A 917201-nucleotide genomic window follows, 5' to 3' on the forward strand; every position below is an offset into this window, starting at 1 on the left:
CCGAGCACAGCGATCGGCAACTTCTTTGCTCCGAATGAGGTGATCGAGGTTGGGGACCGGGAAGCTGCCGCTCACGCGATACGGAGCCTGGCCCGAAGTCCTGAACTGAGGGACCGAACCGTACATCTTGGACAGCGAAGGATTTGGTCCGAACACACTTATGCACACCGTGCCCGAGCGGTCGCCAAGAAGATCGGTATCGACGAGCAACAAGCGAAACCTCTGAGCATGGCTCACGAGCCATCAGTCAGTGTCGTGGTCTCGACCATCCGGCCGTCACAAATTGATCACATCATTCGCACGGTAGCGAAGCAGTGGGGTGTGCAAGTTCAACTCATCCTCGTAGCGCACAAGTTCCAGGTAGATGATCAGCAGGTCCATTCCAAGGTGTCCGCTGCTGGCATCGAGAATTTCAAACTGGTCCGGGCCGGTGAGGATTTTTCGTTGGGCGACTGCCTGAATGAAGCCGTGGAGCTGTGCGATGGCGAATTCATTACCAAAATGGATGACGATGACCTTTATGGTGAGCACTATCTTTTCGATCAGGTGTCGGCCCTGCGTTATAGCGGCGCATCTGTGGTAGGGAAGCAGGCCCATTACATGTACCTAGGGCAGTCCGACGCTACACTCCTACGTTTTGCGGAGCGTGAACACCGCTTCACCAACCTGGTGATGGGTCCAACGATGCTGGGTCATGCTGCAGTATTCAAGTCCACGCCATTCGAATCCCGCAGTCGAGGGGAGGACACCCAATTCCTTCGTGATGTTGCCGACAACGGCGGCACCATCTACTCTGCAGACCGTTTCAACTTCCTGCAGATGCGTGCCGGTGACGGAAACAACCACACGTGGAATTTGAGCGATGCCGAACTCACGTCCACTGGTACTATTCAATGGTTTGGTAAGAATGACAGCCATATCTTCTTCTAGGAATCCGGCTGACGGCGGGGAAGCAGTGGGGAGGGAATGTAGCGGGTGCGTATACTTCTGCTGACGCATTCCTTTTGGCCAGATATCTCTCCCCCTCAAAGGCGGTGGAGCGTCTTCACCCGGGAGTTTGCATCTGATGGTCACCAGATTGACGTGGTGGCCCCGGAAGTGTTCGATCAGAATCTCATCAGAATTTCGCAACAGTTAGCACCTCCAACAGGTGTGACGATGTACCGCTACCCTTCCATCAGCAAGCCCAGCACCATGGTGGGCAAGCTGCTCAAGCATGCGATAGATGCATTGCGCAGTATTCCCACAGCACTCCGAACACCGAAGCCGCAGGTCGTAATCGCCACTGTGCCGGCGATTCCCACCCTCGCCGTGGGGTACCTCATCAGCCGAATACGCAGAACACCGTTTGTCGTAGACCTTCGTGATGCTTGGCCCGACCTACTACAGGATTCACAAGTTCTCCGCACTGCCTGGCTGGAGCCTCTGGTCTCTCGAATTCTGACATTCATGATCCATCGCAGTGATCTTGTTGTCACTGTATCCGAGGGCCTCGCGCGAAAACTTACTTCCGGGGGCGCAAGGAAAGCAATCACTATTTCAAACGGCGTTGACATCGACAGATACGGCATGGAACTGCTGGCAACGCAACGTGGCGAGAAGCTGCGTGTACTCTACCTGGGAAACCTCGGCAGGAGCCAAGGCCTCGATCTGGTGATTCGCGCTGCCGCCTTGGCAGAGGGTAAAGTACAGCTTCGAATTGTCGGTCAGGGGACCGAGAAAAACACTTTGCAAGAACTTGCTGCCGGACTCGGCGTTGATGTCGACTTCAGGGATCCAGTCTATGGTCCTAGCGTCCTGGACAATTACGCTTGGGCCGACACGTGTCTAGTCACCTTACGTTCGGACTGGGATAGTTTTGAACACACCATTCCGTCAAAGCTCTACGAGCTATTGTTCTTGGATCGCCACATTACCGGCCTGGTGAAAGGCGAAGCAGCGGAGATCATCCGTGCCTCGGGGGCAGGTCACGTCATTGAGCAGTCTCACCAGGCGTTGGCCGAACACTTTTTGAGTCTGTACTCAGAACGTAGTCGGTTGACGATAGGACTCGCCGGTTCCCAGTGGGTGCGCCGAAATGCGGCCTTGCCCACCCTGGGGCAGCAATACCTCCGAGAACTCAAAAGGTTGACTGACCGCCATCAAGAATCGAAGTAGAGACGATGCCTTTTCACCCACGGAGCACCCTCCACAATCTGGTCAATACCGTTGGTTTGGTGTACGCGAATATCACGGACGATCCAAGCTTTTTCGTCCTGCAGGTTGTGCGGAAATTCAAGAATCCGTTCCTACGGCGGATTTTTCGATTCGTCGTATACGTGCCGATGAGCAAAACCCGACGTGAGGTACTGCAAAGTGTGCTTGCTGAAGATACCGGCCGCGTACTCGCGGAGGCCGAACATTGGTTAGCAGATATCGAGCGCAAAACTTCTGATGGGCTCGTGCTGGCCAATGTCTGCATTGCCTTCCACCAGTGGGACCCTGCCCAGCGTATCCTCGATCAGCTTGGCACTGACCGAGCGACGGCCCGTGTCCGGGCCCGTATCGCGTGGCATATGGGTGACCTGCGAGACGCCATGGAAGTGCTTTCAAGCAATGGTGCCTCTCGGCAACTGCGCCACTATGAAAGCGAATTGCAAGTCCTCTCGGGGTGGAAGCCAGCTATTGAGCCACAAGAAAACCCAGCTAGCAGTCGCAACAACCGGGTACTGTACTTTGCCACAAACTCGTTGCCGTATACGGGCAGTGGTTATGCTCAACGCACCCATTCCATAGTTGCGTCGCTTCCTCAAGCTGGCTGGCGTGCGTCGGTGGCAACCAGGATAAATTACCCAGCGAGTATTGGGCATCTGCTGGCACCAACGCGGGAAACCGTCGACGCGGTCACCTATCAACGTATATTCTCCTTTCCGGCACGTACCGACATGAAGGGTCGACTCAGGCAACAGACCGATGAACTGATGAAGCAAGTCGCCAAATCTCAACCGTCGGTACTGCACACAACCACGGACTTCAGCAACGCGGTATCTGTTCGTGCGGTTGCCGATGCGGCCGGCTTGCCATGGGTTTACGAAGTGCGCGGTCAGCTGGCCGACACCTGGGCTTCGACGCGCCCGGCGTCTGCACAGAGCTCCGAACGCTACCGACTGTTCCAGGCACGCGAAGCCGAGGCGGCCCAAGCGGCGGACCATGTGGTGACCCTGGGCGAGCGCATGAAACATAATCTCGTCGCGGCCGGTGTGGCAGCAGATAAGATCACGGTTCTTCCTAACGGAATTGGAGACAAGTTCCTTGAAGAGCCAGTACCACGACTCAGCGCCAGGGCTCAGGTATCCTTGGAGCCCGAAGCCTTCTATGTCGGCACCGTCAGCAGCCTTGTCCCTTACGAAGGGCTAGACACACTACTGAAGGCAGCTGCTTTACTCATGCCGTCCCACCCTTCGCTACGAGTGCTCATCGTTGGAGATGGAACTGAACGCGAAAATTTACGGAACCTCGCTCATGAACTGGGAATCATGGAAATCTGCCGCTTTCCGGGACGTGTGCCCAGGGGAAAAACGAATCTCTACCATGCCAGCCTGAACGCTTTCGTTGTTCCTCGCCAGGACCTGGCCGTGACTCGGTCCGTGACGCCGCTCAAACCAGTAGAGGCTCTTGCCAGCGGTGTTCCCGTGCTAGCATCTGATCTTCCTGCTCTTGGAGAACTGATCAGAGACGGTGAGAATGGTCACCTGATCAAAGCTGAGGACATCGACGCTTGGGCGGCAGCCATTTCGGATTTAGTATTGCGCTCTGATCAGGCAGCTCGCATGGGGCGCGCAGGCCGTGACTTCGTTCTTCGCACGCGCACGTGGTCGTCGAATGCCCATCGTTTAAGCAAGATCTACGAGAACCTAATAAGTAAACCCTCGTGACCTGCAGGGCTGAATTGCGATAAGGTTCTTACGGCCCTGCTGACAGATCCCTGAGCCGAGCGTGCATCATTGGATAGCCGTTGCGGCGGCCGTAATCACGCACCTGAGAGAAAGCGACTTTAGTGAACAGCATAAAGGAAGTTGCCGTTATCGGTTTGGGCTACATTGGTTTGCCCACCGCCGCGATCCTGGCATCCAAGGGAATTACGGTAAAGGGCGTCGATGTTTCGCCTCGTACCGTTGAAGCTGTCAACAAGGGCGAAGTTCCATTTGTCGAGCCGGCTCTGGGCGAGTTTGTCGCCGAGGCCGTTTCGCAGGGTACGTTGAGTGCAAGCTTTGAGACTCCTGAAGCCGAGGCCTACATCGTCGCTGTGCCCACGCCTTTCAACGAGGACCACTCGGCAGACCTTTCTTACATTGAAGCCGCTGCCGACGGGATCGCCCCGAAGCTCAAAGGTGGGGAGCTGGTCATCCTTGAATCGACTTCACCTCCAGGCGCGACCGAGCACATGGCCGATTACCTGCTTTCCAAGCGCCCAGATTTGTCCAAGGACAACCTGCTGATTGCCCACTGCCCGGAGCGTGTCCTTCCCGGGTACGTAATGGAAGAGCTGGTCACCAACGATCGTATTGTCGGCGGCATCACGCCGGAAGCCGCTGATAAGGCCCGCGAACTGTACGAAACCTTCTGCGAGGCTGCCATCCTGACCACTGACGCCAAGACGGCCGAAATGGCCAAGCTCGTGGAAAACTCCTATCGGGATGTCAATATCGCGTTCGCTAACGAACTTTCTGTCATCTCCGACAAGTTAGGCATCGATGTCTGGGAACTGATCAATCTGGCTAACCGTCATCCGCGTGTCAATATCCTGCAGCCGGGTCCGGGTGTGGGAGGACATTGCATCGCTGTTGACCCGTGGTTCATCGTTGCGGCAGCTCCTGAAGAGTCCGGTCTCATCAAAATGGCGCGAGACACTAATGACGCGAAGCCCAACTGGGTCATCAACAAGGTCAAGGAGGCCACCAAGGCAGAGGACTTCAACGGCAAGGTAGCCGTTATGGGTCTGGCTTTCAAAGCCAACATCGATGACATGCGAGAATCGCCGGCGATCGCTATCACCCGAAAGTTGGCAGAAGGCAATCCAGACGTCGAGTTCCTAGCTGTTGAACCGCACGTAGAAGTGCTACCCAATCAGCTGGGCGATATCTCCAACTTGACCATGGTGTCCACTGAGGACGCCCTGCAGGATGCGAGCGTTGTTACGCTTCTAGTCGATCACGACCAGTTCAAGGCTGTTCCTGCGACCGCGCTGGCAGGAAAAGCTGTTGTTGATACGCGCGGTCTGTGGCGCTAACGCCCCTTAGACGACAAGGTAATCATCCCCATGAAGAAGATCATGCCGATCTACGGCACACGTCCTGAAGCCATCAAGGTAGCCCCAATCGTGAAGGCGCTCAAGGACTCCGAAGGTTTCGAATGTGTCGTAACCGTTACTGGTCAGCACCGTGAGATGCTCGATCAGGTCAATGAACTGTTCGACATCACCCCCGACTATGACCTTGATGTCATCCAACCGCGTCAGACCCTCAACGGTCTTTTGACGAAAACCATCAGCGGGTTGGATGAGATTTTCGAAAAGGAGAAGCCGGATGCCGTAGTTGTTCAGGGCGACACGACCACCTCCACGGCAGGAGCCATTGCCGCTTTCTACCGCGGCATTCCCGTCGTCCATGCTGAGGCAGGCTTGCGCAGCTACGACATTTTCTCGCCGTTCCCCGAGGAAGCCAACCGCAAACTCACGAGTCAGATCGCCAGCCTACACCTGGCGCCAACTTCGCTGAGCAAGAACAACTTGGTACGAGAGACCTTCCGCGAGAACGATATCGTCATCACCGGCAATACGGTGATCGATGCTCTTCTGACCGTGGTGGAGAAAAAAGTTCCGTTTTCTGATCCCAAACTTGAGAATCTTGTAAACTCGGGCAAGCGCATTGTTCTGGTGACGACACACCGTCGTGAAAACCAGGGCGAGACGATGCGCGGAATCGGTCGGGCGCTGGCTCGGCTTTCCGCCGCTGAGCCGGATGTCGAATTTATCCTGCCAATGCACCGCAATCCTGCTGTGCGTGAAGCTTTATTACCGGAAATTGACGGTCTGTCGAACATCACCCTAACCGAGCCGCTGGCCTATGGTGAGTTCACTCGCATCATTGATGCCGCAACGCTAGTGCTCACCGACTCAGGGGGAGTGCAAGAGGAAGCACCAAGCCTCGGTAAGCCGGTTCTCGTGATGCGTCTGAACACCGAGCGGCCCGAAGCAGTCGCGGCAGGCACCGTAAAGCTGATCGGCACCAACGAGGGGCGTATCTTCGAGTCGGTAACCGAACTCCTGCACAACCAGGACGCCTACAATGAGATGGCCAACGCAGTAAACCCTTATGGTGACGGCAGGGCCTCTGAACGAACCGTTGCAGCAATCGCAGAGTTGCTTGGCGTGGGAATCCGCATGGAGGACTTTGATTCGAAGTTGCCGGATCCGGAAGACCTGATGCGAGCGGCCAGCATTTAGCACGATCGCAGGGAAAGGAGTCCGAAATCTTACGATTTCGGACTCCTTTCCTTTTCCTACCGGAGGGGTCAGACAGCGTTCACTGGTACCGCTTAGTAGGATCGACGTATGATGAACCAGTCGGCCATATTTATTGATGCAGGTTTTCTTCTATCCTTAGGTGGACACCGCGCTGCGGGCACCACGCTACGATCCGCGTTTACTATTCATTATGAAGCCCTGATCAAGGGGATAGTCCAGACCGTCAAGAAAAATACGGGCCTGAATAATCTGCGTGTCTATTGGTACGACGCTTCTAAGGATGGGTTGTTTACAGAGCAGCACAAACGCATTGGGTTCATTCCCGGTGTCAAGGTCCGACTTGGCCGTATCTCCTATAACGGCGAGCAGAAAGGCGTGGACCTGCGTCTGGCGCTGGACCTTGTCGGCGTTGCACGTCATGGCGCCGCATCCGTTGCTTATCTGGTTTCGGGAGACGACGACCTTGCTGAAGCGGTCGAAGAGGCCCAGGATCTTGGTATGAAGGTCATCCTCTTGGGAGTGCGGCGTGACGAGAGCCGTTTGGGAGTGGCCTCAGTCGCAGAGCATTTGGCACTGACCGCAGACGCCATTGAGACAATCCCTGACCAGCTATTGGACAGTTCCTTTACCAAAGTCATTGAGTGGGACGATCACCACGCGTCCGAGTCCGCGACGATCGCGGCCGCTCCCACCGAAACAGTGGCATCAGAAGCGAAGCCCGCTGCTCCCACCCCTGCGATAATGGCGCAGAGACTGAAGAACGTCAGCCAGGAGCAAGAGCGGGAACAGATAGCGGAGTCAGAAGTCATCTACTCTAGCGGCGGTGAAAAGTCGGGTTTCCAGGGCAAAGCTGCGTATGAGCAAGAAGAAATGGCTGTTGCCCAGGAAATTGGTGCCAACGTCGCAAATTCCTGGCTCGCCAGCACGACGCAACTTGAATTGGTGGAGCTCATGGCCGATCGACCCCAGCTGCCCCCCGAGATCGATCGGACGTTGCTCAAGGACTGTGCCCAAGTTATCGGTGAATGGAAAACCGACCAACAGCAAATCCGTCGCGTCCTGCGCGGAGCATTCTGGAGTTCTCTGGACAAGTACACCTAAGAGCTAGACAACGTCTCTGACTCCTGAACAACCATGTAACTAAGGTAAATTACTAACGTGACTTCGCAGCAGAAACCCTATTACATCACCACCGCAATTTCGTACCCGAATGGCACGCCTCATATTGGTCATGCCTATGAAGTAGTAGCCACCGATGCCATGGCGCGTTTCAAGCGCCTGGACGGATACGACGTCTTCTTCATGACCGGCACCGATGAGCACGGCCAGAAGATGATGCAGACGGCTGAGCGTGAAGGCATCTCGCCGGCCCAACTGGCCCAGCGTAATTCCGATGCCTTCCAGGCGATGAATGATGAGCTGGGAATCAGTTACGACCGATTCATCCGCACCTCCGATGCAGATCATCACGCTGCAGCGCAGGAACTCTGGCGCCGTATGGAAGCCAACGGAGATATCTACCTCGATGCCTATGCGGGCTGGTATTCGGTGCGTGATGAAGCCTTCTACACGGAGGAACAAACCGAACTGCGTGAAGACGGGGTTCGCTACGCCGTTGAAACCGATACCGAGGTCACCTGGACCGAGGAGGAGTCCTACTTCTTCCGCCTCTCCAAGTACCAGGAGAAGCTGCTGAAGCTTTACGCGGAGCAGGAAGAATTCGGTGCTCCCAAGTCTCGCTTCAATGAAGTGATCCGCTTTGTTGAAGGTGGGCTGACTGACCTTTCGATCTCACGCACGACTTTCGACTGGGGCATCCCGGTTCCCGGTAATGACAAGCACGTCATGTACGTCTGGGTGGATGCGCTGACCAACTACTTGACCGGTGCCGGTTTCCCTGATGTCGAGGCCGCTTCATTCAAGAAGTTCTGGCCAGCCGATGTCCATGTCATTGGTAAGGACATTTCTCGCTTCCACGCCATCTACTGGCCTGCTTTTCTGATGTCCGCGAAGCTGGAGTTGCCGAAGCGCATCATGATCCATGGCTTCCTGCACAACAACGGTGTGAAGATGTCAAAGTCACTGGGTAATACCGTTTCCCCGGATGACTTTGTCCAGCAGTACGGGCTCGATCAAGTACGCTACTTCTTCCTACGTGAAGTCCCGTTCGGTGCCGACGGCAGCTACAACCACGAAACGATCGTTGCGAGAATCAACAGCGATCTGGCCAACAACTTCGGAAATCTGGCACAGCGTTCACTGTCCATGGTGGCCAAGAATTGTGGGGGAGCGGTACCGAATCCAGGGGTGTTCAGCGATGCTGACCGAGCCGAATTGGAAGCCGCCGCGGCGCTCTTGGACACCACTCGTGACTACTTCGCACGGCAGGAGTTCAGCCGCGCTCTGGAAGCGATCTGGCATGTTCTGGGCGATACCAACGCCTACTTCGCGGAACAAGAACCGTGGAAGCTGAAGAAGACCGACCCGGCGCGCATGGAGACGGTGCTTTACGTGACCCTCGAAGTGGTCCGTCAGGTGGCCATTCTGCTGCAGCCGGTACTGCCCCAAACTATGACGGCCATGCTAGATCTCTTGGCTGTGGGTAGCGGATCTGCCCGCACCTTTGAGAACTTCGACAAGGCGCTCGTTCCGGGGACCGAGTTGCCGGCACCGAGCCCGGTGTTCCCGAGGTACGAAGAGCCCAAGTAAACTCCGCAAGCTAAAGATCCAGCCCTGGCACATGTGCCAGGGCTGGATCTTTAGGGACTGCGATTTACATAGCCACGAACCACCACCGTCAGGGAGTAGCCACGCCGGTTTGGTAGGCGATGACGACAGCTTGAACCCGATCACGCGCTCCGAGCTTAGAGAGAATATGTCCTACATGGGTCTTCACGGTCGCTTCAGATAGGAAGAGATCTTGCGCGATTTCAGGATTCGATCGTCCGGCGGCGATCATTTCGAAAACTTCGCGCTCGCGTCGGGTTAAGGAATCAACGAGAGCCTGCAAGTTGGCATTCGGCTGCGAATTGCGTTTTAGAATCGGCGCCATGTGGTTTAGCAACCGTCGGGTGGTGGACGGTGCGATCACGGCATCACCTCGATTCACAGTCCGAATCGACTCCAGAAGTTCCTCCGGAGGGGCATCTTTGAGCAGGAACCCACTGGCGCCGGCCTGAATGGCATTGAGTGCGTACTCGTCCATATCGAAAGTCGTCAGCACGATGACTTTCGGAGCTGCTCCCGGGTACTTTTCTCCGTGGAGCAGGTGTTCTGTGGTCTCTATGCCGTCCATCTCCGGCATTCGTACATCCATGAGGATCACATCAGCGGTAGCCAACAGCGTCGACGCCAACGCCTCCCGGCCATTGGCGGCCTCCGCAATCACTTGCATGTCGTCTTGGGAGTTGATCAGCATTCGAAAGCCGCTACGCACCAGCAGCTGGTCATCAACCAATGCGACTTTGATTTGCTCTGTATCGCCCACGTGTTTTTAGTCCTCCGAGTAAGGGATGAAAACTGAGACCTTGAAACCTCCACCCGGTTTCGGGCCAGCCGCGCATTCCCCATCGTATAGGGCAACTCGCTCGGCCATACCTCGTAACCCCTGTCCGGTACCTTCACTGGATAGGGCTCCGGCACCTCGTCCATCATCTTCAACGCTGATATCCAGGCCTCGTGTTCCCCAGGAGAGGGAAACTTCGGCGCTCGCGCTGGCGCCAGCGTGCTTGACTACGTTCGTCAGAGCCTCCTGCACACAGCGATACCCGGTGAGCTCTGCGCCAGCGGGAAGGGAGCGTCGCGGCGTTCCCTGCAACGCCAAACCCACTTCCAAGCCCGTGCGCCTGACGGTGCCAACTAGATCAGGGATATCTGCCAGCGTGGGCAGTGGCCGATTGTCTGCTCCGTGGCCCGTTCGGAGTACTCCGAGCAGGCGCCGCATCTCCCGCAATGACGAACGCCCCGTGTCGGCGACGGTTTTCAACGTGTCGATGGCGACCTGCGGATCCTTTGCGGCGGCATAACGTGCACCGTCGGCCTGGGTAATGATGACCGACAGTGAGTGGGCCACGATGTCATGCATTTCACGGGCAATGTGGTTTCGTTCGTCGGAGGCCGCCAAGTCACGTTCGTACTGGCGTTCCAGTTCCAGCCGCTTGGCGTGGTCGCGCAGGGCATCCATTGTCAGTCTGCGTGTCCTTGCCAAGTCACCAAACGTCCAGGAGACCAGGACAATCAAGGAGAGCCCCACGAAGGATACGAAGGTGTCGAAGGAGAGGGGCTGAGCATAGGGCAGATTGGAGAACATCCGCACAGTTGCCGCCAGCGCGCCGCAGATCCCTATGCCCAGAGTGGTCAGCGACTGCCAGCGCTTGCCGTATTTGGCCATGGTGTAGACGAGGATTGGCACTGAAAATTGCGAGGGCAAAAAGTAGTTGCCGTGCAACAGCTGCAAAAGGTGGCCGACAACGACAACTACAGTGGCTGGCCAGGGAAAGCGTCGTCGGACAATCAGCGGCGCCGACTGTAGGAACGCAATCAGAACAACAACGGATGTTCCCACTCCGTAGACCAGGCCGAAGCTGCCGGCTACGCAGAAGAGTGTGTAGAAGGACCCGGCAATGGCGTCCACGCGATACGGGTTGTCCCGCACCCACTGATCGATGCGCCGGTGAAGACTTAAGAGTTCCAAGAAAAGGTGCCCACTCGTGATTTTCCTACTGTTCCTCTCAGGGTACTGAACAGAAGCAGAGCAGACCTCATGCCCAGGGTTGAAAATGAGAGGAGAATACAGCTGAGTTCATATAATGAGACGACTTCTCACATGGTGGATTCCTCCGGTTAGGATCTAAACATGGGAAACGTATTGAAGATTGCAGTCATACCCGGGGACGGCATCGGGCCCGAGGTTGTCGCCGAAGCCGTTAAGGTTCTGAAAGTTGCCACCAGCGCCAGCGCCACACAGGTCGAACTCACGGATTACGCACTGGGAGCCGAGCACTGGCTGGCCACAGGGGAAAGCCTGAGCACAGAAACCCTGGAGTCAATCAAGAAGCACGACGCCATCCTCTTCGGAGCCGTCGGTGCCGCGCCGGGGGATACCCGCATCCCTTCCGGGCTTATTGAACGTGAACTGCTGCTCAAGCTGCGCTTTTCCCTCGATCACTTTGTGAACTTGCGGCCAGCCAAGCTGTACCCGGGAATTGAGAGTCCTCTGGCCAATCCTGGCGACATTGACTTCATCGTGGTGCGGGAAGGCACCGAGGGGCCGTATGTCGGCAACGGGGGATCGGTGCGAACGAATACGGTCCATGAAATCGCCACCGAAGTCTCGGTCAACACCGCCTATGGCGTGGAGCGCGTGGTGCGTGATGCCTTCACCCGAGCTGCCGCCCGCCCCCGCAAACACGTAACACTGGTGCATAAGCACAACGTCCTCGTACATGCCGGACATTTGTGGCGTCGTACGGTCGAGGTCGTGGCGGCGGACTTCCCGGAGGTGACCCACGATTATCTGCACGTGGATGCCGCCACCATCTTCCTGACCACTGACCCTTCGCGGTTCGATGTCATTGTCACCGACAATCTTTTCGGCGACATTCTTACCGATCAGGCTGGTGCCATCACCGGGGGCATTGGCTTGGCCGCCAGCGGCAACATCAACATGGACCGGACCTATCCCTCGATGTTCGAGCCGGTGCATGGCTCTGCGCCGGATATCGCCGGGCAGCAGAAGGCCGATCCCACGGCAGCGATCCTGTCCGTGTCATTGATGCTTGACCACCTGGGATTATCCAAGGAAGCGGCCGCTGTTGAGCAGGCTGTCGAAAAAGAGATCACCTCACGGCAGGAATTGACCGATCAGCGCACCACGGCCGAAATCGGCGATGCAATTGTGTCACTGCTGGCATAAGCTACACATAGAAGCCCAGCTGGCGAAGTGAATCTTCCCTGATGGGCGCAACCACGAACGGGTGTTCCGCTTTAGGCGTGGGCACCCGTTTTTCGTCACCGAAGTAAGGAAGTCCTAGGTCGATATGGAATTCACCGAACATCTCTCAACGAATCGCGCCACCGACGAAGAGCGCGCCCGCATCTTGGCGAACCCGGGTTTCGGTGACTTCTTTACGGATCACACCGCCGTGATTGACTGGACCGCCAGCGAAAATGGCGAGGGCGGCAACTGGCATGATGCACGGATTGAACCCTACGGGCCCATTGCCCTGGACCCGGCCGCCTCGGTGCTGCACTATGGGCAGGAAATCTTCGAAGGCCTGAAAGCCTACCGCCACGCAGATGGCACCGTCTGGACCTTCCGGCCCGACAAGAACGCCGCACGCCTCAACCGCTCCGCGGCCCGTCTGGCTCTCCCGCAGCTCGACGAGGAACTGTTTGTGGAGTCCCTGCGCAGACTCGTGAAGGCGGATGTGCAGTGGGTTCCTTCCGAAGAAGGCGAGTCGCTGTACATTCGCCCGTTCATGATCGCCACCGAGGCCTTCCTTGGGGTGCGGGCAGCACGCGAAGTGTCCTACCGCGTAATCTGCTCGCCGGCCGGAAACTACTTCGGCGGCGAGCTGAAGCCGGTGTCCATCTGGGTCTCCACCAAGTACGCGCGCGCCGGTCGCGGCGGCACCGGCAATGCCAAGTGCGGCGGCAACTACGCTGCCTCCCTGGTCGCCCAGATGGAAGCCGAGGCCAACGGATGCAAGCAGGTACTCTTCCTGGACCCGTTCAACAACAATGCCGTCGAAGAGCTTGGCGGAATGAACGTGTTCTTTGTCATGAAGGATGGAACACTGGTCACCCCGGCGCTCACTGGAACCATCTTGGAGGGCGTAACCCGTGAATCGGTGCTGCAGCTCGCCGAGGACCGCGGGATGAAGGTCGAGGAACGGACCATCACCCTGGATGAATGGCGTGAAGGAGTTAACAGCGGTGACATCAGCGAAGTCTTCGCCTGCGGAACCGCGGCCGTGATCACCCCGATCGGTGTTCTGAAGAATGGGGATGAGGTTATTGGGGACCCTCAGGCCGCTGCCGGGGAAGTCACCATGGCCATTCGTGAAGAACTGCTGGGCATCCAGCTGGGAACCGTGGAAGACCGTCACGGCTGGCTGGAGCAGCTGGCGTAACGAGCAGGCAGTATCGATAGAATGGCTCGGGCTTTTCCTTGAAGTCCGAGCCGTTCGTCCGCGAAGCTAAAGGAATACGATGCGCGTACTTGTCACCGGTGGAGCTGGGTACATCGGCTCCCACACCGTTCTGTTGTTGCTCGAAGAAGGGCACGAGGTGGTCGTTGTCGACAACTTCAGCAACTCCTCGCCTGAATCACTGCGTCGTGTCTCTGCCCTCACCGGTCGGGCTCCTCGCTTCTTCAACGTTGATTTGCTGGACGCTGATCGCCTAAACGAGGTTGTCGTTGAAGCAGCTCCCGATGCAGTAATACATTTTGCCGGATTGAAGGCCGTCGGTGAGTCGGTCTCAAAGCCACTGATGTACTATCGCAACAACGTCACCGGCACCTTGAATCTGTTGGACGCCATGGAACTTTCCGGATGCCGTCAGCTGGTCTTCAGTTCGTCGGCCACGGTGTACGGCGAGTCGACCGAGCTTCCCCTGGTGGAGTCCACCCCGCGCAGCGCGACCAACCCGTATGGGCGCACCAAGCTTCACATCGAGGAGATGCTTGAAGAGCTTGCGGCGGCAGATGAGCGTTGGTCCATTGCCGCCCTGCGCTACTTCAACCCGGTAGGCGCCCACGAGTCGGGTCGTATCGGGGAAGATCCTCAGGGAATCCCGAACAACCTCATGCCCTATGTAGCACAGGTAGCGATCGGACGCCGTGAGCAGGTCAACGTCTTCGGCGGAGACTATCCAACTGTGGACGGCACCGGCGTGCGCGACTACATCCACGTCGTCGACCTGGCGTCCGGACACCTGGCTGCCCTGGACTATCTTTCAGACCGCACCGGATCTTTTGTCTGGAACTTGGGGACGGGTGAAGGTTCCAGTGTGCTGGAGGTGATCGAGGCCTTTGGGCGGGCAGCGGAGAAAGACATTCCCTATCAAATCGTTGAGCGTCGGCCCGGGGATGTCGCTGAAAACTATGCTGATCCAGTTAAGGCGCGGCTCGAGCTGGGCTGGAAATCCGAGCGTGGATTGGAGCAGATGGTCCGCGACATGTGGCGCTGGCAGGAGAACAATCCCACCGGTTTCCCGGAAGAGGACTCTTCACCTTCGGATGAGCAGCTAAATAACGAGATGCTTCTGGCGGCGCAACGCGTCTCAGATCCCAAGAACGCCAAAGAAAGTAACTAGGTAAAGCAATGCGCATTGCACGATTCGTAGTAGACGCTGACCCGCTGTACGGCGTTATTGAAGAGCAAAAAGTCCACACCCTGGCGGGCGACCCCTTCTTCCAAGGCATCAAACTCACCGGACAAAGCCACAAGCTCGATGATATCCGCCTGGTGGCCCCCATCATTCCTCGCTCAAAGGTGGTGGCCTTCGGACGCACTTATCGCAAACACGCTGAAGAGCTGGGCAATGAGGTACCGCCGGAGCCGATCATGTTCCTCAAGCCCAACACCTCCGTGGTGGGACACAATGAACCGGTCACGCTTCCTTCGTTTTCCGACGAAGTCTCCTTTGAGGGGGAGCTGGCCGTGGTGATCGGACGCATTTGCAAAGACGTTCCCGTGGAAAAAGTGCCCGAAGTTATTTTCGGCTACACGGCGGCAAACGATCTAACCGCCCGGGATGCCCAGCGCAGCGACCTGCAGTGGGCTCGCGCCAAGGGCTTTGACGGTTCATGCCCCCTGGGCCCATGGATCGAGACCGAGCTGGATAATCCCGACGACATCGGGATTGTCACCAGGGTTAACGGTGAGGTGAAGCAGGACGGGTCCACGAACGAACTGATCTGGTCAGTTCACGAACTTGTTGCCCGAGCTTCTGAAGCCTTCACGCTGTTGCCGGGTGATGTGATATTGACCGGCACCCCTGGCGGCGTGGGCGAGGTACGTGAAGGGGACCGCGTCGAGGTCGAGGTCGAAGAAATCGGTAGTCTTGGCAACATTTTCCGGCGCTGAGAATTGAAACTGTCTTCGCTTTACCGCGGTTAGTAAAGAGTTTGAGCAGGACCTCTAGGTTGGATAACTAGAGGTCCTGCTTCTCTTTGCGGTCTTTCTAGCGCTGAATGGAGCGGCCCGTAGAAGTGGGCATAGAATGAAGTCATCATGATTGATCTATCGCTGATTCCCGCAGTAACCGATGACACTCCCGTCCGGGTTCGCTTTTGCCCCTCGCCAACCGGCACTCCGCACGTAGGCTTGATCCGCACCGCGCTGTTTAACTGGGCCTACGCCCGGCACACCGGTGGCAAGATGATCTTCCGTGTCGAAGACACCGACGCCAACCGCGACTCCGAAGAAAGCTACAACCAGCTGCTGGACGCGCTGGACTGGATGGGCATCGACTGGGATGAAGGGGTGAACGTCGGCGGACCGCACGAGCCGTACCGCCAGTCCCAGCGCAGCGACATCTACCAGGATGTCATTGCCAAACTGCGCGCTGCCGGTCATCTGTACGAGTCCTACTCCACCCCGGAGGAGATTGAGGCCCGCCACCGAGCTGCCGGTCGTGACCCCAAGCTCGGCTACGACAATTTTGACCGCGAGCTGACCGATGAGCAGGTTGCCGCGTTCAAGGCAGAAGGCCGCGAGCCGGTGTTGCGCGTTCGCATGCCCGACACCGATCTGAGCTTCACTGACCTGGTCCGCGGGGAAATCACCTTCAAGGCGGGCTCGGTCCCGGACTTCGTGGTGGTGCGCGCCAATGGGAAGCCGCTCTACACCCTGGTGAACCCGGTGGACGATGCCCTAATGGGGATCACCCACGTCTTGCGTGGCGAGGATATCCTTTCATCCACCCCGCGCCAGATCGCCCTCTACGCGTTGCTGCATGACATTGGCGTCGCCAAGTACATGCCGCGCTTCGGTCACCTGCCCTACGTCATGGGCCAGGGCAACAAGAAGCTGTCCAAGCGTGATCCGGAATCCAGCCTCTTCCTGCACCGGGAACGCGGCTTTATCCCCGAAGGGCTGCTGAACTACTTGGCACTGCTGGGCTGGTCGCTGAGCGCGGATGAAGACATCTTCACCCGGGAGCAGCTGATCGAGGCCTTTGACGTGAAGGACGTGCTCTCCAACCCCGCACGCTTCGACCAGAAGAAGGCCGAAGCCATCAATGGCACCCATGTGCGTATGCTGGAGCCGCAGGACTTCAGGGACCGGCTTGTGCCCTACCTGCAGTCTGCGGGCCTGGTCGGTGAGGAACTGAGCGAGCGGGAGGCACAGATCCTGGATGCTGCAGCACCACTGGTCCAGGAGCGCGTGGGCCTGCTGGGAGAAGCGGCCGACATGATGGCCTTCCTCTTCCTGGCCGACGAGCAGATCACCGTGGATGAGAAGGCATTGAAGGGCATGCCGGCCAATCTTGGCGAGGTTGTCCAGGCCTCCATCCAGGCACTGGAGCCGCTCACCGAGTGGAGTGCAGCGGCAATCCAGGAAGCTCTGCGGGCAAAGCTCGTCGAGCAGATGGAGCTGAAGCCGCGTCATGCCTTCGGTCCGGCCCGCGTGGCGGTCTCCGGCAAGAAGGTCTCACCGCCGCTGTTTGAATCCATGGAGATCCTGGGCAGGGAATCAAGCCTCAACCGGCTTCGGGCTTTTGGCGAAGGCCGATAGAAACGGTTATCGCCACTGCGGCTGAAACAGCTGACGCCCTCGACACTCCCGTTCTTTCGGGAGTCGTCGGGGGCGTTTTTTTGATATTGACGATACGCTCGTCGATTTGCGCCATGCTGCGGTCGACGGGTTCCGGGCAATGGTCCACGACGATTTCTGCGTCGTGGACCACGCGCTGCGGCTACAGATTGCTGGCGACTTTGCCGATGATGGGGCCCGCGCCTATGGGCGCTACATGGCCGGAGAATTGCCGTTTCCTGAACAACGTATTCTGCGCGTTCAGCGGGCGTATGACCTCGCTTCAGTTCCGGCGCCAGATGCCTTGGCACTGACAGGCTGGGTGCAAAGCTACGAATCCTATGTTCGAAGCGCCTGGAAGCCCTTCTCAGACGTTCACGAGCACCTTGAGACGCTATCTCGGCTCTAGGGATCCCGTTCGGTGCCGTGAGCAACAACGTTGAGGCGTATCAGCGTGAGAAGCTGAGGCTCGGTGGACTGGGCATGTTCGAAGTGGCTATCGGTTCGGATACCGCCGGTGCCCCGAAGCCTGATGCAGCTCCCTTCCTGGCCGGTTGTGAGCAATTGGGAACCGATCCGGGCAGGACCCTTTACGTGGGCGAAAACGCCATAAACGATGTGGTGGGGGCAAGGAATGCCGGACTGCCGGCAGTCTTGCTGGATCGTGGGGCACGTCACAAGAATTTCGAATCGGCGCGGGTGGAAAATCTGACCGAGCTAACCCCTGAAATCCGCGAGAATTCAAGGGATTTGGCGGCTCGGGCAGCGGGGGCACCCTCGATTTGTTTCTTCCCGAAAACGCCGGTATAGTTATATCTCGTGCTGAGGCGAACAGGAAAGTTCGAAAAGCTGAGCTTTCCGAAAAGCCGCAGGTCACAATGGGATATGGTGTAATTGGCAACACAACGGTTTCTGGTTCCGTCATTCTAGGTTCGAGTCCTGGTATCCCAGCGCTTCACCAAATTTATTTGGTGAGCTAAGAAGAAGTTCTTAGCGTGCGGCCCCATCGTATAGCGGCCTAGTACGCCGCCCTCTCACGGCGGTAACGCGGGTTCGAATCCCGCTGGGGTCACAAGTTTTTCTTCATCTTAGGTTCCCCGAGGCATCGGGGTTTTGCGGCCCCATCGTATAGCGGCCTAGTACGCCGCCCTCTCACGGCGGTAACGCGGGTTCGAATCCCGCTGGGGTCACAAGTTTTTCTTCATCTTAGGTTCCCCGAGGCATCGGGGTTTTGCGGCCCCATCGTATAGCGGCCTAGTACGCCGCCCTCTCACGGCGGTAACGCGGGTTCGAATCCCGCTGGGGTCACAAGTTTTTCTTCATCTTAGGTTCCCCGAGGCATCGGGGTTTTGCGGCCCCATCGTATAGCGGCCTAGTACGCCGCCCTCTCACGGCGGTAACGCGGGTTCGAATCCCGCTGGGGTCACGCATGAACAAAAGCCACGGGAAACCGTGGCTTTTGTTGTACCCGCTGCGTGTGCCCTCTTGCCCTGACCTCACTTTCGGGCAAGATGGGCATATGGATCCGATATCTTCCACTGGCCCGAACCCAGAGCCGCAGCCGAACAGCACTGAAGGACAAGCCAGTGCGCTGGAGCGGACTTTGGTGGGGCTGGAGGACATCCTGGCTCGGCTGATGTTCGTGCACGGCTATCGGTGGGGAACCGGGGATCCCGGGGAACTTAAAACCGCGATCAGGAACCAGATCGGTGATTATCTCCTGCCTCGGGCCCGCAATGCCCACGCGCCACTGCTGACCGTGGTCGGTGGTTCCACCGGGGCTGGCAAGTCGACTCTGGTCAATTCACTGCTTCAACATGTGGTTACCCGTACCGGGGCCGTGCGTCCCACGACCCGCACGCCTTTGCTGGTGCATCACCCAGATGACCACCAGTGGTTCACCGGCTCAAGAATCCTGCCCTCCCTGACCCGGCTGACCGGCAGTGGGTACCAGGACGCCTCAAGTCTGCAGCGTTCAGATGCACTGCTCTTAGTGGCCGACCAACGGATTCCATCGGGGCTGGCGCTACTGGATGCTCCCGACATTGATTCCATTGCGGATGAGAATCGTGAACTGGCCGGCCAGCTGTTGAACGCGGCGGACCTTTGGATCTTTGTCACCACCGCGAACCGCTACGCGGACGCCGTCCCCTGGCAGCTGCTGCAATCCGCGGGGCGCCGCTCGGTGACGGTTTCGGTGATCCTGAACCGGGTTCCGCATGGTGCGGAGTCTCAAATTGTGCCTGAGCTGGCAGCCCTGCTGGAGGCCCACGGGATTGACCCGGAGCTGTTGCAGGTGATCCATGAAGCGGAGCTGAGCGAAGAGGGGCTGATTCCTTACGGAGAAGTCCAGCAGCTTGGAGCTTGGCTGCAGTCCTTGGCCGCCGATGCGGCCGAGCGCCGGAGGGTAGCGGCCCAAACCCTACGCGGTGCCTTGGAGCAGTTGGCGGAGGACCTCGACACCCTGGTGGCCGCAGCCCATGAGCAGGATAGGGAAGTAGGAGCGCTTCAGGAGTATGTCGGGGAACGCTTTGCCTTGGCCCTGGAGCGAACCCAGGACTCGCTGCACGATGGTTCCCTGTTGCGTGGCGAAATCCTGGCCAGATGGCAGGACTTTGTCGGTGCGGGGGAGCTGATGCGTGGTCTTGAGGGGACCGTGGGCCGGGTCCGAGATCGTGTTGCCGGTTTCTTTACGGGAAGACCACCGACCCCCAAGAAGGTGGAGAGCGCTATTGAGACCGGACTCCACCTGGTGCTGGTCAATGAAATCACCAAGGCATGCCAGGACGTGGACCGGCGGTGGGTTGACTCCGCACTGGGCACCGAACTGCTGCTGGATATTGACTCTCCCCGTCCGTCGGCGGATCTTCCCGAGGATGCTGCGCGAACGATCCGGGACTGGCAGCGGGATGTGCTGGATATGATCCGCAAGGAAGGCGCCGGCAAGCGCAAGACCGCGCGTATCGCCGCCTTCGGGGTCAACGGGCTGGCGGTAGCGCTCATGGTGGTGGTCTTCGCCTCCACCGCCGGCCTGACCGGGCTGGAAGTGGGAATCGCCGGCGGTTCTGCAGTCGTTGGGCAAAAGCTGCTGGAGGCGATCTTCGGCGAAGACGCTGTGCGCCGCATGTCACAGCGGGCGAGCGTCCTGCTCCAGGAACATTGCCGCGCCCTGATAGAACGTTACGAGGGGAACTACACCCGCGCCACAGAGCATGTCCTAGAGCAAAGTGTTGCCAGTGAGCTGGCCGAACAAATCGGCGTGCTGGGGCGGGACGGAGGAAATTCTTGAGCGAGCGCAAACGGCAGCGTGCCGCATCAAATCTGACCGAACAGATCAATGCTTTGAACCAGGCGCTGGAACTCGGTGGCGACTTTATGGATCCAGTCCACTACCAGGAGAGCCAGGCTGTGCTGGACAAGGCAGCGGCACGGCGAGAACTGTCGGCCGAGCACACCGTCATCGGACTCTTCGGGGCCACCGGCAGCGGCAAGTCCAGCTTGTTCAATGCCCTGGTTGGGAAGGACATCGCGCTGACCGGCGTGGTACGTCCCACCACCCGCGCTGCGGTGGCCGCCGTATGGAAGCCGGAGAACGCGGCGGAACTGCTCGATTGGCTGCAAGTTCCAGAACGCCACAGTATGACTGAACCGCTGCAGGGAGCGGCCTCCAGCCGCAAGGCGGCGCACACCAGCGGATTACTGCTGTTGGATTTGCCGGACATGGATTCCACCTCCGTTGAACATCACCAGATCGCCGCACGACTTGCCGGGCAGGTGGACTTTCTCATTTGGGTGCTGGATCCGCAAAAGTACGCTGATGCCAGCATCCACCACGGCTATTTGTCCAGCCTGGGCGCCCAAGCAGGCAACCTGATGGTGGTGCTGAACCAAATCGACACCCTCTCACCAGCCGACCGGGAGGACGTCCTGGCCTCACTGAAGAACCTGCTGAAGGACCAGGGGCTGAAGGACGTGCCAGTCGTGGTGGCTTCAACATTGACCGGGGAAGGCGTAGAGGAAGTGCGAAGCCAGATTGTCACCGTCATGCGACGGCATGAACTGGCAACGCAGCGGATTCGCAACGATGTTGACGCCATTGCCCGGCAGTTGGAGGAGGAGCTTCCCGCCTCCCGGGTTTCCCTACCGGGAAAATCATCTCAACAACAGCTGGAGCGAAGCGTGGCTGCGGCCCACGGAACCGAGAGAATCGCTGACGCGGTGGGCACGTCCTACCGATTGCGGGCCGCCAAGAGTACTGGCTGGCCGTTGACGTCCTGGCTCACCCGTTTGCGAAACGACCCGTTGCAGCGAATGAATCTGGGCCGAAACGAGAAACCTAGCGACCTGTCCCTGACCTCGCGGCCAGAACTGTCCGCGGGGGAGGTGGCCGCGGTTGACCGGGCAGTGGAAGGCTATGTTCACCAGGCCACCGAGCCGATGCCGCCAAGCTGGCGCCAACCGTTGATGGATGACATGTCGGAGGCCGGAGAGCGGATGGAAGGGCCAATCGACCTGGCGATTGCCTCGACGCCGCTGGGAGTGGAAAAAGGTTCCTGGTGGTGGCCGCTGATCAAAATCCTGCAATGGGTAAGCGTTGTGCTCGCCGCTGCAGGTGCCCTGTGGCTCGGCGCGCTGGCTGCCGCCCAGTTCATGCAGTTCTCCTTGCCCGAACCACCACGAATTGAGGGAATTGCGATTCCCACCCTGCTGCTGCTCGGCGGTATCCTAGTAGGTATTGTGCTTGGCCTTGGCGGCTCGATTTTCAATCGGCTACTCGCTAGGATCAAGCGCAAGAAAGCCTTGGGGAACTTGAACAAGTCAGTAGCGCAGGTCGTGCGGCAGGAAGTCGTGGATCCAACAGGGGAACACGTGGATCGATACAACAGCTTCGCCGGAATGATTCGCCAAGCAGCAAAGAGAGTGCAATAGGTTTAGAGTGACTGATCACGTACAGACTTCCGAACGCACCGTGGCAAACATCGGCGAAAGCGGAATTCTTCAAGTCATTCTCCCCATCTTCAAATCCCAGGGTGTCGTGCTCGGCCCCGGGGATGACGCCGGCGTCTTGCAGATCCGCACCGGTGAAGTCCTGGTGACCGTGGACACCATCGTCGAGGACCAGGATTTTCGGCTGAAATGGCCCAGCGGCGCGGTGCATGAGGCCTTTGACATTGGATGGAAGTCTGCCGCCCAGAACCTCTCAGACATCAATGCCATGGGTGGCCAACCCACCGGCGTGGTCATTTCCCTATCGCTGCCCGGCGAGACGAGCATCGGTTGGGTTGAGGATTTCGCCCGCGGGTTCGCCCAGGCACTGCATGAGCTGAGCGAACACCCGATCGTCGTACTCGGTGGAGACCTGGGGCTGTCCAAGGAAATCTCCGTCACCACCACTGCGCTCGGAGAGACCAGCAAGGGACGGGTGCTGCGCAGCGGCGCGAAGCCGGGGGATGTCGTGGCGGTGGCTGGCCGGGTTGGTATGGCCTCGGCGGGCCTGGCGCTGCTGGACAAACCCGATTCCGAGCACTCGTGGAGCCGTGCTCTGCGCCGCGTGGTGCAGGGCCAATGCCGCCCGGTGCCACCGTTGGAATCCGGTCCGCGGGCAGCCGAAGCCGGTGCCACCGCGATGCTTGACCTTTCCGACGGCCTGATGATTGATGCCCAACGTCTGGCAACCGCCAGCGAGGTGACACTCGCATTGGATTCCCAGCCACTGGCCGACTTCGCCCGCCGGCTGCAGCCAGCGGCCGACTTCCTGGGTGAGGAAGCCATGCAGTGGGTTTTGTATGGGGGAGAGGACTTCGGATTGCTGGCGACCTTCCCCAAGGATGCCACCATTCCGGAGGAATTCAGCATCATCGGAAAGGTCGCAACGACGGGCAGCAAGGGGACCGCCATCACCATTGATGGGGAGCAAATGTCCACCAGCGAAGGGTTTGACCACTTTTCCTGACCGGTCACAGCGCCAGGTATAACCGCTGGCCTGCCCCGAATGCTGCTGCCGGGTGCTGCTAGTAAGCAGGTGCGTCCTCCTGGACGCGCAACAGCTCCGAGAGTTCGTCGGCCGTCTGGACGACCGCCTCGTGGTGGATCTTGCCTGGCTGACGGGTTAGACGCTCAATAGGGCCGGACATGGACAGGGCGGCGATCACCCTTCCGGACTGTCCGCGGACCGGCGCCGAAACCGAGGCGACACCCGGTTCGCGTTCGCCCAGCGACTGCGCCCAACCGCGGCGGCGCACCCCGGCAAGAATGGTGGGAGTGAAACGGGCACTGCGCAACCCGTCGACCAGACGCTCGTTGTCTTCCCAGGCCAACAACACCTGGGCCGCTGAACCTGCCTTCATGGACAATTGCGTACCGACGGGGATGGTGTCCCGAAGTCCCACCGGACGCTCCGCACTGGCAATGCATACGCGGTATTCCCCCTGCCTGCGGAAGACCTGGGTGCTTTCGCCGGTCTGGTCACGTAACCGAACCAACAGCGGGCCGGCCGCCGTGACCAATCGATCTTCACCCGCTGCCCCAGCCAATTCAACCAGTCGGTCACCGAGTTCAAAACGACCGTGCATGTCCCGCCCAACCAAGCCATGATGAGCCAGCGACTGGGCGATTCGGTGAACCGTGGGACGGGAGATGCCGGTAGCGTCCACGAGTTGGGCCAGGGAGAAGGGGCCCTGTTCCAGGGCGTTGAGTATCGCGACGGCCTTATCCAGCACGCCGACACCGCTGCTAGTTGTCATGGAAGACATCCTTCCATCTCAATATTTGAGATTCAAGTCCGCATATTGGAAATCTCCGCCCAAGCGCTGGCACACTGGAAACTGTAGGAAGAACAAGTTGAAGGAGTGTGTCGTATGTCTGCGCAGCAGTCACCCATGACACTGGCCGAGAAGGTCTGGAACGCCCACGTTGTGCGTCGCGGAGAAGGCGAAGGAGCTGCGCGTCAGCCCGATTTGATCTTCATTGACCTTCATCTACTGCATGAGGTCACCAGCCCGCAGGCCTTTGAGGGGCTGCGCCTGGCCGGTCGGAAGCTGCGTCGCCCAGATCTGACCATCGCGACCGAAGACCACAACACTCCCACGCTTGACATCGACAAGCCCATTGCGGATCTGACCAGCCGTACCCAGATTCACACCCTGCGGGATAACTGCAAGGAATTCGGGGTGCGCCTGCACTCGCTGGGCGACAAAGAACAGGGAATCGTGCACGTGGTCGGGCCCCAGCTGGGCTTGACCCAACCGGGCATGACCGTGGTGTGCGGTGACTCCCATACCTCCACCCACGGCGCCTTCGGTGCTTTGGCCTTCGGCATCGGCACCTCCGAGGTGGAACACGTCATGGCCACCCAGTCCCTGAGTCTGAAGCCGTTCAAGACCATGGCCATCAACGTGGAGGGAACACTCAAACCCGGTGTCACTTCCAAGGACATCATCCTGGCCGTGATTGCCAAGATTGGCACCGGCGGGGGACAGGGCTACGTCCTGGAATACCGGGGCTCGGCCATCCGATCCCTGTCCATGGATGCACGCATGACCATTTGCAACATGTCCATCGAAGCCGGCGCCCGTGCGGGTATGATCGCACCGGATGAGACCACTTTCGAGTACGTCAAGGGACGCCCACACGCGCCGGAAGGCGAAGACTGGGAAGCCGCAGTCGAGCACTGGAAGACCCTGCACACCGACGAAGGCGCCGAATTCGACGCCGAAGTCTTCCTGAACGCGGACGAACTCGAGCCCTTCGTTACCTGGGGAACGAACCCGGGCCAGGGGGTGTCACTGTCGGACTCGGTGCCAGGTCCTGAGGACTTCGAGGACGAAAATGACCGTCAGGCCTGTGAACGCGCCCTGAAGTACATGGGGCTGGAAGCCGGAACCCCCATGAAGGACATTCGGGTGGACACCGTGTTCCTGGGCTCCTGCACGAACTCGCGCATGGAGGATCTGCGCGCCGCCGCAGAGATCATTAAGGGGCGGGAAAAGGATCCGGACGTGCGCATGATCGTGGTCCCCGGCTCGGCTCGTGTTCGCCTGGAGGCAGAGGCCGAGGGCCTGGACAAGATCTTCAAGGACTTTGGGGCCGAGTGGCGTTTCGCAGGGTGCTCCATGTGCCTGGGCATGAACCCGGACCAGCTCTCGGAAGGGGAGCGCTGCGCCTCAACCTCGAACCGCAACTTTGAGGGACGCCAGGGCAAGGGTGGGCGAACCCACCTGGTGTCACCACTGGTCGCCGCGTCCACGGCCATTCGCGGAACCCTGTCCTCACCCTCGGATGTCGCCCAGACTCCGGTTGCCGTCTAGAAAGGAACGCTTCCATGGAAAAGTTCACCTCTCATACCGGAATCGGTGTTCCCCTGCGCTCTAGCAACGTGGACACCGACCAGATCATCCCGGCCGTCTACCTCAAGCGCATTACTCGTACCGGTTTCGAGGACGCGCTGTTCGCCGGCTGGCGCAAGGATGAGAACTTCATCCTGAACCAGGAGCCCTACTCCTCAGGCAGCGTGTTGGTGGCGGGTCCCGACTTCGGCACCGGCTCTTCTCGTGAACACGCCGTGTGGGCCTTGAAGGACTACGGGTTCAAGGCAGTGCTCTCATCAAGGTTTGCCGATATCTTCCGGGGCAACTCCGGAAAACAGGGCTTGGTGGCGGCCCAGCTGGCTCAGGATGACATTGAGTTGATCTGGAAGGAACTGGACAACAATCCAGGTACGCAGATCACCGTGGACCTGGACTCCCGGACTGTCACCTGTGGTTCCCTGGTTGCCCCGTTCGATATTGACGACTACACCCGCTGGCGCCTGATGGAGGGGCTGGATGACATTGGTCTGACGCTGCAGCACGAGGACGCCATCACCGAGTACGAGCAGTCACGACCTTCCTTCAAACCGAAGACCCTGCCAGCACGCACCGCCAGCTGACTCCTGCTATTCGGTCACATCATGCTGTGGGCGGCACCACCCGATTTCTCATTGGAAAGACGGCGGTGCCGCCTTTATTGCCTTCCAGCGCAGTGCTTTCCCAAGATGTGGTGTGAATTGCCTGATAAGACGGAAATAATGTGGACGGCTCGCAACGTTGGAACCAAGAGGACACAGGGCCAGGCGGTATGCTGGCTTAGTCCTATCCACTTTCGGAATCCGAAGGCAGTGGACAGTTTCAACTACGTGATGAGGGTAATTCATTCATGGGCAAGATCCTGACAATCCATGGTGGTGTGCCACTGAAAGGCACCGTAAGAGTTGGCGGAGCCAAGAACTTGGTCCCCAAGGCCATGGTTGCCTCTCTGCTCGGCAATACGCCCTCGGTCCTGCGCAACGTCCCGGAAATCAAGGACGTTTCAGTGGTACGCAGTTTACTGGAACTACACGGGGTCAATGTCACGCAGGACCCGCAGACCGGGGACCTGACGATGGATCCCACCGACGCGAAGTCCGCCTCCAACCGCGCGATTGACGCCCATGCTGGTGACTCGCGCATCCCGATTCTTTTCTGTGGCCCGCTGATTCATTCGCTCGGCCAGGCCTTCATCCCGGACCTGGGCGGTTGCCGGATTGGTGACCGACCCATCGATTTCCACCTGGATGTTCTGCGCGAATTCGGCGCCGTGGTTCACAAGGGTGAGGACGGCATCCGGATCTCCGCGCCCCAGGGCCTGTCCGGCGCCAAGCTCGATCTGCCCTACCCGTCGGTGGGCACCACCGAACAGGTACTGCTCTCGGCTGTTCGCGCCCGCGGCGTGACCGAGGTGCGCAACGCCGCTATTGAACCAGAAATCCTGGACCTGATCGCGCTGCTGCAGAAGATGGGCGCCATCATCTCCGTGCACCGCGACCGGATCATCCGGATCCAGGGTGTGGATGAGCTCCAAGGCTATGACCATACCGCCCTGCCGGACCGCAATGAGGCTGCCTCATGGGCTTCGGCCGCACTGGTGACCAAGGGTGATATCTTCGTCGAGGATGCCCAGCAACGGGACCTGACCGCCTTCCTGCACGTATACCGCCAGATCGGCGGAGAGTTCGAGGTCAAGCACAATGGCATCCGCTTCTACCACCCCGGTGGCGAGCTAAACCCGCTGATCCTGGAAACCGACGTCCACCCGGGGTTCATGACCGATTGGCAGCAGCCATTGGTGGTGGCCTTGACCCAGGCCAGCGGGGTATCGGTGATCCATGAAACCGTGTACGAAAACCGTTTCGGATTCACCGAGGCGCTGCAACGAATGGGCGCAACCGTCCAGGTTCACGTGGATTGCCTTGGTTCCACCCCCTGCCGCTTCGGCCACCGCAACTTCAAGCACTCGGCGGTTGTCATGGGCCCAGTCGACCTGCGCGGTACCGACGTGGATATCCCGGATCTGCGTGGCGGGTTCTCCCACCTGATCGCGGCCCTGGCCGCCGAAGGCACCAGCACCGTAACTGGAATTGAAATCATCAACCGCGGTTATGAGCACTTCACTGAAAAGCTCATCTCCCTGGGCGCCAACGTAGAGCTCCACGAAGCGGGAGTGAAGGTTGGCAGCTGACAGCACGGTGAGCAAGGAACCGCTGAAGTCCAGGCTGATCTTTGCAGGCCTGGCCGGCGCCGTTCGGCCGGTGATGAATGCCTTGATCGGCAAGACCTGGAAGGGCTTTGACTCCCTTCCGCAGGGCGGCTTCATCCTCTGCGTCAATCACGTCACCAAGATCGACCCGCTCGTGATTGGCCACGCCATGTACAGCAATGGCCGATTGCCGCGTTGGCTTGCCAAGGAATCATTGTTCACGGCCCCCGTGCTGGGATGGATCATGAAAGCCTCCGGACAGGTGCCCGTGGCGCGCAAGAGCAGCGCAGCCGGTGACTCACTGGTGGTGGCCAAGCAGGTGCTGGACGCGGGTGGGGTAATCATCATTTACCCAGAAGGGACGCTGACCCGCGATCCAAACCTGTGGCCCATGCGCGGGCACACCGGCGCGGCGCGGCTGGCCCTGCAGACCGGTGCCCCGGTTGTGCCCATGGCGCACTGGGGCGCCCAGGAACTGCTGCCACGCTACAGCAAGAAACTGAACCTGTTTCCGCGCAAGCACGTGGTGATCTCAGCCGGGCCCGCGGTGGACCTGGATGATTTGCGCAATGGCCCGAGGACCCGCAGCGTCCTGCAGGAGGCCACGGACCGCATTATGCGTGAGGTGACCCGTTTGCAGGCCGAGCTGCGCGGTGAAGAGCCGCCAGCCAAGCTATGGGATCCCAGCGAGCACGGCCAGGCGGCCACCGGTTCCAGCTATGAAGCATCAACTTCTGTCACCGAAAAGAACAAGCCAGCCGTAGAGGACTGAAAAGTGCCGAATACCTTGCCACGTAAGATCGCCGTCATGGGTGCCGGAAGCTGGGGGACCACCTTCGCCAAGGTGCTGGCAGACGCGGTGGAGCATCATGACATTCCCGTGATGATCTGGGCGCGGCGTAGCGAAGCAGCGGCGGAGATCAACGAACGGCACACGAACTCGCGGTACCTGCGTGAAACCAAGTTGCCGGCGAATATCAGCGCCTCAAGTGACAAGGCCGAAGTACTTGCCCAAGCCGATCTGGTGGTTCTGGCCATCCCTTCGCAGTCCTTGCGCAGCGAGCTCGCTGAGTTCAAACAGTACCTGGAGACCGGGGCGGTGCTGCTGTCCTTGATGAAGGGTCTGGAGCGCGGTACCGATCTTCGCATGAGTGAAGTGATCGCCGAAGTCACGGCACTGCCACAGGACAAGGTCGCGGTGCTTTCCGGCCCGAACCTCGCCATGGAAATCGCCCGGGAGCAGCCAACGGCATCCGTCGTGGCGTGCACCGACCCGGAAGTCGCCACCTGGATTGCCGAACTCTGCTCGGCTCCGTACTTCCGTCCCTACACAAATGATGACGTGCTGGGGGTTGAGCTCGGCGGTATTGTCAAGAATATTATTGCGCTGGCCGTGGGAATGTGCGATGGCATGGGGTTCGGGGACAACACCAAGTCCAGCGTCATTACCCGAGGTCTTGCCGAAACCACCCGCCTAGTTCTCTCCCTGGGCGGACGCATGGACACCCTGGCCGGACTTTCCGGGCTAGGGGATCTGGTGGCCACCTGCTCATCGGCGCTGTCACGCAACAATACAGCCGGCCGCCTGTTGGGTCAGGGCCTGTTCCTGGAAGAGGTTAACGACCGCATGTCGCAGACGGCCGAAGGCATCAAATCAGCACGGGCCGTTTTTGACCTTGCCACGGCTCATGGGGTGGATATGCCCATCACCGAGGCCGTCACCATGGTTCTGGAGGGGAACTTGAGCGTGGAAAACATGGCCCAGCGCTTGCTGGCACGTGATCTTAAATCCGAAGGAGAGCTGCAGTCATGAGTGAGGCCAAGGAAACCAAACCGCGAGTCCTGCTTCTGATGGGCGGCCAGTCCTCCGAACACCCGGTCTCCTGTGTCACGGCTGCCGGCGTCATGCATGCCATTGATGCGGAACAGTTCGAGGTCATTCCGGTGGGAATCACCCGCAAGGGTGCCTGGACACTCGTCGAAGAGGATCCGCGCGACTGGTCGCTGACCGGCAGCGACCTGCCCGAGATCACCAGTGTGAGCACCGCCGTGGCGCTTTCGAGCAACGGCGTGGAAACCAGGCTGATCGCCCGGAACGGGGACACGGTCGAGGATCTGGGCAAGGTCGACGTGGTCTTCCCACTCCTGCATGGACCTTTTGGCGAGGACGGCTCCATTCAGGGCCTGCTGGAAATCAGCGGAGTGCCCTATGTCGGTTCCGGCATCGCAGCCAGCGCTGTCGGCATGGATAAGCACTTCATGAAGGTCATTTTCGAGGCAGCAGGGTTTAACGTGGGGCCCTACGTTGTCATTGGTAACAAGGAATGGCAGCGCGAGCCACAGGCTTGCCTCGATAAGTGTGATGTCCTGGACTACCCGTTATTCGTCAAACCCGCTCGTGCTGGTTCCTCTGTTGGTATCACGAAGGTTGATTCCAAGGATGGACTGGCGGCCGCGATTGACTTTGCTCGCGCCGAGGACCCCAAGGTCATCGTTGAGCAGGGCATTGAAGGTCGTGAAATCGAGTGTGGCGTGCTGGAGGGCAACGGCGCTAACGTTGCACGTGCTTCACTGCCCGGCGAGATTGCGGTGGAAAGCCCGGATAACGCCTTCTATGATTTCCAAGCCAAATACGTCAACGGCGCTGCGGCAAAACTGACCTGCCCGGCGGTGCTCAGCGATGAAGCCACTGCCGCCATTCGTGACCTGGCGGTCAAGGCATTCGACGCCGTCAACGCGGAAGGACTCTCTCGGGTTGACTTCTTCTACACCCCGGAAGGGGAGTGGATCATCAATGAAATCAACACCATGCCCGGATTTACTCCGTCGAGTATGTACCCACACATGTGGCAAAAGACCGGCATTGAGTACCCGGAGTTGATTCATCGACTGATTGATCTGGCGTTGGAACGTACGACTGGACTGCGCTAAGGCGTGATTTACTGCCAATAGGCAGCACCCGGTATGCCGGGTGCTGCCTATTGGTTCGTGTTCCTACATGTTGTCTAGGGCCTTGTCGTACGAGACGCATTTACGCTCGGCAGGGATCTTGCTTGCAGCATCAGCCAGAGAAGCCGTGACAGTGCTCGAGGGAATTTCTTGAGGATCTAAGAGAATCTCCGTGGCCGGGCTCCGTCCATAGGTGGTCAGTGTCCACACCCCGTCGTCTCCCTCCCGAGCAATCCAGTCAACCCCGTTGACCGAGACGCAGGGGTCCGGAGTGGGGCCGGGCACCTGGACGCCGCACCGTAGCACCACTTGAGCAGGATCTCCCCACGCCGCAGTAGCCTGAGAACTGGTCGGGCGCTTTTCAACGTCACCCATGACTTCCGGGAGGACTACCATCATGTCGGCGCAGCGAGGATTCGCGGCATCTGGTGCGGCTTCAACGTTCAGCACAGCTTGGCACCCCGTCAAAAGTGTGACGGCGGCCATGGAGCCAGCAACCAAGCCTGCGCGTTTACTGAATCTTGAGACTCGACTTGATAACGGTTTGCGAAGAAAACTCATTTTGGCCACCTTATTAGCGTACCTGTCATTTCTGATAGCTAAGATGTAGTGAGTTAAAAGTGTGAAAGGTTGCATATGTCTGAACCAACTGCAGCGGTGGAAGAGACTAAACGTCCACGGCGAAAGAAACGTCGGGGACTAGGTGTCCTCATTACTGTCTTGGCACTTGTTGTCATAGCGGCAATCGTCGCCGGTCTCTATGTTTGGAACTTGGGACGCACTTTCGACGAAAACTCGCAGCGTCTGCCCGACGCATTTCCGGCAGAGGAAACGCGCCCGGAGGTGAAAGAGGAATCCAAGGACGCAGTAAATATTCTGCTTTTGGGCAGCGACACTCGCGAACAACGCGCTGACGGGGACGATGACGAGGGGTTCGGCACTCTGCCCAACGGTGGTCGGTCTGACACCATGATGTTGGTCCACATTCCGGAGAACCGTGAAAATGTGTATGTCACCTCCATCATGCGCGATACGTGGCTGGACATTCCCGGCGTTGGAACCGCCAAGATCAACCGTGCGTTTGCCAGCGGGGGAGTTCCCAAGGCCGTCGAAACGCTGGAAAACCTCTTCGGGGTGAGAATCAACCATGTTGCTTCGATCGACTTTGAAGGATTCAAGGGGTTGACCGACGCTCTGGGCGGCGTCACTATCAACAACCCGATCGCCTTCCGTCAGTCGATCACCAACGGGATGTATTTCCCGGCAGGAACCCAGACACTGGATGGCGAACAGGCCCTCGCATTCGTCCGGGAACGCAAGTCGTTCCCTGGCAGCGATTATCAACGCGTGAAAAATCAGCAGCTGTTCGTGAAGGCGATGTTGGGACAAATCATGTCACGGGAGACGCTGACGAATCCCGGAAAGGTTTCGGATGTTATTTCAGAGATCTCTCCCTTCATTGCGGTCGATGACTCGCTGAATTCTGCGGCCGTGGCTAAGCTTTCGACCGGTATGCTGGATGTGCGTCCCTCCGATATGACCTTCTTTACGCTTCCGAATAAGGGACCGGGACGGTCGGCAGACGGGCAATCCATTGTCATTCCTGACATGGAGGTCATCGACAAGTTCGGTAAGGCGTTACAAGACGATAAGGTCGATGAATTCGTGGCGTCGACAGACTTGTCACGGTGATGCAGAAAGATTGATTCCCCATGAGCCAAAAACTCGATACCTCCGGACGAGCCATCACCCAATGGCTGGAACGGAGCGTTAAGAGTCTAGGCAATCACTCGGATCGGCTCAACGCGATTAACGTCTTTCCGGTCGCGGACGGTGACACAGGCAGCAACCTGTATCTCACCGCCCGCGCCGGGCATGATGCCGTGAGTGAGCTGGACAGCCCGGACGTGGGTGGATATCTGGAAATAGCCGCCCGCGCCGCCATGGAGTCTGCGCGTGGCAACTCCGGAACATTGCTTGCCGTCTTCCTCAGCGGTTTGGCTGAGCCGCTGATCGGCGCTGACCGTCTCACCGCGCCCGGGTTGGCGGCAGGCCTGGAACGAGCAAAGGTGCGGGCATGGTCCGCTCTCAGCGACCCTGTAGACGGAACCATGCTTTCGGTAATCAACGCTGCCGCCTTGGCGGCGAGCAGCACCGTAATGCACCTGAAGCATGACCCGGAAAGCCGAGCAGCCCTGGACGAACTGCTGACACAAGTCGCCCAGGCCTCCCGGCTGGCTGTCCAGGGAACAGAAAATGAACTGCCGAGCCTGGCGGAAGCCGGCGTTGTGGATGCCGGCGCTGTCGGCATGTTGATCATCATTGATGAATTGTGCGCCGCAGTGCGCGGCACGGACGCGCAGTTTGAATTCTATGAAACCTTCCACGGATACAACATCCAAGACCCGCACGTCCATCTTTCGGTTGACAACGCCGAAGGGGTGGAGGTGATGTGCACCGTCACCTTGGATGCACTCGGTGCCGCTACTTTGCGCGGGCAATTGGATTCCATTGGTGATTCGGTGATCATGTCACCGGTGAACCAGCGGGGCGAGGCGTTCCGCTGGCGCGTACACGTGCACGTCCCCGAACCCGAAGAGGCATTGGCCCTGATTCGCCAGTATGCCGAGCCGGTCAACCTTAGTATCACCGACCTATGCCACCACGATGCCTGAAATGACGCGCAGCTCCCTGCTTGAAGCTCCTTTGGCTACCGTTGTTGGGGGCAATAATGCCAAACAGCTGCAGAAGGCCTTCGGCTATGAAACAGTCGGTGAGTTTTTAGCACACTTTCCGCGACGCTATGTCGAAGTCGGGGAACTGACCCCGATTTCGGAGCTTCCCTACGACGAACACGTCACCATTGTTGCCCGCGTGGTAAACACCAGCCAGCGCAAAATGCACTCCCGACGGGGATTCATCTTTGAGGTGACCGTCAGCGATGAGCTCGACGCCAACGGTCAGCAACTGCGGATGACATTCTTCAACGGATATCAGGCCCGCAACGAACTCCAGCACGATACCGTGGCAATGTTCTCCGGCAAGGTCAGCTGGTATCAGGACCACCTGCAGCTCAGCCAGCCGGAGTACGCGATCCTAGATGAGGCGGCCGAAGCCGACCCACGACCCATCCCGATCTACCCGGCATCAGCCAAAATGCCGAATAAGAAGATCCGTGATCTGATGCAGCTCGTACTTGACCGTCTATCGCCCGAGGATGTACCGGAATTCATCCCACAGAACCTATTGGAGTCGCGCGGCTACGCCAACCGCTTCCAAGCCCTGCTGGAACGGCATCAGCCCCAGGAGATCCGTGACGGGTACCGGGCACGCAACCGCTTCGCTTATGAGGAAGCGCTGCTCTTGCTGTTGTCCTTAGCCGAGCGCAGCAGCGAGGTCAGCCAGCAGCGGGCCACACCCCGTCCACCCAAAGCCGCAGGAATCGGTGCCCGCTTTGATGCGAACCTGCCCTTCCAACTGACCGACGAGCAGATCACCGTGGGGAGGGAAATCAGCGACGACCTGCAAAAAGCGCACCCCATGCACCGACTGCTGCAGGGCGAAGTTGGCTCCGGAAAGACGTTGGTGGCCCTGCGAGCCATCCTCCAGGTCATTGATGCCGGGGGACAGGCAGCACTGCTGGCCCCGACCGAAGTCTTGGCGACCCAGCATTACGAATCAATCCGGAGCATGCTCGGACCCCTGACTGATCCTGGCCTCTTCGGTCAGGCTGAAGGCACCGGTGTTGCCCTATTGACCGGCTCGGCTAAAACTGCGCAACGCCGACAGGCTCTGCTGGGGATTGCCAGTGGCGAAACCGGGCTCATCATCGGTACCCACGCGTTGCTGGGAGAGCAGGTTCAGTTCGCGGACCTCGGGCTGGTCGTAGTTGATGAGCAACACCGCTTCGGGGTTGAGCAGCGGGACACGCTGCGCGCCAAGGGCAACGGCTCGGTCCCGCATACCCTGGTAATGACCGCGACCCCGATACCCCGCACTGTCGCCATGACGGTGTTCGGGGATTTGGAAATCTCCACCATCCGGCGAATGCCCTTTGGGAGGGCACCCATCACCACGCACCTGGTACCGCTGCAACTGCCCGGGTATCAGCAACGCCTGTTTCACCGGATCGCCGAGGAAGTGTCCAAGGGGCACCAGGTGTATGTAGTATGCCCTCGTATTTCCGACACTCGCGGTGAGAGCGGCGTGCCCACGGTATCTGCGACTGCGGGCGACAGGGAACCAATGAGCGTCGAGGCCATGCATGAGCTGATGCACTCCATCCCGCTCTTCGACCAGGTGCGCGTGGAGTCGCTCCATTCCCAATTGCACGCCGAGGACAAGCACGCAATCATGGAAGAATTTGCTGCCGGGGAGATTGATGTGCTGATTTCCACGACGGTCATTGAAGTCGGTGTTGACGTTCATAACGCGACGTTGATGGTCATCGTTGATGCAGAAAATTTTGGCATCTCCCAGCTCCACCAGCTGCGCGGTCGAGTAGGCCGCGGTGGCTTGCCCGGCACCTGTTTGCTCACCACGTGGCTGGACGCGGATCACCCCTCGGTGAACCGGCTGCGCACCGTGGTGGGAAGTATTGACGGGTTCGAACTTGCCGAAGCGGATCTGGCCGAACGCAAGGAAGGTAACATCCTCGGAGTCCAGCAGTCGGGCAGCCGTTCATCGCTAAAAGTGCTCAGCGTGATGAAGGACCGGAACATCATCGAACGGGCGCGCGATGATGTGGCGCTATTGACGAGATCGGGAACATGGAAGACTGATTTTCCGCGTCTTGCCACGACCCTTGCTTCCTGGGTGGATGACTCCACCCGCGAATTCCTCGAAAAGAACTAAAGTGACGTTTTTGACCCATTCAGGGAAGGGCACATCATGAGCCGCATCATTGCAGGGGCCGCCGGTGGAATCAGCCTCAAGTCTGTTCCCGGGAACGCGACCCGGCCCACAACCGACCGGGTTAAGGAGGCCTTGTTCTCACGCCTGGAAAGCTGGGATGTCTTGCAGTCCTCGCGCGTATTGGATCTGTTCGCCGGCTCCGGGGCATTGGGCTGCGAGGCAGCCAGCCGCGGGGCTCGCAACGTCCTCCTGGTTGAAAAAGCGCCCAAGGCAGCGGTGGTGTGTCAGCAAAACGCCGGAACCATTAACCGCGTCCTAAAAGCCGAAACCATTCACGTGCACCGAGGCAGTGTCGATACGGTGCTGGAAGGTTTCTTTGATAACCAAACCGGGAATCCTAGCCGCACCTTTGACCTAGTGTTCTTGGACCCACCGTATCCCTTGACGGATGACGAACTGGCGCAGACCTTGCAGAAAGTCACCCGAGTTTTGGCTGATGATGCAACCGTAGTGGTAGAGCGATCGAGCCGTTCTTCTGCGCCTCGGTGGCCCGAGGCGCTAGCGCCCTTAGCCGATAAAAAATACGGGGAGACCCATCTATGGTTTGCCGAACCGATCTAGGTCGGTTCCACTGAGTACTTCCGAAGGATGAGGCCCCGCAGCCTTCCATTCCTCGACGGTGGAGGAATTCACCGACCGATTTGTGGCGCTAAGTACGAGGTTTCCTGGATATCTCCGGCTGAACATTTCGGTCGGGGCGCTGACGGCAACGAAGTTGAAATTGGCTCGCGCGGCCGCAACCTGACTGTCCGTGAAGCGCAGCGGTGGGTCATCTCCGATGTTGACGAACAGTACGCCACAGGGGGAGAGGCAGGAAGCCAACAGCCCATAGTAGTCCGGGGTGGTGAGATGTTCGGGGGCGTCCGGTCCGCTGAAGATGTCCAGGACGATGACCTCGTAGGTCTCGTTAGCCAACTCTGAAGTCAACACGTTGCGCGCATCTGCGGTGATCGTGTTTAGCTGTGTTCCTGCCGGCAGGGGCAATTCGCGAAGGACGAAGTCCACAAGTTCTCGTTCGAGGTCCACGGCGACTTGTGTGCTGCCCGGGTACTGTTGTCCCGCCCACCGTGCCAGAGTCAGGGCACCCGCTCCCAAATGCAACAAACGAAGAGGCCCGGCTGTTGGATGGAGGACTTTCACGTGGTTGGCAATACGAGCCAGGTACTCGTAGGCGATCTTGCTCGGGTGATCCATGTTGACATGAGACTGCGGGGCATCACCGATGGAGAGCACCTTGGCGCCGGCAATCAATGGATCCGTCTCGATAACGGCATGGGCTTGACGGATACTCAGCCACTGGGAGGGATGATGTGCTGCCACAACTCAACCCAGTTTTGTTTGCAGCGAATTCAAGCGCTCAATAGCCAACTGAAGCACTTCAGGACGTTTGCAGAACGCGAAGCGCAACAACGTCGAGCTACGTTCATCATGGGTGTTCTTGCAGAACACCGAGAGTGGAATGGCAGCCACGCCCGCTCTCTCGGGCAGGAGACGGGCGGTATTTACCGCGTCCGATAATCCAAGCGGTGCAATGTCCGTTACGAGGAAGTAGGTGCCCTGGGGACGCAGGACCGTCATACCCGCAGCTTCCAGGCCATCGGCCAGCTGCTCCATCCGAGCAGCTAGACCTGAAGCGAAATCAGCGAAGTAGCTGGCGGGCAGTTGCAAGGCTTGGGCAACCGCTTGCTGAAATGCTGGCCCTGAAGAGTAAGTCAAAAATTGTTTGACTGTCCTGACAGCATCGATGAGGTGCTCAGGGCCGGTGACCCAGCCAACCTTCCACCCCGTGAAAGAGAAGGTCTTGCCTGCCGAGGAGATGGTGATGCTTCGTTCAAATCCTCCGGGGAGGGAAGCAATGGGGGTATGGGCGACCCCAAAGGTCAGGTGTTCATAGACTTCATCCGAAATGACCAGACAGTCATGCCGGTGGGCCAATTCGATAATGCGTTGTAGAACGTTGGGACTGAAGACGGCGCCGGTGGGATTGTGGGGGTTATTGAGGATGATCAATCGTGTGCGGTCGTTGATCACGGATGCTAGCTCATCCAGATCGGGTTGGAAATCAGGCTGGCGCAGCGGCACGACGCGGTGAACTCCATTAGCCAACCCAATCGTGGCCCCGTACGAGTCATAGAAGGGCTCGAAAGTGACCACTTCGTCGCCGGGTTCCGTAAAGGCAAGGACGGAAGCCGCGATGGCTTCCGTCGCACCAGTAGTTATTACCACCTGGTTTCCGGGATCCACCGCGAGACCGTAGAACCGGTGCTGGTGCTCGGCAACTGCTTCACGCAATGCTGGAACACCACCACCCGGAGCGTACTGATTCGCACCGTCCGCGATTGCTTGGATGGCGATGTCGCGGATTTCTTGCGGGCCCTCGGTATCGGGGAAACCCTGACCGAGGTTAACCGCCCCATGTTTGGATGCAAGCGCGGTGATCTCTTCAAAAATGGTGCGGCCCATCTGGCCACGGGCATCAACCAGATTCGCGCCAAGGGCGGTTCGCAACCATGGGCTAGGTGTCGTCATGGGAACCATTATGCGCGGCTCTGGAACGGAATTCACACTTGTCGCGTCTTGTCTTGTTACACGCCACTAACTGAGGCTTCGGCGTTGCCTGCCGGATTCTTGATAGATTCAGACTATGCGTCGAGCCGTCTGCCCCGGATCTTTTGATCCCATCCATAATGGTCATGTAGAGATCATCGCGCGTGCCGCGAGTCTTTTTGACGAGGTAATCGTTGCCGTCTCGACGAATTATTCTAAGAAATACCTGTTCAGTGAGGAAGAACGCGTGGCCATGGTCGACGAGACTCTCGGTGGCCTGAGAGGGGTATCTGCGATGCCTATGGGCAACGGTTTGCTTGCCGATTTCTGTAAAGAACATGGAGCGGAGGCCATAGTCAAAGGGCTGCGCAGCACTGTTGACTACGCGTACGAAATCCCGATGGCAACGATGAACCGGCACCTGACCGGAGTTGAAACGGTCTTCCTGCAGGCGGACACCCGGTATACCCATTTATCTTCCTCATTGCTCAAGGAAGTCTCGGCGTTGGGTGGAAACGTTTCAGAGTATTTTCCCCGAGCAGTTATGAAGCGGATTGCAAAGCTCTGAGTCTCCCGCAGCGTCTGGGAGCGGCAAACGCACAGGCTGCTATATTGCAGTTTCATCAACTAACAGATTGGTAGGTCTCATAGTATGAATTCTCAGCGCCGGATAACTAAAGCGGTAATACCAGCGGCCGGATTAGGAACGCGTTTCCTGCCGGCAACTAAGGCCATGCCAAAGGAAATGCTCCCTGTGGTAGATCGCCCTGCTATCCAATATGTGGTGGCTGAAGCAGTGAACGCTGGATTGAATGATGTCTTGATGATTACCGGACGTAGCAAACGTGCTCTCGAGGATCACTTTGACCGTGTTCCGGCTCTGGAGCAGACGCTGGAAGACAAGGGAGACATAGCTAAGCTTCGCAGCGTTCAAGAAGCTACGGCACTGGGAGACATCCACTACGTGCGCCAAACCGATCCGAAGGGTCTTGGGCACGCAGTGCTATGCGCGAAGAAGCATGTTGGCAACGAACCATTCGCCGTTCTTCTGGGCGACGATCTCATCGATGAGCGCGATGAGGTTCTTAACACGATGATCGAGGTTCAAGAGCGTACTGGTGGCTCGGTTATCGCACTGATGGAAGTCGATCCAAAAAACATCAGCGCATACGGGTGCGCAGATGTCACCGAGATTGACGGGGAGAGCTACGTTAAGGTCAACGGACTGGTTGAAAAACCAGCAGTGGAGGAAGCGCCTAGCAATCTGGCTGTCATCGGGCGTTACCTCCTCCACCCGCGCGTTTTCGAGGTTCTGGAGCACACGCAACCAGGGCGTGGCAACGAGATTCAGCTGACTGATGCGCTCCAGGAACTTGCCGCCGCCGATGGTGATGGTGCAGGCGTATACGCGGTGGTGTTCCGCGGTCGCCGTTACGACACGGGTGATAAGTTGAGCTACCTGCAGGCGATCATCTCTTTGGCTGTAGAGCACGACGAACTGGGCGACGGACTGAAGCCGTGGCTTCGGGAGTTCGCTGCGAATATGGAGAACTAGGATCTTGGAGGGGCTACTCAGCATAATCACATTTATGTTGAGTAGCCTTTTCATTTGCGGCAACGAGAGTGAAAAGTATAGTAGCTTCGCTGTGAGCAAGAAACAGCCGACAAGCGGAGTATTGGATGTCCCATAAGAGCAAGGGTGGATCTACGGAAGTTGCTTCACGTAGCGTCCGATTCGGCATCGCACGTCGTCGTCGGCGTAGAGTGCGGGCGATTGTTCTTTCTGTTGTGAGCCTGGTGCTGGTGGCGGCGCTCGGTGCAGGCTACTATCTGTTCAACCTCAGCCATAAGTTCAATTCGCAGAAAAGCACAGTTTCGATTGATTTCACGCCTGAGGAGGAAGAAGCTCGTCCAGTTAAGGATCCTGAGGACGGCTCAATGAATATTTTGCTGCTGGGCGTGGATCACAGTGACGAAGCTGACGCTGGCGCGAATTCTCTTACCGAAGCGGCCGGTCAACGCAGCGATTCAATGATGCTGGTGCATATCCCGGAAACCCGGGATGAAGTCTTCGTCATGTCATTGGTCCGCGATACTTGGATTGAGATTCCGGGCCACGGAATGAATAAGCTCAACTCTGCGATATCCCTGGGCGGTGTCCCACTACTCATGCAGACGCTGGAAGGAACTTTTGATACGAAGATCGATCACGTCGCGATGATCGATTTTGAGGGATTCAGGGAGCTGAGCACTGCGCTAGGCGGAGTCACCGTTGATAACGACATCGCATTTACCGCTAACGATACTGATTACTACTACCCTGAAGGTTCAATTACCCTAGAAGGGGATCGGGCTCTTAGGTTTGTGCGCGAACGCAAATCCTTCACCGATGGCGATTACCAACGTGTACGGAACCAAAGGAAGTTTATTTCGGCAGCGGTCGATCAGATGTTGGCACCCGGAGTACTGACCAATCCGGCCAAGGTGTATGACCTGGTAGACAAGGTTTCTCCGTATCTGACCTTTGATGAATCTTTTGACGCTGCGACAATGGTCGGCCTAGGCATGCAACTTAAGAATGTGGGTGCAGAAGATCTTAAAATGTTCACAATGCCCACCGCTGGAAGCTCAATCAGCCCTGATGGACAGTCAATAGAGTTAGCGAACGAGAAAGCAATCTCTCAGATCCGCGAGGCGCTACGAACCGATAAAATGAGCGAGTACCTGGCTAAGAACCCGCCCCCCGATTAATATCGAACGTTAGTGCGAGATGAGTCACTAACGGAACTCAGAGGTGATTGCGCGTCTAGATGGCGCTATCAACTAGACTTTGAGCTGTCCTAATTGACTTTACGATTAGATCTTTACGCGTTGCAAGAGGAATCGAACGAACATGACAGTTGCCGAGGTCGCCGAACAGCATGGTTTGCACCGGGTAGGCGCTCGCCCATCGCTGGGCAACTATCTCAAGCAGACTTGGGAGCGGCGTACCTTTATTTATGAACTTGCGAAGGCACGCGTCCAATCCCAAAATGAGCGCAATCGTTTGGGTATGGTATGGGTTGTCCTCAAGCCAACCTTGAACGCTCTCATGTATGGATTCATTTTCGGAGTTCTGCAGGGAGGTAGTCGCCCTGCTGATTTCCCCATTTACGTAGTAATTGGCGTCTTCCTTTTCGAGTTCTTCAGCTCGTCTATGACCGGAGGAGCAAAGTCAATCACCGGCAACACTGCGCTCGTGCAGTCGCTTTCATTTCCTCGAATGTCGTTGCCCGTCGCGCAGGTTACTCAGAACTTCCTAACTCTGATGCCGATGCTCGTAGTAATGTTCCTGTATGCGGTGATTTTGGGATCGATGCCTAAGTGGAGCTGGTTCGCAATCGTCCCGATAGTTCTGCTCTTTACTGTCTTTAACATGGGTATTGCTTTCATCTGCGCGCGAATCACTGTTCACATTAGGGACTTCACCAATATCCTTCCACTGATCGGTCGCGTTCTCTTCTACACTTCTGGCGTTCTCTTCAGTGTTGATCGACTCCTGGGATCGTGGCCGTGGATGATCTCTGTCTTTGAGTATCACCCGATCTATCAGACGCTAACACTCGCCCGCTCGCTAATCATGGACAGCGTTCCGTATGAGCCCCGAGCATGGTTTGTTATCGCAGCGTGGGCGATCGGAACTCTAATATTTGGTCTCATCTTCTTCTGGAAAGCCGAGGAGCGTTACGGCCGTGTCAATTAGTTTCGATGACCTAATCAATCCGCAACTGCACCCCGAATATCAACCCGAACCTGTTTTCTCAGATGCCACGACGTTTGAGGCCAGTGAAGGGCAAGAAAAGGAGGAGCAGTCCTCCCTGGAGATCGATCCCAACCGAAACCCTGTCGTAATTGTAGACAACCTACACGTCAAGTATCAGGTCTACTCCAGCGGAAAGTCTGTGGGAAATGCCGGAGCACGTCGTCTTCTACAGACAAAGATGAGGGGACTGCGCACCGTTCACGCTCTAAAGGGGATATCGTTCGTCGCGTACGAGAACGAATCGATCGGCATTATCGGGACCAACGGGTCTGGAAAGTCCACACTTCTGCGAGCTATTACAGGATTGACTCCGCCATCTTCAGGAGCGGTGTATGCGACGTCGCGGCCGAATCTGCTAGGTGTAGGTGCTGCGTTGATTCCCGACCTTTCAGGCGATAAGAACATCACCCTCGGTGGGCTGGCACTTGGTTATGACAGACCAAAAGTGGAAGAAATGCGTGAGGACATCACTAAGTTTGCAGAGCTAGAAGAATTCATCGATCTGCCAATGCGAACTTATTCGTCTGGCATGAGTGCGCGTCTGAAATTCGCCATTGCAGCTTCCAAACAGCACGATATTTTGATTGTTGATGAAGCATTAGCTGTAGGAGATGCCAAATTCCGCAAACGCAGTGAGGCCAAAATCCGGGAAATGCGCGAGAACGCAGGAACGATCTTTCTGGTTTCCCACTCGATGGGATCGATCCGGCAAACTTGCAATCGTGTGATCTGGATTGAAAAGGGCGTGCAGAAAATGGACGGTGACCCGAATACCGTCATCAAGGCGTACGAGAAATTCAAGAAGTAGCGTATGACTAATTTTCCAGGTGTTTCATACGTCATGCCTGTGCTCAATGAGGCCAATTATTTAGTAGATGCCGTTGGTTCAATTCTTGACCAGAGCTACCCAGGGGCAAAGGAACTGATTATTGCTCTAGGGCCAAGTGTGGACGGAACCAACGAGGTCGCTCAGCGCCTTGCGGAGACAGACGAGCGTATCGTTCTCGTGCAAAATCCGGAGGGGCGAACGCCAATTGCCTTGAATCTGGCGATACGAGCCTCGAGCTATCCGGTCATCATTCGCGTCGATGCCCACAGTGAGTTGCCGGAGCATTACACGCGTCGAGGGGTCGAGACACTATTCCGGGTCCAGGCACACGATGTAGGAGGGTTGATGGACGCTCGCGGCAGAACCCCGCTACAACGCGCCATTGCGGCTGCCTATAATTCACGCTTTGGTTTTGGTGGGGCCGCGTACCATTCCGGTGCGCCCGAAGGTCCAGCCGAGTCTGCGTATCTCGGAATCTTTCGGCGCGAAGTTTTCGACGAAGTGGGTTTTTACGATGAGTCCATGCTACGAGCTCAAGATTGGGAGCTCTGCCACCGAATCAGGGAAGCGGGCTACAGAGTTTGGTTCGATCCGGAGCTGAAAGTAGGTTATTATCCGCGTGACACTTTCCGTGCTCTGGTTTCCCAGTCATTTGCCTCCGGTACCTGGAGAGCGGAAATTGCTCGCCGATACCGCGATGGAAAATCATTGCGTCATGTAATACCGCCGCTGATGGTAGTCGGTGTAACCGCTGGCGTCGTCGCAAACTTAATGCGGCCCTTGGTCAAAAGATCGGGGCCGTCCAGCGCGAGGCGTTTTTTGAACTTGGTTTCTGCTGCTCCCTATGTTTACGGAGGACTAGCTGTATGTGAGGGAATGCGAGGCCAGGCCCCAAGAACGAGTGAAAGGCTTCTCACAGGGGCGGTATTCCCGGCCATTCACTTTCCCTGGGCTCTTGGGTATGTGCGCGGACTGCTTCTCGGTGCGGGAAAGACTGTTGATAGAGGCAGAGTGAACCATGGACGTTGAGCGACCAAAGAATCCAACGCTCGAGCAACTGCGCGAGATTTGTCAGCCGCCTGAGGTCCGCTCGCGGCGGAATGCTGAACATTGGACCGCCGAACTGTACCTTCGGCATGTCTCCATCTATCTAACCGCTGTTTTAGTGCGCACTCGAATTACGGCCAACGGAGTCACCGGCCTGATGATTCTCGCTGGGTGGAGCATGTCATTGGCGCTCCTGATCCCCGGCATATGGGGGCCGGTTTTGGCACTCTTGCTGTCGCAGTTGCAGCTTTACTTTGATTGCTCGGATGGTGAGGTAGCCCGTTGGAGATCGAGTCAGTCTCCCAAAGGCATCTTTATTGACATGGTCGGCCATCACACTACCGAAGCCTTCATTCCCCTTGCGTTAGGGTATCGAGCATTCCGGGAACTTTCTGCTAATGGAACGACGATCTCCCAGGCGTGGCCCACTCTATTCATGGCAGCGTGTTTGGCCGTACTACTCGTATTGAACCGCTCTCAATCGTTGATGGTTCATGCCGCACGTGGAATGGCTGGGTTAGGCAAGCTGCCTGATACCGCTGAAGCGCGAGCGGTACCGACAACCAGTCTCATCGGTCGGCTGCGTGCCATGGCCAAATTTCTCCCTTTTCATAAGCTATTGCACGCTGTGGAGCTTAGCTTGATAATACTCTTTAGCGCCGTGGTGTCAGCCTTTCTCGGCCAACCGGGGTTGGGGGAGAAATGGGTGATTTGGATCCTTCTGCCAGCCACATTCCTAGTGAACATTGGGCACTTCATCTCTTCAATGGCGTCTTCACGCCTTAAGTAGAAAAGCCTAAAACAACTAAGAGTCGTGAGGGGAACGTGATGCATGCAGTGCCACCGTCGGTGGGGGTAGTTATTCTGACTATGGGGAGGAGACCAGCCGAATTACAGCGTGCACTCAACTCTCTTCTTAGCCAGAAAGGCGTAAATATCGATGCGGTGGTGGTGGGAAATGGATGGGACCCTGAAAGAATCCCCGCCTCGATCAGGACTCTTTTCCTTCCAGAGAATCTGGGAATTCCGGCCGGACGTAACGCCGGTGTACCGATGGTCTCAGGCGAATTCCTATGCTTCCTTGATGATGATTCCTGGTTCCTTGAAGATAATTTTCTAACCTCAGCCATTGAACGATTCCGCCTCCATCCGGGCATGGGGCTACTACAGCCTAGAATCACCGACCCAGAACGTGACGATGATCCTACACGTTGGATTCCGCGCTTGAACAAGCGATCTGCTGAAGTACCGAGCAAGGTATTCCACGTCGGAGAAACGTGCCTGGTTATGCCCCGCGAGGTTTTCGAAGAAACCGGAGGATGGGCGGGTGGCTTCTGGTACGCCCACGAGGGCATCGAATTAGCATGGCGTGTTTGGGACACGGGTAGATACGCGTGGTATGCGGGCGATATGAGAATCGGGCATCCCGTGGTCGATCCTCGGAGACACGACGAATTTTACCGCCTGAACGCGCGCAACCGCGTCTGGCTGGCGCGCCGCAACCTGCCCCTGCCGTTCCGCTGGCTGTACACCGTGGACTGGGCAATGGTGGAATGTCTACGGCTCCGTCGGAACAAGTCGGCTGTGCGCCAGTACCTCTCCGGTTGGAAGGCTGGTTGGAAGGGCAGCCCCTGGTACCAGCAGCCGCGCCGGAAAATCCGCTGGGCCACGATCCTGCGCATGAGCCTGGCCGGTCGCCCACCGCTCATCTGATTTAGCGTTTGCGAGCGCACCGACTAGATTGGGAGAATCAGCCGCGATGCCTGAAAGGCGAACCTAAAATGAAAACCGTATTAACTTACGGGACCTTCGACCTGTTCCACATCGGCCACTTAAACATGCTCAAACGGCTGAAGGAAAAAGGCGAACGGCTCATTGTGGGAGTCTCCACCGACGAGTTCAACGCCCTAAAAGGCAAACGACCAATCGTGCCCTTCGAGCAGCGTATCGAGATCGTACGCTCCATCCGTTACGTCGACGAGGCCATCCCTGAAATGACCTGGGGTCAAAAGCGCAGCGATATCGCCAAATACGACGTGAACGTCTTCGGTATCGGCGAGGACTGGAAGGGCCGCTTCGACGACCTTGAGGATCTAGTGGAGGTCTTCTACCTGCCACGCACTTCGGGGATATCCACCACTGAGATGAAGCGCGTGCTCAGCGAGTTTGATGAACGCCATGTGGAGTCGCTAAAGAACACCCTTGATACGCTGAGCCAGATCGTCAAGGAGCTGAGCTAGCCGTGCTGAGGTTGACGGGATCCATTCATCCCACGGCGGTTGCATCCGATCAGGACTAGAACAGGTAGGTACTCGAAATGCTAGCAGGATGGCGGGGCAAGATCGGGCGCAACCTTCCCGAACCGCTGGTACGCCGCATGCTTGAGGCAACGCTGAAGGCCCCGTCCGGTGACGTGCCTTACACCATCGCGCAGTTGCGCAAGGATGCCGAGCGTGCCTCTACGCGCATCGCCGCCGACCTGGGCATCGCATTCGACCGAGCGGGACCGGGCTTGCCGTTCACCATTCACTCGGGTCACTGGGAACGCCTGCGCGACGCCCTGCGGTCCACCGGGCTGGTGGTTCAGAAGCTCCACCACGCCCACTCGAACGCCGCGGCGGCGGCCTGGAGTGTCAGCGTCGCTACCGCGCCGACCGGGGGCGTTGCCGATTTGCGCGGATGCGGGGCGGTTTGGCAAGCGTTCCCTGGAGGCCTGGAGGCGCTGGTGGACGCGCAGGATTTCACCGGGACGGTGGACGCGGTCTACACCTGGGTGGATGCCAACGACCCCGTCTGGAACAGTGCTTACCAGGCCCAATTACGCGCCGCGGGCCGTCCCGCCGGAGACAGCGCGGTAAACCGGGCACGATTTGCCTCCCGTGACGAACTGCGCTACTCGCTGCGTTCCCTTGAGATGAACCTGCCTTGGATCGATAAGATCTACCTAGTCACCGCTGGTCAACGCCCCGCTTGGCTGGCCGAGGAGCACCCCCGGCTAACCGTCGTGGATCATCGAGAAATCTTCAGCAATCCTGACCGATGCCTGCCTACGTTTAACTCGCACGCCATCGAATCGCAGCTACCGAATATCCCGGGACTCAGTGAGCACTTCCTGTACGTAAATGATGACGTGTTCTTCGGGCGGTATCTGCACCCCAACACGTTCTTCGGTCCTGCAGGGCAGGCTAAGTACTGCCTCACTAAGGGACACTTCGCACAGGCCGAGAACCCCGGACTGCCGATCAATCAGGCTGCTGCCAATAACCGCGAAGTCATCCTGGAGCGCTTCAGCCGCACCGCCTCCCGCAAGTTCCAGCATGTTGCGCACCCGCAGCGCTTAACGGTCCACCGTCGCATCCACGAAGACCTCGGACCGAGAATCGCGGAGATCGCCACGCATCGTTTCCGGTCCGCGACCGACCTATCTATTCCCTCCTCGCTCGCACACCAGTACGCCGCCCGCCTGGGCATGGGTTACCCCACCTCGGTTCAATACCAGTATGTGGACCTCGGGTCGGATCGCTTTCATCTGGACATGCTACGTCTTGCACGCAACATCGATCTGGATATGTTCTGTATAAACGAAGTTCTATCAACCGTCGATGAAAATCAGCGTTCACAGGTCGTGGATGAGTTTATGAGTACGCGGTTCCCGGTGTCTTCGTCGTTCGAGAAGTAGTTTTTAGAGATTTAGCGATGAATTTTCTCTTTACCATTTACTTTTTGATAGCGAAAGTCAATATACTCGCTTCTCCAGCCGCCGGAAGAAACAGCGCATAAGATAGAACCTGAGTAGGCGTTTGCTTACCGGTGCCATAGCTGGTTCGCCCTGTCTGCGACGAACTGATGGCGTTCACGACCGTCCTCGTCGATGACGACGCAGTGGTCGTCGTGAACGGCGGGGCCGGGCATCGTGCCGTTCTTGCCGCGCTTCTTCCCGAACACGCTCCACCAGCCATTCGACGAGGCAATCCGCCACGTGCTTTGGTCTGACATTACTTCGCTATACTCAACGCGGGCCTCGTCAGCCAGGAGCCGGTACCCGAACTCGAGGTCCTCGCGATGCGCGTCGAACAACACGTTTGCACGGTACGCCTCGTCGAGTTCGCGCCGCGTGATGGGATTCTTCTTCCAGCGGTAATACGGCTGGCGGGCGAGCTTGAGTACCCGGCACGACACCGCGACGGGGATTGCGTCTTCGGCGAGCTCGGTCACGAGCGGGTACATCATTTTCCCCGCAGATGAGCCTGTGACAGATACGCCCTCGCGCGGCGCAGGACTTCTACCTCTTGCTCGAGGAGCCGGTTGGGTTTGCGCAGCTCGCGCAGTTCCGCGGACTCTGACGTCTGGCCAGGCTGCTCGCCCGACTCGATGCGGGCCTCTTACAGCCATTTGCCGAGGGTCCGACATGGACGCCAAAGTCTTTCGCGACTTGCGCAATCGAGACGCCGGCCTCGCGGTTCATCGCGACGCGCACGACGTCATCGCCGAACTCCTTGCGGAAGGGCTTGGGCATAGTGGCATCCTTTCATGTCAGCCTCCTCGGCTAGCTATGTTCGATGTCACCTACTCCTGCACCAGACCCCCTGTGTTGCACGGCAGAGGTTGTATCAAGACGCGACTTTGCTGGTCATGGCGCGAAGTCCTTCTAAGAACGAGTGACCGGCTCGAACTCTCTAGTAACTCACTCGAACCGGCTCCGTTTCAGATACGGATGCAAGTGGTACTAAAATTGGGTAACAGTCCGCACGACTACGACAGTGGTCGTGAATGCGTATCTAGGAGGCCGCGAAAGAAGTTGGGAAGCCAACACACAATAGCCAGCTCATTGCAGGTCACAGACTATGCATGGTCTTCGGCCGGAAAACTCAGTTTTCTGCTCGCAGGGCGTCCTGATTCTAGTTCGGACAAGATACAGTCCGTCAAACTTGTTAGTCAAGATAAAAAATTGATGGCGCCCTCCGTCAAGATCTGTGGATCCGTAGGTGGCAGCCTCCATTGTGAGGTGCATGTTCCTACTGGTGCTAACTACAGGATCGAAGCTCTGGACAGTAGTGGCAAATTATATCGTGTGGGGCTACCTATAGGACTCGCTAACAAAACGGGCAAATTTTCGGGTTTTATCTCCCGATATATACTCCGTTCTCCTGCGTATGCGATGACGCTCCAAAGGGAAATGAAACGCCTACCGAAGAAGATATCTGTAATAACGCGAAGTGATTCGATAGAGATATTAGACGAGGAAAATTTGGGACAGCAACTGCTCTTTACGCGTCGCGGTTCAAAAGATACGGTGCGTGGAAGCCTTTTGCAGAACGGAGCAAGTGTTTTTTCGATTAGTGAGTTTTCCGAAACGCTTTTGTGTCTACCCGATGGCGAAACGCTATGGGATTGCAGACTCGGTTCCAACAGCGGTCGTAGGCTCCAGTACTGGGGAAGCGCTTCGGAAGAGCCGAGGAGACTTATGCAATATCCCTGGTACTGGATGGGAGACGAAGGCGCGAGCGCAAGAGCCAAGGTCTACTGGACAAAAGATGGCCACTTGGCCTTGAAAATTGTGAAGAAAGGGCTCAAAGCAGCATGAAGATCGCATTCATACTAACCACAGGCGACACAAGCGCGGGAACGGAACATGCGATCCAGTCGCAAGCAGTAGGTTTGCGTGATCGCGGTTACGAAATATCGATTTACAGTATTTACCGGACTAACGGGCGCCTCAGCAGAATTATGCCCGATGACATCAAGGTTACATATTGGTTGGATTCTGAAGGTAAAGATCTGACGGGCATGTTGTCGGATGAACAAGCAGAACGCTTAAGCAAGGCACCTTCAACACTAATATCGCATGCTTGGGACAACCAGTACAGTAAATTAACCGACATTGTTTGTCGAAAGAAAATTGGCGGCCTCCGCGAGGATGCAGTCGTTACTACCACGCCAGCGTTAGCAATGCTTGCATCATATTTCCTCCCAGAAGGGACGATGTTGGTTGCCGAAGAGCATCGAGCAAGCATGAGACGAGGTGTCGGCATTACGCCTCTTGCAAACGTCGTTCACGACGTAGACGCGATAATCTCGCTCAACAACGAAAATGCAGAATGGATCCGGGACCGTTTCCCAGAGTACGGGTTCGTCAGCGCTGTCATTCCGAACTCTATTCCTGATGTTCTACGCCCGCGAGCAGCAAGCAACTCGACGATTGTAATGGCTGCTGGACGTTTCGCTCCTGGCAAACAGTTTGATCAGCTACTTGAGGCCTTTTCTCTATTTAAGGCGGGACATCCCGACTGGACTCTGCGCCTATTCGGTGAGGGACCGGGTGAGACGAAACTCAGAGAGTTAATTGGGAAACTGAATCTCCACGATTCCGTCGAGATCATCACTGGTGTAACCGATTTAACCGCTGAGTGGGCCGAAGCGGGAATTCACGCTATGACGTCCAAAAGCGAAGGCCAACCGTTGGTAATTCTCGAAGCGTCTGCAGCAGGTGTTCCTACCGTTGCTTACGATTGTCCGATTGGGCCGAGGAACATTCTTACTCATGGTATAGACGGTTTGCTCGTACCACTCAATGACACCGAAGCTTTCGCCCAGACACTGGCTTCGATTGCAGGCGATACGGAACGTCGTGCGAAAATGTCGTCTGCCGCAATTCAGACGGCGAAGAAGTACAGCCCTAAGAGTATTCTTGATGAATGGGAAAAGCTGTACTCAGAATTGGCCCAGCGAAGGACACCGAGTGAACCTCGCGTTGAAGCTAACCTTAAGATTTTACGAGGATCGCGTGAAAATGAAACAGTTACGCTCCCTGATGATCTCGATTTTAACGGAACTGAAAATGCAAAAAAGGGTTTCAACGTCCGTATCGTGGAGCCGCGTAGCTTATCTGCTCAACTCGCTCAGGACGTGAACCAGAAATTCGTTAAAGGTTTGCTAATGCGGGCTGAAATCTGTGCTGTTGAAATCCCGTCCTACAGCTACTACAGGCAGACTTTAGCGATTCGGGAAGAAGACAGTCTGCGACTTCTTCAGGCATTGTCACGGTCACCCCAGGAGGGTGTATGTGTGAGGGCCATGAAGGGAAATTCCAGATTGTCTACGAAAGACTGGCACCCTGGTGTCGATGAACTTTCCGAGTACGACCGTGATTTGGCAAATGTTTTCCGGGTATTCATTCCGATTTCGGACGAACTTCGTCGCTTTACCTTCGGTTCAGTTTTCGCTGTAGACATAGAAGTATGGTCTATTGATCAGGATGCGTACGTGGCACCCCGGTCCAATCCAGGTGTCGATCGGTTGTTGAACGATGACTTCCTTCGGGGCAGTGTCCTGCCGGAAGCGCCGCTTTGGGACGAAATTAACTTCCCGATTGATGCAGTGTATACGTGGGTTGATGATAGTGATCAGAACTGGCGTCGGACTAAGGACCATTACGACGCTCTCGAAAACGGTTCACACCCTTTAGCAACTGGGTCTATGCGATTCAAGAACCGTGATGAGTTACGTTATTCAATACGGAGCGTACGCACATTTATGCCCTGGATACGTAATATATACGTAGTTACTGCAGACCAGTATCCGACGTGGCTATCGGAAGAATCCGACATACAAGTTATTACACACAGCGACATTTTTCCTGACAAGTCGGTCCTACCTGTCTTTAACTCGCATGCCATAGAAGCTTGCTTGCACCGGGTGCCAGGATTGGCGGAGCACTTCTTATATTTCAACGACGATACCCTCCTTATGCGCATGCAAGATCCGCGTACCTATTTCCACGGCAACGGTGCGGCCAAATTTTTCATGTCCTCGGTAAAAATTGATACGAATAATGCTGAGAATGAACCTCACATGTGGGCGGCGCGCAATAATAGAAAAATCCTATTTAGGGACTTCGGCAAAGTAATTACTCGTGGCATGCTACACACGCCATATCCCCACCGGAGATCGGTGCTATCAGAGATAGAGTCTGAATATCCTGAGGTTTTCAAAACGGTCAGAGCCTCTAGATTCCGCAGTCCTACCGATATATCCTTGCTGTCCTCGTTTGCTCAGCATTATGGATATTTCGTAAATGAATACATACCTGGGAGCATACGTTATGCGTTCTGCTCGATGGCAGATGAAGGGATTCAAGCTAAGCTGTCCATGTTGCAACAAAGTGAACGGTTTGATGTTGTTACGTTTGGCGAGGGTGAAAACCCTGTCTATACAGGGGAGCAAATTGACGGGATGATGGATCAGTTCTTCCGTAGTCGTTTCCCATATCCGGTCCAAGATGAGATTGGGTCGACTTCATTGACTGTAGAAGACTCGTCGGATTCGACGGAGTGAGAAAAATGCGAAATTTTCAAGCGGTGCAAAGAAGTGCAAAGCGTGTGTTGACATCGGCCAGTAGTAAAATCGGCGCGCGACTCGCTCCTGGTGTTGCTTCAGTTAAGACGCTGTTAACGCGAGCTGTTTCAAGTGATTTTCGTGAACACTCTACCCTTCTTAAGCTCCCTGTGGGCTTCCGATTAGGACTAACCGCTTCTTCCTTGTCGCTTCCTGATGTATCTAAAAGTAACTTCGAACAGCTAGAGATGGCACTGAAATCGTGTGCTATCGACTATTGGGTGTTGAATGTTGATCCTTCAGGCTCCATGCAGCTGAATATAATGACCGATGATTTCGATCGATTTATTCGTAATATAGTGAACGCTGTCGATTTCAAGCACTGGTATTATCAGATGCTCAATGATAATGGCAAAACGTCAAGTTCCACGGGTTTATTGCATGCCGTGGGTTCTGATACCAGTAAGATAAACGGTGTTCGACTATTTCAGTATGTTGCTCCTTCAGTAGAATCATTCTTCTTCGCTGGGGCGGCGCAAGGTGTCGATGTAGTACGTTGGCGGGTCAGCGATGCGAACGGTGGAATCACGAGTGAGATATGGAACCCGAAATGCGTAGAACTTCCTAACCCAAAAGCAAGTCATAACGAGTTCTTGGATGTCCTGGCTCGAGCGAATGGAGCCTCCGGTCATCATTTTTCCTGCCCAGTTGACGCAGTAATCACTTGGGTAGATGGTAACGACAAGAATTGGTTGAAGCGGAAAAATGCTGCTCTTGGCCTTGAGACGGAGCGGTTGGTCCAGGACGCGACGGATGCGTCTAGATTTGAGCCACTCGATGAGTTGAAATATTGCTTAAGGGCAATCGAACAGTATGCACCCTGGATTCGTAAGATTTTTCTTGTCACGGACCGTCAGACGCCAGAGTGGCTGCAAGTCAAGGAAAACAACAGGCTCAAAGTTATTGATCATTCGGAAATTTGGAAGGATCCGGCAGATCTTCCGGTATTCAATTCCCATGCGATTGAAGCAAACTTACACCGTATAGATGGCCTCGCTGAACACTTCTTGTATCTGAATGATGACATGATCCTGACGGCACCCGTCTCTCCGGATACCTTTTTTCATCCGAGCGGGGTGACTAAGGTGTTTTATTCGAAAGCTTTGGTAGATTTCAACGATTTATCGGATCAAGACAATGTGTCGACGGTGGCAGCCAAGAATGCAAGAACAATTTTGCATTCTAGGGGGTTTCCTATTATGAATCGAAAGTTCTTTCATACGCCGTATGCGTTTAATCGAAGTATTTTGGAGAAGATTGAGCAGGAATTTGCCGATATTTCTGAACGCGTTAGCGCAACAAAATTTCGGTCTCTAGACGATGTAGCGTTTGCCGGTTCGTTCTACTTTAATTACGCGTTGGCGGTGGGTGCCGCCGTGCCCGGAAAGATTCGTTATGATTACATTGATCCCGCTGATTCGGGAGCATTGGATCGACTGGACCGGATCATCAGAAAAAGACACACGCAGTGCATCGTCGTAAATGATGGTTCGCAGGCCGTTTCCCCCGAAGAGCGCGAGATTATAAAGAAGGTCATCCCTGCTCGCTTGAGTCAGCTTCTTCCCGTGAAATCTTCATTTGAGCTTTAACGCCTAGGGCGTGTCTCTTTATTTGGTTAATACCGCGCTCCACACCACCACAGCTTGTAAAACCACTGCAGCCCTGTAGGTCAGTGCGAGCTTGTCATACCGGGTGGCCAGTGACCTCCACTGCTTCAACGTGTTGAAGCTGCATTCCACGACATTGCGACGTTTATACGCCTCCTTGTCGTAGGTCACCGGCCGCCCACCAGCTGAACCCCGACGCAACCGGTTCGCTTTTTGGTCTTCCCTCTCTGGGATCACGCACTGAATGCCCCGAGCTCGCAAGTAGTGGCGGATCGCCTTGGACGAATAGGCTTTGTCCGCCATAGCCCGCACGGGACGTTTCCGGGCCGCACCAGGTCCTGGCTTCTGAACCTTGAGCGAGTCCAGCAGGTTCTGAAACATCGGCGCGTCCCCGCTCTGCCCGGGGCCGAGCAGCAAGACCAGTGGGCGGCGGTTGCCATCAACGAGCGCATGGATCTTCGTGCTCAACCCGCCCCTGGAACGACCGATCGCATGGTCTTCGGGTTCAGTGAGCAGATTCTTGTAACTTGATAGATCCCCCTGTGTGGCGTGGGAGGTTGGTCGCATGCTGGTGGGCACGATTGATCGTGGAATCCACCGACACCTCCCAATTGATCAGGCCTCGCGTATCAGCCGTTGACAGCAGCGCGGCAAGGATCTTGTCCCAGGTGCCGTCATTACTGAAACGGCGGTGGCGTTTCCAGACTGATTTCCATGACCCGAAATGTTCTGGAAGGTCACGCCAGGGAATCCCTACCCGGTACCTGTAGATCATGGCTTCGGTCGTTCGCCGGTGGTCGTTGAAAGGCCGTCCGCGTTTACCCGTCGAGTCGGGCATGAACGGCGCGATCAAGTCCCATTGCGCGTCGGTTAGAAGATGATAACGAGAACTCACTGTTCAAGCGTGGCAAAGTTACCTATCCACATTTAGGAGACACGCCCTAGTAGTCGAAGTTGACGTGCATCACTGAACTTGTCTAGCGCTAAAGATCGCGCTAGGGTTAAATGTCGGTCTATGTTCAATAGGAGTTATCATCAGCGAAAAGCGTTCTGATCGGTCACCGCACGGTGAGCCCGATCGCAGCTCGCCTCTGGTTATTTCAACCAAGGAGCTTGGACGGGCGCCCGGAGCAATGACAACGATCGTTGAGCATGTACCCGCGCCCGCTGAAGTGGGTGTCGCACTCATTGGTGTTCGTGAAGGATCTGAGGTTTCCTTGGGCCTGCGGCTCGAATCCGTACATGAGGGTGTTCTGGTTTCTGGTGTAGCCACCGTGGAAATCGCCGGTGAATGCGGGCGGTGCCTGACACCCATCGAGTATGATTATGATGCTGATATCCAGGAGCTCTTCTACTATGAAGAGAATGCCGAAATCGAGCAAGACGATGAAGTAGACCAGTACTGGGTTGTCGATGATCTCATCGACCTTGACCCGGTATTGCGGAACGCAGTGGTGACCGCCCTGCCGTTCCAGCCGGTATGCCGGGAAGATTGTTTAGGGCTTTGCAGCGAATGTGGCAAGAACCTTAACGAGGATCCTGAGCATCACCATGAGGTCCTTGATCCTCGTTGGGCAGCGCTTGCGCAGCTGGCCGACATAGTCGCAGAAGATGCGACACAAAGTAAAACGTCAGACGAGAGAGAAGAGAAGTAGTCGTGGCTGTTCCAAAGCGGAAGATGTCCCGTGCGAATACTCGTGCCCGCCGTTCTCAGTGGAAGGCTACCGCACCGAACCTGGTGAAGACCGTTGAAAACGGTCGAGTCACCTACAGCCTGCCGCACCAGGCCAAGGTCGTGACCGACTCGGCCGGTACCGAGCTGTTCCTTGAGTACAAGGGTCGCAAGGTCGCAGACGTCTAAATATGTCTTCTGAAGAAGAACTTCTGAAGCGTCTCGGGGTCACTATTGACCCCGAGACGCTTCGTCTTGCTTTAACCCATCGTTCCTACGCCTATGAAAACGGCGGGATTCCCACCAATGAGCGTCTAGAGTTCTTGGGCGACTCCATCCTGGGCTTCAGCATCGCCGAGTATCTCTACGATGAGCTGCCTCACCTGCCGGAAGGGGACCTCGCGAAGCGCCGCGCGGCTGTCGTGAGCACTCGCGCGTTGGCTACGGTTGGCCGGCAACTCGCGCTGGGCCAGCACATCTACCTGGGTCGTGGTGAGAAGCAGTCCAACGGGGAAAACAAGTCCTCGATTTTGGCCGATACCATGGAAGCCATTTTTGGCGCCGTGTACCTCAACCATGGGATGGATATTGCCAAGGAGCTCATCCTGCGTTTGGTGACGCCGATGCTTGAGGATGGTGAACTGCTCGGAGCTGCCACTGACTGGAAGACGGTCATCCAGGAAGAAGCAGCTGGCGGCAAACTCGGGGACGTGCTCTATGAAGTCACGGGAACCGGCCCGGACCACGCCCGCAGCTACACCGCCACTTTGTGGATTGGGGAGCGCGAGCTGGGCCAGGGGCAGGGGCCTTCCAAGAAGGAAGCGGAACAGGAAGCCGCCAGGGCTAGTTGGAAGCTAATGCATCCCAATCAGACCTTGCCACAGCTCTAAGGATCGCCACTTCGCTATGCCTGAACAACCGGAAGTCGAAGTAGTTCGCCGGGGACTTGAAACCTGGGTCCGCGGTCGCAGTTTCGAGACGGTCGAAGTCCTAGATCCACGCTCCGTGCGACGGCACCTGGACGGTGCCGAAGACTTCGTAGTAAGTCTTCAGGGATGCTGTGTTGATGCAGTAGTTCGGCGCGGCAAGTTCCTCTGGATGAACCTGACTGGGCTGGAGACACCCGCTGCGCTCGTGGCGCATCTGGGAATGAGCGGGCAGCTGCTGATAGAGGAACCTGAAGCACCGGATGAAAAACATTTGAAGGTGCGTCTATCGCTGAGTTCCCGCGGCGAAGAACCAGGGGAGCTACGGTTTGTCGACCAACGGATCTTTGGCGGAATGTTCCTCTCGCCTCTTGTCAGCACTTCCGATGGGGGAGTCGGCGGCCAGGGGAGCGACCTCGAACTCATCCCAGCAGCGGCCTCCCATATTGCCCGAGACGTATTGGATCCGTTCCGGACCACCGAGTCCCTCTACGCTGCCCTGCGCAAACGTACCACTCAAGTCAAGCGGGCTATCCTCGACCAAACAGTGATCGCGGGTGTGGGGAACATCTATGCGGATGAGGCACTTTGGCAAGCTGGTTTCTCAGGGCTCCGGAATACCGCGACAATTCGGCGGGCAGAAGTTGAACGGCTGGATGCCGCTCTGCGGGACGTAATGCTTCGTGCACTGGACGCCGGGGGCACGAGCTTCGATTCGCTGTACGTCAATGTGAATGGAGCCAGCGGATACTTTGACCGCTCGCTCAACGCCTACGGCCGGGAGGGCAGAGAATGTGCTCGCTGTGCGAGCAATAGTCGTACTTCATTGATTCGTCGCGACGCCTTTATGGGTCGTTCCTCATTCACCTGCCCTGTCTGCCAGCCCCGCCCCCGCCGTCGTTAGACATCCTGCTGATACAGCGCGAGAATTCCTGCAAAACACCGTTGTTGTAATCGCTCCACCTCTGGGCAGCCCAGGGGCCGAAAGCCTTATCAGTCAGCGTGACACAGGCCAGCCGGTGCTCTGGGTCAACCCAGAGAAAAGTTCCGGATTGACCGAAGTGGCCGAAGGTCGTCGCCGGATGATCCTTGCCGGTCCAATGCGGATTCTTGGTTCCGCGGATCTCAAAGCCAAGTCCCCAGTCATTGGGTTCTTGGCGTCCATAGCCGGGCAAGATGCCAATCCTGTCCGGGAAATGAACTGAGGTGGCGTTCTTCAACGATTCTGATGCCAGCAGGGTGGGGGTGAGCAATTCCGCCGCGAATCGGGACAGATCTGCTGCGGTAGAGATCCCATCCTTGGCGCTGCTGCCATCCAACGTGGTGTCGTTCATCCCCAATGGGATGAACAGCGCTTCTGAAATGTATTCCGTAAAGGCGATGCCGCTGGAACGCTGCAGGTGCTCAGCCAGTACCTCGAACCCGGTATTGGAGTAGCCACGGCGGCTGCCCGGCTTGAAGCGGATGGTTTCACTGTCGAAGTCATAGCCGGAGGTGTGGGCCAGCAGATGATGCACCGTGGAGCCTTCGGGCCCCGCAGGGTCGTCTAGACTGATGGCTTCTTCTTCCAGGGCAAGCAGGAAGGCATAGGCGCTCAGCAGCTTGGTCACCGAGGCCAGCGGGTACTTACGGTTTAGGTCGCCGACAGAACCAAGCATCCGTCCGGAACCATCGATCACGGTGCTGACCGCATTGTCGGTCGGCCATTGCTCAATCTGCGAAAGAACGCTCACTTGGATTCCAATCTCTTCGCTTACTTTCATGCAGCCCTACGCGCCGCTTCCCCTGGTTGCGGGGTGGGCTTCGATAGAATTGCCTCACCAAGCCTCTCGTGGTTCTTGACGAGCCGACACCAGCCTATAACCCCAACACAGAACTCAGGAATCCTTCACCGTGCATCTAAAGACACTTACCGTACGCGGGTTCAAGTCTTTTGCCTCGGCGACGACCTTTGAGTTTGAACCGGGTGTCACTGCGGTGGTTGGCCCCAATGGGTCCGGCAAGTCCAATGTGGTGGATGCGCTGGCGTGGGTGATGGGGGAACAGGGAGCCAAAACCCTGCGTGGTGGCAAGATGGAGGATGTCATTTTTGCCGGCACCTCCGGACGTCCGCCGTTGGGTCGTGCCCACGTTTCCCTGACCATAGACAACACCGATGGCCAGTTGCCCATCGACTATGCCGAAGTCACGATCTCACGCACGTTGTTCCGGTCCGGAGGTTCAGAATACGCGATCAATGGAAACTCCTGCCGCCTATTGGATATTCAGGAACTCTTGTCCGATTCCGGACTTGGTCGCGAAATGCATGTCATTGTCGGTCAGGGGCAACTCGACAAAATCCTGCACGCCACTGCCGAAGACCGGCGCGGTTTCATTGAAGAAGCCGCCGGCGTGCTCAAGCACCGTCGGCGCAAGGAAAAGACCTTGCGCAAGCTTCAGGCCATGCAAGGAAACCTGGACCGTCTAGAAGACTTAGGTGCTGAAGTACGCCGACAATTGGCGCCCCTTGGACGCCAGGCGAAAATTGCCCGTCGTGCCCAAAGCGTTCAACTGGAGGTGCGCGATGCCAAGGCACGCCTGCTTGCTGATGACCTGGTCACGCTAAACAACAAATTGGCCCAAGACATCAACGACGAAGCCAAAATCCAAGCTGCGCAGCGGGAGACCAGCTCCCAGCTGGAACACGCACGCCAGTATGTGGGGAATCTTGAAGCGAAGCTATCGCAGGCCACCCCTCGTCTTGCCAGAATCCAGGAAACCTGGGTTAGCCTCACAACCCTACAGGAGCGCTACCGGTCCATGGCCGCGTTGGCGCGAGAACGCTCCTCACTGCTGGCATCAAACCCAACGCACTTCGACAGCAACCGGGACCCCGACCGTTTGGACGCCCAGGCCGAGCGGCTGGGTGAAGAACTCGCCGAACTGGAAGAAGCAGTTGAGGACCGTCATGAGATCCTCGCTGAAGCCGTCGAGGCAAAGGAAACCGCCGAAGAAGCCGCACGCGCTGAACAACAGCGAATGGCCTCCCTGCTGCGCGCGGCAGCCGACCGCCGCGAAGGCATGGCACGTTTAGCTTCCCAGGTCGCCTCCGCACGAAGCCGAGTGGATGTCACCAGCGCAGAAATCGTCCGGCTCAAGGACAGTGACCAGTCGTTTGACGCAAACCTTGCCGCCGACCACCAATCTTTTGAATCCTTGTCCCAGGAACTCGCGGAACGGCAGGAGGCCGAAGAGGAACTGAACAGTGCGTATGAGGACGCCGCGGGAGAGTTCCATGCCCTACAGCATGCGCAACGCGTGGCCTCGGAGCGAGAGCGTGAACTATCCGTTCGGGTTTCCGGGCTCACCTCGCGCCTCGAAGCGCTGAAGCTGAACGCCCAGGACGATTCATCCGCAGAACTCCTCGCAGCACACGGCGAGCTCTTGCTGGGACGGCTAGGAGAACTGATCTCCACAGCCGACGGCTATGAAAAGGCCATCTCAGCCATCCTTCGGGACAGCTCCGAAGCACTCGTTGCCTCTGACGTCACCGGTGCCTTCGACTTGATTGAAGAACTCTCCGATCAACAAGAAGCGAACGTCTCGTTGATCCATGTATCGGCCAACGGTGAGTCAGTAGTGCCCCGCATCGACGGTCTCATCACTGCCCGCGAGGTCGTGACCAGCCGCCCGGAAATAGTCTCGTTACTGGACCGGCTGCTCGCCAACCACTACATTGTCGAGGACTTGAACACCGCCCGCGAAATGGCACTCCAATATGCGGATGCCTGCTTCACCACCTTTGACGGAATCAACGTATCCGCGGCACGTAGCTCCGTGGGCAACAGCGCAGGCGCTTCCCTAATCGCCCAGCAGGCATTGATCGAATCCACCCAAACAGAACTGAGCCAAACAAGTTCAGAACTGCAGCGTCTGGAACGTGAACTCGCCGAGCGGGAACCGGCCCTTCACGCCTCTGAAAACGCCCACGATGAAGCGCTCACTGCCCTGCGGGATTCCGACGCGGGCATTACCGAGCTCACCAGTTATCTGGCCGAGTTGGGGGAGAAGCTGCGCAACGCCGAGGCACAGCGTCAGACCCTACGCGCAAGAATTGTCGCGGCGGAGGAAAAGCTGAGCCTCGAGCAGGAATCGCTCGAAGAGATCACCGAGCGCATGGAGATGGCGTCCGAAGATCACGAAGACGAATCCGTTGATGATGCGTCGCGGGCTGCCATGGCGGATGCGGCCGCTGCCGCACGTCAACAGGAACTGGAAGCGCGCCTGGCACTGCGCAGCAGTGAAGAGCGCGTCACGGCCCTGCGCTCCCGTATCGAAGGACTCAAACGCACGGCAGCAGCCGAACGGACCCACCGCGAAGTAGCTGCACGGCGGGCCGAAGAGCGCCGTAGCCAGGCAACGAACGCCGCCCAGGTGGAAGCCGCAGCGACTCGAATCCTGCAGTTCATTGACGTCTCTGTCCAGATGACCGACAGCGAGCGCCGTGAGCTGCAGGAACACAAGAACGAGATCGAGGAGCTGCTCAGCACCCAGCGCGCCGAGGTTGAGAAACTTTCGGCGGAACTGGCACGCCTGTCGGATGCCGCGCACCGTGATGAAATGGCGCGCGCCGAACTGCGGATGCGCATTGAGAACGTTGAAAACCGCGCGCTAGAGGAACTGGGGTATACCCCGGAATACTTGATCGAGAACTACGGTCCTGATCAGCTGATTCCCGAAGCGTTTGATCCGGAGGATAAATGGGCCGAACTGCGTCAGAGCGTTGACGAGGACGGCAATCCTGTGGGAACCAAACCCTTTGACCGCGTGGAGCAGGAAAAGCGGCTGAAGAAGGCCGAACGCGATCTGGGCGCACTGGGCAAGGTCAACCCCCTGGCCCTGGAGGAGTTCGCTGCATTGGAGGAGCGACACAAGTTCCTCTCCGGACAACTTGAGGACTTGAAGAAATCCCGAGCAGACCTAGAACAAATCATTCAAGACGTTGACGATCATGTTGAACGAGTGTTCACCGAGGCCTACAACGATACGGCAACCCAATTCAAGAGAATTTTTGACCGCCTGTTCCCGGGCGGCGAGGGACAGCTTGTCCTGACCGACCCCGACAATATGCTAACCACTGGTATTGAAGTCGAAGCCCGCCCTGCCGGCAAGAAAATCAAGCGGCTCTCACTCCTCTCCGGTGGAGAACGCTCCCTCACCGCAGTGGCGTTGCTGGTCGCCATCTTCAAGGCCAGACCGTCTCCGTTCTATGTAATGGACGAAGTTGAAGCAGCGCTGGATGACGTGAACCTGGGACGGTTGATCACCATCTTCGAAGAGTTGCGCGAATCCTCGCAGCTCATCGTGATTACCCACCAGAAGAAGACCATGGAAGTTGCGGACGCGCTTTATGGCGTGACCATGCGTGGAGATGGAGTCACCACGGTGATTAGCCAAAAGATGGCGCACCCAACTACATAATTGGTGACTCCAGAAGGCGCACCGTCATTTCGACAAGTGTTTTACTGCGCACCAGTTTTGTTAAGATGTTGCCTGTCCCTGTGCTGGGGGACATGGCTGTTCGCATGTCTTTATTGGGAACAATACGGACGTAGTTGGTGTGTCTTGTTATTGGGTTATCTTGAATGGAACGCTCTACATCTGGGGTTTGGAACTTGGCGTTCCTAGCTCCAGTTCAACAAGTGTGGTCTTATCTAAGGTTCCAAACACTCGACCATCCGGTGTAGTCGTAAGTCGACTGCCCAAACGCAACTTCGTGGATTGACCGACGCGGGCGCGCGTCCCGTTCTCGAAGTCGACCGCTGTGGCTGTGCCAGCCGCCGTGTGCACCAAGCGCACCCCCTCTCCGATCTTGGCAATGTCTGCGTTAGCCCAACCGGGGCGAACTTCCTGGTTCTTGGTTCCGGACAGTAAGTGATGCTTGACGAGTTTCCCAGAACGAGGATCAATGACTCCAAGTCCTTCAACGTCCGCGACGACAAGCCAATTGGCCACGAGTACGGGGGCGTAAAGCGCACCCGCGCTTGCGAGCGGCTTGCTCGTCCAGATGATTTCCCGTGTGCCGATATCGAACTTGAAGACATATGCGGAACCTTCTGTATCTGGAAGTCCGTAACCGTTCCGTACAGAGGTCGTCCCGTAGACATGATCTTCGTCGGCAACTAGCCCGATGATTGAGTGGCCGGCGATGAATCCTTTTCCCCCGCCGTCCAAGACCCAGGTGACTTTGTTTTTTTCGGGGTCGATTTCGCCAAGAACTCCACCGGAACGCCCATAGTCTGGCACTGTTCCGAAGAACACTCTATTGGAGTTCTTGGCCCATCCGAAAGGCCGTGATTGGTGAAAGTCAGTCGCTAGTCTCGCAAGCAGATGGTATTCATCCGCGCTATTCTTATCCAGCGTGTTAAAGCTGATGAGGTCGGCTGATCCGTAAGATCCCACATAGCTCCGGCGATCGTTGAATTGGATCATGGCCTCAGCCTGATTAATCAGATTCTCGTCCGGTGGTGAGGACCATGTTTGCCCCGATTCGATATTGATCGAAGCCAACCCGCTTCCCATGTACCCGCCCATGTAGATATTGCCATCGGAATGTCCCATTAGTGACTGAATAGCGAACTGGCCTGCATTGAGTTCCACTACGTGTTCTTTGGGCTTTGTCCCCGGGTGAGAATCGAAGTGTTCAATAGTGAGTCCGGCGGCACTTTGACCGATAATTGCAACTTGATTCTGCTGTTGCAATATTGATAAGGGTTTGGAAGTTTTTACGTCGGCAAGTTCAGTATCTTGAAGAGTGGCTGTCCTAGTAAAGTACAGCGTATTGTCCGTAATCGTGTAGAACCCTTTAGTGGTGTCGGTGGTATCAGAGCTCACGCGGGCCGCCCAGACTCGCCCAATCTTGTCCTCCCACTGTTTAGTCATTGGATTCAAGACAAGCTGTCCACTGATGCTGCTAGCAGAGACTAGGACTTTTTCGTTCCGGACTTCAATGCGGGAAATAAACCCTTCTGGCACATCTTCTGGAAGTCCAATTTCGGTTCGTGCGTCTGGTTTCGATGCCGTGAAAGTAAAAATTCTTGGATGCACTGAACCGGTGCCAACCCACAGCCGGTCAGTGGAGTCTATGGCCAAGCGCCGAACGTAGTCCGTATCCTCAGCGAATCGCGAAGAAACTGTGATCTTGTGGTTTTGAGGATCAAAATTAAAGACTGAACCTGCCGGGTACGAACCACCCCAAACAACTCCACGAGAGTCGAGTTGCAGATCATAAATAGTGGTGGCTGCGTCAACCTTGCCTACGAATGTAGTTATTTTCGGCTTGCTTGGGATCCAGACGTGAAGCGCATTCGCTGTGCCAATGTACAGTTTCTTGTTACGCGTGTCCCATTTCATCGTTTCGAGGCCGCCGGTATGACTTTCTGGAAAATCAAGAGTATGGATCACTTCACGGACGGAAGTATCGACGATTTGCAGTTGTCGGGCTGTTCCGGCAATGCTGACTGCTAGCCATGGCCAAGGGCCGGAGCCCAGCCCTGGAAGTGGTTCCACACTTTTGATTTTGAGCGCTGGAAATGCGCCGCGATACTCGCGCCGAATCCCGTTGGTCGGTTGGGTCTTTTCGAGTCGGCTGATGACACGACCGTCGCGATCGGTGAGTTTTGCTTTCGTCGAGGGTTCGGGGCTCGGCGTGCTTGTCGTAGTGTCTGAACTATCGCTGTTCGGGCCGAGAACCGCTCCAGCAGCAACTGTACCCGCAGCTACCGTCGAAATTGTGATGATGGTTCGGCGTGATACTTTTCGCGAAGTATCTGACGGCTCTTTGTTCACTAGCAATCTCCTGCGTGTCAAAACTCAACACTCCTGACGTTAGTGAGTCCACATGGGCAAACGCTGAATCACCTTGGGGCCGGACCCGTCGCTTGACCAACAGCGCGAGGCTAATGGTTTCAGGATTGAGATGGTCGGGCTTCAACAGCGGTCACGGTTGTAGGGGTGAACAACCACGCCACGACACCCACTAGGCATACGGCGCCTGAAGCGCTCAGCGCCACTTGGTAGTTAATGTGATCTGCCATAAACCCGGCGATAAGCGGTCCGATGATCGCACCCAAGTCGGTGGCCATTTGGAATCCTGCCAACGCCTTGCCACCATTACGCCCAGCCCCAATGACATCCGCTACGGCTGCCTGCTGGGCTGGACCCAGGATGCCGCCACCGAAGCCGGCGAGGATGGAAAAGATGATGAAGGCCGGCAGGGAAGTGAAGTAGCCCATTAGGACGATGGAGGAGAGCAGAATGGCCATGCCAAGAAGAACAGGCTTCTTGCGTCCAATCGCGTCCGTCAGCTTTCCGGAGAACGTCAGGGCGACACCATTGCCCACGGCGAAAATGGCCAGGGAGATACCCGCCACGCGTTGTCCGGTTCCCTCACCGAAGACCGCCAGGGCAAAGAGGGGGATCATTGAGGTGCGGATGCCGAAGGCCAGCCAACCGTAGCTGAAACCGGAGGCCATCGCCGCGCGGAAGGTGGGGGAGCGCAGAGCTTCACGAGTGGTCAACACCGGTACGGGCGCGCTCGGCTCAGCCACTTCGTTGTCTTCAAGTTTTTCCTGCACCGGTTTGCGTGCCAGGGCAAAGTACACCACGGCTGCGGCGATCAACAGCGCCACACCATAGATGAGGAAGGGCAGGCGCATTCCAAAGGGGGCCAGTAGGCTGCCGAAGACTGGTCCCATGACATTGCCCAGCAGGAACGCGCCGGCGTACATCCCTGAAATCCGCCCGCGTGATCCATCCGGCGCCAATCGGGCGATGAGCGCCATGGCCGAGATCGTGAACATGGTGGAACCAAAACCGCCAAGCCCACGGGCAACCAATAGCTGTGTGTAGTCCTGGACCGCGGCACAGAGCAAGGTGGACACGGCAACCAGCGACACTCCGGTCACATAGATTTTCGGTTCGCCCAGCTTGGCGGTCAGTACTCCGGCCACGGGCGCGAAAATCAGCCGCGCAAACGCAAAGATGCTAACAATGATGCTGGCGGCTGCTGCGCCCACATCAAAGCTCACCGCGTACTGCGGAAGGATGGGGGCAATCAAGCCGAAACCGAGGGCAATGATGAACGCGGCAATCAGTAGAATGGTGATCTCGCGGGGAACCCGCAGGCGTTCGGTGCGTGGAGCAATCTTGGGCATATGTGCTTTGCCCGCTGAATCCGTACCGGGCAGCGCGGGCTAACCAGCTTCCTTGTCAGGGGAGTGTTAACGGATTGAACTGCCAGCCAACATCATAGTCTGTGAGATGATTCTAAACGTGACTGATCAGCTTTTGACCATAATCATCGTGATCGCAGTCATAGCGATCGTCGGCATTGGAACCATCGCGTTGGTTTCCAAGGGCCGCAAACCCAAGACCCCCTACACCAGCGAACGCGACGCTAATGATCCGCCGGCCGGTACCGGAACCCTCACCGAGGAACGCCCGGACACCGATACGCTGCCCCCCGAGGCTCCAGCTACTGGTGCAACGGCACCGACGGTTGAAGAAGAGCCGGCGCTCCAGCTGGAGGTTCCGGCCCCGGTGCAGGGCCGTCTGGCCCGTCTGCGTGCCCGACTGACAAAGTCGAACAACGTTTTCTCCAAGGGTCTGTTGGCCCTGCTCAGCCAGGACAACATCGATGATGACGTCTGGGACGAGATCGAAGAAAACCTGCTCATGGCAGACCTGGGGACCGAACCGACCCTCGAACTCGTTGACGCATTGCGTGAGCGGGTCAAGATCGAGGGCAGCAAGGACCCGGCTCGCGTCAAGGCAATGTTGCGCGAGGAACTGCTGAAGCTGGTGGATCCTTCCATGGACCGCAACTACCTTCCGGAGCCGCATCCGGACCGCCCGAGCATCCTGATGGTGGTCGGTGTCAACGGCGTTGGCAAGACGACCACCATCGGCAAGATGGCCCGTGTGCTGGTCGCCGAGGACAAGGACGTGCTGCTGGGAGCGGCAGATACCTTCCGCGCCGCCGCGGCAGAGCAGCTGGCGACCTGGGGTGACCGGGTTGGCGTTCCCACCGTCCGCTCCGAAATCGATGGCGCGGACCCGGCCTCGGTAGCGTACGAAGCCGTTGCCGCGGGCATCGACCAGCAGGTGGACATCGTCATGATCGACACCGCGGGACGACTGCAGAACAAGGTCGGCCTGATGGACGAACTGGGCAAGATCAAACGCGTGGTGGAAAAGAAGGCAACCGTTGATGAGGTCCTGCTCGTGCTGGACGCAACCACCGGCCAGAACGGACTGTCACAGGCCAAGGTGTTCTCGGAGGTAGTGAATGTCTCCGGGATCGTGTTGACCAAGCTGGACGGTACCGCCAAGGGTGGCATCGTCGTGGCCATCCAGCGGCAGTTGGGAGTACCGGTCAAGCTGGTGGGGCTCGGCGAAGGTCCGGATGACCTTGCCCCGTTTGATCCCGAAGAGTTCGTGGACGCCCTGCTCGAAGGGTAGCCGCGTAATTTCAGCACCTCGGCAGTAGCCGGGGTGCTGAATCATTTAAATGACCGCGAGCAACACGAAACACGCTGAGAGGGACTCCAACTCGGCGGGAACGGGACAGAAGCGAGGCGCCAACGGCTCAATGCTATTTCGGCGTGTCGCATCCGGATGCATGGAGGGAGCCCTGAGATTCCGGGAAGTAGTGCTGCCCGTGCGACGTCGTGTGACAGTTACCCAAGCCTTTTCCCAGAGAAGTCCGGTAAAAACTATGCGCAGGATCGTTGGAATTCCAGCTGTCCAAAGGCATTGACCGGCTTTTCTGCGGGTCAACGCGCGTCTGTGTCACCAACACGAAGGACCACTGTCTGTGAGCCAGCAGCTGAGCACTAGTCTGTCTGCACCACCAATCAAGCCCCGGTCCAGTTTTCGGGGAGACATTCAGGGGTTGCGTGCCCTGGCGGTCGGCGTCGTGGTGCTCTACCACTTTTGGCCGCACCGGCTCACCGGGGGCTTCGTGGGCGTGGACGTCTTCTTTGTGATCTCCGGTTTTCTGATCACCGCGCATTTGATCAGCAAGCCGCCCCGCACGGCGAAGGACATTGGCAAATTCTGGATGCGGCGGGTTAGCCGGCTCCTGCCTGCCTCGTTCTTGGTGATCCTCTCAAGCATTCTCGCGGTCTGGGCTGTGGCACCTGCCACAGTCTGGCGGGACTGGGGCCTGCAGGGGTTGGCCTCCACCTTCTATTTCCAGAACTGGTACCTCGCCGGAACGAGCGTGGACTATATGGCAGAAGGTGAGGCCGAGAGCCCCTTCCAGCATTTCTGGTCCCTGTCCGTCGAGGAACAGTTCTACTTCATCTGGCCGATCATGATTGGTCTGCTGGTGTTCGGGGCGCTGCATGCAGGCATCAAACCCCGCGCTGCAATACTCGGCAGTGTCGGCACCCTGTTGGTGTGTTCACTGGGCTACTCGGTATACCTGACCGAGCAGAATGCCGGTGTCGCCTATTTCTCCACCTTCACTCGAATGTGGGAGTTTGCGGTGGGAGCGCTGGTGGCAGCACTTGGCCCCCGCTTCTATGCCGAAAGCCGGACCGGGTTTTCTGCTGTGATGGCCTGGGTAGGGCTGCTTGCCGTCGCCGGAGCCGTCCTGACCTTCGACGGCAAAACACCGTTCCCCGGAGTGGCTGCTGCCATTCCCGTGGTCGGTACCGCGCTGGTCATCGCCGCGCATTCAAAGCACCGCTTCTCACCGGACCGGCTGCTCGGTCTACCCATCATGCGCTTCACCGGGGATAACTCGTATGCCATCTACCTGTGGCATTGGCCAGTCCTAATCTTGGCTCCCTTTGTCCTGGATGACTTCTTCGCAACCGAAAAGATCATGGCACTGGTGATCACCGTGCTCTTGGCCGTGCTGACACAAAGACTGGTGGAGACCAGATTCCGCCGGCTCATGGAACGAGTACCGCAGCTGTCCGCACCCCGATTCCTGGTCACCGGGTCGCTCGTGCTGGCCTTGATTGTCGGTGGTTTCCAGCTCACAAGCCACCAAATGATGCAGGGCGCCAAGGACGTGGACGCCGGAATTGAGCGGGTGAAATCCGAGGTCGGCATTGACTGCTTCGGGGCTTCGGCCATGAAGGATCCCGACTGTGCAGACCCCTCTGAAGGCTATGAGGTTCTGGCCCCCAGCCCGTTAGTGGCAGAGGAAGACCGGCCGCCGGTATACGAGGATGATTGTTTTGCGAGCAGTAGTTCAGAATTTTCGGATCGCACGGTGTGCCACTATGGGGAAGAAGACGGGCAGATCAAGGTTGCGCTCGTCGGAAATTCTCATGCGGGCCACTGGGTACCCGCGCTGGACCCGATTGCCGAACACAATGATTGGTCCATTGATACCTACTTGGCCAGTGCGTGTGCGGTGTTGGGTGAAGAGCAGGAGTTTGATTCCAAGGAACAGGCAGCTGGCTGTGATGAATACGGGAACTGGGCAATCGAGGAAATCACCAACGGCGACTATGACTTGATCATTTCCTCCAATCGGATGTCCGCGCCCATCATGGGCCACTCCCTGGAGGAGAGCGAAGACCCGGCAACAGAAGCCTATGGACAGGTTCTCCAACAGTGGGAATCGTCCGGCAGCCGCGTCGTGGTCCTGCGCGACACCCCGTGGCCGGGAGAGACGTTGGACAACGTTCCGGACTGCGTCTCGAACAACGATGACGCGGTGCAAGAGTGCAGCGCGCCGGCGGATACCTGGGTTCCCATGGACCCGCAGGCAGATGCCGTGCAACAACTGGCGAATCCTCGGATTTCCGTTGTCAACATGAATGACTACTTCTGTTCTAAGGACACCTGCCATTCAGTGATAGGAGGGGTCATGGCGTACTTTGACCATTCCCACTTGAGCGAGACTTTCGCCCAAACTCTCACTGACCCCTTGCAAAACCGCCTAAGGGAGACTGTCGTCGATAACAGGATGTGGAAGTAACAAGAACCTCTCCGTAGGTGGGGAGACTGCCAGCCAGGTGACGTGCCCCACCCCCAAGAATCATGCGACACCCAGTGGGAAGTGGAGATTCTCAGGAGAATGGATAGAATCGTCTCCTGTATGTTTGGATGCCCTAGAGGAGTCCGAGCTGAGAAGGATCCGAGGAAAGTCGCCGGGAGACGTTACGTGGGAATTACCGAATTCGAAAACTCGCTGATCGAGCTAATCCGGGCCAGGAATCCGTTGCTGTACGTCGAGACCTTCGAAGAGGCGCGGGTCGTCGGCGCGGTGGAGAACATCGCAACCAACCCGAAGCTTAAACGCGACCGCCAGGTAGTCAGCTACACACTGAGCTCCGGGCTGCACCGGTTGGGTGAGCAGGGCAAACCCACCGACCCGGTCGCGGCCATCAATGAGGCTGCGAAATACCAAGAGCCCACCATCTTCGTGTTCTACGACCTGCACCACTTCATCTCGGCTTCCGGAGCCGGTTCCCAGGTCGATCCGAATGTGGTGCGTGCGGTGCTGGATGCGGCACGGTCCTTCCGCAGTGGCGCCGTGGCCCACACCATGATCCTCGTGTCCCCGGGTATGACCCTGCCGGTGGATCTGCAAAAGGAAGTCACGGTCCTGGAACTGCCGCTGCCGAACCGTGAGGAAATCGCCGCTATCCTCGATGACATAATTCAAGCCAACTCCGCACAGATCAGCGTCGAGCTCACCGCCGATGACCGTGACCGACTGCTGCAGGCGGCGCAGGGGCTCACATTGGGCGAGGCGGAGAACGCCTTTGCCCGAGCCATCGCCAATGATGCGCGGCTGGAACCCGGCGATATCGCACTGGTGCTGGAGGAAAAGCGCCAGACCATCAGGAAGTCCGGCCTGCTCGAATTCGTGACCGTCAGCGAGGACATCGATGACATCGGCGGTCTTCAGAACCTGAAAACCTGGCTGCGCAAGCGCAACGGGTCCTGGCTTCCCAGCGCCGCCGGCTGGGGCATTCCGGCCCCCAAGGGCGTATTGATCACCGGGGTGCCTGGCTGTGGCAAGTCATTGACGGCAAAATGCATGGCCTCACTGTGGGGCCTGCCCCTGCTGCGCATGGACATCGGCAAGGTCTTCTCTGGTCTCGTTGGCTCCAGCGAGCAGAACATGCGCGACACCCTGAGGCTGGCCGAGGCGGTTGCCCCATCGATCCTGTGGATCGATGAGATTGAAAAGGGCTTTGGCAGCAACAGCGGGGGAGACTCCGGAACCAGCCAACGCGTTTTCGGCACATTTCTGACCTGGCTGCAGGAAAAGCAGGCCCCGGTCTTCGTGGTGGCTACCGCCAACAAGATCAACGCCCTGCCACCCGAGCTGCTGCGCAAGGGGCGCTTCGACGAGATCTTCTTCGTTGACTTGCCTACCTATGCCGAGCGTGAGGAAATCTGGCGGATTCAGCTCGAACACCGGCTCGCTAGCGCGCCCGAGGCCGCTGGAGAAGTCTCAGCCGAAGACCCGTCACTCATGGAGCGCCTGGCCCAGGCCAGCAACGGTTTCTCGGGCGCCGAAATCGCCGAGGGCGTCGTCAGCGCGTGCTTCGATGCGTACCATGAACGCCAACCACTGCGCGAGGCGGACTTGCTACGGGCAATCAGCAACACGGTTCCGCTGGCCACCATGCAAGCCGAACAGATCCGGGCGGTGCGTGACTGGGCCACCCAGCGCGCGGTGGCAGCCACCGCAGCCGAGGACGAGGAAGAATTTGCGGCCAGCACCTCCGGGAGCGCGGACGTGACCAGTTGGCGTGGCGGACGCCGAATCGACTTCTAGGGGGAGCACCGATGAGTTTGGAAGTTTTCCTGATCCCCGCCGGGATCATGGCGGTCAAGGCCGCGCAGGAACTACATAATGCGAAAAACAGGCAGTACGAGCAGGCTTTTGAGTCCACCCGGATTCAGGACCAGCAGTTGCTCATTGAGGGGCTGGACGCACTAGGGATCACCGAGCACCAGGTGCAAGGTGAGCTCGTCACCGCGCAGACCAAGGCCGGGGAAGCGGTGTTCGTCCGCGAGTCGGACCGTTACCTCGCACAGATTAGAAACGAGCAGGAGGCCACCGGAGCACTGGTGCAACAGCTGCACTCGGCGGTTGGTCAGATCCTGCAACGCAGGAACGTGGAGAAAGTCCAGGCCCAGGCACGCACCATGGGAATGCGCCTCATGGAGCAGCGCGCGGTGGACGGCAGCGTCCAGCTGGTGTTCGAGGAGGCATAGATGTCAAAGAAATTCATCGTGACCATTGGCGCGGACGGCTTGATTTCCGCCGAGACCAGCGACATTACCGGGGCCGCCTGCCTGGATGAGTTGGCCACCATCGAAGCGTTGGTTCCCGACGCACGGGTGCTCGACTCCCGATTGACGGGAGACTACTACCGCGCCGCCGTGCAGGAACAGCACCTGCCGGTGCAGAATACCGTCAAGGATCAGCAGGGACAGGCATGAACGTTTCGTTCCGGCAGTTGATGTGGGCGCTGCTGAGCAGTGTAGGAGTGCTCTGGCCGGCCCTGACAGTGGGACTGGGTTCCTGCGTCGTCTTCTTCTACCGCGGAGTGCGGATGCGCAACTGGCGGTGGCTCATCATCGGCGCCGTAGCGCTGGCCATGACCATTTTCACCTTTGCGATGATGCCGGACAGCGGCATCAAGACCATCAACGGATCCTCCGTTTTCTATAACCTGGTGGTCGTCCTGATGCTCGTCAACTGGTTCGGATCCACGATTGTCGCCCTGGCACTGAACCCGCGCTGGTTGCGTTTTCTGATTGAGACTTCTCCGATGGTGCCGGCGGAGGTGCGCTCCCGCTACGGGCAGCCGCAGCGCCAGCGGACCCAGGAACCGCTGCTGGGACAGCAACAGGACCAGCAATGGTGGACCACAACCAACACCTCGTCCACCGGGAAGGCAGCGGCACCGGCACATGGCACAAGGTCTGGCTTCTCCCACGCCGGGGCGTCTACTTCCTCTGACATCACTGCCGGGCGTCAACTCCCCGTTCGGGAGGAGTTCACGGGCAACGTGGAGGTCAACCAGGCACGGCCCGCGCAACTGCGGGCGCTGGGCCTACGGCCGTCCGACATTGATTCCATTCTTTCGGCACGCAAACGCATTGGCTCTTTCAACAGTTTTGAGGAACTGCTGGAATCCAGCGGGGTGGCGCCGCACGTCCTGCTCCCGTTGCGCTCCAGGCTGGAATTCTCCGGCAACCCTACGCGCAGTAACCGGCGCGGCTCTCGGACCTTGGACCTGTAATGCCCAGTGCACTGAGGGTGGCCCGGGTCCTGCATGCCACCCGTGCCGAAGGCCCGCACCTGCGCAGCGCCATCTGGGTGCAGGGGTGTTCCATTCGCTGTAAGGGCTGCATCAACCCGCACCTGTTCACCGAACGCGGAGGAACACTGCGGGAAGTTGGTGACATTATTGCCGAGGCCCAACAGCATGAGGTTGAGGGCATCACTCTGATTGGAGGGGAACCCTTTGACCAGGCGGCCGCCGGAGCGGACCTGGCTGAGGCCGCCCAGGCAGCGGGGCTGGGAGTGCTCACCTTCACCGGTTACACCATGGAGTCCCTTCAGAACCGGGACCCGGACGCGGCGCGACTGATCGACGCCACGGATCTGCTGGTGGACGGTCCCTACCGGGAGGATGAACCGGAGACAGAACGCGCGCTGATCGGTTCGGCCAATCAGCGTTTCATCCATCTCAGCTCGCGCTACGAAGACTACGACCCGGCCTGGGCACCAAACCGGGTGGATGTGAGAATCCATCCGGACGGGACAGTGGAGCTAGGTGGTTTCCTGGACAGTGAAAATCTGCGTGAGTTCTCTGCCCAAAGTGGCCTATTGCGCCGGCGGCGTTCCTAAAACCGGCATTGTGAGGTTCGAACAACTCTAACGGCTACCATCGTGCGGCGGTCGGGGAACACTTGTGTGTTCCCCGACCGCCATCGGTTTTTCTGGGAGTAACGTCCCCGTAACCGCAATGACCCGCAGCCGTTACGGGACAACTATTTTTGTCATCAAACCGAAACGCAGACCAGCGCACAGCCGAAACAACTTCCCAGCAAGATTAAGTTCGTGGGGATGCCCAAGGACGTGTACCGCCCCTTGCAATCAAGCAAAGAGACACTTTTGCGAAGGTGATGGTGAAGGCGATGGAGATTTCGACAGCCGAGTTGTGGACGCTGACGGCCGCAAGCCTGGTGGTATTGATGACCCCGGCACTGGGTCTGTTTTACGGTGGGATGACCCGGGCCACCGGGGTCGTGAACATGATGTTGATGAGCTTCACGGCCGCGGCCATGACAGCGGTGGTCTGGGTACTGTGGGGCTACTCGCTGGCGTCCGGCGAGCCGATGTTAGGTGGCCTCCTCGGTGCGCCGCTGAATGATTTTGCCCTGCTGGGCACCGACATGGCAGATTTGTTGCCCGTCGGCTTTGCCGGCGCGTTTGCGATGATCGCCGTGGCCATCATTTCCGGGGCGATTGCCGACCGCAGCCGGTTCGGGGCCTGGCTGCTGTTTGTCCCGGTCTGGGTCTCCCTGGTCTACGCACCGGTTGCCTTCTGGGTGTGGGGCGGGGGTTTGCTGGATGCCGACGGATGGCTGGGTCAGCGCTTTGGTGAGGCCATTGATTTCGCCGGCGGAGCGGTGATCCACACGAACGCCGGTGTGGCGGCCCTGGTGCTGGCCCTGAAGCTTGGGCCGCGACACAATTTTCATGACCGCCCGCAGCCGCACAACACGCCGCTGGTGATGCTGGGAGCGGCCCTGCTCTGGTTCGGATGGTTCGGCTTCAACGCAGGCGCTGCGACCACCGTGGAGCAGGCCGGACTGATCTGGGTCAATACCCTCATTGCTCCCGGCGCCGCGGTGCTCGGGTGGATCCTGATGGAGAAACTGCGCGGCCAGCGTCCCACCTCGGTGGGAGTGGCCTCCGGCCTTGTGGCCGGACTGGTCGCCATCACCCCGTCCTGCGCCAACGTGGCGCCGTGGGCGGCGCTGCTGCTGGGTCTGGTGGCTGGGATGGCCGCGGCCTGGGCGGTGAACTTGAAGTGGAAGCTGGGCTATGACGACTCGTTGGACGTCGTCGGGGTGCACCTGGTGGCCGGCGTGGTCGGCACCCTGGCCCTGGGGTTCGTCGCGCTGCCGGGGCTGGAGGAGCCGGCAGGCCTGATCTACGGCGGCGGGCCGGCGCTGCTGGTCTCCCAGCTGGTGACCTGTCTGGTGGTGGTGGTTTTCTCGGCCACCGTCACTGGGGTGATTGCCCTGGCGGTGGACAAGCTCATCGGCTGGAGGGTCGACGGCTCCACGGAGGTCGCTGGCATTGATGCCGCCGAGCACCAGGAGTCCGGTTACCAGCTGGTGCGCTGACCCGGTCGTGCTGAATCAACTTGGCGTTCCTAGGTGGGGAACTGGCAGTAGTCGTCGGTTTCCCACCAGGGGCGGGTTCAGGAAGAGGGGTCCCAGCTAAAGGCATCGCGTACCGGATCGTGGCGCCAGGCAGCGGCGTTGCGTCCCGGGCGGAAGGCGGACACGGTCGGATCCCCGGGAATCCAGAACCGCCACGGGAAATTGGTGCCGCCGGCGCTCCCGGCGACCCCCACCCGGGGGCCGTGGGCGATGTGCTCTACCCGCTGGGAGGGCAGTTCCAGATGGAACGGGGCAGTGAACAGGTCCAGCCCGTCATGTTCGGCCCGGGTGATGCCCAACGCCGTACCCAGGTTCCCCGGTCCGAGGGCCAGCTGCGCGTGGCTGATGGGCGCGGGCGAGCGGCCATTGGCCGCCTGGTGGCGTTTGGCGGTGCGGCGTTCAACGGCCAGCTCTTCACCCTCCATGATTTCCCCGGCCCGCAGCAGCACCGCCGAGGCGGTGCCGGTGGGGGAGCAGACCAGGTTGATGGCGTAGTGCACCCCGTAGCTCAGGTACACGTAGGCGTGGCCGGGAGGGCCGAACATGGAGGCGTTGCGTTCGGTCTTGCGGTCCTTCGAATGCGAGCCGGGATCATAGGGTGGCGGGGTGCCCACCCCGTGGTAGGCCTCGGTCTCAGTGATCCGCAGGGTAACAACACCCTCGGGGCTTTGGACGCTCAGGCGGGCACCGAGCAGCTGGGGTGCGACCTCAAGGCCGTGGGCGGTGAACAGTTCGCGATCCATGAGGCCAGTATGGCATTGACCGGCCGGGCGCCGGTGGCGGCGTTGATTTTGCGTTGAGTTCTTCACGCTGGCGGCGAATCGGTGCCGAACCGGGCCGGGTTATTGATATTCTTGATGGTTGAGTCCTGTGCGCTTTGCTTCGCGCACCACACGACCTACCGAAAGAAGTGCCCGGCACGTGTTTAATTCACTCTCCGATCGCCTGACAGCCACCTTCAAGAACCTGCGCGGCAAGGGCAAGCTCACCGAGGCCGACATTGACGGTACCGTCCGGGAGATCCGACGGGCCCTGTTGGATGCGGACGTCGCCGTGCCGGTGGTGCGCGCCTTCGTGGCCCAGATCAAGGAACGTGCCCTGGGCGCCGAGGTCTCCGAGGCACTGAACCCGGGCCAGCAGGTTGTGAAGATCGTCAACGACGAGCTCGTTCAGATCCTGGGTGGGCAGACCCGCCGCATCAACCTGGCGAAGAACCCTCCCACGGTGATCATGCTCGCCGGTCTGCAGGGTGCCGGTAAGACTACCCTGGCCGGCAAGCTGGCCAAGCACCTGAAGGCCGAAGGCCACACCCCGATGCTGGTGGCCTGCGACCTGCAGCGCCCGAACGCGGTCAAGCAGCTGCAGATCAACGGTGAGCGTGCCGGCGTGCCCGTCTACGCCCCGCATCCGGGCGTCTCCTCCGAATTCGACACCCCCACCGGTGACCCGGTGGTGGTGGCCCGTGACGGTGTAGCCGAGGCCAAGGCGAAGCTGCATGACGTGGTGATCGTTGACACCGCCGGCCGCCTGGGCGTGGACGCCGAGATGATGGCCCAGGCCGCGAACATCCGCGCCGCGATCAACCCGGATGAAGTGCTCTTTGTCATTGACGCCATGATCGGTCAGGACGCGGTGAACACCGCCCAGGCCTTCCATGAGGGTGTGGACTTCACCGGTGTGGTCCTGTCCAAGCTGGATGGTGACGCCCGCGGTGGTGCTGCCCTGTCGGTGGCCTCGGTGACCGGCAAGCCGGTCATGTTCGCCTCCACCGGCGAGAACCTGGACGACTTCGAGATCTTCCACCCGGACCGCATGGCCAGCCGCATCCTGGACATGGGCGACATCATGACGCTCATCGAGCAGGCGGAGAAGAACTGGGACCGCGGCGAAGCGGAGCGGATGGCGAAGAAGTTCGCCGACCAGGAAGACTTCACCCTGGATGACTTCCTGGCCCAGATGGCCCAGATCAAGAAGATGGGGTCCATGAAGAAGCTGCTGGGCATGATGCCCGGCACCCAGATTTCCCGTCAGCAGCTGGAGCAGTTTGACGAGCGCCAGATTGACCGGGTGGAGGCCATTGTGCGCTCCATGACCCCGCACGAGCGCAACGCACCGAAGATCATCAACGGTTCGCGCCGTGCCCGTATTGCCAAGGGCTCGGGCGTCTCGGTCTCCGAGGTCAACCAGATGCTGGAGCGCTTCAGCGAAGCCCAGAAGATGATGAAGAAGATGGCCTCCGGCGGCGCCATCCCGGGGATGCCCGGTGCCGGCCGCGGCGGGGCCCGCAAGGCCAAGGGCAAGGGGAAGGGCAAGAAACAGAAGTACGGCAACCCGGCCAAGGCCGCCCAGGCGGAGCTGGAGGCCAAGAACAAGAAGGCCAACGCTCCCAAGGGTGCCGCATTCGGGCAGGGCGGGGTCCCGGAGGACTTCGACCCGTCAAGCCTGAACCTGCCGTCCGGGTTTGAGAAGTACCTGGGCAAGTAGCTTCCTGAGCTGTTCGGGGAGGCGACCAACATTGTCGGTCGCCTCCCCGAAGTGTTTTAATTCCGTTTCTGGTGCTTTACCGGGCTTGCTGAGCAGCAGAGGGCTGGTGAAGGGCAAGTAACTTCCTTGGGTGGTCGGTCTCCCGCCAGTAGCATCTTGGCATGACATCACATTCCAAGCACCTTCGTTCCCTGACTCTCATGGGCGTGGCACTCCTTGGTGCTGCCACCCTCTCCGCCTGCACCGCCGAGCAGGACTCTGCCGGTAACACGGAAACCTCCAGTCAGCCTGCGGTCGACAGCTCGCGGTTGGACGCCATCAAGAAGGCCAACCAGCTCAAGGTCTGCACGACCGGAGATTACCGTCCCTTCACCTACCTGGACCCGGAGTCCGGCGAATGGAGCGGCATCGATATCGACATGGCCCAAGACCTGGCAGAGGAGTTGGGCGTGGAGGTGGAGTTCGTACAGACCTCCTGGAAGAATCTCATGCCTGACTTCCTGGAGGAGTGCGACATGGCTGTCGGCGGAGTCTCCATTTCCTTGGAGCGGGCCGAGCAGGCGTACTTCAGTGACGCGACACTGGATGAAGGCAAAACACCGATCACCTTGTGCGAGAACGTGGAGAAGTACGACACCGTCAAGGAAATCAACCAGCCCGGCGTCCGCTCCATCACCCCCATCGGTGGAACCAACGAAAAGTTCGCAGACGAGCACTATCCGGAAGGGGAGATCATCCGATTCGAGGATAACAATGCCATCTTTGACGAGATCATTGCCGGCCGTGCGGACGTGATGACCACGGACGCCTCGGAAACTCGGTGGGTGGCCCACGAGAAGCCCGAACTATGCGCGGTGCACCCGGATAAGCCGTTCAACTTCTCACAGAAGGCATACATGCTCCCGCGCGGGGATGAAACCTTCCGACAGTACGTCAATCAGTGGCTGAACATGTCCAAGAATGACGGCACGCTGAAGCAAGCCGAGAAGCCCTGGTTCGGATAGCTTTCACAGTTATCGGACCCGAGGTGGGTGCCGAAGCCGCATTCGAAAAAGTGGCGTGACAACCCGGGCTGGGGCCTGGACTCTGGCGCCCGAGTTGTCACGCTCCACGGAGCCTGTTCCTAGCTGCGGCCGGCAAAAAGCGCAGGGAAGTCACTGTCCCTGAATTCCCGAGAAGACGTCGTACCCGCACGGTGCTGTGCTTCCTCGTTGTGGCGCAGTTCTACCCGGCGGATCTTGCCGGAAATGGTCTTGGGAAGATCCGAGAACTCCAGGCGCCGGATCCGCTTGTAGGGAGCCAGGTGCTTCCGGCAATAGCCAAGTATTGCCTCGGCGGTCTGCGCGGTCGGGGAGTGTCCTTCGGCCAGGATCACAAAGGCCTTGGGGACCGAGAGCTTCATGTCATCGGGGGAAGGGACCACCGCCGCCTCTGCCACGGCGGGGTGTTCCAGGATCACCGATTCGAGTTCGAAGGGGCTGAGTTTGTAGTCACTGGATTTGAACACGTCATCGGCGCGTCCCACGTAGGTGAGCACCCCGTGCTCGTCCCGTTGGGCAATGTCACCGGTGTGGTAGACGCCATCGCGCATTGCCTGGCTGGTGGTGGCTTCGTCGTTGAAGTAGCCCTTCATCAACCCCACGGGTGGGTTGTCCAGGCGCAGGCAGATCTCACCTTCCTCGGCGACCGCGCCGGTGGTGGGGTCACGCAGTTCCACGGCATATCCGGGCATGGGCCTTCCCATGGCGCCAATGGTGATGCGTTCACCTGGAGGGTTGGCAACCTGGACCGTGGTTTCGGTTTGCCCGTAGCCATCCCGGATCACCTGACCCCATGCTCGGTAGACATGGTCAATGACTTCGGCGTTCAATGGCTCACCCGCCGATACCAGCTTGGTTGGCGGGGTGACCAGTTCTCCCAGGTCCGCCTGGATCAGGTATCGCCAGACGGTGGGTGGAGCGCAGAAGCTGGTGACATTCTTGGACTCCATCTGCTGCATCAGTGCCCGGGCGTCAAAGCGTTCGTAGTTGTACACGAACACGGTGGCCTCGGCGATCCATGGGGCGAAGAAGTTGGACCAGGCGTGCTTGCCCCAGCCGGGGGAGGCGACGTTGAGGTGGATGTCGCCTGGTTCCAGGCCAATCCAGTACATGGTGGCCAGGTGGCCTACGGGATACGAGGTGTGGGTGTGCTGCACCAGTTTGGCCTGGGAGGTGGTGCCGGAGGTGAAGTACAGCAGCAGGTTTTCATCCGCAGCCGTGGGGACGTCCAGCTGGAATTCGGTCGGAGCGTCTTCTGATCCTTGGTAGCCCAGGATCCCCGGTCCTGGCGTTCCGTTCACCTGCACGAGCGTGTAGTTCCCCGGTACCTCACTGAATTTGGGGATCTGCTCTTCATTCGTGACGACCCAGCTCGCGTTGCCACGCTGAATCCGCTCGGCAAGGTCGCTACTTGTCAGTTGCGTGGTGGAGGGGATGATGACGGCACCTAGCTTCATGCCCGCCAGCATGACTTCCCACAACGCGATTTCGTTGCCCAGCATGAGAATCATGGTCTCCGAGCGTTCGAACCCCTGATCGGAGAACCACCGCGCCACCTGTGTGGAACGCCGCGATAATTCAGCCCAGGTGTAGCTGGCGGTGCTGCCATCCGGCTCGGCCAGGATCAGCGCCGGGCTGTTGACCCGTCGCGGGTCTCGAGCGACCTGGTCAAACCAGTCATAGGCGAAGTTGAAGTCCGTGAACTGCGGCCAGCTGAACTCCTCGCATGCCCGCTGATAGTCCTCGCGCAAGGCGAGTAGCTGGTCTCGGGCGGCACGGAACTTTGCGGTGTTGTTCATCTGGGTCCTTTCACCTGCAGTGGCAGCCGCCGCTGTGTCATCAGCACGTGGGGCGCACTTAAATCCCAGACAAATATACTCTGGTGACCAATCTGGACGAAGTGTTGCGACAAACTGCGGGAGGAATTTGTGTTTGAGGCCGCGTTTTGATCAATTGCAATTCTTTTCGTCCCCGCTTCGACGCCTCGGGGACGGCGTTCACGTCGCGGGCTGGCAGCCTGCGTTCACCTATGGGGGTGAACAGTCGCCCCGGTTACAGCGGCAATCTCCGATTTGGCTGCAAGTCATCCTTTGGGTCGACCTCGTTGTGCCGGATACTGCCCGATCTCCGCCTTGGGATGCCCGCTCGAATTGGAGCCACCCATAGGATGAAGCAAAGACCCGATCCTTGGAAGGGAATCCGCCATGAGTACCCAGGAATTCAATACCGCCGCAGCCGTCTTCAATTATGACGTCTACCGCGACGACGCCCAGCAGCGGGTCTTTGAGGCCCTCAGTGCGTTTGACCTCGTCGGCTATATCGAGGCGGCAGACCGCGAGGGTGCCAGTACCTACGTCCACGCAGAACTGGCCCTGAACGAGGACGAGCAGCCGATGACGGCCAGCGCCTCCGGCAACCTGTCGGTCTCCCAGCAGGGCCTGGAGCAGCTGGCCGGGAAGCTGATGGAAGCCAGCGGTGCCGACAGGCTCTACCTGGACGGCGACTTGGCGGCCGGCACGGAACTAGAGCACCCCGAGGACGCCGGAGCCGATGACGAAATGGAGATGGAGACCGACACCGAGGAATCCTTGCAGGCGATTGCCGGTCCAAGCCTGCGCCGCAGCGATTTGGCGTTGTCCGCGATGGGGCAACCAGGCTCGTGGCTAGTGAGGCAAGACGCTTCTGGATTACTCGCGCTGCGCCGCGGCGAACCGGTGGAGATCATCCTTGGGCGCAAAATGGTTCCGGCGCTGGAAATCCTGCGCCACGATGCGGCCTACGAACTGCGATTCCACGCACGCAGGGGAGCCGTGAATGTCAACGGCAGTGTGGCCGCGCAATACTGGATGGGTCCTGCGCAGCGGGCTGTTCCCACTGTCGCGGCAGAAAGCGCCGCGGCAAAGTATCAGGCCGATTTGGCGCAGTGGCTATATGGAATTGACGAGGAGGAGCTGGCCGCCCTGGAGTCGTTGTGGCCACAGGCCGCTCGTGAGCTGCGCGCATTGTCCAACGAGCGCACCGAGGAATCCCTCCGCCAGCTGGTGGGCAACCTGGGGATGCCGTCCGAGCTGATTGATGCGGTGCGTGATGAACTGGATCCCACGGGTTTTGAAACCCTCAAGGGAGGTCTGTTCACCGGTCTCGACCAGGCCCTTGAGGAGGAGATCTCAGACGCCAAGGGAGTAAAGCGACTGATTTACCGGACCGGCTGGAGCCCTTCGGCGTTGGTTGGGTCCTCACTGGTGATCCTCGCGGCCGGCACGCAACTGAACCGGTGGATGCGTCGCAAGGCCAAGCCCGGTGCAGGATGGCGCCGAACCATCATGTTCTTCTGGTACTCCGACGCCATCTACTACCTCGCCCGAGGGTTCCGGCAGGTATTGGCGAAGAGGCTCCCCAAGGCGTAGGAGCCGTACCTACCTCCGAAGGGAGAGCACACAGGAGACAAGAGCAGGCGCTGCCTGACTGACGCGAACTCGTCAGCCAGACAGCGCCTGCTCTTTGTACTACTCCTGCCTACGCATGGGCTGGTGCCGGCCGCTGGGGGAGTTAGGAGCTTTGGGACTTCACGGCCGGAAAGTCCGAGTCGCGGTATTCGACTCCGCTCATCGATTCGCCGCGATGGCGTTCCTCTTCGGCCTTGCGCAGCTCCACCCGCCGGATCTTGCCCGAGATGGTCTTGGGCAGATCCGAGAACTCCAGGCGCTTGATCCGCTTGTATGGGGCCAGGTGCTCACGGCAGTAGGCCAGGATGCTTTCTGCCAGCTCCGGGCCCGGGTCATGCCCGGGCGCCGGGATGACATAGGCCTTGGGCACGCTCAGGCGCAGCTCATCCGGGGCAGGCACGACCGCGGCCTCGGCCACCCCCGGGTGCTCAATCAGCACCGACTCCAGCTCGAAGGGGCTCAGCTTGTAGTCACTGGACTTGAACACGTCATCGGCGCGTCCCACGTAGGTCAGCACCCCGTGCTCGTCCCGTTCGGCAATGTCACCCGTGTGGTAGAAGCCGTCACGGAACGCGTCCGCCGTCTTCTCCTCATCCCCGAAGTACGAATTCATCAATCCCAGTGGGCGGGGATCAAGTTCCAGGCAGATCTCGCCAAGATCCCCCTGCTCACCGGTGGCCGGGTCCACTAACACCACGTTGTATCCGGGCATGGGACGGCCCATCGCCCCAATGGTGATGCGTTCGCCCGGGGGATTGGCAATCTGTACCGTGGTTTCGGTCTGCCCGAACCCGTCCCGAATGACCTGCCCCCAGGCCCGCTCCACCTGGCCAATGACTTCCGCGTTCAGTGGTTCACCGGCCGAGACCAGCTTTGCCGGAGGATTCTTCAGGTGCCCCAGGTCCGCCTGGATCAGCAGCCGCCACACGGTGGGCGGGGCACAGAAGCTGGACACCTGTTCGGCGTCCATCTGCTCCATCAGAGCCTTGGCGTCGAAGCGGTCATAGTTGTACAGGAAGACCGTGGCTTCGGCGATCCACGGGGTGAACAGGTTGGACCAGGCGTGCTTGGCCCAACCGGGGGAGGCCACGTTCAGGTGAACGTCCCCTGGCTCCAGGCCAATCCAGTACATCGTACTCAGATGGCCCACAGGGTAGGAGGTGTGGGTGTGCTCCACCAGCTTCGCCCGGGACGTGGTCCCCGAGGTGAAGTACAGCAGCAGCGTTTCATCGGCCCGCGTGGGCTCATCCAGGCTGAACTCCACCCCAGCGCTCAGGGAGTCGCCATAATCCAGGACACCGGGTGTGGGGGAGCCGCCGACCTGGATCAAGGTGAAGTCGCCGGGAACCGATGCAAACTTCTCCACCTGGTCCTGGTTGGTCACCACCCAGCGGGCGTCGCCGCGTTCGACCCGGTCGGCCAGGTCCGCTGGGGTTAGTTGCACCGTGCAGGGAATCAACACCGCGCCTAGCTTGATCCCGGCCAGCATGGTCTCCCACAACTCGACCTGGTTGGTCAGCATGACAATCATCCGGTCAGAGCGGCGCACCCCCTGATCCGAAAGCCAACGGGCCAGCTGGGTGGAACGCTGGGAGAGCTCCTTCCAGGTGCGCCGGGTTGAGGTGCCATCCATCTCGTTGATGACCAGGGCTTCTTTCCCGCCGCGCTCGCCGGACGCCACCTGGTCAAACCAGTCAAAACCGAAATTGAAGTGGGTGAACCGTGGCCAGCTGAACGTGTCCCGTACTTCCTGGTAGTTCCCTCGCAGGGAGAGCAGGTGGTCGCGGGCGGCTCGGAACTCTTCGGTGACGTTCAATGCGCTTACCTTTCGCTTGCAGGCACGAGGCTTTCCGGATCAAGGGTGATCCACATCACTGGACAATATACTTTGATGTCCAACAATTTGAAAGGGTGCCACCGGGAGACAGGGGTCTGATTAGCGCTGCTCGAAGCGGTTCAGCTTGTGGGTGCCATCGCAGAAGGGCTTGATGGCCGAGCCGCCGCAGCGGCAGAGGGCCACGGTGCCCCGCCGCGGCTCAATGACCTCACCATCGGCGTCCAGGATCTCAAAGTCCCCGCGCACCAGCAGTGGCCCGCGTGGGCACACCGTGATCTGGGTGTTCTCTTGTTTGTTCTCCTGGCTCAAGCGGCTACTCCTGCCGGTTCGCGCAAGGAGGAGTTGCCGGACTCCCAGGCGTCCAGCTGCCAGCGTCCCACCATCGCGTCCACCGCGGCGGCCGCCTGGGCGCCAAAGAAGACATCCGGTGCCAGGTCCGGCTGATCTTCCACCAGCCCGCCGGCCAGGTCGCGTCCGGCGATCTGTTCATGAACCGCGTCGGCTTCCACGTGCTCATCGAAATAGTCCGTGACCGGCGCCTCGAAGCCCAGTCTGCGGAAGCCGCGGGCATAGGCGGTGTTAGGCAGCGAGGACGTCATTTCATAAATGGCCAAATGCCCGGTGATCGCGCCGCGCAGCCGCCGATGCATTCCAAAGAGCGACATCATGTTCACCGAGGCCAGGGTGATCGCCGGTACCTGCTCAATGTAGGCGCCAAAGGTGTTCTCCAGCCCGGCGCCGTGCATGGTGGTCGCGAACAGCTCGCTGTGCATGCGGCTCAGCTGTCCGCCGCCGTACTCATCGGCCTGGATCTCCACCATGGCCGCCTTGGCCCGGCCCTCCAGCCGCGGAATCGCCCAGGTATGCGGATCGGCCTCCTTGAGCTGGTAGACCGACTTGTGAATCAGGAACTCGCGGGCCTGCTCCAGGGTGGCGTGCCGCTGCACATACTTGGACACCGAAGGCCCCGAATCATCGGCGGCCAGTTCAAAGAGGCGTTCGGCCACGGCCTCGGCCCGGGGCTCAACCTCTGGAGCCGAACCGGCGGCCTCCCGCAGCCGGGCCTCGAAGCGTTCCTCAAGCTTCCGGCGCTGGACCAATAGGCTTGGCTCCCACTCCCAGGCGGCATCCACCTCGTCAAACCCGCGGTAGGACAGCTCATAGATGATAAAGAGGCCCAGCTGGATGTCCTCGTCGAACAGCGGGTCACTCTCGGCGACCACAGCCCGGTTGACCACGTCGGCCAGGATCGCGGTATCCGCGCCGGCAGGCTGGCGCAGCACCGAGGCCAGTTCGGTGGTCAGTGGTCCACGAGGTGTTGGAAGCTTCATGGTGTTCCTTCTCTGATGCTGAATGTCGGCTACAAGCCGCTGACGTTGGCCATATCGTGGCAGTATTCTCGGCTCAAGACCAGCGCTGACAGGAAAGGCCAAGGTATGGCATCTGCAAGGCATCGCGCTACACCCGGTTCCGGGCCAACTGGGGTCGCCAACCTGCCGCTACCCCGGTTGGAGGCCGAATACATCCTGCCGCTGAAGTGGGCGGACACCAGTGGCGATGACGAGCTCGTCTCCTACCTTGAAGAATTGTCGCAGTGGGTGGACATCACCATCGTTGACGGTTCGGCGCCGCCGGTCTTTGCAGAGCATCGGCGGCGTTTCGGGCCGCTGGCCCGGCATCTTCCGCCGGAAGGAGTGAAGCCGCCCAATGGCAAAGTGCACGGTGTTCTCACGGGGATTCGCCATGCGCGTCATGAACGGATCGTGATCGCCGATGATGATGTGCGCTATTCCAGGCAGAGCCTAGGGCGCGCGCTGGATTTGCTGGAGCAGGCCGATCTGGTGCGGGTGCAGAACTACTTTGACCCGCTGCCCTGGCATGCCAAATGGGATAGCGCCCGAAGCCTCATCAACCGTGCCTTCGGCTCGGATTATCCCGGGACGCTGGCGGTGCGACGGAGCCTTGTGGCGAGTGGCTACCGCGGTGATGTGTTGTTCGAGAACCTGGAGATGATCCGCACGGCGCTGGCGCGCGGAGGCACCGAAGTGCGTGCGGATGACCTGTTGGTGCGGCGTCTGCCGCCGCAGACTGCCCACTTCCTGGGGCAGCGGGTGCGCCAGGCCTATGACTCCCAGGCGCAGCCGGTGCGGCTGCTGGTGGAGCTGTCATTGCTGCCACTGCTTGCGTGCCTGGCCAGGAAACCAGCCAGGCTGTTGCTGTTCGTGGCCGGCACTGTTGTTCTTGCCGCGTGGGGGCGGCGTGGAACACAGGGTGTTTTCCCGTGGTCCACAGCCATGTTTGCGCCGTTGTGGGTGACCGAGCGTGCCATCACGTCCTGGATAGCCCTGGGCTGGCGGCTGGCCGGCGGAGTTCCCTATGCCGGAGGGAAGCTGAATCACGCGGCGAGCTCGCTGCGGGACCTGCGCAGGGCGCAATCCGGCTTTTAGGGCATCGGAGCGTAGCGCATAGAGCTTTCCGTATGTAACTAGCGAAAACACTACGGCCTGTCGACGAGCTCTGCTGATGCGTCGACAGGCCGGTGTTCGGTTTCGCCTAGGTGTGTTCTGGCTGAGCCAGGGCTGGAGCTGGTTTACTCAGCACGGGCGCCAGGTTTTGCCTCCGGGTGCATAGCACCGCGGTCCGGTGTAGTTGGAGGGACCGCTGCTCTTCTTCCTTGGAGCCTGGTACGTCTTCTTAGGCGTCCGCGGTGCGGTCGGTCGTTGCGCTTTTTTGCGTGGCTGCGTTTGTTGTTGCGTATTGTTTTGCTTGCTCGGCGCCGCGGCCCGGCGCCGCTCGGCGGTAGCCGCCTTTTGCTGCTCTTGCGCCTTTTTGAGCTCCGCTGCGCGTTGCTTTGCCTTCTCTGCCTTCAGCTTCTCCTCTTTTTGCTTTCGCTCGGCTTCCTTGCGCTCCTTTTCTTCCTGCTTCAGCTTCGATTCTTGAGCGCGGTGAGCCTTTTCCAGATCCTCGGCGGTCGAGATGGAGTCCGAGAGCTGTGAACGCAAACCGGCAAAACTTGAGGCAAGAAGGGCGTGCGTGACAGGACTGCGGTCCGGGGTGATGCCGTCAAGGGTCTTTTTCAGTCCGAGTCCCATTGCCACTGCGGCCGCGGCCTCGGCGGCCTGTGAGCCGGATTCTTCTATGGAGTCGCTGAGCTCTTCCGGAACCTCTTCCAAGGCCGAGGCAACTTCGTCAACCTGCGCCGGTACGGTGCACTTGATGTCCGTGCTAAAAAGCCCGACTGAGTTTTCGGAGGCTTTGTTTTGCGCAGCCAACACCTCATCGTAAAACTTGATGTTCGGCTCGAACTTCACAGCGATTCCCAGGCCGAGTGCTGCAATCTCTGCGTTGACCAAGTGCCCATCCTTGAACACGCCGGCCAGGGTTCTGCCATAGCGGTCGGTTCTCTCGACATCGTATTCGAGGTCGACCTTGTCGCCTGGGGAAAGGATCGATTTGAGGTGATCGCTGGCCTCGGAGCCGAGGCACTCCACACCCTTATTGGGGTCTACGGTTTCGGGCGTATCCACGTTGAGGAGCCGAACCCGCTGTTCGGCGCCGGCAATCTTCATATCCACGGTATCTCCGTCGATAACCCGGATTACAGTGCCCTGTGTGTCACTGTCGGCGGTCGCGGCGTATACGACGCCGGAGGTAACCAGTGTTCCGGCAACAAGGCCCGCGACCCACTTTGATTTTGTGCTCAACAAAATGTTTCTCGTTTTCTCAGAAAGTGCAAGTGATTGGGGAGAATAACTCCTCCATCATTAAAGGGTTTTTCATTGAAAACGCCAAAACCTTCGTTCCCCGAGTTAGGCCGGACACGATGTGGTGTGAGGTAGCAGCCGATTCCAGTTATTCATTGAAGCTTCAAGTAAATTCCGGTAGGCTTGAGCCCACGAGGACCAATGATCTGTGCCGGGAAGGTGGCCGCGATGAGCGTGCGCGAAGAGAAACTATCCGATGAGTTGAGCATGAATGCCGTGCAACTCAAGGTCGGGGATATGCGGCTGATGAGCGATTACTACCAGAAGGCCCTGGGGTTGACGGTGCTGGCAGAAGACCACGACGGGCTCACGCTGGGACGCGGTTCCAGTGAACTGGTCAAGCTCCGGCACGCGCCGGGACTGCACCTGCCAGCCCGGGGAGATGCCGGGCTCTTTCACACGGCCCTGCTCTTTGAGAGCCAGGAGGACCTGGCGGCCACCGTCTACACCGCCGCCCGCTTCGACAACACCCGATTCGTGGGATCCAGCGACCACCTGGTCTCCGAGGCCTTCTACTTCACCGACCCTGAGGGCAACGGGATCGAACTGTACTGGGACCGCCCACGCGATACCTGGCGCTGGGAGCAGGGCAAGGTGGCCATGGATACCATCTACCTGGATCCCAACCAGTACCTGGAGGCGTACCTGGGGCAGGCGGCGGTCGAGCGGCAGGCGGAAGCCACCGCCGGAGTGGGGCACGTACACCTGCAAGTCGGTGATGTCTCCACCGCCCGACAGTTCTACGTCTCAACGCTCGGGTTTGATGAAACCACTGCGCTGGGGGACCAGGCCCTGTTCGTCTCGGCTGGAGGCTACCACCACCACATGGCCATGAATGTCTGGAACTCGCGGGGTGCCGGGCCGCGCCGCGACACTCTTGGACTGGGTGAGGTGCTGATCAACGTGCCCAACCAGGATGAGGTCGGTAAAATCGCCGAACGCCTGGACTTCGCGAAAATCCAGCACCACCACACCGGCGAGGAACTGCGCTTCAACGATCCCTGGAACAACCAGCTGCGCGTGGCCGTCGCGTAGATCCCGGCAACGCAAACGGGCCTGATCTCGCGATAGCAAGATCAGGCCCGTCAATCCTTAGGTGCCTGGGGTTTCGGTCGGTTCCTGCGGGGGCTGTTCCTGGATGTCCTTAAGCTGTTCGAAGGACATCATCAGGGACTTAAGTTGCGCGTACTCTTCGGTCTTGGCGTAGGCTCGCATCCGTTCGGCACCCTTTAGATCCGCATCGACGTCGGTTAGTTCATCCTTGGGCCCGATCTTGCGCTCGAAGGTGGCACTGCCGCCCTGATAGTTGAACGGCACCGCAACGGCCGGATAGCCGGCCTGCTGGTCTGGGCTGAGCTCGGTGAGTTCAATGACCGCACTGTCCGGGCTGGCGGCGTCCGCCACGAAGGTCAAGTGTGCGCCCTTCTCCTCATTCAGTGTTCCGCCATCAATCAGGACATTGTCCTTCGCTGGGGGTGGGATGGCCTCCTCGGCCCACGGGTCCGCCCCGGTGCGCAGAGTGGCCATGACCTGGCCATCGGGATTGGTGAATTCGATGCTCGCGGCCGCTTCGGGGTTGTACTGGTAGTACTCGTTGGTGATTTCCTTCATCTGCCAACCCTTGGGCAGCTTGACGCTGAAGTGGCCGTTGGCGATCTGTACCGTCTCGGAATCAACCTCGTGCTCGGTCGTGGCGCTCTGTGAGGCCTTCGGCTTTGCGGGTTCATCGGAGGTGGCCTGCGAGCAGCCGGCCAGCAGTCCCGTTGCCAACAGCATCGAGGCAAGTGTGGCTCCCGTGCGGGTCATTATGTGCATAAAGGCCTTTCGTAGAGCCTGGCGTCGACCTACCTGGCGATACGCCGCTCAAAATCGGAAATGCAGCGGATCAAGCTGATCCGCTGCCATTTGTTCCGACGCTATGCCAGGCGACGACGAGCGAACCAGTTACACGAGGGGACTTCAGTGTCTTCCTAGTGAACATCCGGGCAGCATTGACGGAGAACCCATCCCTTGATGGTGCTTGCTGGCCGGGGTACAAAGGCATGTCGTTGTGGAAGTAGTGCGGGCATGCACAGGGCCACCCGTAATGGGTTGACTAGGGCCTGTTCAGTGCCACGCGCACACCGAATCCGACTAACACGGTCCCGGTGATCCGATCCATGATGGTAACCCCTTTTTCCGTGCGCAGCCACTTGCCCGCCAGGGAAGCACCGAGAATGAGCACGGCTGCCCAGAGCATGGTGAGCAGCACATGGACGGCCGCCAGCGCCAGTCCCATCAGCAGGGCGTTGGCCCCGCTGGGGGTGAATTGGGGAATCACGGCAATGTAGAACACGCCAATTTTCGGGTTCAGCAGGTTCGTGGTCAGGCCCATGCCGAAGGCCTTCCATTTGCTGGAGGCAACGGGAACCTGCACCGCGTCAACCTTCTTGCGCCGCAGGCTGCGGTAGATCATCTGCGCGCCGAGGAACACCAGATATGCGGCGCCGGCGTAGGTCAGGATTTGATAGGCCAGCTGTGAGGCCGCGAGCACCGCCGAGGCACCGGCCGCGGCAATGACACCCCACGCCAGTACTCCCGTGCAAATCCCCAGGGCAGCCACCGCGGCTTCGGCGCGGCTGCGGGCCACCGCTGAGCGCAAGATCAAGGCGGTGTCCACCCCGGGAACCAGGGTCATCAGCGCGGCCACCACGGCAAAGGAAAGCAGGGCAGAGGTAACGGTCATGAAACAAGGATAAGGGGAAGAGGTGACTGCCCTTGCGGGAGCAGGGTTCGGTGCTTGAAGCCGTGCGCCCGGTTACTCCCGGCTTCTCCTAGGCGCGCTTCAGCAGGGCGGCAATGGCCTGCCCGCCACCGATGCACAACGTCACCACGGCAAATTGGCCATCCTTGCGAACCAGTTCCATGGCCGCCCGCAGCGTGAGGATCGCGCCGGTAGCTCCCACGGGATGGCCCAGCGCTATCGCTCCGCCATAGGGGTTGACCCTATCCGCCGGAAGATTCGCATCCCGGATCACCGCCAGGGCTTGTGAGGCAAACGCTTCATTCAGTTCAATGACATCAATGTCCTGCGGGGACAGGCCCGTCTCCTCAAACAGCTTGCGCAGGGCAAAGGTCGGCGCGTAACCCATGTACGCCGGATCCATGGCCGTGACGGTGACGTGTTCCAGGGTCGCCAGCGACGGCAGGCCGTGGGCGCGCACATAGGACTGCTTGGCCAGTACCAGGGCCGCAGCCCCGTCATTGATGCCCGAGGAGTTGCCGGCTGTCACCGAGCCCCGTGGGTCAAAGACCGGCTTGAGGCCGGCCAGCGACTCCAGGCTCACCCCGGGGCGCGGATGCTCATCCACGTCCTGGGCTTTACTTCCCACCAGGGAGGCGTCAACGATTTCCTCGGCAAACGCCGCCCGGGCCTCTGGACCGGTGGCCAGCTGCTGGGACCGCAGCGCAAACTCGTCCTGGTCTTCACGCGTGATTCCGTACTTGCGGGCGACATTCTCGGCGGTGGTGCCCATGTGCTTGTTGCTGAAAGGGTCGGTGAGCATAGCCAGGGTGCCATCCAACAGCTTGCGGTGTCCCAACGTCCTGCCGCGGGAGGCGGAGTAATCCAGATACGGCATGTTGGTCATGGACTCGTTGCCGCCGGCGATCACCACCTCGGTGGCGCCGAAGGCCAGTGACTGTGCGGCGCTGAACACCGCCTGCAGGCCACTGCCGCACAACCGGTTGACGTTGAACGCCGTTGTCCGCTGCGGCAGCCCGGTACCCAGGGCCACCCGGCGGGCGTTGTAGGACTCGGGCCCCACCTGGCCAATGCACCCCATGATGACCTCGTTCACGGCATCGGCGGGAATCCCGCTGCGCTGCAGCGCCCCGGAGGCCGCAGCCGCACCGAGCTCCGCGGTGGCCAGGTCCTGGTAGAGTCCATTGAACTTTCCAACCGCGGTGCGCGCCCCGGCGATGATGGCAATCTCGTCGCTGTGCTCCACGTCCAACTCCCGATCTTCAGCCCAAGGTTTTTGACAGTCTACGACAAGACCTACGCTGTCGAAGTGTGGCGTCATCAAGCGAAGTTCAACCGGTCCTGCCGAGCATGCCGCGTGAGGCCGCGCACAGCCGTGCGTGAGGTGGAGCATGCCAAGTTGCCCCGCAGATAACGACTGTTTAACGATTGGTTGCCACACCCCGAATCGGTTAGGTGTCACGGTGCTAAAACTTGGAAACTGGAACTCATGACCTCGAACCATGGCCGTGTGCTGCGTGCCGCTGCAATGACCCTCACCGGACTTTTGGCCCTCAGCGGGTGTGCTGTCAGCCAGCCTTCCGCCCCGGATGACGTCAATTCGCTGCAGCAGCTGCCGGACACCACCGCCAGCAGTGAAGCCGAGGGAGGCAACACCCAGCTCACCGGGCTGAACCGGGTCACCACCAGCAATGAGCGGCTGCACATGTACGCCGCGCACCTGGAGCTGAAGGATCACCCGCAGATCAGCCGGGCCACCCGGGAATCGGTCACCGCGAGCATTGACGCTTTCCTGGCTGATCACCAGGACGCCCTGGATGAGGACGTAACCGCCAAGCCGGAACTGAACATCAACTCCCAGGCTGCCTCGGCTGACCAGAGCGTGCTCGGGGTCTCGCAACAGATCTATGAATTCGCCGGGGCCTCTGGCGCCAACAGCTACCGCACCCAATGGTTTGATGTTCAGCAGGACCGCGAAATTCCCACCGGGGAACTGTTCTCCTCGTCCGAAGCCTGGGACCACGTGCGGCAGATGCTCGCCGAGCAGGCCAACAGCAAGGCCGGCATCGATCTGGAATCCGTTACGGATCTTCCCGAGGAGGCCACCGATGACGTTCAGTTCACCACCAGCGGGGACCTGCGGGTCCAGGTGGACGAATATCTGATCGCCCCGGGGTCCGAGGGCACCATTGTGCTGCAGCTGGATGCCGGGCGCGTCGACGGACTGCTCTCGGATTTGGGCCGCGCCGCGCAGGGTTCGGTGGTCGAGCATGATGCGGCGCCAACCCCGGAACCGGTTCCCGGGACATCGGAGAGCGGCTCGGCGACGCCCGAGGAAGAACAGCAGCAGAACACTCCGGCCCAGGTGCCCGAGGTCAGCCAGGTGGACTGCAGGGAAGCCAAGTGCGTGGCGCTGACCTTTGATGACGGCCCCGGTGCCAGCACCGGGTACCTGCTCGATTCGCTGAAGAAGGAAGGGGTCCCGGCCACCTTCTTCGTGGTGGGACCCAACGCCCAGGCGCGCCCGCAACTGCTGCGGCGCATGCAGGCCGAGGGGCACCAGATCGGCAACCACACCTTCTCCCACCGTTCCCTGCCCGCCCTGGCCTCCTCGGAAGTGGCCAAGGAACTGCTGCGCACCGACGAGGCCATCAGCTCGGCCACCGGGTACAGCTCAACACTGGTGCGCCCACCCTATGGCGCCCACAACAAGGACGTGGACCGGATCGTGACCTCCCCGCTGATCCTGTGGGATGTGGACACCCTGGACTGGAAGCACCGCAACACCAACAAGACCATCTCCACCGCCATGGATGAGGTGCGTCCCGGGTCGATTATCTTGATGCACGACATCCATGCCAGCACGGTGGCCGCGGTCCCAGGGCTGATCCGAGAGCTCAAGGACAAGGGCTACACCCCGGTGCGGGTGGACCAACTCTTCGCCCACTCAAAGCTGAGCGCCGGAAAGGCGTACTACCGAGGCGAACACCCGGCTTCGTAATATCGGTACCTGGGAACGGGGCGCGCCGGCAGCCGGTTGAAAAGATGGCAACAGCCCGTATCAACAAGGACGGCTGCTGAATCCCACTGTGTTGCCTAGGGCTACGTTGTCCCTGCCGCCCGTGAACCGACGGCAGCCTGGCAGGTGGGGGAGGGGAAAGAGCTCTGGTACGTGTTGCAGCCAACACGACCACGGAATTGGTTTCCCTTGCCCTGCTCTGGCATAATTGCAGGGTACTCGATTTGATGTGGCCCCTCTCTCCATGTCAGGTCCTGTCCTTAGAACCAGCCCAGTATGGCTTGCCCCACAAGCGCAGAAACCGCTGGTTCGACCATGTTGAGAAACAGGAGTGACCACAAAAGTGGCCGTTAAAATTCGTTTGAAGCGCTTCGGCAAGATGCGCGCCCCTCACTACCGTGTGATCGTCATCGACTCGCGTGCCAAGCGCGATGGCCGTGCCATCGAAGAGATCGGTGAATACCACCCGACCGAGAACCCGTCGAAGATCCGCATCGACTCGGACCGTGCCCAGTACTGGCTGTCGGTTGGCGCTCAGCCGACCGAGCAGGTGCACGCTCTGCTGAAGATCACCGGTGACTGGCAGAAGTTCAAGGGCATCGAGGGCCAGGAAGGCACCCTGAAGGTTGCCGAGCCGAAGCCCGAGTTCGTTGCCCCGCAGAAGGGTTCGGTGATCCTGCCGGAGGCCGTCACCCCTAAGGCTGACAAGCCGGCCGAGGCTGAAACCGCTGAAGCCACCGAGGCTGAGTAACCATGCTCGCAGATGCGCTTGACCATCTGGTGCGCGGCATCGTCGACGAGCCGGAGGACGTCAGGGTTGCCCTGAAGTCCACCCGGCGCGGAGACCTGCTGGAAGTGCGCGTGCATCCCGAGGACCTCGGTCGCGTGATCGGGCGTCAGGGCCGCACCGCACGGGCACTGCGCACCGTGATGGCTGCGCTGGCCAACGAGCCGATCCGGGTCGATGTGATCGACACGGACCGCAACCGTTAGCCGCGAAACCTTGAAGTCTCGCGCAAGGTGACTTCACTGCAAGGGGAGTTCCCGCCCAACCAGGCGGGAACTCCCCTTGCGCTTTCCAGCCCTTTGAATCACCCACCATCTTTTGCTGCTGCCGCACTAGACTATTGCCCAGACAGCACCACCGGGGGTTGCGGCCCGCCCGCCGCAACCGCACCTATAGTCACCGCCTTCCTAAGGAGAATGATCACCCCGTCATGCGCATGCAGGTTGCACGTATCGGCAAGCCCCACGGTATCCGCGGCGAAGTCACCGTCCAGGTCCTCACCGACGCCCCGGAGGAGCGCTTCGTCAAGGGCGCACAGTTCCACGTGGTCAACGGACCGGTCGAGCGGCTGACCATCCGCAGCGCCCGGTGGAACAAGGCCATCCTGCTGCTGGGCTTCGAGGAGATCGCGGACCGCAACGCCGCCGAGACGCTGCGCCAGGCCCGCCTCGAATTCGACACCGAAGACGAGCAGGAGGATGACCAGGACCAGTGGTACGAGCATGAGCTCGTGGACCTGAAGGTCATGCTGGAGGGCGAACAGGTCGGAGTCATCACCGAGATGCGCACCGGCACCGCCCAGGACCTACTGGTCTTTAAGGGCAATGACGGTGAGGAGGTCTTCCTGCCCTTCGTTGAGGAATTCGTTCCGGAAATCGACCTGGAGGCCGGCACCATGACCATCACCCCGCCGGCTGGCCTGCTCGAGGTCAACCGCGAAGAGGGCGGGAAGAACTAGCCCATGCGCATCGATGTCATCTCGATCTTCCCGGAATACCTTGCCGCCCTGGACCTGTCGCTGATCGGCAAGGCCCGTACCCAGGGACTGCTGGATCTGAACGTCCAGGACCTGCGCGAGTACACCTACGACCGCCATCACAAGGTGGATGACACCCCCTATGGCGGGGGAGCGGGCATGGTCATGAAGCCCGAGCCCTGGGGTGAGGCGCTGGATGCGGTGCTGCAGACCCACTCCAGCTCCGAACTTCCCACGCTCATCGTCCCCTCCCCGGCCGGAGCCGTGTTCAACCAGCAGATGGCCTACGAGCTGGCCGAGGAAGAGCACCTGGTCTTCGCCTGCGGACGCTACGAGGGCATTGATGAGCGCGTCATCGACTACGCGCACGAACGCTTCAACGTCATCCCGATATCCATCGGGGACTATGTCCTAAACGGGGGAGAGGTGGCCGTGCTGGTGATGGTCGAGGCCATCGCCCGACTGATCCCCGGGGTCATCGGCAACCCGGAGTCGCTGGTGGAGGAATCCCACTCGGACGTGCTGCTGGAATACCCCGTCTACACCAAGCCGGCCTCCTGGCGGGGCCGCGAGGTGCCCGAGGTGCTGCTGGGCGGCAACCACGGCCGGGTCGCCCGCTTCCGGCGCGACGCGCAGATCCAGCGCACCGCAGCCCGCCGCCCGGATTTGATCACCCAACTGGATCCCAGCACGCTGAACCGCAAGGACCGCGACCAGCTGTGGCATGCCGGGTTCGCGGTGCAGGATGGGCAGGTCATTCGCAAGTCCGAGCTGGACTGGGACGCGGAGTCGTAAATCACCGTGGCCTCGCCCACGGTGCGTTGGCACTAGGGCGCAGGGTTATGGCAGAATTAACTCTTGGTGTGTTTTGTCTTGCCGCCTGCCGCAGGGGGCGTTGCAGACATGAGAAACCACCGCACCGACAAGCTAGAGCCTTGTCGGTGGCTATGACGTTTCAAGGGCATGTGCACCGCACATGCGCCTTGCCAATAAGGACAGGTGACCTGCGGCAGTTGTCCTAGGAGATGCACCAATGCATATTCTCGACGAGCTGGATTCAGCTTCACTGCGCAACGATGTTCCCGATTTCGGTCCGGGTGACACCCTGAACGTTCACGTAAACATCATCGAAGGCAAGAACTCCCGTGTCCAGGTCTTCAAGGGCTATGTCCTTGGCCGCCAGGGCCGCGGTATCGGTGAGACCTTCACCGTCCGCAAGGTTTCCTTCGGCGTGGGCATCGAGCGTACCTTCCCGGTACACTCCCCGATCATCGACAAGATCGAGGTCGTGGCCCGCGGTGACGTGCGCCGTGCCAAGCTGTACTACATGCGCGACCGCCACGGTAAGGCAGCTCGCATCCGCGAGAAGCGCGAATTCGGCACCAAGAAGTAGTCCGCATTCTTCCATGAATCGGATTGCGCGCGCCGAGCGAGCAGTCACAAAGCGCCGGACCTGGTCTTGGGTCTGGCGCTTTGTCATTGCCGCCATCATCCTGGGATTCCTGGCCACCATCACCATCAGGGCCACGCTGCTGGATGTCTACCACATCAAGTCGGTCTCCATGCAGCCCACGCTGAACCCCGGTGAATCCATTCTGGTGGATCTGCGCGCCTACGGTGAGCAGGGACCAGAACGGGGGGACATCGTGGTCTTTGACGGACGCGGCTCCTTCCTGCCCTACCAGCGCGCCTCCTTCGCCGACACAATTTCCCGTGCCCTGCACTGGAGCGGCTCCAACTCCAGCTACGTCAAGAGAATCATCGGCGTGGGCGGGGACACCGTCGAATGCTGCAGCCCCGACGGGCGGCTGATGGTCAATGGCCACCCCATCGCTGAAGAGTACGTCATGCACGGCAATGCGCCCAGCGAGCAGAAGTTCAGCGTCCAGGTGCCCGAAGGGCGGATCTGGGTGATGGGGGACCACCGCGAGAAGTCCGAGGACTCCCGCTCCCTGCTCGGCGCCAGCGGCGGGGGCATGATCCCAGTGGATCGGGTGCTGGGCGAAGTCACGGAAGTGATCTGGCCGCTGAAGAAGCGCCACCCCGTCGAGTAGCGCACCGACCTTGCTGTAGGACCACCCCAGCAAGTTCCTCGCCGCGGGAAAGCAGCCGCACGCGGGCTGCACGTTTAGATGTCATGGCTGATCAGGTCCTTATATGACGTGGCCGTGAAAAAGATCTTTAAGACGCTTGCGCGGGCGGTCCCGATTCTCCCTTTACCGCTGTCCGAGCGTGCGCCACGCGTGCATCGGCATTGCCCACCGGCGAAAGAACTCATGAATGCCATGTGTCACACTGCTCTGACCTCGGGCAAATAACAGTTGGCCGATCTCTAACTGCACGGGTCGGTGGCCCAGGAAACTCGTCTAGGCCGGTGACCAGCCGGTGACTAGGGAAGAGGCGCGACTGATTGCGGAGCGATGGCAAGTTTCCTGCCTTGAAACTGATTATCTCCTGTGGATAGGGTTTCGATTTGGTAACACACCTGTGCCCTGCGTGTGATCAACAGCTGAGTTAGATCCGCCAGGTTTCGCACCAACTGGGAGAACCCTCTATGCCAAGTCCTCACCGTAAGATCGTGCAGCGTGGTGCCGTCGCTGTTGCCTCCACCGCCCTGGTGGTAGGCGGCAGCGTCCTGGCCTTTCCTGCTTCCGCAACAGAAGCACCAAACGACACCCCCGCCTCCTCATCTGCTTCTGAAGCCGCAGTCGACACGTCCGGCCTGAGCAAGGCCATTGAGCGCGATCTGAAGATGACGCCGGAGCAGTATGTGGCAGAATCCGAAGCCAATGTTCTCGCTGGCGAGCTGAAGAGGGCCTTAGCCGTGGCGAAGATTGACGCCACCGTGGTCATCGAAGAAGGCGTAGTGGTCGTCCAAGTAGCTGATGTGAATCTGGAAGCCGCGAACGGGGTGATCGCTAAGACCCAGAAAACCAAGGACATTGAAGCGGTTGCGGAAGCCACAGCGCAAAGCCCGAAGTCCACGGCGCCGAAGTCTACCGGATCAGACGAGTCTGACAATGACGACAAGGCCACGGGAGCATCGAGGACGCCAAGCGGCCCAAAACGGACCAACAAGCCCGGTCCGTCCGTCACTGCTACCGGACAAGCAGAGGACAAGGAAAAGTACGAAAACTCGGGCGAGAAGAGTGTCGTTCTCAAGTCCGGTATTCCCTCCGATCCGATGGAGATCTTCGCTGCGCTGAAGCAGAACCTGGATCCCTCGCAATTTAAGCGGCTGACTTCTGTGACCAAGACCGCCGAAGGAACGATTCGTATTCGTGCGGCGGAACCGGCCAAGACCGAGCAGCGGCGTGGGGCGCGATCTTTGGCGACCGCTGGATCAGGCACCACCCTGGAAGGTTTCGACAAGGCCGTACCGAATGTCGAGTTGGTTTACGGTGGAGACCAGCCACACGCAAAGCCAGCCGCGACCGAGGACATTTATGGGGGCATGGGCTACCTGGCCTTCGCTGACGGGGGACCCGAGCCCGGTGTGTGCTCAATGGGTTTCAACGCTTGGGACAAGAACGGCGAGGACGCCATTATTACCGCCGGTCACTGCTCCTCAGACGGAGCTCTGCAGTTAAGCGCCGTGGTGGAGCATTCCGCTCCAGGGCAAATCGAGGATCTTGGCGCTTTGCTCGGAACATTTGGTTTCAACCAATTCGGTCTGCCAAATAATCAGGGTGTCGACCGGATAGACCCAGTGGCTGAAAAATGGGAGCAAGGCACCGATATTGCAGTCATCGAGGACATCAATCCAGAACTTAGGCTTCACCCTGCCGTCTCAAAGTGGCCAGCTGGCAAAGATGAACGCGACGAAACACTGGCAATCACTGATTCGGGAACTGCCTCCATAGGCGCCAAGGCGTGCAGCGTCGGACGGACCACTGGCTGGTCATGTTCCCGCATTATCGAAGAAGGAATCTTCCTTGTCGGCGGGATCGAGGACAAGGATGCAAGGGCTCGACCGGTCACGGGGTACATCGCGGAAAACCCGAATTTCTCCGTGGTAAACCAAGGAGACTCCGGCGGCGCCGTCATCGTCGGCACCCGGGCGGTGGGCATCAACAGCGCCAACCACGCTGGCGAGGACGGCAAGGAGTTCACCGACGACGACCTCGCGATGTACACCTCTTTGGCAGGTGCCGCGGCGAAGACCCCGGTGAAGAACTACGAGATCAAACTGTTCGTAAACGCGCCGAAGGTCACTTCACCGCGCAATGGCAGCGAGATCGAACCCGGCTCCACGATCTCCGGTACCGTGGCCAAACCTGGACCCAACGCCAACGTTGAGGTTTTGGTGGACGGTGAAGTCATCGACACCGTCAAGGTCACCCGCGGTTCGTTCTCCTTCAAGGCCCCCCAGACTGAAGGAAAGTTCGCTTTCGAACTGCGGGCCAAGAGCGGCAAGTTCAACGAATCCGAGCTGACGCCTGGCAATTACACGCTGGTGGCTCCGGAACCAAGCGAGGAGCCCACGCCTACGGAAGAACCCACCGAGAGCCCATCCGAGTCGGATGAGGCCACCCAGAGTCCTTCCCCGTCGCAGTCACTGACCAAGGACTCATCGGAGGAGCCCACCAAGTCCGAGTCCCCGAAGCAAACCGAGCAACCGGAGAAAGATCCGCTGGCAGACACCGGCTCGACTTCCATGCCTGTGCTGGCCATCGCAGGCGGTCTTGGCCTGACTGGCGCCCTTTTGTTGCTGCTGCGTCGATCCAAGCGTCGCCACGGCTAGTTTCCGGAAGTGATTCAGGACGCCTGACGACAGTAACGATTGGAAGGTGCCCCGGTTGCTCAACCGGGGCACCTCCCATTTAACACTCACCAATCTATTGGCTTGCTATACGCGTCATTCACTAGGCTCAAAGACAGAAGACCGGGACCCTTGGTTTCGGTAGAAAGAAGTGAGAGACCTGGATGAATAAACTTCAAAGGCTGAAGGTGGCTGGCACCGCAGCGGTGCTCACTTTCGCGCTTTCTGCCTGCGCCAGCGGCGGTGGCGCGCCGAGCACGCCAAGCAATTCCGCGTCCGAAGAACAGCAAACACCGGAGAACGCCGTGGATCATGAACAGCTGTTGAACCTCAACGACCGACTCTCATCTTCATTGGGTGCCGCGTACGTGCAAGGCTGGATCGAAAACGACGAGCTGCACGTCGCCACTAGTGATCAGTCCAAGGCGCAGGAGATTGAAGAGGCCGGGGCTGTCGCAGAAGTGGTCGACTTCAGCTCGCAGCAACTACGGGATGCGATCGGTGAGATCATGAGCTGGCAATCCAAGCAGGAGCCGGAAATCGCCAACGCCATCCATGGGTACTCGATCAGTGCCAAGGACGGTGGGCTGATTCTCCGTGTGGATTCCAAGCACCTGGACCAGGTGAGGCAAATGCTGGAGCAGGATCAGCCAGCAGGGGATGTCCAGCTGACGTTTACCCCAAGCTCGGGGATCGCGAGTCCGGCAGCGGGGTAGTGGCGAAAATCTACACCGCTGACCGTGGAGCTATGCCCGCGGCGCTGCAACGCTTGCGTACCGGGCGGCCAACTGCTGCCGGTTGCGAGTTCCCGTACGTCGGTACAGCTTGGTGAGTCGGGCCTCGACGGCGCTAACCGAGATGAACAGTTCCTTGGCGATGGCCTTGTTGGTCAACCCGTCATGGATCATCCGAACTACGGCAATCTCTTCACGGCTCAGGCTCAGGGGAGTGTTGCGGGAAGTGGCTGCCACTGGAGCTTCCAGGTCCTCCAGGTTCGCCATCCATCCCCGAGCACCAAGACTGCGGTACAGGGCCCGTGCTGCCTGTAGATGCTCCCTTGCCGCCTGGGTGCGGCCCATTGAGCGGAGCCGCTGACCAAAGCAATGGCGCAGGCGCGCCAACTCAAACGTGTTATCCGAACCCGTCCAGTCATCGAGCAATTGCTGGAACCGAGTCAGGGAGGCCGTGCCCTGCATGGCCAGCGCCTGGGCGCAGCGCATTGCCAGCTTCGGACGCCGCCCAGGAACGGCGGCCATGATCTCTTGCCGTGAACGATACTCATCTACGGCTTCTTCGGTGCGCCCCAGCATCGCCAGGGCCTCAATCAGTGCGCAGGTGGCCCTGACATAGCGCAGGTTCCCCGGGCCCTGATGCAGCCGCAGCGTTCGACGGTAGGCTTCCACCGCTGCCGGATAATCCCCGGTCATTAATCCCCGGTCACCGGCCATCATCGCGATCCGGGAGAGCAGCATCGGAGAACTCTCGCCCAGGATCCGTGGTTCCAATGACTGGAAGTACCACTCTGCCATGTCCGGACGGTTCTTGTTCATCCAATACCAGGCCTGGATCAGCTGGGGGATGGGGCTGAGCAAGGCCGGGCCATCGGCTGCGATCCAGCGTTCAACCAGTTGCATGGCCCGGGGATAGTTCTGATTCAGGATCGCGTTAGCCGCGTTCAGGAGCAACAGCAAGCGTTCCATCAGCGGGCTGGCGCCTTCCGGGGCGGCAGCCAGCCGCGAAAAGACCTCCCGGGCTTCCAGAAAGCAGTCCGCGGTGCTCAGCCCAACCCCGAGGGCCAGCATGAGAATCCCATCGCCCGGCTCCTTCGGGACCACCGGCAACTGGTGAAACCGGTCCATCAGCTGCTGCCGGTCGTGGTTCAGGGCAGCGCACAACAACTGCGCCGCTTCGTACTCAGGGCCCTTGGCGTCGGGGAAGCGTGAGACCAGCGCAGTGGCCTGGGCGGTGAGGCTTTCGGTTTGCTGATGATCCTCCCGCAGGGCGTATTCAGTGGCCAGTGCGCCAAGCAGGCGAACGCAGCCGTGTGGTTCAACGTTCTCAAGTTCGCTGATGAGCGCCGCGTGCTGGTTCCTGGCCGTGACGCGGCCCTTCAGGGTGGACAGCTGGACGTCCAAGGTTGCCAAGGCCAGTGACGCTGCCGGGTCCAGGGGCAAGCGGCGGCCGAAGCGCACGTACCTGCGGGCTGCTTCCAGCTGCAGGTGTTGGCAGAGCATTTCGGCTAGGTAGTGCAGTGCCTGGGGCAGGTGCGTACCGGTGACCGGCAACAGCAGCCCCCGCTCGGCCACCTCGATGGCGGCGGCAACTTGTCCTTGTTCCACCAGTTGCCCGGCCGCTGCAACGAGCTCACTGGCGGTTACCCCGAGCTGATCCACATACGTGCGGTGGTAAAGCTTCAAGGTAGGGTCCTCACCGTGCTCCTGCAGTTGCCGGTGCAGTGACTGGCGTTCGGTCAAGTTCAGTCCCCAGTACAGTGTTGACCGCAGGGCGGGGTCCGAGATCTGCACGTGACCGTCTGCGCCGACCAGGAATCCGCGCTGCTCCAGCTCATCAATGCAGCTGACGGCCCCGGGCTTCAGTGCCAGGACCGTGGCGCGTTCGGTGACCGGGGCGGCGGCAAGCAGCGTCAGCACCTGCTGGTGTTCTTCTTTCAGCCGTGCAACCACCTTGGAGAGTTTTCCGGTGCGTTCGGTGCCCACCGGCAGGGGAAGGGTCAGCGGCAACTCACCGGCCTGAGCCTGCCGCTGCAATCTGTCCAGTTGTTCAATGATGGACCCGGGCATGCCGCGGCTTGTGGTGGTGGTGAAATGAAGCACGGCCGGGTCGGCATCCACCCCGGCGGTTTCGCGGGCCAGGGCCAGCGATTCGGCCTCGGTCAGCCCGCGCAATTTCAGGATCTCCCATCCGGCCAGGGGCTCGGGGATGGGTCCTGAGGCCACGGTGACAATAAACTTCGCCCGGTTGCGTTGCAGCCAGGTGCTCATGAATCCCAGCGCTTCTAGACTGGCTTCGTCCATCAGATCCACATCATCGAGCAGGATTACCGTGCCGGGGGTGACCAGGGCGGGAAGCTTGGCGTGCAGGTGCCGGGCGACCGCGTAGGAATCCACACCCTGCCCCGGCGATTGAGGCAGGAAATGGTCCAGGGCCAGGGGTTCGGCCAGGTCCAGCTCGGAGAGCAGCTTGATCAGTGAGGACAACGGCCAGTTTGTTTCCATGGGGCTGATCCGCAGCAGCACGTGCGGGTGAGCCCCCAACTCGTGCTGCAGCTGACGCAGCAGCCAACTCTTGCCGGCTCCGGAGGCGCCGGATACCACCAGTGCCACTTCACGGGAGCCGGTGGCCTTGGATAGGAGAGTGTTCAGCAGATTTCGGCGGCTACGCATGCTGCGCCTCCTGATCCCACCCCAAACGCGGCGACGAGTTCGTCCCGTGCACGCAGCTGGTCGTCGTTGCCTCTGGTTTCACCAGATTGCCCCCAAGATTTCCAAGGTCGTACTGTCTCTTGCTCGGTTGGCCCCCCAGCCACCACACGCGCCTTTAGTCAACAAGTATAGACGAATGCATCTTTCGGCCTGCGACGCAGCCCTTGTCGTGAAGCACCGATGGAAAGCAAGCGCATGCGCACTCGCTCCCTTTGGGGTGTTGGGGTTCTCCCCAATCCTTCATTGCAGGTACTAGCCAGGATTGGCAAGCAGGAGGACTCTTGAGAGGTCGGACTCACGCCCGGCCTTCTGTGCTGCATGTCAGTTCCTGGAACGCAGCGCTGGAGACGGGGTGTTAGGCAGAGATTTATGGGGGATCGCTGCCGCCGGATTCCGCGCCTCAGCGGAATCCGGTGCCGACGTTTTTAGGATTCTCTCCTTGGTGGAACAATAGCGAGATTCTCGCGCCTTCATCAGAACCAGCGGTGGAATGAGCTGGGGAGCTTCGTTGCCACGTGGCGCAGCGGTCGGCAGCACCTGCGATGCGATATTGTGAAATGCACGCAGATTAAGCCGTAACTAAGGGGACACGTGAGCGCCGAACCCGGTGAAGCCAACTCGAATGATGCAGGATTTCTGTTGAAGCTCTGGCGCATGGTGCGCGAGATCGTGGTCATCCTGGTGATTGCCATCGGCCTGTCCCTGATCATCAAGACGTTCTTCTTCCGAGCCTACTTCATCCCTTCCGGGTCGATGGAGAACACGCTGCAGATTGACGACCGGATTTTTGCGAACCTGATGGTTCCCGGCCCCTTCGACCTGAACCGCGGGGACGTGGTGGTGTTTCGCGACGATGACGCCTGGCTGCCGCCGGTCCAGACCGAGCAGTCCGGTTTCGACAAGGCGCTGAGCTTCATCGGCCTGTTGCCGGACCAGGGCGAACAGTACCTGGTCAAGCGAATCATTGGCATGCCCGGCGACACCGTCGAGTGTTGCTCAGCCGACGGGCGGATCAAGGTTAACGGCGTGGAAATCGACGAACCTTATATTTACCCGGGGGATAACCCCAGCGACATCCCGTTCTCGGTGACCGTGCCGGAGAACAAGCTCTGGGTGCTGGGTGATCACCGCGGTGCGAGCGCCGACTCGCGTTACCACATGGACACCGAGGGCGGATTCGTGGACATGGAAACCGTGCAGGGCAAGGCCCAGGTCATCTCCTGGCCCATGGATCGCTGGGGCGTAGTCGACTCGCACCGCGAGGTCTTTGACAACGTGCCGGATCCTGCCCGATAAGCCCGGCGCTCGGTCGTTTGCTGATCTACCTCCATAGCACGGCGATCCCGCGTCGTCGCGTTGCAAAGGCGTTTTAATTTCAGGCTGTGCCCTGGTGCGACCGGCGCCGATCGCACCGTCGTCACCCGATGGGTCCGGTGGGGTGACGGCAGCGAACCGGAAAGTGCGCTATCGTGATCGACACAGACCGCTAACGGCTCAAAACCACGAAAGAGGAAGCTGGCGAATTCGTGCCACGGAAAACTAAAGGCAGTCCCACCACCCTGGAGCATGAACGGGCCCTGGCCGCAAGCGGTAGCTACCGGTACGTTGGCGCCGTGGACGAGGTCGGCCGCGGCTCCCTGGCAGGACCGGTCAGCGTCGGAATGGTGGTCATCGACATCGAAGCGGTCACCGAATACCCGGAACTGCGGGACTCGAAAATGCTCGAACCCCAGGTGCGCGAATCCATGGTCGAGGCCATCCGCTCCTGGGCCGTCGGGCACGGGGTGGGACACGCCACCCCGGCCGAAATCGATCGGCTGGGCATCACCGCCGGGTTGCGGCTGGCCGGCACCCGCGCCGCCGCCCAATGCGCCATCCAGGCCCAGGCGGCCCTGGTGGACGGCAGCTACGACTGGCTCTCGGCCAAGGAAACCGACCTGTTTGACCTGCTGGAGGCCGACACCGAGCCCTCCGGCCTGCAAATCCCGGTACGCACCCTGATCAAGGGGGACATGACCTGCCAGGCGATCGCCGCGGCCTCCATCCTGGCCAAGGTGGAACGCGACGGCATCATGACCGCCGCCGCGCAAACCCACCCGCACTACGGGTGGGAGGTCAACAAGGGGTACGCCACCGCCAGCCACCGGGCGGCGATCACCGAGCACGGTCCGTGTGCCCTGCACCGGATGAGCTGGCGCTTGACTTCCGAAACGAAAAAGACCGAGAGTGAAGCCATGGGAAGTGGGAAAGACTGATGGCGAGCGAAGATCTGGAAAACTACGAATCAGACCTGGAACTGCGGCTCTACCGCGAATACAAGGACGTGGTCTCGCTCTTCAACTACGTCGTCGAAACCGAGCGCCGCTTCTACCTGGCGAACCAGGTTGAACTCAAAACCCTGAGCAACGCCGGGGAGGTCTACTTCGAACTGAGCCTGACCGACGCGTGGGTGTGGGACATCTACCGCCAGGGGCGGTTCGTGAAGTCGGTGAAGGTGCTGACCTTCAAGGACGTGAACATCGAGGAACTGAACCGCAACGAACTGCAGATCCCCAAGGACGAGATGGACCAGTAGGTTCAGCGCTTCCTCGTGAAGGATATTGTCCCCGCGTGATCTTGGGCCCTTCGGCAGGCCGGGCAGCACACCGCTGCACCCCGGTTTACCGCAGGGCCCTTGGCGTCTTCCCGGTCTGTTGGGTGCCCGTCCACCCACCGGTTCCCGCGGCGTCACCCCGCGTATGCGATAGAATTCAACCTTATTAAACTTGTGCGGACGGACTCGGGACTTCGGACCGGGTCCGTCCGCCAGCGAACTCGGGACGGGAACCAATTGAAGAACAGCCCACTGCGCCGCGGCGCAGCATTGGCCATGGCCGGGGGCCTGCTGCTCTCCGGCTGCGCGGCAACCAATGCCGACACCCAGACACCCGAACCCATCACCGCCTCCGCAAGCCAGAAGAACGACGCGATCAAGCAGGTCCGCGAGGCGAACCCCGACCACCTGGGCGAGGGGCTGGTGTACAAGCAGCCGGGGAAGAACGCGCAGGGCGAATACATCATCCTCGGCGCGGACCCGAACTCGTCGCTGGCCAGCTACGAGGCGCCGAAGTGGGCGGCCGTGGGCGAGGCCTGGAGCGAAAAGGAGATGGCGCAGCTGCAGGTGCAGGCCGTGGACTTCGTCTATTCCCAAATCCTCTCCGGCCCGGCCCTGGGCGGCAGCCAGGCGGACATTGACCGCCAGGTCGAGCAGATGAGCGCGCAGTTCAGCCAGCTCGCCCAGGAGGAGGGGGCCAAGCAGACGCTGGCCACCGTGTTCGCACAGCCCATCAAGCAGAACCCGTTCCTGGTGTGGAGCGATGCGAAGGCGAACAACTTTTCCGGCTACCAGCCCTACCAGGACGCGGGATCCAGCCGCATGCTGAACCCCACGGTGAAGATCAAGTCCGCCCACTCCTACGACAAGGGCGAGGTGCTGGAGGACGGGAACACCGCCGAGATCAACGGGGCCACCGTCAACGTGGTGGCCAGCTTCGAATGGAAGCTGACCAAGGACGGCAAGCGGTACGCCAAGCCCATGGAACTGGAGTACGGGGTGCATTTCAGCAAGACCGAGCAGGACACCGGCCTGCACGGGGCCACCCTGGTCAATGGCGCCACCGACGCGAAGCCGAGGCCCGCGAAATTCTAGCCGGTTTCTGCTTCGGTTAAACGCCACGGTCGCTGCCATGAACCCCGTGCGGGGGCCTGGCAACGACCGTGGCGTGCTTTAAGCTGCGGCCGCCCGGCGGCCGCGCTGAATCCGCCGACCCGGGGGCTACTAGGAGGTCAAGCCTTCCACGTAGTCCTTGTTGTCTTCCATCCACTGCTTGATCAGTGGCGCGTAATTATCGGTGTCATTCTCCACGAACAACAGGTTCTCCAGGTCGTAGAGCTGGTCCAGGCTCATCTCAAAGTCCTGCAGCCACTGGTTGACCTCGGGGAAGTCATCGGCAAACCCGGTACGGCTGTAGATGCTCAATTCCTCATCGGTGTTCAGCACGCCCTTGGGGTCTTTCAGGTTCTTGAGCGGGAACTGGCTGTAGGCCCAGTGTGGCTGCCAGAGGGTCACCAGCACGTTTTCCTTCGCGGTGGTGGCCGCCTTCACCTCGGCGAGCATGGCCGCGGTCGAGCTGGTGGCAAACTCCAAGCCCTGCAGCCCGTAAGCGGGGATCACCTCGTTCTCCATGGAGTTCACGATGCCCGAGCCCGGTTCGATGCTCACGATCTTATTGCCGAACAAATCGGCCTTTTCGGCCAGCTCGTCAATGGAATCAATGGGCGCGCCCTCGTTCACCGCCAGGGTCAGGGCGGCGTTGCCCTCATCGTTCCAGACCCCCACCTTTTCCAGGTCATCCTCGTACTGCTCGATGAACGAGGCGTGGGTGATGGGCATCCACACGTCGGTGGTGAAGTCGTAGTCACCCTGGGACAGTCCGGTCAGCGCGGGGGCCAGGTCCGCGTACTCCAGTTCGACGTCATAGCCCTTGTCCTCCAGCACCGCCTCCCACAACAGGCTGGTGGCCAGCGCCTCATCCCAGCCGTTGAAGACGGCCAGCTTGATTTTCTTATCCGCATCATCCGCTCCGGCGGCACTGCACCCGGTCAGGGCCAGGGCGGAGGCGGCGGCGATGGCCGAGAGCTTCAGTGTGGTTTTCTGCATGGGCAAAAACATCCTTTCTGAGGGGGTGATATGAAAAAGGCCGCCGCCGGGTGAGCCCGCGGTACGCGGGACCCGGCGGCGGCCGGAGGTCCAGGCGAACTGGACCACAGAAGAACTTGGTAGGGACTATTAGGAGGTCATGCCCTCAACGTAGTCCTTGTTGTCTTCCATCCACTGCTTGACCAGCGGCTGGTAGTCATCGGTGTCGTTCTCCACGAACAACAGGTTCTCCAGGTCGTAGAGCTTGTCCAGGTCCATCTTGAAGTCGCCCATCCACTTGGCGACCTCGGCGTGGTCCTCGGAGAAGCCGTCACGCGCGTAGGTGTGCAGCGACTCGGTGCCGCCCAGCGCACCCTTGGGGTCTTCCAGGTTCTTGATCGGGAAGGAGGCGTAGGCCCAGTGCGGCTCCCAGAGGGTGACGACCACGTCTTCCTTCGCGTCGGTCGCGGTCTTCAGCTCGGCGAGCATCGCGGAGGTGGAGCTGGTGGTGAAGTCCATGCCCTCCAGGCCGTACTCCGGGATCACCGAGGATTCCATGGTCTTGGTCAGTCCGGCGCCGGATTCAATGCCCACGATCTTGTTGCCGAACTTGTCGGCGTTATCGGCCAGCTCCTCCAGGGAATTGATCTCCGAGTCCTTGTTGACCGCCACGGTCAGCTTCGACTCCTCGTTCCAGGCGCCCAGGTCCTCGATCTGGTCGCCGAACTTGTCAATGTAGTCCTTGTGGGTCACCGGCAGCCACACGTCGGTGGTCAGGTCGTAGTCGCCCTGGGACAGGCCGGTGAACAGCGGCGCGACGTCCGAGTACTCCAGCTTCACGTCGTAGCCCTTCTCCTCCAGCACCGCCTTCCACAGCTCACTGGTAGCGATGCCCTCATCCCAGCCGTTGAACACGGCGATGGTCAGTTCCTTGTCATTGCCCTCGGCCTGGTTCTCGCCGTCGCTGCCGCAGGCGGTCAGTGACAGGGCGGCCGCGGCGGTGAGGGCGCCGAACTTCAGCAGACGATTCTTCATCATGAGTGTTATCCCTTTCCGTGGCGCCGCGGTCTTTCCGCAGCGCCACCGGCACCGTTGCCGGTGCCCGCGGCGGGATCGGTGTGTGGCCGGATCCCGCCGGTCAGTTCTTCAGTACAGGTTCAAAGCTGCAGTGCGTGGTGCCGCTAGGCGGTCAGCTCCTGCTGCCGGGCGGTCTTGGCCGCCTTGCGCTTCTTCATCAGCAGGGCGAACAGGCCCGAGCGCTTGCCGAACGCGTTGGTCAGCCGGTCCAGGATCATCGCCAGGATCACCACGGCCAGCCCGGCCTCAACGCCCAGGGCGGTATCCAGGCGGGAGAGCGAGGCGATCACGTCGCCACCCAGGCCGCCGGCGCCGACCATGCCGGCGATCACGACCATGGACAGGGCCAGCATGATGACCTGGTTGACCCCGGCCATGATGGTCGGCAGCGCCAACGGCAGCTCGATCTGGCGCATGATGCGCCCGGGGGAGGAGCCGAAGGCCTGCCCGGCCTCCACCACTTCCTTGTCCACCGAGCGGATGCCCAGTTCGGTGAAGCGCACGCCCGGGGCCAGGGCGAAGATGATGGTGGCCACGATGCCCGGGGCCACCCCGACGCGGAAGAGCATCAGCGCCGGGATCAGGTACACGAACGCCGGCATGGTCTGCAGGAAGTCCAGCACCGGGCGGATCACGTTGGAGAACGCGTGGGACTTGGCCGCCCAGATGCCCAGCGGCAGCGCGATCACCAGCGCCCAGAACGTGGCCACCAGCACCAGGGCCAGGGTGACCATGGCGTTGGACCACTGGTCCATGGCCACGATCAGCAGCAGCCCGATCACCGAGCCGAGCATGAACTGCCAGCCGCGGGCCAGCAGCGCGATCAGCGCCACAATGATGGTGATGACCCAGAACGGGGGAGTGGAGAGCACCACTTCCACCGCGTCATACATTTCCACGAAGATCGCGCGCAGCACCCGGAACAGTCCGTCCAGGTTCTTCACGATCCAGTCAACGCCGTCCTCGGCCACGTCTCCGATGGGGATACGGAATTCCACTAGTTCACCTCCGGGCTGCTCATCAGCGCTTGTTCAACCACATCGCTGGGCAGCGGCTTGTCCAGGATCGTCATCTCCTCGGTGGGCGGGTTGGTCTGGGCCAGGGCGGCCAGCAGGGTCACCCGCGGGATCACCCCGAGCAGCCGGTGCTCGGCGTCGGTGACCGCCACCGGCAGCCGGGATTCGACCGAGGGGACGAACAGGTCCACCAGCGGGGTGTCCCGGTCCACGGTCTCCAGCTTCTGGATCTTGGCCTCGATCGAGCTTTCCCCGGCGCGCACCAGCTTGAGCGCATCACGATCGGTGATCATCCCCAGCACCTTCCGGTCCCGGCCGGTGACGATCGCGGCGGAGAGGAACTGGTCGCGCATGGTGCGCAGCGCCGAACGCGGTCCGGCGTTGGCCTGGATCACCGCGCGGGTCGGCTCCATCACCGAGGAGGCGGTCAGCACCCGGGCGCGGTCCACGTCCTGCACGAACTGGGCCACGTAGTCGTTGGCCGGGTCGGTGAGGATCTCCTCCGGGGTGCCCACCTGCACGATCTGCCCGTCGCGCATCACCGCGATCCGGTCCCCGAGGAACATCGCCTCGTTCAGATCGTGGGTGATGAACACGATGGTCTTGTTCAAGGTGGCCTGCAGCTCGACCAGCTGCTCCTGCATTTCGCGGCGGATCAATGGGTCCAGGGCCGAGAAGGCCTCATCCATCAGCAGCAGGTCGGTGTCGGCCGCCAGTGCGCGGGCGATGCCCACACGCTGCTGCATGCCGCCGGAAAGCTCCGAGGGCATCTTCTCGCCCCAGCCATCCAGGCCCACCATCTTCAGCATCTTCGCGGCCGAGGCCAAGCGTTCGCTCTTGCCCACGCCCTGCTGTTCCAGCGGGTAGGCCACGTTCTCCAGCACGGTGCGGTGCGGCAGCAGCGCGAAGTGCTGGAAGACCATCGAGACCCGCTTGCGGCGCACCTCACGCAGGTGCTTGGCCGAAATCCCGGTGATCTTGTCCCCGCCCAGGCTCACGGTGCCGTCGGTGGCATCCCACAAACCGTTCAGGGTGCGGATCAGGGTCGATTTGCCGGAGCCCGAAAGGCCCATGACAACAAAGATTTCGCCTTCCTTGACTTCGAAGGAGGCATCGATGACAGCTGCGGTCGTGTGGGAGGGCAATTGGTCCCTCGTCGAGCCAGCTTTAAGCTTTTTGACCGCTTCTTTCGGTTTACGGCCGAAGACCTTGTACAGGTTCTCGACCTTCACGGCGATATTGGTGGTCATGTTCTCCACTGCCCGCCTGGCGCCCATCGGGCGTCACGGGCTGGTAGCGGGCCGCAGGATTTTGGCGCCCGACAACGTGCCCGGCGGAACTGAAAAATGCGAGTGTTCATCCTGACTGACGCGGCCCAAATCAGTAACTTCTGGACCGCGTATGGCCCTTGGTTTCCTTGCTGGCGGTCGTGTCGGACGCGTCGCCGCCAATAACCGAGCGTAACAAGATCAAACGAAAAAGCACACTTTGACCGGCACCATTCCCCTCGAAATATGTCCAAGTGTAAGCACGGTTTTCCGCAGAATGACGCGGCAAAAGAGGTTGTTATGGAAATGTTATGGATCACTATCCACATCCGGTCGCCTCCGCCGTCCGGGGAAGGTGCCCGCGCACATACTGGTCACATGGATTCGCACTTCACCGGCAGGGGGCAGACATGGACAACCACAACCAGCGGCTGGGGGTGCGCGGGGAGAGCATTGCGGCGGCCTTTTTGGCCAGCCGGGGCCACGAGGTCATGGCGCGGAATTGGCGCTGCCAGCGGGGCGAATTGGACCTGGTGACCCGAAGCGGTGGACACATAATGGCCATCGAAGTCAAAACTCGAACCAGCGATAAATTCGGCAGCGCTTTTGACGCAATTTCCCGGCAAAAGTACGAGCGAATCCAGCGCCTATTGCTCGAATGGTCGAGGGAAAAACGAATATGGTTACCCGAACTAAGGGTGGATGTGATCTGCATTTACCCCGAGCCCGGCGGCTGGCGGATCGAGCACCACCAGCGGGTGGCGTCATGACGCTGGCACGCACGCGCTGCGTGGCCCTGGCCGGGCTGGGTGGCGCCATGGTGGAGGTCGAGGCGGATCTGGGCAACGGCATCCCGGGCTTCGTGATCCTGGGACTGCCCGACGCGGCGCTGCGCGAGGCCCGCGAACGGATCAAGGCCGCGGCCCGCAACACCGGCATCGCACTGGCCAACCGGAAACTGACCGTGAACCTGTCCCCGGCAACCATGCACAAGCAGGGCTCCGGCTTCGACCTGGCCATCGTGCTGGCCGCGCTGAGCGCCGACCGGCAGATCAGCGCCTGCCCGCACACCGTATACCTGGCCGAACTCGGACTGGATGGAACCCTGCGACCCATCCCGGGCATCCTGCCCGCGGTGCGCCTGGCCATGGCCGCCGGCGCCACGCACTTCTGGGTGGCACGACAGAACGCGGCCGAGGCGCGGCTGGTCCCCGGGGCCACCGTGGACTGCGCCGAACACCTGGGCCAGGTGCTCGAACGCTTCGGCGCCCCGGCCGAGTACCTATCGGTCCGCGCCCGGCACCAGCCAAGCCAGGCGGTTACCGTACCGGCCGCGCCCACCGTGCCGGACCTGGCCGAAGTCAATGGCCAGCAGGAGGCCCGCCTGGCCCTGGAGCTGGCGGCCGTGGGCGGGCACCACCTGCTGATGACCGGACCCGCCGGCGTCGGCAAGACCCTGCTGGCACGCTGCCTGCCCGGCATCCTCCCGCCGCTGGATGATGCGGCAGCGCTGGAAGCCACCGCGATCCGCTCCATCACCGAACAGGCCGGCAACGAGTTCACGTCCCTGCAGCACACGCCACCGTTTATTGCACCGCACCACACCGCATCCACCGTCTCCCTGCTCGGCGGCGGGACCAAGAACATCCACGTGGGAGCCGTGACCCGCGCCCACCGCGGTGTCCTGTTCCTGGATGAGGCCCCCGAATTCCCCTCCGGCGTGCTGGACGCGCTGCGCCAACCGCTCGAGGACGGATATGTGAACATCGCCCGGGCCAAACTTCATGCCCAACTGCCGGCCCGGTTCCAGCTGCTGCTGGCCGCCAACCCCTGCCCCTGCGGCCGCAACTACGGGACGGGACTGGCCTGCACCTGCACACCCATGCAGCGCCGCCGCTACTTCAGTCGGCTCTCCGGTCCCATCCTGGACCGCATCGACCTGCAGCTGCAGCTGAACCCGGTCCCGGCCGCGACCCTGCTGGGCAAACAACGCAACGAATCCAGCGCCCAGGTCCGGCAACGCGTGCTCGCTGGCCGGGAACGCTGTGCCCAACGCCTGGCGCCGTGGAACATCCGCACGAATGCCGCCATCCCCTCCGAGATCCTGCGTCACGAACTGCCCTACCACCGGCAGGTGCGCGGGCGTCTGGAGCAGCTGGCCACCCGCGCCCAACTCTCTGCACGGGGGATGGACCGCGTGCTGCGCGTCGCCTGGAGCATCACCGACCTTGCAGGTGGGGCGACTCCCACGGTCGATGACCTTGAACTTGCCGTACACCTGCGACAGAAAATAGAAAGTTGAGCCCAGCCATGTACGCCGAGCACGATGCGGCCGCCGAACGCCGCTACACCGACCTCAGCTTTCTCATCGAAGCCAACGACCACATTGCCGGGGCGTTGCTGAGCCTGCTCGACGCCGGTGAAGCTCTGGAACTGATCCGTCGGCAGGACTGGTACCCGAAAGATCTGGAATCCCGGGTCCACCAGGCCCTGGGCATCAGCACCCACAGCGACCACAGCTTCAGCTTCACCTCGGCGCTACGACGCTGGCGCAAGCGCCTGCCCTATCTGCCAGCGGCCGACTCCCAGCTGGAACTGATGCGCCGCAACAATGGGGGACTGATCCTTCCTGCCGATCCCGGCTGGCCGGCCCAACTCAACGACCTGGGTTTCGGGGCGCCGATCTGCCTGTGGTGGCGTGCCAAGAACCCGGAGTTGCTGATGACCCAAGACCTGGAAACCAGCGTTGCCATCGTGGGCTCCCGGGACAGCAGCGACTACGGGAACCAGGCCACCAGCCAGCTGGCCACCGGGCTGCGGCAGGCCGGAGCCTCCATCATCAGCGGCGGCGCCTATGGGATTGACGCCTGCGCCCACCGCGCGGCGCTGCAGGTCGAGGAAGCGTCTGCGGAATCCCCATCCACGATCGCCATCCTGGCCGGGGGACTGGATCGCCTCTATCCCAGTGGCAATCACAATCTGCTGCGTACCATCATCGGCCGAGGCCTGCTGCTTTCCGAGGTGCCGCCGGGTATGGCGCCCACCCGTTTCCGGTTCCTGAACCGCAACCGCCTGATCGCAGGGTTCGCGCAATTGGTGGTGGTCACCGAAGCGCGCTTCCGCTCCGGGGCCCTGAGCACAGCGCGCCAGGCGGTGGATCTTGGTCGGGAGGTTGCCGCACTGCCCGGCAGCGTGTTCTCACCCAACTCCGTAGGCGCGCACCGGCTGATTCGCGCCGGTGAAGCCGGGCTGGTCACCAATGTTGAGGACGCCCTGGAACTGCTGCCCGCCTTATCCGTGGCAGCCAGGACAGGGCCGGCAAATGAAGAACCGCGCCGAGCCACCGACGGGCTGAACGGGCCGCAGAACCTAATCCTGGACGTGTTGCCGCGCCGCGGCGCCAAGCTGGTTGATGAACTCTGTGCCCTCAGCGGACTGCCGGCGATCGACACCCTCCGGGCGCTGAGCATTCTGGAGGGGCGTGGGCAGGCCCGGCAGGAAGGATTCGGATGGAAACGAATAGGCGCCTAGCCCCGCGAACCAAGGTCGCAGCAAGGGGCTTTGGCAGTATGTGACAAGCGTGGCTAGTCGTTCCCAAGCAATCCGTAGGCGAGGTACGGGTCCGGCTTGTCCCGTTCCTCGATCCGAAACAGTGGGGGCAGACCGGAGCCTTCCAGCACTTGGATCTGCTTGGTGAGTAGTTCACCGGTTACCACCAAAACCCCGGTGAAGTCCCAATCAGTGGTGAACCAGTGTCGGAGGCATTCCAGAAGTTGCCGGTTGAGGTCGCTTCCGTCCCTGGGGCCGCGAGTCCAGAAGTAGACAGTCGCTTCAAAGTCCTTCCACCCCTTCTCACCCAGTGCAGTAATCTTCGCGGTCGAGAACATGGACGCATCCGTCGGCATGACGTAGACGCAGCCCAGGCAGAGCTTCTGGTCGTGGGTAATGACTGTGTAGGTGTAGGCCCTGTTCTCGGAGTGACGTTCTTCCAGTCGCGCGAGATCCTGATAGTTGTCCTCGACCGTGAACCCATCCTCCGGCCAGCCGGTCTGCTCCCAGTCCCGCAAGAAGTCCTTGCGCTCCATGACGGCCTCATAGTCCAGCTGCGCATCGGCGGCTCGAAGGGGTCGCAGTAAGAAACTCTCGGTCACCAGTTCGTCTGGGGCCTCAAAGCCACTATTGTGAAACGCCACTGCTCCTCCTAATCCCCACACGGAATGAGAACCTCGCGACCCGTTGCCCGCTGACCCGGATCCATGATGTCTCGCATCGTAGCGCAGCGTGACGTTCGATGGGCCCGTCCCCTCCTGCCGGCGGCCAGATGGGTCGTCGTGGCAGTTGCGGCAAGAGAGGTAGGGGAACCGTCCCGGAAAGTGTCCCCGGCGCGCGGTACATTGAATCTGATGAGTGAAGAACACGAAGTCGAGCCATCGGCCACCGCAGCGCCGCAGATCGACCCGGCAATCCAGCAACACCTGGAGGACTACCTGGGCTATCTGCTGTACCAACGCGGGCGCAGCGAAAACACCGTGCGTGCCTACGAAACGGACCTGCGATCACTCTTTGTCTTCCTCGCCAGCCAACGGGTCACCGGTTTGGACCAGGTGACGATCGAAGAACTGCGTGGCTGGCTCGTGCGGATGCAGGAAGAGGGCCTGGGTCGCACCACCATGGCCCGCAGGATCTCTGCGGTCAAGAACTTCTTTGTCTGGGCCGACCGGCAAGACCTCATCGCCGAGGACCCCGCGCTCAGGCTCCAGGCACCCAAGAAGGAACGCCGGCTGCCGCACGTCCTGCAAACTGGACAAGTTGAACGGCTGCTGACCGACATCAAGGAACCCCGAACGGCTCCTTCGAAGTCGTCTCAGACTTCAGCGGATAATCCGGCGGGCCAGGACGGCGCCGCGCCCAGCGAAAAGGACGCGGCCCTGGCCGTACGCAACCAGGTCATTGGCGAGCTGCTCTACGCCAGCGGGCTGCGCATCAGCGAACTGGTGTCGCTCGACGTGGGCGATGTGGACTTCGAGCGGCGTGCCTTGCGGGTTCTGGGTAAGGGCAACAAGGAACGGATGGTGCCCTTCGGGATTCCGGCCCAGCGGGCACTGGAGTTCTGGCTACGGCAGGCCCGAGAGCTACTCGCCTCCGCCGATGCCGGGAACGCGTTGCTGATCGGTGCCCGCGGCGGCCGGCTGAATGTACGCCAGGCGCGCAAGGTAATTTCCGATGCCCTGGACAGGCTGGGGGATACCTCGGCCAGTGGCCCGCATGCCCTGCGGCACACGGTGGCCACGCACCTGCTCGACGGTGGGGCAGACCTGCGCGCCGTTCAGGAATTCTTGGGTCACTCCTCGCTGGCCACCACCCAGCTGTACACGCATGTCTCGGTGGATCGCCTGCGCCAGAGCTACCAGCAGGCACACCCCCGGGCCTGACGATTCACCGAGTGTTTACCCGGAAGTAGGCTTTGGCTGGCGAAAACACCAGGTTTTCAGGCAAGATAGAACTAGCACATTAAGAAATGCTGAATCTGTTGCGGTTGACGTAGGGGAAGACGATCAACAGGTAACGGAGGATGGCATGTCTGCGTCAATGACCAGGGGAGTTGTGTTCATTCACTCGGCCCCTGCCGCGCTATGCCCGCATCTGGAGTGGGCTATCGGGTCGGTGCTCGAGCAGCCAGTCCGCTTGGACTGGACCGAGCAGGAAGCCGCACCCGGACTTCGTCGCGCCGAAATTCAGTGGACCGCCCCGCAGGGCACCGGTGCCGTCTTGGCATCCGCCATGCGCGGCTGGCAGCACCTGCGCTTTGAAATCACCGAGGAACCCAGCCAAGGCTGCGACGGCAGCCGCTGGTCCTTCACCCCGGAACTGGGAATTTTCCACGCCACCGTTGATACCGCCGGCAACATCATGGTCAGCGAGGACCGCATCCGCTGGGCCTACGAAAAGGGCGACGGCAACCCCTCGGTCTTCTACCAGGAGATGTCCATTGCCCTCGGTGAGGCGTGGGACGAAGAGCTCGAACCCTTCCGCCACGCCGGCGACGGCGCCCCGGTGCGCTGGCTCAACCAGGTCGTCTAACTACGACCCCGTACTTTCGCTAGTGGTGTAGACCGCTAGTCATCAAGTCTCCGAGTGAGTTGTCAGTGCTTTACCAGCACTGCTTGTTTGCCGCGAAGCCGGTAACGGCACGAGGGAGACCCGCATCGGGTCTACCTCGTGCCGTTTGGCATTTTCGTGAAGTCGCCATACGTCGGCGATAAGCGCTGTTTCAGGAACGCCTGAGTTCGGTCAGCGGATCACGTCGAAGACGTTCTTCTGGATGCCGTTGGAGTAGGCCTCCGACTCCACCAGTTGCAGCCTCTGGGCCTCCAGGGGCTTGTCGCTGAACAACCGCAGGCCCTCGCCGAGCAGGACCGGGAAGACCAGCAGGTGGTAGCGGTCCACCAGGCGGTGTTCCTGCAGGCAGTGCACCAGGGTGCCGCTGCCGTGCACAATGATGGGACCGCCGTCCCCGGCCCGCAGCCGGGCCACATCGGCCATGGAGCGCAGGATGGTGGTCTGGCCCCAGTTCTCCACCAGGTCGCGTTCCTCCAGCGTCGTGGAGACCACGTACTTGGGCTGGTCGTTGTAGTCGGCGAACTCCTCGTCCATGTCCGGCCAGACCCTGCTGAACTCCTGGTAGGTCCTGCGCCCCAGCAGCATGGCGGTGGCATCGGACTGTTCGATGGCCTTCAGCTCGTAGGCGGCCTCATCGGGCTGCACCAGGTTGAAGGTCCAGCCCGAATGCCGGTAGCCGCTCTCCCCGCCGGGGGCCTGCATGACGCCGTCGAGGGAGATGAGGGTGGTGACGATGAGGGTACGCATCCTGAGCCTTCCGCACGTGAACGTTTCCTGCGGCTGAACGTGCCAGCCGGGTCCGGTGCTCCCAAACTACCGGGCGCGCCCCGCCTTGGGAAGGGGATCCAGCCCGGCTGGAGGCGGTCGCTCCCGCCCCTGGTGGAGATGCCAAAGGGCGGCCGGCTCCCGTGCTGGGAAGCCGGCCGCCCTTGTACTGGCGTGCGTGGCTGGTGCAGCTAGATGCTGCGGATGGCCACGACGGCATTGTGCCCGCCGAAGCCGAAGGAGTTGTTCAGCGCCACGATCGAGCCCTCGCGCAGTTCCTGCGGCTGGCCGGTGACGACCTTCAGCGGGATGTCCGGGTCCTGGTTCTCCAGGTTGATGGTCACCGGGGTCTTGCGGTGGTAGACCGCCAGGGTGGAGAGCACCGACTCCACGGCGCCGGAGGCACCGAGCAGGTGGCCCATCTGCGACTTGGTGGCCGAAACCCACACGTCATCCAGCGCATCGCCCAAGGCGGCGCGCAGCGCGGTGTACTCGGGCTTGTCGCCCACCGGGGTGGAGGTGGCGTGCGCGTTGACGTGCACGACGTCCTCGGGCTGGATGCGCCCGTCGAACATGGCGGCCTTCAGCGCGCGGGTGGCGCCCAGCCCTTCCGGATCCGGGGCGGTGATGTGGAACGCGTCGGCGGTCACCGAGGAGCCGGCCAGTTCGGCGTAGATGCGCGCGCCGCGGGCCAGGGCGTGTTCCTCGGCCTCCAGCACCAGGGCGCCGGCACCCTCGCCCATGACGAAGCCGTCACGGTCCAGGTCGTAGGGGCGCGAGGCGCGCTGCGGGTCGTCGTTGCGCTTGGACAGGGCCTGCATGGAGGCGAACGCGGCGATCGGCATCGGGTGGATGGCCGCCTCGGCGCCGCCGACCATGACCACGTCGGCCTTGCCGTTGCGGATCAAATCCAGTCCCACGTGCATGGCCTCGGTACCCGAGGCGCAGGCGGAGACCGGGGTGTGCGCCCCGCCCTTGGCACCCAGGTCCAGGGAGACGGCGGCGGCCGGGCCGTTGGGCATCAGCATCGGCACAGTCATCGGCAGCACGCGGCGCGGGCCCTTGGCCTTGAGCGTGTCCCAGGCGTCCAGCAGCGTCCACACCCCGCCGATGCCGGTGGCGAAGGCGACCGAGAGGCGGTCCGGGTCGACCTCTTCCAGACCCGAGTCCTTCCAGGCCTCGCGGGAGGCGACCACGGCGAACTGGGTGGAGGGGTCCATGCGCTTCATCTCCACGCGGGAGAGGGTTTCGCTGGCCGGGTTCGAGGCGCGCGCGGCGAAGGTCACCGGCAGCTGGTATTCCTCGACCCACTCGTCGGTGAGGGTGGCGGCGCCCGAGACGCCCTTGAGGGAATTGGCCCACAGGGTGGGCACATCCCCGCCAATGGGGGTGGTGGCTCCCAGGCCGGTGATCACTACTTTGCGCGCCATCGTCTAACTCTCTACTGGGCGGGAAAACAAAAATCAGGGGGTGGGCCGTTCAACGGACCACATGCGTGGAAGGGCTGCTGCCACGCTCAGCGGCGGACGTGGTCCGGCAGGTAGCTACTGTGCTGCCGGACCACGTCACGCGGTGCGCCGGTACGTCGCTGCACCGGCGTGCGGCACTAGGCCTGGGCCGAAACGATGAAGTTGACGGCGTCGCCCACGGTCTTGAGGTTCTTGACTTCCTCGTCCGGGATCTTCACGTCGAACTTCTCTTCGGCGTTGACCACGATGGTCATCATCGAGATCGAGTCGATGTCCAGGTCCTCGGTGAAGGACTTGTCCAGCTGCACGTCTGCTTCGTCCAGGCCGGTCTCTTCGTTCACGATCTCGGCGAGGCCCGCCAGAATTTCTTCGTTGCTAGCCATGAAAGGCTCCTTTTCTTGTGTTGTGCCGGTACAACCGACGATGACTGGGCGGCACCGTCATCCCCGCCGGATCGCTCCGGGACTGGGGGATGCCACCCGGCTTGGTGAAAACTTCACGTTGCCGTCAACTGTTTAGTTTATGGCAGTCGCACGACCTGCGCGCCAAAGACAAGCCCGGCGCCGAAGCCGATTTGCAGGGCCAGCCCGCCGCAGACCTCCGGGTGTTCGCGGCGCATCCGGTCCATGGCCATCGGGATGGAGGCCGCGGAGGTGTTCCCGTTCTCGGCGATGTCCCGGGCCACGATCACCGAATCGGGCAGCTTCAGCTGCTTGACCATCTCGTCGATGATGCGCATGTTCGCCTGGTGGGGCAGGAATGCGGCCAGGTCGCTGGCCTCGATCCCGGCCTCGGTCAGGGCCTTGCGGGCCATCTTGGCCATCTCCCACACCGCCCAGCGGAACACGGTCTGCCCGTCCTGGCGCAGCGTCGGCCAGCGCGGGGAGTCCGGCTGGGCGGCGTCGGCGCCTTCGCGCTGCGGGTCGGCGTCGCCCGCCCCGGCGGCCAGGGCCGAACCCAGCAGGCCTTCGCGCAGCTCCACCTGCGAGTGGGTCATGCCGATCGCGGACCACTTCGAGCCGTCCGAGCCCCACACCGAGGGGGAGATCCCCGGGGTGTCGCTGGCGCCGATGATCACCGCGCCGGCCCCGTCCCCGAGCAGGAAGGAGATGGTGCGTTCATGGTTGTCAATGTAGTCCGAGAGCTTCTCCGCGCCGATCACCAGCACGTTCTGCGCCAGCCCGGAGCGCACCAGCGCGTCGGCCTGGGCGACCCCGTAGCAGTAGCCGGCGCAGGCGGCGGAGATGTCATAGGCCGGGGCCGGGGTCATCCCCAGCGCGTCGGCCACCGCGGCGGCCGCGGAGGGGGTGGCGTGCGGGAAGGTGACGGTGGCGACGATGACCGCGTCGATCTGCCCCGGCTCCAGGCCGGTGTCGGCCAGGGCCGCCTGCCCGGCGGCCACGCACATGTCCAGCAGCGAGGTGTTCTCATCCGCCCGGTAGCGGGTGATGATCCCAGTGCGCTGGCGGATCCACTCATCGGAGGAATCGATCCACTGGCACACGTCCTGGTTGGTCACCACCACGGTGGGCCGGTAGCTTCCGGTGCCCAGGATGCGGCTGTGGGCGTTGGGTGTCACCTGGTTCAGCACAGCGCTCATGTTCTCTTCTTTCCTCGCCACGTCGTATCGGTTCGCAGGGAACCGGGTTAGGCCACGTGCTCGTTGACGAACTTGCGGGCGTCCTCCAGGTCCTCGGGGGACTTCAGCGCCAGGGTCTTCACGCCCTTCAGCCCGCGGCGGGCCAGGCCCACCAGGGTGCCGGCCGGGGCCAGCTCCAGAATGCCGGTGACGCCCATGGCGGCCAGCTGCTCCATGCACTGGTCCCAGCGCACCGGGCGGGAGACCTGGGCGACCAGCGACGCCAGGTTCGCCTTGCCGTCGGCCACCGGCTTTCCGTCGTAGTTCGACAGCAGCGGCACGGCCGGGTCGGCCGGGTCCAGCTTGGCCGACAGTTCCTTCAGCACGCCCACGGCCGGGGCCATGTGCTCGGTGTGGAATGCCCCGGCAACCTTCAGCGGGATGACCCGGGCCTTGGCCGGCGGGTTCTCGCTCAGCGCCTTGATCTGCTCCATGGTGCCGGCGGCCACGGTCTGCCCGCCGCCGTTGGCGTTCGCCGCGGTCAGCCCGTGCTGCTCGATGGCGGCCAGCACCTCCTGCGGGTCCCCGCCAAGTACGGCGGCCATGCCGGTGGGCTGTTCGGCGGCGGCCTCGGCCATCGCGTTGGCGCGTTCGCGCACGAAGGTCATCGCATCGCCCTCGCTCAGCGCCCCGGCCAGGGCGGAGGCGGTGATTTCCCCGACCGAGTGCCCGGCCAGCACGGTGTTCGGCGGCAGGGTGTCACCCAGCAGGGCGCGGGCGGTGACCAGCCCGGCGGCCACGATCAGCGGCTGGGCCACCGCGGTGTCCTTGATGGTCTCCTCGTCGGATTCGGTGCCGTGGGCGATCAGGTCGCGGTCGGTGATCACCGACAGGTCCTGCAGATGGTCGCGCACACCGGCCACATGCAGCCAGTCGTTCAAGAATCCTGGGGTCTGGGAGCCCTGTCCCGGGCATACAATTGCTAGCACTCTTACAGCTTTCCAAATTGGGGGCGGGTTGCGCTCATCATTTCGGCACCAAGCTGGCCGAACCTCTTTGTAGGAAGTCTACAAAACCAGTGGGGCCGCTGTCGAAGGAAACCCGCCAATTTCGGCAGATGACACCCCCGGCATGTGTACGCACCCTCCAAAGCTGCCCCTTCGGGCCGTAGCTGCGGCGGCCTCCCGTGCTTCGGGTCAGCGGCAGCGGTTTAGCGTCGGGCGTCACGCAACCGCCCGACCATCAGCGCCGTCTGCAGCACGAACGCGTCGCGGGGGACCAGCGGGTCCCACCCGGTCACCTCGCTCACGCGCTTGAGCCGGTAGCGCACCGTGTTGGCGTGCACGAACAGTTCCCGTGCCGTGCCCTCCAGCGAATGCCCCAGTGCCAGGTAGCTGGCCAGGGTTTCGGTCAGCGCGTTCGCCGCGTGCTGCAGCGGCTGGTAGACCCGCTCATGCAGCGCGTCCGCGGCCAGCTGGTCCCCGTTGACCACCCGTTCGGGCAGCAGGTCATCGGCGGCGATCGGACACGGCGCCTCCGGCCAGGCGGCGGCCGCGGCATACCCGGCCATCGCGGCCGTGGCCCCGTAGTGCATTTCCTTCACCGTGGGCGCGAGCGGCGAGTAGACCACCGGCCCCTCACCGAACAGCCGGCCGAGCCGCCCCAAGTCCATCTCCTCGAACTTGGTGTCCGAGAGCATCAGGATCGACCGGTCCCCGAGGATCCCCACCAGCGAGTCCCGCCCGTAGCGGGTGGCGACCCGGCGCAGCGCGGAGACGAAGTTCACCGGGGGAGAGGAGGGGGTGGTGCCCACCATGATGCGGATGTTCGCCTGGGAGCGCCAGCCGATCGCGGCGAAGCGGGAGGAGAGCGAGTCCTGGGATTCGCCGTGCAGCACCGCGTCCACCACGTGCGCCTCCAGGCGCGAATCCCACGCCCCGCGGGTCTCCGCGGCCCGGGCGTACACGTCGGCGGCGGCGAACGCGACCTCCCGCGAGTAGCGCAGCACCGCCTCGCGCACCTGGCCCTGCTCGGATTCGGCGACGATGTCCGGCACCTGGGATTCAACGACCTCCACGATGGTGCGCAGCAGCGCCAGTGCCTTTTGCAGGCTGATGGAGCGGGTCAGCTCGGTGGGCGCGGCCCCAAACACGTCGGTCATCACCCAGGCCGGGGTGGATTCGGGGTGTTCGTACCAGTTCACGAACGTGGAGATGCCCTTCTGGGCCACCAGGCCCAGGGCGGCGCGTTCCTCCGGGGCCAGGGAGCGGTACCAGGGCAGGGACTGGTCCAGGTACTTCAGCGCCGCGGTGGACAGCACCCCCAGATGGGATTTGAGCCGCTTGATGGTCTCCGGGCTCGGCTTGGCCAGCCGGCTGGGCCGTCCGCGCTGCAGCGAAGCTTCGGCCGTTTCATTCATGTCTATGAGCATATCGGTTCGATGCACGGGCCACGTGTGCCAAGCGGTTTTTGACCCCGGGAAGCGGGCACGCGGCACCCCCGGGTGCCGTGATGGCCGGGCAAATGGGAAACGGTGGCCACACGCTCCTTCACGGGGAAGGGGTGTGGCCACCGTTTGCCGGGAGTCCCGCCGGTTGAACCGGTGGGTGGGTGGTTAGGCGTCGCCGCCAGCGTTGCCCGAACGTCCCGCGTTGGGGTTGTTCAGGTCATACTTCTGATGCGCCTTGATCGGGGTATCGGCCGGGATCTCGCCCCGCTCAGCCAACGCCTGCAGGGTCTTGACGACCAGGGAATGCGCGTCGATCTTGAAGAACCGGCGCGCCGCGGCCCGGGTATCACTAAACCCGAACCCGTCCGCTCCCAGGGTGTGGTACTCACCGGGCACGTAGGGGCGCACCTGTTCAAGCACCGCCCGCTGGTAATCACTGGTCGCGATCACCGGGCCGGTCGCCGATTCCAGCTGACCGGTCAGGTACGGGGTCGGACGCGTAGCACCCGGGTCGTCCATGATGACCTGGTCACAGTGCTGACCCTGACGGGCCAACTCGTTCCACGAAGTCACCGACCACACATCGGCAGACACTCCCCATTCGGTGGCCAGGATGTCCTGGGCTTCCAACGCCCACGGCACCGCGACCCCCGAGCCCAGCAGCTGGGCGCGCGGCCCGTCAATCGAGGCTTCCTTGAGCAGGTAAATGCCCTTGATGATCCCCTCGACATCCACGTTTTCCGGCTCGGCCGGCTGGATGATCGGCTCGTTGTACACCGTCAGGTAGTACATCACGTTCGGATCCGGGTGTTCCCCGCCATACATGCGCTCCAGGCCTGAACGCATGATGTGCCCGATCTCGTACCCGTAGGCCGGGTCGTAGGCCACCACCGCCGGGTTGGTCAACGCCAGCAGCGGGGAATGCCCATCAGCGTGCTGCAGCCCCTCACCGGTCAGGGTGGTGCGTCCAGCGGTCGCGCCGATCACGAACCCGCGGGTCATTTGATCCGCTGCCGCCCAGAACGCGTCCCCGGTGCGCTGGAACCCGAACATCGAGTAGAACACGTAGATCGGGATCAACGCTTCCCCGTGGGTGGCATACGAGGTCCCGGCCGCGGTGAACGAGGCCACCGCCCCGGCCTCGTTGATCCCGGGATGGATCAACTGCCCCGAGGCCGATTCCTTGTACGCCAGCACCAGGTCACGGTCCACCGACAGGTAGTTCTGCCCGGCCGGGTTGTAGATCTTCTTGGTGGGGAAGAACGAGTCCATCCCGAACGTGCGCGACTCATCGGGGACGATCGGCACGATCCGGTGCCCGAAGTCCTTATCCCGCATCAAGTCCTTCAGCAAACGCACGAACGCCATCGTGGTCGCGGCCATCTGCTTGCCCGACCCGCGCTTGGCGATCTCATAGGACTTCTGCCCGGGCAGGCTGATCCGGGTTTCGTTGTGCGGGCGGCGTTCGGGCAAAAACCCGCCCAGCTCAGCCCGCCGGTCCATCAGGTACTGGTGCTCCTCGGAGTCCTGGGAGGGGCGGTAGTACGGGGGCAGGTACGGGTCGGCTTCCAGCTGCTCATCGGTGATCGGGATCCGCAAATGATCACGGAACCCCTTCAGGTCCTCCAAGGTCAGCTTCTTCATCTGGTGGGTCGCGTTACGGGCCTCGAAATGCGGGCCCAAACCATACCCCTTGACCGTCTTGGCCAGCACCACCGTGGGCTTGCCCTTGAACTCGGTCGCGGCCTTATACGCGGCATACACCTTGTGGTAGTCATGCCCGCCACGCTTCAAATTCCAGATCTCATCATCGGACAGGTGATTGACCAGTTCCTTGGTTTCCGGGCGCTGACCGAAGAAATGCTCACGCACGAACGCGCCGGACTCGGCCTTGTACGTCTGGTAATCCCCATCCGGGGTCTGGTTCATCACTTCCACCAGCGCACCGGTGTCATCGGCATCCAGCAGGGCATCCCACTCACGGCCCCACACCACCTTGATCACGTTCCAGCCCGCGCCGCGGAAGAACGCCTCCAGCTCCTGCATGATCTTCCCGTTGCCCCGCACCGGCCCGTCCAGGCGCTGCAGGTTGCAGTTGATCACGAACGTGAGGTTATCCAACCGCTCATTGGCCGCCAGCTGCAAGAATCCCCGCGATTCAGGCTCATCCATCTCACCATCACCCAAGAACGCCCACACGTGCTGATCACTGGTGTCCTTGATGCCCCGGTTGTGCAGGTACCGGTTCAACTGGGCCTGGTAAATCGCGTTGGCCGGACCCAACCCCATCGACACGGTCGGGAACTGCCAAAACTCCGGCATCGAACGCGGGTGCGGGTAGGAGGGCAGGGCATGGCCCTGCTTCGACTTCTCCTGCCGGAACCCGTCCATGTCCTGCTCCGAAAGGCGACCTTCCAAAAACGCGCGCGCGTACATGCCCGGCGAGGCGTGGCCCTGGAAGAAAATCTGGTCCCCACCCCCGGGATGGTCCTGGCCACGGAAGAAGTGGTTGAACCCGACCTCGTACAACGTCGCCGCCCCGGCATAGGTGGAAATATGCCCACCCACCCCGATATCCGGGTGCTGGCCACGATGCACCATGATCGCCGCGTTCCAGCGCATGTACGCCCGGTACCGGCGCTCGATCGCCTCGTCCCCGGGGAACACCGGCTCCTGATCCACCGGGATCGTGTTCACATAATCAGTGGTCGTGACCATCGGCACGCCCACCGACTTCGCCCCGGCCCGCTGCAGCAACGACCGGATAATGAACTGGGCCCGCTCGGTGCCCTGCGACTCGACCAGCTGGTCAAAGGAATCCAACCATTCCTGGGTCTCTTCCGGATCCCGGTCGGATAACTGATACGTCAGACCACTACGGATCTGGGAGATGTGTTCCTCGACAGCCACGGTTACTCCTTTATTGAAGCGGCTACATCCCGGTGGTGAGTTTCAGACACCGCGATGAGTTTGGGACTACGGGCGGTGGCGCACTGGAGTGGCGTGCTACGCCCGTTCGTCATCAACTCTAGTTCGCATTCCGGTATTTTGAGGACAAGTTTTCATGCTGTGAGAAGAAAAACCGCTGATTTTCGGTGACCTATGAAACTGCGTACAAGGTCATGTTGCGTAATGGTCATGACTTGGAGACGTGTAACACGGGATCGGGAAACCAAAAATCCCGGCGTGTTGGCCCGCTGGCGCTTGAACGCGCGGGGAAAAGCGTGTTTCGTTGGTAGTAACGCTTTGCACCAGCAGGAGGAAACAAGTGAGCGACGCCGTATCGGCAAGTGTGGAGCCCGCAAAGAAGATGGGCTTCAAAGAGGAAGATCTGATCCAGGAACTCGGCTATGACGACGACGTGGATTATGACCTTCGCGATTCCATTGAGGATCTGATCGGCTCGGAGCTGCTCACCGAAGAGGACCACGACGTCGTAGATGCGGTCATCTACTGGTGGCGCGATGGCGACGGCGACCTGGCCGATGCCCTCATGGACGCCCTGGCCAGCCTGGAAGACGACGGCGTGGTGTGGCTGCTGACCCCGAAGCAGGGGCGCGAAGGCCACGTCTCACCGACCCTGGTGCAGCAGGACGCCCCCACCGCGGGGCTGCACATGACCAACGCCGAGGGCGTGTCCAAGGAATGGTCCGCCATCCGGCTGGTCCAGCGACGCAAGCACTAACGCCCGTGCAACCCGGAACGAAACTTCCAAACTTTAGTCTGGAGAATCAGTACGGGGAGCAGGTCACCAGCCAGGATCTGTCCACGGGCCGGAGCATCATCGTGTTCTTCCCGTGGGCATTTTCGCGCGTTTGCGGGGGAGAGCTGGCCGAACTGCAGCACCATCTGCCCGAGTTTCGTGACGCCGATGTGCGCCTGGTGGCCATCTCCGTGGATCATAAGTTCTCGCTGCGCACCTATGCCGAGCAGGAGGGCTTCGAATTCGTACTGCTCGCCGACTTCTGGCCACACGGGCAGGTGGCCGAACTCTTTGACGCCTTTGATGTCGAGCGCGGGGTCGCCCGGCGGGTCACGATTCATGTCCACAACGGGGTTATTACTGATCGTTTCGCGTCCGGAATCAGTGAGCCGCGGAAACTAGATCAGTATCGTCAAATTCTGAGCCAGCGGGATATTTTCTAGTCGTCAAAGTCTCTCTTCAAAAAGTGGACTCGGTTGGAAATTCTTCTTTTTCAGAGGGCTCTGCTGGTTCGCGAACAAGAGGATCCATTGGCGGGAAAAGCGACTTGAGCGGGATAGCCGACTTAGTAGCATCCTCGATTGTGAGAGTGTTTCAAGGATTTCCTCAGAACCGTCGAAATCGTTTTGCAAGCCAGCGCCGGTGGTTGGGTGCAAAACGCTTATGGCAATTGTCAAACGGTTAGCAAGAACGGCTGCAGCTATAGCAAGAGGTTTAGTACCGATTGAATGGAGTAGCAGGAGCGTCTCATAGGCCCCGTCTTTGACTCGGTCGATAGTTGTCTCGGTCCGTATCAACTGATCGTCCGGGCCAAACTCCGCGCCAGGCACGTGATAGTTCCTTAGGGCAGATTCAAGGGCGTACACTTTCGATATCGCCTCAGCTGAAACAGCCTTTCTTTTTTGTTCCATTTCGCCAGCGCGCGTCAACACCCCACTGATAAAAGCAAGAACCGCACTAGCGAATACGGCAAGGCCGGCGATCAGCGTGGCTAAAGCCAGTCCGTCATTCCACAAATCGCCCATCCTTTGATCCTCTCGCTTTTTGCTCAACTCAATCGTAGTCACATGGGCTGGCGGGTTCCGTTAGAAGATCCAGAAGGCCGGTTTTCTTCACTCCATAAGCTGACCCTCTTACCGCGCCTATTGGCGACTGCATAAAAGCACCGCTAGAGCATGCAATCCGCAACCGAGAAGGATCGTGTTTGTCATTTTCTCCTGCTGCCCCCGTCTGCTCGTGATAACGGGTGCGAAGGGAGAGAGCGAACAGTATCCAAGGCTAATTGCGAGGATTCCGGCCATGTGGATTTCCGGCAGGATATAGCCCTATTCCAAGACGAGGAAGTCGGGAAACAGCCACAATTTTCAGGACGGACAAAAGTGAAGGTCTGCATTTATCTGTCATTTCAACGGCAGATTCAGAAGAGTGGACGATGCCCAACCAGCCAACCCCCGGAGCTTTTTTTGTGTGGGAGAGACGCAGCTCACGCTTCCCCGGCTTGCCCGGGCACCCGGGTTCCAGTAAAGTTGTTCCCTGTTGGCAGGAAGGTTTTTCCTCTTGTCGCAGGTCAAGGGCCTTTAGCTCAGCTGGTAGAGCGTCACGTTTACACCGTGAATGTCATCGGTTCGATCCCGGTAGGGCCCACCACACAAAACCTGCTCCGACTCGTCGTAAAAGATTAGTCAGAGCAGGTTTTCCTGTTTGCTGGCCTGTTTTCCGCCGCCCAAACTTCCGCGTATTTCCAGAAGTTTCCGTGTTCGTGCCTGCACAAAGAGTCGTAGGGAAGTAGTAAAGATACGCCGCAAAACTCAATAGCCCCTGCACGCGAAGTGCCACGACATCCAAGTCCTGACCCAACACTCCGGCGTACATGTCCAAAGAGCCCGCACTCGTAGTACGGTCGAATGTTGGCTGGACGATTTTTCGGTATACCCGAACTTGATCAACTATGGCCAGCGGTAGAGACGTAGCTTGGGGCTGCGTGTCGAGTACGTGTCCAGCGCATCATAGTCGTTGGCGTGAACATGGATGCGCTACTGCACTGATTCGTGCAGTAGCGACTATGAGTTCATCCGCTGTACGAAGGTGGTGCGGTCTTGGCGCATCAGGAACCGTTCCCTATTCCACGATCTTTGGGGAACAGGTAGTTGGCGATAATCGCCAGCACGGCAATAATTTCAACTGTTGTACCAGTTAGAAAGGCTATTGCCACGCCGTCTTCAAGTTTGGTTCCGCGGAAGTGTGCCCAGAGCACGACTACCACGCAAGTTCCCAAAGAGATCCAAACAAGCCACAACGAATGTCGAAATAGTCTCTTTCTGAACCGGTGAGCTTGCTTTAATCTTTTAGCTTCGAGTTTATCGACTTCGTCAGCTTTATTAGTTGTAGAGCGGCTTCTGGGCTTATCGTCAATTAGAGCTTCAGCTGACGCCGTGACGAATTGTTCGAATTTATCGAGCAATGGCAGCGTCGATCTTAGCTAGTCGTGTAAGCCTCTGTCGCAGGGCTTGCGGGGATACACCAAAATGACCCGCGATTCGAACCAGTGAATACCCAGCACTCTTAAGCCGATCAATTTCCGAGCGGGGCATCAGAAGATTTCCTGCAAATTCATCAGCAAAGAATTCGTGTAAGTCGTAATGCCCACTTCCGCGTTTATCCTCAAAAGAGTAATCATCGTCGTTTGCTAGTTCCATTCGCTCGATGTAGTGCCCAACTTCATGGGCGCAAGTGAAACGCTGGCGAGTTACCGGTTCAGACGAATCAACGTATGCCCGGATTAAGTCCCCTTGCCCAACAATCATGCCGGAAAGATTATCCGGCAAGGGAGCCACTGACACATCTATTCCGAGTTTCTTAGCAATTCTAAATGGATCAACCGGAAAACTACTGTCTGCCCAGTGGGTAGAAAGCGTGTCAGTTGCAAGACGCTGCGCAGATTCCCAAACTAGTTCAGCCACTGTTGCCACCTCCGCGGCGGATATCTCCATATTCTGCTGTATGTGTACCTATTATTATATGTCATTCTGTCAACCAGGTCATGGAGATCCTTGTTTTTCGGCAACCGTTTCGCTCACCGTGAGGCGCGCCTTAACCCAGAGGTTTTATCAGAGCGTTGAGGGCCGCTGATTTCTGGTTTTTCCCGGAGTCGGCGGGTTTCTCCTGCTTTAGGTCGTTGGTGACACCGAGGTCATTGGTGTGGGGGCCGGGCTCCACTGTTCCGGTCATGGTCTCTCATCTCGTTGATGGGCAAGGTGGCCGTGTCGCCACTCCGGATACCCTGTGTGAGCTTGTTCTAACATCTGCATCAATAGCGCTGATTCCGGTGCCATTTTAAGGATGAGCAGTCGGGTTTGCCTACTATTGCTGATCAGTTTCCCGGCAACTGCATACAACCGGTACCGCCACCGCTTCACATCCCAACAGCCAGCAGGACGCCTGACCGTAAGCATGACCAGCTGGATCCAGGAAGTGAAGTTCACGGACAGCACCGCCAGAATCTCCCAGGCCTGATTCGCTGTGTAGGACCAGTAAGGCAACTTGACCGGCCGGCGGGCCTTTAGCATTTTGGTCCTGTTTTCACACCAGCTCCGTGCCCGATATCTCACATTGCCAGCGAACGCCGTGGCCGCGGCGACTGCACTGCACGAAGAGAGGCGGAGTCGAGTGGAATTAACACAGCTCAGCAGGTGGTAGTTAAATATGTTTTCAAGAACTCCCAGGTTAATGAGACTGAAGTGCTGACTTCCATGCCTACTTCCGAAAGGCCGGTTGTTTTTGACTCGCTGCCAACCCGAATGGTCGAAGAGACTCAAACTTAGAAGAATCCATATCCTTTTGCGATGAAGCGATCGAATAGAACGCTATGGGTAGAGGCGGGCGGCGGGCATTCTCGCGAGGAAATTGAGCTCCTTCACTTCGTCGGGAGTCATTGCGATCAGGTCGATGGGAGGATTAAGAAGTTCAAGGAACATGAGTGACCGCAACACGCGGGGAACGTTCTCGTTGACGTAGACAATCAAAACATCTAGGTCTCGAGGCGCAGGCGAATGCAGCGCCGATCCAAAAAGCCAAATCTGACTCGCGCCGGCTTGACTCGCGAGCATTATAAGATGTTTGAGATCTGGCCAGCGATTGTTCAGCGCATTCAATCTTCGTTGAGCCTAGTGAATATAGCTTTTAGTAAGTGGATCTCCACCCCAGTTTCCATCGCTGCGGCCGTGACCCGCGTGCTCAAACCGTTCGTGTTGGGGTTAGTGATTATGAATGCGTCGGGTTCTAAATTGGGATGCGCATCTAAGCGCTCATAGAGCTCGTCAACTGGGAATTCGTATCTGTCGTGTGTGATGACGATCAAATCACGCAGTCCTAGGCGCTCAATCCTCCAGGCTGCGAGTCCGATTCGAACAATATCGCTGACTTTGCCGTGTCGAATGAGCCGCGATCGCAGATAGCTTTCATCGTTATCTTGGAACTCGTGTAGAGGAGTCTGCAACTTTAGCGCCTTCAAAACTTTGCCGAACGTGTCAAGCAGCACGCCCCGTGCCCTCGCAGCTTCGAAGACCCCATTGTCTGGAAATCGTCGGATAAGAACTATTGCTTCACATGTTGGGTATGTATCGAGTATGGCATCGAGTTCATCAAACCCAAGAGGTGAAGGACCTGGCTCAGCCACTACGATCAGACGCGCACGTCCTTCGCAAATTGTCAGGATTCCGTTATCTCCGTTTGATTCTGTGTCGATTTCACTCTTTGAGAGTTTTTCCTCCACCCAGGCTTGGATAGTCATGCGGTCTCCTCTCGAAATAGGTTGCGAACAGCTTGTGGAAATCTTATAGTCCTTGCCGACCAATCACCATATAGGTGCCGTTCTTCGAATTGGCGGATGTGGAGTTCGAGCTTGGCCGTTACTGCCACCTCAGCGGGAGTGAGAAGGTGCTCGTTGGCTCGAATATGGGCGAGAATCTGAGCGTTCACGGGGATCACAGCCGACTTCACCAGTGCCGCCCACTGGTGTGCGCGATCGTCGTCGTAGACGCCTTCTTGGGGACCATACATCTCAAATACTGCCCGGTTTTTCGCAAGTAGGGACTCTAATCGTTCGCGGGCATCCATCCGTGTCTCGTATTGCGGAGTTCCGAAGGCGGAAGTGCGCGCCGAGACGCTCGCTGCTTTCCACGAACGGAGCAACTCAGTCGGGTACTCAGCAGGATCTTTATCGATCATCGTGTGGCATGTCGGACAGAGCACCAAGATGTTGCTCGCTGCGGCTCTTTCGTCTTCGTTCAGATGTCGTTCATTCTCACCGCGCGGTCCATCGATACTCGCAGGGATGATGTGGGCCAGTTCTGAGACTGTTTTCCGCCTTAAAATAGTGTGTAAGTCTCGGCGGCATACAGGGTTTTGACAGTGACCGCCCGATTCGGACCAAAGGTAGTCTTGCTCAACCCTTGAAATTTTCTTGCGATAAGTCACGTGGACTATTGTGCCAGAACGTCTCCGACGTACTAGTAATACCGGTTGGAAGTGCCAATTATTTTGCTTGGCTACGACGTGAGTATAGTTAGTCAAGATTACGGGACCATCGTTTAGTGCGGCCTCGTACTTGCTCCAAAATCTTTCTCATAGCAGTCTTGTTTGCCCGCGCAGCGGTGTCACCGACTTTCTCGTCTTCGCCACCTCGTTCACTAGCCTCCGCACGTCTTAAGCAGATCGAGTCTTGGGGGCGTGACAGGACCTATACATTTCGGGGGCGCGAAGCAGCACCATTAAGGTTTTTGAGGTGTTTCTTCCATGCAGTGTCGACCTCCTCGATCGTCAAAATGTGCTGTGGATTTTTGCTGCTTTTAAAAGCAACTTCCGCTTATTCCGGAGGCGTCCCCCTGATTTCGAAATCCTGGCTGTTCGAATATCGGTCGCGAATCCTGCCCACGTATACATGCTCAGGGGCTTTTATTATTAAGGTCAAATGAACCGCTGCCGTCAGACAAGTTGCTGGCACCATGAAGATCGATTTTGAAGTCAGTGTGAGCGGGGGTGCTTGAACCAAAACGGCTACGAAACCGAATCAGTGAACTGGGCGGCACAAACTTTACCTCCATAACGGACCATCCAGGTGAGCTCTCTTGGTAGTCATGAGTGAGCATTATTGTTAGCTTCTGTAGACGCTTTGTAGGTCTAATTTGGGCATAAGCAGTCGTCCGTGACAATGGTTCGCCGAGGATTGTCGAATTCGTCCATGGACTAACATTTGGCATTCTCTCTGCACATATCAGAGTCACCCGAACCTTTTCAGACGTCTTGTTGACGTATGCCAGCCGGCAGCCATGTCGCCTAGAGCAGGTAACCGCTTAGCGCAACGGATAAGGCATCGCCTGCCGGAGGTAATCTAGTGACGCAACATAGTATCTACGCAGGGGAGCGCTGGATCTACGCGCGTGGAAGGGACTCCTTGAATCCGCTAATTCCCGCCCCTATGGCCACACTAAAGTGGCCCCGTGGGGACCACTGGCTCCGGCCAAGTTGTCGGGGCCTTGGGCATTACAGTTCCAACGTTTAAAGCCTCTCCTGGTGTCGCCCGAGTCCAGGTACATGGACCTGCCGCTATGACCATGCTCCTGCATAGTATGAGCGAAGGGTCCTCCAGAGGGGTGCTCATACGGCACAATTCCCCCCTCCGAGATCGCCATGTAAAACGTCGTATAACGCATTCGATCGTCATTGCCATTCAAAGGGACTGGCAACCAAGCTCCTAAGTTTTCTGCCGTCTTGGCTTGCAATCCAGAAAAAGGAACTTCACCCCAAGCCTTCGCCCAGATTGTAGGTCCCTTCGAGCGCTGGAAAGCGCACGAGGATAAAAAACGGGGCCTTACCCAAAAGGTAAGACCCCGTTCAGTCGTGCAGGTTAAGCCCGCTTGCGCGTGAGCAGTCCCCAAATAACGAGGACGATCAGCGAACCGCCGATGGCCAGCAACCAGGTTGACAGGGACCAGAATTCGTCCACTCCGACTCCGAAGATCGCGGATCCAATCCAACCGCCAACGATGGCGCCAACGACACCCAGCAGCAAGGTCACGAGCCAGCCGCCACCTTGCTCACCTGGCTTGATCGCTTTCGCGATCGCACCGGCAATCAGGCCCAAAACAATCCAACCTATGAAACCCATTACTTCCTCCTAAACGGATCGAGTGACTTCGTTCAGCATCAGGACTGTGATGCACCCGGAAAACATTACCCGCAAGTATGGAATTGGGTGCGCACATCTGCAAGGACACGCCACGAGGAAAATCAAAATACGACGTGAAACACACCGTGGCGAGCTGGGATCACAACCCAATGGCGGAATCCAGCACCGGGTGGTGGCAACAACGGTTAGATATTCGGCTCCTTGCCAGAGGCCGGCTGAAGCTCCAGCTGGGGCCAGTGCCCCAGATCCCGGAGCAGCTGCCGGTCGTGGCTGGAAAGCACAATCGCGGCCTCGGTCGCATCAAAGGCCTCGGTCAACTCGTCCACCAGCGTGATGGACAGGTGGTTGGTCGGCTCATCGAGCAACAGCAGGTTCGGTCGTGCGGCCAGGGCCAGCGCGAGGTCGAGCCGGCGCTGCTGTCCCATGGACAGGTCTCCCACCGGTTTGTTCATTTCCGCCGAGCGCAGCAGTCCCAGGCTCGCCAACCCCACCACCCGTTTGTCGGGCACCATACCGGCGGCGACCAGCCGGTCCACTTGATTGGCGTAGACCGTGCTCGCCCGCTGCTCCAACGGAAGCGCGGACTCCTGCTGCAGGAAGGCACGCCGGGCGTGGGCCGAGTGGTGAACTGCTCCCTGATCCGGGTGCAGCTCCCCCGCAAGGATCGCCAGCAGAGTTGATTTCCCGGCACCATTGGGCCCGGTGATCAGCAGCCGGCTGCGGCCGCGCACCGTCAGCGACACCGGGGCCAGCCGGCCACGGACACCTACGGCGTCCGCGGTGACCAGTGCCGCACCGGCCCGGGAGGTCAGCTCGGGGAAGTGCATGGCCTGTGGGGGAGCGGGCACGGTCAGCGCCTGGGCGTCCAGGGCCGCCTGCCGGCGGCGGACGCTTTGCACCAGTCCACCGGCGCGAGTGGCCCGCTGGTGTTTTCCGGTGCCCTTCTCCGGACGCCACCCGCTGATGAGCCGGTTCTGGGCTGCGCTGAGGTCATCCTGCAGCCGGGACCGCTCGGTCTGCTGGGCCGCGTATTGCTGTTCCCAGCGCTCGAGTTCGGCCCGGTGTCCCTCACGGTAGCCGGCGTATCCGCCGCCGTAGACGCGCGGACGGTCATCGTAGGTGGGGTCTAGGTCGATCAGGGTCTCGGCGACGTCGGCGAGCAGTGCCCGGTCGTGGCTGACGATGACCACCCCGCCGTGGCGGGACTTCAGCGCGGTGGTCAGGAAGTCCAGCCCGGCACGGTCCAGGTGGTTGGTGGGCTCATCGAGCAGCAGGAAGTCGTCATCGCCGCCGATCAGGCAGGCCAGACGCACGCGGTAGCGCTGGCCGACGGAGAGCTCGGCCAGCGGCCGGCTCCAGTCCGGTTCGGCGTCCAGGGCCTCCATGGCCACCCGCACCCGTCGTTCGGCGTCCCAGGCGTCCAGCGCCAGGGCCAGTTCCAGGGCCTGGGCGTAGCGGTCATCGGCGCCGGGTGTTCCCTCGGACAAGGCGGTGGCCGCGGCATCGAGTTGCTCCAGTGCCGCGACCGCGTGCCGGACCGCCGCGGCGGCGACTTCACCCACGGTGCGCTGATCGTCGGTGGACATCTCCTGTTCGGCGATGCCCAGGGTGCCGATGCGGGTGACCTGGCCGCTGTCGGGGGTCAGGTGCCCGGAGAGCACGTGCAGCAGCGTGGATTTGCCGCGGCCGTTTTCCCCGACCACGGCGATGCGGGAGGTGGGGGTGACCACGAGGTCCACCCCACGCAGGATGGGGTTGGCGCCCAGGGCCAGCCAGATGTCGGACAGGACGATTTGGGCGCGCGAACGGGCAGGGAAGGTTGGGGGAGTGATAGGCACGGTGTTCCTTTTGGGTGGGCGCGCCGCACCGCAGCAGGCAGGGCAGAATAGACCAGGCACTGACAAGGGGTGTGGGGGCACGCAAAACGGTGACCACTGGGGTCATGGACGCATGACCACGCGCTCGGAGCAGGCTCAACGAGCGCGGCTGGCCGCGATCACCGTTAGAGGAACAGCAAATATTGCATGCTTCAACGCTAGCACGCGGCGCCGGTGCGGCAACAGTGGGTGTGAGCGAATCGTGGTCGGGGTCGTGGCTCACCGCGCGTCCTTGCGGTTTGCGTCCCCATCGGGATTGTCCGTGAGCATCCGGTCCAGACGCCGGGCGACGTCATCGAGTTCGTGGTCGAACAGCCCCGCATAGGTGTCCAGGGTGATGGCCGCGGTGGCGTGCCCCAGCATCCGCTGCACCACCTTGACCGAGGCGCCGGAGGCGACCATCCAGCTGGCGGCCGTATGCCGCAGATCGTGCACCCGCAGCCGTTCGGGCAGCCGGACCGCCTGCGGCCCGGCGTCCCGGGCCGCGGCGTTGACCGCCAGCACGGCCGGGGTGAAGCTGCGGCGCCGAAAGTTGTTGGGCCGGATCTGGGCTCCGCGGGCGCTGGTGAACAGCAGCCGGTCCGGATCGTGCGGCGCGGCCAGGGGCTGCAGCAGCCCCATGAGCTGCGCGGTCAGCGCCACGCTGCGCGGTTGCCCGTTCTTGGGTGGTCCCACCACCGCGGGCCGTCCGTTGACGAACACCACCGAACGCTCCACCCGCAGCCGGCGCAGTTCCGGCTGCAGGTCCCGGCCACGCAGTTCCACCGCCTCCCCGATGCGCAGGCCCGTGCTGGCCAGCAGCCAGATCAGCGGCGCGTCGCGTTCGCCGGCGGAATCGGCCAGGGCCCGCACCTGCGCCACGGTGAGGAACACGTGTTCGCGCGGGTTTGGCGGCGGCAGGCGGATCTTGTGGCCCGGGTTCTTCTGCAGCAGTTCCTCATCCACGCACCAGGAAAGGAACGCCAGGAACCGGCCGAAAATGGTGTCCACGGTGCGCGGGGCGTAGTCCAGGTGGGCCACCCACGCCTGGATGTCCCGCCGGCGGATCGCCTCCAACTGCCAGCGGCCCCAGTAGGGCATGAGGTGGGCGCGGATGTCCGAGGCCGCCGCGATGCGGGTCGAGGCCCGCCAGTGCAGGCTGCTGGCCTGCCACAGGCGCAAAAGATCGCCCACCACGGGTCCCGGGGCGGGACTGCCGGGTCCCGGGCGTGCCGGCGGGTTTGCGCGCTCGGCTGCTGGTTCCACCTCTTGCCTCCCAACTGTTCGGCGGTGCCCACCAGTTTCGCCCGCTTCGGCTCCGGTACCGGTGGATGACCGGGCGCACTGGGGACAAGCGACGCCCGGGAGGCGGTCATTGTTTCGCGCAAGCGCCGTGGGGCTGAGATACTGGGGCTCCGGTTCGGCAACAGGTTTTTTGTGGTGGCAGAGGGTGATTGGGTGGCTGTGATCGAGGATCCGTTCCAGGTGCGCCTGAGCGGGCGCGGGGGCGCGGTGAGCCTGCGCCAGCAGGTCTCCGATGCGGTGCGCGACGCCCTGGTGGCCGGCACCCTGGTGCCCGGGCAGGTCTATTCGGCCCCGGCCCTGGCCGAGATGCTGGGGGTTTCACCGACCCCGGTGCGCGAGGCGATGATCGACATTGCCCGCGAGGGGCTGGTGGAGGCGTTGCGCAACAAGGGCTACCGGATCGTGGGGTTCAGTGACCGGGACCTGGATGAGCTGGCCGAGCTGCGCGCGCTGATCGAGGTGCCCACCATGGCCCAGGTGGCGCTGCATGCCCGGGCCGAGGACCTGGAGCAGCTGCGCCCGCTGACCAAGACACTGAATTCCACGGCCGAGCGCGGGCAGCTGCGCGAGTTCATTGCGGTGGACACCGAGTTCCACCTGCGCGCCCTGGCCCTGGCCGGCAACCGGCACCTGGTGGATAACGTGCGCCAATTGCGTTCCCGGGCCCGGTTGTCCGGGCTGGCGCAGCTGGCCGAGGCCGGGCAGCTGGTGAACACCGCCCGGGAGCACGGCCAGCTGCTGGATCTGATGATCGCGCGGGACGCCGGGGCGGTGGCCGAGCTGATGCGCCGCCACATCGGACACACCCGGGGCGTGTGGGCCGGGCGCGGGGAGCAGGCCCGCACGTCAGCGACCTAATCCCCGCACTTTTTCATCCTGCTGGCCCGGCCATTGTGAGCCGGGCCATTTGCTTAACCGACAGTAAAATTTTACTGTTGTGTCTATTCGTGGCGCAGGTCACGAGCTTTCAATAACCAGATCGCGTTACCACTGCACCCCCGGCCGCACCCGGCGGGGAAGCGAGTGGGGGCGCACGGCAGATGGGCGAGGACATGAGTCAACAGGTTTCCGCGGCACCGAAGAAGGTGAGCTATCCCAAGGTGCTGACCGCTAGCCTGAGCGGATCGGCCATCGAGTGGTTCGATTTCTTCCTCTACGCGACGGCGGCGGCGTTCATTTTCGACAAGCAGTTCTTCCCCTCCGATGACCCGTACATCTCCCAGATGCTCTCCTACACGACCCTGGCGCTGACCTTCTTCATCCGCCCGTTCGGCGGGATCATCTTCTCCCACATCGGGGACCGGATCGGGCGCAAGAAGACCCTGGTGGTCACGCTCTCGCTGATGGGCGGGGCCACGGTGGCCATCGGCCTGCTGCCCACCTACGCCCAGGTGGGGATGCTCGCCCCGGTGCTGCTGATCCTGTGCCGGATCATCCAGGGCCTGGCCATCGGCGGGGAGTGGGGCGGGGCACTGCTGCTGGCCTACGAGTACGCGCCGAAGAACCGGCGGGGATTGTTTGGCAGCATCCCGCAGACCGGGATCACCATCGGCATGCTGCTGGCCACCATCGCCTTCTCCCTGGTCAGCCTGCTGCCGCAGGCCTCCTTTGAGTCCTGGGGCTGGCGCCTGCCGTTCATCTCCAGCATCGTGCTGATCGTGATCGGGCTGTGGATCCGCGGCGGGCTGGGGGAGACCCCGGCGTTCAAGAAGCAGCAGGCCACCGGCGACGTGGCCAAGCTGCCGATCGCCGAGACGCTGCGCCACCACTGGCGCTCGGTGCTGATCGCCATCGGCGCGAAGATCGTGGAGACCGCGCCGTTCTACATCTTCGCCACCTTCGTGGTCAGCTACGCCACCGGCACCCTGGACTACGAGCGCTCCACCGTGCTGAACGCGGTCAGCGCCGGCGCGCTGGCCAGCACCCTGATGATCCCGGTGATGGGCTGGCTGGCCGATAGGTGGGGCCGGCTGCAGGTGTACCTGTGCGGCGCCGTGGTGATCGGATTGTTCGCCGCCCCGTTCTTCTTGCTGCTGGGCACCGGGGCCGACTGGGCGGTGTTCATGGCCGTGATCGTGGGCCTGGGCGTGGTCTGGCCGCCGGTGACCGCGACCCTGGGCACCTTGACCTCCGAGATCTTCTCCACCCGGGTGCGCTACACCGGGGTGACCCTGGGCTACCAGATCGGCGCCGCGCTGGCCGGGGGCACCGCCCCGCTGCTGTGCACCTTCCTGCTGGCCCGCTTCGACGGGTCCTGGGTGCCGATCGCGCTGTACATCGCCGCGATCGCGGTGCTCTCGATCATCGCGGTCTCCTTCGCCCCGAAGGTGGCCCGGGCCGATGACTCGATCGAGAACCCGGCCACCGAACACCCCGAGACGAACCACGACCTGCCCGGCGGGCTGCCGGACGGGCTGAGCATGACGGAAGTGAAATAGGAAAGATGAGCACAATGACCGAGCACGCCCCGCGCTGGTACGGCGCCGATGAGGTGGCCGCGGCGATCACCCCGGCCCGCGCCCGCCAGCTGATCGAGCAGGCCCTGGGCGGGGACTTCGACCCGGCCGAGGACCCGGCCCGCTTCCACGCCCCGGCCGGCACCGGGCACCTGCTGTTGATGCCCTCCACGATCGGTGAATGGTCCGGGATCAAGGTCGCCTCCGTGGGACCGCAGAACCCCTCCCATGGCCGCCCGCGCATCCAGGCGACCTACATCCTGATGGACGCCCTGACCCTGACCCCGCAGGCGATGATCGAGGGCTCGCTGCTCACGGCGCTGCGCACCCCCGCGGTTTCGGCCGCCGCGGTGAACCGGCTCGCCGCGCCCCGGGCCAGCACCCTGCTGGTGTACGGCACCGGCCCGCAGGCCTGGGGCCACATCCAGGCGATGGCCGAGATCCGCGACCTGGAGCAGGTGATGGTCTCCGGGCGCAACCCTGAAAAGGTGCAGGCGCTGATCGCCCGTACCCGGCAGCTGGGGCTGGCCGCGCGCCCGGCCCCCGAGGCGGACCTGGGGCAGGCGGACATCATCGTGTGCGCCACCTCCGCCACCGACCCGCTCTTTGACGGATCGCTTGTCAAGGACGGGGCGGCGGTGGTGGCCATGGGCTCCCACGAACCGCAGTATCGGGAACTGGACGCGAACCTGATGGGCCGTTCACTGATCGTGGTGGAGGAGGTGGACACCGCCCTGCGCGAGGCCGGGGACCTGATCCAGGCCATGGCCGAGGACCCGGACCTCTCGGCCGAGTCGCTGTACACGCTGCGGGACCTGGTGCGCGGCCAAGTCCAGCGGGCCACCGACCGGCCGAACGTGTTCAAGGGGACCGGGATGTCCTGGCAGGACCTGGCCATCGCCGTGGGAGTGCACGAAACCCGCTAATCGGCGCCGGCGCCGAGGCGTTTGGCAAAGAGCGCGGGCCGCGGTGCCGGGATGAGGATTCCCGGTGCCGCGGCCCGCGCCATATTTGCCTGTCGGCAGATCCAGCCGATACCGGTTTCATTCTCACCGGGCGGCACTGGGATACTGGGGCCATGAGTGCACCTAGGGAAAACGTGTGGCTTGCCGCCGTTCGAGCCAACCCGGACCATGCCCACAACTACGCGCAGCGCTGGCGCCGGCTGGCCGCCGAGGGCAGCGACATCTACGGCGAGGCCCGGATGATTGACGCGATGGCCGAGCGCGGCAGCCGCATCCTGGACGCCGGGTGCGGCACCGGTCGCATCGGCGGCTGGCTTGCCGCCCGGGGCCACCAGGTGGTGGGCGTCGACCTGGATGAGCACCTGATCTCCGTGGCCCGGGAAGACTACCCGCAGGCGCAGTGGTTCGTCGGCAACCTCGCCACCCTGGACCTGCAGGGCCAGCAGGACCAGCAGGACGCACCCGGAAAGTTCGACCTGATCGTCAGCGCCGGAAACGTGCTGACCTTCCTCGCCGAGGACGAGCGGCTGCCGGCCCTGCGCCACCTGGCCGGGCACCTGGCGCCGACCGGCCGGCTCGTGGTCGGCTTCGGCGCCGGGCGAGGCTATGACTTCGACACGTTCGAGTCGGATGCCGCCGAATGCGGGCTGCGGCTGCAGCAGCGCTATTCGACCTGGCAGCTGCATGGGCCGGCCAGTGATTTTCTGGTGGCCGTGCTCGGACGCGGCGACCAGCCCACCGGCTGATAGTTATCCACTCACTCTTCATTGGGTCCCACGAGCTGCCGATTTGAGGTTTTCTCCGGGTGATGAGATGAAACCCCATCTGGATTACTGGTGGTGGGCTGTGGGATACTTGTAACCGTTGAGCGATACTAGAGAGCTAGCCCAGAAGGCCACATGGGAGACGAGATGACACCGGTTTTGATCGGTACCGGGTACATGGTCCGCGCCTTTGCCGGACTGTTGTTTAGATTCGTTCCGCGGCACCCTGGAGTTCGGTCGGTGAGCACGCTGAGTGGCTGCAGAGAGTTAGCGGCCTGATGTGGATTACCGGCGATGTTGAGCTACCTGACGAGATGCTCGACGCCCACGAGCGTGGTGAGTTGGTGTTCTTCGTCGGTGCGGGGGCTTCGCTGGGCAAACCATCGAACCTTCCCCACTTTCGTAACCTGGCGAAAAAGCTCGCGCGAATGGCATCGCACCCGTTCTCCGCGCGCGGCGGACTGGACTTTTTCATTGGACAGCTGGAGTCACTCCCTCAGGCGTTCGACGCCCATCAGCACGCCCACACGCTGATTTCCGATCCGAGGTCAAAATTCAATCCGCTCCACAGTGCGATTGTCGACCTCGCGGGAATCGGAGGAGCGTTCCGCGTGGTGACTACTAACTACGACGATCACCTTGCCTCAGCTGCAAGAAGCGAATCGATCGCGGTACCGGACACCTGGTACGCCCCGGCGTTGCCTCTCGGGCATGACTTCGTTGGGCTCGTGCACCTGCATGGTTCAGTACGGCGCCGGAAGGAGGAGATGATCCTCACCGACCGTGACTTCGGCCATGCGTACATCACCGATGCATGGGCTGCAAGGTTCCTTCTTCCCATGTTCGATCGATTCACCGTGGTGTTTGTCGGCTACAGCCATGATGACGTGATCATGCGGTACCTTGCGCTTGGCTTGCCCTCCAGCGGCAACGGCAGGGCCTCCAATCGGTTCGCGTTCACGAGTGACCCGACGAACAGCAAGTGGGGATACCTGGGGATACAGCCGATCGCGTACCCGGTGGTCGGGCGCGATCATCAAGCGCTCGTGGCGGCACTCACCGCGTGGGCGGACCGAGCCAAGATGGGGCAGACCGACCACCAGTCTCGTGTGCAGGCGATCATTGGCGGCGGTACTGCACTGCCACTGCCCGACCGCGACTACCTCCATGATCGTCTCCGAACGACAGACGGCGCCCGCGACTTCGCGCTTGCGACGGAATCTCTGCCCGACGAAACTAAACTCGAATGGCTGACCTGGGTGGAGGATCTCCCCGAGTTCAAGGCCCTGTTCTTACCGGCGGATGTGCCGGACGCGACGGCAATTCTAGGCAACTGGTTCGCAAGGACGTTCATCGAGTCGACGACACTGAACGGGGCGGCGCTCCAGACCTTGCAACGACTCGGGCAGTCGATGACGACTTCGCTTTATCGGACCGCCAGCTGGCTCGCTAACGACCTCAGGAAACAAGACGCGTCTGCCGGAGAACGGTGGCAATCACTCCTCGCCACTTCCATATATGGACAGTCAGCCCCTCTCAAAACTGATCGCCTCATGCCGTTCCTACCCGATTCGACGACCCCCAGCATTGCGGTGCTGCGGACAGCGCTGCGGCCGTTCCTCAAGCTGGAACGGCCCTGGTTTATCGACGAGTCCGCGCAACGTACGGTCTATCCCGATGCGAAGGTCACTTGGAACTCGGAGGACTACTCACTGACCCAACACGTCCTGCGCGTCGTGCAGGAGTCCGACGCCGGGGATCGCTCACTCGGCGTAGTCCTGGAAGACGCCATCATTGCTGCTTATGACCTGCTCGACGCGTATCACGGCGAGCGGGGCTGGGATCCGCTCGTGCATCACCGATCTGCAATCGAGCCACACGCTCAGGACAAACTGCGGGAGCCGCTCGACGCAGTCATCGACGGCCTTCGCGAATACGGAAGCAAGGCGCTGCCCCTCTCGCCAGACCTGCCCAACCGATGGTGGAATAACGGCCGTGGTCTCATGCAGCGCCTGGCTCTGCATCTGGTAGCCAACGATCCGGAACGGAGTGCGGACGACAAGCTCTCGTGGCTCCTCGAGCGCACCGGGCTCTACGCAGATGACCTAAAACATGAGACCTATCAGGTAGTCGCCGCCGCAGTCGGTAGCGCGACATCGCCGCTCAAACAGCGGGTCTTGGATGCCGCCGCCGACGGACCCGACTACCCCGAAGAGATTCCCGACCGCGACCGCCACTTCGCGTACGCGAAGTACAACTTGTTGGCATGGCTAACGCAGGTCGACCCTGACTGGGTGGAGGCGCAGACCGCGTTCGACCTGATCCAAGCTGAGAACCCCGGTTTCGAGGTGCGAGAGCATCCTGACTTCGACACCTGGATGACAAGCGGAACCTGGCGTGGGAAGCCGCCGATGGACATCGAGGAGTTCATTCAGGCGCTCGCTCAGAACGTGAGTGTTGCACTCGATGACCTGCTGTCCCGCGACTATTCCGAACGCTACTTCGATCAGCCCGACTGGCGAGATGCGCTCGGGCTTGTTCAACAGGCCGTCGAGCAGCGCCCGGACCTCGGCTTGCAGCTCTGGGACGACGTCCTCGGTCGCGACGAGCTTGACGACAAGCAGGTCGACCTATGGCGCGCGATCTCCGAAGGCTGGGGGAAAGCCCAGCTACGAGATGTGGGCCTCGGGGCTGTACAGCGCCTCACCACGTTGCTTGCTGACAAGGACTCCGCTGATGCATTAGGGCGTTTCCTACTTAATCAGATTCGGCAGCAAATCGACGAAGATGAGTCGCTGGCGCTCGCGTCCATGCGCGAGCTGGCGCGAGCACTCTGGCGTGAGCAGGGCGCAGGATTCAGGCACCGAGAAGATTCGGCCCCCCTGTCGTTCGCGCCGCTTTACCTGAACTCGTGGCCGGGGTCCGTGGCCCAGTACTGGAACAGTGAAGTAGATCGTCGCTGGCGACACTCACGAGAGGATTGGGCCGGACTTAGCGACGAGGAGTCGAAGGCGCTCGTTGCGCTGCTGAACGGCAACGCGGATGCACTGGACGCTACGCAACCAGCGATTGCTGAACAGCTGTTCTTCTACTTCGCCGCGGACGCTGACTTCGCGGCGGCGCATTTGCTCCCTCTCTTCAACGACCCGCAGCGACACGCCTATGGCTGGTACCCGTTCCTGCACCATCCCAGGTGGAACGACCGGATCCTCGCAGCCGGGCTGTTCGAGAGCATGGTCGCCGAGCTCAGCCGTCTTGACGAATTGCCAGACCAGCAACTGCATCACATCTTCCTGGGGTACATAACCTCCGTGGTGTCATACGCGGGCATCACGAGTACCGACCGGAGGCGCCTGCTTGATCAGACAGTGCTCGCGTCAAACGGCTCGCATGCCGCTAGCTTCGCTGAAGCGGTCGCCAGATTCCTCCGCGAAGATGGCGTCGACGGGGCCGAGGTCTGGCGCCGGTGGCTCGGCAAGCATCTGGAACGCCGACTCAGCGGGCAGCCACGGGTTGCATCCGCCGAAGAGCTTGCACGCTGGGCGGACGTCGTTCCTGTCGTGGGTGAATTCGTCCCTGCCGCAGCGACCCTCTTCGACGGGCACGGCATTGGTCTGGATGAGCGGTTCTTTAATCGGGCGTTTCCGGATGGAGTACTCGCCGCCTACGGGACCGAGCTCGTTGCCTTCTTTGCCGAGCGCGTTCAGAACACGACCGGCACTGACTATATGGTGAGGTACCGCGTGCATCAGCTGGTTAAGGCGATACTAAGCGCGGTTGGCGATGCGGTTGCACAACCACTGGTCGAAGCCGCGGCAGGGCGCGGATTTCTCTATCCCCCCGAGTGAGCACGACCCCAAGTCGGAGGCCTTGAGGCTGCCTTAAGCGCCGTCACTATCCTGCTTGGCCCTGCGGTAGGTTGGACGTGGCAGTATCAGATGCGACATGTGGTTTACGCGGCCGCGCTGACGGGTGAGGACAAGATCGTGGCAAACCTCGTCCTCTGGATCGGGGGTGGCCCTGCTGCTGGCCATGTGGGGACTGTTCCCGGCCTAGCCCTATCGGCGGAACCGGGAAGCGAGTAAACTCCCTATTGACAGATGGCCACCGGCTAGTTGAGTTCAAAGGCGGGCAGATCATGAGCAACGGGCGCAGGCTCGAGACCACCAGCACCACCTGGCAACAGATCCTGGCCCACCGCGAGCCCGAACAGATCCAGGAGATCGCCGCCCGCTTCGAGCAGGCCGGGGTGCGGCCGCAGCTGGTGGCCCAGGCCATCGCCGATGGCGGGGCCCAGCTGGATGGGGCAATGCGCTCCAACACTCCTGGCTGGGAGCAGCCCTTCGGCGGGCTGCTGGCGGTCGCACTGCTGGCCGGGGAGGTCGCCGCGCATTCGGCCTACCTGGTCTCCCGTGCCTCGGTGGTCCGGGCGGTGGCGGTGGATGGGCTGCTGGAGGACTTCAGCGCCATCGCCGTCGGTGCTAGCCTGGGCGTCTCGCGCCAGAAGGTGTACGAGATCGGCCGCAACGGGCAGCGGGTGCGCGCCGAGGGCGGGCTCGGCGGGTCATGAGTCCGCGCCGGCGGGAACCGGTGCGTGGGCAGGCGCCCGCGCTGCTGCACCCCGTCGACTTCGCGCCGGCCCGGCGCTACTACCTGCTGGCCATGTTGCTGCAGCTGGCGGCCTCGCCCATCATCCTGGCCGCCGCCATCATCTTCCTGCTGGGCATCAGCGCCAACCTTTTCACCCCACTGCTTGGGCCCATTGTGGGGTTGAGCATCACCAGCTATGTGGAGCGCCGCTATCGGGCCGACGCCTGGGCGCACATCGCCCGCAAGGCGCAGGACCGCACGCGCAGCGACCCGGCTCCCTGGGCGCAGCTGGCCCTGACGCTGCAGCTGGTGCTCCTGCTGCTGGCGGTGCTGGGCCTGGTGCAGGCGGTGCGCGCCACCGGTCAGTCCGGGGCCGCCGCCCTCGGCGCGGGGATCCTGGCTGGCCTGGTGCTGGTCGAAGTCGCCGCGCTGATCTGGGACCGCCGGGCGCAGGCGGAACTGCGCAGCGTGGCGGTGGGCGGCAGCTGGCGGATCCTGCAGGGCTTGGGGGTGCTGGCCGTGGCGCTTCCCGGCGCTGGCGTCCTGCTGGGCTTCGGGCCATTGAACCCGTGGCTCCTGCTGCTGGGCGTGCTCGCCCAGGGCGGCACCTGCGTGCTCTGGTACGTCATCCGGATGATCCCTGCCACCAGCAGCTGCGTCCCCAAATCCTTCCCGCTGCCCTAGGGGCGTGGGCGGCAGCAGAATTGTCATCCCCCTATTGACGGAACGTGGGGGGTGTGCCATTCTTGCGCTATAACTGTCAACCGAGGGGTGACAGTAGTGCCGAGGGAGGCCACCATGAGCATGCGCAACCCGGTGATCCGCGCCGAAAACCTGCACAAGTCCTTCGGGAACGTGCGGGCACTGGCCGGGGTGGATCTGGAGGTGGCAGCGGGGGAGATCTTCGGAATCCTCGGGCCCAACGGGGCCGGGAAGACCACGACCGTGGAATGCCTGGCCGGAACGATCAAACCCGACGCCGGGACGCTGTCGGTGCTGGGCGTTGACCCGGCACTGCAGCGCGAGATGATCCGCCGCGATGTGGGGTACCAGCTGCAGGCCACCACCCTGCCCGCCGCGCTGAAGGTCGGCGAGGCCATGCGCTGGTTTGCGGCTCTCTACCCGGATCCGGCCGACCCGGTGGAACTGCTGGAGCTGGTGGGCATGGGCCAGCGGACCAAACGCCGGATCGGGACCCTGTCCGGGGGAGAGCGCCAGCGCCTGTCGATCGCCACCGCCCTGGTCGGCCGACCTCGGATCGCGATCTTTGACGAACTGACCACCGGGCTGGACCCGCAGGCCCGGCGCGGGATCTGGGCGCTGGTGCACTCCATCCGCGCCGGCGGGGTCACCGTGGTGCTGGTCTCCCACGCGCTGGATGAGGTGGAGCGGCTGTGTGACCGGATGGCCGTCATCGACCAGGGGCGGCTGCGCTTTGCCGGGACCCCGGCCGAGCTGCGCCGGCAGGTGCCCGGGCAGCGCCGGGGAAGCGCGACCCTGGAGGACGCCTACCTGCGGCTGCTGGATGCCGGCGCCCAAAACGTGATGGAAGGACGATGACATGCGTGCCCTGCTCGCGCTGACCCGGGTCGAATCGCTCCTGTTCCTGCGCAACCCCACGATGCTGTTCATGGCGCTGCTGCTGCCCAGTGGCCTGCTGCTGTTGCAGGCCTACATCATCCCCGGCACCCGCACCCCGCTCGGGCAGGGCGGGCTGAGCGCCATGGACCACCTGGTGGTGCTGGCCCTGGTGGTCGGGGCCACCAGCGTGGCCATCACGAACTACCCCTCCTCGGTGGCCGGGTACCGGGAGAACGGGGTGCTGCGCAAGCTGGACACCACCCCGGCCGGGCCGTTCCGGCTGCTGCTGGCCCAGTGGATCATCGCCCTGATCTCGCTGGTTGCCGCGGCCGGGCTGGCCCTGGCGATCGCCTCGGTGAGCTTCGGGCTGCTGGCCCCACGCCACCCGGGCATGGTGCTGGCCGTGTTCGTTGGCGGCAGCGTGTCCATGATGGCGCTCGGTTCGCTGATTGCCGCGCGCGCGGCGAGCGCCCAGATCGCCTACGGGGTGGGACTGCTGGTGTTCATGCTCAGCCTGTTCGCGGCCGGGTTGTGGACCCCGGGGCCGCTGATGCCCGATGCGCTGGAACCGGTCGTGGGGCTGACCCCGGCCGGGGCGATGGCCCAATCGCTGCAGGCGGCCTGGTTTGAGGCGGATGTGTCCCTTGGGCCGTTGGCCGTCTTCGCGGTGTGGACCGCGGGCTGTGCGCTGATCGCCGCCCGGATCTTCCGCTGGCGCTAGCCTGGCCGGACCGCATAGCACCGTCACCTATTGAATTTCGCAGTCAGGGGAGTACATCATGCGCAAGTTGGTCGCCGTCGAGTTCCTGTCCGTGGACGGGGTCATGCAGGGACTGGGCTCACCGGATGAGGACCGCAGCGGCGGATTCGTACACGGCGGCTGGGGTGCGCGCTACGCCCCGGCCATCCACGCGGCGCTCGGCGCGCAGGGGCTGGAAGCCACCACCGCCTACCTGTTCGGGCGGCGCACCTACGAGAAAATGGCCGCCTACTGGCCGTTCGTGGGCAGGCACAACCCCATCGCCGCGCACATGAACCAGGCGCCAAAGTACGTGGCCAGCACGAGGCTGCGGGATCCGGCCTGGCGGCACACGGAAGTGATTGCCGGTGAGGTGGGCGAGAAGGTGCGCCGGCTGAAGTCCGAAGGGCAGGGGGAGATGGTGATCCTGGGCAGTGGCATGCTCACCCGCCAGTTGCTGGCTGAGGATCTCATCGACAGCCTGCGCCTGTTCGTACATCCGCTGCTGCTCGGTGCCGGCAAGCAACTCTTCGGGCCATTGCCAGCGCCCCGCCAACTGCGGCTGACCGGATGCCAGGCCAGCGAGCTGGGCAGCCTGATCCTCTCCTACGACGTGGAACCGAACCACTGAAGCTCAGTGCTCGAGTACCTGGTGCCCCTGAGCCGAGGGCAGGCGGGCGGCCACGGCGCTAAGCTCCACCAGCGCGCCGGGCACGCCGAGGCCTGCGACAAACGCCGCGGTGACCAGGGGTGGTTCCGCACCGGCCAGCCGGGAGGCGATCACCCCGTACGCGGCCCGGGGTTCCACCCCTTCGATGAGCAGCACGTTCCACTGGATGACGTCCGCCAGTCCTGCCCCGGCCGCGGCGAGCGCTGTTTCGGCGTTGTCCAGCGCCCGGCTCACCTGCACCGCAATCTCGCCGTCGCCGATCAGGGCGCCGGTCTCATCCACTGAGTTCTGCCCGCCCACATAGATGGTGCTGGCCCCGCCGGGACGATGGCGACATGGCTGAAGGCCCGGGAGTGCAGGAGCCCCGCGGGTCGCAGGCGCTGGATCTGGGGCATGGGGAATCCTCGCTTCGGGGGCGTGGGGCCGGGTCACCGAGTCTACCGGGCACGGACCGGCCTGGACAGGGAGTCACCAAGCAGGCGGCGCCCTCCAGGGGCCGGCGGCTATCAGTTGTGGCTGATCCCGTTCAGCCGCGCGTGCAGGGCCTTGACCTGGGTGCTCAGTTCCTCATCGGGTCCGGCGACCTCCATGCCGGGGGTCACCTCGTTGATGGGCAACGGCTTCACCGGGCCGGGTTCCGCGCCCCATTCGCCGTGCCATTCCATCAACTGCCGGCTGCTGCTGGCGTAGACGATGCGCCCCAGCCCCACCCACGCGTGGGCGGCCGAACACATGGGGCAGTGCTCCCCGGAGGTGTAGACCGTGGCGGCGGCACGTTCGGAGGGGTTCAGGTTCTCCGCGGCCCAGCGGGCGATCGCGAACTCCGGGTGGCGGGTGTGGTCCCCTTCGGCGACCCGGTTGCGGTCGGCGAAGCGCACCTGTCCCTGCTCATCGACCAGCAGGGAGCCGAAGGGTTCGTCCCCGGCCTCCAGCGCCTCACGGGCATAGTCCACGCATTGGGCCAGGAAGGTACGGTCGGTCTCGGTGATTGATGTGGAAGTAGCCATGCCAACACCTAACCACCCTCCGGTGCCAAAGTGAAGTATGACTAGGAACTTCTCAGATCCAGGACGGGTTCACAGATGGCGGTGCCTGCATCAGTCGATTCCGGCGTAGTCGTACTGGGCGTAGATCCGTACCGCGGTCCCCGCCACGTGGGCACCGGTGCAGGTGCGCCGCCAAATCAACGGATTCCACGCAACACATTGCTCGGTCTCCAAACCGAGATCCGTGGTGAGCCGTTTGGCGTCGGCAGCGGAGCCGGCCTGGACTTCAAGTTCCCGCCAGCACCCGCCGGAGGCGCACTGCAGCTCGGGCTCGCCCACAACCAGTTCCGCCGGCAGATCCGGGAACGCCGAGGTGCTGGGCACCGCGGCCTCATCCAGGCGCACCCAGAGTACCGCCGCCACCCAGATCAGCAGCAGCACGCCCAGCCCCGCGAGCGTTCGCAGAATCCAGAACAGCGTGCGCTTCGATGCGTCCCGTCGTGGGGTGTTCTGCCGCCGCTTGCCGTCCTCCATGCCTTGACCCTACGCCAGTCAAGCCGCGTGCTTAGCCGTGCCGGGGGCTGCGGCGGTATTATCGCGCCAAGTCACAGTAGGACTCGAAGCCTGTACCGGCCCGGAGGGATGTGACAGCATGGGCTGATCACATACCTCGCGTACGCCACAGCCTGGGTGCGCGGTAACAGCAACGCACGAGCACATCAGGAGCAGCAGTGAGCGCAGCACCGGGTGAGAAGACCCTGAACGAAATCAATGAACTGATCCGCCTCGACACCACCAGCCGGGACACCAACCTGCCGCTGATCGAGAAGGTCATCGACAAACTGCATGCCGTCGGGGTGGAGCACACCCTGATCCACAACGCCGAGGGCACCAAGGCCAACCTGCTGGCCACCATCCCCGCCCACGACGGAACTACCACCGGCGGCATCGTGCTCTCCGGACACACCGACGTGGTGCCGGTTGACGGGCAGGAATGGAGCAGCGAACCGTTCGAACCGGCGGTACGTGAGGGCAAGCTCTACGGGCGGGGCACCTGCGACATGAAGGCGTTCATCGGGGTCATCCTCTCCCGGCTGACCGAACTGACCAGTGCCCGGCTGAAGGAACCGGTCCACCTGGCCTTCTCCTATGACGAGGAGGTCGGCTGCGTCGGCGCGGTCGGGCTGGTGGAGAAGATCACCGAACTCGGCCTGGCCCCGCGCGGTGCGGTGGTCGGGGAGCCCTCCAGCATGCGGGTGATCCGCGGGCACAAGTCCATGAACGTGTTCAAGGTCGACTTCCACGGGGTCGCAGCCCACTCCTCGCTGCCCGGGGAGGGGCTGAACGCCATCTCCTACGCCACCCGCTTCGCCCGCTTTGTCGACGAGGTCTCCGCCGAACTGCGCCAGGGGGAGCGTGATGAGGCATTCATCGAACCGACCACCACCATGAACGTAAACCGCATCGACGGCGGCATCGCGGTGAACACCATCCCGGCGCTGTGCACCGTGTTCTTCGAATACCGTTCCCTGGCCAGTGTTGACCGCGAGGCACTGACCGCCCGGATGCGCGCCGAGGCCGAACGCCTGCGGGACGAGATGCGCCAGGTGAACCCGGCCGGCAGGGTCGACTTCAGCATCCAGGCCGGAGCTCCCGGGCTGGATACCGCCCCGGAGGCCGAAATCGTGGAACTGGCCGCCCGCTGGGGCGGGGAAACGGCTCAGGACAAGGTCACCTACGGCACCGAGGCCGGCCTGTTCGCCGGCGCCGGGATCCCCACCGTGGTCTGCGGCCCCGGCGACATCGCCCAGGCGCACGCCCCGGATGAGTTCATCGAGCTGTCCCAGATCACCGCGTGCGAACAGTTCATCGACGCGATGATCGCCGACCTGTCCCAGTAGCCCGCGCCGCACCCAACAGCCAGGAGGCACCCATGAGCCCACCGCGTGAAGTGACCGCACACCAGCTGAAGGCCGCCCGCAAGGCGGTCATTTCCTCCTCCATCGGGGCGGCGCTGGAGTGGTTTGACATCATTGTCTACGCCACCTTCGCCACGGTCATCGCCAAGATCTTCTACCCCGAGTCCAATCCGACGTTCGCGCTGATCCTTACGTTCGCCACGTTCGCGATCTCCTACATCATCCGCCCGCTGGGCGGGATGGTGCTGGGCAGCTACGCGGACCGCAAGGGCCGCAAGGCAGCGCTGACGTTGACCCTGATGCTGATGATGGTCGGCACGCTGATCATGGCCATCGCCCCGACCTACGAGATGGTCGGGGTGTGGGGTGCGCTGATCATCCTGCTTTCCCGGCTGATCCAGGGCTTCTCCGCCGGCGGCGAGTTCGGCACCGCCACCGCGTTCCTGATTGAGACCGCACCGCACAAGAAGGCGTTCTACGCCTCCTGGCAGGTGGCCAGCCAGGGCGCCTCGATGCTGCTGGCCAGCGCGTTCGGCTACGTGCTGACCACCCAGCTGTCCACCCAGGCCCTGGAAAGCTGGGGCTGGCGGGTGCCGTTCTTCGTCGGCCTGCTCATCGGCCCGGTCGGGTTGTACATCCGCGCCCGGCTGGAGGAGACCGAGGAATTCGTAGCGGCCGAGAAGGTCAAGGCGCCGCTGGCGACCCTGTTCGCCGGGCACTACGGACGGCTGTTGACCGGCTCGGCGATCATTGGGGTGGCCACCATCTCGGTGTACATGATCCTGTACATGCCCACCTTCGCGGTGACGAACCTGGGGATCCCGGCCGACGCCGCGTTCCTGGGCGGGGTGGCGGCCGGAACCATCACCCTGTTCGGGGTGCCGCTGGTCGGGCACCTGGCCGACCGGGTCGGTCCGGCCAGGGTGATGACCTATGCGGCGATCGCCGCCCTGGTGTTGGCCTGGCCGCTGTTCCGGCTGATGACCTCCACCCCGACCGTGCCGGTGATGGTGGTGGTGATCGCGCTGCTGGGCGTGATCATGTCCTTCTACTTCGGACCGATGCCGGCCCTGCTCTCCAACCTGTTCCCGGCCGCGATCCGCGGCTCGGGCCTGTCGGTCACCTACAACATCGGGGTGACGCTGCTGGGCGGCATCGCCCCGCTGGTGCTGACCTGGCTGCTGAGCGTGACCGGATCCCTGGACGCCCCGAGCCTGTACTACATGGCGATCGCGGTGATCTCGCTGATCGGGCTGGGCTTCGCCCGGCGCAAGTACGCGCAGCAGTAACCGCGCCACGGCAAGCAGAACGCCCCCGAAAAACCATCAAGCGGTTTTTCGGGGGCGTTCTTCGCGTGCGGAGAGTCTGCGGGTTCTTACAGTGCCACCAGCAGCACCGCGGTCCAGTGGCACAGGTAGGCCAGGACGGTGCAGGCGTGGAAGAGCTCGTGGAACCCGAAGACGGTGGGCAGCGGGTTGGGGCGCTTGAGCGCGTAGAACACCGCACCCACGGTGTAGAACAGGCCGCCGATGATGATCAGGATCATTACCGCGGGGCTGGCGGCAAAGAAGGCCGGCAGGTACATGACCGCGCCCCAGCCCAGCAGGATGTACAGGCTCACCGACAGCCAGCGCGGGGCGCCGGGCCACAGCGTGCGCACCAGCACGCCCAGCAGGGCACCGGCCCAGATGATGCTCAGCACGATGATCGCCTGCTTCAGCGGCAGGATCAGCCACGCCACCGGCGTGTAGGTGCCGGCGATCAGCAGGAAGATGTTCGCGTGGTCCGCCCGGCGCAGCCATGCGGTCTGCCGGGCACTCCAGTTCCCGCGGTGGTAAATCGCCGAGGTGCCAAAGAGCAGGATCGAGGTCAGGGCGAAGACCGCGGCGGTCCATTCGGCCGCCGTCCCATTGGCCAGCAACACCAGCAGCAGCCCCATGATGATGGACAGCGGCGTGGTCCAGGCGTGCAGGGTGCCCCGCCACCGGGTGCGTTCGGTGCCGAAGACCGGTCGGGGGATGCCAGGGGGCGTGGGAAGTGGGCGGTTGGCATGCGAGGACTGGGCGCTCATGATCACTCCTTGACGGGCCGGGGCGGAAGGCCGAAACGCTACTGTTGAGTATATTTCACCGGTCTGTGAGCGCACAGTGTACGTCTTTGGCGAATGCCGGGCGGCGAGCCGTGGGGCAGCGCCTGCCCACCCCTTCCGCCGGGAATGCTTCGGTGCTATCTTTAACTTTGTAATGCAAAGTGCTTGCCACTGGAAAGTCAGAAGGTTGTGAAAAGGACTCCGGCTTGGCAGCGTGCCGCGTATTTCGACACCCAGCAAGGGAATGGTTCACCATGGACGCCAACGAGAGCCACCTGGAACCCGCCGCCATCCTGCGCGGCATTGATGAACTAAGCGCCAGTACCCAACGGGCCATGGGCCCGAACACCAGCCTGCTCTACCTGTTGTGGGGAGCGGTGTGGCTGCTGGGGTTTCTGGCCTTCTACCTGGCCTTCATCCCGGGCGCCGAGCCGTTGCTGCCACTGTGGCTGGCGGCCCTGGTCGCCGGGATCCTGGTGGCAGGCGCCATCGTGTTCTCCGCGGTCCACTCCGCCCGCAGGGCCCAGGGCACCCGCGGACCGAGCATGATCCAGGGCGCCGTCTACGGCAACTGCTTCGCCCTGAGCTTTATCCTGGCCGGTCTGCTGGGATGGCGCCTGGCGGCCGCGGGGCTGGATGCGGCGGGACTGGCCTCCTACGCCCTGGCCGCCGCCTGCCTGGTGATCGGTTCACTGGCCGCGGTCGGGGCGTTGGTCTGGAACGACAGGGCGCAGCTGGTCACGGGCGGCTGGATTCTGTTGGTGGGTTTGCTCTCCCTGGCCCTGCCGTCACCACATCACCTGTTGGTCGGTGCCCTCGGCGGGCTGGGCATGATGCTGATCGGCGTGCTCCTGGCCGCCCGTCCGGCACTGGTGTCCGGTCCGGTGCTGCAGGTGGGCCATGTCTGAGCTGGACCCGGTGATCCACGCCCAGGCGCGACTGCGCACCATGACGGTGTTGAACACGCTGGGCGTGGGGGACACCATCGCCTTTCCTCGCCTGCAGGAACTGCTGCAGATGACCTCCGGCAACCTGGCCACCCACCTGCGCAAGCTGGAAGGCAGCGGTTATGTGAGCGTGGAGAAGGTCCTGGAGGGACGAAGCCCGGTGACGTACATCGGGTTGAGCCAGGAGGGCCGCAGTGCGTTCGCCACCTACAAGCGGCAGCTGCGCAAGCTCCTGGAATCCACCGGCTGATGCGTTCGGGGGAACGTTCAATCCCTGAGGTCGGTCTATCCCTGAGGTCGGTTAGGGGAGCAGGTCCTGGAGCAGGGCATAGAACTGCTCGTTGTTGAAGTAGGCGCCGTGGCTGCGGGGAAACGCCACCCCGTTATCCACCTGGTGGTCGCTGGCCTTCGCGCCGAACAGCCCGGCACTGCGGTAGGCCAGGAAGTCTCGATCGTCGTAGATGAAATGGGTGGGCGGGAAATCCGCGGGCAGCTGGTAGTCGGGGGGCAAAACGCCCGGCAGGCAGCGCATCGAGCTCAAAAAGCAGCCCCGATGCCGAGCCCACCGCGATGAGTTGTTTCACCTGGGGCAGGGGTTCGCCCAGGAGCAGGTCCATTACCGCCACGGCGCCCAGACTGTGGGCAATGATGATGAGGTCCTGGTCCCCGATGTCCAAAATTTGCCGGCGGATGAATTGACGCAGGTCCTCGCCGCGCGCCAGGTATTTCAGCACGTCTCCCACGGCGGGAGCCGCCTCCTGGGTCAGCTGCACTCGGCGCTTGGCCGCCCACCGGGTGGCGAAGCCCAGCACCAGTTCCAGCAGGGTGCTGGTCACGGTGGACTCGCTGTGTTCGGCCAGTTCCCGGGCCAGCAGTACCGCTGCTGCCTGCCCCTCAATGGCCCGGCGGTGCTCCCCGTCCACCGCCGCATAGCTGCCCAGCTGCCCATCCCGGTGCCGCAGGGCCAGTGCGGTGAATGCTCGGGCCAGCCCCTGGGCGTGTTCGGCGGCCGGGAGCGCGGCCCGGCCAAAACGGCTGAAGGATTCACTGGCCACCAATTCGGTGGCTGCCGCCAGTGCCGTGGACTCCAGGCCGGCATCACGCAGCGATCGGCTCAGCCCGGTATCCGGTTCCAGCCCGGCACCCAGCAGCCGCGCCAAATCACCTGGGTCCCGGGATTCGCCGCGGCCCGATCCCGCAGCGCGTTCTGGTGAGGTTCCGGGTTGCGTGCCGTCCTGGTGGCGGTGGGAGAGCGCCTCCAGCTCCAGCAGGGGATCGGAGTCCAGCAGCTCCCACAACTGGACATGCAATTGCCGCGGATCATGGACCACCCCGTCCTGGTCTGCCAGGGCTTGCGCCGTCGCCGACTTCCGCTGCGCCAACGCCTGAACCAGCAGTGAGCCAAACGCCGGTTCCATTCGCGTCGAGGCGTTTGCCAGGCTCTCGGAGGTGGCTGTTTCCAGGGATGGAGTATCCGGTTCGGCGCCGGGCACGGATATCCCGCCGGCCAGGAGGTTGGCGCCCACGGCATCGCCCCAACGGCAGGCATGCAGCGTGTACCCCGGACGCATCCGGTTCAAGTGGGCAGAGAGCTTGGCGAAGTAGTCATCGATTCCGGCGCCGCGCACTCCCATGCCGGGGATAAACAGAACGCTGGTCATCTCACCGCCCCTTCACCTGCGCGATGGTGGCGCAGGAGTGCGCCGTCTGCCCATTCTAGGAGCTGGGCCGAGGGTGGTGAAGGGTCGCGGTGTCCGAGCGTCGAGGGTCGGGAAGGGGCGGTCTCGTCTGCCGGGAAAGGCCGCGCTTAACGCGCGAGACCCGCCGCTTCCGAAAAGTATCCGGAAACGGCGGGCCAGCGGACCTGGGACCCTAACGGGCCGAGGCCAAGCAAGTGAGGCGGTTAGGCCCTCTTGCGGGTCAGTAGACCCCAGATGATCAAGACGACCAGGGCACCGCCAATGGCGAGTAGCCACGTGGACAACGACCAGAATTCGTTGATGCCCACTCCGAAAACGGCAGAGCCGATCCAGCCGCCGACGATGGCGCCTACGACGCCGAGCAGCAGCGTGACGAGCCAGCCGCCACCTTGTTCACCTGGCTTGATCGCCTTGGCGATGGCGCCGGCAATCAATCCCAATACGATCCATCCAAGAAATCCCATGGTTCACCCCACTGGTCTGAATGTTTGTAGTGGTCGGTTTTGATCCACTTAGTGGTGAGACTACGTGCTCATTCTCCGAAGTCAAAGCACTTCTTGGGAAACGTTCAGCATCTTTTTGTGCCGCGCTGGATCCTTCAAATCTTGAACCTGCACTTGAAGGTTAATAATCAGTTCTCCGGCCATTCAAACCCCTAGTGAAACTCGGGTTAGACCATAAAGTCCGTAGTTGCTGAAAGCCACTTGGTTCCCGGCACTGCCGGTGATGCTTGACACCCCTGCGGGGCAGGCCTAGTCTGAATAAATCAGATTTAAGTCGTGAGTTTTTGACTTAAGTCTGACATTAGTGGAACACAACGGAGTGAAGAGATGACACAGCAGGTCATGCCCATGGTCATTATGGGCGTATCCGGATGCGGCAAGTCGACCATCGGCGAACTTTTGGCCCAGCGGCTGGGCGTGGAATTCATCGACGGGGACGGCCTGCACCCCACGTCCAACAAGGACAAAATGGGTGCCGGGATCCCGCTGACCGACACCGACCGCGCACCCTGGCTGGAAATCATCGGCCAGCGCCTGGCCGAGCGCGACGCCAACGGCCAGCCGGTCATCATCGCCTGCTCGGCGCTGAAGCGCTCCTACCGGGACGCGATCCGCGCGCACGAGCCGGAAACCCGTTTCATTCACCTGGTCGGGGGCAAGGAACTGATCCGCGGGCGCATGGACGCGCGCGAACACGAATTCATGCCCTCCTCGCTGCTGACCAGCCAGCTGACCACGCTGGAAGTTCCCAACCCCGATGAACACGCCATCAGCGTGGACATCAACCAAACCCCCCAGCAAATCGTTGCCTACATCCTGGGCGAACTGGGCCTGGATAACCGCTAGCCGGCGCTGGCCCACCCTGCGGGGTCGACGTGTCGACCCCTTTTACCAACCATTGATCAAGGACGACAATGAACACTGACCTAGTCCTGAATTGGACGCTGAGTACCCCGGCGCTGCTGGGTCTGGCGGTGGCGGCCATCGCCCTGCTGCTGGTGCTGATCATCCGCTTCCGCGTCCACGCGTTCATCGCGCTGGTGCTCACCAGCCTGCTGACCGCCGTGGCCGCAGGCATCCCGGCCGGTGAAATCATCGGCACACTGACCTCCGGCTTCGGCGGCACCCTGGCCAGTGTGGCCCTGCTGGTGGGCCTGGGCGCGATGCTCGGGCGCATGCTGGAAACCAGTGGCGGCGCCCAGATCATGACCACCTGGCTGATCGACCGCTTTGGTGAGAAGCGCGCCCCGCTGGCGCTGTCGGTTGCCTCGCTGCTGTTCGGCTTCCCGATCTTCTTCGACGCCGGCCTGGTCGTCATGCTGCCGATCATCTTCACCGTTGCCCGCCGCCTGGGCGGCTCGCTGCTGTTCTACGCGGTGCCCGCGGCGACCGCGTTCTCGGTCATGCACATCTTCGTGCCCCCGCACCCGGGCCCGGTGGCCGCCTCCGGCCTGCTGAACGCGAACGTCGGGCTGGTGCTGCTGCTCGGCCTGATCGTGGCGATCCCGACCTGGTTCTTCGCCGGTCACCTGTACGGCAAGTTCGTGGGCAAGCGCTTCAACGTGGCCGTGCCGGACATCCTGAACGCGGCGCTGGGCGCGGAGGACAAGGACGAGTTCAAGTCCTCCCCGTCGGTGGGCACCGTCTTCAGCCTGCTGCTGCTGCCGCTGGTGCTGATCTTCCTGAACACCGGGCTGAACATGCTGGGCACCGCCGGCGTGGTGGACCCCGAGGCGATGTGGGTGCAGTGGCTGCGCCTGCTGGGTGAAACCCCGGTCGCGCTGATGATCTCGGTGCTGCTGGCCATGTACCTGCTGGGCTTCCGCAAGAAAAAGGACAAGACCCTGATCGAGACCGTCGTGGACTCGGCGTTGGGCCCGGTGTGCTCGATCATCCTGATCACCGGCGCTGGCGGCATGTTCGGCGGCGTGCTGCGCGCCAGCGGCATCGGCAACGCGATCGCCGACTCGCTGGAGCAGGTGGGCATGCCGCTGATCGTGGCCGGCTTCCTGATCGCCGCCGTGGTGCGCCTGGCCCAGGGTTCGGCCACCGTGGCGTTGACCACCGCCGCGGCCATCGTGCAGCCGGCCGTGCTGGACAGCGCGGACCTGAGCGCCTTCCAGGTCGCCACCATCGTGCTGGCGCTGGCCGCCGGCTCGGTGTTCGCCGGCCACGTGAACGACTCCGGCTTCTGGCTGGTCTCGCGCTTCTTCCAGATGGACGTGCCCACCACCTTGAAGGTGTGGACCGTGGGCCAGGCCCTGGTCGGTGGCGTGGGCTTCATCTTCGCGATGGTGCTCTACGGCGTGGCGACCATGCTCGCCTAGCAACACCACGCCCCGTTTCCGACGGCCGGTTCCAGCGCAACAGCGGTTGCGCCGGGACCGGCCGCCGGCTTTAAGGCCCCGGGCGGCTTGGTGTCACCTGCGCCATGCTTGCGCCACTGACCGGCGGGCCGCCCGGGGCAGGCCCGACTCCGTATACTCGTGATCCATGAGTTCGAAGCATCCCCACCTGTCACTGCCGGCCCTGAAACCGACCCTGCTGATGCTGCTCCTGCTGGCGGTGGCCGGTTTCGCCTCCTATGTCTTCAAGGAACCGATCTACCGTGGCATTTCCGGGGCGGCCGCGCAGTTTCCGGCGCTGGGACAGGTGGCCGCGGTGATCACCGAGCCGGGGCTGGTGGCCCTGGTGGTGCTCACCGGTGCGGTGGCGCTGTGGGGCTGGGCAAGGGATCGGGCGGCCTTCTGGCGCCTGGCCGGATCCGGGGTTGGGGTCATCCTGGCCTATGCGGCCAGTGAGGGGATCAAGCTGCTGGTGACCGAGGAGCGCCCCTGCCGGACCCTGGAAGTGGTCACGGTGCTGGCGTGCCCGGAGGCCGGTTCCTGGTCCTGGCCCTCAAACCATTCGGTGATCGCCGCGGCCTTCGCCACCGCCTGCGTGATGGCGGTGCCGCGCCTCTTGTGGATCGTGGCCCCGGCCGCCGGGCTGATTGCGCTCTCCCGGGTCGCGGTCGGCGCCCACTACCTGCATGACGTGCTGGCCGGGCTGGCGCTCGGGGTCCTGGTGGTGCTGATCTGCCTGGTGCTGCTGCGGCCGTTGATCGAACGCCTCGCGCCACCGGCCGAACTGCGCGAAACCCAACCCGTCGCGGTGGCCGAGCGCTAGGGCAGAAAGTGCTAGCGGGGACCGGCCGGGTCGATGAACAGCCGTTCCTGACCGGCCCAGATCCCGCAGATCTCGCTGTGGGTGCGGCGCATGATGTTCTCCATGTTCTGGCGCGCGGCCAGCGCATCGTGGTTGGACACCGCGTCGGCGACCGCCTGGTGCCAGGCCAGGGCCTCCTCGTGCGGGCGTTCGGGCATCAGACCCAGGTCGGTGCGCCCGCGCAGGGTCTCACCGATCGGGATGGCCAGGTTTGCGAACATTTCATTGCCGGAGGCGGCCAGCAGTACCGCGTGGAAGCGGATGTCCAGTTCCAAAAAGCGGCGCAGGTCCCCGATCCGGCCATAGTGGTTCATCTGCGCCGAAAGCGTCATCAGCTCCTCGCGGAACTCGGCCGGGGAGTACTGGGCGGCGAGCTCGGCGGCCATCGGCTCCACGGAGATGCGCAGCTCGGTCAGCGAGCGCAACTGCACGCCCTGCTGGTTGCTGGCCAGGCGCCAGCGGATCACCAGTGAATCGAACGGGTTCCATTTGCTCGGGCCCTGCACCCGGATGCCCACCCGCTTGGTGCTGGTCACCAAACCGCACTGGGCGAGCACGCGCACGGCCTCGCGGATCACCGAGCGTGAAACCTTCAGCTGCTGCTCCAGGTCGGCGGCAAGCAGGATCGTGTCCGCGGGGATGAATCCGCTGACAATTCGTGAGCCGAGGTGCTCCACCACGTGGGCATGCAGACTGGTAGCCATTGCCTCATCATATCCAAGCGATGCGCCCAAAACCCCCACCTCAGGGCACCGCAAGGCAAATAAATCAGATTTAAGTGGGCGGCGCCTCTGGGTATTGACCCGCCCGAGCGGTAGAATCAAAAACGTCACGAAGCCGTGCGGGCACGGAAGGTGCCCGGCGATGACGGCGCACCTTTCCGGTTACATATTGGAGAAATGATTTTATGCCTGCACAGATTGGCGTCACAGGTCTGGCCGTGATGGGCGCAAACCTCGCCCGGAACTTCGCCCGCAACGGATACACCGTTGCCCTGCACAACCGCTCGATCGGCAAGACCGATGCGCTGCTGGAGGCGCACGGTGACGAAGGCCAGTTCATCCGCACCGAAACCCTCGAAGAGCTGGTGGCCAATCTGGAAACCCCTCGCCGGGTGATGATCATGGTCAAGGCCGGCGCCCCGGTCGACTCGGTCATCGACCAGCTGGTGCCGCTGCTGGATGAGGATGACATCATTATCGACGGCGGCAACTCCCACTACACCGACACCCGCCGCCGCGAAGCCGCGCTGGCGGAAAAGGGCCTGCACTTCGTGGGCGTTGGCGTCTCCGGCGGTGAGGAAGGCGCCCTGTTGGGCCCCTCGATCATGCCCGGCGGCTCCAAGCAGTCCTACCAGGCCCTGGGCCCGATGCTGGAGAAGATCGCGGCCAAGGCCGATGACGGCACCCCGTGCTGCGCCTGGATCTCCACCGACGGTGCCGGGCACTTCGTGAAGATGGTGCACAACGGCATCGAATACGCCGACATGCAGGTCATCGGCGAAGCCTACGACCTGATGCGCCACGCCGCGGGCCTCGAACCGGACGAGCAGGCCAAGATCTTCGCCGACTGGAACCAGGGCGAGCTTTCCAGCTTCCTGATTGAAATCACCGCCGAGGTCCTCGGGCACACCGATGCCGCCACCGGCAAGCCGCTGGTGGATGTCATCCAGGACTCCGCCGGGCAGAAGGGCACCGGACGCTGGACCGTGCAGTCCGGCCTGGACATGGGCTCCCCGGTCTCGGCCATCGCCGAATCCGTGTTCGCCCGCTCGCTGTCCTCGCAGCGCGATATTCGCGCAGTGGGCCAGGAAGTGCTCCAGGGGCACACCGCCGAGGTGAACCTGCCGGAGAACTTCGTCGAGGACGTGCGCCAGGCGCTGTTCGCCTCCAAGCTGGTCTCCTATGCCCAGGGCCTGGACATGCTCACCTCCGCCGCCGGCGAATACGGCTGGGAGCTGAAGCTGGACGAGATCGCCGGGTTGTGGCGTGAAGGCTGCATCATCCGCGCCGCCCTGCTCAAGGACATCATGGCCGCCTACAAGGGCGAAACCAGCCCGGCCAACCTGCTGTTCACCCCGGCCTTCACCGAGGCGATCGGCAAGGCCGTTCCGGCCTGGCGCCGCGTGGTGGCCGTGGCCGCCCAGCTGGGCATCCCAGCCCCGGTATTCTCCTCCTCGCTGGCCTACTACGACGGCCTGCGCCGCGACCGCCTGCCGGCCGCGTTGACCCAGGGCCTGCGTGACTTCTTCGGTGCGCACACCTACCGCCGTACCGACAAGGAAGGCACCTTCCACACCCTGTGGAGCGGGGACCGCACCGAGATCTCCGCCGAGGACACCCACTAGGAAGCCTCTGCCGCACCCATGCGGGAAGCGGAATCGGCCGTGGCCTGGAAAGTTGAGCGACTTTCCAGGCCACGGCCTTTTTCATGTCCACGGGTGGTGGGCGCCCGCGGGCGCCGGGGGATCAGGAGTCGAGCAATTCCACCCCGTTGCGCAGCAGCTGCGCCGCTTCGCCCGGAACAATCCGGGCCAGGGCGAAGGCGGCCACCACCAGGCCGGTGAGCGTCTCGGCGAGTACTTCCTGGCGGTGCGGCGCGGCGTCGGGCAGGGCCGCCTGCACGCCGCGGGCCAGCGCCAAATGCAATTCACTGCGGTAGCTGGCAATGATTTCGGCGACCTGCTCGTCGCTGGCGATCGGGGCGTTGGCCGAATTGATCAGCAGGCACCCATTCGCCGCGGTAACCGAGCCCGGGTTGGCGAAGGTCTCGGCCAGGTCCCCAAGGTAGGTTTTCAGCGCGCCCGGCTGCACGCTGGGTTCGCGCAGAGGACGCAGGCGTGGGCGCACAATCTCCTCCAGATAGCTGTCCACGGCGGCGGCGAACAACCCGCGCTTGGAGCCAAAGGAGTTGTAGATGCTGGAGCGGCTGAGCCCGGTGGCCTGCTCAAGCTCGGGAATGGAGGCCGCCTCATAGCCGCGCGACCAGAACACGGCGCGGGCCTGCTGCGCCACCCGGGTCCGGTCAAAGGCTAGTGTTCTGGCCATCACGTTCCTCCAGTCTTTTCGTAACGACCATTCCAGTATATATTGGAATGACCGTTACAAATAGTGGTGGCGGATGTGACGAGCAAGCTCACCTTGGCTCCGAGTCATCCGCCGGTTGATAAACCGCCACTCGACCTGCAATCTCCGCGACGAAAGGTTCACCATCCCATGACCGACTTCAAGACCACCGAAATCCGTCTTGCCTCCCGCCCCACCGGCTGGCCCAGTGAAGAGAACTTTGACTTCGCCACCGTCGAGAATCCGCCCCTGGGGGAGAACCAGGTGCGCGTGCGCAACGAGTTCATCTCCGTGGACCCCTATATGCGTGGGCGCATGAGCAATGCCCGCTCCTACGTGGCCCCCTACGAGGTGGGCGAGCGCATCACCGGCGGGGCCGTGGGCCGGGTCGTTGAATCCACCTCCGAAGAACTGCCCGAGGGCAGCCTGGTCACCCACCAGCACGGCTGGTCCGACGGCATCCAGGCCGATGCGAAGACCTTCAAGAAGGTGCCCGAGATCGACGGGGTGCCGAACTCGGTGCGGCTGCACATCCTGGGCATGACCGGGATGACTGCCTTCGTGGGCCTGAGGGAGATCGCCGGGCTGAAGGAAGGCGAGACCGTGTTCATCTCCGGCGCCGCCGGCGCGGTGGGCACCGCCGCCGGGCAGATTGCCAAGCTGATGGGCGCCAAGCGGGTCATCGGTTCGGCCGGCAGCCCCGAGAAGGTCAAGCTGCTGACCGAAAAGTACGGCTACGACGCGGCCTTCAACTACAAGGACGGGGATGTGCGCGGCCAGCTGGCCGAAGCTGCCCCGGAAGGCATCGACGTGTTCTACGACAACGTCGGCGGCGAGCACCTGGAGGCGGCACTGGCCGAATTCAACGACGGGGGACGGGCCGCGCTGTGCGGCGCGATTTCCAGCTACAACTCCACCGAGGCGCCCGCGGGACCAAAGAACATGTCAAACATGGTCACCCGCGGACTGAAGATGCAGGGCTTCACCCTGGGCAACTACCTGTACGCCGCCGGTGACTTCAACGAGCAGATGAGCCAGTGGTTCGCCGACGGGAAGATCGTTTACGACGAGACCATCGTGGACGGCATCGAGAACACCGTGGATGCCTTCGTGAACATGATGAAGGGCGCGAACATCGGCAAGATGCTGGTGCGCATCTAGCCACACACTGAGAGCGCCATTTCCATTGAAAATCACTGGCGGCCTGTACTGAATGCTTGGTCAGTACAGGCCGTCAGTTGTTAATGCAACGGGAGCGAATACTATATGCGAGCGGCTCGGATCGTAATTGAGCCTTGTAGCGCTTACTCCGCTGAAGGTTCGGCGCTTCGGTTCTGAGTTATTGCATCTGCGAGGCTCGATTCAACGAAACGATCGGGTTCTGGGTTCCTATCTACATGTTTGACAAGTTTGCTTCCTACTGTATTGACCGCATCAGTTAGAGACTGAATTTCTTTGCGGACTAAATGCAGGTTGCCCTCTGGTGCGTCTCTCGCTTCGCGCCAGTCACGAGGGCGAATGTAGAAAGAAACGGGTTCAAGGGGGCCATACGGCCCTTCCGCGGTAACTTCTAGGCGGTACTGGGTCTCATCGTTCTCATCTTCGAGCAGATCGAAGCCTCTTCCTAAAGACCACCGAATAACTCGCCCTGGAGCCAACGACAGTATTCCTTCGGCTACCCTATTCTGCGCTACCCGGGTGGCTCCCGAGTACGACGGATGCTCTGGAATAGGGGGATCGATCGAAACCCGAACGTTACGGGCTAAAGTTGGACCTGCGTTACCTAGAACCAAATGGAGCATTGTCCCTTGTTGAACGTCCGGTTGAATGTCGGCCCAAACGTAAGGTTGCGCTGCCTGCCGCATCAGGTCTCGTTGAATTTCTGTCTGATCTTTAGCGGCTCTTGAAGCTTCATGCGCTGGCTTCAGAGCTACAAAAGCCGCTACCGCTGCGGACAACGCTCCGAAAGCTGCAACACCTGCAGCGAATGTGTTGAGATCCATGAGTATTTTCTTGTTCTCCTCAGGTTGGCTCACTTGCGCCGACGAATACGCGCGACGTCAGAAAAAGTGATTCTAATGCTCTGTAGCAGACTGGAACTAAGAGGAACGGTCAATAACATTTTCAGCTGCCCACGTAGCGGGCCAGGTGCTCACCGGTGAGGGTTTCCGCTTCGGTCAGCTGGCGCGGGGTGCCTTCAAAGACAATGCTTCCGCCCTCATGTCCGGCGCCCGGGCCCAGGTCGATGACCCAGTCGGCGTGGGCGATGACGGCCAGGTGGTGTTCGATCACGATGACCGTGTTGCCCTCATCCACCATCTGATCCAGCAGGGCCAGCAGCTTGTCCACGTCCGCCATGTGCAGCCCGGTGGTGGGTTCATCCAGCACATAGGTGCCGGCCCCCTTGCCCAGGTTGATGGCCAGCTTCAGGCGTTGGCGTTCCCCGCCGGAGAGCGTGTTCAGCGGCTGGCCGAGCTTCAGGTAGCCCAAGCCCACCTGGTTCAGCCGCTGCAGCATGGCCTTGGCCTTGGGGACCTTCAGCTGCTGATGGGCCTGTTCGATGCTCAGCTCGAGCACCTCGGTGATGTTCAGCCCGTCCAGCCGGTAGTCCAGCACTTCGGCGGTGTACCGCTTGCCCTCGCAGACCTCGCACAGCAGCGGCACCCCGGCCATGGAGACCAGGTCGGTGTAGGTGTAGCCCACCCCGTTGCAGTTCGGGCAGGCGCCCTCGGAGTTCGCGCTGAATAGGGCGGCCTTGACGCCGTTGGCCTTGGCGAATGCGGCACGGATCGGATCCAGCACCCCGGTGTAGGTGGCCGGGTTCGAGCGCCGGGAGCCGCGGATCGCGGACTGGTCCACCACCGCCACGTCCTCGCGCTTGGAAATCGTGGTGTGGATCAGTGTGGACTTGCCGGACCCGGCGACCCCGGTCACCGCGCACAGCACCCCGCGGGGAATCTCCACGTCCACGTTCTTCAGGTTGTGGGTGTTCGCCCCGCGGATCTGCAGCGGGTCCCGGCCCGGGCGGACCTGCTGCTTCAGCGGCACTGTGGCGGAGAAGTGCTGGCCGGTGAGGGTGTCGCTGGCCAGCAGCCCGGGCACATCCCCGGCGTAGGTGACCTGCCCGCCGTGGATGCCGGCCCCCGGGCCCAGGTCGATGACGTGGTCGGCGATCTTGATGACTTCGGGCTTGTGCTCGACCACCAGCACCGTGTTGCCCTTGTCGCGCAGGTCCGCCAGCAGGTGGTTCATCCGCTGGATGTCGTGCGGGTGCAGGCCCACTGTGGGTTCATCAAAGACGTAGGTGACATCGGACAGGGCGCTGCCCAGGTGGCGGATCATCTTCACCCGCTGCGCCTCCCCGCCGGACAGGGTGCCGGCGGGGCGGTCCAGGGAGATGTAGCCCAACCCGATCTGCACCATGGATTGCAGCACGGCCTTCAGGTTGCCCAGCAGGGGAGCGGCGTCGGGGATCTGCAGCTGATCCAGTACCGGGATCAACTCCGAGACCTGCATGGCGCTTAGCTGTGCGATCCCGTACCCGTCGATCTTCGAGGCCCGGGCCTTTTCGCCCAGCCGGGCACCGCCGCAGACACTGCACGCGGCGGTGGTGGAGATCCGCGCGATCCAATCGCGGATGTGCGCCTGCTTGATCTCCCGCCCGGAGTGGATGTAGTTGTTCTTGATCCGGGTGATCAGCCCGGAGTAGCTCATGTTCGCCCCGTTCAGCTTCACCTTGCCCGGCTCCTCGTAGAGCAGCCGCTCCAGCATCGGTGCGGGCATGTCCTTGAGCTTCACATCCAGGTCCGCCTCGGTGCCGGCGGTCAGGGTCTGCCACAGCCAGGCGCCGGGGGCGAAGTTCGGGGCGTTGATCGCCCCCTCGTTCAGGGTCTTGTCCCAGTCCAGCAGCTCGTCCAGGTCAATGCTCGCCTCGGTGCCGAACCCCTCGCAGGCGCTGCACGCCCCCTCGCCCAGGTTGAAGGAGTATGCCCCGGCCCCGCCGGCGCTGGGGGTGGAGTAGCGGGAGTAGAGCACGCGCAGCAGCGAGTAGGCGTCGGTGGCGGTGCCCACCGTGGAGCGGGAGTTGGCGCCCATGCGTTCCTGGTCCACCACGATCGCCGCGGTCAGGTTCTGCAGCACCTCCACGTCCGGGCGGGGCATGGAGGGCATGAACGTCTGGATGAACGCGGTATAGGTTTCGTTGATCAGCCGCTGCGATTCGGCGGCGATGGTGCCAAAGACCAGGGAGGACTTGCCCGAGCCGGAGACCCCGGTGAAGGCGGTGATCCGGCGCTTGGGGATGTCGGCGTCCACGCCCTGCAGGTTGTTCTCCCGCGCCTGGCGCACACGGATCATGTCATGGGTGTCTGCTGCATGCTGGCTCATGGACTTCAGCTTACTGAATCGTCGGGCCCGTCGACTTCTTGATTCCTGCCCATCCACCACCGGTGTTGCTGAGCAGGGGCCGTAACGCAGCCAGGGGTCTGCGGCACCGGGATGGTGCTGCGGGCCCCTGGGGCGGGTAGGGAACTAAATCCACATGGCCGGGTCAATGTATTCGGCCGGGTCCACCGCCGGCTTGCGCTCCTCCGGGGAACGCGGGCGGTTGCGCGCCGGGATGCCGGTGACAATCGAACCGGCCGGGGCGTCCTTGACCACCACGGCGTTCGCGCCCACCGCCGAGTCGTCCCCGATCACGATCGGACCCAGGATCTTCGCCCCGGCCCCGACCACCACCCGGTTGCCGATCGTCGGGTGGCGCTTGACCTTGGCCAGCGAACGCCCGCCCAGGGTCACCCCGTGGTAGAGCATCACATCGTCGCCCACCTCGGCGGTTTCACCGATCACCACCCCCATGCCGTGGTCGATGAAGAAGCGCCGCCCGATCGTGGCTCCGGGGTGGATCTCAATGCCGGTGACTGCCCGGTTCAGCTGCGAGAGCATCCGCGCGGCAAAGCGCAGGGACGGGTTCTGCCACATCCGGTGCGCGATCCGGTGCATCCAGATCGCGTGCAGCCCCGAGGCGGCGAAGAAGTTCTCGGTGTCGCTGCGCGTGGCCGGGTCGTGGGTGCGGGCAGTGGCCAGGTCTTCCCGTAGCCGGGAGATAAAACTCATGTGTTCACCTTAGGGGTCAAGGGCTGGCGACGTGCCATCGTGTCCCATTGCGGGAGGTCACACGACAAATCGGCGCGCCGGGGCGGGTCTATCCAATCCAACCGCACGGCACGCCGATTTATTCGCCAGCCATCACAATCCGCGGAAACTAGCCGCGGATGTCGTCAAAGAGCAGGGTCGAGATGTAGCGTTCGCCGAAGTCCGGTACCACCGCCACGATCAGCTTGCCGGCGTTCTCCTCACGGGCGGCCACCTGCAGGGCGCCCCACACGGCGGCGCCGGCGGAGATGCCGCCCAGGATCCCTTCCTTCACGCCCAGCGCGCGGGCCACGGAGACCGATTCCTCGATCGGGGCGTCCAGCACCTCGTCGTACAGTTCGGTGTCCAGCACCTCGGGGATGAAGTTCGCGCCCAGGCCCTGGATCTTGTGCGGGCCGGGCTTGCCGCCGTTGAGGATCGGGGAGTCCTTGGGCTCCACCGCCACGATCTTCACCTCGGCGTTCTTTTCCTTCAGGTAGCGTCCGGCGCCGGTGATGGTACCGCCGGTGCCGATGCCGGAAACCAGCACGTCCACCTTGCCCTCGGTGTCTTCCCAGATCTCCGGGCCGGTGGTGTCGTGGTGGATCTTCGGGTTGGCCTCATTGGCGAACTGCTGGGCCCAGATCGCGTTCTCGGTGGTGGCCACGATCTCCTTGGCCTTCTCCACCGCGCCGCGCATGCCGTCGGCGCCCGGGGTCAGCACGATCTCGGCGCCGAAGGCGCGCAGCATCACGCGGCGCTCGGTGCTCATGGTCTCGGGCATGGTCAGCACCACCTTGTAGCCGCGGGCCGCGCCGACCATGGCCAGGGCGATGCCGGTGTTCCCGGAGGTGCCCTCCACGATGGTGCCCCCGGGCTTCAGCGCGCCCGAGGCCTCGGCGGCGTCAACAATCGCCACACCGATGCGGTCCTTGACCGAGTTGGCCGGGTTGTAGAACTCCAGCTTCACCGCAACGTTGCCCGGCAGCCCCTCATCCAGCCGGTTGAGCTTCACCAGCGGGGTCCCGCCGACGACCTCGGTGACGTTGTTGTAGATTTTGCCCATCGTGTTGGTTCCTTCGCTGTATCGGTTGGCTGTGATCGCTAGCTTGCTCCGGGTCCGCGCACGGATCCGGAAGAACGAGTTGTGCTTCGGCCCGCCCCTTGCGCTCAAGGGCACGGTGCCGAGAAAAGCTTTCCCTCTCTAGGGTAGTTCTCGCGCCAATTACGACTCGTTGTTAAGCCACGAACCGTAATATTTCTTTACCTTTGCCAGCTTTGGGTCGATTATGACCCGGCAATACCCGGCCTGGGAGTACTGGGTGTAATAGTCCTGGTGGATGTCCTCGGCCACCCAGAAGTCGGCCGGCTGCTCCATGGTGGTCACGATAGGATCCGGGTAGAGCTCGGCGAACTTCGCGATCGCCCGCTCATAGTCCTGGCGCTGGGCGTCATCCAGCGGGAACATGGCGCTGCGGTACTGGGTGCCCACATCGTAGCCCTGCCGATTCAGGGTGGTGGGGTCGTGCAGGGTGAAGAACATGTCCAGGATGACCTCGGCCGGCACCACGGACTCGTCGAAGGTCACCGCCACGGCCTCGGCGTGACCGGTCATCTCGGTGCACACCTGGTGGTAGTCCGGGTGGGAGGTGTTCCCGCCGGTGTAGCCGGAGATCACCGAATGCACCCCGCGGGTGCGCTGGTAGACGGCGTCAAGACACCAGAAGCAGCCGCCGGCCAGCACGAAGGTGCGCAGCGTACGGCCATCAATCTCACTGGTCGGCTCGAAATGATGGGCTTGGGTTTTGGTTTGTGAACTCACATCCATAGCCAACACCACGGCGTTGCATTCTGTTCCCGTTCCCGGCCCACCGCGTAGGCTAGAGGTATGCAGAGCAAGGTGAACAACCCGGTCGGCGATGCGCGCAAGACCGAGGCAACAAAGCAGGATCAGGCTGCGAAGAACCCCGAATCCCCGGCCGTGGCCGGCGGTGCGGCAGCCGCGGGCGCCGAGTCTGCCGTGCCCAGCGTGGGCACCGTGCTGGAGGCCGCCGAGGAGCTGTGGCCACAGTCGCTGGCCGAGGACTGGGACGCCGTGGGCCTGGTCGCCGGGCGCACCACCGCCAGCGTCAAGAAGGTCGTCTTCGCGGTGGATCCCACCCTTCAGGTCATCGAGGACGCGATCGAGCGCGGCGCGGACCTGCTGATCACCCACCACCCGCTGCTGCTCAAGCCGGTCAACCAGGTCGCCGGCACCAGCTTCAAGGGCGAGGCCATCACCCGGCTGATCGAATCCGGGTGTGCGCTGCTGACCGCCCACACCAACGCGGACAGCGCCATCGGGGGAGTGAACGACGCCCTGGCCGACGCGTTTGGGCTCAGCGACTGCGTGCCGCTGGTCGTCTCGAAGGACGGGCTGCCCGAGGAGGGCCTGGGCCGGGTCGGCTACCTGGAAAAGACCATGACCCTGCAGGACTTCGCCGAACGGGTCTACACCGTGCTGCCGGCCGTGGCCGGCGGGGTGCGGGTGGCCGGGGACCGCAACGCCATCGTGCGCAAGATCGCGCTGTGCGGCGGAGCCGGGGACTCGCTGTTCGACGCGGTGCGCTCCCATGACGCCGACGTGTACGTCACCGCCGATTTGCGTCACCACCCGGCCAGCGAGGCCCGCGAAGCAGCCGGGGATTCGCACCCCTACCTGGTTGACGTCTCCCACTTCGCCTCGGAGTGGGTGTGGCTCTCCGCCGCGGCCCGTGCCCTGCAGAACGTGTTGCGGGACCTGGGCTTTGCCATCGAGGTGGAAGTCTCCCAAATCAACACCGACCCGTGGGATTTCGTGCTCACGCCGTAGGGTGTGGCAGGCTTTTCGAAGCCCTTGATCATTCCCTTTCCCTCGACGAGCTGGAGCACCCGTGCTGCATCACCTGGAGTTGTGGGTCGCGGACCTTCAGCAGTCAAAGGCCAGCCTGGGATGGCTGCTGCAGCGACTGGGCTGCACCGTGCTGGATGAGTGGGCGCACGGGGTGAGCTACGGCCGGGACGGGTTCTACATCGTGGTGGAGTCCGGGCCGGACGTGCTTCCCGGCCGGCATCAGCGGTGCGCTGCGGGGATGAACCACCTGGCGTTGAGCGTTCCGGCCGCCGAGTTCAATCAGGTCACCGAGGATGCGTTGAAACACGGGTTCACGCTGCTCTTCGCCGACCGGCACCCGTTTGCCGGGGGCAGCGAGCACCGCGCCGCCTACCTGGAGGACGCGGCGGGCTTCGAAGTCGAACTCGTGGCACAGGACCCGCAGTAGATGCCCGCTGGGCGGCGGCATGGCCATGGAAGCCAAACAGCGCCCGAACAGGGAAACATCCCTTGTCAGACGGCGCCAAGTGGCCTAGGTTGAAGGTCAACGAAATTCGGCGCCGCACGCAGGCGGTGCCGAATGAAGGCACCGGCAGGGGGCATTCAACGATGAAGGCAATCCACAAGAAGCTCATCGTCGTGGGACTGGGGGCCGTGGTGCTCGGGATCCTGCTTAGCGTCATTGCCCCGGTCATCTTCCAGCCGGTTGCGCTTAACATTGGCCCGAACAGCAATGACCCGCTGATCACCTACACGTTGGGCGCGATCCTCTTGTTCGCCCAGTCGTTCCTGACCCCGTTTGGCGCCACGCTGACCGCGATCGGAGTGGCGCTGCACTGGATGGGGCGCCAGGAGGTCACCGACAAGCAGTCGACTCATGAGGCGGGTGCGGAGCCTGAACCCATTCGGCGGGATGCCGTGCGTCCCAGCGATTCCGACGAGCTGCAGTAGTTCGGCCGGGCTACACCCCGGCGGCCGCCTTCGCCGGGGACGTGAACTGGTGGTCCTCGGCCAGCACGATGTTCAGGGCCAGCCCCTTCTTGTCCTCCGATAGGGTCGCGTCCCACCGGGTGTTCGCCAAATCCAGCAGCTCCTGCGCGTTGGCCGGCTCGGTTTCCTGTTCCACCAGGAAGCGGGCGACCTCACCGCGAGTGTGCTTGGCGAAGTGCGACACCACCTTCGGCGTCCCGTTGCGCAGCTGGAAAACGTTGACCGCCACGCTGTTGCCGTTGGACGGCTTATAGGCGGCCGCGTAGGTGCTCGAGCGCGCATCCACGATCAGCTGATCCCCAGCGCGCGCGTCCAGCACCGGGGTCAGGCGCTTCTTCCACCAGCTGGCCAGCTTGCCCACCGGCTCGAGCTTCACGCCCATCGAGAGCCGGTAGGGCGGGATCCGGTCGGCGAAACCCACGGCACCCCACAGCGCGGAGACCACCACGATGGACTCATCGGCCCGCCGCTGCGCGGCGGCATCCAGCGTGGAATACCCCAGGGCCTCGAAGAGCACGCCGGAGTACACGTCATGGGCCTGGGCCGCCGGTTCGCGGTGCAGGGTGATGTTGCGTGCCACTTCCTCGGCCAGCGATGCCCCGACGCCCAGCACTTGCATGGCGTCCTCGGCAGCCGACACCGTGCGCAGCGCCGCCAGCACCTCACCGCGCGCCTCGCCCAGCTGGGGGAAGGAGAGCGCGGACATCTCAAATGGGTCGCCGCTCGCGTGGGCGGTCTTACCTTCGGAAGGGGGCAACAGAATCAGCACGCCTTCCAGCGTACTAGCAGTCCACGCCCCAATGCCCATCGGGTGAAGGCGGCCTGCAAGCGGCATAATCCCTTTCGGCAACCGGCTGATTGCCGTGGTTGCCGGTGCAGCGCGTAGAATGAACGGCGAATGGGATGACCAGGCGACCGCGTGCCGCATCAGCGGCCCGAGGAACGTCCGGGCTCCACAGAACAGGGTGGTGGGTAACGCCCACTCGGGGTAACCCGCAGGCCAGTGCCACAGAAAGTAAACCGCCAGGTCTTCCTGGTAAGGGTGAAAGGGTGGTGTAAGAGACCACCAGCGTCCCGGGTGACCGGGACGGCTAGGTAAACCCCACTCGGAGCAAGGTCAGACAGACTGCGTTATGAGGGCTGTTCGCCCCAGCAGTTGGGTGGACCGCTAGAGGCTGTCGGCAACGGCAGCCGTAGATAGATGGTCGTCGCCGCCTCATGCAGGCGGAACAGAACCCGGCGTATCGGTCATCCCATTCACCATCCTCCTGCCTCCACCCTGATGCGGTTTTTTCCGACCGCTGCCCTCCGGCTGGGTGACAGGTCTCACAGGGTCACATTCCGCACCGGTTCACCAAACGTTTATGATGGATGTGTATTCAACGGGGAATGATCCTGAAACCCCGTGCCACCGTAAATGCAATGGTGCTTCTCACGGTGCCAACCGACTTTGAGGATCCGGAAGTCGGCTGAAATTGGAAGGGATTTTCTGTGACCCAGCAGTCTGTCGTTGCCCAGGAAGATTGGAGCGGGCGCGAAGAGCTCGCCGAGGCCATGATTCCGCTGATCGGACGTCTTTACCGCAAGAACAATGTGGTGACCTCCATCTACGGCCGCAAGCTGATCAACCAGTCCGCCATTGACATCATCAAGGCCCACCGCCTGGTGCGTCGCATTGATGGCGAAGAGCTGGCTCTGACCGCGACCATGCCGATCCTCGAAGCCATTGATGAGCTGAACGTGGGGGCCGTGTCCGTTGACCTGGGCCGCCTGAACAAGAAGTTCACCGAATCCGGCGCCACCGACCTGAAGTCCTTCCTGAGCGAGGAACTGGGCGAGAAGGTCGGCCAGGCCGGCGCCACCGACGCCGAGCCGCAGGACGTCGTCCTCTACGGCTTTGGCCGCATCGGTCGCCTGCTGGCCCGCATCCTGATCGAACGCGGCGGCTACGGGCTGCGCCTGCGCGCCATCGTGGTGCGCAAGGGCGCCGAGAACGACCTGCAGAAGCGCGCCAGCCTGCTGCGCCGCGACTCGGTGCACGGCAAGTTCGACGGCTCGATCACCGTGGACGAGGAAAACAACACCATCCTGGCCAACGGCACCCTGATCCAGGTCATCTACTCGAATGACCCGGCCTCGGTGGACTACACCGAGTACGGCATCGACAACGCCATCGTGGTGGACAACACCGGCCGCTGGCGCGACGAGGAGGGCCTGGGCCAGCACCTGAAGGCCAAGGGCGTCTCCCGCGTGCTGCTCACCGCCCCGGGCAAGGGCGATGTGAAGAACATCGTGCACGGCATCAACGATTCGTGGATCGGCGCCGAGGACACCATCCTCTCGGCCGCCTCCTGCACCACCAACGCCATCACCCCGGTGCTCAAGGCCCTGAACGACAAGTTCGGTGTCGAGCACGGCCACGTTGAGACCGTTCACTCGTTCACCAACGACCAGAACCTGATCGACAACTTCCACAAGGGTGAGCGCCGCGGCCGCTCCGCAGCGCTGAACATGGTCATCACCGAGACCGGGGCCGCCAAGGCCGTGGCCAAGGCCCTGCCGGAGTTCGCCGGCAAGCTGACCGGCAACGCCATCCGCGTCCCCACCCCGGATGTGTCCATGGCAATCCTGAACCTGAACCTGGAGCAGGAGACCACCAAGGACGAGCTGAACGCGTACCTGCGTGAGACCTCGCTGACCAGCGACCTGCACAAGCAGATCGACTACATCGACTCCCCCGAAGTGGTGTCCACCGACTTCGTCGGCTCCCGCCGCGCCGGTATCGTTGATGGGCTGGCCACCATCGTCTCGGGCAAGAACGCCGTCGTCTACGTCTGGTACGACAACGAGTTCGGCTACTCCTGCCAGGTGGTGCGGGTAATCGAGAGCATCGCCGGCACCCACCCGGTCGCCGTTCCGGCGCTGAAGGCCGAGGCCGTCGCCGCCCAGTAGCACCGGCAGCAGGCCCAACCACCGGGCGCCAGGAACGCATTGTTGCGTACTTGGCGCCCGGTGGTGCGTTTAATCACCAGTGATCAGCGACAATTTTTTGACGGTACTTGTTAGGCTCGGAAATATGAAAGCAGTTGCCGCAGACACCCGAAAGCGTATCCGTCCCATGGTGGCAGTGCTCGCGTTGAGCCTGGCTGGCATGACCGCCTGCTCCGCGCAGCCCAACGACGCCAGTGCGTCCCAGGCCCCCTTTAGCCCGGCAGCCAGCAGCGAAGCGGCGCCGAGCACTCAGGCCGAGTCGACCCCCAGCACGGAAGCCAGCCCCAGCACTAAGACCAGCGCCCCGGCCAGCGAAACCGCTGCCGCTGCCGATGAGGCGAAGCTGAGCCTGACTAAGGAGAAGCCGCGCGGGGTCATCGCCGACACCGACTTCAAGGATGTAAAGGCCACCGAGCAGAGCGGCAAGCTGATTGTCGCCGACGGCGGCTGCCTGCACCTGAAGGACAAGGGCGAGCCGACCCTGCTGCTCCTGCCGGAACAGGCCGAGGTCCTGAACCGCCAGCGCCCCGGCGTTGAGCTGGATGGCACCACCCACTACGTGGGCCAGCCGGTGACCATTACCGGTGAACTGGCCGAACTGACCGACGCCCAGGAAAAGGCCGTCCAGCAGTGCCACCCGCACGGCAAGGTGCTGCAGGTCCAGTCCATGAAGTAGGCGCGAAAAACAGCGCATCCACCGCGACCGCCGGAACCGGGCCGAAAAAGCCCGATTCCGGCGGTCGCTGCCGTTGACGCCAAAACGCTGCCGCACAGGTCGCTGCGGGAACGGGGGTGGCGTGCATCTCCCCGGCGCTGTAGGGGCCGTGGCTAAGTGGCCGACGCCCAGCAGGGTTGCCTAGGATTGAGGGTGGCCACAGTGAGGGCCGACTTTCCCCCAACCCAGGAGTTCCACCCATGCCAGGTACGTCCGCACCTGACCCGGTCCGCACCCACCGCCGCCCCGCACTGTCCGTGACCAGTGTGCTCGCGCTGAGCACGCTGCTGCTCACCGGCTGCGGGAATGACTACCCGCTGGGTGAAGAACAGCGCAAGGCCGCCGAGCAGAACACCTCCTCCCTGGCCGGAACCATCACCGGGGGCGGCTCCACCGCACAGAACGCGGCCATGAACGCCTGGACCACCGGGTTCTCCACCCTGCACCCCAAGGTGCAGGTGCAGTACGCCTCGGTGGGCTCCGGCGCCGGGCGCGCCGGCCTGCTGGCCGGCGGCACCGAATTCGCCGGCTCGGACGCGTACCTGAAGGATGAGGAGGAAGCCGAGTCGCGGGCCACCTGCGGCCCGCAGGGCGCCATCAACATCCCGGCCTACATTTCCCCGATCACCGTGGCCTTCAACCTGCCCGGGGTGCAAAGCCTGAACCTGGATGCGCCCACGGTGGCACGGATCTTCAACGGGCAGATCACCAGCTGGCAGGATGAGGCCATCGCCAAGCTGAACCCGGGCGTGAAGATCCCGGACGTGCCGATGACCGTGGTGGTGCGTTCGGATGACTCGGGCACCACCGAGAACTTCACCGAGTACCTGCACGAGGCCGCACCCCAGCAGTGGAAGAGCGACCCGAGTGGATCCTGGCCCTCGGGCACCCGGGTGGAGCAGGCCCAGGGCAACTCCGGGGTGGTCACCACGGTGACCCGCACCGAGGGCGCCATCACCTACGCGGATGACTCGCTGGTCGATGATTCGCTGGGCAAGGCGGCCATCGGCTCGGGGGACACGTTTGTTGAGGTCAGCGGTGAGGCGGCCGCCCGTGCCGTGGAGGAGGCCGAACGGGTCGAGGGCCGCGGCGAGCACGACATCTCCCTGGCGCTGGACCGCACCACCACCGCGCAGGGCGCCTACCCGCTGGTGATGGTCTCCTACTTCATCCTGTGCTCCAGCTACACCGACGCCAAGCAGCTGGAGCTGGTCAAGACGTTCGCCGACTACGTGGTCAGCGACGAGGGCCAGCAGGTGGCGGCCGAGTCGGCCAAGAGCGCCCCGATGCCCAAGAACCTGGCCGGCCAGGCCCGCGACGCGGTCGCCTCGATCACGCTGCGCGACTAGACCTGCCGGACGGCGCGCAGGCACCACCGCAATGACAAGGACCGGGGTCCGTGAAGCACGAACTTCACGGACCCCGGTCCTTGCCGGGTTTGCCTGGTGGGCCTAGTGGCCGAACGGGTCCGCGTCGGTGCCCGGCAGCCAGGTGATGCCCGGGGTGCCCCAGCCCAGCGACTTCTTCGCCTTCAGCCAGCGCTTGTCCCACTTGGGCACCAGCTTGTCCACGTACAGCAGCCCGTCCAGGTGGTCGAACTCGTGCTGCATGATGCGGGCAAACCAGCCGTGGGCCTCGAAGGAGATCGGCTTGCCGAACTCGTCCACGCCCTCCACCTTCGCGTAGTCCGCGCGCTTGAGCGGGAAGGAGAGTCCGGGCACCGACAGGCACCCCTCGGACTCCTCGTCCACGTCCGGGGCCGCCTGGGAAACCTTGGACAGGGTCAGCTTGGGGTTGATCAGCACCCCACGCTCCGGGGCGGTGTCCTGGTCCGCGTAGATGTAGGTGAAGATCCGCAGCCCGATGCCGATCTGCGGGGCGGCCAGGCCCACCCCATGGGCGGCGTCCATGGTGGTGTGCATGTCGGCCACGAGCTCGCGCAACTCGTCGTCGAAGACGGTCACTTCCGCGGCGCGCTGATGAAGTACGGGTTCCCCGTAGACGGTGATTTGCCGGATGGGCACTGGTTCGGGTCCTTCCAAGATCCAGTCAATGACTTCTCCATAATTCCACGCCTGCCCCGCCCAGGCCACTTGGGTGGCGGCGCCGGCGGACAAATGTGAGCGGGACGTCACCCCCTGTGGCACTACAGGTAGGCCGGGGCCAGCAGCTCCAGATGGTTGCCGAACGGGTCCTGGACGAAGAAGCGCTCATAGCCCTCGAAGCTGTGCCGTTCGGACCAGTCCACCTGGACATCGGCCTGCTCCAGGGTGTGGGCCAGCAGCGCCAGCTCCTCCCGGTCGGCCAGCCGCAGCCCGGTGTGTCCGCTGCCTGCGGGCACCGGGGCGCCGACCTCCAGGTGGATTTCGGCGGTGACCAACCCCTGGTCGTCGAAGCAGCAGAACCACAGCTGCCCGTCATGGGCCCGGGCCGGGCGTTCAACTTCCTCCAGCCCCAGCAGCTCGGCGTAAAAATGGCGGGCGGTGTCTTCCAGCCCGGCGGGCATGGCCAGCTGGATATGGTGCAGTCTCATGTTTGGTCCCTAGATGACTTCCAGCGGCACCGGTGAGGTCGGGGCCGGGAAGGCGGCGTCGATGCGGGCCAGATGCTCGTCATTTAGCCGCAGGCTGCCGGCCTCCGCGTTTTGCCGCACATGCTCGATGCTGCTGGACTTGGGCAGCGCGATCACGCTGCCCGAACGGATCGCCCAGGCGATCAGCACCTGGGCGACGCTGACCCCCAGTTCCTGGGCAATGGCGTTCAGGGTGGGGTCGGACAGCATCTCGCCCTGCTCCAGGGGCGAGTAGGCCATAACCGGCACCGGCGGCTTCATGGACAGCTGCTGCGGGATCAGGTCGAATTCGATGCCGCGGCGGGAGGGGTTGTACAGCACCTGGTTCGCCGCCGGGTGCCCGGGCAGGTATGACAGTTCCTCCGGATCAAAGTTGCTCACGCCCCAGGCCCCGATCAGTCCGCGGTCCTTGAGCTGTTCGAAGGCCTCCACGGTGTCTTCCAGCGGGTGCGCCCCGGGCCAGTGCAGCAGGTAGAGATCGATCCAGTCGGTGCCCAGGCGCTCCAGCGAGCGTTCGCAGGCGGTGATGGTGCCCTGCCGCGAGGCGTTGGAGGGCAGGACCTTGTCGACGAGGAAGACTTCATCGCGCACCGGCGCGATCGCTTCCCCGACCAGGTCCTCACTGCGCCCATCGCCGTACATTTCCGCGGTGTCCACCAGCGACAGGCCCAGCTCAATGCCGGTGCGCAGCGTGGCGATTTCCTTCTCCCGTGCCGCGGGAGCATCTCCCATGAACCACGTGCCCTGGCCAATGGCCGGAACCGCATCCCCAAGCGCGAGTTGTACCAAAGTATGGTGTTCCATGTCATACACCCTAGGCGAGGAGTCGTGTTCCGCCCGGTATTTGTTGGCTTGGTCAGCACCGTTGGGGGCGAATTCCTAGCAAAATCAGCGTTTGTTAACAACAGCGCGCTGCCGCGTCCGGGTCGGCGCAGAACAGGAATCCGGGGGTAAAGTCGGCGCAACGAGAAAAGCCAGCATCTGTGAATGCTGGCTTTTCCCGGTATCGGCCGAAGTCGTTCTGCGCGTCATCGACGCGAGCGAGAAGACCGTGGCTAACTTACTCAATTGACCAAATGGCACGCCCCCCAAAGCGTCCAAGTGCCCCGTTGGCCAATTGACCATAGCTTATTGGGTGCCAAGGACATATGGAGGGGTACTAAGTAGTGCTTTCGGAATTTTTAGGTAGTACTGCGTAAACGAATAGCTGGCCTGTCCGACAGGGTTTGGGCGAAAACCGACCGCCGGCGCGAAGACTGGGGCAGGCATTGCTCAGGTGGCGCTGTCCCAGTAGCTTGTGACAGCCTGCGATGCCCGGTCCGGCTGGGCCGGTTGCGCCGCCCCATGGTGGAAGTCGTCGGGGTCGCTGTCGTCATGGTCAATGAGCTGGCGCCGGTCGCGGATTCCCAGCTTGGCGTAGGCCCGCTGCAGGTGGCCCTCCACGGTGCGCGGGGAGAGGTACAGTGCGGCGGCGATTTGCGTGTTGCTTTCACCCTGGGCGGCTCGCACGCAGGCGGCGTACTCGCGTTCGCTTAGCAGGGCGGAATCCACCCGGGCCCGTCCCAGACGCGGGGAGTTCACGTTGGCCAGCGGTCCGGCGATCTCGGCGCAGCGGCTGAGCAGGTGGGAGGCCCGCGCCCGTTTCCCGGAGGCCCGGGCCAGTTCGGAGCCGTGGTTGGCCAGCTCGGCGGCGTACAGCAGGCGCCCTTGCCGCACGTGGTTGTCAATCAGCTCATCCAGCTGCGGGCCCAGGTTCTCCAGTGCGGTGCCGTAACCGGCCAGGGTGGTGGCCAACGTACCTTCCACGGTGGCGGCCAGGGAACTGAACTGTTCGGTCTGCTCGGTCAGCCGCAACCGCCAGGCGTCATGCAGCAGCCGCACCTGCTGCATTTTCAGCCCGCGTTCCTCGGCCTGGGTGAGCAGCCGTGAGAGGTAGTCCCGGGCCGCGGCGGTGCCCTCGCTGCGCAGTACGGCCGCCAGCAGCGCCCGTTCCGCTTCCAGTCGCAGAGGCTGTCCATCAAAACGGGCTGTGCGGGCCTGCTGCAGGAAGTGCCGTGCCTGTTCGGTGTTCCCCAGCAGGGAGGCGGCCCGGGAGCGCAGTGCCCAGACAATTGAGGCGGCGTTCAGCGGGTCGTTGAGCTCGGCTAGGGACAGCGCCTGGTCCAATGCCACCGCGGCGACCTGCGCGTTGCCGGTCTCCAGGTTCCAAGCACCCTTCCAAATCAGCTGATCCAGGTGGTGGGCGGAGCTGGAGTCGTCCTGGATCCGGGTGATGCGCGAACGCAGCTGCTGGGACCCGTTGCCTTCGGCCAACAGGACCGGGTGCAGCGCCGAGAACATGGTGCGCCGGCCACAGGCGCCGGTGTGTGCCCACACCGGCGAGGCGAATACCTGGGTGAACAGCTCGCGGGCCCGTACCGCCTGCCCCTGATAGGCCAGCAGCAGTCCGTAGCGGGCGAGGCAGGCCAGGCGAAGATCCGCGTGGATCCGCTGGTCCTCGAATGCCGCCAACAGGCTGACCGAGTCCACCGGCTGGTCCTGCAGGCTCAGCAGCACCAGACGCTGGGCCTCCACATCCGGCGGATCCCCGGGGCGCGGCTGCAGCAGGTCCAACGCCAGCTGCGGGGTGGGGCCATGGTGGTGAATGTAGGCGGCCGCCTGCCGAATTGGCGCCGCATGCTGGTCCAACCAGGGGGATAGGGTCTCCAGGCCCTGATTTGCCGCACCGGTCTCGAACTGGGCCACGGCCCGGGCGGCGGCCAACAGGGTGCGGGTCTCCTCGGCCACCTGCTCCTGGGAACCCAGTTGCTCGGTCAGCGCCACCACGATGTCATACCGGTAATTCGCCCCAGCCCGCAGTACGGGCCGCAACAGCTCATCGGCCGGCAGCGGACATCCGACCCGCTGACGCAGCAGGGCCAGGTTGATTTCCAGCTCCCCGGCCTGCGTCCCATTCGAAATCACCGGGCCCAGCGCCTGCAGATGCTGGCCCAGCCGGTGACGGCCCAGCAGGCCAACAACGGCCTCCGCCGGGATGCCGGCAGTCAAGTCGACCAAGGGGGTGGCGGGTGAGTCGCCAGGGGAAGGCTCGGCATCCAGGACCCGCGCGAGTCCGGTATCAATGGCCCGGTCCAGCACCTCGGTGCCCAGCACCTCCCCGGCCCGCTGCAGCGGCAATTGACCGGTAATGGCCAGGCGCTCCACCAGTTCGCGCATGGGAGGGGACTCGGCCCCAAGCCGGGCGTGGACCAGATCGCTGATCCGCGTCCCATTGGGTTTCCACTCCGGGTGCAGGCTCCAGTACCCGCCCACAAAGCGCACCGCCTGCTCGTCCTGCGCGTCATAGAGCAACTCACGCATCTGCAGGGGCTTGCCGCCAGAGACATGCAGCAAGGTGCACACGGTACTTTCGTTGACCGGGCCGCCAAGCACCTCCTCGGTGAGGAACCGTGCGTCCTCCCGATTCATCGGCGCCATCTCCAGCCGCCAGGAGCTGTGCATGCTGGCCAATTGGGCCAGGCAAATGGGCAGCCGACGCAGCTGGGCGGTCGCCACCACCAGGTGCACCTGACCCGATAGGGCCAGTTGCGCCAGGACGGCGGCGCTTTGCTCATCGACCTGCTCGGCTCGATCCAGCAGGATCCACATGGGTGAGTGGGAAGAGAACCCGGTGATGGCGGCAATCATCCGCGTCGGATGCCCCGCCGCTTCCCGCGTCTGCGGGATCTGTGAACACAGGCTGGACAGGACAGCGAACTCAACATGGGCCAAGCCCGAAGCACCGGTAATCCAATAGAACTTCTGCCCCAGCGCCCGCAGCAGACGCAGGGCGAAAGTGGTGCGCCCACTGCCGGGCTTGCCAATCACAAAAACCGTCTTGCCCTCCTGCAGTCTTTGCACGCCTTCGTGCATCGCAGTGTGTCGGGATGGCAATAGAGCCGGCAGGGGGGCGGAGGGGCCAGTCATGGGCGCAAGGACTTTCAGTGCGAAGCGGGTAAAGGGGGCTGGGGAAGAGAGCTAATCCGGCACTCGCCGCGCACCACGCAACACGGCCCAAGAGGGGCTGGGGTAATGCGCGGTGTCCATAACCCCAGTGTCGCACCGCGTGCGTTTTTGCGATAGCCCCGCGTCAGCGCGAACAGATGGCGCAGATATTCGAAATACGCTCAGGGAAGGACGGGGAATGCAACAACACCAAAACACCCATTCGAACACATGTTCTAATCGAATGATCCCCCCTGCTTCCGCCGACCCGAACCGGACACGGTAACGCAGCGCTCGCCGAGAGCCGCCAGCACCAGTGATCCATCTAGCGGGACGCCCAGTCGCTGGAACCACAGGCCGCACGGCGTTACGCTACGGTCAGAAGCACGATCTTTAGAAAGGAAGCGTCATGAGCCACAAATTCTCCGTCGGAGACCACGTGTCCTGGAACTCCGAGGCGGGACGCGTCACCGGCAAGATCACCAAGGTCCACACCAACGACTTCACCTACAAGGGGCACAACCGCCGCGCCAGTGACGACGAGCCCCAATATGAAATCAAGAGCGACAAAACAGACCACATTGCCGCGCACAAGGGCAGCGCCCTACACAAGCTGGAGAAGTGAGTAGCGGGCAGTGAGTAAGGCAACGGTCTACACCATCGGTCACTCAACCCACGACATCGACGAATTCCTGGCAATGCTCAAGGAACAACACGTCACAGTCCTCGTGGACGTGCGCCGCCTGCCCGGCTCCAACCGCTACCCGCAATTCAACCAAGATGAACTGCAGTCTGCGCTCGCCGATGCCGGAATCGACTACCGCTGGATGCAATCGCTCACCGGCCGCCGACCCGTGAGCCGGACTGTGCCATTTGAAGCCAACGCCTGGTGGCAGAACCGCAGTTTCCACAATTACGCCGACTACGCGCTGAGTGAGGACTTTAACCAGGGTCTGGGGGAGTTGGCAGAACTGGCCAAGGAACAGATCCCGGCGGTGATGTGTTCCGAAGCCGTCTGGTGGCGCTGCCATCGACGCATCATTGCGGACCACCTGCTGGCCCGCAAGTTCCCGGTGCGCCACATCATGGGACCTGGCGAGGTGAAGGACGCCGAACTCAGTTCCGGCGCGCACATTGAAGGCAACGAGTCCGAGGTGACATATCCCGCCGATGCCGCCGAATAGGGGCCGTGGGCAAAGCAGCGTCGGCCGCCCAAAGGGGCGGCCGACGCTGCAGCGCTGATGTGTGAAACGCGGCGTTTTTAAGCCAGTTCACGAGGTTGCGCCTACTGGGCAGGTTGGATCTCACTTTCCGTGACCCACTTGTGGTTCGTCATGTTCATTCCGTCTGCTTCGTAATCCACCATGTAAACCGTCTCGTCGGTCGAATGAGCGACGGTGGCTTTCGCGCCGCGCATTCCGTTCATGTGCTCAGCCAGCAGGGTTACTTCGCTGCCGTCCGCGAATCGGCCTGATCCTGCATTCTCCAGCTCTTCCTGCACTACCCAGCGGTGGTCTTCGACCTCGTCGCCACCGTCGAGTGGCGTGTAGTTCACCGAATACGTAAACGTCTCGAAGGCGCCAGAGATGGTTGCCTTCGCGCCGCTCATGCCCATCATGTGGTCCGCAGTCAGGGTGACCTCTGTCCCGACCGGGTAGGTCGGGTTCCGCGCTTCCTTGATGCCCACCGGGGCCGGTCCGCCGTCCATCGGGTGTTCCATCTGTGAGTGGTCCATAGTCCACACCTTTCTCTGGTTGTTCCCTCTGTCAATGCCGACGCTATACCCCTAGGGGGTATAGATCAAGTTTGGTGGTCTGCGCCCAGGAGCCGGTGGAGAAGGTGAGAAGTTCCAGGGAGTTCCTGTCGGCCGAACTGAGATTCGCGGAGAAGGCGAGAGCCGACCCCGCTGAAGCCGTCACGGAATTCCAGGGGCCGTGTTGCCCGGGGTCGGGGCCAGAGCGAATCGCGTCTGGAAGCTGTTAACCAACCGGAGCGGTGGCTGGAAACTCCCGTGAATTGTCACCCCGCTATGGACACGGTGCAGGGGTGATGGGATTCTTTTGCCGTTCAATAGCCGTCCGGGTGTTCCAGCTTTGAGGATTATCTGTGCGCCAAGCGGTTCCGTTCACAGGCCAGTCAAGAGGCATCCATCATGAGCGAACAGACAGCCGGGCAGCCGCTGCGCTATTCCATCAACCTCACCCTAGACGGGTGCATTGACCACCGAGTGGGGGTGCCGGACGAGGAACTACACGCGCACTCGGCCCAAACCATTGCCAAGGCCGACGCGCTGATCTTCGGGCGGGTTACCTACCAACTCATGGAGAGCGCCTGGCGGGCCTCGCCGACGGCACCACAAATGCCACCGTGGACGAAACCTTTCGCGCAAACCATTGATCAGGCCAAAAAGTACGTGGTCTCCAGCACGCTGGAACACGTGGACTGGAACGCGGAACTGCTCGCCGGGGACCTTCAAATAGCAATCAGGGGGCTAAAGCGTCAGCCCGGCAGGGGCCTTTACGTTGGGGGAGTGCAGTTGCCGCTGGCTCTGGCCGAATTTGGGCTGATTGACGAATATGAATTCATAATTCAGCCGCGGGTGGTCGGGCACGGGCCCGCGCTGTTTGCAGGGCTCTCGCAGCACGTGGAACTGGAGCTGGTGGGCCACAAGGAGTTTTCCTCGGGTGCCTTCGCGTTGCAGTATGTTCCCCGGTCCGCGGCCGTTTAGCGGCGTCGAATTCCAAGAGCGCTGTGCAACGTCTGCAGGTCCAAAAACGACGGAGCGGGAACCAAGTACAAGCTGACGGCTTGCGCGTTAACGAGCCATGACTGAGAGGGAAGGAGATTAATGATGGGTAGCGGACATAGGGAGGAGACTCCAGGGGTCGATCGTGAACTGACGAGCTTCATCCATCGATGGGCGGAAGCAATAGTCACCAATGACGTGAGTCGAATGGAATCATTCACGACGGCGAACTGGATTCTCATCGACCGGCCAGGAGTGATTTCTCGCGATTCTTTTCATAATGCCGTGGCAACCGGCCACCTTCGCCACGACAGCATGAGTCATGAAGTCCTGGGCATTGACCGGTATGGATCAATCGCCGTGATTCGAACTCATGGCCGGAATTCAGGGCGGTTTCAGGGCCATCCGATTAAGGCCGATGAGTGGACCACCAATATTGTGCTCAAGGAAGCAGGAGGGTGGAAGTGTTTCTTGACGCAACTGACGCCCACAGGCACCGGGGCGGCCGAGGAATGAGATACCGAAAAATCTGCTGCGGACGAAGTGGGCTGGCCCATTGATGCTGCAGAACAACGATTGTCGTGAACCTCAGCGTGGACAAAATGCCGACGCCGAACGAGTTTGCGCCCGAGCTGGTGTCACTGGGCGAACTGCACAAGACTCGTGGGCATGCAGGCCAACCCTTGCGAAGCGACGAAGCATTCTTGGGCGATGCCGTTATCGCAGGGGTTCCTGCCGTCCTCTAGTAGAACGTTCGCACGTCTTGCGGGTTGACACTCAGGTTCTGGCCTTTATTTCTGTCCGATGTTCAGCTCGCCGGGAGTCCATGACGTTCCGCCATGACGCCGGCAGGTCGTAGGCGAGCTCCCGGACGACGTCGGTTTTCTCCTCATCCGCAGGACAATGCTGCGCTCCCCACTGCCCGACGGTGGCGATGATCGGAACGAGATCGATGCCCTTTTCCGTCAATGTGTATTTGGCTTTTTGCCGGTGAGTTGGATCGTCGACGCGGATGAGGATCCCCGTCGTTGTGAGTCGTTCAAGGCGATCGGCGAGGATGCTGCTGGTGATTTTCTCTTCCGATCCGCGCAGAAGTTCGCGGAAGTGCCGACGTCCAGCGAAGATGATGTCGCGCAGGATGAGCAGCGTCCATCGATCGCCGAGGATCTCTACTGCGAGATTGATGGGGCAGCCGGAACGGTCCGTTGTTGCCATGATCTACCTTTCTTCCTGGCTGTAGTGCGCGACTTCTTCAGCGATAAGGTCAACGACCTCGTTCGGCCGGGACAGCATGGGCCAGTGCCCACTCACAAGATGCTTATAGCGCCATCGGCCTTGGGGGTGGTCGATGGCCTGACTCGACGTCCGGCTCTCCTCCTGTGAAAGGACCACGTAGGTCGTTGGCTGGCCTGAAGTGTCCTTCGTCAGCCGTGCAGGGTCGAGGACGGTATACCCCGGATGCGGCGTGAAGCTCTCGGCCAGACGGTTTCGGTCGGTAGCCGTGAGGTCTCGCTCATGGTCCAGCATGTGTCGTTCGGGAGGCAACCACAGGTTTCCCGCCTCGATGATCGCCTGGCGCTCCTGGTTGCGCGCCGACTCCGAGTCGCCCCAGCCATCGAGCAGTGAACGTCCGTCCGTTGGCATGAAGCCGCCGAAGTGAATAAGCCCGGCTACCTGCTCACCAAGCCGGTCAGCGACCTGGGCCGTAACCATTGACGAATAGGCGTGAGACACCAGCACCACCGGTGCGCCCATCCGCTGGATGTAGGTGGCGAGCTGATTGACGTGATCTTCCAGGTGGGCCTCGGCGATGGAGGCGTGCGCCTGACCCGTTTCGAGTCCAAGCAGGGTCACGGCTTGCGCTTCAAAGCCCCTGCGACGCAGAATGCTGGCCGTCGGTTCCCAGACTGAGGCTCCACTCCACGCGCCGGGCACCAGGACTATTGCGGGATGAGTTTTCATCTCAAACCCTCGCTATCTGATCGGTTTTTGCGAGCAGTTTAAGGCTAGGGGATCTGATCGTGAAACACAACCAGAAATTTGGAGGAAGCTTCCGGTCCTCATCGACTGCTCCCACGGAAAGAAAGCTGTCAAAAGCGCATCGCGCCTGCCATTGTGTAGCAGGCGCGATGCCGTTGGGTTGATGCAGGTGATCTCGACCGATCTGCTCAGACTACCTCTGCCGACCGCGACGCCATGGGTCAGAATCCGTAGGACGCCTCGCGCTCCGCACGCATCTGCGAGTAGGCCTGGGTGAGAACCGCGGTATCTTCCACCAGGCGCTCGATGCGCAGCGTCACGTCGCCGCTGATGATTTCACCGCGGTGGATGTCCTTCGCTTCGATGAAGACGTAGCTCTGGACCACCTGTGCCTTCATGTAGGTCAGGATCGGGCGCAGCTGCTGCTCGGCCACCAAATAGTGCTTCGGCGAGCCGGCGGTGACGACTATGCCGACCACCTTGTCCTGGAAGGCATTGACCGGAAGCAGGTCAAAGACATTCTTCAGTGATCCGGGGATCGAGGCCTGAAAAATCGGCGTGCCAATGATGATCGCATCTGCCTCCATCAGGGCCTGGGTGACTTCGCGGGTATCGCCGGTGTACTCCACGTAGTCACGACCGTCGGAAAACATCAGGTCGTAATCGGCCAGGTCAATCAGGCGAGCCTCAATCTCCGGGTCGTACTGCGCGATGGCCTGCATGGCGTAGTTCATCGCCGTGCGGGTGGTTGAGCCGACCGTTGAGCCGGAGAGTCCTACGATCTTCATGCCTTTGCTCCTTCGACGCTTGCGGTGTACTTCTTCACGGCAGGAATGATTTCGCTGCCGATGATTTCGATGTTCTTCATGACGTTCTCGAAAGGCACGCCCCCGAAGTCGATCTGCCCGATGAAGCGCTGGTGGCCAAACTCCTCGTACTGGTACAGGATCTTCTCGATCACCTGCTGCGGGCTGCCGATGTTCATGATGCTGCGCGGATCGGTGCTCTGCGCGAACAGCTGCTTGGGCATGCCCCGGCCGTTGGTGCGGATCATGCCCTCGTTGATGTGGGGGTAGAAATCACGCAGGGCCTGCTGCGAGGATTCGGCCACGTAGAGGAACCCGGCGGTCGCTATCGGCAGGTTTGCCGGGTCGTAGCCGCTGTGCCGGGCCGCTTCGCGGTAGGAATCGACCGTATCCTTGAACGCGGCGACGGGACCACCAAGGTGAGCCATCACCATCGGGGCGCCGGCCAGGCCCGCCTTGATTGCGCTGGCTGGCGCGCCGCCAACGGCCCGCCAGATTGGCATCGACCCGTTCTGCGGACGAGGCAGTACCTCTGCGTCCTTCAGGTCTGCGCGGAACTTGCCGGACCAGTTCACCACGTTCTCCCTGTTGATCTGCCGCAGGAGGTCGAATTTCTCCTCAAAGAGCTCTTCGTAGTCACGCAGGTCATAGCCCAACAGCTCGAACAGACCGACGCGGGAGGCGCGACCGGCAACGATCTCCGCCCGCCCTTCGGAGAGCAGATCGATGGTGGCGAAGTTCTCGTACACTCGCACCGGGTCCGAGGTGCTCAAGATGGTCGAGGTGCTGGCAATCTTGATCTTCTCGGTGGCCTGGGCGATCGCGCCGAGGATCACGGCGTGGGCCTGGGAGGCGAAGTACTCCTGGTGGCTCTCGCCCACAGAGAAGAAGTCGAAGCCCGCCTGCTCGGCGGCCTGGGAGTAAGCGACGAATTCGCGGATTCTTTCCCCGGCGCTGACCCGTTCTCCGGTCAGGGGGTTGGGGAGGTGGTCACCCAGGGTGTACATGCCGAACTCCAGCCCGGCCTTGGGGTCAATCCTGAATTCAGACATGCCGTTGGTCTCGGTGGTCATTTTGCTTCCTCCGTGTTTTCGTGGCTTGGGGGCTCGGTCGGGTAGGTGGACTCAGTTTTGGGTGGTGCCTGTTTGGTGACACTGTTCTTGTGCACCTTGAGCATCAGGGCATAGAGCTGTTTCTGTTCTTTGTCGTCCAATACGTCTTCGAACATCGAAGCCTGCAGCGCCACCTGTCCCAGGTAGACCGACTGCAGCTTTTCGCGGCCCTCATCAGTCAGGGAAATGTACTTCGTCTTCCAGTCGGGGGTGCGCTTGATCAGCCCTTCATCTTCCAGCCGACTCAGCATTCTGGAGACACCTCCGCCGCTGAGCAGAAGCCTGGCGGCGAGGTCGCTCTGTGTGACGGGCTGGTAGACGCGGATGTGGTTCAGCGCTTCAAACTGGGCGGCGGTCAGCCCCGATTGCCCCAGATACTCGTTGGAGATCTGGTTGCTGCGCTGCACGAACCGGGCCATACGCAGCCAGATCATCAATCCAAGTGGACGTTCTTGCATGTTGCCTCCTTACCGATGTCATCACTTTACCACGCAATTGATAAATCAGTTAACCATGCAAGTGAGACTTGGAATCGATGGATCAGTGGCTGGCAAAGGCAGGCGAACGGGCGGCAGAAGGTAGGGGAGCGTCAGCTGCGTTGGGATCATCGCCGCCTTCTCCAAACAACTACTGGATAGAGTGGACTCAGCGTAGTTGGGCAAGGAGGAAACACGTGGACGGTGAGATGATCCAGCGGTTGGCGGCAGCGTGTGCCGAAGAATTGCCGGGTGCCGGTCTCAGCCACCCCTTCGGCCCAGACTGGGATGTGTTCAAGGTGCGAGATCGGGTATTCATGCTGCAGACGCGAATCACGGGCGAGCCGATCGTGGTCCTCAAGGCCTGGCCGGCGGACGGCGCAGCTCTGCGCGAGGCATATCAGGAGATCACGCCGGGCTACCACATGAACAAGAAGCACTGGATCACCTTGAACCCCGGGGAGAAGATTGACGCCCAGCTGGTCGAGGATTTGGTCACGGAGTCCTATCTTCTGGTGCTGGAGCAGAATGTGCCGAAGAACCGCTGGCCGGTAGACCCCTCTACGTTCGGGAAGGGTGCAGGACAATGAGCCTGAGCGGAAAACAGATCCAGCACATCGCGGCCGAGGTCGCGAAGCGGCTACCGGGTACGGACAGCGGGTATCCGTTCACCGAGCATCTGCAGGTTTGGAAGGTTGCCGGAAAGGTCTTCCTGGTCATCACCGAAGATGAGCCGGAGCTTGAAATCATCACCATCAAGACCGCCCCGGATCACGGGGACAAGCTGCGGCGCGATCATGCTTCGATCAGCCGCGGTCACTACCTCAATAAGCAGCATTGGATTTCTGTTGCCAGTGGCGAGACCATCACCCGCTCACTGGTGGAACAGCTCGTGGAGGACTCCTATGACCTCGCAAAACATCAAGCGCCGGTGAAAGACCGGCCCGAGGAAGACGTATAGCAGCCAGCATCACGAGGCGAAGCAGGTTGCATTGACGTGAGCCGGGGCCTGGACAACCCAACGTTCCATGTCGTGACAACAGTGATCTGGGAGCATGGGGCGCCGTGGTGCTCAGCGTGATCGTTCACCGGGAGCTGTCGATGACCGAGTGACCTGCGCGGAAGGCGCATTAAATGAGAACGAGGTGCGAACCTCGATTGCTTTCACAATCTGAAGTTCACACCTCGACTACTTGGGGTGAGTAACGGGGCTTGAACCCGCGACCTTCTGGACCACAACCAGACGCTCTACCAACTGAGCTATACCCACCATATTCATTTTTTGTTTCCGGACTAGTCAGAACGCTTTTGCTTCCTGATTTCGTACCGGGCAACGAGAATTATCATACACACAATCGGCTGGTGAATGCCAACTCGGAAAGCATCGGTTTCGCTGTGTTGTCGATCACCAGCCGATCGGGAGTTCCGCTACCTGCCCTGCGCGGCCGATCCGCTCACCTGGCGGGCCACCTTCGCGGCCTCGACCGAGGTCGGGCCGGGGGAGGGGACCATGATGGTGCCCCGGTAGTACTTCAGCTCGTCGATGGAGTCCTGGATGTCACCCAGCGCACGGTGGTTGCCGGTCTTCACCGGGGCGTTGTAGTGCGCCTTGGTGTACCAGCGCCGGGCGAGTTCCTTGATGGTGGACACGTCGATGACCCGGTAGTGCAGGTGGTCGATGACCGCGGGCATGTCCCGGGCCAGGAAGTTCTTGTCCATGCCCACCGAGTTGCCGCCCAGCAGGGCCTTCTTCGGTTCGGGCACCCGGGCGGTGATGTACTCCAGCACCAGCTTCTGGGCTTCGTCCATCTCCATCCCGCCGGCCAGCTCCGGCAGCAGGCCGCTGGCAATGTGCATGTCGCGCACGAAGTCGTCCATCTGCTCCAGGGCCGCCTCATCCGGCTTGATCACCACGCTGATGCCCTCATCAAGCACGTTCAGTTCCGCGTCGGTGATCAGCACCGCCACCTCGATCAGCGCGTCCGATTCCAGGTTCAGCCCGGTCATCTCGCAGTCGATCCATACAATCATTTCTGAGTTACTAGCCACGGAATCCAATCTACCGCCGTTGTGCGGTGAACATCGCACACGCAAGGCGGGTTGCCGCGGTGTCACGCCCGGAATTTGGCGGCCCCGGTGCTAAAATCGACAGAGATTTTCCAGCTCTGCACGAGGTTCGCCCCGGACCTGCAGCGGCGGCCCGATGCCGCGGCAGGGCGTCGCCCTGTCATGAACCCACGAGGTGTAATGGTGTCCACTAACCAGCCAGAGGTCCTGGAGCACAAGCCGGCCACCGGCGTGCCGCGCACCCTGGTCAGCGGCCTGATCGGCTCCACCCTGGTGCTCTTCGGCTCCTTCGGGGTCGGCTGGCTGGCCAGCGTCTCGCCGCTGAACCAGGACCCGTTCTTCATCATGATGCGCACCGAGACGTTCTGGGTGATCACCTCCGTGATCCTGTTGACCCTGGGCTGCTGGGTGCTGGTGCGCGCCTGGTGGCGGCTGGGGCAGAAGCTTGCGGGCTGGCCCGAGGGCTCGCTGGCCGTGGTGCGCAAGGCCGTGCTGCTGTGGAGCGCCCCGCTGCTGGTGAGCATCCCGATCATGTCCCGCGACGTGTTCGCCTACATCGGCCAGGGCCGGCTGGTGATGGCCGGGCAGGACCCGTACAGCGACGGGATCTCCTCGGTGAGCAACTGGTTCCAGCTGGGCACCGACACCATGTGGGCGGAGGACGGCACCCCGTACGGGCCGCTGTACCTGCTCATTGAATACCTGGTGGTCGCCGCCGTGGGGCATTCCACGGACCTGTCGATCCTGGCCTTCAGGCTGATCGCGTTCCTCGGGGTCATCCTGTGCCTGTACTACCTGCCGAAGCTGGCCCGGCTGCACAAGGTCGACGGCGCGAAGGCGACCTGGGTGACCGTGGCCAACCCGCTGTTCCTGCTGAACTTCGTGGCCAGCGCGCACAACGACTCGCTGATGGTGGGCCTGGCCGTCATGGCCGTCTACCTGGCCTGCCAGCGCAGGGGCGTGCTGGCGGTCATCGTGCTGACCGCCTCGATCGGGGTCAAGCCGATCACCCTGGTGCTGCTGCCGTTCATCGGCCTGCTGTGGGCCGGGCCGGAGGCGAAGTGGCCCAAGCGGATCCTGTACTGGTTCTACTCGGGCATGCTGCTGCTGGCGCTGATGACGCTGCTCGGCTTCCTCAACGGCTACTGGTTCGGCTGGCTGAAGGTCATGCTGTTCACCGGCACCGGGTATTCGATCTTCTCCCCGCTGGGCATCGTGATCATGCTGCTGAGCGGCGCGGTCTCCGCGTTCGGGCTGTCCACCGAGTGGATCCTGCCGGTGATCAAGCTGCTGGGCCGGCTGCTGGGGGTGGCGCTGGCGATGGTGGTGATCTTCCGCGGCAAGTACAGCCACCTGGTCCAGCGCCTGGCCATCGGCTTCTCCGCCATCGTGGTGCTCTCCCCGGTGATCCACCCCTGGTACCTGTTGTGGCTGCTGCCGTTCTTCGCGGCCACCGGGATCCGGGATGACTGGCAGATGCTGTGGGTGCACCTGACGGTGCTGTACTTCATCGCCTACCAGGCCGCCGACCAGCTGTTCATCTGGCAGTTCCTGGCCGAGGAGCTGGTGCCCGGGGTCCGGTTCATCTCCTGGGGCGTGTCCATCGCCGCGATCGCCTGGCTGCTGCTGGTGGACCGGCACACCCGCACGATCCTGCCTGGGCTGCTGAAGCAGACCCCGTGGCTGGCCAAGTTCACCCGTACCGCATGAGCGCCCCGGTGGTCCGCGCCCCGGCCCCGCCCAGCCTGCGCGCGCTGCGCTGGCACGGGGTGGGCGCCTCGGTGCTGATCACCGTGGCCAGCTGGGGAATCGGCTGGTTCCCGCGCAACCAGCATTCGCCGTTGGCCCGCACCGGCTTCTTCATCCAGTTCCGCACCGAGCTGATCGGGGTGCTGGCCTGCACGCTCATCATGGCGATGGGGCTGGTGTGGCTCACCCGCTGCTGGCTGCTGCTGCGTCCCAGGGTGGAAAACCAGGGGCAGCTGTCCGGGCGATCGTTGGCCGGGCTGGTGGCCAGCTGGGGTGCCCCGCTGCTGGCCAGCTTCCCGATCCTCTCCCGGGATGTGTACTCCTACCTGGCCCAGGGCCGGATGCTGCAGGCGGGCAAGTCCCCGTACTCCGAGGGGATCTCGGCGCTGCCGGGCTGGTTTGACGGCGGCTCGGACGGTCTGTGGGCCCAGTCGCCCTCACCCTACGGGGTGCTGTTCCTGGTGGTGGCCCGGCTGATCTACGTCATCTCCGGCGGCATCCCGGAAATCGGGGTGGGGCTGCTGCGCCTGCTGGCGGTGGCCGGGGTGGCCGGCTGCTATTGGGCGACCGGGTGGCTGGCGCGCAGGCTCGGGGTGAACCCGCACTGGGCGCTGTGGGTGATCGTGGCCAACCCGCTGTTCCTGCTGACCATGATCGGCGGGGTGCACAATGATGCACTGATGATCGCCGCGACCTTCTGGGCGTTCGGCCTGGCCCAGGGCCGGCGGATCATCGCCTCCACGTTCGCGCTGGCGGTGGCGGTGAGCATCAAGCCGATCGTGCTGGTGCTGCTGCCCTTCCTGGGACTGATGATGCTCGGGCGCAGCGCCGGGCTGCGCGAACGGATCGCGGTGTGGTGGCGCACCACGTTGGCCATCGCCGGGTGGCTCACGCTCTTCGGGGCGCTGACCGGGCTCTGGTTCGGCTGGCTGCCGGCGATGCTGACCTCCGGTGCCGCCGCGTTCCCCTACGCCCCGGTGGGCCTGCTGGGCACCCTGTTCGGGCTGCTGGCCTCGCTGTTTGGCGCGGACGCCTCGGTGGTGGCCCAGGTGGTGTTCACCCTGGCCCGGCTGTTCTCCGTCTACCTGGTCGCGCGCCTGGCCCTGGCCAGGAACATCAGCGACCCGCTGCGCCTGGGCGCCTGGGCGCTGTCCGCGGTGGTGCTGCTGGCCCCGATCATCCAGCCCTGGTACATCCTGTGGCTCTTTGCCCTGTTCTTCATTTCCCAGCAGGTGTCCTGGGCCAGCGAGAAGCTGATGATCGGGCTGAGCATGCTGATCACCCTGGCCGTGTTCGTCGACCAGATCTCCATCGAGCAATGGCACCCGGTGTGGCTGCTGCGGATCCTGGCCGCGCTGCTGGGGGTGGGCCTGCTGGCCGCGATGCTGCGCTGGGACCGCCAGGTGCGCCAGGTGGGGCAGCAGCTGGGCGCCTGCCGCATCCCGCGCAGCTAAGAGGTCCGGCACCCGTGGACTAAAGAGCGCCAATTCACACCGGGTTTTGCTCCCGCCCCGACGGCAAATCGTTTTACCCTTGGGTATGCAAAGGATTATGGACCTGTTGTGGCCCGGGGCGATGGCACTGCTGATAGCGGGGCTGTTCGTGGCGACCGCAGGCATCTTCCTGTTGGCGCTGCAGTACCACAAGCACGGACGCCTGTCCTGGCGCAGAACCATCACCAGCTCGGTGGTGGTGCTCTACGTCTTCGGGCTGCTGAGCTACACCATGCTGCCGATGCCCGAGACCCGCGACGCGTTCTGCCGGCCCGGGGTCGCCCAAACCCAGCTCGAGCCGTTCCACTTCTTCCAGGACTTCAACCTGGCCTGGGAGGGCGGGCGCCGCGCGTTCCTGACCAGTTTTGAACTGTGGCAGGTGCTGTTCAATGTCCTGCTGTTCATCCCGGTGGGGATCCTGGCGATCCGCTGGGCGCGGCAGAACGTGTTCACCGGCACGCTGATCGGCTTTACCCTCTCCCTGGCCATCGAGGCCACCCAGTACACCGGCATCTGGGGGATCTACACCTGCGCCTACCGGGTGGCGGATGTCGATGACCTGATCGTGAACACCTTTGGGGCGTTCCTTGGCACGCTGCTGGCCTACCTGCCGGTCTTTGCCTTCCTCTCCGGGCCGAGCGAACGCGACGGGCAGTACGCCCCGGCCCGGGCCGTCACCCGCTCCCGCCGGGCGCTGGCGAACCTGTTCGACCTCGCGCTCATGTCAGCCCTGGTGATGGCCGTGTCCCTGGTGCTGGAGGTCGCCGAACGCCTGGGGGTGCACACCGCCCGCATCGACTACCTGCAGGACCTGCTCTCCATCGCCGCGGTGCTGCTGGTGGTGATCATCCCGTCCCTGGCCCCGGGGCGGGCCACCCTGGGACAACGCTGCGCCTGGTTCGAAGTGCGTGCCCTGACCGGTGGGCCGGCCGGCACCGGGCGGGCGCTGGCCCGGGTGCTGCTGGGCCTGGGCGGGATCTACCTGTTCCAGTCGATCATGGCCATTGTGCCCGAGGGGAACCTGTTCCAGCTGCTCGCCCTGCCGCTGGTGCCCTACATCTGGTTCTCGGTCATCTGGCTGGCCTTTGACCGTTCGGCCCGCGGCGTCTCCGCCCGGGCCTCGGGCACCCGCTTCACCGACCGCCGCGCCTGATCCGCCTACTGCTGCGCCGCCGGGCTCCGGAGCGCTAAAATGGCTGGTGGCGCCGCCAACTCGCAAACCCTGGCGCCACCATTTTTCCCCATCTCATCCCCAACGCAGCTCACTCACGCCGCCACGCGGTGTTCCCCCTCGAGCTGCCGAGCACAGTTAGGCCTGCCATCCCGCATGGATCCCATGGATAACCAGCCCGAAATCCCCAACGAGCCGCATCGTGCCGTCTTGCGCACCGCTGTGGGCGCCACGGTGCTCATCGCGGTGGGCGCGTTCGTGCTCTCCTTTGCCGCCCTGACCGACCTGGCCACCCGTTCGGGCATCGACCCGAAGCTGTCCTGGATCTGGCCGATCATCATCGACGGCATGATCGTGGCCGCCACCGTGGCGATCGTTGCGCTGAACGGCTTCCCGCGCAAGGCCATGATCTACCCGTGGGCGCTGCTGTTCTTTGGCGCTATCGTCTCCACCGCGGCGAACTCCACCCACGCGATCCTGACCGTGGACTCGATCTCCAACGGCGTGCCGCCGCTGGTCTCGGCGCTGGTCGCCGCGATGCCGCCGGTGGTGCTGCTGGCCATCACCCACCTGACCGTGCACATGTACCAGAAGAAGTCCGAGGCGGCGAAGCTGCGCGAGGCCTACGAGCGTGACGTGGAGGCCGAGAACGCCGAGAAGTACGGGGTGGCCTACGATGATGGCTACCAGGCGGCGATGAGCGATGCGCAGAACGCCGAGGCCGAGCGCCTGGGCGAGCTGGAGCAGGAGCACCAGGACGCGCTGGCCCGCGCCCGGGCCGAGGCGATCGCCGAAGCCAAGCGCAACCAGGCCAAGGCCGCCGCCGCGCAGGCCAAGACCGCCCAGGCCTCGGCCAACGGCAAGCCCGCCCCGGGTTCGGTGGCCACCGCGACCGCCGTGGATGAAAAGGCCCCGCTGTACGACGACCTGGCCCAGCGCCTGAACCGTTCCTAGCGCACCGGTGCCGGTGTCATCCGCCCGGCATCTGGCGTCATCGGATTCGCTGAAGTGTCCACCTGGCCAAGTAGACTCGCACCAGCACCACCGCGCGCACTACGGCGCCGTGGTGTGCAGTGACGGAACGACAGGGGAGCAGCCAATGAGCGAACAGGAGCCAGCCGCCAACGATTTCGCTGAACAGATCGACGAGTCGGTGCGGCGCTACGCCAAGGTGCGCCCGGCACTGCAGCAGGTGCTGGACACCATGCTCGGACGCATCCGCAACCTGTTCGAGGCCTCCGAGGAGGCCCAGCCGCTGTTCATCACCGGGCGGGTGAAATCGGTGCCCTCCTTCCGTGCCAAGGCCTCCCGCCAGCTGCAGGAGGACGCCGAGAGCGACCCGGTGCTGGAGTTCCCCAACCCGCTGCGCGAAATCCACGACATGGTCGGCATCCGCATCATCGTGAAGCTGCCCCACGAGATCCAGCAGGTCGCGAACATGATCAAGGCCCAGCGCGCCGCCTTTGACTGCCGCAGCGACCGGGAGAAGGACATCGGCTCGGTGGAGTCCGGCACCTACGGATACTCCTCCCGCCACCTGCTGCTCAAGACCCGCAACGAACCCAGCGTCCGCCGCTTCCAGGAGCAGCTGGGCAAGCCGGTGGTCCCCAGCGGCAACTTCACCTTCGAGGTGCAGATCCGCACCATCCTGCAGCACGCCTGGAGCGAGGTGGAACACGACATCCGCTTCAAGAACTCCGGCCAGGGGGTGTGGAGCCCGCAGCTGGACCGCCAGTTCACCGCCACCGCCGCCATGCTGGAAACCGTGGAGAACTACTTCACCGACATCGACGAGCTGTACAACACGCTCAACGCCTACCAGGACCGGGACGGGCTGGGCGGCCAGGAGCTGAACAGCGACCGGATCGGGCAGATCTGGCAGACCCTGCTGCCGCACGTGGACCGCAAGCGCGATGACGACTGGTCCTGGGCGGCCGAGCTGCTCGGGGCGCACGGCATCACCCGGACCTGGCAGCTGGCCGAGCTGCTGGACCCGAACGTGGTCACCGAGGTGCGTTCGGCCCTGGACCACCGCTACTCGCCGGGCCCGGACCGGTTGCTGGATGACATGCTGCTGTGGCGCTTCGGTGCGGCGCACATCGACAAGACCAGCGGCAACGACGAGCGCCGCGAATCCTCGCTGCGTCGGCGCCTGGTGCAGATGAACGACTACCGCAACCAGCGCAGCTAGGCCGAACACCACCCTGGAAGCACCCGTCCCGAAACCTTCGGGGCGGGTGTTAGCTTATGCACTTTGGCACCACTGGTGGGGCCGAACCCCGGTAGACTGGATAAGTTGCCCGAAATCTGCTCGCCGGGCAACAGAACCAGGCAACCTTCGAAAGGGGTTCACCAGATGATTTCCGTGGCCAACCTTGAGCTGCGCGTCGGCGCCAGGCTGCTGATGGACGAGGTGAACTTCCGCATCGACAAGGGCGACAAGATCGGTCTGGTAGGCCGCAACGGCGCCGGGAAGACCACCATGACCAAGGTGCTGGCCGGTGAATCCCAGCCCACCGCCGGGGAAGTGAGCTCCCGCGGCTCCATCGGCTACCTGCCCCAGGACCCGCGCACCCCGGACATGGAGCAGCTGGCCCGCGACCGCATCCTCTCGGCCCGCGGCCTGGACAAGATCATCAACAAGCTGGCCCGCACCCGCGCCGAAATGGCCAGCGAGGACCCGAACATCGCCGCGAAGGCGATGCGCCGCTACGACCGGCTGGACGCCGAGTTCATTGCCGGGGGCGGGTACGCGGCCGAGTCCGAGGCCGCGGCGATCTGTTCGAACCTGGATCTGCCCGACCGCATCCTGGACCAGCCGCTGCGCACCCTCTCCGGCGGCCAGCGCCGCCGTGTCGAGCTGGCCCGCATCCTGTACTCGGATGCCGAAACCCTGCTGCTGGACGAGCCGACCAACCACCTGGACGCCGACTCGATCAGCTGGCTGCGCGACTTTTTGAAGAACTACTCCGGCGGCGTGCTGATGATCTCCCACGACACCGGGCTGCTGGAAGCCACCGTGAACAAGGTGCTCTACCTGGATGCGAACCGCGGCACCGTGGACGTGTACAACATGGGCTGGAAGCGCTACCTGGTGCAGCGCGAAACCGATGAGCACACCCGGCGCCGGGAACGGGCCAACGTGGAGAAGAAGGCCAGCGCGCTGCTGGCCCAGGCCAACAAGATGAAGGCCCGCGCCTCGGGCGCCTCCGCCGCCCAGTCCATGCTCAAGCGCGTGGACCGCATGCTTTCCGGGCTGGAGGAGGAGCGCGCCGCCGACAAGGTCGCCGCCCTGCGCTTCCCGGACCCGGCCCCGTGCGGCAAGACCCCGCTGATGGCCGAGGGCCTGTCCAAGTCCTACGGCTCGCTGGAAATCTTCACCGACGTCTCCCTGGCCATCGACCGCGGCTCCAAGGTCGTGATCCTGGGGCTGAACGGTGCCGGCAAGACCACCCTGCTGCGCATGCTGGCCGGGGTCTCCGAACCGGACACCGGCGAAATCCAGCCCGGCCACGGCCTGAAGATCGGCTACTTCGCCCAGGAACACGACACCCTGGACCCGGCGAAGACGGTGCTGGAGAACATGCGCCGCACCGCGCCGAGCGAACTGGGGGACGCGGACGTGCGTTCAATCCTCGGTTCCTTCCTGTTCGTGGGCGATGACGTGCACAAGCCGGCCGGGGTGCTCTCCGGTGGTGAGAAGACCCGCCTGGCGCTGGCCACCATTGTGGCCTCCAGCGCGAACGTGCTGCTGCTCGATGAGCCGACGAACAACCTGGACCCGGCCTCGCGCGCCGAGGTGCTCGGCGCGCTGTCGAACTTCTCCGGCGCGGTGGTCATGGTCTCCCACGATGAGGGGGCGGTGGCGGCGCTGAACCCCGAGCGCGTGGTCATCCTGCCCGATGGGGATGAGGACCTGTACAGCGAGGACTACCTGGAACTGGTCTCGCTGACCTAGGCTCCAGCACAGTCAGGTTTTTCCCGGGCCATCCGGGTATGCGAAAACCGCCCGATCCACCGGTGTGGGTCGGGCGGTTTTCCGCCTGCCCGCCGGGTCTGCGGCGGGGGAAAGTTTGGTGTCGGGACCGGCGCTGCTCAGTTTATCGTGGGTTACCGGCCGCAGATATCCGGGGCTCCTCACATCAGATAAACGGAGCGCCGTAGGCCTTGAGAGCCACCTGTGAGATCTGGACGATCCCGACACCTTCAGCATACGAGAGATCCGGGAAAAGTCCATAGCAACCGGTATCTTGCATCGCGCCTGGGGTTGGGCGAGCCCCCACGAACGCCGCCGGTCCGTTCGTGATGTTCACGAACGGACCGGCGGCGGTCGGTGGGCAGGGGCGGATCTAGCCGCGCTGCCCCGCGTCCTGGTTGTGGGCCGGATCCTGGCCCTGGTCCAGCATCGCGTCCTCCACCGCCTCATCGGTCAGCGAACCGTCACGGCGGTACTTCTTGGTCTGCTTGGCGCGGATCTTGCGCACCTTGTGGATCGGCTCCTCAAAGCCGGCGGCGCGGGCCTCGGCCAGTTCCTCGGCGTCCTCCCGGTTCAGCTTCTTCTGCTGGCGGGCGGCGTACCAGAAGCCGACGAACGCCAGCACGCCGAAGGCGAACCACTGGTAGGAGTAGGACAGGTGCGGGCCCTCATCGGTGTCCGGCGGATCCAGCTGCAGGGGCGCGGTGGCCGGGGCCGGGTCCTCGGTGTACATGATCCCGTAGGCGCCCTCGGAAATCGGGTAGCCCACCTGCTGGGCGTAGTTCGGCAGGTTCACGGTGGCCAGCTGGCCCTCGGGGGCCGTGCGGTCCAGGGTCGGCTCGCCGGGCTTCAGGCGCACCTGGACCGAGACGGTGCCGGTCGGGGGAGCGGGCACCTCATCGGGCCACCCGCCGCGCTCATCGCCAATGGGAAGGAACCCGCGGTCCACGATCACGGTCTTGCCCTGCGTGGTGCGGAAGGGGACCAGCACCTCGTAGCCCGGGCGTCCGGACTTGATGCGGTTGCGCACAATCCGGGTGTCATCGCTCAGGTACTGGCCCTGCAGGGCCACGGTGGTCCACTTCTTGTCCTCGGGCAGCTGATCGAACAGCGCCATGGCCTCCTTGGAGCCGCTGGCCGGGGCGAAGTAGTTCTCGTTCACGTGGGAGATCTCGGTGAGCACCTCGGCGCGGCGGTCCATCTGCCAGCGCCCCAGGAACACGCAGGCGGTCGCGAACACGCACACCAGCAGCAACCAGCCGATCCAGCGGGTACTGGCCAAAAAACGATACATGGGGTGCGATCTACTCCTTCGCCGGATCCACCGGCTGGGTTTCCTTGTACAAGAGCCGCTGGCGCAGGTAGTCCTCCAGCCAGTCGCGGTGCTGAAGGCAGGCCAGCCAGACCTTGCGGCGTTCGGGGGTGTGGATCTTGGGGTTGTTCCACAGGATCTTGAATTCGGCCGGCTGCCGGCAGCCCTTGCGGCTACAGATCAGTTCCCGTGGTCCTTCAGGTCCACCGCCAAGCGAGGACAGCAGATCCATCTAGTTCCCTTCCCGTTGCTCGTTTTCTGGTTTTCCCGCGGCGCCCTCATCCGGCTCCTCGGAGTCATCGGCCGCGTCCGCCCAGGTGCCGTCGATGGTTTCCCCCGCGGCGTTGGGCTCCGGCGGCTCGGGCTGCACCTGTTCCTCATTCGGCTGCTGCCAAACCCCGGCGGGAAGCTGGCTGGGGTCCCGGTCGGTGAAGAACTCGGCCGGCGGCTCGCGCTTGGTCACGTCCGCGCCCCGGTTGGCGATCACCACCGCAATATAGGGAAGCACCACCGCCCCCACCAGCAGGATCCACTGCAGCGGACCGTGGGTGAAGAACGCGGCAATGAAGCACAGCACGCGGATGGTCATGGAGATCGTGTACTTGCGCACGCGCGAATTATGGTCCACGGTGTGCGACTCGTGGGCCTCGGTAATCCGGTGAACAGGCACCGCATTGTTGGGGCGATGCGGGTGGGTGTGCGTCATGACCTCAGGTTTAGCTTCCTGCAGAATATTCCGTAGCCATTGTCTCACCGAAACGGGGCTTAAGCGTAATTTCTACCCTGCGTCGAACTAAGAATACCCACTGGTAGGCAATAGGATGACAGGTGAGAGAATTTTCGTCGCCACGTGCGCGCCGCCAACCCCCACCGCAGCCCGGTGGAGTGCCGTGCGCCGTCGAGCCAAGGAATTGGAGAGAAGATTGAGCACTGAGACCCCGACCGGGCGCAGCGTCCTGGTCACCGGTGGAAACCGCGGCATCGGCCTGCAGATCGCCCGCGCCTTTGAGGCCAACGGCGACAAGGTGGCCATCACCTACCGCAGCGGCCAGGTGCCCGAGGGCCTGCTGGGCGTGAAGGCCGACGTGACCGACGCCGCGTCCATCGACGCCGCGTTCACCGAGGTGGAGGCCGCCCACGGCCCGGTCGAAGTGCTGATCGCCAACGCCGGGGTCACCAAGGACACCCTGCTGCTGCGCATGGGCGAGGAGGAATTCACCTCGGTCATCGACACCAACCTCACCGGTGCCTTCCGGGTCATCAAGCGCGCCTCCAAGGGCATGCTGCGCAAGAAGTACGGCCGCATCGTGCTGATCTCCTCCGTGGTGGGCCTCTACGGCTCCCCGGGCCAGATCAACTACGCCGCCTCCAAGGCCGGGCTGGTGGGCATCGCCCGCTCGCTGACCCGCGAACTGGGATCGCGCAACATCACCGCGAACGTGGTCGCCCCCGGGTTCATCAACACCGACATGACCGCCGCGCTGCCCGAGGCCACCCAGAAGGACTACCTCTCCTCCATCCCGGCCGGACGCTTCGCCGAGGCCGAGGAGGTGGCCAAGGTGGTGCGCTGGGTCGCCAGCGATGAGGCCGCCTACATTTCCGGGGCGGTCATCCCGGTCGACGGCGGCCTGGGCATGGGCCACTAGCCACCACCCCAGAAGAACTTGGCGGCCGGCGCCCCTGCCGGCGGCGGCCGCCACCCACAGATTCAGCAACATCAAGGAGTAAAGACTTTGAGCGACTACAAGGGCGCAATCGTCACCGGTTCCTCGCGCGGCATCGGATCGGTCACCGCACAGATCCTGGCCGAGAAGGGGATCGGCGTGGTGGTCAACTACCGTTCCAAGGCCCCGCGGGCGAACAAGATCGTGGCCGGCATCCAGGAGAAGGGCGGCCGCGCGGTCGCCGTGGGCGCGGACCTGACCACCGTGGAGGGTCCGGCCGCGCTGGTGGACGCCGCGGTGGAAAACTTCGGCTCGCTGGACGTGCTGGTGCTCAACGCCTCGGGCGGCATGGAAACGAACATGGGGGAGAACTACGCGCTGCGCCTGAACCGCGACGCGCAGGTGGCCATGCTCACCGCCGCCCTGCCCAAGATGTCCGCCGGCGCCCGCGTCGTGTTCGTCACCAGCCACCAGGCGCACTTCATCCACGAGGTCTCCACCATGGACGCCTACGACGCGGTGGCCAAGTCCAAGCGCGCCGGTGAGGATGCGCTGCGCGAGATGATCCCGCAGCTGAGCGAGAAGGGCATCAGCCTGGTGGTGGTCTCCGGGGACATGATCGAGGGCACCATCACCGCCACCCTGCTCAACCGCATGGAGCCCGGCGCCATCGACGCGCGCCGCGAGGCGGCCGGCAAGCTGTACTCCGTGGAGGAGTTCGGCGCGGAGGTGGCCAAGATGGTCTTCGCCGGCGTGGAAACCGGGCACACCGAACTGGTCGGCGGCGCCGGGGACTTCTTGAAGGCCTCGGGCCAGTAGGCGCCGTTCAACGCGTTCACCCCGGTCCCGCCACCTGGCGGGGCCGGGGTGAACACTTTAACCGGCAGGTCGAATCCGGGTCCGGAGATTAACGGCCGCGGGCCCGGAAGGAAGCGTGAAGGCTTCCTTCCAGGCCCGCGGTGCGCCGGCGAAGGGTTTACGGCTTCTTGCCGCACACGACCTTGTGCCAGGGCGCGTAGGTCCAGCTGGTCACATCCGGCGGCAGGGTCTTCGAGCCGTCAATGCTGGTGCGGTTGCGGGTGATCGAGATGCTGAAGCCCTTCTTGCCCCCGCTTTCGGAGACGCACTTTTCCGCATCGTTGTACTTGGTCTCCGGGTTGGTGAAGCTGTGCTTGCCCGAGCTGGACTCGCTCACCTTCCAGTACTTGGTGCTCCACAGCCGGGTGTGCACCGCGTCCGGGGAAACCCAGGCCTCGATCATCACGCCGTAGGGGGTGTTGTTCTTCCACTTCATGTCCACCTGGCCCTCCCACAGGGTGGCCTCGCGGCCGGCCGGGTAGCGTTCAAACCAGCGCGAGTGCGGCTTGTGGGTGATGTCGTCGTAGCCGGCCAGGAAGCCGACGTTGTACATCTGGGTGGAGATCTGCGACAGCCCGCCGCCCACCGCCTCGGTGGAGAAGCCATTTTCCACCACGCCGGAACTGTAGTAGCCGTTGGCCACGGTGATCGGGCCCAGCGCCTCCAGCAGCGAGAAGGTCTCACCGGGCTTGACCACCACGCCGGTCAGCCGCTTCGCGCCGGCCTTCAGGTTCTTGGTGCGCACCGTGTCGCTGGCCGGGTACGGGGTGGAGAATTCAACGATCTCCTCCTTGATGCCCAGCTTCTTGGCATCCTCCGTGGTGAAGTCCGCCTCCTTGGTTTCCATCCGCACCTCGGCGGTGCGCGAATCCCCGGTCCCGGCGGCGAGCACCTTGGCGCCCAGGTCCTTGGTTTCCAGGGCCATGCCCGGCGTGGATTCGATGATCTTCGGCTTGCCGCCGGAGAAGACAACCTTCGCGTCCTTCGCCGTGCTGCTCAGCTCCGAGTTCTTCGTCGCGGCCTTGTACAGCGCCTGGTCATCAAGCACCAGCTGCGGCTGCTGCTCGTCGTTGACCGAGTACTTCGCGGCGGAGGCGATCGAGGCCGGGGAGAGCTCGACCTGCTTCTCCCCGTTGCTCAGCGTCACCGGGGCGGAGAGCAGCTTGGCCACGGTCTCATCGTGGAAGGCCTGCAGCTGCTCACCCGAGACGGCCGGTTCGGTGACCTCGGCCGAAAGCGGGATCTTTTCCCCGTCCAGCTTCCACTCATCCTGCACGGTGTGCGCCGAATCCTCCACGTCCAGCTGCACGCCGCTGACCGGGGAGACGACCTTCGCCTTGGCGCCCTCGAACTCGATGGTGCCCTCGGCAACCTCGGCATCCGCCTTCTTGGCCAGCTGCTCCAGCTCACCGGTCAGCTTCGCCTCATCGACGGTGGTCACCGGTTCGGCCTGGTAGGAGCCGGTCAGCCGCTGCCAGAGCTTGCCTGGGTTCAGCTCGTATCCGGTCAGCTGCGCAACGGTGGCGTCCACGTCCAGCCCGAGCCCGGCCGCGGCCGGGTCCAGCTGGTAGTCCTTGGCGTTCACGGTGACGTCGATGGGTTCCTCGGCCCGCGGGGCCAGCTGCTCCTGCAGGGTGGCCCGGGCCTCGTCCTGGCTCTGGGAGCCGATCGCGATCCCGGAGACCGTGGTGTTGGCCGGGATCTGCGAGCTGATCCACGCGGCCCCGCCGAAGTAGGCTCCGGCCACGGCCACCACCGCGCACCCGCTGATGATCCATGGCTTGGCGCTGGATTTGCGCTGCTTGGCTGAATCGCCGGAATCCGGTTCGCTCATCTGCACTGGTCTTAGACTCTTTCGCACGACATTGGGTTAGGCGCCGCCGCCCGGGCCTCCTCCCGCCTTTGGGGAGGGCGCCGGTGCGCGCCACCAGAAATCCTATCGGTTAGACCAACACGAAAACGCGCTAAGGCCCGGTTGCCAGCGAATCGTTATCTAGTTGTTGGATTTGGGTGAAGATGCGCTTAACATTTCCCCGGTTGGCCTTGAGCTACTCGGCGGCGGCCGGGGTGTCCAGGGCCGGGTGGTCGAACACCGAGCCCTCTTCCACCGCACTGCCCAGCACCAGGTCCGCGATGACCTCCAGGTCCGGGAAGTCCAGCTTCACCGCCGCGTGCTCGCGCAGCGCCGGCTTGGCGTTGAAAGCCACCCCCAGCCCGGCCGCGCCCAGCAGGTCCAGGTCGTTGGCCCCATCCCCGGCGGCGATGGTGGCCGTGAGCGGGATCTGGTTGCGTTCGGCCCATTCGCGCAGCATCGCCTGCTTGGTGGAGCGGTCCACGATCTGCCCGTGCACTGTGCCGTCCAGCACCCCGTCGACGATGCCCAGCGTGTTGGCCAGCGCGTAGTCCAGGTTCAAGTCCTTGGCCAGCGGATCCAGGATCTGCTGGAATCCTCCGGAGACCACCCCGACCAGGTGCCCGGCCGCGTGGAAGCGCTCGATCAGGTGCCGCGCCCCGCGCGAGTACTCGATGCGCGCCCCGACCTCCTCCAGCACGCTTTCGGGCAGGCCCTTCAGGGTCGCCACGCGCTGGATGAGGGAGGCGGCGAAATCCAGTTCGCCGCGCATCGCCGCCTCGGTGACCGCGGCGACCTCCGCCTCCCGCCCGGCGTGGGCGGCCAGCAGCTCGATGACCTCCTGGCGGATCAGGGTGGAATCCACGTCCATCACCAGCAGCAGGCGTTCGGCCTGGACCAGCTGATCCGGTGCCACGGCCAGGCACGCGTCCTGCGCCTGCAGGGCGCCGGTGGCCAGGTACCCGGCGAAGAACCGCTCCACCTTCTGCCGGAAGCCGGCCGCATCCTGCTCCACGTGGGTGCGCACGATCAAACGCTGGTTGTTGGAGAACACCGGCAGCTCTTCCGGCGGGGCGCTGAGCAGCCCGGCGGCGCCGGCGGCGGCAAGCAGCGCCTCAAAACGCTGGCGGGGCAGGGCGGGACGGGAAATCAGGGCAAAGGTTGCAGGCATGGCACCATTTTCGGCCCCGCAACGCCCCGGTGCCAAAAATGACGGGACGTATTGCGCGGCACCGGGCCGATGATTTAGGCAAAACGCACGGAAAAGTTTAGGGTTTTATCCATGAGCCAAGTCCTATCTTTCAACGATGTCAGCGTGGTGCGCGGACGCAAGGAACTGCTGTCGGGCATCAACTGGAAAGTTTCCGAAGGCCAGCGCTGGGTCGTATTGGGACCCAACGGCGCGGGCAAGTCCACGCTGATGAACCTCGCCGCGGCGCGCATGCACCCCACCCGCGGCACCGTGGAGATCCTGGATGAAACCCTGGGGCGGGTGGACGTGTTCGAGCTGCGCCCGCGCATCGGGCTGAGTTCCACCCTGATCGCCAACCAGATCCCGGCCCACGAGACCGCGTTGAACGTCGTGCTCACCGCCGCCTACGGCTACACCGGGCGCTGGCGGGAGCGGTACGAGAAGATGGATGAGCGCCGCGCCTTCGCCCTGCTGCACGAGTGGGGGATGAGCACGTTCATGAACCAGCCCTTCGGCAAGCTCTCCGAGGGGGAGCGCAAGCGGGTGCTGATCGCCCGGGCGCTGATGACCGACCCGGAGCTGCTGATCCTGGATGAGCCCTCGGCCGGGCTGGACGTGGCCGGGCGCGAGGACCTGGTGTACCGGATGAGCCAGCTGGCCGCCGACGAGGAGGCCCCCACCCTGGTGCTGGTCACCCACCACCTGGAGGAAATCCCGCCGGGCTTCACCCACGCGCTGCTGATGAACTCGGGCAAGATCGTCGCCGCCGGCACCATGGCCGAGACGATGACCGAGGAAAAGCTCTCGGCCGCCTACGGGATGGAGCTGGCCGTACGGGTGGAGGGCGGACGCTACAGCGCGTTCGCCCGTCGCTAGGATCCGCGGGGGCTGATGTTGCTCGATTTCTGGCAGGAGATCCTTGTCTTCCTGGGCGGGCTGTGGGCCGGGACCATCAACACGGTGGTCGGCTCCGGCACCCTGGTGACCTTCCCGATCCTGGTCGCCCTGGGCGTCGCCCCGGTCAACGCGGTGGTCTCCAACGCGATGGGCCTGGTCGCCGGCGGGTTCTCCGGGGCCTGGGGGTACCGCCGGGAGGCGGCCACCGTCAAGCGCACGCTGCTGAAACTGGTGCCGCTGTCCATCATCGGCGGGCTGATCGGCTCCCTGCTGCTGCTGAACCTGCCCGAATCGGTGTTCGGGGTCGTCGCCCCGGTGCTGCTGGCCGCGGCCCTGGTGCTGGTGATCTTCCAGCCAAAGCTGGCCGCCTGGGCCAAGACCCGCCAGGCCGCCCGCGGCGGCACCGACCCGGACGCCGCCGACCAGGCGCGCATCCCGGCGATCCTGTACGTGCTGGTGTTCCTGATCGGCGTGTACGGCGGGTACTTCACCGCCGCGCAGGGCGTGCTGCTGATGGCCGTGTTCGGCGTGTTCCTGCAGGCCTCGCTGCAGCAGTCCAACGCCATCAAGGTGATCCTCTCCCTGCTGGTGAACATCATCGCCGCCTGCATGTACCTGATCATCGCCCCCGAACGCATCCAGTGGATCGTGGTGCTGCTGATCGCCGTCGGCTCGCTGATCGGCGGGTTCATCGGCGCGAAGATCGGACGCAAGCTCTCCCCGCTATGGCTGCGCGCGGTGATCGTGGTGCTGGGGCTCATCGCCCTGGCCAACATGCTGCTCAAGCTGGTCAACGGTGGCTGAGCCGCACTACGCCCACCGGGTGATCGAGATCCGCGACCTGCACGGGGACCCGCGCCTGGATGACTACCTGAAGCTGAGCGAGGCGAACCTGCGGATGCGCAGCGACATCGCCAACGGGATCTACATCGCCGAAAGCACCATGGTAGTCCAGCGCGCGATCTCGGTGGGGCATGTGCCGCGCAGCTTCCTGCTGGCCCGCAAATACCTGCCCCAGCTGGAGGCCGAGTTCGCCCGCTACCCCGACGCCCCGATCTTTGTGGGCGAGGACGCCGAACTGGAGGCGCTGACCGGCTTCCACCTGCACCGCGGCGCCCTGGCCGCCATGCAGCGCCCGGCCCCGCTGGAGCTGGATGCGGTGCTGGAAAAGTCCTCGCGGATCGCGATCCTGGAGGACATCGCCGATCACTCCAACCTCGGCGCCATGCTGCGTTCGGCGGCCGGGCTCGGCGTGGATGCTGTACTGCTGACCCCAAACTGCGTGGACCCGCTCTACCGGCGCAGCGTGCGCGTGTCCATGGGCACGGCGCTGACCATCGACTGGGTGCGCCTTGGCACCTGGCCGGCCGACCTGGAGCGGGTGCGTGAGCACGGCTACCGGATCCTGGCGATGGAGTTGACCGAGGACGCGACCCCGCTGGATGAGCTGGTGCCGCAGCCGGGGGAGAAGATCGCGATGGTCCTGGGCAACGAGGGCCGCGGGGTGCGTCCCGAAACCCTGCAGGCGGTGGACCAGAGCGTGATCATCCCGATGGCCCGGCAGGTCGCCTCCCTGAATGTGGCCGCCGCCAGCGCCGTCGCGTTCTGGCAATTGTGCCGCGGACCACGCTAGGCGGTTCGCCGAACACGCTCCCGGTGCGATAGGATGGACTGTCTGTGTGCGCACGCGTGCGTGGACACCATTTTTCCGAGTACGTTGCCGCTGGCAAAATCCAGGGGCAGATAACCAAAGGGTATAAAAGCATGAAGGCTGACATCCATCCGAAGTACAACTACGTTGTGTTCAACGACCTCGCATCGGGCGAGAAGTTCCTGACCCGTTCGACCGTTGGCAGCTCCAAGACCATCACCTGGGAGGACGGCAACGAGTACCCGGTCATCGACGTCGAAATCTCGGCCGCTTCGCACCCGTTCTACACCGGCAAGCAGCGCATCATGGACACCGCTGGCCGCGTCGAGCGCTTCAACGCCCGCTTCAAGGGCTTCGGCGGCAAGAAGTAGGCTGCAACGCCCACACCGCTTCAACCACGGCGGGCAGCCCCGGTTTATTACCGGGACTGCCCGCCGCGGCATTTAACGCCCCCACCGGCTTTCCCGCATCCGGCCCGATGTGCCGAACCAGTCGCCGACGGCCACGGAAGAGGGCCCGGCGCAGCGGATAGGATGAAGTCATGACGCAACAAGGGCACGAAACGCAGCACGCAGATTCCACCGAAGCGCTCCAGTACCAGCACCACGGCGAGTACAAGGTCGTGGGCGGCAAGCTGGTCATCGCCGACCTGGACAGCGCCGACGGGGTCATCACCGCCTCCAACATCAACGGGGACTTCTTCCTGGAACCCGACGAGGCGCTGGAGGACCTGAACCGGGCGCTGATCGGGCTGCCCACCGACGCCACGCACTCCACCATCCGCGAGGCCGTGGTCAGCGGACTGCGCGAGGGCACCGAAATGATCGGCTTCGACGCCGAGGCCGTGGCCCGCGTGGTGCGCCGCGCCCTGGGCCACGCCACCACCTGGGCGGACCACGACTGGCAGGTTATCGCCCCCACCACCATCCCGATCACCGAGCAGGTCGCCCTGGATGAGGTGCTCGCCCGCCAGGTCGCCGCCGGCACCCGCCCGCCGACCCTGCGCTTCTGGGACTGGAACGAGGCCGCGGTGGTCATCGGCTCCTTCCAATCCCTGTCCAACGAGGTCGACGCGCAGGCCGCCGCCCACCACGGGGTGAAGGTGGTGCGCCGCATCTCCGGCGGCGGGGCGATGTTCATGGAGGCCGGCAACTGCATCACCTACTCGCTCTACGCCCCCGAATCCCTGGTCGACGGGATGAGCTTCGCCGACTCCTACCCGTACCTGGACCAGTGGGTCATGGACGCGCTGCAGAAGCTGGGCGTCCAGGCCTACTACAAGCCGCTGAATGACATCGCCACCGACCAGGGCAAGATCGGCGGCGCCGCGCAGAAGCGCCTGGCCCGCGGCGGCATGCTGCACCACGTGACCATGAGCTACGACATCGATGCGCAGAAGATGGTCGAGGTGCTGCGCATCGGCCGGGAGAAGATCTCCGACAAGGGCATCACCAGCGCCGTCAAGCGCGTGGACCCGCTCAAGAGCCAAACCCAGCTGGCCCGCGATGAGGTCATCCGCACCATGATGGAGACCTTCACCGGCCACTACCAGGCCACCGAGGCCACCTTGGATGAGGACACCCGCCAAGCCGCACGCGAACTGGCCGCCGCGAAGTTCGCCACCGACGCCTGGACCGCCCGGGTGCCCTAATGCCCACGACCCAGCCCTCCGGTCCGGACGAAACCAACCTGCTGCTGCACGGCAGCGGGGTGGTCCGCCGTCTCGGACTGGGGGAGCGGCCACCCTACCTTGAGGTGGATACCGGTGCATCGGGCTACCGGGTGGTTCCGGGTACCCAGGAGCTCTTTGAGGCGTTGCGCCAGCTGCCGGCCAGCGCCCTGCTCGGCCGCGTCTGGCCTTCGGCGGCTACCTGCGCCAGGATTCGACGCCGCCACAGGTCACGGCCCTGCAGCTGGGGATCACGCCGCAATTACCCACCGACAATGATCCCGCACCGGAGAAGCCATGATCAGTGACGTGGGCCGGGTGACCGGCTGCCGGGTGCAGGGGCACAACAACATCACCGAACTGCTGCTGCAGGCGCCGGTGCCCGAACCAGATGTCCATCTTGACGCGGTCCGGCACTACGTGCTGCAGTTCTTCACCGATCAGCCCGATGAGCTGGTGGAGCTGTTCGACCAGCTGCGGGGCCTGGATGTCTACTTCCACGGCCACGCCTCGTTCGCCCACGTACCCCAGGCCGGGACCGTTGTTGAAGTAGCGGTCCTGGACTGGGGCCTGACCCCGGCCAGCCTGCTCACATTCCACCAAGCTGCCGCCAGGAGCGGGCAGTAAGCGCCACGAGCCCGACCTGAGCGTCGAACCGACTCGAAAATCTTTTCGAACTTTCCCCATCTGGTTGTGGTCGGGGTCATAGTGTCGGTGGGGGTTGGGATGATGGGGTATGGGCAGAACCGGCACGCCCCGTCCTTTGCCCGGGTGCTTACCGATCCGTGGGACGGGGCCCCGATCGATGTGGGCCGTACCCGGTACCGTCCTCCGGCGGCGTTGCAGGAGCTGGTGCAGTTGCGTGATGAGCATTGCCAGTTCCCTGGGTGCCGGCGCCCGGCGGAGCGGTGCGAGATCGATCATGTCAAGGACTGGGCCAAGGGCGGGGCGACCACTCGGGATAACACGAAATTGTTGTGTACCCGGCATCAGATGTTCAAACACGCCCTGCGGTGGCAGAGCCAGTTCCTGCCTGATGGGTCGGTGCGCTGGGAATCCCCGAACGGGTTGGTGCACTTCTCCGATCCGGGCAGCCTGACCACCGTGAATGGCCGCGCGAACTACACGATGAGCGCTCCTTCACGGCAGGCGGTGTATGTGGATGAGAAGCTGCGTGAGGTGTTGGCGTTGCATGAGATACCGCCGGGCACTCCGGGGTATTGGCATGATCCCAGCGACCCGGACCTGACCTCGCAAATCCCCGGGGACCCGCCACCGGGCGCCGGGAACCGGGCACCACCCGGCCCACCGGGCGACGACCTCGACCCGCCGGGCGATGACCCGGAACCGCCGGATGCCACCTTGCCCTGGCATGGCGGGGATGAGCTGGAACCTGGCTAATCCCATCGGTCCGTGATGCGTCTTCGGCCTGTGGCCGCCCCACCCCGGGACGGCCACAGGCTGGCACTAGCCGTTCGCGTTACTTGCTCTCACGCGAAAGCTTCTGGGCATCCAGTGAACGCTGCAGCTCGGCACGCTCCTCGAGCAGGATCCGGCGCAGGGCCCGTGGTGCCTCGGTATTCTTCTCCAGCCATTCGGTGACCGCCTTGAGGGCCGGGTTATCGTCCGGCTCGTCGCTCAACTCCTGGGAGCGGGGGAACAGCCCTCGGATCACCCGGGTGGAGAACTCCATGCTCATGGAATCGAACACCTCGGAGATCTGCGGCCAGTAGCGTTCCTCAAACCCGGCCAGCAGTTCACGCGAACCGATCGTAAAGCCCTCGGCCGTGGCGCTGAGTGCATCATTGGACAACTCGCCGTCTTGGTCACGGGCCTGGAGCACTTCGGCGAAGGCCTGCTCCTTGACTTCGGAAACCGGGCGGGCCGCCAGTGCGGTACGCACCGCGTTCTGGGCGACCGAGGTCGGGTTGGCGTCCAGTGCGGCGCGCATGCGCACCCCGTCGGACTCGTCCAGGCCCCGGGCCGCAGCCAGCGCCTGCCAGCTCAACCACTGCAGCTGCTCATCGACCTTCACCCCGTACTGGTTCGGCTCGGAGGCCAGGAACGCGTCGACAACATCCTCAGCCACCCCGGCGCGGGCCAACCGGGCCAGGGTGCGGGCCGTGGTGGTCTGGTTGTCGCTGCCCGCCTCCAGCTGGGTCAGCCAGCCGGTGAGTGCCCTCGCCGCCTTCTGCCGGGCTTCCTCACGCAGGTGCGGGGCCAGGTAGCGGTTGACCGAGGTGAGCAGCTGGTCCATCAGCACCGCGAACACCCCGGCATCCTCGACGGTCGCCGCATGCTGCAGCAGCGCGGCAACGTAGTCCTGCGCGGCCAGGCGGGCACCGCGCACCGCATCCCACAGCGACGCCCAGCAGGTGGCGCGCGGCAGCGAGGCGTTGAGGCCGCCCAGGTGCTGGAGCAGGTTCTGCTGGGAGCGCTCATCAAATTCGATGATGGCGTAGGTTTCATCCCCGTCATTGGGCAACAGCACCGCCGGGGCCGGGCGACCGACCAGGAACCCCAGCTCCACCCGTTCACCGTTCAGTTCCACGCGCTGGCTGTCCTGGCGCACCAGACGGCCCTCTTCCAGTTCATAGCTGCCCACGGTGAGCACGTGCGGGCGCAGGATCGGCTCCCCGGAGACCGGGTCGGTGCCCCGCTGGATAAGCGCGGCCGAACGGACCACGTTCTCGGCGTCCAGCTCCAGCTCGACCCCGAGGTGCGGCACGCCGCTGGTGCGCAGCCAGGCGTCGGCCCAGTCGCCCATGTTCCGACCACTGGCCTGCTCGAGCGCGGCCAGGAAGTCATCCAGCGAGGTGTTGGCGTACTCGTGCTTCACGAAGTAGGCGCGGGCCGCGTCACGGAACGCCTCATCGCCAACGAATGCGGCCAGCTGCTTGAGCACGCTGGCGCCCTTGGCGTAGGTGATGCCGTCGAAGTTCTGGTCCGCCGCCTGCAGATCGGTGATGTCCGCGACGATCGGGTGCGTGGTGGGCATCTGGTCGGCCACGTAAGCCCAGGCCTTGCGGCGGGCGGCGAAGGTGGTCCAGGCGGTGGCGAAGTCGGTAGCCTGGTCGTTGGCCAGGGTGCCGATGTAGTCGGCGAAGGATTCCTTCAGCCACAGATCGTCCCACCACTTCATGGTGACCAGGTCGCCGAACCACATGTGCGCCATCTCGTGCATGATCGTGTTCGCGCGCTGTTCGTGCTGGGCCTCGGTGGCGTGGGAGGTGAAGACGTAGCGTTCGGTGAAGGTGACCAGGCCAGGGTTCTCCATGGCTCCCAGGTTGTATTCGGGCACGAACGCCGAGTCGTACTTGCCCCACGGGTAGGGGTAGTCGAATAGTTCGTGGAAGTAGGTCAAGCCCTGCTTGGTGACCTTGAGGATCTCTTCGGCGTCGAAGTCCTCGGCCAGGGAGGCGCGGCAGCTGGCGGCCAGTTCGATCCGCAGCGGTTCGCCGGAGGAGAGCATCACGGTGTGCTCGTCACGCACCACGTGGTAGGGCCCGGCCAGCACGGTGGTGATGTAGCTGGAAATCGGGGGAGTGGGGGCGAAGGTGACGGTCTTGGTGCCGTCCTCGTGCAGGTTCTGCGATTCGGCCGGCTGGTTGCTGGCCAGGTGCCAGTCCTCCGGCCCGCGCACGATGAAGCGGTAGGAGGTCTTCAAGTCAGGCTGCTCAAAGCAGGCGAAGACGCGGCGGGCGTCGGCCGGCTCGAACTGGGTATACAGGTAGGTCTGCCCGTCCTGCGGATCCACGAAGCGGTGCATGCCCTCACCGGAGCGCGAGTACAGCGCGCGTCCGGTGATTACCACGGTGTTCACGGCCTGGATGTCCAGGTCCTGAAGGTAGATCCGCGCGTCCAGAACGGCATCGTCCACGGCGATCATGGTGCCGTTGACGTTGATCTCCTCCACCGTGTCGTGGATGAAGTCGATGAAGGTCTGCGGGTGCTTGGAGGTGAAGCGCAGCGTGGTCACCGACCGGTAGCTGCCCTGGTTGGGATCGGTGGCGTTGCTGACATCCAGTTCGACGTCGGCGGAGTGCCAGATGATGTTCTGGGCCCGCCAGGCGGCTTCGTCCCGGGTCAGGTTTTCATTCGGTGCATAGCGTTCAAGAGTGTCCACCATCCCAGCTTAGCTGTGAAACGTTTCCTTGATAATGTGCGGGCCCGGATAATGTCCGCCGTTTTCCGCGGCGGCGGATCGGGTGGCCGTGAAGCCAGTGCAAAGGCACGGGAACCTGCGTAGCATGGGCCTGCACCACCGACAGTCAGGAGCCCAGCCATGCCACGCATTCTCAAGCTCGACCATGTGGGAATCACCGTCGCCGACCTGGAGACGGCCACCGATTTCTTCCTCGGACTCGGCCTGGAAGTGGCCGGACGCCATGACGGGCTGGAGGGAGAATTCCTGGATACGGTGTGCGGACTGCACAATGCCCGCACCCGCATCGTGATGCTGAACGTGCCCGGCACGGAGCAGCAGATCGAGCTCTCCAGCTTCATCCGCCCCGGCCACGGACCCGGGCAGCCGGAGGCGATGGCCACCGAAGTCGGGCTGCGCAGCCTGGCGTTCGTGGTCGATGACCTGCCGGCCCTGGTCGACCAGCTGCGCTCCGCGGGCTACGGCCTGGTCGGCGGGATCGGCGAATACGAGGGGGTGTGGCGCATGGCCTACGTGCGCGGCCCGGAAGGCATCATCGTCGCCCTGGCCCAGCGCCTGGACTGAACGACACCCCTGCGGCAGCCGGACAGGACAGGCTTTGGGGTACAGCCCAGCCCCGGGCCGCCAGCATTCAAGCAGTTGCCGGGGCCCGGGGCTGGGCGTGTGGGGGCGGAACGGGTGCGCCCCGTCGAGTTAGGCCTTGACCTTCTTCAGCGACTTCTCACTGACCGGCGCGTCATTGCTGGCGCGCAGCTTGCGGAAGTAGTCGCGGGCCTCGTCCTGGCGTTCGGCCTCCACGCCGGAGGCGATCTCCGCGCGCAGGTGCTCCTGGGTGTAGCCAAACGCGTCGACCAGGTCCTGGGCGTGCGGGCGCAGGCGGGCCAGCAGGCGGTTGATGTACTCCGGCAGGGTGCGGGCGCGCTGCATCGAAAGGCGGCCGTGGGCCAGGTACCAGCCCAGGTCATCCTCGATGACGGTCAGGGCGAACACGTCGCGCAACCAGGTGAGCACCTCGCGGGTGTTCTCGTCCTTGGTCTGCTCCAGCGCCCGGGTGAAGGCCTCCCAGCGCAGCAGCTCGGCGTGGGCGCGGGCCGCCTGGATCAGCAGGTCCTGGTTCTCGTTGAACTTGGCCGCGGTGCGCGCCTTGTCCTTCCCGGCGCTGCGCAGGTTCCCGGCCACCTCGGCGACCATGGCGTTGACCCGGTCGGCCAGCAGCTCGCGCTGGTTGGCCGGGTCCTTGAAGAAGTTCGCGCTCTTGCGTTCATCGCTGACGTCGGCGAAGGCCTGGGCCACCGAACGCAGCCCGGTGCGGTGGTAGGCGGTGGAGCCGACCTGCTTGGCGACGTAGCGGGCGACCGCGCCGGTGTCCAGCTTGCGGAACTCGGCGGCGTAGTCGGTCAGCAGGCGCTTGCCCACCAGCTGCAGCAGCACGTTGTTGTCGCCCTCGAAGGTGACGTAGACATCCAGGTCGCTGTAGAGCTGGTTGAAGCGGTTCTTGGCCATGTAGCCCGAGCCGCCGCAGGCCTCGCGGGCCTCCTGGATGGTGTCCAGCGCATCCCAGGTGCTCAGCGACTTCAGCCCGGCGGCCAGGGTTTCCAGGTCCTGGCGGTCCTCGTCGCTGTCCGCGCGCCCGGAGAAGACCTCGTCGAACTTGGTCAGCAGCTCATCGTGCGCGAAGGATGCGGCGTAGGTGCGGGCCAGGCGCGGCAGCAGGCGGCGCTGGTGGCGCTGGTAGTCCAGGATGGTGGTTTCCTCGGTGTCCGAGGTGCTGGTGAACTGGCGGCGCTGGTTTGCGTAGGTGATGGCGATCTGCAGGGCGATCTTCGCCGCGCTGGTCGAGGCCCCGTCCAGCGAGACACGGCCCTGGACCAGGGTGCCGAGCATGGTGAAGAAGCGCCGGCCCGGGGAGGCGATCGGGGAGCTGTAGGTGCCGTCGGCGGCCACATCCCCGTAGCGGTTAAGCAGGTTGGTGCGCGGGACGCGCACGTGGGTGAAGTGCAGGCGGCCGTTGTCGATGCCGTTCAGTCCGCCCTTCAACCCGTCGTCCTCGCCGCCCACGCCCTCCAGGAAGTTGCCCTGCTCGTCGCGGATCGGCACGTAGAAGCAGTGCACCCCGTGGTTCACGCCCTTGGTGATCAGCTGCGCGAAGACGGTGGCGTCCTTGCCGTGCAGTGCGGCGTTGCCCAGGAATTCCTTCCATGCGGCCTTGAACGGGGTGTGGATGACGAATTCCTCGGTCTGCGGGTCATAGGTGGCGGTGGTGGCCACGTTGGCCACATCCGATCCGTGGCCGATCTCGGTCATCGCGAAGGCGCCCGGGACGCTGAAGTCCAGGATGCCCGGCAGCCACTTCTTGTGGTGCTCCTCGGTGCCCAGGTGCAGCACCGCCCCGCCGAACAGGCCCCACTGCACGCCGGCCTTGATCTGCAGCGAGGGGTCGGCCGCGACCAGTTCCTCGAAGGCGGCCAGCGAGCCGCCGTGGTCGTCGTTGCCGCCGAACTCGGCGGGGAAGGCGCGCTGCACGGCGCGTTCATTGGTCAGCACGTGCAGCTGGGAGAGCACGCGTTCGCGGTGCTCGTCCATGCCCAGCGAGGGGTCGCGCTGCAGCTCGGGGCGTGCGGCGCGGGCCCGCGAGTCCTTGCGGACCTGTGCCCAGGGTCCCAGCAGCTGCTCGGAAAGGGCGGTGACATCAATGCGGTTCGGGTTCATGGTGTACCTTTCTGGCAGCCTAGGCGCCGGTGTGGGGTGATGCGATTCCATGGGTGAGCCAGGTGCACAGGGCATCGGCAAGTTCTTCCAGGGTGGGTCGGTGTTCGTCGCGCGGCTGGCGCAGCCACAGTTCCCCGGCGGAGCGGACCATGCCCAGCGCCGCGCGTGGCCACAGTGCCACGGGGCTGCCGCTCGGGCCGGGGTCCGGGGAGTGCTTGGCGTAGTAGTCGGCCACGCGTTCGGTCATGATCCGGGTGATTTCCTCGAAGAAGGCGTTGAGCACCCCGGTGGATCCGGGGGCCTGCTCGTTCGGGGCGGTGAGCACGTCGGTGGACTGGGTGGTGACGAAGAAGTAGAGGTTCGGGCTGGATTCGGCCAGCTGCAGGTAGGCGGTGACCATGGCGTGCAGGGCACCGAGTTCGGCCTCCTGCGCCAATCCCGCGGCGAGCACCTTGGCGTGGAAGTCGCCGATGATGACTTCGCTCAAGGCCTGGCGCAGCCCCTCCTTGTCACCGAAGTAGCGGTAGTACACCGGCTTGCTGGTGTTCCCGTGCGCGGCGATGTCATCCATCGAGGCCTGCGGGCCCAGGTGGTGGATCGCCTTGCGGGCCATGCCCAGCAGTTCCAGGCGGCGTTCGGTGCGGTGGCGTTCCCACCGCGCCGCGCGACCGTCCTGGGTGGTGCTGGTGCTCCCTGAGATGTTGTTCACGTTACTTACAGTATCATGTACTCTTGGTTATAGTAATACCTGTCACAGCAGTCAGATCTCCAGGAGAATCTCAATGGCTTCAGAATCCGTCCGCCCGGCCGTGATCATTGGCGGCAACCGCATCCCCTTCGCCCGCTCGAACACCAAGTACGCGCAAGCCTCCAACCAGGACATGTTCACCGCCGCCCTTGACGGGCTGGTGGCCCGCTTCGGGCTGCAGGGCCAGCGGATCGGCTCGGTCGCCGGCGGCGCGGTGCTCAAGCACTCCAAGGACTTCAACCTGATCCGCGAATGCGTGCTGGGCTCCGCCCTGGATCCCAGCACCCCGGCCTACGACGTGCAGATGGCCTGCGCCACCGGCATGGAGGCCATCGGCTCGCTGGCCAACAAGATCAAGCTCGGCCAGCTCGACTCGGCCATCGGCGGCGGCGTGGACACCACCAGCGACGCGCCGATCGCGGTCTCCGAGGGGCTGCGCCAGGTGCTGCTGGAGCTCTCCCGCGCCCGCACCACCAAGGCCAAGCTCTCCGCGCTGTCCAAGCTGCGCCCGGCCCACCTGGCCCCGAACGCCCCGGGCACCGGGGAGCCGCGCACCGGGCTGTCGATGGGCGAGCACCAGGCCAAGACCACCCACGCCTGGGGCATCACCCGCCAGGCGCAGGATGAGCTGGCCCTGGCCAGCCACCAGAACCTGGCCGCCGCCTACGAACGCGGGTTCTTCGATGACCTGATGACCAGCTTCAACGGCCTTAGCCGGGACAACAACCTGCGCCCGGACTCCAGCCTGGAAAAGCTGGGCAGCCTGAAGCCGGCCTTCGGCAAGTCGCTGGGCGATGAGGCGACCATGACCGCGGGCAACTCCACCCCGCTGACCGACGGGGCCTCCACGGTGCTGTTGGGCAGCGAGGAATACGCCAAGGCCAACAACCTGCCGATGCTGGCGAACTTCGTGGACTTCGAGGCCGGCGCGGTGGACTTCGTGCACGGCGCGGAGGGCCTGCTGATGGCCCCGGCCTACGCGGTCGCCCGGATCCTGAAGCGCAACAACCTGACCCTGCAGGACTTTGACTTCTACGAAATCCATGAGGCGTTCGCCGGCACCGTGCTCTCCACGCTGGCGGCGTGGGAGGACGAGGAATTCTGCCGCGAAAAGCTCGGCCTGGATGCCCCGCTGGGCGCCATCGACCGCAGTAAGCTGAACGTCAACGGGTCCTCGCTGGCCGCCGGCCACCCGTTCGCCGCCACCGGCGGACGAATCGTGGCGACGCTGGCCAAGATGCTGCATGAGAAGGGCTCGGGACGTGGACTGATCTCCGTGTGCGCCGCCGGCGGGCAGGGAGTCGTAGCGATTTTGGAGGCACGCAACTAATGGCAGACAAGTACCTGGAACTGGTCAACACCGGTTTTACCCGCACCCTGGCCAAAAAGCTGGGCCTACCGCAACCGGCCCGGCTGCGCCGCTGGTCCACCCAGACCCCGCTGCTGCCCGGCCCGCTGCTGATCCTGGGCGATTCGCCCACCGCCCAGCAGCTGGCCGACACCCTGGTGCAGTGGGGACTGGATGTGCGCCGCCACGATGCCGGGGGAGCGAAGCTGGGCGGGCTGATCCTGCTGCTCGATGAGCTCACCCACCCCGATCAGCTCTCCCCGCTGATGCTCAAGGCCGGCGCCGAGGTGCGCCAGCTGGTGCCCGGCGCCCGGGTGGTCTCCTTCTCCCGCCGCGCCCTGGCCGAGGATGAGCCGGCCGTGGCCGCCGTGCGCCAGGGCATTGACGGCACCATCCGCTCGCTGGGCCGCGAACTGCGCAATGGCGCTACCGCCAACGGCATCCTGCTGGCCGGGGACGCGACCCTGGCAAGCCCCAGCTCGCTGGCGGCCCTGCACTTCTTCCTCTCCGGGCGCAGCGCCTACGTGGACGGCCAGTTCCTGGAGGTCACCGGCAACGAAGGCGAACTGCCCGAAAGCTTCGAAGCGCCGCTGGCCGGAAAGGTTGCGGTGGTCACCGGCGCGGCCCGCGGCATCGGCGCGGCGATCGCCCGCACCCTGGCCCGGGACGGGGCCGCGGTCGTGGTGGTTGACATGCCCGGGGCCGGGGATGCGCTGAGCAAGGTCGCCAACGAGGTCGGCGGCACCGCCCTGCAGCTGGATGTCACCGCCCAGGACGCCGGGCAGCGGATCATCGAACACGCCCGCCAGCGCCACGGCCGGCTGGACCTGGTGGTGCACAACGCCGGGATCACCCGGGACAAGCTGCTGGCCAACATGGACGCCTCCCGCTGGGATTCGGTCATCGCGGTGAACATCGCCTCCCAGCTGCGCATGAACGAGCAGCTGCTGGCCGCGGACCTGCCCGGGCTGCGCGTGGTGTCCCTGGCCTCCACCTCCGGGATCGCCGGCAACCGCGGGCAGACGAACTACGCCGCCTCCAAGGGCGGGGTGATCGGCATGGTGCGCGCCAGCGCCGCGGACTTCGCCGCCCACGGCGGGACCATCAACGCGGTCGCCCCCGGCTTCATTGAAACCGACATGACCGCCAAGATCCCGCTGGGCACCCGCACCGTGGCCCGCATGGTGATGCCCTCGCTGATGCAGGGCGGGCTGCCCCTGGACGTGGCCGAGACCATCGGCTTCCTCTCCTGGGACGCGTGCGCCGCGATCAACGGGCAGACCCTGCGCGTGTGCGGCCAGTCGCTGGTGGGGGCCTGAAATGGGTATCGAAATCGTTGACCAGCTGCCCACCATGGGCCAGGTCTACGCCCGGACGGTCAAGACCCTAGGGCGCAAGGCCAAGAACCCGGTGCTGCCCGAGCTGACCCTGGTCAAGCACGGGGCGCAGGCCGATGCGCAGAAGCTGGCCGAATTCCGCCGCGCCGTGGGCGCGCGCATGAACGGCCAGCTGCCCAGCCTCTACGTGCATTCGCTGGCCTTCCCGCTGGCGATGTCCCTGATGGTGCGCGACGACTTCCCGCTGCCGCTGCTGGGGATGATCCACCTGACCAACGAGGTCACCGTGCGCCGCCCGCTGGCCGACGCGGAGGCGTTCGACGTGGCGGTCAACGCCGAGCAGCTGGCCAAGCACGCCAAGGGCGCGACCTGCGACCTGGTGGTGCGCATCTCCACCGAGGGCGAGGAGCGGATGGTGCTGCGCAGCACCTTCCTGTCCAAGGGGGTGAAGCTCGATGGTCCGAAGCCGGAGAAGGACGCGCGCTCGGACTTCCACCCGCCGCAGGCCACCGCCGTGTGGAAGCTGGGGGCGGACACCGGCCGGGCCTGGGCTGCGGTGGCCGGGGACTACAACCCGATCCACCTGTCCAAGGTGTCGGCCAAGGTGCTGGGCATGCCCCGGGCCATCGCCCACGGCATCTACCTGGCGGCGCGCGCGCTGGCGGAGATTGAACCGGTGGGCGTGGGCTACGAATGGGAGATCGAGTTCAAGACCCCGGTGCTGCTGCCGGGCACCGTGCACCTGGCCTATGAGCAGGAGGGCCGGGACTACGAGGTGACCGCCTGGAACCCGCGCAAGCTCAAGCCCCACTTCGAGCTGGAGCTGGAACTGCTGGATTAGCCTTACCCCGCGGGAACGTCGACGGCGGCCGGAACACGCTTTGGTGTTCCGGCCGCCGTTCGTGTTGGTTCGCCCTGTTGCTCCCGCCGCTAGGCCGTGGCCGCCTGCCCGGCCCGGCGGTAGGCCTGTAGCGACTGCTGCGCGGCATGCCGCCAGGTGAACCGGGCACTGTGCGCCAGCGCCGCGGTGCGGGCGGAGGCCAGCAGCTGCGGATCCCGGGCCAGGGTGAGCAGTTGCCGCGCCCACGCCTCGGGCTCCGGTTCGGGGATGAGCCAGCCCGAGACGCCGTCGGCCACCGAATAGTTCAGGCCCCCGACCCGGTTGGCGATCACCGGCGTGCCGCAGGCCTGGGCCTCGGCGGCCACCAGCCCGAACGTCTCGGACAGTGAGGGCACGGCCACCAGGTCCGCGGCGGCGAACGCCGCGGCCAGTTCGCGCGGCGGCAGCGGACCGGCCAGGTGCACCACCTCATCCAGCTCAAGCCGGGTCGCGATGGCCCGCGGATCATAGTCGTCCGCACCGGAGCGTGCCCCGTACAGCTCGGCGGTGATCCGCACGCCCGGGTCCAGCTGCCGGGCCCTGGCGATGGCCTGCAGCAGCAGGTGGGCGCCCTTCAGCCGCTGCATCCTGCCGGCGTAGACCACGTGCAGGTCACTGCCCCCGGTGGGATTGCTCCGCGCGCGGCCGGCGCCGGCCCCGAGCTGCGGCGGGTGGAAGACCTCGTGCTCCACCCCGGGCAGCACCACGTCCAGCTTGTCCTGCGGCACCCGGTAGTGCCGGCGCAGCTGTTCCGCCTCCACCGGCGTGTTGGCGATGACGCGCTGGGCGGCGGCCAGCAGGTGCCGTTCACCTTCCTTGCGTGTGGCCGGTTCGGCGATCCCGGATTCGGCTTCCTTCGCCGCCGCCGAGGTGTGCAGACTGACCACCAGCGGGATGTGCCAGGCGGTGGCCAGTTCCAGCCCCAGCATCCCGGAGAGCCAGTAGTGGGCGTGGATCACGTCCACCGGCAGGTCGCGAAAATGCTCCCGCAGGGCCCCGGCGGCCTCATCGATCAGGCCATACAGCCCGTCCTTGGAAACCCGCCGGCCTGGAGCCACCTGCAGTTCGTGCATCCACACCCGATCCTTGACCTGCTCGGTGCGCGTTGGATCAGCGCTGCGGGTCACCAGATGGACCTCATGACCCAGCTCGGACAGCGCGTAGGCCAGGTTGCGGATGTAGACGTTCATGCCTCCCGCGTCCCCGGCGCCGGGCTGCTCCATCGGGGAGGTGTGCAGGGAAAGCATGGCGATGCGCATGGGAAAGTTCCTGGAAGAGGTCGGCGGCAGGGGGCCACTTGATGCTATCAATCAGGCCGCGCCACGCCCTTGGGATGCAAAATCCCCGGCTGGCCGAAGCCAACCGGGGATCTCCTGCGTGCGCGAAGGGGGACTTGAACCCCCACCCTCTAAACGAGGACTAGCACCTCAAGCTAGCGCGTCTACCTATTCCGCCACCCGCGCAGGTACTCGTTGTCTGCGTTGTTATCGCAAGCAACGAAGTAAAACTTTAGCACCAGTTTAAGCCGATTTCCAATTCGGCCCAAGTGCCGGCGAAACCTGCGCCATTCCGCGCCAAAAGGCGGACTGATCACGGCAAATCATGTCAATGTCCCACTCGGGGTGCCAAGGATCACACTCTAGGCTCTGCGGGGTGTCCGGCTCAGGTGACGATTCGCGCTTCTCAGTCGTGCGGCAGCAGCCGGGACAGCTCTTGGGCGCCGAGCACTTCGTTGAAGATTGGACCGTCCGGCTCCATGCCGCGCCCCTGGGCGAGGCTGGCCAGGATCACCGGCTCAAATCCCAGGGCGTCGATGAGCCTGGCGACCACGGCCGCCTCCCGGCGGTGGTCCGAGGCCACCGCCAGACCCCGGCGCTGGCTCTGCTTGCGCCGCCCGCTGGTGTCCAGGTCCCAGTGGCTGATGTGGTTCAACGCCTTCACCACCCGGGTGCCGGCGAAGTGTTCGGCAATCGCCTCGGAACTGGAGAGCCCGGCCTCCAGTGCCCGCTGGAACCAGTCCGGCAGCGGCTCGTCTTCCCAGCGGTTGGTGGCGTCCACCAGGATGGTCCCGGCCAGGGTATCCGGGTCCACCTCGTCCAGTTCCTCCTGCGGCACCATGAGCACCACCAGATCCACCGCGTCGGCAATCTGTTCGGCCGGCACGGCCGTGGCCTGCGGGGCGTATTGCGCCAGGTGGTACTTCAGCATGTGTGGTGGCCGGGAAGCGGCGATGTTCACGCCGATGCCGGCCGAGGCGGCCGCCCTGGCCAGGGAGGTCCCGGCCCTTCCGGCACCCAGCACGCCGATGCGTGTGCTGGGCGCTCCTGATTCCCCCGTGGGCTTCTCGCTCATCAGGCCTCCTTCGCGGCGGATGGATAGTTCCTGTCCTCCAGCATCCCATCACACATGCGGGCGCTCGTGCCCATCGGACCGTAGCGGGCCGATGTGAGTGAAGCACACTGCCCCGCACCGGCAGCGGTGCGGGGCAGTGTGGAATCGGTGGTCATCGCCCCGGAAGCGCTAGCCGCCAAAGACCGGCGCCAGGGCCTTGACCAGTTCGTTGACGCCCAAGGCCAGGAACAGGGCAGCGGTGATGCCCAGCGCAATGTTCGTGTGCCACTTGTTGCGCCACTGCTTCGGGGTGCGTTTGCCGTTGAGCAGACCCAGCAGGGTCAAGGCCAGGAACGGCATGAACAGCGAACCGAGTACACCGTAGGCCAGGATCAGCGCGATCGGGCGGTCCAACAGGAACAGCAGCATCGGCGGGAAGGTCAGCCACAGCACGTAGAACCTGAAGTACTTGCCGCCCACGCGGGTGTCCTCGTGTCCCGATCCCTTGCCGCGGATGTTGCCCCAGAAGTCGGCGAACATCAGCGAAACGCCGTTCCACACGCCGATGATCGAGGAGAAGGACGCGGCCCAGAAGCCGACCAGGAATCCGAGGCCCACCACGTCGCCGTAGCGTTCCTGCAGCACGTCGGTCAGGTCCAGCAGCCCGGCATCACCGGCGGAGAGCGCCACCCCGGCCGAACGCACCACCTCGGCGCCGACCACCAGCATGGCGATCACGAAGATGCCGGTGATCACGTACGCCATCGAGTTGTCGATCCGCATCACGCGCATCCACTTCGGGGTGTACCAGCCCTTTTCGCGCAGCCAGTAGCCGTAGGCGGCCAGGGTGATGGTGCCGCCCACGCCGCCGGCCAGGGCCAGGGTGTAGACCACGCCGCCCTCGGGGATCATCGGGATCAGCCCGACGAACATCTGCGGAACGTTCGGCACCGCAATGATCGCCAGACCCACCACGGTGATGAACATCAGGCCCACCAGCACGGCGGTGACCTTCTCAAAGAACGCGTAATGTCCGAACCACACCATGGCAAAGCCGGCCAGTCCCATGAAGATCGCCCAGATTTTCAGGTCCACGGCCGGGAACAGCGCCGCCAACGGCATCGCCGCGGAGCTCATGGCAGTCGCCCCGTACACAAAACCCCAGATCACGATGTAGGGCCCGAAGTACCAGGTGGTCCACTTGCCCAGGGAGCGCCAGCCCTCGAAGATGGTCTTGCCGGTGGCCAGGGTGAACCGTCCGGCACCCTCGACCAGGATGATCTTCAGGATCACACCGAGCACCACCGCCCACAGCAGTGCATAGCCGTAGCGGCTGCCGGCCACGAGGGTAGCGACCATGTCCGCGGCGCCCACACCGGTGGCGGCCACCACCAGGCCGGGGCCAACGATCTTCCATTTCGGGGGCGCACCGGAGTCCAGCCCGGTCTCCCGGTCCCGCTCGGGGATCGCCGGTTGATTCTCTTCGGACATGACGTCATCAATCCTTAGTCGTCGTGAACATCGTCAGCTCCGGCTGGCGCCCCGACACCTGCGGAGCAGGCCAGGGGAGCAGGTCAGCCGATGGTTCAAATCTAGTGTGTGAGACACCGCACAACCAGTATTCGTGACTCCGAATCCCGGCGTGCCGTCCCGCCCTCGTGCCGGAAGCATGTCGAAGGCAAAATGTGATCCTTGCGGCATCGGTTCCGGGTATCCGGACACCGGTTCCCGCGGAGGCCGCGTCGGGACGGGTCAGGGGTTTCGCGCAGCGACCGCGCGGGGCACGGGCGGGCATTTTGTTTGGCGGCCGATTGGGTAAGGTGGGGGACAGGAACACCGGGCGCCCGAACGAACCACGACGGAGCGCAACAGCAGGTGGACCACCCCAAGCTTCAAAGTCTGGCGACCGTCAATGCGACGCGCCCGCAACCACCGCAGCAGCCCGGCGCGCCGGGCACGGCTGCCCCCAGGCGTTGCGCCTGGACCGAAGACCAAGGCATGCCCGAAGGCATGCAACCCACACCGTGACACAGGGAGAGAGCCAAGTGAGCGTTGCCACCACCCCGATCAAGGCGATCAACTGGAACCGCATCGAGGATGAGAAGGACGTGGAAATCTGGAACCGCGTCACCGCCAACTTCTGGCTTCCCGAGAAGGTGCCGCTGTCCAATGACATCCAGTCCTGGGCGACCCTGAGCGACGGGGAGAAGCAGATGACCATGCGCGTGCTCACCGGGCTGACCTACCTGGACACGCTGCAGGGCACCATCGGCGCCGTCTCGCTGATCCCGGATGCGCTGACCCCGCACGAGGAAGCGGTTTACACGAACTTCGCGTTCATGGAGTCCGTGCACGCCAAGAGCTACTCCTCGATCTTCTCCACCCTGTGCTCCTCGCGCGAGATCGATGAGGCCTTCCGCTGGTCGGAGGAAAACCACGAGCTGCAGAACAAGGGCAACATCGTCCGCTCGTACTACGACGGCACCAACCCGTACAAGAAGAAGATCGCCTCCACCATGCTGGAGTCCTTCTTGTTCTACTCCGGGTTCTACACCCCGCTGCGCTGGGCCACCATGTCCAAGCTGACCAACAGTGCCGACCTGATCCGCCTGATCATCCGCGACGAGGCCATCCACGGCTACTACATTGGGCTGAAAAACCAGCGCGCCATGGACCAGAACCAGCTGCCGCAGGCCGAACGCGATGAGCTGAAGAACTTCACCTTCGAACTGCTGCACGAGCTGTACGAAAACGAGGTCAAGTACACCCACGACCTGTACGACGACATCGGCTGGAGCGAGGACGTCATCAAGTTCCTGCACTACAACGGCAACAAGGCGCTGATGAACCTGGGCTACGAGGCCATGTTCCCGGCCGAGCTGACCAACGTCTCCCCGGCGATCCTGGCCTCGCTCAACCCGGGCTCGGATGAGAACCACGACTTCTTCTCCGGGTCGGGCTCCTCCTACGTCATCGGCAAGGCCGAAGCCACCGAAGACGAGGACTGGGGCTGGTAACAGCACCTTGCCCCTCCCGGGCCGTCGGCTTCGCCGCACGGTCCCCGGATGAATCCTCGGCGCGGCGGGTCACCATTTGTGGTGCCCCGCCGCGCCGACGGCAATTAATGGCCTAACTGTGGCGTATAGCTGGCTGCAGGTCATTCAGGATTGCTGATTCGAGTCTCTGGAACGCTCTGGAAAAGTCGGCTCTTGCGCCCTGCACGGGAAGGAGATCATGCGTAAATGAGCTGACGTAATCGGTAAAACTGTGCAAGGTCTCTTCTGCGAGTCGGACGATTTCAGGTGGGCATAAGATCTTGACGCGAGTTAGGTGGACGTTGAGATCGAAAGCTATAGCAGATTGTTCCTCCGGCGTGAGATATTGCTGCGGCTCACGCACACGGTAAAAATTTAGAAGGTCGGTGTAGATCACAATCTTTTCTTGGCGCAGCCAAACATTTTGCTCCCGTATATGGTTTTGCCGATTTGTATGTAGAGCTATGGCTCCTCCGATAATTGCACCGCCCAAACCAGACAAAGCAGAAACTATAGAAATCCAGGGCTCGATTGACATCTATCCATTATCGCCACCTTGCCCGTTGCACACTAACAATCGAGGGCCATTCGGATAACCGAGTAGCCCGTTAGAAACACTTTGCTTGATCCTTTTCAGAGGGGGAGCGCGGGTCGAGAACAATTCTGGAGAGTCAGTATGCGCGGGCGAAAGCCGCGCTTTCGGATTAGGCTGGGAACAAGTCAGCGCACCGCAGCGCAAAACCCAGCATCACAAGGGGGATTGGCCATGCCCAAGGAACCGGCCCTGGAACGGCTCGAAGCCGAAACCGTTGAGTTCTGCCGTGAACTGATCCGCATCGACACCACCAACTACGGCGGCAACAAAGGCCAGGGGGAGCTGCAGGCCGCCCAGTACGTGGCCGAACTGCTGCGCGAGGTGGGCCTGGACGCCAAGATCTACGAATCGGCTCCCGGCCGGGCCAACGTCGTGGCGCGGCTGGCCGGCAGCGACCCGGACCTGCCGGCGCTGGTGGTGCACGGGCACCTGGACGTGGTGCCGGCCATCGCCGAGGACTGGAGCGTGGACCCCTTTGCCGCCGAGCTGATCGACGGGATGATCTGGGGCCGCGGGGCGGTGGACATGAAGAACATGGACGCCATGATCATCGCGGTGATCCGCCACATGGTGCGCGAGCGGATCACCCCGCGCCGCGACCTGGTCATCGCGTTCTTCGCCGACGAGGAGGCCGGCGGTGACTACGGGGCCGGGTGGATGGTCACGCACCATCCCGAACTGTTTGCCGGGGCCACCGAGGCGATCAGCGAGGTCGGCGGGTTCTCGGTGGACATCAACGGCCAGCGGGCCTACATGCTGCAGACCGCGGAAAAGGGCATCGCCTGGTCCAGGCTCACCGCCCACGGCACCGCCGGACACGGCTCCCAGCTGAACCCGCAGAACGCGGTCACCGAACTGGCCGCCGCCGTGGCCCGGATCGGATCCCACCGGTGGCCGCTGTCCTACACGCCCACCACCCGGGCGCTGCTGCAGCGGATCGGGGAACTAAGCGGCCTGGGCTTCGATGAAGCCGACCCGGCCCCGCTGCTGCGGGCCATGGGCAACGTTTCCCGCTTTGTCGGGGCCACCTTGCAAAACACCGCGAACCCGACCGCACTGTCCGCCGGGTACAAGCACAACGTCATCCCCGGACAGGCCGAGGCACTGATCGACGCCCGCACCCTGCCCGGGCAACACGAACAGACCCTGGCCACGCTGCGCGAACTGGCCGGGCAGAACGTCCAGCTGCACGTCGACCACGAACAATCCTCCCTGGAGGTGCCCTTCTCCGGGGAACTGGTGGATTCAATGGGCACCGCCCTGCTGGCCGAGGACCCGGACGCGGTGGTGCTGCCCTACATGCTCTCGGGCGGCACCGACAACAAGTGGCTGGCCACCCTGGGCATCACCGGCTACGGGTTTGCGCCGCTGCAGCTGCCGCCCGAACTGGACTTCACCGGCATGTTCCACGGCGTGGATGAACGCGTGCCGGTCACCGCCCTGCACTTCGGCTCCCGGGTGCTCGCCCGACTGCTGAGCACCTACTAGAGCACGCCCACCCACGAAAGGACACACCAGTGGAGATCACCGAGGCACTGCCCGAGGAACTGCTCGAGCGCTTCCGCGCCCGCGCCGCCGGCTACGATGAGCGCAACACGTTCTGCACCGAGGACTTTGCGCAACTGCGCGACCGCGGGTACCTGAAGGCGCTGCTGCCGGTGGAGCGCGGCGGCTACGGCTGGGGGCTGAGCGAGCTGGCCCTGGCCCAGCGCCGGCTGGCCACCGCCGCCCCGGCCACGGCGCTGGCGGTGAACATGCACCACGTGTGGGCCGGGGTCGCCCAGCTGCTGGCCGCGCGCGGGGACCAGCGCCTGGCGATGGTGCAGGACTGGATCGCCGAGGGTGAGGTGATGGCCTTCGGGATCAGCGAGCCGGGCAATGACGCGGTGCTCTTCGATTCAAAGACCACCGCCGAGGAGCGCGGGGACGGCTCGGTGGCGTTCACCGGCACGAAGATCTTCACCTCCCTGGCCCCGGCCTTCACCCGGCTGGGCGTGTTCGGCAAGAACGCCGAAGGGCAGCTGGTGCACGGGTTCGTGGCCCGCGGCGAGGGCGTCGAGTCGCTGAATGACTGGAACACCCTGGGCATGCGCGCCAGCCAGTCGCACACCACCAAGCTGTCCGGGGCCATCGCCCCGGCACAGTGGGTGCACACCCGCCTGGCCGCGGGCCCCAACCCGGACGCCCTGGTGTTCGGGATCTTCGCCTCGTTCCTGACCCTGACCGCCAGCGTCTACGTGGGCCTGGCCGAGCGTGGGCTGCAGCTGGGCACCGCGGCCCTCCAGCGCCGGGTGCACCAGGACGGGCAGGCCTACACCCAGGATGTGCGCGCCCGCTCGATCCTGGCCGAGGCCGGAATGCGCATGCTCACCCTGGATGCGCTGCAGCGCCAGGTCGCCGGGGACCTGGACGCACTGGTGGACCACGGGCCGCAGTGGTTCCCGAAGCTGGTCACCCTGCGCACCAGGGCGGGGGACTGGGCGCGGGAGAACGTCCAAGACGCCGGCCAGCTGATCGGCGGGGGCGGCTACTTCCGGGGCAGCGAGTTCGAGCGGCTCTACCGGGACGTGCAGGCCAGCTGGTACCACCCGTCCAATGCGGCCTCGGCGGCGAACACCGTGGCCAGCTGGCTAGTGGGACCGCTGGAAGACTGAGCCCTCCAGGGTGCCGCTCACCCGCATCACCCGCCGGCGCAGCCAGTACTTGAAGGCCCCGCCCTCGTAGCGGCAGGTGCGCACCAGCTCCCACTTGCCGTTCTCGGCGTGCTCCTTCAGGGCCGCGCGGGCCAAATGCTTGGGCTCCCCGGGGAACGAGGTGATCACCAGGTACTCGAAGCGGTCATCCGCGGGCTGGTGCAATGGTGCCTTGATCCGTTCCTGAATCATCAAACCCCCTACCGTGCCGGTCTATTCGGCTGTAGCGTGTGTGCCATGAGCGTCGATCCCAACTATGCCTTGCAGGTCTTCATCGCCCGCCTGGAAAACCACCTGGAGGTCATCTCCACCAGCCGCGGCGCCACCGACGCGACGGTGGACGCCGCCTTTGGTGCGTTGGCCGATGCCTTCGAGGCGTACGACGATGCTTTGTACGACAAGTATGGCGAGTTGTTGCCGTTTACGATACCCAATGACGAGTCGTGACTACGACCACGGGCGGATTTTTGGGGACCCCGGTGTTTTAGGCAGGGGTTTGGCCTGGGACTTGAAGTAGTGTCGAGGGGTGAATTGGTTTGAAGCAGCGTTCCTGGGTCTGATCCAGGGACTTACCGAGTTCCTGCCCATCTCCTCATCGGCCCACCTGCGCATCGTGGGAGAATTCCTGCCCAACGCGCAGGACCCGGGGGCGGCGTTTACCGCCATCACCCAGCTGGGCACCGAGACCGCGGTCATCGCGTTCTTCTGGCGTGACATTGTGCGCATCATCGGCGCCTGGTGCAAGGCGCTGGTTGGCAAGATCCCGCATTCGGATCCGGACGCGAAGATGGGCTGGCTGATCATCCTCGGCTCGATCCCGATCGGCGTGCTGGGCCTGCTGCTGGAGGACTACATTGACACGAACTTCCGTTCGCTGTGGATCGTGGCCACCATGCTGGTGGTCTTTGGCCTGTTCCTGGCCGCCGCCGACCACTACGGCAAGCAGGTCCGCCCGCTGGAGCAGCTGACCTTCAAGCACGGCATCCTCTACGGCTTCGCCCAGGCGATGGCCCTGATCCCCGGCGTCTCGCGCTCCGGCGGCACCATCACCGCCGGCCTGCTGATGGGCTACACCCGCGAGGCCGCCGCCCGCTACTCCTTCCTGCTGGCCATCCCGGCCGTCTACCTCTCCGGGCTGTACAAGCTGTTCAAGTCCTTCTCCGAGCCGATGGTCTACTCCATGGCCGAGACCGGGCTGGCGACCCTGATCGCGTTCGTGGTCGGCTTCGTCATCGTGGGCTGGTTCCTGAAGTTCGTCTCCACCCACTCCTACATGGTCTTCGTCTGGTACCGCATCGCCCTGGGCCTGGCCCTGTTCATCCTGCTGGGCATGGGGCTGATCAGCGCCTAGCCGGAGCCCGCTCGTGCCCTCTTCCCGGCCCCGGTCAATTATTTGGCCGGGGCCGGGAATATCTGAACCAGATGGTGACTTGGCACTTATAGAGAAACTTTGGTGATGCCCGGCCCGGCAGTTGGCGCGGGGCCGGGGCATCACCGCTGATCGCGCACTTTTGCGCCGTTTGAAAGGACACCCCTGCGTGCACGCTTGGACCAGCCCGGAAGTACCGCACCTGGTGGGCAGCGCCCCGATCCTGGAGCTCTTCGACACCGCCACCGGCAAACAGCGTCCCACCGCCCCGGCCGAGAAGGCCAACGCCCCGGCCAGCATGTACGTCTGCGGGATCACCCCCTATGACGCCACCCACATGGGGCACGCCGCCACCTACGTGACCTTCGATCTGCTGCACCGCACCTGGCTGGATAACGGGCGCAAGGTCACCTACACGCAGAACGTCACCGACGTGGATGACCCGCTGCTCGAGCGCGCCGCCCAGCGCGGGCTGGACTGGCGCCAGCTGGCGCAGGAGCAGACCGACCTGTTCCGCGCCGACATGGAGGCGCTGAACGTGATCGCGCCGGACCACTATCTGGGCGCGGTGGAAACCATTGACCTGCTGATCCCGTACATTGAGGACTTCCTGGACAAGGGCCTGGCCTACCGGGTCCCGGCCGGGGCGGACGGGGTGGAGGGGGATGTCTACTTCGACACCCTCGCCGCCCAGAACGAGGCCTGGCAGCTGGGCACCGTCAGCGGCTACGGGCGCGAACTGATGGAGCAGCTCTCGGCCGAACGCGGCGGGGACCCGCAGCGTGAAGGCAAGCGCGATCCGCTGGACCCGCTGCTGTGGCGTGCCGCCCGTGAGGGGGAGCCTTCCTGGGACGGGGGCACCCTGGGCGCCGGCCGCCCGGGCTGGCACATTGAGTGTTCGATCATTGCCCGCTCCACACTGCCGGCCCCGTTCACCGTGCAGGGCGGGGGCAGCGACCTGATCTTCCCGCACCACGAATTCTCCGCCGCCCACGCCTCGGCCGCCGACGGCAAGCCGCTGGCCGAACTGTACGTGCACACCGGCATGGTGGGCCTGGACGGGCAAAAGATGAGCAAGTCCCTGGGCAACCTGGTGCTGGTCTCCAAGCTGCGCGAGGCCGGGGTGGAACCGGTGGCAATCCGCACCGTGCTGCTGGGCCAGCACTACCGCACCGACTGGTTCTGGACCGACGAACTGCTCCAGCAGGCCCAGGCCCGGGTGCAGCGTTGGCGCTCCCGGATCGAAGGGGCCGGACTGGCCGAGGCGACCGCGCTGATGACCCGGATCCGCTCCCGGATGGCCGATGACCTGAACTCGCCGGCCGCCCTGCAGGCAATCGACCAGTGGGCCGAGGCCGGCGCCGAGGGCTCCGGGGAGGGCTCGGAAGTGATCCGCCGCGGACTGGATTCCCTCTTGGGGCTCAAGCTCTAGGGCCGAGGCCCTGGGCTGCCGCTAGATCTCAAAGTCGGGGCCGCTGCCGCCGTAGCCGCGGTCCCGCCGTTTGAGGTAGCGCTCAAACTCACGGGCGATCGATTCCCCGCTGGCTTCCGGAAGCTCGCTGGCATCGGTCGCCCGTTCCAGTTGCTGCACATAGGTGGCGACCTCCGGATCCGCGGAGGCCAGCTCATCGACCCCACGCTGCCAGGCTAGTGCGTCATCGCGCAGCTGGTCGGCGGGGAAATGGGTGGCCAGCAGCTCCTCGAGCACCTCCACCAGGGCCAGCTGCACCTTCGGGCTGGGCGCCTGGGCCACGTAGTGCGGCTGCTGCGCCCACACCGACAGGCTCGGGGTGCCCAGCCGTTCAAAGATCATTCCCAGCACCGCCGGGATGCCGGTGGGCCCCTCATACTTCGACGCCCCGATCGACAGGTGCTCCTGCAGCAGCGGGTCATCGGAGTTCACCAGCACCGGCACCGGACGGGTGTGCGGCACATCGGCCAGCAGCGAGCCGACGCTCAGGCAGGCCGCCACCCGGTGCGGGGAGGTGAGCTGATGCAGTTCCCGGCAGAACGCCTGCCAGCGGTAGGTCGGTTCCACCCCGAGCGCCACCAGCAGGTCCGCCGGGGCCTGGGGCAGTTCGATGCGGTACACATCGGTTTGCGGCCACTGGATGCTGCGCACCCCGCCCTCGCGGCTCACCTCCGGGCGGGTGAACTGGTAGTCGTAGTACTCGTCCTCGCCCACGGTGCCCAGGTATTCGGGTTCGGCCGTGTTCAGGATCAGGCGCACCGCGTCGCTGGCGGCGCTTCCGGCATCGTTCCAGCCCTCGAACGCGCACACCAGCACGCTGTTGCGTCCCTGCTGGCCGCCGCGCGCGGCGAAGCCGGTCAACGTTGGACGTGGATTCTGCGTGCTCATCTGCGCTCCCTGCCTGTGCTCCGGCCCGCTTTGCCGGCCGGTCGGCGTCCTTCGCCACCCGCCTGCCGTTGTCCGCAGCGGGTACTGCCGAGTCTTCCACCCCGGCACCGTGCAGGGCAACGCTGCAACGCCGGTTCGGCGTCCGGGGGCCGAAGCCGCCGGGCCGGGTGATCTTGCTCGCCCGTCGCGCCGCGCACCTGGGCGTTCGCCGGTCGGGGCGGGCCGGGATCCGGCCCGGTTCACGTAGAATCAAGACATGCCTAGCCACAACGAGCACGCCCCGCTCCCGCGCCGCGACCACCGCATCCAGGCGGTGCTGTGGGACATGGACGGCACGGTGATCGACACCGAGCCGTACTGGATGGCCGCCGAACGGCGCCTGGTGCTGGCCCACGGCGGGACCTGGAGCCAGGCCCAGTCCGAGGCGCTGGTCGGCGCCGCCCTGCCCACCGCCGCCCGGGTGCTGCAGCAGGCCGGGGTCCAGCTGGGCGTGCGGCAGATCATTGACGAGCTCTCCGCCGAGGTGATCAGCGGGCTGCGCCGCGAACTGATCTGGCGTCCCGGGGCGCTGGAGCTGCTCCAGCAGTTCTCCGCCGCCGGGATCCCGCAGGCGCTGGTGACCATGAGCGAACGCAGCATCGTGCAGGACTTCCTCACCCAGCTGCCCGAAGCGTACTTCGACGTGACCGTCACCGGGGACGAGGTGGAGCACGGCAAGCCGGACCCGGAACCGTACCTGCGCGGGCTGCAGCTGCTGGGCGAGAAATTCGAGACTTCCCTGGACCCGGCCCAGTGCGTGGGCCTGGAGGATTCACTGCCGGGCATCACCGCGGCCAGCGCCGCCGGGCTGTTCGCGGTGCTGGTCCCCAACGCCACCGACCCCGGCCAGGGGCCGTGGCGGCGCAGCGAATCGCTGCGGCAGCTGTCCATTGAACAACTGAACACCTGGTTGGAGCAGATCAACGCGTGAGCGAACTGAACGAGAAATCGCCCGGGCTCCGGCTGGGCAGGATCGCCGGGGTCCCGGTCTACCTTGCCTACTCCTGGTTCTTCATCACCGTGGTGATCACGGTGATCTTCGGCATGCAGCTGCAGCGCACCGCCTGGATCCCGGCCACCACCGCCTACCTGCTGGGGTTCATCTGCTCGCTGATGATCGCCCTGGCCGTGCTGATCCATGAGCTGGCCCACGCCATGGTGGCCCGCTACTTCAAATGGCCCAACTCCCACATCGTGCTGACCCTGTGGGGCGGGCACACCCAGTTCGGCTCCTTCCAGGCCACCCCGGGCGCTTCCCTGCTGGTGGCGCTGGCCGGGCCGGTGAGCAACTTCGTGATCGCCGGGATCGGCTGGGTCGCGGCCACCATCTTCGAACCGACGTTCATGATCGGGGCGATCCTGAACTTCGTGATCTACGCGAACCTGCTGCTGGGCATCTTCAACATCCTGCCGGGCCTGCCGCTGGACGGCGGGCGGCTGGTCGAATCGGCCGTGTGGAAGGCCACCGGCAGCCAGGACCGCGGCACCATCGTGGCGGCCTGGGTGGGCCGGGCGATCGCCGTGGGCATCGTGCTGTGGTTCGCCGTCATCCCGCTGGTCATGGGCCGGGCGCTGGAGACCACCACCCTGGTGATCGGGGTGATGGTGGCGCTGTTCATGTGGCAGGCCACCAGCGCGCTGATCGCCCACGCCAAGCTGCGCCTGCGCCTGCCCGGGGTGAAGGCCGGGAACCTGATGAGCCCGGCCAGCGGGATGCTCAGCACCGTGAACGTCGCCGACGTGCGCCGGCGCCTGGCCGCCCGCGGCGGACAGATCGTGCTGGTGGACCCGCACGGGATGCCGATCGCGGTCGTCGACGAGGGCGCACTGAGCGCGGTGCCCGAACACGCCGGGCCCACCACCCCGGCCACCGCGGTCAGCCGGGCACTAGGGCAGGGGGCGGTGATCGCCCAGTACTCGGACGGGGACACCCTGATCCACTACCTGGCCACCGTGGAAACCGCCGAATACGCGGTGATCAGCGAGGAAGGGTACATCGTGGGGGTGCTGCACCAGGAACAGATCCTGCGCGCCCTGAACGTGCGCTGACCCGCCCACCCGCAATTTTTCGCCCGCACACCGGGCACACCAATACTGTAGACAGCATCAGCCAGAAGGAAGCCAATTTCGTGAGCCAGAACCAAGCCAGCATGCCCCACGGGGCCGCCGCCCGCCGCGGACCGTTTCGGGTCGGGGACCGGGTGCAGCTGACCGATGAGAAGCGCCGCATCAACACCATCACCCTGGAGGCCGGCGGGCAGTTCCACTCGCACAAGGGCATCCTGGAACACGATGCGATCATCGGGCTGCCCGACGGTTCGGTCATCGAGAACGTGGAGGGCTACCGCTACCAGCTGCTGCGCCCGCTGGCGAAGGACTACGTGCTGTCCATGCCGCGCGGGGCGGCGGTGATCTACCCGAAGGACGCCGCGCAGATCGTGCAGTTCGGGGACATCTTCCCCGGAGCCCGCGTGGTGGAGGCCGGGGTGGGTTCCGGGGCCCTGTCGATCTCGCTGCTGCGCGCCATCGGGGACACCGGGTTCCTGCACTCCTTCGAACGCCGGGAGGAGTTCGCCGAGATTGCCCGCGGGAACGTGGACACCGTCTTTGGCGGCGAGCACCCGGCCTGGCAGATCTCCATCGGGGACTTCCAGGACAAGGTGGTCGAACTGGAGGAGCCGGGCAGCGTGGACCGGGTGGTGCTGGACATGCTCAGCCCCTGGGAATGCCTGGACGCGGTCGCCACCGTGCTGGCCCCCGGCGGGGTGTGGACCAACTACGTGGCCACCGTGACCCAGATGTCCCGGGTGGTCGAGGCGATCCGCGCCTCCGGGCAGTTCACCGAACCCGAATGCTTTGAAACCCTGGTGCGCGGCTGGCACGTGGACGGGCTGGCGGTGCGCCCGGACCACCGGATGGTGGCGCACACCGCGTTTCTGATCACCGCCCGCCGACTGGCCGATGACTCCCAGGGCATCCCGAAGGCCAAGCGCGTGAAGGAGCACAACTTCGCCGCCGAGGACGTCTCGGCCTGGACCAGGGACCACGACGAATCCGAATGGACGCCCGAAGCCCTGGGGGAGCGCGGGGTCTCGGACAAGAAGCTGCGCCGGGCCGCACGTGATGCAACTCGCCCTGCACGGGTGCGTGAACAGGAGTAGATTCCAGTATGTGGGCAACATTCGCTCATCGGATTACGGTGCGGCGTACTTGCTCCGTAGGATGACCTAAGACGGGAAACCCATTAATGGGCCAGCTGACCGTTGCCGATGCCGTGGGAGGGATCAAGTGTCCGAGCACAATGACCAGGAACTGACCGAACGACTGTCCATGACCGAACGCCAGGTCAACGTGTTGCGGGACAAGAACCGCAACCTGGACCGGCAGCTGGCCACGCTCAGCGGCAACAATCAGCGCCTGGTGGCCATGCTCGAACGCACCCGCGAACAGATCGTGGATCTGAAGTCGGCCCTGGAAAAGGACGGGGACACCCCCTTCAGCCACGGCACCATCCTGGCCAAGCACCCGCGCCAGCACCCCGAGGCGGGCACCGGGATCGAATCCACCGCCGTGCAGTCCGCGGACATTTCCCAGGGCGGGCGGCGCCTGCGGGTGGGCATCAGCCCGCTGCTGGACTTCGAGAAACTGCACGTGGGCCAGCAGGTGCTGCTGAACGAGGCGATGGTGATCGTCGCCGCCCTGGGCTACGAGCACACCGGTGAACTGGTGACCATCAAGGAAATCCTGGAGCACCACCAGGTCGTGGTGATGGCCCGCGCCGATGACCAGCGGGTGGTGGAACTGGCCCAGCCGCTGCGCCAGGAACACCTGCGGGTGGGGGACCAGCTCACCCTGGACCCGCGCACCGGGCTGGCCATGAGCCGGGTACAGCTGACCGACATGCAGTCCCTGGTGCTGGAGGAAGTCCCGGACATCTCCTACTCCGACATCGGCGGGCTGAGCAACCAGATCGAGGCGATCCAGGACGCGGTGGAGCTGCCCTTCAGTCATCCGGAGCTGTACCGCGAACACGGGCTGAGCGCCCCGAAGGGCATCCTGCTCTACGGGCCTCCCGGGTGCGGCAAGACCCTGATCGCCAAGGCGGTCGCCCACTCGCTGGCCGCCCGCGCCGCCGCGAAGTCCGGGCGCACCGAGGCCCGCAGCTACTTCCTGAACATCAAGGGCCCGGAGCTGCTGGACAAGTACGTGGGCGAAACCGAACGCCACATCCGCCTGATCTTCGCCCGCGCCCGGGAAAAGGCGCTGCACGGGGACCCGGTGGTGGTCTTCTTCGACGAAATGGACTCGCTGTTCCGCACCCGCGGCACCGGGGTGTCCTCCGATGTGGAGACCACCATTGTCCCGCAGCTGCTGGCCGAGATCGACGGCGTGGAGCGGCTGGACAATGTGATCGTGATCGGCGCGTCAAACCGTGAGGACATGATCGACCCGGCGATCCTGCGCCCGGGCCGGCTGGATGTGAAGATCAAGATCCGCCGCCCCACCGCCGAGGGTGCCGCGGAGATCTTCGGCAAGTACCTGACCACCGACCTGCCGCTGCACGAATCCGAGGTCGCCGCCGACGGCGGGGACGCGCAGGCCACCGTGCAGCGGATGATCCACGGCACCGTGGCGGACATGTTCGCCACCGACGCCTCCAACCAATACCTGGAGGTCACCTACGTCAACGGGGACACCGAGATCCTGTACTTCAAGGACTTCGCCTCCGGAGCGGTGATCCGCAACGTGGTGGACCGGGCCAAGAAGCGGGCCATCAAGGCGCTGCTGACCACCGGGGAACGCGGGCTGAAGATGGAGTACCTGCTGGCCGCGGTGCGTGAGGAGTTCGCCGAACACGAGGACATGCCCAACACCACCAACCCGGATGACTGGGCCCGGATCTCCGGGCGCAAGGGGGAAAAGATCAGCCACATCCGCTCCCTGGTCGACGCGCGGGGTGCCCAGTGAGCGCCCGGCGGCTGGTCGGGCTGGAGACCGAGTACGGGGTCATCCGCCCGGGCATGCCCAAGGCCAACGCCACCGTGCTCTCCGCACAGATCGTGGACGGCTACGCCCAGCTGGTGCGCCACGGGGACGCGGCCCGGCGCGCCGCCCGCTGGGACTACAGCGACGAAACCCCGCTGCGTGATGCGCGCGGCTACACCATCAGCCGCGAGCAGGCCCACCCCAGCCAGCTGACCGACGTGGAACCCACCGTGGAGGAGACCAAGGTCTGGGACGCGGAGTCCATCGCCCTGGACGGCGGGGATGCGCGCATCGGGCGCACCCTGTACCAGGAGGCCGAGTCCACCGACGTGGTGATGAACATGGTGCTGGGCAACGGCGCCCGGCTCTACGTGGACCACGCCCACCCCGAATACTCCAGCCCGGAGGTCACCACCCCGCGCGACGCGGTGCTCTACGACCAGGCCGGGGACGAGGTGGTGCGCCTGGCCGCCGCCCACGCCGCCCAGCGCGGCGGCGGGGAACTGCTGCTGTACAAGAACAACACCGACAACAAGTCCGTCTCCTACGGGGCGCACGAGAACTACCTGGTGCCCCGTGAAATCGACTTCGCACGCCTGGTTGAGGGTCTGACCCCGTTCTTCGCCAGCCGCCAGATCATCTGCGGCGCCGGACGGGTGGGCCGCGGCCAGCTCGGTGGGGGCGCCGACTTCCAGATCTCCCAGCGCGCGGACTTCTTCGAGGCCGAGGTGGGGCTGGAAACCACCATCAACCGCCCGATCATCAACACCCGGGATGAACCGCACGCCAACTGGGAGAAGTACCGTCGGCTGCACGTGATCATCGGGGACGCGAACCTGGGCCAGGTCTCCACCCTGCTGCGGGTGGGCACCACCAACCTGGTGCTCTCGCTGATCGAGGCCGGCCAGGCCCCGGATCTGGAGCTGGCCGACCCGGTGGGGGCGCTGCAGGCAATCAGCCACGACACCTCGCTGCGCACCGCCGTGCGGCTGCGCGGGGGTGCGCAGCTGAGCGCCATCGAGATCCAGCAGCGCTACCTGGACGCCGCCGAGGCGTACTGCACCGAACGCGGGATCACCGATGAGCACACCACCGAGATCCTCACCCGCTGGCGTGAAACCCTGCAGGTGCTGGCCACCGACCCGGCCAAGGCCGCACGCACCGTGGACTGGGTGGCCAAGCAGCAGCTGATCACCGGGTTTGCCGCCCGGCACGGGGTGGGCCTGGATGACCCGAAGGTGGCGCTGATGGATCTGCAGTGGGCTGACCTGCGCAAGGACAAGGGCCTGTACTACCGGCTGGCCGCGCGCGGGATGATGGAGGCCCTGTACAGCCAGGAGCAGATCGCCGCGGCGGTGTCTGAACCGCCGGCGGACACCCGTGCGTTCTTGCGCGGCAAGGTGCTGCAGCACTATGCGGACCACGTGATCGCCGCCAACTGGGATGCGCTGTCCCTGTCCATGCCCGGGGCCCGGCGCGTGCGGCGGATCCCGCTGCCCGAGCCGCTGCGCGGCACCCGCGCCGAGGTGGGCCAGCTGTTCGAGGCCGAGCTGGAGATTTCGCAGTTCCTTAGCGAGCTGGCCAAGCAGCACCCGGTCGGCTGACAATGGCAGCAAGCGCCCACCGGCACGGTGCGGCCCCAATTTCATAAGCAGAACGGCTGTCCCGTCAGCGGCCCACCGACCCGTCGGCGCCACCAGCCACCACGAAGAAGGAGTAAGCATGAGCCAGGAAAGCATTTCCCCGCGCAGCAACCGCCAGGAACAGGAACAGCAGGTCGAGCAGGCCCTGACCCACACCCAAGGCACCGAAGCCGGGGTGGATGACCTGCTTGACGAGATCGACTCGGTGCTGGAGACCAACGCCGAGGAATTCGTGCGCGGCTTCGTCCAAAAGGGCGGCCAGTAGGCCCAGCCCGCCTTCACCCGCGACGGGCAGTGGCCTGGCGCACCACCAACTTTGACTCAGGGCTGTGCCGGCAGCCGGAAGGGACCAGCACGTGGACCGCAGGATCTTTGGGATCGAAACCGAGTACGGGCTCAGCTACGTCCCGCTGGACGGGCGGCGGCTGACCCCGGAGGACGCGGCCCGGCACCTGTTCAAGCCGGTGGTGGACTGGGGACGGTCCTCCAACGTGTTCCTGGGCAACGGCTCCCGGCTCTACCTGGACGTGGGCTCCCACCCCGAGTACGCCACCGCCGAATGCGACCAGCTGCCCCAGCTGATCGCCCACGACCGGGCCGGGGAGGCGATCCTGCTGGACCTGGTCGAGCAGGCGGAGGAGGACCTGGCCGACGCCGGGCACCAGGGCAAGCTCTACCTGTTCAAGAACAACGTCGACTCGGCCGGCAACTCCTACGGCTGCCACGAGAACTACATGATCTCCCGGCGCACCGAATTCAAGCGGCTGGCCGACATGCTCATCCCGTTCCTGGTCACCCGGCAGATGCTCACCGGCGCCGGGCACCTGGTGGAGGTGGACGGGCAGACCCGCTTCGTCTTCTCCCAGCGCGCCGACCACGTCTGGGAGGGCGTCTCCTCGGCGACCACCCGCTCCCGGCCGATCATCAACACCCGCGATGAACCGCACGCGGACGCCGAACTCTACCGCCGGCTGCACGTGATCGTGGGGGACTCCTCGATGAGCGAGACCACCCAGCTGCTGAAGGTCGGGGCGACCGACCTGGTGCTGCGGATGATCGAATCCGGGGAGATCTACCACGATCTGCGCCTGGAGAACCCGATCCGCTCCATCCGCCAGGTCTCCCACGACTTCACCGGGCAGACCGTTGTGCGCTTGATGGGCGGGGACGAACCCACCGCCCTGCAGATCCAGTGGCAGCTGCTGGAGACCGTGCAGAACTTCCTGGACCGCCACGGCGCCCACCACGAGCTGGTCCCGCGCATCATGGAACTGTGGGAACGCACCCTCACCGCCGTGCAGGAGCAGGACTTCTCACTGATCGACACCGACATCGACTGGGCGATCAAGCACAAGCTGCTTACCGGGTACGCGGCCAAGCACAACCTGGGCATGGATTCGCACCGGATCGCCCAACTGAACCTGACCTACCACGACATCGACCCGGCCCGCGGGCTGTTCCACCTGCTGGCGAAGCGCGGGATGGCCAGCACCGTGGTCTCCAACGAGCAGATCCGCCACGCGGTCAACCACCCGCCGCAGACCACCCGCGCGGCGATCCGCGCCAAGTTCGTCAATGCCGCCCGGGCCACCGGCCGGCGCTACTCCACCGACTGGGTGCACATGAAATACGAGGAGGGACCCGGGGGAGTGGTGCTGTGCAAGGACCCGTTCGCCACCGAAGATCCGCGGGTCGATGAGCTGATCGAGCTGATGCGCCAACCGGTCTAGGTGCCGCGCATCGCCGGTTTAGCCAGCGGAGAATTAGAATTTTCACAGATTCCCGCATTAATCTGGAAAAAGTCCTCCCGCCGCGCCACCGGCTTGCGGCGGGCTGCAAACGATGAACCTGCTACGAAAGTAGAATCTGTGCGCAAAGTCCTGGCAGTATGTGTCACCGCCTCCGTGCTCGCCCTCACCGCCTGCGGTGCCGGCTCCAGCACCTCGCTGGACTCGATCGAGGTGAAGCCCGGGGCGGACGCCAACAGCGAACCGTCGGTGAAGATCGACGCCCCGCTGCTGACCGAGAAGTCCGAGGCCCAGGTGCTGGTCGAAGGCGAGGGGAACGAAATCTCCGAGGGCCAGACCATCAAGCTGAAGTCCGGCATCTACAAGAACATCGACGGGATGAAGGTCGATGAGAACTTCACCGGCGAAGCGGTGCCGATGAAGGTCGATGACACCATGAAGCAGCAGATGCCCGAACTGTACGACACCCTGATCGGTTCCAAGGTCGGCTCCTGGATCGCCTACACCACCGTGGAGGGCAACCCGAAGTCCGACGGCAGCGTCTCCGAGCCGGAGGACGGCGCCCGCGCCGAACGCATCATCGTGATGAACGTCGAGTCGGCCAGCGACCCAAGCACCGTGCTGGAGCAGTCCAAGGTCAAGGAGCTGAAGGACGCCAAGCAGCTGCCGAGCGTGGACACCAGCGAGAAGGAACCGAAGATCAGCATCCCGAAGGACACCCAGGCCCCGCAGGGCCTGGCCGTGGACGTGCTGGAGGAGGGCAAGGGCGCGCAAGCCACCGAGAACTCCGACGTGGAGGTCAAGTACCACGGTGTCACCTGGGCCGACGGGAAGAAGTTCGACGGCAACTTCGACAGCGAAGACACCGCCAAGTTCAACCTCTCCCAGGTCATCTCCGGCTGGACCAAGGGCCTGAGCGGACAGAAGGAAGGCTCCAAGCTGCTGCTCAGCGTCCCCTCGGACATGGCCTACGGCGACAACGCCACCCAGGGTCCCTCCGGCCCGCTGGTGTTCTACGTAGAATTGACCAAGGTCTCCAACGCCGAATAACCTCGGCCCATCATCACCCACAGAAAGGCGACACGCATGTCGTTTGGCGAACGCAACTACGATCGCAGCAAGCCGGAAATCGATTTCCCGGGCACCGAGGCGCCCACCGAACTGGTCATCACCGACCTGATCGAGGGCACCGGTGCCGAAGTCACCCCGGGCACCACCGTGCAGGCCCACTACGTGGGCGTGGCCTGGTCCACCGGTGAGGAATTCGACGCCTCCTGGAACCGCGGCTCCACCCTGGACTTCCCGGTCGGCGTGGGCATGGTCATCCAGGGCTGGGACCAGGGCCTGCTGGGCATGAAGGTCGGCGGACGCCGCCGCCTGGAGATCCCCTCCGAGCTGGCCTACGGCGCGGCCGGCGCCCCCGGGGCCATCGGCCCGAACGAGGCACTGATCTTCGTCGTGGACCTGATGGGCATCAAGTAGCCGCAGGTCACACCCGCACAGCTGGCCCCGATCCGTCGGGGCCAGCGGTGCTTAACCTGCACGAAACCCCCACCCGGATTGGCTATTGTAGGCACGTGAGCACAAAGCAGAGCGAAGGGCCCAGCAGGGCCGAACGGCTGACCAGCCTGATCTACGCGCTGTCCACCAGCCAGCGCAAATGGACCGCCGAACGCATCGGCGACTACCTGAACCCGGGCGGGAACCCCGAGGCCCGGGAAAAGGCGATCGAACGGGCCAAGGACGAGATCCGCAACGAATTCGGGCTGCGCCTGGTCACCGAGGACTACGACGGGGTGCTGCACTACCGCATCGACACCACCGACTGGTACCTGCCGCCGATCGCCTTCAGCGCCGCGGAGAGCGCGCTGATCGCCCTGGCCGCCACGCTGTGGAAGGACTCCAAGCTGCAGGCCCTGGCCCGTAGCGCCACCGAACGGCTCACCGGCGCCCAGCCCAGCACCGAGGACATCGCCCCGTACCTGGGCTCCTACCTGCCGCGGCTGTCGATGGACGACCCGAACTTCAAGGCCTGCGCGCTGGCCGTGTTCAACCGCAAGAGCGTGCACTTCACCTACCGGGACGCCGGCGGCCAGCACAGCGAACGCACCGTGGACGTGTGGGGGATCGGCCAGCGCTACGGGCAGTGGTACTTCACCGGGTATGACCACACCCGCAACGAGCGCCGGGTCTTCCGCCTCTCGCGCATCACCGGTAGCTTCACCCTTTCCACCCTGCCCAAGGGCAGCACCTACCATCCGCGCCCCGAGGGGTTCTCCATGTCCCAGGTGCTGCAGGACTTCGACCTGCAGCACCACGCCGAACTGGCCACGGTGCGCATCCACGCCGAGGCGGCGCTGCCGCTGCGTGCCCGGGCCCTGGAAACCACGCCAGCCGAACCCGGCACCCCGGGGGACACCCTGGTGATCGCCTACGCCGACCAGGAGGCGTTCGCCACCGAACTGGCCGGCTACGGGCCGCACCTGAGCGTGCTCGGCCCGCAGGCGCTGGCCGAACAGGTGGCTAGCCTGCTGGAGCAGGCCCGGACCAGGCAGCGCCAGGTGGCCGAACGCTACGCCGGGCTTGAGGTGAAATACCAGCCGCGGCGCTCCACCGGGCGCGGCACCACCGCCCAGCAGGTGATGCGCAACATCGACATGATCCAGTACGTGGTCGCCCAGGGCGGGGCCACGGTGGCCGAACTGGCCGAACGCTACGAGCTCAGCCCGGCCAAGGTGCGCCAGGAGCTGGCGCTGATCATGATGTGCGGGGTCCCCGGCGGGCAGCACGATGAACTGATCAACGTCAACGACGGGGACCTGGACACCGACTGGGTCTCCATCTCCAACGCGGCGCTGCTGGCCGAACCGCAGAAGCTGGCCCCCATGGAGGCGGTGGCGGTTCTGGGCGGGCTGAACGCGCTGGCCAGCATCCCGAACTTTGAGCACCGCGCCACCCTGGACTCGGCACTGGCCAAGCTCAATGAGGCGGTCGCCCGCTTCGAGGGGTGGAACGGGGCGCTGGGCTTTGCGCTGAACCAGGTGCGTGAGCAGGACGCGGATGCGCTGCTGGCCCGGGCGGTGCGCGAGCACCAGGTGGTGCGCATCGACTACTACTCGCTCTCCTCGGGCAGCCACCATGAACGCGACATCGAACCAATCCGCTTCGTGGAGGACGGGCAGCGGCGCTACCTGCGCGCCTGGTGCCGCACCCGGAAAAAGATCCTGACCTTCCGGCTGGACCGGATCCTGGCGGCCAACACCACCGGGGAGCACTTCACCCTGGGCCGGCGCCATGAGGACAGCGGCCAGCCGCAGCTGCGCTACGCGGCCACCGAGCAGGATCCGCAGGTGGAACTGTTCATCGACCAGAGCCGGGTGGCGCAGATCGAGGCGTACCAGCCCGACGCCTGGTCGAAGAAGATCGACGGCGGCTACCTGGCGAAGGTGCGTTTCTCACACTACTCGGTGCTCGCCCCGCTGGTGGCCCGCCATGGGGGTAGGATTGCTGTGGTCGCTCCCGCCGAGGCCGTGGACTACGTCAACACCTGGCTGGGTGCCGAACGCAACACGAATGAGGATGATTCATAGATGCTTCCCTGGTGGTTCTGGGTCCTGTTGTGGACCGTGCTGATCCTGGCCACGCTGCTGGCCGCCATCGTGGCCGGCTTCCGCCTCTTCCGCCGCGGCATGGGCGTCATGCAAAGCCTGGGCGACGCCGCGGACAAGCTCTCCTCCGATATGGCCCAACCCGGCACCGTGGTGGACTACACCCCGCGCCCGCGCACCTACCCCAGCGGCACCGATGCGACCCACGGGGATCCGCATCAGATCCGGCAGCTGAAGGAGACGGGCAAGGCCGAGCGCGTTGAGGCCCGCCGCGCCGCCCGGGTGGCCCGCCGTGACGCCCGGAACCAGCGCCAGAACGTGTACGACGTACACCTGTTCTGACGTAGACTTAAAGGCAACAAAAGAAGGGAAATCCCATGGGTGGATTACAGGGATGGCACCTGGTCATCATCATCGTCTTGGCACTGCTGCTCTTTGGCGCCCCGAAGCTTCCGGGCATGGCCCGTTCGATGGGTCAGTCGCTGCGGATCTTCAAGTCCGAGGTGCGCAAGATGAAGGACGATGACGACGCCAAGAACGAAACCATCGACGGCGAATTCGTCGACCCCAAGAACGACGAGAAGAAGAACTCCTAACACTCATCTCTGTGGCTAAACAACCAGATACCAGCGGGCGGAAGAAACGGCGGCCCAAGGACCCCGAAGGCCGGATGGCGCTGCGGGAGCACCTGGCCGAAGCACGCAACCGCCTGTTCAAGGCGCTGATCGCGCTGGCCCTGGCCACCGTCGCCGGGTTCTTCTTCTACGACGAGGTCCTGGACCTCCTGTTCACCCCGGTCCTGGCCGCCGGCGGCTCGGTGAACTACGCGGCGGTGATGTCGCCCTTCGACATCATGCTCAAGGTCTCGCTGTTCATCGGCCTGGTCCTCTCCTCACCGGTGTGGCTCTACCAGCTGTGGGCGTTCATCGTCCCGGGACTGAAGAAGAACGAACGCCGCCTCGGGTACTCCTTCGCCGCCGCCGCGGTGCCGCTGTTTTTGGGCGGGGTCGCGATGGCCTATTACGTGCTGCCCTTCGCCCTGCAGTTCTTCGTCGGCCTGGCCCCGGAAAACTCGGAGATGCTGCTGACGATCGACAACTATCTGCCGTTCATCTTCCGGCTGCTGCTGGCCTTCGGGCTGGCCATGCTGGTGCCGGTGCTGATGGTGGGGTTGAACATGGTCGGCGTGCTGCCGGCCCGGCTGATCCTGAAGAACTGGCGCATCACCGTCTTCCTGATCGCCCTGGTCGCCGCGATGGCCGCCCCCGGCGGCGATGCGATCACCATGTTCGCCCTGGCCGGCCCGCTGTTCCTCACCTTCGCGGCAGCCACCCTGATCTGTTACCTCAACGACCGCAAACGCTCCAAGAAACTTGCCGAGCAGGAAGCCGAGAATGAACGGCTGGCTCGCGGGGAACGTCTGGAGTAGAGTCGGCCAACCCCCAACCTAGGAGACACCGAGTCAAAGTGAGCACCCCAGCCGAACGCTACCAGCAGGCCAAGGCCCGGGCAGTTGAGCGCGGCACCCTGATGCCCGACTTCCGTGCCAGCCTCGGCTTCGACCTGGACCCGTTCCAGGAGCAGGGCTGCCAGTCGGTCGCCCAGGGCAAGGGGGTGCTGGTGGCCGCCCCCACCGGGGCCGGCAAGACGGTGGTCGGTGAGTTCGCGATCTTCCAGGCCCTGGCCCAGGGCCGCAAGGCCTTCTACACCACCCCCATCAAGGCGCTGAGCAACCAGAAGTACTCGGACCTGGTCAAGGTGCACGGGGCGCGCAATGTGGGCCTGCTGACCGGGGACACCTCCATCAACTCCGAAGCCCAGGTGGTGGTGATGACCACCGAGGTGCTGCGCAACATGCTCTACGCCGACTCACGCACCCTGGACGGGCTGGGCTACGTGGTGATGGACGAGGTGCACTACCTGGCCGACAAGTTCCGCGGGGCCGTGTGGGAGGAAGTGATCCTGCACCTGCCGCAGAACGTGCAGATCATTTCCCTCTCCGCCACCGTCTCCAACGCCGAGGAGTTCGGCGGCTGGCTGGACACGGTGCGCGGGGACACCGACATCATCGTCTCCGAACACCGTCCGATCCCGCTGTTCCAGCACGTCATGGTCGGCACCAAGCTGATGGACCTGTTCGCCGAGGACGTCTCCTTCGACCAGACCGCCGGACAGCAGTCCCGCGCGGCGGTGAACCCGGACCTGCGCAAGCTCACCCGGCCCTTCCGCCCCGGCGGGCGCGGACGCCGGGGCGGCTCGCGGGACCGCTACACCCCGCCGCATCCCGAGGCGGCCCGCGCCACCCGCCCGCAGAGCATCATCGCCCTGGACCGGGCCGCGCTGCTGCCGGCGATCTTCTTCATCTTCTCCCGCAAGGGCTGCGACAACGCCGTGCACCAGTGCGCGATGGCGGACCTGCGCCTGACCACGGACGCGGAAGCCGCGGAGATCGCCGAGGCGCTGGAGGAAGTCGCCTACCGGATCCCCTCCGATGACCTGGAGGTGCTCGAGTTCTGGTCCTGGCGGGACGCGATGATGCGCGGGTACGCCGCCCACCACGCCGGGCTGCTGCCGATCTTCAAGGAAATCGTCGAGGACCTGTTCGCTCGCGGCCTGCTCAAGGTCGTCTTCGCCACCGAGACCCTGGCCCTGGGCATCAACATGCCGGCCCGTTCGGTGGTGCTGGAAAAGCTGGTGAAGTTCAACGGTGAAGCACACGTGCAGATCAGCGCCGGGGAGTACACCCAGCTCACCGGGCGGGCCGGACGGCGCGGCATCGACATCGAGGGCCACTCCATCGTGATGTGGAACCCGGAGGTGGAGCCCGAGGCGCTGGCCGGTTTGGCCTCCAAGCGCACCTACCCGCTGAACTCCAGCTTCCGCCCCACCTACAACATGTCCACCAACCTGCTCGCCCAGTTCGGCCGGGAACAGACCCGCCGGATCCTGGAGTCCTCCTTCGCCCAGTACCAGGCCGACCGCTCCGTGGTGGGTCTGGCCCGCCAGGTGCAGTCCCGCGAGGAATCCCTGGCCGGTTACCAGAAGGCCATGCAGTGCCACCTGGGGGATTTCCAGGAATACAGTGCGCTGCGCCGCAAGCTGAGCGCGGCGGAGAAGAACTTCTCCCGCAACCGCCAGCACGAACGCCGTTCGGCGGCGGAGAAGTCCATGCAGGCGGTGATCCGCGGGGACGTGGTGGACCTGCCTGGCTCGCGGCGCTTTGGCCGGGCCGTCATCGTGGAGGTGGACACCTCGCTCTACGATCCGCGGCACACCGTGCTCACCGAGGAAGGCCGGCTGCGCCGGCTCTCCGTGGAGGACCTGCGTGGTCCATTGGAGATCGTCTCGCGGATCAAGGTGCCCAAGGCGTTCACCGGCAAGTCGCCCAAGGAACGCAAGGACCTGGCCGCGGCGCTGCGCAACGCCATCCACGAGCACCGGCCCCCGCGCAAGGACGCGGCCGGGTTCGACTACGCCGGCAGCGACAACTTCGAACGCGAGGTGGAGGGGCTGCGCCGCCAGCTGCAGGACCACCCCTGCCACCACTGCTCGGACCGTGAGGAGCACGCCCGCTGGGCCGAACGCTACTGGAAGCTGAAGAAGGAAACCGACCGGCTGCGCCGGCAGATCTCCGGACGCACCAACACCATCGCCAAGCAGTTCGACAAGGTCTTCGCGGTGCTCGAGCACTTCGGCTACATCGCCCCGCAGGCCGAGGACGACGAACCGGTCATCACCGATGCCGGGCGCCGGCTGCGCCGCATCTACGGCGAACGCGACCTGCTGACCAGCCGGGTGCTGGAAACCGGGGCGCTGAACTCGCTGAACGCCGAGGAGCTGTGCGCCGTCACCGCCGCCCTGGTCTACCAGGCCCGGCGCGACTATGACCGCCCGGACCCGAAGATGCCCACCGAACGGGTGGCCGGGGTGTGGGAGCTGATGGTCAAGTCCTGGGCGCAGCTTTCGGACGTGGAGGAGGCCAAGGGCCTGGAACCCACCGCCCCGCCGGAGTCCGGGCTGATCTGGCCGATGTACAAGTGGGCACGCGGCGCCACCTTGAACACCTGCCTGCGCGGGGCGGATCTGGCCCCCGGGGACTTCGTGCGCTGGGCCAAGCAGGTCATCGACACCCTGGACCAGCTGGCCAAGAACCCTGACCTGCCCACCAGGCTGTCCAAGAACGCGCGCAAGGCCGTGGACCTGGTCAAGCGCGGAGTGGTGGCCTACTCGAATGTATTGGATTAGCACCTACAGGTGCGGATTGAGGACTAGGAATTCATGGCACTGACCCTGTACCGCAACGGATCGATCTACTCGTCGGCCGACCCGTTCGCCACCGCAATGATGATCGACGGGAACACCGTCGCCTGGATCGGCGGGGAGGAAGCCGCCGACCGCCAGGCCGAACGCGCCGATGAGGTCATCGACCTTGAGGGCGGGCTCGTTACCCCGGCCTTCGTGGACTCCCACACCCACCTGGCGGATTTGGGGGCCGTGCTGGCCGGTGAGGACCTCAGCGCCGGCCGCAGCCCCGAGGATCTGGTTGCGCGGCTGCGGGAGCTGGCCGGGGCAGCTGAGGGGCAGATCATCAGCGCCCACGGCTGGGACGAAACCCGCTGGGCCACCGGGCAGCTGCCCGCCACCGAGCAGCTGGAGGCCGCGGCCGGCGGCAAGGGCTACTACCTGACCCGCATCGACAAGCACAGCGCCCTGGTCAACCAGCGGCTGCTGGAGCTGCTGCAGCTCAAGGACATCACCCCGGGCCTGGTGCACGGCGCCGAACGCGATAAGATCGCCGCCGCCCTGGACGCCGACCCGGCCCGGGTGTCCGCCCACCAGCGCCGGGCACTGGAGCACTACGCCTCCCGCGGCTTCGCGGTGGTCGTGGAAATGGCCGCCGAACACCTGGGCGGCAAGCCGGCGCTGAAGGCGCTGCTGGCAGAGGATGACCCGCAGCTGCCCGAGGTCTACGCCTACTGGGGCCAGGCGGTCAGCGGCGCGGATGAGGCCCGCGCGCTGGCGGACGAATTCGATTCGCCGCGGCTGCTGGGCCTGGGCGGGGACCTGAAGGTGGACGGCTCGCTGGGCAGCCGCAGCGCGGCCCTGCGCGAGGACTACGCCGACGCGCCGGGTGAGCGCGGCACCCTGTTCCTGGAACCGGAGCAAATCGCCGCCCACCTGGTTGCCTGCAGCGAAACCAACACCCAGGCCGGTTTCCACGTCATCGGCGACGCCGCGCTGGACACCGTGCTGGACGGGTTCGACCTGGCCGCCGAACGCATCGGCGTGGCCCGGCTGCAGGCCGGCCGGCACCGCCTGGAGCACGCCGAAATGGTGGATGAGGCCAGCCGCCAGCGCCTGCTGGCCTACTCGATCACCGTGTCCATGCAGCCGCGCTTTGACGAGTACTGGGGCGCGGAGCACGGCATGTACCGTCAGCGCCTGGGGGAGCGGGCCGGGCAGATGAACAACCTGGCCGCGATGCTCTCCGCCGGGATACCGGTGGTGCTCGGCTCGGACGCCCCAGTCACCGAGGTGGATGGCTGGGCAACCGTGCGGGCGGCGATGCGGCTGAACCAGCCGGCCGGGCGGATCTCGGCCCGGGCCGCGTTCCTGGCCCAGACCCGTTCCGCCTACCGCGCCATGGGCCAGGCCAGCCCGTACACTGGGCAGCTGGTGATCGGCGCCCCGGCCACCTTCGCGGTGTGGAGCGCCTCCGAACTGGCCGTGCAGACCCCCGATGAGCGCATCTCCTCCTGGTCCACCGATGCCCGGGCCGGCACCCCGCTGCTGCCGGTCATCGACGAGCAGATCCCCGAATGCCTGCGCAGCGTGCGGGCCGGAATCACCCTGTTCGACGCGCTGCCGGTACGCTCCTAGCATCGCGCCCCAAGCCCCCGGAAAGGCAACTGCCAGGAAGCGCTGATTGCATGTGTGACTTGGCGCAAGTTTGTGTATCCAGTAGTCACCGAATGGTTGACACAACCGGTGGGTAGGGGACTAGGCTGGTGATCAGCGCCACGCCGCGGGCCGCTTTCCGGGCCCCTGCGGCGTAGCACATCAAGTTGATCCCCGGTGACCTTAGATAACATTCCCTGCCGTGCGGCGGGGGATAGGGCCGAAGTCACCGGGGATCAACTGTGTCACAACGCGGTTGAGCGCTGCCCGGGTGACTATAATTTGAATTTGGACTAATTCCCCCGGACCGAGCTGGCGGGGATGCCAAGCAGAATTCGAGAAAGGTGCCGCGTGCGCGTCATTACGATCATCCCCACGTACAACGAGCTGGAGTCACTGCCCCTGACGGTGGGACGACTGCGCAAGGCCGTGCCGGACGCCGACGTGCTCATTGCCGACGACAACTCGCCCGACGGCACCGGCGAGCTGGCCGACAAGATGGCGGCCGAGGACAGCCAGATCCACGTCATGCACCGCAAGGGCAAGGAAGGGCTGGGCGCGGCCTACATCGCCGGCTTCCGCTGGGCCCTGGAGCGCGACTACGACGTCATCGTGGAAATGGACGCGGACGGCTCGCACATGCCCGAACAGCTGCCCCGCCTGCTGCAGGCCAGCGCCGAGGGCGCCGACCTGGTGATCGGTTCGCGCTGGGTCAAGGGCGGGGAAGTGGTCAACTGGCCGCTCTCGCGCAAGATCATCTCCCGTGGCGGCAGCTTCTACTCGCGCACCCTGCTGGGCCTGCCGCTGAAGGACATCACCGCAGGCTACCGCGCCTTCAAACGCGAAACCCTGGAGGCCATCGACTTCGACGCGATCGAATCGCGCGGCTACGGCTTCCAGGTGGATATGACCTTCCGCGTGGCGATGCTGGGCATGCGCATCGTCGAGGTCCCGGTGACATTCGTGGAACGCGAGCTGGGGGATTCGAAGATGAGCGGAAACATCGTCGTTGAGGCGATGCTGAACGTCACCCGCTGGGGCCTGTCTGCCCGCTGGAAGAAGCTGACCGGCAAGCTGCAGAAGTAGCCGCTGCGGCGCTTTGCCGCCAAGAACAGGACGCCGCGCGTTCGGGCCCACCGGCCCGGGTGCGCGGCGTTTTCCTTTCCCCGCCGTCCCTGGGCCTTAGGCGGGACACGGCGCCAGAGACACAAAAGGTGAGGCTGCCCTCCCCGTGGGGAAGGGCAGCCTCACCGTGTGCTTGTGGCGGAAGGACGCGTCCTAGACCGCTTCGCCGCGCGAGGCGCGCAGCTGGGTCAGGCGGTCGGCCAGGATCTTTTCCAGTTCCTCTTCCGAACGGCGCTCCAGCAGCATGTCCCAGTGGGTACGAACCGGCTTCTCGTTGGTCGGCTCGGCCTCCTTGGCTTCGCCGTGCACCAGCTTGGCTTCCTTGCCGGCCTTGGTCAGCCAGGTGGCCGGGATGTCGGCTTCAGCGGCAAACACCACGAAGACGCGTTCGCCGTCCTCGCTCTGGTATTCCACGCGCTGGCGTGCAGCCGGCTCTACACCTGCCTCAGATTCCATGCTCTGTGCGCCCAGGCGCATGCCTCGTAGGCTGCGATCGCTCATGTTACTCCTTACGAGAGGTCTTCGTGTACGCTACACATTCCAACGGTCGGTGTGGCCAAAAGATTCCCCGCTCCAGTGGCCGGCACCCAAAATAACCATTATACGTGCCAACGGCGGGACCCGTTTCCGGATCCCGCCGTTGGGGACTGAATCATAGGGCGGAACCGGGTATTAGACGCCCGTGGAGCCCGAGTCGTTCTTCCGAGCCGAGTCGGATACGCCGCCCAGCGCGCCGCCGATGCCCTTCAGGGCCTCGGTGACCTCGCTGGGGATGACCCACAGCGTGTTCGAGGTGCCTTCGGCCAGCTTCGGCAGGGTCTGCAGGTACTGGTAGGCCAGCAGCTCCTGGTCCGGGCGTCCGGCGTGAATCGCGTCGAACACCTTCTGGATTGCCTGGGCTTCACCGTCGGCGCGCAGGATCGAGGCCTGGGCGTCACCCTCGGCCTTGAGGATGGCGGCCTGGCGTTCACCTTCGGCGGTGAGGATGTCGGACTGCTTGGTGCCCTCGGCGGTGAGGATCGCGGCGCGGCGGTCACGTTCGGCGCGCATCTGCTTCTCCATCGAGTCCTGGATCGAGATCGGTGGGTCGATGGCCTTCAGCTCGACGCGGGAGACGCGGATGCCCCACTTGCCGGTGGCCTCATCCAGCACCCCGCGCAGCTGGCCGTTGATCTGGTCGCGGCTGGTCAGCGCCTCTTCCAGGTTCAGCCCGCCGACCACGTTACGCAGCGTGGTGGTGGTCAGCTGCTCAACGGCCTGGATGTAGTTGGCGATCTCATAGGTCGCCGCGCGCGGCTCGGTGATCTGGAAGTAGACCACGGTGTCGATGGAGACCACCAGGTTGTCCTCGGTGATCACCGGCTGGGGCGGGAAGGAGACAACCTGTTCACGCAGATCCAGCAGCGGCAGCAGTCGGTCAACAAAGGGGATCAGGATCGTCAGCCCGGGATTCAGGGTGCGGTTGTACTTGCCCAGGCGCTCGACGATGCCGGCGCGGGCCTGGGGTACGATGCGCACGCTGCGCAGCAGCACGACGATCACGAAGATCGCCAGAACCACGAGCACGATTATCAGCCCAAGTGAATTGGACTCCATGGGTACTCACTTTCTTGGTGCGTTGATGATTTGGTCTTTGGTCTGCTCCCTGGCCGGCGGGTTTGCCGTGGCCGCGCATCCGGTCAAGGGGCGCACCGGGGGAGCTGACGGGTGTTAAAGGTCGGCCTCGGGCTTCAGCTTCAAATAGGCGGTCGCCCCTTCGATGCGGCTGACGACGGCATAGCTGCCGGGATCCATGCTCGGCTGGTCCACGTCGGTGCGGGCCGTCCAGACCTCGCCGACGATCTTGGCGCGCCCGGAGATCCGGGAGACCGGTTCGAGCACCAGTGCGTCCTGGCCGATCAACCGGTCAATGTTCGTGCGGAACCCCTCCGGCGCCTTGCGCAAATGTCTGATGGCAATCGGGCGCACCAGCAAAACCATTGCCAGTGACACCAGACCGAACACCACCACCTGCAGCCAGCCCGGGCCGCCCGCCAGGGCCACGGCCAATCCGCCGAGCGAACCAACGCCGAGCATGATGAAATACAGGTCCAGTGACAGCATCTCCACGATCGCCAACAGCAGGAACACCGCGAGCCAGATGACCCAGGCGTTGCTAAGAACCCATTGCGCTGTACTCAATGCCTCATACCTTCGTTTACGAGTTCAGCCGCCCCGACAATCCGGTCGGCTTTGCCTCCATTCTGCCGCATACGCCACTGGATGTCGGTAGTCACTTAGGGGGATATTTGATTTCGCACTATCCGAATGAGTAAATGCCGAAGGCGGCGGTGACCCGGCGCGGACCCAGGCGCTCGACGGTGGCGGCCAGCGCCTGTTCATCCAGGTGATGCCCGGCCGGCCCCATGAACGCCAGGTTGTACAGCGCCGTGGGGTCCAGTTCCATGGGGTAGCTCAGCTCCCGCGAGTCGAGCAGCTCCAGCCCGGCGCCAGCGAACCGGGCCACCAGCTGCTCTTCCTTATCCGGGGCGATTCCCAGCATCTGCAGCTCCTGGCGGATCTCCTGCAGATGTGTGGGCAGGGCGGTGACCACCACGCAGGTGCCACCGGGGGAAAGGACCCGGCGGAACTCGGCCGGGTTGTGCGGGGCGAAGCAGTTGAGCACCACCTGGCGCGAGGCGTCCGCGGTGGGCAGGGTGCGCCATACATCCCACACCAGCGCCGTGGTGTCAGGCAGTTTTGCGGCACGGCGCATCGCATAGCGGGAAATGTCCAGCGCCACCGCATCCACGGCACGCGAGCCCGCGGCGCGCAGCAGCTGGCCCAGGTAGTAGCCGGTGCCGGCCCCGGCATCCAGCAGGTGCAGCGGCGCCTGGTCCCCCGGCAGCCTGGCGGCGGCGATGATGGCCTCGGCCAGCGGCAGGTAGTGTCCGGCCTCGAGGAAGGCCGCCCGGGCGGCGACCATTGGCGCAGTGTCCTCAACGAAGTTCGTGCCCTTGCCGGTCAGGAAGTTGAAGTACCCCTGCTTGGCGGCATCAAAACGGTGCCCGTTGTCGCAGCGCAGGCTCGGGCGCGGGTCAGCGAACCGCTCCAGGGGAAACTGGCACAGCGGGCAACGCAAAGTCGTGGATGGCATCAGAACCCCAGCAGGCTGCGCGCCTGGTCCAGGTCGAACCCCGGGTAGCGGAAGGCCTCGGAGGCACAGACCAGGGAGCGGGTCTCGGCCCGGTCAATGTAGACCGTGCCGCGCAGGTGATCGATCTCGTGCTGCACGATGCGCGCCTGCCAGCCGGAGAAGTCGCGTTCCTGCGGGTTGCCGTCACGGTCCAGGTAGCTGGCGTGCACGGCGGTGGGGCGGCTGACTACGGCCTGGAAACCGCTGAAGGACAGGCACCCCTCGTAGAACGCCGCCTGGCGTGCGCCGATCGGGGTATAGCCCGGATTGATGAACTCCAGGTAGTCCAGGGGCTCGCGCTCCCGCTCGCGGGCGGCGTCGGCGTCGATTGGATACCGGTCCTCCAGCACGGCCAGCTGCAGCGGAATGCCCAGCTGCACGGCCGCCAACCCGACACCGGGGGCAGCGTGCATGGTGTGGCGCATGACCAGCAGCAGTTCGTTCAGGGTCGGCGCATCCAATTGGCCGTCGTAGGGCAGCGCCGGCTGGCGCAGGGCCGGGTGGCCCAACTGCACGATGGGCGCCACGTTCTGCTGCGCGTGCTGCAGCACCTGCTCGACGATCTGCCCCAAGTTCTCCGGGCCGAGTTCGCTATAGTCCATGGTTCCTAGTATTTCCGATGCCCAGCCGCTGCGGAAACCGGCAGCTGGGCCAGGCGGGAGAGCAGCCGGTCGCGTTCGATGCCCTGCAGGGCCTGGCCCAGACGCTCCAAGTTATCCGCGCAGTACAGGTGCACTTCGCGGTTCTGGTCGTAAAGCACGTCGATCAGGTTCGCGAATCGGCGCTGCTCATCCATGGGCATGTCCGCCACCGCGGGAATGTCGGTGATGATCCAGTGTTCGAAGCGACGGCTCATCTCCAGGTAGTCACGGGTGTTGCGGCCGGTGCGGCACAGCTGGTCAAAAGACGTGCGCAGCCCGGTGCCCTGCATGTACACCGGTTCGATCTCGTCGTAGCCAACGCGCAGAGTGGTTCGCGGGGTGGTCGGGGCCGGGGGAGTAGCCCCAACGTTCAGGCTTCCGGCCCGGTAGCCGCCGGCCGCCGAGGCGGTCGTGGGCACCGTGCGGTAGTCCAGCCGGTGATCCAGTTCGTGAACCAGGAAGCTGCTGCGCACAACGGCAATGGTGGGCTCGATCAGATGGTGGAAATACGGGTCATCCAAGAGGAATTCCGGTGCGTAGTTCGAGGTGGTGATCAGCCTGATCCGGTGTTCCTGGCAGTAGCCGACCAGCCGCGCCATGAACATCGCGTCCCCGGGCTCAACACAATGGAACTCATCGAAGCACAGGACCTCCAAACCCGACAGCTCGCGCTGCAGACCGCGCATGAAGATTGATCCCTTGGGGCCGGTTTCCGAAGCACCGGCCCGGCTGACCGCATCAAAGAATTCGTGGAAATGCATCCGTGCGCTGCTGGCTGGATCCAGGGTCTGCATCAGGGCGTCCAGGATCATGGTTTTTCCGCGCCCGGGTGGGCCGTAGATGTAGCAGCCGGTCGGTGCCGTCTCGTTGGCCCCCGGGTCCAACAGCCGGGATAGCGCCCCCATTAGCTCCATCTGGGATTCATCTGGGGTAATGGCCTGGCGTTCCAGGAAGTGGGTGAGCATTTGTTGGCGTTCGGTGCAACTAATTCTTCCCAGGGCTGTCGGGGCTTCAGAGGCATGCATTCCACCAGTTTGCCAGCAGCTTCTGGCCACTCAAATCGGCCCCGTGCTCCCACGCAGTGCTCCACAGCGCCCAGTCGCTTGGTACCCCGTAGCGATAAGCCTAAAAACACAGGTCAAAGCGGGTTCCTTCGTGGAAGAATGGTTTTACCTCAGGGGAGTGGGCGGCACTATTGCTCGCTGGTGTGCCGCAGATCATTTGCTGATGACCCCTCGCCATATCGTGTGCTGGTGCCCATAATGGGTAGCACCAGGGCGTGCATGGAACCGGTATCGGTTCCGTGGAACTGCGGTGGATGTTCGGGGAGAGTGAGTGAAATGACCGACTATGCCGTAACACCTGCTCGTGATGTGATCATTTCCAACGAGCTGCTGGAGATGTCGATGACGGTGCTGAAAACGTTGGCTGACCCGGCTCGGCTGCAGATGCTGTGGGCGTTGTCGTCATCCGATCACACCCTGTCGGAACTGTCGCAGTTTGTGGGTGTCAGTCCATCGGTGGCCAGCCAGCTGCTCTCACGCCTGCGAACCAAAGGTGTGCTTCAGACGCGTAAGGAAGGTCGGCACATGGTCTATTCCATGAGCGACGAGCGGCTCAAGCAGTTCATCGCGCAGACGCTGAACTTCGCGGACTACCGGCTCGACGTGGCAAATGCGGAACCCGAGGATGAGGACTAAAGGCAGAACCCAGGCAGCATCATCCCAGCGCAGGAACCTGCCGACCCAAGGCCCGGATATGGGTGCTACTACCCGATAATCCTCAGTTCCATAAAGAGCCGATAATCTACATTATGTAAAGTAGAGGATTTCAGAATGCCCTTGGGGGCTCCCCTTGGTGACCTCTTGCCGCCTGCTACACGCTTCCATCACGTGGCACCAATCGGCCATCAGACAACCCGGCTTAGACACCTTCGATGCGCTTGCTGACGATCAATCGGATTCATTACACAACGGTATGGCGCACGATGCGTTGGCCTCGGCTTCGCATGCGCGTACGAGAATGCCCAGGGACACAAACTGACGAGCGCGCACCGAAGGGGTCAATGACAGTGCGTGGGAACACCGGCACCTTGCGTTCGCTGGTGCCGCGGGTTCCAGGGGACGCTCCCCTGGCCATTTCGCGATCCCCGCCGTGTCCAGAAGCCATACCCCGGATTCGCGTGCACGCAGAAGATGAAAGGAAACTGATAGGAAATCGGCCATCCTTGAATATCCCCGTCTGATCCCTCCATGGTGGAGAAAGTGTTCAATTCAATGGGGAACTTAAGGTAGGAACATGTGCCGTTTGTTCGGGATGCACGCAGGTAACGATCGAGCGAGGGCAACCTTCTGGCTGCTGCACGCGGCAAATAGCCTGGCGATTCAAAGCCATTATGAACCGGATGGCACCGGGGTGGGCACGTTTGACGCGTCGGGGCACGCCATCGTGAACAAGCAGCCACTCACGGCCTGGAAGGACCGTGAGTTCGCCCAGGAAGCGAAGAACCTGAAGAGCGAGACGTTCCTGGCCCATGTCCGATATGCCAGCACGGGCGCGCATACGCAGATCAATACGCACCCGTTTGAGGAAGACAATCGGCTTTTTGCGCACAATGGGATTGTCGAGGGCCTGCAGGCCCTCGATGAGCGCCTGGGCGAACTGGGCACGGAGCCGCTGGTGCGCGGCCAAACCGACAGTGAACGGGTCTTTGCATTGATTACTGCCGAGATCCGCAGGGCAAATGGCGATATACGCGCCGGGATCAAGGCGGCGCTGGGCTGGATCGCCGAGAATCTGCCCGTGTACAGCCTGAACATGATTCTGACCACGGCAGATGAATTGTGGGCAGTACGCTATCCCGAGACGCACGAACTCTATGTCCTGGACCGCACTTCCCAGAGCAGCGGTGAGGACCACGCCCTGGTGGCCGACAGCCGTCGAATACGGACGCACAGCCCTGAACTGGCTGACCGTCATGTGGTCATAGTCGCCACCGAGAAGATGACCGACCATGACGACTGGCGGCTGCTTAAATCTGGCGAACTGATCCAGGTCGGTGAAGACCTGCGGGTTTCCAGCGAGATCATCTTTGATGAACCTCCGCGGCACCTGCTGAAGCTGGAACACCTGGATCAAAAGGCGGCAGCCTCGCAACATCCACCGAAGACTGCATAACAGCTCTGGCCCAGGGTGATTGGGTGCCGCTGACGGTGCCTCGCTAGCGAGGATGTCAGGGGCTGCGCCAGGAAAAGCCGGTCCCACTCCCCTGCTTGCAATGTGCATGAGCTAACACGGTGGCGGTGTGTGCGCGGACAGGCAGGGCGTGGCGGGCGACCTAAGATAGAGGCATGACTGCCAAAGTTCGCTCATGGCCATGGTGGGTTCTGCTTGATGTGGTTCTCGTCGTTATTTTTGCCGCCTTGGGGCGCCGCTCGCACGAGCACTCGCTGTCCGTGGCGGGTATCGCCGAGACGGCCGCGCCTTTTGTGCTGGCCTACCTTGCCATGACGCTGATTTCCCGTCCTTGGCTCACCATCAACCGCATTTGGCCTACCGGCGTTCTGGTCTGGGTTGGCACCGTGGCTCTTGGCATTGCCCTGCGGCTTGCCCTTGGCTCGACCGCTGCGGTGCCGTTCATCATTGTTGCCGCCGTAGTCCTTGGCGTCTTCCTGATCGGCCGTCGCCTGTTGACCCGCCTGCTGACTCGTAGCTCAGCCGAGCAGCATTAGGCCCAATCCGTAGGCCCCGGCCGCACACAGGCTGCTGCTGAAGGTTCCAAGAATGAACTGCTCGGCCGCGTTGTGGTCTTTCAGTTCCGAGAACCGGCCCAAGCCCTTGATCGCCAAGATGACGGCAATGCCCTCAGGCCAGTTGGCCCAGAGGGTACAGACGAAGGCCGTGCGCTCGAGCAGGCCGATCCACAGTCCGCCGCGCAGGGGCGACTCCCCCGCCGGCGACTTGGTTTTCCGTGCCTGGTGATTGGCCGCCAGATGAAAGACCAGCTCCGTGTAGGGGCTCCCGATTGCCACGGCGAAGACAACCGAGGCGGTGACGACCAGAACAAAGGGCACTGCCGCGGCATCGGGATCATGCATCGCGATCACCGCAACGATGGCCGCTGCCAGCGCAATGGCGAAGGAGATCACCGTCAGGCCAACCTTCAGCGGCGTGGGACGCTTTGCCGGCTTGAGCAGATGCGTGCCGGCGGCAACCACGGTGGAGGCCAGCATGAGAAGGAAGGCCGCCCAGGTCATGACTTCTCCCCCGGCTCAATCAGCTTGCCCAGGGCCTTCGCCGATTCGAGCATCATGCGATTGGTTTCAAACCACAGGCTCGACGCCAGGCGCATGGACACCGCCTGCTGGGTGATCCCCAATTCCTTGGCCACCTCGCTCTGGGTCATCCCCCGGTCCATTAACAGGCCGGCTTCCCAGGAGGTGCTGCGGCGCTTGGCGACGATGCTGGCCGTCAGCTGCAGCTCCGCCTCGAGCCGCTCCGTCTCTGGATGGGCGGAGCTCACCGCGATGTTGCCGGCTGCTCGCTTGGCGCGTTCCACCGCATCCCGGGCGTGTTCAAAGGCCGGGCCGCGCCCGGCCCGTGTCTCCTTCGGCAAGGGCAGTTCCGCCTCGCCAAACCCCACTCCCACGCTCCACTCCCCTGAGGCTGCGAGCATGACTGCCAGGTGTACCGCTTCGCCGGCGTGATCCAGCACGCCCTGAACCTCGTCGCCGGCGGTACGCTGGAACGGACGCAGCGGTCCGACGGTGGAGTTGGCGTTTTCGATCAAGTGCTCAACCTTGTCCTCGCTTTTGCGCGAACCGCGCTGATCAACGGTCAAAACAATCATGCCACAAGGTTACAACTTTGTAATCGAACGCACAAGTCTATAGATTTGTGCGACCGGTCATTTACTGGGGGGCGCCCGAATGAGGTCGATCACGCCCGTGGATTAGACTTAATCTAGGTTCCCGGCCGTTTTGGCCTTCCGCATCACTCCAGAGAGGTACTCATGGTCACCGCGTTCGTCATGATCCAGACAGCCACGGACAGCATCCCCGAATGCGCACAGCAGATCTCGGAGATCGAGGGGATCAGCGAGGTGTATTCGGTAGCCGGTGACTGGGACTTGATCGCCATTGCCCGGGTGCGGCGGCATGACGATCTGGCCACAGTCATCCCCAATGAGCTGTCCAAGGTTCCCGGAGTTCGCGCTACCCAGACCCACATTGCCTTCCGCGCCTACTCCAGCCATGACCTGGAAGCGGCCTTCTCGCTGGGACTGGACGACTAGCGCTCTCCCCCACGACAGACGCGCAAGGCGTCTGCATCAGCCCCAGGGCTTGTGCAGACGCCTTGCGCGTTTTGGTTTCCGGTGGTTCAGGGAGCAGCTAGCGACTGCTCTGCTTTGCGTTCTGGTTGGCCTCAGCCCACCGCTGTAGGGCCTGCGCCGCAGCGCCGCTGTCAATTGACTGCTCGGCCCGGCGCACGGCCGCGGAAATCCGCTCATTGAAGCTGCCCTCAGCTTGCTCGTCGTAGGCGACGATTCCCACCGCTGCATTCAACACGACGGTGTCCCGCACCGGGCCAGCGGCGCCGTTGAGGACCTCGTGCACAACCCGGGCGTTGTGTACGGCATCGGCCCCGCGCAGCTGATCCAGCGTGGTGCGCTCAATGCCCACTTCGCTGGCATCGAACATGAACTCCTGGACCTTGCCCTGACGCACTTCCCAGACGCGGTTCGATGCCGTGGTGGTCATTTCATCCAGCCCGTCCTCGCCGCGGAACACCAGGCCGCGAGCTCCCCTGGCCGCCAGCACGCCGGCCATGATCGGCGCCATGCGCAGATCCGAGCAGCCGATCGCGGAGGCCGAGGGCAGCGCCGGGTTGGTCAGCGGTCCCAGGAAGTTGAAGGCGGTGGGGATGCGCAGCTCGCGGCGTGCCACGGCCACGTGGCGCATGGAGGGGTGGAAGAGGTTCGCGAAGCAGAAGGCGATGCCGGACTGTTCGTACACCCAGGGCAGGCGCTCCACCGGAACATCCAGATTCACACCGAGGACCTCGAGCACGTCGGCCGATCCGGAAGATGAGGAGGAAGCCCGGTTGCCGTGCTTGACCATCTTCACCCCGGCACCGGAGCACACCAGGGTGGCCATGGTGGAAATGTTCACCGTGTTTTGCCGGTCTCCCCCGGTGCCCACAATGTCTAGGGTTTGTCCCTCGATATGAATCTTGCGGGCATTGGCCACCATGGAGTCGACCAGGCCGGTCAATTCGGCGATGGTTTCACCCTTGGAGCGCAGGGCCACCAGGAAGCCGGCGATCTGCACATCGGTGGCGTTGCCGGACATGATTTCATTCATCGCCCAGGCGGCCTCATCGCGCTGCAAATCCCGGCCGCTGATCAGGGCGGAAAGCAAGCTCGGCCAAGTGGGGAACTTTTGGGAAGACTGGGTCGTTGACACGAGTACAAGCTTAATGAGGAAGCGCGCCGGGCTGCCACTTCATTGCGTCGCATGAGTCACACCAAAAGCCCAGAATTCCGGGCAAAATAGCGGATAATTAAGGAACAGTCACGTTGCTTAAGTCCTGCAACACGGCCCCCGGCGCGACACGGCTCTACAAATTGTAGAAACAGTTTCTCGGCTACTTCCGCGAGTTTCCGGGCTTGTGGCCGAGGTGTGGTGCAAAAAACCACTGTCACGTGCCTTTTGCATTGGTATCTTCGGTCCGTTTAGAGACATAATGACAGTGTGACAACTGCGACTCATGCCCCAAATACACCGGTGCCAAGTGCACCGAACCGCCCCAATATGGCGTCGGTGGGAACGATGGTGTGGCTCTCCAGCGAGCTCATGTTCTTCGCCGCCCTCTTCGCCATGTACTTCAGCCTGCGCGCTGCCGCGCCAGAGCTCTGGGCGAATGAAACTGCCAAACTCAACGTGCCTTTCGCGCTGACCAACACCTTGATTCTTGTTGCCAGCTCGTTCACCTGCCAGATGGGTGTCTTCCGCGCCGAGGAGTTCAAGGCCCGCCGTTCCGGCGGCGTCTTCAACTTCAAGGAGTGGGGAATGATTGAATGGTTCATCCTGACCTTCATCATGGGATCCATCTTCGTCTCGGTCCAGGCATATGAATACGCCATGCTCGTTCACGAGGGTGTGGCTATGAGCTCGAACTCCTACGCTTCGGCCTTCTACATCACCACCGGCTTCCACGGCTTGCACGTGCTCGGTGGCCTGATTGCGTTCCTGCTGATCATCAGCCGTGCGATGCTGGCCAAGAAGTTCGGCCACTTCGAGGCGACTGGCGGAATCGTCGTGTCCTACTACTGGCACTTCGTTGACGTCGTGTGGATCGCCCTGTTCGCGATCATCTACTTCCTGAAGTAGGCAACTAACAATCATCAGTTGCCTCCATAGAAGTAGGGCAACACCACACCAAGAAATAAGTGAGGAACCAGCAAAGTGAAGGCTCTTTCGAAAAAGCGCCGCCACCCGCTCGCCGCTGTGGCTCTGCTGTTGTTTGGTCTGCTGGTCACCGGCAGCCTCTACACTGCAGCGGGCAGCATCAACGAAGCAAAGGCGGCCACCGCGACCGCTTCGGCTGCAGACATCCAGGAAGGCCAGAAGCTGTTCGTTGCGAACTGCGCGACCTGCCACGGGATGAACGCCGAAGGCACTGACTCTGGACCGACCCTGATCGGCGTGGGCGCAGCCTCCGTTGACTTCCAGGTGGGCACCGGCCGCATGCCGATGCAGATGCAGGGCCCGCAGGCCCAGATCAAGCCGGTCCAGTTCAATGACGAGCAGATTTCGCAGCTCGCAGCCTACGTGGCCAGCCTGGGTGCCGGCCCGGCGATCCCGGACGAAGAGTACCTGGACACCGAGAAGGGTGACGCTGCCCATGGCGGTACCGTCTTCCGCGTCAACTGCGCCATGTGCCACAACGCTGCTGCAGCCGGTGGTGCTCTGACCCGCGGTAAGTTCGCACCAACCCTGGCCGGTGTCTCTGAAAAGCACATTTACGAAGCGATGGTTACCGGACCGCAGAACATGCCGGTCTTCAACGATTCGAACATCACCCCCGAAGAGAAGCGTGACGTCATCACCTTCCTGAAGACCATTGAAGCCAACGGCACTGCCGGTGGCGCCGCCCTGGGTGGCCTTGGTCCGGTGGCTGAGGGTCTGTTCGTTTGGACCGCCGGATTGGGCATCATCATCGGCTTCGCCGTTTGGTTGACCTCGCGTCCTTCCTAAGACGCCCACGGCTTCGGCCGACCCCATCACTACGTACATTAAATTCTTGAGAGAAGGATGAGAGACAACATGGGCAACCATAGTCACGGGAGTCCCGAAGACTCGGGCACCGTTGCTAAGGCTGACGATGTGGCTCAGGATCGGTTCCCGGATCCGGGTCTACCACCGCACCGTCCGCGCATCGCAGACCGCGACCCGCGCCAAGCCAAGCGACACGAGCGCCAAGTAGCGCTGCTATTCATTATCTCCATCATCGGAACCGTGCTGTTCTTCGTGGCCTACTTCGTGCTGGGCCACCTGGGCGACATGACCTTCGCCGAACTGCGCGTGCAGAACGCCATGCTCGGCCTGGGCACCACCTTCGCGATGCTGGGCATCGGTGTGGGCATCGTTCACTGGGCCCGTACCCTGATGCCGGACCACGAGCTGGTCGAAGAGCGTCACGAAATCCGTTCCGAGGAGGACCGCCAGGACGCCGCCGAGATCGTTGACACGATCCTGGAAGAGTCCGGCATCAAGCGCCGCCCGCTGATTCGCAACACCCTGATCGGTGCGCTGGCACTGGCCCCGATCCCGGCGATCTTCTACATGCGCGACCTGGAGCGCTCGGGCAAGACCGCCCACCAGATGGTCGACCAGCTGCGCCACACCATGTGGGACACCGGCGTCCGTCTGACCCGCGACCCCTCCGGCACCCCGATCAAGGCCGCCGACGTGCAGATCGGCTCCGCCCTGCACGTGATTCCCGAAGGCCTGAACGACGCCGAGCAGCCGCTGAACGAGAAGGCCAAGGCCGTTGTGCTGGTCATGCGCATGGATCCGGCCGAGATGCAGATCTCGGAAGGCCGCGAGGACTGGCACGTGGATGGCATCGTCGCCTACTCGAAGATCTGCACCCACGTGGGCTGCCCGATCGCGCTGTACGAACAGCACACCCACCACCTGCTGTGCCCGTGCCACCAGTCGACCTTCGACCTGACCCAGGAATGCAAGGTCATCTTCGGCCCGGCCGGTCACGCACTTCCGCAGCTGCCGATCATGGTTGACTCCGAAGGCTACCTGGTAGCCCGCAGTGACTTCCACGAGCCGGTTGGCCCGAGCTACTGGGAGCGTGGTTAGTCATGTCAACGAACGCTGAGTTCACTGCCAAGACCCGCACCGGCCGCATCACCAACTTCGTGGATTCCCGCGTGGGTGGTTCGGCCATCGTCAAGGAATTCGGCCGCAAGGTCTTCCCTGACCACTGGTCATTCATGTTCGGTGAAGTCGCCCTGTACACCTTCGTACTGCTGGTGCTTTCCGGAACGTTCCTGACCTTCTTCTTCGATCCGTCGATGACCCACATCGTCTACAACGGCTCCTACGTGCCGCTGAAGGGCACCGGGATGTCGGTGGCCATGCAGTCCACCATGGACATCTCCTTCGATGTGCGCGGCGGCCTGTTCATGCGACAGATCCACCACTGGTCCGCGCTGCTGTTCGTGGCCTCGGTTTCGGTGCACATGCTGCGCGTGTTCTTCACCGGTGCGTTCCGTCGCCCGCGCGAACTGAACTGGGTCGTCGGCTGTGTGCTGTTGATCCTGGGCCTGGCTGCCGGCTTCACCGGCTACTCGCTGCCCGATGACCTGCTCTCCGGTAACGGTCTGCGCATCATCGACGGCGTGATCAAGGCGCTGCCGATCGTTGGTACCTACATCTCGATGTTCTTCTTCGGTGGCGAGTTCCCGGGCGAGGATGTCATCCCGCGCCTGTACTCGCTGCACATCATGGTCGTGCCGGCGCTGATCATCATGATGGTGGTTATCCACCTGTTCATGGTTGTCACCCACAAGCACACCCAGTACCCCGGCCCGGGCCGCACCAACAACAACGTTGTCGGCTTCCCGGTTGGCCCGGTGTACGCTGCCAAGGCTGGTGGATTCTTCTTCATCATCTTCGGCATCGTGGCCTTCATCGCAGGCTTCTTCCAGATCAACGCGATCTGGAACTACGGTCCGTACGACCCCTCCCCGGTGTCGGCCGGTACCCAGCCTGACTGGTACATCGGTTTCGTTGACGGCGCCCTGCGTCTGATGCCCGGCGTGCTTGGCAACTTCTCGTTCGAATGGGTCATTCCGTTCCCATGGGGCGACAACACCCTGGTGCTCTCGGTGCTGCTGCCGGCCCTGGTTCCGGCAGGCATCCTGTTCGCGGTCATGTTCACCTGGCCGTGGATCGAACGCTGGGTCACCAAGGACAACCGCGAGCACCACGTGCTGGACCGTCCGCGCAACGCGCCGTTCCGCACCGCCGTGGGCATGGCCGGTGTGGTCTGGTACTGCACCATGTGGGCCGCTGCGTCCTCGGACCTGATGGCCACCCACTTCCATGTGTCGCTGAATGACGTGACCTACTGGCTGCGCGTGCTGTTCATCGTGGGACCGTTCGTCGCGTTCTTCGTGACCCGCCGCATCTGCCTCTCGCTGCAGCGCAAGGACCGGGAAACCGTCCTGCACGGCCGCGAGACCGGCACCATCCAGATGTCGCCGGAGGGCGGCTTCGCGGAGAAGCATGAGGAGCTGGATGCGTACACCCTGTACCATCTGACCAACTTCGAGGACCGCAAGTTCATCCCGGCCGAGCCGGATGCTGCAGGACACATCTCCCGCCAGGAGAAGCGTCGTGCGAAGTGGTCGAAGTTCTTCTTCGAAGATCGCGTCGCCCCGGTCACCCCGAAGGAGCTGGAAGCAGCACACGCTGCCCACGGCCACCATGAGGTCGAAGGTGCAACCGACAGCGCATCCATCGAGAAGTAAGCTCGAAACGCATTAGTCACATCTAAAACGGTGGGACCCGCAGCCAGCGGGCCCCACCGTTTTCGTTTAACCACTGGCCATTACCCCGCCATGGCCAACCCAAGGCCAGCGCTTGGCGGCGGCTCAGCAAGCCTCCGACCCACCGCACGCCGATCCCCCTGCAGGAACCGGTGCGGGCCACTGCGCGGAAACCGGTGCGCTCGCCACCGACACCGCTGCTGGCACCACGGTGTGGGAAAACCCTCTACTGAACTCCGCCACCGGTATCGTCCCGACCCGTCAGGCGCTCACTGAGATGATCCAACGCCAGCGCGACCTGCCCTGGATCCCGCAAAAATCCCAGATGCCCCAGCTGCAGTCGCTGCGCGGGCCAGCCGGCTGCCACCGCCCGCTCCCAGTCCCCCAGATAACCATCGCTCAGCAGAAGATATCCAGCCGTCACCTGCGCGCTCCAGCCTGCGGGCAGGGGAAGACGTTCATCCACGTAGGAGGCCGCCACGCGCGGACAGCGCTCATCCAGCTGCGCGAAGTCCGCATCACTGTTCACCAGGGCCCGCACGCTCTCCCGCGGCCACCAGCGCGACCAGCGCGGTAGCAGGCCTGCCTCCGCCCTGCCCCGCAGGGGCTCTCCCAGTGACGCGGGCACCAGCGCCAGGCAGCGGCCGTCAAACGGCGGCAATATGGCATCCAGGAAGATGGCTGGGGTTCCAGGAAAACGGTCCAGCAGGGAGGGTAGATAGGCGCCCGCGTTGGAGTGGGCGATCACGACCACGGGATCCGCCCCAACCTTGCCACGGAGGCCATCCAACGCCGCTGAGTACTGTTCAAGCGCCTCTTTGGCCCCTTCGCCGGGATCAGTGCCCTGAACCTCCACTTGATGTCCTCGGCCCGTCAGCTGTTCGGCCAAGGGCAGCAGGGCGCTCGGTTGCAGAAAGATGCTCGAGAGCAGCAGAAGGCGTGCCATGGCGCTGAGATTATCAGCTGCGGCAACGAGATGTACACGGCGGATCCCCTAGCACCGCCGCCAGGGGCTTGGAGGCGTTTGCACGCCGGCCGGGAGGGCGAATACCTAGAACGAGGTGGAATAACGCGGCGTGCGGGTGCCCAAGCGCTGAAGTGGCACGAAGAGCTTGTAGCGGTCCGAACGGTAGAGCGAGACCGAGTAGTCGGCCAGGCGTTCGCCGATGTAGGCGTAGCGGGTGATCTGCAGCAGCGGGAACCCGTCTTCCACGGCCAGCAGTTGGGCCTGTGCGGGGCTGGCGGCCGTGCTCTCGACCTGATCCTCGCCCCACTCCAAGAGGATGCCGTAGCGCTCATGCAGTGTTTGGTAGAGCTTCGAGGGTGGCTGCCCATCGACGAAGCCGGGGACCAGGTCGGCCGGCATGTAGTTCTCGTCCAGGCTCATGGGGGTCCCGTCCGCCAGCAGCAGGCGCTTGAAGCGCACCACGGGTGTCCCCTCGTCGACCATCAGCTGGCTGGCCAGGTGGGCGGACGCCTTGATTTCGTCGAACTTCAGCACGTGGGCGTCCGGGACCATGCCGCGGCGCATCATGTCCTCGCTGTAGGAGTGCAGGCGGACCCTCAGGTCCATTTTCTCCGGAACCACGAACGTGCCGATCCCGACGACGCGTTTGAGCACCTGTTCGTCCACCAGTGCGTCGATGGCCTGACGGATGGTTTTGCGCGCCACCCCAAAGTGCTCGGCCAGTTCACGTTCCGGCGGCAGCTTGAAGCCCGGCTCGCACGACTCCCGGGCGTGCGTCTTGAGGATGCGTCGGATCTGCCGGTACTTGCTCTCGCTCGATTCTGGATCGAGGCGGGCCGTGACGGCCGGCTGCGGCGCGTAGCGCATGGCCAGCTCCTTCCACTGGGTCTTCTCCCATTAAACGCCATCCCGGAGGCCTGGCGACAACGCCCCCACGGTCGGGTTAACTGAGAAAGGGCGACGAGTTCGAAAACTCGTCGCCCTTTCTCAGTTTACTTAGTGAGCGTGCTTGCCGCGGCTGAATTCGTTGACCCAGCCGACCACGCCGATGATGGCCAGGCCAGCACCGATGTAGAAGACCCACCAGCCAACGGCCAGACCCAGGAAGCTGATACCAGCTGCCGAGGCCAGAACCAGCGGCCACCAGCTCCACGGTGCGAACAGGCCGATGTCGCCTGCGTTCTCGTGGATCTCGCCGTCAACACGGTCCTCGGGACGGATGCCGACGTTCTTGGCGGTCATCTTCAGGTACCAGCCGACCATGCCGGACATGGCGGCGAGCATCAGCAGGGCCAGCATGCCGACCCATTCTTCCCAGTTGACCATGTAGCCGTAAACGATGGCTACCGGAGTGAAGAAGAAGATTCCGCCCATGAAGAGCCAGGATTCAATTTTCATTCTTACTTGTCCTTCTGGTCAGCCGGGCCGAAGATCTTCGCGACCGGGTTTTCCGGAGTAGCACGTCCGTTCAGTTCCGGGTGGTGCAGGTCCAGGGCCGGACGCTCAGAGCGGATCCGCGGGATCGAGTGGAAGTTGTGACGCGGCGGCGGGCAGGAAGTTGCCCATTCCAGCGATGCGCCGAAGCCCCACGGATCATCAACGGTGACCTTCTTGGCCTGACGGTGGGTGATCCAAACGTTCCAGAAGAACGGGATCATCGAGATGCCAAGGACGAAGGAGAACACGGTGGAAACCTGGTTCATCATGGTGAACCCGTCTTCCGGCATGTAGTCGGCGTAGCGACGCGGCATGCCGATGACGCCCAGCCAGTGCTGGATCAGGAAGGTGCCATGGAAGCCGATGAACAGCAACCAGAAGTGGATCTTGCCCAGACGCTCGTTGAGCATGTGCCCGGTCCACTTTGGCCACCAGAAGTAGAAGCCGGCGAACATGGCGAACACAACGGTACCGAAGACAACGTAGTGGAAGTGTGCCACCACGAAGTAGGTGTCAGACACGTGGAAGTCCAGGGCCGGAGCCGAGAGGATAATACCGGTCAGACCACCGAACAGGAAGGTCACCAGGAAGCCGATGCTCCACAGCATCGGGGTTTCGAAGGTGATCGAACCGCGCCACATGGTGCCGATCCAGTTGAAGAACTTCACGCCGGTCGGAACCGCGATCAGCATGGTCATGAAGCCGAAGAACGGAAGCATGACGGCACCGGTCACGTACATGTGGTGAGCCCACACCGAAACCGAGAGGGCGGCAATGGCGATGGTCGCGAAGACCAGGCCCTTGTAGCCGAAGATCGGCTTGCGGCTGAAGACCGGGAAGATCTCCGAAACGATGCCGAAGAACGGCAGCGCGATGATGTACACCTCGGGGTGACCAAAGAACCAGAACAGGTGCTGCCAGAGCACCGCTCCCCCGTTATCCGGATCAAAGATGTGTGCACCCAGACGACGGTCAGCACCCAGTGCGAACAGCGCAGCTGCCAGCGGCGGGAAGGCCATCAGGATCAGGATCGAGGTGATCAGGGTGTTCCAGGTGAAGATCGACATGCGCCACATGGTCATGCCAGGTGCGCGCAGGCAGATGATGGTGGTAATGAAGTTCACTGCACCCAGGATGGTGCCGAAGCCGGACAGTGCCAGACCGAAGACCCACAGGTCACCACCGACGCCCGGAGAGAACGTGGTGTTGGACAGCGGTGCGTAAGCGAACCAACCGAAGCTCGCGGCGCCCTGAGGAGTCAGGTAGCCGGCCAGGGCAATGGTCGAACCCAGCGAGAAGAACCAGAACGCCAGGGCGTTCAGGCGAGGGAACGCCACGTCGGGCGAACCGATCTGCAGGGGCATCATCACGTTCGCGAAGCCCGCAAACAGCGGGGTGGCGAACATCAGCAGCATCACGGTGCCGTGCATGGTGAACAGCTGGTTGTACTGTTCCTTGGTCTGCACGATCTGCATGCCCGGCTCAAAGAGCTCGGCACGGATCAGCAGCGCCATCACACCACCGATGCAGAAGAACACAAACGAAGAAATGAGGTACATGTACCCAATCTTCTTGTGGTCCGTGCTGGTGATGTAGTCAACGAAGATGCGTCCCTTTGACCTCGGGACGACGGCCGAGTTGATGCTCTTCACATCATCGGTCGCGTATTCAAAAGTTGTCATGACCGGTTACTCTCCTTCCCCTTGTCCTTCGTGCTCGACGACCACGGAGTTAACCTTGTTCGGCTGACGGTCATATTCCTCGCCGAGGTGTCCGTCTTCCAGCTTCGCCATCTGGGCCTTGAACTCGGCCTCGCTGACGACCTTGACGTTGAACAGCATCTCGGAGTGGTACTCGCCGCAAAGCTCGGCGCACTTACCGTCGAAGGTGCCCTCAACCTGCGGGGTGAGGTACATGTAGTTGGTGCGGCCCGGAATCATGTCCAGCTTCTGCACGAACGCCGGCACCCAGAACGAGTGGATGACGTCGCGGCTGTTCAGTTCCAGGGTGACAGTCTTGTTAACCGGCAGGTACAGGGTCGGCAGGGTCTCCTGGGCGCCGGCCGAGCCGTCCTCGTTCAGGTGAGCCTGCTTGCCAGCGAAGTACTTCTCCTGGCCGTCGTACGAGTAGTTGAAGTCCCAGGCCCACTGCTTGGCGCGGACGTCGACGACAACTTCGGAATCGACCTTGGTGTTGATTGCCTTTTCAACGTTGTTGTTGAAGCTAAAGAAGACCAACACCAGAACCAGCGGAATGGCGGTGTAGAAAATCTCGATTGGCAGGTTGTAGCTGATCTGACGCGGGTAGCCAGTATCGGACTTACGGCGGCGGTAGGCCACGACACACCAGAGCATCAAGCCCCAGGTCAAAACACCGATCACGGTGACAGCGATCCACGAGTTAACCCATAGATCCTGAATCATCCCGGTGTGGTTGGTGGTGTCACGCTCCACGTTCGGGAGCCAACCGCGCTTTACCTCCGCTGAACATCCCGTCAACAGCAGTGCGCCAGTACCTACCAAAGCCATGACTTTGGCTTTGGCAGATCCGCGACTGCCGGTTCGGTCTTGCGAACTCACAGACGGCCCTTCCTCTTTGTTGGTGCTGAATGTGTGGTCTTCGTAGGTCATCCCGCGTTTACGAGTGTGTCCCGTGAGCTGGCCCACGAAGCGAAACATAGTTTTACTACTTAATGTAGAGCTTACCCTCTCAAGCCCCTGAATGCAGAAAAACACCTCTGTTCCAACGAAAGTTTCTTAAACGTTTGAACAGAGGTGTTAGTTCCCGCTGATTTAGTGGAAAGAGTCCCCGCAGGCACAGGATCCGCCAGCCGACGGGTTGTCGATGGTGAAGCCCTGCTTCGAGATGGTGTCCTCGAAGTCGATGGAGGCGCCATTGAGATATGGGACACTCATCTTGTCGACGATCACTTCCACGCCGTCGAACTCGCGCACGTGGTCCCCGTCGAGCATGCGCTCATCGAAGTACAGCTGGTAGATCAGGCCCGAGCAGCCCCCGGGCTGCACGGCGATGCGCAGACGCAGGTCGTCGCGGCCTTCCTGGTCCAGAAGTGAGCGCACCTTTTCGGCGGCCACGTCGCTGAGGTTCACCTCGTGGGTCGGCAACTCGGTGGCGTCGCCCTTGACATCATTTGCTGGTGCAGTCATGTTTCTCCTCCCATACTGCAGTGGTGCGCCCTGCCCCGGTTCGTGGGGTGAAGATGTGCACCTCTCCTCTAGTTTCTATCGTACGACTCATCTGGGAATTCGCACCCATGTTTGTTTCACACTATGAGCCGATTCATAACCGGACGGAGTCTACAGCCCTTCGCTGTCCAGCCGGGCCAGCAGCAGCGCCTCGGCGACGATCGCGTTCTTGAAGTCCCCCAGGTGCAGCGACTCGTTGGCCGAGTGGGCCCGCGAGTCCGGATCCTCCACGCCGGTCACAAGGATTTGAGCTTGTGGGAAGACCTCGAGCAGGTCGGCGATGAATGGGATGGATCCGCCCAAACCCATGCTCACCGGTTCGGTCCCCCAAGCTTGGGCCAGGGCCCACTGCGCCTTTTCGTTCGCCGCCGCATGCAGGTCCGCCTGATAGGCGCTGCCCGCCTCGGTGGCGGTGAAGGTGACTTCGGCTCCGCGCACGTCCTGGGCCAGGATATGCTCCTCCAGCGCCTTCAATGCCGCTGCCGAGTCCTGTCCGGGTGCCAGTCGCATCGACACCTTGAACCGCGTGCGCGGGATCAGGGTATTGGAGGAATGGTCAACGCTGGGCATATCCATTCCAATGACGCTCAGCGCCGGTTTATTCCACAGCCGGTCGGTGATCTTGCCGGTTCCGGCCAGGGACACGGAGTCCAGCAGGCCCGAATCGGCGCGGAACTGCTCCTCGGAGTAGTCCACGTCGGCGTGGTCGTTGGAGACGAGCCCGGGTACGGCAACGGCCCCGTTCTCATCGTGCAACGTGGAGATCAGCTTGGCGGCCAGCAACGGGGCGTCGAGCACCGGCCCGCCGAACATGCCCGAGTGCACGGCGTGCGTCATGGACCGAACCTCGATCTCGGCGGCAGCCATGCCGCGCAGCGAGGAGGTCAGCGCCGGGGTGCCCACGGCCCAGTTCGAGGAATCGGCCACGATGATCACATCGGCTGCCAGCTTGTCCTGATGCGCCTCCAGGAAGTTGCGGAACGACGGGGAGCCGGCCTCTTCCTCACCCTCGAAGAAGAAGGTCACCCCGACACCGAAGTCGGCGACCCGGTCCAGCACGGCGCGCAGCGCGGCAACGTGCACCATGATGCCGGCCTTGTCATCCGCGGCGCCACGGCCAAAGAGCCGGTCCCCGACACGGGTGGCCTCAAAGGCCGGGGTGTTCCAGTCCGCTGGGTCTCCGGGTGGCTGTACGTCGTGGTGGGCGTAGAGCAGGATGGTGGGCTTGCCGGGTTTGGCTGTGCGGCGGGCCACCACCGCCGGGCTGCCCATGGTTCCCTCATCGGTGGGTTCGCGCAGGATCTCCACGCTGTCCACCCCGATGGCCTCCACCAGGGCGGCCACGGCCTGGGCGCTTTGCTCCAGGTTTGCCGGGTCGAAGGATTCCCAGGCGATGCCGGGGATTGCCACCAGCTCGGTCAGTTCGGTGAGGATCTTCTCGAAGTTGGCCTCGACGTGCTCGCGCAGGCCGGCGATGTCCACCCCGTGGGCGGCCGCTGCGGCCGAAGTGTTACTAGTCATGCTTCCAAGCCTAACAACCGATCAAGTCCGGCCAATGTCACGTCACAGCCGCGGAACCGATAGGATGGGCGGGTGTTTGGACGTAAGAAGGAAGAACCTCAGCCCCCGCAAGAGCAGGCCCCAGAGACGCTGGCCTCGCCCGATGGCCGCAAGAGCGGCCCGACCCCGAAGCGCAGCCAGCAGCAGGCACGCCACCAGCGTCCGCTGGTGCCCAATGACCGCAAGCAGGCCAAGGAGATGGAGCGCAAGCGCCGCATCGAGGCTCAGCAGCGACTGCGTATCGCCAATGAAACCGGTGATGAGCGCTATCTGATGCCGCGTGACAAGGGTCCGCAGAAGCGTTTTGCCCGCGACTTCATCGACTCGCGCTGGATGTTCAGCGAGTTCATGATGTTCATCATCCTGCTGTTCCTGGTCGCCTCCCTGGTGTTCAGCCAGAACCTGACACTGCAGGTCTACGTGCAGTTCGGCCTGTACATCGTGTTGGGTGTGGTGATCATCGAAGGAATCCTCACCGGATGGCTGCTCAAGCGCGAGTTGGTCAAGCGCTTTGGCAAGCTCGAGCGCGGTGTCCGACTCTACGCCTTCATGCGCGGCATGCAGTTCCGCAAGCTGCGCCTGCCCAAGCCGCAGGTCAAGCGCGGTGCGAAGCTGAGCTGATCCAAGCACTCAGACATTAAAACAAGGAGGGTTCCTAGTGGAACCCTCCTTGTTTTTTGGCCTTGGGGCGAGGATCATGCCCACCTTGTGCCTCCGGCCTAGGACTGCCCGGCGAACACGCGTTTTATGCACAAGCCCACAGCTTTGTATCGCTCGGTACAAACCGCAAGTTTTGTGCACGGCCTGAGCTCGGTATCGCTGCTCCCCCGAGGACTACCGATAATCGGCCTCAGACGCCCGGGCGGTATCCGGGCACAAGAAAAGGCGGGTGCCCGCTGGCACCCGCCGTCATCTTCAACTCGGCTGGCCGTATCTGGGCACAGCGAGCTGGTGAGAACTCCTAGAGCATCTGCGCCAGCTCCCGGTTGATGTTCCGGGCCCAGAACGGTCCTTCGTACAAGAACGCCGTGTATCCCTGCACCAGGTCCGCTCCGGCATCCAGACGCTGCTTGACGTCCTTCGCATCGCTCACCCCACCCACGGAGATGATCGCCATTTCGGCGGGCACCAGTTCGCGCAGCTGGCGCAGCACCTGCAGGGAGCGTTCCTTCAGCGGGGCACCGGACAGTCCCCCGGCCCCAATGTCCTCGACGCGCGCCGAGTCACTGGCCAGCCCCTCGCGACCGATGGTGGTGTTCGTGGCAATGATGCCGTCCAGTTCCAGTTCAATGGCCAGGCGTGCCACATCGGCCACGTCCTCGTCGCTGAGGTCCGGGGCGATCTTCACCAGCAACGGCACGTGCCGGCCGGCCACCGCATCGGCCTTGGCCCCCACCTGCTCCAGCAGCGGACGCAGGGAATCCACGCTCTGCAGCAAACGCAGCCCCGGGGTGTTCGGGCTGGAGACGTTCACCACCAGGTAGTCGGCGTGGTTCGCCAGCTGGCGGGTGGATTCCAGATAGTCGCCGACCGCGTCCTCCAGTTCGACCAGCTTGGTCTTGCCGATGTTCACGCCAACGACCGGACGGTGCCGGCGGTAATCGGCCTTCAGCTGCTGCCGGGCGGTGGCCACCCGGGCGGCGACGACCTCGGCGCCCTCGTTGTTGAACCCCATCCGGTTGATCACCGCGCGATCCTCCACCAGGCGGAAGAGCCGCGGGGTCGGATTGCCCGGCTGGGCCTGACCGGTGACGGTGCCGATCTCCACGTGCCCGAACCCGATGTCGCTCAGCGCCAGGATGCCGGTGGCGCCCTTGTCGAAGCCGGCGGCCAGGCCAAAGGGCGAGGGGAAGTCGATGCCCATCACCGTGCGGCGCAGCTTCGGGTCGGGAGCGAAGAACTTGCGGGTCAGCTTGCTCAATCCGACACGCTGCGCCAGCTTGATGGCGTCAAAGGCGAAGTGGTGGGCCTTCTCCGGATCCATCTTGGTGAAGACGTGCTTGAAAACCAGGGGGTAAATGCGCATGGTTTCAATTTTCCCCGCTGGCCAGTGCGCTTGCCAAATTCTTTACCGGCTAGGCTGGTGCCATGAGCGGTCTGCACGGTATTCCATCAAGCCAATGGCCGGATTTCTTGACCAGCACGGATCCCGGCGGCTGGGCCGCCGACCCGTTGGGCGAGGACTTTGAGCACACCACCTTGGACCTTGGCGTGGATGGGGAGGGCCCGGTGCTGGGCACTTTGGTCCGCTATGTGCCGAAGCAGCCGCCCCCGGGCAATCCGGAAGAGCGCGGCATCCTGCTCAGCGTGCATGGCTGGAGCGACTACTTCTACAATCGCGAGCTGGCCGAATTCTGGCGGGCCGCCGGCTACCGTTTCTACGCCCTGGACCTGCGCCGCTATGGGCGCAGCCTGCGCAGCGAGCACCAGCGTCCCGGCTATGTGGAGCACCTGGCCGAATACCACCAGGAGCTGGACGCGGCCGCGGATCTGCTCACGGCCGAGCACCCGGGGCTGCCGCTGCTGGTGCAGGGCCATTCCCTGGGCGGGCTGATCATCAGTCTCTGGGCCCAGCAGTCCACCGCCAGGCTGGCCGGGCTGGTGCTCAATGCCCCGTGGCTGGAATTCCAGGGCACCCAGTTCCTGCGGATACCGGCCCAGGGGCTGATGGAGGCGATGGCCCGGCGCTCCCCCACACGCACCCTGCACCTGCCCGAACTGGACCACTACTGGCTCTCGCTCTCGCAGGACGGGCACGGGGAATGGGACATCCACCCGCTGTGGCGTCCACGGCACGCGTTCCGTCCCACCGTGGGCTGGATGCGCACGGTGCTCGAGGCGCACGCAAAGGTGGCCAAGGGGCTGGACCTGGAGCTGCCGGTGCTGGTGCTCACCAGCGCCCAGTCGCACTTCGGGGCCAGCTACGATCCGCTGATGCAGCGCACCGATTCGGTGGTGGACGTGAACCTGGTGCGCCAGCGCAGCCTGAAGCTGGGCAGCTTCGTCACCAATGCGATCATCACCGACGCGATGCACGACGTGTTCACCTCATCCGCCGGGCCGCGCGCCGAGTCCTATGCGAAGGTCCGGCGCTGGCTGCACCTGCTGCAGGGCGCAAGCTAGCCGGCGCCGCGCCAGGCTTCCCCTGGCGGAACGCGCTTAGCTGTGGGCCGGTGCCTCCTCGGGCTGGGGCTTGTCCACCGCGCCACCGTAGCGGCGGTCGCGTTGCGCGTACTGTTCGACGGCCTTGAACAAGGTGGTGCGGTCCACATCCGGCCACAGCTCGTCCAGGAACACCATTTCGGCGTACGCCGACTGCCAGAGCAAAAAGTTGCTGGTGCGCTGCTCACCGGAGGTGCGCATGAACAAATCCACATCCGGCAGTTCCGGGGCGTGCAGGTAGCGGCCAATGGTTTTCTCGCTGATCCCGGAGGGCTTCAGCCGTCCGGCCTGCACGTCCTGGGCCATCAGGGTCATGGCGTCGGCCAGCTCGGCCCGTCCCCCATAGTTCACGCACATGGTCAGCTGGCAGCCCAGGTTGTCTTCGGTGAGTTGCTCGGCGGCCTTCAGCTCGTTGATCACGCTCTTCCACAGCCGTGGTTCACGCCCGGACCAGCGGATGCGCACACCCCAGGAGTTCAGGGTGTCGCGCTGGCGGCGCAGCACGTCGCGGGAAAAGCCCATCAAGAAGCGCACTTCCTCGGGGCTGCGCTTCCAGTTTTCGGTGGAGAACGCGTACACCGAGACGTACTTGATCCCCAGCTGCACGGCCCCGGCCATCACATCCAGCAGCGCGGCTTCCCCCGCCCGGTGTCCCTCGGTGCGCGGCAGCCCGCGCTGGTTCGCCCACCGGCCGTTGCCGTCCATCACGATCGCCACGTGCTGGGGCAGCACGGCGGCCGGGATGGAGGGCACCTGCGGGTTCCGGGGGTGCGCATAGGGGCTGACCGGGCCGCGCTGGCCGGTGATCGGGGCGAGCTTCTTCATGTTCTCTCCACATGGCGTAGGGACTTCACGGCACGTTCCAGGTGCCACTGCAGGTAGTTGGCTACGATCTTGGCGCCCTGGTCGCGCGCCTTGGGCCCGGCGGTGGCCACCGTGTCCCAGTCCCCGGTCAGCAGCGCCTGCAGATAGCTGACGGTGACCGGGTGCGGGGAGGTGGAGCCCGGCGGGCGGCAGGCCGGGCAGACCACGCCGCCCAGCTGGATGTTCAGCGCCGAATGCGGACCCGGTTCACCGCAGCGCACGCAGTCGGTGAAGGAGGGGGCCCAGCCTGCCACGGACAGGGCGCGCAGGAGGTAGGAGTCCAGAATCGGTCCGGGGTCCACGCTGCCGCGGGCCAGCAGCGCGATCGCCCCGTGCAGCAGCCGGTATTGGCGCATCGTGGAGTCGGCGTCCGCCTCCAGCAGCCGTTCGGCGGTTTCCACCATCGCGGTGGCCACCGTGTAGGCGGAGTAGTCGCCGACCAGCTTTTGCCCGTAGGGGTGGCGCAGCTGGGCCTGGGAGATGATGTCCAGGCTGCGGCCCATCACCACCTGGGCGTCGACTTCCATGAACGGTTCCAGGGTGGCGCCCATCCGCGAGGAGGTGCGCCGCACCCCCTTGGCCACGGCCCGGACCAGCCCGTTGGGGGTGATCAGGGTGATGATGCGGTCGGACTCGCCAAGCTTGTGGGTACGCAGAACAATGCCGCGGGTGCGGTAACTGCGTGATGCGAATCCAGATCTTGCCACACCCCCAATTATCGCACTTTTGCACCGCTCCCGCGCACCACGGCTCGCCTGCCCGGGGCTGGGGCCGCACGGCACGGCGCCCCGCAGCGTTGCAACGCTGCGGGGCGCCGTGTTGGTGGTCGTGCCGTTGGCCGGTGGGGCTACTTGGCGTCGCGGATGGCGCGGTTCACCGCGGAGACCACGGCCTTCAGTGAGGCGATGGTGGTGTTCGCGTCCATGCCCACACCCCACAGGATCCGGTCCCCGACCGCGCATTCAACGTAGGCGGCCGCCTGGGCGTTGCCGCCCTCGCTCAGCGCGTGCTCGGTGTAGTCCAGCACCCGCAAATCCACCCCGTCCTCGTTGAGCATCTTCACCAGTGCGGAGATCGGGCCGGTGCCCTCGGCGCTGCGCTCCTGGGCGGCGCCGTCCACCAGCAGCTTGGTGTGCAGCACGAAGCTGCCGTCCTCCGCGGATTCGGCGGTTGCCGAGGCGATCTTGTAGTACCCCCAGGGCTTGAGGCCATTGCCCTCGGCCACCGGCAGGTACTCGTCCTGGAAAACCTGCCAGATGGTCTGCGAGGAGACTTCCCCGCCCTCGGAATCGGTCTTCTTTTGGATCACCCCGGAGAATTCGATCTGGGCGCGGCGCGGCAGGTCCAGGTTGTAGTCGTTCTTCAGCAGGTAGGAGACCCCGCCCTTGCCGGATTGGGAGTTCACCCGGATCACGGCCTCGTAGCTGCGCCCGATGTCCTTGGGGTCCACCGGCAGGTAGGGCACCGCCCAGACCAGGTCATTGATGTCCTTGCCCTGGGCGGCGGCCTTGGCGTCCATCGCCTCCAGGCCCTTCTTGATGGCGTCCTGGTGGGAGCCGGAGAACGCGGTGAACACCAGGTCCCCGCCGTACGGGCTGCGCTCGGGCACCGGCAGCTGGTTGCAGTACTCCACGGTGCGTCGGATGTGGTCCATGTCGGAGAAGTCGATCTGCGGGTCCACGCCCTGGCCGAACATGTTCATGCCCAGGGTGATCAGGTCCACGTTGCCGGTGCGCTCCCCGTTGCCGAACAGGCAGCCCTCGATGCGGTCCGCGCCGGCCAGGTAGCCCAGCTCCGCGGCGGCCACCCCGGTGCCGCGGTCGTTGTGCGGGTGCAGGGAGAGGATGATCGACTCCCGGTTGGCCAGGTTGCGGTGCATCCACTCGATCGAGTCGGCGTACACGTTCGGGGTGGCCATCTCCACGGTGGCCGGAAGGTTCAGGATCACCTTGTTCTGCGGGCTGGCCTCCAGCACCTCGGCCACCGCCTCGCAGATGCGCTTGGCGAACTCGAGCTCGGTGCCGGTGTAGGACTCCGGGGAGTATTCGTAGGTGATCTTGGTGCCGCTAAGCTGCTCCTCGTACTTCTTGCACAGCCGCGCACCCTGCACCGCGATGTCCACGATCCCGTCCTCATCCTGGCGGAACACCACTTCGCGCTGCAGGATCGAGGTGGAGTTGTACAGGTGCACGATCGCCTGCTTGGCGCCCTCCAGCGCCTGGTAGGTGCGCTCGATCAGGTGTTCCCGGGACTGGGTGAGCACCTGGATGGTTACATCCTCGGGGATGCGGTCCTGTTCGATGAGCTGGCGCACGAAGTCGAAGTCGGTCTGCGAGGCCGAGGGGAAGCCCACCTCGATCTCCTTGAAGCCCATCTGCACCAGCAGGTCGAACATCTTGTGCTTGCGCTCGGGGCTCATCGGGTCGATCAGCGCCTGGTTGCCGTCGCGCAGATCCACCGCGCACCAGCGCGGGGCCTTGGTGATGTATTTGTCTGGCCAAGTGCGATCGGGCAGGTTGACCTCGATCTGGTCCTGGAAGGGAACATACTTGTGGATTGGCATGTTCGAAGGCTTTTGCATGTTCTGCATTTCGGTATCCCCTGGACAATTGGTGGTTGTTTGTATGGGGCCGGATGAGGGCGAACTCCGCGACGAGGGGTCGGCCGTGGGACCACTAGCGGTCCGTTGGATCCTCGCAGCGGCTAAGTAGCAGTAGTAGCTCGAAATGCATTTTTCAAACATAGCACCGCCGGTGGGATGCGACGCAGTTGTTGCACGTTTGTGTCACATTCCGGACGCCCGGCCCTGCACCGCACCTTTCCCGGGCATGGCACAACCCCTGCCCGACCAGGTCGGACAGGGGTTGTTTACGGGTTGCGGCAGCCCGTGGCGGCGGGCTAGAAGCCGAGGCGGCCCAGCTGCTTCGGGTCGCGCTGCCAGTCCTTGGCCACCTTCACGTGCAGGTCCAGGTACACCTTGGTGCCCAGAAGCTTCTCGATCCCCTGCCGGGCGCGGGTGCCGACCTCGCGCAGCCGGGCGCCACCCTTGCCGATCACGATCGCCTTCTGGCTTGGCCGCTCCACGTACAGGCTCACGTGGATGTCCACCAGCGGGTTCTCCTTCGAGCGGCCCTCGCGCGGGGCCATCTCCTCGACAACCACGGCCAGCGAGTGCGGCAGCTCATCGCGCACCCCCTCCAGCGCGGCTTCGCGCACCAGCTCGGCGACCATCACGCTCTCCGGCTCGTCGGTCAGCTCCCCGTCCGGGTACAGCGGCGGGCCCAGCGGCAGCTGTTCGACCAGCACGTTGGCCACCTGCTCCACCTGGAAGTCCTTCACGGCGCTGACCGGGATGATCGCGGCGAACCCGTCGGGCCCGAAGTTTTCGCTGCCCAGCTCCGTGACCGCGATCAGCTGGGCGGCCAGGGTCTCGCGGTCCACCAGGTCGGCCTTGGTGACCAGGGCGACGATGGGCTTGCGCTTGAGCTGGGCGAGCTGGCTGGCGATGAAGCGGTCCCCGGGGCCGATCTTCTCGTTGGCCGGCAGGCAGAAGCCGATCGCGTCGACCTCGGAGAGGGTCTCGGCCACCAGGTCGTTCAGCCGCTGCCCCAGCAGGGTGCGCGGGCGGTGCAGCCCGGGGGTGTCCACCAGGATCAGCTGCGCGTCGGGGCGGTGCACGATCCCGCGGATGGTGTGCCGGGTGGTCTGCGGCTTGGCGGAGGTGATCGCGATCTTCTGCCCCACCAGGGCGTTGGTCAGCGTGGACTTGCCGGCGTTGGGCCGGCCCACGAAGGAGGTGAAGCCCGAACGGAAGTCCTCGGGCCAGCTGCCGGAGGCGGGAAGGTTGTTAGTCTCTGCCATTGGGTGATTCCTCTATGGTTTCTCTCTGGTCGGAAGCGCCGTGGTGCAGGCGCTCTACATGAATTTTGCCCACGCGGTTGCGCCGCCCGGACAGGGAGACGACTTCCAGGCGCAGCCCGTGGATCTCGGCCACCGAGCCGAGCACCGGCACCGATTCCAGGGCCTTGGAGATCAGCCCGCCCACGGTGTCCACGTCCTCCTCCTCGATGTCCATGCCGAAGAAGTCGGCCACGTCGTCGATGGAGGTGCCGGCCTGGGCTGTCAGCGTCCCGTCCGGGTTTTCCACCACGTCCGGGCGGGAGCGGTCGTATTCGTCGTCGATGTCCCCCACGATCTCCTCCAGCAGGTCCTCCAGGGTGATCAGCCCGGCGGTGCCGCCGTACTCGTCGACCACGATGGCCAGGTGTATGGACTCCTGCTGCAGTTCCTGCATCAGCTCGGCCGCGTTCTTCGATTCGGGCACGAAACGCACCTTGCGCGCCAGTTCGCCCAGCGATTCGGCGCGCTGCAGCCCGTGCACCTCGCGGATCACGTCCTTGAGGTAGATGATCCCGCGGATGTCATCGGCGTCCTCCCCGGCCAGCGGGATGCGGGAGAAGCCCGAGGCCATGAACAAGTCCAGGGCCCGGTGGATGGTGGTGTCCGCGTCGAAGTAGACCATGTCGGTGCGCGGAACCATCACCGAGCGCACATTGGTTTCCTCCAGGTCCATCACCGAGGAGATCAGCTCCGCCGATTCCTCCTCCAGGTCCGCGCCCTCGCTGGCCCGGTCCACGATGTCACGCAGCCGGTCCTTGTCCAGGTAGGTGTCCTCATGGCTGGAGCCCGAGGGGGCCAGCGCCTTGCCGATGGAGGCCAGCCAGTTGGTCACCGGGCCCAGCAGCACGCGCAGCAGGCGCACCAGCGGGGCGGTGCTGCGCACCACGGAGGCCGCGTTCGCCCGCCCGTAGCGCCGCGGGGAGACCGAGACCAGCACGAAGCCCAGCCCCGCCATGGTGATGGTGGCCAGCAGCCCGGCCAGCCAGATGTTGTGGATAAAGCGGGAGAAGACCAGGGCGATGGCCACCGCGGAAGCGGTTTCGAACCACATCCGCCAGAAGCGGATGGACTGGGCGTGGGATTCGCTGTCGTCCAGGATCCGGGTCAGCGCCTTGGAGTTCGAGTCGTTGCGCAGTTTTTCCGCCGTGTGGCGGGAGAGGGCATAAAAGGCCGAATCCGCTGCCGTGAGAACCGCCGCACAGGCGAGGAAGATCAGGGCAGCGATCACTAAAACGGTGCTCACCGGCTACTCCACGGTCTCCTTCGGGGCCGGGCGGCCCAGGAAGGATTCCAGCAGCTTGCGCTGCAGGCCGAACATCTCGGCGCGTTCGGCCTCCTCGTCGTGGTCGAAGCCCATCAGGTGCAGCAGGCCGTGCGTGGTCAGCAGCAGCACCTCGTCCTGGACGCTGTGCCCGCCGGCGGCGGCCTGTTCGGCGGCCACGGCCGGGCAGATCACCACATCTCCCAGGATCCCGCTCTCGGCCGGGGTGTTGGCGCTGCCCGGACGCAGCTCGTCCATCGGGAAGCTCATCACGTCGGTGGGCCCTTCCAGGTCCATCCACTCCACGTGCAGCTGGCTCATGGCCTCCTCGTCGACGAACACCACCGCGACCTCGGTGCTGGGGTGCAGGTACATGGTCTCCAGCACAAAGCGTGCCAGCTTCTCCACGGCCTGCAGGTCGACCTGCGCTTCGGTTTCGTTATTGACTTCGATGCTCATCTATTGCTGCTCACTGGTTCCTGGAGGCTAAATCGGTGGGCGGGGTTCACTTGCCACGCCGTTCACGATGCGGCTGGCGCTGGGCGGCGTCCCAGCGGTCGTAGGCCGAGACGATGTCGGAGATCAGCCGGTGGCGCACCACGTCGGTGGCGTCCAGGCGGCAGATGCTGATGTCGTCGATGTCCTTGAGCACCTCGGTGACCAGGCGCAGCCCGGAGACCGCGTTGCCGGGCAGGTCCACCTGGGTGATGTCCCCGGTGACCACCATCTTCGAGCCGAAGCCCAGGCGGGTGAGGAACATCTTCATCTGCTCCGCAGTGGTGTTCTGCGCCTCGTCCAGGATCACGAACGCGTCGTTCAGGGTGCGTCCGCGCATGTACGCCAGCGGGGCGACCTCAATGGTGCCGGCCTCCAGCAGTCGCGGGATCGACTCGGGGTCCACCATGTCGTGCAGCGCATCGTAGAGCGGGCGCAGGTACGGGTCGATCTTCTCGGAGAGGGTGCCGGGCAAAAAGCCCAGCTTCTCCCCGGCCTCCACGGCCGGGCGGGTGAGGATGATCCGGTTGACCTGCTTGTCCTGCAGCGCGGCGACCGCCTTGGCCATGGCCAGGAACGTCTTGCCGGTGCCGGCCGGGCCGATGCCGAAGGTGATGGTGGAGTCGTCGATCGCGTCCACGTAGGACTTCTGGTTCACCGTCTTGGGGCGGATCGACTTGCCGCGCCCGGAGAGGATCTTCAACCCCAGCACATTGGAGGCGGACTGCTCCCCGTTGCCCGAGACCATCTTGATGATCTGCTCGACGGTCTCCACGCTCATGCGCGAGCCGCGGCCGGCCAGTTGCCGGGCCTCCTCCAGCACCCGCTGGGCGCGGCGCACCTGGCCGGGTTCACCCAGCAGGGTCAGCCGGGAATCGGCGGGGCGCAGTTCCAGCGACGGGTAGGCTCCGGTCAGGATCCGCAGCAGCTCGTCATTGGGTCCCAGAGTGGAGATCATATGCTCGGGATTGTCGAAGGTGACGGTCAGGGATGCGCGTTCGGCTTCGGATGGCATCCGATCTTTTTCTACCTGCATACGGTGTTGTGGGCCCCTTAGGCGTAAACGAGAAAATGTTGCACCTTCCAGTCTAGCGAGCGAAGGCTGTTTTGGGGCATGTGCCGTGGGATAAATCCCCAAATCTACCCCTCACTTTGGATGCTGAAGGTATAGATTTGGTTACAGATCGCTATCCTGTACGGTTTTTCGCCCTTTAGCCCAGTTGGGTATGGCATTGTGTTGAACCGTCAGCTACAAATGTTACTGGTGAGTTCCACGTCACAGGTGGACCATGTGGATAGGTGTATTGATTGCCTCTAGGAAAGTTTTCGCGGCGCGCAACAGCGGCGGCCCTGGCCCTTGGCCTGGCCGTCGCCGTGGGCTGTGGGGCGAGCACCGGCAATGAGGAACACCGCATGCCCGACACCTCGAACAGCGCCCACCAGGACCTGCCCAGCGCCTCGGGCTCGGTGGAAACCCCCTCGGACAAGGAGCTGATCCCGGTCTACTGGCTGCAGGCCGATAATGACGGGGTCTACCTGTACCGCGAGTACGCGCGGGCCAAGGCCAGCGGGGACCCGGTCACCGACGCCATCAGCTACATGCTCAACGACAAGCCGGCCAAGGACGGGTGGTTCACCTACCTGAAGCCCAGCACCGACATCGGGGTGTCGATCAGCTCCGAGAACGTGATCACCCTGGACCTGCCGAAGAAGGTCTTTGGCGCCCACCTGGATGAGGGCCTGGCCCAGCGCAGCATCCAGCAGCTGGTGTTCACCGCCACCGCCGCGGCCGCCAACGCCGGGGTACTGAACGGCAGCCAGCCGCCGAAGCTGCGCCTGCTGGTGGACGGGGCCGCGAACGCCACCGTGTTCGACGACTACCGCCTGGAGAGCGAATACGAACGCAACTCCAGCTTCATGGCCCCGATCTGGATCATCGACCCGCAGAACTCCAGCCAGTTCGCCGCCGGGAAGGTCAAGCTCAACGCCCGATCCGTCGCCTTCAGCGACGGGCTGTACTACCGGGTGGAGCGTAAGAACACGGCCGGGGACTGGCAGCCGGTGGACGAGGCCCAACGGGTGAAGGCCACCGAGCTGGATGAGGACGGGGCGCTCAGCCGCGAGCTGGCGCTCTCCCCCGGCGAATACCGGGTGACCCTGTGGGGCCAGAACAACGGTTCGGGCGCGAAGATCGCGCGCACCACCAGCATGTTCAACGTCAGCTAACCGGGCAGCCAAAGAACCGGGCCGCAAAACCCCCGGGAACCACGCTTAACCACGAACCCGGCCACCACCGGCAGACGCGAAATCGCGTCCACCGGCGATGGCCGGGTGAAGTTTTTTTCCAAGCCCCCTACAGGTCCCCGAGCAGGTGACGGACCAGCACCAGGGCGGCCGGGCCGGCGGTGGAGGCCCGCAGCACATGCTGGCCCAAAACCACGGCTCGGGCACCGGCGGCGGTGAGCACCGCCAGTTCCCCGTCGCTGATCCCGCCTTCGGGTCCGACGATCAGGCACACGCCAGGTGCCGCGCGGCCCGCCGATCCGGCGGCGGCCTTCCAGTCCCCCACGATGCGCTCCAGCGGCACGGTGGCCGCCTCGTGCAGCACCAAGACCAGGTGCCCGTCGGCGGTCCGGGCCGAGACCTCCTCGGCCAGCTGCCGCGTGGTGAGCATCGGGTGCAGCACCGGCTCATAGCTGCGCCGGGACTGCTTCTGGGCGCTGCGCACCTGGGAGCGCCACTTCTCCAGCGCCTTCTGCGCCTTGGCGGCGTTCCAGCGCACGATGGAGCGTTCGGCCTGCCAGGGACGCACCGCGCTGACGCCCAGCTCCACGCTGGCCTCCACCGCCTGCAGGTCCCGGTCCCCCTTGGCCAGCGCCTGGATCAGGGTGACCGGGTGGCCCGGCGGGGCTTCGTCCACGACCTCCAGGACGGTGACGTGCAGCGCCTGCCTGTCCCCGTCCTGCACCTCGACCACCAGCCGGCGGCCGTGGCCATCGAGCAGGTCCAGGTGCTCACCGGGCTTGACCCGCTTCACGTTCAGCGCGTGGTGCGCCTCGGAGCCCTGGATGGAGAGCCGGTCACCGGCGGCGACCTGGGCGGCCTGCTGCCGGTCGATGACGAAGCTGTGGTTGCTCATGGCCTAACGCTGGCCCAACTTGTCGCGCAGCCGGGCGAACATGCCCCCGGCGTGCTCCACCTGTCCGGCCGCCATTTCCTCCCCGCGCAGCTTGGCCAGCTGCTCGAGCAGGTCGCGCTGGGCGGCGTCCAGCTTCGTGGGGGTTTCCACGCTCAGGTGCACGATGATGTCCCCGCGCTTGCCCCCGCGCAGCCGCGGCACGCCCAACCCCGGCAGGGTCACGGTGTGCCCCTCCTGGGCCCCGGGCTCCACCTGGATCGACTGTTCGCCGTCGAAGGTCTCCAGCTTCAGCTCGCAGCCCAGGGCGGCGGCGGTCATCGGGATGCTCATCTTGGCGTGCAGGTCGTTGTTCGCCCGTTCGAAAATCTTGTGGCGGCGCACCTCGATTTCCACGAACAGGTCGCCGTTCGGTCCCCCGCCCGGCCCGGCCTCGCCCTGGTCGCGCAGCTGAATGCGGGTGCCGCTGGCCACCCCGGCGGGGATGTTCAGCTGCTTGGAGACCCGTTCGCGCACCCGCCCGTCCCCGTTGCACTCCAGGCAGGGGTCCGGGATGGTGGTGCCGTGGCCGCGGCAGGCGGCGCAGGTTTCCACGGTCATCATCTGGCCCAGGAACGAGCGCACCGGGCGCTGCACCTGGCCGGCGCCGTGGCAGATGGAGCAGGTGACCGGGCTGGTGCCCTCGCGGGTGCCCTCACCGTGGCAGGTCTTGCAGGTGACCGCGGTTTCCATCTCCAGCGGGTACACGGTGCCCTTGACCGCGTCCTCCAGGTCGATGGTCACGGTGATCAGTGCGTCGCGTCCACGCTGGGTGCGCGGGATCGGGCCCTGGCCCTGTCCGCCGCCGCCGAAGAACTGCTCGAAGATGTCCCCGAACCCCCCGAAGCCGCCGGCCCCGCCAAAGCCCTGGTGGCCGTTGCCGTTCTCATCCCCGGTGGCGTCGTAGTTGGCGCGCTTGGTCTCATCCGAAAGGACCTCGTAGGCGCGGGTGACCAGCTTGAACTGCTCCGCAGCGTCCTGCCCGGGATTCACATCCGGGTGCAGTTTGCGGGCCATCTTGCGGTAGGCGCTCTTAATCTGTTGTTGCGTGGCGTCCTTCGCGACACCCAGCGTCTCGTAATGCGAGCTCACGTTTCTCGCGTGTCCTTTCCTAACCGTTGGTCAAAGTCTGTGCCGGCGAGTCTCAGTTCGCCAGGATTCGGGACAGGTAGCGTGCCACGGCGCGCACCGAGGCCATCGAGGAGGGGTAGTTCATCCGGGTCGGGCCCAGCACCCCGAGCTTGTTGCGGGCATCGCTGCCGTAGCTGGTGGCCACCACCGCCGCCTCGGACAGCTCCCCGATGTGGGTTTCGGTGCCGATGCTCACCGACAGGCCGCGCGAATCGGCTTCCAGTTCGGAAAACAGCTTCAACAGCACCACCTGCTCCTCCAGCGCCTCAAGCACCGGGGTGATGCTCAGCGGGAAGTCTCCCCCGGCACGGGCCAGGTTCGCGGTTCCCGCCATCACGATACGCTGTTCGGTGGCCGAATGCGCCATTTCGCGCAGGGCCGCAAGGATTTCTCCCAGCAGGTCCTGGTCCTGGCCCGGGATTTCCACGCTGTGGGTGGAGAGCAGCACGGACAGCTCGGAAAGCTGGTACCCGGCCAGCGCCTCCAGCAGCGTGTTCTTCAGCCCGGCCAGCGACTCGTCGGTGAACGGCGCGGCGGTGCTCAGCACCCGCTGGTCCACACTGCCGTTGGAGGCAATGAGCACCAGCAGGAACTGGTGCCGGCTGAGCCCCACCAGTTCGATGTGCCGCAGCGCGGCCGTGTCGTACTGCGGCACCTGGATCATCGCGACCTGGTTGGTCAGCTTCGCCAGCAGCCGCACGGTGCTGTGCAGCATCTCCTCCAGATCCTGGGAGGTGTCCATGATCCGGTTGATCGCCTCGCGTTCGGCGCGCGAGAGCGGCTTGATCTCACCGATCTCGTCGACGAACCGGCGGTAGCCCTTTTCTGTGGGCACCCGCCCGGAAGAGGTGTGCGGGGCGACGATGAGTCCTTCGTCCTCCAGCGCGGCCATGTCGTTGCGGATGGTGGCCGCCGAGACCCCCAGGTCGTGCCGGTCCAGCAGGGTCTTGGAGCCCACCGGTTCGCGGGATTGGACATAATCCTCCACGATGGCTCGCAGCACATCCAGGCGCCGCAATTCGCTCACTGTCACACCACCTTCCATGCCTCACGGCATTTAGCACTCTACGTCCTCAAGTGCCAAGTCTAGTACGTTCAGCGCTTGCTAGCATTGGAATCTGGTTCGTATTCGGTCACAGCGAAAGGGCTGCATTCAGTGAGCAACTACCCGTGGGGCGCCATGGATCTGGGCACCCCCGCTCCCAAGAAACTGCGTCAGGTTCCGGTGGAGCGCGGGCTTCTACTGGAGGATGTGGCCTCCGGTTGGGTTGGTGAGCTGGTGCGCACCGAGAAGTCCGGGGGCATGCGGGTCATTGTCCTGGAGGACCGCCATGGGCGCACCAAGTCCTTCCAGAGCGGCTTCGGCTTCCTGCTGGAGGGAGAGCCGGTGGAGCTGGTCGAACCGCGCGCCCAGGCACAGGCCGGAAGCACCCTGCGTTCCTCCTCCGGGTCCCGCGCGGTGACCGGGCAGAAGGCGCGCACCGCCCGGGCCAGCCGCATCTGGGTGGAGGGCAAGCACGACGCCGAGCTGGTGGAGAAGGTGTGGGGCCATGACCTGCGCGTCGAGGGCATCGTGGTTGAACCGCTGCACGGCGTGGACGATCTGGCCGCGGCCATTCGGGACTTCGACCCCTCCCCGCAGCGCCGCCTGGGGATCCTGGTCGACCACCTGATTTCCGGGACGAAGGAGGAACGCATCGTGCAGCAGGCGATGGCCACGCCCGGCGCGCAGGGCAACGTGCTGATCCTGGGCCACCCCTACGTGGACATCTGGCAGGCGGTGAAGCCCGAGGTGCTGGGCATCACCGCGTGGCCGGTGATCCCCAAGGGCACCGACTGGAAAACCGGGGTGCTGCGCAGCTTCGGCTGGCCGCACCAGAGCGCCGCCGACATCGGGTTGGGCTGGCAGCGGATCCTGTCGAAGGTCGAATACTATTCGCAGCTGCAGCCCGAACTGCTGGGCAAGGTCGAGCACCTGATCGATTTCCTCACCACCGAAGATTACGGTTTCCTAACAATCGGTGAATCGCAGGGTTAGTTCCGCGAGTCGAGCTTCCGAAGCGGTCCCGGTGGCTAGACTCGAGGCAGTAACCACACTTCAGACATTGCAAGGAAATTCGACAGTGCCATCTCGCCAGACTGAGTCTTCACCGGAGAACTCACGCTTTGAGGGTTCGCAGGTGACCGCTTTGCCACTGAGCCCCACCGAGGATCGGCAATGGGCGATGCTCGCTCACTTCGGCAGCATCCTGGGGTGCATCCCCTCGGCCATCATCTACGCGGTGTACCGTGACCGCGGCCCGTTCACCGCGCAGGAATCCAAGGAAGCGTTCAACTTCACCTTCCCGCTTACGGTCCTGGCCATCCTGCTGAACCTGCTGAGCCTGATCCCGTTCATCGGCTGGCTGTTCGCCGTGGTCGGTGTGGCGCTGTGGGTGTTCATGACGCTGATGGGTGCCCGCGCCGGCATCCAGGTCAACAAGGGACGCCCCTTCCGCTACCCGCTGAACCTGCGGCTGATGAAGTAGCGCGGGCCTGGCCCGCGCCCAAGAACCAGGGAAAAACCCCCCCGAAGCCCACCGCTGATGAGGATCAGGCGGTGGGCTTCGGACGTTTTGGCTGGCCAGTGCCGCCGGGCCGAGGTTTGCGGGTTAGAAGTTCAGCAGTTCGCGCACCACCAGGTCGGCCAGCAGGCGACCGCGCTGGGTCAGCACGATCCGCCCGGCGAAGGCCTGGCGCGGATCGATCAGCTCATCGGCGATCAGCCCGGCCACGGCCCGGCGCCCGGTTTCGTCCAGCTCGGAGATCGGCATGCCGGTGTCCAGGCGGGTCAGCAGCATCGTGCGCTCGAGCTGCACCGCCTCGGCGTCCGGGAATTCGCGTCCGGCCCCCGGGGAGATCCCGGCGTCGATCCGCTGCTGGTAGGCGGCCGGGTGCTTCACGTTCCACCAGCGCAGCCCGCCAATGTGCGAGTGCGCCCCGGGCCCGGCGCCCCACCAGTCCCCGCCCTGCCAGTAGACCAGGTTGTGGCGGCAGGCGTGCTCGCGTCCGCGGGCCCAGTTGCTCACCTCGTACCAGTTGTAGCCGGCGGCGGCGAACATCTGATCGGCCAGCTGGTACTTCTCGGCGTGATCGTCATCGTCGATGTCCGGCACCACCCCGCGGCGGATCTGCGCGGCCAGCTTCGTGCCCTGTTCGATGATCAGCGCGTAGGCGCTGATGTGGTCCGGTTCGTAGCTCAGGGCCGCCTCGACGCTGGTGCGCCAGTCGGCGACCGACTCCCCCGGCGTCCCGTAGATTAAGTCCACGCTGACATCCAGGCCGGCCGCCCGCGCCCAGTTGACCGCCTCGGGAACCCGTTCGGGGTTGTGGGTGCGGTCCAGGACCTTGAGCACGTGGGGCACCGCGGACTGCATGCCGAAGGAGACCCGGGTGAACCCGGCCGCGGCCAGTTCCTCAAGGCTTTCGGGGCTCACCGAATCCGGGTTCGCCTCGGTGGTGACCTCCGCGCCCTCGGCCAGGGAGAAGTTCTCCTTGATCCGCCCCAGCACGCTGGCCAGGTCGCTGGCCGGCAGCAGGGTCGGGGTGCCGCCGCCGAAGAACACGGTGTCGATCGGCCGGGCCGGCACCGAGGAGGCCTCCAGCACCTGGCGGGAGAAATCAATCTCCCGGCCCACGGTGGCCGCATAGGACTCCTGCGTCGCCCCGGAGCCCAGCTCCTTGGCGGTGTAGGTGTTGAAGTCGCAGTAGCCGCAGCGGACCGTGCAGAAGGGAATGTGGACGTAAAAGGACATGGTCCGCCCCGCGGCACCGTGCGCACACGCTGCCGGGAGCAGACCATCGGCCGGAGCCGGATCCCCGTCCGGAAGGACTGCGGGCATCTACTTCTTTTTCGGTTCGTCGGTGGACAGTGCGGCGATGAAGGCCTCCTGCGGCACCTCGACGCGCCCGACCATCTTCATGCGCTTCTTGCCTTCCTTCTGCTTTTCCAGCAGCTTGCGCTTGCGGCTGATGTCGCCGCCGTAGCACTTGGCCAGCACGTCCTTGCGGATGGCGCGGATGTTCTCACGTGCGATGATGCGCGAGCCGATGGCCGCCTGGATCGGCACCTCGAACTGCTGGCGCGGAATCAGTTCGCGCAGCTTGGAGGTCATCATGGTGCCGTAGGAGTAGGCCTTGTCACGGTGGGTGATGGCGCTGAACGCGTCCACCTGCTCGCCCTGCAGCAGGATGTCGACCTTCACCAGGTCCGCGACCTGCTCCCCGTCGGCCTTCCAGTCCAGCGACGCGTAGCCGCGGGTGCGGGACTTGAGGTGGTCGAAGAAGTCGAACACGATCTCGGCCAGCGGCAGCCAGTAGCGCATTTCCACGCGGTCCTCGGAGAGGTAGTCCATCCCGCGCATGGTGCCGCGCCGGTTCTGGCACAGCTCCATGATCGCGCCGATGAACTCGCTCGGGGCCAGGATGGTGGCGGCCACCATCGGCTCGTGCACCTCCAGGATCTTGCCCTCGGGGAACTCGGAGGGGTTGGTGACGGTGATCAGCTGCTTGTCCTCACCCATCACCTCGTACACCACGTTCGGGGCGGTGGAGATCAGATCAAGGTTGAATTCGCTCTCCAGGCGCTGGCGGGTGATTTCCAGGTGCAGCAGGCCCAGGAAGCCCACGCGGAAGCCGAAGCCCAGGGCCACGGAGGTTTCCGGTTCGTAGACCAGTGCGGCGTCGTTCAGCTGCAGCTTGTCCAGCGCATCACGCAGCGCCGGGTAGTCCGACCCGTCGATCGGGTACAGCCCGGAGAACACCATCGGTTTGGGTTCCTCGTAGCCGCCCAGGGATTCGGCGGCCGGCTTGGCCGCGTTGGTGACGGTGTCACCGACCTTGGACTGGCGCACATCCTTCACACCGGTGATCAGGTAGCCGACCTCGCCTACGCCCAGGCCCTTGGTGGGGATCGGGTTCGGGGAGGACACCCCGATTTCCAGCAGTTCGTGGTTGGTGCCGGTGGACATCATCTGCACGCGTTCACGCGGCTTCAGGTTGCCGTCCACCACCCGCACGTAGGTGACCACGCCGCGGTAGGTGTCGTAGACCGAGTCGAAGATCATGGCGCGGGCCGGGGCGTCGGCCTGGCCCACCGGCGATGGCAGCTGCTTGATCACTTCATCCAGCAGCGCCTCGACGCCCTCACCGGTCTTGCCCGAAACCTTCAGCACCTCATCGGGCTCGCACCCGATCAGGCCCGCCAGCTCCTCGGCGTACTTCTCCGGCTGGGCGTTGGGCAAATCGATCTTGTTCAGCACCGGGATGATCGTCAGGTCGCCCTCGATGGCCAGGTACAGGTTCGCCAGCGTCTGGGCCTCAATGCCCTGCGCGGCGTCCACCAGCAGGATCGCGCCCTCGCAGGCGGCCAGCGAGCGGGAGACCTCATAGGTGAAGTCGACGTGCCCGGGGGTGTCGATCATGTTCAGCGCGTACGAGGTGCCCTCGACTTCCCAGGGCATGCGCACGGCCTGGGACTTGATGGTGATGCCGCGTTCGCGTTCAATGTCCATCCGGTCCAGGTACTGGGCTTTCATGTCGCGCGCGGCGACCACGCCGGTCAGCTGCAGCATGCGGTCGGCCAGGGTGGACTTGCCGTGGTCGATGTGCGCGATGATGCAGAAGTTGCGGATCAGCGACGGATCGGTCGCGGCGGGCACCGGCGCGGTGCGGGCCAAGGGAGACACCTAAACAGACCTCACTAGGTAACGTAGAGAACAGGTGGATTTCGTCCCTATTCTGTCATGATTCACCCCAAACCGCGCTATTGTGCGCCCGTCCGCTGGTAGTTTGTGCTTCATGGCATTGAATGCGCGAAAGATCTTTTCCCTGTTGAACCGCGTGGTGCGCGAGGTTTCCCGCTACCAGTCCGCCTCCCGTTCCCGGCAGGCCCCCTCCCCGCGGCCACATCCGGCCTCCAAACAGAACCCCGCTTCCCGCCCGGCCGGCTCCGCGGTGCAGGGCGGGGTCTATCCCGGGGACTACACCGCGGCGGTGGCGGTGAACTACAACCCCAGCCTGGACGGTGAGCCGGATCCCGGGGAGATCGTCTGGGGCTGGGTGCCCTACGAGGAGGACCACTCACAGGGCAAGGACCGCCCGGTGCTGCTGGTGGGTCGTGACGGCAAGTGGCTGCTGGGGCTGATGCTCACCTCGAAGGACAACACCAACGGGACCCACCGCAACGATGACTATGTCGACATCGGCAGCGGCAGCTGGGACGCGCAGGGCCGGCCCAGCGAGGTGAAGCTGGACCGGGTGATCCGCATGGATCCGGCCACGGTGCGCCGCGAGGGCGCGGTGCTGGACAAGCGGCGCTTCGACCTTGTCGTAAGTCACCTGAACCGGCGGCGCTAGGGGTTCGGCCCGGCCGGTGGATTCTGGTAGTGTTAATTGCTGTGTGTCGCGCAGGTTGGGCGACACGCCCCCTTCGGGTCGCCATAGGTGCCCCACACCGCTCAGTCGATGGCCTGGAGGATGAACCCTCTACCGACCGTATAAAACGATAAACGAGAGAGTTTATTAAGTGGCTAATATCAAGTCCCAGAAGAAGCGCAACCTGACCAACGAAAAGGCTCGCGTCCGCAACGTCGCAGTCCGCTCCGAGGTCAAGACCCTGATCCGCAAGGTCAACGAAGCCGTCGTGGCCGGTGACAAGGAGAAGGCAACCGAGGCGCTGCAGGCCGCCGGCCGCAAGCTGGATAAGGCCGTTAGCAAGGGTGTTCTGCACAAGAACAACGCTGCTAACCGCAAGTCGGCCATTGCCAAGAAGGTTAACGCCCTCTAGGCACTAGCAAGCTTCTCAAGAACCCGGGTTCCCGCAAGGGGCCCGGGTTCTTGTGGTTTAACCGGCAGGTCCCCGCCCCGCGCCGCCGTGCCGGGATCCGCGAAGACGGCGGGGCGGCACCACTTGGGAACGTGTGGGTGCTCAGCGCGGGGACTTCTCGGCGATGAACAGCACCGCCTGCTCCAGCGCGTACGCCGGGGCCCGTCCCCCGCCCTTGACCATGCGGTCGGTCAGGGCGACCTTCTCGATGCAGTCGGCCAGGTCCTTGCGCTTCCAGCCACGGGCCTGCTGCTGGGCGGACTGCACCTGCCAGGGGGCCATGCCCAGTTCCCCGGCCAGTTTCGCCGCCGGCTCGTTCACTCCCAGCACCTTGGCCAGCTGGCGCACCTTCATGGCCAGCGTCGCCACCACCGGGATCGGGTCGGTGCCGGTGTCCAGGGCGTGGCGCAGCGTCGCCAGCGCCTGCTCGGCGTCCCCGGCGATGGCCGCGTCGGCGACCTTGAATGCGGTGGCCTCCACCCGTCCGCCGTAGTAGCGGTCGACCACCTCCTGGTCCACGGTGCCGGTGGTGTCGGCGATCAGCTGGTGGCAGGAGGCCCCCAACTCGGCCAGTGAGGAGCCGACCGCGGCGACCAGGGCCTTGACCGCGTCGTTGGTGATGCGCCGTTTGGCAGCCTTGAATTCATTGGTGACGAAGTCGATCTTGTCCGCATCGCGCTTCAGCGGCTGGCAGTCAACCACCACCGCCCCGGCCTGCTTCAGGGCATCGATCAGCTTCTTGCCGCGCTGACCCGAGTGGTGCATGATCAGCACGTTCTCCGGTGCGATGTCCTTCAGGTAGGCCAGCGCGTCGCGCAGGAACACCTCGTTCATGGAGGCCAGGTCCGTGATCTCCACCAGGTTCGCCGAGGCGAACAGGGAGGAGCTGGTGGCCATCAGCAGTTCGCCGGGCTCGTAGCTGGAGGCCGAGAGCCGGGTGACCTCGATCCCCTCGCGCTGGGCGGCCTGCTGGCGCAGCGTGTCAAAGGCCCGGGAGGCCAGGTACTCGTCGGGGCCCGAAAGCAGGATCAGCGGCTGGGGGGTCAAGTCGCGCCAGGAGATACCGGCGGATTTGGGGGCGCGTGCCATCAGGCTCCTTCACGGGGACGAACTACCAGCTACGATCCTATCGAACCGGGACCCCGATCCGGGTGGCGGTGGCCCGCCCGTGGGCAAATGTGATGGTTACCGTCCCCTGCTGGTCGGTGCGCAGCACCTGGGCGCCGACCCGCTTCGCCGCTTCCAGGATCTGCGGGTGCGGGTGCCCGTAGCTGTTGCCGGCACCGACCGGGATCAGCAGCAGTTTCGGGTGCAGCCGCTCGATCAGTTCGCTGCCGCCGTTGCGCGCCCCGTGGTGGGAGGCCTTCAACACGCTGATGCCCTGTGGTGGGTTGGGCGTCAGCAGCCGGGACATCGCCTCGGATTCCATGTCCCCGGCGGTGAAGAAGGAAACCGGCCCGCCCGGGGCATGGAAGTCAACGCGCAGCACCAGGGAGGTGTCATTCACCGACGCGCCGCGCAGCAGGCCCGGTTCCGGGCCCAGCACGGTGAAGCTGACCGAGCCTTCCTGCTGCTGCTCGCCGGGCTGCAGCACGCGCAACGGGGCCTGTACCGCGCCGCGGAACCCGGCCGAGACGAGTACCTCTCCCACCGCGATGGCCTGCAGCACCTCGGGCAACGCGCCCATGTGGTCCTCGTGGGCGTGGGTGATGAAGACCTTCTCCAGATGCCTGACCCCCAGGGTGTCCAGGCACTGCAGCACCCCGGAACCCGGGTTACCGGTATCGATCAGCCACCCGCCCTGCCCGCCGGTGTTGATCACCAGTGCGTCCCCCTGCCCCACATCGCACATTGCCAGGTTCCACTCCGGCGCGCTGGGCCGCACCAGCAGCGTGGCCGGCAACACCAGGGCGCACAGGACCAGCACCCCCGCACCCAACAGCGCCCGCACCCCGTGACGCAGCCACGGCACCTGCGCATGCGCCAGCAACAGGATCGATGCACAGAGCACCAGCGTGATCACCACCGCCAGCAGCACCCCGCCAGTCCCCTGCGGCCAGGGCCGCTGCGCCCCGGGCCAGCCGGCCGCCCAGCCCGCCAGCCCGCCAATCCCCCACGCCGGCAGCCCCGGCACCCACACCAGCCAACCGGCCAGGACGGGAAGCGCCGGGGCCAGCAGCACGCACAGCATCCCGCTCACGGTGATCAGCGGGACCAACGGGGTGATCAGCAGGTTCAGGGGGATGGAGTAGAGGCTGAAATGCTCGGACAGGGCAATGACCACGGGCAGGCAGGTCAGCTGGGCGGCCGTGCAGATCGCGATGGGCTCGGCAAGCAGTTTCGGTACCCGGCGCGCCAGCACCTCGGTGATCGGTGGGGTGAACACCACGATGCCCAGGGTCGCCAGCACCGAGAGCAAGAACGCCGGTTCCCCCGCCAGTGACGGGTCCGCGAACAGCAGCAGGGTTCCGGTCAGGCACAGGATGCCCAGGCTCGCCCGGCCCCGGCCGACATACAGGCTGAGCGCGGCGAGGCCGCCCATTACCGCGGCGCGCAGCACGCTGGGTTCGGGCCCCACAAACCCGGAAAAGAGCAGCAGCGCACCACCCAGGCCCAGCAGCGCCAGCCAGCGCGGCGCCCCGAGCCCGCGCAGCACCAACAGCACCAGACCGGCAATGATGGCACAGTTCGAGCCGCTGACCGCGGTCAGGTGGCTGAGCCCGGTCTGCTTCATCGCGGTGCTCAGGGCATCATCCTGCAGGGAACGGTCCCCGTAGAGCATGCCCGGCAGCAGTGCCCGTGCCGGTTCGGGCAGCGCGTCCAGGGTGTGCACGAACCGCTGTTTCAGCCGTTCGGCCGGCCCGTGCGGGGCGCGGCCGTGCCCGGTGGAGGGGCTGTTGACGCTGGCGAAATACTGGATACCGGTGCGCGACCCGGTGGCCTCCAGGCGCATCAGCGACTCGTAGCCGGCCACGGCCTGGGGCAGCGGAACCGTGCTGGTCGCGTACACCTGGATCGGGCAGTGGTGCCAGGTCCCGTCCTGCCAGTACCGTTGGATCTGCGCCCGGCCCTTCAGTGCGCCGTCCTGGCCGGTGCGCGGAGTCTCGCTGAACGCCCACATCACCCGGTAGCTTTGCGTCCCATGTCCGGGCAGCTGACAGTGCGCCCGGCCCTGGTCGCTGACGATCACCGCGGTGGCCGCCAACAGCATCAGCAGCAGCGCAGTGAACCAGGGCGCGGAGTACCGCGGGTCGTGGCGGCGGCGGGCGGCCAGCACGAACAGCACGGCGATCATTCCCAGCAGCGGGACCAACACCCAGCGTTGCGGGGCGAACCAGGCGGTCGCCCACGCCCCGCCCAGCATCCACAGTCCCCGGAAGTCGGTGTTCACGGCGCCTGCACCAGTTCCCGCAGCTTGCCCATCAGCACCGGACCGATCCCGGAAACCTGCTCGAGTTCCTCGACGGACTTGAACGGCCCGTTTGCCTCCCTAAAGTCGATGATCCGTCCGGCCAGTGCCGGTCCGATGCCCGGCAACTGCATCAGGGTCTCGGCGTCGGCCTGGTTGAGGGGGATCTTCCCGCCCGGGGCGCCGGGGGCACTGCGGGCACCGCCTGCCGCGGCTCCCGACGGCGTAGCGGAGGTGGTGTCGGTGCCGCCGGTGCCTGGTCCAGCGGATGGTGGCTGGGCCGCCGGGGAGAATCCCGGCGGGTCGTCCTTGTGCGGCAGCAGCACCTGCTGCCCGTCGCTGACCGGAGATGCCAGGTTCAGCAGTTCGGGCCGGGCCCCGGGGCTCATCCCGCCGGCCGCCTCGATGGCGTCCACGATCCGTGCCCCGCCCGGCAGGCGGTACACCCCGGGGCTGCGCACCGCCCCGACCACGTGTACGACCACCCCATCCCCCGTGGCGGGGCCAGCCTCGGTGGAGGCCGGCCCGCTGCTGCCCGGTTCTTCGGGTGCCGTGCCCTGCCCCGGCGCCGGCGGGTCCGGGCCCGGCTGCCCGGTGGTGGTCTGCACGGTGCCCAGCGTCTGGTTGGGATCCGGGGGCGCGAACAGGATGGACAGCGCGATCCAGCCGATGACGGCCACCACCAGGGTAATGGCCGCGGCCCGGGACACGGCGAAGCGGACCCTGGAGGGGCGCGGGGAGCGCTGGGGAAAGAAGTTGTGCCGGCCCATGCCAGCCAGTGTGGGTGCTGCCCGGCGGGCCGGCTACTGCGGTTCGTCCGCTTGTGGATGCTCCGGGGCTGGCGGGTAGTGCGGGGCCACGCAGACGGCGAGCACCCCCACCCCGGTGTGGGCGGCCAGCACCGCCGGCAGCGGTTCCAGGGCCACCGGGTGATCGGTGAGTTCGGCGACCTCGCGGGCCAGTTCCTCGGCCGGGTCCTGCGCTCCGAAGTGCATGATCCCCACTTCCACGTCGGCCCCCGCCTGCCGGGCCTGCTCGGCCACCTGGCGCCCGAGCGCCACCAACCGGCTTTGGGCGCGCGGGAAGGTGCGCGGCTTCTCCACCGGGTGGATCGCCCCGTCCTGGATGGCCAGGATCGGCTTGACGCTGAGCAGGTTGCCCACCACCCCGGACAGGGTGCTGATCCGCCCGCCGCGGCGCAGCTGGTCCAGGCTGGGAACCGCGAAGAATACGGAGTTGTCCTTCGCGGCGCGGGCAATGTCCAGCAGCTCATCCAGCCCCGCCCCGGCGGCGCGGGCGGTGAGCATGCGGCGCACGGCGAACCCCAGCGGCAGGGCGACGGTGCGTGAATCCACCACGGTGACCGGCACCTGGACCTGCCCGGCCGCCAGCCGCGCGGATTCGTGGGTGCCCGAGAGCCCGGCGGAAAGGTGCACGGAGATGATGGCTTCGCAGCCGGCCTCGGCCAGCTGCCGGTAGGCGCGCATGAACTGCCCCGGCGCAGGACGGGAGGTGCGCACCGCCTGGCCCATGGCCAGCCCCATCACCAGCGCGTCGGTGTCATCCCCGCACACCACGTCGTCGATGATCACCGGGATGGTGAGCATCTCAAAGTCCGGGTGCTCCAGCCATGGCCCGCCCAGGCAGGCGGAGGAGTCGGTGACGATCCCGATCCGGGCGGCGGGCGCCGGACGGGGACGGCGTTTTGCAAACCACCGTCCCCGCGCGGCGCTGGGGCGTTCACTCATGTGCCCGACCCTACGGTGCCGGCACCACGTTGACCAGCTTCGGGGCGCGCACGATGACCTTCAGCGGCGCCTTGCCATCCAGCAGGCGCACCACGTTCTCGTGGGCCAGGGCCGCGGCTTCCAGCTCCGCCTCGCTGATGTCCACCGACACCTCCAGGCGGGCGCGGACCTTGCCCTTGACCTGGACGACCGCGGTGATGGTGTCATCCACCAGCAGGGCCTCATCCACGGTGGGCCAGGCGCTGTTGGCCACGCTCGGCTCGTAGCCCAGCGCTGCCCACATGTCCTCGGCCGTGTAGGGGGCGAACAGGGAGAGCAGCTGGGCGACCACGCCGGTGGCCTCGCGCACCGCCGGGTCGGCGGCGCCGGCCCCGGTGTCGATGGTCTTGCGGGTGGCGTTGACCAGTTCCATGGTCTTGGCGATCACCACGTTGAACTTGTGCCCGTCCAGCAGCTGGGCCGCCTCGTGCACGGTGCGGTGGGTGACCTGGCGCAGCGCGGTGTCCCCGGTGGTGTAGTCCACACCCGGGGCGCTGGCCACATCCTGGGCCAGGCGCCAGGCGCGGGCCAGGAACTTCTGCGAACCGGACGGGGACACGTCGGCCCAGTCCACGTCGTCCTCCGGCGGGGAGGCGAAGACCATGGTCAGACGCACCGCGTCCACCCCGTACTCATCGAGCTGTTCGCCCAGGTCCACGCCGTTGCCCAGCGACTTGCTCATCGCCTTGCCGCCGTTGAGGACCTGGCCCTGGTTCAGCAGGGCGCTGAAGGGCTCGGTCGCGTCGATCAGCCCCAGGTCGTGGATGACCTTGGTGAAGAAGCGCGAGTAGAGCAGGTGCAGGATCGCGTGCTCCACCCCGCCCACGTACTGCCCGACCGGCATCCAGTCGCGCACCGCCTTCGGGTCGAACGGGCCCTGGGTGTAGTCCGGGGAGACGAAGCGCAGGAAGTACCAGGAGGAGTCCACGAAGGTGTCCATGGTGTCGGTGTCCCGCTTGGCGTGTCCGCCGCAGCTCGGGCAGGCCACGCTGACCCAGTCCGCGGCCGCGGCCAGCGGGCTGGTGCCCTTCGGGGCCAGTTCCTCGCCGCGCAGGTTCTCCGGCAGGCGCACCGGCAGCTGGTCATCGGGCACCGGAACCTCACCGCACTGCGGGCAGTGGATGATCGGGATCGGGGTGCCCCAGAAGCGCTGGCGGGAGAGCAGCCAGTCACGCAGGCGGAAGTTCACGGTGTGCTCGCCGGTGCCGGCGGCCTCGACGATTTCGATGGCCTTGGCGATGGCGGCCTGCTTGTCCAGCCCGTCCAGCTGCCCGGAGTTCACCAGCTTCCCGTCCCCGGAGGTGGCGGTCCTGGACACGGTCGGGTCTTCCTCCCCGGTGTCCACGACCACGCGCACCGGCAGGTCGAAGGCCAGGGCGAACTCCAGGTCGCGCTGGTCGTGGGCGGGCACGGCCATGATCGCGCCGGTGCCGTAGTCGGAGAGCACGTAGTCCGCCGCCCAGATCGGCAGCTTCTCCCCGGAGAGCGGGTTGATGCCGTAGCGGCCCAAAAACACCCCGGTCTTTTCGCGTTCGGTGCTCTGGCGCTCAATTTCGGACAGGTGGTTGACCTGCTCCTGGTAGTCGACCAGCGCCTGGCGCTGCTCGTCGGTGACCAGTTCCCCGGCCAGGTCCGCGTCCGCGGCCACCACCATGAACGTCGCCCCGTACAGGGTGTCCGGGCGGGTGGTGAACACGGTGACGTCCTTGGCCGGCTTGTCCCCGGCCGCCTCGATGCTGAAGGTGACCTCGGCGCCCTCGGAGCGTCCGATCCAGTTCTTCTGCATCAGCAGCACCCGCTCGGGCCAGTGGCCCTTGAGGTCTTCCATGTCCTGCAGCAGGCGGTCGGCGTAGTCGGTGATCTTGAAGTACCACTGGTTCAGCGACTTCTTGGTCACCTGGGTGCCGCAGCGTTCGCAGGCGCCGTTGACGACCTGCTCGTTGGCCAGCACGGTCTGGTCCTTCGGGCACCAGTTCACCGGGTGGTTCTTGCGGTAGGCCAGGCCCTTTTCGTAGAAGCGGTTAAACAGCCACTGGGTCCAGCGGTAGTATTCCGGGTCCGAGGTGTGCAGCCGGCGCGACCAGTCCGCGGAGATGGCGTAGCGCTTGAAGCTGGCGGCCTGGGTCTCGATGTTCTTGTAGGTCCATTCGGCCGGGTGCGCGTTGCGCTTGATGGCCGCGTTCTCGGCCGGCAGCCCGAAGGAGTCCCAGCCGATCGGGTGCATCACGTCGTAGCCCTTGAGCTTCCAGTAGCGGGCGACCACATCCCCCATCGCGAACGCCTCGGCGTGGCCCATGTGCAGGTCCCCGGAGGGGTAGGGGAACATGTCTAGGACATAGCGACGCTCGGCCGAACCGTCATCCTTGGGCTTGAAGACCTCTAGGTCTTCCCACACCTTGGCCCAGTTGGCCTCCATGGCACGAAAGTCGTAGGTTTTCGTCTCGTTCGTCGATGATGTCACTTAGCTCGTCTCACAAACATGCTCTGAATTGTTGGTCTCTCCCAGACACGCAAAGACCCCCGCAGCTGGCGTCGGGGGCGGCACCTTAGAGTAGGTGAAACTGGGAATACATATCACGATTCTACCGTACCGGCACCGGGTGGTGCCGCATCGGTGACGGGGTCCGATCCGCGGCCGGAACAGGCGCGCCACGGCACGCGCTTTGGGGCCGGTTAAACTGCCGCGCACCCCAGGCGTGGGCCTGGGGTGCGCGGCGCGCGGTGCCCGCGCCGCGGTGTGGCGGTGCGGGCGCCTGACCGGCTTAGACGTGCCGGGTGTCCTCGTCGACCCAGTCGAAGGTGCGGGTGACCGCCTTCTTCCACAGGCGCAGCTTGCGTTCGCGCTCCTCGGGGTCCAGGTTCGGCTCCCAGCGCTTGTCCTCGGACCAGTTCGACTCCAGCTCGCCCAGGTCCTTCCAGTAGCCCACGGCCAGCCCGGCCGCGTAGGCGGCACCCAGGGCGGTGGTTTCGGTGACCTTCGGACGCACCACCGGCACCCCGAGGATGTCGGCCTGGAACTGCATCAGGTTCTCGTTGGCGACCATCCCGCCATCGACCTTCAGCTCGGTCAGCGGGTCCGCGGCGTCGGCGTTCACCGCGTCCAGCACCTCACGGGTCTGGAAGGCGGTGGACTCCAGGGCTGCGCGGGCCAGGTGGTGCTTGTTCGCGTAGCGGGTCAGGCCCACGATCGCCCCACGGGCCTCGGAGCGCCAGTAGGGGGCGAACAGCCCGGAGAACGCCGGGACAATGTAGACCCCGCCGTTGTCCTCGACCTGGGCGGCCAGATCCTCGATCTCGGCGCTGGTGGCGATCATCCCGATGTTGTCGCGCAGCCACTGCACCAGCGAGCCGGCCACCGCGATGGAGCCTTCCAGCGCGTACACCGGCTCGGCGTCGCCCAGCTGGTAAGCCATGGTGGTCAGCAGCCCGTTGGAGGACTTGACGATCTCATTGCCGGTGTTGAAGATCAGGAAGCAGCCGGTGCCGTAGGTGTTCTTCGCCGAGCCGGGGGTGAAGGCGGCCTGCCCGAAGGTGGCAGCCTGCTGGTCGCCCAGGATGCCGGCCACCGGGGTTTCGCGCAGCAGCTGGTTGGTGTGCACGGTGCCGTAGACCTCGGAGGAGGAGCGGATCTCGGGCAGCATCGAGGCCGGGACCCCGAAGTCGGCAAGGATCTGCTCATCCCAGGCGCGGGTGCGCAGGTCCATGAACAGGGTGCGTGAGGCGTTGGTGACGTCGGTGACGTGCACGCCGCCGTCGGTGCCGCCGGTCAGGTTCCACAGCACCCAGGTGTCGGTGGTGCCAAAGAGCAGGTCCCCAGCCTCGGCGCGCTGGCGGGCGTTGTCCACGTTGTCCAGGATCCACTTGATCTTGGTGCCGGCGAAGTAGGTGGCCAGGGGCAGGCCGACCTTGTCCTTGTAGCGCTCCACTCCCCCGTCGGCGGCCAGGTCGTCGACGATCTGCTGGGTGCGGGTGTCCTGCCAGACGATCGCGTTGTACACCGGCTCACCGGTGTTCTTGTCCCACACCACGGTGGTTTCACGCTGGTTGGTGATGCCCACCGCCTCGATGTCGTGGCGGGTCAGGTTCGCCTTGGACAGGGCCTGGCCGATCACTTCGCGCACGTTGTTCCAGATTTCGGTGGCGTCGTGCTCCACCCATCCGGCCTGCGGGAAGATCTGCTCGTGTTCCAGCTGGCCCACGGAGATGACCTCACCGGCGTGGTTGAACACGATCGCCCGGGAACTGGTGGTTCCCTGGTCAATGGCGATGACGTACTTCGAGCTCATGGTTCACTCTCTTTTCGCTAAAAAAACTACGTTGTTCTTTCCTCGATGCCCGGCCCCCTCGGGTGAGGGGGCCGGGCAGTGGGGTCACGGCCGCGGCCGGTGCGGGCACCTGCCTGAGACCAGCTTGTGCGATCCCCGCTAATAGCTCAAGGTTCTAGAACAGCGCGGCGGCACCAAGACCGCCCAGGACACCGCCGATGAGCGGTCCGGCAACCGGGACCCAGGAGTAGGCCCAGTCCGATGATCCCTTGCCCGGGATCGGCAGCAGGGCGTGCGCCAGGCGCGGACCGAGGTCACGCGCCGGGTTGATCGCGTACCCGGTGGGTCCGCCCAGCGAGGCGCCGATGGCGACCACGATCAGCGCGACGGCCAGCGGGCCCAACCCGTGGGGGGTCTTGCCGAAGCCGTTGATCACGAACACCAGCACGAAGGTGGCGATGATCTCGGTGACCATGTTCCAGGGGTAGGAGCGGATGGCCCCTCCGGTGGCGAAGACGCCCAGCTTGCTGCCGCCGTCGATGGGTTCATCGAAGTGCTTCTTGTAGGCCAGCCAGGTGCCCACGGCGCCGAGCACGGCACCGATCATCTGGGCGGCGAAGTACAGCAGCATGTTCGCCACGGTCTTGTCCACGCCCGGTGCCAGCTCGGTGGCATCGGCGTTGACCATCAAACCGACGGTGACCGCCGGGTTCAGGTGGGCGCCGGAAGCGGCGGCCACCCAGACACCGGCGAAGACCGCCATTCCCCAACCGAAACAGATCGTCAGCCAGCCCGCGGCGTGGCCCAACGTCCCCTTCAGATTCACATTGGCCACCACGCCGGTGCCCAATAGCAGCAGAATGAATGTGCCGGTGAGTTCGGCAAGAAATATATTCGGAGTCAACACTGACCTTCCTGGGGTGGATGCCGGCGGCCCACTGCCGCCGGCCACTGATTAGGTGAGAATCACCTCGTGGTGGGTTCGCAGCACCGAGAGCGCATGATTGATCTCGGCGTCGGTTTGGGCCCCATCCCAGCCCATGGGCACGGCGAGGCTGCTTGCCACCTCGTGCACCAATTCATTGGTCACCAGGCCGCGGAAGGCCAGGTTGGTGCGGCGGATGAACACGTCGATCAGGCGACCGACCTGCTCCTGCTCGGCCAGGTAGGCCAGCTCCTCGTGGGAGAGCTGGTCGCTGTGCTCCAGCAGGTGCTCATCCTCGCCCACGATGTCCAGCACCGCGTCGGCGCGGGTGCCGTAGCGTTCGAGCAGCACGCGCAGCCGTTCGCGTCCGGCCCGGTGCTCGCGGGCGGCGTACCAGGCATCCAGTTCGCCCTCGTTCATCGGGAAGTTCCGTCCGCCGCCGATCGGCACCCCGACGGTGCTCTGGCGCTGCTCGGCGCGCAGGAAGTTCAGCACCTTGCCGCCCAGGTTCTCACCCAGCGCGCGGAAGGTGGTCCACTTCCCGCCGATCAGCGAGAGCATCATGGTCTTGTCGGTCAGGCGGGTTTCCTTCACCTGGTAGTCGCGCGAGACGAACCCGGGGGCGGTGTCATCGTGGTTCGGCAGCGGGCGCACCCCGGAGAAGCGGTAGACGATGTCCTGGCGGTCGACCTTGATGTTCGGGAAGACGTGGTGGATCAGTTCGAAGAAGTAGTCCACTTCCTCCTCGGTGCACACCGCCGGTTCACGCATGTCATGCTCCAGGTCGGTGGTGCCCACCAGCACGCGGCCAAGCATCGGGTAGATCAGCACGATGCGCCCGTCTTCGTGTTCGAAGAAGATTTCCCGGCCCCCGGTGGCGGCCAGCAGCTCGGGGTGGTCCAGCACGATGTGCGAGCCCTTGGTGCCGCCGGTCCACTTGGTCTCCCGGCCCAGGTCCTCGTTGGTCAGGTCCACCCAGGCGCCGGTGGCGTTCACGAGCACGTCGGCCTCGAACTCGAACTGCTCCCCGCTCAGCTCGTCGCGCAGCTGCGCCTTGCCGTCCTTGAAGCCGGTCAGCGAGGTGTAGTTGGTGGCGCGGGCCTGCGGATTGGCGGCCAGCCCGTCGCGCAGCACGTCCAGGGTCAGGCGCTCGGGGTTGTGCACCGAGGCGTCAAAGTAGGTAGCGGTGTACTTCACGTCCTGGCGCAGCGCCGGCAGGTCCTTGCGCGCGTTGCGTCCGGCCTTGAAGCTGTGCCACGGGGTGTTGCGTCCGCCGATGCCGGCGAACACGTCGTACATGATCAGCCCGGCCTTGATCAGCGCCGCACCGCGTTCGGTGGGCTTGCCCGACTTGTGGGTCAGGAAGCGCATCGGGGCGGAGAGGATGCCGGAGAAGGTGGAGAAGATCGGGATGGTGGTCTGCAGCGGCTTGACGTAGTGGGGGGCGATCTGCAGCAGCGAGTTGCGTTCCTGCACGGACTCGTGCACCAGGCGGAACTCACCGTTTTCCAGGTAGCGGATGCCGCCGTGGATCATGTGCGAGCTGGCGCCGGAGGCGCCCTGGCTGTAGTCCCCGCGCTCGATCAGCGCAACGTCGATTCCCTGCATGGCAAGGTAGCGGAACGTCGCCACCCCGTTGATGCCTCCGCCGACCACCAGTACCTGCGCATTCGGCCGTTGGCGCAGTAGTTTCAGCTGGTCCCGTTGCACGGTCACCGCCCCCTTGTATCTCAACCTTTGGTCTTTATACGGTTAGTCTTGTCACGCAGGAACAAACAGGTCAAATGATTTGCACAAGTGTGCGAAAAAGGTGGTTTCGATGCAGGAATCGGTGCGCGGCACGGCACGGGCCCGGCCCAAATCTGACACATCCGTGCAAGTGGACCCAAAGTCCCGCGATGCCCTGCGGGCCGCGCACCTGTATTACGTGCAGGACATGAAGATGGAGAGCATCGCCCGGGAGCTGGGCACCTCGCGCTCCACCGTCTCCCGCCTGCTCTCCTTCGCCAAGCGCACCGGCATGGTCTCGGTGGAGATCAACCCGGCGGCAAACATGTCGGTGATGGCCGCCGCCCAGCTCTCGGACATGTACGGGATCTCGGTGCAGGTGGTGCCCACCGACGGGTCCCTGGATGACACCCAGGTGCTGCAGCGGGTCTCCGCGCACGCCGCCTACGTGCTGGGCAACATGGTCTCCTCCTCCATGACCGTGGGGGTGGCGTGGGGTTCGACGATGCAGGCGCTCTCCGCGGCGCTGGGCAGCCACCCCACCCATGACACGGTGATCGTGCAGCTGAACGGGGCGGCGAACCCGAACACCAGCGGGGTCGGCTACGCCAGCGAGATCCTCACCCGCTTCGGCCAGGCGTTCACCGCCCGGGTCGAGCAGTTCCCGGTCCCGGCGTTCTTTGACCGCGCCGCCACCCGGGAGGCGATGTGGCAGGAGACCTCGGTGCGCCGGGTGCTGAAGGTGCAAAGCGAAATGAACCTGGCGGTCTTCTCCCTGGGCGCGGCCAACGCCGCGGTCGCCTCCCAGGTATACCGCGGCGGCTACCTCAGCGAGGCGGAGAACGCCCAGCTGCGCGAGATCGGGGTGGTCGGGGACGTGGCCACCGTGTTCTTCGACGCCGCCGGGCGCAGCCAGGACATTGAGATCAACAACCGCTCCACCGGCCCCAGCCTCGCCGCGCTGCGCGCGGTGCCGCGCCGGTTGTGCGTGGTGGCCGGACGCAGCAAGATTCCGGCGGTGCGCGGGGCTTTGGCCGGTGGCTTAATCACCGACCTGATCATCGATGAGGGAGCGGCCCTGGCCCTGCTCGGTGGGTAGCATTAACGCATGCGCCTTCGTGATGAACTGATCTCCACCCACCACCATCGGCACTCCACCATGAAGGTCTTCACCTACCCGTCCAGCACCGACACCCCGGCCGGGGTGATCCTGGCGGTGCACGGCTTCCGCGGGGACCACCACGGCCTGGCCCGGATCACCGAGCTGCTGCCCGAGTACACGTTCATCGTCCCGGACCTGCCCGGGTTCGGGGCCTCCAGCCCCATGGACACCGAACACGACGTGGAAGGCTACGCCCGGGTGCTCGATGGCTTGGCCAGCGAGCTGCAGCTGGGCGGGCACGTGATCCTGCTGGGGCATTCCTTCGGCTCCCTGGTGGCCGCGAAGCTGGCCACGCTGCGGGACTTTTCCTCGCTGATCCTGCTCAACCCGATCTCCGAGCCGCCCCTGGAGTCCTCCCAGCGGCTGATCGCCGCCGGCGCCGGGCTCTTCTACGAGGCCTGCGCGAAGCTGCCGGCCGGGGTGGGTGAGCGGATCCTGCGCTCTGGGCTGATCACCGATGCGATGAGCTGGTTCATGACCAAGAGCCGGGATCCGCAGCTGCGCCGCTATGTACGGAACCAGCACCGCGCCTACTTCTCCGGCTTCCACAACCGCCAAACCCTCTCCCAGGCCTACCGGGCCTCGATCAGCCACACGGTGCAGCAGTGGGCGCCGCGGATCGCCGAACCGGTGCTGATGGTCGGCGGGGAGGACGATGAGATGGGCAGCCCCGACACCCAGGAGCAGCTGCGCGCCAGCTTCCCGCAGGCGGTGCTGGTGATGCTGGAGAACGTGGGACACCTGATCCACTACGAAAAGCCGGAGGAGACCGCCTGGGCGATCCGCGAATTCCTCGCCGGTCGGCTGCGCTAACCGCGCACCGGCGCACAGGCTGCGCGGGGTTTAGAGCACCTCATCCGGGTCCACCCGGACGGTGACCAGCGGGTCCTTCGCCGCGGACATGCTCGCGCGCAGACCCCGCAGCGCGGCGGTCACCGCCGGGCCCTGGGCGTAGGAGAAGAACAGCACGTAGCGGTGTTCGCGGGTCTGCTCATCAATGCTTGGCCCGTGCACGGTCACCGGCAGCTGCAGCTGCCCGATGAAGCGTTCGGCGCCCGGACCGGTGACGATCGCCGAGCGCACCGCCGGGGGCAGGCCGATCTCATGGCGTTCGGCCAGCTCGCGTTCGGCAAAGCCGGCCGGGTCCCACCGCACCAGCGCGTTGCCGGCCGGGCTCGGGTTGCCGGTGAGCACCACCACCCCGTCGGGCCGGGCCAGCGCGGCGGCGGTGAACCAGCGGCTGATCACCTCCTCGGCGTTGCGCAGGGAATCGTGGGCCAGCATCTTATCCGCATCCAGCAGCAGCACCGCCCCGTAGCCTGCGGCGGCGACCGGCTCCACCCCGGGGGTGGCGACCACCAGGGCCGGCTTGTCCGGGACCTGGCGCACCGGCTTGGCGCCGGTGGAGGAGATCACCGGCACCTTCGCGAACGCCTGGCCCAGCTCCTCGGCGGTGCGTTCGGCCCCGATCGATACCGCCCGCAGCCGAGGCGAGCCGCAGTTCGCGCAGCGGTGGTCGCGGTAGTAGGTGCCGCACCAGCGGCAGTTGACCGCGCCACCGGCCCCGCCCAGCTGCAGCGGGCCCTGGCAGTGCGGGCAGCGGGCGAAGCTGCGGCACTCCTGGCAGGCCAGCGCCGGCATGAACCCGGTGCGGGCCACCTGCACCAGCACCGGCGCGCTTTCCAGGGCCCGGCTGGCCTCCCGCCAGGCCAGCGACGGGATGCGGGCGCGGGCCAGCACCGGGTCCCGCTCGAGCTCAAAGTCGGTGGTGGTCGCCGCGACCCGGGCCACTTGGCGGCGCAGCAGGTCGCGCGGCAGCTTCAGCTCCTGCGCCCAGCCGGTGTCCACCAGGCGCTGGGCCTCCACGGAGCGCGACGGGGAGGCGATCAGCAGCGAACACCCGGTGTGCTGGCTGCGCAGCAGCGCCACCTCCCGGCTGTGCTGGTAGGGGGCGCGCAGTTCGCGGTGGGACTGGTCCCCGTCCTGCCACAGGATCACCAGCTCCAGGTCCGGGATGTGGCACAGCGCCGCGGAGCGGGTGCCGATCACCACCGGCACGTGCCCGCAAATGGCGCGCAGGAAGTTGCGGTAGCGCGGGGTGGGCCCGTCCTCGGCCTGCAGCCGGGCATAGAACTCGGGCCCGATCGTCTCGTCCAGGTAGGTGCCCAGTCGCTCCAGGTCGGCCGCGTCCGGCACGATCACCAGCACCCGCTTGCCGCGCCCCAGCACCGGGCGGGCGGCATCGAGCACGAAGCCGGGCCAGGAGCCGGGGAAGTTCGGCACCCAGGTGGCTACCGCCCGGTGCAGGCTGCCCTCGCCCCAGTCGCTGAGCGCCTGCGCTCCCCCGGTGTAGTGGGAGAGCTGGTTCACCGGCACCTCGGGCAGGGTGAGCTGTCCGGCGGCCAGGGCGTCGGCGGCCAGATCCTCCTTCTCCACCCGCGCCGCGCGCGGGGGCACGGCCTGGCGCACCACGTCCCACAGCGTGCCGGCGTAGCGTTCGGCCACCAGTTCGGCGGTGGCCAGCACCTCGGGATAGAGCACCCGGGTTTCGGAGATGAGCTTGCCCAGTTCCCGCACCTTGAACCCCGGGTCCGCGTCCGGGATCAGCTCGGTGATGAACCCGTCCAGCTGGCGCCCGCCAAAGGGCACCTTGACCCGCATCCCGGGCTGCACCCTGTCGCGCAGCGAGACCGGCACGCTGTAGTCAAAGGGCCGGTCCAGGTGCGGGACGGGGGAATCAATCAGCACCCGGGCCAGCAGCGGTATGCGCTGCGGCTCGGGTGCTGATATCAGGGCTTCTTGTTCCACGGGGCCTGCGGGCTACGCGTTGAACCAGGAGCGCAGCGCATCCACCTTGTCGGTGCGCTCCCAGGTGAAGTCCATGTCGTCGCGGCCGAAATGGCCGTGCGCGGCGGTCTTCTGGTAGATCGGGCGCTTCAGGTCCAGGTCCTCGATGATGCCCAGCGGGCGCAGGTCGAAGATCTCGCGGATGGCCCGGGTGATTTCGGCCGGGTCCACGGTCTCGGTGCCGAAGGTTTCCACGTACAGGCCCACCGGGGTGGCCACGCCGATGGCGTAGGCGACCTGGACCTCGGCGCGCCGGGCCAGGCCCGCGGCGACGATGTTCTTGGCCACCCAGCGCATCGCGTACGCGGCCGAGCGGTCCACCTTGGACGGGTCCTTGCCGGAGAACGCGCCGCCGCCGTGGCGGGCGAAGCCGCCGTAGGTGTCCACGATGATCTTGCGTCCGGTCAGCCCGGCGTCCCCGACCGGCCCGCCGATGATGAACGGCCCGGAGGGGTTCAGGATGATCTCGGTGTTGGAGGTGTCCAGCCCGGACTTGGAGATCACCGGGGTGACCACCTCCTCCAGCAGGTCGGCCTTCAGGGTTTCCAGCTCGTATTCGGCCGCGTGCTGGCTGGAGACGACCACGGTGTCGATCGACACCGGCTTGTCCCCGTCGTAGCCGATGGTCACCTGGGTCTTGCCGTCGGGGCGCAGCAGCGGCAGCCGGGCGTTCTTGCGCACCTGGGTGAGCCGCTCGGAGAGGCGGTGGGCCAGGAAGATTGGGGTGGGCATCAGCGACTCGGTTTCATCCGAGGCGTAGCCGAACATCAGCCCCTGGTCCCCGGCGCCCTGCATGTCGCGCGGGTCCTTGGCGGTGCCTTGGCGGGACTCCAGGGAGTTGAACACCCCGTCGTGGATTTCCTGGGACTGCTGGCCGATGGAGACCGACACCCCGCAGCGGGCCCCGTCAAAGCCGTTGGCCGAGGAGTCGTAGCCGATGTCCAGGATGGTGCGGCGCACGATCTCCGGGATTTCCACGTACCCGTTGGTGGTCACCTCGCCGGCCACGTGGACCAGCCCGGTGGTGGTCAGGGTTTCCACCGCCACCTTCGAGTTCGGGTCCTGGGCGAGCATGGCGTCCAGGATGGCGTCGGAGATCTGGTCGCAGATCTTGTCCGGGTGTCCCTCGGTCACTGATTCCGAGGTAAACAGGCGTAGTTCAGGGGTTGTTGAAGTCACCTTGTTACTCTATCTGGTCGTGTCGACCCTTTGTCCTTCGTTGCGTCCTTGGGTGAATGGCTGTGACATGGTCCTGGTCACCATGTGACGGGCCGATGACGCTATATTGCGCCGGCCAGCTGTTCGATGACGCGCCGCGCCACCTCCAGCTTGCTTCCGGCGGCGGAAACCGCCTCGCGCCCGTCGGCGAACAGGATTGTGGCCTCGTTCGTCTCCGCGCCAAACGTCTTGCTCTGCCCGACCTCGTTGACCACCAGCATCTCGCAGCCCTTCTTGGCCAGTTTGGCCCGGCCGTAGTCCAGCACGCTGCCCTGCTCGTCCCCGGTTTCGGCGGCGAAGCCGACCACGGTGCGCGGCAGCGTTTGGTCCTGGGCGCGGGCGGCGACCAGTTCGGCCAGGATGTCCGGGTTGCGCACCAGTTCGATCACCGGCGCCGAATGCTCGTCGCGCTTCTTGATCTTGGCAGCCTCCACGCTGGCCGGGCGGAAGTCGGCGACCGCCGCGTTCATGATCAGCGCGTCCTTGCCCGGGGCGTGGGCGAACACCGCCTCGCGCAGCTCCAGCGCGCTGGAGGCGTGCACCACCTGCACCCCGTGCGGTGCGGGGACCTCCAGGTGGGTGGCGATCAGGGTGACGTTTGCCCCGGCGTCGCGGGCCGCGGCCGCCAGCGCCACGCCCTGGCGGCCCGAGGAGCGGTTGCCCAGGAAGCGGACCGGGTCCAGCGGTTCGCGGGTGCCCCCGGCGGTGATCAGCACGCTGCTCCCGGCCAGCAGCGGCTCGCCCAGGTGCACCTGCAGCGCCTGGAAGATCTCCTCCGGCTCGGGCAGGCGGCCCGGGCCACTGTCCTTGCCGGTCAGCCGCCCCACGGCCGGGTCGATCACGTGCACCCCGCGCTGGCGCAGCGTGGCGACGTTGGCCACGGTCGCCGGGTGCTGCCACATTTCCGTGTGCATGGCCGGGGCCATCACCACCGGGGCGCGGGTGGCCAGAAGGGTGCCGGTGAGCAGGTCGTTGGCGATCCCGGCGGCCGCCTTGGCCAGCAGGTCGGCGGTGGCCGGAACGACGACCACCAGGTCGGCCTCCTGGCCCAGGCGCACGTGGTTCACGGTGTCCACCGCGTCGAACACGTTCGAGGTAACCGGGTTGCCGCTGAGGGCCTCAAAGGTGGCGTTGCCCACGAACTGGGCGACGTTGCCGGTGGGAATGACATCGACGTGGTGCCCGGCCTCGCGCAGCAGGCGCAGCAGCAGGACGGACTTGTAGGCGGCGATCCCGGCGGAGACCCCGAGCACGATTCTCTTCAACTTCTACCTCACAATGTGGGACTGGGTGGCGGCCTGCGGGCTTAAACAGCGAATGGCGCCACCGGTGCTAACTGGGGCGCCATCCGTTGAAGTGTTGACTTACTCGGCGTCGGCCGGGGTGACCTTCAGCAGGCCCTCGTTCAGTTCACGCAGGGCGATGGTCAGCGGCTTCTCGTTGAGCTTGGTTTCCACCAGCGGGCCAACGTACTCGAACAGGCCTTCGTTCAGCTGCGCGTAGTAGGCGTTGATCTGGCGGGCGCGCTTGGCCGAATTCAGCACCAGCGCGTACTTGGACTCATCGGTCTTCAGCAACGAGTCGATTGAAGGGTTGATGATTCCTTCAAGGTTTTCGGTCACAGGACTCCCCTTATTTTTCGTCTAGCCCCATGAGGGACACAAGCTCTTCGGCGGCCCGCGACACACTGTCGTTGACAATGGTCACGTCGAATTCCGGTTCGGCCGCAAGTTCCAGTTTAGCGGTTTCCAGCCGGCGCTGCTGTTCCTCGCTCGATTCGGTGCCGCGGCCCACAAGCCGGCGCACCAGTTCATCCCAGGAGGGCGGGGCCAGGAACACGAATTGTGCCTCCGGCATCGACTCCTTGACCTGGCGTGCGCCCTGCAGGTCGATTTCCAGCAGCACCTTCTTGCCCTCGGCCACGGCCTGTTCCACGGTGGAGCGGATGGTGCCGTAGCTGTTCTGCCCGTGCACGACCGCCCATTCAAGCATTTGGCCGGATTCGACCAGCTCCCCAAAGCGCTTGGGCCCAACGAAGTAGTAGTGGACCCCTTCCACCTCCCCCGGGCGCGGATCGCGGGTGGTGGCCGAAACCGACAACCAGACCTGCGGATAGTTCTCACGGATGTAGGTGGAGACGGTGCCCTTGCCTACGGCCGTGGGGCCGGCCAGAACCGTTACCGACGCTGGGGTCATTTACTACGCTTTCGTCTTGGGCGGAGATTGCTTGAAGTGTTCAGTGATCGCCACCCGCTGCTTGCGTCCCAGGCCGCGCAGGCGGCGTGACGGGGAGATCCCCAGGCGTTCGAGCAGGTTCGCGGCGCGGACCTCACCGACGCCGGGCACTGATTCGAGCAGGTCCATCACACGCATGCGACCGACTGCCTCATCTTCGTACACCAAGTCTAGTACCTCAGTGATGGAGATTTTTCCGCTACTGAACTGGGACTTGATCTCAGCCCGACGGGTGCGGGCGGCCAGGGCCTTGGCACGGGCGCGGATCCGGTCTTCGTCTGAAAGTTCTCGCAGTACCATCGTTCAGCCATCCTTCATCAGTTGTGGACTAAGGCCATGTTGTGAACATAACCACCAAACGCGGCATTTGCAAGAGTAATCGCGCTGTGGCTACTAGAAACCTTAGTAGCCACAGCGCGATCCGACTACTTTACTAACCGGCGGCGAGCAGTTCGTCGCGTACCATGCGGGCCTTGTCCCGCAGCGCCTGGACCCCGGGTCCGGCGCGCAGGATGTCCCGGCTGCTGCTGGCCAGCACCTGGCGGTGGCTGCTGGCGAAGCTGTTGGCAAGATCACCCGCGGTGGCGCCCTGCGCCCCGAGCCCGGGGGTCAAAAGCGCCGCCTTCGTCGCGGACAGGTCGATGCCCAGCCGCTGCGGGGCATTCCCGACGGTGGCGCCGATGACCAGGCCCACATGGCCCAGGTCCGCGGCGTGCGCGTTGTCCTGCGCGACCGCGTCGATGATCCGCTTGGCCACCGAGGCCGCTCCCCCCACGTGCTGCACGCTTTGGCCCTCCGGGTTGGAGGTCAGCCCGAGCACGAACACCCCGCGCCCGGTCTGCCCGGCCAGGTCGATGGCCGGGCGCAGCGACTCGTAGCCCAGGTAGGGGCTGAGGGTCACCGCGTCGGCGGCCAGCGGCGAACCGTCGGCCAGCCAGGCGTTGGCGTAGGCGACCATCGTGGAGCCGATGTCCCCGCGCTTGGCGTCGGCCAGGGTCAGCACCCCGGCATCGCGCGCCGCGGCCAGGGTTTCCTCCAGGGCCGCGAAGCCGGCCGAGCCGAAGCGCTCGTACAGCGCCACCTGCGGCTTGAGGATCGCCGCGGTGCCGGCGACCGCCTCGATGACGCCCAGCGAGAAGCGGCGCACCGCGTCGGCGCTGTCTTCCAGCCCCCAGGAGGCCAGCAGGCTGGGGTGCGGGTCGATGCCCACGCACAACGGCCCGTTCGCCTCCATCGCCACCCGCAGCCGGTTGCCGAAATGATCCATTTCGGTGTTCCCGGCCGCGGCGTGTCCCGCCCCGGCGCTAGCCACGGCCGCCTGCCGAGACCAGGTCCGGGTGCTCCTGCAGGCTGGTCACATCCCAGCTGTAGTGGCGCAGCGCGTCGATGGCCTGCACCGCGGCACCGAACTCGGCCACGGTGGTGATGATCGGGGTGCCCACGCTGGTGGCAGCCGCGCGGATCTCGTAGCCGTCCCCGCGCGCCTCGGAGCCCGAGGGGGTGTTCAGGATCAGCCCGATCTGGCCCTCGGTGATCATGTCCACAATGGTTTCCCCGCCCTCGTGGACCTTGTTGACCACGGTGGTGGGGATCCCGTTGCGACGCAGCACCTGGGCGGTGCCGCCGGTGGAGACGATCTCAAACCCGTTGTCGGACAGGTGCTTGACCGGCAGCACGATCGAGCGCTTGTCCCGGTTGGTGACCGAGACGAACACCTTCCCGGCGGTGGGCAGCGGATTGTTCGCCGCGGCCTGGGACTTGGCGAAGGCGGTGTCGAAGTACTTGTCGATGCCCATCACCTCACCGGTGGAGCGCATTTCCGGTCCGAGCAGCGAGTCGACGACCTTGCCCTGCGGGGTGCGGAAGCGGCTGAAGGGCAGCACGGCCTCCTTCACCGCCACCGGGGCGGTTTCCGGCAGGTGGGTGCCATCGCCCTGGGCCGGCAGGATGTCCCCGCGCAGCTGGGCAATGCTGCGGCCCACCCCGATCATCGCCGCGGCCTTGGCCAGCTGCACGCCGGTGGCCTTGGAGGTGAACGGCACGGTGCGCGACGCGCGCGGGTTCGCCTCGATGACGTAGAGGATGTCCCCGGCCAGCGCGAACTGGATGTTGATCAGCCCGCGCACGCCCACGCCCTCGGCGATCGCGCGGGTCGCGGCGGCCACCTTTTCACGCACGTCGTGGCCCAGGGTGATGGGCGGCAGCACGCAGGCCGAGTCGCCGGAGTGGATGCCGGCCTCCTCGATGTGCTCCATGATCCCGCCCATGTACAGCTCGGTGCCGTCAAACAGCGCGTCCACGTCGATCTCGATCGCGTCCTCCAGGAAGCGGTCCACCAGCACCGGGTGGTCCACGGTGATCTCGGTGGCGTTCTCGATGTAGCGCGAGAGGTTCGCCTCGTCGTAGACGATCTCCATGCCGCGCCCGCCCAGCACGTAGCTGGGGCGCACCAGCACCGGGTAGCCGATCTCGTCAGCGATCCGCTTGGCGTCCTTGAAGGACACGGCGGTGCCGTTCTTCGGGGCCACCAGCCCGGCGGCGTCCAGCACCTGCTGGAACGCGCCGCGGTGCTCGGCCAGGTCGATCGCCTCCGGGGAGGTGCCCAGGATCGGCACCCCGGCGGCCTTCAGCTCGGCGGCCAGCTTCAGCGGGGTCTGCCCGCCCAGCTGCACGAACACGCCCAGCACGCCGCCGGAGGCCTGTTCGGCGTGGATGATCTCCAGCACGTCCTCCAGGCTCAGCGGCTCGAAGTACAGCCGGTCGGAGATGTCGTAGTCGGTGGAGACGGTCTCCGGGTTGCAGTTGACCATCACGGTCTCGTATCCGGCCTCGCGCAGCGCCATCACCGCGTGCACGCACGAGTAGTCGAACTCGATGCCCTGCCCGATCCGGTTCGGGCCCGAGCCCAGGATGATCACCGAGGGCTTCTCATGGGCCGGCACCTCGGTTTCCTGGTCGTAGGAGGAGTACAGGTAGGGGGTGTACGCCTCGAACTCGGCCGCGCAGGTGTCCACGGTCTTGTAGACCGGGCGGATCTCCAGCGCGTGGCGCACCCCGCGCACCACGGCCTCGGCGTTGCCGGTGAGCTTGGCGATCTGCGCGTCGGAGAACCCGTGGCGCTTGGCCTCGCGCAGCATCTGCTCATCCAGGTTCGCCGACGCGGCGATCATCGCCGCGGTCTCGTTGATCAGCGCCAGCTGGTCCAGGAACCACGGGTCGATGCCGGTGGCCTCATAGAGCCGCTCGATCGACACCCCGGAGAGCAGGGCGCGCTGCACCAGGGCCAGGCGCTCGGTGGAGCCGACCTTGATCTGCTCCAGCACGTGCGGGATCTGCTCCTGCTCCAGCGGCTCGAAGGACAGCTCCGCGCCCTTCTGCTCCAGGGAGCGCAGCGCCTTCTGCAGCGCCTCGGTGAAGTTGCGTCCCAGGCTCATCGCCTCGCCCACCGACTTCATGGTGGTGGTCAGCGTGGCGTCGGCGGCCGGGAACTTCTCGAAGGCGAAGCGCGGGACCTTGACCACCACGTAGTCCAGGGCCGGTTCGAAGGAGGCCGGGGTCTTCTTGGTGATGTCGTTCTGGATCTCATCCAGGGTGTAGCCCAGGGAGACCTTGGTGGCGATCTTGGCGATCGCGAACCCGGTGGCCTTGGAGGCCAGGGCGGAGGAGCGCGAGACGCGCGGGTTCATTTCGATCACGACCACCCGCCCGGTGTCCGGTTCGATGGCGAACTGGATGTTGCACCCGCCGGTGTCCACGCCCACCTCGCGGATCACCGCGATGGAGATGTCGCGCAGCTTCTGGTATTCGCGGTCGGTCAGGGTCATCGCCGGGGCGACGGTGATCGAGTCGCCGGTGTGCACGCCCACCGGGTCGAAGTTCTCGATGGAGCACACGACCACGACGTTGTCGTTCTTGTCGCGCATCATCTCCAGCTCGTATTCCTTCCACCCCAGGATGGACTCCTCCAGGAGCACTTCGGTGGTCGGCGAGTACTGCAGGCCCGCCCCGGCGATGCGGCGCAGGTCCTCCGCGTTGTAGGCCATGCCCGAACCGAGCCCGCCCATGGTGAAGGAGGGACGCACCACGACCGGGTACTTCAGCTCCTCGACGGCGGCGAAGGCCTCCTCCATGGAGTGCACGATGATCGACTTGGCCGATTCGGCGCCGCAGCGCTCCACCACGCCCTTGAACTTCTCGCGGTCCTCACCCAGCTCGATGGCCTCGATGTTCGCGCCGATCAGCTCCACGTCGTACTTGTCCAGTACGCCGTTCTTGTCCAGCGCGATCGCGGTGTTCAGCGCGGTCTGCCCGCCCAGGGTCGGCAGCACCGCGTCCGGGCGCTCCTTGGCGATGATCTGCTCGACCACCTCGGGGGTGATCGGCTCCACGTAGGTGGCGTCGGCGAACTGCGGGTCGGTCATGATGGTGGCCGGGTTGGAGTTGACCAGGATGACCCGCAGGCCCTCCTCCTTCAGCACGCGCAGCGCCTGGGTGCCGGAGTAGTCGAATTCCGCCGCCTGGCCGATGACGATGGGGCCGGATCCGATGACGAGAACTGATTTCAGATCGGTGCGCTTTGGCATTACTTGTTGTCCTTATCTGCGGTGCTGTCCAGCACGTCGGCGAAACGGTCGAAGAGGTTGGCGGCGTCGTGCGGCCCGGAGGCGGCCTCCGGGTGGTACTGCACGGAGAAGGCCGGGATGTCCAGGCAGCGCAGCCCCTCCACCACCTGGTCGTTCAGCGAGAAGTGGGAGACCTCCACCTGGCCGAAGCGCTCCACCGGGGCGGTGAAGCTGCCCTGCAGCGGGGCCTGGACGGCGAAGCCGTGGTTCTGGCTGGTGATTTCCACCTTGCCGGTGTCCTTGACCATCACCGGCTGGTTGATGCCGCGGTGCCCGAAGCGCAGCTTGTAGGTATCCAGCCCCAGCGCCCGGCCCAGGATCTGGTTGCCGAAGCAGATCCCGAAGTACGGGATGCCGGCGTCCAGCACCTGGCGCACCAGTTCGATCTGCTCGGTGGCGGTGGCCGGGTCGCCCGGGCCGTTGGAGAAGAACACGCCCGAGGCGCCCGAGGCCTTGATGTCTTCAAGGGTCGCGTCGTGGGGCAGCACGTGCACGCGCATGCCGCGTTCGGCCAGGCGCACCGGGGTCATCGCCTTGATGCCCAGGTCGATCGCGGCCACGGTGTGGCGCACTTCCCCGCTCCAGCCGTGGTCGGCCGGTTCGACGAAGTAGGGTTCGTCCACCGAGACCTCGGCAGAGATCTTGCGTCCGGCCATCGCCGGCTGGTCCTTGACCTGGTCCACCAGCTCCCGGACCGGGCGGGCGGCGGCCGCACCGGAGAAGATCCCGGCCTTCATGGCCCCGGCCTCACGCAGGTGGCGGGTCAGTGCGCGGGTGTCGATGCGTTCGATGCCCACCACGTCGTGGGCGATCAGGTCCTCTTCCAGGGTGCGCACGCTGCGCCAGTTGCTGGGGCGGCGGGAGCCTTCGCGCACCACGTAGCCGGCGGCCCAGATGCGGGTGGATTCGGGGTCCTCGTCGTTCACGCCGGTGTTGCCGATGTGCGGGAAGGTCTGCACCACGATCTGGTGGGCGTAGGACGGGTCGGTCAGGGTTTCCTGGTAGCCGGTCATGCCGGTGGTGAATACCGCTTCACCCAGGGTGGTGCCGACCTTGCCGTAGGCGCGGCCGGGGAAGACGGTGCCGTCCTCCAGGACCAGCACTGCGTCGGGGGTGCTTTGAGTGTTCACTAGTTTGTCTCCTGATCTGCCGCATCGTCCAAGTGCGATGCCAGCATCTGATAAATCTTTGCGTTGTCCGCGTGGTAGCGGGGGCGGAAGCCGGTGTCGAAGTCGAAGTCGTCCTTGACCCACCCGGTGATCACCAGGCCGTTGTCCTCCACGAACTTCCCGGCCATCCCCGAGGCCCGGTTCACCCGGGTCAGCGCCGCGAAGGGCACGTGCACCGCGCGGGCCCCGGCCCGCATGAAGTGCACCCCGCGCTCACCGATCACCAGGTCCGCGTTGGTGCGCACGCCCAGCTGGTGCACGGCGATCCGGTCCAGCCAGTCCTCCCCGCGGGTGGTGGCCACGTACATGCCCTCGAAGCGGGCGACCTCGGTGTCGGCAAAGTCCTGGAACGGGGCCGGCACGCCGGACTGTCGTCGCTTGCGGTTGCGCCAGCCCACCGCGATGAGCAGCAGCAGCACCAGGATGATGCCCAGCGTCCAGGCGATCGGGACGAAGTACGGGCTGTGGATCACTGGGCCACCCGGGCGCTGGCCAGGGCGCCGTCCAGGACCGTGGGGTGGCCGTGGAAGAAGGTGGCGCGCACCGCGCCGGGCAGCTGCATGCCGGCGAACGGGGAGTTGCGGCCCTTGGTCTCCATGGCGTAGGGGTCCACCGTCCAGCGGGCCTCGGGGTCCACCAGCACCAGGTTGGCGGGCTCGCCCTCGGCGACCGGGCGGCCCTGGTCCTCCAGCCGGCCCAGGCGGGCCGCGGCGCCGGAGGTGATCCGCGCGACATCCGGCCAGCCGATCAGCCCGGTGTCCACCAGGGTGTGCTGCACGATGGACAGGGCGGTTTCCAGCCCGGTCATGCCCATCGCGGCGGCCCCCCATTCGCAGTCCTTGGATTCGGCCGGGTGCGGGGCGTGGTCGGTGCCGATCATGTCGATGGTGCCATCGGCCACCCCGGCGCGCAGCGCCATGACGTCCGCTTCGCGGCGCAGCGGCGGGTTGACCTTGTAGACCGGGTCGAAGCTGCGCACCTTCTCATCGGTGAGCAGCAGGTGGTGCGGGGTGACCTCCGCGGTGACCTGGATGCCGCGGGCCTTGGCCCAGCGGATGATTTCCACGCTGCCGGCGGTGGAGACGTGGCACACGTGCAGGCGGGCTCCGACGTGTTCGGCCAGCAGCACGTCGCGGGCGATGATCGACTCCTCCGCCACGGCCGGCCAGCCGGCCAGGCCGAGCACGGCCGAGACTTCGCCCTCGTTCATCTGGGCGCCCTCGGTCAGCCGCGGTTCCTGGGCGTGCTGGGCGATCACCCCGTCGAAGGCCTTGACGTATTCCAGGGCCCGGCGCATCAGCAGCGGGTCAAACACGCAGATCCCGTCATCGGAGAACATGCGCACCTTCGCCCGGGAGTCGGCCATCGCGCCGATCTCGCTCAGCTGCTTGCCGGCCAGCCCGACGGTGACTGCCCCGACCGGGCGCACGTCCACCCAGCCGGCCTTGCGGCCCAGCTCATAGACCTGCTCCACCACGCCGGCCGTATCGGCGACCGGGGTGGAGTTGGCCATGGCGTGCACCGCGGTGAACCCGCCCTTGGCGGCGGCGCGGGTGCCGGTTTCCACGGTCTCGGCGTCCTCCCGGCCCGGCTCACGCAGATGGGTGTGCGGGTCGACCAGGCCCGGCAGCAGGATCTGGCCGGAGGCGTCGATGACGGTGGCGTCCCCGGCCTGCAGGCCCTGGCCGATCTGTGCGATCGTCCCGTCGGAGACCAGCACGTCGGCGGTGTCCCCGCCCAGAATGCTGGCGTTGTGAATCAGATACTTCATGGACCTAGCTTTCCTTGATCAAGTCGCCGGAGAGGAGCATGTAGAGGCTGGCCATGCGCACGGCCACGCCGTTGGTCACCTGGTCCAGCACGGTGGAGCGTGGGGAGTCGGCGGCGGCCGAGGAGATTTCCAGGCCGCGGTTCATCGGGCCCGGGTGCATGATCAGCGTTTCCTCGCCGGAGGCGTCCAGCGCCTTCAGCCGGGCGTCGTCCAGGCCCCAGTAGCGGGAGTATTCACGCGGGTTCGGGAAGTAGGCGGCATGCATCCGCTCCCCCTGCACGCGCAGCATCATCAGCGCGTCCACCCCGGAGGCGATGACCTCGTCCAGGTCATAGCTGATGGTGCACGGCCAGGCGTCGGCCCCCACCGGCAGCAGGGTGGGCGGGGCGACCATGGTCACCTCGGCGCCCAGGGAGTTCAGCAGCCACAGGTTCGAGCGGGCCACCCGGGAGTGCAGGATGTCCCCGACGATGGCGACCTTCAGCCCGTCCAGGCCCTTGCCGTGCGGGGCGGTGCCCTCGCGCAGGCTGACCTGGCGGCGCAGCGTGAACGCGTCCAGCAGCGCCTGGGTGGGGTGTTCGTGCATGCCGTCCCCGGCGTTGACGATCGGCAGCCCGATCCAGTCGGTGGCCGCCAGGCGAGCCGGTGCACCCGAGTCGGGGTGCCGGATCACCACGGCGTCGGCGCCGATGGCCAGCAGGGTTTGGGCGGTGTCCTTCAGCGATTCACCCTTGGACACGGAGGAGCCCTTGGCGGAGAAGTTGATCACGTCCGCGCTCAGGCGCTTGGCGGCTGCCTCGAAGGAGATGCGGGTGCGGGTGGAGTCCTCGAAGAAGAGGTTCACCACGGTGCGTCCGCGCAGCGCCGGCAGCTTCTTGACTTCCCGGGTGCCGAACTCGCGCATTTCCTCGGCGATGTCCAGGATCCGGATGGCTTCTTCGCGGGTGACGTCCGCGGTGGAGATCAGGTGTTTCATGCGCCGGCCTCGATGATCACTTCGTTGTCCTGGTCGGTTTCCGCCAGGTGCACGCGCACCTTTTCGCTTTTGGCGGTGGGCAGGTTCTTGCCCACGTGGTCGGCGCGGATCGGCAGTTCGCGGTGCCCGCGGTCCACCAGCACGGCCAGGCGCACGATGCGCGGGCGGCCCCAGTCGGACAGGGCGTCCAGGGCGGCGCGGATGGTGCGTCCGGAGTAGAGCACGTCATCGACCAGCACCACGACCTTGTCGTCGATCCCGCCAGCGGGCAGCCGCGTGGGTGCCGGGGTGCGGGTGGTGGAGGTGCGCAGGTCATCGCGGTACATGGTGATGTCCAGCTGCCCGACCAGCGATTCGGGGTTGACGGCGCCGGAGGTGGTGGCGGCGATGCGTTCGGCCAGGCGCTGGGCCAGCGGATAGCCGCGGCGCGGGATGCCCAGCAGCACCAGGTCCTCGGTGCCCTTGTTGGCCTCAATGATTTCAAAGGCGATGCGCGTCAGCACGCGTTCGATGTCGTCCGAGGACAGCACCGTGCGGGCGCCAGGCGTTGCCGGCGATTTCTCGCTCATGCGTTGCATCTCTCCCTTCTCCGCCTCACGGGACGGTTCTTAAAGGAATATTGCTCCTATGAAATTATCACGTCCCGGCACCACTTCCCCACCGAAAAGCTATACATGACCATGAATGATGCGTTAGTTCGCTCACAAGCGGCGTCGTTGACGCTGCCTCCGCGCGCGCCGCAGCGTCACTTCCTGCCCGCGACGCGGTTGCAGGCAGCCACAATGTTCACTTGGCCACACTGCGCGCCACCGCCGAAACATTGCGCCGCATAGTACGGCGAGGGGCCGGCACCGCGGCCACCGGGACGTGGCCGAAAGGGAGGTTAAACGCCGCAAGCCGGAACCACGAATCGGGTTCCGGCTTGCGCGGGGACAGGCAGGGTGAGGATCAGTCGACCAGGGTGTCCTTGATTTGCTGGATGCGGCCGAGCACGCCGTTGACGAATTCCGGGGAATCGTCGGTGGACAGCTCACGCACGTTGGCCACGGCCTCGGCGACGGCGACGGCGTCGGGCACGTCGTCGTTGTACAGCAGTTCCCACACGCCGATGCGCAGGGCGATGCGGTCCACCGACGGCATGCGTTCCAGGGTCCAGCCGCGCACGTAGCTTTCCAGGATCTCATCGATGCGCTGCTGCTGGGCGGTGACGCCCTCGATGATCTGGATGGAGTACTCGTTGATCACGATCTCGGAGTTCTCCCGGCGTCCGACGGCCACGGCCAGCGGCTCGGCGCCGCGTTGTTCGGCTTCGAAGAGGAATTCCAGGGCCCGGCGCCGGGCCTTGGCACGGGCACTCACTAGGAGACACGTCCCAGGTAGTCACCGTTGCGGGTATCGACCTTGACCTTGGTGTTCTGCTCGACGAACAGCGGCACCTGGATGATCTTGCCGGTTTCCAGGGTGGCCGGCTTGGTGCCTGCCGAGGAGCGGTCGCCCTGCAGGCCCGGCTCGGTGTAGGTGATTTCCAGGATGACCGACGGCGGCATTTCCACGTACAGCGGGTTGCCGTCGTACATGGCGATGGTCAGTTCCTGGTTTTCCAGCATGTAGTCGGCGGCGTCGCCCACGGTGGCGCCGGAGACGGTGACCTGGTCGTAGTCGTCCAGGTTCATGAAGACGTAGTCTTCCCCGTCCTGGTAGAGGTACTGGTAGTCGCGGCGGTCAACGTTGGCGGTTTCGATCTTCGCCCCGGCGTTGTAGGTCTTGTCCTGGACGCGTCCGGTGACGACGTTGCGCATCTTGGTGCGCACGAACGCCCCACCCTTGCCCGGCTTCACGTGCTGGAAGTCAATGATGGTCCACAGCTGGCCGTCAATCTTGATGACCTGACCGTTTTTGATGTCAGTCGTATCTGCCACGAGTCCTCAATCCTCATATTCAGCCGGCTCACGCCGGCCCTTTGTCAAAAAACCATGTCCTAGTCTAGCGCATCGATCCGCCGGCGCCGTGTTAGGCGCTGGCCTGCAGGCGCTGTTCGGCCATTTGCAGGCAGATGCGCGAGGCGTCCACCAGGTGCCTGGGCGCGTTGATCGCCTGACGCTGCTCCAGGGCCAGGGTGAAGCGGGTCACCGCCGCACGGTAGTCCCGGGTTTCGTAGAACGCCATGCCCAAATGGTGCTGCATCAGCGGCTCGTACTCGGTGTCGGCGAACTCCTCGGCCAGCTTGCGCAGCCGGTTGATGGCCCGCTGGGTGTCCCCCTGCATGCGGGTCAGCTCGGTGTCCAGCACCCGCAGGTGCGCGTTCATCGGGTCCAGCAGGCGCTGCTCGGTGATCATCTCCCCCGCCTGGGCCAGTTCGCCGCGGGCCAGGTGGATGACCACCTGGTCGGTGGGCGAACCGACCTGCATGGAGCGTTCCGCGGCGGCCTCATCGGCCACGTAGGCGCGCATCGTTTCGGGGTTGATCAGGATTCCGTCAATGGAGGTGTCCACACCTTCACGGTTGACGGAGGCGACTTCGAAGGACACCGCGTTGTGTCGTGCCTCAGTCATTGCTTACTCACCAATCTCCTGGTAGGCCGCGAACAACAACGAGTTATCCGGAACTTCATAGATCCGCGGCTTGCCAATATCTTCCAGGACCACGAAGCGCAGCTGGTCGCCTCGGGCCTTCTTGTCCCGCTTCATCCCGTCCAGCAGCGACGCCCAGCGGTCGTTGCGGTAGGTGGTGGGCAGTCCCAGCGAGGATAGGATCGCGGCGTGGCGTTCGGCCACCGCATCCGGGGTGTAGCCCACCGAGCGTCCCAGTTCCGCGGCGAAGCACAGGCCAATGGACACCGCCGCGCCGTGGCGCATCTGGTAGCGTTCGGCCAGCTCGATGGCATGGCCCAGGGTGTGCCCGTAGTTCAGGTATTCGCGCTCCCCGGATTCCTTCAGGTCCCGGGAGACCACATCGACCTTCACCGCGATGGTGCGTTCGATGATTTCACGCAGCCGCTCGCTGGTGGGATCCATGGCCTCTTCGGGGTTTTCCTCGATGAGCTCCAGGATCCGCTCGTCCTTGATGAAACCGCACTTGACCGCTTCGGCCAGCCCGGTCACCAGTTCGTGCTTCGGCAAGGTGGCCAGGGCGTCCAGGTCCACCAGCACGCCGGCCGGCGGGTGGAAGGAGCCGACCAGGTTCTTGCCCTCGGCGGTGTTGATGCCGGTCTTGCCGCCCACGGCGGCGTCCACCATGCCCAGCACGGAGGTGGGCACGTGCACGACCTTCACCCCGCGCAGCCAGGTGGCGGCCACGAAGCCGGCCACGTCCGAGACGGCGCCGCCGCCCACGGAGATTACCGCATCCGAGCGGGTGAAGTCGTTCTTGCCCAGGACCTCCCAGCAGAAGGCGGCGACCTGGATGTGCTTGCCTTCCTCGGCGTCCGGGATTTCGGCGGTGATCGCCGAGTAGCCCTTGGTATCGAGTTCATCCTTGACCAGGTCCCCGGTGGTGCGCAGGGCCCGCGGGTGGATGATCAAAATCTTCTTGACACTTGGTCCAAGCAGTTCGGGAAGCTGTCCCAGCAAACCATTACCGACCAGAACCGGATAGTTCTGCTCCGGTGATGCTCCGGTGACCTGAAGTGTGGTGGGTGCTAAAGGCATCCGTAGAGATCCTCCTGTGGTGCTGATCTTTCCAGAGTACGCGCGGGATTCGCGAATAGCCCTATCTCGTGGCACTAATCACATGGCCCTGGATCAGCGCGACCAGCTCGTTCACGCTCTTGCCCTCGACCATGACGGTCAGGTCCGCCAGGTCCTCGTAGATGTCCCGGCGCGCGGCAAACAGCTGCCGCCAGCGCTGCAGCACCCCGTCCTCGCCGGCCAGCAGCGGACGGTCCTGGCTGCGGGCCAGGCGCCGGGCGGCGGTGTCCTCATCCATCTGCAGGTAGACCACGGTGCCGCGGCGCAGCACCTCCCGGTTTTCCGGGCGCAGCACCGCTCCCCCGCCGGTGGCCAGCACCCCGGCCTGGGTGGCGCGCAGGGTCGCCACCTCCAGGTCGCGGAAGTGCTCTTCGCCGTGCTCGGCGAAGATCTGCGGGATCGAGCCGTGGCTCATCACGATCACTTCGTCGGTGTCCAGGAACGTGGTGTCCAGGGCCTTGGCCAGCGCCTTGCCCACGGTGGACTTGCCGCTGGCCATCGGCCCGATCAGGTAGATCATCTAGACCCCGGTGGATTCCAGGTTCTCGGGGATCGCGGCCAGGTAGCTGGCGATGTTCCGCTTGGTCTCGGCCACCGAGTCCCCGCCGAACTTCTCCAGCACCGCCTGGGCCAGCACCAGGGCGACCATCGCCTCGGCGACGACCCCGGCCGCCGGCACCGCGCACACGTCCGAACGCTGGTGGTGGGCCTTGGTGTCCTCACCGGTGGCCGTGTCCACGGTGCGCAGCGCGCGCGGGACGGTGGCGATCGGCTTCATGGCCGCGCGCACGCGCAGCACCTCGCCGATGGACATGCCCCCCTCGATCCCGCCGGCCCGGTTGGTGGCCCGCTCGATGCGCCCGTCGGCGGCATGCTGGATCTCGTCGTGGGCGGCCGAGCCGCGCCGGGCGGCGGTGGCGAAGCCGTCGCCGACCTCCACCCCCTTGATCGCCTGGATGCCCATCAGCGCCCCGGCCAGCCGGGCGTCCAGCCGGCGGTCCCAGTGCACGTAGGAGCCCAGGCCCGGGGGCAGGTTGTAGGCCAGCACCTCCACGACCCCGCCCAGGGTTTCCCCGGCCTTGTGGGCGTCGTCGACCTCGGCGACCATGGCGGCGGAGGTTTCGGCGTCAAAGCAGCGCAGCGGATCCGCGTCCAGCGCCTGGACGTCGGCCCGGGTGGGCAGCGCGGCGTCGTCGGGGACTGCGGCGGTGCCCACGGCGGTGGTGTGCGCGACCAGTTCGATGCCCAGCTCGGCCAGGAACGCGTCGGCCACCGAGCCCAGGGCGACGCGGGCCGCGGTTTCCCGGGCGCTGGCGCGCTCGAGCACCGGGCGGGCGTCGTCGAACCCGTACTTCTGCATGCCGGTGAAGTCGGCGTGGCCCGGGCGCGGGCGGGTCAGCGGCGCATTGCGGGCCAGGGACTCCAGTTCGCCGGGATCCACCGGGTCAGCGTTCATCACGCGTTCCCACTTGGGCCATTCGGTGTTGCCGATTTCAATGGCGACCGGTCCGCCCTGGGTGGCGCCGTGGCGCACCCCGCCCAGAAAGCTGACCTGGTCCTTTTCAAACTTCATGCGGGCCCCGCGGCCATAGCCAAGCCGCCGGCGCGCCAGCGCCGAACGGACGAGCTCACTGTCCACCGGGACCCCGGCGGGTAGACCTTCAAGAATTCCAACGAGTGCCGGGCCGTGCGATTCGCCCGCGGTTAACCAACGCAACATGCACTACATTTTGCCATGTGCCGGCGCTTTTACCGACCTCGATGAAGCGCCACGGCCGCAAACATGGTGTTTGTGACATTTTCGCGCTCCTCCTGCGCCAGGTCCAGCCCGGTGAACAGGCGCACCTGCTCCACCGCCTGGTGCACCAGCATCGCCAGCCCGTTGATGACCGGCCCCCGCCAGGCGGCGGCCAGGGCGGAGGGCCACGGGTCGTAGGCCACATCCAGCAGGGTTCCGGTGCCCGCGCCCAGGGCGGGCACCCAGCCGTCGGCGGCGGAGGGGGGCAGGGTGGAAACCACCACCGGGTCCCCGGTGATCTCCCGCACCGGGCTGACCTCGGCGGCCATGCCCAGCGCGGCGGCCAGGGCGGTGACCCGCCCGGCGCGGGCCGGATCGCGCACCACGAAGCGCACCCGTTCGGCGCCCATCTGGTGCAGCGCCTGCACGGCGGCCAGCGCCGTGTTCCCGGCCCCCAGGATGGTGCCGGTGCCGGTGTGCCCGATCCCGGCGTCGGCGAAGGCCCGCACGATCCCGTACACGTCGGTGTTCTGCCCGTGCAGGGTCCCGTCCGGGTGCACCACGATGGTGTTCAGCGCCCCGGTGGTGGTGACCAGGTCGGTGACGCTGTCCATGTGGCCGATGAACACGTCCTTCAGCGGCATGGTGACCGAGCAGCCGGCCCAGCCGCCGGCGCGCAGCCCGGCGGCGAAGTCCGGCGCGTCGGCCGGGTCCAGTTCCAGGCGCTGGTAGTCCAGGTCCACGCCGAGCAGCCGGTAGGCGGCGCGGTGCAGCTGCGGGGACTTGGAGTGGCTGATGGGCTTGCCCAGGACTGCGGCCTTCACGGTTACCTCACTGTCGGTGGCTTGCGCGTTGTTCTTCGGTGGCGATGGAGCCTAGCACTGCCCCGGGTTGGCCTGGCACCAGTCGCGGAACTCCTGCTGGTAGCGCTGGTGCTCCTGGTAGGTGCGGGCGAACTTGGTTTCCCCGGTGGCGATGTTCACCGTCACCCAGTAGTAGAAGTCGTTCTCCTGCGGGTTCACGGCCGCGGCGATCGCCGAGTCGGCCGGGGAGCCGATCGGGGTGGGCGGCAGCCCGCGGTGCACGTAGGTGTTGTACGGGTTGGACTTATCGGCCTTCTCCTGCTTGGAGAACTGCAGGGTGTAGCGGTCCAGCCCGTAGATCACCGCGGAGTCCACCTGCAGCAGTCCGTGGGTCTGGTCGTTCTGCTCGGACAGCCGGTTGTTCAGTGCGCCGGCGACCACCGCGTAGTCCTTCGGCTGGGCTTCGGCCTGCAGGATCGAGGCGATCTTCAGCACCCGGTAGCCCTGGGCCGGGTCGTTCACCCCGTGCTCGGCCAGGGTGGCGGTGGTGGAGTCCACCAGCTGGCGCAGCACCTCTTCGGCGCTGGTGTCCAGGGCGAAGCGGTATTCGCCCGGGTGCAGGTAGCCCTCCAGGTTCTTCGCCTCCCCGGGCAGCCCGAAGCGTTCGGGGTCGTTGGCCAGCTCGGTCAGTTCCTTCAGCTCCAGCCCCGAGCCCTTGGCGATTTCCTCCAGGGCCGCGTTCAGGCGCATGTTCTGCTTCAGGCCCACGTAGAAGACCTTGTCCGGGCGGTTGTCCACCATCAGGTCCACGGCCTCGGCGGCCGGCAGCTGCTTTTGCAGCACATAGGTGCCCGGGTGGATGACCTTGTTCCCGGCCGCGGAGGCGTCCATGGCCTTGACGAACAGCTTGTCGTCGGAGACGACGTCCAGCTCCTCGAGCTTGCGGGAGATGATCCCCACGCCCCAGCCGTCCTCCACGACGAATTCGACCTGCGCCCCGCCGGGGCCGGGATAGTCATCGGGGTTGAACGCCTTGTAGATGCCGCGCACGGTGAACCCGGCGCCGGCCACGACCAGCGCGAAGATCAGCACGGTGGCGGCCATCACCAGGTTGCGCCGGCGCTTGCTGCGCTGGCGCCGGGCCCTCACCTGGGATTCGGGTTCCTCCTGGTACAGGTGCGCGGCCGCGACCGGCGCGCTGATCCCGGCGGCCGGCTCCCCGGCCGGCTGCGCCTCGTCCCGGCGCACGTGGTGCCCGTGGTGGGGGGTCTGCCACGACGCCGGCTCGGCGGCGTCGAACTGGGTGGTGTTCGCCGCGGCCAGGGCCAGCTCGTCGGCGGAGGTGTGTTCCTCGCTCAGGGCGGGTGCGGGCAGGGAGGCGCCGATGATTTCCGGCTGCCCCGGGGTCGGCAGCCCGCCGCGGGCGCCGTCCAGGAACCGCTGGTGCAGTTCCTGGCGTGCCTGGCGTTGTGCTTCCCGTCGAGATTCGTCTCGCATTGGGCTCTCTCCTGCGTCGGATGGGGGCTGGGGTATCAGCGGATGACGACCCGGCTGGCCTGGATGGGCACCTGGTTGTGCTTGCGGTCCAGGACCTGTTGCAGTATTTCCACGGCGGCCGCCTGGTCCACCACCTCGCGGTGGCTGCGGGACTTGCGTCCGGCCTCATGCAGCGCCCGGTGCGCGCTGACCGTGCTCAGCCGTTCGTCGATCAGCCACACGCCGAGCTCGATCCCCGCCTCATGGGCCTCCTCGGCCAGCGAGATGGCGTAGTCACGGGCCATTTTCGTGGATTCGGTGGCGTTGCCGGACAGCGACTTCGGCTCCCCAATGTACACGTCGGTAACTTGGCGATCAAGCACCATTTTCAGCAGGATCCGCCGATCCGAGTTCTTCTTCGCATCCCGGCGCAGCGTGGACACCGGCAGCGCCAGCCCGGAATCGGCCTGGGCGACGGCCACCCCCACCCGGGCCGCGCCCACGTCCACGCCCAGCAGCGCGCCGGGGCAGGCCCCCGCCGGTTTCCCGGCGGGGGCCTGCTGGCCGGCGGCGTGCCCCGGCTCGGGCACCTGGTGCGGATCAGGCATTGGCCACGGCCGAACGGATCGCCTCCAGGGCCGGGCCGATCTTCGACGCGTCCTTGCCCCCGCCCTGGGCCATGTCGTCCTTGCCGCCGCCACCGCCGCCAAGCACCCCGGTCGCGGTGCGCACCAGCGCGCCGGCCTTGTGCCCGGCCGCGCGGGCGGCCTCATTCGTGGCGGCCAGCACCAGCGGGCGTCCGCCGGCCACGCCGATCAGCACGATCACCGCCGGCTCGCTGCCCAGCTTGCCGCGCAGATCCAGGGCCAGGGTGCGCAGCGCATCGGCCGAATCCACGGCGCCGGCGTCGTGGGCCAGCAGCTTCACGCCGCGCACCTGCTGCACCGAGTCCAGCAGCCCCTGCGCCTGGGCCAGCAGCGCGGCGGCCTTCAGCTCGGAGATCTGCTTCTCGGCGGCCTTCAGCTTCGCCACGGTCTCGTTCACGCGCTCGGTGACCTGCCCGGAGGGCACCTTGAACATCGTGGACAGCTCGTTGACCAGGGCGCGCTCGGCGGCCCCGTGCTTGAACGCCTCCATGCCCACCAGCGCCTCGACGCGGCGGTTGCCCGAACCGACCGAGGCCTCCGAAAGCAGGGTCAGCTGCCCGATGGTGGCGGTGGAGCCCACGTGGGTGCCGCCGCACAGTTCGCGCGACCAGTCCCCGTTCATCTCCACCACGCGCACCTGGTTGCCGTACTTCTCCCCGAACAGCCCGATCGCGCCGCGGGCCTTGGCCTCGGACAGGGCCATCTCGTTGGTGATCACGTTGTGGTTGGCCAGGATCGCCAGGTTCACCACTTCCTCGATCTCCAGGCGGGCCTCGGCCGAAAGCTGCTCGGCCCAGGAGAAGTCAAAGCGCAGGTAGCCGGCCTTGTTGAACGACCCGGCCTGGGTGGCTTCCTGGCCCAGCAGCTGGCGCAGCGCGGCGTGCACCAGGTGGGTGGCCGAGTGGGCCTGCTCCCCGGAGTGGCGGCGGATCGCATCGACCTGGGTGCGCACCAGCGCCTCGGCCGGCAGCTCGCCCTCGCGCACCACGGCCTTGTGCACGTTCAGGCCCTTGAGCGGGGCCTGCACGTCGGTGACCTCCAGCACGAAGCCGTCACCGGTGATCAGCCCCACGTCCCCGGCCTGGCCGCCGGCCTCGGCGTAGAACGGGGTCTCATCGAGCACCAGGTCGATCTGCTGGCCCTGCTCGGCGAACGGCACCAGCTGCCCGTCGCGCACGATCCCGCGGATCTTGGATTCACCCTCCAGGGTGTCGTAGCCGGTGAAGTGCACCGAACCGGCCTCGGCCAGCTTGTTGTACAGCGACAAATCCGCGTGCCCGGACTTCTTGGCCTTCGCGTCCTTCTGCGCGCGGGTGCGCTGTTCGCTCATCAGCTCGCGGAAACGGGACTCGTCCACCGCCAGCCCGGCCTCGGAGGCGATCTCCAGAGTCAGGTCGATCGGGAAGCCGTAGGTGTCGTGCAGCGCGAACGCCTCGTCCCCGGACAGGTTGGCGCCCTCGGCCTTGGCGTGGGCCAGGGCCTCATCCAGCCGGGTGGTGCCCGAGGCGATGGTGCGGCGGAAGGCGCGCTCCTCGGCGTAGGCGATCCGGGCGATGCGCTCGAAGTCGGCCTCCACCTCCGGGTAGACGCCCTTCATCGCGTCGCGGGAGACCGGCAGCAGCTGGGGCAGCACCTCGGATTCGACGCCCATCAGGCGCATGGCGCGCACCGCGCGGCGGATCAGGCGGCGCAGCACGTAGCCGCGGCCCTCGTTGCCGGGGGTGACCCCGTCGGAGATCAGCATCAGGGCGCTGCGGATGTGGTCGGCGATCATGCGCAGGCGCACGTCGTTGGCGTGGTTCGGGTCCGCCGGGTCCTCGGTGGAGGTGTAGCGCACCTGGGCCAGGGCGGCGGCGCGGTCCAGCACCGGGCGCACCTGGTCGGTCTCGTACATGTTCTCCACGCCCTGCAGGATCATCGCCAGACGCTCCAGGCCCAGCCCGGTGTCGATGTTGCGTTTGGGCAGCTCACCGGCCACGTCGAAGTCGGTCTTCGAGCGCACCGCCGAAAGCCGGTACTGCATGAACACCAGGTTCCAGATCTCGATGTAGCGGGTCTCGTCGACCGCCGGGCCGCCCTCCATGCCGTATTCCGGGCCGCGGTCGTAGTAGATCTCCGAGCAGGGGCCGCCGGGGCCGGGCTGGCCGGTGTTCCAGTAGTTGTCTTCCTTGCCGGTGCCCACGACCCGCTCGCGCGGCAGGCCGATCTTCTCTTCCCAGATGCGCCGGGCTTCCTCGTCGCGCTCCTCGCCGTCCTCGTAGACGGTGACCCACAGCCGCTGCGGGTCCAGCCCGTAGCCGCCCTCGGCGACCGGGTTGGTCAGCAGCTCCCAGGCGAAGGTGATCGCCTCTTCCTTGAAGTAGTCCCCGAAGGAGAAGTTGCCGCACATCTGGAAGAAGGTGCCGTGGCGCACGGTCTTGCCGACCTCTTCGATGTCCGCGGTGCGGATGCACTTCTGCACGGAAGTGGCCCGGCTGTAGGGCGGTTCCTCAACGGCGGTCAGGTAGGGGATGAACGGGACCATGCCGGCCACCGTGAACAGCAGTGACGGGTCGGTGGAGACCAGCGAGGCGCTGGGAACCGCGGTGTGACCCTTCGAAACGAAAAAGTCGATCCAGCGGCGGGCAATTTCCTGCGTTTTCATCGTGCTGAGGACGATCCCTTCATAGTGTTCTCTTCCACGCCCAACGCGGAGCGCAGTTCCTGTTCGCGGCTGTGCATTCCCTCACGGAAGGCGGCGGCCACATCCGCGATGTTGTCGGCGTACTTGCCCACCTGCCGGTTCAGCGCGCTGCCGGAGGAGATATCGGTGTACTTCCGGGTGGCCAGGATGCCCACGCCGACACCAATGGCGACCCACATCAGCTTCTTCATGCCTGACTCCTAACGGCTGCGGCGGCCGGTGCCGCGCGGCTTGGTGTTCATCGCGGCCTTCACCCCGGAGGTGAAGGCGGCGACCTTGATCAGCGGCTTGCCCAGGGTGGCGGCCGCCAGCGAGGACAGCGCCGAGGCGTTCGCGGTGGCGTCCGAAACGTTGGAGGTGATCGCGTCGACCTTCTTCAGCTGGTCGTTCGTGGTGGCCACGGTGTTGGCCACTTCCCCGATCAGCGGGGTGGTGCCGTCGGACAGGTCCTTGATCGAGTCGCGCAGCTCATCGAAAACCTTTCCCAACTTGATGATGGGGACCGCCAGCAACGCCACCAGGATGGCGAAGACGCCGGCGGCGATGAGACCTGCAATATCCGAACCCGACATGAGCTTCCTCTTCTGCTGTTGTTCTTCGGTGCCAGTCCACCTTATCGAACCGATTGGCCGAACAGGTAGTTAAGGACCGATGGCCCGCAACCGTGGACGGTTGCGGGCCATCGGCGCACACGTGGCGGGTGGCCTAGCGTGCGTAGTACTCGACCACGAGGTTCTCTTCGCAGGTCACCGGGATCTCCGAGCGCTCGGGCAGGCGCACGTAGGTGGCCTGCAGCGATTCCAGCTTCACGTCCAGGTAGCCCGGAACGGCCGGCAGCACCTGTGCGTGCTCGCCAGCGGCGGCCATCTGGAACGGAACCATCTTCTCGCTCTTCTCGTGAACGTGGATCACCTGACCCGGCTTCACCTTGAACGAGGGGCGGTCCACACGCTGGCCGTTGACCATGATGTGGCGGTGCACGACCAGCTGGCGGGCCTGCTGGATGGTGCGGGCGAAGCCGGCACGCAGCACCAGGGCGTCCAGGCGGGACTCGAGCAGGGCCAGCAGGTTGCCGCCGGTCTCCCCGCCAAGGCGCTTGGCTTCCTTGAAGGCGTTGAGCATCTGGACTTCGCGGATGCCGTACTGGGCGCGCAGACGCTGCTTCTCGCGCAGACGCACTGCGTAGTCGCTGTCCTGCTTCTTGCGGGCACGACCATGCTGACCGGGGCCGTACGGACGGCGCTCCATGTACTTCTCAGCCTTCGGGGTCAGTGCAATGCCAAGTGCGCGCGACAGGCGCACGGTACGGCGGGCACGGGCGTTAGCCATAAATGTGTCCTCTTCTGTTTAGCGACGGATGGTAACTGGCCTCCAGGGTGGAGAGTGGTGGGGCGTCGCATCCCGGTGAGCACTGCAACCACGCCCGAGGGCGCGGCTTGCCAGCCAAGGATCAAGTTTACACCCTTCACCCCGGCCCGTGGGCCTCGCGGCGGATCGGGCCGGCGGGGTGTAAGCAAGCTCGCATCCGAGCGCGGTCGGGACGCGGGTGGACTGCGGACCCGGGGGTCGGCGGGCTCCGGGCCGGTTCAGCGCTTGCCGCGGATGATCGCCCGCAGCCGGGCCAGCCGGTCGGCGATCGGCTTCTCCGCGCCGTTGGCGGTGGGTGTGTAGTAGTTCACCCCGGCCAAGTCATCGGGGGCGTACTGCTGGGTGGCGATCGAATGCGGGGCGTCGTGGGAGTAGATGTAACCCACGCCGTGCCCCAGCGCCTTGGCCCCCGGGTAGTGGGCGTCGCGCAGGTGGTCGGGCACCTTCGCGCCCTTGCCGGCCTGCACGTCGGCCAGCGCCTGGTTGATGGCCAGGTAGGAGGCGTTGGACTTCGGTGCGGTGGCCAGGTGCACGGTCGCCTGCCCGAGCATGATCCGCGCCTCGGGCATCCCGGTCAGCTGCACCGACTGGGCGGCGGCCACCGCCAGCGGCAGCGCGGTGGGATCGGCCATCCCGATGTCCTCGCTGGCGCTGATCATCAGCCGCCGGGCGATGAAGCGCGGGTCCTCCCCCGCATGCAGCATCCGGGCCAGGTAGTGCAGCGCCGCGTCCACGTCCGAGCCGCGGATCGACTTGATGAACGCGCTGATGATGTCGTAGTGCTGGTCCCCGTCCCGGTCGTAGCGGGCCACCGCCTGGTCCATGGCCAGGTGCACGTGCCCCTCCTCGATCACCACCGGCGGCCGCGGGTTTGGCCCGGCCGCGTTCCAGGCCACCGCGGCGGCCGCCTCCAGCACGGTCAGCGCGCGGCGGGCATCGCCCTGGGCCAGGCGCACGATCGTCTCCCGCTGCTCATCGGGCAGCGCCACCTCATCGTTGAACCCGCGTTCATCGGCCACCGCGCGGGTGAGCAGGGCGGTGATGTCCCCTTCCTCCAGCGGACGCAGGGTCAGCAGCAGCGAGCGCGAAAGCAGCGGGGAAATGACCGAGAACGACGGGTTTTCGGTGGTCGCGGCCACCAGCACCACCTGGCGGTTCTCCACCCCGGGCAGCAGCGCATCCTGCTGGGCCTTGTTGAAGCGGTGGATCTCATCGAGGAACAGGACCGTGGTCATCCCGCGCAGGTCCCGGTCGTCCTTGGCCTGCTCCATCACCCGGCGCACATCCTTCACCCCGGCGGTGATCGCCGAAAGCTCCACGAACTTGCGGTCCGTGGCCCGGGCGATCACGTGCGCGATGGTGGTCTTGCCGATCCCCGGCGGGCCGTAGAGGATCACGCTGGCCGGACCGGAGGGCCCGGTGGACGGGGACTCGGCCAGCTGGCGCAGCGGGGAGCCGGGACCGAGCAGGTGCTGCTGGCCGACCAGCTCATCAAGGGTGCGCGGGCGCATCCGCACCGCCAGTGGGGGCCGCGGGCGTTTGACCGGTTCATCGTTCAGCCCATCGAGCAAATCGTTCACCACTCCACCCTACCGATACTCTGGTAGGGGCAGCCACCGGGGCCCACCCGCCCCGGCCGCCGCGGATCACCCGCGCGGCCTGCCCGCAGCTCAGCCGCGGAATCAGCGGTGGAACCAGCCGCCAGAAGCAATACCAAGCGAAGGGACAGTATGCGCGCCGTTGTGCAAGTAGCCAGCCAGGCCAAGGTCGAGGTGGAGGGGACGGTGGTCGGTGAACTGGGCGCCCCGGGACTGGTGGTGCTGCTGGGCATCACCCACGAGGACGACCAGGTCACCGCGCGCAAGGTCGCCGAGAAAATTTACCGGCTGCGCATCCTGGAGGGGGAAACCAGCGCCGAATCCCAGAACGCGCCGCTGCTGGTGATCAGCCAGTTCACGCTCTACGGCTCGGTGCGCAAGGGCCGGCGCCCATCCTGGACGCAGGCCGCCGGCGGGGCGCACAGCGAACCGCTGTACAACTACTTCGTCTCCTACCTGCGCGAGCTGGGCGCAGAGGTCGCCACCGGGCGCTTCGGGGCGATGATGGAGGTTTCGCTGACCAACTCCGGTCCGGTGACCCTGCTGGTGGATTCGGCCGACCTGCCCTAACCTCCGGCTCCCGGCACTGCCCGGGCCATGTCCAGGCCTTGTCCGTGCAGCGCTGCACGGACCGTGCGGGGCCAGGCCTGCTCGACCGACTCCAGAGGTCGGGCTCGTGTGGGCGGGTACCCAGGAACGGACTCATGGGACGGGCACTCGTGGGTGGGTAGGCGGGGGACCCCACAAATAGTTATCCACAATTTTCAGGCCACCACCCCGCAGCGTGCCCGCAGCGGGCACGCTGGGAGGCATGAACACGCAATCACTGGCCACGGCGCTGGCCACACTGCGCCGCGCCTCCACCGAGCTGGGCAGCCGGCTCTCGGCGGGCATGATCCTGGAACTGGGTCGCCTGTGCCTTGCGCTGTTCACCGCCCTGGGCCGTCTGGTGCACTGCCACCACGATCCGCGCCTGGTGCTGGCCCACGCCAAGCTCGTTGAACAGTTCGCCTGGCTGATCCACGGCGAGCAGCTGGAAGTGGCGCTGGACGCCGAACTGGCCGGCGCGCACTCGCTGACTTTGCAGGAGTACGATGCCCTGGCAGCGGGCACCACCAACTTCCAGTGCCCGGCCCAACGGGTGCGCGGGCGCACCTGCTACAAGGACACCGCGAACCTGCTGGCCGCGTGGCTGAACATCGACTATCACGAGGCGGCCGGACGCATCGCCGACGCCCACCGGCTGGTGGGGCGGCGGACCATGGAGGGCACCCGCTGCAATCCGCGCTTCGAACGGCTGGCCGGGGTGTACCGCGACCCGTCGATCGACCGGCGGCAGGTGGCGCAGGCAGCCCGCGCCCTGGACAGGCTTGAGGCCCCCGATGAAATCTTCAACGGGGTGGATACCGCACTGACCGCCACCGCCCAGGACGGGCTGCTGCTCGAGGAGCACGCGGCCGCGATCCTGCGCGCTGAGGAGCAGCGCACCGCGAAGAAGAAGCTCGGCGCCCTGGTCACCGAGTACCGGGAAGCCAACGGGGAGAACATCCCGCCGGAGCTGGGCCTGTTTGTGCGGCCCACCCGCCACGGGGTGCAGGAGTTTGTGATCCGCGCCGTGGGAGCGGACGCCGAACGCATTCGCTCGCTGATCGCGCAGGCCGATAACTGGCGCACCCAGGCCGGAACCGCTGCCCGTATCGCCGCCGACGGCGCCGCCGCGCAGGCCAGCGGCACCGGTTCGGCCAAGGACCGGGGCACGACGGGGAAGGAACTGGATTCCGGCAACCAGCCGGCACCATCGGCCCCCGGTGGCCCCAGCGAGGCGAAAGGCAGGGCAGCATCCTCGGCGGCCACACCAGCCAATGGGTCAACCGGAGCGGGCGGGGCACCGGATCCTGCTCCCCTGGTCCCGGATCCGGACTGGCTGCGCACCGACCAGCCACCGCCGCAGTGGGCCGTTGACCCCGACGCCGGTCCCCCAGCTGCAAGCGATCCGGCTCAAGCTCCCCCGGCACCGGCAGCAGCCCAAACACCGGAACCGGACTTCACGGCGCCGGAGGTCAGCGCCGCACGCCGCCGACTGAACGCCCTGGTGGCCCTGCTGTCGCAAAACATGGACGGAACCGGCAAGACCAAGACCGTCACCCCCGAAGTGGTGGTGCATCTGGACTATGACAGCCTGCTGAATCTGGCTCAAGCCAAGGGCGTCACCGCCCACGGCCAGCGGATCGGGGCCACGGAACTGCGCCTCCTGTTGTGCCAGGCACGCCTGATCCCGATGATGTTCAACTCCCTGGGGCAGGTGCTGGACGTTGGCAGATCCCAAAGGCTGTACAACACGGTGCAGCGCAAGATCATCATCGCCAGGGACGGGGGCTGCATTGTGCCCGGATGCACGGTGCCCCCGGAACTGGTGGAGGCCCACCACTACGAAGACGGGGGCTGGGCCGGAGGCTGTCCGACCAGTGTGGACAAGGGCGCCGGCGCCTGCAAGGGACACCACGCCGATGTGCATGCCGGATTGTTCAAGATCATCCGGTACAAGGGACTGCCCCATGTGCTGTATCCCAAGCACATCGACCCATTGCAGATTCCGCGGCGCAACACCTATTGGAAGGCTGCCTAAGCCGGCGTTCACCGTCCCCCCGGGCCGGTCACCAAGCCCCGCGCATCAGGCATCTATGGACCGGCCAGCCGCTCAGCCCGGCTGCCCCTGTTCCTGCGCACGGTGTGCCTCTGGTACCTGCACCGCGACGATGCGGGTCAGGCGGTCGAAGGCCAGCAGGTAGTGCGCCAGCGCTTCGCGTCCCCGGGAGGTCAGCTCGTAGACCTTGCGGCCGGGCCCACCGCTGCCTTCCTCCCAGGAAGCCGCAACCTCCCCGCGCTCCTCGAGCTTGGCCAACGCCGGATACAGGGTGGCCCCCTTGACCGGATCCAGGCCACGCTGCTGCAGCGCCTTGCCCAGCGCGTAGCCGTGGCGTCGGCCCTGCTGCAGCTCGCTCAGCAGCAGCAGGGGCAGGACAGCGCGTTGCCAGGAGCCCGGCAGCTCGGGGCGCGCCTCAGTCATCGTGCCCGCCCAGTGCTCGTTCCCGGGCGGCAGCGTCCTGGCGTCGCCGCCTCGCCATGCTGGCAATGGCCTGCTGGCGGCGGTGCGGCATCAGGTCGCGCAGCATCAGGATCAACAGCATCAGCCAGGCGGCGCTCATGACCCAGGCGCCAAAGCCGGGCCCCTCATCGAACCACGTGGTGAGGATGATCCAGCCGTAGAACACCAGCGTCACGGTCAGCGCCAGGCTGCGCAGCCGCAGCTGCCGCACGATCGAGGACCGGCAGGTGGCTGCCAGGATCGTAGCGTAGCCGGCGACCGGCCCAAATTCCCGTCGCGCACCGCCCTCGGCACGCCTGCTCAGTGGCGGCTCGCCCTTACCCTCGGCATCCTGCTGCTTCAGGTGGGCGCGCAGCTGCGCCACTTCGGCGCGTGCCTGGGCGCGGGTGAAGAGGTAGCGTCCGCGCAGGATTCGCTCCAGGGCGGTGAACCACTGCTCGTCGCCGAGCACCGGATCGTCCTGCGCCGCCGGTTCGCGCCGCGGCAGCACGGCGGTGAGCACGATCATCCCGGCCGCCCCGAGGCCCACCACCAGGTTCGCCACGGGAAGGACCCACTCGGTGTCCAACACCGAGACCAGCCAGCCAAAGGCCACCAGGGCGATCGCCGCACCGGTCCAGAAGGCGGCGGCGGTGCGCAGCCTGCCCATCCGGAAACTGATCCACCCCCACAAGCCAAGCGCCGCACACCACGGGACAACCAGGAAGCACAAGCCCTGCCACAGCTGCCAACTGTGGTTCAGCCATCCGTCGCGGAACCCCAGGAACACCGCGGCCAGCACGAACAGCCCGAAGCACAGGTAGGAGATGATCCGCAGCAGCTGGCTCCCCCGGAAGACCGGCAGGTCGCGTTCCAGGCGCTGGGCCTGATCCAGCAGGCTCGCAGCCCGCTGCTGCCCGAACCGGTTCGGTTCCCCCAGCAGCCCCGCGGGGTCCTCACCGCTGTCGCGTACGGCCTGCAGCTGGCGCTCCAGCTCCGCGGCGGCCTGCGCGTCATCCAACCCGCCCCACACCAGCCGGAAGTGGAACTGGCTGACCCAGTCGCGGTAGGCCGCGGGCCATTGCTCCAGCACCGTATCGCTGGCGGTGCGTCGAATCTTGCGGGCCACCGGCATCCTCCCTCAGTAGGTCAATTTCCAACCTAGTTGATAATTCGCAGTATGGCCAGCCCTCCACCCGGGAGCCGGTGGGCAGGTGCGGGGACAGGAAAACCCGGGGCAGGTGCCGGTTTCCTGCTGGAACCGGCACCAGCCCCGGGTCTTTGCCTGGCGCGCGGTGCTACTTCGCGGCGCCGGGCTCCTCGGACTTCTTCTTCTCCGGCTTGGCCTCCGGCTTGAAGTCAATACCGGCTTCCTTGCGCTGCTGCGCGGTGATCGGGGCCGGGGCGGCGGTCAGCGGGTCGAAGCCGCCACCGGTCTTCGGGAAGGCGATGACGTCGCGGATCGACTCCGAACCGGTCAGCAGCTGCAGCACGCGGTCCCAGCCGAAGGCGATGCCGCCGTGCGGAGGGGCGCCGTACTTGAAGCCCTCCAGCAGGAAGCCGAACTGGGTCTGCGCCTGCTCCTGGGAAACGCCCATGACCTTGAAGACGCGTTCCTGCACCTCGCGGTCGTGGATACGGATCGAACCGCCGCCGATCTCGTTGCCGTTGCAGACGATGTCGTAGGCGTAGGACAGGGCCGAACCCGGGTCGGTGTCGAAGGTGTCCATGAACTCGGGCTTCGGGCTGGTGAAGGCGTGGTGCACCGCAGTCCAGGCACCGGCGCCCACGGCCACGTCCCCGGAGGCCACGGCGGCGGAGGCCGGCTCGAACATCGGTGCGTCCACGACCCACACGAACGCCCAGTCCCCGTCCTTGATCAGGCCGGTGCGGTGACCGATTTCCACGCGCACCGCGCCGAGCAGGGCGCGCGCATCGGCCTTGTCCCCGGCGGAGAAGAAGATGCAGTCCCCGGCCTTCGCGCCGGTGGCCTCGGCCAGGCCCGCCTTCTCCTCATCGGACAGGTTCTTGGCCACCGGGCCGGCCAGCTCCCCGTCTTCCTTGATCAGCACGTAGGCCAGGCCCTTAGCGCCGCGCTGCTTGGCGAATTCCTGCCAGGCATCCAGGGTGCGGCGCGGCTGGGAGGCCCCGCCGGGCATGACCACGGCGCCGACGTAGTCCGCCTGGAACACCTTGAAGCTGGTGTTGGCGAAGTACTCGGTCATCTCGCTCAGCTCCAGGCCGAAACGCAGGTCCGGCTTGTCGCTGCCGTACTTGGCCATCGCCTCGGCGTAGGACATGCGGCGGATCGGGGTCGGGATCTGCACGTCGATCAGCGCCCACAGTTCCTTGACCAGCGCCTCACCCAGCGCGATGATGTCGTCTTCCTCGACGAACGAGGCCTCGATGTCCAGCTGGGTGAACTCCGGCTGGCGGTCCGCGCGGAAGTCCTCATCGCGGTAGCAGCGGGCGATCTGGTAGTACTTCTCAAAGCCGCCGACCTGCAGCAGCTGCTTGAACAGCTGCGGGGACTGCGGCAGGGCGTACCAGCTGCCCGGGGACAGGCGGGCCGGGACCACGAAGTCGCGGGCGCCTTCCGGGGTGGAGCGGGTCAGCGTCGGGGTTTCGATCTCCACATAGCCCTGGTCGTGCAGCAGGTTGCGGGCGATCCGGTTCGCTTCCGAACGCAGGCGCAGCGCCTTGGCCGGGCCCGGGCGGCGCAGGTCAAGGTAGCGGTGGCGCAGACGCGCCTCCTCGCCGACCTCGACGTGCTCATCGATCTGGAACGGCAGCGGCGCGGAGGTGTTCAGCACCTCAACCTCATCGGCCAGGACTTCGATCTCACCGGTCGGGATGGCCGGGTTCTCATTGCCCTCGGGGCGGCGTTCGACCTTACCGGTCACCTTCAGCACGAACTCATTGCGCAGCGGGTGGAAGTCCTCCTCGTCGCGCACCACGACCTGGGCGATGCCCGAGGCGTCGCGCAGATCCAGGAACGCGACACCGCCGTGATCGCGACGACGTGCGACCCAGCCGGTGAGGGTGACCTGCTGTCCAATGTGCTCGGCGCTTAGTTCGCCCAGCTGATGAGTGCGTAGCACTACGGTCCTTTCAGTCGAAAAAGGGGAAATCCTGTGAAGCAGGGTGGCAGGCGGGGATAGTGCCGCCAGCCACCCGTGGGGTTTTCTACGTGTGAGTTTAGTGCACGGCGCTAGCTGACAACATTTGTCAGGTCCTCGGCCGGCGGGGTCCAGCTGGCCGGGTCGGCGCTGAGCTGCTCGCCGGAGCGGATGTCCTTCACCTCGTGGGTGCCATCGGCGTGGGTGAACCACACGAAGGGAATCCCGCGGCGATCAGCGTACTTGATCTGCTTGCCGAACTTTTCGGCGCTGGCCGCCACCTCGCAGGCGATCCCGCGCTCACGCAGCGCCGCGGCCACGTCCTGGGCCTCGTGCCACGCCTCGTCGTTGGCCAAGGTCACATAAACCACCGACGGCACCGAGCGGGCCGCGGTGACCAGCTCCTCGGCCAGGATGCGCGAAACCAGGCGGGTCACCCCGATGGACAGGCCCACCCCCGGGTAGGTCTTCTTGCCCTTGGAGGCCAGCGACTCGTAGCGTCCGCCGGAGCAGATCGAGCCCAGGGACTCGTGGCCCACCAGCACGGTCTCGTACACGGTGCCGGTGTAGTAATCCAGGCCGCGGGCGATGGACAGGTCGGCGACGACGTTGCCCGGGGCGCGCTTGGAGGCGGCGGCAATCACCTGGGAGAGCTCGTCCAGCCCGGTTTCCAGCAGCTCGTGCTCCACACCCAGGGCGCGCACCTGCTCAACGAAGGAGGTGTCCGAGGTGCAGATCCCGGCCAGGTCCAGGGCGGCCTGCGCCTGGGCCGCGGTGGCGCCCACCTCGGTGGTCAGGATTTCCGCGACCTTCTCGGCCCCGATCTTCTCCAGCTTGTCGATTGCCCGCAGCACCGCGTCCGGATCCTCCAGGCCCAGGCCGCGGTAGAAGCCCTCGGCCAGCTTGCGGTTGTTCACCCGCAGCCGGAAGTCCCCGATCGGCAACGCGGAGAGGGCATCGGCGATCGTCAGCGCCAGCTCCACGTCGTAGCTGAACGGCAGCGACCCGTCGCCGACCACGTCGATGTCCGCCTGGGTGAACTCGCGGAAGCGTCCGTCCTGCGGGCGTTCCCCGCGCCAGACCTTCTGCATCTGGTAGCGGCGGAACGGGAAGGCCAGGTGCCCGGCGTTCTCCACCACGTAGCGGGCGAAGGGCACGGTCAAGTCGAAGTGCAGGGCCAGCGCGTTGGGGTCGTTCTTCTCCTCGTCCGGGTCCGCGGCCAGGCGGGAGAGGCCGTAGACCTCCTTGTCGATCTCGCCCTTGCGCAGCAGCTGCGCCCGGGTTTCGACCGCACGGGTCTCGATGTTCGCAAAACCGTGCAGTTCGAAGACCCGGCGCAGGGTGTCCAGCACATGCTGTTCAACCACGCGTTCGGCGGGAAGCCATTCGGGAAAACCGGACAATGAGGCCTTGCGTGCCATGAAACTCCTTAGTTCGTTTGCGGCCAAGTCCTATTTTAGGCCGCAATAGAACAGAATACTGCGCGTATCCGCTTACAAAGAAAGCGGGGCCACGGGTAGAGTTACTAGAAGCAAGTGCTCAGTTAGTGAAAGAGTTTCAGCGGTGACCACCAGTCAGAAATCCGACGACAACCAGATAACCCCGACCCCGCAGGCCGTGGCACCCGCCGCGAAGCCTGTCGGTGCGCCCGCGGCCAAGCCCGCCGTAGCCCCGGCGGCCCCGGCCCCGGCCGACCACTCCACTCCCCTGGATGAGGCGCGCAAGTTTGCCCGCGTCACCGAGGACGGCCACGTGTTCGTCATCATCGACGGCACCGAACACCCGGTGGGCCAGTACCCGGATGCCACCGAGGATGAGGCGCTGGCCTACTTCGTGCGCAAGTACGACGACGTGGTCTCGCAGATGATGCTGCTCGAGCAGCGGGTCGCGGCCAAGGCGCCCAGCGGCGACATGGCCAAGACCATCGACTCCATCGCCGCCCTGGTCTCCGAACGCGCCATGGTCGGCGACATCGCCGCCCTGGAGACCCGCCTGGAAACCCTGCGCACCGCCGTGGAGGCCCTGGGCAAGGAGCAGCGCCGCGCCACCGAGCAGGCCCGGGCCGAGCAGCAGAAGATCCGTGAGGGCATCGTCGTGCAGGCCGAGGAGCTGGCGGGGAAGAACCCGGAGCAGATCCAGTGGAAGACCGCCTCGCAGACCATGAACGGCCTGTTCGACGCGTGGAAGGAAGCCCAGCGCTCCTCCGTGCGCCTGCCGCGCTCCACCGAGGACGCGCTGTGGAAGCGCTTCCGTGCCGCCCGCACCACCTTTGACCGCCACCGCCGCGCCTACTTCTCGCAGCTTGATGCGCAGAACGCCGAGGCGAAGAAAGTCAAGGAGGCGCTGATCGAGCGCGCCGAGGCGCTGCAGAATTCCACCGACTGGGCCGGCACCGCCGCCGAGTACCGCAAGCTGATGGACGAGTGGAAGAAGTCGCGCCGCGCCTCGCGCAAGGACGACGACGCACTGTGGGGCCGCTTCCGCGCCGCGCAGGACGTGTTCTTCCAGGCCCGTGCCGAGCAGAACGCGAAGGTTGACGCCAGTTTCCGGGAGAACCTGGTGGTCAAGGAGGCGCTGCTGGAGGAAGCCCGCGCACTGCTGCCGATCAAGGACCTGAACGCCGCGAAGAAGTCCCTGGAATCCATCCGCGACCGCTGGGAAGCCGCCGGCAAGGTGCCGCGCGGGGACCTGCAGCGGGTGGAGGCGGCGCTGCGCCACGTGGAGGACGCGGTGCGCAACGCCGAGGACGAGCAGTGGCGCCGTTCCAACCCGGAAACCAAGGCCCGTTCCAACTCGATGCTCTCCCAGCTGCAGGACACCATTGCCCAGCTGGAGGAGGACCTGGAGCAGGCCAAGAAGAAGGGCAACGAGAAGAAGATCGCCGCGGCCCAGGAGGCGCTGGACGCCCGCCGCATGTGGCTGAACACCCTGGAGAAGTCGGCCGCCGACTTCCAGTAGGCTGCCAGCAGCCTTGAACCGCCCACCGCAGGCAGCACCTGCGGTGGGCGGTTCGCGTTTACTCCCCTTGTTCTTTCCGCCGCGCTGCGCTGGCCTGTCCCGGTAATCCACAGCCGGGCACTTCACCTGCCACAGCGGCGGGCAATCTGTTTCAGTAGCAGCATGGAAAAAACTACTAGGCAGCGCCCCACGGCGCTGCGCATCCCCGAAGACCTGTTCGTTATCGGCCAGCCCTTTACCCGCAACGAGCTGGGGGCGATGGTCTCACGCGGTTACCTGCGCGAAACCCTGCCCGGGCACTACCTGGATGTCAGCCACCGCTACGACGCGAGCGTTCGGGCGCAGATCGCCCACTTTGTCGCGGGGCGGCGGCTGCGGCCCGGGGAGGTGTTCTGCCGCTCCGCGGCCGGGTGGATCCATGGCCTGGTTCCCTCCCCGACCAGCATGGGCATCAGCAGCCCGGTCTACCGCCGGCCGGTGCCCTCCAGTTTCGGGTTGCCCTATGAGTTCATGCAGCTGCAGCTGGAGCCCGATGAGGTGCTGGTGCGCGGCCCGGTCCCGGTGACCAGCCTGCTGCGCACCGTGTGCGACATGGCCTGCCACGACCCGCTGCCGATCGTGGTCGAGGCGCTGGATCGCATCCAGCGCCTGCAGGACCCGTACCTGCACCTTCAGGCGGTGCTGCAGCGCCTGAACCGGATGCCGGGCAGTTCCCCGGTGCAGCGTGGGCTGCGCCTGGTGGAGTCGATGCAGCCCCAGGCCGCCTGAGGGCTGGGGTGTGGGCTGCGGCGGCCCGTGGCGCGGCCCTTTAGCGCCGGGAGCTGGCGGTGGTGCGGTACACGTCGTACACCCCGTCGATGCGCCGCACCTGGTTCAGCACGTGGGTGAGGAACTTCGGGTCGCCCATTTCGAAGGAGAAGCGGGAGATCGCCACCCGCTCCCGCGTGGTCTGCACGCTGGCCGAGAGGATGCTCAGGTGGTTTTCGGCCAGGATCCGGGTGACGTCGGAAAGCAGCGACTTGCGGTCCAGCGCCTCCACGATGATCTCCACCCGGAACACCCCCGAATGCTTGTCCGCCCAGGACACCGCCACGATCCGGTCGGTCTGCTCCTTCAGCTGCGCCAGGTTCAGGCAGTCGGAGCGGTGCACGGAGATTCCCGAGCCGCGGGTGACGAACCCGGTGATCTCATCCGGTGGGACCGGTGAGCAGCAGCGGGCCAGCTTGACCAGCACATCGCCCAGCCCCTCGACCACCACGCCGGCGTCGTTGCCGGTGGTGGGTTTGGAGACCACGGGGGCGACCGGGGCCTCCTCCTCCACCTGCTCGGACTCCGGCGGGCCGATCAGCGCGGTGAGGTGCTCGATGACGTTCTGGGCGCTGGTGTGCCCGTCGCCCACCGACTGGTAGAGCGCCGAGATGTCCTGGTGGTGCAGCCCGGTGGCCACCGCGGTAAGCAGCTCGTGGGTCATCATCTTCTGCAGCGGCAGCTGGTTGCGCCGCAGCTCCTTGGTCAGCAGCTCCTTGCCCTTTTCGATGGCCTCCTCACGCCGTTCCTTGGAGAAGAACTGGCGGATCTTGGCCTTGGCGCGGGCGGACTGCACGAAGTTCTGCCAGTCCTGGGAGGGTCCGGCCCCCTCGGCCTTGGAGGTAAACACCTCCACCACGTCACCCTGCTTCAGCTCGGTGTGCAGCGGCACGAGTTTGCCGTTGACCCGGGAGCCGATGGTGCGGTGCCCGACGTCGGTGTGCACCGAGTAGGCGAAGTCCACCGGGGTGGAGCCGGCCGGCAGCGACATGATGTCGCCCTTGGGGGTGAAGACGTAGACCTCGTTGGAGGAGATCGAATAGCGCAGCCCGTCCAGGAACTCCTCGGAGTCCTCGGTGTCGGCCTGCCACTCCATGAGCGAACGCAGCCAGTCCATGTTCTGCTCGGGTGAGAGCGCGGAGTTGTCGGCGTTGCCGTGCTTGTACTGGAAGTGAGCGGCCACACCGTATTCGGCGCGCACGTGCATCTGGTGGGTGCGGATCTGGATCTCCACCGGCTTGCCGTCCGGGCCCATCACCGTGGTGTGCAGCGACTGGTAGAGGTTCAGCTTGGGCATCGCGATGTAGTCCTTGAAGCGGCCCGGCAGTGGGTTCCACTCGGTGTGCACCACGCCCAGCGCCCCATAGCAGTCCTTGACCGAGTCCACCAGGATGCGCACGCCCATCAGGTCGTGGATGTCATCGAAGTCCTTGCCGCGCACGATCATCTTCTGGTAGATCGAGTAGTAGTGCTTCGGACGGCCCGAGACCTCGGCCTGGATGCCCTGGGTGGTCAGCTCGTTGGCCAGCATGGCGCGCACGTTGCCCAGGTACTTCTCCCGCTCCGGGGTGCGGTCCCCCACCATCCGCACGATCTCCTGGTACACCTTGGGGTGCAGCGCGGCGAAGGAGAGGTCCTCCAGCTCCCACTTCACGGTGTTCATGCCCAGCCGGTGGGCCAGCGGGGCGAAGATCTCCAGCGTTTCCTTCGCCTTGCGCGAGCTGGACTCCGGGGAGACGTAGCGCCAGGTGCGCGCGTTGTGCAGCCGGTCGGCCAGCTTGATCAGCAGCACCCGGATGTCGCGGGACATGGCGATGACCATCTTGCGCACCGTCTCGGCCGGGGCGGCCTCCCCATAGGTGACCTTGTCCAGCTTGGTGACCCCGTCAACCAGCATCGCGATTTCCTCGGAGAAGTCCTTGGTGACCTGCTCCAGGGAGTAGTCGGTGTCCTCCACCGTGTCGTGCAGCAGCGCCGCGGCCAGGATCGCCCCGGTCATGCCCATTTCGGCCAGGATGGTGGCCACCGCCACCGGGTGGGTGATGTACGGGTCCCCGCTCTTGCGCTTCTGGCCCTCGTGGTATTTCTCGGCGACCTGGTAGGCGCGCACCAGCAGGTCCAGGTCCGCCTTGGGATGCTTGGACTTGACCGTGCGCAGCAGCGGTTCCAGGGTCGGTGAGGTGTTCGCGGTGGTGCCCCGGCCCGGGAAGCGCACCAGACGTGAGATGGAACGTCGCCTTGAATTGTTGAGGTTAGCTGATGCCATGCCCAACTCCTTCCCGTCCGGTAGCGGCCCTGCCCGGGAAGCGTCCGGCCGGCAGGTGGTTAACCGCGAGTGCGCCAGTGCGGGGTCTTGCACCGGCGTGACACGTTGTGCTTAATCCATTGTTTATAGCACGTTCGCGCGGTGACAACTAATTATGCTCCCCTTGCCTGGAAACGCGAAACGCCGCCGATTCACGCGAATCGGCGGCGTTTCTTACGGGTGCGGGGTTAGCGGGAGGCCAGCACCCGTTCGCGCTGGGCGATGACGTCGGGCTCGTTGCGCCGCAGCCAGGAGTACATCGGGGCCTGGACGAATAGCGTGGACAGCGCCGAGACGATCAGGCCGATGAACAGCGCCAGCGACAGGTCCTTGAGCGTACCGGCACCCAGCAGGTAGGAGCCGATGAATAGGATCGCCGCGACCGGCAGCACCGCCACCACCGAGGTGTTGATCGAACGCACCAGGGTCTGGTTCACCGCCAGGTTCACCAGCTCGTTGAACGTGCGCTGGTCCTCCTTGGCGAAGTTCAGCGTGTTTTCCCGGACCTTGTCGAAGACCACCACCGTGTCATAGAGGCAGTAGCTCATGATGGTCAGGAAGCCGATGATCGCGCTCGGGGTGATCTCAAAGCCGGAGAGCCCGTAGATCCCGGCGGTCACCACGATCACGGTCATCAGCCCGATCACCGCGGCGATCGACATCTTCCAGGTGCGGAAGTACGCGGCCATCAAAAGCGTCACCAGCACCACGAACGCGACCAGCCCGAACAGGGCCTGGCGTGAGACGTCCTGGCCCCAGGTGGGGCCGATGAACGTGCTAGTCACGTGGTCCGCGTTCACCCCGTAGGCCTCGGCCAGCTGCCCGCCGATGGCCAGGGTCTGGTCATCGCTGAGCCGGTCGGTCTGCACCCGGATGGTGCCCGGGGCGATGTTGGTGACCGTCGCCTCCTGGCCCGGGACGGCGGCGGAGACCGCGTCCTCCCCGAGCTTCACGTCGGTGTTCTGCACCGCCGAGACGGTGAACTCCGAACCACCGCGGAAGTCGATGCCCAGGTTGAACCCGCCCTTGACCACGGGCACCAGGATGGAGAGCACCATCAGCACGGCGGCGATAGAGAACCACAGCTTGCGCTTGGCCACGAACGGGTAGGAGCGCTTGCCGGTGTAGAGTTCGTTGCCCCATTGAGCGAGCTTATTCATTGTTCTCCTCCCGGTTCGCTTCGGCGGCCCGGCGTTCGGCGATCGTCATCCTGCGGGTGGCCTCGGCGGCGGCCTTGGTGTTCCTCTTGCCGCGCGCCGTGGTGACGTTCTCGTTGAACCGGCGGACCTGCCCGGCCCCGCGGTACAGCGGCACCGCGCCCAGCAGCGACGGGTCCAGCCCGGACCAGCGGTGGCCCTCGGCGAAGAACTTGGTGCGCGAGAGCACCACCAGCAGCGGGTGGGTCAGCCCGTAGACGATGATCAGGTCGATCACCGCGGTCAGGCCCAGGGTGAACGCGAAGCCGCGCACGTTGCCCACCGCCACGATGTACAGCACCACCGCGGCCAGCAGGTTCACGGCCTTGGAGACCAGGATGGTGCGCCGGGCCCGTCCCCAGCCCACGTCGATGGCCCCCGCCAGCGGACGGCCCTCGCGCAGCTCATCGCGCACGCGTTCGAAGTAGACGATGAACGAGTCGGCGATCAAGCCGATCGCCACGATCAGGCCGGCCACGCCGGCCAGCGAGAGCCGGTAGTTCATCGTCCAGCCCAGCAGCAGCAGCGCCAGGTAGGTCAGCACACCGGAGGCCAGCAGCGACAGGATGGTGACCAGGCCCAGGGCGCGGTACTGGAAGAGCGAGTAGATGAACACCAGCACCAGGCCGATGACGCCGGCGATCAACCCGCCGCGCAGCTGATCAGCGCCCAGGGTGGCGGAGATCTGCTGTTCGGACTGGATCTCGAAGCTGATCGGCAGTGCGCCGTACTTCAGCTGCTCGGCCAGCGCCTGGGCGGACTCCTCGGTGAAGCCGCCGGTGATCTGCGGGCGCCCGTCGCTGATGACGGCGTTGGTGGTCGGCGCGGAGATCACGGTGCCATCCAGCACGATCGCGAACTGGTTGCGCGAACCCTGCAGCGAGACCAGACGCTGGGTGGTGTCCGAGAAGGTCTTGGTGCCTTCGCTGTTGAACTCGATGACCACGGCCCAGTCGCCGGTCACCGCGCCCTGTGCGCCGCGGGTCATCTGCGCGTAGGCGTCGGAGATGTCCTGGCCGGGGATTTCCACCGGGCCCAGGATGTACTTCGCGCCCATCCGGGGATCGCACGAAATCATCGGCTCATCCGGGTCGTGGGTGGTCGATTCGCGCTTGTCCAGCTCGCTGGGGCAGTCGTAGGCCTCGAAGTCCTTGTAGAGCTGCGGGCTGATCCAGTTGGTGTCCGAGGCGTTCTCCGGCTTGCCCTCAGGCTTGGGGATCTCCGCCTCCGGGGTGCGTTCTTCCTTCGGGGTGGCCTCGAAGGCGCCGGTGATCAGCACCGGGCGGAACTCCATGTTGGCCGAGGCCTGGATCAGTTCGCGGGTCTTGGTGTCCGGCACGCCGGGCATCGAGACGACCACGTTGCTGCCGGACTGGGTGGTGATCTCCGCCTCGGAGACGCCGCTACCGTCCACGCGCTGGCGGATGATCTCCACCGCCTGGTCCAGCTGGTCCTGGTCGATGCTTTCATCGCCCTGGACCCGCGGGGCCAGGATCATCTGGGTGCCGCCTTCCAGGTCCAGTGCGAGTTTGGGGGCGAAGCTGGTCTTGCCGGTGGCGACGCCGGCGACAAGGATGCCGGTGGCGATGATCGTCAACGCCAGCAGCCAGATCAACGCCCGGTGCGCCTGTTTTACAGGTCCAATTGATGACATCTAGAGTGCTTTCTCATCGAGGAGACTTCGGTGAGCCCACAAAACGGGGCCAAGGGGATTAGGCGTTGCGCTCGTCCTTGCCCTCGTCGTCCAGGCGACGCAGGGTCTCTTCCGCGGTCTCGGTGCCGGCGGCCGGGGCCTCGGTCTGCACCTCGGGCTCGATGAACTGGGCGATGGCCTGGCGGTGCACGGTCAGCACGGTGCCCGGGGCGACCTCAAGCTCAACCCGGTCCTGCTCGTCGATGCGCACCACGGTGCCGAAGATCCCGGAGTTGGTCATCACCTTGGCGCCGGGAACGGTCTTCTCCTTCAGCGTCTCCTGCTGCTTGCTGACCTTTTTGCGTCCACGGATCATCATGATGATCAGCACGGCGAACAGGCCGACCATCAGGATCATCGAAGGGTTGAAACCGCCCGCGGCGGCCTGTGCAAACGTCACGGAGTACACGAATATACCTGCTAACAAATCGACAAAAAGAGCGTGTGGCCCGGCATCCCGCGGTTTCGCGGTCATGGCACGGGCCACTTCAGTCTAGTCGCTGAAGCCAGCGGGGTAACACATTTACGCCTGCAGAGGACTAATCCTCATCGGATTCATAGTTTTGCGCCCCGGCGAACAGGGCGTCCTTCGGCACGGCCAGGCCCAGGTGCTCCCACGCCTCGGGCATTGCGATGCGTCCGCGCGGGGTGCGTCCCATCAGGCCCTCACGCACCAGGTAGGGTTCTGCCACGGTTTCCACCGTTTCGGTTTCCTCCCCCACCGCGATCGCCAGGGTGGACAGGCCCACCGGTCCCCCGCCGAACTTCTGGCACAGGGCCTGCAGCACGGAGCGGTCCAGCCGGTCCAGGCCCTTGACGTCGACCTCGTACATGTCCAGTGCCGCAGCCGCGGCCCGCTGGTCGATCTGCTCCAGGCGGTTGACCAGCGCCCAGTCCCGCACCCGGCGCAGCAGCCGGTTGGCGATGCGCGGGGTGCCGCGCGAGCGGGAGGCGATTTCGGTGAACGCGGTGGAGGTGACGGCCAAATCCAGCATCATCGCAGAACGGCGCAGCACCAGTTCCAGTTCGTCGACCGCGTAGAACTCCAGGTGCCCGGTGAACCCGAACCGGTCGCGCAGCGGCCCGGGCAGCAGCCCGGCGCGGGTGGTGGCCCCGACCAGGGTGAACGGCGGCAGCTCCAGCGGAATGGAGGTGGCCCCGGCCCCCTTGCCCACGATGATGTCCACGCGGAAGTCCTCCATGGCCATGTACAGCATTTCCTCGGCCGGGCGGGACATGCGGTGGATCTCGTCCAGGAACAGCACCTCCCCCTCGGTCAGCGAGGAGAGGATCGCGGCCAGATCCCCGGCGTGCTGGATGGCCGGGCCGGAGGAGATGCGCAGCGGGGCGTTCATTTCCGAGGCGATGATCATCGACAAGGTGGTCTTGCCCAACCCCGGGGGGCCGGAGAGCAGCACGTGGTCTGCGGTGCGTTCGCGGATGCGGGCGGCCTCCAGCACCATGGACAGCTGCTGGCGCACCCGCGACTGCCCGACGAAGTCGTCGAAGTTGCGCGGGCGCAGTGCCGCCTCCAGGGTGCGTTCCTCGGCACCGCTGGAGGCGTCGGTGAGTTTGGTGGAATCGTTCACGCCATGTTCCTAGCTGTATTCCTATCGGGCGCGGGCGCCGGTGGACATGCTGCGCAGGGCCGCGCGCAGGATTTCGGGCACGTTGCCGGTTTCCACGATTTCCGGGGAGGCCTTGGCCAGCTTGCCCAGGGTGTTCTTGGCGTCCTTCTCGGTCCAGCCCAGGCCGGTGAGCGCCTCGATGACCTGCGGTTCCCACACCCCGGCGGTGCCCGGTGCGGCGCCGTTGGCCGCGGCCGCGCCGGTGGGCACCAGTTTCCCGTTCAGCTCCAGCACGATCCGGCTGGCACCCTTGGGGCCGATGCCCGAGACCTTGGTGAACGCGGCGGTGTCCTTCGTGTTGGCCGCCACGCGCACCTGCTCGGGGCTGTGCACGGCCAGGATCGCCAATCCGGTGCGCGGGCCGATCCCGGACACGGAGGTGAGCACCTCGAAGACCTCGCGCTCCTCGGCCGAGGCGAAGCCGTAGAGGGTCATGGAGTCCTCACGGACCACCAGGGAGGTGTAGACGGTGGCCTGGCTGCCGACCTGCAGGCCCGAGAGCGTTTGGGGGGTGGCGTTGATGAGCATCCCGAACCCGTTGACGTTGATGACCGCGTTGTTCAGGGCCACGGCCTCAACCCGGCCGGACAGTGAGCTGATCATGCCACTCCTTTGCATACCTTTTCGACATCCCCAGCATATCGAAGATATGTACGAATATCGATTAGCGTCCGGTGCCGCGGCGCTTGGCCGAGGCCTCCGCGGCGATCCAGGCCTGCTGGGCGGTGGTCAGCTGGGTGGAGCCGACCCGCCCGGCGGAGGCCGAGGCGTTGGAGCCGACCGCCGCGCCGCGCCAGGCGTGGGCGATGGCCAGGGCCACCGCGTCCGCCGCGTCGGCGGGCTTGGGCGGGGAATCCAGCCGGCAGATCTTCGCGACCATCTTGCCCACCGAGTTCTTGTTCGCCTGCCCGCTGCCGGTGACCGCGGCCTTGACCTCGGTCGGGGTGTGCATCGCCACCGGAATCCCGCGCCGGGCGGCAGCGGTGATCACCACCCCGGAGGCCTGGGCGGTGCCGATCACGGTGGTCACGCTGACCGCGGAGAACACGCGCTCGATGGCCAGCACGTCCGGGCGGTGCCGTTCCAGCCAGGCGTCGATCGCCTCAGCGATCGTCAGCAGCCGGCGGTCCAGCGGGGTGCCCGGCGGGGTGCCGGCGACCGACACGTCCACCAGGGTGACCTTGCGGTTGGGTTCGACGTCGACCACGGCCAGCCCGCAACGGGTCAGGCCGGGGTCGATGCCGACTACGCGGAGCGTCAAGTGACTGCCGGCCCCTACTCGTCCTCGGCCAGGGCGGCCTGGACCTCGTCGGACAGGTCCGCGTTGGTGTACACGTTCTGCACGTCGTCCAGTTCCTCCAGGGCGTCGAACAGGCGCACGAACTTCTTCGCGGCCTCCACGTCCAGCTCCACCTTCATGGAGGGCAGGAACTCAACCTCGTCGGACTCGTACTCGATCTCGGCCTCGTCCAGGGCGGTGGCCACCGCACGCAGGTCCGCAGCCTCGGAGATCACCTCAAAGTTGCCGTCGGCCTCCTGCACCTCTTCGGCGCCGGCGTCCAGCACGGCCATCAGCACGTCGTCCTCGCTCAGCTCCCCGACCGGCAGGCGCACTACGCCCTTGCGGGAGAACAGGTAGTTCACGCTGCCCGGGTCGGCGATGGTCCCGCCGTTGCGGGTGATCGCCACGCGCACCTCGGAGGCGGCGCGGTTCTTGTTGTCGGTCAGGCATTCGACCAGCAGCGCCGAACCCTGCGGGCCGCGCGCTTCGTAGATGATCTCGGTGTAGTCGATGACCTCACCGGTCAGCCCGGCACCACGCTTGATGGCGCGGTCGATGTTGTCATTGGGCACGGAGTTCTTCTTGGCCTTGGAGACGGCCAGTTCCAGCGCCGGGTTGCCGGCGGGGTCGGGGCCACCAGTGCGGGCTGCAACTTCGATGCCCTTGATGTACTTGGCGAAGGCCTTGGCGCGCTTGGCGTCAATCGCAGCCTTCTTGTGCTTGGTGGTTGCCCATTTGGAGTGGCCTGCCATGGTGTTAAGCGTCTCCTTGCGTCATGTGGATGAAAAACTCGTGGATGGCATTGCTGCCGGTGACCTCGGGATGAAATGAGGTCGCCAATAAATTTTCCTGTCGTACCGCAACAATTCTATCGTGAACTGCCCGATTCTGGCCGGGGACGGTGGACAGGACCTGCACGGCGGGGCCGACCTGCACCGCTTCGGGGGCGCGGATGAACACCGCCTCGAAGCTGTGTCCGGCAAATTCCAGCACCGACTCGAAGGAGTCCACCTGGCGGCCAAACGCGTTGCGCCGCACCGTCATGTCGATCCCGCCAAAGCTGCGCTGCGCCTGCCCGGTGGCCGAGATGGCCGGGTTCTCGATCTGGTCGGCCAGCATGATCATCCCGGCGCAGGAGCCGTACACGGGCAGGCCGGAGGAAATCAGCGTCCGGATCGGCTCGGCCAGGCCGTAGTTGCGCGAGAGCCGGTCGATGACCGAGGACTCTCCGCCGGGGATGACCAGCCCGTCCAGGTGCTCCAGGTCCTGCGGAGTGCGCACCGGCAGCGCCGCGGCTCCCAGCCGGATCAGCGCCTGCAGGTGTTCGCGGAAATCGCCTTGCAGCGCCAGTACCCCAATGCGGGTCATCTGCCTGCCTTCCTGCGGTGGTGTGGTGCGCGCACCGGTGGGTGCGCGCACATCAGGTTAAGCCCGCGCCGGGGCGGCCGGCGTTTTTTCCTCGGCGTGTCGCACCGGGTTTCCGCCGCATTTGCCCTGCATTTCGGGGCGCTTGGGCGCCGGCTGGTTGCTGATTGGCGCGGCCCGGCAATCTTGGTAGGTTCGCAGGGACAGCTACGCCCAGGTGAGAAGAGCGGGGAGTTTTGACCATGACCGATGCCACGAACCATTCCACAACCCATTTCCAGCTGCCCGGCGACGTGATGATGCCGGCGATCGCCCTGGGCACCTACCCGATGCAGGGCGCGGAGGCCGCCCACGCGGTGGAGGGGGCGCTGCGGCTGGGCTACCGGCACGTGGACACCGCGGAGAACTACCACAACGAGGAGGGGGTCGGCGAGGGGATCCGGCGCTCCGGGCTGCCGCGCGAGGAGGTGTTCATCACCACCAAGTTCAACAGGCAATGGCACAGCATCGATGGGGTGCGCCAGGCATTCGAGAACTCGGTGCAGCGTCTGGGGGTGGACTACCTGGACCTGTTCCTGATCCATTGGCCCAACCCGGAGCAGGGCACGTTCGTGGAGGCGTTCGAGGGCCTGGCCCGGCTGCAGACCGAGGGGAAGGTGCGGGCGATCGGCGTGTCGAACTTCAAGCCCAAGCACCTGCAGCAGCTGTTCGACGCCGGCCTGGCCCCGGCGGTGAACCAGATCCAGCTGGACCCGGAATACCGCAACCCGCAGGCCCAGCAGTTCCACCGGGAGCACGGGATCCGCACCGAGGCGTACACGCCGCTGGGACGCGGCGGCGCGTTTTTGCACAACCCGGCCCTGACCGAGCCGGCGCAGAAGTACGGCAAGACCGCGGCCCAGGTGACGCTGCGCTGGCACGTACAGCAGGGCATCGCCGCCGCCCCGAAGTCCGCGCATCCCCAACGGCAGCAGCAGAACCTGGACATCTTCGACTTCGAGCTGACTGACGCGGAGATCGCGCGGATCAATTCGCTGGACACCGGCAAGCACGCCCGCCAGGATTCGGAGAGCTTCGGGCACTAGGGTCCACCAGGGCCCACCAGAGCCCATCAGGGCCATGCGGGCCGACGAGGTCAACGCCGCGGATCGGATAGTCCCCCGCACGGTGAGTGCGGCCGACGGGATGGGGCGCAGTTCCCTGGCGCCGCCGGGTGCTACCTGGTGCCGGCCGGTTCCCAGGGCACCAGTCCGTCCTTGAACGCCCCGTAGGCGTCCACGGTCTTGGTGCTGCGTTCCCGGCTGGCTTCGGCCTGCCCGTCCTCCACGCACCGGCTGGCCTCGGCGACCTGGCACCAGCGCACCGGGTCCTCGGTCAAGAAGTGCGGCACCCAGGCCGGTTCGCTCACCGACCAGTCATCGTCCTGCTGCCGGGTGAACGTGGCCTTGACGCTGATTCCCTCCCGGTTCAGCACGGTCGGGGTGGCGTGCTTGGCCACCGAGTTGCCCAGCCCATACACGATCCAGGTGCCCTTGTGCTTTTCGATGGGCAGCACCGAGTGGGTGTGGTGCATGTAGATGAAGTCGAACTCACCGGAGGCGGCCAACGCCCGGCCGAGCTTGCGCTGCTCGGCGGTGGGACGGTTGGTGTACTCCGCGCCGTCGTGCACGGCGGCCACCACGACCTGCGCCCCCGCCTCGCGGGCATCCTTGGCCCGCTGGATCAGGGAGGCCGCGGAGATGTCGGTGTCCACCCGCCAGTCGGTGTCCGCGCTCATCCCGTTCAGCGAATAGGTGCCGGCGATGACCCCGAGCTTGACCCCGTCGACCTCCATGATCGGCGGTGCCTCGGCCTCCGCGGCGGTGCGGTAGGAGCCGGTGGAGAACATCCCGGCCTGCTCCAGGGTGTCGATGGTGCGCTTGACCCCGGCGGTGCCGGCGTCCACCGTGTGGTTGGTGGCGGTGGTGCACCCGTCATAGCCGACCTGCTTCAGGTCGGTGACGATCTGCGCCGGGACGGTGAACATCGGGTAGCCGCTGTAGGGCGGAACCCCGATCGGGGTTTCCAGGTTGCACAGCGCCGCATCCGCGTCCTGGATGTACGGCTCCAGCCCGCCCAGCAGCGGGGAGAAATCGTACTTTTGCCCTCCGGTGTTCGCCTCGCGCAGCAGCCGCGGGTGCAGCAGCACGTCGCCGGTCAATGCCAGGGAGAAGGACTGCGGTTCGGCGCTGGGCTCCGGCTCGGTTTCCTGCGGCGTCCCGGTTGCGGTGGTGGGGGTAGGCGCCGTGCCGGCACCGGAGGGGGCGGGGGTGCCGGGATCGGGAACGGTGGCGCAACCGGCCAGCAGGGCCGCGCCGGCCAGCAGGCTCAGGGCTCGAAGCTTCATGCCTCTTAGCGTACGCAATCAGCCAGGACGCCTTGGACCGCTTCGCGTAAATGCCCGCGAATGGGCGGGGAATATGACAACCTTTGATTATGGTGAACCCCCTCTTGCAACGCAGCGAACTGCCCTACCAGTGGCCTGACTTTTCCGCACTGGGCGCCGACGACTACCTGGAGGCGGCCAGGATCGGCGCGACCGTCCAGATCGAGGAGATCGAGGTGATCCTGTCCAACGCGGACCCGGCGACCTTCGAGAACACCTTCCTGGCCCTGGAGCGCAGCGGGCAGATCCTGCGCCGGGCCCTGATGACCTACTTCAGCGTGCTCTCGGCCCACGGCACCGAAGAGATCCGTGCCGTCCAGCAGGAAATCACCGGGCTCTACACCCGCCAAGAGGACGAGATCCAGCTCAACGGCCCCCTCTACGAGCGGCTGAACCAGCTGGATGTGCAACAGCTGGAGGGTGAGGACCGGCGTCTGGCCACCGAAACCCTGACCCGCTTCCGGCTGGCCGGGGCCACCCTGTCCGGGACGGACAAGGAACGGCTCAAGCAGCTGAACGCCCAGATCTCCGATCTGTCCACCCGGTTCTCCGCCGCCGCACTGGAGGCGCAGAACGCCCACGCCGTGCTGTTCGAGGACGCCGCCGAGCTGGCCGGGCTGGATGAGGCCGCGACCGCCGCCGCCCGGCAGGCGGCCACCGCGGCCGGACACGAGCAGGGGTACCTGATCCCGCTGCTCTCCCCCACCCAGCAGCCGGTGATGGCGCAGCTACAACTCGCCGCCTCCCGGCGCAAGGTCTTTGAAGCCTCGCTCACCCGCGGGCTGGACACCCCCTACACCCTGGAACTGGCCCGGGACATGGCGCTGCTGCGTGCCGAGCGGGCCCAACTGCTGGGCTTTGCCACGCACGCCGACGCGGTGCTGGCCGACGCGACCGCACCGAGCACCGCCGCGGTCAGCGAACGGCTGGCCGACCTGAGCGCGGCGGCCACCGCCAACGCCCGCCGCGAGGCCCAGGCCCTGGCCGAGATCGCCGGGGTGGATCGCATCGACGCGTGGGACTGGAGCTACTACTCGCAGGCCGTGCTGCGCGAACGCTACGCGCTGGATTCGGCCGCGCTGCGCCCCTACTTTGAGCTGGAGCGGGTGCTGCGCGACGGCGTGTTCGCCACCGCCACGAAGCTGTACGGCATCACGTTCGCCGAACGCACCGATTTGCCGGCCTACCACCCGGACCTGCGGGTGTGGGAGGTTTCCAACGCCGACGGCAGCGCGCTGGGACTGTTCACCGGGGACTTCTTCGCCCGGGAGACGAAGAAGGGCGGGGCGTGGATGACCTCGCTGCGCGATGCGGCCAGCGACCTAGACGAGCTACCGGTGGTGACCAACACGCTGAACATCACCAAGCCGGCCGCCGGGCAACCGGCCCTGCTGACCCTGGATGAGACCCGCACCCTCTTCCACGAGTTCGGCCACGCGTTGCACGGGCTGTTCTCCAACGGCAAGTACGCTTCGCTGGCTGGCACCTCGGTGCCCCGCGACTTCGTCGAATTCCCCTCCCAGGTCAACGAAATGTGGGTGCTGCACCCGGAGGTGATCAGCGGCTACGCTCGGCACCACGAAACCGGGCAGCCTCTGCCGGCGGAGCTGATCGAGAAGATCCGCGCCGCCGAGCTGTGGGGCGAGGGCTTTGCCACCACCGAGTACCTGGCCGCCAGTGTCCTGGACTGGGCCTGGCACACCCTGCCGGCCGGCCAGCAGGTGGGCGACCCGCAGGAATTCGAGCGCCAGGCGCTCACCAACGCCGGGTTCGACCCGGATTTGATCCCGCCGCGCTACCGCACCGGGTACTTCCAGCACATTTTCGCCAACGGCTACTCCGCCGGGTACTACTCCTACATCTGGAGCGAGGTGCTCGATGCCGACACCGTGGAGTGGTTCACCGAAAATGGCGGGCTCATGCGCGAAAATGGAGAGAGGTTCCGCGCCGAGCTGCTCAGCCGGGGAAACACGCGCGAACCGCTTGAATCCTACGAAAACTTCCGTGGCCGCGCCGCGCGGGTTGAGCCGCTGCTGCGCCGTCGAGGCTTGGTGAACGCATAAATATGACGACAATTGCTTCCGCCCAGGACGCTCTGACCCACTGGCACCAGGCGTTGGCCGTTGCCACCGGGGGAAAGATCTTTACCACCCATGGCTGTTCATGGGTGTGGCAGCCGGTGCGCAAGCGCCTGCTGCTGCTCTTCCCCGAACACCCTGAACCGGCGGGCCTGCGTCCGGGCTTGGCCGAGGGGCGCCGGCTTGGTGCCCGCCGCGTGGAGGCCTGGCTGAATTCCGGGGCCCCGTCCGAGAACCTGCTCGACGCCGGGTTCACCGACAACGCGCAGGTCTCCTGGCACGCCGGCTACCTGGCAATCCCCCACGAACAGTGGAAGGGCAAGATCCGCCTGGGTCCGAACGTACCCGAGGCCAGTGGCGCCGACGCCAAGGAACTGGAGGTAACCAGCCTGTGGCGGAACCTGGAAACCGGGCTGAGCTCCGGGCACCCGGCGTTGCGCCGCATCGAACACGCGGTTGCGCGCACCGAGGAGAATGAGATCGTTGGCCGCGGTTTCGTCCAGCAGGGCCTGGAGGGCCAGCTGATGGTGCATTCGCTGGCGGTGGCGCCCAGCCACCAGCGCCAGGGGGTGGGCACCGCGCTGCTGCACGGGCTCTCCCGGTCGATGATCAACCCGCTGAACCCGATGGACGACACCGAACCGGTGGAGCTGCTGGCCGCCGCGACCCCGCGCAGCGCCGAGTTCTTCACCCACAACGGCTTGCGGTTGCTGGGCCGCGGTCGCCACCTGATCATGCGCAGCTGGTAACCAGCCTGGATGGCCTGCCGCGGTGCCTGGTGCCCCGCGGCAGGCCGAGACCCGCTAAGCGGAACGGACCTCGTAGACGAGCCGCGCGAATGGGCCGGCCGGTTTCGCCTCCATGAGGCGCAACCGGTCGGCCTTGATGTTTCTGGGCAGCACCGGGGCGCCTGCGGCCAGCGCTGCCGGGGCAATGGTCAACGCGATCCGGTCCAGGACGCCGGCATCGAAAAATTGCCCGGCCAGCTCCCCGCCGCCAAGCACCCAGATGTCCCCGCCGTTCGCGGCGGCCCGGATTTGCTCCAGGTGCTCCTGCACCGGGCCATTGACCAGCCGCACATCGGCGCCCTCGGGAATTGGCAGCTGACGGCTGGTGAAGACAAAGGTCGGCTTCTGCCCGTAGAGCTGTTGCCAGCGTTCGGGGTTCTCCAGCAATTCCTCCTGCTCCAGCATCCACAGGTAGGTGCTTGATCCCTCGACGTGGACTGCCGCATCCGAGGGGAACAGTGAGGGGTCCGGCTCCTGGGCGCCAGGCACCTCAAAAAGCCACTGCAGGGAATGATGACGGTCGGCGATATACCCGTTCAGGCTCATGGCCAGGTCGTAAATGATCGATGACATGTTCTCAGCGTAGACAGGCAGAGCGTTGACGGCCAACGGGACCGAAGTAGCCAGCCGCGCGCGCCTGGAGGCATTAAATTGGGAGATCTTGAGCGGATTCTACTACTTCCGTAGTGGCTCGCGGCGTACACTTGGCCTACTACATCGCTTGCCGCCAAGGGAGGCGCGTCATGGCCCTGACAATGACATCCAGACCGGCCCTGCCGGAAGTTTCCGGGGTGGAGCACCAGTACGTGGACCTGCCTGACGGCCGGATGCATATCGCAAGCGCCGGCCACGGACAGCCGGTACTGCTGCTCTCCGGGTTCGGACAGTCCTGGTGGGAATGGCGCGAGGTGATGCCGGCGCTGGCCGCGAACGGCTACCAGGCGATTGCCCCGGATCTGCGGGGAGAAGGCTGGAGTGAGCTGCCCACCAAGTCAATGAACCGCACACGGCGCGCCGAGGACATCCTGTTCCTGCTGGAACGGCTGGGACTGGACCAAGTCAGGCTGATCAGCCACGATCTGGGGGCCATCAGCGCGTATCATCTGACGCTGGATCACCCTGAACGCTTCCGCGCCCAGATTCTCTTCTCCGTTCCGCCGCCGCAAATGCGGTTCACCGCCGACCTGCTGCCAGGCATGCGGCATCTGTGGCACCAGGAAGTCCTGGCGATACCGGGCCTGGGGCCAGCCCTGCTGCGTGGAAACTACTTGCCGCGATGGCTGTTCTCGCATTTCGTGGCCCAACCCCTGGCACCGGAAGTCGTTGAATTCTATGTCTCGCTGCTGCGTGATTCAGAATTCTCGCGGGGCAGCACTCCCCTCTGCCAGAGAATCGTGTTGCCCGAGCTGGCGCGGATTACCCGCGGGGCATACCGCCAGCAGCGCTTTGCCATGCCAACGCTCTTCGTGTTCGGCACCAAAGATGTGGGCTTCCCGCCGCACGTCGTCGACAAGCTCTTCGCGGATCCAAGCACGCTTGGTCGGGACGTACGTGTGGCGGCTGTTCCAAACGCCGGTCACTACGTGGTGGACGAGGCGCCCAACGCGGCCATCAAACTCATCATGGACTTCTTCGGGGAACAGACACCGTGAACCGTTGCCATGTAGGGGGTGTCGAGGCGTGATGGGTAAGAGGTTAGCTGTCCTTGTTGCGCTTTCGCCCCGTTACCGAAAATTGCCAGCTCGAAAAAACAATGGCGATCATCAGTCCGAGCATTGACAATAAGACCATATATAGACCCCACGGATCAGGTATACGCTCGTTCCACGCAAGGACCATGGAAAGTACGAGCGCGATACCCATTACTACTGTCCAGGTTTGATTCTTCTTCATCCCGAACCACGCTACCCCATCACTTCCGCTCACGAGGATTATCAGGTGGCTACTAGAAACGAACTGCCCTTCAGTTCAATGACTCCGAAGGCCAGACGCGAAGGACATGGCCCATAGCCGTCTCAGCTCCTACCCTGCCGTAACGATAGCGACGCGCCGCTTGCATTTTGCCACTACCGGCGACCGACAAAACATGCTCATAGAAGGCTAAAGATCGCAGCAATTCCAACAACTTATACGAAATGGACCATAGTGCCCTGCACCGTCTTCTCCCCGCTAAAGATGTCGTACAGGCGATTCCGGATCTCCCGTCAAAAGGAAAGACTTCCGGTCGTTTTCATTCCAGACGCGTCGAATGGTGCCACCGAGGTGAGGAGCGATGAGCACATTACCTCAGCCCTTTTAATTATCAAATAAGTACCTGGGTCAAAATACGCCACGGAGCCCATGCTTTCCGGTTTCGGCAGCGTGGGCTCCGTGGCGTCGTTTTTCAGTGCTTACCAGCCGCGCTCGGAGAGGCGGTGCGGTACCGGCACGTCGGCGACGTTGATGCCGACCATGGCCTCACCCAGGCCGCGGGAGATCTTGGCCAGTTCATCCGGGTTGTCGTAGAAGGTGGTGGCCTTCACGATGGCCTCGGCACGCTGGGCCGGGTTGCCGGACTTGAAGATGCCCGAGCCGACGAACACGCCGTCCGCGCCCAGCTGCATCATCATCGCGGCGTCGGCCGGGGTGGCGATGCCACCGGCGGTGAACAGCACGACCGGCAGCTTGCCGGTGGTGGCCACCTCCTTGACCAGGTCGTACGGGGCCTGCAGCTCCTTGGCGGCCACGTACAGCTCGTCCTCCGGCAGCGCGCGCAGCTTGGCGATCTCGGTGCGGATCTTGCGCATGTGCCCGGTGGCGTTGGAGACATCGCCGGTGCCGGCCTCACCCTTAGAGCGGATCATGGCAGCGCCCTCGTTGATCCGGCGCAGCGCCTCCCCCAGGTTGGTGGCGCCGCAGACGAACGGCACGGTGAAGGGCCACTTGTCGATGTGGTTCTCGTAGTCGGCCGGGGACAGCACCTCGGACTCGTCGATGTAGTCAACGCCCAGGGACTGCAGGATCTGCGCCTCTACGAAGTGGCCGATGCGGGCCTTGGCCATCACCGGGATCGAAACGGTTTCGATGATCCCGTCGATCATGTCCGGGTCGCTCATGCGCGAGACCCCGCCCTCGGCGCGGATGTCGGCCGGAACGCGTTCCAGTGCCATGACGGCCACGGCGCCTGCGTCCTCGGCAATGCGGGCCTGCTCGGGGGTGACCACATCCATGATGACCCCGCCCTTGAGCATTTCGGCCATGCCGCGCTTCACGCGGTCCGAACCGGTCTGGGCCGACGGGGTCTGATCTGGGTTAGACATTCTGGCGTTTTCCTTTCCAACACTGAACGCACTTCTGAGCTACGCCAGTAATCGTAGGATGACGCGTAACATTTCCCTCCGGTGTTGCGTCATATTCGCCAACCCGTAGATTTATCTCCCGATTCCCCTGCGTGACGTAACAATTCACTCGCGGAAAAAACGCAGGTCAGATTCGCTTTGCCGCCTGGCGCGGGAAAGGGCGCAGAATCAAGTCGGGATCCCCTTCGCAGGTTCCGCTGGGCGTCGATCGTGCACCGGGAACACCGCGGGCCCGGAACCGCCAACTGATGGTTGGTGGCTCCGGGCCCGCGGGTACGCCTTCGCGTGTGAGGCGGTCTGCGCGGCGCGGTGCGTCTAGACCTGGTCCCAGGCGTTGGCGACCTCGCTGCGCACCTCGCCCAGGGTGGCGGAGATGGCCTTGGAGTTGGCGATGATCGGGAAGAAGTTCCCGTCCCCGCCCCAGCGCGGCACCACGTGCTGGTGCAGGTGCGCGCTGATGCCCGCTCCCCCGGCCAGGCCCTGGTTCATGCCCAGGTTGAAGCCCTTGGCGTTGGAGACCTGACGCAGCACCCGCATCGAATGCTGGGCCAGGGCGCCCATTTCCGCGGTCTCCTCGGCGGTGATGTCATCGTAGTTCGGCACGTGGCGGTACGGGCAGATCAGCAGGTGCCCGGGGTTGTACGGGTAGAGGTTCAGCAGCACGAAGCAGCTCTGGCCGCGGTGCACGATCAGGGACTGCTCGTCGCTGCGGGTCGGGGCGGCACAGAACGGGCAGTCGTCCTTGTCCTGGAACTGGTGCTGCCCGCCCTTGACGTAGGCCATCCGGTAGGGGGTCCACAGCCGCTGGAACGAATCCGGCACCCCGGCCAGCTCGAAATCGTCGGTGACCTTTTCATCGTCCGGATACTGCATCCCGTGGGACCCCTTCCCTCACCCGGCCGGCAGCGCTGCCCGGGCGGCAGGCACGGTGGCCTGCCAGCGCCCGGGCAACGTGGCCCGCACGGGTTGCGTGCGTGTTGAAACGGCGTGCTAGTTGTTGTTCTCGCGGTTGGCGATGGCGTTGACGATGCGGGAGACCGCCTCGTCGACGGACACCCCGTTGTCCTGGCTGCCGTCGCGGAAGCGGAAGGAGACCGCCCCGGCCTCGGCGTCCTCGCCGCCGGCGATGAGCACGAACGGGATCTTTTCCTTGGACGCGTTGCGGATCTTCTTCGGGAAGCGGTCCGAGGAGTCGTCCAGTTCCACGCGCACGCCATGGGACTTCAGCTTGGCCACGACCTCGCCCAGGTAGTCGTTGAACGCCTCGGCGACCGGGATCGCGCGCACCTGCACCGGCGCCAGCCAGGCCGGGAAGGCGCCGGCGTAGTGCTCGGTGAGCACGCCCAGGAAGCGTTCGATGGAGCCGAACTTCGCGGCGTGGATCATCACCGGTTCCTGGCGCGAGCCGTCGGCGGCCTGGTACTCCAGCCCGAAGCGGGCCGGCTGGTTGAAGTCGTACTGCACGGTGCCCATCTGCCAGGTGCGCCCGATGGCGTCCTTGGCCTGGACCGAGATCTTCGGCCCGTAGTAGGCCGCGCCGCCCGGGTCCGGGACCAGCTCGACGCCGGTGGCGGTGGCGACCTTCTCCAGCACGGCGGTCGCCTCGGCCCACTGCTCGTCGGAGCCGATGAACTTGTCGCTGTCATCGCGGGTGGACAGCTCCAGGTAGAAGTCATCCATCCCGAAGTCGCGCAGCAGCGAGAGCATGAAGTTCAGCAGGTGCTCGACCTCGGCCGGGGCCTGCTCCTTGGTGACGTAGGAGTGCGAGTCGTCCTGCGCGAAGCCGCGCACGCGGGTCAGCCCGTGCACCACGCCGGACTTCTCGTAGCGGTAGACGTGCCCGAACTCGAACAAACGCAGCGGCAGTTCGCGGTAGCTGCGTCCGCGGGAGCGGAAGATCAGGTTGTGCATCGGGCAGTTCATCGCCTTCAGGCGGTACTCCTGGCCCTGGCGGGTGATGTTGCCGTCCTCGTCGCGCTCCTCGTCGATCTGCAGCGGCGGGAACATGGTGTCGGCGTAGTACGGCAGGTGCCCGGAGGTGTGGAACAGCCCGTCCTTGGAGATGTGCGGGGTGCCCACGTACTGGAAGCCCTCTTCGATGTGGCGGTCGCGCACGTAGTCTTCCATCTCGCGCTTGATGATCCCGCCCTTGGGGTGGAAGACCGGCAGGCCCGAGCCCAGCTCATCGGGGAAGGAGAACAGGTCCAGTTCGGCGCCCAGCTTGCGGTGGTCGCGGCGCTCGGCCTCGGCCAGGCGCTCCTGGTAGGCCTTCAGGTCCTCCTTGGTGGGCCAGGCGGTGCCGTAGATGCGCTGCAGCTGCTTGTTCTTCTCGCTGCCCAGCCAGTAGGCGGCGGCCGAGCGGGTGAGCGCGAACGCGTTCTTGATCAGCTTGGTGTTCGGCAGGTGCGGGCCGCGGCACAGGTCCTTCCAGAGCGTTTCCCCGCTCTTGCGGTCCACGTTGTCGTAGATGGTGGTTTCCCCGGCGCCGACCTCCACCGAGACGCCTTCGCCGGTGGTGTCATCGGCGTCGGCCTTGGCCAGCAGCTCGCACTTGTAGGGCTCGTCGGCCATTTCGGCCTTGGCCTCCGCGGGGGTGACCACGCGGCGTTCGAAGCGCTGGTTCTGGTTGACGATCTTGAGCATCATCTTTTCCAGCTGCTTCAGGTCCTCGGGGGTGAAGGGCTCCTCCACGTCGAAGTCGAAGTAGAACCCGTCGGTGATGTAGGGCCCGATGCCCAGCTTGGCGTCGGGGCGCAGCTGCTGCACGGCCTGCGCCATCACGTGGGCGGTGGAGTGGCGCAGCACCTCCAGGCCTTCGGGATCGGCGATGGTCACGCGGGTGACGGTGGCGCCTTCGTGCAGTTCGCGGGACAGGTCGCGCAGTTCGCCGTCGACGTGCATGACCACCACGTCTTTTTGGTCGGCGTAGTACTGGGCACCGGTCGTCCCCGCGTCCACCTGTACCTGCTCGCCGTCGATGGTGAGAGTCAGCTGCTCGCTCATGAGATCGGGTTCTACCTTTCGTAACGAAAATGGCTTCATAGCTTGCGGCATACCTTGGCCACAGCCAGCCACGACCCAGTTTAGTTCAGCCGGCCGGCGGCGTCCTGCTCACTTCGGGGTTTGTGGCGAATCGGGGCCTTGATGTGACTTGTTCAACAGTTCATCGGCCGAGAGCAGGGCGGAGAAGTGCCACAGTTCGCGCGCCGGCTCGGGTTGGGCGCTGGGGATCCTGCCGGCCTTCAGATCCTGGCGGAAGGCCGGGATCAGCGCCTCGATGCGGCGCACCAGCTCATCGGCCTCGTCGCGGGTGAGCATCAGGTTGCTGGTGCTCAGCAGCGCCTTGGCCTCGATGTCACCGTCGGAGGCGTAGTGCTGCTGGGCGTGGGCCAGGGCGGCGGCCAGGCGGCGCTGCTCGTCGTGGGCGATCTGGCCGAGGTAGGCGTTCATGGCGCTGGTGGATCCGGTGCCCGCGTGCTCGGCGGGTTCGCCGGTGGTGTAGGCGTCCCCCGCCGGGCGCCAGACCCGGTCGCGCTTGTCGCGGGCCAGCTCCGGGGCCTCGGCGATCATCCCGGCCTTGGCCAGTTCGCGCAGGTGGAAGCTGATCTTGTTGGCGGCCACCCCCAGCGCCTCGGCCAGGTCGGCGGCGCGGGCCGATTCCATGGCGGCCAGCGTGTCGAAGATCTGCCGGCGCAGCGGGTTGGCCATGGCCTTGAGCATCGGGGTGGTCAGGGTGACGTTGCGTGGGGCCTCGCTCATGGCAACAGCATAGCAATCCCCCAAATAATATTGCGCAAATTCTATTGCGCAATATTATTTGCGAGCCTATGGTGGTGTCATGACCTCGACCCCAGCCCCGGCCGCCGGCACCACCGCCGGTGAGCCACTGCCCCCTTCCGCGAACCCCGGCGCGCGGCCCGGGACCGTGCGGGCGCCGGAGAACGCCGCGCCGACCCTGCCGCCGCTGCGCCGCCAGGGCCCCTACCGCCACTGGTGGGCGGCGGACACCTCCGCCCTGCTGGCCGGATCGGTGTACCAGTTCGTGATCCCGCTGCTGCTGCTGGCCGTGACCGGCTCCCCCGCCCAGGCCGGACTGCTGGCCGCCCTGGGCATGGCCGCCCGGGTGGGGCTGACCCTGTGGGGCGGTTCCCTGGCCGACCGGATGAACCGGTCCACGCTGATCGTGCTCGGCGGGTTGACCGGGGCCGGGCTGACCGCCGCGCTGGGCCTGCTGGCCGCGGGCGAATCGCTGGGCGTCGCGGCACTGTGCCTCGGGCACATCGTGCTGGAACTGCGCGGCGGGCTCTTTGGCACCGCCACCAACGCGGCGCTGAAGGACGTGGTCCATCCGCTGCAGCTGGGCCGGGCGATGGCCGCGAACCAGGGCCGGGATGCGGCGCTGAGCCTGGGCGGGGCGCCGCTGGGCGGGCTGCTGCTGGGGCTCGGGGCCGGGCCGGCGCTTGGATTCGTCGCCCTGTTCCAGCTGCTCTCGGCCGGCTTCGGGCGGCTGATCGCCCCCAGCGTGAAGGCCGCCGAAGAGCACGCCGCCGCCGACCCGGCCCAGGCGCCCAGCACGCAAGGGGTGCTGGGGGGTCTGCGCTGGTGCTTTGCCCGCCCGCAGCTGCGGATCATGCTCTGGCTGATCGTGGCGGTGAACCTGGGCACGAACGGTTCGGTGACCACCCTGGTCTACGGGTTGCGCGACCGCGGGCAGTCCCCGGTGAGCATCGGGCTGGTCAGCGCCTGCATGGGGGTGGGGCTGCTGCTGGGATCGGTGTTCGCCACCTGGCTGATCGACCGGGTGCCCACCGGGTGGCTCTCCTGCCTGTCGCTCAGCGCCCTGGGACTGTTCCTGGCGCTCATCTCCGCCCACGCCGGCCTGTGGTGGATCGGCGGGATGCTGGCGGCCGCGTTCGTGGGGGTGCCGGCCCTGAACGCGGCGGTCGGCGGCTACTTCATGGCGATCGCCCCGCGGGACATGGCCGGGCGGGCGAACGCGGTGATGCTGTTCATGGCGCTGCTGGCCATGCCGCTGGGGCCGCTGCTGGCCGGGGCCGGGGTGCAGCTGGCCGGGATGGCGCCCACGATCCGCTTCTTCGCCGCCATCGTGCTGCTGGCCGCCCTTGGCGCCTGGCTCAGCCCGCACATCCGCTCCATCCCCGGGCCCGAGCACTGGCAGCACTCGGGCCCGGACACCGCACCGACCGGCGCCTCGGCGAGCGCGAAGGCCAAGCGTCCTGCACGCGGTGGGCGGCCGGCGAGCGCTGCTGGGCGCGGACGCGGCCTGGAGCCCCATGGACAGTGGATCTACCTCTAGATCCCCTGGGGGCGTTCGGCGCTGCGGCGCAGGATAGAAGCCTCATAGGATCGAAAGCGCAGTGAGCCAGCGATGGCCCGGCCTCGGGGTCCCCAGGGGAGATGCCGACACCGGGCCTCACCGGTGGATGTGCGCCACCGGGTGTGGTGCGCCGATCCAGCGGCGCTCCAGCGGGTTCTGGTCGCTAGCCGTCGGCAATGTCGGGACCTTCGGTGCGGCCCTTCCCCGGCAGGGGTCAGTGGCTCTTCCGTCCCGGGGTTCGCTTGCCTACTGTGGGGGTATGAGCAAGCCTGCCCCGCCAACCATCAGCGCCATTACCCTCGGGGTGCGTGATGTGGGTGTCTCCCTGAAGTTCTACACCGAGGGCCTGGGCTTTGAGCTGGTGCAGCCGGCCCATGAGCAGATCGCGTTCGTGCGGGCCGGGCACGGGCTGATGCTGGCGCTGTGGGATGTGGCGCAAATGCCCAGCGAGTACGGGCAGGTGGGGCATTCGCAGTTGGCTCCCCCGGTGTCGCTGGGTCACAACGTGGGGTCCGACCGGGAGGTGGAGGCGCATTACCGGCGAGCGCTAAAGGCCGGGGCCAGCCCGGTCAATGCGCCGGCGAAGCAGCCCTGGGGTGGGATGAGCGCCTGCGTGGCGGACCCGGACGGGTTCCGCTGGGACTTCGTGCACAACCCGACGTTCGTGGTGGAGGCCGACGGGCGGATCTCCGCGGTCTGAGCGGCAGCTGGCCTATGCTGGGGGTTTAGCCCCGTGTGCCCACCCCCGTGCCCGCTGCCCTGCCCGGGCCTCCCGTGGGGGCGCGGGAGCACGGTTTTGCAGGAAGGACCCATGCCCTCCCACGTCTACTTCGACTTCTTCGGCACCCTGGTCGACTATGACCCCTCCATCCACCCGGCCGGGTACAACGCGCCGTTCGAGTTCGCGCGGCGGGCCGGGGCCGGGGTCAAGGCCCGGGACTGTGACCGGCTGTGGGACCGGGCCTGGGCGGAGCTGGACGGGCAAGCCCAGCGCAGCGAACGCGAATGCTCAATGCAGCAGATCGCCACCCGCTACTGGCAACTGCTCGGCGCCCCGGGGATTGCCGAGGGTGAGATCTCCCGCCTGGTCGAGGAGTACCTGCAGGCCTGGAGCGCGCGGATCGTCCCGGCGCCCGCGGTGGCCGAGTGCCTGGCGCAGCTGAGCACCGCAGGGCATCACCTGGCGGTGGTCAGCAACACCCACCACCGCCCGCTGGTGCCCCGCCTGCTGGCCCGGTTCGGGCTGGATGAGCACATCAGCGACGTGTTCACCTCCATCGAGCTGGGCTGGCGCAAGCCCAATGCGCGGATCTTCCAGGCGGCGCTGGACCGGCATGGCATCACCCCGGCCGAGGCGGCGTTCGTCGGGGACAACTGGGTGGCGGACATCGAAGGTCCCCGCAGACTGGGGATGGCCGCGTTCTACGTGGGTCCGGCCACGGCCCGGCGTCCGGCCATCACCCTGGCGCAGCTGCCCAGGCTGCTGCGCCACAGCTAGGCGCCCGGTCCCCTTCGGGGGGATCGCCGGGCGGTCCCTCCCCTAGGCTCCGCGCTGGTCCAGCCCCTCGGCCTGCATGCGCCGGGCCAACTGCCCCACGGTTTCGGTGACCGGTTCGGCCGGTCGCATCCCGCGGGCGCGGGGCCGCTGCGGGTCCTGCAGGTAGCCGGCCGGCGGCCAGGTGTCGGGCTGGTGCAGGTCCCAGGCGTTCAGGGCCTGCACGGAGATGCCGCGCGGGCCGGTGCGCCGGGTGGTGCCGTGGATGAGCAGCATCCGGGTGTTGAACAGCAGCGGGCCGGTGCGCTGCTGCACGTCGTGGAAGAAGGTCGCGTCGATGCAGCCGGTGCCGTCGTCCACCGAGATGAACACCACCCGCTTGCCCCCGCGCATCGGCGGGGTCTGGGTGGCCACGCGCACCCCGGCGACCAGCACCTCCGACCCGTTGCGCAGCTCCAGCAGCTCCACCGCCCGGGTCATCGGCAGGTGGGCCAGGGCCTGGTTGTAGGAGTCGATGAGGTGTTCGCTCACGTCCAGGTGCATCAGGTCCAGTTCGGTGCGCACCTTCTGGCTGGGGCTCAGCTCGGTGCCGGTGGCGCGAATCGGCTCCAGCTCCCCCAGCGGCAGGGCCAGCTGTCCGGGGCCGGGACGGTACTTGACCGGTAGGGTGCTGTGCGCCATGGACTGGGTGTGGGCGATGGTGTCGGCCCGGGTGGTGCCGGCCAGCAGGGAGTCGAACACCCCCAGCGCGGCCAGGTTCTGGTAGGTGCGCCGGGAAAGCCCGGCCCGGTGGCGCACATCGGCCAGCGACTCGTAGGGCTGGCCGGCGACCAGGCGCTGCACCTCGCGTTCGCTCATCTGGTGGATGTCGCGGAAGGCCAGGCGCACCCCGTACTGTCCGGGGCGCACCGTGCCGGCGGCGCGCGGAACCACCGGGGCGGTGCGCGCACCCCCGTCGTAGATGCGTTCGACCCGGTAGTGCCCGGTGGAGCGGTTCACGTCCAGCGGCAGGATCGGGATGTTCATCCGCCGGGCCTCGGAGACCAGCAGCCGCTTGGGGTACATGCCCGGGTCGTGTTCCCAGATGCCGGCCAGGAACGCCTCGGGGTGATGCGCCTTCAGCCAGGCCGAATGGTAGGTGGGCACCGCGAACGCGGCCCCGTGCGCCTTGCAGAAGCCGAAGGAGCCGAACCCGGCCAGCACCGCCCACACCTCGTCGATGGTCTGCTGGCCGTAGCCGCGCTGGGTGGCCGCGGTGCGGAAGAAGCGTTCGACCTCCGGTTCGCGCTGCGGGTTGCCCAGGTGGCGGCGGTAGACGTCGGCCATCCCCAGGTCGCAGCCGGTCATCACGTTCAGGATGCGCAGCACCTGTTCGTGGAAGACGGTCACCCCGTGGGTTTCGGCCAGCGCCGGCACCAGGTCCGGGTGCAGGTACTGGGCCGGGGCGAAGCCGTGGCGGTGCTCCAGGTAGGGCTTGACCATGTTCGACTGCATCGGCCCGGGCCGGAAGAGCGAGATGTCGATGATCAGGTCGTTGAATTCGCGCGGGGCCAGCTTGCCGATCAGTTCGCGCTGGCCCGGGGATTCGATCTGGAAGCAGCCCAGGGTGTGGGTGGAGCGGATCAGCTCGAAGGTGATCTCATCATCCAGGGGCACCTTGGTGAAGTCGATGTGCCCGTCCTGCTGGATGTACTCCTCGTTCCGGTGTCCGCCGGCGCGGGCCACGGCCTGCCGGTTGGGGTGCAGGCGCTTGATCTCCTCCAGGGTGTAGGCGATCGCCGACTGCATGCGCACCCCGAGCACGTCGAGCTTAATCAGCCCCATCAAATCCATGTCGTGCTTGTCGAACTGGCTCATCGGCAGCCCGATGCCCGAGGGCTGCACGGCGGTGCGTTCCAGCAGCGTGGCATCGGAGAGGATCACCCCGCACGGGTGCATGGAAATGTGCCGCGGCAGCCTGTCCAGCCGTTCGGTGACGTCCACCAGCTGGTCCAGCTGCCGGTTGCCGCTGATCCGCCCGGCCAGGGCCGCCAGTTCGGGTTTCTCGGCCAGCGCCTCGCGGAAGGAGGAGGCGGAGAAGCGCCACAGCTGCTTGGCGATCTCATCGACCTGCTCCTGCTCGATGCCCAGCGCCGCCCCGGCATCACGCACCGCACCGCGGGCGCGGTAGGCGTTTTGCATGCTCATCAGGCTCACCCGTTCGGCGCCGAAGGTGTCAAAGATCTTGTGGTAGATCTCGTGGCGGCGCGCGGATTCCACGTCAATGTCGATATCGGGCAGGGTGGTACGGGTATCGGAGAGGAAGCGCTCAAAGACCAGGTCGTGCTGCAGCGGGTTGACGTGGCTGATGCCCAGCAGGAAGTTCACCAGCGAGGAGGCCCCGGAGCCGCGGGCCGAGACCCGCACCCCCATGTCGGTGATCAGCCGCACGGTCTCGGCGACGGTCAGGAAGTAGCCGGCGAACCCCAGCCGGGAGATCACCCCCAGCTCCAATTCCAGCCGGGACTCGATGACCCCTTGATCGGTGTGCGGCAGCATCCGGGGCACCGCGGCGTGCACCCGCTGGCGCAGCTGGTGCTGGGCGTCCCCGGTGATCCCGATGATCCGGTGCTCGGGGATCACCGGCCGCTTCCATCCCAGGTCCTGGCCGGGATCCAGGGCGGCCCAGGCGGCCACCTGCTCGGTGGCGTGCAGCAGCCGGGAAGCCCAGCCGCGCTCGGTGGCCCGGGCGATGTCCCCGGCCAGGCGGTGCATCTCCTGCGGGGTTTTCAGCCAGCCCTGCCCGGTGGGCTGCAGCTCATCAAGCGCATCCAGGCTGTGCAGCACCCGGGCCGAATCCAGGATGTCGGCGGTGACCGCCCCGTCCGGGCCGGCATAGCGCACGGCATTGCTCAGCACCGGGGTGATGCCCAGCTCCCCGGCCAGGCGCACCAGCTTGCTGGCATGGCCCAGGCAGTAGCGCTGCCCCTCGGCCGAGAGGTGGGTGGTGACCTCCACGCGCAGCAGCCTGCCGGCCAGTTTCCGCCACTGGGCCAGCAGCTGGCGGGCGGCGGTGTAGTTGCGGGCCTCGATGGCCTTGCCCACCTCGGATTCGGCGCCCAGCAGCACCATCAGGTTGCCGCCGGCCAGGTGCTCGCGCAGCTGGGTGCGGTTCAGTCCCACGCTCTTGCGGTGGGTGTGCGCGGCGCTGACCGCCCGGCACAGGGCCGCGTACCCGGCGCCCCGGCTGTTGCCCCGCGCCAGCAGCAGAATGCGTCCACCGGCGCGTCCCTGCCGGTCAAGAACCGCCAGGTTGACCCCCAGGATCGGCCTCAGCCCGTGCTCCAGGCAGGCACCTACGTGCTTCACCGCGCCATAGAGCCCGTCCCGGTCGCACAACCCCAACGCCCAGGCACCATCGGCCTTGGCCTGGGCGGCCAGCAGCACCGGGGTGTCGACCCCGTAGTGGGCGCTGTAGGCCGAGACGACGTTCAGGTGGGTGAAACTCATGGGCGGGCATTCCTTCAAAACTTTCCAGACCCCTATTAGAACAAAGTTTCGAACGGTTGGCACACGCCCTACTCAGCCGCCCCTCCCGAAGGCGCCACCACCCCTAAGCGCTACGCGCTCAGCGGCAGCTCCTGGTGCACCCGGATCAATCGCCAGCGCGCCGATTGCGGGTCAAAGCTGACATCGATGGTCCGCCCCTGGCTGCGGGAGGAGCCCAGGGCGATCTGCAGCCGCCAAATCTCGTAGTCAACCACCCCGGCGCCGGTGCCGCGCGGAACGCGCATACCCTCGTCCCACCACTTGCGGCGCTCGAACCAGCGGTGCGGTTCGGCCACCAGGCGATACTCATGCCCCTTCCAGCGCACCCGCAACGGCACCCCGGCCGGAGTGCACGCAACCTCGATCGCCTCGGTGAACATGCCCACGGTTGACTCCTAACTGCTGCTCCATCAATTGTATTCGAACACGTGTTCGATCAGTAGCGACAGTAGTCAGCGCCCCGGACAGTTTGGGTCGGCCGCCGATGCTGGCCCGCAAACAGGAACTGTAGAGTCATGCTGAGACCGCGGCGGGCTCGCCGCCTGGAGCAGAACATTCGAAAGGCCCCCATGGGATTATTTGGACGCAAGAGCCGCACCGCGGCTGAGGAGCAACAGCAGCAGCAACTGGCCCAGGGTGAACCCCTGCTCGGCGACGGCTACACGCTGCGCGCCACCGGGCAGCTGGGCGGGGTGAGGAAACGCACCCCCATCACCGTCGTGGAGCTGAGCACCCAGAGTCTCACCGGCTGGTTCCACTTGGATGAGGCGCGCAGCTTCTTCACCGAACGCAGCGCCATCCTCGAGTCCTGGAACAACAGCCCGGCGGAGCTCTATCTGGCGACCGTCAAGGCGACGGGCAATGGCTCCCCGGCCGACGCTGCTCTAGCGGGCCTGGGCGAGGGCCAGGCGGCGCTGCTTCAGCCCACCGGCAGCGGGATGCAGGTTGTGCTGCTGCTGGAGCAGGGCGAACTGCAAAGGATCCGCGGCTGGATCGAGCAATTGCCCTAACCCTGCGCGCGGTCGTAACACTCTTACGCCCTGAACGGACAAGCACACCGCAGCTCTCGGAGCACCCCACGCCGGGACGCGGCAAACCTGGGCGCAATGGACACATCCTAGAAACCCGGGCGCGCGACCGATAGCATCGAGAAGACCTGCAACTTTTCAATCTAAGGGGACCAAAACACATGCCTCATAAGGTTAAAGCCGTTATTTCCCGCGTCAAGGATGCCCCTGTCGAGGTCGTGGACATCATCGTCCCGGATCCGGGGCCCGGTGAAGTCGTCGTCGACGTTCTGACCACCGGGGTGTGCCACACCGACCTGCACTACAAGTTGGGCGGGATTGGCGACGATTACCCGTACCTGCTGGGCCACGAATCCACTGCGGTGGTTTCCCAGATCGGGCAGAACGTCACCAACGTCAAGGTTGGCGACCGGGTCATCCTGAACTGGCGCGCGGTGTGCGGCCAGTGCCGCGCCTGCGAAAAGGGCGAACCGCAATACTGCTTCAACACCCACAACGCCACCCAGAAGATGACCCTGGAGGACGGCACCGAGCTGAGCGCCGCGCTGGGCATCGGCTCGTTCGCCGAGAAGACCCTGGTGGCTGCCGGGCAGTGCACCAAGGTCGACGAGGATGCCGACGCCGCCGCGGTGGGCCTGCTCGGCTGCGGGGTCATGGCCGGCATTGGCGCGGCCATCAACACCGGTGAGGTCAAGCGCGGTGAGTCCGTGGCCGTGATCGGCTGCGGCGGGGTGGGAGCCGCGGCCATCGCCGGCGCCCAGCTGGCCGGGGCGACCACCATCATCGCGGTGGACGTCAACCCGGACAAGCTCAAGACCGCTCAGAAGCTGGGTGCCACCCACACCGTGGACTCCAGCAAGCAGGACGCCGTGCAGGCGATCCAGGAACTGACCGGGGGCTTCGGCGCCGATGTGGTCATCGACGCGGTGGGCCGGCCCGAAACCTACAAGCAGGCCTTCTACGCCCGCGACCTGGCCGGACGCGTGGTGCTGGTGGGCGTGCCGACCCCGGAGATGACCCTGGAGCTGCCGCTGCTGGACGTGTTCGGCCGCGGCGGGGCGCTGAAGAGCTCCTGGTACGGGGACTGCCTGCCCAGCCGGGACTTCCCGATGCTGGTGGACCAGTACAAGCTCGGCCGCCTGGACTTGGACACCTTTGTCTCCGAACGCATCAAGCTGGACGAGATTGAGGCGGCCTTTGACAAGATGCACGAAGGAACCGTGCTGCGATCGGTGGTGGAACTCTAATGAACGCACAGATTGAAAACGTGATCACCTCGGGGACCTTCAGCCTCGATGGCGGAACCTGGGATGTGGACAACAACGTCTGGATCATCGGCGACGCCAAGGAGGTGCTGGTCATCGACCCGGCCCACGAGCCGGAGAAGATCCTCACCGCCCTGGGCGAGCGCAAGGTCAAGGCGGTGCTGCTCACCCACGGCCACGATGACCACATCCGCGCCGCCGGGGAGTTCGCCGACAAGGTCGGCGCCCCGCTGTACCTGAACCCGGAGGACTCGATGCTCTGGGACGCGGTCTACCCGGAGCGCAAGCCAGACGCGGAGATCAAGGACGGGGACCAGTTCTCCATCGCCGGGGTCACCCTGCATGCGATGCATACCCCCGGGCACTCGCCGGGCTCCACGTGCTTCCACGTGCCGGAGCTGGATGTGGTGTTCAGTGGTGACACCCTGTTCAGCGGGGGCCCTGGCGCCACCGGGCGCAGCTACTCGAGCTTCGAGACGATCATCGAATCAATCCGCGAACGCCTGCTGAACCTGCCGGAAAAGACCGTGGTCTACACCGGGCACGGGCCGAGCACCAGCATCGCGGCCGAGGCCCCGAACCTGGATGAGTGGATCGCCCGCGGCCACTAGGTCCTGGGGCAACATTCCGCGCTAAACCTGCCGTCGCGCCATGGCTGACCCGCCATCGCCCGACGGCAGGTTTTTGCTTTGGTGACTCCCCAGTGGGTCCGGCCCGCGCGCCCGGCGCTGAAAGTGCGCGGGACCCGGTCATAATGACAATATGTCAACGAACCTTCCCGGTACGAAACCGCGGCCTCGCGGGGCCGCCATCCTGATGCTGAGCGGAGTCCTGTGCCTGATCGCCGGGCTGGTCATGAAGTGGTGGGATGCCCGCCAGCTGCGCGAATTCGGCTGGTTCGCCTACGCGCCGCTGAGTGAGACCACGTATTTTCCCGGCCCCACGCCGATGGCGGTGGCCGCCATGGTGCTGCTCTTTGCCGGGGTGGCGACATTCTTCCTGGGGCTGGGCATCCGGCTGGGCCGGCGCCGGCGCTAGCCACGGCCGCTGCCTCGGGCGCCCGCCGGGCCGGAATGGGCTAGAACAGCTGGGAGGTATTGGGTTCGACCAGTTCCGGTGAGTTGTTGCGGACGTTGCCCACGGCGGAGTCCACCTCATGCATGGCCCACTGGGAGGCAACGTCGAAGGCCTGCTCGCGCAGCTGCTCAATCAGCCCCGCCCCGTCCTCGTCCATGGGGGCCAGCCACCGGGCCATCATGTCCTTGTCCATGGGAATCGGCAGGCGGTCGTGCAGGCCAGCCAGTTCCCCCAGCACCCCGGGCTCCGATTCCTCGGGCGATTCCATGGTGAGGATGGAGGTGGACAGGATCCAGCTGCCGTCCTCGTCCTTCCACCACTCATACAGGCCGGCAAAGAAGATCAGGCTTCCGTCCCCGGTGTGCACGAAGTACGGTCGTTTCTTGCCCCCGGGCTCCTTCTTCCACTCGTAGTAGCCTTCCACGGGCACCGCGGCCCGGCGTTTCTTCACCGCGGCCCGAAAGGTCGGTTTGCTTTCGGCGGTCTCGCTGCGGGCGTTGAAGGCCCGCACCCCGACCGACAGGTCCTTGGCCCAGCCGGGAACCAGGCCCCACCGGGCCACGTGGACTTGTCGATGCAACTGCCCGTCGATCAGCCGCTCCAGGACGATCGGCACATCGGTGGTCGGCGCAACATTCCAGGACTGGCGCAATTCCAGGTTCGCATCCGCTTCGGCTTCCGCTTCGGCCACCAGATCCCCGATGGCCTTGGCCATGACGTATCTTCCGCACATGGGAACTTCCCTTCTTCGTGCCGTCCTAAAAGGTTCTACAGCCCCAGAATATCGGCTAAGTCGATGCCTGCCCGCACGAAGTCAGCAGTCGCTAGTGTAGCCACTGGTGTAGCCGCTTGCCTATTGGTGACCGACTGCGCCCAGCTGTAACTGTGACTACCCTAGCGCGACACCATCAAGTAGCGAACTAGGAGCAATTCGCGTCCGTCTTTGGGGGGGCCCTAGACTCAAATACAATCACTTGCACCACCGGAGCCACCATGAAGAAATCAATCATCACCACAGCCACCGCTGTGCTGGCTTCTCTCGCGCTCGCGGGCTGCTCCGCGGGCAATCAATCAGCAGACCCTGCACCAAGGGTCACAGCGACGTCCAGCGCCCCAAAGGCAACGCCTACTCCAAATGCTTCCAGCTCGACAAGTGCGAGTCCGTCAAAAAGTCCGGTAGCCTACCCCACTGATTCGGATGGCGTGCAAGTCTTGCCGCCGGAGATTAGGGCGCAGAATGGGTACCTCGATAATAACGGTGCCAATAGCTTTGAAGGGTGGGCTAAAGGTACACCGCAACGCGCCACAATCACATGGGAGTCGGACGGGACCAACAGGATTAGGATCTCTGTTGCCGATGGTGATTGGAGCAAAACAGAACTGCCATCTTACGCGGATTCCGTGATGTCCGCCTATGGATGCAAAGAGGGAATCGATCGGGTAACGGTTCAGACGGAAGATTCCAGCCTGAGCGCGTCAAGCTCGGCCTGTTAACGCAAAGAACCGCCTCACCCTTTCATGAGGTGAGGCGGTTTTGTTGCTCCTGCACTTTCGCCCATAAATATACCCGCTAAGTTCTTATATCTGGAATCTTAGCGTATGTAATATTCATGTAAGGCAAACAAAGAAAGAAGGTAGCAACTATGGGAGACTTCGGAAAGCTGCTAACGGGGATAGGAACTCTATTAGTAGGAATCGCGGCACTCATAGCCGCATTCAAGCAGTCCGAAAGAGACAAGCTTGAACCGACTCTCAGCCCCGGCAAGGGCTGAAGGCTAGCCTCCCTCCTACTATTGCACACCATCATGAAATTGAAAACGCTAGTAGCCGTAACCGTGATTATCGCCCTCGTAAGCGTGCTCGTTCGACTGCCGCCACTCGCCCGGCTGCTGTTCGGAGTTGGCGCTCTCGCTTTCGGTAACGCGGCCATCGTTACGGCGGTTAGGAAACCCCGAAAGTGACTATCCGTTACTTGACCATCGCGGGCATCGCGAGCCGGCTCGGCATCTCACCCACGTCAGCGAAGAAGTATGCGGACGATGGACGGTTGCCTGAACCGGACGCGGTGACCGGCGACGGCCCCCGCGCAGTTCGCGGGTGGCTCCCCGAAACCATCGACGCTTGGAACGCCACCCGACCAGGCCACGGCGGCAGACCCCGCAAGACCGATCGCGAAGACTGACCAACTCGCGAACCGTCCACCGCGCCCCATACACTGGCCGCAAACCCACTTGGAGGAACCTGTGAAGAAACTCGTTACTGTGGGCACGCTGGTGGCCGCTCTCGCACTCGCCGGATGCACGGCAGGGAACGAGTCGGCAGAGTCTACGCCAAGCCCCACCGCTACGATCAGCGCGTCCGATACAACGTCGGCATCGCCTGATGAATCGTTTGAGGCTAGCGCAAAAAAGACTGCCACCCCTAACGATGGCAAAGCATGGGCTGACAAGATGATCAATCTGTTCTTGAACGGCAATAGCAAATCGAAGTTCTCAGACTTCAGCAAAGAAATTCCGCATCACTACATCACCGAATGGGGGCAGGAATCCAAGGGTGTTATGTCGGTGACTGTTTCCGGCAAGAACTGGAATCAGTGTGATCTGGATGAACTAGCGGTTACCGTCATGAGCACGGCAGGGCATGAAACCCCCGAGATGAAAAAAGTTGTTACTTACTCTGGAACAAAGGGGCTAGTCGGCGCTACAGGCCGCGACGGGATGAACTTCGGAACGCCTTCAAGTTGCTAGCTACTTAAGCGCGAAAATCGTCCCGCATGACCTAAAGATTATGCGGGGCGATTCCGGTTTTCTAGCGGCGCTTGTTCAGGTACTCCTGCCAAGCAGGGCTGGATGTTGATTTGGGGCATGACAGATATAGGTTCCCTCTGACGGAGCGGAGTTCGTAATCGTCCCGTGCCGCTTCGATGGCCACCTTGTTGAAGCCTTGCAGCTGCCATGACAGGCCAGCCGCGTACCCAACCTCACTGAAGACTAGACCTAGTAACGGTATGAGGTACGACTTCACGTGGTTCACTTGCCCGCTATAGGTGTTTGGGGCTACAATGCGCGGCACGATCTTTTCGAGCCACTAGGTGAGCCACTTTTCGACTGTCATGCTGGAGCTGGCAACGTCACCGTATTTGGCTACGGTGCCTTTCCATTCTTGCAGTTCTTGTCGTGCCCGCGTTTTGTTTTTGCAACGGACTTCTTTGCGTCTGCGTTTTCCGTCCAGCCCAGGCGGGAGTTCTACTGTAGCCGTCCAGAATCCTCGACCGTCCTAATGTAGGCCGCCTTCACCTTTACCTTTACCTTTACCTCTAGCCATTTTTCCCCTATTGCAGGTGTGGCCATAGTGTAGCCATACCTAGTCATTATTAGTCATTTCCAGTCATGACACTAAGCGTTTTCCCGCATGATTATGCGGAAGTTCTGTTCTCCACCATTTTTTGACGTATCTTCCGCACATGGGAACAAGTCTGCCAGCAAAATGGTTCAATGAGGTATGAGCAACCCAGTAAATTATGACCAGTACATCCCGGAATCCGGGTCGGTAACCATGTTCACCACCAGCTGGTGCGGTTACTGCCGCAACCTCAAGCGCATGATGGACCAGAAGGGTGTGAAGTACACCGAGGTGAACATCGAAGAGGTGGAAGGCACCGCCCAGATCGTCGAGTCCTTCAATGGCGGCAACCAGACCGTGCCGACCCTGGTGTTCTCCGACGGCAGCGCAGCCACCAATCCGCGCATCGAAGAGGTCCTGGAACGCGCCTAACGGCGTCGGTGATTGATCAGAGAACTTAGCGCAATGCCCAGCAGCCCGCACCGCGGCCTGCTGGGCATTGCGTTATCCGACCGTAGCTGGCTGACCCCGGGTCGGCGTTGCTAACTAAGTGTCTTCTCCCCCACCTGGTCCAACTGGTATCTGGTGGAGTACTCCTTTAGTAGAGCTCGGGTGAAGTCCTCGACACTGAGCCCGGGAACCAGGTCATCAGCCGCCCCAATGGTCGATGGATCCATGGGGATCTGCATCCGCTGGTAGACCTCGTCGAGCACGGCACGGATGGGAGCCGATTCGCTGATGACGAAGACCGATGAAAAAAGCCACGCCCCGGCCACCACCCGTTGGGCCGTTCCGATGAGTTTCACCGGGGCGTCGACTCGTGCGCCTGGGCCGGGCACCCCGTGCACGGAGTGCTCTCCGGCACAGTATTCGCCAGCCAGTTCCCCCATTCGCGCCTGGACTCCCAGCCGCTGCAGCGCCCTGGCATACAGTTCCCCGAAATCGGTGAACCGGGCCTGGTGTCCCATCATTGCCTCGGCTTCGGCCTCAATGTGATCCACAATCAGCGTGCCGCGGTGGTAGGCCGCCGCCCGCCCACCGGCCTGGCGCACCACGGGCGTGAACCCATGACGTTGCGCCGCTTCCACGGCCGCCTGATAGCCCTCGAGCCGGACATCACGCTGCCCGAAGGCCAGGGTCGGATCGGGACGGTAGATGCGCAGCAGTGCGGGCATCTGACCGGCGCGCACCTCACGCAGCAGCTGCACCCCGCGCTCCAGGTCCGCAGCCGGATCCCCGCTCGGTTCCTCGATGAGCACACGCAGCCGTGCCGGCTGACCTTCGCTAGCTAAACCCATGATGTCGATTCTACTGCCAGCCCGCACTACCGATCCGGAGGTGACAAGGAATGCCCCGACCAGGACCGCATCGTTTACCGGTCGGTACGGTTCTGCGCGATAATGGTCAGCGTGCCTCTTTCAACAACCCCGGTGATACTTATTGGCGGAGCCTCCGGCTCGGGCAAGTCCTATCTGGCTTCCCGCTACGGCAGGCCGCACCTGCCCCTGGATTCCTTCTACCGCCAGATCAGCGAAGACGGCCAACCGGAAATCTTCCCCCGCACCCAGTACGGCGAAATCGACTGGGACCATCCGGGAACCTGGAACCGCGCAGCGGCACTGGAGGCGATCGGCGAGCTGCTGGAAACCGGGTCAACGAACGTGCCGGACTATTCGATCGCCACCTCCAGCTACAGCGGGTACCTGCGGATCACCGGGGCCGGACCAATTGTTGCCGAGGGGATCTTCCTGGCTGAACTACTGCAGCCGCTGCGGGAGATGGGGGTAAACGTACAGGCCTACTACGTAGATGAGCCGGCCCTGGTCACCGCCCTGCGCCGCTTCGTCCGCGACGTCTCCGAACGTCGAAAACCGGTGGGTTTCCTCATCAAGCGCGGCTACGCCCTTTACCGCTCCCACAGCGCCAACCGTGAGGCCTACCGGGCCCAGGGATTCACCCTGCTGCCCAAGCCCACGATCAAGCAGCTGCTAGCCGACCTGGCGCAGGACCCCTCACGCAGCTAAAGCGGGCGAACCGTGAGGATCTGTTCGCTGTGCCCGAAAGGGCCCTGCTCGTCATGCAGGACCGCGGAGGTCAGCCCGATCCCGTCGGCGCCGTAGCTCTGCTGAGCCTGCAGCCCCAGCCACTGGCCCACCGGTTCACGGTACATGTGGATCTGCAGGTCCACGTTCGGGAACATCCAGCTGTTCGGGCCGGGTTCGGATCGTGGCGCCACACCGTTGGCGGTGTCCACCATTCCCAGCAGCCGCACCATGTCCGGGGAGCTGACCCCGTCCACCAGGCTGAACGGATTGCGCAGCCAGACGATGCCCTTGCCCGGCCGGTGCCCGGCCGCCGCACGCATTTCAACTCCACGAATGTAGCCGCCAGGCCACTGGGATACCGCGTCGTAGGGCTCGCACTCCTGCGGGCCGGGCACCCGCGCGTCCTCGCTCCCGGCCACTGCCGAGGAATCCCCGGTAGCCAGGCGCCAGGCCCGGGCAACGATGCTGGTCCGCCCGTTGGTCACCATCTCGGCTTCAATCAGCTCAATCGTGCGTCCAGGACGAATCATGCGGGTATTGATTTCGAACTCACCGGCGTGGATCAGGCCGTGGATCTCCAGGCTCACCCGGGCCAGTCGCATGTCATCCCGGGGCTGGAAGTTCAGCATTTCATGCACCAGGACACCGGTGGCCGGGGCCATATGCTGCTCATGTTCATTCCAGGCGCCCTGGGCATGAATCGTGGAGCGGTATCGCCCCTCCCCCAGCGGTTCGTAGTAGAAGTCACCGGTAGCCAGGATTTGTTCGAGCTCTTCGCCGACCTGATGAGTCATCGCATTACCTCATTGAAATGTTCCGATACGTGCTGCAACTCACCCTACCCGAACCGGCTTCGGCGCTAGGCATCACCATGTGAGCAGTGAATTTGCTGCCCAGTGGTGTCAAGAATGCTCAGCAGCTCGGCCACCCCGCCCACCGCCCAAAACGAATGCGGCGTCATCGTGTCGAACTGGGCGGCCTGTCCCGCCTTGACGTGGTAAACGCGCTCGCCGAGTCGCAGCTTCACTTCGCCGCGCAGCACCGTGAACCAGTCCTTGCCCGGGTGAACGCGTGGTTCGGGTTCACTGCCGCCTTCTCGCGGGTCGATGCGCATCTTGACGACCATGGACCCGTGCAGGCCGTCGGGTTCGGACAAGCGCCAGGTTGTCAGGCCCGGAACACTGACCGGTTCGGGGCGAATGAGCGCGTCCTGCTCCGCCGGGGGCGCCACCAATTCATCAAGGGTGGTGTCCAGGGCCTGGGCAAGCGGCACCAACTGATCAAGGGCCATGCGGCGATTGCCGGTCTCCAGGCGGCTGAGGGTCGAGACGCTCATTTGTGCCCGGGTCGCCAAGGACTCCAGGGACCACCCCTTGGCTTTGCGGAGTCCCCGAATCCGAAGCCTGACGACAGAATCCACATCCATTTCTTGCGTCATAGGCAAAACTATATCCGATGAGAGCAAAAAATGGTTAGCGTGGCATTGTCCCGCTCCCCCACCTATAGAACGGATCAAACCATGGAACATTTCGATGTAGTGGTGATCGGCGGCGGAGCCGCCGGCTTGGCCGCCGCTTCAACCCTGGCCCGCTCACTACGCTCGGTGCTCGTCTGTGACGCCGGTGAACCGCGCAATGCAACATCGGCAGCAGCACACAACATCCTCGGACACGACGGCGCTTCACCGCAGCAGGTGCTGCAGCTGGCGCGAGACCAAGCGATCAATTATGGAGTGAAACTGAGCGGCTTAGCGGTCACGGGCCTGGAAGGATCCCTGAACCAGGGATTTACGGTACGCACCGAGTCCGAACACTTTGGCGCCCGCCGCATCGTCCTTGCCACCGGGCTACGGGACACTCTGCCAAAAATCCCGGGACTTGGGCAGGGCTGGGGAAGGAGCGTACTGCATTGCCCGTACTGCCATGGCTGGGAAGTGCGCGGACAACGGATCGCGATACTGGGTGTCAGCGTGATGAGCTCACATCAGGCCCAGCTCTTCTCCCAGCTCAGCAAGCACGTCACTTACTTGAATCATGATCCCTCGACACTCGCTGAAGATCAGCGGACCACGCTGGAAGCCTTGGGCATTGAGGTCGTCGATTCGGCGGTCCAGGCATTGGACGTCCACGATGATGGCGCGCTGCATGGGATTACGTTGTCCAACGGGATGGTTCTTGACGTAGATGCGGCGGTGGTGGCCAGCAGTATGCACGCAAATGCGGAACTCTACTTGAGGCTGGGCGGCCATTTGGCCCAGAATCCAATGGGCGAATACATTGCCACCGACCAGATGGGCGCCACTGATATTCCCGGCGTTTATGCCGCAGGCAATGTTGCCAACCTGGGCGCCATGATCCTGGCTTCAGCCGCCGCCGGAGTCAGTGCGGGCGCCGCAATCAATTTTGCGTTCATCCAGGAGGCCGCGGAAAAGGCACTCATTGAGCGCGGCCAGCTCTCAGGTTGAGCATGTTGACCCTCACCCGCTGTTCGCCGGGCGACGAACAGCGGGCGAAGGCCAGCGGATCCCCTTCTCCAGCTACAGTCAGGCACTTCACAGCCTGCGTCGCGTAAGGCGCTGGCTTGGGGGTTCGCTGCTGACAACGCGCAAAGAAAGGTCCTTGAGGACTGCGGAATAACATCTGTGAAGAAATTACTGCTAAGCTTGGATGGTTATCCCGTGCATCGAGACTGTTCGACAGCTTCGAAGCACATGCGACTCGGCCCGGGGCACACCGCGGGTCAGGTACAGCAGCAGTTCAGTCCAACGTGTTCCACACATGTTCGGACCCTTAATTGAATCGAATCTTTAATCTCTTTTTCACCACTGTCTTTCGGGCCACCTCCTGCTAGTTCCCTGAACAAGGGTATTTCCGCGCAGCCCGCACCCTCTCACTTCGTGGTGGCAGACTACTTCAGAACCCAGATCAGATTCGGCAACCTCGCTTTCAAACGCGCTCCCCTGCGGTCATTGCTTCGTCCAAAGATCAGCAATCGATTACCGATGTTGGTGCCCTATGCACTATCTGCCGGGGTCGAGTCCAGGGATAATCCCCAAGTTTCGTGTCGCGGTCGCGGCACGGTTTCATCGGCCACGTTGGTGGCCAAAACACCTAAGGAAACAACATGGCCACTGGCACTGTGAAATGGTTCAACGCCGAAAAGGGCTTCGGCTTCATCGCTCCGGCTGACGGCTCCGCCGACGTCTTCGCTCACTACAGCGCAATCCAGAGCTTCGGATTCCGTTCGCTGGAAGAAGGCCAGACCGTAGAGTACAGCGTTGAGCAGGGCCCGAAGGGCCTGCAGGCAACCAACATTCAGGCTCGCTAAAGCTTGAGCCGTGTGGGAGCCAGGAGTTCATCCTGGCTCCCACACTCATTTAAGTCTGCTGTCGTCCTGAAACGAGCGCAGGCTCCGGCGGTTTTTCGCGCAACAGACCAACGCCGATCAGACGCGCCGGAATCCTCGCCAACTGTGGAATTCTGCGCAGCACCCATCCTATGGCGCTTGGCAGTTCGACCTCGGAATCACTGTCCAGGATCTGTACCAGGCCCCGGTGCAGAATACGCTGAACCGACTGCACCACCATCGTCGGCAGTTCTCGTCGGCGCTGAACTGCAGCCACGTCGCGATCGGTAATCCTGCCCGTTGCCAACGGAACAGCAAGCCGCCGTGCGGCGCATACCGCATCCTGCACTGCCAAGTTCACCCCCACGCCTCCAACCGGACTCATCGCATGAGCTGAATCCCCGATGCACAATAATCCGCGCCTCCACCATTTATTGGCCCGGTTCAGCAGCACCTCCAACAGCTTCAGATCTTCAAGTTCCAGGTCCTGGACTGCCGATTCCAGGTCTGGAACGGCCGCAGTGACCTGACGACGGAACTCCTCAATGCCTTGACGCCGCAGCTTGGTGTCATCCCCCTTTTTGAGCAGCATCGCCGTTTGGACATAGTTTCCCCGGGGTATGAGCACGAAGACGCGATTGGGCGAGAACACCGGCAACAGCGTGTTGCTGGCCTGCATTGACCCCTTGATGCGGAACCACCAGACATCGACCGGTACTCGGTATTCCCTTAAAGACAGTCCCGCTTGACGGCGCACGGTAGACCAGCGTCCGTCCGCGGCGATCGTGAGCAGCGCCCTGAGCTGCCCCTCCCCGGTCTCGCTGCGGTACTGGACTCCGACAACTTGGCCGGATTCAATCACCACGTCGGTCACTTCGCAATTCATCCGCAGCTCGAAGTTCTCCTCCTGCTCCCCCGCACGGGCCAACAGGCTCAAAAAATCCCACTGCGGCGCCATGGCGATAAATGGGTAGGGATGCTTCAGCCCGGCAAGGTCAACCACCCTGACGTCGTGCCCCCGGCGATCCGGGATGCTGGCACCAAAGACCTTCGAATAGGGAATCTTCTCGAATTCGCCCATCAGACCCAGCTGATCCAGAAGTTCCAGGGTCGAGGGATGAATCGTGTCCCCCCGGAAGTCGCGCAGGAAATCACCGTGCTTCTCCAAAACGACGACCTTCACCCCGCAACGCGCCAGCAGGAGTCCGGCAACCATTCCCGCCGGACCGCCACCGACAATGATGCAGTCGGGATTTTCTGCCATAACCACTCCCTCGCCTCGCAACCTGTTTCAACTCTCGCACCGAAAAGCGGCTCGCGGAAGCCCGGAAAGGTGCTTCCATCCAGGGGAAGGTCAGCTCAGGGTCTGGCTGAAATGGAGGGGAATGTTAACCAGCAGCACCACCGCGACCAGGCCCAGCAACACGAGCCCCAGGCCGCCGAAACCGAGCCACACGAGGATGGGGCCGGCGACCAGTCCCCCGGCCGCACCGCTGAGGTTCATCAGCAAATCCGAGGTGCCCTGCAGCTGCGGACGATGGGCAATGTCAACCGCCCCGCTTACCATGGCCGCGCCGGCCACGGTGGAAGCGCTCCATCCCAGGCCCAGGCAGACCAAAGCCGCGGTGATCAGCGCATAGCTCTCCATGCCGAACCACACCAGGATGCTCGCGGTAATGAAAAGCAGTTGGCCGGCATACACTACGGGGCGTGCGCCGACCCGGTCGGTCAACCAGCCGAAGACTGGGGAGAGCGCGTACATTCCGGCAACGTGGGCTGAAATGGTGACTCCTATCAGGGTCAGCGTTGAGCCGTGGTGCTGCAGGTGGATCGGGGTCATCGACATCAACGCAACCATGTGGGCATGGCTCATCGCGACCGTGATGACTGCTCCCCGGGCGGCCAGGGAGGTGCGCAGAATGGAGAACCCACTGGTTCGCGATACCGCTCCGGTTCCGGGGTTCCCCTCCCGGTGCTGGGCCACGAGCATCGGGTCGGGGCGCAGGCCAAACCAGTAGATCCCCAATCCCACCCCTTGGGCCACCATGGCGATGAGGAAGCCACCGGTGAACTGCGGCAGATTCAGGGCCCGGGAGATCACTTCGCCCGGCTCAAACAAGTTCGGCCCGGTAACGGCACCAATCGTCGTCGCCCAGACAACCAGGGAGAGATCCCGTCCCCGAGTCCTGTCACTGGACAGGTCGGTGGCGGCGAACCGGGATTGCAGGTTGAGGGCGCTTCCGGTTCCCAGCACTCCCATCCCCAGTAACACCACCGGCCACCAGGCAAGAAGCGTTCCGGCCAGGATGGTCAGCACTCCCACGATGGCGATCAGTGCCCCGGTGGCCAATGAAACCCTGCGTCCCCGACGCTGGGCAAGAATGGCCAGGGGTATGGCCATCACAGCAGCCCCGATGGTGTTCATGGTTGCTGCCATGCCCGCCAGGGCGTCGGTTCCGGCAACGTCCACGATCAGCAGGGAACCGAGAGTCAGGGTGGCTCCGGCACCCAGACCGCCCAAGACCTGCCCCAGCGCGAGGACCGAGATTGAGCGGCGGCGCACAGCCTGAACCTGCTGTTCGGTCCATGTGATGCTCATAAGCCTCATTTCAGCACTGATGGTTCGGGGCCGATAGTAATACCTGTCATGATCCTAGCGGCCCCGGCGCCACCAGGAACACCGCTGTCGTTGTTGCGGGCGCATCGGTCGCGGTTGAAGCAGCCGTCCATGGACCTGTCCGGCTACACGGTGGCAGATCAGCCTGGGGGCCGTGCTATTGGCGGGCCCATTAAGCTGGGTTCGTCCTCCGCCCCTTTGAAAGCCAATGGCGTCGGTACACGCAAGGCCCGAAACCTCCCGATATTTTCGGGGGCCTCGGGCCCTGTTGCCGGTGCAGCTAGCCGCTGATCAGCTGGCTCGTTGTCTGGCTCCTAGAAGTCCCAGTCCTCATCCTCGGTGTTGACGGCCTTGCCGATCACATAGGAGGAACCGGAGCCGGAGAAGAAGTCGTGGTTCTCATCGGCGTTCGGGCTCAGTGCCGAGAGGATTGCCGGAGATACGCCGGTGACGGTGGCCGGGAACATGGCCTCGTAGCCCAGGTTCATCAGCGCCTTGTTCGCGTTGTAGTGCAGGAACTTCTTCACGTCCTCACTCAGACCGACCGGGTCGTAGAGGTCGTGGGTGTACTGCACTTCATTTTCGTAGAGTTCGAAGAGCAGGTCGAAGGTGTAGTCCTTCAGTTCCTGGCGGCGCTGCTCGGTCTGCTGTTCCAAGCCCTTCTGGTACTTGTAGCCAATGTAGTAGCCGTGCACGGCTTCATCGCGGATGATGAGTCGGATCAAGTCCGCGGTGTTCGTCAGCTTTGCACGAGATGACCAGTGCATCGGCAGGTAGAAGCCCGAGTAGAACAGGAAGGACTCCAGCAGGGTCGAAGCGACCTTGCGCTTGAGCGGGTCATCACCGTGGTAGTAGCTCTCGATGATCTGCGCCTTCTTCTGCAGGTTCTGGTTCTCCGTGGACCAGCGGAAGGCCTCGTCAATTTCCTTGGTCGAAGCCAGGGTGGAGAAGATCGAGGAGTAGCTCTTGGCGTGCACCGACTCCATGAAGGCGATGTTGGTGTACACCGCTTCCTCGTGCGGGGTCAGCGCATCGGGAATCAGTGAGACCGCGCCGACGGTTCCCTGCAGGGTGTCCAGCAGGGTGAGCCCGGTGAACACCCGCATGGTCAACAGTTTTTCGTCTTCGTTGAGGGTGGCCCAGGACTGGATGTCGTTGGACAGCGGCACCTTCTCGGGCAACCAGAAGTTGTTGACCAGCCGGTTCCAGACTTCAACGTCCTTCTCGTCCTGGATGCGGTTCCAGTTAATGGCTTCGACCTTGTTGGTGAGCTGAATCTTCTCGGTCATGGTTCCTCGTTGAAGAGTCGTGGTTTGGTGGTTTAAGTCTACCGCCGCAGGCGGATTCCGGTCTGGCTGGAGGGGGCACCTGTGGGTTCTCCGGTACTGTCTGGAAGCAAACGAGGCATCTGAAAACATTGCGGTCTTCAGATGCCTCGTTTGTTGCGCCCCTCGCGGTGCGAGTCGGGCCAGCTCAGGTTAGAGCATGCACGAGACGCAGTTGTCGACCTCGGTGCCTTCCAGGGCCAGCTGGCGCAGGCGGATGTAGTACAGGGTCTTGATGCCCTTGCGCCATGCGTAGATCTGGGCCTTGTTGATGTCGCGGGTGGTGATCGTGTCCTTGAAGAACAGGGTCAGCGACAGGCCCTGGTCCACGTGCTGGGTGGCAGCGGCGTAGGTGTCGATGATCTTCTCGTAGCCGATCTCATACGCGTCCTGGTAGTACTCCAGGTTCTCGTTGTTCATGAACGGCGCCGGGTAGTAGACGCGGCCGATCTTGCCTTCCTTGCGGATCTCGATCTTCGAGGCCACCGGATGGATGGAGGAAGTCGAGTTGTTGATGTAGGAGATCGATCCGGTCGGCGGGATCGCCTGCAGGTTCTGGTTGTAGATGCCGTGCTCCATGATGGAGGCCTTCAGCTTCTTCCAGTCTTCCTGGGTAGGGATCTGGATGTCGGCGAACAGTTCACGAACACGCTCGGTAGCCGGCTCCCACACCTGGTCGGTGTACTTGTCGAAGAACTCTCCCGAGGCGTACTTCGAGTTCTCGAAGCCGTCGAACGTCTCGCCACGCTCGATCGCGATTTTGTTCGAGGCGCTCAGGGCGTGGAACACCACGGTGTAGAAGTAGATGTTGGTGAAGTCCAAGCCTTCTTCGGAACCGTAGTGCACGTGCTCACGGGCCAGGTAGCCGTGCAGGTTCATCTGTCCCAGGCCGATGGCGTGAGAACGCGAGTTGCCGTCGGCAATGGAGGGAACCGAGTTGATGTCGGACATGTCCGAGACCGCGGTCAGCGCACGGATGGCGATGTCCACCGAGCCGGCCAAGTCCTTGCCGTCCATGGCCTTGGCGATGTTCATCGAGCCCAGGTTGCAGGAGATGTCCTTGCCGACACGGGCGTAGCTCAGGTCATCGTTGTATTCCGACGGCGAGGAGACCTGCAGGATTTCCGAGCACAGGTTGGACATGGTAATCCGTCCGGCGATCGGGTTGGCCCGGTTCACGGTGTCTTCGAACATCAAGTACGGGTACCCGGATTCGAACTGGATCTCGGCGATGGTGGTGAAGAAGTCGCGGGCGTTGATCTTCGTCTTCTTGATGCGCGAGTCATCAATCATCTCGTAGTACTTCTCGGTCACCGAGATTTCGCTGAACGGCACCCCGTAGACGCGCTGCACGTCGTAGGGGCTGAACAGGTACATGTCCTCGTTCTTGCGTGCCAGCTCAAAGGTGATGTCCGGAACGACCACGCCGAGCGAGAGGGTCTTGATGCGGATCTTCTCGTCCGCGTTCTCGCGCTTGGTGTCCAGGAAGCGCAGGATGTCCGGGTGGTGCGCGTTCAGGTAGACGGCACCGGCACCCTGGCGGGCACCGAGCTGGTTGGCGTAGGAGAAGGAGTCTTCCAGCAGCTTCATGACTGGAATGACGCCGGAGGACTGGTTCTCGATCTGCTTGATCGGGGCCCCGTACTCACGCAGGTTGGTCAGCGCCAGGGCGACACCGCCGCCGCGCTTGGACAGCTGCAGCGAAGAGTTCACCGCGCGGGCGATGGACTCCATGTTGTCTTCGATGCGCAGCAGGAAGCAGGAGACCAGTTCGCCACGCTGCGCCTTGCCGGCGTTCAGGAAGGTGGGGGTTGCCGGCTGGAAACGGCCGGAGATGATCTCATCGACCAGCTTTTCGGCCAGCTGCTCATCCCCGCGGGCCAGGTGCAGGGCCACCATGCACACGCGGTCTTCGTAGCGTTCCAGGTAACGCTTGCCGTCAAAGGTCTTCAGCGTGTAGGAGGTGTAGAACTTGAAAGCGCCCAGGAAGGTCTGGAAGCGGAACTTGTGGTTGTAGGCGCGCTTGTAGAGACCGCGGATGAAGTTCATCGAATACTGATCGAGGGTTTCCCGCTCGTAGTAATCGTTCTTCACCAGGTATTCGAGCTTCTCATCCAGGTCGTGGAAGAACACGGTGTTATTGTTGACGTGGTCCAGGAAGTACTGGCGCGCCGCGTAACGGTCGACCTCGAACTGGATCTTGCCATCGGGACCGTAGAGGTTCAGCATGGCGTTCAGGTCGTTGTAGCTCAGTCCCTGCAGGTTCGCAGGAAGCTCCTTGGCATCCTTCATCAGGTCCGCTTCTGAGACTTTAGTGTCCAAAAGGTATCAAGCCCTTCTTTGACTTTGTGGACGTCTTCCGACGTCCCCATCAATTCAAATGTGTATAGAACCGGCACCTGGCATTTGGCTGCGACGCGTTTAGCCGCCAGACAATATGTGGTGCCGAAGTTGGTGTTGCCCGAGCCGATGACTCCCTGAAGAAGCCGGCGGTTCTGTTCATTCCTCAAGAAATTCAGAATTTGCGGTAGAACTGCCCGTTTTCCGTTCTCTCCCCCATAAGTGGGAATCACCAGAACGTAGGGCTTGGTGGCAATGAGTTCTGGTTCGCGCGCAAACAAGGGGATGCGCGCCGAACCGATATTCAGTTTTTGCACAAACCGGTGCGTGTACTCCGACGCAGAAGAGAAGTAAATCAACTTCTGGTCGGTGTACTGCACGGCGTGGCTAGCCTCATCCAACTGCTGATTCTCGGCCAGCGCTGATGGTGGCAAGTCGATCGCCTCCGCTTACTAGTTGAGACGAGTAAAACCCGTGGTTGTTTCGAGTGGCTGAGCCTAGTTTGCCTGGGCCAGAGTCTCGATCTTGTCCGGGCGGAAGCCGGACCAGTGGTCGTTGTCGGTGATGACGACAGGGGCCTGCATGTAGCCCAGGTTGCGCACACGCTCCAGCGCGGCGGCGTCCTGGGAGATGTCGACCTTGTTGTACACGATGCCCTTCTTATCCAGGGCTCGATAAGTGGCGTTGCACTGCACGCAGGATGGCTTGGTGTATACCGTGACGGTCATGTCCCTGTTCCCCTTTGGAAAGTCCCTTTTTGGCTCTGCGACACCCTTCAAGGGTTCGTCACGCGGCCGCCTCTCAAATGCCCCGAAACCGTGTTATCGAGGTGTTTCCGGCGCCTAACGCGCCATCGGGTTCAATACTACATCTTGTGTTGGCCCGTGCAAGCAGCCACAACATGATGTATTACAAGTATGTCATTCGGCCATTGTCAAGTCCACACGTCTTGTGGATAAGAGCCCCGGTTTAAACCGCGATTTCTCGGGGTCGGCCCCATCTTGTCCACAGCCGGTGGACGGCTCGATGTGCGTTAAAAATTCTTTGTGTGAGCCTCCTTTCGGCGTGTTGGGCGAGCCTGCGGCGGACACACTATCTAGTGCCGGGCGACGGCTGCCGGACCTATCCCTAGTGTCATCCCCGGCACCGACGTTTAGGCTTCAATATCGCCGAATGTGGGAAACTATTCCGCACCCGTTTTCGCCGCCACAGACCGCCCGCCACCGACTGATCGGGGCCAACCGCCCTTGCCTGACACAGACTGATACCAGTGCACGAGAGTGTGCGGGCATGCGGAAGGCCGCGGGGCTCGAGACAAGTGTCCCCAGCCCGCGCGACCTCTAGAACAGCGGATGGTTGCCGGAGAGCGCGCTCGAGGTTCCCAGCACCGCCTGCTCCACTGCCGGCAGCAGCTCGCTGCCGCGCAGCAGTTCACCGATCATCAGCCCGGCGAAGCAGTCTCCCGCGCCCTTGGCGGTGCTGGTGACCCTGGCGGTGTCCACCTGCTCGAAATGCTCATCGTCCAGGGCGATCAGGCAGCCGATGAGGGACGGATCATCGGTGGGCGCGGAGGTGAGCACCACGTAGCGGCAGCCGACCTCCATCAAGTCCAGGCAGGCGTTCGCCGCGTCCTGCTCGTCGTAGATCGGCTCCCCGCTGAACAGCGCCAGCTCAAAGCGGTTCGGGGTGCTCAGCCAAGCGATCGGCAGCAGGTGCTCCCGGTAGCCGTCGGCAACGTCCTGGTGGGTGTAGAGCCCCACATCGTCATCACCCATGGCCGGGTCCAGGATCAGCTTCAGCTGCGGGTAGAGCTCACGGGCCCGGACATACCAGGCGGCGATGATCTCGGCCTGCCGGGCCTCACCCAGGTAGCCGACGAACACGTACTGGGTGTCATCGAGCACCTGGCGGGCCAGCAGGTCGTCAAGGAACCCGGTCAGCCAGGTCTCGGGCACCGGGCCCCCGGCCAGGCTCGGGTAGTGCGGCAGGTTGCTGAGCACCACGGTGGGCACCTGCACGCAGCGGTGCCCGGCCGCCTCGATCATCCGGGCCACGGTGTTGTTTCCCACCGCGCCGTAGGCCAGCTGGGATCCGATCACCACGGCCTTGACCGGGCGCCGGTCCAGTTCCAGCCCGCTCACTGCGCGGGCCGGTCCGGGTAGTGGCGGGCGCCGAAGATTCCCTGGCCCACGCGCACCACGGTGGCGCCTTCGGCGATGGCCAGCTCGAAGTCCCCGCTCATGCCCATGGACAGCTGTGTGAAGCGTTCCGGGTTGGGCGCGGCGTCGCGCACCGACTCGGCGCACTCGCGCAGCCGCCGGAAACTGGCCCGCACCATCGCCTGGTCGGTGGAGTGGGCCGCCATGGTCATCAGCCCGCGCAGTTCCAGGCGGTCCAGGGGCTGTAGCGCGGCGGCCAGTTCGGCGGCCTCGTCGGCCTGGATCCCGGATTTGGTGTCCTCGCCGGACGTGTTGACCTGGATGTAGACCTCCAGGGTCCGCTCGGCGGCCTCCAGCTGGCGCTGCAGGGTCTCGGCCAGGCGCAGCGAGTCCAGGGCGTGGAACTCGTGGGCGAAACGGGCCACGAACTTGGCCTTGTTGCGCTGCAGGGGCCCGATGATGGCGTAGCGCAGGTGGGTCAGGTCCGCCAGCTCCTCGCTCTTGGCCAGGGCTTCCTGCACCTTGTTCTCCCCCAGCGTGTCAACGCCGGCGGCGATGGCCAGGCGCAACCGCTGGGAGGGGATGGTCTTGGTTACCGGCAGCAGCCGTACGTCCTTCGGGTCCCGGCCGGCCGCGGTGGCCGCCGCGGCGATGCGCTGGTGAACCGCCTGCAGGTTGTGGGTGAAATCCTCGATGGTCGCGGCGTGCGCCGCAGCTGGTTGCGATGTCATGAAAGCGTACAGGCCTCTTCTTCAACGTAGTCGATCTGAACGTCCGCAAAACGTGGTGCCCCGGCGGGCACGGTCCTGCTTAAGCATAGGCTCCTACGGGCGTGGGCTTCACATTTGACGCAGCAGCCCGCCGATGTCCGGACGGGTGTCGATGATGCTGCGGATCGGGCCCAACACGGCGGCGACACTGGCCCGCCGGGTGAGCGCGTCGCGCACGGCGGCCCAGGCGGCGCTGCGCCGGAACATCAGCCGGGCCAGCCGGCGCGAGTTGTCCTGGGCGGCCAGCACGCGGGGCCTTGCGGCCTTCAGGTAGCCCGCGAGCAGCTGCGGCAGCGGGTAGCGGCCGTGTTCGGCCAGGGCGCCGGCCAGCAGCCAGGCCGAATCCAGGGCCATCCCGGCCCCGATCCCGGCGGTGGGCAGGAAGCCGGCGGCCGCGTCCCCGAGCAGCACCACCGGCCCGCTGACCCACCGGCTGGCCCGCACGTCCTCCAGGTTCCAGTAGTAGGGGTGCTGCTGGGACATCAGCGTGTCCCCGACGGTGCGAAATTCCTGCGGGATGGCCCCGGTGCCGCGGTAGACGGTGTCCAGGAAGCCGGCCGGCCCGGCCTGGCACAGGGCGCTGGGCCCGCCCAGGAAGAAGCCGGTGGCGCCGGGGACCGGGTAGGCGCCCATGAAGTAGCCGTTGCCCCACAGTTCACTGCCGGTGGCTGGCGATGCGGGTTCAGCTGCCCCGCCGGGCTCAACGCTGCGCCGGCCTTCGGTTTCCTCCCACACCACCCAGCCGCCCCAGCCGGTGTTCAGCCGTTGGGTGGGTACCCGCAGCAGGGTTCGGGTGGAGGAGTTCATGCCTTCGGCAACGATCACCAGGTCAAAGCGCTGGGTCCATTGCCGTTCGGGGTTCTGCAGCGTCACCGAGGCCTGCTCCCCCTGGACCTGCAGGTCGGTGAGGAGCGTGTTGTAGGAGGCCGGGACCGCCGCGGAGCGCAGCAGCTGCAGCAGCCCGGCGCGGCCGATGCCGCGGTAGCTGCCGGCGGCGCCCATCAGCTCGCCCAGCCGGTCCTCGCGCAGCAGTGCGCCGTGCCGGTCGTAGAGCCGGTAGTTGGCCAGCTCGATGCTGTGCCGCCGGTAGGCTTCGGTGAGCCCCAGGGCGTGGAAGAGGTCCTCGGCCAGCGGGAAGAGGGCGAGCATGTATCCGGCCGGGGCGTGGGCGCCGGCGCGTTCAATCAGGGTGACCCGGTGCCCGCTGCGCTGCAGCAGCCCGGCCACGGCACTGCCGGCGATTCCCGCGCCGCAGACCAGCACGTCCAGTGGCGTGCTGGTCTGCGGCAGCTGGTGCTCGGTCATGGCGGTGCCGGTTGGGGCTAGCGGGGATTGGTGCGGGGCATGGCGGTGTCCTAGAACATCCGGCGCCAGTTCGTCTTGGCCAGATCCAGCAGTTCGTCGCCGCGACCGGACATCACGGTCTTGATGGCGAACAGGGCGAAGCCCTTGGCCTGTTCGAACTTGATGGTCGGCGGCATGCTCAGCTCCTGGCGGTCGGTGAGCACATCGAGCACCACCGGTCCGTCGTGGGCCAGCATCTGCTCGACCGCGTCGGGCAGGTCCGCCGAGTCGGTGACCCGGATGCCCTTGATGCCCATGGCCTCGGCCACGGCGGCGAAGTCCGGGTTCTCCAGCGTGGTGCCGTAGGTGAGGTAGCCGGCGGCCTTCATCTCCAGCTCCACGAAGTTCAGCGAGGAGTTGTTGAACACCACGGTCTTCACGTTCAGCCCGTTCTGCTTCACGGTCAGCAGCTCACCGAGCAGCATCGTCAGCCCGCCGTCACCGGCCAGCGCGATGGACTGGCGCTTGCGGTCCACGGCCTGCGCGCCGATGGCGTGCGAGAGCGCGTTGGCCATCGACCCGTGGTTGAAGGAGCCCAGCAGCCGGCGCTTGCCGTTCATGCTCAGGTAGCGCGCCGCCCACACGGTCGGTGAGCCGACGTCCGCGGTGAACACCGCGTCCTCGCTGGCCGCCTGGTCGACCAGGCGGGCCAGGTACTGCGGGTGGATCGCGTCCCCGCGCTTGGAGGGGGTGGCCAGCTCGTCCAGCTTTTCGCGGGTCTTGGCGAAGTGCTTGGTCGACTCGTCCAGGTGCTTGCGGTGCTTGGAGCGCGGCAGCACCTCGGACAGGGCCCGGGCGGTGTCCTTCACGGTGCCCACCAGGGGGATGTCCACCTTGGTGCGCCGCCCGATCTGTTCACCGCGCAGGTCCACCTGGATGGTGGTGGCCTCCTCGGGCAGGAACTGCTGGTACGGGAAGTCGGTGCCCAGCATCAGCAGCACGTCGCAGTCCTCGATGGCGCGGTAGCCCGAGGCGAAGCCGATCAGCCCGGTCAGGCCCACGTCGAACGGGTTGTCGTAGGAGATGTGGTCCTTGCCGCGCAGCGCGTGCACCACCGGGGCGGCGAGCTTGTCGGCCAGCTCCATCACCTCGGCGTGGGCTCCGGCGCTGCCGGCACCGGCCAGGATGGTGACCTTCTTGGAGCCGCCAAGCACCTGGGCGGCGCGTTCGATCTCCGCCTCGCTGGGCAGCACCCGCGGTTCGGTCTTGGCGATCTTGCGCGGGGTGATGCGCGGCATGTCCTGCAGGGCCACGTCCCCGGCGATCACCAGGACCGCCACCCCGCGCTTTTCAATGGCCTCGCGCATTGCGATGTTCATGATGCGCGGCATCTGCGAGGCGTCGGAGACCTGCTCGACGTACACCGAGCATTCGCGGAACACGTCGGTGGGGTGGGTTTCCTGGAAGTAGTTGGAGCCGATTTCCTCGGTGGGGATGTGGGCGGCGATGGCCAGTACCGGCACGCGGGAGCGGTTGGCGTCGTACAGCCCGTTGATCAGGTGCAGGTTGCCCGGCCCGCAGGAGCCGACGCAGACTGCCAGCTCCCCGGTGATCTCGGCTTCGGCGGCGGCGGCGAACGCGGCGGCCTCCTCATGGCGGGTGTGCACCCATTCGATGCGCCCGTTTTCCCGCAACGCGTCGGTCAGGCCGTTGAGCGAATCGCCGGGGATCCCGTACATCCGCTTCACGCCCTGGACTTCGAGCTGGCTAATGATGTTCTGCGCGACCGTAGGCATAGTGCCTCCTCATTTTCGCCGGCGGACGATTTCCACCGTTTGCCTCACTGCTGAGCCTACGACGCATTGCGCCCAGGTGCCACGTTTGGCCACAAATCTCACACCCCCGTGTGCATAAGGCCGCATGTCACCGGTGGAACTCCTAGGTCGGATCGGGGGTGGCGGCTAGCCGGCGAAGCCGGGCCAGTAGTGGCTGTCGGGCAGGGCGCGGGCCCCGAAGATCGCCTGGCCGACCCGCACCACGCTCGCGCCCTCGGCGATGGCCAGTTCAAAGTCCCCGCTCATCCCCATGGACAGTTCATCCAGGCCCACCGTGTCCGGGGCCTGCTGGCGCAGCCGCTCACGCAGTTCGCGCAGGCGCACGAAGCAGGCGCGCACCCGTTCGGTGTCGCTGGAGAAGATCGCCAGGGTCATCAGCCCGCGCACCCGCAGCCGGTCAAAGGCCGGCAGCTGGGTGAGGAAAGGCGCGGTGTCCTCGGGCGCCAGTCCGAACTTGGATTCCTCGGCGGACGTGTTCACCTGGACGAACACATCCAGCGTCCTGTCCTCCAGTTCCAGCCGCCGCTGCAGGGCGGTGGCCTGGCGCAGGTTGTCCAGCGCCTGGAATTCGTGGGCGAAGCGGGCCACGTACTTGGCCTTGTTGGTTTGCAGGTGCCCAATGACCGAGAACTTCAGGTTCGGGATGTCGGCCAGGTTCTCCGCCTTGCGCGCGGCCTCCTGCACCTTGTTCTCCCCCAGGTAGTCCATGCCCGCGCCGATCGCGATGCGCAGGCGTTCCTCCGGCACGGTCTTGGACACCGGCAGCAGGCGCACCGAGCCCGGCTCGCGCCCGGCGGCGCGTTCGGCTTCGGCGATGCGTTCGCGCACCGAGGCCAGGTTGTGCTGGAAGTCCTGCAGGGTCTGCGCGTGCGCGGCGGCGCTGGAACCTGGCTGGGGTGCTGTCATGATGCGTGCTTCCTTCCCACGATGCTGGCCACGGTGCGGGCCCGGCGGACCCGCCCACTGCCCTTCAGTCTAGGCGTCCCCGGCGAAGAACCGGTTCCCCACGGCGGCGGGGCTAAGCTGTGGGAAGAGCCGGCAGACCCTGCCGGCACGCCGTAGGCCCTGAGATGGAGGAAGCCTTGTCCGCCAAAGACCCGCAGACCATCGATGTGCGCCAGATCCCCAAGCCGCAGCGCCACGCCCGGATTTTCGAGCTTTTCGCCCGGTTGCAGACCGGTGAACAGCTGGTGCTGCTGGCCGATCATGAACCGCAGAACCTGCGCCGCGAGTTCGAGCGGGACCAGCCCGGCGCCTTTGACTGGCAGGCCCGGGCGCTGGATTCCGGACAGTGGCGGGTGCTGCTCACCCGGCTGGCCGCCACGCCGCTGCCCCGGGTGCTGGCCAACACCACCGGGCTGGCCGCGGCGGCCCAGGGCAGCGGGGCGATCTGGAAGCTGGAGCCCGAACAACGGGATCTGGATGCGAACATCATCGCGCTGGGCCCCTGGGAGCAGATCGGCGAACACCAGGGCCCGGACCTGGACGTGCTGATCCACGTGTTTTCCGGCTCCGGGGTGCTGTACACCGAAACCGGCAACGTGCCGCTGGCGGTGGGCGACGTGCTCTACCTGCCGGCCCGGTCGCGGCGCCGCTTCGTGGCCGCGGATGCGGGACTACGCTACTTCTCGGTGCACCAGCGCAAGAAGACCCTGGGCCTGATGCCCACCCTGCGCCCTTCGACGTAGAGGCGCCCCCTGGCCGGCGGAGCGGGCTACTGGTCCGGATCCCACTGCCCGGTCTGCAAAAAGTGCTCCAGCACCGCGGTGTGGTGTCCGGGCTGCAGGTCATTGGCCTGCAGCCACGCGTCATCGTAGTAGGTGTTCTGGTAGCGCTCGCCCCTGTCGCAGATCAGCGTCACCACGCTGCCCTGCTCGCCGTTGCGCAGCATCCGGGCGATCACCTCGAAGGCGGCGTACAGGTTCGTGCCGGTGGAGGCCCCGGCCCAGTGCCGGGTCTTGGCCCGCAACAGGCGCATGGCGGCGATGGACCCGGCGTCGGGAACCTGCAGCATCTGGTCGATCACCCCGGGCACGAAGGACGGTTCGACCACCGGGCGCCCGATGCCCTCGATGCGTGAGCCGATGCCGGTGGCGTAGTTCATGTCCCGGCGCCGCCAGCCCTCATAGAAGGCCGAGTTCTCCGGGTCGGCGACGGCGACCTTCGTGGCGTGGCGCCGATAGCGCACATAGCGCCCGAAGGTGGCGCTGGTGCCGCCGGTGCCGGCGCTGATCACGATCCAGGAGGGAATCGGGTGGCGTTCGGCGGACATCTGGGAGAACACCGATTCGGCGATGTTGTTGTTGCCCCGCCAGTCGGTGGCCCGTTCGGCGTAGGAGAACTGGTCCAGGTAGTACCCGTTGCTCTCCGCGGCCAGCTCACGGGCCGACTGGTAGACGGCCGCCGGCCCATCCACGAAGTGGCAGTGCCCGCCGTAGAACTCAATCAGCTCCACCTTCTCACTGCTGGTTCCGTGCGGCACCACGGCTATGAACGGCAGCCCGAGCATGCGGGCGAAGTAGGCCTCGGAGACCGCGGTGGACCCGCTGGAGGCCTCCACCAGGGTGGTGTCCTTCCCGATGTGGCCGTTGACCAAGCCGTAGAGGATCAGCGAACGCGCCAGGCGGTGCTTCAGCGAACCCGTGGGGTGCACCGATTCGTCCTTCAGGTACAGGTCGATGCCCCACTGGGCGGGCAGCGGGAAGACGTGCAGGTGGGTGTCGGCGCTGCGGTTGGCGTCGGCGTCAAGCAGCGCAATGGCTTCGCGGACCCAGTGGGCGCCCTCGGAGAGTTCTTCGTTCACTTGATCAACACTAGCCGTTTGCCGCCAATCCGTCAGCGGCACGCCGTGTTTCGGCCCCGTGCCCACGCTGCGGTGGTATGTTGTGACAACCATCAGCTCACTAGGCAGGATCTATTGAGGACAGGAACGTCTTGAGCACCAGCACCCCACAGGTTTCCACGACCCTGGCCCTGTGCTGCGCAGCGCTGGTTTTCGCCGGTGCCCTCTGGGCGCTGCTGGCCCACGGGCTGGCCTTTGCCACCCGGCTCGGCCCGCACGGCGTCGGCGTGCTCTATGCCCAGCATGGCGCCCCTGCCGCGTCGGCGGACTGGATCTGGGTGCCGCTGCTGCTGGGGCTCGGGCTGTATGCCCTGTACCAGTGCCGGGAGCCTCAGCGCCAGGCCCTGCTGCACTACCGAATCCGCTTCCTGGTCGCCGCAGCGGCCCTGCTGGCCGGGTTGTGGCTGCAGCTGCTGGATGCGCGGCAGCTCGGCGCGGCGCTGGTGATCGGGCTGCTGCTGCTGGCCGATCTGTTCCTGGTCCTGCGCCGGATCAGCCGCAAGGTGCTCTACACCTCGGCGGATCGGTGGATTACCCGGGCCACGATGGGACTGTTCTTCGGCACGACGCTGGTGATGGTCCTGACGAATTTCACCGCCTGGGTTCCCACGCTCGGTGTCGAGGCCCTGGCCCGGCCAGTGCATGCGGCCACGGCGCTGCTGGTACTGCTCACCTGCCTGGCGGTCAGCGCGATGACGTTCTTTAACCCCATGGGGATCTATGTGAACCTCGGCGCCGCCTGGATGGCCCTGTGGATTGCCGTGGCCGCCTATGACGGTCCTCGGGCCTCCGCCCCGGTCGCGATCTGCGCCACCATCGGCACCGCGCTGCTACTGATTTGCCTGCTCAGCAGCGTGCGCATCCGGGTTCGTCAACTCACCGGCGACTGAGCTTTCGCGCCTGCCGATCTGGCCCATGGCACACCGGCCTTGGTCTTCCCCCGGTGTTCGCCCACAGCGGGATTACTGGGAGTTTTCCATAATGAGCCGGTGTTGCCTTGAGTCGGAACAACGCGCTGGCTAGGGTGTAATCAGTAGCTTTCGTGGTGTCCCCATCATGGAAGCGCTGGGGAATCCAAAGGAAAGAGGGAACGTATGTCCAAGACCAAGAAGAGCTTCAAAGAAGTCGAGAAGTCGCTGAAGAAGCTCGCCAAGAACGCGAAGACTGAAATCCCCCAGGAACTGAAGGAAAGCTGGAGCAAGGCCATTGCCGGTGTTGATGCTGGGGCCATCAGCGACGCAGGCGCCAATCTGGTCAGCAACGTGACCGGGAACTCCAAGGCCGCCAAGCGCACCCGCAGCTCCGTCGAGGATGCCGTGAACCGCGCGCAGAAGGCCTTGAACACCCAGAAGAAGGGCTCCAAGGGACGCAAGTTCCTGATGTTCCTTGTTGTGGCCGGTGTAGCCGTCGCCGCCGCCGTGGCCGCCAACAAGAAGACCGCCACCAGCTAATTCCCACACCCAGTTTTGGCTCACGCCCCGGAACGCTCTTCGTTCCGGGGCGTTCGCGTCTACCCCGCCGGGCCGGCGACGCAAAGCGTCCCGGGCCCCTATTTCTTTCCGTACTTCCGGTGTGCCGCCTGTCGGCTAATGCCCAAAACCGTCGCGATCCCCGACCAGCTCATCCCCGCGGTGCGGGCGCTGCGAACCGCGGCGGCCTCACGACGGGCCAGCTCCTTTTTCTGGGCCACGATGTCACCCAGCTCCCGGATGGGGTCCCGTCCGTCATCCTGGCGCAGATCCGTTTTCATTTCCCTGTACCCTTCTGCCAAGTTGTGAATTAAAGGTGACACGGCTTGCCACGGCCGTCAATGGATGTTGACAACCATGCCCGATGGCTCCGAAACGCCGACGATCAACCGGCGATGGCACCGCAGGCGATGGCCGCATGAACGAAGGACGCCGACGCGTCGATAGGATGGAGCGGTGGCACACATCGACGTATCCGACATCCAGTACTTCCTTTCCGACGGCACCCAACTCCTTGGCGGGGTCAGCTTCAAGGTCACCGAAGGTTCCAAAACGGCCCTGATCGGCCCCAACGGCACCGGCAAGACGACGCTGTTCAAGATCATCGCCGGAGACCTCAAAGCCGATGACGGCGCGGTCAGCCGTTCCGGAAGCCTCGGTATCATGCGTCAGTTCATCGGCCAAGTCCGCGACGAAAGCACCGTGCGGGATCTGCTGCTTTCCACCGCCACACCGCAGCTGTCGGCCATTGCCGAGCGGGTGGCCACCCTGGAAGCCAAAATGCTGGAGTCGGAAGACGAAAAAGTCCACATGAAGTACGCCGAGGCGATCATCGAATGGGGTGACGCCGGCGGATATGAGCTGGAAACCGCCTGGGACAAGGTCTGCATGGCCGCTCTGGGGGTGGAATTCGATGCGGCGGCAGGACGCCTGGCCTCCACGCTCTCCGGCGGTGAGCAAAAGCGTCTGGTTCTGGAGGCGTTGTTTGCCGGACCCGATGACCTGTTGCTGCTTGATGAACCGGATAACTATCTGGATGTGCCGGGGAAACAGTGGTTGGAGCAGCGGCTGAACGAATCGGCGAAGACGGTGCTGTTCATCAGCCACGACCGGGAGCTGCTGGATAACGCCGCCACTCGGATTGCCACCCTTGAACCCGGGCACAGCGGCGCCACGGCGTGGGTGCATGGCGGCTCCTTCGGCAGTTATGTCGAGGCCCGCCGCGAACGCAACGAACGCTTCGAAGAGCTGCGCAAGCGCTGGGACGAGGAGCATGCCAAGCTCAAGGAGCTGGTGAACATGTACAAGACGAAGGCCGCGTTCCGTTCGGACATGGCCAACCGCTATCACGCGGCACAAACCCGGCTGGAAAAGTTCCTGCAGGACGGTCCCCCGCAGGCAATTCCGCTGGAACAAAACGTGCAGATGCGCCTCAAGGGCGGGCGGACCGCCAAGCGTGCCGTGGTGGCCGAGCGGCTGGAACTCACGGGCCTGATGAAACCCTTCAGCAACGAGATCTGGTTTGGCGACCGGGTGGCCATTCTGGGATCCAATGGGTCGGGCAAATCCCACTTCCTGCGGTTGCTCGCCTCCGGTGGCACTGATCCAGAACGCGAACACCTCCCGGTCTCGGACGTCGAGATCGCTCCGGTCAACCATGCGGGCACGGTGAAACTTGGGGCACGAATCCGCCCTGGCTACTTCGCCCAGACGCACACGCGCCCGGATCTGTTCGGCCGCACGCTGCTGGAGATCCTGCATCGCGGCGACGAGCACCGCAGCGGGCTGCCCCGCGAAGCCGCAGCCGCCGCCCTTGACGGCTACGGCCTGGCCGGACAGTCGGAGCAAAAGTTCGAATCCCTCTCCGGTGGGCAGCAGGCACGCTTCCAGATTCTGCTGCTGCAGTTATCCGGTGCCACCCTGTTGCTGCTCGATGAGCCCACCGACAACCTGGACCTGCATTCCGGGGAAGCACTGGAACGCGCCATCAACGCCTTCGAGGGCACGGTGGTGGCCGTAACCCACGACCGCTGGTTTGCCAGGTCCTTCGATCGGTTCTGGGTGTTTGGGGCCGACGGACGGATCTACGAGTCCGACACCCCGGTATGGGATGAGCAGCGAGTGCAACGCCAACGCTGAGTCGGCGCTTTCTGTCACATTGAGGGTGACAGGGGTGATTTGTGGGGTGAATATTCCGCTGACCACGGTTTTCTCCACAATTTGAGGAACACTTAGAAGTGAGTGGTACACATGGGGGAGCCATTTGTTCGCAAATGACTCAAGTACCGGACGTCAGCCACAACTCGCTCAGGTCGGCGTCATGCTGGGTCCAGCCGCACCGTGCGTGCTGGACCCTAGCCATTCTGCCCGCCTGCCGGAACCGGGAAGTCTCCCTTTCTTCACAGATCGGTCAAGAACGGCATCTAGAATTCGTCGATCACAATCTTCTTCATCCCCATGAGTTTTTCGAACGCACCGGGCCGTTGCATCAGCTCCCCCATGTTCTGGGGGACAATCTGCCAGCTGACACCGAACCTGTCGGTCAACCAGCCGCATTGCTCAGCCTCAGGGACGGCCGAGAGCGCCTCCCAGAGCGCGTCGATTTCAAACTGGTCACGGCAGGCAACTTCCAGGGAAACTCCGGGCGTGAAGGTAAAAGCCATCTCCACTCCGGAATCCATGGCCGAGAACGTCTGACCCTTGAGAGTGAAGTCGCTGTACATCACCGACTCCGTGGTGACCGGCGGATTGGCCTCGGGATAGTGGAAGCGCTGCCCCGGCTTGCTGTCGCTGAAAGTGGCCACGTAGAAGTCCGCGGCTTCGGCGGCCTGGTTCTGGGCCGGTCCGCAGAACATGAGGCACGGAGTCAAGAACTGGGGCACCGTCTCCCCCTGTGCCGCCAGGGTCAACTGCCAGCTCACCCCGTAGCGGTCCTCCACCCACCCGTACCGGGGACTGAACTCATACTCGTCCAGCTCCATCATGACCTGTCCGCCCTCGCTCAGCCGCTGCCATGCCTGGTCCAGCGCGGTCTGGGTTTGTCCCGGATCTCCCCCGAAGAACGCCGGGTGGAAATTGGCGGTGAAGGAAATGGCGGGATTGGGCCGAAAATTGTCATCGGCGTTCACCAGGGTAATCTTTGTGCCGTTGACATCAACGGCGACCGTCAGCGGTTCCCCTGCCAACGGTTGCTGGAAGTCCAGCAGGCCCTGGTTCGGGTACCGCGACTCAACCTCACTGGTGGTGCGCGGAAAAATCCCTGCGTAGAAATCCCCGACTTCCTGCGCATTGCCGTTGCACCAAATATTTGGAACGATATGGGCCATTGCTGCCTCCCGGCTTTCCCGACCACAGGCCTGTTGAACAAACGCCAGCCCTCCTGACGCCATCGGGCCGCGGGCTGCAAGGCCCGGACCTGCGCAGTCCTTAGCCTACCGAGAACGCCGAAAGGCCGGTACCCTCTGAGGGAAAATCGCTGCCCACCGAGCCGGGACAGCCAGGGATCAGCCTCTGCCGTCCGGTCGGGCTTTGCTCTGAGCGGCGGTGCGGCCGGTAAAGCCATCCATGGACCGGTAGATTCCCAGCGGCCCTCCGGCCAGCCGGTCCCACAGCGAAGTGGGCAGCAGCCCACGCAGCACTTGGCCCAGCTTGCTTGTCCACGGCATTAACACAATCGGGGTGCCACGCAGCATCGCTTCCCACGCCTTCCTCGCAACCTGTTCTGGGGACAAAATCGGCGTGAACAGCATCTTGTTGACCCCGGCGAACATCCCCGTGGAGACATAGGTGGGGCAGAATGAAGTGATCTTCACCTGGTGTGCCCGGGCCCGCTCCAACTCCAAACGAACCGAATCGCTCCAGGTCAACACAGCCGCCTTGGAGGCCGCGTAAACGCTCATGTTCGGGTTGGAGACCAGGGCCGCCGCCGAGGCGATCGTCAGGATCCGCCCCGGGCCGCGGCTGGCCAGCATCCCGGGAAGGAAGTGGGAGGCCAGGTACATCGGAGCTAGGGTGTTCACCGCAAGGGTGGCCTCAATGTGGTCGGGCTCCTGGTCCGTGAAGGCTCCGCCGGTCACGACCCCGGCATTGTTGATGAGCACTTGCACCCCACCATGGTGGCGTACCTTCTCGGCGGCGCGCTCGATCGATGCGCGACTGCTCAAGTCGACCACTTGAGCATGGATTGTCACCTGCGGATGCTGCTGGCGCAACTCATCGGCGGTGCACTGCAGCAATTCTTCATTGATGTCCCAGAGGAACAGTGACTGAACCCCCTCCGCCGCGGCCGTCCGGGCAAAGATGGCGCCCATGCCTTGGGCGGCACCGGTGATCAGCACCGTCATCCCCCGCACCGATTCCAAGGAGTCTTGGTGATTCATCCTCAGTCCTTCCCCCGCTTTCGATCAGCGGATCTTGTCGCAGGCGTCTACGCCTGGCGGAGCCGGGCATCACCTTCTATGTAGATTACGTCACAGTAACCCATGGATGACATTGAGACATGGCCGGGGCGGCCCTTCGCCCCTGACCCAGGGCCAGAGACCCCACCGAGCGGTGCAGAGAATGCAGCCCACGCGCTATTCGGGAGAGGACTTTCCCACCGGAACGGTAATCTGGGGTGAGACCCAAGCCACCAACTGCGAGGACCGACCCCGTGCGACTTGATCGATTGGATGCCCAGCTGATCCAATTACTCACCGACTCCCCCATGCTGCCAGCCATGGAGTGCGCTCGTCGGCTGGGGGTCGCCCGCGGAACCGTGACCAGCCGCCTGTCCCGACTCCAGGACAACGGGGTCATCGAGGCGATCGTTCCACGGATCCAGCCGGCCGGTTTCGAATACCAGCTGGTGGCATTCTGCTCCGTGGAGATCAACCAGAAGTTCGGACACGAGCGGGTCACCGGTGCCCTGGCGCGCAGCATCCCGGAAATTATGGACATGTACACGGTCACCGGCGACTTTGACCTGCAGCTGCGGGTCGTGGCGCGCAACGCCTCGGAACTTCAGGATGTCTTCGACCGCATTGCGCAGGTGCCGGGGGTCGCCCGAACCTCCTCCGCGCTGGCCCTGCGCGAGCATTTTCAGGGCCGCACCCTCCCGCTCGTCCAGGCTCAGGCAGACCGGGAAGATTAACAGGTTCTAGCTATACAGTCTGTATAGTGAAATACCTCCGCCGTAGCCAGAAGTTGGCCAATTCGCACAGTGTGGTGCGCACCACTTGCAGTGGGCGCAATGAGACTTCTACCATCACAGTTCGTGATCCTGTTCACCGAACAGGGCTTTAATTACGGCCAAGCACGAGGATCAGAATCCGGGGAATGAGCACGCAATTCCAGCTCTCGACCACATTTGGTGTCCGCGTTGGCGCGCGGCACCGATACGGCAGTCATCCCCCGGCCCGGCACTGGTTGATGTCCTAGTCTCGCGGCCGCGTCCAAACGCTTCCCACCTGCCACTGCCCGTACCGCCGCCACCGCGGCCACCGGGAGGGCGCATGTTCCATTCAGAGAGGAATGTCATGACCATCCACCACCGCCCAGGCCTGGAGCTGGTACCTGCCTACCGTCAGGGAAAGGCTGCCGCCCCGGGAGCCTCCAAGCTTTCCTCGAATGAATCTCCGCACCCTCCGCTGCCCTCGGTCGTCAAGGCGGTGGGCCAGGAGCTGGACATGATTCACCGCTACCCGAACATGGGGGCGACCGACGTCATTGCCGCGCTGGCGCAAAAGAACGGCGTCCAGCCGCAGAACATCACCCTGGGCTCCGGTTCGGTGGAGGTGGCAGCCCAGCTGATCCACGCAGTCGCCGGTCCCGGCGACGAAGTGATGTTCGCCTGGCGCTCCTTTGAGGCCTACCCCTCCCTGGTCCGCGTTTCCGGCGCCGTGCCGGTGCAGGTGCCGTTGGATGAGAACTACGGCCATGACCTGCCGGCCATGCTCGATGCCATCACCGACCGCACCCGTCTGATTTTCATCTGCAACCCGAACAACCCGACGGGCACCGTCTTGGAGGCCGAGGCGCTTGAGAAGTTCGTCGCCGCCGTTCCGCGCAATGTGCTGGTGGTCATCGATGAGGCGTACGTGCATTTTGACCGTTCAGAGGTTCGAGCCGACGGGCTGGCCCTATTCGCCAAGTACCCGCACGTGGCCGTGCTGCACACCTTCTCCAAGGCCTACGGCCTGGCGGGTCTGCGCATCGGCTACGCGATCAGCCCAGAGCCGGTGGCTGAAAACCTGCGCAAAGTCGCCGTCCCGTTCGGCGTGACCAACCTGGCCCAGGCCGCGGCGGTGGCCTCCCTGGCCGCCGAGGACGAACTGGCGCTGCGGATCAACGAGGTCGTTGAACAGCGTGAGCGGCTCTACCAGGGCCTGATCGCCGCCGGTTACCCGGCCGTGCCGTCCCAGGCGAACTTCGTGTGGGTACCGGCCGGTGAGGGCACCAGTGAGCTGGAGGCAACCCTGGACGCCGGCGGTGTGGTTGTGCGCGCCTTCCCGGGCGAGGGGCTGCGGATTTCCTCGGGGACCGCCGAGGACGTGGACCGGGTGCTGGCCGCCCTGGCTCCCAAACTGTCCGGGGTCAACGCATGAACGGGGCTGATGTGAAACACAGGACCACCACCAAGAGCACTGACTCCAATGCGCTGCATTCGGGTCTGACCCGCTCCCAGATTTCCATGATGGGCCTGGGCGGGGCCATCGGCGCGGGTCTGTTCGTCGGCTCGGGCCAGGCGATCTCCATCGCAGGGCCCGCCGTGCTGATCTCCTACCTGCTGGCCGGGACGATTGTCATTGTCATCATGGCCATGCTCGCCGAAATGGTGGCCGCCAACCCGTCCGCCGGTGCCTTCAGCACGTTCGCGCACAAGGCCCTGGGCCGCAGTGCCGGCAGCACCGTGGGCTGGCTGTACTGGATCCAGCTGGTGGTGGTGATTGCCGCCGAAGCCACCGGCGCCGCCGCGATGCTGGTGATCTGGTTCCCCGGCATCCCCCAGTGGGCGTGGGTACTGGCCTTCGTGGTGCTGTTCACCGGCATCAACCTGCTGGGCGTGGGCAACTACGGCAAGTTCGAATTCTGGTTCGCGTTCATCAAGGTCGCCGCCATCCTGGCCTTCCTGGTGCTCGGTGCCCTGGTGATCGTGGGCGTGATCCCCATCAACCAGCCCATTGGCTTCGCAAACTTCACCGCCCATGGCGGGTTCGCACCAGCCGGCATGGCTGGCATCGCCGCGGCGCTGCTGATCGTGATCTTCTCCTTTGGCGGTACCGAGGTCGTTTCGATCGCGGCGGCCGAGTCCGATGACCCGGCCGGCAACATCAAGCGCACCGTCTCGCAGGTGATGCTGCGCATCCTGTTCTTCTACCTCGGTTCGATCATCGTGATCGTGGCCGTGCTGCCATGGAACTCACCGGAGATTGTCGAGGGCCCGTTCGCCGCCGTGCTGTCGGTGCTCCACGTGCCGGGGGTCGAACTGATGATGTCGCTGCTGATCGTGGTGGCCCTGCTCTCGGCCATGAACGCGAACATCTACGGCGCCTCGCGCATGCTCTACTCGCTGGGTACCCGCAAGATGGCCCCCACCGCAGTCACCCACGTGACCGGCAAGGGTGTTCCGGCCAACGCGGTGGTCTGGTCGGTGTCCTTCTCGTTCATTGCGGTGGGCCTGAACTGGATCTGGCCCGATGCGGTCATGCCGCTGCTGCTGAACGTGGTCGGCTCAACCATCATCGTGATTTGGTCGTTCATTGCGGTGACCCAGTTCGTGCTGCGCCGCCGGGCAGATCGCGAGAACCTGCAGATGCCGCTGCGCCTGTGGGGCTTCCCGTACCTGTCGTTGGCCACCATTGCGGCGATGGCGGCCGTGGTGGGCATTGCAATGACTGACGCGACCGCGCGCACCCAGTTGCTGCTGACCCTGGGGTTGACCGGTCTGCTTTGGCTGGTCTCCAAGCTCAGCTACCGCAACCGTCAGCCACAGAACGTCGCCTAGCTGTCGATTCCCAACAGGTGAATTGCTGAAGGCTCCATCGCAAATTGCGGTGGGGCCTTTCTGCATGTGTGGGACGGGTGAGGCCGCAGATGCGGGGCGCCGGGATTATTGGGCCGCGGCTTGTTGGCGGCGCACCATTTCGTTGATCCATTCCGGGGCGAACGGTGAGGTGCAGCCCGGGGAGGTGGGGTAGTCGGCTAGGACCTGCAGACTGTTTCCGATGGCCAGGGCCCGTTCGCGGTGCTCTGGGTGGTTGATGCCGATCTGGGCCAGTGTGGTGTTCATGGACCACTGCAGACGTTCTGGCGCGGCAGCCATCTGCTCCTCGATGGTGTCCAACAAGGCCGCAAGGTCCAGCAGTTGTGGGGCCTTGATGACCTGGTGGGCCGTCAGCTCCCAGCCTGCGCTGGCAGTTACGGGATCGCGGTCCGCGATCCACAACTGCCGCAGCGGTTCGAGGAACTTGCCCTTCTTCACCACGTAGTTCAGCAACCAGTCCTGCACCTTGGGAACCCTGGCCTCGCGCAGCCAAGCATCGAGCTGCTCCTGGCTGAAGGCCTTGGGGCGGCAGATGAGGAGCGCCAGCAGCCGCATGGTGCTCTCCCCGCTTTGCCAGAGCTCCTCGGCCAGCTCCTGGTTCGTTTTCAGGGTCTTCGCCATCGCCCGCAATTTGGTCAGGTTGATGCCGAAGTCATTGCCCTGCTTTTCATTGACGGCCCGCATCCGAGGATCCTCAAGACGCTGAATTTCGTCCCGAATCGCCACCATGCTGCTGCCCGGGTGAAGTTCGTCCCGTTTGGTCATGCCGTGCTCGCTCACCGTTTCTCCTCGTCGTACGTTACCCGTGGCTGCTTCACGATCCCGGTCTGGGGCCCGTCCCCCAACTTTATCGCCGCGCTCGACGGTGCTCCTAGGCGAACAAAATATCGTCCACAGTACTCAGCCAGCGACGCTGAAACACGGTTTCGACCGCGCGCGGAGAGTAGCGTTCCCTCACCCACTCGACGGCGCACCCGCAACGCATCCCGGCAAGCATGACCATGGCCGTCAGCGCCGTACCGGTACGTCCAATACCTCCGCGGCAACTAATGAGCACCCGCTCCTCGGCGCAGCGCTCGAACGCCGTTCGCAGCTCGTTGAGCGCTTGCCCGGTGTCGGTGGGGGCCCGAAAATCCGGCCATTTGATCCATCGTTGGTGCGGATCATCCTGAACCGGCCTGCGCCCAGCCAGGCGGACCAGCAGCTCAGGCGGTGGGGTCAATTGGAACGCGATTCGCCTGGGAAGCCCACGGACCATACTGCCGTTGGGCAGCACCAGGACGCCTTCGAGTGATTCGTCCCAGGCCACCATGCAGCAGAGCTTAGCAAGAGATGGCGCACGGGCGACATGGGCCCGGATGCCCACAGGGCAAGACCTTCCCCGGAGGCCGGGAGCATGACGCTATTCGTGATAAATCAGGCCACCAATTTGACAGCGTGCCATCTGAGAATCGGGTACGGAATATTGCCTGGACCCCTCCGGCATTCGTCAGCTGCATTGCGCTCCAGCAGGTTCTGGATTTCAATCGTATTCTGTAATCTGATTCCACACATTTGCACCAAAACATTATCCGAATATTCGTCCATATACCGTGGATCACCTATCAAATACAGGGTGTCAATGCCCTACTCAGCACGGAATTTCTACGTCGATCAGCGCGTCGCCCGCATGGATCATGCGCATATTTCCGCAGGTGCGGAGCCGACTTCTGCTAGACTGAAAGAAATTGGCTCCCAGAATTGGTGAGATTTTTCCTCGGCAAGTGACCACTTTTTGTTGCGTTTAGCCGAGATGGCGGCTGGTGCCTGTTCTTCCGCGCGGCGAACATCAGTCGGATTTTTTGTTTGGTTTGCCGCGCGACGAATGAGATCAGGCTCTAAGCCGGAGAGGTACTATTGGCACAACGCGTCGCAATTATCGGTGCAGGACCCAGCGGAATGGCGCAACTTCGAGCGTTCGAATCCGCGAAGAAAAAGGGAGCAGAAATCCCGGAAATCGTCTGCTTCGAGAAGCAGGATGACTGGGGTGGGCAGTGGAACTTCACCTGGCGAACCGGGCTGGACCGCCACGGTGAACCGGTGCACTCAAGCATGTACCGGCATCTGTGGTCCAACGGGCCGAAGGAAGCACTGGAGTTCGCAGAATACACCTTTGATGAACACTTCGGTCGGCCGATTTCCTCCTACCCGCCTCGCGCTGTGCTGTGGGACTACATCAACGGTCGCGCCGAAAAGTCCGGGGTGAAGCAGTTTGTCCGCTTCAGCACGATCGTACGGTGGATCGACTTCGATGAAAGCAGTCAGAAGTTCACCCTGACCGTTGAGGACCTGAAATCGGGTACGACCGAGACCAGTGAATTCGATCAGGTGATTGTCGGTTCCGGACACTTCAGTTTTCCAAATGTTCCCGACTTTGAGGGGATTGAGACTTTCCCGGGTCAGCTGCTGCACGCCCACGACTTCCGCGGCGCGGAGGGCTTGGCCGACAAGGATGTCCTGCTGATCGGTGCGAGCTACTCTGCCGAAGACATCGGGGTGCAAACCTTTAAGATGGGTGCCCGCTCGGTCACCATGAGCTACCGCAGTGCCCCCATGGGCTTTGACTGGCCAGAGGGCATGGAGGAACTGCCGCTGGTGGAGCGGTTCGAAGGATCCACCGCCCACTTCAGCAACGGCGAATCACGGCGCTTCGATGCCGTGGTGCTGTGTACCGGCTACCTGCACCACTATCCGTTTCTTCCTTCCCACCTGGCGCTGTCCTCCCCCAACAACCTCTACCCGGATACGCTGTACCGCGGGGTGGTCAGCGAAGCGAACAACAAGTTGTTCTACCTCGGCTCGCAGGATCAGTGGTTCACGTTCAACATGTTTGACGCCCAGGCGTGGTACGTGCGCGATGTGATCCTGGGGCGTGCGCAGCTGCCGGGGAAGGCCGAGCAGCGCCGCAGCATCGAGACCTGGCTCGATCGGCTTCACAGCCTGGAATCGGCCGCTGATGAGGTTTATTTCCAGGCCGACTACATCCGGGATCTGATCGAGCAAACCGATTACCCGATGTTCGATCTGGATGAGGTTTCACGCATCTTCCTGTCCTGGAAGAACGACAAGCAGCACAACATCCTCAATTACCGAGATCAGGTGTACCCATCGGTGATGACCGGAACCATGGCGGCCGTGCACCACACTCCGTGGTTGCGCGAGCTCAATGACTCGTTGGAGCGCTACCTGTCGGTGCCCGAGGAAGACGATCTGGAAAAGATCATGCGCGGGGCCGACCAGGACGTTCAGGCCCGCAGCTAGCGCGGCCACAGGCTCACGCGTTCGCTCGTTGGCCAACGCATAAGGCCCTGACGAACCACCCGCGGGGTGATTCGTCAGGGCCTGTGACAGTGGCCTAGGGGAAGCTAGCCCAGATCCGCCTTGCGCAGCCATTCTCGGGCGATCTCCGAGGCGGGCAACTGGTCCGCCACACTGCGCCGGTTCATGTTCAGCAGGTCCTCGGGTTGCATGGCGGCACTGACCTTGTTGATCACGTCCTCTGCTCCCTGATCCACGTTGTCACTGGCCAGCGGGACCACGTGGGAGGCCAGGAACAGCCCTTTGGTGTCCTTGATCGACACCAGCTTGTTCTGGGCGATGGTTGGGTCGGCTGTGTAGATGATGGCCAGCTGAATGGAACCGTCATTCAGTGCCTTGACGGTCAGCGGGCCACCGCTGTCCTCGATCGGGGTGAAGCCCACATCGACGCCGTAGGTTTCTTTCAGGCCCTTCGGTCCGTTGGGGCGTTCCTCGGCCTCGGAATTCGCCCCCATGGTCATTGGCTCGGTGACCTTGGCCAGGTCGTCAATTGTCTCGACTCCCCAACGCTCGGCAAACTCCTTGGTGACCGTGTAGGAGTCCTGGTCGGTGGCCGGGGACTGTTCCAGCACGCGCAGCCCCTCCGGGGCCGCCTTCTTCAATGACTCATAGACGTCATCGGACAGCCGTGCCTCGGTGTCCGGCTCCCAGTACTGCAGCAGCGGACCGGTGTACTCCGGGAAAAGATCGATGTCTCCGGACTCCAGCTCCGGAACGTAGACCTCACGCTGTCCAATGCGGAACTGGCGGTCCACGCTGTAGCCCTCGGCCTCCAGTGCCTGGGCATAGACTTCAGAAATGATTTCGCTGGAGTAGTAGTCCTGTGAGCCGATGACAATCGGCTCGCCCTTCCCGGAGGCTGGGGACTCGCCGGAATCCAGTGGATCACCGGAGCCGCAACCGGCCAGCGCAAACATTGCGGCCAAACCGATGATTCCGGTTCGGATCATTTTCCTCATGGTTCGATCTTCTCCTTATACCTGGCTGCCGTTGCCGGACAGCTCCGATTCCTGTCTTTCACGGGCCGCCGGGCTCGCTTTGCGCCGTGCACGTCGTTGCCACATAGCCAACAGGATCTCGGCCAGCACGGCAAGCACCGCGACGAGAATGGCTCCGGCGAGCATCTGGGCGTAATCCCTGGTCTTCAGGCCGGCGAACAGGTAGCGGCCCAGCCCGACGTCGGCCGTGTACGCCGCCAGGGTTGCCGTGGCAATGACCTGCAGCACTGCGGCGCGCACGCCGCCGATGATGACCGGAGCGCCCAGGGCCAGCTCGACACGGCGGATGAGCTGGCCTTCGCTCATGCCCACCGCCCGGGCCGCATCCACCACGGTGCGGTTGGCCGATTCGACCCCCGCGTAGGCGCCCGCCAAGAGTGAAGGAATCGCCAGGATGATCAGCGCGATGACCGGAGCCTTCAAACCAATCCCGAGCCACAACCCCAATAGGGTGAGCAGCCCCAGCGTGGGTACGGCACGTGCCGCTCCGAGAACGCCCACAACCAGGGTCCGGCCGCGGCCGGTGTGTCCCACGGCAATCCCGACGGGCAGGGCAATGACGGCGGCAACCACAACCACCAGCAGCGTGATGAAAACGTGTTCACCCAGCCGGGTGCCGATGCCATTCGCCCCCGACCAGTGGGCGGGCTCAGCGAGCCACTGCAGTGCATCCAAGAACAAGCTCATGCGCTAACCTCACGGGTGGTGTCCTGGGCCTTGATTGCCACGTGCTGGGAGGCCCAGGGGGTGGCGATGCGACCCAGCAGGAGCACCAGCCCGTCAAGCACCAAGGCCAGGATGACGGTGGCGATAATCCCGGTCAGCACCGAGGCGGTGATTCCACGCTGGAAACCGTCCGTGAACAAGGTGCCCAGGCTCGCGATGCCGACCAGCGCCCCAATCGTCACCAGCCCCACCGTGGAGACCACCACCACCCGCATTCCGGAAATCAGCACCGGGATAGCCAGCGGCAATTCCACCTTCCAGAACGTCTGACGCGGGGAATGGCCGATCGCCATCGCGGCCTGACGCACCTCAGCAGGCACGGCATTAAACGCATCAGCGGCGGTACGCACCATCAATGCGATGCCGTACAGCGTCAACGCCACGATAATCGTCGCCGGGGACCGCAATGAGAACCCGAAGAGTGCTGGAATGATGATCAGCAGTGGAAGGGCCGGAATCGCGTAAAGCAGGGTCGCGGCCGAGAGCAACGCTCCGCCCAACCGCGGATGACGGTACGCCAGTCGCCCGAGCGGCACCGCGATCAGCACACTGAGCACGATGGCCGGCACGCTCAGTGCCAGGTGGCGTGCAGTGAGCTCAAAGATCCAAGGCCAGGAATGGCTCAGCCAGTTCACGAAGGCAGCACCCCTACCGCCCGGCCCCGGTCATCGACCGCCAGCCGAGTTCCGTTCACCAGCTTTTCGCTCAGTTGGCGGCTGCCGCGGTGTGCACCGGTGAATTCGCGGACAAAGTCATCGGCCGGATCACTGAGGATTTCGGTGGGTGAACCCGCCTGGGCGATCTGGGCACCCTCGCGCAGGATCACCACCTCGTCGGCCAACCGGAATGCCTCGTCGATATCGTGGGTGACCAGCACGATGGTCTTGCCCAGCTGCTGCTGCAGGTGGGCCAGCTCGTCCTGCAGTTCACGGCGCACAATCGGGTCAACCGCGCCGAACGGCTCATCCATCAGCAGGATGTTCGGATCCGAGGCCAAGGCCCGAGCCACTCCCACGCGCTGCTGCTGCCCGCCCGAGAGCTGCCCCGGATAGCGTTGGGCCATCTTCTGGTCCAAGCCGACCCGGGAAAGCAGCTCTTCAGCTTCGCCCAACGCCTGACGGCGGGCAGTCCCGTTGAGCATGGGTACGGTGGCAATGTTCTCCAGCACGGTCCGGTGCGGCAACAGGCCCCCGGCCTGCAGGACGTAGCCGATTGAGCGGCGCAGGCGCACTGGATCGGCGTCGGCCACGTTCTCGTCATCGATCAGCACACTGCCGGAGGTCGGCTCGACCATCCGGTTCACCATCCGCAGCAAAGTGGTCTTGCCGCAGCCGGAGGAGCCAACCAGGGCGATCACCTTATGAGAGGGGATCGTGTAGCTGAAATCGCGCACGGCAATGGTGCCGCCCGGGTACTGCATCTGTACTGCACGAAATTCGATCATGCTTCCCCTTCTCCCCTGCTGTAGGCACACAGTCCACGCCCACCTGTGTTCACCCTACCGAGGCGAAGGAACCCAATTCCAGCCGATGCGTAGTCAAACAGGAAATTCTGAGCGAGCGGCGTGAGCGGCGTCTATCCGGTAAGTATCGAACCTGACAGGAAACCGATTTGGTAACTACCAAGTGACAGGAGTAGTCTCGATTAAGTCAGGGGCTATAGCTCAGTTGGTAGAGCGTTTCGTTCGCAATGAAAAGGTCAGGGGTTCGATTCCCCTTAGCTCCACTGCTAAGAAACCCGCCCTCACGAGGTCATCAATGACTGGTGAGGGCGGGTCTTCTTGATTGTGCCGCCAGTTTCCCGTTCGCCCAAGGGGTTCGAACCATAGGCGAACCGGGAATCACCAGGCCTCCCCCGGCAAATACTTAGCGGTACATCGTCCACGAAACTAGCCGGCACTGATCCGCAGCATCATTGGTTCGCTCCCACGTGAAGCCATCCTCAAAGGCCTCACATACTGGTCCCTCGCTCCTCAAGCAGGGTAAGACGAGGTAGCCGCTTCCCGAGGAATGAGGCGCCAGCCTGATTTGAGACAAACACGGCGCCCAGGAACATGCTGGGCAATGGGCAACCACGCAAGAAGGGATGGCCCCTCCAGATCGGCCAGTGCCCACGCTGCAACGACAACGACGTGAGAACCTAAAACGCGTTCATCGCTACCGCCGACCCGCGCGGGGCGCTAGGGTGGGGAGCGTGAAGCAGGCGAGGCCGTTCCTTATTTCAGGCGCAGTGACAGGGGTGATCATGGTGACCCTCGCGTTCTTCATCGAGGATGCCATGCAGTCGAGAGGCACCTTGTTTGCGGGACTGATCGCAGCGGCGACCATTGCTGCGATACCCATCTATGACATCGATTCGTGGCCTCTCGCGAAACGATCGCTCGTGCATTTCTTTGTGATGCTCGTGACCGTGTTGCCGCTGCTTCTCTTCAGCAGATGGTTCAGCGTACCGCTAGCTATCGGCGTATTCATGCTCTTTGGCATCGGCGGATGGACAATCGGATATTTTGCCCACCGGATCCAGGAACAGAAGCGGTCCTAAAACTCGTACAGCCGACAGTGTACGGAACAAAGCTTCGCGGTGACGTGCTGAATGGTCCAAACCAAGAAAACTGCCAGGAAACGACAAACCCCGGTTTCGACGAGCGAATGAGGGGCTTTCGTCGTTTAGGCGAAACCCCGTCAGCGCCAGCGCCCTCAGGCAAGGCGTCGCACAGCTACCCACTTCTCTCTAAGCATGAGCCCGAACTAGACCCGTGGAGATCGCTTCCTGCGAGATCCTGGGGCACAGCGCGTTGAGAGCATAAGCTACTTAGCTGCAGCTTCTGCTATTCCTAGCTATATACCTGTGCAAAAAGAAGATGACGCCGGAAACCCGACGTCATCTCTTATTCGGTGGGGCTCCTAAAGGCTTACTGCAATCGAAACGAGACAACTTGTCAACTCAATGGCCTGGTAGCGGAAGCGCAAGCTTCCCTCGGACAGGCTCTACCACTCCGTTCACCATTACCTCGCGGACACCGCAAGCTTCCGACTCGAACCCAGCAGGAAATCGTGGACAGGTACCAGGCGGGTGAGCGGGTGGTCGATGTCGCTCAAGCTCTCTCGATCAGTAAAACTACCGTCATCGATCATCTCAACCGAGCAGGCGTTGCGCGTCGGCCTCGTGGCATGAATGACGCACAGACCGACGAAGCCGTTCGGCTCTATGCTTCAGGACAGTCTCTGGTCCGCGTCGGCGAACGACTCGGCTTTAACACCAGCACCATCCGATCCCGACTCCGGGAGCGAGGTGTCCGTCTTCGTGACGCCCACGGCAGAAAACGATAATGCTCGCTCATGTGCAGCATCCACAATGATCCGCGCCACCCGAGCAACATCTAGCTCCGCATGCACCTCACTGAACACGACAACTCGCTTCTCAGCATTCTTCTTCATTCGTGGTCGACTCGCTGCGGACTCACGGTAGCTCGACAAGCTCGCTCTAAGTCGAAGCCATCGTTGCCGCGAACCCGAGACACTTCATGTGCTTGCACATGTGATCTTACAATGGTCCACTGCTTCGCGAAATTTTGTACGCTGTATTGACAAATTTTTAACAAACAGGATATAATGAACAATATCTGGTTGAGATCGCGCTCTCCTGGACGATCGTTGCCAATTTGCGTTCAGCCTGTCAACACTTCAGGCAACCGGCACACGCCCCTCGCATAACCGCATTGCACAAAGGACGCGTACCGGTTGCCTGAATTCGGTGACCCCGCACACCTCCGGACGAGGTGCAGCACAAGAGGATCACCATCATGACGCACCCCAACGCCACTAAGCTCGTCCAAGGGCAGCTCTGCAAGCGCCACATCAACCTCGACGACAGCGTCGGTCGCTGGGTCGCCCAGACCGCCCACGTCGCCCCAACGGTCCACATCGGCAGCGAGGCAGTGGTCCTCGGCAACGCCCAGATCTCCGGCAACGCCTTTGTCTTCGGCAATGCCCGGATCTCCGGCAACGCCCGGATCTTCGGCGATGCCCAGATCTTCGACAAAGCCCGGATCTCCGGCAACGCCCAGATCTTCGACAAAGCCCGGATCTCCGGCAACGCCCAGATCTCCGGCAACGTCTTTGTCTTCGGCTACGCCCAGATCTCCGACAGAGCCCAGATTCGCGGCAAAGTCCAGATCTCCGGCTACGCCCGGATCCTCGGCAACGCCCAGATTCGCGGCTAGACGAATTCAGGGGTTCCGGCCGGTGGCTGACCCGCACAGGCCCGCGCCGCGGACTTGTGTGAACGCATTACCGGCATATGCTGAGATGTGCTGTGCTCACGGCCTCGCACCTGAGCACCCAAGGCGGGATGCTATGCAGCAATAGCTGCATAGCATCCCGCCTATTTTATTTGGCGCGTCGTATTCAAAAGTTGGCAGGCACGATAAGACCGACAGAGCCATCACATGCCGACCGTACTCGGCCCGGTCGCTCTGACTCGACCGAGGCCTATCCAACTGCCCCGACCATTCGCTGCACCGGGCGCGGGAGGAGGGTTACGGTGCCGGTCTCGTGTGCTAGCCTCGCGAAGTTTGCCCATACCTGCGTTCGGATCGCCGTGGTAGGGATACCGTAGATAACCGCCAGCGACTGCTCGACGTTCATGACCGCCCCTGGCTGGCGCGGAGCGGGCGAATCCCGATCCCCTGACGGGTGATCGGTCTCTGTGAGTATCCGATCGAGCGGGATGTTTGAGACATCAGCCGGGAACCGCGCCCCAGCCGCGTTGACCGAGAACCAGCATCCGAGTTCCACCGCGCGAGTGGTCTGCGCGGGCGTGCCGCGCCACCAGTGGAGCACTGCACCCTTGATCGGTGTCTGCTCGAGGGCATGTAGGACGCACTCCGCCAGTCCGGCGCTGTGTATGGAGGCAATACGGGGCGTGCCCTGCATTGCCTCCAGGATGGACGTGAACACCCGTTCCTGCTCATCGAGAGACACTCTGGAACGCCGGTCCAGCCCGATCTCGCTCACGAACGCGGTCGAGGGAAGCAGTGAGCTGAACTTCTCTTTGTCGAAGTCGCGATGCGCCGCAGCTACCCCAGGATGGCACCCTACGCCCCAGATGGTGACCTGATCGCGGCGGGATCGAACGGACTCGTACTCGGACAGTGACCTGGTTGCTGCGAACACGACTGCGCCGAGCCGCTCAAGTTCTGCGGCACTGGTCTTCGGGTTGATGTGCGCGTGTAGATCGAGCGGGGGAAGTTGTGGAGACATCAGAAGAGGCCTCGCAGTTCCTCGACCCCACGATGCAGCAGGGCGAGCGCATCCTGCGGCGCATAGTCCTTGGGCAGCGACATCGCCATGACGTCGCGTGCACGAACACCCTTGTCGACGAAGTCCCGGAGAGGCTCAACGATGGACTTCTGCCGGACGAACGTGCTGTACCGACCGCCCTGATCGTTCACGAGATACACGGTCGTGTCGGGGACTCCAGAGGCAATGAAGGCCGCACGTCGGACGAGGCATCCGAAGCACACGCCACACGACGAGCCTGCCGGCGCGCCGCTGTAGCGCGCGTCCGTGTGCGAGCAAGAGTTGGTGTTGCTGAGGTAGGTCGAGGCGGCTTCGGCACCGACTGCGTCTGCCACGCGACGGAACATCTCGCCCTTGGTGAGCGTCTCGAAGGGGTTCTCGATAAGGCCGTGTCCGCCCACGCTCTGCATCAGCGATGAAAGTTCGCGGAGGAAGCGTGGGTGGGTGGTGTGCGTCGACAGCGCACCTCGGCGGTCGGGGCCGAGTGGCGGGTTGAGCGAGGCGAAGCCGTTCTCTGGGATCCAGAGTGTCGATCCAGCGCGTTCAGCAACTGCCAGACCCAGCGCCAGGAAGAGGAGCGAACGTGAACGGGTCGAGGTTTCACTTCGGAACGATGAGCCGTCCAGACGCTTCGATCCACGATGAAGGTGGAACTGGCGGTGCACCTGACCGATGCCGGGTACCAGGTCAAAGATCGTGCCGACGATACCCTGCTGCACCGGGGAGATCGCGGTTGAGCTGTATTGCGACACCAATGATTGTGAGCGATCTTTGCCCAACTCAACCGCTGACAGGAGCGCACCAGCGGCAGAGTCGGCACCACCGCTCAGGAGTACCGTCCGGTCGTGGTGCTGCTCCTCGATTGGAAGCCCAGCCTCACGGGCATCAGGCGCCTGTGTGAAGCTGAACGACCAGTGGTCGCCCGATAGGAATCCGACGGTACTGGTCAGCTGCTCGGCATGTGACGCCCAGGCACTGGGATCGCCCACCTCGATAGTGAGCTCGAACTCCCTCGCGTTCCAGCTCGAGCCACCTGCCTCTCGAAGTACGGAGCGGTCTGCGGCAAGTACCCCCAGGGCGATGCGGACAAGGTCAACGTTGCGCGGATTCACCGTGCCAAGTCCGGTCAGGTGCGGATCGATGCCGCCTGTGAAGGTTGTACGGCCGCTCCGGGTCCACAGAAACACCTCGTCGAAAGTGCCATCCCGCACGGCGTCGTCAGCAGTAGCCTCGGAGAGGGTGAGCAAGAGCCGGGTCATGACGTGACTCCGAAGATCTGCCCGATGTCGCGAATGCCGTTCTCAATAGCCTGCGCCATCTGCTGTTCGGTCGCACCTAATGGGTTCAGGGTTGCCTGGGCCGCGTACTCCGCTGCGACATCGCGAATCTGACGCTCGAGGCCGCGACGCTTCTCAAAGCTGGCGTCCTTCGCGTACATCGTCGAGGACACCTCGGTCAGTGCGGTCTCCGCGATCGTCGTCTCGATAGACTTCCTGACGACATCTTCTGGCGTCGGCGGACGGTCGGCAGGGTGCTCCAGGATCCACTCGACCACGCTTGCGACGATGTCGCGTTCCTCAGCATCTGCGACCGTACTGTCGGCCTGGGACTCGAAGGCAGTCTCAATGATCTTGAGCCCGATAGCGACGGGATCGCCGAGTGCCTGTAACTCGTCATAATTGAGCCCCGCCTCGCGCAGTGCCGCGCGGTTACCGGACGAATAGGCAAGCGCCAGCCGTCCGGCCCGTCCGGCCGCGCGCGACACACGTCCCACGGATCGAGTTGCGCCGCCTGACGAACGGCCACCGCCCCCGCCTCGGGCACCACCGCCACCTCCGCCCGGGCCGTCGCTCCTTCCACCGCGCCCGCGCGAATTGAGCAGCACCCGGAGCGCCGGGCCGAGGTCAACCCTCGGCGCCTGCCCGGGAATTCCAGGGCGCTTCGGATCAGAGGGTTGGTCTGCCGCGTCTGTGTTGCCAGCGTTGGTTCCGTCGGTACCACCAGTTTCGTCTGTGGCATCAAGCCATGCCGCGATATTGTCTCGGAGGTCGCCCGCGTCTTTGCCGCCGCTGCCGCCAAATGAGCCGCTAGTTCCCATTGCCACCCCACGCCTTCTCGACTATGCCGACCGACGCCTGGAGCTGTTGGTCGTCCGAGCCAACCTTCCAGGCGTCGAGCACTGGTCGGTAGACCGTCTGATCCAGCGGTCGCAGCTTGATGATCGTTGCGGGTTCGACGTTCGCTGCGGGAAGTCCCTTGAGCGCCGCAACCACATTCGGTGACGTGCTGGGCTGCTGAGCGGCAAGGCGGAGTATACTCTCAACGGCGAACTTCTGCAGGCTCGGTTGGTCACGAGTTCGACGTCCAAGATGGTCGACCAGGATCTGGGCGTCGCCTTCCGGCAGTAGTTTCAGAGTGTCGTCGGTGACGCCCGCGCGGTCGAGTTTGAGGCTCGAGGTCAGTGCGACCGCAAGGTCGCGGAGACGCTCGGGTAGCCCGGTGTCGATGACCTCGATCTTGGCGAACGACGCCGCCAGGTAGAGGTACCCCGAGATCGCCGAGGCATCGAGCACGGGTGGGAGCTTTGCCCAGCGTCGCAGTGTGTCGCTGAAGTCGTCGTCACGCGAAGGCTCCTGCTCCGGCTGAGCTGCAGCAGACTTCTTCTTGACTGGTAGTGCATTCGGGGACTTGTCCTCGGACGGTTCGGGCGTCGCCTCTTTGGTCTCCTCAATGCGGCCGTTGGCGGCGATGTCGAGCGCATCGAGTTTGTCGCGCAGCTGGTTCGAGGCAAGCCAGCCGAGCACGGTCTTGAAGTCGTCGGTGAGGATGCGCTCCAAGACCATGAGCTTGGCAACTGCATCCGGTTCCAGCTTGAACCCACGACGCCGAGCGACTGCCTGGCGCACATTCAGGTCGTTCAGGAACCGTTTAATGCGTCGTGGATTGCCATGGAACTTCTCGTAGAGGATCGGCGTCAGTCGTGTGGCAGTAACGAGATGCTCCGCCAGCACGCTGCCTTCCTCGACCTCCAGGTCGTCCAAGCCGCCACCGTCAATACGCAGTTCGTCGCACCTGGCGACGAAGGCCGCGTATGCCGCCTCGTCGCTGCCAAGCTCGGTCTTCGCCAATAGCAGGAAAAGATACGCCTCGGTGTCGAATCGGCTCAGCGCGGGAAGCGGGATGGTTGTCTGGACTATCTTGTGCAGATAGAGCTTGGCGGGATCCTCGTCCCCATTATTTGGCGCAGCCGTCTTGAACTTCTGCTGAATTGCTTCCGCTACGCGGTCCTCATCGGCCGCGATGACAAACGACATTCCCTCAGCCGAGAGGAATAGACGGATGGCCTCAAGCGTCTCGACCACGGTGTCTGGGAGACAACGGTCGAGATCATCGACGAGCACCACCACACGCGACAGGTGCCCCAGCGCGGGATCCGCCAGGAGCTTCCCAAAGTCTTCACGGAAGGCAGCCATGCCCTTCTCGCTGTCGAGGCTCTCGGGCTCATCACTGACGAGCCCGAAGACGTCGTCGATATCCGGCAGCTGCATCGTGATAGCAGTCCGCGCTGCCATCTTGACCGCCTTCGACCAGTTCACCTTGCGAACGAGCTTCTTGAAGGCATCGAGACCGGCCTTTCCGACCGGGTCTGCCTCGTTGAACTTCCTGCCGAGTGCGCCCAGCACCTCGGCGATGAGGCTCTCCTTTGGCCCAACTGCCGGGTCATAGAGCCACGGCTGCGTCGGGATAACGAGCACCTTGTGGCCGTTATCCCCCGAACGCGTGGTGATCTCGGACTTGATCAACTCAAGCACGCTGGTCTTGCCGCTACCCCAAGCGCCGGAGAGACCGATTGCTAAGGGATCGAGCCCGTCGTCGAAGATCGCATCTGCAGCCGTCTCCGCCACGGCACGAAAGGCCAGCAGATCCTGAGTTGCCGGTTCATCCGACCAGAGCGGGTAGGACCCGGTCATGTGACCCCTCCTTCTTCACCATCAGCAAGACCGCCAATCAGCAGGCCAGCTTGGTCCGTTGTATGTTTGTAATCGACCGTACCCGTTGGGGCGGCGTCGAAGTGGCGCTCCGCGAAGCGGATTCGCATTGCTTCGTCCCAGTCGAGATCAGCGAGGTTGCGGGTGTCCTTGGTTTCGCGGACGAGGTACAGCCGCTGGGTGCCGTTTTCGTTGTAAACGATGGCCCAGTCCGGTGAGTACTCCCCGACGGGCGTGCGCACTCGGAATCGGCGCGGCAGCTTCGTGAAGAGCCTTACGTGCTCACCGTTGTTCTCGAGCTGTGCGGCAAAGGCGCGCTCGACGTGGCTGTCGTAGTCCACGTGGTCATAAAGGTTGGTGCCACCCTCCGGCGAGGCGATCACGCCGTTCTTTGGGTCAAGGTCTCCGGGCAGCGGCTGCGGTGGATTCTTGGATTCAACCTCGAGGAACACGACTTCAGCGTCCCACCACTCAGATTCATCAATAGGCTCATAATTGATGCCCCGAACCATCTGCTCGATCGTCTCAATGCGGATGGCATTCGCCACGATCCGTGCCCAACGATCAGGGTCGTCGAGGACATGCCTGGCGTAATCGCGCCCGGGAAAATTCAGGATCTCGCGTACGATCCCGGCCACAGTCGGTCGGGTGAGCTGTAGCGGGAATTTGCCGTACTGGAGCTGGTCTTCGATGAGTTGCAGGACGTCCGGCAGACGCTGCCCCACGACAACGATACGCTCACCGCGTGACTCAGCCACCGCGGAGTCCGCCGTGATGACGTGCCCCGCATCGTCGTAGACAAGATCCGCTGACTGCACCACATTTGCACGACGCTCGATAAACGCAAGATCGGCCAGGTGCTCCGACGCGGCGACAACGATACTCAGTGCGTCAGAATCGATCGCAACACGGTACCGAGCTTTGTAACGAATACGTCGCCAGAGCTCGGCGAACTCAGGGCTGTCGAAAAGAGCAGCACGTCGCCGTACGATGACCTCGTTGTCTGCGTTGTCAATCTCGGGGCCATCCTCGCCGGAGCCGCCGCCCGTAGCGCTGTACTCAGCGTTCAGGCCGTCGCGGAATTCGGAGAACGCTTCGTCGACAATCAAGGTCAGCCGATTAATCGCAGGGTCCATCACGCGGTGACCGGACTGGTCGACCGGAAGGCGCAGACCGCGACCGATCTGCTGGCGGCGCTCCAATTCCGATCGGGTATGGCGAAGGAAGCCGACCTGGAAGACGTTAGGGTTGTCCCAGCCTTCCTTGAGGGCGGAGTGGGAGAAGATGAACGCGCGCGGGTTCGCGCGGTCAAGGATGAGTTCCTTGTTGGCGATGATCTCCTGGTACGCCCGCGCCTCCAGCTCGGCATCCGCTACTCGCCCAGAGGTGTCCTTCAAAATGCCCGTCTTTGTCGACGGGAAGTAGGCGACTCGCAGCTCCGTGGGGTCGGGCATTTCACTCTCGGGATTGCCTGCCCGCAGCCACTCCTCACGGAACAGCTCATCGAACATCGTTGGCAGTATCGCCTCGTCACCGGCATAGTCGGCCACGCGTTCAACGAAGAAGAGCGACAGCACCTTGACGCCACGGTTTATTGAGTCAATCTGACCCTGGCGGGCCAGATGGGTGCGGATCGTGTGGCGGATCTGGTCGCGCCAGACGGCAGCCGCATCCACCCCAATCTCGCGTCCTACATGAACGACGACCTGATTCTCGAAAATAACTCGGTCTGGTTTGCGTTCAATACTGTCGACCACCAGGCCGCGGTACTGCTGCAGACCGCCAGACTCTTCAAAAAGGTCAGTTCCGTTCTGCAACACCACCGGCGCGCGCGTGCCGCCAGCCTTGTCGATGACGGACTCCGCCATCAGACGTTTACGGACACTGCGAACTTTATCAAGTCGAACGTACGGTTTTCCGTCCTCACCCGCGACGATGCCCTTGACCGAGACCCGCTTAACCAATCCGGCCTCGGCAGCCTGCTTCGGGCCAAGCCGGTGCACCAGGTTGAACGGCTCCTTATGGGTGGCACTGTAGCGCAGCGCAACCAGCGGGTTCAGGGTGGCAATCGCCTGGCGGCGCAGCGGCGTCGCCATGTTCTGTGGCTCATCGATCAGCACAACCGGGCGTGCCTTCGCGATCTGCTGAACGCCGCTGAGCGAGTCTCCCCAGAGCTGTGGTTGTTCGGCGCTGGCGTAGAGCGTGTTCGTGTCCGGCTTGTCAAGCGCCTGCACGCTCGCGACCAAAAACTGCACAGTGCCCGAAGGCTCGGTGAAATCGTTTAGCGCAGAGTTTTCACCCAGCACGCCCCACTTGTACGGAACACCCGGGTACTTCAGTCGGAAGTGCTCCTCGGTCTGCTCGAACGTCTTCACCACGCCTGCACGGATCGCGATGGAATGGACAAGGATCACGAACTTGCGCAGCCCATACAGCTCAGCCAGGCGCAGTGCCGTTGAGATGTAGACGTACGTCTTACCTGTACCGGTCTCCATCTCGACCGAGAAGTTCGGGAACTCACGATCCGTATCCTCAAGATCGGTCTCCGCGAGCAGTTCGAGTTGAGTCTGGGGGTCGACGGCCTCACGGGTGGTTACCGCCTTCAAATTGTCCGTGAGGACGGCGCCTTCCAGCGTGAAGCCAGTATGGCCGTCAGCGCCCGGTGCCTGCCCAGCAAGTGCATCGCGTGGCGGCACCAAGGCACCCTCAAACAGGTCGACGACCGCGGAGACGGCGGCCGACTGGTGCGGCTGATCATCAAAGCGAAACTTCACGAGGCACCCGCTCCAGAAGGATCAATTTTGACTGCAACCGTGGCGCAAGCGTCAGCGTCACGGAGTCTTCGACCTGATCACCGCGGAGAATCAGGGTGTCATCGTCACTGAGGCTCAGCGCATCCGCCGTCGCCAGCGAAAACGCGTCGAGCGAGATCAGAAGCCGCCCGGTGGATGACTTGTCCTCAGTCGGCGTGAACTCATAGACGGTCACACCGTCCACATCATGCGTCGCCACGCGCGCATCGAGTTTAGTTCCCGTGGCCTTGAGCGCCACCTCCCACGCGACATCAAGTGGCTTTGCACCATCCACCACCGGGGCGCCCGCCGTGTGGTCGAGTACCTGGGTCAGGTAACCCTGTCCGGTCATCTCCGGCATCGCGAACAGCGGTTTCTCGATGACAAGATTCGTCGGGCGAGTGCGGAAAATCCGCAGACCCAGCTGCGCGGCATCGAGCGTGTCTTGTTGTAGCGAAGCCGCCGCTCGGCGCAAGCGTTCAGCTGTCACCTCGAAGATGGTCTCGTATCCTGCAGCAATGGCGTTCTTACCGGATTCCTCTGCGGCGTTCGCCTTCTCGGGGATTTGTACCAGCACCCAGTGACGAGTCTTGCCGTCCTTAGGGTTCTGCTCCCAAATTGCCTGGCCTGTGGAGCCGGAGCCCGCGAAAAAGTCGAGGATAAGGTCACCGTCATCAGTGATGGCGTGGAAGAGGCGGGCAAGCACGTCAGTGCTCTTCGGGTCGTCGAAAACTTTTGCTCCCATGAGCCGATCAAGCGCTCCGGAAGCACCACTTCGATCGCGAGAGAACGTCGATGCAGGCGCCCACTCTTCCTGATTGTGAAGATACTTCTTGATCCTGATTCGGGTCGCACGGCCGCCATTCGGGTAAAGGAGCCGTCCTTCAGCATCCATACGCTCCATTGTCGCTCGTTCGTATCGCCACCCCTTTTCGGGAGGAGCGTAGCCGTTAAATTCATAAATCAGGTTCTCGCGATAATTGGGACTTGCACTGTTGTCCGACGTCCATACACCTCCAGCGTCAATGTGATCGTAGTGCGAGTGTTGCTTCGCGGAGTTGCCATCAGGTAGCGACGCGAACCATTCGCGCAGCTCCCCACGCGCAGCCACGTAGTCATCCTCGTGACGCTCCAAGAGTTCGCGTTCTTTTGCGTATACGTCATCGAGACCACTCTTACGCTCGCGCCAGCGAACGTCATTCGCCTTGAGATGAGAGAGATCTCGCGCATATGCGAGGACATAGTCCTGCCCACCAGCGGTGAGTTTGGCGTCACCCTTTCGTCCGCCCTGCCACGTCATCATGTCAACGAAGTTCTCGGCGCCGAACACGGCGTCGAGCAGGAGTCGCAAGTGGTGGACCTCGTTGTTGTCGATAGAAACGAGAATCACGCCGTCGCGGCGCAGCAGGTGACGTGCCAGCGCAAGGCGAGGGAACATCATGGTCAGCCACGGAGCATGCTTACGCCCACGAGCCTCGATCCGGCTGGTCGTGGCGTTGCCTTGTTCGTCGAGCTGGCCGGTCTCCTCAAGGTACTGCTTCTCCGGCACGGCGAAGTCATCGTTGTACGTGAAGGTGTCGCCGGTGTTGTACGGCGGGTCAATGTAAACAAGTTTGACCGAACGCGAGTACCCGTTCTTCAGGAGCTTGAGTACTTGAAGGTTGTCGCCCTCGATCAGGACGTCGCGAGCATCAGGCCAGTTAAGGGAGTCTTCGGCATCGGGAACAAGCGTCGCTGTGGTGGGCGTCCGTGCGTCTTGGCGTGCTTGCTCGATGCCTGGCCAACTGAAGGAGAAGGCAGTCTTCGACGGATCGTCGAGCCCCAGCGCGCCAAGCAGGGCATCTCGGTCAAGCTCGCCGTCGAGGAAAGCGCTGGGCACGAGGTCACGGAGCTGGGCAAGCAGTTCCTCGTGTGGGTCTTGCGTCTCGTCCGGCACCGACGGGGTCATCGAATGGCTCCTGGAATGCAAGTGCTGTCGCTCACCGCGGTGGGTTTCGCTCTATGCGACCACATTGTGCCGGAAATTTTCATCTGGGTTGTGTCTCCTTCGCGCCAACTGCGCGTCTTACGTTGTGCTCGTGGTTCCAATTACTACGCTACCGGTGGCCACCGACACTTAGAACGTGCCGCGCCATCAAGAGTCGCTGTAGTGCCACAGCTGGGAGCTGCATAGAGCTCTACCAGAAAGCTGCGATCTGTTCTCATTATCTCATATTCATGCAGTTACTTAAATGCGTTTTAGCGGCTGGCGCAAACAACTAAAAGTGGAATGATCTCAGGGGTTTGGCGGCAACCGCCCCACGGAGAATGTCTTGCTTTTCTCCGCCGGGCGCGGTCGCCGCTTATTTATTAGGAAGGTCAAGCGTCCCGCGGGGAAGCCTGCTTGGCTGTGCGGGTTGGCTTGCTGCCAAGCACAGCATTGATCGCGTTGCGCTTTGTCTCGGCATCGCGCTCAATCTCAGCGCGCACCTGCTCAGCACGTTTGAGTACCTCAGGGTCGGACTTCGACTTCTCGACCCAATATTCCAGCGCGATCCGGGTTTCCTCGGTCACGCTGCGCTCGTTGAGCTGGGCGAGCACTTCGAGCTGCGCTCGGGTGCCCTCGCTCGTCCGCACCGACAGTACCTTGTAGGCGGCATTGCCAGTTCCCGCCGTCGCGGGTATCTGCTCGCTCACGGCGAGACCTCCTTCATGCGTGCGGCCCGCGATCCTCGGTGGATCACGTTCAAACCGCAGAACAGGAACGAGTGACGTCTGATTATGACGGCGTTCGCCATTTCGTCAATGGTCGGTTCGGAAATGATGTTAATTACACAACGATAATCTCTTGTAAATTGCCGTTGATACCCGCATATTCATAAACAGAATATAAACAACAGGAAATCGGATAGATTCATCGTCACCATCTACGCCGAAGCGGACGACGCCCACTGGCAGGACAACCCCGAGGCGCAGCAGATCCTGACGCCTACGGTCAGTCGCGCCGATGGGACGATGCGCGAAGACACCCCCCTCATACACCAGAACGTGTCCACATGGCCGTCGGGAGTTCATCTCTGATGAGTGCCGTTGCCACCATGATCGCTCTGAGTCTATTCGTCGGGCTCGTTGCCTTGCTCATCGCATTCCAGGTCACACTTGCACTCGGTACGCCTTGGGGACGCCTGGCCTGGGGAGGGCAACACGCCGGGAAGCTGCCGCTCGGCTACCGCATCGCGTCGGCCGCATCCATCCTCGTCTACGGCTTCATCGCCGCCCTGGCGCTTGACGCAGGCGGCGCGATCAACCTATTCCCAAGCGGCTTCTCCCACATCGCAATGTGGGTGGTGTTCGGATACCTCACCCTCGGCACCCTGATGAATGCCCTTTCGCGGTCAAAGCCAGAGCGATTCGTCATGACGCCGGTCGCCCTGAGCCTGGCGTTCCTGGCACTGATCATCGCGACCCACCCGAAATAACCCGTTTTTCGAAGGCAACAGAACAATTGACCGGAAACGCCTCTGCGGCCTCACCATCGTCTACCATCAGGAACCCTCCTGCGCGCGGGACGATCTGTGCTACCTCCGCGCCCGCGACTACCGCCACGCCGAGCTCAGGGGTCGGGATGACATTCATCGGCCGACCTGCGACGGCAGCGAAGTACGCCACGGTGTCGAAGTCCCGGAGTTCGTCCGGAGCCTTCACATCGGCCGTGATCACAATGCCCTTGGGAAACCTACCCCGGCAGGCACGAACGGCTCATCGAGGAGGACTTGTTCAACCGGGTACAGCAACTGATGGACGAACGTGGTTACTCCCGCGAACGCCGCAAGCGGCACGACCACTACCTCAAAGGCACCATCTGGTGCGGACAATGCCGCCTCGAACAGCACGTCAACCGACGCATGATCCTCAGCGCACCACCGGCCGGCACGGCAACGCCGACTATGGGTACTTCTTCTGCCGAGGCGTACAAGACCACACCTGCGACGCCCCCTATTCGTCGATCGACCGCGTCGAAGACGCCATCGCCGAACACTACAAGACGATTCGCCTCAGCCCGGCATTCGTCACCGCCGTGCGCAGCCACGTCGAGGGTGCCCTGAACGATCAGGCTGCCACGCAGCAACTGCTCCGCAAGAACCTGGAAGACCAGCTGGCCCAGCTCAGCGTCAAAGAGGACAACCTCCTCGATCTGGCCGCCGATGGACCGCTCCCGCAGGAACGCATCCGCCAGCGGCTCCGGGAGATCTCCCGCGACCGGCAACGAGCCACCGAGCAACTCAGCCAAGTACACGGTGATCTCTCCAGCGGACGAGAGTTCCTCAACGCGCACATCGATCTGCTTGAAAACCCCTACGAGCTGTATCTCCACGCCAGCGAAGCTACCCGCCGCAAGCTCAATCAAGCGATCTTCGCCCACGTCTACGTCGCCCACGACGAGGTGGTCGGCGACGACATCCGCTCGCCACTGCGAGAGCTCCTGGCCGCCGAACGCGGCTGGGAGGCCGTTTTAGCGGGCGCAACTCCTGAGCTGGCGCGCAATACGGCTCAGGCCGAAACTGCGCGCCACAGCGGCCCAGAAACGCCAAAAGCCGCCCCGAAGGGCGGCTTGGCTGAACTATCTAATTTATGGCTTGACCTGCCAAGCGGCCTTTACGAGGACGCCGATTGCAGTAAGCCTCTTATGGTGGAGGTAAGGGGATTCGAACCCCTGACCTTCTGCATGCCATGCAGACGCGCTACCAACTGCGCCATACCCCCGAAAGGTTTGCCGCCCTCATCAGGCAACTCAATAATCATAAGTGAGTTGCCGACTCAGACGCAAATCCAAACCTAGTGTTGTTCCTGAGCGACCTCTGTCGGCAGATCGATAACCGGGCAATCGGCCCAGAGGCGTTCCAGCGCGTAGAACACCCGGTCTTCCTGGTGCTGCACGTGCACCACGACATCACCGTAGTCCAGCAGGACCCAACGGCCCATGCCGAAGCCTTCGCGGCGTACTGGGCGCAGGTCAAACTTTTCCAGTAGCTTCGCCTGGATTTCGTCCACGATGGCATTGACCTGTGGCTCGGAAGATCCCGAGACGATCAGGAAGGCGTCGGTCACGCCCAGGCGGTCGGCAACATCCAATGCGACCTGGTTTTCGGCCTTCTTCTCGCTGGCGGCCAGTGCGGCAGCGTGAACAAGTGCGATGGAATCAGCGTGTGCGCCCATATATTGGAGTGTCTCCTTGACGATGAATTAAGTCAGCTCAATTATAGTCGATGGACGCAGCTTAGTTGTTGAGCATCATGATGATGCCGACAACCAATGCGATCCCGCCCACGGCCAGGGCCGCAATCATGGCCAGGAACATGTTGTTGGCGCGGCGCACGCCAGCCGTCTGGGCGTCCAGGGGCTGCAGTCCCTGGGCGCTGACGGCGTCGACGCGCGGCATCTGCACCGGGTCGCCCGAAGTGGCCTGGGCCGAGGTGGCCTGCTCTTCTTCCTTGGGCTTCGGCTTGGCCGCTGGCATGGCTTTCTTCACTGCCGGCTTCTGTGCCGCAGGCTTGGGCGCGGGCTTGGCCGCTTCCTTCGCCGGGGCTTTACTGTCCGGCTTGGCCTCCGGTTTCTTGCCGGTCTTGTCCGCCGGCTTTTTGGCCGGGGCGATCTTGCCCGTGGAATCCAGGTCCAGGGACACGCTCTCGGTCTTTGGGCTGGGCACCCCCGAACGTGAGACCTTGTCCTCAAGTTCGCTGATGTTGCCCATCGCGCCGGTGAAGGGATCCGAGGCGGGAGCTTCTTGTCCGGCCTTGGCGTTCTGCTGACGTAGGCGTTCGCGTTCGGCCGCACGGCGGGAGATGATGGCGGCGCGGGCCGCCATTTCGCGTTGGTGGGCGAGAACTTCCAGATCGATGTCGTTGTCGTCATCGCGCAGCAGGTTCGGGTCCACTGGCGGCGTGGGGGCACTTTCACGGCGGGCCGCCAGGGCCTCCTCCACGCTCATAACGGTGGTTTCAGGGGAGTCCTCGTCCTTGGCCGGCTTGGAATTCTGGGGCTTGACCGGGACCGGCTTGGCTGTCCCGGTGTTCTCCGCCTTCTGTTGTTCGGCCAGGGCCTGCAGACGCAGCTGGCGGCGCGTTAGCGGCTTCGGGTCATCCCCGGGCTCAACGGCGGGAACGTGGTTGGTCAGCTGGGAGACTTCCTCCTGCAGCCGACGGCGCTCACGCAGCGCTTCGCGGTCACGTGCACGACGCAGGGACGCGCGCTCCCCCACCGCCGAGTCGCCGGATTCGCTTTCGCTTGACTGGGCGGCAGGCTTGGAGTCCCCGGCCTTGGCGTCAGTGGGCTTCCCGTTCGGGGTCTTGGCATCCGCCGTTTTCGAGGCGGGCTTGGCAACTGCAGGCTTGGGAGCAGAGGATTTCGTGGCCGCCGGCTTGGTTGCAACCGGATTCTCGGCAGCGTTTTTTGCCGCCTCAGGCTTGGCGTGCTGCTGGGTTGCACCGCTCTTGGCGGTGTCCTTTTTGGCCTCGGCAGGCTTGGCGGCGCCGCTCTTGTTGGCAGGCTTCTTGGGTGCCTCACCGGTCTTAGGTGCGTTCTGCGGTGTGGATTTTGCGCCCGAAGCGGGCTTCGAGGTGTTCGAACCGGAGGTGGAGGAAGGCCGAGGGGTCTGCTTCCCTGGGGCTGCGGCGGGTTGCGGAGCCTTCTTGGAATCGGCGCCCTCTTCACGGGCTGCCTGTTCCCTGGCTTCCTGCTCGGCCTTGCTGTTGGCCAGCAGGGCCTCCATTTCCGCCCGACGCTTTTCACGCAAAGCACGCCGGCTTGAAGCCGGTTGCGTGTTATCGCTCATCCTGTCCTTCTCCCGACCGCGTAGACTTCTGCATGCACCCTTACCAAGTGATTATGCCGTGTTTTGGGTGCCACTTTCAGGCTGCGACTCGGTATAGAGCCCATATTTTGCAATGTACTGCACCACACCATCCGGCACCAAGTACCATACCGGTTTTCCCTGTCCTACGCGGGCCCGGCAATCCGTGGAGGAGATCGACAGTGCCGGGATCTCCAGTTCGGAGGCGCTGGACTGTGCGACTTCCGGCATCTGGTGCCCGGGACGGGTGACCCCCACGAAGTGTGCCTGATTCCACAGTTCGTCGGCGTTCTTCCAGCTCATGATCTGGCTCATTGCGTCGGCGCCGGTGATGAAGAACAGTTCGGCCTCGGGGCGTTCGGCCCGCAGGTCGCGCAGCGTGTCGATCGTGTACGTCGGCCCCTCGCGGTCGATGTCGACGCGGCTGACGGTGAAGCGCGGGTTGGACGCGGTGGCGATCACGGTCATCAGGTAGCGCTGCTCGGCGGGGGTGACCTTCCGGTCGGCCTTCTGCCATGGCTCACCGGTGGGAACGAACACCACTTCGTCCAGGTCGTATTCGGCAGCGACTTCGCTGGCGGCGACGAGGTGGCCGTTGTGGATGGGGTCAAAAGTACCGCCCATCACGCCGAGGCGGAATGGGCGGTGCTGTGCTGTTGAATTCACCGGGGCCTAGTGTTTGGTCTCGTGCACCTTGGTCTGGCGGTGGATGTCGTGCGGTTCCGGCTTCACCTGGTGGCGGTTGCCGACGTTGGTGTACGACATGGTGATCAGCAGGCCGACCATCAGCGCGACGAAAATGCCCACACCGATCAGCAGTGCCCAGGTCTCGCCTGAGAGGGATGAGGTGGAGGCTGCGGTAGCCAGGTTCAGCGCGTTCAACTAACTCTCCAGATATTCTTGGTGATCAACGGCCTGCCATCGATCGTTTGTGAATAGTTTGTTCTTCTACATCGTACCGAAAACAGGTTGCAGAAACTATTTGCGGATGTGCCCGTCGCCCTGCACGATCCACTTGGTGGTGGTCAGCTCCGCCAGCCCCATTGGCCCGCGGGCGTGCATTTTCTGGGTGGAGATCCCCACCTCGGCGCCCAAGCCCAGCTGCCCGCCGTCGGTGAAGCGGGTGGAGGCGTTGACGATCACCGCGGCCGAGTCGACCTCGGCCACGAAGCGTTCGGAGTTTTGCAGGCTGCTGGTGATGATGGCCTCGGTGTGCCCGGTGGAGTATTCGGCAATGTGCTCCATGGCCTCATCGATCCCGTCCACGACCTTCACTGCGATTTGCAGGTCCAGGTATTCGTTGGCCCAGTCCTGCTCATCGGCCTGGACCGGGTCCAGGCCCTCGGCCAGCTCGGCGGCGCGCGGGTCGGTGTGCAGGCGCACCCCGGCCTTGGACAGCTCCTTTAGCACGCTGCGTCCGGCGGCCGCGTCCTGGTGGATCAGCAGCGTCTCCACGGTGTTGCACACACTCGGGCGCTGGGTTTTCGCGTTGAGCAGGATGTCCACTGCGGTGTCGGTGTCCGCCGACTCGTCGATGAAGATGTGCACGTTGCCTTCACCGGTCTCGATGACCGGCACCTTGGCGGTGGTGACCACCCGCTGGATCAGTTCGCGTCCACCGCGCGGGATCAGCACGTCGATCTTGCCGCGCGCCCCCATCAGGGCATCGGCTCCGGGGCGTCCGTATTCATCCACGGAGATCACGATGTCCCGCGGCAGCGAGACCTTCTCCAGGGCGTCGCGGATCAGCCCGACCAATGCGAGGTTGGAGTTCAGGGCGGCCGAACCGCCGCGCAGCAGGACCGCGTTGCCGCTTTTCAGGGCTAGCCCGGCGATGTCCACGGTCACGTTCGGCCGGGCTTCGTAGATGGTGCCGACCACGCCCATGGGCACGCTGACCTGGCGCATGCGCAGCCCGTTGGGCAGGGTTTCCCCGCGCAGCACGGTGCCCACCGGGTCCGGCAGTCCGGCCAGCTCCTCCAGTGCGCCGATCAGTCCGTCGATGCGGGCTTCATCCAGCTTCAGCCGGTCCAGCATGGCAGCGGAGGTGCCGTTGGCGCGCCCGGCCTCCAGGTCCTTGGCGTTGGCCTGCAGGATGGAGGCGCGGTTGGCGTCCAGGGTGGCGCCGATCTGGCGCAGGGCGCGGTCCTTCCAGTCCCGGTTGGCGCGCGCCAGCAGGCGTGAGGCCTTCCGGGCCCGGTCGGCCAGGCGGTAGACCTGTTCGGTCACGTCCTGGCCCTGGCCGGCGGCGGCGTCGGTGGCGTGCTGGCCCTGGTCGTTGGCGGGGGTGGCGGCATGCAGACTCATGCCTCCATGATAGGAATTGGCCCTAGACCAAGGCCAGATCGTCGACATGAATCACGGCCCGTTCGTAACCTTCACCCAGCCAGGTGGCCAGCTGGCTGGTGGTGCGTCCGAGCATGGCCGGCAGCTCGTGGGAGGCGTAGTTGACCAGCCCGCGGGCCAGCACGGCGCCATGCTCGTTGCAGACCTCCACCGCGTCCCCGGCCTCGAACTCACCGTGCACGGCGGTGATGCCCGCGGCCAGCAGCGAGTTTTCCCCGCTGCACACCGCCCGGGTGGCTCCGGCGTCAATGTAGAGCTTGCCCTGCGGCTTGGCCAGGTGGGCCAGCCACACGTCGCGTGCCGAACGGCGGGTGTTGCGGGCGGCGAACCAGGTGCCCACGTCCTTCCCGGCCAGCGCGTCGGCCGCGTTCTCGGCGCTGGTCACCAGCGCCGGGATGCCCGAGGAGGAGCTCATTACCGCGGCCTCGACCTTGGTGATCATCCCGCCGGTGCCCACCCCGGCCTCCCCCGGGGTGCCCAGGTTCACGGCCTCCAGTTCGCTGGGGTTCTTGATCAGGGCGATGCGCTGCCCGCCGTGGCGGGGGTGCGCGTCGTACACGGAGTCCACGTCGGAGAACAGCAGCAGCGCGTCGGCCTTGATCAGGTGGGCGACCAGGGAGGCGAGCCGGTCGTTGTCCCCGAAGCGGATTTCGTGGGTGGCCACCGTGTCGTTTTCGTTCACGATCGACAGCACCCCCAGGTTCAGCAGCCGCACCAGGGAGCGCAGCGCGTTCGTGTAGGTTTGCCGGCGGCGCAGGTCATCGGCGGTGAGCAGCACCTGGGCGACGGTCAGCTCGTGGGCGGCGAACTCGGTGGTGTACTGGGCCAGCAGCAGGCCCTGGCCGACGGCGGCGGCCGCCTGCTGGGTGGCCAGGTCCTTGGGGCGCTTGGCCAGGCCCAGCGGGGCCAGCCCGGCGGCGACCGCACCGGAGGAAACCAGCACCACCTCGGTGCCGGCCTTCACGGTGGCGGCCAGCGCGTCCACCAGGGCGGAGAGCCGTTCGTGCGAGATCCCGCCGTCCACCGTGGTCAGCGAGGAGGAGCCGACCTTGACCACCAGCCGCTGCGCCTGCGGCAGCTGGTGGCGGGAGGTGATGGCCGACAGCGTCTTGGTGGCACGTACGCTCATGAAGGTGGTTCTTCCCCTGCCTGGTTCCTGCGGCCCGTGGCGGGCCGGTGCTAGTCTTCCTCGGTCTGCCCGGTCTCGGCCGCGGCGCGCCGGGCGTTCTTGCCCTGCACGCTTTCGGTCCAGATCCCGGCCTTGCGCTCGGCTTCCAGTTCGGCGCGGGCCGCGGCCTTGGCGGCCTTGCGTTCCTCGTGCTCGGCGCGCTTCTGTTCGCGGGTGGGACGGCTGCGGTCTTCCAGGCGCACGTCCTCGCCGCGGCGCGAACCGCCCAGCAGCTCGGCCCCGGCGGCCATGGTCGGCTCCCAGTCAAAGACGACCGCGTTGTCCTCGGCGCCGATGACCACCGCGTCCCCGGGGCGGGCCCCGGACTTGAACAGTGCGTCCTCCACGCCCAGCCGGTTCAGCCGGTCGGCCAGGTAGCCCACGGCCTCGTCGTTGGAGAAGTCGGTCTGCAGGATCCAGCGTTCGGGCTTCTCCCCGATGACCCGCCACAGCGGTTCCAGGTTCTGCTCCTCGCGGCGGATCGTGAATTCCTGGCGGTTCACCGAGCGCGGGCGAACCACCGGCACCTCCACCACGGGGGCGGCGTGCTCCAGCTTGGCGCGCTCCTCCTCCACCAATTCAGCCATGGCGAAGGACAGTTCGCGCAATCCGTTACGCGACAGGGCCGAGACCTCGAACACCCGGTAGCCGCGCTTTTCCAGTTCGGGGCGCACGAATTCGGCCATGTCCTGCCCGTCGGGCATGTCGACCTTGTTCAGCGCCACCAGCTTGGGGCGTTCGCTGAGCGGGATGATGGTCCCGTCGGTCCCGGCGTAGGAGGAGTCGACCTCGTAGGCGGCCAGTTCGGCCTCGATGACCTCCAGGTCGGTGATCGGGTCGCGCTCCGATTCCAGGGACGCGCAGTCCAGCACGTGCACGATCGCGGCGCAGCGCTCAACGTGGCGCAGGAACTCGTGACCCAGCCCCTTGCCCTCGGAGGCGCCGGGGATCAGCCCGGGCACGTCGGCCACGGTGTAGCGCACTTCCCCGGCCTGCACCACGCCCAGGTTCGGCACCAGGGTGGTGAACGGGTAGTCGGCGATCTTCGGACGCGCCGCGGACAGCGCGGCGATCAGCGAGGACTTGCCGGCCGAGGGGTAGCCGACCAGGGCGATGTCCGCCACGGACTTCAGCTCCAGGACCACGTCCTGCTCCTGGCCGGGGATGCCCAGCAGCGCGAAGCCCGGGGCCTTGCGCTTGTCCGAGGCGATGGCGGCGTTGCCCAGCCCGCCCTGCCCGCCGGCGGCCGCCAGGTAGCGGTCCCCCGGGTTGATCAGGTCGGCCAGGATGTCCCCGGCACGGTTCTTCACCACGGTGCCGGCCGGGACCGGCAGCACCAGGTCCACGCCCTGCTTGCCCGGGCGCAGCCCGCCCTTGCCCGGTTCGCCGTTGCTGGCCTTGCGGTGCGGCAGGTGGTGGTAGTCCAGCAGCGTGGTGACCTGTGGGGAGACTTCGAGGATGATGTCGCCGCCGTTGCCTCCGTTGCCGCCGTCGGGGCCGCCGAGGGGCTTGAATTTCTCGCGTCGGATGGACACGCACCCATGTCCGCCGTTTCCGGCGGTGGCATGCAGGGTGACGCGGTCAACGAATGAAGCCACGGGGGTTCTTCTCCTTGGTTCTGGCGGTGCAAAAGACACTCGCCATTAAGTTTAGCGAAACGCACGCAAGGGGTGGGCCGGTAATCCGACCCACCCCTTGGCGTACTAAAAAGTTTTGCCTGGTGCCTAGAACTAGGCGGCAGAAACGATGTTCACCACGCGGCGACCACGACGGGTGCCGAACTCAACCGCACCGGCGGTCAGGGCGAACAGGGTGTCGTCCTTGCCACGTCCCACACCGTTGCCCGGGTGGAAGTGGGTGCCACGCTGGCGCACGATGATCTCGCCGGCGTTGACTTCCTGGCCGCCGAAGCGCTTTACACCCAGGAACTGCGGGTTGGAGTCGCGACCATTCTTGGTCGAGCTCGCACCTTTCTTACTTGCCATAGCTTAAACCTCTTTCGCTACAAATTTTCTTGATCTCTACGATACGCCAGAAATTAGGCGATCGAGGTGACCTTGACCTTGGTCAAGGCGGCACGGAAGCCCTGGCGCTTCTTGTAACCGGTCTTGTTCTTGTACTTCTGGATGACGATCTTCGGACCGCGGAGGTTCTCAACGACCTCGGCGGTGACCTTGACCTTGGCCAGATCGGCAGCAGCGGAAGTTACCTTCTCGCCATCCACCAGCAGCAGGGCCGGAAGCTCAATGGAGCTGCCTTCGGCAGCCTGAAGACGGTCAACGGTAATGAGGTCTCCAACGGAAACCTTTTCCTGGTGGCCGCCAGCGCGGACAATTGCGTACACCACGTGGGTACTCACTTCTACTCGACGTTTCATTGTCTTACGGCGCAGAAATCAACCCGTATTCCTTATACAGCGGAACGACCTGGGGATCTCATGCGCTTGTGCCGTGACGCCGAGCGGACAAAACCGTGATCTTGGCGTTTAGCACCGATGAACCAGATTACGCTAGGAAAGCGTGCCGGGGCAAATGAAAACCCGCCCCGGCGCGCCCTGCGTGATCAGGATCATCATTTCAGTTCGCGTACCGGAACCCCGACCCCGAGCATGACCGGCTTGGCGGCCGGCTCGGCGGGAGTTTCGCTTGGCTTACTGGACGTATCCATCTGCACCCGGTTGCCCTGGGCAGTGGCTACTTCGCTCACGACAACCTCCGCGTTCGCATCCCCCTGGGCCGAGGTGGCCCGGCGGCTGCGGCGCTTTGGCTTCGTGGAACTCTGTGGGGCGGCCGGCGCGGACGACTGCACAACCGGCTGCTGTGCGGCAGCGGACTGCGCGGCGGCCTGGGCCGGCGCCTCAATGGTGTCGGCCGGCAGGGCCAGCCCGGTCAGCAGCGGCTGCTCACTGACCGCACCGCTGGCGGACCCGGCGGGGCTGCCGGCACGGCGCGAACCGCGCTTGGTGCGTGCCGGGCGCTTGTCCTCGCCGGACTCGGCGCGCTCGGGCACGGCCTGGGCCGGAGCCTGCTCGGCCTGCTGCTCGGCGGCGGGCTGATCGCCCTGCCCGGCCTCCTGCTGCGGTGCACCGGCAGCCTCCTCGCCGGGCTGCTGCTCGGCGGTCTCGGCGCCCTGGCCGTTGCGGGACCGCGAACGCGGGCGGCGACGCTGCTTGCGCGGCTTCTGCTCGCCGGTCTCCTCATCCCGATCCTGGCCCGGCAGGGCGGCTTCCAGCTGCTCCAGGCTCACCGGAGCCTGGTCCTTGCCGGATTCCTGCTGGGCTTCCGCTTCCTCGGCCTCGGTCAGGTGCGAGGCCGCGGCGATGCTGGCCAGGGCGCTGCGTGCGGCCTCGCTCTTCTCGTCGCTCTCGGTTTCCTGGGTGGCCCGCTGCTCGGTGGGCTTGGTTTCCTCCTGGCCGCTGGAGCCGCCGCGGCGGCGCCGGGAACGGCTGGACTTGGGTTCCTGGTTCTTCTTGGCGTGCGATTCACCGTGCGAGTTGTAGCTCTTGCGGTGCTCCACCGGCTCCTCGTGGGTGATCACCCCGCGTCCGGCGCAGACCTCGCAAGCCTCCCCGAAGACTTCCAACAGGCCGGTGCCCATGCGCTTGCGGGTCATCTGCACCAGACCCAGGCTGGTGACCTCGGCGACCTGGTGCTTGGTGCGGTCGCGGCCCAGGCACTCGATCAGCCGGCGCAGGACCAGGTCCCGGTTGGCCTCCAGCACCATGTCGATGAAGTCGATGACGATGATGCCGCCGATGTCGCGCAGGCGCAGCTGGCGCACGACCTCCTCGGCCGCCTCCAGGTTGTTCTTGGTGACGGTTTCCTCAAGGTTGCCGCCCGAGCCGGTGAACTTGCCGGTGTTCACGTCCACCACGGTCATCGCCTCGGTGCGGTCGATGACCAGCGAACCGCCGGAGGGCAGGAACACCTTGCGATCCAGCGCCTTATTGATCTGCTCGTCGATTCGGTAGTGGGCGAAGATGTCCTCTTCGTTCTTCCACTGCTCCAGGCGGCCCATCAGGTCCGGGGCCACGTACATCACGTAGGCCTCGATGGTGTCCCAGGCCTGGGTGCCGGAGACGATCAGCTTGGTGAAGTCCTCGTTGAACACATCGCGCACGACCTTGATGGTCAAGTCCGGTTCGGAGTGCAGCAGTTCTGGGGCGAGGGTCTTGTTCGACTTGGACTGTTCCTCGATGCCCTCCCACTGGGCACGCAGGCGGTTGATGTCATTCATCAACTCTTCCTCGCTGGCACCCTCGGCGGCGGTGCGCACGATGACGCCCGCGTTCTCCGGCAGGTGGTCCTTCAGGATCTTCTTCAGCCGCTGGCGCTCCACGTCCGGCAGCTTGCGGGAGATGCCGGTCATTGAACCGCCGGGAACGTACACCAGGTAGCGTCCGGGCAGGGAGACCTGGCTGGTCAGGCGGGCACCCTTGTGGCCCACCGGGTCCTTGGTCACCTGCACCAGCACCGAGTCGCCGGCCTTCAGCGCGTTTTCGATGCGCCGCGGCTGGCCCTCCAGGGCTGCGACGTCCCAGTTGACTTCGCCGGCGTACAGCACGGCGTTGCGTCCGCGCCCGATATCCACGAACGCGGCCTCCATGGAGGGCAGCACGTTCTGGACCTTGCCCAGGTACACGTTGCCGATCAGGGAATCCTGCTGGGTCTTGGACACGAAGTGCTCGGCCAGCACCCCGTCCTCCAGCACACCGATCTGGATGCGGTCCTCGCGCTGGCGCACGATCATCTGGCGTTCCACCGACTCGCGGCGGGCCAGGAACTCTGCCTCGGTGATCACCTGACGGCGACGACCGGTTTCCCGCGATTCGCGGCGGCGCTGGCGCTTGGCTTCCAGACGGGTGGAACCACGCACCGAGGTGACCTTGTTGGAGACCGGGGTGTCCAGGCTGGCGCGCGGGGCACGCACCCGGGTGACGGTGTTCGGCGGGTCATCCTGCGAACCGCCATCAAGTTCCAGATCCACTTCCCCGCGACGGCGGCGACGCCGACGGCGTGAGGTGACCTCATCGGCGTCCTCGTCGTGGTGTTCCTCCCCGCGCTGTTCGGCTTCGGCCTGCTGCTTGGTCTTGGGGATGGCGTGGCGTACGACCGTGTGGGCCGCCTCGGGCACGGCGAAGGGATTGATCATCATGGTGCTGCCGTGCTGCGCGAGCAGGGCGCCTGTGTGGTCCTCGTTTTCCTTCGCTGCGCCGCTTTCGCTGGCTTCAGCGGCGACATCTGTTTCGGTGGTTTCGGTGGTTTCGGTCGACCCGGTGGATTCGGCAACTGCCTCGGTGGCCGCGGTCGGTTCCTGCTGGCGGGGCGCCTTGGACGTCTTGGGCTGGTGGGACTCTGCCGGGGCCTGCTTGCGGTCGGTGTCCTGGCCGCCCTGGGCCGCGCTGGCCTTGTCCGTGCTGGTCTCGTTGGCGCTGGCCTCGGCGTCGGCCTGGGTGGCACGCTGGCGGCGTTCGGTCTGGCGGTTCATTCGCGCGGTGTCCGGGGTGGAGACCGGGGTGCGGCGGGTGACCCGCATGCGGGTGCCGGTGGGTTCCACACCGGCGGCCGCGTTCAGTTCGGCCAGGGTCATTGCCTGGCGCAGCGGGCGGGCCGGGGTGGTGGCTACGGTCGTGCGCCGGGCACGAGTCGAACGGTTGCCACGCTTATTTCCTCCGGAACCACTCTTGCGTTCTTTTGATGCGCTCATCAGGTTCGCGTACTCCTCTAAAACATTCCAGCGCCGGCGCTTCCACAGACAGCGCAGCAGCCGAAACTCTATTCATTTATGCCATGCGGTCGGCCACGTTTCTGGCCTGTCGGGCATCAAAGTCCTCTGTAGGTCCGTCTCACCGATTTTCGCGATGCAACGTATTGCACCGTGGAAACTGGACACGGTCAACGGGTGTGCTTCAGAACCGGCCGTTTTCCTATACGGCCCTTCGATCCGCGGTATTCCCCCGGGAGGCGCACTTTCTTGGGCACTCAACCGGAGCGATGCATCGCCTGACGATCTGTCGTTCAAAGTCTCTCGTTGGGTTGAAAGCAGACTGTGGATCCACGAACAACCACCAACATTCTCTCACATTTAGCCGCATGGCGGATGATCTTCGCTATGGGAGCACACAGTAAGTGCTTTTAGGATTGGAACAACCAATGCGCAAAACCGCGCATTCCAATGAGCAAACGGACTAGGCAGAACATGAATTCAGCTGTAGAGAATCCCCCGACACCGGGCGTGTTGCCCCGGTGGGCCAAGGATCGCGGTTTTGGAATCTTTACCGTGGTGACCGGCGTGATCGCCTGGATCGCCTCCGGTGTACTGGTGCTGGATCGGCTGGCCCTGTACAAGAACCCGGACTACGTCACCAGCTGCGACATCAACCCCTGGATTTCCTGCGGCACGGTCATGAAGTCCTGGCAGGCCGAACTGCTGGGCTTCCCGAACCCGCTGCTGGGCATCGTGGGATTCGCGATCGTGATCACCGTGGGCATGGCCTTGCTGGCCGGGGCCCGCTTTGCCCGTTGGTACTGGGTGGGGTTCCAGATCGGCGTCACCCTGGCGATGGTGTTCATCATCTGGCTGTGGTCCCAGGCGCTGTATGACATCAGCGCGCTGTGCCTGTACTGCATGGTCGTTTGGGCCATGGTGATCCCGCTGTTCGTGCACACCACCGCTCGCAACGTCATCCACGGGGTGATCCCGGCCGGGGCGGGCGTGAAGAAGTTCTTCGCCGAGTGGTCGTGGGTGATTACCGTGGTCCTGCTGCTGGTCGTCGCCGCGACCGTGGTCCTGCGCTTCCCGAACGCCTTCTTCGGCTAGGGCACGACGGAAGCCTGCTGATGCGCCGCAAAGTACTGACGCGTCGGGCGTGGATGGGGATCACCGCACTGCTGGTGGTCCCCATCGGCCTTTTTGCCCGCTTCCTGCCCTTGGGGCTGGCCGCCGACCTGGCTGGGGGTCTGCTCTACGCCACGCTGCTGTATGTGCTGCTCGGTTTTCTCTTCCCACGCGCGGCCCGGCTGCACCTGTTCCTGGGTTCTCTGGGCTGGTGCGTGGCGGTGGAACTGCTGCAGCTGACTCCCCTGCCCCTGCAGCTGGCCCAGGCGCTGCCCATCCTGCGCCTGGTGTTGGGCACCAGCTTCGCGGTGCTGGACCTGTTCGCCTATGTGGTCGGGGCCGCGCTGGCCTGGACGGTGGATGGACTCATCTGCCGGACGCGGGCCCATGCCCAGGCGGCCCGGGAGCTCTAGCGCAGGGCTCCCCGGGCGTGTCGCCCGCACCGCGCCCGGCCGCTGCACCGCAATTCCGCCTGCTCCTGGCGGTGGGCCACCCAGCTTAAACCATGGCAAAAGTGACCCATCTGGCACACCGGGAGAAAAACCGACTAAGTTTGAGTCATGGCCCATGACAATTGGAATACGGAAACAGCCCAGGACTACGGCATCAACCTGTTGGTCTCCGACACCATCAGGCTGCGCGAGCTTCAGGAAGAAGACCTGCCAGTCCTTGCCGGCTGGTGGAACAGCCCGGAATTCATGGCGCTGCAGGGCAACATTGTCTTGCCCCACCCGCGCACCGAGGCCGCGGAGATCTTCCGGGACTGGAGTCAGAACCGGGGCACGAAGGACGGCATCGGCTTGTGCATCACCCTGCCCGACGACACGCTGGTGGGGCACACGGCGCTGTACAACTACCATGCCTCGGCCCGCTCGGCCGAGCTGATGATGATGATCGGCGGCTCCTACGTGGGCCAGGGCTACGGCACCGAGGCGACCAAGATGATCGTGGATTTCGGGTTCCGTGAAATGGGCCTGAACCGCATCGGGTTGGGCATCTGGGAGTACAACGAGCGGGCGCTGCGCACCTTCACCAAGGCGGGTTTCCGTGAGGAGGGCCGGGCCCGGCAGGCCGGGTTCCACAACGGCGAATTCCACGACAAGATCCTGCTCAGTCAGCTGGCCGACGAGTACTTTGGCTAGACCCGCCGCAGACTTCGGCGCCGCGGCAACCGGCGCGAGGCCTGACCGGGTTCGTCTGCGCGAACTGCGTGCGGAGGACCTGCAGCCGTTGTCGTGCTGGTGGAATGACCCGGCAACCATGGTGCACCAGACGAACCTGGTGCTGCCCCAGCCGATGAAGGGCCTTTACCGGGTTTGGCAGGTCTGGAGCCAGAACCGGCCGACTTCCCGCGAAGCCGGTTTCAGCATTGAGCTGGTCGGCGGGCCGCTGATCGGGCACGCGACGCTCTACGGCGGGAACACCCCGGCCCGGGCGGCCGAGTTCGCGATCATCCTCGGCCCGGATTTCCGGGGACAGGGCCTGGGGGCGCAGGCCACCGCACTGATGCTGCGCCATGGCTTCCACCAGCTGGGGCTGAACCGCATCCACCTGGGGGTGTACGAGTACAACCAGCGCGCCCAACGCACCTACACCAGGCTGGGTTTTCGCCCCGAGGGCCGCCAACGGGCCGCCGTTTTTCATGATGGCCGGTTCCACGACCGGATCCTGATGGGCCTGCTGGCCAGCGAGTACCCCGCCTCCCCCGCCGCGGGGCTGGCAGCAACCCGCTGAGGGCGGGAACCAAGCAGTGACGGACAGTTGAATTAACTCATCCTTTTGGACGTGTCTCCCGCGCTTCGGCGACCGCTAGCCTATTGTTTAATTGATCAATCCCCCTGACGTAGGAGCAAGAATGGCGTTCTTCCGCAAGGCTGCATCCTCAAAAAACAGGCCACCGACACAGCAAGTGGTGGTCGCGGCAGAAGCACCGGTTCGTGAGCGGCCGGAGTTCACGGTTCAGGGATTGTGGACCGACATGCTCGGCCGGTTGGGGATCCGCTGCCTGCAGATCCTGATTGTGGGACTGGTCGCCGGCTTCGTCATCATTGGCATGCTGCGCCTGACCATGATCGTGATCCCGACGCTGATCGCGCTGATCCTCTCCTGCGCCCTGTGGCCGCTGGTCACCAAGCTGCGCAAGCACCTGTCCCCGATGCTGTCCGCCTGGGTCGTCTTCCTCGGGTCGCTGCTGGTTCTTGGCGGGATCGGCACCGGCCTGGTCTTCTCGGTCATGCGCGAATGGAACACCCTGGTCAACCAGGCCGCGGAGGGCTTTAACCAGCTCAACGACCTGGTGCAACAGTTCATCGGGGACATGCCGTTCACGGTGGACCAAGGCCAGATCGATGAGGCGGTGGACACCGTCACCTCGTTCATCACCAGCTCCCAGTTCGGCGCCGGAGCCCTGAACACCATCACTGCCGCCGGCAGCTTTGTCACCGGCAGCATCCTGCTGATGGTCATCCTGTTCTTCTTCCTCAAGGACGGGGACCGGATCTGGGCGTTCTTCATTTCCTGGACCCCGAAGCACTACCGCCACAAGTGGATCACCTCCGGTGATCGGGCGCTGCACACCTTCGGCGGCTACATCCGCGGCACCGCGATCATCGCAGCCGTGGATGCCATCGGCGTGACCGCCACCCTGCTGGTGCTGCAGGTGCCGCTGGCCCTGCCGCTGGGCGTGGTGGTCTTCCTCGGCGCGTTCATCCCCATGGTCGGCGCAACCGTGGCCGGCATCCTGGCCACCCTGGTCGGCCTGGTCACCAGCGGCCCGCTGGTTGCCCTGGTGGTGCTTGCCGCGGTGATCATCGTGAACCAGCTAGAGGGCAACTTCCTACAGCCGGTGGTCATGGCCCAGGCGCTGAACCTGCATGCCCTGGTGATCTTGATGGCCCTGACCGCCGGCACCGTGCTGGGCGGAATCGTCGGCGCCGTGCTGGCCGTGCCGCTCTCCGCCGTGGCCTGGGGAATCATCAAGGTGTGGACCGAGCGCGAGAACATGGACGCGGTCGCCGCCGCCAAGGCGCAGATCAAGATCGAGGCCGAGATCCGTGCCGAGGACAAGGCTTTGGAAAAGCTGAAGAAGAAGGAGAAGGTCGACGAGGTCAAGCAGGACGTGGACGAGATGGCAGATGAGATCATCGCCAACTCGGAAGAACACTCCGACAAGGCCCAACGTCCAGACACGGAGCAGTAGGTCGCAACACCGCAAAGCGTCATCAAGGGCAACGTCGTTGACCGGGTGAACCTCAAGTGTGTTTAATGTGAATTAAGTTAAAATTGTGACTCCGTCCTCGGCTTCTCGCGCTTTCGCCGCCGGCACCCGCGGGCAGCCAGGACAAGAACCGGGTCACAGCGAAACTCATGTGCCTTCGAAAGTTGGATGCGAAGGCAGGAAGGTAGCCTCATGCTGAACGTCAGTTCCTCAGAAGGGCCAGAAAATCCCAGAACCCTTACCGCCGCGGCCCGTGATTCACGCGCCGTCCATTCCGCGGGTGAAGGCGGCGGCGGTCAGCTGCTGACCGAGAACGGGTTTGCCGCCTCAGCGGCGGCCAAGGGCGGAAGCACGGACAGCGGCTGGCTGGATGAACCCGCGAGCGGCTACCTGCAGAACGCGGGCCGCACCAACGACACGCTCGGCGGCTGGCTCTAGAGCACGAACCACCCGAATCAAGCCCCAGGGGCTGCGGCATGCGCCGTGGGCTCCTGGGGCTTGTTTGTATCCGGGACGGGCCCTTGCCGGCGTGAGCGGCGCGGGAACGCAAAACGCCCGGGTGCTGCCTCCAATGGGAGGCAGCACCCGGGCGTCATCGACGGCGGAGCTTCGCCGAGTTAGTCCGTGACGGCTAGTTGCCGAACCAGATGCTGATCTCACGCTCGGCGGATTCGGGCGAGTCCGAGCCGTGCACCAGGTTCTGCTGCACCTTCACGCCCCAGTCGCGGCCGAAGTCGCCGCGGATGGTGCCCGGGGCGGCGGTGGTCGGGTCGGTGGCGCCGGCCAGCGAACGGAAGCCCGGGATCACACCGTGGCCCTCGGCCACGATCGCCACGACCGGCCCGGAGAGCATGAACTCCACCAGCGGCTCGTAGAACGGCTTGCCCTCGTGCTCGGCGTAGTGCGCGGCCAGCATCTCGCGGGTGGCCTGCAGCTGCTGCAGCTTGGCGATGGTGTAGCCCTTGGCTTCGATGCGGGCCAGGATCTGTCCGGTCAGCCCACGCTTGACGCCATCGGGCTTGACCAGGATCAGGGTGCGGTCAGACATGTAAATACCTCTTGTCTTCGACGAAATTGATACTTATCTAGGATTCTACCGGTGGGTTGTTGCGTTCCCATTCGGCCTGCTCGGCTTCCCGGCGCTTGTTCTCCACGTCCATCTGCCCACCCTTGTACAGGGCATACCACCAGCAGGCGGCGAACGCGGCGCCGATGTAGAACATGTCGGCCAGCACGAAACCGCACAGGATGAACATCAGCTGGATGATCCAGCCCATGACGATTCCAAACGGCTTGCGCAGGAAGGCGCAGGTGATGATGCACAGCGCGATCATCACCGCTCCCCCGCCCAAGATGAGCCCCGGGGCAACCTCAGAGCGCTTCAGCCCCAGGGTGGCCAGGGTGAAGAACAGCGCCACGAACGCCTCCAGGGACAGCACCGAGGAGGCCAACATGATTTTCAGCGAGCGCGGCTTCTTGCGCATGCCCGGGCGCCATTCGCGCTGGGCCTTGGTCAGACGTGCCATGAGTGCTACTCACGTCCCTTCAACAACAGTGAAATCTCGCCAACCAGCGTAATCGACCCGGTGACCAGCACGCCGCCGGCCAGGTCGTTGCCGGCCTCGGCCCGGCCCACGCACCATTCGATGGCGTCTTCCAGGTCCTCGGTCACGTGCAGGTCCTCTTCGGGCCAGCCGGCCTCCAGGGCCAGGTTCGCCAGTTCCCCGGCGGGGATGGCCCGCGGGGAGGAGGACTGGGTCAGGCACAGATCCTCAACCAGTTCCCCGTATTCCTCGCGCATCTGGTAGAGCATCCCGGCGGCGTCCTTCTCCTGCAGGATCCCGACCATCAGCACCAGGCGGCTGAACCCGAAGGATTCCTTCACCGCGGTGGCCGCTGCCTGGACCCCGTCCGGGTTGTGCCCGGCGTCCACCAGCACGGTCGGCGCGGTGCGCACGATCTCCAGGCGTCCGGGGCTGGTCACCTCGGCGAAGCCCTGGCGGATGAGTTCCACGTTCAGCTCCTTGGCTCCCCCACCCAGGAAGGCCTCCACCGCGGCCAGCGCGACGGTGGCGTTCTGCGCCTGGTGGGCACCGTAAAGTGGGAGAAACAGCTCGTCGTAGCGCGCGGCCTGGCCCTGGATGTCCAGCATCTGACCGCCCACGGCGACCTTGCGCTCCAGCAGCTTGAAGTCCAGGGTCTCAAAGGCGAACGGCACCTCAAGCTCCCGGGCCTGGCGCAGCAGCACATCGGCCGCGTCGACCGGCTGCACCGCGGTGACCAGGTAGCCGCCGGGCTTGAGGATCCCCACCTTCTCCTCGGCGATCAGCTCGGTGGTGTCGCCCAGCAGGTCGGTGTGGTCCAGGGAGATCGGGGTGATCACCGAGACGTCGCCGTCGGCGACATTGGTGGCATCGGTGATGCCGCCCAGGCCTACCTCCAGCACCAGCACGTCCACCGGGGCGTCGGCGAAGATCGCAAATCCCAGGATCGTCACGGCCTCAAAGTAGGTCAGCCGGTTTTCCCCGTTGGCCTGCAGCTCCGAGTCCACCAGGTCCAGGTAGGGGGCAATCTCGTCCCAGATCCGCACGAAGGTCTCATCATCGACCGGTTCCCCGTCGATGCTGATCCGCTCGGTGACCGAGACCAGGTGCGGGGAGGAGTAGCGCCCGGTGCGCAGGTCATGCGCGCGCAGCAGCGACTCGATCATCCGCGCCGTGGAGGTCTTGCCGTTGGTGCCGGTGATGTGGATGACCGGGCAGGCCTTGTTCGGCTCGCCCAGCACCTCCATGGCCCGGAACATCGGGGCCATGCGCGGCTCAATCTTGTTCTCCGGGGCGCGCGCCAGCAGTTCGGCGTACACCCGTTCCAGTTCGCTCACGCGCTGACCTCGACCTTCACCTGGGGTTCCTTGGCGGCACCGTTGGCCTGCAGGACCAGGTCAACGGTCAGCGTCTCGCCGCTGATCAGTTCCCGGTTCGCCTCCAGGGCCGCAATCACGGTTTCGTTCGCGCTGATGGTGGTGCGGATCCGGTCCGAGACCTGCAGATCCGCGTCCTTGCGGGCGGCCTGGATGCTGCGGACCATGTCGCGGGCGATGCCCTCGGCGGCCAGCTCCTCGGTGACCTCGGTGTCCAGCACCAGGAAGCCGCCATCGATGACCGCTGCGGCGATGTCCGCCTCCGCGTTCACCACGGTGTCCAGGGTGTACTCACCCTCCACCAGTTCCAGCCCGCCGGCGGTGACCACACCGTCGGCCACGGACCAGTCACCGGACTTGGCGCCCTTGATGGCCTGCTGCACGTTCTTGCCCAGGCGCGGGCCGGCGGCGCGCGCGTTGACCACCAGCTGTTGGCTGATCCCGTAGCTGGCCGCGTCCACCCCGGCCGCGTCGATCAGGGTGACCTGCTTCAGGTTCAGCTCATCCTTGATGATCGAGGCGTAGGTGCCTTCCAGGCGGGCGGCGTCACTGAGCACCACCTTCAGTTCGGCCAGCGGCAGGCGCACACGCAGGTTCTTGGCCTTGCGCAGCGAGGAGCCGACCGAGCAGATCTTGCGGGTGGTGTCCATGGTTTCCAGCAGCCCGGCATCGGCCGGGAACTGCTCGGCGTCCGGCCAGTCGGTCAGGTGCACCGAACGCTGCCCGGTCAGCCCGCGGTAGATTTCCTCGCAGGCCAGCGGCAGCAGCGGGGCGGCGACCTTCACCAGGGTCTCCAGCGCCGTGTACAGCGTGTCAAAGGCGTGGGTGTCCTCGTCGAAGAAGCGCTGGCGGGAGCGGCGCACATACCAGTTGGTCAGGGTGTCCATGTACTGGCGCACGGCGTCGGTGGCGTCGGAGACCTCGTACTCATCCAACGCGGTGGTCACCTCGCGCACCAGCTGGCCGGTGGCGGCGATCATGTACTGGTCCAGCGGGTCCGGTGAATCGTGGGAGATCTTCGCCTCGTACCCGGCGCCGTTGTTCGCGGCGTTGGTGTACAGGTTGAAGAAGTGCCACACGTTCCACAGCGGCAGCAGCACCTGGCGCACCCCTTCGCGGATGCCCTGCTCGGTGACCACCAGGTTGCCGCCGCGCAGGATCGGGCTGGCCATCAGGAACCAGCGCATCGCATCCGAGCCGTCGCGGTCCAGCACTTCGGTGACATCCGGGTAGTTGCGCAGCGACTTGCTCATCTTCTGCCCGTCGGAGCCGAGCACAATGCCGTGGGAGATCACGTTGGTGAACGCCGGGCGGTCGAACAGGGCGGTGGACAGGATGTGCAGGGTGTAGAACCAGCCGCGGGTCTGCCCGATGTACTCCACGATGAAGTCCGCCGGGTGGTGGCCGGTGTCGAACCATTCACGGTTCTCAAACGGGTAGTGCACCTGGGCGTAGGGCATTGAACCGGAGTCGAACCAGACATCCAGCACGTCCTCGACGCGGCGCAGCGTGCCCCCGGCCGCGCAGCCCGCGTGGGCCTTGGTCAGCTCGTCGATGAAGGGGCGGTGCAGGTCCGGCTCGCCCTCATGGTTCACCGGCAGCCGGCCGAAGAAGTCCTTCAGCTCCTGCAGGGAGCCGAACACCTCGCGGTGCGTGCACTCCACCCCGTCGCATTCCCACACCGGGATCGGGGATCCCCAGAAACGGTTGCGGGAGATCGACCAGTCGCGAGCGTTTTCCAGCCACTTGCCGAACTGGCCGTGCTTGACGTTCTCCGGGATCCAGTTGATCTGCTCGTTCAGCTCCAGCATCCGGTCCTTGATCTGGGTGACCTCCACATACCAGGAGGAGATCGCACGGTAGATCAGCGGGTGGCGGCAGCGCCAGCAGTGCGGGTAGGAGTGCTCGTAGGAGGCCTGCTTGACCAGTCGGGCGTCGTCCTTGAGGACATTGGTGATGGTCTTGTTCGCGTCAAAGACCTGCACCCCGACGATGTCGTTCAGCGGCCCGCCGGCGAACACCGGCAGGAACTTGGCGCCCTCATCGACCGAGAGGATCACCGGGATCCCGTTTTCCTCGCAGACCTTTTGGTCATCTTCACCGTAGGCCGGGGCCTGGTGCACCAGCCCGGTGCCGTCCGAGGTGGTCACGTAGTCGGCGGTGACGATCTGCCAGGCGTTTTCGGTGCCGTACTTCTCGGTGTCGGTGTAGGTGTCCCACAGCGGTTCGTAGCGCAGCCCGGCCAGTTCGCGGCCCTGGTAACTGGCGGTGATGGCGGCTGCGGCCTGCTTGGCGTCGGCGTAGCCCAGGTCCTTGGCGTAGGAGCCGAGCAGGTCGCGGGCCAGCAGGAAGCTGCCGCTGGCGGCCGAGGCCTTCACACCGGCTTCCCCGGCGGGCACGACCACGTATTCCACGTCCGGGTGCACGGCCAGCGCCTCGTTGGTGGGCAGGGTCCAGGGGGTGGTGGTCCAGGCCAGGGCCTGCACGCCGACCAGGTGGCGGGAGACCGGCAGCTCGCCCTCCAGGATTGGGAAGGTGACGGTCACGGTCTGGTCCTGGACGTTCTTGTAGACGTCGTCGTCCATGCGCAGTTCGTGGTTGGACAGTGGGGTCTCGTCCTTCCAGCAGTACGGCAGCACGCGGAAGCCCTGGTAGGTCAGCCCCTTGTCGGAGAGCTGCTTGAACGCCCAGATCACCGATTCCATGTATTCGACGTTCAGGGTCTTGTAGTCGTTTTCAAAGTCGACCCAGCGCGCCTGGCGGGTGACGTACTCCTCCCACTCGTCGGCGTACTTCATCACCGAGCTGCGGCAGGCGTCGTTGAACTTGTCGATGCCCATCTCCAGGATGTGCTTCTTATCGGCCATCCCCAGCTGCTTCATGGCCTCCAGCTCGGCCGGCAGCCCGTGGGTGTCCCAGCCGAAACGGCGTTCCACACGGTGTCCGCGCTGGGTCTGGTAGCGGGCGACCAGGTCCTTGACGTAGCCGGTGAGCAGGTGGCCGTAGTGCGGCAGGCCGTTGGCGAACGGCGGGCCGTCGTAGAAGACGAATTCGTTGTCTTCGCGCTGGTCAATGGAAGCCTGGAAGGTGTTGTCCTGCTTCCAGTACTCGAGGACTCGTTTTTCGATCTCGGGGAAGCGCGGAGATGCCGGGGTGGAACCGGAGGGATCGGTAGTGACCTTCGGGTAGAAGCTCATCGTAGGCGGCCATCCTTACAAGCGTAGGTTCGGAAACATCCACTGCGAGGACGACCTGTGGCCGCGGTACCACCCCGCTTGTTCCCCCATCCGGCACCGCGTGGGGGCCGGCGGACAAACCGCTTGTCTTCAGCTGTCACGGGCTGGTCCCGCTCGGTTCTACTAGGCCCGGAACCGGGCTGTTCTTCCAAGGACTCCCCGGTGATGGCCGGATCAACGTCGTACGTCTTCCACTTTACCCGGATTTGTCCACCACGTCATGCCACCCTGACCGCGTGCTTCGGCACATCCTCGGCCAACACGGCCCTGCTGCCCTGAACGCTGGCCGGTGAGCGGCTTCTGCCCTAGGCTCGGGGTAATCGGCACGGATGGGAGCACCGCGCCGCGCATTGTTCGAAGGGACCAGGAAAGTCAATGACGGACCATCACGGGCAGGACGGGATCTGGACGCATCTGGAGGATCTGCCGGACACCGACGCCGGTCCACCGCACGACAATGCCCCCATCGCGGGTGAGGGCGAGTTTAACTTTGCCGTCAAGGCCAATATCCAGGTGCAGGGCCTTCCGACGAACGCGGCCAGTCCCGTCTATGGCGGGTACCGGGCTCCGGCCGATGCACTGGTGGTTTCCATCCTGCGCCAGCATGGCGGTCGGGTGCACGGCCTGACGAACATGCATGAGCTGGCGTTCGGGATCACCAGCAACAACGCCGTCTACGGGCCGGTGCGCAACCCTTATGATCGGCAGCGCACCGCGGGCGGATCCAGTGGCGGCAGCGCCGCGGCCGTGGCCGCCGGGACCGTGCGCATTTCCCTGGGTACGGACACCGGCGGCTCAATTTCCATCCCGGCCTCCTCCTGCGGGGTGGTCGGGTTTCGTCCCAGCACCGGACGTTGGCGCATTGACGGGATCATCGGGCTGTCCACCTCCCGCGACACCATTGGCGTGCACACCCCCACCGTGGCCGAGGCGGGCCTGCTGGACAACTGGATCAGCAACACCCCGCCGACACCTGCCCCGGTCGCGCGTGCGCGCCTGGGACTGCCCGCCGCTTTCCACCGGGACCTCGATCCCGACGCGGCCCGGGTGCTGCGCCTGGCGCTAAAGTCCCTGGAACCCCACGTGCAGTTCGTTGATGTGGACCTGTCCCCGATCATTGCCCTGACCGACCGGGCCCAGTGGGACCTGGTGGGGTGGGAGGCCCCGCGGCTGCTTAGCGCCTACCTGGCGGCGGCCGAGGACCTGAGCCCAACCCGGGCGTGGACCGAGGTGGTTCACCGGGCGGCCTCCCCCGACGTTCGCGGCATTCTGGACAGCTATACCAGCGAGCCGGTGGACCAACGCTCCTATCTGCAGGCCAGGCTCGCCATGGCAGCGGCGCGAGAGCGGTATGCCCGTCTCATGGAGCACCAACGTCTCGACGCCCTGTTCTTTCCCACCATGCCTACGCTTCCCCAGCGGGTGGGCGAGGACCACGTGGTGGACCACTGCGGCCAGCCGACTGCCCTGTTCCCACTGATGACCCGGAATGTCGGGCCGGGCACGATACTGGGCGTGCCGTCGGTGACCCTGCCCGCCGGCCGGGGCTCGCACGGACTGCCGGTGGGGATGACGGTGCAGGGTAACGCCCACCAGGATGCTGATCTGCTGGCATTGGCGGGGCAGCTCGAGCCACTGCTCGCGCGCGCCGGCTGAGGCGGTTTCCGCTCGGCGCGCGGCTTGTTCCACGGGCGGGCCAGCTATTGACAGGGAGCCTCGGGAGACCCGTTCGTAAGACCACGCGGCGTACCGCGGTCGGGGAAAAGCCAGGGAGAACGCCATTGTTCTTCCCTTGGTACCTTCAGCATATCGTCTGGGTGGGGGCTGGCCGCAAGACCCGGGGCAGGATTGAAAATGAGTAGCCGAACCGCCACCCCGACCCCATGCAACATCAACCATCCGTGCCACCTCCCAGCGGCCCTGCGACCTGCTGCTGGTGATTTCCGAATGGGGCAACGCCGTGCCCGCCGATTCACTGCGCCCTTACTTCCAGCCGTCCGAGGCCTCGGGACGAGAGCAGCCTGCACCGAAAACCATTAACGAACCGGCCGAATGCCAGGAGCATCTAGCCGCGGTGGCAGAGCGCTTACCTCAGCTGCGCGCCCAAATGTAGCAGATTCCGCATCGGCGCATGATCCGGCGGAGGATAGAAATACGACTTCCAGGTATCAGACTCGGTCACTTGGCTACCGTGTGCGTACCGGACCGGTGACGCTCAGCCGCTGCGTCGACACGCCGCAGATACTCCGCCTGGTCGATCGCCCCACGGGCCTCGTCGGTCAGGTTCTCGACGTCCTCGCGGTTCGGGACCCATCCCTCATGCCAGGCGGCGGCCAGTGACTGCCGAACGGCATTGCGTTGGTTAGCATCGAGTTGCGCAAACAGTTCTGGCCAGCGTTCCTCAATATCAAACTTCTCGATCACGACCGGACTCCTTCCAAGAAAATGGCCCACTTCATTTTACCAAGTCACCTGAAAACGATCCTTAAATAGTTTCGGTTGGTTTTGGTTTCGGGCACAGGTTTCGGGCCACCTTTCTGCGGCGTGTCACTCGAAATAGTGAGTGCCAGGCAAGACGGTCTTAAAACGATCGTTTTTGGCGTCCGTATGAGGCACCTTCATTGGGCATTCTCGCGGGCGGGGTATACGCGACGCGCATCTTGGCCGCGAGCATAGAGACCTCTAGCAACCCAGATCAGTAGAGCCGGTGCCCCGGTGAACGACGACCGTCGTATGGGACAAGCATCAGCACTTGAGAGAACTTCGTTTCTATCATCCTTGCTTTGGACCAGAACTTGTTATTGGTGATCGCCCCCGGCACAAAAAAGTCTGATCGCGAGGGTCAATGCCAAATCAGCAGGTCATTGGGTGGGCTGGTAGTCGCTTGGCGAAAACGTTCTAGGAGGAGTGCCGATCCAGGCTGTTTTCACGGGCAGGCTGGGGCTGGAGGGCGACGATGAAACTAATTGGGCCGGTGAGTGATCCAAGGCAGCATCCAATGATCAGGAGCAGCGTCACGTCATAGTCTGGAATCTGCTGCGTGAGGAGAGCAAAGACGAAGCCCAGAAGCAGCACGCCCGCGACGGAGGCAATAATTCCTCCGGAAACTCGCCCCTTTCGGCTCCCCAGCACGAACAGTCCCGTCGAGACGACAGAAGCTATCAGTGCAGCGAAGATGCTGGAAACGGCGAAGAATACCACTAGCGTTGAGAGGCTGTCGGAGAGTGAATTTGAGTTATATCCAAGGAGCGAAGAGAGCGTAGCCAAGACGACAGTTCCGAGCGAACTGATGAAGGAGAGAACAAAGCCACGAATATGACTAGATAGGTTTTCCTTCATTCGGGTCTCCTTACACGAGGTAGAGACCATTTCCCGCCCTCTTTAGCGAAGGGCGCGTCTCCTGGTTTCCGAATACGTTCCTCACCTTACCTCTGTGCTCCATTGCCGAATGCTCAGAGCTTCCGGCGCAGGCGTATTGGAGCCAGAGAGCCCTTCGCTGAAGAGTCGAGGACGGGGCAGCGTTAGGTTGATACGCTGCCCCGTGCTGTCAACCTGTTTAGGTCATGGCAACGCGCGCGATCCGGTAGGCGAACGTCTTCCGGGGCTTCTCCGGTCATGGGCAAGGGCGTCTCTGGTTCTCGGTTACTGGTTCGGCGGCAGCTACGGCCGTGAGGTTGCTCGGAGGGGCGTTGTCCAGCACGAGCACATGCAGCCCGCAGAGCAGGCCAGAACGGGCCAGGTGGAAGATAGTCCTGGGTCTTCCGACCCCGCCTTTCTGGTTGCCGAGAGCGCAAATGTGTGTGGTGTTTTGCAACCCGGGATCCTTCGGTGCCAATGTCACCGGCGTGGTGGACCGCTACATGTCCATAAACAAGCCCAGCTGGTGATCCTTGGGCCATCCGAGCCTGCGACCGAAGTGAGGTTGAACGGGCTGCCGGCCGGGTTGCCAGACCCGGCCAGGCCGCCAAGGGGAATGATCTGGCTTTCTGAGACACCGCGCTCGGGACATGGTTGAGCCCGCAAGGACCCGGTGGCGGCTCCTGACGGGCTCGTGTCGGTCGCAGTTGTCCGGCGTTCGCGAAGATACGCACGCCGCAACGGTTATCTAGGAATCCTTGCCGCTCTTGGAGTGGCGGGTTCCCAGTTCCCCGTCGACCTGATCGGCAAACTTCGTGCTCGCCGCGGTTTCGGGTGACTCTTCCTGCCAAATCATCTCAAGATCGGCAGCAAGGTTCGCTTCCTTCCGTGCCTTTTTCCTCTGTTCATTAGCCATGGCCTCAGTCTAGCGACCTATGGGAAAAGAAGCAGTGACCCCCGATACCGGTGCAATCCAAAACCGCCTTGTCATCTCGAAAAGGGCTGCTGGCTGCAGAACGGCCCCCGCGCCGCGACAGGGGGTTCCTGTCGCGGCGCGGGGGCCGGTTCTAGAGCCTGGGGTAGTGCTTACAGGCTCTTAGCAAATTTTTTTGCCCGGGCGTGCTCCAGCATCTCTTCGCGGGAAACTACCTTGACGCGGTCACGGGTAACCTCGCCGAAGCGGGTCGGCACGGTTCCGGCCTCGCTCCCCAGCTGCTTCTCCTGCTGGTCCAGGGCCAGCCAGCCTTCCCAGGTGGCGAAGTCCACGCCGCGCTCCTCCAGCAGCTCGGCGATCGCCTGGTCGCTGGTCGGTTGCTGCAGCGCCTCCAGGTCGGTGAGTAGGTGGTTGATCGTCTCCAGGGCATCGCCCTTGGTGTGGCCGATCAGGCCCACCGGACCGCGCTTGATCCAGCCAGTGGCGTACAGGCCCGGCACATGCTGGCCGTGGGCGTCCAGGACGCGGCCGCCTGCGTTGGGCAGCACGCCGGCAGCGCCATCGTATTCGATGCCGTCCACGGCCGAACCGAAGTAGCCCACCGCGCGGTAGACCGCCTGGACGGGGTATTCGGTGAACTCTCCGGTGCCGCGCACGTTGCCGGTCCCGTCCAGTTCATTGCGTTCCATCTTCAGGCCGGCAACCTTGCCGTCCTCGCCGACGATCTCGACCGGGGACTGCAGGAAGTGCAGGTGCAGGCGACGCGAGGCGCTGGGGGCCTCTTCGCGTTCTTCCTGCTCGATCAGCCAGTTGGTCAGCGTGGAGACCATGGTCTTGGTCTGGTTGTTGCTCTTCATCGCCTCATCGGAGGCGGCGTCGAACTCGAAGTCCTCCGGGTACAGGACGATGTCCACATCCTTGGAGTGCGACAGTTCGCGCAGCTCCAGCGGGGTGAACTTCACCTGCGCCGGACCGCGGCGGCCGAAGATGTGCACGTCGGTGACGGCCGAGTTGTTCAGCTGCTCGTAGATGTGCTCCGGGATTTCGGTTTCCAGCAGCTGGTCGGCGTGCTTGGACAGGATGCGTGCTACGTCCAGGGCCACGTTGCCGTTGCCGATGACGGCCACTTCCTTGGCCGACAGATCCCAGGTGCGGTCGGTGTCCGGGTGGGCGTCGTACCAGGAGACGAAGTCGGCGCCGCCGAAGGAGCCTTCCAGGTCTACGCCTGGGATGTTCAGGTCGGCGTCCTTCTGGGCGCCGGTGGCGATGATCACCGCGTCGTAGCGGGCCTTGAGTTCATCCAGGGTGATGTCCCGCCCCAGGCCCACGTTGCCGTAGAAGTCGATCCAGTCGTTGTGCAGCACCTTGTGCAGGGCGGTGATGATGCCCTTGATGCGCGGGTGGTCCGGGGACACCCCATAGCGGATCAGGCCGAACGGGGTGGGCAGCTCGTCGAAGAGGTCGACTTTCAACTGCAGGGCGCCGGAGGAGACTGCTTCGCTTTTGGCCAGCATGTCGGCCGCGTAGATCCCGGCTGGTCCGGCGCCGACGACGGCCACGCGAAGGGGTCGGTTGGTCAGGTGCTCTGGAATGCTAAGTTCACTCATCAAACAACTTCTACTTTCTTAGTCAACGAATAGGGCCGGCACCGCAGTATCGGTGTGGGTCAGCGGCTGAAGCTCAGCCAGCTGCACTGCAGCATCGGGGGCCAGTCGAACCACGTCACCAATCACAATGACGGCCGGATTCGTTACTGCGGCTTGTTGGGCGCGCACTACGATCTCTTCTAGGGTACCGATAGTTGTGCGTTGCGTCTGTGAGTAACCTCGCTCAATTATGGCAATCGGAGTGTTAGTTCCCAGCCCACGCCCAGTTAACGTCTGCACTGTGGCGGCCAGGCGGCCCACGCCCATCAGGATCACCAGGGTGTGGTCCGTGCGCAACGGCACATCGCCAAGCTCCTGGTGGCCGGTGACCACGCTGAACCCGGCGGCCAGCCCGCGGTGGGTGACCGGGATGCCGGCGGCGGCCGGCACCGCCACGGCGCTGGTGATGCCGGGAATCACCCGCACGGTAAACCCGTGGGCGGCCGCGTAGGCGGCCTCTTCTCCCCCGCGGCCAAGCACGTACGGGTCTCCGCCCTTCAGGCGCACTACGTTCTTCCCCTGCCGGGCCTCGCTGACTAGGCGTTGGTTGATTTCCTCCTGGGTGGCCAGGTGGCTTCCCGGGGCCTTGCCCACGTCAATGACCTGCACGTGATCTTCCAACTCGTCCAGCAGCGCCGTGGGCCCCAGCCGGTCCGCCAGGACCACGTCCGCTCGCATCAATGCCTTGTATCCTGCCACGGTGATCAGCTCCGGGTCTCCCGGGCCGCCGCCGATGAGGGTAATGCTTCCTTTATCCATTGTTTTCTCCAGTTCGTCTCATTCCCCGGTCCCGCAGGAGTTTGCGTTCCACCGGGGCAAAGCAGGCCAGTTCAATGAGCACCCCGACCAGCAGGATGACCACTATGACCAAGATCACCAGGGGCAAATCGGCCAGGTCCCGTCCACGCTGCAGCAGGGAGCCGACCCCGGGGGCCAGCGCGCCGCCGACCGCGATCAGTTCCGCGGCCATCAACGAGCGCCAGGCGAAGGCCCACCCCTGGCGCAGCCCGGACACATAGCCGGGCAGGGCGGCGGGCAGCTCCACATGCCACAGGTGCTGCAGCCGGTTTGCGCCCAGCACCTGGGACAGCGCCCGGTACGCCGGGGGCATCAGGTCCATCCCGCCCAGCAGCCCGTTGATGATGGAGGGAATCGCCCCGAGCAGCAGCACCGTGTAGATCGTGGCGTCGCTGAGCCCGAACAGGATGATCGCCGCCGGCACCCAGGCGATGGAGGGCAGCACCTGCAGGGCGGAAACCAGTGGGCCAATGCCTTTGCGCAGCAGCGGCTGGTGTCCCAGCAGCAAGGCGATGGGGGTGGCGACCAGCACGGCCAGCACAAACCCGCTGGCGGCGCGCCAGAGGCTGGTGCCCACCGCCGCCGCCAGCGTCCCGTCCGCCAGCACGGCCGGCAGCCGGGCCGCGACGTCGGCCGGGGCCGGGAACAGGTCATCGCGCAGCGGGGAAACCCAGGCCAGGATCTGCCAGAGGCTCAGCGCCACGACCACCACCAGCAGCGGGGCAACAACCGCATCAATCCGGGAGGGCACCGCCGGCGGGCGGCGCCGGGCGGCGGGTGCCAGGCCCCGTTCAAGCCGGGGCGCGAGAATGCTCATTTTTGGCCTGCTCCTTTCTGAGGATCGCGGTGAGTTCGTCCGCCAGCTCGGCGGCCCGGACCGGGTTGTTGCGCAGCGCGTCACTGACCTGCCGGGTTTCCAGGATCCGCCCCGGGTGGGAGGAGAGCACCAGGATCCGACCGGCCAGCCGGATCGCCTCGCGCACGTTGTGGGTGACGAAGATGATGGTCTTGGCCGAGCTGCGCCACAGGGCGCGCAGCTGTTCATGCAGCAGGTCCCGGGTGATGGCATCCAGCGCGGCGAAGGGCTCATCCATCAGCAGCACCTGGCGCTGCTGGGCCAGGGCCCGGGCCAATGCCACCCGCTGGCGCATGCCGCCGGAGAGTTCATGGGGTTTGCGCTGCGCGGCGTGCCCCAGCTGCACCAGTTCAAGCAGCCGGTGCGCGTCCTGTCCCCGCTGGTCCGCCGGGACCCCGGCCAGCTTCAGCGCCAGTTCCACGTTCTGCGCGGCGTTCAGCCAGGGCAGCAGGTTCGCGTCCTGGAACATGAACGCGGCCCCGTCGGCCGGGACCTCCACCCAGCCGGCGGTCGGTGGCTGCAGTCCGGCGATGATGTTCAGCAGCGAGGACTTCCCGCACCCCGACGCGCCGAGCACCGCCACGAACTCCCCGGCCTCGATCCGGGTGCTCAGCCGGTCGATCACCACCGGCCCGCCCGGGTAGCGCAGGCTGAGCTCGTGCAGCTGGACGCTCATGGCTCCTCCTGGTGGCGCACCCAGCGCCGATCGATCAGCCCGCTCACGTCCCCCGGCTGGCCCAGCCCCACCTCGGCGGCGTGCTGCACCAGGGTGGTGAAGCTGCTGCCGTCCGGGACCGGGCTGAAATCCACCTCGGCGAGCGCGGCGCGAATCACCCCGTTGGGCAGGCTCGCCCCGTTGGCCGCGGCCAGGGCCTGCCGCACCGCCTGGACCTGCTGGTCCGTGGTGGCCTGGTTCAGCCAGGCGATCGCCTCGGTGTTCGCCTCGGCCAGCCGGGCCACGGTCTGCGGGTGGGCGTCAATGAATTCGGTCCGGGCCACCAGCACCGTAGTGGGGAAGCGTCCCTGCGGCCACAGGCTGGCTTCATCCACCAGCCGGCGGGCCCCGTACCGTTCGACCAGCAGTGAGGCGTAGGGTTCGGGCAGCCAGGCCCCGTCGATGGCGCCGCGGGCGAACAGCTGGGCGACCGTGCCGTTGGAGGTGGGGGTGATGCTCACCGAGTCGGACAGCTGGTGCTCGGCCAGGAAGTGGCGCAGCGCCACGTCCTGGGTGCCACCGTACTGCGGGGTGGCCAGCTGCCTTCCGGCCAGTTCGGGCACCGTGGTGATCGTGGGGTCCACCACCAGGCTGGCCCCGGATTCGGTGGCCCCGGCAATGATGCGCAGCGACTTTCCGCCGCTGGACAGGTAGCTGTTCAGGGCCGGGCTGGGCCCCAGGTAGGCGGCATCCAGCGCCCCGGAGTTCAGTGCCTCGATGGCGGCCGGTCCTGCGCTGAAGACCTGGGGCACCAGTTCGGTGCCCTGTGGCTGCAGCGCCTGCCCCAGCAGTCCCTGGGATTCGGCGATCAGCGCCGGGGCGTGGGTGATGGTGGCGAAGTAGCCCAGGCGCAGCTGCTGGGCAGGGCCCGCCGCCTGCCGCCGTTCGCCTTGGGGCGCCGGCAGGAACGCGGTGAGGACCGCGGCCGCGGCCAGCAGCGCCACCAGCGTCCCGCCCACCCGGCGGATGCGGTGCGGGGGCCGGGCGGCGCCGGCGCTGAAGCGGGTGCGGGCGCCGTCGTTGGGTGCGGGCACCGGTTGCCTAGGCGGGGACATGGCCTGGATCCTCGTGGTGTGCCGCATCCGTTTCGGCCCCTGGGGGCCGGATGATGCCGGCCGCCAGGGTGGCCCCGTCCCGCGGGTCGATCAGCAGCAGGGAGCCGGCGGCGCGGGAGTGGGCGTAGTCGCCGGGGGCGATCGGGGCGGAGCTGCGCAGATTGATCCGGCCCAGGTCGTTCAGCCCCAGCGTGTCGGTCGGATGCCGGGTGTAGTCGGCGACCTGCAGAACGCAGTCGATGTCGGTGATGCGCGCCGGGGCCACCCGGGTGCCGTGCTTGAGCAGTACCCGGTCCCCGGCGCTGAGCCGGCGGTTCTCGAGCACGCACACCTCGGCCTGCAGCTGCCGGGTGGGGTCCGGCAGCGTGCCGGCGATGATGGTGTCCCCGCGGGCGATGTCCACCTCGTCCTCCAGCAGCAGGATGACCGCTTCCCCGGCAGCGGCCCGTTCGGCCGGCCCGGCGGGGGTGCGCAGCTGGCGGATGCGGCTGCTGAGCACCTGGCCGTTGGACAGGATCTGCACCGGGTCCCCGGGTGCCAGCTGCCCGCCGCTCAGGGTGCCGGCGTAGCCGCGGAAGTCCCGGTACTCGTCCTGGTCCAGCCCGGGGGCCAGCGCCCCCTGCGGACGGATGACGTATTGCACGTCCAGCCGGGCCGGGCCGTGTTCGGTTTCGGCCGGCAGCCCTTCGAGCAGCCCCAGCAGGGTGGGCCCGGTGTACCAGGGCGCCTGCCCGGCCGGTTCGACGATGTTCTGCCCGTGCAGGGCGCTGACCGGGATCAGGTGGGTTGTACCCACCCCGAGCCCGGCGGCCAGCTCCCGCACCTGCTCGCTGATGCCGCGGAACACGGTTTCGTCCCAGCCGACCAGGTCCATCTTGTTCACGGCGATGATCAGCTGCGGCACCCGCAGCAGCCCGAGCACCCCCAGGTGGCGGCGGGTTTGTTCCACCACCCCGTGGCGGGCATCGACCAGCACGATGGCCGCATCCGCGGTGGAGGCGCCGGTGACGGTGTTGCGGGTGTACTGCACGTGGCCCGGGCAGTCGGCCAGGATGAAGGAGCGCTGTGGGGTGGCGAAGTAGCGGTAGGCCACGTCGATGGTGATCCCCTGTTCGCGTTCGGCGCGCAGCCCGTCGGTGAGCAATGCCAGATCCAGGGCCGGGGTGTGGCCGCCGAAGCCGCGTTCGGCGCTGGTGCGGGCCAGCTCGTCCAGTGAGTCGACCAGGATCGCCTTCGCATCGTGCAGCAGCCGGCCCACCAGCGTGGACTTGCCGTCGTCCACCGACCCGGCGGTGGCGATGCGCAGCAGGGTGGTGCTGGGCAGTGCGGTGGCGTGTGGTGTGGTGTGGGTGGCGGTCATTTTAGAAGTAGCCTTCCTTCTTGCGGTCTTCCATGGCGGCGGAGGAGATCCGGTCATCGGCCCGGGTGGCTCCGCGTTCGGTCAGGGTGCTCAGGGCCAGTTCGTCCAGGACCTTGGGGACGGTGTCGGCCTCGGAGAGCACCGCCCCGGTGCAGCTGGCGTCGCCCACGGTGCGGTAGCGCACCTTGCGCACGCTCACGGTCTCGTGCGGGTGCGGCTGGCTGACCGGGGTGACGGCCCGCCACATCCCGTCGCGTTCGAACACCTGGCGGCAGTGGGCGAAGTAGATGCCGGGCAGTTCGATGCCTTCGCGTTCGATGTACGCCCAGATGTCCTTTTCGGTCCAGTTGGAGATCGGGAAGGCGCGCACGCTCCAGCCGGGCTCGTGGCGCCCGTTGTACAGGTTCCACACCTCCGGGCGCTGGTTGCGCGGATCCCAGGTGCCGAATTCGTTGCGCAGGGACAGGATGCGTTCCTTGGCCCGGGCCTTGTCCTCATCCCTGCGGGCGCCGCCGAAGACCGCGTCGAAGCCGTTGGCCTCCAGCGTGTCCAGCAGCACCCGGGTCTGCAGCCGGTTGCGGGTGCCGTCGGCCGGCTGGATGAGCTCTCCGCGCTCGATGTACTCCTGCACCGAGCCGGTGATCAGGCGCAACCCGTACCGGGCGACGGTGGCGTCGCGGAACTTGATCACCTCACCGAAGTTGTGGCCGGTGTCGATGTGCACCACCGGGATGGGGATCCGGGCCGGGGCGACGGCCTTGGCCAGCAGGTGCAGCACCACCACCGAATCCTTGCCGCCGGAGAAGAGCAGGGCGGGTTTTTCGAACTCGGCCAGCACCTCGCGGATGATGTGGATGGATTCGGCCTCCAGGGCGTCCAGCACGCTGCGGGCGGTGGCCGGTGGGGCGGTAGCGGTCAGGGTCATCGGGTTCTCCTTCGGAGGGCAGGGTCGGCGCCGGGACCGCGGGTGGGGTGCCCGGCGGCGGAGGTGTCATGGCGGGAAAAAGGGGGTGTCAGAGGTGGATGCCGCATTCGGTCTTGGCCAGCCCCGCCCAGCGTCCGGAGCGCGGGTCCTGGCCGTCGGCGACCGGCTGGGTGCACGGGGCGCAGCCGATGGACGGATAGCCGTGGGCCAGCAGCAGGTTCAGCGGCACCGCGTGCTGGGCGGCGTATCCGCTGAGCTCGTCGAAGCTCCAGGCGGCCAGCGGGTTGAACTTGATCAGCCCGTGCGCCTCGTCGAAGGTGACCAGCGGGGTGCCGGTGCGGGTGGGCGCCTCGTCCCGGCGCACCCCGGTGAACCAGGCCGAATATCCTTGTAGGGCCCGGCCCAGCGGCTGCATCTTGCGCATCCGGCAGCAGGCGGCAGGATCCCGGGCGAAGAGGTCCCTGCCGTGGGCGGCGTCCTGTTCGGCCACCGACAGTTCAGGGGTGATGTCAATGACGTTCACCTTCAGCCCGGAAGCCACCGCGTCGCGGGTTGCATGGGTTTCGGGGAAGTGGTACCCGGTATCCAGGAACAGGACATCGACCCCGGGCAGGCGTTCGGCCACCAGGTGCGGCAGCACCGCATCGGCCATGGAGCAGGCCACCGCAATCCCGGGCCGGGGCAGGTGCCGGGCGGCGAAATCCACCACGGCCGCGGCCGGCGCATCCCAGCCCAGCTCCTGGGCGCCGCGCTGCGCGATCGCGCGCAGCTGCTCCTGGGTGTGCGGGGTTCCAGGGGTGCGGCTCATGACAGTTCCCCGTCCTCGGCGCGGTGGGCCCAGGTGGCGAAGGACTCCCCGTCCGCGGAGTGCCGGGAGTAGCTGCCCAGCACGCGGGTGACGTACTCGGGCAGTTCATCGGCGGCGATTTTCAGCCCGCGCACGGTGCGCCCCAGCCCGGCCTCCCCGTTCTCCACCCCGGCCAGGGTGCCGCCCAGGTGCACCTGGAAGCCGGGGACCTGTTCGCCGTCCTGGTTGGTGATCAGCTGTCCCTTGAGCCCGATGTCCGCGGTCTGCACCCGGGCGCAGGAGTTCGGGCAGCCGTTCACGTGCAGGGACAGGGCCTTGGGCAGCCGGCCCTGGTGGTCGCTGAGCCGGGCTTCGATCTGCCGGACCGCGTCGATGGTGGTGTCCTTGGTGTCCACGATCGCCAGCTTGCAGTACTCGATGCCGGTGCAGGCGATCGCCGAACGCTTGACCAGTCCCGGGAACGCGTCCAGGCCCAGCGCGGCCGCGGCGTCGGTGAAGCGCCGCACGTGCTCGCCGGGGATGTCCAGGGCAATGATCTTCTGGTGCGGGGTGGTGCGCAGCCGGCGTGAGCCCTGGGCCTCGACCAGCTCGGCGAGCGCGAGCAGGATGCTGCCCGAGACCCGTCCGGCCGGGGCGGTCAGCCCGATGTAGTACTTCCCGTCGTGCTGTTCATGCACCCCGGAGTGGTCCCCGGCCTGTTCGGGCTTGGGCGCCGGCGGCCCGTCGGGCAGCTCGTAGCCCAGGTACTCCTCCTGCAGCACCTGCCGGAACTTTTCTGGGCCCCAGTCGGCCAGCAGGAACTTCAGCCGGGCCCGGTTGCGCAGCCGGCGGTAGCCGTAGTCGCGGAAGATGGAGGTGACCGCCTCCCAGACGTCCGGGGCCTGCCCCGGGGTGACAAACGCGCCGAGGCGCTCACCCAGGCGCGGGTTGGCGGACAGTCCCCCGCCCACCCACAGGTCGTAGCCGGTGCCCAGTTCCGGGTGCTGCACGCCCACCAGGGCGAAGTCGTTGATTTCGTGGACCACGTCCTGGCTGGGGTGCCCGGTGATCGCGGTCTTGTATTTGCGCGGCAGGTTGGAGAACTGGGGGTTGCCGATGTAGCGGCGCGCGATTTCCTGGATCACCGGGGTCGGGTCGATCAGTTCGTCCTTGGCGATCCCGGCCACCGGGGAGCCGAGGATCACCCGGGGCACGTCCCCGCAGGCCTCGGTGGTGTGCAGGCCCACCGCTTCCAGCCGACGCCAGATTTCCGGGACGTTGACGATGTCCACCCAGTGCAGCTGGATGTTCTGCCGGTCGGTGATGTCCGCGGTGTTACGGGCGAAGTCCCGGGAGATCTGCCCGATGACCCGCAGCTGTTCGGTGCTCAGTGCGCCACCGTCGATGCGGACCCGCAGCATGAAGTATTCATCTTCCAGCTCATGGGGTTCCAAGGTGGCGGTCTTGCCGCCGGGGATGCCCTGGGCGCGCTGGGTGTACAGCCCCCACCAGCGGAAGCGTCCGTGCAGGTCGTCGGGGTCGATGGAGTCAAAGCCGTGCACCGCGTAGATCGTCTCGATGCGTTCGCGCACGTTCAGCCCGTCATCGGCCTGCTTGAGTTCCTCATTGGCGTTCAGCGGGGTGGGGCCATCAATTTTCCATTGCCCGTTGGGTTTCGCGGCCCGTGGGGGCCGGCGGCTTGATGTGGTTGTCTGCGTCATGGTTGCCAGCGTAGGAAGTGGGCCCCACCCGCTGGCAACCGGTCGCTGTCACATCTCTTCGTGCGGCTTAGCGGCCCTCAACTTCGACTTTTTTCGTCACCCACGCCGCCTCTTCCAGCGCCTGGAAAAGTCTTTCAAGGAAACATTGCGCGATCATGACGTCGGGCAACAGCGGTGTTGTGACCTGCCAGGCGCCGGTGCTACGCAGCTTGTCCTGGAAGAACCCCTCGGCCAGCAGGGCGCTGAGCACCAGGGTGCGCTGCCCCGCCTGCCCCTGCACCAGTGCCGGCACCCTTGGTTCGGCCCCGGCGCAGTAGCCCACCTGCACATCTCGGCCCAGGCGCTGGGAAAGCTGCCCGGCCAGGTCCCTGATCTGCTGCTGCCCGGCCGGCAGACGGGTGCCGGCGGCGGCCAGCACCACCGTCGTGGCACCGTGCAGGTGTGGTTCGGCCCGGTTGGCGAGCACCGCGGCCAGGGCCGGCAAGGCGCCCAGCGGTGCGGCGGCCACCGTGTTGGCCCGCCCGGCAACAGCCCCGGCGATGTCTTCGGTGGTGTGCACCCCATCGGCCACCAGAAGCGGCAGCACCAGGGCCGCTTCCCCCTCCGGCAGGCTTTTCAGGACCTCGGGCAGCTGCGGATGCTGCACGTCGACGTAGGCCTCATGCCAGATGAGCTCCACGCCCTGGTCCCGCAGGGCGCGGTGCCCGGCGGCCTGCTCGGCCAGCTGCTGGCGCAGCCGGTTGATCTGCTCCTGCCCGTGCGGGTTGTCCGTGCCGTGCGAGGCCGCCAACACGTGCACCGGGCGCACCGGCTGGTCGCTGCCGGGCTGCGGGCCGGTCACTGTCCCGGCTCCTGGCGGCGCACCAGCTTGTGGTTGGCGGCCTGCGCCTGCGGGCGGATCACAATCTCGTCCAGGTTCACGTGGTGCGGCAGGCTGACCGCGTAGCGGATCACCTCGGCCACGTCCGCCGCGCTCAATGGTTCGGCCACCCCGGCGTACACCTGCTCGGCGGCCTGCTCGCTGCCCAGCCGGCGCAGCGAGAATTCCTCGGTGGCCACCAGCCCGGGCAGCACCTCGATGACCCGGACCCCGTGCTCGACTTCCTCCAGGCGCAGCGCCTGGGTCAGGGCCCGCTGGGCGGCCTTGGCCGCGTTGTAGCCGCTGCCGCCCTCGTAGCTGGCCAGGGCGGCGGTGGAGGTCAGGTTCAAAACGGTGCCCTGCACGGTGCGCAGGTGCGGCAGCAGCGCCCGGGTCAGGCGCATGGTGCCCATCACGTTCACCTGCAGCATGAAATCCCAGTCCGCGTCCTTGGCCTGGGCGAGGTAGTCGACCCCGCGGGCCCCGCCGGCCACGTTGATGACGGTGTCCACCCCGCCGGCGGCAAGGATCCGGGAGGTCAGCTCGTCGATGCTGTGCTGCTCGCTGACATCCCCCGCCAGCGCGATGGCCCCGGTTTCCGCGGCCAGGCTCTGCAGCCGCTCGGCGCGCCGGGCGATCGCGTAGACGCGCCACCCTTCCTGGCGCAGCGCCCTGACGGTGGCCTGGCCGATGCCGCTGGAGGCCCCGGTGACGACGGCGGATCGTTCGGTGGCGGGGGCTGGGGAGTTTTCATGGTTGGTCATGGCACCAGAATAGAACGGTGCGGCGGCCCACCACGAGCGGGGTGAATGACTCTTACGCGCTGCCCGCCGGGTGTCCCACCCCATGGGCCACAATGCCCGCCCGGGTGAGGAAACATGAAAGAATGGCTTACATGGCAGAAGAAAACTTGGGCACAGACACGCCCAACACGGTTTCAGTTCCCGACAAGCCCGCATTGGAAGGCCTGGAGGAACGTCTTTCGTCCCGGTGGCGCACCGAGGGCACCTATCACTTCAATGAGGACACCGGTCGCGAGGCGGTGTACTCCATCGACACTCCCCCGCCGACCGCTTCCGGTTCGCTGCACGTGGGCCACATGTTCTCCTACACCCAGACCGACGTGGTGGCCCGCTACCAGCGGATGAGCGGGAAGAACGTGTTCTACCCGCTGGGTTGGGACGACAACGGCCTGCCCACCGAGCGCCGCGTCCAGAACTACTACGGGGTGCGCTGCGACCCGTCCAAGCCCTACATCCAGGACTACCAGCCGCCGGCCAAGCCGGCGAAGAACCAGCGCGACTGGGACGTGGTCAGCCGCAAGAACTTCATCCAGTTGTGCGAGCAGCTGGCCGTGGAGGACGAGAAGGTCTTCGAACAGCTGTTCACCACCCTGGGCCTGTCCGTGGACTGGCGGATGACCTACCGGACCATCGATGACAACTCCCGGGCCGTGTCCCAGCGCGCCTTCTTGGAGAACCTCTCCGCCGGGGACGCCTACATGGCCGAGGCCCCGACCCTGTGGGACGTCACCTTCCGCACCGCGGTCGCCCAGGCCGAGCTGGAGGACCGCGAGGTCGCCGGCGCCTACTACCGCTACCCGTTCACCACCGAGGACGGCGAGCAGGTCTTCATCGAGACCACCCGCCCCGAACTGCTGGCCGCCTGCGCCGCCCTGGTCGCCCACCCGGAGGACGAGCGCTACCAGCACCTGTTCGGCAAGACCGTCACCTCCCCGCTGTTCGGGGTCCCGGTCGAGGTGCGCCCGCACGCCCTGGCCCAGGCCGACAAGGGCTCGGGCATCGCCATGGTCTGCACCTTCGGTGACCTGACCGACGTGACCTGGTGGCGTGAACTGCAGCTGCCCACCCGCGCCATCGTGGGACGCGACGGACGCATCATCGCCGAAACCCCCGAGTGGATCACCAGCCCCGCCGGGGCCGAGGCCTACGCCCAGATCGCCGGCAAGACCGTATTCTCCGCCAAGGAGACCGTGGTTGAGCTGCTGCAGGAAGCGAACCTGCTCGACGGGGAGCCGAAGAAGGTCACCCGCCCGGTGAACTTCTTCGAAAAGGGCGACAAGCCCCTGGAAATCGTCTCCTCCCGCCAGTGGTACATCCGCAACGGCGGACGCGACGAGGACCGACGCAAGGCGATGATCGCCCGCGGCGAGCAGATCGACTTCCACCCCTCATTCATGCGCTCACGCTACGAGAACTGGGTCTCGGGCCTGAACGGCGACTGGCTGGTCTCCCGCCAGCGCTTCTTCGGGGTGCCGATCCCGGTCTGGTACCCGCTGGATGAGAACGGCGAGCCGAACTACGACGCGCCGCTGCTGCCGCAGGCCCAGCAGCTGCCGGTGGACCCCGTGGCCGAGGCCCCGGCCGGCTACACCGAGGACCAGCGCAACCAGCCCGGCGGCTTCATCGGGGACGCCGATGTGCTGGACACCTGGGCCACCAGCTCGCTGACCCCGCAGATCGCCGGACGCTGGAACACCGACCAGTCCTTCTTCTCCAAGGTCTACCCGTACGACCTGCGCCCGCAGGGCCATGACATCATCCGCACCTGGCTCTTCTCCACGGTGGTGCGCGCCGACGCGCTGCACGGGGACGCCCCATGGCGCCACGCGGCGATTTCCGGCTGGATCCTGGACCCGGACCGCAAGAAGATGTCCAAGTCCAAGGGCAACGTGGTGGTTCCCACCGAGGTGCTGGAGAAGTTCGGCGCGGATGCCGTGCGCTACTGGGCGGCCAGCGCCCGGCTCGGCGCCGACACCGCGTATGAGATCAACCAGATGAAGATCGGGCGCCGCCTGGCCATCAAGATCCTGAACGCCTCCAAGTTCGTGCTGAACCTGGGTGCCACCGAGGCGAACATTCTCACCGATGACGCCGCGGTGATCACCAACGGGCTGGATCGTTCGCTGCTGGCCCGCCTGGCGGTGGTCATCGAGGACACCAAGCGCGCGTTCGAGTCCTACGACTACGCCCGGGCCCTGGACATCACCGAGTCGTTCTTCTGGTCGTTCACCGACGACTATGTGGAACTGATCAAGGACCGCGCCTACGGCGGGCACGGGCAGGCCGAGCAGGCCAGCGTGCTGGCCGCCCTGGCCACCACCCTGGATGCGGTGCTGCGCCTGTTCGCCCCGTTCCTGCCCTTCGCCACCGAGGAGGTCTGGAGCTGGTGGCGCACCGGTTCAGTGCACCAGAGCGCCTGGCCGACCGCCGGGCACCTGGCCCAGGTGCGCCAGAGCGCGGACACCGCGGTGCTGCCCACCGTGGGACTGGCACTGTCCGGGATCCGCAAGGCCAAGAGCGATGCGAAGGTCAAGCAGCGCACCGAGGTGCTCTCCGGGCAGATCCATGCCCCGGCCAGCCTGCTGGACCAGCTGCGTCCGGGCTTCGCCGACCTGAAGTCGGCCGGCAACGCCCGTGACCTGCAGCTGATCGAGTCCGACGGTGAGCTGCAGGTGCTCAACGTCGAACTGGCTCCGGCCGAGGACGTCGCCGCCCAGTAGGTGCACCGCGCAGGGTGATCACCCAAAAAACAACCGTGGCTCCGGAAGAATGACAAGCATCCTTCCGGAGCCACGGTTTTCTCAGAAGCCCGCAGCGCCTGCCCCCGGCGGGACGGTTTAGCGGCCCAGGGCGCGCAGGGCCGGGCCCAGCGAGAGCAGGCCCACCACGGCCAGCACCACCACGGCGGCCAGTGCCGGCGGGGACACCGCGAATCCCAGGCAGAGCCACAACGCGATCAGCAGGATCGTCCCGTAGCCCACGCCTTCGCGCAGCCGTGCCCGCACATCCGCTCGGGCACCGGCATCCCGTGCCGCTCCTGGCCCGGGGGTGATGACCAGGCGGCTGACCACCGCCAGCACACCCACCCCGATCGCCAACGCCACCAGCAGCGAATGCTCCTGCTGCACCAGGTTCGTGTACCCCTGGCGCACGATGCCGCCGCCCTGCCCATCCTGGCCGAGCCAGCGGCCCAGGGAGGACTGGACGAAGTCGGACAGCGAGACCACCGCGGCCAGCAGCAGGCTGGCAGTGGCCGCCGTCAACGGCAGGGCACGGTAGTTCAGCAGCAGCCCGGCAGCCAGCAGGCCCAGGCTTGCCCACAGCAGCCAGCCGCCGGTGGCGTCAAAGAACGCCACCCACCCCTTGGCCTGGCCCAAATCCGAGTAGTGCAGCAGCACCACCTCATGATCGACGTCCGGGATCAGTGAGGCCAGGGAAACCCCGCGCTGCTCCAGGTCGGTTTTCACGGCGTCAACCAGCACCCCCAGGTTGATGCTCAGGCGTCCGGAGTCCTGCAGGTTGACCGTGGAGCTTTCTTCACGCAGCACCGCCAGGCTCTGGGTGTGGCTCAGGTGCACACCCTGCTCCCAGGCGCGCGCGAACGCGTCGGAACGCACCGCGGACTGCACCGCCTCATGCACCAGCGGCTGAACCTTCTCATCCAGGGCCGTGTCCAGTGCATTCCCCAGCGCCGTTCCGGTCTGCTGGGTCAGGGCCGAGAGCCACTGCGGCAGCCTGTCGGCGGGGATCCGGGAGTCGTGCACCACGGATTCCACCCGGTCCATGATGGCGCCGGTGGCTTCGTCGGTGACCTGTTGCTGGATCCCGGGGTCCTGGGCCAGCGGCGCCAGGGCGGCACTGAAGGTGGGGGTGTCCAGCAGCTGTGTTTTGCCCCAGTGGCTGATGATCCCGGTGGGCAGGGCCAGCAGGCCCAGGATCACCAGCACCGCCGCGATCACCCGGGGTATGGGGTGGGGGCGCGTCGAGCCGCCGTGGGAAGCTTGCTTAGCTAGTGCCACTGATTTTCCTTTCACGTGGCCTACGGTCTGGAGGGGACTCAACGAGAATGGCGACCACACTCAGTGGTCGCCATTCTCGTTGAGTCATGCCTAGTTCTCGAAGACCGGGCTCTCGGTGCGGGTGCGCTTCATCTCGAAGAAGTACGGGAAGGAAGCCAGCTGCACGGAGGCGTCGAACAACTTGCCCGCGTCCTCGCCGGTGGGGACCCGGGTGATGACCGGGCCGAAGAACGCGGTGCCGTTGACCTCCACGATCGGGGTGCCCACGTCCTGGCCCACCTTGTTGATGCCGGCCTCATGGCTGGCGCGCAGCGCCTCATCGTGGGCATCGCTCTTCCCGGCCTCGGCCAGCTCGGCCGGAAGACCCACCCGTTCCAGGGCCAGGCGGACCACTTCCTCGCGGTCCTGAACCTTTTCGTAGTGGATCAGTTCGCCCATGGCGGTGTACAGCTTGTCCTTGTACTGCTCACCGTGTTCGGCCGCGGCGGCAATGATCACCCGAACCGGAGCCCAGGCGCTGTCCATCGACTTACGGTAGTCCGCATCCAGGTCGCGTCCCTCGTTCAGCACGGACAGGCTCATGACGTTCCACGTCACGTCCACGTCGCGGACCTTTTCCACTTCCTTCATCCAGCGGCTGGTGGCCCAGGCGAAGGGGCAGATCGGATCGAACCAGAAACCTACTTGGGCTCGTTCGGCCATGGTGATTCCCACTTTCTTCTCGACGTTGCGTTCTGTGTACTACTGCGATCTCCCGCGGTGCCGACGCCGGCTGCGGTTCTGCAAAGCCGGCGGCGGAGCCTAGGCGGACTTCTTGCCGCGCTTGTCGGAGACGGCGGCGGAAACCAGGGTCGGTTCGGCGCCGTCGAGCACCACCTCACGGGTGATGACCACTTCCCCGATGTCCTCCAGGCTGGGCAGGTCGAACATGATCGAGGCCAGGGTCTCCTCCAGGATGGCGCGCAGGCCGCGGGCACCGGTTTCCCGCTCGATCGCCAGTTCGGCGATGGCCTCCAGGGCCGGTTGTTCGAAGCTGAGGGCCACCCCGTCCATTTGGAACATCTTCTGGTACTGCTTGACCAGCGCGTTCTTCGGCTCGGTCAGCACCCGGACCAGGGCCTCGCGGTCCAGGTGTTCCACGGTGGTGATCACCGGCAGGCGGCCAATGAATTCGGGGATCAGCCCGAACTTCAGCAGATCCTCGGGCCGTACATCCGAGTAGGAGGCGGTTTCGGATTTCAGCGCGGTCAGCGGCGCCCCGAAGCCGATGCCCTTGCGTCCGGCGCGGGAGGAAATGATTTCCTCCAGCCCGGCGAAGGCGCCGGCGACGATGAACAGAATGTTGGTGGTGTCCAGCTGCAGGAAGTCCTGGTGCGGGTGCTTGCGTCCACCCTGGGGCGGCACGGCGGCGACGGTGCCCTCCAGGATCTTCAGCAGTGCCTGCTGCACGCCTTCCCCGGAAACGTCGCGGGTGATGGACGGGTTTTCGCTCTTGCGCGAGATCTTGTCGATCTCGTCAATGTAGATGATCCCGGTTTCGGCCTTCTTCACGTCGTAGTCGGCGGCCTGGATGAGCTTGAGCAGGATGTTCTCCACATCCTCACCGACATAGCCGGCCTCGGTCAGGCTGGTCGCGTCGGCGACCGCGAACGGGACGTTCAGTTTCTTGGCCAGCGACTGGGCCAGGTAGGTTTTGCCGCAGCCGGTGGGGCCGATGAGCATGATGTTGGACTTGGAGACCTCGACGTCGCTGAGCGGGTCGTCGTTGGTCAGGGCCGCGACGGGGGCCTTGTCCTGGTTGCCGTGGATGCGCTTGTAATGGTTGTACACGGCCACGGACAGGGCGCGCTTGGCGGCTTCCTGCCCGATGACGTACTCCTCCAGGGAGGAGAAGATCTCCCGGGGCTTGGGCAGCGAAAATTCCTCGCTGGTGTGTTCCTCGGCGAACTCCTCGGCGATGATTTCGTTGCACAGCTCAATGCATTCGGTGCAGATATAGACACCGTGGCCTGCGATCAGCTTCTTGACCTGCTTCTGGCTCTTTCCGCAGAAAGAACACTTCAGCAGGTCCGAACCTTCTCCCATTCGTGCCATCGCGCTGTTCTCCCTATAAGTTGAGGACCGTGATCTAAAGTTAAGTCTAAGACAGGACGGCGACGCTTTAGCTGAAGATGGCGGTCTACCGATCGTGTGCCCGCTGCCTGCTCGGGGTTACTCTCGGTAAACCGCCACCGTTCACTTCTTTATTCCCGGGTCACCACCCGGTTTGCTGCTAGTGCCCGACCTGGCGAGCGAGCTTGCGGGAGGTGAGCACCTCGTCCACAATGCCGTAGGTCTTGGCTTCATCGGCCGTCATGAACAGGTCACGCTCGATGTCGTTGCGGACCTTCTCGGTGTCCTGACCGGTGTGGGAGGAGAGGGTGTTCTCCAGCCATTCGCGCATGCGCATGACTTCCTCGGCCTGGATCTGCAGGTCGGTCGCGGTGCCGCGCTCCCCGCCGCCCATGGCCGGCTGGTGGATCAGCACACGGGCGTTGGGCAGCGCCAGGCGCTTGCCCGGGGTGCCGGCGGCCAGCAGCACTGCGGCGGCCGAGGCGGCCTGGCCCAGGCACACGGTCTGCACTTCGGGGCGGATGAACTGGATCGTGTCGTAGATCGCGGTCATCGCGGTGAAGGAACCACCGGGCGAGTTGATGTACAGGGTGACGTCGCGCTCCGGGTCCATGGATTCCAGCACGAGCAGCTGGGCCATGACGTCGTCGGCCGAGGCGTCATCGACCTGGGCGCCCAGGAAGATGATGCGGTCCTCGAACAGCTTCGCGTACGGGTCCTGGCGCTTGAAGCCGTACGGGGTACGCTCTTCGAACTGCGGCAGGATGTAACGGGCCTCGGGCATTGTCCCCGCGGTGGCTTCAGGGTTGAACTGCATGGTGTCTCCTACAAAAAATCTGGTGAATTCAATCGAGGGGCTGGCTTTAGGATTCGTTGCCCACGCCGCCGCCGCCGCTGACGCTGCCGGCGTGCAGGGCGATCTTGTCGAAGAAACCGTATTCCAGGCCTTCTTCCGCGGTGAACCACTTGTCGCGCTGGTTGTCGATCAGGATCTGGTCCAGGCTCTGCCCGGTCTGCTCGGCGGTCAGCTCGCTCATGATCTTCTTCATGTGCATGATCAGCTCGGCCTGGATCTTGATGTCCGAGGCGGTGCCGCCGATGCCGCCCGAAGGCTGGTGCATCAGGATGCGGGCGTTCGGGGTGGCGTAGCGCTTGCCCGGGGTGCCGGAGGAGAGCAGGAACTGGCCCATCGAGGCGGCCAGGCCGGTGGCCACGGTGACCACGTCGTTCGGGATGAACTTCATGGTGTCGTAGATGGCCATGCCCGCGGTGATCGAACCGCCCGGGGAGTTGATGTAGAGGTAGATGTCCGCTTCCGGGTCCTCTGCCGAGAGCAGCAGCAGCTGCGAGCAGATGGCATTGGCGTTCTCGTCGCGCACCTCGGAGCCAAGCCAGATGATGCGTTCCTTGAGCAGGCGGTTGTAGATGTAGTCCTCACGGTGGGCCGGGTCAACGCTGGCCATCGTGGGAGTGCGCGAATCATTTGACATGTTCTCTACCTCTTCCGAATGTGGAGATCAGATCGTGGGAGCCGGGCTGGCTCCCGCGACGAGACTGGTTATCTTTGAGATTACTGACTTCAACTGCCTCTTGGGGAGTTTCATGCCCGTGTTTCGCTCACGGCGCATGCCCGGTGGGGAAGAAGCACACAATTAGCCCCGAGGCGGGGCGCGGTGTGGTGCAGGCAGCGGATTCCTCTCACATTTGAGCCCAACCCGGTACTCCCCCACGGTATTCCCTCCGCCCCCGGCGGCAGCAACGCAAAACGCCTCCGGGCTGCCCAGCGCATGGCGGGCAGCCCGAAGGCGTTGCGGTTGGCTACAGGCCAGGACTACTTGGCGTCGGTCTCTGCGGCCTGTTCGGTGGCGGTTTCCTCGGCCGGGGCCTCGGCGGCCTCTTCCTCACCGGCAGGCTTCACGAAGGAGGTCAGGTCGACCTTCTCGCCGTTCGAGTCGGTGACCACGGCGTACTCCAGCACCTTGGCCAGGGCCTTGCGGCGGCGCACCTCACCCATCAGCATCGGCACCTGGCCGGCACCGTCGAGCATCTGGGCGAACTGATTCGGATCCATGCCGTACTGACCGGCGGTCTGCACGATGTAGTCGATCAGCTCGGACTGCTCCACGCCAACTTCCTCGGCGTCGGCGATGGCGTCCAGCACCAGCTCGTTGCGGAAGGCACGCTCGGTGTTCTCGCGCACCTCGGCGCGGTGCTCCTCGGTGTCGTGGTCCGCTTCGGCGTTCGGGTTCTCGAAGTGCTGCGCAACCTGCTCTTCGATGACCGACTCCGGAACCGGAACCTCGACCATTTCCAGCAGCTTGTCCAGCACCAGTTCGCGGGCCTCGACTCCCTGCTCGACGACCTTGCCCTCGGCGGCGTCCTTGGCCAGCGACTCGCGCAGTTCGGCGATGGTGTCGAACTCGGAAGCCAGCTGGGCGAAGTCGTCGTCGGCCTGCGGCAGCTCGCGCTGCTTCACGGCGGTGACGGTCACCTTCACGGTGGCGTCCTTGCCGGCGTGCTCGCCACCGGCCAGCTTGGTTTCGAAGGTGGCGTCTTCACCGGCGGACAGGCCGGTCACGGCCTCGTCCATGCCCTCAAGCATGTTGCCGGAACCCACCTGGTAGGACAGGCCCTGGGCGTTGTCGACCTCTTCGCCCTCGACGGTTGCCACCAGGTCGATGGTCACGAAGGAATCGGCGGCGGCCGGCTCTTCAACTTCCTTCAGGGTGCCGAAACGACCGCGCAGGTCGTCCAGGGCCTTGTCAACGTCTTCGTCGCCAACTTCCTTGGCGTCCACGGACACTTCCAGACCCTTGTAGTCGGGCAGTTCCACGTCCGGGCGGATGTCAACTTCCAGGGTGAAGACCAGCTGGCCCTCGCCTTCCTTCTCGATGGAAGGCAGTTCGGTGATGTCAACCTCGGGACGGGAGAGCGGGGTCAGCTCGTTCTCCACCATGGCCTGCTGGTAGTAGTCGTTCAGGCCCTCGTTCACGGCGGTCTCGATGACGTAGCCGCGGCCAACGCGCTGATCGATCAGGCGTGCCGGAACCTTGCCCTTGCGGAAGCCGGGGACCTGGATCTGCTGTGCGATGGTCTTGTAGGCCTCGTCCACGCGGGGCTTGAGCTCCTCGTAAGGAACTTCAACGGTGAGCTTCACCCGGGTCGGGTTGAGGTTTTCGACGGCGCTCTTCACAGCGTTGTACTCCTGATTTATCTAAGAATTAGGTCTTATCTGCAAAAGAACCCCGCAACAAAATACTTGTTGCGGGGTTCTTCACACAGAGTCGGGGTGACAGGATTTGAACCTGCGACCTCACGCTCCCAAAGCGCGCGCTCTAGCCAAGCTGAGCTACACCCCGATTAGCAGTGACAAGTCTAACCGCAGTCAGACTCGATCCACTAATCGTTTGTGATTCCTTCCGGCAACCTATTGAGTTTCCGCTGATCACAAGAACTAAACGAATTAGATCTCATCTGCCCCGGAGGCGGCACGGTCAAGTGCTTTAATCCGGTTCAGAGTCGGGGTGACAGGATTTGAACCTGCGACCTCACGCTCCCAAAGCGCGCGCTCTAGCCAAGCTGAGCTACACCCCGATCAGTAGGCTTTGAGTTCCACCCAAGGCAGAACATAAAGACACTACTCACATGGTCATTTCGAACTGTGCCGCGAAGGCTGTCCGGGATTGGCCACAAGAGACAAATTTACACTGCGCGAAACTGAAAACAAAATCTGCGGCGGATTGTGATTGAGCGTGTTCATTGCCCCAATTACCGGCGAAATTCCGCGGAATCAGGGGAAATTATCCCTACCACTCCTGGCCCTTGCAGGCCTGCCGCGACTCTGGCGTTGACCGAGTGGCTGTGATAACCACGACACGCAGCGTGAAGAGACCGTGATTTGCGGGGAAACAGAAACAGGACCCCGGGTGAACGGGATCCTGTCGGTGGAGGGGATGACGGGAATCGAACCCGCGTCATTAGTTTGGAAGACTAAGGCTTTACCATTAAGCTACATCCCCAGATTCCGCAGCGGCGGTGCCGCGAACAGGAATCAGTCTAGAACACTTTTCTTGACTAGCGCAAATCCGGGGTTATCCAGTTCCGACTAGGGCTCTCATTTCCCACTGCAGGGCACGCGCGAGCCGCTGACCGCGCAGATCACCGACCAGTGGCTGGGCCGGCTGGACGCTTGCGCGGCGGTCGCTGGCAGCGAGTGCACCAATACAGTTTGCGGCCCGCGACCTCCTCGAGCCGGATGGCGGTGCCGCAGCGCCGGCAGGCCTGCCCCTGACGCTGGTAGACGTAGTAGGCGTTATCGGGCCACAGAGGTCCCGGCTCGTTGCGGTCCTCCTGCCAGGTGGTGATGATTTTCCCGTCACGCACCCCGTCCTGCATGATCTGCACAATGTCCCACCACAGCTTCTTGGCCGCCCGGGCGGAGAGCTCATTGGCCGGCAGCTGCGGGCTGATCCGGCAGCGGTAGAGCGACTCAGCGCGGTAGATGTTCCCGACGCCGGAGATCAGCGCCTGGTTCATCAGCACCAGGCCGATGGGCGTGCGGGTGGCCGACAGGTTGTGCCGGAACTGGCGGTACCCGGCCTCCAGTGCGGCCTGCGGGTCGGCGTCCAGGTCCCTGCCCTTGGACTGGTTGAACCGGATCGCGGCTCCAGCCAGGGGGTCTGGCCCGAGCTTGTCCAGTTGCACCTGGACCTGTTCCCACTCCAGCACCTCGCAGGCGCTGGGGCCGCGCAGATCCGCCCAACCGTGCTCGCTGACGATCCGGGCGCGCACCTGGCCCACCGGCTCGGGCGGGCCCAGGTATTCCCCGTTGGCCTCGGCGGCAACTTCCCGCTCGCCGATGCGCCGGGGCGCACCGATGGAGGAGGCGCCGCGGAAGAACTCGTCCCCGCCAAAGTCGAAGGCTCCGTAGAGCCCAAGGTGGATTCGCAGATACAGGTCGTTGGAGAACTGGCAGAACAATTGCTTGCCCTTGGCCCACGCACGTTCCAGCTGCTGGCCGCTGATGCGTTCGGCATCGGCGGCGAACCGTCCCTGCGGGGATGAAACCTGAACCGCCTGGCCGGCGAAGACGTCGTCGAATTGGCGCGCCAGGCGGTGCAGTGAATGCCCTTCCGGCACGGCTAGTCGATGACCTCGCCGGTGGTTTCATAGGTGGCGATCTTGCCGATGCGCCGGCTGTGGCGCTCGGCACCGCTGAACGGTTCGGCCAGGAAGGTCTCGATGATGGCGGTCGCTTCCTGCGTCGAGTGCTGGCGGCCGCCCACGGCGACCACGTTGGCGTCATTGTGCTGGCGCGCCAATTGAGCAGTGTCCAGGTTCCAGGCCAGGGCCGCGCGCACCCCTTCGACCTTGTTCGCGGCGATCTGCTCGCCGTTGCCCGAACCACCCAGCACGATTCCCAGCGCCTCAACCCCGGCCCGCTGGTCATTGATCACCGCGCGGGCCGCGTTGATGCAAAAGGCAGGGTAGTCATCTTCCGGGTCGTAGGAGCTCGGTCCATGGTTGACCATCTCGTAGCCCTTGGCGGTCAGGTGCTTGACCAGATGGTCGCTCAGTTCCAGGCCGGCGTGGTCGGTGGCGATGTGCACGCGCATAGGTTGTCCCTCTTCGTGTTTTTGCTTCGATGACGTTTTGCCCCGGGGGCGGAGGTCTTCTGTGGCCGCTGCCGTCATTGGCGGCGGGCACCACTCCAGCTTATCCACCGGCGCTGGGGTTCGCGCATTGTGTAGCGTCTTCGCGGAGACTCCCCCGCCGACCGCGCCTTCCCCGATCGATCGGGGTGGGGCCGGCGAAAGCGGAAAATCCGCCAAATGACTTGCGCCACCCCCTTGCCGCAGTGGCAGAATAGGGACTAGTTGTTCAATAGATATTTCAGATTTCCATAATGCGGCGCACGAGCCGCATGGATGCGGAGCGAATGCATATGCCCGGAATGAACCTGACCCGTGACGAGGCCATCGAACGCGCCAACACGCTGCGTGTTGAAAGCTACGAGGTGGAGCTGGACCTGACCAAGGGTGAGCAGGTCTTCGGCTCACGCACCACAGTGCGCTTCACCGCTACCGCAGGCGCTTCAAGCTTCATCGACGCGGTCACCGACACCGTCCGCTCGGTCACCCTGAACGGTACCGAACTGGATCCCTCCGAGGTCAGCGACGGCGTACGCATCCAGCTGCCGCACCTGGCGGCGGAAAACACCCTGGTGATCGACGCTGATGCGCTGTACATGAACACCGGTGAGGGCCTGCACCGTTTCGTGGATCCGGTGGATGACGAGGTTTACCTGTACACCCAGTTCGAGGTGGCCGACTCACGGCGCATGTTCGCCGTCTTCGAGCAGCCGGACTTGAAGGCCAGTTTCCAGTTTTCCGTCACCGCCCCGAAGCACTGGAACGTGGTCTCCAACTCCCCCACCCCGCATCCGCAAATGCTGCAGGAGGGCAAGGCCCGGTGGGACTTCTCCCCCACCCAGCGCATTTCCTGCTACATCACCGCGCTGATCGCCGGACCGTACCAGGTGCAGCGCGATTCGCTGGTTTCTCGCGATGGGCGCACCATTGAATTGGGCGTGTTCGCCCGCTCCTCGATGATGGAATACCTGGATTTCGAGAACATCATCACCGTCACCAAGCAGGGCTTTGAGTTCTTCGAGAAGAACTTCGCCGTGCCCTACCCGTTCGTGAAATACGACCAGCTCTTCGTCCCGGAATTCAATGCCGGAGCCATGGAAAACGCCGGGGCGGTCACGTTCCTGGAAGACTACGTCTTCCGCTCACGTCCCACCCACGCCATGGTCGAACGCCGGGCCATCACCATCCTGCACGAGCTGGCGCACATGTGGTTCGGCGACCTGGTCACCATGAAGTGGTGGAACGACTTGTGGCTGAACGAGTCCTTCGCGGAGTTCATGTCCACCCTGGCTGCGGCGGAAAACACGGAATTCACCAGCTCCTGGACCACCTTCAACATGTTGGAGAAGAACTGGGCCTACCGCCAGGATCAGCTGCCCTCCACCCACCCGGTGGTCGCCGAGATGCGGGACCTGGCCGACGTGGAGGTCAACTTCGATGGCATCACCTACGCCAAGGGCGCCTCCGTGCTGCGCCAGCTGGTCGCCTTCGTGGGCCAGGAGGAGTTCATGGCCGGGGTGCGCAGCTACTTCGCCAAGCACGCCTGGCAGAACACCGAACTGCCGGACCTGCTGCGGGAACTGGAGACAGCCTCCGGCCGCGACCTGAGCAACTGGTCCGGCCAGTGGCTGGAAACCGCCGGGGTCAACACGCTCACCGCCGCCATCGAGGCCGATGAGAACGGAACCATCACCGACTTCAGCATCCGGCAGAGCGCGGTCACCGACTACCCCACGATCCGCGACCACCGTCTGGCCGTGGGCTTCTACAGCCTGAATGACTCCGGCCAGCTGGTGCGCACCCACCGCGAGGAACTGGATGTCACCGGCGAAAGCACCCCGGTGCCCGCACTGGTGGGACTGCAGCGTCCAGACCTCGTGCTGCTCAACGACGACGACCTGACCTACGCGAAGATCCGTCTCGACGAGCGTTCCCTGGCCACCGCCACGAAGCATCTGAAGGACTTCACGGAGTCCCTGCCGCGCACCCTGGTCTGGAGTGCCGCCTGGGATGCGGTGCGCGATGCCGAGGCCCCGGCCAGCACCTATGTGCAGCTGCTGCTGAACAACATCGGCCACGAGGTGGACTCCTCGGTGATCATGGTGCTGCTGCGCCAGCTGAACACCGCATTGGACTTCTACGTGAACGAACAGGCACGCGAACAGTCGGGCATCGACGCCGCAGACCGGCTGTGGGAGCTGGCCGGCAACGCCGAGCCGGGCTCCGACGCGCAACTGCAGTTCACCCTGGCCTACGCCAAGCGCGCCCGCACCGAAGCCCAGCTGGATGCCGTGGCCGCGCTGCTGGAGGGTTCAGCGGGCCTGCCGGGGCTGGAGGTGGACACCGACCTGCGCTGGTCGCTGATCAGCGCCCTGTCCGCCGGTGGACGCCAGAGCCCGCAGCAGCTGCAGGCCGCCCTGGGCAGCGACTCAACCGCCAAGGGCAAGTCCAGCTGGTACACCGCCCAGGCGGCCCGGCCCACCGCCGAGGCGAAGGCGGAGGCGTTCGAGCAGATCCTGTCCGGAACGCTGTCCAACGACAACCACGGCGCGGTGATTGCCGGCTTCAACATGGTTCATGACCCGCAGCTGATTTCCGGCTACACCGAGCGCTACTTCGCCTCGATCCTAAAGAAGTGGACCGGCCTGTCCCATGAGATGGCCAAGCAGATCGTGGTGGGGCTCTACCCGTCGCAGGAGGTCTCACAGGCCACCATCGAGCGCACCGACCAGTTCCTGCAGGAGCTGGGCGAACAGCACCCGGCCCTGCGCCGCCTGCTGCTGGAAAGCCGCGCCGACATCGTCCGCGCCCTGCACGCCCGGCAGGCCGACCAGGCCTGATCCCCCGGGCGGCGCCCACGGCGTGGTCCACGGCCGCCGGCTGTGGACCACGCCATACCCGTTTGTGGGCGAACCATGGGAGAATCGGGCCATGGACCTTTCGCGACACAACTACCAGATTTCCATGCGCTGGACTGGTAACCGCGGCGAAGGCACCACCGGGTACCGCAGCTACGGTCGCGAGCACATCATCAGCGCCGCCGGGCTGCCCGATATCGCCGGCACCGCGGATCCCACATTCCACGGGGACGCGCAGCGCTGGAACCCGGAACAGCTGCTGCTGGCGGCCCTGAGCCAGTGCCACATGCTCTCCTACCTGCACATGGCGGTCAAGCATTCGCTGGTGGTCACCAGCTACGCGGACCATGCCAGCGGCACCCTGAAACTGAACTACGACGGCAGCGGGCAGTTCACGGAAGTCACCCTGCGCCCCGCGGTGGGGCTGCAGGATGAATCACAGCGCGAACTGGCCGATGCCCTGCACGCGCAGGCCAACAAGGTCTGCTTCATCGCCCGCTCGGTGAACTTCACCGTGCACCACGAACCAGTCATCCCCTCATCAGGAAAGTAGACATGAGCGAAGCCAACCCGTTGACGCCCCGCGTAGTGAACAACCCGTTCAACAACCCGGTGGTGACCGGCCCGTCGTCCCAGGAGTTCCTGGACCTGGCCACCGAGCCGGTCGACGCCGCCGAATACGGTGGAACCTTCTACGAGGAGGTCGGGGGCCGCCCGGTCTTCGCCGAGCTCACCCGGCTGTTCTACGCCTCGGTGGCAGAGGACGCGGACTTCCGGCGCATGTACCCCGAACAGGACCTGTACCCGGCGCAGATCCGCCTGCAGCTGTTCCTGGAACAGTACTGGGGCGGGCCCAAGACCTATTCGGAGCACCGCGGGCACCCGCGGCTGCGGATGCGCCACGTGCCATTCCACATCGACTCGCACTACCGCGACGTGTGGCTCGAGCACATGAACAAGGCCATCGACCAGTTGGAACTGCCGATGCTGCACGCCGAAACGCTGCGCGACTACTTCGAGCGCGCCGCACATTCGCTGGTGAACCAGCCCGACTGAGTCGCCACGGTCCGGCATCAACGGCACCAAACCCAAGGCCTGCAGCGAAGTGATCGCCGCAGGCCTTTGGCCTGCTCAGGCATTGCGGCTGGGAGCCTGAGCCCCTAGAGCAGGGAGTTGCTGCGCCGCACCAGCACGTGGCCGCGCGGACCGCTGACCCGCAGCCAGCTGCCGCTGCGGTAGACCGCACTGGTGCCCGCCTCGGTGATGAAACCCAGCGAATGCATCGCAAACCCCGCCCCGAGGGGAAGCTGGAGGCCGCCGGGCAGGTTCGTCTCGGGCAACGGCGAGGACCAGATGCGCTGGCGCACCTGGGTGATGACCGGGGCTCCGGGGTTCTCCGGCAGCGCCTCGGTTACTGCGTTGATCCCGCTGCGCGCCGCTTCGGCCAGGTGCGCGTCGCTGATCTGGCCCACCGGTTCCCAGCCCGCGACCGGCACCTGGATGCCGGCCCACGCCGGGTTCTCCTCCACCGGGGGCAGGGTGAATGTCGTGGAGGTTTCACCCATGCGGGCCAGGCGGTCCTGGATGGAGGCCAGCGAGTAGCAGGCATTAAGCTGTCGCGGCGCGGCCAGGCGGTGCACCCGCATGCCCAGCACCGTAAAGTCCCCGCCGTCGACCGACCCCTTGGCCAGCACCGGAACATAGACCGCCAGGGCGGTGCCCCGGGCGACGAACTGTGCCGCGTCATCCTCGATGCTCTTGGCCCGGCTCACAAAGCTGGCCAGGTCCTTCACGGCGGAAATGTCACCCAAAATCAACGCTTCACTTGACATGTTTTCATGCTCTCACGTTTCTGCGGACCCGAGCCCGGCGATGTGATGATTTAGGCATTTGGCGCGGAATCGGGCAATATCTACTCATAAACCGACTTGTGCCGACACACTGGAAGTTACTATTTCGTAAGGATACTCTTTTCCACAGATAGCCTCTGATTCGCACGCGCACCACACCGAGGAGTACACATCGTGGCTGATGACAGTCAGAACACCCAGACCCTGCTGAAGCTGTTGGATCTGAACGGGATGGAGGCGCGCACCGACGAGGACATCTTCGTCGGCCATACCCCGCACCAGTCCCGTCCAAGGGTGTTCGGCGGACAGGTCTTGGGCCAATCGGTGATCGCCGCCACGCGCACCGTGCCGGAAGACCGGCAGATCCACTCCATGCACGGATACTTCCTGCGCCCGGGAGATACCCATGTGCCGATCACCTTCGGGGTCGAGCGGATGCGTGACGGGCGCTCCTTCTCGGCTCGCCGTGTGCACGCCTACCAGAACGGCAAACCAATCCTGTCCATGATCGCCTCCTTCCAGGAACCGGCCGAGGGCCTGGAACACCACGACCCGATGCCGCAGGGAGTCCCGGACCCCGAGACCCTGCCGACCACGGCGGACCTGCTGGGCAAGATCAATCACCCGGTCGCCCGCGAGTGGGCCTTCGAGCGCCCCTTCGACATCCGCCACGTCACCGAGCCGATCTACTTCGGCCCCACCAGCGAACGGACCGCGGAGAGCGCGGTATGGCTGCGGACCACCGGGCCGATGCCCGATGACCCGGCACTGCACCGCGCCGCCCTGGCCTACGTCAGCGACTACACACTGCTCGAACCTGTGCTGCGCCGCCACGGGATCGGCTGGACCCGGGAGGACATGAGCGTGGCGAGCCTCGATCACGCCATGTGGTGGCACCGGGACTTCCGGGTCGATGACTGGCTGCTGTACGTGCAGCGCTCCCCGTCCGCTTCCTCGGCCCGCGGGTTGGGCACCGGCAGCATCTATGACCGTTCGGGCCTGCTGGTCGCCACCGTCGCCCAGGAGGGCATGGTGCGACTGCCCGAGGGCGAACTGGACTGAACCCGCGCCCCCACGGGAGGATCGGCGCGCACGAGCGCCGGCGTCCCCGCGTGGGTCACACTAATGGGCCCGGTGTTGACCGGGCCCATTTGCCGTTGGCGCCTACTTGCGCTGTCCCTGCTCCAGGTGCAGCGCGGTGGACAGCCCCAGATAGCGGCGGTCCTGGTACAGCAGGTGTTGATCCGTCGGTCCGTGGAAGATGTCCAGGATCTCGGCCGCGATCAGCCGCGAACCGCCCACCTGCAGGGAGCTGTGCATGCGGGCGCGCATCGCGACCGGCGCCTGGTCGAAGTACGGTTCACCGTTCTCCAGGTACTGCCACTGCTGTTCGGAACTGAAACGCTCCCCATCCGGGCGGGCGAACGCGTCGGCGACGCTGCTGTGCTGCTCGCCAAGCAGGTGAATCATGAAGGTCGGCGACTGCAGAAGTGCCCCGGCCGAGCCCGAGGAACGGGTGAGGGAAAAGGACACGGCAACGGGGTCGATCGACAACGAGGCCAGGCTGGAAATAGTCAGCCCCACGGGCCGTCCATGCGGGTTCGCGGTTACCAGGGCCACTCCCGCTGGATGGGAACGGAACGCCGCACGGAAATCGTCAGCCAGGCTGCTCATGGATCGCTGCTCTCAATTCTTTGAAACCTCATCTTGTCGGCCATCCTAGACCACGGGAATGGGATGGCCGCCTGTCATGAACGATCCTAGAACCTCAAGTAGACTTGAGGTCAACGCGAAAGGTTCGGAGGTGCCCAATGTCACACTCGTCACGCCAGGAGGCCACGGCCGCCGATGAGCTGCTGACCATCGGGCAGGTGAGCGAGCGCACCGGCGTCGCCCGTTCGGCGCTTCACTACTATGAGCAGCTCGGCCTGGTTGGTTCCCTGCGCACCGCCGGGAACCAACGGCGTTATCCCCGGCATATGATTCGGCGCATTACCCTGATCTCCGTCGGAAGGAACCTGGGGATCGCGCTGGAGGACATTGCCAGTGCCCTGGAGCCGGTCCCCCTGGATCGCCGCCCGAGCGAAGCCGATTGGCAGCGCGCCTCCCAGGCCTGGATCAAAATCCTGGAACAGCGCCGCCGCGCCATCGAAGAACTGGAAACAAGGCTGACCGGCTGCATCGGCTGCGGCTGTTTGTCCATGCAGGCCTGCCAGTTGCTGAATCCACAAGACGAGCTGGCCACCGAGGGCGTGGGGCCACGTCGGCTGGCCGCCCAGGAGCCCGGCGCCTGCGATTAACGCGATCCGCCCGCCACCCTTTGACAGGGCGGCGGGCGGTACAACCAATCGGAGAAGATCAGTCGCGGGTCAGGCGGCGGTGGGTGACGCGGTGCGGCTTCGCGGCATCCGGACCCAGGCGGTCGACCTTGTTCTTCTCGTAGGAATCGAAGTTGCCCTCGAACCAGTACCAGTTTGCGGGATCCTCTTCGGTGCCCTCGTAGGCCAGGATGTGGGTGGCCACGCGGTCCAGGAACCAACGGTCGTGGGAGACGACCACGGCACAACCGGGGAAGTCCAGCAACGCGTTTTCCAGGGAGGACAGGGTCTCAACGTCCAGGTCGTTGGTCGGCTCGTCAAGCAGCAACAGGTTTCCGCCCTGCTTGAGGGTCAGCGCCAGGTTCAGGCGGTTACGCTCACCACCGGAGAGCACCCCGGCCTTCTTCTGCTGGTCCGGGCCCTTGAAGCCGAATGCCGAGACGTAGGCACGCGAGGGCATTTCGACCTGACCGACCTGGATGTAGTCCAGGCCATCCGAAACCACTTCCCACAGCGACTTTTCGGGGTCGATGTTCTCACGGTTCTGGTCCACGTAGGAGATCTTGACGCTGTCGCCAATCTTCAGCGTTCCGCCGTCCAGCTCCTCCAGACCAACAATGGTCTTGAACAGGGTCGACTTGCCAACGCCGTTGGGGCCGATCACGCCAACGATGCCGTTTCGGGGCAGGTTGAAGGACAGCCTGTCGATCAGCACGCGGTCGCCGAAGCCCTTCTTCAGGTCCTGGGCCTCGATCACCAGCTGGCCCAGACGGGGGCCCGGTGGGATCTGGATTTCTTCGAAGTCAAGCTTGCGGGTGCGCTCGGCTTCCGCGGCCATTTCCTCATAGCGAGCCAGACGTGCCTTCGACTTGGTCTGACGGCCCTTGGCGTTGGAGCGGACCCAGTCGAGTTCCTCGGCCAGGCGCTTGGCCAGCTTCGCATCCTTCTTGCCCTGAACGGCCAGACGCTCACGCTTCTTCTCCAGGTAAGTGGAGTAGTTGCCCTCGTAGGGGTGCAGACGACCACGGTCAACTTCACAGATCCATTCGGCAACGTGATCCAGGAAGTAGCGGTCGTGGGTAACGGCCAAGACGGCGCCCGGGTAGGAGGCCAAGTGCTGCTCAAGCCACAGCACCGATTCGGCATCCAAGTGGTTAGTCGGCTCATCGAGCAGCAGCAGGTCCGGCTTCTGCAGAAGCAGCTTGCACAGGGCCACGCGGCGGCGTTCACCCCCGGAAAGGTGGGTTACCGGCTCGTCGCCCGGAGGGCAGCGCAGCGCGTCCATGGCCTGCTCCAGCTGGGAATCAATATCCCATGCATCGGCAGCATCAATCGCTTCCTGCAGCTTTCCCATTTCCTCAAGAAGTGCGTCAAAGTCGGCGCCCTCCTGGGACATCTCCTCGGAGATCTGGTTGAAGCGCTGGATCTTCTCGTAGATCTCACCGACGCCTTCCTGGACGTTGCCCAGGACGGTCTTCTCTTCGTTCAGTGGTGGTTCCTGCAGCAGGATGCCCACCGAGTAGCCTGGCGAAAGACGTGCTTCGCCGTTGGACGGGGTATCGATCCCGGCCATAATCTTCAGAATTGTCGACTTACCAGCACCGTTAGGACCCACAACGCCGATCTTGGCGCCCGGGAAAAACGACATGCTGACATCGTCAAGAATGACTTTGTCACCAACGGCCTTGCGGGCCTTGGTCATCGTATAAATGAATTCCGCCATGCTCTTAAGGCTAGTCGCTACCCAGCCCCATTTCCGAATTACCGCGTCACCAATTGGCGCGGGCGGTGCGCAGGGTCACAGGAAGGTTCTGCGCACCGCCTCGGGGAAGCGAAATCACGCGGCATCCGGGTGTTCTTCGGGCCAGTGAGTGACCGTGGGCCCCTCAGGGTTCGCCCTCGTGTCCGGTTGACTGCCCCGGTGGCTGACGCGCTCCTTCTCACCGCCTTCAAAGCGCACGCGGTTGAAGCTCGAGGTACCGAACCTCAGGTCGTGTCCGACCGCATAGGCTTCGACATCGGCGCTGGTTCCCTGCGTGCCGTCAGTGCGCTCGAACTGCCGGATCTGCAGTTTGCCGAAGATGATCACCCGGTCCCCACGCTGCAGGCTTTCCATCGCGTTCTCCCCCAGCGCGCGGAAGCATGAGACCGAAAACCAGTTGGTTCCCGCATCACTCCATTCCCCGGTTTCCGGATCACGCTTCCGTTCGTGGGTAGCCGCACGGAATTTCAAAATGGTGGTTCCTTGGGGTGTGATGCTCAGCTGCGGTTCGGTACCGACCACGGCACGGATGGTTACTAGATCACTCATGGATCAACACTCCTTTGTTGGCTTCGTTCCCGGATTCCCTTACCCGGTCGTGCCACCATGTCTCAGTCATCGATCCGGCGCTGGTGGCGTCGAGCGCTTTGTGGATAGTCGAGGCGGAGGTTGTTTCGTCTTGTCGGGAGCCAATGGGCTAAACTATTTTCGGTCAAGCCTCCATAGCTCAGCTGGATAGAGCAAGAGCCTTCTAATCTCTAGGTCGCAGGTTCGAATCCTGCTGGGGGCGCATCTCACCGAAACCGCCGTCACCTGGATTCCAGGTGACGGCGGTGTTGTTTGAAGCTTCGCATTCAGATCATTGGGGTCAAGCCACTAGGACAGTGCGTTGGACAGCGATCGGCCGGCCTGCAAACCGGAGAACAAGCAGCCACCCAAGAATGTGCCTTCCAATGCGTTATACCCATGCAGGCCTCCCCCGCCGAAGCCGGCCACTTCCCCGGCCGCATAGAGCCCGGGTACGGGCGTTCCGTCGTTGGCCAACACGCGACCGTCAAGGTCAGTTTGGATCCCACCCAGGGTTTTGCGGGTGATGACTCGAAGCCGCACGGCGATTAGTGGACCGGCCTTGGGGTCCAAGATCCGGTGCACCTTCACGGCGCGGGTTGCCCGATCCCCGAGGTAGCGGCGTGCGTTGTGGATGCTCTGGATCTGCTGATCCTTGCCGAAGCGATTGCGTGTCTGCAGATCCCGGGCTTCCACCTGCCGGCGCACAAGTGCATGGTCGATGGGGGTTTGCGGTTCCAGCCGGTTCATCCCTTCCACTAGCTGTTCCAGGGTGCGGGCAACAATGAAATCCTCGCCGTGCTCCAGAAAGGCCTGGATGGGCGCCGGAGCACCACGTGCGAAAAGCCTGTCCATCACCACTCGTCGCCGATCCCCGCTGGTCAGATCCGGGTTCTGCTCTGATCCGGAAAGCGCGAACTCCTTGGCGATGATGCGCTGGTTCAAGATAAACCAGGAGTGATCGTAGCTGTCGATTCCAGGATCCGTGCGAAGGTGCTGAAGGGTACCCATGGTGTCGTGACCGGGCAGGCACGGTGCTCCCATCCGGCGTCCCAGCGCGTCGAGCCACAGGGACGAGGGACCGGGCAGTATTCGAATGCCGTGCCCGGGCCACACGGGATCCCAGTTCTTGATGCCCTCGGTGTAGTGCCACATCCGATCACGATTAACGATTCGGGCTCCGGCGGCCTCCGCCACCTGCAGGCCACTGCCGTCAACGTAGCTGGGCACCCCGGTGAGCATGTGCCGCGGCGCCCGCCCCAGCCGTTCAGACCAATGCTTGCGGATCAGGTCATGGTTGGCCCCGATCCCTCCAGTGGCGATGAGCACTGCCTCGGCCCTGAATTCGAATTCCGCGAGGACTTCACGTGAGGAGCTGACACCTCGCGCCGCACGGTCTTCCCTTAAGACCTGCCCACGCGCTCCGGTAACCGCTCCGTGTGTGGATACCAGATCGGTAACTTTGTGCCGCCCGCGGAACACGAGTTTCCCTTCGTCACGAGCGCGCAGAACCTTCTCGGCAAATGGTGTCGAAACGCCGGTTCCGGTCCCCCAGGAAACGTGAAACCGCGGGACGGAGTTCCCATGCCCCTCGGCCCTCCCGTCGCCTCGCTCTGCCCACCCGACAAGGGGAGTCAGCTCGATGCCTTGGCGGCGTATCCATTCCCGCTTCTCACCGGCAGCGAATTCCACATACGCCCTGGCCCACTGCTCGGCCCATTTGTCTTCATCGTCAAGACGGTCAAATTGGGCACTCGACGTCCAATCGCTCCATGCAAGATCCAGCGAATCCCTGATTCCGAGCCGACGCTGTTCGGGCGAGTCAACCAGAAACAACCCGCCGAACGACCAGTGCGCCTGGCCTCCCAGGTTCGCCTCGTTTTCCTGATCAAGGATGAGGACCCGCAAACCCGCCTCGACCGCTTCACAGGCGGCCACGAGCCCGGAAAGGCCAGCACCAATGATCAGCAGGTCCGCATGCTCTGTCTGGTGCACGGTATTGACACCTTTCCCCGATGGGCCGCGCCGCGGCGGCTTTCCTCGACCCTACTGGGTAGTTCTCCTCGTGAGAAGGGTGTGAATCAGTACTAGTCGGCCACTTTGGCAGCGGAGGCCGCGACCTGTTCGGCGTCCAGCATCGACTCGGTGCCGCGCCCGGTAGTGCGGGTGTGTGAGCGGAAAGCTCCACAGAGGATCATGAGCCCGATGACCACGGCCGGAAGAATCCAACCGGTCCACCCGGAGATGGTCATGCTGGTGGGGTCAAGGAATCCACCGAATGCCAGGAAAAGCACGCCGAAACCGACGCTGGCGTTGAACACTCCATGAGCCAGCGCTGCTGGCCACACCGAATTGCTGTACAGGCGCAGCCAGCCGAGCAGCGCACCGAAGACGATGCACATTCCGGACATGCAGGCGATCGCTACCGGCCCCGAGGAGTACGGGTAGTTGTACCCCAGCAGCAACAGGGGTGCATGCCAGACGCCCCAAACCACCCCAGAGATCAGAATCGCCGGAACGGACCCCAGGCGCAGCAGCCGTGGAAAGAGCCACCCGCGCCACCCGATTTCCTCCCCCAGCGCCGGTATCGCGTTGAGGAATCCTCCCATCACCGCAAAGCCCAGTTGGGTCCAGAGGAATTCGCTCGCGCCAGTGCGTCCGGCCAGAATTCGCACCGTCGTCAGGTGCTCGAAATCTGCCGGGTAGACACCCAGCAGGTCACCGACGAACAACGCCTGGAAGATTAGCGCCAGCGGGATCACGATGGCCAGCAGCACGCCGAAGAGAAAACGGCCCAGGGGACGGACGGGCCACAATCCCACGTTCCTCGCAAAGCCGCGCAGGCGTCGCTGAAAGGCGCTGACAATCACTGCCGCCACGGCCGGAGTCCACATCATGACGACCGCGATCCAGGTGAACTGCGGGTGCTGCAGCCCCGGCCCCAGCCAGAGCGGAAGCGCAACGAGCCAGGCCAGCCCCATGCTAAGAACGACATACCAGAGCACGGGAACAAGCCAGTGTACTTGACGCTGCTTCATTTCATCTCACTTAGACAGGGGCACGAGTTCGATCTTGCACCTAGTCAACCAGATTCGGAAGCAGCAAGGAGCAACGCCGTTGGAACCACGGCGCCAATCCCTGCGCTGTGCGTGCGCGCCGGAGCGCTCGTCCCGCGAAGCGAATGGATTCCATTACTCCCGCCTTCGCGTCGGTAAAGGACGCACGCCTGCCGCGCATGCCAGAGTGCGGCAGGAGCCGCGGCTCTTTCTCGCGACTAACCACTTCGAAAAGTGATGCAGATAACACCAGCGTGAGGAAATTGCGAAGTGGAGCTGTGAGTTGGGTTTGCCGCACCTCAAACATTGCCCAATTGTTGGTCTCCCCGGGAGCCGTCTGTTGATACATCAGCAATTGAGGGGATAAAATCAAAGTACTGTAGATATTTGGAGGTTTCTCTCATGGCCATCGCCGCCAAGCCAGCCAGCCGGTTTACCGGCGAACGCCTGGGCATCAGCCTGGTGTTCTTTTTGGCCGGGCTTTGGTATGCCTCCTGGGTGGGCCGGCTATCGGTCATCGGCGACGTATTTGACTTCTCCAGCAGTGGGCTCGGCGCGTTCCTAGCGTGCCTGACGGCCGGCTCGCTCGTAGGGCTATCGGTCGCCCCGATGCTGATTCGCCGTTTTTCGATCCGGAACCTTTTGTTCTACCTTCCCCTGGCGCTGGCGATCGGCCTGTTACTCATGGGGCTGTCCATTTCCACCTTCGTCGAACCGGTTCTTGCCTACGTCGTGCTATTGGGCAGCGGAATCATCTTCGGAACTTTGGACGTGGCCATGAACGTCTACGGCGGAGGCGTCGAACGCCGTCAGGGACACAGCATCCTGCCCTCACTACACGGATTTTTCAGTCTTGGAACCCTGCTCGGCGCCGGTGCCGCCACCGCCACTATTAGTCTGCAGTGGCCAAGCCTCTGGCATTTCAGCGTCATCTCGCTGATTATCGCGGCACTGGCGGTCTGGTCCACAACCCTGGTCGCGGATGAGACCCCGACTCCCGCGCCCACTCCGGTCACCGAAGAATCCTGGCCTTCCAACGCGGCAAGCGGAAGATACACGCGATACACGCTGCTGCTGTTGGGGCTGATGGTAGCCGGCCTGAGCTTCACTGAAGGAGCGGCCAACGACTGGCTGGCGGTCGCCACCAATACCGGCCACGGGTTCTCCCACTCCCTCGGCGCGCTGGTCTTCACCCTCTTTGTCGCGGCGATGACCCTGGGGCGCTTCACCGGCGGTCAGATCGTGGACCGCCTGGGTTCGGTGCGGGCCCTGCTGCTCATGGGCGGCATCGGGCTGTTCGGCGTGGCGTTGTTCATCGCCGGAGACAGCGCATGGAGCATCGGGATGGGCGCGCTCTTCTGGGGACTGGGCAGTTCACTGGGCTTCCCGGTGGGAATGTCCATCGCCGCCTCGCATTCCAAGCACCTGGGGCCCCGGGCGGTCAGCATCGTCAGCGGCTTCGGCTACGGGGCGATGCTCAGCGGTCCGCCACTAATCGGGCTGCTCGGTGACCACATCGGCATCCTGCTGGCCCTGTGGCTCCCGGCGCTGGTGATGCTCGGCTCCCTGCTGCTCACCCCAATCGTCGGCAAACCTGCGCGGCGAGAAGCGAAAAAGGTTATACCGGCAGCAGAGCCCGGTCCTTGATGTTGCGCATGACAATGGTGCTGGTCAGCTTCTCCACTCCGGGAAGTTCGACCAGCACGTCGTCATAGAGTTGCTGATAGCTGGGAAGGTCAGCGGCATAAACCCGTAAGAGGAAATCCGGTTCCCCAAAGAGCCGCTGCGCTTCGACGATGAAATCCACTTCCTCCACGGCGGCTTCAAACTGCTTCATCTCCGAACGGTTCTTCAGCGTCACGAAGACCAGCGCCTCAAACCCCAGCCCCACCAACTTCGCGTCGACCACCGCCTGGTAGCCGCTGATAACTCCGCTTCGCTCCAGCTCCCTGATGCGTCGATGACACGGCGCCACGGTGAGGCCAACTTTTTCAGCCAGCGCGGTGGCGCTGAGCCTGCCGTCCCTCTGAAGCTCTGCGAGGATGGCCCGATCCAGCTGATCCATGCCGCTTTTCCTTCCTATGCGCAAATAAATTCTCAATTTCAACCTGCTTCACCTATTATCTTGCGCTAGGAGCGGGTAAAGGGAGAAACTTCGCAAGCACATTTCGGCGTTTTTTGCCTAGCGTTGAGGCAGAACGACCGAACGGAGAAACTCATGGACCCCTCGCTCCTGGCAGGCTTTGCGCTTGTCTCGCTCACCCTGGCGTGCACCCCGGGAGCCGATTGGGCCTACATCATCTCCTCGGCGATCTCCCGTCGCTCCTTCGTTCCGGCCGTGATCGGCCTGCTGGTGGGGTACCTGTTTCACACCGCACTGGTGGCAGCCGGGATCGCGGCGCTGGTGGCAGGATCCCCGCAACTACTCAGCTGGCTGACCGCCATCGGCGCGCTTTACCTGTTCTGGCTGGGGATCAGCACCCTGCGCAATTGGAAGTCGGCCGCATTCCATGACGGACCACTGGAGGAAATCGAAGCAGAAGACCGCCTCGAAATGGCTGATGCTTCCGCACCGCAGCCAACATCCGGAACCCTGACCATGATTCGCAAACCAAAGTTGCGCCGTGCCACCCCGCGCGCCGATTTTGCCAAGGGCCTGCTGACCAGCGCGACGAACCCCAAGGCCCTATTGCTGTACGTTGCCCTGATCCCGCAGTTCATCACCGAGGCCGCCGCGTGGCCACTGGCGTTGCAGACCACGCTACTGGGACTGCTGCACTTCACGGTGTCCATTGGCGTGTACTTCGCGGTGGCACTCGGAGCGCGCATCCTGTTGCGCAGTCGGCCGCTGGCCGCCCGTGTCGTGACCGTCCTTAGTGGGCTGATCATGATCTGCCTGTCCATTGGACTGATCTTCGAGCAGATCCTGCTGAAGTAGGCCCGACCGCAGATTTGTTGCAGCATCCGCCTCCAGTAGGCGCCGGGGCTTTCGGTCGACTTGCAGCCATAACGTGACGATTCTTGAACACTGATCAAGACAATTGAACAGTGATCAAGTATGCTCTTGCTTGACGGTTCCACGGAACCGGGCACAGCCGCCGCAGGACCTCAGGAAGAATCGCATGACACAGCCCCGCACCACCCCGATTCCACGCGAACTCCACTTTCAGGGTACGCCGGGGCAGGACCAGCTTTCCGCACTCCCCCAGATCCCGCAGCTGAGCATCGACCACGTGTCCGTGCAGCGGGCAGGCACACTGGTGTTGGATGACATCAACCTGACCCTCAACGAATCTCGCATTGGGGTAATTGGTCCGAACGGTGCGGGCAAGTCCACACTGGTGCGCCTGCTCAACGGCCTGGTTCTGCCCAGCACCGGTACCGTTCGGGTAGGCGAACTGAGCACCACCCGGGACGCGAAGAAGGTGCGACGCGATGTCGGGTTCGTGTTCCAGAACCCGGCCAACCAGATCATCATGCCCCTGGTCGAGGACGACATCGCCTTTGGCCTGAAGAACCTGCGCCTGCCGGCCAGCCAACGCCGCGAACGAGTCAGCGCCACCTTGCATGAACTGGGGATCAGCCACCTGGCGCACCGCGAAAGCCACACGCTCTCCGGGGGTGAACAACAGATGGTGGCGCTGGCCGCCGTCCTGGCCATGGACCCGAAGGTCATCGTCTTTGATGAACCCACCACGATGCTGGATCTGCGCAACCGCCTGCGATTCCAGCGGGAGATCGCGCGGCTGCCGCAACGCTGCCTGGTGGTCACCCACGACCTGGAGCTGCTCGAGGACTTCGACCGGGTGCTCGTGGTCACCGACGGCGGCATCGGCTTCGATGGCCCCCCGTCCGCAGCGGTGCAGTACTACCGCGACTGGAGCGCCCAATGATAACGGCCCACAATGACTCATGGCTTGGCCAGGTGCCCGCCGGCGCGAAATTCCTGGTGCTGCTTCTGGTGAGTATCGGCCTCTACCTGATCCCCAGCTGGCGCGTCCTGGCGGCCGCCCTGGTCGTGGCGGTACTCCTGATGCTCTCCGCCCGGGTGCCGTTGCGCAGCCTGAGACTGCCGCTAATCACCTTGGTGATCATCGTGGGGCTGGTCTTTGTGGTGATGGGGCTGCAGACCGACTGGAACCAGGCCGCGGTGGCGGCTCTGCGCCTGCTCACATTATGCCTCTGCGCCTATACGGTCAGTCTCACCACGACGTTCGACCAAATGCTCGAACTGTTCCAGCGCATTGTGGCGCCGCTGCGCCACGTCGGCGCGAATCCGGCGCAGATCGCCCTCGGGTTGGCCCTGGCCATCCGCTTCATCCCCGAACTCAAGCGCATTTACCTCGAAGTACGCGAGGCCCAGCACGCCCGCGGACTGGGCAACAACCCGTTGGCCGTCTCGGTCCCACTGGTCATCCGGGCCCTGCGGGTTGCCGATGAGACCGCCGAAGCCCTCGACGCCCGCGGCTATGACAGCGTCGAGGCGGGCCAGCAGGCCCGAACTCGCCCACAACGCCACGCATAGCCGGCCCGAACCACACCGGCCGGGCCTTGCTCGGCAACCAGAAATTCAGACTCTTCCCATCCACCCTTGATCCAGGAAGCAACAATGAACCGCACTCCTTCAGTCAGAGACTCCGCCAACGGCAGCTCGGCGCGACCGTCGAACCTGCCGGAAAACCCTGGCCGTTCCAACGCCACCAGGGACACCGTTCTGGTGGCCGTGGTCGCGGCCCTGATCGCCGCGATGGGCCTGGTACCGCCGATCACCTTGGGTGTGATCCCCGTTCCGATCACACTGCAGACCCTGGGTGTCATGCTTGCCGGAGCCCTGCTGGGCCCCTGGCGCGGCATGCTGGCCAACCTCACCCTGGTGGCATTGGTGGCCGCAGGGCTTCCGCTGTTGGCCGGCGGCCGTGGAGGGCTGGGCGTCTTCGCCGGTCCGACCGGCGGCTACCTGCTGGGCTGGGTTCTCGGTTCGCTGCTGATTGGTCTGTTGTTCAAGTACTGGGTGCTGCGGTGCCACAGCAAGGGCGCACAGCTGGCCGCTGGACTGGTGTCCACCATCATTGGCGGCATCCTGGTGATCTACGCCTGCGGCATCCCCTGGACCACCATGGTCACCGGCATCCCGATGGGCACCTCGGCCCTGGGCTCGCTTGGCTTCCTGCCCGGTGACCTCTTCAAGGCCGTCCTGACCACCGTGGTGGCCGTGACCGTGCACCGCAGCTACTCCGGACTGATGAAGTAGCACCCATGGATCTGGCCGCCACCCTTTATCAGCGTGCCCTAACGGCTCCGCAACAGCCGGCACTGATCGGCACCGAACGGACGCTGAGCTACGCCCGGCTCTACGCCGCGGCCTGCCGGGGCGCTGACCGGGTGGCGGCCGCCACCGGCAGCAAGATTTCCGAGGACCAGCTCCCGCCCCGGGTGGGCCTGTTGGCCTTCGAACCGCTGCACGCCATCACCGGGTTCTACTCATTGGTGCTGGCGGGGATCAGCGCCGTGGTGCTGGATCCGGCCTGGCCGGCATCCCGCCTGGGAGCCGTGCTCCGCCAGCTGGATCTGCGCCACGTGCTGTGTGACGCGGCAGGCGCCCAGGCGCTGCAGCAGGCAGCCGTCCCCGGCCTGATGCGGTTGCCCATTGACTTGTCCGAAGATGAGCCAGCGTCCCTACTGGCCCCACCGCACATCGATGCGGACCGTGAATTGCTGGTCGTCTTCACCTCGGGTACCACCAGCTTGCCCAAGGCGATTTGCCGCACCCGCCACTCCTGGCAGGCCAGCGTCCGGTTGGGCAGCAAGATCCTTCACGCCACCGCCGGAGAAATCAGCCTCATTCCCGGGCCGCTGGCCCATGGACTCAGCCTCTACGCGGTCGTGGAAAGCCTTACCACCGGAGGCACGGCGCTGCTGACCGGACGCTGGATGCCACGGCAGGTACGAGAACTGCTCGAATCCCACCGGTGCACCCGCGTGGTGGCAGTTCCCTCCATCCTGCGCCGACTACTGGAGCAGTTTGATCCACGGCTGCTGGAGGGCCTGCGCTACGCGATCAGCGGCGGGGAAAACCTGCCCGCGCCCCTGCGCCGCCGGCTGCAGCAGCTGCCCGGCCTCGAGGACGTCGTGGAATACTACGGCACAAGCGAACACAGCCTAATCGCCTACCGCAGCACCACCACGGCGCAGCGTAATGCCTCCACCGGATTCGCCGGCACTCCATTTCCCGGCGTCCAGTTGCACATCGCCGCACCGGATCAAGAGACCGGCATCGGGGAAATCTACGTGCACAGCCCCCTGCTGGCCAGCGGATACCATCCCAGCGGTCAGGAACGCTTCCGCTGGGACGGCAACCGGCTCAGCGTCCGGGACATGGGCCGGTTTACGGACGGGACGCTGTTTGTCCTCGGGCGGGCCGGAGGAATGCTGAACCTGGGTGGCAACAATATCCACCCCAGCGAAATCAGCCAGGCCATGGCCGCCGCACTGGGGCTGGCCCATGTCGAGGTTCTGCTGCATGAGGAGCCTGAAGCGGCTCCCCGGCTGATCGCGGTCATCCAGCGAGACGAGCTCTGCCCCACCCTGGATGCGCAGGAAATCCGCGCCCGGCTGGCGGCGGTCCTGCCGACCTACAAGATCCCGCACGAGCTGCGGTGCGTCGACACCTGGCCGCTGACCAGCAGCGGCAAGATCGCGGTCGGGCGGCTTTCCGACGTCTGGTCGCCCGAGGGCGCGGTGCTGCTGCGGGCGCCGGCCAACAACACGGTACGGGCTTAGGTTTGCGGCGCACGCGCGTGAAGCCCGCTGGGTCCGCACCTCGTGCAGGAAGGGAAGAAGTTCATGAACCAGGTCTATGTGGTTGCTGCACGGCGTACCCCGATCCTGCGCAGCGCCAGGCAGTACTCGCAGGTCGGCGCCGAACGCTTGGCCGCCACCGTGATCGATGCACTGCTACAGGAGACCGGGGTGCCGCCCGGGGAGGTGGATCAGGTGCTGCTGGGCAGCGCGGCCGGGCCCGGGGGCAACATTGCCCGGATAGCCACCCTGGCCAGCAGCCTCGGCCCCGACGTGCCAGCCACCAGTTTTGACGCCCAATGCGCCAGCGGGCTGGAGGCAATCGCGGCCGGGGCCAGGATGATCGCCTGCGGCGAAGCCCGGGTAGTCATTGCCGGCGGTACCGAAAGCGTGAGCACCGCGCCCTGGAGGCTGAGCAACCCCCATGATCCGATGGAACCGGTCCGCCGCTATTCCCGTGCACGGTTCACTCCCGCCCCGGACCCCGACCCGGGCATGGGGGTTGCGGCAGAAAACATTGCCAGGTGCTATGGGATTTCCCGCGAACGACAAGACCGTTTCGCGCTGCGCAGCCACCATCGGGCGCTGGCGGCCGAACAGGCCGGGCACTTCACCGGCGAGCTGGTTCCGGTTGACACGCCGCAGGGGGTGGTCACCCGCGATGGCTGCCCCAGAAGCAACCTGAGCATGGAGAAGCTTTCCGCGTTGCGTCCGGCCTTCGTGGCCGGGGGCAGCGTGACGGCCGGGAACAGTTGTCCGATCAATGATGGCGCGGCGGCGGTGATGCTGGTCGATGCCGAAACACTGGGGCGACTACGAGTGGGTTTTGCGTTGCGGTACGTGGGCGCTGCCGCCGGCGCCTGTGATCCGCAGGTATTGGGAATGGCGGCGGTGCCGGCCTACCGCAATCTGCAGCGGCTGTTGCCGCAGCTGCTGCAGGCCCCGCCCCGGCTGCTGGAGTTCAATGAGGCCTTCGCCGTCCAGGCCCTGGCGTGCCTGGACGAACTGGATGTGGCCGAGGCCTGCGTCAACTTGGAGGGCGGCGCCCTGGCACTGGGACACCCGTATGGGGCCAGCGGCGCGATCCTGGTGTCGCGGCTCTTCTGGCAGGCCCGGCGGCGTGGGCTGCACGGGGCGAATGCCGTGGCGTTGATGGCTGCCGCCGGGGGTACGGGCAGCGCGGTCGCCTTCGAGGCCCTGGCCTTGCAAGGCCCTGCTGTGGCCTAGGACTGCTCCTACGCGTGGGCCGGGAGCTAGATGTTGAAGCCCAGTGCCCGCAATTGCTCTCGTCCCTCATCGGTGATCCGCTGCGCGCTCCAGGGCGGCAGCCAGACCCAGTTCAGGTGGTAGGTGCCGACCAGGTTCCTTAGGACCGAAGCGACCTGTTCCTCGATCACATCGGTCAGCGGGCATTCGGCGGTGGTCAGCGTCATGTCGATTTCCAGTACCCCGCGTTCGCTGAAGCGCAGCCCGTACACCAGGCCCAGATCGATGATGTTGACCCCGAGCTCGGGGTCGATCACGTCCTTCAGCGCCTCGCGGATCTCGGCCATGGGCCGGGCCAACCGGGTGGGGACGCCGTGTTCTGGGGATTCGGACATCAACTGCTCCGCAAACTCGTGTGAATAAGGCGAACCTGCATTGATTACGCCACTTGGCCATCACGTTATCATCCGGCGTGGCGGTCCCCCAGCAGATGACGCTGCACCGGGTAACTTCCACGCAGCCGCTGCTTGTGGCGGCGCGGCTGCGGCCGGCTGCTGCACCCCGCCGCGTGGGGGTTAACGCCAGAAGGCCGGCACGCCCGCCCGTGGGCGGTGTGCCGGCCTGCTGGACCGGGGTCTGTGACTAGATGTTGAACCCGAGGGCACGCATCTGGTCACGGCCGTCGTCGGTGATCCGTTCCGGACCCCATGGCGGCATCCAGACCCAGTTCAGACGGTGCTCGTCGACTATGCTCTCCAGCGTCGCTGCCACCTGCTCCTCGATCACGTCGGTGAGCGGGCAGGCCGCGGTGGTCAGGGTCATGTCGATCAGAAGCACGCCGTCCTCGGCGTACTTCAGCCCGTAGAGCAGACCCAAATCGACGATATTGACTCCCAGTTCCGGGTCAATAACATCCTTGAGCGCTTCCTCGACATCCTCCAGCGGGGTCGTGGTCGACCCCTCGTGCTGTTCAGTTGATTCGCTCATGGTTTCCACCTAACTAGGCCGTGACCTTCAGGAAACGGTCGTAGCCCTCTTCTTCCAGACGGTCGGCCAGTTCCGGGCCGCCCTGTTCGGCGATCTTGCCGTCAACGAACACGTGCACGTGGTCCGGCTTGATGTAGCGCAGGATGCGGGTGTAGTGGGTGATCAGCAGAACACCCATCTCGTTCTCGTCCTGGGCACGGTTCACGCCCTCGGAGACAACCTTCAGCGCGTCAACGTCCAGGCCCGAGTCGGTTTCATCCAGCACGGCAAACTTCGGCTTGAACAGTTCCAGCTGCAGGATTTCCACGCGCTTCTTCTCACCGCCGGAGAAGCCTTCGTTGACGTTGCGCTGGGCGAAGTCGGCGTCGATCTTCAGCTTGCCCATGGCTTCCTTGACGTCCTTGGTCCAGGTGCGCAGCTTCGGTGCTTCGCCGTCGATGGCGGTCTTGGCGGTGCGCAGGAAGTTGGTCATGGACACGCCCGGGACCTCGACCGGGTACTGCATGGCCAGGAACAGGCCGGCCTTGGCGCGCTCGTCAACGCTCATCTCCAGCACGTCCTCGCCGTCCAGCATGATCGAGCCGCTGGTGACGTTGTAGCGCGGGTGACCGGCGATGGTGGCGGCCAGGGTGGACTTGCCCGAACCGTTCGGACCCATGATCGCGTGGGTTTCGTTGGTGTTGATCACCAGCGAGACGCCCTTGAGGATTTCCTTCTCGCCCTGCTCGGTGTCGATCGAGACGTGCAGGTCCTTGATTTCCAAAGTAGACATACGTCGTTCCGTTTCTGTGTCTAAAATCTTTCGAATTACCCGGCCAACTAGTTGTTGGTGACGGCCAATTCCTTTTCGATGATGTCGGTCAGGCGCGCTTCAAGTTCCTCATCGCGGATCTGCTGCACGATTTCGTTCAGGAAGCCGCGAACCACCAGGCGGCGGGCGGACTTCTCGTCGATGCCACGGCTCATCAGGTAGAACAGGTGCTCGTCATCGAAGCGTCCGGTGGTTGAGGCGTGCCCGGCACCCTCGATCAGGCCGGTCTCGATCTCCAGGTTCGGCACCGAGTCGGCACGGGTGCCGTCGGTGAGCACCAGGTTGCGGTTGGCTTCGTAGGAGTCGGTCCCCGAGGCCTCCTTGCGGATCAGCACGTCGCCGATCCACACGGTGTGTGCCCCTTCGCCCTGCAGCGCACCCTTGTAGAGCACGTTGGAGGTGCAGTTGGGCAGGTTGTGGTCCACGAACAGGCGGTGCTCCTGGTGCTGGCCGGCGTCTGCGAAGTACAGGCCGTACAGCTCCACCTCACCGTGCTCCCCGGCGAAACGGGCCGAGGGGTTCACGCGCACCAGGTCGCCACCGAAGGAGATGGCGATGTGCTTGAAGTAGGCGTCCTTGGCCACGGCAGCCTGCTGGCTGGAGGCGTGGATCGCGTCATCGTTCCAGGCCTGCAGCGACACGACGGTCAGCTTCGCCCCGGCGCGCACCTCGAACTCGATGTTCTGCGAGAGCACGGCGGAACCGACGTGGTCCAGCACCAGGGTCGCCTCGGAGTTCTCCTGGGCGATCACGATGATGTGCTGGGCGGCGGGGTCCATGGACTCACCGGTGATGGTCAGGTGCGACTTGATGCCCTCGGCGTTGGCCGGGATCGTCAGCACGTGCGCCTCGTTGGCGTACTTCCAGCCGTTGGCCGCCACCCGGTCCTCCGGGGTGGAGACCACGCCGCGCAGCTTGTCGCTGGCCGGCACGGTGGTGATGGTGACCTTCTCGTCGCCGCTGAGCTCAACCTTCGGCGCGGCGCCGGTCAGTTCCTTCTTGTGCAGCCCGCCCAGGCGCTTGAGCGGGGTGAAGCGCCAGTCTTCCTCGCGGCCGGTCAGCGGTGCGAAGTCATCGACGTTGTAGCTGGTCAGACGGCCGGCACGGGAGGAGTCGGGAATGCCGACCCCGCCACCGTGGCTGTGGCCCTTGACCGAGTCGCCGGCCAGCGGCGAGGCGGCCTCGTTCAGCGGCGAGAGGTTCTCGCCCTCTTCGGTGAAACCCGGGATTGAGGGGGCGCCGATGCGGGCCTTCTCGTCCGGAATATGGGTAGTGGTCTCCGACATGCTTAGCCGACCGATCCTTCCATCTGCAGTTCAATGAGGCGGTTCAGTTCCAGTGCGTATTCCATCGGCAGCTCGCGGGCGATCGGCTCGACGAAGCCGCGCACGATCATTGCCATGGCCTCGTCCTCGGCCATGCCGCGGCTCATCAGGTAGAACAGCTGGTCCTCGGATACGCGCGAGACGGTCGCCTCGTGGCCCATGGTGACGTCGTCTTCACGCACGTCAATGTAGGGGTAGGTGTCCGAACGTGAGATCTGGTCGACCAGCAGCGCGTCACACACCACCGAGTTCTTGGTGCCCTTGGCGCCTTCGCGCACCTGCACCAGGCCGCGGTAGGCCGAGCGTCCGCCATTGCGGGCCACCGACTTGGCGACGATCGCGCTGGAGGTGTTCGGGGCGATGTGCACCATCTTCGAACCGGTGTCCTGGTGCTGGCCCTCGCCGGCGAAGGCGATGGACAGGGTCTCGCCCTTGGCGTGTTCGCCGACCAGGTACACGGCCGGGTACTTCATGGTGACCTTGGAGCCGATGTTGCCGTCGACCCACTCCATGGTGGCGCCCTCTTCACAGATGGCGCGCTTGGTGACCAGGTTGTAGACGTTGTTCGACCAGTTCTGGATGGTGGTGTAGCGAACGCGGGCGTTCTTCTTCACGATGATCTCCACCACGGCCGAGTGCAGCGAGTCCGACTGGTAGATCGGTGCGGTGCAGCCCTCGATGTAGTGCACGTAGGAGCCCTCATCGGCGATGATCAGCGTGCGCTCGAACTGGCCCATGTTCTCGGTGTTGATGCGGAAGTAGGCCTGCAGCGGGATTTCGACGTGAACGCCCTTGGGCACGTACACGAACGAGCCGCCGGACCATACGGCCGTGTTCAACGCGGCGAACTTGTTGTCGCCCGCCGGGATTACGGTGCCGAAGTACTCCTGGAAGATTTCCGGGTGTTCCTTCAACGCGGTGTCGGTGTCCAGGAACACCACGCCCTGCGCTTCCAGGTCCTCACGCAGCTGGTGGTAGACGACCTCGGACTCGTACTGGGCGGCCACACCGGCCACCAGGCGCTGCTTTTCAGCCTCCGGGATGCCCAGCTTGTCGTAAGTGTTCTTGATGTCCTCGGGCAGGTCCTCCCAGCTGGTGGCCTGCTTCTCGGTGGAGCGAACGAAGTACTTGATGTTGTCGAAGTCGATGCCCGACAGGTCCGCGCCCCAGGTGGGCATCGGCTTGCGGTCAAAGTACTTCAACGACTTCAAGCGGCGTTCGAGCATCCATTCCGGCTCGCTCTTCAGGTGCGAGATGTTCTCCACCACGGCCTCGCTGAGGCCACGCTGGGCGCTGGCACCTGCCTCGTCGCTGTCAGCCCAACCGTATTCGTAGTTTCCGATCCCGTGGAGTTCAGGGTTCTTCTCCAGGATCTCGGAAATCACGCCCGGGTCGGCAGACTCATGTGCAATCTGATCCGTCATCGCGGCCTCTCCTGCTTCGTGAACTGAATTCGAGTTCTCTTCTCGGCGCGTCGCGGCGCCTTTTCACGGCCCACGGGGATGTGGGTCGTGCACACGTGACCGCCGCTGGCCAGCGTGGAGAGCCGACGTACGTCGACCCCCAGCAGCCGGGCGAACATTTCCGTCTCGGTGTCACAGAACACCGGGAACTCACGTGCCAAGTCTTGGATGGGGCAATGCCCCTGGCACAGCTGCACGCTGTGCATCAACGCCGTGGGCAGCTTGGTGTCCACGGTGCGCGTGTACCCGACAAATCCGTCGGCGTTCAGCAGCTCACCGAGCACCTCGGCCCGCTGCTCCAGGCCTTCGACCCCCTCAAGGGCCTTGGCGTACCGGGCCTCCATGTCCTGGAAGCGGCGGCGGGCGAACCCGCGGATGGCGTCCTCCCCGGCCGCGTCGCCCAGATCCCGCAGGGCCTGGGTGGCGATGTCCAGGTAGTCGTTGCCCAACTTCGCCTGCCCCCGGTGGGAGAGCACGTACCGGCGCGAGGGGCGTCCGGCACCGGACTTCTGGTTTGCGACCAGCTTGACCTCGACCAGCCCGGCCTTGGACAGGGCATCGAGGTGGCGTCGAACGGCTGCCGGGGTGAAACCAAGTTTCTTGCCCAACTCTGCCGCGCTGACCGGGCCGTCTTCCAAGACGGCATACAACACGCGGTCGCGCGTCCGTTCTTCGGTATCCCCAATCGCGCCCACTACCTTTGCCGGCTGATCGCCAACTGAGTTTGCTTTAGATGAATACACAACACAAGCATGACCATATTTAGCGCTAAGGTCTAGTAAGGAAGTGCTTACTAAGGTTAGCCATTGTCGGCACCTGCTCGGCACCGGCAATTTTCAACATGACCACGAAATTTATCTTAGCGTGTTTGCCCGAAAACCGCCGTGAGCAAAGCCTCATCGGACCCAACTTCGACCTAGCGTAGAATCGATGGGTGTCTTCCGATTCCCCCAGTCTCATCATCAGTGAGCTGTGCAAGGACCTTGGACCGGTGCCGGCGCTGAATAACCGGATGCTCCGGGTCCTGCACTCCGTCTCACTCAAGGCCCACCCCGGACAGGTGACCACCCTGCTTGGCTCCAACGGCGCCGGGAAGTCCACCACCCTCAGCTGCGCCCAGGGCCTGCTGCGCCCGGACAGCGGAAGCATCCAGCTGCTGGGGCAGGACCCCTACGGGGACAAGCCCGAACTGCGCTCCCGGGTGGGGGTGATGCTCCAGGATGGCGGGCTGCCCCCGTCGATGCGCCCGATCCCGCTGCTGCGCCACGTCGCTTCGCTTTACCGTAACCCCATCGACCTGGATGCGCTGATCAAACGGCTGGACATCGAATCTTTCGCCTCGCGCACCATCCGCCGGCTCTCCGGCGGACAGAAGCAGCGCGTCGCGCTGGCCGCGGCACTGGCCGGGGACCCGGAAGTCGTCTTCCTCGACGAGCCCAGCGCCGGGCTGGACCCGCAGTCGCGCCAGGTGGTGTTCGACCTGATCGGCGACCTGCGCGATGCGGGCAAGGCCATCATCCTGACCACCCACCTGATGGATGACGCCCAGAAGCTCAGTGACTACGTGTACATCATCGACCGTGGGCGCACCGTCGCCCAGGGCTCGGTCAGCGAACTGACCACCCTGGCCGCCGCCGAACAGCAGACCCGCCCGGTCTCCTTCGGGGCCGGAGCCGGCCTGGCGCTGCCGGATGCCGTGCCCGCCGGACTGCACCTGAGCGAAACGGCCCCGGGCGAATACCGCCTGGACGGGGTCCGCTCCCCCGACCACCTGCTGTGGCTGACCACCTGGTGGGCCGAGGCCGGCATCCTGCCCCACCACCTGAGCCTGCAGGCCCGCAGCCTGGAGGACGTGTTCCTGGAGATCGCCCAGAAGGAGCCCGATAACGCATGAGCGCACCGACCGAGCTTCCCCGGCACCAGAGCGTGCCCAACAACGCGGTCTCCCCGTTGCGGCGCATCGCCCTGCAGGGCAAGTACGAGACCCTCGTGATGCTCAGCAACGGTGAACAGCTGGTGCTGGCCATCGTGATGCCGCTGATCGCCCTATTCGCCCTGACCTTCACCAACCTCATCGACGGGGTGGCCGAACGCAACATCGACGCCGCCGTGCCCGGGGTGCTGGCCCTGTGCGTGGTGTCCACCGCGTTCACCGGGCAGGGCATCGGCACCGGGTTCGACCGGCGCTACGGGGTGCTGCGGATGTTCTCCACCACCCCGCTGGGGCGCACCGGGCTGATCTTCGGCAAGGTCGTGGCCGTATTGACCGTCCTGGCCATCCAGCTGGTGCTGATCGGGGCCTGCGCGCTGCTGCTGGGCTGGGAACCACGCCTGGTCGGCATCCTGCCCTCCCTGCTCTTCCTGCTGCTGGGCGCCGGCTGCTTTACCGCCCTGGGCCTGCTGATCGCCGGGACCGTGCGGCCCGAGGCGACGCTGGCCATCACCAACCTGGCCTGGATCCTGCTGGCCGGCGTCGGCGGGGTGCTCTTCCCGACCTCCATGGCCCCGGCCTGGATCCACCCCATCCTCAACGCCCTGCCCTCCGCGGCATTGGGCGATTCGCTGCGCGCGGCGCTCATCGACGGCGTCTTCCACTTCCCGGCAGGCCTGCTGCTGGTGGTGTGGACCGTCGTGGGCTCATTCGCGGCCGTCAAGCTGTTCAAATGGAACTAACCGCCACACCAATCCGAGGGAGAAGTTAATGTCTTCGTCCGTTGCCCCGTCCACGAGCTGGGCGGACAGGCTGCCCACCAAGGTCACCAAGACCGTGCACGGCTTGGCGATCGCCTCGCTGGTCTCCCAGGTGGGCATCATCATCAGTGGCGGCGCCGTGCGCCTGACCAAGTCCGGGCTGGGTTGCTCGCAGTGGCCGAACTGCATGCCCGGCACCATGACCCCGGTCCCGGAAATGGGCATCCACGGTTTCATTGAGTTCGGCAACCGCCTGCTGACCTTCGTGCTGATGGCCATCGCCCTGGCCTTCCTGGTGGCCATCTGGAGGATGCGCTCCACCCACCGTTCGCTGTTTGTGATCGGCTGGGTCCTGCTCATCGGCATCCCCTTCCAGGGGGTCATTGGCGGCATCACCGTCTGGTCGGGGCTGAACCCGTGGGTGGTGTCCCTGCACTTCCTGCTGTCCATGGCCCTGGTCATGCTGGCCACCGTCCTGGTCAACCGCACCGGCCGCGAATACAAGCACACCCCCGCCCCGGTGCAGGACAAGACCATCGCCCAGGTCTCCTGGGTGGCCTGGATCGCCTCCATGCTGGCCATCATCTTCGGCACCGTGGTCACCGGCACCGGTCCGCATGCCGGGGACGCCTCGGCCCCCCGCCACCTGTTCGACCCGCTGACCGTGACCCGCATGCACACCGCCCCGGTGTACCTGCTGATCGGCGCGACCATTGTCCTGCTGGTGCTGGCGGCCAAGCGCAAGGCCGGTCCGGAATTCACCCACGGGCTGTACTGGCTGGTCGGCGTGCTGCTCCTGCAGGCCGCGATCGGGTACATCCAGCACTTCACCGGCCTGCCGATCGTGCTGGTCATCCTGCACATGCTGGGCAGCGCGCTGCTGGGCATCGCCACCACCAACGTGTGGGACCGTGCGGTGCGCCTGCCCAAGTACGAGGTGCCGCAGCACAACGTCTCCCAGCTCTAGCCGGCCCCAAGGCGGCCCCAGGCCGTCCCACCGTGGTGCGCAGCGACCCGGTGTCGGAACCCATTGCGATCCGGCACCGGGTCGCTGTTCTTTGTCCAGCATCACGCGCTTCCGGTGGCACTTCACTGCCCGAAACCCTGGCGCGGAGCCGCACACAGCCGGGGACGCCCGAGACCCGGGGCGAGGCTGCTGCACCCCTGCTTTCGGTCGGTTGATGGCCCTGGAAGCTAGGACAGCTCGCTGGCGGCCTCCGGCACCCGAAGCGCGCTGCGCGGGGGCAGGCGCAGCAGTCCGTACAGCCCCATCGCCAGGATGACCCCACCGCCGACCCACAGGGCAGCGACCAGGATTCCGGCATCAACAACCGCCACCCCCAGTACCAGCAGACCGTAGGCCAGGGTGACCCAGTGGGCTGCACGGGAGTTCGCGGCATAACCCGCGGCAAGCAGCACACTAAAGACGGCCCAGAGCAGCAATGGGATCTGGGCCGCACCGAAGCTTCCCACCATCAAGCCGGCGAGGACCAGCACCACCGGCACCACCAACAGCAGTGCCCCGAGAATGCGCATCACCAGCGCCTCCGCCCGGGGCGCTGTCACCGTGCTGGCATACCCAATGACGGCGCCCATCCACGCGGTGACCGCCATGGGCACCAGGAACAGGCCCGCGTCGAAGGGCCCGATGAACACCAGCACACTCAGCAAGGCCGCGATGAGCATCATCAGCCACCGCCGCGCACCGTACGGCACCAGCACCACCGCAGCGCAGGCCAACGCCGGGAGCAGGGTCAACACGGCAGCGCCCGGGCCATACGCGTCGACCAGGGAGGATAGCGTCTCCTGCGGCACGCTGGTCGCCTCCGGGCTCTGCCCCTCGGGATTGCGCAGGAAAAAGCTCACCACCACCGCAGCCAGAACGCCCAGGGCGACCGTGACACCCCACAGCACCGCTGCCGGGTTGCGCACGCCGCGCTGGGCCGGCGAATCCAGTTCGCTGCGGCTTGCCTCGGCGACGAGCCTGGGCTCACCCAATGCCGCCAGGATCCGTTCCGGCTCACGCCCCTGGGCCAAGGCCTCGTCAATATGGTCCCGCACGTCCTGCAAAATCGATTCCCTCTCAGGTCGTGGTACATCGGCCAAAGCACCCTTGAGCCGGCGCAAATACCGCTGGGTCGCACGATCGGTGGAAATGCTAGACATGATGCCCTCCCAAGAGCCCGTCAACCTGCTGCTGAATCCCCCGCCACACCTCACGAAAGCTGGCCAGCTGATGTCGGCCGTGCTCGGTGATGGCATAGTACTTCCGCGAACGGGTGCCATCACCGGCCTCCCAGCGCGCATCGACGCTGCCAGCCTGCTTCATGCGCGCCAAAAGGGGGTACAAACTTCCTTCGCTGGCCGAAAGCTCGCGTTCCATGAGCTCGTTTGCGATCTCCAGGCCGTACATTTCGCGTTGATCGAGCAAGGCGAGCACACAGTACTCCAGCACGCCCTTGCGCAGGTTGGTTGCCATTTTCTCCACTGCCCGATCCATAAGTCGAAGATACCTTGTACCACAAGACTTGTACAGCAAGAGTTACCCATCGGCCGAACTTAGGAGCTGGACGAGAACGCAAAAGCCCCCGGTGAATGCACCGGGGGCTGAAGCGTGGGGTTCTAGCCGAACAGCGGGCTGCCGACGAACGGGTCGATGGCCAGCGCCAGGAACACGATCGACAGGTAGGTGATGGAGATGTGGAAGACCTTCATCGCCTTGCGGTTCATCTCAGCGGGCTTGTGCTCGCGCTGGGCTTCGCGGTAGAGCACGTGCGACTCGTAAACGAACCAGAGACCGGCCCCGCCGGCCAGGGCGGTGTACACGATGCCGGCGTAGCCCATGGGCACCAGCAGCATCGAGCAGACGAAGGTGGCCCAGGCATAGAGCACGACCTGCACGGAGACGCGCCGAGCGTTGGCGATCGCGCCAAACATCGGCACCGAAGCCGCGTTGTAGTCATCGGCGTACTTCATGGACAGCGGCCAGTAATGCGGCGGGGTCCACAGGAAGATCACCACGAACAGGATGAAGGCCGGCCATTCCAGGGTGTTGGTGACCGCGGCCCAGGCGATCAGCACCGGCATGCATCCGGCGATGCCGCCCCACACGATGTTCTGGGTCGTGCGGCGCTTGAGGATCAGCGTGTAGAGCACCACGTAGAACAGGATGGCCAGCAGCCCCAGCGCCGTGGTCAGCGGGTTGGTGCCAAACCAGAAGATCGCCAGGGAGGTAATGGCCAGCACCCAGGAGAAGATCAGCGCTTCGCGCGGAGTCACATCTCCGGTCACCAGCGGGCGGCCCTTGGTACGCTTCATCAGCCGGTCCATGTCCCGGTCGAAATAGCAGTTGAAGGCGCCCGAGGCGCCAGCGGCCAATGCGCCGCCAATCAGGGTCGAAGCCATCAGCCACACCGAGGGGAACCCGCCGTAGGCGAAGATCATCGTGGGCAGGGTGGTGACCAGAAGCAACTCAATGACGCGCGGCTTGGTCAATGCCACGTAGGCACTGGCCTTGCGCTTGATGAATTCGCCGGTGGTCTCATCGAGCTGACGCGAGGCCTGGGGGCTCGGCGCATCGGCGACACTAAGAGACTTCAATTAAACGCACTCAGTTCTTCACGGGTACAAGACAGACGTCCTTATTCTACGCGTAATAGAAGACTTAGGGTAGTTGAGTTGGGTCATATCCGGCCTACTCCGGCGTGATTCCGGCCATCTCCCGCACTAAATCGGCAAACGGACGAGAACAGGGCAGGCGTGGGCGCACCGTCCCGCCCTGTGGACGGCGGCACATTCGCCCCCGACTGGCGGCCCGGCTCCGGCTACCACGTGCGCGACGCGGCAGCGGCAGGCCAGGCGCCGGACTGCTGAGAGAACCCAACGAACCGCGATCCTGCACCTAACAAGTACCAGGCTTTGTAATGTGCCAGGCGAACAACGCCGAAGACTTGTGGGCGCGTTCCGAAGACGGGTACAGGCAAGGCAGCCTCCGCACCCGCAGGCCCGGGGAGGAGGCAGGGGTGTCCGCGCCGTCGGTCCCGACGGGGAAGCAGCCCGGAATCCGCGGCGGACCACGACAAATGCGTCCGGCGTACGCCGTCAGCTAACTTGGCCCCGTCATCTTGAAACAACCCACCACAAACCGGGTGATCCGCGATAGAGTGGACACTAGTTGCGCCGTCGCCGCCTTATCCCCGAGTTCGAACGACACGGGTTCGAGGTCGACGGCGTATTGCGTGTCAGCGGGAAAACACCATTCCCCCAGCCTGAATGGAAGGAAACGCCGCAGTGGCGACTGAATCCTTAGTTGAAGAATTTTCACTCACCGAGTTGGACCAGAAGGCCATCGACACGGCTCGCGTCCTGGCCGCTGATGCCGTCGAAAAAGTCGGCAACGGCCACCCCGGTACCGCCATCAGCCTGGCCCCGGCCGCCTATCTGATCTTCCAGAAGCACCTGCGCCACGACCCGAACGACCCGAACTGGTTCGGCCGCGACCGCTTCATCCTCTCCCCCGGTCACACTTCGCTGACCCTGTACCTGCAGCTCTTCCTCTCCGGCTACGGCCTGGAGATGGAGGACCTGGCCGCGCTGCGCACCTGGGACGCCAAGACCCCGGGCCACCCGGAGTTCGGCCACACCGCGGGCGTGGAAATCACCACCGGCCCGCTCGGCCAGGGCCTGGCCTCCTCCGTGGGCTTCGCCTACGCCCAGCGTCGGATGCGCGGCATGTTCGACCCGCAGGCCCCGGCCAGCACCAGCCCCTTTGACCACACCATCTACGTCATCGCCTCCGACGGCGACATGCAGGAGGGCGTCACCTCCGAGGCCTCCTCGCTGGCCGGACACCAGCAGCTGGGCAACCTGGTGGTGATCTACGACGACAACGAGATCTCCATCGAGGACGACACCGACATCGCCTTCAGCGAGGACGTGCTCGCCCGCTACGCCGCCTACGGCTGGCACACCCAGCGGGTGGACTGGACCAAGACCGGTGACTACGTCGAGGACATGAACGAGCTGGACGCGGCGATCCGCGCGGCGAAGGCCGAAACCACCCGCCCGTCGATCATCTCGCTGCGCACCATCATCGGCTGGCCCTCGCCGACCAAGGCCAACACCGGCGGCATCCACGGCGCCAAGCTGGGCGGGGAGGAAGTCGCCGGGTTGAAGAAGGCCCTGGGCTTTGACACCGAAGCCCACTTCCACATCGCCGACGACGTGCTCGCCCACGCCCGCAAGGTCGCCGACCGCGGCGCCCAGGCGCACCGTGAGTGGGACGAGAAGTTCTCCACCTGGGCCAAGTCCAACCCGCAGGACGCCGCCCTGCTCGAACGCCTGCGCGCCGGCGAGCTGCCCGAGGGTTGGGAGCAGAAGCTGCCGGTGTTCGAGGCCGGCACCTCCCTGGCCACCCGCGCCGCCTCCGGCAAGGTCATCAACTCCATCGCCGAGGTGCTGCCCGAACTCTGGGGCGGCTCTGCCGACCTGGCCGGTTCAAACAACACCACCATCAACGACGCCGCGTCCTTCGCCCCGGCCGAGCGCTCCACCGACGCCTGGGCGGCCAACCCGTACGGGCGCGTGCTGCACTTTGGCATCCGTGAGCATGCGGCCGCGGCGATCACCAACGGCATCGTGCTCGGCTCCCCGACCCGCGCCTTCAACGGTACGTTCCTGATCTTCTCGGACTACCAGCGCCCGGCCATCCGCCTGGCCGCGCTGATGGGCGTGCCCTCGATCTTCGTGTGGACCCACGACTCGATCGGCCTGGGCGAGGACGGCCCGACCCACCAGCCGGTGGAGCACCTGGCCAGCCTGCGCGCCATCCCGAACCTGGACGTGGTGCGCCCCGGCGACGCGAACGAGGTCTCCTACGCCTGGCAGGGCATGCTGCAGCTGAAGACCAACCCGGCCGGCATCGTGCTCTCCCGCCAGAACCTGGCCGTCTTCGACCGCACCGCCCCGGGCTTCCGCGGCGCCGAAGGCACCCTCAAGGGCGGCTACATCCTGGCCGAGGCCATGCGCGGGGGTGCCGAGGTCACCCCGGACGTCATCCTGATCGCCACCGGCTCCGAGGTGGAGCTGGCGGTGCAGGCCCGTGAGGAACTGGCCCAGAAGGACATTGCCGCCCGCGTGGTCTCGCTGCCGAGCAAGGAATGGTTCGCCAAGCAGGACGCCGCCTACCGCGAAGAGGTGCTGCCCGCCGCCGTCACCGCCCGCGTCTCCGTGGAGGCCGGGGTGGCCATGGGCTGGCGCGAATTCGTTGGCGCGCAGGGCGAGATCATCTCGCTGGATCACTTCGGCGCCAGCGCCGACTACAAGACGCTCTACCGCGAATTCGGGATCACCACCGAGGCCGTGGTGGCCGCCGCGGAAAAAGTTGCGAAGTAAGGAAACCATTTACCCATGAGTAATCCAAACACCCAGGCACTATCCGACGCCGGTGTCTCCATCTGGCTCGATGACCTCTCCCGTGAACGGCTCACCAGCGGTTCGCTGGCCAAGCTGATTGAGGAGAAGAACGTCACCGGCGTGACCACCAACCCCTCGATCTTCGCCGCCGCACTGTCCAACGCCGAGGTCTACGGCACCGCGATCGCCGAACACCGCGAGAAGTCGGTGGACGCGGCCATCCTGGAAATCACCAGCGACGACGTGGCCCGCGCCTGCGACCTGTTCCGTCCGGTCTACGACGCCACCGGCGGGGTGGACGGACGCGTGTCCATCGAGGTGGACCCGCGCCTGGCACACACCACCGCGGAGACCATCGCCCAGGCCAAGGCGCTGCATGAGCGCGTGGGCCGGGAGAACGTGCTGATCAAGATCCCCGCCACCCTGGCCGGGCTGGAGGCCATCAGCGAGACCATCGCCGAGGGCATCAGCGTGAACGTCACCCTGATCTTCTCCCTGGAGCGCTACCGCGAGGTCATCAACGCGTACCTGATTGGCCTGGAGAAGGCCCACGCCAAGGGCCTGGACCTGTCCAAGATCCATTCGGTCGCCTCCTTCTTCGTCTCCCGCGTGGACACCGAGATCGACAAGCGCCTGGATGCGCTGGGCACCGATGAGGCCGCCGCCGTGCGCGGGCAGGCCGGTGTGGCCAACGCCCGCCTGGCCTACCAGATCTTCGAGGAGCAGTTCTCCACCGCCCGCTTCGAGGTGCTGGCCGCCGCCGGCGCCAACGTGCAGCGTCCGTTGTGGGCCTCCACCGGTGTGAAGGATCCGGCCTACCCGGCCACCTTGTACGTCACCGAGCTGGTTGCCCCGCAGACCGTGAACACCATGCCGGAAAAGACGCTGGACGCCACCGCCGCCGAGGCCCAGGTGCGCCCCAACGCGATCGCCGGCAGCTACGATGCCGCCAACCGCGTGCTGGACAAGCTGGCGGCCCTGGGCATCGACTACAACCAGGTCGTGGAGCAGCTGGAGACCGAGGGCGTGAAGAAGTTCGAGGACTCGTGGAACGAACTGCTGCAGGACATGGCCGTGGCGCTCAAGGAGGCCAAGTAAATGGAACTGGGTCTGGTGACCTCCGGGGCCGCCCTGGCCTCGGTCGAGAAATACCTGCCGCGGCTGCTGGAGGATAAGGTCGGCAGCCGCATCGCGGCCCAGGACCCCACCCTGTGGGGGCCCGAGGCCGAGTCCGAGGCCGCCATCCGGCTGGGCTGGACCAACCCCTTCGACACTGCCGAGGAACTGGTGCCGGCAATCCTGAACCTGCGCGATGAGCTGGTGGCTGAGGGCCTGACCCGCATTGTGCTGTGCGGGATGGGCGGCTCCTCGCTGGCCCCGGAGGTGATCACCGCGAACGACGGCGTGGACCTGGTGGTGTGCGACACCACCGACCCGCAGATGGTCTCCGCGATCCTCAACGAGGACCTGCAGCACACGGTGGTGGTCATCGCCTCCAAGTCCGGCTCCACCGTGGAAACCGATTCGCAGCGCCGCGCCTTCACCGCCGCCTTCCAGGCCGCCGACATCGACCCGGCCACCCGGCTGGTGCTGGTCACCGACCCGGGCTCGCCGATGGACGACCCTAGCGGGGTGCGGGCGGTGTTCACCGCCGACCCGAACGTGGGCGGACGCTACTCGGCGCTGACCGCGTTCGGCCTGGTGCCCTCGGGGCTGGCCGGGGCGGACATCGACGCGCTGCTGGAGGAGGCCGGGCTGGTCTCGGACCTGCTGGCCGAGGACGACGAGGACAACCTGGCCCTGCACCTGGGGGCGGCGCTGGCCACCACCGGGCGGGACAAGCTGGTCTTCGCCTCCGACGCCCAGGCGCTGGCCGGGTTCGGGGACTGGGCCGAGCAGCTCATCGCCGAATCCACCGGCAAGCTGGGCAAGGGGATCCTGCCTGTGGTCGCCCACCTCAACGCCCCGGAGCTGCGTGACCCGGCCGGCGATGTGATGCCGCTCTACCTGTACGGGCAGCTGCCCGACGAGGTGGCCGAGGACACCACCGCCATCCACTTCTCCGCCCCGCTGGGCGCCGCGTTCCTGATCTTCGAGTACGCCACCGCGGTGGCCGGCTACCTGCTTCAGCTGAACCCGTTTGACCAGCCCGACGTGGAGGCCGCCAAGGCCGCCGCCCGCACCCTGCTGGACGCCCCGTCCGCCGGGGAACCGGACGCGGTGTTCGGCGCCATCGAGGTCTACGGTTCCACCGCCGACAGCCTGGCCGATGCGCTGGAGCAGCTCACCGCCCAGCTGCCCGAGAACGGCTACCTGGCCATCCAGGCCTACCTGGACCGGCACGGGGATGCGAAGCTGCAGTCGCTGCGCGACGTGCTGGCCGAACGCACCGGACGCCCGGTGACCTTCGGCTGGGGTCCGCGCTTCCTGCACTCCACCGGGCAGTACCACAAGGGCGGGCCGCGCACCGGGGTCTACCTGCAGCTGACCACCCAGTCGCAGCGGGACGTGCAGATCCCCGGGCGCAGCTTCGGCTTCGCCGGGCTGATCGCCGCCCAGGCCTCCGGGGACGCGAACGTGCTGTGCGATGAGGAGCACGCCCGCCCGGTGCTGCGCCTGCACTTCACCGACCGCGCCGCGGGCACCGCCCAGCTGCTGGCCGCGCTCGGCCTCGAGGACGGCGCGCAGTAGCCGCGCCGGTGCCCCGCCCGGTTTCCGGGTGAGTGTCCCGCCCACCCCGGCCCGCGCCGTGGTGGGCGGGGCACCGCCGGCGGCCGGCCGGGTAGGCGGGCACCAAAGGATTTTTGACCATCAGCCAGCCGCTGATCGGTGAGCTTAAGGACGAGTGAGCTAAGGAACAGATGAGCAACCCACTACGCGATCCCCGGGACCGGCGGCTGAACCGCATCGCCGGTCCCGGAGCGCTGGTGTTCTTCGGGATCACCGGCGACCTGGCCCGCAAGAAACTCATGCCCGCGGTCTACGACCTGGCCAGCCGCGGCCTGCTGCCGCCGAACTTCGCGATCGTCGGGTTCGGGCGGCGTGACTGGTCCGCTCAGGACTTCGCCGCCGAAGCCCGTGAATGGATCCTGGCCAGCGCCCGCACCCCGTTCAACGAGACCGTGTTCGAGCAGCTGGCCTCCGGGATGCGCTTCATCTCCGGCGCCTTCGACGACGACGCCGCCTATGAGCAGCTGGCGGCCACCCTGGATGAGCTGGCCGAAACCCGCAACACCGGGCGCAACCACGCCTTCTACCTCTCCATCCCGCCCAGCTGGTTCGAGGTCGTCTGCCAGAAGCTCTCCGAGCACCACCTGGCCAACGACAACAACCCCGGCTGGGAACGGGTGGTCATCGAAAAGCCGTTCGGCCATGACCTGGCCAGCGCCCGGGAACTGAACAGCATCGTCGAATCGGTCTTCCCGCCCGATGCCGTGTTCCGCATCGACCACTACCTGGGCAAGGAGACCGTGCAGAACCTGCTGGCCTTCCGCTTCGGCAACCAGCTGTTCGAACCGCTGTGGAACAACAAGTACGTGGACCACGTGCAGATCACCATGGCCGAGGACATCGGCATCGGCGGACGCGCCAGCTACTATGACGGGGTCGGCGCGGCCCGCGACGTCATCCAGAACCACCTGCTGCAGCTGCTGGCGCTGACGGCCATGGAGGAGCCGATCTCCTTCAACGCCGACCACCTGCGCGCCGAAAAGGAGAAGGTGCTCACCGCCGTCACCCTGCCCGAGGACCTGGACGCGGCCAGCGCCCGCGGACAGTACACCTCCGGTTGGCAGGGTGGGGAGAAGGTCGTCGGATTCCTGGACGAGGAAGGATTCAACCCCAAGTCCAAGACGGAAACCTACGCGGCGATCCGGCTGAACATCAACACCCGGCGCTGGCACGGGGTCCCGTTCTACCTGCGCGCCGGCAAGCGCCTGGGCCGGCGCGTCACCGAGATCGCGGTGGTGTTCAAGCGCGCCCCCAACCTGCTGTTCACCGACCACGAGGATGACGAGTTCGGGCAGAACGCGATCGTGATCCGGGTGCAGCCCGACGAGGGCGCCACCATGCGCTTCTCCTCCAAGGTGCCCGGCACCCAGATGGAGATCCGCGACGTGACCATGGACTTCGGGTACGGCAACGCGTTCACCGAATCCTCCCCCGAAGCCTATGAACGGCTGATCCTGGACGTGCTGCTGGGCGAGCCGCCGCTCTTCCCGCGCCACGAGGAAGTCGAACAGTCCTGGCGGATCCTGGACCCGTTCGAGGAACACTGGGCCGCGCTGGACTGCCAGCCCGAGCCCTACCACCCCGGGTCCTGGGGCCCGTCCAGCAGCGATGAGCTGATGGCCCGAGACGGAAGGACGTGGCGCCGGCCATGATGATCGATCTTCCCAACACCACCACCAGCCAGGTGGCCAAGAAACTGATCACCGCGCGGCGCACCCACGGCGCCTCCGCGCTCTCCCGGGTGCTGACCCTGGTGGTCATCACCCGGGAGGGGTTCGCCGAGAAGGCGATCGACGCCGCCGACCTGGCCAGCCGCGAACACCCCTGCCGGGTGATCGTGGTGGTGCGCGGGCCGGTGACCGGCAAGAACTGCCTGGACGTTCAGATCCGCGTGGGCGGGGACGCCGGGGCCTCCGAGGTCATCGTGATGCGCACCCGCGGCCCGAACATCATCGCCGACGAGGCGTTGATCTCCGCCCTGCTGCTGCCCGACGCGCCGATCGTGGCGTGGTGGCCGCACGGGGTGCCGGACGACCCGGCCAACACGCCGCTGGGCAAGCTCGCCCACCGGCGGATCACCGACTCCGGGCAGGCCCCGGACCCGGAGGCCGCCCTGTTCCAGCGCGCCAAGACCTACCAGGCCGGGGACTCGGACCTGGCCTGGACCCGCATCACCCTGTGGCGCGCCCAGCTGGCCAGCATCATCGACCTGATCGCCACCAAGGGGCTGAAGAACATCACGGTGAAGGGCTCGGCGAACTCGCCGTCCACCACGCTGCTGGCCGCCTGGCTGACCATGTGCCTGAACGTGCCGGTCACGATCGCGGCGGACAAGTCCACCGGCGGGCTATCCAGTGTGCGCCTGAGCCGCAAGGCCGGGGACGTGGAACTCTCCCGCCCCACCGGGGAGGTCGCCCACCTGTACCTGCCCGGCAGCGCGCCGCAGCGGATCTCCCTGCCGCGCCGCCCGATCGCCGACTGCCTGGCCGAGGAGATGCGCCGCCTGGACGCCGACGACGTGTTCGGCGAGGTGGTCACCCGCGGCCTGCACCTGACCAACCTGAGGAGTATTGAGCCCAGTGATCGCTAGACAGATCGTCATCCACCCGGACGCGGACGCCACGGCCCAGGCGGTGGCCGGCCGGCTGATCACCGCCGTGCAGGACGCCATCGCCGCCCGCGGGGTCGCCCACGTGGTGGTCACCGGCGGCAGCCTGGGCATCGCCGCGCTGCAGGCGGTGGCCGGCAACCCGGCCCGGCACGCCGTGAACTGGTCGCTGGTGCACTTCTGGTGGGGCGATGAGCGCTTCGTCGCCGCCGATTCACCGCAGCGCAACATCGGCCAGGCCGCGGAGCTGTTCACCGAACTCGACGCGCTGGGCCTGGACCGGCAGACCGTGCACCCGATGGGTTCGAGCGACGAATACGACACCGCGGAGGCCGCGGCCGAGGCGTACACCGCGCTGCTGGCCGCCGAGGCCCCCGAGGGGCAGGCCAGCCCGGCATTCGACGTGCTGATGCTGGGCATGGGGCCCGACGCCCACGTCGCCTCCCTGTTCCCGCACCACACCAGCTCACAGGACACCGGGGCGATCGCCGTCCACGAGTCCCCCAAGCCGCCGGCCGACAGGGTGTCGCTGACCATGCCCACCATCAACGCGGCCCGCGAGGTCTGGCTGCTGGTGGCCGGCTCCGAGAAGGCCCCGGCCTTGGCCGCGGCCCAGCACGAGGTCAACGAGGCCGCGGTCCCGGCCAGCGCCGTGCACGGCACCACCGCCACGCGATGGCTGGTGGACCGCGCCGCTGCGTCCCTGCTCTAGGCGCCACCGGTTAAAAGCCCCGCTCGCCAGCTCCCTGTCCTCCAGGACGGGCGCCGGCGGCCGGGGCTTTTGGCTGCGCCCACGCCCACCGGGCGCCGGGTCTAGCCGGGAAGGCTGAACAGCCAGAACGCGACCCCCAGCAGAAAGGCGGCCACTCCCCCGATCACGCAGGCGTGCCCCAAACCCAGACGGTAGACGGCGGCCTCCGCCAGGCTCCTCTCGTAGCGGCTGCGGTTGGGGAAGCTCCAGAGGAACCCGGCGCGGCGCACCGCCTGCTGCGGCGGCGCCTCGGCGCGGGTGACAAACCACAGCCCGGTGAGCATCAGGCCCAGCCCGAGCAGCAACAGCACGATGATCAGGCTCCGCCACGGTTCGGCCACCAGGTCCAGTGAATCCCCACTGACCACCACCGCCGAGACCAGCAGGGTCAGCAGACCCGTGTAGCCGGCACCCCACACCTTGGCCGTGGCCGCCGTGCGCGGCAGCATCCCCCGCACGATGTCATCCCACAGCTCCTTGCGTTCCAACGCCTCAGCGCCTGGGAACGTGCTGGGCCGGCTGGGCACCCAGACCCCCGCATTTTGCTCCTTGAGCGCAACACGGAACACCGCCCCGCACCCCAGGGGTTCCTGCGGCGGATGCCCCGGATGGGAGTAGGTGCAGCGGCAAAACACATCCACCTCGATCCCCGGGGTCTGCGCGGCCTGCGCCGGAGCCGGGGTGTCCGTTTCGGTGCGTATTGAGATTCCGGGTTCCGCTGCGGACCGGCCGGGTACGGCCGCGACGCCTCGTTCAACGCTGCGATACGTCATCTCATCCGTACAGCGCGGGCACGCCCCAACGACCGTGATCTCACTTGCCGCGGTGTCCGCGGCGGTCACTGACAACCGCCCGTCGTTGATTGATTCCCAGGCCAGCTCCGTCCACAGCGGATCCAGGCGCCGACGTGACTCCAGATCGGGTATCCGCCCCCTTGGTACTCGTGTCCCCATCGCCTGCTCCTCCCCCACGCCCGATCCAACGGCGGACGCCGCTGTCCCGTCCCCGGTGCCTCCACCGTACCGCCGCCCCGCCACGGCGTCCATGCACCCTCGGCCCGGCTCAACAGCCGTGGAGAAGCACAGCCGCCGCGTTGCGGTTAACCCGCAGGCTGGGCCGCACCCCCTGGCATTTCACCGGAGCTGGCCTAGGCTGGGGTTAAAGCTCGATCCCCCGGGAAAGGAGCCCGACATGGAACCGTTCATCTCGCAATGGGTGTGTTCGCTCATCATGGTCATTGGTATTTTCTGCCTCCTCAGCGGCCGGGCGGAACTTGGGGTGCTGTGCCTGGTGTTGGGTGTGGGCCTGACCCTGGTGGACCGGTTCATTGCGCCCCAGGCCGGTGAAACCGAGGGACGCACCGGGCACCCTTAGCAGGAGGAGCGCGCAGTTCACCTGCCCGTCGCCATGATGCCACCGGTTCCTCTTCCTTTTGCCATCGCCGAAGCCTACGGTGTTAGAAAGCGTGGGACCTAACGGGGTAAAGATGGCAGATGCAACGCAGTCGCTGACATGGCTCAAGGTGCTGTTGGGCGCCATGGGGACCGCATGCCTGCTCACCGGACGGGTGGAGCTGGGCCTGTTGTACCTGGTGCTGGGGATGAGCGCCGAACCGCTGCGCCGCCTGCTGAGCACCCCCGCGGCGTTGCGTTGCCAACGGCCCCCGGACTGACCTGGGCACTGATTACGCCCGGCCAGCCCGCCGCTGTGCGCAGTGCTGCTCCCCTTGCCAATCCTTTGGATCGGACGCTGTCCCTGTTGACAAAACCTTCCGTCCGGTACCCTGAAAGACCAGGGTCCTCGACAGGGGGTGAACCGCAGATGAGTCCTCGGAGCATGATGCTGCTGCAGGGTTTCATTACGCTGGTCGGCATTATCAGTTTACTCAGCGGAGCCACGGGCTTCGGAGTGTTCTGTCTCCTCGTGGCCATGGCGCCCAGTATTTATGACCACTACCGCAGGCAGAATCGCACCACCAGGCATCACCACGGCAGTGACGCCCGCTGAGCGTCAGGGTGCGTTAAAAAGCGGTGGGGACTTCCCTCTTGGAAAGTCCCCACTGCTTTTTTGGTGGTCTAGAGTTCGACGCTGAAGCGCATGATCAGCGCCAGCCCGATGATCACCGCGGCCCACACCAGGCCGAGCACGACGGTGATCCGGTTCAGGTTCCTCTCGGCGACGCCGGAGGAGCCGAGCGAAGAGGTGACCCCGCCGCCGAACATGTCCGACATACCACCGCCACGACCCTTGTGCAGCAGGATCAGCATGGTCAGCAGAACACTGGTGATGCCCAGCAGTACCTGCAGGACGATCTTGATGATATCCACTACGTCGGTTCCTTACCTAGGGTTCAGTCGGTCACGAGGTGATGCTCGAACCTAACAATGTTAGCAAACTCTTCGGCATCCAGGCTGGCCCCGCCGACGAGCACGCCGTCCACATCGCGTTCGCGCATGATCGCCGCCGTGTTGGCGGCCTTCACGCTGCCGCCGTAGAGCAGGCGGATCGACTGCGCGACCTCGTCGCCGAAACGTTCGGCCAGGGCGGCACGGATGGCGGCGCACATTTCCTGTGCGTCGGCCGGTCCGGCCACCTCGCCGGTGCCGATGGCCCACACCGGTTCGTAGGCGATGACCAGGCTGGCGGCCTGTTCTGCGGTGAGCCCCGCAATGGAGCCCTCGAGCTGGTTGAGCGTGTAGGCCACGTGCTCGCCGGCCTGGCGCTTGTCCAGTCCCTCGCCGATGCACAGCACCGGGGTCAGCTCGTGGCGGTACGCTGCGGCCAGCTTGGCGGCAACGACCTCGTCGGTCTCGTTGTGGTACTGGCGACGCTCGGAGTGACCGACCAGCACGTAGCTGCAGCCCAGCTTGTTCAGGAACTGGCCGGAGATTTCCCCGGTGTAGGCTCCCGAATCCTGGGTGGACAGGTCCTGGGCACCGTAGACGATGTCCAGCTTGTCACCCAGGGTCAGGGTCTGCACCCCGCGGATGTCGGTGAACGGCGGGAATACGGCCACTTCGGCGCGGTCGTAGTCATGCTGGTGGTCCTTCAGGGTCCAGGCCAGCTTCTGCACCAGGGTGATGCCCTGGATGTGGTCCATGTTCATCTTCCAGTTGCCGGCGATCAACGGCGTGCGGACGAACTTTCCATCTTTTGAAATAGTCATTGACTAGCCTTCCAGAGCGGCCAGACCCGGCAGGGTCTTGCCCTCAAGGTATTCCAGCGAAGCTCCGCCGCCGGTTGAAATGTGACCGAAGTCGTCTTCATCAAAGCCCAGGGCGCGTACCGCGGCCGCGGAGTCTCCGCCGCCCACCACGCTGAAGGCCTCCGATTCGGCCAGGGCACCGGCCACCCGGCGGGTGCCCTCGGCGAAGGCCGGGATTTCGAAGACGCCCATGGGCCCGTTCCAGAAAACGGTGTTGGCGCTGGTGATGTAGCTGGCGAATAGTTCAGCGGTCTTCGGGCCGATGTCCAGGCCCAGGCCGGTGGCCCCAAAGCTGGCTTGCTCGATCTTGTCGGCGTCCAACACTTCGTGCGCGGCCTGGGCGTCGAACTTCTCCGCCACCACAACGTCGGTCGGGATGATGATGTCGCAGCCAAGCTTCTCGGCGCGGGTCAGGTACTCCTGGCAGGTCGCGACCTGGTCCTCTTCCAACAGGGAGCCGCCGACGGCGTGCCCCTGGGCCTTGAGGAAGGTGAAGGCCATGCCGCCGCCGATCAGCAGTTGGTCGGCCTTGCCCAGCAGGTTGTCGATGACCGCCAGCTTGTCCGAAACCTTCGAGCCGCCCAGCACGACCACGTAGGGGCGCTTCGGGGCTTCGGTGAGGGTCTTGAGCACCTTCACCTCGGTGGCCACCAGGTCTCCCTGGTAGGAGGGAAGCAGTGAAGCGATGTCGTAGACCGAGGCGTGCTTGCGGTGCACTGCACCGAAGGCGTCGTTGACATACGCGCCGTTCTGGCCGGTCAGCTCCGCCAGTTCGCGGGCGAACTGGCCACGCTCGGCGTCGTCCTTGGAGGTCTCGCGCGCATCGAAGCGCACGTTTTCCAACACCAGCACCTGCCCCTCGGCCAGTGCGGCGGCGGACTGCCGGGCGGAGGGGCCCACCACGTCCTCGGCCACGATGACCTCGAAGTCGGACAGTTCATTGAGCCGGTGGGCGGCCGGGGCGATGGAGTACTTGGGATCCACGGTGCCCTTGGGGCGGCCCAGGTGGGCCATCACGATCACCTTGGCGCCGGCCTCGGTGAGTTTGGTGAGCACGGGCAGGGACGCGCGCACGCGTCCGTCGTCGGTGACAGTGGTACCGTCCAGCGGCACGTTCAGGTCGCTGCGGACCAGAACGTGCCGCCCACGGACACCGTCGGCGAGCAATTCGTCGAGAGTGTGTGCAGACATGTCTCTAGATTATCTGACTAGAGCTGCGATCCCACGAATTGAGTCAGGTCAACGAGTCGGGAGGAGTAGCCCCACTCGTTGTCGTACCAGGCCAGGACCTTCACGCTCTTGCCCATGACGGTGGTCAGCTCGGAGTCGAAGATCGCCGAATGCGGGTTGGTCACGATGTCCGAGGAGACCAGCGGATCGGTGGAGTACTGCAGGTACGGGGCCAGGCTGCCTTCGGAGGCGGCCTTCTCGAAGGCTGCGTTGACTTCCTCCACGGTGACCTCGCGCGGCAGGTTCACGGTCAGGTCGGTGGCCGAACCGGTTGGGACCGGCACGCGCATGGCGTAGCCGTGCAGCTTGCCCTTCAGCTCCGGCAGCACCGAACCGATGGCCTTGGCGGCACCGGTGGTGGTCGGGATGATGTTCAGGGCGGCGGCGCGGGCACGACGCGGATCCTTGTGCGGGGCATCCTGCAGGCGCTGGTCGGCGGTGTAGGCGTGGATGGTGGTCATCAGGCCGTCAACGATCCCGAATTCGTCGTTGAGCACCTTGGCCATCGGGGCCAGGCAGTTGGTGGTGCACGAGGCGTTCGAGATGATGTGGTGGTTGGCCGGATCGTACTGGTCGTCGTTCACGCCCATCACGATGGTGATGTCGTTGTTCTTCGCCGGGGCGGAGATGATGACCTTCTTGGCGCCGGCGTCCAGGTGCTTCTGGGCATCCTTGGCCTTGGTGAAACGTCCGGTGGATTCCACGACGATGTCGACGTTCAGTTCGCCCCAGGGCAGGTTTTCGGGGTTCTTCTCCGAGAGCACCTTGATGCGCTTCTCGCCGACGACGATGACGTCCTCTTCCACGCTGACCTCTACGGGCAGAACACCCAGAACGGAGTCGAACTTCACCAGGTGGGCCAGGGAGTCGATTGAACCAAGGTCGTTGACGGCGACAATTTCAATGTCTGCGTTCTTGGCCAGGGCCGCGCGCAGGTAATTGCGTCCGATTCGTCCGAAACCATTGATTCCAACACGGGTTGTCACGTGACTATCTCCTCTAAATGGGGATGTTGGTGCCACTACCGCGTGCTAACGGAAGCGGCCTTTCGTTGAAGGACACTCCGTTGTGTCGTGTCTTCGGGCCCCGATGGTTCGGGGCCCGAATCACTGATTACATTCTACGCCATCACTGGCGAGATGTGTGAGACAGCTAACTGTCTCTTTCGTTACTTGCCCGGAACGACGAGCGAGGTTGCACCCTGGCGGGCGGCCGCGAAACGAGCCTGAACATCAGCCCAGTTCACGATGTTCCAGAACGCCTTGACGTAATCGCCCTTGACGTTGACGTAGTCCAGGTAGAAGGCGTGCTCCCACATGTCCAGCATCAGCAGCGGGATGGTCGCGACCGGGACGTTGCCCTGCTGATCGTAGAGCTGCTCGATGACCAGCTGGCCACCGATCGGCTCGTAGGCCAGCACGGCCCAGCCCGAACCCTGCAGTGAGGTCGCAGCAGCGGTGAACTGGCCGCGGAAGGCGTCGAAAGAGCCGAAGAACTCGTCGATGGCAGCTGCCAGTTCGCCCTCGGGCTTGTCGCCGCCCTCAGGGGAGAGGTTGTTCCAGAAGATCGAGTGGTTGGTGTGGCCACCGAGGTGGAAGGCCAGGTCCTTGGACAGCTTCGGGATGTTGCCGAATTCACCCTTTTCGCGGGCTTCGGCCATCTGCTCCAGAGCGGTGTTGGCCCCGGCCACGTAGGTGGCGTGGTGCTTCGAGTGGTGCAGCTCCATGATGCGAGCCGAGATATGCGGCTCCAGAGCGGCGTAGTCGTACTGCAGTTCAGGCAGCGAATAAACAGCCATGATTCTCCTCAATCTTCTCAATCGGATGAATCTCCGCGAACTGTTGTCCGCGGGGACACTTACTGTTCCAGTGCATCTACTGGAACGCTGGACTCAGTCCCAGGTATTCCCAGTTCGCCCGCCTTTTTGTCGGCCATGGCCAAAAGGCGGCGGATCCGGCCTGCGATGGCGTCCTTCGTCATTGGCGGTTCGGCCATGCGACCAAGCTCGTCCAATGAAGCTTGTTTGTGTTCCAGTCGCAGTAACCCGGCGTAACGCAGGTGCTCGGGCACCTCGTCGCCCAGGATCTGCAGGGCACGTTCCACGCGCGCTCCGGCGGCCACCGCCGCCTGGGCGCTGCGTCGCAGATTGGCGTCGTCGAAGTTGGCCAGCCGGTTCGCGGTGGCCCGCACTTCCTTGCGCATCCTGCGTTCTTCCCACACCATCAGCGCATCATGTGCGCCCATGCGTGTCAACAGCTGGGCGATGGCGTCTCCGTCACGGATGACCACGCGGTCCACCCCGCGCACTTCACGGGCCTTGGCGGTGATGTCCAGCCGGCGGGCGGCACCGACCAGGGCCAGGGCGGCTTCCGGGCCGGGGCAGGTGATTTCCAGGGCGGAGCTGCGCCCGGGTTCGGTCAGTGAGCCATGGGAGAGGAAGGCGCCGCGCCACACCGCTTCGGCGTCGGCGGTGGACCCGTTGACGATCACCGAGGGCAGCCCACGCACCGGACGCCCGCGGGCGTCCAGCAGCCCGGTCTGCCGGGCCAGTACCTCACCGTCGCGGGCGACCCGCACGATGTAGCGGCTGCCCTTGCGGATGCCGGAACCGGTGACCATGACGATCTCGGCCTCGTGCCCGTACAGTTCGGAGATCGCGACCTTCAGTCGGCGGGCGGTTGCGGCCAGGTCGACCTCGGCCTCGATGACGATGCGTCCGGAGACAATGTGCAAGCCGCCGCTGAAGCGCAGCATGGTTGAAACCTCGGCCTTGCGGACCGAGGGCTTGCGGATCTCTACCCGTGACAGCTCGTCTTTGACGGAAGCCGTCAATGCCATGAATCAAACTCCCTTACATGGTTCTTCGTACTACGAGCCGATGGCGGTGAACACTTCGTGGTAGGCCGCCGCGAGTCGCAACGGGTCGTGAACAGCACGACCGTCAGATACCCCTACTGTACCGAAAAAGACCCGGGCCCCGAGCTTTTGTGCTGCCAGCTCAAAGCGCTCCCGGTTCCCCACCTTGGATTCTTCGGCGATAATGGCGTCGAACTTCACCTCCGGCGCGTAGCGGGCAATCACCTCCAGGTGCGCGGTGCCATCCATCCCGCCGGTCTCGGCGGTATTCGTGGACAGGTTCATGGTCAGCAGCTTCTTGGCCGTCGTCGAGGCGATCGCCGAACGCATTTCGGGCAGCAGCAGGTGCGGCAGCACCGAGGTGTACCAAGAGCCCGGACCCAGCACCACCCAGTCGGCCAGGTCGATGGCTTCCAGCGCCTCGATGCACGCCGGGGCGCCTTCCGGCTCCAGGTTGACGTTGGTGACTAGGGCGTTGTTCCCGGCGGCGGCCAGATCGGCTTGCCCGTCGATGCGTCCGCGCACCAGGTTTCCGTCCTGCCCGGCCTGCAGCACCTCACCGTGGATGGTCAGCGGCACGGTACTCATCGGCAGCACCTGTCCGCGCGCGCCGAGCAGCGCCCCGGCCCAGCGCAGCCCGGCCACCGGGTCCTCCAGCAGTTCCCACAGCGCCAGGATCAGCAGGTTGCCCACCGCGTGCCCGTTCAGCGGCTCGGTCTCATTCGTCTTCGCCTCGAAACGGTGCTGCATGACGTCCCGCCACGTGCGCCCCCAGTCGTTATCGTCACATAGTGCGGCCAGCGCCATGCGCAGATCCCCGGGAGGCAGGACCGGGAAGGATTCGCGCAGCCGCCCGGAGCTTCCCCCGTCATCGGCGACGGTGACCACCGCGGTCAGCGACGTGGTCAGTCGGCGCAGTGCCGAGAGCGACGCCGACAGCCCGTGCCCGCCGCCCAGGGCCACGACGGATGGGTTGTAGGACTTGTCTCTGCTCAGCCCCTGGATGGGGATGGGCCCGGTTGCAAATGCCACGGTTTACCGCCGCCTATTCCCGGCCCAGGTCACGGTGGGTGACGTTGACGCGCACGTTGGGCAGCTGGGCCAGACGGCGGCCCAGCTCGATAGCGGTGGCTACCGAACGGTGCTTGCCGCCGGTGCAGCCCACGGCAATGGTGGCGTAGTGTTTGTTTTCACGCCGGTAGCCTTCAAAGACCGGTTCCAGGGCCTTGAGGTAGCTGACAATGAACTCCTCGGTGCCCGGGTGCTCCAGCACGTACTCGGCCACCTCGGCGTCCCGCCCGGTTTTCGGGCGCAGCTCGGGCACCCAGTGCGGGTTGGGGATGAAGCGCACGTCCGCAACGTAGTTCGCGTCGGTGGGCAGGCCGTACTTGAACCCGAAGCTCATCACGTTCACGCGCAGGATGATCGGCCCGGAGTCGCTGAACAGTTCGTTGACCGCACGGGCCAGGTCGTGCACCGACATGTCCGAGGAGTCCAGGACCACCTCGGCGGCTTCGCGCAGCTGCGCGGTGACGTCGCGTTCCCGGCGGATGCCGTCCAGGATGCGCCCGTCGGCCTGCAGCGGGTGGGGGCGGCGGCCCTGCTCGAAGCGGCGGACCAGCACGTCGTCGTGGGCGTCCAGGTAGAACAGCCGGTAGCCCACTCCCCCGGCGGTCAGTGCGGAGAGCGCCTCACGGATTTCGGGGAACAGGTCCTTGGAGCGCACGTCCATGACCACCGCGAGCTTGGGCAGCCCGCCCTGGGAGCGGCTCATCAGTTCGGTGAGCATGCCCAGCATGGCGGGGGGAAGGTTCTCCACCACGTACCAACCGAGGTCCTCCAGGGCGTGGGCGACGGTGGTGCGCCCGGCTCCGGACATGCCGGTGACGATTACCAGTTCTGACTCGGGGGGCTTTACTGTCTCATACTCGACGGTCATACCTCAAGGCTAGTCGAGAATTTCGCCGGTCGTCATGTTGACGGCGCCGGATGACTGACCTTCCAAGGATTCTTTGATCGTTTGCGCCAGCTTTTCACCTACGCCCTTGACCTGTGTTAACTCCTCGATGCTGGCGGCGCGGATCTTCTTCATGGAACCGAAGTGCTTGCGCAGCGCGGCCTGCTTGGCTGCGCCCAGTCCGGGGATCTTGTCCAGCTCGGATTCGATCATCGACTTCGAGCGCTTCTGCCGGTGGAAGGAGATCGCGAAGCGGTGCGCCTCGTCGCGCAGGCGCTGGACCAGGTACAGGGCCGCCGAGGCGCGCGGTAGGATCACCGGGAACGGGTCATCGGGCAGCCACAGCTCCTCCAGGCGCTTGGCCAATCCCACCACCGGAATGTCATCGATCCCCAAATCGTCCAGGGCCCGCTGCGCGGCGGCCACCTGCGGCGGGCCGCCGTCAACGATCACCAGTGAGGGCGGGTAGGCGAACTTGCGGGTTTCCGGCTCGCTGCCGTCGATCACCCCGCTGGTGAACTTCTTGGCGTCCACCTTGTCCTTCAGGTACCGGCTGAAGCGGCGGTGGATTACGTCGTACATGCTGGCGGTGTCATCGCGGGCCGCTTCCCCGGTGATGGCGAACTTGCGGTATTCGCTCTTTTTCGGCAGCCCGTCCTCGAACACCACCATGGAGGCGACCACGTTGGTGCCCTGCGTGTGGGAGGCGTCGTAGCATTCGATGCGCAGCAGCGCATCCTCGGTGCCCAGCGCCTCCTGCAGTTCCTGCAGCGCCGCCGAACGGGTGGAGATGTCCCCGGCCCGCTTGGACTTGTGCAGCCGCAGCGCCTGTTCGGCGTTGTCCACCACGGTCTTGGCCAGCGCCGCCTTGTCCCCGCGGCGCGCCACGCGCAGCGAGACCCGCGACCCGCGCAGTTCGCTGAGCCAGGTGGTCAGGTCGTTGATGTCCTCGGGCAGTTCGGGAACCAGGATTTCGCGCGGGATCCGGTCCGGGTGGTCCGCGTACACCTGGGTGAGCAGGTGCTCAACGAATTCGGCCATCGTGGTGTCGGTGACCTTCTCCACCACCCAGCCGCGCTGGGAGCGGATGCGCCCGTCGCGCACGTGGAAGACCTGCACGGCGGCTTCCAGCTCATCCTCGTGCACCCCGAAGATGTCGGCCTCGGTGCTTTCGGCCAGCACCACCGCGTTGCGTTCAAACACCCGCTTCAGCGCGGCAATGTCGTCACGGTAGCGGGCGGCCTGCTCGTACTCCAGCTCGGCGACGGCCTCGTTCATCTTCGTTTCCAGCTGGCGGACGAACTTGGTCGCCTCCCCGCCCATGAACGTGCACAGGTCATCGGCCAGCTGGCGGTGTTCCTCCACGCTGATCCGCCCGACGCAGGGGGCGGCGCACTTGTCGATGTACCCCAGCAGGCAGGGGCGCCCGGAGGCCTGGGCGCGGTTGAAGACCCCGGGTGAGCAGCTGCGTACCGGGAAGACGCGCAGCAGGGTGTCCAGGGTTTCGCGGATGGCCTTGGCCGGGTAGAACGGGCCGAAGTACTTCACGCCCTTGCGCTTGTCCCCGCGCATCACCAGGGCGCGCGGGAACTTCTCGTTCATCGTCACCGCCAGGTAGGGGTAGGACTTGTCGTCCCGGAAAACGATGTTGAAGCGCGGGTTGTACTCCTTGATCCAGGTGTACTCCAGCTGCAGCGCCTCCAGTTCGGAGGCCACCACGGTCCATTCCACGCTGGCGGCGGTGAACACCATCGCATGGGTTTTCGGGGTCAGCCGGGCCGGGTTGACGAAGTAGGAGGCCAACCGGTTGCGCAGCACCCGGGCCTTGCCCACATAGATGACCCGCCCGTGTTCGTCGCGGAAGCGGTACACCCCTGGGCGGGTGGGGATGTCCGAGGACTTGGGGCGGTAACTGGCCGGATCTGCCATGGCTACTTCGCGTCCGGGGGCAGCTGGTTGTAGGACTCCACCCGCTCCTGGCCGCTCAGTTCGGCGATCGCGTCCACGATCCGGTCGGTGGCCCGGCGCCGTTCGGGCAGCGGGTGCTTGCGCCCCATCTGCTCGAAGTACAACGGTTCACCGTAGTGGATGGAGAACTTGGTGGGGCGGATGCCCTTCTTGTCGGCCGGCTGCAGCTTTTCGGTGCCGATCAGCCCGACCGGGACCACCGGCGCACCGGTGGTCAACGCCAGCCAGCCCACCCCGGTACGCCCGCGGTAGAGCCGGCCGTCCCGCGACCGGGTGCCCTCCGGGTAGATGCCGATGCCGCTGCCGGAGTCCAGCACGTCGATCAGCGAGTCCAGCGCGGCCACGCTGGCGGCCTGCTCCCCGCGCTGCACCGGGATGGAGCCGACCGATTCGAAGAAGTTCTTCATCAGCTTGCCCTTCACCCCGGGGGTGGTGAAGTACTCGGCCTTGGCGAAGAACGCGACGTCACGGGGGGTCAGGGCCTGGATGATGATCGAGTCAAGGAAGGAGAGGTGGTTGGAGGCCACAATGAACGAACCCTCGGTGGGCACGTTGGACAGCCCGGTGATCTCGGGGCGGCACAGGGTGTGCAACGCCGCCCGGATCGATGAACGGGTCATCGTGTACAAGCTCATGGCCTGGTGCCTTCCTGTTCCAGTTCCTCATCGGCGGTGGCCGCCGGCTCCGCCCCGTTGGCCGCCGGCAGCAGCAGCGCCGCCAGCTGCTCGACGCTTTCCACGACGTGGTCGGCGACCTCAAGTTCGGCGCCCTGGGCGAAGCCCCACCGGACGCCGATGCTGCGCACCGCGTTCTCGCGGGCGGCATCCAAGTCATAATAGCGGTCCCCGACCACGACGCTGCCGGCCGGGTCCAGGTCCGCCTCACGCAGCGCGGCGGCCACGATGTGCGCCTTGCTGGAACCGTGGTTCCCGCCCTCGCCGAGGTTCCCGTGCACGGCATCGAGCAGGGGGCTCAGTTCCTGGACGTCCAGCAGCTGCCGGGCGATCGGCTCGGGTTTGGCGGTGGTGACCGCCACATGGATCCGCGCTTCGCGCAGCCGGTGCAGCAGCTCGCGGATTCCGGGGTAGACGCGGGATTCGGCCATGCCCGATTCGGCGTAGCGCTGCCGGTAGCTGGCGATCACCGCGTCAATGTTGTGCTCCCCGACCCCGTCCAGGGTGCGCAGCCCAATCTGCAGCGGCGGGCCGACCAGCGCGGCGACCCGCGCCTCCCCCGGATCCGGCAGGCCGTGGCTCACCAGCGCATGGCGGATGCCAGAGGTTATGGCTCCGGCCGGGTCCACCAGGGTCCCGTCCAGATCGAAAAGAACACTTGAAACCGACAACATCACCTAGTCATTCTCGCATGCCCGCGCCCCGGCCCCGGCCATCCATGCCCGTGGGGGCATACGCAGGTGGCGCTGGCGGGCCGGGCGCCGGCTACGGAAGGATCTCGGCCAGGAAGCGTCCGGTGTGCGATTCGGGCACCTTTGCCACCGCTTCGGGGGTGCCGGTGGCCATCAGCTGCCCGCCCCCGGAGCCGCCCTCCGGGCCCAGGTCGATGACCCAGTCGGTGGACTTGATGACATCCAGGTTGTGCTCGATGGTCAGCACCGTGTTGCCCTTGTCGACCAGGCCCTGCAGCACCTTCAGCAGCTTGCGGATGTCCTCGAAGTGCAGCCCGGTGGTCGGCTCGTCCAGCACGTAGATGGACCGCCCATTGGAGCGCTTCTGCAGTTCCGCGGCCAGCTTCACGCGCTGGGCCTCACCGCCGGAAAGGGTGGTGGCCGGCTGGCCCAGGCGCACATAGCCCAGCCCGACGTCCACCAGGGTGTTCAGGTGCCGGGCGATCGGGGTGAAGGCGCTGAAGAACTCGGCGGCCTCGCTGATTGGCATGTCCAGCACGTCGGCGATGTTCTTGCCCTTGTAGAGCACCTGCAGGGTTTCGCGGTTGTAGCGCGCCCCATGGCAGACCTCGCACGGCACGTACACGTCGGGCAGGAAGTTCATCTCGATCTTCAAGGTGCCGTCACCCGAGCAGGCCTCGCAGCGTCCCCCCTTGACGTTGAAGGAGAAGCGCCCGGGCATGTAGCCGCGCAGCTTGGCCTCATTGGTTTCGGCGAACAGCTTGCGGATGTGGTCGAACACCCCGGTGTAGGTGGCCGGGTTCGAGCGCGGGGTGCGCCCGATCGGCGACTGGTCCACGTGCACCACCTTGTCCAGGTGTTCCAGGCCCTGCACCCGAGTGTGCCGGCCGGGCACCTGCTTGGCGCCGTTGAGCTTGTTCGCCAGCACCTTGTACAGGATGTCGTTGACCAGGGTCGACTTGCCCGAGCCGGACACGCCGGTGACGGCGGTGAACACGCCCAGCGGGAAGTCCACGGTCAGGTCCTGCAGGTTGTTCTCCTTGGCGCCGACGACCTTCAGCATCCGCTTCTTGTCGACCTTGCGGCGGTTTTCGGGCACCTCGATCCTGCGCCGCCCGGCCAGGTAGTCGCCGGTCAGCGACAGCTCGTTGCGCTTCAGCTCCTCCAGGGACCCGGAGTGCACCACGGTGCCGCCGTGCTCCCCGGCGCCCGGGCCGATGTCCACGATCCAGTCTGCCTCGGCAATGGTGTCCTCGTCGTGCTCGACCACGATCAGCGTGTTGCCCAGGGAGCGCAGCCGGATCAGGGTCTCGATCAGCCGGCGGTTGTCGCGCTGGTGCAGCCCGATCGACGGTTCGTCCAGCACGTAGAGCACCCCGACCAGCCCGGAGCCGATCTGGGTGGCCAGGCGGATGCGCTGGGCCTCGCCGCCGGAGAGCGTGCCGGCGGCCCGCTCCAGGGTCAGGTACTCCAGGCCCACGTCCAGCAGGAAGCGCATGCGCGCCCCGATTTCCTTGAGCACCTGCGCGGCGATCTGCGCCTCGCGTTCGCTCATCTGGACGGTTTCCATGAACTGGGCGGCGCTGCGCAGGTCCATGGCACACACCTCGGCGATGGACTTGCCGCCCACCAGCACGGAGAGCGAGGCCGGGTTCAGCCGCGCTCCGTTGCAGGTCGGGCACGGGATCTGGCGCATGTACTGCTCGTAGCGGTCCCGGGCGTGGTCGGACTCGGTTTCCTGGTGCTTGCGGTGCACGTAGGCGATGACGCCCTCAAAACCGGTGGTGTACTTGCGCTCGCGCCCGAACCGGTTGCGGTACTGCACCACGACCTTGTGGTCCTTGCCGTTGAGGATCGCGTTGCGGGCCTTGGCCGGCAGGTCCTTCCAGCGGGTGTCCATGGAAAAGCCCAGGTCCTTGCCCAGGCCCTCGATCAGCCGGTTCCAGTATTCGGTGGTGGCCTTGCCCAGCGACCAGGGGGCGATCGCCCCGTCGGCCAGCTTCACCTCGTCATCGGGCACGATCAGCGCCTCGTCGACCTCCAGCTTGGTGCCGATGCCGCTGCAGGCCGCGCAGGCACCGAACGGGTTGTTGAAGGAGAAGGTGCGCGGTTCGATCTCGTCGATCGCCAGCGGGTGCTCATTCGGGCAGGCCAGGTTCTCGGAAAACGCGCGCACCCGCTGCGGGTCATCGGCGTCCAGGTCCACGAAGTCCACCAGCACGCGCCCGTCGGCCAGGCCCAGCGCGGTCTCAATGGAATCGGTCAGCCGCTGGCGCACGGTGTCGTTGATCGCCAGGCGGTCCACGACCACCTCAATGGTGTGCTTGTACTGCTTGGCCAGCTTCGGCGGGTCGGTCAGCTGGATGGTTTCCCCGTCGACGCGGGCGCGGGCGTAGCCCTTGGCGGACAGCTCGGAGAACAGGTCCACGAACTCGCCCTTGCGGGCGCGCACCACCGGGGCGAGCACCTGGAAGCGGGTGCGTTCGGGCAGTTCCAGCAGCTGGTCCACGATCTGCTGCGGGGTCTGCTTGGAGATCGGCTCCCCGCAGACCGGGCAGTGCGGGTGGCCGACGCGCGCCCAGAGCAGGCGCATGTAGTCGTACACCTCGGTGATGGTGCCCACGGTGGAGCGCGGGTTGCGGCTGGTGGACTTCTGGTCGATCGACACCGCCGGGGACAGGCCCTCGATGAAGTCCACATCCGGCTTGTCCACCTGGCCCAGGAACATGCGGGCGTAGGCGGAGAGGGACTCAACGTAGCGGCGCTGGCCCTCGGCGAAGATGGTGTCAAAAGCCAGGGAGGACTTGCCGGACCCGGAGAGCCCGGTGAACACGATCATTGCATCGCGCGGCAGGTCAAGGTCCACATTCTTCAGGTTGTGCTCACGGGCACCCCTGACCACCAGGTGCGACAAATCAAGTGAAGTAGTCTCTGCAGTAATAGCCACCAGCCCATACTAATCGAAAACTGGTTCGAATAAGAGTGCCGTTGGGCACATCTTCCGGTGACGTGTCCCGCTCCCGGCGAGCGCCGCCGGCAGGCGCTACCGCTGCGTTTGCCGGGGCACGTCGGGCTCGCCCGGAGCCGGTTCGGCCGGCGGCATCCGGTAGGCGGTCATCCCCTGGGGCCCGGCCAGCACCACCACCTGCTGCTGGTCGTGCCCGGTGCGCACGAACTCGGCGTAGCGCGGCGGCACTGTGCCGGGTTTGAGGGTGTCGCGGTCGCAGGGGTGGATCGCGTCCTCGCCGTTGAGGTAGCGCGGCTCCCGGTCCCCGGGGATCGGCAATTCCAGCGTTTCACGCGCCGTCGTGCACAGCACGCTCTGGCCCAGCACCTGCCCCAGTTCGCGTACGTTTCCGGTGGCGATCTCAATGGCGCGCCACCCCTGGGGCAGCGGCAGGATGGCGTGTTCGGTGTCGGACAGGATCCGTGCCCGCGGTTTGATCAGCTCCCGGGTGCGCTTCAGCTCCGGCAGCCCGTGGCTCCACTGTTCGGCGCCGGTGCGGGCGTCCAGGGCGGTGACCCGCCATTTCAGGCCGGTGAGCACGCTTTGGCGGGTGTCGCTGTCCGATTCGAGGATGGAGGACATGCCGCTGTCGATGGTGCACAGCACCACGGTGCGCCGTGCGTCGGTGACCCAGTCGGTGAAGATCCCCTGGCAGTAGGCTTCCGCCCCGGGCTGGCGCCACAGCACCGTGCCGCTGGCCGCGTCCACCCCGATGCTCATGTAGTCGCTGGCCAGATCGAGCAGGTAGGTGCCGCTACTGGCCCGGTTGTGGGCGCGCGAACCGCTGCCGATCAGCGTGTCGGACGGTTCGCTGGCCAGGGTCCAGGTCCATCCGGAGTCGGAGGAGTACCCGGTGGCGAACGCCTTCTCGTAGGGCTGCTTCCAGAGGATTTTGCCGTTCCGGGCGTAGGCGAGCTGTTCCTTGTTTGGCCCGCGCTGCCCGGTGGCCGACAGCCCGTGCCCCAGCAGGCGGGAGTCCTCATCCGGCAGGGGCACCGGCAGCTGGGCGGGCGGCACCGCTGTCCAGCTGCCGCCGCTCGCGTCGAAGCGGTATTGCCTCGCCCCGCGCCGGTTGACCGAGTCGTTGGTGCCCTCGGTGCACCAGCTGGTGGCGCAGGGCTGGGGCCTGCTCCCCCAGTAGTGTTCGCCCCACCCCGGTGCCAGCTGCCGGCCGGTGTCGGTGTTCAGCACCACTAGTCGGGCGCCCTGCTGCCCGTCGGGGATCTGCACGGCCACCGTGTCCTGCCCGCCGATGCTCACGCTGTCCAATCCCACCGGCACCCCGGAGGGGTCATTGCCCGGGTAGGCCCGGCGCTGCCAGGCCAGTTTGCCGCTGTGCAGCTCCCGTGCGGTGAGGTACAGCTTGTTCTTTTCATGGGTGTACGCCAGCACCCGTTGGCCGACCACGAGGCTCTGGCTGAGCAGCGCATCCTGGCTGTCCCACAGTTTGGTGGCCGGTTTCGCCAGGCGCTCGGCCTGCGCCGCCGCCTGGCGCTCCCGGTCGGGCTGCCCGCCGTCCTGCCCGGCCACGCAGCCGGTGAAGGCCAGCGTGCCGGCCAGTGCGGCGGCCAAAAACAGCGGGGCCCGTGTGCCCCGGTGCGGGGGTGCGGCGGCAGCTTCGGGCGGGGCGGCGGTGGCGGCTGGACTGCGGTGCATGATGGCCCTCCTGGTTCACCGGCGGGGCCGGTGCTGATCGGTGGGCTCATCCTATGGCGGGGAAAAAATCTGTGCGGAGGATATCCACAGCCGGGGCCTGCCGCCGGTCCGCCGGGGGTGGGAGGTGGGGCCGCAAGCCGGTCCGGCGGGCCGGCCGGGGACCCTAGCGCGGCAGCGAGCTGAAGGCGGCGCGCAGGTACTGTATCGCCTTATCCTCGGTGACGTTCCACAGCTGGCAGGCCCGGGCCAGGTCGGCGGCGGCGTCGGTGACCTCCTGCACGCCGCGTTCGGCGCTGGCCTGCACGATGGTGCCGTGCCGTCCCCGGGTGACCACCGCGCCCTGGGCCTCGAGCTCCTTGTACACCTTGGCGACCGTGTTCGTGGCCAGGGACAGCTGCTCGGCCAGGGCCCGCACGGAGGGCAGCTTGGTTCCCGGGGCGAGCTTGCCCCCGGCGATCGCCGCCAGGATCTGTTCGCGCACCTGCTGGTAGGGGGCGGTGGGATCCTGCGCGTCGATCGTGATGAACCCGAGGCTGTCCATGGCTGCTGTCACTTCCATTTCATCGAAAAGCTAAATCGTTGTTCCCTTGAGCCTATCGCCTTGCCCCGGGTGCCGGACGTAGGGTGGGGGCATGAATACCTTGGATCTTGACGACGTGATCATTCGCCAGATAAGCGTTTCCGACATGGACAACAACGTCTACCTGCTCACCGAGAAAGCCAGCGGCAAGCAGCTGCTGGTGGACGCGGCCGATGACTGGTCGGCGATCTCGGCGATGATCGAGCAGGCCGCCGGGGACGGGCCCGAACCGGAGCTGGTGGGCATCGCCACCACCCACCAGCATTGGGACCATGTGCGGGCGCTGTCCCAGGCGCATCAGGCGCACCCGGTGCCGACCTACGCCGGGGCCGAGGATGCGGCGCAGATCGAGCAGCATAGCGGGGTGGCGACCAGCAACCCGGTCAAGCACGGGGACCGGCTGCCGCTGGGGGACGTGGTGATCGACTGCGTGCACCTGCGCGGGCACACCCCCGGTTCGATCGCCTACGTGGTGCGGGATTCCTCGGGCAGGATCGCGATCCTCAGCGGGGATTCGCTCTTCCCCGGCGGAGTGGGCAACACCGGGGAAGATCCCCAGCGTTTCATGCAGCTGTTCGCCGATGTCAGTGAGCGGCTCTTTGGCGCCTACCCGGATGAGGCGGTGGTGCTGCCCGGGCATGGGGATTCCACCACCCTGGGCCAGGAGCGCCCGCACCTGGAGGAATGGCAGGAACGCGGCTGGTAGCCGGCCCGGGACCGGCTAGCTTCCCGGCCGTCCGAGCTTCTGCCCGACCATGAAGATCCGGCGGAACGGGAAGTTGGTCAGCTGCTGCCCGCCGGCGACCTCGATGCGCCGGTAGTGCCCGCCGACCGCCTGGCGGTAGTCGTCTTCGAAGCGCCGGTAGTCCTCCGGGTCCAGAGCGGCCTTCACCGGCAGCAGGGCGGTGCCGCGCACCCAGTCCAGGATCGGGTCGCTGCCGGTGAGCAGCTGCTGGTAGCTGGTCTCCCACACGTCGGCGGTGAACCCTTCCTCAATCAGCAGCCGCTGGTAGTCCGCCGGCGCGGCGACCGCGTCGGCGCGGCGCAGCACCCCGGCCAGCTTGGCGGACCAGTCGGGGCGTTCGGCGACCTGGCGCATCACCGCGTGGGAGGGCGAGTCGAAGTTGCCCGGCACCTGGATGGCGATGGCCGCCTCGCTTTCCAGCTGCCGCAGCCAGCCCCGCAGCAGCTGCAGGTGCCCGGGGATCCACTGCAGCATGGCGTTGGAGAACAGCAGGTCGATCGTGTCATCGGCCTGCCACGAGGTGGCGTCGGCCAGCTCAAAGCGCAGGTTCGGCGGGTTGTCTCCGGCGTGGGCGGTGTCAATCATCTGCCGGGAAGAGTCCAGTCCCAGCACCAGCGCCTCGGGCCAGCGTTCGGCCAGCAGCCTGGTCATGTTCCCCGGCCCGCAGCCCAGGTCCACGATTTTCTTTGGCGCCAGGTGCTCCACCCGCGCCATCAAATCCAGGTAGGGCCGCCCCCGGTAGTCGGCGAATTCGGTGTATGTGCTCGGCTCCCACTTCATAACCTAAGTTTATTGCCGCACACTGCGCCACGACTAGGGTCTGTTAACAGTTCGCAACCGTTAGGCTGGAAGCATCATGATGCTCACTGACTTGCTGCCGGCAGACCCGAACAACGTCTCCGACGAGGAAATCTACGAGGCCTTCGGCCGCTGGGTTTCCGACCGCGGAATCACCCTCTACCCCGCCCAGGATGAGGCGTCCCTGAACCTGGTGGCGGGGAACAACGTCATCCTGGCCACCCCGACCGGTTCGGGCAAGTCGCTGGTGGCGGTCGCCGCCCACTTCTACGCCATGTGCCGCGACCAGGTCAGCTTCTACACCGCGCCGATCAAGGCGCTGGTTTCGGAGAAGTTCTTCGATCTGTGCAAGATCTTCGGCGCCGAGAACGTCGGGATGCTCACCGGGGATTCGGCGGTGAACGCCGATGCGCCGATCATCTGCTGCACCGCCGAGATCCTGGCCAACATTGCGCTGCGTGAGGGTTCGCGCGCCGATGTGGGCGTGGTGGTGATGGACGAATTCCACTTCTACGCCGACCCGCAGCGCGGCTGGGCCTGGCAGGTGCCGCTGATCGAGCTGCCCCAGTCCCAGTTCCTGCTGATGAGCGCCACCCTGGGCGATGTGACCCGCTTCGAACGTGAACTGAGCGAACGCACCGGGCGCGAGACCACCACCATCGCGCACACCGAACGCCCGATCCCGCTGCACTTCTACTACTCCATGGACCCGGTGCAGGAGGCGGTCGACGAGTTGATCAAGACCCGCCAGGTGCCGATCTACATTGTGCACTTCTCCCAGCTGGACGCGATCGACCGCGCCACCGGGCTGATGAGCATCAACGTCGCCACCCGCGAGGAGAAGGAGAAGATCGCGCAGCTGATCGGCGGGTTCCGCTTCGCCGCCGGGTTCGGCAAGACCCTGAACCGCCTGGTGCGCCACGGCATCGGGGTGCACCACGCCGGGATGCTGCCCAAGTACCGCCGCCTGGTCGAGCAGCTGGCGCAGGCCGGGCTGCTGAAGGTCATCTGCGGCACCGACACCCTGGGGGTGGGCATCAACGTGCCGATCCGCACCGTGGTGATCACCGCGCTGTCCAAGTTCGACGGGACCCGCACCCGGCTGCTGAACGCCCGCGAATTCCACCAGATCGCCGGGCGGGCCGGGCGCGCCGGGTTCGACACCGCCGGCACCGTGCTGGTCCAGGCCCCCGAGCACGCGATCGAGAACGCCAGGGCGATGGCCAAGGCGGTGAAGAAGCACGGCGACGGTTCCTCCAAGCTGCGCCAGATCCCGAAGAAGAAGCCGCCGCAGGGCTTTGTCAGCTGGGGTGAGAAGACGTTCGAGAAGATCGTGCACGCCGCCCCGGAAACCCTGCGCTCCTCCTTCCAGGTGTCGCACTCGATGATCCTGAACCTGCTCGAGCGCGAGGACAACGCGTTCGAGGCCGCGAACCGGCTGCTGAGCGAAAACCATGAGCCGCCGGCCGTCCAGCGCCGGCTGAAGCTGCGCGCCCTGGGGATCCTGCGCGAACTGCTGGCCACCGGGGTGGTGGTGCGCAACGCGGAACCGGACCAGTACGGCAACCACTATGCGCTGACCGTGCACCTGCAGCAGAACTTTGCGCTGAACCAGCCGCTGTCCCCGTTCGCCCTGGCCGCCCTGGAACTGTTCGACCCGGAGTCGGCCAGCTACGCGCTGGACGCGGTCTCGGTGATCGAGGCGACCCTGGAAAAGCCGCGCCAGGTGCTCTCCGCCCAGGAGAAGAAGGCCCGCGGGGAGGCGGTCGCCCAGATGAAGGCCGACGGGATCGAATACGACCAGCGGATGAACATCCTGGACACCATCAGCTACCCGCAGCCGCTGGCCGAGCAGCTGGAGTCCGCGTTCGAACAGTACCGGGCCGGCGCCCCGTGGCTGGCCGACTTCGAGCTCGCCCCGAAGTCGGTGGTGCGCGACATGTACGAACGCGCCATGGGCTTCTCCGACTTCGTGCAGTACTACCAGCTGGCCCGCTCCGAGGGCGTGCTGCTGCGCTACCTGACCGATGCCTACAAGGCGCTGCGCCAGAGCGTGCCGCAGGATGCGCTGCGTGAGGACCTGGTGGACCTGATCGAGTGGCTGGGCGAGATGATCCGCCAGATCGACTCCTCGCTGCTCGATGAGTGGGAGGAGCTCTCGCGCGGTGAGCTGGTTGAGGAGACCGAGATCGCCCCGCCGGCCCCGGAGAACCTGACCAGCAACATGCGCGCGTTCCGGGTCATGGTGCGCAACGAGATGTTCCGCAGGGTCAAGCTGTTCGCCGACGAGCAGGAGGCGGCGCTGGGCGAGCTGGACGGGCACAACGGGTTCGACGCCGACGCCTGGGCCGAGGTAATGGACCAGTACTTCGAGGAGCACGAGGACATCGACGACGGGCCTGGCGCCCGCAGCCCGAAGCTGTTCCTGGTCACCGAGAAACCCAACCGCATCTGGCAGGTGCGCCAGATCTTCGCCGATCCGCAGCAGAACCACGACTGGGGCATCAACGCCACCATCTCGCTGGATGAGTCCGACGAGGCCGGTCACCCGGTGGTCACGGTGACCTCGGTGGGGCGCCTGGACTAGCGCGGCCCGGGCCCGGGCACGCCCAGGATCCGCAGTTCCTCCGCCCGGCTCAACCCGGTTGGTGCGGCCGTCTCCGCCCCGGCCCCCAGTACCGACCGGGCACTGTCCGCCACCGGGCGCACCCGCAGCCCGGCCCGCCGGGCCGGGGCGTGGTCCCGGTCCATCAGCGCGGTCAGCTGCGCGGGCAGCCACAGCGGCAGCGACCGGGGCCCGGACCACGGTTCGATGCGGTGCGCGGCCAGCTGCTCGGGGCTCAGCCAGCGCACCGCCGGAGCCGGCGGGCCGAGCGTTGCCACGAGCCGGTCGATGAACTGCGCACGGGTCATGACCGGGCCGACGGCATCGCACACCAGTTGGCGGCGCCCGTCGGCCAGCAGCAGGATCCAGTCGGCCAAATCCCGCGCGTCGATGAACTGCACCGGGTCGTCCCGGGGTTCGGGGGCGATGAACGGGTGCCCGTCGGCGGCGGCCGCGGCCAGGCGCAGCGGCCAGTAGCTGAAGCGCCCGGTCCGGTCCCCCGGCCCGATGATCAGTCCCGGGCGCAGGATCGTGAAGCTCGTGGCGTGCGCGGCCACCAGCTGCTCGCAACCCACCTTCATCCCGCCATAGGACTGCGGGGAGTCAATCGAAACGTCCTGGCCGATCGCCGGCACCAGCCGCTCATCCGGCCCGGCCGCATCCCCGGCCCGCGGGTCGGCGTACACGTTGAGCGTGGAAATGAAGATCCAATGCCCCGCGTGCAGCCCCTGCAGGGCCCGGCGCACGTGGCTGGGCTGCCCCAAGACGTCCACCACCACATCGAAGCGGGCCCCGGCCAGGGCGGCGGGCGCCGCGTCCTTGCGGTCCCAGCGCACGAACCGGCAGCCGGCGGGCGGGCGGCCGCTCACGCCGCGGCTGGCGCAGGTGACCTGGTGCCCGGCGGCGAGCGCGGCGGCGGCCAGGTGGCGGGAGAGGAACCCGGTGCCGCCCAGGATCAACAGTTTCATTGGCCCAGTCAACCAAGCGGCGGCGGGATTGGGAAGGGGCAGGGGGCAGGCCGCCCGGGCTTTTCCTGCCGCCCCGGTGGTCCGGCGGTGCCTAGTGCAGCAGCAGCGCGACGGTCACATAGGAGGTCAGCGCGCTGGCCAGCACCCATTCGGCGTTCGAGCCGGTCGCCCCGAGCACCGGCACCGCCACCCGGCCGTTGGCCTTCCAGCATCCGCCGATCCCCGGCAGGCGGCGGAACCAGCGAGGGGCCTTGAAGCGGATCGGCCACAGCAGGTTCACCCCGCCGATGGTGAGCATGTCCCCCAGCAGGTGCACCCCGGCGCCCAGCACCACCGCCAGGAAGAACCAGGAACGCTCATCGGGGGCGTTCATTCCCACGAACGCGGCCCCGGCCAGGGCGATCACCCAGCACAGCAGCGCCGGCATGAACTTCATGGTCTTCACGGCGAAGGAGATCAGCAGCACCGCGAACACGGCGGCGCCGGGGTAGACCACCCCCAGGCCCGCGGTGTGGACCGACCACTTGTCCAGCACCCAGGCCAGCAGCGCGAACGCGCCGACCCCCAGCAGCGAGTGGGTGCCGTTGCGGTGTCCCCCGGAGATTGTGCAGACCAGGCGGGTGACCAGGTTGGAGATCGGCGGCAGGGAGCGGGCGATGGTCGCCGAGGGGTGGTCCGCGTCGGGCAGCATGGCCGCCCCGGCGCACACGATCGCCCCGGCCAGCGTCTCCCACTGGTTCATCTCGAACAGCCCGAGCCCCAGGTTCACCGGTCCGAGGTCCACCTGTGTTGTTATTGCCAGCCACGCGGCCGCGCCGCTCATGGCGTGGTGTCCACCCATCATGGATTCAACCTTAGAACGTATGTACGACACTTCCCGAGCCGCGACAGGGGTAACCTTAGACACATGTCAACCGTGAGAATTGCGCAGAAGCACGACTGTGCCCGCATCCTGGAGCTGATCCATGAGCTGGCCGTCTACGAAAAGGAACCGGACGCGGTGAAGAACACCGTCGCAGACCTGCAGGAGCACCTGTTCGGCGTCAACCCGCAGGTCTTCGCCCACGTGGCAGAGGACGCCACCGGGCAGGTGGCCGGGGTGGCGATCTGGTACCTGACCTATTCGACGTGGGAGGGCCGGCACGGGATCCACCTGGAGGACCTGGTGGTGCGGGAGTCCGCCCGCGGGCAGGGGCTGGGCAGCGCGCTGCTGAAGGAGTTGGCGCGGATCGCCGTCGAGCGCGGGTACCGGCGCCTGGAGTGGGCGGTGCTGGACTGGAACGCCCCGGCGATCGGCTTCTACGACGCCATCGGCTCCAGCTCCCTGGACGGCTGGACCACCCGCCGGCTGGACGGTGCGGCGCTGGCGAAGGCGGGTGCCTGATGGAGTACCGCGGCATGCACGTCACCGACCACTGGGTCCAGGTGCCGCTGGATCACCAGAACCCGCACGGGGAGCAGATCAGCGTCTACGCCCGTGAGGTGAGCACCGATCCGGCCAAGCCCTGGCTGCTGTATCTGCAGGGCGGGCCCGGCGGCAGGTCCCCGCGCCCGGCCTCGCTCTCGGGCTGGCTGGCGGAGGCGGTCAAGCATTTTAGGGTGCTGCTGCTGGACCAGCGCGGCACCGGGCTGTCCACCCCGGCCAATCGCCAGTCCCTGGCGCTGCGCGGGGACGCGGCCGCCCAGGCGCACTACCTGCGCTTCTTCCGGGCCGATTCGATCGTGCGCGACGCGGAGGCGCTGCGCACGGCGCTGGGCATCGAACGCTGGAGCACGCTGGGCCAGAGCTATGGCGGGTTCTGCACGCTGAGCTACCTCTCGCTCTTCCCGCAGTCCCTCCAGCGCTGCCTGATCACCGGCGGGCTGGCCTCGCTCACCGCCGACGCGGACACCGTCTACCGGGCCACCTACCGCAGGATGGCCGAACGCAACGCCGAGTACTTCACCTGGTACCCGCAGGACCGCCAGGTGCTGCGGCGCATCTACCGCCATGTGCGCACCTTCCACGATGAACGCCTGCCCGATGGGCGGCCGGTGACGGTCCCGCTGGTGCAGATGCTCGGGCAGTACCTGGGCGGGAACACCCGGGTGCATTCGCTGCACCATGTGCTGCAGGAGGCGTTCATCGACACCCCGGGCGGGCCGCGGCTGTCGGACACGTTCCTGGGGGTGCTCTACGACCAGGCCCGCCGCGCCGCGAACCCGCTCTACGCGGTGCTGCACGAATCGATCTACGCCCAGGGCCAGGCCACCAACTGGGCCGCGGAACGGGTGCTGGAGGAATTCGCGGAATTCAGCCCGCAGGCCGAGGTGCCGCTGCTGACCGGTGAGATGGTGTACCGCTGGTACTTCGCCGAGGACCCGGCGCTGCGCCCGCTGGAGGAGACCGCCCGGCTGCTGGCCGAATACGAGCACTTCACCCCGCTGTACGACCTGCAGGTGCTGGCCCGGAACCAGGTCCCGGTGGCCGCCGCGGTCTACCATGACGACGTCTACGTGGACCGCGAGCTCTCCCTGGACACCGCCAGCCGGGTGCGGGGCCTGCAGACCTGGGTGACCAAGGCGTTCCACCACGATGGGATCGCCGACGAGGGCGCGTACATCTTCAAGCGGCTGCTGGACATGACCAACGGCGTTGACCCGGATGCGGCGCTGAAGTCCGCCACCGGCCACGGCTCCCCCGGCGCCGCCGTCGCGGACCCCGCCGCCGAGGACACTGCCGCCAAAGATACCGCCACCGAAGACACCACCGCGCCGGACACCACGGCACAGGGCGCCACCGGGAACTGACCGGCGCCCGCGGCACGAACAACGCCCTGCCCCGCGCATCAGTGGATGCGTGGGGCAGGGCGTGGTCCTGTCCTTGGGAGGACTGGCCGTCAGGCGTCCGCGGCGGTGAGGTCCTCGGCGACCTCCTGTTCGCTCTCATGCGAGACGCCGATGTGGCTCAGCGTGTGCCCGGCGAAGGCCAGCACCAGGATCGCCACCACGATCGACCCGGCGCCGAACCAGTACGGCGCGCCGGCCCCCAGGGCGGTGGCCAGCGGACCGGCCACGGCCGGGGCGATCGCCCCGCCCAGGAAGCGCACCCCGGAGTAGGTGGAGCTGGCCACGTTGCGCGGCAGGTCGGTGGCCTCCATCACGGCCTCGGTCAGCGCCGTGTTCATCACGCCCAGCGCCAGGCCGGCGACGACGATCAGCACGATCAGGACCACCAGGTCCTCGTGGAAGACGGCCATCGCGCCCAGGATCACGGCCAGCGCGCCGAGCATCGTGAACAGGGTGGGACGCAGCCCGAAGTTGCGGGTCAGCGGCGGGGCCACCAGCACCGAGGTGACCGCCAGGGCCAGGCCCCAGCCGAAGAACACCAGACCCAGCTCGTGGGCGCCGAATTCCATGCCCTGGGCGTGTGCGGCGGCCTCCAGCGGGAACGGCGAGTAGGCCAGCAGCACGAAGAACCCGAAGTTGTAGAACACGGCGGTGACCGCCAGCGCCAGCAGCGCCTTGTTGCGCAGCGCCCGGAACCCGGCCAGCAGGGACACCTGCACCGGCGCCTGGGTGGGGGCGCGCAGGAACGCCAGGATCGCGACCAGGCCGATGGCCATCAGCACGGCGGTGCCGAAGAACGGCCCGCGCCAGGAGATGTCGCCCAGCATGCCGCCCAGCAGCGGACCGGTGGCCATGCCCACGCCCAGTGCGGCCTCATAGAGCACGATCGCCTGGCGGCTGCCGCCGCTGGCGGCGCCGACGATGGCCGCCAACGCGGTGGAGATGAACAGCGCGTTGCCCAGCCCCCAGCCGGCGCGGTAGCCCAGGATCTGGTTGACGCTGCCGCTGGCCCCGGCCAGGGCGGCAAAGGCCACGATCAGCACCAGGCCGGTCAGCAGGGTGCGCTTCACGCCGATGCGGGCCGAGACCCAGCTGGTGAAGAACATCGCGATGCCGGTGATGAACAGGTAGCTGGTGAACAGCAGCATCGTCTGCGAGGCGCTGGCCTCCAGTTCGCGGCTGATGGCCGGCAGGATCGGATCGACCAGGCCGATCCCCATGAAGGAGACCATGCAGGCAAAGGCGATCGCCCATACCGATCCGGGCTGTCGCCATAGTGAGGGCTTGCTAGCGGTACTCGTGTGGATCATCTTCTTTCTGTACGTTTGGTTCTCACAAAATCCGTGGGCGCCGGCCGCGGTCCGCGCCGCGGCCGGCGCGGGTCAGGTCAGCTGGGATTCGAGGCTGGCCACCATCCGGGTGTACAGCTGCTGCGCCTGGCGCAGCGTGTCGAGCTCCGCCTGGCTCATCTGCCCCAGCGCCTGGGACAGGGCGGCGGTGGCGTGGGCGCGGTAGCCCTGCAACGCGGCTTGTCCCTGCCCGGTGATCTCCACCAGGGCGGCGCGCCGGTCCTGCGGGTCCGCCGAGCGGGTGACCAGCCCTTCGCGTTCCAGGCGGCCCACCAGGCCGGTCATGGTCGGCTGGGCGATCCGCTCGTGCCCGGCCAAATCCCCCACCCGTTGGGCGCCGTGGCGATCCAGCGTGGAGAGCACCCGCCAGGCGGTCACCGAGCGGCCCTGCCCGGCCACCCGTCCCAGCAGCCGGCTCATGAACGCCGCGGAGGTGGAGATCTGCGAGGCGAGCTCGGCGAAGTTCGCGGCGTCGGAGGCTGGCTGGTCTGTCATGGGTACCAGTATAGAAGAAATTACATAGCATGGCTATGTAAGAGCGTGGAGTGTGACTCTCCTCATCACCGGCCGGGGTGCGCGGGGGCGCCGGGCATGCCAAGGGCCGGGACGGATGATCCGTCCCGGCCCTTGGCGCGGTGGGAGGCCTAGTGCCGGCGGCCCGTGCCGGCCGGCTCCCCCGCGGGTGTTACTTCTCGTCCTTCGCTGCGGCCTCGGCCTCGGCGCGGGCCGCGGCACGGCGTCCGAGCGGGGTCCACAGCGACATGACGGTGGCGACCACGATGGTGGAGGCGATCACGATCAGCGACAAGCTGGTGCTGATATCCGGCACCCACTCGATCGGCTGGCCGCCGTTGAGGAACGGCAGCTCGTTCTCGTGCAGTGCGTGGAAGATCAGCTTCACGCCGATGAACGCCAGGATGAAGCTGAGCGCGTGCTTCAGGAAGACCAGTCGGTTCATCAGCCCGCCCAGCAGGAAGTACAGCTGGCGCAGGCCCATCAGCGCGAAGATGTTCGCGGTGAACACGATGAACGCGGACTGGGTCAGCCCGAAGATCGCCGGGATCGAGTCAACGGCGAACAGCAGGTCGGTCATGCCGATGGTAATGAAGACCATCACCATGGGGGTGAACATCTTCTTCCCGTCGACCTTGGTGCGCAGCTTGTTCCCGTCGTAGTCGTTGGCGATCGGCAGCTTGCTGGTCAGCCGCTTGACCAGACCGGATTCGCTTTCCTCGTCCTCGTCATCGTCCTTCAGCTGGTGCCAGGCGGTCCACAGCAGGAAGGCGCCGAAGATGTAGAAGATCCAGGACAGGTGCTCGATCAGGGTCGCGCCCAGCAGGATGAAGACCGCGCGCAGGATCAGCGCGATGATGATGCCGAACATCAGCACTTCCTGCTGGTACTTCCGCGGGACCGAGAAGCGGGTCATGATGATGATGAAGACGAACAGGTTGTCGATCGACAACGAGTATTCGGTGATCCAGCCGGCGTAGAATTCCTGGCCCAGCTGCGGACCGGCCTGCCACCACAGGATGCCACCGAAGATCACGGCCAGCATGACGTAGAAGGCGACGAACAGGCCGGCTTCCTTCATGGAGGGCTCGTGCGGCCGGCGGACCACGTACAACAGGTCCAAAAGCAGGATCACGCACAGCGCGGCCAGCGAGATGATTTCAAATTGGAGGGTTAACCCTGAAACGCCCACAGAAAAGTAGCCTTTCGTCGTAAGGGTAGGACAAGGGAACCGAAGGTCTCTCCGCCGTCACAAGATCGTGTTGTGTTCGGCTGCTGCATCCGGCGGAACTTCCTCGTCCCACGTGTTGACGTTCACAGCATTTGGGATACTCCCCTACGTACGAGAAACCATTGTATCCCATCCCCCCGTCCCGGCCCATGGCCCCGGCCACCCCGCACCGCCACGCGCCGACACATCCATCCACGCCAGCGCCGCGGGCGGCGGCGTAGGCCGTAGGATGGATGAATGGAACAAATCGAGACCGACGGCAGCGCCAACCTCGAGGTCAGCCGCGGAACCCGAATCCATTTGGTAATGCCGGTCCCGGATGCCAGCGGCTTGTTGTGGACGCTGACCGAATGCGGCCAGGGACTGATGGTCGAGCGGGAGCCGGGCACGATCCGCCAGCAGCCCGACGGCAACGGCGCCGCCAAGCGCACCGTCCCGCGGCACCTGGACGCGTCACAGCGCGCGGACCAGGCCACCGCCACCCACGTGGCCTCGCTGCGCGCGATTACCGCCGGATACTGGTCGGTGGAGCTGCAGCTGAGCCGGGCGTGGGAGAACCGCACCGCCCAGGTGCGCCGCTTCACCGTCACCGTCATCTAGCCGCGGCCCGCACCGGGCGTGGCGCTAGGCGTGCCCGGCGCCCTTCATCTGGCGCAGCTCCTTCTTCAGCTCGGAGACCTCGTCGCGCAGCCGGGCGGCAAGCTCGAACTGCAGTTCGGCGGCCGCCGCATGCATCTGCTCGGTCATCTGCTCGATCATCCCCACCAGGTCCTCGGCCGGGGCGGCGGCCAGCCCGTCGCTGCGCACCGGGGCGGACTTGCGCTTGGCGCCCTTGGCCAGCCGGTTGTTGTTCAGCAGCTCCTGGGTGTCGGCGTCCTCGCGGGCCAGCTGGTCGGTGATGTCCGCGATCTTCTTGCGCAGCGGCTGCGGGTCGATGCCGTGCTCCTCGTTGTGCGCCTGCTGGATCGCCCGGCGCCGGTTGGTCTCCTCGATCGCCTGGGCCATCGCGTCGGTCACCTTGTCCGCATACATGAACACCTGACCCGAGACGTTGCGCGCCGCACGCCCGATCGTCTGGATCAGCGAGGTCGCCGAGCGCAGGAAGCCCTGCTTGTCCGCGTCCAGGATCGCCACCAGGGACACCTCGGGCAAGTCCAGGCCCTCACGCAGCAGGTTGATGCCCACCAGCACGTCGAAGGAGCCCATGCGCAGTTCGCGCAGCAGCTCCACCCGCCGGATCGTGTCCACATCCGAGTGCAGGTACTGCACCCGGACCTGGTGTTCGGTCAGGTAGTCGGTCAAGTCCTCGGCCATCCGCTTGGTCAGCGTAGTCACCAGCACGCGCTCGTCGCGCTCCACGCGCACCCGGATCTCATCGAGCAGGTCATCGATCTGCCCCTTGGTCGGCTTGACGATGATCTGCGGGTCCACCAGGCCGGTGGGGCGGATGATCTGCTCCACCACCCCGTCGGACTTGCCCAGCTCGTACTTGCCCGGGGTCGCAGAGAGGTACACCGTCTGCCCGATCCGCTCCAGGAACTCGTCCCACTTCAGCGGCCGGTTGTCCATGGCGCTGGGCAGCCGGAAGCCGTGCTCGACCAGGGTGCGCTTGCGGGACATGTCCCCCTCGTACATCGCCCCGATCTGCGGGACGGTCACGTGCGACTCGTCGATCACCAGCAGGAAGTCATCCGGGAAGTAGTCCAGCAGGCAGTGCGGGGCCGAACCGGCCTCACGCCCGTCAATGTGCCGCGAGTAGTTCTCGATCCCGTTGCAGAAGCCCATCTGCTCCATCATTTCCAGGTCATAGGTGGTGCGCATGCGCAGCCGCTGGGCCTCGACGAGCTTGTTCTGCTGCTCCAGCTCCGCCAGCCGTTCGGCCAGCTCATCCTCGATCGACTTGATCGCCCGGTTCATCCGCTCCGCACCGGCCACATAGTGGCTGGCCGGGAACACGTACATCTCGTCCTCCTCCCGCACCACTTCCCCGGTCACCGGGTGCAGGGTGTGGATCGCGTCGACCTCGTCGCCGAAGAACTCGATGCGCACCGCCAGCTCCTCGTACATCGGGATGATCTCCACCGTGTCCCCGCGCACCCGGAAGGTGCCGCGGTGGAAGTCCATGTCGTTGCGGGTGTACTGCATGGCCACGAACTGGCGCAGCATGTCGTCCCGGTTCAGCTGCATGCCGCGGCGCAGGGTGACCATCCCGGCGACGTATTCCTCCGGGGTGCCCAGGCCGTAGATGCACGAGACGGTGGCGACCACGATCGTGTCGCGGCGGGTGAGCAGCGAGTTCGTCGCCGAGTGGCGCAGCCGCTCCACCTCCTCGTTGATCGAGGAGTCCTTCTCGATGAAGGTATCGGTCTGCGGCACGTAGGCCTCGGGCTGGTAGTAGTCGTAGTAGGAGACGAAGTACTCCACCGCGTTGTTCGGCAGCAGTTCACGAAATTCGTTGGCCAGCTGCGCGGCCAGGGTCTTGTTCTGCACCATCACCAGGGTGGGGCGCTGCACCTGCTCCACCAGCCAGGCGGTGGTGGCGGACTTGCCGGTGCCGGTGGCGCCCATCAGCACAATGTCCTTCTCGCCGGCCTTGATGCGTTCGGCCAGCTCGGCGATCGCCTGCGGCTGGTCCCCGGCAGGCTGGTACTCGCTGATGACTTCAAAGGGGGCGACGACGCGCTTGATCGGCTGTGCAAGGCTCATGCACCCAGCATAACGAGCCGCACCCCCGCGCGGCACCCGTTATCGCCCTCGGCGCATCCCGCCGCGGATGATCGCCCGCTTGGCCGTGTTGGACATCATCGAGCCAAAGAAGCCGGCGGTAAGCACGGTCGCCGCGGCCAGCCCCAGCAGCGCCAGCCACCCGGAAACGTAGACCACCGGGGAGTAGGGCCCGTTCGAGGCGACGAACTCACTGCGCCCGCCAAAGCCCAGCCACAGCACCAGGGCGACGGCGAACGCGGCAAGCATCACCCACTTGGAGATCCGCAGGGTCAGCTTCATGCACTGAACCCGTTCCGGAAGACGCGGGTGACCTTCTCGTTCAGCTGCTCGATGCTCCCGTCGTTGTGGATCACCACGTCGGCCACGGCCGCGCGCTGCTCGTCGGTGGCCTGGGCCGCCATCCGGGCGACCGCCTCGGCCCGGTCCCAGCCGCGGTCCTCCATCATCCGCCGGATCCGCTCATCGTGCGGGGCCTGGACCACCAGCACCTTGTCAAAACGCTGGTGCTGGTCGCTTTCCACCAGCAGCGGGATGTCCTCCACCACCACCTCGGCGCCGTCGGCCACCGCCGCGGCGCGCAGGCGTTCGGCCTCGGCGCGCACCGCCGGGTGCACGATCGCGTTCAGCTTCTCGCGCTCTCCGGCGTCGGCGAACACCACCGCGGCCAGCGCGGCCCGGTCCAGGCTGCCGTCCTCGGCGAACACCTGCGAGCCGAAGGCCAGCCCGATCTGCTCCAGCGCCGGGGTCCCGGGCTCCACCACCTGCCGGGCGATCGCATCGGCATCGATCACCACCGCGCCCAGCTTCAGCAGCTGCGCGGCCACCGCCGATTTGCCCGAGGCGATGCCCCCGGTCAGTCCCACATGAATCATGACACCCGCTAAGTAAGAATGGCCTCAGGTCTAGAACTCCACCCTATAAACTAAGTCAGATGAACAGCAACGTTTCGGTGGCGAGTCGGTACACCACCCTGGCCGCGGACCTGTCGCACGAAGTGGAGATCAAGCGTTCGCGCTTCATCACCTACCTGTACCGGGTGTCCTCCGAAACCGACGCCCGCGGGCTCATTGCCGCGCTGCGCAAGCAGCATTTCGACGCCCGCCACCACTGCAGCGCGTTCGTGCTCGGCGCGGACCGGATGACCCAGCGCTCCTCCGACGACGGGGAGCCGGCCGGCACCGCCGGGATCCCGATGCTGGAGGCGCTGACCAAACGCGAAACCACCCACGGCACCGATTTGAGCGACGTGCTGGCCGTGTGCGTGCGCTACTTCGGTGGGATCAAGCTCGGCGCCGGCGGGCTGGTGCGCGCCTACTCCGACTCCGTCTCCAAGGCGCTGGACGCGGCCACCCTGGTCACCCGGCAGCGGATGCTGCGCTTGGCCGTGCCCGCCGCGCATTCGCAGGCCGCACGCTACGAAAACGATCTGCGCGCCGCCGGCTACCAGCTCGGCGCCACCGACTGGCAGGTCGAGGGTGCGCTGCTGCAGGTGGCGATCGCCGACGAGCCCGGCGCCGAGGACGAGTTCCAGCGCCAGCTGGCCACCCTCTCCTCCGGCGCCCTGCACGGGCAGCTGCAGGGCCACGACTGGGTGGACGTGCCCCAGGGCGGTGGGCGATGAGCGAGCTGCTGGACGCCCTGCGCCGCTACCCGGACGTGGAGGCCGAGAACCTGCACGCCGTGGACGCGGCCGAACGGCTGATCCTGGACACCGTGCACAGCTGGCCGGGCACGGTCAGCGTGCTCAACGACCACTACGGCGCGCTCAGCCTGGGCGCGTTGGCCGCCGGCGCCGAACGGGTGCTGGTGCACACCGATTCGCTCACCGCCCAGCGTGCGATCACCGCCAACCTGCAGCGCCTGGCCCCGCAGTGGCTGGAGCGGCTGCAGCTGCTGGACCCCGGAACGGCGCTGCGGGATGCCGAACTGGTGCTGCTGAACCTGCCGCGCGGGCTGGATGTGCTCGACGAATTCGCCGCGCTCATCGCGGAACACGCCCACCCGGAGGTGGTGGTGCACGCCGGGGGGCGCATCAAGCACATGAACCGCTCCATGAACCAGGTCCTGCAGGCGCGCTTCGCCCGGCTCGACGTGTCCCTGGCCCGGCAGAAGTCCCGCGTACTCACCGCCCGCACCCCGCTGCCGCACCAGCCGGTGCCCAGCTTTCCGGCGCAGGCCACCCACACAGTCAACGGCCGGCGCTTTACGCTGCGCGCCTCCGCGGCGACCTTCGGCCAGGCCCGGCTGGATCCGGGCACCCGGCTGCTGCTGGAGCACCTGCCGGATCTTTCCGGACAGGATGAACTGGTGGACCTGGCCTGCGGCAACGGCAGCATCGGGATCTACGCGGCACTGGCCACCCCCGGGCTGCGGGTGGCGGCCTCGGACCATTCGGCCTCCGCGGTGGCCTCCACCGCCGCCGGTGCGGCGCTGAACGGGCTGGGCGGGCGCATCAGCGTCGTGCAGGATGACGGGCTGTCCCGGCTGCCCGCCGCCAGCGCCCACCTGATCACCCTGAATCCGCCCTTCCACATGGGCAACACGGTGCATGCCGGGATCGCGCTGAAGCTGCTTGATGAGGCGGCCCGGGTGCTCGCCGACGGCGGCCAGCTGTTGTGCGTCTACAACTCCCACCTGCGCTACCGCGGGGAAATCACCCGGCGCATCGGCCCGGTCCGCCAACTGGCCCGCAACTCCAAGTTCACGGTGGTGCAGGCCACCCGGCAGCGGCACTAAACCGGGGCATGTGGCCCGGCACCGCTGGGCACCGGAACGCCATGCCGCGCCAACCACCGGGCCCGGCAACCACCGGGCACGGGAACACGAAAAGAGTTATCCACATCTTTCGCTGCCCGCCGCCGCCTCGCGGGTTGACGGCGCACACTGGGGCCATGAGCAACAACAACCTGCGCCAGGCGGTCGAACAGATCGCCGCGCACCTGCGACAACCGGCCGGGCTCAGCGCCCAGGACGCCGCGGCGCTGTGCCAGCTCATGACTTCCCTGCCCGCAGCCCTGCACCAGGCCGCCCAGGCGAACGCCGATCCCCGCTACGCCGTTCGGCTGGCCAGCAGCACCGAAAGCGCCGGGGACCACATCGCCCGCCTCAAGATCCTGTGCGCCCACCTGGCCGAGCGCCACGCCCTGCACTGCCTGGATCCCCGGGAGCTGGACGTGTTGCGCGATCATTGCGATTCCCCGGACACCGCCACGGACGAGGCATCCCCGGCGGCCCCCGACTCCGCCGACGTTGCGGCCCGCTACGCGCTGGGTCGGCCCACCTTCAAGGACCCGGCCGAATTCCTGGCCGGTTGGCTGCCGCTGGACTACCACGAGGCCAAACGCCGGGTGAACGCAGCCCGGCAACTGATTGGCCGGTTCGATGACGCCGGCGTGCCGGTCGACCCCCAATTCCCGAAGCTGGCCGCGAAATTCAACGACGCCTCTCTGCCGCCCCAACCGGTGATCTCCGCGGCCGGACGGCTGGCCACCTTGGAGCCCGTCGCCGAAGGCACCGAGCAGCCGCTGCCACCGGTGCTCACCCCGGAGGGCGCCACCGTGGAAGACATCGCCCAGAACCTGGTTGCCGAACCCAATCCGGCCACGCGCAGCAAGAAACTAAACCAGCTGTTCAAGCAGGCGCGGACCACCACCGAACAGCTCGATCCCGTCACGGCCACCGGCCTGTTCCGGACCGGGGCGAAGAACGGGCTGGTGAACTATGCGTTGCGGCTGTTGCCCGGCGACGCGGAACTGATCGAATCACTGATCGCCCAGGCCGATAATCCGCGCACCGATGCCGGGAACGACAGCCGTGTGCTCGACGATCCCGCGGAAGCTGGCACACCGAGTGGATCTGCGCCGGCTCCGGACGCCGAGGATCGCCCGGACTTTGTCACCGCAGAGGAAGCGGCGCAGAGCGGCCCGATCAGCTCGGTGGCCGCCAATGTCCCACAGCGCCGGCTCAAGGCCCTGCTCGGGTTCCTGCGCCTGGACATCGACAAGATCCTGCGCGACCACTCGCGCCGCCAACGCAAGGCCAAGGGCAAGGCCCAAAAGCGGGCTGCATTGCCGCCACTGGTCCGGCCCCTGGTGATGGTGCACCTGACACTGGCCGAGCTGCGCGGCGAAGCCAAAACCCACGGACTGACCGCACACGGGCTGGAACTGTCGGCCACCGACCTGCGCCGAATCCTGGCCCGGGCCAGAATCATCCCGATGACGCTGGGCGGCAAGGGGGAAATTCTCGATGTGGGCCGCAGCCAGCGCGAATACCCGCTGCCCATGGCCCGGGCGATCAAGGCCCGGGACCGCGGATGCATCGTCCCGGGCTGCAAAGTGCCGGTGGAGCACTGCGAGATCCACCACATCAGGTTCTGGAAGGATGGCGGAGTCACCGCCGTGCGGTGGGCCGCGACCATGTGCACGAAGCACCACCACGATGTGCATGCCGGGCTGCTCAAAGTCATCTCCAACGGCGGGGTGCCGCAGGTGATCCTGCCCAAATTCCAGGATCCGCTGCAGCTTCCCCGCCGCAATTCCATCAACTACCGGCTCGGCGACCTGTTCCGGCCGGCGGACCCGGTCGCTCCTCCCCCATAGGGCAACCCGCTCCCCTGCCGCTGGCACTGCTGGCTGCCCGTCGCGCGCCGACGCGATGAAGGTCTTCGGCCGTGGTGCGTGGTCAGCCCGCCTGGCGGTGCGGAAGCAGGTAGGGCCGCCGCCCCTCAACCCGCACGGCACTGCCGTCAATCCCGACCCCGGTCAGGGGGATGCGATCCAGTTCCTTGCCCGGTTGCCCCTGCCACACCACCGGTTCCAGGGACACATCGCGCCGCGCCCGCCAGCGTACGGTGCGCCTGTTGCGGCGCAGCACCTCCGAAACCCGATGTGGGTACAGCGCCAAACGGCCCTGCGGTGACCCAAGTGTGGAAACCGGGCCACTGTCCACCGGCAACGGGCGGCAGTCCCACCCGCTCAGCCCCACCACCTCCAGCTCGGTTCCGGCGGGAATCAGCTGGTCGTTCACGTGCTCTGCCCAGACCCACGGGTTCAGGGCGTGGCGCACAAACTCCTGCCTGCTCATGCTGTTGACAGCCTGCACCCCGTGCCGGGCACATTCTTCGTGGACCGGTACGAACTCGGCCAGCCAGGGATCGTCGTGTTCCGGTTCGGCGGCTGCCTCAAAGTTGCTTGCAGGTGCGCCGCACCTGCAGTCCTCCTCGGAGGCTTCCGAGCGCGCCACCACTCCGCTCAGTGCGCCCAGGTGAATCGCGCCGCCTTGTCCCCCACCGACCGGGATCCGCAGGACCAGGGGCCCGACGAATCGCTGGGCGGCGAAACGCACCAGCACCAGCAATCCCCAGAACGCGAGCCCGATCAGCCCATAGGCAGCGGTTTGCAGATGTTGTGTCTGGATCCGGTCCACCTGTTGCTGTGCATCGGTGAAATAGTCGAAGCCAACCCTCGCCAAGCCGTACACGAATCCGGCCGCGGAGAGTTTGGCCAGCCACGGGGCCACTTGTTTCCGGGCGGCGGTGTGCTGCAGCAAACTCTTCTCAACCATCACGGATTGCACTGCTTCACGTCGCCAGGTACGCAAGCTTCTGGTGAAACGCAGGCCACTGAGCATTCCGAGCCCACCCAGCAGGCCGAAACATCCGGCGCCCAGCGCAAGGACCCGCTGTTCCAGCGGCGGCCATGGCATCCAGGCCACGAGGGCCAGGCAGGTGGCCGCGGCAACCCAGGGCGCCTGGCGTCCGCTGGCCACCATCACCGCCACCGCACCGACGGCGGCAGTGAGCCCACCCCACCAGCCCTGCGCCAGCCAGGGAAGGTCATGCCCGCGGCAGCCGATGAGCCAGATGAGCAACCCCAGTACCGGCAGCCAGGTGCCAAGGCTTAAGATCCAGTTGGGGACGCTGCGCGGAACATTGCCCCACTCCTGCTCGCTCAGGCGCCGGAACGGGACGCTGACCTTCTCGGTGCGCGCCAGGATACTTGCCATCTCGGTTTCCTGTCCCATCGGCCCCTTTGCCTCTCGTTCATGATCCCCGTTTAATTGGGAGTTCCCTAAATCAAGACTAGTTTTGGCGAAGCGGGGAAGAAGGCCCGGAAGGAGGACTTTGCGGCGCGGCTCGTCAACATTTCGGAGGAGCTGCGCAGCCCGCCGCGGTGGCACGAGGCGTCCGATTAAACGACGACGGCGGGTTTGCCCCTGGTATCAGGGACAAACCCGCCGTCGTTCAGCTAGCGCTGGACGCTACGCGGCAATTAGTTGCCGGTCAGCTTCTCGCGCAGGGCAGCCAGTGCCTCGTCCGAAGCCAGGGTTCCGGAATCGGAAGCCGGTGCCTCGGAGGAGTACGAAGCCGGTGCCGGCTCGGCAGCGGTCGGCTCGGCGGTGGCGTCGGCGTTCATGGCCTCGGCAACCTGCTTCTTGTGAGCTTCCCAACGCTCCTGGGCAGCAGCGTACTGTGCTTCCCAAGCGGCGCGCTGGGTCTCGAAGCCCTCCAGCCATTCGTTCGACTCCGGATCGAAGCCCTCCGGGTACTTGTAGTTGCCCTCTTCGTCGTACTCTGCGGCCATGCCGTACAGAGCCGGATCGAATTCGGTACCCTCCGGGTCGACACCCTCGTTGGCCTGCTTGAGGGACAGCGAGATGCGGCGGCGCTCCAGGTCGATGTCGATGACCTTGACGAACAGCTCGTCGCCCACGGAGACAACCTGCTCGGCCAGCTCGACGTGGCGCACGGCCAGCTCGGAGATGTGCACCAGGCCCTCGATGCCGTCTTCGACGCGAACGAACGCACCGAACGGAACCAGCTTGGTGACCTTGCCCGGCACAACCTGGCCCAGGGCGTGGGTGCGGGCGAAGGTCTGCCACGGATCTTCCTGGGTGGCCTTCAGCGACAGGGAAACACGCTCGCGGTCCAGGTCCACTTCCAGAACCTCGACGGTGACTTCCTGGCCAACCTCGACGACCTCGGACGGGTGGTCGATGTGCTTCCAGGACAGCTCGGAGACGTGCACCAGGCCGTCGACGCCGCCCAGGTCCACGAAGGCACCGAAGTTGACGATCGAGGAGACAACGCCCGGGCGAACCTGGCCCTTCTCGAGCTTGTTGAGGAAGGTCGAGCGAACCTCGGACTGGGTCTGCTCCAGCCATGCACGGCGGGAGAGCACCACGTTGTTGCGGTTCTTGTCCAGCTCGATGATCTTGGCTTCGATTTCCTGGCCGATGTACGGGGCCAGGTCGCGAACGCGACGCATCTCGACCAGCGATGCCGGCAGGAAGCCGCGCAGGCCGATGTCCAGGATGAGGCCACCCTTGACAACCTCGATGACGGTACCGGTAACGACGCCGTCTTCTTCCTTGATCTTTTCGATATCGCCCCAGGCACGCTCGTACTGAGCACGCTTCTTGGAGAGAATCAGACGGCCTTCCTTGTCTTCCTTGGTCAGGACCAGGGCTTCGACGTTGTCGCCGACGGTGACAACTTCACCCGGGTCAACGTCGTGCTTGATGGAAAGCTCGCGGGAAGGGATGACACCTTCGGTCTTGTAACCGATGTCGAGCAGGACTTCGTCATGGTCAACCTTGACGACGGTGCCTTCGACGAGGTCACCATCATTGAAGTACTTGATGGTGGCGTCGACAGCAGCCAGGAAGTCCTCAGCAGATCCGATGTCGTTGATGGCAACGACCGGGGTGCTGTGCTTCTCGTTCGAGGTGATGGTCATGTAGTAGGGACTCCGATGTGGATAGTTTATGGTCAGTCGAGACTCCGGAAGTCCCGGAATTTCGAGGTGTGTACTGCATAGCGAGTGGACATGGCAAAGCCATGACACACTTTTCAAGTTTACGCGCTTGCACAGGCCTCGGTCAAAGTCACGTCGACATCCGGTGGATGGCCGCGCAAGTGTTGTTGGACACAATTGCGCGGCGCCCCGTCCTACGTAATGCCGGCGCGGCTCGGCCTAGAACTCGTAGGGCGTGAACGCGCTGCGCGGTTGGGCGAACAGCATTTCCAGCTCGTTGAGGTCGCGGTCTGAACGACACTGCACCAGGCCCACGTCCACCAGATCGGCCAGCCGCGCGCTGGCGAGGTAGAGCCGCGGCAGCATCGAAACATCCATGAACAGCTCTGGCAGCCGGTGTTCGGTGGCGGGATTCGGCGTGACCTTTGCCCGGCCCTGCTCGATGCGCACCTGATAGGTGCCGTCGGCCAGGCCCAGCTGATCACGCAGCACCAGCACGAAGGAACCGTCCCGGCTCCACGCGCGGGCCTGCAGCGCGGCGACGGGGTTCAGCAGCCGCAGCCACAGCACGTCCCGGGTCTCTTCCACCTTGTAGTTGCGGTCGTTGGCCAGCATCAGGCGCAGCGGGTCATCGACCGGCCCGGCGCCAAGCACCTCGCCGATCAGGTCGTGGTTGCCCAGGAATTCGAGCAGGGCCACCCGGGCGGCGGCGTTCTGGGCCAGCAGTCCACGCACCGTCATGGCCCGGGGCTTGGAGTCCCGGCTCTGGTACTTGTAGCTGAGCAGCCCGTCGAGCGTTCCGTGCTGGTCGTAGTGCGCGGCCAGACGCGCGTCCTTGGCCGGGGCGAGATTCTCCCACCCGTCCAGCTGGCCCAGAATGTAGCCGCGGTCGAACGCCGAGGCGTCAATGGAACCGTAGGTGCCGGCCATGCAGCGTTCGGCGAGTTCGTCGAAGTGCGGTTCGATCTGCTCGGCGCTGACTTCCATGGCCCGCCCGGGCAACGGCTCGCGCAGCTTCAGGCCGTCGGTGCACTCCAGCGCGAAGCGGTTCTCGTAGCTGGCGATGCCGTAGCCCCAACGCCCGTAGATCCGGGCGTCCGAGGCGGTCAGCGCCGCCCACGGGTAGCCCTGCTGCTTCGCGTAGCCCAGATCCTCGGTGATCTGGCGCCCCAGGATGCCGCGGCGCCGGTAGCTGGGGCTGACCGTGACTGCGGTGATCTTGTAGATCGGCAATTCGGTTCCGGCCCCTGCGTTCAGCCGCCCCGGGAAGCCGCCATAGGTGTGCACCGGTTCGTTTTCGTGCAGCGCCGGGCTGCCCGCACCCCGATCGTAGACCAGAGACATCCGCATTTTCTGGGCCGCGGTAATCTGCCGCCAGCGCTCGGCCGCGTCCTCGTTGGTCACTGGACTGTGGAAGCCGCGGGCGGTGGCGCGGTGGAACCGGTCCAGGTGTTCCATTTCTTGCTCGGTGAGCTGGTCGGCCTGCCAGTGCTCGGTGTGCAGCTTGTCCATGGTGGGTCCTTCCATCGGTTGATGGGACGTGGTGCGGGCCGCGCGGGTGTGCCGCCCGTCGAATCGTGGATGGTGCCGTGAGTCGTGGATGGTGCTGGGGGTGGTGAAGGGTGCGGTGGGCGGTCAGTGGGAGCGCTGGCCCGTGGGGTGTGCGCCCCCGGTGTCCGATCCGGCTGCGGGACCGGATCGGACACCGGCTAGGGGTTGCGTCGGCCCCTAGTGGCCGGCCTCGTGCCAGGAGTGGCCGATGCCGGGCTGCACGTCCAACGGGACACGCAGCTGGGCCGCGTTGCCCATCTGTTCGGTAACCAGGGCCTGCACCTGCTCCAGCTCCCCCTCGGCGATCTCCAGCACCAGTTCGTCATGGACCTGCAGCAGCATCCGGCTCTTCAGCCCGGCCGCCGCCAGTTCCGCGTCCACCTGCAGCATCGCGACCTTGATGATGTCCGCGGCCGAGCCCTGGATGGGGGCGTTCAGCGCCGCGCGTTCGGCGATGTCGCGCAGGCGGCGGTCGGAGCTGTTCAGTTCCGGCAGGTAGCGGCGGCGCCCGAAGATCGTTTCGGTGAACCCGTCCTTGCGGGCTTGGTCGACCACTGAACGCAGGTAGGTGCGCACCGCGCCGAAGCGGTCGAAGTAGTCCTTCATCAGGGTGCGGGCCTCGTCGACGGTGATCTTCAGCTGCTTGGACAGTCCGAAGGAGCTCAACCCGTAGGCCAGCCCATAGCTCATCGCCTTGACCTTGGAGCGCATCTCGCTGGAGACCTCTTCGGGGCTGACGTTGAACACCCGCGAGCCGACGTAGCGGTGCAGGTCCTCCCCGTCCTGGTAGGCCTGGATCAGGCCCTCATCCCCGGAGAGGTGGGCCATGATGCGCATTTCGATCTGCGAGTAGTCCACGGTCAGCAGCTTGTCGTAGCCCTCGCCGACGACGAACACGTCGCGGATGCGCCGGCCCTCCTCGGAGCGGATCGGGATGTTCTGCAGGTTCGGGTTCAGGCTGGACAGGCGTCCGGTGGCCGCGACGGTCTGGGCGTAGGTGGTGTGGATCCGCCCGTCCTCGGCGATCGACTTGCGCAGCCCCTCCACGGTCTGGCGCAGCTTGATCGCATCGCGGTAGGCCATCAGCGCGACCAGGAACGGGTGCCCGGTCTTGACCAGCAGGTCCTGCAGCGACTCGGCGTCCGTGGTGTAGCCGGTCTTGATCTTCTTGGTCTTTGGCAGCTCCAGTTTCTCGAACAGCACCACCTGCAGCTGCTTCGGGCTGGAGAGGTTCACCTCGTGGCCGATCGCGTCGTAGGCCTCCTGGGTGGACTGCTCCACCTGGGTGGTGAAGTGGTCGTAGAGCTCATCCAGCTTCGTGCGGTCCACCGCGATCCCGGCCCGCTCCATGTCGAACAGCACCCGCACCAGCGGCAGCTCAATGTCCTTCATCAGCTGTGCGGCGTGCTTTTCCTCCAGGCGCCCGACCAGGTACTCGGAGAGCTCGTTGATGGCCTGGCTCTGCGCCAAGGTGGCGTTCTTCAGCTCCGGGTCCACCCCCATCCCCAGGTCCAGCTGCCCCTTCTTCTCCGGCTTGACCACCGGGACGGTGGCCTTCAGGTGGTACTGGGCGATGTCGGCCAGGTCGTGGCTGCGCCGGTCCGGCTGGATCAGGTAGGCGCCGATCAAGGTGTCGTCGACGACGCCGACCAGGTCCAGGCCGCGTTCTGCCAGCAGGTGCATGCTGGCCTTCGCATCGTGCAGCACCTTCGGTGCGCGCGGATCCCCCAGGTAGTCGGCCAGCGCGCGGTCGGTCTGCTCATCCAGTTCAGTCAGGCTGATCCAGGCGGACTCGGTTCCGTGGGTCAGCGCCAGCGCGGCCGCTTCCCCGCCGCTGACGGCCGGCTGCAGGGCGATCTTCGCCCCGTTGGCGGCCTTGATGAACTCGTCCAGCTGCTGCGCGGTGGTGATCTCGGTGAGGTTGAACTCAATGACCTCGCGTTCGACCTCCTCTTCCTGGGCGGCGAACAGGTCAAAGAGGCGCTTGCGCAGGGTGTTGAACTCCAGCGCGTCGAACAGGTTTTCCACGGCCTCGCGGTTCGGGCTTTCCAGCACGGACTCTTCCAGGGTGACCGGCAGGTCCAGGTCGCGGTGCAGTTCGTTCAGGCGCCGGTTGCGCTTGACGTTCTCCACGTGCTCGCGCAGGTTGTTGCCCACCTTGCCCTTGATGGAGTCGATGTTCTCCAGCACCCCGTCCAGCGAACCGTACAGGCCCAGCCATTTCGCGGCCGTCTTGGGGCCAACCCCGGGCACGCCGGGCAGGTTGTCCGCGGTTTCCCCGACCAGCGCGGCCAGGTCGCAGTAGCGTTCGGGGCGGACGAAGTACTTGGCTTCGATAGCGTCGGCGTCCATCGGCGGGATGTCGCTGATGCCCTTCTTCGGGTAGAGCACCAGGGTGTCCTCGTTGATCAGCTGGAACGCGTCGCGGTCCCCGGAAACGACCAGCACCTTGAAGCCGGCGTCCTCACCCTGCCGGGCCAGGGTGGCCAGGATGTCATCGGCCTCGTACCCCTCCAGGGTGATGCTGGGAATGTTCATCGCCTTCATGACCTCTTGGATCAGGTCGATCTGGCCGTAGAACTCCTCGGGAGTCTTGTTGCGCCCGCCCTTGTATTCGGTGTACTCCTGGGAGCGCAGGGTCGGGGTGTCCAGGTCGAACGCGACCGCCACGTGAGTTGGCTTCTGCTGGCGGATCATGGTCAGCAGCATGGAGACGAACCCGTGCACAGCGTTGGTGTGCTGACCGGTGCTCGTGGCGAAGTTCTCGGCGGGCAGCGCATAGAAGGCGCGGAACGCCATCGAGTGCCCGTCAATGATCAGCAGTCGTCGGTCCGATTCGGACATCACTTTGGTTGTTTCACTCACACCTGCCAGCCTAGTTGCACTTCGGGACATTTTCACTTCCCGAACCACGCAATCTTTGGCACATCCGAAGGCCCTTGGCTCTGGCCGGAGCGGCAACATGGGCAGGTCAGGTGCGGGAGGGGGGCGGTGCTACTGCCGGGCTACGGGGCGGCAATCCGGTAGCGGTCCTCCAATACCCCGTTCTCGTGGGCCGTGCGGTTGATCAGGGTGAAGTCGGCAGGGGTCTTGGTGTCGAAGACGCTCACCCCGCTGCCCAGAACCACCGGGACGGTGAGCAGCTGCAGCTCATCGAGCACCCCGGCGGTAAGGAACCGTCCGGCCAGCTGGGCCCCGCCCAGGATCCAGACGTCCTGCTGGCCGGCGCTGCGGGCAATGTCGTGCGACCACAGGTCAATGTCCCCGCGCACGAACGTCAGGTCGGCCCCGGGAGTGGAGGGCAGCTCGTGGTGGGTGAACACCCACACCGGTTTGCCGGCGTAGGGCCAGGGCCGCTCAAGTGCGGTGAGCTGCTTGACCAGCCACAGGTAGGTCTGGCCGCCAATGACGATCGCGCCGACCTCGTCGAAGAACTTCTGGAACCCGGGCAGCGCGCCCTGCGCGTCGCCGAAGGGTTCAAGCCAGCGGGTTTCACCGGCCGAATCGGCGATAAAACCATCGATGGAGGCACCCACATAGTATTTGAAGCTCGTCATGGCTCCAGTCTATGGGTGCCTCCATCGGTGAAGGTACTCAGGCGGGAAATTAGCTCAAACGCCCAGGATGCTGGCGCTCAGGGCCGGCACGATCAGGATGATGCCGAAAAGCACCACGATTCCGCAGAAGGCGAAGCAGGCGAACGCGCCGAAGCGGTTCAGGTCCTCATGGCGGTCGTCATCGCGGGCGACGGCCAGCAGGCGGACGCCAAACGAGTACGCGCTGACGATGAGGATGGCGGCGACCCAGGTGGTTACCGCGACGATCAGGAATGCTGCCCAGTCGATGGTCACTTCTTGGCCCCCTGCGTGGGATTCTTCTTGGCGTTGTTCTTCGCCGCTTCCTTCGCGGCGGCCTTGGCGGCCTTCTCGCGCTTGCGGCGTTCCTTCTTCGACAGGATCTTCACTGCGGCACCCGAGGAGTCGATGTCGGAGATCGCGTTGTCGTGGCCGACAACGTCACGGCGCGAGAGCACCCAGAACACCAGCAGGATTCCGGCGCCCAGCACGCTGACGACCAGGGTGCCGGCGTTGCCCAGGTGCATGACCAGGGCGGCCAGCGCGCCGACGACTGCCGCGGCCGGCAGGGTGAACAGCCAACCCAGCGCGATGCGCCCGGCGGTACCCCAACGCACCTCGGCGCCCTTGCGGCCCATGCCCGAACCAATCACCGAACCGGAGGCGACCTGGGTGGTCGACAGGGCGAAGCCCAGGTGCGAGGAGGCCAGGATCGCCGAGGCGGTGGACACTTCCGCGGAGAAGCCCTGCGCGGGCTTCACATCGGTCAGCCCCGAGCCCATGGTGCGGATGATGCGCCAACCGCCGGTGTAGGTGCCCAGCGCGATGGCCAGCGCACAGCTGGTGATGACCCACAGGTGCGGGCCGGTGCCGGCTTCCTGCATCCCGGCGGCAACCAGGGTCAGGGTGATGACGCCCATGGTCTTCTGCGCGTCGTTGGTGCCGTGGGCCAGTGCCACGAGCGAGGAGGAGAAGATCTGGCCGTAGCGGAAGCCGCCGCGCTTGGGCGAAGCGCCTGATTGACGCTTGGTGATGGCGTAGGCCAGCTTCGTACACACGTACGCGGAGACACCGGCAATCACCGGGGCACACAGCGCCGGCAGCAGCACCTTGCTCATCAGCACGCCGTAGTCGATGGCGCCCAGCCCGGCGCCGACGATGGCCGCACCGATCAGGCCGCCGAACAATGCGTGGGAGGAGCTGGAGGGAAGGCCCAACAGCCAGGTCAGCACGTTCCAGATCACTGCGCCCATCAGGCCGGCGTAGATCATTTCCGGCATGATTTGCACGCCGCCCTCGCCCTCCTTGATGATTCCGCCGGAGATCGTCTTGGCAACCTCGGTGGAGAGGAACGCGCCTACCAAGTTGAGGGCTGCGGCGAGCAACACAGCTTTTTTCGCTGTGATGGCGCCGGTTGCGATTGGAGTGGCCATCGCATTGGCCGTGTCATGAAAACCGTTGGTGAAGTCGAAGAACAACGCCAAGGTAATGACCAGGACGACGATGAGCGTCAAATCCATTGAATACCAGCCTGGGGGTCGAACGGCTAAGGGAAAGTTTTCTGCTCAGCACACCGCGATATCGATCCATCTGCACGGTGAACGACACGGCACAATGGCCGCGAGCCAGTTCAATCATATGACTACCTGTCACTGAGTCAATCTGGAAAGTCAACCCAGATCTGGCGAACAACGGGTGACACGCAGGTGAACCCGGATCGTCCTATGATCAAGCTAACAGGCGGTTTCCGCCGGCTTTTCGTTTCTGCGGATGCGGTGCAAAGCACTGCTGGCACGAAAAATCCCCACCGCGCAACCCGCAGGTCGTGCGAAGGGGATTTCATCACCAGGTGCCCAAGGTGGGACTCGAACCCACACATCTTTCGATACCGCATTTTGAGTGCGGCGCGTCTACCGATTCCGCCACTTGGGCTGGCACTTTTACGATAGTACTGGACGGATTTTGGATTTCCTAATCGAATCTTCCGCGTCATCGGGCATACTGGCCCCCAGGCAAGTAGGCTGTTCTTAGAAACCCCGGTTTCCCGCCCAGCATCTGCCTTCCGGCGTTAGCGAGCGACCAGAATTGCTGCCCGTGTGAACACAAAGGAAACGAATTGAGCCAGCTGCCCGACATCACCAAGATCCCCGCCGAAACGCCTGGCACCGCCCGCCGCGTACTCGTGGCCGAGGATGAGACCCTGATCCGCCTGGACATCGTCGAAATCCTGCGCCAAGAGGGGTACGAGGTAGTGGCCGAGGTCGACAATGGGGAAAGCGCCATTGAGAAGGCCCGCGAGCTGAAGCCGGACCTGGTCCTGATGGACGTGAAGATGCCGGTGCTTGACGGGATCAGCGCCGCGGAAACCATCGTCAAGGAACGCATCTGCCCGGTCGTGCTGCTGACCGCGTTCAGCCAGAAGGAACTGGTGGACCGGGCCCGGGAGGCCGGCGCCATGGCGTACGTGGTCAAGCCGTTCACGGAGGCCGACCTGACCCCGGCCATCGAAATCGCGATCTCCCGGCACGACGAGCTGCGCGCCCTGGAGGAGGAAGTCAGCAACCTCAGCGAGCAGTTCGAGACCCGCAAGCTGGTGGATCGGGCCAAGAGCCTGCTGATCACCAAGATGGGGCTGACCGAGCCCGAGGCGTTCCGCTGGATCCAGAAGACCTCCATGGACCGCCGGCTGAGCATGCGCCAGGTGGCCGAAACCGTGATCGATCAGGTCAAGTAGGGACCACCCCAGCCACGGGTTCACCGCAAGACAGCCCGCCGCCGCTGCGGACCGAATCTCATGCGGCCATCGCCTTGCCGGCGGTGGCCGCGTTTGACGTTTAAATCGTGCCGTGGCGCCACAGCGGCGGAGCCGTCGTCGCACCCCGGGCGCGGACGCCGCGCTGCACGGCTTGCTGCCCGGCTCCGCAGGCCAGGGCCGAAGGCCGGGGCCCGGCAGCACGGGAAACGGCCAGGGGCGCCATTCCCGCAAAGGATTGGCGCCCCTGGCCGGTGGCCGTGAGAAACCTCGCGGCCCGAGTCGGCGGCTATGCCTAGATGGAGGTGCCGCGCACGTTCTCCGGCGCCCACGGTCCGACCTTCTCCCGGTCCGGCATCGGCTTGCCGTCCAGCAGCTGGCCGGCATCGGCAAGGTCACCGACCTTGTGGATGCGCAGGGTGTTGGTGGACCCGGCCTGCCCTGGAGGCGAACCGGCGGCGATGCACACCAGGTCGTTGACCTCGGCCAGCCCCTCGGAGAGCAGGCGTTCGTCGACCTGGGCGGTCATCTTGTCGGTGTGGTCGGCGTATTCCACCAGGCGGGCCTGCACACCCCACATCAGGGTCATGATGTTGTAGGTCTGCGGCAGCGGGGTGAAGGCCAGCACCGGCTTGTGCGGCCGCAGCCGGGAGAGGCGGCGCGCGGAGTCACCGGACTGGGTGAACGCGACAATGTACTTCACATCGAGCTGGTCGGCGATCTCCACGGCGGCGCGGGTGATCGCCCCGCCGCGGGTCTTGGGCTTGGAGCCCAGCCGCGGGATGCGGTCCAGGCCGTGCTGCTCGGTGGAGGTGATGATCCGGGCCATGGTGGCCACGGTCTCCACCGGGTAGGCGCCCACCGAGGTCTCCCCGGAGAGCATGACCGCGTCGGCGCCGTCGATGACCGCGTTGGCGCAGTCCGAGGCCTCGGCCCGGGTGGGGGTCGGGGACTCGATCATCGATTCGAGCACCTGGGTGGCCACGATGACCGGCTTCGCCCAGCGGCGGGCCAGTTCGATGGCGCGCTTCTGCACCATCGGGACCTCCTCCAGCGGCAGCTCCACGCCCAGATCGCCGCGGGCGACCATGATCGCGTCGAACGCGTCGATGATCTCCTCCAGGGCGGCGACGGCCTGCGGCTTTTCGATCTTGGCGATCACCGGCAGGCGGCGGCCTTCCTCGTCCATGATTTCGTGCACGCGACGGATGTCGCTGGCGTTGCGCACGAAGGACAGGGCGACCATGTCCACTCCGGCGCGGATCGCCCAGCGCAGGTCGTCCTCATCCTTCTCGCTCAGTGCCGGCACGTTCACCGCGACGCCGGGCAGGTTGATGCCCTTGTTGTTGGACACCTCCCCGCCGACGACGACTTCGGTGAGCACCTTGACCTCGTCGACCTGCAGGGCGCGCAGCTGGACCTTGCCGTCGTTGACCAGCAGCATGTCCCCCGGCTGCACATCCCCGGGCAGGCCCTTGAAGGTGGTGGAGCAGATGCTGCGGTCCCCTTCGATGTCCTCGGTGGTGATGGTGAACCGCTCCCCCGGCTCCAGGATGTACTTCGCGTCGTCCTTGAACCGGCCCAGACGGATCTTCGGGCCCTGCAGGTCGGCGAAGATCCCCACCGCGCGGCCTACCTCACGGGAGGCGTTGCGCACGTTTTCCAGGTTGTTCGCGTGTGTGGAATGGTCGCCATGGCTCATGTTCAGCCGGGCGACGTCCACCCCGGCCTGCAACACCGCCACGGTGTTTTCGTAGCTCTCAATCGATGGTCCCCAGGTAGCAACAATCTTCGCGCGTCTCATACCGTCAGCCTATTATGCCTTTCACTTTCCACGGTACGTCCGGCCGGGAATTCCAAGGCTGAAACTCCATGGCTGGCCGCAACGCACCCGTGACACTCACATGATGCTGATGGCCCTATCGGTGGGGGCGACCGGTGCGGGCAACATGGTGTGCCCCTGCAGGTGACGGTCCACCGCCGCGGCGACGGAGCGCCCCTCGGCGATGGCCCACACGATCAGGGACTGTCCCCGACCGGCGTCCCCGGCGGCGAACACATTGTCCGCGCCGGTGTGGTAGTAGCCATCACGGGCGACGTTGCCCAGATTGTCGAAATCGATACTGACCTGTTCATCCAGCCCGGCTTTTTCCGGTCCGGTGAACCCGAGGGCGAGCAGCACCAGATCCGCCTTGATCAGCTTCTCGGTGCCGGGCTTCGGGAGGCGTGAGCCAGCGACAAATTCCGTCTCTGCCACTGTAACACCGATCACCCGGCCCTGCCGACCATTAAATCTCACAGTGGAGGCCAGGTAGCTGCGCTGCCCGCCCTCCTCGTGGGAGGACTGCACCTCAAACAGCGGCGGCACCGTCGGCCACGGGTGCCCGGGCCCGCGTTCGGCCGGGGGCTGCTGGCCGATGGCCAGGGTGGTGACGCTGGCCGCCTGCTGGCGCAGCGCGGTGCCCAGGCAGTCCGCCCCGGTGTCCCCGCCGCCCAGGATCACCACGTGCTTGCCGCGGGCGTCGATCCGCGGGCTGCGGCGCGCCTGGGACACCACCCGGTTGCTGTCGGTGAGGTACTGCATCGCAAAGTGCACCCCGTCCAGCTCCCGGCCCGGCACGGGCAAATCGCGCGGCACTCCGGCGCCGATGGCGATGATCACCGCGTCATAGTCCCGGCGCAGCTCATCCCAGCCGACGTCCACACCGATGTTCACCCCGGTGCGGAAGATGGTGCCTTCCGCGCGCAGCTGCTCCAGCCGGCGCTCGAGCACCCGCTTGTCCAGCTTGAAGTCCGGGATGCCGAAGCGCAGCAGTCCGCCGGGGGCCTCGTCGCGTTCGAAGACCACCACGGTGTGCCCCACCCGGGTCAGCTGCTGGGCGGCGGCCAGCCCGGCCGGGCCGGAGCCGACCACCGCGATCCGCGCCCCGGTGTGCCGGGCCGGCGGCTGCGGGGTGAACGCCCCGGCGTCCAGCAGGTGCCCGGCCAGTTCGGCCTCCACCTGCTTGATCGTCACCGCCGGCTGGTTGATGCCCAGCACGCAGGCGGCCTCGCAGGGCGCCGGGCAGAGCCGGCCGGTCAGTTCCGGGAAGTTGTTGGTCTGCAGCAGCCGGTCGGCCGCCTCGTCCATCCGCTGGCGGTAGACCAGGTCGTTGAACTCCGGGATCAGGTTGCCCAGCGGGCAGCCCTGGTGGCAGAACGGGACCCCGCAGTCCATGCAGCGCGAGGCCTGGGCCTGCAGGGTGCCGGCGCGCTGGCGTTCGCTGACCTCCCGGTAGTCCAGCAGCCGCAGCGGCACCGGGCGCCGGGGCTGGGTTTCACGGTGGCGGATGTTCAGAAAGCCGCGTGGGTCAGCCACGGGTCACCTCCAGGATCTGGGTCCACACCTGGGCCGAGTCCGGGTTCTGCCCGGAGTCGGCGGCGTGGGTGCGAAGTTCTTCGATGGCGGCGTAGTGCCGCGGGATGATGCTGGTGAAGCGGGTGCGGCTGGTGTCCCAGTCCAGCACCAGGCGCTGGGCCAGCGGGGAGCCGGTGCGGGCGATGTGCTCGGTGAGCAGCGCGTGCAGCTGCCCGGCCTGCGCGTCGTCCAGCGGGCCGATCAACAGTTCCTGCCCGGCGGCGGCCAGCGGGTTCAGCCGCCGGGGGTCGAAGTCCAGCACCCAGGCCACACCCCCGGACATGCCGGCGGCGAAGTTGCGTCCGGTGGGCCCGAGCACCGCCACGGTGCCCCCGGTCATGTACTCGCACCCGTGCTCGCCGATCCCCTCGGCGACCAGCGTCGCCCCGGAGTTGCGCACCGCGAAGCGTTCGCCAACCCGCCCGTTGATGTACAGCTGCCCGCTGGTGGCGCCGTAGCCGATCACGTTGCCGGCGATCACCTGTTCCTCGGGCGGGCAGGCGCTGCCGGAGCCCGGGTGCACGGCGATGATCCCGCCGCTCAGGCCCTTGCCGACGTAGTCGTTCGCGTCCCCGGCCAGGCGCAGGGTGATCCCGGCGGGCAGGAACGCGCCCAGCGACTGCCCGGCCTGGCCCTGCAGGCGCACCGTGATGGTGTCCGCCGGCCGGTCGGCGTCGAAGGCGGCGCGGGTCAGGTGGTGGCCCAGCAGGGTGCCCACCGAGCGGTCGGTGTTGGACACGCTGGCCGCCAGCCGCACCGGGGTGCCCGCGGCGAGCGCCGGACCGGCCTGGGCCAGCAGCCGCCGGTCCAGGTGGTTCTCCAAACCGTGCTGTTGCCCGGTGGTGCGCCGCCGGGCGGCCGGGGCCACGGGTGGCACGTGGGTGATCGGGCCCAGGTCCAGCCCGCGGGCCTTGTAGTGGGCGGCCGCTTGGGCGGTGTCCAGCAGTTCGATCCGCCCGATCACCTCGTCCAGGGTGCGCGCGCCCAGTGCGGCGAGCAGTTCGCGCACCTCCTGGGCCAGGAACTGGAAGAAGTTGACCACGAACTCTGCCTTGCCGCTGAAGCGCTCGCGCAGTTCCGGGTTTTGGGTCGCCACCCCGACCGGGCAGGTGTCCAGGTGGCACACGCGCATCATGATGCACCCGGAGACCACCAGCGGGGCGGTGGCGAAGCCGAACTCCTCGGCGCCCAGCAGCGCGGCAATCACCACATCGCGCCCGGTCTTCAGCTGCCCGTCGGCCTGCAGGGTCACCCGCTGGCGCAGCCCGTTGAGGATCAGCGTCTGCTGGGCCTCGGCCAGCCCGATCTCCCACGGGGTGCCGGCGTGCTTGAGCGAGTTCAGCGGGCTGGCCCCGGTGCCGCCGTCGTGCCCGGAAATGAGCACCACGTCCGCCTTGGCCTTGGCGACTCCGGCCGCGACGGTGCCGATGCCGGCCTCGGAGACCAGCTTGACCTGTATCCGGGCGGAGGGGTTGGCGCATTTGGCGTCGTGGATCAGCTGGGCCAGGTCCTCGATCGAGTAGATGTCGTGGTGCGGGGGCGGGGAGATCAGCCCGACCCCGGGGGTGGAGTGCCGGGTCCGGGCGATCCACGGGTAGAGCTTGGTGCTCATCAGCTGCCCGCCCTCCCCGGGCTTGGCGCCCTGGGCCATCTTGATCTGGATGTCCGCAGCGCTGCTCAGGTAGCGGCTGGTCACCCCGAAGCGCCCGGAGGCGATCTGCTTGATGGCGCTGCGCCGCAGCGGGTCGTTCAGCCGGGCCGGGTCCTCTCCGCCCTCACCGGTGTTGGACTTGCCCCCGAGCCGGTTCATTGCGATCGCCAGGGTTTCGTGCGCCTCGGCGGAGATCGAGCCGTAGCTCATCGCCCCGGTGGCAAAACGGGTGACGATCGCGCTGACGGGCTCCACCTCCTGGATGGGCACCGGGGTGGCGGCCTGGGTGTTCAGCCGCAGCAGCCCACGCAGCGTCTTTAGCTCGGCGGCCTGTTCGTCGACCGCGGCGGTGTACCGCTTGAACACGTCATAGCGCCGGGTGCGGGTGGAATGCTGCAGCCGGAACACGGTCTGCGGGTCAAACAGGTGCGGCGGCCCGCCGCGGCGCCACTGGTATTCCCCGCCGCCGGGCAGCTGCGGGGCACCGCTCGCGGCACTGCTCCCGGTGCCGGTGCCGGTGCCGGGGTGGGAGGGGTGGACGGGGTAGGCGCGGGCGTGGCGGGCCGCGGTTTCCCGGGCGATCACCTCCAGCCCGATCCCGTCCAGCCGGCTGGGGGTGCCGGTGAAGTATTCGTCGACCAGCGCCCGGCCCAGCCCCAGGGCCTCGAAGGTCTGGGCGCCGCAGTAGGAGGCGATGGTGGAGATCCCCATCTTGCTCATGATCTTCAGCACCCCCTGGCCCAGCGCCCTGACCAGGTTCGCGGCCGCGGTCCGCCCGTCGGGGGCCGGGTCCACCCCGGGCAAGGTGCCCTCCAGGGCCATCTGCTCCACGCTCTCCAGCGCCAGGTACGGGTTCACGGCGCTGGCGCCGTAGCCGATGAGCAGCGCCACATGGTGCACTTCCCGGGCGTCGCCGGTTTCGACCAGCAGCGAGACCCGGGTGCGGGTGGAGCTGGAGAGCAGGTGGTGGTGCACCGCGGAGACCAGCAGCAGGGAGGGGATCGGCGCCCACGCGGCGGAGGAGTCCCGGTCGCTGAGCACGATGAAGCGCACCCCGCGGTGCACCGCGGCGCAGACCTTCTCACAGATCTCGTCCAGCCGGGCGCGCAGCTCCCGGTCCCCGCCGGCGGACCGGTAGAGCCCGCGCACCCGCAGGCTCTGGCGGGCGCCGTGCCCGTCGCGCAGGAACAGCACCTGGTCCAGCTGGTCGTTGTCCAGCACCGGGTAGTCCAGCGCGATCTGCTCGGCCGAAACCGGCCCGGGCTGCAGCAGGTTCCCCTCCGGGCCGATCGAGGTGGCAAGGCAGGTGACCAGCGCCTCGCGGATCGCGTCCAGCGGCGGGTTGGTGACCTGGGCGAAGGACTGGGTGAAGTAGTCAAACAGCAGCCGGTCGCGCTCGGAGAGGACCGCGACCGGGGTGTCGGTGCCCATGGCGCCCAGCGGTTCGGTGCCGGTGGCGGCCATCGGCCCCAACAGCAGGCGCAGCTCCTCGTTCGTGTAGCCGAAGGTGAGCTGGCGCTGGCGCACCGAGGCGGCGTTGTGGTGCACGTGCTCGCGCTGCGGCAGCTGGTGCAGCCGGCGCTTGTTCTGCCCCACCCACTTCGCCCAGGGCGCGGCGGCGGCCAGTTCGGCCTTGAGCTGCGCGTCGGGGATGATCCGCCCGGCCGCGACGTCCAGCAGGAACACGGTGCCCGGGGCGACGCGCCCCTTGGCGGTGACCTGCTGGGCGGGCACGTCCACCACCCCGACCTCGCTGGCCAGCACCAGCAGCCCGTCCGCGGTGGTCAGCCAGCGGGCCGGGCGCAGCCCGTTGCGGTCCAGCACCGCCCCGGCCAGCTGCCCGTCGGTGAAGCACACGGCGGCCGGCCCGTCCCACGGCTCCATGAGCATCGCATGGTACTCGTAGAACGCCCGCAGATCCCGGTCCATGTGCTCATCGTGTTCCCAGGCCTGCGGGATCATCATCATGATCGCCGCGGCCGGGTGCCGCCCGGAGAGCATCAGCAGTTCGGCGACCTCGTCGAAGCTGGTCGAGTCCGACGCGCCGGGCGTGCAGATCGGGAACAGCTCCTCGGGCACCTCCCCCAGCAGCTCGCTGGCCAGCTGGGACTGCCGGGCGCGCATCCAGTTGCGGTTGCCCTGCACGGTGTTGAACTCCCCGTTGTGGGCGATGGTGCGCAGCGGCTGGGCCAGCGGCCAGGAGGGGAAGGTGTTGGTGGAGAAGCGCGAATGCACGATCGCGCAGCGGGTGCCCAGCCGGGCGTCGGCCAGGTCCGGGTAGAAGCGGTCCAGCTGCGCGGTGGAAACCATGCCCTTGTAGACCAGGGTGCCGCTGGCGAAGGAGGCGAAGTACACCCCGTGGCGGTGCTGGGCCCGGCGCCGGATGCGCCAGCACACCGCGTCCAGCGCCCGGCCGGAGGGCACCCCGGTGACGAAGAACTGGGCGATGTGCGGCATGCATTCGCGGGCGGTAGCCCCCAGCACCCGTGCGTCCACCGGCACCTGGCGCCAGCCCAGCACGGTGAGACCCTCGGCCTCGGCCAGCTGCTGCACGGCGGCCACCGCGGCCTGACGCTCAGCGGGGGCGGCGGGCAAAAAGGCCATGCCCACGGCGTAGCGTCCGGGCTCGGGCAGCTGGAAGTCGGTGACCTGGCGCAGGAAGCGGTCCGGCAGGTGCAGCAGGATTCCTGCCCCGTCCCCGGTGTCCGCGTCGGCGCCGGTCGCGCCACGGTGTTCCAGGCGGCGCAGGGCGGTCAGCGCCTGTTCGACGATGCGGTGGCTGGCTTCATTTTTCAGGCTGGCGATCATCGCCAGCCCGCACGCGTCCTTCTCGGCGCCGGGATCGTAGAGTCCCTGCGCGCCGGGCAGCGCGGCGAATCGGGTGTAGGGCGAGGAGATGGGTTCCCCGCCACCATCTGGCGAGGCGTTCAGCTGGACTCCGGTCATGCTCATGAGCGTGCCTTTCAAGGGTGTGCCGTATTGCTTGGGGCAGCACGCAGGACGCTGGGTTTCAGCCCGAAAAACGGAGGCTGCCGGTCATCGTCGCCGCCCCGGCGGCAGGCCGACGCCGCGGGCCGGGTTCGCCGATGGGTGGGATACCGGGGCCGGGCAGCGAAGGCACGCCGCGGGCCAGGGAGTGGGGCCCGAAGGTGTGGTGTGCGCACGATGGATCCACCGCGTTGTGGGTCGTGTCCGACCGGTGGGCCGCGAAATGGTGGTGCGGGCCGCAAGCGGGTCGGGTGTTCCACGCTACAAGTCGTTTGTTTCCGCCGCGTGTCCGATTGTGTTTCGGGGGCGTTAACGAATTCCCCCGGTTGCCCCGGCAGGTGCGGGCGGGTTAACGCACCGTGGCGGCACCCCTGGTTCGGGGTGCCGCCACGGTGGGCTGCCGGCCGGCACGGGCATTCCTGCCGGCGGCCGCCTTGCTACTTCTTTTGGGCGGGGCCGGCGGTGCCAGGGCCATTGCTGCCGGGGCCATCGGCAGGGTCCTGGCCGGCAGCATCCGGATTCCGCGCCGCGTTCCTTGCGGTGCCCGCGTCCTTCACGTCGCCCGTCTTCTTCACGCCCGCCGTTTTCTTGGTGTCGCGTCCCCGCGGCGCGCGTCCGGCGCCGGCCTCCAGGGCACTCGAACCGCCCTCCACTGCGGCGGCCTCGGCCACCGGTTCCCGCCCGGGCAGGTAGATGGTGTCCTGGTGCTCCGAGCGCAGCCGGCCCAGCGAGTACGCCAGCCCGATCACCCCGCCGATCACCAGCAGGATCGCCAGCAGCTGGTGGATGCGCAGGTCCAGCGGGCCCAGGCTGATCACCTCGGCCGGGTCGATGCGGAACGATTCCATGATCGTGCGCCCGATGCCGTACCAGATGACGTAGCAGGCGAACATCGCCCCGCGGCGCAGCTTGTACTTGCGGTCCAGCGCCAGCAAGAGGATCACCCCGGCCACGTTCCACAGCGACTCGTAGAGGAACGTGGGGTGAAAGAGCGTGTCGGCCGGCAGCCCGGCCGGGAAGTTGTAGCTGTCCGGGTCGATCTCCAAGCCCCAGGGCAGGGTGGTGGGTGAACCGAACAGCTCCTGGTTGAACCAGTTGCCCCAGCGTCCGGCGGCCTGCGCCAGCAGCACGCCCGGGGCGGCCGCGTCGGCGAACGCCGAAAGCCGGATCCCGATGCGCCGGCAGCCGATCCACGCGCCGACCGCGCCCAGCGCCACCGCGCCCATGATGCCCAGCCCGCCCAGCCACAGCTGCGGGATCTCGGCCAGGTGCGCCGGGCCGCCGCCCAGCCCGAAGTAGTACATCGGGTCGGTGATCAGCACGTGGTAGAGCCGCCCGCCGACGATGCCGAACGGGATCGCCCAGATCGCGATGTCCCACAGCGTGTCGCTGGTGCCGCCGCGGGCGCGCAGCCGGCGGCCGGTGAGCCACAGGGCCAGCACGATGCCGAGCAGGATGCACAGCGCGTAGGCGTGGATGGTCAGCGGCCCCAGCGTGAAGCGGGACCATTCAATGGGCGGGGAGGGGATCGCGGCGCTGATCATGCGCTGGCTCTCCCGCTCAGCTCGGCGGCCAGCGCCCCAACCGCCTCCACCCCGCCGTCACGCAGCGCCGCGACCAGGGCGGTGCCCACGATCACCCCGTCCGCGTACGCGCCGATCTGCTGGACGTGCTCCCGCTTGGAGACCCCCAGCCCGACGCAGGCGTTTTCCGCCCCGGCCGCGTGCGCGGCGGCGACCACGTCCTGGGCGGCGGCGGAAACCTCGCTGCGCGCCCCGGTCACCCCCATCACCGAGACGCAGTACACGAACCCGCTGGAGGCCTGCACGGTCATCTTCACCCGGGCCTGGGAGGAGCTGGGCGCAATCAGGAAGACTCGCTCCAGGTCGTACTTTTCACTGGCGGCCACCCATTCCCCGGCCTCGTCGGGCACCAGGTCCGGGGTGATCAGCCCGGACCCGCCGGCCTCGGCAAAGCGGCGGGCGAACTCCTCCACGCCCATGCGCAGCACCGGGTTCCAGTAGGTCATCACCATCACCGCGGCGTCGCAGCGGGCGGTGATCCCGGCGATGATCTCAAAAATCTGGGACACCCTGAAGCCGTTGCCCAGCGCCTGGGTGGTGGCCTGCTGGATCACTTCCCCGTCCATCACCGGGTCCGAGTACGGGATCCCGATCTCGATGATGTCCACCCCGTTGTTGGCGACCGCCACGGCCGCGTCAATGGTGGTGGCCACGTCGGGGAACCCGGCGGGCAGGTAGGCGATCAGCGCCGGGCGGCCCTCGGCCTTCGCGGCGGCGATCTTCTGGGCACTTCTCACCCGGGTCATCTATTTCCCCTCCCCGGCCGCGTCGGCCGCATCAAGTAATCCAAACCATTCGGCGGCGGTGGACACGTCCTTGTCACCGCGCCCGGAGAGGCTGACCACGATCACCACGTCCTGCGGGTCGCGGCCCTCGGCGATCTTGCTCTGGGCGACCTTGATGGTCCCGGCCAGCGCGTGCGAGGACTCGATCGCCGGCAGGATCCCCTCGGTGCGGCACAGCAGGCGGAACGCGTCCATCGCCTCGGTGTCGGTGATCGGCTCGTAGCTGACCCGACCGATGTCGGCCAGGTGCGCGTGCTCCGGGCCCACGCCCGGGTAGTCCAGCCCGGCGGAGATCGAGTGCGATTCGATGGTCTGCCCGTCGTCGTCCTGCATCAGGTAGCTCTTGGCCCCGTGCAGCACCCCGGGCTTGCCCAGGGTGATCGTCGCGGCGTGGCGGTCGGTGTCCACCCCGTCCCCGCCGGCCTCAAAACCGTAGAGCTCCACCTCGGCGTCGTCCAGGAAGCCGTGGAAGATGCCGATCGCGTTGGAGCCCCCGCCGATGCAGGCGGTCACCGCGTCGGGCAGGCGTCCGGCCTGGGCCAGGATCTGCTCGCGCGCCTCCTCGCCGATGACCTCGTGGAAGTAGCGCACCATGGCCGGGAACGGGTGCCCGCCGGCGGCGGTGCCCAGCAGGTAGTGGGTGTTCTCCACGTTCGCCACCCAGTCGCGCAGCGCCTCGTTGATGGCGTCCTTCAGGGTCTGGCTGCCCACGGTCACCGGGATCACGGTGGCGCCCAGCAGCTCCATGCGCGCCACATTCAGTGCCTGGCGGCGGGTGTCCTCCGCGCCCATGTAGACCACGCACTCCATGCCCATCAGGGCGGCGGCGGTGGCGGAGGCGACCCCGTGCTGGCCGGCGCCGGTTTCGGCGATGATCCGGGTCTTGCCCATCCGCTTGGCCAGCAGCGCCTGGCCGAGCACGTTGTTGATCTTGTGGCTGCCGGTGTGGTTCAGGTCCTCGCGCTTGAGGAAGATCCGCGCCCCGCCGCAGGCCTTGTGCCCGAAGCGCTTGGCCTCGGTGAGCAGCGAGGGGCGCCCGGAGTAGTTCTTGTTCAGGTCGTTGACCTCTGCGATGAACGCCGGATCGTGCTTGGCCTGCTCGAAGGTGGCGGCCAGCTCATCCATGGCGGCCATGAGGGACTCGGGCATCCATCGCCCGCCGTAGGCCCCGAAGTATGGTCCGCTGGCGTGCTTCAACGAGCCGTCGGAAGTGCTCATTGTTCCCTCTTTTCCCTCGCAATGTTGGCAGGTGCCCCCGCGGCGCTTCTCGCCGGGCGGGGGCACCACCGTGGATCGTTCGGATCGTGCGGCGTGCGCCGCTGGCCGTCAACTGTTGATTCTCTTTAACTGTGGCCGTTCACCGGCGGTTTGCGTAGTTTGTTGCGTCAGTTGTCCTGGCCGCGTGCGGGCTTCGCCGCGGTGCCGGCCCGGATGAATTCGGCGACCGTTTCCCGCGGGGCGGCGTGCTTCACCAGTGCCTCGCCGACCAGGATCGCATCGGCGCCCGCGGCCGCGTACTGTGCCACCTGCTCGGTGGATTCCACACCGGATTCGGCGATCACCACGGCCTCGCGCGGCAGCAGCGGGGCCAGCTTGGCGAAGGTGGCAGGATCCACGTCCAGGGTCTTCAGGTTGCGCACGTTCACCCCGATGATCTTCGCACCGGCGGCGACCGCGCGCTGGATCTCCTCGGCGGTGTGGGTTTCGACCAGGGCGTGCATGCCCAGCTGTTCGGTCAGCGCCAGGAAGCGGCGCAGTGTCGCGTCGTCCAGGGCGGCGACGATCAGCAGCACCAGGTCGGCCCCGTGGGCGCGGGCCTCGTAGATCTGGTACTCGTCGACCGTGAAGTCCTTGCGCAGCACCGGAATATCCACGGCCTGGCGCACCGCGTCCAGGTCCTGCAGCGAACCGTTGAAGCGGCGCTGCTCGGTGAGCACGGAAATCACCGAGGCACCGCCGGCGGCGTATTCGGCGGCCAGGGTGGCCGGCTCCGGGATCTCGGCCAGCGCCCCCTTGGACGGGGAGCGGCGCTTGACCTCGCTGATCACCCGCAAGGTGGTGTCCCGGGCGGACTGGTCGGTGTTTCCGCCCAGCGCAGCATAGGCGTCGCGGGCCGGGGCGGCGGCGTGGGCGGCGCCGATCATCGCCTCAAGGCCGGTACGTGCACGTCGGGCGTCCAGGTCTTCCCGGACGCCCGCAATGATTTCGTCGAGAACGCTCAACTTAGTGGTGTGCTCCGCTACGCGAGCCGCCCACGCCGTAGCCGGCCTTGCGCATGATCCAGCCGACCACCAGACCCAGCAGGATCACGCCGCAGCTGATGTACACCAGCAGGTGGGCGTGGTTGGCGAAGGCGATTCCGCCCACGATGGCACCGACCATCATGATGATTACAGCCGTCCAGGCTGCGATCGAGTTACCGTGTCCAACCTCTTCGGCAAAGATCGGGTCGATCTCGGTCTTCTGCGACATAACGGAACGTCTCCTTGGTTTTCTACCCATGTCCGCGCGGTGGCCCGGGCGGATCCTTAAGCTTCCTGCTCTATTCTGCCACCAGTTCACACCGATGACACATTTGGGGGCAATCGTGTTGCCCACCGCCGCGGCCCTCCGCCGCGGAGCGCGAATCAGCGCCCGGACTCGGTGGGATCATCCCCCGCCGAGAGCTGCTCCCAGTCCGAGATGCGGTCGTTGCGCGGGGATTCGCCGGTGGGTTGCGCCTCGGAGCGCACCCGGTCGTATTTGGTGGTCTTGGACCAGTGGCCGGCGGCCAGCAGCACGCAGATGCCCTGCAGCACGATCAGCGCCCCGGCCACCGCAACCACCATCGGCCACGCGCTGACCTGGTAGTCGGCGACGATGTCCTTCAGCCCGGTCGCCTCGGCCACGGCCCCGGCGGCCGCGCCCTGCGGGTTCAGTGCGCCGTTCAGCCCGGCGCTGATCACCCCGGCCCCGGCCAGCACGGAGATCGCGCCGATGATGTAGCGCACCACCTTCCCGCCGATCAGCAGCGCCAGCGCCGCGGCCAGCACCACCACGCACAGCGCGGTGACCGCCGGGGCGGCCTGGGAGCCGTCGACCACGATCTGCGGCACCTGGACGGTGGTGGCCTGGACGTCGACCAGCACCCAGGTGCGGGTGGCGGCCCACAGGCCCAGCCCGGCGGCGACCACCCCGAACAGTGCCACGTTCCTCAGGCTCAGCATCTTGCGCATCATGCACCTTCCGTCACGTCGGTGGCCTGGCGCAGGCTCTGCGCGGCCCAGACCGCGCGCAGCGGTGCGGCGGCCTTGTTGATGGTTTCCAGGGCCTCGTCGGCCAGCTTCGAATCGTTGACAATCCCACCGCCGGCCTGCACATAGGCCCGCCCGTCCTTCAGCAGCGCCGAACGGATGGTGATGGCCATGTCCATGTCCCCGGCGAAGTCCAGGTAGCCAACCACTCCCCCGTACACCCCGCGGCGGTAGGGCTCGTACTCATCCAGCAGTTGCAGGGCGCGGGGCTTGGGCGCCCCGGAGAGTGTGCCGGCCGGGAACGTCGCGGCCAGCACGTCGTACGCTTCGATTCCCTCACGCACCTTGCCCACCACGTTGGAGACCAGGTGCATGATGTGGCTGAAGCGCTCCACCTCCATGAACTGGGTGACCTCCACCGTGCCGGCCTGGCAAACCTTGGACAGGTCGTTGCGGGAGAGGTCGACCAGCATCAGGTGCTCGGCGCGTTCCTTCTCGTCGGCCAGCAGCGACTTCTCATGCAGCTGGTCCTCCTCGTAGTTCGCACCGCGCGGGCGGGAGCCGGCGATCGGGTGGGTGACCACGTGCCCGTCGTTCACGGTCACCAGCGCCTCCGGGGAGGAGCCGACAACCTGGAAGGGCTGGCCGTCCTCGTCGACGAAGTTGTACAGGTACATGTAGGGGCTCGGGTTGGTGGCGCGCAGCACCCGGTAGATGTCCAGTGCGCTGGCCTGGGTTTCCAGCTCGAACCGGCGCGAGACCACGATCTGGAACACCTCACCATCCACAATCGCCTGCTTCGATTCGCGGATCGCCTGCAGGTACTGCTGCTCGTCCCAGGAGTGGGTGACCGCCTCCATCAGCTCTTCACGCGGCACGTCGGTGCCCTGCAGCACCGCCCCGCCGGTGGGCAGGTGCCCGTCCAGCTGCTCCAGCATCCGGTGCAGGCGCTGGACCGCGTCATCATAGGCCTGCTCCGCGCGTTCGGCCCGCCCGTCGAAGTTGATGGCGTTGGCGATCAGCGTGACCGTGCCCTCCGCGGCGTCGTGCACGGCCAGGTCGCCGACCAGGTTCATGCTCAGCTCCGGCAGCTTCAGGTCATCGGCCGGCGGGTTGGGCAGCTTTTCCCAATGCCGCACGCACTCCCAGCCGATGAAGCCGACCATGCCGCCGGTCAGCGGGGGCAGGCCCGGCATCGGTTCGGTGCGCAGGGCCCGCACGGTGTCGCGCAGCACCTCAACCCCGACGCCCGTGGTGGGCAGCCCGGCCGGGGCCTGGCCCTGCCAGTACGCCTGCCCGTCGCTGCGCGTGGAGAGCGTGGCCGGGGAGTTGACCCCGATGAAGGAGTACCGCGACCAGACCCCACCGGCTGCCGCCGACTCCATCAGGAAGGTGCCGGCCCGTCCCCCGGCCAACTGCCGGTAGAGACCGATCGGGGTCAGTGAGTCGGCCAGGATCCGCACCGAGACGGGGATGACCCGCCGCGTGGAGGCCATCGCCAGGAACTGCTGGCGGGTCGGGGAAATGCTACCTAGGGTTTTCATCAGCTTCTTTTCAACAGCTACTTGCCAACAACTACTTTTCAACCGCTTGGGGCGCCGCGGGATCTCCCGCGGCCCGCGGGAACCGGCCCTGCCGCCTTCGGCAGGGGTGCTTAGGCCGGGCGGTGGCCGACCTGCGCCGGCAGCTGCCGGTCGGTGAAGCACGTCGGGGCCCCGGTGTGGCAGGCCGCCCCCACCTGGTCCACCTGCACCAGCAGGGCGTCCCCGTCGCAATCCAGCGCCACGGACTTGACGTACTGGGCATGGCCGGAGGTGTCCCCCTTGCGCCAGTACTCCTGGCGTGAACGGGAGAAGAACGTGACCCGCCCGGTGCTCAGGGTGCGGCGCAGGGCCTCGTCGTCCATCCAACCCAGCATCAGCACTTGGAGGGTGTCGGCCTGCTGGACGATCGCGGCCACCAGGCCGTTGGGATCGCGCTTGAGGCGGGCAGCGATCTGGGGGTCAAGCTGCGCCGCATCCGGCTGGGATTCGGCGCTGGAATTAGTAGTAGACATCCCCTCAAGCATACTTGCTGGGCCTGTGCGTCCCCACCGTGTGACAAGACTCAATGCCCCTAGTTCGGGGCATTGCCTCGCAACATGTCTTTATAGGTGCTCAAGGTGCCGCACTCCATGCTAGGTTCAGAGGTAATGCACCTGGTACATGCTTCTCGACTCGCCCTGGCCGAGGCCCTGTTGGCAGCTGGCCCCTCGGCTGATACGTTGTGCGCGGGATGGGAAACCCGCCACCTTGCCGCGCACCTGGTTCTGCGCGAAAATTCGCCGCTGGGCGCCGGGGCGGTTCTCAAGCCGCTTTCCGGGAAGCTCGACGCGAAGATTAAAAAGTTAGCCGACGAGGCCCAGCGCCCCGAAAGCTATGCCGGGCTGGTGCGGCGTTTCCGCACCGGGCCGAGCAAGTACTCCCCGTTCTCCATCGAGCGGGTCAGCACCGCCGCGAACATGTCCGAGTTCTTCATCCACACCGAAGACGTGCGCCGGGCACGGACCCAGTGGGCTCCGCGCATCCTAGATCGCGGCTACACCGAAATGCTCTGGAATGACCTCACCCGACGCGCCCGCATGTACTACCGCCACTGCCCCGTCGGCGTCATCCTGGCCCGGCCGGACGGCAAACGCCATGTGGCCAAGAAGGCGGCCAACCCGGTGACGATCACCGGCCCCGTCACGGAGCTGATCATGCACGCTTCCGGTCGCATCGACAGCGCGCTTGTTACCTTTGAGGGCAGCGACGAATCAATCAAGGCGCTGAAGAAGACGAAGCTGGGTTTCTAGCCTCCCCTGGCTTCAGTGCCGCGCGTTGACGCCAGTTGCATTCGATGGCGTTTGCTGCCTTAGCGGCAGCAGTAGTTTTCCCCAGTTATTGCCGCGCCCTCCCAAAGCTGACCGTTCCGGTCTAGGATGTCGAACAATCGTGACGGCATTCGAAGGCAACGGAGGTTCGAAATGTCTAGCCGATCCCGCGCACTTGCGCTATTCGCCGTTCCCCTAGCATTCTCGTTCGCGCTTACCTCCTGCCAAGACGGCAACGACCCGGCAGCAACAACTTCACCGTCCGAGTCACCCGCCGCCGCTTCGCCCACAGCCTCACCGTCGCCGACAAAATCACAGCCACCGAAGCCAGTGCCAGCAAGCGCGGAAGGACCCGCGAAAAACATCCCGGTACCCGAGATGCCCGAGGAAGCTGAATCAATTGACGAGCACGGCGCCACGGCATTTCTCGTCTTCTACTTCGAGCTCATGAACCACGCTTTAGAAACGTATGACTCCACGCCGCTGGAGAAAGTGACCTACAAGTCATGTCGTGCTTGCTACGAAGGATTCATATTTCCGCTCGAAGCCAATGCGGAATTAGGACACTGGCAAGTGGGAGGAAAGTATAATGTCGCAATCACTGCTTCGAACTTGAATAAACATGGCGAGGCGACTTTAAGATTCAATTACGATATCAGCGCTCAAACTATGTACGAAGCTCCAAACAAGCCTCTAGAAAGTATCCCCGCGGCTCCTCAAAGGAACGAGGGAGTTGCAGTGCTCAAAGAAGACTCCGGGTGGAAACTTCTAGACTTCAACTTTGCGCCGACTAATGAGTGATCATGAAACTGCTTTCGATCCTAGTTTCGATATTACTGAGTGGCCTTCTGGTGCCGTCTGTTCCTGGAAGCTTTAGCGGAGTAAAGGCCGAAAAGTGTACCTACTCATTCAGGATCAATCCTCACGATATTCAGTCGCGCAAAGAGAAGTGCCGCAAACTGTTGGAAATGCAGGAACGGCTCAGCAGGATTCCGATGGAGTGGACACGCGAGCTGGATAAAGAGGACTCAAACCGTAAGCAGATCTACCGTGTCGAATACTCAAACAACTGTCAACTCGGTAGAGAGTTCTTCACCGGTTGTGACCAGAACCCCGATGAACGCACCTGCCCTGACGGAACCGCCCCATATATGAGGATCATAAAATATAACGAAGGTCCGCGAGAGGGCCAAGTTCATTCTCAATCGCGCTTTTGCCCAGGAGAGGAAACACCGGCGGACGGCATCGCCCCGGAGCAATTTGTTCAAGTAATACGCATATCTCCAGAGCAATTTCGACGGTTTCCGATCAAAGCATCAAGAATCAATAGCGACCCAAAGCAATTTTCTCTTCGGAACGGACACACGCACCTCTGGGCGGCCTCGGAAACCCAAACATTCGGCACGGTCATTGACGGTACGCCAGTAGAAGTACGAGCCATACCAACTCATTGGAATTGGAGCTATGGAGATGGGTCATCTCGTAGCTTTACCCAGCCCGGCAACCCGATGCCGGAACATAGTCTTCATGACAAAACCTCAACCAGCCATTCCTACACAGAAACAGGGACTTTCAGCGTTGATCTCACAACACTGTATCGCGGAGAGTTCAGAGTCTCCGATGGCACATGGCAAACAATCCCCGGTCAGGCGGCGGTCCCAAGCGAAGCAGTTCCGATCGATGTATGGAGGACCGAGAAAGAACTCATCGCTGGCGAGGGAGAATAAGCCGGAAACAACAGGGTCCCCAGTCCAAGAAGTATTAGATCTCCAGACTGAGGACCTTGCGAGGGTTCGACGCAACTAGCGGACGGGGTATCCTGCTTCGCGAATTCTGTCCTTGACCTTGGCGATCATATCGTTCGGTCCGAAGTGGAAGATCGATGCAGCCAGGACCGCGTCTGCACCCGCTTCAATGGCAGGCGGGAAGTCCTCAGGCTTTCCTGCTCCCCCGGACGCGATCAGCGGGACCTTGACCTCCGCACGGACAGCGCGAATCATCTCCAGATCAAAACCATCCTGGGTGCCATCGGCATCAATGGAGTTCAGCAGGATCTCCCCGACACCACGTTCAGCAGCTTCCTTGGCCCACGCAACTGCGCACGTTCCCGTACCGGTGCGTCCACCATGGGTGGTGACCTCGAATCCGGAAGCGATGTCCGGGTTATCGGTCCGCCGTGCATCCAGAGACAGAACTAGAACCTGCGACCCGAAACGGTCAGTGATTTCGTTGATCACCTCGGGACGGGCGACAGCTGCGGTGTTGATCGAGGCCTTGTCCGCACCCGCACGCAGCAGACGATCGACATCCTGTGCTGTACGCACTCCGCCACCGACGGTCAGCGGAATAAAAACCTCGTCAGCGGTGCGGCGAACCACATCGTAGGTGGTTTCCCGATCCGAGCTGGAGGCGGTGACGTCGAGGAAGGTGATTTCGTCTGCCCCGGCCTCGTTGTAGCGGCGAGCCAGCTCCACCGGGTCACCGGCGTCACGCAGCCCTTCGAAATTGATGCCCTTCACGACGCGTCCAGCATCGACATCCAGGCAGGGAATGACGCGGATAGCCACAGTCATTTTCTTCTCCTTGGTTGGTGCCGAACTAGATGCGGCAGGCGTGGATCTGGCTGACGAGGATGGCGCGGGCGCCCAACTCGTAGAGCTCATCCATGATGTTGTTGGTTTGCGACTTTTGCACCATCGCACGCACCGCGCACCAGTCCGAGTCCTGCAGTGGGGACACGGTCGGTGATTCCAGACCCGGGGTCAGCGCGGCGGCCTGCTCGACCTGTTCAACGCGCACGTCGTAGTCAAGCATCACGTATTGGCGGGCCACCAGCACGCCGGACAGGCGGCGGATCAGCACTTCCAGACCGGAGGGCTTGTGATCCGTGCGGCCCAGCAGGACCGCTTCGGAGGCCAGCAGCGGGGGCCCGAAGATCTCCATGCCGGCGGCCTTGATGGTGTTTCCGGTTTCGACGACGTCGGCAATGGCATCGGCTACGCCCAGGCGGACCGAGGATTCCACGGCTCCGTCCAGGCGGACCACCGAGGCGTTGATTCCGGTTTCCTTCAGGTAGTGATCCAGCAATACGTCGTAGCTGGTGGCGATGCGCTTGCCATCCAGCTCATCCACGGAGCTGAAGGTGCCAACCGGGGCGGCGAAGCGGAACGCGGACTTGCCGATGCCCAGCGGGAGCAGCTCCTCCACCGCATCGTCCACATCGGCGTCACGGTACAGGTCGCGGCCGGTGATGCCGACGTCCAGGATGCCGCGCCCAACGTACACGGCGATGTCGCGCGGGCGCAAGTAGAAGAATTCGACGTTGTTGTCCGGGTCGATGATGACCAGTTCGCGGTTGTCGCGGCGCTGCAGGTAGCCGGCTTCCTTGAACATGGTGGAGGCGATGTCTGACAGAGCACCCTTGTTGGGCAGTGCTACGCGAAGCATGTGGTTCTCTTTTCTGCTGTGGCGCACGGCAGGATGCTCACCTGCGGCGCCAAGGGATGATGGCTTGCCGGTGTCTATGCCGTCGGGCAGGGTGGGTTCGGGCTGGCGAACCCACCGCGCGACGGCTACAAATGCTTGTAGATATCGGCCAGGTCCAGTCCCTTGGCGATCATCATCACCTGGACGTGGTAGAGAAGCTGCGAGATTTCCTCGGCTGCCGCCTCGTCACTTTCGTATTCGGCGGCCATCCACACTTCGGCGGCCTCCTCGACGATTTTCTTGCCGATTCCGTGGACTCCGGAATCCAGTTCTGTGACGGTACGAGAGCCTTCAGGTCGGGTTTGGGCCTTGAGCGAGAGTTCGCTGAAGAGCTCGTCAAATGTTTTCACGTGTCTTAGCCTAGCGTTTTTGGGTACGCCGGTTCATCACGGCGTACCCATTGTGACGAAGCGGTAACCGGTTCAGCGCAGGGCTGCGGCGGTCATGACCGCGGCCGAGAACGCCTCATGCCCCTTGTCCTCCGAGGATCCTTCCAATCCCGCCCGGTCCAGTGCCTGCTGCTCATTGTCGCAGGTGAGCACGCCGAAGCCGATGGGGGATCGGGTCTCCACGCTGACCTGGGTCAGACCCATGGTCGCCGCCTGGCAGACGTAGTCGAAGTGCGGGGTGCCGCCGCGGATCACCACCCCCAGGGCGATGACGGCATCGTACTTTTCGGCCAGGACCCGGGCGGCGACCGGCAGCTCGAAGGAACCCGGGACGCGCACCAGGTGTACGTCGGCGATGTTGGCTTCCTGCGCGGCGCGCTGGGCTCCGGCGATCAGCCCGTTCATCACGGTTTCGTGCCAGCTGGCCGCGACGATGGCGACCTTCAGGTTCGGGGTGTCCAGCGCCTTGAGCTGCTCGCTGGTGTTGGTGGGGGCTCCGTGCTTGCTCATGATTTTCCTTCTCTTGTGGTTCGTTGCCGGGTGGCTGGCGGCGGTGCGGCGCCCCGGCGTTGCTGTTTGCCGTCGGTGTGGGGCCGAGGGGCCCGGGCGCGCGTCAGGGCAGCTGCAGGTTGTGACCGAAGCGCTGCTGCTTGGTGCGCAGGTAGCGTTCGTTCTCGGCGCGCGGGGCGACCAGGCTGGGGACCTGCTCACTGACCTCGATCCCGGCCTCGCGCAGCTTGGAGACCTTGTCCGGGTTGTTCGTCAGCAGCCGGACGCGGTCGATGCCCAGGGTGCGCAGAATGGAGACGACCGCATAGTATTCGCGGGCATCCACCGGCAGGCCCAGGTGCTCGTTCGCGTCGGCGGTATCCAGCCCGTGCTCCTGCAGCGAGTAGGCGCGCAGCTTGTTCAGCAGCCCGATGCCGCGGCCCTCGTGGCCGCGCACGTAGACCAGGTGCCCGCCCTCGGCGGCGATCTGCGCCAGGGCGGCGTCCAGCTGTTCGCCGCAGTCACAGCGGTAGGAGCCGAACACGTCCCCGGTCAGGCATTCGGAGTGGATCCGCACCAGCGGGGCCCGGCCCGCGGACCGGGCAGGGTCCGTTTCGGCGCCGCGGCCCGGGTGGCTGAGCACGATGTGCTCGTTGCCCTCCACCAGGGTGGCCCGGGCCGTGAATTCGCCGAACGCGGTGGGCAGGTGGACCGGGGCGGTCAGCTCAATGGCGTCGTTCACCCGGCGCCAGCGGGCCAGGTCCTCGATCGAGATCAGCGGCAGCCGGTGTTCTGCCGCGAAGCCGCGCAGGTCATCCAGGCGCATCATCGACCCGTCATCGTGCACGATCTCCACCAGCACCCCCACCGGCTCCAGGCCGGCGGCGACGCACAGGTCCACGGCCGCCTCGGTGTGTCCGCGGCGTTCAAGCACCCCGCGTGGGTTGGCACGCAGCGGGAAGATGTGCCCGGGGCGGTTCAGCTGGCCCGCAGTGGTGCCCGGGTCGGCCAGCAGGCGTGCGGTCAGGGCGCGGTCGGCCGCGGAAATGCCGGTGCTGATCCCTTCGGCGGCATCGCAGGAGACGGTGAAGGCGGTGCCCTTGGCGTCCTGGTTGATCCCCACCATCGGGGCCAGGCGCAGCTCGTCGGCGCGGGCGGCGCCCATCGGCACGCAGATCACCCCCGAGGAGTGGCGGATGGTGAAGCCCATCAGCTCCGGGGTGGCGAACTGGGCGGCGAAGATGATGTCGCCCTCGTTCTCGCGGTCCTCATCGTCCACCACCACAACGGCCTGCCCGGCGGCCATGGCGGCCAGGGCGGTGGGGATGGAGTCGAACTCCTTTGTGCTGGTGCTCATCGGATGACCTCCTGGAATTCGTTGAGCCGGGCGACGTACTTGGCCAGCACGTCGACCTCGATGTTGACCTCATCGCCCACCTGGCGCGTTCCCATGGTGGTTTCGCGCAGGGTCGTGGGAATGATGCCCACCTCCACCCAGTGGGTTTCTGCGCCGGCCGGGCTCACGGCGGTGAGGGTCAGTGAGATCCCGTCCAGTGCGATGGACCCCTTTTGCGCGGTCAGCGGCGCGTACTGGGTGGGCACAGCGACGCGGAAGCTGACCCATTGCCCGTGGTCTTCGCGTGAAAGCACGCGGCCCACGGCGTCCACATGTCCCTGCACGACGTGGCCATCGAGCCGGGCCCCGGCCTTGGTGCAGCGCTCCAGGTTCACGCTGGCCCCGGGTTCCAGGGCGCCGATGGTGGTGCGGCGCAGCGTTTCTCCCATCACGTCCACGCTGATTCGCGGGCCGTCGATGGCGGTGGCGGTCAGGCACACCCCGTTGATGGCGATGGAACCGCCAAGTTCGAAGTCCTGCGCGTGCCCTGGAATGTCCAGGTCCAGCACGGCGCTGTCGCTGTGCGCGTCGTGCTGCAGCCCCAGCACGGTGCCGCGGCCGCTGATGATTCCGGTAAACATTGAAAACTCCTTGTGGTGGTGCGCGGTCCGGTGGGTCGCCGCAGGACCCCTGCGGCAAGGGCCGGGGTTGGGGTGGGCGGTGGCGACCGGCCGCGCTGATTCTGGCGTCTGGTGCCCGGGGCCGGGCGGCGCGCCTAGGGCCGGGTGTCGGGATCCGGCAGGGGCTCCAGGTGCAGCAGCACGTCGGGGCCCAGCCGGGTGAGCGCCTCCTGGTGGGCGGCGTCGAGCCGGAAGCGGCGGGCCTGGCTCAGTGTGGTCACGGTGGGGATGTTCACCGCGGTGGTGCCGGCGCCGAGGATCATCGGCGCCTGGTAGCAGTACAGTTCGTCGGCCAGATCCGCTTCGATGAAGGCGGAGGCGATCGTAGCCCCGCCTTCGATGAGCAGGTGGTGCAGCCCCAGTTCACGGGCCCGCTCCAGCAGCTGCTGAAGGTCGTGGGTGGGCAGCTGCTCCCAGTTCGCGTCGTGCGCCAGGGCCAGCTGGTCGGGCAGCTGCCGTTTGCCGAGCACCAGCCGGTAGGGCTGGCGTTCGTGCAGTCCCCCGGCGGCGGTGCGCGCGCTTAGCCGGGGGTCGTCGCTGAGCACCGTGCCGGTGCCCACCACGATCGCATCCACCCGGGCCCGCAGCTGGTGGGCGTGCACCCGGGAGGCGTCGGAGGTGATCCATTGGCTGCTGCCGTCCGGTGCGTTGATCCGCCCGTCCAGGGATTGGGCGGTCTTCACGGTGATGAACGGGCGGTTTTGCGCCTTGGCGCGGAACCAGCGGTGGTTCAGTTCCCAGCTGGCCCGGTCCGCGGCCTGGCTGACAGTCACCCCGTGGGCGCGCAGGTACTCGGCCCCGCCGCTGGCGGCGGTGTCATCGCTCATCGCGTAGTGCACGTGCCCGATCCCGGCGGCGGCGATCGCCTGCGAGCACGGACCGGTGCGTCCGGTGTGGTTGCAGGGCTCCAGGGTGACAACCATGGTCAGCTTCGCCGCGGCCTGGGCATCCAGCCGTCCCAGTCGGCGCAGCGCGTCGACTTCGGCGTGCGGGTGCCCGGCCCCCTGGTGGAACCCGGTGGCGATGACCCGGGCCTGCTCATCCAGGATGCACGCGCCCACCAGCGGGTTCGCCCCGCGGGTGCCGCGCGCGGCGGTCTCCAGGGCGGTGCGCAGCGCCTGCTTCAGGTCCTGGCCGGTGATCATTCGGTACCGGCCTGGATGCGCGGGTCGGGCAGCTGGGTTTCCACGCTGGGCTTTTCATGGGACTTGGCGCGCATCCACACGAAGAAGCCGACAACGGTGAACGCCCCGTAGAACAGGTACATGAAGGCGGTGGCGTAGTAGCCGGCGGAGAACAGCAGCGGCACCCCGACCGCGTCCACGGCCACCCAGATCAGCCAGAATTCGACCCAGCCCTTGGCCATCCCCCAGGTCGCCAGCAGGGATCCGACGAACGTCCAGGCGTCGGCCCAGACCGGTTCGTAGGAGCCCAGCACCCGAAACAGCGGGGTCAGGGCGATGGTGCCGATGACCAGCACGGCGGCCAGGCCCATGCGTTCGCCCAGGCTCGCCCAGCGCGGGGTGACCGCCTGGCCGCCCTCGTGCTTGGCCTTCTTCCAGCGCACCCACCCGTAGATGGCCACGGTGATGAACATGATCTGGCGTCCGGCCTGCCCCAGCAGGTTCGCCGTGCTGTCATGGCCGAACAGGCTGCCCAGGAATACCGTGAGCAGCAGCAGGTTGCCGATGATGCCCACCGGCCAAGCCCAGATCTTGCGGCGCATGCCGCCAAAGGCGCTGGCCAGCCCGAAGACGTTGCCGACGACCTCGCGCACCAGCAGCGCGGAGGAGCCGATCGTGATGTAGGAATTAAAAGCTTCTGTGAGCCACCGCAGGAAATCCATCTCTACCCTTCTCGAAGCGGCGGCTCCGGGGGTACCTCATTTGACGGCCTGCAATCGAATCACCCTGCCGCGGCTTAACGCCGCCGGCCGGATGGACTCCAGCTAATCAAATTCGTGCTTCTCCCATCCAGACTTTAACTGTCGGTACCGGAATTTCACCGGTTCAGCCAAGCCGGAGCCCCTGCTGGGGTTCCTGCTCGGGTCGCGGACTATCACCGCCGGTTCGGACTTTCACCGACCCCGGAGCACGTAATTGTTGTTACTACGCTCGATTATGGCACATTTAATGCCCACCGAGGGCAAGATTTCGTAACACATCGATTTCGACGGCCGGTTCGGGGGCGGAATACACCGCGGAGCCGGCCACGAACACGTCCGCGCCGGCCTCGGCGGCCCTAAGGATCGTGTCCCGTGAGATGCCGCCGTCGACCTGCAGGGCGATCGGCTTGCCGCTGCCGTCGATCGCGGCCCGGGCGCGGCGGATCTTGGGCAGCACCAGGTCCAGGAACTTTTGTCCGCCGAACCCCGGCTCGACGGTCATCAGCAGCAGCATGTCCAGCTCGCCGAGCATGTCCAGGTACGGTTCGACCGGGGTGGCCGGGCGCAACGCCATGGAGGCCTTCGTGCCGGCCGCGCGCAGCTCGCGGGCCAGGCGCACCGGGGCGGTGGAGGCCTCCACGTGGAAGGTCACCGAGTCCACGCCCAATTGCGCGTATTCCGGGGCCCAGCGGTCCGCGTCGGCGATCATCAGGTGGATGTCCAGCGGCAGCGTGGTGCTGTTGGCGATGGCCTGCACCACCGGCTTGCCGATGGTCAGGTTCGGCACGAAGTGGTTGTCCATCACGTCCACGTGCACCGCGTCGGCGGTGTGGATGCGTTCCAGCTCGCTGGCCAGGTTCGCGAAGTCCGCGGACAGGATCGAGGGGTTGATGCGCACCGTGTCTCTCCTAGGTGGTGGGGCCCGCCGCGGTGGCCGCGGCCGGCGGTGTTGGCGGGTGGGCGGTCCGGTCCCGGGGCTTGGGTGGCCCGGCCGGTCAGGCGGTCTTGGTCAGCAGCGCCAGGAACATCGCGTCGCTGCCGTGGCGGTGCGGCCACAGCTGCACCGTGGAGCCCTCCCCCAGCGGGTGGCCGCTGGCGGCGGCGCCCGGCAGCAGGACCTGCTCCACCGCGGCGGCGGTGTCCAGCAGGCGTGCGTTCCGGGTGGATTTGAGGAAGTCCTCGATCACCAGCCGGGTCTCGGCCTGGTGCGGCGAGCAGGTGACGTAGCCGATCACCCCGCCCACGCGCACCGCGTTGAACGCGGCCCGCAGCAGCTGGCCCTGCAGTTCGGTCAGCTCCGGGATGTCGCGGGGGGATTTGCGCCAGCGGGCCTCGGGGCGGCGGCGCAGCGCGCCGAGCCCGGAGCAGGGGGCGTCGAGCATGATCCGGTCGTAGTCCCCGGTGTACTGCTGCTGGGCGTAGTCCCGCCCGTCCTGGTTGGTGACCATCCAGTAGTCCTCGGGCACCCCGGCCAGGGACTTCCCCACCAGCCGGGCACGGTGTTCGGCCAGTTCGTTGGCGGTCAGCCGCGCGTCGCGCTGCAGGGCGTGGGCGCCGAGCACGGCGGCCTTCCCGCCGGGGCCGGCGCACATGTCCAGCCAGTAGCGGTCCTCGCCGGGCACCGGCAGCGGCACCTCGGCCAGGGCGTGGGCGACCACCTGGCTGCCGGCGTCCTGCACGCGCACGCTCCCCTCGCGCACCCCGGGCACCCGGGTGACGTCCCCGTGCTGGTAGGTCGCGGACCCGGCCACCAGCGGCCCGGCCTGCGCGCCGGCCTCAAGCACCGCGTCAAGGTCCCCCAGACCGGGCAGGGCCACCAGGTTCACCACCGGTGCGGCATTGTCGGCCTGCAGCAGTTCGGTGATTTCCTCGGCCGGGCGCCCGTGGGTGACCAGGGCCTGGCGCAGGGCCCGCACGATCCATTCCGGGTGCGCGTGCTCCAGACCCAGGCGCTGGGATTCGTTGGCGGCGGTGGCGGTGATCTCTTCCTTCCAGGCCTGGGCGTCCTTCGCGCTGACCCGGCGCAGCACCGCGTTGATCAGCCCGGAAGGCCCGGCACCGATCTGGGCGCGGGCCAGGGACACGGTTTCATCCAGCGCCGCATGGTTCGGCACCCGCATCGCCAGCAGCTGGTGGGCACCCAGACGCAGGGCGTCCAGGATCGCCGGGTCCAGTTCGCCAAGTTCACGGTCGACCAGGGTGGCCAGCACCGCGTCGTAGAAACCCTGGGCGCGCAACGCGCCGTAGGCCAGCTCGGTGGCGAACGCCGCGTCCCGCTTGTCCAGCCGGTGGTCGCGGATCAGCCGGGGCAGCACCAGGTTCGCGTAGGCGTCCGAGCCGGAGACCTCCCGCAGCGCCTTGAAGGCCACCAGCCGGGCCGGGTCCGCGCTGCGCTTGCGCTGGCCGGGGGCGGCGGCGCTGTACTGGCGCGGGCCGCGCTGCCCGCGGTTGCGGGTGCGCCCGTGTTCGTTGCGCCGTGGGGCGGAATCCTGGCTGCTGGGGCTCATGCGAAACTCACTTCCGTGCCGTTGGCCAACAGGCCGCGGGCCCAGTCGGCGGCGTCCATCATTTTCTTGCCCGGCGGCTGGATCTGGGTTGGCTCCAGCGCCCAGGTGCCGGTGCCCACCAGCACCCGGGGGCGCTTGCCCGGTTCGATCCGCACCTGGCCGGGCGCCAGGTCGGTGACCTGCGGGTGTTCACGCAGCGCGCCGAACTTGAAGCGCCCGTCGGCGACCTTGATCCAGGGGCCCGGGAACGGGCTGGTGCCGTGGGCGCGGCGGCGGATTTCGGTGGCGGGGCGGGTGAAGTCCAGCTGCGCATCGGCATCGGTGATCTTCGGCGCGTAGCTGCCCGATCCGGTCTGCGGTTCGGGGCGGGCGACCCCCGCGTCCAGGGCCTGCAGCGTGTCGACCAGCAGCCGGGAGCCGCTGTCGCTCAGCCGCTGCAGCAGGGCCCCGGCGGTGTCCATCGCCCCAATCGGCTCGGTCACCTGCCCGAACACCGGGCCGGTATCCAGCCCGGTTTCCAGTTGGAAGGTCACCGCACCGGTGATGTCATCGCCGAAGATGATGGCGTGCTGCACCGGCGCGGCCCCGCGCCACTGCGGCAGCAGGGAGAAGTGCAGGTTGATCCAGCCGTGGCGCGGCACCTGCAGCGCGTCCTGCGGCACCAGTCCCCCGTAGGCGACGATGGCGGCGGCGTCCAGGTCCAGCGCGGTTAGCTGTTCGGTGACCTGCGCGTCGATCTTGGCGGCCTTGACGATCTGCAGGCCCAGCTCCTCGGCCCGCTGGGCGACCGGGGAGGGGGTGAGCACGCGTTTGCGCCCCAGCGGGGCGTCGGGCCGGGTGAGCACCGCGGCCACGTCGAAGCCCGCGTCCACCAGGTGGTCCAGGGAGGTGACGGCGACCTCCGGGGTGCCGGCAAAGAGGATGCGCATGCTAGTTGCCTCCCAGTCCGGCGCCGAAGCTGGAGCCCAGGGCCCCGGAGCGCTGCTGAACGGTGCTGGCGGCGGTGTTCTGGTAGTTACTGGCCCGCAGCTTCTTCCACGCGGCCTTGCGTTCGGCCTCGGAAAGGCGCTCCAGGAACAGGATCCCGTCCAGGTGGTCGGTTTCGTGCTGGATGCAGCGCGCCAGCAGCCCCTCGCCCTCGATCGTGATCGGGTTGCCGTACTTGTCAAAACCGGTGGCCTTGGCGTGCCGGCGGCGCGGGACCGGGGCGGCGATGCCGGGGATGGACAGGCACCCCTCCACCACGTCCGGCTGGTAGTCCTGGCTTAGTTCCAGCACCGGGTTGATGATGTGCCCGCGCTGCCCGTTGATCTGGTAGGTGAACACCCGCAGCGACACCCCGACCTGGGGTGCGGCCAACCCGGCGCCCTCGACGTTCTCCATGGTCTGGTCCATGTCCTCTACGAGCTTTTGGACCTCGGGCCCGAACTCGGTGACCTCCTGTGCCCTGGTGCGTAGAACAGGATCCCCGATAATCCGAATTCCCAATACCGCCATAATCGGTGCGTCGTCCTTTCAACGTGTGACTTCTCAGCATGCGGCCCCGCCAGGATTTGAGGATCTCTGCCCGTGGCGTCAGCGCAGGGATCCGGCCAGGGCCGGATCAACTCTTGTCCTAGTCTACGGGCCGGGCGGCGCCGGGCTGCGGGGGCGGGCCGATCTCGATCAGCCCCGAGGGCTGCTGCAACAGCTGGTACTGCGCCTGCCAGGTGCGGTGCAGTGCCCAGAACTTGGACCAGTAGGCGGGCATGGAGCTGGGCCGGGCGGTGAAGGTGCGCGCCCCGACCTCGCCCAGCGCGACTGCCAGCAACATCACATCGGTATCGAACGGCCACGGCTCCCAGGTCCCGGCGACCGGGTCGATGCTGTGCTCCTCGGCCTTCGCGGCCGCCGCCAACTGCATGATGACCTTCGGGTCCGGGGACTTGACCTGTCCCTCACGGTCGGTGCCGCGGGTCTTGTAGTCCACCAGGCACACCTGGCCGCCGATGCGGGCGACCAGGTCGATGGTGCCGGCGTAGCCCACGCTCTGGTTCCACACGGTCACCTCCGCGGCGATCGGCTCCACCTTGAAGTCGCGCCACCAGGTCTCGAAATGCCGCACGAAGCCCAGTTCGCCGTTCTCCCGCAGCGCCGCCAGCGCCGCGTCCAGCTCATGCGGCTTGCCCATTTCCCGCAACGCGTACTGCTCCGCGTAGTTGTGTACCCGGTCCCCGCGGGCGGCGGCCAGGTCCCGGTGGCCTTCGGCGGCGGAGGCCGAATCGCGCACCAGCCGGCGCATGGTCGATGGGTCGCCGGTGGCCAGCGGCAGCCGGGCGTCCTCGGACAGCGTCTTGGCGGCCAGGTAGCCGGCCCACCCGGTCAGATCGACCTTCTCCATGCCGATCACGGTGGTGATGGACGGGACGGTTGGCTGCCCGCCGACCTCGCGGGCATACATTCGTCCCAGTGCTGTCTGTACGGCCAACCGAGGGGAAGTCATAGTGCGATCATGGCATACCGCCCCGACACTTCAGCCCTAGTCCGCTCCAGATTCGGCACCGATTCGCGGGGCGCGGCGGGGAAAAAGCGGCTGTGAACCAGATCTCAGCTTTTGGATTTGGTGCTTCGGCATTTTCTCGTATAGAGTTTTTACTCGTTGGAAAGACGCCGAAACGGCAGATGAACTTCCAATTTTGCGGACATAGCTCAGCTGGTAGAGCGCAACCTTGCCAAGGTTGAGGTCGCGAGTTCGAACCTCGTTGTTGCGGACATAGCTCAGCTGGTAGAGCGCAACCTTGCCAAGGTTGAGGTCGCGAGTTCGAACCTCGTTGTCCGCTCGCAAAAAGATCACCGGATCGGTTCGCCGATCCACGCCCGGTTTACCGACCGGACCTGGTGGGGTGGCCGAGAGGCGAGGCAGCGGCCTGCAAAGCCGTATACGCGGGTTCGAATCCCGTCCCCACCTCGCTGGAGGCATTTGCCTCAGGCATTATCTTTTTTCGCGATTGGCGCAGCGGTAGCGCGCTTCCCTGACACGGAAGAGGTCACTGGTTCGATCCCAGTATCGCGCACTGGACATTCATCGTATGATTAATGTTCAACACAACATGCGGACATAGCTCAGCTGGTAGAGCGCAACCTTGCCAAGGTTGAGGTCGCGAGTTCGAACCTCGTTGTCCGCTCCACTGTCAGAAGGCCACCCCCACGGGCGGCCTTCTGCTTTTCCCGCCAGCACCTCCAGCCCATGCACGCATGCATCTCGCTGATGGCTGAATTCTTGCCGACGGCGGTTCAAACCTTCCCCCGGCGCCGCTGTTCGGTTTACCATATCCACAAGAGTGGGGACGGCAGGTGTTCCCAGCGTTGAAGGGAGGTGGCCTTTTTGTCAGGTTTTGACGAGCTGAAGGGCAAAGCCGAAGGACTGGCGCACAAGGCTGGCCAATTTGCCGCAGAGAATTCAGAAAAGGTGGCCAACGGCATCGATAAGGCCGGAAACTTCGTCGATGAGAAGACCGGCGGCAAGTACGCCGACAAGGTCGACTCGGTTCAAGACGGAGCGCGCAACCTCCTGAACAAGCTCAAGGGCGATAACACGCCATAGCCGTTTATTGCGCGTCAAGTCGGGCATCGCCCCAAGCGCGTAGAAGGGCGTCGAACCACCGGTTCGGCGCCCTTCGCCTATCTGCAGCCGCGTGTCCACCGCTCCAGGGCGCTTCCCGCAAGGCGGACACTGCCCCGCCTCCCCCGGGCGGACAAGTGTCCGCATCGCCCATTCCTCACAGGCCGGCGCCGCCCCCACCATGGCCCGGCCAGCGCAACAGCCTGAAACAAATTTCGCCAACATCACAGGTGGCGGCTAGGAAAGGAGTCATGCCCACAGAACTGCCAGCACGCCCCAACGCCCTCTCCGACGCGGTCATGGCCGGGTTCGTCACCACCATGGTCGGGTTCACCTCCTCCTTCGCGGTGGTGCTGACCGGGCTGCTGAATGTGGGAGCCGACGAAGGCCAGGCCGCCTCCGGTCTGCTGGCCCTGACGCTGCTGACCGGGCTGAGCACCATGCTGCTCTCGCTCTGGCACCGGATTCCGATCACGATCGCCTGGTCCACCCCGGGTGCGGCGATGCTCGCCAGCCTGGGCTCGGGCTCCTACGGCTTCGCCGAGGCGGTGGGCGCGTTCATCGTCAGTGCCGCCCTCATTGTGCTTTCCGGGCTGCTCCCGGTGCTGCAGCGGCTGCTGGGACGCATTCCGGTGCCGATCGCCCAGGGCATGCTGGCCGGGGTGCTGATCCCGCTGTGCCTGAAGCCGTTCACGTCCCTGGCGGTGATCCCAATGGCCGCGCTGGTCATCCTGCTGGTCTTCCTCATCGGGCTGCGGCTGCTGCCGCGCTTCGCGGTGGCGGTGACAATGCTCGCCGCCGTGCTGCTGGGCATGTGGCACATCACCAGCACCGGAACCTGGGGTGAGGTGTCGGCGCTGCCGCAGATGCAGTGGGTGGCCCCGGAGTTCAACCCCACCGCCATCGCCGGGATCAGCGTCCCGCTGTTCATCGTCACCATGGCCTCACAAAATGTGCCGGGCGTGGCGGTGATGTCCTCCTTCGGCTACCGGGTGCCCTGGCGGCCGGCGATGCTGGTCACCGGGACCGGTTCGGGGATCGGGGCGCTCTTTGGCGGCCACGCGATCAACCTGGCAGCGATCTCCGCCGCCCTGGCCGCCGGGGAACAGGCCGGGCAGGATCCGGCCCGGCGCTGGCGCGCCTCCTTCAGCTCCGGCGCGTTCTACCTGCTCTTCGCGGCCGGTTCCACCGCCATCGCCACCCTGGCGGCCGCCTCACCGGCCGGCTTGTTCGAGGCGGCCGCGGGCCTGGCCCTGCTGGCCACCCTGGGCAATGCGCTGATGGGCGCAATGCAGGAACCGGCGTGGCGGTTGAGCGCGCTGGTGACGGTGCTGATCGCCGCGGGCAATGTGACCCTGTTCGGCATTGGCGGGGCCTTCTGGGCGCTGCTGGCCGGGCTGGTGACCCACCTGGTCGTGGAGCGTCCGGCCCTGGCGCGCCGGGACAACAGGGGGCAGCACGGCACCGGCAACCCCGATGCCGCTGGGCAGCCGGAACACCGAACCCAGGAACCCGCTACGGAAGCGGAAGCGGCGCAGGACAGCGCACCGCCTGCGGGCGGGTAGCGCAAAGGCCCGCCAACGCTCGCGTCGTTCACGCGATGCGGGCGGGCCTGCTGCGGTGTGCAAAGCCGGCTGCCGGAACACAGGGACCCGGCGTGCGGGGCTATTCGGCGTTCTCGCCGATCTGGCCTTCGCGGGCCAGGGCAGTGAGGCGGGAGACCGCGCGGAAGTACTTCTTCTGGTAGCCGCCGGACATCATCTCCGGGGTGAACAGCTCGCTGAACGGCTTGCCGGAGGCGATGATCGGCACGTCCTTGTCGTAGAGCCGGTCGGCCAGCACCACGAAGCGCAGCGCAATGGACTGGTCGGTGATCGTGTCCACGTTGTGCAGCACCAGCACGTCGGCCTCGGCCAGCAGCTGGCGGTAGCGGCTGGGGTGCACCTTGGACAGGTGCGCGACCAGCTCATCGAAGTTGTCCACCGCCAGCGTCGCTTGCGGGAAGCGCTGCTGGGCGTAGGCCTCGATGTCAGCGTCCTGCAGCGGGTCGGGAGCTTCGGGCAGGCCGCGGTGGCGGAAGTCCTCCCCGTCCACCCGGTGCACGTCGAACTGGTCGGATAGTGCCTTGATTTCGCGCTGGAAGTCCACGGCAGCGAAGCGCCCCTCCCCCAGCGCCCCGGGCAGCGTGTTGGAGGTGGCGGCCAGCTTGACCCCGGCGTCGGAGAGCTCGCGCATCAGTCGGCTCATCAGGACGGTGTCCCCCGGGTCATCGAGCTCGAACTCGTCGATGCACACCAGCTTGTACTGGCTGAGCACGTCCACGGTCTGGCGGAAGGAGAGCGCCCCGACCAGGTTCGTGTACTCCACGAACGTGCCGAACGCCTTCGGCCCCGGGGCGGCATGCCACAGCGAGGCCAACAGGTGGGTCTTGCCCACGCCGAACCCGCCATCGAGGTAGATCCCGTTCTTGGTGGTCTTGGCCTTGCCGAACAGCTTGGCGAACACCGAGCCCTTCGGGTTCTTGCCGATGGAGTCCGCGAACGCCTTGAGCTTGGTCACCGCCTCGGCCTGGGAGGGCTGGGAGGGATCCGGATGGTACGTGTCGAAGGACACCTCGCCGAAGCGGTAGGAGGGGTGGAACCCGGCCAGCAGCTCCTCGACGGAGACGTTCGGTGTCGTTTCCGTCAGGTGTGTAATCGTGGCCATGCGCTCCATAAAGTCCTTCAATCCCGTGCTCGTGTGCCCAAGCGTGCTCAAGTGTGCCCTGCTCGACCGGCGGGCTGGTCCATCGGCCAGTTTACCCCGAACCGTGGTGGGGATTGTGGCCGGATGTGACGTATGACGGCGCGAAATATTACGGCGGGGACTAACCTAGATAGGGAGTCGAGGCTGCTGCCCGCATCCGGGCGTCAGCGCTCCAACCAGCGAACCAAGCAGTTAGGAAAGTGAACGCCGCATGTCGCTCCCCATCGACACGAACCCAGCGTACGCCCAGTACGCCCACCCCGAACGGCTGGTCTCCACCCAGTGGGTCGCCGACCACCTGGGCAGCGACGGGCTGGTGGTGCTGGAATCGGACGAAGACATCCTGCTGTACAACACCGGGCACATTCCCGGGGCCCTGAAGATCGACTGGCACACCGAACTGAACGACGAGGTCACCCGCGACTACGTGGATGGCGAGGGTTTCGCCGCGCTGATGAGCGCCAAGGGCATCACCCGCCAGAGCACCGTGGTGCTCTACGGGGACAAGTCCAACTGGTGGGCCGCCTACGCGCTGTGGGTCTTCACCCTGTTCGGCCACGAGGACGTGCGCCTGATGGACGGCGGACGGGACAAGTGGATCGCCGAGGGCCGGGAGCTGAGCACCCAGACCCCCACCGTGCAGCCCACCGAATACCCGGTGGTGGAGCGCGAGGACAGCGCCATCCGCGCCTACCTGCCCGAGGTGCTCGAGCACCTGGGCAAGCCGCTGATCGACGTGCGCTCCCCGGAGGAGTACACCGGCGAGCGCACCCACATGCCCGCCTACCCGGAGGAGGGCGCGATGCGCGGCGGGCACATCCCCACCGCGGCCTCCGTGCCGTGGGGCCGGGCCGCCGCCGAGGACGGAACCTTCCGCCCGCGCGCCGAGCTGGAGGCCATCTACCTGGGCGAGGCCGGTCTGCAGCCCGGGGACGATGTGATCGCCTACTGCCGCATCGGGGAACGCTCCAGCCACACCTGGTTCGTGCTGCAGCACCTGCTGGGCTTTGAGCGGGTGCGCAACTACGACGGATCCTGGACCGAGTGGGGCAACGCGGTGCGCGTGCCGATCGTGCGCGGCGCCGAGGCCGGGCAGCTGCCGGCAGGATTCGGGGGCCACGCATGAGCACCATGCCCGACGCGCTGAACGAAATCGTCGAGGAGTTCACCGAGGTGCCCGAGCCCGAGCGCCTGGAGCTGCTGCTGGAGTTCTCCCGCGAGCTGCCGGCCCTGCCCGAGCGCCTGGCCGACCACCCGGAACTGTTCGAACAGGTCGTGGAGTGCCAGTCCCCGCTGTTCCTGGTCGTCGAGGTGGCCCAGGATGCCCAGCACACCACCCGGCTGTTCTTCTCCGCCCCGCCCGAGGCGCCGACCACCCGCGGCTTCGCCTCGGTGCTGGCCGCCGGGCTGGACGGGTCCACGGCCGCGGACATCCTGGCGGTGCCCGAGGACATGCCCCAGCAGCTGGGGCTCTCCCGGGCCCTGTCCCCGTTGCGGATGCGCGGGATGAGCGCCATGCTGGCGCGCATCAAGCGCCAGATCACCGAGCAGCTGGGGGCCTAGTACCGCGGCGATGGGAAAGAAGCCGAAACTCATCACCACCCCGGCGACGCTGGCCCTGGGCCAGGCCGGGGTGGCGTTCACCGAGCACCCCTATGAGCATGATGCGCGGGCCACGGACTACGGCGCCGAATCCAGCCGCGCCCTGAGGGCCGACCCGCGCCGGGTGTTCAAGACCCTGATGGCCACCGGCGGCAGCGGGGCCTCCACCGACTTCGTGGTGGCCCTGGTGCCGGTCAGCGCCCACCTGGATTTGAAGGCGCTGGGCAGCGCGGTGGGCCTGAAGAAGCTGGCGATGGCCGACCCGGCCGCGGCCCAACGCCGCAGCGGCTACGTGCTGGGCGGGATCTCCCCGCTGGGCCAGCGCCAGCACAGCCCCACCTTCATCGATGCCTCGGCCGAAGAGTGGCAGACCATTTTTGTTTCCGGCGGACGCCGGGGGCTGAGCCTGGAAATCGCGCCCCGCGATTTGGCGGCCGTCGCCGGCGCCCGGTTCGCGCCGATCGCCGCCGCATAGCCTCGATATCGCCGACGCCCGCCGGCAGCCTCCCCGCCGGCAGCCTCCCCGCGGGCAGGCTACCGGTGGGCGGTCACCGAGGGCGCCGCCTGCAGCCGCGCGGCCATGAACGCCTCGATCGCGGCGGCGAAACCCTGGGGGTCGACATTCGGCTCCCGGGTGTGCGCCGCCCCGGTGAAGGTGCGCAGCTGCACCAGATCAGGGCGCAGGCGCGCCAGCTGCTCGCTGGGGCCGCTGGGCACGAAGTCGTCGTCCCGGCTGTGCATGATCAGCACCGGGTGGCGCAGCTCCGCGGCGCGTTCCACCCAGTTCAGCCGCTTGAGGTTCACCGGCGCGGCGAGCCCGGTGATCCAGCGCCCGGCCCGGTTGCTCAGCAGCCACTGGGCGAAGAGCCCCACGGTCTGCGGGATGCGGTTCATCCGCGCCTGGTGGGAGAGCACATCCACCCAGTTGATCACCGGCCCGACCAGCATCAGGGAGTCGATCTGCTCCGCCAGGTAGGAGCGGTCCGCGGTCTGCAGGCTGATCGCCCCTCCCATGGACCAGCCCAGCAGCACGATGCGCTTAGCCTGGTGTTCGATGGCGTAGCGGATGGCGCTTTCCACGTCATGCCATTCGGTGTCCCCCAGCCCGTAGCGTCCGTCGCTGGCATCGGGTGCCACCCCGTCGTTGCGGTAGCTCATCAGCAGCGCGGTGACCCCCAGCCCGCGCAGCGTGGGCAGCGCGCGGATGGATTCGGTCGGGCGGGCCCCGCGCCCGTGCACGCAGATCACCCACGTGTCCGGGTGCTCGGTGCCGGGCATCAGCCAGGCCGGGCCGGGCCCGACCTCCAGCTCGAGCTGCACCTGGCGCACGTCGATGCCCACGTCGTTGGGGTGCTCGTAGACGCTGCCCGAGAGGTTGGCCCGCCGCGCCCCGGCCAGCTGGCCGTAGTAGGTGTGCAAGACCTTGCGGGCCACCAGCTTCGGCTTGCCCGGCACCGGTTCGGGCCCGGAGAGGCGCACGCAGCACGCCCCGGCGTGGGTGAACATGCTGTGCTCCCCGGCCGCGGCGGTTTCCGCGTCGCGCACCAGATGCACCCACATCTGCCCGTGCTCGTCGGTGTGGATCGAGCGGATGACGTCCCGTCCGATGCGGCTGTCCTCCGGGGTGACCACGCGGCGGGCGAAGTAGGCGGCCAGCGCGGAGACGCTGGCGGCGACCAGGGACCCGGCGGTGACGCCGATCAGGGTGCCCAGCAGCGTGGCGGGGACCGTCTTGCGCGGTTCAAGGGACTTCACGATCTGGGCCATGGGTTCATCCTCTCAAATGCCCGGCGCAGATTCATCCGGGTTTCCTGCCGTCCGGGCCGGGGTTGGACGGCGAAGTTGGCCGCAGCGGGGAATCTTCTGCCGCGGCGGCGCGTTAAAGGGGTATGACTTCCAACGATCCTGCTGCCCGTAATTCCGCGACCCCCAACCCCGCATCCCCGAACCCCGCATCCCCGAACGCCGCCGGCGGCGCGGCGGGGGAAAAGACCGAACTGGACTGGCGCCAGGTGCTCAGCCCGCAGGAGTACCACGTGCTGCGCGAGGCCGGCACCGAACGTCCGTTCACCGGCGAATACTGGGACACCACCACCGAGGGGGTGTACTCCTGTCGGGCCTGCGGGGCCGAGCTGTTCGCCAGCACCACGAAGTTCGATGCCGGCTGCGGCTGGCCCTCGTTCTTCACCCCGCTGGCCGAGGACCGGGTGCGCTACCTCACCGATGAGACCCTGGGCATGAAGCGGGTGGAGGTACGCTGCGCGGCCTGCGACTCGCACCTGGGGCACGTTTTCGAGGGCGAGGGCTTCAACACGCCCACCGACCTGCGCTATTGCATCAACTCGCTGTCGTTGACGCTGCGCGAGGCCAACGCCTAAGCCTCCCGGAGGAACCGGTTGCCCCGACCGCAGGCGGCCAGGGCAACCGGTGTCGATGCCAGATGAGGTGAACACCACACCAAGCATTAGACCTGCTTTGGCTCAGGCCGGGCGGCATTACGAAAACCTGATTCTGGGCGTAGCGTGAGGGGTAGCAACCACTGATCCCGATCGACACGATGAGGTGAACGTACATGACCCAGAGCCCAGTACATCCACAGGTAAACGCCGACGAACTGGTGAACTCCGATGCCTGGCAGAACCTGAAGGCCGCCGCCACCGAGTTCCAGTCGCTGCAGGTGAAGGACGGCTCGCTGGCCGACGCCAAGGACTTGGGCCGGGCCCGCGAACTGCTGCAGACCGTGATCGCCTCGGTGCAGTCCCTGGCCCCCAGCTTCCCGCACGACGCCTCCTACCTGCAGAAGCTGGTGGCGGACCTGCGCCGCTGGTCCGAAGAGGGCGTGGGCGTTCCGGACTTCCTGGATTCGCTGCTGCAGTTCCAGCCGCAGGGCCAGCGCCAGGACGGGCTGCTGCACCTGGTCGTCTTCCCCATGTACACCCAGAACGGCTCGACCAACCGCCACTTGGAGGCCGTGCTGGTCCAGGTGATGTGGCCGGACTTCATCGCCGAACTGGAGGCGTCGAACTACTCCAACGCGCTGTTTGTGCCGCTGCGCTTCCTGGACTTCACCCCGGGCTACGACACCAACTCCGCGGTGCTCTTCCCCGAGTCGGTGGCCATCCGCGAGACCCCGTCCTTCACCTGGGGCGCGATCTTCCAGGACCGCGAGGCCGTGCGCTTCCGCAAGGTGCTGAAGGAGGCGGCCGCGGTGACTAACCTTGAGCTGCCGGCCGACGCCGCAGAACTGCTGGAGGACCAGCAGCTGGCCGAGGACACGTTCATCATGTGGGACCTGATCCACGACCGCACCCACATGCGCGGGGACCTGCCCTTCGACCCGTTCATGATCAAGCAGCGCATGCCCTACTTCCTGTACTCGCTGGAGGAGCTGCGCTGCGATTTGACCGCGTTCCGCGAGTGCGTGAAGATCGCCAACGACGCCAAGGCCGATGAGCGCACCACCAAGACCGCCAAGCTGGTGCAGTACGCGGTGATCTTCGACCGGATCTTCCGCTTCGCCATCACCGGCAGCCGGGTGCGCAACTACGACGGGCTGGGCGGGCAGCTGCTGTTCGCCTGGATGCACCAGAACCACGTGCTGCACTGGACCGACACCAAGCTGTCCATCGACTGGGACGAGGTCCCGGCCGTGGTCTCCGCCCTGGGAGACGCCATCGACGAGCTGTACTGGAAGTCCATCGACCGCCCGAAGCTGGCGCACTGGCTGGCCGCCTACGAGCTGGTCTCCACCACCGTCACCCCGCATCCGGCCTCCACCTGGGCCAAGGGCCCGGACGCGCTGCCGCTGACCGCGCCGCTGCGGGAGATCACCGACCAGGTGATGGACGACGAGTTCCCGCTGTCGATGTTCTACGAGGCGCTGAGCAAGAAGATGAAGCAGACCATCGAGTCCACCCGTGGCATGTATGGCGCCAGCCTCATCTAGGCTCGGCGTATGGATAACACAACTATCGCCGATCGCACGATCCTGATCGCCGGGGCCACCTCCGCCAGCGGAGTGGCCACCGCCCGCGCCCTGTCCGATGCCGGGGCGCGGGTGCTGGTGGTCGGCTCCAACCAGCAGCGCCTGGAGGAACGCCTTGATTTCGCCACGGCCCGCTACCAGGCCGACTTGGGGGACGAAACCGAAGTCCAGTCCCTGGCCAAGCAGGTGCACGACGAGCATGGGCGGATCGACGCGCTGATCCACCTGGTCGGCGGCTGGCGCGGCGGCAAGGGCATCGTCGGGCAGTCCAGCCAGGACTACGACTTCCTGCACCGCTCGGTAATGACCACGCTGCGCAACACCACCCGCGCCTTCTACCAGGACCTGGTGGACTCCCCCGCCGGACGTCTGGCGATCATCAGCTCGCAGGCGGTGGCCACCCCCACCCCCTCGAATGCGAACTACGGGTCGGTGAAGGCGGCCGCCGAGTTCTGGGTCCAGGCCATCGCGCGCGCCTTTGCCAAGCAGGCCCCGCAGGCCGCGGCCGTGATCTGGGTGGTCAAGGCGCTGACCGAGCAGCGCCCGGAGGCCCCGGGCTCGAAGCTGGCCGGGTTCACCCATGTGGATGCGGTCGCCCAGGCGGCCCTGGGGCTGCTGGGCACCAGTGCCGGGCAGCTGAACGGCCGGCGGCTGGACCTGCCGGCGATCGACTAGCACTGCCCGCGCCCACACAACCATCCACCGTGCTGTAGCGTGTCCTTGGAACGAAAATTGGGACACGCTACAGCCGTCTTTTTGAGAGAACCGACTCAAACGCAAAGGATTGCACCGCTAATGAGCATCAGCCACGACACCACCCTGCGCGGATTCGCCTCCGATAACTACTCCGGAGTGCATCCCGAAATCCTTGAGGCGATCGCCCGCGCCAACGGCGGGCACCAGGGTGCCTACGGCGATGACCACTACACCGCCAAGCTCGATGAACTGGCCCGCGAAACCTTCGGCTCCCAGGCCGCGATCTTCCCGGTGTTCAACGGCACCGGGGCGAACGTGACCGCCCTGCAGTCGCTGCTGCCGCGCTGGGGTGCGGTGATCTGCGCCAGCACCGCGCACATCAACGTCGACGAGAACGGCGCCCCCGAACGCATCGGCGGCATGAAGCTGCTGCCGGTGGACGCCGAGGACGGCAAGCTGACCCCGGAGCTGATCGACCGCGAGGCCTGGGGCTGGGGCGATGAGCACCGCGCCCAGCCGCTGGCCGTGTCGATCACCCAGGCCACCGAGCTGGGCACCGTCTACACCCCGCAGGAGATCGAGGCGATCACCTCCCACGCCCACTCCAAGGGCATGCGGGTGCACCTGGACGGCTCGCGGCTGGGCAACGCCGCGGCCAGCCTGGGGGTGCCGCTGCGCGCGCTGACCACCGACGTGGGGGTGGACATCGTGTCCCTGGGCGGCACCAAGAACGGGATGCTGCTGGGCGAGGGCGTGCTGACCCTGCACACCGAACTGGCCGCCGACATGAAGTACCTGCGCAAGATGAACATGCAGTTGGGCAGCAAGATGCGCTTCATTTCCGCCCAGCTGCTGGAGCTGTACGGCACCGATTTGTGGCACCGTTCGGCCTCCCACTCCAACGCCATGGCCGCGCTGCTGGGCCAGGCCGTGCAGGGCTCGCAGGGCGCCGAACTGGTCTACCCGGTGCAGGCCAACGGCGTCTTCGCCCAGCTGCCCAACGCCGTGGCCGACAAGCTGCGCGAGACGTTCCGCTTCTACGACTGGGACCGCGCCGCCGGGCACGTGCGCTGGATGTGCTCCTTTGACACCACCGAGGATGACGTGCGGGCGTTCATCGCGGCGCTGAACAGCGAACTGGCGGCCCACCACGCCAAATAGGTCTTCCCGGCGTGCCGTAACCCAACCCCGGTTACGGTGCGCCTTAGACTCGGAAATGTGAACCGCGAGCAACAGCAAAAGCCCGTTCCCCAGGCCTTCCGCCGGGCCCTGGAGGAACTCTCGCGCGCCAAAGTCCGCCAGGAGCTGCGCATCGCCGAAATCCCGGCGCCGCTGCGCCTGGCGCCCTACGCCCTGGCCCTGAGCGGCGAGGTGGAACAGCATTCACGCTCACTGCACGGCCAATACGGCCAGGAATTCGCCAAGACGCCGCTGCTGGAAGAACACCATTCCCTGGCCACCGGCCGCTTCGTGCTGCTCTACGACCCGGCCAGCCAGGACCTGTGGAACGGCACCTTCCGGGTGGTCACCTACATCCGGGCCCGCATGGAAGAGGACATGGGCCAGGACACGATGCTCTCCTCCGTGGCCTGGAGCTGGTTTGAGGACGCGCTGCGCGGCCGGCAGGCCGGCTACCACTCGGCCGGCGGCACCGCCACCCGGGTGATTTCCGAATCCTTCGGGCAAATGGCCACCGACGAGACCAGCGTGGACATCGAACTGCGGGTCTCCTGGTCCCCCGCCACTGAGGACCTGGGGGCGCACCTGAGCGCCTGGGCGGACATGGTCTGCACTTTTGCCGGGCTTCCCCCGCTGCCCGAGGGCGTCGAGCAGCTGCCGCTGCGCCGCCTGAGCTAGCCTGCCGCGGCGCGACACGCGCCGGGGCGCGCCGTGCCCGCTTGGTCACCTTTGCCCCGCCACCACCGGGCCCGGTCGTAGAATGGGGCTATCATGAGCAGTCCTGAACCCACCTCCAGCGCACACCCCACCCCCGTCTCCGCCGCCAACGGCGCGCCCGCCGACCCCGTCGAGGGGCCGCAGCCAGCCGAACCGGTGCTGGTGCCGCTCAGCGCCCCGAGCGAGGGCATCCCGGAAGTCATCAACACCGCCCCGGGCCTGAACCGGGCGATTCGCGCACTGCGCGGGGGGCAGGGGGCGCTGGCCGTGGACACCGAGCGGGCCAGCGGGTTCCGCTACGGACAGCGCGCCTTCCTGATCCAGCTGCGCCGCGAGGGGGCCGGGACCTGGCTGATCGACCCGGAGGAACTGGACACGCTGCAGCCGCTGGCTGACTTCGTGAACAGCGAGGCCTGGGTGCTGCACGCCGCCACCCAGGATCTGCCCTGCCTGCACGCCGAGGGGCTCTACCCCGATGAACTGTTTGACACCGAACTGGCCGGGCGGCTGGCCGGGTTCCCGCGCGTGGCGCTGGGCACCATGGTCGCGCAGCTGCTGAACCTGAAGCTGGCCAAGGAGCATTCGGCCGTGGACTGGTCCACCCGCCCGCTGCCCGAATCCTGGCTGAACTATGCGGCGCTGGACGTGGAGGTGCTGCTGGATCTGCGCGAGCGCATGGAGGTGGTGCTGGCCGAGCAGCACAAGCTGGAGTTCGCGCGCCAGGAGTTCGAGTACGTGCGCACCATGCCCGAGGCCGAACCGCCGGCCGAACCGTGGCGACGGCTGTCGGGGATCCACAAGCTGAAGAACCGCCGGGCGCTGGCGATCGCCCGCGAGCTGTGGCTGGCCCGTGATGCCCTGGCCCGCAGCCGCGACGTCGCCCCGGGGCGGCTGTTGTCGGACTCGGCGATCATGGTGGCGGTGCAGCACCGTCCCAGCTCGGTGCCCCAGCTGCTGCAGATCCCCGGCTTCCATGGGCGCAGCGCCAAGCGCGACGCCCCGCGCTGGCTGGATGCGATCTCCCGCGGCAAGCGCACCCAAGACGTGCCGGATCTGCGCCAGGCCGGCAATGGGCTGCCCAACCCGCGGGCCTGGACCGAGAAGAACCCGGCCGCCGCCGACCGGCTGGGGGCCGCCAAGGCGGCGGTCACCGAGGTGTCCGAGGCCTGGAACATTCCGGCCGAGAACCTGATCACCCCCAAGTACCTGCGCCAGCTGGCGTGGGAGCCGCCGACCTCGGCCTCCGCCCCGGCCGTCGAGGAGGCCCTGGAGCAGCTTGGCGCGCGCCCCTGGCAACGCGAACTGCTGCGCGCACCGCTGGCCACCGCACTGGCCAAGTAGCCCCGGGCCGGCGTCTTGGCGCCGATGGTCCATGCGGCCGCACCCCTTGCTCCCGGCGCCCCGGGAAAAAGGGGTGCGGCCGTTAGTTGTATCCGTCCCGCCAGGGCGGCTGCCTCGCCCCGCGCGGCGCGTGATGCAGCGCACTTGCACTTCAAGTTACCGCTAAGTAACATATGTTGTGGGTCACAGAACCCCTCCGATCTTCCGAGACCTCGGATTCGACCGACCACAACAAGGAGCCACACGGTGAGTGCTAACGATCCGACAGTGCACGCAGCCCTCGACGACCGCGACGTCGTCTTCATCGACGGAGTGCGCACACCCTTCGGCAAAGCCGGCGAAAAGGGCATCTACCATGGCATGCGCGCCGATGACCTGGCCGTGAAGACGGTGCGCGAACTGCTGCGCCGCAACCCCAACGTCCCGGCCGAGAAGGTCGACGAGGTGGCCATGGCCGCCACCACCCAGACCGGCGACCAGGGCCTGACGATCGGACGCACCGTCGGACTGCTCTCCGGACTGCCCAAGTCCGTGCCCGGCTACGCCATCGACCGCATGTGCGCCGGGGCGATGACCGCGGTGACCAGCACCGCCGGGGGCATCGCCTTCGGCGCCTACGACGTGGTGATCGCCGGCGGCGTGGAACACATGGGCAACCACCCGATGGGGGCCGGGGCCGACCCGAACCCGCGCTTCCTGGCCGAGAAGATCGTGGACCCGCAGGCGCTGAACATGGGCAACACCGCAGAAAACCTGCACGACCGCTTCCCGGCCATCACCAAGGAACGCGCCGACCGCTACGCCGTGGCCAGCCAGTCCAAGCTGGCCGCCGCCTATGAATCCGGCCAGATCCAGCCGGACCTGGTGCCGGTGGCCTCCCGCCGTCCAGGGGAAGGCTGGCAGCTGAACACCGCCGATGAGCCGCCGCGGCCGGGCACCACGATCGAGGACCTGGAACAGCTGCGCACCCCGTTCCGCGCGCACGGCCGGGTCACCGCCGGCAACGCGGCCGGGCTGAACGACGGAGCCACCGCCGCACTGCTCAGCAGCGCCGCGGCCGCCCGCGAACTGGGCCTGGCCCCCAAGATGCGCATGGTCTCCTTTGCCTTCGCCGGGGTGGAACCGGACGTGATGGGCTACGGCCCGGTGCCGGCCACCGAAAAGGCGCTGGCCAAGGCGGGGCTGGGCATCGAGGACATTGGCCTGTTTGAAATCAACGAGGCCTTCGCCGTGCAGGTGCTCTCCTTCCTGGACTACTACGGCATCGACCAGGACGATGAGCGGGTCAACCGCTACGGCGGGGCGATCGCGGTGGGCCACCCGCTGGCCTCCTCCGGGGTGCGGCTGATGACCCAGCTGGCCCGCCAGTTCCACGAGGACCCCTCGGTACGCTACGGCATCACCACCATGTGCATCGGCCTGGGCATGGGCGGCACGGTGATCTGGGAGAACCCGCACCACCAGGACTTCGGGACCAAGGCTTAGGAGAAGAGCATGACACAGGATACGCAGGACTTTTCGGCCGTCGCCGAACTGAAGAAGGACGAGATCGTCACCCATTCGCTCAGCCAGGAGCTGACCCTGCCCAGCGGCAAGAAGCTGGTGCTGATCACCCTGGACAACGGGCTGGACCACAAGCGCCCCACCACCCTGGGCCCGAATTCGCTGCTGGAGCTGCGCGCACTGCTCACCGAGCTGAAGCAGCGCGCCGCCGAGGGGCAGATCGATGCGGTGGCCGTGACCGGCAAGCCGTACTTCCTGATCGCCGGCGCGGATCTGTCCTCGGTCACCGAGCTGCAGCGCGCCGAGGACGCCCGGGCGATGGCGAGCCTGGGCCACGCCACCTACGACCTGCTGGCCGATCTGGGGGTGCCGACCTTCTGCTTCATCAACGGCCTGGCGCTGGGCGGCGGCATGGAGATCGCGCTGGCCTGCACCTACCGCACCGTGTCCACCACGGCCGGGGCGCTGGGGCTGCCCGAGTCCTTCCTGGGCCTGATCCCGGGCTGGGCCGGCATCTACCGCCTGCCGCGGCTGATCGGGCCCGAGGAGGGCCTGAGGGTGATCATCCAGAACCCCTGGAACAACAACCGCACCCTCTCCGGCCCACAGGCCTACAAGCTGGGCGCCGCCGATGCGCTGTACGAGCCGGCCGACTTCCTGGAGCAGTCCCTGGGCTTCGCCGATGAGGTGCTCACCGGCCAGCGCACCGTGCAACGCCCGAATGCGGTGGATGATGCGGACCCGCAGGTCGCCGCCCGCTTCCACGCCGCCGCCGATGAGGCCGAAAAGTTCGTCGACGCCAAGGTCCACGGTGCCGCCCCGGCCCCGTACAAGGCGCTGGAGGTCTTCCGCGCCGGGATCGGGAAGAGCCAGAAGCACTCCGCGCAGCTGGAAATCGAGGCACTGACCGAACTGATGGCCACCCACCAGTTCCACAACACCATCTACGCGTTCCTGGACCTGGTCCAGCGCCGCTCCAAGCGTCCGGCCGGGGCGCCGGACAGGAAGCTGGCCAAGCCGGTGACCAAGGTCGGCGTGGTCGGGGCCGGGCTGATGGCCAGCCAGCTGGCGCTGCTGTTCGTGCGCCGGCTGAACGTGCCGGTGGTGCTCACCGACCTGGACCAGTCCCGCATCGACAAGGGCCTTGGCTACATCCACGGGGAGATCGACAAGCTGGGCGCCAAGGGCCGGATGAGCGCCGACGCGGTCAACCGCGCCAAGGCCCTGGTCTCCGGCTCGGTGACCAAGGACGCGTTCGCCGACGCCGACTTCGTCATCGAGGCGGTGTTCGAGGAGCTGAGCGTGAAGAAGCAGGTGTTCGCCGAGGTGGAGGCCGTGGTCTCCCCCGAGTGCATCCTGGCCACCAACACCTCCTCGCTCTCGGTCACCGAGATGGGCCGGGACCTGAAGCACCCCGAACGCCTGGTCGGGTTCCACTTCTTCAATCCCGTGGCCGTCATGCCGCTGCTGGAGATCGCGGCCACCGAGTGGACCGACGAGGCGACCTTGTCCACCGCGTTCGTGCTGGGCAAGTCGCTGCGCAAGACCTGCGTGCGCACCACCGACTCGGCCGCGTTCGTGGTCAACCGGGTGCTGCTGCGGCTGATGAGCGAGGTGCAGGCCGCGTACGATGAGGGCACCGACGCGCAGACCGCGGACAGCGCGCTGCAGCCGATGGGCCTGCCGATGAGCCCGTTCACGCTGCTGGCGATGGTCGGGCTGCCGGTGGCGCAGCATGTGAACGAATCGCTGCATGCGGCGTTCGGGGAGCGTTTCAAGGTCTCGGGCAACCTGCAGGCGCTGATCGACGCGAAGATCACCGCACTGTGGGTGAAGGACGAGCAGGGCAACCAGGTCATCGACCCGAAGGCGCTGCAGGTCATGAGCTTCGGGGACCAGCCCTCCACCGCCGAGCAGCTGCTCACCCGGGTTCAGGACGCCCTGGCCGAGGAGATCGGCCTGCTGCTGGAGGAAGGGGTCGTCGCCGCGCCGCAGGACGTGGACCTGTGCATGATCACCGGCGCCGGCTGGCCGATGCACCTGGGCGGGATCACCCCGTACCTGGACCAGATCGGCGCCTCGCAGCGGGTGAACGGCAAGAAGTTCCACGCCTAACCCGTCCCTGCGCCAGCAGGCGCACAGCCCCGGTACACCCGCAGCGCGCGGGGGTGCCGGGGCTGTGCGCGTTGGGCGCCCGGCGCTTTTCCCGGGCGGGGTTTTCTCTGGAAGAATGGAAGGCATGACTGACGCCGTTCGCCCAGATCGCCGCACCATCATGTGCGCCACCGCCCTGTTCGGAGCCACCGCCACGCTGAGCGCCTGCGGGGATGGACGCTCCGAGGCCCCGGTCAACGCCCCCGGGCCGGTCCCCGAGCCCAGCGGCGAGGGACAGGTGGTCCTGCCCGCCAAGGACCTGCCGGTCAAGTCCCGTGCCCAGGTCGCCGCGAAGGACCCCTCCGGCGCGGACGTCGGGGTGCTGCTCTACCGCCAGGACGAGCAGACCGTGCTGGCCTACTCGAACATCTGCACCCACCAGGGCTGCGCGGTGGGCGTGAAGTCCCCGGCCAAGACGGACTTCTACTGCGCCTGCCACGGCTCGCACTTTGACCCGCTGGACGGCACCGCCACCGAGGGCCCGGCCAAGGGCGCGCTGACCCGCTTCGCCTGCACCATCGAGCAGGGCAACATCCTGGTCTACGTCCCGGCCGAGGGCTAGGCCCCACACCGCGAGATGCAACGGCCAGGGGCCGGGGCCGGCCCAAAAAGCCGGTCCCGGCCCCTGGCCGTCCCCTTGCCCCCCACGCGTCCCACCCGCGGCGCCGGGCCGTGCCGCGGCGCTAGAACAGTGCGACGCGCTGCGGGCTGGGGAAGATCTCGTCCAGCTGCTCACGCTCGGCAGCGGTAGGCACCCAGCGCACGGCCTGGGCGTTCGCGGTGACCTGTTCCGGGCGGGTCGCCCCGGCGATGACCGAGGCCACCGGGGACTGGGCGGCCAGCCAGGAGAAGGCCAGCTGCACCGGGCTCAGCTCCCGTTCGGCGGCGAAATCGGCGAAGCGCTGCAGCTGTTCGAAGTCGCTGGTTTCCAGCAGGTGCTGGCGGGCGTGGGTCAGCCGGCTGCCCTTCGGTGCACTGCCCTTGGAGTATTTTCCGGTCAGCAGGCCGTTGGCCAGCGGGAAGTACGGCAGCACCCCGAGCCCGAATTCGCGCGCCGCCGGCAGCACCTCCAGCTCGGCCCGCCGGTCAAGCAGGTTGTAGTGGTTTTGGGCGCAGATGAAGCGGTGGGATCCGAGCTGCCGGGCCACGTACTCGGCCTGGGCGATCTGCCAGCCGGCATGGTTCGAGTGCCCGATGTAGCGCACCTTGCCGGAGGTGATTAGATCATCCAGCGCGCGCAGCGTCTCATCGATCGGCGTATTGGGATCCGGCGTGTGGAACTGGTAGAGGTCGATGTACTCGGTTCCCAGCCGGCGCAGGGAGGCCTCCACCGCGCGCATGATGTAGCGCCGCGAGCCGCGGGCCCCGAAGTCCGCCCCGTTCACCCCCTGCATGTCCAGGCCGAACTTGGTGGCCAGCACCACCTCGTCGCGGCGCTTTCCCAGCGCCTTGCCCAGCCGCTGCTCGGACAGGCCGGGCTGCTTGCCGTACATGTCCGCGACGTCGAACAGCGTGATCCCGGCATCCAGTGCCGCGTGGACCACCGCATCGGTTCCTGCCTGGTCCTCGGTGGCGGTCCCGGCCCGGCCGAGGTTGTTGCACCCCAGGCCGACCACTGACACGCTCAACCCGCTGTGTCCCAGCTGGCGGAATTCCATGTTCCCTCCTTGGCGGGCACGCTGCTGCTGCCCGCGGTCACCCACCACCGCGTCCGGATCCCGTCGGCGGCCGGCGGGCGGCCCGAGATGCTGCGGCGGTGTTCTGCCTCTGATTTCTTCTCCAGCACGCCGCGGCGCGCCGGACCCTGCTTCCAACCTATCGGTTCGGATGAGGTCACGGACATATTTCGGTCAAAATTCACTACATTGCATATTTATCCACTATGCTGGATACATGTCTAAAGTCCTCACTAACCTTCCAGTCGGAGAACGCGTCGGAATCGCCTTCTCCGGCGGCCTTGACACCTCCGTTGCCGTCGCCTGGATGCGCCACAACGGCGCCATCCCCTACACCTACACCGGGGATCTGGGCCAGTACGACGAGCCGAACATCGACGCCGTTCCCGGCCGCGCCCTGGAATACGGGGCCGAGGCCTCACGCCTGGTCGACTGCAAGCCGGCCCTGGTCGAGGAGGGCTTCGCGGCCCTGGCCTGCGGCGCCTTCCATATCCGTTCCGGCGGCAAGTCCTACTTCAACACCACTCCCCTGGGCCGCGTGGTCACCGGCACCCTGCTGGTGCGCGCCATGCGTGAAGACGGCGTGGACATCTGGGGCGACGGCTCAACCTACAAGGGCAACGACATTGAGCGCTTCTACCGCTACGGGCTGATGGCCAATCCGCGGCTGCAGATCTACAAGCCGTGGCTGGACCCGAACTTCGTGCACGAACTGGGCGGACGCCAGGAAATGAGCGAGTGGATGGTCGCCCACGGCTTCCCGTACCGCGATTCCGCGGAGAAGGCCTACTCGACCGATGCGAACATCTGGGGCGCCACCCATGAAGCGAAGACCCTGGAGCTGCTGGACACCTCGCTGGAATCGGTCGAACCGATCATGGGCGTGAAGTTCTGGGACGAGTCGGTGCAGATCAAGTCCGAGGACGTGTCGATCACCTTCGAGGCCGGACGCCCGGTGGCCATCAACGGCCAGGAGTTCAGCAGCGCGGTCGCCCTGGTCAACGAGGCGAACCTGATCGGTGGACGCCACGGCCTGGGCATGAGCGACCAGATCGAGAACCGCATCATCGAGGCCAAGTCGCGCGGCATCTACGAGGCCCCGGGCATGGCGCTGCTGTTCATCGCCTACGAGCGCCTGGTCAACGCGATCCACAACGAGGACACCGTGGCCAGCTACCACAACGAGGGCCGCCGCCTGGGCCGCCTGATGTACGAGGGCCGCTGGCTGGACCCGCAGTCGCTGATGCTGCGCGAATCGATCCAGCGCTGGATCGGCTCGGCGATCACCGGCACCGTCACCCTGCGTTTGCGCCGCGGGGACGACTACACGATCCTGGACACCGCCGGGGAGAACCTGAGCTACCACCCGGACAAGCTCTCGATGGAGCGCGTGGGCGACGCCGCGTTCGGCCCGCTGGACCGCATCGGCCAGCTGACCATGCGCAACCTGGACATCGCCGACTCGCGTGGACGCCTGGAGCAGTACGCCACCATGGGCCTGGTCGGTGGGCACACCGCCGATCTGGTCGGCGCCCTGGAGACCGGCGGCGCCGAGGCCATCGCCGAGGTTTCCCCGGTGGAAAGCGAGGAGCTGGCCCAGGACCGGATCATCGAAAGTGCCGCGTTCGACGCCGGCACCGACTAGGAACCCTGCCCCGGCACCATGCTGAACGGCCCCGGCCGGCTTCCCGTTGTGGGAGCCGGCCGGGGCCTTGGCATGTGCGCCGTCCGCCTGGTTTTCGTGTTGCGCCCAGCCTGGGGCTGCGTGCCCGCCGGGGCACCGCGGTGGGGCCTCTAGCCGTTCCACCCGTTCAGGACGGCCAGGGACTGCAGGGCCAGGATGAAGCCGACCAGCGCGATCATCCGCAGGCTGGCGTGAATGATCCTTCCGCTGCGGGTGTCCTTGCCCGGCAGGGTGAACGCCTCGTCGGCCAGCCAGGTCACCAGCGTGGTCAGCGTGCCGATCAGCGCCTTTTGCTCCTCGGGCATCCGCATCAGCCTGGCCAGGGCGATTCCCAGCGCCAGTCCGAACAGCAGTTGGCCGGCCACCAGCGCGGCGGCGCGCCAGCCCGGCCAGCCCCAACGGTTCCGGCGCGGGCTCGCCGCCGGTGGGCGCTCCATGGTTGCGTTCCGTGCGGTCCGTGGTGCCATTAGCCGAGCAGGCTCATCAGCGCGCTGACGCAGACGGTGAAGCCGATCAGCGAGACGAGCTTGAGCACCAGCATGATCCGTGCGGTGGTGCGCAGGTTGGCGGTGGACCACTGTACGCCGTGCTCCACGGCCCAGGCCACGATGCTGATGATCACGCCGGTCAGCGCCAGTTCCGCCGGCGGCAGGGCGATGACCTGCACCAGCCCGAGTCCCAGGATCACCCCAATGCTGGCCTGGAACACCAGGTGCATCGGTGCCCGGCTCTCGCCCATGCGGGAGGTGCGCCGCCCGGTGGCGTCGTGCCCGCTCTTGCTTTGCTCCATGTCTCCTCTTCGGGGGTGTTTCGCGCCAGGTGGTACTCCCGGCGGTGCCGGTTGGCGGGCTAGGTCAGCGAGAACGGCTTGGGCGGCAACGGGTGGACCGCATTGGCGGCCTGCAGCCCGTCGTAGCCGGCGGTGGCGATCGTCATCTTGGTGAAGTCCAGCTTGGCCTCGCGGATGCACACCTTCACGGCGGCCACGGCCTTTTTCGGGGCCGGGGTCAGGATCCGGATGTTCAGCTTGTGCGGGGCAAAGTCGCTGGATTCCACGGTGCCCAGCCCACGCCAGGCCAGATGGGAGGTCAGCGCGTCGGTGGCCTTGTGTTCCAGGTAGCGGTCGCGTTCGGTGCCGGCCGCGCTCTTCAGTGCGTACTGCACGATCACCCAGGACTGCTCCTGCTCCGGGATCGGGGCATAGCCGTCGGCCTGGCACTGCTCCAGGAAGCCGGCGAACAGTTCATCGGCCCGCTCCATGTCCACATCCTGCACCGAACTGGTCTTGGACTGGTGGCCGATCGCCCCATGGTTGATGACGAACTGTCCCAGGTCCTCGTTGTCGAACTGCTGGTACCAGGCTTCCCGGAAGTGCAGCTGGTTCTTCTCGTCCAGATGGTAGGTGCGGATGATTGCCATAGTCAGTGGTCCTTGGTTTCGCTCAGGTTCGGATTCGGTGCGCGCAGCTCGATGGCCCTCTCCAGCCAGGTCGCGCGGTACTGCCGGTTGAAGGGCGGCTGGTCGGCGCGGACCGCGGTCATCAGCTCCGCGGCGCTGTTGCGCATCTGTTCGATGAGCGGCCCGGGGTAGCCCATGGTGCGCGCGTGTTCCTCGAACTCGTCCTCGTCATCCAGGAACAGGCCGCGGGAGTTGGAGCGGATCACATCCAGGTCCATGTCGATCGAGTTCACTTCCCAGCCCCCGGTGGGCAGCGTCTGCCAGCCGATGCGGGTGGAGATGTCCAGGTAGACGTCCACGTCTTCGCCCGGGTTGTCGTAGAAGGTGCCGACCCAGGAGCCGGTGTGCGGGATCAGGCACAGGGCGTCGCAGGCGGCCAGGTGGGCGCGTCCGGGCCGGGAGACCAGGGAGCCTTCGGACTGGAAAATCCAGTAGCCGTACTCGTCCGAGCCCAGCAGGTAGCCGGGCACCACCCAGTGCGGGGTGCCGTCGTATTTCCAGGCGCGCGCCACCACCAGCTGGCCCAGGCGGGGCTGGCCGGGGGTGCGGGAGAGTCCGATCGGGCAGGACACGGCGTTCACAGTTTGGGGATCTGGCCGGTGGGCAGGTCCTGGCCGGGCAGCGGGCGGGCGAAGGGCACCTTGGTGCCCAGCACCTGGGCGAGCGTGTCCTGGGCGACCTGCTGGGCGGTGAGCCCCACCCGTTCAAGCACCTCGGCGCGTGAGCCGTGGGCCAGGAACTCGGTGGGCAGGCCGACCTCGTTCAGGGCGGTGTCCACCCCGGCGGCCCGCATCTCGGTGCGCAGCCGTGAGCCGATGCCGCCGGCGCGCACCCCGTCCTCGATGCACACCACGATCCGGTGGCGGGCGGCCAGGGACACCACCGACTGCGGGACCGGCAGCACCCAGCGTGGGTCCACCACGGTCACCGACACGCCCTGGCTGTTCAGCCGCTGCGCCACATCCAGGGACAGTTCGCTCATCGCGCCAACGGAGACGATCAGCACGTCCGGGGTCGAACGGTCCCCGAGCCGGGCGAGCACGTCCACCCCGCCGGGCAGCTGGTCGATGGCCTCGATCTCCGGGCCCACCGATCCCTTGGAGAAGCGCACCACGCTGGGCGCGTCCTCGATGGCCAGCGCCTCACGCAGCTCCTGGCGCAGCCGGGTGGCGTCGCGCGGCGCGGCCAGGTGCAGGTTCGGGACGATCTGGGTCAGCGCCATATCCCACATGCCGTGGTGGCTGGGCCCGTCGGGCCCGGTGACCCCGGCCCGGTCCAGCACGATGGTCACCCCGGCCTTGTGCAGCGCCACGTCCATCAGCAGCTGGTCGAACGCCCGGTTCAGGAAGGTGGCGTACACGCACACCACCGGGTGCAGGCCCCCGAAGGCCAGTCCGGCCGCCGTGGTCATGGCGTGCTGTTCGGCGATGCCCACGTCGATCACGCGTTCCGGGTAGGCCTGGGCCATCTTCTTCAGGCCCACCGGCTGCAGCATGGCCCCGGTGATGGCCACCACGTCGGAGCGCTCCTGGGCGACCTTGGCGATCTCCTCGCCAAAGACGCTGGTCCAGCTCTGCGAGCCGGGGGCGGCGACCGGCACGCCGGTCTGCGGGTCGATCACCCCCACCGCGTGGAACTGGTCGGCCTCGTCGCGCACGGCCGGGGCGTAGCCGTGCCCCTTCTCGGTCATTGCGTGCACCAGCACCGGCCCGGCATACTGGCGGGCCTGCAACAGCGCCTCTTCGACCGCGGCCTGGTTGTGCCCGTCGATCGGGCCAATGTACTTGATGCCCAGGTCCTCGAACAGGCCCTGGGGTGCCCACCAGTCCTTGATGCCCTTCTTGGTGGCGTGCAGCGACTTGTAGGTGAACTTGCCCACCGCGCCGGAGTCCTTGAGCTTGTCCTTGAGCTTGTCCATCGCGGTCTCATAGGCCGGGTGGGTGCGCACCTTGTCCAGCTGCTGGCGCAGCCCGGAGAGCTGGTTGGCCAGGCCCCCGATGGTGGGTGCGTAGGAGCGGCCGTTGTCGTTGACCACGATGACCGCCTTGCGGTCCTTGTCCGCAGCGATGTTGTTCACCGCTTCCCAGGCCATCCCGCCGGTCAGCGCGCCGTCCCCGACCAGCGCCACGGCGTAGCGTTCGGTTTCCCCGCCGAGCTTGTAGGCCCGGGAGATGCCATCGACCCAGGACAGGGACGAGGAGGCGTGCGAGGATTCGACGATGTCGTGTTCGGATTCCCCGCGGTCCGGGTATCCGGACAACCCGCCCTGCTGGCGCAGGGTGGCGAAGTTCTGGCGCCCGGTGAGCAGCTTGTGCACATAGGACTGGTGGCCGGTGTCGAAGACGATGGAGTCGGTCGGCGAGTCGAAGATCCGGTGGATGCCCAGCGTCAGTTCCACCACGCCCAAGTTCGGTCCCAGGTGTCCACCGGTGCGCGCGACGTTGTCGATCAAAAAGGCCCGGATCTCCGCGGCCAGTTCCTCCATTTGCGCCAGGGACAGGGCCCGCAGATCGCCAGGCTTCTTAATGGTCTTCAATAAAGACACGGTCATCCCCTTTACATCCTCGCCCATAACGGACACTACCAGTCCGTGCGGCAGCAATTCCGCGCGAAAGCAAAAGTATAGCCGCGCACCGACCTGTTCCATTATCCGCCACGGCGCGGCCGCACGCGAATCAGCGGGCCATGAAGTTGGCTACCCTCGGCTCTTTTAGAATGGGTGGATGAGCAGCGTTGCCCCCAGCATGGTTTTCGATTTGGACGGCACCCTGTGCTTTGACGGCGTCGGTGTTGCCGCGCCGATCATCCGCGCCATTGACAGGGTCATCGCCGCGGGACGGCCGGTGGCATTTGCCTCGGCCCGTCCCATCCGGGACATGCTGCCCCTGTTGCCGGCGGCCTGGCATGGGCACCTGTTGATCGGGGCCAACGGGGCCCTGGTGCGACACGGACGGCAGAGTGCGGCCCGGAGCTTTGGCGAAGTGGACCGCCGCGAACTGGACGCGATCATTGAGCGGCACCAGCTGGCCTACTTGATCGACTCCCCATGGGACTACAGCTATACCGGCCCGACCGGACACCGGTTGCGCCGACAGGTGGATCCGGGCGGGCTGGCGCGCAACCTGCCGCGACGGCACCTGAAGCGCTACTGCAAGGTCCTGCTGTTCAGCGACGCACCGCAAGTGCTTGACTGCCTCTCGCGCCTGCAGCTGGTGGCGCACCGGCACACCGGGCAGGGGCTGATCGACCTCTCCCCCGGGCGCACGACGAAGGCCGAGGCCGCCGCGCAGTGGCTTGCCGGGCCGTTCGTGGCCTTCGGAAATGACGCGAACGATGCCCAGCTGTTCACGGCCGCCCAATTCTCGGTGTGCGTCGGCTCGCACCCGGTAGCGGGGCTTGCAGACCTGGTGATCGCCGAGCAGCAGGTCTCCTCCACCATCACGGCCGTGCATGAACGCCTGCTCGCCGAGGCCAGCACCTCCTTGCGCTAGGACCAGCACCGGTTCCCCCGCGGCAGGGGCCGTGGCCGCGGCGCTAGTTTCGGTTGATGCTCACCATGGCCGCCACGTCCAGGTCCGAGGGCACCCCCTGGAAGCCGGCCTGGCTGAGCAGCACGGCGCCGAACACGGTGCTCCAGAAGGTGCGCACTTCCTTTTCCACGGACTTGGGCATGTGCCAGGCCTTGTCCTCCAGCACCGTCTCCACATAGCGGGTGGACTGGCGGAAGAGGACCTTCATGCCGGCCACCAGGCTCGGCTGCACGGACGTGTTCGCCCGACCCATGCCCAGCGCGGTGACCACCATCGGGGTGGAGGGCACGGCCAGTGCGGTGCGGGCCAGGGCGGTCACAAATGACTGCGGGCTGGAGGCCCGCCGGGAGAGGGACCGCAGGCGTGCCGAATCCCGCAGCAGCAGCGAGAACGCGGCGTCCACGTAGAGCCCGTCCTTGGACCCGAAATGGTGGGTGATCTGGTTCGGGTAGACCCCGGCGTGGGTGGCGATGCGCGAGACGGTGACGTCCTCGGGGGCGAAGCGGGCGAAGAGCTCTACGGCGCTGGCCCGGATCCGGGAGCGGGTCACCGAACCGCGCACCTGCCTGCCCGAATGACTGCTGACTCGCTGCGGCTGACTCATGGGTATAGTCTAGACAAACCAATAAGACTTGTTTCCCATACAAGAAGGATGATTCATGGCCAATGTTGTGGTTTCCGGATATGGCGCGATCACCCCACTGGGCCGCGGAGCCCAGCAGTTGTGGGAGGGGCTGAACGCCCAGGAATCGGGGATCGGCACCCTGGAGGATGAACGCTTCAGCGCCGCCGGACTGGGCACTGCGGTGGCCGCGGCGGTCACCGTGGACATGGAACAGCTGCTGGGCCGGCCGAAGTCACGCCGACTGGACCGGTCCCAGCAGTTCGCCCTGCTCGCCGCGCAGGAGGCCTGGGAAGACGCCGGCCTGGATGAGGTCGACCCCGAACGCCTGGCGGTGGTCATCGGCACCGGCATCGGCGGGCTGACCACGCTGCTGGCCCAGGAAGAGGTGCTGCACAATTCCGGGCCGCGGCGGGTCTCCCCGCGCACCGTGCCGATGCTGATGGCCAATGCCGCCAGCGCGCAGGTGGCCATGGCCTACGGTGCCAAGGCCGGGACCTATACCCCGGTCAGCGCCTGCGCCGCCGGGGCGGAGGCCGTGGCGAGCGCCGCCCGACTGATCGCCTCCGGGGAAGCGGACGTGGTGATCGCCGGGGGCGCGGAGGCAGCGGTCGCCCCGCTCACCGTCGCCGCCTTCGGCCAGGCCCAGGCACTGGCCAAGCCCGATGAGCGTCCGGCCGCCGAGCTTTCCCGGCCGTTCTCCGCGGACCGGGCCGGCTTTGTGCTCGGCGAGGGCGCCGGGGTGGTGGTCCTGGAATCCGAGCAGCACGCCGCCGCCCGCCAGGCCCGCGTGCGGGCCCGGCTGACCGGGTGGGGCATCACCTCGGACGCGTACCACATCACGGCCTCGGACCCCACCGGGGCCGGCCAGGTGCGAGCCATGCGCCGGGCCATTGCGCACGCCGGGATCCAGCCCGCCCAGGTGGGACACGTCAACGCGCACGCCACGGCCACCAGCGTGGGGGATTTGAGCGAGTCCGGGGCCATCAATGAGGTCTTCGGCCACGCTCCGGTGGTGACCGCGCCGAAGGGCGCCATCGGACACCTGGTCGGCGCCGCCGGCGCGGTGGAGGCCATCATCACCATTCAGGCCCTGGAGGAGCAGCAGGTGCCGCCGACCCGCAACGTGGGCAGAATGGATGAGCAGATCCAGCTGGACGTGGTCACCGGCGCCCCGCGGGCGGTGCACCTGGAGCATGCGATCACCAACTCCTTCGGCTTCGGCGGGCAGAACGTGAGCCTCTTGTTCTCCGCGAACTAGCCGGTTCCCCGAGGACACCGAGGGCCCCGGGGTCGGCACCGAGAAGGTGCCGGCCACGGGGCCCTGGCCTTTCTCTCCCGCCCGGACCGGCAGCGCCAGCAGGCTCAAAGGAGGCCGTTGGCCAGGCTTAAAGGCCCGCAGGGGCCCGAAGCCATGCGGCTTCGGGCCCCTGCGGGGTGTTCCGGTGACGGTGTGACCGTACCGCGTCCGCCTTAGTTGGCGGCAGCGATCTGGCGCAGCACGTACTGCAGGATGCCGCCGTTGCGGTAGTAGTCGGCTTCACCGGGGGTGTCGATGCGCACTACGGCGTCGAACTCGGTGACCTTGCCGTCTTCGGCGGTGGCGGTGACCTTCACGGTCTTCGGGGTCGAGCCGTTGTTCAGCTCGGTCACGCCGGAGATCGAGAAGACCTCGGTGCCGCTCAGGCCCAGCGAGTCCGCGGACTCGCCCTCGGGGAACTGCAGCGGCAGCACGCCCATGCCGATCAGGTTCGAGCGGTGGATGCGCTCGAAGGACTCGGTGATCACGGCCTTGACACCCAGCAGCGCGGTGCCCTTGGCGGCCCAGTCACGCGAGGAGCCCGAACCGTATTCCTTGCCGCCCAGGACCACCAGCGGGGTGCCGGCGGCCTTGTAGTTCTCCGCCGCATCGTAGACGAAGGACTGCGGGGCGCCGTCCTGGGTGAAGTCGCGGGTGAAGCCACCCTCAACGCCGTCCAGCAGCTGGTTCTTGATGCGGATGTTGGCGAAGGTGCCGCGGATCATGACCTCGTGGTTGCCACGGCGCGAGCCGTAGGAGTTGAAGTCCTTGCGGTCCACGCCGTTCTCGATCAGGTAGCGGCCAGCCGGGGTGTCCGACTTGAACGAACCTGCCGGGGAGATGTGGTCGGTGGTGACCGAGTCGCCCAGCTTCAGCAGCACGCGGGCGCCCTCGATGTCCGAGACCGGTTCCGGGGTCTTGGTCATGCCCTCGAAGTATGGGGGCTTGCGCACGTAGGTGGAGTCCTCGGCCCATTCGAAGGTCGAACCCTCCGGGGTCTCCAGGGCGCGCCAGCGGTCGTCTCCGTCGAAGACGCCCTCGTAGCCCTTGGCGAACATGCCCTCGTCGATCGACGAGTCGATGATCTGCTGGACCTCGGTCGGCGAAGGCCAGATGTCCTTCAGGAACACCTCGTTGCCGTCCGCGTCCACGCCCAGGGCATCGGTTTCGAAGTCGAAGTCCATGGTGCCAGCCAGGGCGTAGGCGATGACCAGTGGCGGGGAGGCCAGGTAGTTCATCTTCACGTCCGGGTTGATGCGGCCTTCGAAGTTGCGGTTGCCGGAGAGCACCGCGGTGGCGGCCAGGTCGTTGGCGTTGATTGCCTCGGAGATCTCGGCGTCCAGCGGACCGGAGTTGCCGATGCAGGTGGTGCAGCCGTAGCCGACGACGAAGAAGCCCAGCTTCTCCAGGTACGGCAGCAGGCCGGACTTCTCGTAGTACTCGGTGACGACCTTGGAGCCCGGGGCGACGGAGGTCTTGACCCACGGCTTGGACTTCAGGCCCTTGTTGGCGGCGTTGCGCGCCAGCACGGCGGCGGCCAGCATCACCGAGGGGTTCGAGGTGTTGGTGCACGAGGTGATCGAGGCGATCGAGACCAGGCCGTGGTCGATGGTGAACTTCTCACCGTTCTCGCGGGTGACCTCCACGGCGGTGGACGGACGTCCCACACCCTGGCGGTCGGTGGCATCCGAAACGTAGTTGTGGATGTCCTTGCGGAACTGTTCCTTGGCGCTGGAGAGCTCGATGCGGTCCTGCGGACGCTTCGGGCCGGCGATGGAGGGAACCACGGTGGACAGGTCCAGCTCCAGGTATTCGCTGAAGCGGATCTCGCGGCTCGGATCGTGCCACATGCCCTGTTCCTTGGCGTAGGCCTCGACCAGGTCGATGTTCTCCTGGCTGCGCCCGGTCAGGCGCAGGTAGTCCAGGGTGACGTCGTCGATCGGGAACATGGCGGCGGTGGAGCCGAACTCCGGGGACATGTTGCCGATGGTGGCACGGTTGGCCAGCGGCACCTCGGCCACGCCTTCACCGTAGAATTCGACGAACTTGCCCACCACGCCGTGCTTGCGCAGCATCTCGGTGATGGTCAGCACCACGTCGGTGGCGGTGGCGCCGGCCGGGATCGAGCCGGCGAGCTTGAAGCCGACCACGCGCGGGATCAGCATGGAGACCGGCTGGCCGAGCATCGCTGCCTCGGCCTCGATGCCGCCCACGCCCCAGCCCAGCACGCCCATGCCGTTGACCATGGTGGTGTGCGAGTCGGTGCCCACACAGCTGTCCGGGTAGGCGCGCAGCACCCCGTTGACCTCACGGGTCATCACGGTGCGGGCCAGGTACTCGATGTTGACCTGGTGCACGATGCCGGTGCCCGGGGGCACGACCTTGAAGTCGTCAAACGCGGTCTGGCCCCAGCGCAGGAACTGGTAGCGCTCACCGTTGCGCTGGTATTCGATCTCCATGTTGCGCTCGATGGCGCCCTCGAAGCCGAAGGTGTCGATCTGCACGGAGTGGTCGATGACCATCTCGGCCGGAGCCAGCGGGTTCACGCGGGTGGCGTCGCCGCCCAGGTCCTCGACGGCCTCGCGCATGGTGGCCAGGTCGACGACGCAGGGCACACCGGTGAAGTCCTGCATCAGCACGCGGGCCGGGGTGAACTGGATCTCGACGTTCGGCTGGGCCGAGGGATCCCACTGGCCCAGCGCGTTGACGTGGTCCTTGGTGATGTTCGCGCCGTCTTCGGTGCGAAGCAGGTTCTCCAGCAGAACCTTCAAGCTGTAGGGAAGGCTGTCCGAGCCTTCGACCTTGTTCAGTCGGTAAATTTCGTATTCGGTTCCATTGACGTCAAGTACGCCCTTGGCACCGAAGCTGTCCACATTGCTCACTGGGACTCCTCTCGCCAGACTTCATCTTGATGCACGCGCACACTGTCATTCCAGTTAGGCGCTCCTAACTGAGATGGTCATGCTAGTTCCGCGGCAGAGCTAGTCCCAGTCTAGCCGCTTTGGCCCGTTTTTCCCCGCCGAGCACCACAAATCACGTTAATTTCACGCCCAAGCACCCGAAAGTGACGTTCAGCGGCGTTCGAAGAGCCCGATCGTTTCCATATGGTGGGTGTGCGGGTACAAATCGTGCACCTCGACGTGCCCTAATTCGTAGCCGCGGGCGGCCAGCCGGGCCGTGTCGCGGGCGAAGGACGCCGGGTCGCAGGAGACGTAGCAGATCCGCGGCACGCCGCTGTTGCCCAGCTCCGCGGCGACCTTCTTGTCCACCCCGGCGCGCGGCGGATCAAGCACCACCGCATCCAGGCGTTCTGCGGCCAGCTGGCGCAGCATCCGCTCCACCCGCCCGCGGATCACGCGCGCCTGGTCCAGGGCGCGCAGGTTGCGCTTGGCGTCGCGGTGGGTGCCCGGGGCGCCCTCGATGCTGAACAGAGCCCCGGCCGCGCCCACCCGCTGGGCCAGCGGCAGCGAGAACAGCCCGGCCCCGGCATACAGATCCGCGATGCGCTGTCCCGGGCGCGGGTCGACCAGCTCCAGCACGCGTTCGGTGAGCACGGTGGCCGCCTGCCGGTGGATCTGCCAAAACCCCTCCCCGGTCACCCGGTAGCGGTGGCCCAGCACGGTCTCGGGCAGCCAGGAGTGTCCGCGCAGCTGGTGCAGGGCACCCTGCCCGTCCGCCGCCGCCCCGGTGCCCTGGCTGAACGCGGCGACGTTCAGCGCCTCGGGCAGCTGGCGGGCCACCCGCACCGCCGCCTCCGGTTCGGCCTCTGCCAGCAGCACCAGCACGGTGGCGTCATCCGCGCTGGACACGGCCACCTCCACCCGGCTGATCCCGGAGTAGTCCACCTGGTAGATCCCGCTGTTCTCGATGCCCGGGTGGGCCAGCGGCATCTGCTCCAGCGCGGTGAGCCGGTGGCTGCGGTGCGCGCTCATCGCCAACGCGCCCTGCCCGTTCACCGCGTAGGCCATCCGGGTGCGCCAGCCCAGCCCGTCGCGCTCCCCCGGGGCCGGCTGCACGCCGCTGAAGCCGATCTGCTGCGCGTCCACGCCGGCCAGGCGCTGCAGCTGTTCGGCGAGGATCCGCCCCTTCAGCTCCCGCTGGTGGCCAAGGCTGATGTGCCCGAACTCGGCCCCGCCCACCGGGTCGTGGTGGGCCAGCGCATCGGCCGGGTCCCAGAAGTGCGCCACCCGGTGCTCGCTGGGCTCGAGCACCTCGGTCACATCGGCCCTCCAGAACTTCGCCTCCGGTTCGGCCTCGGTCAGCCGGGCCCGCACCAGTTCGCCGGGTATCGCGTGGCGCACGAAGATCACCCGGCCCTCGTGGCGGGCCACGCAGTGCCCGCCGTGGGCGATGGGCCCGATGCGCAGTTCAAGGGTGGGGGTGCTGGGCATGGTTGTCCTTTGCGGTTGCTCGTGCGGGATTCGGCCGGTGGCCGGCGGGGCTTAACGGTGGGCGCTGGATTCCTCGGTGGTGCCGCTGGCGGAGCTGAGCAGGCGCCAGGGCACCGAGGCGACCACCACACCCGGTTCGTGGTGCAGCCGGTTCTTCACCCGCACCGCGGTCTGGTTGTGCACCAGCTGCTCCCACCAGTGGCCGACCACGTATTCGGGGATGTACACCACGATCAGATCGCGCGGGGATTCGCGGCGGATGGAACGGATGTGGTCGATCAGCGGATCCACGATGGTGCGGTACGGGGAGGCCAGCACGGTGATCGGCACCGGGATCTGCAGCCGCTGCCAGTCGCTGAGCGTGCGCTCGGTCTTCTCGCTTTCCACATCCACCATGATCGCCTCCAGCTTGGAGGGGCGCGAGGCGCGGGCGAAGGCGATGGCCCGCAGCACCGGCTTGCGCACGGTGGAGACCATCACCAGGGCGTGCACCCGGGCCGGCAGCGCGGCCGCCTGGTGGTCCTGGCTGACCGCCAGCTCCGCATCCACCGCCCGGTAGTGGCGGTTCAGCGACTCCATGACCGCCATCAGCAGCAGGATGCCGATCACCGCCAGCCAGGCGCCGTGGGTGAAGCGGGTGACCAGCACGACCGCCAGCACCAGGGCGGAGAGCACCAGGCCCACCAGGTTCAGCAGGCGCTTGCGGTGGATCGCGGCGCGGGCGTTGCGGGAGGGGACCTGCACCAGGCGCCGGGACCAGTGCCGCAGCATCGCGGCCTGGCTGAGCGTGAAGGAGACGAACACGCCCAGCACGTAGAGCTGGATCAGGATCGTGACATCCCCGTCGAACGCGAAGATCAGCACGATCGCGGCCACCCCCAGGGAGAGGATGCCGTTGGAGAAGCCCAGCCGGTCCCCGCGGGTGCGCAGCTGGCGGGGCAGGTAGCCGTCGGTGGCCAGGTGGCTGGCCAGGTTCGGGAAGGAGTTGAACGCGTGGTTCCCGGCCATCAGCAGCACCCCGACGGTCAGCACCGCCACGCTGCCCACCCCGATCACCGAACCAAACACCGCGTCGGCCAGCTGGGTGAGCACCGGGGCCTGGGTGTACCCAGCCCCCACCGGCACCCCGTCGGCCAGCAGGTTCGCCTGCGGGTCGGCGACCACCTTCACCCCGGTGGCCCGGGCCAGCAGCAGGGTGCCGAAGGTCAGCACCCCGGAGAGCAGCCCGATCACCAGCAGGATCCGCCCGGCGTTGCGGGCCCGCGGCTTGGTCAGCGTGTGCACGTTGGAGATCGGCACCTCGATGCCGGTCAGCGCCGCCGAACCGGTGGAGAACGCGCGCAGGATCAGCAGCGCGCCGGTCAGCCCCTGCAGCCCGGTGGCGAACTGGGCCTCCGGGCGGATTTCGTAGCCGGCACTCGGCGCGTCGCCCAGGTTGCCGCTCAGGGCCAGCACCGCGCCGACCGCGATCATCAGCAGCATTCCGCCGACGAACAGGTAGACCGGGATCGCCAGCGCCCAGCGTCCCTTGCCGCGCCCGCGCAGGTTGCCGAACACCAGCACCGCCACGATCGCCGCGGCCACCAGCGCCCGATGTTCCTCCAGTGCCGGGAACACCGCGCCGACGTACTGGGCGGCGGAGGTGCTGGAGACCGCCACGGTCAGCACGAAGTCCACCAGCAGCGCCGCGGCGACCGCGGTGCCCGGGCGCGGCCCCAGGTTCGCGCGCACGATCTCATAGTCCCCGCCGCCGGAGGGGTAGGCTGCCACCGACTGGCGGTAGGACAGCACCAGCACCAGCAGCACCGCCAGCACCGCCAAGCCCACGGCCGGAGAGAGCAGGGTGGCGGCCACCCCGGCGGTGGCCAGGGTCAGCAGGATCTCATCGGGGGCATAGGCCAGCGAGGACAGGGCGCTGGAGGAGAAGATCGGCAGCGCGATTTTTGGCGGCAGCGGTTTGCGTTTCAACCGCTCGGTGCGAAACGGCTTGCCCACCAGCAAGCGTTTGACACCATCAAAGAATGCAGGCACGCATCAACGGTATAACAGCACGCGCGGCATGCTGAAGTCTCTGCCGCCCACACCCAGGCGGCCGGGGCAAAACGTGGCAGACTAATGCAGTGCCGGTTTTGCCCGGCACGCCCCGGGCCGGCGCCCGGGAAGGATGGCAGCGAACCTAAGGAGTATGCGATGGCCCACTTCGTGATCATGGGCTGCGGCCGGGTCGGGGCGACACTGGCCCTGACCCTGGACGCGGCCGGGCATTCGGTCACGGTCATCGACCAGAACGAGCGGGCCTTCGGCGCGTTGGGCGAGGACTTCTCCGGGGACACCGTCACCGGGGTCGGCTTTGACCGCGACACCCTGGAAGCGGCGCGCATCCGTGAGGCCTACGCCTTCGCCGCGGTCTCCAGCGGGGACAACTCCAACATCCTGGCCACCCGGGTGGCGCGCGAAACCTACAACGTGCAGCACGTGGTGGCGCGCATCTATGACCCGGGCCGCGCCGAAATCTACCAGCGCCTGGGCATCCCCACCGTCGCGGCGGTGCGCTGGAGCGCGGACCAGGTGCTGCGCCGGATCCTGCCCGAACATTCGATGCGCGGGGACTTTCGGGAATCCTCCGGCCGGCTGATGCTCACCGAGGTGGCGCTGCATGCGGACTGGTACGGCCACCAGGTCAAGTCCCTGGAGCGGGCCGCCGGGGTGCGCATCGCCTACCTGACCCGGTTCGGGGAGGGCATCATCCCGCAGAGCAACACCCGGCTGCAGGGCGGGGACCTGGTGCACGTGATGATGCGGGTGGACGAAAGCAGCGACGTGGAAAAGATCCTGGCCACCGCCCCGCGCCAGGCCCAGGACTAGAACGGAGAGCCACATATGAAGGTGATGATTGCCGGTGCCGGCTCGGTGGGTTCCTCCATCGCGCGCGAACTGCTGAACAACGGGCACCAGGTGCTGATCATTGACCGTGACCCGGATCCGGCCGAGCAGCAGGAGCTGCCCGAGGCCCGCTGGCTGCGCGGGGACGCCTGCGAGCTGGTGGTGCTGCAGCGCGCCGGGCTGGACGATTTTAACGTGGTGGTTTCGGCCACCGGTGATGACAAGGCCAACCTGGTGATCTCGCTGCTGGCCAAGAGCGAGTTCGGGGTGCGGCGCACCGTGGGGCGGGTGAACAACCCGAAGAACGAGTGGATGTTCGACGACGCGTGGGGGGTGGACGTGGCGGTCAGTACCCCGCGGCTGATGACCGCGCTGGTCGAGGAGGCCGTGGAGGTCGGGGACCTGGTGGAGCTGCTGAGCCTGAAAAGCGGGGCGGTGCACCTGGTGGAATTCACCGTGCCCCACGATTCGGCGCTGATCGGGCGCACCATGGGACGGGTCCCGTGGCCCGAGGACACCACCATGGTTTCGGTGGTGCGCGACAAGTCGCCCTTCCCGCCCACCCGTGACGACGTCATCGAGGGCGGGGACGCGCTGTTCTTCTTGACCACCGAAGAAGCGCGCGAGCAGCTGCGCAAGGTGCTGCGCGAAACCCGGCGCTGAGCGCGCCGGCTAGTCCTGCTGTGCCGTGATCTGGCTGGCGGGGCGGGAAATCATCCATGCGAACCACAGACCCGCCGCGTACAGCGGCACCCCCATCACCAGGCGGCTGATGCCCAGGGCCACCACCTGGTCGGTGAAGTACAGCGGAAGCTGCACGGCCAGCCGGGCGGCGAACACCGCCGCCATGATCCAGGTGGCGATCGCATAGCGGCGCAGCCGTGCGGGCTGCTGGCGCCAGTCGGTGCCCTCCTGGCGCAGGAACCCGTAGAGCACCCCCAGCAGCGGCCACTTGATCGCGATCGAGATCACCATTGCCAGCAGGTAGGCTCCGACAATGAAGAATCCGGGAACGTAGTAGTCCTTGGCCTCCCCGCTGCTGCGCGCGGCCAGCGCGCAGATCAGGATGCCCACCAGCCCACTGACCGACTGGGTGAGCGAGGAACGCTTGACCAGGCGGGCAATCATGAACACCGCACCCACCGCGATCGCGGCGATCAGCGCCACGTCCAGCTGCCGGGTGAGGGCGAAGAGCAGCACAAACAGGAATCCGGGGACCACGGTTTCCAGCACCCCGCGCACTCCCCCGATGCTGGCCATCACATCGATGTGCCCGGCCGCGTTCTTGCTCAGGTGAGCCGAGGATCCCAGGCGCTGTGCCAGCGACGGGTCCGGTTCACCACGGGTGCCGGGCTGCTCGGGGGAATCTGGCGTTTGGGTCATCTCACTCGCATTCAGTGTCAAAGGGGCCGCCGGGGCGGCTAGGCCTGCGGGCGTTCCTGCGGCAGGATCAGGTAGCGCGGGTTGTGCACCGTGGGAACCTGGTCCACCAGGCTCAGCATCCCCGAGTAGCGGATCTTCACCCCGGGCTTGATCCCCGGCACCCGCTTCTGGCCCATGAACAGCAGCCGCACGTGCGGGGCGGTGCGCCGACGCACCCCTGGGCTGGCCAACTGGTCCACCACGGTCGCGGTCAGCCGCGGCGCCTCCCCCGGCGGCACATGGGTCACCGACTGGATGTAGCCGGTGTGTTCGATGCGGCCGCGTTCGGGCATCTGTTCCAGGTTCTGCAGGTGGCGGACCGTGGCGCTCTGCGGCAGCGCACTGACCGAAACCTGTGTCTTGCCAACCATGTCAGCGTTCCGTTCCAGCTAGCCGATCTGCGTGATTTCCGGCCCGCGTTCCGGGCGCTGCACCTCGGGCTGCCCGGCCGGGGCCTCGGCGCGGGTGGTGGCATTGCTTGGCACGTTCAACGGCAGCAGCTCACGCGGCGGCAGCGGCCGGTCCCCGCGGTCCACCACGACCTGGCGCACCAGTTCCTCCACGGCCTTGGAGGCCTGCTCGTCGGAGATGGCCGCGCCGCCGATCACGACCCGCAGGAACCAGCGCGGCCCGTCGATGCCGATGAAACGCAGCGCCACGTGTCCGGCCCGGCCGTCGGGCAGCTGCTGCGGCACCTTGGCCAGCAGCTCCTTGCCGTAGTCGCCGTCGCGGGTGAAGATCTCCCCGTTCTGGCCGGTGATGTCCTCGGCGATCTTGCTGGAGATGCCCGGCCAGAGTTCCTCGGACTTCGAACGGGCGAAGGCCTGCAGCTGCACGCGCGATTCGGCCAGTTCCAGGGACAGCGAAATCACCCGTTTGGTCTGGTCCTCGATGTCCATGCGAACCTTCAGGCCGGTCATCGGCTTGATCAGCAGGGAACCGAAGTTCAGGTAGTCGTCCGGGTTGTCAATGTCCTTGATGTCGAACGGTCCGGTCACCGGCTGCGGGGTGCCGGGGGCAGCGTCCTGCGCGTCGGTGCCGGGGGCAGCGTCCTGCGCGTCGGTGCCGGAGGCCGCCTGCTGGGTCGCACCGTCTTCAACCGGCTGCTGTTCCTGCTGCCGCTTCTTGCGCTTGAAAAACATCTCGTCCTTAAAACTCTTGTGGTTTACCTCTAGGGTACTTAGTTCGAGCTGAACCCGCCCGTTGAACCGAATCCGGCGGCACCGCGCACCGTCTCATCCAGGGAATCCACGACGGTGAACTGGGCCTGCTCCACCTTCTGGATCACCAGCTGGGCGATCCGGTCCCCACGCTGCACCTCGAAGGTCGCGTGCGGGTCGGTGTTCAGCAGGGTCACCATGATTTCCCCGCGGTAGCCGGCGTCCACGGTGCCCGGCGCGTTCAGCACGGTGATCCCGTGCTTGGCGGCCAGGCCGCTGCGCGGGTGCACCAGGCCAACGTAGCCGTGCGGGATGGCCAGGGCGATGCCGGTGGGGACCAGCGCGCGCTGCCCGGGGGCCAGCTGCACCGCTTCACGGGCGCGCAGGTCGGCCCCGGCGTCCCCGTGGTGGGCGTAGCCGGGGGTGGGCAGCCCATCGTCAAGCAGTTTGATGGCGATCTGCAGGCTTGGTTCACTCATGGGTGGTGTTTCGTCTTCCGTTGCATCCGGCAGTGGCTTCACTGTGCCGCGGGGCGGGCAGGAGCACTGCCTGCGGCACCTGAACAACTCTAGCGCCTCGGGCTTCGCCTGTGGTGGGCCAGGGACGGATTGCCCATAGTTCTTTACCGGTGGGTCGGCGCTGCGGGCGGGCTGGGCGGCACGCACAGGTTCAGCGCCTAAAATGGACGACATGAGTATTGCGAGCTCCGGTGAGTCGACCGTGCTGTTCAACGAAAAACTGTGGCCTTCGGCCGGAACCTGGATTTGGCCGCTGCTGCTGGCCTTGACCGCGGGGGTGGCCCTGGCGCCGATCGGAGTGGCCTGGGGAATCCTGGCCGGGGTGATCGCCTTTGTGGTGATGACGGTAATCCTGATGCTGAACACCCCGCAAATCACGGTGACCGAGGATTCGGTGCGGGTGGGCCGGGCGAACATTGAACGCCAATACGTTGGCGAGGTCATCGGCTACCGCGGCCAGGAGGCCTTCGAGCAGCGCGGCCAGAAGCTGCACGGGCTGGCCTACATGAACCTGCGCGGCTGGGTGGATGCCGTGGTGAAGCTTGAGATCACCGACCCCCGCGACCAGACCCCGTACTGGCTGACCTCCACCCGCCGCCCCGAGGAGCTCACCCGCGCCCTGGGTGGTGTGATGAACGCCTACCGGCAGCCCGACGAGGTGCCCGCGGCCGAGGACGTCACCGCCGAGGACCAGGCCCAGCCGGAATCGCGCTCCAACCACGGGGACTCCCAGGGCCAGTAGCCTGCCGACGGCGATCGCCACCAGATACAGCAAGCCGCCCAGCACTTGCCCTCCCCCTGACGGGGATGCGGTGCTGGGCGGCTTCGGTGGTTAATGGGCCGGGCCTGGATCGGGCGCGCTCACGCGGGGAGTCGGGTTAGTCTTCACACTCGGTGCAGAACATCTGCGCGCCGTCCTGGCGGGCCAGCTGGGAGCGGTGGCGGACCATGAAGCAGGAGGCACAGGTGAACTCGTCGGCCTGCTCGGGCATGATTTCGACGCTGAGCTCCTCCTGGGTGACCTCGCCGCCGGGAAGCACGAACCCTTCGGCCAGGTCCGTTTCATCCTCGTCGATCAGGGTCGCCTGCTTCGCCGTCCGCCCGGCATTCAGATCCGACAGCTGCCTGGCCGTCTCGGATTCCTCCTGCTTTTCGCGCGGTGCGTCGTAGTCGGTAGCCATTGAAGTATCGTTCTCTTTTCCTTGACGGATGTGCAACAACTCGTGGCGGTACACTACACCACCACTGGCACGCGTGTATAACGTCCTGGACGGCAAAAAATTCCCCGGATCCTGCCTGGAAGGGCGTTCTTCGCCCGCCAGGCCAAGGAAATCGCGCCACACCCTTGGCGGTAATAGGAATTCCGGGCGTTGAGTGGCAAAGTTTTACTCAGGAAATAAACCGTGTGGAGGGTAGTAATGCGTCAGCTGAGACTGGTAGGAATACATGAAAATGGTTCCAGCCTGCAGGTCAGCAGTGACGACGGGATGAGCTTTGAGCTGCCCGTCGACGATGCACTGCGCAGCGCCATGGCCGAAATCGCCCGCGCCCGTGCACCGCGCAACCGTGAACAGTCCTCCGACCACTCGCCGCGGGAAATCCAGGCCCGGGTACGCGCCGGCGCCTCGGCGTATGACCTGTCGGTGGAGTGGGATGTGCCGATCGAGCAGATCCTGAAGTACGAGGGCCCGGTGCTGGCCGAACGCGCCCACATTGCCGAGCTCGCGCGCCGCGTGGAGGTTTCCGGTCCGCAGACCGATGCCGAGTACCGTGAGGCGTTTGGCGAGGAGCCGGCCGACCTGGGTGCCATGGTCACCCACCGGCTGGGCCAGCTGGGCATTGATGCGGAGTCGGTGCAGTGGGATTCCTGGAAGGACCCGGAGGGCCAGTGGCTGGTGACCGCCATCTTCAACTCCCCGCTGCACGAGGGCAACGTTGAGTCGCTCTCCGAGGAGAACCAGGACGACTCCCCCAACGTGGCCAAGTGGTCCTACCATCCGCAGCGGCGCACGCTGCGCAACCTGAACCGCTGGGCCCAGACCCTCAGCGAGCAGGCGGCCCCCGAATACTTCTCCACCATCACCCCGGTGGCGGTGGAGTCCCCGGCCGCCGAGGCCCCCGGGGAGGCGGCTCCCACCCAGCCTGGCGACAGCGAGGAACTGGTGGAGCTGCTCAACGCCCGCCGCGGCCAGCGTTCGGGCAAGGACGAGGACTCCGACGAGCGGCTGAATGAGATCATCGACCGGAACCTGAACAATTATGGGCAGGACGATGAGGACGAGGGCCTGCCGCACCTGCCGCAGACCATTTCCACCCGCACTTCGCAGCTGACCGTGCTCACCCACGACTCGTCCAAGGCCAAGCCGAAGCCCGAGCCGACGGCCGAAGAGGATGCCAACGCCCGCAAGTCCAAGCGTTCCTCCGTGCCCAGCTGGGATGACATCATGTTCGGGCGGCGCAAGAAGGACTAGGGGCCTGGTCCGCACACCACCCCGGAACGCTGAAGGACGATTCCCCGGCAGCCAGCTGGCTGCCGGGGAATCGTCCTTTGCTGGCCCCCGTGGTGGGGTGGCCCGGGGTTATTCGGTGTGCAGCTGCAGCAGCGGCACCAGGCGTTCGGCGGTGGTCAGCGATCCGTGCTGCCCCACCATCTCAAAGGCCTTCGGGTTCACCCGCCGCCCGTCGTAGAAGGCGATGGACTCGGCGGCCAGGATCATCAAGTCCCCCAGCCGTTCGGCCACCGCGTCGCGCATCGGCCCGAACAGGCCGTGCTGGATCGCTTCCTGGCGGGTCAGCACCCAGGCCTTGGTGCCGTAGCGGCGCTGCCAGGCCTCCCGCACCCGGGCGCGCACCGCATCGCTGGTGGCGGCGGCGAAGCTCAGCTGCACCCCGCGCGGCTCCCCGCTGGTCAGCTCCACCCCTTCAATCAGTTCCGGTTCCCGGCTGTAGTCAATGCGCTGGCTGGCTGGCACGTCCACCATGCCGTGGTCCCCGGTGATCAGCACGCTCGTTTGCGCCGGCAGCCGGGACACCATGGTCTTGAGCGTATAGTCCAGCTCCTCCAGGGTCTGGCGCCACTGGTCCGAATCCACCCCGTACTTGTGTCCGGCCTTGTCCAGCTCGTTGAAGTAGGTGTAGACCAGCGCGTGGCGGTGCGCGTCGAAGACCTCGGTGGTGGCCCGGCTGCGCGCGGCCAGGGAGGTGGCGGCGACGAACTGGGGCCCGCGCAGGGCCGCCCGGGTCAGTGCCGAATTCTCGAACAAGGCCAGCGAGACGCTGGCGGTGTGCACCCCGGCGTCGGCGACCTGTTCGAACACGGTGCGGTTCGGCTGCCAGGCCAGCGGGTCCAGGTCCGCGGGCCAGCCGCCCAGCTGGTTCACCGTCCGGCGCCGCTCCGGGTCGATCACGTCGTAGCCGAGCATGCCGTGTGCGCCGGGGGCCAGCCCGGTGCCCAGGCTGCTCAACGAGGTGGCGGTGGTCGAGGGGAAGCCGACGCTCAGGCGCTGCGCCTTGTCGAACAGGCGGCGCAGGAAGGGGGCGTGGGCGATGTTCGACTTCAGCTGGTTCCAGCCCAGCCCGTCGATCATCACCACGTTGACCCGGCGGGTGGACTTCAGCCCCAGCGGGTTCTGGAATCCCGGCACACCCAGCGCGTGCGCGGCCGAGGGCAGCACCTCGGCCAGGGTCTGGGTGCCGTAGGGGGCGGGGGCCGGCAGCGCGGTGGCGGGCACGGGCAGGGTCGGGTCAGGCACGATGAACCCCGGCCCTAGAAGTCGGTGGCCTGGCGCAGGCGGACCGCGAAGCTGCGGGCCTTGTTGACCGCGTCCTGCCCGTCGGCTTCGGCGCTGACCCGGATCACCAGGTCCTCGGGCTGCGCGGTGCCGGTCACCCCGTGGTCGGCGTCGCATTCCGGGTCCGCGCAGGCGGCGGGGGTCAGGTCCAGGCGGGTGGTGCCGTTCCAGGACAGCCCGAAGGTCAATTCCCGTACCGCGTCCCCGCTGCGGTAGTGCTGGGGCTGGTGGAAGACGTAGCTGGTGGCCACCGAGGCGATGCGCTTCAGGGAGATCATTTCGGTGGAGACCTGGGCGACGACCTGCTGGCCGTGGTCATCGAGCTGCTGGTCATCAACGTGGATGATGAACAGCGAATTGTCGCTGAGCACCAGCACGGTGATGTGGCGGTGCACCTCGGTGCGGTCGAAATGGGTTTCCAGGTGGACATAGTGGTCCAGGATCGGCCGGGTGTACATCGCTTCGGACAGCACGTCCTGGATCATCTGCGGATAGAAGCCGGCGCGGACCAGATCCTGCTGCAGTTCAGCGGCTGCAGTGGTCGAATACGATGGAGAACTCATGCCTTAAGTTTACCCAGTGCACCCGACTCTTACCTATGAGCCGCCCGCCCGGTGCGCCCCGCCCGCCGGGCGGTGGGAGCCTGCTCACATCGAACAGCCGCGGCGCGCGCGGCCGGCTCCGGCACCGGGCGACACCGCCCACCGGTTTGGTAGGTTCGAAGGATGAAGCAAATCGGTGGGGCGCACATCGCGCGGGCCAGGGCACGCGCACGCCACAAGGCGAGCCCGGGATGAAGCGCTGGCTGCTGCTGGCGCTGGCGGTGATCGCCGAGGTCAGCGGGTCGCTGTCCATGAAGCTGGCCCTGGACGCCCCGGCGTTGTACCTGGTGACCGCCGCCGGGTACATTGTGGCCTTCGCCGCGCTGGCCGCCACGCTGCGCGCGGGCATGGCCCTGGGCGCGGCCTACGGCATCTGGGGTGCGTGCGGGGTGGCGCTGACCGCGCTGTTCTCCCACCTGCTCTTCACCGAGCCGCTGACCCCGGTGATGCTGCTGGGGATGGGGTTGATCATTGCCGGGGTGCTGCTGGTCGAGTTCGGCTCGCAGCGGGCCGCCGCCGGCCAGGGCACTGCCCCGGCCCCGCGCGGAAGGTCCGGGGCATGAGCGCCTGGCTGCTGCTGCTCCTGGCGGTCATCGCCGAGGTGTGCGGCACGCTCTCGCTGCGCATGGCCACCCACGGTTCGCGGCGCTGGCTGCTCCCGATGTTGTTCAGCTACCTGGTGGCCTTCATTTCGCTGGCCACCAGCCTGGCGCTGGGCATGCCGCTGGGCCTGGCCTACGGGGTGTGGGCCGCCTGCGGGGTGGCGCTGACCGCGCTGCTTAGCTGGCTGCTGTTCAAGGAGCCGATGAGCTGGGTGATGTCGCTGGGGATCGTGCTGATCGCCGGCGGGGTGGTGCTGATCAACACCGGCGCCCCGGCCTGAGCCGGGGCACCACGGCCGGCCATGCTGCTCCCTCCCGGTTCGCGCTCGCGCGCCGCTTAGCCGCGCAGTGCCCGGCGCACGGTGTCGGTGCGCTGTTCCGGGTTGCCGACCTGCACCTCGGCGGCCAACACGCTCAGCCCGTATTCGGAGACGGTGACCGGGGAAATCTTCAGGATCGCCACCTCCGGGTGGTTGTCCTTCAGCAGCGCCACCCGGTTCAGCAGGTCCTTCAGCGCCGCCAGGTCCACCTGCGGCAGCCCCTGGTAGCCGAAGAGCCGGGCGCTGCTGCGTGGACGGTGGATCAGGTCCTCCAGGTCCTGCACGGACAGCGGAGCCACCCCGTGCGCCCAGTCATCGAGCAGGTTCACCGGGTCCCCGGAGAGCCCGAAGGAGATCACCGGTCCCAGCAGCGGGTCCTCCACCGCCCGGATCACGCAGGCCTGCCCGGCCTCGGCCATGGACTGCACCTCCAGGGCCTGCACCCCCCACTGCCCCATGGCCTGGAACATGTGGGCGTAGTTGGCCCGCAGCGTGGGTTCGTCGGTGATGTTCAGCCGCACCCCGCCCAGATCCAGGCGCTGGCGCAGGTAGGGGTCATCGGCCTTCAACGCCACCGGCCAGCCCAGCCGGTGCGCGGCCGCGACCGCCTCATCGGCGCTGTTCACCGCCTGGGATTCCAGCACCGGGATCCCGTAGTGGGCCAGCAGCGTGCTGGCCTGGTCGTAGTCCAGTTCGCGCAGCGTGGTGCCCGGGATCTGGGCGGTGAGGGTTTTCAGGTAGTCCTCTGCCCCGTCGGCGTCGATGCCCTCCGGTTCGGGCAGCGCGTCGTGTTCGACGTTCAGCCACTGCCGGTAGCCGTGAGCCTTGTCCAGGGCCCGCACCGCCGCGGCCGGGGAGGTGAACACCGGCAGCCCGTGGTGCACCCCGGTGCCGATGCTGCGGTCCGAACGCCCGGAGAGCACCACCAGCACCGGTTTGCCGCAGCCGGCGAAGCGGCCCAGCTCCCCCAGCAGTGCGTTGTCGCTGATGCCGGGCACCGGCAGCAGGGCGATGATCACCGAATGCACGGTGGCATCCTGCACCAGCTGCTGCACCCGTTCGCGCAGCAGCGGCAGGGCCCGGGACTGGCCCAGGCTGAAGTCCAGTTCGCGCTCGTCCGCGGCGGCGCTGAGGGTGCGGCTGACGGCCACATCGCAGGTGACTTCCGCCAGGGTGAGCGAATTGGAGAGCACCGTCAGGTTCGGCCCGGCCGGGGCCGGTGAGGTGCACAGCACGCTGGCCACGTCCATCAGCTGCTCCACCGATCCGACCCGGATCACCCCGGCCTGGGCCAGCACCGCGTTCAGCGCCGCCGGCGGGGCCTGGGAGGTGCGCACCGAGTGCCCCGGCGGCAGGCGCAGGCCCATGACATCGCTCTTGGCCACGATCACCGGTTTGCTGCCGGACAGGCGCCGGGCGATGCGGGAGAACTTGCGCGGGTTGCCGAAGGACTCCAGGTGCATGGCCACCACCGCGGTGTGCTCATCGTCCTCAAAGTACTGCATGGCGTCATTGCCGGACACGTCCGCGCGCAGGCCCGCGGAGATCGCGGAGCTCAGCCCCAGCCCGCGCTGGGCCTGCACCCCATGCAGCAGCACCCCCATGGCGGCGGACTGGCTGAAGAAGCCGATGTTGCCCGGGGCCGGCAGCTGCTGGGCGACCGAGGCGTTCAGCTGCACATCCGGGTCGGTGTTCTGCAGCCCCAGGGAGGCCGGGCCGATGACCCGCATCCCGTTGATCCGCGCCCGGGTGATCAGTTCGCGCTGTTCACGCAGGCCCTGGTCGGATTCGTAGCCGGCGGTCATCACCAGCAGGCCCTTGACCCCGTGGGCGGCGCAGTCGTCCACGACCCCCAGCACCCGTTCCTTGGGCACGCAGATGATGGCCAGGTCCACCGGGCCGGGCACCTCGGTGATCCGCCCGTAGCTGGGCAGCCCGCCGATCTCAAAGGCCTGCTCGTTCACCGCGTACAGCGCCCCGGTGAACCCGGATTCCACCAGCCGGTTCAGCACGTCGTAGCCCAGGGTGCCCCAGGAGCGGCTGGCGCCGATGACCGCCACGGAGGCCGGGGCCAGCAGCCCGGCCACCGACTTCGCTTCGGCGCGGTGCTCGCGGGCCTCCATCACCGAGCGGGACTTGTCGGTCGGGTCGATCGGGAAGACCAGCATCACCACCCCGTCCTCAAAGTGCCGGGCCACCGCGTAGCCGGCCTCGGAGAAGACGGTGAGCATCTTGCGGTTCTCCGGCAGCACCTCTGCGGTGAACTTCTCGATCCCGTTTTCGCGTCCGGCCGCGGCCAGGTGCTCCAGCAGGATGGAGGCGATCCCGCTGCCGTGGTACTCGTCCGAGACGTTGAACGCGACCTCCGCCTCGGTGGGGTCATCGAGCCGGTCATAGCCGCCGACCCCGATGACCTTCGCCCCGCGCAGCACCACGAACGCCACCCGGGAGTTGTGATCGACGTTGGTGAAGCGTTCAAGCTCCTTGGGGGTCAGCTGGGACTTGTAGGTAAAATAGCGCAGGTAGACCGACGCCTCGGACTGCTGGCGGTGCATCTCCTGCAGCGCCTGGGCATCCTTGGGGGTGATGGGCCGCAGGTGCGCGGTTGAACCGTCGCGCAGCACAACATCTGCTTCCCAATGTGCCGGATATGCCGCAGAAACTTTACGATCCACCATAAGCTAAACAATAGTGCGCGGTACCGGCCACGGCCAGATGCCACGCACCACGGCCTGCACCACGCCCGCGGCGCGCAGTCCGCCTGTTTGCATTCGAACAGTTTCTTATCGACCAGAAGGTAGGGGCACGAACAGCTCAATGGCTCGCAAGAACACTCCGGCCCTTGACGAGGATTTCGTCGAGAACATCATCGACATCGACGTCACCAGCGAGATGGAGAACTCCTTCCTGGAGTACGCCTACTCGGTGATCTACTCCCGGGCCCTGCCCGATGCCCGTGATGGGCTCAAGCCCGTGCAGCGGCGCATCCTGTTCCAGATGGCGCAGATGGGTCTGCGCCCGGAGAAGGGGCACGTAAAGAGCGCGCGCGTGGTCGGTGAGGTGATGGGCAAGCTGCACCCGCACGGGGACGCGGCGATCTATGACGCGATGGTGCGCCTGGCCCAGGACTTCTCGATGCGTCTGGCGCTGGTGGACGGGCACGGCAACTTCGGCTCCCTGGATGACGGGCCGGCCGCCCCGCGCTACACCGAGGCCCGGCTGGCCGCGGCCGCGGTGGCGATGACCGCGAACCTGGACGAAGACGTGGTCAACTTCGTGCCGAACTACGACAACCAGTTCACCCAGCCCGAGGTGCTGCCCGCCGCCTTCCCGAACCTGCTGGTCAACGGCGCCACCGGCATCGCGGTGGGCATGGCCACCAACATGGCCCCGCACAACCTGGGCGAGGTGATCGCCGCGGCCCGCCACCTGATCGAGCACCCCGAGGCCACGGTCGAGGACCTGATGAAGTTCGTCCCCGGCCCGGACCTGCCCTCCGGGGGCACCATTGTGGGCCTGGACGGGATCCGCGACGCCTACCGCACCGGGCGCGGGGCGTTCCGCACCCGGGCGAAGGTGGCGCTGGAGAAGATCTCGGCGCGCAAGTCCGCCCTGGTGGTCACCGAGCTGCCCTACACGGTCGGCCCGGAGAAGGTCATCCAGAAAATCAAGGACGGGGTGGGCAACAAGAAGATTGCCGGCATCTCCGACGTGGTGGATCTGACCGACCGGCAGCACGGGCTGAAACTGGTCATCGAGCTGAAGAACGGCTTCAACCCGAACGCGGTGCTGGCCAGCCTGTACAAGTACACCCCGATGGAGGACTCCTTCGGGATCAACAACGTCACCCTGGTCGAGGGCCAGCCGCGCACCCTGGGGCTGCGCGAGCTGCTGCAGGTGTACGTCGAACACCGCCTGGAGGTGGTGCGCCGACGCACCTCGCACCGGCTGGCCAAGCGGGAGGAACGCCTGCACCTGGTCGAGGGCCTGCTGATCGCCATCGTGGACATTGACGATGTCATCGCGATCATCCGCTCCTCCGAGGCCACCAATGAGGCCCGCGAACGGCTGATGACGGTCTTTGACCTCTCCGAGGCGCAGGCCAACCACATCCTGGAGCTGCGCCTGCGCCAGCTGACCAAGTATTCGCGCATCGAGCTGGAGGCCGAGGCCGAGCAGCTGCGCAAGGAGATCGAGGAGCTGCGAGCCATCCTGGGCTCCGACGCCCGGCTGCGTGAGGTGGTCTCCGGGGAGCTGGAGCAGACCGCCGAAACCTTCGCCTCCCCGCGGCGCACCGTGCTGGCCAAGGATGCGGAGACCAAGCCGCTGAAGGGCACCGTGCTGCCCGAGGCGGTGGGCAGCGGCAAGAAGGCCACCCTGGCTATGGAGGTCGCCGACCGCCCCTGCCGGGCGCTGCTCTCGGCCTCCGGGCAGATCGCGCGCACCCACGACCGCACGCCGCTGGATTTTGCCGGCTCCCGGGTGAAGCACGATGTGCTGCTCTCCGAGGTGCCCACCAGCGCCCGCGGCGAAATCGGCGCACTGACCAGCACCGGGCGGATCATCCGGGTGTCAATGATCGACGTCCCGGCGCTGGGCGAGGGCCATGGCTTCCCGCAGCTGGCCGGCGGGGTGTCGGTCAGCGAGTTCCTGAAGTTGCCCAAGGGCGAGAAGGCGGTGGCGCTGGTCCCGCTGAACCGCGTCTTCGCGCTGGGTACCCGCAACGGCGTGGTCAAGCGCGTGAACCCGGACTACCCGCTGAACCGTGACGAGTTCGAGGCGATTACCCTCAAGGGCAAGGACGAGGTGATCGGGGCCGCGGTGGCCGAGGATGAGGACGAGCTGGTCTTCATCACCGCGCAGGCCCAGCTGCTGCGCTTCACCGCCTCCACGGTGCGCGCCCAGGGCCGCACCGCCGGGGGCATGTCCGGCATCAAGCTGGGGGCGGAGGACTTCGTGATCTACTTCGGCGTGGTGCCGGCCAATGACGCCTCCGCGGTGGTGGCCACCGTGGCGGTCGGCTCCCAGACGCTGCCGGGCACCTCCGGGCAGTCGGTCAAGCTCACCGAGCTGGACCAGTTCCCGCTCAAGGGGCGGGCCACCGCCGGGGTGCGCGCCCACCGCTTCACCAAGGGCGAGGACAAGCTGAGCCTGGCCTATGCCGGGCCGGGCCCGGCCCGGGCCAGCTCCGCGGCCGGGGTGGTGCGCGCCCTGCCCACCGAGTTCGGCAAGCGGGACGGCTCCGGGGTGCCGCTGGCGCAGTCCATCGCGCTGCTTGGCGGCGTGCTGCCGGCCGACACGCAAAGCGCGGACCCGGTCTCGGCGCGGGAACTGGATCAGACGCTGCCCAGCCCCGAGCACGCGGCGCAGACCACCAAGATCGGGCACGAACTGGTGGAGGACACCTTGCCGTTCTCCGATGGCGGGGTAATTCTCGGCGACGACTAGCAGCACCATGCATGAGGGGCGGGGAACCAGTGGCGAACTGGTGCCCCGCCCCTTTGGCCTCCCCACGCCCCGCACGCGCTGCGCGGGCGTGCCTACACCGTCAGGCCGTGCCGGGCCCGTTGGCTCAGATCTATCCGGTGGTCGCACTCGCCGGCCAGCTGGGCGTCATGGGTAATGAGCACCACGGTGCGACCGGCGAGCGCGGCCCGCAGCTGATCGATCAGCGCCTGTCCCTCGTCCTGGCCCAGGTGGGCGGTCGGCTCATCGAGCAGCACCACCTGCTTGTCCGCCAACAGGGCCCGGGCCACGGCCAGGCGGCAGCGCTGTCCGCCGGAGAGGCTGTGGCCGCCGCTGCCGATGCGGGTCTCCAGGCCCTGGGGGTGCTGGGCGTACCAGGATCCCAGGCCCACCGCCTGCAGCACCTGGAGCATCTGCGACTCCGGCGGCATCGGCCCCTCCACGCCCAGCGCCAGGTTGCGCGCCAGGGTTGAGTCGAACAGGTGCGCCTCCTGCGGGCACCAGGCCACCGAATCCAGGGCCTGGGCCGTCAGCGGTGAGAGCTGCCCGGCGGTGTCGATGGCGTGGATTTGCCCGGACAACGGGGGCAGCACCCCCAGCAGGGCGGTGAGCAGGGTCGATTTGCCCGAGCCGGAGGGGCCGGTCAGTGCCGTCCAGTCCCCGGGGGCGATGCGGGCGCTGAGCCCCTGGAGCACCGGTTCACCCTCACGGTAGCCAAGGGCCACCTCGTGCAGCTCAAAGCCGGTGACCGGCCCGAAATCCTCCTCCGGCTCCGGCAGCTGCTGCTGTGGTGCGCTGCTCACCCCACGGTCGGCCAGGGTCTGGCGCAGTTCGGCCAGTGCCCGGGCCTGTTGGATCGAGGCGACGCAGGCGGCGGCGGGTTCGGACAGGGCCAGGGCCAGCAGGGCGGCCACCGCGGTCAGTTCGGGCGTCACCTCGCTCAGGGCCACGCAGGCGGTGGCCAGCACGGCTCCGGTCAGGGTCATCAGGTTCGCCCCGACGCCCTGGCCCAGGGCGTGCCAGCTGGCCTTGCGGGTGTTTTCCCGCTCGGTGCGCCGCAGCCGGGCCAGCAACTCCCCCAGGGAGTCGTTGGCCCGCAGCGAGGCCCGGTTGCGCAGGATGGCCAGCACGCGTTCGTTGACCTGCAGCCGGTGCTCCAGCTGCTCGGTGGTGCTGTGCCCCTCGATGCGGCGGATCAGCGGAACAATGACAATGAGCATCAGCAGCAGCGCGCCCAGTCCCGCATACCCGAAGGCCGGCTGGATCAGGAAGAGCACCACGGTGCCCAGCAGCCAGACGATCAGGGCCTGCAGGGGCGGGAAGACCACCCGGGCCAGCAGGTCGCGCAGTTCGTCGACCTCGGCCAGGAAGAAGCGCAGCACCACCGGGGAACGGGAGACAACGCCCCAGCTGGCGGGCTTGGCCACCATGGCGTTCCAGATCTTTTCCCGCAGCTCGGCCGCGTACCCCAGCACGGCGTCGTGGATGGCCAGCTGCTCCAGGTAGCGCAGCGCCGCCCGGCCAATGCCCAGGGCGCGCACGCTCACGATCGCCACCATCAGGTGCAGCACCGGGGGCATGTAGCTGGCCTTGACGATCAGCCAGCCGCTGACCGCGGAGAGGGCCACGGCGAAGAGCACCGACAGCACCCCCAGTAGCACGGCCTTGCGGGCCCCGGTGTAACGGGTCAGCAAATCCCGCACCGGGGTGAATCCGGACGCCTGCTGGCCGCGCGGCGGCCGGGGCGCCTGCGGCAGCGCCGCCGGTTCGTCCTCATCCACCGGGGCGGTGGTGGCCGTCGGTGCGGTGCCGGGCACCTGGCGGGCGCCCAGCAGCGGGTCGTGGCTGGCCACCAGGACCGCGCAGCCGGCAGGCAGTTCGCCCAGCAGCCGGCGTACCGCGGCCGCGTTGCGGGCATCCAGGTGGGCGGTTGGCTCATCGGCCAGCAGCAGCCGGGTGCCGGGTTCGCTGTGGATGCGCAGCAGGGCGCGCAGCACCTCAAGTCGGCGCAGTTCGCCCGGGGAGTATTCGGCGATGGGCCGCTGCAGCATCGTGTGCAGCCCCAGCTCGTGGGCCAGACGCTGGATTTGTTCGGCACTGGCCTGGGGCGCATCCAGGGCCAATTGCCGTACGCCGGTGTCCTGGCTGAATTCCGGGTGCTGGCTGATCAGCGCGAACCCGCCGCGCAGCCGCAGCTGGCCGCTGGTCTGCTCGGCGTCCAGCGCGTTGGCGCTGGCACCCTCGGCGATGGCCTTGAGCAGGGTGCTCTTCCCGGTGCCGCTGGCCCCGTCCAGCAGCAGGCGCTGGCCCGGTTCCAGGCGCAGCGTGTAGTTGCGGTAGAGCGGCGCCTCGGTGCCGTAGCGGAAGGAAAAGTCCTCCAGCTCCAGGATCGGCTGGCGGTTCCCGGCATCCAGGGGCAGCCGTTGGACGCTGATGGCCGGTTCGGGGTTCTGCCCCACCATCTGCTCGTAGCGCTGGTAGGCGGCCAGCCCGTCATCGGCGGCGTGGTAGGCCGAGCCGACCTCACGCAGGGTTCCGAAGACCTCGGGAGCCAGGATCAGCACGATCAGCCCGGCGGCCAGGTCCATGTGGCCGCCGACCAGGCGCAGGCCGATGAACACCGCCACCACCGCAACCGAGAGCGTGGAGATCAGTTCGAGCCAGAAGCTGGAGAGGAAGACCGTCTTCAGGTTCTCCATGGTGGCCTTGCGGTAGCGTCGGCCCAACCGGGCGATCGCAGTTCCCTGGGCGCGGGCCCGCCCCAGGCCCAGCAGGGCCGGCAGCCCCAGGGCCAGCTCATACAGCTGGTGGGCCAGCGCGTCGAGTCCCGCCTGGCTTTCGCGGATCTTCTCCTGGGTGTGCATGCCGATCAGGGCCATGAACAGCGGCACCAGCGGAATGGTGATCAGCAGCACGATGGCGCTGGTCAGATCCACGGTCAGGACATAGATCCCCAGCAGCGGCGGCAGCACCAGTGCGCTGACCATGGCCGGGATGAACTTGGTGAAGTAGTCATCGAGCTTGTCGATGCCGTGCGCCGCCAGGGTGGCGGTTACCGGCACGGAGAACTTCTTGGACGCCACCGGGACGATGGTGCTGACCGCTGCGGTGCTGGCCACCAGCTGTTCGCGCATTCGCTCCTTCGCGCCCAACCCCATCCGCCGGGAGGACACGTTCAGCCCCCAGCCGCCAGCGGCCCGCAGCAGCGCGCCGGCCAGGGCCAGCCACAGCAGCCGCGGGCCGGCCGGCGCACCGGAGCCGGCCAGGGAGGCGATCCAGGTGCCCAACGCGAAGGCGAGCAGGATCAGCCCCAGGGCCTTGCTGATCGACCACACGGTCAGCAACACCAGCTGCCGGCGCTGCAGCAGGTTTGAGGGCAGGAAGCGTGGTGCGGCCATCTTCTCTCCTTGGCGTTGGGCCATCAACGGTTACTTGACCACGGGGGTGATCAGGTGGGTCTCCGGGATGTGCTTTTCGTGGATGCGCTTGCGGAACACCCAGTAACTCCAGGCCTGGTAGGCCAGGACCAACGGCACCCCGAACGCGGCCACGATGCTCATCAGCCGCAGCGTGTACGGCGTGCTGGAGGCGTTCATCACCGTCAGGTTGAACGCCGGGTCGATCGTGGAGGGAAGCACCACCGGGAAGGCGGCGGTGAAGATCGCCGCGACCCCCAGCGCCAGGGCCGCCCCCAGGGCGATGAAGGAGAATCCCTCGCGGCCCGACCGGGCGGTGCCCCAGGCGGCCACCATGGCCAGCGCGGCCAGCCCCAGCAGCGCCCAGGCGCCCATCGAGTCGTTGCGCAACAGCACCGCGAGCGCCCACAGCACCAGCGGCAGCAGGCCCAGCGGCAGCCACCTGACCAGCAGCGAGCCGCTGCGTTCGCGGATCGGCCCATCGGTCTTCAGGCGCAGGAAGGCCAGCGCCTGGATCAGGCAGTAGCCCACGACCGCCAGGCCACCAAGCACCGCTTCCCAGCCAAACCAGGCGAACGCTCCGCCGACCCGGTCCCCGTTTTCATTCAGCGGCAGCCCCAGGGTGGTCAGCGCCAGCATGGCGCCCACACCGAAGGCGGCCACGAAGGAGCCCAGGCTCATTGCCAGGTTCCACATCCTCAACGCGGTGGCGGTGTGCGCCTTGCCGCGGTATTCAATGGACACGGCACGGAAGATCAGTGCGGCCAGCACGATCACCAGCGGCAGGTAGAGCCCGGAGAAGAGCGAGGCATACCAGTAGGGGAAGGCGGCGAAGGTGGCCCCGCCGGCGGTCAGCAGCCAGACCTCGTTGCCGTCCCAGACCGGGCCGATGGTGTTGAGCATGACCCGGCGCTGGCGTTCATTGCGGGCCATCACCCCCATGAGCATGCCCACCCCGAGGTCGAAGCCCTCAAGGAAGAGGTAGCCAAGCCACAGGACGGCGATGACCACGAACCATAGTGTTGGAAGCCATTCCATTGTCAGTTTCCGTTCCCGCTAGTAGGCGAAGGACAGCACATCATCATCGTGCTTGTCCTCGTCCTTGCGCTCGTCGTTGTTCAGTTCGGGCATGGAGGAGGCCACCCCACCGCGGATGAACCGGGTGAGCAGCACGAGTTCGACCACCAGCAGCACTGCGTAGATCAGCGTCAGGCTGATCGTGGAGAAGAGCATCTCCCCGGCACTGACAGTCGGCGAGACCGCGGCGGCGGTGTACATGAACACCTGGTCAATGCCGCCCATCTGCGGGTTCGGCGCCACCACGAAGGGCTGACGTCCCATTTCGGTGAAGATCCAGCCGAAGGAGTTCGCCCCGAACGGGGCGGCGATGCCCAGCAGGGCCAGCCGGGAGACCCACTTGTTGTGCGGCACGGTCCCCTTGCGGGTGAGCCACAGGGCCACCGCGGCGGCGACGGCGCTCAACCCGCCCAACGTGATCATCAGCCGGAAGCCCCAGTAGGTGACCTCCATGACCGGGACGTAGTTGATTTCCTGGCCGGCGTACTGACCGAGGTATTCCTCATCCGGGTAGTGGGTGCCGTACTTTTCCTGGTATTCGGGGATCAGCGTGTTCACGCCCTTGACCGGGGTTTCAAAGTCGCCGTTGGCCAGGTAGGAAAGCAGACCGGGCAGTTCGAAGACCGCGGTGACGTCATCGCAGCTGGTGCTGCCCTGGGTGCGGACATCGCCCAGCGTCAGCACCGAGAACCCGGTGCCGTCGTGGCAGGCGGCCTCGGCGGCGGCCATCTTCATCGGCTGCTGCTCGAACATCAGCTGGGCCTGGGTGTGCCCCGAGAAGGCCACCCCCAGGAAGGAGACCAGCGCCACCACTGCACCGATGCGCAGCGAGGAGAGCCATACCTTGTGGTCGGTCTTGTCGCGGTTGCGGCCCTTGCTCAGGTCTTCCCCGACGATGACGCGCCCGTTGGCGTCCACCGTGTCGATGCCCTCCGCGCGGCGACGGTACAGGTGGAACCAGGAGATGCCCAGCAGGAATCCGCCGGCCACGGCGAAGGCGCCGAAGACGGTGTGCGGGAAGGTGACCAGCGCCGTGTTGTTGGTGAACACGGCCCAGGCGTCGGTCATGACCGCGCGCCCGTCAACGATTTCGGTGCCCACCGGGTGCTGCATCCACGAGTTTGCGACGAGGATGAAGTAGGCCGAGAGGATGCTGGCCAGCGAAGCGGCCCAGATCGTGGCCAGGTGCAGCTTTGCCGGCAGTTTCTTCCAGCCAAAGATCCACAGTCCCAGGAAGGTGGATTCGACGAAGAACGCCAGCAGCGCCTCCATGGCCAGCGGTGCCCCGAAGACGTCGCCGACGAATCGGCTGTACTCGCTCCAGGCCATGCCAAACTGGAATTCCTGCACGATACCGGTGGCCACGCCCATGATGAAGTTGATCAGGAACAGCTTGCCCCAGAACTTCGTCATTCGCAGCCACTGTTCATTGCCGGTGCGCAGCCATACCGTTTGCAGCACCGCTACGACCAGCCCCAGCCCGATCGTCAGCGGCACCATCAGGAAGTGGTAGACGGTGGTGATGCCAAATTGCCACCGCGCAATTTCCAACGGGTCCATCGGTTTCCCTTCGAGTGTAAACACATTTTCTACGGAACGTAGAAAAGTCGTTCACCACCACGATAGGCCAATTTCGACAAGACGTAGAACTCGCGGGTAACCGGCCTGTGGCCTGCAAAACAAGCCACCGACCAAACCGCGTGATGCCAGCAACAGTCAAGCGCCAAATTTGCCGAGTTCTCAAGGTGCGCCCAAGAGACTATGCCCGAATGTGATTTTGGCAACAATAATCTACTCAGACCCGATTTTTACGAAGTGTAGAAAATTTGGTCAATCCCCTATAGAATGGACTGCACGATACGTTCGTTGGCGCTTAATGGCGCCGGACGTTTTAGCACTAGTAGGCAAGTGAGGTACTGCCCTGTGGCCAGCCTTGGCGATCTGGAACGCTCAGTCATGGAACTTCTGTGGGACTCCGCAGAACCACTGACCGCCAATGATCTGCGCGATGAACTCGCCGCACCCGGCGATGCTGCGAAGGAACTCGCAGTCACCACTGTGCTGACGGTACTCGCGCGGTTGGAAAAGAAGGGCCTCGTCGCCCGGGAACGCTCCACGCGTCCGCACCGCTACACGGCCTCGTCGACCCGCGAGGATCACACCGTGAACCTGCTCAACGAGGCATTGGGAACCGCCCAGGACCGCGAAGCTGTTCTGGCGCGCTTCATCGGCGGCATTTCCCCCGACGAAGCGGCGGCACTTCGTGCTATCTTGGACGCACCGAAAACCGTCTAAATCCTTCACGATATAGAGGGCTGAGTGCTTCTCACCTCATACTTTCTTGCGGCGTTGGCCATCGCATTAGCGTGGCCAACGCCGTTGGCGTTGGCCAAAGCGAAATGGCCAGCCCGCTCCCCGGTGGCCGCTGTCCTGTTGTGGCAGGCCATCGCCCTGGCCGGTGGGCTGTCAATGATCGGCTCCATGCTCGTGTGGGGTCTGACTCCACTGGGCGATGACCTGCTCAGTGCCCTGCACCAGGGATGGCGCTTGCTGCTCGGGGACCCCGATGCCCCGTCCCCCGGGGTGGTCCACCTCTTTGCGCTCAGCGCCGCACTGCTCTTTGCCACCCATCTGGTCCTGACCCTGCTGCGCGCCGCCTGGCGGATCTCCCGGCAGAGGGCCAAGCATCGCCAGCTGCTGAGGCTGTTGACCAACCCCGCCGAGGACCGGCCCAATACCCTGGTTTTGGACCATGACGTCCCGGTTGCCTATTGCGTTCCGGGCATGACCCGCTCGGTCACCGTCCTGTCCCGTGGCCTTCTGGACCAGCTCTCCGAGACCGAACTGCAGGCGGTGCTGGCCCACGAGCGGTCGCATCTTGAACAACGCCACGACCTGCTGATCCTGGCCTTCACCGCCTGGCACGAAGCCCTTCCCTGGCTGCCGACATCGCGCCTGGCGTTGGACGCGGTGCGCCAGCTGACCGAGATGCTGGCCGATGACACGGCCCTGCAGAAGGTGCAGCGCCCAGTCCTGTTGCGGGCCATCGTGACCGTCGCGTCCTCCGTGGCCCCCAACCCGGTCCACGATCCCGCCCAGCAGGGCGGCTCGGGCGGCGACCTGGAAACCGTGCCGAACGGAGAATTGTCCTCCGGACGCCTGCAGCGCCTGCTCAATGATCCGAACCCGCTGAGTGTTTTCCAGACCACGGCGATCGTCTTTTGCTCACTGATGCTTTTGGTCTGCCCCACCGTGTTGCTGATTGCGCCCAAGCTGCTGGGCTAGACGCAATCCACAACCGGCCACGGCTGAAGTCCCGGAACACCGGGCAAAAGGAAACGCCGACCGGTCCCCCCGGGTAATACCCGGGGCAAACCGGTCGGCGTTTTCGCTGCTGGCGCCCCTAAACGTCGATGCGTTCGCGTTCCAGGTTGTCAGCACCGGAGATGATGAATTCCTTGCGCGGTGCCACATCCGAGCCCATGAGCAGGTCGAAGATTTCCTCGGCCGCCTGGGCATGCTCCACGCCGACCCGGCGCAGCGTGCGGTGCCGGGGATCCATGGTGGTTTCGGCCAGCTGGTCCGCGTCCATCTCACCCAGGCCCTTGTAACGCTGGATCGGCTCCTTGTAGCGCCGGCCTTCGGCCTCGATCTTTGCCAGCAGGCGGGTCAGCTCGGCTTCGGTATACGTGTAAACCACTTCGTTGCTCTTCGAACCGGGATTGATGATCTCAATCCGGTGCAGTGGCGGCACCGCGGCGTAGACCCGGCCCTCCTCCACCATCGGTCGCATGTACCGGTAGAAGAGGGTCAGCAGCAGGGTCCGGATGTGGGCGCCGTCCACATCGGCATCGGTCATCAGGATGACCTTGCCGTATCGGGCCTGGTTGATGTCAAAGGTGCGGCCCGATCCGGCGCCGATGACCTGGATCATCGAGGCGCACTCCGCATTCGAGAGCATGTCCGAAATGGAGGCCTTCTGCACGTTCAGGATCTTGCCGCGGATGGGCAGCAGGGCCTGGAAGTCGCTGGACCGGGCCAGGCGGGCGGTACCCAGCGCACTGTCACCCTCAACGATGAATAGTTCGGAACGCTCGGTTTCCTTCGTCCGGCAATCCAGCAGCTTGGTCGGCAGGGATGAGGACTCCAGAGCGGTCTTGCGGCGCTGGGTTTCCTTGTGCACGCGTGCGCTCACGCGGGACTTCATCTCATTGACGACCTTCTCCAGCAGTGTGGCCGCTTCCTGCTTTTCTGCACGCTTCGTCGAGGCCAGGCGCTCGTTGAGCGCCTTCTCCACGACGCGGGAGACGATCTGGCGCACCTGCGAGGTACCCAGGATCTCCTTGGTCTGGCCCTCGAACTGCGGTTCGGCCAGGCGGACGGTCAACACGGCTGTCATGCCGGCCAGGACGTCGTCCTTCTCGATCTTGTCCTTGTTGCCGAACTTCAGTTTGCGGGCGTTGGCCTCCACGGCCTTGCGGAAGGACTTCAGCAGCGCCTGTTCAAACCCGGTCTGGTGGGTGCCGCCCTTGGGCGTGGCGATGATGTTCACAAAGGTGCGCACCGTGGTGTCATAGCCGATCCCCCAGCGGACGGCGAGATCGACTTCGCAGACGCGCTGCAGATCTTCAATGTGGCTGCGCCCCTCGGCGTCGAAGACCGGCACTTTCTCATGGAATGAGCCGCTGCCCTGGATCCGCCAGATGTCGGTGACTGCCGAATCGCTGGAGAGGAAGTCCACGAATTCGCTGATGCCGCCGTCGTGTTGGAAGACCTCCTCGTAGGGCCCGTCCTCACCCAGGGTGCCGGGCAGGCCGCGCTCGTCGCGCAGGGTCATGCGCAGGCCGGGCACGAGGAACGAGGTCTGCCGTGCGCGGTTTTGCAGGTCCTCGTAGGAGAAGCGGGCATCGGAGGTGAAAATGTTGTCATCCGCCCAGTAGCGGATCCGGGTTCCTGTGACGCCGCGCTTGGCCTTGCCCACCACGTCGGGTTCGGTGGCCTTCTTGAAGGCCTCGAAGGGAGCATCCGCCCGGGGTTTGCCGCGATCGGTGAAGCGGCCCGGTTCCCCGCGGCGGAACTGCATGCCGTAGGTCTTGCCTCCGCGGTCAACTTCCACGTCCAGGCGTGCCGAAAGGGCGTTGACGACCGAGGCGCCCACACCGTGCAGGCCGCCGGAAGCGGTGTAGGAGCCGCCGCCGAACTTGCCGCCGGCGTGCAGCTTGGTGAAGACGACCTCGATGCCGCTCAGGCCGGTCTTGGGTTCGATGTCCACCGGGATGCCTCGCCCGTCATCGCGCACTTCCACCGAACCGTCGTTGTGCAGAACGACGGAGATGGACTGGCCATAACCGCCCAAGGCCTCATCGACCGAGTTGTCGATGATTTCCCACAAACAGTGCATGAGTCCGCGCGAGTCGGTGGATCCGATGTACATGCCGGGACGCTTGCGTACGGCTTCGAGTCCCTCGAGCACGGAAAGATGGCGGGCGTTGTAATTATCGGCTTTGGCCACGTGGTTACTAACTCCTACTGCTGCCTGACGGGGATCCTGCCCCCATTCTAGTCGTCAATGTGTTCGAATTCTGTGAGCCGGACACCCGTGAAAACGGGAACTTGGCCACTATGAGCTTATCCACAAGCAGTACGCGGTGAGCGAAAGAGCGGCCCGAGGGGCATAAAGTTCGGGCCATAACTGGTTGTATTGAATACACCAAGTTTTAAGGAGGCTGGCAATGACTACTACAACTGCAAGTCGCGAACTCAATGCCCTCGACCGGTGCGACCGTTGCGGCGCACAGGCCTACGTAAGGGCCGTGCTAGCCTCCACAGGTGGCGAACTGCTGTTCTGTGCACACCACGCACGAGCCGTAGAGGATAAGCTTCGCCCGCTCACCTCGGAGTGGCAGGACGAAACTTCGCGGCTTTACGAGAAGCCGAAGGTGGACATCCAGGACTAGCTCGCGCCGTCCGTTGTCTGCCAAACGCTGGGATCCGCCGAAGGGCGGGTCCCAGCGTTTTTGTTATGGGTCAAATATTGCTCCGCAGCGCCGGTGCCGCTCAGCAACCGCCAAGCAGGGCCCGCACCACTCATCGGTGTGCGAATTGCGGCGAAATGTTGGGTTTAACGACCGCGGCGGACGAAGCCACACAGAGCTTCGTCCGCCGCGGAACGTTCGTTTTAGTCCAGGTAGTCGCGCACTGTCCTCGGTTGTACGCTGTGCGGCTCTCACTAGTAACGCGGGGATTCAAGAGTTCCAGTCAAACGCTGTAGGGCGTAATATCCTGGACTAACAAAAGTGCCCCAGTGAATGCTAGAACACTCACCGGGGCGATAGTCCAGACCTTGAAACGGAAGGTCTGAACATGACTCAGCATACCCAACCCCAGCTGTCCGGTGAACTCGCTAAGTACAGCGACATCGAATTGACCACTGAGCTGTTTCGCCGCGCTGAACAGCGTGAGCATGAAGCGGCTGTTGCCCGCGCTACCGTGATTCTGCGTGACATGCCCGAAGTGCTTGACCCAAAGTGGACTGTCAACAAGCTGTGCGCTGTCGCTGTTGAACATGGGCTGCCAGCAACTGCCACCTTTGCGGCGTGGGAAAAGCTCACGACTAAGCCAGCCAGCAAGAGCATTCCAGATGTACTCGGCTCGAACGCCTTCCAGCCCGGTGACCGTGTGGCCTTTAGCTTTGACTGCAACGCCACTGGCACGGTCACCACTGTTACCGATCAAGAGGTACGTGTGAAGTGGGATGACTGCGGTCTAGAGACTCCTACAGACCCTGCCGAGCTTGTGGCGGTGGCATAGTCATGCCCCGCGCTATCCGTTCCACCGTGTGCACCGTGTTCTACACCGGCATGTTCTTCGCCCTCGTGGCTGTCCCCCAGCTGCTCTCTCACGCGCTGGGCGCCCCTGTAACGCTCTAACCCCCTCTACCCCTTCCGTCCGTGCCTTGGGGGCATGGGCGGGCTGGGATGCGCTCACAAGCCCGTCTTGTGGGTGTTTCCGAGCCTATTCTCTCGGCGCGTTCCTGCTCTCCTAGCGCCTAACCAGTGAGAGCGCGGTACAGACATAGCAACATTTAGCCCCATACCGCTGGGGCACCGTATCTAAAGGCCACGGGTACGGGTTCACCTTCAGCACGCTCTCATTTCGAGGGGGTGCTACTGGTGCTACTCCGAATGATGGTTGCCGGGGTTCGGGGTGCTGTTGTGGTGTGGGGGATCAAAGCAAAGGCAGCCCGTAGGCCCGCTAGCCCAAAGGGCCAATAGGTAAGGATCTTCTCTCATAGAACTTCTTGACGGATCTGTCAGAAAGTCCTTTTTTAGGGTTGACCCTCAAAACGTTCTTGCCATCTTGCGCGATCCCGCAAAGTTCGGAACTCCTGCATTCCAAATGCGAGACTTCCGCGTTCCCAACGCGAAAGGGTAGGCGTTGAGCGCACACCCTTTGGGGTACTCGTTCAGTGAGTACCCCTCATTCAAAATGCGACCTCGGATCTAAAATCCGACCTCACGTTTCAAACGCGAGCTGAATAGTTTCTCCACCAGTCCGTAAGAACACTTTCCACGGTTCCCCACATATCCCCTACCACGACAGGCGTCAGTCCTAATTCGCTTAGCCTGGCACCGCTATCGGCATTCATCACAATGACACTCCCAGTAAGCTCCATGCGGCTCCCCCTGAAGCCTGCTCCCGTCATCGGATCGTGCAATCTGACTGCCGCGAGAACCGGGAACGTCTTAGCCTTTTGATCTTGACGCTTCCAATGCCTTAAGCGCAGTCCGTTGACCTTCTCGTCATCATGGCAGCCAGGGCTAAAGAATGGCCACACATCTAACGGGTGGCGGGCCAAATAATATCCACAAGTGCAATTCGGTTCGGGTGGCGTGTGCGTCGAGTCGTATCGACAATATGCGCTGTCGCCAGGGGTAAAAAGTTCCCCACCTTCCGGGCCAAGCAATTTCCCCTCATACTCCACAAACAGCCTGTATCCATCAAGAAAAGGCAAGTTCAGTGATTCACCGGCTTGAAGATTTTGCCGTCCAGCACGATGAAATTTAACCTGACCCGGTGGCAAACTGACTTCCACATATCCGCCATCGTAAAAACGTTCAGAATCGCTTCGAGCACTACCCAAAATTTTCTCCTCACATCAAGACACAAAAAGCGGCGACACCCCGTAAGAGATGCCGCCGCTTGGTTACTGTCCACTGATTCCGAGCACTTCCAAGACCTGCTCGAACCTACCGCCCGAAGACAATGGCCCGAAGAAATTCTGGCTCGTCTCACGAAAAGGCGAGTGTTCAGTCCTGATCCGCTGGATCTTCCCACCCTGCCAACGAACCACAACATGCCCTAAACGGGGATGCTCGATAGCCTGGAACGTGCTCCGGGAAGGGTCTTGATCCTGCGGACGTTCAAACGCTGGATTACGCTTTGCCCTAGCAAGCCGTCGGCTACTCATCTGTAACCACGATCCATCCCAAGGCGAGCATCCCCGAAGGGGTCAGCCCAAGCTGATGCCCAAGGTGCCGCATTTCCTGAGCCTGCCACGCCGAAGCCGTGCCCTCGTAAACAGCCGTCGCATGGCAGATATACGCGGCAACCGACGGCATGAAACTGTCATCCCACTGGGTAGCCTGCGGGGACCCCCACAAATTGCGCCATAGCTTCCGTTCCTCAGCGCTCCACTTCCGGCCTGCGGGAAGCTTCGGAACTGGGAGCGTGCACCCCTCAGCCGGTAACTCGATAAGGCCAGTAGAGCGCGTGTTACCACGGTGGCGGCGGCTATTAGGTTTCAAAGGATTAGCCGAAGGTCCAGGCATAATTACCTACTTTCAAACTTGTTTGGTTGAGTCCAACTGGTTGCCGCACACTAAAACGCTCTCCCCGGCGGTCCCGTCGAAGGAGGCCTCCGAGGGTGCACCGGGTGGGGTGTTTGGCCTTGTCAGCATGGCTTTTGTTCGTCTTCGTGCGGGTGTTGGTTTGTGTGCTGTTCGCGCCGTGTTTGTTGCGGGTTTGTTGGTGTTCCGCTGGGGTTTGCACTGGTTCCGCTGGTGTTTGGTGCTTGGTTTGGCGGGGGTTCCGTTGTGGTTCCCCCGCCGTTTGTGTGCGATCTGGGCTGCTAGATTGCGACCATGCTGTTAGTGGTGTCGTGCTTGTCGGTGGTTCGCTTGAAGGCGTTCTGTGCGTTCTGTCGTCGTGCGTTCAGTTCGGTTGGGTTGGCGAAGCTGATGGTTGCTCCTTCGTAGTGTCCGGCTGCGATGCGTGCGAGGGTGTCGTCCATGTTTAGGGCGAGGTCGTTGGCGATGCGTCGGATGGTGTGGGTGCCGGTGAGCTGCGGGGCGTTGGATGGTACTGGTGCTAGGTCGTTGAGTCCTGGCTTGATGCGTTCGATGGTTGCTTTTGGCAGTTCAACTATTGGAAGGACAGTGTGTACTGCTGTTGGGGTTCCGTCGGTTGGCGTGCCTTGTGGGTAGATGGCGGCGTAGGTGCCGAGTAGTGCGAGGGTGTCGCGGGTGGTTTTGTATTCGGTGCCGGTTCCGGCTTCGATGTTTGCGGCCATGTCGAGCGGGTGGCCGGCTGGTAGTTTCTTTGCGGCGGTGGTGAGTGCCTTGGTTAGCTTGGCGATCTGTGGTTCCAGTTCGTTGGCTGCGGTGGCTCGGTAGTGGTGTGCCTTGCTGTCGAGTGCTGACTGGATGTTCTTGGCGAAGGCGTTCTTGAGTACGTCGGCGGCCTGTGCTCGCTGGATGCGGGTTAGGGCGTTCTCGTAGAACTCTGCCGGGTCGTCGGCTTCGAGGGCTTCGCGGGCGATGTTGGCGGCTTCCTGCTGCACGGTGGGCGCGGTGGTGATGGTGCGCTTGAGTTCTTCGACGTAGGTTGGCGGGGTGAGTCCTGCGAGGGTGTAGGCATCGTTGATGCGTGCGAACTGGTTGAGCTGGTGGGTTGCTGGACGGTTGTAGTAGTTGGTGCTCATGGTGTGTCTCCTTGTTGTTAGTTGATGCCGAAGAATCGGTTGAATTCTTCGCTGTTGTTGGTTGGGCTGGTCATGGTCTGTTCGGGTTGTTCGAGGTTGTCGATTTTGTCTTTGAGCCATGCCGTGCCGGTGGGTGTGGTGTCTTGGCCACGCTGTCGGATCTGGGCGGCGTATTGTTCACCGGCTTCACGGAATGCGTCTTCGAGGCTTGTCATCGGTTCTTCTTCCATTCGTTTCGGGAGAGCCATTCGGCTTGCTTGAGGTCTTCGAGCCGTTGTTTTTCGGCTTTGTTCTTGAGTCGTTTCTGGTGGCCGATGTCGTGCTTTTGTTTGCTCATGTTGTTCCTTAGTCTGCTGGGGTTGCCGGTAGCGGTTGCTCTGGTGTGCCGTCCGCTGCTGTGAGAGTTTGGCTAGTGTGGATGGGCGCGATTCCCCTGCCTGCCTGTTGTCGCGATGGCGGGGCTGTGGTGGCTTCTGGTAGGCGCTCTGCCAGGTCTACTAGCTTGTCTGCGAGGTTGATAGCTTCGGTGGCGGTGAGGTGTCCTGCAATGCCTGATGCTCCAACGATGCGGATTCCTCGGATGCGTTGTTTGTCTTTGGTGATCCAGTCTTGGATGCGGACGGCTCCGATGTAGGGGCGCTGGTCGTAGGTCATTTATTTGTCTCCTTTGCAGTGGTGTTCTTGCATTCGTCGTTCCGCGGATTCGGCGCGGTGTTTCCAGTAGTTGGCGTTGTGTTCCCAGTGTTTGGCGCGTTCCCATAGGACGGCGGCTTGGGCATGTTCTGTGTAGGTTTGGATTTGTCGGTCTGAGTAGTAGTAGCCGGGCATTGTTCTAGCCCTCCTGTTCGAGGTGATCGGAGAGTTCCCATAGTTGAGTGCGGATCTGGTCACTCGGGGTTCCATTGGATACGTGTGCTGCTGCCGTGCGAAGCAGGAGGATCACAGCAGTTCGGTCGTAAGGATCTAGAGCCATGAGAACAGCCTTCTAGGTATCGAGTGGGCATCCCCCGAATCATGGGGGTTGTCATTTTCCTTGGATGATTGGCTGTCACATTGAAAGGGATCAGTGAGGTCATGCCCTTCGGCAAGGCGTTCATGCAGGTCTGGAACAACAGAAATTGCGATGTTGCACCAGTCTTTATAAGCGCCCTCCAAGTCGCGTTTCTGCGTCTCGGTGGTGACGAATGCCTCCATAGCAAGGAACCTTTTGCCGGCGACCTCCTTCACTCCTTCCACTTCGGTTTTGAACCGAGGAGCGAACATTCCTCCTTTGACAAGAAATAGCTGTTCGGGTCGATGCGCCATGACGGCCGCTGCAACTACTTGTTGCAGCCCTGAACTATCTAAGGCTGCATGCACTTCGTGATGAACTTCGCGATGCTCTGGAACTGAGCATTTGCAGTTTGGCCTGTAGTCCGGTCCGGGGATCTGCGCGAACTGAAAAGGACTTTTGACGATCTTCCTTGAGTGGCCATCGTGGAGCACCAATAGTCTGTATGACGTGACAGGCTTGAATTCGATAGTCACTGGACACCTTCCCGTTCTTGTTGGTCCGCGTAGTCGTGAAGCTTGTCATCTATGGCGCGATCTTCCTCTGTGGAGAGGTTTTCGAGGGGATCTTGTTGGTCAGGGGCACTTAGGGCAGATAGTCCCAGTGATTCCCTAGAATCAATTCCCGCGAGAATCGATGGGAAGAAGTGCCCCAAGTGACCCTGTTCTGCCCTTTTATTAGCCTTTGCCCTAGTCAAGTAGAGAATCGTCATTTTTCAGTCCTGCCCCCTTCCAGACCCTGATTCCATTGCTTTTCGCCTCACTGATGCCTGGGAGTGCTGCGATGCGTGGAGAAAATGCCCTGGCGGTTAGCTGTTCTGCCCCGTTGTCTTTCGCCCATGCCAGGTAGGCATGATGTAGCTCTGAACGGGTCACCCTGGCGTTTGGGTGCATCACGCATTCATCGGTGAGGAACTGCTTTACCGTGTCGTTTTCGGCCCGGTAGTCGGTGGTGGCTGCCATGACTTTTGCCGGGGCGTTGAGTCCTTCCTGCTGGTATTCCCATAGGCCAGCTACTGCCCAGCTAAGAATGCCGTCTGCTGCCATGAGCAGATCTTCCGGCAGTGACTTGTCTTCGCGGCCTTCAAAGGACACTTCGAACGGCACTACCCGGATTCGTGCCCAAACTGCGGTGGCGGTGGGGTCCACCTTTGGCAGGTCGTTGGTGAGCATGAAAAATGAGTGCGACGGGTCGAACTGGATGCGGTCTTGTCCCATGTGCTTAGCGGTGATCCGGTCCCCGCCGGTAAGTTGTTTCATGGTCGATTCGGCTAGTTCGGCGCCCTTTTCTAGCTCGCTCATCACCGCCCAGCGTGCCCCGCGTAGATCCATCTGTGCCGATAGTTCTGATGCGGATTTGTGGCCGTGTCTGCCGGTCACCAGCATGTCGTTGCTGGCGGTGATCCCGTAGTCTCCCAGTGCGTGGGATACAGCGTCGGCCAGCACGCTTTTGCCGTTGCGCCCGGTGCCGGTGGCAACGACTAGTACGTGATCGCGTACCCTGCCGATGAGTGCTGAGCCGATATAGCGTTGCAGGAAGTAACGCACCTCGGGATCAGGCAGGGAGGATTCAAGGAACGCTAACCACCTCTCGCTGACCTCGTTGGAGTTGAACCCGGCGCGGGTGATCTTTGTCAGGTTGTCCGCTGGGTCGTGGGGTCGTAGTTCCATGCTGTGCAGGTCCAGGGTGCCGTTAGCGACGTTGAGCAGGTAGGGGTCTGCGTCCATGTCCTCGGCGTTAGCGGTGAGCCACTTGGATGCAAGATCCAGGACCCCGTTAGAACCGCTGGCGGTCATGCAGGATCGAACGTCAGCGGCTAGATCCTTGTCCGACATGGCTTCACCCCAGCACAGGGCCAGTAGCTCTTGTAAGAGCCGGTGGGCGTGCTTGGCGTGCTTGTCCTCGGCCCAGCGGGTGCCGTCGTAGTGGTGCCACCCCATGCCGGTGATGTGCTTGCATTCCCCGGCGTAGCGTTGGGCGAATCGTGCGGCGATGCGCTGGTGAGAGCGCAGCCCCTTGTCCTGCCATTCGATTGCCGGGGCGTCATAAGCGTCGGCCTTGAAGTAGTCAGGGGTACTCATGCGCGGGCACCCCCTCGGCGCTGCGTCTCGCGGGCGGCGACAACACTAATAGCGTCATGCGCTGACTTCGCGGCTTGACGGTGCCAGGATTCCCCGGCCTCCATCGTGTAGAACAGTCGGGCGGCGTGCTCTGCGTGGGACTCTGCGGCCGCGTCTGCGGCGTTCCAGCCCTGCTTGTGCCCATCCTCTAGGCCGTGGCGGTATCCCTGCTTGTATCCGGCGTTCAGGCCCTGTCGGAACACTTCGCTGTCTCGGGCTTCCCAGTAGTTGCTAGTCATCCAGACCACCACTTACAGGGATCAGCTGGCACAGCACTACCGATGCATCGAGTCCTTCCATGTGCGCCCGGGAGATTGCCCGGTTCGCCGCTGGCAGATTAAGGAACACGCGGCGGCGGTAGCGTGCTGGGGTGTGATCACCCTTGATTTGCACGACGGCCACATAGACGCCAGCCACCAATCCATCGTGGGAAGGTGCTAGAATAGGGGTATCACAAGAACGTTTTTCTAGATTCCCCTGGTTGCCCGCCGGGGGATTCTTTTTTGCCTCAATCACGCAGCAGCACCCCCGGATTCTTCCAAGTATGCAACTTCGATCTGGAACATGGTGCGGATTGCAGCCAAACGATATTCTAGAATTTCGTCCGGGGTAGCATCGGTCAAGCCGTCGCAAAGTTGCTGGCGGGCTTGTTGCCACTTCGGGTTATCACGGTAGCTCACGCGGCATCACGCAGCTTTCCTGCGTCCTTGTTGCGGCGAGCTTTGGCGCTGGCCAATGCTAAGCGCTTGAAGTGGGCTTTGCGCAGATGTTCGGCGCGCTTGGCGCGTTCTGCCGGGAGTAGCTTGCCCTCGGGGTCGGCTTCTTGCTCGAACTTTGCCATGAGCGCGGCGCGGGCTTTCGCCGTTCGGGCGCTTCTATCGGTAGTGTTGGCCCATGATTCATGGGCGGCGATTTGAGCGGCTATACGTCGCTCAGTTGGCGTAGATGCCATTTGGATACTCCGCTTAAAACACGAATGCCGTGCTAACTAAAGCCATATCTGATGGCTATAGCTGCTCGGCACTCCGTCGCGGAATTGGCCGTTAGTCCTTGTCTGCACCCTTTAGCGTCTGCATCGCGCTTTCGCCTATCTGGACTCTGGGAATCGCTCCCGTATGGTCCAGCGTGTACCCCTTGGGACTAGCTGCTGGTCATTCTCTAATGAGTCTATTTAAACATACGCTGTGCGGTTCGGTCAAATGAGTGTACAGATCCAGATCACAGATCCCCCAGATTCAGATTTCGGGCTTCGGCGGCGGCGCGGTCTGCCGCTCTTGCTTTCGTGTACCGTTGCAGCATGTCAGGCCGCGTCCACCCCGCGACTGCCATTAGCCCACCCTCTGAGCCTCCTGCGGCTAGCCATCGATGGGCTGCGGTATGACGTAACAGATGTGGGTGAAAGCGGTCGATTCCCGCGATTGCGGCACGCTTTTCCAGCGCTTTATGTAGAGCATCGTAGGTAAAGCCCCGTTGACGGGTCCCGAGCCACAAGTCGGGGCGGTCAGCGAGCACATGTTGTGCGCGGGCACGTCGGTATCGGTCTAACGCCCTGGCCGTTTGCGCTCCGAACGGAACGGTTCGCCCTTTGCCGCCTTTTCCTCGGCGCACGATTGCGGTGCCATGCGTAAGATCCAGGTCGGCTAGCTGCATTCCAGTGCATTCACCGGCGCGTATCCCGGTTTCTACCATGAGCCGGAAAATTGCTTCATCCCGGCGGGCCATAAAGTCGTTGCCCTGGCACGCTTTCAGAAACTGCTTGATTTCGTCTTGCGTTAGTGGCTCGATCACTTTGGTGTCTAGTTTGGCCGGTTTGACGTTGGCTAGTTCGTCCTGTGGAATTTCCTGCTCGGCGGCGAGCCATTCGCTCATGCGGCGTACGGCGAGTTGGCGGGACCGGACGGTTGCGGCTTGTCGGCCAGCGTCTAAGAGGTCGCCTGAAAAGGCGTGGTAGTTGTCTTTGGTGAGGCGTAGAGGCTTGTTGTTGGCGGTGGCCCAGGCGATGAAGGCTCTCACACCGTCTGAATAGTTTTTCAGGGTGGCAGCGCTCTTTCGCTCGGCCCGGAGTTCAAGCATCCAGGATTCGAGCATTAAAGAAAGATCAGGGTATGACGTTGTATCCGACATACCCTGATCTTATCAATATCTGGACTAGAAGCGCTATGCGGTGGTACGCTCTAATTTGTAAGGCTCAAAAAGCGCTTGAACTCGCGGCTTTTGACCCTTTGTTACTAGTTGGTTTAGTCCAGGTAGTCGCGCAGCACCTGAGAGCGCGAGGGGTGACGCAGCTTGGACATCGTCTTGGATTCGATCTGACGGATGCGTTCACGGGTCACCCCGTAGACCTTGCCAATTTCGTCTAAAGTCTTCGGCTGACCGTCGGTCAGGCCAAAGCGCATCGCCACGACGCCGGCTTCACGTTCCGAGAGGGTGTCCAGCACCGAGTGCAGCTGCTCCTGCAGCAAGGTGAAGGAAACCGCGTCGGCCGGAACCACGGCTTCCGAGTCCTCGATCAGGTCACCGAACTCCGAGTCGCCGTCTTCACCCAGCGGGGTGTGCAGGGAGATCGGTTCGCGGCCGTACTTCTGGACTTCGACAACCTTTTCCGGGGTCATGTCCAGTTCCTTGGCCAGCTCTTCCGGAGTGGGTTCGCGGCCCAGGTCCTGCAGCATCTGACGCTGGACGCGGGCGAGCTTGTTGATGACCTCGACCATGTGCACAGGAATACGAATGGTTCGTGCCTGGTCGGCCATGGCACGGGTGATCGCCTGACGGATCCACCAGGTGGCGTAGGTCGAGAACTTGAAGCCCTTGGTGTAGTCGAACTTCTCAACCGCACGAATCAGACCCAGGTTGCCTTCCTGGATCAGGTCCAGGAACAACATGCCGCGGCCCGTGTAGCGCTTGGCCAGCGAAACCACGAGGCGCAGGTTGGCCTCCAGCAGGTGGTTCTTGGCGATCTTTCCGTCGTGGATGATCTGTTCATAGTCCCAGCGCAGCCGCTGGTCCATTGACCCGTCGTCCTTGTTCAGCTTGTCCTGAGCGAACAGCCCTGCCTCGATGCGCAGCGCAAGATCCACTTCCTGCTCGGCGTTCAGCAGTGCGACCTTGCCGATCTGCTTCAGGTAGTCCTTGACCGGGTCGGCGGTGGCACCTGCCACCATCACCTGCTGCTGAGGGGCGTCGTCTTCGGACGAGCTGATGACGAAGCCAACGGAATCGTCTTCAGTCTTTTCTTCAGTTTCGGCGTTGTCGGTCTGAGCCTCGGTCTGCTCTTCGTTGTCAACGACTTCTTCTGAGGCCTTACCGGCGGCCTTGCTGCTTGCCTTGGCCTTGGTTGCGCGCTTCTTCGCGACAGGTTTCTCTGCCACAGCCTTGGCGTTGGCTTCCTCAGCCGCAGTTGCGTTGGCAGCCTTGCGCTTAGCGTTCGTCTCAGTTGATGACACGAATAACCTTTCTCACGATGCGTCCCAGATGCACCTACCGGTAACACCACTATGACCCTGTCAAGTCCGTTAGCGGAAACAAGGAGTTTCCGCCATGGCGACAGTCACGTATTTCAACGCATCTACGCCTTCTTTTGTTCCCGCTGTGAAAAGACGGAACGCAAAAGAACAATCGGACCTAACCGGGTCTGTTGTCCCATTATCCACGAATAACCACGCAGGCACCACTTGGCGCGGCCGGATTTCGCGCTCCTAATGGAAACTTGAACGCCAGGCACGTTGGGGATCAGTGGCCCACTCCGGCATGATTCCGCGGTAAAGCAGTTGCTGCAGCAACTGCGCAAGACGGTATTCAGGGTCACTATCCAAGGCGGTCCGCAAGAGCGCCATGGACATGCTTCCCCTGCCTTTGGCCCATTCAATCCACGCCAGGATGCACAGCAGCGCCGAACGCTGTCCGGCTCGCGCCACCCCCAATAGGTCTCGGCAGATGAACCACAGGTTCTCCAGCCGTTTCCACTCCGGAGTGTTCGCCCCACCGCCCAACAGAAAATCGGCCAGTTCCTGGGCGCGTTCCTCAGTCTCGCGCAGCGCCAGTTCACGCACCGCCGTGCGCGCCGCGACCGCACCCACACCAGCGAGGTAGGGCAGGATGTCGCGCACGAGCCGGATTTCCAAGCCAGAGAGCAGCCGTGCCGCGACCAATGGTTCGGAGCGCATGGTTGCCTCGGACTGGTAGGCGTCTGTTTCCAGCAGTGCAGCCCAGGTATCCAGGCAGTCGTACATGTCGCCGTCGAGCGAATCGGCGAGGCTGCGGATCGTTCCGGCGTTCTCCCATTCCGGGACGCCCTCCCCGTCCCAGGGCTCGTGCAGTGGGGCGGAACCGGCCAGGACCATTCTGAGGTAAGTGTCGCTGAGTTCCGGGCAGGCCGGGTTCTCGCGCTGTTCTGGCACCGCCCCGTTGTAATTCCACACCATGCCCCGGTTGACAAACCACGCCTGATGCAGTGGCGTACGGCGCGCATCGAAGCTCTCGCTGAGCTCGGCAAGCAATTGGTGATAGGGCAGTTCCCGCCCGGCAGGTGGCGGGTCGTTGGAGTACAGGACGCACAGTGCTCCGGTCAGCTGCGGCAGCTTTCCCACCAACTTGCAGACCTGCTCCACCCACGGCCGTCGCTCCCCCGCGCTGTCGTGTTTTGGCAGATCAACGCGCAGGGTCGCTTCCAGCTTCTTGTCGACCATCAGCAACAGCACGGCCGAATCGGAGGGATGAAACCCCAGCGCGTGGGGCACGTAGGCAAGGATGTCTTCGGCGCGCTCCAGGGAGAGCGGCTCTTGTTCCGGTGTAGTAGTCATGACCCGACAGTGGGCCAAGACCGAGGTGCCCACGGAATCGGGGACCCCGAGTGTGGACAACTCGGGCCGCAGCCACCAGGGAAGCTAATGGCCGGGATTTTGCTGGCGGCGCGCCTTCTTGCGTGCCAGGAGCATCCCGCTGATGCCCACGGCCACGAACACGAACTGGACGCACAAGGCCAGCTTGAACGCGCCCAGGTTGTACAGTTCCCGTTCACCGCCGGCCAGCTGGAACTGGAAGTCCAGCAGCATGCCGACCAGGTACATGCAGATGAAGGCCCCGGAGAATCCTCCGACGTTGACCAGGCCCGTGGCTGTTCCCATCACGTGCGGCGGGTTGAAGGTGCGGGCAAAGTCGAAGCCGATCACCGACGCCGGACCGCCAGCGGCGATGCTGATCATCAGGACGATCAGCACCCACAGCGGCGCCCGTCCGGGCCACAGCAGCACCACGGCCCACATCACCGTCATCCCCAGCACGATGGTCAGGGCGATCAGCGACCGGCGGGTCGGATAGCGGGCGGTGAGGGCCCCCAGGATCGGGGCAAGGACAATCGCGACGACAACGAAGATCGACAACAGGCTGGAGGCCAGTGCTCCGGAGACCCCCTGGCCTTCGACGAGGAAGGGGAAACCCCAGGTAAGCATGAATACGTTGACCATGAACGCGGTGCTGAAGTGGGTCCAGAACCCCAGCCGGGTGCCCGGTTGCCGCCACGCCGCCGCCAGCCGCGCCCGGGTGCTCAGCGGGTCCTCTGCCCCGGTGCCACGCCATTCGTGCCCATTGTGCACAAAGGTGATGACCAGCAGCAGGGACACGAAGGCGATGACGGCAAGCATCGCAAATGCCGGGGTCCACCCGACGTGGATGAGCATCGCGTGGAACGGGAAGAGGCTGATCAGCTGGCCCAGCTGCCCTACCGTGCCGGTGATCTGGGTGAGCATCGGGATGCGGGACCCGGAGAACCACATGGGCAGCAGCCGCAGCACCGAGACGAAGACCATGGCATCTCCGGCACCGACCAGCACACGCCCAACCAAGCCCTGGGGCACGTTGTTCGCAAAGGCCAAGAATGCCTGGCCCAGGGTCATCAGGATCGCCCCGCCGACAATCATCCGGCGCGGGCCGACCTTGTCCAGGATCAGCCCGACCGGCACCTGGCCGGCCGCGTACACCAGCAGCTGGACGACCGAGAAGGTCGCCAGGATCGAGGCGGAGGCGTTAAAGCGTTCCGTGGCCTCCAGCCCGGCCACGCCGAAGCTGGTGCGCTGGGCGACCGCCGAGAGGTAGGCCAGCAGCGCCACCGTGTAGACGATCCAAGATTTTTTTGAATTCAGCTGGTCATGGCTCAAGGGGTCGGGTCACCGGAACCATCGGCCGAACCTTCGGGGCCGTGCGGGTCATCGTCCGAATCGGCGCTCTCATCGGCGTCGGTGTGCGTGGCGTCCTCGTCACGGTCCTCGGGCAGGGGGCCGGTTTCGGCCAACCAGGCATCCAGGTCCTCGATCCCGGCCAGGAAGGATTCGGCGCGGGCAGCGATCTGCTCGGCGTCGGGAAGCTCATGGTCCTCATCAAGCAGCAGCGACCGCGGCTGGTGCTCCTGGGCGTGGGCGTCAAAGCGCTTCTCAAACCCGGCCACCATCTGGCGCACTTCGGTGTTCGCGTCGATCTGTTCGGCCAGCTGTCCTTCGATCAGCCGGCCGGCTTCACGCAGGCTGTCGGTGGGCAGGGCCAGTTTCAGGGCCGCCCCCACAAATTCCAGGGCGGCCACGGCCACCGGTGGGTATTCGGCCTCGGCCAGGTAGTGCGGGGTGTGCAGCGAGTAGCCGACCACGTCGCGCCCGGCCTCGGCCAGGCGGATCTCCAGCAGGTCAGTGAAGGCGGCCGGCAGTTCGGCGGTCGGCGACCAGGTGGAAATCTGTTCGATCAGGTCCTTGCGGTTGCCGTGGGCGGTCACACCCACCGGACGGGTGTGCGGGACCGGCATCGGCAGCGAACTGGTGGAGACCACCGGGCCGATGTTAAAGGCCTCGATCAGCGCCAGCAGCTGGGAGCTGAGCTCTTCCCATTTCAGGTCCGGCTCAACGCCGGTGAGGAACCAGAAGTCCCGGTCCATGCCATCGGTCATCAGGTACAGCTCGATGACCGGCTCCTGGTAGGCGGCGAAGTGGTCCCCCAGGTAGGTCACTCGGGGCCGCTGGGCGGAGTAGCACACCAGCTGATCGGCGTCGAAACGGGCCACCAGCTCGCCGGCCAGCTGCCCAAACAGCTCGTTGTGCACCTGGACGTGGGCGTTGCCCGCGTCGCTGGCCCCCTTGAGGGAAATGTACATTCCCAGCCCCTGCAGGCAGGGGTCATCGAGGTCTTCGGCCATCATCTTCATCAACGACGAACTGGTCATTCCACCCCGATCCGAGATCAGCCGCCGGATCATCCCGGCGGATCACTACTTGTCCTACCCGTTGGGCCAACGGCACCGTCGTGCACGCCATGCACGCCTGCCTGCCACCCAACGATTCTTAGCAGAACCCGGGCCCCGGGTCATACTCCAACGTCACATTCTATCTCTTCGGGGCAACAGCCACTGTGAACTGGGGCACGCGCGGGGTGTACCTCGGCTAACATCTACTAGTGGGACACGGTGCAGATGCCGCATGCCGCCACCCGCGGCGCCCGCTCCGCCCGGTCCCCTACCCTTACAGATCCTCAAACCCTACAAAGGCTTAGAAGGAATGATTTCGTGATCAACTCCAGCGATCTCAAGCTGACCGCAATCGGAACCGACATCAAGCGCAAGAACGCCGACGCACTGGTGCTAGGCATCTACAAGAGCGATGAGAAGGTTCACATCGCCGAATCGGTGCTTGACCCCCAGACCACCGCAGAACTGGAAAAGTCCCTGGCCGACATGGGCGTCGCCGCCAAGGCCGATGAGCTGACCCGGCTGCCGGCGGTGGAGGCCTCCAAGGCCAAGTATGTGGCCTTCATTGGCCTGGGAGTTGATTCGCTGCAGGAGCTGACCGACGAGAAGCTGCGCCGCGCCGCCGGTTCGGCCGCCCGCCAGCTGGGCAGCGTGAAGAGCGCCCTGTTCGCACTGCCCGCCGCCACCGTGGCGCGCGCCGCCGCAGTGGCCGAGGGCATCGCCCTGGGCAGCTACCGCTTCGAGAACTTCCGCTCGGAAAAGAACGAGAAGCCGGTGCTCAGCGACGCGATCGTGGTCACCGCCGCCTCCGCGGACAAGCAGCTGCCGGCGGCGCTGAAGCGCGCAGCGGTGCTGGGCCGCGCCGTGCGCGCCACCCGCGACCTGATCAACACCCCGGCCAACGCGCTGTACCCCGAATCCTTCGCCAACGCGGTCAAGGACTACGCCAAGTCGCTGCCGCTGAAGGTCACCGTGTACGACGAGAAGCGCCTGGCCAAGGACGGCTTCGGCGGGCTGATGGGCGTCGGCGGCGGCTCCGAGCGGGCCCCGCGCCTGGTCAAGGTCGAATACTCCCCAGCCAAGGCGAGCAAGCACCTGGCCCTGGTGGGCAAGGGCATCACCTTTGACACCGGCGGCATCTCGCTGAAGCCGGCCGCTGGCATGCACGCCATGAAGTCGGACATGTCCGGCGCGGCGGCCATGTTCCAGACCGTGGCCGGTGTGGCCGAGCTCGGCCTGGACCTGAAGGTCACCGCCTGGCTCTGCCTGGCCGAGAACATGCCCGGCGGGCGTTCGACCCGCCCGGGTGATGTCATCACCATCTACGGCGGCAAGACCGTGGAGGTGCTGAACACCGACGCCGAGGGCCGCCTGGTGCTGGCCGACGGGCTGGTCGCCGCCAGCGAGGAGAAGCCGGACGCGATCATTGACATCGCCACGCTCACCGGCGCCCAGATGCTCGCCCTGGGCCTGCGCACCGCGGGGGTCATGGGCGATGAGGCGCTGCGCGACGAGCTGGTGTCCGCCTCCGATGAGGTCGGTGAGCTGGCCTGGCCGATGCCGCTGCCCGAGGATCTGCGCGCCTCAATCGATTCGCAGGTCGCCGACCTGGCCAACATTGGTGAACGCATGGGCGGGATGATGACCGCGGCCGTGTTCCTGCGCGAGTTCGTGGGCAAGGTCGATGAGACCCCGATCCCCTGGGCCCACATCGACTTCGCCGGCCCGGCCTTCAACGAGGCCAGCGCCTGGGGCTACACCCCGAAGAACGGCACCGGTTCACAGGTGCGCACGCTCATCGGATTCGCGGAGCGCTTCGCCACCCGTTAAACGGGATTGATGAGTCACGAAATACACCCCGGTGCGGGAGGCGTCACAGCTTCCCACACCGGGTTTCGTGCAAAAATATAGGGGAAACTGACTTTTCGCTGTCACGAGGTGACTGATGGCGGTTCACCGGACTAAGGTAAGTTTTGAAACATCACGGCACGCCGCCCTCCACCCTCCACCGGGAGGTGTTGTGCGCAGCGTGTCCCACCCGATCCCCGGTCGGCCAGAAGTCGACCAGATTAGCTATTACGAGGGAGCGTTCACGTGGCCGAATCGGCAGCAACGCAAGAATTCGATGTCCTCATCCTCGGTGGCGGTTCCGCTGGATACTCGGTCGCCCTGCGCGCCGTCCAGCTGGGCCTCACCGTTGGCCTGATCGAGAAGGGAAAGCTCGGCGGCACCTGCCTGCACACCGGCTGCATCCCGACCAAGGCCTACCTGCACTCGGCGGAGCTGGCCGACAACGCACGCGAAAGCGCCAAGTACGGCATCAACACCACCCTTGACTCCATTGACCTGGGTGCGGTGCGCAGCTACAAGGACGGCATTGTGGCCGGCAAGTTCAAGGGCCTGAGCGGTCTGCTGAAGATGAAGAAGATCAACGTCATCGAAGGCGAAGGCCGCCTGGTCTCCCAGGACACCATCGAGGTCAACGGCAACCGCTACAAGGGCAAGAACATCGTCTTGGCCACCGGTTCGACCTCCAAGACCTTCGGCCTGGAAATCGGCGGACGCGTGCTGACCAGCACCGAGGCGCTGAACATGGACACCATGCCCAAGAGCGCCATCGTGCTCGGCGGCGGCGTGATCGGCGTCGAGTTCGCCAGCGTGTGGAAGTCCTTCGGCGTGGACGTGACCATCGTGGAGGGCCTGCCTTCCCTGGTCCCGAACGAGGACCCGGCCATCATCAAGGTGCTGGAGCGCTCCTTCAAAAAGCGCGGCATCAAGTTCAACACCGGCGTCTTCTTCGAAAAGGTCGAGCAGGACGAGAACGGCGTGAAGGTCTCGCTGGCCGACGGCAAGACCCTGGAAGCCGACATCGTGCTGGTGGCCGTGGGACGCGGCCCGGTCACCGAGGGCTTCGGCTTCGAGGAACAGGGCATCACCATCGACCGCGGCTTCGTGATCACCGATGAGCGCCTGCACACCGGCGTGGGCAACATCTACGCCGTGGGCGACATCGTCCCCGGCCTGCAGCTGGCCCACCGCGGCTACCAGCAGGGCATCTTCGTTGCCGAGGAGATCGGCGGCCTGAAGCCGACCATCATCGAAGACATCAACATCCCGAAGGTCACCTACTGCGAGCCGGAAATCGCCTCGGTGGGCTACACCGAGCCGAAGGCCAAGGAGAAGTTCGGCGCCGATCAGGTCGAGACCACCGAGTACAACCTGGCCGGCAACGGCAAGTCCTCGATTCTGGGCACCAGCGGCATCATCAAGATGGTGCGCGTGAAGAACGGCCCGATCGTGGGCGTGCACGGCGTCGGCAGCCGCATTGGCGAGCAGATCGGCGAGGCTCAGCTGATCGTGAACTGGGAAGCCTACCCGGAGGATGTGGCCCAGCTGGTCCACGCCCACCCGACCCAGAACGAGGCCCTGGGCGAGACCGCCATGGCCCTGGCCGGCAAGCCGCTGCACGGCTAGTTGCCCGTCATGAAGCAGCGTGTCCGCAACGGCACGCTGCTTCGTCCGCTAGGCTCGGAGGCAACGCCTCCATCAACCACGTGGGCTCGCGGGCCGCTTGAGGCAAGCCGGCACCGCGGACCAACCTAATAGCTTTTAAATTTTCAGAGGAGATACGGGAAGATGTCTGAAACCGTAAACCTGCCCGCATTGGGTGAGAGCGTTACCGAAGGCACGGTGACCCGTTGGCTCAAGCAGGTCGGCGATCGTGTCGAGGTCGACGAGCCATTGGTGGAAGTTTCCACCGACAAGGTCGACACCGAGGTGCCCTCCCCGGTTGCCGGCGTGATCGAGGAAATCCTGGTGGCCGAGGACGAGGAAGCCGAAGTCGGCGCGCCGCTGGTGCGCATTGGCGACGGCTCGGGCGCAGGCTCGGATTCCGGTTCCGATCAGCAGCAGGCCGAGGAACCGGCCGCTGAGGAGCCGGCGCAGGAAGAGTCCGCACCGCAGCAGGAATCGGCCCCGGCCGCCGAGCAGTCCACCGAGTCGGCTCCGGCCGCTTCGGGTGACGCCTCGGGCACCGAGGTCACCCTGCCGGCCCTGGGCGAATCGGTCACCGAAGGCACCGTCACCCGCTGGCTGAAGCAGGTCGGCGACGACGTGGAGGTTGACGAGCCGCTGCTGGAGGTCTCCACCGACAAGGTCGACACCGAGGTCCCCTCCCCCGTGGCCGGCAAGCTGCTGGAAATCCGCGTGAACGAGGACGAGGAAGCCGAAGTGGGCGCCGTACTGGCCGTCATCGGCTCCGGCTCGGCCGCACCGGCCGCCAAGGAAGAGGCTCCGGCCCCGGCCCCGGCGGAGAAGAAGGAAGAAGCCCCGGCCCCGGCCGAGAAGAAGCAGGAAGAGGCTCCGGCCGCTCCGGCTGCTCCGAAGCAGGAAGAGGCTCCCGCAGCTCCGGCCCCGGCCGAGAAGAAGCAGGAAGCTCCCGCTGCCGCCCCGGCTCCGGCCGCCGGCGGTTCCGAGGGCGCCGGCTACGTCACCCCGCTGGTGCGTCGCCTGGCCAACCAGAACGACATTGACCTGAGCACCGTGACCGGTACCGGTGTCGGTGGCCGCATCCGCAAGCAGGATGTGCTGGACGCGGTGGAGGCCAAGAAGGCCGCCGCCCAGTCCGCTCCGGCCGCTGCCGCGCCGTCGGCTCCGGCGGCCAAGGCCGCTCCGGCCGTCGAGGCCTCCTCGCTGCGTGGCACCACCGTCAAGGCTCCGCGCATCCGCCAGGTCATTGCCCGCCGCATGCGCGAGTCGCTGGATGTCTCCACCCAGCTGACCCAGGTCCACGAGATCGACATGACCCGCGTGGTCAACCTGCGGGCCAAGGCCAAGGCCGGGTTCAAGGCCACCAACGGCGTGAACCTGACCTACCTGCCGTTCATCGCCAAGGCCGTCGCCGAGGGCCTGAAGCAGCACCCGACGCTGAACGCCGAGTACGACGAGCAGAGCCAGCAGATCACCTACCACAATGCCGAGCACCTGGCATTCGCGGTGGACACCGATCGCGGCCTGCTGGTTCCGGTCGTGGCCAACGCCGGTGACCTGAACCTGGCCGGCCTGGCCTCGAAGATCGCCGATGTCGCCGAGCGCACCCGCAGCAACAAGATCGGTCCCGATGAGCTGGCCGGTGGAACCTTCTCCATCACCAACATCGGTTCGGTCGGCGCGCTGTTCGACACCCCGATCATCAACCAGCCGCAGGTTGCCATCCTGGGCACCGGCGCGATCGTCAAGCGCCCGATGGTCATCACCGACGCCGAGGGCAACGACTCGATTGCCGTGCGCCACATGATGTACCTGTGCCTGACCTACGATCACCGCCTGGTGGACGGCGCCGACGCCGGTCGCTTCCTGCAGACCGTCAAGGCCCGCCTGGAGGGTGGCGCATTCGAAGGTGATCTTGGCCTCTAGGCCCTGATCAGCCCGGCTTGCCGAAGGCCCGCTGACACGCGGCACCGCGTGTTCCAGCGGGCCTTCGGCATTTCTACAATTTGTCGAAGCAGACTATTCTTGAAGCATGACTTTCCTGTTTAACGTTCTGGTAATGCTCCATATCCTGGGTGCTGCGGCCATCTTCGGCGGCTGGCTGGCCAACTTCAAGACCCCTACCGTCAACCTGTGGCAGTGGATCGGCGCACTGACCCAGTTGATCACCGGCCTGGCCCTGGTCGGCGTCATTGAAATGCAAGACGGCACCGTCAACCACATGAAGATCGGCATCAAGCTGGTCATCTCCATCGCCATCGTGGTGACCGCGTTCCTGGGCCGCAAGAAGGTCAAGGCCGGCGAGGAGGTTTCCACCGGCATCGCGCATGCCACCGGCGGCCTGGCCCTGGTGAACATCCTGATCGCCACCCTCTGGAACTAGTCCTCGACAGGTCCGGTTTCATACCCGCTCATGGGATCGCCGTTCGCGGCGGTCCCATTTGTCGTCTCCCGGGCAAGAATCCGCGAGATGAGCCACTGCCCGGTATGCTGGCGCAGTTCGAAGCGGACTCGCTCGGCCCGGGCCTGCTGGGCACGGTGAACATCTTCTTCGCTCGACAGGCTTCGATAGGCGTACGGGTCAAGCACACTATGCGCCTCCAGGACTACGGTGTCCGGGAAGCTTCGCGCCACGACTTCGATCCCGCTCAGTCGGGTTCGTATCCCGGTGACCCCCAGGTCCATATCCTTCAATTCCTGCAGGACCCGGGCATCTTCACCCAGTTGTTTAGCTTCCGGCACATAGAGCTTGGAGAGCGCCTGATAGTCGCCCGAGTTGAATGCCCGGTCCCGCGCGTGGGTCAGTTTCAATAAGGCTGCCCCGACGGCGTCCGGTGACTGAGCGCAGGGCGGCAACTGGGCATCGGACTGAATGGAGCAGGTTCGGGAAGCATCCACTGGTGCCTGCTCGCCGTTGGCGGCGGTGGCATCGGTTTGCGTCTGCCAGTGATTCACCCCCAGCCCGGCAATGACGACCATGAACAAACCGAGCAATGCCGCGGCGATCAGCCGTCGACCACCGGGCGTGGGTTTCAGGGCGTGCCGGTCCTCGAAGCGTCGGGCTTGTTCCTGGGTGACTTCGGGCCGTTCCGGAACCAATCGTTGCCGACGCTCCGGCCGGGAACGCATGGCCCGGCGTCGGCCGCGGGGTGCTGGCGGATGAATGGTCGCCATCAGGTGTGATGCCTGGGCGGGAACCGATTCAGTCCAGTTCAGTGGTTCGGCCTGCCCGCTGGCGTACAGGCTGCGGGCGAATTGGTCGGCACTGGGACGCGCGGTCGGTTCCGGGTGCAGCGCATCCAGCAGCAGGTCCAGCACGGTTTCCGGCAGATCCTCAAACACCAGCGTCACCGGCGCACGCAGCGCCGGAGGGTCGGGGACCTTGGCGCTGAGCAGGTACCACAGGCAGGCCCCGAGCGCGTAGACATCCCGCGCCTCGCCGTTAGCTACCGCATCGGGCGCTGTTGCCGGTGAGTCCCCTGCTTCCGGCGCGATGAACCCTGGGGTGCCAGCCCTGTGATTATTTTCGCCCAGCAGGTTCACTTCTTGGAAGTCACAAAGCTTGGGCATCCCCTCGGCGGAGAGCAGGATGTTGTTCGGGGACACGTCCCCGTGCGCCAGCCCCTGGGAGTGCAGGCGCGCCACCGACTGGGCGACCGGAGCCAATGCGGTAATCACCTCCCCCAGCGGCAGTGGGCCGCGGGCAGCGACCATTTGGCCCAAGCTGCCCCCGGGACAGTATTCCACCAGCAGCGCCGGCCCCCGGTTGGTCATCACCGTGTCATGAACCTTGATGGTGTGCTGATCGTTGGGCCCGTCGGTCCACTGCCGGATCGTGGCCAGCGTTTCAGTCTGACAGGCCAACTTCATGACCAGGAAGCACTGGTCGGCTTCGCGCTGGACGAGCCACACCCGCGAATCTTGGGCATCGTCCAACGACCTGAGGGTCAGGTAGCCTTCACATTCGGGCCACGCGAACGGGCTGAGTTCATATTCCATGACTCAGTTGTAAAGCAAACTTGTATTACGCGTTTAAGTTATCCACATTCGTTGTTTCGTTACCAACTCGAGCCCTTTACGCATTAGGCGTAGGCTGAAGCTCATGACGATCGAATTCGAACGACTCGGTCTAGGCGAATCGCTGGTTCCCTACAGGGAAGCCTGGGACTACCAAATACGTCTCCACGACGCCGTGGCTGCCGACGAAGAAACCCCCAGAATCCTTCTGCTGGAACACGAGGCGGTCTACACCGCTGGACGCCGTACCGAAGATGAGCAGTTGCCGCAGGACGGCACCCCCGTGGTTGAGGTTGACCGCGGTGGACAGCTGACATGGCATGGACCGGGGCAGCTGATCGGGTATCCGATCGTCAAGCTCAAGAAGATCAACGCCATCCGCCTGTATGTTGAAACCCTTGAAGAAGCCTTGATGAACGTACTGGCCGAACTGGGCATCCGAACCGTCCAGATCAAGGGACGCTCCGGAGTCTGGGTTCCGGGTGACGGCGTGCAGCAGGACCGCAAGATTGCCGCCATCGGCATTCGCATCAACCATGGGGTGACCATGCACGGTTTCGCCCTGAACTGCTCCAACTCCCTGGAACCCTACGAGCAGATCATTGCCTGCGGCATTACCGATGCCGGGGTCACCTCGATCTCCCAGGAGCTGGGACGCACCGTGAACCCCGTAGATGTCGCCGACCGGGTGCAAGAAGAGCTGGATCGCCTGCTCACGCCCCAGGTTGTCACTTCCCTTCCCGTCGCTTAAGACCTTCCTACTTCCTCAGAAAGAGCAATACACATGAGTGTCGCCCCTGAAGGCCGTCGAATGCTGCGCGTCGAGCAACGCAACTCCAAGGTTCCAGTGGAACGCAAGCCGGAGTGGATCAAGGCCAAACTGAACATCGGACCGGAGTACGTCGGTCTGAAGAACCTGGTCAAGTCCGAAGGACTGCACACGGTTTGCGAAGAGGCTGGCTGCCCCAACATCTTCGAATGCTGGGAGGACCGCGAGGCTTCCTTCCTCATTGGCGGGTCGGAATGCACCCGTCGCTGCGATTTCTGCCAGATTGACACGGGCAAGCCCTCGGCGCTGGACCGCTCGGAGCCGTTCAAGGTGGCCATGAGCGTGAAGAAGATGGATCTGCGCTACGCCACCGTCACCGGCGTGGCCCGTGATGACCTGGAGGATGAGGGCGTGTGGCTGTACGCGGAAACCGTGCGCCGCATTCACCAGTTCAACGAGAACACCGGCGTGGAGCTGCTGATTCCCGACTTCTCCGGCAAGCCGGAGAACCTGGACGCGATCTGCGATTCGGCCCCGGAGGTCTACGCCCACAACGTGGAAACCGTGCCGCGCATATTCAAGCGCATCCGCCCGGCCTTCCGCTATGAACGGTCCATGGACGTCATCACGCACGGTCACAAGCGCGGGCTGATCACCAAGTCCAATCTGATCCTGGGCATGGGCGAGACCCGTGAGGAAATTTCCGAGGCCATGGCGGACCTGCATGAGGCCGGCTGCGACCTGCTGACCATCACCCAGTACCTGCGACCCACCGAACGCCACCTGCCGGTGGACCGCTGGGTCAAGCCCCAGGAATTCCTGGAGCTGCAGCAGGAAGCGGAGGAGCTCGGGTTCCTGGGGGTCATGTCCGGCCCGCTGGTGCGTTCCTCCTACCGCGCCGGACGCCTGTGGGCCGGGGCAATGCGCAAGAAGGGCCGAGAGATTCCCGAAGCGCTGGCGCACATTGAGTCCTCGGGCAACACCCGCCAGGAAGCAGCCTCCCTGGTCACCAACTAGCGTTGCTGCCCCACGAGGCGCCCTGTAACCCGAGCAAGGTCCCGATCACCACTGTGTGGTCGGGACTTTGCCGTTCCCGGATGGAACGTGGGCAGTGGACTCGGGTAGAATTGAGTCACTATGGCCAAAAACTCCGACAATGTCGCATCCAACACAGACCCGCAGCCCAAGCGTGGCCTGTTCTCGCGCAAACCAAAAGCCGATAAGCCGAATAAAGAGCCCGGTCGCCTGAAGCAAATGGGCCAGGTGTTCCAGATGACTCGCCGCAATGACCCGATGGTCGTGTGGTGGATGTTGCTGGCTGGCCTGGGTGTCGTTGCGGTGGGTCTGCTGATCGGCATCCTGCTGAACAACTGGATCACGATGCTGCTGATCTCGATCCCGTTGGGCTTGTTGGCGGCCATGTTTGTCCTCTCCCGTCGCGCCGAGAAGGCCGCGTTTACGCAGTTGGAGGGACGCCCGGGTGCTGCCGGCGCCGCGATGAGCGTATTGCGCCGCGGCTGGATCCTGAAGCAGGAGCCGGTAGCCGCCAACCGCCACCAGGACCTGGTGTTCCTGGGTGTGGGCCGCGCCGGAGTCGTGCTGGTCACCGAGGGCCCGAACGGCCGTGTTCGCGAGCTGGTCAGCTCCGAGCGCAAGCGCATCGGCCGTGTGCTGCCCAACGTTCCGATCACCGTGATCAATGCCGGCAGCGGCGAGAACCAGACCCCGTTGCCTGAGGTCAGCAAGAAGATGAAGAAGCTTCCCAAGACCTTGTCGAAGCTTGAGGTCAGTGCAGTGGATAAGCGCCTGACCACCCTGAGCGCGAATCGCCTGCCGATTCCGAAGGGGATTGACCCGAACAAGGTGCGCCCGAGCCGTCGCGCCATGCGCGGGCGGTAAACCATCGAATGAAAGCGAGCCGTGCACCCACCAGGGTGCACGGCTCGCTTTCATTTAACCGCAGTGCTTTCCTGACCGGCCGGGTCTTTGCTGCGTGGATCGGGCAGGCTTAGCGGATGCTCACCAGAACGCTGCCTCCGGCGCGGTCGTGCAAGCCCCGCTGGTCGGCGTCCGCGATCAGAGCGGGAATGACCAGGCACAGCAGCACCGAGCGCACCAGACCGGTCAGCGGCTTGATCGCGGTGCCGTCCATGGACTGGACCTGCATGCCCAGCGCCCGATGGCCGATCGAGTGGCCGGTGAATCCAACGGTGATGATCTGGCCCAGGCAGAAGAGCAGCAGGGTGGCCAAGGCGGCGGAATCAAACAGCCACCAGCTCACCAGCATTGCCAGCGCCCAATCGATGATGATCGCCCCGACACGCCGGGGGAAGCGGGCAATTGAACCGGGCCCCCGCTCGGGCCGTCCCAGTCGCTGTCCGGGCCATTGCTGGGTGTTGAGCTGAGGGGGTCCTTCCAGCCAGGAACCCAAGTCTTTTCGTTCCACTCCCCCAGTTTATCGGGGTTCACTGTGCGAACCCATTGAGTGTGCCCGGCGGCACAGGACGGGCACTGTAACAGAAGCCAAAAACCCTGCTTTGTAACGCACAAGAAACAATAGAGACACCACTGGGAAACGGATCCTCGGTATTGTAGAGGGGTAGGCAAGGGCAAGCGATCATGATTTGACCGACTTGTTTACCGTTTCAATAGACAACAGGGAGTAACCTGCACATGTTTTCCAGTCCAGAAGAAGCTTTGGCGTACATCGCCGAGGAGGACGTCAAGTTCGTCGATATTCGCTTTACCGACCTACCGGGTGTGCAGCAGCACTTCAACGTTCCTGCAAAGTCAGTGGACGCCGACTTCTTTGTCAACGGCCAGCTCTTTGACGCGTCCTCGATTCGCGGCTTCGCCGGCATCTCCGATTCGGACATGCAGCTGATCCCGGATGTGAAGACCGGCTTCCTCGATCCGTTCCGGATCGAAAAGACCCTGGCATTCAACTTCTCCATCATCAACCCGCGCACCGGTGAGCCCTACCACCGCGATCCGCGCGGCGTGGCCGAGCGCGCCGAGGCCTACCTGGAATCGACGGGCATCGCCGACACCGCGTTCTTCGCCCCGGAAGCCGAGTTCTTCATCTTTGAAGACGTCCGCTACGAATCCAGCCCGCAGGGCGCGTTCTACCAGATCGATTCGGACGAGGCCCCCTGGAACACCGGCCGCAAGGAAGAAGGCGGCAACCAGGGCTACAAGACCCCGTTCAAGGGCGGCTACTTCCCGGTCTCCCCAACCGACAAGCAGGCCGACCTGCGCGACGCGATCTGCGTTGAGCTGGATAATGTCGGGCTGGAAGTTGAGCGCAGCCACCACGAGGTGGGTGCCGCTGGCCAGGCGGAAATCAACTACAAGTTCAACACCATGGTGCACTCGGCCGATGAGCTGATGCTGTTCAAGTATGTGGTGAAAAACGTGGCCGACGCCTGGGGCAAGTCCGCCACCTTCATGCCCAAGCCGGTCTTCGGGGACAACGGTTCGGGCATGCACGTGCACCAGTCGCTGTGGTCCAATGGGGACCCGTTGTTCTACGACGAGAAGGGCTACGCGGGCCTGTCCGACACCGCCCGCTGGTACATTGGCGGGCTGCTGAAGCACGCCTCCTCCGTGCTGGCCTTCACCAACCCGACCGTGAACTCCTACCGCCGCCTGGTCAAGGGCTACGAGGCACCGGTGAACATGGTCTACTCGCAGGGCAACCGCTCGGCCGGCATCCGCATCCCGGTCACCGGGTCGAACCCGAAGGCCAAGCGCATCGAGTTCCGCGCCCCGGATGCCTCCTCGAACCCGTACCTGGCGTTCGCGGCCCAGCTGATGGCAGGCCTGGATGGCATCAAGAACCGCATCGAGCCGGCCGAGCCGATCGACAAGGACCTCTACGAGCTGCCCCCGGAGGAAGCCAAGGACATCCAGCGCGCCCCGGAGACCCTGGAGGAGGCACTGCTGGCCCTGGAGGAGGACTACGAGTACCTGCTCGAAGGCGGAGTGTTCACCGAGGATCTGATCCGCACCTGGATCGAGTACAAGCGCGAGAATGAGATCCGTCCGCTCTCGCTGCGCCCGAACCCGTACGAGTTCGAGCTCTACTACGGCTGCTAGCCCAAAGACGCTGTCCTCCGCCCCTCGGATCTCGGTGAGACGAGCGTAAAATATACCGCAGGCATCGCCTGGGCCCGTGCCCGCGCGATGCCTGCGGTTTTTGGTGTACCCGTAGCCCGCCGTCGTAACGTGCCTGCCTGCTAAGGTGAGGCGGATGGATAGCACTCAGTGGATGCCGGTCACCCGTGAGGACCGCGAGGTCGTCGGCTATCTGGAACCGGTGACCGAGGATTTCGACATCGTCCAGCCGCGCAGCGTTCTAGGCCACGCCGTGGGGCCGGCGTGTGACTTCCACGCCGGTGAAGAGCTGCTGCTGGAACGCGGCATCGCCGAATTGACGGCCAATTGGCGGCTGCGCGATGCCCCACCGGGGCTGGAGGGCGACCTGGCGATCCTGGAGGTGGGCGGTAACGGGATCGTGCTTGCCGATGCCCTGCGTGCCAAGGCCCTGGTGGCCGGGGCCCGGGCCTTGGTGCAATGGCCGGACGCCACTGGCCGGCTCACCCGCGCGCAGGGTTAACCGCCCCTAGTCCTCGAAACCGTAGAAGCGCTTTTCAAAGATTGCCCTCGCCCGCCGGGTGGCTTTCAGGTAGTCGTCCTCCAGCTGGTAGCCCTGGTTCGGTTCGTAGCCGCACCAGCGTCCCACCGCCTCCATGTCCCGGGCCGAGCGCGGCAGCACGTCGCTGGAGCGCCCGGAGGTGATGATTTCGGCGCTGCGCACCTTGGTGGCCAGGGTCCATGCCATGTCCAGCGTCTTGACCTCCGATTTGGACAGGTACTTCAGTTCCGCCAAGGCCTTGAGCGCGGCGCGGGTCGTGGTGGTGCGCAGCTGCTCGTGTTCGCAGGCGTACTGCAGCTGGAAGAACTGGACCAGCCATTCCACGTCCGAAAGTGAACCGCGGCCCAGCTTCAGGTGCCGCGCCGGGTCGGCGCCGCGCGGCAGGCGTTCGGCCTCCACCCGGGCCTTGATCTTGCGGATCTCCTTGACCTCCGCCTCATCCAGTCCCCCGCCGTAGCGGATCGGGTTGATCAGCGCGATGAAGTCTTCACCCAATTGCCGGTCCCCGGCCATCGGCCGGGCGCGCAGCAGCGCCTGGCGTTCCCACACATCCGCCCAGCGGGCATAGTATTCGGCGTAGGAGTCCAGGCTGCGCACCAGGGCCCCGGTCTTTCCTTCCGGGCGCAGGTCCGCGTCGATCACCAGGCGCACCTCCGCCGGGATGGCCGGCTTGAGCGGCCGGGAGACCGCGGCGATCAGCGCGGTGACGATGCGCAGCGCCTGTTCCTGGGCCTGCTGGCCTTCCGCTCCGGGCACCGGGCGCTGGACAAACATGACGTCCGCGTCGGAGCCGTAGCCGATCTCCTGCCCGCCCTGCCGGCCCATGGCGATGACCGCCAGGTCAGTGTGCTCCCCATGTTCGGCAACATCCGCGGCGCGCAGCACCCGCAAAATGGCCTCCACGGCGACCGCGTCGATGTCCGAGAGCGCGTGGCCGACCTTGGAGACGTTCATTAGCCCGGCCGCGTCGGCCAGGGCGACGCGCAGGAATTCCTTGCGCCGGGCCACCCGCACCTGGCGGATCGCGGTGTCCGGCTGGCGGTTGCGCCGGATAATCGCGTCACTTTGCTGCTCCAGGGCGGTGCGGTCCAGCGGCTGCAGGGCGCTGTCATTGCCCAGCCAGGCTGCGGCGGTGGATTCCACGGCCAGCAGGTCGGTCAGAAAGCGGGTGTTGGACAGCAGTGCGCTTAGTCGTTCGGCGGCGGCGTTGGTGTCGCGCAGCATCCCCAGGAACCAGTGGGTCTTGCCCAGCGATTCGCTCAGCCGCCGAAAGCCCAACAGCCCGGCGTCCGGGTCCACGCCCTCGGCAAACCAGCCCAGCAGCACCGGCAGCAGCTGGCGCTGCAGCGCCGCCGAACGGGAGACGCCACTGGTCAGCGCCTCGATGTGGCGCATGGCCGCCTTCGGGTCCAGGTATCCCAGGGCGCGCAGTCGCGCCTGGGCGCTGGCCGGGGTCAGCCGCACCTCTTCGGTGGTCAGGTTCGAGCTGGTGACCAGCAGTGGGCGGTAGAAAATCAGTTCGTGCAAGGAGCGCACCAGCCGCTTGGTTTCATTCCAGCGCCGCATCAGCTGCGCGGCACTGGTCAACCGGGTGTCCCCGGCGCTGCGGATGGCCCGGGCCAGCACCCGTTGGGCGTGTTCGGTGCGCGGCATCAGATGGGTGCGGCGCAGCTGGGAGAGCTGGATGCGGTGTTCCAGCAGCCGCAGGAAGCGGTAGGCCTCATCGAAGTTCATCGCGTCGGTGCGTCCAATGAACCCCAGCTCGCTCAGCGCCTGGATGGCCAGGGTGGTGGTGGGCACCTGCAGCGCCTGTTCCACCCGTCCGTGCACCAGCTGCAGCAGCTGGACGGTGAACTCCACATCCCGCAGTCCCCCGGGGCCTAGCTTGATCTGCCACTCGACCTCGTCCTTGGCGATGTTGGCGCTGACCCGGCGGCGCATCTTCTGCACCGATTCCACGAACCCGTCGCGTTCGGAGCTGGACCAGACCATCGGGGAGACCATCCGCTCGTAGCGCTCGCCCAGTTCCCGGTCCCCGGCGATGGCCCGGGCCTTGAGCAGCGCCTGGAACTCCCAGGAATGCGCCCAGCGCTGGTAGTAGGCCTCATGGGAGGCCAGGGTGCGGGTCAGTGCCCCCTCCTTGCCTTCGGGGCGCAGGTTGGCATCCACCTCCCACAGCGGCGGTTCCCCGCCGGGCAGCATGATGGTGCGCGCGGTGCCGCTGGCCAGGGTGGTGGCGATCTCGGTGGCCTGCTGTTCTGCCAGTTCCCCCATCCCCTGGTGCACGTAGATCACGTCCACGTCGGAGATGTAGTTCAGTTCCCGGGCCCCGCACTTGCCCATGCCGATGATCGCCAGGCGCACCTGGTCGACGTGGTGTTCCCCGTATTGTTCACCGGCTTCGGCCCGGCTGACGGCGAGCGCCGCTTCCAGGGCCGCGGCGGCCAGGTCCGCCAATTCGGCGGCGACCTGAGGCAGGATGTGCTGCGGCTGGCTGGAGCCCAGGTCCCGGTAGGCCAGGTCCAGCAGGGCCAGGCGGTAGGCGGTGCGCAGGGCGCGGCGGGCCGGTTCCCCGCGCTGCCCCGCCACCCAGTGTCCCGAAGGGCTGGGGTAGGCTTCCACGGCCTGCAGCAGCTGTTCAGTCAGGGCCTGGGGCGGGCGCGGCTGGAAATGCTGTTGCGGGGTGTGGGTAATGACCTGCAGGGCCTGCGGGCAGCGGATCAGGAATTCACCCAGCGCGTCGGAGGCCCCCAGCAGCCGGATGAGGGCCTGGCAGCTGTCCGGTTCGCACAGCAGCCTGCCGGCTTGGGGGTGCTTGTCCACCAGGCGCACGGCCAGCAGCAGCGCCTGGTCCGGGTCCGGGGCGTGGGCCATGCTGCGTAGGATCAGGCCGCGGTCCAAATCGGCTAGTTCCGGCGAGTCCAGGAACTGCTTGGCCCGCGTGGTGTCCAGGAAGCCTGCGTTGATCAGTTCCCGCGAACTCGGTGTCATCTGCCTTTCTTCTTTCCCCCGTTGTGCCGGTCTGGCCCTAGAGCATGCCCAGGTAGCGGTTCAGCTCCCAGGGGGTGATTTCCTGGCGGTATTCCTCCCATTCGGCCCGCTTGTTGGCCAGGAAGGAGTTGAACACCTGCTCTCCGAGGATGTCGGCCATCAGCTCCGAGTCCTCCAGGGTGCGCAGCGCGTCGTGCAGCGAGCCGGGCAGCGGGTCATGTCCCGAGGCGCGGCGTTCGGCGGTGGACAGGCTCCACACGTCATCCTCGGTGGGGTCCTCCAGCTCGTAGCCCTCGTGGATGCCCTTCAGCCCGGCGCCCAGCAGGCACGCGTAGGCCAGGTAGGGGTTCGCGGCGGAGTCGATGCCGCGGTATTCCACCCGGGCGCTTTGGCCCTTGCCGGGCTTGTACAGTGGCACCCGCACCAGCGCGGAGCGGTTGTTGTGACCCCAGGACAGGTGGCTGGGGGCCTCGCCCCCGCCCCACAGCCGCTTGTAGGAGTTCACGAACTGGCTGGTGACCGCGGTCAGCTCCTTGGCGTGGTGCAGGATGCCGGCAATGAAGGAGCGGGCCACATCGGAGAGCTGGTATTCGCGCCCGGCCTCGAAGAAGGCGTTGGAGTCGCCTTCGAAGAGTGAAAAATGGGTGTGCATCCCACTGCCGGGGTGTTCGGCAAAGGGCTTGGGCATGAAGGTGGCGTACAGCCCCTTCTGCATGGCCATCTCCTTGATGACGGTGCGGAAGGTCATGATGTTGTCCGCCGTCTGCAGGGCATCGGCGTAGCGCAGGTCGATTTCGTTTTGCCCCGGGCCGGTCTCATGGTGGGAGAACTCCACGGAGATGCCCAGCGCCTCCAGGGTGGTCACCGACAGCCGGCGGAAGTCCTGGCCAACCCCGTCCGGGACGTGGTCGAAGTAGCCGGCGTTGTCGATCGGCACCGGGCGCCCGTGCGGTCCCAGCTCGGCGGACTGCAGCAGGTAGAACTCGATCTCCGGGTGGGTGTAGCAGGTGAAGCCGAGCTTGGAGGCCTCGTCGAGCTGGCGCTTGAGCACGTGGCGCGGGTCCGCGGTGGAGGGGGTGCCCTCCGGGGTGAGGATGTCGCAGAACATGCGGCTGGTCGGCTCCACCTCACCGCGCCAGGGCAGCAGCTGGAAGGTGGAGGGATCCGGCTGCAGCAGCATGTCCGATTCGTAGATGCGCGAGAGCCCCTCGATGGAGGAACCGTCAAAGCCCAGCCCCTCGGCGAACGCGTCCTCCACCTCGGCCGGTGCCAGTGCCACGGACTTCAGTGAACCGACCACATCGGTGAACCACAACCGCACGAATCTGACGTCGCGTTCCTCAATGGTGCGCAGTACGAATTCCTGCTGACGATCCATCTCTTACCGCCTTGCCTGTCGGGTGCGTGCGCCGGGCCTGACTCGCCGCGGCCATTTCTGCTCTGTTGCAAGACTATACGTTTTTGCACCGCGACGCCGGTGCAAGCGGCCATGCCAGCGGGCATTGCCGGGCCCAAGTGCGCTAAGGTCTTGCTATGCCTCAACCCTATCTCTCAGACCCTGCCACGCGCCCTGCACGCATCCGCATCGGGCACCTGGCCGAAGCGAAGAAACGCGGCGAGAAGTTCTCGATGCTCACCTGCTATGACCGGATGCTGGCCGAAGTGTTCGACGAGGCCGGCATCGAGATCCTGCTGGTTGGCGACTCGGCGGCGAACACGGTCCTGGGCTACGACTCGACCCTGCGCATCAGCATGGATGAGATGATCACCTTCTCCAAGGCGGTGGTCAACGGCGCCAGGCGGGCGCTGGTCGTGGCCGACCTGCCCTTTGGCAGCTACGAGCAGTCCCCCGCCCAGGCGGTGGAATCGGCGGTCAGGCTGATGAAGGAAGCCGGGGTGCACGCGGTGAAGATGGAGGGCGACGCCCGCCATGCCGGGCACGTGCACGCCATGGTCGGAGCCGGGGTGCCGGTGATCGCTCACATCGGCTTCACCCCGCAGTCCGAGCACGCCTTGGGCGGCTACCGGGTGCAGGGCCGCGGGGACGCGGCCGATGCGCTGCTTGAGGACGCGGTGGCGCTGCAGGATGCTGGCGCCTTTGCGGTGCTGCTGGAGATGGTGCCCAGCCCGGCCGCCGCGAAGGTGGAGGCGGCGCTGCGCGTGCCCACGATCGGCATCGGCGCCGGGAACTCGACCACCGGGCAGGTGCTGGTGTGGCAGGACATGCTGGGCCTGGGCTCCGGGCGCACCCCGCGTTTCGTGAAGCAGTATGCGAACCTGCGTGAAATCGTTTCCGGGGCGGTGGGCCAGTACCACCGGGATGTGGCCGATGGCAGCTTCCCCAGCGCGCAGTACGAATTCGACAAGTAGCCACAAAACCTACCCGGCGCGTCCGGAACCGGCAGCGGCCGCCCCCTGAGGCGGCCGCTGCCGGTTTTAACGGCTATTCGTCCTCTTCGTCTTCCGCGTCCCAGGCCTCATTGCGCGCCTGGACCTTGGCCATCGCGTTGCGGGCCTCGTCCTCCGTGGCATAGGGACCCAGCAGTTTCGTCCAATCGGACTGCGGGCCTTTTTCGATGCCCCCGGTTTCCACGTTGTACCAGTACTGGCCTTCGCTCATGGTCTCTTCCTTCCTTGTTGCCCGCTCTTGGCGCAGCGGCGCGCCCATCACCCCCCTTTGGTGGCGTGGAACAGTCACCGCTCTCACCGCCAGCCTAGTGCCCGGTCGGGTTGCTGTCATTGAACCTTGAAGCGCGCCCCAGCGGGTGTGGCACCGTTCCCAGCCCGACGGGTGTGCCGCAGCAGGCAGATTCTGCCGGGGCGCCATGGCTAGAATAAAAATATGACTACTGCCGCAACAGCCCCCATTGGAAACCTCACTCCAGGCGTCGTCGGCCCACAACTGAAGGTGCCGGCGGATATCGCCCGCCCCGAATACGTGGGCAAGCCGGAGCCGACCTCGCACCGCCACCCGGACGTCAACACCCCGGAGATGATTGAGCGGATCCGTGTCGCTTCGAGGATTGCGGCGCAGGCGCTGGCCGAGGTGGGCAAGGCCTGCCAGCCGGGGGTGACCACGGCGGAACTGGACCGGATCGGGCACGAGTACATGATCGATCATGGCGCCTACCCCTCCACCCTGGGCTACCGGGGCTTCCCGAAGTCGGTGTGCACCTCGATCAACGAGGTCATCTGCCACGGCATCCCGGATGACACCGTGCTGCGGGACGGGGACATCATCAACATCGACGTGACCGCCTACATTGATGGCGTGCATGGCGACAACAACGCCACCTTCCTGGTGGGAGACGTGGATGAGGAATCACGCCTGCTGGTGGAGCGCACCGAGAACTCGTTGAAGCGCGCCATCAAGGCGGTCATGCCGGGGCGCGAAATCAACGTCATCGGGCGCACCATTTCGGCCTACGCCAAGCGCTTTGGCTACGGCGTGGTGCGTGACTTCACCGGCCATGGGGTCGGCCCGGCGTTCCATACCGGGCTGATCATTCCGCATTATGACGCGGCCCCGGCTTACAACCAGCTGATTGAACCGGGTATGGTTTTTACCATTGAGCCGATGCTGACACTCGGAACGATCGAGTGGGACATGTGGGCCGATGGGTGGACTGTCACGACGAAGGACAAGAAGCGAACCGCCCAGTTTGAGCACACGCTGCTGGTCACCGACAATGGCGCCGAAATTCTGACCTTGCCGTAGCTGAGGTTTATTTTCCTTCCGTGTTTTAAAGGCTGAAAGGAGCCTCATGGTTCAGCAACGCGCCTCACAGCAGGAGCGCCTCGGGTTCGGCATCGACGTTGGCGGTACCGGAATGAAGGGCGGCATCGTTGATTTGACCACCGGGAAACTGGTGGGCAAGCGTTTCCGGATGCCCACGCCGAAGCCTTCACTGCCCGAGGCTGTCGCCGAGGTGGCCGCCGCGATTTACTCCGAGCTGCGCAGCCGGGAGGGCGCGCCGTTGGATGATGCTCCGCTGGGGATCGCGGTGCCGTGCATTGTGCACCATGGGGTGGCGCGTTCCGCGGCAAACGTGGACAAGTCCTTTATCGGCACCGACCTGGTGCAGTTGTTCGGAAAGACGCTGGGCCGAGATGTGGTCATGCTCAACGACGCCGACGCGGCCGGACTGGCCGAGGGCGAGTACGGTGCCGGGCGGAACGTGCCCGGCAGCGTGATGACCCTGACCCTGGGTACCGGGATCGGTTCGGCATTGCTGTTCAACGGACAGCTGGTGCCGAACTTCGAGCTGGGCCACCTGGAGTTCAATGGGGCCGAGGCCGAGGCCACCACGAGCGCCGCGGCACGCGAACGCGAGGAGCTGCCCTGGGACCAGTACGCCCAGCGTCTGAGCGCCTTCCTGCGCCACCTGGAGTTCCTGTTCTCCCCGGAGCTGTTCATCCTTGGCGGGGGGATCTCCAAGAACCCGGAGCGGTTCGTGCCGATGATCGACATCGACACCGAGCTGAAGGTGGCCACCAACGCGAACAACGCCGGTATCATCGGCGCGGCCCTGCAGGCCTCGCGCATCCGCTGACCCGCAAGGAAAAGCACCGCGCACGTACCGTGGAAGACAAACAACCTCGACCAGTTACTACTGGTCGAGGTTGTTGTTGCTTAAGCCGCCTCACGGACGTCAAGCCGCGGCCCTATTCGGCGGTCAGTGGCCGCTGGTTGCCGCGCGGAAGGTCGCTGCGCTCCTCACGCAGCTTGGCGATGGCGGACTCAAAGTCGCTCAACGAGGTGAAGTCCTGGTAGACGCTGGCAAAGCGCAGGTAGGCGACCTCGTCCAGGCGCTGCAGCGGTTCCAGGATTGCCAGGCCAATCTGGTGGGCCGGGATCTCCGCGGCCCCGGACATCCGTACGGTCTCCTCCACCTCCTGGGCGAGCACGGCCAAGTCGTGGTCGGTGACCGGGCGGCCCTGGCAGGCCTTGCGCACACCGTTGATGACCTTGGTGCGGGAGAAGGGTTCAGCGGCCCCGGACTGCTTGATCACGTTCAGGCTGGTGGTTTCCAGGGTGGTGAAGCGGCGGGAGCAGGCGGTGCACTGGCGGCGCCGGCGGATCGACACCCCATCGTCGGCCACACGGCTGTCGACGACGCGGGAGTCGGGGTTGCGGCAATAGGGACAGTTCATTGCACCTCCAGGATGTTTCCGGGACACGGTCCCCCTGGCCCTCATTGCGGCCACGGTTACCCGATGTCACCTAACAGTTTATCGTCTATTTACGCTGGCGTATTTGGACTGCGTCACCATGGGCGGGCAGGTCCTCGGCGTTGGCCAGGTTGATGACGTGTTCGGCCACCTCCCCCAGCGCCGCCTGCGGATAGTCGATGACCTGAATGGCCTTCAGGAAGGTGTTCACGTTCAGGCCCGAGGCGTGCAGTGCGGTCCCGGAGGTCGGCAGTACGTGGTTGGATCCGGCGCAGTAGTCCCCGAGGCTGACCGGGGCGTAGTCCCCCACGAAGATCGCGCCAGCGGCGGTAATGCGCGAGGCGACGAATGCGCTGGATTCGGTCATGATTTCCAGGTGTTCGGCCGCGTAGGTGTTGCACACCTCGATTCCCTGCTCCACGTCGGCGACCAGGATGATCGCCGACTGGCTGCCGGAGAGGGCCACGCCGACCCGTTCGGTGTGCTTGGTGGCCGCCACCTGGCGTTCCAGGCTGGCCCGGACCGCCTGTTCCAGTTCCGCGGAGTCGGTGATGAGCACCGCGGCGGCGTTCTCGTCGTGCTCGGCCTGGGAAATCATGTCGGCGGCAACAAAGTCCGGGTTGGCACTGGCGTCGGCCAGGATCGCGATCTCGGTCGGCCCGGCTTCGGCATCGATGCCCACCACGCCCTTGACCAGACGCTTGGCGGTGGCGACAAAAACATTGCCGGGGCCGGAGATCACGTCGACCGGTTCAATGCCGCCGCGGGGATCGGCGGTGGCCGGCACCCCGTAGGCGAAGGCGGCCACGGCCTGGGCCCCGCCCATCGCGTGCACCTCGGTAATGCCCAGCAGTTTCGCGGCGGCCAGGATGGTGGGGTGGGGCAGGCCGCCGAACTCGCGCTGCGGCGGGCTGGCCAGGGCCAGTGACTGGGCACCGGCGGCCTGGGCGGGCACGGTGTTCATGATGACCGAGGACGGGTAGACGGCCAGTCCCCCGGGTACGTACAGGCCCACGCGTCGCACCGGCACCCAGCGCTGGGTGACCCGGGCTCCGTGCGGATACTCCACGACCGCGTCCTGGGGTACCTGAGCCGCGGCGAAGGCGCGGGCCCGCTCAATGGATTCCTCCAACGCCGCCCGTACCTTGGGATCCAGTTCATCCAGGGCCCGCTGCAGCTCCTCCTGCGGGACCAGGGTATGCTCCAGGCGCACCTTGTCGAACTTCTCGGACAGTTCCAGCAGCGCGGGCATCCCCTCACCGCGCACCTTGTCGATGATCTGCTGCACCGATTCGGCGGCGGTCTGCGAGTTCACCACCGGCCGTGGCAGCTGCGCCTTCAGGTCGGCGCGCTCCAGCCGGCGTGCCCGCCAGTCGATGGTGGCCAGTTGCGGGAAGGGGTTCTGAGCTGAGGAAGTCACCCGTCCAGTTTAACCGTGCCCGCGGTCGGGTGCGGCAATGGTTACCCGGCCCGGTCACACAGGATCAGGCCGGGTACCTAGGCATCCAGGCAGGCCGGACCGAGCAGCACCTTCAGGTCTCCGAACAGTGCCGGGTTCGGGTTCACCCGGTAGTTCATGCCCAGGCGCATCAGCGAGGTGCCTCGCGAGCCGGAGAGCTTGACCCGCACCTCGGTGTTGCCCCGGTGCGTGCGCAGCACGTCACCGAGCTGGGAGACCAGGGTTTCGGTGGCCTTGTGGGTGGGGATCGCAATGACCACCGGCCCGGTGCCGGTGGCGTCGGAGAGCTCCGGGATCATCATTTCCTGCGCGTTCAGGGTGATTGAACCGTCGTCACGGCGCTGCACGCGTCCCTTGATGACCACAATCAAGTCTTCTGCCAGCACCTCGGCGATCGGCTGGTAGGCCTGGCCGAAGAACATGACCTCCATCGAACCGGAGAGGTCCTCCAGCTCGCAGCGGGCGTAGGGGTTGCCGGACTTCTTGGCAATCCTGCGCTGCAGGCCGGTGATCATGCCCGCGATGGAGATGATGTGCCCGTCGGAGGGACCGTCATCGGAGATCACATGGGTGATCGACATGTCCGCGTACTGGTCCAGGGCCTGGCCCAGCCCCTGCAACGGGTGGTCCGAGACGTAGAGGCCCAGCATTTCGCGTTCGAATCCTAGCTTTTCCTTCTTGTCCCAGTCCGGCAGGTCCGGGATGCTTACGCTCATCGAGTCGGAGGCATCCTCGGTGCCCAGCGCGCTGAACAGGTCAAACTGGTTGGCGGCCTCATTGCGCTTGAGGGTGATCACCGAGTCCACGGCCTCTTCGTGGATCGCCACCAGGGCTCGGCGGTGGTGGCCCATGGAGTCGAACGCGCCGGCCTTGATCATCGATTCAATGGTGCGCTTGTTGCACACCACGGCCGGGACCTTGCGCAGGAAGTCGCTGAAGTCGGTGTAGGCGCCCTTCTCGGTGCGGGCCTCGACCATGCCCTCCACCACGTGGGTGCCCACGTTGCGCACCGCACCCATTCCGAAGCGGATGTCCTTGCCGACCGGGGTGAAGGTCAGGGCGGATTCGTTGACGTCCGGCGGCAGCACCGTGATGCCCAGGCGCCGGCATTCGTTCAGGTACATGGCCAGCTTGTCCTTGTCATCACCCACGGAGGTGAGCAGGGCCGCCATGTATTCGGCCGTGTAGTGCTCCTTGAGGTAGGCGGTCCAGTAGGACACCACCCCGTAGGCCGCCGAGTGCGCCTTGTTGAACGCGTAGTCGGAGAACGGCAGCAGGATGTCCCATAGGGTCTGCACCGCGGCATCGGAGTACCCGTTGTCGTTCATCCCCTGTTTGAAGCCGACAAACTGCTTGTCCAGTTCGGACTTCTTCTTCTTGCCCATCGCACGACGCAGGATGTCCGCCTGGCCCAGCGAGTAGCCGGCCAGCTTCTGGGCGATCGCCATTACCTGTTCCTGGTAGACGATCAGGCCAAAGGTGCCGCCCAGGATGTCCTCCAGCGGTTCGGCCAGCTCCGGGTGGATCGGCACCACGTCCTGCAGCCCGTTCTTGCGCAGTGCGTAGTTGGTGTGGGCGTTCGCGCCCATCGGTCCCGGGCGGTAGAGCGCCAGCACCGCGGAGATGTCTTCGAAGTTGTCCGGGCGCATCAGCTTCAGCAGCGATCGCATTGGACCGCCATCGAGCTGGAACACGCCCAGCGTGTCGCCGCGGGCCAGCAACTGGTACGTGGCCGGGTCATCCAGTGGCAGGGTCTCCAAATCCAGGTCGTCCCCGGTGTTGGCCTTGATGTTCTCGATCGCGTCGGAAATGATGGTCAGGTTGCGCAGGCCCAGGAAGTCCATCTTGATCAGCCCCAGGCCTTCGCAGGTCGGGTAGTCGAACTGGGTGATCACCTGACGGTCCTGCAGGCGGCGCATGATCGGGATGACGTCAATGATCGGATCCGAGCTCATGATCACCCCGGCCGCATGCACACCCCATTGGCGCTTGAGCCCCTCCAGGCCCTTGGCGGTTTCGAACACGCGCGCCGCTTCGGGATCGTTGGCGACCAGGTTGCGGAAATCCGCGGCCTCGGAGTAGCGCTTGGACTGCGGGTTTTCGATGTCGTTCAGCGGGATGTCCTTGGCCATCACCGCCGGAGGCAGCGCCTTGGTCAGCGTTTCACCCATCGAGAAGGGGTACCCCAGCACCCGGGAGGAGTCCTTCAGCGCCTGTTTGGTCTTGATCGAACCGTAGGTGACGATCATGGATACGCGCTCGTCTCCGTACTTCTCGGTGACGTACTTGATCACTTCGGGGCGACGACGATCGTCAAAGTCGACGTCGAAGTCGGGCATGGAAACGCGTTCCGGGTTCAGGAAGCGTTCGAAGATCAGTCCGTGCTGCAGCGGATCCAGATCGGTGATGCGCATTGCGTAGGCGACCATGGAACCTGCACCGGAACCACGGCCGGGGCCGACGCGGATGCCGTTGTCCTTGGACCAGTTGATGAAGTCGGCGACCACCAGGAAGTAGCCGGGGAAGCCCATCTTGATGATGACGTCCAGCTCGTAATCGGCCTGCTTGCGCACCTCATCGGGGATGCCATCCGGGTAGCGGTAGTGCAGGCCCTTGTCGACTTCCTTGATCAGCCAGCTGGTTTCGTCCTCCCCTTCCGGGGTGGGGAACTTGGGCATGTAGTTGGCGTTGGTGTCGAAGGAGACCTCGGCCCGTTCGGCGATGAGCAGGGTGTTGTCGCAGGCCTCGGGGAACTCGCGGAACAGTTCACGCATTTCCCGGGCGCTCTTGAGGTAGTAGCCGGAGCCGGAGAAGGCGAAGCGCTTGCCGCCCTGGTCGTAGGTGGGTTCATCAAGGGTGGAACCGGAGTTGATGGCCAGCAGCGCCTCGTGGGCCTTCGCGTCGGCTTCGTGCGTGTAGTGCAGGTCGTTGGTGGCCACCAGTGGGATCTGCAGTTCCTTGGCCAGGCGCAGCAGGTCCTTGGTGATCCGCCGTTCAATCTCCAGACCATGGTCCATGATCTCGCAGAAGTAGTTCTCCTTGCCGAAGATCTCCTGGAATTCGGCGGCGGCCGCCTTTGCGGCCTCGTACTGTCCCAGGCGCAGCTTCGTCTGGATTTCACCCGAGGGGCAGCCAGTGGTGGCAATCAGGCCCTTGGAGTGGTTGTTCAGCAGCTCGCGGTCCCAGCGCGGATACTTGCCGAAGACCGAATCCAGGGAGGCGATGGAGCTGCCCTTGAAGAGGTTGTTCATGCCTTCGTTGTTGTAGGACAGCAGCGTCATGTGGGTGTAGAGGCCACCGCCGGAGACGTCATCTCCCTTTTGCTTTTCCTCGGTACGCCATTTCACGCGCTGCTTGTCATCGCGCGCGGTTCCCGGCGTCACGTAGGCCTCGACCCCGATGATGGGCTTGATGCCGGCCCCGGTGGCCTGGCGCCAGAAGTCGAAGGCACCGAAGAGATAGCCATGGTCGGTGATGGCCATGGCTTCCATGCCCTGCCGGTTGGCTTCCTCGAAGAGCTCGCCAAGACGGGCCGCCCCGTCGAGCATCGAGTATTCGGTGTGGGTATGAAGATGAACAAATCCGTCGCGTGTGGCACTCACGCATCCAGTCTAGCCCTCGGCCCGCGCGGAATCAGCTCGGGCGCGGGTTGGGAAAAGCCACACTCGAGGAGGCGGTTTTTGCCATGGACCCGGCACGCTCCGCATAAGGAAACCGCTGGGTGTGGCAACAAAAACTAGTAGGTTCCTTCGCGCAACAGCTCCAGGGCCCCCGCCAGGTCTGCCGGGTATTCGCTGACGAATTCGACCCATTGCCCGGTAGCCGGATGGGCGAACCCCAGCTGATGGGCGTGCAGCCATTGACGCGTCAGGCCCAGCGCGGCCGCGAGCTTTGGATCGGCGCCGTAGGTCTGGTCCCCGGCGCACGGATGACCGAACGCGGAGAAATGCACACGGATCTGGTGGGTTCGTCCGGTTTCCAGTTCGACCTCGACCAGGCTGGCCCGGCCAAAGGCCTCCTCCACCTTGTAGTGGGTGACCGAGTTGCGCCCGCCATCAAGGACCGCGAACTTCCATTCGAAACCCGGATGCCGGCCGATGGGCGCGTCGATCGTCCCTTCCAGGGGGTCGGGCAGACCCTGGACGACCGCATGGTAGATCTTCTTTGGGGTGCGTTCCTTGAACGCCCGCTTCAGCTCCGTGTAGGCCAGCTCGGTTTTTGCCACCACCATCAGGCCGCTGGTCCCCACGTCCAGCCGGTGCACAATCCCCTGCCGTTCCGGGGCACCGGAGGTGGAGATGTTGTAGCCCTCGGCGGCCAAGGCCCCGACGACGGTGGGTCCGACCCACCCGGGTGAGGGGTGGGCGGCTACGCCCACCGGCTTGTCGATCACCACGAAGTGTTCGTCATCGGCGATGATTTTTAGGTTCTCCACCCGTTCCACCCTCACTTTCAGTGGGTCTTCTTTGGCCGGCAGGTTGACCACCAGCTGGTCCCCCGCCTTGAGCTTCGGGGATTTGCTGATGGTCCTTGCGTTGACTTGCACCTGTTTACTGCGGCACAGTTCGGTGGCCTCGGCCCGTGGGATTTGCAGCTGCCGGGCGATGAAGACATCGGCCCGACTTCCCTGCTCTTCGTCAGCGACTTGCAGTCGGTGCACTGCGGCGGGGCGGTCCTGGCTCATTGTGGCTGGTCCGTTCCCGTGGCCGTCTGGGTATTCTTGCCGGCTCCGCTCATCGGGACGTCACGCAGCAGCAGGATCGCCACCACGATCATCGAGCAGACGATGAAGGAGTCGGCGACGTTGAAGATGGCAAAGCCCGGTACGGAAATCATGTCGACGACGTGTCCGAAGCCCAGGCCGGGAGCACGGAAGATCCGGTCAATGAGGTTTCCACCGACTCCTCCCAGCAGCGCGCCGAGGGTCAGCGCCCAGGACAGGGTGCGCACCTTGCGGATCAGCAGGTAGATCACGTAGCAGAAGACCGCGGCCTGCAGCAGCGCGAAGACGATGGTGAAGTTCTCTCCGAAGGAGAACGCGGCGCCGGGATTCAGGATGTAGTGGATGTTCAGGATCCCGGGGATCACCGGAACCGACTCGCCCAGTTGCATCGTTGATTCGATATAGAGCTTGGTTCCCTGATCCAGGATCAGGGCCAGCACGGCCAGGCCAAAGCCCAGTGCGAGGAACCTGCCGGCGGAGCGGCGGGGATCCGGGGCGGCCGCGGGTGAGTTGTTTTCCATTCGTACCCTTTGTCAACGACGTGTTAAACGACAACGGTGGTGACCGGATGTCCGGTCACCACCGTCAACTGTACTGACTAGCTTTTCAAGTCAGCAAAACCGGTTGGTTAGCTGTTCTTGGTCGTGCTGTCGATCGATGCCTGGGACTCCAGGTCACGCAGCTGGCCTTCGATGTAGGTCTTCAGGCGGGCACGGTAGTCGCGCTCGAAGCCTCGCAGCTGTTCCAGCTTGCGTTCCAGGACGGACTTCTGCTGCTCCAGGGCCGAGAGAGTCTTGCGGCTCTTCTCCTCGGCCTCGGTGACCATGGTGTTGGCTTCGGTCTTGGCGTCAGCGATGATCTTGTCGCGCTGCTCCACACCGGAGGCCACGTACTCATCGTGCAGACGCTGTGCCATGGCAAGCACGTTGGCTGCGGATTCCGCGGTGTCGGTCCGGGCACCGGTTTCGGCTGCCGGAGCGGCCTTCGGAGCCTCGGTCTTCTTTTCCTCGGCAGGCTTGGCAGCAGGTGCCTCGGCCTTCTTCTGCTCGGCAGGCTTTGCAGCTGCGTCGGCCTTCTTCTCCTCGGCAGGCTTGGCAGCAGGTGCCTCGGCCTTCTTCTCCTCGGTGGGCTTGGCAGTCGGGGCTGCTGCCACCGGGGCCGGCACGGACTGCTCCTTGGAAGAGGAAACATCCTCGCCCAGGGCAGACAGGCGGCGGCGGAGCTCGTCGTTCTCAGCGTTCAGGCGACGCAGTTCTACGACGATCTCGTCGAGGAAATCATCTACCTCGTCCTGGTCGTAGCCTTCGCGGAACTTGGTCGGCTGAAACCGCTTATTGACTACGTCTTCTGGCGTCAAAGCCATTGGGTCACCTCAATACTGGGATCTCTTCCGCACGACCTAGGTTGCCCTGCGAAACACTTACCTTGTTCAATACTACGACCGGTGTAGTCGAAGCACCATTTTTTAAAGGATATAACGTTTTGGTCACTAAACACGAAAACGACATCTAGTGGCCGTGTCATTCATTTTGAACCTACCGCGTCAGCCCCGTAAGGACAATCTGCGAACAGGTTCGACAAACACTAAATTCCGACGCTGTACCCGAGATTGCCGACGATCGCCTTGGCGATCACGACGACGATGAACAGCACCAGGAAAGACAGGTCCAAACGTATTCCACCCAAGTCAAGAGGCTTAATACGCTTGCGCAGCCAACGCAGTGGCGGGTCGGTGATCGTTACCACGACCGTGGCTGCGACCAGAGCAATTCCCTTCGGGCTCCAGTGCCGGGCAAAACTTTCAGTAACATCCAACACAATTCTCATTAACAGCAGAATTTGAAGAATACTCAGCGCGAGATAAAGAATCCCGAATAGCATCGTGGCGTTCTCGCTCCTTGGCGGTTAGCTCTGATTGAAGAAAGTTGCCTGGGCTTCGGACTGCTTACGGTCCTCGCCCAGCACCTCTACAGTAGCCGGTGAGAGAAGGAACACCTTATTGGTGACGCGTTCGATGGAGCCATGCAGGGCGAAAACCAGTCCTGCGGAGAAATCTACGAGGCGCTTGGCATCGGTTTCGCCCATGTCGGTGACGTTCATAATCACCGGGATACCGTCACGGAAGTTCTCACCAATGATTTTGGCATCATTGTAAGAACGAGGGTGCACGGTTGTAATCTGACGCAATTCGGAATCCTCATCCCTAACCGAAGGGGCACGTTTGATGGGAGTGACAGGAGCCCGGTACTCGGTTTCCTGCTCATACTGATCTGGTTGCGGAATCGCTGCTCGGGCAGCAGGGGTTGGGCCTGCTGCTTCGGTCGGTCGCTGGGGAGCTTCCTCTTCCACGACTCGCACCTGGGCGCGCTGCTCAGGCTCGCGGGCAGGAGCTTCCTCGTGCTCGACCGCATCGGCCAAGCCAAGGTAGACCATTGCTTTACGTAGTCCGTCCGCCACGATACTCTCCTCGTTTCCCGTACATGCAACCCCAGTGCATGATTCCGCTAGTTCGACGCTACCGCACTGGATTCGGGTAGCAACGTAAATCTGTTCAATTCTCTGCGGTGTGTCGCAGGGAGCTAGTTTTCTCGCCAGATGATGCCGGCGAAACGGCCGCTGTGACGGTCCCGACGGTAGGAGTAGTACTCCGGATTTTCCAGGGTACATATCCCACTGTTGCGCACCTGGACGGCCAGATCGCGAAGTTGCCCCGCGGCGGCCCTTGGCAGGTCCAAGGCCGGGGTGTCCCAGCTGGTGATGCTGCCGATGCCCGGCACCCGCGCCTCTGACTCCTCGAGCATTTCCTGCGGCACCTCGTAGCAGCGCCCGCAGATCGCCGGGCCGATAACGGCCTCAATGCGGGTGGCGCCCAGCTCGGTGAGCTGCTTGACGGTTTCGGGCAGGATTCCGTCCAGTAGTCCCCGGCGTCCGGCGTGAACCGCGGCGGTGGCGCTGGAGTTGTTCTGCGGGTTGTGCCCAACGAACAGCACCGGCAGGCAGTCGGCGACCATGACGGCCAAGGGCGTTGTCCCCGTGGGGCTGATCAGCCCGTCACAGGTGGCCGCCGCGCTTTCCGCGCCTTGCTGTTCGGCACGCTGTTCGGCGTTTAGCACGGTGGCCGAGTGAACCTGGTTCATGAAGGTCAGGGAAAAGCTTCGAACCCCGATCCGCTCCTCCAGCCTGGCGCGGTTGGCCCGCACCTGTTGCGGGTCGTCATTCACGTGCAGGGCGAGGTTGCCCTCGGCCTGTGAGGTGAATGCCAGGTGGATCTGCGGATCGAGGTTCGATGCGTAATGTAGCACTGCGTTCAGGTTCCGGTGCGGACTACTTCAGGAAGTCCGGCACGTCCAGATCGTCGTTGGAGCCGTTCAGGTCCGAATCGACAACGTCGGGAAGGTCCTGGAAGTCCCTGGAGGATTCCGGTTCGGGCTTGCGCTCGGGGATGGCGGCGGCGACGGGCTTCTCGGCTGGCTTGGCCGAGACGCTCTCCGCGGCCGCTTCAGCCGGCGGCGGGGTGGTGATCGACTGGGCCGGCAGCTTCGCCATCGGCTTGCTGGTGGCATCCACGGAGTCGAAGCCGGCGGCGATCACGGTTACGCGTGCCTCATCGCCCAGGGCGTCGTCGATGACGGCACCGAAGATGATGTTGGCTTCGGGGTGGGCCACTTCCTGGACCAGGCGGGCTGCCTCGTTGATTTCGAACAGGCCGAGGTCCGAGCCGCCCTGGATGGACAGCAGCACGCCATGGGCGCCGTCGATGGAGGCTTCCAGCAGCGGGGAGGCGATTGCCAGTTCGGCGGCCTTGACCGCGCGGTCCTCACCGCGGGCCGAGCCGATGCCCATCAGCGCCGAGCCGGCACCCTGCATCACCGACTTCACGTCGGCGAAGTCGAGGTTGATCAGGCCCGAGGTGGTGATCAGGTCGGTGATGCCCTGCACACCGGAGAGCAGCACCTGGTCGGCCTGGCGGAAGGCGTCGAGCACCGAGACGTTGCGGTCCGAGATGGACAGCAGTCGGTCGTTCGGGATGACGATCAGGGTGTCGACTTCGTCGCGCAGCGCCTCGATGCCGGCCTCGGCGGAGTTCGCACGGCGGCGGCCTTCGAAGGTGAACGGACGGGTGACCACACCAATGGTCAGTGCGCCCAGCGAGCGGGCGATGCGGGCCACGACCGGGGCGCCACCGGTGCCGGTGCCGCCGCCTTCGCCGGCGGTCACGAAGACCATGTCCGCACCGCGCAGGACGTCTTCGATCTCCTCGACGTGGTCCTCGGCCGCCTGACGACCAACATCCGGGTTGGCGCCGGCACCCAGGCCGCGAGTTAGTTCGCGTCCCACGTCGAGCTTCACGTCGGCGTCGCTCATGAGCAGTGCCTGGGCGTCGGTGTTGATGGCGATGAATTCAACGCCCTTCAACCCGACTTCGATCATTCGATTGACCGCGTTTACACCGCCACCGCCGATGCCGACGACTTTAATGACCGCGAGGTAATTCTGTGGAGCTGCCACGTCCCGCTTCCCTTGTTAGTTGTGCTACATGAATCACGAAACCAGCGCGAAACCTTCACCCTTAGCCTTAAGGTTTGGCTTCTGTCAAGCTATCGTTATAAGAACGCTATGAGTCGCGCCGGTCTAGTGCAACGACCGCTTGGGGGCGTGTCGTTTTCTACTACGTTCCATCTTTCCAGAATTTTCGCCCAAGTTGCTTCTCCCACACCCACGGCGCGCCAGTTAATGCGGGCAATCGGCGACGCCTAGTAGGTCACCGGATTTTCCGGATTGGAGATGTCCACCACCTTGGGCGGGTTGCTGGACGCCGATAGCTCCTTTAGGAAAATCTGGGCGACTTCGTTCTTCAGCTCTGGCTTGTCTCCCTCACCCCAGATCAGCGTGCGTTTCTTGGGAAGGTTCAGTTCCACGAAGTCGGCCTGGGTCAGCGTCGCGGAGCTCACCTGTTCCAGAACCTTGTTGTCGATGGTGCTCAAAACACCGGTCAACAGCTTGAAGGCTTCGGGATCCTTGGTGCGTTCCGAGGCCGTGATGCCCGGTAATTTATATTTTGCGTCCTTGCCCACTTTTTTCAGTTTGCGCCCGTCCGCGGCCACCAGGTAGCGGTCCTTGCCCTCGATGAGCACCGCCACCGGCTCTGCCTCCACGAGCTCCACCTTCAGGGTGTCGGGCATCTGGGCGCGCACGACCACCTCATCCAACGCCGGTTCCTGCCCGATCAGCTCCATCACCTTGGATTCGGAGATCCGCGGCAACGGGGTGCCTTCCAAGCTGGAGAGGCGTTCGGTGACCTTCTGCTCGTCAATCAGCTTGGTGCCGGTGACCTGGATGTGCTTGGCCGCCAGCACCGGGCTGAAGCTGAGCACCAACACCGCGGCCAGGCTGAGCAGCACCACCGCTCCGGCGACGATCAGCATCACCCGGCGGCGTTTCCTCTCCGGCGGTTCGGGCAGCGGCAGGACTTTTGCGCTTTGGTTCATGGTCCTCCCGCCGCTTAGTCCTGCTGTTCGCGCATGGCCTGGACAATGCGCGGGCCCAGGTGGGTTACGTCCCCGGCGCCGATGGTCATGATCACGTCCCCGGGAGCCGCGGATTCCACGACCCGCACAATGGCCTGCTCGTTGTCCAGCACCGCGCTGGGCACCTCGATGCGGTCGGCGATCAGCGCGCTAGTGACCCCCTCGATCGGATCCTCCCGGGCGGCATAGATGTCCAGCACGCTGACCGTGTCGGCCAGGGAGAGCGCCTCGGCGAACTGCCGATAGAACTCGTAGGTGCGGCTAAACAGGTGTGGCTGGAAAATCACATGCAGCTCCCCCTCGTCGGCGACGGCCCGCCCGGCGCGCAGCGCCGCGGCCACCTCGGTCGGGTGGTGGGCGTAGTCGTCGTAGACGCGGATGGAGGCGACCTCGCCCTTGAATTCAAAGCGGCGGGCCGCTCCGGTGAAGCTGGCCAGCGCGTCCAGCGCCTCCTCGACCTCCAGCCCCACGTGCATGCCCACGGCCAGGGCGGCGGCGGCGTTGAGCAGGTTGTGCTCGCCGGGGATGGCCAGGTTCAGCTCGTGCTCCTGCCCGCTGCCCCATTCCACGGTGGCCACGAAGCGTTCCCCGACCGGGTGGGCGTCGCTGAGCCGGCGGTCGGCGGTGTCGGAGAAACCATAGGTCTGCACCCGCAGTCCGGGCCGCTCGCGGCGCATGGTGCGCGCCAGCGCGGCGGCGCCGGGATCATCGGCGCAGCAGATCAGCAGCCCGTCCTCGGGCAGCAGCCGGGCAAAGTCCTCGAACGCCCGGTGCACGGCCTCTGCGGTGATGTAGTGGTCCAGGTGGTCGGCTTCGATGTTGGTGACCACGATGACGTCGGGCCGGTAGTTCAGGAACGAGCCGTCGGATTCGTCGGCTTCGGCCACGAAGATCGAGCCCTGGCCCAGTTCGGCGTTCACCCCGAGGCTGGCGATGTTGGCGCCGACCGCGAAGCTGGGGCTGGTCCCGGCGGTGCGCAGCATGTGCGCGGTCAGCGCGGTGGTGGTGGTCTTGCCGTGGGTGCCGGCCACGGTGACCGTGTGGTGTCCGGCCATGGTGGCGGCCAGTCCCTCGGAGCGGTGCAGGATCCGCAGCCCGCGGGCGACGGCCTCATCATATTCGGGGTTGCCCGGCTTGATGATCGAGGAGATAACCACCGTCTGCGCGTCCTGCAGGTTCTGCGGGTCGTAGCCGACGTGCACGCGCGCCCCGCGCTCTTCCAGCTCCCGCAGGACCGGCAGGTCCTTCGCGTCGCTGCCGGAGACCGTGACGCCGGCATCCAGCAGCAGCCGGGCCACGGCCGAGACCCCGACCCCGCCGATTCCCATCAGGTGGACCTTGCCCAAATCCGAGACCTTGTGCTGCATTTGCTGCGCCATTGCTACCCTTCCTCAGTGTTCTGCCCGCCGGCGGTGCCGGTGGTGTCCTGCCCGGCCGCGCCCGCTTCGATTTCCTCGATGACCATGCGGGCCATCACCTCGGCCGCGTCGCGCCGGCCCTGCCCCGCCGCGGCCCGGGCCATCTCCTGCAGCCGCGGCGCGTCGGAGAGCACCGGCAGCACGGATTGGCGCACGTAGTCGGGGGTGAAGTTGGCATCCTCGACCAGCAGCGCGCCGCCGGCGGCGACCAGTTCACGGGCGTTGAGTTTTTGCTCGCCGTTGCCGATGGGCAGCGGCACCAGGACGGAGGGCACCCCGGCCACCGCGAGCTCGCACACCGTTCCGGCGCCGGAACGGCACACCATCAAATCCGCGGCGGCGTAGGCGTAGTCCATGCGGTCCACGTACTCCACCTGCGTGTACCCTTCGGCGCGCAGCGGCTGCCCGGAGTCATCAAGCACCGGCTTGCCGCGCCCGGTGATGTGCACGGTGTGGATCCCGGCCGCGGCCAGCGCCGGCAGGGCGGCGGCAATGGTCCGGTTGATGTTCAGCGCCCCGGAGGAGCCGCCGGTGACCATCAGCACCGGGGCCTGGGTGTTCAGTCCAAAGTGCTGCCGGGCCTGCTCGCGCAGCGCCGCACGGTCCATGCGGGCTACGTTCGAGCGCATCGGCATCCCGATCTGTGTGGCGTTGGGCAGCCCGGTGCCGGCGAACGTGGTGGCCACGACCTTGGCGGTCTTGGCGCCCAGCTTGTTGGCCATGCCGGCCACCGAGTTCGCCTCGTGCACGAAAATCGGCAGCTTCAGGCGCCGGGCGGCCAGGTAGGCCGGGGTGCACACGTAGCCGCCCACCCCGATCAGCCCCTGGGCCTGTTGCTCGCGCAGGATCTTGGCGGCTTGGCGCACGGCGGCCGGGAAGGCGAACGGGAAGCGGAACAGGCTCGGGGAGATCGAGCGGGGCATGGGCACCTTGGGGATCAGTTCCAGGCGGTAGCCGGCCTCGGGCACCAGCCGCGTTTCCAGGCCCCCGGCGGTGCCGATCGCGGTGATCTGCGCGTCGGGACGCTCATCGCGGATCGCGTCGGCGATGGCGAGCATCGGTGAGATGTGTCCGGCGGTCCCCCCGCCGGCGACCACAAGTTTCATGGGCTCACTCATGATGCTGGGCTAACTCCTTGTGCTTGGTGGAGGCAGTGCGCGCACTGCCCGGATGGGCCGGATGGCGCACCGGCCGGGCGGCGGCTTTCACCCCGCCCGGGGCTGTGCCTTCTATTCTGCCGTCTTTGGCGCGGAAACCGGCGCCTTGGGCTCGGCGCGTTTTTGGTCGCGCGCTGCCGAGAGCACATATCCCATGGCCAGGGTGACGGCAAGCATGGCCGAACCGCCGGAGGAAATGAACGGCAGCGGCACGCCGATCACCGGCAGCAACCCGCTGACGGTGCCCAGGTTGATGAAGGACTGGCCAATGACCCAGGCCATCAGGCAGGCCATCAGGATGCGGGTGTACAGGTCGGTGGCGCGCACCGCAATCCGGTACATGGCCAGGGCCAGCAGGCCGAAGAGGATCAGCACCAGCAGCACCCCCAGGAAGCCGAACTCCTCGCCCAGGATGGAGAAGATGAAGTCGTTCTGCGCCTCTGGCACATAGGACCACTTCATGCGCGACTGTCCCGGGCCGACCCCGAACCAGCCGCCGGAGGCGAAGGCCTGGATGCCCATGGAGGACTGGTAGCAGATCGCGTCCCCCGGGCCGCAGTCGATGCCCAGCCAGGCCAGGATGCGCGAACGGCGGTTTTTCGAGAGCATGACCATCCCGGAAACACCGACCAGACCGACCGCCCCGATGCCCAGCAGCAGCTTCATCCGCAGCCCGGCCATGAACATGGCGGTGGCGATGATCATGATCAGCACCAGGCCGGTGCCCACGTCGCGCCCGACCAGCACCAGGCCCAGGATGACCACCCCGACCGGGAAGGCGACCGGGATCATGATGTGCTTGTAGTCGTGCAGCAGTGACTGCTTCTTCTCCAGCATGTAGGCGGAGAACACGGCCAGCGCCAGTTTGGCGAACTCACTGGGCTGCATGCCGATTCCGGCCACGCGCAGCCAGTTGCGGTTGCCCAGCACGGTGTGCCCCAGCGGGGTGAAGGCCACCGCGAACAGCGCCGCCCCGGCCAGCAGGATCGCCGGCACGGCGGCCTTGCGCAGCGTGGCGGGCTTGAAGAACTGCATGACGAGCATCGCGGCGATGCCCACCCCGGCGAAGAACGCCTGGTTCAGGGCGACGGTGAACCCGTCCTGCCCGCGGGCGATGGCCTCCACCGAGGCGGAGGACTGCACCATCAGCACCCCGAAGACGGCCAGCGCGATCGTGGAGACCATCACCAGGGTGTAGTCGATCGATGCGCTGGTGCGGCTGCCGGACTCGATGCGCCCAAGCACCCGTTGCGGCCACGGGGGCCTGGGCGTGGTGCCGTTACGCGGTGTTGAGGTGCGCTTGTTCACCGGTGTCCTCCCCCGTTGCCTGTTGCCTGGTTAGTTGCCTTCTCCGCTCTCATCTGCCGGGTCCGGGGCTGCCGGATCGGTGGTGAGCGGGTCGTGTTCCATCAGATCACTGACCGCGCTGATGAACGCGTTGCCACGCTGCGCGTAGGAAGTGAATTGGTCGATGGAGGCCGCGGCCGGGGCCATCAGCACCGTGTCCCCGGCGGTGGCCAGGGTGTGGGCCCGGCGCACCGCTCGGGTCATCACGGCCGGCCCGGCCGGCAGGGTTCCGTCCGCAGCGGTGGCGGCCGCGGTGATGTCCTCGACGGGGACCGCCGGGGCGTGCTTGGCCAGGGCCTGGCGCAGGGCGTCGTTGTCGGTGCCGATCAGCAGCACGTGGCGCAGCCGCGCGGCGTGCTTGGCCACCAGCTGGTGGTAGTCCACGCCCTTGGAGACTCCCCCGGCGATCCACACCACCTTGGTGAAGGCGCTCAGCGAGGCGTCGGTGGCGTGCGGGTTGGTGGCCTTGGAGTCATTGATCCACAGGATGTCCTCGCGCCGGGCGACCGCCTGGATGCGGTGGGCCCCGGCGTCAAAGCCGCCCAGCCCCCGGGCCACGGCTTCGGCCGGCACCCCGTAGGCGCGGGCCAGGGCCGCGGCGGCGGCGGCGTTCGCGGCGGTGTGCCGGGGAACAATTTCCCCGATCTGCTCCAGGGCGATCAGTTCCACCGCGGAGCTGTGCCGTTCCTCGATGAAGGCGCGGTCCACCAGCAGCCCCTCGACGATGCCCACCATGGACACCGCCGGGGTGTTGGTGGTGAAGCCGATGGCGCGGCAGCCCTCGATCACCTCGGCGTTTTCCACCATGGTGATCGTTTCTTCCTGCTCCACGTTGAAGATCGCGGCGATCTGGGTGCGCGCGTAGATCTTGGCCTTGTCGGCCTTGTACGCCTCAAAGCTGCCGTGCCAGTCCACATGGTCCTCGGCCAGGTTCAGCACCACGGAGGCCAGCGGGGAGATCGAATGGGTGAAGTGCAGCTGGAAGCTGGACAGCTCCACCACCAGGACCTCAAAGCCCTGCGGGTCGCGTACGGAGTCCAGGATCGGGGTGCCGACGTTGCCCACCGCAATCGCCTTCTTGCCGGCGGCCAGCAGGATCGATTCGGTCATGCCCACGGTGGTGGTCTTGCCGTTGGTGCCGGTCACCGCCAGCCACTTCGGGGCCGGGCGGCCGGCGCGGGTCTGCACCCGCCAGGCCAGTTCCACGTCGCCCCAGATCGGGATGCCGGCTTCCGCGGCCTCGGCCAGCACCGGGTGGCGCGGGTTCCAGCCCGGGGAGGCGATGACCAGCTCGGGCTGCTGCCCGTCCACCTGCGGCAGCCCGGTGACGTGCTCGGCCCCCAGCAGCACCTGCTGGGCCCCGACGATCTTCAGCGTGTCGGCGCGCCGCACGTTCACCGCGTCCTCGCGTCCGTCCACCACGGTGACCAGGGCGCCGAGTTCGATCAGGGTGTCGGCGGCGGAGAAGCCGGACAGGCCCAGGCCCGCCACGACCACGCGCAGGCCCTTCCAGTTCGCATCCCAGCTGGTTAGTTCGTCCAGACGTTCACTCACAGTGCCACAACCCATTCAGAGTAGAAGAGCCCCAGCCCGGCGGCGACGAACAGCCCGGCCAAGATCCAGAAACGGACCACCACGTTCTCCTCGGACCAGCCGGAGAGCTCAAAGTGGTGCTGCAGCGGTGCCATCTTGAAGACGCGCTTGCCGCCGGAGAGCTTGAAGTAGCCGACCTGGATGATCACCGACAGGGCGATCATCACGAACAGCCCGGCGATGATGACCAGCAGCAGCTGGGTGCGCGAGAGGATCGCCATCGCGGCGACCGCGCCGCCGATGGCCAGCGAACCGGTGTCCCCCATGAAGATCTTCGCCGGCTTGGCGTTCCACCACAGGAAGGCGACCAGGGCGCCGGAGATTGTGGCGCCCAGCAGCGCCAGGTCCAGCGGGTCGCGCACGGTGTAGCAGACCTGGGCGGGGGTGGGGATGGTGCAGGCCTGGTTCTGCTGCCAGATGCCCATCAGGGTGTACGCACCAAAAACCATGATGGAGGCGCCGGTGGCCAGCCCGTCCAGCCCGTCGGTGAGGTTCACGCCGTTGGTGGTGGCGGTGACAATGAAGTTCGACCAGATCACGAACAGCACCAGCCCCAGCATCGGGCCGGCGAAGGCCAGGTCGATGTTGGTGTCGCGCAGGAAGGAGATGGCGGTGGAGGCCGGGGTCAGGCCCTTGTCGTTGGGGAACTGCAGGGCCAGCACGGAGAAGCTGACGCCCACCACGGCCTGCAGCACGATCTTCTGCCAGGCGCGCAGCCCCAGGGAACGCTTCTTGGCGATCTTGATGAAGTCATCCAGGAAGCCGACCAGGCCCATCCCGCCAAAGAGCAGCAGCACCAGCAGACCGCTGGGGGTGATGCCGGCGCTGGCCCGGCCCAGCAGGGCCAGGATGCCGTGGGTGGCGAAGTAGCTGATGAACACGCTCAGCACGATCACCACACCGCCCATGGTGGGGGTGCCGGACTTGACCGAGTGCGAGTTCGGTCCGTCGTCGCGGACGACCTGGCCGTATTGCTTCTTGGTCAGCAGGCGGATGTACAGCGGCATGACCACCATGGTCAGCACCAGGGCGATGCCTGCCCCCAAAATTAATGCGATCACGCTTTGCGGCCTTCCTTTACCTCTGCGGCAATCTCATCTCCGAGGAAACGCAGCCCCGCACCGTTTGATGACTTGAACAAGACAATGTCTCCGGGTTCCAGCTGCTCGTTCAGCAGCTGTCGTGCCTCGTCGAGGTCTTCAACGTAGTGGGCTTCCTCTCCCCAGCTGCCCTCCAGGACCGCCGAGTTGTAGGCCGGTTTGGCTTCACGGCCCACGACCACCAGCTTCTTGATGTTCATGCGCACGGCCAGGCGCCCGAGCTTGTCGTGCTCCAGCACCGAATCCGGGCCCAGTTCCAGCATGGAGCCAAGCACGGCCCAGGTTCGCCGGGCCACCCCCTGCTCGTTGGGCAGGCCCAGTTCGGCCAGGGTGATCAGGGCGGCGCGCATCGAGTCGGGGTTCGCGTTGTACGCATCGTTGATGATGCTCACCCCGTCGGCGCGTTCAATGCGCTCCATGCGCCAGCGGCTGCCGGCCTGCAGGCCGTCGAGGGTCGCGGCGATCTGCGCCGGGGCCAGGCCCAGCACGTAGGCGGCGCTGGCGGCGGCGGTGATGTTGGTGACGTGATGCCTGCCCAGCAGTCCGCTGGTGATCCGGTGGGTGGAGCCGTCCGGGAAGTTCAGCACCAGACTGAGCCGGCCGTTGGCGTCGGTGTCGGCCTCGCTCGCCCACACGGCCGCATTCGCCGGGGCCTGGTTGGCGGCACCGAAGTACTGCACCTCGGCTTCGGTGCGCGAGGCCATGCGGGCCACCCGCGGGTCCTCGACGTTCAGCAGCGCGGTCCCGTTGGCGGGCAGCGCCTCAACGAGTTCGCCCTTGGCCTTCTCGATGTTCTCCACCCCGCCGAACTCGCCGGCGTGGGCGCTGCCGACGCAGAGCACCACGCCCAGCTGCGGCTTGACCATGCCGGTCAGGTAGGTCAGGTGTCCGATCCCGGTGGCGCCCATTTCCACGACCAGGTATTTGGTTTCTTCGGTGGCGCTGAAGATGGTCAGCGGGACCCCGACCTCGCCGTTGTAGGAGCCGATCGGTGAAACGGTGGGGCCGGAGGTGGACAGCAGGGCCGCCAGCAGGTCCTTGGTGGTGGTCTTGCCGGCCGAACCGGTGATGCCCACGACGACCGCGTCGTTGCGTTCCTTGAGGAACTTGACGATGTGGGCGGCAATCAGGCCCATCGCCTCCACCGCGTCCGGCACGATGATCGCCGGGTGCGGCTGACGCTGTTCGGTCAAGGTTTCGCGTTCGGCCAGGGCGGCGATCGCCCCGGCCTGCAGCGCCTGGTCGATGAAGGCGTGCCCGTCGGAGAATTCGCCGGGCTTGGCAACGAACAGCGCCCCGGCGCCGACCTCGCGCGAGTCGGTGGTGACGGAGCTGATGACCCCGGCCGGGTCCAGGCTCTGGCTCGCCCGCCCGCCGGTGATATCAAGGATTTGTTGGATGGACAGTTCAATCATGGCATTTAGGACTTTACACTCAGGCGGGTTAGTCAATCGTCTGTGCGATCGGCGAAAGGGGCGTGAATCCGTGTTTCGACAGCGCCTGGGCCAGCTCCTGGCGGTCATCCAGCGCAACGTCGATTCCGGCGACTTCTTGGCTAACTTCGTGTCCGCGCCCGGCCACGAGGATGGCGTCGGCCGGATTGGCCAAACTCACAGCGAACTCCACGGCGGCATCGCGTGGCGCGACGTTGTACAGCTTGACGCCGTGGCCGCCCGCGTCGATTTCCGCCTGAGCGCCGGCGGCCACCTGTTCGCGGATCTGCGCCGGGTCCTCGTCGTGCGGGTCGTCGTCGGTGACGATGACGATGTCGGCGTTGCGTACCGCCACCGCGCCCATGTCCGGGCGTTTGGTGGTGTCTCGTTCCCCGGTGGCCCCGAAGACGATGATGCGCCGTCCCCCGTCGCCGGGGCGCAGTGAACCCAGCGCCTTGATCAGCGCATCGGAGTTGTGGGCAAAGTCGACCACGGCCACCGGCTGCTCGCTGATGACCTGCATCCGCCCCGGCACCGACAGGGAAAGCGGGTCGTGGGCGTCAAGCACCTGCTGCAGCCGGTCGGGGTCGACCCCGCTGGCCAGGACCATGCACACGGCCAGGGCCGCGTTGGCGACGTTGAACAGGCCCGGCAGCCCGGTGCGCAGCGCCAGGCGGTGTCCGTCGCGGTGGCGGAGTGTGAAGGCGTGGCCCAGCCCGCTGGGGGCCAACTCGTCCACCACCCACTGGGCGGCCGGGTTAGCGGCGTCCAGGCTGAGCGTGGTCACCGGGACGCGGGCGTTCTCCGCCAGTTTGCGGCCGTACTGGTCATCGACGAGCACCACGGCCTGCTCGCAGCGTTCGGGTTCAAAGAGCCTGGCCTTGGTGGCGAAGTACTCTTCCATGGACCCGTGCAGGTCCAGGTGGTCCTGGGTGAGGTTGGTGTATCCGGCAACGGCGAACTTCAGCCCGGCCACCCGGTTGTAGCTCAGCGAGTGGCTGGAGACCTCCATGGCAACCGCCTGCACGTCCTGCTCCCCCATCCGGGCCAGCAGGCCGTGCAGCTGGGTGGATTCGGGGGTGGTGAGCACACTGGGGATGATGCGCCCGCGAACGGACATTTCGATGGTTCCGATCAGCCCGGTGTTGCGGCCCAGGGCCTCCAGCAGGGAGCGGATCATGAAGGTGGTGGTGGTCTTGCCGTTGGTGCCGGTGACCCCGAAAAGCTCCGGTGTGCCGGCATCGGTGCCGTAGACGGCGGCGGCTGCGGTGGCGGCGATGGCCCGTACGTCCGGGACGATGCCCATCGGCACCTGGGCCTGGCTGCCGATCAGCTCCTGTCCGGCGGCGTCGGTGATGACCGCCAGCGCCCCATTGGCCAGGGCGTCGGGGAGGAACTGGGCACCGTGGCGCTTGGCCCCGGAAATCGCCAGGAACACGTCCCCGGGCTGCACGGTCTGCGGGTTCAGGCTCACGCCGGTCAGTTCCAGGTCCTGCCCGGCGCCGGAGGTGCTCTGCGCCTGGACGGCGGCGCACAGTCGGGCCCAGGAGATCGCCGTGCGGGCCGTGGGGCGCAGGTGGCGTTCGAGCTCGCGCGGTGATTCCGGCTGGTGGTTTACCAAGGTTTCTTCTGTTCCTTACCGACAAAGACGTTATAGGTATCGGGTTCCGTGGAGGACGGGGGCACGTTGAAGGTGTTCAGCGTGTGGCTCATGACCTCGGTGAAGGTGTCGGCCACCGAGAAGTTGCGCCAGTTGCCCTTGGGCCGGTACATGGTGGCAACGACCACGAACTGCGGATCATCCAGCGGGGCGACCCCGGCGAAGGAATAGGTGTAGCCGTCGTAGCCGCCGGATTCGCCGGCGGCCTGACCGGTACCGGTCTTACCTCCCACGCGGTAACCCGGAATCTTCATTTTAGTACCGGTGCCCTCTTCGACGACCGATTCCATGAGTTTGAGCATCTCTTGTGCTGTTGACTTCTTCACAACCCGCGTGTTCTGCCCGGCTTCGGGCTTCTCCTCGGTGCCGTCGGGGTTGACGTAGCTCTCAATCAGGCTCGGCGGGATGCGCACCCCGCCGTTGGCCAGGGTCTGGAAAATGGAGGCGGTGTGCAGCACGGTCTGCGAGTAACCCTGGCCGAACATGGTGGTGTACTGCTGACGGCGGTCCCAGGCCTTCGGCTCGGCCAGCAGGCCCTTGCTCGCCCCGTTCAGGCCAAGCTGGATTGCGTCACCCAGCCCGAACTTGCGCATGTACTCGTAGCGTTCCTGGTTGCTCAACTTTTCGCCGACCATCACCGTGCCGGTGTTGTAGGAGCGGGCGAAGATGCCAGAGACGGTCATGTCATAGGTGGCGTGCGGCAGGGAGTCGTTGATGGTCTCCTTGCTCACCGTGTACTTGTTCGGCACCCGGAATTCGTCGGTGGGCTTGACCTTCCCGGCGTCGATGGCCGCGGCGAAGGTGGCGGCCTTGCCGGTGGAGCCGGGCTCGAAGGCGCGGGTGATGGACACCGAGCGGCGGAACTCCCCGGGGGTGGCCCCCGGATTGTTCGGATCCAGCTGGGCGGAGTCCCCGATGGCAAGGATCTTGCCGGTCTTCACTTCCTGCACCACGACCGAGACCCATTCGGCGTTGAATTCCGCGCGCTTCTTCTCGGCTTCGCGCTGGGCGACGAAGTTGATGTCCGAGTCAATGGTCAGCTTCACGTCCTGGCCGTCCACGGCCGGGACTTCCTCGCTGTCGGCGACGGCGATGCGCACCCCGTCGGCCCCCACTTCAATCTTGCGGCTGCCGTCGGTGCCGCGCAGGCGCTGCTCCTGGCTCAGCTCAAGGCCCTCGGCACCGACCACGGACGTCTGGTCCTCGGAGTTGCGCACGAAGCCCAGCAGCGGTCCGGCGATGACACCCTGCGGGTACTGGCGCTCACTGCGCAGCTGGGAGATCAGGCGCGGAACCCCGACTTCCATGACCTCGTTCTTGATCTCGGGGGTAACGCCCTTGGCGACAACCACGTACCCCTTGGGCTTTTCCCCGTCCTCGGGACGGATCGCATCGGAGACCTGCTCGACATCCTGGTCCAGGATTTCGGCGATCTCCTTGGCGGCCTGCTCGTAGGTGATCTTTTCGCGCTCATTCGATCCGTCGCGCTTCTTGCGCGAGATCATGTCCTTCTGCTCGCGCTGGTCGATCACCAGGTCGTAGCGGTCCACGCTGACAGCCAGCGTGGTGCCGTTGCGGTCGACGATCGAGCCGCGGGTCGGGGTGATGACCTGTTCGCGCATGCGGTTGTCCTGCGCGGTCTGGGCAACCTGTGCGGCATTGATGCCCTGGACATAGAACAGCCGCCCGGCGATGGCCAACAGCGCGGCCAGGGACAGGATGAGCACCAGCCGCATCCGGCGCTTCGCTGTATCAATGCTCGTTGGGTTCACGCTCCAGCTCTTTCCCCTCAACTTCATTTCCGACAGCGAATCCTGCCGCCATATTCAAGCTTAGAAAGCGATTCCTAGTTTGCCGGGGATTTGATCGACGGTGCCGGGATCGAGCCGCCGTTCAGCTCCTTGTCCTCGAATACCGGGCGCCCGTCGCTGCCCTTCTCACGTGCCGTTTCCTCGGCGGCCGGGGCCTTGGAGGATTCCTTGGGCTCGCTTTGCTGTGGCGCGTCGGATTCGGTCTTGGCTTCACCGGCCTCCGCTTCGCTGGAGGAGCCGGCCGTGGCTTCCTTTTCCTTGTTCGCCTTGGCCACGCGGGCGCTTTCGGCGTCATCGCTGGCCTTGGAGCGGATGTTCTCCCCCGGCAGCGGCAGGCTTGCGTAGTCGGCGTGCGCGGCGGCATCCTTGGAGGCCGATTCGGCTTCCTTGCTGATCTTGCCGTCTTCCAGGTCAACCAAACCCGGGGCGGCCGGGGCCACCAGCCCAAGTTCCTTGGCACGCTTGGCCAGGGTCTGCGGGGCGGCCAGGGACTGCGCTTCCTTCAGCAGGGCCTGATTTTCCTGTGACAGCTCGCGTTCCTGATGACGCAGCGACACCATTTCGTACTGGCGCTGGGCCACGGAGGTGTTCAGCAGAACCAGGGTGACGATCACCGCGAAGGCCAGCAATGCGAGCACGGAGACCATGACCACCAGCGGGCGACGGCGCTTCGGGCTGGTGTTGGGCACCAGGGACAACGTCGTGCGCTGTTTCGGATCAACGAACGGAACTTCGCTGGCGGCCACCGGTTCGGGGCGCGCCGATTTGGCAGTGGCGCCCTCAACCACGGGTTGGGCAGTCATAGCTGCGGTCCTCGGCAGACGTCGCGGGGCACGTTGGCTCATGCTAGCTCCTCTTCAGGATGCGCTCCACGGCCCGCAGGCGGGCCGAGGCGGCGCGAGGGTTTTCAGCGATTTCCTGTTCACTTGGCTTCTCGGTCCCCTTGGTGAGGACCTTGAATTCCGCTTTGTGCTCTTCGAGCTCAACAGGGAACCCCGGGGGTGCCGAGGACGTTGAACCCTGCACAAAAAATCTCTTGGTGATCTTGTCTTCCAGCGAGTGGTAGCTCATGACCACAATTCGGCCACCCACGTTCAGGGCGCCCATGGAGGACGGAATGGCGCGCTCAAGCACATCAAGCTCCTCGTTGACCGCGATGCGCAGCGCCTGGAAGGTTCGTTTGGCCGGATGACCGGAGTTGCGGGCAGCGGCTGCGGGAACCACCGAGCGGATGACCTCCACCAGCTGGGCTGTCGTGCTGATGCGCGCGTCCTGGCGCTGCTGAACAATGGCCGAGGCAATACGCCCGGCGAACTTCTCTTCGCCCCATTGGCGGATGATCCGCTGCAGCTCACCGCGGTCCAGGTCGTTCACCAGGTCCTCCGCGGTGGGCCCCACAGAGGTGTCCATGCGCATATCTAGCGGGGCGTCGTATGAGTACGCGAATCCGCGTTCCCGCTCGTCCAGCTGCAGTGAAGAGACACCGAGGTCAAAGAGCACCCCGTCAATGCCGGTAAAGCCAAGGTCCTGGACCACGTCCGCGATTTCGTCGTAGACCGCGTGGACCAGGTCGATGCGGTCGGCGAAGGGCTCAAGACGGGCTCCGGCCAAGGCCAGCGCTTGTTCGTCACGGTCCAGCCCAATGAGGTGAACGTTCTCGAAGCGTTGCAGGATGGCCTCTGAATGCCCTCCCATGCCCAGCGTGCAGTCCACGACGACGGCGCGGCGATTCTCCGCATTGGCCCGCTCAATACCCGGAGCGAGCAAGTTCAGGCAACGGTCCTTAAGGACGGGAATATGCCGCTCGGATGTTGGACGTTCTTCGCCGCTAACCGGCATAGTGCCCCCTTTCGCCGTGTCGTGTGCTGGGATCAGATCCCCCTCCAACCCAAAAGCCGGTGTTCGGTTCTGGCTCCGGGGAAGTGAAGCCAGGGCCGAACCGCCTTGAGATGGCTGGAGATCTCATCCCAGCTGTGCCCCCATGGTTCGTAAAACTACTTATCCAAGTCCTGGAAGTTCGTCTTCATCGGTATCGGAGAAGGCCTCTTCCTGCTGCTGCAGGTAGTCCTGCCACGCCGTGGCGTCCCAGATCTCCACGCGGTTGCCTGCACCGATGACCGTGACCTCACGGTCCAGCCCGGCGTAGGAACGCAACATCGAAGGAATGGTGACCCGGCCCTGCTTATCCGGCACTTCGTCCGACGCCCCGGACAGAAACACACGTGCATAGTCTCGAGCCCGCCGGGATGAAAGAGATGCCTGCGCGAGCTGCTCGTGCTGCTTCTCAAATTCCCGTTGGCTAAAGACGTAGATGCACCGTTCCTGCCCGCGGGTCAGAACCAGTCCGTATGACAGTTCCTCGCGGTATTTAGCAGGAAGAATCAACCGCCCCTTGTCATCGAGACGCGGTGTATAAGTTCCAAGGAACATACACACCGCCTTTCGCATGAAGTGGTGATTCCGCCATCTTCCTCTACTGTCCTCCACTTTACTCCACCACTCCCCACTGTCAACGCGACCGGAGGTGTTTTAGCTCAGTAATAGAGAAATAATCCGCGGGATTTCGGGCTAGTTTCGCGGGGGTGGACGGTGGAGGGATTTGGGCTGTTTTGACCCAGGGCGTGGCTCCTACCCCCTCTCAAACCCCGATTTCGCGCGAAATTCGCTGGCTCGGAGGAGCAGTGGAGGAAAGTGGGGGAAGATTACCCGGAGCGGTGGAGAGTGGTGCAGAACACGCGAAACACGGCGGGTTAGGGCAACCTTGGAATCTACTTAGAGTTCGTTGCTCGCTAGCTGCCGCAGTACGGCATATACACGGCCGCTGCGGGTGCCTGCCGGCCGGGGGCCACGGCCATCGCGTTGGGGTTTGTGCAGCCTTGCCGGCGCAGTTGGTCAGAGCTGCCCGGCAAGAGGGTTAAAACGAAAAGGCACGATCCATTGGATCGTGCCAATTGCTTCGGGAAGCTCTAGCTATCCCGCTGGTCCCGCTTACGCTGGTTCCACTTTTCTTCAAGACCGCTCATGAACTGGGAGCTGCCGCGGTTGGCGGTCTTTGATCCGCTCTTCAGCGGATTTCCTCCCAGCTTACCCTTGGCGGACTTCTTCAGTGCCAGGGCTACGCCTGCAAACATGACGGCGAAACCGATCACGCCCACCACGATCAGTTGTTGGGAGATTCCGAAGATCAGCGCCCCCAATCCGACAATGAAGATCAGGGCGCCAAGAGCGATGTTGCGGGTCGACAGGCGTCCGCTATTGCCGGGAGCTTTCATGTTGGAAGCGAAGCGACGATCTTCATGCAGCTGCTTTTCAAGCTGCTCCAGCAGACGTTGCTCATGCTCAGATAGTGGCATCGTCTTCTCCTTCCAAGTCCCTGCGTGACGACCGACTCCGTCCTCACCCAGTAGAACGGTTTACCGCAAGATTTTGTTCCCCGCGGGAAATCTCCTACGTATCTCTAAGGATAGTCTTTTTAGACTCGAGGCTGCTAGTTCAGCCGTTGCGCTGTTAATAAGACTTAGTCTCAGCGCTGCGGCCCAGGTGTCATGAGTCAGTTGAAGACGGACCTTTGGGTCGCAATAGCCGCGCTGGAGTGAGCCGCTGGGATGGGAACTTCAGCGCGATGCTGTCAGCGATCTTTTCCGCTTCACGGGTCTTCTCGTCAATCGGGTCCAAGGACAGCTGCACTCCCTGGGTTTCCTGCCCCAGCCGTTCTGCCCTAACCCCCACCAGACGCACTGCTTGCGGCAGTGGCAGCAGACGGCGGAACAGTTCAAGCACGCCGTTAGTCAGAGCCGAGGGAGAATCCGTGGCTGCCGGCAGCGTTTTGGAACGATTAACCGTGGTGAAGTCCTGGTACTTGATCTTGATGGCCAGCGCCTCGGCCAGCTTTCCAGAGCGGCGCAGGCGTTGGGCAACCTTGTGGCTGAGCACCACCAGTTCATCTTCCAAAAGCTTTAACTCGCTCTGGTCCGATTCAAAGGTGTGTTCGGCCGAGAGCGACTTTTCCTGCCGCACGGGAACCACTTCGCGGTCGTCGATCCCCCGGGACAAGCGGTGCAGGTTGCGGCCATGCTCGCCAAATTTTTGCACCATGACATCTTCCGGGTACTGGGCCAGCTGCTCCACGGTTTCAATCCCTGCCCGATGCAGCTGCTCCAGGGAACGCTTCCCCACGCCCCACAGCGCAGAGACCGGCAACTGATGCAGAAATTCAACGGTGCGCTGCGGTGCCACGACCACCAGGCCGTTGGGCTTGGCATGCTCCGATGCCAACTTGGCCACGAACTTATTGCGGGCGATCCCGACGCTGGCCGGAAGCCCCAGCTCATCCTTGAGGTACTGCTTGATCTGCTGGGCGATCCGCACCGGGCCGCCCAGGCGCCGCATGCTGCCGGTCACGTCCAGGAACGCCTCGTCAATGCTCAGCTGTTCGACCAGAGGGGTAATCGTGGAGAAGTACTGCATGATCTTGGCGGAAATCGCAGAGTAGCTGTGATGGTTCGGTTCCACGATGGTTGCATTCGGGGCCAGGCCCATCGCCTGGGACATCGGCATTGCCGAATGAACTCCCAGGGCCCGGCAATCGTAGGATGCTGAAAGCACGACGCTGCGCCCCTGCGGGTGCCCAACAATCACCTGCTTGCCCGCTAGCTCTGGGCGAGACAGCAGTTCCACTGACACGAAGAAGGCGTCCATGTCCACGTGCAAAATCGCCCGCTCAGCCTTATCAGTCATGGCTTAAGTTTACCGGTGCGTACCGACAAATTGACGAGTTCTTCCGGTGCCCGTCCAGCATCTTTCCGCTGGCCGTGAATTCCTCACCCGCAACGTGCGCCAACCCGGCGAGACGGTAGAGTGGATGTAATCTCTTTCCCTCGTCATACAGAGAATTGGAACCGAATGTCGCTGCCCCAGTCCATTGTTGCCCAAGCGCCTGAAGCTGAAGAGCTCACCCGGACTTACACGCAGCGGTTAACCGCAGAATTGGACTCATTCCTTGAGGCCAAAGCGGCCGAGGTAGGCTCCATTACCGCCAGCGCCGTGGCCTTGGTTGACGCCATTAAGGCCCTAACCCGCGGGGGCAAACGACTGCGGCCGGCTTTCGCCTTCTGGGGATTCATTGGAGCTGGCGGGGACGCGATGGACGATGACATCGTGAAGGTGGGTGTTTCGCTGGAGCTCTTTCAGGCGGCCGCGCTGATCCACGATGACCTAATTGACCGTTCCGATACACGACGGGGACAGCCCAGCGTGCACAAGCGCTTCGAGGCGCAGCACCGTGAGGCCGGACTGAGCGGTGATGCGGCGCATTACGGTGGGGCCAGCGCAATCCTGGCGGGAGATCTGTGTCTGTCGCTGAGCGAAGAGGTGTTCGCCTCGGTAGCCTCCGCAACTGCCGACACTCGTCGCATTTTCAATCGGATGCGCACCCAGGTCATGGCCGGTCAGTACCTGGACATTCTGGAGGAATCGGCTGGGTCGGCTTACGACCCGGCCGAAGCGGTCAAGCGGGCGCGCACGATCGTGCGCTACAAGTCGGCGAAGTACTCCACGGAAAATCCCTTCCTTCTGGGTGGGGCTCTTGCCGGCGCCAGCCCGGACTTGTTGGATTCCTATCAGGCCTTCGCGCTGCCCCTGGGTGAGGCATTCCAGTTGCGGGATGACGTCCTGGGCGTATTTGGTGATCCCTCGATCACCGGCAAGCCGGCGGGCGACGACCTGCGCGAGGGCAAGCGCACGGAAATGATCGCGCACGCCACGCTCCTGGCCTCCGATGCGGAACGCCAACTGATCACCGAGCGCCTTGGCGCGCCCGACCTCGGCGACGATGAGGTACTGCGCATCAGCTCAATCCTCAAGGAATGCGGTGCGTTGAAGGCCACCGAACAGAGCATTGAGGAGTTGACCGCCACCGCGTTGACCGCGATGGAGCGGATCCCGGTTGCACCCCTGGCGGTGGCGGGCATGGCCCTGCTTAGCGATGCCGTGACCAAACGCATCAAGTGATTACTATTCGATAAAGTCCGACTGATACACCTGCGGATGCCTGAGGGGCATAAAAAATCCGTTGCCCTCCTCGGGGCAACGGATTTTTGTTCTGTTCGGCGTGATTACCAGGCCATGGCCTGGGCACGACGACGAATTTCGGTCTTGCGTCCCTGACGCAGTGCTTCCATCGGCGTCCCGGGCAGGGTGTCGTCCGGCGTAAAAAGCCAGCGGAGAGCTTCCTCGTCCGAGAAGGCAGCGTCGCGCAGCACCGTTAGGGTTCCCTTTAGGCTGTCTACAACTTGCCCGTCCATGACAAATTCTGCGGGAACCGAACGCACCGGAGGTTCCCCGATGCGAACCGCGATGATTTTTCGATCGTCGATGAGCCGGTGTACCTGACGAATATCGGTGTCCAAGGCCTCTGCCATGTCCGGCAGGTTCAGCCATTCCCCAATGAGATTCTCTAGTTCTTTCACGCTTTAAGGGTCGCACACTCCACGGGAGTTGTGTTCGCATAATGAAAACTTGAGGAAAACCTGACCCATTGGTTTCCTTGCGCCCCACTAGTAGTGTAAATTTTCAGATATCACTTTGATAACAATTGCAACACAATCCACAGCAACATCATGCTTGTCGTGGAAAGGGTTGCTCAGGTCTCATCGACTCCTTCAATTGAGGAAAAATACATGCCCCAAGATTCGATTCGTGTCACCAAGCATGCGTTGAGTGCCGTCGCTGGTGCAGCAATTCCGGCGGTTGTCCTGGGCAGCCTTGCCGCAGCCCCGGCCCAGGCCTCGCAAGTAGAGTTGACCAAATCCTCCGTCTTGACGCCCAAGAGCGTTTCCCCCCAGACGGTGAAGATCGCTGAAGAACACATTAAGGCCCACCTGTTGGCCTCGCGAATCCCTACCCTGGGATTGCCCGCGCAACGGCAGGTCAAGGAGATTAAGGTGCCGTCGGGCGCTTCGTTGTGGAGCCTGGCTCGCGAATACGATTCCTCGGTCTCCGAACTGAAGAAGATCAATGACCTAGACAGCGACCTGATCCGCGAGGGCCAGAAGCTGAAGGTTCCAGGCAAGAATTCCTCGTCGGAGAAGAAGACCGCGAAGAACACCCGCGGCGCGGCCAGCAGCGAAAGCTACACCGTGAAGGCCGGAGACACCATGGGCCACATCGCCCACCGCCTGGACGTCTCCCTCTCCGAGGTCCGCAAGGCCGCAGGAAACCCCTCCGGCGACCGCATCTACGTCGGACAGAAGCTGAACTTCGGCGGCTCCTCAACACCATCCAAGAGCAGCCCCAAGAAGGACAGCGGCAAGACCACCGGCGGCAGCTACACCGTCAAGGCCGGGGATACCCTGGGTGCGATCGCGGCCCGCAACGGGATCAGCCTGAGCAAGCTGATGAGCATGAACAACTTGTCCTCCAAGTCGCTGATCTTCCCTGGTGACAAGCTCAAGCTCAGCGGATCGGCCCAGTCCTCCTCGCCGAAGCCGACCTCGCAGTCGAACAGTGCCCCGAAGTCGAGCGGCACCAGCAGCTACAGCGTCAAGTCCGGCGATACCCTCGGCGGCATTGCTGCCAAGCACGGGATTTCGCTGAGCCGTCTGCTGGATCTGAACCCAGAGGTCAGCACCCAGACTCCGTTGCAGATCAACACGAAGCTGAAGGTTTCTGGTTCCTCGGTAAAGCCGAACGCGGGCGTGAAGCCGACACAGAAGATCGGCAACACCTTCGCCGGGCGCACTTATCCTGATGCCACCGTGCGCAGCGCCAATGAGAACAAGGCCTACCTGGATTCGATCTCGGTTCCCAGCCGCTCCGAGATGCAGGCGCTGATCCGCAGCACTGCCAGGAGCATGGGAGTTGACCCGGCCCTGGCCCTGGCCCACGCTCAGCAGGAGTCCGGTTTCAACCAGCGCGCGGTCTCCCCCGCCAACGCCATTGGAGCCATGCAGGTGATCCCGAGCACCGGTGAATGGATGTCGGGCATGGTGGGGCGCAAGCTGAACCTGTTGGATCCGCGGGACAACGTCGCGGCCGGCGTTGCCACCATCAAGTACAACCTCGACAACGCCGAGAGCCTGGACCACGCCATCGCCGCGTACTACCAGGGCCTGGGCGGGGTGCGGAAGTACGGGATGTATTCCGACACCAAGGTTTATGTCGCCAACGTCAAATCCCTGATGAAGCAGTACCGCTAGTCGGTGGCCGGGTGCCGTGTTCTGCCAGAACGGGGGCACGGGGCCTGGCTAACCGGTACGCCGCATGACTAAGGCGGGTGAATCCATAATGGATTCACCCGCCTTAGTCATGCGCGGTATCGGCTCGCAGCGTTAGTGGGCGTTGCTGCGCAAGTCCAGCGGCATCTCAATGACCACTTCGGTGCCCTGGTTCGCTGCCTGGTTCCAGTGGATTTCGCCGCGCAGCTCGCTGGTGACCAGGGTGCGCACGATCTGCAGTCCCAGACCCTCGCTGTACTCCCCCTCGGGCAACCCATGGCCGTTGTCGCTGACCGTGACTCGCAGCCACTTGTGGCCGTCCCGGCCCAGGTATCGTTCGGCCAGTAGCCGCACTTCCCCGTCACGACCGGCCAGCCCGTGTTCCACTGCGTTGGTGGCCAGTTCGTTGATGACCAGGGACAACGGGGTGGCCAGTTCGGCCGGCAGCATCCCGAACTCCCCTTCGCGCACGGTGCGAACCCGCTGGCTCGGACTGGCGATTTCAACGATGAACCGGAACTGTCGGTCCATCAGGTCATCAAATTTTACGGTTTCGTTCAAGCCCTTGGACAGGAAATCGTGTACCGAGGCGATGGTTGAGACCCGGCGCATGGCCTGTTCCAGACCCTGTTTGCCCTCGGCCGAGTTCATGCGCCGGGACTGCATGCGCAACAGCGCGGCCACCGTCTGCAGGTTGTTCTTCACCCGATGGTGGATTTCGCGGATGGTGGCGTCCTTGGTGACCAGTTCCTTTTCCCGCCGGCGCAGCTCGGTCACATCCCGGCACAAAACCAGGGATCCCCAGCGGCGGCGTTCGTCGCGCAGCGGGATGGCACGCAGCGAAATGTTCACCCCGCGGTACTCCATTTCGGTGCGCCACGGCATTTTGCCCTGGACCACCAGCGGCAGGGTTTCGTCAATAACCCGCCGGTCGCTGACCAGTGCCATGGTCAGGTCCGACAGCGACTGGCCCTGCAATACCTCGGCGGCTCCGAGCCGGCGAAACGCCGACACCGCGTTGGGGCTGGCGTATTCCACCACCCCGGCGGCGTCCATCCGGATGAAGCCGTCGCCTACCCGCGGGGCGCCGCGCCGTGACCCGGTCGGGCTAGCGAAGTCGGGCCAGAGCCCGAGGGTGCCCATGGTCAGCAGGTCATCGGCGCTTTGCCGGTAGACCAGTTCCAGGTTGGAGGGGGTGCGGCTGGAGGCCAGGTCGAAGTGGGAGGTGATGACCGCGACCTTCCCTCCCTGGCGGACCAGGGGGACGGCCTGGACTGTACTCTGCCCGGCCAGGTCGGCCGGGTGCTGCACGGAACGCTGTAACTGCCCGGTGGCCCAGGCCTCGTCCACCATGATCCGCAGGTCCTTGCGGATCCGCTCCCCAACGAAGTCGGTGTGGAACGCGGTGTGCGAGGTGGAGGGCCGCACGTGCGCCAGGGCCACGTAGGACCCGTCCCCGGTGGGGAACCAGAGCACCAGGTCGGCGAACGCAAGATCGGCGACCAGTTGCCAGTCCCCCACCAGCAGATGCAACCAGTCCTCATCACCGGGCCCGAGCTGAGAATTTTCGCGCAGTTGCTCGGTGATGAGGGCCATGGTGTGTTACTTCCTCCGGACGATGGAACGCAGCAGGCGAAGTGCGACGGACAGCGAGGCCATGTCGTCGCGTTCCAGGTTGTTGACCTCCTGGAACATGTTCTTCGCACGATCAAGGTTAGCCGTGTTGGCTTCCTCCCAGGCCGCAACACGCGCGTCGGCGTCCTGCAGGTCTCCGGCCGCGTCCAGCACGTCCCCGGTCATGTCAATGATCGTGGAGTACAGGTCATCGCGCAGCGCGGCACGGGCCAGTGCCTTCCAGCGGTCGGTGCGCGGCAGCGCGGTGATCCGGTTCAGCAGGGCGTCGACCTCGAACTTGGCGTACAGCGCGAAGTAGGTGGTGGCCACCTGCTCGGTGTCGGCGTCGTTGCGGAAGATGTAGTCGGCGATGTCCAGCAGGGCATAGGACTCGAACTGTCCGGCCCAGTGGATCGCCTGCTCCTCGGTCAGCCCGTGCTGGATGGCATCTTCACGCCAGGTGGCGAAGCGGGCGGCATCCACCCCGCGCAGCAGCTGCGGCAGCTGGGCGCGCAGCTTCTGCACCTTGGCGGCGTAGCGTTCCACCATTTCCCCGACGCTCAGTTCCAGGTCCACATGGTTCAGGAACCAGCGGGTGGTGCGGTCCAGCAGACGGCGCAGGTCGTGGTGCTGGCGCGACCAATAACCGATGTCCTGCCCGGCCGGCTGCAGGTTGATTTCCTGGAACCAGCGTTCGTACTCGTAGATCTCCCGCAGCGCGCAGAAGACCTTGGCGATCTGCGCCTCGGTGGCCCCGGTTTCCTCCATGGCGCGGAAGATGTAGGTGATGCCGCCGATGTTCACGATTTCGTTGGCCACCACGGTCGCCACGATCTCGTTGCGCAGCGGATGGCTGTCCAGTTCTTCCCCGAACCGCTCGGAGAGCTGGCTCGGGAAGTAGCGCTTGAGGGTGGCGAAGAAGTAGTCGTCCTCGGTCAGGTCCGATTCGGCCAGCGCCTGGGCCAACTGGATCTTCGCGTACGCGGTGATCACTGCCAGTTCCGGGGTGGTCATGGATCCGCCCGAAGCGCGCCGGGCCTCCAGTTCGCTGTTCGAGGGCAGGAACTCCAGCTCACGGTTCAGATCCGCGTGCTCCTCCAGCCAGTCCATCAGCCGTTCGTAGGCCGGGGTCCAGGTCTTGGCCGCGTGCTTTTCGTTCAGCAGCAGCACGTTCTGGTTGAAGTTGGTCTCCAACACCAGGTCGGCGACGTTGTCGGTCATCGAGATCAGGAAGTCCGCACGCTCGGCAGGGTCGATGGCCCCGGCCTTGACCTGGCGGTCCACGAAGATCTTGATGTTCACCTCGCGGTCGGAGGTGTCCACGCCGGCCGAGTTGTCAATGGCGTCGGTGTTCAGGATGACCCCATTGGCCGCGGCCTCGATGCGGCCACGCTGGGTCATGCCCAGGTTGCCGCCCTCACCGATGATGCGGGCCTGCACCTGGCGTCCGTCCACGCGGATGGCGTCGTTGGCGCGGTCCCCGACCTGGCCGTGGCTTTCGGTGCTGGCCTTGATGTAGGTGCCGATGCCGCCGTTGTACAGCAGGTCGACCTTGGCCGAGAGGATCGCCTTGAGCAGGTCGTTGGGCGCCATCGCGGTGGTGTCATCGGGCAGGCCGAGCAGCTCGCGGACTTCGGCGCTGACCGGCACCGACTTCAGCGACCGGGAGAATACCCCGCCGCCGGCGGAGATCAGGTCCTTGTTGTAGTCGGCCCAGCTGGAGCGCGGCAGGTTGTAGAGCCGCTGGCGTTCGGTGAAGGCCGCCTCAGGCTCCGGGTTCGGATCCAGGAAGATGTCGCGGTGGTCGAAGGCGGCCACCAGCTTGATGGTCTTGGTGCGCAGCATGCCGTTGCCGAACACGTCACCGGACATGTCCCCGATGCCCACGGCGGTGAACTGTTCGCTTTGCGAGTCCACGCCGAGTTCGAAGAAGTGGCGCTTGACCGATTCCCAGGCACCGCGGGCGGTGATGCCCATGCCCTTGTGGTCATAGCCCACCGAGCCGCCCGAGGCGAACGCGTCGCCCAACCAGTGGCCCTTTTCCTCGGAGATTGCGTTGGCGGTGTCGGAGAAGCTCGCGGTGCCCTTGTCGGCGGCGACCACCAGGTAGGTGTCATCCCCGTCGCGGCGCACCACGTCCACCGGCGGCACCACCCGCTGGCCCTGCTCATCGGTGATGACGTTGTCGGTCAGGTCCAGCATGGTGCGGATGAAGATCCGGTAGGAGGCCTTGCCCTCCTCCATCCAGGCGCCGCGGTCCACGGCCGGGTTCGGCAGCTGCTTGGCGTAGAAGCCGCCCTTGGCGCCGGTGGGCACGATCACCGAGTTCTTCACCATCTGCGCCTTGACCAGGCCCAGCACCTCCGTGCGGAAGTCTTCGCGGCGGTCCGACCAGCGCAGGCCGCCACGGGCGACGGCGCCGAAGCGGAAGTGCACGCCCTCCACGCGCGGGGAGTACACCCAGAACTCGTGCTTGGGGCGTGGGAACGGCGCGAAGTCGATCTCATTCGGGGCCAGCTTGAAGCCCAGCGCGTGCCCGGCGGCATAGTAGTTGGTGCGCTTGGTCGCCTCGATGACCTTCACGAAGCGGCGCAGCAGCTTGTCGGCATCCAGGGTCGGCACGCTTTCCAGGGCCGCGCTGATCTTCTGGTGGGCTTCCTCGCGGGCCGCCTCGGACTCCTCGGCCGAGAGCTTCGGGTCGAAGATGGCGTGGAAGAGGCTCACGATCCCGTGGGTGACTTCGGCGTTGGAGACCAGGGTGCTGGCGATGAAGTCGGTGGAGTTCGGAACCCCCAGCTGCAGCAGGTAGTGGGCGTAGGCGCGCAGCATGGCCACTTCGGTCCAGTGCAGTCCCTCGCGCAGCACCAGGGCGTTCAGCTCATCGGATTCGGCGGCGTTGCGCACCACCGCCGAGTAGGTTTCGGCCAGCAGGTCCTGGACGGCGGAGAAGTCGATGTCCTCATCGACCTTCAGGCCCAGGTCGTAGATGTAGCGCTGTTCGCCGTCCTGCGGCTGCAGCTCGAAGGGCCGCTCGTCCACGACTTCCAGGCCCAGGTCCTGCAGCACCGGCAGGATGCGCGAGAGCATCAGCGGACGGTTGACGTAGATCTTCATCCGGACGCTGACCGGGCTGTCCTCATGCTCGTCGGTCGGGGCGTAGAAGGAGACGACCGGACCTTCCTGGGCCGGCTCATCGAGCTGGGCCAGGCGTTCAATGTCCGCCAGCGCATCCTCGATCTCGAACTGGACCTTGTAGGACTCGGGGAAGGCCTCGGACCAGGACCGGGCCAGGTTGCGGGCCTCGTTGGCTTCCAGGCGCTCGTGGGCCGCATCGTGCACCGCTTCACCCCAGGAACGCACCGCGTTGGCGATGCGGGTCTCCAGGTGCTTGCGGTCCACCACCGGGGCCAGGCCGTGGCGCTGCAGACGGATCCGGTAGAACAGGCGGATCAGAGCCGAGTCGCTCATCAGCACGTCGTATTCCATGGAATCCGGGTTGAAGGACTGCTTGAGCACATCCTCGATGCGCTGGCGGACCAGGGTGGAGAAGCGGTCACGCGGCAGGTAGACCATCACGGACATGAACCGGCCGTAGTCATCGGGGCGCAGGAAGACGGAGGTGCGGCGGCGCTCCTGCAGGCGCAGGATGCCCATGGCGGTGTTGGTCAGGTCCTCCACGGAGATCTGGAACAGCTCATCGCGTGGGTAGGTTTCCAGGATGGTGACAATGTCCTTGCCCGAGTGCGAGTCCGGGGCGAAGCCGGCGTGCTTGAGCACTGCGGCGACCTTTTCGCGCACCAGCGGCACGGCGGTGACGCTTGAGGTGTACAGGCTGGAGGAGAACAGGCCGATGAAGCGGCGTTCGCCATTGACCTCCCCATTGGCGTCAAAGCTCTTGACACCCACATAGTCCAGGTAGGTGCCCCGGTGCACGGTGGAGCGGGCGTTGGCCTTGGTGATCACCAGGGCGCGCTTGTCGCGTGCCGTGGCCCGGCCGCGCTTGGTCAGGTGCAGCGGGCCGCGGTCATCGGCGTCGCGCATCAGGCCCAGGCCGCTGCCCCGGCGGGCGCGCAGCACGTCCTCGCCGTGCTCGGTGACCAGCTCGTAGTCGCGGTAGCCCAGGAAGGTGAAGCGGCCATCGGCCATCCAGTTCAGCAGTTCCACGGCCTGATCAAGGTCCGGGATGTCCTCGGCTCCCACGGTTTGGGGCAGCGTGGCGGCGATTTCGTGGGCACGGTCCATCAGCTTCGGCCAGTCCTCGACGGCCATGCGCACGTCGCTGAGCACGGACTGCAGGCCGGTGGTGACTTCCTCGGCCTGCTCCTCGCTCATCTCGTGGTCCAGTTCCACGGAGATCCAGGATTCAACCTCGGTGTTGCTCCCGGCCAGATTCAGGGTGCTCAGGTCGGCGAGCGCGGCAGTGTCGCCGCTGGCCACATGCTGGGCGTCGGTGGGGGTCAGTGACTTGATTTCACCGGTCTCGGTATCGCGGGAAACCACGAAGGTGGGGTGCACGACCAAGTGGATCGGGCATTTCTGGCGCACCAGCTCAGTGGTCACGGAATTGACCAGGAACGGCATGTCGTCGGTGACGATGTAGACCACGGAGCTGCCGGCACTGGACTTCACCACGACATTCGCGGTTTTCGGCTGCCTAACGAACCCGATACCCAGGTGGGCCGCCACCCGCTCCTCCAGCTCTCCGGGCTGGTAGGCGGCAAAGTCCTCCCTGGCGATTTGACTATAGTACTCACTGATCAGGTCGTTGGTGAGTGTCGCATTCATAAATGCTTCTGACACGGCCGATTCCGACGAGTTCAACTGAACGCCTCCAAGAGTGAAGATCAACGATTCGCCCCATTGCGAATGCACGATGTCTACCAGCCTATCGCGTTTTTCCCGCCGATTTCCTACACTCTCTCGCGCCCCGGCTTCGGCTTCGGTGTGGTTGCCCGAAATGGTAGTTTCTTGCCGGCCAGGGCGCGGATTTCTGAGCGTAGTGCGCAACGTGGTGCCAACTCCAACAATGAGCTTCCGGCCAGCACCGCAGCCTGGCAAACCGAGTGGTCATCAGGCAAAAAACCGAGGATGGGATAGGAGGGCCCGAAGCGCTCCCAGGCCTCCGCAATGCCGCGGCGCGGGGCCCTGCCGGAGGAAGCCGAGCCGACCTTGTTGAACAGGATCCGCAACTGTGGGTGCAGCTGCGCCTCAGCCAGTTCATCCAGGGCCCGGATGGCCCGGGGAATGCCCACACTGTTCGCGGCCACGACCATGATCACCTCGTCGGAAAAGCGCAATGCCTCCACGCTGACCCCGTTGCGCTGCGGGGCGTAGGTGTCGAAGCTGAGCTGTTCGTCGGTTTCCACCGGGGCGGCCACGTCCAGGATGACCCGGTCATGGTGTTCCTTCAGTACCGCCACGGCCCGGCGCAGCGAGGCGGCCCGCACCTCGGGCCAACGACTGGCGCGCGGGATTCCGCTGGCCACCTTCAAGGTGGAGGATCCGACCTGGATTGTGGTCAACACCGCTTCAAGGCGGGCAGCATCGAAGTGCCCGGTGTCCACAACCCGGCACAACTGTGCCACCGCTGCCGCCTCATCGAGCATTCCCAGCTGGATGGCCAGGGATGAGGCGTAGGTATCGGCATCGATGAGGACCACCGATTCGCCGGCGGCTGCCGCCTCCACCGCGAAATTCAGCGCCAGCGTGCTGCGCCCCGGGGAGCCGGCCCCACTCCAGAAGGTGCTCACCCTTCCCGGTTCGCGCCCTGACTCCGCTCCCATTAGGCCCTGGCCCAGGGCGCCGCCAGAGGGCCGGTCCAGCTCCCGCTCGCGCAGCCCCTGGGCGATCAGGGTTTCCAGTTCGGCGGCGCTGCCGCTGGGGGCGGCGGAAATCACCCCGGGGATCGGGGAGACCTCGGTGTCCAGCAGCACCAGCACCACGTCACGTTCCTGCACGTAGTCGACCTGCTCCATGGCCGGCATCAGGCCCGGTTCGGCAACCAGCAGCACGTCCACCCGATTGGAGGTGCAGGCCGCAACCGCCTCGGGGATCTCCTGGCAGACCCGCACCACCATCAGCTCCCCGCGGTAGCTCTCGATCCGGCGCACCAGATCGGGGTCTTGGCCAAGGACCACCACCGAGATGCTCATGAGGATTCACCGGCCGGGTTGTACACCACAATGATCCGTGATTCATTGGCCAATGCCTGCAGCAGGGGTTCAAGATAGGCCGGTTCCACCAGCAGCTCCAGGTTGACGGCACTCTGCCCGACCAGTCCAGCGGCTCGTTCGGTGCGTGCCGAAACTTCCACGAGGTTCGCCAGCAGTTCCGGGGTTCCATAGCTGGCGGTACCCGGCTCCCGCTGGGCGATCCACACGTCGACCCTGCTGCCGGGGGTGATGGCCGGGGACAGGTCCACCGGCAGGTCAATGTTGATGGGCCGTCGCGAACCCAGTTCACTGCGGGTGACGAAGTCCTGGGCGATCAGCTGCCCGGAGCCGATGAAGGTGTTCGCCCGGGCATCCTGCAGGTGCTGCGCCTCGGCCGGCACATAGTGCTGCATGGAGTCACCCAGCTGCACGTGGGCAACCTCCAGGTTCTCTTCACCCAGCGGCTCACCCAGCGTGATGTCCTGCTTGGCCACATACACCGCTGTGCGCTCATCCATGGAGTTGACCAGCACCACGGTGCCGGTCACGGCGGCCGCCACCAGCAGCAGGCCCAGCAGCAGCCGCGGTTCCTTCCATCTGGCACGGCGCACCCGGGGGCTGACCGGTACCGTCTGGTGCTTGCTGCGCGCCTCGGCAACCACGGCGTTCACCTCATTTGAGAACCTGCATGTTGTGCGGTGAGCCTAATGGAAGAACGGGCAACTGTGAAGGGGCGAATCCAGGATTGTGGATTTCGTGGGCGCTGGCAGGGACCCGGCGGGGCCTCAGTGCCGGTGTTCCAGCATCAACCAGCCCAGCGCGGTGTGCGGGATGAGCAGTTCGGAGGTAATGCTGCGCGGGCGGGCATATTCGTCCCGCGCGTGGGTGCCCAGCACGATGAAGTCCTGGGCTGCCTGCAGTAGTGTCCCCTCCCCCAGGAGTTGGCCATCAGTCCCGTGCACCTGGACCGGGTTCCGGTCGCGTAGCAGGGCACGCAACACCGCCGCGAATCTTGCGGCCGCAAGTTTCACCGTCTCGCTGTGCGCGGAAGGCTTGGGCGGCAGGGCTACCGTCTGCACGGCGGCGGCGCGGATGAGCCAGCGGGTCGCGGACTCTTCCAGGCACAGGTAGTCATTGCCAACCGGCCCCAGCCGTGCCGTGAGCTCCTCGCCCCCGGCCAGCCGGAGCGACAAGCGCCGGCCCTGGCAGGTCAGCAGCCGTTCGGCCAGTGTCTGCCGCGCCTGCTCCACCCGAACCGATTCGGCGATTTCCGCTCGCAGGTCTTCTGCCAGCTGTGCCTGCAGCTGGGATTCAAGATCCGCAAACAAGGATTCCCATCGCATGTCCACACCCTACGGGCCTCCACAATTTTCAACAAGAGCCTTCCCTTAATCAACTTCAAGTGTCATCATCTTATTCAAATGACATCAAATGCCATTAAACAACAAAGGATGTGGTTGGGATGTGGCAGAAACGGCTGGCTGCCTCGCTGGTAACCGTGGCTGTGGCGGCGGCGCTGATCAGCCTGCTCTGGCTGCATCGGATGCTCTCTGGCCTTGAGCCGCAACGGTGGAGCAGCTGGCACCTGCCTGTCTCCTGCGGCCTGTTCCTGCGCGCACTGACCTTGTTCCTCATTGGCTACCTGCTCTGGCTCTGCCTGGGCTGGCTCGCGCACTTGCTCTCACGCACGGCGGCCCTTCGAGGTCATCAGCGCTTGGCGCTGATGCTGGGAAGGGTGGGTCCGCGGTTTTTGCGACGCCTCTACATTTCCGGGCTGGGGGTTGGACTGGTGACCGCCATGCCGCTGGGGACCGCTGCCGTGGCCGCTCAGGCCGCCGCCAATACCATTCCCGGTCCCGGCCTCCCTGTCGGTGCAGGGACATCGGATGACCGGAGGGAACCGGGCGTACCGGTGCCCACCTGGAACGCGCAGCGCACCGCAATTCCCCTCGGCCGCACCCTGGGTACTCCCCCGGGCGCGGCGCAGTCCCGGCCCGTGGTGCAGGAAGTGATTATCCGGCACGGAGACACCCTGTGGGACATCGCCCGGACCCGGCTGGGCGAAAGCGCTTCCATCGGTGACGTGGCCGCCTACTGGCCACGCATCCATCAACGCAACCGGGACGTGATCGGTGCCGATCCGGATCTTCTACAGGTCGGCATGGTGCTGCACCTGCCCACACCCTGATACCCAGATCAGCCCCGGCCCCACGGGTTGATCCTCTTGAAAGGTCATCACCATGTCCACCACCACCCTCCACCCCAGCGTCACCTCGGTGAGCTGGCTACAACGACCCGCTGCTCACCTGACGGTGCGCCTGCAGGGCCCGGCGTTGCCACATCCGACGCGCCATCAAAGCCCGCAGGCCATTGCCAAACCCATGAACTGGATCTTCCACCGGGCCCCGGCACCGCGTACCGGCAGAATGGCCGCGGTCCAGCTGTGCCACGCCGTGGCCCGCGCCGTCTTCGAGGTGCTTTCCGGGTACCGCAGCATCCGCCAGCTCAATTTCGCGATGGAGCCAGGCTGTGTTGAAAAGATTAAACGGCAGATGCTCATCGAGACCCGCAATTTCACCACCACCGCGCAGCCGGGGACCACCCACGGCTGTGTGCGCACCATCCGGATGGAGCAAACCCAGTCCGGGGCCTATGAATGCGCTGCGGTTCTGGCCTTTAAGCACCGCGTCCGTGCCGTGGCTCTTCGAATCGAGCCCTGGCACGGACGCTGGCAGGTGACGGAACTGGAAGTGCTCTAGGTCAGCGGCGCTTCTTGTTCTTCTTGGACTTTCCGGCCCCAGCCCCGGCAGCGGCCTTGGGCTTGGAGGACTTGGCCTGCTCGCGGGTGGTGCTGGCCTCCCCGTCCTCATCCGGTCCGGTGAACTGCAGGTTCTGCGGTTGCGCCGGAGTGCCCAGCGCCTCGCCGATCGCCTCCGGTTCCTTCTGCCCGGCGGGCAGTTCCAGGTGGAATAGGGTGCCGATGGAATCCTCGCGGATGCCTTCCATCATGGTCTGGAACATGGTGTAGCCCTCGCGCTGGTATTCCACCAGCGGGTCACGCTGTGCCATGGCACGCAGCCCGATGCCCTCCTTGAGGTAATCCATCTCGTACAGGTGTTCCTGCCATTTGCGTCCAATGGTCGAAAGCACGACGCGACGCTCCAGTTCGCGCATGGTCTGCGAACCGACCGCCTCTTCGCGGGCCTGGTACTGCAGGCGCGCATCGGAGAGGACTTCCTGCTCAATGAACGCCGGGGTCAGGTGGGAGACGCCGCCGGCTTCCTCGGCCACCTCATCAACGGTCAGCGAGATGGGGTAGAGCTGCTTGAAGTTGGTCCACAACTGGCGCAGATCCCAGTCATCCGGGTTGCCGGACTGGGTGGCTTCGACAACCATCGCCTTGACGACGTCCTCCAGGAAGTGCTCCACCTTCTCGTGGATGTCATCGCCTTCCAGGATGCGGCGGCGGTCGGTGTAGATCGCCTCGCGCTGGCGGTTCATCACGTCGTCGTACTTCAGCACGTTCTTGCGCTGTTCGGCGTTGACGCCTTCAACCTGCGCCTGGGCGGATTCAATGGCCTTGGAGACCATCTTGGATTCCAGGGCCACGTCATCGGGCATCGAGGGATTGTTCATGATCCGCTCGGCCATGCCGGAATTGAAGCGGCGCATCAGGTCATCGGTCATCGACAGGTAGAAGCGGGATTCACCCGGGTCGCCCTGGCGCCCGGCACGACCGCGCAGCTGGTTGTCGATGCGCCGCGACTCGTGGCGTTCGGTGCCCAGCACGTACAGTCCGCCCAGCTCGGCGACTTCCTTGGCTTCGCGGGCCACGGTTTCCTTGGCCTTGGCGAACACCTCGTCCCATTCGGCCTCGTACTGTTCGGAGTTCTCCTGCGGGTCCAGTCCGCGGCGTTCCATTTCGGCCACCGCGATGAACTCGGCGTTGCCGCCGAGCATGATGTCGGTACCGCGCCCGGCCATGTTGGTGGCCACGGTGACCCCGCCCTTCTTACCGGCCATCGCCACGATGGCCGCTTCACGGGCGTGGTTCTTGGCGTTGAGCACCTCGTGGCGCACACCCTGCTTGGCCAACAGCCTGGAAAGGTATTCGCTCTTTTCCACGCTGGTGGTGCCCACCAGGATCGGCTGGCCGCTCTGGTGGCGTTCGGCGATGTCGGCGACGACGGCGTCGAACTTGGCGATCTCGTTCTTGTAGATCAAATCCGACTTGTCTTCGCGGATCGCCGGACGGTTCGTGGGAATTTCCACCACGCCGAGCTTGTAGGTGCCCATGAACTCGGCCGCCTCGGTCTGGGCGGTGCCGGTCATGCCCGAGATCTTCTCGTACATGCGGAAATAGTTCTGCAGGGTGATCGTGGCCAGGGTCTGGTTCTCGGCCTTGATCTGCACGCCTTCCTTGGCCTCGATGGCCTGGTGCATGCCCTCGGAGTAGCGTCGTCCGGGCAGGGCACGGCCGGTGTGTTCGTCCACGATCATGACCTCGCCGTTGACCACGACGTAGTCCTTGTCGCGCTTGAACAGCTCCTTGGCCTTGATGGCGTTGTTCAAAAAGCCGATCAGCGGCGTGTTGGCCGCCTCGTAGAGGTTGTCGATGCCCAGGTAGTCCTCGATCTTCTCGATGCCCGGCTCCAGCACACCCACGGTGCGCTTCTTCTCATCGACCTCGTAATCGGATTCGCGCTCCAGGCGGGTGACCATCTTGGAGAATTCGGTGTACCAGCGGTTGACATCGCCCGAGGCCTGGCCGGAAATGATCAGCGGGGTACGGGCCTCGTCGATCAGGATGGAGTCGACTTCATCGACGATGACGAAATGGTGTTCGCGCTGGACCAGTTCTTCCTTGCTCCAGGCCATGTTGTCGCGCAGGTAGTCGAAGCCGAACTCGTTGTTGGTGCCATAGGTGATGTCCGCGGCGTACTGCTTGCGGCGCTTGGCGGGATCCATGTTGGCCAGGATGCACCCGGTGCTCATGCCCAAAAAGCGGAAGACGCGGCCCATCAGGTCGGACTGGTATTCGGCCAGGAAGTCGTTGACGGTCACCACGTGCACGCCGCGGCCGGTCAGGGCGTTGAGATAGGCCGGTGCGGTGGCGACCAGGGTCTTACCTTCACCGGTGCGCATTTCGGCGATGTTGCCCAGGTGCAGGGCGGCACCGCCCATCAGCTGGACATCGAAGTGGCGCATCCCCAGTACGCGGTCGGCGGCTTCACGCACCGCGGCGAAGGCTTCGGGAAGCAGCGAATCCAGGGTCTCGCCTTCGGCGTACCGTGCCCGGAACTTATCGGTTTCCCCGCGCAGTTCCTCATCGGACATGTCGCGAAATTCGCCTTCCAACGCATTGATTGCGTCGGCGTAGACCCGCAGCTTCTTCAGGGTCTTCTTGTCGCCGGTACGCAGAATACGTTCTAGCAATGATGCCACGTGGTAGCTCCCAATATCTCAAGCACAGTAAATTCTGGCGGTTTACAGTCTACGTGAGTAATTTGAACTGCAAACTCATTTCAGACCGAGGCCTGGTGTTTCGCGGACAACCGCCATGGGCTGCACAGCACCCGCTCAGTTCCCACGGTAACCGATGAGAGTCCAAGCCACCGTGCCATCAGCCACAGTTCGGCGTCGGTCCCCTGCAACACCGATTCGGTGGGGGCCGCTTCGAAATGCACGGATTTCACCTGCAGCTCCCCGAGCTTGCGGTCCGCCTTCAGATCCACCCGGCCCACCAGGTCGTCGCCGTGCAGGATGGGAAAGACGTAATAGCCGTACCGGCGTTTGGGTTCGGGCACATAAATCTCGATGCGGTAATGGAATCCGAACAGCTTCTGCAGTCGGCGCCGGTTGAAGATCATGGAGTCAAACGGCGAAAGGATGCGGGTGGTACGTGACCGGCGGGTGGCAATCACCAGCCCGGGGCGCAGGTAGAAGTCTTCGGTGAGCGATTCAACCCGGCAGCGTTGCAGCTCACCGGCATGCACCAGTTCGTGGACCATCGTTTTGACCGGGGCGGCGGGGAGCCGGAAATACTCGCTGACGCAGTGCAGGCTGGCCACCCCCAACGCGTCCACGGCGGCCAGCACCAGGCGCCGCAGGGATTCCTGCGCCGAATGGGCTGGCTCCAGGTACTGTGCCTGGATGACGGTGCTGGCCGGGGCGAAGCGGCGTTCAAAGTGCTGGTTGCGCCCCAGCGAGAGAATCCGGGTTTGCCAGAACAGTGATTCGGTGACCAGTTTCGTGTCGTTCCAGTTCCATCCCCAGTGGTCCTTGTCCGTCGTGGCCGGGATGTCCAGGGCCTGGCTGATTTGGCGGGCCGAGGAGCCGGGGTTGGAGTCCAGGAATTCCAGGACCGGGGCGACCAGCTGGTGCTGTTCGGGGGTGAAGCGGTGGGAGGCGTCGGCCCAGTGCCGCGGACGCCAGCGCCGCAGGTCCCCCACCAGGTCGCTGCGCACGTAGCTGGCTTCGTGGGACCAGTACTCGGTGACCGGGCTGGCCGCTCCGGCCACCAGCCGGTCCAATTGGGCGCGGCTGTAGTCCCCGAGTCGGGCGAATACCGGCTGGTAGTGGGCGCGGGCCACGACGTTGACCGAGTCGATTTGGGTTTGCGCGATCTGCTGGTAGACCTGCAGGATTTTTGCCCGTCCGCTGCGTGCGGGGCTGCGTGTCCCGGACAGGCCCTGGGCGGCCACGGCGATCCGTCGAGCCTGTTGCAGGCTCAGGTCGCTGTGGCCGCCCATGGTCATAATGACGTGGTGTTCCACCGCCTGCTAGGCGTCGGTGGACACTTCGGAGTCACGGTAGCCGCGGACCTCGGTCGGCAGCTCATCGTCTTCATTCAGTGACGGATCCAGGGTGAGCACGCCGTACTGGTACTGGTGGCGGCGGTACACCACCGAATGTGACCCGTTGGCTTCGTCGATGAACAGGTAGAACGGGTGTCCCACCAGTTCCATGCGGTCCACGGCGTCGTCGATGCTCATGACCTCGGCAGGGAAGACCTTGCGGCGAATCACCACCGGGGTGTACTGCGAATCCTCGCTGTTTTGCGCGGCTTCCTCGGCGGCCTGGTTTTCCATGGCCTGTTCGACCAGGGTCTTTCCGGCGCCTATCGTCGGCAAGCCGCTGGTGGCCTGGTGGACGGCGACCGGGGTGTGATTCCCGCGGTGCACCTTCTGCTTGTCCCGCGCCTTGCGCAGGCGCTCCAGCAGCTTGGAGAAGGCCACGTCGAATGCTGCGAACTTTTCTGCGCCGGTGGCTTCGGCGCGAATCGCCGGTCCTCGGCCAACCACGGTCAATTCCACGGACAAGGCGGTGGATTGGTTGCGGGCGTGGGGTTCCTTCACGACTTTGACGTCGATCCGCTGCACCTTGTTGGTCAGTTGCTCGATCTTGACCATTTTCTCGTCCACGTATTCGCGGAAACGATCGGAAACGGTGACGTTACGGCCGCTGTAGTTCAGCTCCATGGTGTCCTCCAAAATAGAGTCGGGTGACACAACAATCCAGGGATTTTCCAGCCCCTGGACTGAAGATGGGCCTTACGCTGCATCTGCGATGCAACCCATACTTCACCATATGCCACTTCGTGTGGATTCCACTACTTACCGCCCAGATTTCTTATCGCGTTCAGCGAAACCGACGCTTCAGCGGCTACCTCGTTTCGGTGCTCGGTGGCGGTGTCAAGGCCAGGGCGACCGCTCCAATCACCCGGTACCCGGCCGCCCGGCAGGCGTTTGCCGCGGCGATGAGGGTGGCACCCGTCGTGACCACGTCATCCACCAGCAGCACCTGCTGTCCGGGCCGGGCGGCGTCAAAGGCGTATAGTGCCCCACCGCTGCTGCGCCGCTGGGAGCGGCTCTTGCCCTTCTGGGCCCCGGCAGGACGCAGGGAGAACCGGTGACGCAGGATCGGCCGGCAGCTCAGCCGGGCGGGGATCAGCCCGTCGGCCTGGGCCCGGCACAGGATTCGTTGCACCGGCCAGTATCCGCGCCGGGTCCGCGCGGCCGGTGAGGAGGGAACCGGCACCAGCCACACCTGCTCCCCCGGAACGCACGGTGGGCTCAGCGCGGCGGCGGCGGCCGCCAGGTAGGGCGCGAACTGCGCGGCGAGGAATACCCGCTGGCGGTTCTTGAACGCCAGGATCGCCTGGGCCAGCTCGTTGGCGTAGAGCCCGGCGGCGCAGACCAGGAACAGTTCCTGGTGCTGGGGCAGTTCCAGCCGGCAGCGCAGTGCCGGGCCCAGCGGAGGCAAATGCAGCTGGGCGACCAGTTGCCGGGCACACCGCGGGCAGAGCCGGTGATCGGGGGCTTGGCACAGTGCGCAGCTGGTGGGCAGCAGCAGGGCTGCAAGCTCGCGCAGGCCAAAGGCGGCGGCGCGCGCCGGGGTCAAGGACAGGGCCCGGTCCACCCAGGCCGCCAACGGGGAACCCATGGCGCCCAGTGTGCGCTGCCCGGGCACGGCAGGTGCCAGCACGGCGGCCGGTTGGGGATGCTAGCCGGGGTAGGACACGTCGGCGGCGAAGTCATCGAGCTTGCGCCAGGTGTTGCCCACCCGGGTGTGCAGGTCCTCCGGGGTTCCGGCGTAGACCGGGCGGCGATCGCCGGGGCCGGCGGCCAGGGACACCATGCCCAGCAGCGGGGAGAACGGTTCGGAGCCCGAGGAGAAGGTCAGCAGCTCGGCTTCCACCGATTCGGTGCGGCTGAACCTGGCCACGATGATGGACTGGTCCGAGTTCCACAGCGCGGTGTTCACCGGAACACTGGGGAAGATCTCCATCGGATGCTCACTCAGTCCCCGGGGCACCCCGTCGGCGTCGCGCACCACGCCGCTGACCAGAACCCGGGTCTGTGAACCATCACGCACCACCAGCAGCGCCCGGGCCCCGTCCCGGGAAATCCGCAGCGACTGCACCTGTTGGCCCTTGAGCCAGTCCACGCTGATCGGCCGGGTTTCCCCGGAGACCGCCGGATCGGCGGGGGCCACCAGGATGGGGGTCTTGGCGGAATTATCCGCGGTCCAGGTCCACCCGGCCACATCCATGGAGGGGCGCAGCAAATTGGTGCCGGTCGCGACCTGGCGGACCCGGCCGTTTTCATCCACGGTCATCAGTGCGCTGCGTTTGCCGTTCAGGAACGCGTAGCGGTTGCCCACCGGCGACATCGCCGGGTCGCGGGGCGAGTATTCGGACAGGTCCGGCACCCCGCCCACCGGGATCACGCTGCCGCCCTTGACGTAGACCAAGGACCCCTCGTCGATGCCGATCAGCGTGTCCGGGGTGCTGGGGTTGCGTTCGGCCTTCTCGAATTCCGGCGGCACCTGTTCCAGGTTCACGTCCGCTTCCTCGGACTGCATCTGGACGCGTTCCACGGAGGTCAGTTCGTCCAGCGAGGCGACCAGCTGCTGCTGCATCAGCTGCTTGGCCAGGTCGGTGCTGTCCACGAAGGTCTCGGCGTTCAGGTCCACCGTGGCGGTGCCGTCCTTGACCGGGACCGCCGGGCGCACCAGGGAGCTGGCCGAGGAGAACGCGGAGACGACCGCGTTTTCCAGGTAGGGGGCCGGGCCCTCCAGCAGGGCCTCGACCACGGAGGTCGCCGCACCGCTGCGGGAGGAGAACCAGCGGATGTCCGGGACCAGGTACTTGTAGCTGGCGTCGTAGAAGTACAGGGTGCGCGGGGTGAAGATCCGCTCGAAGAAGCTGCTTTCGAGCATGATCCCGTCAGGGGCCTTGGAGATGCGCCATTCCCCGTCGATTTCGCTGAGCTCCACGTCCACCGCCCGGGTGGAATGGGAGGGGTATTCGGTGCGGATCCCGTTCGCGTCGACCTCGGCGGTGATTTCCAGCTGGATGGTGTAGCGGTTTTCCGCCCCCGCCTCGATGATCGAGCTGGCGTCGTACACCAGGGTGCGGCTGCTGCCCTTCCAGGCGTTTTGCAGCTGCGGGGTCATGAACTCGCGCGCCACCGCGTAGTCCTGGGCCAGGGACACCCCGGCCTCTAAGAAGCCCTCCACGATGCCGCGCGGGCTGGAGCCCGGCTGCGGTCCCAACGCGTCAAAGCTGTAGTTCTCATCGCTTTCATCATCGGGCTGGGACTGGATCTGCTGGACCGGGGAGGAACGCGGGATGGAGGCGCAGCCGCTGAGCACCAGGACCCCGGCCAGGGCCAGGACCAGGGCGTGCAACAGCCGGGCGACGGGGAACCTCAAGGTGCCCCTCGGCCGCGGGGTGCGGGGTGCCGGTGTGCTCATGACTGATCCCCCGCATCCGGGTTGGCGGCGCCGGGCAGGTCCCTGCCCGGCTTGTCGGTGCCGGGCCGTTCGCTGCCCGGTTTCTGGGTGCCAAAGGCCCCGCGCGGGTCGATGACGTCATCGACCAGCGGTTCATCCAGCAGCAGCGGCACGAAGCCGATCTTGGGCAGCTCCCCGGTCAGCGGGAAGTGTTCCGGGATTCCGGCGGCACCCAAATCCGGCAGCACGGTGGGCTCCAGCGGCAGCGGTGAGCTGGAGATCGTGTGCCCGGCGGTACGGGGCAGGGTCAGCCGGAAGTTCGAGCCGACCCCCTCCTCGCCCCAGGCCTCCAGGCGTCCACCGTGCAGCGCGGTGTCCTCCTTGGCGATGGCCAGCCCCAGCCCGGAGCCGCCGGTGGTGCGCTTGCGGGCCGGGTCGGCGCGCCAGAAGCGGTCAAAGACGTGGGAGGCGGCCTCGGCGCTCATCCCGATGCCGTGGTCGCGCACCGAGATCGCCACCGCGTCCTCATCCTGGCCGATGCTGATGTCGATCGGGTTGCCCTCCCCGTGCTCGGCGGCGTTGAGCACCAGGTTGCGCAGAATCCGCTCGACCCGCCGCGGGTCCACTTCGGCCACGCAGCCCTCGGCGGGGGCCGAGAGGCGCAGCACCGAACCGTATTCGTCGGCGACCGGGGTGGCGGTGTCGATGACCTTGCGGGCGATCACGTTCAGGTCCGTGGATTCACGGTCCAGCACCGCCACCCCGGCATCGAAGCGGGAGACCTCCAGCAGGTCATTGAGCAGGTTCTGGAAGCGTTCGATCTGGTTGTACATCAGTTCGGCCGAACGCGAGGTCAGCGGGTCGAAGGACTCCCGGGCGTCATGGATCACCTCGGCGGCCATGCGCACCGTGGTCAACGGGGTGCGCAGTTCATGGGACACGTCCGAGACGAAGCGCTGCTGCATTGCCGAGAGCTGGTTCAGCTGGGTGATCTGGTCCTGCAGGGAGGCGGCCATGTGGTTGAAGGCGGTGCCCAGGCGGGCGACCTCGTCCTCGCCGATCACCCGCATGCGCCGGTCCAGGTCCCCGGCGGCGATCCGCTCCGAAACGTAGGCGGCGTCGGCGACCGGGCGCACCACGGTGCGGCTGACCGACCAGGAGATCACCCCGACCACCAGCAGCAGGATCATGCCGGTGAGCACCATGGCGCGGTTGATGAATTCCAGGGTGCTTTGCACGCTGGAGAGGTCATAGACCAGGTAGAGGCCGTATTCCCGGCCCGGGGGCAGCAGCACCTTGGTGCCGAAGATGATCCCCGGCGCCTGGCTGCCGGCGGTGGGGATCTCCACCGAACGCCAGTAGATCCCCGAATCGTTCATGACCCGTTCGGACAGGTCCGCCGGGATGATCCGGCTGGTCAGCTGCCCGGAGGCGGTGGGGGCCACATAGATGTTCTCATCGCCCGGGAAGGGCATCAGCACGAAGTCTCGCACCACGCTGGCCCCGTCGCCCTCCAGGGTGCTTAGCGTGCTGTTGACCAGCGACTGGGTGGAGACCCGGTCGGTGGTGGCCGCGGATTCGAAGATGGACCGGGCCTGGGTCAGCCCGCGCTCGGACTCGGTGGCGACCTGGTTGAAGCGCTCGGTGAACAGGGTGCTGGCGATCTGGTTGGACAGGAACGCCCCGGCCGCCAGCAGCGCCAGGGAGGAAAATAGCAGCGTGGACGCCACGGTGCGGTACATCAGGTGGCGGTTCCAGCGTCGGCGCACCGCCGCCAGCGGACGGCGCAGCCACAGCCGCAGCCGGTAGAAGGGTGGGGCCTTGGGAACCGCCGAGTCGCGCACGTCGACCGGGACAAGTTCGCTTCCGGTCGTGGTGCGCTGACTCAACTTGCCGATCCCGCCTTGTAGCCGACGCCGCGCACGGTCTGGATGATCGTGGGCTTCTCCGGGTCCTTCTCAATCTTCGACCGCAGCCGCTGCACGTGCACGTTCACCAGCCGGGTGTCCGCCGCGTGGCGGTAGCCCCACACGGCCTCCAGCAGCTGTTCGCGGCTGAAGACCTGCCAGGGCTTGCGGGCCATGGTGACCAGCAGGTCAAATTCCAGGGGGGTCAGCGACAGCACGCTCTGCCCGCGGGTGACCCGGTGGCCGGCCACGTCGATGGTCACATCGGCCACGTTCAGCATTTCCGGGGCGTGGGTTTCGGCCGGGCGCAACCGGGCCCGCACCCGGGCGACCAGTTCGGCCGGCTTGAAGGGCTTGGGCACGTAGTCATCGGCCCCGGACTCCAGCCCGCGCACCACGTCGGCGGTGTCGGACTTGGCGGTGAGCATCACGATGGGCACATCGGATTCGCCGCGGATCTGCTTGCACACCTCAATGCCGTCGATGCCCGGCAGCATCAGATCCAGCAGGACCAGGTCGGGGTTCGCCTCGCGGAAGGCCTCCAGCGCGCCGGAACCGTCGTAGCAGAACACCGGGTCGAACCCGTCGTTTTGCAGCACGATGCCGATCATCTCCGACAGCGCCTCATCGTCATCGACGACCAGGATCTTAGCCTTCATACATTTCCCCCTGAATAGCGACAAGCCGGCTACTGGCGCGGCCCAGCGAAACGGCAGGCAGCAAACTTACCCGCTGCTCTTTAAGATACATGAGTTCCGGGGCCTTTCTCCCGGTCAGGGCGCACCCCGGGCGTGTACTCCCGGGTGCGGGCCTAGGCGTCCACACGGGTCTGCTCCAGCGCCTGGGCGTACCCGGTCAGCGCCTGCAGGCAGCTGATCACCTCGGCGGAGCCGGAGGCGGAGAAGTCCCCGCGCGGCATCAGGCGCAGCGCCCCGAGCCGCTCCAGCCCCAGCCCCAGCATCCGCCAGGGACGCAGGATGTCCTTGACCGCCTGCACCACCCCCGGCGGCTTCTGCCCGGGCTCCAGGACCTGCAGGAAGAGCCGGCCCCCGGAATCGACCAGCGCCGCGGCCCGCTCCCAGCCGGCATGGTCCAGGCCCACCGGGTCCAGCACCAGGGCATCGATCCCGGCCTGGTGGACCAGGTCCACCCGTTCGCGCCAACGCCCGTCCTGCTGCGCCAGCTGCGCCACCCAGGACACGTTGTGGTGCTGGTTCACGTGCTCCACCAGTGCCCCCAGCAGCTGGCGCACCTCCTGGCGGGGCACCGAGCGCAGGGTGCGGTACCCGCTGGCGGTGGGCAGCGCCCCATCCAGCACGGCGCCCAGCGCCGGCTCCTCCAGCTGCACGGTGAAGTGGCGCAGCGCGGTGATCCGGGACAGGCGGGTGAGCCAGTCCCCCAGCCCCTGGGCGTAGGCCTCGATGATGTCGCGCCGGGCCCCGTGGTCGGCCACCGCCCGTTCCCCGTTGCCCAGGTGCAGGCCGGCGGCCAGCGACCAGGGCCCGAGCACGTTCAGCTTGATCCGCGCGGCCGGTTTCTTCTCCGCGCCCAGCACGTCGGCCAGCAGGTTCTCGTCACTGCGCAGCAGGCTGCGGGCGCGGCGGGCGTCCATCCCGTCCGGCACCCCAATCCGCCAGCCGTGCGGCTGCAGGTCAAAGCCCAGCTCGGTGATCATGGCGGTGCTGCGCGCCTGCTGGCGTGCCCAGACGCCGCGGTCGGGCAGCTGCGGGAAGACCGCCAGGTTCGGTTCCCCCAGTTCCCCGCGCACCACCTTGTGCACTTCCACGGCTTCGGTGCCGGCAAAGCGGGGCTGGCAGGTGACGTGCACCGCGGCCTCGGCGGCGGCCACCGCAGCGGCGGCCGGATCTGCTGCCGGGCCCGGTTCGGCGGGCTGGTTGCCGGATAGGGCTTGTCGTTCACTCATCGTGCTCACCGGGCGGGGTTACTCGTTGTTGTGCGCGTTGGAGATGTGCTGGTGGTGGCGGATCACCTCGGAGATGATGAAGTTCAGCACCTTCTCGGCGAACTCCGGGTCCAGGTGCGCCTCACGGGCCAGGTGGCGCAGCCGCTCAATCTGCGCCTTTTCCCGGTTCGGGTCGCTGGGCGGCAGCTGGTGCACGGCCTTGAGGTGGCCCACCCGCTGGGTGGCCTTGAAGCGTTCGGCCAGCAGGTAGACCAGCTGGGCGTCGAAGTTGTCGATGCTGCCGCGGATGGAATACAGCTCATCGAGCACCGCCTGGTCGACCTCGCCGTGTAGGGAGCTGGCGTGCGGGTCGAAGTCCGTGGGCAGGGGGTTCGTGTTCGGCTCGCTCATGCGCCCAGTTTACGTGGGATTAGGCCACGGCCCGCATTAAGTGACGCGCCGCCACCGGCCCCGGGGGCTGGTGGCGGCGCGTGGTGCGCTCACTGTGCCAGGTTCAGCTGCTCGATCAGCGCCCGGCGCTTGGCCTGTTCACGCGGGTCGGGCACCGGCAGGGAAGCGATCAGCCGCTGCGTGTACGGGTGCTGCGGGGCGCTGAGCACCCTGGAGCCCAGCCCCTCCTCGACCAGTTCGCCGCGCAGCAGCACCCCCACCCAGCTGGCGAGCATGTCCACCACCGCCAGGTCGTGGGAGATGAACAGGGCCGCGAAGCCCAGCTGCTGCTGCAGCTCCAGGAACAGCTCCAGCACCTTGGCCTGCACCGAGACATCCAGCGCGCTGGTGGGTTCATCGGCGATCAGCAGCTTCGGCTCCAGGGCCAGCGCCCGGGCCAGCGAGGCGCGCTGGCGTTGGCCGCCGGAGAGCTCGTGCGGGTAGCGTTCGGCGTAGCCGGCCGGCAGCTGCACCGACTCCAGCAGCCCGCCCACCCGGGCCCGGGTTTCGCGCGGGCCCAGGCTGCGGTGCACGTTCAGCGGTTCGGCCACGCACTGCCCGATGGTCAGCTGCGGGTTGAAGCTGGCGGCCGGGTCCTGGAAGACGAACCCGATCTGCTCCCGCAGCGGCTTGAAGCTGCGTTCACGGAAATCGGCCATCTCATAGTCCAGCACCCTCAGCGACCCGCCGGTCATCCGGTTCAGCCCGGCGATGGTGCGCCCGATGGTGGTCTTGCCCGAGCCGGATTCACCGACCAGCCCGTACACCTCACCGGCGTGGATCTTCAGGGACACCCCGTTGACGGCCGTGAACCCCGGCGCGCCCAGCCGCCCCGGGTAGTGCACGCTCAGGTCCCGGGCCTCGACCAGCACCGGCTTCTCGGCGTGGGCGCGGGACTCCAGGTCCTTCGAGGCGCTGGAGCGGCCCAGGTGCGGCACCGCCTCCAGCAGTGAACGGGTGTAGTCCTGCTGCGGGTTCTCGAACAGGTCCAGCGCCTTGGCCTGTTCGATCACCAGGCCCTGGTTCATCACGATCACCCGGTCGGCGATGTCGGCGACCACGCCCATGTTGTGGGTGATGATCACGATCGCGGTGCCCAGCTCCTCGCGCACCTGGCGCAGCAGCTGCAGGATTTCGGCCTGCACCGTCACATCCAGGGCGGTGGTCGGTTCGTCGGCCACGATCAGTGAGGGGCGCAGCGCCAGCGCCGCGGCGATCACCACGCGCTGCTTCTGCCCGCCGGAGAACTGGTGCGGGTAGTAGTCCACCCGGCGTTCGGGGTCCGGGATGCCGACCTGGCGCATCGCCTCCACGGCGCGGGCCTTGGCCTGCCTGCGGCCGATCTTGTTGTGCGCCCGGATGCCCTCCATGATCTGCCAGCCCACCGTGTACACCGGGTTCAGCGCGGTGGAGGGTTCCTGGAACACCATGGACACGTCCCGGCCGCGGGCCCGGCGCAGCTGGGCGCCGCTGGCGTGCAGCATGTCCTGGCCCTTGAGGTAGACCGCGCCGTGCGCCGCCCCGTTCTCGGCCATGATCCCCAGGGCGGTGCGGGCGGTGACCGACTTGCCGGACCCCGATTCCCCGACGATCGCCAGGATCTCCCCGGGCTGGACGGAAAAGTCCACCCCGCGCACGGCCGGGACCGGCCCGGAGTCGGTGACGAAGTCGATGGACAGGTCCTGGACGCTGAGCACCTGGTTCGGTTCGCTGTGGGTGTGGCTCATGCCGCGGCCCCCTTCTGGATCATGCGCTTGGCCTTCTTGCGGCTGATGCGCCGCAGCCGCGGGTCGTTCAGGTCGTTCATCGATTCACCGACCAGGGTCAGCCCCAGCACGGTCAGCACAATCGCCAGGCCCGGGAACAGCCCGGTCCACCAGATCCCGCCGGTGGCGTCGCTCATCGCCCGGTTCAGGTCAAAACCCCATTCGCTGGCGGCGGTTGGTTCGATGCCAAAGCCCAGGAAGCCGAGCCCGGCCAGGGTCAGCAGCGCCTCGGAGGCGTTCAGGGTGAAGATCAGCGGCAGGGTGCGCGTGGCGTTGCGCAGCAGGTGGGTGCCCATGACCCGCCAGCTGCTGGCGCCGATCACCTGCGCGGATTCGACGAACGGTTCGGCCTTCAGCCGGATCACCTCGGCGCGCACCACCCGGTAGTACTGGGGGATGAACACCACGGTGATGGACACCGCCGCGGCCATGATGCCGCCGAACAGGGAGGACTGGCCCTGGGAGATCACGATGGACATCACGATGGCCAGCAGCAGGGAGGGGAAGGCGTAGATGGCGTCGTTGAGCACCACCATCACCCGGTCGAACCAGCCGCCCAGGTACCCGGAGACCAGCCCCAGGAACACCCCGAGGAAGATCGACATGACCACCGCGGCGATGATCACCCAGACGGCGGTCTGCGCGCCGTACAGGGTGCGGGAGAAGACGTCGTACCCGGAGACCGTGGTCCCCCAGATGAACTTGTCATCCGGGGCCGACTGGCGCGGGAACGCGCCTGAGGCATCCCGGTTCTGGGCGAAGTCAAACGGTGCGATCACCGGGGCCAGCAGTGCGGTGAACACCAGCAGCAGGGAGAGCACCAGCCCGGCGATCAGCATTCCGCGCTGCAGCCCGGAGGACATGCGCAGGTGGGAGATCACCGGCAGGCGCAGCCACCAGGGCGCGTGGGCCTTGATTTCAGTGACGGTGGTGGTGCTCATGCTAGTACCTCACTCTCGGGTCGATCAGCGCGGCGACCACGTCCACGATGAAGTTGGTGACGGCCACGATGATGGCCAGCAGCACCACGATGCCCTGCACGGCCACGAAGTCGCGGGCGGTCAGGTACTCGGCCAGCTTGAAGCCCAGCCCCTGCCATTCGAAGGTGGTTTCGGTCAGCACCGCCCCGCCGAGCAGCATGGCGATCTGCAGGCCCATCACGGTGATGATCGGGATCAGGGCCGGACGGTAGGCGTGCTTGGTCAGCAGCCGGTACTCCCCCACCCCGCGGGAGCGGCCGGCCTCCACGTATTCGCGGCCCAGCGTGCCGATCACGTTGGTGCGCACCAGGCGCAGGAACACCCCGCCGGTGAGCAGGCCCAGGGCGATGGCCGGCAGCAGGGCGTGGCGCACCACGGCCCAGAAGGCCTCGAAGTTGCCGCTGCGCAGCGCGTCCAGCCAGTAGATGCCGGTCGGTGAGCCCAGGTTGGTCAGCTCCAGCTCGGTCTGCCAGTCCGCGCGTCCGGAGATCGGCAGCCAGCCCAGCCAGATCCCGAAGATCAGCTTGAGCAGCAGCCCGGCGAAGAACACCGGGGTGGCGTAGCCCAGGATCGCGAAGATGCGCAGCGCCGCGTCGGAGTAGCTGTCTCGGAAGCGGGCGGCCAGCAGTCCCAGCGGGATGCCCAGCAGCAGGGCGACAATGACCGCGTTGATGGACAGTTCCAAGGTGGCCGCGCCGTAGGTGATGAGCACCTCGGTGACCTCCCGGTTGTCGCTCATGGTGCGGCCCAGGTCCCCGCGCAGGATCTGGCCGAGGTATTCGAAGTACTGGACCATGATCGGCCGGTCATAGCCGGCCTCGGCGATGCGTTCGGCCAGCTGGGTGGGGGTCAGCCGCCCGCCCAGGGCCGCGGTGATCGGGTCGCCGGTGACGCGCATCAGGAAGAAGACGACGGTGATCAGGATGAACACGGTCGGGAAGATCAGCAAAAAGCGGGTGATCAGATAGCGCAGGAAGCCGCCGCCGGCTCCCTTGGACTTTTTCTTGGTCGGTGTACTGGATGTGGGTTCTTCCACAGGCAGGGTGATGGACATGGTGGTGTTCCTCTTAGGTGTTTGGTCTGCCGGCCCACGCCCCGGTGGGGGCTGGGCATGCCAAAGGGGCCTGCGGCGGATTCTCCCTGCAACGGGCCCGCAGGCCCCCTTTGGCTCATCTCAGGCCGCCTGGGCCGGGGCCTACTTGCTCAAGACGCCCATGCGGAACTTGAAGGAGGCATCCAGGGTCTTGTCAACGCCCTGCACGTCCTTGCCGGCGACCGCGACCTGGGCGCCCTGCAGCAGCGGCAGGGTGGAGAGGTCATCGGCCACCATGTCCTGCAGCTGGCCGATCATTTCGCTGCGCTTGCCTTCATCGGTTTCACCGCGCTGCTCGGAGATCAGCGAGTCAACTTCCTGGTTGTCGTACCCGTTGGACAGGAAGTTGTCCTTGGCGAAGAACGGCGCGAGGTAGTTATCGGCATCCGAGTAGTCCGGGAACCAGCCCAGCTGGTAGGCCGGGTAGTCGGTGACGCGCTGCTTCTGGTAGGTGACCCATTCGGTGGACTTCAGGTCCACCTCGAACAACCCGTCGGCTTCCAGCTGGCTCTTGACCATCGCGTACTCGTCCCCGGAGCTTGGACCGTAGTGGTCGGGATTGTACTGCAGCGCCAGCTTGACCGGGGTCTGCACCCCGGCGTCCTCCAGCACCTTCTTGGCCGCCTCGGCATCCGGGCCGCCGTCCTTGCCGTACTTTTCCTTCAGCGGCTCGGTGGCTCCGGTGAATCCCTGCGGGACGAAGGAGTAGGCCGGGGTGTAGGTGTCCTTGTAGACCTGGGTGGCGATCGCCTGGCGGTCCACCAGGTTGGCGGCGGCCTGGCGCACGGCCAGGGCCTTGGCCGGGTCGGCGTCGGCGGTTTCCTTGCCGTAGGGCATGGAGTCGAAGTTGAACACGATGTAGCGCAGTTCCCCGCCCGGGCCCTTGTGGACGGTCAGGTTATCCTGGCCCTCCAGGTCCTCGATGTCGGTGGGGGTCAGCGAACGCCAGGCCACGTCGATCTTGCCCTGCTGGATTTCCAGTTTCATGTTGTTCGCGTCCGCGTAGTACTTGATGGCCGCCTGGGAGTTGGCCGGTTCACCCAGCACGCCCTGGTATTCATCGTTCTTGCTCAGCGAGACCAGGGTGTTCTTGTTGTAGGAGTCGATCACGTATTGTCCGCCAAAGGCCTTGGCGTCCACGATTTCCTTGTCGTCGATGACCTTGTCGGCCGGGAAGACCTCGTCATCGACGATCGGGCCCACCGGGGAGGAGAGCACCTGGGCGAAGGTCTGGTCGTTGGGGACCTTCAGGGTGAACACCACGGTGGTGGCATCCGGGGCCTCAACCTTGTCCAGGTTGCCCAGCAGCGAGCTTGGGCCGTTCGGGTCGGCGATCTTCAGCTGGCGGTCGAAGCTGTGCTTGACGTCCTTGGAATCCAGGTCATGGCCGTTGGCCCACTTCAGCCCCTCCTTGAGCTTGACCGTGTACTCGGTCGGCGAAGTGAAGTCCGCGCTGGCCGCGATGGCGGGCACCGGGTCCGGGGAGCCGGGCTCGTTGTTCAGCAGGAACGGATAGATCTGGTTCATGACCATGAACGAGCCGTTGTCGTAGGACGCGGCCGGGTCCAGTGAGGTGACCTTGTCGGTGGTGCCCAGCGTGATGACCGCGCTGCCGCCGCCCTGATCCCCGGACTGGCCCTCCTCCTGGGAACCGGAAGGGCCGGTGCAGGCACTCAATGCCAGCGCACTGGCCGAGAGGATGACCGCGGCCCGCGAGAGGCGCGAAAACTTTGATGACATTTCATATCCTTCGCATAGTGATGCAAGTGACCCCATTGGGTGTTCAGGGTCACACCCAAGTCAACTATACGACACTTCTTTCACGTTTCTGTGTCGCGCATCACGCCGATTGTGTGAAGGATCCGGGCCGAAGCAAGGGACGCCCGGGCGCGGGGACTACATCGCCAGCAGCACCGAGATGATGTTGCTCAGCGCCCAGGCGCCCAGCAGCGACCACCCGATGGCGCCCAGCATCCGGGCGTGGGACACCGGCGCGGTGGTCTGGGGGTGCTGCTCGTGTCCGATGCGGTAGTACACGACGCTGGGCGCGGCGGTCTCGGTGAGCGCGTGCTCGTGCAGGGTGCTGCGCCGGGTGCCGTCGGCGGTGCTCCACACCAGGCAGGGCTGGCCCTCCAGGACGATCAGCTCGCACTCGGCCCGCCGCCATCTGCGCATCGAGCGCCTGGAAACCTGGGCGGCAAAGAGGAAGCCGAAGCAGGCGGCCAGCAGCAGCCAGCCGATCAACTCCAGTGCAGGTTGCAAGCTGCCCGACGCGTCGCCCATCACCCCATGATAAGGGCAGCACCGTCCGGCCGGGGTGCTCCCGGTGATCGCCCAGCCCAGATGCAGCTAGCGGTTCTCCCCGGTGATCTCGAACAGGCCGTGGGCGCCGCGCTCACCGTCGGACATGTAGTGGGTGACAAACGGGTAGTGCCCGGCCTCCGGGAAGATCAGCTCGACGAAGCCGCCCTGGGCCGGGGCCAGGGCCAGCGCCTGGCTTCCGCCCTGCGGGTCCTGCCGGTGATCCAGCCGGTAGCCGCCTTCGAACCAGACGGTGTCGAACTGACCGCCGATGACATGGAAGGAGGAGGGACGGTTGGGTCCGGCATCCAGCAACCAGATCCGCACCCGTTCCCCGGCCCGGGCCTTGAGCGGCTGGTGCAGGTACTGGTTGGCGTAGCCGTTGAAGGCCACGATGTCCGGGGTGCCGGCCAGCAGCTTGTCCATGTCCACTTCCCCGCCCTGCGCGCCCAGGTAGAAGTCCGACTGGGTGAGCACAAAGCTCTTGTCCACCTGCGGCAGGTCATCGGGTTCGATGATCACCGTGCCAAACATGCCGTTGGCGATGTGGGCGCTCATTGGCGCGGTGCCGCAGTGGTACATCCAGATTCCCGCCTTGGTGGCGGTAAACCGGTAGGTCAGGCTCTGGCCGGGCGCGATGGTGCGCATCGGCTCATCCGGGGCCAGGGCACCGGCATGGAAGTCGATGGAATGGCCCATGCTGCCGTCGTTGTACAGGGTGATTTCAAACTTGTCCCCCACCCTGCCGTGCAGCACCGGGCCGGGCGCGGTGCCGTTGAAGGTCCACAGTTTTTGGGTGACCCCGGGGGCGACGGCGGCCTGCAGCTCACTGACGGTGAACCGGTGTCGGTGGGTGACCGGTTCGCCGGCGTCCTTCGCCAGCGGCTCCAGTGCGGCCTCGCGCGCGGTGAACCCGTCCTGCGGGGCGGCGTTGAAGTCCAGCTCGCTGGCCGCGTCGGGTGCTGCCGGGCCCTGGTCCTGAGGTTCGCGGCCCATCATGTGGTGGGAGCCGTCCTGGGCGGGCGCCTCGCCCTCGCCCGGGTCCTGCTGCTGCCCGGGACCGGCGGAGAACTGCCCGGTCGCCACAATCTCCAGGACCATTCCCATCTGCTTGTGCCCGACAATTGAGCACCAGCCGTCCACCGAAGCGCCAACGACCCCGGCATCGACTTCCGCGCTTTGGCCCGGGGCCAGCCGCCCGCTGTCCTGCCCGGTGCCCAGCACCAGGTCGTGGGTCTGCTCGGCGTCGGTGTTCGTCAGCTCAATGATCAGGTGGGTGCCGGCCTGCACGTCGATGCGAGCCGGGAAGAAGCGCATGTCCTGGGCGGTGACCTGAACACGCTGCACCGGGGCGTCCACTTCCGCCGGGGACTGCTGCTGCCCGGCGGACGGGGCCGGTTCGCGCAGCCCGGCCGCGGCCGGATCCAGGGCCACCCCCAGGGCGATGGCCACCACCACGGCCATGAACCCGGCCACCGCCTGGCCGGCGCGTTGCCCGGCCGGGCGTTCGCCTTCCGGGGCCCGCGGCCCGCGCGGACGCCCGGCGGCCGGCAGCGTCTTGGCCTGCTGCACCTGGGCCTTCACCTTCCGGTGGGTGCGCAGCGCGGCAAACAGCAGGGGCAGGAAGCTGGCCATGGCCACCAGGTAGAGCACCGAACAAACCACACGCACCAGGGAGGAAACCGGCAGGGCGCACACCAGCAGGGCGGTGTTGGCCATCGACACCCGCCACGCCGCTCCCCGGTCAAACACCGTCGCGGTTTCCCGCACCGGCCGCGGCCCGCCGCCCAACGCCACCGGAATCAGGTAGGACAACGCCCCGAGCAGGACCTGGGCGGCAAAACCGGCCACCAGGTAGGGCGCCAGGGTGTCAAAGGCGCGCCCCATGGCCCGCCAGTCCGAGGTGGTCACGAGCCCCACCAGCATCCACACCAGCATGCCCACCCACCAGCAGACTGCGGCGAGCACCGAGAGCGTGGCGAAACTGCGCGGCGGCTTGTTGCGGGCCGCGTAGATGAACGGGGAAGCCAGCAGGCCCAGCCCCACCAGGTATCCGGCCACCCCGGCGGCGGCCACCGGAAGCACACCGAACCCGGCCCCGGCCGCCGCGATCAGCACCGCCGCCAGCAGCACCGGCAGGCTGTGCCGCAGCCGGGCGGCGGCCTGCGGGGCGATGCGGGTGCGCAGCATGGTGGGCCACAAGGTGATCAGGGTGCCGGCCACGGTCAGCCCGACCCAGCCGAGCAGGTTCACCAGCGCGTGCGCCAGGGTCAGCCGCTCATGCAGCGGGGAGGGCAGGCCGGTGGAGATCCAGGTGCCCAGCGCGGCGCCGATCGGCAAAAGCGCCGCGGCGGCCACATAGTAGCGCACACTGGCCCCATAGGGTGAGGGCAGCGCGCCGCGCAGCCGCCGGTACAGCCACACCCCGTGCCACAGTGCGGCCGCGGCGACCAGGCCCGCCCCACAGGCAGTGACCGGCCACCAGGCGCCAAGCACGCCGGTCATCACCACCACGGCCCCGGCGTTCAGCAGCAGCAGGCGCCGGGACTGCTGCCGCCGGGAGGCCTGGGTGACCGGCAGCTTGAGCAGGGCGGTGGCAAAATACTGGGACCAGACCAGGATGGCGTGGGACAGGGCGCCGAGCAGCAGCAGGTGAATCATTAGCCAGCGTGGGGCCGGCAGCTGGCGGTGGATCAGCGTGCTGAGCACCAGCAGGATCAGCCAGATCGCGGTGGGAAGATCCCGCAACGGCCAGAAACCCCGCCCCGGAACCTTGGCCGATGCCTCACTCATCACGTTTCCCTTCATGTTCTTCTCGGTTCCCGGCCCCGGCCCGGCCGGTCGAAGGGGCCGGAGCCATCCCGGGACGCAAGCCAATGGAATGCCCAGGCCTACCGCTAGGCACCGGCACGCTGCGTTTGGGCGTGTGCGCGGCGCCGCTACCCGGCGGCCATGGCAGGGCACGCTCCCCCAGCAGCGCACTGGCCAGCGCCACCAGAACGAACAGCACCACCGCCACCACGTTCAACACCCCGCCAGCCTGCCACAGCAGCTCGTACCCCAGGCCGTCACCCAGCCACAGGCGCAGCACCAGTCCGGCGTGCAGCAGCACCGCGGGGACCCACATCAGTGCCCGATACGGCAGCTTGATGGCCAGTACCGCCGGCAGGATCGTGGGGGCGTGGGCCATGATCATGGACATCACGAAGCCCAGGAACACTCCGTGCACCACCGTGTCGTACGCCGCAACACTCACCGGGTACCCGAAACACCAGGTCACCGCGGCAACCAGCAACCAGAAGTATCCCGCCAGCAGGCACGCGGCCATGAAGCGCGGTGCCCCCTGGGCGTGTATGGTGCGCCGGGCAACGTCCTGGCGCATGAGCCACAGCACCAGCAACGCCAGCGCCGCCCCGAACAGGACGGTGCCGGCCCAGACCCACAAGACGGAGGCCGCCGCGCAGCCCACCACGGCGCAGCACAACACCAGGGCCACCATCTCTGAGCGTGGGCCCAGATGCAGCCGGGCCAGTTCCACGCGCTCGCCGGCGATGGTGATCACCAGAAAGCTGCACAGCCAGGGCAGGATCAGGGAGGTTTGCACGCCCGCCAGCCACAGCAGCGTCGCGGCCACCCCGGCCCCCGCCCCGAGCATTTGGATCAGCACCGCCACCGCCCGTTGGCGTCGCCACAGCGGAACGTAGAGCGCCACGGTGGCCACCATGCCGGCCAGCAGCAGCGTGCCGGCAAGGATCCGGGGCAGGGAAACCAGCAGGCCCAGCCCGCCCAGGGCGAGCAGCAAGGGGGCCAGGTAGCCCCAGGCCCTGCCCAGTGCCACGGCCCGCTCCAGGGCAATGAGGGCGCCGACGAATCCAAAGACCAAGACCATTCCGTGGGCCTGGCCCCAACTGGCGACGGGCAGCGGCGCATGCACATCCAGCAGGATCAACCCCGCATCCAATCCGGCCAGCAGGCACAGGCCCGCAGGGATCATCAGCAGCAGACGCCAGCGCCCGCTGCGGCGGATCGGGCCGGGCTTGCGCAACGGGTGGCTCATGAGTCACGGTCCTGCGCATCATCCAGGCGCAGCAGGCAGTACCCCGGGCCGGCAAACGGCGTGATCGCGGTGCTCTCGGCCGGGTGGGGGTCAGCCTCCTGGCCCAGCACCCCGCGCACGATGCCCAGGTGCACGTTGCACACCACCTCGGGGTGTTCGCGGGCGGCGCCCAGCAACGGGCAGGCCTGCAGCCTGATCTGTCCGTCCGCCGCCTGGCTGGGGTCAAATCCCATGCGCCGCAGGACGGGCAGGACCCGCTGGGCCGCGCTGGCCTGAGGGTTCTCCAGGTCCTGGGTCGAGTCTGCGTGTTGTTCCCGGGCCAGTTCCCGGCCCCAGCTGGTGCCGGCCTCCAGGCCGGCGCTGACCGGGTCGGCGCTGCTGGCAGCGATCTGCCGGGCCAGCACCCTGGCCAGGGTGGCATAGGGGCTCTCGGGAGTCGGGGCGGGGGACCAGATCCAGGGCGGACGGCCGCGGCCGGTGACGGCGGCGGGTGTGCGCCGCACGTAGCCATCGCGCAACAGCGCCTCCAGCTGGGCGCGCACCGTGTTTTCATGCATACCGGCAGCTTGGGCCAGCTGCGGGATGCTCAGTGCCTCGTTTGCCTCCTGGAGCAGGTGCAGGATGAGTTCGCGGGAGGGGGAATGCATTCGGCCGGCGCCGCTGCGCCGGTTTTCCCGCGGACTGCGTGGCCGAGTCGTCAATGCTTTCCCCTCACCGTGCCGGTCTCCGTTGCCGAAACCGCTATTTTCCACTGAGTTAATTGTAATAAAATAGTGGCGGGCATGCCATGTGGCATCCCCGCCACCTGGCGGATCAGAGTGAAGGAGTCGGTGATGGCCGAGAACATTGAAATCTCAGCAACCCGGGAAGAGGCGCTGAAGCAGACGGCGGCAGGCACCTGCGCCTGCGGTGGGCATGACGAGCAGCTGCCGGTCCTGGATGTGCAGACGATTCCGCATGCGGTGCGCCACGCGGCAATTTTTGGCGCCCTGGGTTCACTGCGCAGCGGGTCGGGGCTGGTGCTCAGCGCAACACACAACCCGTTGCCGCTGCTCAGGCAGCTAGATGAGCGCCATCCGGGCGAATTCGAGGTCAGCTACCTGCAGCAGGGCCCGGAGGTTTTCAAGCTCAAGCTGGTGCGCAACTAGCGCCCCCGGGGCGGTCCCGCCAGCGGCTACGTCAGCTGACCTTGGCCGGGTCCCAGGCCGTGGAGCGGGCCGAGTCGATGGTGGCCTGGCCCAGCACCCGGCTGTCCTGGTAGATGACCATGGTCTGGCCCGGGGCCACCCCGCGCATCGGCTCCACCAGCCGGGTCACCAGCTGGCACACCCCGTCGGCCTGCTGCTCGACGTGGGCCACCGCCGCCACCGGATCCCCGTGGGCGCGCACCTGGACCATGCAGTCGAACTCGGTGCCGAGCCCAACCTCGCTGATGGGCCGCCCCGCCCAGGAGACGCGGATGCCGCGCAGCTCATCCACGGCCAGCAGCGCCTCGGGGCCAACGATCACCTTGTTGTCCTTGGGCCGGATTTCCAACACGAAACGGGGCTTGCCGTCCGCTGCCGGGCGGCCCAGGCGCAACCCCTTGCGCTGTCCCACGGTGAAGGCCTGGGCGCCGGTGTGCTCGCCCAGTTCGTTGCCGTCCTGGTCCACGATCTTCCCCGGCGTCATTTCGATCCGTTCGGCCAGCCAGCCGCGGGTGTCCCCGTCCGGGATGAAGCAGATGTCATGGCTGTCGGGCTTGTTCGCCACGGTCAGCCCGCGCTCGGCGGCCTCGGCCCGCACCTGCGCCTTGGACGGGGTCTCCGCCAGCGGGAACATGCAGTGCTCCAGCTGCTGGTGGGTCAGCACGCCCAGCACATAGGACTGGTCCTTGGCCCAGTCCGCCGCGCGGTGCAGTTCCGGGTTGCCGGCCTCATCGCGGATGACCTTGGCATAGTGCCCGGTGCACACCGCGTCGAAGCCCAGCGCCAGCGCCTTTTCCAGCAGTGCGGCGAACTTGATCTTCTCATTGCAGCGCATGCACGGGTTCGGGGTACGTCCGGCCTCGTATTCGCTGATGAAGTCATCGACCACGTCCTCGGCGAAGCGGTCCGAGAAGTCCCAGACGTAGAACGGGATGCCCAACTTGTCGCAGGCGCGCCAGGCGTCCGAGGAGTCCTCGATGGTGCAGCAGCCGCGCGAGCCGGTGCGCAGGGTGCCCGGCATCCGGGACAGGGCCAGGTGCACCCCGACCACGTCGTGCCCGGCCTCGACGGCTCGGGCGGCGGCCACCGCCGAGTCAACGCCGCCGGACATCGCTGCTAAGACCTTCATCGTGTAAATCCTGTTCCCGCAGTATGGATACTGCTCTCGTCGGCCGCCATTCCGGCCTTCTTCGCCCGGGCGTAGGCCTCGGGCAGTGCTTCCAATAGTCTGTCAACGTCGGCCCGGGTGGTGCTATGCCCAAATGTGAAGCGTTGCACACTGCGGGCGCTGCGCGCATCGCGGCCCATGGCCAGCAGCACGTGGGAGGGCTGGGGCACCCCGGCGGTGCAGGCCGAGCCGGTGGAGGAGCAGATGCCCAGCATGTCCAGCACGAACAGCAGCGAGTCCCCCTCGCAGCCGGGGAAGGTGTAGTGCAGGTTTCCCGGCAGCCGGGCCTGGGTGTGCCCGGCATCGGCCGGGCCGTTCAGCTGGGCCTCGGGGATGCTGCGCGAAATCTCGGCGACCGCGTAGTCGCGCAGGCCGGCCAGCCGCTCGTATTCGGCCTCGCGCTGCGCGGCCGCTTCCTGGGCGGCGGCGGCGAACCCGGCGGCCAGGGCAGCGTTCAGGGTGCCCGAGCGCAGCTTGCGTTCGTGTCCCCCACCATGCTGCACCGGGGTGAGCACCACGTCGCGGCGCACCAGCAGCGCGCCAATGCCCACCGGCCCGCCGATCTTGTGGGCGCTGATGGCCATGGTGGCCACCTGGCTGGCGGCGAAGTCGGTGGCCACGGCCGTGAAGGCCTGGACCGCGTCGGTGTGTACCGGGATCTGGTAGCCGGCGGCGTGCCGCGCCAGTTCGCTCACCGGCTGCACGGCCCCGACCTCGTTGTTCGCCCACATCAGGGTCGCCAGGGCGATCCGTTCGTGGTGCTCATCCAGCAGGGCGGTGGCGGCGGGCAAATCCAGCACGCCGTCCCGGTCCACCGGCATCCACACCAGCTCGGCGCCCTCGTGTGCGGCCAGCCACTCAGCGGTATCCAGCACCGCGTGGTGTTCAATGCCCGAGAGCAGGATCTTGGTGGCCTGCGGGTTGGCGGCCACCCGGTTCCAGTACAGCCCCTTCAGGGCCAGGTTGTCCGACTCGGTGCCTCCGGAGGTGAAGATCACCTCGGAAGGGTGGGCGCCGGCTGCCCGGGCGATCTGCTGGCGGGCCTCATCCACCACCCGGTTCGCGGCGCGCCCGGCCCCGTGCAGGGAGGAAGGGTTGCCGGTGCGCGCGAACTGGGCGGTGACCGCCTGCAGGGCGGCACCGCTCAGCTGCGTCGTCGCGGCGTGATCCAGGTATACGGCCGAAGTGTTCATCCCTTCAATGGTACGAGTTCGCCGCCCCTAGGCTGAATGGCCGATTCGTGTGAGTTCTCCTACCTCCAGCGCCTCCAGCGCGTCGCTGCCCAGCACCGCATCGATCAGTGCCCGGCTGCCGCCGAGGATGGTGGAGTCATCGTAGGGTTCGGTGGACAGCATCCAGGAATGGTCGTGGGGGAAGGCCAGGGAGGGACGCTGGCGCTGCTCTCCGGCGGTGGTGCTCGCCCACAGCGGGTTGGCCAGCTGCTCCCGGTTGAGGGCGAAGAGCAGGTAGTTGCGGTAGCCGCCGCCCAAATCCAGGCGGGGCGCGGTGCGGACCGCTGCGGGCAGTCCCGGGCGCTGGGCCTCGGCGAGCGCCCGCGCATGGGCCTGGCGGTTGTGTTCCGCGTCGGCGTCGGGGTCCGGCTCGAAGTCGATCTGGATGCGTTCGCCTCCCTCGATGAAGGCGTACCCTCCCCACAGCCCGGCCACATAGGGGGCTGCGGCGGGTCCTGGTTCAGTGTGCCGGGACAACAGCTCCACCAGGGCGCCCCACTGATCGATGGGCAGTTCGTAGGCCGGTACGTCCCCGTCCACCCAGGCGTCCTCCTGCTGCGGGTCGCCGTGCTCGTCCAGCCCGGAGACGTCCTCGAACAGGTCGGCGCCCTGCAACCGGTGCCCACGCAGGGCCGCGATGCTGCCCCAGCTGACCGGGGCCCCGTCCTCGTCCATGGCCGGGTGCAGGATTCGGGCGTAGGCGGCATAGCCTGCGGGGACCTGGGCGGCGATGGTCCCGGGGGCGGCGCTGTCGATGGCCTGGCGGATCCAGGTCCCGGTCTGGGCGGGAAGATGTGGCATGTCCATGTCACCAGCCTACTGTTTGCGCGGCGACGGCTGTGGGGCCGCCGGCTCGGGGCACCGGTTCCGGCTGGGGGTTCAGTGGTATGTATTAAGTGAGAGTTGTCCCCGAAAAATCTGCAGTAAGGGTTTAGATAGCGATGTTCCTGCCGGATCTGAAATACCCCGTACACGATTTTTCGCACCGGAGCATCGATTTTTCGCAGCGCATCGCGGTGATGGCGGTCGTGAACCGCACCCCGGATTCCTTCTTCGACGCCGGGTCAACCTTCGGATTGGATCAGGCCATCGCCGCGGCGATGCAGGCCGTGCAGGACGGGGCGGATTGGGTGGATATTGGCGGGGTGCCCTTCTCCCCCGGCCCGGCACTGTCCTGGCAGGAGGAGGCCGAACGCGTGGTTCCGGTGATCCGGGCAGTGCGTGAGCGCAGCGATGTGCTGATCTCCGCGGATACGTTCCTGCCGCAGGTGGCGCAGGCCGCGATCGAGGCCGGGGCCGATGTCATCAACGACACCACGGGCCTGTCACAACCCGGCATGGCCCAGGTCGTGGCGGACAGCGGCGCCCACCTGGTGCTTACCCATTCGCTGGCCAAGCCGCGTACGGTGTACCCGCGCCCGCATTATGCGGACGTGGTCGGTGAGGTGCGAGACTACCTGGCGCGCAAGGTCGAGCTGGCGGTGCAGGCCGGGATCGGTGAGCAGAAGCTGATCATTGACCCGGGGCATGACCTGAACAAGAACACCCGCCATACCCTGGAGCTGACCGGCAACTTCTCCCCCATCGCCGAGCTCGGCTACCCGGCGCTGGCCGCGGTGTCGAACAAGGACTTCATCGGCGAAACCCTCAACCTGCCCAAATCGGAGCGGATGGTCGGTTCGATGGTCTCGGCCACCATGTGCATCATGGGAGGGGCGCGGATCATCAGGATGCACAATGTTCCCGAGGCGGTGCAGACCGTGCACCTGATCGAAGCGGCCGCCGGTTGGCGCGCGCCGGCCTACCAGGTCCACAACATGTCGGACATCAATCCCCCGGCCCACCCCGAACACAGCCGCAACTAGGAGCTATCTGCATGCACGGAATCTTCCCGGAACCCACGCCCGAACTGAGCGACAACCAGCTGCTGGAGCGCTACGCCATCGATCGCCGGCCCTATGTCCGGTTCAACTTTGTCTCCAGCCTGGACGGCAGCGCCCAGGTCGGCGGGGTCTCGGCCGCCTTGGGCAGTGCGGCCGACCAGCGCCTGTTCAAGTTGCTGCGCCGGCAGGCCTCGGTGGTTTTGGTGGGGGCCGGAACCGTGCGCGCCGAAGGGTATGACGGACCGCTGGTGGACCCCGAATCCCAGATTTGGCGCGAGGCCAACGGCTTTGACCGCCACCCGGTGCTGGCGATCTTGAGCAACGGGCTGAACATCTCCCCCACCTCCGCGGTGGTGCGCAACAGCCCGGCCCCGATCCTGCTGTTCACCGCCGTGAACGTGGACCCGCAGACCGCCCGGCACTACCCGCAGCATGTCCAGCTGATCCAGGTCCCACAGTTCAATGGGCTGATCAGCGCCACGCACGTGGTCCACGAACTGACCGAACGGGGCCTGGAGTGCATCCACGCCGAAGGCGGTCCCACGATCTTTGGCCAGTTCATCGACCAGCAGATGGTTGATTCACTGTGTCTGAGCATCAGCCCGCAGCTCATTGGCGGGCAGGGGGCGCGCATTGCCTCCGGCACCGGGGAACACCCCCAGGCGCTGCAGCTGCATTCTGTGCTGCACGAGGAAGGGATGCTGCTCACCGAATACCGGCGCTCACGTCCATCAGCGACAGACACCCCGGACGCACCGTAACCCTGAAGTCCCCGGTGCCCAGCTGCTCCCCGTCCCCGTAGCTGGTTCCGGCAAATTCCACCCGGGCAGTGCTGAACACCCCGGCACGCCGGTAGCGGTGTTCACGCCCGGTGAGGATCTGCACGATCCGGGGCAGCACCCGGTACAGCGGGGCGGCGGTGACTATCATGGCGTCCATGCGCCCGTCATCGTCCCGGGCTGCGGGAAACAGACTGATGCCGCCGCCCAGGGTGCGGATGTTGGCCAGGCTGGCCAGGTACACTCCGCCGTGGAAGGAGAACCCGTCAGCGCTGATGCTCAGCTGCCGGGGTTTGATCCGAGGCAGGCACAGCAGCAGCGCCAACCCGTAGCGGGTGGCCCCCAGCCAGCGCGGCAGGGCGTTGGCCGCCTCGTTGACCTGCGCTTCAAAACCGCAGGAGACCGCCCCAAGCACGAAGCGCGTGCGCTGCGGCTCGTTGGCGAAGCTGACCTCCAACACGTCGCTGGTGCGGATCCTGCCGTGACCGGCCAGGAACCCGAGGATCGCCTCCCGGGTGGAGCGCACCGAGGAGGCCCGGCCCATCCGCCACGCGTCGTTGCCGCTGCCGGCCGGAAGAATCCCCATCGGGATGCCCAGGTCGATCAGTGCGGGCAGGCAGGAGTGCACGAGCCCGTCACCTCCCACAATGACCACGGCGTCACTGCCGCGCAGCCGGCTGGGCAGTTCACTGCGCGGCACCTGCGAGGTGTCCACCAGCTGCGGGTTCCGTCCGGCGTCCTGCAGGGTGGCGTGCAGCGCCCGCGCCCGGGACAGGCCGCGGCCGTGGCCGGAGGCGGGGTGGAAGACAATGGAAACGCGGTGATACCCGCGCGGGGTGTTCATAGCCTCACAGCCTACCCATGGGCGGGCGGTGGGCGGAAAAGCGCCGGGGGCATTTATGCTTGTTACACCGCAGCTTCACCCGCGCCCTGCCCCACATCGTTGAAAGGACTTGCTCCTGACCATGAGCTCGCCAAGTCCCTATGAAGTCCTTGGCATTGCGCGCACCGCCTCCCAGGCCGAGATCAAGATGGCTTACCGCAAGGCCGCCCGCGAGTCCCACCCGGACCTGGGCGGCTCCGCCGAACGGTTCCGTGCCGTGCAGCGGGCCTACCAGCTGCTCTCGGATGAGGCGGACCGTTCGCGCTATGACCGCTCCTTCCAGGCCCCCGACACCCGCTCCACTGGATCCGCCACCTCCGCCGGCACCGGCTCGCGTCCCTTTGACGAGCGCGTGCGCACCTCCACCCAGCCCAAGGCGCAGATGCAGGTGCAGTACGTTCCGCCGCTGGAGGATACCGGTTTTACCGACCTTTCCGCCCAGCTCTCGCGCCGCCAGGTCCACGGCGAGCCGCGCAAGCGGGGGCTGTTCACCTCCCGCTCGCGGCTTGAACGGGAGGCAGCCACCATTTCGCTGCTTGAGCGCAACGTCCTGTCGGTGCTGCCCGCGGCGCGGCTGATCAATGGAGTGCACTCCCCCGGCGGCGGACACTATGACCATGTGCTGTTGGCCGGGTACCGGATGGCGGTCATTGGCACCATGACCCTGCCCGAAGGGTACTACATGTTTGACGGGCAGGTCCTGCGCCACGGCAATCGCATGACCCAGCCCCCGGTCCTGCAGATCTCCGGTCTGCAGCGCGCCTTCATGAACCTGAACGTGGTGCCCTACACGCTGGTGCTCACCGGACGGGACAACCCCCATGAGCCGGTCATTGAATACGGCCGCAAGGGCGCCCCGGCGTTGGCCGCCTCCCCCAACGTGCTGAACGCCGCAGGGCTGGTGCGTGAGCTGAAACTGTTCCTGGGCTCCGGCCCGCAGCCCAACCTGGTGGATCGTCCCACTCTGGCGCGTCTACTGGCCGGCATGTACTGAGCACCAGATCCATAACCACAAATCACCGTTGCGCAGGGTCTGAAGCACTACAATTGGGTGAGTGTTTCGAATCCTGTTTAACGCCCCCGAAATTCCGGGCAACACCGGTAATGCCATTCGTCTCGCCGCGGTAACCGGCGCCGAGCTGCACCTGGTCAAACCACTGGGTTTTGACTTTGATGACGCGAAACTGCGCCGTGCCGGGTTGGATTACCATGACCTGGCGGTGATGAGCATCCATGAGGATTTGGATGCCGCATTCCAGGCGTTGGGTGAGGGCCGGGTTTTCGCCTACACCAGTGAGGGAACGACCCTCTACACCGATATCGACTACCGCCCCACCGACATCCTGCTCTTCGGCAAGGAGTCGGTCGGGCTCTCCGCGCAGGACAAGTCCCACCCGCGGGTCAGCGACCTGGTGCGCCTGCCAATGCTGCCGGCGCGCCGGTCCATGAACCTGGCCAACTGCGCCTCCATTGTGTTGTTTGAGGCATGGCGGCAGCACGGTTTCGCCACCGTATAGGACATTCAGCCTCGACACCCTTCAGTCACAGGTTGATAACAACTTTGTGCAGTAGGCTCAGTTAACGCGGTGCAGCGGAATTCCGGCTGGACCAGACACAACCGACGAAACTCTCGGGAGACTCCATCACCATGAACGGTAGCTTCGATCAGCGCCGCAACGAACAGCACGATGACGACCTGGGACTGGGAATCGTTGACGAACTTGCCAGCACCTCCCGGGCCGAGAAGTCCCATAAACCACGCGGCTGGATCTTTGCCGTGGTGGGTGTCGTGGTGTTGGCGGTCCTGGCCCTGGTGCTGTTCTCCCTGCTGAACTCCGGGGCGACGAACGACACCTCCGCGCTGAAGGCCAAGGACTCGGTGTCCAACACCCTGGAACTGCGCAGCGGCGGCAAGGCGACGGTGACCACCTCCGAATCCGATCGGGCGGTCGCCGTGGAACTCTCGGGTCTACCGGCCCTGGATGAGTCCGAGCGCTACGTGGTGTGGGGCATCGATGACGAGGGCAACACGATGGTGCTGTTGGAAACCGCCAAGAGCGCGGATCAGGCCGGGGTGAAGGACAAGCCGGCCCTGGCTTCCATCCTGGTCACCGTCGAGACCACGCCCACCCCGGAAACGCCAACCAGCGAGTCCGAGGCCTCGGTGGATCTGCCCCTGGATCCCAACGCGCCGCAGGAAGACGGCACCACCAACGGCGACGACGCCTAGCGTCCGTCCACGAGCAGCAACGAAGGTCCGTGAATCCCCGCTGGGGTTCACGGACCTTCGTCATGCCGGGCCGTTTGCGCGGCCGCAGTTCAAGCCGGTGCGGCTAGAACCCGGCAATCGTGTCATCGGCGTTCACCGCCACCGCGTGGAAGCTCTCGGCGTGCCGGGCCTGCTCCAGCCCGCCGCGCACCGCGTTCTCCCGACACTGTTGTTCGACGAACTTCTCCATGGCTCTAACATCCGGGTGCTGGGTGAAGTGCGAACGCAGCGCCTCCATTTTGCGTCCGAAGTGCTCGGTGATGTCCACGAACGCGTTTTCCCGTTCCTTCGGCGCCCCGTAGAGCCACAGCCAGGGAACCTTGTAGGCTTCCAGGCCCTGCTCGGTGATCAGCTCCGGGAAGCTGAACGGGTTCTCCACCGCCGGATAGATGGCCCGGGTCACCGCCTCACCACAGGCCAGGTGGTCCGGGTGTGAACGCTGCAGGCGGTCCCACGCCCGTTCCGGGTGCATGGCCATGACAATGTTCGGACGCACCTGGCGGATCAGCCGGACCACTTCGCGGATCACCCGCTGGTTCGGCTCCAAGAAGCCGTCGCGTTCGCCCAGGAAGTGCACCGTTTGCACGCCCACCTTGGCTGCGGCCTCGCGCTGTTCCAAGTGGCGCAGCCGGGCGGTTTCCTGTGGGTCCCGGTCATCAAAGCCGCCGGCGTCCCCGTCGGTCATGACGCAGTATTCCACCTGCACCCCGGCGGAGGTCAAGGCGGAGACGGTGCCGGCGGCCCCGAAGTCCAGGTCGTCCGGGTGCGCGGCAAAGGCCAGCACGCGGGCGGTGGATGGTTGAATAAATGGCAGGGTATCGATCATGACTTGCGGCGGCGAATCTCCTCGGCGGCCTGCGGCAGCACCTGGCGCAGGTCACCAATGATCCCGAAGTCGGCGATCTCAAAGATTGGCGCGTCTTCGTCCTTGTTCACCGCCACAATGTACTTGCTGGTCTGCATCCCGGCCTTCTGCTGGATGGCCCCGGAGATGCCCACCGAAATGTACAGCTGCGGGGAGACAGTGGTGCCGGTCTGCCCCACCTGGTAGTCGTGGTCGATCCAGCCGGCATCGGTGGCGGCACGCGAGGCACCCACCGCCGCGCCCAACGCGTCGGCCAGTTCCTCGATCGGTGCGAAGTCGCCATCGACGCCGCGCCCGCCGGCCACCACGATGCGTGCCTCGGACAGGGCCGGGCGTCCGGTGGAAACCTTCGCCTGGCGCTCGACAACCTGTACTGCACTGTTGGCGGCCGCGACCTGCAGGTCCTGCACCTGCGGCTGCTGCCCGGGGCCGGCGGGGGCGTCCTCAATGCTGTTGGGCTTCACGGTGACCAGCAGCACACCGGAGGCGGCATTGGCCTGGGTGGTGTATGAGCCGGCCAGTTCGTCCTTGGTCACGGTGCCGTCACCGGCCACATCCACGGCGTCGGTGATCACCCCGCCGTTGCAGCGGATGGCGGCACGGGCGGCGACCTCGCGGTTGAAGCTGTCGTTGGCCAGCAGCACCAGCTCGGGGTTCACCGAGCTGATTGCGGCTTCAAGGGCGGCCACCTCGTGGTCTTGGAAGGAGTCAGCGGCCGGGGCCTGCAGGACGCTGGTGATCCCGTAGCCAGCAAGAACCTCAAGGGCCGGGGCCGAAACCTCACCCACCACCGCCACGGTGGCAGGGGAGAAACGGGTGGCCAGGGTCAGCAGTTCGCGCTGGGCCTTGGTTGGTTCCTGGCCCAGGGCGTCAAAGAATACTAATGCGGAAGTCATGTGGTTCAGTCCTTAGATCAGCTTCTGTTCGGCCAGGTAGTCGACCAGCGCGATTCCGGCCTGGCCGTTGTCCGTGATGACGGTACCGGCCCCGCGCGCCGGGCGGGCGTTGGCCGAGAGCACACGGGTGGGCGAACCGGCTGGGCCAACGCTGGACGCGTCCAGCCCCAGGTCGGCGGCGCTGACCTCTTCCACCTTCTTCTTCTTGGCCGCCATGATGCCGCGGAAGTTCGGGTAGCGCGGCTCATTGGCCTGGTCGGTCACCGACAGCACGGCCGGTAGCGAGCCACGCAGCGTCAGGGAATCGGCGCCGTGATCGCGGGTGATGCTCAGCGTCCCGGCCGCCGAATCGAAGTCCACGTTCGAGGCGTTGGTCAGGGCAGCGAAGCCCAGCAGTTCTGCCAGCTGAGCCGGCACGATGCCGGTTTCGGCGTCGGTGGAGGCCATGCCGGTGACCACCAGGTCGATGTCCCCGGCATACTTGATCAGCGCGGCCAGGGCCTTGGCGGTGGCCACGGCGTCGGAGCCGGCCAGGGCCTCGTCGTTCAGGTGCAGTCCGCTGGTGGCGCCCATCTGCAGGGCCTTCTTCACTGAAGCCACCGCCTTGGGTCCTCCCATGGTGGCCGCAATGACTTGGTTGCCTGCCTTGGGCCCGCCGCGGTCCTCGGCGATCGCCAGGGCCGCCTCCACGGCGTATTCATCCAGCTCGGAAAGGATTGACTCGCTGCGGTCGATGCGCAGGGTGTCCAGGTCGATGTGACGGTCAAACTGAGCGTCCGGTACGTGTTTGACCAGTACCAAGATGTTCAGTGGCGTGCTACTCGCGTCGCTCATTCTCGCCTTTCATGCAAAGTGTCTTCGCTGTCGTAAAGACCGTGGAAGGATCTCTTCCACCCTTATCGTATCGGCGCACCGGCAATACGCCAGAACCTTTTGAAAAATCCAACGGCGGTACGTGACGCATGTCCTTGCATGTCGTAACACGTACCGCCGTGGCCTCATTGCCGGTTCACATTCTGCTTCCCCCGCCGCGCATCGCTGCGCGGCCGGCCGGATCTTCGTCAACTTCTTCAACACTGCTTCACACTTCGCCCCATAGGAGGGCGAAGTGTGAAGCAGTGCCTGCTGGGTTCTAGTCCTCCAGGGTGCCGACCGTGACCTCCACGTCCTTGGTTTGCCCGTCCCTGATGTAGGTGATCTTCGCCTGGCCCTTGGCCGGAACCTCACGGATGGCCGCGGTCAAGGTCTGTGAATCCTGGATGGGACGGTCGTTGACACCGGTAATCACATCCCCCGACTTCAGCCCCGCTTCCGCGGCGGCCGAACCGGAGCTGATGTCCACGATCTTCGCCCCGGTGCTGAACCCGGAGCTTTGCTGCCCGGTGCGTGCCGCGGCGGCCTGGACGGTGGCGCCCAGCAGCCCGTGGGTGGCCGAGCCGTTCTCAATCAGTTCGCTGGAGATGCGCTTGGCGTAGTCGATGGGGATTGCGAAGCCCACGCCAATGGACCCCGAGTCTTCGTCCCCCGAGGAGGCGATGGCGACGTTGACCCCGATGATCTCGCCCTTCGCATTGACCAGGGCGCCACCGGAGTTTCCGTGGTTGATCGCCGCATCGGTCTGCATGACATTGATGTAGATGGAGCCCGAGTTGTTCTTCTGCTGCGGTGCGCCGGGGAATTCGAAGTTGAACTCACTATCGCCCCCGCCGTCGCTGGGCTGTTCCGGCACTGCGGAGGAGGCCACGGAGATCGTGCGGTTCAGCGTGGAGATGATCCCGTCGGTGACGGTGCCGCTCAGTCCCAGAGGTGCGCCGATGGCCACGGCGGTGTCCCCGACGTTCAGGCTGCTCGACTCGCCCAAGGTCGCTGGAACCAGGCCCTCGGCGTCAATCTTGATGACCGCCAGGTCCGACATCGGGTCGGTGCCCACCAGCTCCGCGGAATACACCTTGCCGTTGTTCAGTCGCACATTCAGCTGCGGATTGCCGGTGGCCCCGCCCAGGGTCACCACGTGGGTATTGGTCAGGATGTGCCCCTGATCATCCAACACGATGCCAGAACCCGAGCCGGCCGAACCGTTGCCGGAAGCCTCGATCGTCACCACGCTGGGCGCGGCCTTGGCGGCCGCGGCGGTGGCGGTGGTGACCGTTTCCGGGTTGTTGATGACCACGCCGTCCTGCGGACTTTGCACCTGGGCGGTGCCGCTGGAGTTGGGGTTGATCAGGTAGGTGGTCCCGGCGGCGGTGACCCCGCCGATCAGGGCGGCGGCGACCATGCCGGAGATCAGGGTGGTCCCGGCATAGCGCTTGCGCGGCTTGCGCTCGGGAGCCTGCGGCGACTGGTGCGGGTGGAAGTCCCCCTGCCCATACGGGTTCTGCCCGGCCGCGGAGTGCTGCTGGTCAGCGGCCGAGTAGTAGTGGCTGGCCGTGGGGTATTGGGTGGTGGGCGCTCCGCTGTCGTGCTGGGAGCCGGCTGCCGAGCGCGGGTTTGGCTGGTTGGCATCCTGCGGGGTCACCGGTTCCCCGGCGTTGTGTGCCGGCTGGCCCACGCGCGGTTCGTGGTCCCCGCCCTGGCCCGGTTCCCTGGGATCACTCGGTGACTGGCTCATGGTTGCCTCTCTAGTTCTCTTCGATCTCTTGGTAATTATTATTCCGATGCGAACTGTGGCCTTAAGCGGGAGAAACTGAGCAGCCGCTGTGAGTTCGGCGCAAGTCAACACGGCCAACCCGGGCTTTACCGGTCTTACCCTATGGAATCACGAAAATTCGTGGCACGGTCCTGAATTCGCCGAACGGGCACGGGTATTGTGTAACTCATATCCGCATGCAGATCTGAGTAAGGACGAAAATGCGACGTACCGCACGGGGACTACTGGCGGCGGTCGTGACCGCCGTGGCCATGTTGTTTGCTCTGGCGCTGCCCACTCATGCCGAATCCCCGGTGGATATTCCTCCGGGCAGCTTCGTGGTGGACAACTCCGGGGTGCTGGGCGGCGGTGAAGCCAACGAGCTGGAGGAGGAGATCTCCAAGCTGCGCTCCGAGACCGGGGTGAGCCTGTTCGTGGTGTTCGTCGATCAATTCAGCAATCCGCAGGATCCGCAGCAATGGGCCGCCGACGTGGCCGAGCGCAAGAACATGGGCAGCAATGACACGATTTTGGCGGTGGCCACCGAGCAGCGCCAGGCCCAGTTCCTGACCTCGCAAAGCGGACCGCTGGGCGGCGCCGGTCAGCAAATCTATACCCAGTACATTGCCCCGGAACTGAACAACCTCGATTGGCTGGCCGCGGCCGAAGGTGCTATCAACGGCATTGAGGATGCCGCCAGGGGCACCGGCTCGCGCGGTGGATCCTCTGGCTCGGGTTTCTCCCTGATGCCGATCCTGCTGGTTTTCGCCGGCGTGGCCGTCATCGGCTACTTCGTCTTGTCCCGCCGCAGCAAGAAACAGGTCCGCCGCGGTCAGGCCCAGCCCAACCAGCCGGTCCAGCCGGCCATCCCCCTGGACCAGCTGCGCAAGCAGGCCGACCACCTGCTGGTGGCGGCCGATGACTCGATCCGCTCCTCCGAACAGGAACTGGGTTTCGCCGAGGCGCAGTACGGCTCCGCGGCGATTGCCACGTTTACCCAGGACCTGTCCAAGGCCAAGGAGCACCTGCGCGAGTCCTTCAAGCTGCAGCAGCAGCTGGATGACGAGATCCCGGACACCGAAGAAGACCAGCGTTCGTGGCTCAACGAGATCATCCGCAGATGCCAGGAGGTCAATTCGAGCCTGGAAGCCCATGCCGCGGACTTCAAGTCCCTGCGTAAGCTGGAAACCAATGCGGAGAGCCACATCTCCGAGCTGGAGGCAGGACTGGAGCCGTTGAATCAGCGGTTGTCCCAGAGCGTTGCCCTGCTTGAGGACCTCTCCCAGCGCTACGCCCCGGAAGCCACCTCCCAGGTCTTGGATAATGCCTCGCAGACCTCCGAGCGCATCAGCTTCATCCGCTCGGCGCTGAACCAGGCCCGGACCGCGATCCAGAACGGCGAACGTTCCCAGGCCGCGGTGCTGGTGCAAAACGCGGAGGAAGCCCACGATCAGGCCACCGGCCTGCTGGATGCGATTGCCAAGTCCAACGAGGCGCTGACCAACGCCGAGGCGGATCTGCGGGCGGCAGTGGCCGAGGCCGAGCAGGAGCTGTCCCAGGCCAAAGCGCTCATGGGCGCGCAGGGCGGACAGCGGTTGGCCGCCCCGATAGCAGCCCTGGAAACTGCCCTGGAATCCGTTAAGCGTTCCATGCGGCAGGGCAAGCCCAACCCCTTGGCCCTGATCGCAGCCCTGGACGAGGCGGGACAGGCGTTGAGCAATGAGCTGGGAACCCTGCGTGAGAAGGATGAGCAGGAACGTCACGCCCGCTCCCAGCTGCAGTCGGTGCTGCGCACCGCCGAATCGCGGATCAACGGCACCGATGACTACATTCGGGCCCGCCGCGGCGGGGTGCGTTCCTCGGCCCGCACTCGCCTGGCCGAAGCGCGGCGCTGCCATGAGGATGCGGTGCGGCTCTCCGGCTCGGATCCCATCCAGGCCCTGGCCACCGCCCAGCGGGCCATTCGCCTGGCTGAGGAGGCCGCGCGCATGGCCGAGAGCGATGTTGATAGCTTCGGAGGCCCGGGCGGCTATGGCGGTTACGGCCAGGGACGACGCGGTCCGTTCGACGGATTGGGCGGGGCCGTGCTCGGCGGCATCCTGATTGATTCGATCCTGCACGGGGGACGTTCCTCCGGCGGCCATTCCGACGGCGGCTTCTTTGGCGGCGGAGGATTTGGCGGCTTCGGCGGCGGGGGCGGCGGCTTCGGCGGTGGAGGCGGCGGCTTCGGCGGCGGGGGCGGCGGCTTCAGCGGTGGAGGTGGCAGCTTCTAACTTCCCTGGCGTCATTACCGGTTTGACCCTGTTGTTCAGATTCACCATTGTTTTACAACCAATAGGAAGGTTCACATCATGACCAAGCAGTCCATTTTTGGCCGCGTTGCCCAGCTGGCCAAGGCGAACATCAACGCCATGATCGATTCAGCCGAGGATCCGCAGAAGATGATGGATCAGATGATCCGCGACTACACGAACAACATCGCCGAGGCCGAACAGGCCGTGGCCCAGACCATCGGCAACCTGCGGATGCTGGAAGACGACTACCGGGAGGACGAGCAGGCCGCCAGCGAGTGGGGCACCAAGGCCCTGGCCGCCTCGAACAAGGCCGAGGACTTCCGCACCTCCGGGGAGGACGCCAACGCCGCGAAGTTCGACAACCTGGCCAAGGTGGCCATCCAGCGCCAGATGCAGGCCGAAAGCGAAATGAAGAGCGCGCAGCCGACCATCGCTTCACAACGTGAAATTGTTGAGAAGCTGAAGACCGGCCTGGAGCAGATGAAGAGCAAGCGCACCGAACTGGTTTCCAAGCGGGACGAGCTGACGGCCCGTTCGAAGGCCGCTGCCGCCCAGAACCAGATCAACGAAGCGGTCAAGTCCGTGAACATCATGGACGCCACCAGCGAGATCAGCCGCTTCGAGGAAAAGGTTCGCCGCGAGGAGGCACGGGTCCGCGGCGCCTCCGAACTGGCTTCTTCCAGCCTGGACTCCCAGTTCGAGCAGCTGGAGGATCTGGGAGAGCAGACCGAAATTGAGGCTCGTCTCGCGGCGCTGAAGTCCAAGCAGACCGGCGCCCTGGAGAACTAGTACCTGTAGGCAGCAACAGCATCCGTGGCCGTCACCGTTCTGGTGGCGGCCACGGGTTTATCTGGTCCGCTTGAGGCTGCGCGCCAGGCCCGGAAATCGGCCAAGCGATTGCGCCGGATAAAGCAAAAGAGGAGATCCTTTCGAATCTCCTCTTATCTCGTGGCGGGGGAAGGATTTGAACCTTCGACCTCCGGGTTATGAGCCCGGCGAGCTACCGAACTGCTCCACCCCGCGTCGGTAAATACAACATTACCAATCCTTGAACTCCATGGCTAATCCTGGACCGGTGACCTTCGTCACCGGAGGCTTTCCCGCCCTGCCCGGGACGACTTGGTTGGATTATGCCGCCACTGTTGAATGATGCCTGTCAGAGAATCCAGCCCCCGCCAACGCGGGGGCTGCCGGAACCACTGTCCCCGAAGTCGTGCACGCCCCTTGCGATCCCGTAAATGAGCCGGCAGGCCTTGCTGGACACAAAGTCTCATCCGGACCGCGCGGTGAGCCCTGAAGCGGCCATAGCGCCTACCGCCGTCCGGCGTTGGGAAGCTTTAGGGCCACCGGGCCATTCCTGCGCCCCTTGCGACACGGCCCGGGTTGGAGGGCATCAAATCGTCCGGACATGCAAAAAGGTGGAAACGAATTGTTTCCACCTTTTTGTCTTATGTGGCGGGGGAAGGATTTGAACCTTCGACCTCCGGGTTATGAGCCCGGCGAGCTACCGAACTGCTCCACCCCGCGATGACTAGACTATTCTTCATCATCGCGGAGCGGAATGCAAATCGGGCTGCCTGGGGCTGGCCGGGACTAGTTCCCGTCCTGCGGCTGCTCGGTCGGAGCGCCGCTTTCCTCCGGGGCCGGGGCCTCGGTCCCATCGGCCTCCAGCGCCCGGCTCAGGGCGTCCTCCAAGGCCTTCTGGGCTTCGCCATAAGCACCGAAGTCACCATCGGACAGGGCCTGCTGGCCGCGCTTGATGGCTTCGTTCGCGTCCTTCAGCGCCTGGGTCAGCTTCTCCGAGTCGGTCTGCTCCGGGGCCTTGGGCTGCTCATCATCCGGCGAGTCGCCCGGGTCGGCGCCATCATGCTCCTGGGTCACCGCTCCGGAGTCGCCTCCGAAGATCTCATCCAGGGCTTCGCCCAGGGTGTCAGCGAACCCGACCTCGTCACCGAAGGCCACCAGGACCTTGCGCAGGGTTGGGAAGCTGGTCTGGCCCGAAGACTGCACGTAGACCGGCTGCACGTAGAGCACACCGCCGCCCACCGGCAGCGAGAGCAGGTTGCCGCCCTTGACCTCGGAGGCACCCTGACGCAGCAGGTTCAGCTGGGTGGTGACCCGGGTGTTCGTGTCGAAGTTCTGCTGTGCCTGGCCGGGGCCGGGGACCGCGGTGTCGCGCGGCAGCTCCAGCAGCCGCAGCTTGCCGTAGTCCTCGTTCTTCACGCCCGCTTCCCCGCCGGCGTCAGCGTTGGCGGAGAGGAAACCGAACAGCACGTTGCGCTGCTGCCCGTTGCGTGAAGCGGCCGGGATGAACGTGGTGGTCAGCGAGAACGTCGCATCGTCCTGGGTCGGCATCTTCAACGACATGTAGTACGGAGGCTGCTTCACGTCCCCGCTGCTGGCCGTCGGATCGCTGGGCACGGCCCAGGCGTCGTTGGCCTCGTAGAACGTGTCCGGGTTGGTCACGTGATAGGTGGTCAGCACCTCACGCTGCACCTTGAACATGTCCTCCGGGTAGCGCACGTGCTCGATCAGTTCGCCGGACATCTCCGACATCGGCTTGACCGAGGTCGGGAAAATTTGCTGCCAGGCCTTGAGCATCGGCTCCTGGTCATCCCAGGCGTACAGGTCCACCGAACCGTCATAGGCGTCCACGGTGGCCTTGACCGAGTTGCGGATGTAGTTCACCCGGCCCGAGAGCCGGTCGAATTCCGAGGCGTTGGTCAACGAATCGGTCACCGCCGATTCCAGCTGCTGCTGCTGCGAGTACGGGTAGGCGTTGGAGGTGGTGTAGCCATCCACGATCCACTTCACCCGACCGTCGATGATCGCCGGGTAGGCGTTCGAATCCAGGGTCAGGTACGGGGCGACCTTGCTCACGCGTTCGCGCGGGTTGCGGTCGTAGATGATCTGGGATTCGGCGTTCACCGCATCCGAGAGCAGCAGGTCGGTGGACGCGAACTTCAGCGAGTACACCAGGCGGTTGAAGAAGTTGCCGATGTTCGGCCCGCCGTCACCCTCGAAGGTGTAGCGCACGTCCTCACCCTCGGAGCCGGTGCTGGGGCGGTCCAGTTCACGCGGCTGCCAGTCCTCCGGGCCACCGACAATCGAGTAGTCCGGGGACCGCTCACCAAAGTAGATCCGCGGTTCGTAGCTTTCATCGCTGGCCAGCTCACCGCTGGTCGGCACGCCCCCGAGCATGAAGTCCGGGCGTCCGCCGGCGGCCACGCGGTTGCCGTAGGCTGCCACCAGGCCGTAGCCGTGGGTGTAGGTGATGTGCTGGTTGATCCACGAATCGTTCGGGTCCACGGTGATCTCACGGGCGGCGATGACCGTGTCCTCGGTCTTGCCGTCGATCTCGTAGCGATCAACGTTCAGGTTCGTGGGGAACGCGTAGTAGCTGCGGAACTGCTGCAGCTGGGCGAACGCCGCGGAAACCAGGTTCGGATCCAACAGGCGGATGTTGGTGGTGGTCGCCTTCTCGGCGGCCAGCGCACCGGATTCGGCGGTCACCTTCGCCTCATACGGGGTCACCTCCACATCCTGCAGGCCATAGGCCTCCCGCGTCATCTTGATGTTGCGGTCAATGTATTCGCGTTCCAGGGACTTCTGCGAAGGCTGCACCTGGTATTCCTGGACCAGGAACGGGTAGATGCCCCCGGCCACGATCATGGTCACCACCAGCATCGCAGTGCCGATCAGCGGCAGGCGCCAACGCCCGGTGAAGGCGGCAATGATGAAGGTGATGGCAATCAGCACGGCGATGATCGCCAGGATCATCCGCGCCGGGATGACCGCGTGCACGTCCTTGTACAGGGCACCGGCCACGCGGCCGGACTGGTCGGTGAGCGTCTCGTACTGGCCAATCCAGTAGTTCACGCCCTGCAGCACCAGGAAGACGGCCACGACGACGGCGGTGTGCACCCGGGCGGCCTTGCCGATGGTCACTCCCCCGCGTTCCTCGATGCGGATCCCGCCGTAGAGGTAGTGGGTCAGCAGCCCGGCCACCCCTCCGAGCAGGACCACCGAAATCAGGAACCCGTTGATCAGTCCGATGAACGGCAGGGTGAACACGAAGAAGCTGATGTCCATGTTGAACTGCGGGTCGGTGGTGCCGAACTCCTGCTGGTTCATGAACAGCAGGATGGTCTGCCACTGGCCGGCCACCGCGATTCCGGAGAACACGCCGATCACAACGGGGATGCCGATCATCAAGAAGCGGCGGATCGGCTCCAGCTGCGCCTGGTAGCGGGACATCATGTCCGGGCGGTTTGAGCTGGGCGCGTACACCGGGCGGTGCTTGTAGGCGCTGCGCATGGACAGCCACATCGGCACGGCCATGAGGGCGGCGGCAACGATGAAGATGACCACCTTGGCGATCTTCTCGGTCCAATACACCTCCGAGTATCCCAGCTGGTTGAACCAGAGGATGTCGGCGTAGAAGTTCGAGAAGAAGACGAACAGCGCGACGAGGATACCCACCGCGAAAATCGTCAACGTCAGCGGCGAGGTTTTCCGATTCGGCGGGTTCGGTGGGCGCTTGGGTTCATCGGATCCCCGCGGGGGCCCTCCGAATGGACTGTCAGGTCCGAATGACACTATTTTTTCCTCACACTCAAGGTCCCGGTGAGCAAAGTTCGTGCCGAGACGCGTGTATTTACTTACATTGGTATCTGGTCTGCGGGGGTTTGGCTAGCGGAACCCGCCGCGGGGCTCACTTCAAGGTGCAGGTGGGCAGCTGCTGCGGGTCGGTTCCCGAGGCGATGCGGCTCAGGGCCTGGCGGGCCTCGGCCAGGGTGGACACCTTCACCACATCCAGGTCCTTGGGGACCCGGTCCTGCACGTCGGGGCAGTTATCGGCCGGGGCCAGGAACACCTCGGCGCCGGCGCGCTGGGCGGCGGCCATCTTCTGCGCGATCCCGCCAATGGGTTCGACCTTGCCGTCATCGGTGATCGCCCCGGTGCCGGCCACGTGGGTGTCCCCGGCCAGGGAGCCTTCGGTGAGCTGGTCGATGATGGCCAGGGCGAACATCATCCCGGCGCTGGGTCCCCCGATGTCCTCCACCCCGAAGTTCACGTCCATGGGGAAGGTGTATTCCGGCTTCAGGAACACGCCAATTTGCCGGGTCCCGTCCTCGGCCGCGGCGGTGCTCACCTCTTCGTCCACCGATTGGCCCTCACGCTTGACGGTCAGTGTGGACGGCTTCGTCCCCTGGCGGGTCAGGGCCTGCTTCAGCTGGGCCAGGTCCTTGATGGGCTCACCGTTGATCTTCTCCAGTTCATCCCCCTCACGCAGGGCGCCCTGGTTGAGCGGATCGCCGAAGCCCACCACCTGCAGGGTGGTCGTGAAGGGGATCTGCAGTTCATTCAGGGCCGCGGCCACCGACAGCTCCTGGCTGGAGGCCATCAGCGAATCGTTCTGCTGGCTCAGCTCATCGCTGGTCACCCCGCGCGGCAGCACGGTCTCTTCCTGCACCACGTCCTTGGTGGGATTCACCAACGCCTCCAGGATCACCGGGACGGTCACCCGGTGCTGCCCGCCGCCCTGGACGTAGACCGTGGTCATGTCCAACTGGCTTTCGGTCTCAAAGGTCTTGGCGTCCTTGATGCTCAACAGCTGATGTCCGTCCAGCTCGCCCAGCGTATTGACCACCGGGCCCGGTGATTCGACCACAAAGTTGGTGGGCAGAAAGGAAATCACCGCCACCAGCAGCAGCGCAATGGTTCCGGCGATGGTGCCCCGCGGCCGAGGGGAGCTGGTGGTTGCGGATTCCCGCGTTTGGGCTGGGTCAGCTCCTGGCAGTGGTTCCATCTCTTGCACGTAAGTCGCTCCCGCCGCGGACATAAAAGTTGTGGCTCGGCCATTTGGGGACAAACGACCACTCCTAGCCTACTGAATAAGCCCAGGGAACTTCATCCGCACACGGAGGTATATTCGGTGTGCCGAAAGCGAACTGGGGCGTGGATCTATGTCAACGCTCAGCTCGAACGGGTACTTTTATTACATGGCACAGAACCCACCAAATAATCGACCGCACGGGTCGGACGACGAGAATGACCCACAGGATCCTTTTGCTGCGATGTTTGGACAACTCTTCGGTGGTGGATTCGATCCCAACAATCTTCCACCGCAGTTGCGGGCCGCGCTGGGCGACCAGGCGAACAATCCCGCGGCAATGCAGCAGATGATGCAACAGGCCCAGGCCTTCATGTCGGCGATGATGCAGTCCAATCCCGCCGAGGGCTCGGTGAACTGGAAGCTGGCTTCGGACACCGCGCTGCAGGCCTACGCCAGCGAAGACCCGGCCGTGAGCGAATCGCGGCGCAGCGCCATCGCCGACGCCTCCCACCTGGCCGGCATGTGGCTGGATAACGCGACCGTCTTTGAAGGCACGGGCATGCCGCTGGAGGCGTGGACCCGCCGCAAGTGGTTCGACAAGACCCTGGGCACCTGGAAGCAGCTGACCGAGCCGATCGCCGAATCGGTGATCAAGGCGATCACCTCCTCGATGCAGGAGCAGCTGCCCGAACAGATCAAGGGCATGCTGGGCAATTCCGACCAGATCTTCCGCAACCTGGGCGGCAGCATGTTCGGCGCCCAGCTGGGCACCGCGCTGGGCACCCTGGCCAAGGACGTGTTGGGCGGCACGGACATTGGTCTGCCCCTGGCGGGGAATACCCCGGGCCTGGTGGCCACCAACGTGCAGGCCTTTGGCGAGGGGCTGGAGATCCCGGAGCAGGAAATCCTGCTGTACGTGGTGCTGCGTGAGGCCGCCCATGTGCGCCTGTTCCAGCGGGTCCCGTGGCTGTCCTCGAAGCTGATCGGCGCGGTGGAAAGCTACGCGCGGGGCATCCACATCGACATGTCCCGCATCGAAGAGGCGGTGCGCGATGTCGACCCGTCAAATCCGGAGTCGCTGCAGCAGATGCTTGGCGAGGGCCTGTTCACCCCGCAGCGCACCGAGGCGCAGGAACGGGCGCTGAAGAACCTGGAACTGACCCTGGCGCTCATCGAGGGCTGGGTGGACCATGTGGTGTCCCTGGCCGCGAAGAACCTGCCGTTCTCCGAGCACCTGCGCGAAACCTTCCGTCGCCGCCGTGCCTCGGGCGGACCGGCGGAGAACACGTTCGCCTCCCTGGTGGGCCTGGAGCTGCGTCCCCGCCGCCTGCGCGAGGCCACTGCCCTGTGGGAGCACCTGGATGCCGAACGCGGTACCGAGGGCCGCGACGCGGTCTGGGATCACCCGGACCTGATGCCCACCGCCGAGGATCTTGATGATCCGGCCAGCTTCACCAGCCGCCGGGAGACCGCGGCGTCGGAGTTCGAGGACTTTGACGCCCAGCTGGGCAAGCTGCTCGACGGCGGTTTTGAGGCCACCGATGATCCGCAGGATCCAGAAGACCCTGACGGCCCGCAGGAGCCGAAGCCGTAGCCAGACCGGCTGATTCGTTCACGGGTTGGGTCCCGACGACCGTGGTCGTCGGGGCCCAGCCCGTTTCTCAAGGGATGCAGCCCCGGAAGGACGGCGAGCGCCGGCGGACCGCTTAGCCGTGCTCCACGTCCCCACCCTCATCCAGGTCCTCGAGCTGATCATCCGGGCGCCCCATCTCCCGGGCGTGGGCCCGGTAGCCGGCGCTAAAGGCCTTGAGGTATTCGTCGGCTTCGCGCCGCCGCTCGAAACGGTTCAGCAGCCCGTTGAAGCGCGGGCCGTGCCCGTCCGCCGGTTCCACCAGGTGGCACAGTTCGTGCACCAGCACATAGTCCTGAACCCATTGCGGCATGTACTGCAGGCGCGTGGAGAGCCGGATGCGGCGCTCGTACACGGTCGCCGAACCCCAGCGCTTGGTCTGGTTGCTGACCCAGCGCACCGAGGCCGGTGCGGCCAAACCCCCGGTGTAGTGCCGGTCCAGGGCTATGGCCCGCTGCATCAACGCCTCATCACTTAGCGCCCAGTCGGTGGTGCGCTTGCGCTGACGGAACTTCTTGAGCATCTCCTCGACAAAGGTGCGTTCGGCCGATTCGGTCAATGCCGCCGGGACCGAGACGACAAAGCGGTCATCCTTCCACTGGGAGGAGACGGTCTTGCGTCGTTTGGTGGAACGCACGATGCGTACCGGGATGTCATCCTCGGCATAGAAATCCACTGTGGTGGGATGCGCTGGCATGCCAAGCCTCCGATTCTAGAAGTTCGTGCCCGGGCTGCCGGACGTGGAATCCCCACCCTAGGCCCGCACTCACCGCCCCGGGCGATGCGGGTCACCGGTTGGGGATAGACCGGCTGGCCCCGCGCCCCGCAGCGCGTTACCGCATCACGGTACGGGCCGGCGGCTCTCAGCCCTGGTTCACCAGGTCCAGCACGGCCTGCCCGTAGCGTTCAAGTTTGGATTTGCCCACCCCGGAAATCCGGCCCAGCTCCTGTAGCGTACCGGGTTTGTCCTCAGCAATGGCCATCAGCGTTGAATCGGTGAACACCACGAACGCGGGAACCGAGTTCGCCTGGGACACCTCACTGCGCCAGCCGCGCAGTGTCTCAAAGAGCTGCTCGTCGTAGGCGGCCGGACAGTCCGAGCACCGGCGCAGCTTGCGTTCACGGGCGTTGCTGAGGAACGAGCCGCATTCCCGGCACACGGCCGGCGTCAGTTTCTGTTCCTTGCGCCGCCGGCTTGGCTGGCGGGCCGAGGAACGCGGCACGGCGCGGATCCCGTCCAGGAAGCGTGAGGGCTGGCGGTGGGCGCGTCCTCCTGGTGTGCGGGCCAACGACCAGGAGAGGAACAGCTGCAGCCGGGCCCTGGTGATCCCCACGTACAGCAGTCGCCGTTCCTCGTCGTAGCCGGCCTGGTCCTTGGCATAGGTGATCGGCACCAGCCCGTCACTGAGCCCGGCCAAGAAGACCACATCCCATTCCAGGCCCTTGGCCGCATGGAAGGAGGCCAGGGTGACCCCGTTCAGCGTGGGCGCGTGCTGGGTGGCGGCGCGTTCCTCAAGTTCGGTGATGATCTCCCGCAGGGTAATCTGCTCGCCTCCCTGTTCGCGGGCGGCGGCCATGTCGTCGGCCAGACGCACCAGCGCCGAGAGCGATTCCCAGCGTTGGCGTTGGGCCCCGCCGGCCGCCGGCGGCTGGGGGGCGTAGCCGTGGGAGGAAAGCACGTCGCGCACCATCTGGGGTGCCGGGATCTCCGATTCCACGTGCAGGGCCGCGCGCAGCGCGAGCATCCCCTCCTTGACCTCGGTGCGGGAGAAGAAGCGTTCGGCGCCGCGCATCACGTACGGGATGGAGTGTGCGGTCAGGGCCTGTTCGAAGGCCTCGGACTGGCCGTTGGTGCGGTACAGGATGGCGATTTCACTGACGTCCTGGCCGTTGCCCAGCAGTGCCTTGATCCGCTGGGCGACTTCCTCCGCCTCGTGCGCGTCATCACTGGCCTCGAAGAACTCCGGCTCCGGGCCGTGCTCGCGCTGGGCGATCAGCTCCAGGGGTTCAGGCCAGGTGACCGTGCGGTCCGGCACGGAGGTTTCAATGCGGCGCGTGGCCAGGATCTTATTGGCCAGGGCCACCACTTCGGGGGTGGAACGGTAGTCGCGCACCAGCTTGACCACGTCAGCCTCCGGGTAGCGTTGGCGGAACTTCAGCAGGTAGTCGGAGGTCGCCCCGGTGAACGAGTAGATGGTCTGGGAAGCGTCTCCCACCACGCAGATGTCCCGCCGCTCCCCCAGCCACAAATCCAGCAGGCGCTGCTGCAGCGGGGAAACGTCCTGGTACTCATCCACCACGAAGTGCCGGTACTGGGCACGCACGCTGGCCGCGACCTTCTCATCGTCCTCCAGGATGGCAGCGGTGAGCATCAGGACGTCTTCAAAGTCGATGACCTGGCGGTCGTCCTTCAGCTCCTCATAGGTCTGGAAGATGCGCACCATCGTCACCGGCTCCAGCCCGTTGGGCAGCTCCCGGCCCTCGACCACCTTGGCGTAGGTTTCCACCGAATGCATCGAGACCTTCGCCCACTCAATTTCGGAGGCCAGGTCGCGCACCATCGCCCGGTCGCTGGAAATGCGCAACCGGCGCGCGCTTTCGGCCACCAACGGCGCCTTGTGCTCAATCAGGTTCGGCAGGGTGCCGCCAATGGATTGCGGCCAGAAGTACTGCAGCTGGCGCAGCGCCGCAGCATGGAAGGTGCGGGTCTGCACCCCGTTGGCGCCCAGGTGGCGCAGCCGGGTGCGCATCTCCGCTGCGGCACGGGTGGTGAAGGTCAGGGCCAGCACGGTGTTGGGCTGGTACACCCCGGTATAGACCCCGTGGGCGATGCGGTGGGTGATTGCCCGGGTCTTGCCGGTGCCCGCCCCGGCCAGGATGCACAGCGGTCCGGTCAGGCTTTCGGCCGCACGGCGCTGCTCGGCGTCCAGGCCCGCCAGCAGATCCGGGCTCACGCTGGACTGCTCGCTCATCGGGCGCCCGCCTCCGGCAGGGGCTGGCCGTACCAGTCGCGGATCAGGGCGTGGGCAATGGAGACCCCGCGCGGGATCTGGATGCTGCCGGCGGCCAGTTCCCGGCCCAGTTCCGCCCGGGAGAACCAGCGCAGGTCCAGGATTTCCAGTCCGTCGGGCACCAGGTCGGTGGTTTGGGCGTGCGCTGTATAGCCAAGCATCAGCGAGCGCGGCAGCGGCCAGGGCTGGGAGCCGCGGTAGTGGCATTCATCAACGCGCACCCCGGATTCCTCGAAGACCTCGCGCCGCACCGCCGATTCGCAGGATTCCCCGGCCTCAACGAAGCCGGCCAGCACCGAGTACACGGTCGTGTTCCAGCGGGCGTTGGCCCCGAGCAGGATCCGGTCCTGGTCATCGATGATCGCCACGATCACCGCCGGGTCGGTGCGGGGAAAGAGCTCATGCCCGTTCTTCACGCATTTAAGCACCCACCCGGCCGTGGTGGGGCGCACGGGGGAACCGCATTCGGGGCAGAAGTTGTAGCTGCGCCGCCAGTTGGTGATCGCCTGGGCGATCAGCATCAGGTGCTGGTGTTCGGGCCGCAGTTGGGTGAACGCGGTGCGCAGGTCCAGCAGCTCGTGGTGGGCCGGGGCCACCTGCTGCGGCAGCAGGGCCACCACGTAGTCGTGCTGCGCCGCGCGCCCCAGGTAGATGTACTCCCCGCCCTCGGGCAGGGTGGAGGATGGGCCGGGCACCAGCGCCAGCCCGCCGGCATCGGCCAGGGCCCTGCCCTCGACCATGCTCATGACCAGGGTGCTCTCACGTTGCAGAACCTGTTGCAGCAGATCCGGTTCATCATATTCGATAATCTGCCGTTCGAACCGGGCCTCCGCGAAGCTCAGGTCCTCCAGGGGCAGGTGGTATTTCTCTGCAAGCGCCATATCTACAACTTTAGGCGTGCTGTCAAAATACGGGTGGTCCCGGGCCCCGGAGTGTGGGCGACCCCACCCTGCTTCCCCCAGGGCCGCACGGCGCCCCACCGATTTGCGGTGACATACCGTGAGTCTTTGGCCATCAGCACTGTGCCGGTAGTTTACGGTGGAACATGTGAAACGCTCTGCCATGGAACTCGCCGCAATTGCCACCGCAGCAGTGCCCGGTCTCTGCCCGGTTGGCTACGCTGCGTTGTCCGATGACCCCGAAGATTTTGATTCGGCGCTGCTCATCGACGACAAGAAAAACCGTTGGCGGGTGCGTTCGCCCAAACACGATGAGGCCAGCATGCGCTTGGAGGCCGAGCTGTCGGCGCTGCGCGCTTTTTCGGCCAAGGTCCGCGCCGCGCTGCCCTTCGCGCTGCCGGCGATAGCCGGCACCGTCCGCCAGGGACCGCTGCGCACCTTCGTTTACAAGGACCTGCCCGGACACGGGGTGATGCTGGAGGACCTGGTGCAGCTGGGTGAACCGCTGGCCCGGGAGCTGGGCAACACGATGGCCGCGATCCACAAGATCCCGGATGAATCGGTGGAGGTCGCCGGGCTGCCCACCTACACGGCCGACGAGGTGCGCCAGCGCAAGCTCAACGAACTGGACACCGCCGCCGCCACCGGCAAGGTGCCCAGCCGGCTGCTGCGCCGTTGGGAGCACGCGATGGAAGACGTGTCGCTGTGGCGGTTTAATGCCGCGGTGGTCCACGGCTCCTTCGATGAGGAGCAGCTGCAGGTGCTGGGCAGCCGCATCACCGCCGTGAAGGGGTGGACCGACCTGCACGTGGGCGACCCGGCCGAGGACTTCGCCTGGCTTTCGGCGGTGGAGGATCACGAGTTCGGCGACAAGGTGTTTGCCGCATACATGCAGGCCCGCGCCGACAAGGCCGACCCGCACATCATGCGCCGCGCGGCGCTGAACGCCGAGTTCGCCCTGGCCCAGTGGCTGGTGAAGTCCCTGGATTCGAAGGACGATGAACGCATCGCCGACGCCGAGCAGATGCTGCACGAGCTGGATGAGAACATCGCCGAGTACGGCGGCCAGCCGCTGTCCGTGGTTGAGGAGCCGCGACCGGTCAGCTCCGTGTTCGGCAAGCCGCAGCAGGAGCAGGACCCGGCCAACGAGCAGGGCAGCACCGCGCACGGCGAGGATTCAAACACCGCCAGCGCGCCGGATTCCTCCCAACGGGTCTCCAAGCTGCCCGAGCCTGCGCAGGCCCAGCCGACCGGGGCCGATGAGGCAGCCAAAGATGAGGCAGCCAAGGATGAGGCAACCAAGGATGAGACCGAAACGGGCCGGGAGGCGGACCAGCAGGAAACTGTGGCCCCCGAAACCGGCGGAACCCACACCGGCTCCACCGCGGCCAAGCAGCCCCCGGCACCGGAGCAGGATTCGACAAATTAGGTCATGGCCCACGGGCCCCGGCCGCGGCGGCACCCTTGGATGCTGCTGCGGCCGGGGCCCGTTGCGTTACCCCTGCCTGGTTGAACGCTGCTTGGTTCAGCCCTGCCGGGTTGGTTCGTCCAGCTGCTCGAACGCGGCGCCGATCATCTGTTCCAGCTCCGCTTCGGATTGCAGCTGCTGGGCGTGGATGGTGATCCCGGCCCCCACATAGTAGAAGGCGGCCTGGATTTCCTCCAGCGGAATCCCGTGCAGGCGCGACCAGCCCAACCGGTACACGGCCAGCTGCACCAGTTTGTCCTTCAATGACTTGCCGCTGGGCACGTGCCCGGTCTTCCAGTCCACCAGCAGCCAATGCCCCTCAGCGGTGCGGAACACCGCATCGATCCGGCCGCGCACCGCAATATCCCCGATGCGGGTTTCCAGGGGCACTTCCACGTGCACCGGTTGGCGTTCGGCCCATTCGCTTTGCCGGAACGCCTGCTTCATCCCCTCCAGGTCCAGGGTGTCGTCGATCAGCGCGTCGGCCGGTTCCAGGATCTCCCCCAGGTCCAGCATCTGGGTCTGTTCGTAGTATTCCTCCAGCCAGGCGTGGAACGCGGTACCGCGTCGTGCCGCCATGCCGGGGCGCCGCGGCACCGGGCGGCGCAGGTTCTCCAGCACCTCCTGCGGGTTCTCGGCCAATTCCACAAACAGGGAGGCCCGCACGTGTTCGGGCTTGTGCACACCGTGCTCCTGCTGGGCCGCGAACTGGCGTTGGGCGAGCAGCCGAGTAGCCTCCTCCGCCCAGGCCTGGCCCTGCTCGGTCTGCATCACCGCCTCCTGCGGGGTTTGGGCCGCCCCCAGCACCCCCTCGGCCATGGTCTGCAGGACTTCGCGGCGCGAGTACGGGTAGACGGTGCGTGGGTTGCCCCCGGTGACCTCCGGCCCCTGCAAAGGGTCGTAGGGCCAGCGCGCCTCAACCGGTTGCGAGCGGGTTGGGTTGGCTTCGGGCGCCTGCTCGTCCTGCACCCACACCCCGATCTCGGCCCCAGGGGTAGGGCCCTCGGCCAGCGGCAGCAGCTGCTCTATGAAGATAGATGGGCTTGAGGGTTTGGTGCGGGTCCCGTACCAGACGCTGCAGCTGCAGATCAGCAGCGATTTAGCGCGGGTCAGCGCCACATAGGCCAGACGGCGTTCTTCCTGTTCATTGTGCTCTGCCACGTCGGCGGCGAATTGCTTCTCGGCTTCGAGCAGCTCAAAAAAGGAGGCCTGGTCGGTGTCCCACTGCGGCAGGTCACGGCGGTCACCGCGCAGCGGCCAGGGCAGGGCCGCGTCCCCGCTGGTCCAGCGGTCCGAGGTGCGGTCCGGGAACACGCCCTCATTCATGGACATCACCGCCACGATGTCCCATTCCAGTCCCTTGGAGGCATGGATGGTCAGCAGCTGCACGCTGTTTGGGTCGGCGTCCTGGGTCGGCAGCGGCAGCCCCTTCTCCTTGTCGGCCGCCTGCTCCAGCCAGTACAGGAACCCGGTCAGGTCCGCCTGCGGCGCGTGGCGGCAGTAGTCCTTGATGACATCGGCAAAAGCATCTAGGTTGGCCCGCCGCTGCCCTGGCTCCACCCAGGGCCGGGCCGCGACCTCGATGTCCAGGTTCATGGCGCGCTCAATTTCCCTGACAAGGGCCTCGAGGTCGTCGTTTGCCAGCAGCCGCAGCCGGCGCAGTTCATCACGCAGGCTACTCAGCCGCAGGTACCCGGTCTCACTCAGTGTCCGCCCATCGGCGCTGGTCCAGCCGGCCGGCGGCAGGAAGTCCAGCGCCTCAATCAGGCTCGCGGCGTCGTTGACCTCCGCCCGGGCCAGGGTTTGCTCATCTTCTTGCGCGTCCTGCACCAGCAGCTGCGCTTCGAGGGTTCCGGTCAGGGCGTGTTCACGGCGCCGGGCCAGGAAACGGGACCAGTCGGCGAAGGCCATCAGGTCCGCCGGGCCGATGCGCCAGCGGGCGCCGGCCAGCAGCCGCATCAGCTTGTCGCTGCGCAGCGGGTCCACCAGCACGTGCAGACAGGAGACCAGGTCGTTGACTTCCGGGGTGCTCAACAGCCCGGAGAGCCCCACCAGCTGGTACGGGATTTCCTTCTCGGAAAGCACCTGGGCCATCAGGCCCAGCTGGGCGCGGTTGCGGCTGAGCACCGCAGCGGTGGTCTCCTGGCCTGCGGAGCGGCGCTGGAGGATTTCTGTCTCGATCGTTTGGGCGATCGCCTCGGCTTCCTGCCGGTCGGTCGCACAACGGTTGAGCACCACCCGCCCGGGCTGGGCGTGGGCGGAGGCCTCCAGCGGTTTGACGGCCACCGGGCCGGGAGCCTGCTGTCCGCTGCCGGAGACCAGGTTGGCCGCCTGCAGCACGTTGACCGTGTTGCGCCAGGCGATCGTCAGGTGGCGCACGTGGGCGTTGCGCCGCTGCCCGTCCGGCTCGACGATGGGAAATTCGTTGGGAAAGTGGAAGAGCTGTCCGGCGCTGGCTCCGCGGAAACCGTAGATGGACTGGTTCGGGTCCCCCACCGCGGTGACCGGGTGTCCGTCGCCGAAGAGCTGGGAGAAGAGCACCATCTGGGCGTGGGAGGTGTCCTGGAACTCGTCAAGCAGCACCACCTTGTACTTGGAGCGTTCGGCCACCGCTGCGGCCGGGATCTGCTCGGCGATGCGTGCGGCGTGGGCGACCAGGTCCCCGTAGTCCATGACCCCGCGCCGCGCCTTCTCCTCGGCGTAGCGCTGGCTGAGTTCGGCGATGGTGGCCCGCGAGGCGATCTTGTCGATGAGTTTGCCGGCGACCGCGGTCTGCGCCTTGTCCTTGTCCGGGTACATGGGCAGACGGCGCAGCCGCTGCTCCAGGTCCCGCAGCCAGGCTTCGGCCTGCGCGGTGCCCACCAGGTGTTCGGAGGCCTCGGAGGAGAAGCTGACGATCGCGTTGATCAGGGTGCTGGTGGCGCTGCCCAGGTGTTCGTAGTCCCCGGTGTAGGCCTCAAGGACCTCGCTGGCCAATTCCCAGGATTGGGCGGCCCCCAGCAGGGCGCTGTCCTCTTCAATGCCCAGGCGCAGCCCGTAGTCCTGCACGAGCGTGTTCGCGTAGGAATGGTAGGTGGACACGGACGGGTCCAGGTAGTCCTCGGTGGTCTGCCCATCCAGCAGGCCGGTGTTCACCAGGGCGGCGATCTTCGCGCGGATGCGGGCGGACAGTTCCCCGGCGGCCTTGCGGGTGAAGGTCACCCCGAGCACTTCCTCCGGGCGCACCAGCTCGTTGGCCACCAGCCAGACAACCTTGTCGGCCATGGTCTTGGTTTTCCCGGACCCGGCCCCGGCGATGACCAGCATCGGTTCCAGCGGGGCGCAGATGATCCGGCTTTGCTGTTCGGTGGGCGGGAACTGTTCGCCCAGGGCGGCGGAGAGCTCTTCGGGGGTAAAGCGGATTTCACTCATGGTTCGGTCACCTGTCGTCCTTCGCTGCACAAGGGGCAGATGTCTGGCAGGGCGCACCCGCTGGAGAATCCGGCGCCGCGCGAGGCATCGTGCCGGGTCACGAACTCGGCGTCGCCCATCAGGGCCGCGGCCTCGATGATCAGCTGCTGCGCCCAGTCATCGGTGGGGGCCTGCTGGGTGCGCAGGCTCGGCTTTTTGGTGTTGGATCCCACGAACACCAGGGTCGCCCCGGCCGGTTCGGCCGGCAGGTGGCTGGTTTCGGGGGTGGAGTCCAGGGCCCCGAGCGTGATGGCGGCCTGGTAGACGCCCAGCTGCGGGTGGGTTAGCGCGTCCTTGGCGGAGGGCATCCGGGCCCCGGTCTTCAAATCCACCACATAGGGCCGGCCCTGCCCGTCCACCTCGATGCGGTCAATGACCCCGCGCAGTTCCACCTCCCGCCCCTCATGGGGCACCGGCACGTTGAACGGCAGTTCGCGGGCGACCAGGGAGCGCCCCTCGGAGCGCATCTGCAGCGAGTACAGGGCCAGCTTCTTCAGCATCTCCTCGGCCCGGTCATGGTCGCGCCTGCCTTCCCAGTTGTTCGGCATTTCCAGTTCCGGCCACCGCTCATCGAGCACCTTCAGGTATTCGCTGCCGGCGGCGTCGGGGTGCTCCTCGGCGATGGAGTGGATCAAGGTGCCCAGCGAGGCGGCAAAGTCCACGGCGCTTTGCCCGCCTGCGGCCTGCACGAACCAGTTCAGCGGCGAGGCGTGCACCGCCTCCACCTTGGAGGGCGAGACCCGGATGGGCTGGTCCTGGGGGAAGACCGGGGCCTGGGTGCTCAGCGGCGCCAATCCCCACCAGGTGGCCGGGGCCGCCCCGCGCACCGCCGGCTGTGCCGCGGTGAGCTGGCCCAGGACCGCCACCGCATCCTGGGCGACCGAGGAGACCGTTTGGGAAGAGTCCTGCTGCCAGGCGCCCATGGCGGCGGCGATGTGGCTTTCGGCCTCGCAGCGCAGCTCGGCGACCAGGGAGGGCAGGGACCGGATCCGGGGCACCGCGGTGTAGCTGCCCTGCTGGTCCGCGGCGGGGTCGATGATCTGCAGGAAGGAGGAGGGCTGCTGTTCCTCGCTGGCCACGGCGGTGCAGATCAGTGACTGGCTGGCGCGGGAGATCGCGTTGGAGAAGGAGCGCAGCTCGTCGTTGCGGATTTCGCGCACCAGCCGGCTGGGGGTGCGGGTGCCAAGGAAACCGACCCCGTGCTCCACCGCCTCGGCCAGGGCGTTGGAGCCGAGCAGTTCACCGCGCAGCCGCAGGTTGGGCCAGGAGCCCTCCTGCAGCCCCGGGACGAACACGACCGGCCATTGCCGGCCGGCGGCTGCCGCGGTGGTCAGCACCGTGACGGTCTGGTCGCTGGCCGAACGGCTGGCCAGGGAGTCCATGGGCAGCTCCTGTTCCAGGATGTGTTCGACGAACTGTTCGACACTGGCCCCGGGCAGCTGGTCAACGAAGCGTTCAGCCGCCTGGAACACGGAGAGCACCGCGTCCAGGTCGTGGTCGGCGCGGCGGGCCGCCGGTCCGGTGCCCAATGCCTCGGTACGCCAGGCCTCGGCCCGGCCGCTGGCCTCCCACAACGCCCACAGGGCGGTTTCCGGGGTGGCGTTGCCGGTGGCCAGTTCTTCGCGCAGGCGCTGGTACATGCCCAGGAGGCGTTCCAGCCCACGGGCCACCGGGCCCAGGTCCTGGGCCAGCTCCGGTTCATGCAAGGTGGCTTCGAGCAGTTCCTGGCTCGAACGCCGGCCTCCACCGGCACTGTCCTTCTGGCGCAGCAGCTGGCGCAGCCGCCGGATTTCCAGCGCGGTGCTCATCCCGTAGCGGGAGAGCAGCAGCGACTGCATGCGCAGCGGGTCCTCGTTGGCTTCGGGGTTCACCGCCAGCGCCAGCAGGTCCAGCAGCGGGCGCACCGCGTTCTCCTCCTTCAGCGGCACTTCCGCCGGAGGGGTGGTTACCGCGATTCCCTGGCCTTCCAGGAAGCGGCTGAGATTGCGCACCTGGGAGCCGGTGCGCACCACGATCGCCATCTCCGCTAGGGGGCGGTGTTCGTAGAGATTCAGGTGCACGATGTGCTGGGCGAGGAACCGCTCCTCCTGGGTGGAGTTTTCAAATAGATGCGTTTGCACCGTTGCAGGGTGGGGATCTTCCCCGAACTCCAGGGTTCGGCCGTGCAGTCCGGCGGCCACCGGGACCCGGCGCACCACGCGTTTCCACGCCTGGGCGATGGCGGGGCCCATCCGGTAGCTGGTTTCCAGTTCGTAGATGCCAGCCGGGTTGCGGGGCGTTGAGTAGCGCTGGGTGAACTGTGCCAGCTCATCGGCGCGGGCGCCGCGGAACCCCTGCACCACATTGTCGGGGGCGGCGAAGGCCACCAGGTTTCGGCCACGCCCCAGCAGGGTCAGCAGCCGGTGTTGGGAAAGGCTGGCCTCCTGCAGGTCATCGACCAGGACCAGCTGCAGCTGATCCTGTTCGGCGGCCAGGAATTCGGGGTTGGCTTCCAGCAGTTCCGCGGCCCGGGTGATCAGCCCGGCCGGGTCGAAGGCCTCGGCGCTGCCCAGGTCCAGCAGGTCCCGGTACTCCTGGTAGAACATGGCCGCGGCCACCCATTCGCCGCGTTCGGCCTGCTCCCCCAGCTGCGCGATGTCGTCCGGTTCCAGGCCGAGTTCGGAGACCCGGTCAAAGAACTCACGCACCTCCTTGCGAAAACCCCGGGTGCCCACCGCCAGGCGCAGTTCCTCCGGCCACGGCGGGGATGGGGTCAGCCCCTGTTCGTGGCCTTCGAGCAAGTGCCCGAGCAAGGTGTCCTGTTCCGGCCCGGAGAGCAGGCGCGGGGCCCGCTCCACCATGGGCAACAGCCCCTGCAGCCGGGCGCGGCGAATCAGGTCGAAGGCGTAGGCGGACCAGGTGCGCACCACCGGTTCGGTAAAGGTTTGCTCGGCCCGTGCGCTAAGTTCATTGCGCAACATGGCGGCGGTGTTGCGGGTGGGGGCCAGCACCAGCAGGGAGAGCGGGTCCAGCCCGGCACGCAGGCGCTGCACGGCGACTTCAACCAGCAACGTGGACTTTCCGGTTCCCGGGGCGCCGGCGACCAGTGAGGGCCGGCGCGAGGTGACCAGGTGATCCAGCAGTTCTGGGGTGCCCGTTGCCGTGTCTGCCGATTCGCTCATGGTTCCATCCCATCACGCGGCTCCGACGTTTTGGTTCCACGGCCCGCCTGCTGCCCGAAGGCTGGGTCGGTGCGCGGCCGCTCTTCATCCGCCCTGGAGGTCCGCGGCCCGTCGAGGCTGGCGGACAGTTCCTGGATTTGGCGCCACTGCCGGTCATTGGGCTGCCAACGGGCCCGGGCGACATCCACTCTGCCCCCGCGCCGGGGCATGCGCTCTTGATCCCAGTGGGCGCGCGCCTGCTCCAGCAGGGATGCGGTGATGTTGCCATCTGCCCGGATGATCCGCCACCAGGGCGTGCCCGGCGCGGTGCCCTGCATCGCCTTGCCGACCTGGCGGGGGCCGGCGCGGCCAAGCAGCTCCGCCACGTCCTTGTAGGTGAGGATCCGCCCGGCGGGAACCAGGCCGGCCAGCTGGTGGACGGCCTCTTCGAAGTCCAGCGGCGGCGGGGAGGGGGACGGCAGGTGCATGCCCCTATTGTGCCAAGGCCCATGCTTCTGTCCCCAACCGGTGGGTCACGCCGCGTCAGCGCACCTTGGGACGGTAGCGTTATTTGCATGAGTGAATGGCATATCGGCCCCTGCCTGGGTTTTGACTTGGAAACCACCGGTGTTGACACGAATACCGCGCGCATCGTAACCGCTTCGGTGGTGTTGCTGGATTCCTCCGGGCAGATCCTGAACCAACGCGAGTGGCTGCTGGATCCCGGAGTGGAGATCCCGGAGGCGGCCACAGCGGTGCATGGGGTCACCACCGAGCGGGCGCGCGCCGAGGGCGTCGCGGCCGCTCGGGGGGTTGGCGAAATCCTGAACCTATTGCAGTTCGCGTCCCAGCAGGCACCGATCATTGCCTTCAATGCCTCCTATGACTTCTCGGTCCTGCACACCGAGGCACTGCGCCACGAGCTGGTGCCCTTCATCCCGGGCAACGTGATCGACCCCTACGTCCTGGACCGGCAAATGGACCGCTATCGCAAGGGCAAGCGCACCCTGGAGGCGGCGTGCCAGCACTATGGGGTGGTCTTGGAGAACGCGCACACCTCCTTCGCGGATGCGGTCGCCTGCGTTGGGGTGGCCCGCGCCCTGGCCTCCCGTTACCCGGACCTGCTGGTGGATCCGGCCGAGCTGCACGGCCAGCAGATCCGCTGGGCCCGGGAGCACGCCGAGAATTTCCAGCAGTACCTGCGCCGCACCAAGCCCGAGGCGGTCGTCGACGGCGCCTGGCCCATCAAGGATTCCTAGGCGCTTCGAGACCTAATTCACAGCCGTGCCCAGCGGCCCGTGATGGCCGCCACGAGCCCGGCGGGCGTCCATCCTTTTTTGTGAATGATATTCACTCAAAGATTCTTCGACCTCATCCGTGAGATAGCGGAGCTTTACGGCGCATTACCGAATGTGCAGGGCGATTCGGTCGATAATATTCGACGGTGATTCAATTGGGGGTACTCTCTTTACCCTTGAGAATTGAAGGACCACCACCCTGTGATTACGATCAAGGACCTGCGCAAGGTCTACCGCCAAGGCAGCGATACCGTTGTTGCCCTTGACGGGGTTAGCCTCGAAGTCCCCACCGGGAAAATCCACGGCATCGTCGGACACTCCGGTGCCGGCAAATCCACCCTGGTTCGGTGTTTGACCCTGTTGGATCAACCCACCAGCGGAACGGTTGCCGTCAACGGCCAGGAGCTGACCAACATCGGCGACAGCCAGCTGCGCGAAACCCGCCGGCGCATCGGGATGGTGTTCCAGCACGCGAATCTCTTCGATTCACGCACCACCGCCCAGAACGTGGCCTACCCGTTGGAACTGAGCGGGATGTCCAAGAAGGACAGCGCACACAAGGTCCGCGAACTGCTCGAGCTGGTGGGGCTGGGCAAGTTCAGCAACGCCTACCCCTCCCAGCTCTCGGGCGGGCAGCGCCAGCGCGTGGGCATCGCCCGCGCCCTGGCCACCGACCCGGACGTGCTGTTGTGTGATGAGCCGACCAGCGCCCTGGACCCGAAGACCACCGATGAGATCCTGGACCTGGTCAAGGCCCTGCGTGACCGGCTGAACATCACGGTGCTGATCATCACCCACGAAATGCACGTGGTGAAGCAGGCCTGCGATTCGGTCTCCCTGCTGGAGGCCGGGCGCATCGTGGAGCACGGGGACCTGGAAAGCGTGATCAACACCCCCGGCTCCACCCTGGCGGCCACCTTGCTGCCGTTGCCCGGCGAAGCGCCGCAGGCCGCCGGGCAGGGCCCGGTGCTGGACATCATCTACTCCGGGGCACAGGCCAACGAGCCGGTGCTGTCCGGGCTGTCCCGGCACTTCGACATGGACGTCAACGTCATGGCCGGCTCGGTGGAACAGATGGGCGAGCACCAGTTCGCCCGGCTGCGCATCCAGCTGCCGGCCAGCGCCAACACCGAAGAAGTGGTGGCCTACCTCGAATCCATTGACGTCGCCGTGGCTCTGAAGGGAAGCGGAAAGTGAACGAATTTTTCAACGACCTGCTGACCAATCCGGGGATCACCAAGGCCATGTGGCCGGCGACCGTCGAAACCCTGCAGATGACCGCGATTTCCGGGATCTTCACGGTGCTGATCGGCCTGCCGCTGGGCATCTTGCTGCACACCACCGACAAGGGCGGGCTGACCCCGGTGCGCTGGCTGAACGTGGTGCTCTCGGGCATCATCGTGAACATCACCCGGTCGATCCCATTCGCCATCCTGATGGTGGCCCTGATCCCGTTCGCGGCACTGGTCGTCGGCCAGGCGCTGGGGCCGATCGCGGCCTCGGTGTCGCTGACCATCGGCACCGTGCCGTTCTTTGCCCGCCTGGTGGAGACCGCGCTGCGTGATGTCTCCTCCGGCAAGGTGGACGCCGCCCTGGTGATGGGCTCGACCAAGATGCAGATCATCCGCAAGGTGATGGTTCCCGAGGCCCTGCCCGGCCTGGTGGCCGCCACCACGACCACGATCGTCACGCTGATCGGCTACTCGGCGATGGCCGGCCTGGTCGGCGGCGGCGGGCTGGGCCGCCTGGCCTACAACTACGGCTTCCAGCGTTACGAGCCGACCATCATGCTGGTGACCCTGGTGATCATCCTGCTGCTGGTGCAGATCGTGCAGCTGCTGGGCGACTGGCTGGCCCGCAGGGTCGACCACCGCTAATCGGCCGCAGCCCCTCCACAACCCCGCAAACCCCGCCCGCCGCCGAAAACCCGGCGGGCATCAACCGAACAAAGGACAACACCATGCTGCGCAAGAAACTCGCACTTGCCGCCACCGGCGTCGCCACCGTGCTGGCCCTGACCGCCTGCGGCGGCGGAAGCTCCCCGGAACCGGCCGCCGACGCGAGCCTGGACCCGGCGAACCCGACCGTTGTGAAGGTCGGCGCCAGTGCGGTGCCGCACGCCCAGATCCTGGAGTACATCGATGCCAACCTGGCCAAGGATGCCGGCATCGACCTGGACATCACGGAAATCGATGACTACCAGACCCCGAACATCGCCCTGGAAGACGGCACCATTGACGCCAACTACTTCCAGACCGAGGCCTACCTGGCCGACCAGGTCAAGGCGAAGGGCTACAAGTTCGAGCATGGCGAGGGCGTGCACGTCGAACCGCTGACCGCGTTCTCGCAGAAGTTCGACAAGCCCGAGGACGTCACCGACGGGGCGCGCGTGGTGCTGAACAACGACCCGGTGAACCAGCTGCGCGGCCTGCGCGTGCTGGAGTCGGCGGGTCTGCTGAAGAACCTGGCCGACGGGGATTCGGCGTTGACCGTTGAGGGCGATGCCGAGAAGAACCCGAAGGGCCTGACGTTCGAGGAGGTCAACTCCGAGCAGGTGCCGCAGTTCTACAAGGACGGCAAGTCGGCGGACCTTGCCCTGGTCAACGGCAACTACATTGTCCAGGCCAAGCTGAACCCGGAGGAGATCCTGTACCAGGAATCGGCCGAGAACAACCCGAACGCCAACTTCCTGACCTGGCGCGAGGGTGAGGAAACCGCGGCGATCGCCAAGCTCGAAGAGCTGCTGCACTCCGATGAGGTGCACAAGTACATCGAGGACACCTGGAGCGACGGCAGCGTGCTGCCGGCCACCAACAAGTAAGCCGGTTCCGCGGCCCGGCCCGGCGCCAGCACCCGCATACCGGCAAGGCAACGGCCCGTCTCCCCTCGTGGGGAGGCGGGCCGTTGCCTTGCCCGCTTCCGGCGGGTTCGGGCTCAGCGTGGGCAGATCAGGCGCTGGCGTTGGCGGCGGCGCGGGCCGCGGCCGGCAGCGCGTTGATGATCCGTTCCATGGCCGCATCATCGTGTGCCGCAGAGACGAACCAGGCCTCGAAGACGCTCGGGGGCAGGTAGACCCCGGAGTCCAGCATGGAGTGGAAGAACGGGGCGTAGCGGAACGCCTCCTGCTTCTGCGCCTCCGCGTAGTTCTGCACCCCGGTGTCCGCGGTGCCGAAGGCCACCGAGAACAGCGTGCCGGCACGCTGGATCGAGTGGTTCACGCCGGCCTCGTTCAGCGCGTTGACCAGGGCGGTCTCCAGGGCCTGGGACTGCTTGGCGAGGTGGGCGTAGACCTCGTCGGTGGCGTGGGTCAGCTGGGCGATGCCCGCGGCCATGGCCACCGGGTTCCCGGAAAGGGTTCCGGCCTGGTAGACCGGCCCCAGCGGGGCCAGGTAGTCCATCACCTCGGCGCGTCCGCCCAGGGCGGCGGTGGGCAGGCCACCGCCGATGACCTTGCCGAAGGTGTACAGGTCCGCGTTCCAGCCCTCTTGCCGGCCGGTCAGCCCCCAGTACCCGGCGTCCGAGGCCCGGAACCCCGTGAGCACCTCATCCAGGATCAGCAGGGCGCCGTGCTGGGCGGTGGTGTCCTTCAGGAACTTGTTGAACCCCTCCTGCGGGGTCACCACGCCCATGTTGCAGGGCGCCGATTCGGTGATGACCGCGGCAATGTTCTGCCCGTGCTCGGCGAAGGCCTCCTCCACAGCGGTGCGGTCGTTGTAGGGCAGCACCAGGGTTTCGGCGGCGGTCGCGGCGGTCACCCCGGCCGAGCCGGGCAGCGCCAGGGTGGCCACCCCGGAACCGGCCGAGGCCAGCAGCCCGTCCAGGTGCCCGTGGTAGCAGCCGGCGAACTTGATGATCAGCTCGCGCCCGGTGTAGCCGCGGGCCAGGCGGACCGCGGTCATCGTGGCCTCGGTGCCGGTAGAAACCATCCGCACTCGTTCCACCCCGCCCATGCGCTGCTTGATCAGCTCACCGAGCTTCACCTCATCCGGGGTGGAGGCCCCGAAGGACAGCCCCTGGTCCACCGCGCGGTGCACGGCGGCCTGGATCTCGGGGTGCTGGTGCCCCAGCAGGGCCGGGCCCCAGGAGCAGACCAGGTCCACATACTCGTTGCCGTCCACATCGGTGAGGTAGGCGCCCTTGGCGCTGGCCATGAACGGGGGCACCCCGCCCACGGAGCCGAAGGCCCGCACCGGGGAGTTCACTCCCCCGGGCATGACCTCTTGGGCCCGGGCGAAGAGTTCATCTGATTTCGACATCTACTTCTTTCCTTCGTTCAACCAGCCAGCCACTTCGGCGGCCCAATAGGTCAGGATCTGCTGTGCCCCGGCACGCCGGATGGACAGCAGGGATTCAAGGATCGAGGCCTTGCGGTCGATCCAGCCGTTCGCGGCGGCGGCCTCGATCATCGAGTACTCCCCGGAGATCTGGTAGGCGGAGACCGGCACGCTGCAGGCCGCGGCGATGTCCGCGACGATGTCCAGGTAGCTCATGGCCGGCTTGACCATCACCATGTCCGCGCCTTCGGCCAGGTCCAGTTCGACCTCCACCAGCGCCTCGCGGCGGTTGGCCGCGTCCATCTGGTAGGTGCGCCGGTCCCCGACCAGCTGGGAATCCACGGCCTCGCGGAACGGGCCGTAGAAGGCGCTGGCGTATTTGGCGGCGTACGCCAGAATCGCGGTGTTGGTGTGCCCGGCCGCTTCCAGGGCCTGGCGGATCGCGGCGATCTGCCCGTCCATCATCCCGGAGGGGCCCAGCACGTGGGCGCCGGCCTCGGCGTGCATCACCGCCATCTGCGCGTAGATGGCGTTGGTGGCGTCGTTGTCGACCTGGCCGTGGGCGTCCAGCACGCCGCAGTGGCCGTGTGAGGTGAATTCGTCCAGGCACACGTCGGACATGACCACCAGTTCGTCCCCGACCTCGGCGCGCACCGCGGCGATCGCCCGGTTCAGGATCCCGTCCTCGGCGATGGCCCCGGAGCCGGTCGCATCGCGCACCGCGGGCACGCCGAAGAGCATGATGCCGCCCAGGCCCCGCTCGGCGGCCTCGGTGGCGGCGGACTTCAGGGTGTCCATGGTGTGCTGCACGACCCCGGGCATGGAGGCGATCGGGTTGGGTTCGCTGATCCCCTCGCGCACGAAGGCCGGCAGGATCAGCTGGCGGGCACTGAGTTCATGTTCGGCGACCAGCCGGCGCATGGCCGGGTTCTGGCGCAGCCGGCGTGGCCGGTGTTGCGGGAATGACATGGCAACTTCCTCCATCGGTTCGGGACCTGAAACGGTCCGGGCTAAGTGTGTGGGCGGTGCTGGCCGGGCTCCGGTTCGCGTTGCAGCAGCCGGCGGGCGCAGGCGGCCAGGCCCGCGGGGGTGGGGTCCGCGGCGGTGGCGTCCACCCGGATCCCGGCCTGTTCCATGGCCCGGGCGGTGGGGGCGCCGATGGCGATGGTGCCCAGCCCGACGGCCAGGCTGGTTCCGGCCAGTTCGGCGAAGCGGCGCACGATGCTGGGGGCGGCGAACACCACCAGCTGGCTGTGCGGCAGCGCGCCGAGCATCTGCTGCGGGTCCAGGACCCGCACCCCGTCCGGTGCCGGCAGCGCGTGCACCGGATGCTGGTCGCCGCCGGCCGGGACGGTGGCGTAGGCGATGACTTCATCCAGCGCCACCTGCCAGCCGCGCAGCCCCTGGCTTAGGGTGGGGCTGGCCAGGTCCCCGTGCGCGTAGAGCACCCGGGTGCCCGGCGGTAAAAAGAACTCGCGCACCATCCCGGCGGCGGACTGTTCGGCGGGCAGGAAGTCCACCTCGCGCCCCAGCAGCCGCCCGGCGGCCGCCGCGGTGCTGGCACCCACCGCCGCGAACCGGGTGTGCGGGGGCAGGGGCCGGCCGGCCAGGCGCTGGGCGAGCACGTGCACGGTGCTCACCGAGGTGAGCATGACCCACTGGTACTCCCCGGCGGCCAGCCGTCCCACGCGTTCATCCAGCGCCGTCAAATCCTGCGGCCACACCGTTTCGATCAGCTGGGTGCAGCTGGAGTCGATGCCCAGCCGGGCGAACTCGGCGACGGTGGTCGCCGCCCGGTGGGCGGCGCGCAGGATAATCGCGTGCGGGGCCATGGGTGCCTAGGCCAGCCCGGCGATGACCGCCGCGCCGTTCTCCAGCATCCGGTGGGCCAGCGCCCGGCCCACGTCCAACGCCCCGGCCTCATCGCTAACCGGTGCCGCGTGGGACTGGCGCATGATCTGGGTGCCGTCGGGCCGGCAGGCCACGGCCTCCAGCACCAGCTGTTCGCCCTCGAAGTGGGCCAGGGCCCCGATCGGGGCGGCGCAGCCGGCCTCCAGGGTGTTCAGCAGCGCCCGTTCGGCGGCAACCTGCCAGCGGGTGGCGGTGTCATCGAAGCGTTCCAGTGCGGCATCAAGTTCGGGGGCGCCGCTGCCGGTGGAGCGCACCTCCACGGCCAGGGCCCCCTGGCCGGGGGCCGGCAGCATGATCGCCGGATCCAGGTATTCGGTGATGTGCCGTTCCATCCCCAACCGGTGCAGCCCGGCCGCGGCCAGGATCACCGCGTCCAGATCCCCCTGCACGGTGCGTCCCACGCTGCCGTCATCCAGGGTTTCGCCCACGCCCTTGACCCGGCCGAGCCGGGTGGGCACGTTGCCGCGGATGTCCACGATCTGCAGGTCCTTGCGGTGGGCCAGCAGCTGGGCGGCGCGGCGCGGGGAGCCGGTGCCGATCTTGGCACCATCGGGCAGCTGGGCCAGGCTCAGCCCGTCACGGGCGCACAGCGCGTCCCGCACGTCCTCGCGGACCGGGATCGCGGCCAGCGCCAGGCCCTGGGGCTGCACGGTGGGCAGGTCCTTGAGCGAGTGCACGGCCAGATCGCACCCGGCATCCAGCAGGTGCTGGCGCAGTGCGGCGGCGAACACGCCGGTGCCGCCCAGGGTGGCCAGTGATCCGGTGACCACATCCCCCTCGGTGCGCACCAGCACGGTGTCGGCACGCAGCCCGCTCAGCTCGGCCAGCTGGTTTGCGGCCCACGCGGTCTGGGTGGTGGCCAGGGCGCTGCCCCGGGTTCCCACGGTGAAGGATTCGCTCATGGCTGGGGCACCCCCACCTCGGAGTCCATCCCGGCGATGGTCGGGCGCAGGGAGCCGTCCTGGGCCGGCTTCACGCAGCACGCGGCCGGGCACACGTCGAACCACGGCCCGCCGGCCACGGCGCTGACCCGCCCGGTGCGCCGCGGGGCGCCGTCGGGGCCGGTCAGGCGTTCCTCGATGACGTCGATCAGTCCGGAGACGAACTTGGTGTGGGTGCCGGGGGTGGGCACCCGGCAGAAGGCCAGGCCCAGTTCGGCGCAGGTGTCCTTCGCCTCGGTGTCCAGGTCCCAGAGCACCTCCATGTGGTCGGAGATGAAGCCGATGGGCACCACCACCACGCCGGCCACGCCATTGGCAGCGTCCTGTTCCAGCGCGTCGTTGATGTCCGGTTCCAGCCACGGAATGTGCGGGGCCCCGGAGCGCGACTGGTAGACCAGCGAATCCTCCAGGCCCTCCGCCTCGGGCACGTGGGCCAGGATGTGGGCGGCGACCGCCCGGTGCTGGGCGGTATACAGGTTCTCCGGGTAGTTTTCGTGCTCGGCGGCCGGCCCGGCGGCGTTCGCGTCGCTCATCGGGATCGAGTGGGTGACGAACACGATCTTGATCCGTCCCTCCGGGTTCCCGCGATCGGCCAGCTGCTCGCGCACGTTGGCCAGGGACTGCCTCACCCCGTCGATGAACGGCTCCACGAAGGCCGGGGTGTCAAAGAACTGGCGGACCTTGTCCACCTCCACCACGCCCTCCAGCCCGGTTTCGCGCAGCCCCATGCCCAGATCCTCACGGTACTGGCGGCAGGCCGAGTACCCGGCGTAGGCGCCGGTGCCCAGCAGCAGCACCTTGCGGTGCCCGTCCGCGGCGATCTGCTTGAGCGTGTCGTTGATCATCGGGTACCAGTTGCGGTTGCCCCAGTAGACCGGCAGCTGGATGCCGCGGGCCTCCAGCTCGGCCTCCAGGGCCGCCTTCAGCGCCCGGTTCTGGGCGTTGATCGGGGACACGCCCCCGTTGGTGCGGTAGTGGACGGCCACCTCCTCCAGGCGCTCATCGGGGATGCCGCGCCCGGCGGTGACGTTGCGCAGGAACGGGATCACGTCCTCCTGGCCCTCCGGTCCGCCGAAGCTGGCCAGCAGCAGGGCGTCGTAGGGCTTGGGGGTCATGGTGCCGTTGGCGTCATACCCGATGCGCGGGTCGAAGTCCTGGTTCACTGCAGGACCTCGGCAACCTCGGCGGCGCTGATGCGCCGGCCGGTGTAGAACGGGGTTTCCTCGCGCACATGGTGGCGGGCCTCGGTGTAGCGCAGGTGGCGCATCATGTCGACCAGGTCGATCATGTCATCGGCCTCCAGGCAGACCTGCCATTCGTAGTCGCTGAAGGAGAACGCGGCCACGGTGTTGGCCAGCACGTTGGGGAAGTCGCGGCCCAGGATGCCGTGGTCGCGCAGCATCTTGCCGCGGGAAGCCGGGTCCAGGGTGTACCAGTCGTGGGAGCGCACGAACGGGTAGACGGTCATCCATTCCTTGGCATCCAGGCCGCGGGCGAACGCCGGGGAGTGGTCCTTGGCGAATTCGGCCTCGCGGTGCACGGCCATGGTGGAGTAGGCGATCTCGGTGCCGGCAAACAGGGCGCTGCGCCGGATCCGGCGCATGCCCGCCTGCAGCAGCTCGGCGGCCGGACCGTGGATCCACACCATGACATCGGCGTCCTGGCGCATCGCGGAGACGTCGTAGAGCCCGCGCACGCTCACGCCCTGGTCGGCCAGCTCCTGAACGAGGGTTTCGAACTCGGCCGCACCCTGCCCGCGCTCGGCCGGGACCGAACGCTTGAAGACGGTCCACAGGGTGTAATACATGGTGGCGTTGCCGGCGGCCTCGCGGTCACGCAGCACCGGTGAGTTGTTCTCTGGACGTTCAGTCATGGTTCTCTCCTCGGTTGGATTCTCGGTCAATGGTCTTGGTGGCCGGCGCATGGGTCCCGGGCCGGCGGGTCGGGTGGGGCTAGCTGGCGCTGATGGCGACCTGGGCCCTGGTGTGGGCGATGACCCGGGCCAGGCCGGTGCCCGAACGCCAGGCCCCGACCACGCTGAGCCCCTGCAGGTCCTGCAGCGCCTCGTCCAGCCGGGCGTTGGCCTGGCGCTGGGCGTTGCCGGTGAGCGGCACCATGTCGCTGAAGCGGGAGATCGCGCTGCCCAGCACGTCGTCCTCGCCCACGTCCACGCCCAGGATGGTGGCGGCGTCGGCGATTGCCTGGCTGGTCAGCGCCGCGTCGTTGCCGGCCTCCACCAGCGGTTCGCGGTGTCCGATGCGCCCATAGGACAGGCGCACCACGTGGGTGCCCGGTCCGGTGGCGTCCCCCAGCCACGGCCATTTGGCGGTGGAGTGGGTCAGGGCCTTGGCCTTGATCGTCGAGCCCTCGGTGACCAGCACCCCGCTGCCGCGCGGGGCCTCGTCCAGTTCGGGCTTGTCCACCACCAGGATCACCAGGGCAATGGAGTTCGACTCGCGTCCGGCGCCGGCCAGGGTGCCGGCCGGCAGCAGCGGCTGCAGGAGCGGGGCGGCGGCGGCGGCTTGGGTGGCCACCACCACCTTGTCGGCGTGCAGCACCTCGGTATGGCTGGTGACGGTGAAGGGTTCGGCGGCCTGCGGATCATGGGCCAGGGCGGTGACCGGGGCGTTGCGCACCAGGTTCACCCCGGCCTCGCGCAGCTGGGCCGTCAGTTCGGTGATCAGCGTGTACATGCCGTCCTGCAGCCCGGCCACCCGGGAACCGGCCGGGGCCTGGCCCTGCAGCTGGGCGACGGCGCGGGCCAGCGAGCCGGTGTCCTGCATCGCCTGGCGCAGCCCGGGCGCGGCGGCGTCGATGTCCACCTGGTTCGGGTCGGTGGAGTACACCCCGGCCACCACCGGGGCGACCAGCTGCTCCAGAACGGCCGAGCCCATCCGCTGGCGCACCACCTCGCCCACGCTCAGCTTCTCGGTGGCCCACTTCTTGGGCATCGGGGTGACCAGGTCGGCGGCGGCGCGCACCACGGCCGGGCGGCCAATCAGGGCCCGGACCTCGTCGCTGCGCACCTGGGCGGGGATGCCCATCAGGGAGCTGGCGGGCATCGGGTGGGATTCAACGTGCTCGTCGCGCTGCTGGGTGAGCCAGGCGCTCATCCCGCTGGTGGGCACGATCTTCTGCCCCATGTCCAGCTCCTGCAGGAACTCGGCCACCGTGTTCGAGCGCACGGCGAAGGATTCGGCGCCGGCATCCAGCTGCAGCCCGGCCACCTCCATGCGGCGCAGGCACCCGCCGAAGTCGGCGGCGGCTTCCAGCACGGTCACCCGGTGCCCGGTTTGCTGCAGTTCGTGGGCGGCCACCAGCCCGGAGATCCCGCCGCCGATCACGATCGCATGCGGTTTGCCCGCCTGCTCGCCGGCCGTGTCCGGGCCGGGACGCTGGGTGGAGGTGCGGATCTTCTCCAGTAGGCGCAACGCATGGGCGGCGGCGTCGGTGGCGATGTCACGGCGCACCCGGGTCGTCGATGGATTGTGCCGGGCCTGCTGGCCACGCTCGTCAATCATGTTCCTACGCTAACCCCTTGCCTGTTTCGGCGTGTTGTTACCACTTGATCTTGGGCGCCGCGTTCGGTGCGGCGCTGCCGGCGGCCGGCGCCGGTGGCGGGAACCGCACGGCGCCCGCCACCAGCTTAGTCCCCCGCGGCTACAGCGAATGAATGAGTTCGACCACTTTGCTCAGCACCTCCGGGTCGGTGTTCGGCGGCACCCCATGACCCAGGTTCATCACGTGCCCACGGGCGGCCTCACCGCGCCGGGCCACCTCACGCACGTGCGCCTCAAGCACCGGCCAGGGGGCGAAGAGCAGCGCCGGGTCGATGTTGCCCTGCAGGGAAACCGTGTCCCCCAGGCGCTGGGCGGCCACATCCAGCGGGATGCGGTAGTCGATGCCCACCGCGTCCACCCCCACATCGCGCATGGCGGTGAGCAGTTCCCCGGTGCCGGTGCCAAAGTGCACCAGCGGCACGCCCAGGTCCCGCACATGATCCAGGGTGCGCACCGAGGCAGGGGCCACGTGCTGCTGGTAGTCGGCCAGCGGCAGGGAGCCGGCCCAGGAGTCAAACAGCTGCGCGGCCGAGGCGCCGGCCTCCACCTGGGCGCGCAGGAACTTGCCAGAGGCGTCCGCGGCCCAGTCCATCAGCGCCTTCCATACCTCGGGTTCGGCGTGCATCATGGTGCGCGGGCCCAGGTGGTCGCGGCTGGGCTTGCCCTCGACCATGTAGGCGGCCACCGTGTAGGGGGCGCCGGCGAAGCCGATCAGCGGGGTGGAGCCCAGCTCGGCGACGGTCAGCGCCACCGCCTCGCGGATCGGTTCCAGGGATTCGTCGGTCAGTTCGGGCAGGGCCGCGACCTGTTCGGCGGTGCGCACCGGCTCACTGAGCACCGGACCGACCCCGGGGACAATGTCCACCCCGATTCCGGCCAGGCGCAGCGGAATGACGATGTCGGAGAAGAAGATTGCCGCGTCCACCTTGTGCCGGCGCACCGGCTGCAGGGTGATCTCACTGGCCATCGCCGGGTTCAGGCACGAATCGAGCATCGTGGTGCCCTCACGCAGTTCGCGGTATTCGGGCAGCGAGCGCCCGGCTTGGCGCATGAACCACACCGGGGTGCGGCGCGGGGTGCCGCCGCGCAGGGCGGTAATCAGGTCGGAATTACTCGTACGTCCATCAACCATCGGATGGTGTGCAGGCAGGGTCATGTGCCCAATTCTGCCAAGTCTTGGCGACAAATGCCCACCCCGTCGGGTGAGCAGGCTCACGAGGTGAGCAAGATAACCTCTACGACGTGTCGAAAAACCTCTACAACTCGTCGAAAACTTTTCTACAAAATGTCGAAAACGACCTCGAGGATAGGTTCACCTTCGTTGTCGAAACAGGTACCCAGGCCTAATCTAGGTATCACTGTGGTTTACCTATCTCTCGTTGCATCTCACTCGCAGCTCGATCTGGAAACCGTGGCACAGCTCAGCGCCGCGGCCACCGAGCTGGCTCCCGCGACCCTTCAGGCCTGCGACAACATCAACGGCACCGTGGTGTTATCCACCTGCAACCGCTTCGAAATCTACGCCGATGTCGCCTCCCCGCTCTCCGCGGCCACCGAACTGGTCCACCAGCTCTCCTCCCACAGCGGCGTACCCGCCCACCTGCTGGACAGCAAGCTGCTGCGCTTCGAGGGACGCGCCGTCATCGACCACCTCTTCTCCGTGGGCGCGGGACTGGACAGCGCCGTGGTCGGTGAACGCGAAATCGCCGGACAGGTGCGCCGCGCCCTGACCCAGGCCCAGCAGCAGAAGACCACCACCGGCAACCTCACCCGCCTCTTTGAATCGGCCACCCGCGCCGCCAAGGACGTCGGTTCCCAAACCGCACTGGGCGCCCAGGGCAAGTCCGTGGTCTCCGTGGCCCTGGACCTGGCCGATGACCTGATGCAGGCCAACCGCTCCTGGCAGGACCAGGAAGTGGTGCTCTTTGGCACCGGAGCCTACGCCGGGGTGACCCTGGCGCTGCTGCGTGAACGCGGCGTAAAGCACATCAAGGTCTACTCCACCTCCGGGCGGGCTGCGGACTTCGCGCAGAAGCGCGGCGTGCAGGCCATCAGCACCGAGGAACTGGAGCAGGCACTGCGCCAGGCCGACGTGCTCGTGGGCTGCAGCGGCAGCGGCACCCAGCTGGCCGCCGCGCGGCTGGCCGCACTGCGCGTGCCGCGCCACCCGCTGATCGCCATCGACATGGCCCTGACCCACGACTTTGACCCGGCCCTGGCCGAGCTGTCCGATGTTGAGCTGATCACCCTGGAATCGGTGCGGATGGCCGCGCCGGACGAACAGTCCCTGGCCGTATACGAGGCCCGCAAGATCGTGGCCCGCTCCGCCGAGGAATTCGACGCCTCCCAGCGTGAACGCGACGCCGACCAGGCGATCGTGGCACTGCGCCGGCACACCCAGCAGGTGCTGGAAGCCGAGGTCGCCAAGGTCCGCTCCCAGCACGGGTGCACCGCCGCGGCGAACGAGGTGGAACTGGCCATGCGCCGGATGATGCGCCAGCTGCTGCATGTGCCAACCGTGCGGGCCCGCGAACTGGCCGCCGAAGGACGCACCGAGGAGTACGTCCAGGCGCTGAACACCCTCTACGGCCTGGAGCTGCCGCAGGCCGGCGCCCCGGCCCCCGCGGCCCAGCCCACCCCCTCCCCGGCGGTGCAGCCGGCCAGCTGCCCACTGCAGCAGGACACCCGAAGCGCCTAGCCCACCGCGTTGCCGCGCCTCGCCGGCCCACCCCGTTCAGGGCTCTGGCCACCGCGAAGAGCGCCACTTTTGCAACGCAACGTGGAATACTACACACAAGGAGGCTTCCCGGCCTGCCCCTGACCAGGGGCGCCGCGAGCCCGGGCCACCACGCTGAAAGGCACGAGATGTCGGGTACCGATGAACGCAAGGGGACACGCACCCAACGCCTGCCCCGCGAGGCCCGCCGCCGCCAGCTGCTGGCCGCCGCCCACCAGGTCTTTGTGGCCCACGGCTACCACGGGGCGTCCATGGATGAGATTGCCGAGGTCGCCGAGGTCTCCAAGCCGGTGCTCTACCAGCATTTCCCGGGCAAGCGGGAACTGTACCTCGCGCTGCTGGACGTGCACCTGGCCGAATTCTCCGAACTGCTGGACACCGCCATCTCCTCCACCGATGACAACCGCCAGCGCGTCTACAACACGATCGACACGTATTACCAGTACATCAGCCGTGAATCCCAGGCTTACCGGCTGATCTTCGAATCCGATGTGCTGGCCGACCCATTGATCTCCGAACGCATTGAGAAGTTCAACGCCCAGCTCTCGGAGGCCATCGCCGCGGTGGTAGTGGCCGATACCCCGCTCACCGAGGACGAGGGCAACCTGCTGGGCCGGGCCCTGGCCGGGCTTTCCCAGGTCTCCGCCCGCTACTGGGCGACCACCGACAGCGCCGTGCCGCAGCAGACGGCGATCGAATTGATCTCGCTTTTAGCTTGGCGCGGAATTGCGCGGTTCCCGAAGGAAAAGTAGCTAGATTTGGTTCTAGGTCCAGCGTATGGGCGCAGCAGGCGCCCGCACGGGGCAGTCAATGAACCTTCGAGAGGATCAAGAACTCCATGGAAATCCGTATTGGCATCCAGAATGTCGCCCGCGAAGTCGTGCTCGAATCCGACAAGGACAACGCTGAAATCTCCGAAATCGTTGCCAAGGCCTTGAATGACGGCGGGCAGCTGCGGCTGACCGACAACAAGGGCCGCGACGTGATCGTCCCGGTTCCGGGCATCGCCTACGTCGAGATCGGTCCGGACCAGGTGCGTCGCGTGGGCTTCGCCCAGTAGCGCCCAATCTTTTTCGCCGGCCGCAGACCGGCCTGCCGGTGGCCCCCGCCGCGTTCCGCGCGCCGGGGGCCACCGGCGTTTTCCATGACTGGCACCAGCGCCGGTGATTATGCTGGGCTTGTGTTCAATCGTCAGGTCCAAGTCCCCGCCCCTGTCCGCAGCACCACCCTGCAACAGCTGCTTGAGCAGCTGGAGGGTGAGTTCCAGCTGCCCGGGCCCTTCAGCGCCCCGGTGCTCGCCGCCGCCGAACGCGCTGTGGCCGAACTGGCCCCGGCCCCCGAAGATCACACCGATCTGCCCTTCTTCACCCTGGACCCGGCCACCTCCACCGACCTGGACCAGGCCATGCACCTGAGTGAAACCGCCACCGGGTACCGTATCCACTACGCCATCGCCGATGTGCCGGCCCTGGTGGAGCTGGGCGGTGTGCTGGACGCCGCCACCCGCCAACGCGGGCAGACGATCTACCTGCCGCACCGGCGCATCCCGCTGCATCCCGAGGTGATTGGGGAGGATCACGGTTCGCTGCTGCCCGGGCGCCCCCGGCGGGCGTTCATCTGGGTGCTGGACCTGGACGCGGAGGGCCAACTGCGGCACACCGCCCTGCACCGCTCCATGATCCGCTCCCGGGCCAAGCGAGACTACCTCACCGCCCAGCAGCAGCTGGACGCCGGCGCCCCTGATGCGCAGCTGGTGCTGTTGCAGCGCATCGGCAGGTTGCGCATCAGCCAGGAGGCCCGCCGGCGCGGGGCCAGCCTGAACCTGCCCGAACAGGATGTTCAGGTCGACGCCCACGGCAACTACACGCTGGTCAGCCGCACTCCCCTGCCGGTGGAGGACTACAACGCCCAGATTTCACTGCTGACCGGGATGGCCGCCGCCGAGCTGATGTTGCAGCACAAGGTGGGGATCCTGCGCACCATGCCGCCGCCGCGGCCCGAGGACCTGGCCGAGTTCCGGATGCAAAGCCGGGTGCTGGGCCACCGCTGGGAGGAGCACCTGGACTACGGGCAGTTCCTGCGCACCCTGGATGTCTGCGACCCGGCCCAGCTGGTGCTCATGCATCGGGCGGCCGCGCTCTTCCGCGGCGCCGACTATCAGGTGATCAACGGCCAACCCGACACCGAGCTGGTGCAGGCGGCACTGGCCGCCCCCTACGCGCACGCCACCGCGCCGCTGCGCCGCCTGGTGGACCGTTTTGTGCTGCTCACCTGTCACCTGCTGTGCCGGCAGCGTCCCATCCCGCAGCCACTGCTGGAGGCCTTGGAAGAGTTGCCCGGGCTGATGCGCACCAGCTCCGCGGAGGCCGCAGCGGCCGGGCGGGCCAGCATCGCCCTGATCGAGGCCTGGGTGCTGCAGCACCGGGTGGGTGAGCACTTCGACGCGGTGGTGCTTACCGCCGCAACCGCCAATGGCCAGGGCAAGCTCCGTCCCGGACAGGTCCAGCTGCTCGGTGAGGCAATCACCGGATCCTTCACCGGCAGCGCTCCGGCCGCCAGCCTGGTCTCGGTGCGGCTGGAGGAGGCCGACCCGCTGACCCGGCGCTGCCGTTTCAGCCAGGTGGCGAGCAAAGTCACACCATGAGACGTCCGGGGGCAAAACCCGATATGCTAGAAGGACAAAGTTATTTAGGATGCCCGGTCGCGCCGCGCTAAACGAGAGACAACAGTTTTCGTGGTGACTTCCCAGCGGTCACCATCCCCCACCGCCACTACGTCGCGGTGGTGCATGTAGCGATCGGCTCCGCTGGACCGCGTTCCCCTGCCCGCCGGGACACCGTTCCCGGGCACCGTTCGCCGGAGGCCCAGGTCAGGCCGGGACGCCAACGTGAAACGAGAATATGGACATCGTGACTGACACGACCACCCAGGACGCCGCCGCGGCGCCTGAAGAAGCACCCAAGACGTTCGCCGACTTCAATGTGCGCCAGGACATTGTCGCCTCGCTCTCCGAAGCCGGCATCATTCACCCCTTCCCGATCCAGTCGCTGACCCTGCCGGTCGCGCTGGCCGGCAATGACATCATCGGCCAGGCCAAGACCGGCACCGGCAAGACCCTGGGCTTCGGTATCCCCGCGCTGCAGCGCGTGGTGCGCGAATCCGATGAGGGCTACGAACGCCTGGAATTCCCCGGCGCCCCGCAGGCACTGATCGTGGCCCCCACCCGCGAACTGGCCCTGCAGGTCTCCGCGGACCTGGCCCAGGCCTCCCGGCACGCCGGCGTCCGGGTCACCACCATTTACGGTGGGCGTCCCTATGAGGAGCAGATCGCGGCCCTGAAGGCCGGCACCGACGTGGTGGTGGGCACCCCCGGGCGCCTGATCGACCTGAACCGCCAGCGCGTGCTGAACCTGAAGCAGATCGCCACCGTCGTGCTGGACGAGGCCGACGAAATGCTGGATCTGGGCTTCCTGCCCGACGTGGAGCGCATCCTGGCCGCCCTGCCCCCGGTACGCCAGGCGATGCTGTTCTCCGCCACCATGCCCGGCCCGGTGATCACCATGGCCCGGCGCTACATGTCCCGTCCCATGCACATCCGTGCCGCGGATCCGGGCGACGACTCGATCACCAAGCGCAACATCCGCCAGCTGGTGTACCGCGCCCACTCGCTGGACAAGGACGAGATGGTCGCCCGCCTGCTGCAGGCCGAGGGCCGCGGCAAGACGATCATCTTCACCCAGACCAAGCGGTCGGCCGCCAAGCTCTCCGATGAGCTGATCGACCGCGGCTTCAACGCCGGGGCCCTGCACGGGGACCTGGGCCAGGGAGCGCGCGAACAGGCGCTGAAGGCGTTCCGCTCCGGCAAGGTTGAGATCCTGGTGGCCACCGATGTGGCCGCCCGCGGCATCGACGTGGACGACGTCACCCACGTGGTGAACCTGCAGTGCCCGGATGACGAGAACACCTACCTGCACCGCGTGGGGCGCACCGGACGCGCCGGGAACACCGGCATCGCGGTGACCTTCGTGGACTGGGACTCGGTGCCGCGCTGGTCGCTGATCAACAAGGCGCTGGGGCTGAACGTGCCCGAGCCGGTGGAAACCTACTCCTCCTCCCCGCACTTCTTCGCCGACCTGAACATCCCCAAGGGCACCAAGGGACGCCTGCCGCGGGCCAAGCAGACCACCGCCGACGGCGGGGAGCCGCGCCGCGCCCGCTCCGAGGGCTCGCGCAACTCCTCGCGCAACCGCCAGCGCACCCGCCGCGAGGACACCTCCGGCAACCCGCGCGCTGCCGAGGGTGCGGACCGGCACGGGCATTCCAAGGGCAAGCAGGACCGCCCGGCCCGGGAGGCCGAACGCCACCGCGAAACCCGGGACGCGAACCAGGAAGAGGGGCGCACCGCCCCGCGCCGGCGCCGTACCCGCCGCCGCACCCGCAGCCAGGACTCGGCTCCCCGGCAGGACGACTAGCCTGCCGGACTCAGGCAGCAGCAACGCTTTGATGGAAGGAACACCGCGCACGTGACACTGCCGACGCTCGATGCACACCCACCGCTCTTCGACCCGGCCGGGCCGAACACGGTGGTGCACGGCGATAACCAGCATGTGCTCGGCCTGCTGCCCGACGCCAGCTTCTCCCTGATCTACGTCGACCCGCCGTTCAACACCGGACGCAAGCAGACCCGCGCGGCGCGCACTACGGTGCGTGCCGCCGCCGGGGAAGGCGACCGGATTGGCTTCAAGGGCCTGGACTACATCACCGAGCTGGGCCAGGCGCGCTCCTACCAGGACCGCTTCGATGACTATCTGAGCTTCATCGCCCCGCGCCTGGTTCAGGCGCACCGGCTGCTGGCGGAGGACGGCACCTTGTACGTGCACCTGGACTACCGTGAGGTGCACTATGTCAAGGTGCTGCTCGATGAGATCTTCGGCCGCGATTGCTTCCTGAACGAACTGATCTGGGCGTATGACTATGGGGCGCGCACCAACCGGCGCTGGCCCTCCAAGCACGACACCATCCTGGTGTATGTGAAGAACCCCAAGGCCTACCATTTCGACTCCACCGAGGTGGACCGCGAACCCTATATGGCTCCCGGGCTGGTGACCCCGGAAAAACGTGAACGCGGCAAGCTGCCCACCGACGTGTGGTGGCACACCATCGTTTCGCCCACCGGCAGGGAAAAGACCGGCTACCCCACCCAGAAGCCCGAGGGCATCCTGCGCCGGATCATCACCGCGTCCTCGCGCCCCGATGACTGGGTGCTGGACTTCTTCGCCGGTTCGGGCACCACCGGCGCGGTGGCCGCGAAGCTTGGACGCCGCTTCCTGCTGGTGGACCAGAACCCGCAGGCCATTGAGGTCATGCAGTCCCGCCTGGGCGAGCGAACCCGCTACATTGAGGCCGGGGAGCCGGTGCCGGCGGACAAGATCCGCTGAAGCATCTGCGGGTCGGTGCTGTTCTCCCCCAGCCGGTTCGGCTTGCCCGCCCCGTGATAGTCCGAGGACCCGGTGATGATCAGGTCATGGCGCTGGGCCAACTCGCGCAGGAACTTGCGCCCGGGCTCGGAATTGTCCCGGTGGTCAATCTCCAGGCCGGCCAGCCCCGCCTCAATCAGCTCCTCGAAGTCCTCCGGGGGCACCACTCGTCCGCGGGCCGAGGCCATCGGGTGGGCGAAGACCGGAACCCCGCCGGCCTCGCGCACCAGGCGCACGGCGTCCACCGGGTACACCGCCGGGTGGGAGACGTAGTAGCGCGACCGGGAGGAGAGCATGCTGGCGAAGGCCTCTTCCCGGGTGCCGACCACCCCGGCGGTGACCAGCGCGTCGGCGATGTGCGGGCGGCCCACCGTGGTGCCCGGCTGGGTGTGTTCCTGGACCAGCTCCCAACTGATCGGGTAGTCCTCCGAGAGCAGCCCCACGATCCGCTGCGCCCGGTACTCGCGGGCGGTGCGGGTGACCTCCAGTTCATCAAGCAACGGCTTGTAGGTCGGGTCATGCAGGTAACTGAGCAGGTGCACGCTGATCCCGGTGCGCGAATGGCAGGTGATCTCCATCCCCGGCACGAACCCGATCCCGCGTTCCACGGCCCGCGCCCGCGCCTCGTGCCACCCGGTGGTCTGGTCGTGGTCGGTCAGCGCCACCACGTCCAGCCCCGCCGCCACCGCCGAATCAATCAACTGGCCCGGAGGTTCGGTGCCATCGGAAATATTCGAATGGGCGTGCAGGTCGATCAGCATGGCTCTAGACTATCCGGTCGCCGCGCGCTTTGTGCGCACCGGCGGCAGGTGAGAATATGGGAACTATGACCACTGATGCATCGAACACCCCCGGCAACGATCAACCACTGGAAGACCGCGTCAACAACCGCTCGCAGCGACCCACCTCGCGGGCCTTCAAGGAATTCATGGCCTCGAACTGGGCACCGGACACCTCCGAGCTGCCCGACGCCGATGAGGCCGCCAGCTATGCCGCGCAGCGCCGCAAGGCCCTGTCCGAGCGCTTCCCGGGTGAGCGCCTGGTCATCCCGGCCGGGCCGCTGAAGGTGCGCAGCAACGACACCGACTACCGTTTCCGCCCGCACTCGGCCTTCGCCCACCTGACCGGGCTGGGTGTGGACCATGAGCCGGATGCCGTGCTGATCCTGGAACCCACCGACAAGGGCGCCGGGGATGAAGGCGGCAACCACAGCGCCACCTTGTACTTCGCCCCCATGGCCGGACGGGACTCCACCGAGTTCTACCTGAACTCGCGGTCCGGGGAATTCTGGATCGGCCCGCGCCCCACGCTGTCCAAGATGTCCGCCCGCACCGGCATGCCCACCGAGGGGCTGGAGCAGCTGGAAATGGCGATCACCAAGAACTCCGGCCCCCAGGCCCTGGGCGGCATCCGCATCCGCCTGGTGCGCGAGGTCGATTTGAACGTCGAGGCCCTGGTGGACACCTCCCGCATCAACACCGGCCAGGACCTTCAGGCCTCCGACGCCCTGGACAACGAGCTGGCCGAATTCGTCTCCGAACTGCGTCTGGTCAAGGACGAGTACGAGATCAAGGAACTGAAGCACTCGGTAGCCGCCACCATTGAGGGGTTCGAGGACGTGGTGCGCAGCCTGGACAAGGCCATCGCCCACCAGCGCGGGGAACGCATCGTCGAAGGCGCCTTCTTCGCCCGCGCCCGGGCCGAGGGCAACGAACTGGGCTACGACACCATCGCCGCCAGCGGCAACAACGCCACCATCCTGCACTGGATCCGCAACAACGGGACCGTGCGCGAGGGCGAAGTGCTGCTGCTGGACGCCGGGGTGGAAGCCGATTCGCTGTACACCGCCGACATCACCCGCTCACTGCCGGTCTCGGGCAAGTTCACCGACGTGCAGCGCAAGATCTATCAGGCCGTGCTGGATGCCGCCGACGCCGCATTCGCCGCGGTGAAGCCGGGCCTGAAGTTCCGCGACCTGCACAACATCGCCACCCGCGTGCTGGCCGAGAACCTGGACTCCTGGGGCCTGCTGCCGGTGCCGCTGGAGGAGGCGCTCTCCCCCGAGGGGCAGCACCACCGCCGCTGGATGCCGCACGGCACCAGTCACCACCTGGGACTGGATGTGCACGACTGCGCTCAGGCCCGCGCGGAACTCTACCTGGACGCCGAGCTGCAGGAGGGCATGGTCTTCACTATCGAGCCGGGCCTGTACTTCAAGAACGAGGACCTGGCGATCCCCGAGGAGTACCGCGGCATCGGGGTGCGCATCGAGGATGACATCCTGGTCACCGCCGAGGGCGGGGTGAACCTCTCGGCGGCGCTGCCGCGCGACCCGGATGAGGTTGAGGCCTGGATGTCCAAGCTGCGCGGCTAAGCCGGCCGGCGCGACGCCAGGGCAGGACAGAGAAAAGCGGTGGGCCACGGAAGAATTCCTTCCGTGGCCCACCGCTTTGTCTTTCACCGGCAACCGGGTCGCACGCCGTGGTGCGCGCCGGTGTCCGGCAGCTAGCGTCCCTCGTTCTGCGGTCCGCTGCCCGGGGTGCCCGGTTCCCCCGGATGTCCTGGGTTACCCGGGTGCTTGGATTCGGGCTGTGGCTCGCCGCTGGGGGTTGCCTCGTTTTCCGGGCGGATCACCACCGGTTCGGCCTGGCTCTCGTCGCGTTCACCGGGCTCGGTGTGCTGCGGGGCCTGGCCTTCCGGGTGCTGCTCCTGGCCGGACTGCTGCTCGGCGCCGGGCGCGGCCTGCGGCTGATTCACCCGCACCCCGTAGCGCGGGCGCCCATCGGGCAAATCCGGGAAGGTGCCGCTGGGACCGGAGGACGGGGCCTGCGGTTCGGCCGGGGCACCAGGGGCCGCCGCGGTGGCCCCGGTGGAGGCCGGAGGGTTCTGCGGCGCCGACGGCTGGGCGGCCGGCGGCTGGGCGGCCGGGGCCTGTGCCACCGGGGCGTGGCCCGGGTGCATTGGCAGCTTCGAGGCCAGGGCGCGGGCCTTCTGCGCGTTGGCGAAGTCCACCACCACGTCATAGCTGGTGGCCACAAACTGGCTGGAGGAGGCGAAGTCGCGCTTGCCGCGGCGCATCGAATAGCTGACCACCCCGGCGATCATCCAGATCGCCATGCCCAGCCCGATCGCCGAAAGGATCTGGTAGAGCCCGCCGTCCGGACTGAACAGGGACAACAGCAGGCCCACGAAGAAGCCCATCATCGCGCCCTGCGCGGCACCGGCCAACGCCACCTTCGGGTAGGAGAGCTTGGCGGTGACCCGTTCCACGGTGCGCAGGTCATTGCCCACAATGGTGACCGAGGAGACCGGGAAGTCATTGTCGGCCAGATAGTCCACCAGTTTCTGGGCATCAAGGTATGAGGTGTAGCGGCCTAGCAGTTCGCCCCGCGGCAAACCCCCGGCACTTTGCATATTGGCTCCAAGCGGCTGGGTCATACCTATATTGTGCATGCATTTGCTGTGCAAACCCCCATATGGTGCCCAGCTATCGCTGAGGGTGAAAGCTTCACGCCGGGCAATCGCATCACAATTGCCCCCGTTGCACCAGCTGACCGCGATACGCTGGGGTGGTGAGCTCCACTGTTTCCAAGATCTTCGTTGCCCGCCTGCTGGGGCTGGACGTCTTTGACCCCCTCGGCGACCGGCTGGGCCGGCTGCGCGATGTGGTCGTGGTCTCCCGCGGGCCCAAGAAGTCAGAATCCTGTGTGGGCGTGGTCGTCGAGGTCCCGGGCAAGCGCCGGGTCTTCGTGCCGATGACCCGCATCCAGTCCATGGAGGCGAACCAGATCATCTGTTCCGGGCTGGTGAACATGCGCCGCTTCCAGCAGCGCGGGGCCGAAACCCTCATCGCCGCGGAAATCTTCGACCGCAAGATCGCCTTCCGGGACGGCACCGGGCACGGCGTGGTCGAAGACGTGGGCCTGATCCAGACCCGGATGGGCGACTGGGAGGTCAACGAGTACTTCGTGCAGCGCGCCGAACCGGGCTCCAGCCTGCTGGGCCTGCGCCGCAACCGGCGCCACCGGGTGCTGGTCTCCTGGGAGCAGGTGATCCCGGTCGGCGCCCACGAGCCACAATCCGCGGACACGTTCGTCGCGGCCCACGATGAGATGAAGCCGGCGGACTTCGCCGACGCGCTGCATGAGATGAACGCCAAGCGCCGCCTGGAGATCGCCGCCCACCTGCAGGATGACCGGCTGGCCGATGTGCTGCAGGAAATGCCGGACCGCGAACAGGTCCAGATCCTCTCCGCCCTGGGCCTGGAGCGTGCCGCGGACGTGCTGGAGGAGATGGACCCGGATGACGCCGCGGACCTGCTTGGTGAACTGAACGAGGACACCAAGGTCCAGCTGCTGGACATGATGAGCAAGGAGGAGGCCGATGACGTGCGCCGCCTGCTGGCCTACCCCGAAGGCACCGCCGGCTCGGTGATGACCCCGGTGCCGGTGATCCTCACCCCCGAATCCACGGTGGCCGAGGCGCTGGCCGCCGTGCGCCGCGAGGAGCTCTCCCCCGCCCTGGCCTCGGCCGTCTACGTGGTGCGCCCGCCCTTGGAGACCCCCACCGGCAAGTACCTGGGAGCCGTGCACATCCAGGCGCTGCTGCGTGCCGCTCCCCCGGAGCCGCTGGGTGACATCCTGGACAAGGAGCTGGAACCCATCCCGGACAACGCCAGCGTCTCGGAGGTCGTGCGCCACCTGGCCACCTACAACCTCACCTCGTTGGGCGTGGTCAACTCCGATGGCCGCCTGGTGGGGGCGATCACCGTGGATGACGTCCTGGACCACCTGCTGCCCGAGGACTGGCGCAGCCAGCACTAGACCACGCTTGGCCCGGTGCCGCCCCGGCCCGGGAACCGCACGCACACCGTCCGAACCGGTGCCGCCGCAGCGCGGACCGCGTTCCCGATCGAAGGAGCAACACGCATGCCAGAGCAGCGTCAGGCCACCGGCCTGGACACCCCGATGTCGGCCCGCGCCAGGCTGTTGCCCCGATTCAGCCCGAACCCGGACGCCTTCGGCTCCACCACCGAAAAGTTCGCCCGCTTCATGGGCACCCCGCAGTTCCTGGTCTACATGACCATCTTCTGCGCGTTCTGGCTCATCTGGAACACCTGGGCCCCGGCCGGTTGGCGCTTTGACTCGGCCGCGCTGGGTTTCACCGCGCTGACCCTGATGCTCTCCCTGCAGGCCTCCTACGCCGCCCCGCTGCTGCTGTTGGCCCAGAACCGGCAGGATGACCGCGACCGGGTCTCGCTCACCGAGGACCGGGCCCGGGCCGAACGCAACCTGTACGACATCGAATACCTCACCCGTGAGCTGGCCAGCCTGCGCCTGGCCATGCAGGATGTGGCCACCCGCGACTATGTGCGCTCCGAACTGCGCAACGTGCTGGAGGAGCTGCTGGAAACCAGCGAGGGTGAGGAGCTGCACCTGCGGGCGAAGAACCCGCGCCGCAAGCCGGCCCAGCACACCGGCCTGATCCCGCAAATCGACCAGGGCCCCGGCCCGCATGAGAGCCAAGGTGGCAAGTGAGCACGAACGAGCAGCTGCGCACCGCATTGTCCAAGGTCATCGACCCGGAACTGCGCAAATCCATCACCGAACTGAACATGGTCCCCCACGCCAGCGTGGAGGGGAACACCGCGCGGGTGACCGTGCTGCTGACCATCGCCGGCTGCCCGATGCGCTCCACCATCGAGGCCGACGTGCGCGCCGCGGCGCTCAGCGTGCCGGGGATCAGCCAGGTGGACCTTGAGCTGGGCGTCATGAGCCCGGAACAGCGCAAGGAACTGCGCGACTCGCTGGCCGGACGGCGCACCCCGTTCTCCGACCCGAACTCCCTGACCCGGGTCATTGCCGTGGCCAGCGGCAAGGGCGGGGTCGGCAAGAGCTCAATCACCGCCAACCTGGCCGCGGCGATGGCCGCGGACGGGCTGAAGGTCGGGTTGATCGACGCTGACGTGTACGGGTTCTCCATCCCGGCGCTGATGGGCACCAGGCAGAACCCGACCCGGGTCGATGAGATGATCCTGCCGCCGGTCGCCCACGGGGTGAAGGTGATCTCCATCGGCATGTTCCTGGATTCAAACCAGCCGGTAATCTGGCGCGGACCGATGTTGCACCGGGCGCTGGAGCAGTTCCTGTCCGACGTGTACTTCGGGGACCTGGACGTGCTGCTGCTGGATCTGCCCCCGGGCACCGGGGACATCGCCATCTCGGTCTCCCAGCTGCTGCCGAACTCGCAGCTGCTGGTGGTCACCACCCCGCAGTCCACCGCCACCCAGGTGGCCGAGCGGGCCGGCACCATCTCCCTGCAGACCCAGCAGAAGGTCATCGGCGTGGTGGAGAACATGAGCTACCTGCAGCTGCCGGACGGCACACGCATGGAAATCTTCGGCTCCGGCGGCGGCCAGGTGCTCAGCGACTCGCTGGGTGAACAGCTGGGCTACCCGGTGCCGCTGCTGGGGCAGCTGCCGTTGGAGGAATCCCTGCGCGAGGGTTCGGACGCCGGGGTGCCGGTGGTGCTCTCTGACCCGGACGCGGAGGTGTCCCGGCGGCTGCGGCAGATCTCCCGCACCCTGGTGCACCGGCCCCGTGGCCTGGCCGGGCGCTCGCTGCCGCTAAACGTGTAGTCCGCGGCCGGTCACGGGGTGGACCGGCATCGCGCAGCGTCTTGCCCCGGCGCCGCGGCGCTGCTAATGTCCTAAGCACGCTGCGGCGTCCTGGATCAGCAGACAGGCAAACTGAGCTGGCATTTTACTTTTTCAACGAAAGGAATGTCGGCCATGCCGCACCCGAGCACCCTTTGGATCAAAAACCCGCAAGGCATCCTCAGCGACACCGATGCCGGCAACGGCATCGTCGTCCGGGACAATCTGATCATTGAACTGGTCCCCTGCGGGGCGCAGCCCACCACCGCGTATACCGAGGTCTTTGACGCGGCCAACCATGTGCTCACGCCGGGGTTGGTCAACACGCACCACCACTTCTACCAAACCCTGACCCGCGCCTGGGGACCGGCGGCCAACGCCCCGCTCTTCCCGTGGCTGCAGAACCTCTACCGGGTGTGGGCGCGGCTGACCCCACAAGCCCTGGACGCCGCGGTGCGGGTGGCGCTGGCAGAACTGCTGCTCTCGGGCTGCACCACCGCCGCCGACCACCACTACCTCTTCCCGGCGGGCATGGATGAATCCATTGACATTGAGGTCGCCGCGGTGCGGGACTTTGGGATGCGCGCCACCTTGACCCGCGGGTCGATGACGCTGGGAGAGGATGACGGAGGGCTGCCGCCCCAGTCCACGGTGCAGGAGCTGGATGTGGTGCTGGCCGACAGCCAGCGGCTGATCGAGGCCTACCACGAGCCCGGGGAGGGCGCCACGATCCAGATCGCCCTGGCCCCCTGCTCCCCGTTCTCGGTGACCACCCAGGCCATGAGCGAAAGCGCGCGCCTGGCCGGGCACTACGGGGTGCGCCTGCACACGCACCTGGCCGAAACCCTGGATGAGGAGGAGTTCTGCCTGAGCCGGTTCGGGCTGCGGCCACTGGACTACCTGGACAGCGTGGGCTGGCTGGGAGCGCACACGTGGCTGGGGCACGGCATCCACTTCAATGACGCCGAGATCCGCCAGCTGGGCGCGGCGGGCACCGCCGTGACCCACTGCGCCACCTCGAACATGCGCCTGTCCTCGGGCATTGCCCGGGTGCTGGAGCTTGAGCAGGCCGGGGTCCCGGTTGGGCTGGGCGTGGATGGTTCGGCCTCCAACGACGGCTCGAACATGATCCTGGAGGCCCGTCAGGCCCTGTACCTGCAGCGGCTGCGCTACGGGGCGGACGTACCGGTGGAACGCGCGCTGCGCTGGGCCACCGAGGGGTCGGCGCGGGTGCTGGGACGCCGGGACATTGGCCGCATCGCGGTGGGCCAGCAGGCGGACCTGGCGTTCTTCAAGACCGATGAGCTGCGCTTCTCGGGCAGCCAGGACCCGTTGGCCGCCCTGCTGCTGTGCGGTGCGGACAAGGCCGACCGGGTCATGGTCGCCGGGCGGTGGCGGGTGCTGGACGGTGCCATCCCGGGACTGGACCTGCCGGCGCTGATCCATGAGCACCGCCGCCACGCGCGGGCGCTGGTGGATTTGTCCACCCCGGTAATCCAGTACAGCTAGCCGTTCTCCGGCCGGATGCCGGTTCGCCCTTTACCGGCAGCGAACCGGTGTCGGGCTTTAGGAACAAGTAATCCCCTGCTGCCGGGCCATACCGGGGCAGGGGATTGTGTTGTTGGAGGAAGCCTCCAGGCTAGGTGGCCTCGTCGTCGAAGGGGGCCGGCTCCCCCGGGGCCAGGCGGTCGGTGGCCGCCGGGGCCACGGATTTGCGGATCGGGGCGGCCGGGGCGGATTTTGCGGCGGTGACCGCCTCATCGAATTCATCGACCAGGGCTTCCTTGATGATCCGCCGCGGGTCGTACTGACGCGGATCCAGTTTCTTCCAGTCCATGTCGGCGACTTCGTCGCCCACTTCCTCCCGCAGCTGCTCCCTGGCCCCGTTGGCCATGCGGCGCAGTTCCTTGACCAGGTTCGCCAGTTTCCGGGCGTACTCGGGAAGCTTTTCGGGGCCCAAGATCACCACCGCGAGAATCGCCAAAACGACGAACTCGCTACCGTTGATACCTGCAAACTCCACGATAGAAAGATTACCCTGTCATCTGGGCATCGGCCTAAGCGCGCTGCCGTGTCGAGAGCCGGTGCCCCGGCGTGCTAGCTGGCGCTAGGCATGATCTTGCCGGCGATGCGCGGCAGCGAAACCGTCAGCGGGGCCTTGGTGTTGGCGGGGTTGCGGTGTGCCAGCGCATCACGCAGCATCGCCCGTCCACGGTGGATGCGTGAGCGCACCGTGCCCAGTTTCACGTTCAGGGCGTTGGCGACTTCCTCGTAGGAGTACCCCTCAAGGTCACACAGGACGATCGCGGCTCGGAACTCCGGCGGCAACGCCTTCAGGGCGTTGTGCACGTCCACATCCAGGTTGTTCAGTTCAAAGCCGCGTTCGGGGCCCGGCGCGGTGCCTTCCAAACGGTCCTCGGCCCCTTCGGCGAAACGGTCGAAGCGGATCTTGGAGCGGCGGCGCGCCCCGTCCAGGAACAGGTTGGTGGTGATGCGGTGCAGCCAGCCGCCCAGGGTGCCCGGAGTGTAGTTCTCCAGGCCCTTGAAGGCGCGCACGAACGCTTCCTGGGACAGGTCCTCCGCGTCCTGGCGGTTACCGGTCAGCCGGTAGGCCAGGCGGAAGATGCGATCCCCATGTTCGCGCACCATGGCATCCCACGTGGGTGCGGGATCGGCGGGGGCGGCGAGTTCGTTGCGTGTAGTGCTCACGTATTAAGTCTCGGCTCTCCAGCTGAGCACAAGCTAAGAATCCACTGCGCTGAAGCCGTCAGTCGTCCTTGGGCAGCACGCCCCGACCCGGATAAGCCACTGCGGGGAACGCCCGCGGTCGCATCAGCGCCGGGACTTCAAGGTTCTGTGACAAAGAGCGCTACGATGGACGGTGGCCGCCATTTTCATGGAATGAGGAACGCACCCACATGCCGTCGATGAACACCGAGTTGTTTGCCAGCTGGACCCATGCCCAGAACGCCGTGACCGAAGATGAGGTCATGACCCGCGCCCGGGAGCGCGGCAGCGAACTGGGAGCGCACACCATCGACCCGGCCGGCGCGTCCATCCTTCAGCTGCTGTCCAATCTTTACAGCCCCCGCAACGCGGTGCAGATCGGTGCCGGGGTCGGGGTCGCCTCCCTGTCGATCCTGCGCGGCATGGGAACCAACGGCACCCTGACCGTGATCGAAAGCGACCTGGAGAACGTGGGGGCGCTGCGCGAGGCGCTGCGCGAGGACCGGGTGCTGGGCGCCCGGGCGCGCATCATCACCGAACGCGCCGCCACGGTACTGGGCCGGCTCACCGATCGCGCGTACGACATGGTGCTGATCGATGCCGAGCACGAGAACCTGCTGGACTACGTCGCCGAGGCCAAGCGCCTGATCGGCAAGCGCGGGGTCATCATCATCTGCAACGCCTTTGACGAGCACCGCCTGGCCAAGCCGGCCGTGCGCAAGGCCTCCACGGTGGCCATGCGTGATGCCATGCGGATGCTGCGCGAGGACCCGAACCTGCTGTGCCACCTGCTGCCCACCGAGCAGGGCTTGTTCATCGCGGCAGCCAAGCACTAGTACGTCCGTAGGACGCAGGAGGAACGGGGCCGCCCGCCGCGGCTGGTCCGCGACGGGCTGGTGACAGACCAAAGGGCCGGCGAATGCCGGCCCTGAGAATCCTTATTCAGTGACGTTTACCAGACAATTACGCAGCTCGGTGGCCTCATCTGCATTCAATTCGACCACCAGGCGACCGCCGCCATCGATGGGCAGGCGCAGGATCAAGCTTCGGCCTTCCTTGGTGACTTCCATTGGCCCATCACCGGTGCGTGGCTTCATCGCCGCCATGTACGTTGTTCCCTTCGTCAGTGACCGGAACGTTCAACCGCATACCGGTTCAACGCCCGAGCCGTCCTATAGTCCGCTCAATCAGCTGGGATTACCTTGTTGATTTGGAGACTCTATACTCTCCATTATTCCTAATTTTCGCCCGTGTCGCTAATCACACGCCGCGACTCGATGTCATGAATCTTATTCTCCAGCCGGTTGATGCGCGCAGCGAGCTGATCCAGAACGTCGTCCACCTGGTCGCACCGGTAGCCGCGCAGCCCAATGGAAAAACGCACCGCATCCACGTCGCGGGCCGAGGGTTCATCGGGCAGCAGCACCGGCGGCAGTGACGCCTCGGGCTCAATCAGGCCGGCCACCGGTTCGCGCGGCACCTCGAAGCGCCGCCCCGCGGAGCGTGCCGGATGGCGCAGCGCACTGAGGTAGAACGCCGCCGCACCACACAGCACAATCGCCAGCGCCACCAGCAGGAAGGACATCAGATCTCTTCCGAGTTATGCGAGGAGTTTGCATCAATCAGCGCGCTGATCACCACGTCAACCGCTTCGTCCGGGTCATCGGTGAGGGTGAACAGGTTCAGGTCCTTCGGCGAGATGCAGCGCTCCTCGGCCACCACGTTCGTCAGCCAGTCGACCATGCCGCCCCAGTAGTCCTTCCCCACCAGCACGATGGGGAAGCTGGTGATCTTCTCGGTCTGGACCAGGGTCAGCGCCTCGAAGAGCTCATCCAGGGTTCCAAAGCCGCCGGGCAACACGATGAAGCCCTGGGAGTACTTCACGAACATCGTCTTGCGCACGAAGAAGTAGCGGAAGTTGATTCCCTTGTTCACCCACTGGTTCAGTCCGGTTTCGAAGGGCAGCTCAATGCCCAGCCCCACCGAGACTCCCCCGGCGTCGCTCGCGCCGCGGTTCGCCGCCCCCATGATGCCCGGGCCCCCGCCGGTGATGGTGATCAGTCCGGCTTCGGCCAGGCGGCGTCCGATGCGCTCTGCCTGTTGGTAGTAGGGGCTGTCTTCCCCGGTGCGGGCCGAACCAAAAACGGAGACGGCCGGGCCGATCCCCGCCAGGGTGCCGAAGCCGGAGACGAACTCGCTTTGAATCCGCAGCACGCGCCACACGTCATTGTGGGTGAAGTCCTCCTGCGGCCCGGAAAGCAGGTAGCGGTCCAGCTGCATGCCCGGAGTCTTGCCGGGCCACGAGGCTTCGACGTGCAGTTTTCTGCCGGCTCGTGCGTTTTGTTCACTCTTGCTTTTGTGGGCCATGACTTCACTCTATCCGTCCCGCCACCACTATGGGCTGCTTCATTGCATCCTGTTAGCGAACAAATGACGCCCTTGCTCCCGATCCGGCGCCACACCCCTACCCCAGGGCAGGTGCCTCCGCACCCACTCCGCTGCTGGCGGATGCCTTCACCGCCCTTGGCAGCTCAGACTGGGTTCACCTTGCGTGAATCGCTCGGACCATAGGCACGCAAGGAGCCTGCCCGGGCACCGGCCTGGTCACGCCTTTGCACTCCGAATTTGCGCCATTCCCGCTGCGACGTGCGCGTTACCGTTTGGTAACAACTTCTGGACGAGTGTGATTCGTATCGCGTTACCCCGGTCACATGGGCTAATGTCTAATCTATGAAAAGAGATCCTGCGACTCAATCTTCATATGACGGCCCGATTGTTCAGCTGACCACGGTCAACAAGCATTACGGTGCCCTGCATGTCTTGAACGACATCAACCTTGAAGTTACCAAGGGCGAAGTAGTCGTGATCCTCGGTCCGTCGGGCTCAGGGAAGTCGACCCTGTGCCGTGCCATCAACCGCTTAGAAACAATCGATGACGGCACGATCAAGATCGATGGCAAGACCCTGCCCGAAGAGGGCAAGGCCCTGGCCAACCTGCGGGCCGATGTCGGGATGGTTTTCCAGTCCTTCAACTTGTTTGCACACAAGACGATTCTGGAGAACGTCACCCTGGGCCCGATCAAGGTCAAGGGCATGAAGAAGTCCGAAGCCGAGAAGCTGGCCATGCAGCTGCTTGAACGGGTGGGAGTAGCCAACCAGGCCAACAAGCTGCCGGCCCAGCTCTCCGGCGGCCAGCAGCAGCGTGTGGCCATCGCCCGCGCACTGGCCATGCGCCCGAAGGTCATGCTCTTTGATGAGCCGACCAGTGCGCTGGACCCGGAAATGATCAACGAGGTGCTGGACACCATGGTCACCCTGGCCAAGGAGGGGATGACCATGCTGGTGGTCACCCACGAAATGGGCTTCGCCCGCAAGGCCGCGGACCGGGTGATCTTCATGGCTGACGGAAAGATCGTCGAACAGGCCGCACCGAACGACTTCTTCACCAACCCGCAAACCGACCGGGCCAAGGACTTCCTTGGCAAGCTCATCACCAACCACTGATACACACACCCGCATCACAAGTAGGAGAACATCATGCGTAAGACACGTTTCGGTTCGATTCTCGCCATGGCCGCGGTGGCAGGCCTGGCCCTGACCTCATGCGGCGGATCGGGCTCCGATGACGCCGGAAGCGGCGACGGTGGCGGCGAGAAGGTGCGCATCGGCATCAAGTTCGACCAACCGGGCCTGGGCTTCAAGGAAGGCGATGAGTACACCGGTTTTGACGTGGACGTCGCCAAGTACGTCGCCAAGGAGCTGGGCTACGACGAGGGCAACATCGAGTTCGTCTCCGCCCCCTCGGCCAACCGCGAAACCCTGCTGGAAACCAACCAGGTCGACATGATCTTCGCGACCTACACCATCAATGACGCCCGCAAGGAGCGCGTGGCCTTCGCCGGCCCGTACTTCGTGGCCGGCCAGGACCTGCTGGTGCGCACCGATGATTCCACGATCACGGGCAAGGACTCGCTCGATGGCAAGAACCTGTGCTCGGTCACTGGTTCCACCTCGGCCGAAAACGTGAAGAAGGACATCCCGGGCGTCAATCTGGTCGAGCAGCAGGGCTACGCCGACTGCCTGGGCCTGCTGGAGACCGGTGGGGTGGACGCGATCACCACCGATGACATCATCCTGGCTGGCTTGGCCGCCACCGAGGCGAACAAGGGCAAGTTCAAGGTCGTGGGCGCACCGTTCAGCGAAGAGCCCTACGGCGTGGGCCTGAACAAGGAAAACGACAAGTGCGAGGACATCAACACCGCCATCAAGAAAATGATCGATGAGGGCGAGTGGGAGAAGGCGCTGAACGCCAACACCGAAGGCACCGGCTACAAGCCGAACGCCGAGTTGAACCCGCCGACCGAATTCGAGGCCTGCAGCTAGTCAGGCCAGCGCACTAACGACGTGGTGCCGTGTTTCGGTTCGCACCGGGCACGGCACCACCGGTTTCCACCCCATCCACCGACCAAGGAGAACACGTCGTGGAAGGCTATTTAAGTCTTTGGGATGAGTACGGTGAGCGGATCCTGGAGTCCTTCTGGGCCAACCTGCAACTCACCTTCTGGGCCGCCTTGGCATCGCTGGTGCTGGGCACCTTGCTGGCCATCATGCGGATCAGCCCCATCCCCAGCCTGCGGGCCTTTGGCACCGCCTACGTCAACATCTTCCGAAACACCCCGCTGACCATCATCCTCACCTTCGGTGTGCTGGTGCTCTTTGGCGTTTTTGAGCTCAAGCTCAGCTCGGATTTCAACCTGAACTTCTTCCAGATCGCGATCATCGGCCTGAGCATCTACCATGCCGCGTTCTTCTGTGAAGCCATCCGCTCCGGGGTCAACACGGTGCCGCTGGGACAGGCCGAGGCGGCCCGCGCCATCGGGCTCAGCTTCCTGCCGGCGGCGCGCATCATCATCCTGCCCCAGGCGTTCCGCGGGGCGATCGCCCCGATGGGCAACGTGCTGATCGCACTGATCAAGAACACCACCGTGGCCATCGCCGGATCAGTCGCCGAAATTTCCGGGCTGATGAAGACGATGCTGGAGTACCGCGCCGACGTGGGCATCCTGATCTTCCTGACCGTGGCACTGATGTTCGTCATCGTCGTGCTGCCGATCGGAGCGCTGACCACCTGGCTGTCCAAGAAACTGGCGGTGGCACGATGAGCAACGCACAATCGGTTCTCTTCGATGCCCCGGGGCCCAAGGCGCGCCGGCGCATCATGGTCCTGAACATCATCGGCATCCTGCTGGCCCTGGCCCTGATCGGCTACATCCTGTACGTGATGAACAGCAAGGACCAGCTGAACCCCGAACGCTGGGCGGTCTTTGCCAAGGGTTCGATCTGGTCGAACTACGTGCTGCCGGGCCTGCTAAACACGCTGAAGGCCGCGGCGATCTCGATCGTGACCTCCCTGGTCTTTGGCTTCATCTTCGGCATGGGACGCCTGGCCCACAACAAGCTGATCAACTTCCTCAGCTCGGTGGTCGTGGAATTTTTCCGCGCCGTGCCGGTGCTGCTGATGATGCTGTTCCTGTGGATCATGCTAGCCCGGGCCGGCTGGGTTGAACCGGCCAGCTCACCGTTTGTCGCGGTCGTGATCGGGCTGACCCTTTACAACGGGTCCGTGGTGGCCGAACTGATTCGCTCCGGCGTGCATGGGCTGCCCAAGGGCCAGCGTGAGGCGGGCATCGCCATCGGGCTGACCCGTGGCCAGTCGCTGCGCCTGATCGAGATCCCGCAGGCGCTGACCGCGATGCTGCCGGCACTGATCAGCCAGTTCATCGTGATCCTGAAGGACTCGGCGCTGGGCTACATCATCAACTTCAACGAACTGCTGTTCAACTCGAAGCTGGTGGGTACCGGCAACTCGAACATGCTGCAGGCGCTGGTGATCTGTGCGCTGATCTTCATCCTGCTGAACTTCGCCCTGTCGAAGCTGGCGGAGATCGTCTCCCGCCGGCTGAGCAGCCGGGTTCCGCGGGACAAGAAGGCGGCCCCGGCACCCAGTGCCACCATGCCGCCGGATGTGGGGATCCCGGCCGCGGGAAACAACTAGGGATGAGGGGCCTGCCCCTTGCCACTCCCCCGAATAGCACTGCAGCGCCGGCGATGGAACACCCATCGCCGGCGCTGCAGTTTTTTCGTGCCCGGCGCCAGGGCCTGTCCGTAAAGGCCCGTAACGCTTCCGGCGCTACTCCTGGAGCCAGCTGCGCAGCGCCTGGGCGCAACGCCGGATGGCCTCCAGGGGCACGTGCTCATCATCGGTGTGGGCCAACAGCGCGTCCCCGGGACCGAAGTTCACGGCCGGGATGCCCATGGCCGAGAACCGGGCCACATCCGTCCAGCCGTACTTGGGTTTGGGCTCCTGGCCCACGGCGGCCACCAGTGAGGCGGCGATCGGCTGGTCCAGGCCCGGGGTGGCCCCCAGCGCCCCGTCGGTGCGCTCCACCTCAAAGCCCTCCATCAGCTCCCGCACCACGGCCTCGGCCTGCTCCACGGTCTTGTCCGGGGCAAAGCGGTAGTTCACGCTCACCTCACACAGGTCCGGGATCACGTTGCCGGCGATGCCGCCGCTGATCCGCACGGCGCTCAGCGACTCCCGGAAGGCCAGGCCCTGCACGTCCACGGTCTGGGCCTGGTAGTCGGCCAGGCGCTGCAGGATCGGGGCGGCGGCGTGGATCGCGTTCTGCCCCATCCAGGCGCGCGCAGAGTGCGCCGCCCGGCCGTGGGTGCGCACGATGAAGCGGCTGGTGCCGTTGCAGCCGCCCTCCACCGTGCCGTTGGTGGGTTCCAGGAGGATCGCGAAGTCCGCGGCCAGCAGGTGCGGGGCCTCGCGCTGCAGCCGGCCCAGTCCGGACTTGGCCGCTTCCACCTCCTCATGGTCATAGAAGATGTAGGTGATGTCGTGGGTTGGGTTGCGCAAGGCGGCAGCCAGGTGCAGCTGCACCGCCACCCCGCCCTTCATGTCGGTGGCGCCGCGCCCGTAGAGCACCCCATCGATTTCGCGCGCGGGCACGCCGCCGCGGGCCAGCGGGTCGGTGGGCAACGGGACCGTGTCCAGGTGTCCGGCCAGCACGACCCGGCGTTCCCGGCCCAGGTTGGTGCGCGCCACGATCGCATCCCCGTATCGGTGCAGTTCCAGGTGCGGGCAGGCTTCGAGGGCGCGGTGAATCGCATCGGCCAGGGCGCGCTCATTGCCGGAGACCGATTCCATGTCGATGAGTGTCGCGGTCAGCTGGGCGACATCCGCTTCCAGGTTCAATTCCATTGGGTTCAACCTACTCATTCCTGCTGCTCATTGCGTAATGGGAACGTCATTTGCCCACGATACCGGCAGGATACGCCGGTACGATATCTTCATGACTTCAGCAGTTGACTCAACCCATCCTCCCGTCCGCCTGGCGTCGGCGCACGGCCTGGCCACGATCACCCAGGAAGGCACCGTCCTGGACGTTTGGTACCCCGGCCCCTGCCTGGGAGTGCTCAACGACCTGGAGCCGCAAACCGGTGAGCTGGCGGCCCTGGCCGTGGAGGATACGGCCCGCGGCACCCGACAGGAAGTCATCTCGCTGACCATCAACCTGGATGTCGCCCCGGCCGACACCGCTGACGTGTGGCTGCGCCTGCACCTGCTCTCGCACCGGCTGGTCACCCCGAACTCGATCAACCTGGACGGGATCTTCTCCCACCTGCCCAACATTGTCTGGACCAACTTCGGCCCCTGCCTGGCCGAGGGGTTTGAAAAGACCCGGCTGCGGCTGCGTTCACGCGGGGCGGTGACGGTGTACGGGGTGGACAAGTTCCCGCGCATGGTCGACTACGTGGTGCCCTCCGGTGTGCGCATCGCCGACGCGGACCGGGTGCGCCTGGGCGCGCACCTGGCCACCGGCACCACGGTCATGCACGAGGGGTTCGTGAACTTCAACGCCGGAACACTGGGCGTCTCCATGGTGGAGGGCCGGATTTCGGCTTCGGTCGTGGTCGGCAACGGCTCGGACGTCGGCGGCGGCGCATCCATCATGGGGACCCTCTCCGGCGGCGGCAAGGAGCGAATCTCCATTGGTGAGCGCGTCCTGCTCGGGGCCAACGCCGGGGTGGGGATCTCCATCGGGGATGACTGCGTGGTGGAGGCCGGGCTCTATGTCACCGCCGGCACCCGGGTGAGCTTGCCCGATGGCCGCACCGTGAAGGCCCTGGAGCTCTCCGGGGTTCCCGGCCTGCTCTTCCGGCGCAACTCGGTGACCGGCGCCGTCGAGGCGCTGGCGCGCACCGGCGGGAAGGTGGAGCTGAACACCGAACTGCACCAGAACTGATCAGGCTGCGCCCAGCCCCGAAGCCGGGCTGCCCCCGCACGGCACAGGCCGTGGCCGCCACCTTTCACCGGTGGGCGGCCACGGCCTGTGGCTGATCTGATTCCGTTGGGTCAGTGATCCGTTGGAAGGCTACCGGGAATCGGCATGGGTGCCTCCGCGCTCGTGGTCCAGATCGCTGTCTCCGCGGATCAGACGGTAGCAACCGTAGACAATCACCATCACGCCCCAGATAACGGGGATCCACAGCGGACTGCGTGACACCTCATGGCCTTGCGGGACCAGGAACAGGAATGCCGCAAATGCCAAGGTAAAGATCAGTCCGCTGAAGGCAAAGGCCAGACCACGCGTGTTGCGTCGCGGGTGGCTGATTGCTCCATGGAACACCATGATGTCCTCCATCCTGCCGTGTTGCCGCATCGGCCGGCCGCAAGGACGGCCGAGGGCTACTGAAGTTCAGGTCGCGAATCGTTCATATGTTCTCCCTCCCCCGGGATGCGCCACCGAAGCAAAGACCTCGCCCCGTGACCCGGCTTGGCTCTCATTATCCCCATTAAGCTCGACGACGGGAAGGGTGGGCAGGATCCTGGCCAGCTCTTCCGCTTGGTGGGCACTACATGAAGATGATGCTCACGATCGGCTCGATATAGCCGTGGAAGGCCTTGCCGTCGCGCATCAGGGAACTGCTGGCCACCACGGTGGCTTGGCCCATCAGCCAGGCGCGCGGTTCGTTCAGCGGCACCTCCACCAGCTGCATGTGCACCGCCTCCCGCGCGGCCAGGTGCTCGATGCCCCGGTCGGCCAGCAGCACCTCGATCTCATCCATCCGCTTGGGAACATACTGGGCGCTGCGCAGCACAAAGTCTTCAAGGCATTCATGGGCAAACAACGTGGTTTGCCCGTAGTGCGCGTTGGCCAGCTTCGCCAGCTCCGGGTAGCCCTGAGCATCCAGGTCAGGGATCCCGCCCACGTGATGTCCGTTTTGCAGCGAGCGCCCGTCTTTGACCAGGCTTTCCCACCACGAATACCATTCCTGGCGGATCTGTCCGTGGGAGGCCGGCGGCTGCAGGGGTCGCAACCGTCCCCGCTGCTCCAGTGCGCAGTTGGGGCCGAGCTCGTGGGGGTTGATTCCCCCCAGCTCGCGCAGGTACAGGGCCATCAGCAGCTGCGGGTTGGCGCAAACACCAATTGACCAGTTATTCCCCTGCCGGAAATACATGCGCACCACCTTGCCTATCGACGCACATCCCCCATAACCTTCCACGATACGCCGTACCCACTGCTTAAAAAAGGGCACCGGCACCCCGTGGCCCGCTGGGGGCCTGGGGGTGCCGGTGCCAGGAGACCGGCGCTACACGGGTTTAGAGGCCCGGGTAGTTGCGCTCGGTCTCGCCGATGTACAGCTGACGCGGACGGCCGATCTTGGTGTCCGGGTCCTTGATCATTTCGCGCCACTGGGCAATCCAGCCGGGCAGGCGACCGATGGCGAACAGCACGGTGAACATCTTCTCCGGGAAGCCCATCGCCTTGTAGATCAGGCCCGTGTAGAAGTCCACGTTCGGGTAGAGCTTGCGCTCGATGAAGTAGTCATCGTTCAGCGCCTTCTCTTCCAGGCTCATGGCGATGTCCAGCAGTTCGTTGCTGCCCTGCTTGGCCAGGATGTCATGGGCGGTCTTCTTGATGATCTTCGCGCGCGGGTCGTAGTTCTTGTAGACGCGGTGCCCGAAGCCCATCAGGCGCACGCCGTCTTCCTTGTTCTTGACCTTCTCCATGAACTTCTCCGGGGAGATGCCCTGGGCGTGGATTTCGCGCAGCATCTTCAGCACGGCCTCGTTCGCGCCGCCGTGGGCGGGACCGAACAGGGCGTTGATGCCGGCCGAGACCGAGGCGAAGAGGTTCGCATCGGAGGAGCCGACCAGGCGCACGGTGGAGGTGGAGCAGTTCTGCTCGTGGTCTGCGTGCAGGATCAGCAGCAGGTCCAGGGCCTTGACCATGTCCGGGTCCAGCTCGTACGGCTCGGCGGCGGTGCCGAAGCACAGGCGCATGAAGTTCTCGACCATGTTCATCGAGTTGTCCGGGTAGAGCAGTGCCTGCCCGATCGACTTCTTGTGCGCGTAGGCGGCCAGCACCGGCAGCTTGGCCAGCAGGCGCATCGTGGAGCGCTCGACCTGTTCGTCGTTGTTCGGGTCCAGCGAGTCCTGGTACCAGGTCGACAGTGCCGACACGGCCGAGGAAAGCACCGGCATCGGATGGGCGTCGCGCGGGAAGCCGCCGAAGAAACCCTTGAGCTCCTCGTGCAGCAGGGTGTGGCGGCGCAGGCGGTTGTCAAAGTCTGCCAGCTGCTCGGCGGTGGGCAGCTCCCCGTAGATCAGCAGGTAGCTGACCTCGACGAAGCTGGACTTCTCCGCCAACTGCTCAATGGGGTAACCACGGTAGCGCAGGATCCCTGCATCCCCGTCGATGTAGGTGATCGCGGACTTGGTGGCCGCGGTGTTCATGAAGCCCGGGTCGTAGGTGACCGCACCGGTGGTCTTCAGCAGCGGAGCCACGCTCAGCCCCTGGTTGCCTTCGGCGGCCGGTACCACTGGTAGTTCCAGGTTCGTCTGCCCATATGTGAGCTGCGCAGAATTGATCTCTGTCATTGCTTCTCCTAACCGGAAAGCTTGTAGTTCCGAAAGGTCAGTCGTCATCGTCGAACATACCGCCAATTGGCCTCACCGCGCTAATCAGCGGATCATTTCAGCCCTGGCCGGCAGAGGTCAACCGCTCCACGGCCTGGGCGACGCGCTCGTCGGAGGCAGTGAGCGCGATCCGTACGTGCGATTCGCCTTCAGAACCGTAAAAAGCGCCGGGACCTGCAATGATTCCCAGCTCGGCAAGCCTTTGCAGGGTGTCCCAGCTGGAACGGCGTTCGGTGCACCACAGGTACAGCCCGGCCACGGAGTCCTCGATCCGCAGCCCGAAGCCCTCCAACGCCGGGCGCAGCGCGTCGCGCCGGGCCCGATAAATGTCTTTTTGTTCACGGACATGCGCCTCATCGTTTAGCGCGATGACCATGGCGTGCTGCACGGGTGCCGGGACAATCATTCCCGCGTGCTTGCGGTTGTTGATCAGGGCCGGCATCAGGTTAGGGGCCCCGGCCACGAACGCGGCGCGGTACCCGGCCAGGTTGGATTGCTTGGACAGGGAGTACAGCGCCAGCAGGTCATCGATGTTTCCGTCGCACACCCGCGGATCAAGGATGCTGGGGACCTGGTCCTCGTATTCATCCCAGCCCAGCTCCGCATAGCATTCATCGGAGGCCACCACGGCCCCCAGCTCGCGGGCCTGGCAGACCAGTTCACGCAACTCCTGAATGTCGCGGACCTTGCCGGTGGGGTTCCCCGGCGAATTGACCCACACCAGTTTCAGGTTCGCCCGCTGCTGCTCGTCCAGGCTGGAGAGGTCATCGGTGGCCACACTGGTGGCGCCGACCAGTTGTGCGCCGATGTCGTAGGTCGGGTAGGCGATGCGCGGGCGCACCACCACGTCCCCGGGGCCCAGCCCGAGCAGCAGCGGCAGCCAGGCCACCATTTCCTTGGAACCGACCGTCGGCATGACGTCGTCGGTGCTCAGTGAGGTGACGTTGCGGCGCCGGGCGTACCAGTCCACGATGGCCTGGCGCACCTCGGTGGTGCCGTGCGTGGTGGGGTATCCCGGCGCGTTGCTGGCTTCGCGCAGTGCTTCCTGGATCAGTTCCGGGGTCGGGTCCACCGGGGTTCCGATGGACAAATCGACACTGCCCCCCGGATGCTTGGCGGCCACCTCGCGGTACGGGGCCAACTGGTTCCAGGGGTAATCGGGAAGCTGGAGCATGCGGTGATGAACCTCAGTCTTGGTTTTGCGGCGGCAGGGCGGCGACCAGCGGGTGGTCAGTGCCGGTGTTGCCAATTTTAGCCGCACCACCGGGCGAGCCCAGTTCGTCGAAGAAATCAACGTTAACGTTGTAGTAGTCGGCCCACTGCTCCGGGACATCGTCCTCGTAGTAGATGGCCTCTACCGGGCAGACCGGCTCGCACGCGCCGCAGTCCACGCACTCATCCGGGTGAATGTACAAGGAGCGTTCACCTTCGTAGATGCAGTCGACCGGGCACTCTTCGACACACGCCTTGTCTTTCACGTCCACGCACGGCTGAGCGATGATGTAAGTCACGGACCCGAGACCTTTCCTTGCACTTTTGATAGTTTCAACGTCTAGTCACCAGCGCATTACCGGCCTGTAGGCGGAACGCATATCTGGCTTTCTGGATACCAGTCTAGTCCTGTTGTGCAATGTGGGAAGCTCCCGGAGGCCCGCTGTGACGTAACCGACCGAGGCCACCGGACGCAACGGTCTCGAAATGAAATTTTTGGAAATCTTGGAGCTGCACGGTGCTTAACATTGACGATTTAAGACCCGGGGACCGGGTTGTGTTGCGGTATCGGCTTGACCAGCCCGCACCGACGGGGCACGGAGAAACGCTAACCGACGCGTTGGGTGAGATCGTGACCGTCACCGAAACCAGCGTTAGCGTGCAGACCCGGCGCGAAGTGGTCACGGTGAAGCGTTCGCGCATTACCCACGCCAAGCGGGTTCCCCCGCCGCCGCCCCGCCGTGCCCGGCGCCCCCAGCAGCAATAGCGCGGTGCCGCCGACCGGCGTGGAGGAGCGCGAAACGCGATGTGATTTGAAGATACCAATCACTGACGGAAAATCACGTATGCTGGCTGTATGCCAACCGATGAGCAAGTCCAGGCCCGGGCGCGGGCCCTGAGTTCGCCCCTGCGGCTGAGGATTCTGCGCCTGTGTCTCCATGAGTCTCGCACGAACAAGGAGATCGCCGACATCCTTGAACTGAACCCGGCAACCTCGCTGCACCATGTGCGTACACTGGTCAGCAACGGGTTCCTGGCCGCCGAGGAGCCGCGGCGCGGCAACCGCGGGGCGAAGGAAGTCCCCTACCGCAGCACCCGGCAATCCTGGGGCACCCGGATCCCGGATGCGGCGCCGATGCTAGTTGACACGTTCCTGCAGGAGATCAACGGGCTGGATCCGGAGGAGATCCAGGTCATCCGGGTGGGTCTGAAGCTCTCCGAAGCCACCCAGAAGGAAATGATTGGCCGGTTGCGCGAAGTGATCGAGGACTACGCGTTGCGCGAGCCCGAAGCCGACGGGGTGCCGACCTCCCTGTTCATGGCCCACCACCTGGACATCACCGGCAACTGATGCGCCACGGGTGCGGCCTGGCTCCCACCCAAAAACCAGCAGCGGTCCCCGCGTCCCCCGGCAGTGCCGGGGACGCGGGGACCGCTGCTTGTCTGTTGCTGTTCTCTAGGGCCGGGCGCCAATCGCGGCGCGTGCGGGCCGGCGCAGGTTGCGCCGGGCGAACAGCAGGGCCACGACCGCCGGAACCAGCATGCCGTAGACCCATAGGGTCGAGGCCAGGGCCGGGCCGGGCATGTAGTCGTACAGGCTCAGCGGGGTGATCAACCGGTCGTTGCCGTTGAAGGTCAGCACCCCGACCACCACGTAGCATCCGATGAAGCCAAGGGCACCGCCCAGCAGCTTGCCGCTGGCCACGCTGGCCCAGTAGACCAGCAGGCCCAACAGTAGCCAGGCCAGTGCCAGACCCCAGAACACCGGGACATCCCCGGCGTAGAACAGGGAGGCGTGGATGGTGCTGCCCAGGAGCCCGGCCACGAGCGCTGTCACCAGCGCCCGCCACAGGGCCCCGGGCAGCGATCCGCGGAAGGGGCCCTGGTTAGCTGCGCGCGCGGGCACGGTAGGCCTTGACGCGGTCGTTGGCCGAGAGGATCACCTTGCGGATGCGGATCGCCTCCGGGGTGACCTCCACGCATTCGTCCTCACGGGCGAATTCCAGCGACTCTTCCAGGGTCAGGGTGCGCGGCGGGGTCAGGTTCTCGAAGCTGTCCGAGGATGCGGCACGCATGTTGGTCAGCTTCTTTTCCTTGGTGATGTTCACGTCCATGTCCTCGGAGCGCGAGTTCTCACCCACGATCATGCCCTCGTACACCTCGGAGGTCGGCTGCACGAAGAAGGTGCCGCGTTCCTGCAGGTTGATCATCGAGTACGGGGTGGCCACACCGGCGCGGTCGGCGACCAGCGAACCGTTGTTGCGGTATTCGATGGCACCGTGCCACGGCTCGTAGCCCTCGGCCAGCGAGGCGGCGATGCCGGCACCGCGGGTTTCGGTCATGAAGCGGGTGCGGAAGCCGATCAGGCCGCGGGCCGGAACCATGAACTCCATGCGCACCCAGCCGGTGCCGTGGTTGGTCATGTTGGTCATCCGGCCCTTGCGGGCGGCCATCAGCTGGGTGACGGCGCCCAGGAACTCCTCGGGCACGTCAATGGTCATCAGCTCCATCGGCTCATGCACCTTGCCGTCGATGACCTGGGTGACCACCTGCGGCTTGCCCACGGTCAGTTCGAAGCCCTCACGGCGCATCTGCTCGACCAGGATCGCCAGGGCCAGTTCGCCACGGCCCTGCACCTCCCAGGCGTCCGGACGCTCGGTCGGCAGCACCTTCAGCGACACGTTGCCGATCAGTTCGCGGTCCAGGCGGTCCTTGACCTGACGGGCGGTGACCTTGGCTCCCTTGACCTTGCCGGCCAGCGGGGAGGTGTTGATCCCGATGGTCATCGAGATGGCCGGCGGGTCAACGGTGATCATCGGCAGCGGCTTCGGGTTTTCCAGGTCGGTAAGGGTTTCACCGATCATGATGTCCTCGATGCCGGCCACGGCCACGATTTCACCCGGCCCGGCTTCGGTCGCCGGGACACGGTTCAGGCCTTCGGTGGCCAGCAGCTCGGTGATCTTCACCTGCTTGTAGGTGCCGTCCTGGCGTGCCCAGGTCACCTGCTGGCCCTTGCGCAGGGTGCCGTTGAAGATGCGCAGCAGCGCCAGGCGGCCCAGGAATGGTGAGGCGTCCAGGTTGGTGACGTGCGCCTGCAGCACTTCGCCCGGGGTGTAGGACGGGGCCGGGACGTGGTCGATGATGGTCTTGAACAGCGGCTCAAGGTTGTCATTGTCCGGCAGTTCGCCGTCGCCGGGCTGGTTGGTGGAGGCGTAGCCGGCCTTGCCCGAGGCAAAGACGATCGGCACGTTCAGGATCTGGTCGATGTCCAGGTCCGGGGCCTCGTCGGCCAGGTCGGAGGCCAGGCCCAGCAGCAGGTCCATGGAGTCGGAGATGACCCCGTCAATGCGGGCATCGGGGCGGTCGGTCTTGTTGACCACGATGATCACCGGCAGGTTGGCGCTCAGCGCCTTGCGCAGCACGAAGCGGGTCTGCGGCAGCGGGCCCTCGGAGGCGTCCACCAGCAGCACCACGCCGTCGACCATGGACAGGCCGCGCTCCACCTCGCCGCCGAAGTCGGCGTGCCCGGGGGTGTCGATGATGTTCATGGTGATCTTGTGGCCGTTGGCGGCCGGGCCCTCATAGAACACGGTGGTGTTCTTGGCCAGGATGGTGATGCCCTTTTCGCGTTCCAGCTCACCGGAGTCCATCACGCGGTCTTCGGTTTCGCCGTGGCTGTCGAACGCACCGGTCTGCTGCAGCATCGCGTTGACCATGGTGGTCTTGCCGTGGTCAACGTGCGCCACAATGGCAACGTTGCGAAGATCTTCGCGAAGTGTGGTGTTTTCTGACATGCGTGAAGGCTCACTTCCGTCCGAGGAATTTCGGGTCATAGGGATCGGGGCCACTTTTGACCCAGCTATTTATTTTACGCGCTGCCGAGAAGTCCTCCGGTTTTCTGTGGCGTATTGAACACAAAAAAACTTCGGGAACCACGTTTCAGGCGGTCGGGACCCAGAACCTGAGCACCGTGGTGTCCCCGTTGTAGACGACGGCGGGTTGCGCCGCATCGGGCACTCCCCCACATCGTTCGATGGTAGCCCGGGACGCGGCGTTTGTCTCATTACAGGTAATCAGCGCCTGCTTTATCCCACGCTGGGCCAGCTCGGCGAGCGCGAAACGGCAGAGCCTGGTGGCCACCCCCTGGCCCCGGAAATCCGGTCGCACCCCGTAGCCGATGTGTCCGGCGAATTCGCGCAGGTAGTCGTTTAATTCATAGCGCACTCCGACACGCCCGACCAGCCGTCCGTCGATGAAACCACCGAAGGTGCCCGAGGCGACCCACCCGTCGGGAAGCCCCACCCCCTGGCGGTTGGCCTCCAACCTGTCCACAAAGTCCGCCCAGCTCTCCTTCGCCCCTCGGCCAACCAAAAAGTCGAAGTCATCGGCCTGAAGTTCGGCCTGGGCGGCCAGCGCCTGCTGCTCATCGGCCAGCTCGAATGGTCTGACCTGCCAGGACATTGTGTTCTCCATTCAGCCATTATTCGCGCCCGGGCCTTGAATCGTCGAATTTCTGCAGCCACACTGGTCACAATGGCGGCGCACCTGCCGGCACGGAGGGCGCCGGGAAGGAGCGGGAGCTTGACGATTCCCGATATCGGGCAGCGGCCGCGGGTTCCTGCCGCCACCCAGGTGCTGGTGCTCAGTGCCGCCTCGGCCCTGGGCTGCTACCTGCTGGCCCTCTCGCTGCCGGCCCCGCACACCTGGTTGCTGATTCCCTTTGCCACCGGCACCGGTCTGCTGATCGCTTTGGCCGGTGGCCTGGAACAGGCCTGGATGCGTATCCTGAGTGCCGTGCTGTTGGCGGCCTGTGTGCTCGCCGCGGTGCTGATCGGCTCCGCGGCCCTGTTTTCCTGGAGCTTCGCTCCGCTGGTGTTTGTGCACCTGCCCGCCGCGGTCGCCGCCTGGATGCGCCGGCGCAAGGCGATGACTCCCCGGGCAGGGGCCGGCAGACGGTGAAACACTGCCGGCTCGCTGGCACTAGTAGACCAGGGTCCGGCCCCGAACCTGTTCGAACCACTGCACCGTTCCGCCCTGAAGGCTGAAGACCTGCGCATCCGGGCGCTCTTCGCTCAGGATGCGTGCGGCACGCTGGGAACGCACCCCGGACTTGCACACCAGCACCAGCTGGTCCGCCGTGGCCAGCCCATCCAGCGCCGCCCAGCCCTGCTCCGTTAGCCGTTCCAGGGGGATGTGCACGCTGCCGGGGATGCTTCCCATTTCGCGCTCCCAGGCTTCACGCACGTCCACCACCAGCACCTGGTTTCGTCCCTGCCCGTCCTGCAGTTGCCCGGCATCAATCTGCCGTACCGTGGCCGGCAGGGCGCACCCGTGCTCGTAGTCCTGCAACTCGGTGACAGGCTGCCGATGCGGGTCCGCGGCAAAACGCAGGATGTCGGTGGTGGCTTGCAGGGCGTCGTAGCGCCAGAAGCGACCGATCAGGGGTTCCCCGATCCCGCAGATCAGTTTCAGCGCCTCGGCGGCCATGGTGGAGCCCACCACCCCGCACAGCGCCCCGAACACCCCGCCTTCGGCGCAGCTGGGCACCGAGTCGGCGTCGGGGATTTCCGGAAACAAATCGCGCAGCATCGGGCCGCGGCCCGGGGCAAAGACTGACACCTGGCCGCTGAAGCGGAAAATGGTTCCCCAGATCAGTGGGGTGCCGCTCAGCTCCGCGGCGTCATTGGACAGGTAACGGGTGGCGAAGTTGTCGGTCCCGTCCAACACCAGGTCGTGGGCGGCGAACAGTTCCACCGCATTGTGCCGGGTGAGCTTGTCCACGACGGCGGTGAGGTTAGCCTGCGGATCCAGGCGCAGCGCGGCCTGGCGCGCCGACTCCGCCTTCGCCCGGCCCAGGTCCTGGTGCCGGTGGATCACCTGGCGCTGCAGGTTGGAGGCTTCCACCACGTCATCATCGATGACGCTTAGCTGCCCCACCCCGGCGGCGACCAGGTAGTTGATGATGGGGGCGCCCAGTCCCCCGGCCCCCACCACCAGCACCCTGGCGTTGCGGATCCGGCGCTGGCCCTCGGGCCCGACCCCGGGCAGCGTCAGGTGCCGGGAGTAGCGGGCCAGCTGGTCCGGCGTCAGTTCGGGGCCCGGGGCCACCAGCGGTTCCAACGGGCTCATGAGAACTGTCCCGCCAGGCTTTGCATGGTGCCCTCGACCGGGGAGGAGGCCAGGGCCAAGTCCCGTTTGGGGATGCGCCCGGCCAGCCGGGCGGCCCGTCCGGCGCTGACTGCGTCCCGCATGGCCGTGGCCATCAGCGGGGCGTTGTGCGCCCGGGTTACCGCGCTGGCCAGCAGCACCGCCTCACAGCCCAGTTCCATGGCCAGGGCCGCGTCCGAGGCGGTGCCCACCCCGGCATCCAGGATCACCGGGACGCTGGCCCGGTTCACGATGGTGGCGATGTTGTGCGGGTTCAGGATGCCCAGCCCGGAACCGATCGGGGCGCCGGCCGGCATGATCGCCGCGACTCCCACATCATCCAGTCGCTGGGCCAGGGCCGGGTCGTCATTGGTGTAGGCAAAGACCTGGAACCCGTCGGCCACCAGCTGTTCGGCGGCGGTAAACAGTTCGATCGGATCCGGCAGCAGGGTGTGCTCGTCGGCGATCACCTCCAGCTTGATCCAGTCCGTTTCCAGGGCCTCGCGCGCCAGCCTGGCGGTGAGCACCGCATCGCGGGCGGTGTAGCAGCCGGCGGTGTTCGGCAACGCCAGCACGCCCAGGCGCTGGAGCATGGCGAACACCGAATCCCCACCGGCTGCGGCATAGTGCCTGATGGCCACGGTGGTGACCTCGGTGCCCGAGGCGACCAGGGCCTCTTCCAGGGTGCTTAGGGAGGTCGCTCCCCCGGTGCCCATCACCAGGCGGGAGCGCAGTTGTGCCCCGGCAATGCTGAAGACATCTTCGGGCGTGTGGGGTGCTTCGTTGCTCTGGGTCATCTTCCTCATCCTCCCTGTGCGGCGGTGACCAGGTCGATGCGTGCCCCGGGCGCCACCGTGTGGCTGGCCCAGGCGCTGCGCGGAATTACGTCCCCGTCGATGGCGAGGGCGATTCCCAGCCGGGAGCCGTCCACGGCCAGGCCTTGTTCGTTGATGTGCTTTTTGGTGTGCCCGGCGACGATGTCACGCACGGTGGCCCCGTCGGGCAGGTTCAGTCTCTGGCCGTTGAGCTGCACCTCGATCTCGGTGATTTCAGGCATTGCGTATCGTGCCTCTCTTTCTGGTTGCTTTGGCTTTGGCTGGTGGCGCTCACCGGGGTGGCGGGCGGCGCCGGATGTCTGGGGTTGCCCGGGTTCGGGGCCGGATGCGCGGCGGACAGGACCGCCTGATCGGGCGACCGGGATCAGTGGCTGGTGCTGCTGGCCGCGACCGGAAAGCGGTGCAGCCCCAACAGCCCACGGTGCGTCCCCGGGTCGGCGCCCAGCAGCAGGTCACTGGCGATCCGGGCGCCCAGGGGTGCCAGCAGGACGCCGTGGCGGAAGAACCCGTTGCTCACCACCGTGTGGGCGTCCACCCGGTCGATGATGGGCCGGTCATCGGGGGTGCCGGGCCGGGGCCGGGCGATCACCTCGCGCAGGGAGGCGTCCATGATCCCGGGCACCAGGCGCCGGGCATCATCCAGCAGGGTGTACAGCGCCTCCACGCTGACCAGGTCGTTGCCGTCCTCGCGGCTGCTGGCGCCAAGCACGATGCTGCCGTCGCTGCGCGGCACCAGGTACACGTTGCGCCGGTGCACCACCCCGCGCACCGTGTGGGTGAGCAGCGGGTGTAGGTGGGCCGGCAAGTGCAGGCGCAGGATGTCGCCGTGCACCGCCCGCAACGGCAGCCGCGGGGTGCCGGGCACCTGTCCCAGGCCCGTGGCCAGCAGCACCTGGTCCGCCTCCAGCACCCGCCCGGTCTGGGTGTGCACCCGCGCCGTGGCGCCGCAGTGCTCCACTTCGCTGACCTGCTCCCGGATCAGGTCCTGCCCAAAATGCTCGATGAGGATGCCGGTCAGCGAGCGCGGATCGACCTGGTGGTCCTCGGGGAATACCAGGGCTCCGGCGATGTTCCCGGCCAGGGCCGGTTCCCTGCGCCGCGCCTGGGAGCCCAGCAGCATTTGGGTGGGCAACCCCAGCCGGTGGCGGACCTCCTCCAGCTCCTCCAGCGCCTGGCGGTCGGCGGCCTCGGCGGCGACGACCATGGTCGGGTTTTGCCGGTACGCCACCGTCGCTCCGGTGGCCTGCTGCACGCGCGCCACCAGTTCCGGGTAGAGCTGCGCCGAGTCGGCCATCATCTGGTGCAGCCGGTCCTGTCCCCAAACGATTTCCGCGGCCGGGGCGAGCATGCCGGCCGCCGCATGGCTGGCGCCCCCGGCGGGGTCAGGGTCGCAGAGCGTGACGCGCACCCCGCGGCTGCGCAGTTCAAAAGCGGTACATAGTCCGGCGATCCCGGCACCAACGATCACGACATGCATCAGGGCACTTTCCTTCCTACGGCGGCATGACCCGCATCAGGTGTGGCGGTCGGCACGAAGCCCTCTCAGCCTGGATCAACAGATCGCGCAGGCTCCCGCGGAGTTAGAAGGATTATAGGCATGGTGCAGCTCACAAACACCAATTGCATGACGGCCGGTCCCGCCGGCGGGCCGCCGCACACACAACCCGTGGTTCACTGGGAGGCATGAACGCATCCGGCACCACCCACAACGCGCAGTCCTACCCCCGGCTCCTGGAGCGCAGCGACCCGTTGGCCCAAGAGCTGCTGGCCCTGGAAGAGCAGTTGCTCTCACCAGCGGTCCGGGGGGATGCGCAGCGGCTGGCTGTGCTGCTGCACGAGATGTTTGAGGAGGTGGGGGTCTCGGGCCGGCACTACACGAAGGACGAGATCATCGCGCTGTTGGCCACCCAAACGCGCACCGATAATCCCCCGGCCGCCCTGCACGCCCCGAGCCTGTTGGCCTTGTCCGAGCATCAGGTGCTGCTGCGCTGGCAGAGCACCGGGGTGCGTACCGCCCACCGCAGTTCCCTGTGGCAGTTGGAGCGGGGCCGCTGGCAGCTGCTGTACCACCAGGGCACCGCCAGTGCCGTTGGCGCGCAGCAGCACTCGACCCCGGCGCCACGCCCGGCCCCAGCCCCGGCAGGACTGGAAGCGACGAGGGCGCGTCTGCGCCCGCTGCGCCCCACCGACGCCCCGGCGGTGTTGGCCGCGTTCACCTCGGATGCGCAGATGAAGCGCCAGGGATCGGTAAGAACCCTGGATGAAGCCCACGCCTACATCGACCGGCTGCTGGCGTCCCCGCAGGAGCAGCGCCCCTACGCCATCGACGTGGACGGGACACTGGTGGGCCTGGTGTGCGCGAGCCTGGACCGGGCCAACACGCTGGGTTGGTTCTGTTACTGGGTGGCCGCCGGATACCGCGGCCGGCAGCTGGCCAGCCGGGCCGCGGCCACCGTGGCTGATCACCTGCTCAGCAGTGGCGGCGTGCACCGGCTGGAACTGGGGGCGCGGGCGAACAATCCCGCGTCCCTGCGGGTGGCCCGGGCCGCTGGCTTCATCCAGGAGGGTGTGGAACGCGAAAAGTTCGTCATGGACGGCACCCGGGTGGATGTGCTGACCTTTGGACGGCTGCGCAGCGACCCGTTCCCGGCCATCGCCGCCCTGGAGCTGGAACCGGCTCCGGGCGAGGCATAGCTGCGCTGTATCCGCGGTTGGCCCCAAGCCGGGGTGCGCGGCCCGGAAAGACGGGGGCGCCACCGGCATCAGCCGGCGGCGCCCCCCTCGCGTTCCTAGTTTTCGACCCGCGTGCTGGTCACCGGCGTGCCCAATTCCACGGTGCGTGAGACCGTGCAGTACTTGTCGTGTGAAAGCTTGATGATCCGGTCAACCATTCCAGCGGCCTTGCGCCCCTCCTCGGTGTCCGGGAACTTCAGGTCGAAGGACATGGAAATGTCCTTCATGCGGCTGGCCCCATCCTCGGTCACCTTGTATCCGGCGGCCTCCACCTTGAAGGTCTCCGGTTCACTGCGCCGGGTGGTGGCCACATCAACGTCAATTGACGAGCAGCCGGCAATGGCGGCCAGCAGCAATTCGACCGGGCTGAGCAGCCCCTCGCCCTGCCCGAATTCGATGCTGGCTCCGGTTTCGGTGCTGGTGGCGCGGTATTGGCGGCTGGTGGTGCGTTCGACGGTTACCGCACGTAATTCTCGTTTCTCTTCACTCATGACTCCATCCTGCCACTGTCCCCGCTGGGGTCGGAACCGGAAACGGCAAGCCGCAGCACCGTACCGTGGGGTACACCGTCCGTGGTTTCCGCCGGTGCGAACCCCACCGCGCGCAGGAACGCCGCGACGGCATGCTCCGGCTGACCCACCTCGACCTGCAGCTCAAAGCTGAGCGCTTGTGCGTGGCCGATAATTGCCCGGCCCACGCCACGGCGGCGGTGCTCGTGGTGCACCCAGAGCAGGCAAAGCCGCGCCCCCTCCAGGGCCAGGGATCCAACAACCTGCCCCTCGCGCTCGGCCACCACCACGCGGGCGTTGCCCAGGTAGACGGCCTCCAGCGCCTGGGCCAGCCGATCCATGTCGGCGGCAGAGACCAACTCGCGTCCGGTTGCAGCCGAAGCCCGCCAAATCTCCAACAGCCCCGGCACCTCGTCCACCGTTGCGATCTCGCGTGTACTGATCATCGCTGCCCCTCCTGTTGCTGCCACCGCTTAACTTCTCCCAGCCAGTGCCGTACCGCGCACACCACCGCGGCCGGTTGTTCCACATGGACGTTGTGTCCGGCCCGCTCAATGACGTGGTGGCTCATCATTGGGTAGCGGCGCTGCAAGAGCCGGGCGTCCTGACTGCCCACAATATGGTCTTGCGCGCCGCTGATCACAACGACCGGGACCCTGAGCTGGGTCATGCGCCGCACGGGGACCGGGTCAAGGTCATAGCGCTTGGCCAGGCGCGCCATGGCCCGCAGGTTCGCGGATTCCGTTCCGGGCAGGATCTGGGCGGCGAAGCGCCGCCATGTTGCCTCGTTCTGCAGAACTGTCATGGTCCGAAAGTTTTCACGTGCCGGCAGAGGCAGGCGGGCCAGCAGCTGGGGATCTTCTTCCAGCACGGTGCGTGGCGGCAGGGTGCGCTCTTCGGTGCGCGGAAAGACCACCGGGGCCAGCAGCCCGAGCCCGAGGATGCGCTCCGGCATCCGGTCAGCCAGTTCCTGACAGAGCAGCCCGCCCATTGACTGCCCGAACGCCACGAACCGGCGCCGCCCCAAATGACGGTGTACCCAGTCCTCCAGCCAGTCGGCCAGCTCGGGCAGACCTCCCGGGGAGTGCAGGGGCGGGGTCGCGCCGTATCCGGGCAAATCCAGGTAGTGCCGGCGGAAAGCCGGTTCGGCGGCAAAGGCTTGATCCAGCATCAGCAGGTTTCGGTGATCCAGCCCGTTGCCGTGCACGATGACCAGCTCAGGTTCCTGCCCCGCCCCCTGCCCGAAGGTCGCCCCTGGCGGCCTACCCGGCATGGAGTCCAGCGGGCTCAGCTGCCTGGTTGTCTTCTTGGACTTTTCGGGCCACCGCCCACGCCAGCAGGCTTTGGCCGAGTACGTAGGTTGAGATGATCCAAAACCCGGAGACCGGGATTTGAAGATCGGTGAAGGAACGAAACGCGATCATCGCGTCGGAGGCGAGGAAGCTCGCCGCACCGGCACCAGCCAGCGGGCCCAGCCCGGTAGCAAGCACGGCCATGGTGCTCAGGGAGATTCCGTAAAGCAGCACCGGGAGCAGGAACTGGCCGGCCTGTGGTGCGCATCGCACGACCAAACCGGCCAGCGCCAGGACGTAGGGCGCCAAACCCCATGGCCGGCACAGCAGCGAGGTCGCCCGGTAGGGCCAGAAGGCGGCGATGTAGGTGCCCTGTGCGGCCAGGAAGGACAGGACCAGTGCGAGAAATCCGGGTTCTGCCCTCACAAAGCGTGGGATGGTGTCCCCCAACCAGGAAAAGACCAGTGCCGCGCTCACCAGCGGCACCAATCGGTGCTGGTGACCGCCGGTGGCGGCATGAAAGGCGGCAGCCAGGGCAGGCATCAGCAGTATTTGGGTCGCATCGGCCAGCAACCCGTCGGGTTCAAAGATCTGCACCCCCAGGTGCAGTGCGCTGCATAGACCAAGCGCACCAACACCAACCCAGACTCCCGGTGCGAGCCGTGAAGCTGCGGAACCCGAAGCTGACCGGCCGCGAACACCGTCGCAAAGCCGGTGCTTCCCGGAAATTTCCCCGCACCCAAAGCTGCGCGATCCCACCCAGCGCGGCACGGATTCCTGGTACTCACGGTAGGCCTGGGGGTGAATTTTCTCCAGGGCCCGTTCCTCGGCCGGGATCTGTTTTCGGTCCAGCCACACCCACAGCCCGGCAGCCGGCAGCAGCCCCCAGGGGTTTTGGCGCCATAGTGCATGAGCGGTGACCACACCGGTTAGTCCCAGATACATCGGGTTTCTGGTGAACGCGTTGACCCCGTCGGTGACCAAGACGCTGGATTCCTCCGGCTGGGCGGGATCCAGGGTGGTTCCGGACTGTCGAAACCTTGCCACCGCGACACCGGCTACGGCTGCTGCGCAGGCGGCCAGCCCAGTCGCCGCGATCTTCATGGTGCGGCTGGGCTGGGACGAGCGCGGCAGCAACCGCTGCGCAGCCACTGCCAGACCGGCGGCCACGGGAGGTATCAGACGGGGCACGTGAGGTAGGTCCATGTCCCTCATCCTACTTCGGTGACGAGGCACCCCAATAGATCCCCGGGTAAATAACTAGTGACTAGTCAGCACGCAAAATTCGTTGCCGGACGGATCCTGGTAGACCCGCCAGGGCAGTTCTCCCCAGTCTGGGTGCAGTTCCCTGCCGCCCTTCTGACCAATCACGCCCGCCAGGACTGCAGGATCCTCTCCAGGATCCAACCGGATATCCAGGTGCCAGCGGTTCTTCTGCTCCCCCTTGGGCTGTGATTCGGCTGCGAACTCCAGCGTCGGGCTGCGGCCGGATGGGTGCCGCAGTTGGTCGTGCGCTGAATTCGCCGGCCGTTTCCATCCGGTCAGATACGCCCAGAACTCAGCATCGCGCCCCGGCTGGGCCGAGGCCAGCACCACCGTTGCCAAGCCGCCGCGGCTGTTGTCTCTTGCCTCCGATGGTTCAATCGAAAAAGGGTTTCCCTCCGGATCTAGAAACCACCGGGTGGCGTGCTGCCCGATTGCATGACCCGGTGCCTGGGCTGGGGTGCTTGGCTTCCCACCCCAGTGAAGAATCCACTGTTCGGCCTGGGCGCCAGACCCGGGCCACACAGCGCAGACATGCATTCGTGGCCGCGCGAGCGGTGCCTCGGCAACCGGCTGGAAGCACAGGTCCAGGTAGGCGTCGTCGGCGAATCTCGTACGGGTCTCGAAGCCCGATGGCGAGTCCGTCAGCTGTTCTGCCTGCAGCAGCTCTTGCCAAAATCTGCCCAGCCGCTGGGGATCGTGTGCGTCGATCACGATATTTTCCAAGAACATGAGCTCACCCTACTCCCCCGCTCTTCAGCAAGACAGGGCCACCTTGGGCGCTCAGCCGGCTGCTGATCATTAATACCCCAGGCCCGGATTGCGCGGGCCGGGAGGGGTGTCCTCCACAAATGCCAAGGAGCCAAGGTGTCTGCGGCGCACACCACCTTGGCTCCTGCTGATGAGCACAACGCTCTAGGCTTTGGACCAGATTCTCGTGTTCAGGTTGAAGTCTTCGACTAGGGACAAAAAGGCGACCAGGTCCTCATAGATGGCCTTGGCTACCGCGTAGCCTCCGTCGTTCTTCTTATCGACCTGAAAACTGAAGCGGTCCTCGTCAAGTACGACCGCGAAATACATCCACGAGCCACGAAACGACACGGCGATGTTTTCGGAGTTCATCCGCGCAGCCGCATCGCTGATGGCCAGCATCAGTTGCGGGGTGATCAGATAGCGCGCTTCGGTTTGGTCGGTGGTCCAGCCAACGAAGCGTTCGGTGATGCCGGGATCCTCCAACGTCATTGGCGCCAGACCGGTTTTCGCGGCACTTTCCTCGGTGAAGTTCCGGATGGCCAGGTCGACCGGCCGGCGCGGCAGCAAATAGGTTCTGGAGGTGAACTCCTTGTGAAAGTCCGCCGCGAAGACGATCATCGACGGACCCATCTTCTCGACCGAGCTTTCGAACTGCGCGTATTTTTCCTTCACGGTCTTTCTGACCGAGGCGGGAACCAAACTCAACAGGGAGGAGTTCTGCAATGGGTCGCTTTGGTGCAGTTTCCAGTCACGTCCGTATTGCTCCCGGAGTTTACGCTCTCGAGTTCTGCGGGCCTGACGCTCGAGCCGCTGCTGGGCCTCTTCGCTGAGCTCGACCTTGGAACTCTGCCATTTGACGTCCGAGAGCATGAACTGGGTTTGCCCCAGAGTTCCGATGATGAAATCCTCCTGCGGGGCCCTGGCATCACGAATGAATCCGGCGTTGCTCAGGACGCTGACCGGCATCGATCCCTCCGGCGTGTATTTGGCGCTCAGACCCGCTTCCGAGCCGGTCACTGAAGAAACCCGCAACTGTTGCACCAGCTGCTCGACCATCGGTGCCACCACTTCTTGGGCGTGTTCTTCCGAAGCTGCCTCGAAATGCCTAATGCCGTAAATAACCGAGGGCGCGGCGAGCACGATCGCCAGGACGAATGCAATCATGCCTACGAGCCCGTCGCCGATGAACATGGAGCCCAGGGCCACAACGAACAGCAGCAGAGCGATGATGATCGGGATCATCAACAGTAGGCTCTTGCCTCCCCAGCGCCCCATCCACGCGGTTCGTTGAGAGAGATCCCCTGCCGACTCCTGCACCGTGGCCCAGACCGTTTCGAAGTCCGGAACTGAAATTCGAGTTTGCTCGCTCATGACTCAAGAAACCCTTCCAGGTCGTACTGGTTGCGCTTGCGCTGATCCGAGAGCTCAAACAGGTCATGCCCACCAAAGCCCAAAAGCCTGGCAATAATCACCGTCGGGAAGACCTGGCGCGACGTGTTGTAGTCCGTTGCTGCCCGGTTGTACACCCGGCGAGCTGCCTGCAACCGTTCCTCGGTCTCGTTGATGGTGCGTTGCAACAGTTCCACGTTCTGCGTGGTTTTCATCTCTGGATAGTTTTCCAGTGACGCCAGGGCTCCCGGCCCGGAGCCCAGCCCCTGAGGCTTCCCTGCCTCCGCGACGATTTTTTGCTGTGCGGCATCCATTGCGGTGTTCAGTTCCGTTTTTTCTGAAACACTCAGCTGCTCGATGGTGCGACCGGTGCGCAGTGACGTGCTCCCCAAGATGAGGTCCACTTCTTTCTTTACCACTCCAGCGACCGCGTCGGCTTGCGCCTTGATCTGATCAAACCTGTTTTCCAACGCAATATCGATCCCTTGCAGGGATTCTGTGGAGGAGTTTCTCTTCGTCACCAGCCGGTTGTAGACGACAATGGCCCATCCGATGATGAGAAGCACCAGGACTCCGATGATGATCGCCGGAGCCCAGGAAGCGAGTGATGAGTTGCCCATGAAATCACATCCTTAATAAATCCATCCATAGTGGCAAAACTTCCCAATACGCTACCAAACAAGCACACGGACTTCAGGAAGATGACGTGACCGCAACGACCCCGTGACCTCCGGGCGTTGAAGCTCCCCGCGGATCCGGGTGCTTTGGAATAAGAGCCGAAAGGGCGGCAGCAATGGCGCGTCGCCAATCCCTGCCAAGTCAGAGAGTTAGTACTTCCATTGGCTTGTTTCTCTGGCGACAGGTTCAAAGGAGCGGGCCTCGGGGTCTGTGCCGTTTGGTGATGCCGCCATGGCCACCCAAATGACAACTACGCCGTGCACGTCGAGAGCATGAAGCTCGTTCTTCAATACAACTGCGGACAATGCGCGCAAAAAAGCGGCCACCCATTCCAGAATGGAATGTGTGGCCGCTTCTCCTCACGGAAAGGGCCTTGATTCAGGCAATTTCCCGTCCGATCGACGCTGGCGTAAGCAGGGCCGATCAGCGAAAGGTTGTTCGGGGGGTACGGCTACCGGACCCACTTGGCCAGGGCGTCTGCTGAGACCCCGGCCAGCCACTTCTGCCACAGTGGACCGAAGGACACACGGCGCACTCCAAGGGAAGACAAGGCCGGTAGGTCACCCGCGCCGTGGCCCTTGACTGGATCGGCGGTGACGTTGAGAGGCACGCTCACGGCTTCCGCCAGCTGGCGGACCTGATCGGCGGTGCTCAGCCCCACCGGATAGACCGAGCGGGCACCGGCCTGTTCCATGAGCTTGATGCGCTCGGCGGCCTCTGCCAGCGGATCGGAGAACACGTCGGTGCCAAGTTTGACCGCGTCGGTGCGCCCGTTGATCACGAACGCGACCCCTGCCTCGTCGGCGGCCTGTCGAGCTGCGGCGATGTAGTCCGCATGTTCCTGGCGTTCCCGGACGCGTTTTCCTTCCGAATGCACCACGTCCTCGATGTTGGCGCCCACGGCGCCGACTTCCAGCAGACGCTGAATCAGCTCAGCCGGCTCCAGACCGTATCCGGATTCCACATCGGCGCTCACCGGCAGGTCGACCGAGTCAACGATGCGCTTGACCACCGCCAGGTAGTCCTGGAAGTCCATGTTCTCCCCGTCGGAACTTCCGATCGCGTCGGCCACAGGGTGGCTTCCGACGGTCAGTCCCTTGAAGCCGGCATCAGAAGCCATCTTCGCGCTCCACGTATCCCACACCGTGGGCAAAACGATTAGCTCGTTGGATGCGTGGGCATCGGCGAATACTTGAGCAAGCCGTGTTACGTCGGACATTTGATTCTCCTTCAGTTGGCTCAACAATCGTCAGCCTACCAGCCGGCCCACCAGGGGAATATGGCGCCAACCGGCCCGGTGCCACACCACGGCCACGAGGAGCACATGCGGCACATAGAGCTCGGCCGATCCCAGCTCGATACTCTGCCGGTGTTCGGACAGCAAGAACTCATGGGTTGCCGCAACGGCGCTGCGCCACACGGTAACCCGCTGCGCGAATTCTTCGAGTTCCCACACCTGCCGGATCACAACATCGTGGTACGCAGGCGCCATCATAGGATGACGTCAGCAGCCTCCCGGTTCACTGCGCCGCATTCCTGCAGCCCGACCATGGCAAACCCTCCCCTATCGACTCAAATCCGCGACCAGTCGCTGTGCCAGTTCTGCAGCGGACTTTGGATTTTGCCCAGAGTACAAGTTGCCGTCAACCACAACATAGGACCGCAACGGCAACCGTCCCTTGCTGTAGTTCACCCCCATTTCCTTCAGCTTGTCCTCCAACAGCCAAGGAGCCTTGCGGGCGAAGCTATTGAACAGCTCCTCACGGTTCGAAAGCCCAGTCATCCGCCGTCCACTGAAGGGAGAATGTCCCGCCTCATCGACGGTCGCCAGGACCGCGGCCGGGGCATGGCAAAGCAGCGCCAAAGGCCGACCGGACTCCAACCGTTCCCGCAGCAGTTCCCCAGATCGATGGTCGTAGGCCAGATCCTCCATCGGACCATGGCCTCCGGGGTAAAAGACAAGGTCGAAGTCATCAGCGGAAACCTGCTCAAGATCCACCGGCTGTTCCAGGACTGCAGACACGCGGGCCAGGTTCCGGCGCATCTTCTTGGTTGTTGAAGGCAGCCCGCCAGCCAGACCCAGACTGAGCTCATCGACCACCGGGGTTTTGCCGTCCGGCGTGGCCACCGTGACCTGCCATCCGGCATCGATGAAGGCGGTATACGGCACCACAAATTCCTCGGCCCAGAACCCCGTGGGGTGCCGGGTACCGTCTTTGAGCGTCCATACCTTGGCGGCGCTTAGAACCATGAGTACACGCGTCATTTCACTGACTCCTTTTCAACGATCCTGCAGATTGTTCGCGGGTCGGCCCTTGATGTCAGGGCGCCGACCCTTTGGTTTGTCCTGATCTTTCACGGTTGGCGGTCACAGCTCAATCCCCAGCAACCATGCTCAGGATTGGGTGGCCGGGACAATGGCCAGGATTGAAGCCCGAACCCGGCGCGCAACGTCGATCTCCGGTTCAGGCCGGTACTTGCCGTCCAAATGCAAAAACGCCAACCCATGAGCCAGCGCCCATAAAGCCGTCGACAATTCTGGTGAAGCGGCCGTGGGAAGCAGCGCGGCCAAAGCCTTATTCAAAACATCGTGCAGCGCCTGGGATGCCCGCACCCGCTCGCTGTCGGCCGTATCGCATTCGTTGCCGAACATGAGGCGGAATAGTGCGGGGTGACGCAACGCGAAGGCAACATAGCTCACCCCGAGGTCGGCCAGCACCTCACCTGGCGCCGATAAATTGCGGCTGTGCGCCGACAGGGTCTGCGTCAACGACTTTCCCAACTCCGCAAAGCCCTCGACGGCCACCGCGGAATCCAGTGCCTCACGGTCCGCGAAATGACGATAGGGGGCCGCCGGGGAAACTCCGGCGCGGCGTGCCACCGCTCGCATGGAGTAGGGCTCGCCAGCTTCCAGCATTTCCCTGGCCGCATTCACCAACGCCTCCCGCAGGTCTCCGTGATGATATTTACTGGGCGATGTTGACACCGCTAACTTCTCCTTTTATCTTTATGTAAGCACTGTAAACATAGCGTGTCCCGCCTCGCCAGTCCAGCCCTCCTCGGCTTCCCTCAGCGTCGCGAACGCGCAGCGAAAAAGGTATGGAATGCAAACAATTCTTGGCTCTACCGGACAAATAGCCACCGAACTGGCCCGCAACCTGCATCATTTTCACACCTCGGATCTGCGGCTGGTTAGCCGCAATCCACGTCGGGTCAACGCCACTGATACGCTGATGCCTGCCGATCTGTTGGATGTTGAACAAACTCACGCCGCAGTAGCCGGCAGCGACATCGTCTATTTCACTGCAGGGCTGCCAGCGGACACTGAACTCTGGGAAGCCCAGTTTCCCACCATGTTGAAAAACGCCCTGGACGCAACTAAGGCCACGGGTGCGAAATTTGTTTATTTCGACAACACTTACATGTATCCGCAGGATGGTGAACCGCAAGACGAAAACACTGCGTTCGCGCCAGTGGGACGCAAGGGCAAGGTCCGCGCCCAGATGACCAACCTGGTTCTTGCAGAAATCAAACACGGTCAGATTCCTGTTCTGATCGCCCGGGCTCCAGAATTCTACGGTCCGGGCCGCACCCAGAGCTTCACCAACAGCCTCGTCATCGAGCGGCTCCTGCAGGGACAGAGGGCCCTGGTGCCCGTACATGATGACCGCTTGCGCACACTGATATGGACTCCCGATGCGAGCCGAGCTCTGGCACTCTTGGGCAATACCCCCGACGCCTATGGACAGACCTGGCACCTGCCGGTCGATGACAACCGCGTGACCTACCGCCAATTCGTCACTTTAGCGTCCCAAGTCTTCAATTCTTCCCAGCATTACACGGTCCTGCCCCGCTGGGTGCTGAATGCCATGGGATTATTTTCGTCGAAAATACGCGAACTGCGCGAACTATTGCCCCGATACGCCACGGACAATATCTTTGAGACAACAAAGTTCATCATGCGCTTCCCGGATTTTAAGGTCACTACCTACAGTGAAGGGCTCAAGGCAATCCGCGAGGAATCCAATGCCATCCCGGGTGGCGGCACCAGGTAGAACAGTCCAAGACGTAGGCGCTGAGTCCGGCCCCGCGCCAGCAGACTTCCCGATCTGAGGATTCGTTATTCAAAGTGCACCGCCGCGGTCAGACTCGGATGACTCAGCCTGAACCGCGCGCGCACCCTGCCGTTCGTACATAATCGGTGCAATAATCCTGCGACGACCGGCGAGCGCGCCGCTGACCGACAGGATCGAATCCAATTGGCATAAGGATGACCCGTGAACACTGCCCAAGACTTCCAGCTGCGCGACGGACGCCGTACCAAGATTCATTTCTCTGGATCCCGGGAATCGGAAGCAAGAACGCTGGTCATGCATTATGGAACGCCGCATAGCGGGCAGCACCCTTCACCCCTCGTAGGATGCGCTACCGATCTCCAACTCCGTCTGGTCTCGGTGACACGGCCTGGTTTCCCCGGGGCTGAACGCCGAACCGGACGCACCGTCGCCGACAGCGCCAAAGACGTCATCGAAGTAGTCGACGAACTGGGAATTGAGCATTTTGCCACCGCCGGATATTCCGGTGGCGGGCCCCATGCACTCGCACTGGCGGCGCTGCTCGGCGAAAGGGTCACGGCAACGGCAGCGTTCGCCAGCCCGGCGCCCTTTGATCCGGTACCGTCCTGGTTTAAAGGCATGACCGGCGGGGGTGCCGGATTGCGGGCAGCAGCACAAGGTGTTGAGGCCAGAACGGCGTACCAGAGTACCGCCGAATTCCCTGCGGACAGCTTCACCGCGGCGGACTGGCAGGCCCTGTCTGGCCGTTGGGCCAGCATAGGTCAACAGGCACAAGCTGCAGCCGACGAAAGTGATAATGGGGAGATTGACGATGATCTCGCCTTTGCTTCGCCCTGGGGCGTGGACCTGCCTGGGATGTGCGGGGCGGTGGATCTCTATCAGGCAGTGGACGACCGTATCATTCCCCTGCATCACGTGGACCTGCTCGCCTCGATGATCCCACAGGCAAGGATTCACAAGATACACAGTTCCGGACACGTGGCCGTCCTCGATGAACTCCTGCCGTGGATGCGCAGCCTGGTTGCAGGGTAGTGCGCCGCGTGTGCGGCCCGACCCGGCCGGTGTCGGCACCGGCCCCAAGGAATGTAGGCTAATGAGAATGCGCCCGATTCTTCCAGCCGATTGGTCTGCCTGGCGCGCGCCCTCGCCGCTGGGTGGCCGTCGGCCCGACCGGTCCGATCTTGAGCATGCCCTTCGCTCCGACCTTGGCAGGGACGATGTGCTGCCCTACCCGACGGACGAGCAGTCCGCCGGGATGTTGCAGCTGCTCATGGTGGGCATCAATCCCAGCCCCTGGACCTCCGCCGTCAATGCGCCGTTTGCCCGGCCGGGAAACCGGTTCTGGCCCTCCCTGCACCTCGCTGACCTAACCGGTCGGCTGGTGGATGCTTCCCGGGGCCTGATCCCGGAGGATGAGCGGATGCTGGCCGAGCTCGGGTTGGGCATCACCAATCTGGTCGAGCGGCCCACCGCCCGGGCCGCCGAGCTCGCGGCCGCTGAACTACGCGAGGGCGCATCTCGGCTCGTTGAACGGGTGCAGGTGCTGCTTCCCAACGCGGTTGCCGTATTGGGCATCACGGCATTTCGGGCCGCGTTCGAACTGCCACGGGCCCAACTGGGCGAACAGGACGTCTCCGTCATTGGCCGCTGGCCCACGGATGTGCCGCTTTGGGTGGTGCCCAACCCCAGCGGCCTCAATGCCCACGAAACAACAGCGAGCCTTGCCGAGAAGTGGCGCCACGCGATGGCGGCAAGCACCGCGCGCCCTCCTTATCCTGGAGAGATGTGGTAGACCGATGAAGCGAGAAGCTGATCGACAGGAGAGTTCTTAAAGACCAGTGATCAGTGTGGCAACGTTCTCCAAAGCTAGCGGAATAAGCGTGTAATAGGACCAGGTTCCGCGCTTTTCGCGTGCCAGCAGACCGGAATCAACAAGGATCTTCAAGTGGTGTGAGACAGTTGGCTGACCCAGCTGCAACGGCTCGGTCAGATCGCAAACACAAGTGCCATCCGCCGGTCCGTTCTTCACGATCGAGAGCAGACGCAACCGGTTAGGATCAGCCAAGGCTTTCAAGACCCGGACCCGTTCCTGGGCAGCAACTTCACTCAACACCTCAGCGGCAGGCGCAGCGCAGCACGCGGCCTCAGCGGCCTCAGCGGCCGCCCCGCTCCTGGAGGTTGCAGTCATACAAGTGCACCCCATCTAGATTGACATTCTTCGATGCAAACAATCATACTCGAACCGAAACTGAATATCGATGAATATCAATATTGTGTAAGGATGTCTTCGTGTCGTCACCGACCACGCCGCAGACTCAACAAGTTTCCGGCAAACTCTCTACTCTTAACCGCTTCCTGCCCGTCTGGATTCTACTGGCCATGGGACTGGGACTGGGGTTGGGCCGACTCATCCCTTCCTTGGGGCAAGCCGTGGATTCGGTGCAGGTCGCCGGAGTCTCCCTGCCGATTGCCTTAGGGCTGCTGGTGATGATGTACCCGGTGCTGGCCAAGGTGCGCTACAACGAAACCGGCCACGTCCTAGCGGATAAAAAACTCATGATCACCTCCCTGGTGATCAACTGGCTGCTGGCGCCGGCCTTCATGTTCCTGCTCGCCTGGGTGTTTCTGCCCGACCTTCCCGAATACCGCACCGGACTGATCATCGTCGGGCTGGCCCGCTGCATCGCCATGGTGCTGATCTGGAACGACCTGGCCTGCGGCGACCGGGAAGCCGCCGCCGTGCTGGTGGCCATCAACTCGGTGTTCCAGGTTTTCGCCTTCGGAGTGCTGGGCTGGTTCTACCTCCAAGTCCTGCCCACCTGGCTGGGCCTGCCCACCACCAGCGCAGAGTTCTCCATCGGGGCCATCACTCTCTCGGTGCTCGTGTTCCTCGGGATCCCGCTGCTGGCCGGATTCCTCACCCGCACCTTCGGGGAAAAAGCCAAGGGACGCGACTGGTACGAGAACACCTTCCTGCCCAAGATCGGCCCCTGGGCGCTCTACGGCCTGCTATTCACCATCGTGCTGCTCTTCGCGCTGCAAGGGGACACCATCATCAGCAAACCCTGGGACGTGGCCCGCATGGCACTGCCGCTACTGGTGTACTTCGCCGTAGTGTTCGCCGCCGGAATGCTCATTGGCCGGATGCTGAACCTTGGCTATGAGCGCACCACCACGCTAGCCTTTACCGCCGCAGGCAACAACTTCGAGTTGGCCATCGCGGTGGCCATCGCGACCTTCGGGGCCACCAGCGGCCAAGCCTTGGCCGGGGTCGTCGGTCCGCTGATCGAAGTCCCGATCCTCATCGCCCTGGTCTATGTGGCGCTCTGGTCGCGCAAATTCTTCCCCACTGCTTCTCTGCCGTTGAAAGGCTGAACCATGAATACCAAACCCTCTGTTTTATTCGTTTGCGTTCACAACGCCGGACGCTCGCAAATGGCCGCCGCCTACCTCCAGCACCTTGCCGAAGGCCAGATCGAGGTCCGCTCCGCCGGGTCCGTGCCGGCTGATCAGGTGAACCCCGCAGCGGTGGAAGCGATGCGGGAAGAAGGCATCGACATGTCCACTGACATCCCGAAGATCCTGACCACCGAAGCGGTGCAAGCCTCGGACGTGGTCATCACCATGGGCTGCGGCGACACCTGCCCCATCTTCCCGGGCAAACGCTACGAGGACTGGAAACTCGAGGACCCCGCCGGTCAAGGCGTGGAGTCGGTACGCCCGATCCGCGATGAGATCCGCACCCGTATTGAAACCCTCATCGGCGAACTACTTCCCCTGCGTTAGGAGCAACCCCTCATGATCACTGATCATCCCGTCCTCATCATTGGTGCGGGCCCTATCGGGTTAGCCACCGCTGCGCACCTGCGCGAACGCGATCAGCACGTTCTCGTCCTGGAATCCGGTGACCATGCCGGAGCGGCCATGAGCCAATGGGCACACATCAAGCTGTTTTCCCCGTGGAAATTCAACGTCAATGCCGCAGCACGCCGCCTGCTAGAAACCCCCACGGACACCTACCCCGGTGACTGGGCCATGCCAAGGGAAACCTCGCTGCCCACCGGCGGCGAACTGGTGGAAAACTATCTCAAGCCGCTGGCCGCGCATCCCGAGCTGGCCCCGGTAATCCGCTACCAACACCGCGTCACAGGGATTTCCCGACTCACCGAAACCGGGCTGGGGCTGGATAAGACCCGTACGAACGGACGCGAGCAAGCGTTGTTCCTGGTACGCGTTCAAACTCCAGAAGGTGCCCAGGACTTCACCGCCAGGGCCGTCATTGACGCCTCCGGCACCTGGAATACTTCCAACCCGGTCGGACGGGCAGGACTCAGCGCCCCAGGAGAAGCCGAAGCTCACGCGCAGGGCCGCATAATCTCGCCGCTGCCTGATCCGCTGGGCGTTGATCGGCAATTACTGGCCGGCAAGATCGTCCTAGTGCTCGGGGCAGGTCATTCGGCTGCGAACACCCTCATCTCCCTGGGACGGCTCAAGCGAGAACATGAGGACACCCAGATCCTGTGGGGCCTGCGCGGGACCGCTAATCCAATCAAGCTCTACGGCGGCGGGGCGGCCGATCAGTTGCCTGCTCGCGGGCAGCTCGGTACGAGCCTGCGCCGTTTTGTCGACACCGAACAAATCACTCTCCTGGAAAACATAGCGATCACCGACCTGACTCCGGGCGAGCGGTTGCACGTACAGCTCTTTGACGGACGAGAACTGGATGTGGATTACCTTGTCCCTGCCACTGGTTTCCGTCCCGATCTGAGCATCCTTTCCGAGCTGCGTTTGGAACTTGACCCAGCGGTGGAAGCGCCTCGTCAGCTTGGCCCGCTCATCGACCCTGAATTCCATAGCTGCGGCACGGTCAGCGCCCACGGCGAACAGGTGCTGGCGCACCCTGAACCGAACTTCTATATTGTCGGCATGAAGAGCTACGGACGTGCACCGACCTTCCTCATGGCCACCGGCTACGAGCAGGTTCGCTCCATCAGCGCGCACCTCGCCGGGGATACCACCGCGGCTTCCACCGTCGGGCTAGACCTGCCTGAGACTGGCGTCTGCTCCACCGACCTCGACGGTTCCTACGATGCTGCGTCCATCGACGCGACAAGCTGTGAGACTGCTGAGTCTGGACGGACTGGTTGTTTCTGCTGATCCGCAACCGGCGACTCTCGGGTTCCCTACCGGAACACTGCACGATTTCACCGAGCCTCGATCCACGAAATGTCGCGTGGGGGTAGCCCCGTTGAATGCCTCGGACCATGGCTACCCACAGTGAGCCCGAACGACGAACACGTGTTAGTTGAAGATTCCATGTTGGTGCTCTTGGCCATGGTGGATCGATGGAGATCTATGAAAGTGATACCAGTAGGTGTTGGTGGCTCTCCAGCTTGGGGGTTCCTGAAGGCACTTGATGCGGCTCGGCTTCCATGCGGAGTACGCAAGTAGCTACTGGTCATCACCGCCAAACCGCCGTTGACCGCCCGGACTTGTTGCTCAGATCGGCCAGCCGGCCGGAGTGCGACTGGCAGAACCCTGCGGCTTGTCCGTCCACCCTTGCCCGGCAGCTTCCGAGGCGTTAGATTGATCAGCATTCGACGACGCCGTCTGGAGGCACTTTCCGTGGGGCATCAGTTACATTTCACAGTCGACGGCCAGGAGCACACATTGCCCCTGGACCCCCGAACCACCCTGCTCGACGCACTGCGCGACCGGCTGGGGGTGATGTCTGCGAAGAAAGGGTGCGACCACGGTCAGTGCGGCGCGTGCACGGTCCTGGTCAACGGGCGGCGGCTGAACTCATGCCTGGCGCTGGCGCTCTCCTACGACGGAGCCGAGATCACCACCGCCGACGGCCTGACCGAGGCAGGTGAGCTCTCCGGACTGCACCGGGCGTTCCTGGAACAGGACGCCTTCCAGTGCGGCTACTGCACTCCCGGACAGGTGTGCTCGGCCGCCGGGGTCATTCAGGAGGCCGCCGACCAGGCGCCCAGTGTGGTCACCGAGGACCTGCAGGCACCGGTGGAACTGACCGACGCGGAAATCCGCGAGCGGATGAGTGGGAACCTGTGCCGGTGCGGGGCCTACATCAACATCGTGGCCGCGGTCCGCCAGGCTGCCGAGGATCCGCGATGAAACCTTTCGAGTATCAGCGCGTGAGCGACCCCAACGATGCCGTGGCGGCCGTGGCAGGGAATCCCAAGGCGAAGTTCCTGGCCGGCGGCACCAACCTGGTTGACCACCTCAAGCTGGGAATCACCACCCCCGAACTGCTGGTGGACATCAGCCGCCTGGACCTGACCGAGGTGGAAGAACTGGAGAACCAGGGCCTGCGGCTGGGCGCCATGGTGCGCAACAGCGACGCGGCCGCCCACCCGCTGATCCGCCGGAACTACCCCGTACTCTCCCGGGCGCTGCTCTCCGGTGCCTCGGGACAGCTGCGCAACGCCGCCACCACCGGCGGGAATCTGCTGCAGCGCACCCGCTGCGTGTACTTCCAGGACCTATCCACTGCGTGTAACAAGCGGGAGCCGGGTAGCGGCTGCTCTGCCCTGGACGGGTATACCCGCTATCACGCGATCCTCGGTGCCTCACCACACTGCATTGCCACCCACCCCTCGGATATGGCGGTCGCCCTGACCGCCCTGAATGCCACCGTGGTGGTGTGGGGGCCGGACGGGGAACGGCGCATCCCGATCAGCAAGCTGTACCGCCTGCCCGAAGATCATCCCGAACGTGACACCGTGCTGGAGCACGGGGAGCTGATTACCGCGGTGGAACTGCCGCCGCCCTCCGGTGCGCGCTCCACCTACCGAAAGATCCGCGACCGCGCCTCATATGCCTTCGCCCTGGTATCGGTGGCCGCCCTGGTTGACGTCGATGACTCCGGGCCTACCCCGCTGATCCGCGACGTGGCCATTGCCCTGGGCGGGGTGGCGCACAAGCCATGGCGTGCCGAACGCGCCGAGGCGATCCTGCGCGGCAGCGAACCGAGCCTGGAGGCTTTTCGGCGGGCGGCGGACGCCGAACTTCAAGGCGCCGAACCGGTAGCGGGCAACGCCTTCAAGGTCCAGATGGCCCGTGGGGCCATCACCACGGTGCTCGCAGAACTGACGGATCTACAGGAGGCCGACCATGAGTGATCCGCTGAAGGTTTCCTCAATCGGGACCCAACCGGTGCGTTTGGACGGCCCGGACAAGGTGCGCGGCCGCGCCCCCTACGCCTACGAGCATGAAGTCGAAGACCCCCTGTTCCTCTACCCGGTTCAGGCCGAAATCGCCCGTGGGAAGGTGGTGAACCTGTCCACTGCGGCGGCCGAGGCGGCCGAGGGCGTGGTGCACGTACTCACCGCCCAGAACGCTCCGGCCCTCAAGGACACGGAAGACGGTGAACTGGCGATCCTGCAGTCCCCCGAGGTCCGTTTCCGGGGGCAGTACCTGGGCGCGGTCATCGCCACCACCCCCGAGCAGGCCCGCAGCGCCGCGGACCTTATCGAAATCGGCTATGAACGCGAAGACCACGACGTCCAACTGCGCAAGGACCATCCCGGGGCGCGGAAGCCGCAGTCCGGCGGGGGTGACGTCACCGAGGGCGACTTCGATGCCGCCTTCGCCAAGGCCGAGGTGAGCATAGACGCCTGGTACAGCACGCCAATGGAACACAACAACCCGATGGAGCCGCACACCACGGTGGCCAAATGGGACGGCAGCACGCTGACGCTGTGGACCTCAACCCAGGGCGTACACCCCGCCCGGACGGCGATTGCCCCGGTGCTGGGACTGGACCCGGAACAGATCCGTATCATCTCCCCGCACGTGGGCGGCGGATTCGGGTCCAAGGGCGTGCCGCACGCGGACATGATGCTCACCGCGCAGGCCGCCCGCGCACTGCCCGGACGCACCGTGAAGTATGCGGTCTCCCGGCAGCAGATGTTCTCCATCACCGGATACCGTGCCCCCACCCTGCAGCACATCCGGTTGGGTGCGGGGGCCGACGGGCAAATCACCGCCTTTGGTTTTGATGCCTTGTCAATGTCCTCCCACACCAAGGAATTCCCGGAGGAGGCAACCAAACCGGCCCGCATGATGTACGCCGGGGAGCATCGCCGGCTGACCCAGCGTGTGGTCCCCCTGGATGTGCCGGTCCCGTCCTGGATGCGCGCTCCAGGGGAGGCTCCGGGCATGGTGGGCCTGGAGATTGCCATGGACGAGCTGGCCGTGGCCTGCGGCATCGATCCCATTGAGCTTCGGGTGCGCAATGACCCACAGACCGACCCGGACACCGGGTTGCCGTTCAACCAGCGCCGGCTCGTGGACTGTCTGCGCGAAGGTGCCAGGCGCTTTGGCTGGGCCGCGCGCAGCGCGCAGCCGGGCACCCGGCGGGAGAACGGGTGGCTGATCGGGTTGGGAGTGGCTTCCTCCACCTACCCGGCCAGCCGACAGCCCGGATCCGTCGCCCGGATCCGGCGTGTACAGGACGGCTACCAGGTGACCATCGGCGCCGCGGACCTGGGCACCGGTACCTGGACCGCTCTCACACAGGTCGCCGCCGACGCCCTGCAGGTTCCACTGGAGCAGATTCAGCTGCAGATCGGTGACACCAGCCTGCCCAACGCCACGGTGGCCGGCGGTTCCACCGGCCTGGCCAGTTGGAGCGCCGCGGTCCTCGCCGGGGCCGAGGCGCTGCGCGCCGAGCACGGCCGCGACCCGGCGGTCGGGGCCGAGGCCCAGGGCGAGGCCAAGAAGAACCCGGCGGCCGAAAAATGGGCGATGCACTCCTTCGGCGCCCAGTTCGCCCAGGTGCGAATCCAAGAATCCACCGGTGAAATCCGGATGGACCGGATGCTCGGTGTCTTCTCGGCCGGGCGGATCGTGAACCCGCGCACCGCCCGATCCCAGTTCATCGGTGGGATGACCATGGGTCTGGGCATGGCGCTGCATGAAAAGAGTGAACTGGATCCGCGGTTTGGACACGTGGTGAACCATGACCTGGCAGAGTACCACGTCCCGGTCAACGCGGACGTGCCCGAAATCGAGGTGTCCTGGCTGGATGAGGAGGATCCACTGGCTGGCCCCGTCGGTGCGCGCGGCATTGGCGAGATCGGCATAGTGGGCGCGGCCGCCGCCATCGCGAACGCGGCCTACAACGCCACCGGGGTGCGGGTCAGGGAGCTTCCGTTGTTTGGCGATGCGTTCCTCCCGCGATGAGCCGCGCCGTGGGCCCGGGCTGACTCCGGTACCGCCCGGCCCGGTGGGGCTCGTGCTGGCCGCCGGGGCGGGCCGTCGCCTGGGCCGGGGGCCGAAGGCCCTGCTGCAGATCCACGGGGTTCCGCTGGTGGCCGCACTGGCCGGAACCCTGCTCGCCGGGGGCTGCTCCGAGATCGTGGTGGTCACCGGCGCCGGAGCCGAGGACGTCGCGAAGGCCCTGGCCGGCGAGGCCCGGGTGCGCACGGTCCACAATCCCCGCTGGAGGCAGGGCATGGGCACCTCCCTGCGCTGCGGGCTGCAGGCCATCGGGTCTCACCTGGATGTCATGGTGACCCCCGTGGACCGTCCGGGCATCACTGCCGCGGAAGTCGGCAGGATCATCGCCGCCCACCGGCCCGGGCGGATCACTGCGGCGGCCCACCAGGATCCGGACGGGCGGCTGCGCCGCGGCCACCCGGTTCTTTTCGACGCGTCCTGGTGCCCCGCGGCGAGCGCCGCGGCCCACGCCGACGTGGGAGCCCGCAAACTGCTCAGCCAGCGCGGTGACGTGGTCGACCTCATTGACTGTTCGGACCTGGAGGACGGTGCAGACCTGGACGTCCCGGCGGATCTTGCGCGGTGGGTCGGATCCCCGGCCCCGGCTTCAACCCCCGGGAGTACTGGGGTGTAGCGGCTGGGTTCCGTGGCTCAGCGGAAGGATCTGCGCTTGCCCGCCTTGAACGGCCAGGATCTCGGCCAGGATCGAGACGGCCACCTCGGCGGGGGTCTGTGCGCCCAATCCCAGTCCTATCGGGGAATGCAAACGCTCCAGTGCCTGGTCATCCACTCCCGCCTGCCGCAGGGCGCAGCGCCGGTCGCGGTCACTGCGCCGTGAGCCCATCGCCCCGACGTAGCCGACCCCCAGCCCCAACGCGAACTGCAACGCCGGAATGTCGATTTTTGGATCATGGGTGAGAATGCAGATCATGCTGCGTACATCCAAGTCCCCGGCGTCGGCGGCCCGAGCCAGGAAATGGTGCGGCCAGGCCTGCGCCACCTCGGCGCCGGGAAATGCCGCTGGATCGGCGAACGCGGAGCGCGGATCACACACGGTGATCCGGTAGCCCAGCGGCCGGGCGGCCTCCACCAGCGCCTGCCCGAAGGCGTTCGCCCCGACAACCACCAGATGTGCCGGAGTTACCCGGCTTTCAACGAACAGCTCGAGCCGTACCCTGTTGTCCCCCGGGACGGCGATCCGCACGGTTCCCGTCCGCTCATTCCGGATCATGGCCGCCGTCTGACTGGCAGCCGCAGGCAACGCCGCGGGTGGAACCAGTGGTTCCAAAGCGGCCAGCAGCTCGTTCTCGTCGTTGGCCCGAACTTCAACGGCGTGGCTGGCGTGTTCCCGGTCTGCGGAGGGAAGCGGCATGATCACCGCCACCGGGTCGGCCTGGCTGGCCGACCGGGCCAGACCCCGGCCCCCGGCGAGGAAGGGCTGCACCAGGACCTCGATGGCCCCGCCGCACATCAGGCCAACGGCGAAGGCGTCCTCATCGCTGTACCCGAAGGCGTGTACGGCCGGCTCACCGCTGGCCAGGGCGTCTTGGCAGGCCTCGAACACGGCGCCCTCGACGCAGCCTCCGCTCAGGGAACCCTGGACCGCTCCCGTCGAGTCGACGAGCATGGAGGTTCCGACGGGCCGAGGGGCGGAGCCCTGGACCGCGACGATGGTCGCGACCGCGACATCCCGCGGATTGTCTAGGTCGAAGAGCCGCTGCTGTGCGGCAAACAGAATGTCCAGCACAGTGCACAGCCTATCCTGGCTTCAGCGCAGGCATAGCCGCTCGCAGCTTTCTTCAAGAGAGCGATAACCGGAAGGCCCAGCGTCCCGGCGGAGACAGTGCCGTTCCGTCCAACGACCAAGAAAGACCGACGGTGAGGTTCAGGCTTGGTGCTGGCCAGGCTCAGGGTGGGGATGCGGCAGGCCGGCAATGGGCACTTCGATTACCGCCTGCACGGGCAGATGATCAGACCCCCATCCCCCGCCGTATTGCCTTCCGTTGATGCCTGCGCTGCGGACCAGAAGATCTGGGGACACCAAAATCCAATCAACCCGGGGACGCCGGGATGTCGGTGCACGGTAAGCGGCGAACGTTCCCCACTGTGTAGCCACCCGTCGTGGTGCGGCGTCCAGCGAATCGAGGAGCGTATTTTCGCAGAGCAACTGGGCCAGCGGCGCCGACCCAGGACGTGCATTGAGGTCGCCGGTGACAACCGTCGGGTGCTCGCTGCCCCTCACCAGCCGGGCGATCACCTGAGCGGAGCGGAGCCGAGAATGCGCGGACAGATGATCGAAGTGTGTGTTGATCATCTGTAGGCGCTGGCCGGTTCCACGGTCCTGGAAAAGTGCCTCGATGAGTACCCGGGGAACAAGGTTTCCCCAGGACATCGAGCCGGGTTGGGCCGGGTGATTCGACAGGGCCTTTTGTTCCCAGGAAAGCAGCTCCAGTCTTTGGGCATCGTAGATGATCGGGCATTGTTCGTCTGCTCGTTGACGATCCCGCCCATGACCGATCGCTCGATAAGTCCCGCCCAAGGATTCGATGAGGAAATCCACTTGATCGGCAAGGGCCTCCTGCACCCCCAGTAGGGCAGGCTGCTCCGCTTCCAGCAGTGCGCGAAGTCGAGGCGCCCTCACCCTCCATTGATCGGCTTCGCGTTGGAAGAGGTACTGCATGCGGCGCCGAATGTTCCAGCTCATGACATGCAATGCCGGGGGCCTTCTCTTGCCCACCACTGCCGCCAAGGGCCCCGAGGAGCCACGGCCAAGGTTGGCATCGGAGACATCGGGGCCCATGGGGTTCCTGCTTTCCTAAGAAAACGCCTGTTCCAATGGTTGCAGAGACTTCATTCGTCAATTGTCCTCCAAAAGCCGGCTCGGCAAAAGGAGACGTTCGTGATGCCACGTCGATTCCTAGAGCTGTGCCCTGTCGGCTGCCCGCCACGGCAGGCGACCGATCAAGTCAGCCACGCTGGCATGATCTGCGTGCCGGTGGGTTTGCGCGCACCGAATGATTAGGCTGAGGGCATGGCGACAGTATTACTCGTGCGGCACGGCCGCTCCACAGCCAACGCCACTGGGATGTTGGCCGGACGGATGGATGGCGTCACCCTGGATGAAGCCGGACGGGATCAAGCGGCCCTGACCGGAGAACTGTTGGCAGCGGTGCCCCTTGCCGCAGTCGTGTCCAGCCCCCTCGAACGATGCCGGGAGACCAGCCAGTTCATCCTTGATCGGCAACGCCAGGCACCGGATGCTCCCGTTGAGTCCGACTTGACCGAGTGTGACTACGGCCAGTGGCAGGGCCGCCAACTCAGCGAGCTTGTGACCGAAAACCTGTGGTCGGTGGTGCAGTCGCAACCTTCCGCCGTGACGTTTCCGGATGGCGAGTCCCTGGCCGCGATGCAGACGCGCTCGGTGGCCGCGATCCGTCGCCATGATGCGGCATTCGAGGCCGAGCATGGACCCAATGCCGTTTGGGCGGCAGTCAGTCACGGCGACATCATCAAGTCGGTGCTCGCCGACGCGCTGGGCATGCATCTGGACCTGTTCCAGCGCATCAACGTGGGCCCGGCATCGGTCTCCATTGTGCGGTACGGAGGGCCTCGCCCAAGCGTGTACGCGATCAATACCGAGGCTGGCGATTTGTCTTGGTTGGCCAAAGGAATCAGCGCGGGCGATGCTGCGGTGGGTGGCGGCTCGGGACACCAGACATCAGCGACCAAATCGGCCTAGAATACACACATGTCTACACGTGTTCACGAGTTTTCTTGGCCAGATCGTGTTGTCGTTGGCGCCATCGGTTCGCCGGGGTCTCGTGCGTTCTACCTGCAGGTGCGCGCCGGTAGGCAACTGGTGTCCGTGGCCTTGGAGAAACAGCAATCAGCTGCGCTCGCGGAAAAAATTGACGAGGTCCTTGACCAGTTGAGCACGGTTGCAGGCAATCGCTTCAGTGTCCCGTCGGGGACTCCCATTGAGCTTGTCGACAATGAGCCTCTAGAAGACGTCCAGGTGCAGTTCCGCCTCGGTGCCATTACTTTGGGCTGGGACCCCTCCACAGCCCAGGTTGTCATGGAGTTCCACCCACTGAGCGAGGACGAGAGCGCTGAAGAGGAAGAAATGTTGGTCGTACGCATACCGGTTGGAACGGCCCGTGCCTTCGCAAAACGCACCCGCGAGATCGTGGCGGCCGGCCGGCCGATGTGCCCTCGCTGTGGTTACCCTATGGATCCCGAGGGGCACATCTGCGCTCCTGAAGATCTCTGATGCCTACACCGGACTTGGTGAAAGCCGAGCTGCGTCTCACCGGCCGCATCACGAGCGCATCGAACGCCACGTTCCTGGGCAGCATCGGCAAGACGCAGGTCGTTTACAAACCCATCGCAGGAGAAAAGCCGCTGTGGGATTTTCCCGAAGGGTCGCTGGCCCACAGGGAGGTTGCCTCCTACCTGATTTCACAGACTCTCGGGTGGGACGTCGTGCCGCACACCTGGCTGCGCGATGGGCCGCTGGGCGAGGGGATGGTGCAGCTGTGGAAAGAACCAGATCCCGAGCAGAGCCCCGTAGACCTACTGCCGGAGCATCAGGTATCGCAGAACGGCTGGAAGCACGTTCTCAAGGGGCGGGATGAGAGCGGACAGATCATCGTGCTCATCCACGAGGACACCCCGCAGCTAAGACGCATGGCGGTCTTCGACGCCATCGTCAACAATGCCGACCGCAAGGGCAACCACATTCTGGCCATGCCCCATGGACACCGGTACGGTGTGGATCACGGGCTCACCTTTCACCATGAACACAAGTTGCGCACTGTCCTGTGGGGTTGGTTGGGTGAATCCCTGAGCGCTGAAGAGGTGGCGGGCATCAAGCGAGTGAACCAGGCGCTTTCCGGCGAACTCGGCCACATGCTGGAAGGGCTGCTGAGCGCCGAGGAGATCGCCGCGTTGGCAAGGCGATGCCAGCAGATCAGCATGGCAGGACAGTTTCCGGCCCCACGCGGCCAGATGCCGGCAGTGCCCTGGCCGCTGTTCTGAGGCCACGCAGCACGCCGAACGGCTTCAAGCCGTCCCGGCTTCAACCGCGCTCGCCCCAATCGAGGGCAACAGCCGGGCGGGGAAGCGCTCGAACACGGTCGCGCCCAAGGGTGTTATCCCAGGAGCCAGGTCCGTCATTCGTGCAACGAGGTCGGCGCCTGAGATCACCACTCTGCCCGGGGCAGGTTCGTTACCCCGCGCGGAGTCATTCCCCGGTTCAGTCCTGGAGCACGTACCGCAGTGTTTCCACTACCTGGTCGGTGGTCTTGCACCAGCCCTGCGCCTCGGCGTCAACCTCCTTGAGCGGGTGGACGATATCCTCATCGTGCAGGGTCACGTAAGGCTTGCCCAGCGCCGCACAGTAACCGGCATCGAAGGCTGCGTTCCACTGCTTGTACTTGTCGCCGAATCGAACGACGACGAAGTCCGCCTTTTCAATCAGGGTGCGGGTACGAATGGCGTTGATCTTGGAGGACTGGTGATCACGCCAGAACTGGGTGGAGGTCTCCCCCAGGTAGTCGCCGGCGGCATCGCTGGCCGGGTGGTCGGTCACCGGTGCGGTGAACACGACGTCCAAGCCGGCTGCTTCGGCACCGCGCTGGATCTCCTCGCGCCAGTCAGTGTGGATCTCTCCGGAAAGATAGACGTTGAAACTCATTATTCAATGCTCCTTGATTCGAGATGGACGGACGTGGCTGATCCATTGGATCAACCACCCATCCTAGTGAGTTGCGCCACCGGTATCATGAGACGCACGTCATCCTCTGTCATCGGAGCGCTTTCACCTGCAATATCGCTGCAGATCGGCGAAGACTCCGGAGCCCGGCCCAAAGCCATCGACGACTGGCTATACGCGCCGTCATGAATTAACCGTGGCCTTGAATGCGATCGAATTACTTCCGGGCCTTAACGTAGCAACGACTACGCCCGGACTCTCTTTCTTAACGGCAGCAGCGTGTTCAGCGTGCCGAGGAACCGCGTACCCTCTCCACTTAGGCTCTTCTTTATGGGAGAGAGGAAGCCGAATTTCTCATAGAAGGGCCTCGTACACACGTACCAATCGTCTGCGTGTGATAGCCCCAACATCTTCACGGCAAGCAAGTGAACCGCCCGGCCGTCCCGCCGCGCAAAGAGCTATCTCCCACTGATCCCGGCGAGCGTCGAATCAGTTTGAGGACCGCAACTTCGCCATGTGCCCTCGTGTAAAGTCATTGGGTCAGTAGTGGTAGCGGGCCTGAAGAATCACGAGGTCCTCATCCTCCACCAGGTAGACGAGCCGGTGCTCATCGGTGATGCGCCGTGACCACGAGCCCTGCGCTCCATACTTTAGCTGCTCGGGCTTGCCGATCCCGTAGAACGGTTCGCGCAAACAGGCATCGATGAGAGTGTTGATGCGCTTCAGGATCTTCCGGTCGGCCGTCTGCCAGTGCTTGTAGTCCTCCCAAGCTGACTCGTCCCAGACTAGACGCACTCAGGTTTCCTCGTCGGCGCGATCCAGGTCGTGAACCTCGTGCTTTCCGGCGCGGGCACGTTCGTAGGCATCGAGCAGCCGGCGGGCGTTGGCCGGCGAGCGGAACAGGTAGGCGGTTTCCTGCCACGCAGCATATTCCTCGGCCGACATCAGAACAGCGTTGCCCTTACGAGAAACGATCTCAACGGCATCACGGTCCTCATTCACGCGCTCAATGAGAGGGAACAAGGTCTTGCGCGCCTCGCTTGCGCTGATGGACATGATGGCATCCTCCCCATTTGGACCAGTGGTACTTACTTATGGTACCACTCACCTTTGTCGAGTCACCTCGCGCACGGTGATCGGCGACAACTGTGCTCACCGTACTCGCCGGGCAGACTCAAGTACACTCGCACTGCTCAAAGGTCGTCTAAGTCAATAGATTCAGGGGCGCAGAGTCAAGAAGGACCGGTGGCCCAGGTGGCATGGGTCGATACAGCCAGCGCGCTCGTCCACTTCTGTGCTCATTGCTCACTTACGCCGAGGTTATTGGGTCCAGTCCCATTACGTGGTGTTCTTTCCAATCGTCCCGTCCAAGATCATTGAATCTGTGAATCGGGGGCTGGATCGTATCGGTCAGGCACTCAACGGCATCTCCCCCGACCCGATTCCAGCACCGGCATTCTGGCGGACGGCACTGAGCAGCTTGCGCATGGAGATCTCCGATAAGTACCGCCGCTCACCATAGAACCACTCCTCATGCTGTTCTTGCAGCACCTCACCGATGAGCCGGGTTACTGACTCCCGGTTCGGGAAGATCTGCACCACATCGGCGCGGCGTTTGACCTCCCGGTTCAGCCGCTCGATCGGGTTATTCGACCAGATCTTCTGCCAATGCTCCCGCGGCATCCCCGCGAATGCTGTCAGCTCCGTTTCTGCGGCTTCCAACATCGCTGCGACCTGCGGGAACTGGGCCCGCATACTGCCGGTCACCTACTTGTAATGGGCGCGCACCGCTTTCTGGCTGGCCTGGGCAAAGACGGTGGAGATCAGCGCGTTGACGGGCTTGGAATTCACCGTACCGATCGACTGCCAAGATAACGGAGTAACTATTTCTAAACTACAACTGACACTCGAGCGCTAAGACGGCCGTCAAAAGCAATATCGAAAGCATTCAACGCTGGCTTCCACCGCTGCGTCCACCGGGCCCGGCCCTGGCCTGTCGGGTCCAAGGCCATCAACGCCATATACACGAACTTCAGCGCGGCCTGCTCGGTAGGGAAATGTCCCCGGGACTTCACTGCCTTGCGGATTCGGGCGTTGACTGACTCGATCGCGTTCGTGGTGCAGACAATCCTGCGGATCTCCCGGTCAAACTGCAAGAACGGAACAAACTCGCCCCAAGTCCTTTCCCACACACGGATGATCGCCGGATACTTCTGCTCCCAGTCCTTCTCGAAGTCCGCAAAACGATCCTCGGCTTCACCGAGCGCTGCAGCATGATAAACCAGCTTCAAAGCCGCACTAATGGCAGGCTAATCGGCCTTGGAAGCGTAGGTGAACAAGGTACGCATCAGGTGCACCACGCAAGTCTGCACGAGGGCCTCAGGCCACACAGCACCCACGGAATCCGGTAACCCAAGCAGCCCGTCGCAGACGAGCATGAGCACGTCCTCGGTGCCACGGTTCTTGATTACAGTGAGGAGCTGTAGACAATATTTCGCGCCTTCTCCACCATCACCAGCCCACAAACCCAAGATCTCTCGGTTGACTTCGGAAGTGACCGCCAACGCGACGTAGATCGGCCAGTTAGCGACCTGCCCGTCACGGATCTTGACGTGGATCGCGTCGATGAAAACGACCGGGCAAACCGCGTCCAGGGGCCGGTTCTGCCGTTCGTTCATTCCGGCCAGCACCTTGTTGGTGATCGTGCTGATGGTCGTCTTGGACACCTCAGTGCCGTACACATCGGCCAGGTGAGCTGCGATATCCCCGTGGGACATGCCGCGGGCTGAGAGGGACAGGACGACGTCCTCAATGCTTCCCAGCCGGCGCTGGCGCTTCTTCACAAAGGTCGGTTCGAAGGTCCCTGCCCGGTCACGGGGCACGTCGATGGGAATCGGCCGCCCTTGGTTTGCACGGTTTTGGTGCGGGTGCCGTTGCGTGAATTCTCCGCTTCACCGCGTTCGTGCTTCTCGTAGCCGAGGTGATCAGTGATGGCTTCTTGGCCAATGGTTCCTCGGTGTTCTTCTCGGTACCGTTTGTCGCCACGGTGTCGGTATTCATTTGGTTTCTCTGAGTAGGAGCTACACCAGTAAACTTACAGTCCCCGCTGATGCCATTCGTTCAAGTAACCGATGCCAATATGCCGCTCGACGGCCAGGTCAACCCATCGCGCTGGACATCCAGCGACATCCAGGGGGTCTTCGGGCTTGTCGAGAGACTCCGTCGGAAATGCGTTCGGTTGGGTACCCATGCAGGCTGCACCGCGCTCGAAGGACACGCACTTGCGCAGACTCGACATCGGAACGAACCTGACCACCGCTATGCCGAACTGCGAGCTCGTCGACCTTCCCGGATTCCAGGGCCGACAGTAAGTTGATCGAAACCACGTCGTTCAAGTAAAAGAAGTCGCGATGCAGGCGCACTTTCGGCGCTTTGTACTTGGCCATAGCTGCTTTCTTCCCCCAGTGGTTATTCCGCTAGACGTTAAACCGGAACTCGACCGCGTTCCGAACAGCACTACCGTCTCGACGGACCCAGGCAACCAAGGCCGAGCGCAGGTGCTCGTCGACCTCCTCGACGACACGACCCCACTCAGCAGCCTCGCCCGGGCTCATCTCGCCGGAGACCGGAATGTTCTCGTGGTCGAACACCCACAGTTCCTCACACCCGGTGTGACTGCCACCGGAACCTCGGTGCACGTCGGCCAAGGTGACCTCGTCGGCGTCGATGGCGTCGAACCAGTCGCCGACGAGCCGGCCGGAGTTGTAGCAGTGCAAGCAGCCGATCCAGACTCGCGGCGTGCTGTGCGGGGTGTTCGTGGCCATAGATCTCCTCCTCAATTCGAGGAGAGCGGTGAACGCGACAGGCAGTCAGGCTCTGATAAAGTGACGCGCTAACGCCGCGTCAGCCGCTCTCGGGAGACCTCCCGGGTCCGCTGCGCGGACCGTGGCCTACTTCGACACGATCTCGACCGATGCTGGATCGAACCCTTTGCGCCCTCTGGGCTGCGGGAACACCGTCACAGAAACCAGCGCGTCGATCACTTGACGTCGGATCTCAAGCGATGCGTCCCTGAACGCGCCCGGAGGGTCATCGGTGTCGAGGATTGGCCGCAGCACACCAGCACGTCCCCGAAGCGCCCTTTGGGCCTCCAACTCCTGTATGCGCTCCTCGGCGGCGTCGCGCACGCGCTTGAGGTCACGCCCCTCGATGATCTCCTCGTCGTAATCGTGCTGTGCCCGGCTGATCCTGGCTCGTTGGTCGCTGATCGCAGCATCGAGGGCCTCGGTCTGTGAGCTGTCCTTGGGCTTGAGGATCTTCTTCGCCGCGTCATCCTTGGCGAGACGGGCGCTGATTGCCTCCGTGACGTACTCGTCTATGGCAGGACCAGAGCGGACCAAGTGACCTGGGCACGTGTACCCGCGTGGTGCGCCTGTGACTTTCTTGCCGCAGACCTTTCCAGTCACAGAGACGACGACGCCACAGCGGTACAGTCCACTCCCGAGGCGCTTGCGTTTGGTTGCACCACTGGTGTTGGTCACGCGCTTCTTGTCGTCGAGTATCTCCTGGACCTTCCACCAGGTTTCGTCATCGACGATCCGCTCCCACTGGCCCCGGATCGGTTCTCCGGCGTCGTCGCGGAGGATCTGCGCCTTCCACATCCGACGGCGCTTTCCATCCGCCTGGGCGAACTTCGGCGTGTACGTGCTCAGCGCCGCGTAGCGCGGGTTCCGCAGGATGCCCAGCACGGTCGAGGGAGACCACGGACCGTCCTCGACGATCGGCCTAGGTTCGAGGCCCTGCTGCTCGCGGGCGGCGGCACGCTCGACGCTCACCGTGTGCGTGTGCTTGGGAAGGGGCGAGAGTCCTTCGATTTCCTCGGTGCCGCTGAGCGCCCGGGCGAGCGAACGAAGCGACTCAGGATGTTCGATCCTCGTGAACAGCCTATAGATCGCTCTCACGGCCTCAGCTTCGTCGCGGATCACCTCGCCATTGATGGCGTACCCGAGCGGACGCATGCCCTTCGGGGCTCGCCCCTGCATGGCGCGTTGCCTCTGGGCGGCAGACTGGCGGGCGCTCTTGCGCTCCATCTCGGCGCGCGCCACGGACGCCTTGATGCGCGCGTACATGCGTCCACCGTCGGTGGAGAGATCCGCGTCGCCGTTGGCCGTGACAAGGGCGAGTCCGCGCAGCTCGGCGGCGTCGATCCAGTCCTCCAGCTGGCGGGGCTGCCTGGTGAGCCTATCGAGGTCGTAGCAGATAATCGCGTCGAACCGCCCGACAAGGTAGTCGGCGACCATGCGGTCGTAGTCCGGACGGATCGCGGTTCGGTCGGTGGCGCTCTTCGACTGGTCCACGTAGGTCTCGACGATCTCCCAGCGCCGGAACCGGGCGAGGTTCTCACAGTCCTCGCGCTGGCGGTCGATAGCGAGCCCGTCCATCTCCCGGTCCTGCGAGATGCGGAGGTAGACGGCGGCGCGGCGCGGATCGTTGGCAGCAAGAAGCATGCCTACATCCTGCCACATGATGTAAGCGCTGAACAGAACTCAAGTCACGCCCCTATTCTCCTACGGATGAAATCCTCGAAAGCACCTCACCACCGCGTTCAAGCCGCCTGGAAAGCTCACCGCATTGAGTGTGCGGCAGGCAATAGCGCCGCAAGTTCCGGCGTCCCATAGGTAAGGAAGACCAGCGAGGCGTCATCGCTCTCGTCCCAGGTTGCACGGTCGAACGTGACCGGCAGAGCCTCGACGGGAGACGGATCGAAGTATTCCTCGACGTCGCGTACACCATCGAGTTCGTTGAATGAGAGCCGGGACAGGCTTTCGGCCGGAGGCTTGAGCCGGTAGACCTTTGGGCGCTGGTCGTCCACTTCGAACGCGGCGCGGCTGAGCCCATTCGTTGTGAGCAGACGCTCCAAGTCATGCGGTGTTGTGGCACCGATGAGCTGCGGCGGCTCCTTGATACGGCTCTCACCAGTGGGTTCGCCCAGATCGTCGTTACCCACGGGTTCGTTCTTGATGTCCTCAACCTGCTGGCGGATATCGCCGACCTCAGACTCGATGTCGGTGGGCGTTGTGTGCCCGGTCAGGGCGAGGCGCTCAATGGCCTTTTCAATGTTTGCGAGCACGGGTGCGGCGTCGCCAACGATGTCGGTGAAGTCTCCGTAGTCCTCCGCGATGCCCTTGTACACCTGCTCCTCGACCGTGTCGGCGTAGAAGTAGTTGCTGATGCGGATGTCCTTGTAGGAGGCGCCGATGCGATCAACGCGGCCGATCCGCTGCTCGACGCGCATGAGGTTCCATGGCATGTCGTAGTTGATGAGCCGCCCGGACGTTTGCAGGTTCAGACCTTCGCTCATGGAGTCGGTGCCGATAAGAACTTCCAGCTCGCCACTGCGGAACATGGTCTTGATCTCCGACTTTGTGACCTCGGCCCAGGTCTCGGAGTCGGCGTCGTAGACCTCACCACCGCGGCCGGAGTAGCAGCCAAGCCGCCGGTATCCTGCCGTGATGAGTCGTTCGCGGACGTAGTCCATGGTGTCGGCGTACTGGGTGAAGACAACCACTGACGAGTATGTATTCAGTGCCTCGGTCACGTCAGCAACGAGCTTGCTGGCCTTGCTGTCTTCGCCGGTGATGCTGTCGAGGTCTTGGAGGAACGACTTGAGTTCGGCGATCTCGTCGCGGAGTCGGTCGGCCCTCGTGTCGAACGCCTCCGGCTCGAACAACGATCCTTCAACATCGACGTTGTCGTCGTCGGTGAGTAGCTCAGCGAGGTTCTTGCCATCTTCCAGAACACTCAGCCGACGACGAAGCGACCGCTTGATCGCCTCGAACGAGGAGGTCAGGCGACGGCGATAGACGGTCATGATGAAGCCGAGCGCCTGATTTCCTGCCTCAGCCATGTAGGCGTTGTAGTGGCGACGGATGTACTCCTCGATGCGCTCGTACAGTCGGCGCTCGTTCGGCTCCAGCGGGATGAACTCATCTTTGACGTGGCGGTACGGGATGACCACGTCGTCGGGGATGATCCCTGCCGCTTGGTACTCGCGCATCGTCTTTCGGGTGTTGCGGAAGACTCGATCCCGCATTGGCGTGTGTCGGCGGAGCCACTTGTCCATCCACTCGGAAGTCTCGTTCGGGAACTTGGCCTTCAGGTCGGCACTCGGCGGGTTCCCGGCCAGAGCCGTGACCACGTACGCACCCGTCCAGCCAAGGGCGTCGTCGATTTGCTGTTCGAGGTCAGCGTCCCGCTCGGCCTGTGGGTCGGAGAAGTAGTCCTCCAGCATCGCGCAAAGCAGGTCCCAGTGGCGATGCATGGGGTCGATCGCCAGAAGTTTGAAGTATCGGATGAAGTCGTCGGCGCTGACGCCCCATCGACCGTTGAGTCGAAGCAGAGAGATCAGGTCCCAGGCTTCGTGCGGGTTCATCTGCATCGGTGTAGCGGTGGCCAAGTACAGCGCACGCCACATCTCTTTGTCGCGCATCTCTTGGAGCAGTGCCAACAGCGAGTTCGGAGTATCGGTCGGCTTGGAACCGCGTCGCCGGGCGTGGTGGGCTTCGTCAACTAGGACGACATCCCACGGTCCGGCATCGAGAATCTGACGCCGACGGTCTCGGCGGCGGGCAAGGTGCGACGAAGCAAGCACGATGGGAAACGCCGACCATGGATTGGCGTTCGGAGTAACGGGGATCGGCTGGTCGTAGCGATCCACGAAGATGCCCTTGTCGAAGCGGGCAACATCGAGGTTCATCTTCTCGTGGAGCTCCTCTTGCCACTGCTTCATCACTGACGCAGGCACGAGCAGGAGCGCCTTCGTCGCCCGACCTGAGGTGAAGAGTTCACGCAGGACCATGCCTGCCTCGACGGTCTTGCCAAGCCCTACTTCGTCGGCGAAGAGGTAGCCGCGCGGGTAGGTGCTCACGACACGGTTGATTAGCTCTGCTTGGTGCGGGAGAGGTTGTGCCCATGCCGATCCGACACCGGTCCAGGACGATTCCGTTGGTGCGTCGCGCAATGCGACGAGTTCGTCCCACGCGGCCTCTACATCGAACTCATCGGTGTCGTCGGCCTCCGAGGGTGGTAAGACGACGCCCGGCGCTAGAGGTGGAGTATCGGGCGCGTGCTCGATGAGGTGCATCCGCACTGCCGTCGGCAGGTCGATGACGGCCCATCCTGCGTCGGCGTTGTCTGTCCAGTGCTTCTCGAAGTCGAGCACCTTGTGGACACCCAGGTAGTTCCAGATGGGGACATTCCAGGATGGATAGGCGTCGAACGTCTCGTGGTTCTTGGCCCAGGCCGTGACCGAGGAGTTGTTCGAGCCGTTGAAGGCGACTCTGTTGCCGTAGCCATCCGCGAAGATGCCGTACTTGGTGTGGAAGTAGCGACCCGACTGCTCATGCGTCAGTAGCTCGCCGTTCTCTCCTCGTGGGACACCGACACGAATCTCAAGTCGGGCCGTGGCAACCATCCACGCGAGCACGCTCAGATGCTCGCTCTGAACGATCCGTGCGCCCGCAAGTTCCGGGTCGGCGAGGAGCCTCTCCGCCACTACGTCGTCGAGTGGCGTGCCTTCGATGACGGCGTCCACGTCTCGTTGGGCGAGTTGCGCTCCGACGATCAGTCGCATCTTCCCGCCGTTTGCGAGGAAGTGGGCCGTGCCCTGGGCTGCGTACTGAAGCTCGGCTGCCGACCAGTAGCCCACGGCTCTGTCGTAGTTGACTGCCCTTGACAGCAGCGGCAGGTAGAACGTCTCGAATGGACGATCATCCGGCGAGTAGGTTGCCCCGAGATCAACCGTCTGGAACGAGTCAGGCGACGAAATGGGATCAGTCGAGGACATGTCACTCCACGTCGAACAGTGTGTTCTCGTTGGGGTCTGCCAGTGCGGCCATCTCCTCCGCCTCTGGTAGCACAACATCATCGAAGTAGAGGGTGCAGAGTGTGTCGATGAGTCCAGCTTCCGGTACCACCCAAGCGCCCTTGACCTTGGTCCGCGGGATTGCGTTCGCCAGACCTTGCAGGGTGGAAATAAACCCGGCGTCGCTGGTGTATCCGTGACGGTCGAGGAACCGCTTTGCGGCCTGTTGGCCGTCCACCTCGGCGATGTAGAGCGCGGTGTCAACGGCATCGATGACGTACTCGAATGACGATGCCTCCGGCGTCACTCCCGGGAGCTCAGAGTCGGTGCCACGACGGAGCCGCTCCTTGGGCGTCAAGAGCTTGACCTTCCCAGATGCCTTCGAGACGATCTTCGCGCGCTCCAGTTCATCGACGTCCAGTCCTCCTACTGCGAGAGCCAGGAGACGTGCTGTGTCGAACGGGAACTCTCGCGCACCGAACGTATCCCAGGCCAAGAGCACGAAGTCAGTGAGCCCATCGACCTTTGCGGCCTGTCCGACGAGGCGGGATCGGCGAAGGTCCACGATCTCCTCGCGCGCTAGGGCGAGGGCGTCCTCGGGGCGAAGCAGTTGTTCGCGGCCATCGGCGTCGGGCGTGGATGAGTAGACGGGCCAGTTCTGCGAGATCACCGATAGCGTCGGGCCATAGGTCGAGAGGAGAAGGTCAACTCCGTCGATTCCATCGTGTTGGAATCGTGTCGCAGCCTCTCGTGCCGCCTGGCGGATGTCGTGCTCGATGTCGTCGAGATAGACCTTGTGATCGTCGCCGCGGTCGGCTCGCTTACGACAGACGAGCATGATCGTTGAGGCGGCGGAGTTCATGTTCGCTTGGTGAAGTGAGTGCTCGAACTCAGTGTTCACTGGCCACGATGTTTCGACCGTAAAACCGGCCTGGAGAAGACCCATCCCCAGGGTGTCCCAAGCTTCCGCCCTCTTATGTGTGAACATAACCGACAAAACGCCGTTATCTCGAAGCACTCTCCGCGCGTCGATGAAGATTCCCGTCATCTTCGCTTCATAGTCGAGGTCTGCAAGTTCCTTTTTTCGACGACCCATCGACTCAAATCGCGCCGGGTTTGCGACCGCTTCGTTTTCCTTGTCAGCCCGCTCGTCTCCGAAGAAGTCGGGGCGAATCGCGCCAACGGTCCCCCTCTCCCAGACGTAGAAGAAGTCAGACAGCTCGGCGTACATCACGTTGTCGTAGTACGGGGGATCCATGCAGATATGGGTGATTGAATTGGAAGCCCAAGGCAGCCGTGCCGCGCTTCCCTGAGTCACTGTTGCCGAAGTCTCCCCTGGCAAGTGCTGCGGCAGGGTTTCATCTCCGCTATTCCCAAACATGGCTGCAATGTCGCGGTATGACTTCAGCGTCTGGGACAGCGCCCAGCCGTAGATGTCTTGCGCGCCTTCCATCTCCGCAAACGTCCACTTCATAGCGAAGTTGTGGCTGTCGAACACACTTCGCATACGCTGATAGCCCACGTTCCAGGATGACAGTCGAGCATTCCAATTCAGGGCTTTACCCTGCATCAGCGCGAGCTCGAACAACACGGCTTCAGCAAGCGATTCACCCAGGTCCTCGACAACTTCGGGAATGATGGCTCTGAACTGCTCACCGAATGTCCCATGGACAAGCAGCTGCCTGGGAGAGAAGAAGTCAGTCCAGCGTGTAAGCCCATAGTTGATCGGCTCGCGGGTCTTAAGTCCCCACTCGACATCCTCATTTGGAAGGATACCCAGGGTCTCCCATTCTCCCCGCTTGGAGTCGAGGGCGGTCGCTGCCGCAGAGATCGCTTTAATGTCCGTGTCGGTGGGCAGGCGGAAGGTCGACTCTCCGTTTCTTTCGATAGAAACCGCGTACAACACCTGGCGCATTCGACCAGCCTGGGCCTCGGCTTTGATGTATGTGCTTTCGATTGTCAGGTTGTCATAGGGGCTTACACCAACACCCCGCTTAAGCGTTCCATTCGCCGCTTCACCGGCATCCACCTCATCTCCCTTTAGCAGATCGAAACGAGGTTCCTGGAGTTCGACTCCATCGATAGTTGTGAGGAGTCGCACCGCGGCTTCTTTTCCCTTTTCTTTGCGGAGCCACATCTCAGGAAGCAGTGGGACGAGTCGGCCAGTCCGCGGACAAGTGATCGCATTGGCCCAGATATAGCGAGTGACTTTCTCCCCGGCAGCGGATGGAAAGTACTGAAGGAGGGCTTGCTTCACCCTCTCGACAAGGATTCCACCCCACTTCTTAAGTGGAGCGTTCAGCGAGTTGCCGTGCTTGGCGGGAATTGCAACTCCAGCTTCGAGAACAGCCGCAGCAACACCGTTCAGATCGTTCGCAAAAGTAGGTAGCCCCATGCGGACAGCAGTGAAAGGGATACTGCCTCCACCTGCAGTCGGATCACCGACGTTCGGGAGATCGCCCCAGGTATCTTTCAGGATCAAATGCAGAAGCTCGACATCCTGCGGATTCGGATTGTAACGATACGCTTGCTTGTACGTGAATGGGTTCGCCTTGAGTCGAATTCCAGTAGCCGCTGCGACATCCTTTGCTCTCTGGGCAGCTAACGCATCCCCCTTAATCCCGATGAGCTCAAGAACCCAGCGCCGGTAAGCATCTGAGGACTTCACCTGAGGGATACCAGGGAACTTCTCTGCGAGGGATTCGGTCCAGGCGGGGAGCAGGCCTGTCAAAATAACTGCGGTGGATGCCACCAGCGGCCTCCGTGCCCACCATATATGCAAGTAGGACAGGGGTGGGAGTGCGGAGGACGCGGCTCGCTCGCGGCGCGACTCGATGCCGAGCTCTGCAACGGGTAGCCAGTCCTCGATGAGAACTCGTGGTCTTGAAGTGGTCATGTCGTGTCCTTAGTCGGCAAGGAGGGTCCGGAGTGCTTTGCGGGCGCGGTCGCCGTCGAGTCCCATGCACTTGGAGTACCAGTAATAGGTCTCTTCGGTGCTCATGGCGTTGATTCCAGTGACAAGCGCTCGTACTCGTTCGTGCTTTGCAATAGGTTGAGTCGCAAGCAAAACAAGCGCCAGACGGACTCCCTCAGCCTCGCCAAGGCGGATGGGTGCTTTGCGCTTGAACGCAAGGACGCTCGGTTGATGCCCGGCCTTGCGGATCGCAACGAAGAGCGCATCGACCACGCGTCCCGCCTGAACGGGTGTGGCGGTGGTCACCGGCGCGGTGATCGTGCCGCCGTTCTCGCCGTAGGTTTCTTCAAGCGTGACGCCAAAGGTCTCGCCTCGGCCTGGCGTGACAACGAGGCGGAACCCTCGCACCCCCTCGACCGGCGCGAGGTGGGATGCGGGACGGATGCGCTTGACGGCGCTCACTTGGTGACCTCGGCTGTCATCGTGGTGCTCTTCATACCGAGGTTCTTGATGACTGTGTGAATCTGGCCGAACTGGGGATCCGTGATGTCCAGAGCCGGGGTGAAGCGGAAGACGAGGGTTACCTCGCCCGCTACCTTGGCCGCACCGGTGATCGCCTTCTTCACATGGTTGTACGCGGACTGGAAGTCTTGCCTGTCGGCGGTGCCCTGGAACTGGACTCCGCCGTGGACTCCCTTGAACTCGGCGCGGATCGTTGCACGAACGGCGATGTGCTGCTTTTGCAGCATGCCGAGCGATGCTACGGCGAGGTCGATGTCGCTGGTGCCAGACGCCTCGTCCGCGGTGACCTTCAAGGTCATCGTGCTGACCGTCGGCACGGTGAAGTCGGAAATCTGATCCAGCAGGCTCTGCATTGCCGCACCGCCTGGGCCTGACGCGTTGAAGGTCTTCGAGTTCAGGGTGCGGGTTGGCACCTCGATCTCCTGCGCATCCGCCGCTTCCCGGCTGAGGATGCGCAGGCCGTCGAGACCTTTGTCTTTGATCGCGGATGGCGACAATGCCCGGACTCCGGGGGCTGGCTCTGCGTCGAGGACAACGAACCACTTGTAGTCGCTGGCTTGTACTGCTGTGGCGAGCAGTTCGAGGACATCGTTCTTGGTCGGCTCGCCGCCACATTGGGCTTCGAGGCGGGAGCGAATCTCGGCCCCCGTGAGGTCATCGTTGGTGACAACGGCGCGCAAGTCTGTCTGGGTTGGCTTGCGCACGAGCAAGCCTCGTGACTGGGCTTCGGAAGCGGTCATCACTTCGGCATCGGGTTTCATCTCCGGCGAGAACCCAGCCATCGTGCTCGACGTGTATGTCTTTCCCGTGCCCGCGTCGTAGTAGACCCAGTTTTCGTTCTTCACGCCGTTGACGATCGCTTCGCGGATCAGGTTCGGGTTTCGAACGATCTGGATCGTGTGATCGGTCCAGAAGTAGTCGGCGATGGAGCGGGTCGTCGCTGAGCTCGCGGCGTGCCAGGTCTTCGAGCGGAGGTAGGAGGCTGTGAAGGGACTGCTTCGAATCTTGTCCTCATCTTCGAGCAGACTCAACACCGCCGAGGTCGCGTTCTTCGTGTCGCCCTGCGCCTGAGCTGGAAGCTCGCGATGGCGCAAGTATCCTGTGGTCTTGTCACCAGAGGGGAAGTAGATGTGCTTGTAGCAACGCGTCACGGCGATGCGAGCGTTGAGGGTGGCCTCCTTGTTATAGGCCTCCACCTTCTTGCGCACCTCGTCGCTGAACTGCGACAGACGCGCCGTGTCGCTGGCGAGGTTGTTGGAAGCAATTAGGGCGCGTGCGCGGTCTTTCAAGACCTCGATCTGCTCCTCATCCGGGACTGCGAACACAACAGCGTTGCGGTAGGTTCTCGGGCTGCCGACGGAGCCCACTTTGTCAAGCATCTCGACGATTGCTGCGGGTGGCTGTTCTGCGCCCTTCTGCGTGACTGCTACCACGTTGTAGTCGAGCACGACGACTCTAAGTCCCGCCTCATCGTAGACCTCGGCAGGACCAGACGGGAAGTGGACTGCTTTCGCGCCGCCGTCATTGGCAAATGCGTTACGGATGAGTGTGTCCACCATCGCGGCTACTGCCGTGTTGGCGACGTTGCGCTTCTCGGTCTCGATGATGGCGTTGACGTTCGGCTCGATGTTGAAACGCCACCGGCCACCGTCGAACGACAGGTGCCAAAATACTTTCTCGGATTCCGTGAGTGCTTTCTCAAAGATGGCCGTGTCTTCACCCGGACGGAGCGTGCCGACGATCCAGTCATTGCGCCCAGCTCCTGCTGTCGCCACCATTTCCAGGGAGTGTGTGAACACGGTGCGCGCTACGCGGGTGGCGTACTCAGGTTTACCCGGGAAGACATCGGCATCCACCGCCGCCGCGTGCGACTGCTTGCCTGCGAAGTCGCCCTCTGCCACCGACGCGTATTCGGCCCGTCCGAGTCCATCAGTGAGGTGGTTAAGGACCGGGTCGTTGTCGAAGTCGATGTCGCCAACGTTGATGATCGCTGTGTCATCGTTCGTGTCGTAGATGTGCGCAACGACCTCTGCGAGCAGCTTCAGCGCGCCGCGCGCCCGCTGGAACTGGGTGATGTTGCCCAGCCGCTTGTCGAGTACTCGGACCAGCTCAGGGTGGAACGGATAGGTCGTCGTGACCAGTTCGCCATAGGTCGCGGGGTGTTCCGCGCCGCCGGCCAGCTGCTCGGTCTTACCCAGAGACTCGTAGAGGTCGCGGTATGCGTCTCCTGCTGCTTTCGCCGCACTTTCGTCGACTGACTCGAAGATTCGCTTCTTGAGAATTTCGCCGATCTCGTTGTCGTCTGCCGGACGGATCACGGCGGATGGCTGGATGGCCCGGGTAAGCACATCGCCGGTCTCTTCCGCAGCCTTGACCGAGGCGGCGTTCGAAGTGTCGGCGCGTTCCTTTTCATCGCCGGTCAGGTCGCTGATCTCGGTTGTTTCGGCACCGAAGGCGTTGGTCGTCGAGGCCAGGGTGATGATGACGGACACTTTGTTGGTCGGGTCGGAGGCGACCTCAAACAGATTCCCCAGGAACACGGGGATTGCCCGTGCCATGCGACGCACGTCTTCGCTGCCGGAGGACGACACTGCACGCAGGTACTTGGCGATCTCGTCCACGATGACGATGGTTGGGTTGCCTCCGAAAGCAGCCTTGATCGTGCCGGTGCCCGGAGCGGTCCGCTGGGCATCGTTCGCGGCCATCGCGTCGTACGCAGTGTCACCGATCTGCGCGGCCATCTCGCCCCACAGTGTGTAGGTGCGGTGCCCTTCCGTCTCGACGCCGGCCGTGGGGTCAAGCGCGTCACCGACGAGCGCGGCCACCTGAATCGGCCCATCAGGTAAGAGCGCGGGGTCGATGAACTCCGCGATGTTTGTCGGGCGTGCCCCACCGGCGAGGTGGTAGACGGCGGTGAGGCCGTGGGTCTTGCCGCCGCCGAACGAGGTCGTGGGACGGAGAACCCCGTTCTCCCCAGCGACGCCCTTCGCTCCCGTGACGCGGCCAAAGGTCTTGGTGAGGAGCGTCTTCAAACCAGAGGTCGGATAGGTCTGCGCGAAGAACGCTTCCGCGTCGCCGTAGACCGGGTAGTGCTCGGCGTCCCGCACGACCTTGTCGAGCTGGGCCGCGAAGTGGTTGTCGGCCAAGCCGCCCTGCAGGACGTCTTCCCGTGGCACACAAGCAGTACGCAAAGGGACCAAACTGATATCGCTCATCACATACCTCGGGATCGTTGCTACTTCTTGCTACCTGATGTAAGTCCGGTACGGAACTCGACGACGTCGCCGTCCTGCATGATGTAGTCCTTACCTTCAATGCGCGCCTTGCCTGCGGCCTTGGCGTTGGCAACGGAGCCGACCTCGACCAGGTCATCAAAGCTGACCACTTCGGCCTTGATGAAGCCGCGCTGGAAATCGGTGTGGATCACCCCGGCGGCCTCCGGTGCGGTGGCCCCCTTGGGAATGGTCCAGGCACGGGTTTCCTTCGGCCCGGCAGTCAGATAGGTCTGCAGCCCCAGGGTATCGAAGCCAACCCGGGCCAGCTTGTCCAGCCCGGATTCCTCGATGCCCGCGTCTTCGAGCATCTCCACGGCCTCGTCTTCTTCCAGCTCGGCCAGCTCGGCCTCGAACTGGGCGTCCAGGAAGATCGCCTCGGCCGGGGCCACCAGCTCGGAGAGCTTGGCCTGCATCTCGGTGTCGGCCAAGCCCGCCTCATCGGTGTTGAACACGTAGATGAACGGCTTGGTGGTCATCAGCTGCAGCGAGGCGATTTCCTCCAGGTCGACTCCGGCCGCGGCGCCGGCGGCGTAGAGCGTCTTGCCCTCTTCGAGCACCTTCTGCGCGGCGAGCACGTTGTCCATGAAGGACTTGTCGATCTTCTTGCCGCGCAGTTCCTTCTCCAGGCGGGGCAGCTGGTTCTCAATGGTCTGCAGGTCGGCCAGGATCAGCTCGGTGGCGATGGTCTCGATGTCCGACTCCGGGTCCACCTTGCCGTTGACGTGGATGACGTCGTCGTTCACGAACGCGCGGGTGACCTGGCAGATGGCGTCGGCCTCGCGGATGTTGGCCAGGAACTTGTTGCCCAGCCCTTCACCCTCGCTGGCGCCCTTGACGATGCCGGCGATGTCCACGAAGGACACGGTCGCGGGCAGGATGCGCTCGGAGCCGAAGATCTTGGCCAGCACCTTCAGCCGCTCATCGGGCAGCGGGACCACACCGACGTTGGGTTCGATGGTCGCGAAGGGGTAGTTGGCCGCCAGCACCTGGGCACGGGTCAGCGCGTTGAACATGGTGGACTTGCCGACGTTGGGCAGTCCGACGATTCCGATAGTAAGAGCCACGGGAGACGATTCTACCTTTTGCTAGGGGTGGGAGGTGAACTGGGTGCGCCGCGCACCTTTTGGCGCGTGGCGGAGCCGGGCGGGCAGTGCACGATTAACGCGAGGTGGTGGGGGTGCCGCGTCCGCCCAGGGCGCGGGAGTCATCCCCAGCTTCCTTGAGCTTGCCGCGGATTTCCTTGGGCAGCGAGAAGACGATGTCCTCCTCGGCCAAGGTGATTTCTTCCACGTCCCCAAAACCGTATTCGGCCAGCAGCTCCAGCACTTCCTGCACCAGCACGTCGGGCACGGAGGCCCCGGAGGTCACACCCACGGTGGAGACTCCCTCGAACCAGGACTCATCTACTTCGTGAGCGAAGTCCACCCGGTAGGCGGCCTTGGCGCCGTAGTCAAGGGACACCTCGACCAGGCGCACCGAGTTGGATGAGTTTGAGGAGCCCACCACGATCACCAGATCTGATTTGGGGGCAATTGTCTTGATGGCCACTTGTCGGTTGGTGGTGGCGTAGCAGATGTCGTCGCTGGGCGGGTCCTGCAGGTTCGGGAAGCGCTCCCGCAGCCGGCGCACGGTCTCCATGGTCTCGTCCACGCTCAGGGTGGTCTGCGAGAGCCAGATCAGCTTGTCCGGGTTCTTCACCTGGACGGTGTCGGCCTCTTCGGGGTTGTTCACGATGGTGGTGGCGTGCGGCGCCTCACCGTAGGTGCCCTCCACCTCCTCGTGGCCCTCGTGGCCGATGAGCAGGATTTCATAGTCATTCTTGGCAAAGCGCACCGCTTCGCGGTGCACCTTGGTCACCAGCGGGCAGGTGGCGTCGATGGTCTGCAGACCACGGTCCTCGGCGGAGCGCACCACGGCCGGGGAGACGCCGTGGGCGGAGAAGACCACCAGGGCGCCCTCGGGCACCTCATCGGTTTCCTCCACGAAGATCGCCCCGCGGGCCTCCAGCTCGGAGACCACGTGCAGGTTGTGCACGATCTGCTTGCGCACGTACACCGGCGGGCCGTAGTGCTCCAGCGCCTTTTCCACCGCCACCACGGCACGGTCCACCCCGGCGCAGTAGCCGCGCGGGGCAGCCAACAGCACCTTGCGCTGGTTCACATTCGGCGAAGCGTCGGCGATCTCCTGAGGTGAACGTCGGGTCCGCGGGATGCGGGGCATCGGCAGGGAAACCGGAATGGAAGTGGAAGTAGCCATGGCACTAGTCTACGAAGTGGACGCAAGTTAGCCCATGCTCATATGATGCGCACCACCGCCGCGCGCCTGTGAGGTTGGCCTCTGCCGGTCAAGACCAGGGCGCCGTGCGGCACGGAATTGTCGGTGCGGTGGTGTAGCGTCACAGGTGCGAACGGGGCCGGTCCAGGCCTTATTCGCCCCGGACCCAGGTGAGGAGAAGCGCGAATGGAATCCCGTGCCCCGGACACGATGCCGCTCACGGCCCGTGAAACCAGCCCGGAGAACCCGTGGCCGCTGCGCGTGCTCTCCGAGAAGCTGAAGGCCCATATTGAGAACTCCCCCATCTCCTGGGTGGAGGGCCAGCTGCTGGAGGCCAATATCCGCAACGGGCACGCCTACCTGACGCTGCGCGACGTGGATGCGGACTACTCCTTCTCGGTGACCGTGTGGGCCTCGGTGATGCGCGGGCTGGCTACCAAGCCGGAGGTGGGCTCCCGCGTGGTGGCCCGGGTGAAGCCGAATCTCTACACCAAGACCGGACGGTTGTCGCTGAACGCCACCGACCTGCGCCCGGTGGGGCTCGGCGAGCTGCTGGCCCGGCTGGAGCGTCTGCGCCAGGCGCTCGGCGCGGAGGGGTTGTTTGCCCTGGAGCACAAGAAGCCGCTGCCGGTGCTGCCACGCACCATCGGGCTGATCACCGGGCGCGATTCGGATGCGGAGAAGGACGTGGTGCGCAACGCGACGCTGCGCTGGCCGGCGGCGCGCTTTAGGATCATCAACACCGCCGTGCAGGGCCGCGACGCCGCTTCCCAGGTGATGGCGGCGTTGGCCCAGCTGGATGCGGACCCGCAAATCGATGTCATTGTCATTGCCCGCGGCGGCGGGGCGCTGGAGGACCTGCTGCCGTTTTCCAGTGAGGAGCTGGTTCGCGCGGTGTTCGCCGCAACCACCCCGGTGGTCTCCGCCATCGGGCACGAGGCGGACCGCCCGATCCTGGATGACGTGGCCGACCTTCGGGCCTCCACCCCCACGGACGCGGCCAAGCGCATCGTGCCGGATCTGCAGGAGGAGTTTGCCGGGCTGGCCCAGGCCCGGGACCGGCTGGATAGGGCCATCAACCACCAGCTGCAGCGTGAGGCCCAGCTGCTTGAATCGCTGCGTGCCCGCCCGGTCATGGCGTTCCCCGAAACCATGATCACCACCCGCCGCGAGGACCTCTCCCGCTGGCGGGAGCGGTCCACTCAGCTGCTGGGCCATCGGGTGGACCGGGCACGGGACGAGATCCGCCACCTGGCCACCCAGGTGCGGGCGCTCTCACCCCAGCAAACCCTGGACCGCGGCTACGCGGTCGCCCAGGACGCGTCCGGGGCCATCATTCGTGATGCCGCGGTCCTGGAGGCGGGGGCGGCGGTGCGGGTGCGCGTCGCGGCCGGCCGGTTCGACGCCCAGGTGCGCGATGTCCACCCGGAACCTCGTGAGACGTAGTCCCGCCCGGCGCCGCCCCATGTGAAACTTCCCAGACGCCCGTGAATGACAAGGATATGAAAATGACCCAGCAGCTCCCCGAAGACATCGTCCAGCTCAGCTACGAACAGGCCCGCGAGGAACTGGTCTCGGTGGTCAACCAATTGGAGACCGGCGGCGCCAGCCTGGAGCAGTCCCTGAAGCTGTGGGAGCGCGGTGAGGCGCTGGCCCTGCACTGCGAGAACTGGCTCAACGGCGTTTCCCAGCGCCTGGAGCAGGCGCGGCAGCGGGTTGAGGACATGGAGGACGAGGACTAGGTTCCCCACCCACCAACCTGCGCGCTGCTCCGGGGCACACGACCACCCCGCTGCCCGGCCGGGCAAAGCCAGCCTGGGGGCGCGGATCCGCACTCCGGCGGCAGCCTGCTGGCTAGTGCGCCGCTTCCAGCCGCGCCCGCTGTGCGGCGACATCGTAGGTGGCCTGCGGCCACTGCGGGTTGATCTCCCCCAGCACCTGCTGCAGCAGTTTGGCCACGCACCACCGGGCGGCCCACTTGTGGTCGGCCGGAACCACATACCATGGAGCCGCCTTGGTGTTCGTCCGGCTGATGGCGATCTCGTAGGCGCTCTGGTATTCGTCCCACAGCAGGCGGTCATCCACGTCCCCGGTGGCGAACTTCCAGTGCTTGGTTGGGTCATCCAGGCGGGCCATCAGCCGCTGGTACTGCTCCTCCCGGCTCAGGTGCAGGAAGACCTTCAGCACCCGGGTGCCCTGGTTCACCAGGCGCTGTTCAAAGTCATTGATCCGCCCGTAGCGGGATTCGACTTCCTCGGCGGTGCTCAGCTTCCGCACCCGGTGAACCAGCACATCCTCATAGTGTGAACGGTCGAAGACACCAATCATCCCGGCCTGCGGCACCTGGCGTTCAATGCGCCACAGGAAGTCGTGGGCCTGTTCCTCCGGGGTCGGGGCCTTGAAGGAGTGGTGGGAGACGCCCTGCGGGTCCACCAGTCCCAGCACGTGGCGGACGATGCCGCCCTTGCCGGAGGTGTCCATCCCCTGCAGGATCAGCAGCACCGAATCCTTTGAGCCGCCGGCGATGGCCGAGGCGAACAGTTTTTCCTGATCGTCGGAGAGCTGCTCGCCCAGATGCTCCAGGGCCTTCTTCCCCTCGGCCTTGGATTGTGGTGCCTGTACCGGCCACCAGTGCGGCAGGCCGGTCTGGCGCTCGGCCAGGCGCGGCTCGCCGCCAACCCGCATCCCCAGGATCAGGTCACTGTTTTCGACGTTGCCGTTCATGGTTGCACCACTTCCAGGTAGTTGGTCAGGCGTGGGAACGCCAGTCTGCCAAGAATTCCCCGATGCGCCCCACCGCGTCCTGCAGGTCGCGGACCGAGGGCAGGGTAACGAGCCGGAAATGGTCCGGGCGCACCCAGTTGAAGGCGGTCCCCTGGGTCACCAGGATTTTTTGGGCCTTGAGCAGTTCCAGGGCGAAGGTTTCGTCGTTGTGGATCGGATACACCTGCGGATCCAGCTTCGGGAACATGTACAGGGCGCCCTTGGCCTTCTGCACCGAAACACCGGGGATCGCGGTCAGCAGGTCGTAGGCCGCATCGCGTTGTTCGCGCAGCCGGCCGCCGGGCAGGATCAGGTCATTGATCGACTGGTACCCGCCCAGTGCGGTCTGGATGGCGTGCTGGGCCGGAACATTGGCGCACAGGCGCATGTTGGTCAGCAGGTTGATGCCCTCAATGTAGTCCCGCGCCTGCTGCTTCGGCCCGGAGATGGCCATCCACCCGGAGCGGAAACCGCACACCCGGTAGGCCTTGGAGAGCCCCGAGAAGGTCAAAACAAGTACGTCATCGGCCAGGGAGGCCGTGTTCACGTGCACCGCGTCGTCGTAGAGGATCTTTTCGTAGATCTCATCCGAGAAGACGACCAGGTTGTGCCGGCGGGCCAGCTCCAGGATCGCCTCGAGCGTCTGCTTCGGGTACACCGCCCCGGTGGGGTTGTTCGGGTTGATGATCACGATGCCCTTGGTGCGGGGGGTGATCTTTGATTCCATGTCCTCGATGTCCGGCAGCCAGCCCTCGGACTCGTCATTGAGGTAGTGCACCGGGGTGCCCCCGGCCAGGGACACCGAGGCGGTCCACAGCGGATAGTCGGGGGCCGGGATCAGGATCTCGTCCCCGTTGTTCAGCAGCGCATTCAGGCTCAGGGTGATCAGCTCGGACACCCCGTTGCCCAGGTACACGTCATCCACGCCAATGGTCTGGATGCCGCGGGTCTGATAGTACTGGGACACCGCGGTGCGCGCCGAGAGGATGCCGCGGGAATCCGAGTAGCCCTGGGCGTTGGGCAGGTTGCGGATCATGTCCACCAGGATCGCGTCGGGGGCTTCAAAACCAAACGGGGCCGGGTTGCCGATGTTCAGCTTCAGGATGCGGTGCCCTTCGGCCTCCATCCGCTGGGCGTGCTCAAGCAGCGGTCCACGAATGTCGTATAGGACGTTGTGAAGCTTGGTGGACTGCTTGAATTCCGGCATGTTCCCTACTTTCTCACGCCGCAACGGTGCAAGTCTCGCGGCGCGTAATTCCATTTCAAACTTTTTTGGGCACCGGCCCGGCCGGCTACTGGGAGAGCCACTGCCAGCGTTCGGCGACGTCCTCGGCGCTGGCCGGCTCGGTGCCGTGGGCCATGCGCGACACGGCGGTGAGCGTATCCTCATCCAGCTTCGCGGTCACCTCGTTGATGGCGCGGGCCGCGCCCTCATCCACGTCCGCATCGCCCAGGGCGAGGACCGGTTCGCTGTCAAACAGCGCCTCGGTGCCGGCCACGGACACAAAGCCCTCGTCCGCGATCAGCGCGTCGGCCTGGGAAAGCACCACCCCGTCCACCTCGGCGTTGCGCAACATGCCAGGCAGGCGGTCCGCGGTGGTGGCCTCCACCTTGGCGGCGGAGCAGTTGGCCCCATCCAGCCCCTCACGCAGCAGGGTGGCCGAGGCCTGCGGGGCGGCGAGCTTCAGGGACGGGCACTTCTGGGCCAGCTCCTTGTAGTCCTCCACGTCCTGCAGGGCCAGCTGCGCCCGGCTCATCACCAGCACCGAACCCAGGTCCCCGGGGCTGGCATCCAGTGCGCGGACGTTTTCGGGTAGGGCGCCGGCGATCATCTTGGCGCTTTGCTCACGGCTGAGCACCGCGCTGTCGGTGTTCTTCGTATCCGGCCTGGCCGGGGCCACCTGGTGGGCGGCGGTGCCGGCGCTGGTGATCACCAGGTCGGCCTGCCCGGCCAGGACCTGAGCGGCCGGGTCCGCCACCGGGTCCAGCAGCGTGACCTGGTAGCCCTTCTGCTCCAGCTGGTCGGCGTAGATGGCCCCCAGCGCCCGGTAGGTGGGCTCGGAGTGGGTGGCCATGCGCAATTCGACCGCTTCGGTGGGCGGTGCGGGGTCTTGGGGGTTGCCGGTGCAGGCGCTGAGACCCAGGACCAGCACCGCGCCGGTGCAGAGGACCGGCAACACTTTGCGACGTTTCATACTTCCCTTAGCCTATGCCACGACCCGGTGTTTGGCCGGGTCACACGCAGTGTTCTAGTACAGGCGCAGCATCCTGTCGACGCGTTCAATGCGCGGCAGCTTGCTGATTTCCTCGCGGGTGAACCATTCGGCGCGGCTGGTGCTGCCGCCGACCTCGTGGCGCAGCGACCCGCCGCCGATGCTGGCCCGGTAGACAATCGCCACGGTCTGCATGGCGTGCGCGGTCTGCACATAGCGTTTGGCGGCCGGAATCACCCCGGTGGAGGCATCGAGCAGGACCAGGTCCTTCACGTGATAGCCGGTCTCCTCAAAAACCTCGCGCGCCGCGCCCTGCTCAAGGTCCTCCCCCAGTTCAATTCCCCCGCCGGGCAGTGACCAGCGCGGCATGAAATGGGTGTCACGGTGACGCATGTCCCACAGGGTCAGCAGGAAACGGCCCTCCGATTCCACCAGGCAGTAGGCGGCCAGCCGGGTGTCGTAGAGCTCGCCGGTGAATTCTGATTGTCGCGTCATGGGTTCAAATATAGTGATCCGCCACCCTGGTTTTCCTCCGGCGCACCCGCAACGTTTAAGCACATTGGATCCTGCGGCCGGCAGCCGAGCCAGGCAGCTGGCGGCTGGCCGGTGGATTCCGGGGAAGCGGGAATGTGATGAAATGTTGCTATGTCTTCGCACTCCGATTCGCACCCGAACACCGAACTTGATGAGATTGACCGAATTATCATCGATGAGTTGGTCGGCAATGCGCGCATCTCCAACGCCACACTGGCCCAGCGGGCCGGCATCGCCCCGTCCACGGCGCTGCTGCGCACCCGTTCGCTGGTGGAGCGCGGCATCATCACCGGATACCACGCGGAGATTTCCCTCACCGCGGTCGGCCGCACCGTGCAGGCGCTGATTTCGGTGAAGTTGCGGGCCCATGACCGGGAGAAGATTGACCGCTTCCGTGAACGCATCCCGCAGCTTCCCGAGGTGCTGTCCATGTTCCACGTCTCCGGCGGCACCGACTACCTGCTGCACATTGCGGTGCGCTCCACCGAGGAATTGCGGGACTGGGTGCTGGATAACCTGGCCACGGACGAGTCGGTGGGCCACACGGAAACCACGCTGGTCTTTGGCCACCACAAGGGCAGCGGTGGGCCGCTGCTGGGTGAGGACGAACAGCTGTAGCCGTACATCGGCTACAACCTGCGGCAATGGGCTGGGAACCAGTGGTTCCCAGCCCGTTGCTGTGTCGTGGTGCGGTGAAGTGCTAGGCCCGGCGGCGCTGCAGCACCGCGTCCAGGTTCAGCCGCTGCTTCGATCCCTCGGCCTCGGTCTTCGCCTTGGGCGCCGGGGCGGCCTTCTCGGCCTTGGCTGGCGCAGCCTTGGCGGCTTCCTCGCTGGCGGCCGGCTTCACCGGGGTCTCGGCGGCCTTTTCCTCGGCGGTGTCGCGGGCGGCGTCAAGCTTGGCGATGGCCGCCTTGTCTGCCGCGGAAACCTGCTTGGCGATCTCGCGGGCCTCCTCGGAGGCCTTCAGGCTGATCTTCGCGCTGGGGCGCAGCGGTTCGGCCTTCGGCAGCGGCTCGGGACGAACCTGCTCGGCGACCTGCTGACGGGTGGCTTCGGTGGCTTCGCGCACGGCAACGTACTTCGGCTTGGGCACCTCGGTCGGTTCCCAGGTGGCCGGCTGCTTCACGCCACCGTCGCCGCGGGCCACACGCAGGGCCTCGGCACGCAGTTCCTCTGCGGTAATCGAGGGAGCCCGACGGCCGGAATCCGGTCGGGCGTCAAAAACCTTCTCATCCTTCGCGGACTTGGCGATGACCTGGTTGCTGGAGTCCTCGAAGGCCGGGGTGTGCAGGGCCTGCTCACGTACCGCTTCCATGCGCTGCAGCAGCTTGCGGTTGCGGTCACGCACGGCCATGGTGCGCAGGGCGGCGAAGCTGGCCACTCCCAGGGCGAAGAGGAAGAACACCAGGCCGAAACCGATCGAGGTGAACGGGGCCAGCACCGCGGTGACCAGTGTCGCCACCAGGGCCAGCAAGCCGACGAGGGCCACGCTCAACCGTCCATAGCGCAGGCGAAGTTTTGGCTGGGCAGCTGAAACTTTTTTCTGCGGTGCGCCCTGCGACGTGGCAGCCATTGATTCCTCCATCACCGATTCCGGTCGGTCAACATTGAATCCAGGTCAGGGATTCTCGATTTAACCCTATGCAACCGATCACGCGGCGCTGGTCAAATGTCGCGGTGTGTCTACAAGTTTTCTGCCCAGTTGCCTCACATCAGCGCGCAAACCACGACTCAGGGCCGCGGTTCGGGCCGGGATTCGTTGATACGTTCTAATAGTGTCCCGCTGAAGTCCTCTCGGTTCAGCGCGAAGGTGCGGTGATCCCGCCACTGCCCGTTGATGTGCAGGAAGCGTTCGCGCACCCCTTCGTCACGGAACCGCAGCTTTTCCACCACCCGCAGACTGGCCGCGTTTTCGGGGCGAATATTGATTTCCAGCCGGTGCAGCCCCAGCTTTGCGTAGCCGTAGTCCCCCACCAGGGCCACCGCCTCGGGGATGTAGCCAAACCCGGCGTGCCCGTGATCAATCCAGTAGCCAATCGAGGCGCTGCGCGCGGCCCCCAGTTGGATCCCGGACAGGGACACCTGCCCAATCAGCGGCGGGTTGGCCGCGTGCGGGTCCTTCAGGGTGACCACCCAGCAGTAGCCGGTCCCTTCCAGCGCCGACTGGCGTTGGGAGCGGACCATCTGTTGAAAGGTGGTGGTGGGGGTGCGTCCGGCGGGGTCGGTGGGATCCCATGGTTGCAGCCACTGGCTGTTGACCCAGCGCAGGTGCATCCACGCCTCGTAGTCCTTCCGGGTCAGCCCGCGCAGCAGCAACCGGTCGGACTCAAGCACGTCCAGTGCCGGACGCGGCAGCCAGGAGGAAAACATATGAGTATCGTATGCCGCCGCCGGCCCTGCGCCGCGCCTGACACATCGAAGGGCCACCGATATGACGCTGTGGAGCCAGGGCGAATCGCCACCCCGGCAGGGCTGGGCGGGATGCGGACAAAAGGTACAGTAGCTTGCATGAGCCAGCACCCTTCGCATCGTTTGGAGCATCACCCGCCCGTGCCGCAGGACAAGCCCAGCTGGCGCCGGGCGATTCGCGCCGAGCGGCGTCGGCTCTCCCCGGAACTGCGCGCCGAGGAGGCTGCCCTCCTTCGCCAGCGGGTGCTGGAGGTGCTGGACGCGGCCCCCGAGGGGCATTCGAAGAAAGTGGCGGCATACTTTTCCTCCCCGGACGAGCCGGACACGGCCCCGTTGCTCCAGGAGCTGACCGGGCGCGGCTTCGAGGTCTACCTGCCGGTGTGCGAGCCGGGACATGTCCTGTCCTGGACCCGCTGGGAGCCGGGCACCGAGATCGTGCAGAGCCGGGTGGCCCCGGTCAACGAACCGGTCGGACCGCGCCACGATGCCAGCTTGTTTGCCGAGATAGACCTGATGTTCATCCCCGCCCTGGCGGTGGATAGCGCCGGGCTGCGTCTGGGGCAGGGCGGGGGCTACTATGACCGGTTCCTGCCCAAGATTGATGGCTACCAGACTCGGATTGCGGCGCTGGTGCGCGATGACGAGTTCGTGGAGGCCGGCTCCTTCGCCGTGGACCGCCATGATCGCCCGGTCGGCGTGGTAATCACGCCCTCCGCGATACGGCGCCTGGACAACGGGTTCTAGGGATCCTCCTCCTCCCCTAGCATCCTCCACAAACCGCGGGCTCGTGCGCCCGGAACCGGGGCCGCGGTGGTGGCATGGGGCCATGAGCCGATTTCGCACCTCGCGTGCCCCACGAATTCCGCGTCCCCGCCGCCGCCCGGCGTCCTCACGGGCCGAGCTGTTCCGTCGCTACCGCCGCCCGTTGGCGGTGGCCTTCGCCGTGCTGGCCGGCGCCTCGCTGCTCAGCGCCCTGGCGCCGGAGAGGACCAGCGACCAGCAGGTGCTGACCCTGGCCGTGGAGAAGTCCGCCGGGTCCCAGCTGCTGGCCCAGGACGTGGTGTTCTCACCGGTCAGCGGCCTGTCACGGGTCCCGGGGCTGCTCGATGATCCCCAGCAGGCCATCGGCCAGCGCCTGGCGGTGGGTTTACCGGCCGGTGCATTGCTCAATGAACAGGTGTTAATTGGTCCACAGCTGCTGACCGGGATGCCGCCGGGCAGTGTGGCGGTGCCGATCCGGTTGTCGGATCCGGCCACCGTTCAGCTGCTGCACCCCGGGCAGCTGGTTGATATCGTGCTCAGCAGCGGGGACGGCTTTGAACAGGAGATCATCTCCCACACCATTGGCCGGCGCCTGCCGGTGCTGTGGGTGCCGCAGCGCGGCGAGGGTGATTCGCTGGGGCTGTTGCCGGCCTCCGGCACGTCCGGGGAGGGCATTGTGGTGGTGGCCGCCGACGGGGCCCAGGCCGATGAGCTCTCCGGGGCGGTCACCCGCGGCAAGGTTTCCGCCGTGCTGGTGAATTAGCGTACGGCCGGCGGCGTATCAGCCCCAGTGCGGCGGTTTTTCACGGCGCATCCCCTCGGCCAGGTCATCAGGCTTCTCACCCCACCCGGCCGGGTCCTCGTCCTTGGCGCGCAGCTGGGAGAGCGGATCCCCGGCCCCCGGGTCTTGCGCGGTGCCCGGTTCGTTGGCGGCGTGGCTGTTGGCCAGGGCGGCGTCCACACTGGCCGGACGCTCCAGCTGCCGGTAGCTGCCGGTCAATTCGGTGGCCACCGGCAGATGCTGCGGCTGGGCCACGACCCGGGGGCGCCGCTTGCGCCGTGGCGCGGCTGCGGCGTCCCCGGACGGGCCCTGGTGTTCGTCGCTCACTTGTCGCCGGATTCGGTGCTGCGGCTGGCCGGCACCGGGGCCGGGGTGCCGCCATCGGCGGGCTGGGCCGCCTGGGCCTGGTCCGGCTCCGGCTTCTGCCCCTGTTCGGCCTGCTTTTCCGGCTGCGCCTTCGGCTCGGCGGAGGGCCCTTCCCCGGCCTGCGACCCGGCGTCCTGGGCCCCGGGCTTGGAGTCCTGGTCCAGCTTCGGCGACTTCACTGCGATGTCCCCGGTTTCCGGCTTCGGCGCGGGCTTGGTGCCGGACTCGGCCGCAGCACCGGCCGCCGGGGCGGCGGCCACCGAGCTGGCGGACACCGGCTTGGCGACCGAAAGCTTGGCGCGCGGCTCGTCCGGCTCCTTGGTGCTGGGCTTGGCCAGGTTCAGGTAGGCGGCCAGCCGGTCGGCGACCGAGGTCGGGTCCGTGAACACGTCAATGGTCCACAGCGGCACGTACCGCCAGCCGTTCGTCTCGAAGAAGTCCGGACGCAGCCGGCTGCGCTCGCGCACCGTCAGGTGACTGTAGTGTTCGGTGCCGTCGTACACCACGGCCAGCGGCGGGATCTGCCCGGACTCGGTTTCCAGCACGTGGGCGGACAAGTCCAGCACCCCGCGGTAGTCCTCGGTGACGATGGCGCCGCGTTCACGCAGCCGCTTGGCCAGGTCGGCCACCAGCGGGTCGTGGCGCAGCGAGCGGTTGGTGCTCACCCCGGAGTCCCCGGCGTGCACCCGGCCGAAGAGCTCAAAGAACTGCTTGGCCCCGCGGTACACGCGGTTCAGCTCCACGTCCTCGGGCAGCAGCCCGGAGACCAGGACCATGCGCTTGCGCGCCCGCGTCATCGCCGCAACGAACAGCGAATCGCCGTCGCTGCGGGAGAGCGCACCAAATTCGTGCAGCGCCTTGCCGTGCGGGGTGCGTCCATAACCCCAGGCGAAGATCACCGCGTCACGGCGCAGCCCGATCAGCCGGTCCATGGTGGTGACCACGAACGGTTCGTGGCTGGCCCGGAAGTGCTCCATCGCGTAGCGGTGGTTGGGCAGCTGCACCCGGATCGCCTCGGCGATCGCGGCGGCGTGCACCCGGTTGGAGGCAATGACCGCCAGCGACTCGTGGCCGTTGCGCCGGAAGTGGCTGAACACCAGGTCCACCACCGCGGCGACTTCCGCCGCCGTGGTCTGCACGCCCTCCTCGGAGCTGGACAGCGTCCCGGTGGCGTCCGGCACATAGTAGCTGGACAGCCGCGGGGCGGTGTAGGACAGCGAACTGGCCCCGGGCAGCCGGGAGAGCTTGTCCTGGTAGTAGGCGTGGGAGAGCTGTTCGACCAGGCCTTCGTCGATGCCGCGGTAGACGGTGGACAGGGTCTGGGTGACCAGCACCTGGTTCAGCGCCTGCAGCGCGGAGATTTCGGTGCCGCGTTCGGCGACCCGGGCGGTGGGGTCCACCGACACCTCGAACGGCTTGGGGCCGCCGAGCATGGTGTCGCCCACGGCGATGACCTGGCTGGAGCGGCGGATCGCGTCCAGCACCTCACGCAGGGTCAGGTAGTTGGCCTCCAGCAGGATCACCGCGTCAAAGTCGGCCTCCTCGGGCAGCGCGGTGCCCAGCAGCAGCGGGGCGGCCACCCAGACTGGGGTCAGCGAGTTGGCCAGCGGGGCGCCCAGCGCCAGCAGGCCGGACACCGAGGGGGTGCCGTCCTTGAGCATGGCGCGCAGTTCGCGGCCCCCGGCACGGTGGTCGGCCAGGGCGCCCTTCCAGTTCTTGGCCAGCGCCCAGCGGATCCGCTCGGGGCCGGCGGCGATGTGCGCGCCGTCGGCCAGGCGGTAGTCGGCCTCGATCTTCTCCAGCTTCGCGCCGTCGTTCATGGCCAGGAAGTCATCCCCGGAGATCATCGCCTCCAGGGCGGACTGCCACCAGGCCAACTCCAGTTCGGCGTCGACCTCGTCCGCGTCGATCTCACGCTCGGCGAAGTCGGCGAGCAAATCCCCCAGCCCGGTCTCGGCCAGCTGTTCGGAGATGATGGTGCGTTCGGGCAGTTCCTTCAGGTCATCGGCGCGGTCCACCAGGCTGGCGATGGTGTTCATCAGCTCCTTGACCGGCATTTCGCGCAGCCGGGTGCCCAACCGGGTGGGCAGCATCCCGGCCAGCGAGTCGATGCGGGAGCCGGCGTCATGGTAGCCGGCCTCCACGTCCAGCAGCCCGCCGGGCACCTGCGGGTTGCGCTGGCTGGTGGCGTAGACGCGCCAGGCCTCACGCTGTTCGCTGATGGCCTGCAGGGCGGACTGCAGGTCCGGCACATGCATGCCGGGACGGACGTATTCCTTGGCGATCTTGCGCAGCCGGGAGCGGACAATGGAGCCCATCTCCACCCCGTGCTCGCGCCGCCACTGGCTGGAGGCGGTCGCGGCGATCAGGTCATCGATGTCGCCTTCGAAGATGTCCGGCTCGAACTTGTCCAGCGAGCCGCGCACGGCCACCAGCAGGGCCAGCTGGTCCCCCCACTTGTCGTAGGTCTCCTCCAGGCGGATCTGGGACTTCTGGGCGACCTCCACCATGTGCTCGTGCAGGATCGGCAGGTCCCGGCCCAGCCCCGAGGCCAGGGCCAGGGCCTGTTCGGTCTGCTCCTGGTTGCGCAGCGGTGCCCCGTGCCAGGGGCTGGAGGTGTGCTCCTTGCTGAACGCGCCAAGCTGGGCGGCGCGCTTGAGCTGCGCGGCGACGTGGCCGCGCTGGCCCATGGAGTCCAGCACCGAACGCTTCAGGCGCACCGTGGTGGACGGGGCCGGCTCCAGCGCGGAAAGCCGGGCCAGCTCCTGCATGGCCTGGTAGGGCGAGCAGCCCCAGCGGCTGCGCACCGTGTGCAGGGACTTGACGTGCTCCTGCAGGGCGGTGCGGTGTTCGCGCAGCTTGGCGAAGAGCTTCTGCTGGTGCGGTTCGGTGGCCTTTTCGTTGCGCAGGATGGCGCGGGTCAGCTGCCGGCGCAGCGCCTCCGGGTCCTCGTTCGGGCCCAGCAGCAGGCTGGCGGCGTCCAGCTTCTCGTTGAAGCGGGTGACGAATTCCTCGGCGGCCGAACGCTGTTCGGCGATCACCAGCACGCGTTTGCCCTGGGCAGCGAGCACTGCGGCCGCGTTCAGGGCGGTCTGGGTGGCCCCGGTACCGGCGGCGGCGTTCACGCTCACCGATTCCCCGGCGGCCACGTAGTCCAGCACCTTGGCCTGGGACTCGTCGGCGTCCAGCAGGTAGAGTTCGTCGGCCGGGTCGCGTTCATCGGAGCTGCGGCTGATCACCCGGGTGCCGGTGTGCACCCGCTGCGGGGCGCCGAGGGCGGGGGCCGACTGCCCGGGTGCCGGGGTCTCCCGCTTGGGTCCGCGGGCGCTCTCCTTGAAGCGTTCGGCCACGCGGCGCAGCCGGGAGCCGGAGTGGGCCGGGGCCTGCTCGTCCTCCTCGGTGCCGGCGCCCTGCGCCGCGTCCGCGGCATCCTGGGCGGTGTCCTGCCGGGCCGCGTCCTGGATGCCGGCGGCGTGTTCGGCGTAGTTGACCAGCCCGGCGATGACCGGGTGCCCGGCGCTGAGCTTGGACGGGTCGGCCGGGTCGGTCAGATCCGCGAAGGTGGACAGCAGCAGGCGGTGGCCGATGACCACCCCGGGCACGTCGGCCAGCTGGTGGCGCAGCGCATCCATGCCGCGCACCGGGTCGAAGCGGGCGATGGAGTAGGCGGCGGCGTGCACCGCCTGGGTGTCAATGGCGGCGTGGTGGTCGGCCTCGACCTGGCGGATGAACGCCGGGGAGACGATGGCGCGGCCCACCAGCTGCACGTCGTAGTCGTCCTGGTCCAGGTGGCGGGTCAGCTTGATCCGCCCGAGCATGATCGGGGCGGACAGCGCCTCGCTGCGCCCCTCATGGGTGGCGCGCCAGTTCGCCACGCCCGCGGCCAGGTAGCCCACGTCGATGCCGCGCTCGTCCCACAGTTCATCGATCTTCGCGTCCAGCGCGCGGGCGGTGCGCTTGGCCACCGCGAACTGGTCCGCGTCATGCAGCAGGGTGGACAGGCGGGTGCGCCGCCCGGCCAGGAACTGGGCCAGGCCCGAGGGGTTGGCGTGGGTGATGTCGATGCTGTTGGAGGTCGACGGGGCGAACCGCAGCGTGGTGTCCGCGCCGGTCCCCTGCCCCAGGGTCTTTACCCAGCTGGCCACGCGTTCGGCGGCAGCAGTTCGGCCACTAGTCACGACTCTCATTCCCTTCGTTCGCTTCCCGTCGGCGGCGCCCGCCGATGCCGGGATCAGATTTTGCCCCCGTGCCGCGCGGTCGCCGCGGGCCGGTTTTGGCACACAACACGCCACTTCCTAAGGTAGTGCACGCACGGCCCGGTTCGGCTGTACGAAACACTGTTTAAGCGCCACGGGCGGAACCGGTGGCCGGCCGAGGCGGCGTGCGCCGCCGGCTGGCCTTTGTCCGATTCCGCCCGTGGGCGATCCGCTAGGGGCGGATTACTCCCATTCGATGGTTCCCGGGGGCTTGCTGGTCACATCCAGCACCACCCGGTTGACCCCGTCGACCTGGTTGGTGATCCGGTTGGAGATCCGGGCCAGCAGGTCGTAGGGCAGGCGGGACCAGTCCGCGGTCATCGCGTCCTCACTGGAGACCGGGCGCAGCACGATCGGGTGCCCGTAGGTGCGCCCATCGCCCTGCACGCCCACGCTGCGCACATCGGCCAGCAGCACGACCGGCATCTGCCAGACCTCGTCATCCAGTCCGGCGTTGGTCAGCTCCTCGCGGGCGATCGCGTCGGCCTTGCGCAGGATCGAGAGGCGTTCCTCGTTCACCGCACCGATGATGCGGATGCCCAGGCCCGGGCCGGGGAACGGCTGTCGTCCCACGATCTCCTCGGGCAGGCCCAGTTCACGGCCCACCGCACGCACCTCGTCCTTGAACAGGGTGCGCAGCGGCTCAACCAGCTCGAACTGCAGGTCCTCGGGCAGCCCGCCCACGTTGTGGTGGCTCTTGATGTTCGCGGTGCCCTCGCCGCCGCCGGATTCGACGATGTCCGGGTACAGGGTGCCCTGCACCAGGAACTTCACCGGCTCCCCGGCCTCGGCTTCGGCTTCGACGATGGCCTTTTCCGCGGCCTCGAAGGCGCGGATGAATTCGCGGCCAATGATCTTGCGCTTGGTTTCCGGGTCGGTCACCCCGTCCAGGGCGCTCAGGAAGCGTTCGCGTTCGTCGGCGATGTACAGCTTCGCGCCGGTGGCGGCCACGAAGTCCTTCTCCACCTGCTCGGCTTCGCCTTCACGCAGCAGCCCGTGGTTCACGAACACGCAGGTGAGGTTGTCCCCGATGGCGCGCTGCACCAGGGCGGCGGCCACGGCGGAGTCCACGCCGCCGGACAGCCCGCAGATCGCCTTGCCGTCGCCCACCTGGGCGCGGATGCGTTCGATCTGTTCGTCGGCGATGGACCCGGCGGTCCATTCGGCCTGCAGGCCGGCGCCGTCGTAGAGGAAGTTCTCCAGCACGTTCTGCCCGAACTCGCAGTGCTTGACCTCCGGGTGCCACTGCACGCCGAAGAGCTTGCGCTCGTCATCGGCGATCGCGGCAACCGGGGCGCCGGCGGTGGAGGCCAGCACCTCAAAGCCCTCCGGGGCCGCGGTGACCGAGTCGCCGTGGCTCATCCACACCGTCGGTGGGGTGTGGGCCCCGGCCAGCACGGAGCGCGGGCCGCCGGAGAATTCGGTTTCGGTGCGGCCGTATTCGCGCAGACCGGTTTCGGCCACGGTGCCGCCCAGGGCGTTGGCCATGGCCTGGAAGCCGTAGCAGATGCCCAGGACCGGGACCCCAGCGTCAAACAGCTTCGGGTCCACCCCCGGGGCGTTTTCCGCATAGACGCTGGACGGGCCGCCGGAAAGGATGATGGCGGCAGGTTCCTTGGCCAGCATCTGATCCAGGGGCATGGTGTGCGGGACGATCTCCGAGTACACGCGGGCCTCACGCACACGCCGAGCAATCAGCTGCGCGTATTGGGCCCCGTAGTCGACGACCAGAACCGGCTTATGTTCTGTGGTGAGGGGCGCAGTAGTCACGGATTCAAGTCTACTAGCTCACCGCGCCGCTGAAACCCCCGCACCCCTGTCATCCCCGTCACCAGCCGGGAACCGAAGGCGCTAGTAGCGCTTGGCGGCCTTGGGGAACGCGGCCAGTTCGGCCTCCACCTCACGGTGCACCTTGTGCTCCACGAAGAAGGAGAGGAACGGGACCACCCCGCCCAGGGCGATGGTGATGAAGCGCATGAACGGCCAGCGCATCATCGACCAGAGCCGGAAGTCGGAGAACAGGTAGACCACGTACATCCAGCCGTGCACGATCAGGATCAGCAGGGAGATGTTCACCCCACCGGCAATCTCGGCGCGGTTGAACAGGCCCAGCGTGTTCGCGGTGCCATCCAGGTGGGTGCCCCCGGCGAACAGTTCCAGGCCCCAGAAGTACTTCAGGACCATCTCGGCCACCAGCAGCAGCAGCATCACACCGGTGGCATAGGAGAGCACCTTGTAGAAGGCCAGCGCGTTGCGGATCTGGGTGGGGGTGCCGCCGAACTTGCGTGGGGTGCCGGGGGTGGTGGGGCTGGACATGCTTGGAGTGTTCCTTCCGCAAAGGGGCTTTGGGGCAAAGCCCCGAGGGGTCTTAGTGGTTCTGGGAGGTGCCGTGCGGGCCGGAGGACGAGTGGTCTTCGCTGGCGTCCTGGCCGGTGGGCTCCTGGCCGCGGCGGTGCTCGGCGGCGCCCTGCTCGGCCAGTTCATCCAGTTCGCGCTGGTAGTCATCGCGCACCAGGCGGTACCACAGGAAGAACGCGAAGCCGGCGAAGACCACCCATTCAATCCCGTAGAAGACGTTCAGCCAGTTCACGGTGGCTTCCTGCGGCTGGGTGCCGACAAAGATGTGGCTCAGCCCCGGCTCGGTGACCGGCCCGGCGTCGTTGGCCAGCTCGTGGATGGAGACGAATCCGGAGTACAGCGGCAGATCCCAGGTGTTGGCCAGCTGGGCGCTGGAGACCGCGGCGTAGTACGGTTCGCGCACGTCGCGCTGCAGCACCGGGCCCTCGGGCGGGATCAGCCGGCCGGTGATGGTGAACTGGCCCTCCGGGGTGGCCGGCGGGTCGTTCGGTTCGGCTTCCCAGCCGCGCACCACCGCGATGGCCTCATCGTCGGGGGCGCCGTCCACCGCGAACGCGCTGATCACCCAGTAGCCGGTCTGGCCCTCGTGCACGCGCTTTTCCACCAGGATCTCGGTGTCCGGCAGGAAGTGGCCCTGCATGGTGACAATCTGGTCCGCCTTCGTGCCCAGCAGTTCGGTGCCCGGCTGCACGTGCTCGGTCAGCGGCACCGGAACCTCGGTCTTCTCGGCCTTCACCGGGGGTTCGGTGGTGGAGGAACCGAACTGCCATCCGGAGAGCAGCACGAAGCCGGTGGCCACGATGAGGGCACCGAGCAGCGCGGCGATCCATTTGGGTTTGAAAGCGGTTTTCAGCACATCACTACCGTACTTCGATTGCTTGTAGAAGAGCCAATGCGCGGCGGGTGAGATTCTTCCCTTTGACCCCGCCGCCGTGGTGGCCAGGACCCGGCAGGGCGCCCACCGGACAAGGGGGCGAACATGCCGGCGGCCGCCACCACACATGGTGTGGTGGCGGCCGGTAGGTGCCCGCGCGTCGGCGCGGCGGATTAGAAGCGGTCGGCCTCGTAGGGCGAGACCACGACGTCCACCCGCTGGAATTCCTTCAGCGTGGAGTAGCCGGTGGTGGCCATGGCCCGGCGCAGCGCGCCGACCAGGTTCGAGCTGCCGGTGGTTTCATGGGACGGGCCGAAGAGCAGCTGCTCCATCGGGGCGACCGTGCCCACCTTCACCCGGTCCCCGCGGGGGCTGGCCTCGTGGACGGCCTCCATGCCCCAGTGCCACCCGTCGCCCGGGGCCTCCTCGGCGCGGGCCAGGGCGGTGCCGAGCATGACGGCGTCGGCTCCCATGGCCAGGGCCTTGACCATGTCACCGGAGTTGCCCACCCCGCCGTCCGCGATGACGTGTACGTAGCGTCCGCCGGACTCCTCGATGTAGTCGCGGCGTGCCGCGGCCACCTCGGCGATGGCGGTGGCCATCGGGGCGTGGATGCCCAGGGTGCGCCGGGTGGTGCTGCTGGCCCCTCCCCCGAAGCCGACCAGCACACCGGCGGCGCCGGTGCGCATCAGGTGCATGGCCGGGGTGTAGCCGGCCGCGCCGCCGACGATGACCGGCACGTCCAGTTCGTAGATGAACTGCTTCAGGTTCAGCGGTTCGGTGGTCTTGGAGACGTGTTCGGCCGAGACGGTGGTGCCGCGGATGACGAAGATGTCCACCCCGGCGTCGATGACGGTCTGGTAGTGTTCCTGGGTGCGCTGCGGGGTCAGCGACCCGGCCACCACCACCCCGGACTCACGGATCTGGGTGATCCGCTCGGTGATCAGTTCGGGCTGGATCGGCGCGGCGTACAGCTGCTGCAGCTTGCGGGTGATCGCCGGGTCGGCGCGGCGGGCGCTTTCCGAACGCAGCGCGGAGATTTCCTCAAGCACCGCGGTGGGGTCGTCGTAGCGGGTCCACAGCCCTTCCAGGTTCAGCACGCCCAGCCCGCCGAGCTGGCCCAGCTGGATGGCGGTGTCCGGGCTCATCACCGAATCCATCGGGGCGCCGAGGATGGGGGTGCTGAATTCGAAGGCGTCGATCTGCCAGGTGACCGAGACGTCCTTGGGGTCCCGGGTTCGCCGGTCCGGCACGATGGCCACGTCGTCAAGGGAGTATGCCTGGCTGGCGCGCTTGGAGCGGCCGATCTCAATCTCGTTAATCACTGCTCTAGGTTATCAAGTTCCCCTGCGGTTCACGGCCTTTGCGTCGCCACCGGCTGCGCCTGGCCGGTGCCGGTTCCCGGCAGTGAGGCCCGGATCCCGTCCAGCTGCGTAGCGGCGGCCTGTTCGGCATCGGCCAGTGCCGCCAGCTGCCCGGCCAGGGCGCTGAAGCGCTGCGCCGGCGCCTGCCCGTCCCCGGGGGCCAGCAGGGCTGCGGTGAAGCCTTCCCAGTCCGCGGCCAGCTGCGTGTAGGCGGGCACGGACTGGGCCAGGGCGCCGAGCCCGGGCAGGGCGCTGGCCTCCTGCAGGAACTGGGCGTACAGCCCGCGCAGCCCATCGGCGCCGGCGAAGCGGGAGTCAGCAAAGAATCCGCGCAGCTGCTCCAGCGCCGAGTCGTAGAGCGCCGGCTCGGCCAGCATGGTGGCCCAGCCGGTGTCCCCGGTGGTGTCGGCCAGCCGTTCGGCCCAGCGCCGCATCCCGCTCACCCCGAAGTTGCGGGCGTAGTGCTGGGGCAGGCCGGGCAGCTCGGTGGTGCCCAGCATCCGCCCGGTGGTTTGGGCGATCGCCTCGCGCACATTGGCGGCCAGCGCGGCGGGGCGCGGCCCGCGGCGGGAGGGCACCCAGGCGCTGAAGTTCCGGTCCCGCTTGTGCCGGGCACGGGCTGCGGCCAGGTCGGAGTCGCTGATCTGCTGCAGCTCACCGCTGCCGTCGTCAACCAGCAGCATCCCATCCAGTTCGCCGAGCACCGCCACATCGATGGTGTCCTCGGCGTCCGCGCTGCCGGCGGCCACCCACGGCAGGGCGGCGCGGGTGACGCGCACCGCGATGGCCCTCCCGGCCTCCAGTGCGGCGTCCAGGTTCGCGGCGGCGGCCTGCTGGTTGCCGGTGGTGCGGATGCGCACCTTCGCCCCGCAGCGCTCCAGCAGGGTGGCGGTGAACGGTTCGGGGTGGGCGCGGGTGACCAAGGCCAGGTTCACGGTGTCGGCGTCCACGAAGCTGTGCAGCATGAACCCGATGCCGCCGGCCAGCCCGGCAAGCATCGCCTCGCTTAACGGTTCGCCACTCAGCGGGTCCTTCACCCCGGACTGGGTGAGAATCCGGTGCCACAGGGCCGCATCATATTGGCGCACGTTCTGCGGCGCCGGGTATTCGGGCAGTTCCTCCGGTGCCGGCTCCCCCGCCGGGGCCGCGCCCTGCTGGCGTGCGGCGGCATGCTGGGCGGACTTCGGCTCGGGCCGCCCGTCCAGGATTGCCTTGCGGGCGGTGGTGTAGCTTTCGCCGGTGCGCTCCATCCGGGCCCGGACAAGCTTCTTCAGGTTCTTGGGCAGGGTCTTGGCCTGGCTCTTGGGGTGTTTCGCCGGGTTCTTCGCTGCCGCGCGGGACGGGCGGTTGGGGTGGGCCACGGGGTGGATGTCCTTCCTTCACTGGTGCCCGTCCATCATGTCACGTTCGGTGCGCTGCGGCGCATAGACTGGGGCCAGTCTCCCGGGCCCGGCCGGCGGGCGGGTGATGGGGCACAAGGGGGCGTACATGGGCAGGGACGGCACGCGAAATCGGCTGATCATCTGGCTGGCGGCGGCGGGTTACCTGGTGGCGCTGGCCCTGATAGCGGCCTGGCCGAGCCCCGTGGACGCGCCGGTGAACGCGCAGCTGATGGCGTTCTTCGATGCGCTGCACCGCCGGGGTGTGCCGCAGATCATTGGATACAACCTGCTGGAGTTTGGCGCGAACGTGGTGCTGTTCATCCCGTGCGGCCTGCTGCTGGCCCACCTGCTGCGCTCCTGGGTCCCGGCGGTGCTGCTGGGTGCGGGGTTGGCCGTGGCGATCGAGGCGGGCCAGTGGCTGGTGCTGCCCGGGCGGCACGCCGATGCCCGGGACATCATCGCCAACTCTGCCGGGGCGCTGTTCGGCGCCCTGCTCTGGTTGCTGCTGCGGACACTGCGCCGGCGCCGGGCCGCCGCCCGTGCCCGCACCGAGCACGCCCGGCGAGCGCGGCGGAGCTAGGAGCGCACCCGCCGGCCGATGCAACGCCGCAGGCCCCGCACTGCCCCGCGCGGGGCGGGTGGGTGCGGGGCCTGTGGGAAGAACCGCTGGCGGGGCCGCCGACTAGGGCAGCGCCCTGGGGTTAGCGGGACTTGTAGTTCGGTGCCTCGACGGTCATCATGATGTCGTGCGGGTGGGATTCCTTCAGGCCCGCGGCGGTGATGCGCACGAACTTGCCGCGCTCCTTCAGCGCCGGGATGGTGGGCCCACCGACGTAGAACATGGTCTGGCGCAGGCCGCCGACCAGCTGGTGCACCACGGCCGAGAGCGGGCCGCGGTAGGGCACCTGGCCCTCGATGCCCTCGGGGATCAGCTTCTCATTGGTGGGCACATCGGCCTGGAAGTAGCGGTCCTTGGAATAGGAGGTGTTCTTGCCGCGGGTTTCCATGGCGCCCAGCGAGCCCATGCCGCGGTAGGTCTTGAACTGCTTGCCGCCCATGAACACCAGGTCGCCCGGGGACTCGGCGGTGCCGGCCAGCAGCGAACCGAGCATCACCGAATCGGCGCCGGCCACCAGGGCCTTGCCGATGTCACCGGAGTACTGCAGCCCGCCGTCGGCGATCAGCGGCACCCCGGCCGGGATCGCGGCCTTGGCCGACTCGTAGATGGCGGTCACCTGCGGCACGCCCACACCGGCCACCACGCGGGTGGTGCAGATGGAGCCCGGGCCCACCCCGACCTTGATGGCGTCCGCGCCGGCATCAATCAACGCCTGGGCGCCTTCGCGGGTGGCGGCCTGCCCGCCGATGATGTCCACGTGGGCGGCGGCCGGGTCCTTCTTCAGGCGGGAGATCATATCCAGCACGCCCTGGCTGTGCCCGTTGGCGGTGTCCACCACCAGGGTGTCCACCCCGGCGTCGATCAGGGTCATGGCCCGCTCGTAGCCTTCACCGAAGAAACCAACGGCGGCGCCCACGCGCAGGCGGCCCTCATCGTCCTTGGTGGCCAGCGGGTACTGCTCGGCCTTGTCGAAGTCCTTCACGGTGATCAGCCCGGTCAGGCGGTCCTCGTCATCGACCAGCGGCAGCTTCTCGATGCGGTTCTTGGACAGCAGCTGGATGACTTCCTCGCGGGAGACCCCGACCTTCGCGGTGATCAGCGGCATGCCGGTCATCACCTCGTAGACCTTGGTGGTCATGAAGTTTTCGCGCGGCACAAAGCGGGTGTCGCGGTTGGTGATGATGCCCAGCAGCTTGCGGTTCTCGTCAACCACCGGCAGGCCGGAAACGCGGTAGCGGGCGCACAGGTCATCCCACTCGTCCAAGGTGGCGCCCGGGTGCACGGTCACCGGGTCGCTGATCATCCCGGATTCGCTGCGCTTGACCTGGTCCACCTGCTTGGCCTGGTCCTCGATGGACAGGTTGCGGTGGATCACGCCGATGCCGCCCTGGCGGGCCAGGGCGATCGCCATCGGGGCCTCGGTGACGGTGTCCATCGCCGCCGAGATGATCGGGGTCTTGATGTTGATGCGCTTGGTCAGCCGGGTGGTGGTGTCCGCGTCGGAGGGGATCACGTCCGTGGGGCCGGGCAGCAGCAGCACATCATCGTAGGTGAGTCCTTCAAGGGCAAAGGGGTTGAACTCAGACACGTAGGAACCTTTCGGACGAGACGGCGATTGATTACATGGTAGAACCATAATTGCCCCGTCGCGATTCCCGTTTGGCGCCATGTGGTCAAAGTAACGCGCCGGGGGCGGCTGGTTAGCGGCCCGGTCCTTCCCAGCCGGTGGCCTTGATGAAGCGGCGCGCGAAGATCTCATCGGCGCTTTGCACAAACGTCTTGGACAGGTGCGAATCGTCCAGGTAGGTGACCACGTTGCCGATCACCGGCTGGCACAGCCCGTCCGGGCAGATCAGCCGGGTCATGTCCAGGGACACCACCCGGTCCCCGTAGTCGTGTTCGGCCAGGAACGTGTCCACCGGGTTCACCGCGGCCATCCGTTCGGTCACCGGGGCGGAGCAGCGTTCGGGATGGTTCGGGTAGCGGTCCACGCATTCGGGCACGTTGAACTCAAAGCGCGGGGTGTCGCGCATCGCGATCACCCGGCTGCCGGCCTGCAGCAGCGGGGCGATCGCCTCGGCGTAGGCCGGGGCCATGCGCTCCTGCTCGGCGGCGCTGCGCCCGAACTCGTCCTCATACTGCCCGGTCACCGAGGCGACGGTCAGCACCATTTGGGGAGCCAGTTCGGCCACGAAGTCGGTGGCGGCCTCCTGGAACTTGGCGCAGCGCACCGCATCATGCTGGCCCACGTCCCCCAGCCGGCAGCCCGGCTCGTGCAGCATCATCCAGCTGCCGCCGGTTTCCTGCATCATCGCGTCCACCGCCTGGCTCCAGTGCTGGGTGTGCGAGTCCCCCAGCAGCACCAGGTCCGGCTTGCCCTGCCGGTCCCCGCCGCGCTGGCAGAAGTAGATGTCCTCATCATCCGGCGCGTAGTCCCCCTCGCAGCCCTGCCCCGGGTTCTGCCACTCCTCGGCCAGTTCGGTGCTCAGCGGCAGCTTGATGGAGGCGCGCTGCGGGTCCCAGTCACTGGAGGCCATCGCGCCGGGGTTTTCCTGGCGGTCCTGGGCGGCGGCCAGCACCCGGGTGTGCTCCACGCTGGACTGCCACACCGCCACCGGTGCACACACCAGCACCAGGCCCATGCCCAGCACCACGGCCTGGGCCAGCGGCACCCCCAGCCGGCGGCGCTGCAGCCCCGGCAGTGCCGGGCTCCAGCTGCGCAGCGGTTTTTCAATCCACCGGGTGGTGGCCATGGCCAGGGCGATGGAGCCAAGGATCAGCAGGGTGCCGGTGAGCAGCCCCACCGAGGACTGCTGGGTGAAGTGCAGGTAGAACACCAGGATGGGCCAGTGCCACAGGTACATGCCGTAGGAGACATCCCCCAGCTGCACCAGCGGCCGGCGGGAGAGCAGCCAGGCGGCGTTGCGGTGCTCGGGCTCCCCCGGGGCCACCAGCAGCAGTGCCGCACCCAGGGTGGGGATCAGCGCCAACCAGCCGGGGAACTGTGCCTGGACCTCCAGCACCGCCCCGCAGCTGATGATCACGGCCAGTCCCACCCAGCCACCCACCCGGCGCACCGGTTCGGCCAGCCGCTGCAGTCGCGGCAGGGCCAGGGCCACCATGGAGCCCAGCGCGAACTCCCACATCCGGGTGCCGGTGTGGAAATAGGCCAGCGGCTGGTTCACCTGGGTCAGGTGGACCGAGTAGCCCAGGGAGAGGGCGAAGACGATTCCGAACATTCCCAGCGCCACCGTGCTGAAGCGGTGGCGGCAGAAGAAGCGGCGCCAGATCAGGGCGCAGGCCAGCAGCAGCAGCGGCCAGATGATGAAGATCTGTCCCTGGACGGACAATGACCAGAAGTGCTGCAGCGGTGAGGCGGCGGAGGTGTTGAACGCGTAGTAGTCCACGTTCGCCTCGGCCAGCTGCCAGTTCTGCCGGTACAGCAGGGAGGCGGTGGCCTCGTCCATGATCTGTTGCCAGCGGGTGCCGGGCATGAACGCCCAGGCCGCGACCACCACCACGGCGATCACCACCGCGGCCAGGCCCACCAGCCGGGAGAAGGTCTTGAGCCAATAACGCACCGGGTTCGGCCAGCGGCCGGACTCGATCTGCCGGGCCATGGAGGCGGTCATGAAGAACGCGGAAAGCATCAGGAAGATGTCCACGCCGCCGGAGACCTTGTCGAACCAGAAGTGATAGCACATCACCAGCAGCACGGCCAGGGCACGCAGCCCCTGCAGGTCCATGCGGTAGCCGGAACCGGCAGGACGGGATGCCGCCGCGGGCCGGAGGTGAAGGGAAGTGGAACTGTTGTGGCACATAAGAAAACGGGGTCAGGGGTGGGCGCCGGAGGGTGCCCGAGCCCGGTTCGGACCCCACGGTGGGGTCCAGGGAACACTAGGTGACCCCTGATCCTATCAAAGATCGTTATCGAATCGTGACAGAACCGGGCTTCCACGTCCCCGGATACGGCAACGGCCCCGGAACGCCGCTGCCACAGCAGCTGGGGTTCCGGGGCCGTTGGCCTCAGGTGTTGCCGTCCCTAGTGGGCGTGGGCTGCTTCCTCGTCCTCGGCGGGCTTCTCAGCCACCAGGGTCTCGGTGGTCAGCACCAGCGAGGCAATCGACGCGGCGTTGTGCAGCGCCGAACGGGTCACCTTCACCGGGTCGATGACGCCGGCGTGCAGCAGGTTCTCGTACTGCCCGCTCTTGGCGTTGAAGCCCTCGTTGGCCGGGGACTCGGCGACCTTGGAAACCACCACGGAGCCGTCAAAGCCGGCGTTGGTGGCAATCCAGTAGGCCGGCTTGACCAGGGCGCGGCGCACGATGGCCACACCCGCGGCCACATCGCCGGCCGCAGCGGTGGCGCGCTCGTCCTCATCCAGGGCGGAAAGGGCGTCCACCAGGGCGGTACCGCCACCGGCGACGATGCCCTCTTCCAGCGCCGCACGGGTGGAGGACACGGCGTCCTCGATGCGGTGCTTGCGCTCCTTCAGCTCCACCTCGGTGGCGGCGCCGACCTTGATCACGCCGATGCCGCCGGCCAGCTTGGCCAGGCGCTCGGAGAGCTTCTCGCGGTCCCATTCCGAATCGGTGCGATCCAGTTCGGCCTTCAGCTGCGAGACGCGCTCGGCGACGTCCTCATCGGATCCGGAGCCGTCCACGATGGTGGTCGAGTCCTTGGTGATGGTCACGCGGCGGGCCGAGCCGAGCACCTCAGTGCCGACCTGGTCCAGCGACAGACCCAGCTCCGAGGAGACCACCTGGGCGCCGGTGAGGATGGCGATGTCCTGCATCATGGCCTTGCGGCGGTCGCCGAAGCCCGGGGCCTTGACGGCCACCACGTTCAGCAGGCCGCGCAGCTTGTTGACCACCAGGGTGGACAGGGCTTCGCCCTCCACGTCCTCGGCGATGATCAGCAGCGGCTTCTTGGTCTCCAGGACCTTTTCCAGAAGCGGCAGGAACTCTGCCACGGTGGAGATCTTGCCCGGGTTGATCAGGATCAGCGCGTCCTCCAGGACGGCTTCCTGGCGGTCGGTGTCGGTCACGAACTGCGGGGAAAGGTAGCCCTTGTCGAACTGCATGCCCTCGGTGACCACCAGTTCGGTGGCGGTCGTGGAGGACTCTTCGATGGTGATGACCCCGTCGGTGCCCACGGTCTTGAAGGCCTCGGCGAGCAGTTCGCCGATTTCCTCGTCCTGGGCGGAGATGGCGGCCACGTTGGCGACCTTGTCCTCCACGTCCACGGCGTTCTTCGCCAGGCGGGCGGCGACGATCTCGGTGGCCAGTTCGATGCC

823 protein-coding genes, 22 tRNA genes, 1 other RNA gene, 5 pseudogenes and 2 riboswitches (2 of these 853 cut by a window edge) are annotated in these 917201 nt (G+C 65.1%); of the genes and pseudogenes, 355 read left to right on the top strand and 496 right to left on the bottom strand.

Annotated elements, in window-relative coordinates; translation table 11 throughout:
- The 7 genes from GcLGCM259_RS06180 to metG all read left to right on the top strand — a co-directional run.
- Positions 1–930, top strand: partial view of a glycosyltransferase family protein gene (locus GcLGCM259_RS06180; RefSeq protein WP_342773592.1) — the 3' end only. The gene continues 1014 nt to the left of window position 1, outside the view; only the last 930 of its 1944 coding nucleotides appear in the window; its start codon lies off the left edge, out of view; it ends in the stop codon at positions 928–930.
- 45 nt (positions 931–975) lie between these two features.
- Complete coding sequence (locus GcLGCM259_RS06185; RefSeq protein ID WP_138926075.1) at positions 976–2157, top strand: glycosyltransferase family 4 protein; 1182 nt, start codon at positions 976–978, stop codon at positions 2155–2157.
- 59 nt (positions 2158–2216) lie between these two features.
- Entirely contained in the window at positions 2217–3914 is a 1698-nt protein-coding gene (locus GcLGCM259_RS06190; protein ID WP_175419345.1) for a glycosyltransferase family 4 protein, read from the top strand.
- A gap of 122 nt (positions 3915–4036) precedes the next feature.
- Positions 4037–5269 (top strand): UDP-N-acetyl-D-mannosamine dehydrogenase, encoded by a 1233-nt coding sequence (gene wecC, locus GcLGCM259_RS06195; protein WP_138926077.1) that lies wholly within the window; start codon positions 4037–4039, stop codon positions 5267–5269.
- A 30-nt stretch (positions 5270–5299) separates the two neighbouring features.
- Positions 5300–6484, top strand: coding sequence for a non-hydrolyzing UDP-N-acetylglucosamine 2-epimerase (gene wecB / locus GcLGCM259_RS06200; protein ID WP_138926078.1), 1185 nt, complete (start codon positions 5300–5302; stop codon positions 6482–6484).
- A gap of 108 nt (positions 6485–6592) precedes the next feature.
- Entirely contained in the window at positions 6593–7606 is a 1014-nt protein-coding gene (locus tag GcLGCM259_RS06205; RefSeq protein WP_138926079.1) for an NYN domain-containing protein, read from the top strand.
- A gap of 57 nt (positions 7607–7663) precedes the next feature.
- A complete protein-coding gene (gene metG / locus GcLGCM259_RS06210) occupies positions 7664–9214 on the top strand; it encodes a methionine--tRNA ligase (RefSeq protein ID WP_138926080.1) in 1551 nt (516 codons plus the stop codon).
- A gap of 88 nt (positions 9215–9302) precedes the next feature.
- Here the strand turns inward: metG and GcLGCM259_RS06215 are convergent, their stop codons facing one another.
- Positions 9303–9923, bottom strand: coding sequence for a LuxR C-terminal-related transcriptional regulator (locus GcLGCM259_RS06215; RefSeq protein WP_425459799.1), 621 nt, complete (start codon positions 9921–9923; stop codon positions 9303–9305).
- A 75-nt stretch (positions 9924–9998) separates the two neighbouring features.
- Positions 9999–11138, bottom strand: a complete 1140-nt coding sequence (locus GcLGCM259_RS06220; RefSeq protein ID WP_246049807.1) for a sensor histidine kinase — start codon at positions 11136–11138, stop codon at positions 9999–10001.
- A gap of 222 nt (positions 11139–11360) precedes the next feature.
- Here GcLGCM259_RS06220 and GcLGCM259_RS06225 point away from each other — a divergent pair, with 222 nt between their 5' ends.
- The 15 genes from GcLGCM259_RS06225 (at position 11361) to thiL (ending at position 23221) form a co-directional block, all read left to right on the top strand.
- Positions 11361–12419: a 3-isopropylmalate dehydrogenase gene (locus GcLGCM259_RS06225; protein ID WP_138926083.1), complete on the top strand. Its 1059-nt coding sequence runs from the start codon at positions 11361–11363 to the stop codon at positions 12417–12419.
- Between the two features lie 124 nt (positions 12420–12543).
- Positions 12544–13638, top strand: coding sequence for a branched-chain amino acid aminotransferase (locus GcLGCM259_RS06230; protein WP_138926084.1), 1095 nt, complete (start codon positions 12544–12546; stop codon positions 13636–13638).
- Between the two features lie 79 nt (positions 13639–13717).
- Positions 13718–14824 (top strand): UDP-glucose 4-epimerase GalE, encoded by a 1107-nt coding sequence (gene galE / locus GcLGCM259_RS06235; protein WP_138926085.1) that lies wholly within the window; start codon positions 13718–13720, stop codon positions 14822–14824.
- Positions 14825–14832: 8 nt separating this feature from the next.
- Positions 14833–15597: a fumarylacetoacetate hydrolase family protein gene (locus GcLGCM259_RS06240; protein WP_138926086.1), complete on the top strand. Its 765-nt coding sequence runs from the start codon at positions 14833–14835 to the stop codon at positions 15595–15597.
- Between the two features lie 147 nt (positions 15598–15744).
- A complete protein-coding gene (gene gltX, locus GcLGCM259_RS06245; protein ID WP_138926087.1) occupies positions 15745–17250 on the top strand; it encodes a glutamate--tRNA ligase in 1506 nt (501 codons plus the stop codon).
- Positions 17251–17356: 106 nt separating this feature from the next.
- Positions 17357–17677: a hypothetical protein gene (locus GcLGCM259_RS06250; RefSeq protein WP_175419346.1), complete on the top strand. Its 321-nt coding sequence runs from the start codon at positions 17357–17359 to the stop codon at positions 17675–17677.
- Between the two features lie 17 nt (positions 17678–17694).
- Positions 17695–18078, top strand: coding sequence for an HAD family hydrolase (locus GcLGCM259_RS06255; RefSeq protein ID WP_175419347.1), 384 nt, complete (start codon positions 17695–17697; stop codon positions 18076–18078).
- A 69-nt stretch (positions 18079–18147) separates the two neighbouring features.
- Positions 18148–18219, top strand: a tRNA-Gln gene (locus GcLGCM259_RS06260).
- 48 nt (positions 18220–18267) lie between these two features.
- Positions 18268–18340: transfer RNA gene (locus GcLGCM259_RS06265), tRNA-Glu, on the top strand.
- A gap of 45 nt (positions 18341–18385) precedes the next feature.
- Positions 18386–18458: transfer RNA gene (locus GcLGCM259_RS06270), tRNA-Glu, on the top strand.
- A 45-nt stretch (positions 18459–18503) separates the two neighbouring features.
- A tRNA-Glu gene (locus GcLGCM259_RS06275) sits at positions 18504–18576 on the top strand.
- 45 nt (positions 18577–18621) lie between these two features.
- Positions 18622–18694 (top strand) — tRNA-Glu (locus GcLGCM259_RS06280).
- A gap of 93 nt (positions 18695–18787) precedes the next feature.
- The gene (locus GcLGCM259_RS06285) at positions 18788–20557 is read left to right on the top strand and encodes a dynamin family protein (RefSeq protein ID WP_138926090.1); all 1770 of its coding nucleotides are present in this window, start codon (positions 18788–18790) and stop codon (positions 20555–20557) included.
- Positions 20554–22197: a GTPase gene (locus tag GcLGCM259_RS06290; RefSeq protein ID WP_138926091.1), complete on the top strand. Its 1644-nt coding sequence runs from the start codon at positions 20554–20556 to the stop codon at positions 22195–22197. Before GcLGCM259_RS06285 ends, GcLGCM259_RS06290 begins: the two co-directional genes overlap by 4 nt.
- A 7-nt stretch (positions 22198–22204) precedes the next feature.
- Positions 22205–23221, top strand: a complete 1017-nt coding sequence (thiL, locus tag GcLGCM259_RS06295) for a thiamine-phosphate kinase (protein ID WP_138926092.1) — start codon at positions 22205–22207, stop codon at positions 23219–23221.
- 58 nt (positions 23222–23279) lie between these two features.
- Here thiL and GcLGCM259_RS06300 read toward each other — a convergent pair whose 3' ends face one another.
- Complete coding sequence (locus tag GcLGCM259_RS06300) at positions 23280–24011, bottom strand: IclR family transcriptional regulator (RefSeq protein ID WP_138926093.1); 732 nt, start codon at positions 24009–24011, stop codon at positions 23280–23282.
- Between the two features lie 114 nt (positions 24012–24125).
- On the opposite strand from GcLGCM259_RS06300, the gene leuC reads away from it, so the two are divergent.
- The 6 genes from leuC (at position 24126) to GcLGCM259_RS06330 (ending at position 30750) form a co-directional block, all read left to right on the top strand.
- Positions 24126–25574: a 3-isopropylmalate dehydratase large subunit gene (gene leuC, locus GcLGCM259_RS06305; RefSeq protein WP_175419348.1), complete on the top strand. Its 1449-nt coding sequence runs from the start codon at positions 24126–24128 to the stop codon at positions 25572–25574.
- 14 nt (positions 25575–25588) lie between these two features.
- Positions 25589–26194, top strand: a complete 606-nt coding sequence (gene leuD / locus GcLGCM259_RS06310; RefSeq protein ID WP_054820463.1) for a 3-isopropylmalate dehydratase small subunit — start codon at positions 25589–25591, stop codon at positions 26192–26194.
- A gap of 266 nt (positions 26195–26460) precedes the next feature.
- A complete protein-coding gene (gene murA, locus GcLGCM259_RS06315; RefSeq protein WP_138178327.1) occupies positions 26461–27801 on the top strand; it encodes a UDP-N-acetylglucosamine 1-carboxyvinyltransferase in 1341 nt (446 codons plus the stop codon).
- 7 nt (positions 27802–27808) lie between these two features.
- A complete protein-coding gene (locus GcLGCM259_RS06320) occupies positions 27809–28591 on the top strand; it encodes a lysophospholipid acyltransferase family protein (RefSeq protein ID WP_246049810.1) in 783 nt (260 codons plus the stop codon).
- Positions 28592–28627: 36 nt separating this feature from the next.
- Entirely contained in the window at positions 28628–29632 is a 1005-nt protein-coding gene (locus GcLGCM259_RS06325) for an NAD(P)H-dependent glycerol-3-phosphate dehydrogenase (protein ID WP_138927187.1), read from the top strand.
- Entirely contained in the window at positions 29629–30750 is a 1122-nt protein-coding gene (locus GcLGCM259_RS06330; RefSeq protein ID WP_138926094.1) for a D-alanine--D-alanine ligase family protein, read from the top strand. Before GcLGCM259_RS06325 ends, GcLGCM259_RS06330 begins: the two co-directional genes overlap by 4 nt.
- 63 nt (positions 30751–30813) lie before the next feature.
- Here the strand turns inward: GcLGCM259_RS06330 and GcLGCM259_RS06335 are convergent, their stop codons facing one another.
- Positions 30814–31404 carry a DUF3515 domain-containing protein gene (locus GcLGCM259_RS06335; RefSeq protein WP_342773593.1) on the bottom strand — a complete coding sequence of 197 codons (591 nt, stop codon included), beginning with the start codon at positions 31402–31404 and terminating at the stop codon, positions 30814–30816.
- On the opposite strand from GcLGCM259_RS06335, the gene GcLGCM259_RS06340 reads away from it, so the two are divergent.
- From GcLGCM259_RS06340 to rsmD, 4 genes are read left to right on the top strand one after another with little or no spacing between them, the layout of a single operon-like run.
- Entirely contained in the window at positions 31405–32460 is a 1056-nt protein-coding gene (locus GcLGCM259_RS06340; protein WP_138926096.1) for an LCP family protein, read from the top strand.
- A gap of 20 nt (positions 32461–32480) precedes the next feature.
- Positions 32481–33443 (top strand): DAK2 domain-containing protein, encoded by a 963-nt coding sequence (locus GcLGCM259_RS06345; RefSeq protein ID WP_175419349.1) that lies wholly within the window; start codon positions 32481–32483, stop codon positions 33441–33443.
- A complete protein-coding gene (locus GcLGCM259_RS06350; protein ID WP_138926097.1) occupies positions 33436–35622 on the top strand; it encodes an ATP-dependent DNA helicase RecG in 2187 nt (728 codons plus the stop codon). The genes GcLGCM259_RS06345 and GcLGCM259_RS06350 overlap by 8 nt, the downstream gene beginning before the upstream one ends.
- A 36-nt stretch (positions 35623–35658) precedes the next feature.
- On the top strand, positions 35659–36243 hold the full coding sequence (gene rsmD, locus GcLGCM259_RS06355) for a 16S rRNA (guanine(966)-N(2))-methyltransferase RsmD (RefSeq protein ID WP_138926098.1): 585 nt from the start codon (positions 35659–35661) through the stop codon (positions 36241–36243).
- On the opposite strand, the gene GcLGCM259_RS06360 is transcribed toward rsmD, so the two are convergent.
- A complete protein-coding gene (locus tag GcLGCM259_RS06360) occupies positions 36220–37002 on the bottom strand; it encodes a spermidine synthase (protein WP_138926099.1) in 783 nt (260 codons plus the stop codon). The genes rsmD and GcLGCM259_RS06360 overlap by 24 nt on opposite strands.
- 3 nt (positions 37003–37005) lie before the next feature.
- The gene (locus GcLGCM259_RS06365; RefSeq protein WP_138926100.1) at positions 37006–38211 is read right to left on the bottom strand and encodes an aminotransferase class I/II-fold pyridoxal phosphate-dependent enzyme; all 1206 of its coding nucleotides are present in this window, start codon (positions 38209–38211) and stop codon (positions 37006–37008) included.
- A gap of 115 nt (positions 38212–38326) precedes the next feature.
- Here GcLGCM259_RS06365 and coaD point away from each other — a divergent pair, with 115 nt between their 5' ends.
- From coaD to GcLGCM259_RS06415, 10 genes are all read left to right on the top strand, one after another.
- Positions 38327–38797 (top strand): pantetheine-phosphate adenylyltransferase, encoded by a 471-nt coding sequence (gene coaD / locus GcLGCM259_RS06370; protein ID WP_138926101.1) that lies wholly within the window; start codon positions 38327–38329, stop codon positions 38795–38797.
- 84 nt (positions 38798–38881) lie between these two features.
- The gene (gene galU / locus GcLGCM259_RS06375; RefSeq protein WP_054820471.1) at positions 38882–39784 is read left to right on the top strand and encodes a UTP--glucose-1-phosphate uridylyltransferase GalU; all 903 of its coding nucleotides are present in this window, start codon (positions 38882–38884) and stop codon (positions 39782–39784) included.
- A gap of 125 nt (positions 39785–39909) precedes the next feature.
- On the top strand, positions 39910–40980 hold the full coding sequence (locus tag GcLGCM259_RS06380) for an LCP family protein (protein ID WP_138926102.1): 1071 nt from the start codon (positions 39910–39912) through the stop codon (positions 40978–40980).
- 142 nt (positions 40981–41122) lie between these two features.
- Positions 41123–41971 (top strand): ABC transporter permease, encoded by an 849-nt coding sequence (locus GcLGCM259_RS06385; RefSeq protein ID WP_054820473.1) that lies wholly within the window; start codon positions 41123–41125, stop codon positions 41969–41971.
- The gene (locus GcLGCM259_RS06390; protein WP_246049812.1) at positions 41961–42839 is read left to right on the top strand and encodes an ABC transporter ATP-binding protein; all 879 of its coding nucleotides are present in this window, start codon (positions 41961–41963) and stop codon (positions 42837–42839) included. The genes GcLGCM259_RS06385 and GcLGCM259_RS06390 overlap by 11 nt, the downstream gene beginning before the upstream one ends.
- 3 nt (positions 42840–42842) lie before the next feature.
- Positions 42843–43889 carry a glycosyltransferase family 2 protein gene (locus GcLGCM259_RS06395; protein WP_138926103.1) on the top strand — a complete coding sequence of 349 codons (1047 nt, stop codon included), beginning with the start codon at positions 42843–42845 and terminating at the stop codon, positions 43887–43889.
- A complete protein-coding gene (locus tag GcLGCM259_RS06400) occupies positions 43879–44697 on the top strand; it encodes a CDP-alcohol phosphatidyltransferase family protein (RefSeq protein ID WP_138926104.1) in 819 nt (272 codons plus the stop codon). The genes GcLGCM259_RS06395 and GcLGCM259_RS06400 overlap by 11 nt, the downstream gene beginning before the upstream one ends.
- A gap of 38 nt (positions 44698–44735) precedes the next feature.
- Positions 44736–45620, top strand: coding sequence for a glycosyltransferase family 2 protein (locus tag GcLGCM259_RS06405; RefSeq protein ID WP_138178374.1), 885 nt, complete (start codon positions 44736–44738; stop codon positions 45618–45620).
- Between the two features lie 68 nt (positions 45621–45688).
- Positions 45689–46147 (top strand): FAD synthase family protein, encoded by a 459-nt coding sequence (locus GcLGCM259_RS06410; RefSeq protein WP_054820475.1) that lies wholly within the window; start codon positions 45689–45691, stop codon positions 46145–46147.
- A gap of 77 nt (positions 46148–46224) precedes the next feature.
- The gene (locus tag GcLGCM259_RS06415; RefSeq protein WP_138926105.1) at positions 46225–47586 is read left to right on the top strand and encodes a stealth family protein; all 1362 of its coding nucleotides are present in this window, start codon (positions 46225–46227) and stop codon (positions 47584–47586) included.
- 125 nt (positions 47587–47711) lie between these two features.
- Here GcLGCM259_RS06415 and GcLGCM259_RS06420 read toward each other — a convergent pair whose 3' ends face one another.
- Entirely contained in the window at positions 47712–48122 is a 411-nt protein-coding gene (locus tag GcLGCM259_RS06420) for a hypothetical protein (RefSeq protein WP_175419350.1), read from the bottom strand.
- Between the two features lie 1033 nt (positions 48123–49155).
- On the opposite strand from GcLGCM259_RS06420, the gene GcLGCM259_RS06430 reads away from it, so the two are divergent.
- From GcLGCM259_RS06430 to GcLGCM259_RS06440, 3 genes are read left to right on the top strand one after another with little or no spacing between them, the layout of a single operon-like run.
- Entirely contained in the window at positions 49156–49491 is a 336-nt protein-coding gene (locus GcLGCM259_RS06430; protein ID WP_138926107.1) for a hypothetical protein, read from the top strand.
- The gene (locus GcLGCM259_RS06435) at positions 49488–52241 is read left to right on the top strand and encodes a stealth family protein (RefSeq protein ID WP_138926108.1); all 2754 of its coding nucleotides are present in this window, start codon (positions 49488–49490) and stop codon (positions 52239–52241) included. The genes GcLGCM259_RS06430 and GcLGCM259_RS06435 overlap by 4 nt, the downstream gene beginning before the upstream one ends.
- A gap of 5 nt (positions 52242–52246) precedes the next feature.
- Complete coding sequence (locus GcLGCM259_RS06440) at positions 52247–53890, top strand: stealth family protein (RefSeq protein WP_138926109.1); 1644 nt, start codon at positions 52247–52249, stop codon at positions 53888–53890.
- A gap of 18 nt (positions 53891–53908) precedes the next feature.
- Here GcLGCM259_RS06440 and GcLGCM259_RS06445 read toward each other — a convergent pair.
- A protein-coding gene (locus GcLGCM259_RS06445) for an IS5 family transposase (RefSeq protein ID WP_217496576.1) occupies positions 53909–54746 on the bottom strand; the annotation gives its coding sequence in 2 pieces (ribosomal slippage) (positions 53909–54439 and positions 54441–54746; 837 coding nt in all).
- Positions 54747–54999: 253 nt separating this feature from the next.
- Here GcLGCM259_RS06445 and GcLGCM259_RS06450 point away from each other — a divergent pair.
- From GcLGCM259_RS06450 to mutM, 4 genes are read left to right on the top strand one after another with little or no spacing between them, the layout of a single operon-like run.
- Entirely contained in the window at positions 55000–55563 is a 564-nt protein-coding gene (locus GcLGCM259_RS06450; RefSeq protein WP_425459800.1) for a YceD family protein, read from the top strand.
- A 2-nt stretch (positions 55564–55565) separates the two neighbouring features.
- Complete coding sequence (rpmF, locus tag GcLGCM259_RS06455; RefSeq protein ID WP_013348816.1) at positions 55566–55769, top strand: 50S ribosomal protein L32; 204 nt, start codon at positions 55566–55568, stop codon at positions 55767–55769.
- A 2-nt stretch (positions 55770–55771) separates the two neighbouring features.
- Positions 55772–56470 carry a ribonuclease III gene (gene rnc, locus GcLGCM259_RS06460; RefSeq protein ID WP_138926111.1) on the top strand — a complete coding sequence of 233 codons (699 nt, stop codon included), beginning with the start codon at positions 55772–55774 and terminating at the stop codon, positions 56468–56470.
- 16 nt (positions 56471–56486) lie between these two features.
- Positions 56487–57410, top strand: a complete 924-nt coding sequence (mutM, locus tag GcLGCM259_RS06465; protein ID WP_138926112.1) for a bifunctional DNA-formamidopyrimidine glycosylase/DNA-(apurinic or apyrimidinic site) lyase — start codon at positions 56487–56489, stop codon at positions 57408–57410.
- Here the strand turns inward: mutM and GcLGCM259_RS06470 are convergent.
- On the bottom strand, positions 57370–58239 hold the full coding sequence (locus tag GcLGCM259_RS06470; protein ID WP_246049813.1) for a serine hydrolase domain-containing protein: 870 nt from the start codon (positions 58237–58239) through the stop codon (positions 57370–57372). The two genes, mutM and GcLGCM259_RS06470, sit on opposite strands and share 41 nt — an antisense overlap.
- Before the next feature lie 160 nt (positions 58240–58399).
- Between GcLGCM259_RS06470 and smc the strand changes: the two genes are divergently transcribed.
- The gene (gene smc / locus GcLGCM259_RS06475; RefSeq protein ID WP_138926114.1) at positions 58400–61966 is read left to right on the top strand and encodes a chromosome segregation protein SMC; all 3567 of its coding nucleotides are present in this window, start codon (positions 58400–58402) and stop codon (positions 61964–61966) included.
- Positions 61967–62140: 174 nt separating this feature from the next.
- On the opposite strand, the gene GcLGCM259_RS06480 is transcribed toward smc, so the two are convergent.
- Together GcLGCM259_RS06480 and GcLGCM259_RS06485 are read right to left on the bottom strand one after the other, a co-directional pair.
- The gene (locus GcLGCM259_RS06480) at positions 62141–64333 is read right to left on the bottom strand and encodes a ligand-binding sensor domain-containing protein (protein ID WP_138926115.1); all 2193 of its coding nucleotides are present in this window, start codon (positions 64331–64333) and stop codon (positions 62141–62143) included.
- 119 nt (positions 64334–64452) lie between these two features.
- Positions 64453–65700, bottom strand: coding sequence for an MFS transporter (locus GcLGCM259_RS06485; protein WP_175419351.1), 1248 nt, complete (start codon positions 65698–65700; stop codon positions 64453–64455).
- 118 nt (positions 65701–65818) lie between these two features.
- On the opposite strand from GcLGCM259_RS06485, the gene ftsY reads away from it, so the two are divergent.
- The 8 genes and pseudogenes from ftsY to GcLGCM259_RS06525 all read left to right on the top strand — a co-directional run bounded on the left by ftsY (position 65819) and on the right by GcLGCM259_RS06525 (position 74899).
- Entirely contained in the window at positions 65819–67006 is a 1188-nt protein-coding gene (ftsY, locus tag GcLGCM259_RS06490; RefSeq protein WP_425459794.1) for a signal recognition particle-docking protein FtsY, read from the top strand.
- Positions 67007–67361: 355 nt separating this feature from the next.
- The gene (locus tag GcLGCM259_RS06495) at positions 67362–69488 is read left to right on the top strand and encodes an acyltransferase family protein (RefSeq protein ID WP_175419352.1); all 2127 of its coding nucleotides are present in this window, start codon (positions 67362–67364) and stop codon (positions 69486–69488) included.
- Positions 69489–70556: 1068 nt separating this feature from the next.
- Positions 70557–70829: pseudogene (locus GcLGCM259_RS15835) on the top strand (AAA family ATPase); the annotation flags it as partial.
- Positions 70830–71314: 485 nt separating this feature from the next.
- Complete coding sequence (locus tag GcLGCM259_RS06505) at positions 71315–71746, top strand: hypothetical protein (RefSeq protein WP_138926119.1); 432 nt, start codon at positions 71315–71317, stop codon at positions 71744–71746.
- Positions 71747–71974, top strand: coding sequence for a DUF2997 domain-containing protein (locus GcLGCM259_RS06510; RefSeq protein ID WP_138926120.1), 228 nt, complete (start codon positions 71747–71749; stop codon positions 71972–71974). It abuts the gene before it with no gap.
- The gene (locus GcLGCM259_RS06515; RefSeq protein ID WP_138926121.1) at positions 71971–72780 is read left to right on the top strand and encodes a ComEA family DNA-binding protein; all 810 of its coding nucleotides are present in this window, start codon (positions 71971–71973) and stop codon (positions 72778–72780) included. The genes GcLGCM259_RS06510 and GcLGCM259_RS06515 overlap by 4 nt, the downstream gene beginning before the upstream one ends.
- Entirely contained in the window at positions 72780–73391 is a 612-nt protein-coding gene (locus GcLGCM259_RS06520) for a 4Fe-4S single cluster domain-containing protein (protein WP_138926122.1), read from the top strand. Before GcLGCM259_RS06515 ends, GcLGCM259_RS06520 begins: the two co-directional genes overlap by 1 nt.
- A 290-nt stretch (positions 73392–73681) precedes the next feature.
- On the top strand, positions 73682–74899 hold the full coding sequence (locus tag GcLGCM259_RS06525) for an ammonium transporter (protein ID WP_138926123.1): 1218 nt from the start codon (positions 73682–73684) through the stop codon (positions 74897–74899).
- Between the two features lie 77 nt (positions 74900–74976).
- On the opposite strand, the gene GcLGCM259_RS06530 is transcribed toward GcLGCM259_RS06525, so the two are convergent.
- On the bottom strand, positions 74977–75681 hold the full coding sequence (locus GcLGCM259_RS06530; protein ID WP_138926124.1) for a DNA-3-methyladenine glycosylase: 705 nt from the start codon (positions 75679–75681) through the stop codon (positions 74977–74979).
- 178 nt (positions 75682–75859) lie between these two features.
- Between GcLGCM259_RS06530 and ffh the strand changes: the two genes are divergently transcribed.
- Positions 75860–77422 (top strand): signal recognition particle protein, encoded by a 1563-nt coding sequence (ffh, locus tag GcLGCM259_RS06535; RefSeq protein ID WP_138926125.1) that lies wholly within the window; start codon positions 75860–75862, stop codon positions 77420–77422.
- Positions 77423–77583: 161 nt separating this feature from the next.
- The gene (locus GcLGCM259_RS06540; protein WP_138926126.1) at positions 77584–78426 is read left to right on the top strand and encodes a transporter substrate-binding domain-containing protein; all 843 of its coding nucleotides are present in this window, start codon (positions 77584–77586) and stop codon (positions 78424–78426) included.
- 119 nt (positions 78427–78545) lie between these two features.
- Here the strand turns inward: GcLGCM259_RS06540 and GcLGCM259_RS06545 are convergent, their stop codons facing one another.
- Positions 78546–80261, bottom strand: a complete 1716-nt coding sequence (locus GcLGCM259_RS06545; RefSeq protein WP_138926127.1) for an AMP-binding protein — start codon at positions 80259–80261, stop codon at positions 78546–78548.
- A gap of 405 nt (positions 80262–80666) precedes the next feature.
- Here GcLGCM259_RS06545 and GcLGCM259_RS06550 point away from each other — a divergent pair, with 405 nt between their 5' ends.
- A complete protein-coding gene (locus tag GcLGCM259_RS06550; protein ID WP_138926128.1) occupies positions 80667–81869 on the top strand; it encodes a hypothetical protein in 1203 nt (400 codons plus the stop codon).
- A gap of 142 nt (positions 81870–82011) precedes the next feature.
- Here the strand turns inward: GcLGCM259_RS06550 and GcLGCM259_RS06555 are convergent, their stop codons facing one another.
- From GcLGCM259_RS06555 to GcLGCM259_RS06565, 3 genes are all read right to left on the bottom strand, one after another.
- Positions 82012–83724 (bottom strand): AMP-binding protein, encoded by a 1713-nt coding sequence (locus GcLGCM259_RS06555; protein ID WP_138926129.1) that lies wholly within the window; start codon positions 83722–83724, stop codon positions 82012–82014.
- A gap of 120 nt (positions 83725–83844) precedes the next feature.
- Positions 83845–84054, bottom strand: a complete 210-nt coding sequence (locus GcLGCM259_RS06560; RefSeq protein ID WP_054820397.1) for a CDGSH iron-sulfur domain-containing protein — start codon at positions 84052–84054, stop codon at positions 83845–83847.
- Positions 84051–85076, bottom strand: coding sequence for an iron-containing redox enzyme family protein (locus GcLGCM259_RS06565; RefSeq protein ID WP_138926130.1), 1026 nt, complete (start codon positions 85074–85076; stop codon positions 84051–84053). Before GcLGCM259_RS06565 ends, GcLGCM259_RS06560 begins: the two co-directional genes overlap by 4 nt.
- A gap of 177 nt (positions 85077–85253) precedes the next feature.
- Here GcLGCM259_RS06565 and GcLGCM259_RS15265 point away from each other — a divergent pair, with 177 nt between their 5' ends.
- Positions 85254–86192, top strand: coding sequence for a glycosyltransferase family 2 protein (locus GcLGCM259_RS15265; protein ID WP_217496561.1), 939 nt, complete (start codon positions 85254–85256; stop codon positions 86190–86192).
- Between the two features lie 147 nt (positions 86193–86339).
- On the opposite strand, the gene GcLGCM259_RS06575 is transcribed toward GcLGCM259_RS15265, so the two are convergent.
- On the bottom strand, positions 86340–87449 hold the full coding sequence (locus tag GcLGCM259_RS06575) for a thermonuclease family protein (RefSeq protein WP_138926131.1): 1110 nt from the start codon (positions 87447–87449) through the stop codon (positions 86340–86342).
- Between the two features lie 219 nt (positions 87450–87668).
- Between GcLGCM259_RS06575 and GcLGCM259_RS06580 the strand changes: the two genes are divergently transcribed.
- Positions 87669–88544: a VOC family protein gene (locus tag GcLGCM259_RS06580; RefSeq protein ID WP_425459801.1), complete on the top strand. Its 876-nt coding sequence runs from the start codon at positions 87669–87671 to the stop codon at positions 88542–88544.
- A 57-nt stretch (positions 88545–88601) separates the two neighbouring features.
- Here the strand turns inward: GcLGCM259_RS06580 and GcLGCM259_RS06585 are convergent, their stop codons facing one another.
- The 3 genes from GcLGCM259_RS06585 to GcLGCM259_RS06595 all read right to left on the bottom strand — a co-directional run bounded on the left by GcLGCM259_RS06585 (position 88602) and on the right by GcLGCM259_RS06595 (position 91498).
- On the bottom strand, positions 88602–89285 hold the full coding sequence (locus tag GcLGCM259_RS06585) for a hypothetical protein (protein ID WP_138178472.1): 684 nt from the start codon (positions 89283–89285) through the stop codon (positions 88602–88604).
- Positions 89286–89604: 319 nt separating this feature from the next.
- Positions 89605–90234 carry a LysE family translocator gene (locus GcLGCM259_RS06590; RefSeq protein ID WP_138926134.1) on the bottom strand — a complete coding sequence of 210 codons (630 nt, stop codon included), beginning with the start codon at positions 90232–90234 and terminating at the stop codon, positions 89605–89607.
- Between the two features lie 88 nt (positions 90235–90322).
- Entirely contained in the window at positions 90323–91498 is a 1176-nt protein-coding gene (locus tag GcLGCM259_RS06595) for a thiolase family protein (RefSeq protein ID WP_138927190.1), read from the bottom strand.
- 243 nt (positions 91499–91741) lie between these two features.
- Here GcLGCM259_RS06595 and GcLGCM259_RS06600 point away from each other — a divergent pair, with 243 nt between their 5' ends.
- The 9 genes from GcLGCM259_RS06600 to GcLGCM259_RS06640 all read left to right on the top strand — a co-directional run bounded on the left by GcLGCM259_RS06600 (position 91742) and on the right by GcLGCM259_RS06640 (position 100512).
- On the top strand, positions 91742–93253 hold the full coding sequence (locus GcLGCM259_RS06600) for a polysaccharide deacetylase family protein (RefSeq protein ID WP_138926135.1): 1512 nt from the start codon (positions 91742–91744) through the stop codon (positions 93251–93253).
- A gap of 361 nt (positions 93254–93614) precedes the next feature.
- On the top strand, positions 93615–94022 hold the full coding sequence (gene rpsP / locus GcLGCM259_RS06605; protein ID WP_138178431.1) for a 30S ribosomal protein S16: 408 nt from the start codon (positions 93615–93617) through the stop codon (positions 94020–94022).
- 2 nt (positions 94023–94024) lie between these two features.
- Complete coding sequence (locus tag GcLGCM259_RS06610; protein ID WP_054820390.1) at positions 94025–94264, top strand: RNA-binding protein; 240 nt, start codon at positions 94025–94027, stop codon at positions 94262–94264.
- 230 nt (positions 94265–94494) lie between these two features.
- Positions 94495–95016 carry a ribosome maturation factor RimM gene (gene rimM, locus GcLGCM259_RS06615; RefSeq protein ID WP_342773594.1) on the top strand — a complete coding sequence of 174 codons (522 nt, stop codon included), beginning with the start codon at positions 94495–94497 and terminating at the stop codon, positions 95014–95016.
- A 3-nt stretch (positions 95017–95019) separates the two neighbouring features.
- Complete coding sequence (trmD, locus tag GcLGCM259_RS06620; protein ID WP_138926136.1) at positions 95020–95829, top strand: tRNA (guanosine(37)-N1)-methyltransferase TrmD; 810 nt, start codon at positions 95020–95022, stop codon at positions 95827–95829.
- A 238-nt stretch (positions 95830–96067) separates the two neighbouring features.
- Complete coding sequence (gene rplS, locus GcLGCM259_RS06625) at positions 96068–96427, top strand: 50S ribosomal protein L19 (RefSeq protein WP_138178428.1); 360 nt, start codon at positions 96068–96070, stop codon at positions 96425–96427.
- Positions 96428–96440: 13 nt separating this feature from the next.
- The gene (lepB, locus tag GcLGCM259_RS06630; RefSeq protein WP_138926137.1) at positions 96441–97088 is read left to right on the top strand and encodes a signal peptidase I; all 648 of its coding nucleotides are present in this window, start codon (positions 96441–96443) and stop codon (positions 97086–97088) included.
- 524 nt (positions 97089–97612) lie between these two features.
- On the top strand, positions 97613–99778 hold the full coding sequence (locus GcLGCM259_RS06635; RefSeq protein ID WP_175419354.1) for a S1 family peptidase: 2166 nt from the start codon (positions 97613–97615) through the stop codon (positions 99776–99778).
- A 182-nt stretch (positions 99779–99960) separates the two neighbouring features.
- Entirely contained in the window at positions 99961–100512 is a 552-nt protein-coding gene (locus tag GcLGCM259_RS06640) for a hypothetical protein (protein ID WP_138926139.1), read from the top strand.
- A gap of 30 nt (positions 100513–100542) precedes the next feature.
- Here the strand turns inward: GcLGCM259_RS06640 and GcLGCM259_RS06645 are convergent, their stop codons facing one another.
- Positions 100543–103200, bottom strand: a complete 2658-nt coding sequence (locus GcLGCM259_RS06645; RefSeq protein ID WP_138926140.1) for a helix-turn-helix transcriptional regulator — start codon at positions 103198–103200, stop codon at positions 100543–100545.
- 630 nt (positions 103201–103830) lie between these two features.
- Here GcLGCM259_RS06645 and lepB (GcLGCM259_RS06650) point away from each other — a divergent pair.
- The 4 genes from lepB (GcLGCM259_RS06650) (at position 103831) to GcLGCM259_RS06665 (ending at position 106927) form a co-directional block, all read left to right on the top strand.
- Positions 103831–104535, top strand: coding sequence for a signal peptidase I (gene lepB, locus GcLGCM259_RS06650; RefSeq protein WP_246049815.1), 705 nt, complete (start codon positions 103831–103833; stop codon positions 104533–104535).
- A 230-nt stretch (positions 104536–104765) separates the two neighbouring features.
- Complete coding sequence (locus GcLGCM259_RS06655; RefSeq protein WP_138926141.1) at positions 104766–105494, top strand: ribonuclease HII; 729 nt, start codon at positions 104766–104768, stop codon at positions 105492–105494.
- On the top strand, positions 105494–105814 hold the full coding sequence (locus GcLGCM259_RS06660) for a DUF2469 domain-containing protein (RefSeq protein WP_054821428.1): 321 nt from the start codon (positions 105494–105496) through the stop codon (positions 105812–105814). The genes GcLGCM259_RS06655 and GcLGCM259_RS06660 overlap by 1 nt, the downstream gene beginning before the upstream one ends.
- Before the next feature lie 255 nt (positions 105815–106069).
- A complete protein-coding gene (locus GcLGCM259_RS06665) occupies positions 106070–106927 on the top strand; it encodes a hypothetical protein (protein ID WP_138926142.1) in 858 nt (285 codons plus the stop codon).
- Between the two features lie 129 nt (positions 106928–107056).
- On the opposite strand, the gene GcLGCM259_RS06670 is transcribed toward GcLGCM259_RS06665, so the two are convergent.
- The 4 genes from GcLGCM259_RS06670 to GcLGCM259_RS06685 all read right to left on the bottom strand — a co-directional run bounded on the left by GcLGCM259_RS06670 (position 107057) and on the right by GcLGCM259_RS06685 (position 111260).
- On the bottom strand, positions 107057–107938 hold the full coding sequence (locus GcLGCM259_RS06670; protein WP_138926143.1) for a glycine betaine ABC transporter substrate-binding protein: 882 nt from the start codon (positions 107936–107938) through the stop codon (positions 107057–107059).
- Between the two features lie 129 nt (positions 107939–108067).
- Positions 108068–108955 carry a glycine betaine ABC transporter substrate-binding protein gene (locus GcLGCM259_RS06675; RefSeq protein WP_342773595.1) on the bottom strand — a complete coding sequence of 296 codons (888 nt, stop codon included), beginning with the start codon at positions 108953–108955 and terminating at the stop codon, positions 108068–108070.
- A gap of 143 nt (positions 108956–109098) precedes the next feature.
- The gene (locus tag GcLGCM259_RS06680; RefSeq protein ID WP_138926144.1) at positions 109099–109992 is read right to left on the bottom strand and encodes an ABC transporter permease; all 894 of its coding nucleotides are present in this window, start codon (positions 109990–109992) and stop codon (positions 109099–109101) included.
- Positions 109992–111260, bottom strand: coding sequence for a quaternary amine ABC transporter ATP-binding protein (locus tag GcLGCM259_RS06685; protein ID WP_054821561.1), 1269 nt, complete (start codon positions 111258–111260; stop codon positions 109992–109994). The genes GcLGCM259_RS06680 and GcLGCM259_RS06685 overlap by 1 nt, the downstream gene beginning before the upstream one ends.
- 428 nt (positions 111261–111688) lie before the next feature.
- Between GcLGCM259_RS06685 and GcLGCM259_RS06690 the strand changes: the two genes are divergently transcribed.
- Genes GcLGCM259_RS06690 through dprA form a run of 3 tightly spaced genes read left to right on the top strand, consistent with a single transcriptional unit; the run spans position 111689 to position 114809 of the window.
- Positions 111689–112048, top strand: coding sequence for a YraN family protein (locus tag GcLGCM259_RS06690; RefSeq protein ID WP_138926145.1), 360 nt, complete (start codon positions 111689–111691; stop codon positions 112046–112048).
- Positions 112045–113580 carry a YifB family Mg chelatase-like AAA ATPase gene (locus GcLGCM259_RS06695; protein ID WP_138926146.1) on the top strand — a complete coding sequence of 512 codons (1536 nt, stop codon included), beginning with the start codon at positions 112045–112047 and terminating at the stop codon, positions 113578–113580. The genes GcLGCM259_RS06690 and GcLGCM259_RS06695 overlap by 4 nt, the downstream gene beginning before the upstream one ends.
- Positions 113577–114809 (top strand): DNA-processing protein DprA, encoded by a 1233-nt coding sequence (gene dprA, locus GcLGCM259_RS06700; protein WP_138926147.1) that lies wholly within the window; start codon positions 113577–113579, stop codon positions 114807–114809. The genes GcLGCM259_RS06695 and dprA overlap by 4 nt, the downstream gene beginning before the upstream one ends.
- Before the next feature lie 53 nt (positions 114810–114862).
- Here the strand turns inward: dprA and GcLGCM259_RS06705 are convergent, their stop codons facing one another.
- Complete coding sequence (locus tag GcLGCM259_RS06705) at positions 114863–115471, bottom strand: GNAT family N-acetyltransferase (RefSeq protein WP_175419355.1); 609 nt, start codon at positions 115469–115471, stop codon at positions 114863–114865.
- Between the two features lie 210 nt (positions 115472–115681).
- Between GcLGCM259_RS06705 and GcLGCM259_RS06710 the strand changes: the two genes are divergently transcribed.
- Both GcLGCM259_RS06710 and GcLGCM259_RS06715 read left to right on the top strand, forming a co-directional pair.
- Entirely contained in the window at positions 115682–116710 is a 1029-nt protein-coding gene (locus tag GcLGCM259_RS06710) for a tyrosine recombinase XerC (RefSeq protein WP_138926149.1), read from the top strand.
- Between the two features lie 145 nt (positions 116711–116855).
- Entirely contained in the window at positions 116856–117359 is a 504-nt protein-coding gene (locus tag GcLGCM259_RS06715; protein WP_138926150.1) for a DUF3145 domain-containing protein, read from the top strand.
- A 210-nt stretch (positions 117360–117569) separates the two neighbouring features.
- On the opposite strand, the gene GcLGCM259_RS06720 is transcribed toward GcLGCM259_RS06715, so the two are convergent.
- The 7 genes from GcLGCM259_RS06720 to aceE all read right to left on the bottom strand — a co-directional run bounded on the left by GcLGCM259_RS06720 (position 117570) and on the right by aceE (position 126570).
- The gene (locus GcLGCM259_RS06720) at positions 117570–118145 is read right to left on the bottom strand and encodes a dihydrofolate reductase family protein (protein WP_138926151.1); all 576 of its coding nucleotides are present in this window, start codon (positions 118143–118145) and stop codon (positions 117570–117572) included.
- Positions 118146–118354: 209 nt separating this feature from the next.
- Positions 118355–119593 carry a beta-ketoacyl-[acyl-carrier-protein] synthase family protein gene (locus GcLGCM259_RS06725; protein WP_138178412.1) on the bottom strand — a complete coding sequence of 413 codons (1239 nt, stop codon included), beginning with the start codon at positions 119591–119593 and terminating at the stop codon, positions 118355–118357.
- Between the two features lie 176 nt (positions 119594–119769).
- Complete coding sequence (locus GcLGCM259_RS06730) at positions 119770–120015, bottom strand: acyl carrier protein (RefSeq protein ID WP_054821937.1); 246 nt, start codon at positions 120013–120015, stop codon at positions 119770–119772.
- A 137-nt stretch (positions 120016–120152) separates the two neighbouring features.
- Positions 120153–121232 (bottom strand): beta-ketoacyl-ACP synthase III, encoded by a 1080-nt coding sequence (locus GcLGCM259_RS06735; RefSeq protein ID WP_138926152.1) that lies wholly within the window; start codon positions 121230–121232, stop codon positions 120153–120155.
- A 47-nt stretch (positions 121233–121279) separates the two neighbouring features.
- Positions 121280–122200 (bottom strand): ACP S-malonyltransferase, encoded by a 921-nt coding sequence (locus tag GcLGCM259_RS06740; RefSeq protein ID WP_138926153.1) that lies wholly within the window; start codon positions 122198–122200, stop codon positions 121280–121282.
- Positions 122201–122421: 221 nt separating this feature from the next.
- Positions 122422–123630 carry a PucR family transcriptional regulator gene (locus GcLGCM259_RS06745; RefSeq protein ID WP_138178410.1) on the bottom strand — a complete coding sequence of 403 codons (1209 nt, stop codon included), beginning with the start codon at positions 123628–123630 and terminating at the stop codon, positions 122422–122424.
- A gap of 195 nt (positions 123631–123825) precedes the next feature.
- Positions 123826–126570, bottom strand: coding sequence for a pyruvate dehydrogenase (acetyl-transferring), homodimeric type (gene aceE / locus GcLGCM259_RS06750; RefSeq protein ID WP_138926154.1), 2745 nt, complete (start codon positions 126568–126570; stop codon positions 123826–123828).
- 358 nt (positions 126571–126928) lie between these two features.
- Between aceE and GcLGCM259_RS06755 the strand changes: the two genes are divergently transcribed.
- The gene (locus GcLGCM259_RS06755) at positions 126929–127345 is read left to right on the top strand and encodes a DUF3052 domain-containing protein (RefSeq protein WP_054821583.1); all 417 of its coding nucleotides are present in this window, start codon (positions 126929–126931) and stop codon (positions 127343–127345) included.
- A 5-nt stretch (positions 127346–127350) separates the two neighbouring features.
- Positions 127351–127806 carry a redoxin domain-containing protein gene (locus GcLGCM259_RS06760; RefSeq protein WP_175419356.1) on the top strand — a complete coding sequence of 152 codons (456 nt, stop codon included), beginning with the start codon at positions 127351–127353 and terminating at the stop codon, positions 127804–127806.
- Positions 127807–127809: 3 nt separating this feature from the next.
- Here the strand turns inward: GcLGCM259_RS06760 and GcLGCM259_RS06765 are convergent, their stop codons facing one another.
- Positions 127810–128388, bottom strand: coding sequence for a hypothetical protein (locus GcLGCM259_RS06765; protein WP_138926156.1), 579 nt, complete (start codon positions 128386–128388; stop codon positions 127810–127812).
- A gap of 546 nt (positions 128389–128934) precedes the next feature.
- Between GcLGCM259_RS06765 and GcLGCM259_RS06770 the strand changes: the two genes are divergently transcribed.
- Positions 128935–129010, top strand: a tRNA-Val gene (locus tag GcLGCM259_RS06770).
- 457 nt (positions 129011–129467) lie between these two features.
- Here the strand turns inward: GcLGCM259_RS06770 and GcLGCM259_RS06775 are convergent.
- The 9 genes from GcLGCM259_RS06775 to GcLGCM259_RS06815 form a co-directional block, all read right to left on the bottom strand.
- On the bottom strand, positions 129468–129824 hold the full coding sequence (locus tag GcLGCM259_RS06775) for a hypothetical protein (protein WP_138926157.1): 357 nt from the start codon (positions 129822–129824) through the stop codon (positions 129468–129470).
- A complete protein-coding gene (locus tag GcLGCM259_RS06780; protein ID WP_217496563.1) occupies positions 129814–130323 on the bottom strand; it encodes an ImmA/IrrE family metallo-endopeptidase in 510 nt (169 codons plus the stop codon). The genes GcLGCM259_RS06775 and GcLGCM259_RS06780 overlap by 11 nt, the downstream gene beginning before the upstream one ends.
- A 264-nt stretch (positions 130324–130587) precedes the next feature.
- Complete coding sequence (locus GcLGCM259_RS15840; RefSeq protein ID WP_138926159.1) at positions 130588–130929, bottom strand: transposase; 342 nt, start codon at positions 130927–130929, stop codon at positions 130588–130590.
- Positions 130930–131226: 297 nt separating this feature from the next.
- Positions 131227–131514: a nucleotidyltransferase domain-containing protein gene (locus GcLGCM259_RS06790; protein WP_138926160.1), complete on the bottom strand. Its 288-nt coding sequence runs from the start codon at positions 131512–131514 to the stop codon at positions 131227–131229.
- Positions 131511–132152 (bottom strand): hypothetical protein, encoded by a 642-nt coding sequence (locus GcLGCM259_RS06795; RefSeq protein WP_138926161.1) that lies wholly within the window; start codon positions 132150–132152, stop codon positions 131511–131513. The genes GcLGCM259_RS06790 and GcLGCM259_RS06795 overlap by 4 nt, the downstream gene beginning before the upstream one ends.
- A complete protein-coding gene (locus GcLGCM259_RS06800; RefSeq protein WP_175419357.1) occupies positions 132149–132838 on the bottom strand; it encodes an HNH endonuclease in 690 nt (229 codons plus the stop codon). Before GcLGCM259_RS06800 ends, GcLGCM259_RS06795 begins: the two co-directional genes overlap by 4 nt.
- A gap of 1429 nt (positions 132839–134267) precedes the next feature.
- Positions 134268–134528: a GlsB/YeaQ/YmgE family stress response membrane protein gene (locus GcLGCM259_RS06805; protein ID WP_138173785.1), complete on the bottom strand. Its 261-nt coding sequence runs from the start codon at positions 134526–134528 to the stop codon at positions 134268–134270.
- Between the two features lie 206 nt (positions 134529–134734).
- The gene (locus GcLGCM259_RS06810) at positions 134735–136387 is read right to left on the bottom strand and encodes an ATP-binding cassette domain-containing protein (RefSeq protein WP_138926163.1); all 1653 of its coding nucleotides are present in this window, start codon (positions 136385–136387) and stop codon (positions 134735–134737) included.
- Between the two features lie 258 nt (positions 136388–136645).
- Entirely contained in the window at positions 136646–137599 is a 954-nt protein-coding gene (locus GcLGCM259_RS06815) for a tyrosine-type recombinase/integrase (protein ID WP_175419358.1), read from the bottom strand.
- Positions 137600–137863: 264 nt separating this feature from the next.
- On the opposite strand from GcLGCM259_RS06815, the gene GcLGCM259_RS06820 reads away from it, so the two are divergent.
- From GcLGCM259_RS06820 to GcLGCM259_RS06865, 10 genes are all read left to right on the top strand, one after another.
- Positions 137864–138568, top strand: coding sequence for a GntR family transcriptional regulator (locus GcLGCM259_RS06820; RefSeq protein ID WP_246049816.1), 705 nt, complete (start codon positions 137864–137866; stop codon positions 138566–138568).
- 194 nt (positions 138569–138762) lie between these two features.
- On the top strand, positions 138763–140148 hold the full coding sequence (locus tag GcLGCM259_RS06825) for an MFS transporter (RefSeq protein ID WP_138173793.1): 1386 nt from the start codon (positions 138763–138765) through the stop codon (positions 140146–140148).
- A 5-nt stretch (positions 140149–140153) separates the two neighbouring features.
- Positions 140154–141092: an ornithine cyclodeaminase family protein gene (locus tag GcLGCM259_RS06830; protein WP_342773596.1), complete on the top strand. Its 939-nt coding sequence runs from the start codon at positions 140154–140156 to the stop codon at positions 141090–141092.
- A gap of 152 nt (positions 141093–141244) precedes the next feature.
- A complete protein-coding gene (locus GcLGCM259_RS06835) occupies positions 141245–141877 on the top strand; it encodes a class I SAM-dependent methyltransferase (protein ID WP_138926165.1) in 633 nt (210 codons plus the stop codon).
- A gap of 296 nt (positions 141878–142173) precedes the next feature.
- A complete protein-coding gene (locus GcLGCM259_RS06840) occupies positions 142174–145743 on the top strand; it encodes an SIR2 family protein (protein WP_138926166.1) in 3570 nt (1189 codons plus the stop codon).
- A 290-nt stretch (positions 145744–146033) separates the two neighbouring features.
- Positions 146034–146465, top strand: a complete 432-nt coding sequence (locus GcLGCM259_RS06845; RefSeq protein ID WP_138926167.1) for a hypothetical protein — start codon at positions 146034–146036, stop codon at positions 146463–146465.
- Complete coding sequence (locus GcLGCM259_RS06850) at positions 146462–147169, top strand: hypothetical protein (RefSeq protein ID WP_138926168.1); 708 nt, start codon at positions 146462–146464, stop codon at positions 147167–147169. Before GcLGCM259_RS06845 ends, GcLGCM259_RS06850 begins: the two co-directional genes overlap by 4 nt.
- A gap of 114 nt (positions 147170–147283) precedes the next feature.
- Positions 147284–148045 (top strand): ABC transporter ATP-binding protein, encoded by a 762-nt coding sequence (locus GcLGCM259_RS06855; protein WP_138926169.1) that lies wholly within the window; start codon positions 147284–147286, stop codon positions 148043–148045.
- Between the two features lies 1 nt (position 148046).
- Positions 148047–148787 carry an ABC transporter permease gene (locus tag GcLGCM259_RS06860; RefSeq protein WP_138926170.1) on the top strand — a complete coding sequence of 247 codons (741 nt, stop codon included), beginning with the start codon at positions 148047–148049 and terminating at the stop codon, positions 148785–148787.
- Between the two features lie 58 nt (positions 148788–148845).
- The gene (locus GcLGCM259_RS06865) at positions 148846–149436 is read left to right on the top strand and encodes a dihydrofolate reductase family protein (RefSeq protein WP_138926171.1); all 591 of its coding nucleotides are present in this window, start codon (positions 148846–148848) and stop codon (positions 149434–149436) included.
- 3 nt (positions 149437–149439) lie between these two features.
- Here GcLGCM259_RS06865 and GcLGCM259_RS06870 read toward each other — a convergent pair whose 3' ends face one another.
- From GcLGCM259_RS06870 to GcLGCM259_RS06880, 3 genes are all read right to left on the bottom strand, one after another.
- Positions 149440–149775: a RidA family protein gene (locus GcLGCM259_RS06870; protein ID WP_246049817.1), complete on the bottom strand. Its 336-nt coding sequence runs from the start codon at positions 149773–149775 to the stop codon at positions 149440–149442.
- 206 nt (positions 149776–149981) lie between these two features.
- Positions 149982–150482 (bottom strand): nucleoside deaminase, encoded by a 501-nt coding sequence (locus tag GcLGCM259_RS06875; RefSeq protein WP_138926172.1) that lies wholly within the window; start codon positions 150480–150482, stop codon positions 149982–149984.
- A 90-nt stretch (positions 150483–150572) separates the two neighbouring features.
- A complete protein-coding gene (locus GcLGCM259_RS06880; RefSeq protein WP_138926173.1) occupies positions 150573–150995 on the bottom strand; it encodes a hypothetical protein in 423 nt (140 codons plus the stop codon).
- A 197-nt stretch (positions 150996–151192) separates the two neighbouring features.
- Between GcLGCM259_RS06880 and argE the strand changes: the two genes are divergently transcribed.
- Together argE and GcLGCM259_RS06890 are read left to right on the top strand one after the other, a co-directional pair.
- On the top strand, positions 151193–152362 hold the full coding sequence (gene argE, locus GcLGCM259_RS06885; RefSeq protein WP_246049819.1) for an acetylornithine deacetylase: 1170 nt from the start codon (positions 151193–151195) through the stop codon (positions 152360–152362).
- A 32-nt stretch (positions 152363–152394) separates the two neighbouring features.
- Positions 152395–153669: an MFS transporter gene (locus tag GcLGCM259_RS06890; protein ID WP_138173818.1), complete on the top strand. Its 1275-nt coding sequence runs from the start codon at positions 152395–152397 to the stop codon at positions 153667–153669.
- An 86-nt stretch (positions 153670–153755) separates the two neighbouring features.
- Here GcLGCM259_RS06890 and trhA read toward each other — a convergent pair whose 3' ends face one another.
- Positions 153756–154451: a PAQR family membrane homeostasis protein TrhA gene (gene trhA / locus GcLGCM259_RS06895; RefSeq protein WP_138173820.1), complete on the bottom strand. Its 696-nt coding sequence runs from the start codon at positions 154449–154451 to the stop codon at positions 153756–153758.
- A gap of 272 nt (positions 154452–154723) precedes the next feature.
- On the opposite strand from trhA, the gene GcLGCM259_RS06900 reads away from it, so the two are divergent.
- Both GcLGCM259_RS06900 and GcLGCM259_RS06905 read left to right on the top strand, forming a co-directional pair.
- Positions 154724–155377: a hypothetical protein gene (locus GcLGCM259_RS06900; protein ID WP_138173822.1), complete on the top strand. Its 654-nt coding sequence runs from the start codon at positions 154724–154726 to the stop codon at positions 155375–155377.
- The gene (locus tag GcLGCM259_RS06905; RefSeq protein ID WP_138173824.1) at positions 155370–155666 is read left to right on the top strand and encodes a transcriptional regulator; all 297 of its coding nucleotides are present in this window, start codon (positions 155370–155372) and stop codon (positions 155664–155666) included. The genes GcLGCM259_RS06900 and GcLGCM259_RS06905 overlap by 8 nt, the downstream gene beginning before the upstream one ends.
- Before the next feature lie 133 nt (positions 155667–155799).
- Here the strand turns inward: GcLGCM259_RS06905 and GcLGCM259_RS06910 are convergent, their stop codons facing one another.
- Together GcLGCM259_RS06910 and GcLGCM259_RS06915 are read right to left on the bottom strand one after the other, a co-directional pair.
- The gene (locus GcLGCM259_RS06910; RefSeq protein WP_138173826.1) at positions 155800–157077 is read right to left on the bottom strand and encodes an RBBP9/YdeN family alpha/beta hydrolase; all 1278 of its coding nucleotides are present in this window, start codon (positions 157075–157077) and stop codon (positions 155800–155802) included.
- A 242-nt stretch (positions 157078–157319) separates the two neighbouring features.
- Positions 157320–157580, bottom strand: coding sequence for a GlsB/YeaQ/YmgE family stress response membrane protein (locus GcLGCM259_RS06915; protein ID WP_138173828.1), 261 nt, complete (start codon positions 157578–157580; stop codon positions 157320–157322).
- Positions 157581–157946: 366 nt separating this feature from the next.
- Here GcLGCM259_RS06915 and GcLGCM259_RS06920 point away from each other — a divergent pair, with 366 nt between their 5' ends.
- From GcLGCM259_RS06920 to GcLGCM259_RS06930, 3 genes are all read left to right on the top strand, one after another.
- On the top strand, positions 157947–158465 hold the full coding sequence (locus GcLGCM259_RS06920) for a gluconokinase (protein WP_138926174.1): 519 nt from the start codon (positions 157947–157949) through the stop codon (positions 158463–158465).
- A gap of 68 nt (positions 158466–158533) precedes the next feature.
- Complete coding sequence (locus GcLGCM259_RS06925) at positions 158534–159946, top strand: GntP family permease (RefSeq protein ID WP_138926175.1); 1413 nt, start codon at positions 158534–158536, stop codon at positions 159944–159946.
- Positions 159947–160112: 166 nt separating this feature from the next.
- A complete protein-coding gene (locus tag GcLGCM259_RS06930) occupies positions 160113–160787 on the top strand; it encodes a phosphatase PAP2 family protein (RefSeq protein WP_217496564.1) in 675 nt (224 codons plus the stop codon).
- An 11-nt stretch (positions 160788–160798) separates the two neighbouring features.
- Here GcLGCM259_RS06930 and GcLGCM259_RS06935 read toward each other — a convergent pair whose 3' ends face one another.
- Positions 160799–161530, bottom strand: coding sequence for a FadR/GntR family transcriptional regulator (locus tag GcLGCM259_RS06935; protein ID WP_138926176.1), 732 nt, complete (start codon positions 161528–161530; stop codon positions 160799–160801).
- Positions 161531–161733: 203 nt separating this feature from the next.
- Here GcLGCM259_RS06935 and gndA point away from each other — a divergent pair, with 203 nt between their 5' ends.
- Positions 161734–163173, top strand: coding sequence for an NADP-dependent phosphogluconate dehydrogenase (gene gndA / locus GcLGCM259_RS06940; RefSeq protein WP_138926177.1), 1440 nt, complete (start codon positions 161734–161736; stop codon positions 163171–163173).
- Between the two features lie 121 nt (positions 163174–163294).
- On the opposite strand, the gene GcLGCM259_RS06945 is transcribed toward gndA, so the two are convergent.
- Positions 163295–163873 carry a TetR/AcrR family transcriptional regulator gene (locus GcLGCM259_RS06945; protein ID WP_138926178.1) on the bottom strand — a complete coding sequence of 193 codons (579 nt, stop codon included), beginning with the start codon at positions 163871–163873 and terminating at the stop codon, positions 163295–163297.
- Between the two features lie 168 nt (positions 163874–164041).
- On the opposite strand from GcLGCM259_RS06945, the gene GcLGCM259_RS06950 reads away from it, so the two are divergent.
- Positions 164042–165052: an NADP-dependent oxidoreductase gene (locus GcLGCM259_RS06950; RefSeq protein WP_138926179.1), complete on the top strand. Its 1011-nt coding sequence runs from the start codon at positions 164042–164044 to the stop codon at positions 165050–165052.
- 143 nt (positions 165053–165195) lie between these two features.
- Here GcLGCM259_RS06950 and GcLGCM259_RS06955 read toward each other — a convergent pair whose 3' ends face one another.
- From GcLGCM259_RS06955 to msrA, 5 genes are all read right to left on the bottom strand, one after another.
- A complete protein-coding gene (locus GcLGCM259_RS06955; protein WP_138926180.1) occupies positions 165196–165894 on the bottom strand; it encodes a DUF8453 domain-containing protein in 699 nt (232 codons plus the stop codon).
- 121 nt (positions 165895–166015) lie between these two features.
- Positions 166016–168277 (bottom strand): ATP-binding cassette domain-containing protein, encoded by a 2262-nt coding sequence (locus GcLGCM259_RS06960; protein WP_138926181.1) that lies wholly within the window; start codon positions 168275–168277, stop codon positions 166016–166018.
- Between the two features lie 144 nt (positions 168278–168421).
- On the bottom strand, positions 168422–169006 hold the full coding sequence (epsC, locus tag GcLGCM259_RS06965; protein ID WP_138173846.1) for a serine O-acetyltransferase EpsC: 585 nt from the start codon (positions 169004–169006) through the stop codon (positions 168422–168424).
- A gap of 148 nt (positions 169007–169154) precedes the next feature.
- Positions 169155–170090 carry a cysteine synthase A gene (gene cysK, locus GcLGCM259_RS06970; protein WP_138926182.1) on the bottom strand — a complete coding sequence of 312 codons (936 nt, stop codon included), beginning with the start codon at positions 170088–170090 and terminating at the stop codon, positions 169155–169157.
- 159 nt (positions 170091–170249) lie between these two features.
- Positions 170250–170780 (bottom strand): peptide-methionine (S)-S-oxide reductase MsrA, encoded by a 531-nt coding sequence (gene msrA, locus GcLGCM259_RS06975; RefSeq protein WP_138927196.1) that lies wholly within the window; start codon positions 170778–170780, stop codon positions 170250–170252.
- A gap of 132 nt (positions 170781–170912) precedes the next feature.
- On the opposite strand from msrA, the gene GcLGCM259_RS06980 reads away from it, so the two are divergent.
- The 3 genes from GcLGCM259_RS06980 to GcLGCM259_RS06990 all read left to right on the top strand — a co-directional run bounded on the left by GcLGCM259_RS06980 (position 170913) and on the right by GcLGCM259_RS06990 (position 172826).
- The gene (locus GcLGCM259_RS06980) at positions 170913–171875 is read left to right on the top strand and encodes a Nif3-like dinuclear metal center hexameric protein (protein WP_138926183.1); all 963 of its coding nucleotides are present in this window, start codon (positions 170913–170915) and stop codon (positions 171873–171875) included.
- Positions 171876–171936: 61 nt separating this feature from the next.
- Positions 171937–172323 carry a VOC family protein gene (locus tag GcLGCM259_RS06985; RefSeq protein ID WP_138926184.1) on the top strand — a complete coding sequence of 129 codons (387 nt, stop codon included), beginning with the start codon at positions 171937–171939 and terminating at the stop codon, positions 172321–172323.
- Positions 172324–172484: 161 nt separating this feature from the next.
- Positions 172485–172826, top strand: a complete 342-nt coding sequence (locus GcLGCM259_RS06990) for a hypothetical protein (protein ID WP_138926185.1) — start codon at positions 172485–172487, stop codon at positions 172824–172826.
- Positions 172827–172836: 10 nt separating this feature from the next.
- On the opposite strand, the gene GcLGCM259_RS06995 is transcribed toward GcLGCM259_RS06990, so the two are convergent.
- Positions 172837–173634, bottom strand: coding sequence for a YaaA family protein (locus tag GcLGCM259_RS06995; RefSeq protein ID WP_138926186.1), 798 nt, complete (start codon positions 173632–173634; stop codon positions 172837–172839).
- A 130-nt stretch (positions 173635–173764) separates the two neighbouring features.
- On the opposite strand from GcLGCM259_RS06995, the gene rnpB reads away from it, so the two are divergent.
- From rnpB to pstS, 4 genes are all read left to right on the top strand, one after another.
- Positions 173765–174125, top strand: an RNA gene (rnpB, locus tag GcLGCM259_RS07000) — RNase P RNA component class A.
- Between the two features lie 231 nt (positions 174126–174356).
- The gene (locus GcLGCM259_RS07005; protein ID WP_138173856.1) at positions 174357–175817 is read left to right on the top strand and encodes a glyceraldehyde-3-phosphate dehydrogenase; all 1461 of its coding nucleotides are present in this window, start codon (positions 174357–174359) and stop codon (positions 175815–175817) included.
- 124 nt (positions 175818–175941) lie between these two features.
- Entirely contained in the window at positions 175942–176532 is a 591-nt protein-coding gene (locus GcLGCM259_RS07010) for a hypothetical protein (protein WP_138173858.1), read from the top strand.
- A 239-nt stretch (positions 176533–176771) separates the two neighbouring features.
- Positions 176772–177920: a phosphate ABC transporter substrate-binding protein PstS gene (gene pstS, locus GcLGCM259_RS07015; protein WP_138173860.1), complete on the top strand. Its 1149-nt coding sequence runs from the start codon at positions 176772–176774 to the stop codon at positions 177918–177920.
- A 102-nt stretch (positions 177921–178022) separates the two neighbouring features.
- Here the strand turns inward: pstS and def (GcLGCM259_RS07020) are convergent, their stop codons facing one another.
- The 4 genes from def (GcLGCM259_RS07020) to GcLGCM259_RS07035 all read right to left on the bottom strand — a co-directional run bounded on the left by def (GcLGCM259_RS07020) (position 178023) and on the right by GcLGCM259_RS07035 (position 183043).
- On the bottom strand, positions 178023–178595 hold the full coding sequence (gene def / locus GcLGCM259_RS07020; RefSeq protein ID WP_138173862.1) for a peptide deformylase: 573 nt from the start codon (positions 178593–178595) through the stop codon (positions 178023–178025).
- Positions 178596–178717: 122 nt separating this feature from the next.
- Positions 178718–179104, bottom strand: a complete 387-nt coding sequence (locus GcLGCM259_RS07025; protein ID WP_138173864.1) for a VOC family protein — start codon at positions 179102–179104, stop codon at positions 178718–178720.
- A 9-nt stretch (positions 179105–179113) separates the two neighbouring features.
- The gene (locus GcLGCM259_RS07030; RefSeq protein ID WP_246049820.1) at positions 179114–179875 is read right to left on the bottom strand and encodes an aldo/keto reductase; all 762 of its coding nucleotides are present in this window, start codon (positions 179873–179875) and stop codon (positions 179114–179116) included.
- Between the two features lie 540 nt (positions 179876–180415).
- Positions 180416–183043 carry a LuxR C-terminal-related transcriptional regulator gene (locus tag GcLGCM259_RS07035; RefSeq protein ID WP_171021108.1) on the bottom strand — a complete coding sequence of 876 codons (2628 nt, stop codon included), beginning with the start codon at positions 183041–183043 and terminating at the stop codon, positions 180416–180418.
- A gap of 493 nt (positions 183044–183536) precedes the next feature.
- Here GcLGCM259_RS07035 and GcLGCM259_RS07040 point away from each other — a divergent pair, with 493 nt between their 5' ends.
- Together GcLGCM259_RS07040 and GcLGCM259_RS07045 are read left to right on the top strand one after the other, a co-directional pair.
- The gene (locus tag GcLGCM259_RS07040; protein ID WP_138173870.1) at positions 183537–183752 is read left to right on the top strand and encodes a hypervirulence associated TUDOR domain-containing protein; all 216 of its coding nucleotides are present in this window, start codon (positions 183537–183539) and stop codon (positions 183750–183752) included.
- A 10-nt stretch (positions 183753–183762) separates the two neighbouring features.
- On the top strand, positions 183763–184311 hold the full coding sequence (locus GcLGCM259_RS07045; protein ID WP_138173872.1) for a DUF488 domain-containing protein: 549 nt from the start codon (positions 183763–183765) through the stop codon (positions 184309–184311).
- A 101-nt stretch (positions 184312–184412) separates the two neighbouring features.
- Here the strand turns inward: GcLGCM259_RS07045 and GcLGCM259_RS07050 are convergent.
- Positions 184413–184856, bottom strand: a pseudogene (locus GcLGCM259_RS07050) (YdhK family protein); the annotation flags it as partial.
- A 423-nt stretch (positions 184857–185279) separates the two neighbouring features.
- Here GcLGCM259_RS07050 and GcLGCM259_RS07055 point away from each other — a divergent pair.
- On the top strand, positions 185280–185855 hold the full coding sequence (locus GcLGCM259_RS07055; RefSeq protein ID WP_138173876.1) for a dihydrofolate reductase family protein: 576 nt from the start codon (positions 185280–185282) through the stop codon (positions 185853–185855).
- Between the two features lie 120 nt (positions 185856–185975).
- Entirely contained in the window at positions 185976–186389 is a 414-nt protein-coding gene (locus tag GcLGCM259_RS07060) for a nuclear transport factor 2 family protein (RefSeq protein ID WP_138173878.1), read from the top strand.
- A 261-nt stretch (positions 186390–186650) separates the two neighbouring features.
- Here GcLGCM259_RS07060 and GcLGCM259_RS07065 read toward each other — a convergent pair whose 3' ends face one another.
- The 5 genes from GcLGCM259_RS07065 to GcLGCM259_RS07085 form a co-directional block, all read right to left on the bottom strand.
- On the bottom strand, positions 186651–187088 hold the full coding sequence (locus tag GcLGCM259_RS07065) for a winged helix-turn-helix transcriptional regulator (RefSeq protein ID WP_138173880.1): 438 nt from the start codon (positions 187086–187088) through the stop codon (positions 186651–186653).
- A 3-nt stretch (positions 187089–187091) separates the two neighbouring features.
- A complete protein-coding gene (locus GcLGCM259_RS07070; protein ID WP_138173882.1) occupies positions 187092–187835 on the bottom strand; it encodes an alpha/beta fold hydrolase in 744 nt (247 codons plus the stop codon).
- Between the two features lie 239 nt (positions 187836–188074).
- The gene (locus GcLGCM259_RS07075; protein ID WP_138173884.1) at positions 188075–188641 is read right to left on the bottom strand and encodes an NADPH-dependent FMN reductase; all 567 of its coding nucleotides are present in this window, start codon (positions 188639–188641) and stop codon (positions 188075–188077) included.
- Positions 188638–189732, bottom strand: coding sequence for an LLM class flavin-dependent oxidoreductase (locus GcLGCM259_RS07080; protein WP_212743856.1), 1095 nt, complete (start codon positions 189730–189732; stop codon positions 188638–188640). The genes GcLGCM259_RS07075 and GcLGCM259_RS07080 overlap by 4 nt, the downstream gene beginning before the upstream one ends.
- Positions 189729–190229 carry a MarR family winged helix-turn-helix transcriptional regulator gene (locus tag GcLGCM259_RS07085; protein WP_138173886.1) on the bottom strand — a complete coding sequence of 167 codons (501 nt, stop codon included), beginning with the start codon at positions 190227–190229 and terminating at the stop codon, positions 189729–189731. Before GcLGCM259_RS07085 ends, GcLGCM259_RS07080 begins: the two co-directional genes overlap by 4 nt.
- A 215-nt stretch (positions 190230–190444) precedes the next feature.
- Between GcLGCM259_RS07085 and GcLGCM259_RS07090 the strand changes: the two genes are divergently transcribed.
- Positions 190445–190837, top strand: coding sequence for an MmcQ/YjbR family DNA-binding protein (locus tag GcLGCM259_RS07090; RefSeq protein WP_138173888.1), 393 nt, complete (start codon positions 190445–190447; stop codon positions 190835–190837).
- Positions 190834–191208, top strand: a complete 375-nt coding sequence (locus tag GcLGCM259_RS07095; RefSeq protein ID WP_138173890.1) for an MmcQ/YjbR family DNA-binding protein — start codon at positions 190834–190836, stop codon at positions 191206–191208. The genes GcLGCM259_RS07090 and GcLGCM259_RS07095 overlap by 4 nt, the downstream gene beginning before the upstream one ends.
- Positions 191209–191441: 233 nt before the next feature.
- Here GcLGCM259_RS07095 and GcLGCM259_RS07100 read toward each other — a convergent pair.
- Together GcLGCM259_RS07100 and orn are read right to left on the bottom strand one after the other, a co-directional pair.
- Positions 191442–191517 (bottom strand) — tRNA-His (locus GcLGCM259_RS07100).
- A gap of 158 nt (positions 191518–191675) precedes the next feature.
- A complete protein-coding gene (gene orn / locus GcLGCM259_RS07105) occupies positions 191676–192296 on the bottom strand; it encodes an oligoribonuclease (RefSeq protein WP_246049821.1) in 621 nt (206 codons plus the stop codon).
- Between the two features lie 198 nt (positions 192297–192494).
- On the opposite strand from orn, the gene mptB (GcLGCM259_RS07110) reads away from it, so the two are divergent.
- The 6 genes from mptB (GcLGCM259_RS07110) to GcLGCM259_RS07135 all read left to right on the top strand — a co-directional run bounded on the left by mptB (GcLGCM259_RS07110) (position 192495) and on the right by GcLGCM259_RS07135 (position 200685).
- Entirely contained in the window at positions 192495–194024 is a 1530-nt protein-coding gene (gene mptB / locus GcLGCM259_RS07110; RefSeq protein ID WP_138173892.1) for a polyprenol phosphomannose-dependent alpha 1,6 mannosyltransferase MptB, read from the top strand.
- Entirely contained in the window at positions 193994–195517 is a 1524-nt protein-coding gene (mptB, locus tag GcLGCM259_RS07115; protein WP_138173894.1) for a polyprenol phosphomannose-dependent alpha 1,6 mannosyltransferase MptB, read from the top strand. The genes mptB (GcLGCM259_RS07110) and mptB (GcLGCM259_RS07115) overlap by 31 nt, the downstream gene beginning before the upstream one ends.
- 97 nt (positions 195518–195614) lie before the next feature.
- Positions 195615–196709, top strand: a complete 1095-nt coding sequence (locus GcLGCM259_RS07120; RefSeq protein WP_175419359.1) for a VanZ family protein — start codon at positions 195615–195617, stop codon at positions 196707–196709.
- A gap of 183 nt (positions 196710–196892) precedes the next feature.
- Positions 196893–197681, top strand: coding sequence for a DUF2637 domain-containing protein (locus GcLGCM259_RS07125; protein WP_138926188.1), 789 nt, complete (start codon positions 196893–196895; stop codon positions 197679–197681).
- Positions 197682–197826: 145 nt separating this feature from the next.
- Positions 197827–198918 carry a GTP pyrophosphokinase gene (locus tag GcLGCM259_RS07130; protein WP_138173900.1) on the top strand — a complete coding sequence of 364 codons (1092 nt, stop codon included), beginning with the start codon at positions 197827–197829 and terminating at the stop codon, positions 198916–198918.
- Positions 198919–199083: 165 nt separating this feature from the next.
- Positions 199084–200685 carry an ABC-F family ATP-binding cassette domain-containing protein gene (locus GcLGCM259_RS07135; protein WP_138926189.1) on the top strand — a complete coding sequence of 534 codons (1602 nt, stop codon included), beginning with the start codon at positions 199084–199086 and terminating at the stop codon, positions 200683–200685.
- Between the two features lie 391 nt (positions 200686–201076).
- On the opposite strand, the gene GcLGCM259_RS07140 is transcribed toward GcLGCM259_RS07135, so the two are convergent.
- Genes GcLGCM259_RS07140 through GcLGCM259_RS07150 form a run of 3 tightly spaced genes read right to left on the bottom strand, consistent with a single transcriptional unit; the run spans position 201077 to position 202721 of the window.
- Entirely contained in the window at positions 201077–201997 is a 921-nt protein-coding gene (locus GcLGCM259_RS07140) for an SURF1 family cytochrome oxidase biogenesis protein (protein WP_138926190.1), read from the bottom strand.
- Positions 201998–202007: 10 nt separating this feature from the next.
- On the bottom strand, positions 202008–202247 hold the full coding sequence (locus GcLGCM259_RS07145) for an acetone carboxylase (protein WP_138926191.1): 240 nt from the start codon (positions 202245–202247) through the stop codon (positions 202008–202010).
- Entirely contained in the window at positions 202248–202721 is a 474-nt protein-coding gene (locus GcLGCM259_RS07150) for a DUF3099 domain-containing protein (RefSeq protein WP_138926192.1), read from the bottom strand. It lies immediately after the preceding gene.
- Positions 202722–202938: 217 nt separating this feature from the next.
- Here GcLGCM259_RS07150 and fabG point away from each other — a divergent pair, with 217 nt between their 5' ends.
- Together fabG and GcLGCM259_RS07160 are read left to right on the top strand one after the other, a co-directional pair.
- Complete coding sequence (gene fabG, locus GcLGCM259_RS07155; protein WP_246049822.1) at positions 202939–203661, top strand: 3-oxoacyl-ACP reductase FabG; 723 nt, start codon at positions 202939–202941, stop codon at positions 203659–203661.
- An 87-nt stretch (positions 203662–203748) separates the two neighbouring features.
- Positions 203749–204498, top strand: a complete 750-nt coding sequence (locus GcLGCM259_RS07160; RefSeq protein WP_138926194.1) for an SDR family oxidoreductase — start codon at positions 203749–203751, stop codon at positions 204496–204498.
- Positions 204499–204655: 157 nt separating this feature from the next.
- Here the strand turns inward: GcLGCM259_RS07160 and GcLGCM259_RS07165 are convergent, their stop codons facing one another.
- On the bottom strand, positions 204656–206371 hold the full coding sequence (locus GcLGCM259_RS07165) for a VanW family protein (protein ID WP_138926195.1): 1716 nt from the start codon (positions 206369–206371) through the stop codon (positions 204656–204658).
- A gap of 214 nt (positions 206372–206585) precedes the next feature.
- Complete coding sequence (serB, locus tag GcLGCM259_RS07170) at positions 206586–207560, bottom strand: phosphoserine phosphatase SerB (protein WP_138926196.1); 975 nt, start codon at positions 207558–207560, stop codon at positions 206586–206588.
- A 111-nt stretch (positions 207561–207671) separates the two neighbouring features.
- Between serB and GcLGCM259_RS07175 the strand changes: the two genes are divergently transcribed.
- From GcLGCM259_RS07175 to GcLGCM259_RS15370, 8 genes are all read left to right on the top strand, one after another.
- The gene (locus tag GcLGCM259_RS07175) at positions 207672–208457 is read left to right on the top strand and encodes an ABC transporter ATP-binding protein (protein ID WP_138926197.1); all 786 of its coding nucleotides are present in this window, start codon (positions 207672–207674) and stop codon (positions 208455–208457) included.
- 15 nt (positions 208458–208472) lie between these two features.
- Complete coding sequence (locus GcLGCM259_RS07180) at positions 208473–209282, top strand: sulfite exporter TauE/SafE family protein (RefSeq protein ID WP_171021110.1); 810 nt, start codon at positions 208473–208475, stop codon at positions 209280–209282.
- The gene (locus GcLGCM259_RS07185) at positions 209275–210111 is read left to right on the top strand and encodes a TrmH family RNA methyltransferase (protein ID WP_246049823.1); all 837 of its coding nucleotides are present in this window, start codon (positions 209275–209277) and stop codon (positions 210109–210111) included. The genes GcLGCM259_RS07180 and GcLGCM259_RS07185 overlap by 8 nt, the downstream gene beginning before the upstream one ends.
- A gap of 131 nt (positions 210112–210242) precedes the next feature.
- The gene (locus GcLGCM259_RS07190; RefSeq protein ID WP_138173919.1) at positions 210243–210500 is read left to right on the top strand and encodes a type B 50S ribosomal protein L31; all 258 of its coding nucleotides are present in this window, start codon (positions 210243–210245) and stop codon (positions 210498–210500) included.
- 170 nt (positions 210501–210670) lie between these two features.
- Positions 210671–211780 carry a lipoate-protein ligase LplAB gene (gene lplAB / locus GcLGCM259_RS07195; RefSeq protein WP_138173921.1) on the top strand — a complete coding sequence of 370 codons (1110 nt, stop codon included), beginning with the start codon at positions 210671–210673 and terminating at the stop codon, positions 211778–211780.
- A complete protein-coding gene (locus GcLGCM259_RS07200) occupies positions 211780–212106 on the top strand; it encodes a hypothetical protein (protein WP_138926198.1) in 327 nt (108 codons plus the stop codon). The genes lplAB and GcLGCM259_RS07200 overlap by 1 nt, the downstream gene beginning before the upstream one ends.
- Positions 212096–212425 carry a hypothetical protein gene (locus GcLGCM259_RS07205; RefSeq protein ID WP_138173925.1) on the top strand — a complete coding sequence of 110 codons (330 nt, stop codon included), beginning with the start codon at positions 212096–212098 and terminating at the stop codon, positions 212423–212425. Before GcLGCM259_RS07200 ends, GcLGCM259_RS07205 begins: the two co-directional genes overlap by 11 nt.
- Before the next feature lie 99 nt (positions 212426–212524).
- Positions 212525–213199 (top strand): HNH endonuclease, encoded by a 675-nt coding sequence (locus GcLGCM259_RS15370; RefSeq protein WP_217496565.1) that lies wholly within the window; start codon positions 212525–212527, stop codon positions 213197–213199.
- Between the two features lie 79 nt (positions 213200–213278).
- On the opposite strand, the gene pepN (GcLGCM259_RS07215) is transcribed toward GcLGCM259_RS15370, so the two are convergent.
- A complete protein-coding gene (pepN, locus tag GcLGCM259_RS07215) occupies positions 213279–215924 on the bottom strand; it encodes an aminopeptidase N (protein ID WP_138173929.1) in 2646 nt (881 codons plus the stop codon).
- Positions 215925–216083: 159 nt separating this feature from the next.
- Between pepN (GcLGCM259_RS07215) and GcLGCM259_RS07220 the strand changes: the two genes are divergently transcribed.
- Positions 216084–216527: a VOC family protein gene (locus GcLGCM259_RS07220; protein WP_138173931.1), complete on the top strand. Its 444-nt coding sequence runs from the start codon at positions 216084–216086 to the stop codon at positions 216525–216527.
- Between the two features lie 129 nt (positions 216528–216656).
- Here GcLGCM259_RS07220 and GcLGCM259_RS07225 read toward each other — a convergent pair whose 3' ends face one another.
- Both GcLGCM259_RS07225 and GcLGCM259_RS07230 read right to left on the bottom strand, forming a co-directional pair.
- Positions 216657–218723 (bottom strand): acyl-CoA dehydrogenase family protein, encoded by a 2067-nt coding sequence (locus GcLGCM259_RS07225; protein ID WP_484103584.1) that lies wholly within the window; start codon positions 218721–218723, stop codon positions 216657–216659.
- Positions 218692–219381 carry a TetR/AcrR family transcriptional regulator gene (locus GcLGCM259_RS07230; RefSeq protein WP_246049824.1) on the bottom strand — a complete coding sequence of 230 codons (690 nt, stop codon included), beginning with the start codon at positions 219379–219381 and terminating at the stop codon, positions 218692–218694. Before GcLGCM259_RS07230 ends, GcLGCM259_RS07225 begins: the two co-directional genes overlap by 32 nt.
- 73 nt (positions 219382–219454) lie before the next feature.
- Between GcLGCM259_RS07230 and GcLGCM259_RS07235 the strand changes: the two genes are divergently transcribed.
- The 3 genes from GcLGCM259_RS07235 to GcLGCM259_RS07245 are packed head-to-tail and all read left to right on the top strand — an operon-like array spanning position 219455 to position 222946.
- Positions 219455–220750, top strand: coding sequence for an acetyl-CoA C-acetyltransferase (locus tag GcLGCM259_RS07235; RefSeq protein WP_138173935.1), 1296 nt, complete (start codon positions 219455–219457; stop codon positions 220748–220750).
- Positions 220750–222087 (top strand): 3-oxoacyl-ACP reductase, encoded by a 1338-nt coding sequence (locus GcLGCM259_RS07240; RefSeq protein WP_138173937.1) that lies wholly within the window; start codon positions 220750–220752, stop codon positions 222085–222087. The genes GcLGCM259_RS07235 and GcLGCM259_RS07240 overlap by 1 nt, the downstream gene beginning before the upstream one ends.
- Before the next feature lies 1 nt (position 222088).
- Positions 222089–222946, top strand: coding sequence for a MaoC family dehydratase (locus GcLGCM259_RS07245; RefSeq protein ID WP_138173939.1), 858 nt, complete (start codon positions 222089–222091; stop codon positions 222944–222946).
- Between the two features lie 89 nt (positions 222947–223035).
- On the opposite strand, the gene GcLGCM259_RS07250 is transcribed toward GcLGCM259_RS07245, so the two are convergent.
- From GcLGCM259_RS07250 to GcLGCM259_RS07265, 4 genes are all read right to left on the bottom strand, one after another.
- Positions 223036–224244 carry a glycosyltransferase gene (locus tag GcLGCM259_RS07250; RefSeq protein WP_138173941.1) on the bottom strand — a complete coding sequence of 403 codons (1209 nt, stop codon included), beginning with the start codon at positions 224242–224244 and terminating at the stop codon, positions 223036–223038.
- A 119-nt stretch (positions 224245–224363) separates the two neighbouring features.
- Positions 224364–224448: transfer RNA gene (locus GcLGCM259_RS07255), tRNA-Leu, on the bottom strand.
- Between the two features lie 220 nt (positions 224449–224668).
- A complete protein-coding gene (locus GcLGCM259_RS07260) occupies positions 224669–225337 on the bottom strand; it encodes an NADPH-dependent F420 reductase (RefSeq protein WP_138173943.1) in 669 nt (222 codons plus the stop codon).
- A 168-nt stretch (positions 225338–225505) separates the two neighbouring features.
- Positions 225506–226807: an Nramp family divalent metal transporter gene (locus GcLGCM259_RS07265; RefSeq protein WP_138173945.1), complete on the bottom strand. Its 1302-nt coding sequence runs from the start codon at positions 226805–226807 to the stop codon at positions 225506–225508.
- Positions 226808–227361: 554 nt separating this feature from the next.
- Here GcLGCM259_RS07265 and nrdF (GcLGCM259_RS07270) point away from each other — a divergent pair.
- Complete coding sequence (gene nrdF / locus GcLGCM259_RS07270) at positions 227362–228333, top strand: class 1b ribonucleoside-diphosphate reductase subunit beta (protein ID WP_246049825.1); 972 nt, start codon at positions 227362–227364, stop codon at positions 228331–228333.
- A 112-nt stretch (positions 228334–228445) separates the two neighbouring features.
- On the opposite strand, the gene GcLGCM259_RS07275 is transcribed toward nrdF (GcLGCM259_RS07270), so the two are convergent.
- Complete coding sequence (locus GcLGCM259_RS07275; RefSeq protein WP_138173949.1) at positions 228446–228889, bottom strand: hypothetical protein; 444 nt, start codon at positions 228887–228889, stop codon at positions 228446–228448.
- A gap of 228 nt (positions 228890–229117) precedes the next feature.
- Here GcLGCM259_RS07275 and GcLGCM259_RS07280 point away from each other — a divergent pair, with 228 nt between their 5' ends.
- Together GcLGCM259_RS07280 and GcLGCM259_RS07285 are read left to right on the top strand one after the other, a co-directional pair.
- Entirely contained in the window at positions 229118–230434 is a 1317-nt protein-coding gene (locus GcLGCM259_RS07280; protein WP_138173951.1) for a M20/M25/M40 family metallo-hydrolase, read from the top strand.
- A gap of 29 nt (positions 230435–230463) precedes the next feature.
- The gene (locus GcLGCM259_RS07285) at positions 230464–231600 is read left to right on the top strand and encodes an acyl-CoA dehydrogenase family protein (protein WP_138926199.1); all 1137 of its coding nucleotides are present in this window, start codon (positions 230464–230466) and stop codon (positions 231598–231600) included.
- On the opposite strand, the gene GcLGCM259_RS07290 is transcribed toward GcLGCM259_RS07285, so the two are convergent.
- Positions 231577–231831 carry a DUF5703 family protein gene (locus tag GcLGCM259_RS07290; protein ID WP_138173955.1) on the bottom strand — a complete coding sequence of 85 codons (255 nt, stop codon included), beginning with the start codon at positions 231829–231831 and terminating at the stop codon, positions 231577–231579. The two genes, GcLGCM259_RS07285 and GcLGCM259_RS07290, sit on opposite strands and share 24 nt — an antisense overlap.
- Before the next feature lie 45 nt (positions 231832–231876).
- Here GcLGCM259_RS07290 and GcLGCM259_RS07295 point away from each other — a divergent pair, with 45 nt between their 5' ends.
- The 3 genes from GcLGCM259_RS07295 (at position 231877) to mshC (ending at position 234440) form a co-directional block, all read left to right on the top strand.
- Positions 231877–232086: a hypothetical protein gene (locus GcLGCM259_RS07295; RefSeq protein ID WP_054821622.1), complete on the top strand. Its 210-nt coding sequence runs from the start codon at positions 231877–231879 to the stop codon at positions 232084–232086.
- 79 nt (positions 232087–232165) lie between these two features.
- A complete protein-coding gene (locus tag GcLGCM259_RS07300) occupies positions 232166–232990 on the top strand; it encodes an undecaprenyl-diphosphate phosphatase (RefSeq protein ID WP_138926200.1) in 825 nt (274 codons plus the stop codon).
- A gap of 187 nt (positions 232991–233177) precedes the next feature.
- Positions 233178–234440: a cysteine--1-D-myo-inosityl 2-amino-2-deoxy-alpha-D-glucopyranoside ligase gene (mshC, locus tag GcLGCM259_RS07305; RefSeq protein ID WP_138926201.1), complete on the top strand. Its 1263-nt coding sequence runs from the start codon at positions 233178–233180 to the stop codon at positions 234438–234440.
- A 21-nt stretch (positions 234441–234461) separates the two neighbouring features.
- Here mshC and GcLGCM259_RS07310 read toward each other — a convergent pair whose 3' ends face one another.
- On the bottom strand, positions 234462–235367 hold the full coding sequence (locus GcLGCM259_RS07310; RefSeq protein WP_138926202.1) for a proteasome assembly chaperone family protein: 906 nt from the start codon (positions 235365–235367) through the stop codon (positions 234462–234464).
- A gap of 256 nt (positions 235368–235623) precedes the next feature.
- Here GcLGCM259_RS07310 and GcLGCM259_RS07315 point away from each other — a divergent pair, with 256 nt between their 5' ends.
- From GcLGCM259_RS07315 to GcLGCM259_RS07390, 16 genes are all read left to right on the top strand, one after another.
- Positions 235624–236337 (top strand): HAD family hydrolase, encoded by a 714-nt coding sequence (locus tag GcLGCM259_RS07315; protein WP_138926203.1) that lies wholly within the window; start codon positions 235624–235626, stop codon positions 236335–236337.
- Complete coding sequence (locus GcLGCM259_RS07320; protein ID WP_246049826.1) at positions 236334–237455, top strand: site-2 protease family protein; 1122 nt, start codon at positions 236334–236336, stop codon at positions 237453–237455. The genes GcLGCM259_RS07315 and GcLGCM259_RS07320 overlap by 4 nt, the downstream gene beginning before the upstream one ends.
- Before the next feature lie 101 nt (positions 237456–237556).
- The gene (locus tag GcLGCM259_RS07325; protein WP_138174265.1) at positions 237557–238567 is read left to right on the top strand and encodes a tRNA (adenine-N1)-methyltransferase; all 1011 of its coding nucleotides are present in this window, start codon (positions 237557–237559) and stop codon (positions 238565–238567) included.
- 127 nt (positions 238568–238694) lie between these two features.
- On the top strand, positions 238695–240374 hold the full coding sequence (arc, locus tag GcLGCM259_RS07330) for a proteasome ATPase (protein WP_421015501.1): 1680 nt from the start codon (positions 238695–238697) through the stop codon (positions 240372–240374).
- Positions 240375–240427: 53 nt separating this feature from the next.
- A complete protein-coding gene (gene dop, locus GcLGCM259_RS07335) occupies positions 240428–241996 on the top strand; it encodes a depupylase/deamidase Dop (RefSeq protein ID WP_425459802.1) in 1569 nt (522 codons plus the stop codon).
- Between the two features lie 118 nt (positions 241997–242114).
- A complete protein-coding gene (locus tag GcLGCM259_RS07340) occupies positions 242115–242300 on the top strand; it encodes a ubiquitin-like protein Pup (protein WP_138173967.1) in 186 nt (61 codons plus the stop codon).
- Between the two features lie 91 nt (positions 242301–242391).
- Positions 242392–243765: a Pup--protein ligase gene (pafA, locus tag GcLGCM259_RS07345; RefSeq protein ID WP_138926205.1), complete on the top strand. Its 1374-nt coding sequence runs from the start codon at positions 242392–242394 to the stop codon at positions 243763–243765.
- Positions 243766–243903: 138 nt separating this feature from the next.
- Positions 243904–244833, top strand: a complete 930-nt coding sequence (locus GcLGCM259_RS07350; protein WP_138926206.1) for an FKBP-type peptidyl-prolyl cis-trans isomerase — start codon at positions 243904–243906, stop codon at positions 244831–244833.
- A 36-nt stretch (positions 244834–244869) separates the two neighbouring features.
- Positions 244870–245265 (top strand): FKBP-type peptidyl-prolyl cis-trans isomerase, encoded by a 396-nt coding sequence (locus tag GcLGCM259_RS07355; protein WP_138173973.1) that lies wholly within the window; start codon positions 244870–244872, stop codon positions 245263–245265.
- A gap of 95 nt (positions 245266–245360) precedes the next feature.
- On the top strand, positions 245361–247373 hold the full coding sequence (locus GcLGCM259_RS07360; RefSeq protein WP_138926207.1) for a helix-turn-helix transcriptional regulator: 2013 nt from the start codon (positions 245361–245363) through the stop codon (positions 247371–247373).
- Entirely contained in the window at positions 247374–247733 is a 360-nt protein-coding gene (locus GcLGCM259_RS07365; protein ID WP_138926208.1) for a hypothetical protein, read from the top strand.
- 35 nt (positions 247734–247768) lie between these two features.
- Positions 247769–247987, top strand: a complete 219-nt coding sequence (gene tatA / locus GcLGCM259_RS07370) for a Sec-independent protein translocase subunit TatA (protein ID WP_054821780.1) — start codon at positions 247769–247771, stop codon at positions 247985–247987.
- A 74-nt stretch (positions 247988–248061) separates the two neighbouring features.
- Complete coding sequence (tatC, locus tag GcLGCM259_RS07375) at positions 248062–248820, top strand: twin-arginine translocase subunit TatC (RefSeq protein ID WP_054821779.1); 759 nt, start codon at positions 248062–248064, stop codon at positions 248818–248820.
- 38 nt (positions 248821–248858) lie between these two features.
- Positions 248859–251636, top strand: a complete 2778-nt coding sequence (locus GcLGCM259_RS07380; protein ID WP_246049828.1) for a DEAD/DEAH box helicase — start codon at positions 248859–248861, stop codon at positions 251634–251636.
- Positions 251637–251669: 33 nt separating this feature from the next.
- The gene (locus GcLGCM259_RS07385; protein ID WP_138926209.1) at positions 251670–253271 is read left to right on the top strand and encodes an amidohydrolase; all 1602 of its coding nucleotides are present in this window, start codon (positions 251670–251672) and stop codon (positions 253269–253271) included.
- Positions 253272–253640: 369 nt separating this feature from the next.
- Complete coding sequence (locus tag GcLGCM259_RS07390) at positions 253641–254375, top strand: polyprenol monophosphomannose synthase (RefSeq protein ID WP_054821412.1); 735 nt, start codon at positions 253641–253643, stop codon at positions 254373–254375.
- A 192-nt stretch (positions 254376–254567) separates the two neighbouring features.
- Here GcLGCM259_RS07390 and GcLGCM259_RS07395 read toward each other — a convergent pair whose 3' ends face one another.
- From GcLGCM259_RS07395 to zapE (GcLGCM259_RS07420), 6 genes are all read right to left on the bottom strand, one after another.
- Positions 254568–254915 (bottom strand): RNA polymerase-binding protein RbpA, encoded by a 348-nt coding sequence (locus GcLGCM259_RS07395; RefSeq protein WP_054821413.1) that lies wholly within the window; start codon positions 254913–254915, stop codon positions 254568–254570.
- A gap of 171 nt (positions 254916–255086) precedes the next feature.
- The gene (locus GcLGCM259_RS07400) at positions 255087–256010 is read right to left on the bottom strand and encodes an SPFH domain-containing protein (protein WP_138926210.1); all 924 of its coding nucleotides are present in this window, start codon (positions 256008–256010) and stop codon (positions 255087–255089) included.
- A 114-nt stretch (positions 256011–256124) separates the two neighbouring features.
- On the bottom strand, positions 256125–256595 hold the full coding sequence (locus GcLGCM259_RS07405) for an NfeD family protein (RefSeq protein ID WP_054821414.1): 471 nt from the start codon (positions 256593–256595) through the stop codon (positions 256125–256127).
- Between the two features lie 118 nt (positions 256596–256713).
- Complete coding sequence (locus GcLGCM259_RS07410) at positions 256714–257550, bottom strand: putative RNA methyltransferase (protein WP_138926211.1); 837 nt, start codon at positions 257548–257550, stop codon at positions 256714–256716.
- Positions 257550–258191 (bottom strand): peptide deformylase, encoded by a 642-nt coding sequence (locus tag GcLGCM259_RS07415; RefSeq protein ID WP_138926212.1) that lies wholly within the window; start codon positions 258189–258191, stop codon positions 257550–257552. Before GcLGCM259_RS07415 ends, GcLGCM259_RS07410 begins: the two co-directional genes overlap by 1 nt.
- A gap of 5 nt (positions 258192–258196) precedes the next feature.
- The gene (gene zapE, locus GcLGCM259_RS07420; RefSeq protein WP_217496566.1) at positions 258197–259195 is read right to left on the bottom strand and encodes an AFG1/ZapE family ATPase; all 999 of its coding nucleotides are present in this window, start codon (positions 259193–259195) and stop codon (positions 258197–258199) included.
- A gap of 375 nt (positions 259196–259570) precedes the next feature.
- Between zapE (GcLGCM259_RS07420) and GcLGCM259_RS15270 the strand changes: the two genes are divergently transcribed.
- The 3 genes from GcLGCM259_RS15270 (at position 259571) to GcLGCM259_RS07435 (ending at position 261961) form a co-directional block, all read left to right on the top strand.
- On the top strand, positions 259571–259930 hold the full coding sequence (locus tag GcLGCM259_RS15270) for an ArsR/SmtB family transcription factor (protein WP_171021113.1): 360 nt from the start codon (positions 259571–259573) through the stop codon (positions 259928–259930).
- Positions 259931–260528: 598 nt separating this feature from the next.
- Entirely contained in the window at positions 260529–261407 is an 879-nt protein-coding gene (locus GcLGCM259_RS07430; protein WP_138926215.1) for a class II glutamine amidotransferase, read from the top strand.
- 173 nt (positions 261408–261580) lie between these two features.
- Positions 261581–261961 (top strand): DUF3054 domain-containing protein, encoded by a 381-nt coding sequence (locus tag GcLGCM259_RS07435; RefSeq protein ID WP_138926216.1) that lies wholly within the window; start codon positions 261581–261583, stop codon positions 261959–261961.
- Here the strand turns inward: GcLGCM259_RS07435 and GcLGCM259_RS07440 are convergent.
- Together GcLGCM259_RS07440 and GcLGCM259_RS07445 are read right to left on the bottom strand one after the other, a co-directional pair.
- Positions 261944–262486 carry a hypothetical protein gene (locus GcLGCM259_RS07440; protein ID WP_138926217.1) on the bottom strand — a complete coding sequence of 181 codons (543 nt, stop codon included), beginning with the start codon at positions 262484–262486 and terminating at the stop codon, positions 261944–261946. The two genes, GcLGCM259_RS07435 and GcLGCM259_RS07440, sit on opposite strands and share 18 nt — an antisense overlap.
- On the bottom strand, positions 262483–263079 hold the full coding sequence (locus tag GcLGCM259_RS07445) for a hypothetical protein (protein WP_138926218.1): 597 nt from the start codon (positions 263077–263079) through the stop codon (positions 262483–262485). The genes GcLGCM259_RS07440 and GcLGCM259_RS07445 overlap by 4 nt, the downstream gene beginning before the upstream one ends.
- 162 nt (positions 263080–263241) lie before the next feature.
- On the opposite strand from GcLGCM259_RS07445, the gene GcLGCM259_RS07450 reads away from it, so the two are divergent.
- Positions 263242–263523: an Lrp/AsnC family transcriptional regulator gene (locus GcLGCM259_RS07450; RefSeq protein WP_054820817.1), complete on the top strand. Its 282-nt coding sequence runs from the start codon at positions 263242–263244 to the stop codon at positions 263521–263523.
- Between the two features lie 97 nt (positions 263524–263620).
- Here GcLGCM259_RS07450 and trpD read toward each other — a convergent pair whose 3' ends face one another.
- Positions 263621–264694: an anthranilate phosphoribosyltransferase gene (gene trpD, locus GcLGCM259_RS07455; RefSeq protein ID WP_246049830.1), complete on the bottom strand. Its 1074-nt coding sequence runs from the start codon at positions 264692–264694 to the stop codon at positions 263621–263623.
- Positions 264695–264982: 288 nt separating this feature from the next.
- Here trpD and ctaE point away from each other — a divergent pair, with 288 nt between their 5' ends.
- The 4 genes from ctaE to qcrB all read left to right on the top strand — a co-directional run bounded on the left by ctaE (position 264983) and on the right by qcrB (position 269283).
- The gene (gene ctaE, locus GcLGCM259_RS07460) at positions 264983–265621 is read left to right on the top strand and encodes an aa3-type cytochrome oxidase subunit III (protein ID WP_138174001.1); all 639 of its coding nucleotides are present in this window, start codon (positions 264983–264985) and stop codon (positions 265619–265621) included.
- Positions 265622–265696: 75 nt separating this feature from the next.
- Positions 265697–266488, top strand: a complete 792-nt coding sequence (gene qcrC / locus GcLGCM259_RS07465) for a cytochrome bc1 complex diheme cytochrome c subunit (RefSeq protein ID WP_138174003.1) — start codon at positions 265697–265699, stop codon at positions 266486–266488.
- Positions 266489–266557: 69 nt separating this feature from the next.
- Positions 266558–267607, top strand: coding sequence for a cytochrome bc1 complex Rieske iron-sulfur subunit (qcrA, locus tag GcLGCM259_RS07470; RefSeq protein ID WP_138926219.1), 1050 nt, complete (start codon positions 266558–266560; stop codon positions 267605–267607).
- 2 nt (positions 267608–267609) lie between these two features.
- A complete protein-coding gene (qcrB, locus tag GcLGCM259_RS07475) occupies positions 267610–269283 on the top strand; it encodes a cytochrome bc1 complex cytochrome b subunit (RefSeq protein WP_138926220.1) in 1674 nt (557 codons plus the stop codon).
- Between the two features lie 244 nt (positions 269284–269527).
- Here the strand turns inward: qcrB and GcLGCM259_RS07480 are convergent, their stop codons facing one another.
- From GcLGCM259_RS07480 to GcLGCM259_RS07510, 7 genes are all read right to left on the bottom strand, one after another.
- The gene (locus GcLGCM259_RS07480; protein ID WP_138926221.1) at positions 269528–270247 is read right to left on the bottom strand and encodes a hypothetical protein; all 720 of its coding nucleotides are present in this window, start codon (positions 270245–270247) and stop codon (positions 269528–269530) included.
- A 105-nt stretch (positions 270248–270352) separates the two neighbouring features.
- Entirely contained in the window at positions 270353–271135 is a 783-nt protein-coding gene (locus tag GcLGCM259_RS07485) for a GntR family transcriptional regulator (protein WP_138174011.1), read from the bottom strand.
- Between the two features lie 129 nt (positions 271136–271264).
- Positions 271265–271666, bottom strand: coding sequence for a cytochrome c oxidase subunit 4 (locus GcLGCM259_RS07490; RefSeq protein ID WP_054820881.1), 402 nt, complete (start codon positions 271664–271666; stop codon positions 271265–271267).
- A gap of 2 nt (positions 271667–271668) precedes the next feature.
- Positions 271669–273387 carry an aa3-type cytochrome oxidase subunit I gene (ctaD, locus tag GcLGCM259_RS07495; protein WP_054820880.1) on the bottom strand — a complete coding sequence of 573 codons (1719 nt, stop codon included), beginning with the start codon at positions 273385–273387 and terminating at the stop codon, positions 271669–271671.
- 6 nt (positions 273388–273393) lie between these two features.
- Positions 273394–274284: an aa3-type cytochrome oxidase subunit II gene (ctaC, locus tag GcLGCM259_RS07500; RefSeq protein WP_138174273.1), complete on the bottom strand. Its 891-nt coding sequence runs from the start codon at positions 274282–274284 to the stop codon at positions 273394–273396.
- Positions 274285–274497: 213 nt separating this feature from the next.
- Positions 274498–274872 (bottom strand): HesB/IscA family protein, encoded by a 375-nt coding sequence (locus tag GcLGCM259_RS07505; protein WP_054820879.1) that lies wholly within the window; start codon positions 274870–274872, stop codon positions 274498–274500.
- A 150-nt stretch (positions 274873–275022) separates the two neighbouring features.
- Positions 275023–276432, bottom strand: a complete 1410-nt coding sequence (locus GcLGCM259_RS07510) for a dipeptidase (protein WP_138926222.1) — start codon at positions 276430–276432, stop codon at positions 275023–275025.
- Between the two features lie 72 nt (positions 276433–276504).
- Here GcLGCM259_RS07510 and GcLGCM259_RS07515 point away from each other — a divergent pair, with 72 nt between their 5' ends.
- Positions 276505–277092 (top strand): DUF3043 domain-containing protein, encoded by a 588-nt coding sequence (locus GcLGCM259_RS07515; protein WP_138174015.1) that lies wholly within the window; start codon positions 276505–276507, stop codon positions 277090–277092.
- Between the two features lie 340 nt (positions 277093–277432).
- Here GcLGCM259_RS07515 and GcLGCM259_RS07520 read toward each other — a convergent pair whose 3' ends face one another.
- Positions 277433–278497 carry a quinone-dependent dihydroorotate dehydrogenase gene (locus tag GcLGCM259_RS07520; RefSeq protein WP_138926223.1) on the bottom strand — a complete coding sequence of 355 codons (1065 nt, stop codon included), beginning with the start codon at positions 278495–278497 and terminating at the stop codon, positions 277433–277435.
- 62 nt (positions 278498–278559) lie between these two features.
- Between GcLGCM259_RS07520 and GcLGCM259_RS07525 the strand changes: the two genes are divergently transcribed.
- Entirely contained in the window at positions 278560–279594 is a 1035-nt protein-coding gene (locus GcLGCM259_RS07525) for an alpha/beta hydrolase (protein WP_138926224.1), read from the top strand.
- 36 nt (positions 279595–279630) lie between these two features.
- On the opposite strand, the gene GcLGCM259_RS07530 is transcribed toward GcLGCM259_RS07525, so the two are convergent.
- The 7 genes from GcLGCM259_RS07530 to GcLGCM259_RS07560 all read right to left on the bottom strand — a co-directional run bounded on the left by GcLGCM259_RS07530 (position 279631) and on the right by GcLGCM259_RS07560 (position 287168).
- Complete coding sequence (locus GcLGCM259_RS07530; protein ID WP_138926225.1) at positions 279631–280458, bottom strand: isoprenyl transferase; 828 nt, start codon at positions 280456–280458, stop codon at positions 279631–279633.
- A complete protein-coding gene (recO, locus tag GcLGCM259_RS07535) occupies positions 280455–281204 on the bottom strand; it encodes a DNA repair protein RecO (RefSeq protein WP_138174023.1) in 750 nt (249 codons plus the stop codon). The genes GcLGCM259_RS07530 and recO overlap by 4 nt, the downstream gene beginning before the upstream one ends.
- Before the next feature lie 140 nt (positions 281205–281344).
- Positions 281345–283087: a 2-isopropylmalate synthase gene (gene leuA, locus GcLGCM259_RS07540; RefSeq protein ID WP_138926226.1), complete on the bottom strand. Its 1743-nt coding sequence runs from the start codon at positions 283085–283087 to the stop codon at positions 281345–281347.
- 308 nt (positions 283088–283395) lie between these two features.
- Positions 283396–284358: a GTPase Era gene (gene era, locus GcLGCM259_RS07545; protein WP_138926227.1), complete on the bottom strand. Its 963-nt coding sequence runs from the start codon at positions 284356–284358 to the stop codon at positions 283396–283398.
- The gene (locus tag GcLGCM259_RS07550; RefSeq protein WP_138926228.1) at positions 284345–285640 is read right to left on the bottom strand and encodes a hemolysin family protein; all 1296 of its coding nucleotides are present in this window, start codon (positions 285638–285640) and stop codon (positions 284345–284347) included. Before GcLGCM259_RS07550 ends, era begins: the two co-directional genes overlap by 14 nt.
- Positions 285641–285643: 3 nt before the next feature.
- Positions 285644–286117 carry an rRNA maturation RNase YbeY gene (gene ybeY / locus GcLGCM259_RS07555; protein WP_138926229.1) on the bottom strand — a complete coding sequence of 158 codons (474 nt, stop codon included), beginning with the start codon at positions 286115–286117 and terminating at the stop codon, positions 285644–285646.
- Between the two features lie 46 nt (positions 286118–286163).
- Positions 286164–287168 carry a PhoH family protein gene (locus tag GcLGCM259_RS07560; protein ID WP_246049455.1) on the bottom strand — a complete coding sequence of 335 codons (1005 nt, stop codon included), beginning with the start codon at positions 287166–287168 and terminating at the stop codon, positions 286164–286166.
- A 293-nt stretch (positions 287169–287461) separates the two neighbouring features.
- Between GcLGCM259_RS07560 and GcLGCM259_RS07565 the strand changes: the two genes are divergently transcribed.
- The gene (locus GcLGCM259_RS07565) at positions 287462–288379 is read left to right on the top strand and encodes a GerMN domain-containing protein (RefSeq protein WP_138174035.1); all 918 of its coding nucleotides are present in this window, start codon (positions 287462–287464) and stop codon (positions 288377–288379) included.
- A gap of 127 nt (positions 288380–288506) precedes the next feature.
- Here the strand turns inward: GcLGCM259_RS07565 and GcLGCM259_RS07570 are convergent, their stop codons facing one another.
- The 3 genes from GcLGCM259_RS07570 to hrcA are packed head-to-tail and all read right to left on the bottom strand — an operon-like array spanning position 288507 to position 291486.
- Positions 288507–289292 (bottom strand): 16S rRNA (uracil(1498)-N(3))-methyltransferase, encoded by a 786-nt coding sequence (locus tag GcLGCM259_RS07570; RefSeq protein ID WP_138926231.1) that lies wholly within the window; start codon positions 289290–289292, stop codon positions 288507–288509.
- Between the two features lie 3 nt (positions 289293–289295).
- Positions 289296–290420, bottom strand: a complete 1125-nt coding sequence (dnaJ, locus tag GcLGCM259_RS07575) for a molecular chaperone DnaJ (protein WP_138926232.1) — start codon at positions 290418–290420, stop codon at positions 289296–289298.
- 52 nt (positions 290421–290472) lie between these two features.
- The gene (hrcA, locus tag GcLGCM259_RS07580) at positions 290473–291486 is read right to left on the bottom strand and encodes a heat-inducible transcriptional repressor HrcA (protein ID WP_138926233.1); all 1014 of its coding nucleotides are present in this window, start codon (positions 291484–291486) and stop codon (positions 290473–290475) included.
- A 129-nt stretch (positions 291487–291615) separates the two neighbouring features.
- On the opposite strand from hrcA, the gene GcLGCM259_RS07585 reads away from it, so the two are divergent.
- Positions 291616–292497, top strand: a complete 882-nt coding sequence (locus GcLGCM259_RS07585) for a DUF3097 domain-containing protein (protein ID WP_425459770.1) — start codon at positions 291616–291618, stop codon at positions 292495–292497.
- Between the two features lie 142 nt (positions 292498–292639).
- Complete coding sequence (locus GcLGCM259_RS07590) at positions 292640–292987, top strand: DUF4870 domain-containing protein (RefSeq protein WP_246049456.1); 348 nt, start codon at positions 292640–292642, stop codon at positions 292985–292987.
- A 123-nt stretch (positions 292988–293110) separates the two neighbouring features.
- On the opposite strand, the gene hemW is transcribed toward GcLGCM259_RS07590, so the two are convergent.
- On the bottom strand, positions 293111–294340 hold the full coding sequence (gene hemW / locus GcLGCM259_RS07595) for a radical SAM family heme chaperone HemW (RefSeq protein WP_138926234.1): 1230 nt from the start codon (positions 294338–294340) through the stop codon (positions 293111–293113).
- A complete protein-coding gene (gene lepA, locus GcLGCM259_RS07600; RefSeq protein ID WP_138174045.1) occupies positions 294341–296185 on the bottom strand; it encodes a translation elongation factor 4 in 1845 nt (614 codons plus the stop codon).
- Between the two features lie 112 nt (positions 296186–296297).
- Here lepA and GcLGCM259_RS07605 point away from each other — a divergent pair, with 112 nt between their 5' ends.
- Positions 296298–296855: a type II toxin-antitoxin system PemK/MazF family toxin gene (locus tag GcLGCM259_RS07605; protein WP_138926235.1), complete on the top strand. Its 558-nt coding sequence runs from the start codon at positions 296298–296300 to the stop codon at positions 296853–296855.
- 169 nt (positions 296856–297024) lie between these two features.
- Positions 297025–297285, top strand: a complete 261-nt coding sequence (gene rpsT / locus GcLGCM259_RS07610; protein ID WP_054821409.1) for a 30S ribosomal protein S20 — start codon at positions 297025–297027, stop codon at positions 297283–297285.
- 141 nt (positions 297286–297426) lie between these two features.
- On the opposite strand, the gene holA is transcribed toward rpsT, so the two are convergent.
- The 8 genes from holA to GcLGCM259_RS07650 all read right to left on the bottom strand — a co-directional run bounded on the left by holA (position 297427) and on the right by GcLGCM259_RS07650 (position 309420).
- On the bottom strand, positions 297427–298413 hold the full coding sequence (gene holA, locus GcLGCM259_RS07615; protein ID WP_138174049.1) for a DNA polymerase III subunit delta: 987 nt from the start codon (positions 298411–298413) through the stop codon (positions 297427–297429).
- Between the two features lie 37 nt (positions 298414–298450).
- A complete protein-coding gene (locus GcLGCM259_RS07620) occupies positions 298451–300715 on the bottom strand; it encodes a DNA internalization-related competence protein ComEC/Rec2 (protein ID WP_138926236.1) in 2265 nt (754 codons plus the stop codon).
- Positions 300712–301503, bottom strand: coding sequence for a ComEA family DNA-binding protein (locus GcLGCM259_RS07625; protein ID WP_138926237.1), 792 nt, complete (start codon positions 301501–301503; stop codon positions 300712–300714). The genes GcLGCM259_RS07620 and GcLGCM259_RS07625 overlap by 4 nt, the downstream gene beginning before the upstream one ends.
- 33 nt (positions 301504–301536) lie before the next feature.
- Positions 301537–302481, bottom strand: coding sequence for a DegV family protein (locus GcLGCM259_RS07630; protein ID WP_138926238.1), 945 nt, complete (start codon positions 302479–302481; stop codon positions 301537–301539).
- A 10-nt stretch (positions 302482–302491) separates the two neighbouring features.
- A complete protein-coding gene (leuS, locus tag GcLGCM259_RS07635; RefSeq protein ID WP_138927201.1) occupies positions 302492–304936 on the bottom strand; it encodes a leucine--tRNA ligase in 2445 nt (814 codons plus the stop codon).
- A gap of 346 nt (positions 304937–305282) precedes the next feature.
- Positions 305283–306806: a glycerol kinase GlpK gene (glpK, locus tag GcLGCM259_RS07640; RefSeq protein ID WP_138926239.1), complete on the bottom strand. Its 1524-nt coding sequence runs from the start codon at positions 306804–306806 to the stop codon at positions 305283–305285.
- A 154-nt stretch (positions 306807–306960) separates the two neighbouring features.
- Positions 306961–307692 carry an MIP/aquaporin family protein gene (locus GcLGCM259_RS07645; RefSeq protein WP_425459771.1) on the bottom strand — a complete coding sequence of 244 codons (732 nt, stop codon included), beginning with the start codon at positions 307690–307692 and terminating at the stop codon, positions 306961–306963.
- A 48-nt stretch (positions 307693–307740) separates the two neighbouring features.
- Positions 307741–309420 carry a glycerol-3-phosphate dehydrogenase/oxidase gene (locus tag GcLGCM259_RS07650; protein WP_138927203.1) on the bottom strand — a complete coding sequence of 560 codons (1680 nt, stop codon included), beginning with the start codon at positions 309418–309420 and terminating at the stop codon, positions 307741–307743.
- A 169-nt stretch (positions 309421–309589) separates the two neighbouring features.
- On the opposite strand from GcLGCM259_RS07650, the gene GcLGCM259_RS07655 reads away from it, so the two are divergent.
- Together GcLGCM259_RS07655 and GcLGCM259_RS07660 are read left to right on the top strand one after the other, a co-directional pair.
- Entirely contained in the window at positions 309590–310537 is a 948-nt protein-coding gene (locus GcLGCM259_RS07655) for a sugar-binding transcriptional regulator (protein WP_342773542.1), read from the top strand.
- A gap of 9 nt (positions 310538–310546) precedes the next feature.
- Positions 310547–311413, top strand: a complete 867-nt coding sequence (locus tag GcLGCM259_RS07660) for an alpha/beta fold hydrolase (protein WP_138926240.1) — start codon at positions 310547–310549, stop codon at positions 311411–311413.
- Positions 311414–311443: 30 nt separating this feature from the next.
- Here the strand turns inward: GcLGCM259_RS07660 and GcLGCM259_RS07665 are convergent, their stop codons facing one another.
- From GcLGCM259_RS07665 to GcLGCM259_RS07795, 27 genes are all read right to left on the bottom strand, one after another.
- Positions 311444–313408, bottom strand: coding sequence for a primosomal protein N' family DNA-binding protein (locus tag GcLGCM259_RS07665; protein ID WP_138926241.1), 1965 nt, complete (start codon positions 313406–313408; stop codon positions 311444–311446).
- Between the two features lie 12 nt (positions 313409–313420).
- Positions 313421–314626, bottom strand: coding sequence for a methionine adenosyltransferase (gene metK, locus GcLGCM259_RS07670; RefSeq protein ID WP_138926242.1), 1206 nt, complete (start codon positions 314624–314626; stop codon positions 313421–313423).
- Positions 314627–314727: 101 nt separating this feature from the next.
- Complete coding sequence (coaBC, locus tag GcLGCM259_RS07675; RefSeq protein ID WP_138926243.1) at positions 314728–315930, bottom strand: bifunctional phosphopantothenoylcysteine decarboxylase/phosphopantothenate--cysteine ligase CoaBC; 1203 nt, start codon at positions 315928–315930, stop codon at positions 314728–314730.
- A 99-nt stretch (positions 315931–316029) separates the two neighbouring features.
- Positions 316030–316287: a DNA-directed RNA polymerase subunit omega gene (gene rpoZ / locus GcLGCM259_RS07680; protein WP_054821784.1), complete on the bottom strand. Its 258-nt coding sequence runs from the start codon at positions 316285–316287 to the stop codon at positions 316030–316032.
- 10 nt (positions 316288–316297) lie between these two features.
- Positions 316298–316861 (bottom strand): guanylate kinase, encoded by a 564-nt coding sequence (gene gmk, locus GcLGCM259_RS07685; protein WP_054821783.1) that lies wholly within the window; start codon positions 316859–316861, stop codon positions 316298–316300.
- A gap of 3 nt (positions 316862–316864) precedes the next feature.
- Positions 316865–317200, bottom strand: a complete 336-nt coding sequence (gene mihF / locus GcLGCM259_RS07690) for an integration host factor, actinobacterial type (RefSeq protein ID WP_054821782.1) — start codon at positions 317198–317200, stop codon at positions 316865–316867.
- Between the two features lie 133 nt (positions 317201–317333).
- On the bottom strand, positions 317334–318167 hold the full coding sequence (gene pyrF / locus GcLGCM259_RS07695) for an orotidine-5'-phosphate decarboxylase (RefSeq protein ID WP_138927205.1): 834 nt from the start codon (positions 318165–318167) through the stop codon (positions 317334–317336).
- A gap of 37 nt (positions 318168–318204) precedes the next feature.
- Positions 318205–321483: a carbamoyl-phosphate synthase large subunit gene (gene carB / locus GcLGCM259_RS07700; RefSeq protein ID WP_138174067.1), complete on the bottom strand. Its 3279-nt coding sequence runs from the start codon at positions 321481–321483 to the stop codon at positions 318205–318207.
- Positions 321483–322652, bottom strand: coding sequence for a glutamine-hydrolyzing carbamoyl-phosphate synthase small subunit (gene carA / locus GcLGCM259_RS07705; protein WP_138926244.1), 1170 nt, complete (start codon positions 322650–322652; stop codon positions 321483–321485). Before carA ends, carB begins: the two co-directional genes overlap by 1 nt.
- Positions 322652–323164, bottom strand: a complete 513-nt coding sequence (locus GcLGCM259_RS07710; RefSeq protein ID WP_246049457.1) for a PH-like domain-containing protein — start codon at positions 323162–323164, stop codon at positions 322652–322654. Before GcLGCM259_RS07710 ends, carA begins: the two co-directional genes overlap by 1 nt.
- Positions 323161–324462, bottom strand: a complete 1302-nt coding sequence (locus tag GcLGCM259_RS07715) for a dihydroorotase (protein ID WP_138926245.1) — start codon at positions 324460–324462, stop codon at positions 323161–323163. The genes GcLGCM259_RS07710 and GcLGCM259_RS07715 overlap by 4 nt, the downstream gene beginning before the upstream one ends.
- Before the next feature lie 4 nt (positions 324463–324466).
- On the bottom strand, positions 324467–325438 hold the full coding sequence (locus tag GcLGCM259_RS07720) for an aspartate carbamoyltransferase catalytic subunit (RefSeq protein WP_138174073.1): 972 nt from the start codon (positions 325436–325438) through the stop codon (positions 324467–324469).
- Positions 325435–326007: a bifunctional pyr operon transcriptional regulator/uracil phosphoribosyltransferase PyrR gene (gene pyrR, locus GcLGCM259_RS07725; RefSeq protein ID WP_138926246.1), complete on the bottom strand. Its 573-nt coding sequence runs from the start codon at positions 326005–326007 to the stop codon at positions 325435–325437. The genes GcLGCM259_RS07720 and pyrR overlap by 4 nt, the downstream gene beginning before the upstream one ends.
- Positions 326008–326386: 379 nt before the next feature.
- Positions 326387–326797 carry a transcription antitermination factor NusB gene (gene nusB / locus GcLGCM259_RS07730; RefSeq protein WP_138926247.1) on the bottom strand — a complete coding sequence of 137 codons (411 nt, stop codon included), beginning with the start codon at positions 326795–326797 and terminating at the stop codon, positions 326387–326389.
- Complete coding sequence (gene efp / locus GcLGCM259_RS07735; protein ID WP_138174079.1) at positions 326797–327357, bottom strand: elongation factor P; 561 nt, start codon at positions 327355–327357, stop codon at positions 326797–326799. The genes nusB and efp overlap by 1 nt, the downstream gene beginning before the upstream one ends.
- 91 nt (positions 327358–327448) lie before the next feature.
- On the bottom strand, positions 327449–327991 hold the full coding sequence (locus GcLGCM259_RS07740; protein WP_138926248.1) for a tetratricopeptide repeat protein: 543 nt from the start codon (positions 327989–327991) through the stop codon (positions 327449–327451).
- 3 nt (positions 327992–327994) lie between these two features.
- Positions 327995–329086 carry a 3-dehydroquinate synthase gene (gene aroB / locus GcLGCM259_RS07745; protein ID WP_138926249.1) on the bottom strand — a complete coding sequence of 364 codons (1092 nt, stop codon included), beginning with the start codon at positions 329084–329086 and terminating at the stop codon, positions 327995–327997.
- Positions 329087–329147: 61 nt separating this feature from the next.
- Complete coding sequence (locus GcLGCM259_RS07750; protein WP_138926250.1) at positions 329148–329645, bottom strand: shikimate kinase; 498 nt, start codon at positions 329643–329645, stop codon at positions 329148–329150.
- Positions 329646–330845 carry a chorismate synthase gene (gene aroC / locus GcLGCM259_RS07755; protein ID WP_138926251.1) on the bottom strand — a complete coding sequence of 400 codons (1200 nt, stop codon included), beginning with the start codon at positions 330843–330845 and terminating at the stop codon, positions 329646–329648.
- Positions 330846–330874: 29 nt separating this feature from the next.
- Entirely contained in the window at positions 330875–331687 is an 813-nt protein-coding gene (locus tag GcLGCM259_RS07760; protein ID WP_138926252.1) for a shikimate dehydrogenase family protein, read from the bottom strand.
- Between the two features lie 51 nt (positions 331688–331738).
- Positions 331739–333163: an endolytic transglycosylase MltG gene (gene mltG, locus GcLGCM259_RS07765; protein ID WP_138926253.1), complete on the bottom strand. Its 1425-nt coding sequence runs from the start codon at positions 333161–333163 to the stop codon at positions 331739–331741.
- Between the two features lie 35 nt (positions 333164–333198).
- A complete protein-coding gene (gene ruvX, locus GcLGCM259_RS07770; RefSeq protein WP_138926254.1) occupies positions 333199–333750 on the bottom strand; it encodes a Holliday junction resolvase RuvX in 552 nt (183 codons plus the stop codon).
- Complete coding sequence (alaS, locus tag GcLGCM259_RS07775; RefSeq protein WP_138926255.1) at positions 333743–336433, bottom strand: alanine--tRNA ligase; 2691 nt, start codon at positions 336431–336433, stop codon at positions 333743–333745. Before alaS ends, ruvX begins: the two co-directional genes overlap by 8 nt.
- A complete protein-coding gene (locus GcLGCM259_RS07780; protein ID WP_054821640.1) occupies positions 336430–336663 on the bottom strand; it encodes a hypothetical protein in 234 nt (77 codons plus the stop codon). Before GcLGCM259_RS07780 ends, alaS begins: the two co-directional genes overlap by 4 nt.
- A gap of 9 nt (positions 336664–336672) precedes the next feature.
- A complete protein-coding gene (locus tag GcLGCM259_RS07785) occupies positions 336673–337044 on the bottom strand; it encodes a DUF948 domain-containing protein (RefSeq protein WP_054821639.1) in 372 nt (123 codons plus the stop codon).
- Positions 337045–337177: 133 nt separating this feature from the next.
- Positions 337178–337801 (bottom strand): 30S ribosomal protein S4, encoded by a 624-nt coding sequence (rpsD, locus tag GcLGCM259_RS07790; RefSeq protein ID WP_138174096.1) that lies wholly within the window; start codon positions 337799–337801, stop codon positions 337178–337180.
- A 257-nt stretch (positions 337802–338058) separates the two neighbouring features.
- Positions 338059–339420, bottom strand: coding sequence for a replication-associated recombination protein A (locus GcLGCM259_RS07795; protein WP_246049458.1), 1362 nt, complete (start codon positions 339418–339420; stop codon positions 338059–338061).
- Positions 339421–339570: 150 nt separating this feature from the next.
- Between GcLGCM259_RS07795 and dtd the strand changes: the two genes are divergently transcribed.
- Positions 339571–340008 carry a D-aminoacyl-tRNA deacylase gene (gene dtd / locus GcLGCM259_RS07800; RefSeq protein ID WP_138926256.1) on the top strand — a complete coding sequence of 146 codons (438 nt, stop codon included), beginning with the start codon at positions 339571–339573 and terminating at the stop codon, positions 340006–340008.
- A gap of 241 nt (positions 340009–340249) precedes the next feature.
- On the top strand, positions 340250–342064 hold the full coding sequence (locus GcLGCM259_RS07805; RefSeq protein ID WP_138926257.1) for an HNH endonuclease signature motif containing protein: 1815 nt from the start codon (positions 340250–340252) through the stop codon (positions 342062–342064).
- Between the two features lie 72 nt (positions 342065–342136).
- Here GcLGCM259_RS07805 and GcLGCM259_RS07810 read toward each other — a convergent pair whose 3' ends face one another.
- The 4 genes from GcLGCM259_RS07810 to hisS form a co-directional block, all read right to left on the bottom strand.
- Positions 342137–342505 carry a PadR family transcriptional regulator gene (locus GcLGCM259_RS07810; protein WP_138926258.1) on the bottom strand — a complete coding sequence of 123 codons (369 nt, stop codon included), beginning with the start codon at positions 342503–342505 and terminating at the stop codon, positions 342137–342139.
- Positions 342498–343652 carry an MFS transporter gene (locus tag GcLGCM259_RS07815; protein ID WP_138926259.1) on the bottom strand — a complete coding sequence of 385 codons (1155 nt, stop codon included), beginning with the start codon at positions 343650–343652 and terminating at the stop codon, positions 342498–342500. Before GcLGCM259_RS07815 ends, GcLGCM259_RS07810 begins: the two co-directional genes overlap by 8 nt.
- Before the next feature lie 169 nt (positions 343653–343821).
- Positions 343822–345624 (bottom strand): aspartate--tRNA ligase, encoded by a 1803-nt coding sequence (aspS, locus tag GcLGCM259_RS07820; RefSeq protein ID WP_138926260.1) that lies wholly within the window; start codon positions 345622–345624, stop codon positions 343822–343824.
- A 110-nt stretch (positions 345625–345734) separates the two neighbouring features.
- Positions 345735–347063 carry a histidine--tRNA ligase gene (gene hisS / locus GcLGCM259_RS07825; RefSeq protein WP_138926261.1) on the bottom strand — a complete coding sequence of 443 codons (1329 nt, stop codon included), beginning with the start codon at positions 347061–347063 and terminating at the stop codon, positions 345735–345737.
- A gap of 142 nt (positions 347064–347205) precedes the next feature.
- Between hisS and GcLGCM259_RS07830 the strand changes: the two genes are divergently transcribed.
- Together GcLGCM259_RS07830 and GcLGCM259_RS07835 are read left to right on the top strand one after the other, a co-directional pair.
- Entirely contained in the window at positions 347206–348600 is a 1395-nt protein-coding gene (locus tag GcLGCM259_RS07830) for a DUF349 domain-containing protein (protein ID WP_138926262.1), read from the top strand.
- A gap of 162 nt (positions 348601–348762) precedes the next feature.
- On the top strand, positions 348763–349368 hold the full coding sequence (locus GcLGCM259_RS07835; RefSeq protein ID WP_138926263.1) for a hypothetical protein: 606 nt from the start codon (positions 348763–348765) through the stop codon (positions 349366–349368).
- A gap of 40 nt (positions 349369–349408) precedes the next feature.
- On the opposite strand, the gene GcLGCM259_RS07840 is transcribed toward GcLGCM259_RS07835, so the two are convergent.
- The 9 genes from GcLGCM259_RS07840 to pdxT form a co-directional block, all read right to left on the bottom strand.
- Complete coding sequence (locus GcLGCM259_RS07840; RefSeq protein WP_138174118.1) at positions 349409–351673, bottom strand: RelA/SpoT family protein; 2265 nt, start codon at positions 351671–351673, stop codon at positions 349409–349411.
- Positions 351674–351900: 227 nt separating this feature from the next.
- Complete coding sequence (secF, locus tag GcLGCM259_RS07845; RefSeq protein ID WP_138926264.1) at positions 351901–352872, bottom strand: protein translocase subunit SecF; 972 nt, start codon at positions 352870–352872, stop codon at positions 351901–351903.
- Positions 352865–354562 carry a protein translocase subunit SecD gene (gene secD / locus GcLGCM259_RS07850; RefSeq protein WP_138926265.1) on the bottom strand — a complete coding sequence of 566 codons (1698 nt, stop codon included), beginning with the start codon at positions 354560–354562 and terminating at the stop codon, positions 352865–352867. The genes secF and secD overlap by 8 nt, the downstream gene beginning before the upstream one ends.
- A gap of 58 nt (positions 354563–354620) precedes the next feature.
- Positions 354621–355001 (bottom strand): preprotein translocase subunit YajC, encoded by a 381-nt coding sequence (gene yajC / locus GcLGCM259_RS07855; protein WP_175419361.1) that lies wholly within the window; start codon positions 354999–355001, stop codon positions 354621–354623.
- 139 nt (positions 355002–355140) lie between these two features.
- Positions 355141–356190, bottom strand: a complete 1050-nt coding sequence (gene ruvB, locus GcLGCM259_RS07860) for a Holliday junction branch migration DNA helicase RuvB (protein ID WP_138174126.1) — start codon at positions 356188–356190, stop codon at positions 355141–355143.
- 21 nt (positions 356191–356211) lie between these two features.
- Positions 356212–356832, bottom strand: a complete 621-nt coding sequence (gene ruvA, locus GcLGCM259_RS07865) for a Holliday junction branch migration protein RuvA (protein WP_138174128.1) — start codon at positions 356830–356832, stop codon at positions 356212–356214.
- 61 nt (positions 356833–356893) lie between these two features.
- Positions 356894–357490 (bottom strand): crossover junction endodeoxyribonuclease RuvC, encoded by a 597-nt coding sequence (ruvC, locus tag GcLGCM259_RS07870; protein ID WP_138926267.1) that lies wholly within the window; start codon positions 357488–357490, stop codon positions 356894–356896.
- 14 nt (positions 357491–357504) lie between these two features.
- Positions 357505–358263 (bottom strand): YebC/PmpR family DNA-binding transcriptional regulator, encoded by a 759-nt coding sequence (locus GcLGCM259_RS07875; RefSeq protein WP_138174132.1) that lies wholly within the window; start codon positions 358261–358263, stop codon positions 357505–357507.
- A 4-nt stretch (positions 358264–358267) separates the two neighbouring features.
- The gene (gene pdxT, locus GcLGCM259_RS07880) at positions 358268–358879 is read right to left on the bottom strand and encodes a pyridoxal 5'-phosphate synthase glutaminase subunit PdxT (protein ID WP_138926268.1); all 612 of its coding nucleotides are present in this window, start codon (positions 358877–358879) and stop codon (positions 358268–358270) included.
- Between the two features lie 239 nt (positions 358880–359118).
- Here pdxT and GcLGCM259_RS07885 point away from each other — a divergent pair, with 239 nt between their 5' ends.
- The gene (locus GcLGCM259_RS07885; protein ID WP_138926269.1) at positions 359119–359961 is read left to right on the top strand and encodes an aldo/keto reductase; all 843 of its coding nucleotides are present in this window, start codon (positions 359119–359121) and stop codon (positions 359959–359961) included.
- A gap of 131 nt (positions 359962–360092) precedes the next feature.
- Here the strand turns inward: GcLGCM259_RS07885 and GcLGCM259_RS07890 are convergent, their stop codons facing one another.
- A complete protein-coding gene (locus GcLGCM259_RS07890; protein WP_138926270.1) occupies positions 360093–361262 on the bottom strand; it encodes a CapA family protein in 1170 nt (389 codons plus the stop codon).
- An 89-nt stretch (positions 361263–361351) separates the two neighbouring features.
- Here GcLGCM259_RS07890 and GcLGCM259_RS07895 point away from each other — a divergent pair, with 89 nt between their 5' ends.
- Together GcLGCM259_RS07895 and GcLGCM259_RS07900 are read left to right on the top strand one after the other, a co-directional pair.
- Positions 361352–363364, top strand: a complete 2013-nt coding sequence (locus GcLGCM259_RS07895; protein WP_138926271.1) for a M3 family metallopeptidase — start codon at positions 361352–361354, stop codon at positions 363362–363364.
- A 2-nt stretch (positions 363365–363366) separates the two neighbouring features.
- Positions 363367–364128, top strand: a complete 762-nt coding sequence (locus GcLGCM259_RS07900; RefSeq protein ID WP_138926272.1) for a GNAT family N-acetyltransferase — start codon at positions 363367–363369, stop codon at positions 364126–364128.
- 54 nt (positions 364129–364182) lie between these two features.
- Here the strand turns inward: GcLGCM259_RS07900 and GcLGCM259_RS07905 are convergent, their stop codons facing one another.
- Positions 364183–364740, bottom strand: coding sequence for a dihydrofolate reductase family protein (locus tag GcLGCM259_RS07905; RefSeq protein ID WP_138926273.1), 558 nt, complete (start codon positions 364738–364740; stop codon positions 364183–364185).
- Positions 364741–364910: 170 nt separating this feature from the next.
- On the opposite strand from GcLGCM259_RS07905, the gene GcLGCM259_RS07910 reads away from it, so the two are divergent.
- On the top strand, positions 364911–365819 hold the full coding sequence (locus GcLGCM259_RS07910) for an alpha/beta fold hydrolase (protein WP_138926274.1): 909 nt from the start codon (positions 364911–364913) through the stop codon (positions 365817–365819).
- A 738-nt stretch (positions 365820–366557) separates the two neighbouring features.
- On the opposite strand, the gene pdxS is transcribed toward GcLGCM259_RS07910, so the two are convergent.
- The 4 genes from pdxS to GcLGCM259_RS07930 all read right to left on the bottom strand — a co-directional run bounded on the left by pdxS (position 366558) and on the right by GcLGCM259_RS07930 (position 371264).
- Positions 366558–367466, bottom strand: a complete 909-nt coding sequence (gene pdxS / locus GcLGCM259_RS07915) for a pyridoxal 5'-phosphate synthase lyase subunit PdxS (RefSeq protein WP_138926275.1) — start codon at positions 367464–367466, stop codon at positions 366558–366560.
- Between the two features lie 354 nt (positions 367467–367820).
- Positions 367821–368378 (bottom strand): HIT family protein, encoded by a 558-nt coding sequence (locus GcLGCM259_RS07920; protein WP_138926276.1) that lies wholly within the window; start codon positions 368376–368378, stop codon positions 367821–367823.
- Positions 368379–368495: 117 nt separating this feature from the next.
- Positions 368496–370508, bottom strand: coding sequence for a threonine--tRNA ligase (gene thrS, locus GcLGCM259_RS07925; RefSeq protein WP_138926277.1), 2013 nt, complete (start codon positions 370506–370508; stop codon positions 368496–368498).
- A gap of 108 nt (positions 370509–370616) precedes the next feature.
- Positions 370617–371264 carry an ArsR/SmtB family transcription factor gene (locus GcLGCM259_RS07930; protein ID WP_138926278.1) on the bottom strand — a complete coding sequence of 216 codons (648 nt, stop codon included), beginning with the start codon at positions 371262–371264 and terminating at the stop codon, positions 370617–370619.
- Between the two features lie 79 nt (positions 371265–371343).
- On the opposite strand from GcLGCM259_RS07930, the gene GcLGCM259_RS07935 reads away from it, so the two are divergent.
- From GcLGCM259_RS07935 to GcLGCM259_RS07945, 3 genes are all read left to right on the top strand, one after another.
- Positions 371344–372822, top strand: coding sequence for an MFS transporter (locus GcLGCM259_RS07935; protein ID WP_138926279.1), 1479 nt, complete (start codon positions 371344–371346; stop codon positions 372820–372822).
- Positions 372823–373102: 280 nt separating this feature from the next.
- On the top strand, positions 373103–373543 hold the full coding sequence (locus GcLGCM259_RS07940; protein WP_138926280.1) for a VOC family protein: 441 nt from the start codon (positions 373103–373105) through the stop codon (positions 373541–373543).
- Positions 373544–373654: 111 nt separating this feature from the next.
- Positions 373655–374341: an HAD family hydrolase gene (locus GcLGCM259_RS07945; protein ID WP_138926281.1), complete on the top strand. Its 687-nt coding sequence runs from the start codon at positions 373655–373657 to the stop codon at positions 374339–374341.
- A gap of 42 nt (positions 374342–374383) precedes the next feature.
- Here GcLGCM259_RS07945 and GcLGCM259_RS07950 read toward each other — a convergent pair whose 3' ends face one another.
- Positions 374384–377827: a DNA polymerase III subunit alpha gene (locus GcLGCM259_RS07950; protein WP_138926282.1), complete on the bottom strand. Its 3444-nt coding sequence runs from the start codon at positions 377825–377827 to the stop codon at positions 374384–374386.
- Between the two features lie 110 nt (positions 377828–377937).
- Positions 377938–378246: a DUF6504 family protein gene (locus GcLGCM259_RS07955; protein WP_246049871.1), complete on the bottom strand. Its 309-nt coding sequence runs from the start codon at positions 378244–378246 to the stop codon at positions 377938–377940.
- A 189-nt stretch (positions 378247–378435) separates the two neighbouring features.
- Here GcLGCM259_RS07955 and GcLGCM259_RS07960 point away from each other — a divergent pair, with 189 nt between their 5' ends.
- From GcLGCM259_RS07960 to GcLGCM259_RS07975, 4 genes are all read left to right on the top strand, one after another.
- A complete protein-coding gene (locus GcLGCM259_RS07960; RefSeq protein ID WP_138926283.1) occupies positions 378436–378876 on the top strand; it encodes a hypothetical protein in 441 nt (146 codons plus the stop codon).
- A 179-nt stretch (positions 378877–379055) separates the two neighbouring features.
- Positions 379056–380141 (top strand): S-(hydroxymethyl)mycothiol dehydrogenase, encoded by a 1086-nt coding sequence (locus GcLGCM259_RS07965; protein ID WP_138174180.1) that lies wholly within the window; start codon positions 379056–379058, stop codon positions 380139–380141.
- Positions 380141–380770: an MBL fold metallo-hydrolase gene (locus tag GcLGCM259_RS07970; RefSeq protein WP_138174182.1), complete on the top strand. Its 630-nt coding sequence runs from the start codon at positions 380141–380143 to the stop codon at positions 380768–380770. Before GcLGCM259_RS07965 ends, GcLGCM259_RS07970 begins: the two co-directional genes overlap by 1 nt.
- A gap of 151 nt (positions 380771–380921) precedes the next feature.
- The gene (locus GcLGCM259_RS07975) at positions 380922–381197 is read left to right on the top strand and encodes a hypothetical protein (RefSeq protein ID WP_138174184.1); all 276 of its coding nucleotides are present in this window, start codon (positions 380922–380924) and stop codon (positions 381195–381197) included.
- A 40-nt stretch (positions 381198–381237) separates the two neighbouring features.
- Here the strand turns inward: GcLGCM259_RS07975 and GcLGCM259_RS07980 are convergent, their stop codons facing one another.
- Positions 381238–381951, bottom strand: a complete 714-nt coding sequence (locus tag GcLGCM259_RS07980) for an SOS response-associated peptidase (protein WP_246049460.1) — start codon at positions 381949–381951, stop codon at positions 381238–381240.
- A gap of 1546 nt (positions 381952–383497) precedes the next feature.
- On the opposite strand from GcLGCM259_RS07980, the gene GcLGCM259_RS07990 reads away from it, so the two are divergent.
- Together GcLGCM259_RS07990 and GcLGCM259_RS07995 are read left to right on the top strand one after the other, a co-directional pair.
- A complete protein-coding gene (locus GcLGCM259_RS07990; protein ID WP_217496521.1) occupies positions 383498–383983 on the top strand; it encodes a hypothetical protein in 486 nt (161 codons plus the stop codon).
- 754 nt (positions 383984–384737) lie between these two features.
- A complete protein-coding gene (locus tag GcLGCM259_RS07995; RefSeq protein ID WP_138174192.1) occupies positions 384738–385010 on the top strand; it encodes a mycoredoxin in 273 nt (90 codons plus the stop codon).
- 110 nt (positions 385011–385120) lie between these two features.
- On the opposite strand, the gene GcLGCM259_RS08000 is transcribed toward GcLGCM259_RS07995, so the two are convergent.
- On the bottom strand, positions 385121–385876 hold the full coding sequence (locus tag GcLGCM259_RS08000) for a lipoate--protein ligase family protein (protein ID WP_246049462.1): 756 nt from the start codon (positions 385874–385876) through the stop codon (positions 385121–385123).
- Positions 385877–385978: 102 nt separating this feature from the next.
- Here GcLGCM259_RS08000 and GcLGCM259_RS08005 point away from each other — a divergent pair, with 102 nt between their 5' ends.
- On the top strand, positions 385979–386602 hold the full coding sequence (locus GcLGCM259_RS08005) for a uridine kinase family protein (protein WP_138174194.1): 624 nt from the start codon (positions 385979–385981) through the stop codon (positions 386600–386602).
- Here GcLGCM259_RS08005 and GcLGCM259_RS08010 read toward each other — a convergent pair.
- Together GcLGCM259_RS08010 and GcLGCM259_RS08015 are read right to left on the bottom strand one after the other, a co-directional pair.
- Positions 386599–387417 carry a thioesterase family protein gene (locus tag GcLGCM259_RS08010; RefSeq protein WP_138174196.1) on the bottom strand — a complete coding sequence of 273 codons (819 nt, stop codon included), beginning with the start codon at positions 387415–387417 and terminating at the stop codon, positions 386599–386601. The genes GcLGCM259_RS08005 and GcLGCM259_RS08010 overlap by 4 nt on opposite strands.
- A 65-nt stretch (positions 387418–387482) precedes the next feature.
- Positions 387483–388061 carry a helix-turn-helix domain-containing protein gene (locus GcLGCM259_RS08015; protein WP_138174198.1) on the bottom strand — a complete coding sequence of 193 codons (579 nt, stop codon included), beginning with the start codon at positions 388059–388061 and terminating at the stop codon, positions 387483–387485.
- An 81-nt stretch (positions 388062–388142) separates the two neighbouring features.
- Between GcLGCM259_RS08015 and GcLGCM259_RS08020 the strand changes: the two genes are divergently transcribed.
- Together GcLGCM259_RS08020 and GcLGCM259_RS08025 are read left to right on the top strand one after the other, a co-directional pair.
- Positions 388143–389087: an NAD(P)/FAD-dependent oxidoreductase gene (locus GcLGCM259_RS08020; protein WP_138174200.1), complete on the top strand. Its 945-nt coding sequence runs from the start codon at positions 388143–388145 to the stop codon at positions 389085–389087.
- Between the two features lie 659 nt (positions 389088–389746).
- Positions 389747–389950 (top strand): cold-shock protein, encoded by a 204-nt coding sequence (locus tag GcLGCM259_RS08025; protein ID WP_138926284.1) that lies wholly within the window; start codon positions 389747–389749, stop codon positions 389948–389950.
- Positions 389951–389999: 49 nt separating this feature from the next.
- Here GcLGCM259_RS08025 and GcLGCM259_RS08030 read toward each other — a convergent pair whose 3' ends face one another.
- From GcLGCM259_RS08030 to GcLGCM259_RS08080, 11 genes are all read right to left on the bottom strand, one after another.
- Positions 390000–391232, bottom strand: coding sequence for an FAD-dependent oxidoreductase (locus GcLGCM259_RS08030; protein WP_138926285.1), 1233 nt, complete (start codon positions 391230–391232; stop codon positions 390000–390002).
- A gap of 90 nt (positions 391233–391322) precedes the next feature.
- Positions 391323–392567: an MFS transporter gene (locus tag GcLGCM259_RS08035; RefSeq protein ID WP_246049464.1), complete on the bottom strand. Its 1245-nt coding sequence runs from the start codon at positions 392565–392567 to the stop codon at positions 391323–391325.
- A 332-nt stretch (positions 392568–392899) separates the two neighbouring features.
- Positions 392900–393874 (bottom strand): class 1b ribonucleoside-diphosphate reductase subunit beta, encoded by a 975-nt coding sequence (gene nrdF, locus GcLGCM259_RS08040; protein WP_054820721.1) that lies wholly within the window; start codon positions 393872–393874, stop codon positions 392900–392902.
- Between the two features lie 189 nt (positions 393875–394063).
- Positions 394064–396202: a class 1b ribonucleoside-diphosphate reductase subunit alpha gene (gene nrdE, locus GcLGCM259_RS08045; RefSeq protein ID WP_138174209.1), complete on the bottom strand. Its 2139-nt coding sequence runs from the start codon at positions 396200–396202 to the stop codon at positions 394064–394066.
- Complete coding sequence (nrdI, locus tag GcLGCM259_RS08050) at positions 396202–396651, bottom strand: class Ib ribonucleoside-diphosphate reductase assembly flavoprotein NrdI (protein WP_246049467.1); 450 nt, start codon at positions 396649–396651, stop codon at positions 396202–396204. The genes nrdE and nrdI overlap by 1 nt, the downstream gene beginning before the upstream one ends.
- A 96-nt stretch (positions 396652–396747) precedes the next feature.
- Entirely contained in the window at positions 396748–396978 is a 231-nt protein-coding gene (gene nrdH, locus GcLGCM259_RS08055; RefSeq protein ID WP_054820723.1) for a glutaredoxin-like protein NrdH, read from the bottom strand.
- Positions 396979–397590: 612 nt separating this feature from the next.
- Entirely contained in the window at positions 397591–398391 is an 801-nt protein-coding gene (locus GcLGCM259_RS08060) for a PfkB family carbohydrate kinase (protein ID WP_138926287.1), read from the bottom strand.
- Positions 398388–399140 (bottom strand): YggS family pyridoxal phosphate-dependent enzyme, encoded by a 753-nt coding sequence (locus GcLGCM259_RS08065; RefSeq protein WP_138926288.1) that lies wholly within the window; start codon positions 399138–399140, stop codon positions 398388–398390. Before GcLGCM259_RS08065 ends, GcLGCM259_RS08060 begins: the two co-directional genes overlap by 4 nt.
- Before the next feature lie 108 nt (positions 399141–399248).
- The gene (locus GcLGCM259_RS08070; protein ID WP_138926289.1) at positions 399249–400484 is read right to left on the bottom strand and encodes an FAD-dependent oxidoreductase; all 1236 of its coding nucleotides are present in this window, start codon (positions 400482–400484) and stop codon (positions 399249–399251) included.
- A gap of 50 nt (positions 400485–400534) precedes the next feature.
- Complete coding sequence (gene poxB, locus GcLGCM259_RS08075) at positions 400535–402259, bottom strand: ubiquinone-dependent pyruvate dehydrogenase (RefSeq protein WP_138926290.1); 1725 nt, start codon at positions 402257–402259, stop codon at positions 400535–400537.
- A 165-nt stretch (positions 402260–402424) separates the two neighbouring features.
- Positions 402425–403204 (bottom strand): YggS family pyridoxal phosphate-dependent enzyme, encoded by a 780-nt coding sequence (locus GcLGCM259_RS08080; protein ID WP_138926291.1) that lies wholly within the window; start codon positions 403202–403204, stop codon positions 402425–402427.
- A 176-nt stretch (positions 403205–403380) separates the two neighbouring features.
- Here GcLGCM259_RS08080 and GcLGCM259_RS08085 point away from each other — a divergent pair, with 176 nt between their 5' ends.
- Positions 403381–403986, top strand: a complete 606-nt coding sequence (locus GcLGCM259_RS08085) for a DUF2249 domain-containing protein (protein WP_246049468.1) — start codon at positions 403381–403383, stop codon at positions 403984–403986.
- Positions 403987–404012: 26 nt separating this feature from the next.
- On the opposite strand, the gene GcLGCM259_RS08090 is transcribed toward GcLGCM259_RS08085, so the two are convergent.
- Positions 404013–405101: a PLP-dependent cysteine synthase family protein gene (locus GcLGCM259_RS08090; RefSeq protein ID WP_246049469.1), complete on the bottom strand. Its 1089-nt coding sequence runs from the start codon at positions 405099–405101 to the stop codon at positions 404013–404015.
- Between the two features lie 131 nt (positions 405102–405232).
- Between GcLGCM259_RS08090 and GcLGCM259_RS08095 the strand changes: the two genes are divergently transcribed.
- Both GcLGCM259_RS08095 and GcLGCM259_RS08100 read left to right on the top strand, forming a co-directional pair.
- The gene (locus GcLGCM259_RS08095; protein WP_138926294.1) at positions 405233–406030 is read left to right on the top strand and encodes a TspO-related membrane protein; all 798 of its coding nucleotides are present in this window, start codon (positions 405233–405235) and stop codon (positions 406028–406030) included.
- Between the two features lie 204 nt (positions 406031–406234).
- Positions 406235–406591 carry a hypothetical protein gene (locus GcLGCM259_RS08100; protein ID WP_054820735.1) on the top strand — a complete coding sequence of 119 codons (357 nt, stop codon included), beginning with the start codon at positions 406235–406237 and terminating at the stop codon, positions 406589–406591.
- A gap of 98 nt (positions 406592–406689) precedes the next feature.
- Here GcLGCM259_RS08100 and GcLGCM259_RS08105 read toward each other — a convergent pair whose 3' ends face one another.
- Positions 406690–406890, bottom strand: a complete 201-nt coding sequence (locus GcLGCM259_RS08105) for a hypothetical protein (RefSeq protein ID WP_054820736.1) — start codon at positions 406888–406890, stop codon at positions 406690–406692.
- A 175-nt stretch (positions 406891–407065) separates the two neighbouring features.
- Here GcLGCM259_RS08105 and GcLGCM259_RS08110 point away from each other — a divergent pair, with 175 nt between their 5' ends.
- The gene (locus tag GcLGCM259_RS08110) at positions 407066–408748 is read left to right on the top strand and encodes an ATP-binding cassette domain-containing protein (protein WP_138926295.1); all 1683 of its coding nucleotides are present in this window, start codon (positions 407066–407068) and stop codon (positions 408746–408748) included.
- A 284-nt stretch (positions 408749–409032) separates the two neighbouring features.
- Here GcLGCM259_RS08110 and GcLGCM259_RS08115 read toward each other — a convergent pair whose 3' ends face one another.
- Positions 409033–409998: a VOC family protein gene (locus GcLGCM259_RS08115; RefSeq protein WP_246049471.1), complete on the bottom strand. Its 966-nt coding sequence runs from the start codon at positions 409996–409998 to the stop codon at positions 409033–409035.
- 114 nt (positions 409999–410112) lie between these two features.
- A complete protein-coding gene (locus tag GcLGCM259_RS08120; protein ID WP_246049473.1) occupies positions 410113–410952 on the bottom strand; it encodes an SDR family NAD(P)-dependent oxidoreductase in 840 nt (279 codons plus the stop codon).
- 308 nt (positions 410953–411260) lie between these two features.
- Here GcLGCM259_RS08120 and GcLGCM259_RS08125 point away from each other — a divergent pair, with 308 nt between their 5' ends.
- The 3 genes from GcLGCM259_RS08125 (at position 411261) to GcLGCM259_RS08135 (ending at position 414593) form a co-directional block, all read left to right on the top strand.
- A complete protein-coding gene (locus tag GcLGCM259_RS08125; protein ID WP_138177634.1) occupies positions 411261–411740 on the top strand; it encodes an Lrp/AsnC family transcriptional regulator in 480 nt (159 codons plus the stop codon).
- Between the two features lie 385 nt (positions 411741–412125).
- Positions 412126–413193, top strand: a complete 1068-nt coding sequence (hisC, locus tag GcLGCM259_RS08130) for a histidinol-phosphate transaminase (RefSeq protein WP_138926297.1) — start codon at positions 412126–412128, stop codon at positions 413191–413193.
- A gap of 11 nt (positions 413194–413204) precedes the next feature.
- The gene (locus GcLGCM259_RS08135) at positions 413205–414593 is read left to right on the top strand and encodes an amino acid permease (RefSeq protein ID WP_246049476.1); all 1389 of its coding nucleotides are present in this window, start codon (positions 413205–413207) and stop codon (positions 414591–414593) included.
- 105 nt (positions 414594–414698) lie between these two features.
- Here GcLGCM259_RS08135 and GcLGCM259_RS08140 read toward each other — a convergent pair whose 3' ends face one another.
- Together GcLGCM259_RS08140 and GcLGCM259_RS08145 are read right to left on the bottom strand one after the other, a co-directional pair.
- Positions 414699–415361, bottom strand: coding sequence for a DNA alkylation repair protein (locus GcLGCM259_RS08140; RefSeq protein ID WP_246049872.1), 663 nt, complete (start codon positions 415359–415361; stop codon positions 414699–414701).
- 142 nt (positions 415362–415503) lie between these two features.
- Positions 415504–415944, bottom strand: a complete 441-nt coding sequence (locus GcLGCM259_RS08145; RefSeq protein ID WP_138926299.1) for a protein-tyrosine phosphatase family protein — start codon at positions 415942–415944, stop codon at positions 415504–415506.
- 626 nt (positions 415945–416570) lie between these two features.
- Between GcLGCM259_RS08145 and GcLGCM259_RS08150 the strand changes: the two genes are divergently transcribed.
- Positions 416571–417932, top strand: a complete 1362-nt coding sequence (locus GcLGCM259_RS08150) for a trimethylamine monooxygenase (RefSeq protein ID WP_246049478.1) — start codon at positions 416571–416573, stop codon at positions 417930–417932.
- 104 nt (positions 417933–418036) lie between these two features.
- Here the strand turns inward: GcLGCM259_RS08150 and GcLGCM259_RS08155 are convergent, their stop codons facing one another.
- The 4 genes from GcLGCM259_RS08155 to GcLGCM259_RS08170 are packed head-to-tail and all read right to left on the bottom strand — an operon-like array spanning position 418037 to position 421157.
- Entirely contained in the window at positions 418037–418948 is a 912-nt protein-coding gene (locus tag GcLGCM259_RS08155) for an ABC transporter substrate-binding protein (protein ID WP_138177644.1), read from the bottom strand.
- Positions 418949–418963: 15 nt separating this feature from the next.
- Positions 418964–419674: an ABC transporter permease gene (locus GcLGCM259_RS08160; protein ID WP_138177646.1), complete on the bottom strand. Its 711-nt coding sequence runs from the start codon at positions 419672–419674 to the stop codon at positions 418964–418966.
- Positions 419671–420348: an ABC transporter permease gene (locus tag GcLGCM259_RS08165; RefSeq protein ID WP_138926301.1), complete on the bottom strand. Its 678-nt coding sequence runs from the start codon at positions 420346–420348 to the stop codon at positions 419671–419673. Before GcLGCM259_RS08165 ends, GcLGCM259_RS08160 begins: the two co-directional genes overlap by 4 nt.
- Positions 420345–421157: an ABC transporter ATP-binding protein gene (locus GcLGCM259_RS08170; RefSeq protein ID WP_138926302.1), complete on the bottom strand. Its 813-nt coding sequence runs from the start codon at positions 421155–421157 to the stop codon at positions 420345–420347. The genes GcLGCM259_RS08165 and GcLGCM259_RS08170 overlap by 4 nt, the downstream gene beginning before the upstream one ends.
- Positions 421158–421365: 208 nt before the next feature.
- Here GcLGCM259_RS08170 and GcLGCM259_RS08175 point away from each other — a divergent pair.
- The 3 genes from GcLGCM259_RS08175 (at position 421366) to GcLGCM259_RS08185 (ending at position 423935) form a co-directional block, all read left to right on the top strand.
- Positions 421366–421438, top strand: a tRNA-Ala gene (locus GcLGCM259_RS08175).
- A gap of 468 nt (positions 421439–421906) precedes the next feature.
- Entirely contained in the window at positions 421907–422254 is a 348-nt protein-coding gene (locus GcLGCM259_RS08180; protein ID WP_175419362.1) for a DUF3021 family protein, read from the top strand.
- Between the two features lie 1261 nt (positions 422255–423515).
- Positions 423516–423935 carry an LbetaH domain-containing protein gene (locus GcLGCM259_RS08185; protein ID WP_138926304.1) on the top strand — a complete coding sequence of 140 codons (420 nt, stop codon included), beginning with the start codon at positions 423516–423518 and terminating at the stop codon, positions 423933–423935.
- Positions 423936–424203: 268 nt separating this feature from the next.
- Here GcLGCM259_RS08185 and GcLGCM259_RS08190 read toward each other — a convergent pair whose 3' ends face one another.
- The 7 genes from GcLGCM259_RS08190 to GcLGCM259_RS08220 form a co-directional block, all read right to left on the bottom strand.
- Positions 424204–424974 (bottom strand): TatD family hydrolase, encoded by a 771-nt coding sequence (locus tag GcLGCM259_RS08190; RefSeq protein ID WP_138926305.1) that lies wholly within the window; start codon positions 424972–424974, stop codon positions 424204–424206.
- Positions 424974–426272 carry an adenine nucleotide alpha hydrolase family protein gene (locus tag GcLGCM259_RS08195; protein WP_138926306.1) on the bottom strand — a complete coding sequence of 433 codons (1299 nt, stop codon included), beginning with the start codon at positions 426270–426272 and terminating at the stop codon, positions 424974–424976. Before GcLGCM259_RS08195 ends, GcLGCM259_RS08190 begins: the two co-directional genes overlap by 1 nt.
- The gene (locus tag GcLGCM259_RS15375) at positions 426269–426787 is read right to left on the bottom strand and encodes a hypothetical protein (protein ID WP_217496522.1); all 519 of its coding nucleotides are present in this window, start codon (positions 426785–426787) and stop codon (positions 426269–426271) included. The genes GcLGCM259_RS08195 and GcLGCM259_RS15375 overlap by 4 nt, the downstream gene beginning before the upstream one ends.
- Positions 426788–427100: 313 nt before the next feature.
- Complete coding sequence (locus GcLGCM259_RS08205; protein WP_138926308.1) at positions 427101–428984, bottom strand: KAP family P-loop NTPase fold protein; 1884 nt, start codon at positions 428982–428984, stop codon at positions 427101–427103.
- Positions 428981–431776, bottom strand: a complete 2796-nt coding sequence (locus tag GcLGCM259_RS08210) for a restriction endonuclease (protein WP_138926309.1) — start codon at positions 431774–431776, stop codon at positions 428981–428983. The genes GcLGCM259_RS08205 and GcLGCM259_RS08210 overlap by 4 nt, the downstream gene beginning before the upstream one ends.
- Positions 431760–433742, bottom strand: a complete 1983-nt coding sequence (locus GcLGCM259_RS08215) for a site-specific DNA-methyltransferase (protein ID WP_138926310.1) — start codon at positions 433740–433742, stop codon at positions 431760–431762. Before GcLGCM259_RS08215 ends, GcLGCM259_RS08210 begins: the two co-directional genes overlap by 17 nt.
- A gap of 410 nt (positions 433743–434152) precedes the next feature.
- The gene (locus tag GcLGCM259_RS08220) at positions 434153–434470 is read right to left on the bottom strand and encodes a hypothetical protein (RefSeq protein ID WP_138926311.1); all 318 of its coding nucleotides are present in this window, start codon (positions 434468–434470) and stop codon (positions 434153–434155) included.
- A 383-nt stretch (positions 434471–434853) separates the two neighbouring features.
- On the opposite strand from GcLGCM259_RS08220, the gene GcLGCM259_RS08225 reads away from it, so the two are divergent.
- Complete coding sequence (locus GcLGCM259_RS08225) at positions 434854–435252, top strand: hypothetical protein (RefSeq protein ID WP_246049480.1); 399 nt, start codon at positions 434854–434856, stop codon at positions 435250–435252.
- A gap of 365 nt (positions 435253–435617) precedes the next feature.
- On the opposite strand, the gene GcLGCM259_RS08230 is transcribed toward GcLGCM259_RS08225, so the two are convergent.
- From GcLGCM259_RS08230 to GcLGCM259_RS08285, 12 genes are all read right to left on the bottom strand, one after another.
- Positions 435618–436211: a hypothetical protein gene (locus tag GcLGCM259_RS08230; RefSeq protein WP_175419363.1), complete on the bottom strand. Its 594-nt coding sequence runs from the start codon at positions 436209–436211 to the stop codon at positions 435618–435620.
- 250 nt (positions 436212–436461) lie between these two features.
- Positions 436462–436537: transfer RNA gene (locus GcLGCM259_RS08235), tRNA-Ala, on the bottom strand.
- Between the two features lie 72 nt (positions 436538–436609).
- Positions 436610–436990 carry a ribosome silencing factor gene (gene rsfS, locus GcLGCM259_RS08240; RefSeq protein WP_138926313.1) on the bottom strand — a complete coding sequence of 127 codons (381 nt, stop codon included), beginning with the start codon at positions 436988–436990 and terminating at the stop codon, positions 436610–436612.
- Positions 436991–437051: 61 nt separating this feature from the next.
- Positions 437052–438605 carry a hypothetical protein gene (locus tag GcLGCM259_RS15705; protein ID WP_138926314.1) on the bottom strand — a complete coding sequence of 518 codons (1554 nt, stop codon included), beginning with the start codon at positions 438603–438605 and terminating at the stop codon, positions 437052–437054.
- A 51-nt stretch (positions 438606–438656) separates the two neighbouring features.
- Positions 438657–439247, bottom strand: coding sequence for a nicotinate-nucleotide adenylyltransferase (gene nadD / locus GcLGCM259_RS08250; RefSeq protein WP_175419364.1), 591 nt, complete (start codon positions 439245–439247; stop codon positions 438657–438659).
- A 48-nt stretch (positions 439248–439295) separates the two neighbouring features.
- Positions 439296–439505 (bottom strand): hypothetical protein, encoded by a 210-nt coding sequence (locus tag GcLGCM259_RS08255; protein ID WP_138177654.1) that lies wholly within the window; start codon positions 439503–439505, stop codon positions 439296–439298.
- Between the two features lie 96 nt (positions 439506–439601).
- A complete protein-coding gene (locus GcLGCM259_RS08260; protein ID WP_175419365.1) occupies positions 439602–440930 on the bottom strand; it encodes a glutamate-5-semialdehyde dehydrogenase in 1329 nt (442 codons plus the stop codon).
- 22 nt (positions 440931–440952) lie between these two features.
- Positions 440953–442098 (bottom strand): glutamate 5-kinase, encoded by a 1146-nt coding sequence (gene proB, locus GcLGCM259_RS08265; RefSeq protein WP_138926316.1) that lies wholly within the window; start codon positions 442096–442098, stop codon positions 440953–440955.
- Between the two features lie 50 nt (positions 442099–442148).
- On the bottom strand, positions 442149–443735 hold the full coding sequence (gene obgE, locus GcLGCM259_RS08270) for a GTPase ObgE (RefSeq protein ID WP_138926317.1): 1587 nt from the start codon (positions 443733–443735) through the stop codon (positions 442149–442151).
- A gap of 132 nt (positions 443736–443867) precedes the next feature.
- Positions 443868–444122 (bottom strand): 50S ribosomal protein L27, encoded by a 255-nt coding sequence (gene rpmA, locus GcLGCM259_RS08275; RefSeq protein ID WP_054821895.1) that lies wholly within the window; start codon positions 444120–444122, stop codon positions 443868–443870.
- A 53-nt stretch (positions 444123–444175) separates the two neighbouring features.
- On the bottom strand, positions 444176–444484 hold the full coding sequence (rplU, locus tag GcLGCM259_RS08280; protein ID WP_138927211.1) for a 50S ribosomal protein L21: 309 nt from the start codon (positions 444482–444484) through the stop codon (positions 444176–444178).
- A gap of 224 nt (positions 444485–444708) precedes the next feature.
- On the bottom strand, positions 444709–447843 hold the full coding sequence (locus GcLGCM259_RS08285) for an Rne/Rng family ribonuclease (RefSeq protein ID WP_246049483.1): 3135 nt from the start codon (positions 447841–447843) through the stop codon (positions 444709–444711).
- Between the two features lie 492 nt (positions 447844–448335).
- On the opposite strand from GcLGCM259_RS08285, the gene GcLGCM259_RS08290 reads away from it, so the two are divergent.
- The 6 genes from GcLGCM259_RS08290 (at position 448336) to GcLGCM259_RS08315 (ending at position 452629) form a co-directional block, all read left to right on the top strand.
- Positions 448336–448956 carry a vitamin K epoxide reductase family protein gene (locus GcLGCM259_RS08290; RefSeq protein ID WP_054821313.1) on the top strand — a complete coding sequence of 207 codons (621 nt, stop codon included), beginning with the start codon at positions 448336–448338 and terminating at the stop codon, positions 448954–448956.
- Positions 448957–448976: 20 nt separating this feature from the next.
- Entirely contained in the window at positions 448977–449387 is a 411-nt protein-coding gene (locus GcLGCM259_RS08295; RefSeq protein ID WP_138926318.1) for a DUF2809 domain-containing protein, read from the top strand.
- Between the two features lie 147 nt (positions 449388–449534).
- Complete coding sequence (locus tag GcLGCM259_RS08300; RefSeq protein WP_138177666.1) at positions 449535–450116, top strand: GNAT family N-acetyltransferase; 582 nt, start codon at positions 449535–449537, stop codon at positions 450114–450116.
- A complete protein-coding gene (locus GcLGCM259_RS08305) occupies positions 450109–450708 on the top strand; it encodes a GNAT family N-acetyltransferase (protein WP_175419366.1) in 600 nt (199 codons plus the stop codon). The genes GcLGCM259_RS08300 and GcLGCM259_RS08305 overlap by 8 nt, the downstream gene beginning before the upstream one ends.
- Before the next feature lie 244 nt (positions 450709–450952).
- The gene (locus GcLGCM259_RS08310; protein ID WP_246049485.1) at positions 450953–452173 is read left to right on the top strand and encodes an AI-2E family transporter; all 1221 of its coding nucleotides are present in this window, start codon (positions 450953–450955) and stop codon (positions 452171–452173) included.
- A gap of 210 nt (positions 452174–452383) precedes the next feature.
- Positions 452384–452629, top strand: coding sequence for a hypothetical protein (locus GcLGCM259_RS08315; RefSeq protein ID WP_138926321.1), 246 nt, complete (start codon positions 452384–452386; stop codon positions 452627–452629).
- A gap of 193 nt (positions 452630–452822) precedes the next feature.
- On the opposite strand, the gene ndk is transcribed toward GcLGCM259_RS08315, so the two are convergent.
- From ndk to ileS, 4 genes are read right to left on the bottom strand one after another with little or no spacing between them, the layout of a single operon-like run.
- Positions 452823–453239: a nucleoside-diphosphate kinase gene (gene ndk / locus GcLGCM259_RS08320; RefSeq protein ID WP_138926322.1), complete on the bottom strand. Its 417-nt coding sequence runs from the start codon at positions 453237–453239 to the stop codon at positions 452823–452825.
- A gap of 37 nt (positions 453240–453276) precedes the next feature.
- The gene (locus tag GcLGCM259_RS08325; RefSeq protein WP_138926323.1) at positions 453277–453717 is read right to left on the bottom strand and encodes a DUF4233 domain-containing protein; all 441 of its coding nucleotides are present in this window, start codon (positions 453715–453717) and stop codon (positions 453277–453279) included.
- A 5-nt stretch (positions 453718–453722) separates the two neighbouring features.
- The gene (locus GcLGCM259_RS08330) at positions 453723–455072 is read right to left on the bottom strand and encodes a bifunctional folylpolyglutamate synthase/dihydrofolate synthase (protein WP_138926324.1); all 1350 of its coding nucleotides are present in this window, start codon (positions 455070–455072) and stop codon (positions 453723–453725) included.
- Entirely contained in the window at positions 455069–458308 is a 3240-nt protein-coding gene (gene ileS / locus GcLGCM259_RS08335; RefSeq protein WP_138926325.1) for an isoleucine--tRNA ligase, read from the bottom strand. The genes GcLGCM259_RS08330 and ileS overlap by 4 nt, the downstream gene beginning before the upstream one ends.
- A 414-nt stretch (positions 458309–458722) precedes the next feature.
- On the opposite strand from ileS, the gene GcLGCM259_RS08340 reads away from it, so the two are divergent.
- The gene (locus tag GcLGCM259_RS08340; protein ID WP_138926326.1) at positions 458723–460003 is read left to right on the top strand and encodes an amidase family protein; all 1281 of its coding nucleotides are present in this window, start codon (positions 458723–458725) and stop codon (positions 460001–460003) included.
- 522 nt (positions 460004–460525) lie between these two features.
- On the opposite strand, the gene GcLGCM259_RS08345 is transcribed toward GcLGCM259_RS08340, so the two are convergent.
- The 14 genes and pseudogenes from GcLGCM259_RS08345 to GcLGCM259_RS08405 all read right to left on the bottom strand — a co-directional run bounded on the left by GcLGCM259_RS08345 (position 460526) and on the right by GcLGCM259_RS08405 (position 474124).
- On the bottom strand, positions 460526–460771 hold the full coding sequence (locus tag GcLGCM259_RS08345) for an antitoxin VbhA family protein (protein ID WP_138926327.1): 246 nt from the start codon (positions 460769–460771) through the stop codon (positions 460526–460528).
- A 474-nt stretch (positions 460772–461245) separates the two neighbouring features.
- On the bottom strand, positions 461246–461686 hold the full coding sequence (locus GcLGCM259_RS08350) for a hypothetical protein (RefSeq protein WP_138926328.1): 441 nt from the start codon (positions 461684–461686) through the stop codon (positions 461246–461248).
- A gap of 766 nt (positions 461687–462452) precedes the next feature.
- Positions 462453–462620 carry a hypothetical protein gene (locus GcLGCM259_RS15275; RefSeq protein WP_175419367.1) on the bottom strand — a complete coding sequence of 56 codons (168 nt, stop codon included), beginning with the start codon at positions 462618–462620 and terminating at the stop codon, positions 462453–462455.
- A 170-nt stretch (positions 462621–462790) separates the two neighbouring features.
- The gene (locus GcLGCM259_RS08355) at positions 462791–464245 is read right to left on the bottom strand and encodes an FAD-dependent oxidoreductase (protein ID WP_138926329.1); all 1455 of its coding nucleotides are present in this window, start codon (positions 464243–464245) and stop codon (positions 462791–462793) included.
- Positions 464246–464263: 18 nt separating this feature from the next.
- Positions 464264–465034 (bottom strand): annotated as a pseudogene (gene cobA / locus GcLGCM259_RS08360) (uroporphyrinogen-III C-methyltransferase); the annotation flags it as partial.
- A gap of 1 nt (position 465035) precedes the next feature.
- On the bottom strand, positions 465036–465899 hold the full coding sequence (locus GcLGCM259_RS08365; RefSeq protein ID WP_138926331.1) for an ABC transporter permease: 864 nt from the start codon (positions 465897–465899) through the stop codon (positions 465036–465038).
- Positions 465874–466614, bottom strand: a complete 741-nt coding sequence (locus GcLGCM259_RS08370; protein WP_138926332.1) for an ABC transporter ATP-binding protein — start codon at positions 466612–466614, stop codon at positions 465874–465876. Before GcLGCM259_RS08370 ends, GcLGCM259_RS08365 begins: the two co-directional genes overlap by 26 nt.
- Positions 466611–467708: an ABC transporter substrate-binding protein gene (locus GcLGCM259_RS08375; RefSeq protein ID WP_175419368.1), complete on the bottom strand. Its 1098-nt coding sequence runs from the start codon at positions 467706–467708 to the stop codon at positions 466611–466613. The genes GcLGCM259_RS08370 and GcLGCM259_RS08375 overlap by 4 nt, the downstream gene beginning before the upstream one ends.
- On the bottom strand, positions 467695–469068 hold the full coding sequence (locus GcLGCM259_RS08380) for a sulfate adenylyltransferase subunit CysN (RefSeq protein ID WP_138926334.1): 1374 nt from the start codon (positions 469066–469068) through the stop codon (positions 467695–467697). Before GcLGCM259_RS08380 ends, GcLGCM259_RS08375 begins: the two co-directional genes overlap by 14 nt.
- Before the next feature lies 1 nt (position 469069).
- Positions 469070–469993, bottom strand: a complete 924-nt coding sequence (gene cysD / locus GcLGCM259_RS08385) for a sulfate adenylyltransferase subunit CysD (protein WP_138177699.1) — start codon at positions 469991–469993, stop codon at positions 469070–469072.
- 88 nt (positions 469994–470081) lie between these two features.
- Complete coding sequence (locus GcLGCM259_RS08390; protein WP_138926335.1) at positions 470082–470801, bottom strand: phosphoadenylyl-sulfate reductase; 720 nt, start codon at positions 470799–470801, stop codon at positions 470082–470084.
- Entirely contained in the window at positions 470798–472501 is a 1704-nt protein-coding gene (locus GcLGCM259_RS08395) for a nitrite/sulfite reductase (RefSeq protein WP_138926336.1), read from the bottom strand. Before GcLGCM259_RS08395 ends, GcLGCM259_RS08390 begins: the two co-directional genes overlap by 4 nt.
- Positions 472502–472568: 67 nt before the next feature.
- Positions 472569–473342: a sirohydrochlorin chelatase gene (locus GcLGCM259_RS08400; RefSeq protein WP_138926337.1), complete on the bottom strand. Its 774-nt coding sequence runs from the start codon at positions 473340–473342 to the stop codon at positions 472569–472571.
- Positions 473339–474124 (bottom strand): SDR family oxidoreductase, encoded by a 786-nt coding sequence (locus GcLGCM259_RS08405; protein ID WP_138926338.1) that lies wholly within the window; start codon positions 474122–474124, stop codon positions 473339–473341. Before GcLGCM259_RS08405 ends, GcLGCM259_RS08400 begins: the two co-directional genes overlap by 4 nt.
- Positions 474125–474255: 131 nt before the next feature.
- On the opposite strand from GcLGCM259_RS08405, the gene valS reads away from it, so the two are divergent.
- On the top strand, positions 474256–476883 hold the full coding sequence (gene valS, locus GcLGCM259_RS08410; protein ID WP_138177709.1) for a valine--tRNA ligase: 2628 nt from the start codon (positions 474256–474258) through the stop codon (positions 476881–476883).
- 117 nt (positions 476884–477000) lie between these two features.
- Here valS and GcLGCM259_RS08415 read toward each other — a convergent pair whose 3' ends face one another.
- The 11 genes from GcLGCM259_RS08415 to GcLGCM259_RS08465 all read right to left on the bottom strand — a co-directional run bounded on the left by GcLGCM259_RS08415 (position 477001) and on the right by GcLGCM259_RS08465 (position 485909).
- Entirely contained in the window at positions 477001–478182 is a 1182-nt protein-coding gene (locus GcLGCM259_RS08415; protein WP_138177711.1) for a hypothetical protein, read from the bottom strand.
- 90 nt (positions 478183–478272) lie between these two features.
- Entirely contained in the window at positions 478273–478884 is a 612-nt protein-coding gene (locus GcLGCM259_RS08420; RefSeq protein WP_138177713.1) for a mycothiol-dependent nitroreductase Rv2466c family protein, read from the bottom strand.
- Between the two features lie 99 nt (positions 478885–478983).
- Positions 478984–480276, bottom strand: coding sequence for an ATP-dependent Clp protease ATP-binding subunit ClpX (gene clpX / locus GcLGCM259_RS08425; RefSeq protein ID WP_138177715.1), 1293 nt, complete (start codon positions 480274–480276; stop codon positions 478984–478986).
- A 178-nt stretch (positions 480277–480454) separates the two neighbouring features.
- On the bottom strand, positions 480455–481111 hold the full coding sequence (locus tag GcLGCM259_RS08430) for an ATP-dependent Clp protease proteolytic subunit (RefSeq protein WP_138177717.1): 657 nt from the start codon (positions 481109–481111) through the stop codon (positions 480455–480457).
- A gap of 46 nt (positions 481112–481157) precedes the next feature.
- Positions 481158–481757 (bottom strand): ATP-dependent Clp protease proteolytic subunit, encoded by a 600-nt coding sequence (locus GcLGCM259_RS08435; RefSeq protein ID WP_054821410.1) that lies wholly within the window; start codon positions 481755–481757, stop codon positions 481158–481160.
- A 368-nt stretch (positions 481758–482125) separates the two neighbouring features.
- The gene (gene tig / locus GcLGCM259_RS08440) at positions 482126–483487 is read right to left on the bottom strand and encodes a trigger factor (RefSeq protein ID WP_138177719.1); all 1362 of its coding nucleotides are present in this window, start codon (positions 483485–483487) and stop codon (positions 482126–482128) included.
- Positions 483488–483578: 91 nt separating this feature from the next.
- Positions 483579–483653 (bottom strand) — tRNA-Pro (locus GcLGCM259_RS08445).
- Positions 483654–483813: 160 nt separating this feature from the next.
- Positions 483814–483888: transfer RNA gene (locus tag GcLGCM259_RS08450), tRNA-Pro, on the bottom strand.
- 351 nt (positions 483889–484239) lie between these two features.
- Positions 484240–484313, bottom strand: a tRNA-Gly gene (locus tag GcLGCM259_RS08455).
- Between the two features lie 139 nt (positions 484314–484452).
- Complete coding sequence (locus GcLGCM259_RS08460) at positions 484453–485433, bottom strand: Fpg/Nei family DNA glycosylase (protein ID WP_138926339.1); 981 nt, start codon at positions 485431–485433, stop codon at positions 484453–484455.
- A 2-nt stretch (positions 485434–485435) separates the two neighbouring features.
- Positions 485436–485909, bottom strand: coding sequence for a ribose-5-phosphate isomerase (locus tag GcLGCM259_RS08465; RefSeq protein ID WP_138926340.1), 474 nt, complete (start codon positions 485907–485909; stop codon positions 485436–485438).
- A gap of 329 nt (positions 485910–486238) precedes the next feature.
- Here GcLGCM259_RS08465 and pepN (GcLGCM259_RS08470) point away from each other — a divergent pair, with 329 nt between their 5' ends.
- From pepN (GcLGCM259_RS08470) to GcLGCM259_RS08480, 3 genes are all read left to right on the top strand, one after another.
- A complete protein-coding gene (gene pepN, locus GcLGCM259_RS08470) occupies positions 486239–488785 on the top strand; it encodes an aminopeptidase N (RefSeq protein ID WP_138927213.1) in 2547 nt (848 codons plus the stop codon).
- A gap of 91 nt (positions 488786–488876) precedes the next feature.
- Positions 488877–489356: an OsmC family protein gene (locus GcLGCM259_RS08475; protein WP_138177736.1), complete on the top strand. Its 480-nt coding sequence runs from the start codon at positions 488877–488879 to the stop codon at positions 489354–489356.
- A gap of 2 nt (positions 489357–489358) precedes the next feature.
- Positions 489359–489859 (top strand): globin, encoded by a 501-nt coding sequence (locus GcLGCM259_RS08480; protein WP_138177737.1) that lies wholly within the window; start codon positions 489359–489361, stop codon positions 489857–489859.
- 104 nt (positions 489860–489963) lie between these two features.
- On the opposite strand, the gene GcLGCM259_RS08485 is transcribed toward GcLGCM259_RS08480, so the two are convergent.
- The gene (locus GcLGCM259_RS08485; RefSeq protein WP_138177739.1) at positions 489964–490635 is read right to left on the bottom strand and encodes a DUF8185 domain-containing protein; all 672 of its coding nucleotides are present in this window, start codon (positions 490633–490635) and stop codon (positions 489964–489966) included.
- Positions 490636–490884: 249 nt separating this feature from the next.
- On the opposite strand from GcLGCM259_RS08485, the gene GcLGCM259_RS08490 reads away from it, so the two are divergent.
- Positions 490885–491715 (top strand): acyl-CoA thioesterase, encoded by an 831-nt coding sequence (locus GcLGCM259_RS08490; RefSeq protein WP_138178085.1) that lies wholly within the window; start codon positions 490885–490887, stop codon positions 491713–491715.
- A gap of 102 nt (positions 491716–491817) precedes the next feature.
- Here the strand turns inward: GcLGCM259_RS08490 and GcLGCM259_RS08495 are convergent, their stop codons facing one another.
- Positions 491818–492327, bottom strand: a complete 510-nt coding sequence (locus GcLGCM259_RS08495; protein ID WP_054820713.1) for a flavin reductase family protein — start codon at positions 492325–492327, stop codon at positions 491818–491820.
- Between the two features lie 137 nt (positions 492328–492464).
- Between GcLGCM259_RS08495 and soxR the strand changes: the two genes are divergently transcribed.
- Positions 492465–492953: a redox-sensitive transcriptional activator SoxR gene (gene soxR / locus GcLGCM259_RS08500; RefSeq protein WP_138177741.1), complete on the top strand. Its 489-nt coding sequence runs from the start codon at positions 492465–492467 to the stop codon at positions 492951–492953.
- 58 nt (positions 492954–493011) lie between these two features.
- Here the strand turns inward: soxR and ettA are convergent, their stop codons facing one another.
- Positions 493012–494694 (bottom strand): energy-dependent translational throttle protein EttA, encoded by a 1683-nt coding sequence (ettA, locus tag GcLGCM259_RS08505; protein ID WP_138926341.1) that lies wholly within the window; start codon positions 494692–494694, stop codon positions 493012–493014.
- 114 nt (positions 494695–494808) lie between these two features.
- A complete protein-coding gene (locus tag GcLGCM259_RS08510; RefSeq protein WP_175419369.1) occupies positions 494809–495255 on the bottom strand; it encodes a single-stranded DNA-binding protein in 447 nt (148 codons plus the stop codon).
- A 194-nt stretch (positions 495256–495449) separates the two neighbouring features.
- Here GcLGCM259_RS08510 and GcLGCM259_RS08515 point away from each other — a divergent pair.
- A tRNA-Arg gene (locus GcLGCM259_RS08515) sits at positions 495450–495523 on the top strand.
- An 86-nt stretch (positions 495524–495609) separates the two neighbouring features.
- Here GcLGCM259_RS08515 and GcLGCM259_RS08520 read toward each other — a convergent pair.
- Positions 495610–497295, bottom strand: coding sequence for an FAD-binding dehydrogenase (locus tag GcLGCM259_RS08520; protein ID WP_138926342.1), 1686 nt, complete (start codon positions 497293–497295; stop codon positions 495610–495612).
- A 92-nt stretch (positions 497296–497387) separates the two neighbouring features.
- A complete protein-coding gene (locus tag GcLGCM259_RS08525) occupies positions 497388–498338 on the bottom strand; it encodes a CPBP family intramembrane glutamic endopeptidase (protein WP_138926343.1) in 951 nt (316 codons plus the stop codon).
- Positions 498339–498758: 420 nt separating this feature from the next.
- Between GcLGCM259_RS08525 and GcLGCM259_RS08530 the strand changes: the two genes are divergently transcribed.
- On the top strand, positions 498759–500003 hold the full coding sequence (locus tag GcLGCM259_RS08530) for an MFS transporter (protein WP_138926344.1): 1245 nt from the start codon (positions 498759–498761) through the stop codon (positions 500001–500003).
- Here the strand turns inward: GcLGCM259_RS08530 and GcLGCM259_RS08535 are convergent.
- Positions 499975–500421 (bottom strand): Lrp/AsnC family transcriptional regulator, encoded by a 447-nt coding sequence (locus GcLGCM259_RS08535; protein WP_054820708.1) that lies wholly within the window; start codon positions 500419–500421, stop codon positions 499975–499977. The genes GcLGCM259_RS08530 and GcLGCM259_RS08535 overlap by 29 nt on opposite strands.
- Positions 500422–500574: 153 nt before the next feature.
- On the opposite strand from GcLGCM259_RS08535, the gene GcLGCM259_RS08540 reads away from it, so the two are divergent.
- The 6 genes from GcLGCM259_RS08540 to GcLGCM259_RS08565 all read left to right on the top strand — a co-directional run bounded on the left by GcLGCM259_RS08540 (position 500575) and on the right by GcLGCM259_RS08565 (position 506381).
- On the top strand, positions 500575–501294 hold the full coding sequence (locus tag GcLGCM259_RS08540; protein ID WP_138177752.1) for a LysE family translocator: 720 nt from the start codon (positions 500575–500577) through the stop codon (positions 501292–501294).
- A 184-nt stretch (positions 501295–501478) separates the two neighbouring features.
- On the top strand, positions 501479–502249 hold the full coding sequence (locus tag GcLGCM259_RS08545; protein WP_138177754.1) for an energy-coupling factor ABC transporter ATP-binding protein: 771 nt from the start codon (positions 501479–501481) through the stop codon (positions 502247–502249).
- Entirely contained in the window at positions 502246–502881 is a 636-nt protein-coding gene (locus GcLGCM259_RS08550; RefSeq protein ID WP_138926345.1) for an energy-coupling factor transporter transmembrane component T family protein, read from the top strand. The genes GcLGCM259_RS08545 and GcLGCM259_RS08550 overlap by 4 nt, the downstream gene beginning before the upstream one ends.
- A gap of 84 nt (positions 502882–502965) precedes the next feature.
- On the top strand, positions 502966–503607 hold the full coding sequence (locus GcLGCM259_RS08555) for a biotin transporter BioY (protein WP_138926346.1): 642 nt from the start codon (positions 502966–502968) through the stop codon (positions 503605–503607).
- 5 nt (positions 503608–503612) lie between these two features.
- Positions 503613–505136, top strand: a complete 1524-nt coding sequence (locus tag GcLGCM259_RS08560; protein WP_138926347.1) for a class I adenylate-forming enzyme family protein — start codon at positions 503613–503615, stop codon at positions 505134–505136.
- 63 nt (positions 505137–505199) lie between these two features.
- On the top strand, positions 505200–506381 hold the full coding sequence (locus tag GcLGCM259_RS08565; RefSeq protein ID WP_138926348.1) for a thiolase family protein: 1182 nt from the start codon (positions 505200–505202) through the stop codon (positions 506379–506381).
- Between the two features lie 26 nt (positions 506382–506407).
- On the opposite strand, the gene GcLGCM259_RS08570 is transcribed toward GcLGCM259_RS08565, so the two are convergent.
- From GcLGCM259_RS08570 to GcLGCM259_RS08595, 6 genes are all read right to left on the bottom strand, one after another.
- Complete coding sequence (locus GcLGCM259_RS08570) at positions 506408–506755, bottom strand: metal-sulfur cluster assembly factor (RefSeq protein WP_138177764.1); 348 nt, start codon at positions 506753–506755, stop codon at positions 506408–506410.
- Between the two features lie 247 nt (positions 506756–507002).
- On the bottom strand, positions 507003–507347 hold the full coding sequence (locus GcLGCM259_RS08575) for a metal-sulfur cluster assembly factor (RefSeq protein ID WP_138177766.1): 345 nt from the start codon (positions 507345–507347) through the stop codon (positions 507003–507005).
- A gap of 13 nt (positions 507348–507360) precedes the next feature.
- On the bottom strand, positions 507361–508119 hold the full coding sequence (sufC, locus tag GcLGCM259_RS08580) for a Fe-S cluster assembly ATPase SufC (RefSeq protein WP_054820772.1): 759 nt from the start codon (positions 508117–508119) through the stop codon (positions 507361–507363).
- 47 nt (positions 508120–508166) lie between these two features.
- A complete protein-coding gene (gene sufD / locus GcLGCM259_RS08585) occupies positions 508167–509444 on the bottom strand; it encodes a Fe-S cluster assembly protein SufD (protein ID WP_138177768.1) in 1278 nt (425 codons plus the stop codon).
- Between the two features lie 2 nt (positions 509445–509446).
- Positions 509447–510907: a Fe-S cluster assembly protein SufB gene (gene sufB / locus GcLGCM259_RS08590; protein ID WP_138177770.1), complete on the bottom strand. Its 1461-nt coding sequence runs from the start codon at positions 510905–510907 to the stop codon at positions 509447–509449.
- The gene (locus tag GcLGCM259_RS08595; protein ID WP_138177772.1) at positions 510904–511689 is read right to left on the bottom strand and encodes a helix-turn-helix transcriptional regulator; all 786 of its coding nucleotides are present in this window, start codon (positions 511687–511689) and stop codon (positions 510904–510906) included. The genes sufB and GcLGCM259_RS08595 overlap by 4 nt, the downstream gene beginning before the upstream one ends.
- A 191-nt stretch (positions 511690–511880) precedes the next feature.
- On the opposite strand from GcLGCM259_RS08595, the gene GcLGCM259_RS08600 reads away from it, so the two are divergent.
- Genes GcLGCM259_RS08600 through GcLGCM259_RS08610 form a run of 3 tightly spaced genes read left to right on the top strand, consistent with a single transcriptional unit; the run spans position 511881 to position 514604 of the window.
- Positions 511881–512840: an ABC transporter ATP-binding protein gene (locus GcLGCM259_RS08600; protein ID WP_138926349.1), complete on the top strand. Its 960-nt coding sequence runs from the start codon at positions 511881–511883 to the stop codon at positions 512838–512840.
- Complete coding sequence (locus tag GcLGCM259_RS08605; RefSeq protein WP_138926350.1) at positions 512837–513619, top strand: ABC transporter permease; 783 nt, start codon at positions 512837–512839, stop codon at positions 513617–513619. The genes GcLGCM259_RS08600 and GcLGCM259_RS08605 overlap by 4 nt, the downstream gene beginning before the upstream one ends.
- Positions 513620–513647: 28 nt before the next feature.
- The gene (locus GcLGCM259_RS08610) at positions 513648–514604 is read left to right on the top strand and encodes a COX15/CtaA family protein (RefSeq protein WP_138926351.1); all 957 of its coding nucleotides are present in this window, start codon (positions 513648–513650) and stop codon (positions 514602–514604) included.
- A gap of 227 nt (positions 514605–514831) precedes the next feature.
- On the opposite strand, the gene GcLGCM259_RS08615 is transcribed toward GcLGCM259_RS08610, so the two are convergent.
- The 3 genes from GcLGCM259_RS08615 to GcLGCM259_RS08625 form a co-directional block, all read right to left on the bottom strand.
- Positions 514832–515803 (bottom strand): DUF1700 domain-containing protein, encoded by a 972-nt coding sequence (locus GcLGCM259_RS08615; RefSeq protein WP_175419370.1) that lies wholly within the window; start codon positions 515801–515803, stop codon positions 514832–514834.
- The gene (locus tag GcLGCM259_RS08620; RefSeq protein WP_246049491.1) at positions 515796–516116 is read right to left on the bottom strand and encodes a PadR family transcriptional regulator; all 321 of its coding nucleotides are present in this window, start codon (positions 516114–516116) and stop codon (positions 515796–515798) included. The genes GcLGCM259_RS08615 and GcLGCM259_RS08620 overlap by 8 nt, the downstream gene beginning before the upstream one ends.
- Positions 516117–516259: 143 nt before the next feature.
- The gene (locus tag GcLGCM259_RS08625) at positions 516260–517162 is read right to left on the bottom strand and encodes a heme o synthase (RefSeq protein ID WP_246049874.1); all 903 of its coding nucleotides are present in this window, start codon (positions 517160–517162) and stop codon (positions 516260–516262) included.
- A gap of 747 nt (positions 517163–517909) precedes the next feature.
- Here GcLGCM259_RS08625 and tkt point away from each other — a divergent pair.
- The 6 genes from tkt to pgl all read left to right on the top strand — a co-directional run bounded on the left by tkt (position 517910) and on the right by pgl (position 526101).
- A complete protein-coding gene (tkt, locus tag GcLGCM259_RS08630; RefSeq protein WP_138926354.1) occupies positions 517910–520030 on the top strand; it encodes a transketolase in 2121 nt (706 codons plus the stop codon).
- A 15-nt stretch (positions 520031–520045) separates the two neighbouring features.
- Complete coding sequence (gene tal / locus GcLGCM259_RS08635; RefSeq protein ID WP_138177788.1) at positions 520046–521149, top strand: transaldolase; 1104 nt, start codon at positions 520046–520048, stop codon at positions 521147–521149.
- Positions 521150–522742, top strand: a complete 1593-nt coding sequence (locus tag GcLGCM259_RS08640; RefSeq protein ID WP_138926355.1) for a phosphoglucose isomerase-related protein — start codon at positions 521150–521152, stop codon at positions 522740–522742.
- A gap of 170 nt (positions 522743–522912) precedes the next feature.
- Positions 522913–524433 carry a glucose-6-phosphate dehydrogenase gene (zwf, locus tag GcLGCM259_RS08645; RefSeq protein WP_138926356.1) on the top strand — a complete coding sequence of 507 codons (1521 nt, stop codon included), beginning with the start codon at positions 522913–522915 and terminating at the stop codon, positions 524431–524433.
- Positions 524430–525371 (top strand): glucose-6-phosphate dehydrogenase assembly protein OpcA, encoded by a 942-nt coding sequence (locus GcLGCM259_RS08650; protein ID WP_138926357.1) that lies wholly within the window; start codon positions 524430–524432, stop codon positions 525369–525371. Before zwf ends, GcLGCM259_RS08650 begins: the two co-directional genes overlap by 4 nt.
- Positions 525361–526101, top strand: a complete 741-nt coding sequence (gene pgl, locus GcLGCM259_RS08655; protein ID WP_138926358.1) for a 6-phosphogluconolactonase — start codon at positions 525361–525363, stop codon at positions 526099–526101. Before GcLGCM259_RS08650 ends, pgl begins: the two co-directional genes overlap by 11 nt.
- 101 nt (positions 526102–526202) lie before the next feature.
- Here the strand turns inward: pgl and GcLGCM259_RS08660 are convergent, their stop codons facing one another.
- Complete coding sequence (locus GcLGCM259_RS08660) at positions 526203–527093, bottom strand: hypothetical protein (protein ID WP_138926359.1); 891 nt, start codon at positions 527091–527093, stop codon at positions 526203–526205.
- Positions 527094–527331: 238 nt separating this feature from the next.
- On the opposite strand from GcLGCM259_RS08660, the gene GcLGCM259_RS08665 reads away from it, so the two are divergent.
- The 3 genes from GcLGCM259_RS08665 (at position 527332) to GcLGCM259_RS15280 (ending at position 528147) form a co-directional block, all read left to right on the top strand.
- Positions 527332–527514 (top strand): hypothetical protein, encoded by a 183-nt coding sequence (locus tag GcLGCM259_RS08665; protein ID WP_138926360.1) that lies wholly within the window; start codon positions 527332–527334, stop codon positions 527512–527514.
- A 112-nt stretch (positions 527515–527626) separates the two neighbouring features.
- The gene (locus GcLGCM259_RS08670) at positions 527627–527812 is read left to right on the top strand and encodes a hypothetical protein (protein ID WP_138926361.1); all 186 of its coding nucleotides are present in this window, start codon (positions 527627–527629) and stop codon (positions 527810–527812) included.
- Positions 527813–527976: 164 nt separating this feature from the next.
- Positions 527977–528147, top strand: a complete 171-nt coding sequence (locus tag GcLGCM259_RS15280; protein WP_175419371.1) for a hypothetical protein — start codon at positions 527977–527979, stop codon at positions 528145–528147.
- 68 nt (positions 528148–528215) lie between these two features.
- On the opposite strand, the gene secG is transcribed toward GcLGCM259_RS15280, so the two are convergent.
- From secG to GcLGCM259_RS08740, 14 genes are all read right to left on the bottom strand, one after another.
- On the bottom strand, positions 528216–528407 hold the full coding sequence (gene secG, locus GcLGCM259_RS08675) for a preprotein translocase subunit SecG (protein WP_396278622.1): 192 nt from the start codon (positions 528405–528407) through the stop codon (positions 528216–528218).
- An 83-nt stretch (positions 528408–528490) separates the two neighbouring features.
- A complete protein-coding gene (gene tpiA, locus GcLGCM259_RS08680) occupies positions 528491–529306 on the bottom strand; it encodes a triose-phosphate isomerase (protein ID WP_138926362.1) in 816 nt (271 codons plus the stop codon).
- A 3-nt stretch (positions 529307–529309) separates the two neighbouring features.
- Positions 529310–530536: a phosphoglycerate kinase gene (locus GcLGCM259_RS08685; RefSeq protein WP_138926363.1), complete on the bottom strand. Its 1227-nt coding sequence runs from the start codon at positions 530534–530536 to the stop codon at positions 529310–529312.
- Between the two features lie 17 nt (positions 530537–530553).
- Positions 530554–531561, bottom strand: a complete 1008-nt coding sequence (gene gap / locus GcLGCM259_RS08690) for a type I glyceraldehyde-3-phosphate dehydrogenase (RefSeq protein WP_138177807.1) — start codon at positions 531559–531561, stop codon at positions 530554–530556.
- 182 nt (positions 531562–531743) lie between these two features.
- Positions 531744–532373 carry a superoxide dismutase gene (locus GcLGCM259_RS08695; RefSeq protein ID WP_138926364.1) on the bottom strand — a complete coding sequence of 210 codons (630 nt, stop codon included), beginning with the start codon at positions 532371–532373 and terminating at the stop codon, positions 531744–531746.
- A gap of 59 nt (positions 532374–532432) precedes the next feature.
- On the bottom strand, positions 532433–533413 hold the full coding sequence (gene whiA / locus GcLGCM259_RS08700; RefSeq protein WP_138177811.1) for a DNA-binding protein WhiA: 981 nt from the start codon (positions 533411–533413) through the stop codon (positions 532433–532435).
- A 30-nt stretch (positions 533414–533443) separates the two neighbouring features.
- Positions 533444–534463, bottom strand: coding sequence for a gluconeogenesis factor YvcK family protein (locus tag GcLGCM259_RS08705; protein ID WP_138926365.1), 1020 nt, complete (start codon positions 534461–534463; stop codon positions 533444–533446).
- A 13-nt stretch (positions 534464–534476) separates the two neighbouring features.
- Complete coding sequence (gene rapZ, locus GcLGCM259_RS08710; RefSeq protein ID WP_138177815.1) at positions 534477–535370, bottom strand: RNase adapter RapZ; 894 nt, start codon at positions 535368–535370, stop codon at positions 534477–534479.
- A 9-nt stretch (positions 535371–535379) separates the two neighbouring features.
- Complete coding sequence (uvrC, locus tag GcLGCM259_RS08715) at positions 535380–537317, bottom strand: excinuclease ABC subunit UvrC (protein WP_138926366.1); 1938 nt, start codon at positions 537315–537317, stop codon at positions 535380–535382.
- A gap of 2 nt (positions 537318–537319) precedes the next feature.
- Entirely contained in the window at positions 537320–537991 is a 672-nt protein-coding gene (locus GcLGCM259_RS08720) for a lysophospholipid acyltransferase family protein (protein ID WP_138177819.1), read from the bottom strand.
- Entirely contained in the window at positions 537988–538704 is a 717-nt protein-coding gene (locus tag GcLGCM259_RS08725) for an HAD hydrolase-like protein (RefSeq protein WP_138927214.1), read from the bottom strand. The genes GcLGCM259_RS08720 and GcLGCM259_RS08725 overlap by 4 nt, the downstream gene beginning before the upstream one ends.
- 91 nt (positions 538705–538795) lie before the next feature.
- Positions 538796–541669: an excinuclease ABC subunit UvrA gene (uvrA, locus tag GcLGCM259_RS08730; protein WP_246049492.1), complete on the bottom strand. Its 2874-nt coding sequence runs from the start codon at positions 541667–541669 to the stop codon at positions 538796–538798.
- A gap of 96 nt (positions 541670–541765) precedes the next feature.
- Positions 541766–543385: a BamB-related PQQ repeat family beta-propellar protein gene (locus tag GcLGCM259_RS08735; RefSeq protein WP_138926367.1), complete on the bottom strand. Its 1620-nt coding sequence runs from the start codon at positions 543383–543385 to the stop codon at positions 541766–541768.
- A gap of 163 nt (positions 543386–543548) precedes the next feature.
- The gene (locus GcLGCM259_RS08740; protein WP_246049495.1) at positions 543549–543944 is read right to left on the bottom strand and encodes a GntR family transcriptional regulator; all 396 of its coding nucleotides are present in this window, start codon (positions 543942–543944) and stop codon (positions 543549–543551) included.
- A gap of 73 nt (positions 543945–544017) precedes the next feature.
- On the opposite strand from GcLGCM259_RS08740, the gene GcLGCM259_RS08745 reads away from it, so the two are divergent.
- The gene (locus tag GcLGCM259_RS08745) at positions 544018–544671 is read left to right on the top strand and encodes an MBL fold metallo-hydrolase (RefSeq protein WP_054821944.1); all 654 of its coding nucleotides are present in this window, start codon (positions 544018–544020) and stop codon (positions 544669–544671) included.
- Positions 544672–544686: 15 nt separating this feature from the next.
- Here GcLGCM259_RS08745 and GcLGCM259_RS08750 read toward each other — a convergent pair whose 3' ends face one another.
- Entirely contained in the window at positions 544687–545490 is an 804-nt protein-coding gene (locus GcLGCM259_RS08750) for a methyltransferase domain-containing protein (RefSeq protein WP_138926368.1), read from the bottom strand.
- Positions 545491–545566: 76 nt separating this feature from the next.
- Between GcLGCM259_RS08750 and GcLGCM259_RS08755 the strand changes: the two genes are divergently transcribed.
- A complete protein-coding gene (locus GcLGCM259_RS08755; protein WP_138926369.1) occupies positions 545567–548095 on the top strand; it encodes a DEAD/DEAH box helicase in 2529 nt (842 codons plus the stop codon).
- Here GcLGCM259_RS08755 and GcLGCM259_RS08760 read toward each other — a convergent pair.
- A complete protein-coding gene (locus GcLGCM259_RS08760; protein ID WP_175419372.1) occupies positions 548092–549081 on the bottom strand; it encodes an NAD-dependent epimerase/dehydratase family protein in 990 nt (329 codons plus the stop codon). The two genes, GcLGCM259_RS08755 and GcLGCM259_RS08760, sit on opposite strands and share 4 nt — an antisense overlap.
- Positions 549082–549172: 91 nt before the next feature.
- Positions 549173–549925, bottom strand: coding sequence for a metal-dependent hydrolase (locus GcLGCM259_RS08765; protein WP_138926370.1), 753 nt, complete (start codon positions 549923–549925; stop codon positions 549173–549175).
- 63 nt (positions 549926–549988) lie between these two features.
- Between GcLGCM259_RS08765 and GcLGCM259_RS08770 the strand changes: the two genes are divergently transcribed.
- Both GcLGCM259_RS08770 and GcLGCM259_RS08775 read left to right on the top strand, forming a co-directional pair.
- The gene (locus GcLGCM259_RS08770; RefSeq protein ID WP_138926371.1) at positions 549989–550465 is read left to right on the top strand and encodes a GNAT family N-acetyltransferase; all 477 of its coding nucleotides are present in this window, start codon (positions 549989–549991) and stop codon (positions 550463–550465) included.
- A complete protein-coding gene (locus GcLGCM259_RS08775) occupies positions 550465–551871 on the top strand; it encodes an alpha/beta fold hydrolase (protein WP_217496523.1) in 1407 nt (468 codons plus the stop codon). Before GcLGCM259_RS08770 ends, GcLGCM259_RS08775 begins: the two co-directional genes overlap by 1 nt.
- An 89-nt stretch (positions 551872–551960) precedes the next feature.
- Here the strand turns inward: GcLGCM259_RS08775 and GcLGCM259_RS08780 are convergent, their stop codons facing one another.
- The 3 genes from GcLGCM259_RS08780 to GcLGCM259_RS08790 all read right to left on the bottom strand — a co-directional run bounded on the left by GcLGCM259_RS08780 (position 551961) and on the right by GcLGCM259_RS08790 (position 554964).
- Complete coding sequence (locus tag GcLGCM259_RS08780) at positions 551961–553220, bottom strand: MFS transporter (RefSeq protein ID WP_138926372.1); 1260 nt, start codon at positions 553218–553220, stop codon at positions 551961–551963.
- A 72-nt stretch (positions 553221–553292) separates the two neighbouring features.
- Entirely contained in the window at positions 553293–553754 is a 462-nt protein-coding gene (locus GcLGCM259_RS08785; RefSeq protein WP_138926373.1) for a MarR family winged helix-turn-helix transcriptional regulator, read from the bottom strand.
- Between the two features lie 190 nt (positions 553755–553944).
- On the bottom strand, positions 553945–554964 hold the full coding sequence (locus GcLGCM259_RS08790; RefSeq protein ID WP_138926374.1) for a TerC/Alx family metal homeostasis membrane protein: 1020 nt from the start codon (positions 554962–554964) through the stop codon (positions 553945–553947).
- Between the two features lie 276 nt (positions 554965–555240).
- Between GcLGCM259_RS08790 and GcLGCM259_RS08795 the strand changes: the two genes are divergently transcribed.
- Positions 555241–555603, top strand: coding sequence for a protease inhibitor I42 family protein (locus GcLGCM259_RS08795; RefSeq protein ID WP_138177843.1), 363 nt, complete (start codon positions 555241–555243; stop codon positions 555601–555603).
- A gap of 24 nt (positions 555604–555627) precedes the next feature.
- Here the strand turns inward: GcLGCM259_RS08795 and uvrB are convergent, their stop codons facing one another.
- Genes uvrB through coaE form a run of 3 tightly spaced genes read right to left on the bottom strand, consistent with a single transcriptional unit; the run spans position 555628 to position 558602 of the window.
- Positions 555628–557709, bottom strand: coding sequence for an excinuclease ABC subunit UvrB (gene uvrB / locus GcLGCM259_RS08800; RefSeq protein WP_138177845.1), 2082 nt, complete (start codon positions 557707–557709; stop codon positions 555628–555630).
- Positions 557710–557748: 39 nt separating this feature from the next.
- Positions 557749–558009 carry a hypothetical protein gene (locus GcLGCM259_RS08805; protein WP_138926375.1) on the bottom strand — a complete coding sequence of 87 codons (261 nt, stop codon included), beginning with the start codon at positions 558007–558009 and terminating at the stop codon, positions 557749–557751.
- On the bottom strand, positions 558006–558602 hold the full coding sequence (gene coaE / locus GcLGCM259_RS08810; protein WP_138177849.1) for a dephospho-CoA kinase: 597 nt from the start codon (positions 558600–558602) through the stop codon (positions 558006–558008). The genes GcLGCM259_RS08805 and coaE overlap by 4 nt, the downstream gene beginning before the upstream one ends.
- A gap of 59 nt (positions 558603–558661) precedes the next feature.
- Between coaE and GcLGCM259_RS08815 the strand changes: the two genes are divergently transcribed.
- The 3 genes from GcLGCM259_RS08815 (at position 558662) to GcLGCM259_RS08825 (ending at position 562331) form a co-directional block, all read left to right on the top strand.
- Positions 558662–559351, top strand: a complete 690-nt coding sequence (locus tag GcLGCM259_RS08815; RefSeq protein ID WP_138926376.1) for a YigZ family protein — start codon at positions 558662–558664, stop codon at positions 559349–559351.
- Entirely contained in the window at positions 559348–560466 is a 1119-nt protein-coding gene (locus GcLGCM259_RS08820) for a class I SAM-dependent methyltransferase (protein ID WP_138926377.1), read from the top strand. Before GcLGCM259_RS08815 ends, GcLGCM259_RS08820 begins: the two co-directional genes overlap by 4 nt.
- Positions 560467–560621: 155 nt before the next feature.
- Entirely contained in the window at positions 560622–562331 is a 1710-nt protein-coding gene (locus GcLGCM259_RS08825) for an HNH endonuclease signature motif containing protein (protein WP_175419373.1), read from the top strand.
- Positions 562332–562413: 82 nt separating this feature from the next.
- Here the strand turns inward: GcLGCM259_RS08825 and GcLGCM259_RS08830 are convergent, their stop codons facing one another.
- The 8 genes from GcLGCM259_RS08830 to GcLGCM259_RS08865 all read right to left on the bottom strand — a co-directional run bounded on the left by GcLGCM259_RS08830 (position 562414) and on the right by GcLGCM259_RS08865 (position 572545).
- A complete protein-coding gene (locus GcLGCM259_RS08830; RefSeq protein ID WP_138926379.1) occupies positions 562414–563736 on the bottom strand; it encodes a hypothetical protein in 1323 nt (440 codons plus the stop codon).
- A gap of 266 nt (positions 563737–564002) precedes the next feature.
- The gene (gene rpsA / locus GcLGCM259_RS08835; protein WP_138177861.1) at positions 564003–565469 is read right to left on the bottom strand and encodes a 30S ribosomal protein S1; all 1467 of its coding nucleotides are present in this window, start codon (positions 565467–565469) and stop codon (positions 564003–564005) included.
- A 237-nt stretch (positions 565470–565706) separates the two neighbouring features.
- A complete protein-coding gene (locus tag GcLGCM259_RS08840) occupies positions 565707–566999 on the bottom strand; it encodes a GNAT family N-acetyltransferase (protein ID WP_175419374.1) in 1293 nt (430 codons plus the stop codon).
- Between the two features lie 216 nt (positions 567000–567215).
- A complete protein-coding gene (gene polA / locus GcLGCM259_RS08845; RefSeq protein WP_246049875.1) occupies positions 567216–569837 on the bottom strand; it encodes a DNA polymerase I in 2622 nt (873 codons plus the stop codon).
- A gap of 206 nt (positions 569838–570043) precedes the next feature.
- On the bottom strand, positions 570044–570595 hold the full coding sequence (locus tag GcLGCM259_RS08850; protein ID WP_138926382.1) for a dihydrofolate reductase family protein: 552 nt from the start codon (positions 570593–570595) through the stop codon (positions 570044–570046).
- A gap of 54 nt (positions 570596–570649) precedes the next feature.
- Entirely contained in the window at positions 570650–570889 is a 240-nt protein-coding gene (locus GcLGCM259_RS08855) for a hypothetical protein (protein ID WP_138926383.1), read from the bottom strand.
- Complete coding sequence (locus GcLGCM259_RS08860; protein WP_138177871.1) at positions 570886–572133, bottom strand: inorganic phosphate transporter; 1248 nt, start codon at positions 572131–572133, stop codon at positions 570886–570888. Before GcLGCM259_RS08860 ends, GcLGCM259_RS08855 begins: the two co-directional genes overlap by 4 nt.
- 330 nt (positions 572134–572463) lie before the next feature.
- Positions 572464–572545 (bottom strand) — tRNA-Leu (locus GcLGCM259_RS08865).
- A 184-nt stretch (positions 572546–572729) separates the two neighbouring features.
- Here GcLGCM259_RS08865 and GcLGCM259_RS08870 point away from each other — a divergent pair.
- Complete coding sequence (locus GcLGCM259_RS08870) at positions 572730–573347, top strand: ANTAR domain-containing response regulator (RefSeq protein ID WP_171021256.1); 618 nt, start codon at positions 572730–572732, stop codon at positions 573345–573347.
- Between the two features lie 313 nt (positions 573348–573660).
- Here GcLGCM259_RS08870 and pyk read toward each other — a convergent pair whose 3' ends face one another.
- The 11 genes from pyk to hisI form a co-directional block, all read right to left on the bottom strand.
- On the bottom strand, positions 573661–575169 hold the full coding sequence (pyk, locus tag GcLGCM259_RS08875; RefSeq protein ID WP_138926384.1) for a pyruvate kinase: 1509 nt from the start codon (positions 575167–575169) through the stop codon (positions 573661–573663).
- Positions 575170–575265: 96 nt separating this feature from the next.
- A complete protein-coding gene (locus tag GcLGCM259_RS08880; protein ID WP_138926385.1) occupies positions 575266–576723 on the bottom strand; it encodes a glutamate synthase subunit beta in 1458 nt (485 codons plus the stop codon).
- Positions 576716–581365: a glutamate synthase large subunit gene (gene gltB, locus GcLGCM259_RS08885; RefSeq protein WP_138926386.1), complete on the bottom strand. Its 4650-nt coding sequence runs from the start codon at positions 581363–581365 to the stop codon at positions 576716–576718. Before gltB ends, GcLGCM259_RS08880 begins: the two co-directional genes overlap by 8 nt.
- 473 nt (positions 581366–581838) lie before the next feature.
- Positions 581839–582945, bottom strand: a complete 1107-nt coding sequence (lgt, locus tag GcLGCM259_RS08890) for a prolipoprotein diacylglyceryl transferase (protein WP_138926387.1) — start codon at positions 582943–582945, stop codon at positions 581839–581841.
- The gene (gene trpA, locus GcLGCM259_RS08895) at positions 582942–583730 is read right to left on the bottom strand and encodes a tryptophan synthase subunit alpha (protein ID WP_138926388.1); all 789 of its coding nucleotides are present in this window, start codon (positions 583728–583730) and stop codon (positions 582942–582944) included. Before trpA ends, lgt begins: the two co-directional genes overlap by 4 nt.
- Complete coding sequence (gene trpB / locus GcLGCM259_RS08900) at positions 583731–584987, bottom strand: tryptophan synthase subunit beta (protein ID WP_138926389.1); 1257 nt, start codon at positions 584985–584987, stop codon at positions 583731–583733.
- 167 nt (positions 584988–585154) lie between these two features.
- Positions 585155–585991: an indole-3-glycerol phosphate synthase TrpC gene (trpC, locus tag GcLGCM259_RS08905; protein ID WP_138926390.1), complete on the bottom strand. Its 837-nt coding sequence runs from the start codon at positions 585989–585991 to the stop codon at positions 585155–585157.
- 1 nt (position 585992) lies between these two features.
- Entirely contained in the window at positions 585993–586241 is a 249-nt protein-coding gene (locus GcLGCM259_RS08910; RefSeq protein ID WP_054822081.1) for an HGxxPAAW family protein, read from the bottom strand.
- A gap of 155 nt (positions 586242–586396) precedes the next feature.
- Positions 586397–586987 (bottom strand): Trp biosynthesis-associated membrane protein, encoded by a 591-nt coding sequence (locus GcLGCM259_RS08915; protein ID WP_138177887.1) that lies wholly within the window; start codon positions 586985–586987, stop codon positions 586397–586399.
- On the bottom strand, positions 586984–588546 hold the full coding sequence (locus GcLGCM259_RS08920) for an anthranilate synthase component I (protein ID WP_138177889.1): 1563 nt from the start codon (positions 588544–588546) through the stop codon (positions 586984–586986). The genes GcLGCM259_RS08915 and GcLGCM259_RS08920 overlap by 4 nt, the downstream gene beginning before the upstream one ends.
- A gap of 110 nt (positions 588547–588656) precedes the next feature.
- Positions 588657–589058, bottom strand: coding sequence for a phosphoribosyl-AMP cyclohydrolase (gene hisI, locus GcLGCM259_RS08925; RefSeq protein ID WP_138177891.1), 402 nt, complete (start codon positions 589056–589058; stop codon positions 588657–588659).
- Positions 589059–589193: 135 nt separating this feature from the next.
- Between hisI and GcLGCM259_RS08930 the strand changes: the two genes are divergently transcribed.
- The 3 genes from GcLGCM259_RS08930 (at position 589194) to GcLGCM259_RS08940 (ending at position 591580) form a co-directional block, all read left to right on the top strand.
- Positions 589194–589835 carry a TIGR03085 family metal-binding protein gene (locus GcLGCM259_RS08930; RefSeq protein ID WP_246049497.1) on the top strand — a complete coding sequence of 214 codons (642 nt, stop codon included), beginning with the start codon at positions 589194–589196 and terminating at the stop codon, positions 589833–589835.
- Between the two features lie 396 nt (positions 589836–590231).
- Positions 590232–590654 carry a DUF6318 family protein gene (locus GcLGCM259_RS08935; protein ID WP_175419375.1) on the top strand — a complete coding sequence of 141 codons (423 nt, stop codon included), beginning with the start codon at positions 590232–590234 and terminating at the stop codon, positions 590652–590654.
- Positions 590655–590656: 2 nt separating this feature from the next.
- Entirely contained in the window at positions 590657–591580 is a 924-nt protein-coding gene (locus tag GcLGCM259_RS08940) for a PKD domain-containing protein (protein WP_138926393.1), read from the top strand.
- 75 nt (positions 591581–591655) lie between these two features.
- Here GcLGCM259_RS08940 and hisF read toward each other — a convergent pair whose 3' ends face one another.
- The 13 genes from hisF to GcLGCM259_RS09005 all read right to left on the bottom strand — a co-directional run bounded on the left by hisF (position 591656) and on the right by GcLGCM259_RS09005 (position 603107).
- Positions 591656–592426: an imidazole glycerol phosphate synthase subunit HisF gene (gene hisF, locus GcLGCM259_RS08945; protein WP_054821211.1), complete on the bottom strand. Its 771-nt coding sequence runs from the start codon at positions 592424–592426 to the stop codon at positions 591656–591658.
- 25 nt (positions 592427–592451) lie between these two features.
- Entirely contained in the window at positions 592452–593300 is an 849-nt protein-coding gene (hisG, locus tag GcLGCM259_RS08950) for an ATP phosphoribosyltransferase (RefSeq protein ID WP_138177899.1), read from the bottom strand.
- Between the two features lie 125 nt (positions 593301–593425).
- On the bottom strand, positions 593426–593689 hold the full coding sequence (locus GcLGCM259_RS08955; protein ID WP_054821212.1) for a phosphoribosyl-ATP diphosphatase: 264 nt from the start codon (positions 593687–593689) through the stop codon (positions 593426–593428).
- A gap of 72 nt (positions 593690–593761) precedes the next feature.
- Positions 593762–594238, bottom strand: coding sequence for a 6,7-dimethyl-8-ribityllumazine synthase (ribH, locus tag GcLGCM259_RS08960; protein WP_138926394.1), 477 nt, complete (start codon positions 594236–594238; stop codon positions 593762–593764).
- A 103-nt stretch (positions 594239–594341) separates the two neighbouring features.
- Entirely contained in the window at positions 594342–595574 is a 1233-nt protein-coding gene (gene ribB / locus GcLGCM259_RS08965; protein WP_138926395.1) for a 3,4-dihydroxy-2-butanone-4-phosphate synthase, read from the bottom strand.
- Positions 595571–596194 carry a riboflavin synthase gene (locus tag GcLGCM259_RS08970; protein WP_138926396.1) on the bottom strand — a complete coding sequence of 208 codons (624 nt, stop codon included), beginning with the start codon at positions 596192–596194 and terminating at the stop codon, positions 595571–595573. Before GcLGCM259_RS08970 ends, ribB begins: the two co-directional genes overlap by 4 nt.
- Before the next feature lie 134 nt (positions 596195–596328).
- The gene (gene ribD, locus GcLGCM259_RS08975) at positions 596329–597378 is read right to left on the bottom strand and encodes a bifunctional diaminohydroxyphosphoribosylaminopyrimidine deaminase/5-amino-6-(5-phosphoribosylamino)uracil reductase RibD (protein ID WP_138926397.1); all 1050 of its coding nucleotides are present in this window, start codon (positions 597376–597378) and stop codon (positions 596329–596331) included.
- Positions 597375–598079 carry a nicotinamide riboside transporter PnuC gene (gene pnuC, locus GcLGCM259_RS08980; RefSeq protein WP_054821940.1) on the bottom strand — a complete coding sequence of 235 codons (705 nt, stop codon included), beginning with the start codon at positions 598077–598079 and terminating at the stop codon, positions 597375–597377. The genes ribD and pnuC overlap by 4 nt, the downstream gene beginning before the upstream one ends.
- Positions 598080–598190: 111 nt before the next feature.
- A riboswitch (FMN riboswitch) is annotated at positions 598191–598331 on the bottom strand.
- A 31-nt stretch (positions 598332–598362) separates the two neighbouring features.
- Positions 598363–599016, bottom strand: coding sequence for a ribulose-phosphate 3-epimerase (gene rpe, locus GcLGCM259_RS08985; protein ID WP_138926398.1), 654 nt, complete (start codon positions 599014–599016; stop codon positions 598363–598365).
- Between the two features lie 97 nt (positions 599017–599113).
- On the bottom strand, positions 599114–600625 hold the full coding sequence (locus GcLGCM259_RS08990; RefSeq protein ID WP_138926399.1) for an RsmB/NOP family class I SAM-dependent RNA methyltransferase: 1512 nt from the start codon (positions 600623–600625) through the stop codon (positions 599114–599116).
- On the bottom strand, positions 600622–601554 hold the full coding sequence (fmt, locus tag GcLGCM259_RS08995) for a methionyl-tRNA formyltransferase (RefSeq protein ID WP_138926400.1): 933 nt from the start codon (positions 601552–601554) through the stop codon (positions 600622–600624). The genes GcLGCM259_RS08990 and fmt overlap by 4 nt, the downstream gene beginning before the upstream one ends.
- 1 nt (position 601555) lies before the next feature.
- Positions 601556–602122, bottom strand: a complete 567-nt coding sequence (gene def, locus GcLGCM259_RS09000; RefSeq protein WP_138926401.1) for a peptide deformylase — start codon at positions 602120–602122, stop codon at positions 601556–601558.
- Between the two features lie 118 nt (positions 602123–602240).
- Positions 602241–603107, bottom strand: coding sequence for a cytochrome (locus GcLGCM259_RS09005; RefSeq protein WP_175419376.1), 867 nt, complete (start codon positions 603105–603107; stop codon positions 602241–602243).
- 195 nt (positions 603108–603302) lie between these two features.
- On the opposite strand from GcLGCM259_RS09005, the gene GcLGCM259_RS09010 reads away from it, so the two are divergent.
- From GcLGCM259_RS09010 to GcLGCM259_RS09040, 7 genes are all read left to right on the top strand, one after another.
- Positions 603303–603374: transfer RNA gene (locus GcLGCM259_RS09010), tRNA-Gly, on the top strand.
- A tRNA-Gly gene (locus tag GcLGCM259_RS09015) sits at positions 603372–603444 on the top strand. Before GcLGCM259_RS09010 ends, GcLGCM259_RS09015 begins: the two co-directional genes overlap by 3 nt.
- Before the next feature lie 57 nt (positions 603445–603501).
- Positions 603502–603572, top strand: a tRNA-Cys gene (locus GcLGCM259_RS09020).
- A 35-nt stretch (positions 603573–603607) separates the two neighbouring features.
- A tRNA-Val gene (locus GcLGCM259_RS09025) sits at positions 603608–603678 on the top strand.
- A gap of 38 nt (positions 603679–603716) precedes the next feature.
- A tRNA-Gly gene (locus tag GcLGCM259_RS09030) sits at positions 603717–603792 on the top strand.
- A gap of 188 nt (positions 603793–603980) precedes the next feature.
- Positions 603981–604208 carry an antitoxin gene (locus GcLGCM259_RS09035; protein WP_246049499.1) on the top strand — a complete coding sequence of 76 codons (228 nt, stop codon included), beginning with the start codon at positions 603981–603983 and terminating at the stop codon, positions 604206–604208.
- 269 nt (positions 604209–604477) lie between these two features.
- A complete protein-coding gene (locus tag GcLGCM259_RS09040) occupies positions 604478–605791 on the top strand; it encodes a benzoate/H(+) symporter BenE family transporter (protein ID WP_138926402.1) in 1314 nt (437 codons plus the stop codon).
- 100 nt (positions 605792–605891) lie between these two features.
- Here GcLGCM259_RS09040 and zapE (GcLGCM259_RS09045) read toward each other — a convergent pair whose 3' ends face one another.
- On the bottom strand, positions 605892–606932 hold the full coding sequence (gene zapE, locus GcLGCM259_RS09045) for a cell division protein ZapE (protein ID WP_138926403.1): 1041 nt from the start codon (positions 606930–606932) through the stop codon (positions 605892–605894).
- Positions 606933–607182: 250 nt separating this feature from the next.
- Here zapE (GcLGCM259_RS09045) and GcLGCM259_RS09050 point away from each other — a divergent pair, with 250 nt between their 5' ends.
- From GcLGCM259_RS09050 to ybaK, 3 genes are read left to right on the top strand one after another with little or no spacing between them, the layout of a single operon-like run.
- On the top strand, positions 607183–608097 hold the full coding sequence (locus GcLGCM259_RS09050) for a sulfurtransferase (RefSeq protein ID WP_138177921.1): 915 nt from the start codon (positions 607183–607185) through the stop codon (positions 608095–608097).
- A complete protein-coding gene (locus GcLGCM259_RS09055) occupies positions 608094–608534 on the top strand; it encodes a SufE family protein (protein WP_138177923.1) in 441 nt (146 codons plus the stop codon). The genes GcLGCM259_RS09050 and GcLGCM259_RS09055 overlap by 4 nt, the downstream gene beginning before the upstream one ends.
- Positions 608535–608544: 10 nt before the next feature.
- Positions 608545–609048, top strand: a complete 504-nt coding sequence (gene ybaK, locus GcLGCM259_RS09060; protein WP_138926404.1) for a Cys-tRNA(Pro) deacylase — start codon at positions 608545–608547, stop codon at positions 609046–609048.
- A 59-nt stretch (positions 609049–609107) separates the two neighbouring features.
- Here ybaK and GcLGCM259_RS09065 read toward each other — a convergent pair whose 3' ends face one another.
- Complete coding sequence (locus GcLGCM259_RS09065; protein WP_138926405.1) at positions 609108–610340, bottom strand: alpha/beta hydrolase; 1233 nt, start codon at positions 610338–610340, stop codon at positions 609108–609110.
- Positions 610341–610462: 122 nt separating this feature from the next.
- On the opposite strand from GcLGCM259_RS09065, the gene msrB reads away from it, so the two are divergent.
- From msrB to GcLGCM259_RS09110, 9 genes are all read left to right on the top strand, one after another.
- Positions 610463–610951 (top strand): peptide-methionine (R)-S-oxide reductase MsrB, encoded by a 489-nt coding sequence (msrB, locus tag GcLGCM259_RS09070; protein ID WP_138926406.1) that lies wholly within the window; start codon positions 610463–610465, stop codon positions 610949–610951.
- A gap of 194 nt (positions 610952–611145) precedes the next feature.
- On the top strand, positions 611146–612519 hold the full coding sequence (locus GcLGCM259_RS09075) for a DUF6421 family protein (protein WP_138926407.1): 1374 nt from the start codon (positions 611146–611148) through the stop codon (positions 612517–612519).
- Between the two features lie 9 nt (positions 612520–612528).
- Positions 612529–613233 (top strand): SDR family NAD(P)-dependent oxidoreductase, encoded by a 705-nt coding sequence (locus GcLGCM259_RS09080; RefSeq protein WP_138926408.1) that lies wholly within the window; start codon positions 612529–612531, stop codon positions 613231–613233.
- Positions 613234–613353: 120 nt separating this feature from the next.
- Positions 613354–614415 (top strand): threonine aldolase family protein, encoded by a 1062-nt coding sequence (locus tag GcLGCM259_RS09085; RefSeq protein ID WP_138926409.1) that lies wholly within the window; start codon positions 613354–613356, stop codon positions 614413–614415.
- Between the two features lie 57 nt (positions 614416–614472).
- Positions 614473–615111, top strand: a complete 639-nt coding sequence (locus tag GcLGCM259_RS09090) for a DUF3000 domain-containing protein (RefSeq protein WP_138926410.1) — start codon at positions 614473–614475, stop codon at positions 615109–615111.
- 93 nt (positions 615112–615204) lie between these two features.
- Positions 615205–616491 carry an HRDC domain-containing protein gene (locus GcLGCM259_RS09095; RefSeq protein WP_138926411.1) on the top strand — a complete coding sequence of 429 codons (1287 nt, stop codon included), beginning with the start codon at positions 615205–615207 and terminating at the stop codon, positions 616489–616491.
- 246 nt (positions 616492–616737) lie between these two features.
- A complete protein-coding gene (locus tag GcLGCM259_RS09100) occupies positions 616738–617976 on the top strand; it encodes a thiolase family protein (RefSeq protein ID WP_246049501.1) in 1239 nt (412 codons plus the stop codon).
- A gap of 9 nt (positions 617977–617985) precedes the next feature.
- Positions 617986–620109, top strand: coding sequence for a 3-hydroxyacyl-CoA dehydrogenase NAD-binding domain-containing protein (locus GcLGCM259_RS09105; RefSeq protein ID WP_138926412.1), 2124 nt, complete (start codon positions 617986–617988; stop codon positions 620107–620109).
- A 124-nt stretch (positions 620110–620233) separates the two neighbouring features.
- Positions 620234–620710: a Rieske (2Fe-2S) protein gene (locus GcLGCM259_RS09110; protein WP_138926413.1), complete on the top strand. Its 477-nt coding sequence runs from the start codon at positions 620234–620236 to the stop codon at positions 620708–620710.
- A 121-nt stretch (positions 620711–620831) separates the two neighbouring features.
- Here GcLGCM259_RS09110 and GcLGCM259_RS09115 read toward each other — a convergent pair whose 3' ends face one another.
- Positions 620832–621806, bottom strand: a complete 975-nt coding sequence (locus GcLGCM259_RS09115; RefSeq protein ID WP_138926414.1) for an aldo/keto reductase — start codon at positions 621804–621806, stop codon at positions 620832–620834.
- A gap of 235 nt (positions 621807–622041) precedes the next feature.
- Between GcLGCM259_RS09115 and argG the strand changes: the two genes are divergently transcribed.
- Positions 622042–623469, top strand: coding sequence for an argininosuccinate synthase (argG, locus tag GcLGCM259_RS09120; protein ID WP_138926415.1), 1428 nt, complete (start codon positions 622042–622044; stop codon positions 623467–623469).
- 149 nt (positions 623470–623618) lie between these two features.
- On the opposite strand, the gene GcLGCM259_RS09125 is transcribed toward argG, so the two are convergent.
- The 5 genes from GcLGCM259_RS09125 to dxs are packed head-to-tail and all read right to left on the bottom strand — an operon-like array spanning position 623619 to position 627511.
- Positions 623619–623945 (bottom strand): hypothetical protein, encoded by a 327-nt coding sequence (locus GcLGCM259_RS09125; protein ID WP_138926416.1) that lies wholly within the window; start codon positions 623943–623945, stop codon positions 623619–623621.
- A gap of 29 nt (positions 623946–623974) precedes the next feature.
- Positions 623975–624298, bottom strand: coding sequence for a hypothetical protein (locus GcLGCM259_RS09130; RefSeq protein WP_138926417.1), 324 nt, complete (start codon positions 624296–624298; stop codon positions 623975–623977).
- Between the two features lie 59 nt (positions 624299–624357).
- Complete coding sequence (locus GcLGCM259_RS09135; protein ID WP_138926418.1) at positions 624358–624927, bottom strand: hypothetical protein; 570 nt, start codon at positions 624925–624927, stop codon at positions 624358–624360.
- 2 nt (positions 624928–624929) lie between these two features.
- Positions 624930–625547: a DUF402 domain-containing protein gene (locus GcLGCM259_RS09140; protein WP_138926419.1), complete on the bottom strand. Its 618-nt coding sequence runs from the start codon at positions 625545–625547 to the stop codon at positions 624930–624932.
- On the bottom strand, positions 625544–627511 hold the full coding sequence (gene dxs, locus GcLGCM259_RS09145; protein WP_138926420.1) for a 1-deoxy-D-xylulose-5-phosphate synthase: 1968 nt from the start codon (positions 627509–627511) through the stop codon (positions 625544–625546). The genes GcLGCM259_RS09140 and dxs overlap by 4 nt, the downstream gene beginning before the upstream one ends.
- A 178-nt stretch (positions 627512–627689) precedes the next feature.
- Between dxs and GcLGCM259_RS09150 the strand changes: the two genes are divergently transcribed.
- Positions 627690–628457 carry an HAD-IIB family hydrolase gene (locus GcLGCM259_RS09150; protein ID WP_138926421.1) on the top strand — a complete coding sequence of 256 codons (768 nt, stop codon included), beginning with the start codon at positions 627690–627692 and terminating at the stop codon, positions 628455–628457.
- Between the two features lie 43 nt (positions 628458–628500).
- Here GcLGCM259_RS09150 and GcLGCM259_RS09155 read toward each other — a convergent pair whose 3' ends face one another.
- Positions 628501–629100 carry a TetR/AcrR family transcriptional regulator C-terminal domain-containing protein gene (locus GcLGCM259_RS09155; RefSeq protein WP_138926422.1) on the bottom strand — a complete coding sequence of 200 codons (600 nt, stop codon included), beginning with the start codon at positions 629098–629100 and terminating at the stop codon, positions 628501–628503.
- 55 nt (positions 629101–629155) lie between these two features.
- Between GcLGCM259_RS09155 and GcLGCM259_RS09160 the strand changes: the two genes are divergently transcribed.
- Entirely contained in the window at positions 629156–630379 is a 1224-nt protein-coding gene (locus GcLGCM259_RS09160) for a beta-ketoacyl-[acyl-carrier-protein] synthase family protein (protein ID WP_138926423.1), read from the top strand.
- Positions 630380–630591: 212 nt separating this feature from the next.
- Here the strand turns inward: GcLGCM259_RS09160 and acnA are convergent, their stop codons facing one another.
- From acnA to GcLGCM259_RS09175, 3 genes are all read right to left on the bottom strand, one after another.
- Complete coding sequence (acnA, locus tag GcLGCM259_RS09165) at positions 630592–633300, bottom strand: aconitate hydratase AcnA (protein WP_138926424.1); 2709 nt, start codon at positions 633298–633300, stop codon at positions 630592–630594.
- A 189-nt stretch (positions 633301–633489) separates the two neighbouring features.
- Positions 633490–634809 carry a class I SAM-dependent RNA methyltransferase gene (locus tag GcLGCM259_RS09170; RefSeq protein WP_138926425.1) on the bottom strand — a complete coding sequence of 440 codons (1320 nt, stop codon included), beginning with the start codon at positions 634807–634809 and terminating at the stop codon, positions 633490–633492.
- A gap of 51 nt (positions 634810–634860) precedes the next feature.
- On the bottom strand, positions 634861–636840 hold the full coding sequence (locus GcLGCM259_RS09175) for an APC family permease (protein ID WP_138926426.1): 1980 nt from the start codon (positions 636838–636840) through the stop codon (positions 634861–634863).
- A gap of 159 nt (positions 636841–636999) precedes the next feature.
- On the opposite strand from GcLGCM259_RS09175, the gene GcLGCM259_RS09180 reads away from it, so the two are divergent.
- Positions 637000–637674, top strand: a complete 675-nt coding sequence (locus GcLGCM259_RS09180; RefSeq protein ID WP_054821578.1) for a potassium channel family protein — start codon at positions 637000–637002, stop codon at positions 637672–637674.
- Between the two features lie 15 nt (positions 637675–637689).
- Positions 637690–638355 (top strand): potassium channel family protein, encoded by a 666-nt coding sequence (locus tag GcLGCM259_RS09185; protein ID WP_138926427.1) that lies wholly within the window; start codon positions 637690–637692, stop codon positions 638353–638355.
- A gap of 9 nt (positions 638356–638364) precedes the next feature.
- Here GcLGCM259_RS09185 and GcLGCM259_RS09190 read toward each other — a convergent pair whose 3' ends face one another.
- From GcLGCM259_RS09190 to dut, 4 genes are read right to left on the bottom strand one after another with little or no spacing between them, the layout of a single operon-like run.
- Positions 638365–639075, bottom strand: a complete 711-nt coding sequence (locus tag GcLGCM259_RS09190) for a DUF3159 domain-containing protein (RefSeq protein WP_138177973.1) — start codon at positions 639073–639075, stop codon at positions 638365–638367.
- A 38-nt stretch (positions 639076–639113) separates the two neighbouring features.
- The gene (locus tag GcLGCM259_RS09195) at positions 639114–639485 is read right to left on the bottom strand and encodes a hypothetical protein (protein WP_138177975.1); all 372 of its coding nucleotides are present in this window, start codon (positions 639483–639485) and stop codon (positions 639114–639116) included.
- An 18-nt stretch (positions 639486–639503) separates the two neighbouring features.
- Entirely contained in the window at positions 639504–640256 is a 753-nt protein-coding gene (locus tag GcLGCM259_RS09200) for a DUF3710 domain-containing protein (protein ID WP_138926428.1), read from the bottom strand.
- Positions 640257–640294: 38 nt separating this feature from the next.
- On the bottom strand, positions 640295–640753 hold the full coding sequence (dut, locus tag GcLGCM259_RS09205; protein WP_138926429.1) for a dUTP diphosphatase: 459 nt from the start codon (positions 640751–640753) through the stop codon (positions 640295–640297).
- Between the two features lie 211 nt (positions 640754–640964).
- Here dut and GcLGCM259_RS09210 point away from each other — a divergent pair, with 211 nt between their 5' ends.
- Positions 640965–641534, top strand: a complete 570-nt coding sequence (locus tag GcLGCM259_RS09210) for a DUF3093 domain-containing protein (RefSeq protein WP_138177981.1) — start codon at positions 640965–640967, stop codon at positions 641532–641534.
- A gap of 136 nt (positions 641535–641670) precedes the next feature.
- On the opposite strand, the gene GcLGCM259_RS09215 is transcribed toward GcLGCM259_RS09210, so the two are convergent.
- On the bottom strand, positions 641671–641973 hold the full coding sequence (locus tag GcLGCM259_RS09215; RefSeq protein WP_138926430.1) for a DUF4193 domain-containing protein: 303 nt from the start codon (positions 641971–641973) through the stop codon (positions 641671–641673).
- 237 nt (positions 641974–642210) lie between these two features.
- On the opposite strand from GcLGCM259_RS09215, the gene sepH reads away from it, so the two are divergent.
- Complete coding sequence (gene sepH / locus GcLGCM259_RS09220) at positions 642211–643263, top strand: septation protein SepH (RefSeq protein ID WP_138926431.1); 1053 nt, start codon at positions 642211–642213, stop codon at positions 643261–643263.
- A 108-nt stretch (positions 643264–643371) separates the two neighbouring features.
- On the opposite strand, the gene GcLGCM259_RS09225 is transcribed toward sepH, so the two are convergent.
- Together GcLGCM259_RS09225 and GcLGCM259_RS09230 are read right to left on the bottom strand one after the other, a co-directional pair.
- Complete coding sequence (locus tag GcLGCM259_RS09225) at positions 643372–644544, bottom strand: alkaline phosphatase family protein (RefSeq protein ID WP_138926432.1); 1173 nt, start codon at positions 644542–644544, stop codon at positions 643372–643374.
- Positions 644545–644558: 14 nt separating this feature from the next.
- The gene (locus tag GcLGCM259_RS09230; protein WP_138177988.1) at positions 644559–645146 is read right to left on the bottom strand and encodes a DUF5998 family protein; all 588 of its coding nucleotides are present in this window, start codon (positions 645144–645146) and stop codon (positions 644559–644561) included.
- A 230-nt stretch (positions 645147–645376) separates the two neighbouring features.
- Between GcLGCM259_RS09230 and GcLGCM259_RS09235 the strand changes: the two genes are divergently transcribed.
- On the top strand, positions 645377–645748 hold the full coding sequence (locus GcLGCM259_RS09235) for a DMT family transporter (protein WP_138926433.1): 372 nt from the start codon (positions 645377–645379) through the stop codon (positions 645746–645748).
- Complete coding sequence (locus GcLGCM259_RS09240) at positions 645745–646068, top strand: DMT family transporter (RefSeq protein WP_138926434.1); 324 nt, start codon at positions 645745–645747, stop codon at positions 646066–646068. The genes GcLGCM259_RS09235 and GcLGCM259_RS09240 overlap by 4 nt, the downstream gene beginning before the upstream one ends.
- A gap of 56 nt (positions 646069–646124) precedes the next feature.
- Here GcLGCM259_RS09240 and GcLGCM259_RS09245 read toward each other — a convergent pair whose 3' ends face one another.
- Entirely contained in the window at positions 646125–648785 is a 2661-nt protein-coding gene (locus GcLGCM259_RS09245; RefSeq protein ID WP_138926435.1) for a bifunctional acetate--CoA ligase family protein/GNAT family N-acetyltransferase, read from the bottom strand.
- Positions 648786–648924: 139 nt separating this feature from the next.
- On the opposite strand from GcLGCM259_RS09245, the gene GcLGCM259_RS09250 reads away from it, so the two are divergent.
- On the top strand, positions 648925–651555 hold the full coding sequence (locus GcLGCM259_RS09250; RefSeq protein WP_138926436.1) for a DNA gyrase/topoisomerase IV subunit A: 2631 nt from the start codon (positions 648925–648927) through the stop codon (positions 651553–651555).
- 92 nt (positions 651556–651647) lie between these two features.
- Here the strand turns inward: GcLGCM259_RS09250 and cydC are convergent, their stop codons facing one another.
- Genes cydC through GcLGCM259_RS09265 form a run of 3 tightly spaced genes read right to left on the bottom strand, consistent with a single transcriptional unit; the run spans position 651648 to position 657626 of the window.
- On the bottom strand, positions 651648–654971 hold the full coding sequence (cydC, locus tag GcLGCM259_RS09255; RefSeq protein ID WP_175419377.1) for a thiol reductant ABC exporter subunit CydC: 3324 nt from the start codon (positions 654969–654971) through the stop codon (positions 651648–651650).
- A gap of 30 nt (positions 654972–655001) precedes the next feature.
- A complete protein-coding gene (gene cydB / locus GcLGCM259_RS09260; RefSeq protein ID WP_138926438.1) occupies positions 655002–656027 on the bottom strand; it encodes a cytochrome d ubiquinol oxidase subunit II in 1026 nt (341 codons plus the stop codon).
- Between the two features lie 18 nt (positions 656028–656045).
- A complete protein-coding gene (locus tag GcLGCM259_RS09265) occupies positions 656046–657626 on the bottom strand; it encodes a cytochrome ubiquinol oxidase subunit I (protein ID WP_138926439.1) in 1581 nt (526 codons plus the stop codon).
- 363 nt (positions 657627–657989) lie between these two features.
- Here GcLGCM259_RS09265 and GcLGCM259_RS09270 point away from each other — a divergent pair, with 363 nt between their 5' ends.
- Together GcLGCM259_RS09270 and GcLGCM259_RS09275 are read left to right on the top strand one after the other, a co-directional pair.
- On the top strand, positions 657990–658361 hold the full coding sequence (locus GcLGCM259_RS09270; protein ID WP_054820860.1) for a BlaI/MecI/CopY family transcriptional regulator: 372 nt from the start codon (positions 657990–657992) through the stop codon (positions 658359–658361).
- A 24-nt stretch (positions 658362–658385) separates the two neighbouring features.
- A complete protein-coding gene (locus GcLGCM259_RS09275) occupies positions 658386–659351 on the top strand; it encodes a M56 family metallopeptidase (protein WP_138926440.1) in 966 nt (321 codons plus the stop codon).
- Between the two features lie 118 nt (positions 659352–659469).
- On the opposite strand, the gene GcLGCM259_RS09280 is transcribed toward GcLGCM259_RS09275, so the two are convergent.
- A complete protein-coding gene (locus GcLGCM259_RS09280) occupies positions 659470–661578 on the bottom strand; it encodes a DNA gyrase/topoisomerase IV subunit B (protein ID WP_138926441.1) in 2109 nt (702 codons plus the stop codon).
- 220 nt (positions 661579–661798) lie between these two features.
- Here GcLGCM259_RS09280 and GcLGCM259_RS09285 point away from each other — a divergent pair, with 220 nt between their 5' ends.
- Both GcLGCM259_RS09285 and GcLGCM259_RS09290 read left to right on the top strand, forming a co-directional pair.
- The gene (locus tag GcLGCM259_RS09285) at positions 661799–662023 is read left to right on the top strand and encodes a DUF7455 domain-containing protein (RefSeq protein WP_054820859.1); all 225 of its coding nucleotides are present in this window, start codon (positions 661799–661801) and stop codon (positions 662021–662023) included.
- Positions 662024–662429: 406 nt separating this feature from the next.
- Positions 662430–662876 carry a hypothetical protein gene (locus tag GcLGCM259_RS09290; protein ID WP_138926442.1) on the top strand — a complete coding sequence of 149 codons (447 nt, stop codon included), beginning with the start codon at positions 662430–662432 and terminating at the stop codon, positions 662874–662876.
- Between the two features lie 712 nt (positions 662877–663588).
- Here the strand turns inward: GcLGCM259_RS09290 and GcLGCM259_RS09295 are convergent.
- The 17 genes from GcLGCM259_RS09295 to GcLGCM259_RS09365 form a co-directional block, all read right to left on the bottom strand.
- Positions 663589–664209, bottom strand: coding sequence for a hypothetical protein (locus tag GcLGCM259_RS09295; RefSeq protein WP_138926443.1), 621 nt, complete (start codon positions 664207–664209; stop codon positions 663589–663591).
- A gap of 319 nt (positions 664210–664528) precedes the next feature.
- On the bottom strand, positions 664529–664897 hold the full coding sequence (locus tag GcLGCM259_RS15870) for a phage terminase small subunit (protein ID WP_484103583.1): 369 nt from the start codon (positions 664895–664897) through the stop codon (positions 664529–664531).
- 299 nt (positions 664898–665196) lie between these two features.
- Positions 665197–666048 carry a hypothetical protein gene (locus GcLGCM259_RS09305; RefSeq protein WP_138926444.1) on the bottom strand — a complete coding sequence of 284 codons (852 nt, stop codon included), beginning with the start codon at positions 666046–666048 and terminating at the stop codon, positions 665197–665199.
- Between the two features lie 17 nt (positions 666049–666065).
- Positions 666066–666278: a hypothetical protein gene (locus tag GcLGCM259_RS09310; RefSeq protein ID WP_175419378.1), complete on the bottom strand. Its 213-nt coding sequence runs from the start codon at positions 666276–666278 to the stop codon at positions 666066–666068.
- A complete protein-coding gene (locus GcLGCM259_RS15710) occupies positions 666260–666385 on the bottom strand; it encodes a hypothetical protein (RefSeq protein ID WP_281283948.1) in 126 nt (41 codons plus the stop codon). The genes GcLGCM259_RS09310 and GcLGCM259_RS15710 overlap by 19 nt, the downstream gene beginning before the upstream one ends.
- Positions 666386–666393: 8 nt before the next feature.
- Positions 666394–666702, bottom strand: a complete 309-nt coding sequence (locus GcLGCM259_RS09315; RefSeq protein ID WP_138926446.1) for a hypothetical protein — start codon at positions 666700–666702, stop codon at positions 666394–666396.
- Positions 666703–667011: 309 nt separating this feature from the next.
- Positions 667012–667575: a hypothetical protein gene (locus GcLGCM259_RS09320; protein ID WP_138926447.1), complete on the bottom strand. Its 564-nt coding sequence runs from the start codon at positions 667573–667575 to the stop codon at positions 667012–667014.
- A 213-nt stretch (positions 667576–667788) separates the two neighbouring features.
- Positions 667789–669180, bottom strand: a complete 1392-nt coding sequence (locus GcLGCM259_RS09325) for a DNA primase family protein (RefSeq protein WP_138926448.1) — start codon at positions 669178–669180, stop codon at positions 667789–667791.
- A complete protein-coding gene (locus GcLGCM259_RS09330) occupies positions 669177–669458 on the bottom strand; it encodes a hypothetical protein (protein WP_138926449.1) in 282 nt (93 codons plus the stop codon). Before GcLGCM259_RS09330 ends, GcLGCM259_RS09325 begins: the two co-directional genes overlap by 4 nt.
- Entirely contained in the window at positions 669451–669735 is a 285-nt protein-coding gene (locus GcLGCM259_RS09335) for a hypothetical protein (protein WP_138926450.1), read from the bottom strand. Before GcLGCM259_RS09335 ends, GcLGCM259_RS09330 begins: the two co-directional genes overlap by 8 nt.
- The gene (locus GcLGCM259_RS15285) at positions 669732–669899 is read right to left on the bottom strand and encodes a hypothetical protein (RefSeq protein ID WP_175419379.1); all 168 of its coding nucleotides are present in this window, start codon (positions 669897–669899) and stop codon (positions 669732–669734) included. Before GcLGCM259_RS15285 ends, GcLGCM259_RS09335 begins: the two co-directional genes overlap by 4 nt.
- Positions 669896–670060 carry a hypothetical protein gene (locus GcLGCM259_RS15575; RefSeq protein ID WP_246049503.1) on the bottom strand — a complete coding sequence of 55 codons (165 nt, stop codon included), beginning with the start codon at positions 670058–670060 and terminating at the stop codon, positions 669896–669898. The genes GcLGCM259_RS15285 and GcLGCM259_RS15575 overlap by 4 nt, the downstream gene beginning before the upstream one ends.
- Before the next feature lie 377 nt (positions 670061–670437).
- A complete protein-coding gene (locus tag GcLGCM259_RS09345; RefSeq protein WP_138926451.1) occupies positions 670438–671343 on the bottom strand; it encodes a tyrosine-type recombinase/integrase in 906 nt (301 codons plus the stop codon).
- Positions 671344–671456: 113 nt separating this feature from the next.
- Positions 671457–672662, bottom strand: coding sequence for an RNA polymerase sigma factor (locus tag GcLGCM259_RS09350; protein WP_138178008.1), 1206 nt, complete (start codon positions 672660–672662; stop codon positions 671457–671459).
- Between the two features lie 252 nt (positions 672663–672914).
- Positions 672915–674018, bottom strand: coding sequence for a DUF4192 family protein (locus tag GcLGCM259_RS09355; RefSeq protein ID WP_138926452.1), 1104 nt, complete (start codon positions 674016–674018; stop codon positions 672915–672917).
- Between the two features lie 84 nt (positions 674019–674102).
- Complete coding sequence (locus tag GcLGCM259_RS09360) at positions 674103–675371, bottom strand: MFS transporter (protein ID WP_138926453.1); 1269 nt, start codon at positions 675369–675371, stop codon at positions 674103–674105.
- Entirely contained in the window at positions 675368–676420 is a 1053-nt protein-coding gene (locus GcLGCM259_RS09365; RefSeq protein ID WP_138926454.1) for a proteasome assembly chaperone family protein, read from the bottom strand. Before GcLGCM259_RS09365 ends, GcLGCM259_RS09360 begins: the two co-directional genes overlap by 4 nt.
- Before the next feature lie 339 nt (positions 676421–676759).
- Here GcLGCM259_RS09365 and GcLGCM259_RS09370 point away from each other — a divergent pair, with 339 nt between their 5' ends.
- From GcLGCM259_RS09370 to GcLGCM259_RS09385, 4 genes are all read left to right on the top strand, one after another.
- The gene (locus GcLGCM259_RS09370; protein ID WP_138926455.1) at positions 676760–678271 is read left to right on the top strand and encodes a leucyl aminopeptidase; all 1512 of its coding nucleotides are present in this window, start codon (positions 676760–676762) and stop codon (positions 678269–678271) included.
- A gap of 264 nt (positions 678272–678535) precedes the next feature.
- Positions 678536–679915, top strand: a complete 1380-nt coding sequence (gene lpdA / locus GcLGCM259_RS09375) for a dihydrolipoyl dehydrogenase (protein WP_138178017.1) — start codon at positions 678536–678538, stop codon at positions 679913–679915.
- 162 nt (positions 679916–680077) lie between these two features.
- Positions 680078–681856, top strand: a complete 1779-nt coding sequence (gene sucB, locus GcLGCM259_RS09380; RefSeq protein WP_138926456.1) for a 2-oxoglutarate dehydrogenase, E2 component, dihydrolipoamide succinyltransferase — start codon at positions 680078–680080, stop codon at positions 681854–681856.
- A gap of 106 nt (positions 681857–681962) precedes the next feature.
- The gene (locus tag GcLGCM259_RS09385; protein WP_054820889.1) at positions 681963–682313 is read left to right on the top strand and encodes a hypothetical protein; all 351 of its coding nucleotides are present in this window, start codon (positions 681963–681965) and stop codon (positions 682311–682313) included.
- Here the strand turns inward: GcLGCM259_RS09385 and GcLGCM259_RS09390 are convergent.
- Positions 682310–683866 (bottom strand): serine/threonine-protein kinase, encoded by a 1557-nt coding sequence (locus GcLGCM259_RS09390; RefSeq protein ID WP_175419380.1) that lies wholly within the window; start codon positions 683864–683866, stop codon positions 682310–682312. The two genes, GcLGCM259_RS09385 and GcLGCM259_RS09390, sit on opposite strands and share 4 nt — an antisense overlap.
- A gap of 166 nt (positions 683867–684032) precedes the next feature.
- On the opposite strand from GcLGCM259_RS09390, the gene lipB reads away from it, so the two are divergent.
- From lipB to GcLGCM259_RS09405, 3 genes are all read left to right on the top strand, one after another.
- Positions 684033–684698: a lipoyl(octanoyl) transferase LipB gene (lipB, locus tag GcLGCM259_RS09395; RefSeq protein WP_138178025.1), complete on the top strand. Its 666-nt coding sequence runs from the start codon at positions 684033–684035 to the stop codon at positions 684696–684698.
- 33 nt (positions 684699–684731) lie between these two features.
- Positions 684732–685733 carry a lipoyl synthase gene (gene lipA, locus GcLGCM259_RS09400; protein WP_138178027.1) on the top strand — a complete coding sequence of 334 codons (1002 nt, stop codon included), beginning with the start codon at positions 684732–684734 and terminating at the stop codon, positions 685731–685733.
- A 120-nt stretch (positions 685734–685853) separates the two neighbouring features.
- Entirely contained in the window at positions 685854–686615 is a 762-nt protein-coding gene (locus GcLGCM259_RS09405) for a DUF4191 domain-containing protein (protein WP_054820886.1), read from the top strand.
- 109 nt (positions 686616–686724) lie between these two features.
- On the opposite strand, the gene GcLGCM259_RS09410 is transcribed toward GcLGCM259_RS09405, so the two are convergent.
- On the bottom strand, positions 686725–687162 hold the full coding sequence (locus GcLGCM259_RS09410; protein ID WP_054820885.1) for an RDD family protein: 438 nt from the start codon (positions 687160–687162) through the stop codon (positions 686725–686727).
- 227 nt (positions 687163–687389) lie between these two features.
- Here GcLGCM259_RS09410 and glnA (GcLGCM259_RS09415) point away from each other — a divergent pair, with 227 nt between their 5' ends.
- Together glnA (GcLGCM259_RS09415) and GcLGCM259_RS09420 are read left to right on the top strand one after the other, a co-directional pair.
- The gene (glnA, locus tag GcLGCM259_RS09415; RefSeq protein WP_138178029.1) at positions 687390–688814 is read left to right on the top strand and encodes a type I glutamate--ammonia ligase; all 1425 of its coding nucleotides are present in this window, start codon (positions 687390–687392) and stop codon (positions 688812–688814) included.
- 154 nt (positions 688815–688968) lie between these two features.
- Entirely contained in the window at positions 688969–689334 is a 366-nt protein-coding gene (locus GcLGCM259_RS09420) for a hypothetical protein (protein ID WP_138926458.1), read from the top strand.
- Positions 689335–689340: 6 nt separating this feature from the next.
- Here GcLGCM259_RS09420 and GcLGCM259_RS09425 read toward each other — a convergent pair whose 3' ends face one another.
- Both GcLGCM259_RS09425 and glnA (GcLGCM259_RS09430) read right to left on the bottom strand, forming a co-directional pair.
- Positions 689341–692364, bottom strand: coding sequence for a bifunctional [glutamine synthetase] adenylyltransferase/[glutamine synthetase]-adenylyl-L-tyrosine phosphorylase (locus GcLGCM259_RS09425; protein ID WP_138926459.1), 3024 nt, complete (start codon positions 692362–692364; stop codon positions 689341–689343).
- 37 nt (positions 692365–692401) lie between these two features.
- On the bottom strand, positions 692402–693742 hold the full coding sequence (gene glnA / locus GcLGCM259_RS09430) for a type I glutamate--ammonia ligase (RefSeq protein ID WP_138178035.1): 1341 nt from the start codon (positions 693740–693742) through the stop codon (positions 692402–692404).
- A gap of 155 nt (positions 693743–693897) precedes the next feature.
- Here glnA (GcLGCM259_RS09430) and panB point away from each other — a divergent pair, with 155 nt between their 5' ends.
- A complete protein-coding gene (gene panB, locus GcLGCM259_RS09435) occupies positions 693898–694734 on the top strand; it encodes a 3-methyl-2-oxobutanoate hydroxymethyltransferase (protein ID WP_138926460.1) in 837 nt (278 codons plus the stop codon).
- 73 nt (positions 694735–694807) lie between these two features.
- On the opposite strand, the gene GcLGCM259_RS09440 is transcribed toward panB, so the two are convergent.
- Positions 694808–694984, bottom strand: coding sequence for an SPOR domain-containing protein (locus GcLGCM259_RS09440; protein ID WP_138926461.1), 177 nt, complete (start codon positions 694982–694984; stop codon positions 694808–694810).
- Between the two features lie 222 nt (positions 694985–695206).
- Here GcLGCM259_RS09440 and map point away from each other — a divergent pair, with 222 nt between their 5' ends.
- Positions 695207–696082, top strand: a complete 876-nt coding sequence (gene map, locus GcLGCM259_RS09445; protein ID WP_138926462.1) for a type I methionyl aminopeptidase — start codon at positions 695207–695209, stop codon at positions 696080–696082.
- A gap of 46 nt (positions 696083–696128) precedes the next feature.
- Positions 696129–696917 carry a polyphosphate--glucose phosphotransferase gene (ppgK, locus tag GcLGCM259_RS09450; protein ID WP_138926463.1) on the top strand — a complete coding sequence of 263 codons (789 nt, stop codon included), beginning with the start codon at positions 696129–696131 and terminating at the stop codon, positions 696915–696917.
- A 112-nt stretch (positions 696918–697029) separates the two neighbouring features.
- Here the strand turns inward: ppgK and nrdR are convergent, their stop codons facing one another.
- From nrdR to dinB, 24 genes are all read right to left on the bottom strand, one after another.
- Complete coding sequence (nrdR, locus tag GcLGCM259_RS09455) at positions 697030–697518, bottom strand: transcriptional regulator NrdR (protein ID WP_054821459.1); 489 nt, start codon at positions 697516–697518, stop codon at positions 697030–697032.
- 85 nt (positions 697519–697603) lie between these two features.
- Positions 697604–698956: a histidinol dehydrogenase gene (gene hisD / locus GcLGCM259_RS09460; RefSeq protein WP_138926464.1), complete on the bottom strand. Its 1353-nt coding sequence runs from the start codon at positions 698954–698956 to the stop codon at positions 697604–697606.
- A gap of 77 nt (positions 698957–699033) precedes the next feature.
- Positions 699034–702543: a DNA polymerase III subunit alpha gene (gene dnaE, locus GcLGCM259_RS09465; RefSeq protein WP_421015678.1), complete on the bottom strand. Its 3510-nt coding sequence runs from the start codon at positions 702541–702543 to the stop codon at positions 699034–699036.
- A 188-nt stretch (positions 702544–702731) separates the two neighbouring features.
- Complete coding sequence (locus GcLGCM259_RS09470) at positions 702732–703679, bottom strand: RluA family pseudouridine synthase (protein ID WP_138926465.1); 948 nt, start codon at positions 703677–703679, stop codon at positions 702732–702734.
- Positions 703676–704239, bottom strand: a complete 564-nt coding sequence (gene lspA, locus GcLGCM259_RS09475) for a signal peptidase II (RefSeq protein WP_138926466.1) — start codon at positions 704237–704239, stop codon at positions 703676–703678. The genes GcLGCM259_RS09470 and lspA overlap by 4 nt, the downstream gene beginning before the upstream one ends.
- A gap of 107 nt (positions 704240–704346) precedes the next feature.
- On the bottom strand, positions 704347–705081 hold the full coding sequence (locus GcLGCM259_RS09480; protein ID WP_054821023.1) for a DivIVA domain-containing protein: 735 nt from the start codon (positions 705079–705081) through the stop codon (positions 704347–704349).
- A gap of 221 nt (positions 705082–705302) precedes the next feature.
- Positions 705303–705599 carry a YggT family protein gene (locus GcLGCM259_RS09485; RefSeq protein WP_138178055.1) on the bottom strand — a complete coding sequence of 99 codons (297 nt, stop codon included), beginning with the start codon at positions 705597–705599 and terminating at the stop codon, positions 705303–705305.
- Between the two features lie 24 nt (positions 705600–705623).
- Complete coding sequence (locus tag GcLGCM259_RS09490) at positions 705624–706175, bottom strand: cell division protein SepF (protein WP_138178057.1); 552 nt, start codon at positions 706173–706175, stop codon at positions 705624–705626.
- 122 nt (positions 706176–706297) lie between these two features.
- Entirely contained in the window at positions 706298–707020 is a 723-nt protein-coding gene (gene pgeF, locus GcLGCM259_RS09495; protein ID WP_138926467.1) for a peptidoglycan editing factor PgeF, read from the bottom strand.
- Positions 707021–707042: 22 nt separating this feature from the next.
- A complete protein-coding gene (ftsZ, locus tag GcLGCM259_RS09500; protein ID WP_138926468.1) occupies positions 707043–708227 on the bottom strand; it encodes a cell division protein FtsZ in 1185 nt (394 codons plus the stop codon).
- A 245-nt stretch (positions 708228–708472) separates the two neighbouring features.
- Entirely contained in the window at positions 708473–709207 is a 735-nt protein-coding gene (locus GcLGCM259_RS09505; protein ID WP_138178063.1) for a cell division protein FtsQ/DivIB, read from the bottom strand.
- A gap of 14 nt (positions 709208–709221) precedes the next feature.
- Entirely contained in the window at positions 709222–710625 is a 1404-nt protein-coding gene (gene murC / locus GcLGCM259_RS09510) for a UDP-N-acetylmuramate--L-alanine ligase (RefSeq protein ID WP_175419381.1), read from the bottom strand.
- Positions 710626–710627: 2 nt separating this feature from the next.
- Positions 710628–711782 (bottom strand): undecaprenyldiphospho-muramoylpentapeptide beta-N-acetylglucosaminyltransferase, encoded by a 1155-nt coding sequence (gene murG, locus GcLGCM259_RS09515; RefSeq protein ID WP_138926469.1) that lies wholly within the window; start codon positions 711780–711782, stop codon positions 710628–710630.
- A gap of 111 nt (positions 711783–711893) precedes the next feature.
- A complete protein-coding gene (locus GcLGCM259_RS09520; RefSeq protein ID WP_246049506.1) occupies positions 711894–713129 on the bottom strand; it encodes an FtsW/RodA/SpoVE family cell cycle protein in 1236 nt (411 codons plus the stop codon).
- Between the two features lie 30 nt (positions 713130–713159).
- Positions 713160–714737, bottom strand: coding sequence for a UDP-N-acetylmuramoyl-L-alanine--D-glutamate ligase (gene murD, locus GcLGCM259_RS09525; RefSeq protein ID WP_138926470.1), 1578 nt, complete (start codon positions 714735–714737; stop codon positions 713160–713162).
- Entirely contained in the window at positions 714719–715822 is a 1104-nt protein-coding gene (gene mraY, locus GcLGCM259_RS09530) for a phospho-N-acetylmuramoyl-pentapeptide-transferase (RefSeq protein WP_138178069.1), read from the bottom strand. Before mraY ends, murD begins: the two co-directional genes overlap by 19 nt.
- Complete coding sequence (locus GcLGCM259_RS09535; RefSeq protein ID WP_138926471.1) at positions 715819–717276, bottom strand: UDP-N-acetylmuramoyl-tripeptide--D-alanyl-D-alanine ligase; 1458 nt, start codon at positions 717274–717276, stop codon at positions 715819–715821. Before GcLGCM259_RS09535 ends, mraY begins: the two co-directional genes overlap by 4 nt.
- A 28-nt stretch (positions 717277–717304) precedes the next feature.
- Entirely contained in the window at positions 717305–718915 is a 1611-nt protein-coding gene (locus GcLGCM259_RS09540) for a UDP-N-acetylmuramoyl-L-alanyl-D-glutamate--2,6-diaminopimelate ligase (protein WP_138926472.1), read from the bottom strand.
- Positions 718909–720726 carry a peptidoglycan D,D-transpeptidase FtsI family protein gene (locus GcLGCM259_RS09545; RefSeq protein WP_246049509.1) on the bottom strand — a complete coding sequence of 606 codons (1818 nt, stop codon included), beginning with the start codon at positions 720724–720726 and terminating at the stop codon, positions 718909–718911. The genes GcLGCM259_RS09540 and GcLGCM259_RS09545 overlap by 7 nt, the downstream gene beginning before the upstream one ends.
- 74 nt (positions 720727–720800) lie before the next feature.
- Positions 720801–721568 carry a cell division protein FtsL gene (gene ftsL / locus GcLGCM259_RS09550; RefSeq protein ID WP_054820650.1) on the bottom strand — a complete coding sequence of 256 codons (768 nt, stop codon included), beginning with the start codon at positions 721566–721568 and terminating at the stop codon, positions 720801–720803.
- A gap of 43 nt (positions 721569–721611) precedes the next feature.
- Positions 721612–722604, bottom strand: a complete 993-nt coding sequence (rsmH, locus tag GcLGCM259_RS09555) for a 16S rRNA (cytosine(1402)-N(4))-methyltransferase RsmH (protein WP_138178075.1) — start codon at positions 722602–722604, stop codon at positions 721612–721614.
- A gap of 159 nt (positions 722605–722763) precedes the next feature.
- On the bottom strand, positions 722764–723195 hold the full coding sequence (gene mraZ, locus GcLGCM259_RS09560) for a division/cell wall cluster transcriptional repressor MraZ (RefSeq protein ID WP_138926473.1): 432 nt from the start codon (positions 723193–723195) through the stop codon (positions 722764–722766).
- Positions 723196–723731: 536 nt separating this feature from the next.
- A complete protein-coding gene (locus GcLGCM259_RS09565; RefSeq protein ID WP_054820652.1) occupies positions 723732–724118 on the bottom strand; it encodes an SCO2097 family morphological protein in 387 nt (128 codons plus the stop codon).
- A 190-nt stretch (positions 724119–724308) separates the two neighbouring features.
- The gene (gene dinB, locus GcLGCM259_RS09570) at positions 724309–725502 is read right to left on the bottom strand and encodes a DNA polymerase IV (RefSeq protein ID WP_138926474.1); all 1194 of its coding nucleotides are present in this window, start codon (positions 725500–725502) and stop codon (positions 724309–724311) included.
- Positions 725503–725667: 165 nt separating this feature from the next.
- On the opposite strand from dinB, the gene GcLGCM259_RS09575 reads away from it, so the two are divergent.
- Positions 725668–726774, top strand: a complete 1107-nt coding sequence (locus tag GcLGCM259_RS09575; RefSeq protein ID WP_138926475.1) for a polyprenyl synthetase family protein — start codon at positions 725668–725670, stop codon at positions 726772–726774.
- 104 nt (positions 726775–726878) lie between these two features.
- On the opposite strand, the gene GcLGCM259_RS09580 is transcribed toward GcLGCM259_RS09575, so the two are convergent.
- Positions 726879–727232 carry an Rv2175c family DNA-binding protein gene (locus GcLGCM259_RS09580; protein WP_246049511.1) on the bottom strand — a complete coding sequence of 118 codons (354 nt, stop codon included), beginning with the start codon at positions 727230–727232 and terminating at the stop codon, positions 726879–726881.
- Between the two features lie 210 nt (positions 727233–727442).
- On the opposite strand from GcLGCM259_RS09580, the gene GcLGCM259_RS09585 reads away from it, so the two are divergent.
- Positions 727443–728960 carry a LysM peptidoglycan-binding domain-containing protein gene (locus tag GcLGCM259_RS09585; protein ID WP_175419382.1) on the top strand — a complete coding sequence of 506 codons (1518 nt, stop codon included), beginning with the start codon at positions 727443–727445 and terminating at the stop codon, positions 728958–728960.
- 132 nt (positions 728961–729092) lie between these two features.
- Here GcLGCM259_RS09585 and GcLGCM259_RS09590 read toward each other — a convergent pair whose 3' ends face one another.
- From GcLGCM259_RS09590 to GcLGCM259_RS09610, 5 genes are all read right to left on the bottom strand, one after another.
- Positions 729093–730574, bottom strand: coding sequence for a sensor histidine kinase (locus tag GcLGCM259_RS09590; protein ID WP_138926477.1), 1482 nt, complete (start codon positions 730572–730574; stop codon positions 729093–729095).
- Between the two features lie 6 nt (positions 730575–730580).
- Positions 730581–735377, bottom strand: coding sequence for an NAD-glutamate dehydrogenase (locus GcLGCM259_RS09595; protein WP_138926478.1), 4797 nt, complete (start codon positions 735375–735377; stop codon positions 730581–730583).
- A gap of 125 nt (positions 735378–735502) precedes the next feature.
- Positions 735503–736744, bottom strand: coding sequence for a CpaE/TadZ family protein (locus tag GcLGCM259_RS09600; protein ID WP_138926479.1), 1242 nt, complete (start codon positions 736742–736744; stop codon positions 735503–735505).
- Positions 736741–737415: a CpaB family protein gene (locus tag GcLGCM259_RS09605; RefSeq protein ID WP_138177539.1), complete on the bottom strand. Its 675-nt coding sequence runs from the start codon at positions 737413–737415 to the stop codon at positions 736741–736743. The genes GcLGCM259_RS09600 and GcLGCM259_RS09605 overlap by 4 nt, the downstream gene beginning before the upstream one ends.
- A 114-nt stretch (positions 737416–737529) precedes the next feature.
- A complete protein-coding gene (locus tag GcLGCM259_RS09610) occupies positions 737530–738087 on the bottom strand; it encodes a hypothetical protein (RefSeq protein ID WP_138177537.1) in 558 nt (185 codons plus the stop codon).
- 119 nt (positions 738088–738206) lie between these two features.
- Here GcLGCM259_RS09610 and GcLGCM259_RS09615 point away from each other — a divergent pair, with 119 nt between their 5' ends.
- A complete protein-coding gene (locus tag GcLGCM259_RS09615) occupies positions 738207–738932 on the top strand; it encodes a LysM peptidoglycan-binding domain-containing protein (protein WP_138177535.1) in 726 nt (241 codons plus the stop codon).
- 52 nt (positions 738933–738984) lie between these two features.
- Complete coding sequence (locus tag GcLGCM259_RS09620; protein ID WP_054820954.1) at positions 738985–739503, top strand: Rv3235 family protein; 519 nt, start codon at positions 738985–738987, stop codon at positions 739501–739503.
- A 1-nt stretch (position 739504) separates the two neighbouring features.
- Here the strand turns inward: GcLGCM259_RS09620 and secA are convergent, their stop codons facing one another.
- The 17 genes from secA to GcLGCM259_RS09705 all read right to left on the bottom strand — a co-directional run bounded on the left by secA (position 739505) and on the right by GcLGCM259_RS09705 (position 762087).
- Positions 739505–742189, bottom strand: a complete 2685-nt coding sequence (gene secA, locus GcLGCM259_RS09625; RefSeq protein ID WP_138177531.1) for a preprotein translocase subunit SecA — start codon at positions 742187–742189, stop codon at positions 739505–739507.
- An 80-nt stretch (positions 742190–742269) separates the two neighbouring features.
- Complete coding sequence (locus GcLGCM259_RS09630) at positions 742270–743520, bottom strand: winged helix-turn-helix domain-containing protein (protein ID WP_138926480.1); 1251 nt, start codon at positions 743518–743520, stop codon at positions 742270–742272.
- Positions 743521–743526: 6 nt separating this feature from the next.
- Positions 743527–744225: a ribosome hibernation-promoting factor, HPF/YfiA family gene (gene hpf / locus GcLGCM259_RS09635; protein ID WP_138177527.1), complete on the bottom strand. Its 699-nt coding sequence runs from the start codon at positions 744223–744225 to the stop codon at positions 743527–743529.
- A 184-nt stretch (positions 744226–744409) separates the two neighbouring features.
- Entirely contained in the window at positions 744410–745231 is an 822-nt protein-coding gene (locus GcLGCM259_RS09640) for a ComF family protein (protein ID WP_138926481.1), read from the bottom strand.
- An 18-nt stretch (positions 745232–745249) separates the two neighbouring features.
- Positions 745250–746962, bottom strand: a complete 1713-nt coding sequence (locus tag GcLGCM259_RS09645) for an LpqB family beta-propeller domain-containing protein (protein ID WP_175419384.1) — start codon at positions 746960–746962, stop codon at positions 745250–745252.
- Positions 746963–747000: 38 nt separating this feature from the next.
- Complete coding sequence (mtrB, locus tag GcLGCM259_RS09650) at positions 747001–748872, bottom strand: MtrAB system histidine kinase MtrB (RefSeq protein WP_138926483.1); 1872 nt, start codon at positions 748870–748872, stop codon at positions 747001–747003.
- The gene (mtrA, locus tag GcLGCM259_RS09655) at positions 748869–749549 is read right to left on the bottom strand and encodes an MtrAB system response regulator MtrA (RefSeq protein ID WP_138177519.1); all 681 of its coding nucleotides are present in this window, start codon (positions 749547–749549) and stop codon (positions 748869–748871) included. Before mtrA ends, mtrB begins: the two co-directional genes overlap by 4 nt.
- Before the next feature lie 152 nt (positions 749550–749701).
- Complete coding sequence (locus tag GcLGCM259_RS09660) at positions 749702–750814, bottom strand: uroporphyrinogen decarboxylase/cobalamine-independent methonine synthase family protein (RefSeq protein ID WP_138926484.1); 1113 nt, start codon at positions 750812–750814, stop codon at positions 749702–749704.
- Positions 750815–750832: 18 nt separating this feature from the next.
- Positions 750833–751204 (bottom strand): chorismate mutase, encoded by a 372-nt coding sequence (locus tag GcLGCM259_RS09665; RefSeq protein WP_054822019.1) that lies wholly within the window; start codon positions 751202–751204, stop codon positions 750833–750835.
- Positions 751205–751293: 89 nt separating this feature from the next.
- The gene (locus GcLGCM259_RS09670; RefSeq protein WP_138177515.1) at positions 751294–752970 is read right to left on the bottom strand and encodes a dipeptide ABC transporter ATP-binding protein; all 1677 of its coding nucleotides are present in this window, start codon (positions 752968–752970) and stop codon (positions 751294–751296) included.
- Positions 752967–753950 (bottom strand): ABC transporter permease, encoded by a 984-nt coding sequence (locus GcLGCM259_RS09675; RefSeq protein ID WP_138177513.1) that lies wholly within the window; start codon positions 753948–753950, stop codon positions 752967–752969. Before GcLGCM259_RS09675 ends, GcLGCM259_RS09670 begins: the two co-directional genes overlap by 4 nt.
- 1 nt (position 753951) lies before the next feature.
- A complete protein-coding gene (locus GcLGCM259_RS09680; RefSeq protein WP_054821394.1) occupies positions 753952–755043 on the bottom strand; it encodes an ABC transporter permease in 1092 nt (363 codons plus the stop codon).
- Between the two features lie 141 nt (positions 755044–755184).
- Positions 755185–756822, bottom strand: coding sequence for an ABC transporter substrate-binding protein (locus tag GcLGCM259_RS09685; RefSeq protein ID WP_138926485.1), 1638 nt, complete (start codon positions 756820–756822; stop codon positions 755185–755187).
- Between the two features lie 156 nt (positions 756823–756978).
- Positions 756979–757365, bottom strand: a complete 387-nt coding sequence (locus tag GcLGCM259_RS09690; protein ID WP_175419385.1) for a hypothetical protein — start codon at positions 757363–757365, stop codon at positions 756979–756981.
- Positions 757366–757431: 66 nt separating this feature from the next.
- Positions 757432–760176, bottom strand: a complete 2745-nt coding sequence (locus GcLGCM259_RS09695) for a multicopper oxidase domain-containing protein (RefSeq protein WP_246049513.1) — start codon at positions 760174–760176, stop codon at positions 757432–757434.
- Complete coding sequence (locus tag GcLGCM259_RS09700; protein ID WP_175419386.1) at positions 760169–761440, bottom strand: DUF8744 domain-containing protein; 1272 nt, start codon at positions 761438–761440, stop codon at positions 760169–760171. Before GcLGCM259_RS09700 ends, GcLGCM259_RS09695 begins: the two co-directional genes overlap by 8 nt.
- Positions 761437–762087 carry a helix-turn-helix transcriptional regulator gene (locus GcLGCM259_RS09705; RefSeq protein ID WP_138926488.1) on the bottom strand — a complete coding sequence of 217 codons (651 nt, stop codon included), beginning with the start codon at positions 762085–762087 and terminating at the stop codon, positions 761437–761439. Before GcLGCM259_RS09705 ends, GcLGCM259_RS09700 begins: the two co-directional genes overlap by 4 nt.
- 186 nt (positions 762088–762273) lie before the next feature.
- On the opposite strand from GcLGCM259_RS09705, the gene GcLGCM259_RS09710 reads away from it, so the two are divergent.
- Complete coding sequence (locus GcLGCM259_RS09710; RefSeq protein ID WP_138926489.1) at positions 762274–762588, top strand: DUF2249 domain-containing protein; 315 nt, start codon at positions 762274–762276, stop codon at positions 762586–762588.
- A 31-nt stretch (positions 762589–762619) separates the two neighbouring features.
- Here the strand turns inward: GcLGCM259_RS09710 and mnmA are convergent, their stop codons facing one another.
- The 3 genes from mnmA to GcLGCM259_RS09725 are packed head-to-tail and all read right to left on the bottom strand — an operon-like array spanning position 762620 to position 765834.
- Positions 762620–763756: a tRNA 2-thiouridine(34) synthase MnmA gene (gene mnmA / locus GcLGCM259_RS09715; protein WP_138926490.1), complete on the bottom strand. Its 1137-nt coding sequence runs from the start codon at positions 763754–763756 to the stop codon at positions 762620–762622.
- Positions 763753–764988: a cysteine desulfurase family protein gene (locus GcLGCM259_RS09720; RefSeq protein WP_138177499.1), complete on the bottom strand. Its 1236-nt coding sequence runs from the start codon at positions 764986–764988 to the stop codon at positions 763753–763755. The genes mnmA and GcLGCM259_RS09720 overlap by 4 nt, the downstream gene beginning before the upstream one ends.
- Positions 764989–765015: 27 nt before the next feature.
- On the bottom strand, positions 765016–765834 hold the full coding sequence (locus tag GcLGCM259_RS09725; protein WP_138926491.1) for a hypothetical protein: 819 nt from the start codon (positions 765832–765834) through the stop codon (positions 765016–765018).
- A 134-nt stretch (positions 765835–765968) separates the two neighbouring features.
- Between GcLGCM259_RS09725 and folP the strand changes: the two genes are divergently transcribed.
- On the top strand, positions 765969–766892 hold the full coding sequence (gene folP / locus GcLGCM259_RS09730; protein ID WP_138926492.1) for a dihydropteroate synthase: 924 nt from the start codon (positions 765969–765971) through the stop codon (positions 766890–766892).
- A gap of 11 nt (positions 766893–766903) precedes the next feature.
- Positions 766904–767671 carry a dihydrofolate reductase family protein gene (locus GcLGCM259_RS09735; RefSeq protein WP_138926493.1) on the top strand — a complete coding sequence of 256 codons (768 nt, stop codon included), beginning with the start codon at positions 766904–766906 and terminating at the stop codon, positions 767669–767671.
- Here the strand turns inward: GcLGCM259_RS09735 and GcLGCM259_RS09740 are convergent.
- Positions 767616–768533, bottom strand: a complete 918-nt coding sequence (locus tag GcLGCM259_RS09740; protein ID WP_138926494.1) for a diacylglycerol/lipid kinase family protein — start codon at positions 768531–768533, stop codon at positions 767616–767618. The two genes, GcLGCM259_RS09735 and GcLGCM259_RS09740, sit on opposite strands and share 56 nt — an antisense overlap.
- Before the next feature lie 121 nt (positions 768534–768654).
- Here GcLGCM259_RS09740 and GcLGCM259_RS09745 point away from each other — a divergent pair, with 121 nt between their 5' ends.
- The 3 genes from GcLGCM259_RS09745 (at position 768655) to GcLGCM259_RS09755 (ending at position 770802) form a co-directional block, all read left to right on the top strand.
- Positions 768655–769566, top strand: a complete 912-nt coding sequence (locus GcLGCM259_RS09745) for a J domain-containing protein (RefSeq protein WP_138926495.1) — start codon at positions 768655–768657, stop codon at positions 769564–769566.
- A gap of 61 nt (positions 769567–769627) precedes the next feature.
- Positions 769628–770089: a tRNA (cytidine(34)-2'-O)-methyltransferase gene (locus tag GcLGCM259_RS09750; RefSeq protein ID WP_138926496.1), complete on the top strand. Its 462-nt coding sequence runs from the start codon at positions 769628–769630 to the stop codon at positions 770087–770089.
- 131 nt (positions 770090–770220) lie between these two features.
- Positions 770221–770802: an anti-sigma factor domain-containing protein gene (locus GcLGCM259_RS09755; protein WP_138177490.1), complete on the top strand. Its 582-nt coding sequence runs from the start codon at positions 770221–770223 to the stop codon at positions 770800–770802.
- Between the two features lie 103 nt (positions 770803–770905).
- On the opposite strand, the gene GcLGCM259_RS09760 is transcribed toward GcLGCM259_RS09755, so the two are convergent.
- From GcLGCM259_RS09760 to GcLGCM259_RS09775, 4 genes are all read right to left on the bottom strand, one after another.
- Positions 770906–771667 carry a PIG-L deacetylase family protein gene (locus GcLGCM259_RS09760; RefSeq protein WP_138926497.1) on the bottom strand — a complete coding sequence of 254 codons (762 nt, stop codon included), beginning with the start codon at positions 771665–771667 and terminating at the stop codon, positions 770906–770908.
- On the bottom strand, positions 771664–772602 hold the full coding sequence (locus GcLGCM259_RS09765) for an electron transfer flavoprotein subunit alpha/FixB family protein (protein ID WP_138926498.1): 939 nt from the start codon (positions 772600–772602) through the stop codon (positions 771664–771666). The genes GcLGCM259_RS09760 and GcLGCM259_RS09765 overlap by 4 nt, the downstream gene beginning before the upstream one ends.
- A gap of 12 nt (positions 772603–772614) precedes the next feature.
- Positions 772615–773436 carry an electron transfer flavoprotein subunit beta/FixA family protein gene (locus GcLGCM259_RS09770; protein WP_175419387.1) on the bottom strand — a complete coding sequence of 274 codons (822 nt, stop codon included), beginning with the start codon at positions 773434–773436 and terminating at the stop codon, positions 772615–772617.
- Positions 773437–773734: 298 nt separating this feature from the next.
- Positions 773735–775210 (bottom strand): S1C family serine protease, encoded by a 1476-nt coding sequence (locus GcLGCM259_RS09775; RefSeq protein WP_138926499.1) that lies wholly within the window; start codon positions 775208–775210, stop codon positions 773735–773737.
- 239 nt (positions 775211–775449) lie between these two features.
- On the opposite strand from GcLGCM259_RS09775, the gene GcLGCM259_RS15715 reads away from it, so the two are divergent.
- Both GcLGCM259_RS15715 and GcLGCM259_RS09785 read left to right on the top strand, forming a co-directional pair.
- On the top strand, positions 775450–777501 hold the full coding sequence (locus GcLGCM259_RS15715) for a TPM domain-containing protein (protein WP_138926500.1): 2052 nt from the start codon (positions 775450–775452) through the stop codon (positions 777499–777501).
- Between the two features lie 78 nt (positions 777502–777579).
- The gene (locus GcLGCM259_RS09785; protein WP_138177481.1) at positions 777580–778311 is read left to right on the top strand and encodes a PspA/IM30 family protein; all 732 of its coding nucleotides are present in this window, start codon (positions 777580–777582) and stop codon (positions 778309–778311) included.
- A gap of 160 nt (positions 778312–778471) precedes the next feature.
- Here the strand turns inward: GcLGCM259_RS09785 and GcLGCM259_RS09790 are convergent.
- The 4 genes from GcLGCM259_RS09790 to GcLGCM259_RS09805 form a co-directional block, all read right to left on the bottom strand.
- Positions 778472–778545 (bottom strand) — tRNA-Met (locus GcLGCM259_RS09790).
- Between the two features lie 430 nt (positions 778546–778975).
- Positions 778976–779049: transfer RNA gene (locus GcLGCM259_RS09795), tRNA-Met, on the bottom strand.
- Between the two features lie 66 nt (positions 779050–779115).
- On the bottom strand, positions 779116–782121 hold the full coding sequence (locus GcLGCM259_RS09800) for a UPF0182 family membrane protein (RefSeq protein WP_138177479.1): 3006 nt from the start codon (positions 782119–782121) through the stop codon (positions 779116–779118).
- A 115-nt stretch (positions 782122–782236) separates the two neighbouring features.
- Positions 782237–783334: a YlbL family protein gene (locus GcLGCM259_RS09805; protein ID WP_175419388.1), complete on the bottom strand. Its 1098-nt coding sequence runs from the start codon at positions 783332–783334 to the stop codon at positions 782237–782239.
- 268 nt (positions 783335–783602) lie between these two features.
- Between GcLGCM259_RS09805 and GcLGCM259_RS09810 the strand changes: the two genes are divergently transcribed.
- Positions 783603–784955, top strand: coding sequence for a zinc-dependent metalloprotease (locus GcLGCM259_RS09810; RefSeq protein ID WP_246049515.1), 1353 nt, complete (start codon positions 783603–783605; stop codon positions 784953–784955).
- Between the two features lie 112 nt (positions 784956–785067).
- On the opposite strand, the gene GcLGCM259_RS09815 is transcribed toward GcLGCM259_RS09810, so the two are convergent.
- From GcLGCM259_RS09815 to nudC, 3 genes are all read right to left on the bottom strand, one after another.
- Complete coding sequence (locus tag GcLGCM259_RS09815; RefSeq protein WP_138926502.1) at positions 785068–785688, bottom strand: M48 family metallopeptidase; 621 nt, start codon at positions 785686–785688, stop codon at positions 785068–785070.
- Between the two features lie 166 nt (positions 785689–785854).
- On the bottom strand, positions 785855–787963 hold the full coding sequence (locus GcLGCM259_RS09820; RefSeq protein WP_138926503.1) for an ATP-dependent DNA helicase UvrD2: 2109 nt from the start codon (positions 787961–787963) through the stop codon (positions 785855–785857).
- The gene (nudC, locus tag GcLGCM259_RS09825; RefSeq protein WP_138926504.1) at positions 787960–788883 is read right to left on the bottom strand and encodes an NAD(+) diphosphatase; all 924 of its coding nucleotides are present in this window, start codon (positions 788881–788883) and stop codon (positions 787960–787962) included. The genes GcLGCM259_RS09820 and nudC overlap by 4 nt, the downstream gene beginning before the upstream one ends.
- 181 nt (positions 788884–789064) lie before the next feature.
- On the opposite strand from nudC, the gene GcLGCM259_RS09830 reads away from it, so the two are divergent.
- Complete coding sequence (locus GcLGCM259_RS09830; RefSeq protein WP_246049517.1) at positions 789065–790330, top strand: phosphotransferase; 1266 nt, start codon at positions 789065–789067, stop codon at positions 790328–790330.
- Between the two features lie 96 nt (positions 790331–790426).
- On the opposite strand, the gene GcLGCM259_RS09835 is transcribed toward GcLGCM259_RS09830, so the two are convergent.
- The 3 genes from GcLGCM259_RS09835 to GcLGCM259_RS09845 are packed head-to-tail and all read right to left on the bottom strand — an operon-like array spanning position 790427 to position 797447.
- Positions 790427–793780, bottom strand: coding sequence for an ATP-dependent helicase (locus GcLGCM259_RS09835; RefSeq protein ID WP_138926506.1), 3354 nt, complete (start codon positions 793778–793780; stop codon positions 790427–790429).
- On the bottom strand, positions 793777–796980 hold the full coding sequence (locus GcLGCM259_RS09840; RefSeq protein WP_138926507.1) for an ATP-dependent helicase: 3204 nt from the start codon (positions 796978–796980) through the stop codon (positions 793777–793779). The genes GcLGCM259_RS09835 and GcLGCM259_RS09840 overlap by 4 nt, the downstream gene beginning before the upstream one ends.
- Positions 796977–797447 (bottom strand): MGMT family protein, encoded by a 471-nt coding sequence (locus GcLGCM259_RS09845; protein WP_138926508.1) that lies wholly within the window; start codon positions 797445–797447, stop codon positions 796977–796979. The genes GcLGCM259_RS09840 and GcLGCM259_RS09845 overlap by 4 nt, the downstream gene beginning before the upstream one ends.
- An 87-nt stretch (positions 797448–797534) precedes the next feature.
- On the opposite strand from GcLGCM259_RS09845, the gene GcLGCM259_RS09850 reads away from it, so the two are divergent.
- The 4 genes from GcLGCM259_RS09850 to GcLGCM259_RS09865 all read left to right on the top strand — a co-directional run bounded on the left by GcLGCM259_RS09850 (position 797535) and on the right by GcLGCM259_RS09865 (position 801078).
- Positions 797535–798218, top strand: a complete 684-nt coding sequence (locus tag GcLGCM259_RS09850) for a 3'-5' exonuclease (protein WP_138926509.1) — start codon at positions 797535–797537, stop codon at positions 798216–798218.
- A gap of 240 nt (positions 798219–798458) precedes the next feature.
- Positions 798459–799454, top strand: coding sequence for a methionine ABC transporter ATP-binding protein (locus GcLGCM259_RS09855; RefSeq protein WP_138177457.1), 996 nt, complete (start codon positions 798459–798461; stop codon positions 799452–799454).
- A gap of 47 nt (positions 799455–799501) precedes the next feature.
- Positions 799502–800134, top strand: coding sequence for a methionine ABC transporter permease (locus tag GcLGCM259_RS09860; protein WP_138177622.1), 633 nt, complete (start codon positions 799502–799504; stop codon positions 800132–800134).
- Positions 800135–800217: 83 nt separating this feature from the next.
- A complete protein-coding gene (locus tag GcLGCM259_RS09865) occupies positions 800218–801078 on the top strand; it encodes a MetQ/NlpA family ABC transporter substrate-binding protein (RefSeq protein ID WP_138177455.1) in 861 nt (286 codons plus the stop codon).
- Positions 801079–801205: 127 nt separating this feature from the next.
- On the opposite strand, the gene hemL is transcribed toward GcLGCM259_RS09865, so the two are convergent.
- From hemL to hemE, 8 genes are all read right to left on the bottom strand, one after another.
- Positions 801206–802513 (bottom strand): glutamate-1-semialdehyde 2,1-aminomutase, encoded by a 1308-nt coding sequence (hemL, locus tag GcLGCM259_RS09870; protein ID WP_138177453.1) that lies wholly within the window; start codon positions 802511–802513, stop codon positions 801206–801208.
- Entirely contained in the window at positions 802514–803500 is a 987-nt protein-coding gene (gene hemB / locus GcLGCM259_RS09875; protein ID WP_138177452.1) for a porphobilinogen synthase, read from the bottom strand. It lies immediately after the preceding gene.
- Positions 803501–803541: 41 nt separating this feature from the next.
- Positions 803542–804363 carry a uroporphyrinogen-III synthase gene (locus GcLGCM259_RS09880; protein ID WP_138926510.1) on the bottom strand — a complete coding sequence of 274 codons (822 nt, stop codon included), beginning with the start codon at positions 804361–804363 and terminating at the stop codon, positions 803542–803544.
- Positions 804364–804369: 6 nt separating this feature from the next.
- Positions 804370–805344, bottom strand: coding sequence for a hydroxymethylbilane synthase (gene hemC, locus GcLGCM259_RS09885; protein WP_138926511.1), 975 nt, complete (start codon positions 805342–805344; stop codon positions 804370–804372).
- The gene (locus GcLGCM259_RS09890; protein WP_425459775.1) at positions 805341–806546 is read right to left on the bottom strand and encodes a ferrochelatase; all 1206 of its coding nucleotides are present in this window, start codon (positions 806544–806546) and stop codon (positions 805341–805343) included. Before GcLGCM259_RS09890 ends, hemC begins: the two co-directional genes overlap by 4 nt.
- Positions 806543–807256 carry a hydrogen peroxide-dependent heme synthase gene (gene hemQ / locus GcLGCM259_RS09895; RefSeq protein WP_138177446.1) on the bottom strand — a complete coding sequence of 238 codons (714 nt, stop codon included), beginning with the start codon at positions 807254–807256 and terminating at the stop codon, positions 806543–806545. The genes GcLGCM259_RS09890 and hemQ overlap by 4 nt, the downstream gene beginning before the upstream one ends.
- 79 nt (positions 807257–807335) lie before the next feature.
- Positions 807336–808904 (bottom strand): protoporphyrinogen oxidase, encoded by a 1569-nt coding sequence (gene hemG / locus GcLGCM259_RS09900; protein WP_138926512.1) that lies wholly within the window; start codon positions 808902–808904, stop codon positions 807336–807338.
- 139 nt (positions 808905–809043) lie between these two features.
- Entirely contained in the window at positions 809044–810099 is a 1056-nt protein-coding gene (gene hemE, locus GcLGCM259_RS09905; RefSeq protein ID WP_138926513.1) for a uroporphyrinogen decarboxylase, read from the bottom strand.
- A gap of 204 nt (positions 810100–810303) precedes the next feature.
- Here hemE and GcLGCM259_RS09910 point away from each other — a divergent pair, with 204 nt between their 5' ends.
- The 6 genes from GcLGCM259_RS09910 to GcLGCM259_RS09935 all read left to right on the top strand — a co-directional run bounded on the left by GcLGCM259_RS09910 (position 810304) and on the right by GcLGCM259_RS09935 (position 817118).
- Entirely contained in the window at positions 810304–811641 is a 1338-nt protein-coding gene (locus tag GcLGCM259_RS09910) for a glutamyl-tRNA reductase (RefSeq protein ID WP_138926514.1), read from the top strand.
- A gap of 167 nt (positions 811642–811808) precedes the next feature.
- The gene (locus GcLGCM259_RS09915) at positions 811809–812432 is read left to right on the top strand and encodes a TetR/AcrR family transcriptional regulator (RefSeq protein WP_138177438.1); all 624 of its coding nucleotides are present in this window, start codon (positions 811809–811811) and stop codon (positions 812430–812432) included.
- 86 nt (positions 812433–812518) lie between these two features.
- Positions 812519–812740 (top strand): DUF3107 domain-containing protein, encoded by a 222-nt coding sequence (locus GcLGCM259_RS09920; protein ID WP_138177436.1) that lies wholly within the window; start codon positions 812519–812521, stop codon positions 812738–812740.
- Positions 812741–812860: 120 nt separating this feature from the next.
- Positions 812861–814324, top strand: coding sequence for an RNB domain-containing ribonuclease (locus tag GcLGCM259_RS09925; protein WP_175419389.1), 1464 nt, complete (start codon positions 812861–812863; stop codon positions 814322–814324).
- Between the two features lie 256 nt (positions 814325–814580).
- Positions 814581–816152: a DEAD/DEAH box helicase gene (locus GcLGCM259_RS09930; protein ID WP_138926516.1), complete on the top strand. Its 1572-nt coding sequence runs from the start codon at positions 814581–814583 to the stop codon at positions 816150–816152.
- Between the two features lie 51 nt (positions 816153–816203).
- Complete coding sequence (locus GcLGCM259_RS09935) at positions 816204–817118, top strand: DNA-methyltransferase (RefSeq protein ID WP_246049521.1); 915 nt, start codon at positions 816204–816206, stop codon at positions 817116–817118.
- Here the strand turns inward: GcLGCM259_RS09935 and GcLGCM259_RS09940 are convergent.
- On the bottom strand, positions 817073–817918 hold the full coding sequence (locus GcLGCM259_RS09940) for a PHP domain-containing protein (RefSeq protein WP_138177430.1): 846 nt from the start codon (positions 817916–817918) through the stop codon (positions 817073–817075). The genes GcLGCM259_RS09935 and GcLGCM259_RS09940 overlap by 46 nt on opposite strands.
- Before the next feature lie 65 nt (positions 817919–817983).
- On the opposite strand from GcLGCM259_RS09940, the gene GcLGCM259_RS09945 reads away from it, so the two are divergent.
- A complete protein-coding gene (locus GcLGCM259_RS09945; protein ID WP_138926517.1) occupies positions 817984–819531 on the top strand; it encodes an aminopeptidase P family protein in 1548 nt (515 codons plus the stop codon).
- 131 nt (positions 819532–819662) lie between these two features.
- Here the strand turns inward: GcLGCM259_RS09945 and GcLGCM259_RS09950 are convergent, their stop codons facing one another.
- On the bottom strand, positions 819663–820595 hold the full coding sequence (locus GcLGCM259_RS09950; protein ID WP_175419390.1) for a YflT domain-containing protein: 933 nt from the start codon (positions 820593–820595) through the stop codon (positions 819663–819665).
- Between the two features lie 134 nt (positions 820596–820729).
- On the opposite strand from GcLGCM259_RS09950, the gene GcLGCM259_RS09955 reads away from it, so the two are divergent.
- From GcLGCM259_RS09955 to GcLGCM259_RS09970, 4 genes are all read left to right on the top strand, one after another.
- A complete protein-coding gene (locus tag GcLGCM259_RS09955) occupies positions 820730–821980 on the top strand; it encodes a magnesium transporter MgtE N-terminal domain-containing protein (protein WP_138177426.1) in 1251 nt (416 codons plus the stop codon).
- Positions 821981–822085: 105 nt separating this feature from the next.
- Complete coding sequence (locus GcLGCM259_RS09960; protein WP_138926518.1) at positions 822086–822694, top strand: DUF1003 domain-containing protein; 609 nt, start codon at positions 822086–822088, stop codon at positions 822692–822694.
- Positions 822691–823794: an Mrp/NBP35 family ATP-binding protein gene (locus GcLGCM259_RS09965; RefSeq protein WP_138926519.1), complete on the top strand. Its 1104-nt coding sequence runs from the start codon at positions 822691–822693 to the stop codon at positions 823792–823794. Before GcLGCM259_RS09960 ends, GcLGCM259_RS09965 begins: the two co-directional genes overlap by 4 nt.
- Positions 823795–823947: 153 nt before the next feature.
- A complete protein-coding gene (locus GcLGCM259_RS09970) occupies positions 823948–825321 on the top strand; it encodes an 8-oxoguanine deaminase (RefSeq protein ID WP_138926520.1) in 1374 nt (457 codons plus the stop codon).
- 130 nt (positions 825322–825451) lie between these two features.
- On the opposite strand, the gene GcLGCM259_RS09975 is transcribed toward GcLGCM259_RS09970, so the two are convergent.
- Together GcLGCM259_RS09975 and GcLGCM259_RS09980 are read right to left on the bottom strand one after the other, a co-directional pair.
- Positions 825452–825835: a sec-independent translocase gene (locus tag GcLGCM259_RS09975; RefSeq protein ID WP_138177418.1), complete on the bottom strand. Its 384-nt coding sequence runs from the start codon at positions 825833–825835 to the stop codon at positions 825452–825454.
- 74 nt (positions 825836–825909) lie between these two features.
- A complete protein-coding gene (locus GcLGCM259_RS09980) occupies positions 825910–826461 on the bottom strand; it encodes a sigma-70 family RNA polymerase sigma factor (protein ID WP_138177616.1) in 552 nt (183 codons plus the stop codon).
- A 269-nt stretch (positions 826462–826730) separates the two neighbouring features.
- On the opposite strand from GcLGCM259_RS09980, the gene GcLGCM259_RS09985 reads away from it, so the two are divergent.
- Positions 826731–827375, top strand: a complete 645-nt coding sequence (locus tag GcLGCM259_RS09985) for an O-methyltransferase (RefSeq protein WP_138177416.1) — start codon at positions 826731–826733, stop codon at positions 827373–827375.
- Between the two features lie 102 nt (positions 827376–827477).
- On the opposite strand, the gene GcLGCM259_RS09990 is transcribed toward GcLGCM259_RS09985, so the two are convergent.
- The 3 genes from GcLGCM259_RS09990 to GcLGCM259_RS10000 form a co-directional block, all read right to left on the bottom strand.
- Positions 827478–827645, bottom strand: coding sequence for a DUF3117 domain-containing protein (locus GcLGCM259_RS09990; RefSeq protein WP_138177414.1), 168 nt, complete (start codon positions 827643–827645; stop codon positions 827478–827480).
- A gap of 131 nt (positions 827646–827776) precedes the next feature.
- Positions 827777–828124 (bottom strand): DivIVA domain-containing protein, encoded by a 348-nt coding sequence (locus tag GcLGCM259_RS09995; RefSeq protein ID WP_138177412.1) that lies wholly within the window; start codon positions 828122–828124, stop codon positions 827777–827779.
- Entirely contained in the window at positions 828124–828906 is a 783-nt protein-coding gene (locus GcLGCM259_RS10000) for an LOG family protein (RefSeq protein ID WP_138926521.1), read from the bottom strand. The genes GcLGCM259_RS09995 and GcLGCM259_RS10000 overlap by 1 nt, the downstream gene beginning before the upstream one ends.
- Positions 828907–829269: 363 nt before the next feature.
- Here GcLGCM259_RS10000 and GcLGCM259_RS10005 point away from each other — a divergent pair, with 363 nt between their 5' ends.
- From GcLGCM259_RS10005 to GcLGCM259_RS10020, 4 genes are all read left to right on the top strand, one after another.
- On the top strand, positions 829270–830043 hold the full coding sequence (locus GcLGCM259_RS10005; RefSeq protein ID WP_054821282.1) for an amino acid ABC transporter ATP-binding protein: 774 nt from the start codon (positions 829270–829272) through the stop codon (positions 830041–830043).
- A gap of 33 nt (positions 830044–830076) precedes the next feature.
- Positions 830077–830922 (top strand): glutamate ABC transporter substrate-binding protein, encoded by an 846-nt coding sequence (locus GcLGCM259_RS10010; RefSeq protein ID WP_054821281.1) that lies wholly within the window; start codon positions 830077–830079, stop codon positions 830920–830922.
- Between the two features lie 98 nt (positions 830923–831020).
- Positions 831021–831701 carry an amino acid ABC transporter permease gene (locus GcLGCM259_RS10015; RefSeq protein ID WP_054821280.1) on the top strand — a complete coding sequence of 227 codons (681 nt, stop codon included), beginning with the start codon at positions 831021–831023 and terminating at the stop codon, positions 831699–831701.
- On the top strand, positions 831698–832594 hold the full coding sequence (locus tag GcLGCM259_RS10020) for an amino acid ABC transporter permease (protein WP_138926522.1): 897 nt from the start codon (positions 831698–831700) through the stop codon (positions 832592–832594). Before GcLGCM259_RS10015 ends, GcLGCM259_RS10020 begins: the two co-directional genes overlap by 4 nt.
- Positions 832595–832729: 135 nt before the next feature.
- Here GcLGCM259_RS10020 and dapE read toward each other — a convergent pair whose 3' ends face one another.
- The gene (gene dapE / locus GcLGCM259_RS10025; RefSeq protein WP_138177407.1) at positions 832730–833806 is read right to left on the bottom strand and encodes a succinyl-diaminopimelate desuccinylase; all 1077 of its coding nucleotides are present in this window, start codon (positions 833804–833806) and stop codon (positions 832730–832732) included.
- A 91-nt stretch (positions 833807–833897) separates the two neighbouring features.
- Here dapE and dapD point away from each other — a divergent pair, with 91 nt between their 5' ends.
- Entirely contained in the window at positions 833898–834851 is a 954-nt protein-coding gene (gene dapD / locus GcLGCM259_RS10030) for a 2,3,4,5-tetrahydropyridine-2,6-dicarboxylate N-succinyltransferase (protein WP_138926523.1), read from the top strand.
- A gap of 129 nt (positions 834852–834980) precedes the next feature.
- On the opposite strand, the gene GcLGCM259_RS10035 is transcribed toward dapD, so the two are convergent.
- The 5 genes from GcLGCM259_RS10035 to fdxA form a co-directional block, all read right to left on the bottom strand.
- Positions 834981–835250 carry a hypothetical protein gene (locus tag GcLGCM259_RS10035; RefSeq protein WP_138177403.1) on the bottom strand — a complete coding sequence of 90 codons (270 nt, stop codon included), beginning with the start codon at positions 835248–835250 and terminating at the stop codon, positions 834981–834983.
- A 211-nt stretch (positions 835251–835461) separates the two neighbouring features.
- On the bottom strand, positions 835462–836067 hold the full coding sequence (locus tag GcLGCM259_RS10040) for a hypothetical protein (protein ID WP_138926524.1): 606 nt from the start codon (positions 836065–836067) through the stop codon (positions 835462–835464).
- A gap of 142 nt (positions 836068–836209) precedes the next feature.
- Positions 836210–837490, bottom strand: a complete 1281-nt coding sequence (locus GcLGCM259_RS10045) for a citrate synthase (RefSeq protein WP_138177399.1) — start codon at positions 837488–837490, stop codon at positions 836210–836212.
- Between the two features lie 97 nt (positions 837491–837587).
- Positions 837588–838703 carry a succinyldiaminopimelate transaminase gene (gene dapC, locus GcLGCM259_RS10050; protein ID WP_138926525.1) on the bottom strand — a complete coding sequence of 372 codons (1116 nt, stop codon included), beginning with the start codon at positions 838701–838703 and terminating at the stop codon, positions 837588–837590.
- 13 nt (positions 838704–838716) lie between these two features.
- Positions 838717–839040: a ferredoxin gene (fdxA, locus tag GcLGCM259_RS10055; RefSeq protein ID WP_054821193.1), complete on the bottom strand. Its 324-nt coding sequence runs from the start codon at positions 839038–839040 to the stop codon at positions 838717–838719.
- A gap of 257 nt (positions 839041–839297) precedes the next feature.
- On the opposite strand from fdxA, the gene GcLGCM259_RS15845 reads away from it, so the two are divergent.
- Both GcLGCM259_RS15845 and GcLGCM259_RS10065 read left to right on the top strand, forming a co-directional pair.
- The gene (locus tag GcLGCM259_RS15845; RefSeq protein ID WP_425459776.1) at positions 839298–839507 is read left to right on the top strand and encodes a putative acetyltransferase; all 210 of its coding nucleotides are present in this window, start codon (positions 839298–839300) and stop codon (positions 839505–839507) included.
- A gap of 90 nt (positions 839508–839597) precedes the next feature.
- Positions 839598–840092: a helix-turn-helix domain-containing protein gene (locus GcLGCM259_RS10065; protein ID WP_054821192.1), complete on the top strand. Its 495-nt coding sequence runs from the start codon at positions 839598–839600 to the stop codon at positions 840090–840092.
- 105 nt (positions 840093–840197) lie between these two features.
- Here GcLGCM259_RS10065 and GcLGCM259_RS10070 read toward each other — a convergent pair whose 3' ends face one another.
- The 3 genes from GcLGCM259_RS10070 to GcLGCM259_RS10080 form a co-directional block, all read right to left on the bottom strand.
- A complete protein-coding gene (locus GcLGCM259_RS10070) occupies positions 840198–840647 on the bottom strand; it encodes a hypothetical protein (RefSeq protein ID WP_138926527.1) in 450 nt (149 codons plus the stop codon).
- Positions 840628–842535 (bottom strand): translational GTPase TypA, encoded by a 1908-nt coding sequence (gene typA, locus GcLGCM259_RS10075; protein WP_138177391.1) that lies wholly within the window; start codon positions 842533–842535, stop codon positions 840628–840630. Before typA ends, GcLGCM259_RS10070 begins: the two co-directional genes overlap by 20 nt.
- 145 nt (positions 842536–842680) lie before the next feature.
- A complete protein-coding gene (locus GcLGCM259_RS10080; protein ID WP_138926528.1) occupies positions 842681–843214 on the bottom strand; it encodes a GNAT family N-acetyltransferase in 534 nt (177 codons plus the stop codon).
- A 108-nt stretch (positions 843215–843322) separates the two neighbouring features.
- On the opposite strand from GcLGCM259_RS10080, the gene GcLGCM259_RS10085 reads away from it, so the two are divergent.
- Positions 843323–843700 (top strand): hypothetical protein, encoded by a 378-nt coding sequence (locus GcLGCM259_RS10085; protein ID WP_138926529.1) that lies wholly within the window; start codon positions 843323–843325, stop codon positions 843698–843700.
- Positions 843701–843721: 21 nt separating this feature from the next.
- Here GcLGCM259_RS10085 and GcLGCM259_RS10090 read toward each other — a convergent pair whose 3' ends face one another.
- The 4 genes from GcLGCM259_RS10090 to thiO form a co-directional block, all read right to left on the bottom strand.
- Entirely contained in the window at positions 843722–844870 is a 1149-nt protein-coding gene (locus tag GcLGCM259_RS10090) for a ThiF family adenylyltransferase (protein ID WP_138926530.1), read from the bottom strand.
- Positions 844867–845685: a thiazole synthase gene (locus tag GcLGCM259_RS10095; protein ID WP_138177383.1), complete on the bottom strand. Its 819-nt coding sequence runs from the start codon at positions 845683–845685 to the stop codon at positions 844867–844869. The genes GcLGCM259_RS10090 and GcLGCM259_RS10095 overlap by 4 nt, the downstream gene beginning before the upstream one ends.
- Before the next feature lie 5 nt (positions 845686–845690).
- Positions 845691–845945 (bottom strand): sulfur carrier protein ThiS, encoded by a 255-nt coding sequence (gene thiS, locus GcLGCM259_RS10100; protein ID WP_138926531.1) that lies wholly within the window; start codon positions 845943–845945, stop codon positions 845691–845693.
- Positions 845946–846088: 143 nt separating this feature from the next.
- Positions 846089–847201: a glycine oxidase ThiO gene (gene thiO / locus GcLGCM259_RS10105; protein WP_138926532.1), complete on the bottom strand. Its 1113-nt coding sequence runs from the start codon at positions 847199–847201 to the stop codon at positions 846089–846091.
- Positions 847198–847310, bottom strand: a riboswitch (TPP riboswitch). It overlaps the preceding gene by 4 nt.
- Before the next feature lie 97 nt (positions 847311–847407).
- On the opposite strand from thiO, the gene GcLGCM259_RS10110 reads away from it, so the two are divergent.
- Entirely contained in the window at positions 847408–848418 is a 1011-nt protein-coding gene (locus tag GcLGCM259_RS10110; RefSeq protein ID WP_138926533.1) for a GNAT family N-acetyltransferase, read from the top strand.
- Positions 848419–848513: 95 nt separating this feature from the next.
- On the opposite strand, the gene GcLGCM259_RS10115 is transcribed toward GcLGCM259_RS10110, so the two are convergent.
- The 11 genes from GcLGCM259_RS10115 to GcLGCM259_RS10170 form a co-directional block, all read right to left on the bottom strand.
- Entirely contained in the window at positions 848514–848948 is a 435-nt protein-coding gene (locus tag GcLGCM259_RS10115) for an OsmC family protein (RefSeq protein WP_138926534.1), read from the bottom strand.
- Positions 848945–849412, bottom strand: coding sequence for a GNAT family N-acetyltransferase (locus GcLGCM259_RS10120; protein WP_138926535.1), 468 nt, complete (start codon positions 849410–849412; stop codon positions 848945–848947). Before GcLGCM259_RS10120 ends, GcLGCM259_RS10115 begins: the two co-directional genes overlap by 4 nt.
- Positions 849409–850239 carry an alpha/beta fold hydrolase gene (locus GcLGCM259_RS10125; protein WP_138926536.1) on the bottom strand — a complete coding sequence of 277 codons (831 nt, stop codon included), beginning with the start codon at positions 850237–850239 and terminating at the stop codon, positions 849409–849411. Before GcLGCM259_RS10125 ends, GcLGCM259_RS10120 begins: the two co-directional genes overlap by 4 nt.
- On the bottom strand, positions 850229–851464 hold the full coding sequence (locus tag GcLGCM259_RS15380; protein ID WP_217496525.1) for a lysoplasmalogenase family protein: 1236 nt from the start codon (positions 851462–851464) through the stop codon (positions 850229–850231). The genes GcLGCM259_RS10125 and GcLGCM259_RS15380 overlap by 11 nt, the downstream gene beginning before the upstream one ends.
- A 54-nt stretch (positions 851465–851518) precedes the next feature.
- Positions 851519–852253, bottom strand: a complete 735-nt coding sequence (locus tag GcLGCM259_RS10140; RefSeq protein WP_138926537.1) for a VOC family protein — start codon at positions 852251–852253, stop codon at positions 851519–851521.
- Between the two features lie 183 nt (positions 852254–852436).
- Entirely contained in the window at positions 852437–853645 is a 1209-nt protein-coding gene (locus tag GcLGCM259_RS10145) for a DUF3137 domain-containing protein (RefSeq protein WP_138926538.1), read from the bottom strand.
- Positions 853642–854283 (bottom strand): LemA family protein, encoded by a 642-nt coding sequence (locus GcLGCM259_RS10150; RefSeq protein ID WP_138926539.1) that lies wholly within the window; start codon positions 854281–854283, stop codon positions 853642–853644. The genes GcLGCM259_RS10145 and GcLGCM259_RS10150 overlap by 4 nt, the downstream gene beginning before the upstream one ends.
- A 509-nt stretch (positions 854284–854792) precedes the next feature.
- Positions 854793–855560, bottom strand: coding sequence for an isocitrate lyase/PEP mutase family protein (locus tag GcLGCM259_RS10155; RefSeq protein WP_138926540.1), 768 nt, complete (start codon positions 855558–855560; stop codon positions 854793–854795).
- A 30-nt stretch (positions 855561–855590) separates the two neighbouring features.
- On the bottom strand, positions 855591–855809 hold the full coding sequence (locus GcLGCM259_RS10160) for a GNAT family protein (protein ID WP_175419391.1): 219 nt from the start codon (positions 855807–855809) through the stop codon (positions 855591–855593).
- Positions 855810–855905: 96 nt separating this feature from the next.
- The gene (locus GcLGCM259_RS10165) at positions 855906–856607 is read right to left on the bottom strand and encodes a type 1 glutamine amidotransferase domain-containing protein (protein WP_138926542.1); all 702 of its coding nucleotides are present in this window, start codon (positions 856605–856607) and stop codon (positions 855906–855908) included.
- Positions 856608–856736: 129 nt separating this feature from the next.
- On the bottom strand, positions 856737–857327 hold the full coding sequence (locus GcLGCM259_RS10170) for a TetR/AcrR family transcriptional regulator (RefSeq protein ID WP_138926543.1): 591 nt from the start codon (positions 857325–857327) through the stop codon (positions 856737–856739).
- Between the two features lie 118 nt (positions 857328–857445).
- Here GcLGCM259_RS10170 and GcLGCM259_RS10175 point away from each other — a divergent pair, with 118 nt between their 5' ends.
- The 3 genes from GcLGCM259_RS10175 to GcLGCM259_RS10185 all read left to right on the top strand — a co-directional run bounded on the left by GcLGCM259_RS10175 (position 857446) and on the right by GcLGCM259_RS10185 (position 860209).
- Positions 857446–858396 carry an NAD-dependent epimerase/dehydratase family protein gene (locus tag GcLGCM259_RS10175; RefSeq protein WP_138926544.1) on the top strand — a complete coding sequence of 317 codons (951 nt, stop codon included), beginning with the start codon at positions 857446–857448 and terminating at the stop codon, positions 858394–858396.
- A 222-nt stretch (positions 858397–858618) separates the two neighbouring features.
- On the top strand, positions 858619–859449 hold the full coding sequence (locus GcLGCM259_RS10180; protein WP_138926545.1) for an alpha/beta fold hydrolase: 831 nt from the start codon (positions 858619–858621) through the stop codon (positions 859447–859449).
- A 67-nt stretch (positions 859450–859516) separates the two neighbouring features.
- Positions 859517–860209, top strand: coding sequence for a mismatch-specific DNA-glycosylase (locus GcLGCM259_RS10185; protein ID WP_138926546.1), 693 nt, complete (start codon positions 859517–859519; stop codon positions 860207–860209).
- A 36-nt stretch (positions 860210–860245) separates the two neighbouring features.
- Here the strand turns inward: GcLGCM259_RS10185 and GcLGCM259_RS10190 are convergent, their stop codons facing one another.
- Positions 860246–860605, bottom strand: a complete 360-nt coding sequence (locus GcLGCM259_RS10190; RefSeq protein ID WP_138926547.1) for an ArsR/SmtB family transcription factor — start codon at positions 860603–860605, stop codon at positions 860246–860248.
- Between the two features lie 191 nt (positions 860606–860796).
- Here GcLGCM259_RS10190 and arsB point away from each other — a divergent pair, with 191 nt between their 5' ends.
- From arsB to GcLGCM259_RS10225, 7 genes are all read left to right on the top strand, one after another.
- On the top strand, positions 860797–861792 hold the full coding sequence (gene arsB, locus GcLGCM259_RS10195) for an ACR3 family arsenite efflux transporter (protein ID WP_246049523.1): 996 nt from the start codon (positions 860797–860799) through the stop codon (positions 861790–861792).
- A 3-nt stretch (positions 861793–861795) separates the two neighbouring features.
- Entirely contained in the window at positions 861796–862203 is a 408-nt protein-coding gene (locus tag GcLGCM259_RS10200) for an arsenate reductase ArsC (protein WP_138926549.1), read from the top strand.
- Between the two features lie 12 nt (positions 862204–862215).
- Positions 862216–863574: an FAD-dependent oxidoreductase gene (locus tag GcLGCM259_RS10205; RefSeq protein ID WP_138926550.1), complete on the top strand. Its 1359-nt coding sequence runs from the start codon at positions 862216–862218 to the stop codon at positions 863572–863574.
- Positions 863575–864042: 468 nt separating this feature from the next.
- On the top strand, positions 864043–864555 hold the full coding sequence (locus GcLGCM259_RS10210) for a 2Fe-2S iron-sulfur cluster-binding protein (RefSeq protein ID WP_138926551.1): 513 nt from the start codon (positions 864043–864045) through the stop codon (positions 864553–864555).
- Positions 864552–865562 (top strand): FAD binding domain-containing protein, encoded by a 1011-nt coding sequence (locus GcLGCM259_RS10215; protein ID WP_138926552.1) that lies wholly within the window; start codon positions 864552–864554, stop codon positions 865560–865562. Before GcLGCM259_RS10210 ends, GcLGCM259_RS10215 begins: the two co-directional genes overlap by 4 nt.
- Entirely contained in the window at positions 865555–867627 is a 2073-nt protein-coding gene (locus GcLGCM259_RS10220; protein WP_138926553.1) for a molybdopterin cofactor-binding domain-containing protein, read from the top strand. The genes GcLGCM259_RS10215 and GcLGCM259_RS10220 overlap by 8 nt, the downstream gene beginning before the upstream one ends.
- Complete coding sequence (locus tag GcLGCM259_RS10225; RefSeq protein WP_138927227.1) at positions 867608–868297, top strand: nucleotidyltransferase family protein; 690 nt, start codon at positions 867608–867610, stop codon at positions 868295–868297. The genes GcLGCM259_RS10220 and GcLGCM259_RS10225 overlap by 20 nt, the downstream gene beginning before the upstream one ends.
- On the opposite strand, the gene GcLGCM259_RS10230 is transcribed toward GcLGCM259_RS10225, so the two are convergent.
- Positions 868271–869410, bottom strand: a complete 1140-nt coding sequence (locus GcLGCM259_RS10230; protein ID WP_138926554.1) for an XdhC family protein — start codon at positions 869408–869410, stop codon at positions 868271–868273. The genes GcLGCM259_RS10225 and GcLGCM259_RS10230 overlap by 27 nt on opposite strands.
- A gap of 138 nt (positions 869411–869548) precedes the next feature.
- Positions 869549–870463, bottom strand: coding sequence for an endonuclease/exonuclease/phosphatase family protein (locus tag GcLGCM259_RS10235; RefSeq protein ID WP_175419392.1), 915 nt, complete (start codon positions 870461–870463; stop codon positions 869549–869551).
- A 231-nt stretch (positions 870464–870694) separates the two neighbouring features.
- On the opposite strand from GcLGCM259_RS10235, the gene GcLGCM259_RS10240 reads away from it, so the two are divergent.
- From GcLGCM259_RS10240 to GcLGCM259_RS10250, 3 genes are read left to right on the top strand one after another with little or no spacing between them, the layout of a single operon-like run.
- Entirely contained in the window at positions 870695–871402 is a 708-nt protein-coding gene (locus GcLGCM259_RS10240) for a histidine phosphatase family protein (protein WP_138926555.1), read from the top strand.
- 9 nt (positions 871403–871411) lie between these two features.
- Complete coding sequence (locus tag GcLGCM259_RS10245; protein WP_138926556.1) at positions 871412–871933, top strand: Rv2134c family protein; 522 nt, start codon at positions 871412–871414, stop codon at positions 871931–871933.
- Complete coding sequence (locus GcLGCM259_RS10250) at positions 871933–872700, top strand: Rv2133c family protein (RefSeq protein WP_138926557.1); 768 nt, start codon at positions 871933–871935, stop codon at positions 872698–872700. Before GcLGCM259_RS10245 ends, GcLGCM259_RS10250 begins: the two co-directional genes overlap by 1 nt.
- Positions 872701–872917: 217 nt before the next feature.
- On the opposite strand, the gene GcLGCM259_RS10255 is transcribed toward GcLGCM259_RS10250, so the two are convergent.
- The 13 genes and pseudogenes from GcLGCM259_RS10255 to GcLGCM259_RS10315 form a co-directional block, all read right to left on the bottom strand.
- Positions 872918–873358, bottom strand: coding sequence for a YtoQ family protein (locus GcLGCM259_RS10255; protein WP_138926558.1), 441 nt, complete (start codon positions 873356–873358; stop codon positions 872918–872920).
- Positions 873359–873916: 558 nt separating this feature from the next.
- The gene (locus GcLGCM259_RS10260) at positions 873917–874171 is read right to left on the bottom strand and encodes a Txe/YoeB family addiction module toxin (protein ID WP_138926559.1); all 255 of its coding nucleotides are present in this window, start codon (positions 874169–874171) and stop codon (positions 873917–873919) included.
- On the bottom strand, positions 874172–874432 hold the full coding sequence (locus tag GcLGCM259_RS10265; RefSeq protein ID WP_138926560.1) for a type II toxin-antitoxin system Phd/YefM family antitoxin: 261 nt from the start codon (positions 874430–874432) through the stop codon (positions 874172–874174).
- Between the two features lie 354 nt (positions 874433–874786).
- Positions 874787–875242: pseudogene (locus GcLGCM259_RS10270) on the bottom strand (transposase); the annotation flags it as partial.
- A gap of 23 nt (positions 875243–875265) precedes the next feature.
- Positions 875266–876383, bottom strand: a pseudogene (locus tag GcLGCM259_RS15585) (IS256 family transposase).
- Between the two features lie 469 nt (positions 876384–876852).
- On the bottom strand, positions 876853–877200 hold the full coding sequence (locus GcLGCM259_RS10280) for an antirestriction protein ArdA (protein WP_138926561.1): 348 nt from the start codon (positions 877198–877200) through the stop codon (positions 876853–876855).
- A gap of 126 nt (positions 877201–877326) precedes the next feature.
- Positions 877327–878883 carry a recombinase family protein gene (locus GcLGCM259_RS10285; RefSeq protein ID WP_138926562.1) on the bottom strand — a complete coding sequence of 519 codons (1557 nt, stop codon included), beginning with the start codon at positions 878881–878883 and terminating at the stop codon, positions 877327–877329.
- A 116-nt stretch (positions 878884–878999) separates the two neighbouring features.
- On the bottom strand, positions 879000–882221 hold the full coding sequence (locus GcLGCM259_RS10290) for a DEAD/DEAH box helicase (protein ID WP_175419393.1): 3222 nt from the start codon (positions 882219–882221) through the stop codon (positions 879000–879002).
- Position 882222: 1 nt separating this feature from the next.
- The gene (locus GcLGCM259_RS10295) at positions 882223–885135 is read right to left on the bottom strand and encodes a DUF1156 domain-containing protein (RefSeq protein ID WP_138926564.1); all 2913 of its coding nucleotides are present in this window, start codon (positions 885133–885135) and stop codon (positions 882223–882225) included.
- 9 nt (positions 885136–885144) lie between these two features.
- Positions 885145–885615, bottom strand: coding sequence for a DUF7680 family protein (locus GcLGCM259_RS10300; protein WP_138926565.1), 471 nt, complete (start codon positions 885613–885615; stop codon positions 885145–885147).
- Positions 885612–888890, bottom strand: a complete 3279-nt coding sequence (locus GcLGCM259_RS10305) for an ATP-binding protein (RefSeq protein WP_138926566.1) — start codon at positions 888888–888890, stop codon at positions 885612–885614. Before GcLGCM259_RS10305 ends, GcLGCM259_RS10300 begins: the two co-directional genes overlap by 4 nt.
- A 20-nt stretch (positions 888891–888910) precedes the next feature.
- Positions 888911–890014, bottom strand: a complete 1104-nt coding sequence (gene ychF, locus GcLGCM259_RS10310; protein WP_138926567.1) for a redox-regulated ATPase YchF — start codon at positions 890012–890014, stop codon at positions 888911–888913.
- A gap of 94 nt (positions 890015–890108) precedes the next feature.
- Complete coding sequence (locus GcLGCM259_RS10315) at positions 890109–891206, bottom strand: 4-hydroxy-3-methylbut-2-enyl diphosphate reductase (protein WP_138177322.1); 1098 nt, start codon at positions 891204–891206, stop codon at positions 890109–890111.
- A gap of 204 nt (positions 891207–891410) precedes the next feature.
- On the opposite strand from GcLGCM259_RS10315, the gene xseA reads away from it, so the two are divergent.
- Together xseA and GcLGCM259_RS10325 are read left to right on the top strand one after the other, a co-directional pair.
- Positions 891411–892670: an exodeoxyribonuclease VII large subunit gene (gene xseA / locus GcLGCM259_RS10320; RefSeq protein WP_138926568.1), complete on the top strand. Its 1260-nt coding sequence runs from the start codon at positions 891411–891413 to the stop codon at positions 892668–892670.
- 62 nt (positions 892671–892732) lie between these two features.
- Entirely contained in the window at positions 892733–892966 is a 234-nt protein-coding gene (locus GcLGCM259_RS10325; RefSeq protein ID WP_138926569.1) for an exodeoxyribonuclease VII small subunit, read from the top strand.
- 112 nt (positions 892967–893078) lie between these two features.
- Here GcLGCM259_RS10325 and GcLGCM259_RS10330 read toward each other — a convergent pair whose 3' ends face one another.
- From GcLGCM259_RS10330 to GcLGCM259_RS10345, 4 genes are all read right to left on the bottom strand, one after another.
- Positions 893079–893948, bottom strand: a complete 870-nt coding sequence (locus tag GcLGCM259_RS10330) for a PPK2 family polyphosphate kinase (RefSeq protein WP_246049525.1) — start codon at positions 893946–893948, stop codon at positions 893079–893081.
- A gap of 25 nt (positions 893949–893973) precedes the next feature.
- Positions 893974–895194 carry a pyridoxal phosphate-dependent aminotransferase gene (locus GcLGCM259_RS10335; protein ID WP_138926570.1) on the bottom strand — a complete coding sequence of 407 codons (1221 nt, stop codon included), beginning with the start codon at positions 895192–895194 and terminating at the stop codon, positions 893974–893976.
- Positions 895195–895279: 85 nt separating this feature from the next.
- Positions 895280–896182 carry a glycine betaine ABC transporter substrate-binding protein gene (locus GcLGCM259_RS10340; protein WP_138177314.1) on the bottom strand — a complete coding sequence of 301 codons (903 nt, stop codon included), beginning with the start codon at positions 896180–896182 and terminating at the stop codon, positions 895280–895282.
- 54 nt (positions 896183–896236) lie between these two features.
- Positions 896237–896695: an NUDIX hydrolase gene (locus GcLGCM259_RS10345; RefSeq protein WP_138926571.1), complete on the bottom strand. Its 459-nt coding sequence runs from the start codon at positions 896693–896695 to the stop codon at positions 896237–896239.
- A gap of 150 nt (positions 896696–896845) precedes the next feature.
- Between GcLGCM259_RS10345 and GcLGCM259_RS10350 the strand changes: the two genes are divergently transcribed.
- Positions 896846–897352, top strand: a complete 507-nt coding sequence (locus GcLGCM259_RS10350; RefSeq protein ID WP_054821790.1) for an Lrp/AsnC family transcriptional regulator — start codon at positions 896846–896848, stop codon at positions 897350–897352.
- An 82-nt stretch (positions 897353–897434) separates the two neighbouring features.
- Here the strand turns inward: GcLGCM259_RS10350 and GcLGCM259_RS10355 are convergent, their stop codons facing one another.
- Together GcLGCM259_RS10355 and GcLGCM259_RS10360 are read right to left on the bottom strand one after the other, a co-directional pair.
- Entirely contained in the window at positions 897435–898307 is an 873-nt protein-coding gene (locus GcLGCM259_RS10355) for a hypothetical protein (RefSeq protein ID WP_138926572.1), read from the bottom strand.
- A gap of 158 nt (positions 898308–898465) precedes the next feature.
- Positions 898466–899104, bottom strand: a complete 639-nt coding sequence (locus GcLGCM259_RS10360; RefSeq protein WP_138926573.1) for a GNAT family N-acetyltransferase — start codon at positions 899102–899104, stop codon at positions 898466–898468.
- 138 nt (positions 899105–899242) lie between these two features.
- Here GcLGCM259_RS10360 and GcLGCM259_RS10365 point away from each other — a divergent pair, with 138 nt between their 5' ends.
- A complete protein-coding gene (locus tag GcLGCM259_RS10365) occupies positions 899243–899887 on the top strand; it encodes a 5-formyltetrahydrofolate cyclo-ligase (RefSeq protein ID WP_171021233.1) in 645 nt (214 codons plus the stop codon).
- Positions 899888–899969: 82 nt separating this feature from the next.
- Entirely contained in the window at positions 899970–900668 is a 699-nt protein-coding gene (locus GcLGCM259_RS10370; protein WP_138926575.1) for an RcpC/CpaB family pilus assembly protein, read from the top strand.
- Between the two features lie 18 nt (positions 900669–900686).
- Here the strand turns inward: GcLGCM259_RS10370 and GcLGCM259_RS10375 are convergent, their stop codons facing one another.
- The 7 genes from GcLGCM259_RS10375 to GcLGCM259_RS10405 form a co-directional block, all read right to left on the bottom strand.
- Complete coding sequence (locus GcLGCM259_RS10375; protein ID WP_138177302.1) at positions 900687–901013, bottom strand: hypothetical protein; 327 nt, start codon at positions 901011–901013, stop codon at positions 900687–900689.
- Positions 901010–905239, bottom strand: coding sequence for a DNA helicase (locus GcLGCM259_RS10380; protein ID WP_246049527.1), 4230 nt, complete (start codon positions 905237–905239; stop codon positions 901010–901012). Before GcLGCM259_RS10380 ends, GcLGCM259_RS10375 begins: the two co-directional genes overlap by 4 nt.
- A gap of 252 nt (positions 905240–905491) precedes the next feature.
- The gene (guaA, locus tag GcLGCM259_RS10385; RefSeq protein WP_138177300.1) at positions 905492–907078 is read right to left on the bottom strand and encodes a glutamine-hydrolyzing GMP synthase; all 1587 of its coding nucleotides are present in this window, start codon (positions 907076–907078) and stop codon (positions 905492–905494) included.
- An 81-nt stretch (positions 907079–907159) separates the two neighbouring features.
- Positions 907160–907624: a DUF3817 domain-containing protein gene (locus GcLGCM259_RS10390; protein ID WP_138926576.1), complete on the bottom strand. Its 465-nt coding sequence runs from the start codon at positions 907622–907624 to the stop codon at positions 907160–907162.
- Between the two features lie 52 nt (positions 907625–907676).
- Complete coding sequence (locus tag GcLGCM259_RS10395) at positions 907677–908522, bottom strand: SURF1 family protein (RefSeq protein WP_246049529.1); 846 nt, start codon at positions 908520–908522, stop codon at positions 907677–907679.
- A gap of 191 nt (positions 908523–908713) precedes the next feature.
- Entirely contained in the window at positions 908714–909865 is a 1152-nt protein-coding gene (locus tag GcLGCM259_RS10400; RefSeq protein ID WP_138926577.1) for a GuaB3 family IMP dehydrogenase-related protein, read from the bottom strand.
- Positions 909866–909894: 29 nt separating this feature from the next.
- On the bottom strand, positions 909895–911265 hold the full coding sequence (locus GcLGCM259_RS10405) for a DUF4872 domain-containing protein (protein ID WP_246049531.1): 1371 nt from the start codon (positions 911263–911265) through the stop codon (positions 909895–909897).
- Between the two features lie 127 nt (positions 911266–911392).
- On the opposite strand from GcLGCM259_RS10405, the gene GcLGCM259_RS10410 reads away from it, so the two are divergent.
- Positions 911393–911866, top strand: a complete 474-nt coding sequence (locus GcLGCM259_RS10410) for a VanZ family protein (protein ID WP_175419395.1) — start codon at positions 911393–911395, stop codon at positions 911864–911866.
- Between the two features lie 121 nt (positions 911867–911987).
- Here GcLGCM259_RS10410 and guaB read toward each other — a convergent pair whose 3' ends face one another.
- The 3 genes from guaB to groL form a co-directional block, all read right to left on the bottom strand.
- The gene (guaB, locus tag GcLGCM259_RS10415) at positions 911988–913541 is read right to left on the bottom strand and encodes an IMP dehydrogenase (RefSeq protein WP_138177292.1); all 1554 of its coding nucleotides are present in this window, start codon (positions 913539–913541) and stop codon (positions 911988–911990) included.
- A 64-nt stretch (positions 913542–913605) separates the two neighbouring features.
- On the bottom strand, positions 913606–915651 hold the full coding sequence (locus tag GcLGCM259_RS10420; protein WP_175419396.1) for an acyltransferase family protein: 2046 nt from the start codon (positions 915649–915651) through the stop codon (positions 913606–913608).
- 296 nt (positions 915652–915947) lie between these two features.
- Positions 915948–917201: the 3' portion of a chaperonin GroEL gene (gene groL, locus GcLGCM259_RS10425; protein ID WP_138177288.1), read on the bottom strand. The gene runs 351 nt beyond the window's last position; only the last 1254 of its 1605 coding nucleotides appear in the window; its start codon lies off the right edge, out of view — the gene reads right to left on this strand; the stop codon is at positions 915948–915950.

It is taken from the genome of Glutamicibacter creatinolyticus (assembly GCF_006094275.1).
Classification (GTDB): domain Bacteria; phylum Actinomycetota; class Actinomycetes; order Actinomycetales; family Micrococcaceae; genus Glutamicibacter; species Glutamicibacter creatinolyticus.

Bases quoted from the DNA above. Each gene is read 5' to 3' on its own strand.
- GcLGCM259_RS09850 (WP_138926509.1), top strand. From the start codon at position 797,535: ATGAGTGAATGGCATATCGGCCCCTGCCTGGGTTTTGACTTGGAAACC.
- GcLGCM259_RS07750 (WP_138926250.1), bottom strand. From the start codon at position 329,645: ATGATCTACCTGATCGGGCCGATGGCCAGCGGCAAGTCCACCGTGGGC.
- GcLGCM259_RS10110 (WP_138926533.1), top strand. From the start codon at position 847,408: ATGAACGCATCCGGCACCACCCACAACGCGCAGTCCTACCCCCGGCTC.
- GcLGCM259_RS06565 (WP_138926130.1), bottom strand. From the start codon at position 85,076: ATGAAGCTTCCAACACCTCGTGGACCACTGACCACCGAACTGGCCTCG.
- GcLGCM259_RS06520 (WP_138926122.1), top strand. From the start codon at position 72,780: ATGCCCAGTGCACTGAGGGTGGCCCGGGTCCTGCATGCCACCCGTGCC.
- GcLGCM259_RS07890 (WP_138926270.1), bottom strand. From the start codon at position 361,262: ATGAAGCTTCGAGCCCTGAGCCTGCTGGCCGGCGCGGCCCTGCTGGCC.
- GcLGCM259_RS08290 (WP_054821313.1), top strand. From the start codon at position 448,336: ATGAATTCAGCTGTAGAGAATCCCCCGACACCGGGCGTGTTGCCCCGG.
- GcLGCM259_RS06380 (WP_138926102.1), top strand. From the start codon at position 39,910: ATGTCCCATAAGAGCAAGGGTGGATCTACGGAAGTTGCTTCACGTAGC.
- GcLGCM259_RS08025 (WP_138926284.1), top strand. From the start codon at position 389,747: ATGGCCACTGGCACTGTGAAATGGTTCAACGCCGAAAAGGGCTTCGGC.
- secF (WP_138926264.1), bottom strand. From the start codon at position 352,872: ATGAATAAGCTCGCTCAATGGGGCAACGAACTCTACACCGGCAAGCGC.
- GcLGCM259_RS09170 (WP_138926425.1), bottom strand. From the start codon at position 634,809: ATGCCCAGCACCCCCACCCTTGAACTGCGCATCGGGCCCATCGCCCAC.
- GcLGCM259_RS10090 (WP_138926530.1), bottom strand. From the start codon at position 844,870: ATGAGCCCGTTGGAACCGCTGGTGGCCCCGGGCCCCGAACTGACGCCG.
- GcLGCM259_RS08670 (WP_138926361.1), top strand. From the start codon at position 527,627: ATGGCAGATGCAACGCAGTCGCTGACATGGCTCAAGGTGCTGTTGGGC.
- GcLGCM259_RS15715 (WP_138926500.1), top strand. From the start codon at position 775,450: ATGCGACGTACCGCACGGGGACTACTGGCGGCGGTCGTGACCGCCGTG.
- wecB (WP_138926078.1), top strand. From the start codon at position 5,300: ATGAAGAAGATCATGCCGATCTACGGCACACGTCCTGAAGCCATCAAG.
- GcLGCM259_RS09610 (WP_138177537.1), bottom strand. From the start codon at position 738,087: ATGCGATGGGAATCCTTGTTTGCGGATCTTGAATCCCAGCTGCAGGCA.
- polA (WP_246049875.1), bottom strand. From the start codon at position 569,837: ATGGCGTTCCGCGCCTTCTATGCGCTGCCCGCCGAGAACTTCGCCACG.
- GcLGCM259_RS07965 (WP_138174180.1), top strand. From the start codon at position 379,056: ATGCCTCATAAGGTTAAAGCCGTTATTTCCCGCGTCAAGGATGCCCCT.
- GcLGCM259_RS08725 (WP_138927214.1), bottom strand. From the start codon at position 538,704: ATGTTGTCGGTTTCAAGTGTTCTTTTCGATCTGGACGGGACCCTGGTG.
- trmD (WP_138926136.1), top strand. From the start codon at position 95,020: ATGCGCATCGATGTCATCTCGATCTTCCCGGAATACCTTGCCGCCCTG.
- GcLGCM259_RS10325 (WP_138926569.1), top strand. From the start codon at position 892,733: ATGACCCAGCAGCTCCCCGAAGACATCGTCCAGCTCAGCTACGAACAG.
- coaE (WP_138177849.1), bottom strand. From the start codon at position 558,602: ATGATTCATGTGGGACTGACCGGGGGCATCGCCTCGGGCAAATCGGCG.
- rplS (WP_138178428.1), top strand. From the start codon at position 96,068: ATGCATATTCTCGACGAGCTGGATTCAGCTTCACTGCGCAACGATGTT.
- GcLGCM259_RS09815 (WP_138926502.1), bottom strand. From the start codon at position 785,688: ATGCCAGCGCATCCCACCACAGTGGATTTCTATGCCGAGGATGACATC.
- GcLGCM259_RS08795 (WP_138177843.1), top strand. From the start codon at position 555,241: ATGGAACAAATCGAGACCGACGGCAGCGCCAACCTCGAGGTCAGCCGC.
- GcLGCM259_RS09185 (WP_138926427.1), top strand. From the start codon at position 637,690: ATGAAGGTGATGATTGCCGGTGCCGGCTCGGTGGGTTCCTCCATCGCG.
- GcLGCM259_RS08840 (WP_175419374.1), bottom strand. From the start codon at position 566,999: ATGGACAAGCTGCACACCGAGCACTGGCAGGCCGACCAGCTCACCGAG.
- GcLGCM259_RS07400 (WP_138926210.1), bottom strand. From the start codon at position 256,010: ATGGAGTCCAATTCACTTGGGCTGATAATCGTGCTCGTGGTTCTGGCG.
- ribD (WP_138926397.1), bottom strand. From the start codon at position 597,378: ATGATCACCGGCCAGGACCTGAAGCAGGCGCTGCGCACCGCCCTGGAG.
- GcLGCM259_RS09595 (WP_138926478.1), bottom strand. From the start codon at position 735,377: ATGAATGCGACACTCACCAACGACCTGATCAGTGAGTACTATAGTCAA.
- sufD (WP_138177768.1), bottom strand. From the start codon at position 509,444: ATGTCGGAGACCACTACCCATATTCCGGACGAGAAGGCCCGCATCGGC.
- ettA (WP_138926341.1), bottom strand. From the start codon at position 494,694: ATGGCGGAATTCATTTATACGATGACCAAGGCCCGCAAGGCCGTTGGT.
- GcLGCM259_RS10220 (WP_138926553.1), top strand. From the start codon at position 865,555: ATGAGTGATCCGCTGAAGGTTTCCTCAATCGGGACCCAACCGGTGCGT.
- coaD (WP_138926101.1), top strand. From the start codon at position 38,327: ATGCGTCGAGCCGTCTGCCCCGGATCTTTTGATCCCATCCATAATGGT.
- GcLGCM259_RS09050 (WP_138177921.1), top strand. From the start codon at position 607,183: ATGTCGCTCCCCATCGACACGAACCCAGCGTACGCCCAGTACGCCCAC.
- GcLGCM259_RS09680 (WP_054821394.1), bottom strand. From the start codon at position 755,043: ATGTCCATCACCCTGCCTGTGGAAGAACCCACATCCAGTACACCGACC.
- hisI (WP_138177891.1), bottom strand. From the start codon at position 589,058: ATGTCTACTACTAATTCCAGCGCCGAATCCCAGCCGGATGCGGCGCAG.
- GcLGCM259_RS09720 (WP_138177499.1), bottom strand. From the start codon at position 764,988: ATGAACACTTCGGCCGTATACCTGGATCACGCCGCGACGACGCAGCTG.
- hpf (WP_138177527.1), bottom strand. From the start codon at position 744,225: ATGGAGCTGAACTACAGCGGCCGTAACGTCACCGTTTCCGATCGTTTC.
- GcLGCM259_RS10240 (WP_138926555.1), top strand. From the start codon at position 870,695: ATGGCGACAGTATTACTCGTGCGGCACGGCCGCTCCACAGCCAACGCC.
- GcLGCM259_RS06640 (WP_138926139.1), top strand. From the start codon at position 99,961: ATGAATAAACTTCAAAGGCTGAAGGTGGCTGGCACCGCAGCGGTGCTC.
- GcLGCM259_RS06905 (WP_138173824.1), top strand. From the start codon at position 155,370: ATGTCTGAGCTGGACCCGGTGATCCACGCCCAGGCGCGACTGCGCACC.
- GcLGCM259_RS06850 (WP_138926168.1), top strand. From the start codon at position 146,462: ATGAGTCCGCGCCGGCGGGAACCGGTGCGTGGGCAGGCGCCCGCGCTG.
- GcLGCM259_RS07740 (WP_138926248.1), bottom strand. From the start codon at position 327,991: ATGACTGAGGCACGACACAACGCGGTGTCCTTCGAAGTCGCCTCCGTC.
- GcLGCM259_RS09180 (WP_054821578.1), top strand. From the start codon at position 637,000: ATGGCCCACTTCGTGATCATGGGCTGCGGCCGGGTCGGGGCGACACTG.
- glpK (WP_138926239.1), bottom strand. From the start codon at position 306,806: ATGAGCTCGAAGTACGTCATCGCCATTGACCAGGGAACCACCAGTTCC.
- GcLGCM259_RS07445 (WP_138926218.1), bottom strand. From the start codon at position 263,079: ATGATTGTTTTGACCGTTGATCAGCGCGGTTCGCGCAAAAGCGAGGAC.
- GcLGCM259_RS10200 (WP_138926549.1), top strand. From the start codon at position 861,796: ATGAATACCAAACCCTCTGTTTTATTCGTTTGCGTTCACAACGCCGGA.
- GcLGCM259_RS09960 (WP_138926518.1), top strand. From the start codon at position 822,086: ATGCCAGAGCAGCGTCAGGCCACCGGCCTGGACACCCCGATGTCGGCC.
- GcLGCM259_RS07225 (WP_484103584.1), bottom strand. From the start codon at position 218,723: ATGGAATCGCATCACCCCACACCGGCGCCTAGGCTGCCAGAAAGGTAC.
- GcLGCM259_RS09980 (WP_138177616.1), bottom strand. From the start codon at position 826,461: ATGGTGCGCGAACATGGGGATCGCATCTTCCGCCTGGCCTACCGGCTG.
- GcLGCM259_RS06910 (WP_138173826.1), bottom strand. From the start codon at position 157,077: ATGACCAGCGTTCTGTTTATCCCCGGCATGGGAGTGCGCGGCGCCGGA.
- rnc (WP_138926111.1), top strand. From the start codon at position 55,772: ATGTCTTCTGAAGAAGAACTTCTGAAGCGTCTCGGGGTCACTATTGAC.
- hisC (WP_138926297.1), top strand. From the start codon at position 412,126: ATGACCATCCACCACCGCCCAGGCCTGGAGCTGGTACCTGCCTACCGT.
- folP (WP_138926492.1), top strand. From the start codon at position 765,969: ATGTTCCTGCCGGATCTGAAATACCCCGTACACGATTTTTCGCACCGG.
- GcLGCM259_RS06510 (WP_138926120.1), top strand. From the start codon at position 71,747: ATGTCAAAGAAATTCATCGTGACCATTGGCGCGGACGGCTTGATTTCC.
- mnmA (WP_138926490.1), bottom strand. From the start codon at position 763,756: ATGAAGGTCTTAGCAGCGATGTCCGGCGGCGTTGACTCGGCGGTGGCC.
- GcLGCM259_RS15380 (WP_217496525.1), bottom strand. From the start codon at position 851,464: ATGGACCTACCTCACGTGCCCCGTCTGATACCTCCCGTGGCCGCCGGT.
- GcLGCM259_RS07275 (WP_138173949.1), bottom strand. From the start codon at position 228,889: ATGTCAATCGAGCCCTGGATTTCTATAGTTTCTGCTTTGTCTGGTTTG.
- GcLGCM259_RS09310 (WP_175419378.1), bottom strand. From the start codon at position 666,278: ATGGAAGAAGAACCGATGACAAGCCTCGAAGACGCATTCCGTGAAGCC.
- GcLGCM259_RS08575 (WP_138177766.1), bottom strand. From the start codon at position 507,347: ATGAGCGAATCAACTGAACAGCACGAGGGGTCGACCACGACCCCGCTG.
- GcLGCM259_RS07310 (WP_138926202.1), bottom strand. From the start codon at position 235,367: ATGAGCACGCAGAATCCACGTCCAACGTTGACCGGCTTCGCCGCGCGC.
- GcLGCM259_RS08430 (WP_138177717.1), bottom strand. From the start codon at position 481,111: ATGCAGTTCAACCCTGAAGCCACCGCGGGGACAATGCCCGAGGCCCGT.
- GcLGCM259_RS07150 (WP_138926192.1), bottom strand. From the start codon at position 202,721: ATGACGCACACCCACCCGCATCGCCCCAACAATGCGGTGCCTGTTCAC.
- GcLGCM259_RS15270 (WP_171021113.1), top strand. From the start codon at position 259,571: ATGACCGACTATGCCGTAACACCTGCTCGTGATGTGATCATTTCCAAC.
- GcLGCM259_RS10255 (WP_138926558.1), bottom strand. From the start codon at position 873,358: ATGAGTTTCAACGTCTATCTTTCCGGAGAGATCCACACTGACTGGCGC.
- GcLGCM259_RS08105 (WP_054820736.1), bottom strand. From the start codon at position 406,890: ATGAAAACGGATCTGCGCCAGGATGACGGACGGGACCCCATCCGGGAG.
- GcLGCM259_RS08350 (WP_138926328.1), bottom strand. From the start codon at position 461,686: ATGAAGGAAAACCTATCTAGTCATATTCGTGGCTTTGTTCTCTCCTTC.
- GcLGCM259_RS07875 (WP_138174132.1), bottom strand. From the start codon at position 358,263: ATGGCAGGCCACTCCAAATGGGCAACCACCAAGCACAAGAAGGCTGCG.
- GcLGCM259_RS10370 (WP_138926575.1), top strand. From the start codon at position 899,970: ATGAGCCGATTTCGCACCTCGCGTGCCCCACGAATTCCGCGTCCCCGC.
- GcLGCM259_RS09080 (WP_138926408.1), top strand. From the start codon at position 612,529: ATGGATAACACAACTATCGCCGATCGCACGATCCTGATCGCCGGGGCC.
- GcLGCM259_RS08610 (WP_138926351.1), top strand. From the start codon at position 513,648: ATGTCTTCGTCCGTTGCCCCGTCCACGAGCTGGGCGGACAGGCTGCCC.
- GcLGCM259_RS07605 (WP_138926235.1), top strand. From the start codon at position 296,298: ATGGCATTGAATGCGCGAAAGATCTTTTCCCTGTTGAACCGCGTGGTG.
- GcLGCM259_RS06440 (WP_138926109.1), top strand. From the start codon at position 52,247: ATGCGAAATTTTCAAGCGGTGCAAAGAAGTGCAAAGCGTGTGTTGACA.
- hemB (WP_138177452.1), bottom strand. From the start codon at position 803,500: ATGTCATTCCCGCAACACCGGCCACGCCGGCTGCGCCAGAACCCGGCC.
- leuA (WP_138926226.1), bottom strand. From the start codon at position 283,087: ATGCAGAACATGCAAAAGCCTTCGAACATGCCAATCCACAAGTATGTT.
- dinB (WP_138926474.1), bottom strand. From the start codon at position 725,502: ATGACTGATAAGGCTGAGCGGGCGATTTTGCACGTGGACATGGACGCC.
- GcLGCM259_RS09940 (WP_138177430.1), bottom strand. From the start codon at position 817,918: ATGCTGATCGACCTGCACGCCCATTCGAATATTTCCGATGGCACCGAA.
- GcLGCM259_RS07260 (WP_138173943.1), bottom strand. From the start codon at position 225,337: ATGAGCGAGAAGCCCACGGGGGAATCAGGAGCGCCCAGCACACGCATC.
- ybaK (WP_138926404.1), top strand. From the start codon at position 608,545: ATGGGAAAGAAGCCGAAACTCATCACCACCCCGGCGACGCTGGCCCTG.
- GcLGCM259_RS08650 (WP_138926357.1), top strand. From the start codon at position 524,430: ATGATGATCGATCTTCCCAACACCACCACCAGCCAGGTGGCCAAGAAA.
- galU (WP_054820471.1), top strand. From the start codon at position 38,882: ATGAATTCTCAGCGCCGGATAACTAAAGCGGTAATACCAGCGGCCGGA.
- GcLGCM259_RS08990 (WP_138926399.1), bottom strand. From the start codon at position 600,625: ATGAGCCCCAGCAGCCAGGATTCCGCCCCACGGCGCAACGAACACGGG.
- trpA (WP_138926388.1), bottom strand. From the start codon at position 583,730: ATGACCCGGGTGAGAAGTGCCCAGAAGATCGCCGCCGCGAAGGCCGAG.
- glnA (WP_138178029.1), top strand. From the start codon at position 687,390: ATGTTTTCCAGTCCAGAAGAAGCTTTGGCGTACATCGCCGAGGAGGAC.
- GcLGCM259_RS08530 (WP_138926344.1), top strand. From the start codon at position 498,759: ATGGCCATCGCCGCCAAGCCAGCCAGCCGGTTTACCGGCGAACGCCTG.
- GcLGCM259_RS08100 (WP_054820735.1), top strand. From the start codon at position 406,235: ATGTCCAAGACCAAGAAGAGCTTCAAAGAAGTCGAGAAGTCGCTGAAG.
- GcLGCM259_RS09250 (WP_138926436.1), top strand. From the start codon at position 648,925: ATGGCTCGCAAGAACACTCCGGCCCTTGACGAGGATTTCGTCGAGAAC.
- GcLGCM259_RS09860 (WP_138177622.1), top strand. From the start codon at position 799,502: ATGTGGCCGGCGACCGTCGAAACCCTGCAGATGACCGCGATTTCCGGG.
- GcLGCM259_RS07780 (WP_054821640.1), bottom strand. From the start codon at position 336,663: ATGAAGAAGCTGATGTGGGTCGCCATTGGTGTCGGCGTGGGCATCCTG.
- GcLGCM259_RS08830 (WP_138926379.1), bottom strand. From the start codon at position 563,736: ATGGCAAGTATCCTGGCGCGCACCGAGAAGGTCAGCGTCCCGTTCCGG.
- dapE (WP_138177407.1), bottom strand. From the start codon at position 833,806: ATGGAATTGAACCTGGAAGCGGATGTCGCCCAGCTGACCGCGACACTC.
- tal (WP_138177788.1), top strand. From the start codon at position 520,046: ATGAGTAATCCAAACACCCAGGCACTATCCGACGCCGGTGTCTCCATC.
- GcLGCM259_RS08640 (WP_138926355.1), top strand. From the start codon at position 521,150: ATGGAACTGGGTCTGGTGACCTCCGGGGCCGCCCTGGCCTCGGTCGAG.
- GcLGCM259_RS08770 (WP_138926371.1), top strand. From the start codon at position 549,989: ATGTCAACCGTGAGAATTGCGCAGAAGCACGACTGTGCCCGCATCCTG.
- GcLGCM259_RS06485 (WP_175419351.1), bottom strand. From the start codon at position 65,700: ATGCCCAAGATTGCTCCACGCACCGAACGCCTGCGGGTTCCCCGCGAG.
- GcLGCM259_RS07355 (WP_138173973.1), top strand. From the start codon at position 244,870: ATGTCGTTTGGCGAACGCAACTACGATCGCAGCAAGCCGGAAATCGAT.
- GcLGCM259_RS06840 (WP_138926166.1), top strand. From the start codon at position 142,174: ATGTGGATTACCGGCGATGTTGAGCTACCTGACGAGATGCTCGACGCC.
- GcLGCM259_RS09585 (WP_175419382.1), top strand. From the start codon at position 727,443: ATGCCCCAAGATTCGATTCGTGTCACCAAGCATGCGTTGAGTGCCGTC.
- map (WP_138926462.1), top strand. From the start codon at position 695,207: ATGACTACTGCCGCAACAGCCCCCATTGGAAACCTCACTCCAGGCGTC.
- GcLGCM259_RS08695 (WP_138926364.1), bottom strand. From the start codon at position 532,373: ATGGCTGTTTATTCGCTGCCTGAACTGCAGTACGACTACGCCGCTCTG.
- tatA (WP_054821780.1), top strand. From the start codon at position 247,769: ATGGGTGGATTACAGGGATGGCACCTGGTCATCATCATCGTCTTGGCA.
- nrdH (WP_054820723.1), bottom strand. From the start codon at position 396,978: ATGACCGTCACGGTATACACCAAGCCATCCTGCGTGCAGTGCAACGCC.
- ftsL (WP_054820650.1), bottom strand. From the start codon at position 721,568: ATGACTGCCCAACCCGTGGTTGAGGGCGCCACTGCCAAATCGGCGCGC.
- GcLGCM259_RS09105 (WP_138926412.1), top strand. From the start codon at position 617,986: ATGACACAGGATACGCAGGACTTTTCGGCCGTCGCCGAACTGAAGAAG.
- valS (WP_138177709.1), top strand. From the start codon at position 474,256: ATGGCAGAAGAAAACTTGGGCACAGACACGCCCAACACGGTTTCAGTT.
- GcLGCM259_RS08080 (WP_138926291.1), bottom strand. From the start codon at position 403,204: ATGACAGCACCCCAGCCAGGTTCCAGCGCCGCCGCGCACGCGCAGACC.
- GcLGCM259_RS09470 (WP_138926465.1), bottom strand. From the start codon at position 703,679: ATGAGCCAGGACCGCCCCGCCGCAGTGCACCGACTGCAAGTCGCTGAC.
- GcLGCM259_RS07040 (WP_138173870.1), top strand. From the start codon at position 183,537: ATGAGCCACAAATTCTCCGTCGGAGACCACGTGTCCTGGAACTCCGAG.
- GcLGCM259_RS07395 (WP_054821413.1), bottom strand. From the start codon at position 254,915: ATGAGCGATCGCAGCCTACGAGGCATGCGCCTGGGCGCACAGAGCATG.
- GcLGCM259_RS07340 (WP_138173967.1), top strand. From the start codon at position 242,115: ATGAGCCAGGAAAGCATTTCCCCGCGCAGCAACCGCCAGGAACAGGAA.
- hemG (WP_138926512.1), bottom strand. From the start codon at position 808,904: ATGATTGACGAGCGTGGCCAGCAGGCCCGGCACAATCCATCGACGACC.
- GcLGCM259_RS07125 (WP_138926188.1), top strand. From the start codon at position 196,893: ATGGATAACCAGCCCGAAATCCCCAACGAGCCGCATCGTGCCGTCTTG.
- GcLGCM259_RS09660 (WP_138926484.1), bottom strand. From the start codon at position 750,814: ATGAGTGAACGACAAGCCCTATCCGGCAACCAGCCCGCCGAACCGGGC.
- GcLGCM259_RS08140 (WP_246049872.1), bottom strand. From the start codon at position 415,361: ATGGTGGCGATTCGGGACGAAATTCAGCGTCTTGAGGATCCTCGGATG.
- GcLGCM259_RS09110 (WP_138926413.1), top strand. From the start codon at position 620,234: ATGACTGACGCCGTTCGCCCAGATCGCCGCACCATCATGTGCGCCACC.
- leuC (WP_175419348.1), top strand. From the start codon at position 24,126: ATGTCTGCGCAGCAGTCACCCATGACACTGGCCGAGAAGGTCTGGAAC.
- GcLGCM259_RS10225 (WP_138927227.1), top strand. From the start codon at position 867,608: ATGCGTTCCTCCCGCGATGAGCCGCGCCGTGGGCCCGGGCTGACTCCG.
- GcLGCM259_RS10125 (WP_138926536.1), bottom strand. From the start codon at position 850,239: ATGCCGGGTAGGCCGCCAGGGGCGACCTTCGGGCAGGGGGCGGGGCAG.
- GcLGCM259_RS08295 (WP_138926318.1), top strand. From the start codon at position 448,977: ATGCGCCGCAAAGTACTGACGCGTCGGGCGTGGATGGGGATCACCGCA.
- GcLGCM259_RS09620 (WP_054820954.1), top strand. From the start codon at position 738,985: ATGTCCACCACCACCCTCCACCCCAGCGTCACCTCGGTGAGCTGGCTA.
- pyrR (WP_138926246.1), bottom strand. From the start codon at position 326,007: ATGAGCGAGAAATCGCCGGCAACGCCTGGCGCCCGCACGGTGCTGTCC.
- GcLGCM259_RS08170 (WP_138926302.1), bottom strand. From the start codon at position 421,157: ATGATCGAATTTCGTGCAGTACAGATGCAGTACCCGGGCGGCACCATT.
- dtd (WP_138926256.1), top strand. From the start codon at position 339,571: ATGCGCGCCGTTGTGCAAGTAGCCAGCCAGGCCAAGGTCGAGGTGGAG.
- GcLGCM259_RS15275 (WP_175419367.1), bottom strand. From the start codon at position 462,620: ATGGCTAATGAACAGAGGAAAAAGGCACGGAAGGAAGCGAACCTTGCT.
- GcLGCM259_RS09970 (WP_138926520.1), top strand. From the start codon at position 823,948: ATGCCGCACCCGAGCACCCTTTGGATCAAAAACCCGCAAGGCATCCTC.
- GcLGCM259_RS09365 (WP_138926454.1), bottom strand. From the start codon at position 676,420: ATGACCAGTTCGTCGTTGATGAAGATGATGGCCGAAGACCTCGATGAC.
- GcLGCM259_RS15705 (WP_138926314.1), bottom strand. From the start codon at position 438,605: ATGAGCGATAACACGCAACCGGCTTCAAGCCGGCGTGCTTTGCGTGAA.
- GcLGCM259_RS08035 (WP_246049464.1), bottom strand. From the start codon at position 392,567: ATGAGCATCACATGGACCGAACAGCAGGTTCAGGCTGTGCGCCGCCGC.
- GcLGCM259_RS09235 (WP_138926433.1), top strand. From the start codon at position 645,377: ATGAAGCGCTGGCTGCTGCTGGCGCTGGCGGTGATCGCCGAGGTCAGC.
- hemL (WP_138177453.1), bottom strand. From the start codon at position 802,513: ATGTCGAAATCAGATGAACTCTTCGCCCGGGCCCAAGAGGTCATGCCC.
- def (WP_138926401.1), bottom strand. From the start codon at position 602,122: ATGGCGGTATTGGGAATTCGGATTATCGGGGATCCTGTTCTACGCACC.
- hemQ (WP_138177446.1), bottom strand. From the start codon at position 807,256: ATGACTGAACGTCCAGAGAACAACTCACCGGTGCTGCGTGACCGCGAG.
- GcLGCM259_RS06725 (WP_138178412.1), bottom strand. From the start codon at position 119,593: ATGGCGCGCAAAGTAGTGATCACCGGCCTGGGAGCCACCACCCCCATT.
- GcLGCM259_RS10315 (WP_138177322.1), bottom strand. From the start codon at position 891,206: ATGGCTACTTCCACTTCCATTCCGGTTTCCCTGCCGATGCCCCGCATC.
- GcLGCM259_RS08020 (WP_138174200.1), top strand. From the start codon at position 388,143: ATGGAACATTTCGATGTAGTGGTGATCGGCGGCGGAGCCGCCGGCTTG.
- GcLGCM259_RS09420 (WP_138926458.1), top strand. From the start codon at position 688,969: ATGGATAGCACTCAGTGGATGCCGGTCACCCGTGAGGACCGCGAGGTC.
- GcLGCM259_RS10350 (WP_054821790.1), top strand. From the start codon at position 896,846: ATGTCTTCGCACTCCGATTCGCACCCGAACACCGAACTTGATGAGATT.
- GcLGCM259_RS07910 (WP_138926274.1), top strand. From the start codon at position 364,911: ATGGCCCTGACAATGACATCCAGACCGGCCCTGCCGGAAGTTTCCGGG.
- GcLGCM259_RS10215 (WP_138926552.1), top strand. From the start codon at position 864,552: ATGAAACCTTTCGAGTATCAGCGCGTGAGCGACCCCAACGATGCCGTG.
- GcLGCM259_RS09675 (WP_138177513.1), bottom strand. From the start codon at position 753,950: ATGAGCACCACCACCGTCACTGAAATCAAGGCCCACGCGCCCTGGTGG.
- GcLGCM259_RS07120 (WP_175419359.1), top strand. From the start codon at position 195,615: ATGGACCTGTTGTGGCCCGGGGCGATGGCACTGCTGATAGCGGGGCTG.
- GcLGCM259_RS06385 (WP_054820473.1), top strand. From the start codon at position 41,123: ATGACAGTTGCCGAGGTCGCCGAACAGCATGGTTTGCACCGGGTAGGC.
- zwf (WP_138926356.1), top strand. From the start codon at position 522,913: ATGAGCAACCCACTACGCGATCCCCGGGACCGGCGGCTGAACCGCATC.
- GcLGCM259_RS07715 (WP_138926245.1), bottom strand. From the start codon at position 324,462: ATGAAGTATCTGATTCACAACGCCAGCATTCTGGGCGGGGACACCGCC.
- rimM (WP_342773594.1), top strand. From the start codon at position 94,495: ATGCAGGTTGCACGTATCGGCAAGCCCCACGGTATCCGCGGCGAAGTC.
- guaB (WP_138177292.1), bottom strand. From the start codon at position 913,541: ATGGTTCTACCATGTAATCAATCGCCGTCTCGTCCGAAAGGTTCCTAC.
- GcLGCM259_RS09685 (WP_138926485.1), bottom strand. From the start codon at position 756,822: ATGTCATCAAAGTTTTCGCGCCTCTCGCGGGCCGCGGTCATCCTCTCG.
- GcLGCM259_RS09085 (WP_138926409.1), top strand. From the start codon at position 613,354: ATGAGCATCAGCCACGACACCACCCTGCGCGGATTCGCCTCCGATAAC.
- GcLGCM259_RS08525 (WP_138926343.1), bottom strand. From the start codon at position 498,338: ATGAAGCAGCGTCAAGTACACTGGCTTGTTCCCGTGCTCTGGTATGTC.
- GcLGCM259_RS08565 (WP_138926348.1), top strand. From the start codon at position 505,200: ATGAACCAGGTCTATGTGGTTGCTGCACGGCGTACCCCGATCCTGCGC.
- GcLGCM259_RS09505 (WP_138178063.1), bottom strand. From the start codon at position 709,207: ATGAACCAAAGCGCAAAAGTCCTGCCGCTGCCCGAACCGCCGGAGAGG.
- GcLGCM259_RS06525 (WP_138926123.1), top strand. From the start codon at position 73,682: ATGGAGATTTCGACAGCCGAGTTGTGGACGCTGACGGCCGCAAGCCTG.
- GcLGCM259_RS08785 (WP_138926373.1), bottom strand. From the start codon at position 553,754: ATGACAGACCAGCCAGCCTCCGACGCCGCGAACTTCGCCGAGCTCGCC.
- GcLGCM259_RS06855 (WP_138926169.1), top strand. From the start codon at position 147,284: ATGAGCATGCGCAACCCGGTGATCCGCGCCGAAAACCTGCACAAGTCC.
- GcLGCM259_RS07130 (WP_138173900.1), top strand. From the start codon at position 197,827: ATGAGCGAACAGGAGCCAGCCGCCAACGATTTCGCTGAACAGATCGAC.
- GcLGCM259_RS09845 (WP_138926508.1), bottom strand. From the start codon at position 797,447: ATGCACCTGCCGTCCCCCTCCCCGCCGCCGCTGGACTTCGAAGAGGCC.
- GcLGCM259_RS08755 (WP_138926369.1), top strand. From the start codon at position 545,567: ATGATGCTCACTGACTTGCTGCCGGCAGACCCGAACAACGTCTCCGAC.
- GcLGCM259_RS09995 (WP_138177412.1), bottom strand. From the start codon at position 828,124: ATGTCCTTCCTGCTGGTGGCGCTGGCGATTGTGCTGTGTGGTGCGGCG.
- GcLGCM259_RS09355 (WP_138926452.1), bottom strand. From the start codon at position 674,018: ATGACTACTACACCGGAACAAGAGCCGCTCTCCCTGGAGCGCGCCGAA.
- GcLGCM259_RS07140 (WP_138926190.1), bottom strand. From the start codon at position 201,997: ATGTATCGTTTTTTGGCCAGTACCCGCTGGATCGGCTGGTTGCTGCTG.
- GcLGCM259_RS07325 (WP_138174265.1), top strand. From the start codon at position 237,557: ATGCCCCACGGGGCCGCCGCCCGCCGCGGACCGTTTCGGGTCGGGGAC.
- GcLGCM259_RS10035 (WP_138177403.1), bottom strand. From the start codon at position 835,250: ATGGAGGACATCATGGTGTTCCATGGAGCAATCAGCCACCCGCGACGC.
- pdxT (WP_138926268.1), bottom strand. From the start codon at position 358,879: ATGACCCGCATTGGGGTACTGGCGCTGCAAGGCGATTTCCGCGAACAC.
- GcLGCM259_RS07480 (WP_138926221.1), bottom strand. From the start codon at position 270,247: ATGGCACGCCTTCTGCTGCTCTCGAGCATCTTTCTGCAACCGAGCGCC.
- GcLGCM259_RS09325 (WP_138926448.1), bottom strand. From the start codon at position 669,180: ATGAGTACCCCTGACTACTTCAAGGCCGACGCTTATGACGCCCCGGCA.
- GcLGCM259_RS06505 (WP_138926119.1), top strand. From the start codon at position 71,315: ATGAGTTTGGAAGTTTTCCTGATCCCCGCCGGGATCATGGCGGTCAAG.
- GcLGCM259_RS07960 (WP_138926283.1), top strand. From the start codon at position 378,436: ATGGGATTATTTGGACGCAAGAGCCGCACCGCGGCTGAGGAGCAACAG.
- GcLGCM259_RS07430 (WP_138926215.1), top strand. From the start codon at position 260,529: ATGTGCCGTTTGTTCGGGATGCACGCAGGTAACGATCGAGCGAGGGCA.
- GcLGCM259_RS09950 (WP_175419390.1), bottom strand. From the start codon at position 820,595: ATGACCCAGCCGCTTGGAGCCAATATGCAAAGTGCCGGGGGTTTGCCG.
- qcrA (WP_138926219.1), top strand. From the start codon at position 266,558: ATGGGCAACCATAGTCACGGGAGTCCCGAAGACTCGGGCACCGTTGCT.
- GcLGCM259_RS07805 (WP_138926257.1), top strand. From the start codon at position 340,250: ATGAACACGCAATCACTGGCCACGGCGCTGGCCACACTGCGCCGCGCC.
- murA (WP_138178327.1), top strand. From the start codon at position 26,461: ATGGGCAAGATCCTGACAATCCATGGTGGTGTGCCACTGAAAGGCACC.
- GcLGCM259_RS06400 (WP_138926104.1), top strand. From the start codon at position 43,879: ATGGACGTTGAGCGACCAAAGAATCCAACGCTCGAGCAACTGCGCGAG.
- GcLGCM259_RS07520 (WP_138926223.1), bottom strand. From the start codon at position 278,497: ATGCGCATTTACCCCCTGGTTTTCAAGCACGTCTTCACCAAGATGGAT.
- GcLGCM259_RS10040 (WP_138926524.1), bottom strand. From the start codon at position 836,067: ATGTATTTCCGGCAGGGGAATAACTGGTCAATTGGTGTTTGCGCCAAC.
- GcLGCM259_RS10335 (WP_138926570.1), bottom strand. From the start codon at position 895,194: ATGCCGGAATTCAAGCAGTCCACCAAGCTTCACAACGTCCTATACGAC.
- GcLGCM259_RS06410 (WP_054820475.1), top strand. From the start codon at position 45,689: ATGAAAACCGTATTAACTTACGGGACCTTCGACCTGTTCCACATCGGC.
- GcLGCM259_RS06415 (WP_138926105.1), top strand. From the start codon at position 46,225: ATGCTAGCAGGATGGCGGGGCAAGATCGGGCGCAACCTTCCCGAACCG.
- GcLGCM259_RS08155 (WP_138177644.1), bottom strand. From the start codon at position 418,948: ATGAGGAAAATGATCCGAACCGGAATCATCGGTTTGGCCGCAATGTTT.
- GcLGCM259_RS09705 (WP_138926488.1), bottom strand. From the start codon at position 762,087: ATGCATTCCCCCTCCCGCGAACTCATCCTGCACCTGCTCCAGGAGGCA.
- argG (WP_138926415.1), top strand. From the start codon at position 622,042: ATGTCTAAAGTCCTCACTAACCTTCCAGTCGGAGAACGCGTCGGAATC.
- GcLGCM259_RS07280 (WP_138173951.1), top strand. From the start codon at position 229,118: ATGCCCAAGGAACCGGCCCTGGAACGGCTCGAAGCCGAAACCGTTGAG.
- cydC (WP_175419377.1), bottom strand. From the start codon at position 654,971: ATGGCCGCACCACGCTTCCTGCCCTCAAACCTGCTGCAGCGCCGGCAG.
- GcLGCM259_RS07145 (WP_138926191.1), bottom strand. From the start codon at position 202,247: ATGGATCTGCTGTCCTCGCTTGGCGGTGGACCTGAAGGACCACGGGAA.
- ctaD (WP_054820880.1), bottom strand. From the start codon at position 273,387: ATGACAACTTTTGAATACGCGACCGATGATGTGAAGAGCATCAACTCG.
- GcLGCM259_RS09210 (WP_138177981.1), top strand. From the start codon at position 640,965: ATGAGTATTGCGAGCTCCGGTGAGTCGACCGTGCTGTTCAACGAAAAA.
- GcLGCM259_RS07205 (WP_138173925.1), top strand. From the start codon at position 212,096: ATGATCAGTGACGTGGGCCGGGTGACCGGCTGCCGGGTGCAGGGGCAC.
- GcLGCM259_RS08860 (WP_138177871.1), bottom strand. From the start codon at position 572,133: ATGGATTTGACGCTCATCGTCGTCCTGGTCATTACCTTGGCGTTGTTC.
- GcLGCM259_RS09265 (WP_138926439.1), bottom strand. From the start codon at position 657,626: ATGGACCCGTTGGAAATTGCGCGGTGGCAATTTGGCATCACCACCGTC.
- hemC (WP_138926511.1), bottom strand. From the start codon at position 805,344: ATGAGCGAATCCTTCACCGTGGGAACCCGGGGCAGCGCCCTGGCCACC.
- GcLGCM259_RS08735 (WP_138926367.1), bottom strand. From the start codon at position 543,385: ATGCACCGCAGTCCAGCCGCCACCGCCGCCCCGCCCGAAGCTGCCGCC.
- GcLGCM259_RS07840 (WP_138174118.1), bottom strand. From the start codon at position 351,673: ATGGCATCAGCTAACCTCAACAATTCAAGGCGACGTTCCATCTCACGT.
- GcLGCM259_RS09440 (WP_138926461.1), bottom strand. From the start codon at position 694,984: ATGAGCGAAGGCCAGTACTGGTACAACGTGGAAACCGGGGGCATCGAA.
- GcLGCM259_RS07315 (WP_138926203.1), top strand. From the start codon at position 235,624: ATGCCTAGCCACAACGAGCACGCCCCGCTCCCGCGCCGCGACCACCGC.
- GcLGCM259_RS09055 (WP_138177923.1), top strand. From the start codon at position 608,094: ATGAGCACCATGCCCGACGCGCTGAACGAAATCGTCGAGGAGTTCACC.
- GcLGCM259_RS09785 (WP_138177481.1), top strand. From the start codon at position 777,580: ATGACCAAGCAGTCCATTTTTGGCCGCGTTGCCCAGCTGGCCAAGGCG.
- tatC (WP_054821779.1), top strand. From the start codon at position 248,062: ATGGCGCTGCGGGAGCACCTGGCCGAAGCACGCAACCGCCTGTTCAAG.
- GcLGCM259_RS07935 (WP_138926279.1), top strand. From the start codon at position 371,344: ATGACCTCGACCCCAGCCCCGGCCGCCGGCACCACCGCCGGTGAGCCA.
- GcLGCM259_RS09305 (WP_138926444.1), bottom strand. From the start codon at position 666,048: ATGAGCACCAACTACTACAACCGTCCAGCAACCCACCAGCTCAACCAG.
- GcLGCM259_RS09710 (WP_138926489.1), top strand. From the start codon at position 762,274: ATGGCCGAGAACATTGAAATCTCAGCAACCCGGGAAGAGGCGCTGAAG.
- GcLGCM259_RS06960 (WP_138926181.1), bottom strand. From the start codon at position 168,277: ATGAGCCAGCATGCAGCAGACACCCATGACATGATCCGTGTGCGCCAG.
- GcLGCM259_RS07940 (WP_138926280.1), top strand. From the start codon at position 373,103: ATGAGCAAGCCTGCCCCGCCAACCATCAGCGCCATTACCCTCGGGGTG.
- gndA (WP_138926177.1), top strand. From the start codon at position 161,734: ATGCCTGCACAGATTGGCGTCACAGGTCTGGCCGTGATGGGCGCAAAC.
- GcLGCM259_RS09040 (WP_138926402.1), top strand. From the start codon at position 604,478: ATGCCCACAGAACTGCCAGCACGCCCCAACGCCCTCTCCGACGCGGTC.
- GcLGCM259_RS10420 (WP_175419396.1), bottom strand. From the start codon at position 915,651: ATGGACCTGCAGGGGCTGCGTGCCCTGGCCGTGCTGCTGGTGATGTGC.
- GcLGCM259_RS10155 (WP_138926540.1), bottom strand. From the start codon at position 855,560: ATGTCCGACGTAACACGGCTTGCTCAAGTATTCGCCGATGCCCACGCA.
- GcLGCM259_RS08225 (WP_246049480.1), top strand. From the start codon at position 434,854: ATGAGTGCCGTTGCCACCATGATCGCTCTGAGTCTATTCGTCGGGCTC.
- uvrB (WP_138177845.1), bottom strand. From the start codon at position 557,709: ATGAGCCTTGCACAGCCGATCAAGCGCGTCGTCGCCCCCTTTGAAGTC.
- GcLGCM259_RS09075 (WP_138926407.1), top strand. From the start codon at position 611,146: ATGACCCAGAGCCCAGTACATCCACAGGTAAACGCCGACGAACTGGTG.
- GcLGCM259_RS06980 (WP_138926183.1), top strand. From the start codon at position 170,913: ATGCAGAGCAAGGTGAACAACCCGGTCGGCGATGCGCGCAAGACCGAG.
- GcLGCM259_RS09600 (WP_138926479.1), bottom strand. From the start codon at position 736,744: ATGAGCATCTCGGTGGTGGTCCTTGGCCAAGACCCCGATCTGGTGCGC.
- GcLGCM259_RS07630 (WP_138926238.1), bottom strand. From the start codon at position 302,481: ATGAGTGAACGCCCCAGCGCCGCGCGGGGACGGTGGTTTGCAAAACGC.
- GcLGCM259_RS08940 (WP_138926393.1), top strand. From the start codon at position 590,657: ATGAAACTGCTTTCGATCCTAGTTTCGATATTACTGAGTGGCCTTCTG.
- GcLGCM259_RS09930 (WP_138926516.1), top strand. From the start codon at position 814,581: ATGGACATCGTGACTGACACGACCACCCAGGACGCCGCCGCGGCGCCT.
- GcLGCM259_RS08935 (WP_175419375.1), top strand. From the start codon at position 590,232: ATGCCCGAGGAAGCTGAATCAATTGACGAGCACGGCGCCACGGCATTT.
- holA (WP_138174049.1), bottom strand. From the start codon at position 298,413: ATGGCACGCGCCCCCAAATCCGCCGGTATCTCCTGGCGCGACTTGACC.
- GcLGCM259_RS07365 (WP_138926208.1), top strand. From the start codon at position 247,374: ATGCTTCCCTGGTGGTTCTGGGTCCTGTTGTGGACCGTGCTGATCCTG.
- GcLGCM259_RS06675 (WP_342773595.1), bottom strand. From the start codon at position 108,955: ATGATGAAGAATCGTCTGCTGAAGTTCGGCGCCCTCACCGCCGCGGCC.
- GcLGCM259_RS10345 (WP_138926571.1), bottom strand. From the start codon at position 896,695: ATGACGCGACAATCAGAATTCACCGGCGAGCTCTACGACACCCGGCTG.
- GcLGCM259_RS08685 (WP_138926363.1), bottom strand. From the start codon at position 530,536: ATGTCTGCACACACTCTCGACGAATTGCTCGCCGACGGTGTCCGTGGG.
- GcLGCM259_RS08760 (WP_175419372.1), bottom strand. From the start codon at position 549,081: ATGAAACTGTTGATCCTGGGCGGCACCGGGTTCCTCTCCCGCCACCTG.
- murC (WP_175419381.1), bottom strand. From the start codon at position 710,625: ATGGCGCAGCAAATGCAGCACAAGGTCTCGGATTTGGGCAAGGTCCAC.
- murD (WP_138926470.1), bottom strand. From the start codon at position 714,737: ATGGGTTGTGGCACTGTGAGTGAACGTCTGGACGAACTAACCAGCTGG.
- GcLGCM259_RS10365 (WP_171021233.1), top strand. From the start codon at position 899,243: ATGAGCCAGCACCCTTCGCATCGTTTGGAGCATCACCCGCCCGTGCCG.
- GcLGCM259_RS07135 (WP_138926189.1), top strand. From the start codon at position 199,084: ATGATTTCCGTGGCCAACCTTGAGCTGCGCGTCGGCGCCAGGCTGCTG.
- GcLGCM259_RS09765 (WP_138926498.1), bottom strand. From the start codon at position 772,602: ATGACTTCCGCATTAGTATTCTTTGACGCCCTGGGCCAGGAACCAACC.
- nrdF (WP_054820721.1), bottom strand. From the start codon at position 393,874: ATGACCGAGAAGATTCAGCTCACCAACAAGGTCGAAGCCATTAACTGG.
- GcLGCM259_RS10265 (WP_138926560.1), bottom strand. From the start codon at position 874,432: ATGTCCATCAGCGCAAGCGAGGCGCGCAAGACCTTGTTCCCTCTCATT.
- GcLGCM259_RS09865 (WP_138177455.1), top strand. From the start codon at position 800,218: ATGCTGCGCAAGAAACTCGCACTTGCCGCCACCGGCGTCGCCACCGTG.
- GcLGCM259_RS07295 (WP_054821622.1), top strand. From the start codon at position 231,877: ATGAGCGTCGATCCCAACTATGCCTTGCAGGTCTTCATCGCCCGCCTG.
- trpB (WP_138926389.1), bottom strand. From the start codon at position 584,987: ATGAGCACTTCCGACGGCTCGTTGAAGCACGCCAGCGGACCATACTTC.
- GcLGCM259_RS07060 (WP_138173878.1), top strand. From the start codon at position 185,976: ATGATGGGTAGCGGACATAGGGAGGAGACTCCAGGGGTCGATCGTGAA.
- tpiA (WP_138926362.1), bottom strand. From the start codon at position 529,306: ATGACTATTTCAAAAGATGGAAAGTTCGTCCGCACGCCGTTGATCGCC.
- GcLGCM259_RS06300 (WP_138926093.1), bottom strand. From the start codon at position 24,011: ATGACAACTAGCAGCGGTGTCGGCGTGCTGGATAAGGCCGTCGCGATA.
- GcLGCM259_RS06875 (WP_138926172.1), bottom strand. From the start codon at position 150,482: ATGGCTACTTCCACATCAATCACCGAGACCGACCGTACCTTCCTGGCC.
- GcLGCM259_RS08620 (WP_246049491.1), bottom strand. From the start codon at position 516,116: ATGGCAACCAACCTGCGCAAGGGCGTGCTGGAGTACTGTGTGCTCGCC.
- arsB (WP_246049523.1), top strand. From the start codon at position 860,797: ATGGGACTGGGACTGGGGTTGGGCCGACTCATCCCTTCCTTGGGGCAA.
- pdxS (WP_138926275.1), bottom strand. From the start codon at position 367,466: ATGTCTAACCCAGATCAGACCCCGTCGGCCCAGACCGGTTCGGACCGC.
- trhA (WP_138173820.1), bottom strand. From the start codon at position 154,451: ATGAGCGCCCAGTCCTCGCATGCCAACCGCCCACTTCCCACGCCCCCT.
- zapE (WP_217496566.1), bottom strand. From the start codon at position 259,195: ATGCTCACCCACTTCCTGGAACGCCAGGCCATTACCCCAGATGAATCC.
- GcLGCM259_RS08315 (WP_138926321.1), top strand. From the start codon at position 452,384: ATGCTGAACGTCAGTTCCTCAGAAGGGCCAGAAAATCCCAGAACCCTT.
- GcLGCM259_RS09385 (WP_054820889.1), top strand. From the start codon at position 681,963: ATGACTTTCCTGTTTAACGTTCTGGTAATGCTCCATATCCTGGGTGCT.
- GcLGCM259_RS08205 (WP_138926308.1), bottom strand. From the start codon at position 428,984: ATGACCGGGTCCTACCCGCTCTGGTCGGATGAACCGGCAACTCAGGAT.
- GcLGCM259_RS09160 (WP_138926423.1), top strand. From the start codon at position 629,156: ATGGCCAATGTTGTGGTTTCCGGATATGGCGCGATCACCCCACTGGGC.
- tkt (WP_138926354.1), top strand. From the start codon at position 517,910: ATGGAAGGAAACGCCGCAGTGGCGACTGAATCCTTAGTTGAAGAATTT.
- ruvX (WP_138926254.1), bottom strand. From the start codon at position 333,750: ATGCCTGATCCGCACCAGGTGCCCGAGCCGGGGCACGCCGCCGGCCAG.
- GcLGCM259_RS10120 (WP_138926535.1), bottom strand. From the start codon at position 849,412: ATGATCAGTACACGCGAGATCGCAACGGTGGACGAGGTGCCGGGGCTG.
- GcLGCM259_RS07970 (WP_138174182.1), top strand. From the start codon at position 380,141: ATGAACGCACAGATTGAAAACGTGATCACCTCGGGGACCTTCAGCCTC.
- GcLGCM259_RS06335 (WP_342773593.1), bottom strand. From the start codon at position 31,404: ATGCAACCTTTCACACTTTTAACTCACTACATCTTAGCTATCAGAAAT.
- GcLGCM259_RS06900 (WP_138173822.1), top strand. From the start codon at position 154,724: ATGGACGCCAACGAGAGCCACCTGGAACCCGCCGCCATCCTGCGCGGC.
- GcLGCM259_RS08000 (WP_246049462.1), bottom strand. From the start codon at position 385,876: ATGGGTTTAGCTAGCGAAGGTCAGCCGGCACGGCTGCGTGTGCTCATC.
- GcLGCM259_RS06405 (WP_138178374.1), top strand. From the start codon at position 44,736: ATGCATGCAGTGCCACCGTCGGTGGGGGTAGTTATTCTGACTATGGGG.
- GcLGCM259_RS09535 (WP_138926471.1), bottom strand. From the start codon at position 717,276: ATGATTGAACTGTCCATCCAACAAATCCTTGATATCACCGGCGGGCGG.
- GcLGCM259_RS07200 (WP_138926198.1), top strand. From the start codon at position 211,780: ATGCCCACGACCCAGCCCTCCGGTCCGGACGAAACCAACCTGCTGCTG.
- GcLGCM259_RS07785 (WP_054821639.1), bottom strand. From the start codon at position 337,044: ATGTCGGGTTCGGATATTGCAGGTCTCATCGCCGCCGGCGTCTTCGCC.
- galE (WP_138926085.1), top strand. From the start codon at position 13,718: ATGCGCGTACTTGTCACCGGTGGAGCTGGGTACATCGGCTCCCACACC.
- mptB (WP_138173892.1), top strand. From the start codon at position 192,495: ATGGTGTCCACTAACCAGCCAGAGGTCCTGGAGCACAAGCCGGCCACC.
- GcLGCM259_RS07095 (WP_138173890.1), top strand. From the start codon at position 190,834: ATGAGCCTGAGCGGAAAACAGATCCAGCACATCGCGGCCGAGGTCGCG.
- GcLGCM259_RS06805 (WP_138173785.1), bottom strand. From the start codon at position 134,528: ATGGGTTTCATAGGTTGGATTGTTTTGGGCCTGATTGCCGGTGCGATC.
- glnA (WP_138178035.1), bottom strand. From the start codon at position 693,742: ATGGATCGTCAGCAGGAATTCGTACTGCGCACCATTGAGGAACGCGAC.
- GcLGCM259_RS08550 (WP_138926345.1), top strand. From the start codon at position 502,246: ATGATAACGGCCCACAATGACTCATGGCTTGGCCAGGTGCCCGCCGGC.
- GcLGCM259_RS08150 (WP_246049478.1), top strand. From the start codon at position 416,571: ATGGCGCAACTTCGAGCGTTCGAATCCGCGAAGAAAAAGGGAGCAGAA.
- GcLGCM259_RS08535 (WP_054820708.1), bottom strand. From the start codon at position 500,421: ATGGATCAGCTGGATCGGGCCATCCTCGCAGAGCTTCAGAGGGACGGC.
- GcLGCM259_RS06395 (WP_138926103.1), top strand. From the start codon at position 42,843: ATGACTAATTTTCCAGGTGTTTCATACGTCATGCCTGTGCTCAATGAG.
- qcrB (WP_138926220.1), top strand. From the start codon at position 267,610: ATGTCAACGAACGCTGAGTTCACTGCCAAGACCCGCACCGGCCGCATC.
- ribB (WP_138926395.1), bottom strand. From the start codon at position 595,574: ATGAGCACCAGCACAAAGGAGTTCGACTCCATCCCCACCGCCCTGGCC.
- GcLGCM259_RS06205 (WP_138926079.1), top strand. From the start codon at position 6,593: ATGATGAACCAGTCGGCCATATTTATTGATGCAGGTTTTCTTCTATCC.
- typA (WP_138177391.1), bottom strand. From the start codon at position 842,535: ATGTCAGAAAACACCACACTTCGCGAAGATCTTCGCAACGTTGCCATT.
- GcLGCM259_RS08825 (WP_175419373.1), top strand. From the start codon at position 560,622: ATGAGCAACAACAACCTGCGCCAGGCGGTCGAACAGATCGCCGCGCAC.
- GcLGCM259_RS10150 (WP_138926539.1), bottom strand. From the start codon at position 854,283: ATGGGCAACTCATCACTCGCTTCCTGGGCTCCGGCGATCATCATCGGA.
- nudC (WP_138926504.1), bottom strand. From the start codon at position 788,883: ATGGCGCTTGCAGAGAAATACCACCTGCCCCTGGAGGACCTGAGCTTC.
- GcLGCM259_RS10330 (WP_246049525.1), bottom strand. From the start codon at position 893,948: ATGAACGGCAACGTCGAAAACAGTGACCTGATCCTGGGGATGCGGGTT.
- cysK (WP_138926182.1), bottom strand. From the start codon at position 170,090: ATGGGCAAAATCTACAACAACGTCACCGAGGTCGTCGGCGGGACCCCG.
- GcLGCM259_RS09945 (WP_138926517.1), top strand. From the start codon at position 817,984: ATGACCACTGATGCATCGAACACCCCCGGCAACGATCAACCACTGGAA.
- GcLGCM259_RS08185 (WP_138926304.1), top strand. From the start codon at position 423,516: ATGACGCACCCCAACGCCACTAAGCTCGTCCAAGGGCAGCTCTGCAAG.
- GcLGCM259_RS06825 (WP_138173793.1), top strand. From the start codon at position 138,763: ATGAGTCAACAGGTTTCCGCGGCACCGAAGAAGGTGAGCTATCCCAAG.
- GcLGCM259_RS07435 (WP_138926216.1), top strand. From the start codon at position 261,581: ATGACTGCCAAAGTTCGCTCATGGCCATGGTGGGTTCTGCTTGATGTG.
- secD (WP_138926265.1), bottom strand. From the start codon at position 354,562: ATGTCATCAATTGGACCTGTAAAACAGGCGCACCGGGCGTTGATCTGG.
- GcLGCM259_RS07245 (WP_138173939.1), top strand. From the start codon at position 222,089: ATGGGTATCGAAATCGTTGACCAGCTGCCCACCATGGGCCAGGTCTAC.
- GcLGCM259_RS06710 (WP_138926149.1), top strand. From the start codon at position 115,682: ATGAGTGAAGAACACGAAGTCGAGCCATCGGCCACCGCAGCGCCGCAG.
- GcLGCM259_RS06345 (WP_175419349.1), top strand. From the start codon at position 32,481: ATGAGCCAAAAACTCGATACCTCCGGACGAGCCATCACCCAATGGCTG.
- GcLGCM259_RS06435 (WP_138926108.1), top strand. From the start codon at position 49,488: ATGAAGATCGCATTCATACTAACCACAGGCGACACAAGCGCGGGAACG.
- GcLGCM259_RS08405 (WP_138926338.1), bottom strand. From the start codon at position 474,124: ATGACCAACCATGAAAACTCCCCAGCCCCCGCCACCGAACGATCCGCC.
- mutM (WP_138926112.1), top strand. From the start codon at position 56,487: ATGCCTGAACAACCGGAAGTCGAAGTAGTTCGCCGGGGACTTGAAACC.
- GcLGCM259_RS08475 (WP_138177736.1), top strand. From the start codon at position 488,877: ATGGACCTTTCGCGACACAACTACCAGATTTCCATGCGCTGGACTGGT.
- GcLGCM259_RS09985 (WP_138177416.1), top strand. From the start codon at position 826,731: ATGCCGTCGATGAACACCGAGTTGTTTGCCAGCTGGACCCATGCCCAG.
- GcLGCM259_RS15575 (WP_246049503.1), bottom strand. From the start codon at position 670,060: ATGGCAAAGTTCGAGCAAGAAGCCGACCCCGAGGGCAAGCTACTCCCG.
- rsfS (WP_138926313.1), bottom strand. From the start codon at position 436,990: ATGGGCGCACACGCTGATTCCATCGCACTTGTTCACGCTGCCGCACTG.
- GcLGCM259_RS06935 (WP_138926176.1), bottom strand. From the start codon at position 161,530: ATGGCTACCAGTCTGCATGCCCACGTGGTGGAGCACCTCGGCTCACGA.
- GcLGCM259_RS07510 (WP_138926222.1), bottom strand. From the start codon at position 276,432: ATGACTAGTAACACTTCGGCCGCAGCGGCCGCCCACGGGGTGGACATC.
- GcLGCM259_RS08545 (WP_138177754.1), top strand. From the start codon at position 501,479: ATGACACAGCCCCGCACCACCCCGATTCCACGCGAACTCCACTTTCAG.
- GcLGCM259_RS06865 (WP_138926171.1), top strand. From the start codon at position 148,846: ATGCGCAAGTTGGTCGCCGTCGAGTTCCTGTCCGTGGACGGGGTCATG.
- GcLGCM259_RS06920 (WP_138926174.1), top strand. From the start codon at position 157,947: ATGACACAGCAGGTCATGCCCATGGTCATTATGGGCGTATCCGGATGC.
- GcLGCM259_RS07980 (WP_246049460.1), bottom strand. From the start codon at position 381,951: ATGGCCAAGGCCATCGGGGATCTGGTGGCCGAAGCGGAAGCCGAAGCG.
- GcLGCM259_RS10065 (WP_054821192.1), top strand. From the start codon at position 839,598: ATGCCAACCGATGAGCAAGTCCAGGCCCGGGCGCGGGCCCTGAGTTCG.
- serB (WP_138926196.1), bottom strand. From the start codon at position 207,560: ATGCCTGCAACCTTTGCCCTGATTTCCCGTCCCGCCCTGCCCCGCCAG.
- GcLGCM259_RS08435 (WP_054821410.1), bottom strand. From the start codon at position 481,757: ATGGCCAGCGTTGACCCGGCCCACCGTGAGGACTACATCTACAACCGC.
- GcLGCM259_RS09200 (WP_138926428.1), bottom strand. From the start codon at position 640,256: ATGTTTTTCAAGCGCAAGAAGCGGCAGCAGGAACAGCAGCCGGTTGAA.
- GcLGCM259_RS10380 (WP_246049527.1), bottom strand. From the start codon at position 905,239: ATGAGAGTCGTGACTAGTGGCCGAACTGCTGCCGCCGAACGCGTGGCC.
- GcLGCM259_RS09810 (WP_246049515.1), top strand. From the start codon at position 783,603: ATGTTTGGACAACTCTTCGGTGGTGGATTCGATCCCAACAATCTTCCA.
- GcLGCM259_RS10305 (WP_138926566.1), bottom strand. From the start codon at position 888,890: ATGAGCGATATCAGTTTGGTCCCTTTGCGTACTGCTTGTGTGCCACGG.
- GcLGCM259_RS09615 (WP_138177535.1), top strand. From the start codon at position 738,207: ATGTGGCAGAAACGGCTGGCTGCCTCGCTGGTAACCGTGGCTGTGGCG.
- GcLGCM259_RS08065 (WP_138926288.1), bottom strand. From the start codon at position 399,140: ATGACATCGCAACCAGCTGCGGCGCACGCCGCGACCATCGAGGATTTC.
- GcLGCM259_RS08005 (WP_138174194.1), top strand. From the start codon at position 385,979: ATGGTCAGCGTGCCTCTTTCAACAACCCCGGTGATACTTATTGGCGGA.
- GcLGCM259_RS08930 (WP_246049497.1), top strand. From the start codon at position 589,194: ATGCACCTGGTACATGCTTCTCGACTCGCCCTGGCCGAGGCCCTGTTG.
- mihF (WP_054821782.1), bottom strand. From the start codon at position 317,200: ATGGTACTGCGAGAACTTTCAGACGAAGACCGGATCCGCGCCCGTGCC.
- ndk (WP_138926322.1), bottom strand. From the start codon at position 453,239: ATGTCTGACCGCACCCTGATCCTGGTCAAGCCCGATGGCGTCAAGCGT.
- GcLGCM259_RS09670 (WP_138177515.1), bottom strand. From the start codon at position 752,970: ATGAGCCACACCCACAGCGAACCGAACCAGGTGCTCAGCGTCCAGGAC.
- GcLGCM259_RS06515 (WP_138926121.1), top strand. From the start codon at position 71,971: ATGAACGTTTCGTTCCGGCAGTTGATGTGGGCGCTGCTGAGCAGTGTA.
- GcLGCM259_RS08145 (WP_138926299.1), bottom strand. From the start codon at position 415,944: ATGGTGGCCTGGGACGAATCACTCGAAGGCGTCCTGGTGCTGCCCAAC.
- GcLGCM259_RS07530 (WP_138926225.1), bottom strand. From the start codon at position 280,458: ATGAAGAAGCTCGCCCCGATCACCGGCCAGCGCGGCCCGGTCAGCCCC.
- uvrC (WP_138926366.1), bottom strand. From the start codon at position 537,317: ATGGCAGATCCGGCCAGTTACCGCCCCAAGTCCTCGGACATCCCCACC.
- GcLGCM259_RS09740 (WP_138926494.1), bottom strand. From the start codon at position 768,533: ATGAACACCCCGCGCGGGTATCACCGCGTTTCCATTGTCTTCCACCCC.
- sepH (WP_138926431.1), top strand. From the start codon at position 642,211: ATGCGTCAGCTGAGACTGGTAGGAATACATGAAAATGGTTCCAGCCTG.
- GcLGCM259_RS08820 (WP_138926377.1), top strand. From the start codon at position 559,348: ATGAGCGAGCTGCTGGACGCCCTGCGCCGCTACCCGGACGTGGAGGCC.
- GcLGCM259_RS07085 (WP_138173886.1), bottom strand. From the start codon at position 190,229: ATGCAAGAACGTCCACTTGGATTGATGATCTGGCTGCGTATGGCCCGG.
- GcLGCM259_RS09770 (WP_175419387.1), bottom strand. From the start codon at position 773,436: ATGAGCGACGCGAGTAGCACGCCACTGAACATCTTGGTACTGGTCAAA.
- GcLGCM259_RS09405 (WP_054820886.1), top strand. From the start codon at position 685,854: ATGGCCAAAAACTCCGACAATGTCGCATCCAACACAGACCCGCAGCCC.
- lgt (WP_138926387.1), bottom strand. From the start codon at position 582,945: ATGATCAGCGCCGCGATCCCCTCCCCGCCCATTGAATGGTCCCGCTTC.
- GcLGCM259_RS07490 (WP_054820881.1), bottom strand. From the start codon at position 271,666: ATGAAAATTGAATCCTGGCTCTTCATGGGCGGAATCTTCTTCTTCACT.
- GcLGCM259_RS07945 (WP_138926281.1), top strand. From the start codon at position 373,655: ATGCCCTCCCACGTCTACTTCGACTTCTTCGGCACCCTGGTCGACTAT.
- GcLGCM259_RS08560 (WP_138926347.1), top strand. From the start codon at position 503,613: ATGGATCTGGCCGCCACCCTTTATCAGCGTGCCCTAACGGCTCCGCAA.
- GcLGCM259_RS09285 (WP_054820859.1), top strand. From the start codon at position 661,799: ATGACTACTACAACTGCAAGTCGCGAACTCAATGCCCTCGACCGGTGC.
- msrB (WP_138926406.1), top strand. From the start codon at position 610,463: ATGACTTCCAACGATCCTGCTGCCCGTAATTCCGCGACCCCCAACCCC.
- GcLGCM259_RS07030 (WP_246049820.1), bottom strand. From the start codon at position 179,875: ATGGGAGATGCTCCCGCGGCACGGGAGAAGGAAATCGCCACGCTGCGC.
- GcLGCM259_RS07080 (WP_212743856.1), bottom strand. From the start codon at position 189,732: ATGACCACCGAGACCAACGGCATGTCTGAATTCAGGATTGACCCCAAG.
- GcLGCM259_RS08915 (WP_138177887.1), bottom strand. From the start codon at position 586,987: ATGATGCGCAAGATGCTGAGCCTGAGGAACGTGGCACTGTTCGGGGTG.
- GcLGCM259_RS09240 (WP_138926434.1), top strand. From the start codon at position 645,745: ATGAGCGCCTGGCTGCTGCTGCTCCTGGCGGTCATCGCCGAGGTGTGC.
- GcLGCM259_RS07070 (WP_138173882.1), bottom strand. From the start codon at position 187,835: ATGAAAACTCATCCCGCAATAGTCCTGGTGCCCGGCGCGTGGAGTGGA.
- GcLGCM259_RS06720 (WP_138926151.1), bottom strand. From the start codon at position 118,145: ATGCGTACCCTCATCGTCACCACCCTCATCTCCCTCGACGGCGTCATG.
- pepN (WP_138927213.1), top strand. From the start codon at position 486,239: ATGCCCGGAATGAACCTGACCCGTGACGAGGCCATCGAACGCGCCAAC.
- rapZ (WP_138177815.1), bottom strand. From the start codon at position 535,370: ATGACCGTCGAGTATGAGACAGTAAAGCCCCCCGAGTCAGAACTGGTA.
- GcLGCM259_RS08665 (WP_138926360.1), top strand. From the start codon at position 527,332: ATGGAACCGTTCATCTCGCAATGGGTGTGTTCGCTCATCATGGTCATT.
- GcLGCM259_RS07180 (WP_171021110.1), top strand. From the start codon at position 208,473: ATGTTGCTCGATTTCTGGCAGGAGATCCTTGTCTTCCTGGGCGGGCTG.
- nrdR (WP_054821459.1), bottom strand. From the start codon at position 697,518: ATGAACTGTCCCTATTGCCGCAACCCCGACTCCCGCGTCGTCGACAGC.
- soxR (WP_138177741.1), top strand. From the start codon at position 492,465: ATGTCACACTCGTCACGCCAGGAGGCCACGGCCGCCGATGAGCTGCTG.
- xseA (WP_138926568.1), top strand. From the start codon at position 891,411: ATGGAATCCCGTGCCCCGGACACGATGCCGCTCACGGCCCGTGAAACC.
- rpmA (WP_054821895.1), bottom strand. From the start codon at position 444,122: ATGGCAAGTAAGAAAGGTGCGAGCTCGACCAAGAATGGTCGCGACTCC.
- GcLGCM259_RS10005 (WP_054821282.1), top strand. From the start codon at position 829,270: ATGAAAAGAGATCCTGCGACTCAATCTTCATATGACGGCCCGATTGTT.
- GcLGCM259_RS06845 (WP_138926167.1), top strand. From the start codon at position 146,034: ATGAGCAACGGGCGCAGGCTCGAGACCACCAGCACCACCTGGCAACAG.
- GcLGCM259_RS08765 (WP_138926370.1), bottom strand. From the start codon at position 549,925: ATGATGGGTGGACACCACGCCATGAGCGGCGCGGCCGCGTGGCTGGCA.
- GcLGCM259_RS06325 (WP_138927187.1), top strand. From the start codon at position 28,628: ATGGGTGCCGGAAGCTGGGGGACCACCTTCGCCAAGGTGCTGGCAGAC.
- GcLGCM259_RS08340 (WP_138926326.1), top strand. From the start codon at position 458,723: ATGACGGACCATCACGGGCAGGACGGGATCTGGACGCATCTGGAGGAT.
- GcLGCM259_RS08750 (WP_138926368.1), bottom strand. From the start codon at position 545,490: ATGAAGTGGGAGCCGAGCACATACACCGAATTCGCCGACTACCGGGGG.
- GcLGCM259_RS09485 (WP_138178055.1), bottom strand. From the start codon at position 705,599: ATGCTATTCGGGATTCTTTATCTCGCGCTGAGTATTCTTCAAATTCTG.
- GcLGCM259_RS09990 (WP_138177414.1), bottom strand. From the start codon at position 827,645: ATGGCGGCGATGAAGCCACGCACCGGTGATGGGCCAATGGAAGTCACC.
- GcLGCM259_RS10045 (WP_138177399.1), bottom strand. From the start codon at position 837,490: ATGACAGAGATCAATTCTGCGCAGCTCACATATGGGCAGACGAACCTG.
- GcLGCM259_RS06645 (WP_138926140.1), bottom strand. From the start codon at position 103,200: ATGCGTAGCCGCCGAAATCTGCTGAACACTCTCCTATCCAAGGCCACC.
- GcLGCM259_RS09745 (WP_138926495.1), top strand. From the start codon at position 768,655: ATGAGCTCGCCAAGTCCCTATGAAGTCCTTGGCATTGCGCGCACCGCC.
- GcLGCM259_RS06950 (WP_138926179.1), top strand. From the start codon at position 164,042: ATGACCGACTTCAAGACCACCGAAATCCGTCTTGCCTCCCGCCCCACC.
- pyrF (WP_138927205.1), bottom strand. From the start codon at position 318,167: ATGGATCATTTCGGCAACCGGCTGCGGGTGGCGATGGAGGCGAACGGG.
- GcLGCM259_RS06340 (WP_138926096.1), top strand. From the start codon at position 31,405: ATGTCTGAACCAACTGCAGCGGTGGAAGAGACTAAACGTCCACGGCGA.
- carB (WP_138174067.1), bottom strand. From the start codon at position 321,483: ATGCCAAAGCGCACCGATCTGAAATCAGTTCTCGTCATCGGATCCGGC.
- GcLGCM259_RS07240 (WP_138173937.1), top strand. From the start codon at position 220,750: ATGGCAGACAAGTACCTGGAACTGGTCAACACCGGTTTTACCCGCACC.
- GcLGCM259_RS09835 (WP_138926506.1), bottom strand. From the start codon at position 793,780: ATGAGTGAAATCCGCTTTACCCCCGAAGAGCTCTCCGCCGCCCTGGGC.
- GcLGCM259_RS06610 (WP_054820390.1), top strand. From the start codon at position 94,025: ATGCTCGCAGATGCGCTTGACCATCTGGTGCGCGGCATCGTCGACGAG.
- GcLGCM259_RS09095 (WP_138926411.1), top strand. From the start codon at position 615,205: ATGAGCAGTCCTGAACCCACCTCCAGCGCACACCCCACCCCCGTCTCC.
- GcLGCM259_RS10000 (WP_138926521.1), bottom strand. From the start codon at position 828,906: ATGGCCCACAAAAGCAAGAGTGAACAAAACGCACGAGCCGGCAGAAAA.
- thiO (WP_138926532.1), bottom strand. From the start codon at position 847,201: ATGCATGTCGTGATCGTTGGTGCCGGGATCGCCGGACTATGTACCGCT.
- GcLGCM259_RS06670 (WP_138926143.1), bottom strand. From the start codon at position 107,938: ATGCAGAAAACCACACTGAAGCTCTCGGCCATCGCCGCCGCCTCCGCC.
- GcLGCM259_RS08490 (WP_138178085.1), top strand. From the start codon at position 490,885: ATGGAGGCGCGCACCGACGAGGACATCTTCGTCGGCCATACCCCGCAC.
- GcLGCM259_RS07075 (WP_138173884.1), bottom strand. From the start codon at position 188,641: ATGAAGATCGTAGGACTCTCCGGCTCAACGGTCGGCTCAACCACCCGC.
- GcLGCM259_RS10390 (WP_138926576.1), bottom strand. From the start codon at position 907,624: ATGTCCAGCCCCACCACCCCCGGCACCCCACGCAAGTTCGGCGGCACC.
- GcLGCM259_RS08310 (WP_246049485.1), top strand. From the start codon at position 450,953: ATGCTCGGCCGGTTGGGGATCCGCTGCCTGCAGATCCTGATTGTGGGA.
- GcLGCM259_RS08300 (WP_138177666.1), top strand. From the start codon at position 449,535: ATGGCCCATGACAATTGGAATACGGAAACAGCCCAGGACTACGGCATC.
- GcLGCM259_RS10285 (WP_138926562.1), bottom strand. From the start codon at position 878,883: ATGCTTCTTGCTGCCAACGATCCGCGCCGCGCCGCCGTCTACCTCCGC.
- GcLGCM259_RS08190 (WP_138926305.1), bottom strand. From the start codon at position 424,974: ATGTCTCCACAACTTCCCCCGCTCGATCTACACGCGCACATCAACCCG.
- GcLGCM259_RS07025 (WP_138173864.1), bottom strand. From the start codon at position 179,104: ATGAGACTGCACCATATCCAGCTGGCCATGCCCGCCGGGCTGGAAGAC.
- GcLGCM259_RS10205 (WP_138926550.1), top strand. From the start codon at position 862,216: ATGATCACTGATCATCCCGTCCTCATCATTGGTGCGGGCCCTATCGGG.
- GcLGCM259_RS08555 (WP_138926346.1), top strand. From the start codon at position 502,966: ATGAACCGCACTCCTTCAGTCAGAGACTCCGCCAACGGCAGCTCGGCG.
- GcLGCM259_RS10080 (WP_138926528.1), bottom strand. From the start codon at position 843,214: ATGGAGAACACAATGTCCTGGCAGGTCAGACCATTCGAGCTGGCCGAT.
- GcLGCM259_RS09735 (WP_138926493.1), top strand. From the start codon at position 766,904: ATGCACGGAATCTTCCCGGAACCCACGCCCGAACTGAGCGACAACCAG.
- GcLGCM259_RS09700 (WP_175419386.1), bottom strand. From the start codon at position 761,440: ATGAGCCACCCGTTGCGCAAGCCCGGCCCGATCCGCCGCAGCGGGCGC.
- GcLGCM259_RS10340 (WP_138177314.1), bottom strand. From the start codon at position 896,182: ATGAAACGTCGCAAAGTGTTGCCGGTCCTCTGCACCGGCGCGGTGCTG.
- era (WP_138926227.1), bottom strand. From the start codon at position 284,358: ATGGCAGAGACTAACAACCTTCCCGCCTCCGGCAGCTGGCCCGAGGAC.
- GcLGCM259_RS10145 (WP_138926538.1), bottom strand. From the start codon at position 853,645: ATGAGCGAGCAAACTCGAATTTCAGTTCCGGACTTCGAAACGGTCTGG.
- GcLGCM259_RS06860 (WP_138926170.1), top strand. From the start codon at position 148,047: ATGCGTGCCCTGCTCGCGCTGACCCGGGTCGAATCGCTCCTGTTCCTG.
- GcLGCM259_RS08355 (WP_138926329.1), bottom strand. From the start codon at position 464,245: ATGAGTGAACTTAGCATTCCAGAGCACCTGACCAACCGACCCCTTCGC.
- GcLGCM259_RS10280 (WP_138926561.1), bottom strand. From the start codon at position 877,200: ATGGCCACGAACACCCCGCACAGCACGCCGCGAGTCTGGATCGGCTGC.
- mltG (WP_138926253.1), bottom strand. From the start codon at position 333,163: ATGCGAGACGAATCTCGACGGGAAGCACAACGCCAGGCACGCCAGGAA.
- pnuC (WP_054821940.1), bottom strand. From the start codon at position 598,079: ATGGATTTCCTGCGGTGGCTCACAGAAGCTTTTAATTCCTACATCACG.
- GcLGCM259_RS06230 (WP_138926084.1), top strand. From the start codon at position 12,544: ATGGAATTCACCGAACATCTCTCAACGAATCGCGCCACCGACGAAGAG.
- lipB (WP_138178025.1), top strand. From the start codon at position 684,033: ATGACGATCGAATTCGAACGACTCGGTCTAGGCGAATCGCTGGTTCCC.
- poxB (WP_138926290.1), bottom strand. From the start codon at position 402,259: ATGCCTACGGTCGCGCAGAACATCATTAGCCAGCTCGAAGTCCAGGGC.
- GcLGCM259_RS07265 (WP_138173945.1), bottom strand. From the start codon at position 226,807: ATGTCCGAAGAGAATCAACCGGCGATCCCCGAGCGGGACCGGGAGACC.
- GcLGCM259_RS08070 (WP_138926289.1), bottom strand. From the start codon at position 400,484: ATGACCGAGCACCAGCTGCCGCAGACCAGCACGCCACTGGACGTGCTG.
- sucB (WP_138926456.1), top strand. From the start codon at position 680,078: ATGTCTGAAACCGTAAACCTGCCCGCATTGGGTGAGAGCGTTACCGAA.
- ruvA (WP_138174128.1), bottom strand. From the start codon at position 356,832: ATGATCAGCTCACTGTCCGGCCGGGTTGAGGCCGTGGCCCTGAACAAC.
- GcLGCM259_RS08815 (WP_138926376.1), top strand. From the start codon at position 558,662: ATGAACAGCAACGTTTCGGTGGCGAGTCGGTACACCACCCTGGCCGCG.
- GcLGCM259_RS07525 (WP_138926224.1), top strand. From the start codon at position 278,560: ATGAGCGGTCTGCACGGTATTCCATCAAGCCAATGGCCGGATTTCTTG.
- GcLGCM259_RS09345 (WP_138926451.1), bottom strand. From the start codon at position 671,343: ATGTCGGATACAACGTCATACCCTGATCTTTCTTTAATGCTCGAATCC.
- GcLGCM259_RS08030 (WP_138926285.1), bottom strand. From the start codon at position 391,232: ATGGCAGAAAATCCCGACTGCATCATTGTCGGTGGCGGTCCGGCGGGA.
- cysD (WP_138177699.1), bottom strand. From the start codon at position 469,993: ATGACCCTGACCGCTACCGCCCCACCGGCCACCGCCCGCAGCGTGCTG.
- GcLGCM259_RS06745 (WP_138178410.1), bottom strand. From the start codon at position 123,630: ATGAATGAAACGGCCGAAGCTTCGCTGCAGCGCGGACGGCCCAGCCGG.
- GcLGCM259_RS06890 (WP_138173818.1), top strand. From the start codon at position 152,395: ATGAGCCCACCGCGTGAAGTGACCGCACACCAGCTGAAGGCCGCCCGC.
- mraZ (WP_138926473.1), bottom strand. From the start codon at position 723,195: ATGTTCCTTGGAACTTATACACCGCGTCTCGATGACAAGGGGCGGTTG.
- GcLGCM259_RS09245 (WP_138926435.1), bottom strand. From the start codon at position 648,785: ATGGTGGATCGTAAAGTTTCTGCGGCATATCCGGCACATTGGGAAGCA.
- dut (WP_138926429.1), bottom strand. From the start codon at position 640,753: ATGAGTGAACCAAGCCTGCAGATCGCCATCAAACTGCTTGACGATGGG.
- GcLGCM259_RS07955 (WP_246049871.1), bottom strand. From the start codon at position 378,246: ATGTTCACCGAGGCGATCGAGGTTGCGTGCACTCCGGCCGGGGTGCCG.
- GcLGCM259_RS09755 (WP_138177490.1), top strand. From the start codon at position 770,221: ATGAACGGTAGCTTCGATCAGCGCCGCAACGAACAGCACGATGACGAC.
- GcLGCM259_RS07810 (WP_138926258.1), bottom strand. From the start codon at position 342,505: ATGACTGAGGCGCGCCCCGAGCTGCCGGGCTCCTGGCAACGCGCTGTC.
- GcLGCM259_RS07220 (WP_138173931.1), top strand. From the start codon at position 216,084: ATGCCACGCATTCTCAAGCTCGACCATGTGGGAATCACCGTCGCCGAC.
- pyk (WP_138926384.1), bottom strand. From the start codon at position 575,169: ATGAGACGCGCGAAGATTGTTGCTACCTGGGGACCATCGATTGAGAGC.
- GcLGCM259_RS09920 (WP_138177436.1), top strand. From the start codon at position 812,519: ATGGAAATCCGTATTGGCATCCAGAATGTCGCCCGCGAAGTCGTGCTC.
- GcLGCM259_RS08570 (WP_138177764.1), bottom strand. From the start codon at position 506,755: ATGTCCGAATCCCCAGAACACGGCGTCCCCACCCGGTTGGCCCGGCCC.
- lspA (WP_138926466.1), bottom strand. From the start codon at position 704,239: ATGGAAAACAACTCACCCGCGGCCGCCCCGGATCCCCGCCGCTCCGCC.
- hemE (WP_138926513.1), bottom strand. From the start codon at position 810,099: ATGACCCTGCCTGCACACCATCCGATGGTTGATGGACGTACGAGTAAT.
- epsC (WP_138173846.1), bottom strand. From the start codon at position 169,006: ATGAGTTTTATCTCCCGGCTACGGGAAGACCTGGCCACTGCCCGCACC.
- GcLGCM259_RS06550 (WP_138926128.1), top strand. From the start codon at position 80,667: ATGAGTACCCAGGAATTCAATACCGCCGCAGCCGTCTTCAATTATGAC.
- GcLGCM259_RS06795 (WP_138926161.1), bottom strand. From the start codon at position 132,152: ATGACTATCCAAGCCTGGGTGGAGGAAAAACTCTCAAAGAGTGAAATC.
- GcLGCM259_RS09130 (WP_138926417.1), bottom strand. From the start codon at position 624,298: ATGGAGCAAAGCAAGAGCGGGCACGACGCCACCGGGCGGCGCACCTCC.
- GcLGCM259_RS09915 (WP_138177438.1), top strand. From the start codon at position 811,809: ATGTCGGGTACCGATGAACGCAAGGGGACACGCACCCAACGCCTGCCC.
- GcLGCM259_RS07175 (WP_138926197.1), top strand. From the start codon at position 207,672: ATGAGCCAAGTCCTATCTTTCAACGATGTCAGCGTGGTGCGCGGACGC.
- dapD (WP_138926523.1), top strand. From the start codon at position 833,898: ATGACTTCAGCAGTTGACTCAACCCATCCTCCCGTCCGCCTGGCGTCG.
- GcLGCM259_RS08260 (WP_175419365.1), bottom strand. From the start codon at position 440,930: ATGAGTCTGCATGCCGCCACCCCCGCCAACGACCAGGGCCAGCACGCC.
- GcLGCM259_RS08115 (WP_246049471.1), bottom strand. From the start codon at position 409,998: ATGGCGTCAGGAGGGCTGGCGTTTGTTCAACAGGCCTGTGGTCGGGAA.
- GcLGCM259_RS06880 (WP_138926173.1), bottom strand. From the start codon at position 150,995: ATGGAGGACGGCAAGCGGCGGCAGAACACCCCACGACGGGACGCATCG.
- GcLGCM259_RS06530 (WP_138926124.1), bottom strand. From the start codon at position 75,681: ATGGATCGCGAACTGTTCACCGCCCACGGCCTTGAGGTCGCACCCCAG.
- GcLGCM259_RS08740 (WP_246049495.1), bottom strand. From the start codon at position 543,944: ATGGAAGTGACAGCAGCCATGGACAGCCTCGGGTTCATCACGATCGAC.
- GcLGCM259_RS07440 (WP_138926217.1), bottom strand. From the start codon at position 262,486: ATGACCTGGGCGGCCTTCCTTCTCATGCTGGCCTCCACCGTGGTTGCC.
- GcLGCM259_RS09005 (WP_175419376.1), bottom strand. From the start codon at position 603,107: ATGACTTCCCCTCGGTTGGCCGTACAGACAGCACTGGGACGAATGTAT.
- hisG (WP_138177899.1), bottom strand. From the start codon at position 593,300: ATGCTTCGCGTAGCACTGCCCAACAAGGGTGCTCTGTCAGACATCGCC.
- GcLGCM259_RS08195 (WP_138926306.1), bottom strand. From the start codon at position 426,272: ATGACCCGGCTCTTGCTCACCCTCTCCGAGGCTACTGCTGACGACGCC.
- GcLGCM259_RS06930 (WP_217496564.1), top strand. From the start codon at position 160,113: ATGAGTTCGAAGCATCCCCACCTGTCACTGCCGGCCCTGAAACCGACC.
- GcLGCM259_RS06240 (WP_138926086.1), top strand. From the start codon at position 14,833: ATGCGCATTGCACGATTCGTAGTAGACGCTGACCCGCTGTACGGCGTT.
- GcLGCM259_RS10295 (WP_138926564.1), bottom strand. From the start codon at position 885,135: ATGACCACTTCAAGACCACGAGTTCTCATCGAGGACTGGCTACCCGTT.
- GcLGCM259_RS07165 (WP_138926195.1), bottom strand. From the start codon at position 206,371: ATGAGCGAACCGGATTCCGGCGATTCAGCCAAGCAGCGCAAATCCAGC.
- GcLGCM259_RS08745 (WP_054821944.1), top strand. From the start codon at position 544,018: ATGAATACCTTGGATCTTGACGACGTGATCATTCGCCAGATAAGCGTT.
- GcLGCM259_RS07900 (WP_138926272.1), top strand. From the start codon at position 363,367: ATGACGACAATTGCTTCCGCCCAGGACGCTCTGACCCACTGGCACCAG.
- rpsD (WP_138174096.1), bottom strand. From the start codon at position 337,801: ATGGCTAACGCCCGTGCCCGCCGTACCGTGCGCCTGTCGCGCGCACTT.
- GcLGCM259_RS09695 (WP_246049513.1), bottom strand. From the start codon at position 760,176: ATGAGTGAGGCATCGGCCAAGGTTCCGGGGCGGGGTTTCTGGCCGTTG.
- aroB (WP_138926249.1), bottom strand. From the start codon at position 329,086: ATGCCTTTAGCACCCACCACACTTCAGGTCACCGGAGCATCACCGGAG.
- pstS (WP_138173860.1), top strand. From the start codon at position 176,772: ATGCCAGGTACGTCCGCACCTGACCCGGTCCGCACCCACCGCCGCCCC.
- lipA (WP_138178027.1), top strand. From the start codon at position 684,732: ATGAGTGTCGCCCCTGAAGGCCGTCGAATGCTGCGCGTCGAGCAACGC.
- cydB (WP_138926438.1), bottom strand. From the start codon at position 656,027: ATGGAATGGCTTCCAACACTATGGTTCGTGGTCATCGCCGTCCTGTGG.
- GcLGCM259_RS08365 (WP_138926331.1), bottom strand. From the start codon at position 465,899: ATGAGCATTCTCGCGCCCCGGCTTGAACGGGGCCTGGCACCCGCCGCC.
- GcLGCM259_RS08805 (WP_138926375.1), bottom strand. From the start codon at position 558,009: ATGAAGCTGACCCTGCGGATCTCCAAGTGGGTGATGCTTGCCGCGTTC.
- GcLGCM259_RS09190 (WP_138177973.1), bottom strand. From the start codon at position 639,075: ATGACCCAAACGCCAGATTCCCCCGAGCAGCCCGGCACCCGTGGTGAA.
- nrdE (WP_138174209.1), bottom strand. From the start codon at position 396,202: ATGAAGGATGCCAAGGAGCTTCCTGCGAACCTGCAGGGACTGAGCTAC.
- GcLGCM259_RS06685 (WP_054821561.1), bottom strand. From the start codon at position 111,260: ATGACCACCAATATCGCCGTGAAGGTCGAGAACCTGTACAAGGTCTTC.
- GcLGCM259_RS06225 (WP_138926083.1), top strand. From the start codon at position 11,361: ATGGGAAACGTATTGAAGATTGCAGTCATACCCGGGGACGGCATCGGG.
- GcLGCM259_RS06835 (WP_138926165.1), top strand. From the start codon at position 141,245: ATGAGTGCACCTAGGGAAAACGTGTGGCTTGCCGCCGTTCGAGCCAAC.
- GcLGCM259_RS09290 (WP_138926442.1), top strand. From the start codon at position 662,430: ATGACTCAGCATACCCAACCCCAGCTGTCCGGTGAACTCGCTAAGTAC.
- GcLGCM259_RS06330 (WP_138926094.1), top strand. From the start codon at position 29,629: ATGAGTGAGGCCAAGGAAACCAAACCGCGAGTCCTGCTTCTGATGGGC.
- GcLGCM259_RS07010 (WP_138173858.1), top strand. From the start codon at position 175,942: ATGAAAGCAGTTGCCGCAGACACCCGAAAGCGTATCCGTCCCATGGTG.
- GcLGCM259_RS06285 (WP_138926090.1), top strand. From the start codon at position 18,788: ATGGATCCGATATCTTCCACTGGCCCGAACCCAGAGCCGCAGCCGAAC.
- GcLGCM259_RS08970 (WP_138926396.1), bottom strand. From the start codon at position 596,194: ATGTTTACCGGAATCATCAGCGGCCGCGGCACCGTGCTGGGGCTGCAG.
- GcLGCM259_RS10095 (WP_138177383.1), bottom strand. From the start codon at position 845,685: ATGACCCAGAGCAACGAAGCACCCCACACGCCCGAAGATGTCTTCAGC.
- GcLGCM259_RS07930 (WP_138926278.1), bottom strand. From the start codon at position 371,264: ATGAGCGAGGCCCCACGCAACGTCACCCTGACCACCCCGATGCTCAAG.
- GcLGCM259_RS09065 (WP_138926405.1), bottom strand. From the start codon at position 610,340: ATGGCCCAGATCGTGAAGTCCCTTGAACCGCGCAAGACGGTCCCCGCC.
- GcLGCM259_RS10355 (WP_138926572.1), bottom strand. From the start codon at position 898,307: ATGGCTGCCACGTCGCAGGGCGCACCGCAGAAAAAAGTTTCAGCTGCC.
- GcLGCM259_RS07415 (WP_138926212.1), bottom strand. From the start codon at position 258,191: ATGGACTATAGCGAACTCGGCCCGGAGAACTTGGGGCAGATCGTCGAG.
- GcLGCM259_RS09155 (WP_138926422.1), bottom strand. From the start codon at position 629,100: ATGAGTCAGCCGCAGCGAGTCAGCAGTCATTCGGGCAGGCAGGTGCGC.
- GcLGCM259_RS09330 (WP_138926449.1), bottom strand. From the start codon at position 669,458: ATGACTAGCAACTACTGGGAAGCCCGAGACAGCGAAGTGTTCCGACAG.
- GcLGCM259_RS09115 (WP_138926414.1), bottom strand. From the start codon at position 621,806: ATGGAATTCCGCCAGCTGGGACACAGCGGGTTGAGCGTGTCAGTGGTC.
- GcLGCM259_RS10115 (WP_138926534.1), bottom strand. From the start codon at position 848,948: ATGAGTGAAGAGAAACGAGAATTACGTGCGGTAACCGTCGAACGCACC.
- GcLGCM259_RS08395 (WP_138926336.1), bottom strand. From the start codon at position 472,501: ATGACGCAGACAACCACATCAAGCCGCCGGCCCCCACGGGCCGCGAAA.
- GcLGCM259_RS10360 (WP_138926573.1), bottom strand. From the start codon at position 899,104: ATGTTTTCCTCCTGGCTGCCGCGTCCGGCACTGGACGTGCTTGAGTCC.
- secG (WP_396278622.1), bottom strand. From the start codon at position 528,407: ATGCTGATCCTGCTGCACAAGGGTCGTGGCGGTGGTATGTCGGACATG.
- thiS (WP_138926531.1), bottom strand. From the start codon at position 845,945: ATGCCTGAAATCACCGAGATCGAGGTGCAGCTCAACGGCCAGAGACTG.
- GcLGCM259_RS09135 (WP_138926418.1), bottom strand. From the start codon at position 624,927: ATGGCAATCATCCGCACCTACCATCTGGACGAGAAGAACCAGCTGCAC.
- GcLGCM259_RS10140 (WP_138926537.1), bottom strand. From the start codon at position 852,253: ATGTTCTTGGAAAATATCGTGATCGACGCACACGATCCCCAGCGGCTG.
- hisF (WP_054821211.1), bottom strand. From the start codon at position 592,426: ATGACTGTGGCTATCCGCGTCATTCCCTGCCTGGATGTCGATGCTGGA.
- GcLGCM259_RS10235 (WP_175419392.1), bottom strand. From the start codon at position 870,463: ATGGGCCCCGATGTCTCCGATGCCAACCTTGGCCGTGGCTCCTCGGGG.
- GcLGCM259_RS09805 (WP_175419388.1), bottom strand. From the start codon at position 783,334: ATGGAACCACTGCCAGGAGCTGACCCAGCCCAAACGCGGGAATCCGCA.
- GcLGCM259_RS06830 (WP_342773596.1), top strand. From the start codon at position 140,154: ATGAGCACAATGACCGAGCACGCCCCGCGCTGGTACGGCGCCGATGAG.
- GcLGCM259_RS08780 (WP_138926372.1), bottom strand. From the start codon at position 553,220: ATGATCCACACGAGTACCGCTAGCAAGCCCTCACTATGGCGACAGCCC.
- hisS (WP_138926261.1), bottom strand. From the start codon at position 347,063: ATGGCACGCAAGGCCTCATTGTCCGGTTTTCCCGAATGGCTTCCCGCC.
- GcLGCM259_RS06600 (WP_138926135.1), top strand. From the start codon at position 91,742: ATGACCTCGAACCATGGCCGTGTGCTGCGTGCCGCTGCAATGACCCTC.
- GcLGCM259_RS07560 (WP_246049455.1), bottom strand. From the start codon at position 287,168: ATGCCATCCGAAGCCGAACGCGCATCCCTGACCGTCACCTTCGACAAT.
- GcLGCM259_RS09820 (WP_138926503.1), bottom strand. From the start codon at position 787,963: ATGAGCGAGCAGTCCAGCGTGAGCCCGGATCTGCTGGCGGGCCTGGAC.
- GcLGCM259_RS08615 (WP_175419370.1), bottom strand. From the start codon at position 515,803: ATGTCTAGCATTTCCACCGATCGTGCGACCCAGCGGTATTTGCGCCGG.
- GcLGCM259_RS09775 (WP_138926499.1), bottom strand. From the start codon at position 775,210: ATGAGCCAGTCACCGAGTGATCCCAGGGAACCGGGCCAGGGCGGGGAC.
- GcLGCM259_RS06365 (WP_138926100.1), bottom strand. From the start codon at position 38,211: ATGACGACACCTAGCCCATGGTTGCGAACCGCCCTTGGCGCGAATCTG.
- GcLGCM259_RS10290 (WP_175419393.1), bottom strand. From the start codon at position 882,221: ATGTCCTCGACTGATCCCATTTCGTCGCCTGACTCGTTCCAGACGGTT.
- GcLGCM259_RS15710 (WP_281283948.1), bottom strand. From the start codon at position 666,385: ATGAGCAAACAAAAGCACGACATCGGCCACCAGAAACGACTCAAGAAC.
- GcLGCM259_RS07485 (WP_138174011.1), bottom strand. From the start codon at position 271,135: ATGCGCTACGCGCCGCAGCCGGCCGTCACGGCCCGCCTCGATCCAGAA.
- GcLGCM259_RS08495 (WP_054820713.1), bottom strand. From the start codon at position 492,327: ATGAGCAGCCTGGCTGACGATTTCCGTGCGGCGTTCCGTTCCCATCCA.
- GcLGCM259_RS08480 (WP_138177737.1), top strand. From the start codon at position 489,359: ATGAGCGAAGCCAACCCGTTGACGCCCCGCGTAGTGAACAACCCGTTC.
- fmt (WP_138926400.1), bottom strand. From the start codon at position 601,554: ATGCGCATCCTCTTTGCCGGCACCCCGGAGGTCGCCGTCACCTCCCTG.
- GcLGCM259_RS07450 (WP_054820817.1), top strand. From the start codon at position 263,242: ATGGTCACCGCGTTCGTCATGATCCAGACAGCCACGGACAGCATCCCC.
- GcLGCM259_RS09590 (WP_138926477.1), bottom strand. From the start codon at position 730,574: ATGGCCCTCATCACCGAGCAACTGCGCGAAAATTCTCAGCTCGGGCCC.
- GcLGCM259_RS07250 (WP_138173941.1), bottom strand. From the start codon at position 224,244: ATGCGCATCGCCATGCTTTCCCTGCACACCTCCCCGATGGAGCAGCCC.
- GcLGCM259_RS10410 (WP_175419395.1), top strand. From the start codon at position 911,393: ATGGGCAGGGACGGCACGCGAAATCGGCTGATCATCTGGCTGGCGGCG.
- GcLGCM259_RS08285 (WP_246049483.1), bottom strand. From the start codon at position 447,843: ATGAGCGCATCAAAAGAACGCAAGAGTGGTTCCGGAGGAAATAAGCGT.
- GcLGCM259_RS15840 (WP_138926159.1), bottom strand. From the start codon at position 130,929: ATGCTAAAGGCCCGCCGGCCGGTCAAGTTGCCTTACTGGTCCTACACA.
- GcLGCM259_RS06350 (WP_138926097.1), top strand. From the start codon at position 33,436: ATGCCTGAAATGACGCGCAGCTCCCTGCTTGAAGCTCCTTTGGCTACC.
- sufB (WP_138177770.1), bottom strand. From the start codon at position 510,907: ATGACGGATCAGATTGCACATGAGTCTGCCGACCCGGGCGTGATTTCC.
- alaS (WP_138926255.1), bottom strand. From the start codon at position 336,433: ATGAAAACGCAGGAAATTGCCCGCCGCTGGATCGACTTTTTCGTTTCG.
- rpsA (WP_138177861.1), bottom strand. From the start codon at position 565,469: ATGACCATCACCTCGAACGAGAAGCACAGCACCCCGGTCGTTGCCATC.
- GcLGCM259_RS06955 (WP_138926180.1), bottom strand. From the start codon at position 165,894: ATGGATCTCAACACATTCGCTGCAGGTGTTGCAGCTTTCGGAGCGTTG.
- whiA (WP_138177811.1), bottom strand. From the start codon at position 533,413: ATGGCATTGACGGCTTCCGTCAAAGACGAGCTGTCACGGGTAGAGATC.
- ppgK (WP_138926463.1), top strand. From the start codon at position 696,129: ATGGTTCAGCAACGCGCCTCACAGCAGGAGCGCCTCGGGTTCGGCATC.
- GcLGCM259_RS07625 (WP_138926237.1), bottom strand. From the start codon at position 301,503: ATGGGCCGGCACAACTTCTTTCCCCAGCGCTCCCCGCGCCCCTCCAGG.
- GcLGCM259_RS09425 (WP_138926459.1), bottom strand. From the start codon at position 692,364: ATGACACCGAGTTCGCGGGAACTGATCAACGCAGGCTTCCTGGACACC.
- GcLGCM259_RS07235 (WP_138173935.1), top strand. From the start codon at position 219,455: ATGGCTTCAGAATCCGTCCGCCCGGCCGTGATCATTGGCGGCAACCGC.
- ribH (WP_138926394.1), bottom strand. From the start codon at position 594,238: ATGAGCAAGCACGGAGCCCCCACCAACACCAGCGAGCAGCTCAAGGCG.
- GcLGCM259_RS09880 (WP_138926510.1), bottom strand. From the start codon at position 804,363: ATGGCCCCGCACGCGATTATCCTGCGCGCCGCCCACCGGGCGGCGACC.
- GcLGCM259_RS07995 (WP_138174192.1), top strand. From the start codon at position 384,738: ATGAGCAACCCAGTAAATTATGACCAGTACATCCCGGAATCCGGGTCG.
- GcLGCM259_RS09215 (WP_138926430.1), bottom strand. From the start codon at position 641,973: ATGGCTACCGACTACGACGCACCGCGCGAAAAGCAGGAGGAATCCGAG.
- GcLGCM259_RS07835 (WP_138926263.1), top strand. From the start codon at position 348,763: ATGGAAAAAACTACTAGGCAGCGCCCCACGGCGCTGCGCATCCCCGAA.
- GcLGCM259_RS07190 (WP_138173919.1), top strand. From the start codon at position 210,243: ATGAAGGCTGACATCCATCCGAAGTACAACTACGTTGTGTTCAACGAC.
- GcLGCM259_RS09480 (WP_054821023.1), bottom strand. From the start codon at position 705,081: ATGGCTTTGACGCCAGAAGACGTAGTCAATAAGCGGTTTCAGCCGACC.
- nadD (WP_175419364.1), bottom strand. From the start codon at position 439,247: ATGGGCGGTACTTTTGACCCCATCCACAACGGCCACCTCGTCGCCGCC.
- GcLGCM259_RS09230 (WP_138177988.1), bottom strand. From the start codon at position 645,146: ATGAGTTCTCCATCGTATTCGACCACTGCAGCCGCTGAACTGCAGCAG.
- GcLGCM259_RS10010 (WP_054821281.1), top strand. From the start codon at position 830,077: ATGCGTAAGACACGTTTCGGTTCGATTCTCGCCATGGCCGCGGTGGCA.
- clpX (WP_138177715.1), bottom strand. From the start codon at position 480,276: ATGGCACGAATGGGAGAAGGTTCGGACCTGCTGAAGTGTTCTTTCTGC.
- GcLGCM259_RS06695 (WP_138926146.1), top strand. From the start codon at position 112,045: ATGACGCTGGCACGCACGCGCTGCGTGGCCCTGGCCGGGCTGGGTGGC.
- GcLGCM259_RS06945 (WP_138926178.1), bottom strand. From the start codon at position 163,873: ATGGCCAGAACACTAGCCTTTGACCGGACCCGGGTGGCGCAGCAGGCC.
- GcLGCM259_RS09690 (WP_175419385.1), bottom strand. From the start codon at position 757,365: ATGGGCGACGCGTCGGGCAGCTTGCAACCTGCACTGGAGTTGATCGGC.
- dop (WP_425459802.1), top strand. From the start codon at position 240,428: ATGCCCAAGGCCAACGCCACCGTGCTCTCCGCACAGATCGTGGACGGC.
- gmk (WP_054821783.1), bottom strand. From the start codon at position 316,861: ATGACCCCAGCGTCGGTAACGGTTCTGGCCGGCCCCACGGCCGTAGGC.
- GcLGCM259_RS06540 (WP_138926126.1), top strand. From the start codon at position 77,584: ATGACATCACATTCCAAGCACCTTCGTTCCCTGACTCTCATGGGCGTG.
- GcLGCM259_RS06660 (WP_054821428.1), top strand. From the start codon at position 105,494: ATGGCGAGCGAAGATCTGGAAAACTACGAATCAGACCTGGAACTGCGG.
- GcLGCM259_RS07975 (WP_138174184.1), top strand. From the start codon at position 380,922: ATGTCAACGAACCTTCCCGGTACGAAACCGCGGCCTCGCGGGGCCGCC.
- sufC (WP_054820772.1), bottom strand. From the start codon at position 508,119: ATGTCTACTTTGGAAATCAAGGACCTGCACGTCTCGATCGACACCGAG.
- GcLGCM259_RS07720 (WP_138174073.1), bottom strand. From the start codon at position 325,438: ATGAAACACCTGATCTCCACCGCGGACGTCACCCGCGAAGAAGCCATC.
- GcLGCM259_RS07570 (WP_138926231.1), bottom strand. From the start codon at position 289,292: ATGAGCAACCACAGCTTCGTCATCGACCGGCAGCAGGCCGCCCAGGTC.
- GcLGCM259_RS08485 (WP_138177739.1), bottom strand. From the start codon at position 490,635: ATGTCAAGTGAAGCGTTGATTTTGGGTGACATTTCCGCCGTGAAGGAC.
- thrS (WP_138926277.1), bottom strand. From the start codon at position 370,508: ATGAGCGAGCAGCTGACTCTCACCATCGACGGCGAGCAGGTACAGGTG.
- GcLGCM259_RS07290 (WP_138173955.1), bottom strand. From the start codon at position 231,831: ATGATTCAGGAACGGATCAAGGCACCATTGCACCAGCCCGCGGATGAC.
- GcLGCM259_RS08325 (WP_138926323.1), bottom strand. From the start codon at position 453,717: ATGGCACGTCTGACCAAGGCCCAGCGCGAATGGCGCCCGGGCATGCGC.
- GcLGCM259_RS07895 (WP_138926271.1), top strand. From the start codon at position 361,352: ATGGTGAACCCCCTCTTGCAACGCAGCGAACTGCCCTACCAGTGGCCT.
- GcLGCM259_RS09830 (WP_246049517.1), top strand. From the start codon at position 789,065: ATGGAACTCGCCGCAATTGCCACCGCAGCAGTGCCCGGTCTCTGCCCG.
- GcLGCM259_RS06735 (WP_138926152.1), bottom strand. From the start codon at position 121,232: ATGAGCGCTGTGCTGAACCAGGTGACACCCAACGCCCACAGCCGCATC.
- GcLGCM259_RS15280 (WP_175419371.1), top strand. From the start codon at position 527,977: ATGATGCTGCTGCAGGGTTTCATTACGCTGGTCGGCATTATCAGTTTA.
- leuD (WP_054820463.1), top strand. From the start codon at position 25,589: ATGGAAAAGTTCACCTCTCATACCGGAATCGGTGTTCCCCTGCGCTCT.
- rsmD (WP_138926098.1), top strand. From the start codon at position 35,659: ATGAGCCGCATCATTGCAGGGGCCGCCGGTGGAATCAGCCTCAAGTCT.
- GcLGCM259_RS08775 (WP_217496523.1), top strand. From the start codon at position 550,465: ATGGAGTACCGCGGCATGCACGTCACCGACCACTGGGTCCAGGTGCCG.
- GcLGCM259_RS10245 (WP_138926556.1), top strand. From the start codon at position 871,412: ATGTCTACACGTGTTCACGAGTTTTCTTGGCCAGATCGTGTTGTCGTT.
- GcLGCM259_RS06585 (WP_138178472.1), bottom strand. From the start codon at position 89,285: ATGCTGTTGGCAACGGGACTGCTGGCCGGCTGCTCGCAGGCCACCTCC.
- GcLGCM259_RS10250 (WP_138926557.1), top strand. From the start codon at position 871,933: ATGCCTACACCGGACTTGGTGAAAGCCGAGCTGCGTCTCACCGGCCGC.
- GcLGCM259_RS09725 (WP_138926491.1), bottom strand. From the start codon at position 765,834: ATGGACATGCCACATCTTCCCGCCCAGACCGGGACCTGGATCCGCCAG.
- GcLGCM259_RS08420 (WP_138177713.1), bottom strand. From the start codon at position 478,884: ATGGCCGAACGAGCCCAAGTAGGTTTCTGGTTCGATCCGATCTGCCCC.
- ybeY (WP_138926229.1), bottom strand. From the start codon at position 286,117: ATGAGCATCGAAGTCAATAACGAAACCGAAGCGCAGGTCGACCTGCAG.
- GcLGCM259_RS08920 (WP_138177889.1), bottom strand. From the start codon at position 588,546: ATGAAAACCCTAGGTAGCATTTCCCCGACCCGCCAGCAGTTCCTGGCG.
- GcLGCM259_RS15870 (WP_484103583.1), bottom strand. From the start codon at position 664,897: ATGCCTGGACCTTCGGCTAATCCTTTGAAACCTAATAGCCGCCGCCAC.
- GcLGCM259_RS07410 (WP_138926211.1), bottom strand. From the start codon at position 257,550: ATGCCATCCACGACTTTGCGTTGCCCGCTGTGCCAGTTTCCCCTGGAG.
- GcLGCM259_RS10020 (WP_138926522.1), top strand. From the start codon at position 831,698: ATGAGCAACGCACAATCGGTTCTCTTCGATGCCCCGGGGCCCAAGGCG.
- GcLGCM259_RS09125 (WP_138926416.1), bottom strand. From the start codon at position 623,945: ATGGAGCGCCCACCGGCGGCGAGCCCGCGCCGGAACCGTTGGGGCTGG.
- GcLGCM259_RS09840 (WP_138926507.1), bottom strand. From the start codon at position 796,980: ATGAGCGAATCGGCAGACACGGCAACGGGCACCCCAGAACTGCTGGAT.
- GcLGCM259_RS08910 (WP_054822081.1), bottom strand. From the start codon at position 586,241: ATGTCGCAGAAGACCGAGATCGACCCGATCTTTGCCGAAGAGGTTGGA.
- GcLGCM259_RS07905 (WP_138926273.1), bottom strand. From the start codon at position 364,740: ATGTCATCGATCATTTACGACCTGGCCATGAGCCTGAACGGGTATATC.
- GcLGCM259_RS10190 (WP_138926547.1), bottom strand. From the start codon at position 860,605: ATGACTGCAACCTCCAGGAGCGGGGCGGCCGCTGAGGCCGCTGAGGCC.
- GcLGCM259_RS06765 (WP_138926156.1), bottom strand. From the start codon at position 128,388: ATGGGCGATTTGTGGAATGACGGACTGGCTTTAGCCACGCTGATCGCC.
- GcLGCM259_RS08390 (WP_138926335.1), bottom strand. From the start codon at position 470,801: ATGAGCCGCACCCCTGGAACCCCGCACACCCAGGAGCAGCTGCGCGCG.
- GcLGCM259_RS09195 (WP_138177975.1), bottom strand. From the start codon at position 639,485: ATGGTTGGCAAGACACAGGTTTCGGTCAGTGCGCTGCCGCAGAGCGCC.
- GcLGCM259_RS06690 (WP_138926145.1), top strand. From the start codon at position 111,689: ATGGACAACCACAACCAGCGGCTGGGGGTGCGCGGGGAGAGCATTGCG.
- lplAB (WP_138173921.1), top strand. From the start codon at position 210,671: ATGACGCAACAAGGGCACGAAACGCAGCACGCAGATTCCACCGAAGCG.
- GcLGCM259_RS07055 (WP_138173876.1), top strand. From the start codon at position 185,280: ATGAGCGAACAGACAGCCGGGCAGCCGCTGCGCTATTCCATCAACCTC.
- GcLGCM259_RS06715 (WP_138926150.1), top strand. From the start codon at position 116,856: ATGTCTGCGTCAATGACCAGGGGAGTTGTGTTCATTCACTCGGCCCCT.
- GcLGCM259_RS06915 (WP_138173828.1), bottom strand. From the start codon at position 157,580: ATGGGATTTCTTGGATGGATCGTATTGGGATTGATTGCCGGCGCCATC.
- GcLGCM259_RS08850 (WP_138926382.1), bottom strand. From the start codon at position 570,595: ATGACGAGCTTCAAATACTATGTGGGTGCCTCCATCGATGGTTTTATC.
- GcLGCM259_RS06215 (WP_425459799.1), bottom strand. From the start codon at position 9,923: ATGCTGATCAACTCCCAAGACGACATGCAAGTGATTGCGGAGGCCGCC.
- GcLGCM259_RS09565 (WP_054820652.1), bottom strand. From the start codon at position 724,118: ATGCCACTATCTGAGCATGAGCAACGTCTGCTGGAGCAGCTTGAAAAG.
- GcLGCM259_RS08010 (WP_138174196.1), bottom strand. From the start codon at position 387,417: ATGACTCATCAGGTCGGCGAAGAGCTCGAACAAATCCTGGCTACCGGT.
- GcLGCM259_RS08720 (WP_138177819.1), bottom strand. From the start codon at position 537,991: ATGAGCTTGTACACGATGACCCGTTCATCGATCCGGGCGGCGTTGCAC.
- hemW (WP_138926234.1), bottom strand. From the start codon at position 294,340: ATGCCCGCAGTCCTTCCGGACGGGGATCCGGCTCCGGCCGATGGTCTG.
- ileS (WP_138926325.1), bottom strand. From the start codon at position 458,308: ATGAGCTTCTACCCGAAGGTCACTACCGATCCCTCCGGTTCCACCCCG.
- GcLGCM259_RS09315 (WP_138926446.1), bottom strand. From the start codon at position 666,702: ATGACCTACGACCAGCGCCCCTACATCGGAGCCGTCCGCATCCAAGAC.
- GcLGCM259_RS06545 (WP_138926127.1), bottom strand. From the start codon at position 80,261: ATGAACAACACCGCAAAGTTCCGTGCCGCCCGAGACCAGCTACTCGCC.
- GcLGCM259_RS08375 (WP_175419368.1), bottom strand. From the start codon at position 467,708: ATGTCCCCGCCTAGGCAACCGGTGCCCGCACCCAACGACGGCGCCCGC.
- GcLGCM259_RS10165 (WP_138926542.1), bottom strand. From the start codon at position 856,607: ATGACGCGTGTACTCATGGTTCTAAGCGCCGCCAAGGTATGGACGCTC.
- GcLGCM259_RS08370 (WP_138926332.1), bottom strand. From the start codon at position 466,614: ATGAGCGTCCAGCTGCACGAGCTCAGCCTGCGCTACCCGGGCGGGCCG.
- gltB (WP_138926386.1), bottom strand. From the start codon at position 581,365: ATGAGCATGACCGGAGTCCAGCTGAACGCCTCGCCAGATGGTGGCGGG.
- GcLGCM259_RS06925 (WP_138926175.1), top strand. From the start codon at position 158,534: ATGAACACTGACCTAGTCCTGAATTGGACGCTGAGTACCCCGGCGCTG.
- GcLGCM259_RS06990 (WP_138926185.1), top strand. From the start codon at position 172,485: ATGAAGGCAATCCACAAGAAGCTCATCGTCGTGGGACTGGGGGCCGTG.
- GcLGCM259_RS08380 (WP_138926334.1), bottom strand. From the start codon at position 469,068: ATGACCGCCACCCACACCACACCACACGCCACCGCACTGCCCAGCACC.
- GcLGCM259_RS08660 (WP_138926359.1), bottom strand. From the start codon at position 527,093: ATGGGGACACGAGTACCAAGGGGGCGGATACCCGATCTGGAGTCACGT.
- GcLGCM259_RS07660 (WP_138926240.1), top strand. From the start codon at position 310,547: ATGCGCCTTCGTGATGAACTGATCTCCACCCACCACCATCGGCACTCC.
- GcLGCM259_RS08540 (WP_138177752.1), top strand. From the start codon at position 500,575: ATGGACCCCTCGCTCCTGGCAGGCTTTGCGCTTGTCTCGCTCACCCTG.
- dapC (WP_138926525.1), bottom strand. From the start codon at position 838,703: ATGCTCCAGCTTCCCGATTACCCCTGGAACCAGTTGGCCCCGTACCGC.
- GcLGCM259_RS09760 (WP_138926497.1), bottom strand. From the start codon at position 771,667: ATGATCGATACCCTGCCATTTATTCAACCATCCACCGCCCGCGTGCTG.
- murG (WP_138926469.1), bottom strand. From the start codon at position 711,782: ATGAGTGAGCCCATGAAACTTGTGGTCGCCGGCGGGGGGACCGCCGGA.
- aroC (WP_138926251.1), bottom strand. From the start codon at position 330,845: ATGTTGCGTTGGTTAACCGCGGGCGAATCGCACGGCCCGGCACTCGTT.
- zapE (WP_138926403.1), bottom strand. From the start codon at position 606,932: ATGGCCACGATTACACACCTGACGGAAACGACACCGAACGTCTCCGTC.
- GcLGCM259_RS08465 (WP_138926340.1), bottom strand. From the start codon at position 485,909: ATGCGCGTGCACATCGCCACCGACCACGCCGGCCTGGAACTGAGCGAC.
- GcLGCM259_RS10185 (WP_138926546.1), top strand. From the start codon at position 859,517: ATGCGCCCGATTCTTCCAGCCGATTGGTCTGCCTGGCGCGCGCCCTCG.
- GcLGCM259_RS10175 (WP_138926544.1), top strand. From the start codon at position 857,446: ATGCAAACAATTCTTGGCTCTACCGGACAAATAGCCACCGAACTGGCC.
- gltX (WP_138926087.1), top strand. From the start codon at position 15,745: ATGATTGATCTATCGCTGATTCCCGCAGTAACCGATGACACTCCCGTC.
- GcLGCM259_RS07385 (WP_138926209.1), top strand. From the start codon at position 251,670: ATGGCACTGACCCTGTACCGCAACGGATCGATCTACTCGTCGGCCGAC.
- proB (WP_138926316.1), bottom strand. From the start codon at position 442,098: ATGAGCGTACGTGCCACCAAGACGCTGTCGGCCATCACCTCCCGCCAC.
- GcLGCM259_RS06590 (WP_138926134.1), bottom strand. From the start codon at position 90,234: ATGACCGTTACCTCTGCCCTGCTTTCCTTTGCCGTGGTGGCCGCGCTG.
- GcLGCM259_RS07950 (WP_138926282.1), bottom strand. From the start codon at position 377,827: ATGAGTTTCACCCACCTGAACGTCGTCTCGGCCTACAGCGCCCACTAC.
- GcLGCM259_RS07505 (WP_054820879.1), bottom strand. From the start codon at position 274,872: ATGACTGCACCAGCAAATGATGTCAAGGGCGACGCCACCGAGTTGCCG.
- rsmH (WP_138178075.1), bottom strand. From the start codon at position 722,604: ATGCCGGTTAGCGGCGAAGAACGTCCAACATCCGAGCGGCATATTCCC.
- GcLGCM259_RS07885 (WP_138926269.1), top strand. From the start codon at position 359,119: ATGACCGATGCCACGAACCATTCCACAACCCATTTCCAGCTGCCCGGC.
- mtrA (WP_138177519.1), bottom strand. From the start codon at position 749,549: ATGAAGGCTAAGATCCTGGTCGTCGATGACGATGAGGCGCTGTCGGAG.
- leuS (WP_138927201.1), bottom strand. From the start codon at position 304,936: ATGGAGGCCAACTGGGCCAAGGTGTGGGAAGACCTAGAGGTCTTCAAG.
- dnaE (WP_421015678.1), bottom strand. From the start codon at position 702,543: ATGCTCGACGGGGCGGCCCGTCTTGGCGAGCTCTTCGAGGAAGCCAAC.
- GcLGCM259_RS08015 (WP_138174198.1), bottom strand. From the start codon at position 388,061: ATGACGCAAGAAATGGATGTGGATTCTGTCGTCAGGCTTCGGATTCGG.
- GcLGCM259_RS08120 (WP_246049473.1), bottom strand. From the start codon at position 410,952: ATGACGGTGCTGATCACCGGTGCCGCCCAAGGCATGGGCGCCATCTTT.
- GcLGCM259_RS09665 (WP_054822019.1), bottom strand. From the start codon at position 751,204: ATGAGCGAGCCGAACACGAACCCCCTGCCCACGGACTTCGACCCGCAC.
- panB (WP_138926460.1), top strand. From the start codon at position 693,898: ATGCCTCAACCCTATCTCTCAGACCCTGCCACGCGCCCTGCACGCATC.
- GcLGCM259_RS08160 (WP_138177646.1), bottom strand. From the start codon at position 419,674: ATGAGCTTGTTCTTGGATGCACTGCAGTGGCTCGCTGAGCCCGCCCAC.
- GcLGCM259_RS09575 (WP_138926475.1), top strand. From the start codon at position 725,668: ATGTCGCTGCCCCAGTCCATTGTTGCCCAAGCGCCTGAAGCTGAAGAG.
- GcLGCM259_RS07920 (WP_138926276.1), bottom strand. From the start codon at position 368,378: ATGCAGTATCCGGACGATGAAAAGGTCACCGACGATTTCGAGCTGGCC.
- GcLGCM259_RS07065 (WP_138173880.1), bottom strand. From the start codon at position 187,088: ATGGCAACAACGGACCGTTCCGGCTGCCCCATCAATCTCGCAGTAGAG.
- GcLGCM259_RS15370 (WP_217496565.1), top strand. From the start codon at position 212,525: ATGATGGGGTATGGGCAGAACCGGCACGCCCCGTCCTTTGCCCGGGTG.
- GcLGCM259_RS09150 (WP_138926421.1), top strand. From the start codon at position 627,690: ATGAGCAGCGTTGCCCCCAGCATGGTTTTCGATTTGGACGGCACCCTG.
- GcLGCM259_RS06730 (WP_054821937.1), bottom strand. From the start codon at position 120,015: ATGGCTAGCAACGAAGAAATTCTGGCGGGCCTCGCCGAGATCGTGAAC.
- GcLGCM259_RS08605 (WP_138926350.1), top strand. From the start codon at position 512,837: ATGAGCGCACCGACCGAGCTTCCCCGGCACCAGAGCGTGCCCAACAAC.
- GcLGCM259_RS08215 (WP_138926310.1), bottom strand. From the start codon at position 433,742: ATGACCCCGTCGGTGCCGGACGAGACGCAAGACCCACACGAGGAACTG.
- lepB (WP_138926137.1), top strand. From the start codon at position 96,441: ATGAATCGGATTGCGCGCGCCGAGCGAGCAGTCACAAAGCGCCGGACC.